738 protein-coding genes, 17 tRNA genes, 2 other RNA genes, 6 pseudogenes and 3 riboswitches (2 of these 766 running past the window's edge) are annotated in these 922,746 nt (G+C 48.5%); of the genes and pseudogenes, 492 read left to right on the top strand and 271 right to left on the bottom strand.

The window, feature by feature from the left end; all coding sequences use genetic code 11:
• Both LKI20_RS09215 and LKI20_RS09210 read right to left on the bottom strand, forming a co-directional pair.
• Window positions 1-53, bottom strand: the start of a protein-coding gene (locus LKI20_RS09215) for an adenosine deaminase (RefSeq protein ID WP_291773032.1). The gene continues 979 nt to the left of window position 1, outside the view; 53 of the gene's 1,032 nt are visible here — the first part of the coding sequence; the start codon lies at window positions 51-53; the stop codon falls past the left edge of the window.
• 80 nt (window positions 54-133) lie between these two features.
• Window positions 134-1,423 (bottom strand): MFS transporter, encoded by a 1,290-nt coding sequence (locus tag LKI20_RS09210; RefSeq protein WP_291773516.1) that lies wholly within the window; start codon window positions 1,421-1,423, stop codon window positions 134-136.
• 437 nt (window positions 1,424-1,860) lie between these two features.
• Between LKI20_RS09210 and LKI20_RS09205 the strand changes: the two genes are divergently transcribed.
• From LKI20_RS09205 to LKI20_RS09185, 5 genes are all read left to right on the top strand, one after another.
• A complete protein-coding gene (locus LKI20_RS09205) occupies window positions 1,861-2,934 on the top strand; it encodes a helix-turn-helix transcriptional regulator (protein WP_291773030.1) in 1,074 nt (357 codons plus the stop codon).
• A gap of 153 nt (window positions 2,935-3,087) precedes the next feature.
• Window positions 3,088-3,282, top strand: a complete 195-nt coding sequence (gene rpmB, locus LKI20_RS09200) for a 50S ribosomal protein L28 (protein ID WP_034253227.1) — start codon at window positions 3,088-3,090, stop codon at window positions 3,280-3,282.
• A gap of 237 nt (window positions 3,283-3,519) precedes the next feature.
• Window positions 3,520-5,883, top strand: coding sequence for an ATP-dependent DNA helicase RecG (locus LKI20_RS09195; protein ID WP_291773027.1), 2,364 nt, complete (start codon window positions 3,520-3,522; stop codon window positions 5,881-5,883).
• A 104-nt stretch (window positions 5,884-5,987) separates the two neighbouring features.
• Complete coding sequence (gene rsmD, locus LKI20_RS09190) at window positions 5,988-6,608, top strand: 16S rRNA (guanine(966)-N(2))-methyltransferase RsmD (RefSeq protein ID WP_291773025.1); 621 nt, start codon at window positions 5,988-5,990, stop codon at window positions 6,606-6,608.
• Window positions 6,609-6,773: 165 nt separating this feature from the next.
• Window positions 6,774-7,385: a nitroreductase family protein gene (locus tag LKI20_RS09185; protein ID WP_291773024.1), complete on the top strand. Its 612-nt coding sequence runs from the start codon at window positions 6,774-6,776 to the stop codon at window positions 7,383-7,385.
• A 218-nt stretch (window positions 7,386-7,603) separates the two neighbouring features.
• Here LKI20_RS09185 and trmD read toward each other — a convergent pair whose 3' ends face one another.
• The 6 genes from trmD to ffh all read right to left on the bottom strand — a co-directional run bounded on the left by trmD (window position 7,604) and on the right by ffh (window position 13,010).
• Window positions 7,604-8,422 (bottom strand): tRNA (guanosine(37)-N1)-methyltransferase TrmD, encoded by an 819-nt coding sequence (gene trmD / locus LKI20_RS09180; protein ID WP_291773023.1) that lies wholly within the window; start codon window positions 8,420-8,422, stop codon window positions 7,604-7,606.
• A gap of 221 nt (window positions 8,423-8,643) precedes the next feature.
• Window positions 8,644-9,237: a ribosome maturation factor RimM gene (gene rimM / locus LKI20_RS09175; protein ID WP_291773021.1), complete on the bottom strand. Its 594-nt coding sequence runs from the start codon at window positions 9,235-9,237 to the stop codon at window positions 8,644-8,646.
• Between the two features lie 9 nt (window positions 9,238-9,246).
• On the bottom strand, window positions 9,247-9,480 hold the full coding sequence (locus LKI20_RS09170; RefSeq protein ID WP_291773020.1) for an RNA-binding protein: 234 nt from the start codon (window positions 9,478-9,480) through the stop codon (window positions 9,247-9,249).
• Window position 9,481: 1 nt separating this feature from the next.
• Entirely contained in the window at window positions 9,482-9,946 is a 465-nt protein-coding gene (gene rpsP / locus LKI20_RS09165) for a 30S ribosomal protein S16 (RefSeq protein ID WP_291773018.1), read from the bottom strand.
• Window positions 9,947-10,299: 353 nt separating this feature from the next.
• The gene (locus LKI20_RS09160) at window positions 10,300-11,376 is read right to left on the bottom strand and encodes an endonuclease/exonuclease/phosphatase family protein (protein ID WP_291773016.1); all 1,077 of its coding nucleotides are present in this window, start codon (window positions 11,374-11,376) and stop codon (window positions 10,300-10,302) included.
• 8 nt (window positions 11,377-11,384) lie between these two features.
• Entirely contained in the window at window positions 11,385-13,010 is a 1,626-nt protein-coding gene (ffh, locus tag LKI20_RS09155) for a signal recognition particle protein (protein ID WP_291773014.1), read from the bottom strand.
• Window positions 13,011-13,310: 300 nt separating this feature from the next.
• On the opposite strand from ffh, the gene spxB reads away from it, so the two are divergent.
• A complete protein-coding gene (gene spxB / locus LKI20_RS09150; protein WP_291773011.1) occupies window positions 13,311-15,158 on the top strand; it encodes a pyruvate oxidase in 1,848 nt (615 codons plus the stop codon).
• A 164-nt stretch (window positions 15,159-15,322) separates the two neighbouring features.
• Here the strand turns inward: spxB and cysS are convergent, their stop codons facing one another.
• A complete protein-coding gene (cysS, locus tag LKI20_RS09145) occupies window positions 15,323-16,921 on the bottom strand; it encodes a cysteine--tRNA ligase (protein WP_291773512.1) in 1,599 nt (532 codons plus the stop codon).
• A 102-nt stretch (window positions 16,922-17,023) separates the two neighbouring features.
• Between cysS and LKI20_RS09140 the strand changes: the two genes are divergently transcribed.
• Window positions 17,024-17,746 carry a type 1 glutamine amidotransferase gene (locus tag LKI20_RS09140; RefSeq protein WP_291773009.1) on the top strand — a complete coding sequence of 241 codons (723 nt, stop codon included), beginning with the start codon at window positions 17,024-17,026 and terminating at the stop codon, window positions 17,744-17,746.
• Between the two features lie 154 nt (window positions 17,747-17,900).
• Window positions 17,901-19,904, top strand: a complete 2,004-nt coding sequence (locus LKI20_RS09135; RefSeq protein ID WP_291773007.1) for an ABC-F family ATP-binding cassette domain-containing protein — start codon at window positions 17,901-17,903, stop codon at window positions 19,902-19,904.
• 122 nt (window positions 19,905-20,026) lie between these two features.
• On the opposite strand, the gene ilvN is transcribed toward LKI20_RS09135, so the two are convergent.
• The 7 genes from ilvN to coaD all read right to left on the bottom strand — a co-directional run bounded on the left by ilvN (window position 20,027) and on the right by coaD (window position 25,849).
• Entirely contained in the window at window positions 20,027-20,581 is a 555-nt protein-coding gene (gene ilvN, locus LKI20_RS09130; RefSeq protein WP_291773005.1) for an acetolactate synthase small subunit, read from the bottom strand.
• Between the two features lie 17 nt (window positions 20,582-20,598).
• Window positions 20,599-22,515, bottom strand: coding sequence for an acetolactate synthase large subunit (locus LKI20_RS09125; protein WP_291773003.1), 1,917 nt, complete (start codon window positions 22,513-22,515; stop codon window positions 20,599-20,601).
• Window positions 22,516-22,717: 202 nt separating this feature from the next.
• A complete protein-coding gene (rnc, locus tag LKI20_RS09120; protein WP_291773001.1) occupies window positions 22,718-23,491 on the bottom strand; it encodes a ribonuclease III in 774 nt (257 codons plus the stop codon).
• Window positions 23,492-23,632: 141 nt separating this feature from the next.
• Entirely contained in the window at window positions 23,633-23,827 is a 195-nt protein-coding gene (gene rpmF / locus LKI20_RS09115) for a 50S ribosomal protein L32 (protein WP_034886490.1), read from the bottom strand.
• Window positions 23,828-23,966: 139 nt separating this feature from the next.
• A complete protein-coding gene (locus tag LKI20_RS09110; RefSeq protein ID WP_291772997.1) occupies window positions 23,967-24,566 on the bottom strand; it encodes a YceD family protein in 600 nt (199 codons plus the stop codon).
• Window positions 24,567-24,587: 21 nt separating this feature from the next.
• Window positions 24,588-25,355: a cell division protein gene (locus tag LKI20_RS09105; RefSeq protein ID WP_291772995.1), complete on the bottom strand. Its 768-nt coding sequence runs from the start codon at window positions 25,353-25,355 to the stop codon at window positions 24,588-24,590.
• Complete coding sequence (gene coaD, locus LKI20_RS09100) at window positions 25,352-25,849, bottom strand: pantetheine-phosphate adenylyltransferase (protein WP_291772993.1); 498 nt, start codon at window positions 25,847-25,849, stop codon at window positions 25,352-25,354. Before coaD ends, LKI20_RS09105 begins: the two co-directional genes overlap by 4 nt.
• A gap of 181 nt (window positions 25,850-26,030) precedes the next feature.
• Here coaD and LKI20_RS09095 point away from each other — a divergent pair, with 181 nt between their 5' ends.
• Complete coding sequence (locus tag LKI20_RS09095; RefSeq protein WP_434734956.1) at window positions 26,031-26,327, top strand: DUF3039 domain-containing protein; 297 nt, start codon at window positions 26,031-26,033, stop codon at window positions 26,325-26,327.
• 168 nt (window positions 26,328-26,495) lie between these two features.
• Here LKI20_RS09095 and LKI20_RS09090 read toward each other — a convergent pair whose 3' ends face one another.
• Entirely contained in the window at window positions 26,496-27,512 is a 1,017-nt protein-coding gene (locus tag LKI20_RS09090; protein WP_291772991.1) for an aldo/keto reductase, read from the bottom strand.
• Window positions 27,513-27,644: 132 nt separating this feature from the next.
• Between LKI20_RS09090 and LKI20_RS09085 the strand changes: the two genes are divergently transcribed.
• Window positions 27,645-28,055: a MerR family transcriptional regulator gene (locus LKI20_RS09085; RefSeq protein ID WP_291772988.1), complete on the top strand. Its 411-nt coding sequence runs from the start codon at window positions 27,645-27,647 to the stop codon at window positions 28,053-28,055.
• A 67-nt stretch (window positions 28,056-28,122) separates the two neighbouring features.
• On the opposite strand, the gene LKI20_RS09080 is transcribed toward LKI20_RS09085, so the two are convergent.
• Window positions 28,123-29,487, bottom strand: a complete 1,365-nt coding sequence (locus LKI20_RS09080) for a nicotinate phosphoribosyltransferase (RefSeq protein ID WP_291772986.1) — start codon at window positions 29,485-29,487, stop codon at window positions 28,123-28,125.
• Between the two features lie 184 nt (window positions 29,488-29,671).
• Between LKI20_RS09080 and LKI20_RS09075 the strand changes: the two genes are divergently transcribed.
• The 3 genes from LKI20_RS09075 to rdgB all read left to right on the top strand — a co-directional run bounded on the left by LKI20_RS09075 (window position 29,672) and on the right by rdgB (window position 31,855).
• The gene (locus LKI20_RS09075; protein ID WP_291772983.1) at window positions 29,672-30,310 is read left to right on the top strand and encodes a Pr6Pr family membrane protein; all 639 of its coding nucleotides are present in this window, start codon (window positions 29,672-29,674) and stop codon (window positions 30,308-30,310) included.
• A 91-nt stretch (window positions 30,311-30,401) separates the two neighbouring features.
• Window positions 30,402-31,166, top strand: a complete 765-nt coding sequence (gene rph, locus LKI20_RS09070) for a ribonuclease PH (RefSeq protein ID WP_291772981.1) — start codon at window positions 30,402-30,404, stop codon at window positions 31,164-31,166.
• A gap of 29 nt (window positions 31,167-31,195) precedes the next feature.
• A complete protein-coding gene (gene rdgB / locus LKI20_RS09065) occupies window positions 31,196-31,855 on the top strand; it encodes an RdgB/HAM1 family non-canonical purine NTP pyrophosphatase (RefSeq protein ID WP_291773509.1) in 660 nt (219 codons plus the stop codon).
• A gap of 84 nt (window positions 31,856-31,939) precedes the next feature.
• Here the strand turns inward: rdgB and LKI20_RS09060 are convergent, their stop codons facing one another.
• The gene (locus LKI20_RS09060) at window positions 31,940-32,941 is read right to left on the bottom strand and encodes an AEC family transporter (RefSeq protein WP_291772980.1); all 1,002 of its coding nucleotides are present in this window, start codon (window positions 32,939-32,941) and stop codon (window positions 31,940-31,942) included.
• Window positions 32,942-33,192: 251 nt separating this feature from the next.
• A complete protein-coding gene (locus tag LKI20_RS09055; protein WP_291772978.1) occupies window positions 33,193-33,591 on the bottom strand; it encodes a pyridoxamine 5'-phosphate oxidase family protein in 399 nt (132 codons plus the stop codon).
• A 188-nt stretch (window positions 33,592-33,779) separates the two neighbouring features.
• On the opposite strand from LKI20_RS09055, the gene LKI20_RS09050 reads away from it, so the two are divergent.
• On the top strand, window positions 33,780-34,793 hold the full coding sequence (locus tag LKI20_RS09050; RefSeq protein WP_291772976.1) for an alpha/beta hydrolase: 1,014 nt from the start codon (window positions 33,780-33,782) through the stop codon (window positions 34,791-34,793).
• Window positions 34,794-34,872: 79 nt separating this feature from the next.
• Here the strand turns inward: LKI20_RS09050 and LKI20_RS09045 are convergent, their stop codons facing one another.
• Window positions 34,873-35,433 (bottom strand): TM2 domain-containing protein, encoded by a 561-nt coding sequence (locus LKI20_RS09045; RefSeq protein WP_291772974.1) that lies wholly within the window; start codon window positions 35,431-35,433, stop codon window positions 34,873-34,875.
• Window positions 35,434-35,659: 226 nt separating this feature from the next.
• Here LKI20_RS09045 and LKI20_RS09040 point away from each other — a divergent pair, with 226 nt between their 5' ends.
• Both LKI20_RS09040 and LKI20_RS09035 read left to right on the top strand, forming a co-directional pair.
• Window positions 35,660-36,160, top strand: coding sequence for a GNAT family N-acetyltransferase (locus tag LKI20_RS09040; protein WP_291772972.1), 501 nt, complete (start codon window positions 35,660-35,662; stop codon window positions 36,158-36,160).
• Between the two features lie 239 nt (window positions 36,161-36,399).
• Complete coding sequence (locus LKI20_RS09035) at window positions 36,400-38,235, top strand: aryl-sulfate sulfotransferase (RefSeq protein WP_291772970.1); 1,836 nt, start codon at window positions 36,400-36,402, stop codon at window positions 38,233-38,235.
• A 217-nt stretch (window positions 38,236-38,452) separates the two neighbouring features.
• Here the strand turns inward: LKI20_RS09035 and LKI20_RS09030 are convergent, their stop codons facing one another.
• The 4 genes from LKI20_RS09030 to LKI20_RS09015 all read right to left on the bottom strand — a co-directional run bounded on the left by LKI20_RS09030 (window position 38,453) and on the right by LKI20_RS09015 (window position 45,023).
• Window positions 38,453-40,507 carry a hypothetical protein gene (locus LKI20_RS09030; RefSeq protein WP_291772968.1) on the bottom strand — a complete coding sequence of 685 codons (2,055 nt, stop codon included), beginning with the start codon at window positions 40,505-40,507 and terminating at the stop codon, window positions 38,453-38,455.
• The gene (locus tag LKI20_RS09025; RefSeq protein ID WP_291772967.1) at window positions 40,504-42,324 is read right to left on the bottom strand and encodes a S53 family peptidase; all 1,821 of its coding nucleotides are present in this window, start codon (window positions 42,322-42,324) and stop codon (window positions 40,504-40,506) included. The genes LKI20_RS09030 and LKI20_RS09025 overlap by 4 nt, the downstream gene beginning before the upstream one ends.
• A 428-nt stretch (window positions 42,325-42,752) precedes the next feature.
• Window positions 42,753-44,684 (bottom strand): histidine-type phosphatase, encoded by a 1,932-nt coding sequence (locus tag LKI20_RS09020; protein ID WP_434734919.1) that lies wholly within the window; start codon window positions 44,682-44,684, stop codon window positions 42,753-42,755.
• A gap of 257 nt (window positions 44,685-44,941) precedes the next feature.
• A tRNA-Leu gene (locus tag LKI20_RS09015) sits at window positions 44,942-45,023 on the bottom strand.
• Window positions 45,024-45,214: 191 nt separating this feature from the next.
• Here LKI20_RS09015 and LKI20_RS09010 point away from each other — a divergent pair.
• Window positions 45,215-45,673, top strand: a complete 459-nt coding sequence (locus LKI20_RS09010; protein ID WP_291772964.1) for a Fur family transcriptional regulator — start codon at window positions 45,215-45,217, stop codon at window positions 45,671-45,673.
• Between the two features lie 110 nt (window positions 45,674-45,783).
• The gene (locus tag LKI20_RS09005; RefSeq protein WP_291772962.1) at window positions 45,784-47,163 is read left to right on the top strand and encodes an FAD-dependent oxidoreductase; all 1,380 of its coding nucleotides are present in this window, start codon (window positions 45,784-45,786) and stop codon (window positions 47,161-47,163) included.
• A 230-nt stretch (window positions 47,164-47,393) separates the two neighbouring features.
• Here LKI20_RS09005 and LKI20_RS09000 read toward each other — a convergent pair.
• Window positions 47,394-47,469, bottom strand: a tRNA-Thr gene (locus LKI20_RS09000).
• Between the two features lie 199 nt (window positions 47,470-47,668).
• Here LKI20_RS09000 and LKI20_RS08995 point away from each other — a divergent pair.
• The 12 genes from LKI20_RS08995 (at window position 47,669) to LKI20_RS08940 (ending at window position 61,673) form a co-directional block, all read left to right on the top strand.
• Window positions 47,669-48,793 (top strand): mannose-1-phosphate guanylyltransferase, encoded by a 1,125-nt coding sequence (locus tag LKI20_RS08995; protein WP_291772960.1) that lies wholly within the window; start codon window positions 47,669-47,671, stop codon window positions 48,791-48,793.
• Window positions 48,794-48,806: 13 nt separating this feature from the next.
• On the top strand, window positions 48,807-50,066 hold the full coding sequence (locus LKI20_RS08990) for an acyltransferase family protein (protein WP_291772958.1): 1,260 nt from the start codon (window positions 48,807-48,809) through the stop codon (window positions 50,064-50,066).
• Window positions 50,067-50,202: 136 nt separating this feature from the next.
• Window positions 50,203-51,897, top strand: a complete 1,695-nt coding sequence (pgi, locus tag LKI20_RS08985; RefSeq protein ID WP_291772956.1) for a glucose-6-phosphate isomerase — start codon at window positions 50,203-50,205, stop codon at window positions 51,895-51,897.
• Window positions 51,898-52,325: 428 nt separating this feature from the next.
• Complete coding sequence (gene rplS, locus LKI20_RS08980; RefSeq protein WP_291772954.1) at window positions 52,326-52,685, top strand: 50S ribosomal protein L19; 360 nt, start codon at window positions 52,326-52,328, stop codon at window positions 52,683-52,685.
• Between the two features lie 193 nt (window positions 52,686-52,878).
• Entirely contained in the window at window positions 52,879-53,661 is a 783-nt protein-coding gene (gene lepB / locus LKI20_RS08975; RefSeq protein WP_291772952.1) for a signal peptidase I, read from the top strand.
• A 12-nt stretch (window positions 53,662-53,673) separates the two neighbouring features.
• On the top strand, window positions 53,674-54,423 hold the full coding sequence (locus tag LKI20_RS08970) for a ribonuclease HII (protein WP_366936174.1): 750 nt from the start codon (window positions 53,674-53,676) through the stop codon (window positions 54,421-54,423).
• A complete protein-coding gene (locus tag LKI20_RS08965) occupies window positions 54,420-55,532 on the top strand; it encodes a LacI family DNA-binding transcriptional regulator (RefSeq protein WP_291772950.1) in 1,113 nt (370 codons plus the stop codon). The genes LKI20_RS08970 and LKI20_RS08965 overlap by 4 nt, the downstream gene beginning before the upstream one ends.
• Before the next feature lie 142 nt (window positions 55,533-55,674).
• Window positions 55,675-57,306: a xylulokinase gene (locus LKI20_RS08960; protein ID WP_291772948.1), complete on the top strand. Its 1,632-nt coding sequence runs from the start codon at window positions 55,675-55,677 to the stop codon at window positions 57,304-57,306.
• Between the two features lie 153 nt (window positions 57,307-57,459).
• A complete protein-coding gene (locus tag LKI20_RS08955; protein ID WP_291772946.1) occupies window positions 57,460-58,152 on the top strand; it encodes an L-ribulose-5-phosphate 4-epimerase in 693 nt (230 codons plus the stop codon).
• Between the two features lie 135 nt (window positions 58,153-58,287).
• Window positions 58,288-59,808, top strand: coding sequence for an L-arabinose isomerase (araA, locus tag LKI20_RS08950; RefSeq protein ID WP_291772944.1), 1,521 nt, complete (start codon window positions 58,288-58,290; stop codon window positions 59,806-59,808).
• Window positions 59,809-60,062: 254 nt separating this feature from the next.
• Window positions 60,063-60,911, top strand: a complete 849-nt coding sequence (locus LKI20_RS08945; protein WP_291772942.1) for an aldo/keto reductase — start codon at window positions 60,063-60,065, stop codon at window positions 60,909-60,911.
• Window positions 60,912-60,923: 12 nt separating this feature from the next.
• Entirely contained in the window at window positions 60,924-61,673 is a 750-nt protein-coding gene (locus LKI20_RS08940; protein ID WP_291772940.1) for an HNH endonuclease family protein, read from the top strand.
• Window positions 61,674-61,732: 59 nt separating this feature from the next.
• Here LKI20_RS08940 and LKI20_RS08935 read toward each other — a convergent pair whose 3' ends face one another.
• A complete protein-coding gene (locus LKI20_RS08935) occupies window positions 61,733-63,220 on the bottom strand; it encodes an MDR family MFS transporter (protein ID WP_291773505.1) in 1,488 nt (495 codons plus the stop codon).
• A gap of 419 nt (window positions 63,221-63,639) precedes the next feature.
• On the opposite strand from LKI20_RS08935, the gene LKI20_RS08930 reads away from it, so the two are divergent.
• The 8 genes from LKI20_RS08930 (at window position 63,640) to LKI20_RS08895 (ending at window position 72,109) form a co-directional block, all read left to right on the top strand.
• Window positions 63,640-64,929: a sensor histidine kinase gene (locus tag LKI20_RS08930; protein WP_291772938.1), complete on the top strand. Its 1,290-nt coding sequence runs from the start codon at window positions 63,640-63,642 to the stop codon at window positions 64,927-64,929.
• 290 nt (window positions 64,930-65,219) lie between these two features.
• Complete coding sequence (locus tag LKI20_RS08925) at window positions 65,220-65,930, top strand: response regulator transcription factor (RefSeq protein WP_291772936.1); 711 nt, start codon at window positions 65,220-65,222, stop codon at window positions 65,928-65,930.
• Window positions 65,931-66,258: 328 nt separating this feature from the next.
• On the top strand, window positions 66,259-67,389 hold the full coding sequence (locus LKI20_RS08920; protein WP_291772934.1) for a phosphate ABC transporter substrate-binding protein PstS: 1,131 nt from the start codon (window positions 66,259-66,261) through the stop codon (window positions 67,387-67,389).
• Window positions 67,390-67,420: 31 nt separating this feature from the next.
• Window positions 67,421-67,567 (top strand): hypothetical protein, encoded by a 147-nt coding sequence (locus LKI20_RS08915; protein ID WP_291772932.1) that lies wholly within the window; start codon window positions 67,421-67,423, stop codon window positions 67,565-67,567.
• A gap of 10 nt (window positions 67,568-67,577) precedes the next feature.
• Window positions 67,578-68,531, top strand: coding sequence for a phosphate ABC transporter permease subunit PstC (gene pstC / locus LKI20_RS08910; protein ID WP_291772930.1), 954 nt, complete (start codon window positions 67,578-67,580; stop codon window positions 68,529-68,531).
• 11 nt (window positions 68,532-68,542) lie between these two features.
• Entirely contained in the window at window positions 68,543-69,562 is a 1,020-nt protein-coding gene (gene pstA / locus LKI20_RS08905) for a phosphate ABC transporter permease PstA (RefSeq protein WP_291773503.1), read from the top strand.
• Window positions 69,563-69,599: 37 nt separating this feature from the next.
• Window positions 69,600-70,379, top strand: coding sequence for a phosphate ABC transporter ATP-binding protein PstB (gene pstB / locus LKI20_RS08900; RefSeq protein ID WP_291772928.1), 780 nt, complete (start codon window positions 69,600-69,602; stop codon window positions 70,377-70,379).
• Between the two features lie 329 nt (window positions 70,380-70,708).
• The gene (locus LKI20_RS08895) at window positions 70,709-72,109 is read left to right on the top strand and encodes an NCS2 family permease (RefSeq protein ID WP_291772926.1); all 1,401 of its coding nucleotides are present in this window, start codon (window positions 70,709-70,711) and stop codon (window positions 72,107-72,109) included.
• Between the two features lie 445 nt (window positions 72,110-72,554).
• On the opposite strand, the gene LKI20_RS08890 is transcribed toward LKI20_RS08895, so the two are convergent.
• The gene (locus tag LKI20_RS08890) at window positions 72,555-73,601 is read right to left on the bottom strand and encodes a G5 domain-containing protein (RefSeq protein ID WP_291773501.1); all 1,047 of its coding nucleotides are present in this window, start codon (window positions 73,599-73,601) and stop codon (window positions 72,555-72,557) included.
• Between the two features lie 193 nt (window positions 73,602-73,794).
• Window positions 73,795-74,136 (bottom strand): thioredoxin, encoded by a 342-nt coding sequence (trxA, locus tag LKI20_RS08885; protein WP_291772924.1) that lies wholly within the window; start codon window positions 74,134-74,136, stop codon window positions 73,795-73,797.
• Window positions 74,137-74,403: 267 nt separating this feature from the next.
• On the opposite strand from trxA, the gene LKI20_RS08880 reads away from it, so the two are divergent.
• The 13 genes from LKI20_RS08880 to LKI20_RS08820 all read left to right on the top strand — a co-directional run bounded on the left by LKI20_RS08880 (window position 74,404) and on the right by LKI20_RS08820 (window position 91,720).
• Complete coding sequence (locus tag LKI20_RS08880) at window positions 74,404-75,030, top strand: NUDIX hydrolase family protein (protein WP_291772922.1); 627 nt, start codon at window positions 74,404-74,406, stop codon at window positions 75,028-75,030.
• A gap of 66 nt (window positions 75,031-75,096) precedes the next feature.
• Window positions 75,097-75,948 carry an alpha/beta fold hydrolase gene (locus LKI20_RS08875; RefSeq protein ID WP_291772920.1) on the top strand — a complete coding sequence of 284 codons (852 nt, stop codon included), beginning with the start codon at window positions 75,097-75,099 and terminating at the stop codon, window positions 75,946-75,948.
• A gap of 35 nt (window positions 75,949-75,983) precedes the next feature.
• Window positions 75,984-77,072 (top strand): NAD(+) diphosphatase, encoded by a 1,089-nt coding sequence (nudC, locus tag LKI20_RS08870; protein WP_291773499.1) that lies wholly within the window; start codon window positions 75,984-75,986, stop codon window positions 77,070-77,072.
• 111 nt (window positions 77,073-77,183) lie between these two features.
• The gene (locus LKI20_RS08865; protein ID WP_291772918.1) at window positions 77,184-78,854 is read left to right on the top strand and encodes a L,D-transpeptidase; all 1,671 of its coding nucleotides are present in this window, start codon (window positions 77,184-77,186) and stop codon (window positions 78,852-78,854) included.
• 39 nt (window positions 78,855-78,893) lie between these two features.
• Window positions 78,894-79,298, top strand: coding sequence for a glycine cleavage system protein GcvH (gene gcvH, locus LKI20_RS08860; RefSeq protein ID WP_291772916.1), 405 nt, complete (start codon window positions 78,894-78,896; stop codon window positions 79,296-79,298).
• Between the two features lie 20 nt (window positions 79,299-79,318).
• A complete protein-coding gene (locus LKI20_RS08855; protein WP_291772914.1) occupies window positions 79,319-80,509 on the top strand; it encodes an App1 family protein in 1,191 nt (396 codons plus the stop codon).
• Between the two features lie 217 nt (window positions 80,510-80,726).
• The gene (locus LKI20_RS08850) at window positions 80,727-83,237 is read left to right on the top strand and encodes a S9 family peptidase (protein ID WP_291772911.1); all 2,511 of its coding nucleotides are present in this window, start codon (window positions 80,727-80,729) and stop codon (window positions 83,235-83,237) included.
• A gap of 170 nt (window positions 83,238-83,407) precedes the next feature.
• The gene (locus LKI20_RS08845) at window positions 83,408-84,454 is read left to right on the top strand and encodes a 3-isopropylmalate dehydrogenase (protein WP_291772909.1); all 1,047 of its coding nucleotides are present in this window, start codon (window positions 83,408-83,410) and stop codon (window positions 84,452-84,454) included.
• A 162-nt stretch (window positions 84,455-84,616) separates the two neighbouring features.
• Window positions 84,617-85,834 (top strand): lipoate--protein ligase family protein, encoded by a 1,218-nt coding sequence (locus LKI20_RS08840; protein ID WP_291772907.1) that lies wholly within the window; start codon window positions 84,617-84,619, stop codon window positions 85,832-85,834.
• A 37-nt stretch (window positions 85,835-85,871) separates the two neighbouring features.
• Window positions 85,872-86,618 carry a Crp/Fnr family transcriptional regulator gene (locus LKI20_RS08835; protein ID WP_291772905.1) on the top strand — a complete coding sequence of 249 codons (747 nt, stop codon included), beginning with the start codon at window positions 85,872-85,874 and terminating at the stop codon, window positions 86,616-86,618.
• A gap of 68 nt (window positions 86,619-86,686) precedes the next feature.
• Window positions 86,687-88,849, top strand: a complete 2,163-nt coding sequence (locus LKI20_RS08830; RefSeq protein ID WP_291772903.1) for a transglycosylase domain-containing protein — start codon at window positions 86,687-86,689, stop codon at window positions 88,847-88,849.
• Window positions 88,850-89,027: 178 nt separating this feature from the next.
• A complete protein-coding gene (locus tag LKI20_RS08825) occupies window positions 89,028-90,383 on the top strand; it encodes an NADH:flavin oxidoreductase/NADH oxidase (protein WP_291772900.1) in 1,356 nt (451 codons plus the stop codon).
• Window positions 90,384-90,487: 104 nt separating this feature from the next.
• Window positions 90,488-91,720, top strand: coding sequence for a DUF2075 domain-containing protein (locus LKI20_RS08820; RefSeq protein ID WP_291772898.1), 1,233 nt, complete (start codon window positions 90,488-90,490; stop codon window positions 91,718-91,720).
• Window positions 91,721-91,794: 74 nt separating this feature from the next.
• On the opposite strand, the gene LKI20_RS08815 is transcribed toward LKI20_RS08820, so the two are convergent.
• Window positions 91,795-92,940 carry a quinone-dependent dihydroorotate dehydrogenase gene (locus LKI20_RS08815; protein WP_291772896.1) on the bottom strand — a complete coding sequence of 382 codons (1,146 nt, stop codon included), beginning with the start codon at window positions 92,938-92,940 and terminating at the stop codon, window positions 91,795-91,797.
• Between the two features lie 184 nt (window positions 92,941-93,124).
• Here LKI20_RS08815 and LKI20_RS08810 point away from each other — a divergent pair, with 184 nt between their 5' ends.
• From LKI20_RS08810 to pdxT, 8 genes are all read left to right on the top strand, one after another.
• Window positions 93,125-93,898, top strand: coding sequence for a polyprenol monophosphomannose synthase (locus tag LKI20_RS08810; RefSeq protein ID WP_291772894.1), 774 nt, complete (start codon window positions 93,125-93,127; stop codon window positions 93,896-93,898).
• A 71-nt stretch (window positions 93,899-93,969) separates the two neighbouring features.
• Window positions 93,970-94,782, top strand: a complete 813-nt coding sequence (locus LKI20_RS08805) for a DeoR/GlpR family DNA-binding transcription regulator (protein WP_291772892.1) — start codon at window positions 93,970-93,972, stop codon at window positions 94,780-94,782.
• The gene (gene galT, locus LKI20_RS08800; RefSeq protein WP_291772890.1) at window positions 94,779-96,047 is read left to right on the top strand and encodes a galactose-1-phosphate uridylyltransferase; all 1,269 of its coding nucleotides are present in this window, start codon (window positions 94,779-94,781) and stop codon (window positions 96,045-96,047) included. The genes LKI20_RS08805 and galT overlap by 4 nt, the downstream gene beginning before the upstream one ends.
• A 19-nt stretch (window positions 96,048-96,066) precedes the next feature.
• Window positions 96,067-97,317, top strand: coding sequence for a galactokinase (gene galK, locus LKI20_RS08795; protein WP_291772888.1), 1,251 nt, complete (start codon window positions 96,067-96,069; stop codon window positions 97,315-97,317).
• A gap of 170 nt (window positions 97,318-97,487) precedes the next feature.
• Window positions 97,488-97,760, top strand: coding sequence for an ACT domain-containing protein (locus tag LKI20_RS08790; RefSeq protein WP_291772886.1), 273 nt, complete (start codon window positions 97,488-97,490; stop codon window positions 97,758-97,760).
• Window positions 97,761-97,808: 48 nt separating this feature from the next.
• The gene (locus LKI20_RS08785; RefSeq protein WP_291772884.1) at window positions 97,809-99,173 is read left to right on the top strand and encodes a PFL family protein; all 1,365 of its coding nucleotides are present in this window, start codon (window positions 97,809-97,811) and stop codon (window positions 99,171-99,173) included.
• Between the two features lie 153 nt (window positions 99,174-99,326).
• Window positions 99,327-100,202, top strand: a complete 876-nt coding sequence (pdxS, locus tag LKI20_RS08780; protein WP_291773497.1) for a pyridoxal 5'-phosphate synthase lyase subunit PdxS — start codon at window positions 99,327-99,329, stop codon at window positions 100,200-100,202.
• Window positions 100,203-100,231: 29 nt separating this feature from the next.
• Complete coding sequence (pdxT, locus tag LKI20_RS08775) at window positions 100,232-100,819, top strand: pyridoxal 5'-phosphate synthase glutaminase subunit PdxT (RefSeq protein ID WP_291772882.1); 588 nt, start codon at window positions 100,232-100,234, stop codon at window positions 100,817-100,819.
• A gap of 169 nt (window positions 100,820-100,988) precedes the next feature.
• Here pdxT and LKI20_RS08770 read toward each other — a convergent pair whose 3' ends face one another.
• The gene (locus LKI20_RS08770; protein WP_291773496.1) at window positions 100,989-101,588 is read right to left on the bottom strand and encodes a tRNA (cytidine(34)-2'-O)-methyltransferase; all 600 of its coding nucleotides are present in this window, start codon (window positions 101,586-101,588) and stop codon (window positions 100,989-100,991) included.
• Window positions 101,589-101,896: 308 nt separating this feature from the next.
• Here LKI20_RS08770 and LKI20_RS08765 point away from each other — a divergent pair, with 308 nt between their 5' ends.
• The 7 genes from LKI20_RS08765 to LKI20_RS08735 all read left to right on the top strand — a co-directional run bounded on the left by LKI20_RS08765 (window position 101,897) and on the right by LKI20_RS08735 (window position 114,539).
• A complete protein-coding gene (locus tag LKI20_RS08765) occupies window positions 101,897-102,781 on the top strand; it encodes an A/G-specific adenine glycosylase (RefSeq protein ID WP_291773493.1) in 885 nt (294 codons plus the stop codon).
• A gap of 47 nt (window positions 102,782-102,828) precedes the next feature.
• Window positions 102,829-103,440 (top strand): hypothetical protein, encoded by a 612-nt coding sequence (locus LKI20_RS08760; RefSeq protein ID WP_291772880.1) that lies wholly within the window; start codon window positions 102,829-102,831, stop codon window positions 103,438-103,440.
• A 279-nt stretch (window positions 103,441-103,719) separates the two neighbouring features.
• Window positions 103,720-107,286 carry a DNA-directed RNA polymerase subunit beta gene (rpoB, locus tag LKI20_RS08755; protein WP_291772877.1) on the top strand — a complete coding sequence of 1,189 codons (3,567 nt, stop codon included), beginning with the start codon at window positions 103,720-103,722 and terminating at the stop codon, window positions 107,284-107,286.
• Window positions 107,287-107,385: 99 nt separating this feature from the next.
• Window positions 107,386-111,426, top strand: a complete 4,041-nt coding sequence (locus LKI20_RS08750) for a DNA-directed RNA polymerase subunit beta' (protein WP_291772875.1) — start codon at window positions 107,386-107,388, stop codon at window positions 111,424-111,426.
• A 354-nt stretch (window positions 111,427-111,780) separates the two neighbouring features.
• Window positions 111,781-112,347 (top strand): PH domain-containing protein, encoded by a 567-nt coding sequence (locus LKI20_RS08745; protein ID WP_291772873.1) that lies wholly within the window; start codon window positions 111,781-111,783, stop codon window positions 112,345-112,347.
• 2 nt (window positions 112,348-112,349) lie between these two features.
• Complete coding sequence (locus LKI20_RS08740) at window positions 112,350-113,972, top strand: PH domain-containing protein (protein WP_291772871.1); 1,623 nt, start codon at window positions 112,350-112,352, stop codon at window positions 113,970-113,972.
• A gap of 246 nt (window positions 113,973-114,218) precedes the next feature.
• Window positions 114,219-114,539: a helix-turn-helix transcriptional regulator gene (locus LKI20_RS08735; RefSeq protein WP_366936184.1), complete on the top strand. Its 321-nt coding sequence runs from the start codon at window positions 114,219-114,221 to the stop codon at window positions 114,537-114,539.
• A 42-nt stretch (window positions 114,540-114,581) separates the two neighbouring features.
• Here the strand turns inward: LKI20_RS08735 and LKI20_RS08730 are convergent, their stop codons facing one another.
• Together LKI20_RS08730 and LKI20_RS08725 are read right to left on the bottom strand one after the other, a co-directional pair.
• Window positions 114,582-114,773, bottom strand: coding sequence for a hypothetical protein (locus tag LKI20_RS08730; RefSeq protein ID WP_291772868.1), 192 nt, complete (start codon window positions 114,771-114,773; stop codon window positions 114,582-114,584).
• Between the two features lie 56 nt (window positions 114,774-114,829).
• Complete coding sequence (locus tag LKI20_RS08725) at window positions 114,830-116,014, bottom strand: MFS transporter (RefSeq protein ID WP_291772866.1); 1,185 nt, start codon at window positions 116,012-116,014, stop codon at window positions 114,830-114,832.
• A gap of 352 nt (window positions 116,015-116,366) precedes the next feature.
• Here LKI20_RS08725 and LKI20_RS08720 point away from each other — a divergent pair, with 352 nt between their 5' ends.
• The 12 genes from LKI20_RS08720 to LKI20_RS08665 all read left to right on the top strand — a co-directional run bounded on the left by LKI20_RS08720 (window position 116,367) and on the right by LKI20_RS08665 (window position 138,604).
• Complete coding sequence (locus LKI20_RS08720) at window positions 116,367-121,004, top strand: PD-(D/E)XK nuclease family protein (RefSeq protein ID WP_291772864.1); 4,638 nt, start codon at window positions 116,367-116,369, stop codon at window positions 121,002-121,004.
• Window positions 121,001-125,068, top strand: a complete 4,068-nt coding sequence (locus tag LKI20_RS08715) for a UvrD-helicase domain-containing protein (protein ID WP_291772863.1) — start codon at window positions 121,001-121,003, stop codon at window positions 125,066-125,068. The genes LKI20_RS08720 and LKI20_RS08715 overlap by 4 nt, the downstream gene beginning before the upstream one ends.
• Window positions 125,069-125,235: 167 nt before the next feature.
• Window positions 125,236-125,943 (top strand): GNAT family N-acetyltransferase, encoded by a 708-nt coding sequence (locus LKI20_RS08710; RefSeq protein WP_291772860.1) that lies wholly within the window; start codon window positions 125,236-125,238, stop codon window positions 125,941-125,943.
• Window positions 125,944-126,090: 147 nt separating this feature from the next.
• On the top strand, window positions 126,091-126,837 hold the full coding sequence (gene dapB / locus LKI20_RS08705; protein ID WP_291772858.1) for a 4-hydroxy-tetrahydrodipicolinate reductase: 747 nt from the start codon (window positions 126,091-126,093) through the stop codon (window positions 126,835-126,837).
• Window positions 126,838-126,910: 73 nt separating this feature from the next.
• Window positions 126,911-127,816 carry a 4-hydroxy-tetrahydrodipicolinate synthase gene (dapA, locus tag LKI20_RS08700; RefSeq protein WP_291772856.1) on the top strand — a complete coding sequence of 302 codons (906 nt, stop codon included), beginning with the start codon at window positions 126,911-126,913 and terminating at the stop codon, window positions 127,814-127,816.
• 88 nt (window positions 127,817-127,904) lie between these two features.
• Window positions 127,905-129,743, top strand: coding sequence for a ribonuclease J (locus LKI20_RS08695; RefSeq protein WP_291772854.1), 1,839 nt, complete (start codon window positions 127,905-127,907; stop codon window positions 129,741-129,743).
• A gap of 177 nt (window positions 129,744-129,920) precedes the next feature.
• Entirely contained in the window at window positions 129,921-132,539 is a 2,619-nt protein-coding gene (gene pepN / locus LKI20_RS08690; RefSeq protein ID WP_291772853.1) for an aminopeptidase N, read from the top strand.
• A 215-nt stretch (window positions 132,540-132,754) separates the two neighbouring features.
• The gene (glmM, locus tag LKI20_RS08685; RefSeq protein WP_291772851.1) at window positions 132,755-134,128 is read left to right on the top strand and encodes a phosphoglucosamine mutase; all 1,374 of its coding nucleotides are present in this window, start codon (window positions 132,755-132,757) and stop codon (window positions 134,126-134,128) included.
• Window positions 134,129-134,208: 80 nt separating this feature from the next.
• The gene (locus LKI20_RS08680; protein ID WP_434734918.1) at window positions 134,209-134,916 is read left to right on the top strand and encodes a peptide deformylase; all 708 of its coding nucleotides are present in this window, start codon (window positions 134,209-134,211) and stop codon (window positions 134,914-134,916) included.
• A 49-nt stretch (window positions 134,917-134,965) separates the two neighbouring features.
• The gene (locus tag LKI20_RS08675; protein WP_291772849.1) at window positions 134,966-135,931 is read left to right on the top strand and encodes a Ppx/GppA phosphatase family protein; all 966 of its coding nucleotides are present in this window, start codon (window positions 134,966-134,968) and stop codon (window positions 135,929-135,931) included.
• 337 nt (window positions 135,932-136,268) lie between these two features.
• Window positions 136,269-137,594, top strand: coding sequence for an aspartate aminotransferase family protein (locus LKI20_RS08670; protein WP_291772847.1), 1,326 nt, complete (start codon window positions 136,269-136,271; stop codon window positions 137,592-137,594).
• Window positions 137,595-137,809: 215 nt separating this feature from the next.
• Window positions 137,810-138,604, top strand: coding sequence for an SDR family oxidoreductase (locus LKI20_RS08665; RefSeq protein WP_291772845.1), 795 nt, complete (start codon window positions 137,810-137,812; stop codon window positions 138,602-138,604).
• Window positions 138,605-138,700: 96 nt separating this feature from the next.
• On the opposite strand, the gene LKI20_RS08660 is transcribed toward LKI20_RS08665, so the two are convergent.
• Window positions 138,701-139,048 carry a LysE family transporter gene (locus LKI20_RS08660; RefSeq protein WP_291773488.1) on the bottom strand — a complete coding sequence of 116 codons (348 nt, stop codon included), beginning with the start codon at window positions 139,046-139,048 and terminating at the stop codon, window positions 138,701-138,703.
• Complete coding sequence (locus LKI20_RS08655; protein WP_291772843.1) at window positions 139,006-139,335, bottom strand: LysE family transporter; 330 nt, start codon at window positions 139,333-139,335, stop codon at window positions 139,006-139,008. Before LKI20_RS08655 ends, LKI20_RS08660 begins: the two co-directional genes overlap by 43 nt.
• Window positions 139,336-139,580: 245 nt before the next feature.
• Here LKI20_RS08655 and LKI20_RS08650 point away from each other — a divergent pair, with 245 nt between their 5' ends.
• The 3 genes from LKI20_RS08650 (at window position 139,581) to LKI20_RS08640 (ending at window position 143,727) form a co-directional block, all read left to right on the top strand.
• Complete coding sequence (locus tag LKI20_RS08650) at window positions 139,581-141,041, top strand: MFS transporter (RefSeq protein WP_291772840.1); 1,461 nt, start codon at window positions 139,581-139,583, stop codon at window positions 141,039-141,041.
• Window positions 141,042-141,212: 171 nt separating this feature from the next.
• On the top strand, window positions 141,213-141,725 hold the full coding sequence (locus tag LKI20_RS08645; RefSeq protein WP_291772838.1) for an ArsR/SmtB family transcription factor: 513 nt from the start codon (window positions 141,213-141,215) through the stop codon (window positions 141,723-141,725).
• A complete protein-coding gene (locus LKI20_RS08640; RefSeq protein WP_291772836.1) occupies window positions 141,718-143,727 on the top strand; it encodes a heavy metal translocating P-type ATPase in 2,010 nt (669 codons plus the stop codon). The genes LKI20_RS08645 and LKI20_RS08640 overlap by 8 nt, the downstream gene beginning before the upstream one ends.
• A 126-nt stretch (window positions 143,728-143,853) precedes the next feature.
• Here LKI20_RS08640 and LKI20_RS08635 read toward each other — a convergent pair whose 3' ends face one another.
• Window positions 143,854-145,104 carry an MFS transporter gene (locus LKI20_RS08635; protein ID WP_291772834.1) on the bottom strand — a complete coding sequence of 417 codons (1,251 nt, stop codon included), beginning with the start codon at window positions 145,102-145,104 and terminating at the stop codon, window positions 143,854-143,856.
• A 136-nt stretch (window positions 145,105-145,240) separates the two neighbouring features.
• Between LKI20_RS08635 and LKI20_RS08630 the strand changes: the two genes are divergently transcribed.
• Window positions 145,241-145,600 (top strand): MerR family transcriptional regulator, encoded by a 360-nt coding sequence (locus LKI20_RS08630; protein ID WP_291772832.1) that lies wholly within the window; start codon window positions 145,241-145,243, stop codon window positions 145,598-145,600.
• Between the two features lie 341 nt (window positions 145,601-145,941).
• On the opposite strand, the gene LKI20_RS08625 is transcribed toward LKI20_RS08630, so the two are convergent.
• From LKI20_RS08625 to LKI20_RS08620, 3 genes are all read right to left on the bottom strand, one after another.
• Window positions 145,942-146,289: a lectin-C gene (locus LKI20_RS08625; protein ID WP_291772830.1), complete on the bottom strand. Its 348-nt coding sequence runs from the start codon at window positions 146,287-146,289 to the stop codon at window positions 145,942-145,944.
• 105 nt (window positions 146,290-146,394) lie between these two features.
• Entirely contained in the window at window positions 146,395-146,817 is a 423-nt protein-coding gene (locus LKI20_RS09855) for a Fur family transcriptional regulator (RefSeq protein ID WP_366936173.1), read from the bottom strand.
• Window positions 146,818-146,967: 150 nt separating this feature from the next.
• Window positions 146,968-148,002 carry an endonuclease/exonuclease/phosphatase family protein gene (locus LKI20_RS08620; protein ID WP_291772828.1) on the bottom strand — a complete coding sequence of 345 codons (1,035 nt, stop codon included), beginning with the start codon at window positions 148,000-148,002 and terminating at the stop codon, window positions 146,968-146,970.
• Window positions 148,003-148,275: 273 nt separating this feature from the next.
• On the opposite strand from LKI20_RS08620, the gene LKI20_RS08615 reads away from it, so the two are divergent.
• A tRNA-Arg gene (locus LKI20_RS08615) sits at window positions 148,276-148,348 on the top strand.
• A 69-nt stretch (window positions 148,349-148,417) separates the two neighbouring features.
• Here LKI20_RS08615 and LKI20_RS08610 read toward each other — a convergent pair.
• The 3 genes from LKI20_RS08610 to xseA form a co-directional block, all read right to left on the bottom strand.
• Window positions 148,418-149,032, bottom strand: coding sequence for a hypothetical protein (locus LKI20_RS08610; protein WP_291772826.1), 615 nt, complete (start codon window positions 149,030-149,032; stop codon window positions 148,418-148,420).
• A gap of 360 nt (window positions 149,033-149,392) precedes the next feature.
• Complete coding sequence (locus LKI20_RS08605; protein WP_291772824.1) at window positions 149,393-149,725, bottom strand: exodeoxyribonuclease VII small subunit; 333 nt, start codon at window positions 149,723-149,725, stop codon at window positions 149,393-149,395.
• A 79-nt stretch (window positions 149,726-149,804) separates the two neighbouring features.
• Window positions 149,805-151,142, bottom strand: a complete 1,338-nt coding sequence (gene xseA / locus LKI20_RS08600; protein WP_291772822.1) for an exodeoxyribonuclease VII large subunit — start codon at window positions 151,140-151,142, stop codon at window positions 149,805-149,807.
• 416 nt (window positions 151,143-151,558) lie between these two features.
• Between xseA and LKI20_RS08595 the strand changes: the two genes are divergently transcribed.
• Together LKI20_RS08595 and LKI20_RS08590 are read left to right on the top strand one after the other, a co-directional pair.
• Window positions 151,559-156,238 (top strand): acyl-CoA dehydratase activase-related protein, encoded by a 4,680-nt coding sequence (locus LKI20_RS08595; RefSeq protein ID WP_291772819.1) that lies wholly within the window; start codon window positions 151,559-151,561, stop codon window positions 156,236-156,238.
• Between the two features lie 89 nt (window positions 156,239-156,327).
• Window positions 156,328-157,596 (top strand): glutamate-cysteine ligase family protein, encoded by a 1,269-nt coding sequence (locus LKI20_RS08590; protein ID WP_291772817.1) that lies wholly within the window; start codon window positions 156,328-156,330, stop codon window positions 157,594-157,596.
• A gap of 82 nt (window positions 157,597-157,678) precedes the next feature.
• Here the strand turns inward: LKI20_RS08590 and LKI20_RS08585 are convergent, their stop codons facing one another.
• Window positions 157,679-158,461, bottom strand: a complete 783-nt coding sequence (locus tag LKI20_RS08585; protein WP_291772815.1) for a hypothetical protein — start codon at window positions 158,459-158,461, stop codon at window positions 157,679-157,681.
• Between LKI20_RS08585 and LKI20_RS08580 the strand changes: the two genes are divergently transcribed.
• From LKI20_RS08580 to LKI20_RS08540, 9 genes are all read left to right on the top strand, one after another.
• On the top strand, window positions 158,455-158,679 hold the full coding sequence (locus tag LKI20_RS08580) for a hypothetical protein (protein ID WP_291772814.1): 225 nt from the start codon (window positions 158,455-158,457) through the stop codon (window positions 158,677-158,679). The two genes, LKI20_RS08585 and LKI20_RS08580, sit on opposite strands and share 7 nt — an antisense overlap.
• A gap of 417 nt (window positions 158,680-159,096) precedes the next feature.
• Window positions 159,097-162,417, top strand: coding sequence for an isoleucine--tRNA ligase (gene ileS, locus LKI20_RS08575; RefSeq protein ID WP_291773486.1), 3,321 nt, complete (start codon window positions 159,097-159,099; stop codon window positions 162,415-162,417).
• 113 nt (window positions 162,418-162,530) lie between these two features.
• Window positions 162,531-163,151, top strand: coding sequence for a Type 1 glutamine amidotransferase-like domain-containing protein (locus tag LKI20_RS08570; RefSeq protein ID WP_291772812.1), 621 nt, complete (start codon window positions 162,531-162,533; stop codon window positions 163,149-163,151).
• Window positions 163,152-163,419: 268 nt separating this feature from the next.
• Entirely contained in the window at window positions 163,420-165,063 is a 1,644-nt protein-coding gene (locus LKI20_RS08565; RefSeq protein WP_291772810.1) for an MFS transporter, read from the top strand.
• 44 nt (window positions 165,064-165,107) lie between these two features.
• On the top strand, window positions 165,108-166,406 hold the full coding sequence (locus LKI20_RS08560) for a sensor histidine kinase (protein WP_291772808.1): 1,299 nt from the start codon (window positions 165,108-165,110) through the stop codon (window positions 166,404-166,406).
• Window positions 166,403-167,062: a response regulator gene (locus LKI20_RS08555; RefSeq protein ID WP_291772806.1), complete on the top strand. Its 660-nt coding sequence runs from the start codon at window positions 166,403-166,405 to the stop codon at window positions 167,060-167,062. The genes LKI20_RS08560 and LKI20_RS08555 overlap by 4 nt, the downstream gene beginning before the upstream one ends.
• An 88-nt stretch (window positions 167,063-167,150) precedes the next feature.
• Complete coding sequence (locus LKI20_RS08550; protein WP_291772804.1) at window positions 167,151-167,510, top strand: hypothetical protein; 360 nt, start codon at window positions 167,151-167,153, stop codon at window positions 167,508-167,510.
• A gap of 288 nt (window positions 167,511-167,798) precedes the next feature.
• A complete protein-coding gene (gene proC, locus LKI20_RS08545) occupies window positions 167,799-168,620 on the top strand; it encodes a pyrroline-5-carboxylate reductase (RefSeq protein WP_291772801.1) in 822 nt (273 codons plus the stop codon).
• Window positions 168,621-168,679: 59 nt separating this feature from the next.
• Complete coding sequence (locus LKI20_RS08540) at window positions 168,680-169,456, top strand: VOC family protein (protein ID WP_291772799.1); 777 nt, start codon at window positions 168,680-168,682, stop codon at window positions 169,454-169,456.
• Between the two features lie 265 nt (window positions 169,457-169,721).
• Here LKI20_RS08540 and LKI20_RS08535 read toward each other — a convergent pair whose 3' ends face one another.
• The 3 genes from LKI20_RS08535 to LKI20_RS08525 form a co-directional block, all read right to left on the bottom strand.
• Window positions 169,722-170,930 carry a M20 metallopeptidase family protein gene (locus tag LKI20_RS08535; protein WP_291772797.1) on the bottom strand — a complete coding sequence of 403 codons (1,209 nt, stop codon included), beginning with the start codon at window positions 170,928-170,930 and terminating at the stop codon, window positions 169,722-169,724.
• Window positions 170,931-170,946: 16 nt separating this feature from the next.
• On the bottom strand, window positions 170,947-171,750 hold the full coding sequence (locus LKI20_RS08530; RefSeq protein WP_291772794.1) for a pyrroline-5-carboxylate reductase family protein: 804 nt from the start codon (window positions 171,748-171,750) through the stop codon (window positions 170,947-170,949).
• A 153-nt stretch (window positions 171,751-171,903) separates the two neighbouring features.
• Window positions 171,904-173,211 (bottom strand): O-acetylhomoserine aminocarboxypropyltransferase/cysteine synthase family protein, encoded by a 1,308-nt coding sequence (locus LKI20_RS08525; protein ID WP_291772792.1) that lies wholly within the window; start codon window positions 173,209-173,211, stop codon window positions 171,904-171,906.
• A gap of 388 nt (window positions 173,212-173,599) precedes the next feature.
• Here LKI20_RS08525 and LKI20_RS08520 point away from each other — a divergent pair, with 388 nt between their 5' ends.
• The 5 genes from LKI20_RS08520 (at window position 173,600) to LKI20_RS08500 (ending at window position 180,544) form a co-directional block, all read left to right on the top strand.
• The gene (locus LKI20_RS08520; protein ID WP_291772790.1) at window positions 173,600-174,667 is read left to right on the top strand and encodes a uroporphyrinogen decarboxylase family protein; all 1,068 of its coding nucleotides are present in this window, start codon (window positions 173,600-173,602) and stop codon (window positions 174,665-174,667) included.
• Window positions 174,668-174,780: 113 nt separating this feature from the next.
• On the top strand, window positions 174,781-175,974 hold the full coding sequence (locus tag LKI20_RS08515; RefSeq protein WP_291772788.1) for an ABC transporter substrate-binding protein: 1,194 nt from the start codon (window positions 174,781-174,783) through the stop codon (window positions 175,972-175,974).
• A gap of 163 nt (window positions 175,975-176,137) precedes the next feature.
• Window positions 176,138-177,952: an ABC transporter permease gene (locus LKI20_RS08510; RefSeq protein WP_291772786.1), complete on the top strand. Its 1,815-nt coding sequence runs from the start codon at window positions 176,138-176,140 to the stop codon at window positions 177,950-177,952.
• A gap of 5 nt (window positions 177,953-177,957) precedes the next feature.
• Window positions 177,958-179,814, top strand: coding sequence for an ATP-binding cassette domain-containing protein (locus LKI20_RS08505; RefSeq protein ID WP_291772784.1), 1,857 nt, complete (start codon window positions 177,958-177,960; stop codon window positions 179,812-179,814).
• A gap of 1 nt (window position 179,815) precedes the next feature.
• Window positions 179,816-180,544 carry an SDR family oxidoreductase gene (locus LKI20_RS08500; RefSeq protein WP_291772782.1) on the top strand — a complete coding sequence of 243 codons (729 nt, stop codon included), beginning with the start codon at window positions 179,816-179,818 and terminating at the stop codon, window positions 180,542-180,544.
• A gap of 171 nt (window positions 180,545-180,715) precedes the next feature.
• Here LKI20_RS08500 and LKI20_RS08495 read toward each other — a convergent pair whose 3' ends face one another.
• Complete coding sequence (locus LKI20_RS08495; protein WP_291772780.1) at window positions 180,716-181,663, bottom strand: aldo/keto reductase; 948 nt, start codon at window positions 181,661-181,663, stop codon at window positions 180,716-180,718.
• A gap of 328 nt (window positions 181,664-181,991) precedes the next feature.
• On the opposite strand from LKI20_RS08495, the gene LKI20_RS08490 reads away from it, so the two are divergent.
• The 13 genes from LKI20_RS08490 (at window position 181,992) to LKI20_RS08430 (ending at window position 195,396) form a co-directional block, all read left to right on the top strand.
• Window positions 181,992-183,194 carry a trans-sulfuration enzyme family protein gene (locus LKI20_RS08490; RefSeq protein ID WP_291772778.1) on the top strand — a complete coding sequence of 401 codons (1,203 nt, stop codon included), beginning with the start codon at window positions 181,992-181,994 and terminating at the stop codon, window positions 183,192-183,194.
• A 230-nt stretch (window positions 183,195-183,424) separates the two neighbouring features.
• Window positions 183,425-184,528, top strand: coding sequence for a methionine ABC transporter ATP-binding protein (locus LKI20_RS08485; RefSeq protein WP_291772776.1), 1,104 nt, complete (start codon window positions 183,425-183,427; stop codon window positions 184,526-184,528).
• On the top strand, window positions 184,525-185,877 hold the full coding sequence (locus LKI20_RS08480; protein WP_291772774.1) for a M20/M25/M40 family metallo-hydrolase: 1,353 nt from the start codon (window positions 184,525-184,527) through the stop codon (window positions 185,875-185,877). The genes LKI20_RS08485 and LKI20_RS08480 overlap by 4 nt, the downstream gene beginning before the upstream one ends.
• Before the next feature lie 12 nt (window positions 185,878-185,889).
• The gene (locus tag LKI20_RS08475; RefSeq protein WP_291772772.1) at window positions 185,890-186,570 is read left to right on the top strand and encodes a methionine ABC transporter permease; all 681 of its coding nucleotides are present in this window, start codon (window positions 185,890-185,892) and stop codon (window positions 186,568-186,570) included.
• A 71-nt stretch (window positions 186,571-186,641) separates the two neighbouring features.
• A complete protein-coding gene (locus LKI20_RS08470; protein ID WP_291772769.1) occupies window positions 186,642-187,514 on the top strand; it encodes a MetQ/NlpA family ABC transporter substrate-binding protein in 873 nt (290 codons plus the stop codon).
• Between the two features lie 6 nt (window positions 187,515-187,520).
• A complete protein-coding gene (locus LKI20_RS08465; RefSeq protein WP_291772767.1) occupies window positions 187,521-188,246 on the top strand; it encodes a class I SAM-dependent methyltransferase in 726 nt (241 codons plus the stop codon).
• Window positions 188,247-188,362: 116 nt separating this feature from the next.
• Window positions 188,363-189,568, top strand: a complete 1,206-nt coding sequence (metK, locus tag LKI20_RS08460) for a methionine adenosyltransferase (RefSeq protein ID WP_291772765.1) — start codon at window positions 188,363-188,365, stop codon at window positions 189,566-189,568.
• A complete protein-coding gene (locus LKI20_RS08455) occupies window positions 189,568-190,320 on the top strand; it encodes a hypothetical protein (protein ID WP_291772763.1) in 753 nt (250 codons plus the stop codon). Before metK ends, LKI20_RS08455 begins: the two co-directional genes overlap by 1 nt.
• A gap of 55 nt (window positions 190,321-190,375) precedes the next feature.
• Window positions 190,376-191,434, top strand: coding sequence for an Ldh family oxidoreductase (locus tag LKI20_RS08450; protein ID WP_291772762.1), 1,059 nt, complete (start codon window positions 190,376-190,378; stop codon window positions 191,432-191,434).
• Window positions 191,425-192,726, top strand: a complete 1,302-nt coding sequence (locus tag LKI20_RS08445; RefSeq protein WP_291772760.1) for a pyridoxal phosphate-dependent aminotransferase — start codon at window positions 191,425-191,427, stop codon at window positions 192,724-192,726. The genes LKI20_RS08450 and LKI20_RS08445 overlap by 10 nt, the downstream gene beginning before the upstream one ends.
• Window positions 192,723-193,724: an NAD(P)-dependent oxidoreductase gene (locus LKI20_RS08440; RefSeq protein WP_291772757.1), complete on the top strand. Its 1,002-nt coding sequence runs from the start codon at window positions 192,723-192,725 to the stop codon at window positions 193,722-193,724. The genes LKI20_RS08445 and LKI20_RS08440 overlap by 4 nt, the downstream gene beginning before the upstream one ends.
• A 12-nt stretch (window positions 193,725-193,736) precedes the next feature.
• Window positions 193,737-194,237, top strand: coding sequence for a GNAT family N-acetyltransferase (locus LKI20_RS08435; protein ID WP_291772755.1), 501 nt, complete (start codon window positions 193,737-193,739; stop codon window positions 194,235-194,237).
• A gap of 232 nt (window positions 194,238-194,469) precedes the next feature.
• Window positions 194,470-195,396: an SPFH domain-containing protein gene (locus LKI20_RS08430; RefSeq protein WP_291772754.1), complete on the top strand. Its 927-nt coding sequence runs from the start codon at window positions 194,470-194,472 to the stop codon at window positions 195,394-195,396.
• Window positions 195,397-195,638: 242 nt separating this feature from the next.
• Here LKI20_RS08430 and LKI20_RS08425 read toward each other — a convergent pair whose 3' ends face one another.
• On the bottom strand, window positions 195,639-197,042 hold the full coding sequence (locus LKI20_RS08425) for an aspartate ammonia-lyase (protein WP_291773484.1): 1,404 nt from the start codon (window positions 197,040-197,042) through the stop codon (window positions 195,639-195,641).
• Between the two features lie 240 nt (window positions 197,043-197,282).
• Here LKI20_RS08425 and LKI20_RS08420 point away from each other — a divergent pair, with 240 nt between their 5' ends.
• Window positions 197,283-198,239: a LysR family transcriptional regulator gene (locus LKI20_RS08420; protein WP_291772753.1), complete on the top strand. Its 957-nt coding sequence runs from the start codon at window positions 197,283-197,285 to the stop codon at window positions 198,237-198,239.
• On the opposite strand, the gene LKI20_RS08415 is transcribed toward LKI20_RS08420, so the two are convergent.
• Together LKI20_RS08415 and murI are read right to left on the bottom strand one after the other, a co-directional pair.
• Entirely contained in the window at window positions 198,197-199,042 is an 846-nt protein-coding gene (locus tag LKI20_RS08415) for a patatin-like phospholipase family protein (protein ID WP_291772751.1), read from the bottom strand. The two genes, LKI20_RS08420 and LKI20_RS08415, sit on opposite strands and share 43 nt — an antisense overlap.
• 65 nt (window positions 199,043-199,107) lie before the next feature.
• Window positions 199,108-199,887 carry a glutamate racemase gene (gene murI / locus LKI20_RS08410; RefSeq protein WP_291772748.1) on the bottom strand — a complete coding sequence of 260 codons (780 nt, stop codon included), beginning with the start codon at window positions 199,885-199,887 and terminating at the stop codon, window positions 199,108-199,110.
• 253 nt (window positions 199,888-200,140) lie between these two features.
• Here murI and dapF point away from each other — a divergent pair, with 253 nt between their 5' ends.
• Window positions 200,141-201,127, top strand: a complete 987-nt coding sequence (gene dapF / locus LKI20_RS08405) for a diaminopimelate epimerase (RefSeq protein ID WP_291772746.1) — start codon at window positions 200,141-200,143, stop codon at window positions 201,125-201,127.
• 60 nt (window positions 201,128-201,187) lie between these two features.
• On the opposite strand, the gene LKI20_RS08400 is transcribed toward dapF, so the two are convergent.
• The gene (locus tag LKI20_RS08400) at window positions 201,188-201,850 is read right to left on the bottom strand and encodes a vitamin K epoxide reductase family protein (protein ID WP_291772744.1); all 663 of its coding nucleotides are present in this window, start codon (window positions 201,848-201,850) and stop codon (window positions 201,188-201,190) included.
• Between the two features lie 104 nt (window positions 201,851-201,954).
• Here LKI20_RS08400 and LKI20_RS08395 point away from each other — a divergent pair, with 104 nt between their 5' ends.
• Window positions 201,955-202,845 (top strand): PHP domain-containing protein, encoded by an 891-nt coding sequence (locus LKI20_RS08395; protein WP_291772742.1) that lies wholly within the window; start codon window positions 201,955-201,957, stop codon window positions 202,843-202,845.
• Window positions 202,846-202,938: 93 nt separating this feature from the next.
• Here the strand turns inward: LKI20_RS08395 and LKI20_RS08390 are convergent, their stop codons facing one another.
• Window positions 202,939-203,163, bottom strand: coding sequence for a DUF3107 domain-containing protein (locus LKI20_RS08390; protein WP_291772739.1), 225 nt, complete (start codon window positions 203,161-203,163; stop codon window positions 202,939-202,941).
• Window positions 203,164-203,262: 99 nt separating this feature from the next.
• Window positions 203,263-204,870, bottom strand: coding sequence for a phosphotransferase (locus tag LKI20_RS08385; protein ID WP_291772737.1), 1,608 nt, complete (start codon window positions 204,868-204,870; stop codon window positions 203,263-203,265).
• A 51-nt stretch (window positions 204,871-204,921) separates the two neighbouring features.
• Between LKI20_RS08385 and LKI20_RS08380 the strand changes: the two genes are divergently transcribed.
• Window positions 204,922-206,436, top strand: coding sequence for an ATP-dependent helicase (locus tag LKI20_RS08380; protein WP_291772736.1), 1,515 nt, complete (start codon window positions 204,922-204,924; stop codon window positions 206,434-206,436).
• A 278-nt stretch (window positions 206,437-206,714) separates the two neighbouring features.
• Here LKI20_RS08380 and LKI20_RS08375 read toward each other — a convergent pair whose 3' ends face one another.
• A complete protein-coding gene (locus LKI20_RS08375; RefSeq protein WP_291772734.1) occupies window positions 206,715-208,361 on the bottom strand; it encodes a zinc-dependent metalloprotease in 1,647 nt (548 codons plus the stop codon).
• A 79-nt stretch (window positions 208,362-208,440) separates the two neighbouring features.
• Between LKI20_RS08375 and LKI20_RS08370 the strand changes: the two genes are divergently transcribed.
• The 4 genes from LKI20_RS08370 to LKI20_RS08355 all read left to right on the top strand — a co-directional run bounded on the left by LKI20_RS08370 (window position 208,441) and on the right by LKI20_RS08355 (window position 215,143).
• Window positions 208,441-209,289, top strand: a complete 849-nt coding sequence (locus LKI20_RS08370) for a YlbL family protein (protein WP_434734917.1) — start codon at window positions 208,441-208,443, stop codon at window positions 209,287-209,289.
• A gap of 545 nt (window positions 209,290-209,834) precedes the next feature.
• Complete coding sequence (locus LKI20_RS08365) at window positions 209,835-210,263, top strand: DUF3052 family protein (RefSeq protein WP_291772732.1); 429 nt, start codon at window positions 209,835-209,837, stop codon at window positions 210,261-210,263.
• Window positions 210,264-210,698: 435 nt separating this feature from the next.
• Window positions 210,699-211,961, top strand: coding sequence for a hypothetical protein (locus LKI20_RS08360; RefSeq protein ID WP_291772730.1), 1,263 nt, complete (start codon window positions 210,699-210,701; stop codon window positions 211,959-211,961).
• 410 nt (window positions 211,962-212,371) lie between these two features.
• Window positions 212,372-215,143, top strand: coding sequence for an esterase-like activity of phytase family protein (locus LKI20_RS08355; RefSeq protein WP_291772728.1), 2,772 nt, complete (start codon window positions 212,372-212,374; stop codon window positions 215,141-215,143).
• A 265-nt stretch (window positions 215,144-215,408) separates the two neighbouring features.
• Here LKI20_RS08355 and LKI20_RS08350 read toward each other — a convergent pair whose 3' ends face one another.
• From LKI20_RS08350 to LKI20_RS08330, 5 genes are all read right to left on the bottom strand, one after another.
• On the bottom strand, window positions 215,409-217,205 hold the full coding sequence (locus LKI20_RS08350; RefSeq protein ID WP_291772726.1) for a SpaA isopeptide-forming pilin-related protein: 1,797 nt from the start codon (window positions 217,203-217,205) through the stop codon (window positions 215,409-215,411).
• A gap of 260 nt (window positions 217,206-217,465) precedes the next feature.
• Entirely contained in the window at window positions 217,466-218,362 is an 897-nt protein-coding gene (locus LKI20_RS08345) for a PhzF family phenazine biosynthesis protein (protein ID WP_291772724.1), read from the bottom strand.
• Between the two features lie 186 nt (window positions 218,363-218,548).
• A complete protein-coding gene (locus LKI20_RS08340) occupies window positions 218,549-219,076 on the bottom strand; it encodes a GNAT family N-acetyltransferase (RefSeq protein WP_291772722.1) in 528 nt (175 codons plus the stop codon).
• Between the two features lie 66 nt (window positions 219,077-219,142).
• Window positions 219,143-219,460: a DMT family transporter gene (locus LKI20_RS08335; RefSeq protein ID WP_291772720.1), complete on the bottom strand. Its 318-nt coding sequence runs from the start codon at window positions 219,458-219,460 to the stop codon at window positions 219,143-219,145.
• Window positions 219,461-219,469: 9 nt separating this feature from the next.
• Window positions 219,470-219,532, bottom strand: a riboswitch (guanidine-III (ykkC-III) riboswitch).
• Window positions 219,533-219,720: 188 nt separating this feature from the next.
• A complete protein-coding gene (locus LKI20_RS08330; RefSeq protein ID WP_291772718.1) occupies window positions 219,721-220,260 on the bottom strand; it encodes a GNAT family N-acetyltransferase in 540 nt (179 codons plus the stop codon).
• Window positions 220,261-220,439: 179 nt separating this feature from the next.
• Between LKI20_RS08330 and LKI20_RS08325 the strand changes: the two genes are divergently transcribed.
• From LKI20_RS08325 to LKI20_RS08310, 4 genes are all read left to right on the top strand, one after another.
• Window positions 220,440-220,853, top strand: coding sequence for a GNAT family N-acetyltransferase (locus LKI20_RS08325; RefSeq protein ID WP_291772716.1), 414 nt, complete (start codon window positions 220,440-220,442; stop codon window positions 220,851-220,853).
• A 335-nt stretch (window positions 220,854-221,188) separates the two neighbouring features.
• Window positions 221,189-223,168 carry a hypothetical protein gene (locus LKI20_RS08320; protein WP_291772714.1) on the top strand — a complete coding sequence of 660 codons (1,980 nt, stop codon included), beginning with the start codon at window positions 221,189-221,191 and terminating at the stop codon, window positions 223,166-223,168.
• Window positions 223,169-224,005: 837 nt separating this feature from the next.
• The gene (locus tag LKI20_RS08315) at window positions 224,006-224,431 is read left to right on the top strand and encodes a hypothetical protein (protein ID WP_291772712.1); all 426 of its coding nucleotides are present in this window, start codon (window positions 224,006-224,008) and stop codon (window positions 224,429-224,431) included.
• Between the two features lie 15 nt (window positions 224,432-224,446).
• Complete coding sequence (locus tag LKI20_RS08310) at window positions 224,447-225,271, top strand: RNA-directed DNA polymerase (protein WP_291772710.1); 825 nt, start codon at window positions 224,447-224,449, stop codon at window positions 225,269-225,271.
• A 20-nt stretch (window positions 225,272-225,291) separates the two neighbouring features.
• Here LKI20_RS08310 and LKI20_RS08305 read toward each other — a convergent pair whose 3' ends face one another.
• Both LKI20_RS08305 and LKI20_RS08300 read right to left on the bottom strand, forming a co-directional pair.
• Complete coding sequence (locus LKI20_RS08305; RefSeq protein WP_291772708.1) at window positions 225,292-225,561, bottom strand: toxin-antitoxin system antitoxin subunit; 270 nt, start codon at window positions 225,559-225,561, stop codon at window positions 225,292-225,294.
• 229 nt (window positions 225,562-225,790) lie between these two features.
• The gene (locus LKI20_RS08300) at window positions 225,791-226,276 is read right to left on the bottom strand and encodes a hypothetical protein (protein WP_291772706.1); all 486 of its coding nucleotides are present in this window, start codon (window positions 226,274-226,276) and stop codon (window positions 225,791-225,793) included.
• Between the two features lie 169 nt (window positions 226,277-226,445).
• Between LKI20_RS08300 and LKI20_RS08295 the strand changes: the two genes are divergently transcribed.
• Together LKI20_RS08295 and LKI20_RS08290 are read left to right on the top strand one after the other, a co-directional pair.
• Window positions 226,446-228,236 carry a hypothetical protein gene (locus LKI20_RS08295; protein ID WP_291772704.1) on the top strand — a complete coding sequence of 597 codons (1,791 nt, stop codon included), beginning with the start codon at window positions 226,446-226,448 and terminating at the stop codon, window positions 228,234-228,236.
• A gap of 310 nt (window positions 228,237-228,546) precedes the next feature.
• The gene (locus LKI20_RS08290; RefSeq protein WP_291772702.1) at window positions 228,547-229,287 is read left to right on the top strand and encodes an AAA family ATPase; all 741 of its coding nucleotides are present in this window, start codon (window positions 228,547-228,549) and stop codon (window positions 229,285-229,287) included.
• 623 nt (window positions 229,288-229,910) lie between these two features.
• On the opposite strand, the gene LKI20_RS08285 is transcribed toward LKI20_RS08290, so the two are convergent.
• Window positions 229,911-230,879: an AEC family transporter gene (locus LKI20_RS08285; protein ID WP_291772701.1), complete on the bottom strand. Its 969-nt coding sequence runs from the start codon at window positions 230,877-230,879 to the stop codon at window positions 229,911-229,913.
• A gap of 21 nt (window positions 230,880-230,900) precedes the next feature.
• A complete protein-coding gene (locus LKI20_RS08280; protein ID WP_291772699.1) occupies window positions 230,901-232,184 on the bottom strand; it encodes an MFS transporter in 1,284 nt (427 codons plus the stop codon).
• A gap of 169 nt (window positions 232,185-232,353) precedes the next feature.
• Here LKI20_RS08280 and LKI20_RS08275 point away from each other — a divergent pair, with 169 nt between their 5' ends.
• Both LKI20_RS08275 and LKI20_RS08270 read left to right on the top strand, forming a co-directional pair.
• Entirely contained in the window at window positions 232,354-233,241 is an 888-nt protein-coding gene (locus LKI20_RS08275; protein ID WP_291772697.1) for a helix-turn-helix transcriptional regulator, read from the top strand.
• A 243-nt stretch (window positions 233,242-233,484) separates the two neighbouring features.
• A complete protein-coding gene (locus LKI20_RS08270; RefSeq protein ID WP_291772695.1) occupies window positions 233,485-234,021 on the top strand; it encodes a GNAT family N-acetyltransferase in 537 nt (178 codons plus the stop codon).
• 168 nt (window positions 234,022-234,189) lie between these two features.
• Here the strand turns inward: LKI20_RS08270 and LKI20_RS08265 are convergent, their stop codons facing one another.
• Together LKI20_RS08265 and LKI20_RS08260 are read right to left on the bottom strand one after the other, a co-directional pair.
• Window positions 234,190-235,479 (bottom strand): SLC13 family permease, encoded by a 1,290-nt coding sequence (locus tag LKI20_RS08265; protein WP_291772693.1) that lies wholly within the window; start codon window positions 235,477-235,479, stop codon window positions 234,190-234,192.
• Between the two features lie 610 nt (window positions 235,480-236,089).
• Window positions 236,090-236,593: a GNAT family N-acetyltransferase gene (locus LKI20_RS08260; protein ID WP_291772691.1), complete on the bottom strand. Its 504-nt coding sequence runs from the start codon at window positions 236,591-236,593 to the stop codon at window positions 236,090-236,092.
• A 511-nt stretch (window positions 236,594-237,104) separates the two neighbouring features.
• Here LKI20_RS08260 and LKI20_RS08255 point away from each other — a divergent pair.
• The gene (locus LKI20_RS08255) at window positions 237,105-237,560 is read left to right on the top strand and encodes a GNAT family N-acetyltransferase (protein ID WP_291772689.1); all 456 of its coding nucleotides are present in this window, start codon (window positions 237,105-237,107) and stop codon (window positions 237,558-237,560) included.
• A gap of 86 nt (window positions 237,561-237,646) precedes the next feature.
• Here the strand turns inward: LKI20_RS08255 and LKI20_RS08250 are convergent, their stop codons facing one another.
• Window positions 237,647-238,495, bottom strand: coding sequence for an alpha/beta fold hydrolase (locus tag LKI20_RS08250; RefSeq protein ID WP_291772686.1), 849 nt, complete (start codon window positions 238,493-238,495; stop codon window positions 237,647-237,649).
• A 99-nt stretch (window positions 238,496-238,594) separates the two neighbouring features.
• Between LKI20_RS08250 and LKI20_RS09845 the strand changes: the two are divergent.
• Window positions 238,595-238,786: pseudogene (locus LKI20_RS09845) on the top strand (hypothetical protein); the annotation flags it as partial.
• A gap of 88 nt (window positions 238,787-238,874) precedes the next feature.
• On the opposite strand, the gene LKI20_RS08245 reads toward LKI20_RS09845, so the two are convergent.
• A tRNA-Val gene (locus tag LKI20_RS08245) sits at window positions 238,875-238,948 on the bottom strand.
• A 238-nt stretch (window positions 238,949-239,186) separates the two neighbouring features.
• Between LKI20_RS08245 and LKI20_RS08240 the strand changes: the two genes are divergently transcribed.
• From LKI20_RS08240 to LKI20_RS08215, 6 genes and pseudogenes are all read left to right on the top strand, one after another.
• Entirely contained in the window at window positions 239,187-240,926 is a 1,740-nt protein-coding gene (locus LKI20_RS08240) for a DivIVA domain-containing protein (RefSeq protein WP_291772684.1), read from the top strand.
• Between the two features lie 302 nt (window positions 240,927-241,228).
• Window positions 241,229-242,446 (top strand): 1-deoxy-D-xylulose-5-phosphate reductoisomerase, encoded by a 1,218-nt coding sequence (gene dxr / locus LKI20_RS08235; RefSeq protein ID WP_291773480.1) that lies wholly within the window; start codon window positions 241,229-241,231, stop codon window positions 242,444-242,446.
• A 36-nt stretch (window positions 242,447-242,482) separates the two neighbouring features.
• Window positions 242,483-243,738, top strand: a pseudogene (gene ispG, locus LKI20_RS08230) (flavodoxin-dependent (E)-4-hydroxy-3-methylbut-2-enyl-diphosphate synthase).
• A 148-nt stretch (window positions 243,739-243,886) separates the two neighbouring features.
• Complete coding sequence (locus LKI20_RS08225; RefSeq protein ID WP_291772680.1) at window positions 243,887-245,527, top strand: alpha/beta hydrolase family protein; 1,641 nt, start codon at window positions 243,887-243,889, stop codon at window positions 245,525-245,527.
• A gap of 113 nt (window positions 245,528-245,640) precedes the next feature.
• A complete protein-coding gene (gene recO / locus LKI20_RS08220; RefSeq protein ID WP_291772677.1) occupies window positions 245,641-246,402 on the top strand; it encodes a DNA repair protein RecO in 762 nt (253 codons plus the stop codon).
• A 2-nt stretch (window positions 246,403-246,404) separates the two neighbouring features.
• A complete protein-coding gene (locus LKI20_RS08215) occupies window positions 246,405-247,196 on the top strand; it encodes an isoprenyl transferase (RefSeq protein ID WP_291772675.1) in 792 nt (263 codons plus the stop codon).
• Between the two features lie 102 nt (window positions 247,197-247,298).
• Here LKI20_RS08215 and LKI20_RS08210 read toward each other — a convergent pair whose 3' ends face one another.
• Genes LKI20_RS08210 through LKI20_RS08200 form a run of 3 tightly spaced genes read right to left on the bottom strand, consistent with a single transcriptional unit; the run spans window position 247,299 to window position 249,409 of the window.
• A complete protein-coding gene (locus LKI20_RS08210) occupies window positions 247,299-247,652 on the bottom strand; it encodes a thiamine-binding protein (protein WP_291772671.1) in 354 nt (117 codons plus the stop codon).
• A 26-nt stretch (window positions 247,653-247,678) separates the two neighbouring features.
• Window positions 247,679-248,452, bottom strand: coding sequence for a thiamine phosphate synthase (locus LKI20_RS08205; protein WP_291772668.1), 774 nt, complete (start codon window positions 248,450-248,452; stop codon window positions 247,679-247,681).
• A gap of 45 nt (window positions 248,453-248,497) precedes the next feature.
• Complete coding sequence (locus LKI20_RS08200; RefSeq protein WP_291772665.1) at window positions 248,498-249,409, bottom strand: hydroxyethylthiazole kinase; 912 nt, start codon at window positions 249,407-249,409, stop codon at window positions 248,498-248,500.
• A gap of 317 nt (window positions 249,410-249,726) precedes the next feature.
• Between LKI20_RS08200 and LKI20_RS08195 the strand changes: the two genes are divergently transcribed.
• From LKI20_RS08195 to LKI20_RS08115, 17 genes are all read left to right on the top strand, one after another.
• Window positions 249,727-251,244 carry a glycine--tRNA ligase gene (locus LKI20_RS08195; protein ID WP_291772663.1) on the top strand — a complete coding sequence of 506 codons (1,518 nt, stop codon included), beginning with the start codon at window positions 249,727-249,729 and terminating at the stop codon, window positions 251,242-251,244.
• Window positions 251,245-251,311: 67 nt separating this feature from the next.
• Window positions 251,312-252,409, top strand: a complete 1,098-nt coding sequence (gene dusB, locus LKI20_RS08190) for a tRNA dihydrouridine synthase DusB (RefSeq protein WP_434734955.1) — start codon at window positions 251,312-251,314, stop codon at window positions 252,407-252,409.
• Window positions 252,410-252,540: 131 nt separating this feature from the next.
• Window positions 252,541-253,722, top strand: a complete 1,182-nt coding sequence (gene ftsZ, locus LKI20_RS08185) for a cell division protein FtsZ (protein ID WP_291772658.1) — start codon at window positions 252,541-252,543, stop codon at window positions 253,720-253,722.
• Between the two features lie 18 nt (window positions 253,723-253,740).
• Window positions 253,741-254,205 carry a cell division protein SepF gene (locus LKI20_RS08180; protein WP_291772654.1) on the top strand — a complete coding sequence of 155 codons (465 nt, stop codon included), beginning with the start codon at window positions 253,741-253,743 and terminating at the stop codon, window positions 254,203-254,205.
• A 259-nt stretch (window positions 254,206-254,464) separates the two neighbouring features.
• A complete protein-coding gene (locus LKI20_RS08175; protein ID WP_291772651.1) occupies window positions 254,465-254,746 on the top strand; it encodes a YggT family protein in 282 nt (93 codons plus the stop codon).
• A 98-nt stretch (window positions 254,747-254,844) separates the two neighbouring features.
• Window positions 254,845-256,113 carry a DivIVA domain-containing protein gene (locus tag LKI20_RS08170; protein ID WP_291772647.1) on the top strand — a complete coding sequence of 423 codons (1,269 nt, stop codon included), beginning with the start codon at window positions 254,845-254,847 and terminating at the stop codon, window positions 256,111-256,113.
• Window positions 256,114-256,138: 25 nt separating this feature from the next.
• On the top strand, window positions 256,139-256,708 hold the full coding sequence (locus LKI20_RS08165; protein WP_291772644.1) for a signal peptidase II: 570 nt from the start codon (window positions 256,139-256,141) through the stop codon (window positions 256,706-256,708).
• Window positions 256,705-257,625 (top strand): RluA family pseudouridine synthase, encoded by a 921-nt coding sequence (locus LKI20_RS08160; RefSeq protein WP_291772642.1) that lies wholly within the window; start codon window positions 256,705-256,707, stop codon window positions 257,623-257,625. The genes LKI20_RS08165 and LKI20_RS08160 overlap by 4 nt, the downstream gene beginning before the upstream one ends.
• A 108-nt stretch (window positions 257,626-257,733) precedes the next feature.
• Window positions 257,734-261,294 (top strand): DNA polymerase III subunit alpha, encoded by a 3,561-nt coding sequence (gene dnaE, locus LKI20_RS08155; protein WP_291772639.1) that lies wholly within the window; start codon window positions 257,734-257,736, stop codon window positions 261,292-261,294.
• A 171-nt stretch (window positions 261,295-261,465) separates the two neighbouring features.
• Window positions 261,466-262,863, top strand: a complete 1,398-nt coding sequence (gene hisD / locus LKI20_RS08150) for a histidinol dehydrogenase (RefSeq protein WP_291772636.1) — start codon at window positions 261,466-261,468, stop codon at window positions 262,861-262,863.
• Window positions 262,860-264,011 carry a histidinol-phosphate transaminase gene (locus tag LKI20_RS08145; RefSeq protein WP_291772633.1) on the top strand — a complete coding sequence of 384 codons (1,152 nt, stop codon included), beginning with the start codon at window positions 262,860-262,862 and terminating at the stop codon, window positions 264,009-264,011. Before hisD ends, LKI20_RS08145 begins: the two co-directional genes overlap by 4 nt.
• Window positions 264,012-264,190: 179 nt before the next feature.
• A complete protein-coding gene (gene hisB / locus LKI20_RS08140; protein WP_291772631.1) occupies window positions 264,191-264,790 on the top strand; it encodes an imidazoleglycerol-phosphate dehydratase HisB in 600 nt (199 codons plus the stop codon).
• Complete coding sequence (locus LKI20_RS08135; protein WP_291772629.1) at window positions 264,787-265,545, top strand: hypothetical protein; 759 nt, start codon at window positions 264,787-264,789, stop codon at window positions 265,543-265,545. The genes hisB and LKI20_RS08135 overlap by 4 nt, the downstream gene beginning before the upstream one ends.
• 13 nt (window positions 265,546-265,558) lie before the next feature.
• The gene (gene hisH / locus LKI20_RS08130; RefSeq protein WP_291772626.1) at window positions 265,559-266,212 is read left to right on the top strand and encodes an imidazole glycerol phosphate synthase subunit HisH; all 654 of its coding nucleotides are present in this window, start codon (window positions 265,559-265,561) and stop codon (window positions 266,210-266,212) included.
• 177 nt (window positions 266,213-266,389) lie between these two features.
• Entirely contained in the window at window positions 266,390-267,109 is a 720-nt protein-coding gene (gene priA / locus LKI20_RS08125) for a bifunctional 1-(5-phosphoribosyl)-5-((5-phosphoribosylamino)methylideneamino)imidazole-4-carboxamide isomerase/phosphoribosylanthranilate isomerase PriA (protein WP_291772623.1), read from the top strand.
• 94 nt (window positions 267,110-267,203) lie between these two features.
• On the top strand, window positions 267,204-268,541 hold the full coding sequence (gene glnA / locus LKI20_RS08120) for a type I glutamate--ammonia ligase (RefSeq protein WP_291772621.1): 1,338 nt from the start codon (window positions 267,204-267,206) through the stop codon (window positions 268,539-268,541).
• Window positions 268,542-268,566: 25 nt separating this feature from the next.
• The gene (locus LKI20_RS08115) at window positions 268,567-269,286 is read left to right on the top strand and encodes an endonuclease III domain-containing protein (protein ID WP_291772619.1); all 720 of its coding nucleotides are present in this window, start codon (window positions 268,567-268,569) and stop codon (window positions 269,284-269,286) included.
• A 121-nt stretch (window positions 269,287-269,407) separates the two neighbouring features.
• Here LKI20_RS08115 and LKI20_RS08110 read toward each other — a convergent pair whose 3' ends face one another.
• The 3 genes from LKI20_RS08110 to LKI20_RS08100 all read right to left on the bottom strand — a co-directional run bounded on the left by LKI20_RS08110 (window position 269,408) and on the right by LKI20_RS08100 (window position 275,278).
• On the bottom strand, window positions 269,408-270,355 hold the full coding sequence (locus LKI20_RS08110; RefSeq protein WP_291772616.1) for a hemagglutinin: 948 nt from the start codon (window positions 270,353-270,355) through the stop codon (window positions 269,408-269,410).
• A 113-nt stretch (window positions 270,356-270,468) separates the two neighbouring features.
• A complete protein-coding gene (gene hrpA, locus LKI20_RS08105) occupies window positions 270,469-274,485 on the bottom strand; it encodes an ATP-dependent RNA helicase HrpA (RefSeq protein WP_291772613.1) in 4,017 nt (1,338 codons plus the stop codon).
• A 10-nt stretch (window positions 274,486-274,495) separates the two neighbouring features.
• Window positions 274,496-275,278 (bottom strand): class I SAM-dependent methyltransferase, encoded by a 783-nt coding sequence (locus LKI20_RS08100; protein WP_291772610.1) that lies wholly within the window; start codon window positions 275,276-275,278, stop codon window positions 274,496-274,498.
• 277 nt (window positions 275,279-275,555) lie between these two features.
• Between LKI20_RS08100 and hflX the strand changes: the two genes are divergently transcribed.
• The 3 genes from hflX to LKI20_RS08085 all read left to right on the top strand — a co-directional run bounded on the left by hflX (window position 275,556) and on the right by LKI20_RS08085 (window position 279,325).
• Entirely contained in the window at window positions 275,556-277,004 is a 1,449-nt protein-coding gene (gene hflX / locus LKI20_RS08095) for a GTPase HflX (RefSeq protein ID WP_291773478.1), read from the top strand.
• Window positions 277,005-277,133: 129 nt separating this feature from the next.
• Complete coding sequence (locus LKI20_RS08090; protein ID WP_291772607.1) at window positions 277,134-278,096, top strand: L-lactate dehydrogenase; 963 nt, start codon at window positions 277,134-277,136, stop codon at window positions 278,094-278,096.
• Between the two features lie 155 nt (window positions 278,097-278,251).
• Entirely contained in the window at window positions 278,252-279,325 is a 1,074-nt protein-coding gene (locus LKI20_RS08085) for a cation diffusion facilitator family transporter (RefSeq protein ID WP_434734954.1), read from the top strand.
• 177 nt (window positions 279,326-279,502) lie between these two features.
• On the opposite strand, the gene lexA is transcribed toward LKI20_RS08085, so the two are convergent.
• On the bottom strand, window positions 279,503-280,192 hold the full coding sequence (gene lexA / locus LKI20_RS08080; RefSeq protein WP_434734953.1) for a transcriptional repressor LexA: 690 nt from the start codon (window positions 280,190-280,192) through the stop codon (window positions 279,503-279,505).
• Window positions 280,193-280,519: 327 nt separating this feature from the next.
• On the opposite strand from lexA, the gene LKI20_RS08075 reads away from it, so the two are divergent.
• Both LKI20_RS08075 and nrdR read left to right on the top strand, forming a co-directional pair.
• Window positions 280,520-280,867 (top strand): LysM peptidoglycan-binding domain-containing protein, encoded by a 348-nt coding sequence (locus LKI20_RS08075; protein ID WP_291772598.1) that lies wholly within the window; start codon window positions 280,520-280,522, stop codon window positions 280,865-280,867.
• Window positions 280,868-281,034: 167 nt separating this feature from the next.
• Window positions 281,035-281,493: a transcriptional regulator NrdR gene (gene nrdR, locus LKI20_RS08070; protein WP_291772595.1), complete on the top strand. Its 459-nt coding sequence runs from the start codon at window positions 281,035-281,037 to the stop codon at window positions 281,491-281,493.
• A gap of 143 nt (window positions 281,494-281,636) precedes the next feature.
• Here nrdR and serA read toward each other — a convergent pair whose 3' ends face one another.
• Complete coding sequence (gene serA, locus LKI20_RS08065) at window positions 281,637-282,833, bottom strand: phosphoglycerate dehydrogenase (RefSeq protein WP_291772592.1); 1,197 nt, start codon at window positions 282,831-282,833, stop codon at window positions 281,637-281,639.
• A gap of 1 nt (window position 282,834) precedes the next feature.
• Window positions 282,835-285,123 (bottom strand): HelD family protein, encoded by a 2,289-nt coding sequence (locus LKI20_RS08060; RefSeq protein ID WP_291772589.1) that lies wholly within the window; start codon window positions 285,121-285,123, stop codon window positions 282,835-282,837.
• A gap of 250 nt (window positions 285,124-285,373) precedes the next feature.
• Here LKI20_RS08060 and mraZ point away from each other — a divergent pair, with 250 nt between their 5' ends.
• The 12 genes from mraZ to LKI20_RS08000 all read left to right on the top strand — a co-directional run bounded on the left by mraZ (window position 285,374) and on the right by LKI20_RS08000 (window position 299,721).
• The gene (mraZ, locus tag LKI20_RS08055; RefSeq protein WP_434734916.1) at window positions 285,374-285,883 is read left to right on the top strand and encodes a division/cell wall cluster transcriptional repressor MraZ; all 510 of its coding nucleotides are present in this window, start codon (window positions 285,374-285,376) and stop codon (window positions 285,881-285,883) included.
• Window positions 285,883-286,944 carry a 16S rRNA (cytosine(1402)-N(4))-methyltransferase RsmH gene (rsmH, locus tag LKI20_RS08050; protein WP_291772586.1) on the top strand — a complete coding sequence of 354 codons (1,062 nt, stop codon included), beginning with the start codon at window positions 285,883-285,885 and terminating at the stop codon, window positions 286,942-286,944. Before mraZ ends, rsmH begins: the two co-directional genes overlap by 1 nt.
• Before the next feature lie 2 nt (window positions 286,945-286,946).
• On the top strand, window positions 286,947-287,408 hold the full coding sequence (locus tag LKI20_RS08045) for a hypothetical protein (RefSeq protein ID WP_291772583.1): 462 nt from the start codon (window positions 286,947-286,949) through the stop codon (window positions 287,406-287,408).
• Complete coding sequence (locus LKI20_RS08040; RefSeq protein ID WP_434734915.1) at window positions 287,405-289,201, top strand: peptidoglycan D,D-transpeptidase FtsI family protein; 1,797 nt, start codon at window positions 287,405-287,407, stop codon at window positions 289,199-289,201. Before LKI20_RS08045 ends, LKI20_RS08040 begins: the two co-directional genes overlap by 4 nt.
• A gap of 110 nt (window positions 289,202-289,311) precedes the next feature.
• A complete protein-coding gene (locus LKI20_RS08035) occupies window positions 289,312-290,214 on the top strand; it encodes a UDP-N-acetylmuramyl peptide synthase (protein WP_291772581.1) in 903 nt (300 codons plus the stop codon).
• Window positions 290,215-290,248: 34 nt separating this feature from the next.
• Entirely contained in the window at window positions 290,249-291,805 is a 1,557-nt protein-coding gene (locus LKI20_RS08030; protein WP_291773472.1) for a UDP-N-acetylmuramoyl-tripeptide--D-alanyl-D-alanine ligase, read from the top strand.
• Window positions 291,802-292,905 (top strand): phospho-N-acetylmuramoyl-pentapeptide-transferase, encoded by a 1,104-nt coding sequence (mraY, locus tag LKI20_RS08025; RefSeq protein ID WP_291772579.1) that lies wholly within the window; start codon window positions 291,802-291,804, stop codon window positions 292,903-292,905. The genes LKI20_RS08030 and mraY overlap by 4 nt, the downstream gene beginning before the upstream one ends.
• A 25-nt stretch (window positions 292,906-292,930) precedes the next feature.
• Window positions 292,931-294,436, top strand: coding sequence for a UDP-N-acetylmuramoyl-L-alanine--D-glutamate ligase (gene murD / locus LKI20_RS08020; protein WP_434734952.1), 1,506 nt, complete (start codon window positions 292,931-292,933; stop codon window positions 294,434-294,436).
• Entirely contained in the window at window positions 294,420-295,718 is a 1,299-nt protein-coding gene (locus LKI20_RS08015; RefSeq protein ID WP_291772575.1) for a peptidoglycan glycosyltransferase FtsW, read from the top strand. The genes murD and LKI20_RS08015 overlap by 17 nt, the downstream gene beginning before the upstream one ends.
• Before the next feature lie 46 nt (window positions 295,719-295,764).
• Window positions 295,765-296,970 carry an undecaprenyldiphospho-muramoylpentapeptide beta-N-acetylglucosaminyltransferase gene (gene murG / locus LKI20_RS08010; RefSeq protein WP_291772574.1) on the top strand — a complete coding sequence of 402 codons (1,206 nt, stop codon included), beginning with the start codon at window positions 295,765-295,767 and terminating at the stop codon, window positions 296,968-296,970.
• A 40-nt stretch (window positions 296,971-297,010) separates the two neighbouring features.
• On the top strand, window positions 297,011-298,651 hold the full coding sequence (gene murC, locus LKI20_RS08005; RefSeq protein ID WP_291773470.1) for a UDP-N-acetylmuramate--L-alanine ligase: 1,641 nt from the start codon (window positions 297,011-297,013) through the stop codon (window positions 298,649-298,651).
• On the top strand, window positions 298,648-299,721 hold the full coding sequence (locus tag LKI20_RS08000; RefSeq protein ID WP_291772571.1) for a cell division protein FtsQ/DivIB: 1,074 nt from the start codon (window positions 298,648-298,650) through the stop codon (window positions 299,719-299,721). The genes murC and LKI20_RS08000 overlap by 4 nt, the downstream gene beginning before the upstream one ends.
• Before the next feature lie 89 nt (window positions 299,722-299,810).
• On the opposite strand, the gene dtd is transcribed toward LKI20_RS08000, so the two are convergent.
• The 3 genes from dtd to LKI20_RS07985 form a co-directional block, all read right to left on the bottom strand.
• On the bottom strand, window positions 299,811-300,323 hold the full coding sequence (gene dtd, locus LKI20_RS07995; protein ID WP_291772569.1) for a D-aminoacyl-tRNA deacylase: 513 nt from the start codon (window positions 300,321-300,323) through the stop codon (window positions 299,811-299,813).
• Window positions 300,324-300,506: 183 nt separating this feature from the next.
• Entirely contained in the window at window positions 300,507-301,001 is a 495-nt protein-coding gene (locus LKI20_RS07990) for a GNAT family N-acetyltransferase (protein WP_291772567.1), read from the bottom strand.
• Entirely contained in the window at window positions 300,988-301,671 is a 684-nt protein-coding gene (locus LKI20_RS07985; protein WP_291772565.1) for a CDP-alcohol phosphatidyltransferase family protein, read from the bottom strand. The genes LKI20_RS07990 and LKI20_RS07985 overlap by 14 nt, the downstream gene beginning before the upstream one ends.
• 286 nt (window positions 301,672-301,957) lie before the next feature.
• Between LKI20_RS07985 and LKI20_RS07980 the strand changes: the two genes are divergently transcribed.
• From LKI20_RS07980 to LKI20_RS07965, 4 genes are all read left to right on the top strand, one after another.
• On the top strand, window positions 301,958-303,634 hold the full coding sequence (locus tag LKI20_RS07980; RefSeq protein ID WP_291772563.1) for a metal ABC transporter solute-binding protein, Zn/Mn family: 1,677 nt from the start codon (window positions 301,958-301,960) through the stop codon (window positions 303,632-303,634).
• Window positions 303,635-304,143: 509 nt separating this feature from the next.
• Window positions 304,144-304,512, top strand: coding sequence for an SdpI family protein (locus tag LKI20_RS07975; RefSeq protein ID WP_291772561.1), 369 nt, complete (start codon window positions 304,144-304,146; stop codon window positions 304,510-304,512).
• A 171-nt stretch (window positions 304,513-304,683) separates the two neighbouring features.
• Complete coding sequence (locus LKI20_RS07970; RefSeq protein ID WP_291772558.1) at window positions 304,684-305,127, top strand: MarR family winged helix-turn-helix transcriptional regulator; 444 nt, start codon at window positions 304,684-304,686, stop codon at window positions 305,125-305,127.
• The gene (locus LKI20_RS07965; RefSeq protein ID WP_291772555.1) at window positions 305,124-307,382 is read left to right on the top strand and encodes an ATP-binding cassette domain-containing protein; all 2,259 of its coding nucleotides are present in this window, start codon (window positions 305,124-305,126) and stop codon (window positions 307,380-307,382) included. Before LKI20_RS07970 ends, LKI20_RS07965 begins: the two co-directional genes overlap by 4 nt.
• A gap of 842 nt (window positions 307,383-308,224) precedes the next feature.
• Here the strand turns inward: LKI20_RS07965 and LKI20_RS07960 are convergent.
• A pseudogene (locus LKI20_RS07960) lies at window positions 308,225-308,930 on the bottom strand (transposase); the annotation flags it as partial.
• Between the two features lie 345 nt (window positions 308,931-309,275).
• Between LKI20_RS07960 and LKI20_RS07955 the strand changes: the two are divergent.
• The 3 genes and pseudogenes from LKI20_RS07955 to LKI20_RS07950 all read left to right on the top strand — a co-directional run bounded on the left by LKI20_RS07955 (window position 309,276) and on the right by LKI20_RS07950 (window position 310,934).
• Window positions 309,276-309,713: a hypothetical protein gene (locus tag LKI20_RS07955; RefSeq protein ID WP_291772552.1), complete on the top strand. Its 438-nt coding sequence runs from the start codon at window positions 309,276-309,278 to the stop codon at window positions 309,711-309,713.
• 9 nt (window positions 309,714-309,722) lie between these two features.
• Window positions 309,723-309,794 (top strand): annotated as a pseudogene (locus tag LKI20_RS09840) (zinc ribbon domain-containing protein); the annotation flags it as partial.
• Between the two features lie 15 nt (window positions 309,795-309,809).
• Window positions 309,810-310,934, top strand: a complete 1,125-nt coding sequence (locus LKI20_RS07950; RefSeq protein WP_291772549.1) for a hypothetical protein — start codon at window positions 309,810-309,812, stop codon at window positions 310,932-310,934.
• A 293-nt stretch (window positions 310,935-311,227) separates the two neighbouring features.
• Here the strand turns inward: LKI20_RS07950 and LKI20_RS07945 are convergent, their stop codons facing one another.
• The 3 genes from LKI20_RS07945 to LKI20_RS07935 form a co-directional block, all read right to left on the bottom strand.
• On the bottom strand, window positions 311,228-312,955 hold the full coding sequence (locus LKI20_RS07945; protein ID WP_291772546.1) for a HEPN domain-containing protein: 1,728 nt from the start codon (window positions 312,953-312,955) through the stop codon (window positions 311,228-311,230).
• Window positions 312,956-313,379: 424 nt separating this feature from the next.
• Complete coding sequence (locus LKI20_RS07940) at window positions 313,380-313,670, bottom strand: hypothetical protein (RefSeq protein WP_291772543.1); 291 nt, start codon at window positions 313,668-313,670, stop codon at window positions 313,380-313,382.
• Between the two features lie 22 nt (window positions 313,671-313,692).
• Window positions 313,693-314,259 (bottom strand): toll/interleukin-1 receptor domain-containing protein, encoded by a 567-nt coding sequence (locus tag LKI20_RS07935; RefSeq protein WP_291772540.1) that lies wholly within the window; start codon window positions 314,257-314,259, stop codon window positions 313,693-313,695.
• A gap of 460 nt (window positions 314,260-314,719) precedes the next feature.
• Between LKI20_RS07935 and LKI20_RS07930 the strand changes: the two genes are divergently transcribed.
• Genes LKI20_RS07930 through LKI20_RS07915 form a run of 4 tightly spaced genes read left to right on the top strand, consistent with a single transcriptional unit; the run spans window position 314,720 to window position 319,694 of the window.
• Window positions 314,720-315,382, top strand: coding sequence for an SAM-dependent DNA methyltransferase (locus LKI20_RS07930; protein ID WP_291772538.1), 663 nt, complete (start codon window positions 314,720-314,722; stop codon window positions 315,380-315,382).
• Window positions 315,375-316,904, top strand: coding sequence for an Eco57I restriction-modification methylase domain-containing protein (locus LKI20_RS07925; RefSeq protein WP_291772537.1), 1,530 nt, complete (start codon window positions 315,375-315,377; stop codon window positions 316,902-316,904). Before LKI20_RS07930 ends, LKI20_RS07925 begins: the two co-directional genes overlap by 8 nt.
• Complete coding sequence (locus LKI20_RS07920; RefSeq protein WP_291772535.1) at window positions 316,897-319,410, top strand: GIY-YIG nuclease family protein; 2,514 nt, start codon at window positions 316,897-316,899, stop codon at window positions 319,408-319,410. The genes LKI20_RS07925 and LKI20_RS07920 overlap by 8 nt, the downstream gene beginning before the upstream one ends.
• The gene (locus LKI20_RS07915; protein WP_291772532.1) at window positions 319,407-319,694 is read left to right on the top strand and encodes a hypothetical protein; all 288 of its coding nucleotides are present in this window, start codon (window positions 319,407-319,409) and stop codon (window positions 319,692-319,694) included. The genes LKI20_RS07920 and LKI20_RS07915 overlap by 4 nt, the downstream gene beginning before the upstream one ends.
• Window positions 319,695-321,387: 1,693 nt before the next feature.
• Here the strand turns inward: LKI20_RS07915 and LKI20_RS07910 are convergent.
• Window positions 321,388-321,894 (bottom strand): hypothetical protein, encoded by a 507-nt coding sequence (locus LKI20_RS07910; protein ID WP_291772530.1) that lies wholly within the window; start codon window positions 321,892-321,894, stop codon window positions 321,388-321,390.
• 1,118 nt (window positions 321,895-323,012) lie between these two features.
• Window positions 323,013-323,267 (bottom strand): thermonuclease family protein, encoded by a 255-nt coding sequence (locus LKI20_RS07905; protein ID WP_291772528.1) that lies wholly within the window; start codon window positions 323,265-323,267, stop codon window positions 323,013-323,015.
• Between the two features lie 625 nt (window positions 323,268-323,892).
• Between LKI20_RS07905 and LKI20_RS07900 the strand changes: the two genes are divergently transcribed.
• Window positions 323,893-325,164 (top strand): PD-(D/E)XK nuclease family protein, encoded by a 1,272-nt coding sequence (locus LKI20_RS07900; protein ID WP_291772525.1) that lies wholly within the window; start codon window positions 323,893-323,895, stop codon window positions 325,162-325,164.
• A 1,308-nt stretch (window positions 325,165-326,472) separates the two neighbouring features.
• Here LKI20_RS07900 and LKI20_RS07895 read toward each other — a convergent pair.
• On the bottom strand, window positions 326,473-326,706 hold the full coding sequence (locus tag LKI20_RS07895; RefSeq protein ID WP_291772522.1) for an AfsA-related hotdog domain-containing protein: 234 nt from the start codon (window positions 326,704-326,706) through the stop codon (window positions 326,473-326,475).
• Between the two features lie 133 nt (window positions 326,707-326,839).
• Window positions 326,840-327,223, bottom strand: a complete 384-nt coding sequence (locus tag LKI20_RS07890) for a tautomerase family protein (RefSeq protein WP_291772519.1) — start codon at window positions 327,221-327,223, stop codon at window positions 326,840-326,842.
• 585 nt (window positions 327,224-327,808) lie between these two features.
• Between LKI20_RS07890 and LKI20_RS07885 the strand changes: the two genes are divergently transcribed.
• Together LKI20_RS07885 and LKI20_RS07880 are read left to right on the top strand one after the other, a co-directional pair.
• Entirely contained in the window at window positions 327,809-327,991 is a 183-nt protein-coding gene (locus LKI20_RS07885) for a hypothetical protein (protein WP_291772516.1), read from the top strand.
• Window positions 327,988-328,845, top strand: a complete 858-nt coding sequence (locus LKI20_RS07880) for a Fic/DOC family protein (RefSeq protein ID WP_291772513.1) — start codon at window positions 327,988-327,990, stop codon at window positions 328,843-328,845. Before LKI20_RS07885 ends, LKI20_RS07880 begins: the two co-directional genes overlap by 4 nt.
• 112 nt (window positions 328,846-328,957) lie before the next feature.
• On the opposite strand, the gene LKI20_RS07875 is transcribed toward LKI20_RS07880, so the two are convergent.
• From LKI20_RS07875 to LKI20_RS07865, 3 genes are all read right to left on the bottom strand, one after another.
• Window positions 328,958-329,323: a hypothetical protein gene (locus LKI20_RS07875; RefSeq protein WP_291772510.1), complete on the bottom strand. Its 366-nt coding sequence runs from the start codon at window positions 329,321-329,323 to the stop codon at window positions 328,958-328,960.
• Entirely contained in the window at window positions 329,316-329,747 is a 432-nt protein-coding gene (locus LKI20_RS07870) for a TetR/AcrR family transcriptional regulator (protein ID WP_291772507.1), read from the bottom strand. Before LKI20_RS07870 ends, LKI20_RS07875 begins: the two co-directional genes overlap by 8 nt.
• A gap of 87 nt (window positions 329,748-329,834) precedes the next feature.
• On the bottom strand, window positions 329,835-330,014 hold the full coding sequence (locus LKI20_RS07865) for a hypothetical protein (protein ID WP_291772505.1): 180 nt from the start codon (window positions 330,012-330,014) through the stop codon (window positions 329,835-329,837).
• On the opposite strand from LKI20_RS07865, the gene LKI20_RS07860 reads away from it, so the two are divergent.
• Window positions 329,940-330,857 (top strand): recombinase zinc beta ribbon domain-containing protein, encoded by a 918-nt coding sequence (locus tag LKI20_RS07860; protein WP_366936182.1) that lies wholly within the window; start codon window positions 329,940-329,942, stop codon window positions 330,855-330,857. The genes LKI20_RS07865 and LKI20_RS07860 overlap by 75 nt on opposite strands.
• Here LKI20_RS07860 and ssrA read toward each other — a convergent pair.
• The 4 genes from ssrA to LKI20_RS07840 form a co-directional block, all read right to left on the bottom strand.
• Window positions 330,836-331,233, bottom strand: a transfer-messenger RNA (tmRNA) gene (gene ssrA, locus LKI20_RS07855). The genes LKI20_RS07860 and ssrA overlap by 22 nt on opposite strands.
• 369 nt (window positions 331,234-331,602) lie before the next feature.
• Window positions 331,603-332,847 carry an MFS transporter gene (locus LKI20_RS07850; RefSeq protein WP_291772500.1) on the bottom strand — a complete coding sequence of 415 codons (1,245 nt, stop codon included), beginning with the start codon at window positions 332,845-332,847 and terminating at the stop codon, window positions 331,603-331,605.
• 63 nt (window positions 332,848-332,910) lie between these two features.
• Window positions 332,911-333,813, bottom strand: a complete 903-nt coding sequence (locus tag LKI20_RS07845) for a carbohydrate kinase family protein (RefSeq protein ID WP_291772496.1) — start codon at window positions 333,811-333,813, stop codon at window positions 332,911-332,913.
• Window positions 333,814-333,898: 85 nt separating this feature from the next.
• Window positions 333,899-335,128: an ROK family transcriptional regulator gene (locus LKI20_RS07840; protein ID WP_291772493.1), complete on the bottom strand. Its 1,230-nt coding sequence runs from the start codon at window positions 335,126-335,128 to the stop codon at window positions 333,899-333,901.
• A gap of 482 nt (window positions 335,129-335,610) precedes the next feature.
• On the opposite strand from LKI20_RS07840, the gene LKI20_RS07835 reads away from it, so the two are divergent.
• The 8 genes from LKI20_RS07835 (at window position 335,611) to nagA (ending at window position 345,666) form a co-directional block, all read left to right on the top strand.
• Window positions 335,611-336,924 (top strand): extracellular solute-binding protein, encoded by a 1,314-nt coding sequence (locus LKI20_RS07835; protein ID WP_291772492.1) that lies wholly within the window; start codon window positions 335,611-335,613, stop codon window positions 336,922-336,924.
• Window positions 336,925-337,121: 197 nt separating this feature from the next.
• Window positions 337,122-338,120 carry a carbohydrate ABC transporter permease gene (locus LKI20_RS07830; protein WP_291772489.1) on the top strand — a complete coding sequence of 333 codons (999 nt, stop codon included), beginning with the start codon at window positions 337,122-337,124 and terminating at the stop codon, window positions 338,118-338,120.
• Complete coding sequence (locus LKI20_RS07825; protein WP_291772486.1) at window positions 338,117-338,992, top strand: carbohydrate ABC transporter permease; 876 nt, start codon at window positions 338,117-338,119, stop codon at window positions 338,990-338,992. Before LKI20_RS07830 ends, LKI20_RS07825 begins: the two co-directional genes overlap by 4 nt.
• A gap of 136 nt (window positions 338,993-339,128) precedes the next feature.
• Window positions 339,129-340,283, top strand: a complete 1,155-nt coding sequence (locus tag LKI20_RS07820) for an ROK family transcriptional regulator (RefSeq protein ID WP_291772483.1) — start codon at window positions 339,129-339,131, stop codon at window positions 340,281-340,283.
• Between the two features lie 123 nt (window positions 340,284-340,406).
• Window positions 340,407-342,434 carry a family 20 glycosylhydrolase gene (locus tag LKI20_RS07815; RefSeq protein ID WP_291772480.1) on the top strand — a complete coding sequence of 676 codons (2,028 nt, stop codon included), beginning with the start codon at window positions 340,407-340,409 and terminating at the stop codon, window positions 342,432-342,434.
• The gene (locus LKI20_RS07810; RefSeq protein WP_291772477.1) at window positions 342,431-343,453 is read left to right on the top strand and encodes an ROK family protein; all 1,023 of its coding nucleotides are present in this window, start codon (window positions 342,431-342,433) and stop codon (window positions 343,451-343,453) included. The genes LKI20_RS07815 and LKI20_RS07810 overlap by 4 nt, the downstream gene beginning before the upstream one ends.
• Window positions 343,454-343,500: 47 nt before the next feature.
• On the top strand, window positions 343,501-344,289 hold the full coding sequence (gene nagB / locus LKI20_RS07805; protein ID WP_291772474.1) for a glucosamine-6-phosphate deaminase: 789 nt from the start codon (window positions 343,501-343,503) through the stop codon (window positions 344,287-344,289).
• A gap of 54 nt (window positions 344,290-344,343) precedes the next feature.
• A complete protein-coding gene (gene nagA / locus LKI20_RS07800; RefSeq protein ID WP_291772471.1) occupies window positions 344,344-345,666 on the top strand; it encodes an N-acetylglucosamine-6-phosphate deacetylase in 1,323 nt (440 codons plus the stop codon).
• Here the strand turns inward: nagA and LKI20_RS07795 are convergent.
• Together LKI20_RS07795 and LKI20_RS07790 are read right to left on the bottom strand one after the other, a co-directional pair.
• Window positions 345,631-346,176, bottom strand: coding sequence for an NUDIX hydrolase (locus tag LKI20_RS07795; protein WP_291772468.1), 546 nt, complete (start codon window positions 346,174-346,176; stop codon window positions 345,631-345,633). The two genes, nagA and LKI20_RS07795, sit on opposite strands and share 36 nt — an antisense overlap.
• Before the next feature lie 118 nt (window positions 346,177-346,294).
• Window positions 346,295-347,869, bottom strand: coding sequence for an aminopeptidase P family protein (locus LKI20_RS07790; RefSeq protein ID WP_291772465.1), 1,575 nt, complete (start codon window positions 347,867-347,869; stop codon window positions 346,295-346,297).
• Between the two features lie 254 nt (window positions 347,870-348,123).
• Between LKI20_RS07790 and LKI20_RS07785 the strand changes: the two genes are divergently transcribed.
• Window positions 348,124-349,545, top strand: coding sequence for a bifunctional folylpolyglutamate synthase/dihydrofolate synthase (locus LKI20_RS07785; RefSeq protein WP_291772463.1), 1,422 nt, complete (start codon window positions 348,124-348,126; stop codon window positions 349,543-349,545).
• Window positions 349,545-353,207, top strand: a complete 3,663-nt coding sequence (gene smc / locus LKI20_RS07780) for a chromosome segregation protein SMC (RefSeq protein WP_291772460.1) — start codon at window positions 349,545-349,547, stop codon at window positions 353,205-353,207. The genes LKI20_RS07785 and smc overlap by 1 nt, the downstream gene beginning before the upstream one ends.
• Here smc and LKI20_RS07775 read toward each other — a convergent pair.
• The 3 genes from LKI20_RS07775 to LKI20_RS07765 form a co-directional block, all read right to left on the bottom strand.
• Window positions 353,186-353,929 carry an aspartate/glutamate racemase family protein gene (locus LKI20_RS07775; RefSeq protein ID WP_291772457.1) on the bottom strand — a complete coding sequence of 248 codons (744 nt, stop codon included), beginning with the start codon at window positions 353,927-353,929 and terminating at the stop codon, window positions 353,186-353,188. The two genes, smc and LKI20_RS07775, sit on opposite strands and share 22 nt — an antisense overlap.
• A gap of 75 nt (window positions 353,930-354,004) precedes the next feature.
• A complete protein-coding gene (locus tag LKI20_RS07770; protein ID WP_291772454.1) occupies window positions 354,005-355,231 on the bottom strand; it encodes a carboxylate--amine ligase in 1,227 nt (408 codons plus the stop codon).
• Window positions 355,228-356,778: a UDP-N-acetylmuramoyl-L-alanyl-D-glutamate--2,6-diaminopimelate ligase gene (locus tag LKI20_RS07765; protein WP_291773468.1), complete on the bottom strand. Its 1,551-nt coding sequence runs from the start codon at window positions 356,776-356,778 to the stop codon at window positions 355,228-355,230. The genes LKI20_RS07770 and LKI20_RS07765 overlap by 4 nt, the downstream gene beginning before the upstream one ends.
• Window positions 356,779-356,971: 193 nt before the next feature.
• On the opposite strand from LKI20_RS07765, the gene LKI20_RS07760 reads away from it, so the two are divergent.
• On the top strand, window positions 356,972-358,177 hold the full coding sequence (locus tag LKI20_RS07760; protein WP_291772450.1) for a DegT/DnrJ/EryC1/StrS family aminotransferase: 1,206 nt from the start codon (window positions 356,972-356,974) through the stop codon (window positions 358,175-358,177).
• A 130-nt stretch (window positions 358,178-358,307) separates the two neighbouring features.
• Here the strand turns inward: LKI20_RS07760 and LKI20_RS07755 are convergent, their stop codons facing one another.
• Window positions 358,308-359,309: a lipid II:glycine glycyltransferase FemX gene (locus tag LKI20_RS07755; protein WP_291772447.1), complete on the bottom strand. Its 1,002-nt coding sequence runs from the start codon at window positions 359,307-359,309 to the stop codon at window positions 358,308-358,310.
• 188 nt (window positions 359,310-359,497) lie between these two features.
• On the bottom strand, window positions 359,498-360,259 hold the full coding sequence (locus LKI20_RS07750) for an exonuclease domain-containing protein (RefSeq protein WP_291772445.1): 762 nt from the start codon (window positions 360,257-360,259) through the stop codon (window positions 359,498-359,500).
• A 234-nt stretch (window positions 360,260-360,493) separates the two neighbouring features.
• Between LKI20_RS07750 and LKI20_RS07745 the strand changes: the two genes are divergently transcribed.
• Entirely contained in the window at window positions 360,494-361,255 is a 762-nt protein-coding gene (locus LKI20_RS07745) for a sigma-70 family RNA polymerase sigma factor (protein ID WP_291773466.1), read from the top strand.
• Window positions 361,256-361,257: 2 nt separating this feature from the next.
• Window positions 361,258-361,539 (top strand): hypothetical protein, encoded by a 282-nt coding sequence (locus LKI20_RS07740; RefSeq protein ID WP_291772440.1) that lies wholly within the window; start codon window positions 361,258-361,260, stop codon window positions 361,537-361,539.
• 214 nt (window positions 361,540-361,753) lie between these two features.
• On the opposite strand, the gene LKI20_RS09880 is transcribed toward LKI20_RS07740, so the two are convergent.
• Window positions 361,754-361,828 carry a 50S ribosomal protein bL37 gene (locus LKI20_RS09880; RefSeq protein WP_003817083.1) on the bottom strand — a complete coding sequence of 25 codons (75 nt, stop codon included), beginning with the start codon at window positions 361,826-361,828 and terminating at the stop codon, window positions 361,754-361,756.
• A gap of 96 nt (window positions 361,829-361,924) precedes the next feature.
• The gene (locus tag LKI20_RS07735) at window positions 361,925-362,920 is read right to left on the bottom strand and encodes an aldose 1-epimerase family protein (RefSeq protein ID WP_291772437.1); all 996 of its coding nucleotides are present in this window, start codon (window positions 362,918-362,920) and stop codon (window positions 361,925-361,927) included.
• Between the two features lie 251 nt (window positions 362,921-363,171).
• Between LKI20_RS07735 and ispH the strand changes: the two genes are divergently transcribed.
• Window positions 363,172-364,209 carry a 4-hydroxy-3-methylbut-2-enyl diphosphate reductase gene (ispH, locus tag LKI20_RS07730; protein ID WP_291772434.1) on the top strand — a complete coding sequence of 346 codons (1,038 nt, stop codon included), beginning with the start codon at window positions 363,172-363,174 and terminating at the stop codon, window positions 364,207-364,209.
• Between the two features lie 142 nt (window positions 364,210-364,351).
• Here the strand turns inward: ispH and ybaK are convergent, their stop codons facing one another.
• The 4 genes from ybaK to LKI20_RS07710 form a co-directional block, all read right to left on the bottom strand.
• Window positions 364,352-364,870, bottom strand: a complete 519-nt coding sequence (gene ybaK, locus LKI20_RS07725; RefSeq protein WP_291772429.1) for a Cys-tRNA(Pro) deacylase — start codon at window positions 364,868-364,870, stop codon at window positions 364,352-364,354.
• 137 nt (window positions 364,871-365,007) lie between these two features.
• Window positions 365,008-366,060, bottom strand: a complete 1,053-nt coding sequence (gap, locus tag LKI20_RS07720) for a type I glyceraldehyde-3-phosphate dehydrogenase (RefSeq protein ID WP_291772426.1) — start codon at window positions 366,058-366,060, stop codon at window positions 365,008-365,010.
• A 101-nt stretch (window positions 366,061-366,161) separates the two neighbouring features.
• Window positions 366,162-366,545 carry an arsenate reductase family protein gene (locus LKI20_RS07715; RefSeq protein WP_291772422.1) on the bottom strand — a complete coding sequence of 128 codons (384 nt, stop codon included), beginning with the start codon at window positions 366,543-366,545 and terminating at the stop codon, window positions 366,162-366,164.
• A 114-nt stretch (window positions 366,546-366,659) separates the two neighbouring features.
• The gene (locus LKI20_RS07710) at window positions 366,660-367,382 is read right to left on the bottom strand and encodes a thiamine diphosphokinase (protein ID WP_291772419.1); all 723 of its coding nucleotides are present in this window, start codon (window positions 367,380-367,382) and stop codon (window positions 366,660-366,662) included.
• A 143-nt stretch (window positions 367,383-367,525) separates the two neighbouring features.
• Between LKI20_RS07710 and LKI20_RS07705 the strand changes: the two genes are divergently transcribed.
• The 6 genes from LKI20_RS07705 (at window position 367,526) to xerD (ending at window position 373,394) form a co-directional block, all read left to right on the top strand.
• Complete coding sequence (locus tag LKI20_RS07705; RefSeq protein WP_291772416.1) at window positions 367,526-369,220, top strand: spermidine synthase; 1,695 nt, start codon at window positions 367,526-367,528, stop codon at window positions 369,218-369,220.
• A 111-nt stretch (window positions 369,221-369,331) separates the two neighbouring features.
• Entirely contained in the window at window positions 369,332-370,300 is a 969-nt protein-coding gene (msrB, locus tag LKI20_RS07700) for a peptide-methionine (R)-S-oxide reductase MsrB (protein ID WP_291772413.1), read from the top strand.
• Between the two features lie 220 nt (window positions 370,301-370,520).
• The gene (gene infC, locus LKI20_RS07695) at window positions 370,521-371,405 is read left to right on the top strand and encodes a translation initiation factor IF-3 (RefSeq protein WP_434734951.1); all 885 of its coding nucleotides are present in this window, start codon (window positions 370,521-370,523) and stop codon (window positions 371,403-371,405) included.
• Window positions 371,386-371,580, top strand: coding sequence for a 50S ribosomal protein L35 (gene rpmI / locus LKI20_RS07690; RefSeq protein ID WP_033497784.1), 195 nt, complete (start codon window positions 371,386-371,388; stop codon window positions 371,578-371,580). Before infC ends, rpmI begins: the two co-directional genes overlap by 20 nt.
• Window positions 371,581-371,622: 42 nt before the next feature.
• Entirely contained in the window at window positions 371,623-372,006 is a 384-nt protein-coding gene (rplT, locus tag LKI20_RS07685) for a 50S ribosomal protein L20 (RefSeq protein ID WP_291772407.1), read from the top strand.
• Window positions 372,007-372,470: 464 nt separating this feature from the next.
• Window positions 372,471-373,394: a site-specific tyrosine recombinase XerD gene (gene xerD, locus LKI20_RS07680; RefSeq protein WP_291772404.1), complete on the top strand. Its 924-nt coding sequence runs from the start codon at window positions 372,471-372,473 to the stop codon at window positions 373,392-373,394.
• Here the strand turns inward: xerD and LKI20_RS07675 are convergent, their stop codons facing one another.
• Both LKI20_RS07675 and LKI20_RS07670 read right to left on the bottom strand, forming a co-directional pair.
• A complete protein-coding gene (locus LKI20_RS07675; RefSeq protein WP_291772401.1) occupies window positions 373,395-375,122 on the bottom strand; it encodes an amidohydrolase in 1,728 nt (575 codons plus the stop codon).
• 79 nt (window positions 375,123-375,201) lie between these two features.
• Complete coding sequence (locus LKI20_RS07670) at window positions 375,202-376,311, bottom strand: extracellular solute-binding protein (protein ID WP_291772398.1); 1,110 nt, start codon at window positions 376,309-376,311, stop codon at window positions 375,202-375,204.
• Between the two features lie 378 nt (window positions 376,312-376,689).
• Between LKI20_RS07670 and LKI20_RS07665 the strand changes: the two genes are divergently transcribed.
• The 9 genes from LKI20_RS07665 (at window position 376,690) to LKI20_RS07625 (ending at window position 388,349) form a co-directional block, all read left to right on the top strand.
• Entirely contained in the window at window positions 376,690-377,529 is an 840-nt protein-coding gene (locus tag LKI20_RS07665; protein WP_291772395.1) for a ParA family protein, read from the top strand.
• 9 nt (window positions 377,530-377,538) lie between these two features.
• Window positions 377,539-378,471, top strand: coding sequence for a segregation and condensation protein A (locus LKI20_RS07660; protein ID WP_291772392.1), 933 nt, complete (start codon window positions 377,539-377,541; stop codon window positions 378,469-378,471).
• A gap of 44 nt (window positions 378,472-378,515) precedes the next feature.
• Window positions 378,516-379,202 carry an SMC-Scp complex subunit ScpB gene (gene scpB / locus LKI20_RS07655; protein WP_291772389.1) on the top strand — a complete coding sequence of 229 codons (687 nt, stop codon included), beginning with the start codon at window positions 378,516-378,518 and terminating at the stop codon, window positions 379,200-379,202.
• A 217-nt stretch (window positions 379,203-379,419) separates the two neighbouring features.
• Window positions 379,420-380,829, top strand: coding sequence for an MFS transporter (locus LKI20_RS07650; RefSeq protein WP_291772386.1), 1,410 nt, complete (start codon window positions 379,420-379,422; stop codon window positions 380,827-380,829).
• A 183-nt stretch (window positions 380,830-381,012) separates the two neighbouring features.
• On the top strand, window positions 381,013-382,824 hold the full coding sequence (locus LKI20_RS07645; RefSeq protein ID WP_291772383.1) for a hypothetical protein: 1,812 nt from the start codon (window positions 381,013-381,015) through the stop codon (window positions 382,822-382,824).
• Between the two features lie 702 nt (window positions 382,825-383,526).
• Entirely contained in the window at window positions 383,527-385,449 is a 1,923-nt protein-coding gene (typA, locus tag LKI20_RS07640; protein ID WP_291773461.1) for a translational GTPase TypA, read from the top strand.
• Between the two features lie 217 nt (window positions 385,450-385,666).
• Window positions 385,667-386,215, top strand: a complete 549-nt coding sequence (locus LKI20_RS07635) for an alcohol dehydrogenase (protein WP_291772380.1) — start codon at window positions 385,667-385,669, stop codon at window positions 386,213-386,215.
• Window positions 386,212-387,279: a prephenate dehydratase gene (locus tag LKI20_RS07630; RefSeq protein WP_291772377.1), complete on the top strand. Its 1,068-nt coding sequence runs from the start codon at window positions 386,212-386,214 to the stop codon at window positions 387,277-387,279. The genes LKI20_RS07635 and LKI20_RS07630 overlap by 4 nt, the downstream gene beginning before the upstream one ends.
• A 26-nt stretch (window positions 387,280-387,305) precedes the next feature.
• Window positions 387,306-388,349, top strand: coding sequence for a prephenate dehydrogenase (locus tag LKI20_RS07625; RefSeq protein ID WP_291773458.1), 1,044 nt, complete (start codon window positions 387,306-387,308; stop codon window positions 388,347-388,349).
• Between the two features lie 136 nt (window positions 388,350-388,485).
• On the opposite strand, the pseudogene LKI20_RS07620 reads toward LKI20_RS07625, so the two are convergent.
• The 3 genes and pseudogenes from LKI20_RS07620 to LKI20_RS07610 all read right to left on the bottom strand — a co-directional run.
• Window positions 388,486-388,734 (bottom strand): annotated as a pseudogene (locus LKI20_RS07620) (DUF6725 family protein); the annotation flags it as partial.
• A gap of 222 nt (window positions 388,735-388,956) precedes the next feature.
• Complete coding sequence (locus tag LKI20_RS07615; protein ID WP_291772374.1) at window positions 388,957-391,608, bottom strand: ABC transporter permease; 2,652 nt, start codon at window positions 391,606-391,608, stop codon at window positions 388,957-388,959.
• Window positions 391,601-392,506 (bottom strand): ABC transporter ATP-binding protein, encoded by a 906-nt coding sequence (locus LKI20_RS07610; protein ID WP_291772371.1) that lies wholly within the window; start codon window positions 392,504-392,506, stop codon window positions 391,601-391,603. The genes LKI20_RS07615 and LKI20_RS07610 overlap by 8 nt, the downstream gene beginning before the upstream one ends.
• Window positions 392,507-392,708: 202 nt before the next feature.
• Here LKI20_RS07610 and LKI20_RS07605 point away from each other — a divergent pair, with 202 nt between their 5' ends.
• The 12 genes from LKI20_RS07605 to acnA all read left to right on the top strand — a co-directional run bounded on the left by LKI20_RS07605 (window position 392,709) and on the right by acnA (window position 410,600).
• Complete coding sequence (locus LKI20_RS07605; RefSeq protein WP_291772368.1) at window positions 392,709-393,788, top strand: tyrosine recombinase XerC; 1,080 nt, start codon at window positions 392,709-392,711, stop codon at window positions 393,786-393,788.
• Window positions 393,789-394,102: 314 nt separating this feature from the next.
• Window positions 394,103-395,749: a peptide ABC transporter substrate-binding protein gene (locus LKI20_RS07600; RefSeq protein ID WP_291772365.1), complete on the top strand. Its 1,647-nt coding sequence runs from the start codon at window positions 394,103-394,105 to the stop codon at window positions 395,747-395,749.
• A 159-nt stretch (window positions 395,750-395,908) separates the two neighbouring features.
• Entirely contained in the window at window positions 395,909-396,835 is a 927-nt protein-coding gene (locus LKI20_RS07595) for an ABC transporter permease (protein ID WP_291772361.1), read from the top strand.
• 46 nt (window positions 396,836-396,881) lie between these two features.
• Window positions 396,882-397,865, top strand: coding sequence for an ABC transporter permease (locus tag LKI20_RS07590; RefSeq protein WP_291773454.1), 984 nt, complete (start codon window positions 396,882-396,884; stop codon window positions 397,863-397,865).
• Between the two features lie 11 nt (window positions 397,866-397,876).
• The gene (locus LKI20_RS07585) at window positions 397,877-399,928 is read left to right on the top strand and encodes a dipeptide ABC transporter ATP-binding protein (RefSeq protein WP_291772358.1); all 2,052 of its coding nucleotides are present in this window, start codon (window positions 397,877-397,879) and stop codon (window positions 399,926-399,928) included.
• 242 nt (window positions 399,929-400,170) lie between these two features.
• Window positions 400,171-401,031, top strand: coding sequence for an exodeoxyribonuclease III (locus LKI20_RS07580; protein WP_291772355.1), 861 nt, complete (start codon window positions 400,171-400,173; stop codon window positions 401,029-401,031).
• A 222-nt stretch (window positions 401,032-401,253) separates the two neighbouring features.
• The gene (locus tag LKI20_RS07575; RefSeq protein ID WP_291772351.1) at window positions 401,254-402,192 is read left to right on the top strand and encodes a DUF3710 domain-containing protein; all 939 of its coding nucleotides are present in this window, start codon (window positions 401,254-401,256) and stop codon (window positions 402,190-402,192) included.
• 162 nt (window positions 402,193-402,354) lie between these two features.
• Complete coding sequence (locus tag LKI20_RS07570) at window positions 402,355-403,035, top strand: DUF3159 domain-containing protein (RefSeq protein ID WP_291773452.1); 681 nt, start codon at window positions 402,355-402,357, stop codon at window positions 403,033-403,035.
• Window positions 403,036-403,044: 9 nt separating this feature from the next.
• Entirely contained in the window at window positions 403,045-404,301 is a 1,257-nt protein-coding gene (locus LKI20_RS07565) for a class I SAM-dependent RNA methyltransferase (protein ID WP_291772348.1), read from the top strand.
• 125 nt (window positions 404,302-404,426) lie between these two features.
• On the top strand, window positions 404,427-405,050 hold the full coding sequence (locus LKI20_RS07560; protein WP_291772345.1) for a hypothetical protein: 624 nt from the start codon (window positions 404,427-404,429) through the stop codon (window positions 405,048-405,050).
• Window positions 405,051-405,296: 246 nt separating this feature from the next.
• Window positions 405,297-407,750 carry an HAD-IC family P-type ATPase gene (locus LKI20_RS07555; protein WP_291773450.1) on the top strand — a complete coding sequence of 818 codons (2,454 nt, stop codon included), beginning with the start codon at window positions 405,297-405,299 and terminating at the stop codon, window positions 407,748-407,750.
• A 138-nt stretch (window positions 407,751-407,888) separates the two neighbouring features.
• Complete coding sequence (gene acnA / locus LKI20_RS07550; RefSeq protein WP_291772343.1) at window positions 407,889-410,600, top strand: aconitate hydratase AcnA; 2,712 nt, start codon at window positions 407,889-407,891, stop codon at window positions 410,598-410,600.
• A gap of 401 nt (window positions 410,601-411,001) precedes the next feature.
• Here the strand turns inward: acnA and LKI20_RS07545 are convergent, their stop codons facing one another.
• The gene (locus LKI20_RS07545) at window positions 411,002-411,838 is read right to left on the bottom strand and encodes a Bax inhibitor-1/YccA family protein (RefSeq protein WP_291772342.1); all 837 of its coding nucleotides are present in this window, start codon (window positions 411,836-411,838) and stop codon (window positions 411,002-411,004) included.
• A 263-nt stretch (window positions 411,839-412,101) separates the two neighbouring features.
• On the opposite strand from LKI20_RS07545, the gene LKI20_RS07540 reads away from it, so the two are divergent.
• Window positions 412,102-412,980: an aldo/keto reductase gene (locus LKI20_RS07540; RefSeq protein ID WP_291772340.1), complete on the top strand. Its 879-nt coding sequence runs from the start codon at window positions 412,102-412,104 to the stop codon at window positions 412,978-412,980.
• Between the two features lie 465 nt (window positions 412,981-413,445).
• On the opposite strand, the gene LKI20_RS07535 is transcribed toward LKI20_RS07540, so the two are convergent.
• The gene (locus LKI20_RS07535; protein ID WP_291772337.1) at window positions 413,446-414,231 is read right to left on the bottom strand and encodes a GTP pyrophosphokinase; all 786 of its coding nucleotides are present in this window, start codon (window positions 414,229-414,231) and stop codon (window positions 413,446-413,448) included.
• Between the two features lie 150 nt (window positions 414,232-414,381).
• Here LKI20_RS07535 and miaB point away from each other — a divergent pair, with 150 nt between their 5' ends.
• The 3 genes from miaB (at window position 414,382) to LKI20_RS07520 (ending at window position 417,730) form a co-directional block, all read left to right on the top strand.
• Window positions 414,382-415,827 (top strand): tRNA (N6-isopentenyl adenosine(37)-C2)-methylthiotransferase MiaB, encoded by a 1,446-nt coding sequence (gene miaB, locus LKI20_RS07530; RefSeq protein WP_291773448.1) that lies wholly within the window; start codon window positions 414,382-414,384, stop codon window positions 415,825-415,827.
• Window positions 415,828-415,928: 101 nt separating this feature from the next.
• Complete coding sequence (gene miaA, locus LKI20_RS07525) at window positions 415,929-416,948, top strand: tRNA (adenosine(37)-N6)-dimethylallyltransferase MiaA (protein WP_291773446.1); 1,020 nt, start codon at window positions 415,929-415,931, stop codon at window positions 416,946-416,948.
• A 38-nt stretch (window positions 416,949-416,986) separates the two neighbouring features.
• Entirely contained in the window at window positions 416,987-417,730 is a 744-nt protein-coding gene (locus tag LKI20_RS07520; RefSeq protein WP_291772334.1) for a carboxymuconolactone decarboxylase family protein, read from the top strand.
• Window positions 417,731-417,897: 167 nt separating this feature from the next.
• Here LKI20_RS07520 and LKI20_RS07515 read toward each other — a convergent pair whose 3' ends face one another.
• Window positions 417,898-418,626 carry a Fic family protein gene (locus tag LKI20_RS07515; RefSeq protein WP_291772331.1) on the bottom strand — a complete coding sequence of 243 codons (729 nt, stop codon included), beginning with the start codon at window positions 418,624-418,626 and terminating at the stop codon, window positions 417,898-417,900.
• Between the two features lie 157 nt (window positions 418,627-418,783).
• Between LKI20_RS07515 and LKI20_RS07510 the strand changes: the two genes are divergently transcribed.
• The 7 genes from LKI20_RS07510 (at window position 418,784) to LKI20_RS07480 (ending at window position 426,090) form a co-directional block, all read left to right on the top strand.
• Window positions 418,784-421,624 carry an FtsK/SpoIIIE family DNA translocase gene (locus LKI20_RS07510; RefSeq protein ID WP_291772328.1) on the top strand — a complete coding sequence of 947 codons (2,841 nt, stop codon included), beginning with the start codon at window positions 418,784-418,786 and terminating at the stop codon, window positions 421,622-421,624.
• Between the two features lie 188 nt (window positions 421,625-421,812).
• Window positions 421,813-422,475: a CDP-diacylglycerol--glycerol-3-phosphate 3-phosphatidyltransferase gene (pgsA, locus tag LKI20_RS07505; RefSeq protein ID WP_291772326.1), complete on the top strand. Its 663-nt coding sequence runs from the start codon at window positions 421,813-421,815 to the stop codon at window positions 422,473-422,475.
• Window positions 422,472-423,017, top strand: a complete 546-nt coding sequence (locus tag LKI20_RS07500) for a CinA family protein (protein WP_291772324.1) — start codon at window positions 422,472-422,474, stop codon at window positions 423,015-423,017. Before pgsA (LKI20_RS07505) ends, LKI20_RS07500 begins: the two co-directional genes overlap by 4 nt.
• 190 nt (window positions 423,018-423,207) lie before the next feature.
• Complete coding sequence (locus tag LKI20_RS07495; RefSeq protein WP_291773444.1) at window positions 423,208-423,729, top strand: helix-turn-helix domain-containing protein; 522 nt, start codon at window positions 423,208-423,210, stop codon at window positions 423,727-423,729.
• A 115-nt stretch (window positions 423,730-423,844) separates the two neighbouring features.
• Complete coding sequence (locus LKI20_RS07490; protein WP_291772321.1) at window positions 423,845-424,078, top strand: DUF3046 domain-containing protein; 234 nt, start codon at window positions 423,845-423,847, stop codon at window positions 424,076-424,078.
• A gap of 207 nt (window positions 424,079-424,285) precedes the next feature.
• Entirely contained in the window at window positions 424,286-425,437 is a 1,152-nt protein-coding gene (recA, locus tag LKI20_RS07485) for a recombinase RecA (RefSeq protein WP_291772319.1), read from the top strand.
• A gap of 47 nt (window positions 425,438-425,484) precedes the next feature.
• Entirely contained in the window at window positions 425,485-426,090 is a 606-nt protein-coding gene (locus tag LKI20_RS07480) for a regulatory protein RecX (protein WP_291772316.1), read from the top strand.
• A gap of 20 nt (window positions 426,091-426,110) precedes the next feature.
• Here the strand turns inward: LKI20_RS07480 and rnpB are convergent.
• An RNA gene (rnpB, locus tag LKI20_RS07475) (RNase P RNA component class A) lies at window positions 426,111-426,519 on the bottom strand.
• A 208-nt stretch (window positions 426,520-426,727) separates the two neighbouring features.
• On the opposite strand from rnpB, the gene hpf reads away from it, so the two are divergent.
• The 3 genes from hpf to trpD all read left to right on the top strand — a co-directional run bounded on the left by hpf (window position 426,728) and on the right by trpD (window position 431,822).
• Entirely contained in the window at window positions 426,728-427,390 is a 663-nt protein-coding gene (gene hpf / locus LKI20_RS07470; RefSeq protein WP_291772313.1) for a ribosome hibernation-promoting factor, HPF/YfiA family, read from the top strand.
• A gap of 286 nt (window positions 427,391-427,676) precedes the next feature.
• Window positions 427,677-430,577, top strand: a complete 2,901-nt coding sequence (gene secA, locus LKI20_RS07465) for a preprotein translocase subunit SecA (protein ID WP_291772310.1) — start codon at window positions 427,677-427,679, stop codon at window positions 430,575-430,577.
• Between the two features lie 180 nt (window positions 430,578-430,757).
• Complete coding sequence (trpD, locus tag LKI20_RS07460; RefSeq protein ID WP_291772307.1) at window positions 430,758-431,822, top strand: anthranilate phosphoribosyltransferase; 1,065 nt, start codon at window positions 430,758-430,760, stop codon at window positions 431,820-431,822.
• Window positions 431,823-431,997: 175 nt separating this feature from the next.
• Here the strand turns inward: trpD and LKI20_RS07455 are convergent, their stop codons facing one another.
• Entirely contained in the window at window positions 431,998-432,573 is a 576-nt protein-coding gene (locus tag LKI20_RS07455) for a hypothetical protein (protein WP_291772305.1), read from the bottom strand.
• Window positions 432,574-432,622: 49 nt separating this feature from the next.
• Here LKI20_RS07455 and LKI20_RS07450 point away from each other — a divergent pair, with 49 nt between their 5' ends.
• Entirely contained in the window at window positions 432,623-433,324 is a 702-nt protein-coding gene (locus LKI20_RS07450) for a lysophospholipid acyltransferase family protein (RefSeq protein ID WP_291772302.1), read from the top strand.
• 105 nt (window positions 433,325-433,429) lie between these two features.
• On the opposite strand, the gene LKI20_RS07445 is transcribed toward LKI20_RS07450, so the two are convergent.
• Both LKI20_RS07445 and LKI20_RS07440 read right to left on the bottom strand, forming a co-directional pair.
• Window positions 433,430-435,499 carry a Stk1 family PASTA domain-containing Ser/Thr kinase gene (locus LKI20_RS07445; RefSeq protein ID WP_291772300.1) on the bottom strand — a complete coding sequence of 690 codons (2,070 nt, stop codon included), beginning with the start codon at window positions 435,497-435,499 and terminating at the stop codon, window positions 433,430-433,432.
• 83 nt (window positions 435,500-435,582) lie between these two features.
• Entirely contained in the window at window positions 435,583-437,016 is a 1,434-nt protein-coding gene (locus LKI20_RS07440; RefSeq protein ID WP_291772296.1) for a polyprenyl synthetase family protein, read from the bottom strand.
• Between the two features lie 88 nt (window positions 437,017-437,104).
• Between LKI20_RS07440 and LKI20_RS07435 the strand changes: the two genes are divergently transcribed.
• From LKI20_RS07435 to LKI20_RS07425, 3 genes are all read left to right on the top strand, one after another.
• On the top strand, window positions 437,105-437,905 hold the full coding sequence (locus LKI20_RS07435; RefSeq protein ID WP_291772293.1) for a hypothetical protein: 801 nt from the start codon (window positions 437,105-437,107) through the stop codon (window positions 437,903-437,905).
• A gap of 98 nt (window positions 437,906-438,003) precedes the next feature.
• The gene (locus tag LKI20_RS07430; RefSeq protein WP_291773441.1) at window positions 438,004-439,512 is read left to right on the top strand and encodes an RNA polymerase sigma factor; all 1,509 of its coding nucleotides are present in this window, start codon (window positions 438,004-438,006) and stop codon (window positions 439,510-439,512) included.
• A 103-nt stretch (window positions 439,513-439,615) separates the two neighbouring features.
• Window positions 439,616-441,994, top strand: coding sequence for a DNA gyrase/topoisomerase IV subunit B (locus tag LKI20_RS07425; protein ID WP_291772290.1), 2,379 nt, complete (start codon window positions 439,616-439,618; stop codon window positions 441,992-441,994).
• 31 nt (window positions 441,995-442,025) lie between these two features.
• Here the strand turns inward: LKI20_RS07425 and LKI20_RS07420 are convergent, their stop codons facing one another.
• Window positions 442,026-443,627, bottom strand: coding sequence for a DUF4153 domain-containing protein (locus LKI20_RS07420; protein ID WP_291772287.1), 1,602 nt, complete (start codon window positions 443,625-443,627; stop codon window positions 442,026-442,028).
• 249 nt (window positions 443,628-443,876) lie between these two features.
• Here LKI20_RS07420 and LKI20_RS07415 point away from each other — a divergent pair, with 249 nt between their 5' ends.
• The 3 genes from LKI20_RS07415 to LKI20_RS07405 all read left to right on the top strand — a co-directional run bounded on the left by LKI20_RS07415 (window position 443,877) and on the right by LKI20_RS07405 (window position 446,161).
• Complete coding sequence (locus LKI20_RS07415; RefSeq protein WP_291772284.1) at window positions 443,877-444,422, top strand: DUF2975 domain-containing protein; 546 nt, start codon at window positions 443,877-443,879, stop codon at window positions 444,420-444,422.
• Between the two features lies 1 nt (window position 444,423).
• On the top strand, window positions 444,424-444,639 hold the full coding sequence (locus LKI20_RS07410; RefSeq protein ID WP_291772281.1) for a helix-turn-helix domain-containing protein: 216 nt from the start codon (window positions 444,424-444,426) through the stop codon (window positions 444,637-444,639).
• A gap of 268 nt (window positions 444,640-444,907) precedes the next feature.
• The gene (locus tag LKI20_RS07405; RefSeq protein ID WP_291772278.1) at window positions 444,908-446,161 is read left to right on the top strand and encodes an MFS transporter; all 1,254 of its coding nucleotides are present in this window, start codon (window positions 444,908-444,910) and stop codon (window positions 446,159-446,161) included.
• 135 nt (window positions 446,162-446,296) lie between these two features.
• Here the strand turns inward: LKI20_RS07405 and LKI20_RS07400 are convergent, their stop codons facing one another.
• Entirely contained in the window at window positions 446,297-448,921 is a 2,625-nt protein-coding gene (locus LKI20_RS07400; RefSeq protein WP_291772275.1) for a DNA gyrase/topoisomerase IV subunit A, read from the bottom strand.
• 197 nt (window positions 448,922-449,118) lie between these two features.
• Here LKI20_RS07400 and LKI20_RS07395 point away from each other — a divergent pair, with 197 nt between their 5' ends.
• Complete coding sequence (locus LKI20_RS07395) at window positions 449,119-450,357, top strand: alkaline phosphatase family protein (RefSeq protein WP_434734914.1); 1,239 nt, start codon at window positions 449,119-449,121, stop codon at window positions 450,355-450,357.
• Between the two features lie 89 nt (window positions 450,358-450,446).
• Here LKI20_RS07395 and sepH read toward each other — a convergent pair whose 3' ends face one another.
• Window positions 450,447-451,673 carry a septation protein SepH gene (sepH, locus tag LKI20_RS07390; RefSeq protein ID WP_291772270.1) on the bottom strand — a complete coding sequence of 409 codons (1,227 nt, stop codon included), beginning with the start codon at window positions 451,671-451,673 and terminating at the stop codon, window positions 450,447-450,449.
• A 108-nt stretch (window positions 451,674-451,781) separates the two neighbouring features.
• On the opposite strand from sepH, the gene LKI20_RS07385 reads away from it, so the two are divergent.
• From LKI20_RS07385 to LKI20_RS07375, 3 genes are all read left to right on the top strand, one after another.
• The gene (locus LKI20_RS07385) at window positions 451,782-452,075 is read left to right on the top strand and encodes a DUF4193 domain-containing protein (RefSeq protein WP_291772267.1); all 294 of its coding nucleotides are present in this window, start codon (window positions 451,782-451,784) and stop codon (window positions 452,073-452,075) included.
• A complete protein-coding gene (dut, locus tag LKI20_RS07380) occupies window positions 452,075-452,551 on the top strand; it encodes a dUTP diphosphatase (protein WP_291772264.1) in 477 nt (158 codons plus the stop codon). The genes LKI20_RS07385 and dut overlap by 1 nt, the downstream gene beginning before the upstream one ends.
• A gap of 156 nt (window positions 452,552-452,707) precedes the next feature.
• The gene (locus LKI20_RS07375) at window positions 452,708-455,122 is read left to right on the top strand and encodes a RelA/SpoT family protein (protein WP_434734913.1); all 2,415 of its coding nucleotides are present in this window, start codon (window positions 452,708-452,710) and stop codon (window positions 455,120-455,122) included.
• A gap of 280 nt (window positions 455,123-455,402) precedes the next feature.
• Here the strand turns inward: LKI20_RS07375 and LKI20_RS07370 are convergent, their stop codons facing one another.
• Window positions 455,403-456,866 (bottom strand): DUF349 domain-containing protein, encoded by a 1,464-nt coding sequence (locus tag LKI20_RS07370; protein WP_291772262.1) that lies wholly within the window; start codon window positions 456,864-456,866, stop codon window positions 455,403-455,405.
• An 83-nt stretch (window positions 456,867-456,949) separates the two neighbouring features.
• On the opposite strand from LKI20_RS07370, the gene hisS reads away from it, so the two are divergent.
• From hisS to LKI20_RS07345, 5 genes are all read left to right on the top strand, one after another.
• Window positions 456,950-458,362, top strand: a complete 1,413-nt coding sequence (gene hisS, locus LKI20_RS07365; RefSeq protein WP_291772260.1) for a histidine--tRNA ligase — start codon at window positions 456,950-456,952, stop codon at window positions 458,360-458,362.
• Between the two features lie 59 nt (window positions 458,363-458,421).
• The gene (aspS, locus tag LKI20_RS07360; protein ID WP_291772258.1) at window positions 458,422-460,221 is read left to right on the top strand and encodes an aspartate--tRNA ligase; all 1,800 of its coding nucleotides are present in this window, start codon (window positions 458,422-458,424) and stop codon (window positions 460,219-460,221) included.
• Between the two features lie 268 nt (window positions 460,222-460,489).
• Window positions 460,490-461,329, top strand: a complete 840-nt coding sequence (locus tag LKI20_RS07355; RefSeq protein WP_291772257.1) for a serine hydrolase — start codon at window positions 460,490-460,492, stop codon at window positions 461,327-461,329.
• Window positions 461,330-461,335: 6 nt separating this feature from the next.
• Complete coding sequence (locus LKI20_RS07350) at window positions 461,336-462,421, top strand: P1 family peptidase (protein WP_291772255.1); 1,086 nt, start codon at window positions 461,336-461,338, stop codon at window positions 462,419-462,421.
• Window positions 462,422-462,458: 37 nt separating this feature from the next.
• A complete protein-coding gene (locus LKI20_RS07345; RefSeq protein ID WP_291772254.1) occupies window positions 462,459-463,517 on the top strand; it encodes a dipeptidase in 1,059 nt (352 codons plus the stop codon).
• Window positions 463,518-463,581: 64 nt separating this feature from the next.
• On the opposite strand, the gene LKI20_RS07340 is transcribed toward LKI20_RS07345, so the two are convergent.
• On the bottom strand, window positions 463,582-464,316 hold the full coding sequence (locus LKI20_RS07340) for a type 1 glutamine amidotransferase (RefSeq protein ID WP_291772251.1): 735 nt from the start codon (window positions 464,314-464,316) through the stop codon (window positions 463,582-463,584).
• 267 nt (window positions 464,317-464,583) lie between these two features.
• Between LKI20_RS07340 and LKI20_RS07335 the strand changes: the two genes are divergently transcribed.
• The 10 genes from LKI20_RS07335 to LKI20_RS07290 all read left to right on the top strand — a co-directional run bounded on the left by LKI20_RS07335 (window position 464,584) and on the right by LKI20_RS07290 (window position 476,778).
• Window positions 464,584-466,215, top strand: coding sequence for an ABC transporter substrate-binding protein (locus tag LKI20_RS07335; protein WP_291772248.1), 1,632 nt, complete (start codon window positions 464,584-464,586; stop codon window positions 466,213-466,215).
• Between the two features lie 108 nt (window positions 466,216-466,323).
• The gene (locus tag LKI20_RS07330; RefSeq protein ID WP_291772245.1) at window positions 466,324-467,412 is read left to right on the top strand and encodes an ABC transporter permease; all 1,089 of its coding nucleotides are present in this window, start codon (window positions 466,324-466,326) and stop codon (window positions 467,410-467,412) included.
• A complete protein-coding gene (locus tag LKI20_RS07325; protein ID WP_291772241.1) occupies window positions 467,409-468,365 on the top strand; it encodes an ABC transporter permease in 957 nt (318 codons plus the stop codon). The genes LKI20_RS07330 and LKI20_RS07325 overlap by 4 nt, the downstream gene beginning before the upstream one ends.
• Entirely contained in the window at window positions 468,362-469,285 is a 924-nt protein-coding gene (locus LKI20_RS07320; protein ID WP_291772237.1) for an ABC transporter ATP-binding protein, read from the top strand. Before LKI20_RS07325 ends, LKI20_RS07320 begins: the two co-directional genes overlap by 4 nt.
• Window positions 469,282-470,121 carry an ABC transporter ATP-binding protein gene (locus tag LKI20_RS07315; RefSeq protein WP_291772235.1) on the top strand — a complete coding sequence of 280 codons (840 nt, stop codon included), beginning with the start codon at window positions 469,282-469,284 and terminating at the stop codon, window positions 470,119-470,121. Before LKI20_RS07320 ends, LKI20_RS07315 begins: the two co-directional genes overlap by 4 nt.
• A gap of 116 nt (window positions 470,122-470,237) precedes the next feature.
• Window positions 470,238-471,710, top strand: coding sequence for a serine hydrolase domain-containing protein (locus tag LKI20_RS07310; RefSeq protein ID WP_291772231.1), 1,473 nt, complete (start codon window positions 470,238-470,240; stop codon window positions 471,708-471,710).
• Between the two features lie 164 nt (window positions 471,711-471,874).
• The gene (locus LKI20_RS07305) at window positions 471,875-473,590 is read left to right on the top strand and encodes a serine hydrolase domain-containing protein (protein ID WP_291772227.1); all 1,716 of its coding nucleotides are present in this window, start codon (window positions 471,875-471,877) and stop codon (window positions 473,588-473,590) included.
• 230 nt (window positions 473,591-473,820) lie between these two features.
• Entirely contained in the window at window positions 473,821-475,029 is a 1,209-nt protein-coding gene (locus LKI20_RS07300) for a pyridoxal phosphate-dependent aminotransferase (protein ID WP_291772224.1), read from the top strand.
• Window positions 475,030-475,202: 173 nt separating this feature from the next.
• On the top strand, window positions 475,203-475,700 hold the full coding sequence (locus LKI20_RS07295) for an Lrp/AsnC family transcriptional regulator (protein WP_291772222.1): 498 nt from the start codon (window positions 475,203-475,205) through the stop codon (window positions 475,698-475,700).
• Between the two features lie 76 nt (window positions 475,701-475,776).
• Window positions 475,777-476,778 carry a PPK2 family polyphosphate kinase gene (locus LKI20_RS07290; RefSeq protein ID WP_291772219.1) on the top strand — a complete coding sequence of 334 codons (1,002 nt, stop codon included), beginning with the start codon at window positions 475,777-475,779 and terminating at the stop codon, window positions 476,776-476,778.
• A 192-nt stretch (window positions 476,779-476,970) separates the two neighbouring features.
• On the opposite strand, the gene LKI20_RS07285 is transcribed toward LKI20_RS07290, so the two are convergent.
• Window positions 476,971-478,815 carry a glycoside hydrolase family 13 protein gene (locus tag LKI20_RS07285; RefSeq protein WP_291772216.1) on the bottom strand — a complete coding sequence of 615 codons (1,845 nt, stop codon included), beginning with the start codon at window positions 478,813-478,815 and terminating at the stop codon, window positions 476,971-476,973.
• 240 nt (window positions 478,816-479,055) lie between these two features.
• Here LKI20_RS07285 and LKI20_RS07280 point away from each other — a divergent pair, with 240 nt between their 5' ends.
• The 5 genes from LKI20_RS07280 to LKI20_RS07260 all read left to right on the top strand — a co-directional run bounded on the left by LKI20_RS07280 (window position 479,056) and on the right by LKI20_RS07260 (window position 487,485).
• Complete coding sequence (locus LKI20_RS07280) at window positions 479,056-480,090, top strand: LacI family DNA-binding transcriptional regulator (protein ID WP_291773437.1); 1,035 nt, start codon at window positions 479,056-479,058, stop codon at window positions 480,088-480,090.
• 148 nt (window positions 480,091-480,238) lie between these two features.
• Window positions 480,239-482,848 (top strand): DEAD/DEAH box helicase, encoded by a 2,610-nt coding sequence (locus LKI20_RS07275; protein ID WP_434734912.1) that lies wholly within the window; start codon window positions 480,239-480,241, stop codon window positions 482,846-482,848.
• Between the two features lie 245 nt (window positions 482,849-483,093).
• On the top strand, window positions 483,094-484,512 hold the full coding sequence (locus LKI20_RS07270; protein WP_291772214.1) for a replication-associated recombination protein A: 1,419 nt from the start codon (window positions 483,094-483,096) through the stop codon (window positions 484,510-484,512).
• A gap of 177 nt (window positions 484,513-484,689) precedes the next feature.
• On the top strand, window positions 484,690-486,288 hold the full coding sequence (locus LKI20_RS07265) for a xylulokinase (protein WP_291772211.1): 1,599 nt from the start codon (window positions 484,690-484,692) through the stop codon (window positions 486,286-486,288).
• A 135-nt stretch (window positions 486,289-486,423) separates the two neighbouring features.
• On the top strand, window positions 486,424-487,485 hold the full coding sequence (locus LKI20_RS07260) for a DMT family transporter (RefSeq protein ID WP_291772208.1): 1,062 nt from the start codon (window positions 486,424-486,426) through the stop codon (window positions 487,483-487,485).
• A gap of 99 nt (window positions 487,486-487,584) precedes the next feature.
• On the opposite strand, the gene LKI20_RS07255 is transcribed toward LKI20_RS07260, so the two are convergent.
• A complete protein-coding gene (locus LKI20_RS07255; protein WP_291772205.1) occupies window positions 487,585-487,890 on the bottom strand; it encodes a YhbY family RNA-binding protein in 306 nt (101 codons plus the stop codon).
• An 85-nt stretch (window positions 487,891-487,975) separates the two neighbouring features.
• Window positions 487,976-489,361: an exonuclease domain-containing protein gene (locus LKI20_RS07250; RefSeq protein ID WP_291772202.1), complete on the bottom strand. Its 1,386-nt coding sequence runs from the start codon at window positions 489,359-489,361 to the stop codon at window positions 487,976-487,978.
• Between the two features lie 260 nt (window positions 489,362-489,621).
• Here LKI20_RS07250 and LKI20_RS07245 point away from each other — a divergent pair, with 260 nt between their 5' ends.
• From LKI20_RS07245 to LKI20_RS07205, 9 genes are all read left to right on the top strand, one after another.
• The gene (locus LKI20_RS07245; RefSeq protein WP_291772199.1) at window positions 489,622-490,251 is read left to right on the top strand and encodes an ECF transporter S component; all 630 of its coding nucleotides are present in this window, start codon (window positions 489,622-489,624) and stop codon (window positions 490,249-490,251) included.
• Window positions 490,252-490,471: 220 nt separating this feature from the next.
• Window positions 490,472-491,524 (top strand): LacI family DNA-binding transcriptional regulator, encoded by a 1,053-nt coding sequence (locus LKI20_RS07240; RefSeq protein WP_291772196.1) that lies wholly within the window; start codon window positions 490,472-490,474, stop codon window positions 491,522-491,524.
• Between the two features lie 346 nt (window positions 491,525-491,870).
• Window positions 491,871-493,184 carry a sugar ABC transporter substrate-binding protein gene (locus LKI20_RS07235; protein ID WP_291772193.1) on the top strand — a complete coding sequence of 438 codons (1,314 nt, stop codon included), beginning with the start codon at window positions 491,871-491,873 and terminating at the stop codon, window positions 493,182-493,184.
• A 17-nt stretch (window positions 493,185-493,201) separates the two neighbouring features.
• A complete protein-coding gene (locus LKI20_RS07230; protein WP_291772190.1) occupies window positions 493,202-494,122 on the top strand; it encodes a carbohydrate ABC transporter permease in 921 nt (306 codons plus the stop codon).
• A 12-nt stretch (window positions 494,123-494,134) separates the two neighbouring features.
• Entirely contained in the window at window positions 494,135-495,046 is a 912-nt protein-coding gene (locus LKI20_RS07225; protein ID WP_291772187.1) for a carbohydrate ABC transporter permease, read from the top strand.
• A 141-nt stretch (window positions 495,047-495,187) separates the two neighbouring features.
• Entirely contained in the window at window positions 495,188-497,071 is a 1,884-nt protein-coding gene (locus tag LKI20_RS07220) for a GH32 C-terminal domain-containing protein (protein WP_291772184.1), read from the top strand.
• A 113-nt stretch (window positions 497,072-497,184) separates the two neighbouring features.
• The gene (locus tag LKI20_RS07215) at window positions 497,185-498,024 is read left to right on the top strand and encodes a class I SAM-dependent methyltransferase (RefSeq protein ID WP_291772181.1); all 840 of its coding nucleotides are present in this window, start codon (window positions 497,185-497,187) and stop codon (window positions 498,022-498,024) included.
• A 188-nt stretch (window positions 498,025-498,212) separates the two neighbouring features.
• Entirely contained in the window at window positions 498,213-498,635 is a 423-nt protein-coding gene (locus tag LKI20_RS07210) for a cupin domain-containing protein (RefSeq protein WP_291772178.1), read from the top strand.
• A complete protein-coding gene (locus tag LKI20_RS07205; RefSeq protein ID WP_291772175.1) occupies window positions 498,635-499,081 on the top strand; it encodes a VOC family protein in 447 nt (148 codons plus the stop codon). The genes LKI20_RS07210 and LKI20_RS07205 overlap by 1 nt, the downstream gene beginning before the upstream one ends.
• Before the next feature lie 169 nt (window positions 499,082-499,250).
• On the opposite strand, the gene LKI20_RS07200 is transcribed toward LKI20_RS07205, so the two are convergent.
• Together LKI20_RS07200 and LKI20_RS07195 are read right to left on the bottom strand one after the other, a co-directional pair.
• Entirely contained in the window at window positions 499,251-500,306 is a 1,056-nt protein-coding gene (locus tag LKI20_RS07200) for a Gfo/Idh/MocA family protein (RefSeq protein WP_291772173.1), read from the bottom strand.
• A gap of 179 nt (window positions 500,307-500,485) precedes the next feature.
• Window positions 500,486-501,025, bottom strand: coding sequence for a peptidylprolyl isomerase (locus LKI20_RS07195; protein ID WP_291772170.1), 540 nt, complete (start codon window positions 501,023-501,025; stop codon window positions 500,486-500,488).
• Window positions 501,026-501,359: 334 nt separating this feature from the next.
• Here LKI20_RS07195 and LKI20_RS07190 point away from each other — a divergent pair, with 334 nt between their 5' ends.
• Window positions 501,360-504,182 (top strand): phosphatase PAP2 family protein, encoded by a 2,823-nt coding sequence (locus LKI20_RS07190; protein WP_291772167.1) that lies wholly within the window; start codon window positions 501,360-501,362, stop codon window positions 504,180-504,182.
• A 124-nt stretch (window positions 504,183-504,306) separates the two neighbouring features.
• On the top strand, window positions 504,307-506,157 hold the full coding sequence (locus LKI20_RS07185; RefSeq protein ID WP_291772165.1) for an oleate hydratase: 1,851 nt from the start codon (window positions 504,307-504,309) through the stop codon (window positions 506,155-506,157).
• 198 nt (window positions 506,158-506,355) lie between these two features.
• Here the strand turns inward: LKI20_RS07185 and LKI20_RS07180 are convergent, their stop codons facing one another.
• Complete coding sequence (locus LKI20_RS07180; RefSeq protein ID WP_291772163.1) at window positions 506,356-507,171, bottom strand: Cof-type HAD-IIB family hydrolase; 816 nt, start codon at window positions 507,169-507,171, stop codon at window positions 506,356-506,358.
• A 191-nt stretch (window positions 507,172-507,362) separates the two neighbouring features.
• Between LKI20_RS07180 and LKI20_RS07175 the strand changes: the two genes are divergently transcribed.
• From LKI20_RS07175 to LKI20_RS07115, 13 genes are all read left to right on the top strand, one after another.
• Window positions 507,363-508,544 carry a M20 metallopeptidase family protein gene (locus tag LKI20_RS07175; protein WP_291772160.1) on the top strand — a complete coding sequence of 394 codons (1,182 nt, stop codon included), beginning with the start codon at window positions 507,363-507,365 and terminating at the stop codon, window positions 508,542-508,544.
• Between the two features lie 98 nt (window positions 508,545-508,642).
• Window positions 508,643-510,328, top strand: coding sequence for an NAD+ synthase (locus LKI20_RS07170; protein WP_291772157.1), 1,686 nt, complete (start codon window positions 508,643-508,645; stop codon window positions 510,326-510,328).
• A 193-nt stretch (window positions 510,329-510,521) separates the two neighbouring features.
• Entirely contained in the window at window positions 510,522-510,713 is a 192-nt protein-coding gene (locus LKI20_RS07165; RefSeq protein ID WP_291772154.1) for a hypothetical protein, read from the top strand.
• 140 nt (window positions 510,714-510,853) lie between these two features.
• Window positions 510,854-513,229, top strand: coding sequence for a formate acetyltransferase (locus tag LKI20_RS07160; RefSeq protein ID WP_291772151.1), 2,376 nt, complete (start codon window positions 510,854-510,856; stop codon window positions 513,227-513,229).
• 105 nt (window positions 513,230-513,334) lie between these two features.
• Window positions 513,335-514,204, top strand: coding sequence for a pyruvate formate-lyase-activating protein (gene pflA, locus LKI20_RS07155; protein ID WP_434734911.1), 870 nt, complete (start codon window positions 513,335-513,337; stop codon window positions 514,202-514,204).
• 316 nt (window positions 514,205-514,520) lie between these two features.
• Window positions 514,521-515,186 (top strand): DUF3000 family protein, encoded by a 666-nt coding sequence (locus LKI20_RS07150; protein ID WP_291772146.1) that lies wholly within the window; start codon window positions 514,521-514,523, stop codon window positions 515,184-515,186.
• A 161-nt stretch (window positions 515,187-515,347) separates the two neighbouring features.
• Complete coding sequence (locus tag LKI20_RS07145; RefSeq protein ID WP_434734950.1) at window positions 515,348-516,562, top strand: HRDC domain-containing protein; 1,215 nt, start codon at window positions 515,348-515,350, stop codon at window positions 516,560-516,562.
• A 47-nt stretch (window positions 516,563-516,609) separates the two neighbouring features.
• Window positions 516,610-517,989, top strand: a complete 1,380-nt coding sequence (gene tig, locus LKI20_RS07140; protein WP_291772138.1) for a trigger factor — start codon at window positions 516,610-516,612, stop codon at window positions 517,987-517,989.
• Window positions 517,990-518,137: 148 nt separating this feature from the next.
• On the top strand, window positions 518,138-518,755 hold the full coding sequence (locus tag LKI20_RS07135) for an ATP-dependent Clp protease proteolytic subunit (RefSeq protein ID WP_291772136.1): 618 nt from the start codon (window positions 518,138-518,140) through the stop codon (window positions 518,753-518,755).
• A gap of 4 nt (window positions 518,756-518,759) precedes the next feature.
• Window positions 518,760-519,431 carry an ATP-dependent Clp protease proteolytic subunit gene (locus LKI20_RS07130; protein WP_291772133.1) on the top strand — a complete coding sequence of 224 codons (672 nt, stop codon included), beginning with the start codon at window positions 518,760-518,762 and terminating at the stop codon, window positions 519,429-519,431.
• A gap of 174 nt (window positions 519,432-519,605) precedes the next feature.
• Window positions 519,606-520,913: an ATP-dependent Clp protease ATP-binding subunit ClpX gene (gene clpX, locus LKI20_RS07125; protein WP_291772130.1), complete on the top strand. Its 1,308-nt coding sequence runs from the start codon at window positions 519,606-519,608 to the stop codon at window positions 520,911-520,913.
• 74 nt (window positions 520,914-520,987) lie between these two features.
• Window positions 520,988-521,602 (top strand): GNAT family N-acetyltransferase, encoded by a 615-nt coding sequence (locus LKI20_RS07120; RefSeq protein WP_291772128.1) that lies wholly within the window; start codon window positions 520,988-520,990, stop codon window positions 521,600-521,602.
• Between the two features lie 808 nt (window positions 521,603-522,410).
• Entirely contained in the window at window positions 522,411-523,814 is a 1,404-nt protein-coding gene (locus LKI20_RS07115) for a collagen-binding domain-containing protein (RefSeq protein WP_291772125.1), read from the top strand.
• A gap of 195 nt (window positions 523,815-524,009) precedes the next feature.
• On the opposite strand, the gene LKI20_RS07110 is transcribed toward LKI20_RS07115, so the two are convergent.
• The 6 genes from LKI20_RS07110 to LKI20_RS07085 all read right to left on the bottom strand — a co-directional run bounded on the left by LKI20_RS07110 (window position 524,010) and on the right by LKI20_RS07085 (window position 530,967).
• Window positions 524,010-524,981: a glutamate cyclase domain-containing protein gene (locus LKI20_RS07110; RefSeq protein ID WP_291772122.1), complete on the bottom strand. Its 972-nt coding sequence runs from the start codon at window positions 524,979-524,981 to the stop codon at window positions 524,010-524,012.
• A 410-nt stretch (window positions 524,982-525,391) separates the two neighbouring features.
• Window positions 525,392-527,110 carry an acetyl/propionyl/methylcrotonyl-CoA carboxylase subunit alpha gene (locus LKI20_RS07105; RefSeq protein ID WP_291772119.1) on the bottom strand — a complete coding sequence of 573 codons (1,719 nt, stop codon included), beginning with the start codon at window positions 527,108-527,110 and terminating at the stop codon, window positions 525,392-525,394.
• A 2-nt stretch (window positions 527,111-527,112) separates the two neighbouring features.
• On the bottom strand, window positions 527,113-528,741 hold the full coding sequence (locus LKI20_RS07100; protein WP_291772116.1) for a 5-oxoprolinase/urea amidolyase family protein: 1,629 nt from the start codon (window positions 528,739-528,741) through the stop codon (window positions 527,113-527,115).
• 6 nt (window positions 528,742-528,747) lie between these two features.
• Window positions 528,748-529,512 (bottom strand): LamB/YcsF family protein, encoded by a 765-nt coding sequence (locus tag LKI20_RS07095; protein WP_291772113.1) that lies wholly within the window; start codon window positions 529,510-529,512, stop codon window positions 528,748-528,750.
• A gap of 110 nt (window positions 529,513-529,622) precedes the next feature.
• Window positions 529,623-530,429 carry a putative hydro-lyase gene (locus LKI20_RS07090; protein WP_291772111.1) on the bottom strand — a complete coding sequence of 269 codons (807 nt, stop codon included), beginning with the start codon at window positions 530,427-530,429 and terminating at the stop codon, window positions 529,623-529,625.
• Between the two features lie 196 nt (window positions 530,430-530,625).
• A complete protein-coding gene (locus LKI20_RS07085) occupies window positions 530,626-530,967 on the bottom strand; it encodes a TetR/AcrR family transcriptional regulator (protein WP_291772108.1) in 342 nt (113 codons plus the stop codon).
• A 472-nt stretch (window positions 530,968-531,439) separates the two neighbouring features.
• Between LKI20_RS07085 and LKI20_RS07080 the strand changes: the two genes are divergently transcribed.
• Window positions 531,440-533,491 carry a hypothetical protein gene (locus LKI20_RS07080; protein WP_291772105.1) on the top strand — a complete coding sequence of 684 codons (2,052 nt, stop codon included), beginning with the start codon at window positions 531,440-531,442 and terminating at the stop codon, window positions 533,489-533,491.
• Window positions 533,492-534,038: 547 nt separating this feature from the next.
• Here LKI20_RS07080 and LKI20_RS07075 read toward each other — a convergent pair.
• A complete protein-coding gene (locus tag LKI20_RS07075; protein WP_291772103.1) occupies window positions 534,039-534,707 on the bottom strand; it encodes a TetR/AcrR family transcriptional regulator in 669 nt (222 codons plus the stop codon).
• Window positions 534,708-534,985: 278 nt separating this feature from the next.
• A tRNA-Arg gene (locus LKI20_RS07070) sits at window positions 534,986-535,059 on the bottom strand.
• Window positions 535,060-535,245: 186 nt separating this feature from the next.
• Here LKI20_RS07070 and LKI20_RS07065 point away from each other — a divergent pair.
• Complete coding sequence (locus LKI20_RS07065) at window positions 535,246-536,427, top strand: MalY/PatB family protein (protein ID WP_291772100.1); 1,182 nt, start codon at window positions 535,246-535,248, stop codon at window positions 536,425-536,427.
• Between the two features lie 411 nt (window positions 536,428-536,838).
• Window positions 536,839-537,669 carry a TIGR00730 family Rossman fold protein gene (locus LKI20_RS07060; protein ID WP_434734949.1) on the top strand — a complete coding sequence of 277 codons (831 nt, stop codon included), beginning with the start codon at window positions 536,839-536,841 and terminating at the stop codon, window positions 537,667-537,669.
• A gap of 205 nt (window positions 537,670-537,874) precedes the next feature.
• On the opposite strand, the gene LKI20_RS07055 is transcribed toward LKI20_RS07060, so the two are convergent.
• From LKI20_RS07055 to LKI20_RS07045, 3 genes are all read right to left on the bottom strand, one after another.
• Entirely contained in the window at window positions 537,875-538,546 is a 672-nt protein-coding gene (locus LKI20_RS07055; protein WP_291772098.1) for an O-methyltransferase, read from the bottom strand.
• An 80-nt stretch (window positions 538,547-538,626) separates the two neighbouring features.
• The gene (locus tag LKI20_RS07050) at window positions 538,627-539,577 is read right to left on the bottom strand and encodes a succinate dehydrogenase/fumarate reductase iron-sulfur subunit (RefSeq protein WP_291772096.1); all 951 of its coding nucleotides are present in this window, start codon (window positions 539,575-539,577) and stop codon (window positions 538,627-538,629) included.
• A gap of 143 nt (window positions 539,578-539,720) precedes the next feature.
• Window positions 539,721-541,601, bottom strand: coding sequence for an FAD-binding protein (locus tag LKI20_RS07045; protein ID WP_291772093.1), 1,881 nt, complete (start codon window positions 541,599-541,601; stop codon window positions 539,721-539,723).
• 95 nt (window positions 541,602-541,696) lie between these two features.
• On the opposite strand from LKI20_RS07045, the gene LKI20_RS07040 reads away from it, so the two are divergent.
• The gene (locus LKI20_RS07040) at window positions 541,697-542,041 is read left to right on the top strand and encodes an MGMT family protein (RefSeq protein ID WP_291772090.1); all 345 of its coding nucleotides are present in this window, start codon (window positions 541,697-541,699) and stop codon (window positions 542,039-542,041) included.
• 25 nt (window positions 542,042-542,066) lie between these two features.
• On the opposite strand, the gene LKI20_RS07035 is transcribed toward LKI20_RS07040, so the two are convergent.
• The 4 genes from LKI20_RS07035 to LKI20_RS07020 form a co-directional block, all read right to left on the bottom strand.
• Window positions 542,067-543,173: a DNA-processing protein DprA gene (locus LKI20_RS07035; RefSeq protein WP_291772087.1), complete on the bottom strand. Its 1,107-nt coding sequence runs from the start codon at window positions 543,171-543,173 to the stop codon at window positions 542,067-542,069.
• A 24-nt stretch (window positions 543,174-543,197) separates the two neighbouring features.
• Complete coding sequence (locus LKI20_RS07030; RefSeq protein ID WP_291772084.1) at window positions 543,198-544,745, bottom strand: YifB family Mg chelatase-like AAA ATPase; 1,548 nt, start codon at window positions 544,743-544,745, stop codon at window positions 543,198-543,200.
• Window positions 544,745-545,209 (bottom strand): YraN family protein, encoded by a 465-nt coding sequence (locus tag LKI20_RS07025; protein ID WP_291772081.1) that lies wholly within the window; start codon window positions 545,207-545,209, stop codon window positions 544,745-544,747. The genes LKI20_RS07030 and LKI20_RS07025 overlap by 1 nt, the downstream gene beginning before the upstream one ends.
• A 198-nt stretch (window positions 545,210-545,407) precedes the next feature.
• Entirely contained in the window at window positions 545,408-546,283 is an 876-nt protein-coding gene (locus tag LKI20_RS07020; RefSeq protein WP_291772078.1) for a pyridoxamine kinase, read from the bottom strand.
• A 380-nt stretch (window positions 546,284-546,663) separates the two neighbouring features.
• On the opposite strand from LKI20_RS07020, the gene LKI20_RS07015 reads away from it, so the two are divergent.
• Complete coding sequence (locus LKI20_RS07015; RefSeq protein ID WP_291772074.1) at window positions 546,664-547,974, top strand: O-acetylhomoserine aminocarboxypropyltransferase/cysteine synthase family protein; 1,311 nt, start codon at window positions 546,664-546,666, stop codon at window positions 547,972-547,974.
• A 185-nt stretch (window positions 547,975-548,159) separates the two neighbouring features.
• Here the strand turns inward: LKI20_RS07015 and LKI20_RS07010 are convergent, their stop codons facing one another.
• Entirely contained in the window at window positions 548,160-549,110 is a 951-nt protein-coding gene (locus tag LKI20_RS07010; protein ID WP_291772072.1) for an aminodeoxychorismate lyase, read from the bottom strand.
• A 287-nt stretch (window positions 549,111-549,397) separates the two neighbouring features.
• Between LKI20_RS07010 and LKI20_RS07005 the strand changes: the two genes are divergently transcribed.
• Both LKI20_RS07005 and LKI20_RS07000 read left to right on the top strand, forming a co-directional pair.
• A complete protein-coding gene (locus LKI20_RS07005) occupies window positions 549,398-550,333 on the top strand; it encodes an ABC transporter ATP-binding protein (RefSeq protein WP_291772069.1) in 936 nt (311 codons plus the stop codon).
• An 87-nt stretch (window positions 550,334-550,420) separates the two neighbouring features.
• Window positions 550,421-553,045: an ABC transporter permease gene (locus tag LKI20_RS07000; RefSeq protein WP_291772066.1), complete on the top strand. Its 2,625-nt coding sequence runs from the start codon at window positions 550,421-550,423 to the stop codon at window positions 553,043-553,045.
• A 98-nt stretch (window positions 553,046-553,143) separates the two neighbouring features.
• On the opposite strand, the gene LKI20_RS09875 is transcribed toward LKI20_RS07000, so the two are convergent.
• The 3 genes and pseudogenes from LKI20_RS09875 to LKI20_RS06990 form a co-directional block, all read right to left on the bottom strand.
• On the bottom strand, window positions 553,144-553,452 hold the full coding sequence (locus LKI20_RS09875; protein WP_434734948.1) for a response regulator transcription factor: 309 nt from the start codon (window positions 553,450-553,452) through the stop codon (window positions 553,144-553,146).
• Window positions 553,449-553,914 (bottom strand): annotated as a pseudogene (locus LKI20_RS09870) (response regulator); the annotation flags it as partial. The gene LKI20_RS09875 and the pseudogene LKI20_RS09870, both read right to left, overlap by 4 nt.
• A gap of 88 nt (window positions 553,915-554,002) precedes the next feature.
• Window positions 554,003-556,588: a sensor histidine kinase gene (locus tag LKI20_RS06990; protein ID WP_291772061.1), complete on the bottom strand. Its 2,586-nt coding sequence runs from the start codon at window positions 556,586-556,588 to the stop codon at window positions 554,003-554,005.
• 147 nt (window positions 556,589-556,735) lie between these two features.
• On the opposite strand from LKI20_RS06990, the gene LKI20_RS06985 reads away from it, so the two are divergent.
• The 4 genes from LKI20_RS06985 (at window position 556,736) to LKI20_RS06970 (ending at window position 561,234) form a co-directional block, all read left to right on the top strand.
• A complete protein-coding gene (locus LKI20_RS06985) occupies window positions 556,736-558,088 on the top strand; it encodes an alpha/beta fold hydrolase (RefSeq protein ID WP_291772059.1) in 1,353 nt (450 codons plus the stop codon).
• A 72-nt stretch (window positions 558,089-558,160) separates the two neighbouring features.
• The gene (gene proC / locus LKI20_RS06980) at window positions 558,161-558,961 is read left to right on the top strand and encodes a pyrroline-5-carboxylate reductase (RefSeq protein WP_291772056.1); all 801 of its coding nucleotides are present in this window, start codon (window positions 558,161-558,163) and stop codon (window positions 558,959-558,961) included.
• Window positions 558,962-559,079: 118 nt separating this feature from the next.
• Window positions 559,080-560,165, top strand: a complete 1,086-nt coding sequence (gene ychF, locus LKI20_RS06975) for a redox-regulated ATPase YchF (protein ID WP_291772053.1) — start codon at window positions 559,080-559,082, stop codon at window positions 560,163-560,165.
• A gap of 244 nt (window positions 560,166-560,409) precedes the next feature.
• The gene (locus LKI20_RS06970) at window positions 560,410-561,234 is read left to right on the top strand and encodes a Fic family protein (RefSeq protein ID WP_291772050.1); all 825 of its coding nucleotides are present in this window, start codon (window positions 560,410-560,412) and stop codon (window positions 561,232-561,234) included.
• A gap of 831 nt (window positions 561,235-562,065) precedes the next feature.
• On the opposite strand, the gene LKI20_RS06965 is transcribed toward LKI20_RS06970, so the two are convergent.
• A complete protein-coding gene (locus tag LKI20_RS06965) occupies window positions 562,066-563,457 on the bottom strand; it encodes an NAD-dependent succinate-semialdehyde dehydrogenase (protein ID WP_291772047.1) in 1,392 nt (463 codons plus the stop codon).
• Window positions 563,458-563,825: 368 nt separating this feature from the next.
• Between LKI20_RS06965 and LKI20_RS06960 the strand changes: the two genes are divergently transcribed.
• The 4 genes from LKI20_RS06960 (at window position 563,826) to LKI20_RS06945 (ending at window position 568,234) form a co-directional block, all read left to right on the top strand.
• Window positions 563,826-564,809, top strand: coding sequence for a LysR family transcriptional regulator (locus LKI20_RS06960; protein ID WP_291772044.1), 984 nt, complete (start codon window positions 563,826-563,828; stop codon window positions 564,807-564,809).
• A 377-nt stretch (window positions 564,810-565,186) separates the two neighbouring features.
• Window positions 565,187-566,368, top strand: coding sequence for a MalY/PatB family protein (locus tag LKI20_RS06955; protein ID WP_291773431.1), 1,182 nt, complete (start codon window positions 565,187-565,189; stop codon window positions 566,366-566,368).
• Between the two features lie 146 nt (window positions 566,369-566,514).
• Window positions 566,515-567,069, top strand: a complete 555-nt coding sequence (locus LKI20_RS06950) for a glutathione peroxidase (RefSeq protein WP_291772041.1) — start codon at window positions 566,515-566,517, stop codon at window positions 567,067-567,069.
• Window positions 567,070-567,190: 121 nt separating this feature from the next.
• Window positions 567,191-568,234: a bile acid:sodium symporter family protein gene (locus tag LKI20_RS06945; RefSeq protein ID WP_291772039.1), complete on the top strand. Its 1,044-nt coding sequence runs from the start codon at window positions 567,191-567,193 to the stop codon at window positions 568,232-568,234.
• Window positions 568,235-568,386: 152 nt separating this feature from the next.
• Here the strand turns inward: LKI20_RS06945 and LKI20_RS06940 are convergent, their stop codons facing one another.
• The 3 genes from LKI20_RS06940 to LKI20_RS06930 all read right to left on the bottom strand — a co-directional run bounded on the left by LKI20_RS06940 (window position 568,387) and on the right by LKI20_RS06930 (window position 570,482).
• Entirely contained in the window at window positions 568,387-568,761 is a 375-nt protein-coding gene (locus LKI20_RS06940; RefSeq protein ID WP_291772035.1) for a fluoride efflux transporter FluC, read from the bottom strand.
• Entirely contained in the window at window positions 568,761-569,273 is a 513-nt protein-coding gene (locus LKI20_RS06935) for a fluoride efflux transporter FluC (RefSeq protein ID WP_291772033.1), read from the bottom strand. Before LKI20_RS06935 ends, LKI20_RS06940 begins: the two co-directional genes overlap by 1 nt.
• Window positions 569,274-569,381: 108 nt before the next feature.
• Window positions 569,382-569,453: riboswitch (Fluoride riboswitch) on the bottom strand.
• A 12-nt stretch (window positions 569,454-569,465) separates the two neighbouring features.
• Window positions 569,466-570,482 (bottom strand): YdcF family protein, encoded by a 1,017-nt coding sequence (locus LKI20_RS06930; protein WP_291772030.1) that lies wholly within the window; start codon window positions 570,480-570,482, stop codon window positions 569,466-569,468.
• A 98-nt stretch (window positions 570,483-570,580) separates the two neighbouring features.
• On the opposite strand from LKI20_RS06930, the gene LKI20_RS06925 reads away from it, so the two are divergent.
• The 3 genes from LKI20_RS06925 (at window position 570,581) to LKI20_RS06915 (ending at window position 572,569) form a co-directional block, all read left to right on the top strand.
• Window positions 570,581-571,066 carry a nucleoside 2-deoxyribosyltransferase gene (locus LKI20_RS06925; RefSeq protein ID WP_291772028.1) on the top strand — a complete coding sequence of 162 codons (486 nt, stop codon included), beginning with the start codon at window positions 570,581-570,583 and terminating at the stop codon, window positions 571,064-571,066.
• 140 nt (window positions 571,067-571,206) lie between these two features.
• The gene (locus LKI20_RS06920; RefSeq protein ID WP_291772025.1) at window positions 571,207-571,818 is read left to right on the top strand and encodes an NAD(P)H-dependent oxidoreductase; all 612 of its coding nucleotides are present in this window, start codon (window positions 571,207-571,209) and stop codon (window positions 571,816-571,818) included.
• 205 nt (window positions 571,819-572,023) lie between these two features.
• Complete coding sequence (locus tag LKI20_RS06915; protein ID WP_291772022.1) at window positions 572,024-572,569, top strand: YbaK/EbsC family protein; 546 nt, start codon at window positions 572,024-572,026, stop codon at window positions 572,567-572,569.
• Window positions 572,570-572,582: 13 nt separating this feature from the next.
• Here LKI20_RS06915 and LKI20_RS06910 read toward each other — a convergent pair whose 3' ends face one another.
• Entirely contained in the window at window positions 572,583-572,705 is a 123-nt protein-coding gene (locus LKI20_RS06910) for a hypothetical protein (RefSeq protein ID WP_291772019.1), read from the bottom strand.
• Between the two features lie 350 nt (window positions 572,706-573,055).
• On the opposite strand from LKI20_RS06910, the gene LKI20_RS06905 reads away from it, so the two are divergent.
• The gene (locus LKI20_RS06905) at window positions 573,056-573,487 is read left to right on the top strand and encodes a glycerophosphodiester phosphodiesterase (protein WP_291772017.1); all 432 of its coding nucleotides are present in this window, start codon (window positions 573,056-573,058) and stop codon (window positions 573,485-573,487) included.
• A gap of 114 nt (window positions 573,488-573,601) precedes the next feature.
• Here the strand turns inward: LKI20_RS06905 and LKI20_RS06900 are convergent, their stop codons facing one another.
• A complete protein-coding gene (locus LKI20_RS06900; RefSeq protein ID WP_291772015.1) occupies window positions 573,602-574,834 on the bottom strand; it encodes a glycoside hydrolase family 3 N-terminal domain-containing protein in 1,233 nt (410 codons plus the stop codon).
• Between the two features lie 113 nt (window positions 574,835-574,947).
• Here LKI20_RS06900 and LKI20_RS06895 point away from each other — a divergent pair, with 113 nt between their 5' ends.
• From LKI20_RS06895 to LKI20_RS06840, 12 genes are all read left to right on the top strand, one after another.
• A complete protein-coding gene (locus LKI20_RS06895; RefSeq protein ID WP_291772012.1) occupies window positions 574,948-578,163 on the top strand; it encodes a UPF0182 family membrane protein in 3,216 nt (1,071 codons plus the stop codon).
• Complete coding sequence (locus LKI20_RS06890; protein WP_291772009.1) at window positions 578,156-578,704, top strand: GNAT family N-acetyltransferase; 549 nt, start codon at window positions 578,156-578,158, stop codon at window positions 578,702-578,704. Before LKI20_RS06895 ends, LKI20_RS06890 begins: the two co-directional genes overlap by 8 nt.
• Before the next feature lie 320 nt (window positions 578,705-579,024).
• A complete protein-coding gene (pth, locus tag LKI20_RS06885; RefSeq protein WP_291772006.1) occupies window positions 579,025-579,624 on the top strand; it encodes an aminoacyl-tRNA hydrolase in 600 nt (199 codons plus the stop codon).
• A gap of 127 nt (window positions 579,625-579,751) precedes the next feature.
• Complete coding sequence (gene mfd, locus LKI20_RS06880; protein WP_291773429.1) at window positions 579,752-583,270, top strand: transcription-repair coupling factor; 3,519 nt, start codon at window positions 579,752-579,754, stop codon at window positions 583,268-583,270.
• 236 nt (window positions 583,271-583,506) lie between these two features.
• Window positions 583,507-584,802: a phosphopyruvate hydratase gene (eno, locus tag LKI20_RS06875; protein WP_291772003.1), complete on the top strand. Its 1,296-nt coding sequence runs from the start codon at window positions 583,507-583,509 to the stop codon at window positions 584,800-584,802.
• A gap of 94 nt (window positions 584,803-584,896) precedes the next feature.
• Window positions 584,897-585,463 (top strand): FtsB family cell division protein, encoded by a 567-nt coding sequence (locus LKI20_RS06870; protein ID WP_291773427.1) that lies wholly within the window; start codon window positions 584,897-584,899, stop codon window positions 585,461-585,463.
• Between the two features lie 51 nt (window positions 585,464-585,514).
• A complete protein-coding gene (locus LKI20_RS06865) occupies window positions 585,515-586,078 on the top strand; it encodes a DUF501 domain-containing protein (RefSeq protein ID WP_291772000.1) in 564 nt (187 codons plus the stop codon).
• A gap of 143 nt (window positions 586,079-586,221) precedes the next feature.
• Window positions 586,222-587,232, top strand: a complete 1,011-nt coding sequence (locus LKI20_RS06860) for a Ppx/GppA phosphatase family protein (protein ID WP_291771997.1) — start codon at window positions 586,222-586,224, stop codon at window positions 587,230-587,232.
• Window positions 587,233-587,261: 29 nt separating this feature from the next.
• Window positions 587,262-587,342: transfer RNA gene (locus tag LKI20_RS06855), tRNA-Leu, on the top strand.
• 423 nt (window positions 587,343-587,765) lie between these two features.
• The gene (locus LKI20_RS06850) at window positions 587,766-588,347 is read left to right on the top strand and encodes a cadmium transporter (protein WP_291771994.1); all 582 of its coding nucleotides are present in this window, start codon (window positions 587,766-587,768) and stop codon (window positions 588,345-588,347) included.
• 96 nt (window positions 588,348-588,443) lie between these two features.
• On the top strand, window positions 588,444-588,851 hold the full coding sequence (locus LKI20_RS06845) for an FKBP-type peptidyl-prolyl cis-trans isomerase (RefSeq protein WP_291771991.1): 408 nt from the start codon (window positions 588,444-588,446) through the stop codon (window positions 588,849-588,851).
• A gap of 113 nt (window positions 588,852-588,964) precedes the next feature.
• Entirely contained in the window at window positions 588,965-589,444 is a 480-nt protein-coding gene (locus tag LKI20_RS06840) for a GreA/GreB family elongation factor (protein ID WP_291771988.1), read from the top strand.
• 189 nt (window positions 589,445-589,633) lie between these two features.
• Here LKI20_RS06840 and trhA read toward each other — a convergent pair whose 3' ends face one another.
• Complete coding sequence (gene trhA, locus LKI20_RS06835) at window positions 589,634-590,548, bottom strand: PAQR family membrane homeostasis protein TrhA (protein ID WP_291771985.1); 915 nt, start codon at window positions 590,546-590,548, stop codon at window positions 589,634-589,636.
• Between the two features lie 130 nt (window positions 590,549-590,678).
• Here trhA and LKI20_RS06830 point away from each other — a divergent pair, with 130 nt between their 5' ends.
• Window positions 590,679-592,172, top strand: coding sequence for a sensor histidine kinase (locus tag LKI20_RS06830; protein WP_291771982.1), 1,494 nt, complete (start codon window positions 590,679-590,681; stop codon window positions 592,170-592,172).
• A 269-nt stretch (window positions 592,173-592,441) separates the two neighbouring features.
• On the opposite strand, the gene LKI20_RS06825 is transcribed toward LKI20_RS06830, so the two are convergent.
• The 4 genes from LKI20_RS06825 to LKI20_RS06810 all read right to left on the bottom strand — a co-directional run bounded on the left by LKI20_RS06825 (window position 592,442) and on the right by LKI20_RS06810 (window position 597,960).
• Window positions 592,442-592,720: a WhiB family transcriptional regulator gene (locus tag LKI20_RS06825; protein ID WP_033495370.1), complete on the bottom strand. Its 279-nt coding sequence runs from the start codon at window positions 592,718-592,720 to the stop codon at window positions 592,442-592,444.
• A gap of 136 nt (window positions 592,721-592,856) precedes the next feature.
• Window positions 592,857-594,944: an FtsK/SpoIIIE domain-containing protein gene (locus tag LKI20_RS06820; protein WP_291771968.1), complete on the bottom strand. Its 2,088-nt coding sequence runs from the start codon at window positions 594,942-594,944 to the stop codon at window positions 592,857-592,859.
• 169 nt (window positions 594,945-595,113) lie between these two features.
• On the bottom strand, window positions 595,114-596,475 hold the full coding sequence (locus tag LKI20_RS06815) for an LCP family protein (RefSeq protein WP_291771965.1): 1,362 nt from the start codon (window positions 596,473-596,475) through the stop codon (window positions 595,114-595,116).
• Window positions 596,476-596,544: 69 nt separating this feature from the next.
• A complete protein-coding gene (locus LKI20_RS06810; RefSeq protein ID WP_291771962.1) occupies window positions 596,545-597,960 on the bottom strand; it encodes an LCP family protein in 1,416 nt (471 codons plus the stop codon).
• A 279-nt stretch (window positions 597,961-598,239) separates the two neighbouring features.
• On the opposite strand from LKI20_RS06810, the gene LKI20_RS06805 reads away from it, so the two are divergent.
• Genes LKI20_RS06805 through LKI20_RS06795 form a run of 3 tightly spaced genes read left to right on the top strand, consistent with a single transcriptional unit; the run spans window position 598,240 to window position 603,283 of the window.
• Window positions 598,240-598,554, top strand: coding sequence for a WhiB family transcriptional regulator (locus LKI20_RS06805; RefSeq protein WP_291771959.1), 315 nt, complete (start codon window positions 598,240-598,242; stop codon window positions 598,552-598,554).
• 56 nt (window positions 598,555-598,610) lie between these two features.
• Window positions 598,611-601,742 (top strand): glycosyltransferase family 2 protein, encoded by a 3,132-nt coding sequence (locus LKI20_RS06800; RefSeq protein ID WP_291771957.1) that lies wholly within the window; start codon window positions 598,611-598,613, stop codon window positions 601,740-601,742.
• Between the two features lie 2 nt (window positions 601,743-601,744).
• Window positions 601,745-603,283: a DUF5719 family protein gene (locus tag LKI20_RS06795; protein WP_291771954.1), complete on the top strand. Its 1,539-nt coding sequence runs from the start codon at window positions 601,745-601,747 to the stop codon at window positions 603,281-603,283.
• 33 nt (window positions 603,284-603,316) lie between these two features.
• On the opposite strand, the gene LKI20_RS06790 is transcribed toward LKI20_RS06795, so the two are convergent.
• Window positions 603,317-603,748, bottom strand: coding sequence for a metallopeptidase family protein (locus LKI20_RS06790; protein ID WP_291773425.1), 432 nt, complete (start codon window positions 603,746-603,748; stop codon window positions 603,317-603,319).
• A gap of 103 nt (window positions 603,749-603,851) precedes the next feature.
• Here LKI20_RS06790 and LKI20_RS06785 point away from each other — a divergent pair, with 103 nt between their 5' ends.
• Both LKI20_RS06785 and LKI20_RS06780 read left to right on the top strand, forming a co-directional pair.
• Complete coding sequence (locus LKI20_RS06785) at window positions 603,852-604,703, top strand: HAD-IIB family hydrolase (protein WP_291771950.1); 852 nt, start codon at window positions 603,852-603,854, stop codon at window positions 604,701-604,703.
• Window positions 604,704-605,062: 359 nt separating this feature from the next.
• Entirely contained in the window at window positions 605,063-605,572 is a 510-nt protein-coding gene (locus LKI20_RS06780) for a ComF family protein (protein WP_291771947.1), read from the top strand.
• Window positions 605,573-605,606: 34 nt separating this feature from the next.
• Here the strand turns inward: LKI20_RS06780 and LKI20_RS06775 are convergent, their stop codons facing one another.
• The 5 genes from LKI20_RS06775 to glgB all read right to left on the bottom strand — a co-directional run bounded on the left by LKI20_RS06775 (window position 605,607) and on the right by glgB (window position 612,072).
• Complete coding sequence (locus tag LKI20_RS06775) at window positions 605,607-606,950, bottom strand: Y-family DNA polymerase (protein ID WP_291771944.1); 1,344 nt, start codon at window positions 606,948-606,950, stop codon at window positions 605,607-605,609.
• A gap of 3 nt (window positions 606,951-606,953) precedes the next feature.
• Complete coding sequence (locus LKI20_RS06770) at window positions 606,954-607,661, bottom strand: LexA family protein (protein ID WP_291771942.1); 708 nt, start codon at window positions 607,659-607,661, stop codon at window positions 606,954-606,956.
• A gap of 231 nt (window positions 607,662-607,892) precedes the next feature.
• Window positions 607,893-608,984, bottom strand: coding sequence for a sensor histidine kinase (locus tag LKI20_RS06765; RefSeq protein WP_291771940.1), 1,092 nt, complete (start codon window positions 608,982-608,984; stop codon window positions 607,893-607,895).
• 58 nt (window positions 608,985-609,042) lie between these two features.
• Window positions 609,043-609,774 carry a response regulator transcription factor gene (locus LKI20_RS06760; RefSeq protein ID WP_291771938.1) on the bottom strand — a complete coding sequence of 244 codons (732 nt, stop codon included), beginning with the start codon at window positions 609,772-609,774 and terminating at the stop codon, window positions 609,043-609,045.
• 45 nt (window positions 609,775-609,819) lie between these two features.
• Window positions 609,820-612,072, bottom strand: coding sequence for a 1,4-alpha-glucan branching protein GlgB (gene glgB / locus LKI20_RS06755; protein ID WP_291771936.1), 2,253 nt, complete (start codon window positions 612,070-612,072; stop codon window positions 609,820-609,822).
• A 157-nt stretch (window positions 612,073-612,229) separates the two neighbouring features.
• Here glgB and LKI20_RS06750 point away from each other — a divergent pair, with 157 nt between their 5' ends.
• Window positions 612,230-612,823 carry a CarD family transcriptional regulator gene (locus LKI20_RS06750; protein ID WP_291771933.1) on the top strand — a complete coding sequence of 198 codons (594 nt, stop codon included), beginning with the start codon at window positions 612,230-612,232 and terminating at the stop codon, window positions 612,821-612,823.
• 98 nt (window positions 612,824-612,921) lie between these two features.
• Entirely contained in the window at window positions 612,922-613,455 is a 534-nt protein-coding gene (gene ispF, locus LKI20_RS06745; RefSeq protein ID WP_291771930.1) for a 2-C-methyl-D-erythritol 2,4-cyclodiphosphate synthase, read from the top strand.
• Window positions 613,456-613,716: 261 nt separating this feature from the next.
• On the opposite strand, the gene LKI20_RS06740 is transcribed toward ispF, so the two are convergent.
• The 3 genes from LKI20_RS06740 to LKI20_RS06730 all read right to left on the bottom strand — a co-directional run bounded on the left by LKI20_RS06740 (window position 613,717) and on the right by LKI20_RS06730 (window position 616,523).
• On the bottom strand, window positions 613,717-614,550 hold the full coding sequence (locus LKI20_RS06740) for a metal ABC transporter permease (protein ID WP_291771927.1): 834 nt from the start codon (window positions 614,548-614,550) through the stop codon (window positions 613,717-613,719).
• A complete protein-coding gene (locus tag LKI20_RS06735) occupies window positions 614,547-615,458 on the bottom strand; it encodes an ABC transporter ATP-binding protein (RefSeq protein WP_291771924.1) in 912 nt (303 codons plus the stop codon). Before LKI20_RS06735 ends, LKI20_RS06740 begins: the two co-directional genes overlap by 4 nt.
• A gap of 78 nt (window positions 615,459-615,536) precedes the next feature.
• On the bottom strand, window positions 615,537-616,523 hold the full coding sequence (locus tag LKI20_RS06730) for a metal ABC transporter solute-binding protein, Zn/Mn family (RefSeq protein ID WP_291771922.1): 987 nt from the start codon (window positions 616,521-616,523) through the stop codon (window positions 615,537-615,539).
• Between the two features lie 109 nt (window positions 616,524-616,632).
• On the opposite strand from LKI20_RS06730, the gene LKI20_RS06725 reads away from it, so the two are divergent.
• The 6 genes from LKI20_RS06725 to pyk all read left to right on the top strand — a co-directional run bounded on the left by LKI20_RS06725 (window position 616,633) and on the right by pyk (window position 624,780).
• Window positions 616,633-617,511, top strand: a complete 879-nt coding sequence (locus LKI20_RS06725) for a bifunctional methylenetetrahydrofolate dehydrogenase/methenyltetrahydrofolate cyclohydrolase (protein ID WP_291771919.1) — start codon at window positions 616,633-616,635, stop codon at window positions 617,509-617,511.
• A 131-nt stretch (window positions 617,512-617,642) separates the two neighbouring features.
• Window positions 617,643-619,127, top strand: a complete 1,485-nt coding sequence (rpsA, locus tag LKI20_RS06720) for a 30S ribosomal protein S1 (RefSeq protein WP_291771916.1) — start codon at window positions 617,643-617,645, stop codon at window positions 619,125-619,127.
• Between the two features lie 193 nt (window positions 619,128-619,320).
• Entirely contained in the window at window positions 619,321-619,980 is a 660-nt protein-coding gene (gene coaE, locus LKI20_RS06715; protein WP_366936170.1) for a dephospho-CoA kinase, read from the top strand.
• 24 nt (window positions 619,981-620,004) lie between these two features.
• The gene (uvrB, locus tag LKI20_RS06710; RefSeq protein WP_291771913.1) at window positions 620,005-622,116 is read left to right on the top strand and encodes an excinuclease ABC subunit UvrB; all 2,112 of its coding nucleotides are present in this window, start codon (window positions 620,005-620,007) and stop codon (window positions 622,114-622,116) included.
• Window positions 622,117-622,179: 63 nt separating this feature from the next.
• On the top strand, window positions 622,180-623,175 hold the full coding sequence (locus LKI20_RS06705; protein WP_291771911.1) for a TerC family protein: 996 nt from the start codon (window positions 622,180-622,182) through the stop codon (window positions 623,173-623,175).
• 162 nt (window positions 623,176-623,337) lie between these two features.
• On the top strand, window positions 623,338-624,780 hold the full coding sequence (gene pyk / locus LKI20_RS06700; protein WP_291771908.1) for a pyruvate kinase: 1,443 nt from the start codon (window positions 623,338-623,340) through the stop codon (window positions 624,778-624,780).
• A gap of 560 nt (window positions 624,781-625,340) precedes the next feature.
• On the opposite strand, the gene LKI20_RS06695 is transcribed toward pyk, so the two are convergent.
• Window positions 625,341-625,940, bottom strand: coding sequence for an NUDIX domain-containing protein (locus LKI20_RS06695; protein ID WP_291771905.1), 600 nt, complete (start codon window positions 625,938-625,940; stop codon window positions 625,341-625,343).
• 113 nt (window positions 625,941-626,053) lie between these two features.
• Between LKI20_RS06695 and LKI20_RS06690 the strand changes: the two genes are divergently transcribed.
• From LKI20_RS06690 to glgX, 5 genes are all read left to right on the top strand, one after another.
• A tRNA-Leu gene (locus LKI20_RS06690) sits at window positions 626,054-626,127 on the top strand.
• 83 nt (window positions 626,128-626,210) lie between these two features.
• On the top strand, window positions 626,211-626,825 hold the full coding sequence (locus tag LKI20_RS06685) for an ANTAR domain-containing response regulator (RefSeq protein WP_291771903.1): 615 nt from the start codon (window positions 626,211-626,213) through the stop codon (window positions 626,823-626,825).
• A 28-nt stretch (window positions 626,826-626,853) separates the two neighbouring features.
• The gene (gene polA / locus LKI20_RS06680; protein ID WP_291771900.1) at window positions 626,854-629,769 is read left to right on the top strand and encodes a DNA polymerase I; all 2,916 of its coding nucleotides are present in this window, start codon (window positions 626,854-626,856) and stop codon (window positions 629,767-629,769) included.
• Window positions 629,770-629,784: 15 nt separating this feature from the next.
• Window positions 629,785-630,693, top strand: a complete 909-nt coding sequence (locus LKI20_RS06675) for a Nif3-like dinuclear metal center hexameric protein (RefSeq protein ID WP_291771896.1) — start codon at window positions 629,785-629,787, stop codon at window positions 630,691-630,693.
• 121 nt (window positions 630,694-630,814) lie between these two features.
• Entirely contained in the window at window positions 630,815-632,950 is a 2,136-nt protein-coding gene (glgX, locus tag LKI20_RS06670) for a glycogen debranching protein GlgX (RefSeq protein WP_291771893.1), read from the top strand.
• Window positions 632,951-633,051: 101 nt separating this feature from the next.
• On the opposite strand, the gene LKI20_RS06665 is transcribed toward glgX, so the two are convergent.
• Entirely contained in the window at window positions 633,052-633,402 is a 351-nt protein-coding gene (locus LKI20_RS06665; RefSeq protein ID WP_291771891.1) for an iron chaperone, read from the bottom strand.
• Between the two features lie 290 nt (window positions 633,403-633,692).
• Between LKI20_RS06665 and LKI20_RS06660 the strand changes: the two genes are divergently transcribed.
• From LKI20_RS06660 to LKI20_RS06640, 5 genes are all read left to right on the top strand, one after another.
• On the top strand, window positions 633,693-634,322 hold the full coding sequence (locus LKI20_RS06660) for a response regulator transcription factor (RefSeq protein ID WP_291771888.1): 630 nt from the start codon (window positions 633,693-633,695) through the stop codon (window positions 634,320-634,322).
• A 39-nt stretch (window positions 634,323-634,361) separates the two neighbouring features.
• A complete protein-coding gene (locus LKI20_RS06655) occupies window positions 634,362-635,624 on the top strand; it encodes a hypothetical protein (protein ID WP_291771885.1) in 1,263 nt (420 codons plus the stop codon).
• A 320-nt stretch (window positions 635,625-635,944) separates the two neighbouring features.
• A complete protein-coding gene (locus LKI20_RS06650) occupies window positions 635,945-636,616 on the top strand; it encodes a DUF805 domain-containing protein (protein WP_291771882.1) in 672 nt (223 codons plus the stop codon).
• Window positions 636,617-637,123: 507 nt separating this feature from the next.
• A complete protein-coding gene (locus LKI20_RS06645) occupies window positions 637,124-638,896 on the top strand; it encodes a DUF6273 domain-containing protein (RefSeq protein ID WP_291771879.1) in 1,773 nt (590 codons plus the stop codon).
• A gap of 687 nt (window positions 638,897-639,583) precedes the next feature.
• A complete protein-coding gene (locus tag LKI20_RS06640) occupies window positions 639,584-640,606 on the top strand; it encodes a hypothetical protein (protein ID WP_291771876.1) in 1,023 nt (340 codons plus the stop codon).
• 118 nt (window positions 640,607-640,724) lie between these two features.
• Here LKI20_RS06640 and LKI20_RS06635 read toward each other — a convergent pair whose 3' ends face one another.
• A complete protein-coding gene (locus tag LKI20_RS06635; RefSeq protein ID WP_291773421.1) occupies window positions 640,725-641,276 on the bottom strand; it encodes a 5-methylcytosine restriction system specificity protein McrC in 552 nt (183 codons plus the stop codon).
• Window positions 641,277-641,327: 51 nt separating this feature from the next.
• Between LKI20_RS06635 and LKI20_RS06630 the strand changes: the two genes are divergently transcribed.
• Window positions 641,328-642,386: a hypothetical protein gene (locus LKI20_RS06630; RefSeq protein WP_291771873.1), complete on the top strand. Its 1,059-nt coding sequence runs from the start codon at window positions 641,328-641,330 to the stop codon at window positions 642,384-642,386.
• Between the two features lie 187 nt (window positions 642,387-642,573).
• On the opposite strand, the gene LKI20_RS06625 is transcribed toward LKI20_RS06630, so the two are convergent.
• Window positions 642,574-643,227 (bottom strand): hypothetical protein, encoded by a 654-nt coding sequence (locus LKI20_RS06625; RefSeq protein ID WP_291771869.1) that lies wholly within the window; start codon window positions 643,225-643,227, stop codon window positions 642,574-642,576.
• 220 nt (window positions 643,228-643,447) lie between these two features.
• Entirely contained in the window at window positions 643,448-644,716 is a 1,269-nt protein-coding gene (locus LKI20_RS06620; RefSeq protein WP_291771866.1) for a tyrosine-type recombinase/integrase, read from the bottom strand.
• Between LKI20_RS06620 and LKI20_RS09835 the strand changes: the two genes are divergently transcribed.
• Window positions 644,600-644,986, top strand: coding sequence for a helix-turn-helix domain-containing protein (locus LKI20_RS09835; RefSeq protein WP_366936169.1), 387 nt, complete (start codon window positions 644,600-644,602; stop codon window positions 644,984-644,986). The genes LKI20_RS06620 and LKI20_RS09835 overlap by 117 nt on opposite strands.
• Window positions 644,987-645,081: 95 nt before the next feature.
• Here the strand turns inward: LKI20_RS09835 and LKI20_RS06615 are convergent.
• Window positions 645,082-645,155, bottom strand: a tRNA-Pro gene (locus tag LKI20_RS06615).
• Between the two features lie 143 nt (window positions 645,156-645,298).
• Between LKI20_RS06615 and LKI20_RS06610 the strand changes: the two genes are divergently transcribed.
• The 3 genes from LKI20_RS06610 to hisN are packed head-to-tail and all read left to right on the top strand — an operon-like array spanning window position 645,299 to window position 648,728.
• The gene (locus tag LKI20_RS06610) at window positions 645,299-646,480 is read left to right on the top strand and encodes an ABC transporter permease (protein ID WP_291771863.1); all 1,182 of its coding nucleotides are present in this window, start codon (window positions 645,299-645,301) and stop codon (window positions 646,478-646,480) included.
• Between the two features lie 50 nt (window positions 646,481-646,530).
• Window positions 646,531-647,898, top strand: coding sequence for a 3-phosphoshikimate 1-carboxyvinyltransferase (aroA, locus tag LKI20_RS06605; protein ID WP_434734910.1), 1,368 nt, complete (start codon window positions 646,531-646,533; stop codon window positions 647,896-647,898).
• Entirely contained in the window at window positions 647,853-648,728 is an 876-nt protein-coding gene (gene hisN / locus LKI20_RS06600; RefSeq protein ID WP_291771860.1) for a histidinol-phosphatase, read from the top strand. Before aroA ends, hisN begins: the two co-directional genes overlap by 46 nt.
• Window positions 648,729-648,831: 103 nt before the next feature.
• Here hisN and LKI20_RS06595 read toward each other — a convergent pair whose 3' ends face one another.
• The 3 genes from LKI20_RS06595 to LKI20_RS06585 all read right to left on the bottom strand — a co-directional run bounded on the left by LKI20_RS06595 (window position 648,832) and on the right by LKI20_RS06585 (window position 654,595).
• Window positions 648,832-650,058: an acetate/propionate family kinase gene (locus LKI20_RS06595; RefSeq protein ID WP_291771857.1), complete on the bottom strand. Its 1,227-nt coding sequence runs from the start codon at window positions 650,056-650,058 to the stop codon at window positions 648,832-648,834.
• A gap of 99 nt (window positions 650,059-650,157) precedes the next feature.
• The gene (gene pta, locus LKI20_RS06590; RefSeq protein WP_291771856.1) at window positions 650,158-651,834 is read right to left on the bottom strand and encodes a phosphate acetyltransferase; all 1,677 of its coding nucleotides are present in this window, start codon (window positions 651,832-651,834) and stop codon (window positions 650,158-650,160) included.
• A 283-nt stretch (window positions 651,835-652,117) separates the two neighbouring features.
• Window positions 652,118-654,595 carry a phosphoketolase gene (locus LKI20_RS06585; protein ID WP_291771853.1) on the bottom strand — a complete coding sequence of 826 codons (2,478 nt, stop codon included), beginning with the start codon at window positions 654,593-654,595 and terminating at the stop codon, window positions 652,118-652,120.
• Window positions 654,596-655,193: 598 nt separating this feature from the next.
• Between LKI20_RS06585 and guaA the strand changes: the two genes are divergently transcribed.
• The 3 genes from guaA (at window position 655,194) to rpsD (ending at window position 660,387) form a co-directional block, all read left to right on the top strand.
• Window positions 655,194-656,756, top strand: a complete 1,563-nt coding sequence (guaA, locus tag LKI20_RS06580; protein WP_291771850.1) for a glutamine-hydrolyzing GMP synthase — start codon at window positions 655,194-655,196, stop codon at window positions 656,754-656,756.
• Between the two features lie 49 nt (window positions 656,757-656,805).
• The gene (locus LKI20_RS06575) at window positions 656,806-659,406 is read left to right on the top strand and encodes a UvrD-helicase domain-containing protein (protein WP_291771847.1); all 2,601 of its coding nucleotides are present in this window, start codon (window positions 656,806-656,808) and stop codon (window positions 659,404-659,406) included.
• A 354-nt stretch (window positions 659,407-659,760) separates the two neighbouring features.
• A complete protein-coding gene (gene rpsD, locus LKI20_RS06570) occupies window positions 659,761-660,387 on the top strand; it encodes a 30S ribosomal protein S4 (RefSeq protein WP_034252550.1) in 627 nt (208 codons plus the stop codon).
• Window positions 660,388-660,566: 179 nt separating this feature from the next.
• Here the strand turns inward: rpsD and LKI20_RS06565 are convergent, their stop codons facing one another.
• Entirely contained in the window at window positions 660,567-660,932 is a 366-nt protein-coding gene (locus LKI20_RS06565; protein WP_291771842.1) for a phage holin family protein, read from the bottom strand.
• Between the two features lie 48 nt (window positions 660,933-660,980).
• On the opposite strand from LKI20_RS06565, the gene LKI20_RS06560 reads away from it, so the two are divergent.
• The 6 genes from LKI20_RS06560 to mltG all read left to right on the top strand — a co-directional run bounded on the left by LKI20_RS06560 (window position 660,981) and on the right by mltG (window position 666,975).
• A complete protein-coding gene (locus LKI20_RS06560) occupies window positions 660,981-661,652 on the top strand; it encodes a histidine phosphatase family protein (RefSeq protein WP_291771838.1) in 672 nt (223 codons plus the stop codon).
• A gap of 102 nt (window positions 661,653-661,754) precedes the next feature.
• Complete coding sequence (locus LKI20_RS06555; protein ID WP_291773416.1) at window positions 661,755-662,192, top strand: DUF948 domain-containing protein; 438 nt, start codon at window positions 661,755-661,757, stop codon at window positions 662,190-662,192.
• Window positions 662,192-662,428, top strand: a complete 237-nt coding sequence (locus LKI20_RS06550; RefSeq protein ID WP_291771835.1) for a hypothetical protein — start codon at window positions 662,192-662,194, stop codon at window positions 662,426-662,428. Before LKI20_RS06555 ends, LKI20_RS06550 begins: the two co-directional genes overlap by 1 nt.
• Before the next feature lie 187 nt (window positions 662,429-662,615).
• Window positions 662,616-665,306 carry an alanine--tRNA ligase gene (gene alaS, locus LKI20_RS06545; protein WP_291771833.1) on the top strand — a complete coding sequence of 897 codons (2,691 nt, stop codon included), beginning with the start codon at window positions 662,616-662,618 and terminating at the stop codon, window positions 665,304-665,306.
• A gap of 7 nt (window positions 665,307-665,313) precedes the next feature.
• The gene (ruvX, locus tag LKI20_RS06540) at window positions 665,314-665,784 is read left to right on the top strand and encodes a Holliday junction resolvase RuvX (protein ID WP_291771829.1); all 471 of its coding nucleotides are present in this window, start codon (window positions 665,314-665,316) and stop codon (window positions 665,782-665,784) included.
• 3 nt (window positions 665,785-665,787) lie between these two features.
• Window positions 665,788-666,975 (top strand): endolytic transglycosylase MltG, encoded by a 1,188-nt coding sequence (mltG, locus tag LKI20_RS06535; protein WP_291771827.1) that lies wholly within the window; start codon window positions 665,788-665,790, stop codon window positions 666,973-666,975.
• Here the strand turns inward: mltG and LKI20_RS06530 are convergent.
• Entirely contained in the window at window positions 666,964-667,383 is a 420-nt protein-coding gene (locus LKI20_RS06530) for a prepilin peptidase (protein WP_291771825.1), read from the bottom strand. The genes mltG and LKI20_RS06530 overlap by 12 nt on opposite strands.
• 96 nt (window positions 667,384-667,479) lie before the next feature.
• On the opposite strand from LKI20_RS06530, the gene aroC reads away from it, so the two are divergent.
• From aroC to LKI20_RS06480, 10 genes are all read left to right on the top strand, one after another.
• On the top strand, window positions 667,480-668,673 hold the full coding sequence (gene aroC / locus LKI20_RS06525) for a chorismate synthase (RefSeq protein WP_291771822.1): 1,194 nt from the start codon (window positions 667,480-667,482) through the stop codon (window positions 668,671-668,673).
• A gap of 7 nt (window positions 668,674-668,680) precedes the next feature.
• Complete coding sequence (locus LKI20_RS06520; RefSeq protein ID WP_291771821.1) at window positions 668,681-670,369, top strand: bifunctional shikimate kinase/3-dehydroquinate synthase; 1,689 nt, start codon at window positions 668,681-668,683, stop codon at window positions 670,367-670,369.
• A gap of 85 nt (window positions 670,370-670,454) precedes the next feature.
• Window positions 670,455-670,901 carry a type II 3-dehydroquinate dehydratase gene (aroQ, locus tag LKI20_RS06515; protein WP_291771818.1) on the top strand — a complete coding sequence of 149 codons (447 nt, stop codon included), beginning with the start codon at window positions 670,455-670,457 and terminating at the stop codon, window positions 670,899-670,901.
• 234 nt (window positions 670,902-671,135) lie between these two features.
• Entirely contained in the window at window positions 671,136-672,791 is a 1,656-nt protein-coding gene (locus LKI20_RS06510; protein ID WP_291771815.1) for a CTP synthase, read from the top strand.
• 178 nt (window positions 672,792-672,969) lie between these two features.
• Window positions 672,970-674,484: a Fe-S cluster assembly protein SufB gene (gene sufB / locus LKI20_RS06505; protein WP_291771811.1), complete on the top strand. Its 1,515-nt coding sequence runs from the start codon at window positions 672,970-672,972 to the stop codon at window positions 674,482-674,484.
• On the top strand, window positions 674,484-675,725 hold the full coding sequence (gene sufD, locus LKI20_RS06500; protein ID WP_291771808.1) for a Fe-S cluster assembly protein SufD: 1,242 nt from the start codon (window positions 674,484-674,486) through the stop codon (window positions 675,723-675,725). Before sufB ends, sufD begins: the two co-directional genes overlap by 1 nt.
• A gap of 1 nt (window position 675,726) precedes the next feature.
• On the top strand, window positions 675,727-676,506 hold the full coding sequence (gene sufC / locus LKI20_RS06495) for a Fe-S cluster assembly ATPase SufC (protein ID WP_291771805.1): 780 nt from the start codon (window positions 675,727-675,729) through the stop codon (window positions 676,504-676,506).
• Window positions 676,506-677,789, top strand: coding sequence for a cysteine desulfurase (locus LKI20_RS06490; RefSeq protein WP_291771803.1), 1,284 nt, complete (start codon window positions 676,506-676,508; stop codon window positions 677,787-677,789). Before sufC ends, LKI20_RS06490 begins: the two co-directional genes overlap by 1 nt.
• Before the next feature lie 43 nt (window positions 677,790-677,832).
• Window positions 677,833-678,417, top strand: coding sequence for a Fe-S cluster assembly sulfur transfer protein SufU (gene sufU / locus LKI20_RS06485; RefSeq protein ID WP_291771799.1), 585 nt, complete (start codon window positions 677,833-677,835; stop codon window positions 678,415-678,417).
• A gap of 1 nt (window position 678,418) precedes the next feature.
• Window positions 678,419-678,991, top strand: a complete 573-nt coding sequence (locus LKI20_RS06480) for a metal-sulfur cluster assembly factor (RefSeq protein WP_291771796.1) — start codon at window positions 678,419-678,421, stop codon at window positions 678,989-678,991.
• Between the two features lie 259 nt (window positions 678,992-679,250).
• On the opposite strand, the gene glgC is transcribed toward LKI20_RS06480, so the two are convergent.
• Window positions 679,251-680,495, bottom strand: coding sequence for a glucose-1-phosphate adenylyltransferase (glgC, locus tag LKI20_RS06475; protein ID WP_291771793.1), 1,245 nt, complete (start codon window positions 680,493-680,495; stop codon window positions 679,251-679,253).
• A 203-nt stretch (window positions 680,496-680,698) separates the two neighbouring features.
• On the opposite strand from glgC, the gene LKI20_RS06470 reads away from it, so the two are divergent.
• Window positions 680,699-682,030 (top strand): uracil-xanthine permease family protein, encoded by a 1,332-nt coding sequence (locus LKI20_RS06470; protein WP_291771790.1) that lies wholly within the window; start codon window positions 680,699-680,701, stop codon window positions 682,028-682,030.
• A gap of 11 nt (window positions 682,031-682,041) precedes the next feature.
• Here the strand turns inward: LKI20_RS06470 and LKI20_RS06465 are convergent, their stop codons facing one another.
• Both LKI20_RS06465 and LKI20_RS06460 read right to left on the bottom strand, forming a co-directional pair.
• Entirely contained in the window at window positions 682,042-682,938 is an 897-nt protein-coding gene (locus LKI20_RS06465) for a TrmH family RNA methyltransferase (protein WP_291771787.1), read from the bottom strand.
• Window positions 682,939-683,059: 121 nt separating this feature from the next.
• Window positions 683,060-683,146 (bottom strand) — tRNA-Leu (locus LKI20_RS06460).
• A 155-nt stretch (window positions 683,147-683,301) separates the two neighbouring features.
• On the opposite strand from LKI20_RS06460, the gene LKI20_RS06455 reads away from it, so the two are divergent.
• The 6 genes from LKI20_RS06455 to era all read left to right on the top strand — a co-directional run bounded on the left by LKI20_RS06455 (window position 683,302) and on the right by era (window position 688,625).
• Window positions 683,302-684,099 (top strand): 16S rRNA (uracil(1498)-N(3))-methyltransferase, encoded by a 798-nt coding sequence (locus tag LKI20_RS06455; protein ID WP_291771784.1) that lies wholly within the window; start codon window positions 683,302-683,304, stop codon window positions 684,097-684,099.
• A 117-nt stretch (window positions 684,100-684,216) separates the two neighbouring features.
• Complete coding sequence (locus tag LKI20_RS06450) at window positions 684,217-684,555, top strand: histidine triad nucleotide-binding protein (RefSeq protein WP_291771781.1); 339 nt, start codon at window positions 684,217-684,219, stop codon at window positions 684,553-684,555.
• A 37-nt stretch (window positions 684,556-684,592) separates the two neighbouring features.
• Entirely contained in the window at window positions 684,593-685,663 is a 1,071-nt protein-coding gene (locus tag LKI20_RS06445; RefSeq protein WP_291771778.1) for a PhoH family protein, read from the top strand.
• Window positions 685,660-686,208: an rRNA maturation RNase YbeY gene (ybeY, locus tag LKI20_RS06440; protein WP_291771775.1), complete on the top strand. Its 549-nt coding sequence runs from the start codon at window positions 685,660-685,662 to the stop codon at window positions 686,206-686,208. Before LKI20_RS06445 ends, ybeY begins: the two co-directional genes overlap by 4 nt.
• A 2-nt stretch (window positions 686,209-686,210) precedes the next feature.
• A complete protein-coding gene (locus LKI20_RS06435; RefSeq protein WP_291771771.1) occupies window positions 686,211-687,605 on the top strand; it encodes a hemolysin family protein in 1,395 nt (464 codons plus the stop codon).
• Between the two features lie 72 nt (window positions 687,606-687,677).
• Entirely contained in the window at window positions 687,678-688,625 is a 948-nt protein-coding gene (gene era / locus LKI20_RS06430; protein WP_291773414.1) for a GTPase Era, read from the top strand.
• A gap of 132 nt (window positions 688,626-688,757) precedes the next feature.
• Here era and LKI20_RS06425 read toward each other — a convergent pair whose 3' ends face one another.
• The gene (locus LKI20_RS06425) at window positions 688,758-690,734 is read right to left on the bottom strand and encodes an AMP-dependent synthetase/ligase (protein ID WP_434734947.1); all 1,977 of its coding nucleotides are present in this window, start codon (window positions 690,732-690,734) and stop codon (window positions 688,758-688,760) included.
• Between the two features lie 191 nt (window positions 690,735-690,925).
• On the opposite strand from LKI20_RS06425, the gene LKI20_RS06420 reads away from it, so the two are divergent.
• From LKI20_RS06420 to LKI20_RS06390, 7 genes are all read left to right on the top strand, one after another.
• Entirely contained in the window at window positions 690,926-692,062 is a 1,137-nt protein-coding gene (locus LKI20_RS06420) for an NAD(P) transhydrogenase subunit alpha (RefSeq protein WP_291771763.1), read from the top strand.
• Between the two features lie 2 nt (window positions 692,063-692,064).
• Window positions 692,065-692,421, top strand: coding sequence for an NAD(P) transhydrogenase subunit alpha (locus LKI20_RS06415; protein ID WP_291771761.1), 357 nt, complete (start codon window positions 692,065-692,067; stop codon window positions 692,419-692,421).
• Entirely contained in the window at window positions 692,421-693,827 is a 1,407-nt protein-coding gene (locus tag LKI20_RS06410) for an NAD(P)(+) transhydrogenase (Re/Si-specific) subunit beta (RefSeq protein WP_291771758.1), read from the top strand. The genes LKI20_RS06415 and LKI20_RS06410 overlap by 1 nt, the downstream gene beginning before the upstream one ends.
• Window positions 693,828-694,013: 186 nt before the next feature.
• Entirely contained in the window at window positions 694,014-694,643 is a 630-nt protein-coding gene (locus LKI20_RS06405) for a 50S ribosomal protein L25/general stress protein Ctc (protein ID WP_291771755.1), read from the top strand.
• A 192-nt stretch (window positions 694,644-694,835) separates the two neighbouring features.
• Window positions 694,836-695,963 (top strand): branched-chain amino acid aminotransferase, encoded by a 1,128-nt coding sequence (locus LKI20_RS06400; RefSeq protein ID WP_291771752.1) that lies wholly within the window; start codon window positions 694,836-694,838, stop codon window positions 695,961-695,963.
• A 202-nt stretch (window positions 695,964-696,165) separates the two neighbouring features.
• A complete protein-coding gene (locus LKI20_RS06395; RefSeq protein ID WP_291771749.1) occupies window positions 696,166-697,224 on the top strand; it encodes an NAD(P)-dependent alcohol dehydrogenase in 1,059 nt (352 codons plus the stop codon).
• Window positions 697,225-697,317: 93 nt separating this feature from the next.
• Window positions 697,318-698,094, top strand: coding sequence for a trimeric intracellular cation channel family protein (locus LKI20_RS06390; protein WP_291771746.1), 777 nt, complete (start codon window positions 697,318-697,320; stop codon window positions 698,092-698,094).
• A 206-nt stretch (window positions 698,095-698,300) separates the two neighbouring features.
• Here the strand turns inward: LKI20_RS06390 and rpsT are convergent, their stop codons facing one another.
• Complete coding sequence (gene rpsT / locus LKI20_RS06385; RefSeq protein WP_291771742.1) at window positions 698,301-698,561, bottom strand: 30S ribosomal protein S20; 261 nt, start codon at window positions 698,559-698,561, stop codon at window positions 698,301-698,303.
• Window positions 698,562-698,817: 256 nt separating this feature from the next.
• Between rpsT and LKI20_RS06380 the strand changes: the two genes are divergently transcribed.
• The 14 genes from LKI20_RS06380 to metF all read left to right on the top strand — a co-directional run bounded on the left by LKI20_RS06380 (window position 698,818) and on the right by metF (window position 728,752).
• Complete coding sequence (locus LKI20_RS06380) at window positions 698,818-706,917, top strand: SpaA isopeptide-forming pilin-related protein (protein WP_291771739.1); 8,100 nt, start codon at window positions 698,818-698,820, stop codon at window positions 706,915-706,917.
• A gap of 160 nt (window positions 706,918-707,077) precedes the next feature.
• On the top strand, window positions 707,078-708,955 hold the full coding sequence (lepA, locus tag LKI20_RS06375; protein WP_291771735.1) for a translation elongation factor 4: 1,878 nt from the start codon (window positions 707,078-707,080) through the stop codon (window positions 708,953-708,955).
• Window positions 708,956-709,074: 119 nt separating this feature from the next.
• A complete protein-coding gene (hemW, locus tag LKI20_RS06370; protein ID WP_291771733.1) occupies window positions 709,075-710,307 on the top strand; it encodes a radical SAM family heme chaperone HemW in 1,233 nt (410 codons plus the stop codon).
• A 254-nt stretch (window positions 710,308-710,561) separates the two neighbouring features.
• Window positions 710,562-715,133, top strand: coding sequence for a glutamate synthase large subunit (gene gltB, locus LKI20_RS06365; RefSeq protein WP_291771729.1), 4,572 nt, complete (start codon window positions 710,562-710,564; stop codon window positions 715,131-715,133).
• A 1-nt stretch (window position 715,134) separates the two neighbouring features.
• A complete protein-coding gene (locus LKI20_RS06360) occupies window positions 715,135-716,667 on the top strand; it encodes a glutamate synthase subunit beta (RefSeq protein WP_291771727.1) in 1,533 nt (510 codons plus the stop codon).
• 109 nt (window positions 716,668-716,776) lie between these two features.
• Complete coding sequence (locus LKI20_RS06355; RefSeq protein WP_291771724.1) at window positions 716,777-717,226, top strand: tripartite tricarboxylate transporter TctB family protein; 450 nt, start codon at window positions 716,777-716,779, stop codon at window positions 717,224-717,226.
• Window positions 717,227-717,265: 39 nt separating this feature from the next.
• A complete protein-coding gene (glgA, locus tag LKI20_RS06350; protein WP_291771722.1) occupies window positions 717,266-718,495 on the top strand; it encodes a glycogen synthase in 1,230 nt (409 codons plus the stop codon).
• Between the two features lie 46 nt (window positions 718,496-718,541).
• Complete coding sequence (locus tag LKI20_RS06345) at window positions 718,542-719,417, top strand: ABC transporter ATP-binding protein (protein WP_291771717.1); 876 nt, start codon at window positions 718,542-718,544, stop codon at window positions 719,415-719,417.
• A 439-nt stretch (window positions 719,418-719,856) separates the two neighbouring features.
• Window positions 719,857-721,617 carry an ABC transporter ATP-binding protein gene (locus tag LKI20_RS06340; RefSeq protein ID WP_291771714.1) on the top strand — a complete coding sequence of 587 codons (1,761 nt, stop codon included), beginning with the start codon at window positions 719,857-719,859 and terminating at the stop codon, window positions 721,615-721,617.
• Complete coding sequence (locus LKI20_RS06335; protein ID WP_291771711.1) at window positions 721,617-723,566, top strand: ABC transporter ATP-binding protein; 1,950 nt, start codon at window positions 721,617-721,619, stop codon at window positions 723,564-723,566. Before LKI20_RS06340 ends, LKI20_RS06335 begins: the two co-directional genes overlap by 1 nt.
• Window positions 723,567-723,751: 185 nt before the next feature.
• Complete coding sequence (locus tag LKI20_RS06330) at window positions 723,752-724,837, top strand: tRNA (adenine-N1)-methyltransferase (protein WP_291771708.1); 1,086 nt, start codon at window positions 723,752-723,754, stop codon at window positions 724,835-724,837.
• 38 nt (window positions 724,838-724,875) lie between these two features.
• Window positions 724,876-725,430, top strand: coding sequence for a SixA phosphatase family protein (locus LKI20_RS06325; RefSeq protein ID WP_291771705.1), 555 nt, complete (start codon window positions 724,876-724,878; stop codon window positions 725,428-725,430).
• A 162-nt stretch (window positions 725,431-725,592) separates the two neighbouring features.
• Window positions 725,593-727,905, top strand: coding sequence for a 5-methyltetrahydropteroyltriglutamate--homocysteine S-methyltransferase (gene metE / locus LKI20_RS06320; RefSeq protein WP_291771703.1), 2,313 nt, complete (start codon window positions 725,593-725,595; stop codon window positions 727,903-727,905).
• 1 nt (window position 727,906) lies between these two features.
• On the top strand, window positions 727,907-728,752 hold the full coding sequence (gene metF, locus LKI20_RS06315; protein ID WP_291773413.1) for a methylenetetrahydrofolate reductase [NAD(P)H]: 846 nt from the start codon (window positions 727,907-727,909) through the stop codon (window positions 728,750-728,752).
• Window positions 728,753-728,976: 224 nt separating this feature from the next.
• Here the strand turns inward: metF and LKI20_RS06310 are convergent, their stop codons facing one another.
• From LKI20_RS06310 to LKI20_RS06300, 3 genes are all read right to left on the bottom strand, one after another.
• Window positions 728,977-729,315 carry a hypothetical protein gene (locus LKI20_RS06310; protein ID WP_291771701.1) on the bottom strand — a complete coding sequence of 113 codons (339 nt, stop codon included), beginning with the start codon at window positions 729,313-729,315 and terminating at the stop codon, window positions 728,977-728,979.
• A gap of 118 nt (window positions 729,316-729,433) precedes the next feature.
• A complete protein-coding gene (locus tag LKI20_RS06305) occupies window positions 729,434-730,288 on the bottom strand; it encodes an ATP-binding cassette domain-containing protein (RefSeq protein ID WP_291771698.1) in 855 nt (284 codons plus the stop codon).
• Window positions 730,289-730,309: 21 nt separating this feature from the next.
• A complete protein-coding gene (locus LKI20_RS06300; protein ID WP_291771695.1) occupies window positions 730,310-731,482 on the bottom strand; it encodes an ROK family transcriptional regulator in 1,173 nt (390 codons plus the stop codon).
• Between the two features lie 241 nt (window positions 731,483-731,723).
• Here LKI20_RS06300 and LKI20_RS06295 point away from each other — a divergent pair, with 241 nt between their 5' ends.
• The 12 genes from LKI20_RS06295 (at window position 731,724) to pyrE (ending at window position 746,177) form a co-directional block, all read left to right on the top strand.
• Window positions 731,724-732,881, top strand: coding sequence for a substrate-binding domain-containing protein (locus tag LKI20_RS06295; protein ID WP_291773411.1), 1,158 nt, complete (start codon window positions 731,724-731,726; stop codon window positions 732,879-732,881).
• Between the two features lie 81 nt (window positions 732,882-732,962).
• On the top strand, window positions 732,963-734,516 hold the full coding sequence (locus LKI20_RS06290) for a sugar ABC transporter ATP-binding protein (RefSeq protein ID WP_291771693.1): 1,554 nt from the start codon (window positions 732,963-732,965) through the stop codon (window positions 734,514-734,516).
• On the top strand, window positions 734,513-735,736 hold the full coding sequence (gene mmsB, locus LKI20_RS06285) for a multiple monosaccharide ABC transporter permease (RefSeq protein ID WP_291771690.1): 1,224 nt from the start codon (window positions 734,513-734,515) through the stop codon (window positions 735,734-735,736). The genes LKI20_RS06290 and mmsB overlap by 4 nt, the downstream gene beginning before the upstream one ends.
• A gap of 186 nt (window positions 735,737-735,922) precedes the next feature.
• Entirely contained in the window at window positions 735,923-736,168 is a 246-nt protein-coding gene (locus tag LKI20_RS06280) for a carbon starvation protein (protein WP_291771686.1), read from the top strand.
• Window positions 736,169-736,251: 83 nt separating this feature from the next.
• The gene (locus LKI20_RS06275; protein WP_291771683.1) at window positions 736,252-739,347 is read left to right on the top strand and encodes a bifunctional [glutamine synthetase] adenylyltransferase/[glutamine synthetase]-adenylyl-L-tyrosine phosphorylase; all 3,096 of its coding nucleotides are present in this window, start codon (window positions 736,252-736,254) and stop codon (window positions 739,345-739,347) included.
• A 169-nt stretch (window positions 739,348-739,516) separates the two neighbouring features.
• Entirely contained in the window at window positions 739,517-740,497 is a 981-nt protein-coding gene (gene pyrB, locus LKI20_RS06270; RefSeq protein WP_434734946.1) for an aspartate carbamoyltransferase, read from the top strand.
• A complete protein-coding gene (locus tag LKI20_RS06265; protein WP_291771681.1) occupies window positions 740,497-740,916 on the top strand; it encodes an aspartate carbamoyltransferase regulatory subunit in 420 nt (139 codons plus the stop codon). Before pyrB ends, LKI20_RS06265 begins: the two co-directional genes overlap by 1 nt.
• 1 nt (window position 740,917) lies before the next feature.
• Entirely contained in the window at window positions 740,918-742,567 is a 1,650-nt protein-coding gene (locus LKI20_RS06260) for a dihydroorotase (protein ID WP_291771679.1), read from the top strand.
• A gap of 2 nt (window positions 742,568-742,569) precedes the next feature.
• Window positions 742,570-743,532: an orotidine-5'-phosphate decarboxylase gene (gene pyrF / locus LKI20_RS06255; protein ID WP_291771676.1), complete on the top strand. Its 963-nt coding sequence runs from the start codon at window positions 742,570-742,572 to the stop codon at window positions 743,530-743,532.
• 112 nt (window positions 743,533-743,644) lie between these two features.
• Window positions 743,645-744,460, top strand: coding sequence for a dihydroorotate dehydrogenase electron transfer subunit (locus LKI20_RS06250; RefSeq protein ID WP_291771674.1), 816 nt, complete (start codon window positions 743,645-743,647; stop codon window positions 744,458-744,460).
• Window positions 744,461-744,525: 65 nt separating this feature from the next.
• Window positions 744,526-745,464, top strand: coding sequence for a dihydroorotate dehydrogenase (locus LKI20_RS06245; RefSeq protein WP_291773407.1), 939 nt, complete (start codon window positions 744,526-744,528; stop codon window positions 745,462-745,464).
• On the top strand, window positions 745,458-746,177 hold the full coding sequence (gene pyrE, locus LKI20_RS06240; protein WP_291771672.1) for an orotate phosphoribosyltransferase: 720 nt from the start codon (window positions 745,458-745,460) through the stop codon (window positions 746,175-746,177). Before LKI20_RS06245 ends, pyrE begins: the two co-directional genes overlap by 7 nt.
• Window positions 746,178-746,351: 174 nt before the next feature.
• Here pyrE and LKI20_RS06235 read toward each other — a convergent pair whose 3' ends face one another.
• The 4 genes from LKI20_RS06235 to LKI20_RS06220 all read right to left on the bottom strand — a co-directional run bounded on the left by LKI20_RS06235 (window position 746,352) and on the right by LKI20_RS06220 (window position 752,052).
• The gene (locus tag LKI20_RS06235) at window positions 746,352-747,275 is read right to left on the bottom strand and encodes a LysR family transcriptional regulator (RefSeq protein WP_291771670.1); all 924 of its coding nucleotides are present in this window, start codon (window positions 747,273-747,275) and stop codon (window positions 746,352-746,354) included.
• A gap of 118 nt (window positions 747,276-747,393) precedes the next feature.
• On the bottom strand, window positions 747,394-748,212 hold the full coding sequence (locus LKI20_RS06230; protein ID WP_291771665.1) for a 2,3-bisphosphoglycerate-dependent phosphoglycerate mutase: 819 nt from the start codon (window positions 748,210-748,212) through the stop codon (window positions 747,394-747,396).
• Between the two features lie 40 nt (window positions 748,213-748,252).
• Window positions 748,253-750,166, bottom strand: a complete 1,914-nt coding sequence (locus LKI20_RS06225; RefSeq protein ID WP_291771662.1) for a bifunctional ADP-dependent NAD(P)H-hydrate dehydratase/NAD(P)H-hydrate epimerase — start codon at window positions 750,164-750,166, stop codon at window positions 748,253-748,255.
• A gap of 284 nt (window positions 750,167-750,450) precedes the next feature.
• A complete protein-coding gene (locus tag LKI20_RS06220; RefSeq protein WP_291771659.1) occupies window positions 750,451-752,052 on the bottom strand; it encodes an ABC-F family ATP-binding cassette domain-containing protein in 1,602 nt (533 codons plus the stop codon).
• 271 nt (window positions 752,053-752,323) lie between these two features.
• Here LKI20_RS06220 and LKI20_RS06215 point away from each other — a divergent pair, with 271 nt between their 5' ends.
• The 10 genes from LKI20_RS06215 (at window position 752,324) to LKI20_RS06170 (ending at window position 765,407) form a co-directional block, all read left to right on the top strand.
• On the top strand, window positions 752,324-752,692 hold the full coding sequence (locus LKI20_RS06215; protein ID WP_291771656.1) for a metallopeptidase family protein: 369 nt from the start codon (window positions 752,324-752,326) through the stop codon (window positions 752,690-752,692).
• Window positions 752,693-752,985: 293 nt separating this feature from the next.
• Window positions 752,986-755,880: an excinuclease ABC subunit UvrA gene (uvrA, locus tag LKI20_RS06210; RefSeq protein WP_291773405.1), complete on the top strand. Its 2,895-nt coding sequence runs from the start codon at window positions 752,986-752,988 to the stop codon at window positions 755,878-755,880.
• 12 nt (window positions 755,881-755,892) lie between these two features.
• Complete coding sequence (uvrC, locus tag LKI20_RS06205; RefSeq protein WP_291771654.1) at window positions 755,893-758,268, top strand: excinuclease ABC subunit UvrC; 2,376 nt, start codon at window positions 755,893-755,895, stop codon at window positions 758,266-758,268.
• Between the two features lie 152 nt (window positions 758,269-758,420).
• Window positions 758,421-759,350, top strand: a complete 930-nt coding sequence (locus LKI20_RS06200; protein WP_291771651.1) for a shikimate dehydrogenase family protein — start codon at window positions 758,421-758,423, stop codon at window positions 759,348-759,350.
• Between the two features lie 17 nt (window positions 759,351-759,367).
• Window positions 759,368-760,282, top strand: coding sequence for an RNase adapter RapZ (gene rapZ, locus LKI20_RS06195; protein WP_291773403.1), 915 nt, complete (start codon window positions 759,368-759,370; stop codon window positions 760,280-760,282).
• A gap of 228 nt (window positions 760,283-760,510) precedes the next feature.
• A complete protein-coding gene (whiA, locus tag LKI20_RS06190; RefSeq protein ID WP_291771649.1) occupies window positions 760,511-761,455 on the top strand; it encodes a DNA-binding protein WhiA in 945 nt (314 codons plus the stop codon).
• Between the two features lie 400 nt (window positions 761,456-761,855).
• On the top strand, window positions 761,856-763,052 hold the full coding sequence (locus LKI20_RS06185; RefSeq protein WP_291771646.1) for a phosphoglycerate kinase: 1,197 nt from the start codon (window positions 761,856-761,858) through the stop codon (window positions 763,050-763,052).
• Window positions 763,053-763,327: 275 nt separating this feature from the next.
• On the top strand, window positions 763,328-764,122 hold the full coding sequence (gene tpiA, locus LKI20_RS06180) for a triose-phosphate isomerase (protein ID WP_291771643.1): 795 nt from the start codon (window positions 763,328-763,330) through the stop codon (window positions 764,120-764,122).
• 61 nt (window positions 764,123-764,183) lie between these two features.
• Complete coding sequence (gene secG, locus LKI20_RS06175) at window positions 764,184-764,432, top strand: preprotein translocase subunit SecG (protein WP_291771640.1); 249 nt, start codon at window positions 764,184-764,186, stop codon at window positions 764,430-764,432.
• A 120-nt stretch (window positions 764,433-764,552) separates the two neighbouring features.
• Window positions 764,553-765,407: an HAD family hydrolase gene (locus tag LKI20_RS06170; RefSeq protein WP_291771637.1), complete on the top strand. Its 855-nt coding sequence runs from the start codon at window positions 764,553-764,555 to the stop codon at window positions 765,405-765,407.
• Between the two features lie 138 nt (window positions 765,408-765,545).
• Here LKI20_RS06170 and tal read toward each other — a convergent pair whose 3' ends face one another.
• Both tal and tkt read right to left on the bottom strand, forming a co-directional pair.
• Window positions 765,546-766,655, bottom strand: a complete 1,110-nt coding sequence (gene tal, locus LKI20_RS06165) for a transaldolase (protein WP_291771635.1) — start codon at window positions 766,653-766,655, stop codon at window positions 765,546-765,548.
• A 102-nt stretch (window positions 766,656-766,757) separates the two neighbouring features.
• A complete protein-coding gene (tkt, locus tag LKI20_RS06160; RefSeq protein ID WP_291771630.1) occupies window positions 766,758-768,860 on the bottom strand; it encodes a transketolase in 2,103 nt (700 codons plus the stop codon).
• Between the two features lie 424 nt (window positions 768,861-769,284).
• Between tkt and hrcA the strand changes: the two genes are divergently transcribed.
• Complete coding sequence (gene hrcA / locus LKI20_RS06155) at window positions 769,285-770,472, top strand: heat-inducible transcriptional repressor HrcA (RefSeq protein WP_291771627.1); 1,188 nt, start codon at window positions 769,285-769,287, stop codon at window positions 770,470-770,472.
• A 150-nt stretch (window positions 770,473-770,622) separates the two neighbouring features.
• A complete protein-coding gene (gene dnaJ, locus LKI20_RS06150; protein ID WP_291771623.1) occupies window positions 770,623-771,768 on the top strand; it encodes a molecular chaperone DnaJ in 1,146 nt (381 codons plus the stop codon).
• Between the two features lie 315 nt (window positions 771,769-772,083).
• Here dnaJ and LKI20_RS06145 read toward each other — a convergent pair whose 3' ends face one another.
• The gene (locus LKI20_RS06145; RefSeq protein WP_291771620.1) at window positions 772,084-772,878 is read right to left on the bottom strand and encodes a fructosamine kinase family protein; all 795 of its coding nucleotides are present in this window, start codon (window positions 772,876-772,878) and stop codon (window positions 772,084-772,086) included.
• Window positions 772,879-773,075: 197 nt separating this feature from the next.
• Here LKI20_RS06145 and uppP point away from each other — a divergent pair, with 197 nt between their 5' ends.
• Window positions 773,076-773,948 carry an undecaprenyl-diphosphatase UppP gene (uppP, locus tag LKI20_RS06140; RefSeq protein ID WP_291771616.1) on the top strand — a complete coding sequence of 291 codons (873 nt, stop codon included), beginning with the start codon at window positions 773,076-773,078 and terminating at the stop codon, window positions 773,946-773,948.
• Window positions 773,949-774,098: 150 nt separating this feature from the next.
• Here uppP and LKI20_RS06135 read toward each other — a convergent pair whose 3' ends face one another.
• Window positions 774,099-774,953: a PAC2 family protein gene (locus LKI20_RS06135; RefSeq protein ID WP_291771613.1), complete on the bottom strand. Its 855-nt coding sequence runs from the start codon at window positions 774,951-774,953 to the stop codon at window positions 774,099-774,101.
• Between the two features lie 171 nt (window positions 774,954-775,124).
• Here LKI20_RS06135 and LKI20_RS06130 point away from each other — a divergent pair.
• From LKI20_RS06130 to LKI20_RS06115, 4 genes are all read left to right on the top strand, one after another.
• Window positions 775,125-775,197: transfer RNA gene (locus tag LKI20_RS06130), tRNA-Gly, on the top strand.
• 26 nt (window positions 775,198-775,223) lie between these two features.
• Window positions 775,224-775,294, top strand: a tRNA-Cys gene (locus LKI20_RS06125).
• 20 nt (window positions 775,295-775,314) lie between these two features.
• Window positions 775,315-775,386: transfer RNA gene (locus LKI20_RS06120), tRNA-Val, on the top strand.
• A 28-nt stretch (window positions 775,387-775,414) separates the two neighbouring features.
• A tRNA-Val gene (locus LKI20_RS06115) sits at window positions 775,415-775,487 on the top strand.
• Between the two features lie 60 nt (window positions 775,488-775,547).
• Here the strand turns inward: LKI20_RS06115 and LKI20_RS06110 are convergent.
• Together LKI20_RS06110 and LKI20_RS06105 are read right to left on the bottom strand one after the other, a co-directional pair.
• A complete protein-coding gene (locus LKI20_RS06110) occupies window positions 775,548-776,873 on the bottom strand; it encodes a metal-dependent hydrolase family protein (protein WP_291771610.1) in 1,326 nt (441 codons plus the stop codon).
• A 298-nt stretch (window positions 776,874-777,171) separates the two neighbouring features.
• Window positions 777,172-777,825 carry a TenA family protein gene (locus LKI20_RS06105; RefSeq protein WP_291771607.1) on the bottom strand — a complete coding sequence of 218 codons (654 nt, stop codon included), beginning with the start codon at window positions 777,823-777,825 and terminating at the stop codon, window positions 777,172-777,174.
• Window positions 777,826-777,909: 84 nt separating this feature from the next.
• Window positions 777,910-778,006: riboswitch (TPP riboswitch) on the bottom strand.
• A gap of 340 nt (window positions 778,007-778,346) precedes the next feature.
• Between LKI20_RS06105 and LKI20_RS06100 the strand changes: the two genes are divergently transcribed.
• The 25 genes from LKI20_RS06100 (at window position 778,347) to LKI20_RS05980 (ending at window position 806,290) form a co-directional block, all read left to right on the top strand.
• Entirely contained in the window at window positions 778,347-779,960 is a 1,614-nt protein-coding gene (locus LKI20_RS06100) for an extracellular solute-binding protein (RefSeq protein ID WP_291771605.1), read from the top strand.
• Window positions 779,961-780,140: 180 nt separating this feature from the next.
• Window positions 780,141-781,052, top strand: a complete 912-nt coding sequence (locus LKI20_RS06095) for an ABC transporter permease (RefSeq protein WP_291773401.1) — start codon at window positions 780,141-780,143, stop codon at window positions 781,050-781,052.
• A 13-nt stretch (window positions 781,053-781,065) separates the two neighbouring features.
• Complete coding sequence (locus LKI20_RS06090; RefSeq protein WP_291771603.1) at window positions 781,066-782,031, top strand: carbohydrate ABC transporter permease; 966 nt, start codon at window positions 781,066-781,068, stop codon at window positions 782,029-782,031.
• A gap of 143 nt (window positions 782,032-782,174) precedes the next feature.
• Complete coding sequence (locus tag LKI20_RS06085; protein ID WP_291771601.1) at window positions 782,175-782,858, top strand: YesL family protein; 684 nt, start codon at window positions 782,175-782,177, stop codon at window positions 782,856-782,858.
• Between the two features lie 2 nt (window positions 782,859-782,860).
• Complete coding sequence (locus LKI20_RS06080) at window positions 782,861-784,954, top strand: glycoside hydrolase family 32 protein (RefSeq protein WP_291771599.1); 2,094 nt, start codon at window positions 782,861-782,863, stop codon at window positions 784,952-784,954.
• 251 nt (window positions 784,955-785,205) lie between these two features.
• A complete protein-coding gene (locus LKI20_RS06075) occupies window positions 785,206-786,267 on the top strand; it encodes a zinc ribbon domain-containing protein (protein ID WP_291771596.1) in 1,062 nt (353 codons plus the stop codon).
• Window positions 786,268-786,308: 41 nt separating this feature from the next.
• Window positions 786,309-787,766 carry a hypothetical protein gene (locus LKI20_RS06070; RefSeq protein ID WP_291771594.1) on the top strand — a complete coding sequence of 486 codons (1,458 nt, stop codon included), beginning with the start codon at window positions 786,309-786,311 and terminating at the stop codon, window positions 787,764-787,766.
• A 47-nt stretch (window positions 787,767-787,813) separates the two neighbouring features.
• Window positions 787,814-789,151 carry a serine hydrolase gene (locus tag LKI20_RS06065; RefSeq protein WP_291771592.1) on the top strand — a complete coding sequence of 446 codons (1,338 nt, stop codon included), beginning with the start codon at window positions 787,814-787,816 and terminating at the stop codon, window positions 789,149-789,151.
• Window positions 789,152-789,154: 3 nt separating this feature from the next.
• Window positions 789,155-790,138: a serine hydrolase gene (locus LKI20_RS06060; RefSeq protein WP_291771590.1), complete on the top strand. Its 984-nt coding sequence runs from the start codon at window positions 789,155-789,157 to the stop codon at window positions 790,136-790,138.
• Between the two features lie 209 nt (window positions 790,139-790,347).
• Window positions 790,348-792,393, top strand: coding sequence for a threonine--tRNA ligase (thrS, locus tag LKI20_RS06055; protein WP_291771587.1), 2,046 nt, complete (start codon window positions 790,348-790,350; stop codon window positions 792,391-792,393).
• An 11-nt stretch (window positions 792,394-792,404) separates the two neighbouring features.
• Window positions 792,405-793,100, top strand: coding sequence for an HIT family protein (locus LKI20_RS06050; protein WP_291771586.1), 696 nt, complete (start codon window positions 792,405-792,407; stop codon window positions 793,098-793,100).
• The gene (pgsA, locus tag LKI20_RS06045) at window positions 793,100-793,762 is read left to right on the top strand and encodes a phosphatidylinositol phosphate synthase (protein ID WP_291771583.1); all 663 of its coding nucleotides are present in this window, start codon (window positions 793,100-793,102) and stop codon (window positions 793,760-793,762) included. The genes LKI20_RS06050 and pgsA (LKI20_RS06045) overlap by 1 nt, the downstream gene beginning before the upstream one ends.
• Before the next feature lie 10 nt (window positions 793,763-793,772).
• Entirely contained in the window at window positions 793,773-794,771 is a 999-nt protein-coding gene (locus LKI20_RS06040; RefSeq protein WP_434734909.1) for a phosphatidylinositol mannoside acyltransferase, read from the top strand.
• A gap of 3 nt (window positions 794,772-794,774) precedes the next feature.
• Window positions 794,775-795,971, top strand: coding sequence for a glycosyltransferase family 4 protein (locus tag LKI20_RS06035; protein ID WP_291771580.1), 1,197 nt, complete (start codon window positions 794,775-794,777; stop codon window positions 795,969-795,971).
• Between the two features lie 104 nt (window positions 795,972-796,075).
• A complete protein-coding gene (locus tag LKI20_RS06030) occupies window positions 796,076-796,831 on the top strand; it encodes a YebC/PmpR family DNA-binding transcriptional regulator (protein WP_291771577.1) in 756 nt (251 codons plus the stop codon).
• Between the two features lie 6 nt (window positions 796,832-796,837).
• The gene (gene ruvC, locus LKI20_RS06025) at window positions 796,838-797,419 is read left to right on the top strand and encodes a crossover junction endodeoxyribonuclease RuvC (RefSeq protein ID WP_291771575.1); all 582 of its coding nucleotides are present in this window, start codon (window positions 796,838-796,840) and stop codon (window positions 797,417-797,419) included.
• Between the two features lie 235 nt (window positions 797,420-797,654).
• The gene (gene ruvA / locus LKI20_RS06020) at window positions 797,655-798,266 is read left to right on the top strand and encodes a Holliday junction branch migration protein RuvA (protein WP_291771572.1); all 612 of its coding nucleotides are present in this window, start codon (window positions 797,655-797,657) and stop codon (window positions 798,264-798,266) included.
• 1 nt (window position 798,267) lies between these two features.
• A complete protein-coding gene (ruvB, locus tag LKI20_RS06015; protein ID WP_291771568.1) occupies window positions 798,268-799,335 on the top strand; it encodes a Holliday junction branch migration DNA helicase RuvB in 1,068 nt (355 codons plus the stop codon).
• Between the two features lie 76 nt (window positions 799,336-799,411).
• Window positions 799,412-799,840 (top strand): preprotein translocase subunit YajC, encoded by a 429-nt coding sequence (locus tag LKI20_RS06010; RefSeq protein WP_291771564.1) that lies wholly within the window; start codon window positions 799,412-799,414, stop codon window positions 799,838-799,840.
• Between the two features lie 39 nt (window positions 799,841-799,879).
• A complete protein-coding gene (locus LKI20_RS06005; protein ID WP_291771561.1) occupies window positions 799,880-800,470 on the top strand; it encodes an adenine phosphoribosyltransferase in 591 nt (196 codons plus the stop codon).
• Window positions 800,471-800,547: 77 nt separating this feature from the next.
• The gene (gene sucC / locus LKI20_RS06000; protein ID WP_291771558.1) at window positions 800,548-801,795 is read left to right on the top strand and encodes an ADP-forming succinate--CoA ligase subunit beta; all 1,248 of its coding nucleotides are present in this window, start codon (window positions 800,548-800,550) and stop codon (window positions 801,793-801,795) included.
• The gene (sucD, locus tag LKI20_RS05995) at window positions 801,795-802,715 is read left to right on the top strand and encodes a succinate--CoA ligase subunit alpha (RefSeq protein ID WP_291771556.1); all 921 of its coding nucleotides are present in this window, start codon (window positions 801,795-801,797) and stop codon (window positions 802,713-802,715) included. Before sucC ends, sucD begins: the two co-directional genes overlap by 1 nt.
• Window positions 802,715-804,205 carry a cell division protein PerM gene (locus LKI20_RS05990; RefSeq protein ID WP_291771552.1) on the top strand — a complete coding sequence of 497 codons (1,491 nt, stop codon included), beginning with the start codon at window positions 802,715-802,717 and terminating at the stop codon, window positions 804,203-804,205. Before sucD ends, LKI20_RS05990 begins: the two co-directional genes overlap by 1 nt.
• The gene (gene purH, locus LKI20_RS05985; RefSeq protein ID WP_291771549.1) at window positions 804,205-805,812 is read left to right on the top strand and encodes a bifunctional phosphoribosylaminoimidazolecarboxamide formyltransferase/IMP cyclohydrolase; all 1,608 of its coding nucleotides are present in this window, start codon (window positions 804,205-804,207) and stop codon (window positions 805,810-805,812) included. Before LKI20_RS05990 ends, purH begins: the two co-directional genes overlap by 1 nt.
• Before the next feature lie 157 nt (window positions 805,813-805,969).
• Complete coding sequence (locus tag LKI20_RS05980; RefSeq protein ID WP_291771547.1) at window positions 805,970-806,290, top strand: DUF3017 domain-containing protein; 321 nt, start codon at window positions 805,970-805,972, stop codon at window positions 806,288-806,290.
• On the opposite strand, the gene LKI20_RS05975 is transcribed toward LKI20_RS05980, so the two are convergent.
• Window positions 806,240-807,262 (bottom strand): MIP/aquaporin family protein, encoded by a 1,023-nt coding sequence (locus LKI20_RS05975; RefSeq protein ID WP_291771544.1) that lies wholly within the window; start codon window positions 807,260-807,262, stop codon window positions 806,240-806,242. The genes LKI20_RS05980 and LKI20_RS05975 overlap by 51 nt on opposite strands.
• A 145-nt stretch (window positions 807,263-807,407) precedes the next feature.
• Between LKI20_RS05975 and LKI20_RS05970 the strand changes: the two genes are divergently transcribed.
• The 4 genes from LKI20_RS05970 to LKI20_RS05955 all read left to right on the top strand — a co-directional run bounded on the left by LKI20_RS05970 (window position 807,408) and on the right by LKI20_RS05955 (window position 812,850).
• Complete coding sequence (locus LKI20_RS05970) at window positions 807,408-808,181, top strand: pseudouridine synthase (RefSeq protein WP_291771540.1); 774 nt, start codon at window positions 807,408-807,410, stop codon at window positions 808,179-808,181.
• Window positions 808,178-810,307 (top strand): bifunctional cytidylate kinase/GTPase Der, encoded by a 2,130-nt coding sequence (der, locus tag LKI20_RS05965; protein WP_291771536.1) that lies wholly within the window; start codon window positions 808,178-808,180, stop codon window positions 810,305-810,307. The genes LKI20_RS05970 and der overlap by 4 nt, the downstream gene beginning before the upstream one ends.
• Window positions 810,308-810,634: 327 nt before the next feature.
• A complete protein-coding gene (locus tag LKI20_RS05960) occupies window positions 810,635-811,312 on the top strand; it encodes an SGNH/GDSL hydrolase family protein (protein ID WP_291771534.1) in 678 nt (225 codons plus the stop codon).
• Between the two features lie 311 nt (window positions 811,313-811,623).
• Window positions 811,624-812,850, top strand: coding sequence for a cobalamin-independent methionine synthase II family protein (locus tag LKI20_RS05955; RefSeq protein WP_291771532.1), 1,227 nt, complete (start codon window positions 811,624-811,626; stop codon window positions 812,848-812,850).
• A gap of 340 nt (window positions 812,851-813,190) precedes the next feature.
• Here LKI20_RS05955 and LKI20_RS05950 read toward each other — a convergent pair.
• A tRNA-Pro gene (locus tag LKI20_RS05950) sits at window positions 813,191-813,264 on the bottom strand.
• 237 nt (window positions 813,265-813,501) lie between these two features.
• Here LKI20_RS05950 and LKI20_RS05945 point away from each other — a divergent pair.
• The 6 genes from LKI20_RS05945 (at window position 813,502) to LKI20_RS05920 (ending at window position 821,305) form a co-directional block, all read left to right on the top strand.
• Window positions 813,502-814,932 (top strand): UTP--glucose-1-phosphate uridylyltransferase, encoded by a 1,431-nt coding sequence (locus tag LKI20_RS05945; RefSeq protein WP_291771529.1) that lies wholly within the window; start codon window positions 813,502-813,504, stop codon window positions 814,930-814,932.
• 136 nt (window positions 814,933-815,068) lie between these two features.
• Window positions 815,069-817,006, top strand: coding sequence for a helix-turn-helix transcriptional regulator (locus LKI20_RS05940; protein ID WP_291771526.1), 1,938 nt, complete (start codon window positions 815,069-815,071; stop codon window positions 817,004-817,006).
• A 12-nt stretch (window positions 817,007-817,018) separates the two neighbouring features.
• Window positions 817,019-817,339 carry a hypothetical protein gene (locus LKI20_RS05935; RefSeq protein ID WP_291771524.1) on the top strand — a complete coding sequence of 107 codons (321 nt, stop codon included), beginning with the start codon at window positions 817,019-817,021 and terminating at the stop codon, window positions 817,337-817,339.
• Between the two features lie 117 nt (window positions 817,340-817,456).
• Window positions 817,457-820,057: a DEAD/DEAH box helicase gene (locus LKI20_RS05930; RefSeq protein ID WP_291771521.1), complete on the top strand. Its 2,601-nt coding sequence runs from the start codon at window positions 817,457-817,459 to the stop codon at window positions 820,055-820,057.
• A gap of 120 nt (window positions 820,058-820,177) precedes the next feature.
• Window positions 820,178-820,525, top strand: coding sequence for an RNA polymerase-binding protein RbpA (locus tag LKI20_RS05925; RefSeq protein ID WP_291771518.1), 348 nt, complete (start codon window positions 820,178-820,180; stop codon window positions 820,523-820,525).
• A 60-nt stretch (window positions 820,526-820,585) separates the two neighbouring features.
• Window positions 820,586-821,305 carry an HAD hydrolase-like protein gene (locus LKI20_RS05920; protein WP_291771515.1) on the top strand — a complete coding sequence of 240 codons (720 nt, stop codon included), beginning with the start codon at window positions 820,586-820,588 and terminating at the stop codon, window positions 821,303-821,305.
• Window positions 821,306-821,594: 289 nt separating this feature from the next.
• Here the strand turns inward: LKI20_RS05920 and LKI20_RS05915 are convergent, their stop codons facing one another.
• From LKI20_RS05915 to LKI20_RS05795, 25 genes are all read right to left on the bottom strand, one after another.
• On the bottom strand, window positions 821,595-822,263 hold the full coding sequence (locus LKI20_RS05915) for a MerR family transcriptional regulator (RefSeq protein ID WP_291771512.1): 669 nt from the start codon (window positions 822,261-822,263) through the stop codon (window positions 821,595-821,597).
• Window positions 822,264-822,360: 97 nt separating this feature from the next.
• The gene (locus LKI20_RS05910; RefSeq protein ID WP_291771510.1) at window positions 822,361-822,804 is read right to left on the bottom strand and encodes an FHA domain-containing protein; all 444 of its coding nucleotides are present in this window, start codon (window positions 822,802-822,804) and stop codon (window positions 822,361-822,363) included.
• A gap of 5 nt (window positions 822,805-822,809) precedes the next feature.
• Entirely contained in the window at window positions 822,810-823,700 is an 891-nt protein-coding gene (locus LKI20_RS05905) for a DUF881 domain-containing protein (protein ID WP_291771508.1), read from the bottom strand.
• Between the two features lie 7 nt (window positions 823,701-823,707).
• Window positions 823,708-824,040: a small basic family protein gene (locus LKI20_RS05900; RefSeq protein WP_291771505.1), complete on the bottom strand. Its 333-nt coding sequence runs from the start codon at window positions 824,038-824,040 to the stop codon at window positions 823,708-823,710.
• A gap of 2 nt (window positions 824,041-824,042) precedes the next feature.
• The gene (locus tag LKI20_RS05895) at window positions 824,043-825,026 is read right to left on the bottom strand and encodes a DUF881 domain-containing protein (protein WP_291771503.1); all 984 of its coding nucleotides are present in this window, start codon (window positions 825,024-825,026) and stop codon (window positions 824,043-824,045) included.
• Window positions 825,019-825,633, bottom strand: a complete 615-nt coding sequence (locus tag LKI20_RS05890; protein ID WP_291771501.1) for a CDP-alcohol phosphatidyltransferase family protein — start codon at window positions 825,631-825,633, stop codon at window positions 825,019-825,021. The genes LKI20_RS05895 and LKI20_RS05890 overlap by 8 nt, the downstream gene beginning before the upstream one ends.
• 4 nt (window positions 825,634-825,637) lie before the next feature.
• Window positions 825,638-826,489: an ATP phosphoribosyltransferase gene (gene hisG / locus LKI20_RS05885; protein ID WP_291771499.1), complete on the bottom strand. Its 852-nt coding sequence runs from the start codon at window positions 826,487-826,489 to the stop codon at window positions 825,638-825,640.
• Between the two features lie 29 nt (window positions 826,490-826,518).
• Window positions 826,519-826,782 carry a phosphoribosyl-ATP diphosphatase gene (locus LKI20_RS05880; RefSeq protein ID WP_291771497.1) on the bottom strand — a complete coding sequence of 88 codons (264 nt, stop codon included), beginning with the start codon at window positions 826,780-826,782 and terminating at the stop codon, window positions 826,519-826,521.
• Between the two features lie 19 nt (window positions 826,783-826,801).
• Window positions 826,802-827,467 carry a ribulose-phosphate 3-epimerase gene (rpe, locus tag LKI20_RS05875; RefSeq protein WP_291771494.1) on the bottom strand — a complete coding sequence of 222 codons (666 nt, stop codon included), beginning with the start codon at window positions 827,465-827,467 and terminating at the stop codon, window positions 826,802-826,804.
• A 34-nt stretch (window positions 827,468-827,501) separates the two neighbouring features.
• Window positions 827,502-828,539, bottom strand: a complete 1,038-nt coding sequence (gene lgt, locus LKI20_RS05870) for a prolipoprotein diacylglyceryl transferase (RefSeq protein WP_291771492.1) — start codon at window positions 828,537-828,539, stop codon at window positions 827,502-827,504.
• A gap of 101 nt (window positions 828,540-828,640) precedes the next feature.
• Window positions 828,641-829,513 (bottom strand): tryptophan synthase subunit alpha, encoded by an 873-nt coding sequence (trpA, locus tag LKI20_RS05865; protein ID WP_291771488.1) that lies wholly within the window; start codon window positions 829,511-829,513, stop codon window positions 828,641-828,643.
• Between the two features lie 4 nt (window positions 829,514-829,517).
• Window positions 829,518-831,614, bottom strand: coding sequence for a tryptophan synthase subunit beta (gene trpB / locus LKI20_RS05860; RefSeq protein ID WP_291771485.1), 2,097 nt, complete (start codon window positions 831,612-831,614; stop codon window positions 829,518-829,520).
• Window positions 831,615-831,766: 152 nt separating this feature from the next.
• Window positions 831,767-833,332, bottom strand: a complete 1,566-nt coding sequence (locus LKI20_RS05855; protein WP_291771482.1) for a chorismate-binding protein — start codon at window positions 833,330-833,332, stop codon at window positions 831,767-831,769.
• Complete coding sequence (gene hisI / locus LKI20_RS05850; RefSeq protein ID WP_291771479.1) at window positions 833,332-833,757, bottom strand: phosphoribosyl-AMP cyclohydrolase; 426 nt, start codon at window positions 833,755-833,757, stop codon at window positions 833,332-833,334. The genes LKI20_RS05855 and hisI overlap by 1 nt, the downstream gene beginning before the upstream one ends.
• Window positions 833,758-833,866: 109 nt before the next feature.
• Window positions 833,867-834,637 (bottom strand): imidazole glycerol phosphate synthase subunit HisF, encoded by a 771-nt coding sequence (hisF, locus tag LKI20_RS05845; protein WP_291771476.1) that lies wholly within the window; start codon window positions 834,635-834,637, stop codon window positions 833,867-833,869.
• 221 nt (window positions 834,638-834,858) lie between these two features.
• Window positions 834,859-836,085 (bottom strand): 23S rRNA (adenine(2503)-C(2))-methyltransferase RlmN, encoded by a 1,227-nt coding sequence (rlmN, locus tag LKI20_RS05840; protein WP_291771472.1) that lies wholly within the window; start codon window positions 836,083-836,085, stop codon window positions 834,859-834,861.
• A gap of 19 nt (window positions 836,086-836,104) precedes the next feature.
• Entirely contained in the window at window positions 836,105-837,097 is a 993-nt protein-coding gene (locus tag LKI20_RS05835; RefSeq protein ID WP_291771469.1) for a phosphatidate cytidylyltransferase, read from the bottom strand.
• 42 nt (window positions 837,098-837,139) lie between these two features.
• Window positions 837,140-837,694, bottom strand: coding sequence for a ribosome recycling factor (frr, locus tag LKI20_RS05830; protein ID WP_291771467.1), 555 nt, complete (start codon window positions 837,692-837,694; stop codon window positions 837,140-837,142).
• A 267-nt stretch (window positions 837,695-837,961) separates the two neighbouring features.
• Complete coding sequence (pyrH, locus tag LKI20_RS05825; protein ID WP_291771464.1) at window positions 837,962-838,708, bottom strand: UMP kinase; 747 nt, start codon at window positions 838,706-838,708, stop codon at window positions 837,962-837,964.
• Window positions 838,709-838,980: 272 nt separating this feature from the next.
• A complete protein-coding gene (gene tsf, locus LKI20_RS05820; RefSeq protein WP_291771461.1) occupies window positions 838,981-839,829 on the bottom strand; it encodes a translation elongation factor Ts in 849 nt (282 codons plus the stop codon).
• Window positions 839,830-839,886: 57 nt separating this feature from the next.
• Entirely contained in the window at window positions 839,887-840,759 is an 873-nt protein-coding gene (gene rpsB / locus LKI20_RS05815; protein WP_291771458.1) for a 30S ribosomal protein S2, read from the bottom strand.
• Window positions 840,760-840,969: 210 nt separating this feature from the next.
• Complete coding sequence (def, locus tag LKI20_RS05810) at window positions 840,970-841,455, bottom strand: peptide deformylase (protein WP_291771455.1); 486 nt, start codon at window positions 841,453-841,455, stop codon at window positions 840,970-840,972.
• A 2-nt stretch (window positions 841,456-841,457) separates the two neighbouring features.
• The gene (locus LKI20_RS05805) at window positions 841,458-843,560 is read right to left on the bottom strand and encodes an AMP-dependent synthetase/ligase (RefSeq protein WP_291771453.1); all 2,103 of its coding nucleotides are present in this window, start codon (window positions 843,558-843,560) and stop codon (window positions 841,458-841,460) included.
• Between the two features lie 41 nt (window positions 843,561-843,601).
• Entirely contained in the window at window positions 843,602-844,084 is a 483-nt protein-coding gene (locus tag LKI20_RS05800) for an Rv3235 family protein (protein WP_291771451.1), read from the bottom strand.
• A 156-nt stretch (window positions 844,085-844,240) separates the two neighbouring features.
• Window positions 844,241-845,365 (bottom strand): GuaB3 family IMP dehydrogenase-related protein, encoded by a 1,125-nt coding sequence (locus LKI20_RS05795; protein WP_291773397.1) that lies wholly within the window; start codon window positions 845,363-845,365, stop codon window positions 844,241-844,243.
• A gap of 105 nt (window positions 845,366-845,470) precedes the next feature.
• Between LKI20_RS05795 and LKI20_RS05790 the strand changes: the two genes are divergently transcribed.
• The gene (locus LKI20_RS05790) at window positions 845,471-846,688 is read left to right on the top strand and encodes an NADP-dependent isocitrate dehydrogenase (RefSeq protein ID WP_291771448.1); all 1,218 of its coding nucleotides are present in this window, start codon (window positions 845,471-845,473) and stop codon (window positions 846,686-846,688) included.
• Window positions 846,689-846,863: 175 nt separating this feature from the next.
• Window positions 846,864-848,516 (top strand): hypothetical protein, encoded by a 1,653-nt coding sequence (locus LKI20_RS05785; RefSeq protein ID WP_291771445.1) that lies wholly within the window; start codon window positions 846,864-846,866, stop codon window positions 848,514-848,516.
• 58 nt (window positions 848,517-848,574) lie between these two features.
• Here the strand turns inward: LKI20_RS05785 and LKI20_RS05780 are convergent, their stop codons facing one another.
• The gene (locus tag LKI20_RS05780) at window positions 848,575-850,392 is read right to left on the bottom strand and encodes an AMP-dependent synthetase/ligase (RefSeq protein ID WP_291771442.1); all 1,818 of its coding nucleotides are present in this window, start codon (window positions 850,390-850,392) and stop codon (window positions 848,575-848,577) included.
• Window positions 850,393-850,456: 64 nt separating this feature from the next.
• On the bottom strand, window positions 850,457-851,056 hold the full coding sequence (locus LKI20_RS05775; protein WP_291771439.1) for a M23 family peptidase: 600 nt from the start codon (window positions 851,054-851,056) through the stop codon (window positions 850,457-850,459).
• Window positions 851,057-851,599: 543 nt separating this feature from the next.
• Here LKI20_RS05775 and LKI20_RS05770 point away from each other — a divergent pair.
• From LKI20_RS05770 to feoB, 5 genes are all read left to right on the top strand, one after another.
• Window positions 851,600-852,250 (top strand): TetR/AcrR family transcriptional regulator, encoded by a 651-nt coding sequence (locus LKI20_RS05770; protein WP_291771436.1) that lies wholly within the window; start codon window positions 851,600-851,602, stop codon window positions 852,248-852,250.
• A gap of 265 nt (window positions 852,251-852,515) precedes the next feature.
• Window positions 852,516-853,238 (top strand): SDR family oxidoreductase, encoded by a 723-nt coding sequence (locus LKI20_RS05765; RefSeq protein ID WP_291771433.1) that lies wholly within the window; start codon window positions 852,516-852,518, stop codon window positions 853,236-853,238.
• Window positions 853,239-853,315: 77 nt separating this feature from the next.
• Window positions 853,316-853,738 carry a hypothetical protein gene (locus tag LKI20_RS05760; RefSeq protein ID WP_291771430.1) on the top strand — a complete coding sequence of 141 codons (423 nt, stop codon included), beginning with the start codon at window positions 853,316-853,318 and terminating at the stop codon, window positions 853,736-853,738.
• A gap of 127 nt (window positions 853,739-853,865) precedes the next feature.
• Window positions 853,866-854,093, top strand: a complete 228-nt coding sequence (locus LKI20_RS05755; protein ID WP_291771427.1) for a FeoA family protein — start codon at window positions 853,866-853,868, stop codon at window positions 854,091-854,093.
• A gap of 148 nt (window positions 854,094-854,241) precedes the next feature.
• Entirely contained in the window at window positions 854,242-856,434 is a 2,193-nt protein-coding gene (feoB, locus tag LKI20_RS05750; protein ID WP_291771424.1) for a ferrous iron transport protein B, read from the top strand.
• Window positions 856,435-856,869: 435 nt separating this feature from the next.
• Here feoB and LKI20_RS05745 read toward each other — a convergent pair whose 3' ends face one another.
• The 3 genes from LKI20_RS05745 to LKI20_RS05735 form a co-directional block, all read right to left on the bottom strand.
• Window positions 856,870-857,532, bottom strand: a complete 663-nt coding sequence (locus LKI20_RS05745) for a GNAT family N-acetyltransferase (RefSeq protein ID WP_291771422.1) — start codon at window positions 857,530-857,532, stop codon at window positions 856,870-856,872.
• 155 nt (window positions 857,533-857,687) lie between these two features.
• On the bottom strand, window positions 857,688-858,212 hold the full coding sequence (gene epsC / locus LKI20_RS05740; protein WP_366936180.1) for a serine O-acetyltransferase EpsC: 525 nt from the start codon (window positions 858,210-858,212) through the stop codon (window positions 857,688-857,690).
• Between the two features lie 85 nt (window positions 858,213-858,297).
• The gene (locus LKI20_RS05735) at window positions 858,298-859,668 is read right to left on the bottom strand and encodes an aspartate aminotransferase family protein (RefSeq protein ID WP_291771417.1); all 1,371 of its coding nucleotides are present in this window, start codon (window positions 859,666-859,668) and stop codon (window positions 858,298-858,300) included.
• A gap of 92 nt (window positions 859,669-859,760) precedes the next feature.
• On the opposite strand from LKI20_RS05735, the gene LKI20_RS05730 reads away from it, so the two are divergent.
• Window positions 859,761-860,705, top strand: a complete 945-nt coding sequence (locus LKI20_RS05730; protein ID WP_291771415.1) for a LysR family transcriptional regulator — start codon at window positions 859,761-859,763, stop codon at window positions 860,703-860,705.
• Window positions 860,706-860,867: 162 nt separating this feature from the next.
• Here the strand turns inward: LKI20_RS05730 and LKI20_RS05725 are convergent, their stop codons facing one another.
• On the bottom strand, window positions 860,868-861,431 hold the full coding sequence (locus LKI20_RS05725) for a TetR/AcrR family transcriptional regulator (protein ID WP_291771412.1): 564 nt from the start codon (window positions 861,429-861,431) through the stop codon (window positions 860,868-860,870).
• 259 nt (window positions 861,432-861,690) lie between these two features.
• Here LKI20_RS05725 and LKI20_RS05720 point away from each other — a divergent pair, with 259 nt between their 5' ends.
• On the top strand, window positions 861,691-862,902 hold the full coding sequence (locus LKI20_RS05720; RefSeq protein ID WP_291771409.1) for an MFS transporter: 1,212 nt from the start codon (window positions 861,691-861,693) through the stop codon (window positions 862,900-862,902).
• Between the two features lie 63 nt (window positions 862,903-862,965).
• On the opposite strand, the gene LKI20_RS05715 is transcribed toward LKI20_RS05720, so the two are convergent.
• Window positions 862,966-863,508 (bottom strand): hypothetical protein, encoded by a 543-nt coding sequence (locus LKI20_RS05715; protein ID WP_291771406.1) that lies wholly within the window; start codon window positions 863,506-863,508, stop codon window positions 862,966-862,968.
• A 156-nt stretch (window positions 863,509-863,664) separates the two neighbouring features.
• Between LKI20_RS05715 and LKI20_RS05710 the strand changes: the two genes are divergently transcribed.
• Complete coding sequence (locus tag LKI20_RS05710) at window positions 863,665-864,888, top strand: sensor histidine kinase (protein WP_291771402.1); 1,224 nt, start codon at window positions 863,665-863,667, stop codon at window positions 864,886-864,888.
• Window positions 864,885-865,547 (top strand): response regulator, encoded by a 663-nt coding sequence (locus LKI20_RS05705; RefSeq protein WP_291771399.1) that lies wholly within the window; start codon window positions 864,885-864,887, stop codon window positions 865,545-865,547. Before LKI20_RS05710 ends, LKI20_RS05705 begins: the two co-directional genes overlap by 4 nt.
• A gap of 476 nt (window positions 865,548-866,023) precedes the next feature.
• Here LKI20_RS05705 and LKI20_RS05700 read toward each other — a convergent pair whose 3' ends face one another.
• The 7 genes from LKI20_RS05700 to LKI20_RS05670 all read right to left on the bottom strand — a co-directional run bounded on the left by LKI20_RS05700 (window position 866,024) and on the right by LKI20_RS05670 (window position 870,780).
• The gene (locus tag LKI20_RS05700; RefSeq protein WP_291771395.1) at window positions 866,024-866,650 is read right to left on the bottom strand and encodes a sugar O-acetyltransferase; all 627 of its coding nucleotides are present in this window, start codon (window positions 866,648-866,650) and stop codon (window positions 866,024-866,026) included.
• 31 nt (window positions 866,651-866,681) lie between these two features.
• On the bottom strand, window positions 866,682-867,317 hold the full coding sequence (locus LKI20_RS05695; protein WP_291771392.1) for a sugar O-acetyltransferase: 636 nt from the start codon (window positions 867,315-867,317) through the stop codon (window positions 866,682-866,684).
• A 322-nt stretch (window positions 867,318-867,639) separates the two neighbouring features.
• Window positions 867,640-867,715: transfer RNA gene (locus tag LKI20_RS05690), tRNA-Asn, on the bottom strand.
• Between the two features lie 113 nt (window positions 867,716-867,828).
• A complete protein-coding gene (locus LKI20_RS05685) occupies window positions 867,829-868,566 on the bottom strand; it encodes a dioxygenase (RefSeq protein WP_434734945.1) in 738 nt (245 codons plus the stop codon).
• Between the two features lie 20 nt (window positions 868,567-868,586).
• On the bottom strand, window positions 868,587-869,246 hold the full coding sequence (locus LKI20_RS05680; protein WP_291771386.1) for a MarR family winged helix-turn-helix transcriptional regulator: 660 nt from the start codon (window positions 869,244-869,246) through the stop codon (window positions 868,587-868,589).
• A gap of 181 nt (window positions 869,247-869,427) precedes the next feature.
• Window positions 869,428-870,048, bottom strand: a complete 621-nt coding sequence (locus LKI20_RS05675; RefSeq protein WP_291771383.1) for a sugar O-acetyltransferase — start codon at window positions 870,046-870,048, stop codon at window positions 869,428-869,430.
• A gap of 315 nt (window positions 870,049-870,363) precedes the next feature.
• Window positions 870,364-870,780 carry a MerR family transcriptional regulator gene (locus tag LKI20_RS05670; protein ID WP_291771380.1) on the bottom strand — a complete coding sequence of 139 codons (417 nt, stop codon included), beginning with the start codon at window positions 870,778-870,780 and terminating at the stop codon, window positions 870,364-870,366.
• 83 nt (window positions 870,781-870,863) lie between these two features.
• Between LKI20_RS05670 and LKI20_RS05665 the strand changes: the two genes are divergently transcribed.
• The gene (locus LKI20_RS05665) at window positions 870,864-871,652 is read left to right on the top strand and encodes a cupin domain-containing carboxymuconolactone decarboxylase family protein (RefSeq protein ID WP_291771378.1); all 789 of its coding nucleotides are present in this window, start codon (window positions 870,864-870,866) and stop codon (window positions 871,650-871,652) included.
• Between the two features lie 3 nt (window positions 871,653-871,655).
• On the opposite strand, the gene LKI20_RS05660 is transcribed toward LKI20_RS05665, so the two are convergent.
• From LKI20_RS05660 to LKI20_RS05650, 3 genes are all read right to left on the bottom strand, one after another.
• Window positions 871,656-871,820: a hypothetical protein gene (locus LKI20_RS05660; protein WP_291771375.1), complete on the bottom strand. Its 165-nt coding sequence runs from the start codon at window positions 871,818-871,820 to the stop codon at window positions 871,656-871,658.
• 72 nt (window positions 871,821-871,892) lie between these two features.
• Window positions 871,893-872,759, bottom strand: a complete 867-nt coding sequence (locus LKI20_RS05655; protein WP_291771372.1) for an aldo/keto reductase — start codon at window positions 872,757-872,759, stop codon at window positions 871,893-871,895.
• Between the two features lie 272 nt (window positions 872,760-873,031).
• Window positions 873,032-873,565 (bottom strand): hypothetical protein, encoded by a 534-nt coding sequence (locus tag LKI20_RS05650; RefSeq protein ID WP_291771369.1) that lies wholly within the window; start codon window positions 873,563-873,565, stop codon window positions 873,032-873,034.
• Between the two features lie 115 nt (window positions 873,566-873,680).
• Between LKI20_RS05650 and LKI20_RS05645 the strand changes: the two genes are divergently transcribed.
• The 10 genes from LKI20_RS05645 to LKI20_RS05600 all read left to right on the top strand — a co-directional run bounded on the left by LKI20_RS05645 (window position 873,681) and on the right by LKI20_RS05600 (window position 885,365).
• Window positions 873,681-874,130 carry a Fur family transcriptional regulator gene (locus tag LKI20_RS05645; RefSeq protein ID WP_291771366.1) on the top strand — a complete coding sequence of 150 codons (450 nt, stop codon included), beginning with the start codon at window positions 873,681-873,683 and terminating at the stop codon, window positions 874,128-874,130.
• A gap of 426 nt (window positions 874,131-874,556) precedes the next feature.
• The gene (locus LKI20_RS05640) at window positions 874,557-875,168 is read left to right on the top strand and encodes an MptD family putative ECF transporter S component (protein ID WP_291771361.1); all 612 of its coding nucleotides are present in this window, start codon (window positions 874,557-874,559) and stop codon (window positions 875,166-875,168) included.
• A 47-nt stretch (window positions 875,169-875,215) separates the two neighbouring features.
• A complete protein-coding gene (locus LKI20_RS05635) occupies window positions 875,216-875,929 on the top strand; it encodes an energy-coupling factor transporter transmembrane component T (RefSeq protein WP_291771358.1) in 714 nt (237 codons plus the stop codon).
• Window positions 875,926-877,527 carry an ABC transporter ATP-binding protein gene (locus LKI20_RS05630; RefSeq protein WP_291771355.1) on the top strand — a complete coding sequence of 534 codons (1,602 nt, stop codon included), beginning with the start codon at window positions 875,926-875,928 and terminating at the stop codon, window positions 877,525-877,527. Before LKI20_RS05635 ends, LKI20_RS05630 begins: the two co-directional genes overlap by 4 nt.
• A gap of 110 nt (window positions 877,528-877,637) precedes the next feature.
• A complete protein-coding gene (locus LKI20_RS05625) occupies window positions 877,638-879,554 on the top strand; it encodes an ABC transporter ATP-binding protein (protein ID WP_291771352.1) in 1,917 nt (638 codons plus the stop codon).
• Complete coding sequence (locus LKI20_RS05620) at window positions 879,551-881,320, top strand: ABC transporter ATP-binding protein (RefSeq protein ID WP_291771349.1); 1,770 nt, start codon at window positions 879,551-879,553, stop codon at window positions 881,318-881,320. The genes LKI20_RS05625 and LKI20_RS05620 overlap by 4 nt, the downstream gene beginning before the upstream one ends.
• A gap of 201 nt (window positions 881,321-881,521) precedes the next feature.
• Window positions 881,522-881,983: a hypothetical protein gene (locus LKI20_RS05615; protein ID WP_291771345.1), complete on the top strand. Its 462-nt coding sequence runs from the start codon at window positions 881,522-881,524 to the stop codon at window positions 881,981-881,983.
• Window positions 881,984-882,376: 393 nt separating this feature from the next.
• A complete protein-coding gene (locus LKI20_RS05610; protein ID WP_291771343.1) occupies window positions 882,377-882,889 on the top strand; it encodes a class II glutamine amidotransferase in 513 nt (170 codons plus the stop codon).
• A gap of 377 nt (window positions 882,890-883,266) precedes the next feature.
• Complete coding sequence (locus tag LKI20_RS05605) at window positions 883,267-883,938, top strand: winged helix-turn-helix domain-containing protein (RefSeq protein ID WP_291771340.1); 672 nt, start codon at window positions 883,267-883,269, stop codon at window positions 883,936-883,938.
• Window positions 883,935-885,365, top strand: a complete 1,431-nt coding sequence (locus LKI20_RS05600) for an MFS transporter (protein ID WP_291771337.1) — start codon at window positions 883,935-883,937, stop codon at window positions 885,363-885,365. Before LKI20_RS05605 ends, LKI20_RS05600 begins: the two co-directional genes overlap by 4 nt.
• 171 nt (window positions 885,366-885,536) lie before the next feature.
• Here the strand turns inward: LKI20_RS05600 and tsaD are convergent, their stop codons facing one another.
• The 17 genes from tsaD to LKI20_RS05515 all read right to left on the bottom strand — a co-directional run bounded on the left by tsaD (window position 885,537) and on the right by LKI20_RS05515 (window position 907,132).
• Window positions 885,537-886,628, bottom strand: coding sequence for a tRNA (adenosine(37)-N6)-threonylcarbamoyltransferase complex transferase subunit TsaD (gene tsaD / locus LKI20_RS05595; RefSeq protein ID WP_434734944.1), 1,092 nt, complete (start codon window positions 886,626-886,628; stop codon window positions 885,537-885,539).
• 44 nt (window positions 886,629-886,672) lie between these two features.
• Window positions 886,673-887,194, bottom strand: coding sequence for a ribosomal protein S18-alanine N-acetyltransferase (gene rimI / locus LKI20_RS05590; protein ID WP_291771333.1), 522 nt, complete (start codon window positions 887,192-887,194; stop codon window positions 886,673-886,675).
• Window positions 887,191-888,168, bottom strand: coding sequence for a tRNA (adenosine(37)-N6)-threonylcarbamoyltransferase complex dimerization subunit type 1 TsaB (gene tsaB / locus LKI20_RS05585; RefSeq protein ID WP_291771330.1), 978 nt, complete (start codon window positions 888,166-888,168; stop codon window positions 887,191-887,193). The genes rimI and tsaB overlap by 4 nt, the downstream gene beginning before the upstream one ends.
• Before the next feature lie 20 nt (window positions 888,169-888,188).
• A complete protein-coding gene (gene tsaE / locus LKI20_RS05580) occupies window positions 888,189-888,815 on the bottom strand; it encodes a tRNA (adenosine(37)-N6)-threonylcarbamoyltransferase complex ATPase subunit type 1 TsaE (RefSeq protein WP_434734908.1) in 627 nt (208 codons plus the stop codon).
• Between the two features lie 36 nt (window positions 888,816-888,851).
• Complete coding sequence (gene holA, locus LKI20_RS05575; protein ID WP_291771327.1) at window positions 888,852-889,850, bottom strand: DNA polymerase III subunit delta; 999 nt, start codon at window positions 889,848-889,850, stop codon at window positions 888,852-888,854.
• 61 nt (window positions 889,851-889,911) lie between these two features.
• Window positions 889,912-891,678, bottom strand: a complete 1,767-nt coding sequence (locus tag LKI20_RS05570; RefSeq protein ID WP_291771325.1) for a ComEC/Rec2 family competence protein — start codon at window positions 891,676-891,678, stop codon at window positions 889,912-889,914.
• A gap of 4 nt (window positions 891,679-891,682) precedes the next feature.
• Entirely contained in the window at window positions 891,683-892,471 is a 789-nt protein-coding gene (locus LKI20_RS05565; RefSeq protein ID WP_291771323.1) for a ComEA family DNA-binding protein, read from the bottom strand.
• Window positions 892,472-892,683: 212 nt separating this feature from the next.
• Window positions 892,684-895,644: a leucine--tRNA ligase gene (leuS, locus tag LKI20_RS05560; RefSeq protein ID WP_291771321.1), complete on the bottom strand. Its 2,961-nt coding sequence runs from the start codon at window positions 895,642-895,644 to the stop codon at window positions 892,684-892,686.
• A 129-nt stretch (window positions 895,645-895,773) separates the two neighbouring features.
• Entirely contained in the window at window positions 895,774-896,877 is a 1,104-nt protein-coding gene (locus tag LKI20_RS05555; RefSeq protein ID WP_291771317.1) for an amino acid ABC transporter permease, read from the bottom strand.
• A 15-nt stretch (window positions 896,878-896,892) separates the two neighbouring features.
• Window positions 896,893-897,570 carry an amino acid ABC transporter permease gene (locus LKI20_RS05550; protein WP_291771314.1) on the bottom strand — a complete coding sequence of 226 codons (678 nt, stop codon included), beginning with the start codon at window positions 897,568-897,570 and terminating at the stop codon, window positions 896,893-896,895.
• A 114-nt stretch (window positions 897,571-897,684) separates the two neighbouring features.
• Window positions 897,685-898,542: a glutamate ABC transporter substrate-binding protein gene (locus tag LKI20_RS05545; protein ID WP_291771313.1), complete on the bottom strand. Its 858-nt coding sequence runs from the start codon at window positions 898,540-898,542 to the stop codon at window positions 897,685-897,687.
• A gap of 478 nt (window positions 898,543-899,020) precedes the next feature.
• Window positions 899,021-899,821 (bottom strand): amino acid ABC transporter ATP-binding protein, encoded by an 801-nt coding sequence (locus LKI20_RS05540; protein ID WP_291771310.1) that lies wholly within the window; start codon window positions 899,819-899,821, stop codon window positions 899,021-899,023.
• Between the two features lie 254 nt (window positions 899,822-900,075).
• The gene (locus LKI20_RS05535) at window positions 900,076-901,026 is read right to left on the bottom strand and encodes a magnesium transporter CorA family protein (protein ID WP_291771307.1); all 951 of its coding nucleotides are present in this window, start codon (window positions 901,024-901,026) and stop codon (window positions 900,076-900,078) included.
• Between the two features lie 399 nt (window positions 901,027-901,425).
• The gene (locus LKI20_RS05530; protein ID WP_291771304.1) at window positions 901,426-902,259 is read right to left on the bottom strand and encodes a DUF1287 domain-containing protein; all 834 of its coding nucleotides are present in this window, start codon (window positions 902,257-902,259) and stop codon (window positions 901,426-901,428) included.
• Window positions 902,256-903,221 carry a D-2-hydroxyacid dehydrogenase gene (locus LKI20_RS05525; protein ID WP_291771301.1) on the bottom strand — a complete coding sequence of 322 codons (966 nt, stop codon included), beginning with the start codon at window positions 903,219-903,221 and terminating at the stop codon, window positions 902,256-902,258. Before LKI20_RS05525 ends, LKI20_RS05530 begins: the two co-directional genes overlap by 4 nt.
• A gap of 557 nt (window positions 903,222-903,778) precedes the next feature.
• The gene (locus LKI20_RS05520) at window positions 903,779-905,452 is read right to left on the bottom strand and encodes a glycoside hydrolase family 13 protein (RefSeq protein WP_291771298.1); all 1,674 of its coding nucleotides are present in this window, start codon (window positions 905,450-905,452) and stop codon (window positions 903,779-903,781) included.
• Between the two features lie 225 nt (window positions 905,453-905,677).
• Complete coding sequence (locus LKI20_RS05515; protein ID WP_291771295.1) at window positions 905,678-907,132, bottom strand: SLC45 family MFS transporter; 1,455 nt, start codon at window positions 907,130-907,132, stop codon at window positions 905,678-905,680.
• A gap of 209 nt (window positions 907,133-907,341) precedes the next feature.
• Here LKI20_RS05515 and LKI20_RS05510 point away from each other — a divergent pair, with 209 nt between their 5' ends.
• From LKI20_RS05510 to LKI20_RS05500, 3 genes are all read left to right on the top strand, one after another.
• The gene (locus LKI20_RS05510; RefSeq protein ID WP_291771294.1) at window positions 907,342-908,340 is read left to right on the top strand and encodes a LacI family DNA-binding transcriptional regulator; all 999 of its coding nucleotides are present in this window, start codon (window positions 907,342-907,344) and stop codon (window positions 908,338-908,340) included.
• 192 nt (window positions 908,341-908,532) lie between these two features.
• Window positions 908,533-909,054 (top strand): hypothetical protein, encoded by a 522-nt coding sequence (locus tag LKI20_RS05505; RefSeq protein WP_291771292.1) that lies wholly within the window; start codon window positions 908,533-908,535, stop codon window positions 909,052-909,054.
• A 206-nt stretch (window positions 909,055-909,260) separates the two neighbouring features.
• Window positions 909,261-909,333 (top strand) — tRNA-Ala (locus tag LKI20_RS05500).
• 456 nt (window positions 909,334-909,789) lie between these two features.
• Here the strand turns inward: LKI20_RS05500 and LKI20_RS05495 are convergent.
• From LKI20_RS05495 to glyA, 11 genes are all read right to left on the bottom strand, one after another.
• Window positions 909,790-910,944, bottom strand: a complete 1,155-nt coding sequence (locus LKI20_RS05495) for a hypothetical protein (protein ID WP_291771289.1) — start codon at window positions 910,942-910,944, stop codon at window positions 909,790-909,792.
• Window positions 910,945-911,009: 65 nt separating this feature from the next.
• A complete protein-coding gene (locus LKI20_RS05490) occupies window positions 911,010-911,735 on the bottom strand; it encodes a histidine phosphatase family protein (RefSeq protein WP_291771286.1) in 726 nt (241 codons plus the stop codon).
• A complete protein-coding gene (gene rsfS, locus LKI20_RS05485) occupies window positions 911,735-912,196 on the bottom strand; it encodes a ribosome silencing factor (protein ID WP_291771283.1) in 462 nt (153 codons plus the stop codon). Before rsfS ends, LKI20_RS05490 begins: the two co-directional genes overlap by 1 nt.
• A 104-nt stretch (window positions 912,197-912,300) precedes the next feature.
• Entirely contained in the window at window positions 912,301-913,686 is a 1,386-nt protein-coding gene (gene glmU, locus LKI20_RS05480; RefSeq protein WP_291771281.1) for a bifunctional UDP-N-acetylglucosamine diphosphorylase/glucosamine-1-phosphate N-acetyltransferase GlmU, read from the bottom strand.
• Between the two features lie 3 nt (window positions 913,687-913,689).
• The gene (locus tag LKI20_RS05475; RefSeq protein ID WP_291771278.1) at window positions 913,690-914,487 is read right to left on the bottom strand and encodes an HAD-IIA family hydrolase; all 798 of its coding nucleotides are present in this window, start codon (window positions 914,485-914,487) and stop codon (window positions 913,690-913,692) included.
• A 69-nt stretch (window positions 914,488-914,556) separates the two neighbouring features.
• Window positions 914,557-914,627, bottom strand: a tRNA-Gln gene (locus tag LKI20_RS05470).
• 128 nt (window positions 914,628-914,755) lie between these two features.
• On the bottom strand, window positions 914,756-915,772 hold the full coding sequence (locus LKI20_RS05465; RefSeq protein WP_291771275.1) for a ribose-phosphate diphosphokinase: 1,017 nt from the start codon (window positions 915,770-915,772) through the stop codon (window positions 914,756-914,758).
• 100 nt (window positions 915,773-915,872) lie between these two features.
• The gene (nadD, locus tag LKI20_RS05460; RefSeq protein WP_291773390.1) at window positions 915,873-916,535 is read right to left on the bottom strand and encodes a nicotinate-nucleotide adenylyltransferase; all 663 of its coding nucleotides are present in this window, start codon (window positions 916,533-916,535) and stop codon (window positions 915,873-915,875) included.
• A 41-nt stretch (window positions 916,536-916,576) separates the two neighbouring features.
• A complete protein-coding gene (locus tag LKI20_RS05455) occupies window positions 916,577-917,116 on the bottom strand; it encodes a phosphoribosylglycinamide synthetase (protein WP_291771272.1) in 540 nt (179 codons plus the stop codon).
• Window positions 917,113-918,459 carry a glutamate-5-semialdehyde dehydrogenase gene (locus tag LKI20_RS05450; RefSeq protein ID WP_291771269.1) on the bottom strand — a complete coding sequence of 449 codons (1,347 nt, stop codon included), beginning with the start codon at window positions 918,457-918,459 and terminating at the stop codon, window positions 917,113-917,115. The genes LKI20_RS05455 and LKI20_RS05450 overlap by 4 nt, the downstream gene beginning before the upstream one ends.
• A 258-nt stretch (window positions 918,460-918,717) precedes the next feature.
• Complete coding sequence (gene glyA, locus LKI20_RS05445; protein ID WP_291771266.1) at window positions 918,718-920,040, bottom strand: serine hydroxymethyltransferase; 1,323 nt, start codon at window positions 920,038-920,040, stop codon at window positions 918,718-918,720.
• A 270-nt stretch (window positions 920,041-920,310) separates the two neighbouring features.
• Here glyA and thrC point away from each other — a divergent pair, with 270 nt between their 5' ends.
• Window positions 920,311-921,804: a threonine synthase gene (gene thrC, locus LKI20_RS05440; RefSeq protein WP_291773388.1), complete on the top strand. Its 1,494-nt coding sequence runs from the start codon at window positions 920,311-920,313 to the stop codon at window positions 921,802-921,804.
• A 208-nt stretch (window positions 921,805-922,012) separates the two neighbouring features.
• On the opposite strand, the gene LKI20_RS05435 is transcribed toward thrC, so the two are convergent.
• Window positions 922,013-922,746, bottom strand: partial view of a cystathionine gamma-synthase gene (locus tag LKI20_RS05435; protein WP_291771263.1) — the 3' portion only. 439 nt of this gene lie beyond the right edge of the window; the window shows 734 of its 1,173 coding nt (coding positions 440-1,173); the start codon falls outside the window, past its right edge — the gene reads right to left on this strand; its stop codon occupies window positions 922,013-922,015.

Raw genomic sequence — 922,746 nt, 5'->3', positions numbered from 1 at the left:
AATTCAGCCTTCGGCATCGTTCTGATGGCGTCGGAGATAGTAGGTGAAACCATAAAACCCCGTTTGTTGTTCTTTATCGGTCATGTGATGGGTCATAAGTGTAGTTCACCGTTTTGGCTGATTCGTAAATGTGTCACACCTCTGTGGGCGTCATATGTGAAGCTGTCGGATCGTTCTGTAGAGCGAGGAGAACCAAAGCCCCGATCAGCAGAATGCCGATGGAGAGCACACCCAGACTGGGATTGCCGGTGATGCTAGTGATGACGGCGACAAGGAAGGTGCCAAGCACGCTGGCGAATTTCCCGAAGATATCGAAGAAGCCAAAGTACTCATTCGCTCGATTCTTCGGAATCAATCTGCCGTAATACGAGCGGCTCAAGGCCTGTATACCGCCCTGGAACAACCCAACGGCGATGGCAAGAATCCAGAAGGCTGTAGCATTGCGCAGCAGGAAGGCTGCGAAGAACACGATGGCCATATAAGCGATAACTGCTATCACGATCATACGTTTGGTGCCGAATCTTCCCGAGCATTTTCCGTAGATGATGGCGCTGGGGAATGCGACGAACTGTGTCGCCAGAAGCGCCATGACCATTTGAGTGGAATCGATACCGAGTTGTGTGCCGTATGACGTTGACATGGCGATGATGGTGTTGACCGCGTCAATATATAGGAAGAACGCGAGCATGAAGAGTAGCAGTGATCTGTTATGTGCAATACGCAGCAGTGTGGTGCGCAGTTCACCGAAGCTTTGACGGATACTGCTCCCCATCTGTGATGCTGTGGCACGGAAATGACGTTGGCGGTAGCTTTTGACCAGTGGGACCGTGAATGCGGCCCACCACAGTGCCGTGATAATGAAGGCTATTCGAGTGCATTCCGCTGTGGATATACCGAAAAGCTCTGGACCGGCGAAAATCAGCGCTATACAGAGAATAAAAGGCACTGTCGAACCCACATATCCCCAAGCAAAGCCGTGCGAGGAGATACGATCCATCTGTTCGTCGCTGGTGACATCGACAAGCATCGAGTCATAGAAGGTCAAAGAACCGTTCAAGCCTATCGAAGATATGATGCAGAGGATGAGAAATGGCAGCCAGGTTAAGGGGAGAGCGAGTGCACAACAGGCCAGCATTCCAGTGCCGCAGAACCCAAGGAAGAATTTGATTTTCATTCCCTGAATGTCCGCTATGGAACCGAGCAGAGGCATCAGTAGGGCGATCACCAATGCGGCCGCGGTCTGGACGTATCCCCACGTCGAAACGATATTGCTCTCTCCGGCTTGCTTGAGCAGCGAATTCGCATAGATGGGGATGATTGCCGTCGATAACAGTACAAAAGCTGAGTTGCCTACATCATAGAGAATCCAGCGTTTTTCTTGAGATGTCATTCTAGATCGGGCGGAATTGCTTCGAGGTTCCATAGGGGCGCTGTTCGGGCTGACGCCGGCGATTTGTGCGTTGTCCTGCAATTCAGACGGCAGACCGGATGCTTGTTGTGCGACTGGGTTTGTCCCCGACATACTTGTCCTTTGCATACAGAGTGGTGCTGTGTTCGCTGTGTGGTGCCTAAGCGCTAAGGCTGGTTCAGCTACTGCTCGGCACGCTAACAAATGCGAGTGTCTATGAGGCTGAAAAGGTGTGAACGGAGAATGAATAGTCTTTGGTAAAAGGCTGGAAATAGCTCTTAAAAGCTTGTAATGATGCCGATGCAACCTGTGGTTGCGGACAACGAGTAGTTGCATTTTGTCTATGCAACCCGAAGCTGGTGGCGGGATTGCGCGAATTTCGGGAGAATTGAACCATCATGCAGCACAGTGCGATGGAGATTCGCCGGACGTATCTATGGGGAGGAATGATCATGGGCTTCAGTAACAATTTGCAGAGTCTACGTTCACAACGGAATATGACTCAGGAACAGCTTGCCATGTTGCTCGGTGTCTCGCGGCAGGCGATATCCAAATGGGAATCGGAGAAGGCATACCCAGAGATGGATAAGCTGCTGATGATCTGTGATCTGTTTGGATGCACTTTGGATGATTTAGTGCTCGGGGATGTGAACAAACCTCAGTCTATTCGTGGAAACGGGCAAACGGAGGGTGTACAGGCCGAGTTCCATACATCTCATCCTGTCTTTGGTGCTTCGGCGGGAGCGTCGCCGTCTGCGAAGTCCCACGTGCTCTCGACGGATATCACCGGATATGACGCTCATCGCAAATCCTTCTCGCTGAGAATCGCCTGCGGTGTTGCAGCGATTATCGCGGGCGCGTCCTTCTTGCCATTGCTTAATGAGGGGACTTCGGAGGATGGTATCGAGGGGTTTATTGCTATCGCGATATTGTTTATAGGGATCGTGATCGGCTTGTCTTTGATTATTCCAGCAGGAATGAGCCATGCCGAATTCAGGCGGAAACATCCTTTCGTCGAGAACTTCTATTCAGATGAGGATCACGCGAGGTCGGCCAGACAGCTCGCTGTCGGTGTGGTCACCGGTATTGCTTGCATCTTGGCAGGAGTGGCTATACTAATCTTCTCCGATGCCATGATTGAGACAGAATCCGGAGCACAAGGATGGTCGAATGCAGCGACCGCGGTATTGCTGCTTGCAGTGAGCATCGGCACCTTCTGTCTCATTCTTTTTGGAGTGCGCCATGGGATGCTTGATCTTAACGAATACAACCGCGAATCTGAGCAGGAGCAGGCGTCGCACAACTCATCTGGCAAATATGAGCGCATAAACGGTGCGGTTTGCGGCGTGATTATGATTTTGGCTACTATCGTCGCGCTTACCGTGATGTTCGGTGGGTCTCTCAGTATCAGCCTTTTTGGTCTGAATCTGCCCTTCTGGATGGCTTGGGTCATCGGGGGACTGCTGTGCGGCGTAACTAGCGTTATTTTCGAAGCTTTGGATGATGGGGTACACAAGAAATCGTAGTGTTGTGAACAGGCACTCTGAATGACAGCGATTTACATGGAGTTGCGCATCTGTGCAGGAGGCGCTATTCTAGTGAAGTTGTGTGTTCGGCCAGTCGCTTGTCGACAAGACGAATACCAAAGACTTGAACGTTAACGATTCTAGGGAGTCAACATGGCAGCTCGTTGCGCAGTGTGCGGTAAGGGACCGCAGACCGGTTTTTCCGTTTCGCATTCGCATATCCGCAATAAGCGCACCTTCCGTCCGAATCTTCAGGCGGTTCGCACCACTGTTGAAGGTCAGAACGTACGTGTGCGCGTATGTGCAAAATGCCTCAAAGCAGGCAAGATTCAGCGTGTAGCAGCCTGATTCGTGCCAAGCGGCATTCGCGTATATCCCCATGGCTTCGGTCATGGGGATATTATTTTGCCCAAATCGCATGCTTTTAGCACTTGTGTAGGGATTTGTAATCAGCAATGAGATATCAGCTCTGATAAATGGCTGATTTCCAATGTGAATACTGATGAAATCAACAGCAATCCCTACACAAATTGTTTTGGCTGACGTATTGCGTGTGTGTCGAGTTGAATGGTGACAATAGAAGGTATGAGTATTTCCTTAGACACCACGGTTTCTTCGTTGATGACGAACCGACGTCGTGTTGGAGCGCTCAAATCTCTTGGCGTGCTGACCGTTTTGGATGCTGTGACCTATTATCCATTTAGAGTGGCAGATCCTGTTCCTATCCTCCCTCTTCGTGATATATCTGTGGGGGCGTCAGCTGCTTTTGCCGGCACGGTGCAAGAACTTAGAGTTCGTCCTCTAGCGGCTCGGCGAGGGTACAGGGTTGAAGCGCTTGTTGAAGATTCGGCATTTGCTGTAGAACATGGTGCAAAGCCATCATCGGCGAATTTGGTGTTTTTTAGTTATAAGAAGCATTTTGTGGATTGGCTGAGTTCAAGATTGGAACAAGGTACTCAACTCGTCGTGCAGGGTGACTCGAGCTTCTTCAATGATCGTTTGCAGTTTACGCATCCAGAGACTTTAGTTGTCGGGAAGGATGTAGCTTCAGCTCAGGAAGGGCTGACGCGAGTATCGCGTCCAAGACCGGTGTATCACGCGAATTCGCGAATTTCATCTGAACACATTCATGAGTCCATTGTGAGTATGCTGCAAACATTGTCGGATAGCAATGAGCCTCATACAGCCTCTCCATCTGAACCGCAAGATGAGGTGGCGGCTGTGGATAGTTCCGCATCTGGTGTCCGCATGATTTCCGCAACAGATCTCAGCAAAGCAATTCCTGATATCTTGCCCGAGCCCGTCAGAGTCTCTAATGGACTGCTACATCGTGCTGAAGCTTTTGTGGGTATGCACGAGCCATCTGGCGCGGCGGAGTTTGCCAAGGCTATTGAAACTCTACGATTTGAAGAAGCTTTTATCTCTCAGACTGCACTCCTGCGTTCCCGTGAGGGAGTGCGTGCCACGCCAGGGTATGCATGTCCCTTCGATGAGGAACATACCTTATCGCGAGAGTTCATATCTTCTTTACCGTTTGATCTCACCGGTGGACAGCGCGAAGTTATAGCGTCCATTGAGCAAGACATGGCGAAGCAATATCCTATGCAACGCTTGCTTCAAGGCGAGGTTGGTTCAGGCAAGACAGTTGTTTGTGTTGCAGCCATGTTGCAGGCCGTAGATGCTGGAAATCAAGCAGTTCTGGTAGCACCGACTCAGGTACTTGCAGAACAGCATTATCAGACAATATCCTCAATGATCCAGAAACTCCCAGCTAGTGCCTTAGCGACAACGGGAAGCACCACAGCAGCTAGCATTCCTGTGGTGCTGCTAACCGGTGGTATGCGACTGGCTCAGCGTCGTAAGGTTCTGGCTTTAGCAGCTAGCGGCGAGCCATGCATCGTTGTTGCTACGCACGCCGCTTTCTCGACAACCTTTCAGGCGCCGAATCTTGCTCTAGTAGTTATCGATGAACAGCATCGTTTTGGCGTGGAGCAGCGAGAAGCTTTGAGACGCAAGAACGACATTGCACCTCATTTGTTAATCATGACGGCAACGCCAATACCTCGCACTGCAGCATTGACGTGGTTTGGGGATTTAGATATTTCTGAATTGCGCGAGTTGCCAGGAGGCCGTAAACCGATTCGCACCATTGTGGTGCAAGAGGCTGATAGTGGCACTATGAGTCGCATGTTCCTTCATATTCGCCAACGCATTGAGTCTGGGGAGCGAGCGTATATTGTGTGCCCTCGTATAGACGACACCAGTGAAGTTGAGGAAGATCCGCAGGGTGTGAGTCTGTTGCCCGTTGATGAATCAGATCAGGAGAGCAGCGTTCTGGCGTTGCATTCAGTTGAGGAAATTGAGCGGCGTCTGCAGGCCTTACCTCAGTTGCAAGGTATACGTATTGCCTCGCTCACGGGACGCGATGATGATGGGACTAAACAACAGGTTATGCATGATTTTGCTCTTGGAGAGAGTCCAGTTCTTGTTGCAACCACAGTGATTGAGGTTGGTGTGGATGTACCCCAAGCCAGTTGTATCGTAGTGTTCGATGCTGACCGTTTTGGTCTTTCTCAGTTGCACCAGTTACGAGGGCGTGTAGGTCGAGGAGGAACTAACAGCTGGGCATTTTTTGTTTCCCGCGCAGAGCAAGACTCTATAGCGGCTCAGCGTTTGGCGATTATTGAGCATTCGAGTGACGGCACTGCAATAGCTCAAGCTGATTTGGAATTGCGTGGAGCAGGCGATGTGCTTGGGGATGCCCAATCTGGCGGTCATTCATCGCTGAAGCTCCTTCGCGTGGTCAAGGATGCAGATGTAGTGGTTCGTGCGCGTAAACAAGCCGCTGAGTTGCTAGCAAAAGACCCCGAACTGTCTCAAGAAACATCGCTTGCAGGAGCAGTATTGGATTTTATGCGAGGTAATGAATCCTTCCTTGCTACCACCTGATAAGTTATGCAATCGGAGTCACTAGCTGGTTATCTCTGTGCGCGAGGTGATGTGGTGACGGCGTTTTGGTAGCAGTTTGGCGGTATTCATCGGATAATGGAAATATGCGTATCGTTTCGGGAAGATTCAAGGGATTTCAGTTGACTGCTCCCAAATCAGGGACTCGACCAACCACAGACAGAGCAAAAGAGGGGATTTTTTCACATCTCGAATCATATGGGGAAATCGAGGGCGCGAGAGTACTGGATCTATACGCAGGCACGGGAGCTTTGGGAATCGAAGCTTTGTCTCGTGGCGCGCATGAGCTGCTTGCCATCGAATCGGGAGCTCAAGCTGCTTCACTGATTTCAGCATCGTTGAAGGCGCTTCAACGCAACCCCTCATGGCTTACGACTGACTCAGCGAAGGTGATGCGCAACACGGTTGAACGTTTTGTACGTTCTGACTCTCATGCGACAGATGATGTACCGCGAAAAGCTTTTGACGTGGTGTTCATGGATCCACCATATGCGTTGAGCGATGATGATATACGATCGGTGATTTCTCAGCTGCTTGATGGTGGACTCGTTCAACAAGATGGTGTGCTGGTCGTCGAGCGTTCCGCGCGTTCGCCTGAGCCTGAAATTCCACAGGGTTGGGGAGTGCGACAACACAAAATGTATGGTGAAACGGCTGTGTATTACATAGAACGAGACTTTGAACTCTCAGACGATACGCGTGCTTGATGAAAAAGTTAAGGTATATGATAGCGATGGCACTGACAAAATGTTAGTGAAACAGCTGATGTTGCTTGGTGCTTCTTTACAGGCTGAAAGGTTAGAAGTAATCCTAATCTTAGACATGTAGATACGTCAATGACGTTGATAAACGTCAATTATAAGGAGATTCATATGGCAGTCGAAAGCGGTATTGTCAAAGCACTGAGCACCAGACACTCGGAATACGCTCTAACAGAAACCTCGAGTCTAAGCAATGAAGAGGTTGCTGATTTGGTTAAAGCTGTTGCTTTGCAGGTTCCCAGCTCATTTAATGGCCAGTCGCAGCGCGTACTGGTACTGTTCGGTGATGCAAGCAAGAAGCTGTGGGATATCACTCGTAAGGCACTGCGTGGCGTGGTTCCTGAAGATCAACCATTCGAGCCCACTGAACAAAAAATGACTTCTTTCGCTGCAGGGCAGGGGACCATACTCTTCTTTGATGATTCCGAAGTAACGAATGGCTTTGCCGAAAAGTTCGCTGCATATGCCGAGAATTTCCCAATTTGGGCCCAGCAGGCGAGTGGCATGCTTCAGCTTTCGGTATGGACTGCGCTGAGCGAAGCTGGCCTGGGTGGCAGCCTGCAGCATTACAATCCGCTGATTGACCTGGCAGTTGCGGAAGAGTTTGATATTCCAGCAACATGGCGTCTGATTGCTCAGATGCCATTCGGTGGAGTTTCCACACGTGCTCAGGGCAAAGAAAAGCAACCGATTGACGAGCGTGTCAAGGTTATTGGTCTCTGATTGTTCGTGAGTGAGCCGTGTGTGTAGCAGAAGACAGACTCTCTAGGTTTTCCGAGACACTGAGAATTGGTGATAAGCCGATTCTTGTGGTGTGAAGAAGATCAACGCTTCGAGTGCTGCACATACTGGGTTCACTGCACATACTGGGTTGTACTACATGAAAAGAGCTCGCTAAAAGCACCGAGTTCGCTACGTGCAGCTCAGTGAGCTGTATATCCTTAGTTGAGCGCTTTTGGGTGCACTCCGCTGACCTCCCAGCCAAGTGCTATGAGGGTTTTGCGGTCGGCTTTATCTAGCTCTGCACAGTTCAATGATTCAATGAGATCCGGTCTGATTTCGCTGGTTCGGGTTAGAGCATCATCTCTGCGGAAACGATTAACTTTGGCGTGATCGCCGCTCAAAAGAACCTGTGGTGCCTCATGGCCGCGCCACAATGCTGGTTTAGTGTATTGGCGATGCTCGAGCAGGGACTGAGCGCCGGTATAGGATTCCTCGATGATGGAGTCGGGATTGCCCATGAAACCAGGTAACAATCTGGTAATTGCCTCAAGCATCACGCATACTGCGACTTCGCCGCCATTGAGCACATAGTCGCCGATTGAATATTCCCGAACATCGATATGTTGTTGACGATAATGCTCGGGGAGACGGGCATCATATCCTTCGTATCGTCCGCACCCGAAAATCAGATGTTCTGCATGAGAGAGTTCAGTTGCGTCACGTTGTGTGAATAGCGGTGCTGACGGGTTTGGAAGTATCAGTATGGCAGAAGAAGATTCGCGTTGGGTTGCAGTGTCTGCGCCCTTGTTCACAGTTAAGAGTTCATCGAGGCAATCTGCCCACACTTCTGGTTTCATCACCATGCCGGCCCCACCACCGATGGGAGTATCATCCACAGAATGATGGATATCGTGAGTCCAGTCTCGTAAGTTGTGTGTCTCAACTTGCAGTAGCCCGTGTTCTTGTGCCTTGCCCAACAAGCTGATATCAAGGTTGTGGAAATAATCGGGGAAAACAGAGACTATATCGATACGCATATGATTCACCATATCTGAAACTGTGCCATTTCCTTCCTGAAAGTGTGCGATGTAGCACGCAAGGTATTACATTTACGGCGTGTCGTATGCCATGTTGCACACTTTGCTCATTCCATACGGATTGAAACTGTGGAACTTGGCATGATGGAGCCGCAAATCGAGCCACCTGACGTGCTGTTTCGCACAGTTCAGGGAGAGAAGATAATCGTGAAGGTGAGAAATTAGCTATGAGATTGCGGGTCAGGGATGAGCCCGCCTGGAGGATCAAGAGTGATGTAGCCTTCATCCAGAAAAACCTCGGGGACGATTTCATCAACGAATGGAACGAGGGACTTCACCTCATCACCTTCGGCTGAGCGAGAGGTGATTTCTAGAATGGATTGAGCAGCGCCTTCAAGTACGTCGCTGACTGTTCCTACAAGAGTGTTCTCAGGTAGGCCAAAAGTATTGCCGTCAACTAGTCGCGCTTGCAAACCGATGAGATCAGATGGATACCATGCGTCTTGTTCCGCCATGGTTTCTGCTGAATCTGCTTCGCAGAAGAGCTCGGTGCCATTGAGAGCTTCTGCTGCCGTGCGATCTTCCACACCTTCAAACAGTACGATCCATCGCAGTTTGAAACTTCTGGAACGCAAGACCACGAAAGTACGGCCGTCTTGAGTGAAAAGGGTGGCGCCTGGGGCAAAGCGACGCTCAGGTTCATCAGTGAATGCCAAAACATTCACCTCGCCCTTAAGACCCTGTGCTCTGCCGATTCGACAAACCCTCAGTAGCTCTTGCTGCTGAGGGTCGTCACTGCTGTAATGTTCGTTCACGTCAGCCGTTCACCTACGTACATCCATAATGTCGACGCGTACTTTGTGGTCGGACAAAGCCTGAGCCACGGTACGAATCGCATTAGCTGTACGCCCGCTACGACCGATAACACGACCGATATCCTCAGGGTTTACACGCACTCGGAGCAACTCTCCGCGGGTGTTCTCGTTGGATTTAACGGAGACATCGTCGGGAAAATCAACGATGTTCTTAATGAGATGTTCGACTGCCTGCGCGAGCATGTTACTTGGCCTCTTCTTCGGAGGATGCTGCTTCAGCGGCTTCCTGTGCAGGAGCTTCTTCTGCAGCCTTTGCGGCTTCAGCCTTAACCTTCGCATCTGCTTCAGACTTGGCGGCCTTCAGCTTCTGTGCTTCCTTGTCGGCCTGCTCAATACGAGTTTCTGCATCAGCGCCGGTTTCGGGAGTCTTCAACGTGCCTTCTGCACCAGGAAGGCCCTTGAACTTCTGCCAGTCACCGGTAATCTTCAGCATATTGAATACTGCATCGCTTGGCTGTGCGCCAACGCCGAGCCAGTACTGTGCTCGTTCGGAATCAATCTGGATCAATGAAGGCTGCTTGTTGGGATCGTATGTACCGATCTCTTCGATAACCTTGCCGTCACGCTTTTTGCGTGAATCTACGACCACGATGCGGTAGTAGGCATAGAACTTCTTGCCCAGACGCTTCAGACGAATCTTGGTTGCCAAAATGGCTCTCCTTGTTAACTTGGGTGCTTCGCGTGATACATGTGTGGGGCACATACATCCGTTCAGCGTGTCCTCATACGTACGGGGTTAGAGGGCGCCGTCCGCATGAATAACAATGGGTAATTATAGGCATACCGCTGTATTTTCCGCTACTCCGGTGTGGTGATTACCTATTCTCCGTGTTGTAGGGTCTGCGAGGTACCTGTGGCCGGTCGCCATATCCGCCATATTGGTGTCTGGTTTATACAGAAATACCTCGTTACATGGGGCACGAAGTTAATGCGTAGTGAGTTAAGAAGACGGCTGCACCAGCGAGAGCGAGGGAATCTGCTTAGTAGCTGTGCTTGTTGCGTTTACACGATACCAAGGGTGGCGAGAACAGCACGATGGTCACTGCCTGGAATCGCTAAAGGAACAAGTTTTATGGGGTATACACCTGGTGTGAACAGCACGTGATCTAGCTCGATAAGTGCGGGCACACCCTTCCATGACGAGGGGAATGTGCGATGATATCCGTCGCAAAGCTCATACGAGGAGTCGAGAAAGCGCGAGTTCTGCAGCATCTGTCTGAATACGGGATGATACATACTTGAATTGAGATCGCCAAGAACAACGGTGTCGTTAAGAGAGATGTTAGGTGAGTCTGTGGTGTAAGAAGTCTCGTCGTAATTGCCTAATTCGCCTAATTGAGAAATACCCTGATGCCAAAATCGGCCACCGCGTCCTGGCGATTTAGGGTGTACCGATGCAAAACGAATCTTTCTATTATTAATGCTCAACGTTGCCGCAGGAACTGCAGCCGCGGGTAAATTGATAGAAGATTCTGAGCTTTCTGAGGGCTCATAACGTAGCAAGAGGGCATTACTGCCGCCGTTGTCATCGTCACGAGATGTACCAGTAACAGTAAATGGCAACTCAGCATGTACGCCTGCTGATTCTAGAGCATCAAGCAGCTCAGGGGTAACTTCTTGTAGTGCCAACACATCAACATGATTGCTAGTCACCACCTTGCGAATAGATTGTGCATCAGCGCGACCAAATCGGCAATTAAGGCTCATCACATGTAGTACCGATGTTGACAGCTCTGTCGTTGTCTCTTGAGCGTTGTTTGTGGAGGGAACAAGTTCTGGTCGCTGTTTGTGATAATTCCGTCGCTGTGACACACCGCAGATCCTGAGAAGAGGTTTCGGCAAATCAACATACATAATGCTATGCCAGAGCAGCTGTATACAGAGCAGCAGGACGGCTATAACGCCCTGAGACCACGATGAATAAGCAATCGCGATTGCCAAGATCACCAGAGTTGGTATCCATAGCAGGGGAATCAAAGCAATGAGTTCAGGCAGTGGACGGTACATATCCCAGCGAGTTGGAATGTGTCGCAACCCCATCCACAAGGCAATCACTGCACAGCAGAGCCAAAGGAACATAAGTCTTCTTAGTTGCCTAGCAGACCACCAAGGCCGCCACCTAGATTAGGGGGCAACTCCGGCATGCCATCGGGACCCTGAGCTTTCTTGCTAAATGCTGAACCTGAAGATTTTGTGCTGTTCGTACTAAGGCGTTCGCGCAACGCTCTTTCTTCGGCCTCACGTTTCATAGGGTTGCCTGATTTGGAATTGCGTTTCTTAGACTTCTTGCCGCTTTTCTTGCCTCCGCCCACAGCACCGCCCATGCCTGGCATGCCTGGCATGCCTGGCATCCCCGGCATACTACGAGAGCCGTTGCTCATACGCCGCATCATTTTGGAAGCTTGTTCGAAACGTTGTAACAACCCATTTACCGCTGAAACAGTAGTGCCTGCACCATAAGCGATACGAGCACGGCGCGAACCGTTAATGATTTTTGGCTCGTGTCGTTCCTGAGGAGTCATCGAATTGATGATAGCTTCGGTTCGATCAATTTCCTTCTCGTCAAATTGTTCGAGTTCTTTGCGGTGTTGAGCCATACCCGGGATCATGCCGAGAAGACTCTTCATTGATCCAAGTTTACGAACTTGTTGGAGCTGCGCCATGAAGTCGTCAAGACCGAAATTACCTTCAGACAGTTTCTCTGCAGCTTGACGTGCTTCTTCCTCATCGAACTGTTTTTGTGCTTGCTCGATTAGCGTAAGAATATCGCCCATATCGAGGATGCGCGAAGCCATACGGTCAGGGTGGAAGACTTCAAAGTCTTTGAGACCCTCACCCGTTGAAGCGAACAGAATTGGCTTACCCGTGACACTGGCTACTGACAGTGCTGCACCGCCGCGTGCATCACCATCAAGTTTGGAAAGCACCACGCCAGTGAAATCGACGCCCTCATCAAAGGCTTTGGCTGTCTGCACAGCATCTTGACCAATCATGGCGTCGATGACGAAGAGAATCTCATTGGGCTGCACAGCGTCGCGAATATTGCGAGCTTGAGTCATGAGCTCTTGGTCAACGCCGAGACGACCTGCGGTGTCGATTATGACGGTGTCGTACAGTTTGTCTTGAGCCAAGCGCACCGACTCACGAGCGACCTTCACAGGGTCGCCAGTGGACTGGCCAGGAGAAACCACATCAGATGCGCCGGATTGCACCCCTGGTTCTGGTGCATATACAGGGACACCTGCACGCTCACCGACTACCTGAAGCTGTGTGACAGCATTAGGGCGCTGCAAATCTGCAGCAACCAGCAGGGGCGTGTGACCCGTATCTTTCAGCCAATACCCCAATTTGCCGGCCAAGGTGGTTTTACCAGCACCTTGCAGACCTGCAAGCATAATGATTGTGGGTGGTTTCTTAGCAAAGTTCAGTGGGCGATCTACCCCTGAACCGAGAACCTTTGTCAATTCTTCGTTGACAATGCTCACAATCTGTTGTGCAGGATTGAGAGCTTTGGAGACTTCCTCACCCAATGCTCGTTCACGCACCTGAGCAGTGAAAGAGCGGACCACATCGAGAGCGACATCAGCATCTAGCAGTGCGCGACGAATCTCTCGAATAGTGGCATCAATATCTGCGGGTGTGAGTTTGCCCTTGGAGCGCAGATGTTTGAAAGCTCCGGATAGTCTATCGGTCAAAGAAGTGAAAGCAGCCATAGTGATATAAGTCTAACGGTCTGGTCGGAGATTTGCTGGTGCTAAGCGTGAAAGTCTCGCGAGAGCATGTGGAGTGCTGACACTAAGTGATGTGTGATGAAGCTCATACAGTGCTACGGACTGTTGCTGAGATTGCGATGTTAATGTGTTTGTAGCGGTGCAGTGAGGCACTCAAGAATTGGCGGTAAACAGTGCTGTATAACCGACAATGAAGCCTTGGGGGAGTGCTTTCGCAGCTGAACTGTACACCAGAAAAAAATCTGCACAAAGGGCAGACACAATCGACGCAAAGGAGCGATCATGGCCAAGAACGTCATTCAGTTTGGATTCGATAGCACAACGGCGAACCAGCACAAGGAAGGAACCATTAAGGCAGGTGTTGCAACTGTTAAGGTTCTGGAATCCTGGGGCGTGAAACATCTGTATGGCATTCCAGGCGGATCAATCAACTCCATAATGGATGCTCTGTATGTTGAACGCGAGAACATTGATTATATTCAAGTCAGGCATGAGGAAGTCGGTGCTATGGCGGCATCAATGCACGCTAAATATACAGGCCATATTGGTGTGTGCTTCGGTTCTGCGGGACCAGGAGGTACACATACCCTAAATGGTTTGTATGATGCGCGAGAAGAGCATGTACCTGTACTGGCATTGATTGGTCAGTTCGGTACGGCTGGACTGAATATGGATACTTTCCAAGAAATGAATCAGAACCCGATTTACGCCGATGTAGCTATATACAATCGACAGGTTTCCACAGCAGCTCAAATGCCTCATGTGATTGACGAAGCTATTCGTCAAGCGTATTCCAAAAATGGGGTTGCAGTGGTGCAAATACCTGTAAATCTTGGTTGGGAGGATATCCCTGCTGACGAATGGTATTCAGCGGCACACTCATTCCGAAGGTACCCTAAACCAATACTGAATACTGTAGATATAGCGGCAGCTGTCGAATTGCTTAATGCATCCGAGCGCCCGTTGATTTTCGCTGGCGTCGGAACTCGTGGCGAATCCCAAATAGTGATGGATTTGTGCCGGAAAATCAAGGCACCTTTGGCAAATACAGGTATTAGCTTTGATAATTTTCCATCAGACTTTGAAGCTCTTCTCGGTAGCCCGAATCGCGTGTCAACTAAGCCCTCCGTCGAGGTATTCCCCGAGGCAGATACGGTGCTTTTTGTGGGAAGTAATTACCCGTTTGCAGAAGTTTCCAATCTGTTTAAGAATGTGCGCAAATTCATTCAGATCGATATTGACCCCGCCAAACTTGGCAAAAGACACAATGCAGATGTGGCAATTCTTGGCGACGCTGGTGATGCGTTGCGCGCTATTTACGAGGATGTTGATGAGAAAGCTGAATCCGGATGGTGGAGAGCTAATTTAGCTAATGTTGCTAACTGGAATGCTTATGTACATAAGTTAGAGAAGAAGCGCGAAGGGGATCTTCAGCTCTATCAGATTTATGATGCCATCAATGAGCATGCGCAAGAGGATGCTATTTTTTCAGTTGATGTTGGTGACGTTACTCAAACTTCGATCCGACACCTTCATATGAATCCTAAGCAGATGTGGCGTACATCATCACTGTTTGCCACTATGGGTATTGGTATTCCAGGCGCGTTAACGGCCAAGGTTGATTTTCCTGATCGTCAGGTGTGGAACCTCGCTGGAGACGGCGGCTTCAACATGGTGATGCAAGATTTAGCGACCGAAGTGCAATATCATCTCCCCATTATCAACGTGGTGTTTGCAAACAAGCAGTATGGCTTCATCAAGGATGAACAGGAAGACACCAATCTTGGTTTCTTGGGTGTGCAGTTTATGGATATTGACTATGCCAAATTGGCTGAGTCAATGGGAGCCGTGGGCTATACGATTACTGCAATCTCAGAAGTACATGATGTTTTTGAGAACGCTATGAAAGATATTAGCGAAGGCAAGACTGTCCTTATCGACGCAAAAATTAGTGGCGACCGTCCACTACCAGCTGAAATGTTGGAACTTGACCCTCGTATTAGCACTCCAGAACAGATTGCAGAATTCCGTAGGCGCTATGAAGCTGAGGACTTACAACCGTTGAGTTATTACCTAGCTAAAGAAGGGCTTGATTCAAGCGTTTCGCGCATTGAACAGGGTGGTTTCTAAGGTCGAAACGGCATAGATTGTCGTTTGTGTAGGGATTTGAAATTATCAGCGTCATATCTGATGATGGAATCGGCACCATTGCAACAATGGTGCCGATTCCATAGTTGCGATTCAAGATAAAATCCCTACACAAAAAGCATCTCGGCGCAAATATTGTATGAGATTCAGTGTTTGAGACTCCAAGACGAGCCATTCGGGGTGTCCTCAATAAGCACGCCGGCAGCACTCAGTGCATCTCTGATAGCGTCAGCCTTAGCGAAATCGTGGTTGATGCGTGCCTGTGTGCGGGCTTCGAGCTGCTCTTGAATCAATGTGTCTAGCACGCTCTCGTGTGAATCCTGCTCATCTATGGATGTATGTGAGGCCCATTGTTCAGAGAGTGGGTCAAGTCCGAACACGTCAAGCATCGCGCGCACCTGTATCAGGGTGAGGCGAAGAGTATCGAGTTGAGATTGCTGGTCCAGCTTGTCATCGAGTTGTGACAGCAGGGTGTTCCCGCTACGAATAGTTGCAAAAATTGTTGCTAGCGCGCCCGACACATTAATGTCTTCATTCATAGCTGTCACGAAGTCTGCGGGCAAGCTATCAGCGTTCACATCCTCGATTGCCATACGATTGGGTTGCTCTCCAAGCGCAGCACCAGCTCTCTCAACAAAGTTTGAAATCCTCTCAAAGGCACTTGACGCTTCGTTGAGCGTTTGATCGCTCCACTCCAACATTGATCGATACTGTACGCAGGCGAGTGCGTACCGAACTACCCAAGCTGGATGAGCATCTAATACTGCTGTGACGGCAAGCCCATTACCAAGAGACTTGCTCATTTTTTCACCCTTTTGTGTTACCCAAGCAGAGTGCATCCAATGTTTGGCAAAGCCCCATCCAGCTGCATGAGACTGAGCCATCTCATTTTCGTGGTGAGGGAAGCGCAAATCCAAACCACCACCATGGATGTCGAAGCTATCGCCAAGATAACGGTGACTCATAGCAGAGCACTCGATGTGCCAACCAGGTCTGCCCACACCGAAGGGTGTCTGCCAACGCGCCGTCTGAGGGTCACTCTCCTTGGGGGCTTTCCACAAAGCGAAATCACGCGGACTATGTTTGCGATCAGAGCTATCAGCAGCATCGACAGGATTGTATTTGTCGTCACCAATTGCATCAATACTTGGTCCCATACGATCTGCCACTGCTGCGCTATCGTCTGCTGCCTGCGTTCCAGTCTCTTGATGTGTCAAGGCCCCATACTCTGGCCAGGAATCGACATCGAAGTACACATTGCCAGAAGGATTGCCTTGTTCGTCAGGAACTACATATGCGTGCCCCTTATCAATAATTCGTTGAATCAGATCGACCATGTCGAGCACATGACCTGTGGCGCGAGGTTCATATGTAGGGGGTAATACCCCAAGAGTGTCATAAGCGTGAGTGAACTCGCGTTCGTAAATGTATGCACGTTCCCACCACTGTTGGCCTGCAGCAGCGGCTTTAGCGATAATCTTGTCGTCAATATCTGTGACGTTGCGTACAAATGTAACCTTGTATCCAAGCTTCATGAACCAGCGTCGAACCACATCGAATGCTACGGCGGCTCGGATATGCCCCACATGAGGAGAACTCTGAACGGTAGCACCGCACACATAAATGCCAACTTCGCCTGGAGTAATCGGAGTGAAAGGCTCAACCTGGTGACTCGCTGTGTCGTATAGGCGCAGATTTGATGCTGCTGAGGTGCTGGAAACAAGCGATTTCTGGCGTGTGGTCATGTAATTGAGAATATGCACGATGAACGACAAGAGCAAGGGGGAAGGGGATGACATACTGCCTTCCTGATTCGCGATTTACATAAGTGATGACACAATAGAGGTATGCCAAAACCTCAGGTGCTTATTCTTCAACATGCGCAATGGGAAAAACCCGGCAGGATTCTTGAATGTTTAGAAGACGTTGGTCTGCAGACTACGACCATGAATATCACTCATCAAGTTAAGCCTGACCTGCCTGATTTCCAGGACATAGCTGGTCTGGTTATTATGGGTGGCCCAATGGGGGCGACAGATTTTGAACAGTACCCAGGCTTAAAAAAAGAAGCTAAACTCGCTCGCGCCGCAATAAGTGTAGGGAAACCAGTTATTGGTGTGTGTTTAGGGCAACAGATTATCGCTACAGCGCTGGGTGCGAAACTCACACCAGGAGCTGTTGATGAGGTTGGCTTTGCTCCAATTAAGCGACTCGCGCAACACGATTATTTCTCTATGTGGAGCAAACAATTGCATGTATTGCATTGGCACCATGATGTCGTTGGTTTGCCTGAAGGTGCTGAGCCGTTGGCGCGCTCAGATCAGACCAAAGTTCAGGCATTTCGCATAGGTTCGGCATTAGCTATGCAATTTCACCTTGAAGTGAGTGGACCATTGCTCGAAGAGTGGCTCGCGGAGCCCGCAATGACTAAAGGTCTAAAGAAGTCACAGATTTCGCAGATTCGAGACGATTTTGCTGAATTCAATACTCAGTTACAGCCTTTGGCTGATTCGGTCTTCTCAGGATTTGCAGCGCGCTGTTCCACCTATGCTGCCTATCTACAGCGCTAAAGCTTATATATAGCATGTCTGTAAGCTGTTATAGAAATAGCAGTTTATGAAAATACGAGTGCAGCGCTAGGCGCAGCGTTTGATTAGACAGACTTCGCAAATTGTCAGATGAATCAACAATATCTGTGCAAGCATGCGGCTACATTGGAGAATCATGCCGATATATGATTTGGGACTTGAACATGTGGACCTCTCCTTCGCCACAACAACAATTTTTACCGATGTGACACAAGGCGTATTTGAAGGCGATCGTATCGGTATCGTCGGTCGCAATGGTGGAGGTAAATCCACTTTGCTGCAGTTGCTTTCGGGAGCACAGCAGCCTGACGATGGCAGAGTCACTAGACGCAACGGTCTCAGTTTTGGCATGCTTGATCAACGTGATCCTCTGGACGATGCAATGACCGTGCGCGAAGCAGCTCTAGAAAATCGAGAGGATTATGAGTGGGCTGCCGATGCAGACTCGCGCGATATTGTGCAGGCATTGCTAGGTGGTATTAGTCTCGATGCTAAAGTTGCTTCACTCTCAGGTGGGCAACGCAGACGAGCCGATCTTGCAAGACTCCTGCTCCATAACTGGGATATTCTCGCATTGGACGAGCCAACCAACCATTTGGATATCGTTACTATCCACTGGTTGGCAGAACATCTGCAGTCTCGTTGGTCAAAAGGTAGCGGTGCGCTACTCCTAGTTACCCACGATCGCTGGTTCTTGGACGAAGTGTGCCAGAGTATGTGGGAAGTTCACGACGGTACTATAGATCCTTTTGAGGGGGGTTATAGCGCCTATATGCTGCAACGCGTGGAACGTGACAGACAAGCTGATGTGATGGAGAACAAACGCAGAAATCTTGCTCGAAAAGAATTAGCATGGCTCACACGTGGTGCCAGAGCTCGCGCAACTAAGCAAAAATTCCATGTTAAAGCGGCTAATGAGTTGATAGCAGATGTGCCGCCAATGCGTAACGCTTTAGAGCTTCGACAAATGGCGACTTCACGTTTGGGCAAACAGGTAGTAGATCTGCTTGATGTGACACAGATTTATCAGCATAGTGATGATGAAACTGCTCAGATTGCTAATGTGGTTGACTCACCTTATGCGCAGGCCCCGCTAACCGGTTCTGTTGACATACTGGTTGATGAGCACTCCAAGCAACACATAGATGAGACTGATGCGAGCTCCATCAATCAAGAAGCTGAAATATCAGCGGCTAAGCGAGTAACTATCAGCGGACGAAAAGTTCTTGATGATGTGACTTGGCTGATTGGCCCGGGGGATCGTTTCGGTATCGTCGGTGCCAACGGCGCTGGGAAATCAACACTGCTCAGCATCATAGACGGCACATTGAAACCAACTGTCGGTCGAGTGCATATCGGTAAAACAGTGAAGTTTGCTGTGCTTACACAGCGTCTAGATGAACTTGAAAAGCTTGGTCCGTATCGAATCCAAGAAATTCTTGCTAGATATAAAAGCAGCTATATGGTGGAAGGCAAAGAGGTTACACCTGGTCAGCTGATGGAACGACTAGGATTCGAGTCATCTCAGCTGATGACTCGAATTCAAGATCTTTCAGGTGGACAGAAACGTCGTATGCAATTGCTGCTGATTCTGCTTGATGAGCCGAATGTATTAATCATGGATGAGCCAGGCAACGACTTAGACACCGATATGCTCGCGGTGATGGAAGATTTGCTGGATACGTGGCCTGGCACATTGATTGTTGTATCGCATGATCGCTATTTACTCGAACGTGTTACTGACCAGCAATACGCTCTGTTGCAGGGTAAGGTACGGCATCTGCCTGGGGGAGTGGATGAATATTTGCAACTCGTAGGTGTTGAGCAGCCAGAAAGCGGAAGTGTGTCATCGCAAGATGACAGTAGTAGCGTCGTGTTGAATGCCAACGATGAAGATCAACAGGATGCAAAAGCGCAAAGGGTAGCCAAACGCGAAGCCAGCAAAAAAGCGAACGCCATAGAACGTAGATTAGCCAAGCTTACACAGTCAAAAGAGGGGCTTGAGCAACAGATGGCCCAGCATGACCCGGCCGATTTTGAAGGTCTCAATTCTCTTAATGAGCAGTTGCAATCATTGTCGCAGGAATCCGATGCGTTGGAGGAAGAGTGGCTCGAGCTGTCGGAACTCATCGAGTCCTGATTCGGTTCAAGCCGACTCCACATTCGAAACTGTGCATATGAGCACGTGAAGCATGACCAAATAGGTGCTTCACGTGCTCATATGCACAGTTTCAGAATAGGCAGATAAGGAGCCGTGGGAAGTTAGCGACCGGTGACGGTCGAACCGATGACCTTCTCGCTTAACGCCTTCGGTCCACGCGTAACAGCTACTGCGCCTGAACGGACTAATTCGATGACGCCGTACTGCTCCAACAAGCCGAGCAAAGCGTCGAGTTTGCCTTCGGCGCCGGTTGCTTCGATTGTTAGAGATTCAGGATGCACGTCGACCACTCGCACGCGGAATAACTGCACAATCTCTAATACGTCAGAGCGGTTATGCTCGTTAGCTGCAACTTTAATCAGCACCAGCTCTCGTTCGACGGTGCTATCGGGGTCGAGTTCCACGATTTTGAGTACATGCAAGAGTTTGTTGAGCTGTTTGATGATTTGTTCAAGGGGAACGGTTTCAACATCTGCAGTAACGGTGATACGCGAGATATCAGGTCGCTCTGTTGGTGAGACCGAAAGCGAATTGATGTTAAATGCTCTACGCGCGAATAGACCGGATACTCTGGCCAAGACACCTGGACGATTTTCGACAAGCACTGAAAGAGTGTGACGTTCGGACCCTGGACGTGAAGCTGGATAGTTCACCATAATGCTTTGCACCTCTCCTAATTCTTCTCGTCGTTGGTGTATGACTCCGTGGATTTCACTCGTGAAGGAGTGGTTGTTGCGTCGCGTAGTGGTTCGACTCCTGGCTTATAAATCACCGAATCGTTCGATGTCCCAGCAGGAACCATCGGCCAGACCATAGCATCTTTCCATACTCGGAAATCAATCAATACAGGTCGATCGTTAGTCGCATTTGCCACGTCAATTGCCTCAAGAGCTTCCTCTTTGGTAAATGCGCGAATACCTAGGCAACCGTAAGCTTCAGCAAGTTTCACAAAATCTGGAATGTCTACGATATCCTGCGAAGGTGTAGCTTGTTGCTCTCCGTCCTTAAGATTCGTTGCAGAGTAGTGCTTACCGTAAAACAGCGTTTGCCATTGACGGACCATCCCATAAACCGAATTATTGAGAATAGCGATCTTTATTGGTGTGTGGTCGAGAAATGCAGTGGCCAATTCTTCAGAAGTCATCTGGAAACTGCCGTCGCCATCAATTAGCCATACAGCTTTGTTCCCATCAAACTCTCGAGTTGATCCAATGCTTGCCCCGATTGCCGCTGGAAGTCCGTAGCCCATTGTGCCCAAGCCTCCAGATGAAATCCAAGATTGAGGATTCTCAAAGTCAACGAGCTGACTGGCCCACATCTGGTGTTGACCGACGCCTGCGACCCAAATGGTGTCGGGGTCTGCTTTGGCTGAAAGCTGCTGAACTACCCATTGCGGTGCTAGAGAACCATCTGTGGGTTCTTCATAATCGACAGGATAATCCTTTTTCCAGTCATTGATGACTTGCCACCAGGCTTTCAGGCGAGGCTTGCCCTGTATGGCTTGCACTCGTTCAATCTCAGGAATCAAGTCGTCAAGAACTTCGGCAACATCACCGACAATAGGAACATCCGCTTGTCGATTCTTGCCGATTTCAGCTGGATCAATGTCGATGTGAATCACCCGTGCAGTAGGCGCAAAATCGTCCAACTTACCAGTCACTCTGTCGTCGAAGCGTGCACCTATAGCAACGAGCAAGTCTGATCGCTGTACCGCAGCGGTTGCGGCGACTGTGCCATGCATACCCAACATACCCAGAGTTACTGGGTCAGAATCAGGGACAATACCTCGGGATTGGAGAGTGGTCACGATGGGAGCACCGGTGACATCTGCCAGCTGCTTCACCTGCTTAGACGCATGAGAGCGCATAGCGCCACCACCGACATACAGCACTGGTCGATAGGACTGAGCAAACAAATGCGCTGCATCGGAAAGCACATGACCATGTGCCTTAGTGGTGGGATTGTATCCTGGCAAAATCATGCGCTGCGGCCAAGAGTAAAACATGTCCTCAATCTGCGCTGTTTTGGTCAAATCAACCACAACTGGACCTGGGCGACCGGATTGCGCAATGTAATAGGCTTCTGAAAGTACTCGAGGGACATCTTGTGCCCGAGTCACCAGGAATGAATGCTTGGCAACCGGATAAGTGATACCAACGATATCGGCCTCTTGGAAGGCATCTGTACCGATGGCACTGACGCCGACCTGTCCTGTGATGACTACCAAAGGAACTGAGTCCATCATTGCATCGGCAATAGGGGTGACCATATTGGTGGCCCCAGGACCGGAAGTGACGATGCATACCCCCACACGACCTGTAGAGATGGCATAACCTTCAGCAGCATGGCCAGCAGCCTGCTCATGACGTGTAAGGATGAAACGGAACTTCACATCATCGTGTATCGCGTCATAAGTTGGGAGGATTTGGCCGCCTGGAATACCAAAGACATCTTCGACACCCAGATCTTGCAGCGAACGAACCAGCGCTTGTGCGCCGGTCATTTTTTCACCTTCTGTTATTGGTGTTTCGGATGTTTCGCGGCTTCTTGGAACTCCGCTGAATGCCTGCAATGGTGTTGGCAGTACCATGATTTCCTCTCACTTCGCACTGCTGCGAGTACGGTGTCATGCACATGCTATCCCATGACGATCACGGTCGGCAGGTCACCATGTGAACGTTCGAGATGCGATGCCGGTCCGCTTGTGGCAGGAGGCATGTTGTTATTGTGCGTATCTACATAGTGTATGCATAAGTGCGACAGTTGAGGGTCGCGTTTCAAATGACGGGACGTTATTTGTGAATGTTGTTGCTATCATTGAGATTTTCGGACTTGATATCGTGTTGACTCAAAGAGTTCCAAGCCTTCTGCGCTGCGGCAAGCTGGGCTTTACGCTTGCTTGAACCTTCACCTGTGGCTAGTGCTTCATCCTCTTCACCAAGGAACACTGTGGCCGTGAAGACTTGTTGGTACTCTGGCCCAGATACTTGCATACGATACCGTGGCTCGCCCCTGCCGAGACCATGCGCCTTAACGGTTAAGGATGTTTTCCAATCGAGTGCAGGACCTTCGGTGGCAACTTCCGCTAGGGTATCGTCAATCAAACGATGAACTGTTATTCGAGCTCCTTCAATGCCGTGTTCAAGGAACACTGCACCGATGAGAGATTCGACTGTATCGCATAGGATTGAGTCTTTGTCGGCACCGCCGCTATCTGTTTCGCCGTGTCCTAGCAGTATGTAGGGCCCTAATTGCAAGATTTTTCGGGCGATCGCTGAGAGTGCTTCCTCTGAAACCGCTTTTGCGCGCATTTTTGCTAATGAACCTTCAGTCATATCGGGATGAAGGGAAAATAACGTTTCTGTAGAAACCAGTTCAAGCACCGCATCGCCTAAGAATTCGAGACGCTCATTATTGGGCATTCCGGGATGCTCATGTGCAAAGGAACGGTGGGTGAGAGCATGCACCAGCAGTTCGGGGCTGATGGAACTTCCAAGTCTGGTCAGCAACTCGTCTGCAGCATTATTGCCTAACACAGCAGATGATTCTTGTTCATGACTCATCATTGATTGCCTTCCCACACCATCCTGGGTGCGTTTGTTGAATTCACCATGTGCCCGATACAGAGCACTTGCTCTTATCAGCATATTAAAAAACCCCGCCACCCGTCGATGGCAGGGTTTCTATTACCGTTCTGGCAAGTCGATTCACTTGGTGAATACGGACTTGATAGCATCCTTGTAAACGCGACCGCGGAAAGATCCGCAGCTTGGGCATGCCACATGTGGCAACGCGGGTGCTCCACAATTTGGGCACGTCACGGTTTTTGTGGCGGACGTTTTCCAGTTCGCGCGGCGCGAATGCGTATTTGCGCGCGAGGTCTTGTACTTTGGCAGTGCCATGATATCCTCTGTTCGATCGAATGATTGAGCTTAAGCGTTCAGTATCCTAGCGCATGAACCGTACATTGTCATCCTGTGTCGGTTTTTATGCAGCTACAACAGCCGAATAGCTTCAGTGTTGTTTGGTATATGCTGCGTCTTATTGCTGGTTTTGCTGAGAGTCAAGTTGTGCTTTAAGACCTTCGAGGGCTGCCCATCTGATATCAGAAATATCGTGGGTATGTTCTGGATTGTCATTAAGGTTGATTCCACATTGAGGACACAGACCTAAGCAGTCCTCTTGGCATAAGGGCTGCAGTGGAAGTGATTCAACTAGGTTGTCTCTCAACAGTGATTCGAGATCGATTATTGCGCCTCCTGCTGCAACAGGATAAACGTCCTCTGACTCGTCTTCACCGGCGATGATATCTGCATCATCGTTATGTTGCTCTCCTTGATCGCTAACATCAAAAGAAAAGAACGCAACAGTATTAACATCCCAAGCGCTGCTTAAGGGTTTAAGACAGCGTGTGCACTCAGCGTGCACAGGTGCAGTGATCTGCCCATTGAGGATTAATCCGTCAACAATAGAGTCGATGCTTCCCGAAACGTGCACCGATTCGCCTTCGCTCACACCAATAATTTGATCGCCAATACCACTCGGCGCAGGAAAGTCTGCGTCCAATTCGAGACTTTGTCCTGGACGTCCCGAAACACTGAGTACATTAACTGCCCATTTGGAATCTTCTGCTCTACTCATATCCCCTCCGAGTTGTCGATTCTATACGTCATTGTGGTGACGTTGTTCGGCTGCCTGCTTTTGACGCTCTTGCAACACTGTCATACCGGCGTGTACATCATGCTGTAACTTTTCCAGCTGCTGATCCAAGCCTTCCATCATTGACATCGAATAGTGGTCTGCTCCCTGAGCCAGCCGATCGGCCTTCGTCTGTGCATCTTCAAGAATATCGTGTGCCTTGCCTTGTGCAATGGCCACAACATTTTCTTGCCCTGCAAGGAATTGAGCTTGCTCGTTAGCTTCTTTGACCATATCTGCGGCTCTGCTTTGCGCTGCAGAAACTATGGCATTAGCTTGTGTTCTGGCGGCATCAAGTCTGCGTTCAGCTTCGCGCATAAGCGCTGATGCCCTTTCCAACTGAACTGGGAGCATCTTTTTCAGCTCTGCCATCTGAGAGCTCAGCGCTTCTCGATCCACCTTTACTACGTTCGGGGTGAACAATACAGATTTGCCCTCATCCAAGGTGACATCCATCGCATCGATAATGTCATAAACCGTAGTGAATTCCTCTTGAGATGTGCCGTCATCTGGGATGTTGTTTTGCGATAGGTTTGAACCTTCACTCAAATCGGGTATGTCATCCATATTGAACAGTGGTGGTGTTGTTGTTTGAGTGGGGAGGTCTTGCGGTCCTTGTGCAGGAATGACCACTTTGCCGGTGTCATCTGAAACAAAGTCATGTCCAACGTGCTCGTGTGAAGCTGTGTCATCAGAGACCGTACCGTGTGAAGCTGTGTCGTCTGCCATCATCGTTGACTCTTTTCGTGGTTGAGTGCCTTCGCGAGCATCGGAACAACGCAATTCGGAACCATCCCTGTTACGTCACCGCCGTGTCTGGCCACATCCTTGACTATAGAACTGGAAATGTGCTCGCGCACGGGGTCAGCCGGAAGAAAAACGGTTTCAATGTCAGCTAGCTGTCTGTTTACTAAAGCCATTCCTAATTCAGCTTCGTAATCTCCGTTTTGCCTCAGACCTTTGACAATTACTGTTGCCCCAATACTCTTGCAATAATCGGTTATTAGACCATCCGTGGAAGAGACATGTACTGTTGAATACCCTGATTCATCCAAAGCCCTTCGAATCATTTGCACACGTTCCAGTTCTGAGAATAACGGTGTTTTTGCCGAGTTGACTGCGACGAGTACATGAACTTCTCCAAAGAAGCGTGCACAACGTTCGATCACATCAATATGTCCTGATGTGACCGGGTCGTAAGATCCCGGGCATACTGCAATAGTCATGTACTCAAGAGTAACTCGTTAAGTGGGATGAAGTGCATATGCTTATATCAGCGTGGGTATATGTCGTCTCCAACTTGGCGCAGACGACTAATAGGCTCAGGGAGAACGGCCCGCGCCGTGTTTGGGGTGTGCAATTCCTATGATGGAGTACATGAGTACCAATGGGCGCAGCGAGGAATCCATGATGATGAACAACTACGACGAGTCACAAACACCACTCTCGAGTCCCGACGAGGGCACGGGCACAGCAGTATTGGAACGCCCGGAGGTTAAAGAAGAAACTGAGCATAGCGAAGGGGGAGATGCTGATCGCTTTGCACACTATGTTTCGAAAGAACGTATTGCTCAATCACGGTTAACGGGCAGGCCTGTAGTTGCGTTGTGTGGAAAAGTATGGGTACCAAAGCATGATCCTTCGCAATATCCCGTTTGCCCAGACTGCAAACGTATTTATGAAGAAATGCAGCGTGGAAATTAGCGTTGTGCATGCTCCGCTGTCGTTTGTGTAGGGATTATTACTGAGATTTGTCTTGTTGTACCGTATCATTTTTCTGGATTCCGCAGTATTCTGCGGTTTCCTGTGGCTTCGCACAAAGGTTCTATTTCTTAATCCCTACACAAACGTTTCAACAGTGTGGTATCCGAGTTACAGCTGCTGGTCTAAGCTCAATTCATCAATGTTGCTGAGTTCCTCACGAGAGAATTCCGTGTTTTCCAGTGCCCCTATGTTGTCGAGAATCTGTTGAGGCTTTGAGGCTCCTATCAGCACACTAGTTACCGATGAATCACGAAGAATCCATGCGAGTGCCATTTCAGCGAGAGTCTGTCCACGATTCTGAGCTATATCGTTCAAAGCCTTCATTCGTTGTAAGCGCTCTTCATTGATCAGCGATTCAGAGAGAAAGCGGCCATCTGTTTTGATACGGCTGTCTTCTGGAATGCCATTGAGATATCGTCCCGTTAATAGTCCTTGTGCTAGTGGACTGAAGGTAATAAGTCCTTTGCCAAGTTGTTCGGCGCTGTGTAAGAGACCATTGTTTTCAATGCTTCTGTCAAAAATTGAGTATCTATTTTGATTAATCACAAAAGGACAATGCAACTCATCAAGGATGGCTGATGCACGTTGCATGGTTGCACCGTCATAATTTGACAAACCTACGTATAGAGCTTTGCCGCTGTGCACTGCCTGAGCTAGTGCTCCCATGGTTTCTTCAAGTGGGGTTTCGGGATCTGGACGATGATGATAGAAGATATCAACGTAGTTCAATCCGAGACGTTCCAAGCTCTGGTCCAAACTTGATAGCAAATATTTGCGACTGCCCCAGTCACCATAAGGACCGGGCCACATGTCATAGCCAGCTTTGGTGCTGACAATGAGCTCGTCACGGTAGCTGGCGAATTCTTCACCAATGATTCGTCCGGCGTTGCGTTCAGCTGCACCTGCACTAGGACCATAATTATTAGCTAAATCGAAGTGGGTTATGCCGTTGTCGAAGGCTGTAAAACACAGCTCTTTCATGTGCTCATACATACCGGTATCGCCGAAGTTATGCCAGAATCCGAGACTAACCGCAGGTAGTTTGAGACCGCTGCGCCCTGATCTCCGGTATTGCATGTGCTCATAACGTGTGCGTGATGGCGTGTAAATGGCGGTATCTGCCATGAGTGCTCCTTTGTCTCTTTGCGCAAATCCCAGAACAGGACTTTCTTACTGCATTAGAGCTATAGTGTCACTTCAAGTGCACTTGAACGCAAATGAATCTGAGAATATCTGGATAAGGATGAGGTGAAGAATATGGCTGAATACACCATCCAAGAGCTTTCGCAGAGATTTCATATGAAAGCCTCGGCTCTTCGTTATTACGAGGAGTGTGGTTTGCTCGGCGAGATTGAACGCTCCGCGAGCGGACAGCGGATATATTCAACAGAGGATGTTGGTCGTATAGAGTCTATTGTGTGTTTCAAAGATGCGGGGATGACCATTGATGAAATTCGTCGATTCTTTGCATATGAAGCTGACGAGGCAGGGCATATTGGGGACATGCTCATACTGTTACGAAAGAGACAGCAGGCCATTGTGGCACAACGCATTGCGTTGGAACAGGCTTATCACCATGTGCAGCAAAAAGTGAGATATTACTCGGCTGTGCAGCACAGCGTACATACCGGTGGGCAGCACCCACAGTGGTCTGATTTTTCGCAATAGTCTGGCTGTTTGATACCTCGGCATAGTGACAGACAGGTCAATTATCAAGCCCCGGGCAAGCAGAAGTCTACAAAGTGACAACCTCTGTCGGTATAACAGGATCACCCTTCATAAGGCTTTGAGCAGTGATTGGAAGCTCGGATAGTGCTTTAGCGCGATAATCATGGGCAATACTGATTGCTTCATGTCCTTGATAACGTGCATCCGCTTTACCGTTTTGCATATAGTCAACCAGCAAATTCTTCCAATCAGCGCTGGGCGTGAACGCTGAGAGTTGTTCTTCGGAACCCGAAATGACATGCTCGCCATCGGCTAATCCATATTCATATGACCGATATGCTAATTTGCGTCCGGGCACGGTAGCTTTGTCGGGAGATTTCTTGGCTACAGGAACCATTATGCCGTCTGAACCTTCTCGTTCGGACAGCTTATATACCATCGCGCACGTTGGAGCGCCAGAACCAGTGACTAGCATCGTGCCAACACCGTAGGAATCTACGGGAGCAGTCTGCAGACTAGCTAGGGCATATTCATCGAGATCATTGGTGACAGTGATAGTTGTTGTTGTTGCTCCAAGTGCGTCCAGTTGATTTCGTACACGTTGTGCCAACGAAGCAAGATCGCCCGAATCAATGCGGACACCACCGAGTTGTGGTCCTGCAACCTCAACAGCGGTTTTTACCGCTTGTTCGATATCGTAGGTATCAGTCAACAGAGTGGTATCAAGCCCTAAAGCATTAATTTGGGACGTGAATGCATCTCGTTCTGAATCGTGTAGCAAAGTAAAACAATGAGCCGCAGTGCCAATAGGTTTGAGACCATACAGTTTGGCGGCTAGGAGATTCGCTGTGCCTTGGAATCCTCCGACCACCGCTGCTCTAGAAGCTGCTACAGCCGACCATTCGTTCGTTCTACGCCCGCCCATATCCATACAAGGTCTGCCGCTTGCTGCTGAGGCCATACGTGAAGCAGCAGACGCCACAGCTGAATCGTAATTGAGGATTGAAAGAATCAAAGTTTCCAGAAGTGTGCATTCGGCGAAGCTGCCCTCGACCTGCAGGATTGGTGAATTTGGGAAAAACATTTCGCCTTCGCGATAGCCGCTGATATTTCCTGAGAATTCAAAGTGCTCAAGCCATTGAAGAGTTTCCTTGCTGACTATGTGTTTGTCTGCAAGAAAACGAAGATCATCTTCGCCCAAATGGAAGGATTCCAGCGCGTCGAGGATACGCCCTTGCCCAGCAGCTACGCCGTAACGTCGTCCTGCGGGAAGATGCCGAGTAAATACTTCGAACACACATCGGCGCGCAGCTGTGCCATCCTGTAAGGCAGCATCCAACATGGTGTACTCATACATATCGGTCATTAGAGCTGTGGGGTATGAGTAATCAGTCGAGTTTCGAACTGAATTCCGTGCCGTGTCGTCACTCATGGTGTCCTCTTTTCGTGAAGTCCAATATGGACTCGTTATCATGCGAATCCTCGACATTCTGGGTACAAGAGTACTCAATGGGCAGTATGCGCCAGTAGATTCGTTACTCCTCGAGTCTGCCTCGATGTTCGCTGGCATGTATGCTTGCTCGATTTCACAACGATTTGGGCATTAAGCTATGCGTATGAGATTTTTTGTTGCGTTGTACCGCTTTGTTATTGCATTCTTCTGCTTCGCTGGAACTTATGAAGCGTGGTTGTCGGGTATAGGTAATCGATGGGTGTATTTCACTGTACAAACGAATGTGCTTCTCGGTGTGGTGATGTTGTGGGCTGGAGCCGCAACGTTGTTGAAAGGAATCCAACCGCCAGCCTGGATTAAGGGATGTCTGACGTTGAATATTGTGGTTACAGGTTTGGTTGCATGGCTTGTTTTGCCGCCAGCGAATCCTGCGACTACCGCATTTGCTTTTGGAATGATGACCACCACGATGGTACATATCATCGTGCCGATTATGGCGACTGTTGATTTTCTACTATTTGATCCACACCGTCGTTTCCCATGGCACTACACCCTCAGCTGGTTAATCTACTTCCCGTTCTACTTGGCCTTCGTGCTCATTAGGGCTCAAATATGGCCGCACTCTGGTCCTGAAGCGGGTGGTAATCCATACCCTTATGGCTTTATCAATCTGCAAGAACTCGGATGGGAACAAACAGCTCTGAATTGCGTGGAATATTTGGGAATGTTCTTCGTGCTGGCCTTGGCGATTTTTCTCATAGATAGGATTTTGCCGAAGCGCACAGCGTTGACTGCACAATGATTCTTTGTGCTTACCACAAATAACGTGAGATATCGGCGCTTGTCTTCTTTTCAGGTTAGCGTCATGAATGCTGATGAAAGGCTGTGATTGTATGGTGCAGATAAAAGACATGTTGGAAAATGGGAAAGTGATGCGTCCAGACGGACGTGCAACGGATGAGTTGCGTCCTGTTCGCATTACACGGCATTGGACAGATGCTCCTGAAGGTTCAGTGCTTATCGAGTGCGGAAACACTAGAGTGATGTGTACTGCTTCTTTCACCCCTACACTGCCACGCTGGCGTAGAGAGTCCGGTCTTGGTTGGGTTACTGCTGAGTATGCGATGTTGCCGCGGGCCACGTCACAACGCACCGATAGAGAATCAGTGAAGGGAAAGATTGGCGGCAGGACACACGAGATTAGTCGGCTGATAGGCCGTTGCTTGCGTGGAGTTGTAGATATGAAAGCTCTCGGAGAAAATCAAATTCAGATTGATTGCGATGTGTTGCAAGCAGACGGTGGCACACGTACTGCCTCAATCACAGGAGCCTATGTTGCTTTGGCAGATGCTCTTGATTGGGCACAAGCACATCACCATATCAAGGACAAGCGCAAGGTGCTTAAGGAAGCTGTTTCAGCTGTCTCTGTGGGCGTAATTGATGGAACGCCAATGCTTGATCTGCCCTATGTTGAGGATAGTAAGGCTATGACTGACATGAATGTTGCTATGACTGGATCAGGCGCATTTATTGAAATCCAAGGTACTGCGGAACATCGGCCATTTAATCGTGAAGAGCTTAATATTTTGCTCGACTTGGCCACTAAAGGTAACAAAGAGCTGCAGCAGGCTCAACAGCAGGCTTTGGAGCAGGTATGAGTGATACGCAGGGAGCTCAATCTGAAAAGCTGACACTTGTTGTGGCAACCCACAACGAAGGCAAATTGGTGGAGATACAGCGCATTCTGGCAGATGACCTCGGACCGGATGCCAGTCATATTCAGCTAGTCACCGCGGGGTCATTGGGGTTGCCTGACCCCGTAGAGACTGGTGTAACTTTCGAAGAAAACGCCCTGTTAAAAGCACGCGATGTTGCCAGTCGAACGAATCTGCCGGCTTTGGCTGATGACTCGGGGTTGATTGTTGATGTGCTTGGTGGAGCGCCGGGAATTCTATCCGCCCGCTGGGCAGGAGTGCATGGGCACGATAACGCTAATAACGCCTTGTTGTTGGCTCAGATTGAGGATATTCCTGATGGTAAGCGTGGTGCCCGTTTTGTATGCGCCTCCGCTTTAGTGATTCCAAGTCAGGACTCGCAGACAGCCGAAGCATCGGCCGAGTTTGTACGATTCGGAGAGATGAAGGGCTCAATCATTCGTAAGGCGAGAGGTGAACACGGATTTGGTTACGACCCAATCTTCGTTCCTGATGACCAGCCTGAGCGCGTGGATGAGGATGGTCGACCGCTCACCTCGGCGCAGATGAATTCCAGCGAAAAAAATGCCATATCCCACCGTGGTAAGGCTATTAAGGCCATTACTGAAGTCATTTCGCAACACCTGCTGTAATAGTCAAGAGGTCACTGAACGAGCGGGGGAGACGCTTGATGTATGTTTCACTCGTCTGAGCAGTGACCTCATTTGTAGGCGATGTTAGACCTGAATGAGCAGATTCATGGCAGTCATCAGTATCAGTGACAATATTCCTGTGCTAGCTAGAGTGAATCCTGCTAGTTTTGCATTGCCAAGAACTTTATCGGTAAAGAGTGTGCTGAACACGGCTGTAGGTGCTAGGCATACTAAAATAACAGCCTTACTAACTGCAGGGCTGAAAGGTAATAGATACCAAGCAGCTAAGCTGAAAATCACAGCGAAACCGAGTTTCCATCCAATAACACGAAGAACGGCAGTAATATCTTTTCGTGATGATGGCAGATCCATCAACATACCTACCATGAGCATTGAGCAAAAACCGTTGGCATTAGAAATTGGTTCCATGAATTGACTAATCCATAGAGGTATACGCCAACCGATAAGCATCAACAACACCATCACGATATAGGTGTCAAATGGCACAGAAATCATGAAGCTTTTTAGAATACCGCGTAAGTGCGCTCGTCGGTTCAGCCTTCGAGCGTGTTTGTCAAGAATGCGTATGTATGGCATCACGGTTGCTTCACCAGCATTTTGTGCATTCAAGGGTTGGCCTTGTGGAATATGTAGCAAGGCTGTGGTCAGTACATACATTCCAGCGCAAGCCATAATGGAATTACCGATGTCAAACATGATGACTGGCATGCTAGCGGAGGCACCCATCAGTGCCGTGACCACAGGAAGACAGAAATTGCCAACATTCATGCCACAACCATTGAGCATGGTAAACACCCTGTCACGGACAGGAGTGTGTCTGGTCGCTGCAAAAATAGTGAGTAGAGGAATAAGACTGGTGCTCATGCCAAATAACGAGAGCCACAGCATATTTAGCTGGTGCTCGTTGGTGGCGAAGGAATGAATAATAGCGGCTGGAAGGGTGAAGTTGAATACCACACCTTGCATCACTCGGTAATCGCGGGGTTTGAAAATCCCTAAACGTTTCAAGCCATAACCCGCGACTATCACGGCGAGCAAGGTCAATGGTTGGATGACTCCTTGCACAACGACCCCCTACTGTGAAATACACCTTTGTCATCATTGTGCACCAGAGTATGGAAGCGTGGACTCAACACACGTATGTGCAGAGCAATTGGGTGTACATATAGTAAACCGCCTGTCAAAGGATTCGAAGGAATCGAGTCTATTAACAGACGGTTTACTATAGGGTTTTCGCCGATAAATACATGATGAGGTCTGAACCATTATGGCGTTAACGCCACGAGAGAATCAGACAAAGAGCCTCATCGGGAGTTTCAGGCGATAGGCTTTCCGGCTCCTGCGCCTGGAGCAAGGTTATCGATGCCTGTGATTTCCATCACAGGAACAGCTACCGGATGCTTGATGTCATGTTCGTCAGCATAAGCGATTGCGGCTTCATGCACATCATCGTTCTGATGAAGAGTCACTGTTCCGTGGAAGCGGTAACCCTTCTTCTCCTTAGGATTGACCACCATAACAATCAACTTGCCGTTGTCTTGAAGGTTGCGGTAGTGCTGTCCTGCGGTTCTTTCATAGTATCCGATGTGTGAATCATCAATGACATGCATAGACATCTTTGGACCAATATCTGGGTTTCCGTCATGATCCACGGTCGCAATATATGAAACCGAGTTGTCAATCATATCCTTCATTTCACCGCTGAGCGTTGCCATTACCATCCTCCTGTTTTCGTATTGAATACGCGACATATTAGTTCGCATATATTCATATGGAAGCTCTTCATCTTGTAGGTAAACACCTTGCGGTGTCTGGGGGTTATGCCTTGCTCTACAGTATTTGTCGGCATCAGTTTGCTCCGTGCAAGGTGCAAACTTGGGAGTAAAGGGATGGGGATTGCGCGGTGACTTTAGGTAAAAAGATACGCAACTTTGTGCTCGGATGTATTGCAGTCATACTTGTTGTGGTCTTGTCAGGAATTGTTGCTTACAACGTCAGCCCTTGGCCTGGCGCTTTGTTGTTTAGAAGAGCTTTTGCTGCCTCAGATGTGACTGAACCACACGGCATGTCGAGTATGAGAGCTGAAGTGACAGTCCACAAGGATTTGAGTTATCCGTCTAAGTATTCCAGACATGAATATGATTTGTATACGCCTAAGAATGCTGATGATACGAGTGGGACGCCAATCATCGTATGGGTACATGGCGGGGGATTTATTGCAGGTGATAAATCTGGTGTCGCTACCTACGGAACAATGTTAGCTTCACAAGGCTATGCGGTTGTTGCAATGAATTATGATTATGCACCTGACGCGCAGTATCCAACTCCCGTCATTCAGGTGGGAGAAATGGTTACACAGGTGTATAAGATTGCTGAGCGCTATGGACTTGATGCTCAGCGCATTATTATCGCGGGTGATTCCGCTGGTGCGCAGATTGCGGCTCAATTTGCAACTATACAAACAACGCCAGGCTATGATCAGGATGCTGGAATTCCTAAGATTTCAATGCGTCAACCGCTTGCAGCAGCCATACTCTTCTGTGGACCATATGATGTTTCTCAATTGAGTAATATGGGCAATTCTTGGATAGCCAAGCAATTTGTGCAAAGCGTTGGGTGGTCATATCTTGGCAGTAAACAGTGGCAAAGCACCAAAGCTGCTCGTATGGCATCGGTTGTGGATCATGTGTCGGCTAAATTTCCGCCCGCGTATATTGTCGACGGAAATTATTTCTCATTCCCAAAACATGCGCGCGCTCTCATTCAGGGGCTTAAGAATTCAGGAGTATCGGTGGAATCCTCGCTATTTCCCAATGATCCTGATTTGCCGCATGAATTTCAATTCGATTTTTCCCACCCTGAATCGTATGAAGTGTGGCAGCAGACTTTGAAATTCTTGAAAGATCGCAATCTCTAATAGCGATTCTTGAACCTAGTAATTCCAAAGCCTGCTGTGATTAGTAGATTTGAGCGAAGGGAACTGAGTCTTGTGGATCTCAATCTTGAAGTTCAAATCCTTGTGAATCTCGATGCCAAGGCGTTCCTGGGCGAGAGACCAAAATCATGATGCCCTCAATTAATCCCCAAATCCCCGAGACCCAAGATAGAAAACCGAAACTGAGCAGGGTAATGAGCAGCTGCGCCACGGCTTTACCCGTTTGACCAAGGTAAAAGTTGTGCACGCCGAAGGCTCCTAAGAATATGCCAAGTAAACCAGCGGCAAGCTTGGATTTTGTTGATACCATCTGCGGGGCATATCCATAGGCTGGTTGCTGAGCATATCCACCTGCTGGGTTGTACTGCTGTTGATATTGCTGCTGGCCATATGCTTGGCCTTGTGGTTGTTGTGGCGTGTAAGCACCTTGGCCATATCCACCTGAAGGATTCTGTGGATTTGTTGGAGCGTAGGCTTGGCTGCCTTGTGGAACCTGCTGTTGATAGCCTGGCTGCGTATAGGGCTGCTGATTGTTATTGCTATAGTTCGGTTGTTGACCGTTATTATCAGTATTTTGAGGATTCTCTGGTTGCTGTCCATAGAAGTTGTTTGGCTCTGTCATGGTCTCTCCTGATGCTTGGGCTTCGTCGATTTCACGATAACACGAACGTAGCGTCTCTCCTGATGTTCCTAAGCTCTTGGTGCTTTTAGTATCAACATTAGGGCTTCAAGTGGTGAAAGCGAAAAATCAGCCCGCATAGGAATACCGGCTGATACCGTAGTTCATCAGAGGTGCGAATATCAGAAGTTATGTTCCCACACCTTGGTAGAAGATTTTTGGGGAGTATATGTATATCAGAAACATTGAGCAACGTGATGATGCTGCAATCAAAACTATCATCCGTCAGAGTCTTGCTGAGTTTGGCCTTGATGTGCCAGGAACAGCATATTTCGACCCTCAACTTGGTAATCTTTCAGCGTTTTACGCCGGTGTGCAGGGAGCATATTTTGTAGCTTGCGATGATTCAGGCCACGTCATTGGCGGGGCTGGATATGCACCTATCGGTGATGGGCAGGATATCTCTGATAACTACCATGGCATTGCAGAGTTGCAAAAACTCTATGTGAGTGAAGAATCCCGAGGCTCAGGGGCATCGTACCGTTTGATTGAGCACATTGAACACAGTGCTCAACAACACGGTTTCACTACCTTGTATCTTGAGACTCATCACGCATTAGAAGCGGCGATGCATGTTTATGAACGGCTTGGCTTCCAGCCAATTGATGGGCCTCTAGGCGATGCACAGCACACTACGATGGATCGCTTTTATACCAAAGTAATAGCGTAGTAGTGAGATTCGCGCGAGGATAATGAGTGGTATCGCAGTTGTGAGAGAACTCGTAATCTCATGCGGTGTTGTCGCATATTTGTAAGCTTCCTTCCACAAGTCTTTCAGCTTATTCCATGAAGTCTTTTCATTAAACGTTTTAGCCTGCTGCTTATAACGTTTGACGTTGCTTCGCACAGTTTTGCAATATGGTCGCAAAGCACTGATGCGTAGCGGATACCTATAGGAGACATTGGGATATGCCAAAGAGGACAAATCAGAACCATGAGAATAGCGCTAAGAATGATGATGACATAGGGCAGGAGCAACAAACTCATACTGCGTTTGCAGATAACACTCAAGAAGCTGATGCTGCTCAAGTTGATGCGAACAGCGCTGCGGTACAAACAACACCCATAGCACGGTTCCTTCATGGCACCACAGGTCGAATCTCTATCGCCGTTTTGGCTCTTCTCATTATCACTGGTGTGGTTGTTGCTTCCCAAGATCGTTTCGCGGCCGCAGTGGAATCAGCGAGATTGAGTAAGTTGACTGAACAAGTCCAGCAGATATATACGAAGTCGTATCAGACGCAGGCTGAGACGAAGCTGCAAGCGGCACGTAGCAAGAGCTCTCATAATCAGGACAATATATTCGTCACCGATAATCCCTATGGCACCAACACCACCGGATTATATGTGTATTTCACTACCACCGAAGCAGTGAAAGTCAGCTATACAATTTCTGCCCAAGATACTGACTATGCGGATTTTACTGCTACACCTGATAAAGGTGACGAGTATGTGACCACTCACGAGTTCCAAGCGCTTGGCTTGATACCAGGGGTGACCAACACTATTACTTTCACGCTTACGGCTAAGAACGGTAAACAGACCACCCGAACGATTGAGCATAAGGGTGCGAAATTATTGAGCGATGTTGAGGTGCAACTGACAAGCACCAAGAAGAACACTTCTCAAGATCTCGGTAACGGTTTATACGCAATACTTGGTAATGACAGTGACGACCAAGATTTCATGTACTACTACGACGTACACGGTGTGCTTCGTGGTGAGATTCCCATTTTGTTCTATAGAAGCCACCGGCTGTTGTTTAACAACAACATCATGTATTTCAGTGTTTCAACTCGTGAAATTGTGGGTATGAATAGCCTAGGCAAAATCGTTAAGTGGTATAACACTGGTGCAAACTACATCCTTCATCATGATTATGGTATGGATGATGACGGAAATCTGATTGTTTTGGCAACCGATGTCAGAAAAGACACCATTCAGGATGCAATTATCAAAATTGATGCCAAGTCTGGCAAAGTGAGCACTTTGGTTGATATGAGCACACTGTATGCTTCCTATGAGAAGACAGCTGAAAAGGCTTCGATGGGCAGTTCTTCAACAACCACTGATAGCACCAGTAGCAGTTTTGATCCTGATACCTCGGATGTCAAAAAAGATTGGCTGCATCTGAACACCATACAAGTGCTAGAGGATGGTAGTGCGATACTGAGCTCGCGCGAAACCTCAACCATTATCAAGTTGAACGATCTTGAATCAAATCCATCAATCGATTACATGATTGGTGAGAAGAACTTCTGGAAGGATACTGATTTCGCAAAGTATCTACTGACTCAGGACGGTAACTTCTCGAATACCGGCGGCCAGCATACGGTGACGTACCAGGAAGATTCGAGTCTGCCTAGTGGCCAGTACTACTTGTATATGTTCGATAATAATTATGGTTCGAGCAATACCAGATCCGATTATGACTGGGCGGCAAATACTGAAGGTATTAATACCACGTATGTGAGTAATGGAACTTCAAGATATTACAAGTATCTCGTCGATGAGAATGCTAAGACATACAAGCTTGTCTCATCGTTTAACGTACCCTATTCACCTATTGTTAGTAGCGCTCAGGATCTTTCCAATGGCACAATTCTGATAGATTCTGGAGTGCCAGGAGTGTTTGGAGTTTACGACACTGATGGAACGTTAATCAGTCAGTGGAAGATGAAACTTCGTAAGAATATCGTGTATCGAGTTTACGAATATGACTTCCACAATTTCTACTTTGCGTGAGAGATATAGTTGCCGAATGCGGCATCAACACTGTAAGTAACTGATAGGTCTTCTTGCAAGGTATATGTAAGCGCGTGGCTGTTGTTTGCTACATCTGTGAAACCTGATGTAGCAAACAACAGCCACGCGCTTATGCAAAGGACGCAGTGATGAACCAGCGTGAACATTAGCTAGTAGCGTGCACTGTAATGATTCGCTTCACCGGCCATTGGGATACTCAAATGTTCCGAGATTTGTTGCGTGAACGCAACCATAACCCTATACAGCCAACAATAACTGCGCACATTGCCAGTGTGATAGCCCATAGAAGATTGGCACCTGTTGATGCCAGAGACCTGCGAGCAGTCGAGACTGAGGTGTGCTTTGCCCCTGATTGCAAGCCGATAGCACCTGAATTTAGGCCATGCCCTGTAGTTGAGGTTGAAGGCGAACCGGAGTTAGGCAGCTGTGACGAGGATTCAGAGCCGTTTGATTCATTCGGTTCCGGTGTTGAATGGTTTGTGGGGATATTTGCAGATATAACAGCGGCTCGTACTTCAGCTGCGAGTCCACTGTTATCACTGATATAGACACCACTGACTCTCATTAGACTCTCGCCCTGCTTTTCCTGTGCGTTGAGGGTTATCGTGGTGCTGTGGTTCGGTATAGCAATCTTCGTGTTCGCGGCTACCACGCCTGCGGGGATGTTGTTGCCAGCGATTTTGCCACCTGAGGTTGTCATAGTAATGCTGCCATCTTGTTTCATTGAAACTGATATATCGCGTAACGTCGTCTCAATCGCAGTACCTGGATATAATTCAAGACTTCCAAGAGAAGCTGAATATTGATGAGTAGTGACTTGTGATGCCAGAGTGGTGGCGGATATTTGACCTGCGTAACCGTCCGAAACTTTGTCAACTGATGCCTGTGATGGAAGCTTGGCCTCATTGTTGACTGGACCTGATGCTGCAATCGGTCCCAGAGGTGACGGGCCATGAGCATATAAGGCATATGCGTACATCTTTGGCAGAGAGTTGGCGCTTTCTGAGCTATTATCCGATGGTTGCGGTGTGGGGGTCGGAGTTGGATCAACAGGCGTAGACGCTGGTGACCAATGAGTCTGACCGATGATAACAGAGGGATAGGTGCCGGTGAGATCTTCGTATCGTAAGGCATTGATAGTGATACTGCTGTCTGGGTTAGTAATTCGCTCGTTAAAGTACACATGTACTCGTGGCTTACCATCAGAGTCCATGCCGGTATACATGTCGGTTCCGGTGTTGATCCATACACCATTAACGAAAACGCCAGCGGTTCCGCCAGTAAATGACACATTTGAGGATCCATCGGCCTGAACATCCAACGCGAGACCATACACACGCAAAGCATTCCACATATACATGCCGACACTAGAAGTGTCAGGTATTTGTTCAAAAGAGTCGAGCGAGATATGTGCACTGCCGTCGGAATTTCGCTTCACTGCAATATTGCTCGCAGCTACATGATGTTCCTTAGACTCAATGGCGGCTGCTGATGCGCTGCCAGTGTTGTCAACGCGCGGTTGCTGATCGATAATTGCACTGCCATCTTGCGTGGTAACTGTTACTCCTGACGCAGCTGCAGGGGTAGCGACAATAGGTGCTGCTTCACAGCTCACTACGCCGAGTTGCACCCGCCAAATCTCCGATGAACCCGCCTCTGCTTCAATGCGCAATGCGGTTGCTGTAACGCGGCCTGTGGCATCAGTGCTGCGTTCTGCCACGTGGAGGGTGGTGCTGCCATACCACTGAGAGTCTGGAAGGCTGTAGGTGTATCCAGAATTGAGTTTGTCGTGATTGAGAATATTCTCACCGTTTACCTCTAATGAGCCGAACGACACCTCAGCATTTCCATCGCGTGTACAGCTCGCTGTGAGATCGGTAAAACTGACACTGGGGCGATCACGTAACTGGTATGTGCCACTGCTAATTGAAGTTGACGCGCCGTCCGAAGCTGCGCGCGAACTGAGATGATGAGATTGTGTGGTGTTTAACTTGAAAAAATCAGTGGTGGAATCCAAGGTATTGCTCACTGTTGCGCCACTTGACCATTGGCTGAGCGGAGCGGATGCTTGTCGGACTTCTCCATCTGCATCAAGAATACGCACGCCGTAGGCGCTGGTCGCAGCATTTTCTGCGGCGTGTGCAGTGGGTAGTTGCGTGGCGCCGTGGATAACCATGCATAATGAAGCGATGGCAACGATGCTTACTCCTACACGTTGCATTGTTGAAAATTTGGTAGTTTGGTGAGTCATTGTTGTGCTCCGAAGTTATTGATAAATGTGCTGCCGTTGGGTACTCCGACGCCTGTGACTGGATCCCATCCGGCTGAGGTCTGTAGGCTCTGTGGTTTGGTGTCCCACATGTAGATGGTCTCTAACCACAGCTGGCCGGTTGATGCGCTACGTCGATACCAAGTTGCAGCAGATGCATGTTGCACGTCGCGTAATGCCTTGGTGCCTGACATGGCATACAGAGAAGGTGCGGCCAAACCAATTTTTCTTCCTGTTTGTGCTTTTGCAAGCGCAACAGTTGCAGCGACCATTGGTGTGGCAAGGCTTGTGCCACCGTGAGACTCATAGGTGGCTTTACCGTTAGATGGTGAGTAGACAATAAAACCGGTGTTGGGGTCGGCGAGAGATGAGACATCGGGCATTAAACGTCCATCACCGTCTTGAGCAAGATTTTTTTGCCAACTTGGGCGAGCATAATATTTGGATTCTCCGCCACCAGCACCATAAAGAAAACCGGGAGGAATAATTGCTCCGTTGTGCGCGAAGCGCGTTTGTGTCTCCCATCCTGATTCAACTTCGATATGGTTGTGAGCATCTAGACCGGTGCTGGTGCCGCCGACTGCTGTTACATATGGGCTTGAGGCGGGTGATGCTACATCAGACCTTTCCTGGTGATCGCCTGAATTGCTGTAGTCGCCATCATTGCCGGTTGATGCGAATACGGAAATATCTCGAGATGCTGCCTCTACGAGTATGCGATTTAGCAGAGAACGATCACCTGCGGTGTCGAGTTCTTCCTGAGCCCCGAAGGATAGCGAGATAACATCAGGAGTGTTCTTGGATTCCACTGCGTCTAGGATTCGCAAGTACAAACTATTCGTTGAGCAGTCGTTAGCACCCCAGTATTCGATATTCGCGTCCGGAGCGATTGCGTGGGCTGCTTGGACATCAAGGTGTTGTTCCGTGGTCCATGCGGCCGATCCTCCGCAACGTGATTCGTCGGGAGATGCAGGTGCATGATGTGTGTATTGGCCTGATCGGAATACTTGTGCATCGCTTTGTGCAAAATATGTATTGGTGTTGGCTTCAACTGTGTTGTCATCATAGGCTGCGACGATGGCGATTGTTGCTCCTTCACCCGTGGACGATGCTGGCAGCTGATGAATTGCTCGTAGCTGTTGAGGATTGTATCCACAGAGTGCATTAGAGCGGTATTTCACCATAATATTGGCTGGCCAAGCACTGGTGAGTTTTTCTCCCCAATACGACGCGCAATCGTCACTTGCGGTGCCGGTGTCTTGACTGCTTCCTGTGGTGGTGGGGACTGCCGCATCAGTATCTACCAGACCGGTGACGCTTTCAACGGCTGAAAGATAGCTTGGCACGGATAAATCAGTAGCGGGTGCAACAGCTGTATGACCATCGATTGTTTGTGAAACGAACTCAGTATTGAACGCTTGAGCAAAATCAGCTCTTGTCCCGTTGATGCTTATCGCATGAATTGAATGGTGCTGTTCAGTGACGTTGATGCCTGAAGATTCTAACCACTGTTCCGTTTTCTGTATTGCGGACTGATTAGCGGTGGTGTTCAGCAGAAGAGTCGCAGAAATCTTTCCTGCTGTGGTTCTGGTGGCTTTGCGGCGTATCCAATCCGGTGTGGTACCGCTAAGTCGAATTCTGCCGGCTGATGTAGTTTTCGCTGGTGTTGTTGCCGCAATCTGAGTCAATGTCTGAGTTGTCCGTGCAACTGACTCAGTTGCGTTTCCCTGTGCAATAAGCAGTGCAGCTGTTGTTGCCAGACAGAGTAATCCGGCGGTTATGGGGCGCGAAAGGCGCATGGAATTTCCCTCTTCTTCAAATGAGTGAATGAGTATCAATCTTGTGTGGCAGGCGAAGTACTCTTCATGCCTACAAAATAGAATGATAATCAATATCATAAAAACTCATAGTTGAACACGCTGACGAAAGAGGAATATTCGTGTTGTTGAGAACAACGAGGTCAATAACGGGGGACCGGTAAGTAACGTTTGCAGTCGAGTATTTAGTGTGACTCCCCATAGCCTGGCGTTATGAGAGGGTTGCTCAGAGGGTGAGTGGCGGCCGTGTGTATGCTTTGTGAGGTTTGTAACCGACGTGCTGTGATTTACTAATGCTGTTTCGTTCATATGCGCACCGATAGCAACGCTGCCTCACAGATAACAACACTGCGGGTTGAATACCTAGAGTATCCAACCCGCAGTGTGTTGTGCTATATGAGAGTTTTTCGTTAGAGCAGATGTTGGTGAGAGCGTCTGATAGCGAGGATTGTGCATCCGCCTAGCAGAGCAGCTCCGGATGCCAGCAGTAGTGCTCCTATGATGTCAGAACCTGTTGAAGCCAGAGATTTGGTGTTTCCTGTTTTATTTGCAGCCTGTGTGTGATTGGGCTGAGCACCTTTGTTCTGCTTCGTGCTTTCAGATGATGACGTGTGGTTGTTGTTGGAACTGTCGTTAGTTCCGGTGGATGTATTGCTGTTGTTGTTCGAGTTGCCAGCATTGTTGTCAGTGCTGTTGTCAGTCACGGAAATGATTGGAGATTCGGTTGTGGCGATTCCTGAAAGGCAACGTTTGAGCTCGCTCTCTTTATACCAAGTTGAAGAAGCTGCGATAGGTGTGCACGAAGCGTTGAATTGGATTTCTTGCTCGTTGTAGAGCATGCGCACGATTGGTGTGTATGCCTTCGATGTATCAGGATCGGTACCACTCTTGCTATATACATCCCATTGCACATTGGCGGCCATTGGTGTCACACTTTCACCTCGCCAATCATTATTCGCATAATTGAATACGTCATTCCCGCTTTGAGGGTTTTCGACTGCTGGTGCTTGAGTTGTGGAACCGGGTAGCTTCAGTAGAGCTGCGAAGGGCATGATGGTCTCTGCATGTGCGAAGCGGAATGTTGCAACGGTTGAGTCCCCCTGAGCACGTTTGTCGATTGAGGAGAAGAAATCATCCAACAATGGTTGGGCAATGGAATATGTCGAGCTTTGACCTGTGTAGCTCGGTCCTTTTTCATAAAAATCTTCTGAATCAAGAATATAAGCAAACCAAGCGGCATCATCTTCGTGTCCGGCGAAGTAGCTGTTGAAATCGAATGAGTGGGCGCTGTTATTTTCGTTACTCATGTCGGCGGCAATGATATAGAGATTGTATAAATCCATAGCGGCATCTACTGATGTTTTGATGGATTTGCTCATCTCGTCACACGCATTTGTGTCACTGGTAGTGTCGGCATTTGCGGCGCAGTTTACATATGCCGTATCGCTCTGATCGTGTTTCTTTCCATCTGTGGTGTTGTACCATTTGTGCTTGCTGTCGGTACCAATCTTGTCGATAAAATCCTTGGTAAAAATGCCTGAAAGCAGATCATTCGCTGAGGACTGTGATTGAGGTAGATTTTCGATAAAGTCTTCTGCGTTGGCGATGGTGCTGTTACTGTCTACGAAATCGCTGTATTGCTGGGCAATTTGGGCTGCTGTGCCTGTTTTCTCGCTGCCGTCAGGATTCTCAACCTTATGGAAATACACGGTATTAGGTGTTTTATCAAAGATGGACGCAGCACCTGAACCAGCGGGGGATGCCGGCGAAACCGTGTTTGATGCAAGGCTGTTGTGTGAGGCAGCGTTAAATCCTTTGGCAAAGTTTTCGCCGGATTCTGTTGCCCTTGCTTCACCCGACGACTGATAAGCGATATTACCGCCGTCCTTGGCTGCTTCTGCGAACAGTGTTGAGTTGCGTTGATAGGCGCGCTCGCCGATTCCATAATGCTGATCAGCTCCTTGGCCGGTGAGCATGCCGTAACCGTTGTCAACGTTTGCGGCGATTACGGCGTTCACGTTGCTTATAAACGAAGTTTCTACACTGCTGTTGACGAAACCACCTTCTGCAGATGCAGTTTTGGCCATGTTTAATAGTAATGCATCGTATTTATAGCTGGACAAGCCGCGAGACCCATGCCGTGCGACTGACTCTGTGTACAGCGGGGTGTAGCCAGTTGGGGCACTGGAATATGTGGTGTTGGTGGGAGCAACATAGGGTTGCTTACTGCTGTAATAATGGCCCGACTCGGCAGCGCTGGCTGTGCCACTAAAACTTGCAGCCATACAAGTCACGATCAGTGTGGCAGCACAAGTGCTAGTTAAGAGACGTTTGGTGCGCATGATTCTTTCTCTCCTGTGTTTCGGATTTCCGTGGTGTTTCAGGATGCAAACTTCAGCCAGATAGGCATGTTGATTGCCATGTGTTGGTAATCATTACCTGAGGTGAGAGTGGCTTGTGCTCCTGATGGATAGACGGAAGCGTTCCTTGGAACAGCTACGTTTTTATCAATGGGTAGTTGCCCGACGGGGTATGGAGGATGTACGCAAGGTAAACAGCTGAAGAACGAACGAGCTTTGTTATTGCCATGAAAGCAACGTGCGCGAGATGGGACTCGAACCCACACTCCCGAAGGAACAGGAACCTAAATCCTGCGCGGCTACCAATTACGCCACTCGCGCGTGCTGTGCTGCGGCTGCAAGACGGATATTCGTCTCAGCACCCACAGGTTGCCCATAGTACTGGTTACGTTGGAAATTCGCCATCTCGATGTCGTGTCTTTATAGTGGTGGGTTTGCTTGATGAGCAGTAGGAAGCACCCTTCACCTCTTCTAGATTTGAATAATTCAAATCTTTGATCTATTCTAAATATATGATTTCTGGTACTCAAATCAGTTGGAGAGAACGCTTACATGCTTCACATGTTCGTGTCACCTCACAGCGTCTTGCGGTGCTTGCTGCTCTTGACGGGCATCCGCACAGCACTGCAAACGAACTCGCTGAGAAGGTGGATGCAACAGATTCTGGTGCGCTGACGGTGCAGGGTGCATATGTGATGCTTCAGCAACTCGAAGCATCGGGCTTCGTGCGCAGAGTGAGCTTGCCGGATTCATCAAGTGTTCGATGGGAAACCCGAGTGGGTGATAATCACCACCATGTGCAATGCGTGATGTGTGGTCGTATCGAAGATGTGGACTGCGTGATTGGCAAGGCACCATGTTTAACGCCATCCGATACCCACGGTATGCAGATTTTGGAGGCGCAGATTGTGTTTCGTGGATTGTGCGCTCAGTGTGCCAAGAGTGTAGATGAAGAGCCCTCTGTGCAGTGAATCATATGCAGTGAATCGTGCGCAGTGAATCAATCGAGGAATCGCAAATATTTCAGAGGTGCGGCATTACGCAAGAACGTTTAGACAAAACTATGGAAGGAACATCAGATATGAGTGAAGTGCAGAAAGTGATCGTTGTCGGTTCATCACATGGCGGTTATGAGGCGGTGCAGCAGATACTGCTTGATGCGCCAAATACCGAGATTCAATGGTATGAGAAGGGCAGTTTTCTTTCCTTCCTATCCTGCGGTATGCAGCTGTATTTGGAAGGCGTAGTTAAAGATGTGAATGCTGTCCGCTATGCAACTCCTGAAGGTGAGAGCGCCAAAGGTGTGCATGTTTTTGTGCAGCAGGAAATCACTGCGATTAATGCCGAAGCTCATACGGTTCATGTCCTCGATCATGACAGTGGTGAAGAGCGTGATGAAACTTACGACAAACTTATTTTGAGTCCTGGAGCGGTTCCTGCAGAAATTCCGGTCGCAGGTCGTGAACTTAAGAATATTTATGCAATGCGCGGTCGCGACTGGGCGATTAAGCTCAAGGCCGCTACAGTTAACCCAGATATCACCAATGTAGTAGTCATTGGTGCTGGCTATATAGGTATAGAGGCGGCTGAGGTGTTTGCCAAAGCAGGTAAACATGTTACGGTCATCGATCTTGCAGACCGTATACTTCCTTTGTATTTGGATCCCGAATTCACACAACCGTTGACCCAAACTCTCAGCGAACACGGTTTAACTATTGCTACCGGTCAATCAGTCCAGCGCTTCGAAGGACAAGATGGAGCAATCTCCAAAGTCGTAACTGATAAGGCTTCCTACGATGCTGATTTGGTTATTGAGTCTGCCGGAGTGCGAGCAAATACGGCTTGGTTGAAAGATGTGGTGAATATTGATAATCATGGATTGATTGAAGTCGATGATTATCAGGCAACTAGTGCGCCAGATATCTATGCGGTGGGAGACGCAACGTTGGTTAAATTTGCGCCTACGGACGGTTATGCTCATATCGCCCTAGCCACCAATTCCCGCCGCCAAGGCAGAATTGCTGCTCGTAATGCACTGGGTGAACACATAGCTTTCCCTGCAGTTTCGGGTTCTTCTGCGCTTTCAGTGTATGACTACAAATTCGCATCCACTGGAATTAAGGAGAGCACCGCAGCATCTTACGGTATCGACAGTCAATCCGTGTTGGTGAAAGACTCATACCGACCACCATTCGTACCTGATGAGGCAGGGAATGCGGAAGTTCTATTCAAGCTGACTTTTTCGCCTTCAGATGGAAGAATTCTTGGTGCCCAAATTATGTCAACTCAGGACACTACAGCGAATATCAATGCTATGTCATTGGCAATCCAACAGCATGTCACTGTGGACCAATTAGCCTATGCTGACTTCTTCTTCCAGCCAGGTTTTGATCGTCCATGGAACATCATGAATGTTGCTGCTCAGCAGGCTTCACGAGAGATTGCATCAACAAAGCACTGAAATCATTTCGAGGATGTCAACGATAAGGTATGTTTTCTGACAAAGTACAAACAGCAGTACTGTCTTGCTGATGTATTGGAAAAGGCATGACGACTGCAGTGTTGCTATCAGATAGCAGTTAATTGGATAGCAGTGAAGGGCCGAAGCACGCGAGCTTCGGCCCTTCAAAAATTTTGGAGGCGTGTCTTTCGAATCGAAATCGCGCAGATGAAACGCTTTCGAACTGGATGTGGAGCCACTTGACAGAATCGAACTGTCGACCTTCTCATTACGAGTGAGACGCTCTACCAACTGAGCTAAAGTGGCGATTCGTGACGGGCTTCTTCTGGAAGCGAGGCACAATCTCTAGATTGTAGCGGAAACTTGGGATATGTCGAATTTGCAGCTCATCTGTCTTGTCTTGTTCGCTTCAGTTCTAGACAAGAATGAAAAACTTTGTATACATGTGGCATGATTCTCAGCTGATATACATCTTGCGGTACATCGCGTGAGTGAGAATAGAACTATGAGCAGCGATGATTTCTATGCGATTATCCCCGCTGGGGGAGTTGGTACCCGACTGTGGCCGTTGAGCCGTAAGGGTAGGCCAAAGTTTTTGTATGACCTTTTAGGTTCGGGCCGAACGATGATTCAGTCGACCTTTGATCGTTTAGCTCGGGTGTGTGGACCAGAACATGTAGTAGTGAGTACGGGTGAAGCTCATGTTGATGCTGTCCGAGAACAGTTGCCGGAGTTGGGCGATGACAATATATTCCCTGAACCGGTGGCACGAGATTCTACTGCTGCCATTGCATTGGCAACCGCCGTGCTTGCACATAGACATGGGCCGCAGATCGTTGTTGGTTCTTTTGCAGCGGATCATGTGATTAGAGACCGAGACGCATTTGCTGAGTGCGTTCGTCAAGCCACCGCCGCTGCGCGCAGCGGTTACATCACCACAATTGGTATAGCTGCTTCCCGCCCGTCGACTGCATTTGGCTACATTCATCAAGGCCACTCCTTGGCTCAGGAAATACTTGATGCGCCAAGTGCACGCATCGTCCAGTCGTTTGTCGAAAAGCCGGATTCAGCTACTGCCCAGGCATATTTGCAAACCGGCGAATATCGTTGGAATGCCGGCATGTTTGTGATGCGAGCAGATGTGTTATTAGATAGCCTGGAACGTTATCAACCTGATATATTTTCGGCGATTACGGCTATCGCTGAAGCTTGGGATCAAGGTGCAAGCAAGAGAAGTGCTGCAGTAAAGCAATACTGGTATGGATTAGAAAAAATCGCCTTTGACTATGCTATTGCAGAGCCGTTATCGGCTGCAGGAGGGGTCGCTGTAGTGCCTGGTGGCTTCGGTTGGGATGATATCGGAGACTTTAACTCTTTGGCTGCGCTATTGCCGAGCTCAAATCGACAGAATATTAAAGTGCTGGGTAATCAAGATGATGTTGTATTCCTTGACAGTGCTGGGGATGTTGTTGCCGCTCAAGCAGGCAGGACTGTTGCCTTATTAGGTGTCGACGATATGGTAGTTATTGATACGCCGGATGCTCTGCTGGTAGCACCAAGAGCTCGCAGCCAAGAAGTGAAGAAAATGGTTTCTAAGTTGTCCGGTCTTGGTCGTGACGAGATTCTCTGAAAACTTCGAATTCATGAACAGCACCGATTCGCGTCATTCCTCGAAACAAACGCTCGCTAAGCCTCCTCGAAATCAGCATATTGAGATGCTGCGAGTACTTGCAATTATGGGAATAGCTGTATTCCATGTCTTTCTGTCATGGTTTGAGCAATCAGCAGGCCTCGGTGCTCAGAACCTTTCGCTAGTGCCTTCTCATGCTCAAGTTCTCGCTGGCTCTGCCCCATCAATGTGGTTGATGAGTTCGATTAACCTGCTTGGGTCATGGGGTAATCATGTGTTCTACATGATTTCTGGTTTTTTCCTCATCCCATCACTAGCGGAGTACTCACATCAATTTGATTATTGGCGTTCGCAGATCATTCCAACCTTGAAACGTGTCGCCATTGTTGTAGTGTCAGTTCTGCTGTACGGAATTGTTGCTTTGATGGTCAATGCGTGGTTAATGCCATTGCCTGGTGCAGGTACTGTTTCATGGTGGGGAATGGGTCTCGAATTTATTTGGTTATACCTATGTTTTGTTGCCTTAGCGCCGCTAATTGCGTGGGTTATTGAACGAATTGGCAGTAATGCAGCACAGTGGATTGCTGTTGGAGTACTGATTAGCGTCTACGCTCTAAATATCTATATTGCGTATGCTTCGCAAGGCGATGTGTACGGAAGAGGGCTCAGCGACTGGAGAAAACAGATGAGCGCAGTCACTTATCTGGTTTCTTTCATCTTCGCCGGTCTGATAGGTCAGCGGATCCGTAGTACCAGCGTGGGAGGCAATGAGCCTAAAGCTCGTCAGTGGTGGCGTCAACCAACAATTCTTGTTGAGCTAATAGCAGTGATGATGCTGGTGTTACTCATGATTACAGGCATCTTGGTTTCAAGAGGCGAATATACCTTGTTGTATGCTCTCTCATTTAAATCCACATCGCTGATATCTTTCGTCTTCGCCGTGTTGGCTTTGTTGCTCTGCGCGTCTGTCCAGCGTTCAGTGAAATTAGCTGCTAGGACTCGTACTCATGTGATTTCTGCGCTTGCTCCTGGAATCCTTGGTTTCTACATAGCTCAGTCTTTGATGCATGCGGTATGGTTCACTCCTTGCTATGCCGTGATGCAGACCATTCTTGGACGAGCAGTTGAACACAGCGAAGGTGGTATTGCCCTTGAACTGTGCGCCTTTTTCATCTTTGGCATACTCTTTGCCCTTGTTATTGCAACTGTGTTGTGCATTATTGACCATTTTCTACGTCAACCACTGTTACGAGCGCTGCACTTAGCTAAGTGACGTGCGCGGATGGGGTAAATTGTTTTAATCTGTCCTCTTTTGTGAGTAACTTGATAGTTGGTATTGGACGACGCGAGTCCTGACGCAACTATGGGGTTCGCACCGTTTCACACATGTAGTGACGAAAGGACCGCAAATGGCCATCAACCCTCCAATTGATGCGACGAAGACTCCTGCATGGAGCGCATTGCAGCAGCATTTCAATGATTTGCAGAGCGAAGGCATCGATCTCCGTGCATGGTTTGCACAGGACTCGGAGCGTACGAATAAGCTCACCTTTGAGGCTGGGGATCTGCATTTCGACTTGTCGAAGAATCTCATCAAGCCTGAGACACTTGATCTTTTCGCGCAGCTCGCCAAGGATGTCAAGCTCGATGAACGCATTAAGCAGATGTATAGCGGCGTTCACATCAATAACACTGAGGACCGTGCAGTATTACATACAGCACTTCGACGCCCTGCTGAAGATGAAGGTAAATACATCGTTGATGGTCAGGACGTAGTCAAGGATGTCCGTGAGACCCTCGATCGCATTTATGCTTTCGCTGACAAGGTCCGCTCTGGTGAGTGGACAGGCGTTACCGGCAAGAAGATTGAAACTGTGGTGAATATCGGCATTGGTGGATCGGATCTTGGTCCAGTCATGGCTTACGAAGCACTGAAGCCATATGCAGATGCAGGAATCAGCGCCCGATATATTTCCAATATTGATCCTAATGATTTGGCCGAGAAGACCAAGGGACTGGATCCTGAAACGACACTATTTATCATCGTTTCAAAGACCTTCACAACCTTGGAAACATTGACTAATGCGCGCGAAGCCAAGACTTGGCTGCTTGAGGAACTACGTGCCCAGAATGCTATTGATGAGTCGGATGATAAGAGTGCCGAAGCTATTAAGAAGCACTTTATTGCCGTTTCTACTGCGCTAGACAAGGTTGAAGCATTCGGTATTGATCCAAACAATGCTTTCGGTTTCTGGAATTGGGTCGGTGGACGTTACTCAGTTGAATCCGCTGTGGGTACATCCCTCGTTATCGTTTTCGGACCCGCACGTTTTGAAGAGTTTCTTCATGGTTTCCACGAGATTGACGAATACTTTGCCACAACGCCTTTCGAGAAGAATGTCGTCGCCCTTATGGGTCTGATGAATGTTTGGTATGTTAATTTCTTCGGTGCGCATTCACATGCAGTTCTGCCATATGACCAGTATCTGCACCGTTTCGCTGCATATTTGCAGCAGCTGACGATGGAATCTAACGGCAAGTCTGTACGTTGGGATGGCACTCCTGTCACCACGCAGACTGGTGAAATTTTCTGGGGTGAGCCAGGTACCAATGGTCAGCACGCTTTCTATCAGCTGATTCACCAAGGCACTCGTCTGATTCCAGCTGACTTTATCGCATTTGCTAACACCCCCAACCCTGTTAAAGACGGCGATCAGGATGTGCACGAGCTCTTCCTTGCAAACTACTTTGCACAGACGAAGGCGCTCGCTTTCGGTAAGACTGCAGAGGAAGTTCGTGCTGAAGGCACCGCTGAGTCTATCGTTCCTGCACGCGTGTTTACCGGTAACCGTCCCACCACATCGATTCTCGGTGAGTCGCTGACACCATTCGCTCTTGGTGAGCTGATTGCGCTCTATGAGCACATTACCTTCGTGGAAGGCACGGTCTGGGGACTGGATTCCTACGATCAGTGGGGTGTGGAACTAGGCAAGGTGCTTGCAAAGCAGATTACTCCAGCCATTTCGCAGGATGATGCTGCTCTAGCCGAGCAAGATCAGTCCACGCAAGGTTTGATCAATTTCTATAGAGCACATCGCCTGTAAAACCCTTCTCTCTCGTCTGACCTGAAAATACGGCGACGTGAGGTGGCAACATGAAGCCCCGGTGCACTCTACCGGGGCTTCATGCAATGTGTGAGCAGCCAGAGATGAAAGCTCAGGGTTTGCTACAATCGAATCCTTGCAATGGCAAGGTTTGAGGTACTGACATGCGGATTTGATGGCGGACAATACTCTGACTTGTTCATTTCACGTTTTTTGGGGTAAGATATTGCGTTGCTGTGCCGGAATGTGCATCGCCGCATAGATTCATGTTCCTTGTGTCCAGTTTGTTGAGGTGTTCAGTTTGCCTCATGCAAACGGATCGGTAGGCTCCCGATGGCAAACCGGAGGGATCAGATGTTGGGTGCGACCGTCGAAGCGCGATTCGCCCGCTTATACGTACCGGTATGCGGCGGTTATGGAGGAACAGCATGAGTGCTATTCAGAATTTCGAAGCGAAGCAGATGAAGTCTGCAGAGTCCATCCCTGATTTTCGTTCCGGTGACACCGTTGAAGTCAACGTGAACATCAAGGAAGGCAATAACACACGTATCCAGGCTTTTACTGGTGTAGTGATTGCACGCTCTGGTGCTGGTCTGCGTGAGACCTTTGTGGTGCGTAAGGTGAGCTTTGGCGTCGGTATCGAGCGTCGTTTCCCACTGCATTCCCCACAAATCGACTCGATTAAGTTGATTCGTAAGGGTCGTGTGCGTCGCGCAAAGCTGTATTACTTGCGTGATCTTCGTGGTAAGGCCGCTCGTATCGCTGAGCGTCGTGATAATAAGGCCTGATGTAAGCGAAGACGTAAGTTTACGTCATTCGATTATGACCCGGAGTCTTTCGAGGCTTTCCGGGTCGTTTTTTTATGATGACGCAACAGCTTATTACTCGTGATGCATAACATGTGCTGTTTTACGATTAGCAAGCTGTGTATTGTCACTGGTATATGAGTTGGAAAGTACGAATGCTGAATGAGGAGATACTATGCGTTCTGACGGTATGAATGAACACTATGAAGATTCATCGTCAGCCGACAACAATCAGGATGCCCGTATACTCAGTGTTGCTGATTATGGCGTTAATCCTGATCCGCAACAGGAAAGCAAGCCTCGTCGTTCCAGGAATCGTCAGAAGCGCCCAGATTCATTGTTGAGTTGGAGCGAAGTATTAATTTGGTGTGGCATTCCGATTTTGGTGGTTATCGTAATCCGAACTTTCCTCTTTGGTTTCTACGCCATTCCCTCCGGCTCCATGTTAGACACCATTCACATAGGGGATCGTGTAATCACAAGCCAGCTGGTTCCAACCGTGGCCAAACTTCAACGTGGTGATGTAATCGTATTTAAGGATCCAGCACACTGGTTGAACGCTGGAAACAGCACTGCTTTTGGACAGAGTGAATATCTTATTAAACGATTGATTGGTATGCCAGGGGACACCGTTGAATGTGATGGGCCAGGATCACCAATTACCATCAACGGCGTGGCTGTTGATGAGCAAAGTTACATTCGGCCAGGCGTTGATCCTAGTGCTATCGCTTTCAAAGTAACGGTGAGTGCTGACCATGTGTTTGTGCTCGGCGATAACCGCGCGAATTCAGAAGACTCAAGATATCATCAGGACGACGGCGACGACGGATTAGTGCCAATAAGCGATGTTGTTGGAGTTGGTCTAGCAATTTATTGGCCGATACAGCATATTTCAACATTAAATGCCCACCATCAGGTTTTTTCATCAGTTCCTGATGAATCCGCCAGTGCTCAGTGAATGTGAACGATAATGGCGACACATGTAGTACCCACATTAGAGACAGAAATAGCTCTCGCGTCCCAAGAGTATGACGTCATTATTGGTCTTGATGAGGTAGGTAGAGGTGCTTTGGCAGGCCCAGTTATGGTTGGGGCGGTGGCTCTTCGTTCGATTCGACTGGCACACCTCGATGTGACTCCTGGCGTTGCAGATTCGAAATTACTCACTGCTCATAAGCGTGAGTCAATGATCAATGCATTAGAAAGCTGGAGTGACTCTTGGGCTGTGGGGGAGTCTAGCAACACCGAGATCGATGAGTTCGGGATTATGCACGCGCTGGGAATGGCTTCGTTACGAGCTATCGCTGATTTAGAATCAGTGCTCTTTGCGAGGGGAGAACAGTCTCAGAAGGTTGCCATTTGTGCCATTCTCGATGGTTCATATGACTATATTTCAGCGGTCGTAGATTCTTTTGATGCGCCAGATTTACGATATCCTCTTGATGTAGTAACTAAGGTCAAAGCAGATCAGCAGTGTGCTTCAGTTGCCTCAGCTTCGGTAATTGCGAAGGTCACTAGAGATCGTGTCATGGTGTCATTGGCTAAACAGGCTGCTTATGCGCCATATGGCTGGGATCATAATAAGGGTTACGGCTCATTGTCGCATCGTGAGGCAATTTCTCGACTTGGTCCCCAGTCCACTCCATCGTGTGAGTTGGCACTTATGCTGAATATGCGGTTAATATCAGATTTAGGACACCATAGAGGAGCACGATCATGAGCGGTGCCACGGGTAGGAGTGGTAAACGCCCCTCCATATTTGAAGTAGCTAAACTCGCAGGTGTTTCGCATCAGACGGTGTCCCGCGTTATCAACCACTCTCCAGATGTGTCGGTTTTTACGCGGACCAAAGTGCAGAGCGCGATTGACAAACTTGGATACCGACCAAGCAATTCCGCTAGAGCTTTGGCTTCTCATCGTTCAAGAACCATTGGTCTGATCGCGGGCGGAGTCAGCTTTTTTGGCCCTATTTCGACGATCGCTGCCATTGAATCAACCGCACGAGCGCACGGCCTGTTCCTTTCCATAGCGATGGTCGATGAGGCGAGGTGCACGCGCAAGGACTTCGAGGATGTCTGCGGGACGCTGATTGCTCAGAACGTCGAGGCGTTCATCTTCATCACGCCAACCGACATCATGTTTGAGGCGGCCTGCAATGCTAAGATTCCCCAGCCGAGGGTTTTGGTCACGTCAACTCATGGGGCTGGCGTTCGTAGCAACAGTGCATTGCGTAAACTCTCCGGAAAGAATGCTGCCATAGTCGGGGTTGATCAATGGTATGCGATGCATGAAGTCGCCACTTTGCTGCATCGGCTTGGACATCGCAGCGCATGGTATCTGGCAGGGCCTAGTGAATGGCGTGATGCATCCACGCGTCTGGCTGCCTGGAAACAGAGCTGCACAGAATTCTCCATAGACTCAAAGACGATTGTCACACAAAGTTGGGATGCCTCAGAGGCGTATGCACGAATCAATCATCTCCTAGAAGACAGTGGTGAGCGTGGCGCGAGTCTGCCGACAGTCATCGTGACAGCAAACGACAATCAGGCGATTGGAGTCACACGCGCTTTGCATGAGCATGGTATCCGCATCCCCACAGATATGAGTTTGGTCGGATTCGACGATATTCCAGCTGCAGATAGTCTGTATCCGCCCTTGACCACCGTCCAACCCCACTTCGAACAGCTAGGAAGAACTGCGACGCAGGAGGTGCTGGCGTTGCTAGGGGAGATTTCCGGACCGGCCACGCCACGCATGCGGCATGGTATTGGTCTGATTCCGGCGACGGTTGTTCAGCGCAATTCGCTTGCGCCTGCACCAAGGCGATAACAACACGACGGCGCTTGCCGTACTTTGGCGATAGCATTATCATCATAGATATGTGAGCGCTCACATTTTGTGATGGAGCGCAATGCACGGCTCGCCAGCAGTGTTGCTGGGGAAGCTGATAATCTGCAAAGGAGCTTGAAGAATGACGGGTATCCATGACACTTCCGAGCATATTGCTGCGATCGCAGAGAAGATCAGGGCAGGAAAAACCTCTTTGGGCATCGAATTCGGGTCGACGCGAATAAAAGCAGTGTTGATCGACGACAGTTACACCACAATTGCAGCAGGTGATTATGGCTGGGAGAATCGCCTGGAAGATGGTTTGTGGACCTACTCTTTGGAGGAGGTATGGCAGGGTATGCAACGTGCATACGCTGCACTTGCAAATGACGTTGAGACAGCCTATGGAGAGAAACTGACCAGAATCGGTGCCCTTGGTTTTTCAGCAATGATGCACGGGTACTTGGCATTCGATAAGGACGACCATTTGTTGGTGCCATTCCGCACCTGGCGCAACACCAACACCCGCCAAGCACACGAAGAACTGTCTCAGCTGTTCCAATACAATATTCCCGAGCGTTGGTCCATTGCGCACCTCTATCAGGCGATTATCGACCATGAGGAGCACGTGCCTCGGATTGCTTACATCACCACATTGGCAGGATATGTGCATTGGAAATTAACAGGGCGCAAGGTACTTGGGATAGGCGATGCCTCGGGTATGTTCCCGATAGATCCGGTAAGCAAGACCTTCGAATACGATATGCTCCGTCAGTTTGCTGAACTGCCCGAAGTGGCCAAGCAACCGTGGGAGATTGAAGATATCTTGCCAAGGCCGTTGGTAGCCGGGCAGCAGGCGGGTGAACTGAGCGATGAGGGTTCTGCCTTAATTGACCCATCCGGTGTTTTAGCAGCAGGCGCTCCTCTCGCACCCCCTGAAGGTGACGCGGGCACCGGTATGGTGGCCACGAATTCGGTTCGTGTGCGGACCGGAAACGTATCGGCGGGAACTTCGATTTTTGCCATGGTCGTACTGGAGCACAAACTCTCGGCCTTGCACCCTGAGATAGATCTAGTCACCACCCCAGCTGGCGATTTGGCGGGTATGAGCCATGCGAATAATTTCACTTCCGACCTGAACGCATGGGTGCACATATTCAAGGAGTTCGCCCAGGCCACAGGCATTAATCTCGACACGGGAACTCTGTATGCGACCTTGTTCAAGACTGCACTCGAAGGCGATGCAGATGCCGGTGGTCTGCTCAACTACTGCTTCTACTCAGGTGAATTTCTGGCAGGGCTCTCAGAAGGCAGACCGGTGTTCGCCCGTGGGCCAGAAAGCAGGATGACCCTGGCTAATTTTATGCGGGCCCAGCTTTTCTCAGCATTCTCACCAGTGAAGATTGGCATGGATGTGATGACCAAGGACGAGGGCGTGCGAGTTGACTCCCTTGTCGGGCATGGCGGCATCTTCACCACACCTCAGGTGGCGCAGAAAATCCTTGCCGCAGCTTTCAATGCTCCGATCAAGGTGATGTCCACAGCCGCCGAGGGCGGGGCATGGGGCATGGCCGTTTTGGCGGATTATCTGTGGCATTCTAAAACGCCGCTTGCTGATCACCTTGATCAGCGCGTTTTTGGGGATGCGCAGTCGACAACCGAGCAGCCTGATCCTTCGGATGTTGCGGGTTTCGAAAGATTCTTTACACGCTTCATCGCAGGGCTGTCGATGGAACAGGCGGCCATAGTGGCGATTCCTTTGGAAGAAGACTGAGTGAGGTCTGAGATGTTGAGGCAGTGGCGCAGAGTCGCTTGCTGACGTTCTTACTCAGAACACAGCAGCTATTACAACACAGCAGTTTTCGAGGACACAGGTGTTTTCAGGACACAGAGAATTGTTGATTCATATAGAGAAAGGCCATTGATTATGGTTTCGTTAGACGATTATTCAAGTGATGTGCGCGCCGAGGTCAAGCAGGTGCGCGAAGTGGTGGCGACTTTGCACGAGCAGCTATTGAAATGGAATCTGGTGGTATGGACCGCCGGCAATGTTTCTCAACGTCTGCGTTCGGCTGACCTGATGGTGATCAAACCTTCCGGAGTGCGGTATGAATATCTCACCCCAGCCTCAATGGTGGTCACCGATCTCGATGGCAATCTCATTGATGGTTCCGAGGCACCTTCATCGGACACTGCATCGCACGCATACATATACCGTCATATGCCTGAAGTCTATGGCGTGGTTCACACCCATTCCACCTATGCGACGGCATGGGCGGCCACCGGCAAGAACATTCCATGCGCACTGACGATGATGGGTGACGAATTCGGCGGACCGGTCCCCGTAGGACCATTTCGGCTGATTGGTTCCGAGGCCATAGGTGAGGGCGTAGTGGAGACCTTAAAACAGTATCCGAAGTCGCCTGCGGTGTTGATGCAGAATCATGGGCCCTTCACCATCGGCAAGGATGCAGAGTCGGCGGTGAAGACCGCCGCGATGACGGAAGAAGTGGCGCACACTGTCTGGGCGGCGCAGCAGCTGGGTGATGTAATCGAAATCGACCAGAAGGATATTGACAGTCTCAATGACCGCTACCAGAACGTCTATGGGCAGCATTGAAAATAGTCGGACAAGCTTGCAGAACGTTTGTGCTGGGATCAGATCACCGAGGATCAGATACCAGCCTGAGCTAGGCAAATTAGGTAATACAGGAATATCACAGGACACAACACAACGAGGAGTGTGGTGAGCACAATGACTATGGAAAACCCCTTTGAAGGCAAGGAACTCTGGTTCGCTGTCGGTTCGCAGGATCTCTACGGCGAGGAGACGTTGCGGCAGGTGGCGCAACAATCCGCTGATATCGCGGATGCTTTGAATGCCTCTGGCAGCATCCCGGTGCGACTGGTATTGAAACCGACATTGAAGGACTCGGAATCAATCAAGAACTTCATGATCAAGGCTAATGCAGATTCCAAGGTGATTGGCGTTGTAGCGTGGATGCATACCTTCAGCCCAGCGAAGATGTGGATTCGTGGACTTGAGCAGTTGAAGAAGCCGCTGCTTCAGCTTAATACTCAACACCATCTTGAAATCCCTTGGGACACCATGGATATGGACTTCATGAATTTGAATCAGGCGGCACACGGTGATCGTGAGTTCGGATACATCGTGAGCAGATTGGGTATCGCGCGCAAGATTGTCGTCGGGCATTACAGTGATCCCGATGTTGCCGAGCGCATCGGAGTGTGGGCGCGCGCAGCAGCTGGATGGGATGCGGCCAATAATCTCAAGGTCGTTCGCTGGGGCGATAACATGCGTAACGTCGCAGTCACCGAAGGAGACAAGACCGAGGCTGAACGGGTATTCGGCGTATCCGTCAACACATGGCCGGTGAATGAGCTGGTCGCTGCCGTGGATGCGGTCAGTGAAGCACAGGTTGACGAGGTCATCGAACAGTACAAGGAACTCTATGATATAGCCCCAGAGCTGCTCGGTGAACGCAAGGAATCATTGCGTGTAGCGGCTCGCGAAGATGCGGGGATGCGTAACTTCCTGGATGAAGTTGGTGCAAAAGCCTGCGTTGATTCCTTCGAGGATCTCGGCGCTCTGCGCCAGCTCCCCGGAGTGGGTGCGCAACGCCTGATGGCCGATGGCTACGGTTTCTCTGCCGAAGGCGATTGGAAGACCTCTGTTTTGGTGCGTATTGGGGCAGTGATGGGCTATGGCTTGCCTGGTGGGGCCTCTCTTATGGAGGACTACTCCTACAACCTGGTTCCTGGCAAGGAGAAGATTCTCGGCGCCCACATGCTTGAGGTATCCCCATCACTGGTCTACGGTGATGCCCCGAAGCCACGGCTTGAAGTTCACCCACTCGGTATCGGAGGTAAGGAGGACCCTGTACGTCTAGTCTTCACTGCCACGCCAAAGAGAGATGCGGTTGTGGTGGCGATGAGCGATTTCCGTGAGCGTTTCCGTCTGGTGATGAATGTGGTCGATGTGGTCGAGCCTGATCACGATTTGCCTAATCTCCCTACAGCCCGCGCACTGTGGGAGCCGCGTCCGAATCTTAAAGTTTCGGCCCAATCTTGGCTGCTGGCTGGTGCTGCACACCATACCTGCATGACCACCTCGGTGGGTCGTGAGGCATGGGAGGATTTCGCACGCATAGCAAATGTTGAGTTGGCAACGATTGATGAGAACACCACTGCGGCCGGTTTTGAAAAGGATTTGCAACTCTCCGAGATATATCACCGTATGAACAACCAACACTGAGTATCTACGATAAGAGTCGGATGCCATCCTGTATCAGCCAGTACAAGAGTCGACGAGAATTGATATTCCGCCAATTGGTGTACCTCAGACCACAGCATATCTTAATAGTCACTATTGGGTAATAGCTACTGAGTAATCATTATGAGATAGCCACCGAGCCAATCAGCAATCCGGAATCGCACTCTTCTGCATCGCACTGTGGTACTTGTGAATGGGTACAGTGTTAGATGAAGTAACTGGTGAGAGAGGTGAGTATGAATTCGGTGGCTAATACCATCTTGGCGGATGGGATGCGCATCCCACAGATTGGTTTAGGTGTGCTTCGCGTGCCCGATGATAGAACGGGACCTGTGGTTAAATCAGCGTTGGATATCGGGTATCGTCATATCGATACTGCGGCGGGATACGACAACGAAGGTGGCGTGGGCGAAGCTCTCCAAACGAGTGGATTCAATGAAGGAGAGCAACGTAAATCGTTATGGATATCGACTAAACTCCGAGATTCCGAGCAAAGCTTCGATAAGGCTCTTCGCGCATTCGACAGACAGCTGTCTCTATTGCGCACCGATTACGTGGATATGTATATGATCCACTGGCCCACGCCTTTTGACTGGCGATCCGATGAAGTCTGGAAAGCATTCATGCGTTTGCGCAGCGAAGGCCGCGTGAGGAGTCTGGGAGTATGCAACTTCCTCCCGGATCATTTGGAACGACTATATAGAGAAACCGGTGAATATCCGAGTGTCAACCAAATCGAATTACACCCTACCTGGCAGCAGCGTGATGTTACTTCGTACTGTCTAGCGCATCACATCGCAGTAGAAGCATATTCCCCTATGGCCAGAGGTGCCGATCTACAGGCCGGCGATGGCACCATTGATCGCATCGCGCAGCGACATGGAGTCAGCCCAGCTCAAGTGATACTACGGTGGCATATAGAGAATGGCACCATCATCATCCCTAAATCAGTTCACCCTGATCGTCAGCGCGAGAATCTAGATCTTTTTAGATTCTGCCTTAGTACGGAAGAGCATGCTGAGATCACTGCATTGGATGGTCCTAATCGCTCTGGGCATGATCCTATGACCTTCTCTTACGCTTAGGGTCAGCTATATATGAAGCGTCGCAGCAACAGAAGATATTCGCCTGTCTCTTTCAGGGCGAGTTCACCGATGGAACGCATTCTTATCTTGGTGGTTATCGCTATCGTAGTGGGTGTCACTATTGGCGTATTACTACCAACATTTAATGACAATGTTGACTCAGTCACGGGTGGATATACAGCCACTGGCGATGCTGCTCAAACTTTAGAAACGCTATCCGTGAAGAATGATGATTATCGCACGACTGGCTATGATCGCGAGCTTTTTGGATATCGCAGTACAGATACTGATGGTAATGGCTGTGACATTCGCGAAGACATTCTTGCCAGAGATCTCAAAGAAATCAGATACTCCTCGAGTAAACCATGTCAAGTTCGTTCAGGGGTGTTGAACGATCCATATACGGGGAAAACTATCTATTTTCTTCGCGGTGTGCAAACCAGTCGTGATGTGCAGATTGATCATGTAGTGGCCTTAGAGAACGCCTGGCGTGCAGGTGCCAGTACTTGGCAACGTACTCAGCGCTATGCTTTTGGCAATGATCCATATAATTTACTGGCTGTGGATGGCGATGCAAATTCAGAAAAGGGGAGTTCATCTGCTGCCTACTGGCTACCAGAACAACGGAGTTATCGCTGTAATTATGTAGCTAGACAAATCGGTGTCAAGGCCAAGTATTCTTTGAGTGTGACGACGGTTGAGAAGAAAGCAATGATTGCCGTATTGCATTCTTGTCCTGGTCAAGCAGTGCCTAAACAATAAGCAACTCGCTTGACCATGCTAGATAACGTCGTTTGAATCGAGATGTATGATGCTGCGCTTTAGTGCATGTGTATAGAGGGACCATGCACAATATGCATTCGGTGTAGAGCGCGGCGTGTCATATCTCTGCCGCTACCAGCTCCGTCACCCTTAACGCCGAAGTAAATGAGTAGAGCCATTGCAAGGCAGATGACAGAAGAAACGCGCAGAGCCCACTGCACGCCGAAAATACTCGCTAAAACCTGAGCATTATCAGCATCTGCCAAAGTGTTGCGCCTCATAGTGGTAAATACCTCTAAGAGGATGACGAGCACAGGAGCACCCACGGCGCCAGCAATCTGACGGACAGTGTTAGTCACAGCAGATCCTGCAGAAAGTTCAGTGTTTTCAAGGCAGTTGAGCGACCACGTTGTTATTGGCATCAGTACAAAGCCCATTCCCACTTGGCGTAGGAATTGACATATTGAAATCCACCAAATCCACGTGTCTAGGCTCACTAAGCTCATACCCACTGTGCCAAGAAGCAATAACCAACTACCCGTTATAGCCACTGGACGAGCACCGAAACGATCCAGCGCTCTGCCACCGAAAAATTGAGCAATGGCCATACCAAAAGCTCCAGGTAGCATAATCAGCCCGCTCATAGTTGCTGAAAAGCCGCGATCTGTTTGGATATATAGCGGCATAATCACCATAATCGAGCTGAAGGCAAAGAATGAGAGAGCAGCGCATATTGTGCCAATAGTAAAGCGTTTATTTTTCAATACGCCGAGGTTCAATAGGGGATTTGTTTTGTGCAGCTGACGGATAACAAACCAGACAATTCCAACTAGACCGATAAGCATTGGCAACCATGTCATCACGCTGGTGATTGCGTAGCTCTCGATATTAGTGAATCCAAACATCAGACCACCGAAGCCGAAGATCGAGAGTCCTACAGAAAAGAAATCCGTGTTGATATGTTTATCTGGTTCGCTGAAGTTGCGTAAGCCAAGCACTGAACCCACCAAACAGGCAATGCCGAGGACAGCAAGAAGCAGGAAAATCGATCGCCAGCCAGAGAAATCTGTTTGCCAGCCACCCAAAGTTGGGCCGATAGCAGGGGCCACACTCATAGCAATGCCGACTGTGCCCATAGCTACTCCGCGCTTCGCCAAAGGATAGATCGAAAATACCGTTATCTGCAGTACGGGCCACATGACTCCTGTACCGATAGCTTCAAGTGTTCGTCCAAATAAAACCAGTATGAATGACTGCGATAACCAGCTGATTATCGAGCCCAATGTGAACACAGCCATTGAGGTAATCACAATTTGTCTGGTTGAGAATCGTTTAGTGAAAAAAGCTGTGAGGGGCACCATAACACCCATTACCAGCTGGAACACTGAAGTCAGCCACTGCCCTGTTGTCACTGAAATATGGAAATCAGAGATAATGGTAGGTAATGCACTGGTGAGCTGGAGTTGTGTGAAATTTCCTACGAAAGTTATGATTGTCAAAATGGCAATTGAAGTAAGAGCAGCATGAGAAAGTTTGCCGTTGACCATTGCTTCATCGCGACTTAACGCCGTTGACCTTGCCACCACAGCGATGCCCACCCATCTTCATAATCTCGTAATCGTCTGGCAAGTTTCTGCCAGGCAACCGATTTATTCTACGCCCCATCTCTTTGCTAAGAGATAATACTGAATTTGTGTTCCGAGGGGAATACTTCTCAGCCGATGATTATCACATACGAATAGGTGCACGGAACTTTGCCAGATACGCATAGGTATATACGAATGTTGGCATACTCTGTGACTGTGTACGCTCAGGCTAGGATAGTCGGCGAATGGTGGATTATCACAGTTGTTGCTTAATGGCAGTATTGTCGAATTGTGCAGAGCACAGCGGTGACGGTGGATCGAGTGATTAGTTGATCTATGGGCTTCAGCGTTAACTGTCGATTGATACAGGAAGAGACGTCATGAAGGTTGATTTGATGTGGCCGCAGATAGCATTGGCCGCTGTGATTGCGCTTGCAATTTGCATTATCTTAGGCAGAGCTTGTTACCTCATGGGCTATCGCAAGGAGCATCGCTTGTTTGAGGCTGCAAGACTTCCGCAGCATTCCATTTTTGATGATTCGGTGTCAGTAATTGAAGTAGAACAAGGTCTTATCGATGTTATGCCGGATGCTGTGTTGATTGTTAATGCTCAGGCTCAGATACGTTACTGCAGTCCAGGAGCAAGAGCATTAGGTCTGGTATCTGGAGATGATGTGGATTCTCCAGAAATCGTCGACATACTTTCGCGGTCTGTTTCGGATGGAGTGTTGAGAGAACGCGAGTTGGAGATTCCTGTCTCGAAAACTGCCATGAATGAAACTGGCAGCAAGAACAGTTACGAGAATGCCTCTGGTAAAGGTCTCAAAGCCGGAACGGCCATGCCTAGTGACAAGCTATTTCTTCGTATCAGAGCAGGAAAGATCGCTGAGGGATTGTACGCGGTGCTTATTCGCGATGTTAGCGAGCAGCGCAGTTTTGAACAGATGCGTCGTGATTTCGTTACCAATGTGTCTCACGAATTAAAAACCCCTGCGGGGGCAATTTCTTTGCTTGCAGAGACGGTTAACGATGCCGCAGATGATCCTGAAGCAGTGAAGTATTTTAGTTCGCGTATCTCCAAAGAGTCCGAACGTTTGACTGAGTTGGTTGGCAGACTTATCGATTTGCAGAAAGCTCAGGATGAAGAGCGTCGCCCTGACGATATTGAACAAGTTAATGTGCCCGATATGGTGCGTGAAGCAGCGAGCGAAAATCAAGTTCAGGCTGAGGCTAAACATATTGAATTGTATTTGGCAATCGATGGCAGACAGATAGATTTGGGTAACCCTTGGCCTTCTGGTTTGAGAGCAGAGCAGGTATTGGTCTCAGTAAATCGTGACGCTTTAAAAACTGCGGTGAAGAACCTGATTGAAAATGCTGTGCGATATTCTGCTGAGCATACACGAGTGGTAATCGGTGTTGCTGTGATCGACGAGTCAGTTATTCTTCGTGTGGTCGATCAAGGTATTGGTATTCCACAAGCGGCATTAGGCCGAATTTTTGAGCGCTTCTATCGTGTTGATCCGGCCCGATCTCGTGCTACCGGTGGCACAGGTCTTGGACTAAGCATTGTCAAACACTGTGTTGAGGATTGCGGAGGAACAATATCTGTATGGTCTCGTGAAGGAGAAGGATCTACTTTTACCATCACACTGCCCCTGTCGAAATGACGAGATAGGTGAGAGGCTGCATGCTTGATCAGACGCTTGACTGAGCATGTCATTACAAGGCTTTGCTGGTATGCACACCAAACATGGACTTAGCGGCGTGTTGAATGTTGATATGCTTTGTGGCAGAGGTCTGTATTGGGGTATACAACGATGCTAAGCATGAATATGGAGATGCTCTGCAGCTGGACGTTGGTTATGATAATGAGTTGAGTGGGCGAATGTCACCCGTTTGTTGGGTACCCAAAACTGACGACTCACACAACACACCCAAATAGAAGGAATGAATCTACATGACTCGCATTCTTATTGTCGAAGACGAGGAATCATATAGGGAACCTTTGGTGTATCAGCTCAATCGAGAAGGATATGACGTTTCTGCAGCAGCTACTGGTGAAGAGGGACTCGATATTTTCACCCGTGGCGGTATCGACTTAGTATTACTCGATTTGATGCTTCCTGGAATTGATGGGACAGCGCTTTGTAGAAGAATTCGAGAACAGTCACGTGTGCCCATCATCATGTTGACAGCTAAAAGTACAGAAATAGATAAAGTTGTTGGCCTTGAGCTTGGCGCAGATGATTATGTCACCAAGCCTTACTCTTTCAGAGAGCTACTGGCACGTATTCGAGCTGTATTACGCAGGAATAAGACCGCTGAATCGGATGACTCAGGTAATACGGGTGACGACACGCCTCTGATTTGTGGCAACATCTCGATGTTGGTTGGAGAGCATTCTGTGATGGTCAATGGGGAAAGCGTATTTTTCCCGCTCAAAGAATTCGAGCTGCTGGAATATCTGATGCAAAATAAGGGAAGAGTACTTACCAGACACCAACTTATCGATCGCATTTGGGGTTCAGATTATGTGGGGGATACCAAAACTCTTGATGTGCATGTCAAACGAGTTCGCTCAAAAATCGAAGAAGATACAGCACATCCACGATACTTGACCACCGTGCGTGGCTTGGGCTATAAGATTGACGATCCGAACGAAATCTAGTTCTTCGTTGATCACTGATAGCTCGAGACCGATCAACTGGAACTTTGCACGGTGTGCACATGGTGATGTGGGGCAAGCGGCGATGACTGCCCCCAGTTTGCTGTGTCTGTCACAAAGGTGTGTAACAAAGCAAGCGAAGAAATCAATCCCTGTTCATCTTCCGTTCACCATAATGGGCTGCTCTTGCTAAGAGTTGACCATAGAGTAGAAGCTGTCATGAATAACAGTGTGCCGTGTTGATGACATGTGCTGTCTAGGGATAGCACAAACACCAAAGAGAAAGACACACAGGCGGATTGCCGCCTATGGATGATAGAGGAAAGAACTTATGCGCAAGAATGTGTTGATCCGTTCCGTTGCTGCAGTTTCAGGCTTGGTGATGATGGCCTCGCTCGCAGCTTGCGGCGACAATACCAGCTCCACCGCAGAAGACACCAGCTCAAGTAGTGCCGCTGCCACAATCTCAGGCGAATTCGCCGGAGCAGGCGCTTCATCACAGCAAAGTGCTGTTGAAGCATGGCAGGCTGGATTCGAAGCCAAGCAGCCAGATGCAAAAATTTCATACGATCCATCAGGTTCAGGAGCAGGCGTAAGCACCTTCCTGACCGGTTCAACTGTCTGGGCAGGTTCTGATGCTGCATTGACTGCAGATCAGGTCTCCCAGTCCAAGTCCGTGTGCGCATCAGGAACCGCTTTTGACGTTCCTGTGTACATCTCTCCCATTGCTATCGTTTACAACCTGAAGACTGCTGGTCTGAACGGTGAGAGCAAGCACGTCAACCTTGATGGCGAGACCATCGCTAAGATTTTCGATGGCAAGATCACCAATTGGAATGATGATGCCATTAAGACACAAAACCCCAAGCTGGATCTCCCTGACCTCGCAATCACTGTGGTTCACCGCTCTGATAAATCCGGTACCACCAAGAACTTCCTGAGCTATGTCAAGGACACTGCCGGAAGCGCATGGGGCTACGATGTGGAAGAAACTTGGCCAAACCAAGTTGGTCAGGGTGCTAAGGGCACTTCAGGCGTAATCTCCACTGTCAGCCAGGCTGAGGGTACTATCGGATACGCCGATGCTTCACAGGTTGGTACCCTCGGCAGCGTCGCGGTCAAGGTTGGCGAAAAGTATGTCGCTTACTCCGCTGATGCAGCAGCCAAAGTTGTGGATGCATCACCAAAGGATGACACCGCAACCGAGAAGAACCGTGTAGTGATTAAGCTTGACCACAACACTACCGAGGCCGGCGCCTACCCAGTCGTGCTAGTTTCTTACGACATTGCTTGCCCTGCATATAAGGACACCAAGAATGCTGAGTTTGCCAAGCAGTGGCTGAGCTACGTGGTCAGCGAAGAAGGTCAAAAGACCGCCGCTGAGACAGCCGGAAGCGCTCCAATGTCCGACTCCTTGCGCACCGAGGTTATGAAGTCCATCGACGCCATATCCACCAAGTGAGAGCATAAAATCATCCGAGAAAGCAATTAGGATGTCAGACAACACCCGCGTCGCAGACGACAACAACATTCGTCTAGGCGCGGGTATTTGCCGAATAAAGACGCTTTCGAAGGATTTATTCCATTTGCATATTAAGGTAGATGACGTGAGACGGTTGCGCTCGGCATTACCCAAGTGAAGGAGAACGTGTGAGTTCGCAAACAGCAGTTGCCGAACACAGCAGTTCAGGCAAGACATCGGACAAGGTATTTAAAGGTATCGCTTATGGTGCAGGAATACTGATTCTTGTTGCCTTGGCATCCGTTACTTTGTTCCTACTCATGCGAGCATTGCCGATGATAACCGGCAATCAGCATCAGAATGAAGAAACCATTGCTTCTTTTACCGGTGGGCAAGCAACGAATTTCTTGCAATATGTCGGTCCATTGGTGTTCGGTACAGTTTTGGTCTCGGCTTTGGCATTGTTGTTAGCCTTCCCCGTGGCGGTCGGGATTGCTCTCTTCATCTCGCATTACGCTCCAAAGAAATTGTCAACAGCATTGAGTTATGTCGTTGATCTGTTAGCAGCAATTCCATCAGTGGTTTACGGACTGTGGGGCGGTCTTGTATTAGTACCGCATATCACAGGGTTTTGGACTTGGGTTGCAAAATACCTAGGCTGGATTCCTCTATTCAAAGGGCCTGTTGCTAATCCCTCTCGTACGGTTGCCACAGTGGCTGTGGTATTGGCTGTAATGATTCTGCCGATTATCACGTCTGTTGCTAGGGACATCTTCGTACAAACTCCGCGACTACAACAAGAAGCGGCTTTGGCAATGGGAGCAACAAAGTGGGAAATGATTAAGCTTGCTGTGCTGCCTTTTGGAAGGTCTGGAATTGTTTCGGCTTCAATGCTTGGACTGGGAAGAGCTTTGGGCGAGACCATGGCAGTATTGATGATTCTTTCGCCAGGGTTGAGCTACTCCTTCAATATTTTGCAAGCTTCGAAGAATCAAACTATTGCAGCTAATATTGCTGCACAATTCCCAGAGGCCAACGATTTGGGTGTATCCACATTAATTGCCACCGGTTTGGTGTTGTTCGTCATTACTTTTTTGGTGAATTACATCGCCCGTAGAATCACCGAGAAAGCGTCAGTCTGATGTCAGATATTATGTCTCCAAACAATACTGCGCCTGCTACCGGATCTGTGTCTGTGAACGACACCGCACCTTCGATTGATTTTGACAAGTTCAAACCGACCCGTTCGTATATAGCTTCACGCAAGCGTAAGGATGTCGGCATGAGGGTGCTCATCATCCTCGCGTTCTTTGTCGCACTTATTCCTCTTATTTCCCTCTTGTGGACGACTATTTCATCCGGTGTTGCTAGGTTGAACCTCAACTTTCTGAGTTTCAATATGTCAGGAGTTGTTGGTGGTAACCCCACACCGAGCGGTGGGTATGGCGGTATATTGCATGCCATCATGGGTACCTTACTCATTACTTTGGGTGCGATGGTCATTTCGATTCCTATTGGGTTGATGTGCGCTGTGTACCTAGTTGAATATTCCAATAATGGTAAACTCGCCAAATCTATAGCACTGCTAGTTGATGTGATGAGTGGCATCCCGTCGATTGTTGCTGGCCTTTTTGCTTTCTCTTTATTTGCGCTGATAGGTGGCCCAGGAACGGTTAATGGTTTCGTAGGCTCTGTAGCGTTGTCATTGCTGATGATCCCGACCGTGGTGAAGACCTCGGAAGAAATGTTGAAGATCGTGCCCGGAGATTTGCGCGAGGCAGCGTATGCTCTTGGGGTTACCAAGCAACGAACAATTACAAAAATTGTGCTTCGAACGGCTTTGCCAGGTATCGTCTCTGGTGTGATTCTGTCAATCGCGCGAGTAATTGGTGAAACCGCACCGCTATTGATTGCATCGGGTTTTATACCTTCAACGAATCTCAATCTGTTCAGTGGACGTATGACCACGCTTCCTGTCTATGTATACAACGAATATTCGCAAGGGCTAGCAACGTGTTCTGCGGCTGCTCTCAAAGCCAATCCTCCATGTCTTCCTGGTATAAGAATGGAGCGTGCGTGGGCTGCTGCTCTTGTACTCATTCTGATAGTGCTGATATTGAACCTTATTGGACGTTTGGTAGCGAAGGTTTTCGCGGTCAAAACACAAGACTGATGAACCAAGGCGCAAGGCTTGGAAAGGAAATAAACAAATGGGACAACGCATTGATGTCAACCATCTGAACGTGTACTACGGTGATTTTCTCGCTGTAGAAGACGTCAACATGGCGGTTGAACCAAACAAGGTGACTGCGTTCATCGGTCCGTCCGGCTGTGGAAAATCCACCGTGCTCAGGACATTGGATCGTATGCACGAAATCATTCCTGGTGCTTACGTCAAAGGAGAGGTACTGCTAGAAGGGCAGAACCTATATGCCTCTGATGTGGATCCAGTTTCTGTTCGCAGAGACGTAGGCATGGTGTTCCAGAGGGCAAATCCATTCCCTACGATGTCTATTCGCGACAATGTGCTCGCAGGTGTGCGACTCAATAATAAGAAGATCAAGCAATCTGATGCAGATGATTTGGTTGAATGGGCTTTGCGTGGTGCAAACCTCTGGGCTGAAGTCAAAGACAGGCTTGATAAACCAGGAATCGGCCTTTCTGGCGGTCAGCAGCAAAGGCTATGTATTGCTCGTGCGGTTGCCGTGCATCCACAGGTGTTACTCATGGATGAGCCCTGCTCAGCTCTTGATCCAATTTCAACTCTTGCGGTTGAGGATTTGATTAATGAGTTGAAGAAGGAATACACCATCGTCATCGTGACGCACAACATGCAGCAAGCGGCGCGTGTATCTGATTACACCGCATTCTTCAATCTGCGTGCAGTCGGCGAGCCTGGCCATCTGGTTGAGATGAACGACACCAATACTATATTCTCGAATCCGGAGCAGGAAGATACTGAACGTTACATTTCTGGTCGTTTCGGATGATCTATTGATCATTTCATAAGGAGGCGGGGTTACACAATCAGTGTGTACCCCGCCTCTTGTTGTTTTCAGTTGTAATGCCGTTTGTGTAGGGATTCTCATATATCGAGTCATATATTCTGACGCTATTTCGCCATATTGCAGTTTTTGTACTTGGAGTATCCCGGAAAATCCCTACACAATCGGATAATGCCTCTCTAGAGCTTGCTTTATGAGATAGTTCACGTTCCATGTAGAACACGAAACATACACAGGACCTATACAGGTGCTATGCTCTCCCTTGTTCAATCCATATCTAATCTGTGACAAATTCTGTAAGGGGAAAGAAGAGTATGGAGAAGTTCTTCAAATTAAAGGAGAACGGCACAACTGTCTCTACTGAAGTTGTGGCTGGTATTACGACGTTCTTTGCGATGGCTTACATCATCGTGGTGAACCCTGGCGTGCTTTCTAGCACTGGAATGCCTTGGGGTGCGGTATTCCTTGCAACTATTATTGCTGCAATTATCGGTACCCTCATTATGGGCTTGTTCGCCAACGTGCCATATGCTTTGGCACCAGGCATGGGTCTCAACGCCTTCTTTACTTTTACCGTGGTAAAGGGTCTCGGCTTCACATGGCAAGAAACACTGAGCATGGTGTTTATCTGTGGCATCATTAACATCATCATTACTGCAACGAAGTTGCGAAAAATGATTATCCGCTCGATTCCACCCATGTTGCAGCACGCAATTGGCGGCGGTATTGGTATTTTTATCGCCTATGTAGGTCTACTCAATGTTGGTATCATTCAGTTCAGTGCTGACAAGACTGCACCAGCAGGCGCAAATCCTGGTTTGACAACCTTCAATAAGCCGGCGGTCGTTCTGTTCCTTATCGGATTGCTGATCTCCATCTTCTTCTTGGTATTCAAGTTCAAGGGCAAATTGGCCTTCCTGAACAAGGGTGCCTTCGTGATTTCAATCGCAGTAACCACCATAATTGGTATTCCGTTGGGTGTGACTTCGCTTGCACAAACCACCGGACTTGGTGAGTCATTCAGCCAGCTTCCTCAGACTGTCCTTGCTATTTTCAGCAGCGATGGTTTCCCAGCGTTGTTCTCTGACCCTGCCAAACTACCGTTGGTACTGGTGACCATTTTTGCTTTCTCCCTCTCTGATACTTTCGACACTATTGGTACCTTCGTTGGTACTGGCCGACGTTCAGGAATCTTCTCAGCAGAAGATGAAAAGGAACTTGAATCCGGTAAGGGCTTTAGCTCAAAGATGGATAAGGCACTGTTTGCAGATGCAACAGCCACCTCAATTGGTTCTTTGCTGGGTACCTCGAACACTACGACCTATGTTGAGTCAGCTGCCGGTATCGCTGCGGGTGGGCGCACTGGTCTGACCTCTGTTGTGGTCTCCATCTGCTTCGCTATCAGTGCTGTACTAGCACCTGTAGTTTCTGCTATCCCATCAGCCGCTACTGCGCCAGTGCTAGTTCTTGTGGGCTGCATGATGTTGAGTTCTTTCAAGGAAATATCTTGGGACGACATCACATCTGCAATTCCTGCATTCTTTGCAGCAGTGTTTATGGCCTTCTCGTACTCCATCTCCTACGGCATCGCAGCTGGCTTCATCACCTACTGCCTGACCATGACCTTCAAGCGTAAGGCCAAGGAGGTTCACCCGATTATTTGGGGTGTTTCGGTACTGTTCGTTTTGGACTTCGTGCTGCAAGCCGTTATGTAATTCCTTACTCGGCTAAACGTTAATCTGTCTCGTCACTGCAGGTCTGCTGCGGTGACGAGATTTTTTTATCTCTAAAGTGCTAACGGATCCGTGGGGAGTGTGAATACCGGAGCCGCAGTTGATCGCTTGCTGACGGCTACTGATTTGTGACTCAGCATGCAGAATGGAACGCGGATGAAAGCGTAAGCTGGCAAGAAGGAGTGTGACCCTGCGCCACTTGCATCAGACTAGGAAATGCTTTGCGGCTTAAGGCGCAGTTATTGCTAGTGAGCATAGTTATACATGCAATTGCTACAGTGTGCGCACACTTGTAGATGACCCGTTCAAAGCAACAAATCCATTGCCAGTGGATGGATCATACCTTTATACACTCACACCATAACGAAGTACGCCTCCGTTTGCATCAAGCGGAGGCGTACTATACGCGTGAGCAACTGACAGCGATTTAATACCAACCGGTGCTTTGAGAATGCGCCCATGCACCACATGGGGTGCTGTATCGGCCGGCGATGTATCCGAGTCCCCAAGTGATTTGTGTAGCAGGATTGGTTGCCCAGTCCGCGCCTGCAGAAGCCATTTTGCTACCTGGCAAGGATTGAGGGATGCCATATGCGCCCGAAGGATTCGCAGCATTCGTTCGCCAACCAGACTCTCTGTTCCAAAGCTGTACGAGGCAGGTGAAGTCGTTCTCGCTCCAACCGCGGGAAAGAACCATTTGATGTGCGATGCTTTGAGACTCTCCAACTGGAGCAGTTGACGTTGCTGACACAGTGGTTGAGGATGACGACGATGATGACGATGATGAGGAGCTTGACGATGCAGCTACTCCGGTGCCAATAAGCACAATTTTGTTAGTGGGTGCCGTTTTTACATAGGAGGCAAACACGTTGCTTGAAGTATTTTTACCGCCCACAACTGTGACCAGGCTCGTGGTTACCATAACGCCGGCTTTTCCTTCGGTTTTTACCTTAGTAGTGCCGGTGGGGAGGCTGCTGGTTTTCTCTTCTATCGTGTTAAATGCAATGTCTGACTCAGAGGTTTGAATTTTAGAGTCAGAACTTGAAATGGTGATGACTGTGGATTCAGTGACTGTCGAATCTAATGATGGTGTAACTGTGTCATCTGGGTTCAGGGTGATATCACCGGCCTCAAGCACGGATTTCACGGTGGTGAAATTATCACCAAGCACAATTTTGGATTTTCCGTTGACTTGAACTTTGACATATGAGGTGCTGGATGCGCCGTCTCCCTGACCTTGGTCTAGCGCTTTACGCACGCTGTCTCGAGAGACTGTAAGTCCCTGAGTCTGTGTTGCTGAGTATTCAGTGACCTGACCAGCGCTTGCCTTCTGGGTTTCGCCGTAAAAGTCGCGCGAGAACAACCCCACGCAGACCAGCATCACTAGTGACAGGGATCCTGCCACAAGTCTTGTCCATTGACGCTTCGTCAGAGCCGCAAACAGTGAAACGTGTTTCTTGCGGTGACTCGCCATCATTCTCCTCAGTGTCGATCTACAGATCCTCAGCGAAGCGGGTGCGCATCATTGCTCGCGCAGTACTGTCTTATTCCCTATCGGGTACCGCATACCCGCCGCTGGTAATTCACAACCCCTCCATAATAACGCATACTATGAGGAATTCCAGTTGTGTTCATTACATGAGAATGTTCAGCTTGTTACGGACAACCTAATGCTGTGCAGGAGGGACATCTGCCTTCTTCGCCTGATCGATGAGATTGTCCAAATCAGAGGCTCTGAGAGCGCCTGCTTGCTTAAAGATAATCTGCCCATTCTTGGTGACTAAGAGCGTTGGTACGGCTTGAATATCTGCGGCAGCAGCTAGCTCTTGATTTTGGTCAATATCAACTTTTCCAAACACGATGTCTGAGTTCTTTTCTGAAGCTTTGTCGAAAATTGGGCCAAAAGCCTTGCAAGGACCACACCACGTAGCCCAGAAATCAACGAAAACTAGTTCATTGTCTTCAATCGTGCTATTGAACGTCTGAGAAGAAAGTGACTGTGTGGCCATGTGAGCTCCTTATTACACTTGGTTTGTGAGGTAATCATAACCTTGCAGCATCCAAGTAAATCGAGAAAAGTGTTGTCACAGAACACTACAACCACGATGGCCTCTTCATTCCTATTTTTATTCAAGCTCAGCTCTCGGCGCATATCAGCGAGATATCGCTTCGACAAGATTGCTCACAGTTACTGTCGACTCTGATTTTACGGATGTGACGAATCTCATGACGGGTTTGTAACCTAGTCATTCAATATCTTGGGCAATAATGGATGTATGCGAGTGCTGAATGATGAAGTGCCAGACGACGATGATTTTGATGCCGGACGTAGTCGGGGAGAATTCGATAACATCACGCCCGAAGATTTCGTGCGCGGATCGGGGAGTAATCCTCCAGGCTGGCTTGGACCCGCCGATATCGATAGAGCTCGGCACCAACTACCGATAGCCTACGTAGAGATTGTGCCTGTACGCAGTGATGAACTTGGCAGAATCGTTCAGATTGGTTCGCTTCTCAGAATGTGTGAAGATGGTGCGATTGAGCGAACATTGATAACTGGACGTGTGCTCTTCCACGAGTCTTTGCGCGAAGCGATAGCAAGAAATGTTGCCAAAGATCTCGGTGAGCTTGCGTTGCCGATGATTCCATCGAGTTTGCAGCCATTCACAGTCGCCGAATTCTTCCCAACCCCTGGGGTATCTGAATTTCATGATCCCCGTCAACATGCCATTTCTCTGTGCTATGTAATTCCGGTAGCGGGGGATTGCAAGCCCGAAGATGAAACGCTAGACGTAGAGTGGGTAAGTCCAAGCAGCCCAATTCTTGAAGAGTTTATTAAGCAGATGCCCGACGGTCATGGCAAGTTGTTGCAGCGTGCATTATCTTGGGCTGGACTCTCCTGAGAACTGGTATTGGCACAACGTTTGCTTGAACAACAGCGAGAAGGGTCACCATCGATGAAGCATGATATGACGATAATTAACACGGTATTGTCCCAAGGTTCTGGAACGCCTTTAGTGTTGTTGCACGCATTTCCAGTCGATCATCGTATGTGGGAAGAATGCGCACAATTCATCAGTATGAAGGCCACTGAAGAAGGTCTAGATGCGGTGACGATTTTTGCGCCTGATATGCCTGGTGCCGGTGATTGCCCTGTGCCTGATGCCCAGATTTCTGGTGCTCAAGCACAAGACGGCGCATATCTTGAGGCGCTTGATCGTATGGCAGACGCCTTCGTTGCAAAACTCCGCGAGCAAGGCTATCAACAAGCAGTCTGGGTCGGACTGTCAATGGGGGGTTATTTGGCACTGGCGATACAACGCCTGCATCCTGATGCTGTGGCAGGCATAGCGCTATGCGATACCAAAGCCGATGCTGATTCCGTACATGGCAGGAAGCATCGTATTGAAGTTGCTGACAGATGTGTTCGCGAAGAAAGCGTTAACCCTGTAATGAATTTTGCTCAAGCTCAGCAGGGAGATTCCGATGTGAAGAAATCTCAACGGATTGTGGATATGTTCAGCCAGTGGATCAGCACTCAATCGCCTCAGGGTATTGCTTGGCGCGAACGTATGGCTGCGGGCCGCCCAGACCAAAGTGAGCAGCTGGAGTTGATTAATACTCCTGCTTTGGTACTCAGTGGTGATTTAGATCCATCCAGTCCACCAACTGTGATGCGTCCTCTGGCGCAGATGATGTCGCAATCAGAGGTGGAATTCGTTGAGCTGCCTAATTGTGGGCATTTTAGTGCCGTGGAGTATCCGCAGGAAGTGGCACAAGCGCTGTTGCGACTGGTGCAGAGAGTCAGGGCGGCACAGTGAACGTTTCTAGCGCTCGCGGTCAATCTCATGATCCGATTGCGTCATTTTCTCCATTAGCGTTGACGCAAGCACTCCCATTTTTGCCGCTGTCCCAGTCCAAAGTTGATTATCGCGTGGACAGCAGATCACAACCTGATCTCATAGATACCTTGCTGAAGAAATCATCTACCAGAGTGTTTCTCGTCAAAGACGGTTTACTCGCAGTGCCGCGTGGACAGGGAGAACCTGTTGATTATGAGTCTGTGCACATGCGCCTGGCGTATTTCCCCGGAGAATATCTGAGCGAAACAGTAACAGATAACCCACGTATCAATGCTTACTTTCTTGGTAGTGACCCTATTCCCAGCGGACAGGCTCATGACTATGTTGCCCTCGACATCACCAGAGCGCATGAGGATTCAACTCCACCAGATGCGGCACACGTGGGTGCTGATGATGCTTTTGGTCCTGACCATAATTCAGAGGATGACCTCATCAATGCTGACGCTTTGCAACGAGCAGAACGGCAGCTTGATTGGGTGGGATTGCGAGGTTTTGCTCCGCATTGCTCGGCGTTAGAGGCAGGCTTGGCAACCAGTGCGTCCACATTGTGTATGTGGCATATATCACAACGATTTTGCCCGCGATGTGGTGCAGCTACCAGTTGTGCTCATGCGGGGTGGGCACAGCGATGCAGTAACCCTCAAGATGGACAGCGTTTGCTATTTCCAAGGATTGAGCCCGCAGCAATCACTTCGATAGTCGATGCCAGCAATCGTTTGTTAATTCAGAGGAATGCCGCTTGGTCTGAAAATTTCTATTCCGTCTCTGCCGGTTTTGTTGAAGCTGGAGAAAATCTTGAGCATGCAGCACGGCGAGAAGCCTTTGAAGAAACGGGTATACGAGTAGGCGAATTGAAATATCTGGGTTCACAACCTTGGCCTTTTCCTTCGTCACTTATGGTCGCGTTCAAAGGGCAGGCGTTGAGCTCTCAAATTGATGTTGATGGCGATGAAACATTGGACGCGATGTGGGTGAGCAAAAATGAATATATGACATCACTGACTAACGGATCGATTCTTGTTCCAAGCAAGGCAACCATCGCACGGTACATGATCGAAGAGTGGCTAGGATACACACTCTAAAACAGTTAATGTGAATACACTGCTCGAATGTGGTTTGAGGTTGCCCATACTCGGTCGTTAACCCATGCTAATCGCGTATAGTATGGACGGTCAGTTGAGGAAAGGTCGCTTATGTCCGACGGCAAGCATGCGGATGACGAAACTTCGTTGCTGTTCCCAAACGAGGGAGCGCACGGAGAGCAGCAGCGTAGGTCTGTTGATTCATATATGGATTCATCAGATTCCGGCGAGTCTACGGTCCGTTTCTTCCCCTTGGATGTTCCCAAGCCTCCAACAGCCGGTGGTTTTGGAATGTCAGATGGCAATTCTGGACTAGAGGCATTAACACCGGTTGAGAAACACCGCTATAAAGGATTAATCATCAGTGCAGTGGTGTTCATTGCGCTTATCGCAGCACTTGTAGGTGGCTTCTTTGCTGCGCGCGCATATTTCAGTGATAAAGCAGCCCCAGGCGTGACCGTGGGCGGTCAAAGTGTGACAGGTCAGGATGAGAGTGCTCTGAGAACAACTGTGAACGCAGCATACTCGTCTTCCAAGGTGCATATTACCGACGCGAATGGTAAGACTCTGAGTGCTAGCCTCAGCGATCTTGGTGTCACGCTTGACGTCAACACTACGGTGAGTAATGTGCTCAATGCCAAGTCCTCCGAAATGGTTGGACAGGTGAACCCTTTCAACACCACTTCAGTAGCGCTGACTCTTAAAACTGATGACAGCAAAATGACGGATTTTCTGACCAGCAAGCTGGTAGATGAATCTCAACAAGCTCGCGCAGCAAGCGTTGAATACGATTCGGCGAGCAATACTTTTGTAGCCAAGTCTGGCGCTGATGGTCAAACGCCGGAGATTTCTACGGTCAAGGCTGCCGTAAGCAAGCTTGCCGATGACCCAGGCACATCTGAGTCAGCAGCAGTCACATATAGCGAGGTCAAAGCTCCGATAACTGAACAGACAGCCACTCAGGTTGCTCAAGATGCTAACGCCCGTCTGCAACAGGCCATTGTTATTAATAACGGTGAGGGAAAATCATTTACGGTGCCCGCGAAGGAAGTCGCAACCTGGATGAGTTTCTCAAACAACCTTGATAATGGCAGCATCTCCATCGTTGTCAACCAAGACGCCGCCAAAACATATCTTCAACAAGAGCTTCCCACTGCTCTGAACCAAGATGCTGTTGTTGAGAAAAATATTAAAAATAGCCAGGGTACTGTCTTAGCTGTGACCACCAAAGGTGTAAATGGAGTGGCAGTAAAAGATACTGACGTTACTGCTCAGGAAGTGGTTAACAACCTCAATGCAGGACAGTCTGCAACTATCAAAGCTCAATCTGATGTAACAAAATACACCACCACATCAACCGTAGCTCAGTACGATATTCCCAACGGAGATATGTGGATTCAAGTAGATCGTTCACAACAAAAGGTCACTGTTTATAAAGGCACAACAGTAGTTAAAACCTTTAACGTAGTTACCGGTAAAAATGGTGATCGCGAATCTGATCCTGGCACCTTTTTCATTAACATCAAATATGAAACGCAGGATATGCGAGGTGCTGACTATCTGTCCAAGGGAGTGAAGTGGATCAGTTACTACAACGGTGGTGAAGGCTTCCACGCTGCTCCATGGAATCTGACTGCTATTGCTAAAGGTGATCCTGTGAATTATGGTTCCCACGGTTGTATCAATATGATTCCTGCAGAGGCTCAGTGGATTTATCAGAATGCTCCTGTCGGTACCATGGTCAAGGTTATTGGGGCACAACCTACAGCAGCTGTGCGCTAATTATTCTCGCTGTAGCGATATAACGGTATTCTTGAGGCTATGAGTGATAACGACAGCAAACAAAGCCCCAGTTTGGATGTTCCAGAGCATCTTCAATACTCGCAGGATCATGTGTGGATTGACACCTCATCATCTCCTGCGGTCATTGGTATCACCGAATATGCGGCCTCTGAGCTCGGCGATTTAGTCTTTCTTGATCTTCCTGAAACAGGCGGCAAGATTGAGGCCGGCGATGAGGTAGTCGAGTTAGAGTCGTCAAAAGCGGTTGAACCTTTGGTCTCTCCGGTATCAGGAACTGTTGCTTATGTAAATCGTGATGCTGCTGAAGATCCGAGCGTTATCAACAATGATCCTTATGGTGAGGGTTGGATTTTGAAAGTCGAGCTCGATGACGATGAGCCAGAACTGCTGAGCGCAGAGGACTACGCCAAAATCATTCATTGATCGCAAACGGTAAGAACGCTATGGAGCAACAAACTCATTCCACAATACGCGCCCGACGTGCGGCTACGTCTTTTGATACAGCACAGCCACATGAGCGTATTGAAAGTAAACCATTGTTGATTCGTTCTGCAAGACGTGGAGTCACCGGAGCTTTTAATGTTTGGATAGGTCTTTCGACCTTGATTACTCACCACCTCAGGTGGTATCCGATAGTTGAGCCATATGTTGGTTATGGGACTCCCGACTATTCTCGTTTGATTTGTCGTACCACGCTGTCTCCTGAACGGGGACGTTCCGGTCTAGCAGTACGCGGTATTCGCAGTGCTTTCAAAGTCCCAGCACCTGGTACGCAGGTAAAAATTCGTGTCGATGGTACTCGGTTGCGTACGGTTCAAGTGGGCAGCTCAGAAGTTTACGATCAACCAGATCATGGACGCTCCATGAGTGACGAATTTGCCTTGTCGGACTCAAGCGGGTATTTGGATTTGGTGGCTGAACATCGTTTGCAACCTGGTCGGCATGAGGTCTCCTACCAAGTTCGTAGAAGACCACCAGTTACTGCTCCGCTATATACCTATCCTGCTTCGACGCCTTTAGGTGTGATTTCTGATATTGATGACACCATTATGGTGACTCAAGTGCCCTCTCTATGGCGCGCGGCGTACAACATGTTGTTGTTGAATCCTAAAAAGCGGATTTCTGTACCTGGTATGAGTGTCTTATACAACAAAATCAGGGATTTATATCCTCAGGCTCCGTTCTTTTACTTATCGACATCGCCATGGAATGTGGAAAGTTCCATCCGGCATTTTATCGATTACCACGGTTTCCCAGAAGGACCTCTGTTACTGCGTGACCTTGACCCTCGTCCTAAAACCTTTATTCCAACCGGAGTACAACACAAACTCGAGTTTGTAGACCAGCTAATGGCTGATTTTCCGAATATGAAGTTTCTACTCATCGGCGATGACGGACAAAAAGATCCAACTACATATGCGACCGTAGCTCGTAGATACCCTGGAAGAATTCTTGCGATAGGAATTCGTCAGCTAAGTCCACGAGAATCGATAGGTGCAGTTGCAGGAATTACCGCTACACAGCCGATGCCCGTGACTGATGTGCCGGTATTTTATGGAACCACCGGTTCGAATCTGATGAATACTATGCTGCCCTTCCTTGCTACACACCGCGACAGACGAGCTCATAGGTAAATACGTATAAATGCATCCTGAAAATGCCCTAAATTGCGATTGTGTAGTGATTTAGAGTGAAAGCCAGAGTATAACTCAGTGCGTGTGTCGACAACAACGGCTGAATTCCAACATTGTCGGTTATTAATGCTGTTTAGTGTATTTGCAAAACCCTACACAACAGAGCCTGCGCCTCGATATGTTCATCATGTTGAGGAATAACCATATAATCTCAGACATGACAGCAGGCAGCGATGTACAACATGACGATATCGAACAAATGGGAAGCCATGGAAGAGTAACAGGCATTCCTACCGCAGAGCGCATCCCCACCCTAAGAACCGCAGGGGGAGAGTCATTCAGTGACCCCTATGAGTGGATGCGTGATAAAACTTCGAAGCGCACTCAGCGTTACGTATCTGAACAGAACGCCTATTTTGAAGCGCGAACGAAGAACCTACATAGCTTTAGAGATGTGCTATTTGAAGAGTTGAAATCACATATCAAAGAAACCGATATGTCTGTTCCTGTAAGACTTCATGGTTTTTGGCACTACACGCGGATTGTGGAAGGCCAGCAGTATGCAGTTCAATGCCGTTTGCCAGTAGTCGATGAGCATAATTGGAATCCTCCCGTTATTGACACGGCTAATGGTGCTCCTTTGCCGGGCGAGCAGGTGGTTTTCGATGCCAATAAGGAAGCGTCTGGGCATGATTTCTTCCGAGTAGGTGGTATGGATCTCAGTAGCGATGGCAGGTGGCTCCTGTATGGGACAGATACTACTGGCAATGAGCGCTATGACTTTCATATCAGAGACTTACAGAAAGCAATTGATGCAAAGGCTGGCACCAGTGCTCAAGAAGCTGATTTGCCTGAGGTGATTAAGCAGGTTTCCTCTGGAGCAATGATTACTCCTGATGGGAAATGGGTATTTTATGTGAAGGTGGATGACTCATGGCGTCCGTACAGTGTGTGGAGACACCGCGTCGGTAGTGATACTGCTGATGACAAAGAAGTATGGACTGAGAGAGATGAGCGTTTTTGGGTGGGCGTAGGCATGAGCTTTGATGAATGCCGCATCGTTATCACTACTGGTTCGAAAACCACGAGCGAGGTATTGACTTTATCTGTTCACAATCCAACAGCTTCATTCGAGGTCTTCGTTCCAAGACAGGAGGGTATTGAATACGATGTAAGTTTTGCTCGTTTTGAAGGCGCAGGTGAGAATGGTGAGGATATTCCTCTGGCATTGACCTATCACAATGTCCTCAACCCAAATTTTCAAGTGAATGTGATTGATATGCGTGCGCATGCCGCGCCTTATCAACTCACCGAAGGCGTGTGTGTGGTCCAGGGGAGTCCTGCTGGGTGTGAGGCCTCGGAGCTTGATCCTTCAGGAGATTTACCTATTGATACTCCATATCATCAGCAAGGCAATCCTGAAATTCTGCAGGGGGCACGCGGGCTGGGTATCGAAGGTCTTTCGATGCATCGTCATTTTGTTACCTTGAGTTATCGGGCTGATAGCCTTCCTCATCTGGCAGTGATGACCAAAGAGCAGGCAGCGAAGAACTTTGTAGAAGGCCAAGCATGGGAGTTCAAGGAAATGACTGCCGCTGCGTTGGGTGAACATGCAGCTCAAGCGGTATTTTCAATAGGAGCGGGGGGCAACCCCTCCTATGAGACTCCAAAAATGCGTTATAGCTTGAGTAGCTATACGAATCCCGCTCAGTTGCGTGAATACGATCCTGCCACTGGTGAGGATGTGCTGTTAAAACGGGCTGAAGTTTTGGGGGATTTCGATGCCGCTCATTATGCGGAATCCAGATTATGGGTTCTCGCACGAGACGGACAGCGTGTGCCTGTTTCTGTAGTGTGGCGAGAGGGTTTAGTGCCCAGCCTTGATGCGTACAGTGATCGAGGTTTGACGAATCGAACTTTGTCTATGCACGATGTGGTAGGTAGCAGTAGCGATGGATATTCCACTAATACTCCGCACGCGATGCCCTCTGCTATGTTTATCACCGCTTATGGCGCTTATGAATGCAGTTCTGATCCGTTCTTCTCACCTGCAAGACTGAGCATGCTCGATAGAGGAGTTATCTATGCTGTGGCGCATGTTCGCGGTGGTGGAGAAATGGGGCGTGCATGGTATGAACAAGGTCGCAGACTCAATAAAAAGCATACCTTTGAGGATTTTGTGGATGTAACTGCTGCACTACAAGTCAACGGCATTGCAGACCGGAGTAGAACAGTGGCGAACGGTGGATCAGCAGGTGGTCTTCTTATGGGGGCTATCGCCAATATGGCTCCTCAACTCTATGCCGGTATTGAAGCAGATGTGCCTTTTGTAGACGCACTGACATCCATTCTCGATCCTAATCTTCCTTTGACTGTTACAGAGTGGGATGAGTGGGGAGATCCTTTGCATGATCGGCAGGTTTATGACTATATGAAGTCATATTCGCCATATGAAAATGTGCCTGATGCGCATACCCGCGAGCTCAACTTCGGAACCACACACTTTCCAAAGATTTTCGCAACCACATCGATGAACGATACGCGCGTACTTTATGTGGAGCCATTGAAGTGGATAGCTCGATTACAAGAATCTGCAGTAGATGCGGATGCTGTGGTCAAGGTTGAAGTTGAGGCGGGGCATGGTGGTGCAAGCGGACGTTATAAGCAGTGGAAGGAACTGGCATTGGAAAATGCTTGGTGCCTAAACGTAATGGGCTTCAACTCATGACTCAGCTGTGCTTGTGTAGTGTGCTTGTGTGACGTGAGCGTGTGATGTGCTTGTTTGATGTGTTTGTGTGCTGAGCGAAAGGATGCTGTGCCTGTCAGATGACCATATTTATGTCCATCTGACGGAATCGGCAGCGTGATAACAGGGGGGTGCTGCATATCCTCGGGATTATGAGTGAGAACACTACACAAGGCGTATATCGCATTGCTGTCATCCCTGGTGATGGTATTGGCAAAGAAATCGTTCCACACGCTCAAGCGGCGCTTGACAAGGCATCACAGGGCTTTGCAAAGTTCACATATGAGCCTTTCGACCTTGGTGCAGAGCGCTATCTGAGAGATGGTGCCATCCTGCCGGATGAGGATTTGGAACGCATCAAACATACTGATGCAATTCTGCTCGGTGCCGTTGGAGATCCACGCGTTACCCCGGGAGTACTGGAACGAGGGCTGCTACTCAAGCTTCGTTTCGCACTCGACCAATATGTGAATCTCAGGCCTTCCAAGCTGTTCAAAGGTGTTACTTCTCCTTTAGCAAATCCTGGAAATATCGACTTCGTCGTCGTGCGTGAGGGCACTGAAGGTTTGTATGTGGGCGCAGGCGGTGCAATACGCCGTGGAACTCCCCAAGAGGTTGCAACTGAAGTGTCGCTAAACACAGCATTCGGGGCAGAGCGAGTTATTCGATATGCGTTTGAACTGGCAATGAAACGCCGTAAGCATGTCACCTTAGTGCATAAGAAGAATGTGCTTACCAATGCAGGTGATATGTGGCAGCGTTTAGTGAATAAGGTTGCTGAGGAATATCCAGAGGTTAGTCACGATTATCAGCACATTGACGCCGCCACTATTTTCGTGGTTACTGACCCGGCTCGGTTCGATGTGATTCTCACAGATAATCTCTTTGGAGATATTCTGACCGATGAGGCTGGCGCAGTAGTGGGAGGGGTAGGGTATTCGGCATCTGGCAATATCAACGCCACGAATGAATATCCCTCCATGTTCGAGCCGATTCATGGTTCAGCACCGGACATCGCGGGCAAGGGTATAGCCAATCCGACGGCGGCAATTCTTTCCGCTGGAATGTTATTACGGCACCTCGGACTTGATGAGCCAGCGTCACGTATTGAGCGAGCTGTCGAAGATGATATCGCTGAGACAGCTTCGTCCACGCGTAATACCGAAGAGATCAGTGCAGATATCCTCGCACGTTTGTAGAGTATGTTTCCAGTGTCATAGACCACAAAGTGTGCATATATGCACGTGAAGATGACCATATTAGGTTATTGGCGTGCTTATACGCACACTTTCGATGCGCGGTGACATAGAAGGTGATACTGATTGTGCGCAGAGTAGCAGAAAAGAAAATTGGCGGTGGTTATGAGTAATGCACCAGTGCGGCAAGGCCGAGGCGAATGCAAAATGCGAGGCGGTAAACTCATCGCAGCCAATGTGACAGCTAGTCAAACGCGTGTGTTGAGTTGCATACTTGATGGGGATTTCTTTGCAGAAGGCAATCTTGACAAACCTCAGGTGATTGCAGATATTGAGGCTCAAATCACACAATGTGCGCTACCAATCGATGCTGATACCTTAGGCAATAAGATTCGCGAGATTCTAGATACACAACAACTAACGCTGCTTATTGGAGCCACACCGCAGACAATTGTCACAGCTGTACAACGCGCACTGCTTGCTAGTGACGGTATTGCGCAACCCGAAAATGAGCATGACAAGCAATCCAATGCCACGCAAGAGACACTATCTGCACCAGACTTGGTGTCTGACCGCCTACTATCTGACTTTCGCAACAGATGGAAAGCCTTAGCTCTCAGCGTGGTGCATGATGAACCGCTGATGCCTTCGCGCCAGATGGCAACCGACCACGCCTTGGCTCAAGCAGTTGCCCGCGGCGAGTGTGGGCCGATGATTCGCATCTGGGAGTGGGCTGCCTCAACAGTGGTTATCGGACGATTCCAATCCTTAAGTCATCAAGTCGACCTTGAAGCTGCTCAACAGGAGGGGGTAAGCGTTGTGCGCCGAGTTACAGGCGGCGGTGCAATGTTTGTTGAACCCAAAAATACTATTACCTACTCACTGTATGCACCCCTCAATTTAGTCGAGGCAATGAGCATAGAGCAGTCATATAGGTGTTGTGACGACTGGATTTTGTCGGCGTTACGACAGATTGGTATTGATGCACAGTATGAGCCTATTAATGACCTCTCCTCTCCATCAGGCAAAATCGGAGGTGCTGCCCAGCGGCGTTATGCAGCTCAGCAAGGTGGCCCAGGAGCAGTACTTCATCATGTGACTATGTCTTACGACATCGATGCAGAAAAAATGTCACGAATATTGAGAATTTCTCGGGAAAAAATGCGGTACAAAGCGGTGCAATCTGCAGTCAAAAGAGTAGACCCGCTGCGTTCGCAATCAGGATTAGGGCGTGAAGAGATTATTGGCAAGCTAATTGCCTTTTTGCTAAGTACAATACCCGGCGCCCACACAGGGACGGTTCCGTCACCAATAAGACAAACTGCTGCGGTTTTGGACGCCATTCGTTTTTCTCAAGACAGCTGGACACGCGGTATCGTCTGAAAGAGAGATACAATCAAGCAGAACTATACGGTCGAGGATGACTAAACGAGCGGAGGAAGGTGGAGTGATCATTCGCAAGCCCAATGAAATTCCAGAACCTGGAAACACCTTGCTCCAGACTGCTTTATTTAATCAGGTTTCTGAACAGGAAGCGGATTTATTGCTCCCGCACCTCAAATATTCTTCTGTAGCGAAGGGCGAGAGCATCTTTCGCGAGGGCGATACGGATCATCGTATGTATCTGCTGGAGGATGGCAGGGTTAAGTTAATACGACAAGCCTCAGATCGTCGTGTGCAGCTGCTCAGCATCCACGGCCGCGGAGAGGTTCTTGGAGAAATCCCAGTTTTTGACCCCAACGGTGGTCCTAGAACAGCAACTGCAGTTGCGATGACGAATCGCACACGAGTTGCTGTGTTGGAACACGAAGATTTGTTTACCTGGCTTAATGATCATCCTCGCGTCGCTGTGGACATGCTTCAAGTTTTAGCGAATCGCATGCGTAGTAACAACGAGCGCATTTCTGATCTAGTTTTCATGGATGTGCCCGCACGGTTAGCAAAGACGTTGTTGAGTCTAGCTATGCGTTTTGGTGAGCCTATTGAAGCTGGTTTGATGGTTCCTCACGACTTGACGCAAGAGGAGTTGGCGCAGCTCGTAGGTTCTTCTAGGGAAACCGTGAATAAAGCATTGATGGACTTTTCTAACCGCGGCTGGATATCACGCAAAGGGCGTTCAATCATCATTTACCAGCCTGGAATGCTCATACGACGTTCGCGCAGGTAGTGTGCAAATTGCTCGAAGAAAGAGTATTCACAGCTTCTTAGTAGGTAGCCGGTTTTAGAATGAGCATCATGCCGAAGAACCAGCCTATGACCGTTAGACGCTTTTTCACCTTTGTGCTCGCGTATTTGATTTTCTGTACTGCTGGGGGTGTTGTCGCTTCAGGCTTCTTGCTACCTGCTGTATTTGGACTTAATGCTGCCGCAAAGTCGCTAATCCCCTCGCTGCAAGCGCAGGGCATCGATTTCGATGTTACGGATTTGCCTCAGCAGTCACGAATCTATGCCTCTGATGGCAAGACGGTGATTGCGACCTTTTATGCGCAGAACCGCATCGTGGTCCCACTCAACGAAGTTTCCGACTACATGCAGAAAGCAGTGGTTGCTCGTGAGGATAGAAGATTCTTTGAGCATGCTGGTGTTGATATTCAAGGTGTATTCAGAGCTTTCGTCGAAACTTACGTGAAAAAGGGCGATACACAGGGTGGCTCTTCATTAACGCAGCAGTACGTTAAAAATGTGCTGATGAGTGAGGCCGAGGAAGATGATGACCCGATTGCCGTATATCATGCACAGGAAGAAACTGTTGCACGTAAGATGCGCGAGATGCTTATAGCTGTTCAGATGGAAAAGAAATACAGTAAGGCAGAGATCCTACAGGGTTATCTCAATATCGCCCAGTTTGGCAATGGTATCTACGGTGTCGAGACTGCAGCGCGACGTTTCTTCAATAAAAGTGCGAAAGATTTGAATATCGTAGAATCTGCCACGATTGCTGCAATTACTAAGAATCCGACAGGATACGACCCCACATCAAATCCAGAACAGTCGCAAGAACAACGCAACATTGTGCTTGATTTGATGTATCAACAGGGATATATCAATGCGAAACAGCGCGATGAAGCTAAGGCGACACCTATAGCTTCAACGTTGCATGTGCAGAGCGTGGCAGCAGGTTGCCAAGCGGCAGGAGATGCAGCATATTTCTGCGATTATGTGACTAAACAGATTTTGAATTCCTCTGAATTCGGTAAGACTCAGGCAGATCGTGACAAGCTTCTCAAACAGGGTGGCTTAGAAATCTATTCCACCATGGATGTCAATGCCAATAGTGATGCCATGAAAGCAGCTAGAGCAACGATTCCTGTTGATGACTCCACCGGTTTCGAAGTTACGATAGCGGCTATCAAACCAGGCACGGGAGAAGTATTAGGCTTTGGTATTAATAGAACCTACGACGCTACGCAAGATTCGGGTGGGGGTACCAAAACCGCTATCAACTATGCAGTCGACGAAGCTGACGGTGGAGGCTGGGGCTTCCAAGTAGGGTCTACATGGAAACCGATTAACCTTGCAGCATGGATGGCTGCGGGCAAGTCTATTAACCAATCTCTAAGAACCTACACTTCGTATAACAAGAGTTCATTCCCTGACTACTCTGGTACTGGTATTTGGCCTGTCCAGAATTCTGGCGGCGGCACCACATCTCCTGAAACACCTCTACAGGGTCTTATTCGTTCGCACAACACCACTCAGGCTTCAATGGCTCAAATCATTGGTCTGAAACAGATAGCCAATACTGCCAAGACGATGGGTTATCACAATTCCCCCGAAGGTCAAGAAGATATCTTCTCGTCGAATTCTTACAATCCTCCTATGGTTATTGGAACCGTTCAGGCTTCTCCTCTGACTATGGCAAACGTCTATGCGACTATTGCTGCAAATGGAGTCGAATGCACACCTATCGCCTTGAAAAAAGTTGTGGACAAAGACGGTAACCAGCTCAAAGTTCCTTCTGCTAACTGTCATCAAGCTATCGATTCAGGAATTGCACAAACCGTTGCATATGCAATGAATCAGGGTGTTGTGCAATCTGATGGTGAGGCTGCAACAACACAGCTAGATGGTGGTCGCAAAACCTTTGCTAAAACTGGAACGAATGAAGATACCTATATGCTTACTGGTGGTTTCGTTCCTTCAGTAGCTGCATATGTTGCTGTCGGTAATGCGGAATCTCAAAAGTCTTTCAACAATAAAACCATCAATGGTGTGTATCACAGCACTTGGTATGGTGCGTATATAGCTACGCCAGCTTGGAAAGCCTTCATGAATAGTTACCTTGCAGATACCAACACTCCGATTGACAACAGTTATGGAAATGCTGATGCGAAGTACATGGGTGCGGCAACCACCAGCTCGGGGACGAGCTCATCCAGCTCATCCACGAATAATTAGTTTGACGTTGCTGTCTTAAACACCCCAATCTCATCACATCTGCGATCCTGTTTTGCATTTCGATGCAAAACAGGGTTTGTTGTTTTGCAAGACTTGTTCTGTATTGCTTGAGGTAACGGAAGTAGAATAGCTACAAGTCTGCTCATTGCAGCACCGCTGGGACAAAGGAAGGTCTGACATGGCACAACAAGACGATGTGGCTTTCGATACTACTGATGATGAGAATGTTCAATCTACGCGGGATACCGTATCTGAGGAACTTCAGCAACACGCAGAGGAATGGGACGCTCTAGATGCCGCATCTGCTGTGGGTAAGTCCACTGATCCTTCGCTTGATCACGATGACCATTCTGCGAGTAGCCAGACCAAGGGCAACAATAAAGTAAAAAAACAGCGGAATAAATCGCGCAAAGGCTCCAAAAATATCAACACTGTCGAGGCGCCGGATTTGTTTTCTCCTCTGACTTTGCGTGGGGTGACTACGCGAAACCGCATCTGGATGCCTCCTATGGACACGTATTCGGCGTTTGGGCAAGATGGCAGACCAACGCAATTTCACTATCAGCACTATGTCTCTCGCGCATTAGGTGGCTTTGGCATGGTGATTGCTGAGTCAACAGCAGTCAGTGCTGAGGGACGTATCTCACCGTGTGATTTAGGCCTTTGGGAGGACGGGCAGATTGATGCCTGGCGTTGGATTGTAGACGATGTAAAAAAGGCTGGTGCTGTTGCAGCGGTGCAGCTCAATCACGCGGGTCGTAAGGCTTCTACTGGCTGCTTCTCCACAGGGCATATCAATGCTACCGTTCCTCAAGACGAGGGTGGCTGGCCGACTGTAGCACCAAGTGCTATTCCCTATGGACATTATGACGTTCCTCGCGAACTCAGTATTGACGAAATCCATGGGATCGTAGATCAGTTCAAATATGCTGCTGGCAGAGCGGTGAGTGTGGGCTTCGAAGCAATTGAGCTTCATGCTGCGCACGGATATCTGATTTCGCAGTTCTTGGATCCGCTGAGTAATCAGCGTACTGATGAGTACGGTGGTCCTTTGGAAAATCGGATGCGATTCCTGATTGACATTGTTGATGCGGTACGCTCCGTGATTCCCGAGGGAATGCCATTGTTGGTTCGTATTTCTGCAACCGATTGGGCTGCTGGTGGGTGGGATCTTGACCAGAGTATCGAAACGGCGAAGGTTATGAAGGCTCATGGCGTTGATTTGGTAGATGTTTCAACCGGCGGCATTATTTCGGGAGTAACTATTCCAGCACAACCTAACTATCAGGTGCCTTTTGCTCAGGAAGTGCGTCAAAAGGCTTTGATACCAACAACTGCTGTTGGATTAATTACTAAGGCGAAGCAGGCAGCGCGTATTGTGCACAAAGAGCAGGCAGATGCTGTCGAAATCGGCAGAGCTGCTCTGCGTGATCCATACTGGCCGTTGCGTGCCGGGTACAAGCTTGGTCTGAGAAAAACTGAGATTCCTTACCCTGAACAATATATACGTGGCGCATATGGAACTAAGCGCTGATAGATGTTCTTAAGTTCACTGATAGTGGTACCAGAAGCTGACCGTAAAACAGTCAGCTTCGTTGTTATTAGAGTGGTCCTTCAAGTGGATTAGAGTCCCGTGGTGTGAGCACGTATACATTAGATACAGACCAACAGTCTGCTTTGAACAGCATTATTGCCCTGTGTGAGCAACGGCTCAGCGGAACCTGTTCAAACCGCGGCTTTGATTCTCCTCATGTCGTTGTAGTAATTCAAGGTGCTGCTGGAACCGGTAAGAGTGTACTGCTGACATCATTGTTTGTAGCGTTGTCCTCTCGAAGTCGAATGCATCAATCTGATGAGATTCCATCTGCAGATGCACTATCTGGCATAGATGTGCGCATTATGGTCAATCACGCGCAAATGTGGAAACGGTACAAAGACATTGCTGGTAACAATCCTCAATTACGTAAGTCCCAGGTGCTTCGGCCAACTCCATATATCAATACTGCTGACCGCAACGGGAAAGGGGCGGATATCGCTCTGGTAGATGAGGCACATCTGTTGCTGACCCAGCCGAATCCTTATATGCACTTTCGTGCAGAAAACCAGCTGAAGGAAATCGTTCGGCTCAGCAAGATTACTGTTATCGCATATGACGAGGCACAGGTGCTGCGCTTACGCAGTATGTGGAACGACGATGTGTTGTCTGAGGCACTCAATGATGCAGAAGTCATCAATATAAATTTGGGCACACAACACCGGATGGGTGCTTCTTTGGGTGTGAGGAATTGGATTGAATCATTGCTGGACGAAGATAGTGTGGTGTCTCCTCCTCCGTCTGAAGACCAGGGTTTTGAAATGAAGGTTTTTGCCGATGCGGGGAAGATGCGCGATGCGATAGTCGAGCGATCAAGTAGAGGTTCAGCACGTCTATTGAGTACCTATGATTATCCATATCGTCTTGACGGAGCCGATTATTTTATTGACGAGCCAGGCCTACATATACCTTGGGATCGCTATGTTCCACAGGCATCGCTGGCTTGGCCGCAGCGGCCAGAAACTCTTAATGAGGTGGGTTCGGTATATACCATTCAAGGTTTGGACCTCGACTGGGCAGGAGTAATTCTTGGACCATCGAATGTATTAAGTGAACAAGGGACCTTATGCGTGAAGCCGGATGCCTATCAGGATCAGGCAGCCTTCGCTGGGGTTGCACGTTTACGCGCTAAGGGTTTGGATGCGCAAGAGATTGAGCACAGCAGAGAACGTGTGTTGAGGAATGCCTTAATGACCTTATTAACGCGTCCAAGAAAAGGACTGTTCCTGTACGCGCATGATCCTCAGCTGCTTCATGCATTATGCTCTATCCAATGAATGAAGCAGCTGAGAATGACTGAACTCAGTGCACTGTAGAGTGCAATCCATGCTCACATCTACCTAGATATGAACTATAAACCACTGCCCACGGCCTGCGAAACATTCTCAAAGCCGTCGCGTCGCAATAGCTGAACCAGACCTCGTTTGAATACACTGATTTGCTGAGGTCCACGGAACATCAACGAGGAAACGAACATCACCAGACTTGATCCGCATCGTATTTTTTCGTATGCCTGTTCGGGGGTGAACACACCACCTATTCCTGCAATGGCAAAACGTGAAGCAAATTCACGATAAGTGTTGGCAATAAGAGCATTACTACCTTCATAGCATGGTCCACCTGAAAGGCCGCCCGCCCATTGCACCGGCACGGATAGTCCAGTGCGGTCCTTTTGCAAGTTAGCGATAGAGATGCCTTGAACATTATGCGTTGCTAGTACATCCAGTAGATCCTTAAACTCAGACCATGATTTGTTGAGTGGCATTTTTACCAGCAAAGGTTGTGAGCGCTCAACAGAATCCAAAGATGTGAATAGCCGATCGAGGTTGTCAGGGTTTTCGTTGAAGGGTTCGCCAACATGTGTGTTTGGACAAGAAATATTAATTTCTACCATTGAGGATCGCCCAGCAGCTCGTTCAAGCGAAATGCGGTAATCTTCAATACCCTCGTCAATATCGCCACACTGGTCATCATTGGTACGAGCTATCGAAATCGACATCGCCATACTTGCAGCCTTGGTGTACGCCTTCTCGACTTTGGGGATTACTTGTTCAGAACCATCATTAGCTAGTCCGACGTGGACCATCATTGAGTCATACTCTGGCAGTCGGTGGAACCATGGGCGTGGATTGCCTGCACACGGCCGTGAAGTGGTAGATCCTACAGTTTCAAAACCAAATCCAGCTGCATCTAGCACTGTAGATAAATCGCAGTTCTTATCCAGGCCGGCTGACAGACCAAATGGATTTGAAAAATGTAGACCCATAACCTCGCTTTCGAGGCTGGGATCAGTGTAATCAAGCATCTGGCGTAACAGCCACATCAGTGGTGGTATGTTGCCTGCCGCTCGACAGAAGCTAATCATCTGATCGTGAGCAATATCTGGTGCCTGATTGAACACCACAGGCTTTACGGCATGCTTGTAAACGAAGGAGAACAAGTCCGTACTTGCTTTATTAACAGCATCTCTGGCCGTTGATTCTGAAACATACTGCATGCACCTATTCTTGCACACCGGCGTTGTTTGGGTGTGCGTGAAATGTGTTCAATGATGCATACGACACGCCACTAAGTACAGAGCACGGGTGATCTTGTGCTTATTTTCACAGCAAACATCCAGTATTTCACACCATTACGGGCATTGCGCACAGTAGTGTTGGAGTGAATACCTCAGGGGGTGCATGATGACTGATACAGCTGCGCGAAATACGAGTACCAAGTCTCAACGCGATAACAGGGTTGTAGTAGTTATGCCTACATATAACGAAATCGACAACCTTGGGACCACGCTGGCGGGAATTTTCTCATGTACCCATGATGTTGATGTGCTGGTTGTTGACGATAATTCACCGGATGGTACCGGTAAAATGGCAGATTTCATTGCGCAAGGGGAACCTCGACTTCATGTGTTGCACAGGAAAGCAAAAAATGGTCTTGGCCCTGCATATCTCGATGGTTTTCATTGGGCCCTACAACAGCGTTACGATGTGATCTGCGAAATGGATATGGACGGCTCTCATCGACCGCAGGATTTAGCGCGCATGCTGGATGTGGTTGAGCGTAACCCTCACGTTGATCTGGTAATAGGATCCCGTAGGGTTAGGGGCGGTCAAACAGTTAATTGGCCTTTGCTGCGAGATGTGATTTCTCGTACAGGTTCGTGGTATGCCCGCTGTATGTTAGCCTTACCTGTTCACGATGTCACAGCCGGTTTTAGAGCGTATCGAGCTTCCCTATTACAACAGATTGATCTCGAAAATATTGAGGCCAACGGATATGTGTTCCAAGTTGATATGACTCGGCGAGCGCATCAAGCTGGTGCCAACATTTTGGAAATCCCCATAGCATTTATCGAGCGGACTCAAGGGAAATCAAAAATGGGTATGGGTATTGTGCTTGAAGCGATGCTGCGGGTGACCGCGTGGGGTGCTGAGAGAATAGTAAAACGATCATAATTCTTGTCGAAACGAAAGAAAAGCGACATCAGAAGTTGTAATTCTGCGCGTATGTGTGCGATAATGTTCGAATGATATCCTCACAGCGTCAACATCTGATTTTGAGCAGATTACGTACCCGTGGAGCGGTGCGTATTACTGCATTGTCAAAGGAATTAGGCGTTTCTGCAATGACGATACGCCGAGATATTGCAGAATTAGCCGATAAAGGACTGTTAAAACGTGTGCACGGCGGTGCGGTCACTACCAGCACCCTTTTGGCAGAGCCGCTGTTTTCTGTTAAGTCGCAGATGGACATCGGATTAAAAGATGCTATTGCGAAACAGGCTTTGACTTATGTCTCGCCGGGAGATGTTATTGCTATCGGTGGTGGCACCACAGCCTATGTATTTGCACAGCATCTGCTCGAGAGCCGCCGTTCCGCAGGAATTACCATTCTCACCAATTCGATTCCTGTTGCGGAACTGGTCCAGGCCTTGGAAAGTAAAGATGTTGAGGTTATCGTCACGGGCGGAGTGATTACTCGATCAAATTCTCTGGTGGGGCCGATTGCTGATAAAGTCGTCGCCTCATTACGCGTCAACACAGTCTTTTTGGGTACGCATTCGGTGTCAATCCCTCGTGGTTTCCTCATGCCTAATTCACTCGAAGCTGCCACTGATATGGCTCTGATGGATATTGCGGATAACACCATCATTCTTACTGATCACACCAAGTGGAGTAGCACATCCTTGTCGCTGTTTGCCAACTTCGATCAAGTGAGTGCAGTGATTACCGATGATGAGCTTGACCCACAGTCTGTTGAAGCAACCCGAAAACTGGTCAAAGAACTCGTCCTGGCACATCAGGTCGAGAGAAGTGAAGGAAGTGAGCAACAAGAATGAGCGATGATATTGCTTATCAGTCTGCACAGTACAAGCCTGCCGAGTATGCGGCGAAACATATTCGCATAACCCCGACAACACTTGCGGACGGTCGAGATTTCTTCTATCTGGATGATGACCCTGCATATGTGACTGGTCAACGCACTCGTGAGCTAACAGACCCACGTCCTCTGACTGATCGTTTCGCGCCACATGTAGATGCTGAAGGTCATCAGATACCTATTCAAGCTCCACAGATGCGCAGGGATCCCCTCACAGGAGAGTGGATACCCATGGCAACTGCACGCATGAACCGACCCATCACTGCGGGTCCTGGAGCCACAGCGAGCGGTAATCCATTAGCGGCGCGCAAACCAGGAGATCCTTATCAGGACGGCGAAGTACCGGATACTGATTACAACGTTGTGGTCTTTGAGAACCGTTTTCCCTCAATGATGCAGGTTCCTGGTGTTCCAACACAAACGCAACATATCGATGGCAAAGATATATGGGAACAACAAATAGCTAATGGGCGTTGTGAAGTAGTGTGTTTTGACCCTAAAGAGGATGCTCTGCCAGCTGATTTACCAGTGGAGCGCATTCGCACCGTTGTTGAGGCTTGGGCATTTCGCACAGCCGAAATCTCCGCTCTAGACGGCATAGAGCAAATATTTCCCTTTGAAAATCATGGACAAGAAATTGGCGTTTCTCTAGCGCATCCACACGGGCAGATTTATTGTTATCCCTTTGTGGCGCCAAAGATGGAAACCGAGCTGCAACATACCGAAGAATACTACGCACGCACAGGTGGAAATCTGCTTAAAGATATACTTCAATCTGAGCTAGATGCCAATGAACGTATAGTGTTCCGCAACCACGACTGGGTGGCGTATGTGCCAGCAGCTGCACGCTGGCCGCTAGAAGTTCATGTGGCCCCAGTACGCGACGGAGTGCTCAGCATCGACCAGTTAAATGATGATGAGCGTTGGGGATTGGCACAGATATACTCTACGTTGCTCAAGCGCGGCAACGCCTTCTTCGATACTGGTGACGGTAAAGGGATGGATTTGCCATATATCTCTGCGTGGCATCAAGCTCCACTACATGATCAACGTCGTGATCATTATCGCCTGAACTTACAGTTCTTTTCTTTCCGTCGTTCTCCAAACAAAATCAAGTATCTCGCTGGATCAGAATCAGGTATGGGAGCGTGGATATCAGATACTACTCCTGAGAAAATCGCAGCTCGATTCCATGAGCTTGGACCTATCGATTTAGACGTATAAGACTGAAAGGGAAGCAACGATGTCAACAGTGCAGTTCATCAACCCGCTTTCGAGCGAAGAGGGTTCAGCTAAGGCTTCTGAACTTTTTAACAATACTTTCGGTGAACAAGCAAGCGGAGTTTGGAGCGCTCCTGGCCGAGTGAACCTCATCGGTGAACACACCGATTACAATGCAGGTCTCTGTTTACCAATAGCGCTACCGCACCAGACTTTCATCGCTCTCAAGCCGCGAACTGACAATATTGTTCGTGTGGTCTCGGATGTTAACCCCAACAACGTTGTTCAAGCGAAGCTTGATGGTCTCGCAGCTGGTGGTGTAGACGGTTGGGCAGCTTATCCTGTCGGTGTTGCTTGGGCTTTGCGGGAAATGGGATTCTCACAAGTAAGAGGTTTCGATGCTGCGTTTGCATCGTGCGTGCCACTCGGATCGGGATTGAGCTCATCAGCTGCTATGACATGTTCAACTGCTTTAGCTCTTGATGATGTGTATGCCTTGGGATACGGCAGTTCAGACGCTGGGCGCGTGACGCTTATTGAGTCTGCGATGAAATCAGAGAATGATATGGCTGGTGCCAGCACTGGTGGTTTGGATCAGAATGCATCTATGCGTTGCACAGCAGGGCATGCGTTGCTGTTGGATTGCCGTCCGGAGCTGACCGCACTTGAGAACACGTCGCAACAACCTTTTGACCTTACTGCTCATGGTTTGGAACTATTAGTTGTTGATACTCAGGCACCTCATCAGCTTAATGACGGACAGTATGCACAACGTCGTAGCTGTTGTGAAGAGGCGGCAGCAGTCCTTAACGTTGCCAATCTTCGAGTTGTTGCCGACGGTATTGCAAAGGCTGACGATCCATTCCAAGCTTTGAAAGAAACATTAGATGCTCTGCCCGATGAGGTGATGAAAAAGCGTGTACGCCACGTAGTCACTGAGATAGCACGTGTGCGGGGTTTTGTGCGAGCATTTGCGAACGGACAGATTGAAGAAGCTGGTCGTTTGTTCAACGCTTCACACGATTCGTTAAAGGCTGATTACGAAGTTACTGTCCCAGAACTCGATGTCGCTGTGGATGTAGCACGCAAAAATGGCGCATACGGAGCGAGGATGACTGGCGGCGGTTTTGGAGGTTCTATCATCGCGCTCATTGATGAGGGGCGGAGTGAGGAACTTGCCCAGAAGATAGCTGATGAGTTTGCCGAGCGCGGTTTTCATGCGCCTCGTGCACTCGCAGCTGTTGCGTCGGATTCGGCTCGGCGGGTGTACTAAAGGTCCAGACGCCTAGTTCGCAACCTAGCTATTTCCAGCATAACCCCGAGCATATGCTCGGGGTTATGCTGTTGTGCTGGTGAATGACGAGACAATCAAAGGCTTTGGCAGTCTTACACATATACTGGGGGAGTTCCCAACTCTCAGCCAGGCGTATTCAGGAGACCCCCATGAATAAGGCAATAATCACCGTGGTCGGACAAGACACGGTCGGTATCATCGCACGAGTGTGTACTTATCTATCTGCTCATCAGACCAACGTTCTCGATATTTCCCAGACTATAATCGACGGTTTCTTCAACATGATGATGATCGTTGATTACAGCACATCCGACAAAGAGTTTGGCGAAATTGTAGCTGATTTAGACAGCCTTGGAGAAGAAATTGGCGTCCGCATTCGTTGTCAGCGAGAAGAGATCTTCACCGGAATGCATCGCGTCTGAGGAATCAGTCAGAACGTAACCACAGCCCTAAGAAAGGTGAAGATAGCCATGTTGAATATCATGGAGGTTCACGAGACTAATCAGATGATTGAGCAGGAAAAGCTCGACGTGCGCACTATTACTATGGGCATCAGCCTGTTAGATTGCGCCAGCGATGATCTTGCGACGCTTCGGACTAATATTTACCAGAAAATCAGCAGTTACGCGAAGAACCTAGTCTCTACGGGAGAAGCGATTGAGAGGGAATATGGCATCCCTATCGTCAATAAACGAATTACAGTAACACCTATCTCATTGGTTGCTGCCAGTGCTTGTAACAGCGTGGATGACTATGTACAGATTGCACATACTCTCGATAACATCGCTAAAGAGGTTGGCGTCAATTTTATCGGTGGGTATTCGGCTTTAGTCAGCAAATCAATGACACCAACGGAGCGTTTACTTATAGAATCACTGCCGCAGGCACTTTCTGAGACAGAACGGGTCTGCGCGAGTGTGAATGTTGGCTCGACAAAAACTGGTATTGATATGGATGCAGTTGCTTTGCTTGGGCGAAAGATTCTAGAGGTTTCAGAAGCTACTGCTGATTCAGATAGTTCCGGCAACTCAAAACTGGTGGTTTTTTGCAATGCACCTGACGACAATCCATTTATGGCTGGCGGATTCCACGGAGTTACCGAAGGCGATGCTGTTATCAATGTCGGCGTCTCTGGTCCTGGAGTAGTTCGTACTGCGCTAGAAACTGCTCGAGGAAAAGATTTCGGTGTGCTGTGTGAAACCATAAAGCGCACCGCATTCAAAATAACTCGTGTGGGCCAATTAGTTGCGCAAGAGGCAAGCAAACGGCTTGGTGTACCATTTGGCATCATCGATTTATCGTTGGCTCCGACACCTGCTGTCGGAGATTCTGTAGGTGAGGTATTAGAAGAGATGGGTCTTGAACAGGTTGGTGCCCCTGGCACAACTGCTGCACTTGCCTTACTTAACGATCAGGTGAAAAAGGGCGGCATTATGGCATCTAGCTATGTTGGCGGTCTTTCTGGAGCGTTTATCCCTGTCTCAGAAGATCAAAACATGATTGACGCTGCGGCATCTGGGTGCCTGACAATCGAGAAGTTAGAAGCGATGACCTGCGTGTGTAGCGTAGGTTTAGATATGATTGCTATTCCAGGTAACACCACTGCTACTACGATTTCGGGCATTATTGCCGACGAATCTGCCATCGGTATGATCAACCAAAAGACCACCGCGGTGCGTGTAATCCCCGTCATTGGCAAAGGTGTGGGTGATACGGCAGAATTTGGTGGTTTATTGGGGCATGCCCCGATTATGGCTGTCAATCAAAAGAGTTGTGCTGCCTTTGTTAACCGCGGTGGAAGAATCCCCGCCCCAATTCACAGCTTCAAAAACTAATCTGAGTCGATACTGAGAGATAACTGCGATAAAAGTTGGGATATGTTGGACGAAATGGCAGCATAATCCCAACTTTTATCGCAGTTATCTATTTTTGTGGTGAGTGTGGTCGTGTTGCTTGCTGGAAATCTGATTGTGGGTATCCTTGCCTTCATGACCAATGATCGATATGAATTGAATAAGAATCTTGCCCAAATGCTCAAAGGTGGCGTCATTATGGATGTCACTACGCCAGAGCAGGCTGTTATTGCCCAAGATGCTGGTGCATGTGCAGTAATGGCTCTGGAACGGATCCCCGCTGATATTCGTGCTGCTGGTGGTGTCTCTCGTATGAGTGACCCCAAAATGATACGAGGCATCCAACAGGCAGTTTCAATTCCAGTTATGGCAAAGGTACGTATCGGTCATTTTGTTGAGGCGCAAGTTCTACAGGCTCTCGACATTGATTACATCGATGAATCTGAAGTATTGACACCAGCAGATGATGTCTATCACATTGATAAAACCCAATACAGTGTGCCATTCGTATGCGGTGCAAAGAACCTTGGTGAGGCACTTCGTCGTATTACTGAAGGTGCTTCTATGATTCGCACTAAGGGTGAGCCTGGAACCGGTGACGTGGTTCAAGCTGTCAGACATATGCGCGAGATGAACAGACAGATTCGAGAAGTGGCCGGATTGCGCGATGATGAAATCTTTGAAAAGGCTAAGGAACTTGAAGTGCCGGTGGAATTGTTGCGCTCAGTACATGACAATGGTCGTCTGCCTGTGGTTAATTTTGCTGCAGGTGGCGTGGCGACACCAGCCGATGCTTCTTTGATGATGCAGCTAGGTGCTGAAGGTGTATTCGTGGGTTCGGGAATATTCAAGTCAGGCGATCCAGCTCAACGTGCAACGGCGATTGTGCAGGCAACAACCAACTATCAGGATTGGGACCTTGTGGCGCGTGTATCCGAGGGTCTTGGTGAAGCCATGGTTGGTATTAACGAAAATGAAATCGCTGTATTAATGGCGGAGCGTGGCAAGTGAGCCAAGTTGCTGCACAGAGCAAGGGAAAGATGGGCGCTGCAACGGGGCCATTGATTGGTGTTCTAGCGCTGCAAGGTGCATTTGCTGAGCATCAGCGTATGCTGTCACAACTTGGCGCGAGAACTGTCCAAATACGTCAGCTCAGTGATCTTAGTGGTGGTATAGACGGTGTGGTGCTGCCTGGTGGCGAGTCTACTGTTCAGGGCAAATTGCTACGAGATTTGGGTATGCTGGACGACCTACGTCAACGCATTGCTGCTGGATTACCGGTCTTTGGAACCTGTGCGGGATTGTTGTTGTTAGCAAAGCGTGTTGAAGATGGCGATAGTCATCTCGCCATGATGGATATTGTCGCCAAAAGAAACGCTTATGGGCGCCAACTGGGCTCATTCTCTACAAGAGCAGCAGTTACAGGAATCGGAGAAATACCGATGACCTTCATTCGAGCTCCATATATCGAAAGCGTTGGGGAGGGTGTTGAGGTACTAGCTGAGGTGGATGGTCATATTGTGGCTGCTCGCCAGAGTAATATGCTTGTCACTTCATTCCATCCTGAACTGAACGATAACCTGTTCACGCATCGATATTTTCTCGACAACATGGTGCTCGGCCGATGACGCTGACTAATTGCTAAATAATGACATGATGTGCGTAGCCACGTTCCGACGTCTTATATAGCTCAGCGGTGGATTCTTCGGAATGCTGAATCTACTAATCGCTTGATGATGCCTATATAGGTGCAACTACGCACACTGCGGGTGAGTGTCCTCATGGACGACGAGGCATTCAGTTCCCGCCGGCGAAATCGAGTTGTCGCCATGCTTCGTATATAGCGATTGAAGCACAATTGGTGAGATTGAGACTTCGCAGCGACGGGCGCATAGGCAAGCGAACCTGTTCCGCCACATGCGGGCCACCCATAATATCCATCGGATCGGGAATGTCGCCTGGCTCAGGGCCAAAGAGCAGAATATCTGTGGGACGATATTGAATCTCTGTGTAGAGCTTTGTGGCATTCGCGGTAAAGGCGATGATGCGTGAGTCGGGCATAGAGTCAACCAAACTTTCGAAGTTTGGATGCAACACCACATGTGCCATATCGTGATAATCCAGACCAGCTCTGCGAAGTTTGGTGTCGTGCAGATTGAAACCTAAGGGTTCTACTAGATGCAAGATCGTTCCAGTTACTGCGCACAGTCTGATAGCTGAGCCGGTATTACCTGGAATTCTAGGAGAGTAGTAGCACAGATGTGGGGTGTGCGTCGTGGATTTGGCAGCGTCCTCGGCTTTGAGCATCGCGTCAACAACGCTAATTGGGTTGCCATGAGCATCAGTTACTAATTCGTCGGTCCGGATAGTAGATTTGCGGTACCCATACTCATACATAGCTTCGACAGCTTCTTCACTGCCTGCTGTAGATGCGGTATTACCGTGCTCACGTGCACTTCCAGTGTGTGTTCTTTGTTCCTCATTGCTCACATGGGCAAGAATAGAAGTGAAGAACGACAGCTCATGCTTCGCTTCTTGATTTCAACACATCCTATCGCTGTGAGCGCTTGTTGATTGTAGATAATCTGATATCGGCTAGGCTGGTCAATCGTGATGGGCATATGACGGCAGAACATGAAAATCAGCAAGCGCACCGAGAACGCAGCGGATACGGCATTGAAGACATTACTGCTGACGGTATTTCATTGAACACCAGCCAGATGCGGCAGCAGCTATGTTCTTGGTGGGAAATCAACAAACGTGATTTGCCGTGGCGTTTCGGGAGGACGACGCCTTGGGGAGTTCTGGTTTCAGAGGTGATGAGCCAGCAAACTCAAATGAGCAGAGTTGTTCCTTATTGGAAAGCTTGGATGGATATATGGCCGGATGCTCGTGCACTCGCAGAAGCTAGTCCTGCCGCCGTAATAACTGCTTGGGGAAAGTTAGGATATCCGCGACGTGCACTGCGATTACAAGCTTGCGCGCGTGTGGTGAGTGAACAGTACCATGATGAATTGCCACGAACATATGAGGAGCTCACCAGCTTGCCTGGAGTTGGAGATTACACGGCGAGTGCAGTAATGAGCTTTGCGTACGGCGAGAGGATCGCCGTAATAGACACTAATATTCGACGAGTGCTTTCTCGAGTATTTCTTGGTGTGGAGTCACAAGGTGGCTCTTCTTCTGTGGAAGAACGAAGCTTGGCTTCGATGGTGTTACCAGATGAACTCCGTGAATCGGTTTTATGGAATCAATCCTTGATGGAACTGGGAGCTTTGCTGTGTACTGCTAGAAGGCCGTTGTGCGATATTTGTCCTCTCGCTCAGTGGTGTACTTTTAAAGCGGCAGGTAAGCCTGGACTCGGTAATCGCCCTACAAGACCACGACAACATTTCAAAGGTACTGATCGACAAGTGAGAGGTATCATTCTCGATGCATTACGCGGTCGACCTGCACATGCACGGGTGAGTCGCATAGAGATTGACCAGTTGTGGTCTGTTCCTGGTCAGTTGGATGCTTGTTTAGCTTCTCTAGATGACGATGGTCTTATTGTGATTCATCGAGATTCTTCTATTTCATTGCCTGATTGAGCGCGTTAACGTGCAACTGTTACGGCTCTCGTCGTACACTCGGCACTATGGCCAAGCGAAGGATCAGTGCAAGACAACGCCGGATATATCGTCGTCGAAGGATTGTAGCCGGCATACTCGCGGTCGTAATAATCGCTTTGTGTTGGGGCTTTGGTTGGCTTCTTGTTCGTGGGGTTAGTGCAATTAATTACGCCATTAATAAGGACGACATCAATGCTATTGCTCGTCAGGCGGCTCCTAGTCCAAAAGAGGTTTCGGGAGTTAAGGATTGCACAGCGAATGATGTGGACCTCAGCGTCAGTGCAAGCTCAGCAACGTTGTCACTCGCTGGCTCTGTAAAATTTACTGTGACTATTAAGCATCACGGAGCTGCGAGTTGCCTTATCGATGGCTCCAACGCTTCGCGGGTGCTGACGATAACATCCGGCAATGAGACAATTTGGCGTTCGGACTCTTGCCCCGTAGATTCGCGCATGCTGCTTATGGCTGGTAATGACAAAGACATCCAGACTATTACTTGGAATGCCAATGCTACGGGGGAACAGTGTCAGCAGGATGCTACTCTGCCTAATGTTAATAGAGGTACGTATGTAGCCAAGCTCTCCATGAAAAGCAACGACAAAGTCCAGTCTGATCCAGTCTCCGTAGTGGTGCAGTAAAGTCTGATTTTCATGGTGTGCAGTAGACGGTGTGTCATTGCAGATACACCGCATGTAAAGTCACCTTTGTTTGCGTGACGATTAGAGAGATTGGCAGTAATATGTCGTGCTTGTGAGATTCGGTAAGGTGTGCTATTCTTTTGTTTCTGCGTGAAGTGTGTCATATAGCGGGCATGCATCATTGGGGAAATGCCCGCGAATAGGCATATGGTGGCCATGAGGCGTTTTCCAGGCAAGCAACGATCCATCGAACATAGCGAGCGATAAGGAAAGTCTACTTTGGCTGCCAACAAAGCTGCAAGAAATAGCACACAAACATACGCACGCGCTGATGAAGAAGACATCAGACTTCACAAGGCACCGAACCGCGTGAACTTCGGCTCAATTCAAGAGCCACTTGACGTCCCATACCTGTTGGGCGTACAGACCGATAGCTTCGATTGGCTGATCGGCAATGAGCGCTGGAAGAAGCGTGTTGAAGAGGATGAGCGTGATGGGACCAACACGGTTGGACACATCTCAGGGCTCGATGAAGTATTCAAGGAGATCTCACCAATTGAGAACTTCGCCCAGACGATGAGCCTCGCATTCTCAGATCCTTATTTCGAGGAGCCACGTCACACGGTGCTCGAATGCAAAGAAAAGGATTACACTTACTCTGCACCACTATATGTGAATGCTGAGTTTGAGAACGGCGACACAGGGGAAATCAAGTCACAGACTGTATTCATGGGTGATTTTCCACTGCAGACACCTCATGGAACTTTTATTATTGGTGGAACTGAGCGCGTTATCGTTTCACAGCTGGTGCGTTCCCCAGGTGTGTACTTCGACCGTAACCGCGACCGCACAACCGATAAAGAAGTTTTCGGAGCGAAAATTATTCCAAGCCGCGGAGCATGGCTTGAGTTTGAAATCGATAAGCGTGATGTCCTAGGCGTACGTGTTGACCGTAAGCGTAAGCAGTCCGCCATCGTGTTCCTCGAAGCCATTGGCATGACCAAGTCTGAAATCAAAGAGTCCTTCCAAGGATATCCACTGGTGTTGGATGCTTTGGAAAAGGAGTCCATCGACAATCAGGATGCAGCATTAACTGATCTGTATCGCAAGATTCGTCCTTCAGACACCGCAACTCCTGAAGCAGGACGCAACCTGCTAGATTCCTTCTACTTCAATACGAAGCGTTACGATCTCGCCCGCGTTGGCCGCTACAAGATCAACCGCAAGCTCGGTCTTGAAGCTGATTTTAACGATCGCAGCCTTAACCGCGACGATATCATCGCCACCATCAAGTACTTGGTAACTTTGCACGCTGGAGACAAGACTTTCCCTGGTTCACGTAACGGAGAAGCTGTTGATCTGCGCGTGGATGTGGACGATATCGATCACTTCGGTAACCGTCGTATCCGTCAGGTCGGCGAGCTCATTCAGAATCAGCTGCGTACAGGTCTATCCCGTATGGAGCGTGTGGTTCGTGAACGTATGACTACTCAAGATGCGGAAGCTATCACCCCACAGTCGTTGATTAACATCCGTCCAGTGAACGCGACAATCAAGGAATTCTTCGGAACCTCGCAGCTCTCGCAGTTCATGGATCAGAACAACCCACTTGCAGGTGTGACCAATAAGCGTCGTCTGTCCGCTCTGGGCCCTGGCGGCCTTTCCCGCGACCGCGCTTCGATGGAAGTGCGAGACGTTCACCCCTCTCACTTTGGTCGTATGTGCCCAATCGAGTCCCCTGAAGGACCGAACATTGGTCTGATTGGCTCACTGGCTACCTTCGGTCGTATCAATCCCTTCGGATTCATCGAGACCCCATACCGCAAGGTAGACAATGGTCAGCTGACTGATGAGATTACCTACATGACTGCCGATCAAGAGGCTGAGCATGTGATTGCTCAGGCCAACCAGATTATTGACGACAAGGGTCATCTGGTCGAGTCCACAGCTTTGGTGCGAGACAGTGAGGGTGAAGCAGAGGATGTGCCGGTCGAGCAGGTCGACTACATGGATGTTTCTCCACGTCAGATGGTTTCGCTGGGTGCTTCGCTGATTCCCTTCCTAGAGCATGATGAGGGCCACCGAGCACTGATGGGGACCAACATGCAGCGTCAGGCAGTTCCACTCATTAAGTCTGAGCGTCCGCTGGTGGGAACAGGCTCTGAATGGCGTGCTGCAGTTGATTCAGGCGATGTGATTTTGGCTGACAAGCCAGGTGTAGTCACTTACGTTTCTGGTGACATCATTCGCGTCCTGAACGACGACGGTACTCAGTCAAGCTATAAGCTTTCCAAGTTCCAACGTTCCAACCAGACCACCTGCTACAACCAAGTGCCAACGATTAAAGATGGTGAACGTGTTGAAGCTGGTTCAGTGCTAGCTGATGGTCCTGCCACTCAAAACGGTGAGATGGCTCTCGGCAAGAATCTGTTGGTAGCATTCATGCCTTGGAATGGCTACAACTACGAGGATGCTGTGATTATTTCTCAGCGTCTGGTTCAGGACGATACGCTGAGCTCGATTCACATCGAAGAATACGAAATCGATGCTCGTGAGACGAAGCTGGGCTCCGAGGAAATTACTCGCGATTTGCCAAATGTTGGTGAAGACGCGGTCGCTAACCTTGATGAGCGTGGCGTGATTCGCATCGGTGCTGAAATTGAAGCTGGCGATATTCTCGTGGGTAAGGTCACTCCGAAGGGCGAAACTGAGTTGACCCCTGAAGAACGACTGCTCCGCGCCATATTTGGTGAGAAGAGCCGCGAAGTTCGCGATACGTCGCTCCGAGTGCCTCACGGTGAGACTGGAACTGTTATTGCAGTCAAAGAGGTATCACGCGAGGATGCCGAAGAAGATGGCGACGAGCTGCCAAACGGTGTAAATCAAATGATTCGCGTATATATCGCGCAGCACCGCAAGATTACTCAGGGTGATAAGCTCTCAGGCCGTCACGGCAACAAGGGTGTTATCTCACGTATCCTGCCGGAAGAAGATATGCCATTCCTGCCGGATGGTACTCCTATCGACATCATGCTCAACCCATTGGGTGTGCCAAGCCGAATGAACCTCGGACAGGTTCTTGAGCTGCATCTTGGATGGATTGCTCATGCAGGATGGGATATCAACCTCGATCCGAATCTCGAGGCAGAGTGGAAGAAACACATCCCAGCAGGCGCTGAGAAGGCCGACCCAGACACTCCTGTCGCTTCACCAGTCTTTGATGGTGTCCGTCAGGATGCGCTGCACGGTCTGCTGACAACCACATTGCCAAACCGTGATGGTGAGCATCTTGTAGGAGACCACGGCAAGGCTGTGTTGTATGACGGCCGTACCGGTGAGCCTTTCACTAAGCCAATTTCGGTGGGCTACATGTACATGCTGAAGCTCCACCACCTCGTGGACGATAAAATCCACGCACGTTCAACTGGTCCTTACTCGATGATTACCCAGCAGCCACTTGGTGGTAAAGCTCAGTTCGGTGGACAGCGTTTCGGCGAGATGGAGGTGTGGGCACTCGAGGCTTATGGTGCCGCCTACACGCTGCACGAAATGATGACTACCAAGTCTGATGATGTTGACGGGCGTGTGCGCGTCTATGGGGCCATCGTAAAGGGTGACAACCTTCCTCCTGCAGGTATTCCAGAGTCCTTCAGGGTGCTGCTTAAGGAAATGCAGTCTCTGTCTCTCAATGTCGAAGTGCTCAATGCCGAAGGTGTAGCCATTGACATGAAGGATGAGGACGACGATCCGGCCTCTGCATCAAATGACCTCGGTTTCAACATCGGCGCAAGGCCAGATGCGGGTGCTGCAATGTCATCGAATGATTCAGAACCGGAATACCGCTGAACGCAGGTTCATATGGCGTGCGGGTGAAGGGATACACAACCCACCCGCACAGCCCCTTAAGAACGTACAAGCAGTAACAAGCGAAAGACAGGACATAGAGTGCTGGACGTCAACGCATTTGACAAACTGAGAATCGGCCTGGCTACGGCAGAGGATATCCGCAGCTGGAGCTTCGGTGAGGTAAAGAAGCCTGAAACTATTAATTACCGTACTTTGAAGCCTGAGAAGGACGGTCTGTTCGGAGAACAAATCTTTGGACCTACACGCGATTGGGAATGTGCTTGTGGCAAATACAAGCGTGTTCGTTTCAAAGGCATCGTCTGCGAACGCTGCGGTGTTGAAGTCACCCGTTCGCGCGTGCGTCGTGAGCGTATGGGACACATCGAGCTAGCTGCTCCTGTGACTCACATTTGGTTCTTCAAAGGTGTGCCGTCGCGTCTGGGATACCTTCTGGATATTGCGCCGAAGGATCTAGAAAAGGTTATCTACTTCGCTGCGTATATGGTGACGAAAGTTGATGAGGATCAGCGTCATCAAGATCTTCCAGATCTTCAGGATGAGTTCGATACTGAGATTAATCATCTCGAGAAGGCGCGCGATAACGAGATTGAGAAACGCGCTAAGAAAATCGAAGAAGACTTGGCAGAGCTTGAGGCTTCAGGAGAAGCCAAGGGTGCTGTGAAGTCCAAACTGCGAAACGGCGCAGAGCGCGACATGGCTTCAATCCGCCAGCGCTATGACGATCAAATTCAGCGTTTGAGTGCCGTATTCGACCGCTTTAAGAGCCTTAAGCCAGGCGACATGGAAGGTGATGTCGATCTGTGGCGTGAAATGGAGGATCGTTACGGCGATTACTTCGAAGGTTGCATGGGCGCAGAAGCTATTAAGAAGCGTCTACAGGCATTTGATCTTGAATCATCGTCGAAGGAACTTCGCGAGGAGATTGAGACAGGTACTGGCCAGCGTAAAGCTCGTGCTCTCAAGCGTCTGAAAGTTGTTAACGCCTTCCTATCCAATGGCAATAGTCCTGAGGCTATGGTTTTGGATGTTGTTCCAGTTATCCCTCCTGATCTACGTCCTATGGTGCAGCTTGATGGTGGACGATTCGCGACTTCTGATCTCAACGATCTATACCGTCGTGTTATCAACCGTAACAACCGTTTGAAGCGTCTTATCGAGCTAGGTGCTCCTGAGATTATGCTCAACAACGAGAAGCGAATGCTGCAGGAAGCTGTGGATTCACTCTTCGATAATGGTCGCCGTGGACGCCCTGTTACCGGTGCTTCTAATCGTCCGCTCAAGTCTCTTTCCGATATGCTCAAAGGCAAGCAGGGACGTTTCCGTCAGAACCTGCTCGGTAAGCGCGTCGATTATTCAGGTCGTTCGGTGATCGTGGTTGGACCTAGCCTGCGTATGCATCAGTGTGGTCTGCCAAAGCCAATGGCATTGGAATTGTTCAAGCCCTTCGTTATTAAGCGTTTGGTGGATTTGAACTATGCGCAGAATATGAAGAGTGCCAAGCGTTTGGTTGACCGTGGCGATGCCGAAGTGTGGGGTGTGCTTGAAGAGGTCATTTCAGAGCACCCTGTACTGCTGAACCGTGCACCTACACTGCATCGTCTGGGCATACAGGCCTTCGAGCCGATTTTGGTTGAAGGTAAGGCAATTCATCTTCCACCTCTGGCTTGCGCTGCTTTCAACGCCGACTTCGATGGTGACCAGATGGCAGTCCATCTTCCTTTGAGCGCTGAGGCACAAGCCGAGGCACGCTCGTTGATGATGGCATCTGACAATATTCTTAAGCCAGCTGATGGTCACACGGTGACTATGCCTTCTCAGGATATGATTCTGGGTCTCTATTACTTGACTACTGGTAAGGACGGAGCCAAGGGACAGGGACGTATCTTCAGCACTCTCGCTGAGGCGCATATGGCCTTGGATCTCGGCGAAATCGAGATGCAGTCGAAGGTACTCATTCGAGTGGCTTCCGATTTTGTACCTTCAAAGAATTGGGAACCAAGCGAACTCAAGGTTGTAGACCCAGAGCCAGGCAGCCCAGATGTAGTGAAGGAAGAGCGTCTGAGCGATGGCTCATACCTCTTCGCCACTAGCTACGGACGCATTCTGTTCAATGAAACTCTGCCAACTAACTACCCCTTCATTAATGAGCAGGTTGCTAAAGGCAAGCTTGCTGGCATCGTTGATGACATCGCTACCCGCTACTCCACAGCACAGGTTGCAGCTACCCTTGATGCGCTCAAGGATCTTGGCTTTACCCGTGCACCGTGGTCCGGCGTAACTATGGCATTCTCGGATATCGTGGCGCCACCTGAGCGCGATGAAATCGTGCAGAGCTACGAGAAGCAAGCCGATAAGGTTAATGCACAGTTTGATATGGGTCTGTTAACTGATGAAGAACGTCGTCAAGAGCTGATTAACCTGTGGACCGAATGCACCGATAAGGTTGCAGACGCGATGCAGCAGCACTTCACTTCTGACAACAATGTGAACATCATGGTGCAGTCTGGAGCCCGCGGAAACTGGATGCAGATTCGTCAGATTGCTGGTATGCGTGGTCTTGTGGCAAACCCGAAGGGCGAGATTATTCCTCGTCCAGTCAAGTCGAACTACCGTGATGGTCTATCAGTGCTGGAGTACTTCATCTCTCAGCACGGTGCTCGTAAGGGTCTGGCTGATACGGCACTACGTACTGCAGAATCGGGATACCTCACACGTCGTCTGGTTGATGTTTCTCAGGACGTTATTGTGCGTGAAGAGGATTGCGGTACTAAGCGTGGTCTGCCGATGAAGGTCGCAGAGCGTGACGAAGCAGGTAACTTGGTGCTCGTGAAGAACGCTGACGGTGGCCCATACTCCCGTCTGCTTTCCTCCGATGTGCTAGATCCAAAAGATAGCAAAACGGTTCTGTACAAGAGCGGTGATGCACTGTCCATGGATGTGTTACGTGATCTCGTAGCTCATGGTGTTGAGGAAGTCAAAGCGCGTTCCGTGCTGACCTGTGAATCTAAGCGCGGCGTGTGTGCCAAGTGCTACGGATGGTCACTAGCTACCAACAAGTTGGTTGATGTTGGTGAGGCAGTGGGTATTGTTGCAGCACAGTCCATCGGCGAGCCTGGTACTCAGTTGACACTTCGTTCCTTCCACTCCGGTGGTGTTGCTTCAGCTTCGGATATCACTCAGGGTCTTCCTCGTGTGACCGAGCTTTTCGAAGCTCGTACTCCTAAGGGCGAAGCACCTATTGCCGAGTTCCCAGGAATTATCAAGATTGAGGATACTGACCGTGGCCGTCAGGTTACGCTGAGCCCCGATGATTCGTCAGTCGAGCCGATTGCTTACACCGTGACTCGTCGCGCCCCCTTGCTGGTCAAAGACGGCGATCGAGTTGAGGCAGGTACACAGCTCATTGAGGGTTCAATGGATCCGAAGAAGATCCTGCGAATCCTTGGTCCTCGTGCAGCTCAGGTAAACATTGTGGAAGAGGTTCACAATGTATATCGCTCACAGGGTGTGGATATCCACGATAAGCATATTGAGGTTATCGTCCACCAGATGCTTCGCCGCGTGACGGTGATTGATTCTGGCGACACCGACCTGCTCCCAGGCGAGCTGGCTGATCAGTCACGATTCAAGGCTGCGAACATCAAAGCTGTGAAGAATGGCGGTCGTCCGGCGGCTGGTCGTCCTGAGCTGATGGGTATTACCAAGGCTTCCCTGGCGACTGATTCATGGCTCTCTGCGGCATCCTTCCAGGAGACAACTCGTGTGCTCACAGAAGCTTCGTTGAGCCAGAAGGTTGATGATTTGAAGGGTCTTAAGGAGAACGTCATCATTGGTAAGCTCATTCCTGCTGGAACTGGACTTGCTCGTTATCACAATGCTGTTGTGGAGCCAGATAAGGCTATTCGTGACACGATCTATCCAAACTTCGGCTTGGGTGGTGACGGAAGTGATGTCGACTTGAGTGATGCAGATTTGAGTGATGTTGATTTCTCCAATATTGATTTTGGGGATCTCAAGCTCGGAGATGACTTCAATCCTGATGACTTCCTCAATGACCAGGGAGGTCAGTCCGGACTAGGCGGCACTGATGATACAACGCCAAGTGACACAGCTCTCTAAAATACGAGAGTGACACTGATTCGCTGTTGGGTGGGTTGGTGATTGCAGGGGTCTGATTGCGTGTACACGCAATCAGACCCCTTTTGTGTGTGGTAAAACACCATTTTTCGTGGGATATTGCTAGCTATCAGTATCTGGATATCCGTTTGTGTAGGGATTTTCAAGTTGCAGCATGGTTTGGTCTGAGATGAATGGCGTTATTGCAACGGAGTAATTCTTACTGGTTGGCGTTCTATTTGAAAATCCCTACACAATGAGAATTCGGCCTCAAGAATTGCGACTGTTAGGGTTAATGCGGGAGAAAAGTCACAGATACACGAATCAATCGTGTCGCGACTCAGAGGAGTTGGGTATTTGTATCAGGATAACAGTGCTGATTTCAATAGAAATGTTGAAGATTCTCAGCAATTGCAAGCGGAATATACAGATTGGGATAATGAGGAACGCTGGAATAGGCTTCCACGCAGAGTAATACGTGTATGGTTTCTGTCCTCTGCGATTTCAGATATTGTGGTGTTGCTTATCTGCGCAGTTGCGGCCGGAATATTGATACATATTGGGTGGTGGGGTTTTTGGCAACGAGTAATTGTATGTGTGGCTGCTATCCTTTCAATTCTTGATCTTGTGGTGCGACCATTCCTGTCGAGATACGAATATGCTGTGAATCGATTCATTCTTGGCGAACACGAAGTCTCAATCCGCAAGGGTTGGTTCTTTCGAAATCTGACAGTGGTTCCCTATAGCCGCGTTCAACATGTGGAGACGAAGCAAGGTCCATTGCTACGTGCATTCTCTCTTATGTCCGTTGAAGTTCATACAGCTGTAGGCTCGCACACCATCGATGCCTTGGACGTTGATGATGCCCTAAGCGTGGTGAGCCAAATCACTGCCAAGGTTCGTATTGAAAAGGCAGACCTGTGAGCATGCAAACAGCGAATATAAGCCAGGATGAACTGTCTGACCAGGACAACCAGTCTGACCAAGGCAATCAACAGATTGGGGATTGGCGGCTGCTGCATCCTTTGGCGTTGGTTGTAGATGCTATAGATGGCATCAAAAGCAGCGTATCGTTGATTATTGCAGTTGCGGTGATTCTTTTTCGCTTTAATCCGCCACGTTGGACAATCTGGGCCGTCGGTACGGCCATAGTGCTCTGCGCTTGCGTTATTGCTCCGTTGCTGAGTTATCTCAACACTAAATACCGTTTGACCGGCGAATCAGTTGAATACCATTCTGGCATCGTAGTGCGTAAGCACAATATTATCGCCTACTCGCATATTCATGCGATAAGTAGTGATGAGCCCTTCTATTACAAACCGTTTTCGGTGGTAAAGCTCAACATTGCTAGTGCAGGAATAACCTCCGCTGATATGTTGCTCAAAGCGGTGCCATCCAAGGTGCAGTATGAGCTTGAGCATTTGAGGAATGCATCACACTCGTCTCGCTTAGATAGTGCTGCAACGCATGAAGAGTTTTCTGCAGAGACTCTGCCTGCCGGAGGTAGTGCATCAACTGAGGGCGTACAACAGCCTGAACAGGCTCAGGTGCAAGGTACAAGACTCTACAGAGCTTCGACCTCAGATATCTTGTTGTACGCTCTCACCGATTTACGGTTTCTTGCTGCAATTGTGGCGTTGTTCGGACTGTTTGACAGAGTCAGAGACGTGGTTTCAGAGCAGCTTTTCGACGAAGCGGCGAGCACGGTAAGCAGTTTTCTCAGGGGTGGAGTGCTCGTGGTGATATTGCTGGTGCTATTTTTGGTGGTTTCGATCATGTTGGTGAGTGTGGCCAACAGTATGCTGCAATTTTATGGTTTTGAAGTGTGGCGCAGAGAGGATGATTTGGTCATCGTTCGCGGGCTGATGACCAGGCGAAGAGTGACTGTTCCTGTAGACAGAATCCAGAGCGTAGGCATTCAACAATCAGTGATTCGTCGCATGTTGCACTTGAATTCTGTCACTCTGGCACTCAGCGCCTCACACGGTGAAGACGACGACGGAGACTCCACTAGCATCAGTGTATTGCCAGTCATCAGACAGCGAGAACTCATTGATACGCTTGCACGAGTGTTGCCTCAATGGGACATTCCCAATCCTCATGTACAACGCACTGCTCGTCATCTGACACGATATCTACTATTTGTGCCTTGGGTAACGACGACATTGGCCGTGCTGTCGGTTGTACTATTCGCAGTAATCAAGCATGAAGAAATATTGCTGTGGTGGGCGTTACTTCCTCTGATTCTCGGTGCTTTGTGGAGTTTGTTACGTTGGCTGCGGGGAAGATACGAAGGATTCCAGTTACTGGACGACCATCGAATCGTTGTCTCGGGTGCACGGGGTTTCGCTCTGTTCTGGGTGGTTACTCGAAGATCGAGAATCCAGAGTGTGCAGAGGCAGACATCGTGGATGCGCCAACGTCGGGGAATAGAGCGGATGACCATGCCGCTTTTTGTCTACTCTGGGGAGTCTGAACTACGATTCTCTGTGATCCGACAGAATCAGGCTAAGCAGTTGCAGGAGTGGGCCACGAGACTGTCACAGTAATCAGTGAGCAACAGCATGCAAATGTGGGTGGTCATGTGAGTATTGCCAGGCTATTCATTCCGATACTTACATGATCCGCGCTGCCACCGCTGTGGCAACAGCGCCTGCACCGCTATGCGCTACCAAGACCACCGGTGTGTGAACAGCCTTCAACATCTCGGTAACATATTCAACATGCTGTGAAAAATGTATGGACTCTCTGGAAACCTGCGGTGACGAGCACAACGTTTAGCGGGAAGAGTATGGATTAACTACACTGAGGAAGAACAGCGTGTCAATGCGCAAGTACAGCGGATACTTGAAAATGCGTTGGCAACGAGACGTACTGTATCCATGCGTTATACAGATTTGAATGGACATGCGACTGAGCGCCGCGTTGACCCACAATTGTTGGGTAAAACTTTTGGTATCTGTTATCTCGTTGCATATTGTCATCAGAAGCAGGCCATCAGATGGTTTCGACTGGATAGAATCGACGCCGCACATCTCACCGTTCAAGCATCAATAGATCAAGCGATATCCGAAATTGGTGCTCCTCCTGATACCGACCAGCCCGTATGGGCATGAACTTTTGAAGGGTACTGTGGTCATGCTGCAAAAATGCAGTTTTTACAAGAAACGTCCAGAGGCAGCGTGACCTTGGTCAATCTGCCTACGAATTTCTTGATAAGCCTGACGTAGTTCAGGATTTGGCTCCGATTGCGACTTCTTGTCTAAGCGTCGTTTAACGCTGAAAAATATGGACAACACTATAGAAATCGCAGCAATTACAACGATGGTAATGATAGTTCCCCAAGACATCAGATGCCCCTAACTTCGGTGACTACTGTGGCGACAGTCACCGCCTATTCTCATTGCTATGATTCTATCCCTTGCGGTTTGCGTCGTGCGAACCACAAGCCGTATCCAAGGGCAAGAGCGGTCATTAGTAGACCATAGACGATGAAGGGCGATTGCAAAGCGTCGGAAGAAGTGACCATGGCAGCAAGTTTCAGCATGTACGGAGCTGTGAAAATACTGAGGTTACAGCCTACTAACACCACTGAAGTACATAGATTTAACGAGTGTGGTGGGCAGACTTCGTTAATTTTGTTGAAGCAGTAGGCGATCATTGTTGGGTATGACAAACCTGCTATCAGCGCACCTATGCACAGAATCGGGAAATTGGGGGCAAAATACACGATATAGCAAGCGACGGCAAGGAACACCACGCCAAGGGTCAGTGTTTGGCGTTTGAGTGCACGATGAACCCTGCCGAAGGCGAATCCCATCAGCATCCCGCAAAATACCATAACGCTCAGCAGTGTACTGGCCTGTTGCATACTGCCGAAGCCTGAGGCGGTAATGATCGAAGATAACCTGACAGTCACACCTGTATACATCGTGACTGTGAAAAATAGGAATACAGTTATTACCAAAATCGACCCGTTAATATGCTGCTTGTCACCTGGATCAGAAACTGCTTCAGAAGTGCGTTGTACTGGTTCTTTGGGCACGAAAGACACAAAGAGTATCAATACAGGAATTGCCAATAGGTACAGCAGGAACGGTCCGTGCCAGCCCATATTGAGTAGGAAACCTGCAATCAGTGTTAATGTGGCCTGTCCCAAGGATACAAAAGCGCTGCGGAAGCCCATCAGTGTGGCACGTTCTTCTCCTGAAAAATATTTGCCAATCATGCTTACAGCCAAGGAATTAATGAGACCGAGACCGATGCCCAAACCGATGCGTGAGGCCATAATCAACCAGAAATTGTTAGTCATGAAGAAGGGAATGATACCGAATATGGTGGCTATTGAAATACCGGTAACTACCAGAGTGCGGTCGCTTACTGATTTAGCCAGTAATCCAGAAACAATAATCATCACAATCATTGCGCAAGTCGGAGCAGTAGTTAATAGCTCCACATTGGTTCGAGATTGCTCTGGAAACTGCTGAATAAGGGCAGGTAATGCTCCGGCGATGGCATTGTATGAGGTTAAGAGCATGGATATCGACAGCAAAGAGAACTTCATCGCCCAGCCGTATGTTGATGTTTTCATAATCTCCCGTGTCGTAAAGTTACGCTGCAGTGCACCGTCTTGGCGGTACGAATACTTACTTACCTATCTCAGGCAGGGTATGGATACATTCCGCAACAACATCCATGACCGATGCCTTAACATATCCTCGCCGTGTCAGCTTTTGAGGAACAGTCTTTGTCGCAGTCGTTCACACTATCCGCCAAAGCGACGAATAGCCGTATTGATGTTTGTTGAAATCCTGTGTAGGTCTGACTATTACGGTCCCAGAGATGACTGATGACAAGCCCAGTCGGGGCATCGCGTTTAGGCAGTTGCCGACAGCAAACTATGCAATAGCTCAATCCTGTATGTGCTGATCTCTGAAGGTTCCGTGAGGACGGACAGACCAGGTCATATTCTTGAGGATATGACTGATCTTGAGGACAAAGGTATAAGGCAGGCGCTGTCCTTGACAAGGCGACTGTTTAGCGGCACACTGCGCAACGATAACGGTGAGAGCACCTCAAGCTTGGTGGTGACAGGACCACCGTGCAGTGGCAAAACAAGTTTTGCACTCGCAAGTCTTCTGGAAGGTATTGAGATTTTCGGCGTTGATAATGCCCTTATGGTGGTCTCAGGACGTCAAGCAGCTGCTCATATGAGTAGAAAAGTGATCGAGTCTAGAGGAGTCGTCGACCAATCAAGACCAGTTGGCACACTGTCAGCTTTGGCATTTCGTCTACTTAATGAAGATCATCGTGCCAAGCATTTGCCCATCCCGAAATTGCTTAATGGCGCGGAACAGGAAACACTCTTAAGGAACGTGTTAGCGCAGCATGTTCAACATGTCCTTAGGGGAGATTCATGTGAATCTTGTGGCCTACTACGCAAGTATTACGGTAATGTCCCATCCTGGGTCAATATGCTTACCGGCAGAGACTTGCAACAATCAATAGGAACGAGTGGTGAGCAATATCAATCCGGCGCGTTTATGCGCAGCATGCAACAGAGCGATGGCGGATTGGATTCTTTGCCCACATTATCGGATGCCATCAGAGCCGACTTCGTGGCCCAGCTACGTGACACTCTCGCCCGTATCAACGAACTAGGTTTGGAATTTGACGACGAGCAAGAGGTCATAGATGCTCTGCAAACAACTATGTTGCCCGAGCAGGAGCGGTCATCACTCGAAATACAATGGCGTTTGGCTTTCAGCTTGTGGCGTGAATACGCCGAACATATAGAAAGCACATACCCCGACGAGGCTCGTTTGGACTCATCTCGGCTGTTAGTTGAGGCTGCACAAGCAGTCCGAAGCAACCCTCAATTGCTGCGTATCCCGAAATTGTTAGTTGTTGATGATTGGCAAGATGTCACTCTCGCGGGGATGTCATTGCTGCAGGCGCTGTCTGAATCAGCACCGTCTGAATCAGTCCACAAGCATGGGTGTTCTCTGATATTAGTGGGCAATAGCGATGAAGCAGTGCAGGTGTTCAGAGGTTCGTACCCTGAATACCTTGATCTGCGCATAACTACTGGGCTTACCAGCCAGAAACATGCTGAGGTGCTCAATATGGACAATGCCCAGCGAGCTCACGCTCATCTTTTCGATAATGCGTGTCAGCTGGGTCGTTTGAATGCTAAAAGAATTCTTTTGCCGGCGAGACCTTTGTTGGATGCGGCTAACCTAACAGAGCAACAAAGTCATAGCTATCTGGATTTAGTGGCGGCCAGAGTTTCGTTGAGCATACCCAGCGAAGAGCAAGAAAACACAGCTCTACCTCGAAGGCCAGGGAAACTCCCGCAGTGGGAAGGATCGCTGCCTATCCGAAAGCTCAGTGCTGAGAATGGTACGTCTAAGGACGGTAGCATCCAAGCGCATCTATTCCATACTCCAGAGGAAGAACTGGCTCACGTAGTTTGGCAGATTAAGCACGAATCTTTGGCGAATGACAGAGATTGGAACGATATGGCGGTTATCGCTCACGATAATGTGACGGTAGAGAGCTTCGGGCAGCGGCTACGTCAAGAGGGTGTACCGGTTCGGTATTCTTCAGTTACTAGACCCCTTAGGGAAGAACCTGTTGTACAAGGTTTATTTGCTCTGATTGAATTAGCGGAGCGGCGGTGTAACACTCATTCAGGCGATGTCGCTGGTAGCACGCAAACGATTCCAGATAGTGATACTCAAGCTCAGTGGATTCGTAATCGCATCAGAGCTGTGCTTTCGAGCCCGCTTGTTATGGCGAAGATGCCTGAGGGCGCAGGTGAACGACCAGTGCGTTTGCAGCGCCTCGATATGCTGATGGATTCATGTGTGGCTTTGGCCAAACTCGATAATCTAACTGCATATTCTGACGCATCTTCGAGTACGGACCGAACTGACGGAGAAAAAATCTCCGTGAATATGGTCGCGTTCAATGACAAGATAAGAGATCAAGATAATCGCAGTTCTGAATCTTCAGACGCTTCTAAAGCCTCGCAACTGATGCTCGTGTGGAAGCGTCTTCACGAGGGCATCGAAGCCATGAGGCAGCAACGCTTCGATGAACGAGGCATAGTTGTCGACGATTCTCTGACTGCTACAGGACGTTCGCGCTCCCAAACGAAGGGAGCACTCAATCGATCTTCTATGTATGCAGTACTACTGCTTTCTGAACAGCAAGATCGGGAAAATCTGCTGAATATGATGGACGCGATCGCCTCAAAACATGGACACGATGCTGACGTTGATGCTTTGAGACGCTTATGCGACATATTGCACAAAGTGTGTTCAGGGATTTCTGCTTTGGATGTTTCTGAACCAGAATATGTGTTGTGGCAAGCTTGGGATGCCTGTGGACTAGCAAGTGAGTGGCAACGTGAGTCACTATCTGCCACACATCGAGGCGAGCTCGCCAATGACCGCCTTGATGCAATGATGCGTTTGTTCCAATTTGCTTCTGGCACACAGACCTTCAACAATGTTGATGCATTTATTACGCAGGTCTCAGGCATGCAAATCGAAGCGGATTCCTTGGCACACATCGGACCGGTGGAGCATGCGGTGACCTTGACCACGCCAGCTGGAGCAGCGGCGGAGGCACAGCGCTGGCCTTTGGTGTGGCTTCCTACTTTGCAAGAGGGGGTATGGCCGAATGTTACGCAACGCGATACTTTGTTTGGTACCGAAGATCTTGCTGATTTGGTGATGCGTTTTCATGATGTGCCAGCCGGTTTCGTTTTCTCATCTGCTGGCGGCCGTTTGCGCAGCACATTGCATGCGGAGAAGAAAAATATGCTGATGGCCTTGAGCCGAGCTTCGCAACAGGCGATATGGAGCGCCGTTTGGAATGAGGATACTGTCCCTTCTGACTTCCTCTTCGGCTATTTACCAGAACTCTGCCCTCGTGTGAATGATGCAACGCATGCACAATTTACTGAGGTTGGATCGTCCAATGGCGAGCATTCAGATTTTGGAGGTCTAGAACTCAGTCCACGCGGGCTAATCACTGTGGCACGAAGCGTGTTACTCAGAGCATCAATGAGCGAGGCAACAAAGCAACATAGCCATGGAAATACTGTCGATATGGCACCGGGCGGGGCTCCAACCAAACGCGAGATTGAAGACGCATCTCGCACATTGAGACTGTTAGATAGTCTTGGATACCAAGCAGCCAATCCTGATTCCTGGGCATTTCTCTACCGTGGTGACACGCACCATGGTGAGGTAGAGCAGCAGATGCCCATCTCGGATTCGTCAACGGTGCTCGATATATCCGGCGCTGCAGATGAGGCGACAGTCCACTCTTTGCAGACTGCCGAACACACCACCGCAGAGTCCACGATTACGGTCACACTGTCTCCCTCCGCTGTAGACAGTATCTGGCAATGTCCACTTGAATGGGCATTGGGTAGGCAGCTCAGCGGCCCGCAGCCAGGATCAATCTATATGAGCTTTGGCACAGTAGTGCATCATGTAGCGCAGTTGGCCAGCGAACAAGGTTTGGATAAGGCTGAAAGCATTGATGAGGGTCTACAACATCAGGGAGAGCAAACTCTCATTGATTCCAGAACCGATGTCATGATGGCTTTGTACAAGCAGCTTTCTCATGAGCTCAGTAGTCCACCCAACTATCAGCAAAACTATGACCTGCTTCGTCGAGATGCCAGCGCTCGCAAAATCATGAGCAATATTGCTTCATATTTTGTACGGAGTGTGCAAAAGAATTATGCGCAATCAGGCAAAGCGCCTATTGACGTTGGTCAGCTGGAAAGTGTGGAATGCGAGTTGCCATTCACTGCCAGACTGACTTTCTCAGACATACTTTCTATATGGAACGCTACGTATGGCGATGAGTACTTGCTGGAACTGCCAGAATTATGTGCGGTGATGTCAGCTTTGGTTGGGGGATTCCCCGCGCAGGTGAACACCGGATTAGCGGTACAACTCTCAGGTCGTATTGATCGTCTTGAGCATCGTATCTTGAATGGCCAACGAGTAACACGATTGGTGGATTACAAAACCGGTAAAGGACATTCGCGTAGGGAAGTATTTTCAGATTTGCAACTGGTGTGTTATCAGTTGGGACAATATTTTGGTGCTGGTGATATTAGCAATGGTGATGTACCACAGAGCATTTCTCAGGCTGTACTCTTTGACGTTGCTGTGTCTGATGCACCCGCAACCTCGAGAGCAGAGGAATCAAGTTATCAGCCTGCGTTGATTAGAGAGGGCAAGTTTAATTCAGTATTCGTTCCGAGAACGGGTTCACCCACCATCGACGCATCGTATAAGCCAGATGAGTTACCTGAGGAGACACCGTCTGGTGTCAGTGAACGAGTATGGAGTTTTGTGCGGCAACAGTGTGGGCAGCAAGGAATTTGGGCATTGACCATGATATCGCGTGTCTTTTTTGCAGCAGGTGTGAAACTGTCACTGAGTAGCGATTTGGCTCAGTTTAATGCCGATCGTTGTCACAAAGGTGGTTCAGAGGGATGCCCTGCTTGGAAGGCACTGCATAACAGTGTGATGGAGGATAAGGGATGAGGGACACTGCTGAGCAGCATTCCGTGATTGGGGCACCGATCCATGGTGATTTGCTTGTCGTTGCAGGCGCAGGTTCAGGTAAAACTTGGACGATGACGCTTCGTATCATCAACCTCATTCGTCAAGGGGTTCCACCTGAGAAAATCTTAGGCCTCACCTTTACTCGCAAGGCAGCTTCTGAATTGCTTTCACGAGTGTCGGCAGCGGTGCTTGCCGAAGAGCATTCTGTGCAAAGTGAAGGACTAGACCCTACTCCGAATCACATCGAGGTTACGGAAAAGCAACTTGATGCAGACAAGGGTTTTCTGAAACCAGAAGTGTTTACCTATGATGCTTTCTTCCAATCTATCGTTCGTCGTTATGGCTTATTGGTAGGCATGGATCAGCAGACTCAACCTCTCAGTGATGCTGGTGCATACCAACTCGCTGCTTCAGTGGTCCATCAGAACAGTGAAACAATTTTCGAGGCATTCAGACAGGCGCGAGCTGATAGCAATCAGTCTTCCAATGACGATGAAGCTGATGTACCGACTGTATCCTTCGGTACGATTGTGGATCAGGTGTTGGCACTAGCGCATGCGTGCACGAGTGCGATGATTAGTGAACAATGTCCAAGCTTTGAAGAAGCTGCCGAGCGTGTGAGTCAATGGGATGAGGGATTTATCTCCACATTGCAGCAAAGGATGCATGGTGAGGAGATACCTGCAGTAGCATTCACGGATGTCAAATTGAAGGCTCCGAAACGTCTGAAGAAAGATTCTGATTCAGATTATGCCGAGAAGATTCGTCAGATGGGGTATAGACAGCATCAGCAAACGCTGTTCAAAGCTCATGAATTGTTAGGAGTTGCACGTCAACGTGAGTTGTTGCTTGCTTTGGCTGAGCAATATCAACGGGCGAAACGTGAAGCGAGTATGGCGGAATTTAGCGATTTTACCTTGGCTGCTTTCCAGCTCTTAACGCGATTCCCCTCCATAGGCACGCAATATCGCAAACGATTCTCTCACGTTTTTTTGGATGAATATCAAGATACGTCAACCACCCAGGCAATGTTGTTGGCTGCTCTTTTTCACACTGATGCTTCGTTCCATAGCGGCACCGGAACTTTTGAAGAGGGGAATGGGGCAGCAGTCACGGATACCACATCTGTAACTGCAGTGGGGGATCCCTTCCAATCTATCTACGCATGGAGAGGCGCCAGCCCAGGTGCTTTTCGAACTTTTCAGGAACAATTCGGGACCCTGCGTGAGCCGAATACGCTGTCTATCACATTTCGTAATCCTCGTATTGTGCTTCGAGCAGCAAATGCTTTAACACGTAATCTGCGTGAACACAGCGGTCCAGCTTCCAGTGCGAGAATGCACGAAGTTGAGGTGCATGAGCTTCGCCCGAGAGATGAAGCTGATGAAGGCACTCTCGGTCTGTTGGGGTATCGGACTGTCGCACAAGAGATCGATGGAGTAATTCGTTTCGCCAAACATGCGATTACACGTTTCGGTAAAAAATCTGGTGGGGATGATCGCGTTGATATTTCAGCTCCACACGTAGCAGTGCTGTTTCGCTCTAAATCAGAGATGCCAAAATATCGTGATGCGATGCAAGCGGCCGGACTACGTTGTGAAGTGGTAGGGTACTCCGCTTTGTTGGAGAAACCCGAAATAATGGATGTGCTTGCCGTGCTACACGTTATCAGCGACCATACGGATTCGGCTTCGCTGATGCGCTTGCTAGCCTCGGCACGATATCGAATTTCGCCACGTGATCTCAACGCTTTGGCTAGATGGTGCGAGGATCTCAACAACGAACACCGCTACCGTGCGCTTGTGGAGGCAGGTGTGGTTGTTAACGGCTTATTCGGTAAGGATCTTGCTCAGGCGGTTCGGCTGCATCGTGATTTGGTTCCGGATGGTGTGTTCCTCGTAGACGTGTTGATGGATGAACGCTGTTTCTCTCTTGAATCCGGTAATGCTGCGAAAAGTCGGTTTAGCGAGGATGGATGGCGTTCGTTGTGTCGTGCGTCACGAGTATTGCGTCAAGCTCAATCTCAGAGCACCTCTGGTGTGAAGCAGGCAGTAAGGGGTGCGATTGAGGCTTTAGACCTCGATATTGATGTAGTGCTCTCGCGCGTAATACAACAACCCTCGGATGGTTTACAGGCCAGTGAAGCTACCGCAACATTGGGGTCTCTTGACAGCTTGGTTGATAACTTTGTTGCTGATCTGCCGGATGACGGTGTGGCAAGTCTTTACGGTTTTGTTGCTTGGCTAGATTCCATGAGAAAAAGCCCTGATGAGCCATCATCTGCCCAGCAGAATCATGCTGATGTAGTGCTGATGACCATACATCAAGCTAAAGGTCTTGAATGGGATGCTGTAGCTCTAGTGGGGTTAAAAGATGGAAGTTTTCCTAGCAGTCAAGGCGACTATCTGAGTATCACGCGTATAGATGAGAACAATACGCAAGAGGATAATGACTACGCATCAATTCGTTATGAACAAACTGCGAACAGCTGGCTTAGTGATCCAACTGCAGTGCCGGTACCGGTGCGTGCTGATGCGATGATACTGCCACGTTTACCACATGATGCTTCTCTTGACAGCGATCCAGTACAAACGATAGGAAATCTTACGCTTGATGCCATTGTGGATGAGGCCTTCGGTACTTTGCGTCCCTTCCCATCAGTAGATGAGCTTCAGCAAGGTGTGCCGCACCGCAGTGAGCATTTCCTAACACAAATGCAGGAATATGGTGCTAGACAACATGACGATGAGCGTCGTCTGGCATATGTGGCGCTTACTCGTGCAAAACACGATATCCTGCTGACTTTCGCAGCCACCCCCAGCGATCCTATGGCAGCTCTGGATACTCAGCAGGTAGATGTTGAAGGTGTGGCTTCCAATTTTTGGGTGGAATTACGAGATTTATTTATTCGTGACAATTCCTGCGTGCCATCCGGAGGCAGTCGTGCGGTTAATGATGGTGAAGCCATGCCTCCGGTGGGCTTGTTTGTCGGTGCCAATGCTCAGGAATACGAATGCGCTGTTGTGCAATCTGCACAGCAGGATGCCCCCTCAATTGGCCATGTTAATGCTCAGCCTGCTCTCTGGCCCATCTCATTAACGCCCTCAGTATCAGCTGCGTTGGAGCGCTCTGCAGAGTTGGCCAGTGAGTTACGAGATGCAGACGACAGCAAATACAACGCAGAGTTTTCATTGTTTGCTCAGGCTGAACGTGTGGTGCAATCTACCGTGGGCCGTTTCGGTGGTCCATCTATCAATTCTGAGAACCTTGAGGAGCTGCGCAATCTTGGCGGTCGTATTCTTCAACACGGCACACAGCATGTGACAGCTATACAGGCAAGATCAGGTGTGCTCTCTGAAGAACATGAACGAGAGTACTGGCAAGGTGTCGTTCGTCCTATTCCCAAGGTGTCGTCCCCCTCAGCCGCTGCTGGAACGATGTTCCATGAGTGGGCAAGTCGATTTTTGATACCAAGCATCGACAGTGACGCACCTTCGCAAGGCGATGATCGAGGACTAGTAGATGTTGAGCAGATGAGGAAGGGAATGCTACGCGCAATCGATGAAGCTCAGGATGCTAGTGCAGTGAGTAGTGACGTTATGAGCTCGACTGTTAACGCGCAACTAAGTATGTGGCAACGAAGGTTGGCAGCATCGGCGTGGGCGAGCAGAACAGTGCTTTGGGTGGAACGTCCGATCGTGGCATATCTTGATGGTTCAGTGGTCAACGGCAAGTTAGATGCCATATTCGAAGGTGGCTTAGACCCCAATGACACGACTAAGCGTTTTACGATTGTCGATTGGAAAACGGGACGCCGTCCGAGAAGTGCTGCCGAACGTAAGGAAAAGCTGATGCAATTAGAGATATATCGCTTATTGCTCTCAGTGATAGAAGGTGTGGAATTGGACAGCATCGACGCTTGCCTCTACTATCTGAGTGAGGAGACAGCACAGAGCGCTGAAATTCCTGTACTAGGGGAAACGCGAGAGGCAATTATGGACATCGTCAGGCTTGGTGTCCCAACTGCATCTGACAATGATTGAGGTACATGCATAAAAGGGCACAGTCCGCAGATGCGTAAGCGGGCATGCTGGGTAAGTGTGATTTCCCATAACCACATATTGTGGTTTATTACTTACAACAACGTAATAACATTCAAAAAGTTATCAGAACATAGATTTTGCGTCGGATCGCCGCGCAGGAGAGAGTTATGCAGAATTCAACAGACAACATGGTTGAGAAGACAACGCCAGAATCTCGCCAAGGTCAGGTGATGTATCGTGAGATTGCTTGGTCTGATGTGGACGAAATCTGCAAACTCTTTGAAGATATGTGGTTCCACATTGAGCCTCATATTGGTACTCTTATCGCGGCTTTGAGCGCACGGAGAAGTGTACTGCGATACTTGCGCGAGAGCACGGATGGTGAAGTCGCCGTATTAGATGGTCACATTGTCGGGGTGGTGCTGCTCAAGATTGAAGACCGTCCAGCGCTATTCAAAGAGGCGGGTACCAAGCTGAATATTGTTGACGCTCAGATGTCTGCCAACCCCGAAGGTTGCAGAGCGCTGTCTGATTTGATGCACTGGCACGGTATTGAAGTTTGTATGGACAAAGACGCTGATGTGCAAGATCGGAGTCAGGCCGAGTTACAGCTGTTTCTTGTTTCCTCACGCTCTCGTGGACACGGCGTTGGTGGCACATTGTTTGGCAACATGAAGCAACGCTTACGCGAGCAGGGTGTCAACCATTTCTTCCTGCATACCGACACCAGTTGCAACTACAGTTTCTACGATCATCAGCAACTCGAACGAATCGCAGAATTGCCAGCTGCTGACGATTGTGTGGTTGCGGGTGATGATGAACATCCCTTCTGGCCCTCGGATGACACTCGTTACATCTACTTAGGTGCTGCCTAGTCCTCTCCGAATCAAGATAACTGCAATAAAAGTGCAGCTTTTTCGCCAAAAATATGTCGAATAGCTGCACTTTTATTGCAGTTATCTCTGTTTAGGGGGCTGTATGGTGGAATTTGGTCATGGTTGTCGAGTGGATGGAGGTTTGGGATGATTCGTGTCTCAGTGGTGGGTGCGCATGGGCGTATGGGCGGAAATGTAGTGAAGACGGTGCAGAACACCGATGGCATGGAATTTGCGAAAGGTGTGGATGCAGGTGATGATCTGGCGGCTATTACGCCGGAGAACACCGATGTTGCAGTCGATTTCACTGTTCCTTCGGTGACATTGGATAATGTACTGACGTTGATAGCTCAGGGAGTTAATACCGTGGTCGGGACCACCGGTTGGACGGACGACAAACTCGACAAAGTGCGGAAAGCACTCGATGAACACCCTGAGGTCAGCGTATTCATTGCACCGAATTTCGCCATATCAGCGGTGCTTGCCGATCATTTCGCCGGTATCGCCGCAAAATATTTTGAATCCGCCGAAGTTATAGAACTGCATCATCCGGATAAGGTTGATGCTCCTTCAGGCACTGCTCTTCACACTGCTAAAGCCATTGCATCTGCTCGCCGTCTTGCAGGGCTAGGCGATGTGCCCGACAACACCACGAGTGATGGCGGTTCACGCGGCCAGATCGTTGACGGGGTTCATGTACATGCTGTGCGTTTGCGTGGCCTTAATGCCCACGAGGAAGTGCTATTCGGTAATGCTGGTGAGCAACTGGTTATTCGCGCCGATAGCTTTGACCGATCATCCTTTATGCCGGGTGTGGTGTTGGCCGTGCAACAAGTGGCAACTGGCCAGTATCCAGGGTTAACGATAGGGCTGGATTCCTTCCTCGATCTGTGATGTTTACTACTCTGATGTCCAATAATTTCTCAATGACTTGCTCTGGTCTCAACCCAGAAGTACCTTGAGATGTATGAGTGACGGTGAGATGCAACTGCTAGACGCTGCGCCTTTTGGGCGCGTCCTTCCTGCTATGGCTACCCCAATGAGGGCTGATGGCTCGGTAGATTTTGATGCCGCAGCCACATTGGCTCAACGCCTTGTTGCTGATGGCGCTGATGGTCTTGTAGTCAACGGCACTACGGGTGAGTCACCAGTGACACATCTCGATGAAAAAGTTGATTTAGTCAAAGCCGTAAAAGCTGCTGTTGATGTACCAGTTATTTCAGGTGCAGGTTCCAACGACACTGCACACACTGTGCGCATGGCTGAAATGACTCAGGAAGCCGGAGCCGATGGCTTACTGATTGTGATGCCGTATTATTCCCGACCTTCTGCCAATGGGGTAGTAGAACATTATCGAGCGGTTAACGCCGTGGCTGAGAAGCCTATCGTGATTTATGATGTCCCGGGGCGTACTGGACTACATGTCAACATCAATACGTATCGCAGACTGGCTGAATTGGGACATATTGCAGCAGTTAAGGATGCTACGGGCAACTTGACTGAAGCGATAGTCAAGAAAAAGGCAACTGGACTTGCTTGGTATTCCGGCGATGACGGCTTGTTCCTCCCCTTCCTTGCTATCGGGGCTGTGGGAATCATTTCAGTGACAGCTCATGTGGCTGCCAAACCGATGCAAGAGTTGGCTCAGGCTTTTAACCGTGGTGATATTCGTAAGGCGCAGGAACTCGCCGAGCGGCTGAGCCCGATTGTCGAAGCGCTGAATGGGGATGGATACCAAGCAGTGATGGCCAAAGCCGCGCTCAAAATCAAGGGTTATATACCCACGGCGGCAATGCGTTTGCCGAATGTCGAACCGGGTCCCAAAGAACTCGATAAGGCTGAAGAAGGCATGCGTCAGGCGGGCTTGCTGTAAGCAATGTCCCTGATGCACTACGCGTTCGCCGAATGTCGAACGTCGCTTCCGTACAGGCGGTAGCAAAATAACAGAAAATCAAGTGAGAATGGCAAAAGAACAAGAAACGAATACACGTAGCAACAACCGTCAGTCCTCGAATAAGGGGCGCTCAAAAGGAGCTGGCCGAGGTCGATCGCGCCAGGGAAACTCGCGCAATTCCAGGAATAAGACTGAGCAGCAAGAAGTGGTGTTGGTACCACCGCCAAAGTATCGCAAGGGTTCGATGCGCATCGTCCCCCTGGGTGGACTCGGCGAAATAGGCCGCAATATGAATGTGGTCGAGTACAACGGACACATATTACTCATCGATTGTGGTGTGCTCTTCCCTGAAGAAGAGCAGCCTGGCGTCGACCTGATTCTGCCTGATTTCAGCTATATCAAAGACCGCCTTGACGAGGTTGATGCATTAGTGCTGACTCACGGACATGAAGATCACATTGGCGGCGTACCTTATCTGCTAAAACTTCGTCCAGATATTCCATTGATTGGTTCTAAGCTGACACTGGCATTTGTGGATGCGAAGTGCAAAGAGCACCGTCTGGATCCAACTAAGGTTGAAGTTGAGGGACGGGATAAGCTCAAAGTTGGTCCCTTTACCCTCGAATTCATTACCGTAACTCATTCAATTCCTGACGCTCTTGCGGTATCGGTCAAGACTCCTGCAGGTCATATCATCGACACTGGTGATATGAAGCTGGATCAGCTGCCTTTAGATCACAAAATTACAGATTTGCGTGAGTTCGGTCGCCTTGGTGAGCAAGGTGTGGATCTGCTGATGGTCGATTCCACGAACGCTGAGGTACCAGGTTTTGTGAAGCCTGAAACTACTATTGGTCCGGCTTTGGATCGCGCTTTCGCAGAAGCGACGCGCAAGATAATCGTTGCAAGCTTCTCTAGCCACGTTCATCGTGTGCAACAAGTTGTGGATGCTGCTCATAAGAATGGACGCAAAGTAGTTTTTGTCGGTCGTTCTATGGTGCGCAATATGGGTATAGCCTCAGATTTGGGCTACCTGCACCTTCCTGAAAATACCGTTGTGGATCTCAAGCAAGCTCATGATATTCAGGATGACAAGATTGTCTATATGTGCACCGGTTCTCAGGGCGAGCCCATGGCAGCTCTTGGTCGCATTGCGGATGGAACGCATCGGGACATCACTGTCAATGAGTTTGATACTGTGGTGCTCGCCAGCTCGCTCATTCCTGGTAATGAGCATGGAGTGTATAAGGTCATCAACAAACTCATTCGTATGGGTGCTCGCGTTATCAATAAAGACAACGCCGCAATTCACGTTTCCGGACATGCCGATGAGGGAGAGCTACTCTACTTCTACAACATTGTGCAACCAAAGTGTGCGATGCCTATCCACGGCGAGAATCGTCATTTGGTGGCTAATGGTCTAATCGCAGTCAAGACTGGTGTTGATCCTAAGAATGTAGTGCTTGCTGAGGATGGTGATGTGGTTGATCTCTATCATGGTCAGGCAGCAGTTGTTGGATCAGTCCCGTGTGGTTATGTGTATGTCGATGGTGATTCTGTCGGTGAGTTGACCGATGACGAACTAGAGAAACGTCGCATCCTAGGTTCTGAAGGTTTCGTTTCGGCATTTGCTGTAGTAGATACTGATAGTTCTGATGTGGTTTCGGGACCAAAGATCTTCTTGAATGCTGTAGCTGAGGATGAAAGCGAATTCGTTAAAGTACGTGAGCAAATCACTCAGCAATTGCAAGATGCAATGATGCAAGGGACACGTAGCACCTATCAGCTTCAGCAGATCATGCGTCGCACCTTAGGTGGATGGGTATCGCGAAAGCTGCATCGTCGTCCTATGATCGTGCCGGTTGTAGCCGATATAGCACAGGATGTGCAAGAGCAACAGCACTAAGTGATTCACTGCTGATAACACAGCGGAATATGGGTCTGACCAACGCGCATATGCATTGGTCAGACCCTTGTCATACTGACATTCGTCTGAGAACGCGATAGGCTATCTGACGGAGTAAGTTAGACCGGCCAGAGTCGGGGTAGCGGCCAGAAGTCGCATAAACGTATAAGGAGTGCAATGCCAGGAGCAAATCTCACTAGAGTTGAAGCGCAGGAGCGCAGCGAAATCGTAGCGAATCCGCTCTATACGGTGGAGCTTGATCTTACGGTAGGACCAAAGAACTTCATCTCGAACACCACGCTCACTTTTGATGCCAAGCAAGGCGCCAGCAGTTTCCTTGATCTCATCGCGGATAGCGTAGAGAAGATTACGCTTAACGGCAAGGAGCTCAACCCAGCACAGGTATTTGTTGATAGCAGAATTGAATTATCTGATCTTGCTGAGCACAACACTGTAGAAGTTCTGGCAACATGCCAATATTCAAATACCGGTGAGGGATTGCACCGTAGCATTGACCCTTCCGATGGCAATATCTATTTGTATAGCCAGTTCGAGGTGCCAGATGCCAGACGTGTCTATGCAGTATTCGATCAACCAGATTTGAAGGCGACTTTCAACTTCACTGTCGAAGCTCCACAATCTTGGGAAGTCATCTCGAATATGCCAGTCGCATCGGTCAACAATATCGACCGTCTAACGCAAGATGGCACGCTTGGTGAAGGCCGTCAAGCAGAGGGTATACGTCGCTGGGTTTTTGAACCCACGGTAAAGATGAGTTCTTATTTGACTTCATTTGCTGTAGGACCATACGCTCAGTGGACTAGTGAATATGCCAATGAAGACGGGCGTACCGTGCCGATGGCACTTTACTGCCGACAGGCTCTCAAGGATGCGATGGAGAAGGATGCGGAGTACCTCTTCGACATCACCAAAAAGGGTTTTGCCTTTTATGCCAACATATGGGGTGTGCCATATCCATACGCGAAATACGATCAGGTTTTCGTGCCAGAATACAATGCCGGTGCGATGGAGAATATCGGCATGGTCACTTTCCGCGATTCGTATATTTTCGAATCTAAGGTCACCGATGCAGTGTCGAATCGCCGTGTCGAAACGGTGCTGCACGAGCTGGCACATATGTGGTTCGGTGATTATGTGACCATGAAATGGTGGAATGACCTGTGGCTCAATGAGTCATTTGCGGAATTCATGTCCACATTGGCCACTGCTGAGGCGACAGAATGGACTGGCGATTGGGCCACCTTCTGCTCCGGTGAGAAAAGCTGGGCGCTCCGTGAAGATCAGCTCTCGACGACGCACCCAATCGTTGCTCCAATTAACGATTTGAACGACACTTACGTCAATTTTGATGGCATAACGTATGCCAAGGGTGCTTCTGTACTCAAGCAGCTAGTGGCTTATGTTGGCCGTGATGACTTCTTCAAGGGTATTCACAACTACTTGGAGAAGCACGCGTATTCCAACGCAACTTTGAACGATTTACTGACTGAACTCGCTGCAGCTTCAGGACGTGATCTCAACGCGTGGTCGAAGCTCTGGCTCGAGCAGTCAGGTATCAACACCATCAGCGCGGATGTGCAAACGGATAATGAGGGTGTTATTACTTCAATGACCCTGACTCAAAGCGCATCTAAGGAGTATCCGGTGCTGCGCCCGCATCGTCTGGCGGTGGGCTTCTATGATGTGAACGACAAGGGTTCTGTCGTTCGTAAGGAACGCTTTGAGCTTGATGTTGATGGTGAGAGCACTCAGGTGGATGCTGTTGTAGGTAAGAAGCGTCCAGCGTTCATCCTGATTAACGATGATGACCTTACGTATACCAAGATTCGTCTAGATGAGGACTCGCGTAAGTTCGCGGAGGAGAACCTCTACCGTTTCGATGATTCGCTCGCCCGCGCACTGGTCTGGTTAAGTTTCTGGGATATCACTCGCGATGGCGAATACTCAGCCGAACGTTTCATTGGGCTGTCTTTGAAAGCTCTATCCACTGAGAAGCATTCGACCACCTTCCGTTATGCCGTAGGGCAACTTTCAACCGCCGCGCATTCCTATGTAGCCGGACGTCGTCGTGAGCCGGTGCTGTCGCTGGTTGCACAGAATCTTTGGGATCTGGCAATGCATAGCAAGGCGGGCTCGGATGAGCAATTCCAGTTGGTGCGTTCGTATCTTGGTTATGGTGTAGATCCTGATTTCGAAGATCATGCGCGTGGCTTGCTCAATGGTGACCTGAAATTTGAAGGGCTAAGAGTGGATAACAACTTGCGTTGGGCGATTATTACAGCGCTTGCAGCCCAGGATTTGTTGGCGGATGGCGAGATTGATGCCGAGCTGGCAAAGAAGGACACCACCGAAAACAGAGAGTTTGCCATTGGTGCGAAGGCCTCCGTGCCTACGGACAGTGCTAAGGCTTGGGCTTGGGATGCTGCTCTGCATGACGATACCCTGACAAATTCGCAGATCGAGGAGGTAGCTGGCGGTTTCTCCGATAATGCCATTCCTGCCTTGTACAGCGATTATGTTGAGCGTTATTTCGATAGCGTCGATTGGATTTGGAAGAACAAGTCCTTCCACGTTGCTGAAAGTCTGATTGATCCGCTCTCGGGCCGTGGTCTTTATCCACGCTATGCTGATCCGGCTAAATTGGTCGATGCAGGGGAGCGTTGGCTTGAATCTCACCAGGATGCAGACCGTGCGCTCAGAGGCATGATTACCAAGAACACCGAGGAATCACGTCGCACGCTCAAGGTCCGCAGTTTTAATGAGCAGCTTAGTTAGTTACTGCGCAGTCTAGTTACTGCACTGTGTGTGATGAGTTCGGGTAATGAGTTTTTCATCCTTCTGGACAGGGAATTCATCACACACACTGGTTTGTATCAGGTACATACAGGCGAATTGCGAAGAGTTCCGTATGATTGCGCGTCGCCTTGCCGAGACATAGCTCATCATGGTTACCATGGAGCTTGGTGTTCGGCACAGAGACGAGGAGCAAGATGCCAAGGCTATTTGGAACTGACGGCGTGCGAGGACTGGCCAATAGGAAACTGACAGCGCAGTTGGCTTTAGAGTTGGGTGACGCGGCTGTTCGGGTGTTGGGGAGCAGCGACCAGAACGGTGGACGCAGGCGTGCTCTGATAGGGCGCGATACACGTGTCTCAGGTGATTTTTTGGCTGCAGCACTAGCTGCAGGCATGAGCTCAGGAGGTTTCGACGTCATTGATGTCGGTATTATTCCCACGCCTGGTATCGCTTATCTGACTTCTGAACTCAATGTTGAAATGGGTGCGGTTATTTCTGCATCTCATAACCCTATGCCGGATAATGGCATTAAATTCTTTGCCCGTGGCGGCTTCAAATTGGCTGATACTAAAGAGGATGATATTGAAAAAGTCCTCGGTGCGCAGTGGGATCGACCAACTGGCGAGGGCGTCGGACGTGTTTCGCACGACACTGTGACTGCGACCAATATGTACATAGATCATCTGGTGAGTGCTGTGGCACCGACGGGTGCGGATAAAACGAGACCGAAACCCTTAGCTGGGCTACGAATTGTGGCTGACTGTGCAAACGGAGCGACCTCAGTGGTAGCACCTGAAGCTTTGCGCCAAGCAGGCGCTGATGTCGTGGTGATTAATGCTTCTCCTGATGGGTACAACATCAATAAGCATGCAGGCTCAACTCATCCAGAGCAATTGCAAGCTATGGTCAAGGCATCCGATGCAGTGATGGGTGTGGCCTTTGACGGCGATGCAGATAGATGCCTTGCTGTAGATGAAGAAGGTACCATGGTGAATGGCGATCAAATCATGGGTATCCTTGCCCACGCTAAACAGCGCGAAGGCAAGTTAGCTAACAACACCTTAGTGGTCACTGTCATGAGTAATCTGGGTCTCAAACTCGCACTGAAAGATATGGGTATAGCTACAGTGCAAACAGGCGTTGGAGATCGCTATGTCCTCGAAGAAATGCTGCGAGGTGGGTTCACCCTCGGTGGTGAGCAGTCAGGTCACGTTATCAATCGCGAATTTGCCACAACAGGAGATGGAACGTTGACGGCACTGACGCTTGCCAATGAAGTGGTACGTACAGGCCGTGGGCTCAAAGAATTAGCAGCTGATTTTCCACAGTTGCCGCAACAGCTAATCAATGTTCCTAATGTTGACAAGCTTGCTGCTCCAACCAACGCTAAGGTACAGGCTGCCGTTGAACGCGAAGAAGCTTTGTTGGGTGAGACTGGTCGTGTGCTCTTACGTCCCAGCGGGACAGAGCCTCTCGTTCGCGTCATGGCCGAGGCTGAAACACAGGAGCAGGCAGACGAAGTGTGCCACCGACTGGCGCAAATTGTTGCTGACGAACTCAGTCTGTAACGCAATAGCTTATTCAATATATTCATTGCAAGTGCCGAGAATTGTCCGGATTGAGTTAAGTCGTGAAGGGGAGTGTGTAGGTGCGTAACGCCACAGTTTGGGATCAAGAAGTTGAACACTTACTGCATGAGGCCGGTAGTAGTCATCTGCTGCCAATTGTGCAAGCGGGTGAAGTGGTGTTACGCCAGCCAACGGAACAGCTTAATGGCCAGCTTTCGAAACGAACACTCAACAAACTCATTAACGCGATGCGTGCCACGATGCTTGAGGCTCCTGGCGTAGGTCTAGCAGGTCCACAAGTTGGGCTTGGTCTCGCGATTGCAGTGGTGGAAGACCACGTTCGTGCCGGTGATGATGATTATGATGACAACGACAGCACTAGCAACGCGGATGATAACGACGGTGATGATAGCAACGATCAGCATGATCCTCGTGAAATTGCTGAGTTGCCATTTCACGAGATTATCAACCCTAGTTATGAAAATATCGGTGATGCCACTCGTAGCTTTTATGAGGGGTGCCTGTCATTTGATGGGTATCAGGCTGTTCGTCGGCGTTGGCTAGACATCATTGCACGTTGGGATGATGCGAAAGGTAAACATCATGAAGAGCGCCTCCATGGTTGGCCTGCTCGCATATTCCAACATGAAACGGATCATCTTTCTGGAGAGTTGTACATCGATAAGGCAGAAATCCGGAGTCTAACAACTAATGAAAATCTTGAAGATTTGTGGTCCTATGACCCTAATCCTCAGGAGGCAGCAACTGAGCTAGGATTCACCATCTGAGCATGTGTGTATAAGTATTCGACTACGGTGCTTGCTACAGTCAAGAATCATGGCTAAACATCGTCCAGATACTACCCGCTTGGGAGTGCTCGATATAGGTTCCAACACTATTCATATGTTGATTGTCGATGCGGCTCCAGGGTCAAGGCCAGATCCCGAAGCATCTACAAAGTCCACAGTTCGCTTGATGCAGTACCTTAAAGAGGATGGTTGCATCAAAAAAGCTGGCGTTGAGGCAATCCTGGCAGGTGTCGATCAAGGCATGGCACTTGCTGAGGAATATAATGTCACTCAATTACTGCCGATGGCCACCTCAGCAATTCGAGAAGCCCCTAACGGAGCAAAAATATTGCAACAAATCGAGCAACACATTGGTAGAGGAGTAGTGGTTCTATCAGGTAATGACGAAGCTCGACTCACCTTTTTAGCTGCACGACGATGGTATGGATGGGATGCGGGACGACTGCTGGTACTCGACATCGGTGGAGGGTCCTTGGAAGTTGCGATAGGCGCGGATGAAGACCCATCCTTGGCTATGTCTGTTCCTGCAGGAGCAGGACGCATTACTCGTGAGCTATTACCTGAAGGTATGGCCACCGCCAAGGAGCTCGAATCCGTTCGCAATAATGTGCGAGACATCATGGAGCCTATTGCCAAGGCTTTCAACGACGAGAAAAAACCGGATCATGCAGTAGCGACCTCAAAGACCTTCCGATCTTTGGCACGTCTAGCTGGAAACATTGTGCAGACACCTTCGGGTGACAGTTGGATTATGACCCGAGAACAATTGGATGATTGGATTCCGAGACTCGCTGCAATTTCACCAGAACAACGCGTCGCTTTGCCGGGCATCACCGTTGAGCGAACAGTGCAAATCGTCGGGGGAGGCATAGTTGCTTCTGAAATCATGCGTATCTTGAAAGTGGAACAAGTAGAAATATGCCCTTGGGCCCTTCGGGAGGGTTCTATCTTGCGGTGGTTGGACCAATTCGGTCGTACTCGCTTAGGCTTCTGAATTACTCGTGGTGTTAAGCAGCAACACACTCATATGAGATGGGGCAATCCATATTCTGGATTGCTGTGAAATCCTACTGTTTATGTGGGGTTTAGCTGCATTGGTATTATTCCGCAGTATTTGTGAGATTTTCGTACTTGCATTTGTAAGTGTATGCAATGGCGCTACTTCTGAGGCCAATCGTTAACTGTATTCGATCAATAGCTGGTTTTGGGAACGTGTATCGACAGTGATACGAATCGAAATGACCGAGAAATGTTCATGTCGAAGAATCTGAGATATCCGATAACAATCTTGCACATCGGTGTTTGGCGATACGAATGGTGAGGAGCGCACTATGGGACATGAATTTCCCGAGGATTCAGCAATTTGGGATGACGCAGTGGCATTGGATAGAGCTCATGTATTCCATTCATGGAGTGCACAGAAAAAGATACATCCTTTTGAAATCGTAACGGGGCACGGTTCAACCTTGGTCGATGCACAGGGCAAAGAGTATCTCGATTTCACGAGTCAGCTGGTGAATGTCAACATAGGTTATCAACACCCGAAGGTACTTGAGGGGATTGCTCAGCAATCCGCATTGATGTGCACTCTTGGTCCAGGATATGCAAACTTGGCACGAGGCCGAGCGGCTAATCTAGTAGCTAAGCGGGCACCAGAGGGCTTTTCGAAGGTGTTCTTTACCAATGCAGGTGCCGACGCTAATGAAAATGCCATTCGTGCAGCAAGACAATTTACCGGTCGTGACAAAATCATCTCTTCATATCGTAGTTACCATGGCAATACTGGAGCTGCAATATCAGCGACAGGTGATTGGCGCAGAAAGCCCAATGATTTTTCACGCGGACATGTCCATATCATGACGCCGTACTTGTATCGCTCACCATTCTTTGCGAACACTGAAGAGGAAGAATGCGCTCGTGCACTCGAACATTTTGAACAAGTAGTTCGCTTCGAGGGGCCAGACACCATCGCTGCCGTATTGTTGGAATCTATTCCAGGAACTGCAGGGGTTATGGTCCCACCAAAAGACTATTTCAAGGGCATCCGAGAGATCACCAAGAAGTATGGCATTTTGATGATTACAGATGAAGTTATGGCTGGTTTCGGACGTACTGGCGAATGGTTTGCTTTGGACGCATTCGACTATGTACCTGATTTGATCTCCTTTGCTAAGGGTTGTAATTCTGGTTATGTGCCAGCTGGCGGTGTGATTTTCTCTGATGAAATTGCGCACTACTTTGATGAACGAGTGTTTCCTGGTGGACTTACCTATTCCGGTCATCCACTGGCGATGGCTTCAATCGTTGCTGCGCAGGAAGCCATGCAGGCCGAGGATATCGTTGGCAATGCTCACCGTGTGGGTGAGGAAGTCATTGCCACGGGACTCAACGATCTGAAAGCTAAGCATGAACATATCGGTGATGTACGCGGTAAAGGTGTGATGTGGGTCGCAGAGATGGTGGCTGATCGTTCCAGTAAGGAGATGCTTGACAGTGAAACGATGTCAGCAATTCACACTAAAGCAAAGGATGCGGGATTGTTTATCGATGTTCATGACAACCGTATCCATGTCGTGCCTCCCTGTGTAATCACACCGGAGGAAGCGCAACGAGGGATTGATATTCTTGATAGCGTGCTCACTGAGCTTGGATGCTGAAGAACTTTGACTCTTAAGTAAGATGACTGATTCAGTATGGTCGAATCAAGCTCTGTGGCCTATATGGTGTCATGTATACGGTGTGATTTACATGGTGTGATTTTACACAGTAACGATTCGCCAAGAGGATCATTCGTAACATTAATCGTACCTGATGCCTTAGCCTGATGGTGATTGATGAGGAATGCTGAAAAATTATATTTGGGAGGAACAATATGGCTGACGTGTCTCAAACAGCACAAACAGTGACACAAGATGCGAAGCGCGTGGTGATAACAGGTGCGTCAAGCGGAATCGGTGCTGAAACTGCAAGAGTGTTGGCAGCAGATGGATGGCACGTTGTTCTGTTGGCACGACGTGAAGAAAAGCTTAAAGCCTTAGCTGAGGAAATTGAATCGGCTGGTGGTGTCAGTAGCTATCAGGTTTGTGACATCACGGATGAAGATTCTACGGACATTGCTGTTAAGAAGATTATTGATCAAGGCCCTGTGAAAGCCTTAGTAAATTGTGCAGGCGGGGCAATCGGTAAAGACCCAGTTGCCACGGCCAATCTTGATGATTGGCGTGGTATGTATGAGCTCAACGTCATCGGTACGCTGCGTATAACTCAGAAACTCTTGCCTACCCTGAAGGAATCAGAAGGCACTGTGCTCATTATTTCCTCAACCGCAGGTATTGAGCCTTATGAAGGAGGGGCAGGGTACTGTGCTTCAAAGTTCGCTGAACGAGTGATGGCTCGTGTGCTCAGACTTGAGCAGATTGGTGAACCGGTACGAATTATTGATGTGTCACCTGGCATGGTTAAAACCGAGGAATTCTCTCTCAAGCGCTTTGGTGGCGATGCGAGCAAGGCATCCAGCGTATATGACGGCGTTCCTGATCCCTTGAGCGCGGCTGATGTGGCTGAGTCTGTACGCTGGGCGATTGACCTGCCAGATACCGTCGACGTCGATTCATTGGTTATCCGCCCACGCGCCGAGGGCTCGTATACGAAGGTCTTCCGCAAGTAACCGTATGTAAGTGAGATAACTGCGATAAAAGTGGAGATAATTCTTGAAATTTGACCATATTATCTCCACTTTTATCGCAGTTATCTCTGTGGAGACTTATCCGAAGGTGTTCCACACTGCTAGGGCGATGATTGCGCAGCCGCCGAAGGTTCCGGTGGCGAATTGGGCGTGACGCCCCTTTAACACCATGCCAATGGCTACGCCGACCAATGACAGGAGCATCATCCAGCATAGGGACGGTAAGAGCACACCTATGCAGAACATCAAACCGTTCTCAGGATTGCTGATACCTGCCGGTAGGGAGAGCACCAAAGTGGCGAAGTACACAATAGCTACCGGATTTGCAAGTGTAGCGGTAAGTAAGACTGCGAAGGCCTTCCACGGTTGTCTGAGTGCGTTACTTACTTGCGTGCCTTCTTCAGTGTCGTGTCTGAACTTCGTAATGAGGCAATAGCACTAAGCACCATGAATAATCCCATACCAATTAACACCGTGCAACAGACCCAGCGCAATACTGGGGAAGCCTCAACGATTATTGGCGAAATCATATTCCCTAGAAACACAGCCAGGAAGGCAAATACTCCGAGTATGACTCCTGTACCAGCTCCTGCGGCTAATCCTGATTTCCAGCCGTATCGGGCACCGATGGTCATCGTCAGTGCAGAGCTTGATCCTACGGGTATAGCAATGGCTAGTCCGGCAACAACACCTTGAAGAAAGAATGTCAACATTTTCGCATTACAACATAATTATGTTTCAACTCAAAGCAATAGTTTTGACATAGTGTATTGCCTGTTTTGGGAATTTGATTGATTAGTATCTGCTGGGGAGGATACGCACATTACTGCGTGATGGTATGGCGCTCCCAATGTCGGTTCATATTTCGGAAAAATGTTCAATATGTGGCGAGATAGTGCTATTATCGCTGTCCAGCGGGTTCCCACAAGGACGAAGCGCCTGAGCAGAGAGTTTAACCATGACGGTTGGTCATGGTTTTTTGTTTTACACGAGCAGAAGGGTCATCGTGTCTTCAACGTCCTCGCAGGCTAACGCGCCTGCATCCGTGTCCAAACCACTGAATTCACCAGCAAGAGTTATTGCTGCGAGCTTGGTTGGCACCACTGTAGAGTTTTATGATTTCTACGTTTATGCTACAGCTGCGGTGCTGGTATTTCCAAAGCTGTTCTTCCCTGTTGCTAGCGATACCGCTTCGCTGTTGGCATCTTTTGCAGTTTTTGGGGCTGCGATGGTTGCTCGTCCTATTGGGGCTGTCTTCTACGGACATATGGGGGATAAGCGCGGACGTAAGGCGACATTGGTTGCTTCGCTGTTGACTATGGGCATTGCAACATTTGTTATCGGGCTACTGCCAACGTATAACCACATCGGTATCATTGCCCCGATTCTCCTGCTGTTGTTGCGTTTGACACAGGGATTTGCCATTGGTGGTGAATGGTCGGGTGCTGCCTTGGTGGCTACAGAGAATGCACCTGCCGATAAGCGTGCTTGGTACGGGACTTTCCCTCAGCTGGGTGCCCCCATTGGCTTTATTATTGCCAATGGTCTGTTCTTGATTATTAACTTCCTGCTGCCTCATCCAACAAGCAGCTTGATGCAGTCTGAGGCATTCCTCTCCTGGGGTTGGCGTATTCCGTTTATATTCTCTTCGGTGATGGTGGCAATTGGATTGTGGGTACGTTTCAAGCTCGTTGAATCGGATGCTTTTAAGAAGGCACAAAAGCAGGGTGCAATCGTTAAAGTACCGTTTGTGGATACCATGAAGCACCACTTCAAAGCTGTAGTCCTTGGAACTTTCGCCATGCTAGCAACCTATGTGCTGTTCTATTTGATGACGACTTTCAGCCTGACGTACGGAACGAAATCCACTTCAGCAACACCGGCCGGATTAGGGATCACCTATACCGACTTTGTGATTATGCAGATTATTGGGGTGGTGTTCTTCGGAGTATTCACGCTGTTGTCGGGACCAATGGCTGATTCGATGGGGCGACGCAAATTACTGCTCATTATTACCAGTATCATCATCGTATTTGCGCTTGCCTTCCCGCTATTCCTTGATGACAAGAGCGGTACGTCATTCAATGGAGCTTTGGTAGAAGCTTTCTTGATAATTGGTTTTACGCTAATGGGTGTCACATTTGGCCCTATGGGGGCGCTATTGCCTGAGATGTTCCCTACTAATGTGCGATACACCGGTTCTGCGATTGCATACAATGTTAGTTCAATTCTTGGAGCAGCTCTCGCTCCAATCATTGCAACTGCCTTGTGGAGTCTTGCAGGGGGTAGCACATGGCTTGTCGGTGTATATCTTGCTGCGGCTTCGGTATTGACGTTGATTTCTTTGCTCCTGATGAAGGAGACCAAGGGTGTGGACTACACCGAGGCAAGTGTTGTAGAAAATGATGCTGTTGCATGATTAGCGCTTGATGTTGCCAGCATGTAGCTGACAATCCTTGTTACGCCAATGGCGCTCTCTTAAGTTGTATGAATAGGTGGGGAGCGGCATTGGCGTATTTGTTATGTGCATAGTTTCTTGTGGTTGGCGCTGCTTCTATGAAATACGTGTGTCCTATGCAAAGAAGCCTCAATGCTCGGCGCGTCACTGTACAACCCTCGTATGTCAACCTACTATATTCATATGTTCGAAGATATGAATATATACGAGTATGGCGAGAATAACGCCTATATCGAGCTTGCTGCCAGTGTCTTTTCTCTGCTGTCTGATCCGACAAGACTGAGAATTATTTTGCTGCTCAAGAATGGCGAATTTCCAGTCGGTGAGATTGCTCATCGACTAGGGAAAAGACAGGCTGTCATCTCACAACATCTTGCAAAAATGCGTTTAGGAAAGTTAGTGCTCGCTCGTCAAGAAGGTACTTATGTGTATTACAGATTGAGTGATGAGCATGTAAGCGCCTTGGTAGATCAGGCCATCTATCAATCAGAACATATTGTGGATGTTGTGCCGGCGCATCACTCAATCGAGTCCTCTCATCTGCAAGGCGTAGGCAATACTCAATATGTCTCAGTAAGCTCAGGTGATGCAAATCAGCCAGCCTCGGCAACGGTACCCGTGAATGAGGAGCTTAGCCATGAATGAAGCGGCTGAGAATCAGATAAGGCATATCGACGAAAGCACAGCTCAGGTTGAGCGTAACGGCTCGAGATCTTCGATATTGTCGTTGTTGCGTCGAATCGAGCACGAAGATCTCATTAGAGTATTAGTCTGTTTGGCGCTGACTGCGGCAGTTGGACTGTTGGATCTGTTTCAAGATGTTTCCACCGTGATGGTGCCGCTGATTATCGGATTAACGATAGTAGGCCTGATCGTTGGTTGTTGGCCGATCGTTAAGGAATCTTGGGAAGATATCCGTGCCAAAAAAATGAGCATGGATTTGTCAATGCTTATTGCAATCGTGGCAGCTGCAGCGATAGGGCAGTGGCTAACATCTTTGGTAATTGTGGTATTTGTGCTTCTTGCAGAAATTCTTGAAGACTTATGTATGGATCAAGGCGAAGATGCCTTATCAGATTTGATGTCTTTTCTTCCTCATCAGGTCCGTGTGCGTGTGAGCGAGTTTGAGCAAAAAGACATTCCTCTATCAGAGGTTCAGATTGGTCAAGTTGTTATAGTCTCTCCTGGTGGGCGAATCCCTGTTGATGGAGAAGTGGTTGCTGGATCTTCGAGTGTTGATGAATCAAGAATTACTGGCGAATCAATGCCTGTTGCTCTGAGCGTCGGAAGCGCAGTGTATTCGGGCTCGGTCAATCAAGATGGAGCTCTGGAAATCAGTGTATCCAAGGTTGGTGAAGATTCCTCATTTGGTCGAATTATTACTGCATTAAAGGATGCACAATCTTCATCAGCTCCCGTGCAACGACTGGCTGATACGCTCGCCACCGCACTGGTATTGATTGCTGTAGCAGGTGCTGTATTGACATGGATCGTTACCCAAGATATCCGCAGTGCAATTTCTGTGGTGATAGTTGCGGGTTCATGCGGTGTGGTTGCAGGTACTCCATTGGCAATGTTGGCATCAATGGCTCGTGTAGCTCGAACAGGGGCATTTGTTAAAGATGGGCTGCATATGGAGTCATTGTCAGGAATCGACACGGTTATTTTTGATAAAACCGGTACTTTGACAAAAGGGACTCCTGAGGTCACGCAAGTACTCGCGGAGCCCGATATAGACGAGTCAGTCTTACTGGGCATTGCCTCATCTGCAGAGTCCTATTCAGAGCATCCGTTGGGGAAAGCTATTGTTGAGTATGCCAATGCCCATGGAATCAAGCCAATACATGCGGAACATTTTGAAAGTACGGCTGGCCGTGGTGTACGGTGCTCTATCAATGGTCAGATAGTTACTGTGGGGACAGAGGCATTTATGCCTCAGAGAGTTCGCGAAAGCATTGCCACGCTCACGAGTACTTCCCTGCAGTCATCAACTTCAGCGCCTTCGACTGCAAATTCAGCCGATCGCACAGTAGTACAGAGCGCTGTGCACATTGCTTGTGATGAGCATTATTTGGGGAGCATCATGCTCGCCGATGCTCCTAGGACAAGTGCCGCCTCGTGCATTGCCGAACTGCATCGTCAGGGCATACGAGTGGTGATGCTCACAGGAGACCGTACTCAGGTTGCTGAAGAGATTGCCAAGCAGTTGGGAATCGACCATGTGCATGCAGAACTATTACCGGAAGATAAAGCTACAGCTTTGAAGCGCCAGCGAGAGGCTGGGCATCGCATAGCTATGGTTGGTGATGGCGTTAATGATGCTCCAGTATTAGCGCTCGCAGATGTTGGCATCGCTATGGGGAGCGGCACTGATATTGCGCGAGAAAGTGCTGATGTGGTGCTTATCAGTTCCGATCTCAATGATGTGGCTTCGTTATTACACACTGCACGCCGCGCTCGGCGCATTATCATGTGTAATTTTGTAGGCACCATTGTGGTAGATGCTATTGGCATGTTGCTTGCGGCATTTGGCATTCTTACTCCGCTGTTTTCTGCAATAGTGCATGTTGGTAGCGAGTCAGCATTCATTCTCAACTCTGCTCGGCTGATCCCTCGTCGTCACCATTCGATACCTGATGTTCAGTGAGGTCATACTTTGTTCTCGAAATTACTGGGCTTGAGCAACACTGCCTGAGACAAGCTTCTGTAATGACAATCGTTGAAGCTTGCGAATAGTCATGCAACACAGGCCTGTATTGGATCATTATTGCTATCATGTCAGGGCTTTGGATCGATACCACAACAGCAGTGACATCAGCATGCACAGAAACGCAAGAATCGATATGCCCCAGAATCCAGGGAGATGAGCCATTGCAGGCCCGCCCACGAAGCCTGCAACAGTACTTCCTGCGTACATGGTGATATTGCTGAGAGTCGATACAGTGCCACGTTGATTGGTAGTTAGGGATTGTAAGCGTTCGATAAATAGCGGAAAAATTGCTCCACTAACCATGTAGCTGATGCTGAGCAATATGCAGGCGACGACGATACTAGGAGCGCTAGCTAGGCAGGCGTACACCGCGAGATATATGCAGAATCCAGACAGTAGCAATTTACCGTGAGCTAAGCGTGAGGTCAGCAGAGGACCAGCGAAGGCCCCTATGCAGTTTCCTACGCCGATAATCAGTACTGCTAGACCGATTTGTGTCTGGTTGAGATCGAAAGCTTGTGCAAACCATGTAGCGATGAAAGTCATCACTGCAAAGTTGCCAATTTGGAAGATGAAATAGGCCAAAAAATAGGGTCGAGCCTGCGGATTCATGAAGAGTCTGTGATATGAGCCGACTAGTGACGAGATAATGCTTGGCAATGAGTGCTTGCGCAGATGACTCACGTTGAAATGTCTCATTCCCAGATGGTTATTTTCTGGATAGCTTCGCTGAAGTGTTGTTGTGCCGTGGCCTGCGATTGAACGGGTGTTGGGCAGATGGGGAAATAACAATGCCAGCGCCAACGTTACTATGAATGACGCGCCTCCTACGGCGAGGAACGGGCTGTGAATATCTCTGGCTGAAAGAAAGCTACCAATGGGTACTCCGAGCATTGTGGCTATGGTGAGTCCCGCCGTCGGAGCTGACATGACTGCAGCAATCTTGTCTTTGTGTACTAATTGGGGGATGATTGCCCATATTTGTGGAGAGCCTATGGCTGCACATATACCAGTAATGAATCGTAATATCAGTAGCATCGAAAAACTCGTGGCTGCAGCACAAGCCATTGTGGCAATCGAGAAGAGGAAGACCCCTGTTATCAATACATTTCGGCGGTTCAACTCATCTGAAAGTGGCCCAATGATAATTGCTGCGACGCAGTACCCTATCGCATAAGCTGAAACAAGCCATCCTCCTTGGGCGATGGGAAATGACATCTGCGCGGATAGAGCGGGTAATAACGGTGAGACCAGAAATGTGTCAGTTCCGATGAGGAACATGACCAGGAAAGAAAGCGTAAGCAGTTTCTTCATACTGAGTCCTTGGTAATAAGTTGAAATGAATATAGGCAGTCTGTGGTTTCAGCGCTTTTGCGTTTGGACGTGACTCACCCTAAACCTTGACATTAGTGTTAAGGTCAAATCGACGGTGATTTGAAAGGGATGGGTCATGCATATAGGTGAATTTGCACAGTCAATCGGTGTGAGTCCAAGGCAGGTGAGGTATTGGAGTATCCATCATGTGCTGCCTGACAATCGAGATCAATCCGGTTATCGCGAATATTGCAAGGAAGATTCGAAGATTGCTCTACGCGTGCGTGATATGTTGTCCGCTGGACTGAGCATTGAACAAGTTCAGCGCTTGTCGTCATGTCTGAATTATGAGCGCGGTGTGTGTTTGAGAGAACGGGCAGAGCTCAAAGCCAAAGCTGAAGATATTGAACAACAGATACAACAACTTACGGTTACAAAATCGATAATTGAAGAAGTGCTGCGGAATGCGCCGATTATTCAGGCTCCGGAGTCATAGAAAGCAGGTCGACATCTGCAATTGCTCTACTGAGTGCATCGGCTGATTAGAGGTAATGCAGGCACAATACAACTTTTCAGCATTGCTGTTTGGAGGCTGAGAACTCAATTCTCAAGTTGTTCATGCTGAGATCTGGGATGTGTGCCGTTATGCGAGGGTGCTACTGGGAGAAGTTTCTCAATTTGCTATGTTGCTAATAATATTGCTGTGTCAGCAATATTGAGTCAATAATGCTGTGTGATAGCAATAGCTGCACTGGCAACGTAGTCGGTGGTCGCTACTAATCCTCAACCATCTTGCGTTGTGAGCGCAGCTATTAACTGAGATAATCGTTTTCCTTCTTAGGCGGCAAGGGCTTGCGACAAATCCTTCAGATCGTTGAGGATTTCTTCATGAGACTCTTCGTCTGTATCAAATGCCAGATGGCAGAAAGCGCAATCGTGATGCTCGTTGTTTTCTCGGCATGCTTCATGGCAATCTTTTGCTCCACACTCCTTGCCGTTGACACAATCTGAGTCACCGCAGCAGTCGCCAGTGAAACAACATCCGCAGCACCCACATGCGGCAACGCCGTGCTCGTGCTTGGAAACATCAAAGTGCTTCAGGGTCTCGATATCTACGGCAAGTTTTCCCGCAGAAACTGTATCAATTTCAAATGCATGCTCGTCGTACTTTTTGATATCAGCCATGATTAGTAATCTCCTTGTGCGGTGGATTGGACAGCTTTGGGCTGTCATACATGGCTCAAACAATAAAGCAGACCTTTCGTAGATAAAAGCTGCTGAGAGTGAGTATCAATCCGCTATCACAGAGGTGTGAGAAGAAGGGTGGTGCCGACACTGGGCGCAAATCCCAAATATTTCGAGTGAATGGCTGATGTCGCTGAATCCAAGAGTTCTCCCTCGTTGTTCAGTCCATTCCTCGAAACCCGGGATTTCCAGTTCTACCGCTCTGCCACACTTACGGCAGACAAGATGGTGATGATGATGTTGATCCTTACAAAGTCGATAAAAAGTTTCTCCCTGAACATGCAAGGTATCAACTTCTTGATGGTCTGCCATGCTTTGCAAATTGCGATATACGGTTGCTATGCCAACTTTCTTGCCCTTTTGGAGCAATCTGTTATAAATCATTTGAGCAGTTGAAAAGACACCTGAATGATTGAGTTGCTCACTGATAAGTGTCCTTGGCCGTGTCACTCTTCTTGACGCAGACATTGCCAACCTCTCGACGCACATTTAACGCAGTGAACTTGTTTGCGAACAAGAGCACTACAAGACAGATATTAATAACAATTATCATTATAGTATATCAAGTCTTAGCGTTGTCGTGTTTGTTGCGAATTACTGAGCTAACCTCTGTTGTAACTATTGAACGTAGAGCGTTGAGAGTAAAGCAGCGTGATCAGATCCGGTTATAGGCAGCACCTTCACGTTTCCTACAGACACGCCTTGGTCGGTTACGATGTGATCAATGGCTACTAAGCGTGGGATATATTCTCGATTGGAAGGCCACGTGAGGGTAAATCCAGCACCGGATGTACGAGCTGCATCACTAAATCTGCTGCCAAGAAAATCTCGGAAAGGTGCATGATCATAGGTGGCGTTGAAGTCTCCCATTAACACAAATTTAGTATTCACATCTGCGTGCTCAGTGAATTGCTGCAACTCGGACAAACTGCGCTTCCACTGTTTCCAGTTGCCAGATGTGGGGGATGTGGTATGAACGGAAATAAAACGAATTGATGCCTTCCCTCCAGAAAGCATCACTGTTCCAGCTGGCATATATGATGCGCTGGAATTAACTTGGTCTTTCACTGCGCTGGTGAGTTGTGTTGCTGACCAAATGCCGTTGCCAAAGTGATTATCAGATGATGAGACCTTTGAATAAGGAAGATAATCACTGAGACCGGCCTGGTCCAGTTTAGTAATGAAGTCATCAGTGGTTTCTTGTAAAGCGAGAACTTCGACGCGTTCGTTTTTTACCGTATTCACAATGCTTTGTGCATCGGCTCGTCCTTTGTAGACGTTGAATGTCATCACGCGGGCATACGCATCAGCGGTGTTTGGCGCTGTGGAAGTTACAGCACTGGCACTCGACGGTAAGCTTTGGTGAGAAGTGAAAAATGGATACTGCCACCATACCTGTGCGCATAAGCACACTAGAGCTATCAAAGCAGTTGTCCAACGTCGTGAGAGTAGCCCTAGCGCCAGTGCGATGGCAGATGCAAGTGCAAACCAAGGCATTAGGGAGATTATCGCTGGAAGGTAGGGGATATCGGAGAATTGCGAAGGAACGAGCCGTGTGAGCGTGCCTAATACCGCCAGCAACATGATAATCCTTGCGATGATGCTGACAATCATTCTTAGCAACGACGAGTGGGATCCTCGTTGAGTATTCATAGCTGCTTTCCTTTCGACGCAATCTCAAGGATAATGGTTGACATTTATCACCTATCGTTTTCAAAGACCGTGCTACTTGGTTTATTAGCGTTATACCTTATGGATTCTTAAGCTTTCAATGCCGCAGGGGAGTTCTCCGATAAGCGGATTTATTACTGTCGCAGCAACAATGTGGAGTTTTATCTGTGCATAAGACCCATATTCAGAGGGATGTGGGTTTTTTACAGTTGCACGAAAGATTTTCTCTGAGTACGTGTACGATAGAACATCGTTGCCCCGGTAGCTCAGGGGATAGAGCACTTCTCTCCTAAAGAAGGTGTCGTGCGTTCGAATCGCATCCGGGGCACAATCACGGGGCTTCATTACCTCAAAAGGCTTATATCAAGCCAATAAGGGGATAATGGTAACCATGCGTTCAGAACTTTGGCTGGTCAGAGATGTTTCCTTCGACTAAGATGCCCCATTGTGCGAGTTCGGGAATGGAGAGTCGGCTGACGCGTTCGTCTTCGACACTCACGACGAGCTTTTGTTCCCATTGCGTGCGTTTGAGGGGCTCCAGGCTGGTGATTTGTGTGCCGAAGAGATAAACATGCATGAGGTTGGACAGTCCGCCTAGCGGTGTGAGATCGGGTATGTGGTGCATGCCGGTGAAGTCGATGACCTCCAGGTTGGCGAACACTTCCAGACCAGTAATGTCGAGGCCTTCGGGGCTGATGCTGTCGCGTAGGGCGCCTGCGCAGTGTGGGTGCTCTTCGTTGGTGCGATCATACCCATTTGAGGCGCCGATCTCGGTTAGTGACAATGTTTCGTAAGCTGTCGAAAGCCAGAGCTGGTCGGTGGGCTTGGCGTCAAGGATCTCCGCTACGCATTGTGCGAGCACCGGGTTGGTGAACACCTGGTAGTAGGTGCCGAAGGTCGCCTGCGGTATCGGCGCCACGTTGCGTTCGAGATATGGGGAGTACGTCCGCGAAGTCGAGGACAGCGGATTGTCATATGTTCCCGAAGCGACGCTGCAGGCAGCGAGTGTCATGACTATACCGAGACAGCACGATGTTGCAGACAGTAGGTGTTTCCAAGGCATAGACATCGGCATAGCGAAATCCTGTTCTTGACGGTGAAAGGTCTTCATCTTTTACTGTTGATGGATGTCAGCAGGATGAATTGAGGAGTGCTGTTTGTCAAATGGTGTCAACATTAATGAACATTAACATAATTAGACATGATGACAATATTGTCAGCCAGTGAAACGAAAGCTCTTGCGGCTGCGGAGGGTACTCAGTCCAATTTATTCTAAATTTGGCTGGGCTGAGCCGTGAGGTTGTACAGCGCGGTGCGCTGTACAAAGGTGAGGTGAGCGCCCACTAGGGGCGCGAAGGGTACTCAGTCCAATTTATTCTAAATTGGACTGAGTACCCGCATTTTCTCCAGCGCTAGATTGTGCGGCCTGTGCATCGTCGAGTTTGGCCCGAACTTGATCGAGTAGTTCCTGAGCGCGTTTGGCGAGAGCTTCGCCTATTTCCCATTGCCTCATTGACGCGTCGAGATCAAGACCACCAGCTTCTAGTGATTGGACTGCTTGGATGAGTTGGTCGCGTGCCTGCTCATATGGCATTTTTGAGATAGCTTCGCGTTCTTTGTCGCTCAGACTGCTGGCGACTGTGGGTTGCGTTGTTGTGGTGGTCTCACCGTTGCTGACTTGCTTATTCTCTGATGTATTGGCCATGTTGCGCTCCTTCGTGTATTCCTCTGGAATAGGTATTGCGTGTTGTGTGGGGTTTAAGCTTTCACCTGCGTATGGGTACTCAGGTGTTTGGTGTTGAAGGTGCAGTTGTCGAAGCAGTTGCGAGGACTGTCCCGTGTCTGAGTGTGATCGTCAGTTCATCACCGCTATGAACGGTCTGCGCATTATCTACAACGTGTCCGGTCACAGATTGAACAACAGCATATCCTCTGTTCAAGGTGGACTGTGGGCTCAGTGCTGTCAGTGATGCATGCAACTTTTCGATAGTCAACCCTGCATCGTCGACTATTCTTCTAAGCGCTATGTCTAGTCGTTGACCAGATTCATCTACGAAGCGCTGTGGGCGCTCAAGCATGAGAAGCGGCTGGGTCAAGCTTGGTCGATTGGCATATCCTTCGATTAATCTCGATTCGTTACTGACTATGTAAGTAACGCGGTCTCGGATTCGGCGACGTCCCTCAGCAACTATCTGCAGCTGCTCATTTACATCTGGCACTGCTCGTTTTGCTGCATCGGTTGGAGTTGATGCCCTGAGATCGGCTGCTAAATCAATGAGCGTCCAATCGTCTTCATGGCCGACTGCAGAAATCAGAGGAGTTTGGCAGGATGCCGCTGCCCTAACCACACCCTCATCTGAGAAACCGAGTAAATCTTCAAAACTTCCTCCGCCGCGGGCAACAATGATGACATCGACTGAAGAGTCTGCGTCGAGACGTTGAATTGCTGCAATAACATCAGGCGGGCACTGGGGGCCTTGAACATGGGCATGTACCACAGTGAATTCAATGGTTGGCCATCGTAAACGTGCGTTAGTGATGACATCTCCCTCAGCACGTGCTTGGGGTGCGCATACTAAACCGATACGTGCTGGGAATTCTGGCAACGCTAATTTACGCTCAATGTCGAATAGTCCTTCGCCTTTGAGCTTTTTGCGGAGCTCCTCAATTTGTTGTTTAAGATCACCTGTACCAACGCGACGAATATCGTCAGCCATGAAACTCAGTCGTGTCTGCTTTACCCACAGATCCGGATGTCCGTGAATAACTACGCGGTCTCCTTGGTGAAATTCGCGAGCCATAACGGCAAATTGACGGAAGCCCATCACTGAGATAGAGATGTCTTCGAAGTTGTCCCTAACGGTGAGGTAAGCCGAGCCGCTGCGTCTGGTATTAATCTCGACGATTTGCCCCTCAATCCATGCTCCTGGCCATTTTGAGACGGCATCGTGGAACTTCTGGCTGAGTACGCTCACAGGCCAAGGTTGTTCTGCCGTGGTATCGCGTGCCAGCCTTGGTATCTCTGTAGGTGCTGATGGAGCTTGGTCGTTGTATTGCTCGTTCGCGTGGGGTGTGCTGGTAAATCCACGTTGCGAGGATGAAGAGAAAAGCGTTTCGCTCATAAGCTCCACTTTCCGACACCACGGGGACATAATCATTTGTAAAGAAATATTTACAGATGTTTATCGGGATTGAACTTACTCCTACAAGGTTTTCTTATGCGGGTATCTGCAACAAGCCCAAAAATCCATATGCGAAATCATCAATTTGGGGTTAGCATTCACTACGGTAGAAGTACACAAATACTGTGCATAGGAGATACGGCGGAATACCACTTTCGCAGAAGGCGGTGAAGTACTCCGACACTTTGGACGTTTCGACGTTTGGACTATGTGAGCGCTCGGCATGCTTCGATGCTTGATTCACTTTGCGCAACAGTGTTTGCCACAGTCACCACTGTATGGAACAGCTCGTTGGATGCAAAAACGTGCATAGTCCAAACTTCCAAGGTGACAGGTGTCGAGAAGGGGCGGGTCGGATGACAGGCGTGAAATATACCAAAACAGCCGATACCGATAGGCGTCTTCGTCCTTTACGTGTTGGTCTCGATGTCGGTTCGACAACGGTTAAAGCTGTGGTTCTTGGCGATTCTAACCGTCTTTCAGATGCCTTGTTTAGCGACTATCGGCGTCACCATGCCAATGTACGACGCTGCGTTGCACAATTACTGGGTGACATTCTCGAGAGTCTGTCGCGTAGTGGTCAGGATTCGCAACCGATTCAAGTGACAATAACTGGCTCGGGTGGTCTAGGACTGGCCAAGCAGTTAGGCGTCGAATTCGTTCAGGAAGTCATCGCTGAAACAGAAGCCATTAACACCACAAACCCTGAGGCTGACGTGATTATCGAACTCGGTGGCGAAGATGCGAAAATCACGTATCTCAAGCCGACACCAGAACAGCGTATGAATGGATCCTGTGCTGGCGGCACTGGTGCTTTCATTGATCAGATGGCAACGCTACTCAACGTAGATGCCCAGGGGCTTAACCAGTTAGCTTCTCGTCACAAGACCATCTATCCTATTGCTTCGCGATGTGGCGTGTTTGCCAAATCTGATTTACAACCCTTAATTAATGATGGTGCTGATAAAACAGATCTTGCAGCATCAATTTTTTCAGCTGTTGCTACTCAAACAATCTCTGGCCTTGCTTGTGGCAGACCAATTCGCGGCAATGTGGTATTTCTTGGTGGACCGCTGTTCTTCATGCCGGAATTACGTAACGCCTTTGCGACCTTTCTCGAAGGTAAAGCTGAGCACTACATCGTTCCTGAAGATGCACATTTGTTTGTGGCATATGGAGCTGCATTAATGGCTCAAGATGAGATGCAGCCGAATGCTGAACAGACGGTGACAGCACATGATGATACCGGCAAAGATACGCATTTTACTTTTGAAGAATTACATTCCTTACGCGGCATAATCGCTGCACTGCATATGCTTGAGTCATTACCATCTCAGGCTAGAACATTGCGTCCCTTCTTCTTGGATGATGCTGAGCGTGAGGCTTTCAATCAACGTCATGCGCAGTCAACTATCCCCTTTGGAAAACTTGAGCAGGCGCACGGGCCGCTGTTCCTAGGCATAGATGCTGGAAGCACTACTATCAAGGCAACTGTGGTAGACGATGACAACTGTATTGTGTGGTCCACATATGCCACTCATCAAGAAAACCCTTTGCTTGCCGCAGCAGATATCGTTCGCAGTATTCAAGAGGTGCTTCCTAAGGACTGCTATATTGCTCGCTCCTGTGCTACAGGATATGGCGAAGGCCTTATCACTGCTGGATTGCATGTCGACGAGGGCGTTGTAGAAACCATGGCACATTACAGGGCTGCCGAAGAGATTAGCCCGGGTGTGACTTCTGTGATTGACATCGGTGGCCAAGATATGAAGTTCATGTCGGTGACTTCCGGCGTGATTGATTCGATATGTGTGAATGAAGCTTGCTCCTCAGGTTGTGGATCCTTCCTGCAGACCTTCGCACAGTCACTGGGTATCAGCATTCAAGAATTTACTCAGCAAGCGCTCGCATCCAAAGCACCTGTTGATCTAGGTTCACGATGCACAGTCTTTATGAATTCTTCAGTCAAGCAAGCACAAAAAGAGGGTGCTACGCCTGAAGATATTGCCGCTGGATTGTGCTATTCGGTAGTGCGCAATGCTTTATATAAGGTTATTAAGCTTCGCGATTCTCAATCCTTAGGTTCCACTGTGGTGGTACAAGGTGGGACGTTCTTGAACGATGCCGTGCTCAGAGCATTTGAACTACTTACCGGTCGAGAAGTGACACGACCTAATATCGCAGGATTGATGGGTGCTTATGGGGCGGCATTAACGGCCCGAATTCACTGTGTTGAAGAAGAATCCGCGGCAGCTCATAATCAGTTGCAACGCAGCTCAATCTTGATGGGCGCTGACCTCGATGGTCTGTCGATGGATACCACACATGATGTATGCAATCTATGCCAAAACCACTGCAAATTAACCATCACACAATTCCAGGATGGTTCACACTTCGTAACCGGCAATCGATGTGAACGCGGAGGAGATAAGAATAAACAGCGTTCAGATCGCCCGAATCTTTATGATTTCAAATATAAACGAGCATTCGCATACCGTCGTTTAACTCCTAAGAAAGCCACACGTGGTGATATTGGTATTCCTAGGGCGTTAAACATGTATGAAGATTACCCTTTCTGGTTTACTTTGCTCACTTCTTTGGGCTTCCGCGTAATGATTTCAGGACGTTCGAATCATGAAGTATTTGAACGTGGCATGGACTCAATTGCTTCAGAAAATATTTGTTACCCTGCCAAACTGGTGCATGGTCATATTGAATCCTTGCTTGATAAAGGAATTCATACGATTTTCTATCCATGCGTGACCTATGAACAAGAACTTGCTCCCGATACAGACAATCGTTACAACTGTCCGGTAGTGGCACACTATCCTGTAGTGATTGAAGCGAATTTGGCAGGATTGCAAGAGCCTGATGTCCGTTTTCTTAGGCCATACATCAATCTTTCTGACAGAAACAAACTCATCGAGCGAATTGTGGACATTTTCTCATGGACTGATGTGAGTGAGGAAGAGGCTCGTATTGCGGTAGCAGCGGCATACCGAGAAGATGCCGTTTTCAAAAACGATATTCGGCAAGAGGGTTTACGCGCATTAGCGTACATGCGTGAGCATCAAACACGAGGAATTGTATTAGCGGGCCGTCCATATCATGTGGACCCAGAAATTAATCATGGTATTCCAGAAACCATCTGTTCTCTAGGCATGGTAGTGCTTTCAGAAGATTCCATATGCGAGCTAAATCCCAAAAGTATGCCTGATTTCAGCGCTTTTGTGGATGAGGATGGTCAGCGTGCATTGGAATCAAATAAGAATGCAGATGGTTTTCGCAAGACTGTACCCGCTTACGAAGGGCATCAGCGGCTTCCTCTGCGCGTTGAGAATCAATGGGCATACCACTCTCGACTATATGAAGCTGCACGTTTTGTTGGAGGATACAAGAATCTACAACTCGTGCAAATGGTGAGTTTCGGCTGTGGTATTGACGCAATCACTACCGATCAAGTGCAAGAGATACTCGCCGACAAGAATGATGTATACACTCAGCTAAAAATTGATGAGGTATCCAACCTTGGTGCTGCAAAGATACGTTTGCGTTCTCTGAAAGCAGCTATGGAGGAGCGCGACAGATCATCGCAGGATGAACTTTCATCAGCTCATCATGTTGCTCCGCGCAGCGTTTCGCCTTCCAGGGCATCTGAGATTAGCGAAACTGCATCTACCACAACCTCACCTGAACACAGAGTTGAGACACAAGAGCCTTCCGCTTTGTCGCGTTATGCTAACGTTCGTCCATTCAGTAAAGAGATGGGCCATAAATACACTGTGCTCGCCCCTCAAATGTCGCCTGTACATTTCTCGCTATTAGAATCTGTGTTTCGTAGTGGTGGATATGACTTCCGATTGTTGCAAACAGCCTCGCAGGATGATATCAATACCGGCACTAAATTCGTCAATAATGATGCCTGTTTCCCTGCAATTATTATCGTGGGGCAGTTAGTTAATGCCTTCCTTACTGGAACATATGATCCTCATAAATGCGCTGTAATCGTGACTCAAACTGGTGGTATGTGTAGAGCTACGAATTATTTCGGGCTGCTTCGCAAAGCGATGGAAGATGCAGGATTTGGATATGTGCCGATTATTACCCTGAGCGTTAACGGTCTGAATGCAAACCCTGGGCTCAAAGCGACCCCGACTTTGCTGCATAGAGCAGTCAAGGCCTTCTATTTAGGTGATGCGCTGATGGAATGCTTGCTTCGTGTGCGACCTTACGAAATGGAGCAGGGAGCAGCCAACGAGCTGTATAGCGTGTGGAACACGATTATTCGTGAAAGCCTCGAACACCATGGCTATTCTGAAACAGCCAAGAATTTGTATGGTTTTGGGAAAATGCGTTATGCGAAGCTGATGCACAATATGATCACAGCTTTTGACAAGTTGCCGTTACAAAACATTGAGCGCAAACCTCGTGTCGGTGTGGTTGGCGAGATACTGGTGAAGTACCACCCCGATGCTAACAACCACGTAATCGATGTGATTGAAGATCAAGATTGCGAGGCGGTTCTTCCTGGTATCTGCGATTTTATGATTAACGGCATATCCAATGCTGAATGGAATGAAGAGCATCTTGGAACCGGCGGTAAGACTTGGGTGAAAAAGCTTGCTCTCAATATTGCTGAGCAATACCGTAAACCGATGCTTAAGGCTTTACGTTCAACACACGGTAAGTTTGATGTGCCGGTATCGATCCAAGAGTTGCGGCAGAAAGCTAGCACTGTTACCTCACTTGGAGTGCAAGCAGGGGAAGGATGGCTGCTCACTGGTGAAATTGTTGATTTGGTGCAGTCTGGAACGCCGAATATCATTTGTGCCCAGCCTTTTGCTTGCCTACCCAACCATGTAACAGGGCGTGGCATATTCGGAAAGATTCGACGCGAATATCCGAGCGCAAACATCGTTTCGATTGATTATGACCCGGGCGCTTCACAGGCTAATCAGCTCAACAGAATCAAACTGATGATTGCCGCTGCAAAGAAAAACGAGATAAATACGGCAAGTGATAGTTGCTGCAGCTGAGCTGATAGTGAATCTGTCATCGATTATTCGTATAGGAGATTTGTGCAGTATGCGCGTGCTGAAGTCAAAGTTTGCAATACCATCAGAGCATGAACACTAAACGTGTCAATTTTGCTCATATGCTTGCAACGACCAATCCCAAGCATGTAGAAAGCTTAGTCAAGCTTTTTGAGAGCGGTTCAAAGCCGGATGGTCCATTTGGCTTTGGTATTGAAATTGAGCATCTTCCAGTACATAATGGCTCGGATACAGCTGTGACCTATTACGAGCCGAACGGTATAGAAACGTTGCTCAAGCGCCTCGCTCCGTATTATGACCCTGAAAAGGAATACTGGGAGAATGATCATCTTGTTGGCTTGGCTCGTAAAGGTGTGGCAATCTCTCTAGAACCAGGCGGACAGTTTGAGTGTTCATTAGATGTGTTGCATGATCCTCGTGAGGTGAGTGCGGCTTATAGAGCATTTAGACGTGAGGTTGACACCATCACTGAGGAGCTTGGGTTCCGTCTAGTTGAGTATGGCTACCAACCTGTATCATCGTTCGCTGATGTGCCGTTGAATCCTAAGAGCAGATACTCCGCTATGAATGCCTACCTCGGCAGGATTGGCGAATGTGGGCCAATGATGATGCGATGCTCATCTGCAACACAGGTCAGTATCGATTTTAAGAATGAGCGCGATGCTATTGCCAAAATGCGCATAGGATCAGCGATTGGGCCGATTTTGGCGTGGTTCTTCTGGAATTCTCCCTATTGTGAAGGAGAAGTCAATCCATTCCCACTGCTCAGACAGCGAATGTGGGATTGGATGGATCCCCAGCGGACAGGCTTGACGCCAGGCCTATTTAACCCTCATTTCAGCTGGGAAGATTATGCGGTTGATGTGCTGAGCACACCTTTGATGTTTGCCGACTTGACGCATACACCTGAACTGAAAGATACGGTCGACGATCCACATGTTATCGCTTGGCACGAGAATGCCGGCGAGATATACCCTGACCGTGCACTCAATACTTATGAAGTGAACCATATTCTGTCTACACATTTTAATGATGTTCGCTTGAAGAATTTCGTCGAGCTCCGTCATTGGGACTCTTTACCAATCGAGCGTGTGGAGCGTCTGACCGAAATCATTAATGAACTTTTTTACGATGAACGACGGTTAGAGCGCTTGCAAACCTATTTTGACGGTTTAACTGAAGAAGACGTGCTTGAGGCCAAGGCTAATATCCAGGCCCAAGGTCGCAACGCGGGTCCATACGGTCAACCTCTCGGATTTTGGCAGGAATTCCTCGGTCTAGAGGGAATCATGCCCGAAATTCCTGGAGATCCCGCTCACCCCGACGTCTTTCAAGAGTAAATACGCAGCAAAAAGGGATAACTGCAATAAAACTAGGGTTTTTGCGGCAATATTTGCGCTGGTATCCCAAGTTTTATTGCAGTTATCTCCTATGCTGCCGCGGGATGCCGGATATGGTCAGTTTATTGGCCATGTAGGTCGGGTTGATGATGTCTGAGAAGTCGAATCTGATGATTTTACTGATTCCGGCGAGCAATATGCGTTGTTCACGTTTGCGCTCTTCCAAAATAACCTCACCAGTGTGAGTATCCCCGGTCATGTCGCGGTCCAGATACTTCTGTTTGCCATCGTATTCCCCAACAATGCGTCTGCCATCAGGTAATTCCCAGAGGAAGTCCGTTCGGTAATGTTTCCAGGACTCAATCGGGTCGATGATCTCGACTTGCAGTGTAGGGGCTTCAAAGCCTTGCTCGATGATGACGGCGCGGCACATAGATTCTCCGCCGTTCTCGCTGTGTGGATCTGCGGCTTGAGCAACTTTCAAAGCTTGTGCGCGGCCTCGCCCTCGCTTCGGTGTCTCGCAATACTCGATAAGGTCATTATGTAGCACGGCACCTCGAGCCAACGCCGAATCAACAATGGGCAGCGCAGAGACGAAGTCATATTCTCGACCGCAATCGAATACCGTACGTAATGGGCTGGTCAGACGGATCCCATGGTGGATGTTGACATGTAATTGTGATGCGGGAATATGATGACGGCGTAGTTGAGGGGCGTGGCATCCGTTGACTGACCCTGTTGTGGCTACATGAACTAATCCACGGTGCAAACGATGGGCATGCTCAAAGGCATATATACAAGAAGCAGAGAGCGAACAAAATACCCATTCAGGGTGTCTTAGGCTGAGAGAGCGGATCATTGTCACGCATTGCTGATGGGGATCAAGTCCATCCCACCAAGCTTGTTGAGCATAAAAATTGGGGTAGGGTTCACAAAGGCGACCATCGCTCGCTCGCAAACGTAATGAGTCTTGCTCTGACCACCCTCGCCTTCGAGACACAGACCCTGTTGGTGCGCCAGGTGCAGTCGAATCTCAATGGCATGTTTGTTGCTTATACACAGAGCTTAAGAATCGTTGGCTAACTTGTAGCCTCAGATGTGAAAGGTGGTCGAATGAGATAACTGCAATATAAGTGGGGATAAATATGGAAAAAACCTCGGAAAATCCCCATTATTATTGCAGTTATCCTCTGCGCGGAGTCCAGTGTTATGATTGGCTTCGTTGTGGCGATGATCCGTTATCAGCGGGGAGTCTTTTGGAAGAACGGAATCGGCAGCCAGCACTTGCTGTCTGAATCTTAGTAGAACCGACGGGTGGGCCCGACATAGCCTGTCTCAAGCGGCTGCGAGAGCATGTCATGTGCATCTCACGTAGCAAGCGGGGTGGTACCGCGGTGAATTGCACCACAAGGTGCGGAGCATCGTCCTCGTCAACTGACTGAAGTTACAGAAGTGACGAACGAGGAGATTGCAGTGAGTGATACCACAGCTTCCCAGAGCGTGAATCAGAGCAATGTGTATCCGAAGGCATCAACGGATGCGAAAGCTCAAGCGGTTACGCCGAATCCAGACTTTCCGCAAATGGAAGTGGATACTCTCAAATACTGGGATAAAGACGATACCTTCCAGAAGTCTATCGATGAGCATGATTCCGGTGAACACTACAACAACGAATTTGTGTTCTTTGACGGCCCACCATTCGCCAACGGACTTCCACACTATGGTCATTTGCTGACCGGTTACGCCAAGGATGTGATTCCTCGCTATCAAACGATGAAGGGTCACAAGGTCAACCGAGTCTTCGGCTGGGATACACACGGCTTGCCTGCAGAGCTTGAAGCTCAGCGGGAGCTCGGCATCGAAAGCGTCGATGAAATCGAAGAGATGGGCATAGCGAAATTCAATGATGCCTGCCGCACTTCGGTGTTGAAATACACCGAAGAGTGGAAGGATTATGTCCATCGTCAGGCTCGGTGGGTTGATTTTGAGCATGGTTACAAAACGCTGAATGTGCCGTACATGGAGTCTGTCATCTGGGCGTTCAAACAGCTCTACGACAAGGGTCTGGCCTATCAGGGATACCGCGTGCTGCCTTACTGCTGGAAGGATCAGACGCCTCTGAGCAACCATGAGCTGCGCATGGACGCCGACGTGTATCAGGATCGTCAGGACACCACGGTTTCCGTGGCCGTGCGCCTTAAGGACGAGGACGATGCCTATGCGGTCTTCTGGACCACTACGCCTTGGACTGTGCCAACCAACTTCGCCATCGTTGTCGGTGCCGACATCGAATACAGCGAAGTCGAGGCTGTGAATGGGCCGAATGCAGGCAAGAAATTCTATATCGCCTCACCGCGCGTCGAGGATTTCGCGAAGGAACTAGGGGAGGACTATACGGTCGTACGCACCCTGAAGGGTGCGGATATGGAAGGCTGGCGCTATTGGCCGGTATTCCCGTACTTCTCTGACGAGAAGTCGCTGGCCGAAGGTGGCATGCCAGGTGCGAATGCCTACCAGATTTTCACTGCGGACTACGTTGATACAGTAGAGGGAACTGGACTGGTTCATCAAGCTCCTTACGGCGAGGACGATATGAACACGCTGAATGCTAGGGGCATTCGTAGTGTTGATGTGCTCGACGACGGTGCAGTATTTACCTCACAATGCCCAGATTATGAAGGCATGCAGGCTTTTGATGCGAATATGCCAATCATCCGCAATCTGCGTGCGGGCGACGGCCCTCTGGCTGATATTCCTGCGGACCGCAAAGCTATCCTCTTCCAAGAGAAGAGCTATGTGCACAGCTATCCGCACTGCTGGCGCTGCGGTTCACCGCTGATCTACAAGCCTGTTTCGAGCTGGTTCGTCAGTGTGACGAAGTTCAAGGACAGGTTGCTAGCCCACAATCAGGAGATCAACTGGATTCCCGAGAATGTGAAGGACGGGCAGTTCGGCAAGTGGCTGGCGAATGCCCGCGACTGGTCGATCAGCCGTAACCGTTTCTGGGGTTCGCCGATTCCAGTCTGGGTGTCCGACGACCCGAAGTATCCACGTGTGGATGTGTATGGTTCATTGGATGAGTTGAAGGCCGACTTCGGTAGCTATCCGGTTGACGACAAGGGAGAGGTGAATCTACACCGTCCATGGATTGACAACCTCACACGCCCGAATCCCGATGATCCCACCGGGAAGTCGCAAATGCACCGCATCAGCGATGTGCTTGACTGCTGGTTCGATTCTGGTTCTATGCCATTCGCGCAGTTCCATTATCCCTTTGAAAACAAGGAATACTTCGAGCAGCACTTCCCCTGCGATTACATCGTGGAATACATCGGTCAGACGCGTGGTTGGTTCTATCTGCTGCATGTGATGGCGACCGCGTTGTTTGATAAGCCTGCGTTCAAGAACGTCATCTGCCACGGCATCGTGCTCGGGTCCGACGGACAGAAGATGAGTAAGCATCTGCGTAATTATCCGGATGTGAATGGCGTATTCGACAAATATGGCTCCGACGCGATGCGCTGGTTCCTGATGAGTTCGCCGATTCTGCGTGGCGGCAATCTGATCGTCACGGCGGAAGGCATCCGTAACACGGTTCGTCAGGTCATGCTGCCGGTGTGGAGTTCATACTACTTCTTCACTTTGTATGCGAATGCCGCCAACAATGGCAAGGGTTACGAGGCGCGTTGCCTGAAGCCGGAAGAGATTGACGCATTACCTGAGATGGACCGTTATCTGCTGGCAAGAACCCGTCGCTTGGTGGATAAGGCCCAGCAGTCGCTTGACAACTTTGCGATTGCCGATGCGTGCGAAGCTGCTAGCGACTTCATCGATGTGCTGACCAACTGGTACATCCGCAATACCCGTGACCGTTTCTGGAAGGAAGACGAGCAAGCATTCAACACCCTCTACACGGTGTTGGAGGTCTTCATGCGTACCGTCGCCTCGCTTGCACCTATGGAAGCCGAGGAGATCTGGCGCGGTCTGACCGGCGGCGAATCGGTGCATCTTGCAGATTGGCCATACACTACGGATACCAAGACTGGTGCTGACACCGAGTTGGGACAGGTACTGCGTGACGATCCGGCTTTGGTGTCGGCGATGGAACAGGTGCGCGAGATTGTTTCCGGAACGCTGTCGCTGCGCAAGGCCGAACAAATTCGTGTGCGCCAGCCACTCAGCAAGCTCACGGTGATCGTCGAAGACGTTGAGGCGATCGAGCCGTATACGGCGTTGTTGGAGTCCGAACTTAACGTGAAGGATGTGGCATTCTCCACAATCGAGAATGCTTCCGAACAGGGCTTGGATATCGTGCACGAGCTGAAGGTCAACGCTCGCGCTGCAGGGCCTCGTCTTGGCAAGCAGGTGCAGTTCGCTATTAAGGCTTCCAAGACTGGCACATGGCATGTTGATGATGCTGGTACGGTGCTGGTTGAGACTCCGTCGGGTGAGATCGCCCTTGAGTCTTCAGAGTATGAGCTCAATAACAGCGTCAAGGAACGCGATGCAGAGTTGGCCGCCAATTCTGTTTCGGCATCGTTGGCTTCTGGTGGTTTCGTGATTCTCGACACTGAGTTGAACGATGATCTGTTGGCTGAAGGTTACGCTCGCGACGCCATCCGCGTGGTGCAGGACGCTCGTAAGGATGCAGGGCTGGATATCGCTGACCGCATTACCTTGAAGCTTAACGTGCCCGCAGCTGATGTGAGCAAGATCGAGCAGTTCAAGGAACTTATCGCGGGGGAGACCCTGGCAACTGAAGTTGCAGTCGAGAGTGATGATGTCGCGCAGGAGCTAAGCGTGGTGGTGGCGAAGGCTTAGCTTATCGGCTGAAGAGTTTGCGAAATAGGAAAGCGCCCTTGTAAGAGGGCGCTTTCCCCACTGTACAGTTGAGTAGAATATCGATAGACACGCAAGATCAGGGGGTGCTTGAGATGAGTACATTATTTTTGTCGTCTTCGTTCGAGGACGTCGCACAGTTTTTTCCTGATGTTGTCGGTGAGGACGTCGAGGGCAAGACCGCGTGCCTGATCCCTACCGCAAGCAATAAAGACAAGATTAATTTTTTTGTGAATTCAGATCGTAATGCTTTGAATGATATGGGTATCAAGGTTTCTGATCTTGATATTGCTGAGGCTTCTACACAAGAGATCAGCGGCAAGCTCGATGAAGCTGATTTCATTTTCGTATCGGGTGGCAACACCTTTTATCTGCTCGAAGAGATGCGTCGTTCGGGAGCAGGCCGCCTGATTAGTGAACAGATTCAGGCGGGTAAACCGTATATCGGTGCATCTGCTGGATCAGTGATTCTTTCTCATGACATCACCTATATTTCTCCGATGGATTCAAGCGATATCGCACCCAGTCTCAATGGTGATTTCGCTGCACTAGGAGTCACAGATTTCTCCGTTCTGCCGCATGTTGGGAATATTCCCTTCAGAAAAGCCGCTAATACCATCTTGAAAACTTACGGTGATCAATTCGATTTGCGTCCGATAAGTAATAACCAGGTTATTACTGTAGTTGACGGTCAAACCCAAACCCTCACCGCGTAACCCCGCCCCTAAAAAGGTCATCTGAGAAGAGATAACTGCAATAATTGTTGGGATTGTTAGCGATTTCTTTGTCAATTATCCCCACTTTAAGCGCAGTTATCGCAGTCATCGGTGCTATATCTTGCTGACCTTGTCATCCGAATGGGGGACAGTAGCCTGTCCTTGTGGATGACATGTCGAAAGGTTGATTTGCCATACCTTCTTACATGGTGAATGAGGTAACAGCCTCATCTGTGTAAGGAAGGTTTCCAAGGTGTCAATCAATAATATGACCCAACCTGGCGGTGCTGGGTATACAAACAGGTCAGAAGGCGTTCTGGTTCAGGGGAAGAAGCGCAATATGACGCTTATTCTGCTTGGTCTTATTGTCGCCGTCTCCATGAGCTCCATCGACCAGACCATCGTCTCTCTCTCATACAGTGCTATCCAATCAGGTCTAGGTCTCGATTCCGCCGGAGTTGCGTGGATAGTAAATTCCTATTTGCTTGCAGCGGCTGCGTTTTTCCCGCTGGCGGGCAGACTGTCGGATATCATTGGTTACAAGCGCATGATGCTGCTGGGTATCGTGGCATTCGGTGCAGGCAGCCTGCTTTGTGGTCTGGGACCGCAAAACAGTATCGCCTTGACGTGGATGATTGCGTCAAGAGTGATTCAGGGAATCGGTCTAGCCTGTATGTTCCCATCCGCTGTCGGGATCATCTTCACATATTCTCCGGTCGACAAACGTGCGAAATCCATGGCGCAGTTCTTTGCGATTACGGGGGCAATGACCGCGGTGGGTCCAATAGCTGGTTCTTATCTGATTGCGTTCTCATGGCGCTACGTATTCTTCATCAATATCCCACTGGCAGTGGCCGCGTTGTTACTTACCGCGTGGCTGACTCCCCGCGATGAGGTACTGGTGAGCAGTCGCACCAGCGGTCATTTGGATTGGCCTGGTGCTGTTCTTGCCGCTCTTGCGATGATTGCCTTGATTGTGCCGTTGCAACAGGGAGCATCGGTCGGTTGGACTGATTTGCGAATTATCGGCAGTTTGATTATTTCTGTCGGTCTGATTATCGCCTTCGTCGCGGTGGAGATGCAAAGTACGAATCCGGTCATGAATGTCAAGGTCTTCAGAAATTTTCGTTTCTCGCTTTCCGCACTCGCGTCCCTGATTGCCTCTGTGGTGTTCATCCCCATAATGTTCTTCCTCAGTGTCTATGGGCAGTTGAGCCTGAATCTCAGTGTGGGTAATGCCAGCCTGCTGATTTTGTACTTCTTCATTGGCTTTATGATCGCAGCACAGCTTGGTGCTAAGCGTTTTGGCAGACATGGGATACGCAGCGTTTTTATCGTCAGTGGAATTCTCACGATAATAGGTTTCTCAGGAATTGCCAGTGCTGTTACTGCAACGAAGTCAGGTGTGCCTGTGCAAACAGGCAACCTCAATGTGATGATTGGCTTGGCAGGTGCAGGTGTTGGATATATGTTCAGTCCGGCAGCAACGGATATGGTTAACAGGGCTATTGATGCATCCTATGGTGAGGTCACCGCGTTGTCGCAATTGCTGAAAAATTTTGGCGGTGCACTGGGCATGGCTGTACTATCTGCCATCTCTTCCTCAGCATTCACTGACAAGCTCTATTCGGGACTCCACACTTATGGCATCAGCTGGAACGACGCTCAGAACATTGCCAACTCAATCGGTTCTGGTAGCGGATCGCACTCATCATCGCAGCTTTCAAGCTTGCCGGAGCAGATCCAAACAGAGATCATGAATATCGTTAGAGCTTCCTACGCGAGCTCTGCTAGCCGCGTATTCACCGTTATGGCCTGCGCAGGAGTGCTGTTCATCATCATTGCGATGCTGTATCCTCGCGAAGAAATCGTGGTGTTCGACGACACTACCAACACAGCAGCTTCAGAGTAATAGTCTGAGTATTGAGTAAGAGTGAGTACAGGAGGAAATAGGTTATGGGAGAGACAAGCATTGAGCAAATGCGTATTTCCACCAGTAATGTGCATAGCAGGTGGAATATGTATTTTGCTATTGCTACACCTTTGCTCATCGCGTCTATCGTGTTGCTTTCCAAACTTGGTTGGTATCAGCGTTTCGCTCTAGTGATATTGCTCGGTTTGCCTACTCTAGTCTTCCTCCTGTTTGTCGATCCTTATTCAAGTGAGCATGCTGCAACTGCGAGCAAAAGTGGATACCGAGGATGGTGTTTCGCTGCGCTGTCGGTCGTCTGTCTGGTTGCAGCGGCGGCGATTAATCCGTCGGTAGTGTTCATGCAGTTCATCGTGGTGCCGCAACTGTTCATCGCTTTCACATATTGGCCGTCACTTGGAGTGGTCACCTTAATGAACTGTGGTTTCATCGGTGTGGCATGGATGCAGTCAGCTGTGCTCTATAGCGGCGATATCACGGACGCAGTTGTAGAATCCGTAGCTTCTGTGTTTTTCAGTGGGATGATTGGGATCGCAAATGATCACCTCGTCGAGGTCAATACACACAACATACAGCTCATTGAGCGTCTCCAGAGTCAGCAAGAGGTTATCGGGCATTTGAGTCATGAAGAAGGTATCGCAGCAGAGCGACAGCGTATGGCTGGAGAAATGCATGACACAATCGCTCAATCGTTGACTTCGATGCTGGCATTGTCTCGTGCTGCCTTAGATGAGATGGAGGATGATCAGGATCATGAGTTGGCAGCGAAACATTTACGCATGATTAGCACCATCGCCAAAGAGAGTCTTGACGATACTCGTGCATTAATCGCCAATAGCACACCTGTGGCCTTGCAAAAAAGTGGTTTGCGCGATGCTTTGAATCGAACGTTGGCTAATACTCAACTCAGTGGCGGCATTGCCTATACACTGCATGTGGATGAGCATCTGCCGGTGTTGCCGCTTGCGTTACAAGTAGCGGTGCTCCGCGTTGTGCAAGAAGCGGCGACTAACATTCAAAAACATTCGCGTGCCCATCATGTCAATGTTGAGCTCAAACGAGTGCCGGGTGATCAAGGTGGACAAGAGCGGCTGTGTTTGTGTATTGAGGATGATGGTATTGGTTTCGATGCCTCAACGATATCTGAAGAACAAGCGAGCACTACCGGACATGGATATGGTTTCATTGATATGCGCAGAAGAGTCGAAGGATTGTCAGGTAGATTTAGCTACAGTTCTTCAATAGGCGAAGGCACTCATCTTCTGGCAGTGTTTCCTCTACAGCCAGAATCGTCGGTAATGGTGAATGGAGTTGCTGCAGCATGATTCGTATTGTCATTGTGGATGATCATCCTATGGTTCGTGAGGGTATTCGCAGTATGCTCGAGCGACATGCTGATATGGATATTGTGGCAGAGGCATCAGGAGGGCAGCAGGCCTTGGACTGCGTGAAACAGAACGCACCAGATTTACTGTTGCTTGATTTGAGAATGCCTGATATGAACGGGCCCGAAGTGACGCGTAAGGCTTTGCGTATACAGCCAAATCTCAAGATTGTAATCCTCACAACTTATGACACTGACGGTGATATCCTCACCGCTATTGAAGCTGGCGCGCATGGTTACTTGTTAAAGGATGTTGAGCCACAATATTTGGCGGAATCAATACGCAATACTGTTGCAGGACGGACGGTGATGGCTCCTCGTGCTGCTCAGGCTATGGCAGATCACCTTCATCCTCAAAGCAAACCGCAACTTTCTGAACAGGAGCATCTTGTGCTTGAGTTGGCTGCCGCTGGTAACACCAACAGACAGATAGCTTCGCATTTGTATCTGAGTGAGGCAACAGTGAAAACTTATTTTAGTCGGATCTTTTCAAAACTGGGTGTCAATGACCGTACATCTGCGGTGGCTATGATGCTTGCGGACAACCCTTCTGATTTGGCCGATATACAGGAACGTCACGCAAAGCATGCTCAATAAAAGTCTGCAACACGCCACATCCCTAGGATTTCACCGAGAGTGTGTTGGTCACTAGTGGGCTACGATGGTGCAAAAGGGGGATGAACTTATGGTAAACGAACATGATTACAACGAGAATGATGAACAGTCCAACGAAGGACGTCCAGATGAGGGTACCGATTTCCAAGATTCCCGAGATTCCTACGGTTGGGATGATCAGCCAACGGATCGAAAGTGCTCACACGGCAAGCTGCTGCTGATTATCGCGGTACTTGCTGCTGTTGCTGGGTATTTCTTCTTCAAGTACCGCTGTGCTTCTGGCCAGTGTTCATCTGATTTATGTGGAACGTTGGATCGCAAACAGCAGCAAGCACAGAAGGCACTTGCTAAAACGGTGAAAACAGCTGGATCTGCGGTTGACGATACCACTGATAAAATCCGTGAATCAGTGCAGCAGTTGCTTGCCTAAATATAGATAACTAGATATATACAACTAAGCGCACCATAAATGCAGCTGTATGCAGACGATTGTTCCGCGTACCTGCTCTTATGGTGCGCTTATCTATTATCAGAAGAATTCGGGACTATCAATGTAAACGATAACGTTCAATAGTGGATTCCTAGAACGACACAGTGGTGTCGCTTCGCCGACATTAATAAGCTTAACTGTAAGCAGCATTTCGATGGTAACGTTCATTATCGCAATGGCGAATGAATTTTCGATGTGTCAGTGCTTTTCATCGGTAGGAGACCAACATTGGCTGATTCACTCTCAATACGATTTGGCGTCATCGGCTTTGGCAACATGGGGAAGGCCATAGTCTCTGGAGCTATGGATGCTCAAATAATCGGCGTGCATAACGTAGCTATATACGATATTGCTGCTGCAGCTCGTGAAAGTGCTGTTGCTCAGGGTCTCTCTGTGCTGTCTTCAGATGCCGAGGTATGTGAGCACAGTGACATTATATTGCTAGCAGTAAAACCCCAACAGCTTAACGAAGCATTGGAGCAATGTGGCACGGCTCTAGAAGACAAAGCGGTTATGTCTATTGTTGCTGGTGTTGATTCTCAGCATATTCGTCAGTTGACGCAAGGGAATATACGACTACTCCGCTTGCTGCCAAACACACCTGCTTTGGTTCAAGAGGGAGCCTTTGTGCTGAGCTCCGATAACGATTTCACCCCAACAGAGTATCGGTGGGCTGAATCTTTGTATGACTCTTTGGGACTTGTTGAACATCTTCCCGAAGCTCAACTTGATGCAGTATGTGGATTATCCGGAGGAGCTCCTGCGTATGCGGCGATGTTTATAGAAGCTCTCGCAGATGGTGGTGTACAGCAGGGACTCCCGAGAGATGTGTCGCTACGCCTTGCTGCACAGAGCTGCCTTGGTACAGCTAAGTTGTTGTTGAACACTCAGATGCACCCGGCATCCTTAAAAGATATGGTCTCATCGCCTGCTGGAACAACGATTGAGGCCTGTGCAGTATTAGAACAAGGAGCGTTTCGAGGTACGGTGATTTCAGCTGTAAACGCTGCGAGTGAACGTTCTGCTGAAATTGGCGGCGGCCATACATAGCTGGTCAAAGTTGATAAAACAATAAGTGCAATATCGAGGCAATGATGAAAGGAAACCATATGAGTGAGAATCTTGCTTGGGACCATACCATGATCAACGTGCTTGATGTTGATCGTCAGATCCGTAACTTTGCTGAACTAGGAATCGACTTCGTGCGCGGTGGTAGTCATCAAGTTTGGGGAACAGAAAATGCTCTCGGCTATTTCGGATTGAACTACATTGAGCTAATTTCTGTATTTGATAAACATACTGCTTGGTCATTTCCTCGTAAAAATGCTTCTGCAGTTTATGATGCAACTCATGATTATCAAGAAGGTATTGAACGCATCAACACCATCGCCATTCGAACGAATGATATTGAGGGCACACATCTGCGCCTCAAGAAAGCGGGTATTCCAGTCGGCGATGTCGTTGACGGTAAACGTATTGATGAGCAAGGTCATGAAATTCGTTGGTCTATTTTCTTTGTGAACGATACTATCAACGGGCTCCCGTATCCCTTCTTCTTGCAGTGGCCAGGTACCGATCAACAGCGTGAAGAGCAACTGGTGAAGCAAGGTCTTATCGTTGAGCATCCTGGTGGGAATCTTCGTGTGAGGCGAGTGATTATTGAAGTGCCAGATGTCTTAGCAGCCGCTGAGGTATGGTCGTTGATTACTGATCAAGAGGTGGAACACACTGCGGAAGATAGCGCGGTAATACATCTTTGTGACAGAGAGTTGGTATTCCGAACGGGACCTGCCAATCACATCACTGCTTTGGAATTCACAGGATCCAGTGATGAGCTGCAGGGCAAGTCTATAACTATCGGGCAGTCATCGCTGAAGTTCCTGTAAACGCTGTCGTCGCGTGAGCATTGGTGTTGATAAATACTGGTGTTGGTAAATACTGAAGCCTGATGAACGGGAAAACAGCTGTAACGGTGAAGGTGACAGCAGAGGTGATTGTGGTTTGGGGACTGCTACTAGCTAAGCGAATCTTTCAACCACAATCACCATAGTTCACGGCAGATGGCAGCATCTCGGTGTCGAGAAATGCACGGTCAGCGCCTGTCTATAAGCGTCAGTGCACGTCAAGCGCAGCCGTTTACTGCCTATGTGCCTAATCTAATAAGTCATATACAGCGTGGGTGTAATAGTCGATTGCGTAGGGGAGCGCGGCATCTTTGGCTTCGAAGTCTGGGGTATGCCAGCCAGCTGCCTCGGCACTGCCGTTGGACCCAATGAAACTGAATACGCCAGGAATGCCTGAGTGCTGGAAATCCGCAAAATCATCAGAACCGAGACTAGGTACCGGTTCAATCACGTGCAGTGCATATTGCTCAGCGCTTCGCGCAAGTGTCGCTGCAATGTTAGGATCGTTTTCTATGGGCACAGCGCGTACACTCCAATCGAGGTGTGAAGTGACTCCTTGTGCTTCGCTGACACCATGCACGATTCTTGTAAGTCTTTCTTGAATTAACTCGGCCGTGTGGCGATTGAACGCACGAGCAGTGCCGTGAAACTCCAGATCTGATGGAATGATATTCCATGCTTGTCCGGCGCGAACCTGAGTAATGCTGACTACCGCTGGATCCAGTGGCGGCATATTTCGACTGATAATTGTTTGAATCTCAGATGACATGGCTGTGAAAGCAGCAATCGGATCGGCCGAGTCCTCAGGACGGCTGCCATGCGCTCCTCGTCCATGAATGCTGACATCAAAACGATAATTACCGCCCATAATTGGCTTTGCGCTAATTCCAAGGGTTCCTACAGGAAGTCCAGGATGATTATGATACCCAACAATCACATCGACCCCATTGAGCCAGCCAGCAGATAACACTTTCTGTGCACCGAGTTCAGCCTCTTCAGCAGGTTGAAACAGTAAACGGACAGTTCCACGAAAATGATTACGATGCAGTTGCAATTCTCTGGCAGCGCCCAACAACGATGCCATATGCAGATCATGACCGCAGGCATGCATCATTCCAGGGTTGAGTGAGGCGAAGGCATGGTTCGAGTCCTCAACTACAGGCAAACCGTCGATGTCGGCTCGAAGAGCGAGGGTTGGGCCATCGCCTTTCGTGCCATGAATATCAGCTGTTAGCCCAGTTGTCAGAGTAGCGTTATGAGAACTTTCATCATTGCTGTGCTCTTTGACGTCGTTAACCACTATTGCGTATGAGGCCAACTGATCCTTAATGAAGTGTGTGGTATCAAATTCTCGGAGTGCCATTTCTGGATGCCGATGAAGCCAATGCCTGGCCTTCACAGCGGCTTCTAGTGTCTCCGTTTCGATATCTGTTGGCGCTGAGCTAACAGTGCTCATAGGTCACCTCCGATGACTAGTGGGCTTCACGTCCCAATGCAGTAGTGCGATTGACGGCAGCGAGAACGGCGCTTTGTACTGCTGCAGCAAAGCCTGCTTTGTTAAGCGTATACGCTTGGGTTATTCCCACGCCTCCAGGTGAATTATTGATATTAAGCAGTACCTGGGGAAGGACGTCCTTTTGTTTAAGGAATTCAGTGCCACCGATAACTGTGTCTAGTGCGATTGCTTTTGCGATGTCTCTCGGCAAACCGGCTAGAACACCAGCATCCACATAAGCGTCAATAAAGTGATAGACGAGATTCGGTGGATAGAAGCCGGTAATAACGTCGATAAGACGCTCTTCAACATATAGAGGTTTGCCAAAGTTGCGAAGAAAAGCATCAACATCTTCTGTTGTGGCACGTTCATTGAGTGCGACACCACTATAACCATAATCTGTGGTGGTCAGGGTATTGGGAATAATACGTGCAATGCCGAAATCGTGCCCAAGATGTTCTTCGAGTTGAGCAATGGTGTATCCCGCAACAATGGAAACTATCGTAGTGCGCGCGGGGTCAAAACGCTGTGCTACAGAGTTAAGGACGGTAGTGAGATCATCTTGTGGCCGGATGCCAATAATGACAATATCCGCATCTGGTGTGCTCGATGGATCAGCAGCTGTCACAGCAAAGCGTTGTTGCAAATCCTCGATTCGTTGCTGAGAGATTTCTTGTACATGGAGTGCGTCAACCGCATAATTTGCGGAGTTCTTGCGGATGGCTTCAATAATGGCCGTAACCATGTTGCCTCCGCCAATGAAATATAGTGTTGCCGCCATAGTGTTCTCCTTCGTTATATTCTACGAGAGTGTGTTATCGCGTGTAGGTTATTGTGAGTAGCCTATCTCTCACCTCTGTGCTATTTACCTCTGTGCTGTTTACCCTGTGCTTATCTATTGATGTGAGTGCCCCTTGCCAGGTTCACGGGTAGATTAGTCTTGATACGCCTTATTGAAGGCTTGTTCAAGATCTGCAATCAAGTCATCCGGATCTTCCAATCCAATAGACAGGCGAATCAGATTGACGCTTAATCCGTTTTTCTCCCAGAATTCAAAGGGAATCTCTCGGTGAGTAGTGCGTGCAGGGTTGACAATCAACGAGCGCACATCGCCAACATTAGGGATGTAACTGAAAACTTGTGTTGCATCAATGAATCGGTTTACTCGATCTTCTGAGCCGGATAATTCAAAAGACAATATTGACCCTATTCCTCTGGGGTACAAGTTCTTGACCAGCTCGGCCTGAGGACTATTGGGTAGACCCGAATAATTGACCTTATCAACATATTGATGAGATGCGAGGAATTCGGCAATGCGTTGAGCAGAAGAAACTTCTTTGCTGAGTCTTTCACTAATAGTTTCTAAGCCGAGTAGTTCAAGATAAGCCTGTTGTGGGCCAAGAACGGCTCCAAGCAGTCGTAGAAATTTACATCGCAGACGTTGATGGAAAGCTTCGTTACCATATGCCTCAACAAAACTGCGGGCATGACCAGACTCCTCGGTGTATAAGGTAAATTCCGGTTCTGAAAATTGCGGGAAACGCTTACTTGACCAGTCAAAGCGACCAGCGTCGACAACCAGACCGCTGATGACATTACCGTGTCCATTAATAGCTTTCGTGGAGGAATACACCACTATATCGGCACCGTGTTCAATGGGGCGGAATAAGTATGGAGTTGGGAAGGTATTATCCACGATGAGCGGAACACCTGCTTCGTGTGCAATTGCAGCGACCTGATCGACGTTGGTGACCTTCGTCAACGGGTTGGTCACACTCTCAACAAATACCGCTTTGGTATCTGGACCTATAGCATTGCGTAGCTCTTGAGGGTCGTTGATATCATCAACGAAGTCGAATTCAATACCAAGTTTGGGTGCAAGGGAAATGAACTCGTCCAAACTTGCGCCATAAATATCGTGATGGGCAACAATTCTGCCGCCGCCTTCTGCAACTGTCAGAATTGCATTTGAGATAGCTGCCATACCGGAGGCGACGGCGACTGCGGCAACAGCGCCTTCCAATTGTGCGATTCTACGTTCCAAAATAGCAACTGTGGGGTTTGCCACCCGTGAATATGTGTAACCAGACTCGCGCCCTTCAGCTATTGCTCTTCCGCGCTGTGCGCTACCCATGTTGAACGCGGCGCTCAAGTAGATGGGCACATTTGAAGCGTATTGGTGCTCTTCAGGTTGATATCCGCCATGAATGCGTACTGTATCAAAGCTGTTGTGATCACTCACCTGCTTGAGACTCCTTCGTAATTTAACAATTCTGAATCGTCACACTCATGAGGCCATGAGCGCAGTGGCAATTGCTGCCGCTATGATGTTGCACTATCTTTCCATCATCATTATTCAGCAAATTCCTCTTGCGCCACAGGAGGAGTGTTATAGACGTTATTAATACTTGGCACAAGATTCGCATCATTGCAATGGCTGATGAACAGTTATAACAAATGTCTCTAGCGTAATAGGCGTTTCTAGGTTGACGCAAGGGGTGGTAATGCGCTTTCCTAATGCTTACCGGCAAATCATTGAGGTGCTGGAATGATTGCTGCACATCACATAGATAAATCCGAAGGATCCTTACGAATCTGACGCTTTGTGCGTCCTCACAGAAAGGGACATCATGACTACAGATCGCCGTCAGATATTCCATGACATAGCCCGTCGTGACAGCAATGTGACGACACCATATCTAGTCGGTGGTTGGCAGCATCTCGTCGGTCACGAGTACGGTGCGCAGGAGTTTGCACAGGCATACATTGATTTCGTTAAGCATTGGGATTGGGAATGGGTGAAAATCAATCCTCGAGCTGTCTACTATGCGGAAGCTTGGGGTGCAGTCTTTGATCCCGAGGATTATCAAGGTTTTGTACTGCCTCGCAAAGTCAGCTCGCCGATTGCTGTGCCATCCGACATTAAAACTATCCAAGAACTTGATCCGCTGACCAACCCTTCTTTTAAGGAAGCTTTGGAAGCCGCGACCTTAATTCGGCGTGGACTTGAAGATCGAGCAGTGCTGCAGACGGTGTTTTCACCACTATCAGTGTTATTACAGATAGCCGATTTACCGCTATATCCTGCGGATACCTATGCTCATTCGGCTACTACTGTGCAAGAGTTAATACTCAATCAGCCGCAAGCAGCAAAGCAAGCATTGCAACATATCGCTGACACTTTGGCATCATATGTTGAAGCTTTGGTTAAGCCAGAATCAGAAGGTGGCGCTGGTCTGGACGGAATTTTCTTTGCTATTACTGGCACAGTAAGCGAAGATTATTTCGATCAAAATCAGTATCGTGAATTCTCTGAGCCGTATGACCAGATTGTTATTGATGCTCTGCGCAAGGCTTCACCTGATGCAGTAGTACTGTTCCACACATGTCAGGCACACTCACATGCATCTTGGTTCGATAACAAGAGTATTGAATTGCTGCAGTGGGATCCATTCCTTGACGATAACCTCGCTGTGGATCAGCTTCAAGAAAGTGTTCCGGTGGTTGGCGCAAGCGCACAAGATTTCGCGGTTGATGCAGGCTCAGAGGGTGTAACTACAGAACTGGATAACACGATTAAGGCACTTGTCGGAACGCCGTTCCTGCTTGCTCCAAGTTGCACTGTGCCAACGCCTGCAAGCGATGCTTCGCTACAGGTGCTCAGTGACTCGCGTGTGCTGGTATCGGCAACAGCGTAATAGCTTATTGAAAATATCCGGAATTGAGAGTGCTGCACCGCACTCCACAGGGGCGCGTGAAGTATGCGTCGACTCCAGCGGTGAAAGCAATAGCAATAAGAAGAGAGAGAACTATGAATAACCCTAGATTTCAACATTGGAAAAAACCGTTACAAACAGCTGCTGCACTGGTAATTGCAGCTGGGACGATAGTCAGTGTCTCTGCCTGCGGATTAGGTGGAGACTCGTCCTCGTCATCATCCTCAAGTGTTAGCGGCGACACTGTCAATATTGGAGTTATATATCCCAAAACAGGACAGTATGCAGAATATGGCAAATTGTTTGAGCAAGGTTTTAACCTCGCCATCGAAAAAGTTAATGCAGACGGTGGAGTACAAGGTAAAAAGCTTGGTCTCAAGTATTTTGATACCCAGTCTGATGCAAAGCAGGATGCAGCTGTTGCGCCAAAGCTTGTAGCTGACAAATCAATAATTGCTGTGGTCGGCGATTACGCTTCGCCTGCTTCAGCTGCGGCTTCACCAATCTTCCAACAAGCTGGCCTAGTTCACTATGGATTCAATAATTCTGCTCCAACCTTTACCGATACTGGTGACCATGTGTGGACTCCGCAAATTGGTCAAGATAAGTATCAAAAGGCCAACGCAGATATCGTAGCGAAAAAAGCCAAGAAGATTTCGGTGGTGTACATCGAAAATGATTGGGGTAAACAAGCATATGAGTATTTCAAAGAGGAGGCTCAGAAGAACGGGACTGAAATCGTCTACGAATCCTCTTACCTCGCTGATTCAACAGATTTATCTCCAATTCTGATACCCGCTCGCGATGCTAAACCAGACGCTGTGGTAGATATCGGTTACGGGCCTGATGGAGCATTAGTGCTCAACACCTTACGCGATAAGTTAGGCTTCACGGGCCAGTATTTCGGTGGTCAAGAGACGAAAGAGTTCCTTGATCTTGCAGGAGACAATGCCAATGGCACCATTATTACCGGTAGTTTCTCTGCAACCGGCACTAAGGATTCTAAAGCTAAGCAGTTCGTTAAAGATTTCAATGCTAAATATGGCAATAACCCGGGTAATTTCGAAGTTACTGCATACCAGGCAATTATTGATCTTGCGTATGCGGCGAACAAAATAGAACCAACTCGTGCAGGGATTCAGAAGGCTTTGAAGACAGTAACGGATTTCCCTCTCTACCAAGGTAACGGTGGAACGTTTAAGTTCAATCAAAGCAATCGCCGCGCAGATAATATTGATCCAATTCTTTTGGTAGTCAAAGACGGAAAATTTGAACAATACGAAGACTAAGTAAACAGTCCGAGCGATGTACAGCGCCCCATCGAGATGCGATAGTTTCGCAAACGATACGGGCGCTTGCTTCGCGTATAGGCATTGCACGCAATTGCCTGTTAGATAGATTTACGCAGTGGTACTTGCCCTTTCGTGAAGAGAATCAAGGAAAGCTCTACATATGATTGATACATTATTCTCAGGTCTGATACACGGCAGCGCATATGCTTTGGTGGCCGTCGGTATGTCCCTGATTTTCGGTGTGACGAATGTGGCTAATTTTGCGCAGGGGTCTATTGTCGCAGTCGGCATCATGGTTGCGTGGTGGCTGGGTTCTTCTCTAGGTTGGGGCATATTGCCAACGATTCTTGTGGTAATCGTGGTGACTGGACTTCTTGGTTTACTGATGAATACAGCAGTAATAGCTCCATTAGAGGGTCGTAAACCTATTGCCGCATTATTAGCGACCATTGGTATCGGTCAGATTCTTGACAATGGCCTGCAACTTATTTTTGGCCCTCAGACCAGACCCTTCCCCAAATTATTACCAACCTACAACCTGCAACTCTTTGGAGTACGCTTTGGTACTTCTGATGTGGTGATGGTCATGCTCACGGGTGTGCTGATGGTCGGCTTGTGGGCGTTCCTGAAATATGGCAAAACAGGGCAGGCTATTCGGGCTACTTCGCAAGATCCTGAGGCAGCTCGTCAAATGGGAATACCAGTAAAATCTATTCGCAATATCTCATTTGTTATCGGTTCGGTTCTGGCAGGTATCTCTGGAATCTTTGTTGGTTTGTTCAATGCCAACATCAATCCGATGAACGGTGGAACCATAGGCATGACCGCTTTTGTCGCGGCAACCATCGGCGGGTTGGGATCAATCCCAGGCGCAGTTGTTGGAGGACTAGTCCTTGGTGTTGTCGAATCGATTGGCATTTCCTGGCTGGGAGACGGTGCTCATGATCTCATCACCTTCGGTGCTCTATTAATAATTCTTATCGTCAAGCCACAGGGCTTGCTGGGACCAAAGACCGATGTGAAATCTGAACCGCTTACCGGCACTTTCCTTGGAGGCGGGCGACCTATTACCTTGCCGTGGTGGGCCAATGCAGGCCTTGCTGTGGCGCTGCTAGCCACACCATTCTTCTTCTCGGATTATCTTGCGGGAGTCGGCACGCAGGTCGCCATATATGCCATCGCAGCCGTGGGGCTTACATTGATTTCTGGTTCTGCTGGACAAACCATTCTCGGTATGGCTGGGCCATTAGCGGCTGGTGCTTACGCTTCAGCTATTTTGACGACACAGTTGCATTGGCCATTCTTAGTGGCATTGCCTGCTGCCGGAATCGTTGCTGCTATAGCCGCGAGTATTTTGACCTTCCCAGTATGGAAATTGTCTGGACACTACGTAGCTATCGCAACTATTGGTGTTGGCGCGGTTATGGTGGCAATTATTAGGTTGTGGGAGCCGCTTACCAAGGGATCGCTAGGTATTCAAGGCATACCATTCCCTACGATTTTCGGACAGGTACTGTATACCCAGCAGATGCAGTATCTCTTGGATATCGTGATCTTGCTCTTTGCACTGGTGGTAGTGATGAGACTTCGTTCTTCACATTTAGGTCGCGTTTTCGAGGCTGTGGGTTCTGACCAAGAAGCTTCGCAGGCTTTAGGAGTGAGGACTAGCACATATAAATCCTTGGCATACGCCCTAGCTGCATTTTTCACTGGACTCGCGGGGGCTCTGCTGGCGCATCAATATACCTATATTGATCCTACAATTTTCACATCCAGCGTTTCTGTGCTGATTCTCACCATCATTGTTTTGGGCGGTATGAATTCGCCGCTCGGAGCGGTGCTCGGTTCTATCATCCTTATCGGCGGACCTGAACTGCTGCGTATTGTTCCAGATGCAAGAATCATCGTATATGGCGCGCTCTTGGTCTTGGTTATTCTCTTTAGACCACAGGGTCTTTTTGCAAGGAAAGGTTGAGCGCTATGAGTGATCAGAATACTTCGGCTGCGCCAAATAGTGTTACGCCAAGCAGTGCTGCAGCAGTTGATGGGAACCATCAGATAAGCAATGCCGAACATCGCAAAGCAGTGCTTGAAGCGCCTGTGATATTGCGGGTACGCGACTTGGAGAAATCCTTCCAAGGACTTCACGCTGTGAATAAAGTGTCTTTCGACTTGCACGAAGGTGAAATTATTTCGATTATCGGGCCTAATGGTTCCGGCAAATCAACCACTATTAATTTGATTTCTGGGTTCATTTCGCCCGATTCTGGCATTATCGATATTGATAACAATCCGGTTGCGGGGTTAAGTGCCGCCGAGGTTGCAGATCGCGGATTGGCCAGAACTTTTCAAAACGGCAGAGTGTTTGCTGGTTTGAGTGTCGACGAGAATATTGGGCTTGGTTATCATAAGAAACTTCACTCACAGCGTCCCTTCAAGGGGTTGCAACGATTCCCGATAGTCCGATGGCTCTCGTTGCTCGCTGAAACTGGAGTAGCGTTGATTCCTGGGCCGCATGCCCGAAGAGAGAACCGCGAAGTTGATGAACGTATTGGCCGAGAAATTGATCGCTTTAAAGAACGTCTTGAATCAAGACGTAATGATCTGGCTTACACATTGTCTTATGCAAATCGCCGACGTACTGAAATTGCCCGTGCTCATATAAGCGAACCGAAATTGCTGTTGCTTGACGAGCCGACCGCGGGTATGAACCAGTCTGAAACCGCAGAGGTCTTGCAACAGTTGCAACACCTCAAAGCACAAGGGCACACGATTTTGCTGGTTGAACACAAAATCGATTTAGTAACCGCGCTATCTGACAAAGTACTAGCTATGGATGGGGGACGCATCATTGCACAAGGCGATCCCGATGATGTGCGTAAGAATCCTCAGGTCGTTGAAGCATATTTAGGTAAGCGTCGGAGTGTGGCGAAGAAAAAGGCCATTGACAGCCGCGGGGTGTTGAATATTCAAAATGCCCTGCCTGCTGCACAAACGACTGAGCAGAACCTAGACGGTGTAAGCGAGCAGCTGGCATCCTCTACTCGAGACAGAGCAATTAATGAACAACAAGAGTCTGGGCAGCCGAATCCTATTGCACACGAGGGATCCCCTTTATTGACTCTGCAAGATGTGGATGTGTTTTATGGACAGGTGCATGCCTTGCAGCACATTTCCATAGAAATCCCGCAAGGTGCGATTGTGTCATTACTAGGTGGCAATGCATCAGGAAAATCCACCACCATGAAAACAATTTTGGGGCTCAAACACCCTAAGAATGGAAGCATTCACTATGACGGTGCAGATATCACTTCGGTGAGTACCAGACACCGTGTGATTGCAGGTATTGCAGCAGTTCCAGAAGCAAGACGAGTATTCCCACAAATGACGGTCCAGGAGAATCTACTCGCAGGCGGGTATACGCGTAAAAAGTCAGATGAACGTCTTGCGGATGTGGCGCAGATGTATGAGCGTTTTCCGAGGCTAAAGGAGCGCCGCAATCAGCAAGCTGGCACGATGTCTGGCGGTGAACAGCAGATGTTAGCTTTCGCTAGAGCTTTGATGAGTCATCCGCGTCTGATCTGCATGGATGAGCCAACAATGGGATTATCGCCAAGATTGGTTGAGGATGTACTTGAACAAATTGCGAAACTCCGTGACGAATTGGGTGTTTCCGTATTGATGGTTGAGCAGCAGGCTGAGTTGGCATTATCTATTGCTGACTATGGTTATGTGCTGCAAAATGGCAGTATCCGACTGCAAGGAGAAGCATCCTCACTGCTGAACAATCCGCAAGTACAAGAAGCGTACCTTGGCGGTGCGCGGGAAGAAGGCTGACATGACAGTACATCAGAAAACAGCGCTTGTAACTGGTGCAGGTGGAGGAGTCGGCGGAAAACTGGTGCGAAGCTTAGTGGCACAAGGCTGGAAAGTTCTGGCCGTGGTGAGATCATACGAAGATGCAGCGGAGCTCAATGCAATTGATGGTATTGAGGCATTTAAGCTTGATTTGCTTCATACGGACGCTCTTCTCGCCTGGGCATCAGAGTTGGCGTTGCGTGAGCAAGACGGTATTGATTTGCTGGTGCATGCTGCTGCAACGGCAACAGTTGGTAGAGCCGACCAAGCTACTGCCACCGATTGGCAGCACGTCTTAAGCACTAACGTTACTGCGCCAGCACTGTTAACGGCAGGACTGCTGCCAGTGATTCGTCGGGTCAAAGGCACCATTGTATTTATCAATTCAGGTGCTGGTGAGCGTGCAGTTGCCAACCATTCGATTTACGCCGCTTCTAAGCATGCATTGCGAGGTTATGCAGATACCTTACGTTTAGAAGAATCGGAGCATCAAGTCCGAGTGAGCACCGTGTATCCCGGACAAATCAACACTAAGATGCTTCGTGCTATCGATAACCATCTGGGTGTAGCTTTCACGCCTGAGTCGTATATTGATCCGCAAACAGTCGCTAATACGGTGATATGGATTGCACAGGCGACCCCCGATGTGCACATCACTAACGTTGATTTGCGACCGAGACAGGAACTCTCCGCAAAATTTACTGTTTGAGAATGCAATAGAGCGCGATGTAGCTTACATCGCGCTCTATTGTCGTTTGTGTAGGGATTTTTTAATAAACCACAAGTTCTTAATCCGAGGATTGTTGAGATACCAACCTTTTGCAAACCCTTGTGAGAAAGGTTAGAAAAAAATCCCTACACAAACGTGTGAAGTTTGCTGTTATGCAACTTTTGAGGACACTTCATCCAGCTTTGAGAGCTCTTCTTCGCTCAGCGAGAGCTTCGTCGACTCTAGCAAAGCAGGCAACTGCTCTGGAATACGAGCAGAGGCGATTGGAGCGGCAATCTGCGGTTGATGACGGAGCCACGCCAGTGACACTGTGGCAATAGAAACCTCGCGAGCCTTAGCGATATTGTCTAGTTCGGCAACAACCTCTAAACCTGCTGGAGTGAAGTAATCTTTAACCATCCCAGAACGCTTTTTGCCCTTGAGATCATCTTCAGTACGATACTTACCTGTAAGGAATCCTGAAGCAAGAGCAAAGTACGGGAACACCGCGAGATTTTCCTCCTTGGCTACAGGAAGCAGATTCTCCTCATAATTCTTGCGTGTCACCAGATTGTAGTGAGGTTCAAGAGCTACAGGGAGTGTGAAATTATTTTCTCGGGCAATTGAGAACCATTCCTTGATGCGTTCTGCTGAATAGTTCGAAATGCCAATCGCACGTACTTTGCCATCTGTAACGAGCTTGTTGAACGCACCTACAGTCTCTTCGAGAGGTGTCGTGTCGTCATCAAAATGAGCATAATAGAGATCAATATAATCAGTGCCTAAGCGCAACAGAGATTCGTTCGCTGCAGCTTCTATGTTTGCTGCTGAGAGGCCTTGATATTGAGGATGCTGACTCACCTTAGTGGCGATGAGCACATCGTCACGCTTAGCGCGTGCAGTGAGCCAACGACCCAGCACAATCTCGGACTCTCCACCGGAGTTGCCTGGTGCCCAAGCGGAATATACATCCGCTGTGTCAATAAGGTTGCCACCAGCTGCTACAAACTCGTCGAGAACTTCTCTGCTGGTCTTCTCATCACTGGTCCATCCAAAAGTGTTACCTCCCAGAACCAGTGGATAGATGTCAATGCCTGAATTGCCCAGTGTGGCCATCATGTCTCCCTTGTAGTGATTCACTGTTGTCTTAGCCTATAGAATTTGTCTACGTGCTGATACCTCTCTGTTTTACCCTGCATGCGACACGCTCTTGAAGAATTCAGCGTATAGCAGCTCTTGATTTCTGACCATAATCTGTGCAATCTCTAGGAATTTGAACCCCTTATAAATTATGTGTATGCGGCTGAGCTTGTCATTGCCGCTACGCCCTTGCTAGCGTCATAACTATCAAGCCGCGAAGGCGATGTTCGGCGGCAAATACTAGCTTTTCAGACGTCGTGCTTGCGGGCATGATGATGAACAACACGGAGGGTGGCAAGCTCAAAAGATGGCACGATTCAATACGCAATTGGTTCATGGAATCGCTGTAGAAGACAACGCGACGGGCGCTGTAAATCCTCCGATTTATAACTCGTCAACATTTGCATTCTCATCCGTCGATGATATTCCTCGATGGGATTATGCGCGTTCGGGCAATCCTACGCGTGAATTCCTTGAGCGTCAGATTGCTCAGCTTGAACACGGTGTTCGTGGTTTTGCATTTTCATCAGGTCTTGCGGCCATCCATGCCAGCTTGTCGATTTTTGCGCCAGGGGATCGCATTGTTGTAGGAGACAATATCTATGGAGGCACATACTCACAGATTCATGAGTTCTTTGACCGTTGGGGCTTGAAATTTGAAGTTGTTGACACTCAAGACCTGGCAGCAGTAGAAGCTGCACTCAGAGGTAATGGAGTCCCTGCAAAAGCCCTATACTTTGAGACTTTCACTAATCCCTTGCTGCAGGTCAATGATGTAGCAGCGCTTTCTGAACTTGCGCACCGTTACAACGCCGTTGTTATCGTTGACAATACCTTCGTAACACCATACTTACAACAGCCTTTGGATTTGGGTGCTGATGTGGTACTTCATTCAGCAACTAAGTATTTAGCGGGGCATTCGGATGTAGTTGCAGGACTTGCAGTTGCTGGCAGTGATGAACTGGCCCATCGTTTGTACTTTGCACAAAACCGTTTAGGTGGTGTGTTACCTCCTGCAGAGAGCGATTCTGTGCGTAAAGGATTGCAGACGCTTGCTCTTCGCCTAGACCGTCAGCAAGAGAACGCAGCCCGCGTGGCAGAGTTTCTACAAGAGAATCCACTGGTGTCAAGTGTGCATTACCCAGGCACAGGTATTCGTGGAAAGCAGGAGCTTACGGATAAAGGTGTTAAAGGTGCAGGTGGAGTGCTCGCTTTTGAGGTGGCTAAGGGCGTCAATCCCAGTGTGATTTTGAACAATCTCCATGTGTTCAGACTCGCTGTCAGTCTTGGAGCTGTGGAGAGCCTTGCTGAGCTTCCCTGTAGAATGACACATTTTGAAATCCCTCGTGAGGAGCGTCTCAAGCTGGGCATCACCGATGAGTTGATTCGCCTGGCAATAGGTATTGAAGATGCCGACGATCTGGTTGAAGATCTTCGACAAGCATTTGCGCTCGCAGATAAGGAGTTAGAGGATGAGTCAGCCGAAAGATCTGTTCCAGTGTTGAGATAATCTCGGCGCTGTTTATCAACAGTCATCGGCAAGCGCTATGTGGCGTTATTCATGCGGCTGCATGAAAAGATGACTGACTTTCACAGTGGGTATAACCGACTATGTATTACCTACTGCGTATTACCTGCTGCCGAATTTCTCGTTGCGGCGTAACTCCAAAAAAAATATCATGAAACTTTTGGAGATCTCGACCGTCAAAACTGATGAAATCGCCATATATAGGGGCATCTATGTCTGCAATTATTACCATATCCAATTTTTCGAAGACCTTTAAGACCCGAGAGGGTGAACATGTAGCCTTACGCAATGTCGATTTAGAAATCCCAGAAGGTTCAGTTTTTGGCATCATAGGCCTCAGTGGTGCAGGGAAAAGTACACTTGTGCGCGCCATTAACGGTATTGCGCCTGCTAGCGGTGGTTCAATAACAGTATTAGGACAAGATGTCACCAATCTTTCCGGTAAGAAGCTGAGATCACTTCGTCAGAACATCGGTATGGTATTCCAACAATTCAATCTGATGCCATCGCGCACTGTTCTGCAAAATGTATTGCTGCCCCTAAAAGATTCGGGGCTAAAACGAAACGAGCGTAAGCAGCGGGCAGAACATTTACTTGAGCTGGTTGGTCTTGCCAAATTCAAAGACGCCTACCCCTCGCAGCTATCTGGTGGACAGTCGCAGCGGGTAGCAATTGCTAGAGCCTTGGCGAACTCACCGAAGCTGCTTCTATGTGACGAAGCCACGAGTGCTTTAGATCCTGAGACTACTGATACCATTCTGCGTTTGCTTAAAAGGTTGAATAGTGAATTTGGTATCACCATCATTGTGGTCACACACCAAATGGACGTTATCAAAGCTATTTGTACTGATGTTGCAGTAATTGATAAAGGCACCATCGTAGAGCAAGGTGGCATTTACGATGTGATGTCTAACCCTCAAGCCTCATTGGCGGCCAAGTTCGTTGAAAATTCCACTGGTTTAACCAGATTTTACCGACTTATCAATGAAGGTGCACAAGCTCTCAAACCTGCTGAGGACGAGGTGCTGATTCATATGCAGTATGTTCGTAAAGCAGTGAGTGAGGCTCTGGTCTCTCAAATATCAGTGTCGTATGCTCTGGTAGCCAACATTTTTTACGGTTCATTAGAAATTATTGATGGATATCCCCTTGGTGGACTCATTGTCAAACTTCGCGGTAAAGACGACGATATTACTCAGGCTTTGCAATATTTGCGAGATCAAGATGTGAAAGTAACTGACCTTACTGCTTCGTTCGCATCGGTTGCGCCGGATGTGACCGCAGCGCCTGCCTCAGTTTCGGAGCAGACATCATGACTAGCACATACCCTGAGGTTGTCCGCTTTACGTCTGAGTTGATTCGCATCGATACACGTAACCCAGGTGATGGTTCATGTGATGAACGTGCAGCTGTTCAATGGGTTCGTGATCGATTACTAGAGGTCGGGATTGAATCACGTATTTTCGAAAGCGCCCCTAAGCGACTGAACCTTATCGCAACCATTGTTGGAAAACATCCAGAGTTGCCATCGTTATTGATTCATGGACATGTAGACACCGTTCCCACAGCTAATGACGAGTGGGATGACGATCCTTTATCAGGCAAGATTGCCTTTGACGGGATTACTGAATGTGTCTGGGGTCGAGGCGCAGTTGATATGAAAGACATGCTCGCTATGACTATTGCTGCTGTACGAGCAATGATTCGTTCAGGCGAGCAGCCACACAGAACTGTGGTGTTAGCAGTGTTTTGCGATGAAGAATCTGGCGGCGCTTATGGGTCAGAGTGGATGGCCAATAATCATCCTGAAGTCTTCGACAATGTTGGTTTTGTAATCAGTGAAATTGGTGGTTTCTCTTCACAGATCGGTTCTCGTCGCACGTATTACGTGCAAATGGGTGAAAAAGGAACGCAGTGGTTTTCTGCAACGAGTAAAGGGTCAGCTTCGCACGGTTCCCAAGTGAATCACGATAATGCCGTGGTTAAAGCGGCAACGCTGGTAAACAATATTGCTGCGTATCAATGGCCTGTCGATCTCAATCCTATAACTTCGAGCTTACTCAACGGGATATGGCATATTGCTAGCGAACAGCAGTTATTGCCGCAGCGTGATGTTCAGAGTGAAGAAGACTGGTCGGAAGATCTCATTGAGAGTGTGGTGTCGCTTACAGGCCCTGCACGCCCGTGGATAGAAGCCTGCGTGAGCAATACCTGTAATCCCACATCAGTGGATGTTGGGAGCACAGTGAATGTAGTGCCTTCTACTGCTACCACGTTACTTGATGGTCGTTCCTTGCCTGGAAAAGAACAGGAATTGAAATCAACTCTTGAGCATATAGCGGGGACTGCAGCGGATATTCACGACATTCATAGCAGTAATGGGTACCTTACCCCAATTGACAGCACACTGTATCAAGCATTGTGCGGCATCCTCCAACATGCTGATCCTGAAGCGGCTGTGCTTCCTTTCCTTGCTTCGGGCGGGACTGATAGCAAAGCTGTACTGATGCTGAATCCGAATATTGACGTATGCGGATTTATTCCACTGAAAATTCCTGATGGCTTCGACTACGTTGCCAATTTTCATGGCGTCGATGAACGAATCCCAGTGAGTTCCATCATCTTTGGTGAAGGTGTGTTGAGAACGCTTATTGAGGAATTTTAGAAAAGGAAAACTATGTTAGATTTCGTTACTCGCTTCTTCCCACACGTTTCCGAAAATCCTGATGCATTCACGAAAGCAATCGTTGAGACTTTACAGATGTTTGTTCAGGCCACTCCTTTCTGGTTTGTGTTAGGAATCACTTTCGGTCTCATTCTTGCGGTGACTAAAAGAGGTGGCATTTGCGAGAATGCACTCATTTTTGAACCGCTCGATAAAGTCATTAATTTATGCAGATCAATACCCTTCGTGATTTTGATTGCTCTGCTATTCCCACTGACACGTCTGATATCTGGTAGTGCCATAGGTGTTAAAGGAGCGATTTTCCCTTTAATCGTCGGTATTACCCCGTTTTTTTCTAGACAGACAGAATCAGCATTCAACGCTCTCAATGAGACGCTTATTGAATCTGCTCAAGCGATGGGTTTTAGCAGTTGGGGAGTGATGACTCGTGTCTATCTTCGAGAAAGTGTGCCTCGACTAGCGAGAGTAAGCACTATTACCTGTATTAGTTTCAGCTCTGAAATCGCAGTAATTGGTGCAATCGGTGCAGGCGGATTAGGGGATTATGCCATCCGCTATGGGTTTGAACGTAATCAGATGGATGTCATCGTCGCTGCCGTTCTAGCGCTGCTCATTCTCATTACCTTTATACAAACTATCGGCACATTGATAGCACGCAGGTACGAGAGATAGCTGCACTGTTATGTTCTTGCGGCAATATTCGCCGTAATTATCAAGAAGAATCATAGAGAGAGGAATATGCCATGAATAATGGTTTATGGAAGTCAAGGGTCGGTAAAATCTTTGCCGCACTGAGCGTTGGAACGTTGCTGGCCACAGCTGCCTGCGGTTCTGCAAGTGCTAGCAGCGATGATCAAAAGGACACAGTAGTGAAGGTTGCACTCACTACTGCGACGGATGAACCAATTTGGGATCAAGTCAACAAGAATCTTGAAGAAGCTAATGCACATGTCAAAGTTGAGACAGTAGCGATGAAAAGCGCGGTACTTGGTAATCAGGCGCTTGCTGCTGGCGATGTGGATCTGAGCGCGCAGCAACATTACGCCTTTTTGAAAGGCGAGATTAAATCTAAGGGATACAAACTCTCAGTGATTGCAGATACGTATCTCAGCCCGTTGAGCTTGTATTCCAACAAAATCAAGAATGTCTCCGGTTTGAAAAAGGGAGACAAGATTCTTATCCCGAACGATGAAACAAACGGTGGACGAGCTTTGGGTGTGCTTGAATCCGCAGGTGTAATCAAGTTGGATGCCAGTAAAAATGATCCTGGTGAGGGTGTGTACCCCCATGTGGAAGATATCACGGACAATCCTTCGGATATTGACCTTGTTCCAACAGATCGAAATCTCATTATGAGCTCTCTTGATGATGCAGCCGCAGGTATTGCCAACGCTAATGCAGTGGTCGATTATGGTCGTTCAACAGATGACGCAATTTTCAAAGTTGATCTCGATCCGAAGCTTGACTACAACAAGCCGTGGATCAACGTTATCGTGGCGCGGACCAAGGATAAAGACAATGCCGCGTATAAGAAGATTGTTAAGGCATATCACACTGAATCAGTCAAAAAAGCTATCGACAAGGCCCTTAAGGGTTCTGTTGTACCAGTTTGGTGAGCTCTTATGCCTGAAATTGTAAATCATTACGTGGGCTTCGGTGGTCTTATGGACAACTTGCATGAGCAACGAGCGAATATATATCGTTCAAGACTCCTCCTGCTGCACAAAGCCATAACTACTCAAGCCCCAGGCAGAGTGCTCTCCGTTGGCTGTGGAACAGGGATCTTCGAGTATGAACTTGAACATGAGTTTGGTATTCATATAGATGTCGCGCTCGAGCCCTCTGAAGATCTGGCTAATGATGCTCGTGCAAAAGGTATTAAGGTGCAGGTCACCGATGCTCAGCGTTATGAATACCGTGAACAAAGTTTCGACACAATTCTCTATAACGGTTCAAGCTTTGGATTTATACCTGATACTGAGCTTGAAGATACCTTCCGTAAGAATTATCAGGCTTTGCGCTCTGGCGGAAGAATTGTATTAACTGATGTACCTGCCGAAAGCCCGTTGGGAATTCTGCTGAGTCTGATTCAGCGTTACCCACAGATCGCTCGAGAGGACTACCAGCCGCTTCTTGAAGGCACTGCTTTCTACGATCTTCATCCATACAAACCCAATTGGCATCCCATACCTTTTTATGTCGAGGTGCTACATCGAATTGGATTTGAGAATATTGATTTCTTCCAAACGGTTCTAGCAAACCCGCCGTATCAAAATGATCGGGTTGAAGAAGTGCAGGAAGGTTATGAGCGAGGTAATTATATTGCCATTGTGGCGGTAAAGCCTTAGCTGCAGACCTTGAAGTGGAGATATTGGTAGTGCTACCAGCACCGTGTAGATGATACAAGCACAAGAATCCCACACGGGTGGAGTATCACGCTTATGGACATTAAGGACAACAATACATGGAACAACAACGCGCGGAAGAGCATAGATTCCTGACTTCTGAAGCTGTTACCGAAGGTCACCCAGATAAAGTGTGCGACATTATTTCGGATGCGGTGCTTGATGCTTATCTCGCACTAGATCCGGACTCTAGGGTTGCAGTAGAAACTTCGGCGAAAGATGGTCTGGTAGTTGTGGAAGGTGAGGTGTCTGCTCCACGCTTTCTCGACCACATCAAGATTGTGAGAGATGCAATAGCTTCGATTGGGTTTACAGATGCTTATAGCGGTTTGGACCCACAAGGCTGTGGCATCATCAACAATATTCGTCCCAGAGAATTTGATAGTAACAGTGGTGTATTTGGCGACATCAACGATGTTAGCGCTCTGTCAAAAGAGCAGCAGTATGAAGCCTTTGGTGGCGATCAAGGGTTGATGGTGGGTTATGCCTGTGACGATACCCCTCAACTAATGCCCTTGCCTATATATGCTGCCAACAGACTTGCTGAAAGTCTTGCAGAAGCTAGAAAAAGTGGTCGTTTACCATTCTTACGACCTGATGGAAAAACTCTGGTGAGTGTGGAATACCAGTCAGATTTGCTTGACCCAGTGAGAATTACTCATGTCCTAATTTCTACGCAACACGATGCAGATATAACTCTCGACGAAGTGCGGAATGCAGTACGTGAGCAGGTTCTTCTTCCAACCATTGATGCCTTAGGGTACAGCCTTGAGGATGCACAAGTCGTGATTAATCGTTCACGTTTTGTTAATGGCGGTCCACGCGCTGATGCCGGTCTCACTGGTCGAAAAATCATCGTCGACACCTATGGAGGAATAGCTGCGCATGGTGGAGGAGCATTTTCAGGCAAAGATCCCCATAAACCTGATAGATCTGCTGCTTATGCTGCCCGCTGGGTTGCTAAGAACATTGTTGCTGCGGGATTAGCGAGACGAGCGCAAGTGCAGATTGGATATTTTCATCGCACTGCCCGTCCAATATCGATCGATATTGAAACCTTTGGGACACAACAAGTAGAGCGCGCAGCCATCCAGCACGCAGTTGAGCAAAGCTTCGATTTGCGGCAGTTAGCGATTATGGATCGCTTGAATTTATTTCGGCCGATTTACCAGAAAACTGCAGCTTACGGTCATTTCGGGCGCAACGACCCAGATTTTACTTGGGAACAAACGGATGTCATTGACGAACTGTTGGCGAAGGTGTGATGAAACAACATATGGTGTCGGGTGGGGATGCGAAATTTTCAGCAGAGCTTTTTGATGAATTTGAGCAAACGCATGCCAATATTTTTCGTTCTAAACTTGATGTGCTGTATGCAGCCTTGACCAGAGCTGCACCAACGGGTGCTGATGGTGTCAGAGCCACGGGAACAATGATTTCAGTTGGCGGTGGCACTGCATCATATGAGTCAGCCTTGCGCGACGAATATGGTGTGATGGTGGATCGTATCATCGAGCCAAGTGAAGAGCTTGCTGTTGTGGCGCGTGCACGAGGTTTCCTTGTTGACTCCTTAGTCATTGAGGATGCAACAATACTCGAGTCTTCAACAGACACCATTTTTTATAACGGCAGTGCCTTTGGTTTTATTGATGATGAGTCTCTGTCTGAAGTATTTGTCAAACATTATCGACAGCTGCGTGACTCAGGCAGATTAGTGCTCCTAGATGTTCCGCCCACCTCAGCATTAGGTATTGCAGTTCAATCTTCTGCAGATCAAGGCGACAATTCTGTAATAACGCGTGCTTTGGAAAGTAGTTGGTATCACCAGGGGGCTGTTATGAAACCCTACTGGCGCAGCACTCCTTGGTATATCAACCGACTGCAAGAGGCAGGTTTTACGTATAAATGGTGTTTGCAAAGTCTGCGTAGTCATCTCGAATATCAGGACGGATCAGTTGAGGAACCGGTTCCGGGGTACATGCAGGGCAGTTATGTGGCTCTGGTAGTGGAAAAGTAATGCAAAGCGTTGAAAGTGATGATGACATGACAAGCAATATCGGTGGAGGTCAACTGTGAGAATTCACATTGAGGCTCTTAAATTCTTGGTACAAGAACTCTACTGTCATTATGGATTTGAAGATTCTCAAGCCGAGATAGTCGCTGATAGTCTGGTGGACGCTGATGCGCGGGGTATCCACTCTCATGGTGTGCAACGTCTTGCCATGTATGAAGGCAAGATACGAGCAGGAACCATTATTGTTGATAGACATCCAGAACTGGTGCATGAAACGTCTGTTTCCGCAGTGATTGACGGACATGAAGCTATGGGCCAGTTAGTCGCTCATCAATCTATGTCCGTGGCTATTCACAAAGCACAACAGAGTGGTATTGGACTGGTGACTGTGAGAAATTCCAATCATTTTGGCACAGCAGGATACTTTGCTCGGATGGCATCTCAACACCATCTTCTTGGTTTTGCTGCTACGAATAGTAACCCTTTGATGGTGCCAACCCACGCCGCTCAACCCTTTCTTGGCAGCAATCCGATGGCGATAGCTGTTCCTTGCCAACCGCACGACATAGTCTTTGATGCTGCCACTACTACGGTTTCTCTAGGGAAAATCGAGATGTTATCGAATACTGCACAGCCTATCCCCGAGCAGTGGGCTCTCAGCGAGTCTGGTGGCATTGAGCACTCACCAGATGCGCTGTTGTCTCATCTGCACAATCCAGAACATCACAGTGGTCTTACACCCCTTGGTGGAGCAGGTGAGCAGGGAGGAGGATACAAAGGTTTCGGTCTTGCTCTTGTCGTGGAAATACTCACTTCAGTGCTCTCTGGTGGTTTGCCCTCCGTTGATGTACGAGGCCGAGATATCAGCCATTGTTTCGCTGCTGTGGATATTGATGTATTTGGCGATGCACAAGCTTTCCAAACACGCTTAATGGACATGACCGAGCGTCTGTTGGCGCTTCCATCCTCAGATCACCAGAATGTTCAGCTGCCGGGAGATAAGGAAGAGCAGGAGCTGCGACGTAGTCAGTGCAACGGCATCGATATTGACGAGTTGACAACACGTGTATTGAACAACTTGGCAGCGCGGGAAGGATTGGAGATTCCATGGCTGTAGACCATTACCAACGTCACACGATCAATGCGCAAGCGCTCAGAGGAGAAGACTCGGAAGTTAAGGATTATATGTATTCACATATTTCACCTGTGATTACATCTATGACAACCTCTCTGATTCGACGATTCGACAATGAGGTTTCTCAGATTGGTGATGTCATTAAGTTGACCTTGGGGGAACCAGACATGGCAACCCCGCGACGCATCACCGAAGCGGGGATTCGTAGTCTGCATGCAGGAAGAACTCACTATGCACCCAATGCAGGGACTCCTGAGCTGAGAAGAGCAATCAGTGATTATCTGAGCCGTAGACGCAGCCTGCAATATCTTCCCGAACAGATTATCGTCACACAGGGAGCCACCGAAGCAATTAGCAGTGTGCTGACAGCTTTACTGAATCCTGGGGATGTTCTTGTGTGGGCAACTCCTGGATTCAATCAATACCGAACGATGGCCATACTTAACGGCGCACAAGCGATAGCGATAGATACCAGTGAAGACGATTATCGCTTAACTCCACAAGCTTTGGAGTCGGTATTGTCTACAGTTCAGGGACGCAACATCGTCGTGGTGCTTAACTATCCGGCGAATCCTACGGGCATCGATCTCACTGCGCAAGAATTAGCGGATTTGGCTGCTGTTATAGAACGCTATGACGCAACAGTGGTCAGTGATGAGGTATATGCCGAGATTGTATATGGTCAGGCGCATTCCTCAATCGCACAATTGATACCAGAGCGAACAGTACTGATAGACAGTGCTTCAAAAACATTTGCAATGACTGGTTGGAGACTTGGCTTCTTCGCAGCTCCCAAACACAGTGTCAATGCTTTGGCGAAGGTGCATCAGGCTCATGTGTCAACTGCTGCAACCTTTGTGATGGACGCAGCTCAAGAAGCTTACGAATCTGGTGACTCAGATATTGCCGTGATGGTTGATGAATATCGACGACGCAGGGATTACTTATACCAGTCTGTTACGGCATTGGGATATCGAGTTGCTCATCCTCAGGGTGCGTTCTACCTGTATCTGAGTGTGCCTGAAGATTACGAGGGGAGTGGAGGGGATTATGCCAGAGCAATGGCGCAAGAAGCACATGTCGCAGGAATTCCTGGCGAAGCATTCCAAGAAGGTGATTCGCGTCAAATCCGCTTGAGTTACGCCGCGAGTATGCAACAACTGCATGCAGCTGTGGAACGACTCGAACAATGGAGACATATCACGCCCACCTCGGTGAACAGCTTGTGCCCTGAACAGTATGACCTAACAGCAGTGAAAGAAGATAGTAAATGATACGTATAGCCCACTTCCACACGCTCGCCGAGGAAGAACCCTTTGCACAAGCATGGGCTGAGACTCACCATGTGCAAGTTGATTGCCTACCTGTGGAGCTTCATGAAGATACTGTTGCGCTCGCAGAAGACTATACAGGAATCTCTTTCAAACAGCGCAGTCCGATTGGGGCATCCGAGGTCACATATCCGTTACTCAGGAGTTTTGGTATTCGCCAGATTGCGGTACGTTCGGCAGGTATCGATTCCATCGACCTGCAGGCAGCGAAAGATAATGACATCACCATTACCAATGTGCCCTCGTATTCGCCTTCAGCCGTGGCACAATTGGTGCTCACGCAAGTGATGACACTGATTCGACAGATTCCTCAGTTTGAACACCGCACAGCGCAGGGGGATCTCGTAGTCTCTGGGCTGATGTCGAGAGAACTATCTGAGCTAACCATTGGAATTATCGGTGTGGGAAGAATTGGCTCCACCGTGGCTCGAATCTTCCATGCTTTGGGGGCACAAGTTCTTGGCAACGACATCGTTGAGCATGACGAGTTATCGGGGATATTGACATATGTAGATAAGAGTGAGTTGTTGGCAAACAGCGATGTGGTGACTCTGCATACTTATTTGGATGACAGCACATACCATCTGATTAATGAGCATAACTTGAAGCTGCTCAAACCTACTGCATATCTGGTGAACGCTTCCAGAGGACCTGTGGTCGATACAGATGCACTTATTCGTACTCTGCGCGAAGGATCGATTGCTGGTGCTGCTCTCGATGTTGTCGAAGGCGAACAGCCCCTATTTAATAACAGATTCCCCGGAGGTGCTATCCCAGATGAGCGATACAGGATTCTTCAGGGCTTAGAGAATGTGCTACTGACTCCGCATATCGGATTTTTTACCGATATTGCGGTAAAAAATATGGTGCAGCAATCGTTGGATGACGCTTTGGCGATTATTCAAGGTGGTACCAGCAAACATGAGATACATCTTCACTAAGGGGATAACGATATGGGATTGCAGGGCAGTAACAAGACTGGTGATGAAGTAGCTTCCAAAAGCGTCGCTCAGGAGAAAGACAAACCTCAAACGGTCAACATCCGTAGGATGGTTCCTGAGGATTATGACGCTTCGTATGCATTGTGGAGCAGAACCCCCGGTATGCATCTACATTCTCTGAATAATACCTATGGAGGTATCAGCGAAGTAATATTGCACAATCCAGATTCGAGTTTTGTAGCCTTCGATGAAAGTGGTGGCATTGTCGGTACTGCTATTGGCGCTACAGATGGCCGCAAAGGATATATTTATCATCTCGCCGTGGATGAGCATTTTCGAGGTCACGGCATAGGGACTCGTCTAGTTGCTCGCATTCGTGATGTGTTGCAGGCAAAAGGTATTGAGAAAATTGGAGTGTTTATAGTCAACGACAATATTCAAGGTCAACAGTTTTGGGGCGCACAGGGCTGGAACCCTCGATCTGACGTGACATATTGGGATATCGATTTATAGAGGATTCAGATGAGCTGCACTACAACAGCAGCTTCTCCAATGCGGGTTGGGATGCTTAGTCCTTGCAGTTGATTCGCTCATCAATGCTTAAGCCAATAGCCTGACTAAGTGCTGCCGGTGCTTGTGTCAATGTGGGTATTGGAGTCTCGCTGATAGAATATCGGTGGGAGATGCTCGTCATGAGCATTGGTGTAGCGTCAACAAAGGCGTGACTACTCGGAGGGAAGAGAGTATGACCGGCGGAGTAATTTCTTTATTAATAGTTGTAGTTCTAATCTTGTGGTTATTGTTCTCAGCGTTGTATATCGTGCCTCAGCAACAGGCATACATTGTTGAGCGTTTTGGCAAGTTCAAAGTGGTGACTTTTGCAGGTTTGCATGCCAAGATTCCTGTAATTGATCGAATTGCTATGAAAACGAATATGCGTGTGAACCAGCTCAACGTGCAGCTGGAAACGAAGACACTAGACAATGTATTTGTCACTGTGGTGGCTTCAACGCAGTTCCGAGTGAATCCGAAAGATGTTGCAACCGCTTACTATGAGCTGCGGGATCCTGCAGGGCAGCTGCGTTCGTACATGGAGGACGCTTTGCGAAGCGCTATTCCGGCGTTGAAGTTGGACGATGCATTCGCACGTAAAGATGATGTTGCTTCTGATGTGCAAACCACCGTTGGCACGGAAATGGCTCGTTTTGGTTTCTCAGTGATCAAGACCCTGATTACTGCAATTGATCCGTCTCCACAGGTTAAGAATGCCATGGATTCCATCAATGCTGCTCAGCGTGAGAAGGAAGCCACTAGAGAACGAGCATTAGCTAAGCAGATTGAAATTGAGACCCAAGCTCATGCGGATGCCGAGAAAACTAGGCTTCAAGGTGAGGGTCAAGCTAATTATCGCCGCGAAATTGCGAACGGTATAGTAGATCAGATTAAGAGTTTGCAGGCTGTTGGTATGGACATCGCGGACGTTAACAATGTGGTGTTATTCAATCAATATCTCGATGTAATGCGTGCACTTTCTGACTCGCCGAATGCGAAGACGGTTGTGCTCCCAGCTTCAACACCTGGCGGGTACAGTGATCTCTTCAATCAGGTCAGTAGCGCTCTACTCGCTACACAAGAGGGAGATACCCCTAAGCCGCCTGTTATCAATCGCTAGTTTCTAGCCAATTTGCCTCACGTTATGCTCGGGACACGCTTTATCTGCGTCCCGAGCATAACTATTTGTGGGTGGTGTCATATTGTGTAGGGATTTTCCCAGATCCAGCTTCGTATTCCCTCGCAAGAATGGCTGAATTGCAGTCTTTGTGCGGATCGCATAAGTGAGGTTTTCAGATAAATCCCTACACAAACGTAGATGCATATGAGCAGTGAGGTGAAAATGTCGGAATGTGACGAGTTCTACCGTTTATTCTGGACGCGGGCTAGTTCTAGTGGGTTGAGAATGTCATCCAATATTTCTGGTCGAATACTGCCCTCTCGCTCAGCGGATTCACGTACGGTAATGTTCTCTGCCATAGCGGTTTTGGCAACTTCCACAGCTTGCTCATAGCCAATATGTCCGATAAGTGATGTCGCTAGTGATGCACAACGTTGAGCTTGGTCATGAGACGACTTGGCGTTGATCTCTATGCCTTCGATGCAGTTGGCACGTAGAGTATCCATCGCTTTACTGAGTATGCTGATGGATTCCAAGATAGCGTGCACCATCACCGGTTCGAATGCGTTGAGCTGTAACTGTCCGGCTTCCGCAGCAAATGAGACAGTCGTATCCATTCCCATAACCATAAAAACGCTTTGGTTTATGCATTCAGGAATTACAGGATTGACCTTGCCTGGCATTATTGACGATCCTGCCTGTCGTGCAGGGATGTTGATTTCTGCAAAACCTGCACGAGGGCCGCTGCTCAGGAGTCGTAAATCGTTAGCCATTTTTCCCAAATGAGTGGCATTGCGCTTCAACAGTGAGGAAGTCATCACGAAATCAGCAACGTCGGAGGTCGCAGCAATCGGGTCAACAGCTACAGTAATAGGTAATCCAGTGAGTTTACCAAGATGCGTTGCGGCGTAACTACGGAAGCGAGCGTCAGAGCAAATACCTGTGCCGATAGCGGTTCCTCCAAGGTTCATCGTGGACAGTGGTTTGCGCTGATCCTCGATAGCGGAGATATCGGATTCAAGGACATTGGCAAAAGCCATGAATTCCTGACCGAAGGTCATAGGGACTGCATCTTGTAATTGGGTGCGGCCGATAGTTACGTCGTACATAGTGCGTTGTGCAAGAGAGCGTAGTGAGCTGCTAAGTCCGCGGGCACTGGTGATGAAGGTATCAAGGGCATCAATGATTGCCAGTCTTGCCGCTGCAGGATAGGTGTCGTTGGTTGACTGCGATTTATTGACATGATCATTCGGGTGAATCAGAGTGTAGTCACCCTTAGCTTTGCCACCAAGCTCCAAAGCTCGGTTGGCTATAACTTCGTTAGCGTTCATATTCGTTGAGGTGCCGGCACCTCCTTGGAGTACATCGGTGGGGAACTGATCATCGAATGCTCCTGAAGCTACTTCGACGCATGCCGTATCGATGAGGCCCCATTGCTCTTTGCTGATACCACCGAGGTCTCTATTGGCTAGTGCACATGCTCGTTTGACAATAGCGAAAGCGTGAATGAGTTCAGGGTGGTGGCTTACTGGAATGCCACTGACAGGAAAGTTGCTGATGGCGCGCTCTGTGTGGATGCCCCAGTACGCTTCGGCAGGTACTGAAAGTGAGCCGATGCAATCATGCTCGATGCGATTTGACATCATTGTTGATGTTGATGCTCCTCGAAGAGTATTCGCGTCGATAGGTGTTGGATCACTAACTGTTGTTGTGCTGCCGGATACTGGTTGCGGTACGCTCTGCGCCATTGATATTCCTTCTCTTGTGGAGGATCTGCAGTGGTGAGTAGTCGATTTTCAGCTGTTCTCATCACCACGAGTAAGAGTAAACAGAAGGAAGCTATCGCACAAGACGGGGATATCCTTTGTATCCTATAGGGTTAAGCTATGACAATAACGCAGATACGTGCATTCACCCTCGCAGCAACGTTGGGATCCTTCACTGCAGCCGCAGAATACATGGGTTTAACGCAACCGACGGTTTCTGAATTGGTGAAAAAAATCGAGGACGCTTATTCAATTACCTTATTCGTTCGTGGAGGGAGACGCTTGGTATTGACCACAGCAGGACAAACCCTGCTGCCGTGGGCAAAACGCCTACTAGATGCTGAACTCGGAGCAGATAGTGCATTAACTGCTTTGAATACAGGTGAAGGTGGAACTGTCTCCTTCGGCATCTTGCAAAATGCCAGCTACTATTTTCTTTCAGACTTGGCTACGGTCTTTCACAAGTCTTATCCCAATGTGCGAGTGAGATTGGTAGGACAGAACTCTTTCGAAGTGGCTGATGCAGTGCGCAACGGGGAATTGGAAGCAGGCTTGTTGTGCCTACCAATTCCAGCAGATGGTTTACAGATATTGCCATTAATGAGGCATGAGATCGTGTGGGCAAGTGCCAATCCTGAGCGTTGTGAAAAAGCTATGGCGATTACTGATATACCTAAAGAGCCTCTGATTTTGTATGATGCTCACCATGGTTGGAATGATCCAACCAGACACCAACTTGCACAACTGGCCCAGCTACACGGTGTCACACTTGAGCCCAAAATGGAGGTTGAATCAGTAGATGCCGCAGTTTCCCTTGTCGCTAGCGGCCTTGGAGACACTATCGTTCCTAAAGCTGTGGCACAATCTGAGACTTTCCCATCACAGGTGTATACCACTCGATTGGAAGAACCGATTTACGACACCTTCGCGTTGGTTCAGCGAAGCAACTGGGAGCTATCTCCGATGGCCAGTCACCTTGCTGACCTTGCAGTGAAGATGCTTACGTCAAACGATGCAGGACTTGGTGAAGTTCTTCATTCTCGAATGAAATCACCAATGGCAGCAGCAGAGGCATAACCTTTGCGATACATGCGCCCTAAACCCTCATAGTTCTTGCTTAAGGTGTCGAGACCGCACAAATCGTCCGGTGCCACAATCAGCACGCGTCCCTCTTGCTCGTAGCGTTTCGCAAGTTCCACTTCGTCGTTGTAACGACGATAACGATTAAGCAATAATTCAGCTGCCTCAGGGTAATGACGACGGAGAATACGCGCTGGAAGAACGTCCTTGTGCTGACTTCTAGGCACATCTTTCAACCTCGTCAGTACTAGCACGATTTTGTCGCAACCATCTTCAATAGCTTTGGTGACCGGAACGGGATCGGCAATGCCGCCATCAAAATATGGCACTTCGTTGATGACATAGGGTTCGCATGCAACAGGCACAGCGGAGGAAGCTTTGAAAATGTCGTAATGATCCTTCGTCACATCTGATTTGTCGAAATATTTAGTGCTGCCATCCAAAGCATTGCAAGCAACTACGGTCAGTTCTGCGGCGTTACTCTCGAATGCATCAAAATCCATCGGATCTTCGCCGTCATGATTTGAAAGTGTGCCATAGACGTAATCCAAATCCACAAAATTGCGTTCGCGCACGAAGTTGCGTGGACTGGCATATTCTTTACGGAAAGCATATTGAGTATAGAAACGATACGTGCGCCCAGGCTGTTGAGCCATATAGGATGCCAAATTTGCACTGCCTGCAGAGACCCCATAACAATGGTCAAACTGTATGTCGTTGTCTGCACAATAATCGAATACTCCGGCACCAAATATGGCCCGGTATCCACCACCTACATCAATAATTGCAGTTTTCGACATATTCATCCCCCATTCGCATGCAACTATCCACCCTACAACTGTGCACGCGGTGCGTCCAATGCGCTTCAGAGTAAGTGAAAAAGCTGCTCTGAACGCTCAGACATACGAGCTGAAGTGTCGGAATTTGCTATATCAATGCCGCCTTTAGCCTGCTCTGGAGCCAGATCCCCAAGGGCCTCAAGTACTACATGGAGATGCCGGATTGTTCCCTCATTTCCATCGATTATCGCCACATCCTGAGGACACATTTGCAAGAAATACTTGCGGAAGAAAACGAAGTGAGTGCATCCTAGAACCACTGAGTTTACTGAGCTCCAATCAAATCCACCAAAGTAGCTGTGCACAGCTGACTGAGCCTCGTGTTCATCCAGAATTCTGCCTGATTCCACGGTGGTGACCAAATTTGGGCATGGCAAAGGCGTGATGTCATGATCCTGTTTGAAACGATCCATTAAAGCGGCAAATTTATGTTCATGTAAGGTCAAAGGAGTGGCTGCCACAATCACATGCTGACGCACGCCAAGACCCCTATCGCATGCAACTTTCAACGCAGGTTCCATGCCGATTACTGGGATGTCATAGCGTTGACGCATATCTTCCACGCAAGCGCTAGTTGCCGTATTGCAAGCGACCACAAGAGCCTTCACACCTTGGGCAACGAAGTGGTCTGCGATTGAAAAGCATCGTTCACGTATCTGATCTGGCGTTTTTAATCCATATGGTGCATGCGCACTGTCTCCGTAAAACAGAACGTGCTCATGAGGCATATCATGGCGCAACTGTGCGGCTACGGTGAGACCGCCGAAGCCTGAATCGAACATGCCGATAGGTGCTGTCGAAGTCATGAATCCTCCAATACTGATAACTCTTGCCGAATTCCCATCGTAGTATTCACATGTGAAGAGTCGGTGGCGGACAGATACCTTAGAAGCTACGAATGTTTGATGCTCCGCTGATGAGGATGACGTTGCTGTAACTACTATCTCTGAGGCAGTCAAACATTACTGAGCATGTAGAGGTAGAGGGAAATTCTAAGCTTTTTGCCGTTGGCCAAATCACGTTAGAGCTCTAGTCGCGCATCGCGTTTAGGCTACAACCATGAGCATTCCTGATGCGGTTTACAAGGCCCACGGCACTGGCAATGATTTTGTGGTCTATGCCGATCCTCAGGGCAAGTATGAGCCAAGTGACGATGAGGTCGTCAGATTGACCGATCGTCATATGGGTATAGGCGGCGATGGTTTACTGCGCATCACGCATCCTCAGTTTGTATCTGATCTCAGCGAGGATGAGCTTCGATCGTTGCAGGAGTCAGGTGCAACCTGGTTCATGGACTATCGCAATGCCGACGGTTCACTCGCGCAAATGTGTGGTAATGGTACCCGTGTATCTGCACTGTATATTCAAGAGTTCCTACAGGATGTGAAGCAAGATGGTATCGACAGTGGCACCAACGGCCAGACGGTGGTAGAGAAGGCGCCAGCCTGCTTGAAACTTGGAACCCGTGCAGGTATAAAAACTTTAACTCCGCTTCCGGATGACGATCTTCTGGGGCAACATGTGTTTCGAGTTGATATGGGTCAATGGCGGATTGGACCATTGATGGAGCATATTGTTTCCATCCCAGGTACGTCAGGAAGCGCTCGGGGCACCTATGTCAATATGGGTAACCCTCATATAGTGTGTCTGATTGAGGATGGTAGCGCCAACTTTGTTACTGCATTAGAACAGTCACACGCAACACTTCCTGATCTTGCTGCGCTCGATTTGAGCCGAAAACCAGTCGTAACTCCTGCTCTTGAAGAAGGGCAGAATGTTGAGTTCGTGCGTATCGAGTCGGCCGATTCAGCTCATGACACTGGTTCAGCCACTATGAGGGTTCACGAGCGTGGTGTTGGTGAGACTCTTTCATGCGGCACAGGTCTGTGCGCCACCGGCGTGACGCTACGAGCATTAACAGGCATATCTCACTGGACGATTCGCGTGCGTGGAGGATTGTTGAATGTTGATGTCGATGAGCATGCCGTGAGATTGACAGGTTCCGCAACCATAGTGGCAAAAATCAATCTGGCACCGCAAGAGTAATGCTTGATTGCACCGTTTGAGAATCAGAAATATGTGTGGTTTCGAACGGTGCACAGCAATCTAGAATATGGCTGCACCCTTGGTGATGAATATCAGTGCAACAATCGCCACAATCCACACCACATCAAGCATCAGATCGAAACCGAGACGGTAATAGGTATTCAGCCCATTACGTACGGTGGCGAATTTACCATCTGAGGAAGGTAGATCTTGCACAGTCACAGTGGCATGGCTGAGTGACATAAACTGCAAGGTGGTGGCAAATAGCAGTCCAAGGCACCACGGGCACAAGGCATTGATAACAAACATTGATTGCGTGAACAGCCAGTAGGCGTACAGGGCTGCGGCTAGACCTCCCCACCAAGTGCAAATAGCGAACCAACGCGGCAACTGTACTTTAGCAAGTCCAAGCACAGCTAGTGTGATGAATACTGACTCGGCAGCTATACCGAAGAAGGCGTTTGGAAAACTGAATGAGCCGAAGTGAATGAACTCTGCTTGCCATGAATTAGCAACAGCTGAGCATGAAACTACTGCGTTGACATCGCAACCTAATTTTGCCGATGGGTGGCGCGCTAGCTGTAATGTTTCAGCAGATAGCGCTAAGGAAACTACTAGGGCTGCAACCGAGGCCAACAGCATCACTAGATAGTTCCAAGTTGAGCCATGTCGCCACCCTTCAAGCTGTGGTTTGCTAATGCTGGAAGCCTGCGAGTCGGTCATCCTTACCTCATATCTTGCTGGCGGGTGTGATGTAATACCCGGTATTGACATGCCCCGTGAGTCGGCGGAAGCATAAAACTAAGTACCAGCATACGATGGTTGGTATGTTTCATGTCGCAGAAAGCCCAGAGCTAAGCACAGGTTGGGATTTGCATTGCCATACCGTATATTCCGATGGGACTTGCACTCCTGCTCAGATGGTGACTCTTGCCAAGAATTCAGGATTGGCCGGAGTTGCGATAACAGATCATGACACGACCGCCGGATGGGCTGATGCCGCTGAAGCAGCGCATCGAAACAATTTTCCAGTACTGCGGGGCACAGAGATTACTGCAGATGACAGTAATGTCTCAGTGCACATGCTGGCATATCAATATGATCCTGCAGACTCCAATATTGTGGCTTTGTTTGAGCGCACGCGTCAGGCACGTTTGAAACGTGCAAAGGTCATGGTTGCTGCGATTGCCCAAGATTATCCGATCACATGGGATGATGTGATGAGACAGGTTAAAGAGGGGGAGAAAACCACGGTTGGACGTCCTCATATTGCTGATGCTTTAGTGGCCGCAGGTATTTATAGTAATCGTTCACAGGCCTTTGCTGGATTGTGCTCGTCCAGAAGCCCCTACTACTTACCAACACCTTCACCCACAACTCATGAGGTAGTCGCGGCTGTGCGTGCTGCTGGTGGGGTCAGCGTTATCGCTCATGCAGGAGATAAGAAACGCAACAGAACACTGCTGAGTGACAGACAAATTGAGATGCTCATTGGTGAGGGACTTAATGGCCTAGAAGTGTGGCACAGAGATAACAGTGAAGAACAGCGTGAACGACTGTTACGTATCGCGCAGCAGCATCATCTCTTGGTTACCGGCGGATCCGACTGGCACGGCGCTGGAAAGCCCAACAAGCTTGGTGAGCACACCACAGACCAGCAAACTGTAGATCAAATACTCGATATGGGTGCCATCACGCTTGCTGATGGGCAACAATAAGATAACTGCAATAAAAGTGGAGATATTTCCGGCAAAATTGGCCAATTATCTCCACTTTTATTGCAGTTATCTGATTTGAATGAGAATTGTAGTTTATAGGGCGCCGAAACCTACTGGGTGAGAGGTATCGGAACCGATGATTGCGTAGCCTAGAGCCTGTGCTGGGACTACGAATCGACGTCCTCGGTTGTCGGTGAGATCTAGGGCCTTGTCAGAAGCCAGTGCCTGCTCGATTTTCTGTGCTACATCCTCAGCAGATTCTTCAGTGCTGAAGCTCACTGTGCGGGTGACGTTCCTGATGCCAATCTCAATATCCATGATTTCCTCTCGTCGTTGTTTCGGTGCTTTAGTCCTGATGAACTATGCCAAATCTGGTAAGACCTGCGATTATTCGCAGGGTCAACAGTGCTAAGACTATTATTCGCCCGACGGTGATTGTTCGCCGTCAGCGTCCAAGCCATGTGTGTCAGATGAAGGAGTGTCGCTCTGCGGGCGCTTGTCTGACTGCTGATAAGCGGAGCGAAGATCTACATGAGGAATCAACGTGGTTTCTGCTTCATCGGAGGGGAGACTAGTCTCATTGTCGTGCCGTGACGAGCTATGTTCGTCACGTTCCTGTTCCTGATATGTAACACTGTCGTCAGCTGATCCGGAAGTGCCCTGTGTTGCGAAATCCGAAGGCTGTGGAGTAAGTGCTTGCACCAATATGGTGGCGGAACTGATCGCTGAATCATCATCTGGCTTTGTTTGATGCTCCGTATGCGAAGAATTCAGGTTTGAATCATATTCATCCCTATCGCTAGTTGAACGCGAGCGAGTAGAAGGAACAGGTATAGATGGTATGGGTGCACTAGGAGCTGAATCGAGCTTAGCGGGCTGAGGTTCATGCTCGGGCGTGTTATGACTTGAGGATTGCGGCGTTGTGGCTTGACGCGCTTGAGCGTGCTGCGGCGCCCCATCAAGATGTGGCCCTTGGTTATCTGAGACTTTAGAAGGATCGTCAAGAAGCGTACCCACAGTAATTGTTGAGGGTGCATGTCGCTGTTGTGCAGCGTCGTCATATCGTTGTTTTGCTGATTGGCGAGCGACGAGCTGGTGAGCTAAATGCTCAACTTGAGCTTTGAATTGAAGAATCCGATCGTTATCAGCGTGGTCCAGAGCACTGATGAATTCTCCGACTTGCTCCATTTGGAGCCACAAATTTGCGCGAAGCATAATCATCGGATCTAAGTGCGAACCCATCATCCTTCCATAGGCAGCAATGAGGGAATTTCGACGCGGTTCATCGAGCTTGGCAAACATCCACGCCAAATCACGCGCAGGATCATTAATCTGCATATCTTGCCAGTTGTAAATCGCTGTCAAACTCGTATCTGAAAACAGAAAATCCCCATCGTCAAAGCCACCGTGAACTGGGCAGGTGGTAAATGACCATAGACCCGCGGTATTAACAATATTTGACCAGCTGCGAATAATTTCTTGAGGTATGTGCCCTGCTTTGCTGAGACGAGCTATCCACGATAATAGCTGCTGCTTAATGCTCTCCGTGGTGAATACTGGGTACGCCTCTTCTTGTAGGAAAGTCCCTCGCAAACGGTGTATAGCACCTATGGCAGTTCCAATGGCTACGCAGTCCTGAGCGTCGAGGGAGTGGAGGGCAACCGAACTTCCCTCGCAATGTGCAAGAATCGCTACAGCAGTTATCCCAGTAGGAGAATCGGCGCTCTCGCCTGCCTCGTATGCCAGCACTCGTTCCATAGAGAATCCTAAACCACCGGGTTCTTTCGCTCGGGCAAGGGTGCTCGCTGCCTTAATGCGTCGTTGCAAACGCAGTTTGCCTTCAGTGGTGCTACTGGCGGCCACATCGTAGAGTCTGCCTGGGCCATCTTGAATGATAGCAAGATCGATGCCGTCGTCTATATCACCCGCGCTCGCTTGATTCGATGAGCGTGTGCCGGATACGACTATTCCAGGCATCGTTGCGGATGCTAGGGCTGCCAGTGTCAGATTGCTGCGATGAGTCACATTTCCACAGTAATACACATTGTGGTGCAATTGGGGTAGCAAGCTGCCACAATGGTGGGTGTGAGTACCCAATCTGACGATATTTTTGCTGATCTTGACGCATCGCAACGCGAAGCAGCGTTGGTGACCCAAGGTCCTGTGCGCATCATTGCAGGTGCGGGAGCAGGAAAAACCAGAACCATAACTCACCGAATTGCTTATGCATGCAAGCTGGGCCAATGGAATCCTGACAAGACCGTGGCAGTTACGTTTTCCGTTAAGGCTGCAGATGAGATGCAGTTGCGATTGCAACAATTAGGCGCCTCGTCAACGATTACTACCTCGACATTTCACTCTCTAGCGTTGAAGCAGCTTCGTGGCATTTGGCATGAACTCTGCGATACAGCTTTTCCTCGTCTGGTGGAGAAGCCAGGCGCTCTGACGTTTAGAGCGATGAAGCGAGTGTTGAGAACTGTAGATATCGAGGATTCTCAAGTACGTGATGTGATGGCAGAAATTGCTTGGATGAAAGTTTCGCTTATCGATCCAAGTGATTATTCGCGAGTTTGTGCTGCCATTCACCGTGAGCCACCCGCAAATATTGATCCAGATCGTATGTCTCAGATTATGACCATGTTTGAGGAAGAAAAAACTGCGCGAAATCAGATTGATTTCAATGACATGTTGCTCATTGATTGTCATGTGTTGCAGACACCTGGGGAACTGGCCAGTTCGATTCGTTCAACAATCGGGCATCTGACTGTTGATGAATACCAGGATCTCTCTCCTTTGCAGCACCGTTTGTTGCAACTGTGGCTTGGAGAGAACAAGAATATTTGCGTGGTGGGTGATCCTGCTCAGACTGTTTATTCTTTTGCTGGTGCAACGAGTTATTATCTCAAGAATTTTGATCAGGAATTTGGCCCCTTGACGGCAGACCTTACGCTTAATACAGATTATCGATCCACGCCGCAAATAATTCGTTATGCCAACAAGCTGCTGCAAGGTTCCCAAGAGCGAGAAGATTACATCAAGCTTGATGCGGTGAAGCAGGCGGGGAAGCGCGTAGAAACCACTGTTTATGCTGACGATATTGCTGAGGCAAGGGGAGTGGCAAGACGAATTGCCAAACTTGTTCAACATGGCGTTGCTATGAAGGATTGTGCGGTACTAACCAGAGTTAATTCTCAACAAGCTGTGATTTGTAAGGCATTACACGAGGAAGGTATCAGATATCGTGTGCGCACGGAATCAGGTTGGCATAATGCTTCACTAGCTTCCTCAACAGAGGCTCGTAAAGCTCTGATGGAATCGTTGGAGCAGCATGAAGATCAGGGTGTGGCAACTGTTTCAACCATTCATGCTGCCAAAGGACTTGAATTTTCGCATGTGTGGATAGTTGGATGCTCTGAAGGTTTAATCCCATTCTCTTCTCCACAGGTGGGTGAAGCACTGGAAGAAGAACGCCGATTATTTTACGTTGGCGTGACGAGAGCTGAGGATAGTTTGCACCTGTCCTTCTCACAAGGTTCTGCTTCATCGAGCATGGCTACGCGTCAAGCTAGCAGATTCTTGCTGCGTGGTTAATCGTCAGGTATAGCTAATTGGGTAATGATATATCGTGATATTTGGCCTTTAGCAGTGAATAAGTATGTTGACGATTTGTGAACTCTCAACACGCTTACCCAACACGGTTACCCTTGCAAACACGTCTTGTTACTAGCTCTGCTGTTCGTGTTGCGCCGTGCTGTTTGTCTACTGTGCTGTTTGTCTACCTCGCTGTTTTCAACAGTATTGTGCTCGTATAGAGCATCTTGTAGCAGTGCTTGCAGCTTGATTGCCCGCACTGCTGTAATCATGACGCTTTAATGAGTGCTTCCATCACCAGATGGTTCGTTGGGGTTAGAATCATCTGATCCTTTATCACTTGAATGATTATCATCGTCATTGGCCTGCTCTGATGGTGTTACGCCACTCGTAGAGCCGTTTGCGCTACCTTGTTTGCCTGTCTCTTGACCGAATGAGTCCTGTTCAGATGAGTCCTGACCATTAGTGGAACTGCCGTCGGTCGACTGATTATCTTCTTGTAATAGTTTGCTTAATTCTGCATCCCAATCGACACCGCTGTGGTTAGATCCCTGTTGTTTGGGACTTGTTGAGTTTGTAGGAGCTTCAATCACACTATCAGCGTCGCTATCATCTTGAAGCAAAGGCAGCATATCTGGGTGAGACCAGTGTCTGTCGCGTGAATCTTGACCTTCTGTGGAGGTAATACTCTCCCAGATTTCTGAAGCTTCGCGTAGACGACGCGGGCGCAGTTGCAATCCGAGTAGCGACTCAAAAGTCAATTCTGCTGGTCCTCCTGCTGCACGTTGACGCCTAGTCATCTCTCGAAGTTGTTCGATATGTGGCAGGTGCGCCATACCCGCACGCCAGACGACGCAGTCGACCCAGCCATCTACTAAGGCGAGGAGATTTTCTAAACTTTCCAAGGCGGATCGCTGCTCAGGTGTGTCGTTTACGCCAACATTGGTGAGATTCACAGCACCAGCGATGGATTCAGGGTTCATCTCGTTGGCCTCGCGCAGTTGCTCTTCCATAGCGTCGAGGTCTATGGAAATTCCACGAGCGTATTTGCCGATGAGTGCCTCAAAACGTGGCATCAGCCAAGGGACAGACGAGAAGAGTCTGGCATGAGCCTGTTCATGCAAAGCAGCAAATGCTGTAACTTCTGCAACATCAATTTCTAAGGATTGCGCATAAGCGCTAATATTCTGTGGAATTAGCGCTCCTGCAGAGGATTTGAGCAGTGCAATACCCTGATCGAAGCTGCCGAGTACCTCACTAGAAAGGCTTCCTGCGGCCTGACCGAGTTGCATGGAAAACGAAGTATTACCAAGCAGTTTCATTAGTGTGGATGGATCTTTAAGATCATCAGGAATGGGGATAGGCACGGGGCCTGCAAACATTCCGGACACTTCGCCGTCGAGAGAACCTCCGAGGCGTTCTTGGAATACGGCTGCCAAAGCGTCATTCATTGAACTAGCAACTGGTGCTGCGAATTGTGCCCAAGCATCGATGGTTCCGTCTAACCAGCCTTCTCGAGTAAGTAATTGGGTTTCCCCTTGTACAGGGTCAAAGTTGCACACAGAATCTAGCCAGAGGCTACTTTCACTCAGCGTTGAACGGACTTTTACGCCTTCCAAGGCTTCTACGGATGTTTGGGCGCCTTCCTCGGTGATGCGTTTGGATGCGATGGACTTTGCAAGACGTATATTGATAGGTCCTGCTTCGACAGTACGTTGCACGTCGCCAGCAGTGTTGAGTCCGCCTGCTGTAAAAGCTTGTATCAGTGACTGTACTTCTGCGGGTTTAGGCAGACCTTGTTCCCCCTGTGCGCGAATTTGATCGCGCAGTGACTCTGGCAGCTGAGAAAACTGTTGCCATGCTGCTTCGCCCTGAACTGGGCCGAAGCATTCGATCAACCATTGGTGGATTGCATTATCGTCCATAGCGCCGCCATACTCCGTATTCATTGAGATTATTGTGCTGACCAGCATACTCGTCGTGCATGTCCATAGTATTGGAGGTATGGCAGATCTGCACGTAAAAAGAGGAATGTCCGCCAATGGCGCATTCACAGGCTTTGTTGACCGATACAGGGCAACACCGATGAAAGCAAAAATCGGTGCTCTTGCGCTGATTCTCGCTCTCATTACGTTGTTCTTGCCCAGCCCGTATGTTGTAGAAACTCCAGGGCAGACCCAAGATGTTCTTGGCAAGTCTGGTGGGACTGCCGTAATCAACATTTCTGGAGTGCGCACATATAGCGATAAGGGTTCGTTACTGATGACAACAGTAAGTGCTTATGGTGTCCCAGGCTATCCAGTGACTAATGCACAGGTGCTGTGGAGTTGGTTCAGCAAACAAAGCATTGTGATGCCTCGTGAGGCGATTTTCCCTGAAGGGCAAACAGTTGAGGAGTACGAGAGCGAAAATACGAAGCAGATGACGTCTTCACAAGATGCCGCCACCTCTCAGGCTCTGAAGTTCCTTGAGGCAAAGGGGCAAGATGTTTCTTCAGCAAAAGTGACTATCCATGTCAACGATATTGGTGGGCCTTCAGCCGGTTTGATGTATACCTTGGGGACCATCGACAAACTCACTGAACGCAATGAGACTGGTGGAAAGACGATTGCTGGTACCGGAACGATGAATAGCAAAGGCCAGGTTGGAGCTATCGGCGGTATTCGCTTAAAGATGATTGGTGCGAAAAGAGACGGGGCTACTTGGTTCCTTGCACCTGCTGCAAACTGTACGGATGTTGCAGGCCATGTTCCTGACGGATTGAGAGACGTCAAAGTTTCCACACTTGACGACGCTTACAACGCTCTCGTTGCTATAGGCCAAGGCAAAGCCCAGAATCTCCCACATTGCTGAGCCGCTGAGCCGTAAAGCGCACAGCCCAGTGGGCTGTGCGTAGGCTCAGTGAGCAGCCACAAAGGCTGCGAAGAAGCGCGAAGCGCTTGCCACACGTCGTAATACGCTACGCAACTTTTCGGAAGTGAGGCTCAGTGAGCAGCCGCAAAGGCTGAGCCGTTAAATGTACAGCACGGTGTGCTGTACATAGGCGAGGTGAGCAGCCGCAAAGGCTGCGAGGTCAATCGCTGCAGCGATTGTAAAGAAGCGCGAAGCGCTTGCCACACGTCGTAATACGCTACGCAACTTTTTCGAAAGTGCGGTCTCAGCGAACGCCAACTATGGCTATGGAAAGCAAACCCCTTGGCGATTGCGAAGAAACGTGACAACCGATATACCGTGCAGAATCTCAAAAACCGTATTTAACAAGGTAATTATGCTGTAAAGCAAGAAATTCAACGAAATATTCCGTCAAATATCTCAATTGTTCAGCAGTTTTCTCTACTATCAGGCAATTATTCGGTCAATATTGAGCGATTGTTAACAAGCTGTTCGCCTGTGTTGTTATGCTTGGGGCTGTGGCTGATACGACGACCCAGAAAGCGGAAGAATTCGGATTCCATCCCGGTGGCATTATCCAGGAATGGATGTGGGACGACGATGTGGATGATGACATTCGCGCTCGAATAGAGAAATGCACAGGCGAAGAGCTCGTTGATGAAGATTACGACTCTCCGATAGACGGAACTATCATCTGGTGGCGTGATGGAGATGATGAAGACGACCTAGCAGACACCATTGTGGATGCTAATACGGTTTTGGGGGATGACGGTCCCTTGTGGATTATGACTCCTAAACCGGGACGTCCTGGATCTCCAAGTGCTAGCACGATTCAAAATGCGGCGAAAACTGCAGGAATGAATGCAGCAATGCCCTTGAGGATTAGTGCTGATTGGAATGGCGTGCGCTTGAGTGCTTTTGGCAAAGGTCGCTGAGTACTTCTAAGTATCGATGTAGCAGTCGTTCAAGATGTAACTACTTTAAGCAAGCTCTCATGTATTGGTGTTGACCACAAACGTTGTTGACATCAGTATGTGCGGGCAGTGCTGCTACGACGGTTGACAGTTCACATGCTGATTCGACATGCAGAATATGGTTTCACGCTCTACCCTTACACAGTAAGTCGAAGAGCGAGCTGCTGCCATATGTTTGTATGGCATGTACAGCATGTGCGTGCAAATGCACAGTTGTACCAATCTTTATATGTTGATACCACAGTTTTTCACTGTTGAAAACATGGATCGCGTGATTTCTTTACCTTTTGCGAGACGAGACGTGCGGGGTAAATATGCACGCTAACATAGGCGTTAGCGTGAGCTTCGTGCCTCACAAGGACATTGAAGCTTTGACCGAGAAGAAGGAATACTGCATTGACTGAGGAAGATGATACCCAGATATTGAGCCCGGTTGGTGATGCATATCCTGTTCAGGGTGCTCCTCATATTGTTACGCCAGAAAGCGATGATAACGGGTCCGGAGGTAGACATGGCAGAGGCGGTAGACGAGGACTTCGCTTACTGATCGCTGTGCTTGTTGCAGCAGCATTAATTGTTGCCGGAGTGTTTGGTGTGCGTGCTTTTAGCAGTCATATTGCTGAACTTCGTCAACAGCAAGCTTTGTCATCGTGCAAAAAGAATCTTGAGTCATACGATGCTTCTTTGAAAGTTTTTAATAATGCTGTGGAGCAGGCATCTACGGCTAAGTCTGTAACACAAGATCAAGTTGAAGATTCTCAGACTGTGAACGATTTACAAGATGCTTTACAGGTTCAAGTTCCCAAACGTCAAAGCTGCTCAGCTGCTAGTGATAGAGATCAGTTGACTAGCAATTCTGCACAGTTAGATATGTCAGCAGGCACATTGAAAGAAAATGCTGAAACTATTGAGAAGGCCAGTTCCGCGGTGACGAGCAGTCAGACGCAGAAAACTTTGAACGATGCGAAGAATGCGCTGAATAACTCTCTGACCTCTGCAAGGTCTTTATTGACCTCCTCTGACGGAAAAGTTGCTGATGCTGCCACTCGAACGAGCTTGCAAGAAGCTATAACAGCTGCTGAGAAAGTCCTAGCTGCCAACGACATCTCTGATAAACAGCAATATGTCGATTCACAGAGTTCGCTACAAAAAGCTGTTGACACTGTAAATAGCAGTATCAAGCTGAAAACAGAACAGGATGCTGCTCATATTACTGCTGACAGCTATCAGTTTGATATTCCTGACTATTGGAAAGATCGCGTTACTGTTCAACAGGATGGTGATACAGTTACGGTCTATTCAAAGAAATACCCTGCAAGAGCGATTTGCCAATTGCGAGTTGTGGAGACCAGCCAGATGACTGCAGGAGATATAGGGAACGCGATGGTGGCTAGTGCGACGTTGGATAGCACGCGGAGCGTAGCGATTTGGACCACCAGATGGGGTTATGTGGCTGCCAAAAGTCAGCTTGGCGACGGCGGAGAAAACATCTCTGCGGATGAGGCTCAAGAACTGGTGGATTTGCAGACTGGCGGTAAAGCAACTTATCAGCAGATTCTTGACGCCGAGTCAACTGGTGACAGCAAATCTTCATCGTTGTTGACTTTAGGAGACAATTTCATCCAGACCACAGTGTTTGCGTCTCTCAAGGCCAAATAGTTGCTCATCGAGGGCACTCGATGCGGTGATATCTGAGTCCGAAAAAGTGTTCACTACGCTGAACTTCTTTTGTGTAGGGATTATTACTATGACCCCCAGTAGCGGAAATCCAGAAAGCTTGCAATTCCGCCGTTTTAGTATTGCGGATAGACGCAGTTTTCTCAGAAATCCCTACACAAACGAATAGTTCTCGGCGTGTTTAAGATTTTGCGCGATTTGAGGCGCCAGCATGATGTAAAACTCGCGTCAAACGATGTTTTGTTATCAAGAATTCACCCAAAGTTGCATTCGCGTTGTCCGTCGTTGCCCATGCACCATACTTCCCAAGACTAGCCTCTCAAAAGGTGTCCCAATTGGGGTATGGCAATCTGTTCTGTCACTGATGACACCGCAACAACGAGAAGGGGAATATGTCAGAAAACACAAATCCTCGGCGTGCACCGCGCTGGGCTGTCGCACTAACCGCAGCGGCAGTTGGACTGACGACATTGAATATCACCGCTTGGACGACAAACACAGCCCATGCAGCTGAGACAAACACTTACCAGAGTGCTACCGCCACGGCAGCAGATGCTTGTTCATCAAGTGTGACAATGGCTGGATATACCGACGCATTGGATAATCTGAGTTATAACAATGAGCGGGTTGGTGGTCTTTCCTCATTGGCGTGGGATCAGCAGAGCAATACTTACGTATCGAGCCTAGATAATAATGGTGATACAACTGCTCGCATCTGGTTCCTGGGTAATGACATGAGTAAGCCATCCATTACGCGCGCTCCACTTATTCTCAAGCAGCAGGATGGTACTGCTTATACGGGGAACCATTCGGATAACGAGGGACTCGCAGTCTTGCCCGATGGAGACTATCTGGTCAGCTCCGAGACGGAGCCTTCAATTCGTATTTTCGGGCGCGATGGCATCCAAAAAAGTGAACTTTCGGTACCTGATCGCTTCCGCGTTCATAATGACAGCACCGCTATTAGTGGTGAGGCGAGTAATAATCTCACTCTAGAGGGTCTGACGATTTCACCTTCAGGGCATCAAATTGTGGCTGCTATGGAGGGGACTCTGTCAGGCGATACATCCTCAAGCGATACCTTGTCTCGTCGGTTCTTGGTGTATAGGGATGATCAGTCCGGTGCACAAGGTCAATGGAAACTAAGCAAGCAAATTGCATTCAAAGTTGCAGATAGTGCTAAAGGTATTTCAGAAATTTCTGCTCTCTCGGATGACAGTCTGTTGGTGTTGCAGCGATCATTTGCAAAATCCACAGGCAATGATGTGATTCTCTCAAAGGTGACTGGACTGAGTACATCACCTGATGTATCGAGCGTACAGAACCTTTCAGCTGCTCCGACTACTGACTTCCTGAGCTCGACAACTATGGCGAATCTCACCAATTGCAAGACTCTTGGGGCAACTGCCAAGTCTGGTGCTACTCAGAAGAACCCTCTGATGGACAACTATGAGGGTATGGCCATCACCAAAGAGAGTGGTGACTCTGCTGCAGTAAGTATCATCAGTGACAATAATTTCGGTGCCACACAGACCACGCGTGTCCTTAATCTCAACGTGGATACAGCGAATTATGAGTCTGACAGTAACCAACCTGATTTGGTGTCACTACTATCAGATTTCAGCAATCTATGGAAAGCTTCAACACCCTTCGTCTTAAGTGATGTAAGCACGTTTGGTAAGGGCGTGGTTGGTAATGCCTCAGTGCTTAAACATAATGACGACATGACCAAGGCTATCAATAACGCCACAGCTAAGGGCTCTACTACTTCAACTCCCTCGGCCCAACAGCAGCGCGCTTTGGTTGATTCCGATTACAAGCTCGGCGAGACACTTCCCGATTCCTTAGGGCCAGTGCTGGGCAAATACCTTTCTCAAGGTCTTGCTGATGGCAGCTTGCCACTATTTACTAAACTCTTTACGCAGACGAATCAGACTGGTTACGGCGTTTCTACTCTGGGCGATTATCTATCGACTTCCAAAGCCAAAAATACCTTCAACCATCCTCGTCCTTACGTGGATCGCACCAACGGTGGATATCCCGCAGCAGGGCTCGATACCACTGTTGGCATTGAAAAGGTATCTGCATGGACTGATTCCACAGGCACCAAGCACGATCCTTCTTATGATGCGATGGTGACCTCAGGTTCGTTCCCTTCTGGTCACACCACATATGCAACATCTGGTGCAGTTGGTTTGGCAACGTTACTTCCGGAATTGGCACCTGAAATTTTGGCTCGTGGTTCCGAGGCGGGTAATAACCGAATCGTTCTAGGAGTGCACTATCCGCTTGATATCATCGGCGGCAGAATTGATGGTGATGCCGCAAACGTTGCACGCTGGTCAGATCCTACATTCGTGAAGGATCAGCTTGAGCCAGCGCGTCAGGAATTGGTCAATTACTTGACGGCTCAGTGCAAGGTGAACGGTCTCGGCAGCACATTAGTGCAGTGCATTAGCACAACCGGTGCCAATGGTTCTAAGGGTTATAGCAATAGCTTCGTCGATCTAGTATCAACACAAGCGGTGACTGACCGAGCTTCGGCTATTAAGGCTTATCAAAGCCGTATGACCTATGGCTTTACTGCCAGCGGCAATCAGACCACGACACTGCAAAAGGCTGTGTCAACTTCTGTGGATCAGGTTCCACAGGGTGCTGAAAACCTATTGATCACAGCATATCCAACTCTGACGAGTGCTCAGCGCAGGCAAGTTCTTGCACAGACTGCCTTGCCTGTTTCTGGGAATCCTTTGCAGTCATCATCTCAAGGCTATTACAACATGGATCTCGCTTCGGCTATGAGTGCCAAGGTGAGCCTGGATGATAAGGGCAATGTGGTTGCTGTCGCAGCTGGACAGAGCGCACCCAGCGTGGTGAAAGCTTCTGCTGGTGGTACCGATAAGGGCAATGCTGGCAACAATGGTAATAACAGCAATATTGGTAGTGCTACTAGCAATGATTCCAAGGGCAAGAAGCCTAGTGCTAATGCTGCAACACCAAAGGCGAAGAGTGCCGCAAAAGTTCATGCTTCAACTCAAGACAAAGGTGCATCATCCCTCGCAAAAACAGGTGCTGATGTGGCAATGTTTGCAGCTGTTGCTGTGCTGGTGTTGTTAGCCGGTGGAACGTTGGTATTAGTAAGGATGCATCGTAAGAACAGCTAGTTTCTGGGGTTCTTGCGAGACCTTATTGTAACTAGAGACCTTGTTGTAACTACGGAGTTGTCTGCGTGAGTAAACAAGCACTTCGTAGGTATACAGCAGGATGATTATCCGCAGTGACTGACTCAAAATATAGTTGTGCCCCCACCGACTTCCATCAGTGGGGGCACAACTTTTAGAATGCATATACGCAGATTAAAACTCTATGTTGTCTGGCGGCTAGGGCTTTTCAGTTCTTATGGCAGGCAACATGTCTGGTAAAGCAGTATTAGCTTCTGCGCCTACGCGTGATCACGATGCTGCCCAAACCAGCGATGAGTGCAGCAAGGCTGATACCTGCGAATAGTCCCACATTGCTACCGGTTTTGGCCAGATGCGATTGTTGTGGCGTCTGTGGCGTCGCGGGCTGTGAGGGCGTTGGCGTATTCGTGGGTGTAACTGGCTCAGGAGTCTTTTGATTCTTGACTGCTGCCAGTTGGATATCGGTGTGTGCTGCATTCACGGTAAATGACGTGACCTTGTCGCTGAGCTGATATCCCTCTGGTGCTTTACTCTCCTTTAAGGTGTAACTTCCCCATGTCAAACCTTTGATCGCGATCTTACCTACTGTGGGATCGGTGTCGTTAATGCCATTATCTACTACGTTCAGGGTTTGAGAATTTGGTCCGGTGATAACCCATTGCGATCCTTGTAGAAGGAGTTTGGCGTTATCGGCATCGACTTTGCTCCATGACGCGGTACCTGTGATGCGTGGATCGTTGAGTGACAAAGCAAGTGAGGCACCATTATTGAAGGTGTCATTGTCGATTGAGAAGTTCAGAGGTGCAACCTTCTGATATCCCTGTGGTGCCTGAGTCTCAACGAAGGAATACTGCCCCTTAAATAGCCCATCGACGGAAATCTTGCCCGAAGCATCGGTTGTTAGACCGGTTTGGAGCACAGCGCCTTTACCATCATGCCCTGCTACAAGGTTGAATACAGCGCCCTGTAGATTGTTGCCCGAAGTTTTATCCTTCTTGGTTAAGACAACATTGGCACCAATACCTTGGCCATTGCCACCAGCTGCGTCCCACTCGAATTTCGCATCAGAGCTAGATCCACTATTGGCTTCGATGTGATTGCCGTAGGATTCGCCTTTCTTAGGCTGATATGGACGGGTGTTGTAGTAGAGCTCCACGATCAGATCACCTGAGTTTGCCTTGTTCATCGCTTCCTTGACCAGTGCGGAATCTTCATTGAAGGAAACAGTGAAGGAGTGATCTGCTTGGCTGGTTGTATAAGTGAAATCAGTGCCAGCGCTCATGTCATTCCATTGATCCTTGGACCAGTGCTCATTGTCCGTGAAACGGATGTTGGGGACAAAGCTTGCATAGTCTGGATACAGCGTAAGTTTCTGATCAATGGTGTCAGTCAAAGTTACAGGACTGCCCTTGTACATGAACTTTTCTGCGCCAATCATGACTGCCCAAGTAATGACTTCAGTGCCGTCCTCTTTTGATGCCCACCCATCTTTGCTGAAGGTGTCAGGCGAAGGTACTGGGCCTGGATCGTAAGGATCGACATCTGGAACAGGCTTAGTGTCGTCTGTCTTGCCGTTGAACTCCCAATGACCTTTATCATTCGTGTTGCTGCTGTTTGCACTGATGATGAGCTTCATGTCACCTTGTACTGAGCCATGAGTGTTGACATAATCAGTGAACACGCACTTGACCAACTGGTCGCTTACTGTGCAGTTCGCCACTGTCTTGCCGTCTGGGCTGGTGAGTGCGAAGCTGTCGTTGCTCATCGTGGTGAATTCTTTTGGCAGACCGACTGTAAAATAATCTCCTTCGGCGGTGTCTGATGGTGCAGACCACGTCACGTCAACATTGACGGTGCTATATTGCTGAACCTCTTGCTTGTCTACCACCAGATTCGTTACTGCGTCAACAGGCTTTCCCTCTGCGGCTGATGCTGGTGAGACATTGAGTGCGATTGCGAAAAACGAAGCGATAACGATACACGCTGCGATGAGTGTTTTTATCGTTCCCCGCGTGGATTCATATCGAGTTTGATTGTCTGACATGGTTCCTTCCCCTTCAGAAGGGCCGGACGCGTCGATCGTTTAGCAGATTCATACAGAAATTGCATCAACCCCTCCCCAAATCCTTAGTCCGACCATATTTTGCACAGACAAGCATACTCCAAAAATTAATATTACTTAGTTTGTGGCTGTTCGGGAGTGTGCAATGCGCTGCATGTGGAGCATGATTCGCCGCATGTTATGCAGTGAAATGCGCACTCTCGCATGAGTAGAGACGGTGTATATCTGGGGCAATATGTGCATCAGCGCGTGAGGCTGCTCTGCGTTGCAGTGCCGAGCACGGTGATGCCACCTTTCGCGGGGATGATGGCGGTGAGTACGCTGGGACGTCCAACATGCATCCCCTGATGAATAGTGACTGTGCTGTTGTCGCTGCTGTAATCGATGAAGCGGAGATATGCACCAGTTGAAGCTGCTGCCGAACCCGTCGCAGGGTCTTCGGTAATACGACCTACGGGGAACAGGTTGCGAGCCTGAAATTCTCCTGATGAGATCTCGTGCAGTGCGGTGACAGTACCAGTCCAACCTTGGGCATTCATCAGTGCAGCAACGGCTGGCGGTGAGAATCGGAATTGATTGAAGATACTTGCGTCGCCTAGTACAAGGATAGGATGCCAGTTTCCTGCAAAGACTTCCTTTGGTGGGAATCTCGGATCAATATCGGCAGCTTCCAAGCCGAGCAGATTTAGCAGTGAGTCCAGTACGGTAGGGGCAAAATCTCGAATACGTGGTTCCACACTCGTCATAGCCACCTCGATCTGTCCGGTAGTGGATCGGCTGGTCATGATCGGGATTTCTCCTGCCAGAGTATGAAATAGCAATGAGCCAGTTCCATCACGTTCAGCGAGCGCTACGGCTGTCGCTACAGTTGCATGTCCACAGAAGGGAACCTCGGCAGCAGGTGACCAGTAACGAAGGTGATAACTGCGCTGGTCGGTCTCCTCTTCGTACAATCCCTTATTACGTTCATTGGGAGTGGAAACAACGAAGGCTGTTTCTGAGTAGCCGACTTCAGTAGCGATTCGGTGCATCTCGGTATCTGTGAGCTTGGAGGCGTTCAGCACCACGCCTGCTGGGTTCCCGCCAAAAGGGGTCTCTGCGAATGCTGTGTATCTGAGCACTTCAGTGGTTGTCGTCATATCTTGTCAACTGAGTTTCGCGGTTTGCTATTCCCTGCACGATTTTGGCTAGATATCTCAACTTGGACGATATTGCAGATAAGCCGTACCGGTGGAGTGGTGGAGTATTGAATTGACGTCGTATGTCGTGGACTTTGTCTGTTGTATTTGTTTTGTATCTTCATTATTGATGCGACGTCGATGATTTCAAGCGGTTTGCAGGTGCTTGCTCATGATGTGATCGGTCTGTTGATCGTCGCCGAGCATGAACACATGCTGCCCTGTTTTCACGAATCCCATCCTCGTGTAGAAGCTCTTGGCTGGCTCATTGTGTTCCCATACGCCAAGCCAGATGGTCGATGCGCCGTGTGACATGGCGGTTGCTTCGGCTTGTCGGATGAGAGCTGTACCCAGTCCATGCCGTTTGAATCTGGTGAGAATGTAGAGTCGTTCAACCTCCATAGCGTCGTCGTTCATGGCCTCAGTCTGTGCAGTCCCCGTATTGAGTTTCATGTATCCGGCGGGTGTGCCATTGACGTGGGCCGTGATAAAGGTCGACTCGGGATTGGAGAGCTCTGAGCGCAGTCGTTCCGCGGAAAACGAACGCTCCACATATGCATTCATGTCCTCAACGCTGTTGTCTTCGGCAAAGGTGTCGGTGAAGGTATCGACGCACAGCGAGCGTAATCTGTCCAGATTCGCTACGGTACAGGTTGTGAAGGTGATGTCATCCATGGAGAAACCTCAATCCTTAATCATCGAGTGAATTATTTGGCATAGGTCGTTTTGGTAATGGCCTGTTCAATGGGCGAGTTTGAGTCCAATCACGCAGGCGACCAACCCGCAGATCAGCAGGGTTCGAAGGAGACTGAATGCCTCAGTGCCGGAAATCATGGCATAGATAACCGTCAAGGCTGCCCCGATGCCAACCCACACTGCGTATGCAGTGCTGGCGGGGATGTCGCGCATGGCATAGGCGAGACCCGCCATGCTTAGTGCCAAGCCGACAATGAAGATGATATCCGGCACGGGTTTGGACAGTCCCTCAGATTTGCCCAAGGCTGTGGCCCATACGGACTCGAATATGCCGGAAATGATGAGAATAGCCCATGCAAACATGGCTGACCTTTCGGCAAGTCTTGTCGCTGTCCGGGTACTTGACCATCGTCCGGGGACCTCTGTGGGTTCTGACTGGATATGGTAGCACGTTGTCTGTGAGCAAATTAGATGAGTGTTCAGGCGAAATCTCACTCTTTCGATTCAGTTAACGAATCCGTGTTCCAGTAATGTGCTTCACCAGAGGTTGAGGGGTGGTTGGTTGTTGCATGGATTCAGCACACTGTGGCTGAAGCTGTGTATCTCATCGATTGCCGGAGTCATCACGGCAGTGAGGCTTCCCAACATATTTCATCGTCAACAATGGTTTCAGTGGCGCGCAGTCCCAGTTTGTGCGCTACTGCTGCTGAAGCCTGATTCTTTGGGTGAATATGGGCGATTAGAGTGCTAACTCCTTGCACGTGAAGCCAGTCGACCATACGATTTGAGGCTTCCGTGGCATAGCCGTTGCCTTGATGTTGCGAGCCAATCACCCAAGCAATCTCAGAGCTAAGAGATTCGTGTGAACCAAGCAAGGTGGCTTGTATAAAGCCAATCGCTTCGGCAGTGTCTTGGCGGCGGACAATCCAGTTGAGCCAACCCTGTTCTCCATCGGAGGAGTGTCCGAGTGACTGTCGGGTATATCGCTCGGACAGCAGCTGTAGCGTCGGTGGCGCACCGCCGATGTATTGGTACAGACTGGTATCGGCGAGCACGTGGGACATTTCCTGAGCGTGGGCGACGTTCAGGGGTTCCAAGTGAAGGCGGGTGGTGTCAAGCGGCTGAGCGGTTGGCCAATCATTCATTAGTAAGCAGTATCTCATACAAGTCACGGTCTCCTTGCGCGCTTCGCCCAATGGGGTGCGGGGCGCGCTGGATGTGGCTGAAAGCGAGCCAGGAGTGTGTGCCTTCCATAGTCTGGAAGGGTGTGGCGGTACTTGGCTCCGGCTATTAGTGTTGGCGGTTCCATACTTATGACACTTGCGACAGGAAACAGGTTGCAATGGATATCACGTACACCACGGAACGGAACTTTACTAAGGATGACGTGCAGCAACTGTTCTCGTCCGTGGGCTGGGTGTCCGCCTATTACCCGAAACGTCTGCTTGCCGCGCTGATGGGCTCTTCCATGGTGTTCACCGCATGGAAAGGCGCGCATCTGGCGGGGTTGGTTCGAGTCCTTGATGATGGGAGTATGACCGCCTACGTGCACTATGTACTGGTTGATCCCGAATACAAGGGCCACGGTATAGCCGGGCATCTGATGTCAATGGTCAAAGACCGCTACAAGGACTATCTCTATGTTGAGGTCATGCATGAAGAAAGCAGGGACGCCTCGTTCTATCAGCAGCATGGATTCAGCATCATGAAGGACGGTATCGCCATGCAAACCGTCAATAATAACTTCGCAGACTGACGTAGCGCCTCTCAGAAGAGAATCAAGCCCGCATCAGATTTCCCGAATTATTTACTGGAGGAAGTTTTGACAGTGCTGAGCATTAATACACGCCACCTGTATCTTTGAGGATGTCTAATGCTGTGCTCGACTCGTTGTAATAAAGTGATGTAACTCAGATATCGAATAAGGTTCATATGGGGGCTGCTCCTATATGAAATGAGGAATACTGTTCTCCAGTTTTCTCCTCTCTTGAGTTTTAAGAAACGGCTTGCGCCATCATCGACCGGCATTGATATTGGTTTCAAGGGAACGTGTACTGTGTATTCCAATTTTTAGAGGATTAGAATGATTTCATGTCTTCTCCTAATTCAGAAACACGAAGAATCCATTTCTACGGTGTGCATGACTATGGGACATTCCTTCAAATTCCTGAAGTTTATGAAGCGCTATGTGCGCTCGGCGATCAGCCAAAGGTGCGTAGTATTAATGACATAGTTGAACTATGGCATCTGATGCAGTTTATTGAGGTAGATTTATTGCCGCCAGACCTGGCTGAGGTCGACAGAGAAATAGTTCATAACAAAGTTCCTTTGTTAAAAATAATAGTGGGTAGATATTTTTCCCAGCTTCACAACGTAGATGTTACAGAGGCAATCTCAGCAGCTGATCCTAGATACCGTGAAGATTTACTTACATTGTTCAAAAAATATCGTGTATATCAACGTTGCGACGAGGAGGACGTTATACAAGCCTTGCTCAAGAGTGATTTTTCAATTGCAAGCATACTTGCCTGCGATGAGTTAGTAAGACTATATGACAAATCGGTGCGGACGCTATTAATAGAATCACCGATTGCTGCAGAACTGATAGTAAAGAAATATTTAGAAAAAAACTTCTCTTTGGGGAAGAACAACAAAGGTACTGTTAATCTGCCCAAGAGCCTTACTTTGGAAGATAAACATCAAATTATTGAAAAATATATCAGTGAAGAGTTTGCTAATCCTAATATTCTAAACCTAATCGTAAATGCGGGCGCTAATAAGGATGTGGGCATCGACGACCTTACCAAACTCGATGCCAAGCGAGCTTATGAAAGTTTTTGGAATAAACATTTTGAAACCCATGAAGGTATGACCTTTGGGTGTCAAGTTCTTTTAGCTGATGATCAACAAGAGGAAAGCACCGTTACTGATAGTGGTCTTGAGATCGCATATTCATATAGCAAGGAATGGTTAACAAAATATACAGACAACTCAACTATTATGAACAATTTCATCTATGTATTTGATTATTCGACTAAGCATATGCTCCTTAACTTTCCCTCATTTGAATCTGAAATGGGAGTTTTTGAGAAAGTAATGGGTATTAAAGGTAATAAGGAGTATCAAACTGGTATTGGGTTTGAGCAGAAAGAGGCTGTTTCGGTATTACAAATGCAAATGTACACTCAACTGCTCCGTTCCATAGATATTCGCTTGGAAGATGTCATAGCTTGGTTCTTTAATACACATATTTCGACTGAATACCATGCTGATAATTTCCAGTTCCAGCCTTCTAGCTCCACCGCTACGTTCCTGGAAAGAGATCGACACCTGTTCTCGGAGATGGAAAGCTTGCTCCATCAGTATGTACTGTTTGTTAAGTTCGGGAAAATTGACCGAGACCTACTGTCAGTCAGCTCTGCACCAATTGTGTATCAACAACTTCCTAGCCTGTTAAAGAAAAAATATGTGTATTTATCAAATGATGAAAATATACAAAAGATTCAGCACTTATTATTCTCCGACCAGTCGATGCTTGGATATATTGATGATGATTTGAATGAATCAACGTTTGTAAAGCTGATTTCGAATCACGATGTGTGCATTGAACAACTACAGTCTTATCAAATCCCTGAAATTAACTTTTTGAGGAACCTGGGCATACTCAGTGACCAGCCAGGGAAATCGTTGCGATTCAACAATGTTCTTCAAATCGTGATTCTTTATGAAATTCATTCCTTCGGAGTTGCAAGTTTTCTGCATTATCCCGAGGAGGGAAGAGTGCTGATTGAAGAGATGGAAAAATTGGGATGGTTGAACTTTGAGTCGACACTACTTACTAGAGAAGAAAGTTCGTATTTCGACTTCATGTTGAACCAACATACGTTCAATAATGGTCTTGATTTGCGCAATAAATATTTACATGGTTCGCAGATTGCTGGTGAGGATAATAGTACTCATTTCACGACATATCTCCGAATATTAAAGATGCTGATCGGTTTAACTATCAAGATTAATGATGATTTTCAACTCTTCCAAAACGAAAGCGATAAAGAAAAGAAAATGGATTAGCCAAGTACTTCATGACAAGAAGGTCTTGGGGCTAATCCTGCTGTTTAGCCTGTTGCTTTTTGCAAATTACCGGTTCTGGTGAACCGAAGAAACGTTCATATTGGTGCGAAGGTACTGAGTGGGTTATCGATTGCTGCTTACTTGCTCTATGTAATTGTGGATAATTCCATCTGAACGAACTAGTTTTGGGCTTAGACTAAACGAGCGTTGACGGCGACTGATTTCTGGTCCTTCTCCGCTAGGGGTTGGATTGCAGCATGTGTAACCACGAGAAAATTTCGTATGCTATTCTTCTATTTTGGACACCTTGACTAATAGTGCTTCTGGCTCTTGGTTGCGTTCTGCTAACTGGAACAATTCGAACAATGCGTTCAATGTGAGGAACGACGGTAACTCGGACAATAACAATACGAACAACACCGGTCTCGGGTTGCGGCCTGCACTTCACCGATGTCAGTGAAGCTTGGTCTGAATAGACTTCGTTTCATGGTGAGTGACGATGATTTCTCCTACTCGTCAGAGGTGAGAGGGGTGACGAGTAAACGGCGGGTATGTGCTCCCGCCCCGCCTGATGTGTGCGAATGAGGATTCGCATCCCGTGCGGAACAGTATCGTCAGTCAGTGACGATGATGAAGAGGAGTCAAGGTGGGTGTCGTCCTTCGGATGGTGCAGGTAAGTAGGAGGCATCGAAGTGCGGGCGATGATACTGATACTGCTTGGCAACGGCGGAATGCTACGGGTAACACCGTTGATATTCCGCTTTTGCCGGTGGATCGTTGAGCATATCAACGTATGTATCTGAGTATTGACGCTGTGATGATCTGTGGAGGCTTCTTGTGGTTGAACTTCTGGGTGAGAGGTCTCGCCACGATGATGGTTGTACCTCCAGGGTGTCGATTGTCCCTACATCAGAGCGCTACACATATGCGCAGATGGTGGAATCCGAAAGAATCATCGAAGCGTACAGGGGATTGATGAAGTCAAAGGGTTCTCGTCGTTCGACGCATGAGTTCTCTTTGGATGAGTCCACACGTGTTGGCGCGTTGATCTGGGATTTGCAACATGGTGAGTATCGGCTTGATGTGCAGGAACGTTTCAGGGTTAAGGACCCGAAGCCTCGTGACATTATGGCTCCTAAGATTCGTGACCGGATCGTGCAGCGCTTGTTGTGTGATTATGTGATTACGCCCGTGGTAGGTCCCAGACTTGTCTACGATAATGCCGCATGTCAAAAGAGCAAAGGCACGCATTTTGCCCTCTAAAGGCTCAAACATCATTTGGAATCCTTCGTTGATGTGCAGCGTGTTGAGACGCGGCGTATTAATGCGGAAGACAAGCGTCGGGGATGGCGCTTGAATGATGGTTGGGTGCTGAAGTGCGATATAGCCAAATATTTCTACAGTATCGATTGTGATATCTTGCGGACTCGTGTTTTCAAACTGGTCAAGGATGATGGTATTCGGGAATTGCTGGATGCGATTCTTGCGCAATCGTGCACCCATGATGCTTCAGGAAGGCGTCGAGGTATTGCTCTTGGTAATCAGACAAGCCAGTGGTTTGCCCTGTTGTATCTGGATGTGGTGGACCGTCTAGTGAAAGAGCGCTTGCAAGTGCGCTATTACTCGCGGTATATGGATGATTTTGTGCTGGTTCACGAGTCGCAAGAGTATCTGCGCCATTGCTTGGCGGCGATCGAGCGTGAGTGTGATGCGATTGGTTTGCGCTTGAATGCGAAGACGCAGATCATGCCTTTACGGCATGGCGTGGATTATGTGGGTTTCCATTTCCATGTCGAGGATGATGGGCATGTGCGGATGATGATTCGTCAGCGCAGCCGTATCGGCATTCAACGTGCATTGAAGAAGTTGGTGAAGATGTATGTGGCGCGTGAGATTGAATGGCCGGAGGTGCAGATGGTGCTGGGATCGTGGTTGGGCCATGCTAGCCATGGTGATACGCGTCATCTCATAGGCAGGGTGCATATTCAAATGAATTACGATTTGCAGCATTTGGCTCGTGTGGATGCCGAGCGTACTGGTAAGCCGAGTGTGGTGCTGCCTCTGAAACAGCTTGATGACCTGTTCGCCAGATTCGGCGCGTGAGTGGTGTGGTGTTCAAGCGGTCAGGTGAGTTGTTTGTCTCGTGCTTCGGTTCCGAGGATGACTGCTGTTCGTGCGGCCTGCGAGAATTTGGTATGGGTGTATCTTGCTTGTTCCTGGATTTTGTGTTCGAGTGACTTGGGAATTCTGATGGTTATCGGGATCATGGCTTCTTCGTAGAGTGCGGGGCGTCCGATTGCTTTGTTGATAGTGAGTTCGCCTGCTTCACCGTGGTAGATGCCTTGTTCGGCGTCTTGTGCCCAGCGTTCGATGATGTCATCGGTGATTGCCATGCTGAGCCGTTAAATGTGAAGCGCAGTGCGCTTCACATAGGCGAAGTGAGCGCCTGCTAAGGGTGCGAAGAATCGCGTAGCGATTGCCATACGTCGTAATGCGTAACGCAACCTTTGCGGAGGTTAGGTGAAGTGAGAGCCTGCTCGAGCTGTGAAGAATCGCTTACTGTGATTATTAGTGGGGTTGTGCCTGCTCATCGCTGGCCTTTGGTTTGGGCGCGAATGGCGGCTATGCGTTGTGCGTCTGATTTTTGCCATGCGCGCAGGAGGTTGCGGATGTTGCGCAGCTGATGACCGAGGTCGCGTAGTTCCTGATGGCTGAATGCTTCGACGCTGACGCCAATGCCGATGAGACTGTCGATGTTGCGTAGGTGCCTTTCGGCTTCGTGTTGCTGAGCCGGTAAATGTGAAGCGCTGTGCGCTTTGCATAGGCGAAGTGAGCAGCCGCTAAGGCTGCGAAGGCAATCGCGTTAGTGATTGTGCGCCTGATTCTGGGGCTTTTTGGGTCTTTGATGTCGAGGCGAGTGTCGTTGGCCCAGATCATGTGGGTGAGTGCTTCGATGGCGTTGCTTTCTATGCGGTCACACAGGGAGAAGCGGAAACGTTTGGGTGTGGTGGCGGTGGTGAGGAAGAGCGCTTTGCTCAAGTCGCGGGTTTTGGTGATGACACGCAGTTCACTGCTGGCTTTGGCTGCTTTCGCATTGTTTCTGACCATGAGTGGGGCACCTTTCCTCCTGTTTGCTAATAAGCTATAAGATATAAACATATACTTACTGTATGATGTTGAGCATATTGTATGGTTGCGTGTCCTCCTGTTGGCGCATGTTGGTGCAAGTGCTGGTCGCGGGGGGGGGGGGTGCTGTTTTTGAGGCGGGATTAGTGTTATGGGTGGTTTGCGTGGTGGTGTTGGCCGGTATCGTGGTGGTGCTGTTCTGGTCGCGTTCGTTCTGGCAGTTTTCGTGCTGCTTACAGGGGTGATGGTGGCGTTGCCGGTTGAGTGGGCGGCTGCTGATGATGCTGCGGTTGCGGGTACGGTGAAGGCTGGTGTGGCTGATGGCTATTTCAGTACCTTGTCTGTTGGTGCGACTCCTGTTGTTTCGAGTGGTTGGGCTTCGACTCGTCGGATTGTGTTTGGTAAGCAGGGTAGTTCGGGTACATATGACTCTAAGCAGGTGTCTGGTGGGTATAAGACGTTGGCGAAGGGTGCGGTGGCGAGTGAGGCTGGTAGGTCGTTTAATAAAGCGACGGTGCCTACGAATGATTGGTCGGCGTCGTCGACGACGTCGGTTGCTGCTAATGAGGCTCTGTTGTGGGCTGATGATGTGGTGACTGCTGGTTTTAAGTTTGATACGAATGCTTCGTTTCGGAATTCTTTTGATAGTGAGACTGCTTCGTATAAGTCGAATCTTGCGGTGGTGTCTGATGCTGTTGGTGCGGCGAATTATTCTTCGTTTGAGCAAGGGTTGTTGCGTTCGGCCAAGTTGGAGGGTGTGTGTACTGCTGCTCAGTCCGTAGGGTGTAGTTCTGGTAGTGAGCCGGTGACTGATCCTGTTGGTTCTTTTTCGGTGAATGCTTATAAGGTGTTTCCGTTGTCTATTGGTGATGTGAATAAGTATTTTGGTCATTTCTCTGGAACGAACGCGGATCCGAATCTTGCTTGCAAGATATATATTGATGACACAGCCCAGACTGGATGTGCTAATGGTGCTTCTGGCTCTTGGTTGCGTTCCGCTCGATGGTCGCACAATTCGATTGCGGTCCGTGTGAAGATTAATGGTGAACCAAACACTTTCAATACGAACCAAGAGACTCCAGGGTTGCGGCCTGCTCTTCGTTTGGGTCTTGATAATCTGCTACTGTCGGCGGACAGTCAGGATCAGAGCCAGAGAGCGTCGAGTGATTTACGATTGACGTTTGTGGAGTCGGGCAAGAAGTTAAATGAGGATTGGTCCGTTTCGGTTTCTGATGATGCGGGTCCACGCAGATTGAGTTTGTCTGGTAGGTCCGATTTGGATGCACAGTCGGGTTTGGGTTGGAAGGTTGTTGACCCTGAGTCGAACACGGTGTTGGGCTCGGGTAAAACCAATGACGGTGGTAATACTAGGTTGCCTATGTTGGCCATGACTGACGAGTTGAAGGATTACGACTTGTATGTGTGGGGTCAACAGGATGGCAGTGAGTCTGCCGGGTTGACGAATAAGGCTACAGAACCAGTGAAAACCACGATCAAGGGTAAGCAGCTTCCAGGGTCTGATGTATCTGGCGAAGTGGAGTCTGAGGTGATGGTGACGTTGCCCGCAGGCTTCGTACTTGATGGTACCAAAGCTGGCGATGTGTCCCAGTGGGTGGGTAATAACGTGAATTTGGCTATTAACGTAGCTGGTGTTGCTGAGGGTGAGCAGGTAGCGGTGCGCGTAGCGGCTCAAAATGGTGACCCAGCTCTAGAGATTACTTCGGGCGAGAAGAGTTTGGGTTATGAGTTGCGCGTGAACCAGTCGAGCACACCGCTTAAGTTTCAGAATGGTAGTGATTTGGTGGTTTCGTCTGGCACACCCGTTGCAGCGACTTTGCAGGCTCGCTTTGTTGATGGAATCGTAGCAAGCGATGCTGATGCTGGTGACTATGCCGGAGCGTTAACTTTCCAAATAACCGTTGAAGATATACCAACGCCATGACTGTCGATATGCTAGTTTTCTTGTCATTGTGCATATTCCGAATGCGTGGCCGTGCATGTAGACACGTGTATGGCGGCTATCTTGTGCTGATACGCACAGTTACGCCCACGCGCGCACCCGAGGCAGAAAGCAGTGCACACGAGCTCAGAGATTAGTAGGAATGGAGCGCTCTGATCGAGGTGACATAAGTGGTGCCCTTCCCAAGCCTGGGATTGTTTCGTGTGACAATAGTGCTGTAATCGGTATGTAAGGTGCACGGGCCCAGATGCCGCTCGCCGGATACAATTATCAGAAACGGATGCAAGTGGATATGGATAAGACGACGCTGCGATTTATTCGTAGCGTGGATGTGAATTGGAACGCGATACCCGAGGATTCATATCTGCGGCATATCCCCGCTATCAGAGCGCTTGATTCCTTGGCATTCGATGCGCGGGTAACCTTTTTGGTCGGAGAAAACGGGACCGGCAAATCGACATTGCTTGAGGCGATCGCTACCACTTATGGCTTCAATGGTGAGGGCGGCACGCTGAATTATCGCTTCTCAACCTACGATGACGTTTCTGAACTTGGTCAGGCCCTGAGCATCGCGCGAGATCGAGGCAAATCGCGTTCAAGTTATTTCTTTCGGGCCGAAAGCTTTTTCAACATGGCGACAGCAGCCTTGGAGTATGGACCGTCCCCTCAATCAACAGCGCCTAACATCAATCTTCATGAGCAGTCGCATGGAGAAAGCTTCCTGTCATTTGTTGACGCTTTCGAATCTGAAGGGCTGTATCTGATGGATGAGCCCGAATCGGCGCTGTCGGCGCAACGCCAACTGTCACTGCTGGCGATGATTGATGAACGTGCAGCCCATGGGTCGCAGTTCATCATCGCCACGCATTCGCCGATTCTGCTTGGCTTGCCCGGTGCGACGATACTTGATTTCGACAATCCGCCCATCCGTCCGTGCTCTTACGAGGAGACTAACGCCTATCGGATAACGGAGACCTTCATCAACCATCGCGAGTCAGTCCTGCGACATCTGTTAGGGGAGACGGGTGAGTGATTTTTCTATACACACTCTGGTCGTCTTAGCGCTGACCTGATTCCGGATGATTCTTATAGGATGCCGCTTTGTTGTCAGAGTGAAAGTCTAATTTTCATACCACGTCCGACCTGCCAAACTTTCAAAATCCCAATGCGCCAAAGCTACTCCAGCTTCACTTCTGGGGTTCGCAGCGCACTTGCGTACCACGGTGGCCTGTTTGGTGGTGCTGATGCAATTGAAAGAGTGAATCCAAGTCCTTCACCGATGCCAAGAGTCTATGTGCGTGGCATCATCCGTCCTTGGATCGTAAGTCGTTGTCATGGAACCGGATTGCTGCATGTTGACAACTGATGTGATGTGCTATGGGTTATATCGCTCGAAGGTGTGATTGGTGGCAGCACATTCTGGCGTAAACGTATGGCTCGTGATTGGGATAGCGTAAGTATCGAATATGGGTTCAAAACCAGGTGGCAGTAGTGGACATATGCGACTTTGTGTTTGCTTTCCTGATGGCGGGGGAGTGCGTTGCGTCACCGATAGCGGGATTGAGGTGTCGGTGATGGCGCATCGGCAACAGGATCGGATGGCGCGCAGTATCTTCTCGGATACCTTGTGTTCCGGAATATTCGTGATGTCTGGTTCTAGAGAATGATCATCGAAACAGCGCTGAGTGAGAACAGCGAGAAAAGTGTGGAAACCAGCACGAAACCCACCGCGTAATCAGGCATATTGTTGCTGCGACCGGAGAACATGGCGACGGTCGTCATCGTTGGTAAAGCGGCGATGATGGTGATCATGATAATCATGTCATGCGTCACGGGCAGTGGTATCGCGTTCAATAGCGCATACAGTGCCAAGGGGAATGCGATCATTTTCAACACCAGGCCTATATACAGCTCGTAGCGCTTGAGCACATTCCACCACTTCGTTAAGGCGAACAAGCCACCCAGATATATCATCGACATCGGTGTGGCCATAGTACCAATGGTGTGCAAAGGTTTCAGAATCAGGGTCGGCAGATGAAGGTTGCACAGGATTAGCAGTAGCGCCAGCAGAACTCCGATGAATGCAGGATTCACGAAGCGGCGCAGGATGCTCAACAGTCGAGTTCTCAGCAATGGGGTATCCTGCGAAACGGATGATTCGGCACGTATCGGTTCACACAGCCAGACGCCGTAAGTCCATAGCAGTGATTGATCGATTAATGACATCAAGACCACATAGATGGCACCATTTTGAGGGAAGAGTGCCATCACTAGGGGGATGCCGATGAAGCCTGCATTGCCGAATATCATAGATGCCTGAAAGAGCCGGCTCCGTTCTCGCCTGAGCTTGAGTAGTTTCGCGAATACCCAGAACACAAGCATCAGCAGTGCATACATGATGGCGGTCAAAAGCATAATGCCCCAGTTGTTTACCAGATCGGTTCTGGTAGCGCCATCGACGGCATTCGAAAACACCAATACTGGAATGAGCACATTGGCAAGCAAAGAACAGAATCCATTCAGCGTTGTCATTCCATAGAATTTGAGCCGTACACACGTATAGCCGACCATTAGCATAATGAAGAATCCGACCAATTGTACGGATACGACCCCGGCTTGCCCCACGCGTGCACCTCTTTCCACGCTCTACACTACATACCAGTCAGCTTCGGCTCCAGCCCGCCGATGATACGTGCGCTGGGTGAAGACCAGGCAAGAGGCGGTAATAACGATGATAAGGATGGCGAAAGCCAGACATGCCCATGCAAGTCCGATACCATCCGCAGCATAGCCACACAGTATGGGCAACACTGCGGTCGGAATGTAACTGACAAGATTCAGTGCGGCGTCTGACTCGGAGCGGTGGGTTTGGTTGATGGTCGTCCCGATAAGCGCCACGGCCGCAAGTTGCCCGGTGCCTTGCGCGATGCCACACAGGATTGCAGCGAGGGCAAAGAGCTCTATATTGGGAGCGATTGTCACGCATATCGTTACGATCGCCATCGCCAGAAGGGCACATATCGGACCGACGGCGAGCTGTGCTCTCATATCGAGTCGCTTCACTGGTATCTGAGCTACGGTTCCGGCGATGAACATAGAACAGACGATTATTCCAGCTGTGACGGAGTTGGATTGGTGCAACAGATTAGCAAGAACGGATGGTGCAAGGCCCACCATAAAAGCTGCCACGGTCATGCCTGGGGAGGCGGTTGCGGTAGCCCAGATGAGCACCTTGCCGAATCCACGAGGAACACGAGGCAAAGCAGGCAATAGTTCCCGCTTTTGGTGGCAGGGTGATGGAAGGCTCAGGGGCAGTAATAGAGTTATGGACAAGGCGAGCACGCTGATGACCAGCATGGTAATAAATATGGGAATTTGCGGTTTATTGCTCAATGGTGAGATAAATCCCGCGAGCAGTGGACCGAATCCGGCGCCGGAGACCAGACCGATTGTGGCGAAGAGAGAGCCGCTTGCCTTGCGCCCGCGTGGAGCAAGATCAACACATGCAGCCATGCCGGCAGTGACCGTACATGCGATGGTTATGCCGGATAGAAAACGACCCAACAGCAAGTCGGACACCCCATCAGACATCAGAAACACCACAGAAGCCAGGCAGGCACACACCGCTCCCGCAACGAGGACGGGGCGTCGCCCATACAGATCAGCCAGACGTCCGACGATCAGCAGACTGAGCATAATCGCCGCAACATACGTTCCTGAAAACACGACCGTTAACGTCCCAGATGAGAAATCCCAATCTCGTTGCCAAATGACATACAGGGGCGTGGGAATATTGGAAAGTGTGAACAGAAAGAACACCAGCAAACCGGCGAACGCTGCAGGGATCAGCGGATAGCGTCTTCTTGCTATGGTCCTGGAGTTTGAAGAGGATGTATCCCTTCGGTACTGTATGGTTTTTCTCACTGACATTGCGGGTCTTCCTCTCAATACCGCTGTTTCGATTTGCCATTGTTTCGACACGGCTTTCCAACAGGCATGAGAAGAGCGTCTCTCTACAGCGACAAGTCAACAAGACCGAGAAGTTCCTAGCACAATCAGGGTCTGGAAACTCATTGCACAATGCGCCTAGCATGGGAACATGCCTAGCGAACTTGGACGTTTTCTTTCCACACGACGAGCACGGTTGGATCCACAGGAGTCTGACCTGCCAAGGGGAGGGCGCTGGCGACGTGTTCCCGGACTCAGACGAGAGGAAGTCGCCGAACTGGCCGGAATCTCCACCTCGTATTACACCAGACTGGAACGCGGCAGCTCAACCAGCGCATCACCATCTGTACTCGACGCTTTGGCTCGCGCCTTGCATCTCAATGATGCCGAACGCGCCCATTTATATGATCTAGCCCAACTCACTGCCAACGAGCTGTATCATCCGAGAAGCAAAAATCCCGGACCATCTGCGGCGCGGTTGCTCACCGCAATAGGATCCGCGCCGGCAATACTGATGGGACGCTACACGGACATTCTCGGCTGGAATACCGCCGGTCATCGTCTAATTGCGCCGCATCTTGATGAGATGGCACCCTCTGACGCGCGGCACCGACCTGTTATGGCCCGTCTACTGTTTTTTGACCCATTTGTTCGAGAAATGTATGAGGACTGGCAGCAGGCAGCTCGAATCAATGTCGGATACCTGCGTCTGACATCGGGCCGACATCCCGATGATGCCACTCTCGCATCACTCATTGGAGAATTATCGATGCATAGTCCCGAATTCGCCCGACTATGGGCGGCTCACGACGTGCACGAATGCACCCTCGGTGATCGCACGTTATTGCATCCGGCATTTGGTGCCCTGCATCTGCATTACCAAGTGTGGACTCAGCCAGACGATCCTGATCTACGCCTTCAAATCTATACTGCTGAAGCTGATAGTCCCGAAAGTCAGGCACTTGCTATGCTTTCAAACAACAAGGAGATCGATGTGTCCCTCGCACAGCCGACACACTCGCCACAGTCCACCGGCTGACCTCTATATCAAGTGTAGGTTCAGGCTGCAGCTTTCTGAGATGAGCAGTGTTTGATTCTCATGGACTGCCGCTCGCTGTCAGAGTGAAAGCCTGATTTCCATACCACTTCAGACCTTGCAAACACTGCAAAACGCAAATTCACCCTCAGCCGTTATCTCCTGGCCGATTTCTTCGATTCCCTGTAATTATCAATACTTCAGGCAACGCTTTTCAGGCGAGCAGGTGCCGGATAATATTGCACCATGCGAAGCATATTCAGTGATAGGCTCATCCTCCGCCCCTGGCAGCAGGATGATGCGCACTTCCTTTTCGATTTGGAGTCACGACAAGAGTCTGTGAGATATCTCGGGCCATACGCACACACCATGACGGACATTGAGGAAGCGAAAGAATCCATCAGGAGAAGGCAATCCTTGGACCATAGCATTTATGGGATATGGCTCATCACTTCGCAAGAAGGTACTCCACTAGGCAACATGCTGTTGAAGCCCGTCAGACTTTCTCAAAGTATCAAAGGTATCAACTTGCAAGCTCCCATTGAGATAGGGTGGCAACTGCATCCGGACGCCCAAGGTTGTGGTTATGCCACTGAGGCGGCCAAAGCAGTGCTTGATGACGCTGCAAACAGAGGACTTAGAACAGTCATGGCGGTGGTGGACCCCAATAATTCCCCATCCATACATGTGTGTGAACGATTACATATGACATCAAGGGGAATCACGCAGGACTATTACGACGAAGACAGTCTTCTGTTCGACAAAGAATTAGGTACTCACTGACTTCTAATCTCACGATCGCTGGTTCGAGACCGACTTGGGTCATCAATGCTTGTTGACGACATGCCAAAACGCCCAAAACCGCAACAAACCGACGGTTATAGTCGCATCCAATTGAGCGCTCGCTGTGTGCTAGTGGCCTCGCATGGTGATGGTGCATATACAATGGCTTCAGTGCAGAGTTACGAGCCAGAGGGACAGTGTTGCGAAGAATATGCACAGGGGCACGCTGACCAGCCCGATGCCTGTAAAACGCGTGAGGGTGATGTGTTTGCCGTGGTTGTGCACGATTCGTCTCCACAGGATTGTTGCCAGAGAACCGGCGTAGGTGAGGTTGGGACCGATATTGACGCCGATGAGTACCGCCATCACTAGGGTCGATCCGCTGGAGGCGGCCAAAGGTATCAGCAGCATCGCCGCCGGCAGATTATTCAACAGATTCGCCGCCAGAGCCGAGCAACATGCCACAACCAGCAGCTTCATCAATGTCGCTTCCCCGGAGAACAGGGGAGAGATGAGTCTTCCCAGACCATTGTCGGACAACGCGGACACCACAACCGCAAGAGACAGCACGAATATCAGAAACGACAGATTCGCATTTTTGGAAACCCGCCGAATCTCTTCTCCAAGGACAGCACGTTCGCGAATCACCCTATGAACGAAAAGTACTAGGCAGGCCAGCAAGGCGACCCAGAACGGGGGAGCCCCTAGCGAACTGGATATCATAAAGCCAATCAGGGAGGCTGCCACCACAAATAAGGCAAACATGGGGACGTTGTCCTTCGAGACACTTTTGGCATCGTCACCATCGGGATAGTTGCTGGCTGCGAGCAGAGCGTCATGTGAAAACGAAGAATGAAACGCTACGCGTATCACGATGTATTCAACGGCCACAGCTGCACACCACGGTAAGAACATCGTGCGAGCAAAACCTAGGAAATCAAGCCTAGAGCTGTTCATTGCCAGAAGATTCGTCAGATTTGATAATGGCAGCAACAACGATGCGGTGTTGGCCAGATGACAAGCGGCATATATATACGGACGAAAATCCGCGCGTGCCCGATCCGACATATGCAGTATGACCGGTGTCAACAGCAGCACAGTTGTGTCGAGACTCAGTGCGGCGGTGACCATTGCGCATAGGAGAAACGACAGCAGAAACAGTCGTGAAGGATTGCCGTGTGAAAGCCGGACGGTTACCTCACCGAGATAGGAGAACAGACCTTCTCGTTCGCATAACCCGGCGAGAATCAAGCACGCTCCTAGAAACAATGCGGTCGGCATCAGTTCACCCATTTTTGAGATTGCGGCATTCGTAGTTGTCGATCCAACGGCGATGAGCAGTAAAGCGCCTGCGAAGCCTGCCAAACCCTCAGGTATGCGACGCGGCTTTACGATCACGACCACAAGCAAACACAGGAGCACCACGACGGCTACGATCTCGTTAATCAATCCTGCCATCTCCGCCTCCCAACGATTTGCCCATGCATGAGCCACTTTCCGATCGGAACCAGAATACATGTCAACGGTGGTATCCATGTCTGGCGGGATAGAGGAGAATCCCATACGGTGGTGTGTGGTCGGCTCAGAACGTATCGTCCGTAGACCGGTTGGCGCTGCAGGACACCACTAGCAGGGATGCATTGATGATTACGGCAATCGATACAGATAGACTCACGCTGAGGAACTATCAGGATCAGGACGCGGCTGCGCTCCTTGTATATAGGGCACACGACGGCCCATTGCTTCGCTCGCGGAAGACTGAGCTTCTTAGCCGAAGCGCAGAGGGACATCCGTGAGAAACTGGCGATGACTTGCAATTGACTGTTTGCACTAAGGGTGATGACCGTCTGATTGGCGGTGTATTGGCGGAATTCGATCAACCTGATACCTCACGGTTGGTCATGCTTGAAATGACAGCCCGGAAAATCCTTACATACTGCATGGGCTTCGACCGCGCTTTCCGAGTGAACACTCGTAGCGCGCATCCGGGAGTGTGCCGATGGTCAAGTTCGCGGCTTCGACTTCACTCCGGGCGATCTCGATATTCTGATTTGATGCCTTCACGCGGTCATGGATGTAGGATCACATGCATTTGTACTCGTCTTCCGAATTCATCCAGTCTCATCCTCTTCTCGACGGCTACCAGATTCCTGTGGAATTCTGTGCTCGGCTCCTCTTCTTCGAAGCCGAGTCCGCGGTAGAACTGAGTGTTCCATGGAACGTCGGCATATGTCCGCAAGGTCAGCTCACGGTATCCACGATCCTTTGCCATTTGCTCGGCCACGCCGACTAGCCGGCCTCCTATTCCCCTTCTGCCGAAGTCGGGAAGCACTGACAACTGTTCCAGATGGGCGATGCCGGAATACTCCAGGATGTGCACGAAACCGACAAGACGTCCCGATTGATGCTCGGCCACTATGATGAAACCACCCTGGGCCAGCCTCTCAGCACCTGTTGGTGCTGAATCCCAGTGCTCAGGGGTGGAACAATTCGAGAAACAGGATGTCCGCCTGTTCCTCGATCGGCGCGAGATACTCAAGGTCAGAGGTATTTGAGGGACGCAGAAACACACTCATATCTCAAACAACATCAGTGCACAGGGCGGAGCCGTGGTTATTTTTCTGGCTGTTCCCTGCATCACGTTTGGTACGCCGTGCCGCTGCCATGCTCAGGACTCTGGCGAGGGCGGGGCTTGGTTGCTGTGATAATGCTGTTCGCATGTGTAAGTTGCCGGATGGTCAGCGAGTCTGGTCATATTGGTGGGCTTGTCTAGGCCTTGGTCTGATGCTTTGGGATTCCAGCAGTAGCCGGGGGAATTCCTCGATCAGTTCTTTGCCGTGGGTGCTGGAGCTTCGGTGGAGTTGTTTGATCTTGGGTCTCCTCCTGTTTGGTGAATTGTTTGATTGTTGCCTTCGTGCTGGTGCATTTCGCGAAGGTCGTTGCGGCTGCGTCGGAGATTGATAATTGGTGTGTTTCTTATACATTGCGAGGTAGAGCAAGTGTTTATTTCATGACGAAACCTTCTGCTCTCGTGTAGGACATTCCGTTGGTGACGTATGGTGCGATGTGAAAGGTGGCTAATCATGTCCAGCATCGAATCATTTACTATCCGCAGAGCCGCAGAAAGTGATGCCGAAGCGATCCACGCATTGAATGAATCCGCTTTGAAATACGATTACCCATTGGAATCCACGCGTCGCAGACTCTTCAACATCCTTGACAGGAAGCGCAGCATAGTCCTCGTCGCAAGCGTGCAAGAGCAAGTAGTTGGTTACATACAGGGCGACATGCTGGAAGCTTCGTACATGGAACCGATGGTCAAGATCGAGGCGCTAGCCGTTGATTCATCGCGGCGTCATATTGGTATCGGCAGAAGACTGATGGAATCGATTGAGCAGTGGGCGGTGGAACATGGCGTCTCTTTCGTCCTCTTGAACTCAGGCGAGGAACGTCATGATGCCCACCGCTTCTATGCCGCTATTGGTTACACTCGTGGCAAGAAGGAAGTGCACTTCACAAAGCAACTACCAAGGAACTAAATGCTCGCATACGGTGTTTGGTGGTGAAAGGTGTAAGGATCACCAGACTTGGTACATCGGCTGGGAACCGAACAAAGTTTGACGATTTAGAGCGCTGCTCGCAGTACCTGCTCGGAGTGTGTCCAGAGTAAAGCTCCGCCGGCGTCGTCTATGACCACACGCTTGGCGGTGGGTATTCTGCTGGTGAGCGTTGCCGTCTTGTCAGGTGAGTGGCTTTGGTCATGTGCTCCGTACAGAATTGTTGTCGGCACGTGAATGCCAGTCAACTTCAGGTTCCAAGGTCGCATGGCGATTAGGGTGTCTGTAACGTATCCTTTGCCGTTTTGCCCGAATCCTTCCTCGAGAGCTTCGCGGTATCGGGTCAGGAATGCTGGCTGTTGGTAGAAGGCCTGATCATTGGGGTGCGAACCATTGATGACCATGGTCTCCATACCTTGCGCAGTGAAGGATGCGAGTATGTTAGCGGCTTGTTCGGGGTCGGAACAGGCAATATCAGCAAGCTGTGTCGCCTCATGTGGCAGCATTGCATGAATGGTCGGATTCGAGATCTCGTCCGCAGGCGATGCGAGCACCAGTCGCGATACCCATCCGTGTAATGCAGCCGAGAGACCGAAAACGCCTCCCTGCGAATTGGCTATTACTGGTATGGATACTCCCCGTATGCCGAGTGTCTGCTCAGCGAAGACACGGTAGTCGTTCGAGGTGGAGTCGAGCGTTCGAGTCTCATACCCGCTGGAATCACCCATCCCTGGCCGGTCCATGGTCAGGAGACGTACGTTGAACGTGTCAAGAAGCTCGTCGCCGAAGCTCATGCTCTTCCCTGTTCCGGCTCCGGCAATGAACAGTATTGGAGTTCCACCTGTCGGCCCGAAAGATCGACCGGAGAGTGTCCTGCCATCAGTCGTTGTTACTCGAAGTGAAGAGCTTTGAATCATGCCGTCAGTCTATGAATACCATCAGACCTCTGGCGGGAGTCGAACATGCTATTTGACGGCAAGAATAAACCCGCAGCACTTAGTGATACGGGGTGATATGTGCAAGCCGGCGCAAATGTCAAGGCGTTGCCACGCATGCTTGGGCATAGAAGCGCGTCGATGACGTTGGGGGTCTATGCAGATCTATTTGACTCAGATCTAAATCATGTGTCTACTGCTATAGACAATGCTGTCGAAGAATGTAGGCAAAATGTGGGCACGGCGAAGGCTGTGGGCAAAAAGAAAGGCTGAAACCGTTGTTGCTCCAACGTGTTCAGCCAATAAAAATGTTCCCTTTGAATCGTCACAAGACCGTCGGTTCAAGGGGAACAAATGCGAGTGGGCGATGAGGGGCTCGAACCCCCGACATCCACCGTGTAAAGGTGGCGCTCTAGCCAACTGAGCTAATCGCCCGCAACGAACTAGAATACAATATCACTAGAACGAATCGCGCGCTGCAAACAACACACGTTATGCATGTAATGCCTATGATGGATTTGAGCGTACGGTCCCATGCAGAGCCCTCACAGCTAAGCTTCAGCAGTTATCCGTGTTGTCTGATGAGGTTATGCTTAACTGAATGAGTCGCAACAATCACGTAATGTTGGATTGTCTGAGTCTGATGCCCTGATGGGCGGGAGGTCGATGTCCTATGGCGCAAGAGCCGGATGCCGAGAAACGTGGATCTGTGATCGCACTTGCTGGAAAGCGCAAGTGGGGTTATGACACGCAGCAGGTCGATGCTTTTCTTGAGAAGGCTCATGCCTTGTACGAGAGTGATGAACCTCGTCTTGGACAGGAGGACATTCAAAATGTGTCTTTCGAGCTAGTAAAGAACGGATTTGTTATTGCTCAAGTTGACGCTGCGCTTGCACGTTTGGAACGTGCAGTAGTTGATAAGCGAACTTCTTGGGAAATCAATCAGCGCGGACGTGTTGCGTGGAGAGCGCAAACCGAATCGATGTTCCAGAAGTTTTCTGAACATGCTTCGCGTGCGGCCAAGGAGCGTTTTGCTGCAGGGAAGTCGAAGCAGTCTTCATACAAACGCAGCCAAGTTGATCGTTTAATCGATCAGATAGCTCAGAAACTATCTATTGAATTAGGGCAGAACCGCCATTCTGAGAATGCCAAAGATTTAGTGGATTTGAATGCTAAACGTGTATCCAACGTGATTTTCACCCAATGCAAAGGCAAAAGAGGCTACGACGAGCGTCAAGTAGATTATTTCTTAAATTTTGCTGTGCAGCTGCTGTCACGCGTTGAATCCTATGTGCGTGTCAACGATTACACTCCTGCGCAAGAAGCCCATGATGTCGAGAGTTCTCAATCTCAAGAAGGGCTCCCAGCCGCATTTCTACCAGCGCAGAATGAAACTGCATCAGCAACCCAGGTAGTCGCACCTCTTTTTGATATGTCAGCGCGGAATAACCGTGTCTCACGCGATGCGGATGCTACAAGTTTTGCCAATGAACCTGCTCAAGACACCAGCTTTGCGCAATCCGGCGGGCAAGACGATGATTTTAACCGTCTAGATGCAGCTGAGAAAGCGATTTTCCAGTCTTCAGCTTCTCCTGTCACAGCTAAGCCTGAGCAAGGAACCCCAGCAGAGAATGTGCAGACGCCCTCCGCTAAGCCGGATTCAGTGAACTCAAATTCACCGAAACAGGATTTGCATGAGTCTGTGAATTTTCCAGGATCTGCAAATGCTTCACTCGCAGCTTTGGCAGCATCGCCTCATGCTGATGTCCAAGTTCCAGCGGGATATTCAGAAAAGCAAGACAACAGCGAAACACAGATTTCTAATTCTCCGCTTGACCGACAGCCAGCTGCTGAAGGTAGCACATTCGCTGTTGAAGATGCGGCTACTGAGCGTTTTGACCCTCTGAGTGTGGGAGGTGCTAGTAGTGCTCAGCCACGATCTTGGGCACCGCAACAGCCTCAGTCTGCAACTCAGAGCGTTGAAAGCAGCAACAAGAGCAATGACTATGAAATCCCCGGCGCAGACAAACCTCACGCGGCTGTTTCAGCGCAACAGGCTGCTTCCGAAGAGTCTGCGGCAGTCGAAACTCAAGCGCTAAATTCTCCAGTTGTTATGCCGGCACCTGCTACAGCTTTCTCTGCACCAAGTGCTGTACCATCGCAGCAATCTCCGTCTGAAACTTACCAAGAAGATCGCTCCGGCGAGGTTGCGGCGCTTAGCGCAGAAGCTACTGCTACAGATCATTCAGCGAAACAAGGTCAGGACCCAGACCAGTATCTGGCAGAGTTGACATCACTTCTTGACAGCTCAACCTTCCCTAAGGTTGATTTGGATATTCCTGACCTCTCATTCCCTGGTTTTGATGAAGGGGACAGCAAACCGACATCTGCTGCTCAAGATTCCAAGGAGTAGTGAGCTCGCGTAGCCTTATGCGGTGCAACTGTGAAGAAGTATCATTCACGTGCGCCGCGATGTGTACATAGTGTCAATAAATGAGGTATTTGTCTCCAAAACTGTGTCTGAAAAGGGCACAGTGGATTGTGTCCAGTTAGTTCGCTCACATTCCTGGGAGGCCAGCGTTGACCTGCTCTACTGCTTCAGTGTTTCAGACACGTAGCGTTGATAATACTTCGTCCGGAGTTACACGAGCAGCAGTGCCTGTAGAAGCAGCACATACTGCTGTCAATCCAGTTCCCAACTCTCCAACTACATCGCTGAATGATCTTGACAGCAGTGATGAGCGCTCCACACGAAGAAGTGTGGTCATATTAGGGTCTACTGGATCCATCGGTACTCAAGCTTTAGAAGTTATCGCTGGGCATCAGGACCGTTTTGTGGTTGTGGCACTTGCTGCCAATGGATCGAATCCTCGTCTGCTTGCGCAACAAATCGCACAGTTCCACGTGCCTATCGTGGCTGTGAGGGAATCAAGCTCTGCTCAAGCATTGCAAGCTCATCTTGAGAGAATGCAAATCAAGGGCACACAGATACTTGTCGGGGAGAGGGCAGCTGCACAAGCTGCAGCGTGTGGAGCCGACGTGGTGCTAAATGCAATTAACGGATCCGTTGGATTGCAACCCTCTATTGCAGCCTTAGCATCAGGTGCTCAACTTGCCTTGGCTAATAAAGAGTCAGTTGTTGCAGGGGGACATTTGCTTTTTGATGCACAAGTACGACCAAAGCAAATCAATCCAGTTGATTCGGAGCATTCGGCGATATGGCAATCATTACGTTCTGGTGCACATCATGAAGTTGCTTCTCTGATTCTGACAGCATCTGGTGGCCCTTTCCGAACGTGGTCCACAGAACGTATGCGCACTATCACTCCTGAGCAAGCGTTGTGCCATCCCACATGGCATATGGGTCCTGTGGTGACTGTCAATTCCTCAAATATGATGAACAAAGGGCTTGAGATTATTGAAGCTAGTCGACTGTTTGGCATTCCGCCGCAGCATATACAAGTCACCGTTCATCCACAATCAATCGTGCATTCTTTAGTTGAATTCTGTGATGGTGCCACCATTGCACAGATGTCGCCTCCAGATATGAAATTACCGATTGCTTTGGGACTGTCGGCACCAGATCGTTTGCCACAAATATCATCAGCCTGTGATTGGTCGCAAGCTAGTCAATGGACCTTTGATGTGGTTAATGATGAGGCTTTTCCGGCAGTGTCTGTAGCTCGGGAAGCGTTGGAAACTTCTGAGAACCACACTATCGCTATGAATGCTGCTAATGAACAGGCAGTGCAAGCTTTTCTGCAGCATAGATTGCCATATCTTGCCATCATCGATGTAGTGCGTGTCACACTCGATCAGATGGATACACAACTCAAAGAGCAGGGTTGGTGTCAAGAAGTTGAACAGATTTTCGAACTTGAACGCGATGCGAGAAGAATCGCCGATTCCTTGCTCGTGAGAGCTGAGAGCTAAGCAAAGAGTCACTGAACAGGAAAGAATAGAGGTGTTATGGTCACCAACGGCGGGGAGTCGCCTGTGAATCTTGCCAGTAACAATCAACAGCATGCCTTTCGGCGCACAGCTGAGGCTGAAACGTGTATTGCTTCATTGCACTCCCGCCGTGAATCAAGGAGGATCATGGTGGGTTCAGTACCGGTCGGTGGTGGAGCCCCAATTTCAGTACAATCAATGACCAATACGAAAACATCTGATGTAGATGCCACTCTTCGTCAAATTGCACAACTCAGCGCAGCAGGTTGCGACATAGTGAGAGTTGCTGTCCCTAATCAGGAAGACGCTGAGGCTCTCCCCGCGATTGTGCGTAAGTCTCCTTTGCCAGTAATCGCCGATATTCATTTTCAGAGCAAATATGTTTTTCGCGCTATTGATGCTGGTTGTGCAGCGGTACGAGTCAACCCAGGCAACATCAGAAAATTCAAACAAGTTGGACCTCAAATATGTGAAGCAGCCAAACAAGCAGGAGTGTCTTTACGAATAGGAGTGAATGCGGGAAGTTTGGATAGTGATATTTATCAGCGTTATGGAGCTCCGACGCCTCAAGCTTTGGTGGAATCAGCAATAAGGGAAGCAAAGCTTTTCGAAGATGTCGGCTTTGTTGATTTCAAAATCTCTGTGAAACATCATGACCCTGTGACCATGATTCAAACTTACCGTTTACTTGCTAGTAAAGGCGATTGGCCTCTGCATCTTGGCGTCACCGAAGCTGGACCACAATGGCAAGGAACAATTAAATCTTGTGTTGCATTTGGTGCCTTGTTAGCTGAGGGGATTGGTGACACCATTCGTGTCTCTCTTTCCGCGCCACCAGTTGAGGAAGCCAAAGTTGGATGCAAAATATTGGAGTATCTGGGTTTACGGAAACGTCACTTCGATTTGATTTCATGTCCAAGCTGTGGCAGGGCACAAGTGGATGTGATTGCCTTAGCGAATCAGGTGGCTGACGGTCTCAAAGACGTTACAGCACCATTGTTGCAGTGATGGGATGCATCGTTAATGGTCCTGGAGAGGCGCGTGAGGCAGATCTTGGCGTCGCTTCTGGCAATGGCAAGGGGCAGATTTTTATCAAAGGCGAGGTTGTTGAAACTGTTGCTGAGGATCGTATCGTCTCAACCTTGTTGCAGCGTGCATTGGATATGGCTGAAAGTATGGAGGCAAAAGAGGACGATAGTACTGACGATATGGTCGTTCAACATCCTGTGGTGTTGCCAATCTTCTCGTATCTGTCGGAACCGCTGGAAACATAGGTGATAGCTCGTATCTTGGAGCAAAGCTCCTTGAGATTGATCAACGATGTTGAGCCGGTGTACGGGCTGTGCGGTTAGAATGACTCCCGTGTCGAATGATGAATATGCAGCTAAGGCGAACAGGGCTTGGAGCCGGTCCAGGAGGTTAATGGTAAGCCTTCCCATTTTCATTATGATGATTGGTATTCTCACATCCGTCTCACACATCACCACTGTTCCTTGGAAAAATGAGCCAACGAATCAAAGTGTTGCTACGCTGTCTTCCGACACTAGTGTCACTTTCAATAATCCTGATAACGTGCATTTGGCAAAAGACGGTGATTATCAAGTTAAGGAACACCACGAGTCATTCGTCGCCACACAGTCATCCACGGGCGATAAGCAAAACATTAATATGCTCATACGAGAGCCTGTAGGGGCCAGCGGGAAGTTACCTGCCATTGTATTTATGCATGGTGCGGGATATGGCACCAGCGATAACTCCTTTGGCGATGTAGCAGAGACTCTATCGTCAGCAGGCTTCGTGACTGTGGTGATAGACAAGCCGGTGTGGAATACCAGCGACGTCAACCGTGATTATCCTGCTTCTGCTAAAGCCTACGACCAGGCTGTGCAGTACCTTCGGAATCAAAGTAATGTGGATTCTGAAAAAGTGGGTATCTACGCCACCAGTGAGAGCACGTGGATTAGTGCATATTTGCTTCAGGACGATCCCAAGATTGCTTTCCAAATTTTGCTTAGTCCGATGGTGAATTCTCCCAGGCATTCTCTAGGTTTTCTGGCGGCTCAGGACTTTGCATTGGTAGGAGCTAATCCAGGCTACCAGTCCATTGTGCGACGACTCTTTAGCACTGACGCAGCTCTTTTTAACTTAGATAACATTGATATAGACACTATGCGCGCAAGCGCATACGCAATTCCGACATTTGTGGCATATGGTTCCAAAGACGTCATGACAGCCCAAGTCGAAGGAACTCAAGAGATACTTAAACTTGCGCATCAAGCGAATAATTGGAATGTGACGGTTCGTAATTATCCTATAGCTAACCATGTGTTGCGATTGGGTGATGAGGCACAGTCAGGTACCCCACTCGCAGACCATTATCCCGAAGATGTGACGGATTGGGCTATAGGTCAGGTCAATAATCTTACCCAGACTTCGGAGCGTGTAGCAGGAGAAACGATTCGTCAATCCATCGCGGTGCCGAGCGATTTGCATGCGCGCCCCACTCTGACGGTGTACATGATCGGGGTTCATGTAGCTGCTATCCTATTTATTTTGGCGTCTATTGTGCTAGCGCTGGTTGCTTTAGGGAGCAAAATCAAGCACATTGTTAAGCACAAGGGGCATGCACTAGGTTTTGTACATGGGTTTGGCGGTATCTTGCTGTTGATTACAGGCACTACTTTGGCTACCTTGTTGCTCTTTATCTCAGGATTAGGGCAGGTGGTTGTCGGGGTAGTTAAACTTGCTTGGGGAGGGGCTCCAGAGCCTGCTGGCATGATTTATTGGAGTTGGCCAGTAATTCAAATTGTCTCCACATTAGTAGTATGGGCTTGGTCGAGAATTTTTGGGCGTCTATTTGAAGTCGCTTCTTTGCGTGGACTCACGTCGATACACCAAGATGCAGCAGGTTTGAGTGCTGAGGAGAAGCTTGCTATAGCACAGCAGAAGAGCAAACCAGTATTGGCTTCGACCAGACTTGGCCGTGCATTATTCGTAATTACTACGCTGGCGATGTTCTGTATTCTGCTGGTTTTTGCATTTTGGGGATTATTTGTGTATTAAACGAATGCTGGATTAGGCAAGTACTGGATTAGGCAAATAGACGAATCTGCTTCCCTGCTATCTCCACAGTGAGAGTCAGTGCGGTAGTGTCAGAAGCTACAGGGAGGTGGGCAGTGGTCACATATCGTGATGAAGCAGTAGTGCTCACCACAGTTAAGTTAGGCGAGGCAGATCGCATCATCACCTTGCTCAGCAGGGAACATGGAAAGATTCGTGCAGTTGCTAAAGGGGTACGACGTACGAAATCGAAATTTGGCGCAAGGCTTGAACCTTTTATGCGCACGGATGTGCTGATTGCCGAGGGAAGAACTCTGGATAGAATTACTCAAGCCGCCAGCATTATGCCTTATGCAGACTTGATTTGTGGTGATTATGACTTGTATACCAATGGCTCAGTCATTCTTGAAACGATTAATAAACTGCTCAGTAGTGAGCACGAGTCAGCGAAGGATCAATATTCCTTACTGGTGGCCGCTTTGGCATCCTTATCTAGGCACCGTCACCGTCCTGAGCTGATTAGTGCCTCCTATGTGATGCGCTCATTAGCTCTTGCTGGCTGGTTCCCACGATGTGACTCCTGTGTGGTGTGTGGCAGGCGAGAAGGTTTAGATTTTTTCTCTGTTCCTGCTGGAGGTGTGATGTGTAGCAATGACCGGACGCCGGAGGCTAGGCGTATATCTGCTCATAGTTGCACAGTGCTGAACGCATTAGTTCATGGTGACTGGTCTGTTTTGGATGTTGCCGGTGAAACTGCTGAGCACGGCAGGCACGGTGAGAGAGTTGCAATTGACCCACTATGCGCACGTATTGTTGAGGAATGGGGCGAATATTATCTTGAGCGGCCGATTCGTTCACTACGCTTGTTAGATTCGTGACCATGAGCTTTGAACAGGTTGATTACACTTCATTGGATATACCGGCAGCACCCTTTTCCGAACCATCTCGCATCCCTGATTTTCCAAAGAATGCCGTACCTCGTCACGTAGGCGTGATTATGGACGGTAATGGGCGTTGGGCTAAGCAGCGTGGCTTAGAACGTACAAAGGGTCATCAGGCAGCGGAGCCAGTGGTTTTCGATACGATTGCGGGTGCTATTGAGTCTGGTGTTCGTTATTTGAGTCTGTATACTTTTTCTACTGAGAATTGGAAGCGTAGCCCAGCTGAAGTGCGATTTTTAATGGGCTTTTCGCGTGACATTATTCATAGGCGTGTGGCGCAGATGGATGAGTGGGGCGTGCGAGTTCGTTGGTCAGGGCGCAGACCCAAATTATGGAAATCTGTAATTGACGAACTAGAAGTCGCTATGGATCGGACCAAGAATAATTCAGTGATTGATGTAGTATTTTGCATCAATTATGGAGGTCGTGCAGAAATAGCTGACGCGGCGAGTGCAATCGCCAAAGAAGTGGCATCTGGCAAAATTAAGGGCGGCAGGGTTACAGAGAAGATGATTGCTGAGCATCTGTATAACCCTGATATTCCTGATTGTGATCTGGTAATTCGTACTTCAGGCGAGCAACGCACGAGCAACTTTCTCCCTTGGGAAGCTGCATATGCTGAACTCGACTTCGTGCCAGAGTTGTTTCCGGACTGTGGGCGTGACGTGCTGTGGAGATCTATAGATGATTACATTCACCGAGATCGTCGTTTCGGTGGAGTCAAGGCATAACGTCATAAATAACCGATAACTGCACCAAGAGGAGAGCAATTCATTGCCAATGTTGCTCTAGAACTGTCATTTTGCTGCAGTTATCTGTTATTTGGGCTGCGGTTATTGCTGCTTATTGAGGATTTCGTCTACTAATTGTGGTTTGCGGGTGAGCTGGCCTGTAAAACCTGGCCGAATATCGAGTTTCAGTGTGACTCCGGTGCGATACCCCTGGCCAGCGAGCTTCATAGTGGCATCTTTTACGACCGCTAGAACTTCATCCAAGTCGCCCTCGATGTTGGTGAACATTGCATTGGTCTCATTTGGGAGACCAGAGTCGCGAATGGTGGCCACTGCTTGTGCGACATATTCTGATAATTCATCGCCAACCCCACTTGGCGCAATACATAAAGCAGCAACAGTATTGATATAGGGCTTGTCACTATCTGAGTGGTGTTGTTCTGTAGGTGATTCCATGCTGGTCTCCTTGGTGTTTGTTGATTTCAAGATTGTTGATGTTTTGCGCTGTTCCAAGCTTCAATGAGTTGTGTTGTAGCTAGTTCTGGGTCTGACTTGCCTGCGATAGCTGAAATGACAAACCACCCTGCCACTTTGGTTTGTGCCAATGCAGGCATGTCGTCGACTGTCACTCCACCACCTGCTACAACGGGGTAGCTACTAACTTCGGATAATCTTCTAATACCCTCAATTTCAAGATTATGTGCAACGCCATGCTCGTCAATACCTGCATCGGGTTTGCTTGTGGTTGGATGCACGGGACCAGCGCCAACATAATCAATGACTCCCGCAGGCAGGGCGTTAATGATGTCAATCAGGTGTTCTGTATTTGCTGATAAGCCAACAATTGCGTCGGGTCCCAGCAATTTGCGACAGTATTCCACACTGATATCAGTTTGTCCAACATGTACGCCATCGACTTTAATGCCTTCACATCGAGCTTGCCACGTTGCATCCAGACGGTCATCGATAACCAATGGAACGGTAGAACTCTTGCCCGCATCAGCTATGGCCTGAGCAATTTTTTTTGCCATATCAATAATCTCTGAGGCATCTGAATGTTTAGCGCGCAACTGTACAAAGCTGATGCCTGCGCGTAATGCCGCTGCCACAATGTCCTCGACCTTGCGGCCGTGAGTGTCATCTGGGCCGAGCACCAAATATGCCGACAAGTCGAAGCTGTTACGCATAGAAGGAAATTGCGAGGACGTGGACTGCTGTGAATAAGAATGTTGCGGAGAAGAGTGTTGCGAAGTCATTATTGTCCTTTGTATGTCAGCGATTGAAGGCTATCGCCGAAATCACTAGTTGGAGAGAAGAATCGCACCTTGGGCGATATCAGTTGCGCTCGTGTTCCATAGGGCATCCAAGAATGCGCTCTGGAATGTGCCTGGTCCTGCTGCTGTCTCTGCTGCAAGGTGAGAGGCGCAGTTGAAATGAACTGAAGCTGCGATTGCCGCAGTCAGCGCTTCACTCACGGCCAGATAGGTGCCGGTTACTCCACCGAGTGAGCATCCTGCTCCTGTAATTTTTGTCATCATCTCGCTGCCACCAGGAAGGCGATATACGTCGGCTCCATCAGTTACCAAATCAACTGCACCAGACACTGCAACCGCAGCTGTGCCTGTGGAACTGTGTGAAGAGAGGAAACGCGCCAGAGTCAATGCCGCATCCTGTGCCTGATCGACCTCGTCAACAGACTCGACACCTGCTGGACGGGTTGTTTCATCGCTTCGTAGGGTAGATTCAGAGGCCACATCCAAATTCCATATGTGGGTAAGTGCAATAATTTCTGAGGCATTGCCTCGCACAATCGTTGGAGGATTCTCTTTAAATGACTGCAAAATAGCGGTACGTGTTTTGCCGAGTCCTGCTGCCACTGGATCTAGCACCCAAGGTTTGGCGGAGGCGTTCAGCTCTTTGGCTATTTGGGGGAGTGCTGTGGCGAAGAAAGGCAGCAAGGTGCCCACATTAATGTAGGTTGCTCCTGCAATGGCACTCACGTCTGCGATATCGTTAGGAAGGTAACTCATGGCAGCAGTGCCGCCAACAGCTAGTTGAGCGTTGGCTACCAAATTTATGGTGACGAAATTCGTGAAAGATTGTGCCAGTGGTGTGCGTTGTCGCACTAGACGAGCGGCCTGTTCAATCGCCTTACGGATTGGATGGTCGGCTTCCAACGGTGTTGATGTAGTGGATGAAGCGGTATCAGACATTTCATGTCTCCCTACGATGGTCTTAACCAACAGGTTCGAAGGGACTGACATAATGCCGTCGTGACATCGTGCCATCTCAACTCTTCCGAGTGCCCCTGCATGTGCTCTTGAACCATAAGAAATCCCTTGGACAGCCCGCATTCGGCCAGGAAATGAGATAACTGCAATAAAAGTGCAGTTATGGACCACATTTTTCGATATTTATCTGCACTTTTATTGCAGTTATCTCTAAATGATGTATTTGAAAGGGTGTCAGAGTCTCGCTATAGACTCTATCGAGTCAAAACCCTTGAAAAACTCTCAACAGAAGGTGTTCCGTGGCTGAATCCAAACTCGATGCAGTGGTGTCCCTTGCGAAGCGCCGTGGCTTCGTGTTCCCCGCAGGGGAGATTTACGGAGGCACACGCTCAGCGTGGGATTATGGTCCTCTTGGAGTAGCGCTAAAAGACAATATCAAACGCGAGTGGTGGCGTTCGATGGTCATTACCAGAGGTGACGTCGTAGGCGTTGATACTTCGGTAATTCTTCCTACTCCGGTGTGGATCGCTTCTGGTCACGTATCGGTGTTTAACGACCCATTAATTGAGTGCTTATCATGTCATAAACGCCATCGTGCCGACACCTTAGAAGAGGCCTACGAGGAAAAGCATGGTCATGCGCCCGAGAATGGTTTGAAAGATATTCCGTGCCCAGATTGCGGTACTAAAGGTAACTGGACTGAACCACGCGACTTCAATATGATGTTGCAAACGCATCTTGGTCCGGTACAGGACGACCACAGCCTGCATTATCTTCGACCAGAAACCGCTCAAGGTATTTTTGTTGATTTCAAGAACGTGATGGGTTCTTCACGTTCAAAGCCTCCTTTCGGTATCGCGAATATGGGCAAAAGCTTCCGCAATGAGATAACCCCAGGAAACTTCATCTTCCGCACACGCGAGTTTGAACAGATGGAGATGGAGTTTTTTGTGGAGCCAGGCACGGATGAAGAATGGCATCAGTACTGGATTGACACCCGCACCAGGTGGTACACAGATTTGGGTGTAAATCCAGAGAACCTTCGTCACTATGAGCATCCGAAGGAAAAACTAGCTCATTATGCTAAGCGAACCGTTGATCTTGAGTATCGCTTTGGATTCCAAGGCTCCGAGTGGGGTGAGTTGGAGGGTGTGGCGAACCGCACTGATTTCGATTTGAGTTCGCATGCTGAGCATTCTGGCGAGGATTTGAGCTATTTCAACCAAGCAACTGGCGAGCGGTACATCCCATACGTTATTGAGCCTGCTGCTGGCCTTACCCGTTCGCTGATGGCATTCTTGGTGGATGCTTATGACATTGACGAAGCGCCAAACACTAAGGGTGGCGTGGATAAGCGCACGGTATTGCACCTTGACCCAAGGCTCGCGCCAGTGAAAGCTGCGGTGCTGCCACTATCTAAGAAACCAGCATTACAAGGAATTGCACACAATCTTGCTGCTGACCTTCGCCAGCATGACTGGATGATTGATTACGATGAAGCGGGTGCTATAGGACGTCGTTATCGTAGAGAAGACGAGATTGGTACACCAGTGTGCATCACCGTTGATTTCGATACGATTGATGATCAAGCCGTTACAGTTCGTGACCGTGACAGCATGGAACAGCAGCGTATTTCTCTTGACAAGGTCGCTGAATTCGTCAATGATCGCATCAAGGAAAAGCGTGTGAAGTATCCGGAGGGTCCTGCTTCTATAACTGGATTGCAGGCTGCTGATGGAGCAATGGATGTCAATAAAGAAGCGGGACAGGATGAATCTGCCCCAGTGAAGGTGGCCGAAGCTGGTGGCAATTACTGATTCTTCTCAACAGGCGTTTACGGTACAGGGCATTAAGCTAGGTTCTTTGGATGTTCCTGTACCTGTGATGCTTTCGCCAATGGCTGGTGTGACAAATTGGCCTTTTCGATTGTTGTGCGAGAGCTACGGCCCTCAAGGTTTATATGTCGCAGAGATGATAACGGCTAGAGCTTTAGTCGCTCGCAATCCCAAAGCATTCCGTTTATGTCGTTTCGCTCCTAGCGAAGATCCGAGATCTTTACAGCTTTATGGAGTCAATCCAGGAATTGTTCAACAGGCTGCACAGATAGTTGTTGACGGGCATATGGCTGATCATGTCGATCTCAACTTTGGCTGCCCTGTGCCGAAGGTTACTCGTCGTGGTGGCGGTTCTGCCTTACCGTGGAAGCTTGATGTGTTTGCAGAATTGATACGCCGTGTGGTTCGTGTGTGTGAACCTGCTGGTATTCCAGTAACCGCGAAGATTCGTGTGGGCATCGATCATGAGCATGAAACGTATCTGGATGCAGGTCGTATTGCGCAGGAAGAGGGATGCGCAGCGGTGAGTTTGCATGCACGAACGACGGCGGAATATTACGGTGGGCACGCAGATTGGCATCGCATCACCGAGTTAGCAGCGGCCCTGACCATTCCTGTTTTTGGCAATGGAGATATTTGGGGAGCGCAGGATGCTCTCGATATGATGCAGCAGACAGGTTGCGCAGGTGTGGCTATCGGTCGTGGATGTCAGGGTAGGCCTTGGCTATTTGCTGATATTAAGAATGCTTTTAATGGTTCGCCGGAACGTGTTGATCCTACCCTCGGAGAAGTCGGAGCAGTCATAGAACAGCATGCGCGGCTACTTACTGAGTTTTACGATGGTGATGAAGTTATGGCTGTTCACGATTTACGAAAGCACATTGCTTGGTATCTCAAAGGCTTCCCTGTTGGTGGTACGACTCGCAGAGCTTTTATGGAATCTGAAACGCTCTCAGATATAGAACGCCATGTGCAAGAACTTGATTCAGATGCGCGTTTCCCCGAGGAAATGGCGAATAAGCCCCGAGGGCGGGTACGATATGCAAAAAAAGTTCATCTTCCGTACGGTTGGTTGGATTCTCGAGAGCTCTCTGTTGAAGGGCGTGAAGCGCTGTTCGGAGATGACCCTATGGATGCATCGTATTGAGGGGCAAAGCGTGAGAAGACAGAAAAGTGCGGCAAGATGACAGAAAATCAATGCAAACACGCGCAAATTTCCATCGAAGCGCGTCGTAACTGCGATAGAGTGAGTCTAACCGTGAGTGACAGGAGCATACTGTGAGCGAGATTGCCCAGACTGACAATTTCAACGACAAGACCAGCATTAAGGTCGTCGGTGTCGGAGGAGCTGGTGGTAATGCGGTCAATCGCATGATCGCTGAGGGGCTGCAGAACGTCCAGTTCGTGGCGGTTAATACCGATGCGAAAGATTTGCTGCGTTCGGAAGCGGATGTGAAAATCTCGCTTTCCGATAACAACAGTCGAGGATTAGGTGCAGGAGCCGACCCTGAAAAGGGTGCCAAGGCAGCACAAGACCACCAGTCAGATATCGAAGAAGCTATTAAAGGCTCAGACATGGTCTTTGTTACCGCTGGAGAGGGTGGTGGCACAGGTACAGGAGCGAGCCCATTGGTTGCGCGTGCTGCTCGTCAGCTTGGTGCCTTAACCATCGCTGTGGTCACACGTCCATTCACTTTTGAAGGCCCACGGCGAGCATCTTCTGCTGAATCAGGTATTGAGAATCTTCGGAAAGAAGTTGATGCTCTTATCGTTATTCCGAACGATCGCCTTTTGGATCTTTCGGATCGCACCGTCAGCGTGATCGATGCATTCAAAACGGCCGATACTGCTTTACTGGCTGGAGTACAAGGTATCACCGATCTCATCACCATGAACTCATATATTCATGTTGATTTCTCTGATGTGACTGCAATTCTTAAAGACGCCGGTACTGCACTATTCGGTATTGGTGCTGCACGGGGTGAAGACAGAGCTACACAAGCTGCTGAAATTGCTATCAGCTCACCTCTGCTTGAAGAGAGCATCGAAGGTGCTCACGGCGCACTGATTAACGTCGCTGGTCCGACGGATCTATCCATGCAGGAGGCCTCTGCAGCTGCACAGCTTGTTCAAGATGCTATTCACCCAGAAGCACAGATTATTTGGGGTCTTGCGCTGGATGATTCTTATGGTGATGAGGTGCGCGTAACAGTTATCGCCGCTGGATTTGATCCAAACAAAAAAGATGACGAAGCACAGCAATACGATAGCGCTCGTACCACGCAACGTAACGCTCAAGAGGTCCCACCGCTGACAACAGCTGCTCCAGCCAAAGATAGCCAACCGCAGGATGAAGCCGTTTCCGACGAGACATCAGAGCATGATGTGGTGCAGCAAGCTCCGACCCCACAAGGACAGCAGGATCCTGGCGATCTCGATATTCCTGACTTTCTTCGCTGAGACGATTAAGGAGCACACATGGCAGGTTTCATGAAGAACGCGATGTCATATCTGGGTATGGCTGACGTGGTTGATGAGGACGAATTAGAAAACGAGCAGGAGGAGTCCTCCGAATCGTCCTTCGATTCCGACCACTCTGTTACGCCTATTGCCCCGTCTTCCTCGACATCAAACACCCGCGAAGCCAGCCCCTTCCAAGGACGGGTGAATCGCATTACCACCATTCACCCTAAGTCTTATGAGGACGCGCAATTGGTCGGCAGAGCCTTGCGTGATGGGGTACCTGTGGTGTTGAACCTCACCGGCGTATCCGAGGCTGTCGCATACAGAATTGTCGATTTTTCAGCTGGCGTGGTCTTTGGCGTGCGAGGTTCAATCGAGCGCGTTACACCGCGTGTCTTCCTTCTTAGCCCTGCACAGGTCAATATCAAGGTTGAAGAGCCACAGAGGCAGTCACCTTCACATGATTTGTTCGCGGAATAGGTGTTCAACAAGACGTATTCACCAAGTGCATAGCTCATCGTTAATATTGATGACGCTTTGAACTGGTGAGACTCTTGTCAATTGACTATCTGCGGCCAGCGAAAATCACCAGTCAACATGGTGGGGTGTGCCCATTGTTGGTAGCGATAGCTAAGGCTGATAGATATCTGATGTGATCGTTGGCTGAATTTTTGCATGTTGAGCACGTTGCTGTGCTGCTGTGCTGCTCGCTCCAAGATTGTGTTGGTAGTCTTGTCCAATGATTCTCTTATTGATTCGTTTGATTGTCGATTGGATCATCAGCGCATACCTCTTCATTCTTATATGCCGCATGATCTTGGATTGGGTTTTTGTGCTGTCCCCTCGTTGGTATCCAAGGGGTTTTGTGGCAACGCTAGTTTCTATTGTGTTCAAGCTCACTGATCCACCACTGCGTTGGTTGCGCAGATATATCCCCCCTCTGTCTTTTGGTGCTATTCAGTTAGATTTGAGCTTTATGGTGCTGTACTTCGTGTTGATTGTGTTGCGAGTGCTCATATAACCGCCGGATCATACTGGTCACGGCGAGTGTGCGTGCTAGCATTCTGAGAAGGAAACCAACAATGCGAGCGCATGTTGCCCGAAAGGGGTGGAATTTCAATGGTTCTATTGACGCCAAAAGACATTAGGGAGCGCTACATCCCAGTAGTCAGGTTTAAGGAGGGCTTCGACAAGGACGCAGTCGATGACTTCTTGGATGAGGTTGCTGAAACAGTAGAGGTGCTTGGTAGGCAGGCGATGCAGAATGATGCATCGACTCAGTCACTTGGCCCAGATGTGGCGAAGTTGAACTCGAAGATTTCGGAGTTGACTGCTCAGGTCGAATCTTTGCAGAAGGAGAACGCGACACTCAAGTCGGCTCCAAACAAGTCCGATGGTCCCGCTGAGGGAACAGCGAAACTTGCTGAGGCAGAGCAGCGTGTTCAGACGCTGGCAACGCAGAACGAGCAGCTGAAGCAACAGGTTGATCAGCTTAATAATCAGATCGATCAGCTTACGGCTCAGGCAGCCAAAGGCAATGATGCCGAAGCACTGGCTAATCAGCTCACCGCTGTGCAGCAAGAGCGCGACTCCTTTAGAAGCCGTGGTGAGGGCCTTCAGCAGCAACTATCTGCCGCACAACAGCAGGTCGTTCAGCTTCAGCAGCAGCTTTCGCAGCAGTCTGGTGCGAGCCAAAACCTCTCCAAGCAGCTGGATGAATCAAAGCAACGCGAAGAGCAGCTTCGTCAGCAGGTCTCCAAGATGGAGCCTTCTACTGAAACAGGCAGCTTGAAGAAGATTGCAGGCGCAGGAGCGGATGCAAACTCTGAGCCTGAGCGTGCTACAGCTATGTTGACTCTGGCTATGCAGCTGCATGACCAGTATGTTGACAAGGGCAAAGCCAAGGGTGCAGAGCTTATCGCTGATGGTCAGTCCAAGCACGATGCTTCGGTTGCAAAGGCGGACGAGTATTCCAACAGAACGCATGTTGCCGCTGACGAGTACGCCAAGCGCACGCATACAGATGCTGACAACTACTCAGCACAAGTGCGCTCTGAAGCTGATGCGTATTCAACTAAGACCCGTAGTGACGCTGATATCTACAGCAAGCACACACGTGCAGAAGCTGATACCTACGAGTCCGAAGTTCAGAAGCGCGCTCAGCAGTACGACAAGGAAACCCGTACTGGGGCCGACCAATATGCTGCCGGTGTTAAGGACAAGCTTGTTACGCAGTCTAAGGTCATCGAGGGCAATATTCAGGGTCTTAAGCAGTTCGAATCTGAGTACCGGAGCAGGCTTACCGAGTTCCTCGGCCAGTTGGTCTCCCAAGTTTCTGATACCAACTCATATCAGGCTGCTGAAGGGTCCAATGACTCAAAGCACTGATTCAAGACCAGCGAGGTCATGATTCATGTCCCTTAAGGGAAATACTGTAAGGCGGCTGCGCACACGCGTAGCCGTCTTTGCATGCGTCGCAGCTATTGCGCTCGGCATAGATCAAATCACTAAAGCCTTAGCCTTGGCAAAGCTTTCTGACGGTACCACGGTGAAGGTTATCCCGGGCATCCTTTCGCTTCGTTTGCTTCGCAACCCTGGAGCTTCTCTGGGTTTGGGATCTGGCGCAACCTGGGTAATTTCCATCGTTGCTATCGTGGCGTGTGTTGCATTTATTGTGCTCTTGCTCAGGACTACCTCTGTGTGGTGGACCTTGCTGTTAGCATTGGCTTTTTCGGGCGCTATGGGCAATCTTATTGATCGTATTGTGTATGCCGACGGATTCCTCAACGGTAAAGTGGTTGATTTTCTTGATTATGGATGGTCAATTGGCAATGTTGCTGACATCATTCTGATGGTTGCCGGCATTGGTATAGTCGTGTTGCTGTTTACTGGTATACCTTTTGGCAATGAAGTTGAGAGCGCTACTGGTGATAGCACCACGAATGCTGCAAAGGACAGGCATATTCAGCCTGATATGCAATGAGCAAGATTCTCCCCGCGCCTGATGCATTAGTTGGTAAACGTATTGATGTTGCTTTGTCAAAAATGCTTGGGATTTCTCGAGCGAAAGCTGGGGAACTCATCGATTCCGGCCAAGCGAGTTTGCTTGATCGAGAGATTTCAAAATCGAAAACTCTGCGTAGTGGTGACTTAGTAGACCTCAATATTGAGCGTCAGCCAGAGCATAAGGAACCAATAGCCAACGATATGGCTGTGGTCTATGAGGATGACGATATCGTAGTAGTTGATAAGCCTGTGGGCGTTGCGGCTCACGCTTCGGTCGGTTGGACTGGTCCGACGGTGCTCGGCAGCCTGCTTGAGCGAGGGGTGCATATCACTAGTTATGGCGCAGCTGGACGTCAAGGCATTGTTAGTCGTCTCGATGTTGGTACTAGCGGTCTCATGCTGGTTTGTAAATCAGAACTGGCTTATAAAGAAATGCGCAGGCAATTCGCTGAGCATGAAGTGGTGAAAACTTACCATGCGCTAGTGCAAGGCAATTTGCACGAAGATAAAGCGACGATCGATGCGCCGATTGGTAGAGCGAAAGTGTCAGATTTCCGTTTTACAGTTACGCCTGCTGGGAAGGCAGCAATCACTCATTGGGATGTTCTGCAACGTCTAGGCACAGCAACATTGGTGAGTGTGAACCTCGAAACTGGCAGGACTCATCAGATACGCGTTCATTTTTCCTCGATAGGGCACCCTCTTGTTGGTGACCACATGTATGGGGCCAATCCGCGATTGGCTGAAGAATTGGGGCTCGATCGACAGTGGCTGCATGCTATGCGACTTGAATTTCGACACCCTAGAACGCATATGTGGACTCGTGTGGATTCCACGTATCCTCAAGATTTGCAACACGCGCTTGCCGCCATTAGCAAAAAACCACAGCTATGAGCAAAGCTTTGTGGAGCAAGGTCTCACAGTGTTTGTAACGCTGTTGCTCATGGCATCTGCTGAGATTTGTATCATTTCGAGATTGCCCGGTGCTGTTAGATTAGAGTTATGACTTCCTCCGTCGACTCCAACTTCGTTCATTTGCACACACATACCCATTACTCGATGCTCGACGGAGCTTCGCGCATACCTGATCTGGTGGAGCAAGTAAAAGAGTTGGGTCAGCCAGCTATTGCTATTACTGATCACGGCAATATGCATGGCGCCTACGAAATGTGGAGCACGGCTGTGCGAGCTGGGGTAAAACCGATTATCGGGATTGAAGCATATGTCACGCCTGAAACTGCTCGTCAAGACCGAACTCGCGTGCGGTGGGGGACAGAAGCTCAACGATCAGATGATGTATCTGGCGGTGGCTTTATCACGCATATGACGCTGCTAGCCAGTAATGATGAGGGTTTGGTAAATCTCATGAAAGCCTCATCGATCGCTAATCTTGAAGGTCTGGTGGGGAAGTGGCCCCGCATGGATAAGGAAGTGCTTTCGCAACATTCCAAGGGAGTGATTGCTACTACCGGATGTCCATCAGGCATTGTGCAGACACGTCTACGTTTGGGGCAATATGACGAGGCGTTGCGCGCGGCATCAGAATTTCAAGATATTTTCGGTAAAGAAAATTATTACGTTGAATTAATGGATCACGGTTTGGAGATTGAAAGTAGAGTCACCAAAGACTTACTTCGACTGGCGAAACAGATTAATGCTCCGCTGTTGGCAACCAATGATTCGCATTATGTCCACGAGCAAGATGCTTCCGCACAAGATGCTCTGTTGTGTATTAATTCTGGTTCTCGACTCGATGAGCCTGGGAGATTCAAATTTGATGGCAGCGGTTACTACATTAAATCTGCCCAGGAGATGCGTGAACTCTTTAAAGAATTTCCAGAGGCTTGCGATCACACATTAGATATCGCGGAACGCTGCAACGTCATGTTTGACGATCACGAAGATGGTGCTTTTATGCCACGCTTCGACTGTCCAGAAGGTTGGGACGAGACTTCGCTATTCCTGCATCTGGTTGAGGAAGGGCTCGAGGAACGGTATCCGGGCGGTGTGCCGCAAAGTGTCGTCCAGCAGGCCGATTATGAGTGCGGCGTGATCTGCCAGATGCAATTCGCTGGATACTTTTTGGTGGTGGCTGATTACATCAATTGGGCTAAGGAAAATGGCATTATGGTGGGGCCTGGGCGTGGTTCTGCAGCAGGCTCGATGGTGGCATATGCAATGGGAATCACCGAACTAGATCCAATTAAGCATGGACTGATTTTCGAACGATTCTTGAATCCTGAACGAGTTTCACTACCTGATATCGATGTGGACTTTGACCCAGAGGGACGTATGCGTGTATTGGGCTACGTAGCCCGCAAATATGGTAGTGACAAAGTTGCACAATGTGTGACGTACGGCACCATCAAAACCAAACAAGCCTTGAAAGATTCCGCTCGCATCATGGATTACGAATTCTCGATGGGCGACAGAGTAACCAAGGCGTTGCCTCCATCGGTCAATGGTAAGGATATGAGCCTCAAAGACATCTTTGATGCCACGTCTAAACGATTCCCCGAGGCTCGAGAATTTCGAGATTTATATGACTCCGACCCCGATGTCAAACGCATCACCGAGGAGGCAAAAGGTATAGAAGGCATGATTCGGCAGACAGGTGTGCATGCCTGTGCCACGATTATGGCCTCGAACCCGATCACCGACACCTCACCGTTGATGGAGCGCAACGACGGCACTGTTACGACGACCTTTGAGTACCACACCTGTGAAACGCTAGGTCTGGTTAAGATGGATTTTCTTGGGCTTTCCAATCTCACGGTTATCCGTGACACGCTCAAGAACATCGAGCGTAACGGCAAAGATCCAATCACCATTCAGCAGATTCCGTTGGATGACAGGGAAACCTACCAGCTGTTGTCACGCGGCGACACCTTGGGTGTCTTCCAGCTCGATGGCGATGGTATGCGCTCACTGCTCAAGACCTTGCGACCGGATAACTTCAACGACATCTCCGCATTAATCGCCCTGTATCGTCCAGGACCTATGGATATGAACTCGCATACCAACTATGCCAAACGCAAGAACGGTCTGCAAAAGATTGAGCCTATCCATCCAGAGGTAGCCGAACCGTTGAAAGACGTGCTTGACGAGACCTACGGTCTGATCGTCTATCAGGAGCAGGTGCAGTCCGCAGCTCGAATTTTGGCTGGATATTCACTGGGTAAAGCAGATGTGCTGCGTCGAGCAATGGGTAAGAAGAAGCCCGAGGTACTGGCCAAGGAACGCGTGCCATTCTTCGCCGGAATGAAGGAGCACGGATACTCGGAACAGGCCGCACAGGCCGTCTGGGATATTCTGGTGCCGTTCTCCGGCTACGCCTTCAACAAGGCCCACTCTGCTGCATACGGCATGATTTCTTATTGGACCGCCTATCTCAAGACGCATTATCCAGTAGAATTTATGGCTGCTTTGCTACAAAATGAGCGTACAAACAAAGATAAAACAGCGCTCTACCTCGGCGAAGCTAGACGTATGGGCATCCAAGTACTTCCTCCTGATGTGAATGAATCGGTGTCTGAATATTCAGCAGTTGGTGATGTGGTGCGTTTCGGTCTTGGAGCTATACGTAATGTTGGTGACAAGGTTGTGGCGGATATTGTTTCAGAGCGTGAAGGTGATCACGGGCGCTACATAAACTTTGTGGATTTTGTACGCAGAGTTTCTCTTAATGTGTTGAACAGGCGCTCCTTGGAATCTTTGATCAAGGCTGGCGCCTTCGATGCAATTGATCCTAACCGGCGAGCACTGTACCAAATTCATGAGGTTGCTATCGACTCATTGGTCCCTCTTAAACGCAAACAAGCCGAAGGGCAGTTTGATCTTTTTGCGGATGTGAGCGATGAACAGTCCGACGATGCGATGGGTGACGCTGCGGTAGTCGTGCCAGACATTGACGAGTGGGATAAATCCACCAAACTCAATTTTGAGCGAGAAATGCTCGGCCTATATGTCTCTGATCATCCCCTAAGCGGCATGACTTCAGTCTTGGCTGGATTACGAGATATGTCGATTGCGCAACTGATTGATAAAGCCAAAACGATGGGAGACGGTCAAGCGGTCACCATCGCGGGTTTGATTACTGGTGTCGACCGTCGTGTTTCCAAGAAGGGCAACGCTTGGGCCATTGTGACTGTTGAGGATCTAGAAAGTTCAATACAATGCATGTTCTTTGGCAAAGTGTATGAAGCTAATGCGGTCGATCTCGCTGTCGATACTGTGGTACGCATACGTGGGCAGATTGAAGTGCGAGATGAAACGGTCTCGATGCGAGCTATGGAGATGGAAAAGCCTACGCTTGAATCGGTTGATGAGCGTCCTCTAGTGATTGCCTTGCCGCCTATAGCCTTAGACACTGCTCGTATGGGGCAACTGAGCAATATATTGCGCTCGCACCCGGGATACTGTGAAGTGAAATTATTAGTTCCTGATGCACAAGGCAATGCAACCGTGATGACCTTTGGAGATGGATATCGCATCAAGCGTGACACCAGTCTTTTTGCTGAGATTAAAACAGTATTCGGACCGTCGTGCCTTACCGCTGCGTGATAGCAGACATATTTCGCAAACTGTGCATATAAGCATGCTAAGACCCGGAATTCTCCGGTTTAGGATGCTTGTTTGCACAGTTTCGGTGTTCAGGATGTGGGTATCTCACGATGTGGGTGTCGGGCAGTCTTCAAGCCCTAGTAGTCATTGGTGGAATCTACCATCAGTATCATGACGGACAATCTGATGAGAACCATAGATCTGCGCGGACAGAAACTTACGCGTTCCGAACTACTTCAGGCTATGCCTCGTGCACAGATGGGCACATCCGAGGCGAGTGAACTGGTCCAACCGATTCTCGATGAGGTGCATCAGCGTGGCGCTGCTGCACTTCGAGATTTTGCCGAGCGCTTCGATGGCGTGCGTCCGACACAGTTACGCGTTCCAGCTGAAAAAATGCAACAAGCATTAGCACAGTTAGATCCTGAAGTGCATGCGGCAATTGAGGAGTCAGTACGTCGCTCAAGGGCTGTGAGTGCTTCACAGGTCCCGAAGGATTTTCACACTGATTTAGCGCCAGGCGCTCGTGTAAGTGAACGATGGATACCAATACAGCGTGTAGGTCTCTATGTGCCTGGCGGTAAGGCTGTCTACCCGAGTTCAGTGATTATGAATGTTGTCCCGGCACAAGCCGCAGGTGTGAAATCCTTGGCAATTGCCACACCCCCGTCAAAAACATCTCCTGAGGGATTGCCTAATGCGACCATACTGGCGACTTGCGCCATACTCGGTGTGGATGAGGTATACGCAGTTGGTGGGGCACAAGCCATTGCAATGTTCGCATATGGTGCACAAGGCTCGGAGCCTCAAGATGGTGATGTGCTGTGTGATCCTGTAGATAAAATCACTGGCCCAGGCAATATCTTCGTCGCTACAGCAAAGCGTTTAGTCTCTGGAATTGTTGGTATCGATGCTGTGGCAGGACCCACAGAAATTGCCATTGTTGCAGATGCTGGTGCTAATCCCGAATGGCTTGCCGCTGATCTCATTGGACAGGCAGAGCATGACGAGCTCGCAGGCTCGGTGCTGATAACAGACGATGAAGCTTTGGCACAGCATGTTCAAGATAGCTTGCTCAAACGTGTGCCACGCACAGAGCACGCGCAGCGTGTTACAACGTCTTTAGAAGGCAGTCAGTCTGGCATCATTCTCACCGACGATATTGACCAGTCTATTGATGTAGCCAACGCCTATGCGGCAGAGCACCTTGAGATTCAAACCAAAGATGCTGATGCAGTTATTGCTCAAATTTCCAATGCTGGAGCGATATTCCGTGGCCCATATTCACCGGTGCCGCTTGGAGACTATATGTCTGGTTCCAATCACGTTCTGCCAACCGGCGGTACAGCACGTTTTGCAAGTGGTTTAGGCGTTCATACCTTTATGAAACCTGTGGAAGTCATTGAATATGATGAAGCTGGATTGAAATCTCTTGCTTCAAAGATTAATGCTTTTGCTGTCAGTGAGGATCTCCCAGGGCATGGTGAGTGCGTGCTTAGCCGATTCGTACAAGACCCTTATGACAAGTCAACGCTTCGTCAACAGGAGCAGGAGGCTGGTTTGCTATGAGTGCCATCCCAACAAGCATTCCGCTACGTAACGATCTTTTGGGTGAGGAGCCCTATGGTGCTCCTCAGTTGGATGTACCTGTCTGTCTCAATGTGAATGAGAACCCGTATCAGCTTGAGCAGAGTGTGGTCGACAGCATTGCTCAACGTGTCGCTCAGATTGCACCAACGCTGAATCGTTACCCAGATCGTGAGCATATTGAACTACGCCAAGCGTTCAGTGACTATCTTGCCAAAGAGTCTGGAGCAAGGCTACGGGTTGAGCAGCTTTGGGGTGCTAATGGTTCCAATGAAATTATGCTGCAGCTGTTTCAGGCATTCGGCGGACCTGGGCGTATCGCACTAGGTTGTGATCCGACATATTCAATGTATCCAGAGTATGCACGCGATACATTTACCACATGGAAGTTAGTCCATCGCAACGCAGATTTTACACTGAATGTTGACCGTACCATCGAGGCCATTAATGAATATGGGCCATCCATGGTGTTGGTGACCAGCCCGAATAATCCAACTGGGACTGTCCTGCCACATGATGAGATTGAAGCACTGCTCGCGGCTTGTGAACAGGCATCAGTTAGTGGTGCTGCTGCAGGGGCACATCCGATTCTGGTGGTAGACGAAGCTTATGTGGAGTTTCGTGATGCTCAGACTCCTTCAGCTGTAGCGCTAGTCTCAAAACACCATAATCTTGCGGTTAGTAGAACTATGTCAAAGGCTTTTGCCTTTGCAGGCGCGCGTGTGGGGTATTTAGCTGCTGACGAAGGCATCATCGATGCTGTTCGCATCGTTCGTATGCCATACCATCTGAGTGCAGTCACTCAGGCAGCAGCTCTTGCAGCTTTCGAGCACACTGATGAGCAGCTCAGCACTGTAGAACATCTCAGACAAACCAGGGAGCAAACAGCTTCATGGCTCGCCCAGCAGCAATACCAAGGCACACCGTTAACTGTGGCTCCATCAGGATCGAATTTTGTGCTATTCGGCACTTTTGACGACCGCGAGGCCATATTCTCAGAGCTACTGGATCGTGGTGTGTTGATTCGTGTTGTAGGGCCAGAAGGATGGATGCGTGTGTGCATGGGCACAGACGAAGAAATGGCTCGCTTCCGTGAGGCATTTGTTGAAGTCCTACGTTTACATGATTAAGCTACTCGTGCTGCCAAGGTGAAGGAAAAGTCTGATCGTAACTTTGGCAGTTTAGGAATGCTATAGGTCTTACTTCGTATAGCTAGTGCGCTGGGGTGTGGAGACAACATGGGCAGAATCCATCTGTAGCAACAACTCGTTATGCTGGTTACTAGATAGCATTGCATTAAGGAGAAATCATGGATAGAACTGCCTCGATAACTAGGGCGACCAGCGAGTCACAGGTTGAGCTGAGCCTGAACCTAGATGGTACGGGGAAAACACAGATCGATACCAGTGTGCCGTTCTATAACCATATGATGACTGCTCTTGGCAAACATTCCTTGATTGACTTAAGCATCAAAGCTACAGGAGATACCGATATTGATGCTCATCATACGGTAGAGGATATCGCTATTGTGTTTGGTGAAGCGTTGAAGCAAGCATTGGGTGATAAGCGAGGAATCCGTCGTTTCGCTGATGCTACCGTACCGCTTGATGAGGCTTTAGCGACTGCCGTAGTCGACATCTCTGGTCGTCCCTATGCAGTGTGCACCGGAGAGCCTGAAGGTTTCGAGTATGCGATGATTGGTGGGCATTTTACGGGGTCTTTGGTGCGGCACGTGATGGAATCAATAGCTTTCCACGCAGGAATTTGTCTGCACCTAACTCTGTTAGCGGGACGCGATCCACACCATATCGCTGAAGCCGAGTTCAAAGCTCTCGCTCGTGCCTTGCGTGGTGCGGTTGAGATTGACCCTAGAGTTTCAGGCATTCCAAGTACCAAGGGTGCGCTGTGAGTCAAGGTAATAATCATGAGCAGGATTCCGGATCTGATGATGATTTCCGTTTAAGTGATGAGGAAATCAATGCTGCTATGGCGGGCTTTGAACAGGAATTGCAAGCTCAAGAAGATAGCGATAAGCAAGAGCCGAATCTGCCCGCAGATGCTGAACATGTCGACAATAGACAAGCATCCTCCGGAATCCAATCATCCACAGAATCTGGGCATGATAATTCATCACCGAATGCGGATTCGCTAGAAGGTTCAGACTTCGATGATGAGCTTGAGGGTTTACTCGGCAACAAGGCGAAAATTGCCACGTTAATCACTAGACTCTCATCTGCAGAGTTACTAGCCGCGTTTTGTCATTTAGCTGGAATTGCTGCATCATGTGTCGATACTCCCGAAGGTGCATTCGCGGTGCTTAGAGATTTGACCGGAAACGAACCAGAGGAGGCTGCTGCTGATTTGACATCTGTTATTTCTGGTCTTTCGGCAGTATTGGCAGTGAATCGTGCCGATAAACTCGAAGCTAAGCTATGGATGAACGGTACCGAAGGGGAGACCTTTTCCCCGCCAGTCTTGTTCGCATCTACTTCGTCTTGCGTTGAGGACCTGCTGATTGGTGCATCAAACCTCAGTATGGTTCAAGTGGATGGGTATTCGGTGAATGATACAGATGACTTGGATGATGAATCTGCTATGGAAATAATCAACCGGCACACGCGACCTGGTTTTACAGATCATGCAGCGGGTTCTGAAGGTAAGTGAGTGAGGAGTTGCTATGACTTCAATCGTGGTATTTGACTATGGTTTTGGTAATGTCCGCTCGATGCTGAGAGCAGTTGACAATCTTGGGGTTGACGTTACTCTGACTTCTGACTACAGGGAAGCGCTTCAGGCTGATGGTCTTGTCGTACCAGGAGTCGGAGCTTTCGCTGCATGTATGCAAGGACTAAAGTCCGTTCGTGGCGATCGCGTAATTCAAGACCGCCTTCAAGCAAGGAAACCTGTTCTTGGAGTGTGCGTCGGGGAACAAATCATGTTTCAAGCGGGTACTGAACATGAAGAGAATGCTCAAGGCTTGGGGCTAATTGGTGGTGAGGTTACCGCGCTTGATGCCGATGTAGTGCCACATATGGGGTGGAATACACTCAGTGCACATCCAGAGAGCAGATTATTAGCTGGTTTGGGAAATGAGCGCTTCTATTTTGTTCATTCTTTCGCAGCGATGAACGCTGACGATGTCGACGTGCCAAACGTTGATTTTTCTGGTGAGTCAGGTCGTATTACATGGTGTGATTATGGACGGAGCCATTTTGTGGCGGCTTATGAGCGTGGAGCTCTTAGTGCGACTCAGTTCCATCCTGAAAAGTCAGCTCAGGCTGGTGCACAGCTATTGCGTAATTGGATTAATACCTTCCCTTCACAAGGCTGATACTTGAGCAATATAGGTAGAGAGTATGAAATGTGGCGATGAAGAATAGCGATACCGTGTGCATGGATGCTGACGCGTGCATCGCAACACGTGTGAGCTTCACATCGATGAAATGGACTTCTTGCCGAAATCATATAAGACCTGAGATACTGTGAACATAAAACGAAAGGACACTGTATGTTGACGCTTCTTCCCGCAGTAGACGTCCGCGATGGCAAAGCAGTACGTTTGCGTCAAGGCGAATCTGGCTCTGAAACTGATTACGGAAGTCCGTTAGAAGCAGCGCGTACATGGTTGCACAGTGGTGCACAGTGGATTCACCTAGTTGATTTAGATGCAGCTTTCGGCACAGGGGATAACCGCGATCAGCTCCGTCAAATCGTAGCTGAGCTTGGTGATCAGGTGCATATTGAAATGAGCGGCGGTGTTAGGGATGATGCAAGTCTTCAGGCTGCTCTAGAAGCGGGCGCTTCTCGTGTCAATATCGGTACAGCTGCGCTGGAAAATCCTCAGTGGACTGCAGATGTGATTCGCCAGTATGGCGACAGAGTTGCGATAGGACTTGACGTTCGTGGCCACACTCTTGCTGCTCGTGGGTGGACGCGAGAGGGCGGAGATCTATTTGAAACGATGCAAGAGCTTGATGAGGTCGGATGCTCCCGATATGTGGTTACCGATGTCACCCGTGATGGAATGATGCAGGGGCCTAATATTGAACTGTTAAAAGAGGTTGCGCAGCGTAGTAAGGCCAAGATTACTGCATCGGGTGGCATTGCTCAGCTCGATGATTTGCGCGCAATCGCACAACTCAATGATATTGGTGTTGATTCAGCAATTTTGGGTAAATCACTGTATGCAGGGGCTTTTACGCTTGAACAGGCTCTGGCAGTCGTTTAATAGTGATGAAACTAACGCAGCGTCATAAAAGGTTTGTGCAACACACCGCTTGATGGTATTGCACAGGAAATAAACTCGTGAAAGCATGGCAGGTATGGATAAACAGCAGGAGTTCGCGCTTCGCACAGTTGAGGAACGTGATGTACGTTTTATTCGCCTTTGGTTCACAGATGTTTTGGGAACCCTGAAATCCGTAGCCATTGCTCCGGCAGAGCTAGAAGCGGCTTTCGAAGAAGGGTTGGGCTTTGACGGTTCAGCCATCGAAGGTATGACGAGGGTCTCTGAGGATGACATGATTGTCCAACCAGACCCATCAACCTTCCAAATACTGCCGTGGCGTGGAGGGCCTCAGGGCACTGCCCGAATGTTCTGCGACATTATGACACCGGAAGGTGATCCGAGCTTAGGTGATCCTAGGCGAGTATTGAAGCGTGCGCTCGAAAAGGCTAAAGATAAAGGTTTCACATTCTATGTGCATCCTGAGATTGAGTTCTATCTTTTTGAGAGTCAAAATGATTGGTCACAGGTTCCTACACCTATTGATGAGGGTGGGTACTTCGATCATGTGCCGCGTAGCCCAGGGATGGATTTCCGTCGTGCCACGGTCAATATGCTTGAACAGATGGGCATTTCGGTCGAGTATTCTCACCATGAGGCTGGCCCAGGTCAGAACGAAATTGATCTTCGCTATGCAGATGCTCTGACCACTGCAGACAACATTATGACCTTCCGCACGGTGGTCAAGGAAGTATCGCTTGAACGCGGTATTCACGCCAGCTTTATGCCCAAACCGCTGTCTAATCAACCAGGGTCTGGAATGCACACTCATCTCAGTCTTTTTGAAGGTGATGCTAATGCGTTCTACGAAGCGGGACAAGAATTTAATATGTCATTGACTGCTAGGCAGTTTGCAGCTGGTATTTTGTATCATGCTGCTGAGATCACCGCAGTCACCGATCAATATGTTAATTCCTACAAGCGCCTTTGGGGCGGCAACGAGGCTCCAAGTTATATTTGCTGGGGTCATAACAACCGTTCGGCGTTGCTGCGCATACCTCAATACAAGCCAGGCAAGGGAAATTCTGCTCGTATGGAGTTCCGCGCGCTGGATCCAGTGACTAACCCCTATCTTGCATATTCGGTACTCTTAGCAGCCGGTCTTGATGGTATTGAGAAGCAGATGACGCTGGGTGAGCCAACCAGTGATGATGTGTGGGAGCTGACAGATGCTGAACGACAGGCCATGGGTATTCAGCCCTTGCCAGATTCCTTGGATTCAGCTCTAAAAATCATGGAGAAATCTGATTTCGTAGCAGATGTACTCGGCGAGCATGCTTTTGAATACTTCATTCGTAATAAGCGTCAGGAGTGGGATGAATACCGCTTGCAGGTCACACCTTACGAATTGCAGAAATACCTACCTCGTTTGTAGCACTTCAACGACTTTGGGCATGTGAATGATTCATAGCAGTACAGACGCCCGTGGTCAGCAGCGCGAAGTATCACAGTCACACGTCACGGATGAACTTTTCAGCATCCGTGACGTGTTTTCGCTTATGCTCAAGACTATGGGTCCGAGTCATTGGTGGCCTGCACAGACGCGATTCGAAGTTATGGTCGGAGCGATTCTCACACAGAATACGGCATGGGGTAATGTTGCGAGTTCCTTAGAGCAGCTTCGTGCTGCTGAAGCACTCAATCCACAAACGCTGATACATATTGATAACAACCGTTTACAGGAGTTGATTCGACCTTCCGGATTCCAGAAGAACAAATCACGTGCTTTACAATCCTTATGTCAGTGGTATCAGGATCAATGCGCTTTCGAGCCTCAGAGGGTACGAGAAATGGCAGATACCGATTTGAGAGCGCAGTTATTGAATATCTTCGGTATTGGTGGAGAAACAGCTGATGACATGCTGTTATACGTGTTTGATCGCAAAGTATTTATCGCTGATACTTATGCCAGAAGGCTATGCACATTCCTTGGATTCGACGTGCCTAAAGGTTATGAGGCTTTCAGATCATGGATGATGCCACAGATTGCATCCGAGGCCTTTACTCTCAGTGAGCTTCAGGAATTTCATGGCCTTATTGATGAATTTGGTAAGGTGCATCGCAGTGCTGAGTCTATGAAGGGGTCATTTCTAGCCGATATTGCTGCTTTGCGTGCATAGTAATTCGTTTGTGTAGGGATTTTTACGTTTTCTGCCGTATATCTTGTTGCAAATACTGACTTGATACTTGCTGTTTCGCTCTAAATCCCTACACAAACGTGCGAGCACCTTTTTCAATGAATTATTCGCGTGGATTACCGAACCAAGATGTGTAAATCAATGCAAAATTGCGATTTCCATAACTTGAACAGGCATTACCTTCGCCTGAGCCTGCGCTGAGAGCAGCAGAATTAGGTTGATAAGGGGTGTAGATATATAGCAAAGCTGTGGCGCGATTTTCGATGAATACCTGAGAGCTTCCACACGAGGTGGTTGGACTGTACTGAATGGTATTGAGCTCTTGTTCGTGATAAGAATATCGATCTTGGTGTGCTTGATAATATTTGAATCTGTTTGCAGCGCCATATACCTGATTAAAAAATCCTGCATATGCTGGGTCGCAGTCTGCATCGTCAGGGCATGACAATCCCATTGCAGATTTGTACTGCCAATCTGAGGGTGAAGTGGCAGTAACTAAATGTTGCTCCTTTTGCAATAGCGTCAGTAGTACGCGTTGACTGATACCACAGGCTTTGGCGACGGAATCAATAATGGTGGCAGCGCTCTGCTTGGAAGCACCTGTATAGGCCTTGCACAGGCCGTCTGCAGGCTTGTTTGGTGTATCAACGGTATAGTTCTTCAAACAACTACTGCCACTGCATGCTGCACCCTCTTCGTTTAGGAAGGATTGCACATCGCTGGATTCCATTACGGTTGAGTCAAAGAATCGGTCATCAGTAATAATGTTTCCAGGGTTAAATGAATATTGACTGGTCAGTTCCTGTTGGCGTTCTTGTGCGTTGTGAACCTCAGTGAGGTATTGTGCAAACCGAATCGCTCCCATGGTCAACGTCATCACCAACAAGACCACGAGTGTGGTGACGATTGAGGCAGTCACTCGTTGAACAGTCGACAGATGCTTCCAACGCTTAGCAATTGCTTTGCCGATGACGGAGCTGCTCGAACGGCTGCTCCTGCTGTGTTTGGCACTATGACTACTCGTGCTTTTTCCACTGCGTTTTCTGGTCATTCGGCAGTGACCCCTTTCATATGAATTCGGTACTGGTTGGGAAGACATTATTGGTATGCATGTGTTGTTACCGTCATCTTAAATCGGGTGTGTGGATGTTCGCCGAGAAAGATTCAGCCAGAAATAATTTTACGAATCCTTTGCACACTCACAGGCCCAGAAGTACCCAGCTCCTGTGCCCAAAGCGACACATAAAACTCCTCTAACATCCAGCGTGCGTGTGCGGAGCGTTCCACCAAATCTTCACGCAGCGCTCCAGCAGGCTCTTGCTGGGCGTTATGACTGGCCGTAGCAACAATCTGCTCAGCTTCTTCGGCTTGCCAAGCCCAACGGACATCTCGGGCTTTATCAGCCTTGGCTTTTTGCAAGCGGAGCATATCTGCCCGAAGATATCGTTCTATTGACGTCAGTGATCCAGCAGGGGTTTGCGCGATAAAACCTGTATGCACGAGGGTTGAAATATGCGTATGGATCCATTGCAACACGGCGAGAAGTGGTAGATCTGCCGGTCCTGAAACAGCGTTATCCACTTGAGCAAAAGTCTTAAGAATGGTTACCACATCTTGGGTTACCGCATATACAGTATCTTCGAAAACTTGCTTGATGCCGCTGACCGCTTGTTGCAAAGCTGTATCATCTGGAATCTTATGGACATCAGGCAAGAGCCGTTTTACAGCGGCGAGCTGCAAATCTTCAACCAACGCTTTAGTGTTTGGATACGGAGAAGAAGCCATCATCAATGATTCCGCTCCAAGCCAGCGTGATGTGACTCGTTCAACCGGCATACGTAACATATCCAGAGCACCATGCCAGAGCATTGAGGAGTGGGATTGCGTTGTCGCACCTGCACGATGCAGGAGTTTGCTCTGTTCAACGAGTTTGCCTGCTGCAGCTGCTTGTTTTGCTTTATTGCTGACCAGTTTTCTGGCCGATGCTTCGGCTTGCTGAGCAAATTGTAGTTGTAACTCATGCAGAGATTGAGAAGAGCCAAGGACGGTATGTGTGCCGGTTCTTTGATGACGGCCTTTGCCAGTGTGGTGCCCTTCAACACAAAATGTCATCCTTGTGAATGTAGGTAGCTTGTTTAGTTGTTCTGCATTAAATATTCCAGGATGAAGTTGTGCTCCAACGACGGCTATTGCTGCGCTGGTGAACACTTGCGAGAAATCTGGCCAAGTTGGTGTTGCGTCGGACTTCTGGGCTGCAGCGCTCCCAGGGAGGTCAGGGTAGTGGGCGTCAATCCAGGTTCTTATGGCCTTCGCCGTGTCGGGTGCTGGTACGAACTGCACTCGCAGAGTTTTGGGTAGTGATTTGATGGTTCCTACAATCAAATCATCTAGGAGTCCTGGCACTGTCCAGGTGAATTCTTCCTCGCTGAGTCGGGAAAGATATTTTAATGGTATGTGTACAGTTACACCATCATTATCAGCATGAGGGTCGTAGATATAGCTAAGTTTAAGATTTATTGGTGCACCGTCACTGCCGACGGTATGCCATTGATCTGGGTAGTCATCAAGACTGATTGTGGTGTTTTCGCGTAAACGATCTACCTCTTCAGGGTCGAAATCAAGCATATGTGGATGTTGCTGATGCTCTGACTTCCACCATGCAGCAAGGGCAGCGAGCGAAGTGACATCGTTGGGGATAAGCTTGTCATAGAAATCGACAAGATCCTCATCGCTGACGCTGTCCACAATACGTCTGGTACGACTGGCATCTTCGTCTGCTTGTTCAAGAATTGTCCTATTGGCATCTACGAAGCCATCATAGGAAAAGCGTTGTTGTATGTCGCCTTCCACCAGACCTTGTCGGATTAACATGTCTCGGGCTTCGACGGGGTTGATAGAACCCCATTGCACATTCCGGTCTTCAACAATGGGCAGGCCATAAAGCAATACTTTTGCCTTGGCTACCGCAGCGCCTTGAGAAGCCGACCAGTGAGGTTCAGCATATGTCGTTCTGGTTAATGAACCAGCGAGTGATTCAGCCCAAGCAGGATCGATTGAAGCTGCATATCTTGCCCAGAGGCGTGAAGTTTCAACAAGCCCAGTAACCATTACCCACGTTGGCGTGGTTTTTGATACCCCAGAAGCAGGGAAGAGTGCGAAACGTGTCCCTCTTGCTCCCTGATAATCATTTTGTGCAAGCTTCGCGGCCCTTTTCTTTGCGCGAGCGCGAGCTGCACCTTGTAACCCTGTGAAGTCAGAGGCCTTCGCCTCATGAATAACCTGCATGCCAATGTTAGAAAGCAGGCCGGCGAGCATAGCACGATGAATGCTCTGGTCATCCCAGGAACAAGCCAGACTATGGGCCGCCTGCTGGTTCTGTGGTAACTCTCGTATTTGCATATCTGGACGTTGAGAAGGAAGAGCTTGACCAACATGGAACTTGAATTCATGAGTCATCTCATGCAGCTGGCGGACAAGATCTTTCCATTGACGCATACGAATGTAACTCATGTATTCGCTACGACATAATTTTCGGAGAGATGAATTGCTGTTTTCACCATCGGCTTGGAAATAACGATCCCAAATATTCAAGGCAGTCATGAAATCGCTGTGTTCGTCTGCATAACGATTATGACAACGATCAGCTTCTTCACGATGTTCCTCAGGTCTCTCTCGAGGGTCTTGAAGACTGAGGAATGCAACAATTACCAAAACGCATGCCAACACATTAGGTGTGCTATGAGAAGCTTCAATTACCATTCGTCCGAGACGCACATCGATGGGTATTCGAGATAATTGCCTACCGGTTTTGCTTAGTCGAACTTCACCACGCTTGCGAGATATAGCACCAAGCTCAGTGAGTTCGTTGAATCCATCAGCAACTGCTCTCATATCTGGTTGGTCAATGAAGCCGAAATTCGCTACATCCTGAGCATTGTGAGCAACTCCGACTGAAAGCATGTGTAGCACCACAGCTCCGAGTGAAGTACGTAGTATCTCAGGCTCAGTGAAACGAGGGCGGTTATCGTAATCTTCCTTGCTATATAAGCGAATAGCGATACCGTCTGCTAAACGTCCGCAACGTCCTGCGCGCTGGTCAGCACTGGCTTGAGATATATCTTCGATTGGTAGGCGTTGGACTTTTGCTGCTTTTGAGTATCTACTGATACGTGCAGTCCCAGGGTCTACTACATAACGAATGCCGGGTACCGTTAACGACGTTTCGGCCACATTAGTGGCGATAACGATTCGCTGATGCGTATGGTTCTCAAAAACTTTGTGCTGATCTTTTGAAGACAGACGAGCAAACAACGGCATAATCTCAATAGCGTCAGGCCGGGTCATATTGGTGGCTCGTTCGCCAAAGTGACGGCGTAAGGCATGTTCGAAATCGTGGATATCGCGCTCGCCAGCAGCGAATACCAAAACGTCACGAGGACCGCGATCATGAAGAGAATGAGTGATGAGCTCCGAGCAGGCGCGTGCCACAGCTTCTGGCATATCGAGAGCATCTTCACGATCTTGGCGAGACGAGGTGCTAAAACCAGCGACCTCTTGCATAAGTGCAGGAAAGCCATCTGTGGGCTCGTAGACAATCTGAACGGGATAAGTGCGACCAGATACTTCAATTACTGGTATTTCAGTGTGCAGGGCTTGAGCGAAATGCTCGCGGAATTTTACTGAGTCAATAGTCGCTGAAGTGATGATGAGTTTAAGATCGTGGCGCTTCGGCAGCAGCGTAGTTAAATACCCCAGTAAAAAATCAATATTCAAACTGCGCTCGTGAGCCTCATCGATGATGATGGTGTCATATGCTTTCAGCATCGGGTCGCGCTGAATCTGAGCTAAAAGGATGCCGTCGGTGACTACGCGCAGTCGGGTATCTGCCGAACTCTCATCGGTGAAACGAACTTGAAACCCTATTTCTTTACCAAGTTTGGTATGCATTTCTGAGGCAATGCGTTCCGCAACACTGCGTGCAGCGATTCTTCGTGGCTGTGTATGAACAATCTGATATCCATGAGTGCCGCGACCCATTTCTAACACAATCTTAGGTATCTGGGTGGTTTTCCCAGAGCCAGTTTGCCCTGAAACAATAACGACTTGGGATTGGCGAATCGCCGCCTCGATATCTTGTTTAGCGGAGCTGACAGGAAGTTCTTGTGGATAATCAAAAATCATAGAGTGGGATTCAGTTCTGGGCCTGATAATCAGTAAGCGTCGGCATCACAGTGTTGTGTGCTGTTGCTTCTTCATCGGCTGTGCGTGGACGAGTAACTTCGATAATTCGGAAGCCTTTGGAAGAGGCTATTTTCTCTACACTCCAGAGCGATAAGTCGTCTGGTGTCGTATTTGGTGATGGAGTAGCTTCTGGGGCTTGTGAGAGGAGTCTGCTGGCGTTGAGGGTGTTGTAGAGCCAAGGAATTAAAGAGTCAGCTCCCAAATTTTTCTGGACGACCAGATATGCCTGCCCTCCTGGATTGAGCCTTTGCAGAAAGGTCATCAACAAATTATGCAAGGCTTCCTTTCCCACTCGGATGGGTGGATTGGACCAAATGAGATCGAAGCGTAGTTCGTCGGGTAGCTCTTGAGAACTCCAAGCTTGTATATTTGAGCACTGGTTATTCTTCGCATTTTCAGTGGTTAAAGACACAGCTCGTTCATTGATGTCAAGAGCATGGACGCTGGCATCCGGTGATTCCAAGGCTAAGGTCAAGGCGATAGGTCCCCAACCACAACCTAAGTCAAGAAAGGTGCCGTCAGTAGGAGGTTGTGGAGCATGACGGAGTAGGACTGAAGTACCCAAATCGAGCCGTCCTGAAGAAAATACTCCGTTGGAAACGGTGACAGTAACTTCGTGCCCGCGAAGGGTCACTTGTAGAGTTCTGCGCTGGTCCTCAGACTGAGGATTCGCAGAGAAATATTGATCTTGCTTCGTCACTCGTCCATCATCCTTTTGCTCGCCTTTACTCAATTATCCCGCCTAAAGCCTAAACACCGTAGAATGTCTACTCAGTCGATGATAATGAAGGGTCATAACACCATCGAGATTTCACGTAGCAGAGGTACCTTTGACCCAACGTTTGTCAGAAGATTCTTCAGTGCAGAACCACGACCATAGTACAAAAAATCATATTGTCACAACAGACTACGCTGTCGCCAAGAAACATGCTGTCACTGATTACGCCACAACCGAACAACAGCCACAGCTTGATTCAAAGCGTGTACACGAAGCAGTAGCACACAGTGACATGAGAAACGAAACCTTACAGGAACAATCTGAAGTCCTTCTGTCATCTAGTGACAATGGACAAGGTGAGCGTGTCCAACAAGAATGGTTAGAACGTGAGCATCGCAATGAACTCAAACATGTTGCTGGTTTGGGGGAGTTGCAAGATGTTACCGAGGTTGAATACCGGCAGCTACGACTAGAACGAGTGGTTCTGGTTGGCGTATGGTCAAGCGCTGATTCCACTTTGGAACAAGCAGAAGAATCATTGAGGGAATTGGCTGCTCTAGCTGAAACTGCTGGTTCGACAGTCTTGGACGGCCTCTTACAACATCGCAATTTTCCTGATCGTGCGACCTATGTTGGTTCGGGCAAAGCCTATGAATTAGCGGGTATTGTCGCGAAGCTTGAGGCTGACACCATCGTGGTTGATGATGATTTGCCACCTTCACAGCGCCGAGCGTTGGAGGATGCTACCAAAGTGAAAGTGGTTGATCGTACTGCTGTAATCCTCGATATATTTGCTCAACATGCAACGAGTCGTGAGGGCAAAGCTCAGGTAGAGCTTGCCCAACTTGAATATATGCTTCCGCGTTTGCGTGGCTGGGGCGCTTCTCTCTCCCGTCAGGCAGGTGGACAAGCTGCAGGGCAGGCAGGCGGTATTGGTTCGCGTGGACCAGGCGAGACAAAAATTGAGATGGATAGACGTGTTATTCGTACTCGTATTGCCAAATTACGTAAGCAAATCCGCCAGATGGCTCCCGCGAGAGACGTTAAGCGAGGTTCGAGAAGACGGTTTGGTATGCCCACAGTGGCTGTTGTTGGATATACGAATGCAGGAAAGTCTTCGCTAACGAACCGGCTTACCGGTTCTGGCGAGCTCGTAGAAAACGCCTTATTTGCCACACTTGATACAGCAGTGCGACGAGCGAAAACGCCGGATGGTAGGTATTATGCTTACGTCGACACCGTAGGTTTTGTGCGTCGATTACCAACTCAATTGGTCGAAGCTTTTAAATCAACGCTAGAAGAGGTTGCAGCTGCTGATCTTATTATTCATGTCGTCGATGGGTCGCACCCAGATCCCTTCGGGCAGATTGACGCTGTGAATGCGGTTCTCTCAGACATACCAGGAGCTCAATCTATACAGCGAATCACGGTGTTTAATAAGGCAGACCGTATGAGCGATGTTGAAATCAATCGTCTGAAACATCTCGAGCCTGATGCATTTGTTGTTTCAGCAAAGTCAAGTAGCGGACTTGATGCACTACGCCAAGCAGTTGAAGAGAAGCTGCCGGTTCCTGATGTGCATGTGCATGCACTGCTGCCCTATACCAGCGGTTCCTTAGTTTCACAGGTTAGAGAATATGGGATGGTGAAATCTGTGGATTATACAGATGAGGGGATTGTGTTGGATGCGAATGTAGATAGCCGCACCGCAGCTTTGGTTGTTAATCAGGCGATTGATTAGACCAGGCCCGCTTCCATGCCTAATGGCATGCTTGTATTCGTAAACGTCATCTAGTGAAGATACAGTAAGTAAGTATTGTGGATTTCGACCTGTCCAATTCATGGGTCAATGCTAAGAGAGGTCTGTTTTATGGTGAATTCACCTATCAAGCCAACAAAACTCGCTATTATCGGTGCCGGTGCTGTGGGCTCGACGATGGCTTTCGCTGCCGCCCAACGAGGCATCGCACGAGAGATCGTTTTGGAAGATATCAATGCCAAACGAGTTGAAGCGGAAGTGCTCGACATGCAGCACGGTTCCAGCTTCTATCCAACAGTCTCCATCAATGGTTCTGATGACGTGGAAATCTGCCGCGATGCTGACATCGTGGTAATTACCGCTGGTGCACGTCAGAAGCCGGGTCAATCAAGGCTCGACCTCGCGGGTGCAACGATCAACATCATGAAGTCAATCATTCCGAACATCGTGAAGGTTGCTCCAAACGCTGTATATATGTTGGTAACCAACCCAGTAGACGTTGTTACCTATGTCTCAATGAAGCTTTCTGGTCTGCCTGCAAACCAAATGTTTGGTTCTGGAACCAACCTTGACTCAGCACGTTTGCGCTTCTTGATTGCCCAAGAAACCGGTGTAAATGTTAAGAATGTTCATGCTTATATCGCAGGTGAGCACGGAGACTCCGAAGTTCCTCTGTGGTCTTCAGCAACCATTGGTGGTGTGCCTATGTGTGATTGGAAGGAACTTCCAGGGCGCGACTCACTGAACGAAGCCAAGCGCGAAGAGATTCACCAAGAGGTGAAGAACGCGGCTTACCGCATCATTGAGGGCAAGGGCGCAACTAATTATGCTATCGCCATGTCGGGTGTAGATATCATCGAGTCAATCATGAATGACACCAACAGAATCCTGCCAGTGAGCTCCTTGCTTGATGACTTCCATGGCATTTCTGATGTCTGCATGTCTGTGCCGAGCGTGCTGAACCGCAAGGGTGTCAATACTCGCATCAATACACCGTTGAGTGACGGTGAGCTTGCTTCTCTGACACGTTCAGCAGAGACCTTGAAAGAAACTGCTAGCAACTTTGGTTTCTGATCGTATGGATGGTGATTGCAGGCTTGCATGAGTCTGTAATGGTGGTAATTATTGCGGGATGCCCATATTTATGGGTATCCCGCAATTTCATTTTTAGGCGTTTGATGCTCTGTAAGAACGAGCGAGGATACAGTAGAGTCACAGTTATGGCAGATATGAACGAGTTTCGAGATCCGATTTCGCAAGAGCACGATCAGGACCGCAGTGCAGGTACTAGTGCAGAAATAGCACATGAGTCAGCGAGTGAAGCTCTCGGCTCATATGATCGCGAAGCAGCGTCAGCAGCCGCAACTGCACAACAACCAACCCAAGCGACGACATTTGGACATCAACGCCGCTTAGCAATAACGCTATCGTTCACCGCAGTCGTGCTCGTTGCAGAGGTCATAGGTGCATATATCACCGGGAGTTTGGCTCTATTGGTGGATGCAGGGCATATGCTTACGGATGTTGCGGTGCTCTCTGCTTCCTTGGTAACCGCAATATTGATGAAAAAACGCCCAACTATTAACAAAACCTGGGGTTGGGCTCGTCTTGAAGTAATAACTGCGGCTGCCGGAGCGACGGTATTGCTTGCAGTTGGCTGTTATGCCTTAGTTGAAGCAGTGATTCGACTCGCACAACCAGGACAGCAAGAGGTCCAAGATCTAGGACTACTACTTGGCTTCGGGTTGCTGGGATTAGCTTCGAATATTGCATCAATTGTCATACTCGCTGCACAGCATAATGACAATATGAATATGAGAGCCGCTTTCCTTGAAGTGATGAATGATGCTCTGGGGTCAGTGGCCGTGGTTATTTCTGCTGTGGTGATGATTACTACGGGTTGGGGAGGATTTGACGCGGTAGCTGGTGCAGCAATAGCAGCTTTAATCATTCCTCGTTCGGTAAAGCTTCTTCTTGACAGTCTGAGAGTGCTGTTGGAGGAAACTCCCAAGGGTTTGAACCTTGAGGAAGTAAAACAGCATCTCGAATCCGTAAACCATGTTGTTGTGGTTCACGACTTACATGCTGGTACAGTGGCTTCAGGTTTACCGCGCCTGACCGCGCATGTCGTCGTCGATTCGGGTTTGAATATGCAAGATGCTGGCAGAGTATTAGCTTCTATGCAAGACTGCCTTCGTGAGCATTTCCCAATCAGCATAGAACACACCACCTTCCAATTAGAACCTGAAGGTTATCGACAACACCATGAAACTGCATTACATGATGAAAGTGATGCTCAATAAATCTAAGGTCTTGGTTAAGCAGGGTATTTGGGGTGTACAAGGCTGTTGACGTCGTGGCGGACAAGGATGTTGACAACTTGATATTTCCAGACAGTACTGACCAAAGCGATACTGATCAAAGAGATAGCCGCCGAAGCTATAGCCGTCCAAGAATTGCTCGCTAAATAGTATCTTATTTCAGATCTTTCTTAGCACAGTAACGACTTTTCCCATGATTGAAGCATGGGTACCGTCAATTGGTGAATATGCCGGATTGTGTGGAATCAACCAAGTATGACCGCGTTCTTGTCTAAAGGTTTTGACCGTGGCTTCGTCATCAAGCAAAGCGGCAACAATATCTCCATTTTGGGCGGATTGCTGTTCGCGAACTACCACAAAATCACCATCGCAAATTGCTGCATCAATCATTGAATCGCCGTGCACTTCAAGCATAAATAGCTGCCCTGTACCAGTCAATCGTTCTGGTAATCTCATAACATCATCAACATGCTGCTCGGCAGTAATAGGCACTCCTGCGGCAATCCTGCCTACTAGTGGGACATCGTGAGATTCTAATACAGAAGAGCTTGAATTAAATTGTTGAGTGGGGAAAGGCACGACCGTGCTGCTGCGGGTTGCATCATACCTTGAATCGTTGTGTGCTGAGTCATCCGTGTCTGCTTCGAAATCAGCAGAAGTTGTCGAAGTGTCAATAAGCTCTATTGCACGACCTTTATTGGCGCTCATGCGAATATAGCCTTTCTCCTCAAGCACTTCCAGTTGGTGCTTGACTGAGGAGGGGCTTTTCAGACCTGCCACGTCGCCAATTTCGCGGAAAGATGGAGCGAAGCCACGGGCCTTGATATGTGTGCTGATGGCATCGAGCACCTTACGCTGGCGAGAGGTGAGATCACCCTGTTGGGGGGATGATTGCTCGCCTTGTTGTGGAAAAGGGATGGTGCTCACAGCATTTCCTTTCGATCTTTTATCCCAGTCTACAGTGTAGAGACTGTGAAATCAAACAAATGTTCGAAAAAGCGCTTGCGACAATCACCAGAATGTGTCACAATCAGAACAGATGTTCGATAGAACACATGTTCGAATATCTGTGATTGCCGCATGTGACTGCTCCGTGCGGCTATCAGATGTAGATACCAGATGTAGATATCGGGTAGTGCCATATCAAGCAGGAGAAGTAAGAAGGCGGTGTTGACCATGAGTATTGCAATAAGTGGAGTGAGAGTGCCTGAACAAAGCCATTCAGCTCAACGTACTCACATGAGGATTACCCTGCGGGGAAAAGTCACTGCAGCGCTGTTAGCCCTTTGCATGGGTGTAGGCATCGCAGCGCTTGTTACTCCTGATAACGCAGACTCAGCGAGTGGAGCTGTGGCGGTTACTTCCTATACTGTGCGCCCGGGTGACAATCTCTGGAACTATGCATCTACCATTACTCCAGCAGGTCAGGATGTTTCTCAAACGGTGAATGAATTACTCGATTTGAATAATTTGGATTCAACAGTGCTTGTCCCTGGCCAGCGCCTGTTAGTACCGGCAGAGTAAGTGGTGTTGTTTATTGGGAACAGATATGAAGGAAAGATCCATTCCACGCAGTGAGAAGCTTCGATAGAGAGATATTTTTTACCCATTCAGGGTAGTATCTGTCCCAAAAGCACTCCCAGAGAATACAATATGGCGAAGATTCCGGCGGTCAGGCTATAGTCTGAGCTATGCATTGTCCCTTTTGTCAACATGAAGATACCAAAGTCATAGATACTCGCATCAGTGATGATGGGTATTCCATTAGGCGCCGAAGAGAGTGTCCCGTCTGCTCCAAAAGATTTACTACAGTCGAAACAACTATGCTGCTCGTCAAAAAACGTTCAGGGAATGCCGAACCTTTCAACAGAGACAAGGTAGTTTCTGGAGTGCGCAAGGCGTGCCAAGGTCGTCCTATTAACGAAGATGATCTCAAATCTCTCGGTCAACAGGTTGAGGAAGACCTGCGCTCTCGTGGAATGGCAGAAATTCAATCTGACGAGGTGGGCAGAGCAATACTGGGACCGTTAAAGGATTTGGATGAAGTAGCGTATTTACGATTTGCCAGCGTTTACCAGCAATTCAATGGACTTGATGATTTTGAACGTGCTATAGCGGAATTGAGAAGCGAAGATCATCACCATGCATAGTGTTATCTAGCACAATCAGTTATCACTATGAGTTGTCCCCCGCTGAGTGTGATTCAGCGGGGGACAACTCATAGTTACATCAGCGGAGTGCCTGACTGCTCTGGCCCTGTACTAGTCAGTGTTGTGGCCAGATATTGCACTTCTTAAAGAATTCGCACTTCGACGGTTCCCTTAATCTCTCTCAATGCCTGTAGTGTCTCTTTGCTGGGCATATTGGACAAATCTGTGACGACATATCCTAAATCACCCTCCGTAGCCAGTGATTGAGCAGTGACATTGATGTTTTCTGCACCCAGTACCTGATTGAGTTGAGCCAAGACTCCAGGGAAGTTTTGATGTAAATGAGCCACTCGAACTGCTCCAGAATTACTTGCAAGAGTAAGTTGTGGCATGTTCACCGACAGCGTTGTAGAACCCTTTTCCCAGTAATCTTGAAGTCGTTGAGAAACAAAATGACCAATTGACTCTTGAGCTTCTAGTGTCGATCCACCGATGTGTGGCGTAAGGATGATGTTGTCTTCATTAGCTAAGTCAGAGGTAAAAGTGTCGCCACTCTTACGGGGCTCAACAGGGAACACATCAACGGCAGCACCCGAGAGATGCCCAGAATCTAGATGACGTTTTAGGGCATCCAAGTCGGCGACAAATCCGCGAGAGAGGTTGATGAAGATCGCACCTTCCTTCATATGTGCAAACTGATCTTCACCGAAGAAGCCTGTATTGGATTTTCTTCCATCAACATGAATGGTCACCGCATCTGCCTGCAACAGCATTTCTTCCAAACTGGAGGCACGGTGTGCATTGCCGAGTGCAAGCTTTTCTTCAAGATCATAAAAAATAACGCGCATGCCAAGAGCTTCGGCTAGTACTGAGAGTTGCGAGCCGATATTGCCGTAACCGACGATTCCCAGAGTTTTGCCGCGGACTTCGTGTGAACCAGTAGCTGACTTATCCCACAAACCGTGACGCATATGGTGCGTATGAGCGGGAATGCGTCGCATAAGGCAAATGATGTCGCATATCACCAACTCCACAACCGAGCGGGTATTGGAGTATGGTGCGTTGAACACTGCAACGCCCTGGTCGGCTGCAGCAGCCAAATCAACTTGATTCGTGCCGATGCAGAAACATCCAACCGCTGATAGTTGTGGGCAAGCTTGCAAGACGGTGTGAGTGACATTGCTTTTAGATCGAATACCAAGCAGGTCTACACCATCTAGAGCTTCAATCAGCTCTGATTCGGAGAGTGCACCTTTCATCGTGATAACTTCAAAGCCGTGCTTACGAAGCGATTGTGCAGCAAATGGATGAATGTTTTCCAGTAACAGTGCTTTAGGCATGTTACTCACTGTATAGCGGGAGGTCGTCAGCGTCATCTCGTGTACGAATAATGACCAAAGCTTGCGTGGGACGCGTCATCGCTACATATAAATCTGATGCCGCAACGAGTCTAGAAGCTGCATTTTGCGAGATGGTACCGGGCTGTATCAGTATTACCGCGTCGTACTCCATGCCTTTCACTTCATTGGCATCGCAGATATTAATTTGGCGGTTCCACTGATTTTGTGCTGCTAGTCGAGTGAATTCATGCTCACCAAGTTGTGATCTGAGGTAGGGCAGTAGTGCTGATTTCAAGTCTTCCAAGAGCTCACCGTCAGCTATGATCGCAATCCGCCCAGATCCATCTTGAGCCAAATATTGCTGAGCCAGCAGCACAGTGTGCTTACATGCTGTTGACAATAGCTCTTGGGTATCATGTGCATATACATGTTCTACTGATTGTGGTAGTTCACGAACAGCGTTCACTGTAGATATGTATAGACCTTCTGACTGTGCAAATGTTGAGGCCAAATCGCTGACTTCGCGAGGGTTACGATAATTAATCGTTAATTCGTTCAAATCCCAACCCTCGTTACCGAAAAGTCGGTTCATGGTACGATCCCATGAACGTGAACCTCCGAGAGCGGAGGTCTGGGCGACATCACCCACTATGGTGAAGGATCTGGATGGGCATCGGCGCATGAGCATACGCCAGTCCATAGCTGTTAGTTCTTGTGCTTCATCAACAACGATATGCCCATAGGTCCATTCTCTATCTGAAGCAGCACGTTGCGATAAGAGTTCGGGATCGTCACTTTGCATCTGGTCAAGCAACATTTGGGAAGTAACTAATCCATTACCGATACCATTTTGAGCCAGCGTATCTTTGGCGAACTGTTCGTCGTTGCGTTGTTGCTCTCGTAGGGCTGCTGATTTAGCGCTGAGCTTGGGGTCGGGGCCGAGTAAATCCATGGCCTCATCGAGTAAGGGGATGTCGGATTTGGTCATGGGTGAATCACTGGACCTGTGAAGAATTTCAAGCTCTTGAGGAGTCAACCATGGTGCGTAACGTGACAGTCGCTGTGTGTCGGACCACATTCTGCTGACAAGCCAGTTGGCATTCATAGGGAGCCAAGCAAGGTTCAGTGTGCGCTTGATGTCGTCATTCATACGCAGCATTGATGTAGCTTGTGCAAGCTCGGACTCTTCAGGAGTGTAATCGAGACCTTCGCTATAGCGCATCGTTAAGAGGTGCATCATTGTGCGGATAAAAGTTTTTCGTGCCTCGTTGTGTGTTTGGTGACTGCGACGGGCATCATTCTGAGCCTGTTGGATGTCTGCTGCGAGCATCGGTACAGCGATGCCATTGACATGCACAGTTGGCAGGTGCTGCGGAATTCGGATGCGTGCTGATATGGCATTGGCTACAGCTCTAGCCATGCGATGGTCACCCTTGAGCTGTGCTGCTTTAGGTGTTTCATTGCGTTGAGCGACAACTTGAGGTATGAGATCCGCGATGGTTCGGCTGACTACACCTGTTTCGCCCAGTGAAGGTAGTACCTGATCGATGTAATGCAAAAATGTTGCGCTTGGACCGACAACAAGCACTCCCGAACGTTCGAGTGTGTTGCGGTGGGTATAGAGCAAGTATGCTGCGCGGTGCAGTGCCACTGCTGTTTTGCCGGTTCCAGGCCCACCTTGAACAACTATGGCTCTACTCATAGGTGAACGAATAATGCGATCCTGCTCTGCTTGAATCGTCGCTACGATGTCGGTCATTTTTCCGGTGCGTTTAGAACTCAATGACGCTAATAACGCACCTTCTCCAGTAAGTGTGCCGGATTGCGAAGCTTGAGAAACCTGTGGTGCTTTAAGGTCAAGAACTTCGTCTTCCAAGCCAACGACGGTTCTGAAATTCAACGTGATGTGTCTGCGCATCACAATATCGCCGTGGTGAGATGGTGTTGCTTCATAGAAGGGGCGCGCGGCATCTGCACGCCAATCAGTGAGTATGGGTTCGTGCTGCTCGTTGGAGAGACCAATTCGACCGATGTATCGCGATTTTCCAGAGGACTCGTCTAATCTGCCGAAGACTAGTCGATCTTCCACGGCCCGTAATTGAGTAAGGCGATCTTCATAGAGTGTAGCGAAAGAATCGCGTTCCGTTCGCTGGGTTGGTGAGCCGTGGGAGCCAGCAGCTCTGACGGCATCCAGACGAGTTCGTGTCTGTGAACGTAACGAGTCCAGACGTTGGTAAGCGCGATCTGTTGCACGTTGTTCTTCTTGAATTTGTGAAGAGTATCTCGACATGCATATCCGTTTCTCGGGTCCTCAAACTGAGCAATCTAATATACCTCGAAGCCTCTACGTTGCAAGGGCTATGAGGGTTATGCAATGTGTCTACGAACGATCACGTTTATCTGTCAGATGTGGCAATCGTGAGCTGAATCACCTGTTGGTTACACATTAAGTGGGTAAGAATGGGGAACTATGGGGTAAAGTGGGGAAACAGTCAGGCGATTGAGCATACCAGACAGCGCAGCGGTGAAGGAGGTGGGTCATGCTAAGTGCCGACGATGCAGAGCAGAACCCCACCGAAACCCTTAGTGCAGAAGGAATGCAGGAGCTTCCCCCCCTGCTCCTCGGTACATACACTCCGAAAGTTGATGACAAAGGCCGTTTGGCGCTACCGGCAAAATTACGTAGCCAGCTCGGACCAGGTTTAGTAATGGCGAGAGGGCAGGAACGCTGTATTTATCTCTTGCCGCAGCGAGAGTTCAGGCGTGTTGCTGTACAAATTCAACGCACTTCGATGGGTAATAAAGCCGCTCGAGAGTATCTACGAGTATTCCTCTCAGGAGCAGTTGAACAGAAACCTGACAAACAAGGGCGTGTGCTGGTTCCTCAGATGCTACGTGACTACGCGCACTTGAGTGATGACGTTGTAGTGATTGGCGTTGGTACTAGGGCGGAGATTTGGGACACCGCCGCTTGGGAATCTTACTTAGCAAGTAAGGAACAGGGGTATTCCGATATTGCAGACGATGTATTACCGGGGGTGGAATTCTGATGACTAATCTCAATGAGATACACCAGCCAGTGCTGCTTAATACTTGTGTTTCTTTAGTGTCTCCAGCTTTGCTTGAACCCGATTCGACTGTGGTTGACTGCACCTTGGGTCTTGCGGGTCATGCTATTGCGTTCCTTGAGGCATGTCCCCAAGCAACGCTGATTGGGATTGACCGTGACGCCGAGGCACTCAATCTGGCATCGACACGGATTGCTGACGCTGGTTTCTCATCACGTTTCACCCCCGTTCATGCTGCATTCGATGAATTTGGTGACGTACTTGACGATATGAACGTGCAGCGCGTGCAAGCGGTGTTTATGGATTTGGGTTTGTCCAGTTTGCAAATTGACGAACGTGAACGAGGTTTCACTTATGCGCAGGATGCACCTCTGGATATGCGTATGGATGTTTCTCAAGAATTGACAGCACAGGGCATATTGCGTGAGTACGATGCCCGCGACTTGGCATATATTTTCCATGAATATGGTGAGGAACGTTTTAGCCGTCCAATTGCACGTGCCATCGTACATGAGCGTGAGGAATCCGCCATTGTCAGTTCAAGGCAACTGAGTGAGCTAGTAGATCGTGTGGTTCCTAAAGCCCACAGGCCTGCAGGCAACCCAGCAAAGCGGGTGTTCCAAGCATTGCGTATTGAAGTGAATGGCGAACTTACCAAACTCTCACGAACACTGCCACAGATTGCAGACCATCTCAGTGTGGGAGGTCGGTTAGTTGTTGAGTCATATCACTCTCTAGAAGATCGCACAGTTAAACGATTTATGGCTAAGGGAATGACTGCTGATGTGCCTCCCGGATTACCAGTGATTCCCGATGAGGCTCAGCCGGTTTTCAGAGACCTTACACGTGGTGCCATAAAGGCTGACGATGAGGAAATTGCCAGTAATCCGCGTTCGGCTTCTGTGAGACTCAGAGCCGTTGAGCTGACCAGAGAGTTGCCGAAACGATGGATTCGAATGTTCGATGAGGTTTCCCATGGCTTCGAACGTCACGACCAGCGTCCAAATGAACACCATCAATCGTCTCAGGGGAGAAGGAGATAAGCATGCCAGCAGTACAACGCTCAGTGCGCTCAGGCGCGATGCCTGATAAGCGGCGTCCGCAGGCACAACCTTCATCCACACGGCCACAGTTACATGTGGTTTCTGGCAAACAAGGTAGCCGAGAGATCATGCTCGATGGTGCTCGACGACTGTTGGTATGGACTCGCACGCGACGCGCGCCATTATTTCACATTGTGGTTGCGCTGAGCATTTTGGGGGCAAGCCTTGTGGTGTCACTGATGCTCAGGACACAGATGATTGAGAATTCTTTTGAAGCTACTACAACACAGCAGTCAATCAGCAGATTGAATCAGGACATTCAAGATGATCAGAGCAAATTGGATGAGCTTCAAGCGTCGTTACCTGACAAGGCCGAGAAGATGGGCATGATACCTCAGAAGGGATCAATCAGTATAGATCTCCAAGGGTATAAGGCTGCAACTGATAGCAAGGGGCAGCAATGATTCGATCCGGTATGGCGTTTTGGAAAGGCTGCAGCTCATTTGGTAAACGAGTTATTATCGTTTGCTTTGTTATTGCATTTATAGCATCGTCTGCTGTAGCGAAGCTTGCCTATATTCAGCTTCTCGATGGAAAAACAACAGCTGAGGCTGCAACAGCAAGCAGAACGACTACTAAGGTATTACAGGCTGAGCGCGGTAAGGTCACTGACACGAATGGTATTGTGCTCGCCCAAAGTGTGGAACGCTACACGATTATTGGTAATCCTAAATTCGCGGCAAGCTTCCAACCCACCACGTGCACAGCGAAAACAAAGAGTAACTGCCACAGCATTGACGGTAAACCGGTTGGAGCTACTGGCCCTGCTGCTGTTGCACGCCTGCTAGCTCCTGTACTTGGTATGGATCGTCTTCAACTCGGTGCTATGTTGACCGGCACCAATCAATATGTAGTTATTAAGGAGGATGTGGTTCCTTCTGTTAAGCGCAGTATTGATAAATTGAATCTCAGCGGCATTATCAGTGCCGAGCTTAGCAGTGAAAGAACTTATCCGAACGGCACATTGATGGGTTCCTTGCTGGGTGGTGTAGACAGCGATGACAATGGTGTTTCCGGTATAGAGAAGATGGAAAATAGTGCTTTAACAGGTGTTAATGGCTATCAGATATACCAACGAGGTGCCAATGGGCAGCAGATTCCAGGAACGCAAACTGAATCAAAAGCTGCTGTCGATGGTTCAACAGTCAAACTGTCTTTAGACAGAGATGTGCAATGGTATGTCGAAAAAGCATTGAAAGAGGGACAAGAGAAGTATCAGGCGAAGTGGGCCATTGCTGTGGTGCAGCGCGTGTCTGATGCCAAAATTCTTGCGCTAGCTGGGACGGACCAAGTACAGGCCGGAAGTACCGAAGCTAAAATGAATCCTTCGCTTGCTGTGACTGAGACTTTTGAGCCTGGCTCAGTTGGCAAGATCATTTCACTGGCGGGAATGTTGCAAGAGGGTACTCACAAAATTACTGATGAATTTAGTGTCCCGTACAGCATCAATGTTGACGGTCAGCAATACCACGATTCTGAGTCTCATGGGACTGAGCGATGGACTTTGGCGGGGATTTTGCAGAATTCCTCAAATGTTGGCATGGTCATGGCTGGTGAGCAGTATTCCACTGCTCAGAGATATGCATATCTGACAAAGTTTGGTATAGGTCAGGCTTCTGGGATGGGGCTATCCGGTGAATCGCAAGGTTTGCTAAGCTCTTCTGAAAACTGGGATAAACGAACCCGCAACACGGTGTTGTTTGGTCAAGGGTATGCTACCAACGCCCTACAAGTTACCAATGCTGTGTCCACCATAGCCAACAAAGGTGTTAAGCAACAGCAGTCGATTATTGATTCGGTCACCAGTGCTGACGGCAAGGTAACTAAACCGAAAACGTCTTCCACGCAAGTAGTGAGTTCTTCGGTTTCTGCTCAAGTGCTCAATGCAATGGAGTCGGTTGCAGAGAAATACAAGAAAGTCGCAGCAGTCGACGGATACCGAGTTGCCGCAAAAACTGGTACGGCAGAAGTCGCTGGTTCTGGTGGCGGTTTAACCTCAATAGTCGCAGATTGGGTTGGAGTGCTTCCTGCAGATAACCCACAGTTTGTGGTTACCGTGGTTATGAAAGATCCACAGGGCACTTATGGCGGTTTAACTGCGGGGCCGGTTTTTGCCAATATTGGTGAATTCCTTATGCAGAAATATGAGGTTCCAACCTCTACGCCGCGCAATGATGCTATTCCAGTAGATTGGTGATAGCAGTACGATTCGCTCCGGGTGATTGGCGGATTGTGAAGAACTGGATACAAACGTGATAACTGCGGATCCAAGCCGTTGGTTTCATAGTGAAGATGAGAGGCGGGACGATGAGTGCATTGGGCGAATCAATTGCACAGCGCATGACGCTGGGCTACCTCTGCTCTCAGTATGGTCTTGTGGCATCTCCACGTTTTTCTGAACCGGTGACGGTCACTTCAATCGCTGATGATGTGGATTCAGTCAGACCAGGATCGTTGTTGCTTCCAGGACGGTTGTCTGCAGACAAAGGGGAAGTGGACAATCAACTCATTGCTCTGGCTGAGCGGCGTGGAGCATATGCGGTTTTAGCACCAGCTTCAGCGCGCGCGGCTTTGCAAGAAACTGATATTCCCGTGTTGTTTGGCGATCTTGATGCCAAACAAATCGCTGAACTCGCCGCCGATATCGCTGGTAAGCCTTCACAATCTCTTGCCGTTTTTGCTGTGTACGGAGAGGATGCTTCGGCATCGGTCAAAGTCCTTGCAGAGTTTTTGCACGTTTTAGGTAATCCAGTTGGTGTGGTCAGTGCTTCAGGCTCATATTCTCTCGATCGTCAGCTTGATTTGCAATATCCCTTGAGTGCAATCGATATGCAGAGAATGCTGTCGGTTTGTGTCGAAGATGGTGCTTCTGCAGTGGCGATATCTGCAGATCGTGACACATTGCAGAAAGACGCTTTGCATGCTGTAGAAGTGGATGTGCTCAGCCTTGCTCAGCGCGCAACATTGCGTCGCGGGCAACAGGAAGTGTTGGCTGAACAGGCTTCTCGTATCTTTGGTTTTGCGTTAGGAGATCGCACGAATGTGGCGTCAAGGAATGAAGACTCTGACTCGCTTGCCGTGCAATCGAACGTATTCCAAGAGGACGATTCAACGATGCGATTGTCGTTGAGTATAGCGATGGTTATGTCCGCAGGAGTGAAGAAGAACAATATACGAAGCGCTCTACGCGTTTCGAGGGAGTTGTCGTAAGGTGCATACGATGAATCAAGACGAGACTGTCGGCATGATGCCGATGACCTTGCAAGAAATCGCTGAGGCGATTAACGGTCGGCTAATTGTTGGGGAACACGTAGCCGACACGCAACAAGTTGCTTCCAGCGTGTACAGCGATTCTCGCCAGTTACGCCAAGGCTCAGTATTTGTGGCCATCGTTGGAGAACGAGTGGATGGGCATAAATTTGTTCCGAATATTGCACAGTCGGGTGCCGTTGCAGCGATTGTGGAACATGAAGTTGTCGGCGCTTCGATTCCGCAAATAGTTGTGGATACGAGCATCACTGCTCTCGGTTTGCTTGCAAGACATAATATCGATAAACGGCGGAATTGTGGTAACGATTTCACCATTATTGGCATCACGGGATCAGTCGGAAAGACGACCACAAAGGACTTATTGTCGACTATGTTGCGACGCCTGGGGAGTACCGTGGCGCCGGTTGGATCATTCAATAACGAGATTGGATTGCCACTCACAGCTTTGCAAGTCAACTCGTCAACGCGATTTTTAGTTGCAGAGATGGGAGCTTCTCACATTGGGGAGATAGCGTACCTGACGACAATTGCACCACCGGATATCTCTATCGCCTTGAAGGTCGGAGTGGCGCATTTGGGCGAATTTGGTTCTGTTGAGAATATCGCAAAAGCCAAAAGTGAGATAGTTCAGGGCTTACTTCCACATGGCGTTGCTGTGCTCAATGCTAATGACAAACATGTTGCTGATATGCAGCAGTTTGCTCCAGCTAAGGTACTGTGGTTCGGTTTGCCTCTTAGTGATGAGACGCCTCTATTTAATGACCACCAAGAGCTCGATATGACGGCACAAGGTATTCATGTTGATGCGCTTGATCATCCCTCATTTACGCTCCAAGGAACTGATTCGAGTGTTGATGTAGCACTCGCCATCAGCGGTGAGCACAACGTGATGAATGCATTAGCTGCGGCGGCGGTAGCACATTACCTCGGTTTGTCGTTATCAGACATTGCTGCTTCGCTGGCATCACAACAGCGTATAAGCCCACATCGTATGGCAATCTCAACAGTGAATAAAGATCAAGTCAGTTTCACTTTGATTGATGACTCTTTTAACGCCAATCCTGATTCGATGCGCGCAGGTCTGAGAGGCTTGAGTGCCTGGGGTGCTGATCATACGCCAAAGCCGTATCGCGTGGCAGTGCTTGGAGCCATGCTTGAACTTGGTCACGATGAGCTACAACTGCATACCGAAATCGGTGAAGATTGCGCCAAACTAGGCTTGGACGCAGTTATAGCTGTTGGAGGCACTGAGGAGCTAGCCCCCTTGGCTGAATCACTCGCGCAAGGTGCAACTATGAATGCTCAGCAGGGCGGTGATGGAACGTCGTCAGGGGATATTCGTGTGGAATATGCGTCAGACGCCAACAAGGCCGACGAACTGGTGACTGCTCTGGCTCATGAGCATCACGATATGGTGGTGTTACTCAAAGGTTCGCATGTTTCGGGGTTGAGTGCTTTGGCAGAACGTTGGGAGCAAGTTCAAAGGGATAATGCTTCGGCATCACAACAAGACAGCGGGGTTCTTCGTTGATTTCACTGATTATTGGCATGTTGGTCTCGCTGGTGGTGACCGTTGTTGGCACGCCATTGCTCATTCGCCTAGTTCATAAGCTTAATTACGGTCAATATATTCGCCAAGATGGTCCGAAATCACATCAGGTTAAACGAGGCACCCCAATTATGGGCGGTGTGGTCATTAATCTGGCAATAGTGCTTGGCTGGGGGAGTTCGGCGCTATATCGTTATTGCTCCAGGGGTGATTTACCCTCATCGTCGGCATTGTTGGTACTGTTTGCCATGCTGTCGATGGGGTTATTGGGGTTCATTGATGATTTCGCGAAGGTCAGGAAAAAGCAGAATTTAGGTCTTTCCGTTGGCGCGAAGTTTGCTGGCCAGTTTGTATTAGCAACTATTTATGCCCTGCTGTCACTGTTGGTTCCAACCAAATCTGGTTTCCCCAGTGCTCAGGCTGGGATCTCTTTTATCGAAAAGCCATTTTTGACGTTTGACTTTGCTGGTCGAGTACTTGCTGCTGTGTTGTTTGTACTCTGGGTGAATCTGTTGATGACAGCGTGGTCTAATGCGGTGAATTTAACTGATGGTCTCGATGGTCTTGCTGCGGGAAGCTCGATGATTGCTTTCGTTGGGTATGGACTTATTGCTTTTTGGGAAAGCTACCATATTAAGGGAGGTGACCACATTGGGTATTCGTATGCGGTTTCAGATCCTCTCGATTTGTCGATTATTGCGGTTTGTGCAGCAGTGGCCTGTTTCGGATTCTTGTGGTACAACACTAATCCCGCCTCGATTTTTATGGGTGATACAGGATCATTGTCTCTAGGTGGATTGTTTGCTGCATTATCGATTGCAACACATACAGAAGTGCTCGCTGTGATAATCGGTGGTTTGTTTGTGATTGAGACTGCATCAGATGTAATCCAAGTTGGTTTCTTTAAGATGACTCATAAGAGGGTGTTCAAAATGGCACCGATACACCATCATTTCGAGCTTAAAGGTTGGCATGAATCAAAAGTTGTGGTGCGTTTCTGGATGATTGAGCTGCTGCTGGTACTCGTTGGCCTTGTGGTGTTTTATGGGGATTGGGTAGCTCGTTCAGGTCTGATTGGTTAATTGCGAAAAGAATCGAGGCATGGTGATGGATATCAGTACAGCAACGGTTCTGGTTGCAGGAATGGGTGTTTCAGGGCGTAGTGCTTGCGAGGTACTTGCAGGACGGGCAGCTCGAGTTATCAGTGTTGATGAAGGCAAAGCTGATGCTGATTTGCACTCTTTTGAAGATATTAATTGGGATGAGATTGATCTGGTGATGAGTTCGCCGGTATTCAATCCTAGGACTCCTTTTATTATGCAGGCTCAGCGCAAAGGTATTCCGGTGGTCAGTGAGGTTGAGCTCGCTTGGATGCTTCGCACAGATGCGCAGCTCACTGGCAAACCTGCTCCTTGGATTGGTATCACCGGAACGAATGGTAAAACCTCAACCACAGAGATGACCTCTGCAATGTTGTCTGATGCAGGAGAGGTTGCGCCAGCAGTGGGCAATATTGGCAAAGCGGTTTCGCATGCAGCGGTGGACGCTGACAATCAGGTGCTGTGCGTGGAATTGAGTTCTTTCCAATTACATTTCACACAATCGTTGCGTTTGCAATGTGCCGCAATCACTAATTTGGCTGATGACCATCTAGATTGGCATGGTGGCTTCGCGAATTATGCTGCTGATAAGTCAAAGGTGTATAGGGGAGTTAGCAAAGCATTGGTTTACAATGCTGACGATGCTCGCGTTACTGAATTAGCCAAGCTAGCAACACCAGCCGAAGGATGCCGTAGAATCGGCTTCACTCTCGGTAAACCCAAAGCCGGTCAACTCGGTGTTGTTGACGGGAAGATTGTAGATTTTTCAGGATTAACCCCAGACAGCGATGCCGCAGCTGTGCCACTTTGCGAGGTCAAGGAATTCTCGCATCTGTGTGAGCCAGATGGTTCAGTCTATCCGCATCTGCTTGCTGATGCTTTATGCGCATTAGCATTGGCACTTGGGCACGGTGTTGAGCTTGATAAAGCACTGTCGGCATTGAAAGCTTTTAAGCCTGGTGGACATCGTATACAAACCGTTGCGCGATATCACGTAGCAAGCGGTGATGAACACAGTAACGACTTAGCTGTGCAGGGCGCACAGCAGCAATCGACATCTGCCGATATCCGATTTGTTGATGATTCTAAAGCTACTAATGCTCACGCTGCAGGGGCTTCGCTATCGAGTTTTCCTGAGAAATCGGTGATCTGGATTGCAGGCGGTCTCGCAAAAGGCGGGCATTTTGAACATCTTGTGTCTACATATGCGCAGCGTATAGCTGCTGCTGTGATTATCGGTGTTGACCAGCAGCCACTCGTGGATGCTTTTGCAACTCAAGCACCAAATATTCCCTTGTCCATTGTTGAACCGGAGCCCAATGCAACGGTTATGCAGCGAGCGGTTGCGGCTGCGGGTGATTTGGCGCAAGCGGGAAATGTGGTGTTGATGGCACCGGCATGTGCTTCAATGGACCAATTTGTTTCGTATGCGGATCGAGGAGAGCAATTCGCTGCTCAGGCTAAGTTATGGATTTCGCGCCAGCAGGCAGACCGCCATGTTCAAGAAGGATAAGCGCAAAGCGACACCGAGGAGTGCACAGTCGGCTGCTACTCGCCAAGGTCTTAGCACAGCTGTATCGCCACGTCGCTCTAACAACTCTTCTCAACAGAAACGGGATACAGGACGCCCTAGCGAAACAGCATATATAGGTTGGCGCAACATCCTCAATCCGGTATGGTGTTATAACGGTTTTATTACCTCGGTAGGGGCACTGACAATTTTTGGTTTGTTGATGGTCTTTTCTAGTTCCTCTGTCGATATGGTGGCTGATGGAGAATCTCCATGGGCACAGGTTGCTAATCAAGCCTTTTATGGTGGTCTTGGATTGCTGGTTGCGGTAGTTGCTATGCATTTGCCTTTGATGCTATACAAAAGAGCGTCGTTCGGATTTCTGCTGTTTGGGTTCTTGTTGCAGGCATTAACTTTTAGCCCGCTGGGTATTAGTGTCAACGGTAATTCGGGATGGATTGGTTTTGGGTCTGTGAGCTTCCAGCCTGCTGAGATATTGAAGCTTGCATTGTGTCTGTGGCTACCCATTGCCTTGGGCTCTGCCCAGAAACGTGTGAAATCCGAAGGTCCTTTGAAAGCTTATTGGGTTCCCGCGGTGGGATTCGTGCTCGCCTTCGTGTTGGTTATGATTGGCAAAGATCTCGGTACAGCAATGATTATCGTCCTCATTGGGGTTGTTGCCTTTTTGCTGGGCGGTTTCCCTATACGTTGGTTGCTCTCCATTGGTCTTGTTGGAGCGGTTGGCATCGTAGCTATATTTGTTTTAGGCAATAACAACAGGATGAGCCGAATTCTGGCTGCATATAAGCCTTGTACTGCATCCGATGCCCAAGGTGTCTGCTACCAGTCTATTCACGGCCTGTATGCAATGGCTTCAGGTGGCCTGACAGGAGTTGGACTGGGTAATTCGCGTGAGAAGTGGAATTATCTTCCCGAAGCTCACAACGATTTTATCTTCGCGGTGATAGGTGAAGAATTGGGATTTGTTGGCGCCTGTATGGTCATCCTTGCTTTTGTAGTAATGGGTTGGTGCTTAATACGTGTCGCATGGCTTTCGCGTGACGGGTATGCCCGAATGGTGATGGTCGGCATAGCAGCTTGGATTGTTGGACAAGCGCTGATTAATATTTGTGTGGTTCTAGGGATTCTGCCTGTTATGGGCCTTCCTCTACCATTCGTTTCTGCTGGTGGAACAGCACTTATCATGTGTTTGATTTCTGCGGGTGTAGCTGCCAGAATGATGCGCAGCCTTCCAGAGATTCGTGGTGCGGTAAGCGAGGCTTGAGCACCTTTCGGCTTGTTGTGTCACCATTAGTCGGGTGTATGGGGATATGCTCAAAGGTATGGGAAAACGAGAAGAGCAGGTTCATGTGGTGTTGGCCGGAGGCGGTACAGCAGGACATGTCAATCCATTGCTAAGTGTTGCAGACGCGATTCGAGCGAAGCGACCAAACTCATCGATTACTGTGATTGGTACAGAAACAGGTCTGGAGCGTGAACTAGTTCCCCAGGCAGGATATGAGCTAGAAACCATTGAGAAAGTCCCCTTTCCGCGCTCGTTGAATGCTGCAGCTCTAGCGTTTCCGAGTAAGTGGTTCTCAGAATTGCGCAAGGCTAAAGCCATTTTGAAACGTCATCAGGCAGATGTTGTTGTAGGATTCGGCGGTTATGCTTCTGCGCCTGTGTATAGAGCTGCTAAAAGTTTGCATGTACCGATTGCTATTCATGAGCAGAACGCCAAGGCAGGGATGGCCAACAAGCTTGGTGCAAAGTGGGCAGATTACATTGGCACGGTATATGACCACACAGGGCTTGAAAGCAAAGGTAACGCTAGCAGTGAGCGTGTAGGACTTCCGCTGCGCCCATCAATTGCGCGCCTGTGCAGAGGCTTAGACACGCCTCGACTAGCCCGCGTTGAAGCGGCATCCAGCTTAGGTATAGATCCAACACGTCCACTGATGTTAGTTACGGGTGGTTCTTTGGGAGCTGCAAGCATCAATAGTGCTGTAGCGGGTGCATCTGCAGAGCTACTCGAGAGAGTACAAATCATACATCTCACCGGCAAAGGCAAGCTTGAAGAGGTTAAGCGTATCGTTAGCGCTAATGCTGGCAGTGAGGTACTCAATGATTTAAGTCTGCAACATCTTGGGCAAGGTGATTACCATGCCGTAGAATATCTCGAGAGAATGGACTTGGCTTATGCATGCGCTGATCTCACTATCTGTAGAGCTGGTGCTGGGACCGTTGCTGAGTTAGCTGCAGTTGGGATGCCTGCAATCTATGTCCCCTTGCCATTTGGCAATGGTGAACAGCGCTTTAATGCTCAACCTTTGGTTGAGGCTGGGGGCGGACTATTAGTTGATGATGCCGATTTCACGAAGGATTGGGTTGCTAAGAATGTTGTGGGGCTCGTGCAAGACCAACATCAGCTTCAGCATCTGGCTGAGGCAGCCTGGAAATTCGGTACTCGAGACGCTGCAGAAAAAATGGCAGAGCGCGTGCTTGCGCTTGCCGATGGCACGTCCATAATGGAGTAAATACCTTTTCAAGGAGTTGCTTGCTGTGTCGGAACATGAATTGACCCATGCCTCGCAAGAAGTTGCGAGCGTCGAGCAGAACGCATCTGCCACTGAACCTCTTCTCGATCCGACCAGATGGGGGTTTGCCGGTTATTCCGGTGGGCTAGATGGTCTGGGGAACACACACTTTATTGGTGTGGGTGGAGCCGGTATGAGCGTTTTAGCAGAAATGCTTCACGAGGACGGCATTGAGGTGGATGGCTCAGATGTATTAGCCAGTACTAAAACTGAGCGATTGCAAACCTTGGGAATTCCCGTTGAAATTGGTCAACGTCGTGAGAATGTTGACAACGTTGATACGGTCGTGTGGTCAAGTGCAATTAAGCAGCAAAATCCAGAATTACAAGCTGCTTATCAGCAAGGCAAGCGGCTGGTTCATCGTAGTGATATCCTCGCGCTGCTGCTCAGTAACCACATTGGCGTTACCGTTGCTGGGGCGCATGGGAAGACCACAACGAGTGCTCTTATTGCCCATATTCTTACTCATGCTGGGACTGGTGAACTTGCAGATCCAAGCTACGCTGTTGGAGGCACCATTCAAGGACCTACAGGGTCTTTAGACGGCGGGCATGCAGGTAAAGGCAGCGTATTGGTTGCAGAGGCAGATGAGTCCGATGGCAGCTTCTGCAAATATCAACCCGCAATAGCTGTGATAACCAATGTGGAGGCGGATCACCTCGATCATTATGGAGATGCACAGCACTTCAGAGCAGCATTTGTTGAGCATGCACATCACGCCAGCGAGCATGTGGTTATATGTGCAGACGATGAGGGTGCTCTTGCTGTATTGCGTGCGATGGATCCTGAAGCAGCGCGCCACGCTGTGGCATATAGTACGCAAGACCAAGATTCACTTGGGGATGTGAACGGAGCTCACGTAGCGCGTATCCAATCCGAAAGTGAACAGAGTGAATCAGGAGAAGAACGCTTCACGCTGCACTTGCCAGCAGATATGCTGCCAGATGGACGAGATGCTGATGTTAGAGTGACGCTTCAAATTCCTGGCTTACATAATGCAAGAAATGCCAGTGCGGCTATCATTACGTGCACGCTGCTCGGTCTAGATCCTCAACAAGCGGCTGATGCGGCTCAATCATTCCTTGGTGCTGACCGGAGATTCCAGCTCAGGGGTGTTGTCGGAGGAGTCAGCGTAGTAGATGATTATTCGCACCATCCAACTGAAATTGCGGCATTGCTCGATGCTGCAAGAAGGCGTTATCCTAACTCCACGCTGCGAGTACTCTTCCAACCCCACCTCTTCTCGCGCACAGAATTCTTTACTCAAGCTTTTGCCGAGTCGCTTGCCAAAGCCGATGACGTGATGGTAACAGGCATATTCCCAGCACGAGAACGGCAAGAGGACTTTCCACAAATCACTGAATCAGTGATAGTCCAAGCAGCCGAGCAGCTACCGCATCAACCCGAGCATGGATGGATACATGCGGTTGAAGATATGAATCAGGCGGCGATGATGTTAGCAATGCGTGCCAATCCTGGTGATGTGCTGTTTACGGTAGGTGCAGGTGATGTTACACAAGTTGTACCAGTTATTCTTCATGCACTTGAAGCTCGTGGCCAAGGCAGTCAAGAGCTGAATGATCAGATCTCGCATAAGCACACGCAGGATAAAAGACTATGACACGTCGTGTTTCCTCCCAAGATTCGGGTTCAGAGGATTCACGGCGCGAATCGGTTTCCCATTCGGCTAAGCGACGATCTGTTAGTGGTAAGGCGGCATCTTCAACAAAGCGCAAGCCTGAAAAAGGTGATACTGCTAAACGCAAGCTTGGTCGTGTCGCTTCTGGTTCGGCTAAGAAGGATAATGCACATTCAATTAGTAATGCTAAATCCCAATCTGATGGTTTTGTAGATGCTCGTGTGATGAGCAGCAACGACGATGTCGACGCACGGTTGCTACATGCGGGGGTATCTAGTGAAGGTGTGTTTACACGGCCAAAAGTTATTGATTTCTCTCAACGCTTGCGTGAGAAACGACAGGCTAACGCACATGTGGTTATGAAGAGGGCAGCAATTACCGTTGCTGCTCTCGTCGCTCTTGGTGCATTGCTTTGGTTCTTGTTGCTGTCACCGGTGTTTTTATTACGCGCCTCTTCAATACAGGTGAGTGGAACTAATACCTGGGTAAGCTCTTCTCGTATTGAAGCTATTGCTAAGCAACAACTCGATATATCGCTGTTTGTGGTGTCTACTGGTGACATGGAAGAGCAGATTGGCGAGTTGCCTGGCGTCACCTCAGCGACAGTGAAGAAAGATTTTCCTAACGGTCTTTCCATCACTGTGAATGCTCAACGCCCGGCCGCAGTATTGCGAGATGCCAAAGGGGCGCTAACGGCAGTTGATAAGGAAGCTCGAGTGCTCAATGCTGTGGGAGCATCCGTCGATGGGATTCCCATCATTGACGTCTCGAGTGTCGGCAAAGGCACAGATGACGCTGCTGTGCAGCAAGCCTTGAAAGTCTTAGCTGTGTTACCCGAGACTATGCGCACTCAGATCACCAAGGTTTCAGCCGCTACGCAAGATTCAATCACCACGCAAATTAGCAATGGAAAATATTTGATTGTGTGGGGAGATTCATCACAGATGACCTTGAAGAAGGCTGTGGTAGACAAAATTATTAATGACTCGAGCAAAATAGGAGACAAGCATCAGGTTGATGTCTCGGCGCCTCTCAGACCTATTATCAAGTAGCCATATAATCGTGATGATAGATAACTGCACTAAAAGTGGAGATTTTAGTAGATAAATTCATAGATAATCTCCACTTTTAGTGCAGTTATCTATGTCGAACGTTGTGAGTCGAGCAAAATGGTGACTGGACCGTCATTTTGCAGTTCTACAAGCATATGTGCCCCGAATACTCCTGTGTGTACAGGCACTCCAATTTCTTCTAAGTGTGCGTTGAATCTTTCCCATATTAATTTGGCATGTTCTGGTCGACCTGCTCTGGTGAAGCTAGGACGATTGCCTTTTTTGGTATCGGCATACAAGGTGAATTGCGATACAGAGAGTACCGAGCCTTGTTCTTGAAGCACAGAGCGGTTCATTTTTCCTTGTGAGTCTTCGAAAATTCTTAGATTGGCGATTTTATGAGCCATCCATGCGATCTCTGCTTCGCCGTCTGAGTCTTCAACCCCTACGAGTAGTAACAAGCCACTAGCTATTTCTTGAGGCTCTGTGCCTGTTGTGGCAGATGTCTGCTCTGCTTGAGATGACGAATCACCCTGAGCTGTGGGATTGTTGTCTATGATGGACACTTGCGCAGAACGCACGCGTTGCAAGAGAATTCTCATACTTTAAGGGTATCTAAAGATGAAGTGATCGATGTCGCCAGAATATTCCCATGTAGTCGCTCATTGCACTGTATCGTTGTGAACCATATCTAGGAGTGCTGTCCCAGCAGTCGTCGTTATGCCGTTGATAGAAGGATAAGCTCTAAGTTACGGTGAGTTGCGGTGCTTTATGGTGAGTTGCGCTTAGAAGGTGATTCCCATATGAGTGTAAACGCTGTGATCTTCAGAGCCTTCGATTCGTGTGGCATTAACTGTTTGTTCGTAGAAGCCTGCAGCTTCGTTAACGCCTCCAATAATTGCATAGGCATAACCTTGTGATTTCATGGTTAGCAGTGCATTTACTAGTAATACGCGGCCAATACCTTTTCCGCGATGGTCGTGGTGCACTCCTGTGGGGCCAAAGAATGCCTTTGCAGTGGCATTAAATGCGCAAAAACCAATCACATGATTGTTGAAGATGGCTGCGTAACTATCTGACGGGGTGTGATAGAGGCTGTGTCGTGCTTCCGAGGCCCACATGGGGCTGAATTCACGTTCAGCGAAGTGCGCAACCTCATCGCTGAAGATGCTGGGTGTGCGAACTATCTGGTATCCCTGTTGATGTGGAACGGTCGTGCGGATGTGTTCTTGCAATATCGCATCGTTATTGAGATTGACGAGCATGTCAAACATTGTCATGAATTTCCGTCTCCGAGTGATTGGTAGTTGGTGAGCGCTGTAAATCGGATGTGTTGAGTTGATGACGATCCGTGATGTCAGCTGAGTATACGCCTGATGTTGTTTCAGTAGGTTGCGAAGTGGCGTTGACTTCACCGCGAGAGAGGGAATGGAAAGACTGAATATTTGGTGACAACGTGGGCGATAACACAGTGATATAGAGCTCTTCTAGGCTGGCCAGTGTTGCTACTGTGCAGGGTACGAGTGCCAGAATGACTTCGTTTGTTATGAGCAACAGCACAGGAGTGACGAAAACAATAATTCCTGCAAGTTTATTGAGTCTGGTGTGCAGGAATGCCAGAGAGCGATATTTGTACCACCCCAGGATTGCTGTGATTGATTTGATTACGCATATTGCAATAATCCAGATGATTAGCCACTGTGGCCAGTGCATCATCCTCATAACGATATACATCGTGGTCAACGTGAAAGCAGTGTCACCGATACTGTCTAGCGTTGCTCCGAGTGAAGAGGTAACGTGCCAGCGGCGTGCAAGAAATCCATCCAGTACATCGCTAATCCCTGCGCATATATAGACCGCTAATAGCAGCGGAATAGTGTCGATGAGCAGCACCATGAGCAGACAGCAGCATAGTCGTATCACACTGAGGAGATTGGGGAGTATGCGCATTGCGTTACACCGCCTGCTCTTGTATGGCTGATATGAATCAATCTGTGATCCACATTAGCTGCTCAATTCAGAGCTCGGCGTACCACTGGTTTAATGCCAACGCATAAGGTAGATGATCACATGCTTGAGGAGAGGACACGCTGACTAATATTGACTTAAATGATAATCGTTATCTATAGTGTTTAACTATCCGCCTTCCTGAGCGGCTCGTCGTCAGCAATCTCTTCACGGTCAGCATCGATCGTATGCGCTAGCGGTGAGTACAACACAACATATAGAAACGAGTATGAACGTGACTGACTCAAATCTCAGCCCGTCCACCGACCCATCAACTGATTCCTCAGCAAATTCACCGAAGGCAGCGACAAACTCGCAGCCTATATTGTCTAGTCCAGTGCCAAGTGAAACTTCACAGAGAGCTATCGCAGGGCACAAGCTATTTCCGCTAGTGATTTCCTTCATAGCAGGTTTGGTAGTAACTGCACTTGTCTTTGGTGCTGTCACCTTTTTCCGTAGCTCATCAACGAGTAGTGGTGGTCAAGGAGCACCGGCGGCTTCGACTGATGCCAATGATGTGTGTAGCACCACAATTAAGGTTGTAGCATCGGTGAACCAGTGGGGATCGTTGGCTGAAGAGTTAGGCGGTTCCTGTGTTGTAGTTACCTCATTAATTAATTCCACATCAGCAGATCCTCACGGCTATGAAGCTACGGCGTCAGATATGGCCAAGCTCAGCTCAGCAGACGTGGTGATTGTAAACGGTGCCGGATATGACAGTTGGGCACAGCAGGCACAATTCAGCGATCAGCAGACAGTTGTAAATGTGGGCGATTTGATGGGGGTTACAGTAACTGGAGAACACGAGCATAGCGATAATGAGGAAGAAGGGCATCATCATCACGGTTCAACTAATCCTCATTTATGGTTCAGCCCTGAGGCCGTGTTGACGACTGCAGAGAGCATTACAGAAGCATTCATGGCAAAGGCGGGAGAGCATACTGATACGGCAGCAACCGTGCAGCGACATGCCAATGAATGGAATGCTGATTACGCAGAATTTGTGGCACTGGTAAACAATGCTCGCAGTCAGAAAATTCAGCGTCAGTATGTTGCGACAGAATCGATTATCAGTTATCTGCTGGAGTATATCGGAGCTGTGGACAGTACACCTGCCTCATATACTCAGGCGATGAATAGTGAAGCTGAACCTAGTGCGGCTGATTTGAAGGAAGCTCTCGCGCTGGTGTCTTCAGATGCTACTGACCTACTAATTGTCAATCCGCAAGAGATGAGCGGTTTCGCTGAAAAGCTTAACGATGCAGCAATCGGCAGTAATAAGACGATTATTTCTGTTACTGAGCAACTGCCGAAGAAGCAGCAAACATTGCTTGGTTGGTTAACTACGATTACTCATCAGGCCTTAGCCAACGACACTACCAATGGTTGGTTCCTTACTCAAGATGTTAAGGATCGATCACTTGCTGATTATGCGAATGAATGGCAGTCTGTGTATCCTCTGCTCAAAGATGGCAGCTTGAAGCCTGTTATGGAGGCTAAAGCTAAGCAAGGTGATATGAGCGTTGCAGAATACACCAAATACTATGACGTCGGATATGCAACCGATATCGACAGCATGTCAATAACCGGCAACAGTATTACTTTCACTCGTGGTAAGAAGAGCGTGACGGCAACATATGAGTACTCCGGATTTCGCATACTTGACTATGCCAAGGGCAACAGGGGAGTGCGTTATCTCTTCACAGCTACAGGAGATGTCCCAGATGGGGCTGCGCGAGCTGTCCAGTTCTCAGATCATGGGATTACAGCAGCTAAGTCTGCGCACTTTCATATCTTCCTCGATGATAATCAAGAGGATGCATTGAAAGAGATGGATAATTGGCCTACGTATTATCCTGCTAGTTTGAGCAAGGAGCAGGTAGTAGAGGAGATGCTCGCTCACTAAAGCGTGTTCGCTCACTATCTCTGTGAGAACTGCCCGATATGGCATGTGGCCTCCGTTTGTGTAGGGATTATTTCGTTTTTCAAGATGTGGTATGGAATTGAGGTACCGTCATTCCGCCATTCTTAAGGGTTTTCGGAGGGTTTGTACTTTGGAATCCCTACACAAACGCACATGCATCGAATATTGCGCTGTGATAGTTGACTTTCGGACGAAGCTTCATGGGTTACTCAAGAGAGTTTGAATCCGAAAAGCATAGTGGAGCACAGTGTGTGGGACACAGTGTATGGAGCACTGTGTGTAGGGATGAGTGACAAGTTGTATAAGGATAGTGTCTTGATTGAGAGTCAGAGTGCAGTGTTGTCTGTTATAGGGCTGAGAAGTCTATCTATGTAAGTGCTGCAGCAGTATGTTGCTGGTTCGGTCTACGTGTGGTTACGTGTGTTTATGACTAACCACATGTTGTGTACTGTGTGATCATCGAGCTTGTTGAGAAGACCTATAATGCAGCTATGTCATGGTTAAGCTTTCTTATCGTGTCGTTGATTGTTCCTGTGGTTTTGCTTGTTGGTGTTCCTGTGTTGAGATGGGTCGGTAAGGACTCTTCTTTCAGGTTTGGATTGCTTGGTTACCGCACACCGCTATCGCGTTCAAGTGAGGATAACTGGCGCGAAGGCAATATGTATGCAGCTCAAGTGTGGCTGTATGTGGGCATAATTTCCGTGGTGGTATCGCTGGCGGTATCATTCCTCGCGATGCGCGTCTCATTAGATGATCGGTCGTTGTTGTCGACAGTGCTTGTGGTGGTGCAGGTTGTACTTGCTATCCTCACCATTGTGCCCGTTGAGTTGCATTTGCGTCATTTTGACAGCAGACAATAAATGCATTTACCGCTAACTTGCTGGCGTTAGTGGTTCCCACATAGCGCTATCTGTGTGACGACCGTTTGCTGTGGCACCGCTGATTCCAATGTTTTCTGTGATGAGAGAATTTGTCGTGTTGCACAGTAATGTAGTGGCTCATTTGATTTCATATCTGATATAGTTTCCAATATGAAATCAAATGACTTATCTTCTTCATCCTTCAACACGGCTCTCATGCTGTTGCAATGCGAATTCGTGGCAGAAAGAAATCGCGTGAACCCACAAGGTGTTACTTGGCTTCAATATGACATCATGTTCGCATTGACGGAAGGCTCAGTTCTACCATCTGTGTTGAGCGAGCGTTTGGGGATATCGCGTTCAAAACTGTCGAAAAATCTTGGTGAGCTGAAATCGCTCGGTTATGTTGAGCAAGTACCAGGCTCGGGTGACCGACGAGAGCTGCAGACAACTTTGTCTCTTTCGGGCTTAGCATTTATGCGTAACGTCGACCGTCAACATCAGGAACTTGCAGATGTTGCGAGATCCGTATGGTCAGCAAAAGAACAGTCACAATTCGAAGAATTGTCACAGAAACTGGTGAAAGAGCTTCGTAATGGCAGGTCAGCCAGATGAGCGGTCGCGATATCATCATTGAGAATGCAAGTACGAACAATCTCAAGAATGTCACCGTGCGCATTCCAAAGTATAAGATAACTGCGGTCACTGGTGTTTCTGGATCGGGAAAATCTTCCCTTGTTTTCTCCACACTTGCAGCAGAATCACAAAGGAACGTGAACAAGGCATACAGTGCCTATGTTCAGCAACTGTTGCCGAAATATCCTGCTCCGACGGTCGGACGGATAGATAATGTGCCCTTTTCCCTGGTGGTCGGTCAGCAACAGCTCAGCGGAAACGCACGTTCCACCGTGGGAACGTATAGCGACCTATACACCGCACTGCGTCTGCTGTTCTCCCGTATCGCCAAGCCCTTCATCGGATATTCGATGGCGTATTCCTTCAATACCCCGTCGGGGATGTGCACGACATGTCAGGGACTCGGTTTTGCGAGAACCATAATCCCGCAATCTCTTCTTGACATGTCTAAAACCCTGAAGGAAGGGGCCATACGTTTCCCAACCTTTCAACCCGGGGGTTGGAGACTGACGAGATACACGGAATCCGGTTTCTTCGACAATGATTTGCCTGTCGAAGATTGGCCTGCTGCGACCTTGGAGCTCCTGCTGTACGGGAAGCGGCAGAAACCGACGCACCCGTCGGCGCAATGGCATAAAAGCGCAAGCTACGAAGGTCTCATTCCGAGGATTGAGGCAATCATGAATCGGGACTCAAGCACCTACGAGCATGACATCACGCGAATCACGCAGACCGGAATATGCCCGTCGTGCAAGGGAACGAGGTTGAATGAGCAGGCGCTTTCCGCGAAAATCAAAGGAACGAGCATAGCGGAGTGCAGTTCGATGAGTATTCGGCAGCTTCATGAGTGGATGAACGGAATCGATGCCGGCTCATCGGCTGTGATAGTCAAGGAGATAACCGCAAAGATAGATAATCTCGTCAAGGTGGGGTTGGGCTATCTCAGTCTGGATAGGGTGACGACAACACTTTCCGGCGGCGAGGCGCAGCGTCTCAAGCTGGCCAACTATCTCAACAGTCCCTTGAGTGATGTGCTGTATATCTTCGATGAACCTAGTGTGGGTCTTCACCCGCATGATCTCCTGAGTGTGGCGCAAATATTCCAAGGGTTACGAGATAAGGGAAATACTCTCGTCATGGTCGATCACGACCCGGAACTCATCAACATAGCCGACCATGTCATTGATATGGGGCCCGGAGGAGGGAGCCGCGGAGGGACGGTTACGTTCCAAGGTACTTACTCTGCACTGCTGTCCAGCGACACCGGAACCGGCCAGGCCCTGCGAAATCGCGGGACGATGACTCAAGGCTCGGCGGTAGATGGTGAATTCCTCGAAATCGAGAACGTCACAAAACATAATCTCGACAACGTCTCCGCCAGAATTCCGAGGAACGCGCTAAGCGTGATAACCGGCGTCGCCGGTTCAGGGAAAAGCACCTTGGTGTCGGAAGGTTTGCTCAAACAGCAGCAAGGAATACTGCTGGATCAACGACCCATCCACACGACCCACCGCTCGAATCTCCTCACCTATCTGGGCGTTTTCGACGCCTTGCGTTCCGATTTCGCAAGCGCCACGAATCAAGACCCCTCGTTGTTCTCATACAACGGTGAAGGAAGATGCCCCACTTGCAAGGGCAAGGGCGTGATTACGCTAGACCTCGCTTATCTAGCCGACACTTCGGCGGTGTGCGAAGACTGCAACGGAACGCGATATTCCAAACAGGCATTACGGTATCGTCACCATGGGCTGAATATCGCGCAGGCTCTTGCCTTGACGGCGCAAGAGGCTCAGCGACTGTATTCCAGATCACTGGGGCCGGCCATGCGCCATCTGCAAGAGGTCGGGCTCTCGTACCTGTCAATCGGGCAGTCGCTGGACACCCTCTCGGGTGGTGAGCTGCAACGTCTGAAACTGGCCAAGTTCCTCATGAACGAGAGCACGAAGCTGCTGGTCCTGGACGAGCCCACCAGCGGGCTGCACGAATCAAACATCCAGCAGATCATCGACCTGCTCAAGTCCTTGATTGTCAACAGGTCGGTCACCATTGTCGTCATAGAACACAATCTCAGATTCATCGGGCAGGCCGACTGGATTGTCGATGTCGGACCAGGTGCGGGGGCAAACGGCGGGCACATCCTCTTCGAAGGCCCTCCGGAACAACTGCTTATGCACGGTAATTCGTTCACGGCTCAGGCGTTGCGCAAGTACTTTACAGCCGAAATCCTGTCCTGAGCAAGCTTGTGTGGTTACGCGACCTTGTTTGGGCTGCCGGTTTGAGCAATTGGTTTGGAACTATTGGTTTGGAGTTGCTGGATTGGGAGATATCTGCCCATACCGTTGTTTCTTGCAGCGTGAGTCATCGAACGACGTCTCTATGGTCCTGGACGTCGCCTTGGCGTCAGGCTGTGAACGGCGATGACGGAGAAACGTTCTGTCCGACAGGGAAGCAAACATCCTCGACGGAGCCACCGTGATGAAACAAACAGAGGAAGTGCTGAACATGGAGTTCGACACTTCCCCCCCAGGTGAAGCTAGGGAGAAAACATAAGGTTGACGGAAAACATTGGGAAACAGTGCTGTTGTCCGTAATGTCAAATTATTTACCACATCGTTTACCACTTCATTGAAGAGAGCCGATCTATTGATGTGGTAATCGGATGAATATGAAAGCCACTATCAGAGTGTGCCGAATCCCATAGGAGACTCGACTCAAGATCTGGCTATCTGTATGCAATCTAAGAATTGTTCTCAATGAATTGGCCTGAAATCTTTTATAAATTGATGACCTGCATGCCTGCTTTGTGATGTTCTCGGCACGCCTCCGACACACGGAATAGCTCATCTGTGGACACCTTACTGATTGGAACGGCACGTTCTTCAATCCACACATTCCCAAAGACTTCAATATTCACACCATACATAATGTTTTCTCATTGGTTGTTGTCTATTATCCGTTTGTATGCTTGGCAGCCGGCACATAGTTATGTAGGTGTTAAGGTTGTGGATTCTGGATGACCTCACGCTGCTATCTTCTGTCAGGTCCGTCTCGTTATGTTTGTAACTGTTATTTTTCATTATTGTTTCTTACTGTCCGGCCAGCGGTCGGCGAAGAGAGAAAGCGAACCCGTTCAATGCGGGTTTCCATCTGGTCAACCATCGTATCTGGCCTTTGCTTATGGGATCGAGTGAATGCACGGCCAGGTAGAGACATTTCAATGCGGACTGCGCGCCCAAGGAAATGCTCGCGTGCCCGGATGGAACGGCGGAACCGGGTGTTCAGACGCGCGAATCGCGTTGGTCGAGCAGATGACCATACGGATTTCCACGTCGTAGTCCAAGAAGGGAGTGGAATGTTTCCACGTTTTGAATCACAAGCTTATGATTGCCGGATACGTGGTTCATCAGTGTTCGAGCATGTCGTCGTGCGCAGTTTCTACGGCTGCCAAGGTGGCGGCCTTGTAGATGAGCTTTGGCATCGCGACGCAACGCGTCCCAGTCCTTCTTAGATGCGTATTTGAAGGTGTTGCGCATCAGGTGGATCACGCATGTCTGCATGATCGGCAGCGGCCACACCGTCTCCACCACGTAGAGCAGGTCTTTGGGCCCGTCGTAGATCAGGAAGGACACGTCCGCCACTCCCCAGTTCTTCAAATCGGTCAACACGCTCAACCAGTAGTTGGCACCCTCCGAGGCGGGTGAACCCCCCAAATGCCCAACACGTCGCAGCCACCCGTCTAAGCAAATACCGATGGCCGCGTAGAACGCGCGGTTAGCGACCTGCGGCTGCACGATGGCACTACAATCTTCCAGCCCATTCGCCGCCTTGGTCGCCGTAGGTGGGACTTCCACCCACGCCCTGGATTTCTGGAAGCGCGAAAGCGGCGGCAAGAGCCTGCGTGAGATGTGGCAGATTTTCGAGAAGCGGTTTGGGCGGTGAGCGCGATATGGTTAAGTGTGAAGCACAGAGTGATTGGTCGTTTGGGTCAGGCGAAAGATGGATGGTAATTACTCCATCGGCTGCCTTAACGATCTCACTTTGATGGTTTCTCGGTTCAAGAACAATGAGAGTATTCTGTTCTTATCTGTGCGCGACAAATAATCTCGAAACTTATAGGAAGTTGCTCAATGTCAGGATATGAAAATGCCGAAGTATCACCTGTGCAAGAACCGCCTAATAATGTACCTACGAGAATTATCTATGTGACTAAGAAAAGTAATCTTAAGGAACAGATTTCGCTTTGGGTTTTGATTATTGCCGTTTCTGTCTTTGTTTTGGGAATTGTACTGTCAATCGTCTCGGCCAGTGGGTCATTGAAAGCATATGACGAATATACTCAATCTCTGCATAACACGGCTTCAGATACATCTTCGAATTCGAACGCATACGATGAAGTGAGTAAAAACTATCAAGAAAAGTCAACAACTTTCGGCTACCTTCAACGGTTTGGATCCGATCTTGTTACCGTGGGAATTCTTCTCGCCGTTCAATCTTGGGTGTTGTATGTTTTCACAGAGTGGAAGCCAAAACCAAAGCTCTCAATCCACCAACAGTATTCGGAATGAGTGATTGTAATGAGCATGATTATGTGCCCTGAATGTGGTACAAGCATTTCCAGCAAAGCTCGGACATGCACACATTGCGGATTTATAAGTTCTGACGTGAGCAAACCGATCAGTGAGCAGGATACATACCAGCACCTCCCTGTGATCAAATATGAAATACAACGATGGAACCCCCGGCAAAATATAGTCGAGTCTGAGCTTGTAAATGCTGCACCTAGTGATAACAAGACATTTATGCAGTTTTTCGGCAATTGGGAATATATACGAACGACTCTCCCGTCACTTGCGGATCTCATTATGAAAATGGCTACTGGTGAGAACGAAACACATTGGGTAGCGAAGATATCAGATTATTACAAAAAACTGATTGATGAAGGAACGCTTCGTCTTGTGCTGGATAAGAATGGAGAAATACTGCCAACAATTTTTGGTAAAGAAGGGTTCGTTAAGCAGGTGCGGCTGGAACAAATTCAGGTTCCAGCAGATCTGACCCAAGCGATGCAACATCTGGAAACTCAGGCAGCGCTTTCGCTGGTGCTGGCCGAGGTTCATAGCGTGAACGAAGGGATCAAGCAATTGGAGTCCGGTCTTCAGAATGACCGGCTGGCAATGGCCGAAAGTGCTTGGGACAAGCTCATACAGGCGCGAGCTATTGCCGATAGTCGACTACGCGAGTTCTATGTTTTGCAGGCTATTTCTTCGGCAACAGATGCTAAACGAATACTCATGAGGAATTTCACTGAGAAGAAACAATACATTGAGTCGCATTCTGAAAAACCATTATTGGGCATGATCAAAGACTCGATTTCAAAAGAAGATTCTGCCGTCAAAGCGGAGGACTCACTGCAAGATTTAGTAGCAATTACCAACGCTGTCCGAGTTGAGGGCGAAGGCTACCTCATGTTGGGCCAAATGGGTGCGAGCAAAGAATGTTTAGTTGAATTCAGAGACTTTATCACTGATAATAAGCTCGATGACCGTGACACCTTGTTACGGATTAATACGAATCTCAAGCAAGGCAGTAAACTTGAAAACGTTGTTGATCAATTCTCAGACATAGCGCAAAGAGCTATTGATCTCAAGGAACTCGACGATGATGAAGAAGTTCCCAAACAATTACTTAGTGCTTTCGAACCAATGAAGAACAACAGTGAAAATACTGACACGAGGGAAGGCGACGACTATGAACCCACTGAAACGTCCGGTACAGAACCAAAATGACAAAGACGAAGATGATAAATCAACCCTCAACGTTGGGAAGATTCGCACATGTGAGAAATGTCATCGAGAACTCCCGTCGACATACAGGTACAGCAAGTGCGACAACTGTCGCAGTCAGTTTGCAAAGACAGTTGCTCCGATAGCGCCAGTAGTTCTTGCAATAGCGGGCTTCGCAGTCAAGTATGGGCCGAAAGTGGTTAAAGCGGTATCAAGGTTCATCGCCAAGAAAAAATGACACCGACCACAAGAATGGTGTCGTAATTTAAAATGTCGCAAAGAAGCAGTGTTTGCGATCAGCTCCATTCATATTTATGAGAACATTCGTTATGGATAGATTCAATCACTTTGCCTTTTATAATACAATGATTGCGTGTTTCACTATCGCGTATATGAAGGATTTCTAGATGTGATGTTAATGCTGCTTGGTAAGCCTTGACAGCGGTTGCAATCGCTACTTCACTGGCAGGTTCTCCATACGTTTGTCTGAACTCCACTTCAACTTTGTCCGCTGTGTCAGATCCATGAATCACTCTGCTTCGGACGTTATAGATTTTACTGAATTGCTTTTGTCTCTCCTGATAAACTTCTGGTTCATCAGATTGCAAGCAGGCCAAAGCTGCAGTTACTCTGAATGTTGTTTGATGATCAACACCTACAAGATTCTCCCAAGCAACAACTGCGTCAAGTAACCTGTCATCCGGATTCTCTCGTTCATTGACAGCCGACAGCAAATGTCTAACACCGATGAAGCAATTTCGCAGACTCTCCTCATGCTGCAGAATCCGTTCCAACCAAATCTTCCAGTTTTCCAGATCATCGGTAGTCAATGTCAGCGCGCCTTGAGTATTGATGTAAGGGCTTTTGGACTCAAAAGCAATACTGCTCCCGTTGGATAATGGATCAATTATCGTTTGCCAGGTCCATCTCCCAGATGGAGAATTTGATTGTTGCGAGAGCAGCAAAGCAAGCTGGACCAAATGAACTTTATAGTTGATTGCCTCTCGTAGCTCATTGCTGAGACTATGTAATTCTGTAGAACGTTCTTCTGAAGAACTTTCTTCCGGTGGCTGTGGAACAGTAACCTTAAGAGTTATTGGTATTTCGGCCACTATGTCGCCTCGGTAATGGAACCGGTGTCCCTCTGAACCTGCATCGGAACCGCCACAATAATATCGATCATCAAGAACAGACGAGAAACGCGTATCACTTTGCAACCAACGCCGAACTCTTACATTGGCCACGTCAAATGCCTGCACGCTATTGGGTAGAAGAACACCCGACAGACCCACTAATGCAATACCATGATATTCGCCTGTTGATAGTCCATTTCTGACTTCATCGAATACTTTTTTAACCTGAGAAAACAAGTCAGTAAAAGTCGGCGGATCTTTAGTTTCTTTGTTACGTAGTGCAGTAATCCACGCTGTATCGATGACATGCTCTGCCAACGTATATAACTGAAAGCTTCCTGCAAAACCAGAGCTATGGACTAAATAAAGAGTTGGGGTCTGGTTGCCAGAACTGAAATGTTTGAACGCTTCATTGTTTATGCGTAACCAGTTACAGAATTCCCTATTGACAGGATTACCATACGTGTCATATGACCAATACCGAGAATTGGCACCATTCTCAGGTGGCTGTTTATAATCAATCAATAAAGCGGGATAAACGGATTCGGTAATCTTGAATAGATATTGTTCCCCTTCTTTAATGTTCTTAGGCACCTTGTGTAGTTCGCCGCCGCTGGCTGCGCGTAGCGCATTCCCGGTTGATGTTTCTCCATGGATTAGGTGGCTAATATCGGACTCAAATACTCTGGGAAGTTCTTTTGGCGTTGCCCTTTTGCGGCTCATGAATAACGCGCATAATGTGAGAAGCGTCTGGTCCTGCTTGGGAGATGTGTTCTTCATGATTTTGCCTTGAATGTCTATGTCTTCGGCTCTGCAGTTAAGAAAATAGGCCAATGCCCATCGACCTAGACACTGTACAAGTTCTTGAAAGTTCTCATCGCTGATTGTCATATAATCAGCATAATCTCAGTATTGGTGATAGTGCTCCGATAGGGGGAGGCAAAACGATACTGAAGACTGAAGAACGGGACTTGGAAGATAACATGGTCGATTCGGAACTAACTCTCTCCGATATCAAAGCCGGTGCAGTCGTCTCAGGGATCGTGCCCAACCAGGATGTCACGGTGTATTACGGTGCAGGGGATGGCTCGACGTTTGGGCAGGAAATCGTTGATGTGGAATCCGTCAAGCACCTGCATCTGGCTCGGCAGTCCGACCGTGTACTGCCGTTTGATGCCAACCCGGAGAATTTCAGACTTGTTGCTGAGGTGCTTCGCATCAGATTCCTGCCGTCTATGAAGACGTGCTGCCCAAGGTGCCGCTTCGTTTCCTGCTGTCTGACGATCCTGGTGCAGGTAAGACAGTCATGGCCGGGTTACACATCAAGGAAATGCTCATGCGTTCGGCTGCGGAACGCATGAGCATTTCCTTGTTTGGGGGGGGGCTTGGCTAAGCTGGCGAGCTTAGTTCGAAGTTCGGGCTTGATTTTGAGCAATTTGATCCGTATATGCAGGTATTGTCGTCGACCGGCAATCCTTTCAGAGATCATCCACTGCTTATTTGCTGCATGGATCAGGTCGCGCGTGATGACGACAGATTGAACATGTTCAAGGATGTGCATTGGGATATCGCCATTGTCGATGAAGCTCACCGTATGAGTGCGCACTTCACATCTGCCAATGGCGAAACTACGCAGTTGCTAGATTGTCTTCAAATGCAACCAATTCGCTGATTTTAATCGCTATGTCCTCTAAAGAATCAGCCGAAGTGTCTAAGCCATTGCGAGAGGCAAGCAATGGACTAATTCTACGGAGTTCTTCGTATGTAGTATCGTGCAGCACAGGAACTAGTATGTCTCTAGCAAGAAGTTCAGAAAGTTCCTTATCTGAAACACCGCGACTGTCAATTCGCTTTAATAGGGCAGGAGTTACAAGGACAATACCTGTGCGCGATTTAGCGAGACCTCTATCGATTTCTCTCAAAAATGGTTCACCTAGTACGATGTCCTTTTCACTGAACCAGACTGTCACACCTTGATTCACAAGTCTGTCATGTAAGTTCGTGGCTATGCCGTGTCTATCATCCCAAGCATGACAGAGGAAAATATCACGGAGATCGTTCTCAGGGCGGAAATCGGATTCGATAGTACGACGGATCGGTGTCAGTGCGCGGATCTCATCAGATGTGTATGTTACTGGTGAAGTGCTTGGAGACCATTGTGGCCGTACTGTACTTGTTCCAGATGAGTACCGCATGTCACTGCTCGCTCTATATGAATGCGCATAATCCGACCGACTGTAATATGAAGGTGCGGGTGAATAGTATCCATAGCCGCCTCTTCCGTGAATAGGGCACGCTGCGGCTCCGCTTGCTGTTCTGTGTCCCAGTATAGGGGCTGTGCATCCGCTCATATTCTGATGATATCTCGCTTTACATAGCAGTCTAGGTAACGTTGAATGAAATATGCTCTGGAGTGTTGTACAAAACAGAGTCACCCGATACGGGCAGATCATAGAGAATAATGAATTAACCTTTTGGAACTTATATAATCCGTTTCAGATCATAGTTGGTTAAGCGCACAGGAGAAGCACGATAGGCCACCACCGCTCTGCAAATTTGTGACTGACCAACCCTGACTGGAATCGTCAAATGCTTTGAGTTTGTCGGGATTATCGTCGTAAAACAGTAATATGAGAGCCTACACGGAGGTCAGAAATGTCGTCACAAGTCAAGTCTAAGCAGCGCGTTGAGAAACACGGCGAGGTGTTCACCAATCCTCGTGAAGTCAACGCTATGCTTGACTTGGTAAAGAGGGAGACTGAGCGTATCGACAGTCGATTCCTGGAGCCGGCATGCGGCGATGGCAACTTCCTTTCCGAAGTACTGAGACGCAAGCTCGCAGTGGTGAATAAACGGTATGGCAAGAGTCAGCTCGAATATGAGCGGTATACGTTCGTGGCTGTGTCATCGATATACGGAGTGGATATCATGCAGGACAATGTTGGGGAATGTCGCGAGCGTCTCTTCGGTATCGTCAATAAGCAATACACTCGTAAATTCAAGGAGAACTGCAAACCTGAGTTTCGGGACGCGATTCATTACCTACTTAACAAGAACATTTTGTGCGGCGATGCGCTAACGCTCACTAAGAGCGACGGTAGTCCAATCGTGTTCCCTGAATGGTCACTGGTGACAGGCAGCAAGATTAAACGACGCGACTTTACATTCGATTCACTGTTGAACACCGCCACTGCAGCGCCAACACTTGACATGGTTGAGAATATGGACGTCGATGAAGATGCCGTTGGTAGAGCTATATCCACGCCAATTAAAGAATATCCGCTTACGCATTTCATGGAAGTGAACCAATATGAGTAGCCGTTTGAAGCTTGGGAATATGTCGTACAATCCGGACGTACTGTCTTGTTTGGCGAACCTCTCCAATGATGAGGTGTTCACCTCGCCGCAGCTGGCGAATCAAGTATTGGATTTATTGCCAGCGGATATATGGCATGACAGTTCGATTACTTTCCTAGACCCATTCACTAAAACCGGCGTGTTCCTTCGCGAAATTACCAAGCGACTACTCGTTGGTTTAGAGGATGAGTTCCCGGATTTGCAAGAGCGAATCAATCATATTTTGAACTATCAAGTTTGGGGTATCGCAATCACTGAATTGACTGCGCTCCTTGCTCGTCGCACACTCTATTGCTCAAAGAAGGCAAATGGGGAATACTCTATTGAACCGCTTTTTGATGATGCGAACGGGCACATTCATTACAGGGCGATTGAGCATACATGGGCTGGGAACAACTGCGTCTATTGCGGTGCTAGCAAAGAGCAGTATGACCGTGGGAGCGATCTTGAAAGTTATACGTACGAGTTCATCCATACATTTAATCCCGAGAGGATCTACAACGATATGCAGTTTGATGTCATCGTGGGCAACCCACCATATCAGCTTAGCGACGGTGGTTACGGTAAAAGTGCTGCACCGATTTATCACAAGTTTGTCGAACAGGCAGAGAAACTTAACCCAAGATACCTCTCAATGATTATTCCGTCTCGTTGGTTCGGCGGTGGCAAGGGGTTAAACAGTTTTCGTTCCTCTATGCTTGCGGACAAACGTATACGGCAGCTTGTTGATTTCGAAAATGCAAACGAATGTTTCCCGGGTGTGGATCTTGCGGGAGGTGTCTGCTATTTTCTGTGGGATAGAGACAACCCTGGTAGTTGCAATGTAATTAACGTAATTAATGGTAAAGAGCATGAGAGCGTTCGAGGCTTGGATGAGTTCACCATTTTTATTCGAAACAGCCGTGCTGTTCCAGTCGTACGTAAAGTAGTGTCTAGACATGAGTCAATGATGAACACTCAGGTTTCAAGTCGTAAGCCATTTGGACTTGCCACTAACGTACGGCCTCGTCAACAAGGTGATCTCATACTCCATTGGCAAAATGGTGAAGGTCGATTCCCCAGCGCGGAAGTGACTAATGGTCGCGAATGGATCAATAAGTATAAGGTCATTGCAGCATATTCTGCTTATGATCATGCTGGTAGCCCTGATAAGAATGGTATGAGAAAGGTATTTACTAAAATTCACATCCTGCCACCTAAAGTAATCTGCAACGAGACGTACCTAGTTGTAGGAGCATTTGATAGTGAAAGAGAAGCTGAGAATCTCAGAAATTACATGGAAACACGTTTCTTTAGATTCTTGGTTTCGCAGTTTATGTTCTCCCAGCATATTACACGTGAGGCATATGCTTTTGTTCCTATTCAGGACTGCACTCAAGAATGGACTGACGAAAAGTTGTACGAGAAATATGGCATCACAAAAGAAGAGCAATTATTCATTGAAAGTTGTATTCGCCCTATGAATGGTGACAACGATGCCTGACGGTTTCTTTCCTCAGCGACCTGCGATTACGCCTAAGATCTACGCTTATGCAATTGACGATGCTTCGCATAAAGGACAGCTCAAAGTAGGATACACAGACCGTGATATTCGCACCAGAATCGCAGAGCAGACGAGAACTGCGCATATACAAGTTCGTATCGTGCTTGAAGAAACGGCAATGCGTGATGACGGTTCCACCTTCGATGATCATGCCGTTCACCAGCTGCTCAAGCAACAGTTCACGCACGTAGCTGGTGAGTGGTTTATCTGCTCGGTCACAGACGTTCAGAATGCAATTTCGGCTGTACGTGAACGTAGGAGTTCATTGACCGAGCGTACGCAGCGTTTCGGTATGCGCCCAGAGCAGATTGAAGCCGTAAAGAGAACACAAGAGTATTTCACGAAATTCAATCAAGACAATCCAGGTCAGCCGCCGCGTTTTCTCTGGAATGCGAAGATGCGCTTCGGTAAAACGTTCACCAGTTATGAGTTCGCAAAAGCTCAGAGATACAAACGGGTGCTCGTATTGACTTTTAAACCAGCAGTCGAGAATTCATGGCGTGAGGACCTTGAATCACATGAGGATTTTGACGGATGGCAGTTCATCTCTCGCGAGACTCAACTTACATATGGTAAGGCAGATAAATCTAGGCCAATAGTGTGCTTCGGGTCGTTCCAGGATTACTTGGGTAAGAATGAGGCTGGTGGCATTAAAGCTCGTAATGAGTGGGTGCATGAGATCAACTGGGATCTTGTTATTTTCGACGAATATCATTTCGGTGCTTGGAGAGACAGTGCACGTGAACTCTTCGAAGAAGAGGATAAGCGAGAGCAAAATGACAATATGAACGGTGTCGCTCAGCTCATCGATGAGGGCTTTGCGATGGGCGATACGGATTTCCTGCCGATCACCACGGGTGCTTATCTGTTTCTATCCGGAACGCCGTTCCGGGCTATCGCTAACGGTGAGTTCATCGAAGAACAGATTTTTAACTGGACGTACTCTGACGAGCAACGGGCGAAAGAGCAGTGGGAACCCGAAAACGCTGACAATCCTTACTCGTCGTTACCTCGCATGGTGTTGATGACCTATCAGATGCCTGACCAGATTCGCGAAATCGCCTCGGGCGGCGAATTTGACGAGTTCGACCTCAACGAGTTCTTCTCCGCTGTCGGTGAGGGCAACGAAGCCAGTTTCAAGCACCGCAGCGAAGTGCAAAAGTGGCTTGATCTTCTCCGTGGAGGTTTTGCAGAAACAACGGTAGACGAACTCAAGCTGGGTGCGAAGAAGCCACCCATGCCCTTCTCCGATGCACGTCTGAAAAACATCCTGACTCACACATTCTGGTTCATGCCATCTGTGGCATCCTGCTATGCTATGGCGAATCTGTTGCAGGAACGACAAAATGTATTTTTCCGTGATTACACGGTGAACGTTGCCGCAGGCGCTGCAGCTGGCATTGGCCTTGCTGCCTTGGAACCTGTTCGTAAATCGATGGCTGACCCGCTTGCGTCGAAAACAATCACCTTATCGTGCGGTAAGTTGACAACAGGGGTGACTGTCAAACCTTGGACTGGGATCTTGATGTTACGCAATCTCAAAAGTCCTGAGACGTATTTCCAAGCGGCATTTCGCGTTCAGTCACCGTGGGTAATTGATAATCCAGATGGAATGCATCCTAACGAACAAGAAATCCTCAAAAAGGAATGCTATGTATTTGACTTTGCGCCGACGAGGGCGCTCAGGCAGATTGCCGATTACAGCTGCGCATTGCATCCTGACCAGAATACTTCACCTGAGCAGAGTGTGAGTGAGTTCATTCATTTCCTGCCTGTGCTTGCCTATGACGGAAGCAGCATGAAGCAGATCAATGCGACGGATGTTCTCGACATTGCTTCTTCTGGTACTTCGGCGACGCTGCTTGCCAAACGCTGGGAAAGTGCGCTGCTTGTAAACGTCGACGATCTAACACTGCGCAAGCTCATGAACAATCAGCAGGCAATGGATGCGCTGATGAGTATTGAAGGTTTCCGAAAACTCAATGATGATCTCGAAAAAATCATCAATAAGTCCGATGAACTCAAAGAGATGAAGAGCAAGGACGAGAAGCTCTCTGCGGATGAAAAGAAACAGGTGCGGGAGGATGAGAAAGAAACCAAAAGTTTGCGTGAGCAGATTCAGAAGAAGCTGATTAAGTTTGCCACGCGAATCCCTATCTTCATGTACTTGACTGATTATCGCGAACAGACCTTACGCGATGTCATTACCAAGCTTGAGCCGGAGTTGTTCAAGAAAGTAACAGGACTCACCAAAGAGGATTTTGAGCTGCTCCTGAGTTTGAACGTATTCAATAGCGCGCGCATGAACGATGCTGTCTACAAATTCAAACGCTATGAAGACGACAGCCTATCCTATGCAGGTATTGATAAACATGAGCATGATCTGCGGGTTGGGCTTTTCGATACAGCAATACCTGTTCAAGAGTTTGAAGAGTTGTCACAGTGACTGATAAGCAATTGTTTTCTGATTCCCAAAATCAATTGTCATTTGTTGGAAAAGAAGCTTTTCTGTGTTCGTTTAATCGAGGTGGGTGTGTACTTGATTTCGGTACTGACGGTTTCGATTCTTTTACCCAAAATAGCGTAGGCATAGCGCTTATTAAGCGATGTGGAGTCTCAAAGGGGGAATCGTTAGAGCTGTTTGCTCAAAATGCACGTGAAGAAGACGCATTCAAACTTTTTTCAGATTTGATGCACTATTTCAAATCTTTTTTCAGAAATGGTAGTTAATAAGATGCAAGTTACACTGAACTCTACAGAGACTGTAAACAAATCCTTTTTGTTCATTACATTTTCTCTTCAAATTGGAGATTAATGTTTAGCGTGATAATTTGAAATGATGAATCGGCGCCGGTCTTTCCTGACAGGCTATTCGAAGCCACAGGGCCTGCTGTTGAATCTCAAGTTAAAAAAAGACGGGACTCCTAATTTTGAACTATTGAGGATACTATCAACGAGTACATCTCCAGAATCAGATCGCAAACCGTCTGCAGTTGCAAGAATCCGTTACCGCGGAATGAATGATACAGATACTCTTATTCAAGTGAGCGCTACATCCCTCGCTTCACGATTATCTCGAATCTTACCTGAGATTTCTTGGCTAGAGGCAAGAACTAGATGGATGGTAGTTGAAGGCGATCTATTTAGAAGGATTGGGAATACTGATAATGGCCATGAGACAATACAGAACACTGCTGTATTGAAGTTTCCTGACATTGTGGTAAATGATAAGAAAATAGTAGTTATGATGCCGTTTGATGAGTAACACTTCCCACACATGAAGACGATCTGGTTTACAGTGCGATAGTAACGACTGCAAAGGGGAGTGAGCCCTCAGAGTGTCAGGGCTCATGAAATTGTTATCCCGACGTGTATCAAAGATGATATTTTCACTTAATTGAGAGTCCAATAATTGTTATTGTCGACTTAGCTGGTTCTAATCTAAATGTTTTATAGCGAAATGGGGTCAGCCCATCCGCGTGGGCGCACAATATTGTCAATTACAAGCGACGAGGTCAAATTACCTTTCGATATCGGTCATATCTGAACGATTCCATATCGCAGGAGCAAACATGGTCTTGATGGCCTGGAAATGATTTGACGCAGACAATTAGAAGTACACTTTGGTTGGCTAACTATTGGTTTAGTAGGCAATAAAGGTGCATTGTTCTGGGCTTCTATCCCTCACGACCGTAGGCGTGATGGTGGGGTTGTGCTTGGTTGGGTTGAATGCGCCCCCGGAAATAATGTGTATCTGACATCGGCTTGGATTCCGTATGGGAGTATGGCTGGTGTTTGTTGCTTTCATGAGGTGATGATCAGATCCTCCTATTCTTCATGCAATCGTGCGATTGAAGCACCGGCACCACGAGTAGAGATGCATTGTGGTGCCCCTCACACGAATGCGGAGCACTCAGAACGCTGAAACACCAGCGTGATGGCGGTGATCTGCGATTGTTTCTGGACTGGTTGCTCTCCAAACACACACAGTATGAGACCTCCGCACGTTCAGACACTGCACTCGATGGCACTGAGGTTTGTTGCCTCTGATGCCTATTGGGCAACGAGGTCTACCACGTGATTCATATGGTTGGTTGTGTGCATTCAATGGAATGAGGGCTTGTCGGTCTGCCGTTGCCTTGACTGATATGTCCCACATCTCCGACACTATGAACGAAGGGAACTGCATCAAATGCCTGTCTAAATCAATGCGCGCAAACAACTGGGCACTACCTTCGTTTTAGGTGAGAGGTAAAGATTGTCTTGCAATTGCTTTTTTCCTATGCTTAAGAGTGTACATTTTATCTGGTTCATTCTCTGGGAACTAGTTTACAAGCCTGACTTCGAGCACAGCGTCCCTGGCTCACACTCACACCATCCAATTGAGACCGAGCGTCTTCGAATTCCTGCCTCGGTACTGAGATTAGTCATGACGATCAATGATGACAGAATTCCATGATTTGGTATTCGGAGCGTCTAAAAGACTATCCGGTATTTTTTGGATTTCCACGCCAGGTTCTATTTCATTAAATGCTGCATTTGCTGATCTTATTGATGGTAGATCAGCATGCTCATTAACGTAGCCACCAATCGTGTCAAAGGAGTGTCCGGAAGTCCCAACATTGGCTCGGAGGCCGAATACGTGGATCTGCTTGATCGCTACCTGGCTAACGCACGGCTGCCCGAACATGAAAAAGCGGTCCTGGCGGACACAGCTACTGCAGTTGATCTTGATCGTCCATCGTGCACGAGGATTCATGAGCAATTTTTTTGCAGCACTCGCCCAGGTCGCAGGGGTGACGACAGACTGACCACCCCAGAAATCCCTCAACCGCAAGCTGTTGGTCACTTGCTCGATATCCCACAAAGGATTGTCGATAAGGTATTCAGGTGCGACAGCGACAGAAGAAGCACGCCATCGGGCCGTCATGCCAGTATCGAGGGGAGTGCAGGAGACATATCCTTCGTAAGGATAAGTCGCTATCTAATGCTGCATTGGGCCAGTTCCGTCTTGTTGAGGATGACCGTGTGGCGCTTACCAGGACAATGTAAGTGCAGCGAGAAGAATTGATCGAGGCACTCGAAGCGCCCGGACTCTTGGTCTTGCCGAATGTCACCAACAAGGTGAAACTGCTGATTGCCGCAGATCCTGATTCGGAATTCGGCGAAGTGCAAAAGCTTGAAAATACGGTATTCTCATTGTCAGCGAAGAGTGGAGCATGCGGGCAATCGAACAGGGGATTGAGGTTGGTTAAAAGGGTGTTAAATCACAAGAGTTATTGTTCATCCTGACAGTGGAAATTTGGTTGTGCAGTTGATATCAGCAAATGTCTTCCCTCTGGATGCAAATATTTCCGGCACGGATCGGGGTTTGATAGTCGGTTACCAGAACCGCTCAATTGGGTGTGTTAGGGAAGCTGTCGACGGTGGAACGGGTGCGACGGGTGGTTAAGGTGTCACTCCACCATGGCTTCCCCCACCGTTGTTTGTAGATTTGCTGGTTCTGTTCCTTCCTTTGTTGTTCGAGATCCTGCTCACGTTTGAGCTATTCTCCTTCTTGCTGTTCCTGTTTACGGCGCTCTTCTTTTTGCTCTTTGATCCGAGTTATGTGGTCTTTGCATCTATCTGCTCAGATTGTGACTTGCTGTAGTGTTCTTCGGCTGATTGCTTATAATTGTGATTTCGTCGGTCGTGTAAAGCAGGAGTGGAAGGTTATTCGGGTCTCCATTGGATATTGCGAGAAGTTCTGCGCCGGATGCAACATCAGGGTCGATTCCATTGACGAAATCTGCAAGATCGTTCACTGTAGCCGTGGTGCCTGGTGTGACTGGGGTTTGGGATCCTGCATAGGATTGAGTTAGTTGCTGCGGCGTACGTGCAAGTGTTGGTTGGTGCATTCCAACTTGTTTTTTCACGTGCTTCATTCTGAACGTCTTGAATTTGAGAATAAAAATGCGTATTCTTTCCGATTGTTATAGTCGTGCCCCAGACATTGCAAACGATGGTGGCATTGACCAAAAATTCTTGCAGAAATACTACAGCGAGGTCTCATACGTAACTATCCTGTGTGTCATGAATGTATCTCAATCGCACGATCATTCCTAACGGGAGCATTTCCTTGAGAAAAATACTGGCCTCGGGCCCGCCGCATTCAACTGGCTTGTTTGGGTCGAGGGCCTTCGGCGTATTGACGTCCAGCAATCTGACCGATTTGACCTGTCCGTGATCGCTGACTTCGATCGTGTCGCCATCCAAGACTTTCGTCACACTGATCTGCGTCATGAAGAATTGAGGATTCACCATATGCGCCACTGCGACGCCGCCTCATGCGATTAAGGAAGTAGAAACGATTGTCGTCACGAGGGCGGTTGCAATCTTGTGGGATGTGTGCACGTGACCTTGGACTTCTCAACCTGTCGATCGTCACTGAAGATGTTCACACACCAAGCGAGATCGAGTTCGTCTGTTTCCTTTGGATCCTGTACCTGCTGCAGACTGAACCGTGGCACTATTGGCACTTAAAGACTCAGTGATCCAACGGTTCTCTCTGGATGCTGCAAACGGTGATCTGTTGATGCTAGATGGTGTGGCACTCCGGGGCTTAGAACTAATCATGAAACTATTGGTACAAGAGTAGAAATGAGTTGATGAGATGAAGTGACGTTAAAGATGTAGGTTGATGTCGAAAAGGGTGTTAGTTGAATGATCTGTAAATCGCTGTTGAAGAATGCTGGGGCATAATCGTGTCTGACCTCAGCGTAGATCGAAAATCCATTTTCTCGTATTTACAAGCGGCGGAGAAGCATCTGTTTCTCATGCCTGATTATCAGCGTTTATATTGTTGGGGAAATACTGAGTCAAGATAGTGAAATATCAGTGGTCGGAGGCAGTGACTGCGTCGGCTACAGTGAAATAGGAGGCAGTTACTTTGAACGATCAAGATAGCAAGTGTGCATACGATTGGACCTCATTGGGCAGATTCTCATTTACCCCATCGGATGGGGAAAGATCCAAACGTCCTAATGTTTTCGAGATCGCAGGGTTTCCACGTCGGGAGACTGTTTCCTCAAATCTTCTTGCATATTTTTTCGATCCGCTGCAATCGCATGGTTTAGCGGGGTTGTTCGTAAAATCGTTGATTGCCGTATTGAATGATAAACGTGACGAAGAACTAGCGCGGTATTCATACTCCGAGGACGACAATGACGGTGTCTATGTACAAACCGAGGTCAGCAACGGGACTGATACGCGTAATCGTGTTGACATCGCTGTTCATACCCCACATCTGAGCATCGCCATTGAGAACAAAGTTGATGCTTCTTTGTACAACGATCTACACGACTATTACGAAAAAATTCATAGTGAAGCATCGGAACAAGGGAACGTCGAAGATCTTACTTGCGTGGTCGTCTTGCATGCCGGTGATTTACAATTATCAGATTTTCCTTGGTGTGCCAAAGGCTTACAGGCAAACGAGAATTTGTTCTCGGTCAATTATGACGAACTTTTCGATCAGGTACTTAACGGTGTGGGGGAGAAGCTGCTGGACGCGGACCCTCGTGCAGTGGATCTCTTGGAACAGTATATGGATAATTTCAGTGCAAGAAGAAACGGGCAGGATATGAACAAGTCTGATCAACAAATACGTCAGTTCGCCGACCAAGTGAAGGGACATGAAGAGGTAGCATATAATTTTCTGAATTCGCTCGGCGACTATCGAATAGGCGCTAATGACAAGCTAGCAGATGCGCAAACGATACTGCAATCTCTGTATGAGGTTCCGCAAGAGACTGGCCATGAGGTTGGACCTCTTGGTCTGGTGAGTTGTGGTAATCCCCGTTTCTGGGATACTTTTGAACGAAAAGGCTCCTATGAGAATCGTGTGCACTGGATGTCACGGTATTATATTCAGGACTTTTCAAGAGCGGGAGCTGCTTTTGGCGTTTCATTCGAATTTTTCACTCCGATTGATTGGCTTATCAAAGGAGAGTTTCATGAGGATGTCGCATTGCATCTGATGGTTAAGTCATACAAAACGGGTATGAACCAGTGGAAGGAAGAAAATCGACTGACCCGCAATCCCTTCGAGCAAGTTCTCGGCGGAGTCACATTGCTTGACAGTCCCGATACCCTTGCTAAGGCTCTCAAAACTAGATGTGATGAGATACTTGCTGAAGCTTGGTCTGATAGCACTGTATAACTCGTCTGAGTCTTTCCGTAATGACCTCAGCTGAATATTTGCGTGTTTGCGTCTGGGACTGTCGTCCTTTTGAAACAGTTTGCTGTTTTATTGTTTGCGCCATGGGTGGCTCCGTTTTTGCCGTTCAAAGTGGCATCAACCCAAAATAATAAGGTAGAGAATTTAAGCGTTATGAAACCGATAATATCAAGTACTAGTATTCGCTATTTCTGCACTCTCGCTGCCGACCGCACCTTAATCAACGCCTCCGCAATTCACAATCCAGGTATTCAGCGCATCCCAGTCGTCTTGGTCAAACCTGCCGGTCCGGATTAACGCCTAAGATCATGGATTCGGCATTCACAAAGGATGGGCGGGACACACATAACACACCCGCAACAGACCGTCTGTTCTTTACTTAACCCCAAAACGGCGGGATGCCAAAGAAAATCCCACGAAAGGTGCTTCCGGCGAAACACCGAAAACCCTGTCCGTGGATCTAGGGGGGGGTAAAAACAAGGTTGATGGAAAACAGTTGGAAATAGTAATGTCGCCGGTGATGCCAGATTCTTGACCGCATCGTTTACCACTTTAAGGAAGAGAACCCATCTATTGATGTGGTAATCGGATGAATACGCAAGCCACTTTTGAATATTCACAGCACACATAATATTTCTCATTGGTTGATATCCATTAGTCGTTTTTACGCTTGTTGTCCGGCACGCTATTTGTCGCACCCTTTAGCAATTCAAAGAGGAGGACCGACTTGCGAGTGTGACAATCATATGAGTGCATGAATGGCAGAGGATATGTTCCAGATAGAACGAGTCCGCTCTCTCTTCGTGAGCAGATGTGAGGCTGGTGGAGTCATCGTGACTACAGTCAATTGTCATTTTGCTGGGAGACTGGTCGAATGTTTGGAAAGTCATTTTCCGGGCAGGGTCTCAAGGAGAGAAGACGAGAACCTTGGTGCAGATCGATCATATCGTGGCGAGTGGTCGTCGATCCCGAGTGGGGAGAGGTGCACGTTCTCGGTCAGCGGCGGTCAACAAGTACAGGTCGGACGCGGTGCGTGTTGGCCGGCTAATCTGCTTCATTGTAAGGGATGGCGCCGCGTTTCCTGGAGTAGAGCGCGTTCGGCCAGCCTTGGAACGAGAAGACGAACTGCCTTAATTCGTTAACCCGATCGCGTACGGTGCACTGGATGGTGGGCCGCTTCGAGATTCCTTTCACGACGCGTATTGTCGCTACATTGGTTGTGACTGTGACGCCGGCGATCCGTTCCCCATGCTGTTCGAATAGTTCCTAGAAGAGGGTTCCGGAGATCGATTACAGGACGAACTGCGTTGAGTAAGGCGCTCCGAGGAATTCTTCTGTCATCAAAATTCCGGATTGCCGGCTGATCTCGATGAGGAGAAGCGGGTCGTGGCCAGAGGGATGGCGCACATGGTCGTTGAAGTACTTGTGCGTTCGCTGAACCTCCGCCACAGCGATCATCTCATCGTCATTGACTTGCTCGTAGTCGGTAAGAACGACCTCGTGCACGGAGCGCCGGTGGGTCATGTTCCGTGGCACGATCCTGTCCAGATGGAGTGGTCGGTAGATAGGCGACTATGCGTCGATCATATTGTCTCCTCTGGCGTTTTCGTGCGGAGCGATCTGGTCTCGCTTGTCGGGGATGACGACAGGTGGGCGGTCAGCGGTGCGAGCGTTCGTACCGCGTGATGCCTTCGTAACCGTAGGACTCAGGCAGGTACTCCGTCAGAGCAACACCGCGCAGGGTCGCGTTCGGGCCGTAGATTCGCACGATGGACTCGGACACTTCCTTGATAAACCGCTTGCGCTCATCGGCACTGTTCGTACCGGTGGTGAGCGACACTTCCAGATGGATGCCAGGGCCGGGTTCTACCGCTTCGCCGCCAATGAAGTACTCCGATGGCTCAACGCGTACGAACGTTACGGTCGTCATTTCGCGCGGCTTCCGCAACGTGGTCACGGAGAAGTTTGTAAGGTCCTTCGCCAGCGCGGCGTTGGACTGGGCGGATACGTTCGACGGTACGGTGACTCGCATAAAAGGCATGAGCCAACCTTACACGATCCCGGCCCGTGGACAGCCACAGCCGCCGACCTATCGGCAACGCCAAGTGCGCGGGTTTCGCCATGAGCTCCGAGGTATAGGGCGTGTCTCCTAATGGTCGGATCCTGGTATGTATGGCGCAGAGGCTTGCGTCGGTTCTGTAGGTGATAGCGAGGTTACTGAAGCGGGTGATGAAGCCGCGTCACTGTTCGGGAAGGCGAAAAACCGATCGATAAACGACCATAACGTGGCGGTGCAGGATGCCTGGGCATCCGGCTTGCGGCAGGCATCGGGGGCGGGTTTTGTATTGCAACGATCTCGACGTGCTGCAAGCCGCAGACCAGACCAGCAGAGAGGCGAAAGGCGCTGGCATCGGCTGGGACAGGGCGAGCAACCCGGTATGGTTGCCTGTGAACACGGGTTGGCGTTGCGATTACATGGCGAAACGCGTCTACATTAAACACCAGTAACGGCTTACCAAGAGCCAAAGAGAGAAAACATAGACTGCGAATCTCCTGACCCAGTGTGCGGCAAGGTGAAATGCCGCTGATTGTGGGAGAATTGCAGGTACGAGTATAGGAGGATGCAATGGATGAGCGAAGGCGGCGGGCGTTAGCGCTGCGTGATGGTATGCATTCCGCCGAGCTTGAAGGCGGTCATGTCACCGACGCCTTCCGCCTAGACGCGCAAGAGTATGTGGATGGATCCATCGACCTGCAGGGCTTACTTGACCGGTTGAACCAACGGTATGCCATGCATAGCAGCCTATGAGTGGCATTGACCCGTATCTGATTCCTGGCACCGGCGTGCTATGCAACCTGGTCGACGCTCATAGTGAGCAGGCGTTGACTGGTGCTGAGAATGATTGGGTCACGTTCCGATTCCTGCAATTGCAAACGACACCACTCACTGCCGAGGGGACGGTCAAGCAGTTGCAGTGGATTCATCGTTTCCTGTTTCGGGATGTGTACGAGTGGGCGGGGCAGATTCGCACTATAGACATGAGTAAAGGCGGGGGTAGCGTCTTTCAACCCTTGCAACTGTTCGCCACAGGCGTGCGATACGCGGAGAGCACGCTGCAGGACGATAGTATGCTGCAAGGTTTGAGTCGAGGCCGGTTCATCGAACGCCTGGCCGTCAATTATGATAATTTCAACACCTTGCATCCCTTCCGTGAGGGCAATGGTCGTACCCAACGTGTGTTCTGGACGTTGATAGCGCGTGACGCCGGCTGGGGGTTGGATTGGACGCAGATTAGCAAACGCGAGAATGATGTCGCCTCATTCATCGCACATGAGAACGTGGACTACCACCTGCTGACCCGAATGTTCGAGACGATCACCCAACCCCTGCCGCCAGGACAGGATCAACGATTCCTGCCCTCCATCGACTTCAAAGCCGGCACAGACGAGACCCCAGGGCAGCCGAACATCTATCAGGTGCTTTCAGACAGTGAATACGAGCAGCAGAAGCAACGCTACAGCTACCAGACTAAAAGCCGCGTGCAGCCGGAGAAGAAGATTGCCAATGATATATGTCAGGCACTCAAGGCAGAAACCGAACATCTCAACACGGAACAATCCCCGCCCGAGGCTACTCGGTACCGGCATCAGCGGGGGAGATGAATCGTGGGCGGCTGCCCATACCCGCTGAGCTGTATCAGCTCGACCATGCCTTACGGTGCTGACGAACGAATCAACAACGGCGCTGATTCGAGTGCCTGAATACTAGCTTTTCTCAGTTGGTGTATCGCTGCGTGATCGCATTGTTGATTTGATCAACGATCTCTCGTGGATTGTTTACTCCTATTACCAGACGAGCGTAATCTTCATTGTTAAGTTGGATTACGATGGGGTGCTCCGGCCTGGTGACATTCCAGAAGATTTTCTCCCCATGTTGGGTGAATGTTCCTGCCCATTTTCCAGGAGTGTGTAGGCCGGGGGAGCGTAAACCCTTAGTGTCGTCGAGGATACCGGGATCTTCGCTTGCTCCGTCTATATGGTCTATCGGTACTTCGAGTTTTCCCTTGAATGACCAGAATTTGTCAAGTCCTTCTGGCTCTATCTCTAGCGTATTCGCCACAATTGCAATCTTGTTACCCATGATTATCTTCCTTCATCGTAGTAATCTTCAGTTGCACGCACGCACGTTCCAGAATCGCCTTACCCAACTTTGTTTGTATGGCGACGAGTCCGTTTTGGGAGCCTCCCACGTCGGTAGATGACATCGATTCCACATACGATTGGGCGATTGTGCGAATCTCAACGTCGCCCGCAGATAATTCCATGAGAGCCACCAACACCAAACCCCGGGTATCTGATCCGGAGGGGTCCAACGCAATGGCTTCGTGCAGCGCTGCTATGAACATGCCACGTTTGCTGCCGAAGGCTGCGTAAAGACTGCCTCGGAGTAAACCTGAGGCGTTAACGAGATCGTCTATCGAAGTGCCTTCATAACCATGTGTGAGGAAAGCTCTCCTGAAATGCGCAAGTACTTCACCATTGTCAAACCCTTTTTTTCGGCCCACGAAACACAGCATACATTTAATTGACTAAACAGTCAAAAATAAGAATATGCCTTTCGGAGACGCTGATTCGGTTGAAATGAGTTTGTTTCATAACCCGGCGGGTATCAGAGGCATAGCGATGGGATCTGTGATGATGGCTAAGGGATCGCCGACGAGTTGAACGCGACTGGGGTGTGCACGGTCAATGACAGGTTGTTCACGTCGAAGTCGTTGAACAAGCTGCTCAAGAACCGTGCCTACATTGGTGAGTACTGCTATGCCGGGCATGTGATCCCGGGTGGTATGCCTCAGATCGTTGATGACGTGACCTTCGATGAGGTGCAGAAGATGTTCGCGATGAACAAGCATCGGGGCGTGAAAACGAAGACCGAACTGGCAGCCATGAGCAGCGAGGCACCGGACTACTGGCTCACGGGAAGGCTGTTCTGCGAGCGGTGCGGCGCACCGATGGAAGGCGTGTTCGGCACGTCGAAGACGGGCCGGAAATACCGGTACTACTACTGTCTGAACCAGCGCAGGAAGCAATGCACGGCCAAGCCCGTGCGTAAGGATCTCATCGAGGATCGCGTCACACTGACCGTTGAATCGTTCCTGGAGGACACGGAGATGCTGGCATCGCTGGCGGTCGATATGGCTGACCATTACCGTCAGACGCACAGCAGGGCACGGGAGATTCTCGACGGTCTTGGATCGCGAAGAAATGACGTGGAGTCGAAGTTGGCGAACTTCGTGAACGCCATCGCCATGGGCATCATGAACCAGTCCACCGCCGCAGCGATGGCGTCCCTGGAGGAGCAGAAGCAGGAGTTGGACGCGGCCATACAAGCCGAACATGTCAAGGCTGCACTGTTCGAGGATGAAGCGTCGATCAGTGCCTTCTACAAGCGTTTCGCCCGTGCGACCATGGACAGCAAGGAAACGAGGGATCTGCTGTTCGAGTACTTCATTGACAGGATCTTCGTGGGGGACAAGACACTGACTATCGCATCATGGTTCTTCGACGGCGGGCAGGCAATTACACGCGCTGATCTCCCTGAGGCAAAACAAACGGGGGAAGTGCTGAACATAGAGTTCGACACTTCCCCCTCAGGTGGAGCTGCCGGGAATTGAACCCGGGTCCGGTGACAGTACTCCCAGTCTTCTACGTGCGTAGTCTGCTGGCCGTATGGCTATTATTCTGCCCCCAATGGTGTCGCAGACAACTATTGGCTGGCATATTCACAGTTAAAGTCCCTGAATCACCCTGTGACGCAGCGATTCAAGCAAGTCCTCTAAATGACGTTCAGCTTCTCCCCGAAGACGAGAGAGAGTGAACGGAGCCACTGCTCACTGTTTATTCCTGGCGCGAAGCTCAGGCAGCGAGAGCGAACTCAGTGCGGTTAGATTTAGCACTTGTTGTTTGCGGGAGGACATTAACGAGTGGACCCCCGCGTTCTCGGCACGCTTCTCTGCGACGAACAGATCACCGTCGAAACCGATCAGCCCCATATTTAATTATTAAACCAGCTTGGCTAATTAACCAAGCACTCTATTGTATACCATCTGCAATAGCATCTCAGACAACACTTCAGCGATGACATTATTCCCGGTACTTATTACGCGTTGGAGAAAGCACTTCACATTTCAGCGGTATTCAGAAGAAGACAATGCTCCGCGGTAAGTGTTCGAGCGTACTTTCTGAAATGAGTAGCGAACCGTCCTAGCATAATTAGCAGTACGAAGCACAATAACTGAGGAGTATAGCAACTAAGAAGCACAGCAAGCTAGAACTAAAACACAACAGCGGATGTTGATAACAAAGGAGTATAAAAAACTCTCTGTCACCAACATCCGCCGTAGGTATTGCTAGGCAGTCTTAATTAGCTGGATTTACCTGTTCGTTTTTGGAAACAATCAGCTTATGGAAGACAGCAATCACTAACACATAAATAACGCCAACTGACATGACAGCAATTGCTCCAGTTTGCATACCAACCGCATCGGATGCAAGACCCATAAGTGGAGGGAAAATTGCTCCGCCGATAAGACCCATCATCATCAGACCAGAAATTTCGTTCTGTCTTGATGGTAGGTGAAGTAGTGCGCGTGTCAGGAACAGCGAAAATACGTTGGAGTTACCAAAACCAACCAGTGCGAGACCGAGGTAGCACAAGAATACTGGTGATTGGTCAACCGTAATGAACACTGTGAGGCAAACAACTGACAGAACCATGAGCACTGCACATATACGCAGAGCAGTTTTATTGCTCAGCCTCTGCAAGGTCACACTTCCAGTAAGGCAGCCAATCGTACGGAATACGAAATATACACTGGTGGCGATACCGGCAGTTGCCAGTGACTGTCCTGTCTGCTCCATGAGAATCTTGGGCGCAGTGGTGTTGATACCGACATCAATACCCACATGGCTGACGATGCCGAGGAAGCAGAGCAACACAACCGGGTCCTTCAACAGTGCGAAGCAACGAGCGATGCTGGTCTTACCTTTATCAGGTGTAGCTTCTTGGATATTGTCACTTGCAAGAAGTACGTAACCCACCACAGCCACGACTAAGAAAATCACATAGAGAAGCCACCACATACCAAAAGCAGCAGCCATCCATCCAGCGAGGATCGGCGCAATGAATGAAGCAAGAGCCTTGACGAATTGGCCAAGGGTGAGTGTGCTTGCTAGGCGGTCGTTGTTTACCAGATTACTCAGTAGGGGATTGAGAGAAACCTGCATCACAGTGTTACCAATGCCAAGTAAGCAGAAGGAGATAATCATAAGAACGAAGCGGACGTCCTTAGATGGCTGCAAGTAGCCGATAATCGGCACAATCAGTGCAGCTGAAGTGATAATTATGCTGATGAGTACGGTTTTACGTCGGCCAAGACGATTCATCAGCAGGCCAGTGGGTACCGAGAAAATCAGGAACCAGAAAAACACCATGCTGGTGAAGAGATTGGCTTGTGAATCAGTAAGTGAGAAATCGTCTTTCACATAGTTTGCTGCGATACCTACCAGATCGACAAAACCCATGATGAAGAACGACACCATAACAGGTGCGAGCGATCTAATATTCATTCCTGACCGTTGTTGGACAGAACTTGTGTTTGACATAATGGTTCCCCTTCAACCGGTGATTCTCAATTCCCCAACTGAGAATCACCGGCCAATAACTGCTTAGTTTTCGGCTTCCGCCTGTGCGAGGTAGTCCGGAATTGCTTCTGGATAATCGGGCCATGCACCACTTTGCGTGCACACGTATGCTGCGGTGTTAACTGCAGCGCGATGCGCTGTGCGAAGGGACACGCCTTGAAGGATGTTGCTGGTGAAGGTTCCGGAGAAGGAATCGCCGGCACCTACGGTGTCAGTAACTTTCACACGGGGAGTGGACAGAGTTGATGAATCACCAGTGCGTCCGAAGATACTGCTGTATTCGCTGCCGGCTGTAAGAACCACGTATTCAAGGTCAAAATGATCAATGAACCACTGGCATGCATCAGCATCTGAGGTGCCACGGATATCAAACATATCTTGCAACAGCAGGAGTTCTGCATCATTGAGTTTCAGTACTGTGGCTTGCCACAGCAGCTCGGTGATAAGTTCCTTCGAATAGTGATCGCCACGAAGATTAATATCAAAGAACTTCATCGCACCAGGTTTAGTGTGCTTAAGGAGTTCAATAATCGTGTCATGGGTTTCAGAACTGCGTAGTGCCAATGTGCCAAAGCAGACGGCATCTGCTTTGCCGACCATTTCGATGAGCTCGCGGGTGAGCACGATATGATCCCACGCCACGTTGCGCACGATGGTGTACTCAGGAATACCATTTTTGAGAGCAACTTCAACCGTGCTGGTTGGCCAAGCATTGCGTTGAAGAATTGACTTGATGCCTGCGTCAGTGATGGCACCGGAGAGTTCATCGCCAAGGGCATCTTCGCCTACAGCACTAATGGAGTATCCGTCCGAGCCATTCTTCATTGCATGGTATATAAAGTTTGCAGGAGCTCCGCCTGCTCGTTTGCCTCCGGGCAGCATATCCCAAAGTAGCTCACCAAGGCTGAGTACGATCGGTTGGTTCATGGTGTTTCCTTTCCTTGCGGTGTTTCTTGTTTCACTGATGCTCAATTAAGAGTTTGACTGTGCCCATGTGTTTATTCGTCTCTCACTATGTAGCTCTAGCGAATAGTGAGGGATGGCGCAGGAATTGATTTGCCGCCGCAGCTGCTGCGCCGGTGATTGTGGGATCGCTCGTCAACGTTGAGAGCAAGATTTCTGTTGAATTCAATATCTCAGGAACTATGCGTTCTTGTAAGACTTCGTAAACAATGTCCAGTAACACACCGCCTGCCTGAGCCATGATGTCACCAATGATGATTTGTTGTGGATTGTAGGCGTTAATGATATTGACACAACCATATCCAACGTATCGCGAGATTTTGCTGACTAGCTCAAATGCCTGTTTGTTACCCGCTGATGATGCTGCAAAGAGAGACTTGCAAGCATCTCGATGCGTCATCGAAGCTATGTCCGGAAATTCTGCATCTAAGATGTGTGACTTTACAAGTTCCTCGTGAACTGCCACCGCTGAACAATAGCATTCCAAGCAACCAAAATTGCCGCATTTGCAGGCTCTGCCGTTGACATCGATGCTGATATGACCTATTTCTGTTGCTGCACCGCGTTCGCCATTGATGAGTTGTTCGTGGTCCATAACACCAAGGCCAACCCCTTCTCCAACGAGATAGTAAGCAATGTTCTCTGAAGAGACGCGGGGGTCGAAGAGGCTTTCAGCTAACGCTCCTGATCTGGCATCATGCTCAATAAAAGTCGGCACAGGGAAGGCATTGCTGAACTCATCGGTGTAACAAATATCTGTCCAACCGGGCATTGAGGTTACTACCGCAATCTTTCCTTCATGTCGCAGATACGGGCCAGGAACTGACATGCCAACTGCAACGATATGTGAATCTTGACTGAGTAGATCGGTAATAATACTGCGAATATGGTCAACGGTGGCAGATATTTGCGAATCGATAACAGGTGGTAAATCAATGAGTGAGAGCTGTCTACCACTGATATCAAAAACGCCAATTTGTACAAGACTACGTGCAAACTTCACGCCGATAACCCTGTATTTGGAGTGGTTGAGAGTGAGGCCGAGTGCTCGTCTGTTAAGTCGACCTTCAAGATTTCCGGTTTCGCTGATAACGCCAAGTTCAATAAGTTTTGCCGTGATTTTGGTAATTGCTGCTGGTGTAAGGCCGAGCGCGTGGGCGATGTCTGCACGTGAGCAGACACCGTTGCGGTGTAGAAACTCCACAACTCGTGAACGATTGAGTTCAGATAGGGGTTGTTGATCACCCCCACGGGGCAACCCTGTTGTGCCAGAATGCACGATGACTCCTTTGTCGTCGAATACGAACAATTAAAAACATTTTTTAATATATTAACTTCGTTAATGCAAATAAGTCCATTCGGCGTGTTGTCTGGTATGGGGAGCATCACGGAGCCCCGAGGAGCGAATGCTCTCAGAGCTTCTAGCGCTGCAGAGATTGAGTAAAGAGATGCTTGTGCTCACAAAGACATGACCTTGTCTGTTTTACCTACCGATGAATTTGTTAACAAAACTGCAAAAATGTGAGCTTCAGGACTCATTGCCGAAATCGAAACGACACAAAGGACGTATAAAAAACAATAGTAAGGAAAACGAACTAAACATAGTATCGGGGAATTGGTCCGCTTTCCTTGTCAACGCCGGTTTACGGTAAACATCTGGCAGAGGCCGAAAAAAGTGTTGAGAGACGCTGAATTTTCGTCTGCATAGGTCTTAGCAGCCAGATGTATTTGGCTGTTAAGGATCAACAATGGGGGTTCAAGATGTGGCATAAGAAAACGATGATGGTTGCGGCACTTACCGCTGCCACCTTGGCGCTAAGCGGGTGTTCGGTCGGTGGTTCATCTGCTTCTTCGACTGATGAATCTACGGATGGAACAGGGAAAACCCTCACCATATGGGCAATGCAAGGGGACTATTCAACACAGACCCTTAACGCTATCAACTCTGCATTTACCAAGAAAACAGGGGCGAAAGTTAAGGTTGAAACTCAGCAATGGACGGATATCACCACTAAAATCACCACCGCTCTTACCACTTCCACACCTCCTGATGTTTTGGATATCGGCAATACGCAAGTTGCAGGATTTGCGACTAGTGGGGGATTGCTTGATGTGAGTTCGCATAAGAAGGAATTGTCTGAAGGCAATGAATGGCTGAGCGGATTGGAAGACCCTGCAACAGTTGGTGGCAAATTATATGGTGTCCCTGCTTTTGGAGCGGCGAGAGCAGTGGTATACAACAAAAAGATTTGGGCCGATGCTGGTGTGACCAGTGAACCAACAACATGGGATGAATTCACTGCAGATCTTGACAAAGTTGCCGCGAAGAATGCCTCAAATGCAGACTTCACACCTTTCTATCTTCCAGGCCAGTATTGGTATTCAATGCTTCAATTTGTCTGGGATGCTGGCGGACAAGTCGCACAAGAAAAAGACGGCAAATGGACAGGTACGATGTCCAATGCTAAGAGTGTTAAAGGTCTTGAGGAGTGGAAAGCATTCCAGAACAAATATTCCAGCAAGGCATCTCAAAGCCTAGATACTGATTCTCCTGACCAAAATCAGATGCTTGCCGATGGAACCACGTCAGCTGTGTTGGCAAATAGCGCGGCGCTCTCATCAGTGAAAACTATCAATTCAAGTGTGAGCTCCGATGATCTCGGAACTTTCGCTATGCCAGGGCAAAGCGGTAAGAACCAGCCTGCAATGACTGCCGGTTCGGACTGGACCATCGCCTCTAAGAGTAAGAATTCTGGATTGGCACTTGAATGGATCAAGATTGCATCCAGTTCTGATATTCAGCAGAAGTGGGTTTTTGGGCATGATGGTTGGCTGCCGAATACAGTCGAAGGTTTGGATAAAGCGATGAAGTCCTCCAGCTTCCCAGAGGCTCAAAAAGGCTTCTTCGAGGCAGCAAAGGATTCTAAAGCGACTCCAGGATCTGCAAACTGGGCAACGATTGAGGGAGATAAATCGGTGAATTCCTTCACTCAGTCAATTGCTACCGGCACTGCGACCCCAGCACAGGCAGCAAAAAGTTTCGATGAGCATATGGATGAGGTATTCGCCAAGTAGTTCGAACACCTGAACAGGTATCAGCGAAGAGTGGCAAGCAGGTCATCATTCTACGGGCGACAACGCAGAAGTGTAACGGTTGAATCACCAAATCACTTCAGCGTTGCCAGCCCATATCGAAGCTTGGTGATGTTACTGACATCCCCAGCTTGGGGAAGCAGACAAGCGGACTAGGAATGATGAGAAAGGAGGATGTTATGACATCCGCGAGTACGGGGATGAGTCCAGCTCCTCATTTACAGGATGAATTCCCTCGGGAGCCTAAAGCTTCGCGAGGAAAGCATGGGAAGAAACCAGGACTGCGAGACCATGATGGAAAAACCGCAGCGATGTTGTTTGGTCCCACAGGACTTATATTGATTGCTTTGGTCGCTGTTCCTATTGCATTCCTGTTGATTTCTTCATTCTCCGATTTTAATCAACGTTCCTTATTTACCGGCGAATTCAATATCGTTGGTTTACAGCAGTATGCCATAGCCCTGGCTGACAAAGACTTCTGGTATGCGATGCTCAGAACTGTTCTTTTCACGGCAGCTTTGGTATTGGGAAGTGTACTGATAGGCATGTATGTGTCTCAAATGATGACAAGGTTGAACGGAGCAATGCGATACCTTGTCACATTTGTATTGATCTTCGCCTGGGCAATGCCCAACGTTGCATCCTCCATTGTGTGGAAGTGGCTGTTTCAACCAGGGTATGGAGTGGTTAATTGGATGCTCACGCGGCTACGCATTTTTGGAGATATGAGCAATACTGCTTGGTCTAATAACACTACGCTTGCTCTGCTCTGTATCTGGATGCTGGTCGTCTGGCAAGCTGTCCCATACATTGCTATTACTCTGTACGCAGCGACGATTGCTGTTGATCATTCCTGTCTGGAGGCTGCTCAACTTGATGGAGCTGGTTCTTGGAGAATGTATTGGCAGATATTAGTACCGATGATTAAACCGAGTCTGCTTGTTGTATCGATTTTGTCGGTTATTTGGGATTTCAATGTGTTCAATCAAATCTGGTTGGTTTCTCAAGGTGGTCCCTCTGGATCCACAGCAACCATTGGAGTATTTACCTATACCAAGGCTTTTGTCGGATTTGATATCGGTCAAGGTTCAGCCATTTCAGTGATTACGGTGCTGTTATTGCTCGTGCTCACAGGTGTGTATATTCGCAACCTCTTGAAGTCAGGTGAGGATCTATGAGTCAAGGCATCCATCAACATTCTCAGACGGCTGTTATCAAAGCAAAGCGTCGATTTAAGTGGGGGCAGTTGAGAACGAATATTGCAGGACTGCTGTTCTGCATCATATGGTTCTTTCCCGTGTATTGGATGACGATAACTGCATTCAAGCCTCGCAATGAGGTTATGACTGTTAATCCAGTATTCCTGCCCACCCATTGGTCGCTACAAAATTTTCGTACGGCCATATTTCAAACACAGTTCATAACGAATCTCTTCAATTCCATCTTGACCACAACGGTTTCGGTGGTGCTCTCTGTTCTGTTAGCATTTTTAGCCTGTGCGGCGTTGACGTTATATCGTTTCAAAGGGCGTCGTTCGATTATCGTGACGGTGCTTGCTATTCAGATGCTTCCGGGTACTGCCTTGCTGATACCTCAGTTCATCGTGTTTAATCAACTCGGACTACTGAATAGTTATATAGGTCTGATATTGGCATATATTGCCGCGGTACTCCCATTCTCAATTTGGAATATGCGTGGCTTCTTCCTCGCGATTCCCGTAGATATATTTGAATCAGCACGCGTAGAAGGCGCCAGTGAATGGCAGATTTTGCGGATGATTACCTTCCCGTTGGTAGCACCAGGAATCATCTCCACATCAGTATTTGCCTTCATCGCAGCGTGGAACGATTACCTCACCGCATTTACCTTCATGAAAGATCAATCGAAATACACACTACCTGTCTGGCTGGCTAGCTTTTCAACTCCGATGGGGACTGATTTTGGTGGGCAAATGGCAGCATCCGTGTTGTTTTCGCTCCCTGTCGTCATCTTCTTCATGATTATTCAAGGCAACATGGTTAAGGGAATAACTGAGGGGGCTATTAAGTGAGTTTTGTTAACAATTCAAGCGTAGACTGACATTACCGAAGATGTGCTGAGCGATTGTCTATATACAAGGTGTAGGTGCGGGATGTGAGCGTCGTGTACCTACGAAACGTGAGTGCACGGAGCAGGGGGAGACTGTTATGGTGGCACGAGTTCCCGTTCTTGGTGAGAACGTAGGGTTCAAGCGCGAATCTGGTACGCGCAGATATGCCAGTGCGGCACCTTCAGATATTCGTTTGCGCAACCGAACCGCAATAATGCGGGCGCTTTATCCTCATGATTGGCGTTCGAGAGCTGAGCTGGCGAAGATTACAGGGATGTCAAAAGTTTCCACCTCAGATGTGGTGGCAGAGCTCATCCGAGATGGGCTTGTGGTTGAGGGTGAGTATAAAAATTCTCAGGGTCCCGGCAAACCTGGATTATCTATTGGTTTTAACCCTCAAGCTGGTTGTGTGGTTGCCCTTGATCTATCGGACATTACTCATCTGCGCGCTCTGGTAATTAATCTTGTTGGGGATGTGCTGTTGAGAGAACAGGTCGATTGTCCTGAACAAGCAAGCTTAGATATCAAGCAGGTAGTTGGCTTATGTCAGCGCGTACTGCACCAATGCACTACCACCGTCATGGGCATAGCGGTTGCCACGCCTGGAACCGTGAATGACGAAGGTCTGGTTATTGAGGCTCCCAACCTTGGGTGGAGCAACATGGATTTGCCTTCAATCCTTGGTGATATAAGCAAGATTCCTGTGGTAGTCACCAACGATGCAGATGCGGCTGTGTTCGCCGAACGCTACTTCGGAGCAGGGGCACCAGACATGATTTTGGTGCAGATAGCTAAAGGTATCGGTGCGGGTGTGCTCATTTCGGACAGCATAGTGACAGGCAGAGGGTTTACCGCTGGTGAGATTGGTCATGTAGTGATGACGGAGGGCAACAAACCATGCGTATGCGGCAAAACAGGTTGTTTAGAAACATTGGTTTCTGTTCCAGTTCTCGATGAACGCATAGCTAAAAATCCTAGCCAAGCCGCAACAATTTTACTTGAGGCAGGGCAGAGCTTGGGAAGGGCTCTAGCTATGCCGGTGGCGATGACCAATATCACTAGGATTGTGTTGTCAGGGCCAAAACACATCGTCACACCAGTGCTCGTGGAATCGACGCAACATACTATCGATTCGCTGGCACGATCGAGGTTTATTGATGCGGTTCATGTTCAACAATCGACGCTTGGACAAGATGCTGCCATGCTGGGTGCTGCAGCACTAGTACTAAGAAAAGAGCTTGCAGTGCTGTAAGTCAAGGCCAATGAATTTGTGCTGTGCCTTCCTTCTCCGGCAATAGCGGAGGCTGGTTCACAGCAAAATATCCATCAAAAACAGTATGTGAAGAGACAACAACAAAGGATAGTAACCGTGATAATGCAGGCGACACCACCGTCAACAATGCCGTTGTTGATTCCAGAGGTGCAGAATTTGGAGCTGAAACAAGGAGTAGTTGTGCTGCCTGTCAGTGGGACAATTGCTCAATATACTGATGCAGCCTCAGATAGTGGATGTTTCTTAGCTCAGCAACTTCAACGTAGTTTAAGCGAAGCGACTGGTTCTGCATGGAATGTAAGCCGAGGTGGACGGTGGAAAGCCAATATAGCCTTATTACTTGATTCAACCTTGCCACAAGGGAGTTATAGACTCGATATTTCAACAGCATGTGACGTTGATGCCGCCGGCGCTCAAATTCGACTTTGTGGTTCTCATATTGCAGATTTGCGTGATGCAGTACAAACTTTACGCCAATTGATAGCGCAGTATGGTTCTGCTGTGCCTTGCATGCATATTGAAGATAGTGCTGCATACGCTGTGCGTAGTTATAGTCTCGACGTCACGCGTGGTCGAGTTCCCACCATGCAGTGGCTACATTCATGGATAGATAAACTCTGTTTGTACAAGTACAACCAGCTGCAGCTCTACGTTGAGCACAGCACCAAAATTGATGGGTTAAGCGAAAGTTGGCGTGGGAGCAGTCCACTGAGTTCTCAGGATTTCATCGAACTAGATCAGTATTGCGCCGAACGAGGTATTGATTTAGTGCCTTCAATATCCACATTTGGGCATCACTATATGACCTTACGTACTCACAGTTTTCGCGATCTGGGTGAGTTCCCTGAGCAAGCGGATCGACCCTTCAGTTTCATTGAGCGACAAGAGCATCACACTATCAATATCAATCATCCTGAGGCTTTTGCACTGTCTTGCAAGCTCATAGATTCTTATATTGATGAGATACGTTCCGTGTATTTCAACATCGGTGGTGACGAAACTTTCGACTTAGGTAAAGGGCGCTCGCGAGAAGGTGGTCAAAGCAGTGATCCTGCACATATGTATGCAGGCTATGTAGAACGCTTATGCCGATATGTGCAGCAGCATGGACATCAGGCAATGCTGTGGGGCGATATAGCAGTTGAGATGCCGGAAATACTCGATTTACTACCTCCGGATGTTGTGGTGCTTAATTGGTTATATTCGCCAGATGTCACGGACGATAAAGTCAGATTGGTTGCTGCTTCGGGAGTCCGGCAATATGTTTGCGCCGCCGTACACTGCTGGAATAGCTTATTACCACATTTCGATAGAGCTTGGCTCAATATCAGCAAGCTTGCTGCAATCGGATTGAAATATCACGCTGAAGGGTTCATGGTTACCGATTGGGGTGATTATGGTCATATCAATGATCCTAGGATGAGTATTCCGGCGATGATTTATGGTGCGCAGGAGGCTTGGAAACCTGGCGCGGTTGATGTCGAAACTGTAGATTCGAGAATTTCTGTACTTGAATATGGTGATCTCACTGGACGTGTGCTTGCTGATATGAAAGCCGCGGCATCGTCTGTATCTTTTGCGTGGGAGAATGCAATACACCTTCTAGAGCTTGATGATGGTCGTGGAGGTGTCAATGCAGATGTGTTTCAGGCAGTGAACGCTGAAGGTGCCACAATACCTATTGATATTCATCGAACACCACGCGTAGGTGATGTGCGACGCGCATATTTGCAAAGTCGACTGCCCCAGATTGCAAAGGCTGCTGCATGCAATGGTGATTTACACGAGGCTCAGTTAGGGATTATTTGTGATACTCCCCATGTTGCAGCTGTTCGTGGAGCGATTATCCAGCCTTGGCTAGTGGCTCTTGACGGTCAGTGTTTGTTGAATGAGCTGGGCTACTGTTTAGCAGTGAATGCAGGCCTCATTAAGCAATCTTCTGTTGCAGACAGTGATAGCAGTGACGCTTCATGGCATGTGGAAACATTGCCGGAGCGCCTAGAAACGTGGTTTGAGAGTTATTCTCAATCGTGGAAATCGCTGAGTCGAGAATCAGAATTACGCCGCATTGCTGACGTTGTATGGCAGCTTGCAGATACAATTCGTATTCAGCGCCAGGAGCAGTCATGATGGCAACAAGTGACATGCTTGACTTCGGAAGTCCTATAGCACATAGCTCACCATCAATAGTCGATAATACGGCTACTCACCCCTTACCTCAGATGCATGTATCGCAAGGATATATCGGTATCGATGTTGGTGGCACAAAAATCGAGGGTGTTGTGCTAGACGACCACTCCACTGTGCTGGAAAGTATGAGATCTACCAGTCCGCAAGGAGAGTTAGCTGTCAATACAGAACTCATAGCGATGATTGAAGATTTGATTCAACGGTGTACCAATCGTGGTATTTCGCTTGCTGGTATCGGCATTGGTATTCCTGGACGGATTAATCCGCATACAGGTGATGTTTCTCATGCTGTAAATCTCAGTATTTCTGGTATGCATTTACAAGCAGATCTTGAATCTAAGTTTCCTGGAATCCCGATAAGTGTGGAAAATGATGTGAACGCTGCAGCCCTAGGAGCGTGGACAGTGCTCGACGGGAATAGAGCCTCACAGCTAGCCTTCATCAATTTCGGAACAGGTCTTGCATGCGGGATTGTCCAATCTGGCTCAGTGCAGCGAGGTGTGAGCGGAGCTGCAGGTGAAATCGGTCATTTAGCGATTGAGGAGCATAACTTGCTCTGCAAATGTGGGCAACGAGGATGCCTTGAGACAGTTGCTTCTGGATCTGCAGTAGCGAGGCTGTGGCCTGTCGAGCGTGGACACCCAATGCAGGATTTGATATTGCATCAAGAAGCAGGAGATGAGCAAGCTTGTCAAACGCTAGACATGGTCGTTCATGCAATGACGAAAGCGATACTCACAGTTGCACTCAGCGTTGATCCCGACCGCATTGTGTTGGGAGGAGGATTGATGAAAACAGGGGAATCGCTGTTTAACAGGATTGTTATTGATCTCGAAAGTAGAGCTGAAACAAGTCCTTTCATCACGAGCTTGGGATTGTCGAAACGGCTGAGTTTATCGCCGAAAGACCAAGCAATTGGTGCGATTGGTGCAGCAGTCATTTCTGTAAATCGTGCTTAAGTCACAGCACTTATTGAGTTCGTCATCTTTAATCAGGAGGAATAGCAATGGCAGAAGTAATTATCGTTAATAGTCAGCAAGATGCTGGCGAGATATACGCACAGTGCGTCGCTGACTTGATTGCTGCCAAGCCAGATTGTGTACTCGGTTTGGCTACAGGTTCCAGCCCTCTGGCTGCGTATCAGCAGCTCGCACGCAAAGTTCGAGACAGCAAGCTGGATGTTTCGCGAGTTAGAGCTTTCGCACTGGATGAGTATGCGGGACTAAATCCTGAACATCCTCAGTCATATCGCAGCACTATCAGCAGAACGGTTGTGGAACCATTGGGACTCAACCCCGATAACGTCCATGTTCCTAACGGCAATTTAGACACCATCAAAGAGGCGGGTGCAGAATATGATGCAGCAATCGCTCAAGCTGGGGGAGTGGATATCCAGATTCTTGGCATCGGGACAGACGGTCATATTGGTTTCAACGAACCTGGTTCATCCTTGGCTTCTGGGACCAGAATCAAAACGCTCACCGAACAAACGCGTATAGATAATGCACGATTTTTTGAGGGTGATATTAACAAAGTGCCTTCACATTGCATCACGCAAGGAATTGGAACGATTCTACGGGCTAGGCATCTGGTTCTACTAGCTTTTGGAGCTGGTAAAGCCGAAGCTGTTGCAGAAACAGTAGAGGGTGGTATTTCAGCATTTTGCCCAGCCTCGGCGCTGCAATTGCACCCACATGCCACAGTAATTGTGGATGATGCTGCTGCATCGCGTCTGCGCAATCGTGACTATTACAAGTATGCCTTCACGAATAAGCCTGCTTGGCAGAAGATTTGATTCTTGCGGGGCAAGAGATGAATGTAGCTGTGTAGATTAAGGGCACTGATATATATGACAACAGCATCAATCCGACAACAGCAAGTTTCTCAGATAACTCATGCCATGACGAGCGAAGCGCGCCCCTTGGCAATTCAGCATGCAAGAAAAGTTGATGCAAGTGGTATCTGTGAACATTTTTGGATGGTGGCAGATGAGGGACGCATTGTTGCAACTGGGACAAGAGATGATGATTTAGCATCTGCGATAGCCAATATGCAAACTCAGCAGAGCTCAAGCTCAGCGCTAGATAAGTCCGAAGAACAAGCACCGCTTAGCCACATCTCTGCGTCCGGCTTGGAAATCGTCGATGCACAAGGGGCTACGCTAACTCCTGGCTACATTGATATTCATTCGCATGGTGCGTGGGAACATTCCTTTGACGATGGTGAAGAGGCTATAGCTGTTGCCAGAGCAGGACATGCTGTGCATGGGACAACGCGTCAAGTACTTAGCCTGATTACTAATCCGTTGGACGTCATGTGCAATAACCTGCGCACTGTTGCTGCTGTTTGTGCTCAGCGACCAGATTGCATTGGAGCACATTTAGAAGGCCCATTTCTCGCAGTATCCAGAAAGGGAGCACATGATCCTGACTGTCTGCGAGAGCCTCAAGAGGAGTTGGTTGAGCAGCTCTTAGAAGCTGCTCATGGCTGCATCCGTCAAATTACTATCGCGCCTGAGTTGCCTCACGGGATTGAGGCTATTGCCCGTTTTCGTGATATGGGAGTGATTCCTGCTATAGGGCACAGTGATGCGGATTATGTGACAACAAAGCGTGGTATCGATGCGGGCGCGGGAATCCTTACACATATTTTTAATGCTATGAATGGGATAGGGCACCGTCAACCAGGGCCAATTCCTGCAGTGTTAGAGGATTCCCGGGTGCAAGTTGAACTCATCAACGACGGCTTCCATGTTCACAATCCTGTGGTTGAGCTAGCATTCAAGCTTTTTCCTCATCGGCTAGCTCTGATCACCGATTCTATGGCTGCAACGGGGTGTGCAGATGGGCGATATACCCTCGGTAAGCTAGCTGTGAATGTGGAGAACGGTCATGCTCGTTTGCTGTCGAATGGTGCGATTGCGGGTTCAACGTTAACGCTAGATATTGCCGTTCGCAGAGCAATCGAGCAGATTGGCATCAGCGAAGTTGACGCAGTTGCTGCTGCGACGCTGGGGCCGGCCCACGCTTTGGAGCTGGATCGGCCGAATCAGGTGACTGCGTATCCTTTAGGATTGCTCAGTGCTGGCTATGCAGCCGATGCTTTACTCATGGCTCCACAATCGTGGCGAGTTGCATCAGCGTGGTGTCAAGGACGCAGAATCGTCGTTTGAAGGATTGTAGGCAAAAAGTGCATGGCTGTCGCCTTGTGCAAGATTCGCCTGATATTCGTGAACATAGCGCATACGCTCAGCAGTGGATTGAGCTAAAGGTGTAGGCAAATCGTCTAAGTCGAACCAGCCAACGCTCAGACTTTCATCATCTCCCACGAACGCTTCAGTATTGCCATCAGGGTCCACACTGCATAGAAACAGGTGATCCATATACATGGCTTTGTCACCGTTTGAATATGTTATGACTCGCGGAGATGATTTCACACTCACCAAATCTGTTGGAACAGCGTCAATACCTGTTTCCTCTTTAATTTCACGCACAACAGTATCGGCTGGCTCCTCGCCGGGTTCAATGATGCCATAGACAAGAGCCCACTCGCCGGTGTCTACCCGACGCCCGAGCAAAATGCGATCTTGGGCATCAACCACATAGCCGGTTACCCCGCACAGCCAGAGCATGTCATGGCCTATTTTTTTGCGAATATCAAGAACGAATGATGGTGTTGTCATTGGACTCCTTGTACCTGAGGTGCTCAAAAGGATTGAATCCACACCGGTTGATGAAACACAGTTCTCGCAATAGTTTCATCAACCGGTGTGGATTCACGCTCACGCTCGAGTTAACTATCTATTCAGCGGATGATGTCTTTCTTGCTGCTTGCTGCGCCATCCACTGTTCTACGCCCTCTACGCTCTTAGGAATGCCTGCTGAAATCCATTCAGGACCCTGCTCGGTCATCAAGACGTCATCCTCGATACGTACGCCGATTCCTCGGAATTCAGGTGGCACTAAGAGATCATTTTCTTTGAAATAGAGACCCGGTTCGATGGTGAAAATCATTCCAGCCTCAATAGGTGCATCTTGGTAAGACTCGTAACGTGCCTGTGCGCAATCGTGCACGTCTAGACCCAGATGATGAGCACAACCGCATGCGTGCCACCTTCTATGCTGTTGTCCAGAAGGACTGAGCGACTCTTCAACGCTGACTGGCAGAATTCCCCAGTCATGTAGAGCCTCGGCTAGCACACGCATGACAGTGTGGTGAATATCGCTGTATGTGACACCAGGCTTAGCAATATCAAAGGCTGCCTGCTGTGCAGAAAGCACCGTTTCATAGATTTTTCGTTGCAAGGGGCTGAAGGATCCACCTACAGGGAAAGTCCTAGTGATATCAGCAGTATAGAGGCTGTTAACTTCAACTCCCGCATCAATAAGCAGCAATTCTCCGTTGTGTACCGTGCCATTGTTGCGCATCCAATGCAATACAGGAGCATGACTACCAGAGGCAACTATGGTCCCATAACCGACATCATTGCCACGTTCTCGGGCTATAGAGTTGAATGCACCTTCAAGCATGCGCTCTGAGCGAGGTTTATCAGCAACTTTTGGCAAACGTTCAAGAATACGATCGAAACCAAGCTTTGTAGCATTGACTGCTTTGCGCATTTCAGCAATTTCATATGAATCTTTAATCATGCGTTCTTCTGCAGCGAATTCGTGGAGTTTGCCATCACTTGCAGTATTGAAATCAGGATCGTCACAACCATTTTCCCAACGTGTATCCTCAACCATTTGTGTGATTTGAGGATCTGCATCTCGAACCACTCGCAGACGCACGGCTCCCTCTTCGGTGCCCACATCTTTGCCTAGAGCATCTGCGAGCTGTGCTATATCCGCAGTATGAATACCAGTCATCGCGGAGAGCTCTGCAAGTCCTGGACGAGGACCAACCCAGTATTCACCATATTGAGAAGAACGGTAATAATCCTCAGTGCTTTGATCTGCACGCGGGTGCACAAACAATGTCGCTGTGTGCGTTTGTCCCTGTTGAGATTCTGTCGAACCGTTGGCTACTGGGTTGAGTACTAGTACCGCACCAGCTTCGAAATCTTCTCCCAAACCGGTGTAATACGCAAAAGTGGTGTCTGGCCGAAAGGCATAGTCGCAATCGTTGTTGCGAGTTTTGAGACTTCCCGCTGGAATAACCAAGCGCTCACCAGGGAAACGTTTGCCCAATGATTGCAGTCTGGATGGTGTGTAAGAACTAGATTCCAGTGCGTGCTGCTGAGGTTCTTGAGAGTCCCAACCTTCGGTCATGAACTCCTTGAACGTGCTAGAAACTGGCCTCAGTGTGCGGTTGTTGACTCGATCCTCTAAGTCCTTGGAATCCCCTTCGACAGTCAACGATTGCTCCCCACCCATACTGTATTCCTCCTATTTCTTAGTGATACAGACCCTGGTAACAGTGATGAAGTGCTTGCTGTACCGGATTGTATATTGCTCTGCAGCTCATCGTAGTGCGAGTGGTGTATCACGGAAGTTGGCCTGGGGCGAAAGTGGAGATTGCTCTGTCGCCGAAACTTTGGAGTCGAAACACCACGCGGTTCGGCGTTTCGCCTAGAATGTTCACTGTCCTATATGGTGTGTTGGCGCACGGTCAGAATTGAAGGCGGAGAATGTCACTAGAGCAGCCGAATCAAGATGGAGCACAGATGTCGGCGGTTGAGCGGCTCATTATGAGTCGTCCTACCGAACACAACACTACGAATCTCAATCTTGATCGCATGCATATGATGCTTGATCTAATGGGACATCCTGAAGAATCATTCAGAGTAGTTCACATCACCGGCACCAACGGTAAGGGCTCAACAGCACGTATGGTGGAAGCTTTAGTGCGCGCATATGGTTTGCAAACAGGCTTATACACGTCGCCTCATCTTCAACGTGTGAATGAGCGTATTTGCATCAATGGTCAACAACTCAGCGACGAAGCTTTCGTGGATGCCTATGAACAGATTATTCCCTACGTTGAGATGGTAGATGCGCAGTCCGCCAAGGATGGTGGTCCTGCAATGAGTTTCTTTGAGGTACTGACAGCAATGGCGATTGCTGTTTTTGCCGATGCTCCTGTTGATGTGGCTGTGATTGAAGTAGGTATGGGTGGGTTGTGGGATGCCACCAATGTCGTTGATGGTGATGTGTCGATTATTGGCCCTGTTGATATGGACCACATGCAGTGGCTAGGGAATACTGTTGAAGAGATTGCGACCGAGAAAGCAGGCATTATCAAGTCGCGGTCAACAGCAGTGATTGGGCCCCAACCTCATGAGCAGCAGGTTATGCCGATTATTGAGGCAGCTGTGACAAACAACCATGCTCAGGGAATTATTCGTGATGGTGAAGAGATGGAAGTGCTCAACAGACTTCCTGCAGTTGGAGGGCAACTTGTAGATTTACGGACACCTAATGGTGTGTATGAGCAAGTGCCAGTAGCAAAATTCGGTAAGCACCAAGCACATAATGCATTATCAGCTCTAGCTGCTGCTGAAGTGGTGCTACCGATTAATGGAGCGTTGGACGGCGATTTGGTTTCCCAAGCCTTGGGAAGCGTAAAAATCCCTGGACGAATAGAGCAGATAAGAACCTCACCTACGATCATTCTTGACGGCGGGCACAACGTGAATGCTGGTGAGGCTCTGCGTGATGCCATCGAGGAAAGCTATGATTTCGAACAGCTCGTTGGTGTTGTGGCGATGATGCGCGACAAACAGGTTGAGGAATATCTCGGCATTCTCGAACCGCTGCTGAGCCAGGTGGTGGTGACGGAAAACTCTTGGACTGACCGTGTGATGTCTGCTGAAGAGCTTGAACAGATTGCTGTACGAGTATTTGGAAGGGATCGGGTGATTCGTGCAGACGCATTGCCAGATGCCATTCAAGAGGCAGTTGATTTAGTAGATGCCGAGGACGAGGTTGGTGTCGGCTATGGCCGCGGTGTGCTGATTTGCGGAAGTTTTGTAACGGCAGGGGATGCTCGCACATTGTTGAAAGAGCATATGAATAAGGATCTAGCTAAACCTAAGTCGGAGCGTGTCTGATGTACCTTAAGGAGCTCACGCTTCGCGGGTTCAAATCCTTCGCATCCGCAACCACATTGCGTTTCGAACAGGGCATAACCGCTGTTGTTGGGCCTAATGGTTCTGGAAAATCCAATATTGTGGATGCTCTAGCGTGGGTGATGGGGGAGCAAGGTGCCAAAAGTCTTCGTGGCACATCGATGGAAGATGTGATTTTTGCAGGTACATCATCTCGACCGCCATTAGGTAGAGCGCAGGTCAGTCTGACCATTGACAACACCGATCGTGTGCTAGATATCGATTACACAGAAGTCACTATCACCAGGACGATTTTCCGTAATGGAGGCTCTCAGTACGCCATTAACGGCTCATCTTGCCGGTTATTAGATATTCAGGAGTTGCTAAGCGATACTGGCCTCGGACAACAGATGCACGTCATTGTCGGGCAGGGACGGCTTGATTCAATTCTTCGGGCAGATCCTGCTGGGCATCGCGCCTTTATTGAAGAGGCTGCAGGTATTCTTAAACATCGCAAACGTAAGGAACGAGCATTACGCAAACTAGCAAATACCGAGGGTAATCTTTCTCGTCTAGACGATCTACTCTCCGAAATTCATCGTCAGCTAGGCCCCCTGGGCAGACAAGCTCGTATATCGAGGCGTGCCGAGGGCATACAGGTTACCTTGCGTGACGCTCAGGCTCGCATCCAAGCTGAGGATGCACTTACTCTGACGCACAAACGCGACACGGTTCGTGCTGAGCTAGGACGTGTTCGTTCTTCGCTGCTTGATGCACAACGCGAATTAACACAAGCAAAGTTGCGCATTGAGCAGGTCGAGGCGCTGAGCAGTCAATCGAATCCAGAAATTACGAAAATCAACAACGCTTGGCATGAGTTATCGCGGTTACAAGAGCGTTTCCGTTCTTTACACTCTGTAGCATCCGAACGTTCTTCTTCTTTGCTTGCCCAAATTGTGGCAGTCGGTGGCGATGACCCGACCATGTTGCTGACTAGGGCTAAAGAATTGGAACAGCAACACGAGACTCAAACCCATGAAGTCTCGACGCTGAAACAGCATTTGGAACAAACCACGGAGCAACGAGCAGGAGATGAGAAAAAATTAGCTTCAGTCCGACAAACGTTAACAGAGCTTCGCCGCATGAGTCGGCAACGTGATTCACAGATTTCTCACTTGCGTGAATTAATTGCCAAAGAACAATCTGCCGTCCAGCTTTCTCAGAGCAGAGAGTCCGATTTTGCAGGACAGATAGAGAACCTCACCACTCAACTTCACGAGGCTAAAGGTCAGCTTGAGTCGGTGTCAGTAGATTTGGTATCTCTTGGTGATGAAGACTCTGGGGCTGTAGCACTGGCGAAAGAATCTCTGGACGCGGCACAAGCGCAGCTTAACGAGCTTAATGATCAACTCCAGGATTTGAATTCTCGAGTGATCACCTTGCAAGCTAAAGCTGATGCATTAGGGGACACCCTAGAAAGCAGAAATGCGACGGGCGTCTTGGAACAAGATCCCGAAGTAGCTTCTCTAGGGAGATTAGCTGATTTCATCAAGATTGAAGAAGGTTGGGAAGAACCTGTTGCACACGCGCTTGACGCTTTTGCAAGTGCATTAGTGGTTCCAGCAGGAAGCAATATGATTCATGCTTTGTTACGTGCTCGCGAAGAGCATTTAGGCAAAGCAGTGATGCTCAGACCGATACAGAGCTCAACTGTTTCACCAGCGTTGCCTGAATCGGAAGATCACCAGCACGCTAATCATTCCTCTGAACATACAGCCGATGCCGATAGCACAAGAGCATTGGCTTCGCTTGTCACTCTTAATCCACAGCAGGCACAGAGCCAACAAGCATTGGGCATCCTCGCTTCAGTGCATGCGGTTCTTGCACAGGTTGCGGCATGCGATGATGTGCAAGAAGCTTACGATGCCGTCGAAACAGGTATATGGCGGCGTGCTGTCAGCCGATCAGGCGATGTTATCACCTCCGTGGGGGCAGTCGGAGGATCTTCACAGCCGCAGAGCGATTTGTCCCTTGCTGCTAAGCGTGACAGTGCATTGATGCAATGCGCCAAACTTAGCGACCGTGCTGCCGTACTGCAACAAGATATCGCAGCGGCTGAGCTGAACCGTGATCAAGCCAGAGCTAAGCTTGAGAGTGAACGAAATCTTCATACTGAGCGACGTGTGCAGCGTCAACAATATGAGAAATCATTACACGCAGCTCAACAACGTGTTTCGGCATTGGAACACCAGATTGAGCAAAGCAAACAAAAAATGATTGACTCATCTGAGGATCAGCAAAGCCATCAGCAAAAAGCAGAGGATCTTGAAAAAGCGTTATCTGCTGCGAATAATAGCGAAGGTGGAGCTCAGGATTTTGAGGAACTCACACAGCGTGAGCAAAAGTTGGAACGTGCGTTGACTTCCGCAAGAGAGCAGGAAGTGGCTGCGAGGATTGCTTGGAATGAGGCTCGAAATACAGCTGAGTCTTATGCCAGACAAGCGGATATGTTGCGTAGCAATGCCAAGGATGCCCAAGAGCGGCGTATTCGAATTGAACAATCAAATACGCAGCGACGAGCTGAAGCTAATCGCGTTCGCTTACTCGCTGAACAGGCCAAGCAAGCTGAGGCGCTGATGACTACGAGCTTGGTTCAAGCCGCTACTCGTAGAGACGCCTTACAATCACAGATATCGACGCACGATGATGAGTTGAAACGCCTTAGACAAGAGCGCAACGCTGTGGAACCGAAGGTGGCTTCATATCAAGAGCGTGAACATCAGTTAGATATTGAAAGAGAACGCTTAGCTACACAGCTTGGTCAGCTGGTTCAGCAACTCTCAGATGGGCTTGGTATTGGCATCCCTGAGTTGATTGACACATACGGTCCCGATCAGCCAGTACCAGTGTTAGATGACAGTGGGAAGGCGCTAACGCTGCACGAGTCGGAGTCAGAGCCAGAGTCAGACCAAGAAGATACGGATAACGGACGGTATCAAACTGTTCCTTATAACAGACAGGAACAGCTTAAACGTTTAGAAAAAGCCAAACGGGACCTACAAGCATTAGGGAAAGTTAATCCTCTTGCTACTGAAGAGTATGATGCTTTGCAGACTCGTAACCAGTATCTTAATGAACAGCGCAACGATGTAGCGACATCTCGTGAAGATTTGTTGGCTTTGGTCAAGGATCTTGATACGACAATGATAGACGTGTTCAAACAAGCTTTTGACGATACAGCACAGGCTTTTGCTTCCGTATTCAATACCCTCTTCCCTGGGGGAACTGGAAGACTTCGCTTGGAGAATCCGGATGATCTCTTGCACACAGGCGTTATTGTGGAAGCCAGTCCTGCAGGCAAACGTGTTAAACAGCTAACTCTATTGTCTGGCGGTGAACGATCCTTGACTGCATTAGCGCTGTTATTTGCTATTTTTACCGCACGACCCAGCCCGTTCTATGTGATGGACGAAGTCGAAGCAGCCTTAGACGATGTCAATCTCACGCGTTTGCTCAATGCCTTGAATGATTTAAGATCTCACGCACAGCTCATAGTGATTACACATCAGCAGCGAACCATGAGTATTGCTGATGCACTCTATGGCATTACCATGCGTTCAGACGGCGTTACTGCTGTGGTATCTCAGAAGTTGGATCGTTCCTGAGCTTCTGGGTTCCTGAGTACTTTTGCACGGGAGACGGTGTTGAGCGCAAGAATTTCTTGTGCATCGATAATAGGCAAATCCGGCATGGGGAAGGCCTCATTGAACACTGATAGTTCCGTGCACCCTAAAATAACCACATCACAATGATGCTGCGTGAGCATTGCATTGAGCACTGCCTCATAGCGCTCGCGTTCGAGTACACCAGTGTCTTTGACATCGTGATAGATAAGATAACTGATTTCCTTCTGCAAGGTTTCGCCAGGCTCTTCAAAGGTATAGCCCGCCGCTTCCACACCCTCGCGGTAAATACCCGAGTTGAGACTACCTTCTGTGCCCATGAAGCCAACGCGCGGATGAGATTCGACGGGGTAGCGCTTAATCAGTTCTGCAACAGCTTCTTTAGGCATATGCATAATAGGAACTGGCGTGAGCGCCTGAAGTCTATCGAAAAAGTGATGAGCGGTGTTGCATGGCAACGTGATAAATGACGCACCTATTGCTGTTGCTTTTTTCACATCATCAGCGATGAAGGGGAAAGGGTCTTCGGTACTCTGGCCAAGGATAAATTGGGTGCGGTCAGGCACACTGGCATTATTGAATACCACGTAATCCAAAAATTCCTGATCCTGATGCGCATGAGTGGCTTTATCAACCAAACGCACGTAGCTTTCGGTAGCCAACGTTCCCATACCGCCTAGAATGGCGAAAAAATTGCGCATCACATCCCCTTTAGCTTGACTCTCTGCAACATCCAGTGTGCTGATTATTAGCTGAGCTATTATTCAGCACACGGGAGCTCAGTGCTCGTACTGAGCATAGTTCTTGCTTGTCAGTCGAGCCAGTCGCCAGAGTAAAAGCCTACGTTTTAACGATAAATCCTTGTGATAACGCAGGGTCCACGAGTATTGATGTTGCTGTATCATCGTCAAACCTTGCTGTAGTGCATCGCTTGGTTCTGCGTAGCGTTTAAGCACTGATGGTGGGACGTCAAGCAACATCTTGGAGCCTTTGCCAATCAGTGTGTTACCGTCGAAAGGCTTGTCATAAACCAAATCATCCACAAAGTAGCGCGCTAGATTGAAACCATTGAGAGAGACAAAGAAGTTGGTGCGTCCCTGACGAAGATTAATTTCGAATAATTTGTATTCACCATCACGAGGATCAAATTTCAAGTCGAAATTAGCAACGCCCTCATAATTAATATCTTCAAGGAATTCCTTGATTCGTAAGCATAGAGCTTCGTTGAAATCAGGGATGATAGCTGCATAATTGCCAATGGCTTCTGGCGTGGGATCTGCAAGAAGAATCTGGCCGAGGAACATCATGCGAACCTGATGGTGCTTATCGACATAGGCGTTAAGCACTCGCATATTGCCATCGCCTCCAGGAATAAAATCCTGGATAATAAGATCTGAGGAGTAACCAGCATCAACAATCAATTTGACAGTCGCATTGAGTTCCTCTTGGCTGTTGAGCGTATAAGCTTTTTTGCGGCCGGGGAAATCAATCGAAAGATATTCAACGCTATCAGCAGGTTTAAGCGCCACAGGGAAGCCGAAAGGTAGATGCGTATGACGACCCTCACGATAACCCTGTGGATTCAATACCACTGTTGCGGGATGGGGTAGCTGATAGCGCTCGCAGAACTCGTAGAAACTGCTTTTGTAACTCAGAGCAGTGTGCAATTCATCATTTACACTGGTAAAAGTAAAATACTGGCTCAGTTCATCTCGATAACGACTCAAGAGCGCACTGTAATCGTCACCGCAGGGTATTAATAACAACGTGGCATTTGGGTATTGCAGGCGCAAATCCTGGCCAGCTTTGACCATGTGTGCTCTAAATGATTCAGGCTCAGTCAAATCAGGATAGAAGTGCGTATCCATAATCGTGCTGAATTTCGAAACCGATAGTTGTAAACGTCCATAAACATGTGATGTGATGCCGTATTCGCTATGGAAAGCGCGTGCCATAGCGTATGCACCTGTTTCACTGCCCAGTAGTATTGCTTCGAAATCGCTCATTTGCTTTCTTCCTTGAACATTCGGGCAACAATGTTGTTATCGCCCTCAAATGGCACATGATGATTCATCTCTTTGATCCAGCGTTCCTCGCCTTTTCCAGTTATGAGAAGAATGTTCAAACGATCAGAGTGTGCCTGTGCATCGCGATATGCTTCCTCAATGGCACTAGTGCGGTCGAGTATTACTCCAGCTTCCACGCTTGGGTTTGTCACATAGCTCATCAGCTGCGCGCAAATCTCTTCATTTGTCTCGGTATCAGTGTCTTCGGTCGTGAAAATAAATCTGGCTATGCGGTCTTGCGCTGCTTTGACGATACCTTCGCGTCGGTCTATAGCCTTGTTGCCAGCAGACCCTGTAACTAAGGTAATTCTTGGATGGTGTTGACCATATCGTTGATATACAAAGTCAACTAATGCTTTAATACTGGCATAGTTATGCGCATAATCCACGTATGCGATGGTCCCATCGTTGCTGATGAAGCGTTCCATTCGCCCAGATATACGAATCTTTTCCATCGCTTGCAGAGAGGATTCTTCTATCGGAACACCTATAGACCTCACAATGGCTACGGCTGCAGCAGCATTAGCTTCGTTAAAATCACCCTCGATAGATAATGTGAACGTTCCAACACTCTCTCCATTGGCGACAAGGTCGAATGCGGGGCGAATATCTTCGCTGCTTATTGCGACTACATCTGCAGCCTGTCGATCAGCGTTTGAGGAACGAAGCGCAAATGTGCTCACTGGAATACCATCATTCGCTGCATCATCCTTGAGCAGTGAAAAATGCTGACTGTCAGCGCCAATAACCATTCGTGATGAATTGGCGATAATTTGACGTTTGCAGTAGAGATAATCTTCAAAAGTTGGGTGCTCAATGCTGCTGATATGGTCGGGGGAGATATTCAAGAATGCGCCGATATCAAAGTGCAAGCCATAGACTCTATCAACTTTGTATGCCTGCGAAGAGACTTCCATCACTAAGTACCGCATGCCGTTGGCAACTGCCTGATGCATCATACGGAAGAGATCCATCGATTCCGGTGTGGTCAAATCAGATTCCGCATAGTGCACGCCGTCTAAACAATTGTCTACTGATGACAACAAAGCGGTTTTCCCGTGGGAGTGGGCATTCAGAATCGCTTGAGTGAAATATGCCGTGGTTGTTTTACCTTTGGTACCAGTAATACCAATAACGGTGAGTTGCTCTTGCGGGAAGTCAAAGTATGCGGCCGAAAGTAGAGACATAGCTTGGGTTGCATTCTTGACAATAATCCCTGTTGCTGAAGTGTACTGAGAAAAGTCTTCTTGCGCTACATAGCAGCTCAACCCCAGGTTATTCGTCGATTCGAGATACTTGGGTGAAAAGCGTCCTTTACAAAACAGCAGCGTGTCAGGAGTAACTTCTCGCGTGTCATATGAGATATTCGTGAAACTCCGTTGGGGGAGTTTTGCTGAATCAGTCGTCCACACCTCACCGCTAATAACTTCTCTGAGCATGTGGTGTTGGTTGAGCAGAGTTACCGCCGATTCCAACGTAAGCGTCATATCCATCCGATCCGTAGCCATAGTTTCCCCAACATTTTCAGTGTTATTTTACATTCTGGTATTGTCTGCTTCTTAACCCCTGTGTGCAGAGTATGCAAAGAAGGAAGTCCATGTCTGCTCCGCAGGGGCGAGATATTTCTTAAAGGCGATAGATTGAGCTGAGATAGTGATGATGAAGTTTAGAGGAGCAGAAATGGACACAAGCTCGGATGCCAAGCTTTCTCGCGGTGCCAATGAGCTCAACCAGGAACTAGCCAGACGTACGAAAACCAATGCTGAGGACTGGTTTCTCGTGTTTAAAGCTCGATATGGCATGAAACTGGTATGTGATGCTCTCCGTGATATTTATGGGCAGGGGAGTGTGACTACACAGCTCTATACCTGCTGTACAGCAGTCGATCCTATTGTGGCAGCGGGGTTGATCCCTATGTACGGTGATATCCAGCGCGAGACAATAATGCTTAATCCTCAAACTATGCCGCTTAACTCTGATACGCATGCTGTGATGATGCAACATACCTTTGGGCTGGTGGATGAGTCATCTTCAAGGATGCTTGCAGAACTGGTCAGAAAGCAGACGCATACGCTGCTTGTTGAGGACAGCGCGCACTGCATCACGCGGATGGCGCGTGATGTGCAGGGACAACCTTTGGCTGACATATCAGTGCACTCATTTGGTGTGGAAAAGATTTTGCCAACCCGCTTCGGCGGTGCAATTTGGGTAAATCCTCATCTGGCGAAAACTGCACCCGAGTATGACCGTCTGTTGCGCTCTCGCCTAGCTAATATACCAAGGCCAGGCAAGAGAATAGATGTTGTGACGAGAATGTACATCAACGAAAATAGAGTGCTAGGACGTCTCCCAGGAACTTTGGGATATAAGGGGCGTTCATGGCTTACACGCGTAGGCCTCTATGAACCGCCTATTGCCAAAGTTGAGCAACGCGGTGGGCTTGCTTACACGCCCATGGCTCCATCCTCGTGGATGGAAACGTCGATGCTGCGGTCTCTGCGCTCTCTTGACGGTAATGAGTCCAAGCGATCTTCGATTGTGGAACTGTTGAGAGCATCTCTGAATACATCGCACGTTGTGCAAGTACCAGCACAAGTGATGTCAGGTGATCCCCAGCCCTTGTTACGCTTTCCTGTCTTCGCAGCCTCAACTGCCCAGGCTGAGCGAATTATCTCAGCTATTAGAGCGGCAGGAGTCTACGCAGAGCGTTGGTACCGTCCTGAGCTCTTCCCTGGTGTTGAGAATCCTGATACCTATCAGGTTCCTCATGATCGCTCGAAGCTACGAATCACAGATGAACTTGTATCAGGTGCCATCAGTTTGCCCACAGATCTCAGTGCAGAGCAGGCGGCTGCTGTGTCCCGAATCATCGCCGAGCAAGGATAAAGAGGAACTCAGCATAGATAAGTGCACCATAAGTGTAGCTACATGAGGAAAAACGTCCTGATTAGCTGTACTTATGGTGCACTTATCTATCTCTTAGTGAGGCAACATCGCCAAAAGATAAGGAATCTGTCTAGTTGTTGGTTTGCTTCTGACGAGGTGCATTTTTACGACGGCGGATTGCCTTGAAAATGGCTAGTGACTTCTCCCAAGGATGGTATAGAGCGCTCAGTGGCTTCTCATAGGTGCCAGCCCAGATAGTTGGCTCATTCTGGAAGGATTTCTTAAATTCACTGATGCCGTCATTCAAGAGGCCATTCATATCGTAGCGCTGTGCTCCAACAGCTTTTGCTGCTTTCATTGCGCCCCATTTGAGCGGATAATTAGCGCGCATTTTACGTCCTGTTGCGTTCGCGCCTGCCCAGAGCTCCGAGGCACCCCAGCTACTGGTTACATTCCACATGAAGGAAACGATTTCACCTTCATATTTTGCGACGATAAGTTGACCAACCTCGCCGAGAAGTTCAAAAGCCTGACGGTAATACTCATCAGGGTGTAGTGGGAATCCGTCGCGGTCAGCTGTTTCATGGTAAATGCTGATTACCGTATCAACGTCTTCTCGGGTTCCTGGAGCAACTTCGATACCAACTTTGGCACCCCGACGGATGTAGTTACGCGCATTTCGTGAATGAAGGGACTTCATAATCGCCTCTTCATCGGGCTCAAGGTTCACGATAGCAGTTGTTGCCATTAAGACGTGATCGCCTTCTGCCCAATCCTGCGACAATGAGATTGATGTGGTCGGAGGATCAATCTTCAAAGAAACGGGGTGGAAGCAGTCACGACACCAATCGGCGATAGCGTCTGATACTTCGGCATAGAGTTCACTGTTCGAAACAACCGGCCCACGAGGTGCATAGCAGATGCTATTAAAAGGCCAAGGCAGTTTACGCACCAGAATTTGGGCGCAACCCACAGTTTCGGTTCCGGATTGTACCGCTACACGATGTGCAGTCCAAGGACCGGTGGCAGCTTTCAATTCTCCCCATTGCCACTTCTGCATCGGGTGCCCGTGCGCTGCATCCACCAGCTCATTGAATTGCGAAGCGTCAGTGATTTCGTGGATGGTTAGCAATGTAAAGCCCCCTGCAAATTGTTTCGGTTCAATGTTTGCTGTTGCGAATCATAGTGTTCGCTGAGCAACGCGCTTACATTATAAGCGAGTGTGGCATGGGCATTAACTCTACTGTGACTTCTACTCAAAACCAGCGCCTTCTTCTTGAACGCTATTGTTACTAGTACTACTTGCATCTAGGCAATCGCTTACTCAAACCAATTTTCGTGTATCGGTCTGCGACCTTTGGATTCAAGCCAGCGGTTAAAGGACTCTTTCCATACGCGATGCGCCTGGCGTTGCCAATCCATAAGTTCGCTTAACTCAAGATTGCCTACTTGCGGATACAAGGTCGATATGGGCTTTACTAAATCAACCGCCGCTATGGTATCTGCAGTTGCGTCGTGAAAATCTCCGTATGGTTCCACACCGTAATATTCGGTGGTAAAGCTCAGAGTGCGCTTACCGGAACGCCGTGATACTGCTCGATCAATAACCAGAGGATCCACGATGAGCAATGTTGAATCATCGAATGCATCGGTTATTTCAGGGGAGCACTGCCAACGGCGTAAATCACCCTGCAACATTTTGACATCGAAAGGGGCATTGTATGCCAGAAGGGGGATGTTGCGTTTCTGGGCAGCGATAATGACTGCACTAATCTCCTCAAGAGCAGATGTTGGCTCGCTGCCGTGTTCTTCGACGAAACTATCGGTGAATCCGTTGACTCTGCTAGCGCCCGCGCTGATATGACGATGAGGATTGATAAGCCATTCTCCAACTAGATCTTCAGCATGGCCGCTTTGCGGGTTGCGAAGTACTAGTGTTGCGGACACAATGGCATCATTACCTGGTGTTGCACCAGTGGTTTCAGTGTCGAAACCTAATAGCCATGAGTCTGCTAGACGGGTAGTGGCAAGTTGTGATTCGGTGGCTTCGATGTGATCCAAAAGTTGAGGTGTATCAGTCATGAGCCCATTGTCCGACTGCAAATCGACAAAACTCGACTAATAGTTTTAGCGTCGTTCAAGCTGCGCGCTTATACATGTGTGTCGGCTTCAATATGCCAAGAACAGGATTGTTAGGTCGATAAATACTTTCTGAACACTCCGCCTCGGCTATTAGCTTCGAGTAATGGCACAATGGTGGATGTGGCAAATCAGCAGAAATTCGAGGAGAAACGTAGACGCTTTGAGGCGTTAGCCATGCCTGCTGTGAATGCTTTATATCGTCAAGCAATGAAGCTGACCAACGATCCAGACGATGCCCAGGATCTAGTACAAGATACTTTTGAGCGGGGCTTCAAGGCTTTTGACAGATTCGAACCCGGTAGCAACTTCGAAGCTTGGATGACAACCATCCAACGTAACGCATTTTTCAATCAATACCATAAGGCAAAGCGTCGTCCTCAACGTGCTAATGATTCAACAGGGGAGTATGACGACTGGGATATCTATTCTGCTTCAGGGCATTCTTCGGAGGGGTTAAAATCCGCTGAACAGGAATATCTTGAAGCTTTTGCGCCAGAAGAAATCATGGCAGCCTTAGATACATTGTCTCCTGAACGCCGTCAGGTGTTTATTGATGCAGCCATAGATGGGAAAAGTTACCAACAAGTAGCTGATGAACAGGGAATCAAAATCGGTACAGTGATGAGTCGGCTCAATCGTGCTCGCGCTCAGCTCAAAGAGGAGTTGGCAAGCTACGCGAAGGATCGTGGATATGGTGAACAGCGCACGGTAGGTAGAGCGGCAGACTCTGGTACGCTTCAGGTTTCACCATCCGCGAAGTCAGTGGATGCTGCAGTCCATAATGGAGAGCAACACAGCAATGAAGTCGCGAAAGCAAAGATTGCGCGAGGTCTGTCTACTAGCGAAAACAGATCTCAGCAGGCTGCAGGTCCTTCTACTCGAGGAGTAGAAGGACCTGCAGAAGACTTCGAAGCTATTGACGGGAGAAAGGGTTAGACATGAGTAATCACGTCGAACGATATAGCCATATCTCCGTGACACAAACGGGTAATGCTCAAAGTAGAGTTGAAGTGGCACATATCGAGATTGCAGAAAGCTTTGACCCCGACACCTGTTGTGATGAGCGCGAGAAGGCTCTTATCAACATGATTCGTAACTACTTAAGACCTGAACAAGCACCTGAATGTCTCGTCCAGCGTCTTCGCAATATGATGTCTGATGTCAGTGCCGATTCACAAATCGACGAATTCGGTGACGGTCGTGAGGATGTATCTCGGTAATTGACTTGGCCTCACTACTTTGCAGCGATTGATCTAGGCAGTGATTGATCTGGATAGTGCAGCGGGACTGGTTGGCGCAAGCAGTGTGACGGCCTGTTGAAAACAGGAAACCCCACCAACTATATGCCGAATATACTTCGACTAGTTGGTGGGGTGATGAACCACTTAACGATTCAATTCCCTGAATCCGCTGGTTGACGGATAGCTCGCAATCTCAGGCGTTTGGCCTTTTGCCGTGGTTAGCGGCCTTCTTGCGACGATCTTTGCGCTTACGTCCACGCATGCCCATGATGGACTCCTTTGCTTATGACGAATAAACCTGATGGATTATCTCACATCGACAGGACTGACACAACTCTGAACCCCTCGCCGAACTGATTAATGCTTAATCGTTATTGAGTTGTTCTGCATGATAGTGAATTGTTGTTTGATAACAGGCATCCGGTTCAATAACCACTAGGTCCTTACCCGTGCGCAAGGCGTTAGCATATGCAGTCATCGGTTCCACAGCCACTCCGGCAGGATGTTGCCCTTCGGGGAATCCTGTTGCTGTACAAACTTGCCAGGCATGTATTGTGTTATCTCCCCTCAACGAGACTTGTAGCCCATCTGGTCGAGTGAAAACTGCTGTGGTGTTGCCTTCCTCGTCACGTTGCACACCAGTCCACGCGTCGTCAAAAGAACGACCTGCAAGAGTTGGGTTGTCGCGCAAATCATACTGGGTATTGGCAACAGATTCTTCGCCTGTGGGTAGTAGACGATCAGGATTTACAGTCACATGAATATTGCAGGGCAGATTCAATCTGCATTTGGCGTTGTCGGCTTCAATTTCAATACCGTTTTCTCCATTGCCACCGTTAGAGAGCCAAGGGTGAATGCCAAACGCCCACGGTGCTCGAATGGATCCGTTGTTGTAAGCGACAGTGCTCATGGTTAGTCCATCGGCATTCAGTTCATACAGTACGGTCACGATGATATCAAAAGGGTAGCTGGTAAGATTTGGACTTCGCCAACTCAATGACACACTAGATTCTGTTAAGGTTTCTAAATTCCACATGTATCGGTACCCGAAACCGTGTATGGCAGTCTGTCGGTCCACTTCATCAATGGGCATTTGGTAAGTGACACCTTCGAAAGAGTATTCCCCATCTTCCACTCGATTCGGATATGGGACAAGTGCATAGCCGTTGCAGCAAGGGATCGTATCATTCTCTCCGAATGGCACAATGACCTCTTTGCTCTGGTAGTCGAAACGTCTCAGTATGGCTCCGAGTTGAGTGATCACAGCGCTATAGTCGCCGAAATGTATTGAATATTGTTGACCAGTCCGAGGTGTGTTTGAAGGTGTTGGTCGGATGATGGTGTTGGCTTGTTGACTCATGTGTGCCCTCTGCATTGACGGCGAATGTTATCGTTAACTTACTGTAGTGGCATGTGCCTGTCTCACGCAATCCACGGCGCAAACTCAAATCATGAATCAGCAATGTCATGTCGTATCAGTGCAGATGAGCCTTCGCTGCTGTTGCAAATGGCGTAATAACTTTACGATACTGATTACTGCTAGTGCATATGTGCTAGTCAGTGAACAGAACTCCACGAAGAAGTCATTGTGCAAAGAAGATAGCGAGAACCATGCATACAAGTGAAGCGATAGAGCATCGTAATCATCACAGTGCCAAAAAAATTCTTATTGCTCAACCGCGCGGGTTTTGTGCTGGCGTAGACCGAGCGGTTCGTAGTGTCCAGATGATTCTCGACAATTCAGCAAGGACTGAACAGCAAACCAACCCTAAAGAACTTCCACCTGTGTATGTAAGGCGAGAGATTGTGCACAACCGACACGTGGTAGAGCACTTTGAGCAGCAGGGTGTGGTCTTTGTTGAAGCATTACAAGACATTCCCCAAGCAGCTGCTGAGGCGGCTATCCCTGTGGTGTTTTCTGCGCATGGTGTGTCGCCAGAAGTGCGACGAGAAGCTTTAGCAAGGCAGCTATATGTTGTGGATGCCACATGCCCCTTAGTGAGCAAGGTTCACCGTGAAGTATTGCGTTATGCAAAATTGGGCTATCACATTGTGTACATCGCGCAGCAGGGTCATGATGAAGCCATTGGGGTTGTAGGTGAAGCTCCTGATCGTATTCATCTAGTAGAGAGCATTGAGGATGTGGATGCCTTGCATGTTAGCCCAGGCACCAAGCTGGTGTGCTTAACGCAAACTACATTGAGTGTCGATGAGACAGCAGAGTTACAACGACACCTTCGTAAGCGCTTTCCGGCAGTAGAAATGCCTCCGAGTGCCGATATCTGCTATGCAACTCAAGACAGACAGTTTGCAGTCAAGCAATTGGCCGAGGCCTCTGATGCGGTGATAGTTATCGGGTCGGATCATTCATCGAATACTCGTCAGCTGTTGAAGGTCGCTCAAGATGTGTTCGATAGCAAGATGGACGGTATACATCGTCGTGCGCATCGTATTGATCGTGCCCAAGAACTTCAGCAGGAGTGGTTGAGAGATGCTCAAATTATTGGTTTATCGTCAGGTGCTTCAGCGCCAGAGAGCCTGATACAGGAAGTGATCAAGGTTTTAGAAAACTATGAATTTCATACGGTTGAGGTGATTGGCGCAGCAGAACAACATACACAGTTTGCACTTCCTGCGCCGCTACGTTGATTCCAGCAGGGGCGCATCCATCAAAGATGCACGAATGATGCTGAGTCGACAGCGCGGTGCGAATAGCACTATATACGTGCTAAATCACACCTACTATTCGCGTTGTGCTAATTTATGCTGTGCTAATCCACACCGTGTGAATTCACCAGGTGGCGATAGGTGCATGAGTTGCTTTGAGCACATCCAATAATGCGTGTGGATTGATACCAATATCGAATCCGCGCTTACCGCCAGAGACAAGAATCTCGTCGAACTGCAAAGCACTGTCATCTAGCACTGTGGTGTGGTTACTGCGTTGACCTAATGGTGAGATGCCGCCAAGGACGTAGCCACTTTCACGTTGAGCAATTTTGGGATTGGCCATTGAAAGTTTCTTAACTCCCACACTCGCAGCGAGAGCTTTCAAATCGAGGTGCCCAGTAACTGGAACGATACCAATCACACGTTGATCTCCTGAATCTGCCATAAGGGTTTTGAAGATTTGTTGAGCATCCTTGCCCAGCTTCTCAACAGCTTCCAGCCCATAGCCATTGTCCATATGGTCAGACGAATGCTCGTATTCATACACGTTGAATGGGATGCCCGCTTGTTCGAGCATCACGGTAGCTGGTGTGGAAGCTGAGCTGTTGTGTTGCCGTGATTTCTTAGAACTTTTGCCCATCCTTGTTAGACCTTCTCCGTTTGTTGATGTTAGTTGTAGCTATGTTCTAGGTGGTGTGGCGATGCTACGCCATAGGGATAACAAAGAGCCCGCCAGAGTAACTCCGGCGGGCTCTTCGCTTATACGATGGTGCTAGTTCACTCAGAGATCTCAGCGAAGTAGAGCAGGGTACGAATCATGTTTGAAGTGAATCCATACTCGTTATCGTAGAAGGAAACGGTGCGGACGAGCTGTTCGCCATCTGCATCATTAACATCGGTCTGGGTTGGATCGAAAACGCCACCGTGGGTGTCGCCGACGATATCAGAGGTCACGATGCCATCACCGTTGTAACCGAAGTAATCGGTATCGGAGAAGGCGGCCTTGAAGGTGTCGTTGATTTCGTCAACGGTGACCTTCTTGCCCAGGATGGTGGTCAGCTCGGTGACTGAGCCGTCAGGGATGGCAACGCGCTGTGCGTGGCCCTGCAGCTTGCCGTCAACAGAAGGAACAACCTTGCCGATGGCCTTGGCGGCACCGGTGGAGTGTTCGATGGTGTTGATTGCGGCTGCACGGTTGGCGCGTGGCTTGCTTCCACGAGGGCCGTCCAGAATCATCTGGGTGCCGGTGTAAGCGTGGATGGTGGTCATGAAGCCAACCTTGACGCCAAACTTGTCGTCAAGCAGCTTGACCATAGCGGCCAGTGAATTGGTGGTGCAGGATCCAGCGGAAACAATAGAATCCGAAGCCTTCAAAATCTCGTGGTTCACACCATAAACAACGGTAGGAACGTCGTCCTTTGCAGGAGCGGAGATAAGAACCTTCTTGGCGCCTGCATCCAAGTGAGCCTGGGACTTGGCTGCGGAGGTGTAGAAGCCGGTGCATTCGAGCACAAACTCAACGCCGTCGTTCTTAACCCAAGGAATATTGGAGGCATCGCGCTCGGCGTATACCGTGTATTCCTTGCCGTCTACAACGATTGAGGTATCAGTTGAGGTTACCTCGACTGGAGTGCCGTCATCATGCTTGAAGGTGCCGTGGGTGCTATCGTACTTCAGCAGGTATGCCAGCATCGAAGGCGTGGTCAGATCGTTGATTGCTGCGACCTCGATGTCACCGGCCTCGCCGCCGCGATGCTGCAGCTCGAAGATACGACGGAATGCGAGACGACCAATACGACCGAAGCCGTTGATGCCAATCTTTACTGTCATGTATATCTCCCTCAGGGATTAGGCCATGGCGCTTATGCATGAAACGCAAGGTGCCGTGGTCAACTTTTATAACAAGGACAACTCTAATGCGCCGCCTGTACTTAGAGCAAAGCTCCTGACCATGCTTCTTCGTTAAATCCGACTAGCACTTGCTGGCCTTGGACGAGAATGGGACGCTTAACTAACATGCCGTCTGTGGAGAGTATTGCTACTGCCTCTTCGGTGCTCATCGACGGTAGCCGGTCTTTCATATTGAGCTGCCGGTACAACTGACCAGAGGTGTTAAACAATCTCCGGATTGGCATACCGCTGAGGTTATGCCATAAGGTCAATTCCTCTGCTGTTGGGTTGTCGGTTTTGATGTCTCGCTCATGGAAGTTGATGTGATGTTCGTTGAGCCACTTACGTGCCTTCGCACACGTTGAACACTTGGTGTAACACACAAACAACGCCTCAGCGTGCTGTTCTTCTGAAACCATACTCATACCCTCCAGTAAAGTCCATCACGAAGATAACTGCGATAAAAGTGGAGATATATCCTGAAAAAAGTGCTTCTGAAACCAACTTTTATCGCAGTTATCTCAAATCCGGCCAGTAGTTCAGGCCAGTAGTGAGGAAATGTGGTCATCTATGGGGCCGAGAGTTGCGGTGGGGGTAATATTGCCCGTCCACTCGGGGGGCGGAGCCTCGCTGGGGAAGGTGATGATGAGTGTGCCCTTGCCAACGGAAACCGTGGCGGGTGTGTTCACTCTGAATTCATTGCTAATGCCAAGAGGATGGTCGTTGCGCAGCCGCACGTGGTCGAGCTCATATTTCAGCCCTATTTCTGTCACATCGTATGAAGAATCTGAATGAGAAAAAACGGATACCATTCTGCGCGCCTCAACCTTATTTGCAGGGAAACTTAGCTTTGCGTTGCTGATTGCTGTCACGATAGTGTCTGCGCCATGCAAGAACGCGATACCCCCGTGCTGCGCGATGTCCGAGAGGAGTTGCAAGTTACCGATTGTATGGTCGAGACGGCCTCCGAGTCCGCCGTAAACATCGAATATCCGAGCCCCCTGCTGCCATCCGATTTTGAATGCTGACAGCATATCGGTGTCATCTTTTTCAGGATGAAGTCGCACGGTGTGCCCACTGTCAGGGATATCGCCCTCCAGAGAATCAAAGTCTCCGATGATGGCATCAGGAGTGAATCCAAACGACATAGCAGCATCGTAACCACCGTCTGCTGCGATAACGAGTGCTCCCGCAATGGTATCCGGCTGTGTATCGAAATACTCACCGGCTCCGAAGATGATGCCATGCTTTGTGGTGTTCATCGAGCTCCGTTCCATATGTTGTAGAAGAACCACGCGTTGTCAAGAATGTTGTCAGGTGTTATCTGAAACTCAATCTTAGGGCGTAGTGACACACAGCCTGTATCGTTTGTGAAGAGAGAGCATACCGTGACCATGGGGGCTGCATGCAGAAGACAACGTCCGTCAGACCGATTTTGCGGTCAAAAACATTCTTATACATCACGGAATTTTTCTCGGGAATGGCGGTGATGGCGGCCGAACTAGGAGCATCACGCTTACTCGCACCATATTTTTCGAGCTCTCAAATTGTCTGGACCATCATTATTGGCACCATTATGATTGCCTTGGCCTTGGGAAATATGTGGGGAGGGCGTCGAGCCGACAAAGATCCTAATCCGGATCGCCTATATATGCGCATTCTGATTGCGGCCGTCTGGATTGCGTTGATTCCTCTGGTGGGCAAGTACATCATCATTCTTATATCAGGGTTACTTATTATTACTGTTTCAACGAATTTCTTAGTGATTGCTGCATTCGTTAGTTGCATGATTATTTTCGTCCCGCCGCTGTTTTTGCTGGGAACAGTTACTCCAGGATTGGTCAAATTCACTACAGATTCCTTGGAAGATAATGCGACAATCGTTGGCAGACTCGGTGCGTGCAATACAGTCGGTTCCATTCTTGGCACTTTTCTGCCGACTTTCGTTACTATTCCGGCAGCGGGAACCTTCGTGACTTTCCTCATTTTCTCAGGGCTTCTGCTGGCACTCCCTATCATTTATTTCGCAGCAGCAAAGGTGCAACGTGTTGCCAGCGCCGTCAGCATCGTGATATTCGTCGTATCCGCAGTGCTTTCCCCGCTGACCGGTTTTGCCTTCTGGGAAGGCAAACTAACTTACGAAGGCGAATCGATTTACAACTATTTACAGGTCAAGACTTTGGCAGATCGGACTATCCTTTCGACCAATGTGCTCTTTGGCGTGCAGTCGGTGACTATGAAGGAGGGCGGGCTCACTGGTCTGTATTACGACACTGCGCTCGCGGCTCCTGCACTTGCTGATAAAGCTGATTCAGCCTTAATTCTCGGTATGGGAACGGGCACATACGCTCGGCAATTACGCGAATACTACCCAGATATGAGCATCCAAGGTGTGGAAATTGACCAATCCATCACGAATCTAGCCGGAAGATACTTTGATGAGCCCTCCGACATTCCAGTAAGTACTTACGATGGTCGTGCCTGGTTAGAGGGCAGCAAACAACGATTCGATGTAATCATGGTTGATGCCTATCAAGACATCACCATTCCCTTCCAAATGTCATCCAGTGAATTTTTCACATCGGTTCGCCAACATTTGAATCCAGGGGGAGTGATGGTGGTGAACATGAATATGATTTCTGATGGAGAGGGATCGATTAATCAAGCATTGCAGGCCACCATTTCCAGTGTGTTCAACGAAGGAACAAATCTCGAATCGGTGGTGATGGCCGATGTTCCAGGCACAACGAATAGGGAGCTGTTTGCCAAGGCACCAAGTGCAGAGCACAAGACTTCCTCGAAGAAAGTCGCCGCTGATGCTACGATGCAGCAAGCCTCTCAGGCTTCAGCGTTGCAACAACGTACTGAAGACCTTACCGGCGATACTGCACTCACCAGTTATATGGGTGAGGTGGCTTCGCGGTTTGTGACGGTCGATAGAGGAAATGTTGGTAATGATTCACTGGTACTTACTGATGATAAAGCACCAGTAGAGCTACTAGGCATGAGGGCTATCGATGAACTGATTGCTCAGCAAGCGGGGCCTTATAAGGAAGTGCTTCGCACTCAAGGTATCTCAGGCCTCATGCAGATGCAGTAGTGACTTTCAGTAGCTCAAGGCGACATGTCTTGTCGCTAAGTGCACCATGCAAGCGTTGCGCCAAGAGTGGAGAAGCTTGGATGCGCACCTTCTTCGGCGGATACTGGTGCCATGAATACAGTGTCGATGGATGTAGTTTCGAAGAGCGGAAAAACGGTTGTTGCTGGAGGATGTTTCTGGGGTATGGAACGTTACCTTCAGGGTGTTGATGGTGTGTTGAACACCGTGGTGGGCTATGCCCAGTCTCATAAGCCAAATCCAAGCTATGAAGAGGTTTGTGATGGGGGCACAGATGCTGTTGAAGCGGTTGAAGTTGAGTTTGACCCTGAACGAGTAAGTTTGCGCACCTTGGTGCTACTGTTCCTCGATGTCATTGATCCTTTCGCGATTAACCAACAAGGTAACGACGTAGGTAGGCAGTATCGATCAGGCTTGTATTGGCCGGCACATATGCAGACCGAGCAAGAGCATGTATTTCGTCAGGCTCTTGATGAATTGGCTCAGAGAGAGGGGAAGACCCCCGCCGTTGAGGCTGAGCCGTTACGCAATTTTTATCCAGCAGAAAGCTACCATCAAGATTATCTGAACAACAATCCTGGCGGTTACTGTCACATTTCGATAGCGAAGATTCAGAATGTAGCTAATCGTCAGCGGTACATCGAACAGATATGGCAGCTTAACCGCGAACAGTATGAAGTTACACAGCATGCAGCAACTGAAATGCCATTTACCAACGCTTATGACAACACCTTCGAAGCGGGAATTTATGTAGATGTGGTCAGCGGCAAGCCATTGTTTCTTTCGAAAGATAAATTCGATTCGGGTTGCGGCTGGCCTGCTTTCTCCAAGACCATTTCGCCGGATGTAGTGACTGAGCATAGCGACCATACAATTCCTGGTCGGCCCCGCACTGAGATCCGCACTGCGGAAACTCAGATTCATCTTGGCCATGTTTTTGACGATGGTCCAGCGGAGCGCGGCGGTCTACGTTATTGCATGAACTCAGCATCGTTGCGTTTCGTGCCCAAGGATGAGATGGAGCAAGAAGGTTATGGAGCATATCTCTCAGACTTGGATTAGGCAACTGCCAAGTTTCGTAGAAAAGTATTACAGCACTGAATTTGTGCTGTGGTTACAACATTCGAAGGTATGTGGTATTATCTACAAGGCTTGAGCAATCAAGAAAGCGGAACTTCCCACCTGGAAGCCTTGCATGGCTTCGGGTTCAAGGCATAAGCCTGTTGTAGCGTGTTATAACGCTACGTTATGAATTGCTGCTGTGAATAGTGGCATCTATGTGATGTCTATTCTGGCGTGCAATCGGCTATGCACTGAATCCAACGATATATGCAAGTATCTAGACGAGGCTCCACGAATAGTAGTAAGCGAAGGAGTCATCATTAGCGACGAACCACGGATCAACGACGAGATTCGAGTACCCCAAGTACGCCTGATCGGACCAAATGGCGAACAGGTGGGGGTTATTGCAACCTCGGTCGCGCTCAATCTGGCACGGGAGGCGAATCTCGATTTGGTCGAGGTGGCGCCGAACGCCAAACCACCGGTGACCAAGCTCATCGATTACGGCAAATTCAAGTACACCGAGAAGATTAAGGCCCGAGAGGCCCGTCGTAATCAAAGCACTGCTGAGGTCAAGGAAATCCGTTTCCGCCTCAAGATTGACAGCCATGATTTCGAGGTCAAGAAAGGGCATGTAAGCCGCTTTCTTCAGGGTGGTGACAAGGTTAAAGTCACCATTATGCTTCGCGGACGCGAGCAGTCCCGCCCTATCGGCGGTGTCGAGTTGTTACGCCGTCTTGCCGATGAGATTTCTGATCTTGGCAGCATTGAATCTTCCCCAAAGCAGGAGGGTCGTAATATCATCATGACCCTTGCTCCAAAGGGCAAGAAGGTGCATACGCAATCAGAGCAGCGCCGTCGTGGCGACCAGGCCAAGGCAGAGCGTCAGGCACGTCAGGCAGCACGTCTGGCTGCGAAGCAGGACTCTAAACCTCAGAGCGCAGCTGCGTTAGGAGAAAGAATCCACAACGCTTCGACTTCACCGAAAGCCTCGAAGCCGGCAACATCTGTTGCTGCGAAGGGGATGCATGCGGTAGCCTCCGCAAAGACTTCTGTGAACAAGACAACAACCAAGGAGGGCAGCAATGCCGAAGATGAAAAGTAATTCCGCCGCGTCCAAGCGCGTGCGTGTCACCGGCACGGGCAAGCTGATGCAGGTAGGAAGCGCAATGCGCCACAACCTTGAGCATAAGTCTGCGCGTAAGCGTCGTGCGCTGGCTGCAGATCAGGTGCTCGCACCAAGCCAGTCCAAGAAAATGAAGAAGCTGCTCAACCACTGAGCCGGCCCAAAGCCAAAAATCCAAGAAAGCTGAGGAACAATAATGGCACGTGTTAAGCGCGCAGTGAACGCTCATAAGAAGCGTCGCACCGTACTCGAAAGGGCTTCCGGCTACCGTGGGCAGCGTTCACGTCTGTACCGCAAGGCCAAGGAGCAACTGCTCCACTCATATAATTACAGCTTCCGTGACCGTAAGGCACGTAAGGGTGATTTCCGTAAACTGTGGATCCAGCGCATTAATGCAGCTGTCCGCGCTGAGGGAATAACGTACAACCGCTTCATCCAGGGCTTGCGTCTCGCTGACATCGATCTCGATCGTCGCGCGCTTGCTGAACTGGCTGTAAGTGATCCTGAGACTTTCAGCGCTATTGTCGCTGAAGCCAAGAAGGCATTGCCCGAAGATGTTAATGCACCAGTTGCTGCCTGATTACACTAATCTGTAATTTCACTGCATTGTAGTAACGCCATGACCTCGCCGAGTGCGGGGTCATGGCGTATTTTGTATACTTTTGTATCTTGAATCAGCCAAACTGAATTAATACTGTACAAATATGTACATGAATAGGCGCTGGTCTGTGACTGCTGTTCGTTTGTGTAGGGATTAATGAGCGAATCGGTGTGGTCACAATAGCAAGAAGCCTGAAATCTCGCCATTTTCCGGTTTGGTGTGAGGGCAGTCTTAATGGAAATCCCTACACAAACGGCAGCAAGGTGTGATTTCGCCTTACAGAGGGATGTAAAAACGATATTTGCGGATAGGATGCAACTTATGAAGTTCATGTCATCGTCTGGCAGCTCATATCGTTTTTCGCCAGATGCATTACTGTTACCGCGTCGGAGCATACAAGGCCAGATACGTCATAGATGGCATAGTTACGGACCGTGCGCAAGATGAGCGATACCAATTATTATCAGGAATTACTTGAGCAGTTCCTCGCTTATACCGGTGTGGAACGTGGCCTGTCGAAGGCTACAGTAAGCGCTTACTCTTCTGACTTGCATAAATACATCGCATATATAGAGCAGCGAGGCATCAACGATATAGCAGATGTTACTAGTGATGACGTGGAATCATTTATTACCACTTTAGCTTCGGAAAGTAGCAGAAGTAGAGCGCGACGTCTTGCCTCAATTCACGAGTTTCATCGTTTTGCACTCAAACAACATGTGGTGACCGTGGACGTATCAGAGAGGGTGAAAGCACCTAAATCAGGCCAGCAGCTTCCTGATGTGCTCACCATTGATGAAGTCAGTGCATTGCTTGATGCTGCACAGTGTGGAGGGGCGAGCGATCCAGTTGTGTTGAGAGATAAGGCTCTACTGGAATTTATGTACGCGACAGGCGCACGCGTATCTGAGGTTGTAGGCATGGATATTGCTGATATTGATTTGGAATCCTGCGTAGTGAAATTGACAGGAAAAGGTTCAAAACAACGCCTGGTACCTTTTGGATCTTATGCGTTGGAGGCGATGCAGCATTACCTCAATGTAGGTAGACCGGCTTTACAACGTAAATCGACAAGAGTTGTCGAACGGTCGGCAGTCATGCTTAATAAACGTGGTAAACGTCTGTCACGCCAGTCAGTCTGGGAAATAGTTCAACTCGCTGGTCACAGAGCAGGCATCACCCGTCCTCTTCATCCCCACACACTTAGACACTCTTTTGCTACGCATCTGATTCAGGGAGGCGCTGATGTTCGCACGGTTCAGGAGCTTCTGGGGCACTCTTCGGTAACCACTACGCAGATTTACACTCATGTGAGTCCCGATAACCTCATCGAGGCATATACTCTAGCTCATCCTCGCGCGCACTGATTAATACACTCTGGTGCCTTTTAGCCAAGTTTGCAACACGGTAATATTTCCTAATCGGTGCACACCGATGCTGTCCGGATCTGCATCGAGCACAGCAAAGTCAGCATGTTTACCGACATCAAGACTGCCACGGAAGGTATCAGTCCAAGCCTGATACGCAGAACCTTCGGTAGCCATGGCCATTGCTGACCTCACCTTAAGACGTTCAGCAGGAATCCAGCCGCCTTCGGGATGCCCAGAAGCAGTTTGGCGAGTCACTGCGGTGGCAATTGCGAGCAATGGATTATTGCTCGAAACTGGCCAATCACTACCATGCGCAAGGCGTGTTCCAGAAGATTTCAATGAAGCGAAGGGGTATTGCAAATCGCTCCTTGCTGCAAGTCGTGGAGCAGTCAGCTCGACCATCAGAGGGTCCATTTGAGCCCAGTATGCTTCTACGTTGGCAGTGATTCCCAGAGCGGCAAAGCGAGGAATATCTATAGGTTGAATAAGCTGACAATGAGTGATAACGGGTCGTCTGTCCCATCGTGGATTAGTTTGAATCGCATATGCAATAGCATCTAGAGCATTGCGCACAGCACGATCGCCAATTGCATGGATATGTGTTTGAAATCCCAGTGCATCGAAGTGAGCGACCGCCTGAAGTAGTTCTTCCCTTTTCCAAACTTCCATGCCTGTGCTGTCACTATTGTCGTAGGGATCCAACATTGCGCCTGTTCCAGACTCAATCACACCATCCGCAAAATATTTGATAGTGCGTGCGCTCAACATATCTTCGGCATGCATTGTCTGAGCTACTTCGCTGATTTCTTGACGCACTTTCAAGAAACCAGCGCTTTGTTCCTTCCAGTAGTGTGGATCAGCGCGTTGTGCCAGATTCGATCTGACATTGAGAGCGCCTTGTTGGAGTAAATCTACATAAGGGGTATGCATACCCTCATCAACCCATGCGTCTTGCATCCAAGTAATACCGAAACGATTTTGTTCGGCACAAGCTATGCGTAATGCTCTTGCCAAATCATCTCTGTCACTGCGCGGGGCTTTAGCCATCACTAAATCGACTGCATGCCATTCGCGCAATGTTCCTAGTGGTGATCCATCGTCTCGTCGATCGATACTACCGAGTTCAGGTTCCGGTGTGTCAGAGCTGATTCCTGCAACGCGCAATGCTTCACTGTTGCACCATAATGAATGGTAATCATGCGCGCGCAAATAGCATGGGCGATCTGGCACTGCCTCATCTAACCAGCGAGCGTCAAAGCTGCCGCCAGGGGAGAGCGAAGGATCATAGCTGGCACCAATCACCCACGACGACTCAGGATGTGCAGCTGCCCACTGTGCAACCTCGCTGAGAATGTCTTCTACAGATTGCAACGCACTGATTGCCGGACCCATACTCTCCATACCGCCAAAGATGGGATGACAGTGGCCGTCTGAGAAGGCTGGAATCACGCATGCGCCGTCCATATCTAATATCTTGCCCTGCTTTGCCAGATGGTCGGCCTCTTCTCCGTAAGCAAGTACTTTGCCATGTTGAAAGCTTATTGTTGAACTTCGTTGAGTGCTATTAATCCAAATTCTGGCATTCGTCAGTGTCAGTATTTCATCAGATGAGAGATTACTGGGTTGGAGGTTGCTGGGTTGGAGATTACTGTGTGGGGAATTCCTGCGTGAGAAATAGTCAGATTGTGAGGATACCTTCTCATCTTGCTGTTTGGCTTTAGTCACCTCTACTCCTTTGGACTGAAATAGATAATCGAAATCTTTGGTGTGCGCAGGACAGTCATACTTGCACGGTTGAGAAGGTTCACGATTTAAAGCTTTCCCAGATTTTGGTGTAATTGTTGATAGCTTCATTTGAGCAAGTTGGAACGAGCTCGATTTTGGCATCATCAGGCGGACTCACTGCAGGATCGTTACGCAGACTGTCGTCAAGAAGCTCATCTACACCTGTAATGCCGGCGTCATATCCCTGATAATTAGCAGCAGCTGCTATATTCTCAGGCTCCATCATCCAGTTGATAAAGGTCAAAGCTTGTTGCACATTTTCTGCACCGGAAGGCACTGCCCAATTATCTTGATATGAGGACATGCCTTCTGACGGATAGACATAATCCATACTCGATTTCTGCTCACTGACTCTGTGCCCTGCACCATTCCAGATCATGGCAACTGAGTTTTCTCCAGAGATCAGTCGATCAATAACAGAGTCAGAACTGATGTTTTGTACTTTCTTCTTATACTCTGTGAGCAAGTCTTGGGCAGCTTGTAACTCAGTCGGGTCTGTTGAGCAGGGTTCCCCACCACTGGCTCTCAGCGCAGCATTAACACCATCTGTTTGGTCGTTGAAAATTCCAGGACTGGCATTCCAAGCTGCATCAGAAGTGAAGTAGTCTTTCCAACTGTCAGGTGCTGTTTCACCTGCTGCAAGTAAAGATGAGTCATACATATATCCAGTGGTGCCATACAAATATGGTGCCGAATATTTCCTGCCTTTATCAAAATATACTTGTCGAAAATCATCTTCAATATTCTTGCCGTTGGGTAAATCAAGAGCATTGATCTGTTGCAGCAAGCCCTCATCTGCCAACAGTTCGACTGCATAGTCGCTTGGAACAACCACGTCATATCCACTGCCAGAGGTTGCTTGGAGCTTAGACATCAAGACTTCATTGCTTTCGTAGTAATCGATTGTAGTTTTGATGCCAGTATCTTCTTCGAAGCTTTTGAGCAAATCGTCGGGGTAATAGTCCGACCAAGTATATATATGCAGTTCGCCGCTAGTGGCAGGGGTAAAAGCGACTGCCGAAGAATCATCTGATGCACTGTCGTTGCCGACGCCTGATGAGCAGCCTCCCAAGATAAGTAGCGTGATGATGGATGTTGTTGCGAGTCTGGTTGCGTTTATATTGTTCATATTCTCAGGTCACATTCATTCAAGAGGCAGCTTGCCGGTGTGTTGTTTGGTCTGGATGGAGGGGTGAGGAATATTGGGTTGTGTTCGAGGTGTATGTATGTATAAGGAAATAGCAATGATGTGTTTCGTTATCGTTGCTGGGAATTTACATAGAAATACCATGTGTTATCTCAATGTTTCATCGAATAACTGAGTAAAACTAGAAAAATGCTTCGTATTTAGTGTTTTTTCTACAGATGGTTTGCGTCGAATTCTTCTGTGAGGAGTAGATCACCTAGTGAATTCGCGGAGTGAGATTTGCTTGTGAGAGCTTGCCTCAGCATGAATCGTTGTATGAACTGGAACGAACAAGGTCTTGGATGTTGGTAATGTGGTGGTATGCCTACGGATTTGCTTGGGCGAGAGTATGACACCTTCGCCGCCCCTGAACCACTGAACCAACATGGACCAGCCCGCGTGGTTGCTATGTGCAACCAAAAGGGTGGAGTTGGTAAGACAACCAGTTCTATCAACATAGCTGGAGCCTTGAGTTTATATGGTCGCAGGGTACTGATTGTGGATTTTGATCCGCAAGGTGCTGCCACAGTAGGTTTGGGTATTAACGCCAACAGTGTAGATAACACGATTTATACGGCACTGTTTAACCCTTCCATGGATGTTCATGAAGTTGTGGTGCACACACGTTTTCCCAATCTCGACATCATCCCCGCGAATATCGATCTGTCGGCTGCCGAAGTTCAACTGGTAACTGAGGTTGGTAGAGAGCAAGTCTTATCCGGCACTCTTCGCCCGCTTCGTGACGAGTATGATCTCATTATTATTGATTGTCAGCCCTCGCTAGGCCTACTTACTGTGAACGCACTCACTGCTGCGGACGGTGTAATTATTCCCGTCGCTGCCGAGTTTTTCGCACTTCGTGGTGTGGCCCTCCTGATGCAGTCAATTGAGAAGGTTCGCAATCGCATTAATCCTTCGCTAGAGGTCTACGGTGTGTTGGTAACGATGTATACCCGCACATTGCATTCAGAAGAAGTATTGCAGCGCATCTTCGAGGCATTCAAAGGCAAGGTCTTCCATACGGTTATTACGAGGTCGATTAAATTGCCTGATGCCACAGTTTCAGGAGCACCGATCAGTATGTACGCGCCCGCTCACAAGACTTCAAAGGAATATCGAGAGGTCGCCAGAGAACTTATTGCACGCGGTATTGTCGCGTAAACGTTCTCGATGAACATGAATGACGAGGCTGTCCGCAACAATACAGGGTTATATGCACCCTCTGAGAGGCAATTCTCCGAAGCATTAGCTCCGGAAGGACTATCCTCAAATGTGCCGTCTCCTGATACATCTGTGGCTAGTGAAGCACAGGAATCAGGTTTCTTGGTTACCTTAGATGTGTATCAAGGGCCATTTGATGCATTACTGGGGATGATTGCAAATAAACGTCTTGAGCTGACCGAGGTCTCGCTTTCTTCTATTACTGAGGAATTTATCGCCTATGTCCGTCAGTTGAATTTTGAAGACAGTCTGGATGAGGCTAGTGCTTTCCTGGATGTTGCAGCAGTACTGATTGAAGCCAAAAGCGCTGCACTTCTCCCAGGTGGTGCTGACGGTGAGCATGATGAGCAAAGCATGGAAGCTCTGCGTGAGCGAGATTTGATTTTTGCGCGGTTATTGCAGTACAAAGCGTTCAAACGTGCTGGTGATGATTTCCGTGCCAGATTGCTCGCTAATGCTGGTAGATTCCCTCATAAACCTGAAAATGACCGTTCATTCGCGGCTATGCTTCCAGTTCTGCAGTGGGATATTGACGGCGAAGCGCTGGCCAAAATTGCTGCGCAGGTGCTGGCTAATGCGCCATTAACTGAGGTCTCGGTGGCGCAGCTCCACGTACCAATTGTGGATCTTCAGCAGCAGGCTTCTTTAGTGAGGCAAAGACTTACGGCCGCCAAGGGAACGGTTATGACTTTCACCGCGTTGATTGCTGATGCGCAATCGACCATGGAGAAGGTGGCGCGGTTCTTAGCGATCTTGGCATTTTTCAAGCAAGGTGCCATACACGTGAAGCAGGCAGGCCCATTCGAAGAGCTCTATCTCAGATGGGACACCGATTTAGAAAGTACTCAAGAAGTCTCGATGAGTGCCAATGACTTCGCTTAGCGTGCTTTTACCATGTCGTAGGTGTGAGATTGAGAGGAGGGGTAATGCAAGATTCTGAAGACCTAGGTAGTGACCATGATGCAGAGATAATAATCAGTGAGGCAGCAGAGCACAATCAAAGTCCTAAGCCCATAGACACTAGACCAGAATATGTGGATTTCGATGTTGATGATTTTCCAGGGGGACTCCTCGCTTGTCTTGAAGCTATGCTGATGGCCGCAGATCAACCTCAGCACAGTACCGATCTCGCTAGAGTGCTGTCTATAAGTGAACAACAGGTAGCAGATGCTCTTTCAACTCTATGTGATGAGTATGAGGAAAATAGTTCGAGACGTAGGCGCGGTTTTGAACTCAGACACACTGCTAGGGGCTGGCAGTACTGCAGCAGACCAGAATATGAGAGCGTGGTGTCCGCATTCGTCACTGATGGGCAAAGTGCCAGATTGTCTCAAGCTGCGCTAGAAGCCTTATCGATTATTGCCTACAAACAGCCGATTACCAGAGCACAGGTCGCTGCTATCCGTGGGGTGAATTCAGACGGGGTGATACGTTCCCTATCCATTCGCGGGCTCATACGGGAGGATGGTGTGGAGGCAGACACGCGAGCAGGATTGCTGGTAACAACTCCTGAGTTCCTCGACCACATGGGTTTGGAAAGTCTTGCCGATTTGCCGTCACTGGCTCCATTCCTCCCACAGGCCGATACAGTCCTCGACGAGGAAGACAGGTAGAAAGCAGATAACTGCACTAAAAGTGCAGTTTTTTCGCTGGATTATAGAGAATTTACTCCACTTTTAGTGCAGTTATCTATTTGGTCGCCTTCACTGGCCCCCTCGAGTCTAGGCTTAGTTATTGGCATTTGACGGATTGTGCATTATTGTCTGAATCATATGTTGGATTTAGAGAACCGGGTCTGTATTCCTTTGTTCCTGAGTAGAAGGATTCCGTATGCAGAAGTCAACGGAGCACAGTGAAGTTTCCTCATCGTCGCATAATTACCAAGAGCATTCAGCTCATCAGATACCGTCCCAGACGGAGGCACTGAGCAGGAATCAGCGTTTGGATCGCTTGCCGATTAATCGTGCCCACAAGAAATTGCTTGTCGCATCTGGTATAGGGTGGGCTTTTGATGCCATGGATGTGGGTTTGGTCTCATTTGTTGTGGCTGCGATTGCGGCTGATCCCCATTTCCAACTCACTCTTAGTGAACGGTCATGGGTGTTATCGATCGGTTTCGTCGGCATGGCTATCGGCGCTGCTCTTGGAGGTTTTCTAGCCGACCGGATTGGGCGCAAGACGGTATTTACCGCTACCTTAGTGATATTTGGCATAGCCAGTGCAGGTATGGCGTTATCTATGACCTTGGTGGCCCTGCTACTGGCCAGATTCGTGATAGGTCTTGGCTTGGGTGCTGAACTTCCTGTTGCATCGACGCTGATTAGTGAGTTCTCGCCAGCTGCGCATCGTGGGAGGATGACAGTATTACTTGAGTCATTTTGGGCAATCGGCTGGATTATCGCGGCAGCAATCGGCTACTACGTCATTCCCAACACAGGAGATTGGGGATGGCGCTGGGCTCTTCTTATCGGTGCGGCTCCGCTGCTTTATGCGATTGTTGCGAGAATTCACATTCCAGAATCTGTACGATATTTGGAATCAAAGGGATTGGATGATCGTGCAGAAGAGGCTGTGCGCTACTTTGAACAGGCTGGTGGAGTGTCGCCGGTTGAATCTCCGCGGCAAGCCCCACTCACTAAAATTCCGACAAGAGCGTTATTTGCACCACAGTTCAGAGGACGGACCGCTGCAATATGGTTTACGTGGTTCTTTGTAAACTTCGCATACTATGGGGCCTTCACGTGGATGCCTTCGTTATTGACTGAGCAATTCGGCTCGTTAACTAGCTCCTTTGGATATTCGCTGATTATTGCATTAGCTCAATTACCAGGATATTTCTTAGCTGCTTGGCTAGTTGAAATATGGGGTAGAAGACGCACGTTGTGCTCATTTTTAGCAGTCTCAGCGATTGCTGCTCTGCTCTTTTCGCAAGCAAACACGGTTGCACAAGTGTTGGGTTTTGGCATGCTACTTTCGGCTGCAAACCTCGGGGCATGGGGCGTATTGTATGCGATTACGCCTGAGATATACCCAACGAGATTACGTGCCGCTGCTGCAGGTGCTGCTGCCTCAGTTGGACGCTTAGCTGCAATAGCTGCCCCACTGTTGGTGCCTCTGATGTTGACGGTTGGGCATGGTGAGAAAACCGTAACTTTTGTAGTGTTTTGCGTAGCATTTGCGCTCGCTTGCGTGAGTGCGCTGTTTCTGCCTGAATTCCGGGGCAAGCAGTTGGAAGATTAGTTGCACACAGCACAGCGCTGTTTGCCTTAGCTATCTGCTTATAGAACAGTAATAAAACAATTTACATTGTGTATGATGTTGTGCATATTGTTCGTTTGGTGTTTCTCTGTCGTGCTCTGGTGTGGTGTTTGAGACCGATCACGGGGGGGGGGGCTGTTTTCGCTTTGGCGGGGTGGTTCTCTTATGGGTAGGTTATTTGTGGGTGAGGGTCGTTTGGGTGCGATTCGTGTGTGGTTGTTGTCGGTGGTGCTTGTGGTGGTTACTGGGTTGGTGGTGTTGGCTGGGGTGGTGTCTCCGGTTGAGCGTGCGTTGGCTGCTGACGGGTTGGAGTTGGGGCTTGATGGCTATTTCAGTACCTTGTCTGCTGGCGCGACTCCTGTGGCTTCGAGTGGTTGGGCTTCGACGCGTCGGATTGTGTTTGGTAAGCAGAAAGATGTGACGTACTCATCCACTTCTACGTATGACTCTAAGCAGGTGTCTGGTGGGTATAAGACTTTGGCGAAGGGTGAGGTGGCGAGTGAGGCTGGTAGGTCGTTTAATAAAGCGACGGTGCCTACGAATGATTGGTCGGCGTCGTCGACGACGTCGGTTGCTGCTAATGAGGCTCTGTTGTGGGCTGATGATGTGGTGACTGCTGGTTTTAAGTTTGATACGAATGCTTCGTTTCGGAATTCTTTTGATAGTGAGACTGCTTCGTATAAGTCGAATCTTGCGGTGGTGTCTGATGCTGTTGGTGCGGCGAATTATTCTTCGTTTGAGCAGGAGTTGTTGTTGCGTGCCGGTCGGCAGGTTGAGGGTGTGTGTACTGCTGCTCGGTCCGCAGGGTGTGAATCTAATAAAGAGCCAACTAGTCCCGAGTTTTCTCCTTCGGTGAACGCTTATTCGGTGTTTCCGTTGTCTATTGGTGATGTGAACAAGTATTTCAACCATACTTCTGGCAGTTTGGTTGATAATAATTTGCGTTGCAAAACTAATATTGATGCCGGTAATTCTGGTAATTGTGCTAATGGTGCTTCTGGCTCTTGGTTGCGTTCTGCTCTCTGGGCCGGCAGACAGTATGCGTTCTATGTGAGGTACGACGGTTACCCGAACAATAGCATTACGAACAACGCCGCTTTTGGTTTGCGTCCTGCGTTGCATTTGGGGTTGGACGACCTGATTCTGTCTGCTGATGTTGGTGATCAGTCGCAGGCTGGTGTGGGTGATGTACAGCTGACGTTTGTTGATGAGACTCAAGGTGCACCGACTGGTGTGGTGGTTGATGTTGCTGATGTGGGTGGTGAGTGGGTGTTGGATCTTGAGGGTTCGTCTGATCTGGCGGGTGACCGGTTGGGTTGGAAGTTGGTGGATCCTCAGGCTACAGATGGCACTGTGGTGGCGTCTGGTAACACTTCTGGCGGGAATATGGTGTTGGGGGATTTGGATGTGGATAGGGATTATTCCTTGTATGTGTGGGGTCAGGAGGATGGTAGTGCCACGACTGGTTGGTCGAATAAGGCAACTAAGCCGGTGATACGGACGGTGCGTGTGAATTCTCATGGTCTTAATCAGGTGGGTGCTGGGGATCATAGTGTGGTGGTGACGGGTCAGATTAGTGGTGGTGTGGTGGTGACGTTGCCTGCTGGGTTCGTGTTGGATGGTAATCGGGCTGGTGATGTATCCGAGTGGGTTGGTGATAACGCGAACCTGCAGGTGAATACTGCTCTGGTGGAGTCGGATGAGCGTGTGGTGGTGCGGTTGAAGGATATTAGTGGTAGCCCGTTGTTGTTGAGTTCTGGTGGTCGTTCGTTGGCCTATGAGTTGCGGGTGAATCAGCAGGCTTCGTTGTTGGATTCCCAGTCTGGCGGGCTTTTGGTGGCTGCTGGTTCTTCTGATACTCCGGTGAGTGCGACCTTACAGGCGAGGTTTACTGGTGGTGTAGTACCACAGAGTGCGAAGTCCGGTAACTATTACGGACAACTCACCTTCCAGGTAGCAGTAGAAGATCAATCGTAAGTAGTAGCAGAGCACGGTTGAAACTGTGCAAAACAGCACGTGAAGCACTCTGATTGCGCGGTTTCGCGTGCTGATATGCACAGTTTCGTAAGCTCACACTATTATGAAGGGATTTGTAGACAGTTCTTGATAAGAGAAAACGCTTGAAGTTGTCTGCCATTCATTGCTAAATCATGTGGTACCTAGCGGAGTACAGGCAATGCCAGTGAGCTCAAGAAATCGATGTGGTCGTAGAATCCGTAGAATCCGAAGAGCTGATCATCAGCGAGTGCACATGGCAATTCCAATCCACTCGGTAAATCGCTTGGAAAGACTAGTGGACTGTTGCATACAGAGCCGCGTTGCTCGACTGATACGTCGTTCCTCAATACCTCTTCACAGAGCTGAACCTAGCAGCGAAGCAGAGCGTACAACTGTGCGCAACAGCACGCGAAGCCCGCTGATTTCGCGGCTTCACATGTCAGATTGCACAGTTACGGCAGTGGTGCACACATTCCGAGTCGAAACTGTGCAAAAGAGCACGCACGGCACCGGAATCAGCGTGCTTCGCGTGCTATTGCGCACAGTTTCAAAGGTATAGAATCTCTTGCTGGTGAATAAGTCGAGAAACATCGCTAGAATTGGCGAGGTTTCTTTTGAAGGTCTCTTATGCCCAACATCCTTGATGCGGCGAGAATACAAATAATACAGAATGAGGTTTTGATGGCGGTTCGTGGCGATATTCGAAATGTGGCGATCGTGGCACACGTTGATCACGGCAAGACAACCTTGGTAAACGCGATGCTCAAGCAGTCGAATGTCTTCTCAGAGAGGGAAGAGGTCCCGGATCGCGTGCTCGATTCCAACGCGCTAGAGCGTGAAAAGGGCATCACCATCTTGGCGAAGAACACTGCTGTGCAATATACCGGCCCTCTGGCCGAAGAACTCGGTGAACCTGAAGGCATCACCATTAACGTGGTGGATACCCCAGGCCACGCTGATTTCGGAGGTGAAGTCGAGCGCGGTATCTCCATGGTTGACGGTGTAGTGCTGTTGGTCGATGCATCCGAAGGTCCATTGCCGCAGACTCGTTTTGTGCTTCGTAAGGCTTTGGAAGCTAAACTCCCAGTAATTCTTTGTGTAAACAAGACTGACCGCCCTGATGCGCGAATCGAAGAGGTTGTATCTGAAAGCACCGATTTGCTGCTAGGTCTCGCACAGGATGTGAGCGAAGAAGGTATCGATCTTGACCTTGATGCTCTGCTAGATTTGCCAGTAATATACTGCGCAGCCAAAGTCGGTCATGCTTCGACTGAAAAACCAGCTGATGGTGAAGCACCTGATAATGATGATCTTGAGCCGCTATTCGATGCAATCCTCAAGAACATTCCAGCTCCTCACTACGATGAGAACGCCCCACTGCAAGCCCACGTAACCAATATTGACGCTTCCGACTACCTCGGACGCTTGGGCTTGGTACGTATTTACAACGGCACATTGGTCAAGGGCAAAAATTATGGGCTCTCTCGTGTCGACGGTTCACTCGAAAACTTCAAGCTCACCGAAGTATTGCGTACCAAAGGTCTTGAGCGTGTTCCTGTTGAGGAAGCAGGCCCAGGGGATATCGTCGCAATCGCAGGTGTGTCTGACATCATGATTGGCGAGACCATCGTTGATCCTAATGATCCGAAGCCACTGCCATTAATTCATGTTGATGAGCCAGCGATTTCGATGACCTTCGGAACCAACGATTCACCGTTGGTGGGTACCGAAGGCAAAGATCACAAGCTAACTGCTCGTATGCTCAACGATCGTCTTCAGCGAGAGCTGATTGGTAACGTCTCCATTCATGTGGTTCCAACCGAGCGTCCTGATGCTTGGGAAGTTCAGGGCCGTGGCGAACTCGCACTGGCCATTCTCGCCGAAGAAATGCGCCGCGAAGGATACGAGCTCACTGTAGGGCGTCCTCAGGTAGTGACCAAGATTATTGATGGCAAGATCAATGAGCCTATGGAAGCAACCACGATTGATGTGCCGGATGAATACATGGGCACTGTGACTCAGCTGTTGGCTGAGCGCAAGGGTCGCATGGATTCCATGAGCAATCACGGCTCCGGCTGGGTGCGCATCGAATTCACTGTTCCAAGCCGTGGCTTAATCGGATTCCGCACTGCACTGCTCAGCGCCACCCGTGGAACAGGTATCGCCTCTTCAATCTCTGCCGGTTATGCACCGTGGGCAGGTGCCATCGTCACCCGTCAGAATGGTTCGATGGTTGCAGATCGTCAAGGTAAAGCAAGTCCTTACGCCATGCAGAAGCTTCAGGCTCGTGGTAACTTCTTCGTACAGCCGCAGGCAGCGGTCTATGAAGGACAGGTTGTTGGTGTAACCAATAAGCCTGGCGACCTTGATATCAATGTCACTTTGGAAAAGCATATGACTAATATGCGTTCCGCCACCGCGGATGTGCTCGAGACCTTAACGCCTCCGATCAACATGAGCCTTGAGGAGTCCTTGGACTTCGCCAATGAGGATGAATGTGTCGAAGTAACCCCTGAGAGCATACGTATCCGGAAGATTATTCTTGATCGCGATCAGTGGTACAAGTGGTATTCCAAGCAGCGTCGTCAGAATCAAAACAGCTGAAATATCTGAAACTACGGTGATGCCGTAATCGCTTATTTGCCGCTCGTGTATGTTGCGCGGGCGGCATTTGCGTTATAACGGGACATAGATCAATGTCAGATATGAACGCTTCAATAGGTGCTTACATCATGTGACTTGTCACCAATGCAGCTGTGTGTAGTAAAGACGAAGAGTGGCGCATGAACTCGAAGGATGAGGGGTGGGCTAATCTGGTGGCATGGCATCGTTGAATTTCCAAGAGCAATTCGAAGAACCTCCTGCACCAGTAACAGCGCAGAGGCATCAAGAGTATCTTCCTCTGTCATATCGTTTGGGTGTGCCAGGACGATTATTGGTATCCATTATTAGTGGATTTCTCGTTGCGATTATTGCCTCTGGTACTCATAGAATGGGCGCTGCTGAGAATATTCCTTATGGTTTGTTTCTTTCCTTCATGCTGATAGGAATGTCTGCCTGGGCTGCAAGAAGCAGGAGCGGCGTATTCGGCGCTGGGTTTCATCTACTGTCATCATCGGCAATGGCTTGGTTGATGGCATTTCCTGGTCCCGCTGGCGATGTATTGGTCCCTGTTGGAGGCAAGGGTGTGTTTTTAAGCTTCTTTGGCATGCATGCGGGATACATCTGGTTGTATGGCCTTATAGTGTTGCAGTTGGTAATGCTCGTGCTGCCGCAGCGGTGGTTTACTGTTGCGGGTTCGTTACAAGCGAAGACTGCAGTACAGCAATATGCATCTGAGCCTAAACGATCTGCCGAGGTACATAGATGAGTTCCACACCTCCTAATTCCACACCTCCTAATTCCACACCGCCTAATTCCACACCGCCTAGTTCCACACAACGCATTTGGTATTTGGGCCCACAAGGTTCATTCACACACCAGGCTGCCAACGACGTGCTTCATCATTATCTGAGCGATAGCGACAATGGTGAGCTTATTCCCGCGGCAAATGTTAAAGATATTATGGCTGCTGTGCAGTCAGGGCAAGGTTGGGGTGTAATTGCTTGGGAAAGCAATGTTGAGGGGTATGTTGTCCCTAACCTCGATATGATGATTGACTCAGATAACGTTGCTGCGTTTGCTAGGGTCAGTGTGGATATTGCCTTCGACGCTTTTACTAGCACTCCTGAGGGCCTAGCGTTGACAGAGGTAAGCGCACATCCACACGGATTAGCTCAATGCCAGTCATATATTGAATCTGCGAATCTTCGGCCCGTACCAGCATCCTCCAATGCTGCCGCCTGCAGAGATATTCTGCCTGGTCAAGTAGCTTTAGGTCCACGAATATGCGGTGATTTGTATGGATTACGCACATTGGCGACTGAAATTCAGGACTATCAAGGGGCTCATACCGATTTCTTGGTGCTGAATCGCAGAGAAGCAATCATGCAATTTCTTTCTTATCAGGCGAACCAGCAGTCAGGAGAATACGAATCAGTGATTGCACTGATTCCGCTTAGCACTGGTTCAGGAGTACTCGCCAATGCACTAGATGTGTTGCGGGATGCAGGGCTCAATATGACTAGCTTTATTTCACGTCCGATTAAGGGCAATGATGGTACCTACAGTTTTATCGCAACCATAGATGCAGCACCATGGCAGCAGAACTTTCATGAGGCTCTGTCCCAGTTGATTGCTTCAGGAACATGGATTAAGACTCTGGCTGTTTACTCACGTCGCGAACGTCCTAACCCACCGGTTACGGCTTGGATGTTGCCGCGAGGAGGCGCATCGATGAGTGTACCTCAGCAAGGAGCGTCAGCTTCTCAGAGCGCATTCTCAGAAGGAATTAATGAGAACAGCGATGAGATACGCAAGGAGTTGTTATGGTGACTGGCATGATGCATCCAAACCACGGTATGAAAGCATCGCCTATTTTGACATCCGCTCACAAAATTGCGATAGCGGGTTTGGGACTTATCGGTGGTTCTCTGGCGCGACGGTTAGTAGATCATGGTCGATATGTTATTGCGTGGAACCATAATGAGCGCCCTTATGCGGCGGCTGAGGCATGTGGAATTCATTGCGTAAATTCCTTGTCTGAGTTGATTGCCGGTAAACCAGACATATTGGTATTGGCAACGCCGCTGGTTACCATACCGGAGATCCTTAAGATTTTGGCGCCGATTTGGCATCCCTCGGTAACACTCAGCGATGTGGGTAGTGTGAAAGGGATGGTGCGTAATCAGGTCGAAGCTGCGGGATTGGGGGGGTATTACGTCGGAGCTCATCCTATGGCCGGCAATGAGTGTTCAGGATTTGAGGCTTCTAGTAGTGAACTTCTTAACAACGCATTGTGGGCAGTAACCTTTGATGACACTACTCAATATTCGCGCTTTCTGACTGTGTCTGACATGATTTGCCAAGGTGCTGACAATCGAATGATTGCTGTTGATGACACAACTCACGATGCCTGTGCTGCCTTGATTTCGCACATGCCTCATGTGGTGTCAACAGCACTCTCGAATCAGCTAGTCGATTCCAGAAATCGCAATATTGCATTGGCGCTTTCTGCAGGTTCATGGCGCGATATGACTAGAGTCTCTCTCACTGACCCGCAGAGAACGCGTGCGATGGTGGTCGAGGATGCTCACAATGTTGAATCTCTGCTACGCCAGATGGCAACACGGTTGAACGAAGTGGCAGATGCCTTACATACTGATGACCAAGCGGCTTTAACATCATTCTTTGCGAAAGCTGACCCATTTCGCCGATATAAGGCTGATGAGAAGAACAAGGCGTCGAATAGCCAACAAACGATATCATCGCAGACAGTTAGCAGTCTGGATTTGCAGGATGATTCGTGGCGTGAAGATTTATTGAGTTCCGCGCGCAGAGGTGAACAGATTCTTGCCTTTACCACAACGCATCAGGTCTCGATTCAGACACGTGCCATAGCTTAATCTCCGGTTGTGTAGGGATTCCTGATAATTCTGAAAGTAATGTGGTGCCATAATGGCGGAATTGCAGTATTCTCATCCACTGCATACTTCGCAGTTCATCTAAAATCCCTACACAAACGAAAAACTTCGTCACATATCACGATTGATGTCGATTGGGACGTTCAGGTATTGGCTTGATACGAACGATTTTCTCGGCCTGAAGCCATACGCGCATAGCATGCCTTGATCCGTTTGCTGCTGGATCGCGCATAAGGTCGAGTTCTTTGCCATCCCAATAGTGCACATGACCTATATAGTCTCGATACTTCATCCTCTGGTCATCGGGGTTAACGCCTTCCTCGACTCTGACGACTACGCGTGCACCTGTGGGGATCGTTGAGGGTAACTGTTGACGGTAGAGATTTCGAGAGCCAGCAGCACCATTGTTGTGATCATGTGTTTGTGTATGAGCACCTAGCTCAACAGACACATTGACATCATCGCAGGACGTATCTGCACAGTCATGCCCATTGTGATCGTCGTCTGTCATATATACCTTAGTTAATCTGGCTGCGCCCTCTACCGCAGTAGAGGGCGCAGCAATCATCTGTCGTGTGTCTCAGTGAAGTTAGTCGGTGGCTACCGCATCCAATACTGGAACTTTCAGCGCTCGCCTTGCAGGAGGCAAACTTGCCAGCACGCCGACAACAATTGCCGCAATCAGGAAGATGAGCAATTCTGACCATGGGATGTCGAGTGATTCCAAACCTTGCGAGGCATACACTTTTTGGATTACCACACCAGCTATGCTTCCTACAATCATGCCTACAAGCGTGCCAAAGACTGAAATCATAGAGGATTCGATAGCCAGCATGCCGCGAACTTGACCTTTACTAGTACCGATAGCTCGTAAGAGACCAATCTCACGTGTGCGTTCTGAAACGCTGAGAGCAAGTGTGTTCACGATGCCGAAAATGGCAATCACAATCGACAAGGCCAATAATGCATAGAGAATCAACATAATCTGGTCAACCATTGAGGAAATAGTCGATTTGAATTCGTCCCTATCCATCACTGAAATGATGTAATACGGTTTAACTGCTGCTATGAGATCTTTCTTGACTTTGCTGTCGTCAGCTCCCTTGTTTGTGCTGATATACATTGCACTAGTAAGTTGCATCTGAGGTGTCACTAATTTATCGGCCGATTTGTGCGCCAGAATAATCGACGAACTGAAGGTCGCGTCATTGGTTATAGCTCCGACCTTGAGCTGTACTGTGGTGAGATCGGTAGAAACTTTGATAGTTTCTCCGATAGACCAGGATTTATCGTCTGCGACATTTTTCGCAACGATAATTTCGTTATTCTTAAGGGCCTTATCTGGATTCCCTTCAGAGTTTTGTGGCGTGAAGACATCAGTAAACAGTGAGTTATCTGTGGTGATGGTGGATGCTTGGACGCTTTTGTTATTGAATTTAACGCCCTGCAGGAGTTTGTTAGCTGTTACTGATTTCACTCCTTTGACATCCTTGACTGAGTCCACCGCAGCATCAGGAATAGCTCCCATGCCGCCGCTAGCCATGGCTACAAACTCTGATTTCAGCCCATTGTCAACGATTCCTGCAACTGAGCTCTTTGCTGAGGAAGCAACCACTGATAAACAGCTCACGATGGCGATGCCAACAAACAGTGCGGCTGCGGTGTTTGCCGTTCGACGTTTCGAACGAGCCAAATTCCTGGTGGAGAGTTTTCCTGTTACTGGGAACACTAAGGATGGCGCCCAGCCTAAAATTTTGCTCACCATAGTCACTAATGCAGGACTGAGCACAATAAAACCAATAACGATGAACGCGGCGCCCACGCCTAGAGGCCAGCCCGTATTCATGTCGTTGACAGCTTTCCAAGGGGTGAGTCCATCGCTAGAAGTAGCAAGTTGAACTGTAAAGACCCAGCTGACAATTCCCAAGGCGCACATAACGGTTCCTATGATTGCCCGAATGAATGTCGGCTTTTCGGGGTTGACTGTCTCATTCATAGCTTGCAGAGGAGGAGCCAGAGAGGCGTGACGTGCAGGGAAGGCAGCACCTATCAGGGAAACACAAACTCCAACTGTCAAGCCTATAAGCACATCCCGAAGGGTTGGATTGGATGCACCAGTTAGTGGTGAGCCAATTTGAGACATTCCTGCGGCTATAAGCTTCACCATGCCCCAGCCAAGACCGATGCCGGCTGCAGAACCTACAACGCCCATGATGATTGCTTGAATTATTACTGTGGCAAAGACTTGTCCTGGTGACGCTCCTACGGAGCGTAGTAGAGCATATCCGCGCATAGATTCTCGGACGATCATTGAGAAGGTATTGGCGATGATAAAGGAACCGACAAATAGTGCAATCACGGCGAAAATCAGTATCAACGGCTGAATGAAACCTAGTGAATCCTTAACAGATTGAGACTGCTCATCACGGACAGTATCTCCTGTCACCGCTGAGGCCTTGCTGGAAGAAGGTAGTGACTTATCGATAGCATCTGCAAGTGTACTCTGTTGTTGAGCGTCTAGAGCTTTGCCTCCATTTGCTGAGCCATACACTGCGATGTATTGCGTTTCGTCCGGATTTTCAGCAAGTTTGTCACTAGCTGCCTTTGCAACTGCAGGGTCAAGACCGATAATAATTGCCCCAGCTTGGCTGTTGGAGGTTTGGAAGATGCCACTCACTTTTACTGTGTGCGGTCCTTCGGGGTATACCAATGTGGTGCTATCGCCGACTTGCAAATCAGCTTTTTGTGCAGCATAAGAGTCCAAGGCGATTTCGCTCTCACCTGTGGCATAAGTGCCCTTTGTCATAGATGCTGAGCGCCAAGGGTTCTGAGATGACATACCTATGCCTAGAGTCGGAGCACCCACTGCTGCTACGGCATTGCCATCTTTACCTACCAGTACTAGGCCTGAGACTGAGTAACGGACATTGGCTGTTTTTACGCCGTGTACCGTTGCTATATCCTTCTCTAGAGAAATTGCGATGTCGTTGTACGTAGTCGTAGATGATGAAGACGTTGATGAAGCTGTTGATGAAGTTCCATCATCACTTACCGCTTTGTTGCCACGGATATACACGTCGGCATCCATATTAGAGGACATCATCTGGTCGACTTGATTGTTGAGCATCTCTCTGAAGCAGAAGGATCCAACTACGAATCCAACACCCAAAGCGATGGCTATCATCGACATAACAAATCTTGAGAAATGGGAGCGTGCCTCCCTTAAACCAATTTTAATCACGAGAAACCTCGTTCTGCTCTGCTGCATCTTGGTGTTCTACGGACTGTGTTGTATCGGTGTGCTGTTCGTCGCTATCTGGATCGCTAAACACTTCGAGAATATCTTCGTAGCTGGGATGCTGCATATCTCTGGTGACCTGACCATCGGCAAGAACCAAAACGCGGTCAGCATATGATGCAGCCCTTGGATCGTGCGTGACCATTACGATGGTCTGCCCATACTCAGAGACTGATGATTTGAGGAAGCCAAGCACTTCGCGGCTGGATCGAGAGTCAAGATTACCGGTTGGTTCGTCTGCAAACACTACAGAAGGTCGAGCCATAAGAGCTCTTGCACAGGCGACGCGCTGCTGTTGTCCGCCTGAGAGTTGACTTGGTCGGTGTGTCAGTCTTTCGCGCAGACCAACCACATCCACCACGCGATTAAACCAATCTCTGTCAATGGGTTTTTTGGCAATTTGCAACGGCAGGAGGATGTTTTCCTCGGCAGTGAGAGTCGGAACCAAATTGAAAGATTGGAAGATGAAGCCAATTTGCTCGCGTCTGAGTTTAGTGAGATCTTTCTGTGACATCGAAGAGACTTCAAGTGATTCCACGATGACCCGTCCGGAACTAGGCGTATCTAATCCAGCCATGCAATGCATCAACGTGGATTTACCAGAGCCGGAAGGCCCCATAATTGCGGTCATTTCGCCACGACGAAATTCCACATTCACATGATCTAGAGCAGTCACCACAGCGTCTTTGTCGCCATAGTTTTTGCACAGATCAATCGCTTGAGCAACAATTGCAGATCCACTGATAGATTCTGAATGGTCCGTCTGCGCAGTCCTGCTACGGCGACTGCGCGCCAGCTCATGTTTGCGCTGTTCTTTTTCTCGTGATCCGTGAAGTCCCATAACCAGTCCTGTTCTGCATTATTGCTAGCTCTGACATGTTGCTGTTAGTGAAGTGCACTCAAAAGGATGATGATACATTCGTTACTTGTTGACGCGGTTTATTCATCGGTGGTGCTGCTCTCGGCTGTTTCACCTCCACTTAAAGCAGATGATTGGGACAATCAGCATGTACTGTAAGAAGTCTTCGCTAGGATGATATCTCATGACCGAGGCGTCTGAGACTGAGAATACTTCTCCATCATTTGAGCGGGAGCGTCAGCAATTCTTGCAACATTTACGCATCAATGATGGTTTAAGCCTCAACACTGTGAAATCGTATGGTGCTGATATTACCGAGCTTCTGAACATTCTTGAGCTTCGCGGCATCAGTGATCTTTCAGAAGTTACTGTGAAAGATTTACGTTTGTGGGTGGCACATGAAGCGCATGGTCATGCACGCTCAACGCTGGCAAGAAAAATCGTCTCTGTCAGAAGATTCTTTTCATATTTATCACAGCGCGGACATATATTTACTAATCCGTCCGAAGAGCTAGTTACTCCTAAACAAACCCAAGAATTGCCGCGCATCTTGACGCAACTGCAGGCAAAAACCATGATGGATAGTGCTGAGCAGGCAATAGCCGATGTGACAGCAAGCAGCAGCAGGCCAAGCCGAGATGCACAACATCCAGATCCGCAGCTGTCAACAAACCGCAAGAGTATCGCTGTTGAATTACGGGATGTGGCAATAGTTGAGTTGCTCTATGCCACCGGAATACGAATTTCTGAGCTTATTGGTTTGGATCTTAACGATATTGACTTTTCGAGCCGCACTCTTCGGGTATTGGGCAAAGGGAACAAGCAACGGGTGGTTCCCTTTGGTGTACCTGCCCAACATGCGCTTGAGCGATGGATTGATGAAGGTCGCCCCATAATATTGCAGCATTCTCAAACCGGTGTGAACTCGGGAAATACAGGTTCAGAGCAGCACCTTGACGTACAGAAGCACGCCAGTAGCAAAGTCAATGCTCATGCCGTTTTTTTGGGGCTTAGAGGTAAACGTTTGGGAGTGAGGCAAGCCTCCACTATTGTCCATGAATTAGCACGACAGGCAGGGGTGCCAGATATTTCTCCGCATTCCCTACGACATTCCGCTGCTACACACATGCTCGATGGTGGGGCTGATTTGCGTGAAGTCCAGGAGCTTTTGGGCCACGCCTCGTTAAATACGACCCAGCGATACACACATGTTTCGATTGAGCAACTTAAACATCGGTATCAACAGGCTTTTCCAAGAGCGTGAAATCTATCATCCGTTAACATTCTCGTAACATTTCTCGATGGCGTGTAACATTCGACTTGTTGCAGGGGAAAAGGTAACAATACTGCCAAATCCTTATAGGACACTGACATTTCGATAGACAGCCAATGGGTGTGAATGCACTTCAAGAGATGTTGATGATGAGTTATTTGTTAATTATCGGAATTGTGCGATTCGACAAATGCGACAAGAATAGAGCGATGAAAGACGTTGGGGTCGGTGAGAAGAAGGCACCGACCCCAACGTGTACGGGGGAGACTCAGTACACACCACATACAAGTAGGGGAGCAAAATCAATGAGGAAGAGTTCTAAACTCTCACTTTTCGCTGCCACTGCATGCGTCCTGGCCCTTGGGCTCAGTGCGTGCGGCAGCAGTTCCAGTGATGCAAGCAGTGACGCTTCGGCAAGTACTAGCATCATTTCGGCATATGGCTGTGAGCCACAGAATCCTTTGATTCCAACGAACACCAATGAGACTTGCGGTGGCAATCCCATCGATCTGTTGTTCGCGAAGCTCGTTTCATTTGACGCCAAGGGGAAGGCATCGAACGAGGTTGCCAAGGAAATCAAGGCTAACTCAGACAATACTGAGTACACCATCACGTTGAAGAGCGGATGGAAGTTCACCGACGGTACACCTGTTACCGCTGAATCATTTACCAAGGCGTGGAGCTATGGTGCCAACGCCACTAACGCTCAGCTGAGCTCAAGCTTCTTCTCGGTAATTCAGGGCTACGATGCACTGCAGGAGAAGGGTGTTGCGTCTACCGCACAGCTTTCAGGCTTGAAGGTTGTCGATGACAACACCTTCACGGTGACGTTGAACGAGGCCAACTCGGTATTCCCAACTATGCTCGGATACACCGCTTACGCGCCACTGCCAGAGTCCTTCTTCAAGGACCCTAAGGCATTCGGCGAAAAGCCAGTGGGCAACGGACAATACAAGTTTGAATCTTGGACGCATAACCAGAGTATCAAGCTCGTGAAGAATGATGCGTATAAGGGTAACCAGCCAGCAAAGAATGGCGGCATTACCTTCAAGATGTACACCGACGTTGAGCCTGCATATGCAGATGTTCAGGCAGGAAACCTCGACGTTCTGGAGACCATTCCAGCTTCGCAGACCAAGACTTTCACCACGGATGATACCGTGCAGGCTTATAACAAGGCTGGTTCTGTATTCCAAGGATTTACTTTCCCTTCAACGCTTGAACACTTCAAGAATGATGAAGAGGGTCACCTGCGTCGTCAAGCTATCTCTATGTCTATTGACCGCAAGGCCATTGTGGACAAGGTACTCAACGGTGTCGGCACTCCAGCTGTTGATTTCACCTCACCAATGACTCCAGGATTCTCAGACTCACTCAAGGGCAACTCTGTGTTGAAGTACAACAAGACTGAGGCCAAGAAGCTGTGGGATGAAGCCAATAAGATTTCTGCATGGAACTCATCTGACAAGCTGACCTTTGCATACAACGCCGATGGTGGTGCAAAGCCTGTTTATGACGCCATTGTCAACTCCGTGAAGAATACCCTTGGTATTGACGCGGCCACCAACCCAATGCCAACCTTCAGCGAGTTCCGTTCGGCTATCACTGATCGTTCAATCAAGTCCGCCTTCCGCGCTGGATGGCAGCCCGATTACCCATCCGCTGAAAACTATCTGAAGCCGCTGTATTCTTCATCAGCAGCTGACGGTAATGGTTCCAACGATGGTGATTACAAGAATCCTGCTTTTGATGCATTGATTAGCAAGGCTGCAAGCAGCACCAGCGAAGACGATGCTAACAAAGATTATCAGGCTGCTCAGGAGCTTCTGCTCAAAGATCTGCCTGCTGTCCCGCTCTACTACTCCAACGCCAATGGCGTTGCAGCTAAAGGCGTGAAGGGCTTCACCATGAACTGGAAGAATCTTCCGGTCTACCAAGACCTCACCAAGTAGGAGTAAGCTGACGGTCTGAAGTTTGTGCAACGAGCGTGGCAAGGATCATGCGAAGTTTGGTTCTTGCCACGCTCGATGCACATTTCCATGTTTATGGGATGTTTGGAGAAACAATGAAGCCGGAATGCGTTATCCGGGTAATCGAAAAGGAGCAAGCCGATGGGTAAATATCTGCTCAGACGAGTATTGCAGATGATCCCAGTGGTGATCGGCACGACGTTACTGATTTACGCTTTGGTGTTCGCACTGCCGGGAGACCCGGTCAAAGCAATGTTTGGTGACAAGCCCGTCAATGAAGCCGTGGCAGCACAGATACGATCTGAATACAATCTTGACAAGCCTTTCATCATTCAATACATACTGTTTTTGAAGAATGCCTTAACACTTGATTTTGGCAATACTTTTAGCGGACAGCCAGTAATCGATGTTATCGGGAGAGCCTTCCCTGTAACTATCAAACTCACCATTATGGCTTTTGTATTCGAAGCGATTTTCGGAGTGATTTTCGGTATCGTCTCTGGTCTGAAAAAGGGAAAATGGTACGACAGCGTGATTCTTATCGTTTCGTTGCTATTAATTTCTGTGCCAACCTTCGTCACTGGTTTCTTGCTGCAGTTCTTCCTCGGTGTCAAATGGCAGATTCTGCCAGTCACAGCAGGTGGTAACCCAGGCTTCCTGGATTTGCTGATGCCTGCAATGGTCCTTGGCAGCGTATCTATGGCCTATATAATTCGCCTGACTCGTTCCGAGATTTCCTCGAATATGAACGAGGACTATGTACGTACTGCACGAGCAAAAGGTATGTCTAATCGCTCAGTCACCATGCGCCATATCTTGCGTAACTCAATGATTCCTGTAGTGACATATTTAGGAACTGATATTGGTGCATTAATGGGCGGCGCAATGATTTCTGAGCGCATCTTCAACATTCAGGGTGTGGGCAACACGCTGTATCAAGGTATTCTGCGCGGCGAAGGCACTCTAGTGGTGTCGATTGTCACCATATTGGTATTGATCTTTGTGATCTGCAATTTGGTGGTCGATATGTTATATGCCGTGCTTGATCCGCGAATCCGGTATGCGTGAGAGGATAACGATGTCTCAACAAATGATGTCTGAACAAGAAGGCAATATGTCCCAAGACGCAGTTTCCGGATCAACGGAAGATTTCGTCATCACACCATTCCCCGGTCAAGAGCGCTTCGTTGCTCCTTTAGATGAGACACCACTCAAAGAAGTCGATACGGTTGACGAGGATGAGCCAGCGACCAGCATGTGGGCTGATGCTTGGCGCACACTGCGCAAGAACCCCTTCTTTATTATTTCGGGTGTACTGATCATTTTCATTGTTGTGGTTGCGCTGTTCCCGCAATTATTTACCAAACTTGACCCAACATACTGTGTGCTCAACAGCTCCCTTGGCACGGGGAGTAAGGGGCATCCTTTAGGTTTTGATCAACAAGGTTGCGATATATACTCTCGTGTGATTTATGGCACACGCACTTCGCTGAGCGTAGGTATTCTGAGTACTTTGATTTCGACATTGGTAGGTGGACTCATTGGTGCTGTTGCAGGATATTACGGTCGTTGGGTTGATGCTCTTCTGAGCCGTATCACGGATATCTTCTTTGCAATCCCTCTGCTGCTCGGTGCCATCGTCGTACTGCAGATGTTCCGCACGTCTTCCTCTATTTGGAAGGTTGTTCTGGTGCTGTCCCTCTTCGGTTGGGTTTCTGTGGCTCGTATCACCCGCGGCTCTGTGATGGAAACAAAGAATCTTGAATTTAATACCGCTTCTACAGCGCTTGGTTCGTCTCCAATGCGTAATCTTTTCCGTCACGTAGTGCCAAACTCCTTGGCACCTGTCATTGTGATTGCTACTACTTCCCTTGGCTCATACATCGTTTCTGAGGCAACGCTGAGCTTCCTTGGCATCGGTTTGCCAACGACTGTGGTCAGCTGGGGTGGAGATATTTCGTCTGCGCAGCCCTTGCTTCGTGTCGATCCCCAAGTACTCTTCTACCCATCGCTAGCACTGGCGATAACGGTACTCGCCTTCATCATGATGGGCGATGCTGTCAAAGATGCACTTGATCCCAAGAGCCGGACTGCCTGAGCGGAGGAATTATGACTGAAAACGTGAATACTAAACAGCATCATCTCACCTCTGATACAGCTCAAACTGATCAGACAGGACAGACAGTGTTGCCACCGGACAAGCCCTTGCTCGAAGTGAAAAACTTACAAGTTGATTTCACGACTGACACTGGCGGAGCTGTGCACGCAGTGCGAGATTCTTCGTTCAATGTGTATCCAGGACAATGGGTGGCTATTGTTGGAGAGTCCGGATCAGGAAAATCTACCTCCGCGATGGCTGTTCTGGGCTTACTGCCCGGTACTGGACATGTTGTTGGCGGAAGTATTGAGCTTGAGGGCAAAGATATTACTTCGCTCAATCGCAAAGAGTACGAGCATATCCGTGGTCGTGAAATGGGACTGGTACCTCAAGACCCAATGAGCAACCTCAATCCTGTTTGGCGCATAGGTAAACAGGTCGAAGAGGCTTTGAAAGCCAACGGCATGGATGTCAAGCATGAAAAGCGCTCTAATCTGTCAAAAGCATTTGCTGATGCTGAAGTTGATTTGCAAAAGAAGGATGACGAACTGTTCATTGCTTCTCAAGAGTTGCCTACCCTGCTCGCTGAAGCACAACAAGCTGTTACCGAAGCTGGTACACCGAATGTTGACAAGAAACTCGCCTACTTCAACGAACAATGGATTCCTGGTTCTGAAACCCGCTGGCGTGTAGCGCAAGACCTGATTCAAGCAGGTGTTGACCAAGATAAGGCGTGGGATATTGCTAAACGTAATGTCACAGGCGCTTCAATTGATGATCGAATCGGTGGCCTATTAGCAGAGGCAGGTTTGCCGGATGCAGCTACTCGCGCGCGTCAATACCCGCATGAATTCTCCGGTGGTATGCGTCAACGTGCTTTGATTGCTATCGGTCTTGCATCACGCCCTGACCTGTTGATTGCCGATGAGCCGACTAGTGCACTTGACGTTACGGTGCAGAAGAAAATTCTTGACCATCTCAAGCAACTGACTGATTCCCTAGGTACGGCTGTACTATTTATCACCCATGATCTTGGTCTAGCAGCTGAGCGTGCACAGCACATTGTGGTGATGTATAAAGGCCGAGTTGTTGAATCAGGTCCCAGCCTCGAAGTACTACAACATCCCCAGCACCCATATACCAAGCGTTTGGTAAATGCTGCTCCTTCCTTGGCTTCGCAACGTATTATTTCTGCGACAGAGCGTGGTGAGGATGCCACTCGTCTGATGGAACACCATCTGGTCGATGAGAGTGGCTTGGATCGTAGCGAGCACATTATCACCGTGGATCACCTGACCAAAGAGTTCAAGCTGCCGCGCACGAAGGATCTCTTTAAAGCTGTTGATGATGTTTCCTTCTCGGTAAAACGTGGTACGACTTTGGCTATTGTGGGGGAGTCTGGTTCAGGCAAATCCACAGTTGCTAACATGGTTCTGCATTTGCTTGATCCGACATCGGGGACTGTCAGTTATGACGGACAGAATATTGCGGAATTCAATGCTAAGGAATTGATGAATTTCCGTAGGCATGTGCAGCCAGTATTCCAGAATCCTTATGGGTCGCTTGACCCGATGTATTCGATTTACCGTTCAATCGAAGAACCACTGCGCATTCACCATATCGGTAACGATGCCAGCCGTCGTAAGAGGGTTGCGGAGTTGTTGGATTTGGTTGAAATGCCACAGTCGGTCATGAGGCGTTATCCCAATGAGCTCTCTGGTGGACAGCGTCAGCGAATTGCCATCGCTAGGGCTATGGCGCTTGATCCGGACGTAATTATCTGTGATGAGGCTGTTTCCGCTCTAGACGTGCTAGTGCAAGATCAGGTGTTGCACCTCTTGAATGATTTGCAGGCTGAGCGTGGTTTGAGCTACCTCTTCATTACACACGACCTAGCTGTGGTGCGCCAGATAGCTGATGAGGTGGTGGTGATGCAACACGGCAAACTTGTTGAGCATGCCACAACGGATGAGGTGTTTGAACATCCGCAACGCCAATACACTAGGGATTTGCTCGCCGCAATTCCTGGCGGCAACCTTGAGCTGGGGCTTGACAAGCGATAATTGCCTCGTTTTGACGCTGAGTGAAGGCCTAGGAGCACGAAAATACCGTGTTCCTAGGCCTTTTTCATCGATAGCTTCAGTTGTGTAGGGATTTATGGCTTATACGCATATATCCAAGAGATGGAAACACTGGAATTCCAACATTCTTTGATTTCATATACTTCTTGTCTCAGTAATAATCCCTACACAAACGCAGGGCGCTCGCCAGAAATGCGGTAAAGCTGGGTGATATGGTGTGCATTATGAGTATCACGGTGACGACTTCTAATGTAAACGGCATTCGAGCGGCAAAACGCAAAGGTGTAGAAGACTGGATTGGAGAGCATGTGCCAGATGTGTGGTGCATGCAAGAGGTCAGAGCACCACAACCTGAAATTGACCCAATATTCGATGAAGTTGCACAGCGCTATTTGGCGGCCGGCAAAGTTGCAACGCCAGATCGTCTCATACGGATGAACGAAATTTGCAATATTAAAGGTCGCGCTGGAGTTGGGCTATTGTCGGCTCTGCCGGTTGTGGATATGCGCTATGGTCTGCCAGGATTGAAAGAAGATGTTGACAGCGGACGTTGGATTGAAGCTGATATAGAGACTCCTCAAGGTTACCGAATTACCATTGCTTGTATTTACGTACATTCTGGTGATGCAGACGATCCTGTGAAAATGGAGCAGAAGTTCCGCTTCTTGAACTGTATGGTCACCAGACTTAGCGAATTACGAGACGAAGCGGCGGCAGGAGGGCGCCAAGCCCTGCTTTGTGGTGATTTCAACATAGCTCATACACCGTTGGATATTAAGAATGCCAAAGCCAATATCAAACATGCAGGTTTTATGCCAGAAGAGCGTGCCTTTATTGACAAATGGCTTGGCGAATTAGAATTCGTGGATGTTATGCGTGATCTCGCAGGAGATATACAAGGGCCTTACACGTGGTGGAGTCAACGTGGCAGAGCTTTTGATAACAATGTTGGATGGAGACTTGACTATCAGTTCGCCACACCTGAGCTGGCAGAAGCAGCAACTGGATTTACTATTGACAAGGCACCAAGTTACGCAACACGATGGAGCGATCATGCGCCGCTGAGTATCAGCTATGCAGTGTAACGATCAGTAGTGAATGTCACTAGTGACGGGGAGAAATGCTACAGGGGTATTTGCTGTCATGATTCGCTAACATGTGGTTGGTAATGGGGACTTGGTAAGGCTAATCTGGTAAAAAGTGTCAGGTAGTGCGTTCCATTCAAGATTGTGGTGCATACTGTAGGGAACGACTGCAATGATTGGCAATATGTGCTCGAATCACGAGCGCTCAGGAAACGAGGAACAATGGGTCTGTTTGGATTCGGCAAGCAACGCTCGAAACATCATGAGGGTGAAGATGACGCTGCAGCAGGTGAAAGCGAAGCCAAGGACAACTCCGTGACAAGCGCAGAGGATGCGACTGACAAGAGCTCGGATAGTGCCAATCAGGTTCAAGAAGCAGACGAATTGGACGATTCTGAGACATCGTCAAATGAATCACTCGATGACGACCTTGCCTCTGACACAAACGATGATGATGAAGATTCATTGTATAAAGGCCAGCGGTATGACGGGCCTTGGGATATCGAAGATGACGATGTCATCGATTATTCCAATCATCTAGATGTCGGAGCATTTAAGCTTCCCTACTTACAAGGGGTTGAGCTACGACTAAAGGCAAATCGTGCCAATGGGCAGATCCTTGGTGCCACAATCACTTATGGTTCCTCGAGCCTTGAACTGGAAGCTTTTGCTGCTCCTAAGACATTGGGATTGTGGGACGATGTTCGTGCGGATTTGCTTGAGGCGAATTCTGATGCTGATGAGCAAGAGGGCGCTTTCGGCACTGAGATTCTCTTGCCAGTAACGGTAAAAGGAAAGCGACTGATTACTCGTGTGGTTGGTGTCGATGGTCACCGCTGGATGTTACGAGGAATTTTCTCAGGTAAAGCTGCTGCAGAGGGCGATGAGAAAGATATTCTCGACCAATTCTTCTCGGATGTTGTGGTTGAGCGTGGTGAAGAACCTCTTGCCCCGCACGATCTGCTGCCTATGCATCCTCCAATCACACCTGGTCAAGATGATGATGCATCTGACGACGATACTCAAGACGATTCATCTAAATCTTCGAAGTCTGCAGCCAAAAAGATTCCAGGAAAACCTGATGGTCCTTTTGACAGCGATCAGCAGACCGAGGTGAAATCTACGTTATCTCGTGGCCCTATGTTCTCGGAGATGCGTTAACGCGTGGCGCTGTCAGATATACACAAAGATGACACGGTGAACAATACCGATCAAGAACACTCGAGTGAAGACAATGACGTAATAAGTCAGACCACTGCCCATGCTGCGCACAGTACACAGCTGCACGGTCTGGCATCGCTCGCACAAGAAGATTTCTCCGTTATGGATGCTATCGGAGGAATACGAGGTGTGGTGGAGTCTTTACTCCCTGGGTTGGTTTTTGTTATTGGATTTGTAACGACCAGAAATCTAGGTCTCACCATCATCGTTGCTGCTGCGTTGGCTGGGTTGGAACTGATCTTGCGGCTGGTGCAACGACAGTCCATTATGGGCGCACTCAGTGGTGTAGCTGCGGTGGGGATCTGTTTAGTCTGGGCTTGGTTCAGCAACGATGCCAGAAATTACTATTTGCCTGGTTTCATTACCAATGCCTGCTGGATAGTGGTTCTGCTGCTGTCAATAGCCGTAAGAATTCCTGGGATTGGTGCGCTTGTAGAGTTCATTCGCAATCCTGCTGTGACACAGCTAAGCACGTGGCTGAATGCGTGGCGTTCAGATAAGCCCTTGTATAGGGCGTATACCAAGGTCACCTTCCTGTGGTGTGCCATTTTCGCGTTAAGATTGGCAATTCAGTTGCCGTTGTATGTTACCGAGCAGATTGCATATTTAGGCACGGCTCGTTTGGTGATGGGAATTCCACTATTTGCTCTCACGATTTGGCTCTCATGGCTGATGCTTGCCACACCGCTTCATATACATCGTCGCAGTGAAGAGCAAGCTGAAATTCAGGAAACAGACATAGTGAAGCGCCGTACTGATGAATCATCAGTTGACGATAAATAAGGGGTGTTGATGCAAGCGGAGATCCGCATAGAGCGTTTTGCAGACCAAGGGCGATGCGTGGGGCATATCGATGGACGCGTGGTGTTTGTGCGATTCGCTCTTCCTGGTGAGCTGCTACATATAACGGTTGATGAGCCGCATGATAGAGAGGATCGCTTCTGGACAGCGGAAGTAGATGAAGTCCTTGAAGCAAGCCCTGAACGCGTTCCCTACGCTTGGCCATTGTCCGGACCGCTATCGGCTGGCGGTGGTGTCGGTGGTGCCGATTTATGTCATGTTTCACTTCAGGGGCAGCTGACTTGGAAATCTCAAATCATCCGAGAACAGCTTAAGCGTCTAGGACATCAAGACATCGAAGTGCCTATTACTCGACCTGAAAGCGACGTAGCTCTTGATGGTCTGCACTGGCGCACAAGAATTGAGTTGATTGCTGACGAACAGGGATTACCCTCAATGCGTAGGCGGGGCACTCACCAGCGACTTCGCGTGCGAGATATGCCGCTAGCCACAACAACGCTGCTGAGTGTAGCGCAGCAGCAAGCATTATGGGATACGTCATTCGTCCCTGGTACACATATTCGACTATCTGTTCCTGAGCGCAGAGATGGGATTGAGGTCGACGATAACTTTGGTCTACTCACTAACGATGAACTGCAAGCAGGTAATCAACATTTAGTTGAGGGAGTAAATATAGATGGAAGGCTGTTCACCTATCATGTCGATGCTTCTGGATTCTGGCAGGTTCATCGAGACGCCCCAGAGTCTCTTACGCAAGAGGTTGTTGATATAGTTCGTTCGCGCGTCGACACGAATGCCCATCCATGCATTTGGGATTTGTATTCAGGATCAGGGTTATTTACTCTGCCGTTGGCAACATTGATTGCGGACGGTGTGACTATGCTCAGCGTTGAGGGTGCCAAAACAGCGGTTCGTAATGCTCGCAAAAATCTGCGTGATATGGATATCAATCATGTTGATGCTAGATGTGGTGATGTGGCAGCGACTTTAAGCCATTTGCCATCGAATTTGAGTGCGCCTGATGTAGTTGTACTTGATCCTCCACGGGCTGGTGCAAGGAGTAAAGTTTGTCGCCAAATCGCTGAGTCCAACGCTCGCAGCGTCATCTATGTTGCCTGTGATCCAACTAGTCTTGCCAGAGATATTGGTACTTTTAAGGGTCTCGGATATACGCTAGAACATATCCAGGCTTTTGATATTTACCCGATGACTCACCATGTTGAGACGGTGGCTTTGCTAACGAAGTAGACTCTAGCCTCGCTGAACATTGCCGTTATGGAGAGCAGTGGGCTAATGCTTTGTGTAGTGTCTACTTTGTGAGCACTCATGCACTTTTGCTGAGGGTATTACAGCTTTGACATAGAATCACCTTGATGATGAGCACAGACAATCGATCAGGTACGCAGGCATGGCGGAGTGTGAGGTTGTGCTGTGCAGTGCTGTTGGCGACTTTGCTGTGTGTCTCACTCGCATCGTGTGCACCCTCTGGCCTCGCTGTTGGCGATACGCAAACGGTGAATACTACACAAGACCACGACGGTGTTGATAGAAGTGATATACGCATGGTTGTTGTAGGCACTTCGTCTGCATCGTCGAATAGCGATCGCGAACTGCTGGAACAGTTATACAATTCGAATATCCAAGCTGTCTACTCTGCATCAGCACACGTTCATGATGGTGTGGCAATTGGTGTCAGAAGCGCTGTTGAAAGTAGAGCATCAATAATCATGCTTCTACTTGCTAATAAGAAGATAGTTTCATACCCCTCACTCGAAAGTGCACTGCGTCAGGCTAGGATGGCTGGTGTTCCGGTAGTAATTATGGCGGAGAGTGATATTAGCATCGATAAGACGCTGTATGCGGCGCGCTTCGCATCAGGGGAGTCACAGCAGTGCCTATCATCTCAGGCGCAAACGCAGCTGTTGGATAAAGCTCTTATCAGTGTGATTGACGACAAACCCCATGCCGATGTGATGTGCATTGCTGCAGATGGTTGAGTGAAGTGCACATGTGCTCAGGTGCCAAACTGCATACCGAATGGATAACTGACAACACATCGTCAGCCACAAGATGAGCAGTTCGATTTTTGAGTGCAAACAAGAGTTATGAGGTATATGAGGCGGTTGTACCGTATGAAATGAGCATGAGTCGATGAATAATACGAGGCGGAGGCACTAGTACCTTTGACACAAGCAGAGGATGGGTTCATGAAAGAGCAAGGGCAACAGCGATCCGAGTTTGCGATGCCACACGTAGACGATTCTGGCCTTAGCCAGCAAGAAGTAGCTGAGCGAATCGCAGCTGGCCAGCTCAATATTGTGAAATCTGAGAGTTCCCGGTCTTTGGGACAAATCATAAGAGCGAATGTATTCACCTTATTTAATGGCATTATTTTTGTCGCAGCATTGGTAGTACTGAGTACGGGGCAATGGAAGGATGCTGTTTTTGGGTGCATCATCCTGGTGAATACCGGCATTGGGGTGCTCACTGAGCTGAGGGCCAAACAGACACTAGATAAGCTTTCAATCTTGGTTGAGTCTGACTATGTTGTACACCGTGATGGACAAGATGTATTGATTAGTCACGATAAAATCGTGCTTGATGATTTGCTCTGGATACGTGCTGGTGAGCAGATACCGGCGGATGCAGAAATAATCCGTACTTTCGGACTTGAACTCGACGAATCCATGCTGACCGGAGAATCAAGAACAGTCAGCCACAGCGAGGGAGAGCAAGTTTACTCTGGTTCTGTTGCCGTGTCGGGGCTGGCTCTTGCACGGGTAAACGCAGTTGGCGACCATGGATATGCAGCAAAATTGACTGCAAAGGCAAAGGTCTTTACAAAAACTCATTCCGATCTCAATGATGGCATTAACAAAATTCTGCGCGCCATGACCTTCGTTGTGGTTCCTCTTTGTGTGCTCTTAGTATGGACTCAACTTGTAGCAGTGGGGGGTCTTGAGTCTGCAATTGCCACTGGTATGTGGCGTGACGCTGTTGTGTCAGCAGTCGCAGGTGTGGTCAGTATGATTCCTGAAGGTTTGGTTTTGCTGACATCATTGAATTTTGCGATTGCGGCTATTCGTTTGGCAAGACAGCAAACTTTGGTTCAGGAGTTGGAAGCGGTAGAGACTTTAGCGCGCGTAGACGCTTTGAATCTCGATAAAACAGGTACTATCACCGATGGAGGAATCGAGTTTTCACATTTACAAGAACTGGTTGAGCATGCTGACAGGGCAGAGTTGGAACAGCGTTTGATTGACGTGTGTGCTGAGGAACAGCCAAATGCTACAGCACAAGCGGTTGCGCAAGGTCTGCCAGCGGTACATCCATCTGCGAATGTTGTCGATAGAATTCCTTTTTCTTCTGCCAGAAAATGGAGCGCTGCAGTGTTCCAAGATGGCAGTCAGTGGTTTATGGGAGCGCCAGAAATTCTGATGGAGCGGACTGCTGTTGATGCTCCTAATGAGTTCGCCCACAAACGAGATGATATCCATCAACAAACACGCGATCTAGCGGAACAGGGATACCGTGTATTGCTGTTGGCAAGGTCCGACGCTGAATTGAGCAAGACAGCTGAACATCAGTTGCCTGATTCCCTGATTCCTGAAGCTCTGGTGTTGTGTACTGAGAGGATTCGTGAGGATGCAAGTGACACTCTGGCTTGGTTCAGAGAACAGGGCGTACGCTGCAGAATTATTTCAGGTGATAACCCGGGCACTGTACGTTCCATCGCTTCCACTGTCAGACTGACAGGGGATCAAGAGCCCAGAGCTATGGATGCGCGTGAATTGCCTAAGGATGTTGAAGAGCTTGCTGACGTACTTGAACATGTTGATGTGCTTGGTCGGGTGCTCCCCGAGCAGAAGAAAGCCATCGTACAGGCCCTCCACTCTCGTAATCATGTGGTCGCAATGACAGGTGATGGAGTAAACGATTCTTTAGCTTTGAAAGAGGCTGACCTCGGTGTGGCTATGGGGAATGCTGCACCAGCTACGAAGTCGGTGGCTCAAGTTGTTTTGGTTGATTCAAAGTTTTCTCATCTGCCCGATGTGGTTGCTAGGGGTCGTCAGGTGATGGCGAATATGGAGCGAGTGGCTGGTCTTTTTGTTGTCAAAACCGTATATTCGGCCTTAATTTCTATTGGCGTGGTACTCAGCGCGATTCCGTATCCATATCTACCGAGGCATATCACCTATATCGGCTCATTAACTATTGGTATCCCAGCCTTCTTATTGGCGCTTGCCCCCAATGTTCGTCGCTACAAGCCTGGCTTTTTGAAGCGCGTGGTCATGTTCGCTTTACCATGTGGCACCGCTACTGGTATCGCAGTTTTATTGACCGCGTGGGTCGTCCCTGCTGTTATGGGGTGGGATTTGACTAAGCCGACCGATTTGGCTCAGTTGCGAGTGGTGAGCTCTATGGTGTTGTTCGCTATGGGCATTCTCGTGCTGGCACGCGTGGCGCGCCCATTGCGCTCATGGCGTGGGATATTGGTTGCTGTTTTCGCCGTTGCAGGAGTCATAGGCTTGTTTATTCCTGTGGTCAGTAATTTCTTCGCACTGTCGGTGCCTACTGGTGTAACGCTTTTGGTGACGTGTTGCGCACTTGTTGTGTCAGCGTGTGTGTTCATGATTTTCATATGGGCTGCTCCACTGATCGAGCGGATTTTCTCACGGAGAAAGATGACACGCTAGATGTTGTAACAGGAAATGTATTATTCATATCAGATAATCAATATGTCATAGGGATTCATATATGAGTCCCTTTAAGTGTGCCGTCCGAATGATCACAGGGATCATGTGGCGATACCCGTCTAGAATCACGGAGGAAGCATGTCTTTGCATGATGATCAGCTCGCTACATTGCAGGTAGGGGAGCAGACCTTTGATTACTTTTCTATTGCGGAGCTTCCGGGGATAGATCATCTCCCGTACTCGTTGAAAGTACTCGTTGAAAATCTGGTCCGTAACACCGATGGAGCGAATATCACTGATGAGCATGTGCGCTCTTTACTTGATTGGGATCCTAAGGCTCAACCAAGTCATGAGATTCAGTTCACTCCCAGTCGTGTAGTCATGCAGGATTTCACTGGTGTTCCGTGCATTGTTGACCTCGCCACTATGAGAGACGCTGTGAAGGAACTTGGCGGTGACCCAGAGGTTATCAATCCTCAGGTTCCAGCACAGATGGTGATTGATCACTCGGTGCAGATTGATGTCGCAGGGGTTCCTGGTGCTATCGAACGGAACATGGATATTGAATATCAGCGCAATCGTGAGCGCTACCAATTCCTGCGGTGGGGTCAACAGGCTTTCAAAAACTTCCGTGTTGTGCCACCGGGGACTGGCATCATTCATCAGGTCAATATCGAGTACTTGGCCAAAGTGGTGATGGCTAAAGATAGTGCAAAGCATTCAGACCGTCAATTGGCATATATGGATTCTTGCGTCGGTACTGATTCTCATACCACCATGGTCAATGGTCTTGGTGTGCTGGGATGGGGTGTCGGTGGTATTGAGGCTGAAGCAGCAATGTTGGGTCAGCCTATATCGATGTTGGTGCCGCGCGTGGTCGGTTTCAAGCTCACGGGGAGTATCTCTGAAGGTGTTACGGCTACTGACATTGTGTTGACCATCACAGATATGCTCAGACAGCATGGTGTGGTCGGTAAGTTTGTTGAGTTTTACGGTGATGGTGTTGCGAATGTGCCTCTAGCTAATCGCGCAACTTTGGGTAATATGAGTCCTGAATTTGGCTCAACTTGCGGCATTTTCCCAATTGATAACGTGACATTGGACTATTTGCGTCTCACCGGCCGTTCTGAGGAACAGGTTGCTTTAGTTGAGGCTTATGCAAAAGCGAATAAACTGTGGCATGACACGGCTTCTGCTGATTATGTGGAGCCTGAATACTCTGAATACATGGAACTGGATTTGAGTACTGTAGTGCCATCAATTGCTGGCCCGAAGCGCCCACAAGATCGCATACGTCTCAGCGAGTCGAAATCCAGTTTTGAGCAGACTGTACCTGCGTATGTAACTGATCAGACCAATGAGGATGCTGTTGCCGTTTCAACTGAGACTCACGGAGAGTTCAATATCAGTAATGGTGACGTGGCTATTGCCTCAATTACGAGCTGTACCAATACTTCAAATCCTTCTGTGATGATTGCCGCTGGTCTGCTGGCGCGCAATGCCCATCAACGTGGTCTTAAACCGAAGCCTTGGGTAAAAACTTCACTGGCGCCTGGTTCGCAGGTAGTCACGGACTATTTAGATAAGGCAGGTCTAACTCCTGATCTTGACGCTCTTGGCTATCAGCTAGTGGGATATGGATGTGCAACATGTATCGGTAATTCTGGGCCTCTTGATCCAGCTATTTCGCAAGCAATCAATGAGAATGATTTAACAGTGACTGCGGTGCTATCGGGTAACCGTAATTTTGAAGGACGCATCAGTCCGGATGTGAAAATGAACTATCTGGCATCGCCTCCACTGGTTATCGCATATGCGTTGGCGGGAACGATGGACTTTGACTTCGCTACTGAAGCTTTGGGCCAAGATGATGCGGGCAAAGATGTCTTATTACGCGATATCTGGCCGAGTAATGAGGATATCGAGGAAGTCGTCGAAAACACCGTTAGTCGAGATATGTTTGTCAATGACTATGCATCTGTGTTCGAGGGTGATGCGCGGTGGAAGGGTCTGCAAGTTCCCGACGGAGAGCTGTTCGCTTGGGATGCTGATTCCACGTATGTGCGCAAACAAACGTTCTTTGATGGAATGAGTCAACATCCTGAGCCTGTTGTGGATATTCACGGAGCTAAAGTTTTGGCGCTTCTTGGTGATTCAGTAACGACCGATCATATTTCTCCCGCTGGTGCAATTAAATCAAGTAGTCCGGCAGGCGTGTATTTGCAAGAACGAGGTATCGGTCCGAAGAACTTCAATTCCTACGGATCAAGGCGTGGCAACCATGAGATTATGGTTCGCGGCACTTTCGGGAATATTCGTTTGCGCAATCAGCTGCTTGCTTCTGTTGGGCATGAGGTGACTCCTGGAGGTTTTACCTATGACTTCCTGACGAAGAAACCAACAACGATTTTCGAGGCTTCACTCGATTATCAGCAGCAGGGGATTCCTCTGGTGATTCTTGCTGGCAAAGAATATGGGACTGGTTCATCTCGCGATTGGGCAGCCAAGGGAACGGTTATGTTGGGCGTGCGTGCAGTTATTGCTCAGAGTTTTGAGCGTATTCATCGCAGCAACTTGATCGGCATGGGAGTGTTGCCATTGCAATTCCCTGAGGGTGCTTCTGCTTCGAGCCTTGGTCTTGATGGCACTGAGAGTTTCGATATTGCTGGCATCACAGCTTTGAACGATGGCATCACTCCGAAGACTCTTGAGGTCACAGCTACAAAGGCAGACGGTACATTTCAGACATTCTCTGCTGTGGTGCGTATTGATACCCCAGGCGAAGCTGACTACTACCGTAATGGAGGAATCCTCCAATACGTCCTGCGCAATTTAATGCTGAGCCGCTGAGCCGTTAAGCGGGAAGCCCAGTGGGCTTCCCGTAGGCGAAGTGAGCGGCTGCAAAAGCCGCGAAGAAGCGCGAAGCGCTTGCCACACGTCGTGATACATAACGCAACCTTCCCGGAAGTGAGGCGAAGTGAGCGGCTGCAAAAGCTGAGCCGTTAAGCGTACAGCCCTGTGGGCTGTACGTAGGCGAGGTGAGCGCCCACAAAGGGCGCGAAGGCCATCGCCTACGCGATGGTAAGAAGCGCGAAGCGCTTGCCACACGTCGTGATACAAAAAGCATACCCTTTGGGGAAGTTTGGCCCATCTGCGCTTGTTGCATCCGAAATGTTGTGGCCCCGCCGAATTGTACTCGGCGGGGCCACAACATATTTCAGCCTATTGCAACAGCATGCTTCTGTGCTGTTCTAGTTGTCACTTGCTCCGAAGAGCTGGAGAAGATACAAGAAGAGGTTGACGAAATCAAGATATAGATTGAGAGCGCAGAGTATAGAGATGCGCTTAATCATTTCTGGACCTTGCGTAGCGAACTGGGCGAAGAGTGCCTTGGTACGTTGAGCATCATAGACAGTCATGAGAGCGAAGAGCACTACTCCAATACCTGCCACGACTCGTAGAGTGGTAGCGCTTGGGGCTATAAACATGAGGACTATTTGTGAGATAATCAGCACGACGAGACCAACGAGCAAGATTGGTCCAGCCTTCAGCATGTTGACTTTTGTGGTCAGTGCAAACATGGTCAGTGCGAAATAGAATGCCGCACAAAATCCTAGTGTGATGATAATCGTGCTAGCGTTATATGCCCAGAAGATTGAACTGAGTGTAAATCCCATTAATGCTGCGTATCCATAAAACATTAATCGGGCAGTTGCTGGCCTGATTTTCATGATCCGTGCGCCGAGTGAAATAGCTAATCCGACTTGAACAATGGCTAAGATAATCCAACCAATCGTTCCAGTAGCAGCCATATACGCTTGCAAGGCTCCTGTGATTTGCGATACTAATGCAACAACTGCGGTCACAATCAGCCCAAGCGCCATTTCCCCATATGCGCGTGTTATGGAAACACGAGAGGCCTGTTGCACACTTTCATAAGAGTATGCGGTTTGCGCATTGATTGCGGCTTGTTGAGCATATGGTTGTTGTCCATATTGCTGTTGGTATTGATTAGCGGTGTTTTGACCGTATTGGGCCTGTGGGTCGCCCTGGTTTTGATACCCCTGGGGCTGTCTGCCAAATGACATTGTTGCTCCTTCTGCATAGAAATAGCAGGTGCAGTTCAACTTGCATGCACCATGCTCGGTGCATGCCTTCTACCGCTTATGCGTTGTTTACATCACATAATATGAGAGGAAGCTTACTGTTCTATGAATTCCCCCGAATTATTCCGGCGGCGCAGTCTTTCTGAGAGCTCTGTCCAACGATACGATAGTGTGAGCAGAAGTATGTCGATAATGTGCTAAGCCACCTTGGCTCATGGCATGACACAGCCTCAGGGAGGAGAGATATGCAGAGTACAGGACCTGAAATACTCACACTGAATGCTCACACGGGTGATGCGTCAAGTACGGGAGGTGTTGTTGGCACTACCGGTATTGGAATCCCACAGCTTGGCCTTGGCGTATTTCAGACGCCAGAAGGCAAAGAAACTGTGGATTCTGTTCGTTGGGCTTTGCAAGCTGGATATCGACACATTGATACAGCTGCTGTGTATGGCAATGAACAATCCGTAGGTGAAGGCATCCGCGAATCAGGGGTGTTACGACGTGACATTTTCCTCACCACTAAACTTTGGAATGATGACATTCGAGCAGGCCGGACTGAAGAGGCTTTTTATCAGAGTTTAGATCGCTTAGGAACTAGCTACGTTGATTTGTATTTGATCCATTGGCCGGTTGAGGGTTGGCAGCGGGCTTGGGAGGTTATGGTTGACCTCTACCATCAACATCGCATCCGTGCGATAGGTGTGAGTAATTTCCAGCGTCATCATTTAGAAGAGCTCCGCACTATTAGCGCAGTTAGGCCTGCAGTTGATCAGATTGAATCTTCTCCACAATTTACTAATCAGGATTTGATTGATTATTGTTTGAGCAAGCGGATTCATGTGGAGGTCTGGAGTCCACTGGGCGGTACTGGCGGCAATTTATTGCAGAACCCAGTTTTGCAACAGATTGCTGAATCTCATGGTAAATCTGCCGCACAGGTGGTTATTCGTTGGCATTTGCAGCGTGGCTTGATTGTTATCCCGAAATCAACGCATGAGGAAAGAATTAAGCAGAATTTTGATGTGTTTGACTTTGCCCTCAACGATGCTGAAATGGCAGCAATTTCAGCGTTGAACACAGATAAACGTAATGGTGCCGACCCTGATAACTTCGATTTCTAAAGAGTTTCTGCGCAGTTTCAGATGAGTTTTCGTTTGTGTAGGGATTTTTTCGATAATCCAGCATTTATTGGATTCGTGGTGCTGCAATTCCGCCATTCTAGAACTGTTTATACTCAGTAATCCCTACACAAACGAAGCTTAACTCCCAAAATGTCCACGAATCCGGTGGGAAACGCATATTGTCGATGATAATTCACCCTTGCTGGGCTTATTGCATGCATATGTGCACATTCTGATGTGTATTCAGCATGATTATCAGACTGAATCCGAACCCTTAAGGCCACAGTCCTGTGGACTGTGGCTAGGTGAGGTGAGCAGCTGCTAAGGCTGCGAGGGCCGCGGGAAGTTAGTTGTTGTGTGGTGCCTCAGGTGCACCTTCTTCCTGCTGAACCGTTAAGGCCACAGTCCTGTGGACTGTGGCTAGGTGAGGTGAGCAGCTGCTAAGGCTGCGAGGGCCGCGGGAAGTTAGTTGTTGTGTGGTGCCTCAGGTGCACCTTCTTCCTGCGGCGCGCCGCTAATATCGCGGTGAATGGACTGCATTTGGACTTCAATGTTTTGCAAGGATCTGGCACAGTCAAGTAGCGTTTGTGAATGTTGTGCTATACGGGTATCTGGTAGATCTGACTTGTACCTGAGTTGATGTTCGAGGCTAGCCCAATAATCCATCGCGATAGTTCTAAACTGAACTTCCACAGGCGTGTAGTGTGGTCCCGAAGTGAGAAATACTGGTACTGCATAAATAACATGCAGACTACGATAACCATTTTGTTTCGGGTTTCGAATATAGTCTTTGACTCTCAACACTTGAATGTCTGATTGTTCGGAAAGATATCGAGATACTGCATACACATCGTCTCTGTAGTTGCAAACTACTCTGATACCTGCGACGTCAAAGAGGTTGTCTTTTATCGCTTCGACTGTGATAGGAAGTTCTTTCCTATGGAGTTTCTCAACGATAGAATTTGCACTTTTCAGTCTTCGTTCCATGTGATGAATAGGGTTATGGCTGAATCGAACTTGGAATTCATTGTCCAATATTTCGAGTTTGGTACCAATTTCATACAGTGCACCCTCATAAACCTGCATCAGATCGATGAATTCAGTGACATCTCCGATTTCGACATTGTTTACGGAGCCGGTATCGAGGGTTTTAATTCGGGTTGCCAGTTCTGCCGTGTTCATTACATTTTTGCGATCTAATATCACAGTCGCCTCCTCGGCGGAAATGTTCGTACCCTGCGGAGTTTTCATTTTACCTACGCAGCTCAATGTTGGCTGTGGATTGTCCTTAATGGGTACGAGTTCCTCACTGGTGCTTATATATAGGTATTGCGAAATATAGGTGTGGCAACTAGACGCGAGACGCACACTGAGGCTTGACCTTCGATAGAATCAATGATTATGGATGAAGCGATGATGACTGAGCAAGAGCGTTCGATGGTGTCACAAGATCCCACACATTCTGGGCGAGGTAGGGGAGTGTATTACGTGCACACTCTTGGTTGCCAGATGAATGTACATGATTCGGAACGTATTTCTGGTGTATTGGAGTCTCAAGGGTATGTGCCTGCTAGACAGGATCAAATTGAAGGCCAAGATTTTGATCTGATTGTGCTCAATACATGTGCAGTGCGTGAAAATGCCACAGATCGTATGTACGGAACTTTGGGATCTTGGGCAGAGCTCAAACGTGAACACCCACAGTTACAGATCGCTGTCGGTGGGTGTATGGCTCAGAAAGATCGCGAACGTATTGCGCAACGTGCTCCTTGGGTTGATGCTGTATTTGGAACTAAGAATATTGCTTCTTTGCCACATCTACTTCAAGAGTCTAGAGAACTTCATGGTCCTCAAGTTGAGATTACACAGGATTTAGCATACTTCCCGAGTGAACTGCCTGCGGCCAGAGCTTCAGCTGTTTCTTCCTGGGTGTCCATCTCGGTTGGGTGCAACAATACTTGTACCTTCTGCATCGTTCCAGCTGTACGCGGCAAGGAGCGCGACCGCAGAATGGGCGACGTGCTTGATGAGATTCAGCGGTGCGTCGATTCTGGGGCCAAGGAAGTAACCTTGCTGGGGCAAAATGTGAATTCCTTCGGTTATTCGACTGGTGACCGTTTTGCTTTTTCTAAGCTACTTCGTGCGTGTGGAGAGATTGAAGGTTTGGAACGCGTGCGCTTCACGTCTCCACATCCAGCGGCATTCACTGATGATGTTATTGAAGCTATGGCGCTGACTCCGAATATTATGCACCAGCTACATATGCCTCTTCAATCTGGTTCAGATCGAGTTCTTAGGGCCATGCGCCGTTCATATCGTACTGAGCGTTTTCTCAGTATCCTCGGTAAGGTCCGCGAAGCAATGCCAGATGCACAGATTACTACGGATATTATTGTCGGATTTCCAGGAGAAACAGACGAGGATTTTGAGCAAACAATGAATGTGGTGAAGCAATCTCAATTTACTTCAGCCTATATTTTTGAATATTCTCCTCGTCCAGGAACACCCGCAGCAACTATGGAACAGGTGCCTCCCGAGATTGTGCGCGAACGTTTCCGTCGTTTGAACCATTTGCAGGAATCAATCACCGCTGAACGTATGCAGGATTTCGTTGGTCGTGAAGTAGAGGTGCTAGTTACGGATGCTAGAGGGAGAAAGGATCGCGACACGCATCGAGTGACAGGACGCGAACGTACCGGAACGTTGGTGCATATCGGCGCACCTGCCGGTCATGAGGTTGCAAGTATCGGTGACATTGTCCGGTGTACGGTAACCCATGCAGGCAAACATTTTCTGATTGCGGATCCTGACCCAAGCGTTGAAGGTCAAGTGTATAGCGTTCGATAAATATACGATGGTGAACATCAGCGATTCGAAAGGTTGTGATGACAACGGGGATGGGTTCCGATTCTGGTGAACTGTCAATTGATGATGGTGAAGACGCTGCCATGCACCGTGGCGCAGTAGCTGCAGATACGGTAACAAAGAGCAGAGTGGTGTCAATTGTCGGCCCAACTGCTTCTGGCAAAACGGGTCTCGGCATTGCCTTGGCAGATGCGCTCTCAGAGCAGGGTCAGCGTTGTGAAATCGTTAATGCGGATGCGTATCAGATGTATAAAGGCATGAATATTGGCACTGCTAAACCTAGCCAACAAGAACGTTTGCATGTGACTCATCATCTCTTAGATGTAATTGAGCCCAATGAAATCATGAGTGTTGCACGCTTCCAACAGATGGCGAGGGAGTGCATCGAAAATCTCCAATCACAGGGAATACGACCGATTCTGGTTGGGGGTTCCGGTCTGTATGCTCGGGCAGCCTTGGATGATATTCGCTTTCCAGGAACAGATGCTCAGGTCAGACAGAGACTTGAGCACAGGGCCAGTGAAGAAGGCCCTGGAATACTGTTTGAGGAGTTGCGTGTTCAAGATCCAGATGCGGCTGAGCATATGAATCCTCACAATGTAAGACGTACTATTCGTGCACTGGAAGTGATAGCGATAACTGGCATGCCATATTCGGCTAATCTTCCACATTATCGATACGTGATACCCAGTGTGCAGATTGGTTTAGATTTACCTCGTCAAGCACTGGACGAGCGTATTAATCTACGTACAGAACAGATGCGTCAGCAAGGTTTTGTTGATGAAGTTCGCGCCATTCGATCCACATTAGGGCCCACAGCAGCTAGAGCGTTGGGCTATCAACAAATTATCGATTATCTTGACGGTTTGATTGACGAAGATGAAGCCTTTGCAGATATCGCTCAAAAGACGAAACGTTTGGCGCGCAAGCAGATGGGCTGGTTTGGCAGAGATCCGCGTATCCATTGGCTACAAGCGCTGAATCCGAATTTAGTCGAGAACGCTGTGGCGATTGTGCAGCACGCAGATGTGGGGGACTATGATTCCACGGATGCACTTGCTGATACATATACCCAACACCATTTAGGCGCTTTAGAAGGCTGAGATCCTTTAGGAACGTCTTCTTGAGAAAAGGAGTGAATATGGCACGTCACACAGTGAGAAAAAGTCTTGAACGTGTATTTCAGGATGAGAAACCTCTGGGGGAAAGCGATCCTGATTTTATTGATATGTTCAACCGCTTTGGATATTCCAAAGTCGCCAAACATGGATTGTTGAATGATCAGCAACGTTCTTTAGTAGTGCTATCTTCACTCATCGGTTGTCAGGCTGTGGAAGAATTCGCAGTGATGGCTGAAGTTGCCTTGAAGGTTGGTGTGCATCCAGCGGCATTGAAGGAAATTCTTTATCAATCAGTTGCTGTATTAGGTATGGGGCCAATCTTTCCTCTACTGCGTGTGACTAATGAGCTATTGGAGTCGAAAAATGTGAAGTTACCGTTGCCACAGCGAAGCTTACCGGACGACGAAACAGTTACAGACAACATCCAGCGGATGCGAGTCGTGTTACAAGCGGCAGATTCGCCTAGTGGGCCGGCACTCTACAAGGCAGATTCGGCGTTGGGACAACTACAACTGTGGGAGGATGAATATACCTATGGGAATTGTTATGCTCGTCCGATCCTGGACGTGGGGATGAGAGAGCTGTCTACATGGTGTTTACTGTTGGCACTTGGTGATGTTGATGAGGAACTGGAGCGAAGTATTAACACGAATGCTGCTGCAGGAAATGATAAGACGCTGTTGACGGATGCCGTATTGCAGTGTGCACCGTATATCGGTTTTCCGCGCGTCCGCCATGCACTGAGGCTCCTTGAGGAGCGATAAATTGCTTAAGCATAACGTTTGTGTAGGGTTATTTCAGCACATCACCGTTTTCAAAACCAAAGAATGTTGAAATATCAGTCTTTTCTGTAACGGTATATATGGGGTTAGAGCAAAAATCCCTACACAACAAGTTGTGTAGGGCAATAATCGCGTGTAATGACCATAATTCAGTGGGCAGGTCCCTGATTCCATCCAGCGATTAAGAATGTGCGTGTTGGATTGGCTGGTCTGATGATCTCACTAAAGAGTTTTACAAAGTCTGAGGTGTCACCGTTATATGCTGCACGCTTTGCTTGTTTGTAGGTGTTGGCATCGACGATGCCCCAATCCAAATCCCAACCTGCATCGTGTGATAGACGAGAGGCAAATATGCGAAGCACCATAGCATTGCCACCTACAAAGGGATGCAAATAGCCTAACTCGTCGTATATATGAGCGAGTTCGCGAACGAAATCACCGCGATCAAGGCATTTGAGATTCCTTTTCTCGGCCAGCTCTCGTGAGATGTTTGCAGCCCCTGTGTCGATCAGATTTGAGGGAAAGAATGCTTCTGGGTTTGCTGAACGCGCGCCACTGGAGTCTTTTGTAGTGTCGGTGCTGCGCAACTTTCCAGCATCATTATGTACTCCATCAAAAAGCCAGTGGTGGATAGTGCGCAGCTCTTGTAAATCTCCGCTAGCAACCCACCCATGTTCAATCATCTTGACCGTACGAGTGACAATTTTATCAGCGTGCTGTCGTTGCTCAGTTTCAGCCATCAATTCATCGGCACTCAGCAATCCGCGCTCATATGATTGCGCTGCCGAATATGTCTCCTTGTTCGGGATCAGTGATTCCAATGCGCAATTTTTCCAAGCAAATGCGACTGCGCTCGCACGTTCTGCTGGTGTTGTCATAATCACGATGGTAGCGGTAAAAGGTTGTGAACACATCCTAGAACACGTCTGACGAGGTATTGTGCGAGGCGAGACAGTGTGTTTACGGAGAAAAAATTGTGCGAACATGTCGGAAAACCGCCACTAATGCCTATGCGCCGGGTAGTCTGGATGCGTTATGACAAGAAGCACAGCCAAAGATAATAAAGACCCAGCATCGGGCAAGCAGCGTCACTCGTCGTCGGCGCGATCTTCCGCTACGTCTAAAGGATCGTCCAAGGTCACAAAGGAAGAAAGCCTACAACAAGTTCCCGAAGCGCTGTGGAAAAAAATACTGTTGAGCATCCCACGAGGTTTCGGCTCGCTTATTCGCTCAATCACAGGGGTGGGGCAATTCGATCCCGCCTATCGTAGCGACGGTTTATGTTTCATGCTGATTATTTTTGCTGTGCTGTTTTGCGCGAGTGAATGGTTTCGTGTTGATGGTGCATTAGGTCGCATGCTGCATGCCTTGGCTTCAGGGGCCTTTGGCATGATGAGTGTGGTGTTACCGGTGTTATTAGTAATTATCGCTGCACGGCTGATACGCAATTCTGGTTCTCATTCTGAAAATCCTCGTGTGGTTAGTGGCTGGTTTCTATTGTTGTGGTCTATATGCTCGATTATTGACGTTGTAGTAGCAGCAGATCATCGAGTATTCGACATTGGGATTCTTCAAGAATCTGGAGGTCTATTAGGATTCGTCCTTGGTTCGCCACTAGCTTGGGGCTTATCAAAAGCCTTTGCAATTGTGCTCTTTGTTGTTGCTGCACTATTTGCAGTGATGATGATTTCTCATCTGCACGTTGCAGATCTACCAAATCTGAGCAGCACCGTTGCTGCTAAGTTGCGCGGTCAATCACCGAAGCAAGATGTACAAGACGAAGCATTGACGGATGACAGCGTTGCGGGAGACGACACTATTGTTTTCGCGCAAGGCGTTCCAACACATGAAGATGACGATACCAGCACGGAGGATGCCGCGGGGTCGAAGCGCTCATGGTTTTCGCGCTTGTTCCGTCGAGGACGAGACGAAGATGACAATCGTCGACTCGATCGCTATGAAGGTGACGATGCTTTCGAAAAGGCAGCAAGCCAACACGGTAAGGTTGACCAAACTACAATCGATAATGGCAGAGCCACAGATGAAACGGCTGTATTGCCTCATTTACAAGGATTTGACGCAGCTACCTTGCCCTCGGGTGCAGACGGAATGCTCTCAAGTCACGCCGAAGAGCCCGATCGTCTACGCACGGGGAGCGATACTGATAAGCCAGTGGATCGACACACTGGAGTTTGGGACGATCCGTGGAATCCATCAAATGAAACTCAGGTAATGCCCACAGGTGAGGAAACAGCAGTGCTGTCGTCTGCTGCGACACCAGTGGTGTCGCCTGAATCTTCGCCGCAAGGTGAGGGCGATGCGAATGCTGAGGGCGATGCAAACAGTGAGGGACAGGATCAGCTATATCACTTGCCGTCCTTGGATCTCTTGGCAATGGGTAAACCTCACGCTGCGAGAACCCCAGCCAATGATCATGTCATTCAGGCATTGCAATCGACTTTCCAGCAGTTTGGAGTAGACGCGAAGGTCATAGGGTTCCTACGCGGCCCCTCGGTAACTCAATATGAAGTTGAATTGGGACCAGGTGTAAAGGTCGAAAAGGTCACCAATCTGCAGCGCAATATTGCTTATGCAGTCGCGAGCTCTGATGTGCGAATATTGTCACCAATTCCAGGTAAGTCGGCAATCGGTATTGAAATACCAAATATTGATCGTGAAATTGTGCACCTCGGTGACGTATTGCGGTCAGATAAGGCTCAATCAGATGATAATCCGATGCTCTCCGCAGTCGGCAAAGATGTTGAAGGGCATTTTGTTACTGCTGACCTTACCAAGATGCCACATTTGTTGGTGGCTGGTGCCACAGGCTCTGGTAAATCGAGTTTTATCAATTCAATGTTGACTTCTGTGATTATGAGATCAACGCCCGAGCAGGTTCGACTGATCATGGTTGATCCAAAACGTGTAGAGCTGAGTGCTTACGCGGGGATTCCACATCTCTTGACGCCTATTATTACCGACCCCAAGAAGGCTGCACAGGCATTGGAGTGGGTGGTCAAAGAGATGGATGCACGGTATGACGACTTACAATACTTTGGCTTTAGACATGTTAAGGACTTTAACGAGGCTGTGCGCGCTGGGAAAGTCCATGTTCCTGAAGGCTCTCAGCGAAAAGTAGCGCCATATCCATACTTGCTTGTGGTTGTAGACGAGATGGCAGATTTAATGATGGTTGCGAAAAATGATGTTGAAAGCTCTATTCAACGCATCACACAGTTGGCAAGAGCAGCTGGGGTACACCTGGTTCTCGCTACACAGCGACCTTCTGTTGACGTGGTAACAGGTTTAATTAAAGCGAATATCCCTTCTCGACTTGCCTTTGCCACTTCCTCTGCAACTGACTCTAGGGTAATTCTTGACACTACTGGTGCTGAGACCTTAATTGGACAAGGTGACGCATTATTCCTCCCTATGGGCTCCGCAAAGCCTATTCGTGTGCAGGGCGCATGGGTTGGAGAATCTGAGATTCGCAGGGCTGTCGATGCTGTGCGGACTCAGCGTAAACCTCACTATCGTGAGGATATTGAGCAGATGACGGAGCGCGCAGAAAACAGGCCTGAACCAGATGAAGATATTGGCGATGATATGGATGTCTTACTGCAAGCTGCAGAATTAGTGGTGACCTCACAATTCGGTTCTACATCTATGTTGCAGCGCAAACTTCGTGTTGGATTTGCTAAAGCAGGCAGACTGATGGACCTCTTGGAATCTCGTGGAATCGTTGGACCATCGGAAGGTTCAAAAGCTCGAGAAGTATTAGTGCAACCTCAAGATCTGCAAGAAGTACTTGCTTTTATCAGAGGAGAAACTACCAGCTTAGGAACTTCGCAAGAGTCATCTCAAGTTTCGCAGTAGTCTGAGTTATAGTGCCATATGCATACTGACTCATGTCGTAAGGGCACAAGGTATTCGGAAGGCTGAGTCATGTGGTGGGGCGTCCCTATGGAGTAACGTAGGTGAAGCTGGTACATGAACAGTAGATGAATTGTTTTATCTACGTCATTGGAGTGGGAATCATGAGCACCGTAAGTCAAGGAGAGGGTATGGAGCAGCACTCAGAGCCCAAGTCAAAGCAGACTAAAGGGCATTTGTTTGCAGGGTGGAATAGTCCTCCAAATTTGGTGACTTATGTCAGAATCGTTCTGGTTGTAGTGTTTATCGTCCTCGACATGCGTGCGGGTAGATTTGGCGTTGATGACACCAATATGCGTTGGTGGGCCTTTGCTTTGTTTGTGTTTGCTGCTTCAACAGATAAATTGGATGGCTGGCTCGCTCGAAAATACGATCAGGTAACTGAGCTTGGGAAGCTGATGGATCCTATTGCCGACAAGCTACTCATTTGCTCGGCTTTGGTCGTTGCTTCCATCCACAGCGAGCTATCGTGGTGGATTACTGCATTGTTCCTCATACGTGAGCTTGGCATAACTGTGATGCGCTTCGTGGTTATTGACACAGGCGGTAAAGTAATCGCAGCATCACAAGCGGGAAAATACAAGACTTTAGCTCAGTGTGTTGGGATTGCCATGCTATTGGCCCCTGTGTGGTCGATGATGTCATTGTCTGAACAAGTGGTGTCTTGGTATCAAAGTCTGACCCTGATTATTGTGCTGATTGCTCTATTCCTCTGCTTGTATTCTGGAGCAGAATATCTGGTCAATACTTTTGCGGGTCGTTCACAGGCACATGAGGAGAGAAGCTCTAAATGACTCCCACTGCGCATATCGAGACAGATGATATTGCGGAGAAAATCATGCAGGTGTGTCTTCGTAGAGAACTGAGCATCGTAGCTGCAGAGTCATTGACCGGTGGATTACTTGCTGATGCATTTGTGCGTGTACCGGGCGCATCTCGGGTATTTCTAGGGTCTGTGGTGACATACGATATTCGCGCGAAAGCCTCAATTTTGGGTGTCGACGCAGAGCTACTGCGCTCCGAGGGTGCTGTGCATCCTGAAGTTGCCCGACAGATGACTGTTGGTGCTGCCTCGTTATATGCGGGTGTCGGGGATGTATCTCATATCATTTCGCTGTCTACTACTGGTGTGGCTGGCCCTGGACCAGACGGCATACATCCGGCTGGGGAAGTGTATATTGCGATATCGCTTCCCGATGACAGTTCTCAGGAGCTTAAGCGCCCTTCTGCGTCAACGCATGTTAAGCGTTTGCAGCTTGAGGGTTCACGTCAACATATTCGTGAGCTTACTGTATGGAATGTGCTAACAACTTTAGCTGGGCTCATCGAAGGTTGAGAAGTTGTCTGGTATGTTGACCTTCGATGTTGCTAGCTGGTGTTGAATTCTGCTGAGATAAGCGTAGACACTTGTGACCTCCCTCACATTTTGTTAGTTTGCATACGCTTTGAGGAATATTTCGCGTTGAGCGTTGTTGTGCAAGGTGAAGGTTACAAGAACAGCTTTGGCGGTATGAAAGGGGCACATGATGACAGATAATCAGACAGTGTTGCGACACACCGAGGATTCGTTCGAACTACAGACGAACGTAGTGCGCGAGGGCGCAGCCCGAGTGAGGGATTTGACGCCGGCGCAGCGTCGTGCGGTCGTATTCGCCCAGCAGCAGGTGCTGAGGGCAAGAGCAGCAAAGAAGGCCAAGGATGAGCGTCAAGCAGCTCTGACGCGGATGTGGATGAAAGAGGAAGGCGGAGATGTGCGTTCTGTGGCAGCTGCCACAGGTGCGGGTGAAGATTCTTATGCAGGTACTCATCAAGTTTCATTGCGCGAAGCGATTGGCCATGTGCTGCGAGATTTGCGCAGTAAGGATCACAAAACACTTCGAGAGGTTAGTGAGAATGCTGGTGTTTCGCTCGGATACCTTTCTGAAGTTGAACGAGGGCAGAAAGAAGCAAGCTCCGAGTTGCTTAGCTCGATAGCTGAGGCTCTGGGTGTCAGCGTTTCTCAGATGTTACGTATGGTTGCCGATTATATTGAATCTCTGCAGAATTGATCCACAGCTCAAATAATGTTGTTAACTCTAATATTCAGCTGTAATTGATAGTAATGTTGATCGGTAGTTGTGTTAGTTGTGCATTGATCTAGGGGAGTAGAGAGGTTTGTCATAAGTGAGGGAACGCGAGTTCTGGGAGTTGCTTGAAGAGGTTTTTGGGCGCAGTTATGGACGAAGTCTTTCTAGAGATCAACAGTTACATGAATTAGATTCACTGACAGTAGTTGAGGCGTTGGAATCGGGTGTAGAGCCTCGCACGGTGTGGAATGTGCTCTGTGACCAGATGGACATACCCGATTCAAGACGTTGGGGTAAGGACCACAACGCGCCTCCTATGCCAGCGCGGTAACAGCATGTGCAGTGTGCATGTGATGTTAGGCCAGCTTCATTTGAATTCGAACAAATGTTCGGGTATAGTCATGCCCTGAGCTCAGTTAATCACTCTTATGAAGTCCGGCGCACATTCGACCACATTGTTTGTGGAAGTCCTGTCCAGCTCGCACCTGGCTCTAAGGTATTAATTGTCACAGCAGTCAGAAAGCTAAGGAGAGGCCAGATGGCACAACATACAGGTGCCCGTGCACCCAAGAAATCTTCTGAAAGCGACATACAATCACGTCGCCAAGCAGCCTTGGATACAGCGCTTGCTCAAGTGGAGAAGAACTTCGGCAAGGGTTCGGCTATGCGTTTGGGAGATCGTCCGGTACAGAATGTTGAGGTAATCCCCACCGGTTCTCTCGCTTTAGATATGGCTTTAGGTATAGGTGGACTTCCTCGGGGCAGAATTGTTGAAATCTATGGTCCTGAATCCTCAGGTAAGACCACGCTCACACTGCACGCGGTTGCTAATGCACAAAAAAATGGTGGTGTTGCGGCATTTATAGATGCAGAGCATGCCTTAGATCCAGAATATGCTCGCAAACTTGGTGTAGATACTGATTCCCTGATTATTTCCCAGCCAGATAACGGTGAGCAAGCTTTGGAAATAGCCGATATGTTAGTTCGCTCAGGTGCCTTAGATATTGTCGTTATCGATTCTGTAGCTGCACTGGTGCCGAAAGCCGAAATTGAAGGCGATATGGGAGACAGTCACGTAGGTCTACAAGCTCGTTTGATGAGTCAAGCATTGAGAAAAATGACTGGTGCTTTGGCTCAGGCCAACACTACTGCTATTTTTATCAACCAGTTGCGAGAAAAAATAGGTGTATTTTTTGGCAGTCCAGAAACCACAACGGGTGGTAAAGCGCTGAAATTCTATTCATCTGTGCGCCTTGATATCAGACGAATTCAAACCCTCAAGAACGGCGATGAGGCTGTTGGTAACCGCACTAGGGTAAAAGTCGTTAAAAACAAGATGGCGCCGCCCTTTAAGTCGGCTGAATTTGACATGTTATACGGCGAGGGGATCTCTCGAGAAGGCTCCATTTTGGATATGGCTTTGCAAACCAATATCGTCAAGAAATCTGGTTCATGGTTTACCTATGATGGTGATCAGCTTGGGCAGGGCAGAGAGAATGTTCGTCAGTTCCTTAAAGATAATGCAGAACTAACGAGTGAAATCGAGAATCGTGTCAAGATGGAATTTGGCTTGATTCCCCGCCCTGAAGAGGAGACGAAAGATTCTGCCGAAAGTGATGAAGAAGCAACTTCGCAGGCTTCTGAAAACACCCATGCAGACAAACAAGCTGCAGAGCAACTCAGCAAATAGTTGTCTACAATTCAACTGCAAGTTTTCGTTATTGCAAGCGAGGCCATATGATTTCGGCTGATGAGTTTCTCAGCACCATGCACGAACCTTTGCTGCCGCATTCACAGACGCAGGCGCAGCAAAGGGTTGAGCTTCAGAGTGTGCAGCAGTCGTCAGATAAACACCTTTTCGAAGAGCGAACATCTGATGAGCAACAGCGTTTCGAACTATGCAAAGAAGCTGCGTTACGCTCCTTGGATGCAGCTCCGCGCTCTTCCTCGGATTTGGCAAAACGTCTGATACGCAAAGATTTCGAAGAAAATCTGGTTGAAGATGTGATTCATCGCTTACAAGAACTTGGATTGCTAAACGATGAAGAATATGCTCATTCACTGTTGCGATACTGCTTGCAGCGAGATATGGGTGCTCGCGGTGTCAGCATGGAAATGTCACGCAAAGGTGTTGATGCGGATTTAGCAGCGGAGCTGATTGAGCAAGCTTCGCAAAATGGCAATTTTGTTGAATCAGCATATGCATTGGGTAGAACTGTTGAGCGCAGGACTCATGGTATGGAGCGAAAAGTGCAGATGCGCAGATTGTGGAGTGCCGGCGCGAGAAAAGGTCATAGTCCCGACATGCTCAGACAAGTTTTTGCTGACGTTTTCTGCGACTAAGTTGAGATTATGGTTAGGAGTGAGTGAGACCTCTTTTACCCCGGGTTCTGTCATTCTTGCGAATGGATGACCATCCATCTCGACTTGGCGTTGCCGCCAAGCTCTAGCAGCCTACCCGAAGGCACGGGCGAGCAGCCCTTAACGCCTTCTGCTTGGCCTTGCTCCCGATGAGGCTTGCCATGCGGCCTACTGTTTCCAGAGGCCCGGTGGTCTCTTACACCGCCGTTTCACCCTTACCTACAACCCATATGTTTCCACAATGGTTGCAGGCGGTCTATTCTCTGTTGCGCTATCTCTCAGGTCGCCCTGGGCGGATGTTATCCGCCATCGTGCTCTGTGGAGCCCGGAAGTTCCTCAACATAAATGCTCATATGTACTTGTCTCCAAGTGCTCACATGCATTGTCTGTCGCGATCATCAAGAGGTCTCAAAACTATAATCCTAGCAGTCAATGCGTTAAGGCACACGCAATCTGCGCAAGGTTGTGAGTTCAACACGCAGGGCTCGTGAATGTTCTTGTTATTGGCTTAGCATCCGCTGAAGTCTACGAACAGTCGGTTACAATATGAGATACCCGGGCGGTGAAGGTGCCGCTCATCACATACAGCGGCTTAGCCGCTTGATCCAAGGAGGTTCACATGGAGAACGTCGTTACAGGTCGCCACACGCAAATTAAGCAGAGGTTCCGCGACGTGGTGGATACCAAGTTGAATCGTGTGACCGCCATCGCGCCTGATGCACAGCGTGCACAGATTGTGCTGACTCATGAGGGGAACCCACGACAGGCCGATACTGCCAAGCGAGTAGAAATTACCGTGATTGCAGGACGCACAGTTGTACGTGCTGAGGCATCAAGCACTGATGAATACAGTGCTTTAGATATGGCTCTCGACAAGTTGACCTTGCGCTTGCGTCGTGCTCGCGATCGCCGCAAGGATCACAGAAGAGGTTATCTCAATCCAGTTCCAGTGGATATGGGTGCTGTGTTGCCATCCACACCACAGGAGCCAGAAGAAGAGGAAGTTCCCAACAACAGCCCTGAGGCTGCCGTTGCCAGTGAATTGGCACCAGGTGAATCAGTTGAGGTGCAAGTAGGGGATACCCCTATTGTGATTCGTCGTAAGCTCCATATAGCTGAGCCCATGAGCATTGACGAGGCCCTGTATGAGATGGAATTAATCGGGCATGATTTCTTCCTCTTTGTCAACAAAGAAACGGGACGTCCTTCGGTGGTTTATCATCGCCATGGTTGGAGCTACGGTGTTTTTGAAATCGATACCCCTGAAAACACTGCAGCATAACGATAATGACTGAGGGACTAGCAGTGTTATAGCGCTCTCATGAGTATCATTTGCGGGTTGTTGCCATATGCTTTGTATGGCAACAACCCGCATTATTGTGTGCTTTGTAAATAACCGTCTGAGTTCAGCAAAGGTGTTTGGCCTTCGTTTTGACAGTGACGTGTGAATACGCGAGGCGTGCAAGTAGTGGAAATCGCAGTAGTCGAGTATTATGAACGAAGTTTGTGCCTGACGCTATGGCGTTGGGGAATGCCTGTGTAATAGGTAGCATATTAGGGAGCGAAACGTGGTAGCAATCCTGGATAAAGTCCTCCGTATCGGCGAAGGACACCAGCTTCGTAAGCTCCAAGGCGTGGCCACTGCGGTCAATGCTTTGGAAGATGACATCAAGGCGATGAGCGACGAAGAGCTAAAGGCTCAGACTCCCAAATTCAGGAAGCGCATTGACAAGGGCGAATCTCTTGATTCGATTATGCCTGAGGCTTTTGCTACGGTTCGTGAGGTTTCCAGAAGAACACTTGGGCAGCGTCATTTCGACGTACAGCTTATGGGCGGTGCAGCGCTGCACTGGGGTAACATCGCGGAAATGAAAACCGGTGAGGGTAAGACTTTGGTAGCAACTTTGCCTAGCTACCTCAATGCCCTTAGTGGCAAAGGTGTCCACGTTGTTACCGTGAACGATTACCTGGCCAGTTATCAGTCAGAGTTGATGGGTCGAATCTTCCGATTCCTCGGTATGACCGTCGGCTGCATTGTGACCGATCAGAAGCCTCAAGAGCGCCGTAAGCAATACGAGGCTGACATCACCTACGGTACCAATAACGAGTTTGGTTTCGACTACTTACGAGACAACATGGCCTGGGAGAAGGCAGATCTGGTACAACGCGGGCATAATTTTGCAATCGTTGATGAGGTTGATTCCATTCTTATTGATGAGGCTCGTACACCTCTGATTATTTCGGGTCCAGCTGAAGGCGATGTGACTCGTTGGTATAGGCAGTTCGCACGTTTAGTACCAAAACTGACAAGGGATGATGACTACGAGGTTGACGAGAAAAAGAAAGTAGTCGGCATCCTTGACTCTGGTATTAGCAAGATTGAGGATTATCTCGGTATCGACAATCTGTATGAACCAGGCAATACAGCACTTATCGGCTATCTCAACAACGCTATTAAAGCAAAAGAACTCTTCCTGCGTGACCGCGACTACGTGGTGCAGTCAGGCGAAGTGCTTATCGTTGACGAGCACACAGGACGTATCCTGTCGGGGCGTCGTTACAATGAGGGCCTACACCAGGCAATAGAAGCCAAAGAAGGCGTTGAGGTTAAGGCTGAAAACCAGACTTTTGCTACCATCACCTTGCAGAATTACTTCCGTATGTACGACAAACTTGCCGGCATGACAGGTACCGCAGAGACTGAGGCTGCTGAGTTTATGGGCACCTATAAGTTAGGCGTGCTGCCGATTCCTACCAACCGTCCGATGGTGCGCAAAGATCAAGATGATTTGATTTTCCGAACCAAGAAGGAAAAACTGACGGCAATTGTTAAGGATGTTGCCAAGCGACATGCAACAGGTCAGCCCGTGCTTCTTGGAACTGCATCCGTTGAGTCTTCTGAAGTCGTCTCGACACTGCTTGATGTAGCTGAAATTCCTCATCAGGTGTTGAACGCTAAGCAGCATGCCAAGGAAGCGTCGGTTGTTGCTGTCGCTGGTCGTAAAGATGCCGTGACTGTTGCTACCAACATGGCAGGTCGAGGAACCGATATTATGCTCGGTGGTAACACCGAGTTCCTGGCTGATCAGAAGCTGCGTGCAGAAGGCTATTCGGCTGAGGACACACCTGAAGATTATGAGAAACTGTGGCCTGAAACACTTGAAGCAGTCAAGGAGCAGGTCAAGGATGAGCATGAAGAAGTAGTTAAACTTGGAGGCTTGTATGTGCTCGGCACTGAACGCCACGAGTCTCGACGTATTGATAATCAGCTCAGAGGTCGTTCAGGGCGTCAGGGTGATCCAGGAGAATCACGTTTCTATTTGAGCCTTGAAGATGATTTGATGCGTTTGTTCAACACTCAGTTGGTAGCTCGAGTGATGTCGAAGGGTCTGCCTGAAGGTGAGCCAATCGAGTCCAAGAGTGTTTCCAAGGGTGTGCGCAATGCTCAGAAGGCCGTTGAATCCCGAAACTTTGAGATTCGTAAGAACGTCCTGAAATATGACGACGTGATGAATAAGCAGCGTCAAGTGATTTATCAGGAGCGTCAAGCCGTATTACAGGGTGAAGATATCCATGATGACATTGAGCGCTTTATATCTGATATCGCTTCTTCCTACATTCGAGGAGCCAATAAGGGCTCTGAAAAGCCAACTGCTTGGGATTATGAAGGACTGTGGAAAGCACTGTCCTCAATTTACCCAATCGACATCGACCAAGATGCAACTAAGGAATCCGTCGTAAAGCTCAAAGGCGATAAGGCTGCTGAGCATTTGCGTGAGGTGATCGTGGCAGATGCTCAAGAACAATATGAGGCTCGGGAGAGTGCTCTCGGGTCTGAGGGAATGCGGCAGCTTGAACGCCGTGTGGTCCTTGCAGTGCTTGATCGTAAATGGCGCGAGCATTTGTACGAGATGGATTATCTCAAGGATGGCATTGGGCTGCGTGGTATGGGACAGCGTGATCCGCTGGTCGAATATCAGCGTGAAGGCTATCAGATGTACAACTCGATGATTGAGGCAATTAAAGAGGAAAGCATCCAGCTGCTCTTTAATGTTGACATCGATCAAATCGCTAAAACCGAAGATCTCAATTCAGAAAGTGACGAAGATGCTGCCGTAGATAAGGCTCGAGAGAGTCTTAATGAGGATGAAGCACAGGCTGAGGGTGAGCATTTGACCTTCAACGCTCCTGAAGATCCAGACTCTGGCGATGATGACAGTGCTGAAGACACCGAGAATTCAAGTGATGCTTCACACAGTGATGAGCAGACTGCACAGCCTCAAGGTATCGTTGGTCCTGAACCGCTGAGTCATGCTGAGCAGAAGATTCCGGCTAATAAACGTCCCAAGGAGGAAACTCTGCGCACTCCTTGGTCTGATGGGCGTACTTTCCCGGGTACATCACGTAACGCTCCTTGCCCTTGTGGTTCGGGACGTAAATACAAGATGTGTCACGGACAGAACGAGTAATACTCTCTATGTGAATATCCCGATTGACCGCAAACAATCAACATTGTTGAAGGTTGGTCGGGATTTTTCATATCATCTGTTGTCGTATCAACACCTTCATGTTACGAAGTGGCATTAGAATAACACCGGATGTGTCAAGTTGGTAAGTAGGTAATTTCATTGCAGTCTCTAGGAGGAATAATGAGTGAGCCCTTCACACAGAAGGCTATTCTGAGGACTTTAGTCAAAGGCCAGACATTGACTGCGGATCAATCTTACTGGTTTGTCGATGAACTCATGAGTGGTAACGCAGATCCTGTTGCTGTAGGAGCCACCCTGGCATCCATGCAAACTTTGGGACTTACCAGTGAGGAAGTCGCGGGAGCTGCAAAGGCTATGGTTTCGCACGCGAAGAGTTTAAACGTCGATGGGGAGACCACAGATATTGTCGGTACCGGTGGTGATGGAGCATCTACAGTGAATTTGTCGACCATGGGGGCAGTAGTTGCTGCAGCCGCGGGGGTAAGGATTGTTAAGCATGGAAATCGTGCTGCCAGTAGTAAAAGTGGCACAGCTGATTGCTTAGAATCCCTAGGTCTTCCTCTTGATTTGGAGCCTGAGGCAGTCGGCGAGGTGGGTAATGAAGTAGGCATCACCTTTGCATTTGCTAAAACTTTTCACCCTGCTATGCGTTTTGTGGGACCTGTGCGCTCATCATTAGGCATTCCAACCGTATTTAACGTGTTGGGGCCACTAACCAATCCTGCTCATCCGAGTCATGTCGCCATCGGTTGTGCGGATAGGAAGCTAAGCCCCATGATGGCTGCTGTGTTTGCTGAAAACGGGCAACAGGGTTTGGTATATACCTCATCGGAGGGGCTTGATGAGATGGCGCCCACTGGTCCTGTTTCTATCTGGGAAGTTAGTGGCGGAAAAGTGGTCGAAACTGAGTTTGACCCGACCGTTGAATTGGGCCTTCCTCGAATTACTGTTGAGGATCTCAAAGGTGGGGAACCTGATTTCAATGCACAAGTTATGCGTGATTTTGTTGCAGGAAAAGATATTCCTTCGCGCACAACTGCATTGCTGAATGCTGCCTCAGCTATTGTTGCTGATACTCATTTGATGAGCAACCCTCAGGCATCGCTAAATGAGCGATTTACACAAGCCTATGCACTGGCTCAAGAAGCAGTGTCTAGCGGAGCTGCTCAGGATTTGTTGCAACGCTGGATTGCCGTCGCACAGTCCAAATCTGTTACTCAGTAACTCGCATTAGCTGTCAGTGGCCTTATTCTTTAGCTGCGTATTGCCTTTGGACGAGGCCACTGTCTGTGTCGTGCTCGAGTTGCCGAAGTATGTATTCGCGTCTGTTAAGCCTGTACAAGGAATTTGAAGCTGCCTACATATTTGGTGTTGCTGTTTCCTCGCGAGCCTTTGAGTTCTATACCCGAGATCCGTCATCAAAAGGATCGTTGCGGGTCTGAGTATGTCCTCGTAGTTGAGTAAACAAACCGACACCACCGATTAACATGAGGATACCGCCAACAGTGCCAATCGTTCCGGACCAAGAGGGCAACAATATGGCAGCGGCGAATGATATCAGGGCAAGAATACACATTATTGAAAAGACCAATACACCAGAGCGCAACTTGCCTAAATCTGGATTCGGTGGTGTAAAAGAGTTACCAGAATCCATCACAGCATCGGTATCGAGCCAGCTTCTCCCCTCGAAATCACGTGGACCACTGGGATGGCCAGATGCAGTGAAAGCAGAGTCCTTCAAATCATTGACGCTTAGGGCGGCCTTCTTTTGTGCTTTCTTTGCGCTCTTCTCGAAACGTTTAGCATCACGAGAACGTTCAACCGAAGAAATATCATCAGCATGAGCGTCAAGAAATTCTGACCATGCATCAGATCCTGAACCCTGAGTATGGGATGTTTGGTCAGGGGAGGAGTCACCATCCGGCTTCTGGTTTGGTTGCTGCTCAGAAGGGTTGCTATTGTTGTGGTCGGTCATATTTCATACTCTAACCGCATCGGTTGGCAATTGCATGCGAGGAGGTACCGTGCTGTATTGGTTTTTTGTTACATTGCTAGGCCCAGTTGCCCGGAGACGTTTTCACCCCACAGTCAAGGGTGTCGAGAACATTCCCAAGCAGGGAGGGGCGATCATTGCATCAAACCATCTTGCCGTGATTGACGATGCGCTATTACCGCTGTCAAGCCCTCGCATGATTCATTTCATGGGTAAAGCTGAGTACTTTAACGGCAAAGGTGTTAAAGGTCGATTAAAGAAGTGGTGGTTCACTTCTGTAGGAGTGTTTCCGGTCGATAGATCTGGTGGTTCAAAAGCCTTGGGAGCACTAGAAACAGCAAGACACGTACTTGAATCGGGCAAGCTTTTTGGTATACACCCCGAAGGAACACGAAGTCCTGATGGTCGACTGTTTCGTGGCCACACAGGTGTTGCACGCCTCGCATACGAAACTGGTGTGCCGATTATTCCAACAGCGATTATCGGGTCTCGTGAGCTGCAACGCCCGGGCACAGTAATTCCAGGAAAAGGTAATACCACAGTAATTTTCGGTAAAGCTATACAAGTTACAAAAACACCCTCTCAGGATGTGACGAGAGAGCAACTTCGTGAACTTACTGATCGCATGATGCAGGATATTCAACAACTCAGTGGTCAAGAATATGTTGATATTTACGCACAAGTTCTGAAAAATCGCAGTCCTAAGGTACTCCCTAAAGGCGATGCTGCCTAAATCTGGCAGCATTGCGATACCTACGTTAAACGGACAGCCTCTGCGCTAAGTATTCTCGCAGAGGCTGTCCGTTTAACGTAGGTATAACATATGGTGCAGTTGAGATTACACTACAGTGAGAGTAATGACTGTAGCCTTCCCATTCTTGTCTCTGAGTCTTACAGTCTGTCCAGGGTCAGGACTTTGTAAACGTACGGTATGAGTGAGATCACCTAGAGGAGCCGAAATGTTGACTTCAAATCCTAAGGATTTCAGCGTTTCGGTGGCTTCATCTGCATCTTGCCCACGTACATCAGGCATAGTAACTGTCTGTGGGCCTTTGGATACCACAACGCTCACCGCGTCACCCCAGTGAAGTTGGGCTCCAGCTTGCTGTGTAGCGGATATAACCTTACCCTTATCTATGTTGTCTGACCAATCTTCGGTGTAAGTCACTGTCAAACGTGCTTCTTGCAGCTGCTGTTGTGCTGAGTCTTTCGTCTCTCCAATTACATCTGGCATGCTTACAGGCTTTGGGCCTTTGGATAGCACCACTGTTACCTCAGCATTATGATTCACTGTGCTTCCTGGCTTCGGGGAGACACTAATTGCCGCACCTTCAGGAATATCAAGATTAAATTCGTCCTTATTTTCCTCATGCGTGATGGCGGTAAAACCCGCTGCTTTGAGCGCTTCAAGTGGCTTTTTCCCTACATCAGTATTCGGGTCAAGGAGAGATGAGGGAATGGTGGCCTGCTGTATTCCTTGCGAAATGACGATTTGTAAGCTTCCACCTCGCTTACTGACGTGTGAACCAACAGCCTCAGGCGTAGCGGAAATGATATTACCTTTGGCGACGGTATCGCTGAATGCTTCACTAGTTGAGTAATTGATGCCGCTGATCTTCAGAGTGCTTTCATACTTCGAGAATTCAGCACCCGAAATATTGCATACACTTTCGGAGTTGCACGAAATATCAGTAGGTTGAGGAACACTCCAATAGCTACCAGGACCGAGAAAATACCACCATGCTGCACTTGCTCCTGCAATGAGAAGAACTACTGCAGTGAGAATGGCAACGAGGATCACAGGGCGTTTGCTCTTGCTGTCAGCCTGTTTCTCGATTCCAGTGTTTGGCGACGACAGCGTAGCAGACTCGGAAGTTGTTTCGCTGAGATTAGCTTGCGGTTGTACGTGATTGAGATTGATTGTTGTATCAGGGTGCGGTGCTGGTGGATTCAAAGGCAATGTAGACGCAACACCGATCTGTTGGTGCACGGTGGGGAGGATTTGCTCGCTTTGACCTTGAGTTGGCGCGGACATGGTGAATAGGCCGGCCTCGGGGGTGAGCTGTTTCTCACAGCTGTTGAGTAGTTGTAAAGCAGCTTCTGCATCTTGCGGACGAGCATCAGGTATCCGCTCACAAAGCTGTTTCACCAATGCAGAGACTGATGGGTCAATGCCGTCACAAATCTGAAGCAGTTGAGGTACATCTTCATGAACATGTTTGAAAGCTAAGGTGACAGGATTATTACTAGCGAATGGAACAGCTCCTGTAATCATCTCGTAAGCAATGATCCCAACTGCATATAGATCGCCTTGCTTAGTGGCTTGATTATGCTCAATCATCTCAGGTGCTAAATATGCGGCCGTTCCAAGCAACATACCTGTTGTGGAAAGTGTTGCTTGTGAGACTGCCTTGGCTAAACCGAAATCAGTGATCTGCACATGACCACGAGTATTGAGTAAGATGTTCTCCGGTTTGATATCTCGATGAATGACGCCTGATTCATGTGCAGAGGCTAAACCTTCTAGTGTCTCTCTGATGATTCGTAGTGTTTCGTGCACACTGAAGGTGCTCTGAAGATTCATCTCATATCTGAGATTTACTCCGCGCACGTATTCCATGACCAAATAGTTTCGACCTTGGTATTCACCACTGTCATAAACTTGAACGATATGTGGGCTAGCTATGGAAGCTGCAGAACGGACTTCTCTGTGAAAGCGTTCAACAAATTGTTCGCGATGGGGTCCCTGAGCAAGTTGCTGGTGCATGATTTTAATAGCTACTTCACGGGACAAACGCTCATCAAGAGCCTCATACACTGTGGCCATGCCGCCCTCAGCGATACGCCGTATGATGCGATATCGCCCGTCAAGCGTGACTCCTTGCGGCTGTAGTCCCTCTTCACTCATGCTTGTATCCTACGGTCGTTGATGCCGAAAGGCATTCGATATCTTCTCGGTCTTGTCTAAAATTACACTTCGTGACCTTCGAATCACAGTTCTCGCAGCTCTTCAGGGATGAATTGTGCACACGTGTTGCGAAGTAGGTCCTCTGCCTGTGAATCTAAGCCAAGACTGATACTTGACGAAGTCAACGCAGCTGAAGACTCTTGCCACAGTTCAGCTATGCGTTGCTGTGAGTGTTCTATGGCACCTGTGCTGTGGAAGAGGTCAATGGTGTGTGTAACCTCTTCATCTGTGCGATGACTGTCCTCATAAACGGAGGATAAGAATTGTCGATCAGCGCCATGCGCGCCAGCCAATGCGTCTGCGAGTAGAACCGTTCGTTTACCTTCGCGGATATCTCCGCCAACAGGTTTGCCCGTATGCGTGCTATCGCCGATAACGTCGAGTAAGTCATCCGCTAATTGGAAGGCCAAACCGAGTTTGGTACCTATGGCTAAAGCATTGCTGCGAGCTGTTGTTGCTTCAAAGCCTGCCGCTAATAATCCAAGTTCGATAGGTGCGATAGTGGTATAACTGGCGGTTTTCCATCGGAACACGCTGAGCGATGCTGTGATGAGTTGGTCTGGATTATCAAGTGGAACGTGTTCAACACCAAGATCGAGAACTTGACCTATCTCAACTTCACGATGCATTGACAGAAAAGCATTGAGCATATCGTTTGCAGATTGACCAGCAGCAGTGTTGTAAGTGGTAGTGCTACATACATGGTGGTCACTTGCAGTATGGTTGCGTTCAGTGTGCTCATCCTCAGAGGGGAGCTGACTTTCAGTGTCCTTATTGATAACTGTGGAGTAAAGCTCAGAGAGTGATTCACAAGCACGATGGGCAATTGAGATACTCGCAGTTGCAAGTATGTCTCCCAACATGATGCCTAATCCCTTGCCGAAGGCAGTTTCCGCTTTCTGGTCAAGCACTGCGCTCTGTAAAGGGGGAGTTGAGATAGTGGATAAGGTATCTGAGCTGCTTAAAGTTCTCGATAGAGCAACATGCGCAGAGGGTTTTCCTCTACGTAAGTCGGAATCATCGATAATGTCATCATGCACCAAAGCGCCTGTTTGGAATACTTCGATGGCACAGGCCAGATCTATAACATTCTTTCGTCGTTCGGCTAACTGCTTGAACTTATCGTTTGCATGACTCGCCGCATCAAAAGTTGCCAGAGTAAGCAAAGCGCGCAGTCGTTTTCCTCCCTGACTGGATATACGAGCCTGTTGGAGAACCGAATCTAACACGAGATTACAAGGGCTCGCAATGGTGCCTAGTTCGTCGGAAGAGATATAGCGCTTTAGCAGATAATCAATCTTGGCTTCCATAATGGGAATATCCGTAGCTGAATCCATAAGTATGAGACTATCCACAAGGGTGTGCAAAACCAGAGATATGTCCCCATAAACACTAACAACAGCCTTATTTGACCACAACAGCAAACAGATCTTGTTCGAAGCTGGCGAAGTTGCCATAGTCACATCATCATTCGTATTCTCGTTGCTGTTGTAGTCCTACTAGCACTTCGGGGATATGCACGTATCACAGCAAGGTGGACAATTCATGAATGAGCAGCATCAGGCCGTAAACGTTGATGGAGACAAAGACGATACAGCAGTTGATTTCCACAGTAGAACCGGCGTGCACTCTGTGAAAGTACCATGTGTATCTACTCCCTTTAACAATAATGGTCCTCTACCTCTTGAGGGGACCGTGAGCTTCTCTCTGATTCAAATGCACGAATATCAGCAATTATTTGGCGATTTACGAAGGCAATATGGCATGCAATACGCCATCGAATATTGGATCGATGAACTTTTAGATGATTGGCTGAAGTGGATTACGTCAGACTCATGTGAGCAACCTCAGACGCCAGAAGATGCAGCGTGGCTGGCATATCTCGCAATTGGAATTTCAGAAGTGTTATCAATTCGTGACGTGTTGATATTGACTCTTCTGAGAGGGGTTACTATTACCGATTCTCATGGTGACATCATGAATATTAGTGTTGGCAAGCTGAAATTACTGGCGTCTAGACCTCATCACAGTGAACAGGTTATTTTCATGGCTTCACAGTTGGATATTGCCTTTCACCAACAGCAGGGTTCCTCCGCCGTGCTTCGTTGCAGGAATGGCATTGCAGCGTTGAGTTTGATGTGCACGATGGTTCCACAAGAATATCGAAGTCAAGCACTGGCAACAATTGCATATATTAACTGGTGGTTGGGTGATGCTGCAGCTGTATCGTATGCTCAACAGGCCTTATCACTGGACAGCGGGTGTTCCTTAGCTTCTATTGTGCTTTGCGCCTTGGAGCATAATATTAGTCCGAAAGGGACAGAAAAACATCGACATCGGGAATAATCGTCCTTGCAAGATGGTTCACTCTATTAGTTGACAATTTGCCCTTGTCATAAGTGTGCCTTCGTGCTAGGCGCATGGGCAGGATCATCCAGGAGGAAATGTTGGCCATTAAGGATACGACGGCTGAGAAGAACACCATCGAAACAGCGACGGCGTCGACCGCAACAACGAAGACGACTGCCTCTCGAGCCAAGACATCCAAGGCGGCGAAGCACTCAAGCACTTTGCGTAAGAGCAAGACAGCTGCGGTAGCTGCTTCTGACGTTGATAATGGGGATACCTCAGTCGCAGCAACAGACGAGGCTGACGATAGCGCGGCGGTGTCTGATACTACTGCCAAGAAAACGCGAAAAGCTCCAGCCAAACGCAAAAAGGCAGGTAGCTCATCGCGGAAATCTAAGACCGCTGAAGCTGAGAACGATATAGAGCAGCCGGAGGATGACGACGATATCAGCGATATCGACGATTCGTTAGAAGATGACGACGACAGCGACACCAACGAATCTGATGATGACGATGATTCTGAAGATGCTCAAGATGATGATGACATCAGCGATGATGACGATGATGATCAGAATTCCAAAAAAGAAGAGGTAGTCAAGGCCAAGGGTGCTTTTGTTGTCAATGATTCAGAAGATGACGAGAACACCGTACCTTCTGGCAATCCTAAGCGCAGGGTGGTTGCCACTGGAGCCACCGCTGATCCAGTTAAGGATTATCTCAAGCAAATAGGTCGAGTGAGTCTGTTGAACGCTGAGCAGGAAGTTGATCTTTCTGAAAGGATTGAAGCAGGACTGTTTGCTCAACATATCATTGATACTGAAAGCGATTCGCTTGAATTCAAACGTAAGCGAGAACTGAAGTGGGCCTCATCAGATGGGAAAAAAGCTAAGGATCATCTGCTCGAAGCTAATCTTCGATTGGTGGTTTCACTAGCTAAGCGATACACGGGTCGTGGGATGTTATTCCTGGATTTGATCCAGGAAGGCAACCTCGGATTAATTCGTGCAGTGGAGAAGTTTGATTGGAAGAAGGGCTTTAAGTTCTCTACCTATGCAACATGGTGGATTCGTCAGGCAATTACACGCGCCATGGCTGATCAAGCGAGAACTATCCGTGTGCCAGTACACATGGTGGAAGTAATTAACAAACTATCTCGTGTTCAACGCCAGATGCTGCAGGACTTGGGGCGCGAGCCAACGCCTGATGAGTTGGCGCGAGAGTTGGATATGCCAGTCGAGAAAGTTCAGGAAGTCCAAAAGTACGGACGCGAACCAATTTCTCTGCATACCCCACTCGGCGAGGATGGCGACTCAGAGTTCGGTGATTTGATTGAGGATACCGACGCCATAGCCCCCTCAGATGCAGTGGCATTTTCACTGTTACAGGAGCAATTCAAACAAGTACTCGAGACTCTTAGCCCTCGTGAGGCCGGAGTTATTAAGATGCGTTACGGACTTGAGGACGGTCAGCCTAAAACCCTCGATGATATCGGTCGAGTCTACGGCGTAACTCGTGAGCGTATCCGCCAGATAGAATCCAAGACCATGTCCAAGTTGCGACATCCGTCGAGGTCTCAAACCCTGCGTGACTTCTTGGATCAGTGAGTATGCAGGATGTATTCGATAGCGCGACCTGTGCAATTTCATAGGTCGCGTTTTCGTGTGGCTATCCTGATGACTACAACACAATGATTAGCGGAGATAATTAATGGCGAAATCCTATGGTGCACAAAGTCTGACCATTCTCGAGGGGCTTGATGCGGTTCGCAAGCGACCTGGCATGTATATCGGCACAACCGATAGCCAAGGTTTGATGCATTGCCTGTGGGAAATTATTGATAATTCCGTCGATGAGGCCTTGGCGGGTGCTTGCAATGACATCGTCGTTACCTTGCATAAAGATGGCTCAATCAGCGTGGCAGATAATGGCCGAGGTATTCCAGTTGATGTTGAACCCAAAACAGGTTTGACTGGTGTGGAAGTGGTGCTTACTAAGCTCCATGCGGGTGCAAAATTTGGAGATTCTTCATATAATGCCGTCGGTGGTCTACATGGTGTTGGGTCATCTGTAGTTAATGCCTTGAGTGTTCGTTTCGACGTTGAAGTTGACCGTGATGGCAACACCTATCGAATGGAATTCAAACAGGGGCATCCAGGGGTTTTTGATGATACAGATCCAGAAAATCCTTCTCCTGATGCGAACTTTAAGCGCACGCGTCGCAATAAACCTACCGAACTACGTGTCGTCGGCAAAGTCTCAGCGAAGAAAACTGGTACTCGCATTCGGTATTGGGCTGATCCTGAGATTTTCAACACCACAGCACATTTTAGTTATCAGCAGTTAATTGAGCGTGTGCGACAAACTAGTTTCCTTGTTCCTGGTCTAAAAATTAGTGTTATTGATGAGAACGTTGACACTGAACACGCTGGCAGTGAAAGCAATCTGGCTGCATCTGCTTTCTCTGATCAGCAGGAATCTAGCGCACTAGATGAACTGGATCCAATCGATTCAGAAGAAGCACAAGATGTTGAAGATACTGAGGCAGAGTCTGACGAAGAAGAGACTTCGCTAAGCGCCTCCCTGAGTGATCTTGATAATAGTGTCGAGATAGACGATGAGGAGAAGCCGCAAGAGTCGCAAAACACAGCAATTGATGCGGCTGAGACAGCTGCATCAACGCATCATGAAAGCGCTCAACATCCTCGAATTCAAGAATTCCTCCATACCGGTGGAGTTGTAGATTTTGTTGATTTCCTCTCTAAAGGTGAGCCCGTCAACGATATTTGGCATATTTCTGGCGAAGGTGAATATGAGGAAGAAACACAGAAGGTTGTCGAGGGCGGGCAGCTCCACGCTGAAAAGGTACACCGCAAGTGTGGCGTAGATATCGCACTTCGGTGGATTAACGGTTATGACACCACCTTAATGAGCTTTGTAAACGTGGTTGAAACACCTGGTGGCGGCATGCATGTAGATGGATTTATGAATGCGCTGACTAAGCAAATTCGTAAATATGTAGAAAGTAACGCCCGTAAGCTGAAGGTGAATCTCAAAGATTCACACACCAAAATTGAACGTGATGATGTCTTAGCAGGGCTTGTGGCAGTGGTAACTGTGCGCATCGCTGAACCGCAGTTTCAGGGGCAGACGAAAGATGTACTCGGTACAGCTCAAGTAAAGCCCATCGTTACCAGAATGACTGATAAGCAATTTGGTGAGATGGTTTCAGGTTCACGCCGTGGATTCAAAGATCAGTCTTCGCGCGTGCTTGAGAAAATTGTTGGCGAGATGCATGCCCGTGTGCAAGCTAGGAAAACGAAAGAAGTTACCAGACGCAAGAATGCTCTCGAATCAGCATCAATGCCTGCCAAACTTTCAGACTCGCAGCCAGGCAATGATGATATTGCTGAATTGTTCATTGTGGAGGGGGATTCCGCATTGGGCACTGCGAAGGCTGCTCGCAACTCGATGTTTCAGGCATTGTTGCCCATCCGAGGAAAAATTCTTAATGTTCAAAAGGCCTCAGTGTCCCAGATGCTCTCCAATAAAGAGTGTGCTGCCATTATTCAAGTGATAGGAGCTGGATCTGGAGCTAGCTTTGATATCACGCAGTCTCGGTACAACAAAGTTATTATGATGACGGATGCTGATGTGGATGGTGCGCACATACGAATTCTGCTGCTAACCCTGTTCTATCGATACATGAGGCCTCTAGTTCAGGCAGGACATGTGTATGCTGCTGTTCCTCCGCTACACCGTATAGCGCTCGCAGGTAAGCGTAAAGGCGAATATATCTACACCTATTCCGACGATGAACTTGCTGGAAAGCTTGCGGAGTTGAAGAAACAGCGTGTTGATTTCCATGAAGATATTCAGCGGTACAAGGGTCTAGGTGAAATGGATGCGGATCAGCTCGCTGATACAACCATGGATCCTCGTTCACGCATGCTTAGAAGAATTCGGATGGAAGATGCGGAACATGCGTCCGATGTCTTTTCTCTGCTCATGGGTGACGACGTACCGCCACGAAAGCAATTCATTGTTGACAATGCTGATGACTTCGATCGAAGCAAAATCGACACCTGATCCTAAGTCTTCTGGTAAATCACCAATGCTGTTATAGCTGTGCAACTTGGGTAAATTCATGCGTCATATTGAATGAATCGATTATGGCGGACGGATTGAGATATCCCAAGAGCACGAACCAACAGACAAAGAGCGTGGCGCAAAGAGTCAGCAAAGGTAAACGCTGAAAACGCAAACGTGCAATACTCAATATGAGAATCATTGAGACGAGTCCCATGAAGAGTAGTGAGGCAAGTCTGAGCCAGGTTAATCCATATGCATTGATGTACAAACTGAGTCGCAGCGCTGAAGACGATAGCACTACCGCCGTAGCCATGATTAAGCCAACGAGCAAAGCGTCAAGCACGGGTTTGCGCGGGCTATAGATCAACACTAAACCGAAGCCGATGAGATTGATGACGGTAACAGCGAGTAATTGCCAAAAACCTTGTCTGGCATACTCAGCGTAAGTGTAACCATCTGGAAGACCTTGACGTGCAAATAAGAAGGTAAATTGAATCGCACTAAAGGCTGAATACAGTGCCAATACAGCGATGAGTACAATCAGACACACTGAAGGGTTAAAGGGTTGGTGCTTGCTGAATGAAGAGGTGACATTCCCCTCGGTGATTTGAAGGTCCTTGATTGCGGTGTTGTTTAGAGTCTGTGATGGTGTCTCTTGTAGTTGCGTGCTGGGTGACTGTGTATGAAGTGACTGTGTATTGAGTGACTGTGTATGCTGTGGCTCCTTGTAGGAATTCCTAGTATCGCTATTGAACAGGAGAGAGTAGCAACATATAGTGAGCACTCCGACGATGAAGGCATGCATAGCGATCATAGATAGATCAATGTCCCCAATAATGGCGTTTACGCCTTGTTTAAATACGATATCTGCTGAGGTCAGCAATGCCGTCAATAAGCCAAGTATTGGAATGCCGACGAGTATTGACATTGCCGTAACGCGCAGCCTAGATTTGCGTGTGTCTCGATCTTCGGTATGCCATATTGCAGTGAGGGGAGAGCGCAGTTGCGATATTGCGGTGAACGGTTGTACGAAGCAACCAGAGAGCCAATTGAGAGCTGTTCGTGCTGGTGTGTGCACACTGAAATCTGCGCTAGATATTTGCAGGTGCATCATCGCTAGTGCTGGAATGCTCAAGATACACAGTGCTGTATATTCTGGATTGTTGTGATAATGCTGTCCAGCGTCTGAGAGTAGTAACCATATACAGAGCAGCACAATACTGATGCCCGCCAGCCATGAGTATGGTTTACGGTGGACATGCGACCAGAAGACTCCAGTAAAGAGCAGCACCCAAAGTATCCAAAATATGGCGTAGCAGCGAAGCTGCGTTGTGCTCGATGACGGTGCAAGAATCATTCTGTCTACGCCCAAGGCAGCTATGAATGAGAGAGCTAGCAGGACGTATTCTCTGGTATGGGAGAGTGCTGATTGGACTGGAGAAATTCCTAGGGGCGGTTGCCCGAACAACATGTTTGATGACTGGTGGTGTTGCGGTGATTGCGGTGATTGCGGTGTCTGCTGCGAGTCGGGCGGTGGGCTTCCGTGCTGCGCCGCCTCTGTGACATGTGGTGGTGTGGCTTCGGCAAACGATGGCTGTGCTTGCGTATTTGCTTGTTCAGAATTGTTCACGAGTTGCCTTTCTCTGCCGTTGTTGTGTGCTTCCGCATAGGATGATTCCAAGTCGAGCATAATCTATCGAAAATCGATAATAATCTATTGTATTTCGATTTATCACTGATTCTTCAAATTGAATGCTATTGAGATACGATAGAAACATATTGATAAGCGATACTTTGTAGTAGAACTGTTTCATAACGTAGTTTCAAGGTCAGAGATGGATGAGAGAGATCGGGGATACCAATATGGAGGGGGCAACACATGGCAACGTTGAATAAGAAGGTGGAAGCGCAAGCTGAACAAGGAGGTACTAACCAGCGACGGTCTTTACAGGGTTGGTTATTAGGGGTCTTAAAGGTGATTATCGCAATACTTCAATGTGTGGGCATTGCTGCTCAGTTGTGGTTGCTGCCCGAAATATCTGATGAATATGCTGTTCAAGACCCAACTCACGCTTATTTACGTGTACCGTACCTCATTGTTACGGTGCTGATTATCGTATGCTTTGAAGTCGCCTTGATTGCACTGTGGCAATTGCTTTCGAAAGCTGGCAGAGGGAGTGTTTTTTCTGATGGCTCATTCAGGTGGGTTGATGTCATTATTGTTTCAGCGTGTGCTGCCACAGTGCTCACCGGTGGCTTACTGATTCATGCTGGACTGGTAGCTCAATTAGGACCGCTGGGACTACTACTGGCATTGCTAGTATTCGTGATAATTGAGGTGGCTTTTATCTTGTTAATGGTGGTGATGCGCAATTTGCTGGTGACTGCAACGCAGCAACATGGTGAGTTGGAAGCGGTGATTTAACATGGCTATACGTGTAAATCTTGACGTTGTTCTCGCCCGTCGAAAAATGTCGGTGAATGATTTTGCTACCGCTATAGGTATTACCCCGGTGAATGTTTCAGTATTGAAAAATGGTAGAGCGAAAGCAATACGTTTTTCGACACTTGATGAAATATGTCGAGTATTGCAGTGTCAACCTGGTGAAGTGCTCGAATATGTTGAGGATGATACTGAGTGATCATGCATATGCGTGAACGAATTCTTTTGTGTAGGGATTACGATCGCGAAGCAATCGTTTTAAAGACGACAAATGGCGCAATGCCGGGCTTTCAGCCTGTCGGATAGTACCCGTTTCCTCAATAATCCCTACACAAACGAAGTTCGGAGGGGTTTAGGAGGAGAAATGGCGAGTTTTTCTGCACCTTGTCGATAGAATGAGGTCCTTGAGTGTGGAATTCGGCTGATCAACGATGGTTGATTGAGTATCCGTGGGGGTTATTAACAGCATGGCAACGTTGCTTCTTGCAGTGATATATCTGGCATTTATTAGCTTAGGGCTCCCCGATTCATTACTTGGCGCAGCATGGCCTTCAATGTATCAAGGCTTTGGTGTTCCCATATCTTATGCCGGTGGCATTTCAGTGGTTATAGCCATGGGAACGATTATCTCCGCATTGCTTAGTGACCGCATCACTTTACGTTTTGGAGCAGGAAAAGTCACCGCAATGTCAGTTCTCCTTACGGCACTGGCGTTGTTCGGCTTCTCTGTATCGACAAGCTACTGGCAACTTTGTCTAGTTGCTATACCCTATGGCCTAGGCGCTGGAGGAGTAGATGCTGCACTCAACAATTACGTAGCTCTGCACTATGCCAGTCGACATATGAGCTGGCTGCACTGTATGTGGGGTGTGGGCGCGTCAATCGGACCATACATCATGGGGTTTGCTTTAACTCGCGGGCAAAGTTGGCAGGGTGGGTATAGGTATATTGCCATCCTTCAAATTCTCTTAACAGTGGTGTTGGTGTTTAGCGTGCCGCTGTGGAAGCAGAGACCTACAACAAGCGTGAGTAGTGGTTCAGCTTCAGATAGTGCTGTTTCGCCGAAGCTAGAGACTTCTACGAATGCTGCAGAAGCATTATCGTCAAAACAGCGTCCAACCACGTTGAGTGTGCGAGAAATTTTGCGCATTCCTGCAGCGAGTCAAGTATTGGTGATGTTCTTTTGTTATTGTGCAATAGAAACCACAGCTGGACTATGGGCGAGCAGTTATATGGTGACCTACCGAGGTATTTCGGTTAGCTCTGCAGCGTCTTGGGCCAGCATGTTCTATATCGGTATCACTGTGGGACGTGCACTAAGCGGTTTCCTGACGATGCAGTTTAATGATGCAACGATGATACGTATCGGCTACACAGTCATGGCTTGTGGCTTACTGATGATTATGCTGCCCATTAGTGGAGGATTCGGTGTGTTGGGTGGTTTAGTTGTGCTTGGCCTTGGATGTGCACCGGTGTATCCATGCGTGATTCATTCCACCCCTGAAACCTTTGGTGCAGAACGTTCTCAGGCGATTGTCGGGGTGCAAATGGCAAGCGCTTACACTGGTTCACTATTGATGCCGCCAGTGTTTGGTTTTCTTGCGAATAGTGTGAGTATTGCCCTATTCCCTTGGTATCTTATGGCCTTGTTAGCACTGATGATTGTGATGCATGAGAGCATGCAACGAATCAAAGCCCAAGTTGCCCAACAGACAATCTAATTACCCTACTCGATACTCGGATATCGATAGTGCGACCGTGAAGTGGTATGGGATGTCTCTTCGAGAATGGTAATGCAACGAACTGGCAGTTGTTGGTAGCCAGCCTTGCTAGCTACCAACAACAAGTATTGTGCCCTATGCAACATATGAAATAGGTGCAGAGAGCTCCTGACCTGATGCATCACGGCGCATGTCTACCTGAGGTAGCTCCACCGCCGTTCCAGAGGCTGTGGAAGCGTGTAAAGGCCATGGGCCGACCCAAGCTAAGAGCAGCTCATCTTGGCCTTTAAGGAAGCGTTGAGAACGCACACCACCAGTGCCACGTCCTTTAACCGGATACATCTCTAATGGGGTGAGCTTGGCCGCGCCGTTCTCGGTACCTGGCAAGGCTTCTGAGTCACCAGCTACTGTGAGTACAACTGCTCCAGATTGAGAGCTCAAGCCATTATCGCCCTCTTCATAGGTCCAAGCGATTTTCCCTGCTGAGACGACGTTGAAGCAGATAACTCTGGTGTTGTCCGACAATCTAATCCCTGACATGCCAGCTGCATTGCGACCTTGCGGGCGCACTTGTGATGCTTCAAAAGTCAACAAACTGGAATCTGAAGAAATCATCACTAGGCGATCATCATCTTCAGCGGGGGCTGCAAACACCACGCTGTCATGATCTTTCAAGTCAATGATGGTCCACGAATCCATGGTTGTCGGGGACTCTCTATTCCATCGCTTTACTACACCGGACGAGGTGCCGATGGCTAAGGGCTCAGTATCTTGCAGCGACACAGCAGTAATCGCTCGTTCGTCTGGGGTAGCTTCTGTGCTGTCAGTCATGGCTAGCAACTCATCCGCTTGGACTCCACCCGAAACGCTTAATGCAGCGGTGGAAGGCAGAGCGGGTAAGTCGGCTGTATGGGCCATGACCAAACGGCCAGTAGAGGTAATCAGGCCGTAATCTGAGCGTGTGGTGGTAGCAAATATGGTAGTAATCTGATCATCTGCGGTTCTACGCTCAGAAGGAGAACGACTATTCCAAGCGTCAATGGCAGTTGGTGAGGTACGTGCTATGAGCCCTGAGGCACTCATCATTATGGCGCACGGGGTATCTTCAATTTGTAGTGCGGTTGGAGTGGCTGATTTTCCTGAAGTGTTCGAAGCGGAAAGCACTGAGAGCGTGCTGCTCATATTCGCGGTATTCGAAGTTGCTGAGTCTTGGTCCTGGTTATTGGCTACGGCAGAAAATGCTCCTGAAGGATCTTCGTCAAGAAGCACTGTACGACGCGGCGTATTCCATTGTGCAACAGCCTCATCCATCTCGGTAACGACTACATGATCTAATTCCGCTGCAGAAGATAGTATGCGTTCAAGTTCAGCAATGCGCTTGACTAAATCATCACGTTCTGATTCCAGCTCAATACGGCTCATTCGAGTCAAGCGACGTAAACGCAGATCAAGGATGTACTGCGCCTGAATTTCATCAAGATCAAAAACCGCGATGAGTCGCTGCTTGGCTGCTTCTGCATCGTCCGACGTTCTGATGACCTCGATGACTTCGTCAATGTCAAGCAATGCAAGGAGCAGACCTTCAACCAAATGTAAACGTTCTAATGCTTTGCGTTTACGATACTGGCTTCGACGTTTGACCACTGAACGGCGATGAGCAATCCAGACATCTAAGAGCTCACGTAAACCCATAGTTCGAGGCCGACCATTGACCAGAGCCACATTATTAATGGTGAACGACTCTTCAAGAGGTGTGTGTTTGAAGAGATGCAGCAACACGGCATTCGGATCAAAACCAGTTTTAATTTCGATGACGAGCCTAGTGCCGTTGTGCCGATCTGTAAGATCGATTGCTCCCGAAATTCCTTCGAGCTTTCTGTTTTTAACACCTTCAGAAATACGTTCTAGTACCCGCTCTGGGCCTACCATATAAGGCAGTTGTGTGACTACAATGGCTTTTTTCCGAGCCGTCACATTTTCAATGTGTGTGGCTGAGCGCGTAACAAAGGCTCCACGGCCAGTTTGATACGCCTTACGAATACCTTCGCGCCCAATGATGATACCGCCGCCTGGTAAATCAGGACCAGGTACAAAGCGCATCAGCTCATCTAAATCCGCATGAGGATGGTTCATCACATATTTTGCAGCTTCAACTACTTCGCCAAGATTATGGGTAATCATATTCGTGGCCATACCAACGGCGATACCTGAAGCGCCGTTAACTAGCAAGTTGGGAATTGAGGCAGGTAGTACCTGTGGTTCTTGCAGCTTATTGTCGTAATTTGGTGCAAAATCGACAGTCTCCTCTGAGATATTTGCGTTCATACCTAACGAACCAGGAGCTAAGCGCGCTTCTGTGTATCTCGATGCTGCGGGTCCGTCGTCAAGGGAGCCAAAGTTACCATGTCCATCAACAAGTGGTAAACGCATGGCAAATGGTTGTGCCAAGCGAACCATAGCTTCATAAATGGCGGAATCACCATGAGGATGAAGTTTTCCCATCACCTCACCAACAACGCGAGCAGACTTCATATAAGCGCGGTCAGGTGTGAGATTCATCTGTCCCATTTGGTAGATGATGCGCCGCTGCACTGGTTTGAGACCATCTCTGGCATCAGGCAAGGCTCGGGCATAAATCACCGAATACGCGTACTCGAGGAAAGACTTGCTCATTTCATCGTTGAGTGGTGTCTCAACAATATGCTCTTTGACAGTCCTTGGATCGAATGCCGGTGTATTGCTTTTGTGACGCGATGCCATGCGGTTGTGCTCTCCTGTGTTGCTGTAATCCGGCATCTATTATCCAACACCTATGGATGTTTGAGTGGAATGACGAGTGTTTGTCTCTATATTTCCACGGTTATGGCGTGCCTTCAGTAAGCGTGCAGAAGGGGCGAGCAGCCGCATATTGTGCCCGTAAAAGATTTGTGCAAAGCCCTAGTGGTTGAATGGATACTATGAGTATTGAGATTCCAGACACAAATGCCTTGTTGCATAGGGCTGAGCTAGCACAGTATGGTGACTCAATCCCGCCTCTGTGCGCTGATGGTTTTCGAAGAGGTGGCGCGTTCCATCTTTCTTCAGTGCTACCAGCACTAAGCGCTGCAATTGGGTGCCCTGTTGCGACTGCGGTGCATCATGACCCGAAGGCTTTGCAACGGGCCCTCGGCATCCCAGATTGTACTTCTGCAATTGTGGTGTTGGTTGATGGAATGGGATTTTGGAATCTCAACATTCGACTCGGGCATGTTCCGTACATGCGTTCATTGATGGAAGACAGTGTTAACCAACGTCCCATAAGTACGTGCTTTCCCAGTACCACGGTGGCAGCAATGGGGACTTTTGGCACAGGAACGTGCCCGGGGCTAACGGGTATGACAGGGTACACACAGCGAAATAGTGAGACAGGGGAATTGAGCCAGCTTATCCAATTCAAGAATGCCCCTGAACCACACGATTTACAGCGTCAGCCGACCATATTTGAATCGTTGACTTCACAGGGCGTGCGAGCTACAAGCTGTGGTATGGCAAAATTTGCGAATTCTCCCTTAACTCAAGCCGCTCTGAGGGGTTCTCACTATGTTTCTGGGACAAATGCACAGAGTCGGGTTTTGGCGGCGTGTAAGGCGGCAAAAACACCTGGATTGACCTATCTCTATATTCGTGATGCAGACAAAATCGGTCACAACTACGGTTGGAACTCTGATGAGTGGATTGGAGCCTTTGAAGGTATCGACTCCCAGTTGGCCATGTTGAGGCGTTGCGCACCGGCGGGAACGCTGATGGTGATTGTTGCAGATCATGGCATGATCTCTGCCCAGCCACAGGAACGTCGAGATATTGCTGGCGATGAAGCCTTGTTACAAGATGTAGTGCTCGTTGGTGGTGAACCTCGTACCCCTATGCTCTATACACAGAAGGAAAGTGAAGTTGAAGGTGTGGTCGACAGATGGCAACAACACCTGTCGACTCACGCACAAGTATGGGCGAGAGATGAGGCAATCAAAGAAGGTTTGTTCGGTATAGTCGATGATCGTGTTACCAAGATGCTTGGGAACGTCATCGTGAGCACATCAAGCGCGACAACGATTGTGGATAGTCGTACTCAAAGTGATAAAGCCACGCGATTACCAAGCGTTCACGGTTCTCAGAGCTTTATGGAGATGGATATTCCCTGTTTGATTGATGTTGCCTGAGGCATTCGTTGGTGTATTCGCACATCGTGCAAGCAGGGGAGTGCTGAATGTGCGCCTATGCCATCAGAATGAGTGGTGGCATAAGCAGATTAGTCTCCAAAGAGAATTTCATCCCAACTTGGTACTGCAGAGCGTCCTGACTTGCGGTTTGTGACATTCTGCTCGTTACTCTTGGCACTGCCTTTACTATCACGCCGCGCAGTGTCCCCATCCTCAGAGACTTCTTTGAATTGTTCAGTTGATACTGAGGGCGTTATAGCGGCGACAGATGGTTGACTATCAGAAGCGTCCTGTTGTCGAGATTTGCCATATAGCCAACCAGTGAACTCACCTGAGTTATTAGCCTTCGAGTTGTGCTGTGAAGCTGAGTTGGAAGTATCGGCTGCTGCGACACCTGCATTATGAGCTGATACTTGCTTATTTGACGACGTTTTGCTGCTATCTTTTGCTGAATTGCGTGCATTTCCATTAGGTGTCGGAACAGGTATAGATGGTGTTTGCTCAGACGCAGCATGGGGAGCTAGGGGAGTCGCTATGGCCGGACGATGTTCTTGAACTACCGGTGGAATTTCACTTTCATTTGCCTCATCACCGGATATCTCATCGTCCATCCACTCATATGGGGTAGGTCCTCTGCCATTAAGTGCTTGTCGCATTGAAGTCGGGAGGATGTCGTGACGCGTGTCACTTTCACCGAGTAGACGCTTAGCTGTCGAGTTCAAAGCACTGACGCTGTTGTCATGCATATCCCACGTCCAATCAGCTTTGACCATGCGTCCGGCGGCTTCAAATTTTGCATGAATGTGCCACGGTTCGTGATTTCGGCGTGTCGCATTCCAAGCGATACTGGCAGGACTGATGCGAGCATTACGAAGTGAAGCCTCGATTAGCTCGCCGTTGTTTCTGGCTTTGGATTTTTTAGGCGCAGACACGCTCAGAAATTGCTCTATTGCATATTTTTTTTCTGTTTCAACTGGTGCGGAGAAACGTCTCACTATCGCTTCGTTCACCGAGAATTGTTGCGCCACTCGCGCGGTATCCATGCCAGCACGGATATACGACTGAATCGAAGATATTGGTAGTGCTGAGGAGGCCTGTGGCTGCACTATACCTTGGGCTTCTGCTCTAATCTGTTTGGCTTCCATAAGACCACGTTCGAGAGTGTCGTCAATGCGCACAGCGAAATGGCGATGATCGAACACGAATACCAAATCGCCCTCGTCAGTGACATGGTCGAAATGGGCCACCCTTATGGGTTCTTCAGGCATCTGCTTACCAACTTCCTCCGCATGTTGTTCTTTACTATTGTGCCTCATACACGGTATTTTTCGAGTATTTCGAATCGCGTATCAAACGTGACTGAGAAAGTCGTGTATCCTATGGCGCAGTGATTACCACTATATGGCACCAATGAAAGGAAAACGATGGCTCAGGATTATGATTCCCCGCGAAACAAAGACGAGGATGAGGAATCGCTGCAAGCTCTCGGCAAGGGCACACCGAGCACATCCAGCGACATTGATGATGACGAGAATGCGATTGCCGAAGATTATGAGCTTCCAGGTGCTGATCTCAGCAACGAGGATTCTTCAGTCACCGTGATTCCTATGCAGGGCGACGAGTTCATCTGCTCGGTTTGCTTCTTGGTGAAGCATCGCAGCCAGTTGGCATACATGAGCGAAGATGGTCAGCCTGTATGCAAGGAGTGCGCTGCCTAATGGCATATGACGAGGACTACGACGAAGCAGAAAACGTTGAGGTGCTGGTCAAGTCTCTGAAAGGAGATCAAAGCACTCAGTTATGGTACGTGCATGACGGTGACGCCGGAGCAGATTTGCGCACCACTGAAGATTTCACTTTGAGACCGTTTGAGCGTGTCCTCGTACCAACTGGTGTAGCTATTGCATTGCCATCAGGCTTTGTTGCTTTAGTGCACCCTCGTTCTGGTCTAGCAGTTCGTCAGGGAGTGACTGTGCTGAATGCTCCTGGCACCATTGATGCTGGGTATCGCGGTGAGATTAAGGTTCCGCTAATTAACCTTGATCCACAACAGACAGCCACATTTTCAGCTGGTGACAGGATTGCGCAGCTAGTAATTCAACGCTATGTGAAGGCACGTTTTGTCAGCGCTGAAAAGCTTCCTGGATCAGATCGAGCAGAACATGGCTTCGGCTCAACAGGAGTGTCTTCCTGAGCCCTACGCTTACAAAATATTCAGGTGTGTAGGATAGTTCCACCGCGTATACACGAGGGATCAGTAAGAACTCGACTCCTCAATGTTGGTTATGTGCACTAGTTGTGTTGTCTAGTCAGCATGGTGTAAACGATTGAAGTGTAACGCGTAGGGGGCATGGTTACGCACAAGGGTGTAGATATGGCAGGAGGAGAGATGGTCGGTAGCGACGAGGTCAGGCAACCCGAGGGCAAAATATCCTCGGATACTGTGCAGGGGCTCTCTTCGCGTGCGCTCGGATGCGAAATTAGCACCGACCCCACGAATCCATTAGAGCCTATACGCCAAATGTGCGAGCTTCACCATCCAGATGAAGATATGGCAGTTTTGAGCCGTGCGTATGAACGTGCTGTGGTGCAGCATCGTGAACAACGCAGGAAATCAGGAGAGCCATACATCATCCACCCACTTGCAGTCTCTCAAATTCTTGCAGATTTGGGTATGGGGCCAACTGTGGTTGCTGCAGGACTGCTGCATGACACCGTTGAAGACACCGATTACACGCTTGAAGAGTGTCGGGATGAATTTGGTGAGACCATCGCTGGCTTGGTAGACGGTGTGACCAAGCTTAGCAAAATGGAATACGGGGACTCGGCACAGGCGGAAACCATTCGTAAGATGGTAGTAGCAATGAGTCGCGATGTGCGTGTTCTGGTGGTGAAACTTGCTGATCGTGTCCATAATGCACGTACGTGGCGCTACGTTAAAGCAAGCAGTGCACAGCGTAAAGCGCGTGAAACTCTTGACGTTTATGCTCCTTTGGCAAACCGATTGGGCATGAACGCGATTAAAACTGAACTTGAAGAGTTGAGTTTTAAGGTGCTATACCCGAAGATTTACAACGAAATTGTGGTGCTGGTAGCAAGAAGAGCTGGTCAGCGTGATGTGTATCTCAAGCAAATTCTGGCCGAAATCAATGACGATTTAACCAGCCAAGGTATTGAGGCTTTCGTCAGTGGAAGGCCTAAGGACTATTTCAGCATTTATCAGAAGATGATCGTTCGTGGACATGATTTTGCAAATATCTACGACTTGGTCGGGGTGCGTGTCGTCGTTGATTCCATTCAGGACTGCTATGCCGCACTCGGAGCGGTTCATGCACGTTGGAACCCTGTTCCAGGGCGGTTCAAAGACTATATAGCCATGCCGAAGTTGAACATGTACCAGTCGTTGCACACCACTGTGGTGGGCCCAGGCGGTAAGCCTGTAGAGATTCAGATTCGTACGTGGGATATGCATAGACGTGCCGAATTCGGCATAGCAGCACACTGGAAGTATAAGGAGAACGGCAAAGCTGGGCGCGTTCTTTCTGCACCAGACAATACAGACCGTCAGCGTGAGCAAAATGAGGTTTCCGAACTCTCGGAAGCAGACAATCTCAAGTGGATTCAGCAGCTTGCTGATTGGACGAGCGAGACCCCAGATTCTAGTGAATTCTTAGGTTCTTTAAAAGAAGATCTTGGATCTTCCGAAGTCTATGTGTTTACCCCGAAGGGCAAAATTGTCTCCTTGCCAGCTGCAGCAACGCCAGTTGACTTCGCATACGCTGTGCACACAGAGGTTGGCCATCGCACGATGGGCGCAAGGGTTAATGGGCGCTTAGTTCCCTTAGACACCACCCTTGAGAATGGTGACACTGTCGAAATTTTGACCAGTAAGTCAGATAATGATGGGCCGTCACACGATTGGCTGAGCTTTGTGAAGAGCCCGAAAGCTCGCAACAAAATTCGACAGTGGTTCAGCAAGGAACGTCGTTCTGAAGCCATTGATGAGGGCAAAGACGAGCTGACCAGAGCAATGCGCAAGAAGAATCTGCCTGTTGCTGCACTGCTCACACCAGAAGCATTGGTTGGAATTGCACAGGAGTTGAATTTCCCTAACACCGAAAGTGTTTACGCAGCTGTCGGTGAAGGACAAGTCTCAACACAGAATGTCATTTCACGACTAGTCAAAGATGCTGGCCCTGCGGAAGTTGACGATGAGGTCGAGCAAGAGTCTTTGCCACTGCGGCAGTTGGAGCAAACTTCAGGAACTGGTAGCTCGCAAGGTGTGTCAGTGAAAGGTGTTGGGGATATCTGGGTGAAGCTTGCCAGATGTTGCACACCCGTACCGGGGGATCCAATCGTTGGTTTCATTACTAGAAATCAAGGTGTTTCAGTACATCGTGCAGATTGTCAGAATTTGCTGGATCTTCAAGAACGTCAGCCAGAACGCATTGTTGAAGTTTCTTGGACAAGCACCAAGGGCACGTTCATGGTTAAAATTCAGGTCGAAGCTTTGGACCGTCCGCATCTGCTATCTGATGTTACTAGAGTGTTGGCAGATCACGGAGTGAATATTCTCTCTGGAAGTCAAGCTACGGGACGTGACAGGGTAGCCACAAGTCAATTCGTTTTTGAAATGGCTGATCCGCAGCATTTGAACTCCTTGCTCACCGGAGTACGCCGTATTGATGGTGTTTTCGATGTGTACCGTCTCACTGGTGCCAAAGATTCTGCAGAACCACGCCTCCGCCACATGCAGTCTCACTGAGCTAAAAACAATGCTCATTCGTTTGTGTAGGGATTATTGATACATCGGCGAGTACAGACAATAGGAAATTGTTGAAATAGCAACGTTTCTGCAGCTGATATATATCGCATCTGCGCATAAATCCCTACACAAACGCATACACCTTGCAGCGCAGCACGTATTAGGGGCATTACTCGGGTAAATTACGCAACAAACATGTGCATAGTGGCATGGTAAACGGTACAAATGTGTCGTTTACCATGCCACTATGCACATGTTGCAATCAGTGGTGTTTCAAATATTACTTAATAACTTTGAGCCACTGTTCCTTGGCCGCTTTTTCAGCTTCGAGTGACTTGCGTTTCTTCGGGTCACTTTCTGCCTCGATCTGGGCACTCAAATCAGCAAGTTGGCCAGTCAGCTGTATTTCAAAGCTCGACTTACGAGCGTCAGCTTCTGGATCGGATTGTTTCCAAGCAGCATCTTCTACTGATTTAATCTGCTTATCAACTTTATCCAAACGACTTTCGATGCGATGCACATCTTCGCGGGGAACATAGCCAATCAAATCCCAGTCTTCTTGAATCTTTGCTAGTGACTGGCGTGCCTTCTTTACAGATTCTTCGTCCTTCACAGGCAGCAAAGCCTCAGCTTTGAGCAGCAAGGCTTCTTTCTTGACCAAGTTATCTTTCTCAGTGCTGGACATTTCATCACGATCAGCCTGACGCGCGTTGAAGAAGGTATCCGCAGCTGCACGGAAACGAGTCCAAAGAGCATCATCTTCATTGCGTCCCGCTCTGCCTGCTTGCTTCCAGCGGTCCATCAATGCGTTGAACTCATGAGAGGTGGCGCCCCAGTCAGTGGATCCTTGAAGAGATTCCGCTTCCTTGATGATCTCTTCTTTAAGCTGCTTCGCCTTGGATTGCTCCGCGTCTCTGCTTTGAGCCCACTTCCTTCTGGCTTGGTTAAATTCTGTACGTGCAGAAGAGAACCGCTTCCACATGGCATCAGCCTCGGTTTTATCGATACGTACTGAGGTGCGTTGATGTTCTTGCCACTGGTCGAAGAGTGAGCGGAACTTATCTGCAGTAGAGCGCCAATTGGTGTTATCGCCGAGTGAAGCTGCTAGGTTTTCTGCTTTTTCCACGATTACTGTGCGCTCTGCTACGGCCTTCGACATGGCCTCTTTTCTGGCAGCAGTGAGTGCTTGCTTCTTTTCAGTAGCTTGCTGTTGTAGATTTTCAAGAGCAGATGTGAGGGCAGCAATATCACCAACAACTTGTGGCTCCTTGCTTTCCTCCTTCAAACTTTTAAGAGATTCATCAATTTCATGAGATTTGATTTCGCTGCTCTTCAAGCGTGCTTCGAAGAGGTCAAACTTAGCTTTCAAATCAAGATAACGGTGAGCATACAAATCAAGAGCTTCGGTGCCTTGTGCATTTGGGAATTGACCTACGATGCGCTCAGTACCATTGTCGTTGACAAATACATTGCCCTGGTCATCAACTCTGCCGAACGTTTTTGCGGCATCAACTTCGTCTTGCGAATATGCACTGTGCTGCACGGGGGCTGCAACCTGTGGGGTTTTCTTAGCAAGCGCTGAAGGCGAGGGAATGCGTGGTTTCGGGCTAGATGCACCAGGCTTGGGCGCCGGTGATGAGGTCACCGTTGCAGTCTGGGCGTTAGCGCCCTCGTTATCAGGCGAAACGGTCTGCCCTTGAGCGGATTCGGTGTTCTCGGGTGTTGTGGCAGTCTCGTCGGCCATGGCCAGCTCCTTAGCTTGTGTGATAGAGGGGTTGCGACCACACCATGAGGTATTTTCCGCAACCTCACCTATTATATGGAACCGTGGCTAAAGGTGCATCATTATCAGGATTTCCAGAATGGCTCCCCTCCGAACGAGCGGTCGAGCAACGCGTTATTGATACCGTACGAAAGGTTTTCGAACTCAACGGATTCCTTGGAATCGAGACGCGAGCAGTCGAGCAGGGCTCTAGTCTGCTCAAAAAGGGTGAGACCAGCAAGGAGATTTATTTGCTCAGTCGACTTCAAGAAGTCGGCTCAGAAAGCGACACGCCGGTGGAAGATCGCTTGGGTCTGCATTTCGATTTAACGGTTCCGTTGAGTAGATATGTAGTGGAGAATTCAGGTGCTTTGACCTTCCCCTTTAAGCGGTGGCAGATCCAAAAGGTGTGGAGAGGTGAGCGTCCACAAGAGGGACGTTTCCGTGAATTCGTACAGGCAGACATCGATGTTGTCGGCAACGGCGATTTGCCTGAGCATTATGAAGTGGAATTACCTCTGGTAATGGTTTCCGTAATGGAGGAGCTGCGCGCCTTCGGTATGCCTAAAGCAACGGTGCATGCCAACAATCGAAAACTGTCAGAAGGCTTTTACCGTGGACTCGGTTTGACTGACATTGAAGGTGTGTTGCGTGAAGTTGATAAGCTCGACAAAATCGGTGCCGAAGAAGTGACCAAGTTACTCGTCCAAGAATGTGGTGCCGATCAGTCTCAGGCCGAGGCATGTCTTGCTCTGGCAGATCTCACTGCTGACGATGGTTCCAGTTTGAGATTGGGATTCGAGACATTATGCGAGCGCTACAACATCAATCACGACACTGAAGCTTATACGCTGGCGAGTGAAGGGCTTGCCACCTTGGCGATGATTGTTGACGAAGCTGCCAAAATTCGACCTGGCGCTGTAATAGCAGATTTGAAAATCGCTCGCGGACTCGACTACTACACAGGTTCTGTTTATGAGACCTTCCTTGATGGTGCTCCAGCTCTGGGTTCTGTCTGCTCAGGAGGGCGCTACGACAACTTGGCTACCCAAGGCAAGAAGAGATATCCAGGAGTCGGATTGTCAATTGGCTTGTCGCGTCTGGTGTCGTACATGTTGCACAGTGCTGGTGCCAAGCCTTCTCGTGTGTCGCCAGCAGCTGTGCTTGTGGCGGTTTGGGATGAGGAGTCTCGCTCGGTGAGCAATGGCATTGCTGCGCAATTGCGTAAGAGAGGAATTGCGGCTGATGTGTCACCAAGCGCAGCAAAACTCGGTAAACAGATTCGCTATGCCGATCATCTGGGCATTCCCTATGTGTGGTTCCCTGCTAATAGCGGTGACAGCCCAGAGGACAGCAAAGGTGAGCAAGTGAAGAACATTCTCACAGGTGAACAGCAGAACGCTGATTGTCTGTCTTGGATGCCGGATACCGTGTATGCCCAGCAAAGCGTGCAGATTGAGGACAAGGCGCAAGCCTGACATTGTGCATGAAGGAAGCTATCTAGAACAGCAAACCTTGCTAGTGAATAGAGGAATAGATGAGCCACTCGGCTTATAGAACGCATTACGCCACAGAGCTTAGTGAGGCCGAAATCGGCAACACTGTCACCGTTTCAGGTTGGGTAGACCGTCGACGTGATCACGGTGGCGTTGCCTTCATTGATTTGCGTGATATGACTGGTCTCGTTCAGGTGGTGATTTATGACGAGGAGATTGCTCGCCCTCTGCGCAGCGAGTATGTAGTACAGGTTGAGGGCGAGGTCCGCGCTCGCCCTGAAGGGAACGAAAACACCCACCTGGCGACCGGCAAGGTGGAGATTGTTGCCCAGAAAGTCACTATTCTTTCTAAGTCTGAGGCTTTGCCATTCCAAGTTTCAACGGCTTTGGAGAATGAGTCAGAGAATAAACTTCCTGGCGAAGATGTGCGTCTGCGCTATCGCTATCTGGATTTACGTCGTCCATCAATGCAACGTTCGATTCGATTGCGAGCCAAAATGTCGAAGGCTGCACGAGCAGCTCTTGACGATATGGACTTCTGCGAAATTGAAACTCCAACGTTGATCAAGTCCACGCCAGAAGGAGCCCGAGACTTCCTGGTTCCAGCACGCTTGGTGCCCGGTTCTTGGTATGCCTTGCCACAGTCTCCACAGTTGCTCAAGCAGCTGCTCATGGTGGGCGGTATTGAAAAGTACTATCAGATTGCTCGTTGCTATCGTGATGAAGACTTCCGCGCAGATCGCCAGCCAGAATTCACTCAGCTCGATATTGAGATGAGTTATGCTTCGCAGGACGATGTGATGGCTATGGCAGAGAAGGTCATCGCTTCAGTATGGCAGTCCGCAGGCTACGAAGTGAAGCTGCCATTGCCACGCATTACATGGCATGATGCAATGGACAAGTATGGTTCCGACAAGCCTGATTTACGTTTCGGCAATCAGATTGTGGAGCTGACCGACTATTTTAAGGACACCCCCTTCAGAGTGTTCCAAGCTCCGTATGTTGGCGCCGTGGTCTATAGCGGTGGCGCTTCTTTACCTCGTCGTCAATTTGACGCCTGGCAGGAATGGGCAAAACAGCGCGGTGCTAAAGGCCTAGCATATGTGCAGTTCACCGAAGATGGTGAGCTCAAAGGGCCAGTGGCTAAGAACCTTTCAGATGCTGAGCGTGAAGGCCTTAAAGCTGCAACGCATGCTCAAAACGGAGATGCAGTATTCTTCGCTGCTGGTGCACGTGAATCTTCGCAGCTGCTGCTCGGTGCGGTACGCGTAGAGATTGCCAGCAGACAAGGTTTGCTGAAATCTGATGAGTTCGCACTGACTTGGGTAGTTGACTTCCCACTATTCAAGCCCACCGATGACCCTGATGACGATGATGTGGCTGTCGGACATTCCAAGTGGACTTCAATGCATCACCCCTTCACCATGCCAAGTGCCGACTGGGTTGATCGTTTTGATCAAGATCCTGAGCACGCTATGAGCGACTCGTATGACATCGTGTGTAATGGTGAAGAAATGGGCGGTGGTTCTGTCCGTATTCACCGCGACGATATTCAAGATCGTGTGCTTAAAGTACTTGGTATTGCACCTGAAGAAGCCAAGGAAAAGTTCGGCTTCCTGCTCGAGGCATTCAAGTATGGTGCTCCTCCTCACGCAGGTATTGCTTTCGGTTGGGATAGAACTGCTCAGATACTTGCAGGTGTAGATTCCATCAGAGATGTTATTGCCTTCCCGAAGTCGGGTGGTGGTCAAGATGCTTTGACTGGTGCTCCAGCACCGATTTCGGAAGATCAACGTAAAGAAACGGGCGTTGATTACGATCCGGAGGAAGACGCCGAGTAATCACTGGGAGTTCTAGCAGTTGCACGATGTTGAGTGCGATTGCAGTTTGGTGTGTTGAGGGTGCTGATATGCAGATGCATATCAGCACCCTCATGTTGTTATGGTGGTCTTTGTGCTGTATGGCGACTCAAGATGCTACTCATATTGGTGTATGGCGGTACGCGAAAATGGAATTCATGCTAAGAGAAGGTCATTCGCAGATAAATTTTCGATAAAGAACGATACTAAACGTAAGTTGTTCGTAATATGAATGGCTCACAATGGGGCAATGCCTCAGCTTGATATGCGGATTCAATGGTCAGTTGCTATCTACGATGTGACTCATTGCGTGCCACTGTTTAACCATCACCCGAATCGTTGTCTAAAAACCGCGAGCATCGGCAAGCTATTTCTTCTTGCTGAAATTATGCGCCAAGTCGAAGCGCATACAGTGTCGCTTGATCAACAAATCAGTCGTGATGATGAGCAGACAGATGACCCAATGAGTGATTCTGGAATCCTGTATATGTTGAATCAACGCTCTCTCAGTATTGCAGACTTGTGTGTGTTGGTAGGCGCTTTTAGCGACAATTACGCCACAAATTTGTTGATTGAGCGAGTGTCCCTCGCTTCGATAACGCAGATGACCCGCGATGTGTTGGGATTCAACACATCGCGATTGCTTGACAAAGTTCGAGATAAGCGCCTTTCTCCACCGATGCCTGTGGATATGTCTCAGGGCTGCGCTGCAGAGCTGTGCAGTTACGTTTGTCAATTGGCACAAGGTACTCTGATTTCTCAATCTGCCTCCTCACAAATTGAACGCTGGCTATCGGCCGACGCCGATACTTCTATGGTGGCCTCAGCGTTTCGCGTTGATCCACTAGCTCACTGGCCTTCAGATGCTGGAGTGCATCTGAGTCATAAAACGGGTACTGAACATGACGTTCGCTGTGACGTTGGAATGATTACTAACGTTGCAGATGGACATCAAGTGGCGTATGCAGTGCTTGCTAATTGGGACACTCAACGCTATGGCGACCTGCGTGATGTTGCATTGCATGATATGGCATCGATAGGCGCAGATATTCGATCAACCCTTCATACTCAGCAAGTTCAAGCGTGGTGATTGCATATGGGGCTCAACCAGAGAATTAATGAAGATTTATGCGGGCTGCCAGTGGGCGAGCGCAACAGCATCACAGATGTGCCAGGCATCCGCATCGGACATAAAACCTTACGAGGTCATGGTCGTATGACTGGCGTAACCGCAATGGTTCCAGGTTCGCAAATATTTGCGGAAAAATTCCCTGCGGCAGCTTATGTGTCAAACGGGTTCGGGAAAAGCATGGGATTGATTCAAATACAAGAAATGGGGTATTTGGAGACTCCGATTGTGCTGAGTAATACCTTCGCAGAAGGAGCGTGCTACGAAGCTCTGGTGCGTTACTCGCTTGAACGCAATCCCACCATTGGCGTAGAGACAGGAACTGTGAATCCTGTGGTTCTTGAATGCAACGATGGAGAGATGAATACCATTCGTGATCTTGCTGTGAGTCAAGAAGATGTGTTTTCTGCTATCGCAGATGCCACACCAGAGTGCGTCGAAGGTGATGTTGGTGCAGGGACCGGTATGGTCTGTTTCGGTATGAAAGGCGGTATTGGGACTTCCTCAAGAGTGCTGAATATCGATGGACGTGCTGGAACTATTGGAGTGTTGGTATTGAGCAATTTCGGCGATCAGCAGTGTTTTCGGTTAGCGGGGCAAGTGGTGCACGATGATTTGTCTGGAGCCAATCAACACGAGATGAGACATGGAATTCCAAGCGACATTGATATTCCAGGCGTCGATAAAGGCAGCATTGTCGCAGTGTTAGCTACAGATCTACCTATGGATGCAAGACAGTTGCACAGACTTGCCAAGCGAGTCACGGTAGGAATTGCACGTACTGGCGGGTATGTCGGCAACGGTAGTGGTGAAATCGTAGTTGCATTTTCAACATCGAATCGAATACACCATCGTATGGATGCTGCTGTCGAGACGATTGAACGGCTTCATGAGGATGCTATGGATGTGTGCTTTCGAGCCATAGCAGCTGCCAGCGAAGAAGCCATTATTAGTTCATTGATGCATGCTCACACTCGAATTGGCCGAAGCGGCATCATACATAGTTTGCGAGATGTGCTCAATACATCAGCAAATTTGCCGGCGGGCAAATGAAACGAATTTTTTAATAAACCAATGAAGCGAGGACTACATGAATTATCGCGGTATCCCAGTTATTGACGGCCATAATGATCTGCCGTGGGAGGCAAGGGCACATCGACACTATAGTGTTGAAGGCATCGATCAGGAGCTCCCACAGACCTTGCAGACAGATATACCCAAACTGCGCAGAGGAAACTATATGGCACAGTTTTGGTCGGCTTACGTGCACAGTGACTATCAAGGAGGGGATGCGGTAATAGCGACGCTTGAGCAAATTGATTTCATCAGACGTATGTGTGAGCGCTATCCTCGGGACTTCATGTTTGCCAGAACGGCTGATGATATTCGTTCAGCACATCATCAAAGCAGAATTGCATCTCTGATTGGTATTGAGGGAGGACATCAGATTGCAAATAACCTTGCTGTGCTCAGACAATATGCTGCGCTGGGCGTGAGATATATGACGCTTACCTGGAATAAGACCACAGAATTTGCCGATGCTGCAGTAGGGGAGCGTCTGTGGGAGGGTCTCAATGATCGAGGCAGAGCAGTAGTCAAAGAAATGAATCGAATAGGTATGCTAGTTGACCTTGCTCATGTGTCGGCAGAAACCATGAGGGATGCGCTTGAAACGTCTTGCGTACCGGTGATGTTTTCACACTCTTCTTGCTTTGCAGTCAATCCTCATCCACGCAATGTGCCTGAGGATGTGCAGCATATGTTGGTCAACAACGGGGGAGTACAGATGATTACCTTCGTTCCAATTTTTGTGTCGCAGGAGCTGTGGCAGTGGCATAACGATGGAGAACACGGTACAAAACCAACGGTGACAGTAGAAATGATAGCCGACCACGTTGAGTGTGCGAGAGAGGCTATGGGCGTTGATTACGTTGGTGTTGGCGGCGATTTTGACGGTGATGACCTGATGCCAGAGGGCATGTCAAATGTCGGTTGCTATCAGCAGTTGTTTGATATTTTGCGCCAGCGAGGATGGTCTGAAGAGGATCTGAACAAGCTGGGTTGGAAAAATGCTTTACGTGTACTTGAGGCAAGCGATAGCGCTTACCGTTCCTTTATGTCGCTATCTGAAGATGCGGTCGCCGTTTGAGTTCTTAAGACGGTGTGCTTGCTGCGGTGCTGACCACCCGCGGCAAGCACACCATACGCTGATGCTAATCAGCATATCGGCAGTATGAGGCGAAGCTCGAAATTAGTGTTTGTGCGACTTGCGTGTTGACATCCTTGTGCTTGACTGCACCTTCCACCAACTCTTGCCAGTTATACCCGTCTCTGGCTATCGCATCTTGCTCCTGTGCATCCCAAGATATGATATTGTCTGCACTGACTTCAGGGTGGAATTGCACCCCCCATGCGCATGAGCCAATTTTGAAAGCTTGATTTGGGCATCGAGAAGAATAAGCCAAATGTATAGCGGTGTCTGGCAGTTTCGTTATCGCATCAACGTGGTTTTCTGTCATGGGATATGAGGCTGGTAAATGCTTGAACACGTCATCTGACTGTGCTGCGTCAGGAATGTTGGTAATGCGACACATGCCGTGTTCGGGGGGTAACACACGTCTCTCAACTGTTCCACCGGCAACAACAGCAAGTAATTGGGCACCTAAACAGATGCCAAGTGTTGGAATGCTGTGTTGTACGGCAGCAGCAACAATGTCGCGTTCCAGCGGAAGCCACGGAAAGTCGATATCTTGGTTAGGGAGAGGGGCGCCTCCTAGAATAATAATTCCAGCGCGTTGATTAATATCTTCGTGTTGTAAATCAGTAGCGAATACAATGTCTGTCGACAGTTGATGGGCTGCCAGCCATGGGATCAAGCGACGTGGACCAGAATTCTTTGAATTCTGTATTACCAAAATGGTGCCTTCTGCTGGCGAATCCTGAGTCATGATGGTGTCTTTCCTTGAGCAGTGTGAACATGCAAACGAGTGATGAATCGTAGATTGCATGCATATTGATGTTCTCAAAAATATGGCGACATACGAGTTTTTTCGAAATATCTAACGAATTCAAGATTATCTTCCTCTAGTTTCCATCTGGTTGCGCAAATTTTCAGACTTTCGATAACGTCACCGTAACAAAGCGACATACGTAGGAAACAAAGAAACGGCATCGTTTGAGCATCACAGCTAATGACTGAGAGGAAGACACCCCCAATGAACAGAAATCCCAGCAATAGGCGATCAGGCCTAATCAAATGCCTAACAGCAGGCCTGGCAACATTGGCTTTATTGGCCACTGCTGCATGTGGAGGTGCGGAAGGTTCACAAAACGCAGCTTCTTCACAATCTGACAGCGGCTCTTTAGTTGTTGACAGCTCATTCGATCTCATTACCATGGATCCAGCGAGAAGTTTTGAGACGTCAACAGTTATGATGCTTCGAGCAACATACCAAAGTGCGTTGAAGTTTGTCGACAATGATATGAACTCCCCTCAGCCGGAAGTCTGCAAATATAAGATGTCAGCAGACAATAAAGTCGTAACGCTGACACTGAATGGCGATCATTACTTTGCAGATGGCAAGAAGGTGACCGTTGATGACATCGTGTATTCATACCAGCGAGTACAAAGCATCAAAGGTAACCCTTCCTTCTATCTTGACGGTGTAACTGTTGCGAAAGTCAATGACACCACGCTTACTTTGACCAGTGAAACTGCGAACCCGTCAATCCCGTATATCCTTCCTAGTGTCAACCTTGGCATAGTCGAGAAATCAGTAGTAGAAGCGAATGGCGGCAAGCTCAGTGAGAATGATGGGGCAGAGTCCTATCTCAATAAAAATTCTGTAGGTTCAGGTCCTTATCAATTTGATTCGGTGTCTATGGACTCCAAAGTAGTGCTGAAACGAAATCCTAAGTACGTCGGTCAAAAACCAAAATACGACAAAATCATCATTAACAATGTTGATTCCTCAACTCAGTTGACGAATATCAAGGCCGGCACCACGGATGTGGCTATGGATATCAATAATGATGAGGCTCAGCAGCTGACGTCGTCAGAGGCACATGTTTCATCTGGTCCTTCCGGATCAACCACTTTCCTGTGGTTTAATGCGGATTCTCAATATGGCGGCAAAGCTTCAAACACTAAGTTTGTGAGTGCCGTACGTCACGCTCTTAGCTACGACAAATACATCAAGGTATATGGAAAAGGCTCCGTCCAGGCATTCGGCATCGTACCAAACTCTTTCCTTGGAGCACTCAGCTCTTCCTCTGAAAACAAGAAGAATCTAAAAACAGCTAAGACTGAACTTGCTGCTTCGGGTTACGACGGTGAAGAGATCCAATTCTTGTACTCCTCTGATGATGATGAGGCTACACAAGTTGCTCAGCTATTCCAGTCAGATATGAAAGAGCTAGGGGTGAATATTAAGCTAGTTGGTCAGCCCACAACAACAAGGCTGGATACCTTCAGATCTGGTAAATTCCAAGCTGGTTTGAGCACCTGGGGTGCTGACTATCCGGATCCTTCTGATTATTTGGTGTTCACACCAGATCAGAATATTTCTAAGAGAACAGGTTGGTACACCACTTCAGGGGCCGCTGCTTCGAATGGCTGGAAGGCATCAGAATCAGCAGATGACATCATGCCTCTGGTTGAAGCTGCTCAGAGTGCCAGCGGGAACGACGCTCGTGCAAAGGCATGGCAGAAACTTCAGGAATCGTTAAATAAGCAAAGTCCCTTCGTGCCCTTGGTCACTCAGGGAACCAGTATTGTCACTTCGACGAAGCTATCGGATGTGCAATACGATCTGCTGAACAATATCGATTTCACGGTTATTCACTAAAGTCCGTTTTCTCGGCTCGGTCACTGTTTACTTTGTGAGACCGAGCCGAGAGGCGTGTCTGAGATAAATATTGAACAAACCGGACATAATTCGGTGAGGAGTGTGCTTATGTCAACTGCTACAGCTGTAGTTCATCCTGAGAGACAAGGTCTATCTCTGTCAAAGATTTGGGGTTCCCACCCGCTGTTGCGTTATATATTGAAGCGTTTGCTCATTAGCATTTTTCTTGTTTTTGGTGTGACGCTGATTACTTTTATCCTCACCAACTTGGTTCCTGCAGACCCTGTAAATTCCATTCTGGGTGAGCAAGAAGCTAATGACCCAGATGCTGTGGCTCGTGCACGAGCTCGCCTTGGACTGGATAAACCCTTGCTGGTTCAGTACGGTATTTATCTACTGAGACTCGTTCATCTGGATTTTGGCACATCCTTTCTCACCAAACAGCCGGTTTTGGACGATTTAAAAACAGTGTTCCCCGCCACACTTGAACTCGGTGGCTTTGTCTTCATTATCACAATCATCCTGGGCGTGCTTCTTGGTTTGTATGCAGCTCTTCGCCATCGTCGTTTTGCTGACCAACTCATCCGTGTAATCTCCCTTGGTGGTGTCTCGATACCGACCTTCTGGCTGGCTGCGCTGTGCTACTACACGTTATTTTATAAATTGGGACTTTTCCCAGGGTCGGGCAGACTGGATTCGCGGATGACAGCACCCCCTACTGTTACAGGGCTCTATACCATTGATTCTCTGATCGCAGGAGATTGGTCGACATTCGCAAATGCGCTGTGGCATTTGTGTTTACCAGGTTTTGTTCTAGCTACGGCCTTTTTAAGCAGTTTGATGAGATTTGTGCGTTCTTCAGTGTTGGAAGTGATGAACCAAGATTATGTGACCTCTGCTAAGGCCAGAGGCTTATCATCGCGGAAAGTAGTGTTTGGCTACATTCTGCGAGGCGCTTCGGTACCAATTCTCAATCGGACAGGCTTGCTTTTTGCTAGTTTGATTACTGGTTCTGTGATGACAGAATCTATTTTTGCATGGAATGGTTTAGGCCAATATGCATATAAAGCAACGATGGCTCTCGACTTACAAGGAATTATGGGTGTGGGCATTGTGATTGGCGTTGTATATATCGGCGTGAACTTCGCTGTTGATATCATCACCGGTTTCGTGGATAAGAGAGTGAGAATCAAATGACTTCCCCTGAAATTACTTCAATACCTTCTGAGTCTGGAAGTCGGCCTGTTGCTGCGCTTGTTCCTCAGGGATTGCCTGATTTGCCTCCAAAAGTTGCTAAAAAACTTAACAAACGACGTCTACACATTTCGGGTGTATGGAAAAAACCTTTGGTCATTATTGGACTGACACTCATTATATTGTGGGTGCTAATCATGATTGCTGCGCCACTGATTTCTCCATACGATCCCTTAGACCAAAGCGGAGTACGACTTCAAGCACCGAGTGCAGAGCATCTATTTGGCACTGATACCTTAGGGCGAGATGTATTTTCACGAGTGTTATCTGCCTCGCGTATTTCTATTCCTTCTTCTATTCTCTTGGTGCTGTTCTCGGTGGTGATTGGCAGCGCTATTGGCGCATTCGCCGGATATTTCGGGGGCATTATTGATGAAATATTCATGCGAGTCACCGACTTGGTGTTCGCATTTCCCTCGACGATTCTAGCCATGGTGATTTCAGCTGCTCTTGGGCCGAGTATCCGTAATGCCATTCTTGCTGTTGTGTTGGTGAGTTGGCCGACTTATGCACGACTTGTGCGCTCCTTGGTTATCGGCTATCGAAATTCAGAATTCGTGATTGCAGGCAGATTGTTAGGTACTGGACCTATCACATCCTTATTTAAAGATGTCTTTCCTAACATCATGCCGCATATTTTTGTTATGGCTTTTGTTGATCTAGGTGATTGCCTACTGACGCTCTCAGGCCTATCGTTCCTGGGGTTAGGCGCTACGCCACCCACTGCAGAATGGGGTGCCATGGTGTCAGAGGGCGTAATGAGAATGTCCTCATGGTGGCTAGCCTTCTTCCCAGGATTGGCTATTTTTACAGTCGTGATTGCTGAGAATTTCGTTGGTGATGCAGTCCGTGATTGGTTTGACAGAAGTTACGCAGGTACTGAGGGGGCACAATGAGTACAAATACGAAGGTTGGAGAGCCTCATCAAACGTCATTATTTGCCGATCAAGGAAAACCCGTCGGTATCTCCATACGAGATCTTAGCCTCGAGCTGCATGGCACGACTTTGTTGAATCATGTGTCTATCGATATAGAACCAGGACGCATCAACGGTTTAGCTGGTGAATCAGGTTCAGGAAAAACACTTACGGGAATGTCGATTATGGGTTTGCCTCCCGAGGATGCCAAACTCAGTGGATCGATCGTGTACGGAGACGGCGTGGATTTGCTATCGCTAAAAGAAAAGCAGCTCAATACCTATCGAGGTCGTCGTATCTCTATGGTGTTTCAAGATCCGACATCAAGTCTCCATCCGATGCTATCCATCGAGCGCCAGTTGACAGATGGAATTCGGCATCATCTTCATCTCAATGCACACGAATCGAAGGAACGAGCGCTTGAACTGCTTAAGCTAGTGAAAATTCCGGATCCTCAAGCTGCATTAGAACGGTACCCACATGAATTCTCAGGAGGACAGCTTCAACGCATCGCTATTGCTTTAGCGTTGTCATGCGATTCGCGAGTATTAATTGCCGACGAACCCACCACGGCACTTGATGTGACTGTGCAAGCTGGCATACTCCATCTGCTCAAGGATCTTAATCAACGTTTCGGTTTGACAATTGTGCTAATTACCCATGATCTAGGAGTGATGTCTGCTTTGGCAGACACGATTGCTGTTATGCGCCATGGAGAGATAGTCGAAGTTGCCAGCAGATATGACATTATTCGACATCCACAACATCCATATACCGTGAGTTTGATTGAGTCTCTTCCTACCAGAGTTGAATCCACACTTGAGGATACAGCTGAGACTGGCGGCATCGAGGCAATATCAACAAATCCCGCAGCCCTTGATGAAGGAGGCGAGAGATGAGTAATACAGTGAGAGTACAACAACAAGAGTTCGCTGATTTAGCACACATCGAACATGGTTTAGAACTCAGCGACATTCATGTGGACTACAAAAGTGGGGGAAAAATTGTCCACGCAGTTCGGGGTGTCGATCTCAGCGTTAAGCCTGGTGAAGTTGTCGGTCTTGTTGGAGAATCAGGTTGCGGAAAATCAACTTTAGCTCGCGTGATTTGCGGCCTTGTGGAGAGCACTCAAGGGAAGGCAACCTACCAAGATGTGCCAATAACGCCTCTCAAATTCCGGCGCAGGGAGCCATCTCTTCGCCGTATCCAAATGGTGTTTCAGAATCCTTACGCTTCACTCAACCCGCGGCGTAGCGTTCGCTCGCAGATCGAAGATGCGCGTCGCGTCAGTCCAATCGAAGCACCGTCGGTTGAGGAGCTGCTAGCTCAGGTGGAATTGGAAGTCAGTGATGCTGACAAACTTCCACATCAATTTTCGGGTGGGCAACGTCAAAGAATTGCTATAGCCAGAGTCATGGCATCATCGCCTACACTGCTTATTGGCGACGAGCCAATAGCTTCTTTGGACGCATCGTTACAAGCAAAAACGGCGTTACTGATGCGCGATATAGCTGCGAAACAAGGGACGTCACTACTCTTCATCAGTCATGATCTTTCTGTGGTACGTCTAATCGCCTCACGAGTGGTCGTGATGAACGGAGGAAAGATTGTAGAAAGTGGTCCCACAGAGGACGTGTGGGAGCATCCTCAGGAAGAGTACACACAGAATCTGCTCAATGCCATTCCAGTACCCGATGGGTTGGGGCATTTACCGGCTTACTCAGGGATGCTGTGACAGTAGCGGCCATAGCAGTCTCGTAAATACTGCTGCGCTCGCGGCACTAAGAATCATGATTGGGCAGTATATTTCCAATAGATCGGAACGTTATGCACAGTATGCAAGAAGCTTCGATGCAAGGCGGGACGTCAGGCACAGAGATATCACAGCATGAGCTGTACGCTCTTTTGCAAGATCAAATGCAGCGGTATGGGGTTCCTGGAGCGCAGATAGGAATACTGGATAGTTCTGATGCAGACCATCCCAAGATGCTGAGCGCGTATGCGGGCGTCATTAGTACTGCAACGCAGTATCCGGTGCTTGCCGATACAGTGTTTCAAATCGGTTCTTTGTCAAAGATTTGGACGACTATGTTGGCTTTTCAATTGATTGATGAGCACAAACTTGATCTTGACACCAGTATTGAAGAGGTGTTGGGTTCGTATGAGTTACGCGGCTCAATCGATTTTTCGAAACACTGCACCATACGTCATCTGATGAACCACACCAGTGGTATTGAGGGAGATGTATTCCCAAGGCACCTCGGACGAGGTGATGATTGTGTGGAACGCTATGTTCGATATATCAGTGATTTTCCTGCTAGAACGTCAGTTGGCGGACCTTTGAGTTATTCCAATGGGGCGTTTGTGGTGCTTGGAAGAATTGTTGAAGTACTTCGTTCAATGACCTGGGATGAAGCCATCAAGCAATACATAGCTCATCCTGCAGGATTCGACAGTGTGTGTACCTTGCCAGAAGATGTGTTATTACGCTCATCGGCACTCGGGCACGTTCGAGCTGTAGCAAATGATGTAGCGATAAACCCGCCTCCTGTGCAAAGCGTTGATGTTTGGCAATTACCTCGATGCGTGGGACCTTGTGGATCCGTCAGCGCGTGTATCAAGGATGTTCTCGGTTTCGCGTCGATATTTCTTAATGGAGGTGTCGCTCCTAATGGAGTGCGATTGCTATCTGAATCTGCAACTCATGCTATGACCTCGCTAAGCGTGAGTCTCGCGAGCCAGGGAATAGAAAATATTGGATGGGCCTTGGGATGGCAACTTCCCAATTGGGGGAAAACTCAGGCTTTCGGGCATTCAGGGGCAACCGAAGGACAGCGCGCATACCTCGTGGTGTTTCCCGAGCGACAGACTGCTTTATGTGTGTTGACGAATGCAGATTCAGGTTCGCAAATGTCAACGACGCTAAGTGCCGAGGTGACTCGACGATGGGGAATTGAGCCACGCCCTGAAGTGCTATACAGCAATGAGCCCATTGACGATGCAACTATTCACGACCTGCTCGGCACCTATAGGCGTTATGGAGTTACCTTCTATATGATCGCTGGAGGCGAGACAGGCATTCAGGTTGTTTTTGAGCCTGAGGATGATGATGGTCCCTATGGCACTCGTCTAACTGTGTCTTTGTTTCGCAGTTCTTCGGGACACTTCCTCGTACAGCGACCGGATCGCGTGAACCCCACAGAAATAGCGGTTATTACTACAGTGGATGGTACACAATATGCAGCAATCGATCATCGTTTAACGCCCAAAGTGAGTAGTGACACAGCAATTCCCGATGCTGTTCCAGTACTGGCGCGTGATTGACGTTCTGCGTGATGAATAATCAATGCGATCGATAATTCTTGCGATGAATATGTTGTGCAACGAATATGTACAACAATTCTGCTCGGTGCAATAGTGCCAGTAGTTTTTCACAGTTGCGAAGCGTAAAGCCTTCCTGACCAACTAGATTCAGTTAAGGAGTAGCGATGGGGTGGATAGCTGTTGATCATTCGGTAGAGTCATATAGCAGTGATGCCACCAAAATGCATCAACAATTGCAGAAGGCACTCAATCAAGAGGCTCTCGCTGAACTTCGACATATAATGTCGAGTTTACTGAGTGAACAAAAAGCTCCTGCTTATGCAATAGGAATTTTTGATACTCAAGGGATGCTTCTCTCCTGGGGTGATGCTGCAGCAGGTAGCGTCCCGAGAGCTCTAAACGAACGTTCAGTGTTCCGAATCGCTTCTATGTCTAAAAGCTTCACTGCAGCGGCAGTGTTGAGACTGGCAGAACAAGGTGCGCTGAATCTTCATGCTCCCGTGCGAGACTACCTGCCTCGTATGCGGATTCTTGACACTTTGACGAGCAGCGGCTTAACTGGTGCGTCCACTGAGATAACCGTTCATCATCTGTTGTCGATGTCATCGGGGCTCGTAGAAGATGACGCATGGGCAGATCGACAGGAGTCGATGTCTCGCAACGCTTTTCTGACTTTGTTGGGCACTGGGATACGTCCGGCATATGCTCCTGGCAGGCACTATGCTTACTCAAATCTCGGATATGCCATTCTGGGAGAGCTCGTTCACACAGTCTCGGGCATATCGCTTCCTGAATACGTCAGTAGATACTTCTTGATTCCACTGGCTTTGACAGATACGAGCTATGACTGGCGACGGGTAAATCCTGACAACTTGCAACCTGGTTATCATCGGCATCACCAGCAATCGGGACAAGGTGCCTACTGGGTGAAGGAAGAGTTTACTGAACCAGGCGCCTTTTCAGCGATTGGCGGGGTGTTGAGTTCTGTTCGCGATGTGTCGAAATGGTGTCGCTATTTGGAAGCATCGAATTTGTCGGAGAATCTGGCATACACAGCTAGTGGTGAGCCTTCGGGCACAGTGCTTTCACCATCAATGAGAAGCCTGATGCAACAGGGGCATACTCCAATTCCACCAGTGCTTCGGTGTGGAGACAGTGCTGGGCACGCCGTACGCACAGCTTCGAGCATTGAGTCATATGGCTATGGACTGATAGTCGAACACGACGTTGATTATGGTGATATTGCCTATCATTCCGGCGGTTACCCCGGCTATGGTTCACATATGCGTTGGCATCTTGATTCTGGTTTGGGTGTAGTGGTGTTGGCCAATGGTCGATATGCCGAGCCGGGTATACAAGCCGGTAGCGCGCTGCGAATGGTGTTGTCTTTATCTGAAAGTGTAGGCAGGCGTGTCGCATTGTGGCCGGAGACATGGCATGCGGTTAATGAAGTCAATGGTGCATTGGAGTTTCTTGCGACTACATCACATTGTGGTGACGCGTTATGTCCCACAGATATCAGCACGCTAGCTTCAGCATGTCAACAGGCCTTAATACCTACCACAGGATTGTGGTCTTCAAATGTTGTGTTGGATGCCACTCTTGAAAGTAGAGCAAGGGTGTTAGCTCAGGAGATTGGGTTCACAGGACTTCCTAAGTTGTTTGCGGATGGAAATCTGCATATCCACAACTGTCACTCATATTCGCCTGCCTCGTTTTCTTGGACTGTAGATTGCACTCATGGTTTGTTGCGTTGTGAGGTTTCTTTGATTGGCATTAATGAACAGTCAACAGTTCAGACTGTTTCCTTCTCGCATGTCTCCACTGTGCACGCAGGCACAGTAGTCGAGCGGTCTGCGACAAGTAGAGCTATGAGATGAAGGTAATTTCAAGACCAACATGACTGGTGTGCAACACAGCGACGGTGTATGCGGTGTTGGGTGCCCCGTGTTGGTCTGTATCGTGCTGAATGCTCAAGCGTGCGTGATAGCGGAATTCATGGTAAAAAAATCAAAAAATACTGAGAGTTTCGACAAAATTTACGTGAATGTTCGATATATGATGTAAATTCTTCGCATATACTTCATTCGATTATATATGTGGAGGGACCATGACTTTTCAGCTAGCGCATACGAGGTTGTCGCATACGGCGATGCAAACACCTCGTTCCGGCATTCGTGATGTTTTTGATGAAGCAGGAAAAATTGCGGATGTGATTTCATTAGCAATTGGTGAACCTAGTGATACGGCATCTGATGTGGTCGCACAAGCAGGCGAAAATGCTATTGAAATTGGGGATACCCATTACACAGATGTCCTCGGGAGCGACGATTTTCGTGAAGTTGCAGCTGATTATGAGCGTATGGCGAGAGATTTGGTATACGATCCCAAGACCGAAGTTTGTGCGGTTCCAGGAGCAACATATGGTTTGTTCCTGAGCATGAGAGTATTACTCGACCCAGGTGATGAAGTCATTGTGTGTACGCCCGCTTTCCCCGCTTATGATGCTCAGGTGCTCCTTTGTGGAGCGAAACCAGTGCATGTACAGCTCAAACCAGAGCATCAGATGCACTACGCTGCCCAAGATATAGAAGCTGCGATAACTCCCCGCACACGAGCCATCGTGATTAATTCGCCTGGGAATCCTACCGGCGCTGTGACTTCTTATGATGAATTAGCACAGATTGCCCAGGTGTGTGTGGCTCATAACCTGTGGGCTATCTCTGATGAGGTATATCACCCATTCGTCTATGACAGTTCAATTCGTGTGGCTCCTAGTATTGCTGCTGTTCCTGGTATGCATGATCGCACTGTAGTAGTTGAAAGCATGTCCAAATCTTTCGGCATGACTGGTTGGAGAATTGGTTATCTGCTTGCACCACAAGACTTTATAGAACGGGCTTCGGAGATTGCTGAATCATTGCATTCATCGGTGAATACCCCAGCCTTACGTGCTGCAACCCAAGCGTTGTTGCATCCGCAGCAAGATATTGCTGCACGGCGAGAAGGCAGTTTTGAGAAGCGATCGTTGGTTTTACATGCGCTGCAAGGTTCCCAGATGCTAAAACCGATGAAACCAGAAGGAGCCTTATATGTTCTCGTTGATATCAGTGCAACAGGTTTGAGTGATGTTGAGTTTAGTAGTCGTCTGCTGCATGAGTCTCATGTAGCCGTCGTGCCGGGGGAGGCTTTTTCAGATACGACTCAACGTTTCGTCAGGGTGTCCTATGCGGGTGATGGTGAGTCAATTGCGGAAGGTGTTTCGAGAATGAGCGAATTTGCCGACAATATGTCTCGAACTAGCTATGTGGCACGGTAACTCTGATTGCGAGATGGTGCGTGAAGCTATCGTTGAGTGATACCACTGCTCACAGCGGTTGGGCAATTACCTGTCTTGGTCTAATATCGGCGACACTGCGGTTTTCATGGCGGTTTTGACAGCAATAGCGTCGAATTCATCTCTCCGTATTGTTGTTGGGTAGCATGGGTGTCATGGATGATGGAAAGACTGTGGCTGGAAAACAGCGCGAACTTGATCAATTGGATCAACGGATACTTAACGCTCTAGTTGATGATGGCCACATCACGCTTTCGCAGTTATCGCAATCAATAGGGCTGTCTGTTTCAGCCGTACAATCGCGGATTCAGAAAATGGAACGACTTGGCGTGGTTCAACAGTATAGGGCCATTGTTGACTATGAGAAGGTCGGATTGGCTATTGCTGCTTATATAGCTGTTACTCCGCTTGATTATTCAGAAGAAGACTCGATTCCTACGAAGCTCAGAGGAATCAATGGCATTGTTTCCTGTTATTCTGTCGCAGGCTCTCCAAGCTTCATGCTGTTCGTCAGGGTTGCATCGCCAAGGGCATTAGAGAATCTGTTGACACTGATTCATCAGACTGTTCCGGTTTCGACACAAACGACAATCGTGCTTCAGGCATATTTTGAAGGGGAAGAACCTGAGATTGGTAGCGGTGACTCATTGTAGTGCGCATGAATAGTGCATAAATATTGACCTTGGTACTATTTGCGCTGCCTAATATAAGGTCTAGGGGGCAAATTATATGGCAAAACTCACTGAGAATAGAGCCTCGAGTGAAATACGAACTCATCAAATTTTGCATGCAGTAAATAGACAAGAGCATCATGCTACCCATAGCGATATAACACTCAAAGATACAGATGATATTGGTTCCACAATCGAACGATCACAAGAACTAAGTTCAATTTGGGACGCTGATCCAAGTGATTTATTGCGTTTCAACTCAAGTGTGCAATTGGCAGAAATGGACCAATCAGCTACACCAGGGTTTCCGGGCAAGAAGGCAGACGGTAAGCGTTTTATTTCCTTGAGTTCCGATGAGATCATGAGTTTGCAACATCTGTTGTATGCCAATGGTGCCGTGGGTTCAAAACGCAGACTCTTGCTGATCCTTCAAGGTATGGACGCTTCCGGCAAGGGTGGAATCGTGCAACATGTGTTCAGCCAAGTGAACCCTATGGGGATTCACTATCATGGTTTTGGCGCTCCAACTCCACAAGAGTTGCAGCATGACTTTTTATGGAGAGTCAGGCGCGAATTGCCAAAGCCTGGATGGATGACAGTGTTCGATCGTTCGCAATATGAGGATATCGTAATGCCGCGCATTTATGACACCTACCCGCCGTCAGTATGGCGCGGCAGATACAGTATCATCCGCGATTTTGAGCGGCATCTGGTTGATGATGGCTGTGCAGTTATCAAAGTCTTTCTTGCTACCAGCAAAGAAGCGCAGCGAAAGCGTTTTATTAAGCGTCTTAATGATCCAACAAAGCACTGGAAATTTGCAGAAAGTGATTTGGACGCTAGGGAACGTTGGCCTGAATATATGGATGCCTGGCAGGAAGTTTTTCAGGAAACATCAACGGATGTTGCACCCTGGTATGTGGTTCCGGCAGATAAGCGCTGGTACTCGCGTGCTGTAGTTTCGCAAATGTTGCGGTCCACGCTGCAAGGCATGCAGCTGCAGTGGCCGAAAGCTACTTTCGACCTTGATGAGGCTCGCCAGAGGTTGGCTTCTGAGTGAAAAATTGCATTGTTGAAGACTTCAGGCGTTCAATAACCATATGATTTACGTTTGTGTAGGGATACCAAAGTAGATAACCCTCGGATATCGGGCCAAAAGACTGCAATAACGCCATTCTAAAAATGACGTGTGGCACAGATACTCTTGGTCTCAGTAAAAATCCCTACACAAACGTTTTTGACTGCTGTGATGCTATCTCAACATCATCCAAACGGAAGTATCTTGCGGAAGTTGACCGTCATGTAGTGGTGCTGAGGAGAGCAGAAGCTCTCCATCAGGCAGCGCAATATCGTGATCGCTAAAGTTGGTGATATTTGCCCAACCATTTGCTCTACGGTATGCGATTGCTCCGCCAACTTGCCCATCGGCACCATCGCGTTCATTGGAAGATTGATCAATATCCTCAAGCCATGTCACAGTAGCATCCGAGATCTGATGATTATGTCTCAGTTCAAGCGCTGTGCGGTATAAGGACAGCATCGAATGTTCATCTGATTCTTCGCGATCTACGGCATACTGAGCGAACCAGTCAGGTTGCGGTAAGTGAGGTTCTGCGCTTGTTGTGACACCATCTGTGCGCATTTTTGGTGAAAAACCAAATGAACCTGCACCACTGCGTTCATCAATATGTCCGAAATGTGAAATGCCTTGGACAGCCGGCACCTCAGCATCGAGGATAGGGGAGTCTTCAGCAATCCATGGCAGTGGAACTCTGCATCCATCGCGACCCTTGACCATGCCTGTGCGTGATGTCCCTTGGGCTTCTGGATCTTCCAAGGCATCCCAAGGTAGATCTGGGACCTCTGGCAAACCAAGTTCTTCACCCTGATAAATATAAGTCGATCCGGGCAACGCAAGCTCAAGGAGTATAGCTGCCCTTGCCCTACGATTACCAAGCTCTCGATCTTCGAAATATGAACCACCATTGCGAAGAATCCAATCTGCTGCGAGACGGTGATGCTGGCGAGCAGGGACCTGTGGCAAACCATATCTAGAGGCATGACGTGGCACATCGTGGTTACTCATTACCCAAGTAGAGGTTGAGCCTGAGCGCTCGGCTTGTGCAATACCATCCTCAATAGCCTCATGGAGCTCATCGCGAACCCAGTTTTTCTTGGCAAATTCGAAATTGAATATCTGCCCAAGTTCATCGGGGCTTGAATACAAGTGCTGACGCTGTGGATTTACCCAAGCTTCAGCTACGGCAAATCGTGGCGGATTATATTCATTAAACACTTTGCGCCAGGAGCGGTATATATTGTGTACTTCGTCTCGATCATAGAGTGGATGACTTCCATCACTTGGGAGTGTGTCGTTATTAATACTCCACTGATCGAGGTCATCTCTGTCTAGATCTTTCGCTAATCCGTGAGCTACATCGATGCGGAAACCATCGGCGCCATGATCGCTCCAGAAGCGCAAAGTCTTGAGGAAGTCCTCTCGGATTTCGGGATTATCCCAATTGAAATCAGGCTGCTCTTTGGCGAACATATGCAGATACCATTGTCCGTCAGAAACCCTTGTCCAAGCAGGAGCGCCAAAACTGCTGATCCACTGGGTCGGTGGCAGTTCGCCGTGTTCACCGCGGCCGTTGCGGAAGATATATCGATTTCGTGCAGGTGATCCTGGTTCCGCTTGTAATGCTTCTTGAAACCAAGGGTGCTGATCGGAAGAATGATTCGGCACGATGTCTACAACGATTTTGATGCCCTGCTGATGAGCTGTGTTTGCAAGTTCATCAAAATCATCCATAGATCCGAGTTTGGGATCAACATTACGATAGTCAGCTACGTCGTAACCGCCATCGGCAAGCTCTGAGGGATAAAACGGTGAGAGCCATATAGCATCAACGCCGAGCTGTTTAAGATACCCAATTTTGCTGGTGATGCCTGCGATGTCACCGAGCCCAGAGCCTGTGGTGTCTTTAAAGGAGCGAGGATAAATTTGATATACCACAGCCTGTTTCCACCACGCGTCAGACAGTGGGGATGTTGCGGTGTTAATTTGTGATGTGTTGGTTGTGGTTGATGTCTCCATCGCGTTCTCCTCATTGACAACTATTAGGTGTGCTCAGCCTGCTGTTAAGCAGAATTTTCTTGCGTCAAGAAGAATAATAGCGCTTGCACAGAATAATGCAATTAAGTGCGTTAATGATTGATTTTTCAATGAATTTACATGTAAATGCGCTTGCAGAATTTTCACAAGTTATGATGAGTATGGCAATGTGAGCTGAGGATGGTTCATGTCATATGAGTTAAGGAGAAAACAGTGGCGAGAATGACCATACACGATGTCGCCATTGAAGCAGGGGTTTCCGACTCAACAGTGTCAAGAGCATTGCGAGGACTAAATCGTGTTGATCCAGGTACCAGAACTCGCGTAGAAGAAGCTGCACAGCGTTTGCACTTCACTTTTTCACGCAGTGCTTCATCACTAGCTTCTGGAAGAACCATGCGAGTAACAATGCTCTTTGCTGGGCCTGTGAACTCATGGTTCAATGCTTCGGTTATGCAAGGTGCTTATGAGGCTTTAGCACCCGCTGGATATGACATCGTACCGTTAATCACACCAGACCAGCAGTCTCAAGACCGGTATTTTGAGCTATTGCCGGGCAATAGGAATGCGGATGCTCTCATTGTGACATCCTTTGATCTAGATAAAGAGAAGCTTGAACTTCTTGAAGGTCTGACGATTCCTACAATAGGGCTCGATTCACGTACGCACGATGGGTACGATGCCTCGGTGCGCCTTGATGAACGCCAAGCAATGAAAGAAGCTGTGCAGCTACTGCGCTCGCTTGGGCATCGCCGCTTAGCTTATGTGGGGCAACCATCTGACCTTGAATTCGCGTTCAGTGTGAAGTTGAGATCGAAGTCATTTCTAGATTCGTCAAAAGAGTGTGGGTATGGCTCTCAGGACATACTGATGTTGGAGGCAGAAGCACAGCAGGGCGAATATTCTATCGATGCCGCAGTGTCGTCTGTATTGGCAGATTTATTGGCACAAGTTCAACGACCGACAGCAGTTTGCGTTGAAACAGATGATTTCGCGGTGGCTTTAATAGCACGGCTTCGCAAATTTGGTATCAGAGTGCCTGAGGACATGACAGTTATCGGTTTTGACGACAGCAGAATTGCTCCGGTCGCGGATTTGACGACCATCCACCAAGACCCTGTTCATATGGCAAGAATGGCAGGGAAACAAGCCATACAGCTCATGAATCATCTGAGAATGGAACAACCTCATGCGTTGGTGGGCACCAGACTAATTTTGCGAGGTACCTCTGGCCCTGCTCCTCAATCAACACAGTGAGCATGAGTGTCAATGGTGTAGAGGATACACTGCAAGAGAAGGTTGTTGAACATCACACCATCTCTACTATGGTGTGAGGCTGATCGCGCTGTTTAGAGCATGCTTTGTCTAGAGTGCCAGCGACAGCACAGAAATGGAGTCTGCCGGATTGAGTGACGAACATCGTAGCGATAATGATGCATTAGAGAAGCAAGAGAGCCTTTCCTTGTCTCAGTTGCTTCCTGATATTGGGCATGAAGCAAGAAACCTGAATGCTGACGATATTTATGAGCGCTTTTTCAGATGGGTGGAATCTCGTGGTATTACCCCGTGGCCTCATCAAGAGGATGCCATGCTTAGCTTATTGTCCGGAGACCATGTGGTGCTCAATACGCCTACCGGTTCGGGTAAATCCTTAGTTGCATTAGGGATGCATTTCGCAGCTTTGTGTACTGGGAGAGTGTCGTATTACACGGCGCCGATTAAGGCTTTGGTCAGTGAAAAATTCTTCGATTTGATGAAGATTTTTGGCAGAGATAACGTCGGCATGATTACGGGCGATACTCATATCAACACCGATGCGCCGATTATTTGTTGTACGGCTGAGATTTTAGCAAACCAGGCACTTCGTGAAGGAGAGCGAGCAGAGGTCTCCTGTGTTGCCATGGATGAGTTCCATTACTACGGTGATCCAGAACGAGGGTGGGCTTGGCAGGTACCACTGTTGACATTGCCTAGAACACAGTTCCTGCTCATGTCGGCAACCCTAGGTGATGTTAGCAATATTGCTAGCTCTTTGGAGAAGAGTACTGGCAGTGCTGTTGATGTCATTGCTGATGCGCCGCGACCAGTACCCCTGAGTTATGAGTATGTGGAGACTGCTCTGCCCGCAACAGTGGAATTATTAATACGTCAAGAAAACGCACCAATTTATATTGTCCACTTTGCCCAAGATGCAGCATTAGAGACGGCGCAGGCACTGTCGAATAGTGGGATATCGGATAAGCAGCAACGAGAACGCATCAAGGAAGCTATGGTGGGTACTCGATTCACTACAGCTTTTGGACGAATCTTGCAGCGCCTACTACGCACTGGTGTTGGGGTTCACCATGCGGGAATGCTTCCCAGATATCGTCGCTTGGTTGAGCAGCTAGCCCAACAGGGTCTATTGCCTGTTATATGTGGTACTGACACCTTAGGGGTGGGAATTAATGTACCAATTCACACGGTGGTACTCACTGGGCTCACTAAATATGATGGTCATCGTATGAGGCGGTTAAAATCCCGCGAGTTTCATCAAATCGCTGGTCGAGCAGGGCGGATGGGATTTGACACTCATGGGTTGGTGATTGCGCAAGCACCGGAGTACGAGATTGAGAATGCCAAAGCTGTGGCAAAAGCTGGCAATGATCCGAAAAAACTCAAACGTGTCAAGCGCAAGAAGGCTCCTGACGGTTTTGTGACATGGAATAATGCAACATTTGACAAGCTCATTCACTCTGAGCCCGAGACCTTAGTTCCCCACCTGAATATCACTCATTCTATGGTTCTCAGTGAAGTAGTGCAGGGAGGAGACGCACGTAGCAGGATCAATGAATTAATTGATGATTCACAGCAGACTCCATCGCAGAAAGAGCACCTGCATGAGCGAGCTGATGAAATATTTACGACCTTGCTTGATAGCGAGGTAATTGATGCAGATAAGCTTCGTGATGGGTCCATGGAATATTTCATGAATATCGAAATTCCAGATGATTTTGCTTTGGATCAGCCGCTGTCACCATTTCTGTTGGCAGCCTTGGAGCTACTTGATGAGCAATCGTCAAACTATGCGCTTGATGTAATTTCGATGGTTGAAGCGACTTTGGATGATCCAAGACAGGTTTTGAGAGCGCAGGAACGCCAAGCAAAAGATGCGGCAGTGTCTGAAATGAAGGCTGACGGCATCGAATATGAAGAACGCATGGAAAGACTTGCTGATATCACATACCCGAAGCCTCTGGAGGAGATGCTTGATGCTGCCTTCACGCAGTATCGAGCTGATGTTCCCTGGGCGAATGACTTCTGGCTGAGCCCTAAATCAGTGGTGAGAGACATGGTAGAAACTGCTTCAGATTTCACAGGATATATCGCTAGATATGGAATCTCGCGTTCTGAAGGAACGCTGCTACGTTATCTTTCCGATGCCTATCGTGCGCTGAGCCGTACTGTCCCACAAGATAAACGTGATGAACAGTTGGACGATATTATTTCCTGGTTGCGTCTTCTAGTACGTTCTGTAGATTCCAGTCTTGTTGACGAATGGGAATCGGCAGGTAGTGAAGATATCAATAGTCAAGCTCTGCACACGGCGCCACCACAGCAACGTGATGTGCTCGCTGATCCTCGAGGTATGGAGTTGCTCATTCGTAATGCCATGTTCCGCCGAGTTCAACTGATTGCCTTCGATAAGCCAGAGCAACTCGGTGACCTTGACGGAGATTGGGGTTACCCAGTGCATCGCTGGGAGGAAGCTCTTGATGACCTGTATGACGCACATGAGGCGATAAACACCGATGCTGCTGCAAGAGGTAAAGAGTTCATTGTTATAGACCGCTCGGATGAGCGAAGAGAACATATGTGGCGAGTGCGGCAGATTCTCGACGATATTGAAGGTGACCACGATTGGGGAATTGCTGGAACAGTTGATTTGGATGCAACGCAGAATTCTGGAGAAGTAGTATTCCTTACATATCGTGTCGGTGCAATAGAAGATCTTCTCGATGAAGAGCACGAGTAGATTTCTTCTCAGTGCAGCGTACTGAGTTATGTATCGCATATCATGCACCTACGCACAATGTTGCGTGCAGTGGTGATGTCATGCGTGCTGTGGAGATGTTTTTTGGCTTGAAATAGCTATCAGAGTGAACTACAGCGCTATTGATATAATTAGAACGGATGTTCGAGCGCAGCTGGTGGCTATTCGTGCTAGCTCAGTTATGACGTTGATAGGCATAAGGTACGGGAGTACTTGCGGGAGGTTTTATGGTTGATGATCTGTTTGGTATGGCTGATGTGCCGGACGAACACACCTTACCGCTGGCTGTCAGGATGCGCCCTACTTCCTTGGATGAGGTCTTAGGCCAATCAAAGATATTAAGCGAAGGATCGCCTCTGCGTCGGCTTGCCTCTGCAACATCGCGCCGCTCCCTTACAGCGCCGAGTTCTGTTATTTTGTTCGGACCTCCAGGGGTAGGAAAAACCACGCTGGCGTATATCGTTGCTAGACAGTCCGGTAGAGAATTCGAAGAGCTGTCCGCTGTTACTTCCGGAGTGAAAGATGTACGCGACGTACTGCGACGAGCTCATGACCGATTGGTTACTGAAGGCAAAGAGACAGTACTCTTTATCGACGAAGTACATCGCTTCTCAAAATCTCAGCAAGATGCTTTATTGCCCAGCGTTGAGAACCGCGATGTGACATTTATCGCGGCAACCACTGAAAATCCAAGTTTCTCTGTAATCTCGCCACTGCTATCGCGATCAGTTGTCGTCAAACTTGAGGCACTTGAGGTTGAGGATTTGCAGCTGTTAATAGAGCGGGCCTTACATGACAAGCGAGGTCTTGCTGATGAGGTTAAGGCAGATGATGCTTCAATTGATGAAATCATTCGTTTAGCAGGTGGAGATGCACGTAAATCGTTGACAATACTCGAAGCAGCAGCTGGTGCTGTGACGGGCGACAGTAAGAGAAAAAAGGGTGCTCGTAAACCTGTTATCACACCCGATGTTGTCTCTAAAGTAATGGATATAGCTACGGTGCGTTATGACCGCAAAGGTGACGATCATTATGACGTGGCCAGCGCATTCATTAAGTCCATGCGCGGTTCAGACGTTGATGCAGCCTTACATTATTTAGCTCGTATGCTGCGAGCGGGGGAGGACCCTCGATTTATTGCGAGACGCATTATTATTGCCTCTTGTGAGGAAGTGGGCATGGCAGCACCACAGATACTGCAAACTACTGTTGCAGCAGCACAAGCTGTGGCCATGGTAGGCATGCCCGAGGCAAGAATTATTTTGTCCGAAGCAGTGATCGCTGTAGCTACTGCCCCTAAATCAAATGCTAGTTATATGGCAATCAACCAAGCCCTAGCCGATGTTGATGCAGGAAGAATCGGGCAGGTTCCGCTGCATTTGCGAAATGCCCCGACTGCATTGATGAAATCGTGGGGTAACCATGAAGGATATCAATATGCACATGATTCGCCAGGTGCTGTTGCCTCACAGCAATACATGCCTGATGAGCTGGTCGGACAACAATACTACAATCCCAATGACCGTGGGTATGAGCATGAAATTGGACCAAGACTAGAAAGAATTCGAGAGATATTGCACTCATCTCAGACAGACGGCAGCAACACGGATGGCGATAACGGTAGTAATCATCACAGCACACGGTAATAATGTCGCCGGTGGTGGTGATACCAACAATCAGAATTAGTCCTTATCCAGCAAACAAGCGCCATTCCACTATCGTTTGGTGTCGTTGGCACGGGCAGAGATGCTCAGATTAGACCATTGTGGCGGCTCTCTGTAGCGAGAATACTTGTGATAACAGGCCAATACTAGAATGACATCATGGCTTATATAGCAACTTTTGATGTGGGGACTACGGCGGTTAAAGCGGTATTGGTGTCGTTGGATGTAGATGTAACCACATATAAGCGCGAACCGTTATCTGCACAGATTGATGGCGTGGTGTCATCCGTGAGTGTGACCTTGCCGGCCGCTGATCATGAGATGGGGCATCACGAGCAGAACCCGGACGACTGGTGGCGCTGTTTTCTTGAGGCATGGCGAACAGTGTTACACGAAGCTGGTTCTCATGTGAGCGCTCAAGAGGTGGTAGGTATCATTTTGAGCGGTCAGATGCAAGATGTGATTGTTCTAGATGCTCAAGGTAAACCGTTGCGCCAGGCAATGTTGTATTCCGATGGTCGCGCTGCTCATGAAGCAGCCACTCTTGAAGAACGATACGGCTCACAACGCTTTCTTGACATTGTTGGCAATCGTTGTGAAGGTTCATTGCCATTACCGAAACTCATGTGGATACAGCAGCATGAAGCAGAGATTTACTCGAATATCGCGCATGTATTATTTGATGCCAAAGATTATATTATTAGTCGCTTGACCGGCAAGTTTGTGGGTGATGTTACCGCTTGTTCTACTGTTGGCGCGATGAATATCCACACTCGAGCGTGGGAAGATTCCCTGATAGCCACAGCTGGTATCGATATAGCCTTATTTCCACACTTGCATGTGCCGTCAGATGTTGTTGGCAACGTTAGTCAGGAAGTTGCGCTGAGTAGTGCGTTTATATCAGGAACGCCGGTATATGCAGGAATTGGCGATGCTGGAGCAACTACTTTGGCGAGCGGTGTTGCACGATCTGGACAATACAACATTAATATTGGTACCTCAGGTTGGATTGCAGGTATTTCAAATGAAGCAATAACAGATCAACCTGGTGTAGCGAATCTGGCGTGTACCACTCCAAGTGGCTTTATTAACGGTGTTCCTTTTCTCAATGCAGGCGGAATACACGGATGGGCAACACGGGTATTCGCCGCTGCAGTTCAATCTCCACATAACTCGTCGAATAGAGCAACGCAACAAGAGTACAAGAGGATGTCGCATCTGCTAGCGGATAGCGAGCCAGGTAGTCACGGGGTGCTGTGCTTACCGTATTTCGTAGGTGAACGCTTTCCCGTGATGAATGCAGATATTAGAGGAGCGTTTGTAGGCATAGGGATGGAAAGCAATGCATCAGATCTTGCCAGAGCATGTCTTGAAGGCGTGGCATTTTCGCTCCGGCAAGGTATGGAGCGCTTTGAAAGTGTAGCTGATGAAATCACATTAATTGGGGGAGGTGCCCGTGAACGCGTCTGGTGTCAAATTATTGCAGACGTATTAGGTCATCGTATTGAAGTGTTTGATAATGCCGAAACTATGCCCGCGGTGGCTTTGGCTTATATTGTGCTGTGGTCGCACCGACAGCACAATGAGGTTCAGACGGTTGAGCTGTTATCCGATGCGAGTATTGACCGTATGATGCAATCATTGCGTGCTCAAACGCATAGCGTGATGGTTGAAGTTGACACACAGAACGTGCAAGTTTATGACCGTGCGTATGAACGTTTCTGCAAACTATATCCAGCAGTGAGTAGTATGCAGTAATGCACCAGAGATCTTGAATGGGATGAAGAAACTGACTTCGTTTTGCAACGTCAAGCTATTGGTAGTGAAACAATATATGAGTCCATTGCACTATTCATTGGATCATGTGTTACAGATGGGGGAGGATGCTGCATAATGTCTTCAGCTTTTGTGGTGACGCTGGTACCTATGATTCTGGGTGTGGCAATTGGTTTCGGCTTACCAATGCAGACAGCAATCAATTCTCAACTACGGTCCTTGTTACGTTCCCCGTTTAAAGCATCTCTAGTTTCCTTTGCGGTTGGAACTGCAGCCTTGTGGATCATCGTTGCTCTTGGCGAGGGAGATGCTGGTCTGCCTGCCGGCTTCGTAGAATCAGAGCCTTGGTGGATTTGGCTTGGTGGGGTTTTAGGAGTGGTATTCCTTACCGGTAATATTCTGATGTTTCCAAAACTGGGTGCGGTACAAACAGTGGTGATGCCTATATTGGGGCAAATAATCGCCAGCAATGCTATTGATATGGGTGGCTGGTTTGGTCTGCCGGTACATCATATGACCATGATGCGTGCATTCGGAATAGTGCTTGCTGTCGTTGGAATTGTCTTAGCGGTAGTGATACCTGATATATATTCAGCCAGAAGTCGCGCCGAATCTTCAACTCGATCTACTCATGTTTCAGGACGTCCACTGTGGCAGTGCATTGGCATACTGCTTGGTGCTCTCAGCGCAGGGCAGACAGCAATTAATGGACATTTAGGCAGCGAACTGGGATCTGCTACACATGCGGCGTTTATTTCTTTTGCTATAGGACTACTGCTATTAGTACTTATTGTCATCGCTCAGGAGAGCTTCTCGGGCGCTCGCAGCCATGCGGCATCTCACGGTTCAAGAGCATCAGCATCTGCATCTGCATCAGCAGAAAATAAGGACTCAGGTGTGTTGTCGTTGTCTCAACGCGTATCAGCATTAGTAAGTAGCCCCTTGTGGTTCTGGGTAGGTGGCTTACTGGGTGCTGCATTTGTTTTCGGTAATTCCTACCTAGCACCTGTTCTTGGCACAGGTCTTACCGTGGTAATAGTGCTACTCGGACAGATTTGCGGTGGTTTAGCGGTCGATCAGTTTGGACTGTTGCGCGCTCACAAACGCAGAGTGACGGCACTGCAGATGATTGGTGTGGCAGTACTGCTGACAGGGGTTATCATAATACGAATGTTTTAGTAGCATCTCTTGCCGGTTATCCGGAGAGCCGATGCCAGCAGTAGTGGGTGTATTTTCTGCACCACAAACATCGTTGTTTATGCTACAGAAAATACGTTTCTATTCGCGCACCAGCTTGATTTTTGTGACCTGTTCATCGTGAGTCTCACGATAGATAACGCATCTATTGCCGATCACTTGGACTACTTCGGCATTGAGACGGCTTGCCAGCTGTGTTGCGGCTTCTTTGGAAGTTAGACCGGAACCATCTAGTACTGAGCATTTGACCAGTTCGTGTTTTTCCAGCGTTTCATCAGCCTGTTGATAAGCAGCATCTGACAAATCATGCTTGCCAACAATGATGAGTGGGTTCAAATGATTTGCTAACGCACGCAGCTGCTTAATCTGCTTTTTGCTCAGTGCCATAAGATTGATGATTCGCTTTCCTGTGTGGCACCGCGGTGCCATTGATTGATTCCGTTACCAGCATACTGGTATGACGCAGAGCTGTTTACATATTCTGATAATCGTATGTATGTATCTGCGCAGAAATATCGATACCATTGCTAATCGCATCTTCCAGCCATTGCTCATCAACAATAGGAATATGATATGACCGTGCTTTGCGTGCTTTCGTTGATTCAGAATCAGGATCGGCAGCAACTAATACATGAGTTTTCTTGGTGACTGCGGCTTGAGGTGTTAATCCAATCGCGCGCAACATCTCTTCCCATTCACTACGCTTCCTGCGCATACTTCCTGTCAACGCCAAATAATCTCCTTGCACAAGCGTGAATTGTTGATATGAGGGCAACACATGTGGGCGGTGCGTAGGATGAATGGTTACTTTGGTAATTGGCTGGTTGGTTCCGCTGTCTGCAATGGCTTGGTTAATGATGTCTTGAGAGATTGACAAAACGTTCCCGATAGAGGTGAGCGTCTGACGTTCAGATTTCTTAGGTACGCCTTCTTCCCATATGGCTTGAGCTCTCGATTGAAAGTACTCTTCGTGTAAGTTCTTACAGTGGTTAAGGGAGAGCTCTAAATGATGTGCTAGCTCAACAAGAGCGAATTTGTCATGTACCGATAGCTGCGCGTTGATTAGCGAAGCGTTGAGCAGATTCATATACTCAGCTTCATTATTCGCGTCGTCAGGGAATATCGTTGTTGTGGGATGTTGTTGAGCCAGTAGCTCACAGAGATTATATTCGCTGAGGCTACGCGGGGCATGAGTTGGTGATTGATTATGTATGGAGAATGATTCACTAGTTGGCGGTGGAGATCTGAGATGGCTTATTCTCGGAACCCACTGCTGCTTTTTTTCAAGAATCTCAGGCCAATCATGTGCTGCGGCTCCACTCATCATGGATGACCAACCGAGCCAATGAGGGTCTTCTGCCATAAATATATTTAACAGCTCTGCCGTGGCATGAGCATCACTCAAAGCGCTGTGGGCATCGGCATTGTCAATGCCACACAGTGCGCAACACTTTGCCAATCCACCGACTCCTAGAATTTTTCGGGCCAGTTTCAGCGTGCAAATAGTATTGGAATCGTCAACAGGGATGTCATAACCGAGCCTGGCATATTCTTGGCGGAGGAATGACGAATCAAACGCGGCATTATGTGCAACGAATACTCTATGTTTCAGTAGACTTCCTAAATGTCTGGCGATGCCTGAGAATTCAGGAGCTTCCATCAATTCAGCAGCATTGATGTGATGCAAAGCTTGTAATCCAAGATCACGTTGCACATGAATCAAAGTTTCTGTCTCATCTTCAAGCGTGCCGTCAGGAGCAACGTGAACAATCCCAACTTCAATAGCACGATCTCCTCTTGCAGCACTTAATCCTGTGGTCTCGAAATCTAGGACTGCAAAACCCCTGCAAATGCTCATAGGTACCATTATGGCCCAAACCATGTTCACAGTTCTCGAAAGTGAGGATTAACACAGAGCTGTCCAGCGTTTGTTTTAGCTTATGTTCTGCAAGACACGGGAGCTGGAAAGCTGAGAGGGAGACGACAAGTCTCCGACCGTTGAACGTGACACGGCTAGTATCGTCGAACGAAGTCAATGCCTATCTTGGTATTCCTCTTTCTCGTGATATCCCGCCCTGCGCTTTGACATAGGCGTAGAGCACCTATCTGAGGAGAGCAATGTCTGCACAACAACACGTCACTACGACGCTGAACAAGCCTGATTATCACTGGAGGCCAATTGATATCACCATCGCATCAGTTATTGCAGTTGCATCTGGATTAGTGTTTTGGGTTTTCGATTTGGTGGTTACCGCACCGTCGGCTCTGCTGTCGGGAGTGCTTCCCGGTCTGGAAGGTATTCTGAGCGGATTCTGGTATTTCGCCGGTGTAATTGCAGCGTTGATTATTCGCAAACCCGGAGCTGCGCTATACACCGAACTCGTGGCAGCTGTTTTAGAGATGTTGCTGGGGAATCAGTGGGGATTCAGCGGCACAATCGTCGCAGGGCTGGTGCAAGGAGCCTTTACTGAACTGGCCTTTCTTATATTGCTGTATAAGCGTTGGAATATCTGGTCTGCTATTTTTGCTGGGGTACTCACGGGACTTGCAGGGTCGGTGTTTTCCTTCTTGACTACCTACGCTGGTGTGCATATTACCGGAGGCTTTGCTTTGACGAATATCATTGCTAATTGCATTTCTGGTGCACTAATTTCCGGTGCTTTAATGTGGCTTTTGTATCTGGGTATTGCTCGGACCGGTGCATTAGGAAGATTCGCATCGGGGCGTACTGTTACAGGTACTGTGTGATCGTTAGGCATGGAATTACAATCTGACTTCGGTCAGGGATTGATTGGCTTGATTCTTCAGCAGATTTTGTAGCGTAACAGCATACAGAGCCGACAGTCGCCTTAGGGTAATCAGCGATCAGCAAGTTGCATAGTGCAATAATGCTATATTATCGCTCAAGAACTTGGATCTTTGGCATACGTGTAATCTTATGCTGCAAAGTATGGCGGAAGAGGCATAGATGGTCGGTGTGCGCGATGTTGCAAAATCTGCGGGAGTTTCAGTTGGAACCGTTTCTTCGGTATTAAATAATTCTGTCTGGGTTTCAGACGAGATTCGCTCGAAGGTTGAACGAGCTATGAAGGAATTAGGGTACGTTCCTAATGAGTTAGCGCGTAATCTTTTCAGGAATCGTACTGATTTAGTAGGCGTTATTGTGCCGACAATTGCTCATCCTTTCTTTGCCGAGCTGGTGGAGCATTTAGAAAATCATCTTTCTCAACATGGCCTGCGGGTGATGTTGTGCTCTACCAATACCCAGCAAAGGGGTGAGCAAGAGTATGTCGAGATGCTTCGCAGACATATGATGGATTGCATTATTATGTGTGCCCACACGATTCATCCAAGTTCGTATTGGGAGTCCATTGGTAGACCCATTGTTGCTGTGGACAGAAACCTCGGGGGAGCGATTCCAAATATTGGGTCAGACCATGTACAAGGTGGACGCTTTGTAGCTAATGCACTCATCAAATCGGGTGCCACTCATGTCGTTCAAGTTGGAGCCTCTGCAGACCAGTTACACGATTTAGAAGACTTGCAATCGGGGATGAGTCGCATAGCCTCTTTCCCCTCACTAGCGCACCATGTTGAGCTTATTCGGCTCCTCACAGAACATGACATAGCTGTGGAAACAACCGTTTTTACAGATATGTCTCACAACGGAGATCTTGACACCGCAGCAGACGCAATATTTGAGCAATTTCCAGATGTTGATGCCATTGTTGCTCCTGATACGGAGGCGGCTGTTTGCCTACGTAGGGCATTGGCTGCGGGCATGCGTGTGCCGCAAGATTTGCAAATTATCGCATACGACGGCAGTTCTATACTTCGTGCCGCTGGAATGGATATTACTGCAGTTGTTCAAGATTTTGATCAGATTGCTAAGCGTACCGTCGATAGAGTGCTCAAAGAGATTGAATCAGAACATGCACCCGAGCAAAACAATGTGAACAATCCTGATGTAGGTACTGAACTTGTTCCTGTGAGTTTTATGCAAGGTCTGACCACTAGATAATCCTAAGTTGTTTACGCTATCTCTTGGCTATAACGCTTCGAATGAGATGAATCTCATCAATGTTAGGGGCAGTGGCAGCTGGGCGAGAAGTTTGGCTTTGTTGTAATCATTCACACCGACGGTCTAACTCGTAGTACCGCTTATCGCTGCACATTATGGGATTAGCAGTTATGGTGTTGCTCCGTTTTGAGTCCCAAAATATGAAATTGACAAGATTGAACCCGTTCATTACACTTTGAAAATGAACGGGTTCAATACATAGTGGTGTTGCCCGCCAAGTGAAAGTGGGAAGACAATGAAATCTGTATCTCCTTTGTTGCGAAATCGCTTGAAAAGGGGTGTCACAGTGAGTTTGGCATCTGTGGCAGCAATCGTAACGGTACTGGGAACTGTTGGCTGTGGAGAAGCTGAGCGTGAAGCAGCTAAAGCAAATAGTAATGAGATCACGTTGTGGACACATACAGCGGGATTTGACGATCAACTCAACGCAGTGAAACAGATCGTTAAAGATTACAACGCTTCTGCAGATAAGAAAGCAACTGTAAAAATTCAGGCTTTCCCGCAGAGTTCATATAACGATTCGGTAATTTCTGCATCATCTGCTAATAAACTTCCTTGCCTAGTGGATGTTGACCAGCCGAATATACCGTATTGGGCATCGGCAGGCGTCATACAGCCTTTAACAAATAAAGATTTACTCAGCCGATCTGAAGAACTGCTTCAATCAGCTGTTGGCAAGTGGAACGATGCTACGTATGGAGTTGGATATACGGATGACACTGTAGCTTTGTTTGCTCGTAAATCTGTTTTGAAATCGCTTGGTATCAGAGAAGCTACATTCGATCAGCCTTGGGACAAAGCCGAGTTGATGGACGCATTGAGCAAAATGAAGAGCTCTGGGAAAAATCCGGTTACTGGAACAGCATGGGACTATCCGTTGGATATGGGAACGGCATCTTCAGGAGGGGAGTGGTACTCCTATGCATTTTCTCCGCTCTTGCAATCCTTTGGTGGGGACCTCATCAATCGCGAAAACTACAAAACGTCACAGGGAGTGCTGAATAGCTCGAAGGCCATTGAGTTCGGTAACTGGATGCATTCGCTTGTCACAGATAAATATATGGCTGTGAAAGGAGCTTCGGATACAGGCCTCGAGTTTGTCAACGACAAAATTGGATTGTTGTATTCAGGCGAGTGGACGTACGGAACCATGAAAGACAACAATATTGATATCAGTGATATTGCCATCATGCCGCCACCCGACTTAGGGGAAGGGCCAGTCACTGCCGGAGGTGCTTGGGAAGTCGCTGTTACAAAGAGTTGCAACAATACCGAAGCTGCCCAAGACTACATGAATTTTTCTTTGCAAGATAAATATATTCTGAGCATGGCTGGGTCCAGTCTCCCAGCCAGCGAAGCTGCCATGGCGCAATCCGACTTATATAAGGAGGGTGGTGACCTCGCAGTTATGGCAGAAATCTCTAAGAAGTACGTCAAGATGAGACCTGAAACACCTTCGTATAGCTTTATCTCAACTGAATTCGACAAAACTATTTCAGACATCATCAACGGTGCCGATGTGAAACAGACTCTCAACTCCGCGGTGACTGCCATTGATGCCAACATCCAGAGTACTGAGCAGTCGTCAAGCTCTAAGTGAGCTTAGGAGGAAATGTTATGTCATCGTCAACGACTGGAATCACTAAACAGCGTGGTTCAACATCGTTTGATGGACGCTCGCAGAACCGTGTGGGGTGGGCTATGCTCACTCCCGCGGTGCTGTTACTGCTGGTGTTCATTGTTATCCCAGTGGTGTTGGCTTTTGGCCTCGCCTTTACTGATGCACAACTTATCTCAACAAAAGCGATGAGTTTTACGGGGTTGAGTAATTTTCAGCGTTTATTTTCTGATCCGACTTTCTGGCGGGCGTTACTCAACGTTATTGTGTTTTCCCTAGTGGTGGTTCCTCTACAAGCAGGTTTGGGATTATTCCTAGCAATACTCATTAATAAAAAGGTACGTAGCTCAGTCTTCTTTAGGACTGTATATTTTCTTCCAGTAGTCACTTCAATGGTTGTGGTGTCGTTGCTGTGGATGTTCATATATCAAAACAATGGTATGCTCAACGTTTTACTTGAAAAAGTCACGTTTGGACACTGGACCCCAGTTGACTGGTTGAACGATTCACGAGTTGCTCTGGCGGCAATTATTGTTATGTCGATATGGCAGGCAGTAGGTCAACATATGTTGATCTGGCTGTCGGGATTACAAACCATACCTGGTGAATTATATGAAGCCGCAGCTTTGGATGGAGCAACGGGATGGAAATCATTTGCCCATGTCACTTGGCCCTGTTTGCGTAGCACTCGCAACATGATTCTGATAACCATCACTATTGCAGCTATGGGATTGTTTACACAGATCAGCGTCATGACCCAAGGCGGCCCAAGAGATTCAACAACAACCGTAGTATTCGAGGCGGTTCGCTCGGGTTTCCAACAGCAAGAGATGGGTTATGCGTCTGCAATCACACTCGTATTCTTTATCTTGATTCTTGTGATAACTGGTATTCAGCGTTATCTCACACGAGAGAAGTAGGGGGATTGAGCAATGAATATAAGGCATTCGCGTAGTGCACGCAGAATCAAGAATAATGGAGACCATGTCACAATTGCTGGGTGGATAATTCGCTTAGCTTTTGCGGTGTTGTTTGCTTTCCCTCTGATTTTCATGGTGGTGTCGAGCTTTAAAAGTGACGGCGCAATTATGAATGATCTTGGCTCGTTGAAATCATTCTTGCCTATCGGCGATCTTTCTCTAGAGAATTATCAGCAAGTTTTTTCTCGAGTTCCAGTGATGACGTTCTTGATGAACTCGGTTGTTATCACACTCATTACCGTCGTTCTAGGGATAGTAGTGAATTCCATGGCAGCATTTGGTTTGAGTAGACTGCGTGTGAAAGGTAGAGCGGTAATTTTCACCTTCATATTGGCCACCTTGATGGTACCGTTTGAAACATATGCCATACCGTTGCTGTGGTGGGTGAATCAGCTCCCAGGTATCGCTATAGATCAATTTGGTCCATACTTCACACAAGGATGGATTGACACAATTTATGTCCAAATAATCCCATTTATAGCTAATGCTTTCTCGATTTATTTGTATATGCAGTATTTTGATTCGATCCCCAAAGAGCTTGATGAAGCTGCTCGTGTAGATGGTGCTGGCTGGTTCAAAATTTATTCAAGGATTGTGATGCCTCTGTCGGGGCCAGCTACTGCAACGGTAGTTATTCTGAGTTTTCTGCCTATGTGGAATCAGTACGTATGGCCTCTGATGGTTGTGCAGTCCGAGTCGCATCGGCCGGTGATGATTGGTATCCAATACTTCCAGCAGATGACCACATCGTGGGGGCAAATTATGGCTTATTCTTCTCTGATAACAGTGCCGATAATTATAGTTTTTGTACTTTTTCAGAAACAGTTTGTCAATTCAATTGCCTCTTCAGGAGTCAAAGGCTAAGTGTCCCTCGAAGGACGTACAACATTGAAATGTGGGAAAATGACCTCAATGGTATTCAGCGCAGAAGAATACTCGCGCTTGGAAGTGTTTTATCAAAGGCAATCAGACTATGACATGTGTGCCTCACAGCAGGACTGCAGTTTGAGATTCACAGCGTATTCGGCAGATGGCAGTGTCAGAGTGTTGAGTGAAAGGCTTCAATGCCATCGGCGTGGGTATGAACGTTTTGAGATACCTCTTGTTGAAGACGGCGAAGAGTTTGCACTGGAATACCTTGGTTTGAGTATTACATTTGCATATCTTTCGAGACCGTGTGGCAAAGGCCTGCAGTTTAAGGATATGAAAGACCGAAACCCCCAGTGGATCTCATATCAGCTCGGTAAGGGCATACGTGTGCTAAATGAGCAGGCAACTGCCACAACCGATCTGATCGCTAGACAGTCCGCAGTGCATGCTGAACCACCAAAACATTGGATGAATGACCCTAATGGCTTATGCTTCTTCCAAGGTTTCTACCATTTGTTCTTCCAATTCAATCCATATAGCTCCACTTGGGACAATATGCATTGGGGGCATATGGCGAGTAGGGATCTCGTGCATTGGATATACCAGCCAGTAGTATTTTGGCCCCAGCAGGAATTGAATGAAGATAGTCGTTTGACGGGTGGTGCATTTTCAGGAAGCGCGATTACCTTGAATAGCCAAGGTAATTTGGCTTCTGGAGAAGATGCCCAGATTCTCAGAGTGTTTTTGACTAGACATTTCGCGAGCAAAGAAGTTCCATCGCAGATTGTGGAATATCAAACCACAGCGTGCAGTCTGGATGGTGGGCTGTCTTTTTCAGATGAACAAACACTCGTATGGCGTGACCGTAGTGAAATAGGTGTTGATTTCAGAGACCCAAAGGTGAATTGGGTGGCGGATACGCATAGTGCTGATGGAATATGCGGACACTGGTCTATGATCCTTGCGAGCAATATGCCTTGGTCCGCTTCCAAGAGTGATTCATTTACGATGAATTGCGATGGTGGGCCTGCACAGGGTTCTCTAGATGAGGTTGGCTCATACGCACCACCTGCTGGCAGATCAGCTGCGCTGGTTCAATATGTGTCGAATGATTTGCTGCACTGGGAATGGAAAGGTACGCTCCTTCAAGACCCACGGGGAGAAGATGTTAGAACATACGAATGTCCTGATTTTTTTGAACTGGACGGTATGTGGATTGCTGCGGCATCATTGATGAATTATCGTGATGGGTGTGGTCGATTCCAGCCTGTGATGTGGTATGCCGGTTCATTTGATGGAGAACGACTTACCCCTCAGTACTCTGGGCTGTGCGATTTTGGTGGTGCCTACTACGCTTCGCAAAGCTTCAGCTATCAAGGGCGGCGTATTGTTATTGGCTGGTTGTGTGATTTCTATGGCCTTCGCACGCAGCTACCATACCAAGCAAACGGTGTGATGAGTTTACCGAGAGAATTGGGATGGAGCAATGGCAAACTCATTCAACATCCAGTTGCTGAGGTATATAGGGAATTGCTTGGAGACACGCTATTCGAAGTTGAACGACACGGTGATACCAATACATCTGTCTTGGAGGATGATAGAGGGATAACAATTCCCCAAAATGCATATTATTGTGCATGCGATTTGCTCAGCGACAACGACTTCACCATTCAGCTTGCAGTCTTGAGAGAAACTCGAAATGATGGAGAACAGCGGCAGTACGAATCAGTAAACAAGACTTTGTCGTTGGTAATGCGATCAGGACGCTTGTTATTGGAAACACAGGGTGCTCCAACAGACTCAGTCCATTTTGAATCTCCAAGTACGGATATCCGGCATCTTGAGATATTTTTTGATCAACAGGTAGTGGAGGTATTCGTCAACCACGGAGAATCTGTTGGAAGCTTGGTGTTTCCGTCAGATGACAGCATCGGGAACGTTAAGTTCCTTCATGGTTGCAACTGTGCGATAGCAAAAGTGTCTCTACGACAGCTGCGGACGCTTAGCACAGATATCTGATAGTGCATCGTGGACTCCCAGATTGCAATGCACTCTACAAGTTATCTGGGAGTTTGCCGGTTTTTTTATTGTTGCTCTTGTGGCATTTGCTGCAGGAAGATAGTTTGGGCTGTATGACCAGCCCAAGTAAATCCTCGTCACCAGAGTCTTCCAAACAGCTCAACAATGAAGAGTTACCTTTTGCCCAGCGTGATTCGGCGCATATTCCGGGGCATTGGTTGTTGGCACGTCTTGGCAAGAGAGTGCTCAGGCCAGGTGGTTTGCAATTAACTAGGCAACTACTTGCACATGCAAAGCTCGAAAATCAAGATGTGGTGGAGTTTGCACCAGGTTTAGGTGCCACAGCGTCAGAGATTCTTACATATCGCCCATCGGGTTATACCGGAGTAGATGAGGATTCTAAGGCTGCTGTAATCGTCAACAAGGTAGTTGCAGGCAAAGGGAGATGTATCACGGCGAAAGCCCAAGATACAGGCTTGCCAGACTATAGCGCCGATGTAGTTGTTGGCGAAGCTATGCTGACCATGCAAAGCGACCGTGGTAAACAGCAAATCATTTCAGAAGCTTGGCGTCTACTGCGACCAGGTGGAAGGTATGCTATCCACGAACTTGGTTTGGAACCCGATAATTTAGAAGGTGACACCAAAGAACAAATACGCAAAGAGTTGGCGCAATCCATTAAAGTTAATGCTCGACCTCTGACTACTTCCGAGTGGAAGAGTTTATTGATTTCAGAGGGCTTTGAAGTTGATTGGGTTGGTACGGCACCCATGGCATTGCTACAGATAAAGCGTAATATCGCGGATGAAGACTTCATGGGGGTGCTGCGGATACTGAAAAATATCATCCGTGATAAACAGGCCCGCAAGCGCGTGATGACTATGAGACAGACATTTACCACATACAAACGGCATATACATGGTATTGCGATAGTTGCGCATAAGAAGGCTTAATAGAGGAGTCGCCAATGGCAGTCGATCACACAGAGACTCAACGGTTATTCTTCCGCGGTAATACAGGTCACTGTGGGGCTCGATGTGCAGGTATAAATTCACCTGTGGGATTGACATTTCTATAACAAACAATGCGATTATGAAATCTTGATCATTGACATGAAGCAGTACAACTGAAAGGAATAAGCATGGCGGAACATGAGGAGCTGAAAGTTGCTAAGAGCGCATTGATAGCAGGACAGCCGCGAGTTGAAGGATCAGAGGCGGCAGAGGCTTTGGAGCTTGGTTATATTCCTGATGTGAGTTCTCTTGTTAAGGTCCAAGACGAGGCTACTGTTTCTCGCACCATTATGCAGCAGGCTGGTGGGAATGTGGTGCTGTTCTCTTTCGATGCAGGACAGCAACTCAGTGAGCATACGGCTGCTATGCCAGTATTTGTGCAGACAATTTCAGGTCATCTCAAAGTTACAGGATCAGGTGAGACAGTGGATTTGCTGCCTGGGGGGCTTATATATTTCCCAACCCGTCTGCCACATGCTGTGCAAGCTGTAGAACCGTCAATCATGATGCTCACGATGATTACACCAGCACGTGCCGCTGTGAACGCATAATGATTGATCACATCACACTGCGGGTCACAGACATTGGGCGCTCCATTGATTTTTATACTCGAGTGTTGGCCCCGTTAGGCTATGTTCCTAAGGTTCAGCACGATGAGACGATTGGTTTTGGTGTCTCAGATGGGACGCCGCACGCCGATTTTTATGTGTCTCCAATGCTGCCGTCCCAGGAGCCAGCCATTGGGGATGGTCGACATGAAGTTTTATCGCCTATTACGCATATTGCATTCCAAGCGCGTAATGATTCTTCAGTGAGATTGTTCTATCAAGCTGGTATTGCAGCTGGGGGTAAGGATTATGGACAACCAGGATTAAGAGATTATCACCCAGGGTATTTTGCTGCTTTCATATTAGATCCCGATGGTAACAACATCGAAGCTGTTGTTGATTGGGCACATGGTGAGTCATCACAAAATCGGACGCAACAACAATACTGAAAACTGTGTAGATGAAACTGTGTAGATGGAACTGTCTATATAGCAAACTGTCTGCAGATGTCCCCAGAATATCTGAAATAAGTGAGATAGGCGGCTGTTTACACACCATGAGTATGCCGCTGCCAATATGGTCAGCGCACTGGCAGCGGCATGGACGAGAAGATATTATTTAGTGTTGTGGTGTGGTCTCAAAGGGGTACCGTACACCCCAGATTCCACGTATCTCATCCATCATTTTCATGATTCGAATCGTGTCCGAATGAGGCATCTCGGGGCACTCCTGCTTCCCCTCAAGTATTGCGTGTGCTGCTGATTCGACTTCGTATTCATAGCCGGTGAGTTGTTCGGGAATGCGATAATCAGTGATTAGCTTATAATCTGGCCCAAAGGTTTTGATCGAGGAAATGTCGTTGATGTTTTCACAGATGAGTACGCCTTTGGTACCCCAAACGCAGCCAGTGCGATCCGACTGGCCAAGCATGCTGCTGGTGGCTACAGCCATGATTCCATCATCATAAAAGAGTGTGGTCGAGCTTTGAGCGTCAACACCAGTGCTATATGGCTGGTATGCGCTAGCAATCCGGCTAGGATTTCTTCCTTGTAATGCCATATCCAAGAAGTTGAGAGGGTAGACGCCTACATCGAGCAGTGCGCCGCCAGCCAACGATGGATCGACAAGCCGTGCGTGACCAGTGATTGGATAACCAAGATTTGCGCTAGCTGAGACCACCTGTCCAATCTGGCCTGAACTGATAATCTCATCGATGATGCCACGAGAGGGCATGTACCGTGTCCAAATTGCTTCAGTACAGAGTAAACCTTTGGACTCAGACAGCGCGAAAACTTGCTGCGCCTGCTCAGCGTTTGCAGTAAATGACTTTTCAACCAATATATTCTTACCGGCCTCAAGGCAAAGAAGTGCCTGCTCGGCGTGCATGCTATGTGGAGTGGCGATATACACCAGATCGACATGTGGATCTGCCACCAAGTCTTCGTATGAACCGTAAGATACAGGTAGGCCATACTGTTGTGCAAAAGTGCTGGCCCGTTCTGAATCACGGGCAGCAACTGCATATGGATTGATTAAGCTGCTATAGCGTTTGTCAGATGCCATGGCGAGCAGTGTGCGCGCCATCGTGTTAGCAATTCCACCTGCACCGAGAATAGCAACATTGATCTGACCATCTCGCGTGCGGTGGTGCTGAATTGGAGCTGTTGCGCTCATTTTGGTTCCCCTTTGAACAGTCGTTATTAATGCATGTTATCTGTGTTGTGTGTACTTTCGAAGATTATGGTTAATATTTGGCATTAATACATACATCAACACCATCAGCGAATAAGAGAAAACCCCACGTCTTCGTTATGCTGGTATGCACTGAAAAGAGTGGGGCTTCGTTGAGAAGTTCAGATGATTTCGATGGTTTCAATCATCACTGGTTCCTCAGGAACATCTGAAGAATCGGTGGTGACAGCGTCAAGAGCGTCCACAACTTTGCGGGAATCTTCATCGGCGACTTCACCAAAGATAGTGTGATGACCATTGAGCCAAGGAGTGGGGACTGTTGTGATGAAGAATTGTGAGCCATTCGTACCATGAACTGCGCCAGTCCGTGGATCGCGACGAAGCCCTGCATTGGCCATCGCGAAGAGATAGGGCTTATCGAATTTTAATGAAGGATCAATTTCGTCATCAAAGTTGTAGCCAGGTCCGCCAGTGCCGGTCCCAAGAGGGCATCCTCCTTGAATCATGAAGTCTTTAATGATGCGGTGGAAGGAAAGTCCGTTGTAAAACGGTTCGTTACTCTCTTCACCAGTGAAGGGATCGGTCCATGTTTTGCTGCCGTTGGCGAGGCCGATGAAGTTTGCAACTGTTTCAGGTGCATTTTGGTCGAAAAGATTAATACGGATATCACCCATAGAGGTGTGCATAATCGCTGTTGTCATAGTTCTTAGTTTGTCATGCCTTGCAGACCATTGCACAGCCGAGTTCTTGTCCTGATCAGAGTTAACTGCAATACGGGTCGGTATATTTTCGCAGAATTTCGATGAAAACACTGATTGTATTGCAGATGTATCAACTTGTCTCATGTCCTTCGGCGTCAGGGCTAGTTAGGTGAAGTTGGGATGAACACTGAATGAAGGTCAATGCCTTGGGGCGTGGCTGATGAAGTTAGAGGTTTACAACGGAAGTACCCCCGTTGTGAAAAATGCGTCAGTGTATGGGGATGTGGCGCACGTTCTCGAGGGTTGATGAATCATGAACACATTTGGAGAACACATGAAGAGAGCTTTGAAACTCGTGTCTGCTTCTGTGCTTGCATTGGCCACGCTAGTACCTGCCACTGCAGCCCAAGCCGCAACGAGTTATACGTCAGACAGTAATAAACCGAATGTCGTTACCCTTCTGGGTGAATATAACAATTGGTGGACGCCTAAGGCGAACGCAAGCAACGCAAGCAACGATGTCTACCGCGGTAGTGTCAGTGAAGCAGGCAAAAGTGTGCTGGCAAAGAACGACACACTGACAGAGAGCATTAATAACGCTACTGCCAGTAGCACGGCAACAGTGGATGGCACACACACCCAGGCGCAACGAGCCTTAATTGATGCGGATCAGAATGCTAAAGAGACATACTCAGATGCACTTGGTCCGATTCTGAGCAAATTCTTGGTGAATGGTCTTAATGATGGATCATTGCCCAAAACCAATGCTTTACTATTCAGCAAAACTGCGACGGTAACCACTTATCTAGGTACAGGTGCTGCAAAGCAATATTTCAATTATCCACGTCCTTTCTTCACTGTTGCTCAGGACAGACAAAACCGTTCTATGAGTGGGGAGAATAACCTCAACGGTTTGAAGTCAAAGCTGCAAATCAGTCGTATTGCTGATTGGACAGATACCAGCACAGGGCTGACGCACAGTGCAAGCTATGCAAGTATGTTTGCCGCGCCTTCACAAGCATTCCCTTCGGGACATACCACCTATGCATATTCTGCGGGAATCGGTCTGGCTACATTACTGCCTGAATTAGGCACCGAAATTGTTACTAGAGCTTCAGAAGCTGGTAACAACCGTATTGCTCTTGGAGTGCATTATCCACTCGATGTAATGGGTGGACGTATCAACGGGGAAGCGGCGAATACCTCACGGTGGTCAGATGAAAACTTCCGCAATGACGAACTGCTGCCAGCTAGAGAAGAGCTGCTTAACTATATGACCGCACAGTGCAAAGCTGCGGGTTACGGCGATACTTTCCAGGATTGCATCGATAAAACTGGGGCAAATGATGCCAATGGATACACCAATACATTCACTGACGCTGTTTCAACCACGCCTGTCACAGATCGTGCTTCAGCAATATCTGCTTACACAGCACGCATGACTTACGGCTTTAATCAAACCAGTGCATCAGGTAAAGCAGCCGTAGTTCCAGAGGGTGCAGAGAACTTGCTTCTCACAGCTTTCCCCACGTTGACGGGTTCACAGCGCAAAGCGATTTTGGCAGCAAGTGAAATTGATTCAGGCTATCCTTTTGATTCATCATCAAATGGTTATGAACGGTTGAATCTTGCTAAGGCATACAGCGCCAAAGTTACGTTGAGCGCAGACAAGCAGAATATTCTCAGCATCTCCTTCGGTAACAGCAAACCCTCAGTGAGTGTGTCCAGCACGGACGCGATAACTGGATTGCTTGCAGATTTCGGTAAATATTGGCAGGCAGGTGTCGGTGTTACTGCAGCAGGTAGCAGCGTGTTGAAGCACGATGATGATTTGACTGTGTCAATCAACAATAAAGCGGCAACTGAAACAGCTAATGGTACCAACGACCAGCAGGCCAGAGCCGTGGTTGATGCAGAAATGAACTCAGAGAAGACTCTTCATGATGCCCTAGGAACTGTTATAGGTAATTATTATGAGGAAGGCATTAACGGTGGCAAGCTCTCCAAGACCGCAGATTATCTGAAAGATATGAGCGCTTCAGCTAGCACCGGCAAGGCCAAAACCGCCTTTTCGCACCCACGCCCATACGTAGATCGTGTGAATTACAATGGCACAACGCTTAATCTCAACGGTTTGCAACAGACGCTGGGAATTAAGAAGGTGGCTGCGTATGAACAACAAGGTCAATATGACGGCCTCGCATCATCGGGTTCTTTCCCATCTGGTCACACCACTTTCGCTTTCACTCAGGGAGCTGGACTGGCCAGCATTCTGCCTGAATTTGGCACCCAAATTATGACTCGTGTATCTGAGGCGGGCAACAACCGTATCGTGCTCGGCGTGCATTATCCACTCGACATTATGGGCGGACACATTGCTGGTCAGTACGGTGTAGCAACTGCACTGAATGACCAAAGTGTGAGTGCAGAAGAACAATCAGCACGTCAAGAGCTTGTCAGCTATCTGACTTCGCGATGCAAAGCTGACGGTTATGGTGACACCTTGGAATCATGCATCACTGCCACAGATGCAAAGAGCTCTAAGGGCTACCAAAACTCCTTCACAGACAGCGTTTCAACGAAGACTGTAACTGATACAACGAGCGCAATTGCTGCTTACACATCACGGATGACCTACGGTTTTACCCAGACAGGTAAAACGGGACAAGCTGCAGTTGTTCCCGACGCAGCGGTTAACCTGTTACGCAACGTTGCTGGTTACAGCTCCTTAAGCGACGCACAGCTGAAGCAAGTTCTAGCATCAACAGAGATCGACTCCGGTTACCCCCTCGATGCTTCGAGCGAGGGTTGGGGAAGAATCAATCTTGCTGCCGCATACAGCGCTAAAGTCACTGTAGATACCAAGGGGAATGTGGTGAAGGTTACTACTGGCCAGAACGTGGCTTCTGTAGAAACTCAAAGCGATGCTTCAACTCAACCTGGTACTGACAAAGGCAACACATCGACTCCTACTACATCCAACAACACGCAGCACAAGGGAAATACCAAGAACAATGCCGGCAATAGTAAGGCATCCAAGAAGACGGATGCGCTCGCGACTACAGGTGCGCAAAGTTCTGTTCTGATGGCAGTTGCTACCTTGCTGTTACTTACAGGTGTCACAATTACGGTGATTATTCGTAAACGCATGCACTGAAATCTGTACTAGGTAATCTGTACGAGGTGATCAGTACGCGATAATGTGTGCGAGGTAACAAACAAGTGGGGCTCAGGGAAAACCTGAGTCCCACTTGTCGTATGTCGCCCAGTTGTATGGTTCCATGCATGCTCAGCATGGTGACTCGCTGCGCTTGATGGGAAAAGATGCTTGCGCCATCTGCAGACTTAGGATTATCGGGGTTAGAGTGGTTGAGGTTCATGATTGGGGCGGTGAAGTTTCATCGGTGAAGGGAATTCATAGAAGAATTCTCAGAAGGAAGGTCAGCGCAATGGCTAGGGCTTACATGATTGGTGCAGGGATTGGCAATCTCGCAGCAGCAGCGTACTTAATTCGCGACGGTTATTGGAGAGGGAGTCAAATTACTATTATGGGTTTGGACGACCACGGTGCCAATGATGGTAACGCGGTTGAGGAATTCACCAGAGAATATGGCATTTCAGATCTTCAGCGTAACCAAGGTTTCGTGAACCGCGGTGGGCGCATGCTCAATGAGGAAACCTATGAGAATCTTTGGGACTTATTCTCTTCCATCCCATCATTAGATACACCAGGTTTGAGCGTTACTGAGGAAATTCTTCGTTTCGATCACGCACATCCAACTCATGATGTTGGTAGATTAATCGATTCTTCTCAAGGCATCAGAAATAAGGGTGATGCCAATGATTACAAGCATATGCAGTTCAACAACAACGATCGAATGCTGCTTAGCAAATTAATGATGATGCCGGAATCTGATGAGCGCAAACTCAACGACATCAGTATTGAACAGTGGTTTGCATCCAGTCCGCACATCTTCCGAACGAATTTTTGGTACATGTGGGAGACCACATTCGCCTTCAAAAAATGTAGTTCTGCTATGGAATTACGACGTTATATGAATCGTATGATTCTGGAATTCAGCCGTATTAATACGCTCGAAGGGGTTACGCGTACGCCCTACAACCAGTATGAGAGTCTCATCCTGCCGTTACGCAAATGGCTTGAAGACAAGGGTGTGCATTTCGTTACCAACATGATGGTTACCTCGTTTGTATTCAAAGACTCCGCGTTACGAGATGAGATTTTGGTAACTGGTCTGGAATATCGCATCGTTGCGGGTGAGCAACAGGGGGATGAAGGCATTATTGATGTTGCCCCTGAAGATTTGGTATTTGATACCAACGGTTCCATCACTGATAGTGCTTCCTTGGGTGATTTAGATACACCTATTACAGAAGATATGCGTTATGCTCCGAGTGCAGCATTGTGGAAGCAAGCTGCTGAGCATTTCTATGATCTAGGACATCCTGACAAATTCTTTGGGGATCGTTCACAAAGCGAGTGGACGAGTTTTACTGTCACCACCAACTCGCATCTGTTGATTAATGAGATAGCTGCAATTACTCAGCAACGTCCAGGCAATGCGTTGAATACCTTTATTGATAGTCCAGAACTGCTTTCTCTGGTGGTGCATCATCAGCCACATTACAAAGCTCAAAAGGAAAATGAAGGTGTGTTCTGGGGATATGCTCTTAATCCTCGTGAGTCGGGCGTATACGTAAAGAAGCCTTTTATTGAGATGACGGGTCGTGAAATGCTTGAGGAAACACTTGCGTTGCTTGCTCATGCTGATACAAGAGCTTCAGGAATTGCACAGCGTCACGATGAGATTATGGACTCTATTGTGAACGTAGTGCCAGCACATATGCCTTACGCTAGCGCGTTATTCAACCAGCGATCAGTTGTAGATCGTCCTTTAGTGGTGCCGAGGCATTCACGGAATCTTGCTTTTATTAGCCAATTCGCCCATATGCCATTCGACATGGTGTTCACCGAGCAATACTCAATTCGTTGCGCACAAGTGGCGGTCTATCGATTCTTGGGGATTCCGAGCGACCGGCTTACTTCATTGCACCACTATGAAAAGAACCCGAAAGTACTGTTGTCAGCAATGAAGACCATGTTTAGGTAGGTTTCGTGAGAATGTGATCACTATAATGTTCGATTCACACTGAGTAAGACCCGCTAATCCCTATGCGCTTGCGTTTGTGTAGGGATTTTCTGGCAGAGTCTGTCTATCCGATTTCTGAGAACGTTGAAATTTCAACGTTCTCAGAAATCTTTCTATTGGTTATATTCAGAAATCCCTACAGAACTGAAAAGTCAGCAATTATAGGACGTGAAAGTGGCGTAAAGCATTGAGAATGCCGTCATCGTCGACTTCAGTGGTGATGTAATCAGCAGAAGCTTTGGCGTTAGGCGTAGCGCCGCCCATCGCGACTCCAATTCCAGCGAAGGCAAGCATTGAGGCATCATTGCCGCCATCGCCGAAAGCGATGGTTTCTGAGGCTTTCAAACCCAAATGTTCGATGAAGCACTGGATACCTCTCGATTTACCTCCGTTAGCAGGAATCAAATCCGTGAAAGCCCTGTGCCAACGCACGCCGGTGGTGTGTGGCAATTTGCTGACGATTTCCTGCTCCTGCTCGATATGAATGAAAGGGCTCATCTGATACGTCGGATGCTGCAATGCACGTTCCACATTGTCTACTTGAACATCCGGTGCGCTCTTACCTAATACAGCCCATGCATCTCGTAAGGTTTGGGTGTCCTGATTGAAGTAGGTGTAGTCCACCTCTGCGAAACTACTCACAAGAGTGGGGTGGTTGTGGAGATAATCAATAAATAGACGGATATCTTCCTGATCCAGAGTCAGCTCATTTACAAATCCGCTAGCGTCATAGCAATATTGGCCATTCAACGTGATGTATCCATCGAATTCAACAGGTATCATCCGCTGCGCTGCATGCAGTTGGGAAGGAGCTCGACCAGTGCAGATAAAAATCTTCACTCCTCTGGCTTTGAGATCTCCCAAGGCGATTATGGTCGAAGCTGGTACGGAATGCGTATTAAAACTCGTGAGTGTGCCATCAATATCGAAAAATGCTGCCTGTATAGGTGAGTTGGTGTTCACATGAGCGACCATGCTGCTGCTCCTTGGGTTGACGTTGTCACCTGATATATCGAGATTATCAGCCGTCATCTACGGACATTTACCTACCAAAGACGCATAACAGGTAATGTCGAAGCAATAAGTAAAAGGGGCATAAGCAGAAGGGGCACAACTTCGTGCAACAATCCCTTAAAGAGATCAGGTCAGTAGATAGAGGAGCAACAATGAGCAGGGAATATCTTGAGAATGCTGATAGGGGAGACTACAACTCCTCTAATATGGCGGAGTTATTGGGGATTCGCAAATATCTTCATCAACATCCTGAGTTGGCATTCAAAGAATACGACACTAGTGCCTACCTCAGGCAGCAGTTGGATGACCACGGTATTGAGTTGCGCAGAGTGAATCTCGACACTGGTGTATTTGCTCGTATCACAGGCAGAAGGCCAGGGCCGCATATTGCATTACGAGCTGACATTGACGGTTTACCGGTTGTCGAAGAATCCTCATATCCTGATCATTCTTTGAATATAGGGTATATGCACGCTTGCGGTCATGACCTTCATATGACAGCTTTACTAGGAGCTGCCTTCGATCTATATAGCAGACGCGAATCATTGCAAGGCACTATTGACCTGATATTCCAGCCAGCTGAAGAGATTGGTAAAGGTGCGCAGGCCGTGATGAGAGCCGGAGCGCTCGAGGGTGTGCAAGCAATTGCAGGGATCCACAACAATCCTGACTATCTCCCAGGTCAAATTGCGATTGGTACGGAACCTATGATGGCTGGCTGTGCTCGCTTTGCAGTCAAGTTGCACGCCGAAGGCACACATGCCGGATATCCACATAAGGGAACAGGCCCTATGGAAGCAATGGCTACGATGATGTTGTCTACGCAAACTATTGTGAGCAGAAACGCTTCGCCGTTTCACTCTGCAGTGTTGTCCATTACCGAGGTACATGGGGGCAGTGTATGGAATGTGGTCCCCGCGGAAGCTGGTTTTATGGGGACAGCTAGATTCTTCACGGAAGGAGATAAAGTGCTTCTCCGTGACCGTCTTCGTGCACAAATTGCTGGTATCAGTGAAGGATACGGTATTTCAGCAGAGGTTGATTGGGAGGATATTAGTAATCCGCTTGTAGGAGATCCACAACTGAGCACACTGGTAGCAAGTCATGTCGGAGAGTATGCATCATTGCAAAAAATACAACCGAGCATGGCTGGTGAAGACTTCTCAGATTATGCACATCAAATTCCAGCGGTGTTTGCATTCGTAGGTTCAAACGGACGGCCTGGGCACCATAATTTGCATAGTCCAAAATTCCTTGGATTAGATGACTGTTTACCGACCGCAGTAGGTTTTTATACCTCGACAGCTGAAATTCTCTTGCAGTATTTGAGTTGAATATTGCCAATGCTGCGACAGTAATCTCGTGTGAGGGTACTGATTTTGCCGAGTGTTGTCTTAGATACTGATTCCAGCATCGGGCTTAGGATGGATTTATGACAAGCAGTGAACAACAATCATCATCATCCGGAATTCTGTTTGGCTTAGCCCAGATTGACACGTGTGTGGGAGATCTCGCAGGCAACGCTAACAAAGTTCTCGAGCAGAGCAGGCTTGCTTCACAGCAGGGTGCACAGATAGTCGTATTTCCTGAAATGACGCTTACTGGCTATCCTATCGAGGATTTAGCATTCCGTGCCACCTTCCGTAAGGCGGCCTGGCAGACAGCGAATGATCTGGCAAAGCGCTTGAAGAGAGAAGGGCTTGCAGAGATTTTTGTCATTGTAGGTACTGTTGGCACAGACCGAGAACATGATCGGCCGAGAAATCGTTTAGTAGTACTACATGATGGTGTGGTCTGGGCTGGCTATGACAAGCATTTCCTGCCCAATTATGGAGTTTTTGACGAATTCAGGATATTCACACCAGGGGAGCGGTGTGTGGTCCTTGAGATTCATGGGGCTCGTGTTGGAGTGGCTATATGTGAGGATATATGGCAGGACGGTGGACCGGTTGCACAGCTGGCGCAACAGCATATTGACGTGTTGCTCACTATTAATGGTTCACCATATGAAGAAGGCAAAGGACATGTGCGACAAGAATTAGCTATCCGTCGCGCAAAAGAAGTGAATGCACCTGTGATCTATCTCAATCAGGTTGGTGGCCAAGATGATTTGGTATTCGATGGAGGTAGTTTTGTAGTAGATGCTGCCGGCGAGCTACTTGAACATTCACCACAATTCTGTGAGGATTTGAGTTACTGGCACCTACCTTTGAATACCAGCGATGTTGAGAGTGCTGTTTCCACAATCCCGCTCTCCGTTGTCAGTCCAACGCTTGACGCTGATGAAGAAGTGTACCGAGCATGTGTGCTCGGTTTGAAGGATTACATGGCTAAAAATCACTTCACTGGGGTTTGCCTCGGCTTGTCAGGTGGTATTGACTCAGCTTTGGTAGCTGCAATGGCAGCAGATGCTTGTGGCGGTGACAATATTTGGGGTATTTCTATGCCAAGTATGTACTCTTCCCTTGGTTCTAAGGATGATGCTGCAGATTTGGCAAAGTATCTTGGAGCACATTACGAGATTCAGCCGGTCGAGCCATTGTTCAATGCCTATCAGCAACAGCTCCATCTTGAAGGTGTCGCCGCAGAAAATCTTCAAGCAAGAATCAGAGGTGTGATAGTGATGGCTTACTCCAACGCTAAAGGCCTCTTAGCTCTGGCAACCGGCAATAAGTCTGAGTTAGCTTGTGGTTATTCCACCATTTATGGTGACGCAGTCGGAGGTTATGCGCCGATAAAAGATCTACTCAAAGTCAGAGTTTGGGATCTTGCGCGTTGGCGCAATCGTTGGGCAGATGAGCATGGCGAGCAGCCACCGATTCCAGAGAATTCTATCCGAAAACCTCCAAGTGCTGAGCTTCGTCCTGGTCAGCAAGATTCTGACTCTCTGCCTGAATATGAGTTGTTAGATCAAGTTTTGGCGGCTTATATCGAACATGCTCACGGGCGTTCTGACTTGCTTGCAGACGGTTTTGATCCGGAAACCGTAGATACAGTGATGCGTTTAGTCGATAGAGCCGAATGGAAACGTAGGCAATACCCGATGGGGCCTAAGGTGACCGCCTTGGCCTTCGGTAGGGATAGGCGATTGCCGGTGACCAATGCTTTCCGTGAATAGTTTGAGTGCGCGCATCTGTACTGCTGTTGATTGAATTGGCAGGGAACTGCAATTCGATTAATTGTGTGATGAGATGAAATCACCAGCAAATAGGGACAATCTTGCAAATGACAGCACGTAATGCGATGTAAGTGAAACACCATGTTCCTGAAACACGGTGTTACCCAAATGCAGTGGTAGTGAAAGGGGAGTTATGAATACATCAGATAAGCAGTGGTATTTCAACACCGTCACCGAGAAGGCTGAACTTGGGCCGCAATCTCCTATAAGTCAGCGAATGGGGCCATACGCCACTGAGGAAGATGCTTTAAACGCTTGGAAAATTGTTGCGCAACGTAACAAAGAGTGGGAAGAGCAAGACCGCAAATGGAAAAGCGCTAAATAATACACAATTCTCGTATGCGTTGCGCTGAATGTGAGCAAGCTCACTATTTACTGTCAGAGCTTGCCCAGCTGTGCTCTGTACAATTACAAATACAGCGACGTGAAGAAGCGTCTACTGAAAAATAATACCAAGGAGTGTCTATGACAGCAGTTGAATCTACAGCCGTCTCGCAAGATGATCTCAAGGCTAAGGCATGGGAGAGTTTTACTGCGGGTAACTGGCAGAATGATATAGACGTTCGAGACTTTATCCAGAAGAATTACACCCCGTTTGATGGTGATGAATCCTTCCTTGCTCCCGCAACTGAGAAGACGAAGTCCTTGTGGAACTACCTGGACGAGCATTATCTGGCAGTTGAGCGTAAACAACGTGTTTATGACGTTGAAACGCATATTCCAGCAGATATTGATGCTTTCGCAGCCGGTTACATTGACGGTAAAGCAGCAGGCGAAACACAGGATAACGTCATCGTAGGTCTGCAAACCGATGTGCCATGCAAGCGTGCAATGATGCCAAATGGTGGTTGGCGCATGGTTGAGCAAGCGATTGTCGAAGCTGGTAAAGAGCCAGACCAAGAGATCAAGAAGATATTTACTCGCTACCGCAAAACCCACAACGATGGTGTTTTTGGTGTATATACTCAGCGAATTAAAGTTGCTCGACATAACAAAATTCTTACTGGTCTTCCAGATGCATATGGACGTGGCCGCATTATCGGTGATTACCGCCGCGTTGCGCTGTATGGTGTCAATGCGTTGATTGCTTTCAAAAAGCGCGATAAAGATTCTGTACCGTATAGGAACGATTTCACCGAGCCTGAGATTGAGCATTGGATTCGCTTCCGTGAAGAGCACGACGAGCAGATCAAAGCTTTAAAGAAGTTGGCAAAGCTTGGTCAGGAGTATGGTCTGGACTTGAGTCGACCTGCACAAACTGCTCAGGAAGCAGTTCAGTGGACTTACATGGGCTACCTTGCTTCAGTGAAGAGCCAAGATGGTGCTGCAATGTCTATCGGTCGTCTTTCCGCCTTCTTTGATTGCTATTTTGAGCGCGATCTCAAGAGCGGTTTGATTAACGAGACTGACGCACAGGAAATCATCGACAATATAGTGATGAAGCTGCGTATCGTTCGCTTCCTGCGTACCAAGGACTACGACAACATCTTCTCCGGTGACCCATACTGGGCAACATGGTCTGATGCTGGCTTTGGTGATGATGGACGTTCGATGGTCACTAAGACTTCCTTCCGTTTGCTCAACACCTTGACTCTTGAACATCTCGGACCTGGCCCAGAACCCAATATCACTATTTTCTGGGATCCAAAACTGCCAGAAGGATATAAGCGTTTCTGCGCACGTATCTCAATCGATACCTCAGCAATTCAGTACGAATCAGATAAAGAAATTCGTGCACACTGGGGTGATGATGCAGCCATTGCATGCTGCGTGTCCCCGATGAGAGTCGGTAAGCAGATGCAGTTCTTCGCGGCTCGTGTCAACAGCGCCAAGGCTTTGCTCTATGCGATCAACGGCGGCTTCGACGAAATGACCGGCATGAGAGTTATCGACGAAGGTTACATTGAGCCGATTACTCCGAATGAAGACGGCACGCTCGACTTTGAAAAGGTCAAGGCCAACTACGAGAAAGCTTTGCAGTGGCTAAGCGAAACTTATGTGCAGGCACTGAACATCATTCATTACATGCACGATAAGTATGCTTATGAATCCATTGAGATGGCTCTACATGACAAAGAGGTCTATCGCACACTGGGTTGCGGTATGTCTGGCTTGTCTATTGCTGCCGACTCACTTTCTGCTATCAAGTACGCTAAGGTCTACCCGATCTACAACAAGGACGCACAAGGTACCAAGGAGTTCTGTGAGAAGGGTGCCGACGATCTAATCGTTGGTTACAAGACTGCAGGCGAGTTCCCGGTGTATGGCAACGATGACGATCGTGCAGATGATTTGGCTAAGTGGGTTGTCAGCACAGTGATGAATCAGGTCAAGAGACTTCCTGTATATCGTGGAGCTGTCCCAACGCAGTCCATCCTTACGATTACTTCGAACGTAGAGTATGGGCACAACACAGGTTCCTTCCCGTCCGGACATAAGAAGGGTGAACCATACGCTCCAGGTGCAAATCCAGAGAATGGTATGGATTCGCATGGTATGCTGCCTTCGATGTTCTCAGTTGGCAAGATTGATTACAACGATGCACTCGATGGTGTGTCACTGACCAACACCATTACACCAGATGGTTTGGGTCGTGACGAAGACGAGCGAATCGGCAATCTGGTAGGCATTCTTGATGCCGGTAATGGTCATGGTTTGTATCATGCCAACATCAACGTGCTTCGTAAGGAACAGCTTGAGGATGCCGTCGAGAATCCTGATAAGTACCCGCATCTCACGGTGCGAGTTTCAGGCTACGCAGTGAACTTCGTTAAGCTCACCAAGGAACAGCAGCTTGACGTGATTTCCCGTACCTTCCATCAAGGTGCAGTTAGCGACTGATTCTTGCATATTAGTGCTAAATATTAGCTGATCATCGTACGGGGGTGGGGCTTAGAGTCCCGCCCCCGTACGCAATTGAGGAGGAGGACAAGGATGTCTCAGGTCATGGAGTTTCACACGACCAAACCTCACATGCTCAAGGAATCGAGGGAATATCAGCGACAAACGCTGATGGGCGGACTCTCCGGTTTCGAGTCTCCAATCGGGCTGGATAGACGCGATCGCTTACGCTCTCTTAAAGATGGCGATATCGGTTTTGTACATTCATGGGATATCAATACGTCCGTTGATGGTCCAGGGACGCGTATGACAGTATTTATGAGTGGATGTCCTCTTCGTTGTCAATACTGTCAAAATCCTGATACATGGAAGATGCGCGATGGTCAGCCGGTGTATCTGAGTGCAATGATTAATAAGATTGATAGGTATAAGGACTTATTCAAAGCAACAGGAGGTGGTATCACCTTCTCTGGTGGAGAATCAATGATGCAGCCGGCCTTCGTGTCGCGCGTGTTCAGAGCAGCAAAAGAAATGGGCGTACACACGTGTCTTGATACCTCTGGTTTTTTGAACAGAAACTATACCGATGAGATGATCCAGGATATTGACCTGTGTTTATTAGATGTGAAATCAGGCGATGAAGACACTTACAAAGAAGTGACAGGTGGCGTGCTGCAGCCGACTATTGATTTTGGTAATCGTCTGTCGCGCTTAGGCGTGAAAATCTGGGTTCGTTTTGTACTAGTCCCAGGGCTAACAGATTCAGTAGAGAATGTTGAGAAGGTCGCGCAGATTTGTGAGCAGTTTGGTGATGTCATCGAGCATATCGATGTGCTGGGATTCCATCAGCTTGGTCGACCAAAGTGGCATGAGATGCGCATACCTTACCCGTTGGAAGATGCTAAAGGGCCATCAGCGGCGCTTAAGCAACGGGTAGTCAAACAGTTCGAGAGCCACGGTTTTTTGGTGTATTGAATCAGCCAGTCCAGCAAGCTGAGCAAATCCTGCCTGTATTTGTAGATGAGACACCGTATATGCTGCTGATGGCTGATGAACCTTCGGTTGTGTAGGGATTAGAAAATACGATTCGCATTGTTGAGTCCAAGAATGGCGGAATAGCGTTGAATAATTCTTGTGATAGTCGCCGTTACTAAAAAAATCCCTACACAAACGGGTAGCACCTCCCAAACAGAGCAAAATTGGCACTTTACGAACGCTTATATCCACAAAAGAAAAATTATGCGTGGTGTCATTACTACGAAAGTGACTGATGTGCACATAATCTTGGTATATGGCCGAGATTTTTACCATTCCAGTGCATGATGCATCTGTTTCTCACTGTGGTTTTGACCAGACTGACTGTTCATTGATCAGACCTGACGATGTGCCTGATGATCTCTGGTATGCCGTTGAGTCTGTGCACCACATGGATAGAGTGGAATCCATCGATTATCATGAGCTTCGTGTACCTGCCAGTCTGGCGGATTTCGGTATCGGAGTAGAACTGAGTTGTACTCCATCCTCGAATCTCCAGTCTCAAAATCGGCGTAGTGCAAACCCTGAACATCCCAATATTCCACAAGCATTGGCACCAACTCATCGCCCGAGTGGATGGATTATGATTCTGTACTCGAGCGAGCCACGTTTGGAATGGGATTCTCAATGGCGGTGTGTTGCTTTTTTTAGTACAGAGATAGTAATACAAGAGCATGATTCGCTCACATCAAGTATGTTCCTCGATGAGATGATGGCGCATTTAACCAGCGTGCAGACAGACAGTGTGCGTGGAACTGTCACTGTAAGTGAGAACCAGTCATTTGGTGTCATTGAGCAGGAAGAAAGCTGTAGCTGTGAAATACGGGTATCATGGACGCCTGCGGGCGTAGAGTCGCATGGGCTCGAAGCTGATCTACAGGTGCAAATGTGGGCTCAGTATTTGAGGGATATGGCGTTTTAGGCGTCGTATCAGTAACGGACTCATCCACCGAGTAGTGCTGGTAGTTATCCGAAATCAAGGAGTTAGACGTATTGCTCAGCGAGAATCAAGAGCCGCGGTTGTTGGCTGAACCTCATCTTGGAGTTCCGAAAGTTATTGATACTCCGGCCGCTTTTCGCCAGATGTGTATGCATTTTGAACAAGCGCAGGGTTCCGTCGCAGCAGATGCCGAAAGGGCTTCGGGTTTTCGCTATGGCCATGAGGATTGGCTAGTGCAGTTTAAACGTGAAGGTGCCGGTATCGCCTTGGTTGATCCAATAGCTTTACGAGATACTGAGGTGTCTTGGGAGTTGTTCAATACTGCAGTTGGCTCCGCTACATGGATTATCCACGACTCATTACAAGATCTTCCTGGATATGCTGAATTAGGTATGAAGCCTCAAGCGCTCTTCGACACCGAGCTGGCTGCAAGAATGTTGGGCGCACATCATTTTGGGCTGGCTGCAGTCACAGAACATTATCTTGGATTGGTATTAGCAAAGGAACATTCAGCTGCTGACTGGTCGTATCGGCCGTTACCCCGAGATTGGCGCAACTATGCTGCATTGGATGTGGAGCTGCTCATCGACCTTGAATCATGTATGCGTGCGCAGTTAAAAGCTCAAGGTAAAGATTCATGGGCTCAAGAAGAATTTGCATGGCTACTCAAGCGGGGGCTAGCACCGAAGATTCCGCGTCAAGATCCTTGGCTGAGAGTGTCACACATCACAGATTTGCATCGTGACCGCCGCGGGCTAGCAGTGGTTAAGGAATTATGGACAGTTCGAGATGAGATGGCACAGCAATATGACATATCTCCGAGTTTGCTGCTTTCAGATGCAGGCATAATCGAGGCAGCAAAAATTAAACCTCGTAATTTGCGAACTTTCCGATCTATACGGTTACTCAATCAACGCGTGCGGGTCCATACAGGGAGTGAACAAGACAAAATGTTTGAGAGGTATGCGCCGATTCAGCGCATGGTAAAGCCTGTAGTTTGGAAAGAGGCAATTGCCAAAGCTCTGAACCTCTCGGATGACGAGTTGCCAGTATTACCTGTGCGGAGGAGTGAAAACAGTCACGGCGAGGATGGAAATGCGCCTCGTTCAATGCGATTGTGGCAGCAACGTCACCCTGAGCGTTTCGACAGACTGGGAAGAGTCCGTAAAGTGGTGAATCAGATAGCGGTGGACACGCGGACGCCATCTGATGTGATTATCAAACCACAGTATTTACGAAACTTGTGTTGGGTCGAAGATGTCGAACATGTCGACGTGGCTGAGTTCCTTGCCGAACAAGGTGCTAGGAATTGGCAGATTAGGCTAATTGCAGAGTCCGTAAGTCGAGCTATCATGTAACGGTTGCCTTGAGGCAGAATACAGAATGTGATGAATTGGAGCGCAGCGTGAAAATCAGCGTTAGGAATCTTGAGCCCACTAAGGTGAGGCTTACAATCACCGCCGATCAAGAGGAACTTGATCCCTATCTGGATGCGGCTCGCAAGGAAATTGCGAAGCAGGTTAACATCCCAGGTTTCCGTAAGGGACACGTACCGGGAAAGATTATTGATCAGCGTGTTGGCTACGGATCTGTTGTGAGTGAGGCAGTGAACAGTGGTGTACCTGAACTCTACTCAAAGGCACTTGCTGAAAAGGAAATTCATCCAATGGCTCAGCCAAAGCTGGATGTTAAGGAAGTTCCTGAGACTGCAACTGACGACACTAAGCTGAAGTTCACCGCTGAGGTTGAGGTTCGTCCGAAGTTCGAGCTTCCAGCAGTGGAAAGCTTGGAGATTGAGGTTGCTAAGCCTGAGGTCACTGATGAAGATGTCAACACTCGTCTAGAAGCACTCCGTCAGCGCTTCGGCACCTTGGTAAGTGTTGACCGTCCTGCGACTAAGGGCGATTATGCCAACATTGATTTGGATGCCAAGATTGGTGACGAGTCTGTAGATTCACAGGAAGGCGTCAGCTACCAGCTCGGTTCAGCAACCATGCTTGACGGTCTGGATGAAGCTCTTGACGGTCTTTCTGCAGAAGAAGAAACCACTTTTGAAGGCACACTTGAAGCGGGTGAGCATGAGGGTGAGAAAGCTCAAGTCACCGTCAAAGTGAACTCTGTCAAGTCTGAAGAGCTCCCAGAGCTTGATGATGATTTTGCTCAGGAAGCATCAGAATTCGATACTTTGGATGAACTCAAAGCTGATGTTCGCAAGCAGAGCGAAGCCGATGCCGAAGGCCGTCAGGCCACGGTAGCCAGAGATGCCTTTATCGCCCGTTTGCAACAGGGCGTTGAAATCCCTGTTCCTAAGGGCGTTAAGGAAGAGATGCTTGCTGAGCGCGAGAAGAACGCTCAGAATAATCCTCAGGCTCCTGAAGAAGACAAGGCTGCAGCTGAAGAGGCCGTTGAAAAGGAACTGCGCGATCAGATTGTGCTTGATGCACTTTCTGAGCAGCTCAAGATTACGGTAAGCCAGGCTGATGTGACGAACTTCTTGGCATCTATTGCGCAGCAGTACGGCATGGATCCCAGCAATTTCATCAATGCCATTGTCAACAACGGTCAGCTCGGTTCAGCCGTGCAAGAAGTAGGCCGTTCAAAGGGTCTGCTCGCAGGTATGCGTGCAGTGACTTTCAAAGACAGCGAAGGCAATGTGCTTGATTTGACGAAGTTCCTCGGAGATGAAGCTGAGGAAGAGGAAAAAGAAAGCGTCGAGGCGGCTTCCGCAGCAGCAGCGGTTGCTGACCAGCTGTCCGATAACCACGACGAGGCTTCGGCAGAGTAGTAGTTTACCGAGCGCGTAATTGGTGGCCCCGAAAACCCATGAATTTGTGGGTCTTTGGGGCCTTTGCATAGCCGAGAGCGCAAAGCCGCCTAGAGCGTCGATTCTGGGCTGTACGCTCAATACATAACCACACATAGAAGGAGACACGGTGAGCAATTCTCTTGCAACTTCACCGGTTCTGGCTGAGGGCGAATCGTTCTCGCCGACCGATCCGATTTTCAACCGTTTGCTTAAGGATCGCATTATCTGGCTCGGTGATGAGGTTAAGGACTCCAACGCCAACGTCATTTGTGCACAAATGTTGATGCTTGCTGCAGAGGATCCGAGCAAGGATATCTGGCTGTATATCAATTCACCTGGTGGATCGATTACTGCAGGTATGGCAATTTATGACACTATGCAACTCATTGAGCCTGATGTAGCGACTGTGGCTGTGGGCATGGCAGCTTCCATGGGTCAGTTTCTGTTGTCAAGTGGCACTAAAGGCAAGCGTTTTATTACTTCGCATGCCCGTGTGCTTATGCATCAACCATCCGGTGGTGTGGGCGGCACACAAACAGATGTTCGCATCAATGCTGAACTCATCATGGATATGAAGAAAACCCTTTCCCAGCTGACTGCAGAACAGACAGGTCATACGGTCGAGGAAATCTATCGTGACAATGAGTACGACCACTGGTTTACTGCCGAAGCTGCATTGAAATACGGTTTTGTAGACAAAATTGTGACTACTCCAGGCACGATGAACGCCCAGAAGGGAGAGTGACGAGATGGCATCTCAAGAAGCCCAGTTCGTTGCACGCGCCGACAGACTTGCCGGAGCGCGTGGAATTACTAGTATCGCCGCTGAAAATCGTTACGTTCTTCCTCAGTTTGAAGAAAAAACGCCGTACGGTTTCAAGCGCCAGGACCCATACACCAAGCTTTTCGATGATCGCATCATATTCATGGGTGTACAGGTTGATGATGCCTCTGCAGACGACATTATGGCTCAGTTGCTCGTTTTGGAAAGCCAAGATCCAAATCGTGATGTGATGATTTACATCAACTCGCCTGGTGGCTCAATGACCGCCATGACTGCCATTTATGACACGATGCAATACATCAAGCCTGATGTGCAGACTGTATGCTTGGGCCAAGCTGCTTCCGCAGCAGCTATACTGCTAGCGGCAGGAGCTCCTGGTAAACGTCTTATGCTGCCTAATGCTCGCGTTTTGATTCACCAGCCTGCTATGCAGCAAGATTTCGGCAAGGCAACCGAAATTGAAATTCAAGCGAAAGAGATGCTTCGCCTGCGCGAGTGGCTCGAAAACACGCTTTCTCATCACACTGGTCAGCCTGTAGAAAAGATTCGTAAGGATATCGAGACGGATACCATCCTCACAGCGGCACAAGCCAAGGAATATGGCATTGTTGACGAGGTCTTGGAGAACAGGAAGTAGTCAGGTTATAAGACTGTTGTTAACAGTACTTACTGTTGTTATCAGTTAACATACCTCTGACTGATGGCGTAGGTACTGTGCAGACGACGAGAGTCGTTATATGCATGTCCCGTTGCTCGGTGCACAATAGTGTGCAGAGCAACGGGTTTTTTATAAGAGGCTTCAGGAGGACAGATGGGACGTGTGGTCAGCTACAACGAGGACATCCCACGTTGTGAGTTCTGTGGCAAAACGGAGCATCAGGTTCGTAAACTGGTTACTGGTCCAAATTCTGCAATTTGCGACGAGTGTATTGAACTGTGTGTTGATATTATTTCGGAAGAACGCAAACATGACGTCGAAGTAAATGCGTTAAAACTGCCAGTACCTAGCGAAATATTCGCCTATTTGAACCGTTTTGTTATTGGGCAACAGGATGCCAAGAGGACACTTGCCGTAGCTGTTTATAATCATTACAAGCGCGTCAATCTGGAATTGCAACAATCAGTTAAACAGATAGATAATAAGTCGCGGTCGCAGCAATATGATGATTTTGCCGACGTAGAAGTTGCGAAATCAAATATTCTGTTATTAGGGCCTACCGGGGTAGGAAAGACCTATTTAGCTCAAACCTTAGCCAAAGTGATGAATGTTCCCTTCGTGATTACTGACGCGACGACTCTTACTGAGGCTGGCTACGTTGGAGATGACGTTGAAACGGTGCTACAGCGCTTGTTACAGGCGGCTGACGGTGATGTTGATCGAGCTCAACATGGCATTATCTATATCGATGAAATCGATAAAATCGCACGAAAATCAGGTGAGAATACTTCGATAACGCGCGATGTTAGTGGTGAAGGAGTTCAGCAAGCTCTGCTGAAAATACTTGAGGGAACAATCGCCAGTGTGCCTTTGGAAGGCACGCGTAAGCATCGTGATCAGGAGACCGCACGAATCGACACTAGGGGCATCCTGTTTATTTGTGGTGGCGCATTTGTGGGACTTGATCAAATCGTCGAACAACGTCTGGGCAAACATGCAAGCGGTTTTGGTGCCTCATGGCATACGCTGCAACCAAATACAGAAGAGTTATTAAACGAGGTAGATGCCGATGACCTTTCAGAATTTGGATTACTACCTGAATTCATAGGTCGACTACCTGTAGTGAGTGTTCTTCATGAACTCAGTGAGCAGGAACTTGAGCATGTTCTCACGGATCCTGCGAATGCTTTGGTGAAGCAATACAAGAAGCTGTTTGCAAGCGATGGTGTGAAGTTGCAGTTTACTGAAGATGCTATAACGCGCATCGCTAGGACTGCATTGAATCGTAGAGTTGGTGCTCGTGGTTTGCGTTCAATTATCGAGAAAACTCTAGAATCAACGATGTTTGAATTACCTGAACTGCGCGATGTTGAGACGATTATCGTTGATGGAGACGCCATTGATGGTAAAGCGGAACCGCAACGCATCCATGATGAAGAGCCACAACGCAAAGCAGCTTGATGCTAACTGCACGGTTGAGGGTGCAATATCGAACATGCGGTATGACGCTATGTGCCGGTGAAGGGAAATTTTTTATGACAGTGCTGCAAACAGAGCGCTTAGTGCTCAGACCTTGGAAAGTTGATAACGAATTGGAAGCACAAGTATTGTATCGCTACGCTTCCAATCCTGAAATTGGTCCATCTGCAGGATGGAGCATACATAACAGCTCTCAGGAAAGTGCCGATATTATACGTACAGTATTGGCTGTGCCCAACACCTTCGCTATTACTATGAAAGGCAACGACGAGCCTATAGGTTCGATCGGCTTGTCATATGGCACCGTGATTTTTACTTCCACAGAAGTGGACGGTAACCGCTATGGTTCTGGGATGAATAGCGAAGGTAACAAACCGCAGGCGTGTGAATTTGGCTATTGGATTGCTAAACCTTATTGGGGGAGAGGCTTAGTGCCTGAAGCAGTTCGTGAGCTGTTGCGCTACGGTTTTGCTGATCTGGGGTTACGTGCAATGTGGGCTAGACATGATGTCGAAAACATCAAGTCACAACGTGTGATGCAAAAGTGTGGTTTGTCATACGCAGGAACGATGCACCACGTTCGTATGGAGCTTTTGCCAGGGGAAGTTTACCGAGATGAAGATGTCCGTCGAATCACTAGAGCTGAGTGGTCTGCCAGAAAAACGGTATGAAGCATGGTGAATGCGGACATAGTAGTAATTTGGACACTAGCATCATCACAGTTGCTGGCTATTACTGCATGTTCTCTTTTCCTCGCAATTGCATGTTGATTTTTGCTCCATGCTCAAGTAGCCAAGCGTGAAATTCGCATACTGGAACCGCTCCAAGTGTTCCCGGAATTGCCCGTTTATTGTGCAGTGTGTCCCATTCGTCGCTTGGAGTCCTCTCGCAAAGTGGAATACTGCATGAATGTCGATCATTCATAAGTCTGCCCCTTTCGATGATTGCAGCGTTTGAGCATCGAGTATGGTCCTAAAACCACAGTATCTGCTGGAAAAATGCTGAGTGTGCACGTATATGGTGTTGTCCACAGCTGGTATGGGGAGAAGCATGATTGCATACTTGATGCCCTCATCATTTCTGTGAGATTCAGCTTTAGGAGAGGATCATAGCTATATGTGGAAGGTTTTTCAGCTGATCTTGGTCGGAACAGACAGAATTGATACTCTGAGATATGACGATAATTTGGGAAATGCATCGCTAATCGGGGGATAAGCGACAGTAGTCGGTGGATGCTGAGCCGTTCAAAAATCTTCGTCTCTGCTACAGAGAAAACAAGTTAAAAGATGCCTTGGGAATATTTTCGACGAGTTTTCTGCCTATGCAAAGTTTCATTGCTTTGCATCCAGACATACAGACGTACTAGCTGAATAGTTGGAGTCGGGGAGCGCTGTTCTGAAGAAGTCTGTGTGAGCAAACAAGTAATTCAGTGCTGAAACTACTTATGGGGAATTCAGTACTCGATGGTTGGGAAATATTATGAAAATTCATAGCAATGCCGCTAAACCTCATAGAGGTCTGGCGATTGTTTCCGGTGCGTTGATTGCATCGGTAGTGGCATTTGGTGTACTGGTGCCACAATTATCCGCATCCGCTAGCCAAGAAGAGTATCTGATGGCGGATTATATGCAATGGAATGTTGTAACATACGGCGACGCATATCTTCAAGCCGAATCAGAAGGGGCTGTTGCGGTGGGTGGAACATTGAGTTTCAGCGGCACCAACACTGCAACACAACATAGCACTACCGATGATGATTCAGGCATTGGCCTGTTAAGCAATAAGGTTGATCTGAGCAATTCCTCAGGTCAGTTGAAAGTGTTGACTGGATCGATAAGGATTGAGGATGATACACAAATAGATGTGCTTAATCGGGATAATAACAACGCTCAAATATTCACACATGTGGTGGCGAAAAATGCGGGTGTGAACAGTTCACCAAGTATTGTGGCTAACAATTCAAGAGAAGGTTCCGACACAGTAGTGAAATCTGGATTATTTGCCAGTCTCTTCACTCAGAGTGCTGCGGAGTCTCTTGCTCAACAAATTGCGGCTTATCCACAAACTGATACCCAAGGAGCTCAAGCAGCAGTTGAGATTCAAGGTAGCAAATCAACGGTCACGTTGAGCAAGGGAAAAACAAATTATTGGCCCATCAGTGCGGATACTCTAGCTTCACTTACCGAAATTACGTTTAGTGGAACAACACCAAAGGCTGACGACGGGACCTTTTTAGTGATTCCAATTTCTGGTTCATCAGTGACCTTCAATCTCACTCTTGCCGGAAGCAGAGACCCAAGTGCAATGCTGTGGGTTGCTGCAGATGCAAGTAGTGTCGTGCAATCGGGGGATTCTCTCGATGGATCGTTGTTAGCACCCAAAGCAAACTTGGAGAAAAAATCAGCGAATATTCAAGGAACCATTGTGGTTAAGAGCGGTACTTTCGGAGGATCGGAACAACACTATTTCCCTTATAAAGGTAAAGTGCCACCAGTGGTGCCAACTAAAGATCCTACCGATCCAGTAACTCCGGTAATCACGACTACGGAGCCTACGACTACGGAGCCTACGACTACGGAGCCTACGACTACGGAGCCTACGACTACGGAGCCTACGACTACGGAGCCTACGACTACGGAGCCTACGACTACGGAGCCTACGACTACGGAGCCAACGACCACAGATCCTACAACCACGGAACCCACAACCACGCATAAGAACAAAACAACATCAGCAGAAGATACCAAGAAGACATCATCGTTAGCAAAAACAGGTAGCGGTAGTGCAGTAGTTGCGGCAGCAATCGTGTTTACGGTTTTGACTGCTGTAGGTACAGCGGGAATTGCTATAAGTCGTTCTCGAAAACATCACCGGAACCAGTAATGGCACGTTATGATGTCAATCACATCGCAATAAACAAGCTATGTGTATACGGATAATAACCTCAACTGCCCGTCAAAATAGTTTCAAAAGAGTTTGACGGGCAGTTCTTTGTTGTATTTGTCGAATTTCGTAGCAAGTATCGTAATCCCAGCAGTAGCACTATCTGGAATTGAGATGATGAGTTACTGTGCCAAATCACCAAGTTCGTTGACGAGCTATCTGCGAGATGGATGTGATTGTCGAAAAATATGCCTCACCGCTCAGGCCATCTACGCTGGGAACGTTGTCGTGTGTGACGCCATCAATACTTCCTGTTGATACGATGTGAGACAGCAGTTCTTCATGCCAAGATGCTTCTAGTAAGTGCTCCAACTCCTTATATCCTAAGACGTGTAAAGCTCCCACAAGTGCGTGGGCTGCCCAGTTGGATGTGCCTCCAATAATAAGTTCATCAGTGGCGACTGAACATCCGATTTCATCGCCGTATCGCACCAGCCGTTGCATGTCAGAAGGCCAAATCTTTCCCATACCGATTTCATTGCCACCATCACCAATGCCGATAGTGTGCAAACCTAGACTGGTCAGACGAGATAGAGGAGCTGTCCATTCCTTGATACATGAGGCGCGCATATTTCGCGGAAGTCCACCATAAGAAGGTCCGACTCTTTCAATAAAGATCACAGTATCGATTTCTTCGACTTTGATAAGTTGTTGCACCTTGTTGAACCATTCATCGAATCCTGCATCAACTGGAGCAATAAGTACGTGATCATCCGGCAGTAGTGATTTTGCTGATGGTCTGAGTACAGATTCGCAGGGGGCGTCACTTACCATCCATGCATCTCCACCGATAGCGCGTAAAGCTGCACATAGCTCCAGTGCTCCTAGCGGTCCATCGGTTTCTGCTGCAGGATGAACTGCAGAGGGTACATAGAACCCTGTGACCACCAAAGCTCTATGGTTAGTGCGATTGGCGAGGGCTTCAGCCGCTTCGAACAGCTCCCCATAAGTCAGCACGGCAAGAGATTCGCTGCCGCGACCTACATCGTGTGCAGCTTCGCTTTCAATACGCTTAATAGCTTTACGCTGTTGAGATGTGCGAATCTGCGATGACAACCATGATGGAACCAGCCGTGTAAATGCAGGTCTGCGAGTTTGCTGAGGCATATATGGTCTTTTCATAAATCAATAAAGTGGTGTTGTCTGGTATGTATAACAAACAACGTAGATGATGTTGAGTAAAGAGGAGGTTTCCTCAAGAAATACTGATTTCAACATATGTAACAAGAAAATTGTTGGGCAGCTTCACATAAATCTTCGACCTGAATAATTGTCTCTTGGATATCGCCGTCTAGTGACACCGCGCACAATGCTGCAATAAGTGATTCGTTGGCATCACGAATTGGTACAGCTATGCTGACGTGATCTTGACTAATTACGTTTGTGTAGGGATTTAACAATAGATACCGAGTATGAGGTGATTGAGAAGGTTGCAATTGCAACGTTTGCTGTCACCTCATACATTGAATCTTGATGTAAATCCCTACACAATCGAATTCTGAGCTATCGTGGGGTGCTTATTTGGATGAAATACGTCCCAATTCAGCATCGAAGGCTACGCCGTCGCCGACTTTACAAGTCTGGTGTAGCACCCCAGATTCGGAGGCTGTAATCTGTGTCTCCATTTTCATGGCTTCAACCACTACCACAGGGGCTCCAACTTCTATGGAGTCGCCTTCCTGAGCAAGCCATCGAACAACAGTGCCGGTGATTGTTGAGCGAATAACTCTGGGATCTTGCTTGTCTTCAACGGGTGTGGTCTGAGCTGGTCTGGCCTGCATAAAGTTTAAAGATTCAGGAAGTCCGAGTCGTATGTGCTTTCCATCGACCTCAATCCATGTGCGTAGCACTGTAGAAGGTGTCGCACGTTCAGCAAATTCCTGAGGATCAGTATCCACGAGAAAAGATTCCTCAATCCATCTGGTGTATACGTCAAGACTTTCATTGGATGTGAAATCAGCTTCTTCGAGCAGTTTCCGGTCGAATCCAATAACTGTAGGTACTCCGACGATGTGCAGCTCACGTAGTGCTTGTCGTGCTCGTCTAATGCACTGTTCGCGAGTAGGAGCAACAACAACTAATTTAGCGAGCATAGAGTCAAACTGATCTGATACTTGCGACCCTCTATGAATTCCTGTGTCGAAACGTATGCCTGGACCACCAGGCACATCAAGTTCAGTAATGACCCCTGGGAAGGGAACAAAACCGCGAGCGGGGTCTTCAGCGTTAATCCTAAACTCCATCGCGTGTCCGTGCTCGTGCGGCTCGAGAGCTTCTATGGATTCACCTTCAGCAATGCGGAACTGTTCAATGACTAAATCGATGTCGCTGGTCTCTTCGGTGATTGGATGCTCAACTTGTAGCCGTGTATTGACCTCCATAAACGAGGCGATTCCGTCTGCAGAGAGCAAAAATTCTACTGTTCCTGCGCTCACATACCCTGCATGTTTACAAATAGCAATCGCTGAGTTTTTCAGATGTTCGCTGATTGCTGGCTCAAGAAAAGGGGCTGGTGCTTCCTCTACGAGTTTTTGGTTGCGTCTCTGCAAGGAGCAGTCACGAGTGCCAACAGCGATGACATTCCCTAAGGTATCTGCGAGTATTTGAACTTCCACATGTCGAGGTTTATCGAGGAAGCGCTCGACGAAACTCGCACCGTTGCCAAAAGCAAGTTCAGCTTCGTGAGTTGCCGACGCGAAAGATTCTTCGATATCGTCTAGATGACGAACGACTTTGAGTCCTCGTCCGCCTCCGCCATAGACGGCTTTGATAGCTAGCGGAAGACCATGAGTTTTCGCAAAATCCACGACTTCAGAGGCATTGGCAACAGGAGAAGTGGTGCCTGGGGCCATTGGTGCTCCAACCTCTGCGGCAATTCGACGAGCTTGTACTTTATCGCCGAGCAAACGAATAACTGATGGAGGTGGACCAATCCACGTCAACCCTGCATCAATTACCGCTTGCGCAAAATCAGCATTTTCCGAAAGGAAACCGTAGCCAGGATGGACTGCATCAGCGCCTGAGCGTACGGCAATATCCACAATTTTTGCGATGTTCAGATAACTATCATGAGGTGAACGCCCCTCCAACGCATACGCTTCGTCTGCTAGGTTGACAAAGAGTGCGTCACTATCGTCATCTGCATAGATAGCAATGGAAGTGCGACCGGTGTCTGCACAAGCACGAATGATTCTTACAGCGATCTCACCACGATTGGCGATAAGCACTCGTTTCATTATTAGAGCTCCTTTTGATTGCTGTCGGTGTGATGAACGAAACGTACAAGAGCGTGGGGTGGTAGTTGAGCAGCGATATTAATAGCTTCAGCATCGAGTATGGCTACCACTGGGTATCCGCCTGTTACAGGGTGATCGCGCATAAAAATCACAGGTTGCCCGTTGTTTGGTACTTGGATTGCTCCAGGAATAGTTCCCTCACTGGGTAGCTCGCTGTGGTTGCTGCGTTCGAGTGCTTCGTCACCTTGAAGTCTTATCCCAACGCGGTTGGATTGTGCGGTCACTTCCCATGGCTGCTGGAACAATGTATCCAGCCCGCGCTGAGTGAACCAATCATCTCGAGGGCCAAGTGTGACAGGCAGTTCAGTTATCTGATTAGGGCGAGGCATATCACTCCAACTCAATGGTGGCGAGATGGAGTGATGAGTCTGAGAACCAGCAGTGAGATTATCTCCTGAGGATAGGGGGAGAGGGCCTATGTGTGACATCGTATCCGTAGATGCACTGTTAAGGATTTGAGTGCTCTCGAACCCCCCTTGTACAGCCAGATAATTGCGTAAACCGGAATGCGGAGTAGCAATCTTGACTAGTTCACCACTACGGAGCACAAACGCTTGCTGGCATGAAATGTCCGCAAGCGTGATGGTTTCGTCAGCGGCTGAGCAGATACTCACACTCACAGGTGCTCCTGTAATTGCTATCACTAAGTTATCCTTGGCAGCAAAAACCGCATTGCCTCCAGTAATCTCTATAGCTGCTGCGTCTAGGGAGTTGCCGACAAGTTCATTGGCTAGGTGGAAAGAGAAACGATCCATAGCGCCTGAACTATTAACTCCCATATTCACAGCGCTTCTGCCTTCGTCTTGGATAGTGCTGAGTATTCCAGTTTGAAGCACCTGCAGGAGGCTGATCGAAGAGTTTGAGTTTGTTTTGGAGGCCAATGGCTGCTTAGCAAGTGAGGCGTGTTGTTGAGAATCAGGTGGTGGTGTTTCACGAATGCTATCTTGCAGGATTGCTTGCGCTTTCACCGGTACAAAACGGACATAATCTCCGGCTTGCAATAGGGCAGGAGGATTGCGTTCATCATCCCACAATTGGATTGCAGTCGTGCCGATGAGCTGCCATCCACCTGAACTCACACGAGGATAGATCCCACTGAACGCTCCTGCTAAGCCCACTGATCCTGCAGGAACGCTAATACGAGGTGATGATTTGCGGGGGACATCGAATAGTGGATCGCCGTCGCTGAGATAGGAGAAGCCAGGTGCGAATCCACTGAAGGCCACCAACCAAGGATGCGATGTATGCCGGTTGATTACTGTCTGTTTCGAAACTCCAAGTATGTGTGCAACCTCATCCAGATCTTCACCGTTGTATTCCACTGGAATCTCAGTAGTGTTACCAGAGCTCTCTTTCGGAGTAATGGTCGGTAACGCTGCAATTGCAGTTGCTAGCTCGTCATGATTGGTTTGTGCAGAATCGAAAGATACGAGAACTGTCCGCGCGGCAGGAAGCAACTGGATTACGCCAGGCAATGAAGCTTCGCGCAAGGTGGCGTAACTCGTGAGCGCTGACGTTAGATCGGGCAATTCGATAAGAAGACCAGACTTGCCAACTGGAAGGAAATGCATGCTATTTTACCGATCCATGAATGAGGCGATATTGATGCCATCCTCAGATAGCCGATGATTTATGGATTTCGCCATGGCGACTGCTCCTGGGGTGTCGCCATGTACACAAACAGAATCCGCAGAAACGGCGATTGTTGATCCATCGATTGCTTCGATGTGATGAGTCAGAACCAGCTGCGAAACTCGTTGAGCAACAGCTGCAGGGTCGCTAATGACTGAATCTGGCAAGTTGCGAGATACTAAACGTCCTTCCGGCGTGTAAGCGCGATCTGCAAAGGCTTCATGAAATACTCGCAATCCTGCCTCATCAGCAAGTTTGCCAACTGCTGAATCAGGTAATGTCAGCAGTCCAAGATTGGCGTTGAGAGCCACAATTGCATGAACTACTGCCGATGCTTGAACTTCGTCATCGACAATTCGGTTGTACAGAGCTCCGTGTGGTTTTACATAGCGAACAGCAGAACCTGTAGCGTTCGCCAGACCTTGTATCGCAGCTAGTTGGTATTCAACATCAGCTTGCAACACCTCAGCCGGAACATCGATAGATCGCCTGCCAAAACCAGCTAGGTCTCTGTAGGAGACATGAGCCCCGATGCAGACTTGATGTTGGTGTGCTTTGGTTAGGGTTCGCAACATGACGCTAGGGTCGCCTGCATGGAAACCGCAAGCGATATTGGCACTAGATATGAGTCCAAGCATTGAGGTGTCATCGCCTAGTGTCCAGCGTCCGAAACTCTCTCCCATGTCGCTGTTAATATCAATGCTCACCATAAGGCTTATGGCTCCTTTGTCTGTTGTAGTGAATGGTGTAATGTGATGAATTCTCACAACTTGAGATTGCTTTTAGTTTTCTGAATCATAGTTTTCTGCATCATAATTCCCTACACCATGTAATGCTGATCGGGCATATCAGTAATAAACATGTGTCCTGGCGCATGCGTGATAGCAAAGGAAGGTTTTGACGACATCACAGCAGCTTGTGGGGTCACTCCACAAGCCCAAAAAACTGGGATATCTCCGTCTTTCAGAATTGGTTTATCACCGTATTGTGGCGAGGTTAAGTCCTTTATACCGATTGCTGATGGATTGCCAATGTGCACTGGAGCACCATGAACACTGGGGTAGTAACCTGAAATACGGACGGCATCTGCAACTTGATTTGGTTGGATACCGCGCATAGAAACCACCATGGAGGAAGTGAACATACCGGCGCTCGCGCAGGATATAGAGGTGTCATACATTGGCACGTTGGTGTCAGCTTCTATGTGATGGACTGGTATTCCTGCTTCCATCAGAGGGAATTCAAAGGTGAAACTGCACCCAATAAGAAAAGTTACTAAATCGTCGTGCTCAGCCCATACATCGGTGATGTCATTGACTTCGTCAACAAGCTTGCCATCATGCCAAATACGATATTTTGGTATGTCACTTCGTATATCAGATCCAGGTGCGATGGACGGAGCCGTGCTGCCCACATCTAATACTTCTAGCAACGGGCATGGTTTGGGGTTGCGTTGTGCGAAAAGTAAGAAATCATAGGCATAAGCTTTAGGGAGCACAATCATATTGGCTTGAGCAAATCCCTTGGAAATGCCGGCCGTTGGGCGTATAACGCCCTGACGAAATGCTTGTCTCGCTTCTGCCGGTGTGGTCTGTTGATCTAAAACCAGTTGCCTACCAATACTCATTTCCCGCCTCTCTTCAAAACGCTTAAGGTCAGAATGCACCACTGATAGTCATAAGCCTAGAATTCTCATGCTCACAGAACATTACGGGTTGACAACGGCTATGTTACCGAGCATCGAAATTGTGTGTAGAAACGTCATACTCAACAGACAACAACCGAGTTCAACTAATCGGTAATTATCTAGGTTATTGCTGTGCTTATTGCTCAGTAATATCTTGGCTTGCTGGGGCTTGGCGACACAGCAAGCGATTGATCGCTTGCCCTGCAATACTCCTCATGTCGACGCTTCTATCCGGCATTGATGTTTCAGTGCTTTGAATGTCGTTGAGGTCGCGCTGTTTGAGTACTTGGATCATCAGATCATCCATTGAATCGAAGTAATGTAGTACGGCCACGTCAGAAATGCCTACCACTTCTGAGATTTTACTCAATGTGGTTTGGTCGAAACCATCGGAACCAACAATAGTGAGAGCTGCATCCAGAATTTCTTTACGCCGAACCTTGCCTTTGGCATAAGGTCCGCGTTTGCTCGCATCCATTGTGAATCTCCCTCCATTGAGTTTGCTGTAACTGCTACAGGCGCATAGGGTCTCACTGGTAATAGTAGAACAATGCTCGATTGCAAGTTCTGTTGTTATCACAAACTGATTGGTCTTAGGCGCGGGGGATTACACTTGTTCTTCCTGCCCATTATGCTTACCTGCTCTGTCTAAGTAGTGGATTTACTCATTGAATCTATCTAGGTAATGAAACGCTCTGGTATATAGAGTTAGGAGTGCATAGCGGTTAAGAAAAGAATACATTCGTGTGGCAGCGAGGGCACGCCAACGGTAAGCAATATATTGTCAAATATCAAACACTACGTATTAAATTTCTGTTACTATCTTCTAGTGCGCGGTCCTACCGTGTCCGGTTCAACAACACGAGAGAAATCTAGGAGAAGCATGAGCAAGAAGATAATGACGGGGGGGGGGGCATCGTTCTAGCTGTCTCCTGCTAGCTGCCCTGCTGATGGTGGGTTTGACATTCGGAGCGATGGTCGCTCCCGCAGCTTCGGCCGCGACCAGTGATGTGGCGGTCAATGAGAGCAATTTCCCTGATGCGGTGTTCCGTGGATATGTGTCGGAGCATTTCGACACTGATACTAACGGCTCGTTGTCGGCTGATGAAATCTCGAATGCGCAGAGCATTCATGTCAGTGAGTATCTGGATGATTCCCAGAAGTTCCATTCCGTGCAAGGCATCGAGTATTTCACGGAGCTGACGAATCTCTTCATTCCAGGAGCGTATGTGAGTGAACTGGATGTGAGTCATAACCATCAACTCGTTGAAGTGAACGTCTACAACAACAAGCTGACGGGTCTCGACCTGTCAGCCAATACGCATGTCACCACGTTGAATGTTGGTGGTAACCCTCTCGTGGCATTGAAGCTCGGAGCAAGCGTTAGCGGTCTGACAATCGGCTACTTGGATTATGCCAAAGGATTCTTCGGGGATGACGGTACCTTCGACCTGAAGTCACTGGTGCCATGGTTCGATGCATCGAAAGTTTCTAATTTCTCGGGGGATAACGGTGAGGCGCTTGAAGGTTCGATTGTTACAGGGTTGACGCGAGACGTGTACGCAGGTGATGGCTTATTGACTAGGCGTGTCCATTTCACGTATGACGCTGGGCATGGAGCCTCGGTGAATGCCAATATCTCACTGACGCAGGTGACTATCGCAGATAGTGATGACATCAAGGTGTCGAATCCTCGTGTGGAGGATGTTGGCTCCCACACGGTCGGTTTGAAGGTTGATTATGAAATCAGTCAGGAACTCTGGGATCAGGTCGATAAGGTGTGCCTCTCGTCAAGCTTTTCACGCGTATTCCTCGCTTCGATACATCCGGGTATGACCACTGGTTGGGATCCGGGTTCAACAAATCTCTGGGATTGCACCAGCGGAGTCGATGACTCAGCCCTGTCACAAGACTCAGCACTCAAACGAGCGCGAATATACGCAGTACATTCTGACACTGAAACCAGCGAACAGTGGTATCCCCTTGAAGAGGGCAGCAAATGGACGGTGAACTACCAGTCCTTCAGCAGGTCATCAGACGATTTCACCAAGGAAACGCTTGCAAGCAGAACCGGTACCGTGTCGACCACGCTGGGCGGATTCCTCGACAACACCAAGTATGGCAACTGGCTGTATAGCGAGACAGGTGAACAGCTGCGGCCAAGTTCCACGCTCACATGCAGCAGTGCCGGTGGGGGCGGTGCTTGTGGGTATGACACCAAGGGTGTGCCCAATCTCTGGTCGTTGCCAGCATATTCACTACTTGGATTGTTCGATGGGTATACGTCTGCACAGTTCAGCGAATTGTATAAAGACAAGAATGCTTGGCCGACACTCTCGAAAACTGACCCCGCCTCGTACCAGTACACAGGTCTGGTGCTGTTCACCAAGGACGGTCGCATTATCAAGCAGAACACCAATGATGCGGCACTCATCCCCGAGTTCACCACACAGTCTGTTACCCCGGTAGACGAGGGTGAATTGAACGACGGCAACAAGGGCGACATCAAGGGGGAGAACAACAATTCAGCGAATCCGGATTCACCGTATCGTGTGTATATTAACAAGCTGGTTGATAGCTGCAAGACACTGGTAGATGAGGGGCTCTACTGCTATTGGGCAGGGTACATCTACTCCACACCAACCCGCCTGCTCACTCCTGACGGGCAAAATCATCTACTTGTGCAAAAGGACAACAACGGCAAGTACTACGTCAACGTACAGCTCCCCGCAGGCTACTCTGGTGCGCACAAGATAGCGTTGTATGACCAGGAGGGCAACATCCAAGGATGGACGAACTTCGCCATCGGCAAGAGCGCGACAACGGGCAAGAACGACTTGACCGATAAGAATACATCCAGCAACAATACGGTTGCTAAGAATTCAGATTCAACACAGAAACAACTTGCCTTTACCGGAAGTTCGATTCAAGTCATTATTTTGGCCGGTGTAATAGTGTTGCTAGTCGGAATAGTGGTGATTGTCGTCAGGAAAGTCCTCTAAAGATTACCGCTTACCCATTCACTCACTCATATCCTCCAATATCTCAACACCGAGTTCTATGCATGCTGTGCTGTGTGCATAGAACTCGGTGTTGTTAGAAGTTTGCCCTGTTCATGAGTAGATGAGTTTGTCAAATCTGACGTTGGATACTATACATAAGAAGTCAATCCAGTACTGGTCTGAGTGCCAGCGTTAGCATACTGGATGGAGTGAATTGACTTGCCATATTAAGTATGAGTTTGAGGATACATGTAGAAAGTGTCTACGTATTTGGTGTTGATCACTTGTGGTGTTGCAGCAGATGAGGTAGTTGTTCGGCTCTTGTCTGAATTACGTGTATGAGGCGAAATTACGTCCGATATAGAAGCTGTCCTTGAGATGGTCGAAGACCTATTATGTGACGGCGTTGCCTGGGCAGTTGCTCTTCGCGATTATCGATTGGGAGATGCCGACCGTGAAGCTATTGTGTCATTGCGCGTGCTAGTACGATCTGATAAGGGTGGGGTGCTGTTCATCGCGTCGAGAGCGGGGCTTTATTGTGCTTCGATCAAAGGATTTCGTCGCTTGTGTCTTTGCTCTCATTAGTGCTTTGAGGCTGATTCCACATTAGCTTGATGGCTTTTTCTGCAATATCAGCCATATCGATGTCTCTGTCGATGAGCCATTGAATCTGTAAACCATCTAGCAGAGCTTGCATTACTCTTGCCATTTCTTCTGGGGATAATTCTGTATCCAGATGCTCTTTGTCGATGACTTTTTTTGCAGCGCTTCCTACCACAAACCGTTCCACCTTGCCACGTTGCTTGAAATATCGGTATGCAGGACTTGTAGGGTCTGATGCTCTCACTGACATATGTGCGTAGAGTTCCACTAGTCCAGGTGTTTGCGAGTTACGCCTGACGATCTGCATGACTTGCTTGATTGACTGCTCAGGGTGGGCAATGAGCTGTATCATCTGGCTAACCATGTCAGGGAGTGACGAAGTGGCTGCTGCCATGTCATCGGTATCGCGCTGTTTGAGTACTTCAACTAGCAAATCATCCATTGTCCCGAAATAATGTAGCACGGCCACATCTGAAATGCCTACGGCTTTGGAGATCTTACTTAATGTTGTTTGGTCGAAGCCTTCCTTGGCAACAATGTTGAGCGCGGCCTTCAGGATTTCTTTTCGTCGCGCTTTGCCTTTCGCATAGGGTCCTCGTTTAGCCCTATCCATTGGAGCCCTCCCTGCGTTATTGGTGTTTACAACACTATATGAATATCCTGTGAAAGATTTGGTATATCTTACTACAAGTGGAAAGAGGATTTGTGTGTTGATGAGTAGTGGCGCTGGTGATTCCGTATCCTGATAGATATGGTGAATGAGCAAGGTCAGAATAAGACTGTCGTGGTTTGGTCTTGGCGCACATATGGCACATATGATGGTGTTTTGCTGTGTTTGCTTGGTATATGAGAGAATCCCTACAGCCAAGATGACTGTAGGGATTTTATATGTGCGCCAGACAGGATTCGAACCTGCAACCTGCTGATCCGTAGTCAGCTGCTCTAATCCATTGGGCTACTGGCGCATGTCGTCTTGAAGCCGAGGCTTTTAGGCAACTCGAATACAATAGCTCGCTCGGAGGTGATTTGCAAACCGGTGTGTCACGGATTACTTACAGAAATTCTCTGGTATCTCGTAACTGATAGTTCCAACAACGCCTGTAGCATGAACAGGGTTTAAGCGTAGAATGAGTGAATTGAAGAGGCACAGTATGTACGATTTCGATACCATCATCGACCACAACAGTTGGGCATCAGAAAAATGGTCCGAAGTTCGTGAGGTTATGGGACCTGATAGTGAGGATGTCGTAGCTCTCTCTGTTGCTGATATGGAATTTAAAACTGCGCCAGAAATTATTGAAGCTCTCCATCGTGCAGCAGATACAGGCATCTTTGGTTATGAACATTGTACTGATGCCTATTACGAAGCACTGCAAACTTGGATGTCCAAACACCATCAGTGGGATATTAAGCGCGACTGGGTGTCGGTAACTGATGGTGTTATGACGGGCGTTTTTACTGGTTTGCGCGCGGTAACGCATCCAGGTGATGCGGTTATTATTCAGAGACCTGTTTATTACCCGTTCACCAATGCTGCTGTGCGTAATGGCTTGACGATATTAGACAATGAACTGGTATTGAATGCGCAAGGGCATTACGAAATGGATTTCGAGGATTTGGATCTTAAGGCTTCAAATCCGCGTTGCACTGCTATGGTGCTATGCAACCCTCATAATCCCGTTGGTAGGGTGTGGAGCGTTGAAGAGCTGGGCCGCGTAGCGCAGATTTGTATCAAACATGGCGTTACCATACTGGCAGACGAGATTCACGCGGATTTTGCATACGACGGTCATCAAGTAACGATGCTCTCCACCTTAGGTGAAGAAGTGGCAGCACACTGCATGGAATTTACAGCACCAAGCAAAACCTTTAACCTAGCAGGATTAATCACCTCTAATGCTGTGATTTCTAATCCTGAGCTCAAGCAACGCTTCGATATAGCAGCCGATAATGTGGCAGGTCTTTCCGTAAACCATTTTGGTTTAGTTGCTTGTCAAGCTGCATATGAACATGGTGAACAGTGGCTACAAGAATTACGCAAATATTTAGCGGGGAATCTTGAAGTGCTCAGAAGTTTTGCAGCTTCTCAGCAGGGTATTTCGCTTATCGAACCTGAAGGCACTTATTTGGCTTGGCTGGATTGTCGCGGGTTGGGAATGGATAGCGATGAGCTGCGTGATTTCATGCGCAACAAGGCTCGGGTCTTTTTCGATGAAGGATCGTTATTCGGTGATTCAGGGAAAGGATTTGAACGTGTTAATCTCGCATGCCCTAAAGCGATGCTTGAACAGGTATGTTCAGGGATTGCCAACGCTGTCAAAGAGTTAGGATGATACTGAATTGGTAATGAATGTCGTTTGTGTAGGGATTCTTGCGTATACAGCCCCTATGGTCATGGTGAGAATGGCGTAATTGCAAGCTTTTGTGACAGCCTACAATGCTGGTATATACTTCCATCCCTACACAACTGACATTGGGTACAGAGTACGCATTGCGCCCTATTTGATGAACGGTATCTGAATTGTCTGTAATTGTAGGGAGAGCAACAGCATCGCAGCAGGCATAATAACGCTAATCATTGATACCCTTATGATGACAATATTAAGGGAGCGCGAATGTCGAATAAGTCTGACAAGAAGACCACCTCAACAAAGAACACAGCTTCAGATAAGCACGGCAAACATGCCAAGAATAACGCTGGGAATAAGAAGCACAGTAATAGTAAGAAGAGCAACGGGGCTCAGATGAGTAGTGACGAATTAAACAATCAGTTGAAACATCAACAGGAACAGACTCCTGCTAACCAAACTGCGGGTGAAACTCAGCCGCAAGAAGTCGAATCGCCCTTGGGGGATACATATCATCGTGGTCCGGTGATTATGCGTGGGCATATGATCCCGAAGGACAACACTACAGGTAATCTATTAGCTCCAGTCAGCAGTACTGACTGGCTCCATATGGACCCCTGGCGAGTAATGCGTATCCAATCAGAATTTGTTGATGGTTTTGGGGCTCTTGCCGAACTTGGACCTGCTGTGTCAATCTTTGGTTCTGCGCGTACCCCGCGAACAGATCCGGTATATAAGGCTGCACGTCATATGGGCAAGAAAGTGGCCGAGCAGGGTATTGCCGTGATTACTGGTGGCGGTCCAGGCGTGATGGAGGCAGCAAATAGGGGAGCTGCACTCGCAGGTGGAAAATCCGTTGGCTTGGGGATTGAACTTCCTTTTGAACAAGGAGTTAATAACTGGGTGAATCTTGGCATGAGTTTCCGATACTTCTTCGTTCGCAAAACGATGTTCGTGAAATATTCATCAGGCGTGATTATCTGTCCTGGAGGTTTCGGCACTTTAGATGAAATGTTCGAGCTGTTGACCCTCGTACAAACCAGTAAGGTTTCGAGTATTCCTGTGGTGCTGTATGACAAGAAGTACTGGCAAGGATTGTTTGACTGGCTGAACACCACGGTTATGGAAAGCGGTATGATTTCGGCTTTAGATCCTGAACGAGTATTAGTCACGGATGATGCGGATGAGGCGGTCAGTGTTGCTACTAGCGGCATTGGTGAGCATTAATACCATTCTGCTCAGGGCGTGCGATGCTGTGGTGGCAGAAGCCCAGTGCCGGCAGAAACCCAGTGGTGTAAGGCAGCCTGGTGATGTAAGTCTTTGGTCTTTAGTTTTAAGTCTTTAACTTGGTCATCACAGAATGGTGCGAGTGAGTGCAATGTTGTCCTCGTTGACATCTTCGCGCTCACTCATTGTGGTGTATAAGCTGATTTTACTGATGAGTGGTAAGCAACATTCCTGTACCTACCGGTATCAGAGCGCTCTCAGTATGTTCATCGTTCTCAACCAGATTTAGCAGGCTTCGTAATTCGAGCGTTTTGGGTTCGCGATCCACAGGATTGAGTAATCCACCAGATGAATCTGGTGCTGCGAAGCCCATCATATCGGTAAATATCGTAGCCCCACCCTGCTTTAATAATCGCGATGACTGCTGAAATGTTGCCGTGTAATTTGATGCGTCACCTGTGACAACGATCAGATCGTAATCCTCCGCATTTAGTCTAGGGAGAAACACCCCAGCCGTAGCATTGACTACCCGCATACGTGTATCGCTCACATTATCCAGGTCGTTGAAAATCGAACGAATAACAGCAGCGCCGTCAGAGCTGGAATCTACTACAGTGAGCTGGCCACTTCCATGCATCGCATCAATGATTTCAATGGTTTCTACTGCTGCAGCTGTCCCTACAAGGATTACTGAGCGAGCATTGGTAAGACCAACAAGCATTCTTAAGAATCTCGCTTGCGCTGCCGATCCCTGCTCATGCCCTTGTGCTTCGACTTTGCTCCGGACTTCCTGTAGATACGCTCGCTGCTCATCAAGAGCATACGACTCAGTGAACTCCCACGCCTTGGAGAGATTCGTATAAGAGGTTTTATTCATAATCCCATACTGTAGTGGTGTTATCCGGCTCTGTCTTGTCGTGGCTTACGTTTCGGTGTGTACTCTGCGTTGCAAAATGACTAGTTTGACGATGATCCACTTCGCTCGACCAGCTTCCACATCTCTTCTCCAACATCAATACCTTTTGGACAGTGACGGGAGCAAGCGCGCACTGACTGACAGGCCGCAATACCATCAGCTTCGGCGATATCTTCAAGGCGGCTTTTGCTTGCTTTGTCGCGAGAATCGTTAATAAAGCGTGAGTTAATGACTAGTGCAGCAGGACCAATGAAAGCCTCGCCGCCTGCATAAACAGGGCAGCTACCTTCACAAACACCGCAGGCAATGCAGTTGCTGAGCAGTTCGTATTGTTGTAGTTCTTCAGGGCTTTGCAGATATTCGAATACGTTTACCGCGCCGGATGCCGTAGTTTTCAGCTCACCTTTAGCTTGCAGATATGGCCGTAATCGTTTGATCTGTTCGAGCATTGGATCAATGTCACTGATGAGGTCGCGTTGTACGGAGAATCCAGGTAGAGGTGCAATCTCCACAACCTGATTGTTAGACCATGCTTGTGATGGGGCGTCTACGCTGCGGTCATCACTCTGGACCGTGCCTGTACGTCGGAATTTACCTGTTGTGGTTGACGTTATAGGATCGTTCTTGGCCCATTGCTCTACTGGTGCGGTGCACAGCAGAGTTGGTGTTCCATTGATACTCACTGCATCAGATCCGCACATACCGTGACCGCATGAGTATCTGAAGGAGAGAGTGGGATCTATGTCGCGTTTAACTTCCAGCAAGCAGTCAAGAATGGTTGTTTGCGGATCAACATGAAGCGTGTATTCCTGCACCCATCGTTTGCCGCGCTGTCGTTTTCGCTGACCAAACGGTGAAGGATTGGTGGCAGATTCCTCAGCAAAGGGATTGCGGTGTCGTCGAGCCTTTTCCTCTTTCGGAGTGAATCTTGACACCCTCAAGACGACGTCCATCAAGAGGTCGGATTGCTGTCGTGCACGAATATCTACCATGCCTATCCTCTTGCCTCCAATATGTTGTGAAGAGCTACCATCTGTATACATGTTCATGACATGTTGACGATTAATGTGTTGACGACTATTACCGTGCTATTTTGTCACGTTATTAGTGCTATTTGGTGTTGTTGCACTCGCCGTCAATAATCTCGTCGTGCTGTTGGTACATCGATGATATGCACAGCCTGCCAACATAGTTTACCCTCGGCATTGGTCATCGAATGTGCAAGAAAGTGTTCATCATCTCTGTCGGGGTAGTCTAATCGTTTGAGCGATCCGCGAGACTCCATCCTTGCAGACATGGCGCTGAGTACGGCCTTGGCCAAGGTGAGTAAATGTTGTGCTTCGAAGATTGCAGTGAGTTCCTGATTGTATGCAGGAGTTTGACTATGTGCCCGTAACGATTCAACTCGGGGAGTGAAATCTTTCTCAAGGCTTGTCTGAGCTTGTGTAATGTTGCTCGCATCACAGAGTACGGCTACGTGTTTTTCCATTAATGCTCCCAGATCAGCAATCAGGCGGTAAGCATTATCAGAGTTGTCGTTGATAGGTTTGGTGAGCCTGGTTGATGAGTCTGTAGATAGTGTTTCGGATGTCTCAATGTCGGCAGGGTGTAGCAAAGATTCTACAGTTTGCTGTCGCAAAGAGAACTCGCTCTCAGGTATCTGCGGGGTTCTTGCATCAAGATGCTGTAGTAACTCGTGGGCTATTGCTGTGCCTGCGCGTGTGCCAAAAAGACAAGCATCGAGTAAAGAGTTGCCACCAAGGCGGTTTGCTCCATGCACTCCTACGCAGGAGCATTCCCCAGCGGCGAAGAGACCTTCAACGACCACACGTTTATCTGCTGACCAGGTATAAACTCTGCCATCAGTGTCTATTGGAATGCCACCCATAGTGTAGTGAGCAGTCGGTTTGACTGGGATCAGATCGCTTGCGGGATCTAGTCCTGCAACATCTCTGATAGTCTCACAAACTTGGGGGAGAGTTGCTTCCATGTGAGCTGGGTTGATGGAACGTAAATCAAGCCAGACGCAGTCTTTCGGACCATCAGATTGCCTTGGGTCAGCTACACCTCGTCCTGCGAGAACTTCTGCTCTGATAGCTCGGCTAATAACATCGCGTGCCGCAAGATCATTGTGTTCAGGGGCATAACGCAACATGAAGCGTTCACCATCAACGTTACGGAGAACTCCGCCTTCAGCGCGAGCTGCTTCTGAGAGCAATATGCCGGTATGTGCGAGACCAGTGGGGTGGAATTGGATGAATTCGGCGTCCTCAATTTGCAGTCCGGCGTTTAATGCCAGCGACAAACCATCACCGGTCAAATCCCATGAGTTCGACGTAGTGGTAAACAACCTACCTGCACCACCGGTTGCCATCACTACATGAGTGGCATTGAGCGCATGCAATGTGCCGGACTGCATATCAAAAGCGATCACACCATTGACCCGCTGCTCCCCGTGTGACATGCTCAGAGAGAGATCACTGACATACCAATCTTCGGCGAATTGCACTCCTAGAGCCACACATTGCTGCCACAGACTGTGCAAAATCTGGTGACCGATACGATCAGCCGCATATGCTGCTCGTTTGATTGGAGCACCGCCAAAATTAGCTGTATGTCCACCAAAACGGCGTTGAGCAATATGACCGTCAGAGGTGCGTGAAAATGCGACGCCATCGTGTTCCAGCTGAATGACAGTGGCAGGCGCTTGCTCAGCTAACAGACGCGCGGCATCCTGATCCACCAACCAGTCGCCGCCTTTTATGGTGTCGAAATAGTGCCAACGCCAGTGGTCTTCAGCGACATTGCCTAAGCTCGCTGCAATGCCCCCCTCAGCTGAACCGGTGTGAGCGCGCAGAGCTTGAAGTTTTGATATGACCAGAACTTTTGGAGCTGGTGAGTTGCTTTCAGCTGACTCTTTCCATGTACGAAGCAAAGATAAGGTTGCAGATAATCCTGCAGCACCCGAACCGACAATAATGGCGTCATAATAATTTTCGAGCTGACTGGAATCCATAATATTGATTCTTGCACAATGGGCAGAAAGTCTGTTGACCGGCGCACGGTGTTCACTTCGTAGAAGTGTCGAGTAGTGCTAAGAAGATGATGGTTATGACTGAGCTTACATTTTCGCAACGTGTATATGAGGTGGTACGCCGTATTCCGGCTGGTCGTGTAGCAACATACGGTCAGATTGCTGCGCTTGCAGGTAACCCTCGCAATGCGAGAATCGTGGGTTACGCTTTACATGCAAATCCTGAGCCTGGGGTAATTCCTTGCCACAGGGTCGTATTTCGTGATGGCTCTTTGGCACCTGGTTTCGCCTTTGGAGGCCCTGAGAGACAGAGAGAACTGCTGGAAATGGAGCATGTGTATTTCACACCTCCGAGTAAACCTACTAGTGCAGGTGCTGAGGGTTGGCGGGTTGATCTCGATCGGTGTCAGTGGCAAGCTTGAATTAGTAGTCGTTTGACAGCACCGCTTATGGGATAGATCTGTTATATGCCGACGGATGCTGATGAATAATTGACTTGGGGATTTCATCTGGACTGGTTAATACCTCTGCTTGGTGGTCGCGAATTAATGCATTACAACCAGCATTGTGAGGTGCGGTAATCATTCCAGGTACGGCATAAACTTCACGACATAGAGTATTAGCCCAAAGCGCGGTATTGAGGGCTCCTGAACGTATTCTCGCTTGGGTTACCACGAGTGTGCCTGCAAGAGCTGCAATAATTCGATTCCGTATGAGAAAGCGATGCGCTTCTGGAATCGTATCTGGGCTCAATTCGCTGATGAGAACGCCTCCATGATTGACCATCGCTTCAAATAGTTCAATGTTACGAATTGGTCCGATGTGATTGAGTCCTCCTGCGAAAACGGCAACGGTTAATCCGGCAATCTCTTCAGCGCTCTGTATATCTTTTCGACTTAGTAAGGATTGCTGCGATATTGCAGCTCGATGAGCACAGGCATCAGCACCTATCGCCCCGCCAGATATCACCACATGCCCTTGTCTGCTAACTTCCTGCGAAATAGCTTGAGTTACTTGACGTCCGTATACATCTAATTCTCGCGATCCGACAATAGCCACAGGGCGTTGACATGTAGTGAGGGTTGATGAGGGACCTTGACCCCATAAACACAACGGTGTTTGTGATTCTCCGTGCTGTTGTAAATCGTTGAGTTGCGCAGGCCAACATGTGTGACGAGGCGTGATGATCCAGAATTTCCCTTCGACACTCAGCCATGCGTACAGTTCTTGTGCACTGGTGTTTGGTATAAGTGCCAATCTCTGTGACCACCGTTTCAATCGTTTGTGCAACGTTTGTAGGAGCGTTGTGTGTTGTTTAACGGTGGCGTTCTCGACATATGATTTGAGTTTGCATTCAAGATATCGAGAGCTGCTTCCTGATCCAGGTTCTTTGGATTGACTTTCTTGTAAGATGCAATGCCAAAGCTCCTGCGGTCCTTGGAGCAGACCTTGCTCGCTTGCTGCAACGAGATCTTGCATAATTGGGTCTGGACCATCGGCACAGTAGCTGAGGAGAGCTCGAATCAAGGTATATTCATCAAGCTGATTAATCATGGTTGTGTCCTCTCATACTGTTGACTAAGCCAATTTGGTACGTAGATGAATACCTAGATTGATGTCATCGACTGTTGGGCTGTCATGTCCAGCTAAGTCAGCCAGCGTCCATGACAGCCTTAATGCTCTGTCAGCTCCGCGCATGCTCAGCAATGATGTGCGCAAAGCCTGATTGAGATGTTCCAACACAGCAGCAGAGCTATGCTCACGAAGCCAACTTCCCGCGGCTTCAGCATTGCAACCCCACCCGTGTTCGTCATAGCGACAACGTGCCATCTCTCTTGCAGCTAGTACTTTGCCGCGGAGATTGCGACTGTTATCTGTTCCGGTTTGGTCGTTACTGGGAAGGCATGGGACATCGAGTACTTCAGTTTGTATATCGATGCGATCGAGAATAGGTCCTGATAAGCGGTTCCAATATCTACGTCGCTCACGTGAGGAACATGTGCACCGCTCTGCAGTTCCGTAAGAAAATCCGCATGGACAGGGATTCGCAGCCATAATTAACTGAAATCGAGCAGGATAAATGGTGGTTCCTTGAGATCGTGCCAGTGCTATCATCCCCGTTTCTAAAGGTTCTCGAAGTGACTGCAATACTCTAGGAGAAAATTCCGGAGCCTCATCCATAAACAACACACCATGATGTGCTCTAGTAATCGCTCCGGGTTGGGCTAACCCTCCGCCGCCACCAACGAGTGATGCATTTGATGCAGTGTGGTGAGGAGCTTCAAAAGGTGGAATGTCGCTGACTCCATATTGAGAAAGTGTGCCGCATAAGGAGCGTACCGAGGCAACTTCAAGCTGTTCTGCTTCATCTAACGGTGGAAGAATAGTGGGTAAGCGTTCAGCAAGCATAGTTTTCCCTGACCCTGGTGGCCCAGTCATAATCAGATGATGTCCTCCCGCTGCTGCAACTGTTAAGGCCCATTTTGCAGTTTCTTGACCTGAAACTTGGCACATATCCAAGCTCTGAGCCCCTGAAGCAATCTGAGAAATTGTGCTAACAGCACGTTGAGGAGGAGCAGTCAGAGCAGGAGCACTTGATTCTCGTAGTGTGCATGTGCCACCAAGCATTACGATGAGTTCGCTGAGATGCTGGATACCAACAATGTCAATACTCGGTATTAATTCGGCTTCACTGATGTTGTCCACAGGAATATATGCTTTGGTAATGCCGCATTCGACGCCGTGCATCAACATAGGTAAAATACCGTGAATTGGTAGCACGCTACCGTCTAGATTCAGCTCTCCAAGAGCGATCATGCCAGTGCAGTGTTGTGCTGAGATCATTCCACCAGCCGCAAGCACGCTAACAGCTATAGCTAAGTCGTGTGAGGCACCTCGCTTCGGTAATGAAGCTGGTGAGAGATTGACAGTAACTCTAGTTTGTGGCCATGGGAATCCAGACGCTGCGCATGCGGATTTGACGCGCTCGCGGGCCTCATTAATAGAAGCATCAGGCAGCCCTATGATTGAAAAATGCGGTAATCCTGGTGATATGAAGGCCTGCATTTGCACAATAAAGCTTCGTAGACCAACAATACCGATTGATTGTGCCGTGCCGATACCCATTAGAAAGCCTTAGCAATGTGACGTATCGTTAAGCTACCCTCAATGAGGAGCAGAGCAACCACATCGAAGCGAATACCAGTACGACGACAGCGGTGTTCAGGAGCTAATAACCACTGAGATGCAGTCGAACGCAGATGCGCTTGTTTCTTTGGCGTAACAGCATCTTGCGGAGCACCATATGTAGTACTTCTACGAGTTTTCACTTCTATGAATACCAGAGTGCCGTCAAGGTCGAAGGCAACAACATCAAGTTCGCCGTATCGGCTGCGCCAATTACGGTCAATAATGTTCCAGCCCCGCGCTTGAAGCCAGCATGTAACGAATTCTTCGCCAAGGTTGCCCAATGAACGTGAATCGGTGTCTGGTCTGAGTAGCGACTTACGGATGGATTCAAGGTTGGCGAGTGACCGCGTATCGAGTGGCGGAGTGTGGACTAACGGTGTTGATAAGGTCTTTGTGTTCATGCGCACAGTCCACCACACCAGCTCATTTAAAAAGAAGTGCTGCACTCCGATGTGGTCGAATGTGCAGCACTAGTAAGGCTGTTGTGGATGGGCGATTCAGCACCAGTATGGTGAGCAATATGGCGACATTCCAGCGTGATATTTAAGCATGTGATCTCAAGGTGCTAACTGTCACATCAACTGTTTCAGCCTCTGTTCTCAGTTAACTAATGCTGTGAGTTCCGCAAGATTGAGTTCAAAACTCACACCACGTTGTTCGAAATGCGGCTGGTTGCGAGTGCTGCTCATTGCCGAGCGAACGAACTCACCAGCAATCTGAGCAGATTCAGCCAGTCCTTTTCCGGCTAATACTGCACCGCACAGTGCTGATGCAAATGCATCGCCAGTTCCGTGAATCATGTAGGGGTGTTTATCGTGAGTAAGTTCCACTTTCCCAACTACACCTGTTGAAGCAGAAGCGACATAGTTGCGGATATTGCCATCGTGACGATCGATACCTTTGAGAACAACGTTCTTTGCGCCAAGCTCCAACAGTGCGCCTAGCCAATCGTCGACTTGGCTATCGTCAAGATTCTGACCAGGGTACTCGCGTGAAGTCAAGATGCTTGCCTCTGTAAGGTTCGGCATGAGGACATCAGCTCCATCTGCGAGTTTGCCCATGGCATCGCATAATTCCTGAGTGTAAGTCGGATACATCTTTCCTGCATCGCCCATCACGGGATCAACAAGACGCAATGCGGTGGGGTATTCCTTATATAGACGTTTGATGATGTCAACTTGTTGAGCACTCCCTAGAAAGCCGCTGTAGACTCCGTCTAGCTCGACCTCTTCTTTACGCCACGCATCCAGATAATCGCTGAGCATATCTGTGGTGTCGTGGAAGGTGTAATCCTTATACATGGTATGAGCGCTGAATAATGCTGTTGGCACTGGGCAGACATCGCAACCTGCAGCTGACAGGATTGGAATGGCGGCTGTCAATGAACATTTGCCGTAGCCACACATATCGTGCACTGCGGCCACTCTGGGAATGTATTTCGGATCGCGATTGTATAGTGTCACGTCACTGGTCATGGAAGCCCCTTATCTTGGCATAGCTTGCGAGTGCATCAGGCAACGACTGTACCTTATACACTCCGCTGCCCATGTTACCGACCGTGTCAAGGAGTTTAATAGCTTGCTCCTGAAGGTGTTGGCGTGTTGAGGTTCATGCTTACGCTTCAGTACGAATATCGAAAGTGTTGGTAAATCAAGTGCTTGCAAAGAGCTATAAAAAGTTGCGATAACGGGAAAGCGCGCTCGACTTGTCAAGAGGAGTGAGATTGAACTACTTTCTAAACACAAGAGTTTCCTAAACAACGAGTTTCCTAAACACAGAGCAACAGATGTACCGCATACTATTCGTTATCAACAGATACAAGATTGATGAAGCGCCAACCGAATAAGGAGTAATCGTGACCGAGAACCACTATCGTTTTGAGACCCAACAGCTGCATGTGGGACAGGAGGAGGCAGATCCAGCTACAGATGCACGAGCCGTACCGATTTATGCCACCACCAGCTATGTGTTCCATGACTTCGATCACGCCGAAGCTCGCTTTGGACTACAAGATCCAGGCAATATTTACGGTCGCCTGACGAATTCAACTCAGGGTGTGTTTGAAAACCGAATTGCAGCTCTTGAAGGTGGAACTGCTGGTCTGGCTGTCGCTTCTGGCGCCGCAGCTGTAGAGTATGCCGTGCGCAATATCACTCAGACAGGGGATCACGTTGTGTCCGCCAAGAATATTTATGGTGGCACTTATAACCTGTTGCGTCATACCCTTCCACGTGACGGTATCACCACGACTTTCATTGATCCTGAAGAACCGCAAAATTTTGAAGATGCCATCCAAGACAACACGAAGTTGGTATTTTTTGAGACTTTCGGCAACCCTAATGCTGATTTGGTCGATTTCGAAGCTATAACGGAAATTGCTCATCGTCACAATCTTCCTGTGGTGGTTGATAATACCTTTGCAACCCCATATCTTTTCCGCCCATTGGAACATGGTGCAGATGTTGTTGTTGAATCTGCGACTAAGTTCATAGGCGGCCATGGCAGCACATTGGGTGGTGTAGTAGTTGAAGGTGGAAACTTTGATTGGGCCGCGGTTCCTGGTAAATTCCCGACACTCACCGAGCCTGACCCCAGCTATCACGGTCTCAATTTCTTTGAAGCTCTGGGGCCTGCTGCTTTTGTGACGCGGATACGTGCAATTCTATTGCGTGATACAGGTGCCACACTTTCACCATTTGCAGCTTTTCTATTACTGCAAGGTACTGAAACACTGAGCCTTAGGGTTGAACGTCATGTTGAGAATGCTCTCAAAGTTGTGGAATATCTGCAGAGCGTTCCAGAGGTTGAAAAAGTCAGCCATCCTGCTGTTCCTGGCCGTCGCGATCATGAACTGTATGAACGTTACTTCCCGAATGGTGCTGGCTCAATCTTCACCTTTGATATCAAGGGTGGTAAGGATGCAGCTCGAGTATTCATTAACAATCTCCAGCTGTTCTCATTGTTAGCGAATGTGGCTGATGTGAAGTCTTTGGTAATTCATCCAGCGTCGACAACTCATTCACAAGAAAGTCTGGAAGAGCTTGAGGATCAGGGTATTCACCAAGGAACTATTCGTCTGTCTATTGGTACGGAGAACATCGAGGATATTCTCGATGATCTCAAGAAAGGATTTGCTGCAGTGAAGGAATCAGGACTGGCTGAGTAATAGCGTAATGCGCTGATTCAGTGCCGTATTGGTTAAACGGGTGCGGTACAGAATTAGCCCTATGTAATTAATTAGTGCAGTGTAATTGATTAGTGCAGTGCAGCGAATTAGTAATTATCAATTAGCACAGTGCAGCGGCGCCCCACCGGGAAATGATCCGGTAGGGCGCCGCTGCACTGTTGTTGTTACTGCTCAGGGGCAATTGAGAGTGCCTCATCGTGTGTTCGTCCGCTGTGAATTGCCTCATTAATGGCATCAACTTGCTGGGGGTCAACACTATAGCTGTTGCCATTGAGCTCACCGACTGGAATTACCCAGCCTCCGTGAGTCATATACAAACTATCGGCTTCTTTGAGTTGCTCGAAGGGCAGCTTCTTATATTCAAAGCTGCCGCCTTCCTGCTGCGCATAAGCAAACAGCTCTCGCTGACTGGTGCCATGCAGAATGCCTATCGATGGGTCTGGCGTGATGTATCGATCCCCGTAGCGGGCCACAATTGAGGAGTTTGGGCATTCCAGCACATACCCATCTTCCGTGGTGAGTATTGCGTCATCTGCTGATTGTCTATCGCATTCACGGTGAACTGCCTGATTGACGGCATAGCTCAGAGTTTTTGCACCGTTGAGTAACCAGGGTGCTTTTGCGGTGATATCAGAAGAATATCCACGAGTTAGGGAAATCATTGAAATCTTGTCAGTTTCATGTAAGTTTCCTAGCGAATCGATGAACATCCAAACGCTGGGTAAACCATCGCTATTTTTACCAACGCCTGTTGCGTCATCCATCCCGCGAGAGATGAGAATACGCAGTAAAGGTCCTGGTTCATCGCCGTCGTACTGTTCAATAAGCGCATAAATAGCCTCGGTGAAAGCGGAAATATTTGGCAAAGGCATATCCATCAAACGCGCCGAATAGGAGAGTCTGCGTAGATGATTCTCCAATGAGATAGGATAACCCTTCCATACTGTGGTTGCTTCAAATATGCCGTCACCACGAGTCACAGCAAGATCGAATGGCGATACGATTTGCGCATGAGGGTCAACGAAGTCCAGCAAAGCTTCTGCATGTTCTCCGGTGGGATTTTCCGAAGCGAAAAGTGATGCAGCATTGCCTCTGCCGAGAACGATGTTTGCCATGCGATATCCTTTCAAGCGCGCCGTTGGCAAGTTTATTACTCGCTCATTAACGGTAATTGATGACTATGTTCTGGTACAGCATATGCAGAGCTAGATTACGTAAAGGTGTTCGATGTCACACACAGGACACACGACAAGATAGGCGGTCTCATTCTTGCGGATGATTCCGTAGCTGTGTCAGCACATTAAGTCACCCTCGCGCATGATGTTGCGAAAAGCTTTTGGAGCATACCTTGGAGTTCAGTACATCGGTTGAATCCGGTCGGCTGCACACAAGAGAGGGAACCATGAGCCAAAATAATTCACTGCCGAAAGAGGGCATTAGTAGTGTTAGCACCATCACTGACAGCAGCAAAGCTACTGTTGTAGATGATGCAGACAGCTCTATCGCAGCACTTAGCGGAGTACATGCATATGTTGCCAATCGTCAGGGTGTAGCTATTCAAGCCGTGGATTTAGTTAAGGATTACGGTGAGGGCGACAATGTAGTACATGCATTACGTGGAGTGAATGTTAGTTTTGAGCAGGGCAAATTCACTACCATCATGGGACCTTCAGGCTCAGGAAAATCTACATTGATGCACACCTTAGCTGGATTAGATACTGCAACCAGTGGCAATATTGTGTTTTCTGGTTCTGACATCACCAGTATGAATGACAAGCAGCTGACATTGATGAGAAGAAATAATGTTGGTTTCATTTTTCAAAGTTTTAATCTGCTGCCGATGTTTACTGCTGAACAAAATATTGTTATGCCCTTAACTCTCGCTGGTCGTAAGGCTGATAAACAGTGGATGCGCACATTAATCAATACGTTGGGGTTGGAAGGTAGATTGCATCACCGACCTCATGAACTTTCTGGCGGGCAGCAACAACGTGTTGCTATTGCAAGGGCGTTGATTACCAAACCGGCAATCGTATTTGCTGATGAGCCTACCGGAAATCTTGATTCAGTATCAAGTGCTGAGGTTCTTGAATTTCTTAAGCGTTCGGTACGTGAATTTGGGCAGACCATAATCATGGTTACCCACGATGCAGTTGCTGCTTCGTATGCGGATCGTGCAATTGTGTTTGCGGATGGAAGGATTGTTGCCGACGTGCAAGATCCTTCGGCAGATCAGATGAATGCTTTGTTGCTCGAAGAACGTAGCAAGGTCACTTCCTCACAAGCACGTGTCTCAGAACATGCAGAAGATTATGGCAATGTCCTTCTGCGTCGTTGAGTTCTCACATCAACTGAGTAAAAGAAAGTCTGAGATAAGGAATTCACGATTATGTGGACAATAACGTTTAAACTTATGAAACGCAGTATGAGGATGTTGATCCCTGCTGGCATCGCTATCATTATCGGAACCATGTTTGTTGCAAGCACATTCCTTTTTGGTAATGCTCTAGATCATTCGTTAAGGCAACAGGTTTCTGCTGGATTCGGTGATGCACAATATGCAGTGTCTGCATCAGACGACAGTAGTCAAGGGGAGCCTAAGACTGTTGCCAATATGCACCTCAAACAAATCCGCTCAATCAATGGCGTGGCTGGTGCGAGACCGGATACAGCTGGCGTTATAGAAGTTTCTGGCGGCTCACGCCATGAGCATTCCTCCACAGCTGTTATAGGAATGGCGAATTCCAGTGGTGTTATGCCTGTGAAGCTGTCTTCAGGATTGTGGCCAGCTAAGTCAGGTGAAATTGCTATTCCAGATTCGATGGCCACCCTTCTCTCATTGCATATTGGCGATACGGTGGACAGCACTGTTTCAGCGGATCGCAGCGCTACAGGGCAGCAAGATTCACTGTCGATGAAAGTCGTAGGAACAACCACCGATTCAGCGGGTGCTTATGCCTACTACGGTGGTGCAGCAATCGTTGCTGAGCAAGACTTTGCACGAATGACCGGATTGGGTGTCTCCGCCAGTTTTGAGGATCTTCCTATATCAACCATTTATGTAGAGTTGGCACCTGCTTCGGAACAACAACAGGAACTCACTGTTCGTAAAATTAAGCAAGAATTGCCAAAAGGTCTAGAGATTAACGATCGCGCAAGTATTGAAAACAAGATGATGGACAGCCTCGGAGGAGGACAGGTCAATATCACCACAACCTTTATTTTGGCTTTCGGGGTTTTGGCAATGTTTGTAGCCGCGATTGTAATCGCTAACACTTTCCAAGTAATGATTGCTCAGCGACGCAGGACTTTGGCACTATTACGCACGATTGGTGCTAGAAAATCGCAGCTGTATGGTTCGGTTGTTGTAGAAGCTGCGCTGCTCGGTATCGTTTGCTCCGTTATCGGAGTGGGGTGTGCGCTGTTGCTGATACTACTGCTCGGATTGAGTGGTATTAATCTCGCTGGAGCCCAATTCGCTTTGATTATTACCTGGCCAGTATTTGTGGTGCCGATACTGTTCGGTGTGATTATTACTATGCTGGCGTCTATGGGGTCAGCGCGTGCTGCTACCGGTGTAACACCGCTAGAGGCCTTACAGCCAATAGAAGGTTCAGCGAAGAAACATCATGGATGGTTCTCGTTGGTGTTGAGCTTGCTAATGCTTGTTCTTGGATCACTGGCGATAGTTATGTCGATTCTTCGTGTACGAGAATCCTTGACGGGGCAAACTAGTGCACTGTCATCAGATCAATCCTTACAGTTGCTAGGTGTAGCTATATGCGGAGTGATGGTGGTTTTCGTCGGTGTATTGCTGAGCTCTAGTCGCTGGATGCCATGGCAGTTGAAAGGTGTCGGAGCTATTGTTTCGCATACTGGCCCTGCAGCGACGGTTGCATCAGCCAACATTCAAAAAAACCCAAGACGTGTGGCCTCTACTGGTGCAGCACTGCTGATTGGGGTCACCTTGGTATCTTGCCTGGGAACGGGTGCAGCTAGTGCGAAACAAACGATGAGTGACGCTCTGGATGCCCGTTACAGTGTTGACATTCAGATTACAGGATCTCATTTAGATACAGCTGATCTCAACAAAGTTAAGAAAGTTCGAGGAGTACAAGCAGCTGGGTTGGTCCCCACGATGAACTCATCGATGAAGCAGGGCGACCAGCAAACCATGATGAGTCTGTATGAGGTTAGCCAGAATGAAATGTCTCAGCTCATGAGAGTGAGTACTGCTTCAACACACGATGGTGATCTTCTCGTGCCTCAATCTCTTGCAACTAGTAAGAATGGTCTCGCGCCAGGCAGTAGCGTGCGTCTGACCCTAGGTGATACAAACGATAATGGTGATGAATCGGGTGGCTCCAGCACACAGAACACTACAGATGTAGTATCTCGAGACTTTACCGTGACTGCAGGGAATTATCGTGGTATCGAAAGCAACAATGATTATTATGCGTTGGTAGCGCCAGGAACGTTTGCTAAAGCCGGCCTCAGTGATAGCGAAAACCAGATTTGGGTAAGTTCAAATGGGAATCAGCAAGCCGGAACTTTGGTCTCGAATATTCAAGATGCTCTCAGCGATGTTGACGGGGTGAGTGTAGGTGGCTCCATTGCAGTCAGATCTCAGTGGGAACAGATTGTTAATGTGCTGCTGATGATTCTTGTAGCTTTGCTTGCTGTAGCAGTAGTTATTGCCCTGATTGGAGTAGCCAATACTCTGAGTCTTTCGGTGATAGAACGATTAAGAGAGTCAGCAACCTTACGGGCTATTGGCATGACTCGAGGGCAGCTACGATCTTCTCTAGCTATCGAGGCATTACTGATTTCAGGATGTAGCGTTATTGTCGGCTTAATTCTTGGCACGGTGTTCGGCTGGGTTGGATCGTATCTAGTGTTCTCACAATTTGGTACGGTGGCATATCCGCTCAGTTGGGCAATGGATTTGACCATCATAGGAGTCGCTGTTGTCGCAGCGTTGCTTGCTAGCGTCTTACCTGCAAAACGTGCGGTAAGTACCGCTCCAGTTGAAGCCTTAGCTGAGGCATAATACAGGTGCAATGCTGTGAAACTGTGGGTGATGGCACGCCAAGCTACATGTTGTAGCTGCTTAACGTGCCATCACCCACAGTTTCACAGCATATTGAATTACACTAAGTGATTTTCGTAAGCGAATACCACTGCCTGCACACGGTCTCTAGCATTAATTTTTTGCAGAATATGGGCAACATGCGTTTTTACAGTTGGCAGGCTGATAAATAGCATATTAGCGATTTCTTGGTTGCTTAATCCGTGTGCTATTTCGATGAGTACTTCCCGCTCGCGTTGGGTCAGTTCTTCAACTTCAGGATCGACATAGTGATGTTCAGGCTGAGTTGGTGTGATGTCTGCCGCTGAGTGTGGAGTGTTGCTTAACTTTTGGGATTGGGCATTGACTTGTGCTTCCTCTTGAAGCATGTTTTCAATGAGTCTTTTTGTTGCAGAAGGCGCGATAATTGCGTTTCCCTGCTTTACGGTTCTTATGGAGGCTAATAAGGTTTCTGGTTCGGTATCTTTGAGTAAAAATCCTGATGCCCCAGCATTAATTGCGGCCATTACATACTCATCGAGATCAAAAGTGGTAAGAATCACCACTCTGGTGATGCCATTATCAGGATGTATCTCGTCATTTGAGTAGGTAGGTCCAATAGCAGTTATTTGTCTGGTCGCTTCAATGCCGTCCATTACAGGCATACGTACATCCATCAGCACTACGTCGGGGTGTAGCCGTTTTGCGATATCTAATGCTTGTTTGCCGTCGGCTGCCTGACCGACTACTTGCATATCGCTTTGGGAACCTATCACGAGGGAGAATCCTGCGCGTACCAATTCTTGGTCATCGGCAATAACCACCGTAATTACGTGGTCGTTATGCTCCATAGTGTTCCCTCTTCTTCTCTTATGCCACCAGATTGTTGCAACCCTATAGCACCTACTACTGTACGGTTGGAATGCGCCCTTGCCAATTTTAACGAGAATTCGAGTCGAATGTTGTTATGCCAGAGAGGTGTCTCAACTGTTCTTCTAGAGTCGGAGCAGGGTGTAATTCCAATGTGCTTTCTGACAAACCTGATTGTGGTTGAGTACCGCTTTCGCTCTTAGCTTCTCGAAGAATGCGAAGGAGTCGCCGCATGTGTGCTAGAGCGGCTCTTCCCTCTTTGCCTATTGCAGCAAAGGAGTCTTGCACTTGTTGAACGGTCTGCTGCTCTTGTTCATCTGTGATGAGATCCAAGGTAGCGAGCCCATCTGTAGCCTTGAGTTTCACAGCGCGTAGCGTACTAGTCACCTCATGCTGAATGGCATTACCTATGCGGTCACGTTCCATGCTCGCTGCCAGTAGTCGTTGTTGCTCTTCTTCTTGTCTGAGCGCCTCTTCGCGTTCATGAAGCACCAAGGCGTTGTTGCCTTTGGCTCGTGTCCATAGAGCTGAAGCGATAGTAGCTCCGCATAAAGCCAATGTTCCCAAGCCGATAACGAATGCAACGGTTAGAGCGGTGGAAAGGCTGTCAGTAGATGCACTGTTGACCAGTGGTGATTTGAACAGGGCCAAAATCAATGTTGGATAGCCCCAATAAACCCCAACAAAGAGTTTAGTTCCTAGTAATGTACACATGACTACAGTGGTGATGATGGTCCATGTAATACGCTTGGCAGGTCCTAGCAGAATTACCGCATGGAGATATAGCAACACAAGCATGTTGACGATATATACATCCGGAATGCACAGAAGTTGCAAGGTGCAAGCCACCACTGCAATACTTGCACTAGTCTGGGGGAAGCGGCGACGGAAACACAACGTTGGTACGAGGGCAAGAATCACCACGGCTGCACCAAGTGGTTCAGAGCCTGTTGTCACGGGCAGCAAATCCGATAGCGTAATCATCGCTTTCCACAGGGCTTGGCTCCACACTCCTAGAACGATAATAATGACCATAATGATGGTGTCGATTAATGTGTAATGACGCTCACTCCACTGAGATAAGCGTTCAATACGGTTGAATCGTTTCCCTGCATCTGGGGCAGCTTGATCAAAGGGCTTTGACCGCAAATGCTGCAGAAATGAAGGAATACGGTCTTTAAACGATTGAATGTTGGAATCTGGAGGTAGCGCTAGAGGCTTGCTCGATACAGAGTTAAAGGGCAAATTTGCGTGCACTACGAAACCATGATCGTGATTAGCTGTTGCTGTAACAGAGCCGCCTATCGCATGAACTCGCTCAGCCATTCCCATGAGACCAAAGCCTGGTTGATGTCCATCAAGACTGGATTGAGCTCCCAATCCATCATCCTCAACAATAAGTTCTAAACCAGTGCTTGACCAACGTTCCGTTAGCGTTACCTGCACGTGGTTTCCTGCATATTTATTGATATTACTCAGGGATTCCTGAACGATGCGATATGCGGTTGTAGAGCTTTCATCGCTGAGTTCATGCGGTTCCGGTGTGCCCTCAATCTGGTGGCTGATCTGTGGGTTTCCGGCGATAGTATCGTGCTCGCGAATTAAGCCTTGAATGTCTGCAAAACGAGGCTCGTGAAGTGTCTCATTGTTTTGAGGCGACACCACACGGAGATCGGCCTTCTTGCTATTGGACTTTGTTGCCGAGTCTTCCTCTACTGGATATCGTGGCAGAGCATTCTCATGAGTGGGTTGATGCTGCGATACTTCGGCAGGTTCTTGCGGATCTTCGAAAATACCTAGCAACTGGCGCATATTGCGCAGAGCAGCATCACTTTCATGATCAATAGTTTGCATCGTAGAGCGTGCAATAGCGATGTTGTGGGATCCGGCATATCGACCCGCATCGGATTGAACGATAATCGTGGAGAGAGTATGTGCAACAACATCGTGCATATCTCGAGCTATGCGGCGACGTTCGGCAAGTGCAGCGATGCGTGCTTCCTCGCGTTGGCGAGCTTCGAGAGAAGCATTACGCTCTTGCATCATGCGAACGGTATACAACCTTGCTCGTTGCCAAAACGCCATAATTACTATGCTCAAGAGACACACAAAAAATAGCATCAAGATTGCGGTTGTATTTCCGGATATATCTCTGAAGCAGGTCCAACTTACACGATTACTGTCGCTACTAGAGCACGATTCGTATTCGAGCCAACCAGTGTTGTTGCTTTTGGAAGAGAACAGAGGACCAATGGTATAGCTGGATGTTGTTATTGCTGAGGCTATAAAAGCCATCACAAAAGCTAGTGAAATAAAGGCTCGTGTGTTGCGTGGATCGCCATACACAATTACCGAATACAACATAATCAAAGCAAGTGCGTCAGTGAGCATAATCGAGGGGCCAAACACCAAGTGAAGCATACACAATGTCACAAAAATTAATGCTGCAATTTGTGGGTATTTGCGTCTCATTGCTAACGGGATTATGTAAATCTGCGACCAGATTACTTGGCCAACATCAGAAATTGTAAAGAGCAGACCCTGAGCATTGTCAGTACTAACAATCACTACACCTGAGAGCACACTCAGCGGTAAAAAGAACAACAGGTCAACAAATACGGTATGCCTGTCCATCCAACTGACAATGCGCTGCATAAGACCCATGACTCGAGGGTAGCGCTTTATGCCTTGTCTTTGTCTGCTTCTAGAGGATGATTCTTGGTGAATGTGTTGAGTAGAGACATACACTTAACAACGAATAGAGAGAATGCGAAGGTGTCCGTTGCATAGAAGGGTTGATGAATGACGAAGCTGGCTGGCTATTATATTCCGGGTATATATGTGGAAGATTACTCGTGCCAGGTGCCGCTCAATTGGAGTGGTAATGAACCAGGTAAGGGTTTTGAAGGTAAGGCTATCAGCCTGTTTTATCGTGTGTTGTGTGCACCTGAGCGTGTGCACCAAGAGCTGCCTCTACTGCTGTTCTTACAAGGCGGCCCAGGGGGAGCTGGTCCGAGGCCACTTGACACGCACAGTGACGGATGGATTGATGAAGCGCTAAAACATTTTCGGATAGTTCTTCCTGATCAGCGTGGAACAGGTCGTTCTACGCATGTTGATGCTAGGACTATGTCAAATTTCGATGCCCCGCAAGATGCAGCACATTTTTTGAAGCAATTCTTGGCTGACTCAATTATTAAAGATTTTGAACACCTTCGTAGAACGGCATTTGATAACCGCACATGGGTAACCCTAGGGCAAAGTTACGGCGGTTTTCTGACCTTGAGTTATCTTTCCGCGTTCCCAGAGGGTGTCAATGCCTCGTTCACTACCGGTGGTATCCCTCATATTCCAGCCAACGCTGAGGAAGTTTACCAACATACATTCCCAAGAATGAAAACAAAAACCGAGCAATTCTATGCACGGTATCCACAAGATGCTGAACGAGTAGCAAGAGTTGCTGAGTTGCTGAGTTCGGACAATGTGATACTCGAGAATGGTGATCGCCTGACCGTGGAACGTCTACAAAGTCTGGGTAGTGATTTCGGTATGAAACCTAGTTTTGAGCGCATGCATTGGTTATTTGACACTGCTTTCAGTGATGGAGACGGATCAATAGTTTCACAGCAGTCCTCGAATATGAGACTGAATGATGACTTCCTTAGCGCTGTGATGCAGCGCACCAGCACTAAGGCACTCTACTGGCCTTTACAAGAATTTATCTACGCAGATGGTGACATTGAGCCTATACATTGGGCAGCACAACGAGTTCGTAACAATATGTCAGAATTCAATGGTGCTCAACGCCCACTGTTATTTACCGGAGAAGCAATATTCCCTTGGATGTTTGAACAGGAGCGGCAGCTTCGTCCATTTAAGCCTGCTGTGGATGTGTTGATGGAAGAACGCCATTGGGCAAACATTTATGATCGAGATCGTTTAGCCGACAACGATGTGCCTCTACAAGCTGCGGTGTATTACGACGATATGTATGTAGATTCAGGTATGCAACTCGATACGCTTTCACATGTGGGCAACTCGCATGCATGGGTGACCAATAGTTACGAGCACGATGGTGTGCATGGAGATCAGGTATTCCGCTCTTTATATACTTTGGCTAAAGATCGAGGAGACTTGCAATCGGTGTTTGAGTAATGAAATGCGTAGTCTTGAAGATGATAACCAGAAATGAGCATGACTAGATTGATGTGGGTGAAAGGACAATAGATGGAATTGAGCAGTCTTACGGTTGGATTTATTGGATACGGCAATATGGCGCAAGCTATAGCGCAAGGTTTAGTTGATGCAGGTGTAATACGTGGCAATCAAATTGTGGCGTGCGCAGGGCATTTTGACAAGCTACAGTCTGCTACGCAAAGCTTGGGAGCTAATCCCTTGCACTCAGCCGCTGAAGTTGCGGCAGCTGCAGATGTGGTGATTATTGCAGTGAAGCCGTACCTAGTGGAGAAATTATGCAAGCCCATCGCTGCTGAACTCGCAGATGATTCTACTGTTGTAGTGTCCATCGCAGCAGGATTTACATTGGAACGTTTCCAAGAATTCCTTCCTCAACAAGCGCACGTAGTATGCACGATTCCAAACACGCCTATTGCAATTGGACAAGGCGTATTAGTCACAGAATCCTCAGACACCCTTACTGATAATCAACGTGAACTCTTCCACTCGCTATTTGCCAATATTGCACTCATTGAAACGGTGGATTCCTCACAATTGTCGATTGGTGGCACCATAGCCGGATGTGGACCTGCCTATGCCGCGATGTTCATTGAGGCACTCGCTGATGCTGGTGTGAAACACGGTCTGTCGCGCGGATCAGCGTATCGTCTCGCAGCCAAGATGGTGCAGGGGACAGGGGCACTCAACATCGCCACAGGTACGATTCCTGCAGCTATGAAGGATGCAGTGTGCTCGCCTGGTGGAACCACTATCAAAGGTGTCGCTGCACTTGAGCGACATGCCTTCAGAGGTGCCATTATAGATGCCATTGATGCTGTAGAAGGCAAGTAATTCGTACTCAAACAACCTACAGTGATAACTGCATCAAAAGGACAGCTCTTCGCGCATCTTCAGCACTATTGCTATCCTTTCGATCCGGTTATCTTCCTTCGACAATAGACTGGAAGCCATGTCATTAACCATAGGAATCGTCGGATTGCCCAATGTTGGCAAATCCACATTGTTTAACGCGTTAACCCGCAATAATGTTCTTGCTGAGAACTATCCTTTTGCCACCATCGAACCCAATACAGGTATCGTGCCTCTGCCAGACAAGCGTCTGCAACCGCTCGCTGAATTGGTACATACTCAGAAAATTATTCCTGCGACCGTGACTTTCGTGGATATTGCAGGGATTGTTAAAGGTGCTTCAGAAGGTGAAGGTCTGGGCAATAAATTCCTGGCGAATATCCGCGAAGCTGATGCCATCTGCGAGGTGGTGAGAGCCTTCGAAGACGATGACATCGTGCATGTCAATGGCAAAGTTGATCCTTCGGATGACATCGACACCATCGATACCGAACTGATTTTGGCGGACTTGCAGACTATCGAGACCGCTTTGCCTCGTCTAGAAAAGGATCTGCGCGGGCGCAAGATCACTCCGGCATATCTGGATGCAGTGAAGAATGCCCAGAGTATTTTGGAGGCGGGGGAGACCATCGATCATGCCGCGAACGCCAAGAAAATCGACAAGGCAGACATCTATGATTTACACCTGTTGACAGCAAAACCCTTCATTTACGTATTCAATGTGGACGATGACGAGCTGCAGAACGACGAACTGAAACAGCGGCTGACCGCCTCAGTTGCGCCTGCCCCGTCTATTTTCCTCAACGCCCAGTTCGAAGCTGATTTGACTGAACTTGATGAGGCAGATGCCAAGGAAATGCTTCAAGATGCAGGGCTCAACGAATCAGGTCTTGACCAACTGGCGCGCGTAGGTTTCGATATTCTTGGTCTGCAAACCTTCCTCACAGCAGGAGAGAAGGAAGTTCGTGCCTGGCAGATTCATCAAGGTTGGACTGCTCCTCAGGCTGCTGGTGTGATCCATACCGATTTTGAAAAAGGTTTCATCAAAGCCGAAATCGTCTCTTATGATGATCTCATCGCTGCAGGTTCCTATGCCAAGGTTAAAGAAGAGGGCAAACTCCGCCTTGAAGGCAAGGAATACATCATGCAAGACGGCGACATTGTAGAGTTTCGTTTCAACGTGTGAATTTGTTGATTTGGGTCTGATTATGGCAGGGATTTGACACATTAGTAAGTGTCCAGCGGATGTTGTGTGCCAAATCTCTGTCGCTACATCAGCTTTGATGACTATGATGGCGTGAAGATGCGATTGCATGAAACTTAACGCAGTAATTTTTGATTACATCATAGCGGTAATTTTGATGCATTAAGGAGCCGTGGTCATCGCCGTGTAATCTGGAATGCACGCGGGTGTTTCGGAAGGTGGAACCATGACAGGCTTGTTATCTCTGGGAGATTGGATGTCCGACGAGCGTCGGGCCAATATCAGTCATGGTGTGTACTACTGGTCCGCGATTATGTTGACCTATAACTCGAATCATATGGAGGGTTCCACATTATCGCAGCGTCAGACGCAGCAACTATTTGATAGTGGTTCAGTAACACCTGATGACTTGACGACTCCGATCAGAGCGGATGATGTCGTTGAGACACAAAATCATTTCAATGCTTTTGCTGTGCTTATAGATCGTCGCGATGAGCCACTCTCGCATGAACTCGTTAAGCAGCTCCATGGCATACTAAAGGCACACACTGGTCAATCTCGTAACCAGCCATTGTGGCAGGTGGGCGATTACAAGCGTCATCCGAATCAGATAGGCTTGTTCGACCCTGTCCGCACAACTCCCCCTGACCGAGTGGAGTCGGAGATGGCACAATTATTCGACTTGATGAATGGTTTCACCGGTACCGATGCTCAGTTTGCCGAGTTCCATGCCACCTTCGAGAGAATCCACCCGTTTTCAGATGGAAATGGGCGTATTGGACGATTATTGATGTTCAAGGAAGCACTAAGATTGGGCGTTTTGCCTCCTCTGGTTTTTGACGATGAGAAGAGCAATTACATCGAAGCGCTTTCTTCTTGGCATCCTCGAAATCCGCAGACGTTGGCGACGTTCATACACCATAGTCGTCAACGCTACCGCAGCGAGATTCTGGACAGGTTTGACGCGGGGCAGGAATTTACCTACAAGTTCACTTCAGTACCCGACATGCAGACATTCGAATCACAGACAATAACTCTAAAAGACGAATAAGTGCTGAGATTGAAGTGCTTGAGGTATGGCGGAACATCATCAAATTGCACATCAAGGCAAACTGAAGATTACAAATGCTTGCGTTTGAATATAGTTGATTAATGAGAAAGAGTTATTTGAAGTTATAGCGTTGGTGTGATGCTTCATCCTCCACGCTAAAATAACGCGGATTATGAGTTTATTCTCAATGATCTTCAAATGGCTATGAAATGTCTTGAAATGAAAGCAACAGACATACAGACAATACATTTAGGCAAAGGGTGATAGCGGTGAGTCAGCGTGCTTCATTAACAATTTCGGCTGGATTTGGGAGTAGAAAATGGCTTACAGTTGATGAGTGGATGACATATCGGCGACGCGTTGCTGTCAGATACCCACAGAAAGCGCGAAAATTCGTTTCAAACCGCGATGGAGAGAAATGTTGTATATGTGGGATGAAAGGAACCCTACAACGCCCGATTCAGTTAGCGCACAGGGTACCTTTTAAGATTGGTGTAATTGATTGGGGGCTGTGTCCAGATTGGTTGGATTCAGTTAGCAACCTTTGTCTTGCGCATCGAGGAGCATGCAACGATAATGCGGAGATTAAAGAAAGTGACATTCCTGCTTGGCTGTGCAAATTGGGACTGGACTTGAATGATAGCCCAGCCATATACACTGGCGCACTTACAATAAATGAAAGCTCGCTAATTACCACCCTTAATTTCAAGAATTAGTGAATAATTCGTCTTTTCATCGAGTGAGGGAATATTTGTTGCCCATGAGATGTCCGTTCCTGTTGCATAGCACTACTTATAGCAGTAGTGCTATGCAACAGGAACGCTTACTCCGTCAGAACGCGTCGTCTATATTCGGCTCTGCGATGACTTTGATATTGACGAACTCGTGGATGCCTAAATCGACGAGTTCGTGGCCGTAGCCTGAGCGATTCACGCCGCCGAATGGTATATCAGCTTTGACACCCGTGGGATGGTTGATGAAGACCATGCCGGTGGAGATACGCTGCGCCGCTTTCCAGGCGCGGGCAGAATCCGAGGTGAATACTGAGCCTCCTAAGCCAAATGGTGTGGCATTCGCTACTGCCAGAGCCTCTTCTTCATCAGCAACTCGATATAACTGAGTTACAGGACCAAACATTTCCGTGGTGTATGCAGGGTTATCAGCCGTGATTCCTGTCAGAATTGTGGGCTGATAGAAGGCACCGTGTTCAGGAACTGGCTCACCCAAAGTTTCGGCATGAGCACCGGCCTTGACGGCCTCATCAACTTGGGCGCTCAATATGTCAACGGCTGATTTGCTGGACAGAGGAGCAAGCGTGGTCTCAGCGTCGGTGGGGTCTCCGGCTTTGAGAGCTGCAACACCTGAACGGTATGCGTCTAGGAATTCGTCGTACACATCATCCACCACAATTAATCGTTTTGATGAGACACACACTTGACCGCCGTTCCAATGTCGGCCGGTCACGGCCCATTGTGCGGCTTTCTTAATATCAGCATCTTCGAGCACAATAAAGGGGTCAGATCCACCCAACTCTAGGGTGCTTTTCTTCAAGTATTTTCCGGCAAGAGCTGCAACTGCTGAGCCCGCACCTTCACTACCGGTGAGTGCTACTCCCTTGACCCTAGGATCAGAGAGAATTAGCTCATTTTGGTCATGTGAGGCGAAGAGATTGGTGAATACACCATTCGGCAGCCCTGCCTCCTTAAACAGTTTCTCGAACGCCAAGGCGGACTGTGGCACATTCGATGCATGCTTGAGTAGCAAGGTATTGCCTGCCATAAGCTGCGGTGCACTGACTCTTACTATCTGGTAATAGGGGAAGTTCCAAGGCTCCACTAGATATAGCACGCCCAGAGGCTCATAGACCAGTTTGGCACGTCCCTCTTGATAATCTGTGCTCGGCAGTGTTCGTGGCTGCAGCTGCTGCTCAGCATGCTGAACATAGTAATCAATAATCTGTGCACTGAGTTCAACTTCAGCTTCCGCTTCAGAAAGCAGTTTACCCATTTCCAAAGTGAGAATTTCCGCGAATTCGGTGTGGCGTTCGCGCAGAATTTCAGCAACTTTGGCCAGTATGCCCGCTCGCTGCGCAAAACTTGTGTTTCTCCATGAAACGAAAGCCTTATCAGCGCTGGTGATTGCAGCTTTGACTTCTTCATCCGTCGCTGTGGGGAAACTCGCAACCTGTTCCTCAGTGTATGGATTGATGGTGGCGTATGCCATAATCTTCCTCTTCCTTGAGTCTGATCGAAGGTTTAGGCAAGGATATTCATGCGATGTGGTGCAACACGAACCCCGTACCCAACTTGCATTCATTATCTATCCTCTTTGCGTAAGCGCAACGGTCTTTTCCACTTAGCTAGGAAGAATTCGCGGCAGGCTGATTTTGGCTGTGAGGAGTAATAGCTTTTTCTGCATTACGTAAGCCAGCATTTCTTGTGTACATATTCGATGTGGAAATCTCTTGAGAGGAGAAAAGTTTGTGCAGGTGTTTTGTTAAATTCCTAGAGCTGATGGGAGTTACATCCAAGCATTAGGCTTGATATTGATATTGATATTGATATTGATATTGATACAGAAACCCCCGAGATATGGAATACGTCAAGGCAGAGCAAGAGGAGAAAACAATACAAGTGCAAAACTTAAATCCTCAGATGCTGGTGACTCTATGGAATATCGAACGATATGGTTCGCTCTCGGCTGCGGCGAGAGCAACAGGCTGGTCCCAGGCTGCAATCAGCCAACAAATGAAACGACTGGAACAACAATGTGGTTTTGTTCTTGTTGAACGAAATTCTCATGGGGTAAGTCTGACAACGCCTGGTATAACGCTGGCACGTCATGGAGAGCTCATCGCTAATCGCTTGACTCAGGCAGAAACTGATCTTGAGGAGTACCGCTTACATGGCTCTTCGCACTTGAGAATTCTGGCACCTCCTTCAATATGTTCGACGCTGCTAGCACGAGCATTAGTCAATATCAGTCAGCAAACAGATATTGATGTGAGTTTGGTGCAGATGGAACCACCCGAAGCCATCAAGCTCATGGAGAGCGGTCAGGCGGATGCCGCAATTATTTTTAGATACAAAAGTATTCCGAACTTTCTTCATGTCACTGAAGAAATGCACGTTGAATATTTTGGCGAGGATCCTTTGAAACTTTTGGTACGTAAATCAAGCGATGTAGCCAAACAATATGAGCAAGACGGTTTACCAATAGATCTCTCTGTATTACATGAAGAATCATGGATTGCGGGTTGCGAAACGTGCCAAGCAAATCTGGTGAGCATTGCACGTGAATCCCATTTTGAGCCGACAATTACTCATTCAACTGATGATTATGTAGTTACACAGAACTTAGTTGAAATGGGACTAGGTATTTCTATTGTTCCTAAACTCTCAACACTGTCATATCTGCGTGATGACGTCGTTGCTTGCCCTATTGCTGATGAGAATGCAACCAGGAGCGTGGGTTTGCTCACTCGCGCAGGAGATAATCGAGAATCAATCAAGAAACTTAACGATGCCATCAGAAATGTGGCAAGCCACTATCTAAGCCCCATGATGAGTTCGTGAGAACCCTCCCGCTCGAAACTGTGCATATCGGCACGTTAATCCCACCAATTCGCGGTCTGCACGTGCTTATGCGCACAGTTGGCATCGTTAATCCCATTCAACTGCGAAAACTGTGCATATCAGCACGCGAGCAGGGGTGATTTGAATGATTCGCGTGCCTATATGCACAGTTACTCGTGTACATTCTCATATTCCTTACCGTGCACCACACAGCCATAAGCAGAATGGCTAATGCTCTCACCAAACGGGGGAGAGTGGATGATGCACCATGCGGAATCATTGGAAACAATGAAGGTATGCCTCAATTAATGGAAAACGCCACCCTTGCGACCGTATCAGCCATTGCACAATCAGACGACGAGTGTGCGAAAGGTCATATGTCACATGTTTTCGACGCAGCTGCTATTGACCATGAAACACCAAATGATCTGGCGAGGATTGGCAGTGATAAATGGACTAGGTATCCCAACTGTATTGGCGCGTTTATTGCCGAGATGGATTTCGGTCTAGCACCTTGCATTCAGGATGCCATGTCCGAAGCGATTCAGCGCTGCTCACTAGGGTATATTCCAGACCCCGTGAAGAAACAAGTTGCTCAAGCTTGCGCGCATTGGCAGCAGCATCGCTTTGGATGGGATATCAATCCGGATTGCATCAGGCCGGTGCCAGATGTGATGGAGGCTTATGAGGTATTTCTCCGTGAATTTGTTGGTGCTGGGAACAGCGTTATTGTTCCCACGCCTGCATATATGCCCTTCCTAAGTGTTCCTCAGCTGTACGGTGTTGCAGTGATTGAGATTCCAATGTTGCAGCGCAATGAAAACTGGGAATTTGACTTCGCTGCTATTGAAGATGCATTTAAAGATGGATGTAGAGCATTTGTGCTGTGTAACCCTCATAATCCGATTGGGAAAGTACTTACTCGTGACGAAATGCTTAAGCTCTCTGAATTAGCTGAGTGCTATAGTGTCAGGATTTTCTCTGATGAGATTCACGCTTCATTTGTGTATGACGATTCCACGCACATTCCTTTTGCTTCGATCAACAAGCAGACTGCTATGCAGGCAATTACGGCCACTTCTGTATCCAAAGCATTCAACGTCCCTGGAACCAAATGCGCACAAGTAATTCTCACGAATCCAGATGATTATGACTTGTGGATGGACAAGGCTGAGTGGTCTGAGCATCAAACGGCGACAATCGGTGCTGTAGCAACCATTGCTGCCTATGAGCATGGCGGCACGTGGTTCGACGAGATGTTCCCATACGTGCTCAGGAATCGTAATTATGTTGATGAGCAAATGCGCACGCGTTTTGCCTCTGTGGGTTATGTTCGACCACAAGGGACCTATATAGCATGGCTTGATTTTCAGCCCTTAGGATTACAAGATCCAGCAGCATTTTTCTTGAAACATGCCCAGGTGGCATTAACGGACGGCCTCGCTTGCGGTCGTATTGGTACGGGCTGTGTGCGTATGAACTTCGCCATGCCCTACCCATTGCTGCAAGAATGTTTTAATCGTATGTATCAGGCTTTGGAGTCGGAAGGCATCATTTGAGGGCATTTTGGGGCGCAGGTTTGACGTTATGGCCTCAGTAGTGCTGTGAATTACGTTTATTGTGAATCAGGATTGTCTGCGTATTTATATTCTGTAGTCTGATTCTCAAAAGGTGTTACGTCACTACGGGATGCGAAGGCGCGATTATGAGCGAATCAGTTGGCAACGACACAATGGGTGATACTGCAGCAGAAACATTAACTGCGAAGGCACCGTCAAACAGCGCCTCAGCACTGTATGACTTCAGTGTCAAAACAATTAAGGGTGAACATAAACGTTTGGCAGATTACAGTGGACAGGTATTGCTGATCGTTAACACCGCCACGGAGTGTGGATTTACGCCTCAATATGACGGTCTGGAAGCTTTATACAGGAAATTCCATGATCAAGGTTTCGAGATTTTGGACTTCCCATGCAATCAATTTGCTGGTCAGGCTCCTGGTACAGATGAAGAGCTCGGGAGCTTTTGTAAATTACGCTTTGGCACCACTTTCACCACTTTTGCTCGGATAGATGTTAATGGTGAACATGCAGATCCTTTGTATAAGTGGCTTAAAGAACAGAAGTCCGGCGTTGCAGGTGGTCGTATCAAGTGGAATTTCACCAAATTCCTTGTAGACCGCCAAGGCACAGTAGTGAAAAGATATGCACCCTCAACTACGCCTGAGGCGATTGAGGCGGACATCGCAGGGCTGTTGTAAGGTCTCGAAGCTGTGAGTTTGAGCATTTCAAAATACGAGCAGGTTGCTCACATAGTGGTCTGACCGACCCTTAACCCCTTCTAAGACAGCTAAGTTGCGGATTTGGAAGGGGATGAGATTAATGTCTCGTGTAGTTCAGTTCGGTAAATGGCTTACTCGTTGGTTTACGGTCGTTGTGGTGGTGTGGGCCATTATTAACTTCTTCCTGCCTCAGACGAGTTTGTGGGCAAAAAGCTATACTAATTATTTCTTGAGTATCATCCTGTTTGGTATGGGCATGACACTGAGCATTGATGATTTCAAGCGCATTGTGAAAATGCCATTGATGGTCATCGTTGGCACGATTGCGCACTATGTCATCATGCCTCTGCTTGCTGTTGCGCTATGCAAAATTTTCAGGCTCGACGGCATGATTGCTGTTGGAGTCATTCTGGTTGGTTGTTGCCCTTCAGGAACCTCGTCTAATGTCATGTCGTTCTTGTCGCGTGGTGATGTTGCTTTGGATGTTTCTATTGGTTTGTTGTCAACTTTGTGTGCACCGATTATGGTGCCTCTGCTGATGAGCGGATTAGCGAGTCAATATGTGCAGATTCCGGTCACGAAGTTGTTCTTAACGGCTCTTGAAGTCGTATTGATTCCTGTTGCATTAGGCGTCATCGTTCATGCAATTTTTGGCCAAAAAGTGCAGAAGGTCACCGTGGCATTACCGGCTGTATCCCAAATTGCGATACTCGTTATCATCGGTGTTGTGGTTTCGGTAAACAATGCGAAACTCTTTACTGTTGAGACCGCTATGGTGTTGCCTGTAGTTGTGCTGCATAACCTTTGCGGCTACGGACTCGGCTATCTCTTTAGTCGTTTGATGTTTAAGATATACCCGAAAGGCTTCAAATACGCTCAACAAAAAGCCATTACTTTCGAGGTTGGTATGCAGGATTCGGCTCTTGGAGCTACTCTTGCTCTGCAAGCTTTCGCAGCAAATCCAGTGGTAGCTATACCGTCAACATTCTTTAGTGTTTGGCATAATATCTCTGGCTCTGTGCTTTCCTCGTGGTGGCGTAGACATGATGATGCATACGAAATTGCCGCGGATTCACAACATGGCGAGCACAGTAGTGCGCTTTCGAATGTTGTACAACCCTCAACTGCCTCAGTAGCGTCTTAAATTTCACCATGCATTCGTTTCTGTAGGGATTTCAAACGGTCACAGCAGTATCAATAAAGACAGATTGTTGGAATAGCAGTGATCTGCGATTGTTGCATTGAGTTTCTTGTATCGAATCCCTACACAAACGATGTATCGATTAATAATCGTGGCTATTGCACTATGAAATAGCCCATAGCGACCGCTGCAACCGGCACAATCATGGTGGCTGCAGCATAATAGCAAGCAGCGGTTATCTTCTTCTGCCTAGAGAGAGACACCATCTCATTGATAGCAGTTGAAAATGTTGAGAAGCCTCCAAGCAGACCAGTGGCCAACAAGAGATGGGTTGGTGCAGATATACTCTGCTCAACAAAGAGAGCAGCAACAACTCCTGTGGCAAAACCAGCAGTGATGTTAATACAGAATGTAGCAATCGGGAAGATCGTCATCCATCGAGATCGGATGACACCATCAGCAAGATACCGGAACACTGAACCCAAACCTCCACAGGCACATATACCGAGGGTGAGTATCAAGCTATTCATCAGCGTGCCTCCTGTATATTGCTAGTTTGCTCATCAGAAGATATCCCAAGATTTTGGTGATGATCCAGTAGCCAAGTACTGAGTCTTACGCCGCCCAACGCGCATGCGAAACCTGCTACAAAGGTCAACACCATATATATAGATGCCCCAATAATATTTCGGTCTTGTAGAGAGGAAAACACTTCCAATGCTAGGGCTGAGAGTGTGGAAAGACCTCCACATACCCCCATACCGAATCCTCGGCTAATGAGTTCGCGGTGTCGAGCCAAAATCCATGGTGCTTGAGCCAAATAGCTGACTAACATCGCATAGCAGAAGCAAGCAATCATATTTACGAGGAATGTACCTAGATGAAAGCTTCCAGCACTGTGTGAGCCTTGAGTGCCGAGCACAGGTAGTGATGCCATGGCATAGCGAATCCCTGTGCCAACTGATCCTCCGATAAATACCACACCAGCTACGGTAACGCTTACGAATGGGTATGGGCCAGAGCCATGTGTTGGCTGAACCATGAAAATCCTTCCGCATCTATGAGCAGATAGCGGAGCATTGCGAATTCACGCACCAGAGTTCCGCTAAAACACGCCCATCAGTGCAGTGGCTACGAAGCTCTGCACTATTGACGAGTAGGAACTATCAGCGGTATGCGGTTTGGAGCTAAGCTCCTGGCGAGTTCCATCGCCAAGCCCGATAGTACACCTTGCTTAGTGCAAAAAATACCGTACGAGTTCGATGCCTACAGAAAGCAGCCAGAATCCAGCTATCACGATATAGGGCCAGCGGTGTGCAACGGATATCGCAATAAACTCACGAATAAAAGCAGTCGGCCAATAATACCCTCTGGTGTGGCTGCCGATGCCGTCTGCAGCCACACCGACTTGGTGTGCGTACTCTGCTGCTCGGAAGACGTGATAATCACTGGTCACTAGAGCACAACGATATCGTGAAGAATCTGAATGAGCATCCATAATGTTCTTCGAGAAACGAAGGTTTTCAAGAGTTGTTGTTGATTTATCTTCGCTGAGAACCGAGTCCTGTGGAACATGTTGCTCGTCAACCAAATAGCGCCGCATGGCCTCAGCCTCAGAAATTTCTTCATCAGCACCTTGACCGCCAGAAACGATGAGTAGCGGCTTGCGCTTTTGTTGATTCCATAGACGCAGTGCTTTATCGAGCCTACCTTGCAGCAGCGGTGTTGGCCTGACACCACTTAATCCAGCACCGTGGATAATGATGTAGTCGTAATGCCTTTTTCGTGGCAGCATCCGATAAAACCATGAGTAAACCAACAAAGCGACAAATGAGAAAAAGAACCAAAGTCCTTCAAAAAGTATGAGTGAAGCAATGCTGGTTAACCATGAGGGAGCATGAAACACGGATAGCAAAGGAAACATGAGGATATACAACACCATGGCGCACGCCAAAATTGCTGGAAGAGCAGTTGCCAAAGAGAAGCCCTCATGCCCTACCACCAGCACGGTATTCCATATCAAAAAGATCACGACAACTATCGGGCAAATGGCTATTGCCAGAAGTACTGGGAGCACCATCCACTGCTGACCAAAACGAAAGAGCAAAGAAGTGGCCAATAAAATCAGAAATACTGTCAAATAGATAGCATTGCGAAACTGTCTTGGTTCTCTAATATATGAAAACAAAAACAGCAGTCCAAAGAAAATGACTGGTCCATATATCAGCATCTGACCAAACAAGATTTCCATCCAACTCTGCTTTCTGTGTTAACCAATTTTCGATGGACTAAGCGAAGTGCACTTGATAATTCTACCTATGCAGGTTTATCAAGATTAAGCAAGGTACTATGACCATAAAGATCGACGATAAAAGATCTGTCCCTGACGCGTTGGTGCGGGAGAAAGAGATTTCGATGAACAGCTACGATTATTATGCCGCTGGACCATTTTTTAATTCAGAGCAAATATTGAGTATGCAAGGTATGGAGAAGGTACTGTTCGGCCACCACGCAACGGTGTTTAGACCACGTTTTGCAAGTGATATTGCAGTCGTTGGGCCGAATCAATGCTTTCTCGATGACTGTGCTGGGATTCGGGCCTCTCGCTGCCTAATCGCTAATCTCATCGATGATGATCCAGGAACTATGTTTGAGATCGGGTATGCGATTGCACTCGGCAAACAGGTGTATGCCTACAAAGAGGGTTGCCAACCAGGCGATAAGGTGAATTTGATGATTGCTGAATCAGTAAAGGAGCTATTCGTATCAGCAGGCGACCTAGATGAGTTTCTTTCCAGGGGTCAGCACGCGCGTATTCAGGTCAAAGAGTATTAAATGCAGCTATTCATGGTGGTATATCTGTAATCTGACAGGGCATCGCTCAATACTTGCCAGCAGAGATCTAACGGTATTTCCAAGTCGCTCAGATAGTCTATGAGCAGATGAAATGCTATATGGAATGTGAAAGGAACAATATGAAGGTTCTCGTCGTTACCAGCAATCCTGAAGTTGGCAGTCTTACGAATGCTGTTGCTCAATCTTTTGCAGACGGAGCTCAAACTGGAGGGGCGAAAGCTGAGTTGCTTGACCTCCATGCAGTTGGATTCAATCCTGTGTATTCGCTGCGCGATCGTGAACATTATTTGGAACAGGCACCGGTTCCAGAGGATGTTGTTCCTATACAAGCAAAACTCGCAGCATCTGATGTGATTGCTCTGGTATTTCCGATTTATTGGTACACCATGCCGGCAATGATGAAAGGTTTCTTTGATCGTGTGATTTGTAGGGGTTTTGCGTACCGCAAAGATGGTTTGCCAGGAGCGTTGGCTGGAAAAACTGTAAGAATACTGGCTTTATGCGGGAGCACGGAGGACTGGTATCGTTCGAGCGGTATGGATAAGGCATTGCAATTTCAAATCTGTGACCGAACTTTTAAACACTATTGCTCGGTCGAGGACGTCTCCATGCATTACATTGATGGTCTATCTATGGGCGATAACAGTCAGGAAGCGTATGATTCGGCAGCCAGGCAACTCGCGCAGATAGCAGTGATGGGGGAGTCGCTCGTCAGAAGAAAGGCTCTGTGATTGCCTTTGTGAGTTTCGTGTGGCGTCGAGAAACTCCTGTGTCCAAATAGATTATGTAGCCAGCATATGGTGCTAACGTCCGCGAAACATAGATGCACATACACTGAGACTCAAGTCTTTTGCCAATACGAATGGTATATCCCGTATTGGCGAAGGACGCCAAATATAGTATTTTCCATCGTTTCTTCGATTTCGGCGGTGCACTTTGGCACAATATATCGGCTCAACAAGCCCCGATGATTCCAGATCTGCTGATTGCACACTGTTGGATTCGGTTTTGGCCAATCCTAGAGTACGACTGGTGCGGGAAGCCCTTGCTAACCGCGGTTTCAACGGTGAGATAAGGGTTTTTGATGAATCCACTAGGACTGCGGCACAGGCCGCCATCGCCTGCGAATGCCCCGTTGGAGCCATCGCTAACAGTCTTGTTTTTCGTTGCGAAGAAACGCCACTGCTTATTCTGACATCGGGTGCGCACAGAGTCGATGTCAGATATGTGCAACGGCAACTGGGTTGCGGAAAGCTTCATCGAGCCGATGCGGCTTTCGTGTTGGGGCACACAGGGCAAGTTATTGGTGGTGTTGCACCGCTTGGGCATCCAAAGGTCATACAAACGATTTTGGATGTGGCTCTATCTCAATTTCAAGATATCTGGGCTGCCGCAGGACACCCGAACACTGTGTTCCGTACCAGTTATGGGGATTTGCTTGAATACACACAAGCCAGTGAAATGAAGGTATCGGAAGATTAGTCAGCAGCTTTCTTCAATCAGACGGACGTGCCCTCGCCATTGTAAAGCGGCCACCACGCATAACCGTAAGCCCACCATCCTCTTTATACCGAAGTTGGATGGAGACGCGATATTTCAACAGCGGTATCAAATCCATATGGCTCCTTGCGTTGTTATCGGATGGTGAGATCGTCTCTCACAACTTGTAGTGCTGTGCTTCGTTCATGTCCCCTCGTTCGCAGGATGAACAGCGATTATGTTATGTATAACATTTTTTTCGGGAATGTAATATTCTGTTGATGAAGCAGAATCGGATGATATTTAATTATCAAAACACACAAATGATTCCAAAATTAGTGCTGGAACACAGTAAAATAGCCAAATAATTATCAATGTCGAACAATTGTTGAACATTCCTCGTCTTTCTTGTGCATCTCGTTAGAAGCGATGCTAGGCTAATCAAAGTGCTAAAACGCACATAAAAAATGTTAGTTTCAAGGAGGAAATATGACACATAACGCATCCATCACCATTAATCGAGGTTTGTACCTGAAGTCGCCCGAAGAGAAAACTGCGTACGCCAATGATGTCGCGAGAAGTTTTGGCATCGGTGACACAGAACTGGATGAGGTGGAACTGTATAAAAAGGACCTCACCCAACATGATGCTTGGAATCTACCAATTATGGGCTACGTCAATGAGGAGGGCTTCGGATACGCCTATGCCTCATCCGAAGCAGTGGCCGCGGATGGTTGGGATGCGCATAAAGCCTTCTTGGATATGTCGTATGGAGCACAAACCGCATTTGCGATTCGCATGCTTTGCACACACCGTGATGTGAGTCGTGCGGGTGCACGCATGTTTCTGCGTTACCACCGCGGCATCATCGTGCTGAGACAAGAGGAGGACGGCACTCCTATGGACTCCCCAGTTGAATAGTTGAATAACATGAATCGCCAGTGTACTGCAGCTAGATGCGAATAGTTTGAGATGCACAGCTTGAGGTAGATGACTTGGGGCAGATTGCTTGGGTAGAGGATTTGAGGCCTATGCCTATCGTGCCAAGTCAACGGAATATTTGAGAGTCATGACACGCGTCGCGGAACGGTGGATTTTCGCGGCGAAGGCCTTATCTTTTTTCGCCCGGGCGATAAGGCCTTGAACAACGGGCTCAACATATGAGCTGGCTCCTATGCAAGCGAGATCTCCTCCGGCTTCGATGAAGCGCACGCCCAGCTGATCCGGTGAAGTTCCGTCGAGAGCTGCAGCTGAGAGTGAATCTGACGTGATGACACCGTTGAAACCATGCCGGTCGCGTAAATTGTCGATAATGGTGGCGGAGAACGCCGCGGGATTTGTCGGATCAAGCCGTGTGTATGTCGCCAGAGACATCATGACCATTGCCGGTTCGGCACTGAGCGCATCGGTGAATGCCGAGATCTCTTCTCCATCGAAGCTTGTAGTGCTGTCTTCTATGCCGTGTTCGGTGAAATCCGTATTGCCCGTGACCGCGCCCAGACCTGGGTAATGCTTGATCGAGGTTGATACTCCAGCATCAGCCATACCTTGTATAAAGGCAATGCCATGTTCACCGTTGCCGTTTGCGTCAAGGCCGAAATCACGGTTCAGTGCGCCCACGGGTGCATTCGATTGCCGAGAGACGGTTTGTACGGTGTCGAGAACAGGTGCAAGATTCACATTGACCCCGGCGGTCTTCAACTGAGAACCCCATCGCTGGGCCGAGGAGCGCAATGCGGCGGTGGTCATGCGCCCCTGAATCGTGCCGCCAGGTATGCGATCAAAACCAGATCCTTGCAGATGCTGCACCTGCCCGCCTTCCTGATCGCTCGCAATCAGCAGTTGCCGTCCAGCGGGAGCGTAACTTTGCAAACTGTGCGTAGCTTGTTCGACCTGTGTAATACCGCCGTTCCAGTTGCCCAGCAGTAGTGCCGAGCCGATATGATACTGGGTGATAACCGAGTTGAATGCCGCAGGGTCATCCGTAACATTCAAGGGAGCCATTATCAGCTGGCCGACCTGTTCCTCCAACGACATAGAGGACACAGCGCGCTTGGCTTGGTATTCAGGGGATTGTTCGATGGAAACATTCGGTGATGGCGCCGGTTTTCTGCTTTCGAAGCTTTGCGTGTTCTGCACTTCGGGACTGCTGTTGGAAGTATTCTCGTGTTGGTTAATGAGGGCTGAACAGGCCGAAAGCGAGATAATGCCAGAGAGTGCGAGCAGAAATCCGGCGCCTCTGGTTGCGCGGGAGTGAATCGTCCTCAACCTCGTCCTATGAATATGACGCACGACTAATATTATTCCACTGTGCAGGGTGCTTATGTGTAAATGCCATACATAGCTTAAAACATGCTGGAATACTCATGTAGGCTTTATGTATGTCTTTCTTTGATAGCTTCGCTGGTATGTTCGATTCTGGTCGTAATCCTGACTCCAAGAACAACAAAGATGATGATGAACCCATCATCTTGAATGTTCAAGCTGATGGTGAAGAACCCAGTGAGTCATCACGAGGTCAGAGCGTTCGCCCTGGCAAGAGCGGTGGTCGTGTGCCACCATCGTCAAAGGGTCATAAAGGCTCAAATGCTGGATTTTCTTGGTCAAAGCCGCTCATTGTTATCGCGTTAATCCTTGCAGTTCTTGCAGCAATCTTTATGCTGATTACTCGTTTTGCTACAGATGTTATGTGGTATTCACAGTTGGGCTTCGCTAGCGTGATTTGGACTCAGCTCGGTGTCAAGGTCGGCCTTTGGGTGGCATATGCCTTGCTCATGGCTGCTGTGACTTACGTATCTGCAACTTTGGCGATTCGAGCACGTCCAGATTTTTCCGATGGTTCGAAGATTCGTGTGCGTGGCGACATTATCGAGATTGGTAAAGGCGTGAGCTCGCGCTTTGCTCGACGTATTGCCGTGGTTATTTCGCTTGTGGTTGGATTGATATTTGGCTCGCAGTTTAATGCTGATTGGTCACAAATTCTGTTGATGTTTAATGCACAATCATTTGGTGTGAAAGATCCGCAATTTGGCATTGACAATGGCTTCTACGTATTCATCCTCCCTGGTCTACAGCTAGTCGCCAGAGCAATATTGATGTTGCTCATTGCTGCTTTGGTGTTCTCACTAGTCACTCATGTGCTCATGGGTGCAGTTCGCTTAACTATGCCAGTGCATGGTCATGGCATTGTCAACATGACAAAACGTTCACGTAGACAGATTGGTATCTGGCTGATTCTGACTATGCTCTCCTGGGCAGCAAGCAATGTTTTAGGGATGTTCGATTTACTTTTCGAACAAGGTGATCGAATTACTGGCGCCTCTTATACTTCTGTTCATGCCACAGTGCCGGTAACGATTGTGCTCGCAGCTCTCACAGCAATCCTCGGCGTCGTGCTCGGTGTCTGGATTATGAAGGCAAAAGGACTTGGAGAATCCTCGCAGCCTGCTTCTTCAGCAGCTGCCGCATTTAGACAATGGCGTACACCTGCTGTAGCCATTGCTGTGGTTGTAGTTGTTGCCATTGCTCTGAGTGGGGTTTGGCCTATGCTCTTGCAGCGCTTCAAGGTCAACCCAAACGCTCAGGAACTTGAATCCACCTATATTCAACGAAATATCGATGCAACCAAGACAGCCTATGGACTCACCGGTCTGAAAAGCAATTCCTACCAAGCAACAACAACCGGTGAATCTGGTGCCTTAGCGCAGGATGCAGAAACCACAGCACAGATACGTCTGCTCGACCCACAGGTTGTTTCACCGACTTTCCGACAATTACAGCAATCGAAGCAATATTACAGTTTTGAAGATACGCTCGCCGTTGATAAATACGACATTGATGGAACCAGTCAAGATACCGTGATTGGTGCGCGTGAGCTGAATCTGGCTGGTAATGATAATCGCAACTGGGTCAATGACCATACTGTGTATACCCACGGATACGGTGTTGTAGCGGCGTACGGTAATAAGGTCACTGCTGACGGACAGCCCGAATTTTTCGAGCAAGGCATTCCAACTCAGGGGAAGCTCACTGATTCGCAGCATTATGAACCGCGAATTTACTTTTCCCCGAATGCTCCGGAATATTCCATCGTCGGTTCTCCACAGGGGACGAAAGCATGGGAGTTTGATTACCCGACTGGTTCTGAAGGAGCCACGAATACTTTTGATGGTAATGGTGGTCCTAGCGTGGGTAATCTAGCATCACGTCTGATGTATGCAATTCGTTTTGGCTCTGATCAAATATTATTTTCCGACCGAGTAACCTCCGATTCGCAGATTCTTTATGATCGCAGTCCTAAGGAGCGCGTAGCGAAAGTTGCACCTTATCTCACCTTGGATGGTCGCGTTTATCCGGCAGTGGTTAACGGGCGAGTCAAATGGATTGTGGATGGATACACAACATCTTCGAATTACCCGTATGCCCAAACTGTTGATCTTGGCTCGGCGACGCAAGATTCTACTACGAAGACATCCAGCACTATTCAGAGCTTGAGTTCACAGAATGTGAACTACATACGCAACTCTGTGAAGGCAACAGTTGACGCATATGATGGTTCTGTCGATTTATATGCTTGGGATCCTAGTGATCCGGTGTTGAAAGCTTGGCAACAGATATTCCCACAGCAATATAAGCCAGTTTCTCAGATCTCTGGGGATTTGATGAGTCATCTTCGTTACCCTGAAAGCCTCTTCAAAGTCCAACGTCAACTGCTCTCGAAATATCATGTGACTTCAGCTAGTCAGTTCTTCTCGGGTGAGGACTTCTGGCAGACTCCGATTGATCCTGTCGAATCAAAGCAGAATCAGGCAGATGGTGTGTTGCAGCCGCCATACTACCTAACGATGCAAAATCAGGGAGCGAAAGAGCCGACATTCTCTTTAACTTCTAGCTACATTCCTGCTGGAAGTGTCACAAGAGAAATCCTTACTGGATTCCTTTCTGTGGACTCCGACGCTGGTAATGAGAAGGGCAAAATAGGTCCGAATTACGGCACCCTGCGGTTAATGGAATTGCCAAAAAACTCTAATGTGCCAGGACCTGGTCAAGCGCAAAATAATTTCAACGCTAACGCTGATGTCTCTAAGGAACTCAATCTGCTTGAATCGGGCAGTACCAATGTAAAACGTGGTAATTTGTTGACACTGCCTATTGGTGGTGGACTAGTGTATATCGAGCCGGTTTATGTTGAGTCAAGTGGAAAAACCAGCTTCCCATTGTTGAAAAAGGTCTTAGTCGCCTTTGGAGATCAGGTTGGATTTGCAGATACCTTGGATGAAGCTCTCGATCAGGTCTTTGGCGGTGATTCCGGAGCTTCTGCAGGCGATGCAGACAACTCTACAGCTGAGTCATCTGGTGCAAATGGTTCTGCAGATAACAACAACTCTTCATCAAATAGTGATGGAGATTCGAATACGTCAGACAGTTCGACAAGCCAACACAGCGCTGCATTGCAGAAGGCTCTTGACGACGCCAATCAGGCAATTAAGGATTCCGATGCAGCTCTGCAAAAGGGAGATTTCAGTGCGTATGGTGAAGCCCAACAACGGTTGAAAGAGGCAGTGACGAAAGCTGTGGAGGCACAACAAGGTGAGTGAAAGCAACGCGAATGCTCAACATAGTTTCGGGCTCCCAGATGCTTGTCAGATTCGTCTCGCTCAAGATGATGATCTCACAGCTATCACTGATATCTACAATCAGGCGGTCGCTACGGGTGGATCCAGCGCGGATACCACCGTACAAAATATCCAGCAGCGCAGTGTGTGGCTTCACTCACATGCACCACGGGAGCAATATCCGGTAATCGTTGTTGAAGAGGCAGGTGAAAAGATTGCTTTTGCTTCCATTTCTCGATTTCATCCCCGCCCTGGTTATGATGCCGATGTGGAGCTGAGCTATTACGTTGATGTTTCCCACCGAGGACGCGGATTAGGATCTGCATTGGTGAGGTGGGGATTGCACACTGCGCGGGAACTACGCTATGACAAGCTGATTACCGTGATATTCGCCGATAATCGCGCTTCAATGTCGCTAATGAAACGTTTTAATTTCACTCAATATGGTTTGCTGCCGCAAGCAGCCGCTGATTCTCACGGGGTACATCATGATGTTGCCTATTGGTATCAGCCTCTAAATTGAATTGGTGCCTACGACTGTTGAGCGCGCTCATATATCAATCGAAAACACACCCAGTTGAGTTCGAATCTCATCAGACTGCAGGCGCTATTGCTCCTACTGTAGGAGCTGAATCGTTTGGTGTCGTCAACTCCATTGGTAGAATCTGTACGGTTTGGGTATAACGCTTCTATATGCAGTAATCACTGATAGGTGAGTAGCTGCCGATAGACACAGCTTTGCCCAAGGAGAGATTGAAGCGACGTTGTTAAGAGCAGTGCCGTTAAAGCGGTGTATTGAACAAGCTGTGTACAGCAGCAGTGGTGTTGATAGAAGGCAAGGTAATGGCATCTGATTGTTGGCTCATCGTTGGACTGGGCAATCCAGGCAAGGAGTATGAGGGTACTAGGCACAACATGGGCTTCATGTGTGCCGATGTGCTTGCACAGCGTTGGACGATATCCATGTCGGATCACAAAGGTCTAGCTAAACTCGGTAAAGGCATATTGCGCCTTGACGGGAAACAGATTCGGTTCTTTTTGGCAAAACCGCTGACTTTTATGAATGAATCTGGCAATGCTGTGGCGTCAATCGCTGCCTACTACGATATTGATCCTCATCAGATAGTGGTGATTCATGATGATATGGATCTTGAATATGGACGTATTAAGGTAAAATCCGGTGGTTCAGCCGGAGGACACAACGGTATTAAATCCATTGATAAATCTCTCGGCAGTAACGCCTATGGCAGGGTTCGCTTGGGAGTTGGGCATGCGGCGAGGCAAGGTGATGCTCATCGCAATACGGTGAACTGGGTATTGGGTGGCTTTTCTCGAGACCAGAAGGCTCAGCTGCCAGATTTTCTAGCGGATGGTGCGGATGCTGCTGAAACTCTGATTACTCATGGTTTGGCTGCAGCACAGGAGAATTTTAATGGCAGATAGTGCAACTGCAACTCGTCGAACTCATGCTCAGTCGACAAATCACGAGCATATGGAGCGGAATAATCAAGCCGACCAGCATTCAACTGAGCAGCAAAACGCCCGTGAGTTGGGCTCTCAGACCGCAGGAATGAACTCGTTGCATGAATTCTTAGCGCTGCTTGATGCTGATCACAGTTTCCACGACCTGCATTATGGCAATGTGGAGTTGCCAGATTCTGACACTGACCCGAGCCTAACGGTGGCTGCATCACTAGGTGTACGATCCGCTCTTGCTGCTGCGGTTGCAGAGCGTAAGCCGGTTGTTGTGGTGGTACCTTCTGGACGTGAAGCACAGGATATGGCTGAGGCATTACGCTCCTGGTACGGCTCGGAGTCTAATGATGTTGCGGTTCTTGAAGCATGGGAAACCTTACCTCATGAGCGGCTTTCACCTCGAGCCGATACCGTTGCCTCACGCATGGCTGTTTTCCGACGCTTAGCACATCCTGAGGGCAACGACGGCATGTTTGGGCCTATCAGAATTCTGGTAATGCCAGTTCGCTCACTGATACAGCCCGTGGTTGCGGGACTAGGCGATGTGCAGCCTTTGGTGTTTCGCATAGGCGAAGATCTTGGCCTTGATAATGCGGTCGAGCGTCTAGTGCAGAATGCATACACCCGTGTCGATTTAGTTATGGATCGCGGCGAATTTGCAGTCCGTGGAGGCATCCTCGATGTCTTCCCTCCAACTGCTCCACATCCACTGCGTATTGAATACTTTGGCGACGAAGTTGATGCGATTCATGAGTTCAATGCTTCAGACCAGCGTACATATGGTGACAACATTCGCAGTGTGTGGGCAACAGCATGCAGGGAAATGCAGTTAGACGAACGCGTTCGAGTGCGTGCCAAGGAGCTTATTGGCCAGATTCCGAATGCGGATGACATGCTCGAATCTATATCGCAAGCCATAGCAGTTGAGGGTATGGAATCTTTGCTGCCTGCGTTGGTGGATCACTTAGATGCAGTGCCTGACTTATTGCCTAAGAATTCAGTGGTGATGCTTTCCGATCCTGAACGCTTACGCAGAGCTGCAGAAGACTTGTCAAAAACAGCGAATGAGTTTTTAGCAGCAAGCTGGCATATCGCTGCCTCAGGGCATAGCTCAGGAGCACCGATAAGTTTCGATCAAGCGAGTTTTTTGGATATTGATGAAGTTATCTCATCAATCGCTTTCTCCCAGAGGGAGTTGTGGAAACTCACTGACTTCAGTGTAGATAGCTCACGTCCTGGTCATATTCAGATTGACGCGCATCAACCCGAAGAATTCAGAGGCGTTGAGGAACGAGCAAGTTCTGGCATTAGAGGTCTTATAGATGCCGGGATTACGGTAACTATTACATCGGCCGCACAAGGCACATTGAACAGACTTACACGTGTGATCCATGAGACAGGTATTACTGATTTTCGTGCTGTCCGTTCATTTGCTCTTGACGGTTTTATTGATGAGCGGGCAAAGTTCGCACTGTTGACTGAACGAGATCTCACTGGCCATACCAGCGCATCTCAAGTAACGAAAACGCCTAAACGTCGTCGTAAAGCTATCGATTTAATGGAGCTTAAACCTGGCGACTATGTGGTGCATGAGCAACACGGTATAGGCCGTTTTGTACAGATGCGTCAACGCACGGTCGGGAAGGGTGCTCAACAAGCGCAGCGTGAGTATTTAGTCATCGAGTATGCCCCTAGTAAGCGTGGGGCACCCGCAGACAAGCTCTTCATACCCACGGACCAGCTAGATTTGGTCAGTAAATATATTGGCGCTGAGGTTCCTAAACTCAATAAATTGGGCGGAGGTGACTGGGCTGCGACCAAAGCGAAAGCTCGTAAACACGTACGGCAGATTGCAGAAGATTTGGTCAAGTTGTATTCGGCAAGACAGCGTACAGAAGGTTTCTCCTTCAGCCCCGATACACCTTGGCAAAAAGAGCTGGAGGATGCTTTCCCATACCAGGAGACTCCCGATCAACTTACCACCATCGACGAGGTCAAACATGACATGGAACGCCCCATGCCAATGGATCGTTTGATATGCGGCGATGTTGGTTTCGGAAAAACCGAGATTGCTTTGCGCGCTGCGTTCAAGGCTGTCCAAGACTCCAAACAAGTGGTGATTCTGGTGCCGACCACATTGTTGGTTCAGCAGCATTTCGAGACCTTCACCGAACGATTTGAAGGTTTTCCGGTGCGTATCGCGGCCTTAAGCAGATTCCAGACAGCCAAGGAAATATCTGCCACCATTGAGGCCTTGGCCGACGGCGGTGTTGACATTGTCATCGGTACTCATAAGCTACTTAATCCGAAAATCAAGTTCAAAGATCTCGGTCTGGTAATTATTGATGAGGAACAGCGTTTCGGAGTAGAGCATAAGGAAACGTTAAAAGCGTTACGCACAAATGTGGATGTACTCAGCCTGTCTGCAACACCAATTCCTAGAACCTTGGAGATGGCCGTCACCGGTATCCGTGAAATGTCGACTCTGGCAACACCTCCTGAAGATCGTTTACCAGTGCTGACCTATGTTGGTGCGTATGAAGATGCACAGGTTACTGCTGCGCTCCGCAGAGAGCTGCTCAGAGGTGGCCAGGTTTTCTACGTACACAACAGAGTTGAAGATATTGCTAGGACGGCGGCAAAAATATCCGAGTTGGTGCCTGAAGCCAAAGTGGGAATCGCTAATGGAAAAATGGGGGAGAAGCAGCTTGATGCGGTAATCCGTGATTTCTGGCGTCGGGATATCAATGTGCTAGTGTGCACCACGATTATTGAGACCGGCCTTGATATTTCTAATGCCAATACTCTTATTGTTGATCATGCAGATCGTTTCGGACTTAGTCAGTTGCATCAGTTGCGTGGACGAGTTGGCCGCGGACGGGAGCGTGCTTATGCATACTTCCTCTATGACCCCAGCAAAACGATGACCCAAACTGCGCACGATCGTTTGGCGACGATTGCACAGAACAGTTCCTTAGGTTCTGGTTTTGATGTCGCGATGAAGGATTTGGAGCTGCGCGGTACTGGAAATCTTCTCGGAGACGAACAGTCAGGGCATATCGAAGGTGTGGGTTTTGACCTATATATCCGTATGGTTTCCCAAGCAGTAGCGCATGTCAAAGAGCCAGACAAACAGGAAGAGCAATCGGTCAGCATTGATTTGCCAATAGAAGCTTCTATTCCGGTGTATTACATTGATTCCGACAAGCTGCGTCTGGAGGCCTATCAAAAGCTTGCGGCAGCTCATAGTGAGCATGATTTAGACGAACTTCGTGATGAACTTAGCGACCGCTACGGCAAACTTCCCTCTGAGCTTGATGTTTTGTTCGACATAGCAAGACTCCGCGAGAAAGCTAAAGCTCTTGGTATCACTGAAATCATTGCTCAGGGACGTAACGTACGCGTAGCACGTATCGATCCGCCTGAATCCGTGATGATGAGATTGCAGCGTATCTATTCTGGGTGCCAATACCGTCCAGTTACACACACTCTGCTGGTCCCTGCTCCATTTGCAGGTTCTCTGGGTTCCTCAGCGATGGATTCACAAGCAGTGATGTCTTGGGTAGATCAGTTGCTTGAGGATTTGGCTTGGAGCGCGAGGCCCAGAAGCTAACGATTAACTATCCATAAGTTGAGTATAGAGATAGCTGCTTCATCAGCATTTTTTTGAAGCTTTGAAATAATTTTGCTGCCCTTATGGAGTCGGTATCTGCGTTGACTCCATATTTTCCAATAGCTTAGGATGCCTGTGAGCGTTCACAGAGATAAGGCGCACTGGCCTCGCTATCGTCCAACAAACGCACTAGTCTTAATAACGACAGCACAACACACATGTCTTAAGGAGAAGTTGTGGCAGCAATTGAAAGCGTTTATGCACGCGAAATTCTTGACTCCCGTGGCAACCCGACCGTTGAGGTAGTTCTTGAGACGGAGGATGGGGCCCAAGGCCTCGGACTCGTTCCTTCAGGAGCTTCCACCGGCGAGGCGGAAGCTTGGGAACGTCGTGACGGCGACAAGTCACGTTATCAGGGCAAGGGTGTCCTTGATGCAGTTAAGGCCGTGAACGAAATTATCGCACCAGCCGTTATCGGTCTGGATGCTACTGATCAGCGCGCACTCGATGAAACCATGATTGAGCTCGACGGCACCGCCAACAAGGGCAAGCTTGGAGCGAACGCCATTCTTGGTGTTTCCCTTGCAGCGATTTATGCCTCTGCTGAGTCGGCAGATCTGCCTCTCTACCGTTACTTGGGTGGCACTAATGGGCACATCTTGCCTGTACCGAACATGAATATCATGAACGGTGGCGCACACGCTGATTCCAACGTAGACATTCAGGAATTCATGGTGTCCCCGTATGGCTTCGACAGCTACAAGGAAGCTCTGCGCGCTGGCGTAGAGGTTTATCACACCCTCAAGGGCGTCGTTAAAGAACGCGGTCTGAGCACTGGCCTTGGCGATGAGGGTGGTTTTGCACCAAACCTCGATTCCAACGCTGAAGCACTTGACCTCATTGTTGAGTCCATCGAGAAGGCTGGCTACAAGCCAGGTGAGCAGATTGGTCTCTCCCTTGATGTCGCTTCCTCTGAGTTCTACGACAAAGAGACTGGCAAGTACCTCTTCGAGGGCGAGCTGCGTGATGATGATTGGCTGCTGGACTATTACAAGGGTCTTGTAGAGAAGTATCCACTGGTTTCCATCGAAGATCCATTCCAGGAAGAGGATTGGACTGCATGGCAGAAGATTACTGCTGAACTCGGTGATCGCCTTCAGTTTGTTGGTGACGATCTGCTCGTGACTAACCCGAAGCGTCTGCAGAAGGGTATCGATCTCAAGGCCGCCAACTCCCTGCTGGTTAAGCTGAACCAAATCGGTACTGTAACTGAGACTCTTGATGCTATTGAGCTCGCAACAGCTAATGGCTTCACCTCAATGGTTTCCCACCGTTCAGGCGAAACTCCTGACACCACGATCTCTGATCTTGCTGTTGCAAAGAACACTCGACAGATCAAGACCGGTGCACCAGCTCGTGGTGAGCGTATCGCTAAGTACAACCGTCTTCTTGAGATTGAAGAAGAGCTTGGCTCAGCTGCTCAGTACGCCGGATACAGCGCTTTCAAGGCCTGCAAGAAGTACGTCAAGTAGTTTCTAAGCTTTCTCGGTGATGTCGGTTCCGCCGGTGTCGCTGTGAGCATACCCGTCACACGTCGAGTCGAGTGTGGCGGGTATTTTCGTGAGCATGGCCTCCAAAACTGCACCACACGGAGAGAAGAACTCTCAGACACGTCATTCCAGAACATCTCGAGAGCGCGGCACCGCAGGGCCAATTTCATTTTTTATCGCGATGATTATCGTGATTCTGGCATCCATAGAGTTAGTTTCCACTTTTCATACCTATGCGCTGAATCTTTCTCAACTCAATAGTTTGCGCAAGCAAGAAGCTTCACTTATTGCGCAAAAGCAGGAACTGGAAAATAACATCAACCGCTGGAACGACAACGCGTATGTCACCGCGCAGGCTCGAGATCGTTTAGGATTTGTATTCGCTGGTGAACAGGCTATTCGGGTGTTACACCCCGAGGCAGTGACAGGAACGACCAGCACTGAGAGTAATGGCAGTTCAGACAACAGTACTAGTGAAGATAAGCCCTGGTACGAGGAAATGGCGTCGGCTTTTGAGAAGGCTGACAAAGGTAGCAGTAAGCACACTAGCAAAAACAGCACTAAGAGCGATAGCACTAGTAAGAGTGAAACTACCAGTACTGATAGTGGCAGCACTGATAGCAATACTGACAACAATGAGTAGACGATTGCTGCATACCGTTCAGTGTGATGCATGTAGCGGAACGAGGTTTGGATGAAAGTCGAGGAGCTTTTGGATTCTGTTTTGAAGAATCCGGCAACACCCGAAGACGTTGATACTGTCACTAAACAGTTGGGTAGATATCCGCGAGGAATTGTTGCAGTGGGTGCACGCTGCATTTGTGGCAATCCATTAGCGGTAATTACTAGGCCGATGTTGGAAGGCGGCGTGCCGTTTCCAACTACCTGTTACTTGACCAGCCCAGAAGCTGTAAAAGCTGTGTCTCATGTTGAGGCAGAAGGTGGAATGCGGATATTTAATGATTCGCTCGCTGAGGATGCGAATCTTGCTGAGCAGTATCAACGAGCTCACGAGTCGTATTTGAGCTTCCGACACGCCTTAGCTCAACGTCTAGGGGATGATGAAAGTCATATCGAGGGTACCAGCGCAGGAGGGATGCCAGTAAGAGTGAAATGCCTACATGCTTTACTCGCTCAGAGTTTGGTCATGGGCAAAGGCATTAACCCAATAGGCGATCAGGTGTTGACACAAATTGAGGATGAGTTTTCACCGAAAGTCTGTCGTTGCGCGCTATACAATGACCGAAGCAATAACTAAATTCCGGTCACAGTAGCAGCTGTAGAAGCATATCGTTCAATGCTGATCTTGCTAAGCGATATGCCTGAGCGTTGTGATGATTGGGATAGTAGCCAAGCAGAGTCTGGGGCATATGAGCTTTGCAAGGATAAGGGAGTTGATATATGGATTCAGTGACTGTCGCTGGTATTGATTGCGGTACCAACTCAATCCGTCTCATGGTGGCGGAGGTTGATGACGAGGGTTTGCATCCAGTCGTCCCAAGGATGCTGAGAGTAATCAGGCTCGGACAGGATGTAGATAAAACGCATCAATTTTCACGAGATGCACTTGAGAGAGCGTACACGGCCTGTCGTGAGTTTGCTCAGGTGTTACAGCAGCATGATGTCGATAAGTTACGTTTCGTAGCAACCTCAGCCACGAGAGATGCAGCAAATCGACGGGAATTCGAAGATCAAGTCGAAGCAATCCTAGGGGTTCGGCCAGAGGTGATTCCAGGCGCCCAGGAAGCAGAGTTGAGCTTTCTTGGTGCCACGAGCATGTTGTCACCGCTGCACAATCCACAGCCGCCATATCTGGTAGTTGATCTTGGGGGAGGTTCCACCGAGCTGGTATTGGGAGGTGACGGAGTGAGCACGGCTGAAAATGCTGTCACTTCGGCCTTCTCCATGAATATTGGTTCAGTCAGAATGACAGAGCGTCACCTTCAAGATGATCCGCCAAGCGAAACTCAAATTGACGAGGCCGTAGCTGATATCAACAAGCACATTGATGAAGCATTCACGCATATTGATGTTGCTTCAACCTCAACAATTATCGGTGTTTCAGGAACTGTAACCACTATGAGCGCACTAGCACTGGGATTGGATACCTACAATCGTGATCAGGTTGATGGAGCTCGCATAGATTTTTCACAGGTTATTGCGGCAAATAATCGCGTGCTGCACATGAGTAAGTCAGAACGTGCCGAGATACATGTTATCCACCCTGGAAGAATTGATGTGGTTGGAGCAGGTGCTTTGGTTTGGAGTGAAGTCCTTCGGCGTGTCAGCGAAGCTGCGGCTACGCAAGGTACCTCTCTTGGCTCGTATATAGCCAGTGAGCACGGTTTATTAGATGGAATTGTGCTCGATTGTGGGCGTCGTCTTCTTAAAAGCCAAACAAACGTGGCATAATACTCAAGGCGGCTGTTTACGGTCGCTGTGCCCCCGTGGCGAAATGGTAGACGCTGTGGACTTAAAATCCGCCGCCGCAAGGCATGTGGGTTCGATTCCCACCGGGGGCACTTGTTGTTACACGCCGTAATGCGGATCGTTATCGAAGATGCAAGATGATGTAGACGTATCTGTGAGTGTTATGAGCAGTAATCGTTAATTATCAGGGTTGAGCTTTGGCTCCGTGAGATGTGCAATCCTGACTTGGATCGGCGTGTCTAGAAAATTCTTAGGATGATATATACGGCAAGAAGTCTTTGATGAAGATGAGATGCTGTAAAAGGTTAAAAAACGCTTGGTATAACATGTATGACAACTTGTGCAGTGAGAGTCTCAAAGCCTTTTGGGCGGTAGTCTCATTGCCCTAACATGTTCACTGTAGTATTCGACTGTGGATTGGTCGCATCGGCGGCTATGTGGTGCCGGCGGCCTACAAATTGGCACGCTTGCTGTGCATGTTCTTAGATCTACGTAGAAACGGAAAGAAGAGCTATATGGCGGGGCAGTCAGGTAATACGTCCAAATCACTTGAATCATCGGGTGCAAAGCAGTGGCTTGATATGCCTACACAAGCAGTTATAGCTGCGGGTGTGATGTGCGTTTTAGAGATTATCTGTGCACCACTGTATTTGGCCATGGCGCCGCAGCATAGTATTGCGTTGATTCCATGGGCAGCTGTTGCTTGCCTACTTGCCGTAGGCTTCACCTATACAGTGGGATTTGCATTGCTGTGGATTGCTGATGTGTTGGGAAGTCGTGTATCGGAGAAACTCAGCCCACTAGTTTTTGGTGCGGTAGGTCTAGTTGGATTCCTCATTTGGGGTTATTTCGTTGTTCCTTCAGTATTTGATTCATTGGTAACTCCTTTGGGCGGAGAGGCCCTGGCAGCTTCGAATCTGTGGGCCGTGGCGTTTAATTGTGCTGTTATCGGTTTTGTAGCATTCGCTTTGGGGCGCTTCCTTAGCCCACGGGCTTCGAAGCGCGTACCGCTCTTAATTACGGTGACTGTAATCACTGTTGTGCTTGCGGCGCTGGGGATTTTCTATCTCAGCGCAATGTACTCACAGCTGTACTAAAGTGACGGAAGCGAAAAGCAATTAGCCCTTGGAAATTGTATTGTTTAGCAAAAAACGCTAACGTAGACACTCATATGCGACGAAGAAGGAGAAACCATGGCAGATAACAGCATGCCAACAGTGAATGCTGAATTCGGTGCGCAACCGACCATCGAATTTGATGGGGATGCACCCACAGGGCTTAAAGTTGTGGAGCTCGTAGAAGGCAATGGACCGGTGGTGCGCAAAGGCGATACTGTCACTGTGAATTATCACGGTGTAACTTGGGGCTCCCAAGAGGTTTTTGATTCCAGTTTTCAAAGGCATCAGCCTGCGAGCTTCGGTATTGGTGTCGGACAGGTTATTAAAGGTTGGGATCAAACTGTCCCAGGGCACAATGTTGGTTCGCGCTTAGTAGTTTCCATTCCACCTGAGTACGGCTATGGCTCGCAGGGAGTGCCTCAAGCAGGAATAGGCGGCGACGATACCTTGGTATTCGTCATAGATATTGTCTCAACGCGTTAACTCATCTTTCAACCGAACGCACAGCGCCGGTGAATCCGGCGCTTTTTCTATTCGGCGTCCGGGTCCACAACAGGTATAAACTATCACCTCAACGGATAGTTCAAGGAGGAATCATGGCAGAGGAAAAGACTATTCTGCTGACGCAGGAAGCATACGACAAGCTTAAGCAGGAACTTGCCAAGCGTGAAGGTGAGATTCGTCAAGAGATCACTGAACGTATTGCAGCTGCCAGAGCTGAAGGTGATCTTAGCGAGAACGGTGGCTATCAAGCCGCGCGCGAAGAGCAGAGCAAAAACGAAGGGCGTATTAACGAGCTTATCGTTAAGCTTCGTAACACCAAAATACTGAAAGCTCCTAAGGCAGGGACTGTAGGTAATGGTTCTATCGTTGAACTTGATCTTGCTGGAAACAAGATGACCTATGTTCTCGGCTCCCGAGATATTGCTGTTGCTACAGATTACGACGTCATCAGTCCAGAATCACCTATTGGTGCAGCAATTATTGGCGGTAAGACTGGCGATAAAGTTTCCTATAAAGCACCAAGTGGCAAAGAAATCTCCGTCGAGATTCTGGATGCTAAACCACTCAAGTAGTGTGCCTTCCTGCTTGCGCGATGACTGTTCGCGTTTAGGTAGATGAGATGAGTTCACCGTTTGTTACCGAACTCACGGGCTCACGAAGGTATAACAGGTAGCAAGTCGTAGCTGTAGATTGTCTTAAGCACAACAACGATACCAATCTATCGTCTACGGCTTGCCTTTGATGACATTAAGCAATGACGCTTATCGGATGCTACAAACCACCAAGAATATTGCCACCATGTGGCATGCATAACCTGCAACGGTTCCACAATGAAATATTTCGTGAAAACCAAAAACCTTTGGCCAAGGGTTTGGCCTGCGTAGAGCGTAAACGATTGCGCCTGCTATATAACAAATACCACCGGCCACAATTAACCAAACAACTGCCGGCCCCGCGCTAGGCGATTGCCAGAAGAGGCCGAGGAATCCTACCCCTGAGACGCCAAAAACGATGTACACCACGGTATACAGCCAGCGCGGGGCATTAATCCATATGACATGGACTAGTAGCGCTACAGCAGTGCAAGACCAAAGACCGATAATGATTACATGCTGCCAAAAATGGTTGAGTGCGAAGGCTGCAGGGGTGTAGGTGCCTGCAATGAGCAGAAAGATATTGACGTGGTCAATGCGTCTGAGAATATCGGTGACTTTTGGCGACCAATCGCCTAAATGATAGAGAGCGGAATTTCCAAAGAGGATAAGCGAACAGGTCATGAAAACTGCACAAGCCCATTTCAACGACGTGCTCGGGCTTAGACAGATCAGCACAATTCCTGATGCAAGAGCAAGGGGAGTAGTAACAGCATGAATCCAACCGCGTAGCAATGGCTTCGGGCGGCCGTGGACATCTAGCCTCAGGTGTGGTTGAAGTCCGGACGAGGACTCAGCGGCCTCAATCTTTGCAGCCTTTGCATCGGCTTTGTCGAGTATACGTTGTGCTTTTGCTCTAGCTCGCTCTCTTAGTATTTCGCCTCTGCTGGTGCCCTTTTCAGCGTTGAGTGAGCTTTGTGTACGGCTGTCTGAGCTTGCGCTGTGTTGTGAATTGCCGTGTTGAGAACCGCTAGGTGATGAGAACTCAGAGCTTGGTTGAGGTGCTGACTGCTTTGCACTCATATTCGCTGCCTTTCAAATCAAAGCTACGGTAACGTAACCTACGATACCGTAGCTTACATGATGTGTGAAGTCTTGTCTTGTGAGTGTCGATAATTCACAGAGCCTATCCCGCGGCCTTATGATGGAGAGCATGGCCGATTTTACGCACATCCTTGCCACCCGTCCCGATTTTAATAATGAAGATCGAGAGTGGCTTCATCACCTCGTAGCTGATTGGCAGGTCATCGCGGATTTGAGTTTTGCAGACCTCTTGCTGGTCTTACAAACAGGGGATGGGCATTATGTAGTGGCTGAGCAATGTAGGCCTTCTACGGTGATGTCATTGCGCTCTGAAGACGTTGTGGGTACAAGAATTTCTCCGTCTCTTACTCAGGAATTCGATGCGGCTATGGAATCGGAGTTTATTTACCGGTCAAACACGCTGCGAACTCGAGGTCGGGCTGTGGTTTGTGATGTGTATGCACCAATCCACCATCGAGGTAAAACGCTCGGGCTTGTGGTCAGAGAAACAAATATGGCCACACGCGAATCGAATGGTCGTTATGAGTCAGAAAGTATCGATGCTGGCAAAGAACTGTTCGAGATGATTCCCCGTGGCCAATTTCCATATATTGATTCAGTGTTAAATCAACGGCATAACGCCAGAGTATCGGACGGCTTCATCATTCTGAGCGCTGAGGGTATTGTCCGTTATGCATCGCCGAATGCTATCAGCTGTTTCAGAAGACTCGGATCCATAGATACAATGCAGGGCAGATATCTCAGTGAAATCGGTACTTCATTGATTCGCGAGAACGATCCGGTTCCCGAATCTCTTCCATTAGTGCTCAGTGGAAAAGCAGCCATAGATTCAGAACTGGATGCGAGCCGTTCTGCGGTGTCAATACGTTCTCTACCACTCATTGATGATTCGGGCCGCATCGGCGCTGTGGTGTTGTGCAGAGATGTTACTGAGCTGCATCGGCGTGAGCAGGAGCTCCAAACAAAAGATGCCACTATTTCCGAGATTCACCACCGAGTGAAGAATAATCTTCAAGCGGTTTCGGCGTTGCTCAGACTGCAAGCGAGACGTACCAAACTTCCGGAAGTGCGAAAAGAATTGGAAGAGGCACAGAGGCGTGTGCAGACCATCGCTGTAGTGCATGAGGGGCTGAGTCAGACAGCTGATGAAGTTGTTGACTTCGATAAGGTAATTTCGAGTTTGTTGAAAATGAGCGTAGATCTTGCCACAACTCAGGATCAGCACATTAGTATCTCATTCATGGGTAAGTTTGGCATGATGCCAGCGCAAGATGCGACGCCGCTGTCGTTGGTACTTACCGAGTTAGTTACCAATGCTGTTGAACATGGTTTTGAGGGTCGAGAGCAGGGTAAGATCATCATCTCCGTGGGGCGGGGAGGAAATAACCTCAGCGTTGTGGTTGAGGATGATGGTAATGGATACAGCTCAGAATCTGCTGGCGGTTTGGCTCGCACAAGTGGATCTGGATTAGGTACGCAAATCATCAATACCTTTGTTACTAATGATTTCGGTGGATCAGTCCGCTGGGAGCCTAGGCGTGAAGGTGGTACCAGAGTTGTGCTCAACATGAAGCTTCGTGCTGCTCAAGAATCCACAATCTAATCGACCAAGATATTGTCGATTGTGACGCTACAACGTGCAGAATGTCGATTGTGTAGTGTTTTTTCAGTAGACGGTGACTATCAACCTTGCAAAATGGCCGTTTTCTGCCGATTGATATCGAGCTTTTCCTAAAAATTACTACACAACAGTAAGCAGCCTGTCATATTGGTCCTCATGGTGCGGGATATATAAGCTTTGAGACGTGAAAAGGGGCTGTAAATCACCGTATGAATGATTTACAGCCCCAGGCAATACTTGAGTTATATGTTTCAGGCTTGCATCTGCATTGCTTGCGAGCGGCGAGCCCTCATAGCCCTACGCTTGAGAGCACGACGCTCATCCTCGCTCAGACCTCCCCAAACACCGTAATCCTGATTGGTATCAAGTGCACACTTTAAGCACGCATCTATGACTTTGCAGGTACGGCATACAGCTTTAGCTTCTTCAATCTGCTGATAAGCAGCTCCGGTGTTTCCAACCGGGAAGAAAAGCTCTGGATCTTTATCGCGGCATGCTGCCTTGGCGCGCCAATCAAAAGCACTACTCATTGTCGCCTTCTTTCGCTTCTATACCCGGCAAATCCGAGTCCTTACATAGGAAAGCACGAAAATGGCAACTTTTCAAGACCTCAGAAACTCTTGACTTGGTACATTCACACTGGATACTAGCGGAGAGGATGAGATTTCATTTGGTGACAGGCAGCGGATTTCGAAGGTCTTTGCTTGCTTGATGAGAGCAGACGCACTGCAGTGCTTGCGCTCTGCCGTAACCGATGATAAAACCTCTCCCGGGTATCGATATGTCAGTGTTAGACGTGTCTTTCAGTAATGATGAGGGTATGCCTGAAAATACATCATTGCTGTATTCTCCCGTAGGAAAGACTACGCGCACAGGAAAGTATTCAATTCTTCGCAGTTGTCGCACGGAATCAGCGGTCAGTATGACGCTGATATTTGAGGAGCGCATTGCCCAATCGAATAATTCATTATTGAATAAGTCCGTTTGAGATTTTGCAGTGGTACCTTGTACGTCACACAACAACACGGTCAGTTTTGGATGATGACTCTGTAATTGATGGATTTTCATATTGTCGAGTGTGGCGGTGATATCAGAGTTCTGCTTAATAAAAGTTACATGCACCTTGTCGCTTGGATACTGCTGTAATGCTTTGGCAATCACCAAAGCCAAGGTGCTTTTGCCGCTGCGAGGAGGTCCAATGATTGCCATATTGCCGCCGTTGAACGATAAAGAACAAGTTTGCACATGAACCCCGTCATCTTGCAGTCCAATCGTGACAGAGCATGGTGCTGTAGAGCGCAGAGCAGCAGTTTTTGCTGATGCAGAAGTCTTTTTAGCCATTGAAGTGGGTCCGTCAGACTCACCGTGTTTCTCGCCGATGTTTCCGTCCTCAGGACAGAGCTGTGCCAATGTTCCGGGCTGTAACAAGGATGGTAGCGGCGGTGTGAATAAGGGAGCTGGATAGCTTTCTTGGGTGAAACGATATGCTGTTTGAATGGAGTGAAGCAGCTCTTTGGGTGTATCGGTGTGCAACACTCTGAAAGCGTGGATGCCTTCACTTGTTTGACAATAAGCATATCCAGGTTGATTGCCGTGAATTGTTGCTGCTCTGGAATCACCTAGCACATCAATGGATTGCATAGGGTCCTGCACTCGTAGACAAATGCGTAAAGCAATATTTGCTTTAATCTGAGATCCAATCTGTCCTAGAGGATTCTGTGTGCTCAAAATGATGTGCATTCCCAGAGATCTCCCCAGCGAAGCAATACGACCAAGTCGCTCTTCTGCATCGGGCAGCTGCTGGCGAAGGGCATGAAATTCGTCAACCACGATAACCATTCTTGGGGGAGGTGCATCCAGGTCAGCATAGGCTGAAACTCCTGCACGTTGGAGAAGGATTTCTCTACGTTTCAACTCCAATTCGATCCCTTTGAGTGCCCTTACTGCATGCTGCATACTCAGATCGGATACACACCCCACGGTGTGTGGCAGATCAGATAACAGATCGAATGTAGCGCCGCCTTTGAAATCGAGCAACACCAAATTCAGCGCACTCGGAGGGTGACAGATAGCCAAGGCGAGACACCAACTGCGTAATAACACAGATTTTCCGGATCCAGTGGTGCCTGCAACTAGCGCATGTGGTCCATCGTGCGGAAGGCTAAGCAGTAAAAGGCCAGTTGATGTTGTACCTAAAGGAATTGTGCAGGGCTTAATGCTTACTTTGCCAGATTGTTGTGCAGTTCGGGGCGAAGCGAATCCGCGTACCCATATGCCGACAATTTCGCGCCACTCTTGCGTATGACCACTGTTTTGCGAGAGGCCCAGTTCTTGATGAAGATTGCCATTGCGCAACTCAGCACTGTGATGCGAGGGATCGGCAGAAGACAGTGCTTCAGCATTGTTTGATAGGTATTGCTGCTCTGTGCCAGTAGGAAGTGCATCGCTCGTCAGTGAAGGTGTGGAGTGGCGTTGAGGAGGAAATAATACAGCTAGATAACCGACCAGCGCAGGCAGCACTGTAACAGCCATAATCCAGTGACCTTGCTGCGCGGTGTACGCGATAATGATCAATTGACTGAGCAATGGCATTAGTGTGTACAGGTGCCTCAGAGCTTTCCGTTCTGCTCGTGGACCTTCGTGTGGCAAACGCGTGCGAACTTGGTTTGAGCCGCTGAGCAAGGCCCGTTTTGAGGGTTGTGGATACTGCTCGTCATTGTCAGAGATGAGCTTGTTCCTCAAGGTGGTTCTCACAGGGTGGCTGCTATGTTGAGCGGATTTCATATCAGATACCGTTGCCGAAACTGCACAAGAGTAGAAGCTGTAACATCTCTTGTGGACTGATGTGCGCTGGATATTACCTTTGTGAATACTTCAAATAACAGTGCCTAAACCATACTGGGCAGTGCTGCACCGTCGTCGATCAATCCTGACCGCCAACAGTGCCTGCAGCATGCACACCGGTGGCCAACTGAGTGAATAGGGCTAGATTGCGATCAGCATCAAGTTTGACAGTGGAACCGACACCTCCGCCCGGATAGTAATCAGGGTTGGTCCAGTACGCGCTTCCAGTCACTCCTGATTCTCCTGAAGCCGATTTGAATGCAAGGGCCATTTGCAGAAGGGTCCAAGGGTTGGTGTCGTTATCAACTACGATTGCAGACAACGCCGAAGTGGCAAGTTGTTTGGTGCTCGAGAAATTGGTGAGTGTTGACGCTTTGCTTGCTTTCGAAACGATTGCCGCAATCACCTGACGTTGGCGCTTAGCGCGGCCAAAATCACCCTGAGGGTCTGAGTAACGCATTCTTGAGAAGGCCAGTGCGGTAGCTCCATCTGCAGTGTGACAACCAGCAGTCCAGTTCAATCCCGAGTATGCATCTTGCACAGTGCTGTCATAGCAGAGTTCAATTCCACCGAGTGCGTCAACGACCTTTTCAAGTCCTCCGAACTTAATCATTGCTACATGGTCGATTTTTTGTCCGGTTATGGTTTCGACTTGCTCTACTAGGGCTTTATATCCGTAGAGTTCTGCGACAGCATTGATTTTCATATTGGTGTTATGCGTATTAACAAAAGAATCGCGAGGGATAGAGATCAGTGAACTCGGGCCGCTCTTAGGCTTGGTTAATACCAAGATTGTATCTGTTCGTGAACCAGGCGCATCAGCCTGCGTACCCGTTCCAGCGGTGCCATCGCGTTCGTCAGAACCAAGAATTAGCCAAGTTGATGCTGAGGTGTTGGCGGCATCGCTGAGCATATCTTTTTTGTTGAGTTGACCATTAACCCAGCTCCACAGTCCGACGCCCAACAGTGTGAACAGAACAATCAATACGATGAGTATTCTGAGAACAATTCTCCCAGCACTACGTTTCTTCTTGCGTTTACCTTTTGTGGATGGTGACTGCGAAGGTTGGTGGGCTAATGGTTTACGCGTGGATGGGCTGGCGTTGCTCCTAGCTGTAGCTTTTCTAGGAGAGGAAGAAGATGCGGGCTGCCTGCTTCCATCATTGGCGCCTCGTGAATGCGCATTGTTTTGAGAGTTCCCAGCATTTCTTGTATTTCCAGTGTTTCGCGACGAAGCTGCTGTCCGTTGTGCTCGAGGAGATGATGGAGATGCACTCTGACGAGATGCTGCCTGAGAGCTGCTACGAGGAGAGAAACTGGGGGGCACGGAGGACGTATCATCAGCCTTTGGCCTGTGCATTGCAGGGTGTCCTGTGCCGTGTGAGGGCATGAAACTAGGGGGGTTGTCCCAAGTTTCGCTATCACTTGATTCCTGCACCATGTAACCTCCGTCTTAATGACTCTGCAGACAGAAATAACACAGAGCGATGTGTCAGTGGTGTTGGGGGTGCTATTCCTGTGCAGTAACGCCACATACAGTAGTTTGTAAGTACCTGTCAGCGATGCCGATATATTGACCTGTATTCGCATCACGAATGGTTCCTGTTTCTGGGTCAACGATTCCTCCAGTGGCGGGATCGATCAGTTCCCCAGAAGCATTGGTTATCAGACCGGTCGTCGCGTTCACACTCGAGGAGGCACTTGAAGGTGCACTCGCTGATGAGGATGATGAACTCGAAGAGGAACTGCTTGAGGAAGCAGAACTTGAGGAAGATGCGCTTGCTGTAGATGTGCTCTCGGTGGCGCCGGTCAGTGGCACTGCCTTCTGGAACTTTGCCCAGACCTCGCTTGCTGAACTCGACCACACTACACGATTGCTGTCGAATGGAGCCGCTTCAACAGGTAAGGTTTGCGCATATATGTGTGCGGTATTGATACTCGAGAGACTCATGGCTAGTCCGGCAAGTCCAGTAGTACTAGCAAGACCTTCGCTCAGCTGCAATGACGAGATAGCTGCTTTGGACAGCTGATAGAGCTGTGAAGAATTCGTTAGGAGATTCTTGGATAAAGCCTCATTGAGCAAAGCCTTCACCAGATACTGTTGCCTAGTGGTTCTCATAATGTCTGAACCGTCTGTGCCGGTACCATGACGCATTCTTGCATACTGTGTGGCTTGTGTACCGGACAGATGTTGATATCCCTTGGACAGTTTGAGATTGGTATAACTATCAGAGGTATCTTGGGCAATACACACATCTACGCCGCCTATTGCATCAATCATGCTTTTGAGTCCACTGAAATCCACCACGATGAAATTGGCGATATCCAAACCTGTTAGCGCGTTAACGGCTGTTAGAGTGCAGCTCGCTGCCGAAGCAATATCTCCGCCAGTTGCATACCCCGTGGCAAATATAGAGTTAAACATCACGTTGTGTCTGGCAGCTACAGTGCCTTTTGTGGTCTGGCAACTAGGCGCATTAACCAGCGAATCGCGGGGGATTGAGACCAGATTGATATATGAGCGGTCAGCAGAGATTTGCATCACCATTGCGGTATCCGACTGGTGATTGCTGGCGTCTGAAGTGTCACCTCCACCGATAGCAGCGTTTTCGCTACCAGATCGCGTATCTTGCCCCAAAATAAGAATGTTGAGAGTTTTGCCCGCATATTCATCAACCATTGTCGCAGATGATGATTCGCCGGATTTAGATAGTACTGGTACAGAACGGTGCTGAATCGTGCTGTCTATGTCCAGGTAGGTCGCTGCCGCAAAGGTTGCCGTGAATGTAAACAAGGCTAGTATTGCTGCCACAACAACAGTGAGTGTGTGATGCCTGGAGATATAGCCATGGCTGTGCTTAGGCTTAGAAGCGTTGCCTCCATTGACATTGGGCAGTTTCACTTTGCGGGTGGTCCGTGACGTCACTCTCGCGCCTCCTGATATAACACAGACGTGGCATTCATCTATGCAAACGATGCTTTTCAGACTCAATAAACCATTAGATTGTATGTTACGCACCATTCGGTAGTCTGAATAGACGCTGATAGACCGATAAGTTGCTCACAATAGGCACATTTGCCTTATATCACGAAAATGTGTAAATGTGAGTATTGACACAGCTGAGAATTTGACTTTCCTTAATCACACATGTGTAATTTACTAGTACAGATAGCATTTGCCTTCTGTAGTCGAGAGGGGTTCCACATGTGGCGAGTCATTGATGACGAGGCAGACGATCCCGCCGACGAATCCGCAGGTACACTATGGGGATTGTTCACACCAGATGCTGATTTGTCATGGCAGCACGAGGCGTTATGCGCGCAAACAGACCCTGAGGCTTTCTTCCCTGAAAAGGGCGGTTCAACCCGCGAAGCCAAAAAAGTTTGTGCCCGATGTGAGGTTCGGGAGCAGTGTTTGCAATGGGCAGTCGAGCATGATGAGCGTTTTGGTATTTGGGGCGGTATGAGCGAACGGGAACGTCGTCGATACAAGAAAGAGCAGTCCAGAGAGCAGATATAGGTGCTCACTGCTCCCTAATCAGACAAGCAGACATCGGTCATGCGTACACTGGAACCATGAGTTTTGTTGCATCCGCACCTTCGGACGTCCAGAGAGAGCTGACTTCAATCCTGGCGCAAGAGCCCAGCATGCACCGGCAGGAGGTTGAGGACAGCGTTGCTGCTGTTATTACTGTTGGTGCGGATTTGAGGTATTTCCGTAAAACTGTTGAAGCAGTTCTTAAGCAGCGTGTGTTGCCTGCCGTTATTGTTATTGCGGATTGCTCCGGTCAGACTACGGAGCCTCTGTATTCTGCGGTGGAGGTCATGACGCCATCATCGACGCATAAGGGTGGATTCCCTCACGTCAAGACGCTCCAAGTGCAAGTGGTGAGGGCTAAAGGCGCTACATCCTTTGGCGGTGCAATCGAAAAAGCTCTTGCTTACGCTAATTTACCTCAGCAGGTCAGAGCGCTGTGGCTTCTACATGACGATTCTCGCCCACGTGATGTCAACTGCTTGGATGTGTTAGTCGAGGCTTGGCGCAATGCCCCTGGGGCTTCACTGCTCGGTGCGAAACAAGTTGCTTGGGACGGCGATGGGCTGCACGATGTCGGCAAATACTCAGGTCGGCATCAAACCGTGAGTTTGGTAGTAGATGGGGAACCGGATCAAGAACAATACGATGCGCGTCAAGATGTTTTTGCAGTTTCTCTCGCAGGAGCTTTGTTGCCTCTGGCTACGCTAAAAAAACTCTCAGGTATAGACTCGTGGTTCACTACTTTTGGTGAATCTGCAGATTTCTGCAGAAGGGTTTGTCTCAGCGGTGGTCGTGTACTCGTCGTGCCATCGGCTGTCATAGCTCATCGCCGAGCTAGATTTGAAGGTCTCCGCGACAGAGCAGGGGAAGGAATTGACGAAGAATATCCTATAAGCAGCGCAATGTTGGTTGCAGATGCACACACTAAATATCGTTATACGGATAGCAATATGTCGCTGTGGCCGGTGATGTGGATAGCTAGTGTGTTTACTGCCTTCGGCATGTTCTTTATGTTGATGTTCCGTAAAGCCCCTTATGAAGCTTGGTGTGAATTCTGGCAGCCCTGGCGCATGTTGGCACGTTTCCCGCAAGCTATGCAGGCGAGACGTAGACTGACCAGTCACACCGTAGTCTCCTTAAAGAAACTTCACATGTTGCAGGCGAGCAGACAGCAGATTGCACGTTGGCGTGAGCGGAGTAATGCATTTGAGCGACAGGGTACTGTGCCCTTGCTCAGTCCTTTGGCAAAGGCGCACCTTAAGGTGCAATTGAGACGCAGAGCATTATGGGCTTTGGCGATGGTAGCTATTGCTGCTGGTGTAGAAATTGCTGTGCTGTGGGATGTGTTTAGAGGGGTGTTCCTAGGAGGAGCCTTGCGATCTGACGCTCTGCTTCCCACAGCATCAACGTGGGGGCAGGTTGCTCAGGCAGCTACAACTTCGTGGTCTTATGCAGTGGGCATAGGAGTTCCTGCTACTTCGGCACCTTATCTGCTGTTGTTGCTTGTTGGAGGAGTCTTTACTGCCGGAAGCATGTCTGCCGTTATCGCTGTATTGCTGTTTGCGTCAGCTCCGGTGATGGCATTATCGTTCTGGGCTTTGGCAGGAACCGTTACTCGTTCAAATCCTGTCCGTGCTGTAGCTGGTCTGTTATGGTGTGCTGTTGCGTGGGCTTTCGGTTTGTATGCTAATGGCAATATTGGCATGCTCGTGGTCATGATGTTCTTGCCTGTTAGCATTGCATTTACTCTCAGAGCAGTTGGAATGTATAGGACAGAAGATCCCAATACTCCTCACTCATCGATTCAATGTGCGGCCTTGGCAGCTTTGTGCTTTATCCCTATTGTGACTGCTGAACCACAATTAGTGCTTGCACTAGTGGTTATCTTCATGTTTTTCTTGGTTGCGGTTCGTCAGCATCGAATGATGTTGCTGTTGATCCCGCTTCCCTCAGCATTTGCTATAGCACCGACGCTGGTTAATGTAGTGCATTATTTCAATGATGGAGCTTGGCGCCAGCTATTTGGTGACATGCTAGTGCCAACATCCTCGCTCAACGGCACTCCACAGGCCACGAGCTTAGGTGAAGTGCTTACTCGTACATTACTTTCGGGACGCACATCTAGCGCTATGCTGCTAGATGAGAGCGTTATTAATCTGATTCTGTTGTCGTCTTTGGTGCTTATGGCCATTATTGCTGTGTGCGCATTAGTGTTGCCCTTTGCTCTGCGCATCACTCGAATGTTCTGGGCTATGGCGCTCTGCGGCATATTGTTATCGTTACTCTCCACTCGTGTCATGATCGCCCTCGATTCGCAAGGAGCAGTCGCTGGCTCAGCTCTGCCGGGGCTAAGCCTTATCGCACTTGGCATATTGGGATGCGTTTGTGTGATGTCTGGTGGTGCTGTTCGTCCCTTCGTATTACTCAAAGGTGCAGGTGCATCGCATACACCGCAAATTGAGTCTGGGTCGCACTTCCCAATGGTGATTATGCGCATTGGACGCGCGCTGTTGACGGTCGTTATGGCAGCTTGTGTGGTGTTCTGGGGTGCCTTCGGTATTATGCATACTCGTAGTGACGGCAGTTTAACAATACAAAACACTGGGCTGCCAATGGTTGGCATTGATTACATGCAGCAGCACAATGGTCATAGGATTCTCGCCCTCGAAGCGCAATCGGAAAACCATGTGAATTTCTCGGTTATGCGTACTGCCAAAGGTGATCTTGTCGATAACAATCCTGCAGTGTGGGCAATGCTTGCATCTGGTTATAAAGATCAAGCAACGCAAACTCTAGCAACGGCGTCGGCGCATCTGTTGTCCAATGCAGACGCAGACTCCATAACTGCACTCGAAAAGCTTGGCTTTGGAGGGATTTTCGTGGTGGCTGATAACACTGATACTGCTTCAAGTTCCGACAGAACGGCCAGCGAATCTTTAGTGTCGAATATCACAGCGAGTGACGGCACTCAAGCGGTGGTGAGCACAGTGAATGGGACATATTTCAGATTGACTTCAGACGATACTGCAGATCAGCAGATTGGTCTTAGTGGTGAGCAGCAAGCCGCAGCAAACCCATGGAGATACGCCTGGATGTGGTGCTTCGGAATCATTTCAGTGACATATTGCCTTGTCGCTTTGCCTCGTATCCAACGATTAAGGCGGAAGTAATCATGAGCGCAAAGAATGGAGGACTCATGCTCAACAAACGACGTGTAGGCAGATTCACTCTCGGCATCCTAACCATGTTGATTATTGTTGCGTTGGCAGGGATTCTGCTTATTGTTCGGCCTCCGTCAAATCTCATAGATGGGTCTACTCAAAGTGGGTCGGCGGTGCAGCAGCGTATTAGTCAAAACATCATCCAAACATATTGTCCTGCTCAGATGGCACTTGCTGATTCTGGCACTTATGGAGATTCCGAGTACCAAACTTCTGAGGGAAATATCACATCGTCGTCAAGGCAAGCAGCTTTTGGATCGATTTTTGACTCATCAGTGACAGCCATTGGTTCAGACAGTGACACGACCAGTCTCCAAGATCCTGATCCTTTAGATGAAGCCAGCGTATTGATGTCAACGGCCTCAGTTGAAAAATCTTCCCTGTTACAAAGCTCGCAATTGCTTAAAGCGTCAACTGGTGAGGGTGCTGCATCATCTGTAGCTTCCTGGGCTAGTGAGGGTGATTTACGAGGGGTCTCTGCAGCGGGTTGCGTGAGTCCAAGCCTTGACGAGTCATTCTTGTTGCCAAGTACTCAAGCTGGTAGTTCTCAACAGTTGGTAGTAGCAAATCCATCTTCGAAATCTACGACGGTCAATATTCGTGTATGGGGGAGTAAGGAAGCAGGCAGCTTAGCGTTGTCTACTGCTAGTACCATCACTGTAGGAGCTGATGATGAGAGCGTGTTCGATGTCTCAGCAGCGGCCGCAAATCAAGATGCCCTATACGTAACGGTTAGCAGCAAAGAGACTCCAATCGCATCGGTTGTACGCATAACCTCAATGGATGGATTGACTCCGCATGGCTCCGAATACGCCACCCCTGTAACCGAGGCATCGCAAAGCATCGCCTTGCCTGGGGCTAATAAGGGTGATGAGGTTTCGCTAAGTGTATTTTCTCAAACGGATACCTCAGTGAATGTGGCCTGGATGACTGAGAATGGTTTAAGTGAAACACAACGTTTTTCTGTTACGGCAAATAAGGTGCAGGTAAATAATTTGGGTAAGGCTCCGGACGATGCACTTGGTATATCCGTTACATCAGATGAATCTGTCCAAGCGAGTGCCATGAGCACGGTTACCGGTAATGCAGATCAGCAAGACTTTGGTCTCGTGGCATCTTCGCAAGCTGTAAAAGCTAGCGCTATAACGATTCCTGACCATGTGCAGGCTTCTGCGGTGCTGGCTAATACTTCCAATAACGAAGCATCAGTGACCCTTAGCGCATTTGATACTTCTGGTAAGGCCCTTGCTGTGAAGCAGCTTAAGCTTGGGGGCAATGCTGCAGCGAGTGTGGATGCATCTTCCTTTGGTAATGGAACAGCCGCAATAACCCTTGACGATCCTCAACATTCGACAGTATGGACCGCCCGCGTAACGCAGTCTGATGTTGACAAAGCTAAGGTGGCTGGACTTGGCTTTATCTCACAAACAGCATTGATGCCGCGAACATCATTAATTAATGCAAACCAAACGCCAGGAATTGTGCAATAACCTTCAAAACAATAACCTTCAAAACACTAGTCGTCAGATTCCCCATAACGGGTCAATATCCTCTGGATTGCGTCCATATAGTTGGGCTAAACGCATGACAATTTCGTCGCGGATAAGCAGTTGCAGCTCCATCCGATCTTTGGTTTGCATTTGTATGGGCATTCGATACAGCACAATTCGTGCAGGTATGCCATGATTTGAGGCAAAGCTTTGTGACAGCGTGCGGTCATCATCATCCCACGGTGTAGGCGTAGAAGGCGGTACATCCTCAACAGCGAATTCTATAGGCTTCATCAATTCTGGCCACGCTTGATTTAGACGTTTCAATTGACCGGCGACCAGATCATCGAACATTCCTGCTGAGGTGCGGTAATGAGGTAAACGAGTGCCGAACATCGGTCGACGCATTCCTCGACCGTGTCGGTTTCGATTGGTGCTAAAAAGCCAAGGTGCTCGATACGTCATATCCCCACCATAGAGCTTCGAGTCAACGACTGGCAATTCCTGTGCATAGCTGTGATGTACTACGATGGCTGATGTTGTTGTCCGACCGCGAGGAGTGTGCATCATGACTGATCAAGCTACCGTCACCATTGCGCAGACATGGCAAGAAGTGAATCTTGAATCCGTGTGTGAGCGAGCCCAAGTCATAGCTTTTGATTTAGACACCACACTGGCTCGCTCAAAAATGCGTATGACTGAAGAGATGGGTCGGCGTCTTGCCACACTTACCCAACTGAGTAGAGTGGCAATAGTTTCAGGTGGTCGCTTCGAACAATTTCGCGCCCAAGTTCTTGATGTTCTCGACGGTCTGGATATTCCAACCGACAGAACTCAGCTGCATCTTATGCCCACAAGTGGCACCCGTTATTTCCGTTGGAACGGTGAGGATTGGTTATGTGTGTACGCTCATGATCTCAGCGATCAAGACCGCGCTGCTGCCATAAATTCTTTGGAACGGCATGCTAAGGAACTCGGGATATGGGAGGAACATACTTGGGGTCATCGCATCGAAGATCGAGGAAGTCAAATCACCTTCTCAGCTATGGGTCAACAAGCTCCCGTTGAGATTAAAGAGTCCTGGGATCCAAGCAACGAGAAAAAGAATGCTCTAGCCTCGGCCGTCGCAAAGGATTTGCCTCATTTGCAAGTTCGTTCCGGAGGTTCTACCAGCGTGGATATTTCTGAACAAGGTATAGATAAAGCCTACGCAGTACGAGAGCTCGCATCGCTGCTTGATGTTGCTGTTAACGATATTGTATTTATCGGTGACCGAATGGACCCAGAAGGTAATGATTACCCTGCAGCGCTCGCAGGAACTATGCCAATTCGAGTGCATAATCCTGATGAGACTATTGCTGTTTCAGACCGTATCATTGCTTTGCTTTCTAAAGAAGACTCTCCAAAAGATGAGCAGTAGCGTATAGGCCGGTGCTTGGATGCACATATATGCCCACATACTGTCTGTAAGGTTATGTTGACGCACATCGTAGTAGAGGCAGGTCGATTGTATGTGCAACACCTATACGCTTTGCGTGTATGAGTATGAGCACTATATCGAAGCGAATAATTCGTGAGAGCAGCCATGCCCTCAATCTCATAAAGTTGCTGTGTCGTTCTTGTGGACTGACGATTATTCCGCGGGGTTGTGCAGGTTGTGATATTCCCGATATTGCCCTTTGCCCTTCGTGTATTCGGGATTTCTCCTGTGTACTCGTGAGAAAGTTGCCTTGCGTAACGATGCACTGTTGTTTTGCGGCGAGTGCGTATCGAAAGTCAGTGCGGTTGGCAATTCTTGCGTGGAAAGACCACGGTGATGAGGAACTCACAGACTGTTTTGGAGACATCATTAGACAGTTGACTCAACGCACTGTAATACCTTGGTTGAAACAACATCCGCGTATATCAAGTCAAGTAATTTGTGTGGTGCCGGTACCTTCATCACCTGCTTCTTTACACAAGCGCGGACGCCTGCATACCAAAGATCTTGCTAACTCCGTTGTACAGCAGCTCAGAAGTTCTGGTTTCGATGCGGTGACGGCAAACTGTTTGCGCATTAAGCACGGTGCTGTGAAATCTGTTCAAACTGCTGGTATTCGAGGAAGATTACAGCGAAGCGAGGGATTAGTGTACCTTCGACGGCCGCAGCGCCTATTTCAGCGTTATGTAATTCTAGTGGATGATATTGTCACTAGTGCCTCTACCGTGCGCCAATGCGCGCAGGTGGTGGCTCAGTCTCAGGCCTATCCGTTGACCGCTCTATTACTAGCAAGTGCAGTCAAAGGATAATCAAGCCTTTTGTGCACGTTTCAGCCGATGATTATTAGTGAGCATAAGCCACGGCCATCTCATCCCATCGAGTGGTGCACCGGTGTGACAGCATATTACGATTCATCGCCCATGTAGCACCGGTATCAGCATCATTTCGCCCTTTTCCTCTGAAACCTCCATATCCGATTCCTACGCGTCGAGAACCGAAACGCTTTGAAATTTCCTCAATGGTGGCACCAAGTTCATGAGTATCTCTAGCTGCTTCAAAGCCATCGAAGGTCTGATAATGTGCTGCCTCAGATAATCCCATCAGTAATACGCCTGCTCGAATGTATGGCGCGTGTGGATCCACATAGGGGCGCAACGCGTCACAGGCTGCCTTGGCTATGGTAATAGGGTTGTCGCTTGGATCGTCGAGCACGGTTACGCCAGAGATACGCGCATAGTTTTGCTGATAGGGACTGGTGGAACTGAACGTGGCAACGCGTGAGCATAAACTCTGTTGTCGACGTAGTCGATGGCACGCCTGCTGGGCATATACGCTGAGAGCTTGGGCCAAGGTGCTAAATCCGGTAACAGGAGATGAAAACATTCTCGAACACAGTATTTGAGTTTTCCGCGCACCGCCATTGGCATCTGATTCATCTTCGATGCAAGGTATGCCGCGTAATTCAAGGACTGTACGCTCTAAGGTCACTGAGAATCGATGACGGATCATCACGGGATCACTATCTCGCAGTTGCAATGCGTTAGTGATCCCCATGCCCATCAGTTTGCGTGTCAACCGTCTTCCGACACCCCAGATGTCATCTATACCGACGCTTGCCAGTACTTCATCACCGTGGTGTTGATCAATATGATTCCACAGGGTGATTCCTTTGGTGTCACTGTGCTGTTTAGCCCAATGATTAGAAATTTTTGCCAAGGTTTTACTGGGCGCGATTCCGATACTCACTGGTATGCCAACACCGTTGAGTACGGCACTGCGCATGTCAGCGCAGATGCGCATGAGAGCATCATCGTTTGCTGAACTTTTCATAAAACATTCATCGATGGAATATACTTCTTGCCCAGGTAGAAATCCGCTCATCACATGCATCATTCGGTGGGACAAGCTGGCATATAACTCATAATTCGAGCTGCGAGCAATGACGTGGTCATGAGTGGCTTGTTCTCTAATTTTGAACCACGGTGTGCCGTTGACAATGCCAAGTCGCTTGGCTTCTGCGCTGCGTGCGACCACGCAACCATCGTTATTTGAGAGCACAACTACAGGATGACCTGCAAGAGAGGGGTCGAATACGGTTTCACATGATGCAAAGAAGCTATTGGCATCAGCAAGTATGATACGAGGTGCTTTGGTGCTGCCGATATATGCATGAGTAGATTCATCCATGATTTACTTCCAACCAGCTGACAGGTAGGCGCTACTCGTTGATGTGGGTGTTGTTGCAGACGTTGCGACGTTATTAGGACTATGAGCGGGGTCCGCCTCCATATTCGCTGATGTGCGTGAGGTTTGTTGTTGGTTGATGTGGTGGTGAACGAGAGTTATGCGTTTCTGACTGTGAAAATTACCGGTGACTACGCCCCAAATTTCTAGACTTTGGTTGTCTTTCGGAGCGAAATCAGGGTATCTAGGGTTTTCTGGATGCAAAATTGGTGTGTGTCCATGTAGCAGTAGTCGTTTAACGGTCAATTCGTTATCCAGAATGGCTACAACAACATCACCTTCTTCAGGGCTCAATGAGCGATCAACGACTAGTAGATCCCCATCGAAAATGCCAGCCCCCTCCATAGAATCCCCAGCCACTGTGAGAATGAAGGTGGTATCGGGGTGAAGAATAACATTTTCATCAAAACTGAAATCACCAGCGAAATAGTCCTGCGCGACAGAGGGAAATCCGGCGCGTACTGATTCAAGAGCTGCTGGCACAGGGCGTGCTTGATTAAGAGGTCTGAAAAGTTGTGCGTTGGGCAGGGAACATCCTGTTGTTGACGAGATTGATGTCTGCAGAGGCAATAGCGGTTTATCGCTCGCTGACATTGCTGATGGCGGTTGGTGCTGGCCTGTTGAGCGAGCATCTTCAGTAGTACGTTGAGACATATTCCCTCCCAGTAGCTACCTCTATGAGAGAGGCGCAACAGCACAATATTCGAACGTATGTTCGAATATAGCATGTGAGATTGAGAATGCAGCATCCGTGAGACCGAAATTTATTGCATAACTGTGCATATGAGCATACGAGGATCCTATTTTCGGCCTCTTAGCGTGCGTCTATGCACAGTTATGCTGCCGTCAGGTGAATATGACAGGTGAATATGACAGGTGAAAAAATTACGAACGTTGTACGAGGGAACCGTGGTATTGCGCCACATGATATTTTGGCAGAGTAACCTCAAAATCGGCCCCACGTGGGTCATCTATAACCACAATGGTGCCGCCATGAAGTTGCGCAGCCCAACGAGCGATTGATAGTCCTAAACCAGTTCCGCCCGATTCAGTTCCTGGGCCTGCTTTACCTTTAACGAAACGACGGAAAATATCTGAACGAGCCTCTTGAGGAATTTGTGAACCGTAATTCACTACGTTGGTCACAATGGTGCTCTGCTCTGTATCTTCATGTGCTTCAATCAGCACAGTGGTACCGTCCGCGGAATGTTTGAGTGCGTTGGCAATAATATTAGTGAAGAGCTGACGCAAGCGATCTTGGTCACCTTCCATAACGATGCCGTCAGGTATATCCATACGAATGTCATGTGCATGACCAGAATCGGCAATTTCCAACGGTTCCACAACTTCATCGATGAAGTCTGCGAAGTCGAAAGCATCAATTTCTAGACTGGCTGCTCCGGCTTCCATTCGAGAAAGGTCCAAGAGGAAAGCAATCAAGTCAGAAAGCCGGTGAGTTTGATCGAGAATGCTGTCGAGATTCGCAGGGGTTGGTTCAATCACGCCATCGGCCATGTTTTCGACCATGGCTTGTAAGGCAGAAACTGGTGTACGCAATTCATGGCTCACATTGGCCACCATGTCCAGGCGCATCTGATCGGCATGTTGCAGTTCCTCAGCCATTTCGTTAAATGACCTGGCTAATTGGCCCACCTCATCGTGGCTGAGGGTTGCCGATTGTACGCGCACGCTGTAATCGCCTGCAGACATTGATGTGGCTGCATCGCGCATTTGACGCAGTGGCGAGGTCAATCCTCGTGAAAACACATAGGTGATTCCGAGAGCAACAATGAGCGTGAGGGGCATAGAAATCCAGCCGCTCCAACCGACTTTGAGCAAAAACCACGCCATTACAAAAGCAATAGCCGTGGAAATCGTGATAAGCATACTCAACTCACCTTTTAGTGAAGAGAGAAAGCCAATCGGTCGTTCTGGATCAACGTGTGGTGCTGAACTTCGTTTCGGAGTTTTCTGCATGATGTTCTATGAAACTCGATCTCTGCTATATGCGACAGTCGTGCGCGAATTCGGGCTTTCAGGCTGTGGGGTTAGTCTCCGGTGGCTCGAAGGCATAGCCGACACCATGTACCGTTCGAATCATTTCTGATCCGAGCTTATGACGTAGTGCCTTAACGTGGGAATCCACAGTGCGTGTACCGGAGGCATCTACCCAATCCCATACTTCTTCAAGAAGCTTCTCGCGAGTGAGTACGGACTTTGGTTTGCGTGCAAGTGTTGCTAGCAGATCAAATTCGGTAGGTGTCAAATGAATCTGTTGTCCGTCCATAGTGACGATGCGCTGAGCAGGATCAATAATGAGCGAGCCGAAATCGAGTAACTTTTCATTCTCGGAATTCTTTGCGATGACCTTAGCCCGCTCAACTCTGCGGAGCAGAGCCTTGCAACGCGCGATGAGCTCACGCATAGAAAATGGCTTAGTCATATAGTCGTCAGCTCCGGCGCCCAGTCCTATGACTTTATCTGCTTCATCATCCCTAGCCGTGAGGATAAGAACCGGCACAGGACGTTCGGCAACGATACGCTTGGTCGCTTCAAGACCGTCCATTACCGGAAGCATAATATCCATAATCACCAGTTGTGGACGGAGTTGTGCGGCAGCTTGAACTGCGCTGGCTCCATCAGAGGCAACTCTCGCCGTCCATCCTTCCGCTGTTAAGCGCTGTGCGATAGCTGTGGCCAGTGTAGGTTCATCCTCAACGACCAGAATCGTGTGCGGTTTTGCGGGAGACATTGAATTATTGATCATACTCACGTTTACCTTACTTTGTGGATGCGCGCGAGACGCATCGTGTCAGTCCTCAGGTACTAAGAATAGTGCTCCTAGTGCCGGAATCGTGAGTTTCACCGACCATTCACGAGAATGGTACGCTTCTTCGTCCGCGATGAAGGTGCCATTGTGGATGTTTGAACCCCCATATTTCGAGTCATCAGTAGTGAGAATCTCTTTCCAAATACCGCCTTGTGGCAAGGGCACTTGATAATCCTGCCAAGCGTTTCCTGAGAAGTTCACCACCACCACAACTTGTTCACCGTTCTTGCCGATACGGACAAAGCTCAGCACATTGTGATCTGAATCGTCGCTGGTTAACCATTGGAAGCCTGCTGGATCGAAATCCTGGTCCCAGAGAGCAGGTGTGTGCTTGTATACATTGTTGAGATCTGCAACCAAGCGTTGAACTCCGCGATGATCTTCCCAATTCAGCGAATCCCAATCGATACTGTGATTGTTATTCCATTCGTTGAATTGTGCCAGTTCATTGCCCATGAAGGTGAGCTTCTTGCCTGGGTGTGCCCACTGATAGGCGAATAATGCTCGTACGCCAGCGAATCGTTGCCAGTCATCACCTGGCATACGTTCCATAAGCGACCCTTTGCCGTGCACTACTTCATCATGAGAAATGGGTAGTACATAGTGTTCGGAATACGCATAAACCATCGAGAAGGTAATTTCATCGTGATGGTATTTACGATTAATCGGAGCTTCCTTCATGTATTCCAGAGTGTCGTGCATCCAGCCCATATTCCACTTAAGACCGAAACCCAAACCCCCAGCATCAGTAGGAGCGGTGACACCCTGCCAAGAGGTTGATTCTTCAGCAATCATCATGATTCCTGGATTTTCGCGGTATGCGGTTGCTGTCGCTTCTTGAAGGAAAGAGATGGCTTCAAGATTTTCTCGACCGCCGTAAATGTTTGGATGCCATTGACCATCCTGACGGCTGTAATCAAGATAGAGCATTGAAGACACGGCATCCACTCGTAATGCGTCAATGTGGAATTCAGATAGCCAGAACAGCGCATTGGCAACTAAGAAATTGCGCACTTCATTACGTCCAAAGTTAAATACATAAGTGCCCCAATCGGGGTGTTCTCCACGTTGTGGGTCAGGATCTTCATACAGTGGTGTGCCGTCAAAACGACCGAGTGCAAAATCGTCTTTGGGGAAGTGAGCCGGAACCCAATCCATCACCACACCAATACCAGCCTGATGCAAAGTGTCGATTAGATATTTCAGATCGTCATAGGAACCATGGCGTGAGTCAGGTGCGTAATATCCTGTGACCTGATAGCCCCATGAACCAGTAAAAGGATGCTGTGACAGCGGCATAAATTCCACATGAGTGAATCCTAATTCTTGTACATAGTCGACAAGCTGATCGGCTAGTTCGTGGTAACTTAGGCCTTCTTTCCAACTACCAGCGTGCAACTCGTAGATGCTAATTGGTCCTGAATGTGGATCGGTTTGTGCGCGTTGATTCATCCATGAGTCGTCTTTCCAAACGTGATGAGAATCAACAACCTGGGAAGCGGTGGCAGGGGGAATTTGATGACCGCGTTCCATTGGATCGGCTTTCATCTTCCATTCACCGTTGGAGTTGAGAATTTCGTATTTGTATAACGCGCCAGATTGCAAACCAGGGATAAACAACTCCCAAATTCCAGATGAGCCAATCTCACGCATTGCGTAGCGACGACCATCCCAAGAGTTGAAATCACCGGTTACTCGAACTGCATGGGCATTCGGAGCCCATACTGCGAATGCAACTCCGTCAACAGTCTTTCCTGCTGTGCCATCGGCTGAGCCCATTGGATCATCAAAGTGCATCACATGGGCTCCGAGAACCTCCCATAGTCGCTCGTGACGTCCCTCTCCAAAAAGGTAGATGTCTACGTCGCCAACTGTGGGCAAGTATCGATATGGATCATCTTCGACTAGTGTTTCGCCGCCTTCGTATGTGGTGCGAATACGATAATCGGGCACTGACCATTGTGCTCCATTACGTTGTGCGGGTACGACCGCGGTGAAGATGCCATTGAATTCATGTTGGGCTGCAAATTCGCCAGATGGAGTGATTATGGTGACATCTTGTGCTAGTGGACGCAGCGTTCGCACGGTCACATATCCGGCATCTTCCCCTTCGTTGAGGTGGCCGCCAAGAATGGCATGCGGGTTATAGAATTTTGCGTTGCTGACCGAATCGAGGACGCCATAGTCCACGTGCGACGGCGTTGTGCGGTGGTCATCTGTTGTAAGAGTGTCCATATATGAAGTGTATATGCTCACAGCACATCACGGTTGGCGTGTCCCTTGAAGGGCACGTGGGGCGCAACGAGGTCAGAGACTTTAATTGGGTGTATATAGGACAAGTCTCGGCCATATGGCAAGATTATTCGAGTTTTGCATTTATCATGGAGGGTTCATGGCATATAACGTCGGCGATATGGTCGTCTATCCGCGTCACGGCGCAGCAAAGGTTGAGGCCATCACCGAACGCACAGTCAAAGGTATAACGCGCGAGTACATTCAGCTTTCAGTGTTGTCCTCAGACGGTCTGGTGATTAACGTCCCTGTCGATAACGCGAAGAAGGTCGGTGTCCGAGATATCGTCGGAGCCAGGGAAGTCGCGAAAGTCTTTGAAATTTTGCGCACACCAATTATCGAAAAAGAGATGAATTGGTCTCGCCGATACAAGTTGAATGTGGAGAAAATTGCCACAGGCGATGTCAATAAGATTGCCGAGGTAGTCCGCGATCTTGCACAGCGCGATGTAGATGAGCATGGATTGTCAGCAGGAGAGAAGCGCATGTTGACAAAGGCGCGGAGCATCCTTACATCCGAGATTGCTCTTTCTGAAGGGCTTGGCGAGCAAGAAGCTCAACATCTACTTGATGTCAATCTTGGCTATGCGGATCCGCTGCCAGGAGATGAGAAACATCATACGAAGAATCCTAAGGAACCTGCTACAGAGACGCTTGCGCGTTTAGACGCAGAAAGCAAGAAGGCAAAGAAGTAAACGCCATATTGCGCAAAAGGGCTGGATATAACATCCAGCCCTTTTGTATAAGTGGAACGTTATCAAGCAACACAGCCACCGAACAATGGAGATGAGTTATGGGAGAGTACGGCGGTTCTGGAATTAGTGCTTTGCGCGTTGGTATGGGCTTTGACGCTCACCAATTTTCAACTTCTGATAGTGGTCGTGAGCTATGGCTTGCGTGTATGCGTTGGGAGGATGCAGAGGAGTGTGGCCTCTCTGGGCTCGAAGGCGACTCAGATGGAGATGTAGCCGCACACGCATTGATTGATGCGTTGCTCTCCGCATCCGACCAAGGCGATATTGGTTCATTCTTCGGGGTTGGAGCAGATTCGAAGGGCTCGGGTATGCATGGGCGTGACATGATTCGAGAGATTTCGGTGATGCTTTCAGGACTTGGTTGGTCGGTCAACGGTGCAAGTGTTGTTATTGTGGCTCAACAACCCAAAATTGCTGTTCATCGGCAAGACGCTACCTTAGCCATGAGTCAGGCGCTTGGTGCCTCTGTTACTCTAACCGCATCAACTACCGACGGTATGGGCTTCACAGGTCAAGGCGAGGGGATAGCTGCTATGGCAACGGCAACGCTGATTCGCGAAACTGCTCTCTAAACGCGGATTGTTACGCCATAATCACCGTATTTGTAGAAAAAATCGCTCGAAAAGATGCATGAATTTCGTTTGTGTAGGGATTTAAATAAACATTTCATTTGCCCAAAAATCAAGAACGGCGGATTTTCAAGCTTCCAGATTAGTCGTAGAGCTGGGTCTATCGAAAAATCCCTACACAATCGACGATGCACCAGTAGGGCGGCTTGATTATGCAGGGATTTAGCTACTAGATGGTCATAATAACGCTTGTGTGCAGCGTTGTTATGACTTGCGGGAAGCAATGAATTTGATAATTGCCCAAAAGGCGGTCGAAATCGACACAATCATGAAGCTCGGTGGGGTTGGGAACATGGCTGAGAGAACCAGACCGCCCCAAATTGAAATTAGACAGATAGCACCGGCAAGTAGCATTGCGCGAAAAGGTGACGCTACAAGAATATTGGCGGTTGCAGCGGGGGTAATAACCAAAGCAAAGATGAGTAGAGTGCCTACCGCTGGGACCGCGATAGTGATGACTCCTGCCATCATGGCCATAAAGATGACATTCATTACACCGATATTGATGCCCTTAGCTTGAGCTACCTGCTCGTCAAGCGAACTAAATAACAAGGGACGATAGACAACAGTAACAACGAGTAACAACACTACGTCAAATATTACAAAACCAATGATTTGGTCACTAGTAATTGTCAGGATTGAACCAAAGAGAATCGACTGCATTTGCTGTGATGCAGATGTGGACAGTCGTGCAAAGAACAAGCCCAAACCTGTAGCAAACGCGAGTACTGTACCAGTGGCGATTTCTCGTTGAGTGGCTCGTTTACCCAAAGCTCCAATAACTAAAGCGCCTCCGAGCGCAAAAACACCCAGACCGACCGAAACAGGCAGACTGAGCAATACAGCCCCCGTTGCCCCAGGTAGTCCGATATGGGCTAGGGCATGGGCTGCAAAAGTAGAGTTTCTGGCTATCGTGAAGTATCCCATCACGCCAGCAGCTACTGCTATACACAATCCAGCCAGTGCAGCATTCACCATGAAGGGTGCTTGAAGCGTTGACATCCAAGCGGGGTCAAATGAAAAATCTACGGAACTCATGCTTGCTCTCCTCCTTCTAGATGAGGTGCATTGCCATTGTTATCGGATAGTTCAGATTGAGCAGGGTGCTGATGGAAGTGAGCTACATCAGTGGCAATGTGCGTATCAGGGATGACGTTATCTGGTTCGTCTGCACTTGGGGTCACGAACATATCACCTTGCGGTGTGGTCACCACTTGAACGGTGGTGCCATACAAGTGTGTGAGTAGTTGTGCATCAAGGACCGTATTCATTTGTGCATAGTGAGGGTGCCCATCAAGCAGATAAACAGCGCCCGTGAGAATAGGCAATAGCATGTTGAGATCATGTGCGACCACTTGTATGGTCATGCCTAGCTCGTGATTAAGCCTTGCCAATACGTGCACAGTAGCTCTCTGACTTGCCAAATCTAGATTAGCGAGGGGTTCATCAAGCATCAGTAGTTCAGGATCAGCGACCAACGCTTGTGCAATAGCAACTCGTTGTCGCAGACCTCCTGAAAGTTCTGACAGACGCATATGCGCCTTATCTGCAATTTCAGTAAACGCCATAGCCTCATATGCTTTCTGACGTTCTTTGGCTGTGGTGATGTGTAGTCCGAACCGTGTCCCAGTGAGACCGAGTAGCACGGATTGTTCTGCAGTGAGATTGGAATCGATATCTGAAGTGTAACTTTGCGGTACATAGCCTATGCGTTCATTGGCTCGTCCAGCTGCTTTGCCAAGAACGGTCACTGTGCCAGTTTTCAAAGCAAGCAGTCCGAGCTCAGCATTCATCATGGTGGTTTTCCCGGTACCGTTGGTACCTACTATTGCTGTGACTGTACCGCTTGGAATACTAAAATTCCCATGCGACCATATAACACGGCCGCCCCGTTCGATTGAGGCATCTGTAAATATGATGCACTCGCGCACTGCTTCTTCTTGCATGAATGGCTTTCTACTCTAGAGCCTAAGTTAGTTTGGCAATCGTATCGTCGCGAGACTCTGTCGTATAAGCATGAGTGCTTAATGCGACTGGGAACCGCTTTCATTAGGAACAGTACTCGTACTGGGGGATGGAGGTGCAACAACATTGGTTTTTGCTGTATTGTCGCCGATTTGTGTGACAAGGGATTCTACCCATTGTGTCAGTGTGGACTGCTGTTCAGGCATGTGTTCAGTAATGCTGAGAACAGGAATGTTGGTGGTCTGAGCTTGTAACAGTATTGTTTTGCTGCTATCGGTGATGTGCTGAGGATCGTCAACCAACAAGTCTGTACGACGTTTTTCCAGCAGAGTCGTGAAATCTTTGAGATCGCTTGCCGTTGGTTCGCCCGAAGACTGAAGAGATTGCAAATAGCCTTCCGGAGTTGCATCTTTGAATCCAAGATCAGCCATGAGATAGTAGGCAACTGACGTTGTAGCTGCATAGGTCAGATTTGTATGCGTTTTGGTAAAAGATTTGATCTGATTTTCTACAGATGTTTCGTCGCTCTGCCAACTCGCAAGTCTGTTGTGGAAATACGTTTTTTTTGACGGCAGCAGTTTGCTGAGCGACTCTGATATTTCCGTGGCCATGCTTTTACGGGCTTCTTTGGAAAACCAGAGATAAGGATTGTCTCCTTCAGAGGCGCCTACGGTATCTGCAGCGCTGATGAGAACGGCATTTTTCCCTATATTTTTTGATGCCCAGGAGTCATATCCAGCGCCGTTGATGACTACTAATCCAGCACTAGCAATTGTTGAAATATCGGTGCTGCTCGGTTCAAAGCTTTGCGCATCGGTTGAAGTGCTATTAAGAATGGAAGTGACTTTGACTTGATTTCCACCAATTTGCTGCACTAAGGAACCCCACTGCTCGAGAGATGACACCACAGTGACGGGGCCAGCTGGTGCAGGTGCGGAGGTCTTCGAAGTACTGTCGCTAAAAGAGCATGCACTACTCGCTAACACTGCGGCGGCAGCGAGGAATGTGGCCACCGCACGGACGAAATAACGCAATGTTCGATTCATGCGTTGCCTTCTTCTTGGTTCAAATTCGGAACTGCGCTGTGTACTACTCATCCTGCTTTCACGATAGCCTATGTTGCGAAGCAATGTGAGCAGAATAGGAGTCAATCATATGGCATTGAGACTCGATGGTATTGCAGTGGCAGCGTCCATCAAGCAGAATCTGAGATCAAGAGTTGCCAAGCTTGCTGAACAGGGAATCTATCCAGGTTTGGGAACGCTGTTGGTAGGAGAAGATCCAGCTTCTGCACGCTATGTTGCTGGAAAGCATAAAGATTGTGCGGAAGTGGGCATACAATCTTTGCGCCGCGATTTGCCTGCAGATGCCGATGCAGAACAAATTAAAGCCGCGGTTATGGAGTTTAACGAGGACCCAGCGTGCACCGGTTTTATCGTGCAATTGCCCTTACCAAAGGGCGTTGACGCTAATGCGATTATTGATTGCATCGACCCAGCTAAGGACGCTGATGGTATGCATCCATATAATCTCGGTGAGTTAGTACTCCATCCGAAAGGGGAGCTTCACACTCCTCTTCCTTGTACCCCACGAGGAGTTATTGAATTACTCAACAGCTATGATATCGATCTTGCTGGTAAACGTGTCTGTGTGCTCGGCAGAGGAATCACCATAGGACGCACCATTGGATTGTTGCTCACACGAAATGATGTGAATGCCACTGTTACCTTATGCCATACAGGGACTGTTGACGCGCAACGGCACCTGCGCGAAGCTGAAGTGATTATCGCCGCCACAGGTCGAGCGGGAATCGTATCGGCAGATGATGTGGCGCCCGGTGCGGTACTGGTAGATGTTGGAGTTTCGCGGGTTCAAGATCCTCAGAGTGGCAAATGGCATATCACTGGAGATATTGACCCAGCGGCTAGAGAACAAGCTTTCGCCTATACTCCAAATCCAGGTGGAGTTGGTCCAATGACTCGAGCTATGTTGCTGAGTAATGTTGTGGAAATCGCTGAGCGTGCGAATACATGACAAATGGCGTGTTTTCGCCTAGTATTGACACTGAATGTGTCGAAATGGCAAATTCCTATAACTTAAGACGAGCATAAACATAACTGAATACAGATTTTATCCGTTCACAATCTACAGAAAACAATCAATTAATGGCAGAGAATAACACAGAAGCCCAGAAGGTAGCGATTAACGATATCGGCACCGAGGAGGACTTCATCAAGGCAGTCGATTCCACCATCAAGAACTTTGATGATGGTGATCTGGTTGAGGGCACCGTCGTCAAGGTTGATCATGACGAAGTGTTGCTAGATATCGGCTACAAGACCGAGGGCGTCATCCCCTCCCGCGAGCTTTCCATCAAGAAAGACGTCGATCCTGACGAAGTAGTTCAGGTTGGCGACTCCATCGAGGCTCTTGTCGTCACTAAAGAAGACAAGGAAGGCCGTCTCATACTCTCTAAGAAGCGTGCTCAGTACGAGCGTGCTTGGGGAGACATCGAGAAAATCAAGGACGCCGACGGCGTTGTTGAAGGTACCGTCATCGAAGCTGTCAAGGGTGGACTTATCGTGGACATTGGTCTACGTGGATTCCTGCCTGCATCGCTTGTTGAAATGCGCCGTGTTCGTGATCTCAGCCCATACATTGGGCAGAAGATCAAGGCCAAGATTCTTGAACTCGATAAGAACCGTAATAATGTGGTGCTGTCTCGTCGTCAATATCTCGAAGAAACCCAGTCTGAAGTGCGTGAGACCTTCCTCTCACAGCTCAAGAAGGGCCAGATTCGTGAGGGCGTGGTCAGCTCCATCGTCAACTTCGGCGCATTCGTCGATCTTGGTGGCGTTGACGGCTTGATCCACGTTTCCGAGCTTTCTTGGAAGCACATTGATCACCCGAGTGAAGTTGTCAAGGTTGGGGACAAAGTCACTGTTGAGGTGCTCGATGTCGACATGGATCGCGAGCGTATCTCACTCAGTCTCAAGGCAACCCAGGAAGATCCGTGGCAGCGTTTCGCACGTACCCACGTTCCAGGACAGATTGTCAAGGGCAAGGTTACCAAGATTGTGCAGTTCGGTGTCTTCATCTCCGTCGAAGACGGTATCGAAGGACTCGTGCACATCTCGGAGTTGGCTAATCGCCACGTCGAAAACCCAGAGACCGTTGTCAAGCCTAACGAAGAGGTATTCGTTAAGGTCATCGACGTTGATCTTGATCGTCGTCGTATCTCACTCTCTCTCAAGCAGGCCAATGACTCGGTCGATCCTTCTTCCGAAGATTTCGATCCAGCACTCTATGGCATGCCAGCAGAGTACGACGAGAACGGCAACTACAAGTACCCAGAAGGTTTCGATCCAGAGACCAACGAATGGATTGCAGGGTACGAGAAGCAGCGCGAGGAATGGGAAGCTCAATACGCTTCTGCTCACGACCTTTGGGAAGAGCACAAGGCCTTCGTTGCCAAGGAGATCGAGAACGCAGCGACCTCAGCAGCCGAAGACGGACAGGAATCCGATGCTAAGGAGAAGAAGGCCGAGGAGACCTCAACCTATTCTTCCGAAGCAGGTAATGAAGGAACTCTTGCCGCCGACGATCAGCTTGCAGCACTGCGTGAGCAGCTGCTGAGCGAAAAGAACTGATCGCTTTTACTAACGCAACACCAGTCACACGAAAAGCTCGGTTTCGACCGGGCTTCTCGTGTTTTTGCGTATTACTGGCGTTATGACACGATACTTAGGCAGTGGCCTAATAGTGCACACAGGAAGTACAGTTTGGCGGGTGTTATGCAAGCTTTATTTCATGGCAGTTCCATTTCAAGTTAGGAGAATATCAATGCGCATCGGTCTCACCGGAGGTATAGCAGCTGGGAAAAGCGCAGTTGCTCAGCGTCTGCAAGAGTTAGGTGCCGCAATTATCGACTATGACGAATTGTCGCATCAGGTGGTGTTACCTGGTTCTCAAGCCCTGCAACATATTGTGATGGAATTTGGCGCTCAAGCCCTTGATACTAAGGGTGGATTAAACAGATCATGGATGGCATCTGAAGTATTTGCACCAGGGCACGAAAAAGAACGGCAAAAGCTTGAATCGATTATTCATCCTGCGGTGTTTCGTGAGGCTCTAAGTTTTGATAAGCAATTTCAACGACAGATGGGGGAGCAAGGTAAGGCATATCTTATTGTCCATGAGATTCCGCTCCTCGCTGAGGTAGCAGAGAATATTCCTTTTTCGTTCGAACATGTGATTAGTGTTGAAGCGCCAGTAGATGAACGTGTCAGAAGAATGCTGAAAACCCGTCATATGTCACAGCGGGATGCGGTAAACCGTGTGAGAAGCCAGTCCTCGCAGTATGACCGTCGGCAAGTAGCTGACATCATTATTGACTCCTCGCAAAGCTTCGAACAAATGTTCGATATGGTTGATAGAGTATATGAACAGTTAATTGCTGAAGATGCCACTACGGATGTCGGACGTGTATCGGGAACAAAGTGAGTGAGTTAGTGGGAAGGTCATGTTATGGGATTTGAGATTGAACGGACGAACGCACCTTTCGTAGTGAAATCTCCGTATCAGCCCTCAGGTGATCAGCCTGCTGCTATCCAGCAGCTTACCGAGCGTATAGAGAACGGTGAAAATGACGTAGTGCTCATGGGAGCGACCGGAACTGGTAAAACAGCCACAACAGCTTGGATGATTGAGAAGTTACAGCGGCCCACGCTGATTATTGAGCCAAACAAAACTCTTGCTGCGCAGTTATGTGCCGAGTTTCGTGAGCTTATGCCGGATAATGCCGTGAGTTATTTTGTGTCATATTACGATTACTACCAACCCGAGGCATATATACCGCAGACCGATACCTACATCGAGAAAGACTCCAACATCAATGATGATGTGGAAAGACTGAGACATGCTGCTACCGCGAATCTGCTGACCAGAAGAGATTGTGTAGTCGTCGCTACAGTGTCCTGTATATATGGACTGGGTACTCCAGAAGAGTATGCGGGAAGGATGTTATTCCTTAAAGAAGGGCAAGAACTCAACCGAGATAATTTGCTGCGAACCTTTGTACAAATGCAATACAAGCGCAATGACATAGCATTCACTCGTGGCACTTTCAGAGTCCGTGGAGATACCGTCGAAATTATCCCTGTCTACGAGGAACTCGCTATTCGCATAGAGTTTTTTGGCGATGAAATCGAACGAATTTCAACTCTTCATCCATTAACTGGTGACGAAATCGGGCATGAAAGCGAAGTGCATATATTCCCTGCGACGCACTACGTAGCAGGCCCAGAACGTATGGAACGTGCACTGAAAACGATTAAAAGTGAACTTGATGAGCGCGTTGCTCAATTGCGTAAGCAGGGCAAAGAGCTCGAGGCTCAACGGTTAACGATGCGTACTACCTACGATCTAGAGATGTTAACGCAGATTGGTGTCTGTTCAGGTGTGGAAAATTATTCGCGTCATTTTGATGAACGTGCCCCAGGTACACCACCGCATACCCTTCTCGACTTCTTCCCTGATGATTTTTTGCTAGTGATTGATGAATCGCACGTTACCGTTCCACAAATTGGCGCGATGTTCGAAGGTGACGCCAGCAGGAAGAGAACCCTTGTGGAACATGGATTCCGGCTGCCTAGCGCGATGGACAACAGACCGTTGAAGTGGCCAGAGTTCCTCGACAGAGTTGGGCAAACTGTATATCTGTCAGCAACACCAGGTAATTACGAAATGGGGTTGTCTGATGGGGTAGTTGAGCAGATTATTCGACCGACCGGCTTAGTTGATCCACGTATCGAAGTTCGCCCAACAAAAGGTCAGATAGACGATCTTTTAGCGGAAATAAAAGATCGCATTGCCAAACAAGAGCGAGTGTTGGTGACGACTTTGACTAAGAAGATGGCTGAAGATCTCACTGATTATTTGCTAGAACGCGACATAAAGGTGGAGTATCTTCACTCAGATGTTGATACGTTGAGACGTGTGGAATTATTGCGTGAATTACGTCAAGGAACTATCGATGTCATTGTGGGTATCAACCTCTTGAGAGAGGGTCTTGATCTTCCAGAAGTTTCCTTGGTGGCGATTCTAGATGCAGATAAGGAAGGATTCCTCAGATCGTATCGTTCACTCATTCAGACGGTAGGACGTGCTGCGAGAAATGTGTCTGGCACAGTATTGATGTATGCAGATAAGCGCACAGATGCTATGAATAAGGCGATTGATGAGACGAACCGTCGCCGTGAACGTCAGATTGCGTATAACACCGAACATGGTATCGATCCACAGCCGCTTATTAAGAAGATTAGTGATGTCAGCGATATGCTTGCCAGCGAAGATGTAGATACCAAGACCTTGCTCGAGGGAGGGTATCGCAACGCTAATAAAGCAGGAAATTCTCACCTTGGAATTCCAACATTGGATAAGGAAGAGGCGCAGAAGAGACATCATGAAATCTTGCAGGCAGGATTACCTGCTCAAGATTTGTCGGATCTTATACGTCAGCTCAGTGAGCAGATGCACACCGCTGCAGAACAGTTGCAATTCGAATTGGCTGGTCGCTTACGTGATGAGATACGCGACTTGAAGAAAGAGCTCCGTCAGATGATTAATACTCAGTCATAGTATTGGTAGATTGTTCAATACTCATCCAAAGGTGGTCATCCGCGTCACGTATAGTGATGGATTATGGCTGAAACCCCTCTGGCGTTTATGATTTGCACTTTTGTTGTCCTTGCTGCTTTCTTTGTTGTCGATTTATTTGTCATCGGTCGCAGACCGCATGTTCCCTCAACAAAAGAGTGTGTGCAACACATCATCTTCTTCGTTGTTATGGCTCTGATTTTTGGTGGCTTGCTATGGTGGGTTGCTGGTGCACGTCCAGCAATCGAGTTCTACTCTGGTTGGCTTACTGAGTACTCTCTAAGTATTGATAATCTTTTCGTTTTCGTTATCATCATGTCGAATTTTGCCGTGCCGAAAAAGTATCAAAAATTTGTGCTGAGCATTGGTATAACTATTGCGTTATTGCTGAGAGGATTGTTCATCCTTGCAGGTTCCGCGCTAATCGTGAGATTTACTTGGGTCTTCTTCATTTTTGGCGCATTTCTGCTGTTTACCGCGTTCAAATTGATCTCCGGTGGTGATGATGAAGAGGAATACCACGAAAATGGCGTGATTAGAGTATTGCGCAAAGTGATGAGGGTATCCGATAAATACGACGGTAAACATTTACGCACCACAATTAATGGTGTCAAATACTTCACACCAATGCTGATTGTGTTTTTAGCAATTGGTACCACCGATGTTATGTTCGCCTTCGACTCAATACCCGCTATCTTTGGTCTTACCAAAGACCCTTTCATTGTTTTTACTGCAAATATTTTTGCCTTGCTTGGTCTTCAGCAGCTGTATTTTCTTTTGGGTGCGCTGCTAGATAAGTTAGTGTATTTGCCTATTGGCCTGTCTGTGGTTCTCGCCTTTATTGGTGTCAAACTCATTATGGAAGCTTTGCACAGTAATTCTCTTCCGTTCCTCAATGGTGGGCAACCGATTCACGCTGTACCCGAAATACCAACGTGGCTTTCTCTCGTGGTTATTGTGGTGTCGATAGGTACGGCCTCGATAGCAAGTGTTCTCAAAATGAAAGAACTTGAACAACAAGCTGCTGAATCCTCAAAGTAGTGAAACACCTTGCAAATACTAGCTTCCTGAACATTGTGAGCGTTCACATAAAAACTGCCTTTTCATCGCGTTCCGTCGAAGATTGCTAGTAGACTCTGAACTGGAAGACAAGGGGTTGTTCTCTAACCCCCCAACTATCAATAAGGAAATAGGCAGGCATTCATGCGCAAAGCCAAGATTGTAGACACCATCGGACCAGCCACAGAATCGTTGGAAAATCTTACCAAGCTCGTTGAAGCTGGTATGGATGTAGCGAGACTTAATCGCTCACACGGAACTCCTGAAGATCATCTCAAGGTGTACAGCAACCTACGCGAAGCTAGCAAGACCACAGGTCGTAATGTTGCGGCACTTGTTGATTTGCAAGGACCAAAGATTCGTTGCGGTTGGTTCAAGAAGAACGCTGAAGGTGAAGACAAGGTCATTCTTAAGGCCGGTCAAGAATTCACTATCACTACAGATGATGTTGAAGGCGACGAAAACATCACCTCCACCACATTCAAAGGTCTACCAGGGGATTGCCATCCTGGGGATCCAATTCTTATCGACGATGGCAAGGTTCGTCTTGAGGTCACCAGTGTTGAGGGTACTAATGTTCACACCAAGGTAGTCGTTGCAGGTCCTGTGTCTTCACACAAGGGCATCAACCTTCCAGGTGTTGCTGTGAGCCTTCCTGCATTGACTGAAAAAGATCAAGCTGATTTGCGCTGGGCCATTCAAACCGGTGCTGACATCATCGCTATGTCCTTCGTGCGCTTTGCGACCGATATCGATCGCGCACACGAAATCATGGATGAAGAGGGTCGTCGCATCCCGATCGTTGCCAAGATTGAAAAGCCACAAGCAGTCGAGAACTTGGAAGAGATTGTCAAGGCTTTCGACGGTATCATGGTCGCACGTGGCGATATGGCTGTAGAAATGCCATTCGAAGAGGTGCCACTTGTTACCAAGCGTTGCATCGAACTTGCTCGTCAGTATGCAAAGCCTGTTATCGTGGCCACTGAAGTTCTCGGTTCAATGGTTCATTCACCAGTTCCAAGCCGCGCAGAGGCTTCTGACTGTGCAAATGCTGTGCTTGACGGTGCAGATGCAACAATGACCTCCAACGAGACTGCTGTTGGCGATTACCCAACTGAGACCGTCTCTACAATGGCTCGCATCTCGGGATATGCAACGGATCACGGTTTCGATCGTATTCCAGAGCTGAAGAATCTCGATATGTCGAATGCTGGCGCTGTCTCTTCTGCTGCTGTCGATTTGGCGGAGAAGCTCAATGCAAAGGCAATTGTTGCCTTTACACAGACAGGAAACACTGTTCACCGTATCTCCCGTGAGCGTCCTGCTGCTCCTATCTATGGTTTGACCACCAATGCGCATACTTATCGTTGGCTGGCGCTGAGCTGGGGCACTGAGTCCTTCCTGCTGGATTCCGATTATCATGATCTGACTCGTAATGAGCTCATGGCCGTTGCAGACAACACCTTGAAGAAGGCTGGCGTAGTTGCAGACGGAGACAGAATCGTATTGCTGAGTAGTGCACAGGGTGAGCATGAACCAGGACGTACCGATTCCATCTATGTTCACATTGTTGGTTCTGCTGAGTGAAGTAGTACATCAATGCTAGGCCGCGTAAGTCGTCGCCTAGGTACTGATTACTGACTCCTTTAAGAGTTATGAGTAAGTCCCATGCGGCATATACGCCGCATGGGACTTACTCATTTCTGGAGACTTTGTGCATTCAACATTCCTGTTGAATGCAGTTGGATTCAAAACAGTGTTTAGAAGGTGTCCTAGCGCGTTGGACTGGTAACACTCATACTCTGGATAGTTTTCTTGTGTGTCAGCTCACAGAAGTGCCCAGAAACGTGTCTATATGGCACATATTCGGGCTTTAAGTCACCTAATTGGTTAGGGATGTTCGCTTGTGTAGGGATGGCGAAGTATAAAGAGAAAAAAAATATCTATAAATGGCGGAATACCGCCAAGGTGTTTTTTCCGATAATCCTGATTATCGGAAAAATCCCTACACAAACGGAACTCAACGCCGATTACACACTACAAATACGAAAAAGCCAACATGACGCGCCCGGATAATGGTTCACATCGTGTTGGCTATTGTGCGAGAAGAAGTCAGTCACATGACAACGTCGACAGTAGAACGGCGATTACTGTTGCTGTACGTCCTCAAGCCCGCAGTGCGCACGAAGAACCGCAATGACGGATTTAGCATCGACTATGACACCGTTAAGCACCATTTTATAGGCTTCCTCCACGTCGTACAGCCTCACATTCGACCTAGGAGACTCTGGTCCAATCGAACTGCGATCAGTTGCTGTGAGATTAGTCGCTAGGAACATTGAGGTGTGTTGCGTCGAAAAACTCGGCGTGTTGATAAAACGACCGAATTGCGTATAGTGCTCAGCCTCAAAACCTGCTTCTTGCCGAAGTTTGCGAATCGCGACGTCCAAAGGTCGTTCGCTAGGATTTGTGGCGTGTCCAGCAGGAATTTCTAGAGTCCAGCGATGTGTGGGAATGCGGTATTGCTCCACAAAAGGAATTTTGTGGTCATCGGTCATGGCGAGTACAGCAACCGTGTCGCCGTTATTCTCATGCAGGATGTAGCGCTCAAAATGGCCTACTTGTGCGGATTCGAAAGCTACCCGGTCCACGTTGAAGTAGTGACTTTCCACAATCTGATTGCGGGATTCTTCCCTCACGGGTGATGGGCGCCAAGGATCGAAATGACGGTATGTCACATTTCCCATGATGTCTCCTTTTCGGCTTTGAACTAGCTTTTATACACTTGTATTGTAGGTCCCACATACCGGTCAGGTTGCGCAGTCTTGAGAATGTGGTAAATTCCCATGAGGTACCAAAAGCCCCTGTATCCCAATTGGTAGAGGAAACGGCCTCAAAATCCGTGCAGTGTGAGTTCGAGTCTCACCAGGGGCACTGTCCAAGATCTGTCCGATATATGCGTCCCGGGGAAGCATGGAAGCTGAACTCGGATGGGAAGTTACGAAATGAGGATGGCTATGGTCGCAGATAGCGCGGGGATTGAAGAAATTTCAGAAGGACGCACAGTCGTTGTGGCCGAAGATGAAGCCCTTATCCGCTTGGACATTGTTGAAGCACTCAAAGACGCTGGTTACGATGTCGTTGGCCAAGCTGCCAGCGGACAAGAAGCAGTTGATCTTACTAAAGAACTCAAACCAGACGTAGTTGTCATGGACGTCAAAATGCCTGGTCGTGATGGTATTTCTGCTGCAACTGAAATCGGAAAAGACAACATCGCTCCGGTGGTTATGCTCACAGCGTTCTCCCAGCGCAATCTCGTTGAAAAAGCAGCAGATGCTGGCGCCATGGCCTATGTGGTTAAACCATTCGTGCCTGAAAAGCTGCTTCCTGCACTTGAAGTTGCAATTTCTCGTTTTGATCAAATCAATACCCTGCGTGTTGAAGTTACTGATATGAAAGCCCGTTTCGAAGCGCGTAAGCGTGTAGATCGTGCCAAAGGCTTGCTCATGGAAAACATGGGACTCAGTGAGTCCGAAGCCTTCCGCTGGATTCAGAAGACTTCAATGGACAGAAGACTGACAATGCAAGAGGTTGCAGATGCAGTTATCGCTCAAGTGGATGGCGAAGACTAAACACAGTTCATAGAGGAGGCTCCAGGGGATGACATCACAAGCACAGCAAGATGACAACACGCTCCTGGTGGTTGACGGTCATTCTCTAGCATTTAGAGCATTCTTTGCCCTGCCTACCGAGAGTTTCACCACGTCTTCAGGGCAAAACACCAATGCTGTTTGGGGTTTTGCTACTATGCTGGCCCAAGTTATTGAGTCCGAACATCCCACACATCTTGCTGTGGCATTTGATGTTAAAGGTGGAACCTTCCGTAACACCATGCTCCCTCAATACAAGGGAACTAGAGAAGCGGCTCCAGAAGAACTGTTGAGCCAACTACCGCTCATTCAAGATTTGCTCAAGTCTCTTGGTGTGACCTATATCGAAAAGCCTGGGTATGAAGGCGACGATATTATCGGTACCCTAGCGACGATGGGTGCAGATGCGGGTTACCGCACATTAGTGCTTTCGGGCGATCGCGATGCTTTCCAATTAGTAGATGACCACATTACGGTTTTATATCCTGGGCATCATTTCAAAGAACTTAAGCACATGACTCCCGAAGCAATTCTCGAGAAATATCATGTCACACCGTCCCAGTATCCAGATCTTGCCGCAATGCGAGGAGAAACTGCGGATAATATTCCTGGAGTTCCCGGGGTTGGTGATGGATTCGCTGCAAAGTGGATCAACCAATTTGGCGGTTTAGAAGCAATTATTGAGCATGCCGATGATATAGGCGGCAAAAAGGGTGAAGCACTTCGGGACAATATCGATCAGGTTCGTTTGAACCGAAAAGTTAATGCTTTGGTGAGAGACCTTGATTTAGGTGTCAGTGTTGAAGATCTCACTTTTGGCAAAGTCGATACCAAAGGTGCTTACACAGTGTTCTCCCAACTCGAGTTTGGCGAGCGTACTCGCAATCGAGTGCTCAAAGCTTTCCACTGTGTTATCGACTCAACGGACATACCAGAGAGTAAACCCGAGCAACAAGAACTCGATGTCACCCTTGACACAGTAGATACTGGCGAAGCCTTACGTCAATGGGCACAGGCACATGTGCCGCAGCGTGACATCACAACTTCACCAACGTCGAATGGCGTTAAGGTGGTAGCCCGTGAGAGTAGTGAAGACTCACAAGGGGAAACCGACACTCTTCTAGAAAGCACTGATTCGAGTACTAGCGCAAGACTTTTGGAATCGATTCAACACTCATGGTCATTATTAGCAAATGGTGATGCCAGACCAGGGCGCGCAGGCTGCACTTCGGTAGCTCTCCTTGCCGAAGATGGTCATGCGGTGTTACTAAACGCAGCAGATTTGAAGCATCAGCAAGACGTATTAGATGCCTTCGCAGAAGTCCTTCGTTTGCACACCGATACCGTTGTGGTGCATGGGTATAAAGAGCAGCATCATATCTTGTCATCAATCAATATTGAGCTGGGTGAACCGTTATTTGACACTAAACTTGCTGGATATTTGATTCATCCTGATTTCCATCCGGACTCATTGTTGCATGCAGCGCAACACTTCTTAGATCTCGCCAGCGTCGAAGAAACGCAAAAAGCCGACCCGCAGGGTGCCTTTGCATTCGACGGTGAGGACAATGAGGTTGCGGACCAAGAACGGCTGACGAATGAACGTCATGTGCTTCGCGAGCTGGTGCTAGTGAATCAGCTGAGTCGTTTTCTTGCTCCTACCATTGCTGAGCGAGAGCAATGGCGATTATTGCGAAGTATCGAAATGCCTGTTTCAACCACTCTAGGGAGTATGGAATCAACAGGTGCCGCTGTTAATACTCTTCGTTTGATTGAGATGCGTGATGAATTTGCCACAGATGCTCGGCAAGCTCAAGAATTAGCATGGGATAAAGCGGGAACCAGAGTTAATCTGCAAAGTCCTAAACAATTGCAACAGGTGTTGTTTGAAGATATGGGTCTCAAGCACTCACGCAAAACAAAAAGTGGTTCGTACACAACGAATGCTGCCGCTTTACAAAATATGTATCTAAAATCTGCCGACAATGAACGCGCTAACACCTTCCTTGGGGCTTTGTTACGTCATCGTGAAACCAACAAACTCAAGCAGATAGTGCAAACACTGTTGGATTCCGTCAACCCTAAAGATGGACGTATTCACACCACATTCGAGCAAACTGTGGCAGCTACAGGGCGCCTGAGCTCAGTTGATCCTAATTTGCAAAACATACCGAACCGTAATGCTCAAGGTAGAGAAATTCGCTCTGCATTCGTGCCAGGGGATGGATATGTGTCACTACTGAGTTCTGACTATTCGCAGGTCGAACTTCGCATTATGGCTGATTTATCTGGAGACGAAGCGCTGATTGACGCTTTCCGATCAGGAACCGACTTCCATAAATATGTGGCGAGTCTGGTCTACCAGGAAGATGTTGCTGACATCACTAGCGATCAACGATCTCATGTGAAAGCCATGAGCTACGGGTTAGCTTATGGCTTGAGCACATATGGGCTCGCACAACAGTTACACATCAGTCCTGCTGCAGCAGATGTGCTTAAAGAGCAATATTTTGCAACCTTTGGCAAAGTCCGTGAGTATTTGGAATCATTGGTGCAAACCGCTCGTAGCAAAGGTTATACCGAGACCATATATGGGCGTCGTAGGTATTTTCCAGGGCTGACTTCCACTAATCGACAAGCAAGAGATGCTGCCGAACGTGGAGCGCTGAATGCTCCGATACAAGGTTCTGCCGCTGACATCATGAAGTTAGCGATGATTAAAGCCGATCAAGATTTACATCAGGCGGGTTTGCATAGCCGCATAATTTTGCAGATTCACGACGAATTGGTGGTCGAGATTGCCGACGGTGAGCAAGAGCAGGCTACACAGCTAGTTAAAGATGCCATGGAACATGCTGTTTCACTGGCAGTCCCTCTTGATGTTTCCACTGGTCTAGGTGAAGATTGGCAGCTTGCCGCACACTGAAAGGCATACGTAACAATGATTAATGCTCCACGTTTGGCACAGGTGGTTACCGCACTCGAAGAGCTGTATCCATTACGATACGCAGAGCAGTGGGATGCTCCAGGGCTTATTGTGGGCAATTTGGAATCTCCTGTTCGCACCATTCATTGCGCGGTAGATCCAACTATGGAGGTTGTAGATGAGGCAATTGCAGCACATGCTGACCTCCTTATTACGCATCATCCACTATTCTTCCGAGCTGTTCATGAAGTTTCTGGTCTGGGATTCCGCGGAGAAATTGTTCGCAAACTGATTGAAAATCATTGTGCATTATGGGTTGGTCACACGAATGCTGATGCCGCATATCGAGGTGTGGCTGACAGTGCTGCTGTAGCTTTCGGTCTTGAACAACTCAGGCCTTTAGTACCTATCTCGGATGATGAGTCTGCACATCTGGTTGGTTTGGGCAGGGTGGGAGTGTTATCGCAAGACATGAGTTTGTATGATTTGGCCTCTCGTGTGGCACAAACTCTCCCAGCAACACAGATGGGCATACAAATTAGCGGTGATCTCAATACGACAGTGAAAACTGTTGCAGTGCTGCCAGGATCGGGAGATTCGCTATTTGCACAGGTGCGTGACAGTGGAGCTGATGTGTACATCACCAGTGATCTGAGACACCATCCGGCTACGGATGCGAGGCAGCAGGCCCAATACGAGTCACACATGCGCGAAGCTGGTGTATGTCTCGGTAAAGGGAATAGTTCTTGCCCAGCGTTAATCAATACACCGCACTCAGCTATTGAGAGTTTGTGGTTCAAGACTGCAGCGATTGATATTGCAAATCGCCTAGAAGAACTTTTTAAGATTCGCCCCGAGCTTACGGTTTCCACACTTAATACTGATCCCTGGACTCTGCATTTAGCAACAACAGCTACTCACTGATACACATTTCGCGGTGTTACCAGTGTATGCGCCATCGATACGTCATCCGATGTGCGATTGGTCACGAAGTACCTTGTGACAAGTGCAACGAGTTGGAACGGAATAATGAGATACTGGAACTATGCAAATTAGACCAGGTTCGATGTATCCGCTTGGTGCCAGCTATGACGGTGCTGGTGTCAATTTTGCGGTGTTTTCACAGGCAGCACAAAAGGTTGAGCTCTGTCTGTTCGATGATGATGATAACGAGACACGCATTGAGATGAGTGAGCAAAACTCATTCATCTGGCATAACTACCTACCAGGAATCCAACCAGGACAACGCTATGGATTTCGTGTTCACGGCCCATACAATCCTGCACACGGACAGCGTTGCAACCCCAGCAAGCTGTTGTTAGACCCTTATGCCAAAGCCATAGAAGGCAATATCGACGGCGATGAAAGCCTTTTTTCTTACTGGTTTGACGACGATCATGGTGCTGATTCGATTAACACTCTCGACTCAGCAGCACACACCATGAAATCTGCAGTGGTCAACCCGTATTTTGACTGGGGTAATGATCAACACCCGTATATCCCGTATCACGATTCTGTGATTTATGAAGCTCACGTCAGAGGGATGACCAGTCTCAATGAATCAGTTCCACCTGAGATTAGAGGAACATATGCAGGCTTGGCGTATCCCACAGTTATTGAATACCTAAAAAAGTTGGGCATTACTGCTATCGAGCTCATGCCCGCACACCAATTCGTTAATGACGTATTCCTTCAAGAGAAGGGTTTGACGAATTATTGGGGTTACAACACCATCGGATTCTTCGCCCCACACAATGCATATTCGAGTTCTGGTGCGCGCGGGGAGCAGGTCAATGAGTTCAAATCGATGGTGAAGTCATTCCATAGAGCCGGTATCGAAGTCATCATGGACGTGGTATACAACCACACTGCTGAGGGGAATGACCTTGGACCGACCTTAAGTTTTAAGGGCATCGACAATAAGTCGTATTACCGTTTAGTAGACGGTGATGAAGCACACTATTTTGACACCACAGGTACCGGAAATTCACTGTTAATGCGGTCACCACACGCTCTTCAACTTATTACTGATTCACTGCGTTACTGGGTAACGGAAATGCATGTGGACGGCTTTAGATTCGATTTGGCAGCTACTTTGGCGCGGCAGTTCCAGGAAGTTGATAAATTATCTGCCTTCTTTGACATTGTGGAGCAAGACCCAGTGATTTCTCGTGTAAAGCTGATTGCAGAACCATGGGATTTAGGTTCTGGCGGCTATCAAGTCGGAGGGTTCCCGTCTTCTTGGAGCGAATGGAACGGACGATACAGGGATTGCGTCAGGGATTTCTGGCGTTCTCAGCCCTCAACTCTGCCGGAATTTGCCAGCCGACTTATGGGTAGTTCCGATTTGTATCAGGATGATGGTCGTAGACCAGTAGCTTCAGTGAATTTTGTTACAGCTCATGATGGATTCACCTTGCGGGATTTGGTGAGTTATAACGACAAACACAATGAAGCTAATCTTGAGGGCAATCGTGACGGTGAGAATACTAACCGTTCATGGAATTGTGGTGTTGAGGGGCCAACCTCAATTCGAGATATTAATGAGTTACGTGCCAGACAATGCAGGAATTTCCTGTCTACATTGATGTTCAGTCAAGGCATACCGATGATTTGCGGTGGTGATGAAGTCGGGCGTACCCAAAACGGTAATAACAATGCCTACTGTCAAGACAATGAAATCTCGTGGACGAATTGGGATTTCGCAGACGACCAACGCGAGATGCTTGAATTCTCAACTAAGCTAATACATTTGCGACTGGAACATCCAGTGCTGCACCGCAGACGTTTCTTTACAGGACGTGAAGCAGGGGATACTTCAGACTCTATTCCGCAAGTGGAATGGTTTGATCACACTGGATCAATCATGGATCGTAATGATTGGAATAACACCCATGCATTCTCAGTGATGGTTTTTGTAAATGGCGCTGATATTCCTGAAAAGGATTGGTTCGGCTCCACCATGGTCGATAATAATTTCATCTGTCTGTTCAATGCATTCTATGAGCCGATTGTGTTTACTCTACCTGGTGAAAGCTATGGGAATAAGTGGCAATTGGTTGTAGATACCTTTAATCCCAATGGTCCTGAATTGGTATATGAGGCCGGATTTACAATCACAGCGCAGCCCCGCAGCTTCATCATGCTTATGAGCTCGAGTAAGCCTGAATTTTCACGCTAAAACTTATCAGACTTAGGTGGATTCGGATTGATAGTGGTTGCTGATTCGAGTTTGATATCTGGCATTAGCGCGACTCAAGCCAGAGACAAGGTATCTATTGCTCACTGATGGTTATATGTTTCTAAACACCAGTGAGCAATATCTGAGAGCAGGGGAAGAGGAAGCTCTGCCTCGTCTGGAATGCTAAAGCTTCCCTTACTTGTTGGGAACTCTTGTAAGCGCTGCGAAAAGTGTATGATTGCCTGATCTCCAGGATAAATGCCAATGTGGTGTTTCCATGCGGCAAAATGAATGATGTTGTGAACTTGCCAAAACGTGGGCATGTTCCAAGTGATTTTCTCTGTTGCTAGTGGTAGTGCGGCAGCGAAAGTCTTTCTGATGAGCTTCAAACGTGGTTGTGCATCTAGTCGTTGAGCTTCAATATATTCATCTATTGATGTGGGCTTATACATGATGTCTCCTGATGTCTCCAGTTGTTCCATCATATAAGCAGCAGCGTGCTTCCCAGAGGTACACACCGTGCTATTTCGAGCGCAGCAGAGACTACTCAACTACGACTATCCAAACATTGACTGTTCTTAAGAAGATAAGCAGAAAGATGACAATTCCTGTGTAACAAATTCTCTGTAGATATTTCTTATCGGAGGAGTGTCCTTGTATCAAGGAAAACTTAATTCAGAAAAGTTTTTTAATCGTTGTGAATTGAATACATCTCGGTTTGTCGAGAGAGGAGTGGTCATTAGTGGATGGTGAATCAGAGCACTCCGAGAACCCGTTGCGAGTAGGAATTGTGGACAATGATCCCTATGCAGTTGATTACCTCGAGATTCTTTTTCGTCGCAGCAAAGCACCGTTGCGGGTGTTATGGACTACAACCCATCCGGAGAATGCCTTAAACCTTTGTGGTCTTGAATGTGGTTTACCGCAAGTGGTCTTGACCGATATGTCGATGCCGAGCATGATGGGCATCGATTTTGCGCGAAAACTGACCCAAGACCATCCACAAGTCTATGTTGTGGGGATTACAGCACTGTCAACGGGTGAACGCGCGGAGGACCTGCAACGATATGGTATTAGTGCCTTACTGAACAAAGATGACAGTGTTACAGATATCGTCAGAACATTAGGACGAGTCACCAAAGTTAGTTCGGCGATGTATTGGCCTGGTCCTGGCACAATCCTCACTCTAAACGACACAGAGTGTGAGATTTTTCGATTGTTTTCTCAAGGTAGAACGCTTGATTCTATCGCCGTTAGATTAGGTATGAGCCCAGCAACAGTGAAAGTGCACATGAAAAGAGGATATGCGAAACTTAATGCGCACAGCAGGACTGAAGCCATAGCTATTTGTATTCGAGATGGGTTGATTTGAGTGTTTGAAGTTCATCATAGCCACGTCGTCAGGAATGGTTTGAAGTTTGCCGTTTCTGATATTTTTGGCTCGTTGTGCTGCCTGCTGTTCATGGTGGTGGAACTTGTGGTAACACCTGGGCTGTCATTAGCAGGAGTGATATTTATTGTTCTCTACTCATTGTTGCTTATCTGTCTTCCTGCGAAACCCACAATCTGCTGTGTGCTGATGGCTGTACTCAGTGCTGGTGTATCTCTAGTTCCCGTTACGGTAGAAGGGCCAACAGCCTTTTGGGGCACATGGTTCGCTATTGGTGTATTAGCGCGAAGAGAACGTCTATGGGTGTCATCCTCATGCGTTGCGCTCAACGTTGTAGCTTCTATGTTGTCTGCAGTCATTTTTGATAGTGGTATTTCACCGGGAACCGTTGGCCTATCGGGAAGCTACTTGGTGTCTGCTCTTGTTGGGTTTGCCATTCGAAAGCAAGCTGATGCCTTGCAAGTTCAGAAAGAACACGAATTAAGTCAGCAACGAATCTTGTTTCAAGATGAGAGATTGGAAAATCTCCATGTCATACATGATCAGGTCGCAGGTGATTTAACGCACATTGTGCAGCGGTGTCGTTTATGGCTCAGCGATCCAACAATCAAGGATGATGAGAAAGCTGAAATTGTTGAGGTTGAAGTGATGGTGAGCGAAGTGCTTCATCACCTGAGAACTAATGTAATTGAGCCTGCACGGAAAAGTTTTGAACAGCATCATGAACATGTGGGCTATGTTGATGTCAGTCAGGATGCCACGAATTCGACAATCCTTCATGAGGACAGTCACGTACAGGTGCTGGATGGATCTACCGATTCAATAGATGAGGGCGAAGAAGATGTTGCGGCCAAGCCTAGCTTCAAGAGCGCAGGCTATGATTTAACCAAACAAGCGTGCAAAGCTCAAAAGCGTCTAGCGGCACTTGGATTTTCTGGACATATTGACATTACCGGTAATCGTGATCAGCTTACGCATCGGCAAATCACTGCGGTATCGAGATTGTTAGATGAGTTAAGTAATAATATTGCAAGACATGGCAAACCTGGCGAATACTTGTTTCGCGTAGGTTTAGGCAGTCGAGGTTTTGGCATTCTCGCCTCAAATCTTTGCAATGAGCAAACAGCTGGTTCACAAGAGTCAAACGGGGTTGGTCTTAGGCTTATCACAAGAACGGTGGAAAGTCTTGGAGGCGATATTCAAACAAACACTGAGGATGGTGAATGGACCATTGCAATCCGCGTTGCGAACGATGACAATATCTTGAGTGATGATGAACAGTAACTCACAGTGTGAGTCTGTAAGCGTGACTGCAGCCGCAGCCGTAGTTGTAGTGTTTGTTTGAGAATCACGAGCACTACGTTGCTGATGTGCGTGATCGCAACTATCTGTATGCGTGTATCAACAGAATCTCGGTGCATACAGGTGACTCGAATTATTTTCTTTAGTAAAATTCAGCTTTTTGTGGTACAGAAGCTGAGAATTTGACTACATCAAAAGCGATATTCCTTAATTACACTCAGGCTTGAGGGAGTGTGCCACTGGGATGGCGCATTCGCGGATTGCTGTGCTCGGGTTGAGGAGTAAAGCAATTTCTCCCTCTGATGCCAGGAGTAACACTACTGGTCGGGTGGTCTGTCAGAGAACGGGAAGGTTCAGCAAATCGGGGGATTATGCGGAATCAGAAGAAGAGAAGTATGCAATGTCCAACAACATTGTATGTGTGTAAACCACGTCATGCTGCGCGATGGGGCGAGGCGACGCTGCTGTTCTTCAAGAGGTTTACCGTATTCTCTGGCAAGGCAACCCGAAGTGAGTTTTGGTGGTGGATGTTTACCAATTCCGTGGTAGTGTTCCTCCTCTCATTAAGCCAGTCATCCATCATGGCGTGGTGTGGCTTGCTATGGACTGTAATAACCTTTGTACCAACGCTTGCCATAGGGGCAAGACGCTTAAATGACAGTGGACTTCGACGTATCTGGTGCATACTGCCATATGTCGGAAGTTTGAGCTCTCTACTCCTCGGAGCAGTGTTTGCACTACAAGGAGTTGAGGTTATCTACACCCCAGCGGCATTTCCAAGCTTTGGTAATGTGTTTATTGGGACGAACTTACCTATTATTGGGTGGGTTGGGCTGCTGACCATAGCATCTCTGAGCGCGTATGTGGTATTAATGCTGAGGCAAAGTCGATCATCGTTGCCAAATGCCAAGGTTTCAGGACCCTCGCTAAATGTGCCCAAAGATTTAGATAGTGTAGCGAAGCTGGTTCTTTGAGCTTAGTTGGGCTTAAGTATTGTAATTGTGCTTGGGGAGTGGCAGCTCACTTTGACATCGTTTTGGGCTGGTTGATGTATTAATGGCTATCGAACAGCACAAATATGAGTATGAGAAGCGTAAAGGTTTGCATCTCGTTGTGGTAGCGATATTTACATGAGTTTGGGCTGCTTGCCTTGAAGGCGTACCGTTGCGAGATTATGTACCCGAGATGTCTTCGATTCTTACTGCGCAGGATAGTGCACTATTAGGAATTTGCCTGAAATAAGGGATATTGCAACTTCGTTAGTGTGATGAGTTCACGTTTTGTGATCATGCTCGCGCAAGCAAAGTTTAGCTAAATCAGTAAAAACCTACATAGTGTATGATGTTGTGCATATTGTTCGTTTGGTGTTTCTCTGTCGTGGTGTGGTCTGGTGTGTGTTGGTATCTCATGCTGCTTAGTGGTGTTTGTGACCGGTCGCGGGGGGGGGGGTGCTGTTTTCGCTTTGGCGGGGTGGTTCTCTTATGGGTAGGTTATTTGTGGGTGAGGGTCGTTTGGGTGCGATTCGTGTGTGGTTGTTGTCGGTGGTGCTTGTGGTGGTTACTGGGTTGGTGGTGTTGGCTGGGGTGGTGTCTCCGGTTGAGCGTGCGGTGGCTGCTGATGGGTTTACTCCTCGGTATGGTGCTGATGGGTATTTCAGTGCGTTGGCGGATGGTGAGATGCCGATGAGGAGTATTACGAGTGAGGCGAATGCTCGTAAAGTACTCTTCGGCAAGTCAGGTGGGTTGACTGATCCTAGTGCCCCTGGCTACACCGCGCAAAACAATGGTAAATATCTGTTACTCGGTAAAGGCGTAAACGAGCCGAAGATTCGTAATCCCCTCAGTCTTTCGACTACGTATGCTAATTCGTTAACAACTTCGGTAGGTGCCGGGCAGGTGTTGTTGTGGGCCGAAGACATGGTTACAGGTTATTTCAAGTTTGCTGATACCAACATGAATGCGTTTGACGCTGGTTCTGGGTATGAGTCAAACGTGGCGAAAGCATCAAAGGCTTTAGACTCTGATACGTATTATGCGCCGATAGAGCGTGACAATTTTGGCGATGCTACGTCATTAAATGCGGTGTGCGTCAATGAAAGCGGTTGCAATATGAGCTACGGGAATGAAGAAGAGAACTCTAAAGGTGTTTATCGTGTCTTCCCTCTGTCGACAGGTGATATGGCTGAGTACTTCAACGCAGAAAATGGTACAAAATCTGCTGATAAACTGAAGCGCCGGTGCTCTGGTGGGGCTTGCAACGGGAGTAGTACTTTAGGCTCGTGGTTACGTACTGCTTATTGGAACAGATCAATTTCGTCTGTTTCCGTTTTGAACAAGGACGGTGCTGTGAGTAACCAGAATGCGAACAACACCTATTTTGGTTTGCGTCCTGCTTTTCGTTTGGGTTTGGATGGTTTGGTGTTGTCTGCTGATAGTGGTGATCAGTCGCAGGCTGGTGTGGGTGATGTACAGCTGACGTTTGTTGATGAGACTCAAGGTGCACCGACTGGTGTGGTGGTTGATGTTGCTGATGTGGGTGGTGAGTGGGTGTTGGATCTTGAGGGTTCGTCTGATCTGGCGGGTGACCGGTTGGGTTGGAAGTTGGTGGATCCTCAGGCTACAGATGGCACTGTGGTGGCGTCTGGTAACACTTCTGGCGGGAATATGGTGTTGGGGGATTTGGATGTGGATAGGGATTATTCCTTGTATGTGTGGGGTCAGGAGGATGGTAGTGCCACGACTGGTTGGTCGAATAAGGCAACTAAGCCGGTGATACGGACGGTGCGTGTGAATTCTCATGGTCTTAATCAGGTGGGTGCTGGGGATCATAGTGTGGTGGTGACGGGTCAGATTAGTGGTGGTGTGGTGGTGACGTTGCCTGCTGGGTTCGTGTTGGATGGTAATCGGGCTGGTGATGTATCCGAGTGGGTTGGTGATAACGCGAACCTGCAGGTGAATACTGCTCTGGTGGAGTCGGATGAGCGTGTGGTGGTGCGGTTGAAGGATATTAGTGGTAGCCCGTTGTTGTTGAGTTCTGGTGGTCGTTCGTTGGCCTATGAGTTGCGGGTGAATCAGCAGGCTTCGTTGTTGGATTCCCAGTCTGGCGGGCTTTTGGTGGCTGCTGGTTCTTCTGATACTCCGGTGAGTGCGACCTTGCAGGCGAGGTTTATTGGTGGTGTAGTGCCAGAGAGTGCGAAGTCTGGTAACTATTACGGACAACTCACCTTCCAGGTAGCAGTAGAAGATCAATCGTAAGTAGTAGCAGAGCACGGTTGAAACTGTGCAAAACAGCACGTGAAGCACTCTGATTGCGCGGTTTCGCGTGCTGATATGCACAGTTATGCTTCGTGCTCCGTGAGGGGGAACGCAAACTGTGCAATAGAGCACGTGAAGCACCTGTATTCAGCTTCCATGCGTGCTGATATGCACAGTTACAGTACTCAGTAGAAAACTATGCACACGAGCACAGGGATTCCTATTGCTAGGCATCTAACAGGTGATTTTGTAAGATCATATTGAGATGTGATGGTTAAGCTTGTGCGAACGCACGCATGAATTATGAAAACCCATATTAAGACCAATGGTCGGGCCGACAGGATTTGAACCTGCGACATCCTGCATATCAGAGGGCTGTTTGCGCTGTGTCGCGTAGTCATGCGTGAGTCCTCGTTTCCGCTTGTTTTCAACGTTTATCGGTGATTCTAGCATAGCGTTGAGTTGCGCTGAAATGCGTACCTTTGCATAGTCATGTACCCGATTTGTACCCGATTTCGGGGGTGTGCAGGATGGTGCATATATATTGTATCTCCCTGTTACGGACGCATAACAGAGGTATAGAACGCGAAGAGAGCTCACAGTGACAACGAGCAGCTATGTCAACAACAGCCTTCCTCGCGTCCGATTACAATAATTAACAGCACGTCCATAATAAGGAGCCCCCAAGTGACCGACCTCGACCAGACCCAAGTCCTTGACCAGACCGGTGACGAGACACCCGAAGTGCAGAACAGCCGCAGGCGCGTCAAAATCATCGCACTGGTCAGCGCCCTCGTGCTGCTCCTCACCGGTGGCATCTCCGGCGGGCTCGCCTACAAGCGACACCTCGACGAACAACACAGGCAGGAATCCCTCGCATCTTGCGAGAAGGAACTGAAACAGTTCACAGCCGCTCTCACGGACCTCGACAAGGCGAAGACGGACGTTGCCGAGACGGTGACGATCACCGCCGAACAAGTGGCCGACGGAGCCACCGTGGAGGCGCTGTCCAAGGCAGTGGCAACAGAGGCACCCAAGCCTGTAGCTTGCCCTGCGGACGGCGACACCGAGACCCTCGATGCCAAAACGGCGAAGCTGGCCGAGCAGACCAAGACTGTAGATACGAGCATCAAGGCCATCACCGACAGTGCCGCCAAGGTCACCGAGTCGAAGACGGCTAAGGAGGTCGCTGACGCGCAGAAGACATTGACCGACGCCATAGCCAACGGCGAGCAGACCTTGGCCGACTCGGACGGCAAAGTGCAGGACAACACGGTGCGCGAGCAGCTCCGGGAGGCGTTGGACAACGCCATCAAGACCAAGGACTCGAAGGACATCAAGGCGCTGGGCGACCAAGCTGGAAACGTGGCGGGCAAAGTGCAGGCCGTCGGCGACGCGAAAGCAGCGAAGGAAAAGGCAGATGCCGAGGCGGCGGCACAGGCGGCCGCGAATGCAACGAACACGAAAAAGAGCAGTGGGACGTCAAGCGGGACAAGCAGCAAAAAGACGACTTCGAGCGGCGGATCGTCCGGCAGCAAAGGTTCCGGAGCGGGCGGCAACAGCGGCGGAAGCAATGGTGGTGGGGGTTCGGGCAGTGGGAACGGCGGTGGGAACTCGGGTAGCGGCGCTACAACTTCATGCCCATCGGGATTCTATCTCAGTATGGGGCAGTGCTTTGAATCAAAAACTGTCGATGGCGGTTCTAGCTGATTGATGTTTGGCATTTCGCAAGACCCTTCACGCATGTGAAGGGCCTTGCTGTTGTCCTTGACTCAGTTCACCACGCACCGCAAGATCGTTGGGGCACTAAGGGACAAGTAATCTTCTGTCATGGAGATTTGTTGAGCAAACAGGCAAGCTTACTAAAGGACTGCTCGGCATTCAATAAGTCTATAAAACAGACGATAATCGTGACTTCGGGGCAGGTTGATGTGTATGTTTTCGGCTGTGGGTCCTTGTTGGATTGCTTGGGGTACAACAGAACGACTTTCTTTGCGTGGAATTTGATGCTATATGCAAATAGCTGGTAAAGGTCGTTGCGGTCCGGCTTGCCTTCGCTCCTTGCATGCGGCGTCTTCCATTTGGTGTCGATGATGATCGTGTTACCACCGGCAGTCAGATGAAAATCCGGTTTGAGCTTCAGCGTCTTGGACTGGTCCAAAAGATACATACCTCGGTTCCCGCATCCTTGGGTTTGGATGGTGTACCCCTCCATTGTTTCGCGAAGCTTTGATTCCACGTAATTCTCGTAAAGGTACTGCAGCTGAAACAGGAATGCCCCGTTCGCCCATTCGTTTCGGCATCTTGCCGGTTCCTGATCTGCATGTGGCTCTGCGTCTGCGAATGTTGCTTTCTCACACCCTGAGGTAGTAGAGCAGATGCCCGGTGTTGAGGGGCATGGTCGTAAAGACTATGGCGTTATGCTTGCCTCATGTCTGATAATTCTTCGAATGACGAAAAAAAGAACAGGGAGCAGTCCCGTTATGCCAGGGCTCTTGAGCTGGCTGAGCACAACACAGCGAGTCATGCTATTCCTTTTGGCGAGATGGTCGACGGGGAGAATGAGCATCCTGATTTCGTGGTTCGCTCCGCACAGAACAGGCATCGTCTGATCGGCATCGAGCACTTTCAAGTGGATGCGGGCGGACATAGAAAACACGGCGCCAACCAGTCGCAATACAAGGTGCTGGAGAGTGAGATAACAAAGATGCAACGCAAGTTCGCCGACGATGGGTCGTTTGACTCAGCGTTGAAGAGCTTCACAGCGCTGCTGGGAGAATATCAGAGGGTGCATTTCGATTGCGGTCTCGACAACTTCGTCCAGGTGTTCGAGAAGACGCTCCATAATCACCTGAACAAGCTCGAGTCCTACAGGCATACGGTCGAGGATCTGGCTGCGCAAGAACATTCAACATATGGGGGATTGGCGCTGTTCATAGAGACACGCTCAGATTTTTCGGACTTGTTCCTCAACGCTCCCCACACGGCAGTACGTAGGTGCGAACAAGGCGAGCTGCCGATGTTTGCGGAAATACTTTCCCTGCTCCGAGAGGCGGCGGGCAGTGTGGATTGGATCCTTCTGAGCTCGGGCACGACCATCACCGATAAAATGACGTCCGCTCGGGTCTTCGACTGCTCCCATGATGGTAAGGATTGGGGCGTCCGACCTTATGCACACTATCTATGTCAGATGCATAAACCTCCCGTTGGGGGCGGCGCTTGGTCGTACGAGCGGGATATGCCAGCCGGAACGGTACATATGACATATCCGAGAAATGAACGACTATATACGAGAAAGAAGTTTTTCCGCGAGGTTAAAGCGGAGTCCTGTCGTGCTATCGACTCCATGGAGCGCGCAGAGCCCTTCGCGGCGACCCTTGGGGTGCAGATGTTTGTAGAGAGATTCGGCGGATACCTGTTGAAGAACAAGACCAAAGGTCGTCCACTCACGGTGGGGGTGGCGGATAGATTGCTCGGCTTCGCTAAATAGCGGTATGTATGTGCGCACCGCGTATGTTCCTCCTGCGAACGACATGCACGATGGCGCAGCCGACGGCAGCGAATCCCGATGCCCCTGTCACCAGCAGTGCGGGATCGAGATCCCTGACATTGGCGCCCGTGGGGTACGGGGTCTGCATCTCGGGTAGTTGAGCGGTGTCAGCGGTGGGGCGAAGGAATTATCCGCGTATATAAGATACGAACGATGCCGTCCCGTTAAGCAACGCAAAGACGATCCAGCCCAGCAACATGCCCCGCTGGTTGCCTTGTATGTTCAGCACTCGCCACAGCTCGCCGATGTCACCACCCTCGACCGGCACAACGTAGGGAGACTGCAAGGGGGGCCGCCGAAACACGGGAACATCCACCGCCGACGCACGTTCAAGGAACTGCCATCCAGAAGAATCCAACCTCACGACATGATCGTCGTCGCCGACCATATCCAACCACACCACACCACCAGAATTAGCAACCCTCAAACGCGCATCAACACAGGTTTGCAACTTCGCCTGACCATCCAGCGTGAAAATCGCGTTCGTCAATGCCGCCTTAGACGGGATGAACCCGGTATCCTCAAACACAAAATTGTTGAGCATCGATGCGAACACGTCTCCTCGAACATCGAACGCCAGTCCTCGGGTTCCGTCAACAGCCAGCGCCACGTTAGTTTCGGCATCACGACCAAGGGTGAACCGGTCCAACGCTATCGCATACACGACTTCCGCCGTGGGACGGTTCTTCGAATCAGCGGTCGACGGCACCGTGCCAGCGACCTGTTTTTTCAAATCTTCCATAAACGCGGCGATAACGCCGTCATCGACTTGTGTCCCCATGTGAGAACTCCTCGTGCATACGCTCCATAAAAAGGAGCATTTATCAGATGCACGTCACCACGACGTCCCCAGGCCCACAGCCTTTATTCAATCCGTCTGGCCGCTGGTTTCACGACCGCACCCTGATGGGTTCTCACACAAGTTTTCAATATTCTTCGGGTAGGACATAGTGTACACCAAAAATTCACATTGTGTAGACCCACCACAAGACAACCCAAATTCACATCACAATATCCCCGTCGATGGCGGCTGCGACATCGGATTTGCGGTCAGGCCATAGGTCGGCATAAGTGTCCAAAGTTTCGGTGGCCGAGGCGTGCCCCAGCACCGACTGAAGGGTCTTGACGTCGGCTCCGCTTTTGATGGCCAGCGAGGCGTAGGAATGCCGTAGTGAATGCGGTACCAACCCCTTGATGTCGTTCATGCCCGCGCGTCGTAGTGCGGGCATCCAGATGCGATTGCGCCAGTTCTGCACGGATTGCTGGCCTCCCCGCGGAGCACGCACAAGATACTCGTCATCACCACGTTCGTCGGTGAGCTCACGTAACCGCGGTAGGAGGCTTGCGGGGATCGGCACCGTGCGTGTGCGGTTGCCTTTGGGCAAGGTCTCGCATATGCGCCCGTCGACATCCACTGATTGTGTTTTGGATATCATGATGCGCATGCGCTCGAAGTCCACGTCCGCACAACGCAACGCCAGGAGCTCACCGATGCGCATTCCAGTGTAAGCGAGGATGTACACGCTGGAGGCATCCTCTCCACGCATCTCGTCAGCCAATGCCTTGATTTCAGCTGGTACCAGGTAGACACGCTTGACCACGGCCACGGGTCTGGGGATTTTCACTTTCTTGATGGGGTTCACCGCGAGCCACCCTTCGTTGACCGCGTGTTCGAGGACGCTGTTCATGACGATCTTGACCACGGAGCGGATCGTTTTCGGCGACAACGCATGCGAGACGGCTCGTTGCGCGTCACGTGGCGCCTTTCCTTCGACCAGTTGGGCGACCCAGCGTTGTATCGCCGCCGTGGTGATATGACCAAGAGGCACGTCAGCCCAGCGAGCCAACACCCACACCTGGAGTTCACGCCGGTACCGGTGTTCGGTAGAGCCTTTCATCGTGCCTCTAAGCCCGGCCAGCCATAGTTCGGCCACTTGTGCGAAAGTATGCAACTCACCAGCCGGGTCGACATACCGGCCTGAACGAATATCATCCTCAAGTCCCGCCACGAACTCCTCGGCCGCACGGTATTCACGGAAATTGCGTTTCCGGCGTTTGCCGTCGGCATGCCAGAACACTGTCCAACGCGCACCCCTGCCGAACTCCGTGGTGCGATACTCTACGGGTACCTGTGCCTTGTCAGGAGAGTTCACATGCATCGCCAGGGAACGGCGCACGATGGCTGGAGCCTCCACCATGAGTGTCGAACCATCAGTCATCATCTTCGGGGCTTTGGTCAGCCACCGGTCACTAATCCATGCCTTTGCCATAGTGACCCCTATGCGGACACCAGCGCCATCAGTGCCAAGCGCATAGACATCAGTATGAACACACAAGACATAGCCCACAGCACACCGACCAGCAACCTGCTCACACCCGGACAAGTATGCGACATACTCGCCATCCCAGACAGCACGCTGGCCAGATGGCGAAGTGAACACCGGGAACTGCCATACGTGAAAATCGGCAGACTCGTCAGATACCGCAGACAAGACCTCGAAACATGGCTGGAAAACCACCTCGTCAACCCCGACGAATGACCCCACCTTGCATAAGTCATGTACCCGATGAGTACCCGATTTGCAAAACAGGCGGAACCCAACACCTTCAAACCGTTGGAATTCCGCCATTCTTGTCGGGCCGACAGGATTTGAACCTGCGACATCCTGCTCCCAAAGCAGGCGCGCTACCAAGCTGCGCTACGGCCCGATGTCCGAAGACTTCTGTGACTCAGTGTGAAGCTCTTATCGACGCTTCATTGTGAGCACAAGATAATATTGTAACCCATAAATGCCCGTAGCGTGTTGCGGCTAGAATCGGGGGAGCAATTGACAACCTGAGGAGGGCTTTTTATGGGGAGGCATCAGCGTGCCGAGACGTCCGGCTTGATCTCCTTCATACTCTGTCTGTTGGTTGCTGCTGTTTCGATGACGCTGTATCTAGATAACGCACCGGCGATTTGGCTGGTGACTAGAAGAGTGTTTATCGTCGGCTCAGGTGTAGTGGCCCTGTGCGGCGTGTTGTCATTCATTGTTGGTTACTCCAGAAGGTCGCGGTCTCTTACCGGTGGCAAAGGCTGGTGGATTCCAATACGAAGAGTTGTTGAGATTATTGCTCTGTCAGTGGTGTATGCGGCCACCATCTTCTTATCCATTTATGCGATTCTCGCCATTTTGAACGACATGATGGGGGTAAGAATATTTAGTGGCTATATTCCATGGGTTTGTGGAATCTTCGCGGGAATTGCTGGTTATATCACCTTTGTTCAAGCTGATCTGATGGATGCAAAGACTATTGCGTCATTGCTACCGCTATTTGTTATGGCTGGCGTATCAACCGCTGGTTTAACCACAGATGATCCGTATTGGTGGCATAACAACTTTTCTCAGCTTGGTGATCGCACCACATTTGCAGCTCGAATGTTCAATTCAACATTGATTCTGGCTGGTGTGTGCATCATTATTATCAGTTACTTTGCTATTTCGGAGCTCAGAGCAACGCATCGCATGCGTCTAGCTTGGTCATCGGCCCATCGTCCGGCACCAGCAGTAGATGATGTCCCTGCCTTATCGGGCGAAGTGTCGCACTTTAAAACCCGCACGTCGTTTCTCTCGGTACTGTTGGTATGTTCTGGAATAGCCTTTATTGGTATTGGCACTTTTCGTTACTCGCCTCACCCAATATTGCATAATGTTTTTGCTCGAGGGCTACCTGGCCTGATGTGTCTGCTGCTGATTGGTCTACCGTGGCTTGCGCCTCAACTATCAAAAGCTATGTATATCATTTCTGATCTTGCCATAGCGTTATGTGCGGTTGCGGGTTTTGTGTGGCTAGAGGGAGCCAACACACTGACCAACGTTGAAGCTTTAGCTGGATTAATGTTTCTTGGCTGGTTCATCGTATTTTCAAGACAGATTGCAGCAATCGAAGCTGACCGCGTTCAGGCACAAATCGTCTTTATCCAAAGTTCATCTGAACATATACCAACTGATGATCCAGTATTAGTCGAGTCAAGGCTTTCTGCAGACCAATAACCTTAGTCAAAGTGGTGTTATCGCATGGAAAATCAGGGAGGGCAGATACCATGTCAGGTATGACAGCAGACTCCGATAAGAATCAGGCATGGAAGGCTCCCGAACCCACTGGTCCTTTGCATGCCTTGGTAGCTGTTCCAGGGAGTAAGTCGCTTTCTAATAGGTATCTGTTGCTGGCTGCTGCTGGGACCAAGTCTGTGCGTTTACAAGGCTTGTTGCGTTCCCGCGACACTGAGCTGATGATTGGCGCTCTAGAGACCCTTGGAGTACGTATCAATTCAGATCGCTCTGATCCCACGAGTGTTGAGGTGACACCACCTGCACAAGGCAAATACAGTGGGCACACCACCATAGATTGTGGTCTTGCGGGCACAGTGATGCGTTTTGTTCCAGCCCTAGCTATGAGTGCTGATGGGCCAGTGACCTTTGACGGCGATAGTCAAGCATATCAACGTCCTATGGCTCCACTCCTCGATGGTTTAGAGCAGTTAGGTGCGAGTGTTGTTTATCACGGTCAGCAAGGCTATCTGCCTTTCACCTTAACGCCACCTACGCGCTGGAATTCAGGGAAAATAACTATCGATGCCTCTGGTTCTTCTCAATTTATCTCAGGGATTTTACTTTCAGCGCCAACATATCCACGCGGTGTCATTCTCAAACACACTGGAAGTTCGTTGCCGAGTTTGCCTCATATACGCATGAGCGTTGACGATTTGAAACATGCAGGTGCTCAGGTAAAAGCACATGAATACCAACGAGAATGGCTTGTTGAGCATGGCACCATACAACTGCCTGCACAAGTTATGATCGAGCCTGATTTGTCGAATGCTGCCCCATTCCTTGGCGCTGCCTTGCTTGCTGGTGGAAGTGTGTCTATACCGAATTGGCCACAAGAAACCACACAGCCTGGTGCACTCCTACCTGGATATCTCGAAGCTATGGGTGCCGAAGTGAATATGGTTGAAGAGCAGGGGCAGCGTTTGTGTAGAGTCTCTTCTGACGGCACTATTCATGGTTTGGGTGAGTTTGATCTCACCGCTGCTGGAGAGATTGCCCCGTCGTTGGCAGCCTTACTAGTTTTTGCTGATTCACCTACGCAGCTGCTTGGTATAGGCCATCTCAGAGGACATGAGACCAACAGACTGGCTGCTCTTGTCCACGAAATCGAGAGCATTGGTGGAAATGCTCAAGAACTTCCAGATGGGATAGCAATTACGCCCGTGCCACAGGATCAGCTTCATCCAGCTCCTTTGAAGAGCTACGCCGATCATCGCATGGCGACTTTTGCAGCCATGCTTGGGCTCAGAGTCCACGGCATAACCATCGATGACATCGGAACTACAAGCAAAACACTTCCAGATTTTGAGGCTATGTGGCATTCGATGCTGTATGGCAAGAATTACAAGGCGGCACGGTGATGACCACACAAACGGTATATGACGAGCAATCCTTTACACAAGACATATCTGCTAATCCACATTATGGTGATCTGCTGTTGGCTCTAGAAATGGCTGACGCTGCAGACGAGCTCACCTCGCGTCGTTTTGGTGCGATGGATTTGCGCATCCAAGATAAACCTGACCACACACCAGTTACGGATGCTGACAAGGCCACAGAAGGCCTTATACGGACCATGCTGGCACAGAGCAGGCCAGAAGACAGCATCTACGGCGAAGAACTCGGCAAATCGGATTCGACCGGCAGACGCTGGATTATTGATCCTATCGATGGAACCAAGAATTTCGTGCGAGGTGTGCCAGTGTGGGCCACCTTAATAGGTCTTCAAGAGGGTGACGACATCGTAGTGGGCGTAGTCTCAGCGCCGATGTTGCATAATCGTTGGTTCGCACTTAAAGATGGTGGTTCCTATATGGGAGCGAACCCTGAACATGCAGTGAAGTTGCATGTTTCGCAAGTTTCAGATATTACAAATGCTTCCATGTCATTGTCATCGTTAACAGGATGGAAAGAGCGAGGGGATAGGGATTCCTTAATTGCCTTGAGCGATAGCATGTGGAGACTACGCGGTTTTGGGGATTTCTGGCAATATATGCTCGTTGCACAGGGAGCCGTAGATGTCGCTGCAGAGCCAGAATTGGATCTTTACGACATGGCTGCCTTGGTTCCAGTAGTTGTTGAGGCTGGCGGACGTTTTACTGATCTCGACGGAAAACCAGGGCCGTGGGGTGGCAACGGACTAGCCAGCAATGGCCTCATACACCAGACCGTATTAGATGCTCTGCGCTGATTCTTGAGCTCACGAGCGCTGTAAGCAATAATGTTTTGGCCTCTCCACATGAAGTATGTGGAGAGGCCAAATGCTTACTTATAGGACTACAAAGTAGCGTGTATCACTTACTGAACACGTTGCCGTAGGAATCGCCTTCACTGGCAATGACTTCAGCTTGACGAGCTATAGAGAGTTCCTCGTTAGTAGGAATAATGCATATAGCAATGCTGCTGTCTGGAGTAGAAATGATACGTGGCTCCTTGGAACGAATATCGTTCTTCTCCAAGTCGATCTTTACGCCGAATGGAGCAAGCTTCTTAGCAACTTCTCTGCGCACCACTTCGTCGTTTTCACCAACACCTGCTGTGAAGGTGATTACGTCAACGCCACCCATTTGAGCTACATAGTTGCCAATGTAACCAACAATACGATGAACGTAGATGTCTAGTGCAAGCTTCGCATTCTCATCGCCCTCGGCAATCATGCGATGAATTTCGCGCATATCGCCATGTCCGGTGAGACCAGTTAAGCCAGAACGCTTGTTGAAAAGGGTGTCGAGCTCGTCGACGTTCATGTGAGCGTTACGAATGAGATGGAAGACCACAGCAGGGTCAATATCGCCAGTACGGCCACCCATTACGAGGCCTTCAAGTGGAGTGAGCCCCATTGAGGTCTCCACAGGCTTGCCTGAAATCTGAGCTGAAGCTGAAGCGCCATTGCCGATGTGCAAAACGATTTGCTTAAGACCTTCAGCAGGTTTTCCGATGAGTTCCGGTACTAAGGAACCAACGTATTGGTGGCTGGTTCCATGAGCGCCATAACGACGGATATGGTACTCGTCAGCGATATCTTTATTTAATGCATAGGTACTCACTGCCTTTGGCAGATCGAAGAAGAATGAGCTGTCGAATACAAAGACCTGAGGGGTATCTGGTAACAGTGAGCGCATGACTTCGGCGCCAACTGCTTCTGGTCCATTGTGCAACGGTGCCAATACGGCAAGATTCTTGACCTGTGCGATGGTTTTATCGGTTACTAGAGCAGGCTTCGGGAATACCGAACCACCTTGAACTACACGGTGCCCAACAGCTACGATTCCAGCCTCTTGGATGCTTGGCCCGTACTCTTCAAAGAATTCCAAAACGCGCTTGAGTCCGACTTCATGGTCGGGGATTGGCTCTTCGAGCTCGTGCTTTTCTCCGTTGTACTCGTGCTTGTAATGACCATCTGACGGCTCGCCGATTTTCTCGACAAGACCGGAAGCAAGGCCTTCGCCTGATTCAAGATCGACTAACTGATATTTAATTGAACTTGAGCCAGAATTGATGACTAGGACGGTTTTCGCCATTATGGCTTCCTCCTGATGATATGACCTGGAGCGAACGCTCCCTACTGTTGTGAGATTACTCTTTGGGGCTTACAAAATACTGGTACAACACCGCATCTATTAATCTGCTTGAGCTGCTGTGAGAGCTACGGTGTTGATGATGTCTGCAACTTGTGCGCCACGAGAAAGATCGTTTACTGGCTTGTTCAAACCTTGCAGTACAGGGCCAACTGCCAAAGCTCCGGAAGAGCGTTGTACAGCCTTGTAAGCGATGTTTCCTGCGGATAGATCGGGGAACACAAATACATTTACGTGGCCTGCAACCGAGTTACCCTTGGCTTTGCTGGCGGCGACCTGTGGTGACCACGCTGCGTCGAATTGTATCGGTCCAACGACCTCCAGTTCAGGTGCCTGCTCGTGAACCAGCGCAGTAGCTTCCTCTACGAGATCTACATCAGGGCCTTTTCCGGAGCCAAGTGTGGAGTATGACAGCATACCAATGCGAGGCTCAATATCGAATGACCGTGCTGTTTGTGCGGATTGTATTGCAATTTCAGCAAGACATTGAGCACTCGGATTCGGGTTAATAGCGCAGTCTGCAAAAAGAGCAACATGCGTATCGAAGCACATGAGGAATGCTCCTGAGACTAATGACGATCCAGCTTTGGTCTTAATAGCTTGCAGTGCTGGGCGTACTGTGTTTGCTGTGGAATTGATTGAGCCTGAGACCAAGCCGTCAGCTTTGCCCAGTACTACCAGCATGGTACCGAAATACGAAGCATCTTTGAGAGTTGTTCGTGCTTGTTCTTCTGTCATTCCTTTTTTGCGACGTAAATCGCATAGAGCAGTCGTCATATCGCTTAATAAAGCTTCATCATCTGGTGATTGGAATTGGGCTTTATCCAAGTGTGAAAGTCCGAGTTCCTCGGCTCTGCTGAGAATCGCCTCACGCTCTCCAACGATAATAAGGTTAACGATGTCACGAGCAAGCAGGAAGTCCGCTGCCTGAATAATACGATCCTCTTCACCCTCGGGAAGAACGATAGTTTTGTGCTTCATTTTTGCTTGACGCAACAAGGAATGTTGAAAGTGTAGAGGTGTGACTGGGATATCCCATGTTGCTGATGCTGCTGCCAGTAGCTCGTCGCTTGGTACGTGCTGTTGAAAGAGGTCTAGAGCACTGTGAATCGAATCTTCTTGCTCGGGGTCAACTGTTTGTGCGGGCAAAGTCCATACAGGGTAGGTCAACGATGAAAGACCTTCAAGAGTTTCTGCACTACGTTGTGCTGAGCAGCCTGTGACAAACAGTCCCAATACTTGCGACCCTGATTCCTTAACAGATGTCTCGCAAGCTTTAACGGTAGCGAGTACTTCAGCAGGGTTTCTATGTAAGGTGCAAACAGCCAGAAAAACAGGGGATTGAAGATCCGCAGCCACTTTGGCATTAATCGAAAATTCTTCAGGATCAGTAATCGGCGATTTATCAGTACCGACGATAACCACGCTGGCTATAGCAGCTGAGTCAACAATAGTGTGGAAGCTTGAGACTATATCGGCTCTCATATCACTATTGTGGGAGAGGAATGCCTCCGGACTCACGGCTATAGCGTCATCAACATTGACATGTTTACCAGAAAGATTAAGCAAAACCTTGGTAAATGAATCATTAGCACGGGCTGCTGGTCTGAATACTGTCGTTGGGCCGTTCTGAGAAAATGCGGCTGTTACACCCAAAGCAACGACGTTGCGGCCATTAGCTGATTCTGGACTGAGTATGGATACACTGCGGAAACTCAATGATCTCTCCATTCGGATTGCGAGGCTGCTACAGCTGTGTAGCGGCAACGAATTTACGGTAGCAGCAGAGCCATGACCAGGCATTCTGTGACACTGCGGTGTATTCATCGCTGCTTGGACAGCTCTGTGCTTAGCAACTCATATTGTAGTGCGTTTTTGTGATATGAATCACCACAGAGACTAGCTAATGTATTTACGCCTAAGGCGCTGAGATTACAAAGAAGGGGTCCAGATGCCTAAACACCTGGACCCCTTCTGCAATTCAGAGGATTAATATCTCAAATCACTCGTTGTCGCCTGCAGTTGCAGCAGTTGCAGTAACAGCTCCTGGAAGCTCGGTCTTCACGTCTGGCCACACCCAATCGGTGTAATCAGGATGATCGTAGCCCTTATCCACTGCGAACTGGAATGCCTCGGTACGGAACTTCTCAAGTTCATCAATCTTTGATGCGAACTTCTCCGCGTCGACTGCACGCAGTGCTTCGGCGGTGAGTTCGTAACGATCGATGTTGTTGACACGAACCATGTCGTACGGAGTAGTGGTTGAACCCTGCTCTTCGTAGCCGTGGATGTTGAAGTTGTCGTGGTTTGGACGATCCCAGATGAGTCCACGAATCTCGCGTGCATAAGCATGGTACGCGAAGAGGACTGGCTTGTCGGCGCTGAAGAGTTCGGTGAACTCTTCAGCGCTGAGTGCCTGATCGTTCTCGGAAGCATTCTGAATCTTGAGCAGATCCACAACGTTGACGAACTTGAACTTAACACCAAGTTGGTTCAGCTTGTCAGCTGCAGCCAAGAGTTCCTGAGTAGGAACATCGCCTGCGGATGCGAGCACGATATCAACATCTTCGCCGTCCTTGACGTTGGAAGCCCACTTCCACTCAGCTGCACCCTTTTCGAGTTCAGCGCGAGCTTCATCAAGTGAGACCCAAGTTGCTGCTGGCTGTTTGCCGGCGATGATGGCGTTGATCTTGTTCGTGGACTTGTATGCACGCTCGGAAACGGCGAGCAGCAAGTTCGAATCAGCTGGGAAGTAGATCTCCACAACGTGGTCGTTGTTGAAGTTCTTGTTCAGCAGGATGTCAATCACGCCTGGATCCTGATGGCTGAAGCCATTGTGATCCTGACGCCATACGTGCGAGCTGACGAGAAGGTTGACCGAGGAGATTGGCTTACGCCAAGGAATCTCACGCACGGTTGCCTCAAGCCACTTCGCATGCTGGTTGAGCATGGAGTCGATGACGTGAACGAAGGACTCATAGGAGCTCCAGATGCCGTGACGACCAGTGAGCAAGTAGCCCTCAAGGAAGCCTTCCATCTGATGCTCAGAGAGCTGCTCGGTGACCTGACCGGTGACCTTCATGTTCTCGTCAACCTGGTCGGAGATGTAACCTGCATCCCACTGCTTGCTGGTTACTTCGTATGCTGCAGAAAGACGGTTTGAAGCGGTTTCGTCTGGTCCGAAGATACGGAAGGAATCAGGGTTGAGCTTGATAATGTCGCGAGTGTAGACACCCAGACGACGTGTAGCTTCAAGCTGTCCCCAGCCGTGACCGTACTGTTCAACCTCGCGGACTGCGTAGTCGTCAAGGTTAGGAAGCTTAAGATCTTCGCGGATGCGACCACCGTTAGCGTTCGGGTTCTCACCGATACGTAGTTCACCTTCAGGCATGAAGGAAAGAACGTCTGAACGGACAGAGCCGTTCTCGTCGAAGAGCTCTTCAGGCTTGTATGATTCCAGCCAGTTCTTCAGAATTTCGAAGTGAGCTTCGGTATCGCGAGCAGAAACCAGAGGAACCTGGTGGGCGCGCCATGAACCCTCGGTCTTCTTACCGTCGATGAACTTCGGGCAAGTCCAGCCCTTAGGTGTACGGAAGATGATCATTGGGTAGAACGGACGAGTCATATCATCGGTCTGCGCGGTTGCCTTGATCTCGCAAATTTCGTCGAAGACGGTCTCGAAGAGATCCGAGAAACGACGATGAATGGAGAGGCTGTCCTCGTCATCGAATCCTGCAACGAACTCATATGGTTCGTAGCCCATGCCGTGGAAGAACTCGTGAAGCTCTTCATCGGAGATACGTGAAAGGATGGTTGGGTTGGCAATCTTGTACCCGTTGAGGTGCAGGATTGGGAGCACAATACCGTCGGTACGTGGGTTGACCAGCTTGTTGGACTGCCAGCCGGTTGCCAGAGGACCGGTCTCAGCTTCACCGTCACCGACGATTGCTGGAACGAACAGGCTCGGGTTGTTCATCACTGCGCCGTAAGCGTGTGACAAGGCATAACCCAGCTCTCCACCTTCGTGGATTGAGCCTGGTGTCTCTGGTGCGTAGTGGGAAGGAATGCCGCCTGGGTATGAGAACTGACGGAAGAACTTCTGCAGACCAGCTTCATCCTTGGTGATCTTCGGGAAGTATTCGGTGTAAGTTCCATCCAAGTAGGACTGGGAGGTGCCAGCAGGACCGCCGTGGCCTGGACCCATGATGATAACCGTGTTCTGCTGGTGATCGGCGATAAGGCGATTAATGTGGCCGATCAAGAAGTTCAGACCAGGTGTGGTTCCCCAGTGTCCCACGAGACGATGCTTAACATCTTCACGTGTGAACGGTTCCTTCATCAGTGGATTACTACGAAGGTAAATCTGGCCAATGGAGAGGTAATTGGCTGCACGCCAATACTTATCGACGGCTTCCAGGGTCTCTTCGGAGACTGGGGCATCCAGCTTCTTCCAAGGGGTGCCAATAACAGGACTCGTCATATATACTCCTGTACTCCTGCACTGTGTTGTGCGATTGATTATTTTCGTTCGGTTGTGAGCGTTCCGCCAAACGTTTCCGATTCTTGGAACCCTCATCACCAGTCGTTAAACATGCTACTTTGACTAGCAGACTTATGGAGTCTTTTTTGCGTGTCTGTTCGTTGTTGTTCAAGAAAGTATGGGTTTTGTTATCTTTTTTTGAGACTAGATATGGCTGAATAACTCGCATTCATCAGGCATGGCAATGATTTTGACCATTTTTTGAGATTTGACTCAGAATGAAATTGTCGAGGGGAATGGTAATTACAAAGTTCGAATGAACATTCATTATGTGACATATTTATACATAAATCATCGAGATATAAGTATGGAGATATATATGGAGATATATATAGAGTCAACGTGCTCTTGGCCAACTTGGACCATGAACGCGCGTAATATCTGAATGTCGAAAACAACAGACATAATCGGAGTATTCAGGAACTCTTAATTCCGTATATAGCTTTACTATGCACAGCGCTCTTTGAGAATTGCCTCGTTAATAAAGCTTGTTATGGGATAAGGCTCGAACTGACACTATTCGAAAGAGAGAGTATATATGGCACAAGGTCCCGTTCTTGTAGTCGATTTCGGTGCGCAATATGCGCAATTGATTGCACGCCGGGTGCGTGAGGCACATGTGTATTCAGAGTTAGTTCCGCACTCAATGCCTGTAGAAGAGATTCTTGCAAAAGATCCTAGGGCGATTATTCTCTCTGGTGGTCCAGCTTCTGTGTTTGAACCAGGAGCACCAGGCATTGACCCGAAAATATTCGATGCTGGGATTCCTGTTTTGGGAATATGCTATGGATTCCAGGTCATGGCACATGAACTCGGTGGCAAAGTCGATCGTGCAGCACTTGGTGAGTACGGCAAAACCCCTGCGACTATTGATCAAGCTCAAGGTATTCTTGAAGACTCACCTGCGGAGCAAAGTACATGGATGAGTCACGGAGTCGCCGTTGAAAGTGCCCCTGCGGGGTTTGAGGTGCTAGCACATACACAGGGAGCTCCTGTGGCTGCTATGCAAGATGTCAGCAGAGGCCTGTTTGGTGTTCAGTGGCATCCGGAGGTGCGACATACGCCATTAGGACAAAATCTCATCGAAAGATTCCTGCACGATTGCGCCGGAATTCAAGCTCATTGGGATGCTTCGAGCATCATCGAAGAACAAGTCACCAAGATCAAGAATCAGATCGGCAGTCATCAAGTGATCTGTGGGCTATCTGGGGGAGTAGATTCCGCAGTGGCTGCGGCGCTGGTGCACAAAGCTGTTGGCGACCAACTGACCTGTGTGTTTGTCGATCATGGTTTGTTGCGCAAAGGTGAGGTAGAACAAGTCCGCAAGGACTTTGTTCAAGCTACAGGTATCAAATTAGTTGCTGTTGATGCTTCTGCTGATTTCCTTCAAGCTCTCGAAGGTGTGAGCGAACCTGAGAAGAAGCGCAAAATTATTGGTGAGCGCTTTATTAGAACCTTTGAAAAAGCAGCTCGAGATATTGTCAGCAAGGCAGGTGAACAAGGTGAGGAAGTGAAATTCCTCGTACAAGGGACTCTGTATCCAGATGTTGTCGAGTCTGGCGGTGGCGACGGTGCAGCAAATATCAAGTCGCATCACAATGTTGGAGGATTACCTGAGGATTTGAAATTCTCACTCGTGGAACCTCTTCGCACGTTGTTTAAGGATGAAGTTCGTGCTATAGGTACTGAACTTGGATTACCTGATGACATTGTTTGGAGACAGCCTTTCCCCGGTCCTGGATTAGGCATCCGCATTATTGGCGCTATCACACAGGAACGCTTAGATCTGTTGCGTGAAGCCGATGCTATTGCTCGAGAGGAATTAAGCAATGCAGGTCTCGATCGCGATATATGGCAATGCCCTGTGGTGCTACTCGCAGACGTTCATTCGGTTGGAGTCCAAGGCGACGAACGTACCTATGGCTCCCCAATTATTCTGCGACCTGTGAGTTCCGAAGATGCCATGACGGCCGACTGGTCCCGTGTGCCTTATGATGTGCTTTCTGCGATTTCAACACGAATTACCAATGAATGCCGTGGTATCAACAGAGTCGCACTCGACGTCACTTCCAAACCGCCGGCAACCATCGAGTGGGAGTAGAGCGGAAATCTACCGACAACAACAGCCAATATGAGGAGAACAAAGTAACGTGACGGTTGATCCAGATCTCATACAACGTAGTGCACAAGATTTAATAGGCGATCTCAATCAACAGCAAGCTGAGGCTGTTCAACATCAAGGACCTGCCCTCTTGATTGGCGCAGGGGCAGGCTCAGGTAAAACCCGTGTACTTACTCGCAGAATCGCATGGATTTTGAGCCAATTTGGGGCATGGCCGAGTCAAATTCTTGCTATCACCTTCACCAATAAAGCGGCTGCTGAAATGCGTGAGCGTCTTGCTACTCTTATCGGTCCTGTAGCTCAGCGCATGTGGGTATCAACATTCCACTCTGCATGTGTGCGGATTCTCAGACGTGACGGTAAATCGATAGGGCTACGTTCTGGTTTTTCGATTTATGATTCAGCTGATTCAGAGCGTTTGGTAAAGATTATCGGCAATGATTTGAACATTGATCTCAAGCGTTACACCCCCAGAGCAATACTCTCGAGAATCTCGGATTATAAAAATAATCTGCAGAGCTGGCAGCAACAGCTTAAAGATTATGCGCCGGACTATAAACCAGGCAATCGTGGGCAGCAGATTGGGCGATTCGGCAATGTTGAGGAACTGTATGCGGTTATCTATGCCGAATATCAACACAGACTGGCACAAGCCAATGCTGTAGATTTTGACGATCTTATCGGTCGTACGGTTGAGTTGTTACGTACTGATCCTTTGGCAGCAGAATACTATCGCCACAAGTTCCGATACATTTTGGTAGACGAATATCAGGACACCAATCATGCCCAGTACGAACTAATCCGTGAGCTCGCCGGAATTGATCATGGTGCACCCGTTTCAAACACGGCTGTTGCAGCTGGGAGCACAGGGCCAGCATGGATAACTGTTGTTGGCGATTCAGACCAATCAATTTATGCATTCCGTGGCGCTGATATCAGCAACATTCAAGACTTTGAAAAAGATTTCCCTAATGCAACAACAATAATGTTGGAGCAAAATTACCGTTCAACTCAAACAATTCTCGACGCTGCTAACGCAGTAATTGCTAAGAATGAAGGTCGTAAACCTAAAAAACTCTGGACTGCTTTAGGCAAGGGGAGCCCTATTACTGCGTTTGCGGCGGATAATGCGCAGCAGGAAGCTTCTTGGATTACTAACGAGATTGCCAGACTTGCAGCCGAGGATGAAATCCATTACTCCGATATGGCTATCATGTATCGCGCTAATGCACAGTCTCGTTCATTAGAAGAGGCTCTGATTAATGCCGGAATTCCTTATCAGTTAATTGGTGGCACAAAGTTTTATGAACGTCGTGAAATCAAGGATGCGCTGGCATATATGCAAGCTTTAGCAAACCCTGATGATGATGTGAACATGCGAAGAATCCTTAACGTTCCCAAACGTGGTCTCGGTGCTAGAGCAGAGGCCTTGGTCACTCAATATGCACAGGTACATGGTGTGAGTTTTTGGAGTGGCATTAGTAATTTTGAGGCAATTGAGGGAGTGCCAACCAGAACTGCAACAATGTTAAAGGCATTCCGAGAACTGATGAACGCACTTGCATTGTTTGCACAAGAACATGACGCGAAACCGTCGCTCATCGTTGCTCAAGCACTCGAACAGACTGGTTTACTGGAAGAACTGAAAAAATCCACCGACCCACAAGATGCATCAAGAGTCGAAAATCTCTCGCAATTGCAATCGGTTGCTGCGGAGTTTGAACAGAACACTCCAGATGCTTCGCTTTCTGCATTTATGGAAACTACTGCTCTAGTTGCAGATTCGGACCAATTGCCAGATTCTGGTGCAGACTTTGGCAAAGTTACGCTTATGACCCTCCACACGGCCAAAGGTTTGGAATATCCGGTGGTATTTCTGACCGGTATGGAACAAGGAACATTCCCGCATTCTCGAAGCCTCGAAGACACGAGTGAGTTGGCAGAAGAGAGAAGACTTGCTTATGTAGGTATTACTCGTGCTAAGCAGCATTTGTATTTAACGCGTGCTGCTGTGAGAGCTCAATGGGGTCAGGCGAGTGAAATGTTGCCGAGTCAGTTCCTTGACGATATTCCTGATGCTTTGATTGATTGGAAGCGTCGCGAATCCAGCGTGGAGCGTATGCGCAGTAATTGGACCGATGATGCCAACGAGTTCGGTGGTTTTGAAGATGACGGATTCGGTGCAGCGTTTGGATCTTCATCGAGTTTTGGCAATGCATCATCTCAGTCCTTGAGCAGATGGGGTAGTGGTCGATCTACTCATGAGACAGGGGCGTATAGACGTGGATCGACTGGCTCGACATCTTCTTCTGCATGGAGTGGATCGTCATATGGGAGCAAAGGGTCTTCCTATCGTGCAGGAGGTAGCTCTTCACGAGGAGTGAAGCATTCCTCAGTGACCACACGTCGCGTGGCAGCAAAAACTTCTCAAGTCAGTTCTTCAAAGCGAGCTCAAGAGCATCTAATTGAGGACTTCACCATAGGAGATAAGGTATCTCATGACCGATATGGTTTGGGTACTGTTGTGCAGCTGCAAGATAAAGGCCGCAATTCGGTAATCACCGTTGATTTCGGTTCAGATGGAGTTAAACGGCTCATGCTCCGTGTTGCACCTATAGAAAAACTCTGAGATTACAGCGTCTAGACTAGATTTTTCAACGAGTAGTACGTTTGTGTAGGGATTTTTCGGTATATCGGCACTATGAATGGCGTAACAACAGGCATTGTACTTAGCATTTGACGAAAAATCCCTACACAACTGAAATGAGAAGTACTGCCTAGCTGTGTGTCGTAAAAATTCAGACCATAGTGTAGGATTAAACGCTGGTGCCTGCACAAGGAGGCATCTTTCTGGAGTCTTAGCCCGTCAATGGGACGGCGGTGGAAACATCGCTCGTGCACAGCACGGTGAAGCATTGGAGAGGCTGACTCGGTGGGTTTACCACCTGCGTTCAGATAACGACAGCAATAAAGGAATGAATATATGACTAAGGTTCAGCGTTCGCGCCGTCAGGTGCGTCTGTCTAGAGCTCTGGGAATCGCTCTGACTCCCAAGGCACAGCGTATTTTCGAGAAGCGCCCATATGCTCCAGGTGAGCATGGTCGTACTCGTCGTCGTACCGAATCAGATTATGCAGTACGTCTGCGCGAAAAGCAGCGTCTGCGCGCACAATTTGGTCTTTCCGAGAAGCAGCTTCGTGCAGCTTACGAGAAGGGCACCCACGAAGCAGGCCAGACCGGTAACGCTATGCTGAGAGATCTCGAGGTTCGTCTTGACAACCTCGTGCTGCGTGCGGGTATCGCACGTACTACTGCTCAGGCTCGTCAGTATGTGGTTCATCGTCACATCCTCGTTGATGGCAATATCGTCGATCGCCCAAGCTATCGCGTGCGTCCTGGCCAGACCATTCAGGTCAAGCCAAAGAGCCAGACCACCGTTCCATTCCAGATTGCTGCTGAAGGCGTACACCGCGATGTACTTCCTGCAGTTCCTGGCTACCTTGATGTTGATCTTGCTTCACTCAAGGCCACGTTGACTCGTAAGCCTGAACCGGAAGAGATTCCAGTACAGGTCAATATTCAGTACGTGGTCGAGTACTACGCTCGCTGATTCGGATACTTCCGAGACATTAACAAGATGCGCCACACAGTTTATGTGTGGCGCATCTTCGTATGTTCAAGCGTATTGCGACTTATAGCAGCTACATTGGCTGAATACATATATACGTGATGCTCTCGCCTTGAGAATTGCTGATACATCAAGCGTATTACATATGGTTATTGCCGAAATTAGTCACGCGTAATAGCGCCAAGGATGCCGTCAACAACCATCATGATGAAACTACCAATAACTGCCCACCAGAATCCTGCTATATATATACCCGCATTAAAGACTGTAATAGACAGCCACGATGCTAATTGCATGAACATAACGTTGAGCACTAACGCAGCCAGACCGAATGTCAGTATTGTCAGTGGTAGAGCAAGCAGTTGAACTACAGGCTTTACTGAGGCATTGATTAATGCCATAAAGAGCGCAAAACTTGCGATTGACAAGAAGGTGTTGGACCCCTGAACAATCATGCCAGGCAGTAACCAGGTCATAACGCCAACTGCAATAGTAAGTGTGAACCACCGTCCGAAGAATCTACCCATGACACCATTATGAGGTAAGCGACTCAGTATGGTGCAATAATCGAAGATATGCTACTTCATCTTCACTTGGTTCGTCATGGGCAAACGCTGTTTAACCGTTATAACCGTCTGCAGGGGTGGTCGAATTCCCCTTTGACTCAAGCAGGATTGAAGGATGCTGAACGGGCTGCATCAAAACTTACACATGTACGATTCTCAGCAGCATATTGTTCAGATACCACAAGAGCGATGATTACAGCGCAAACAATTCTGGCTGCCAATCAGGCAAGCAGACCACTGCCAGAACTCAAATCAGATATGCATTTCCGCGAGCAATGCTATGGATATTTCGAAGGCCAGGACATGTCTGCATCATGGTGGGCAGCAGGCGCACCTCATGGAGTTGGTTCATATAACGCCATAGTTGAACAATTTGGCTTAGGAGCTAGCAGAGATTTTCTGCATGAAGCTGACCCATTTCATGATGCTGAAACTGATGACGAATATTGGCAACGGATTGAAGGAGGATTCACCATCATCGCTGAGAATTCACAGCTCCAAGAAGGCGATGATGTGCTAGTAATTTCTCACGGAAACACCCTTCTCAGCTTGATGCATCGGTATGCGCCTGAAGGTTACGACTTACGCGAGCGTCCTCGTAATGGTAGTGTGACCTCGCTTGATTTCGAGACTAGTAACCCCATTGCTCAAGCTATTACAGTTGTCAGCTATAACCAATAAGGCATGTTCACGGGCCAGATATTTCACTGAGGTAAGAGGATGACCTCATCGTGGTAGCCTTGAGCGGGTAACATGACTGGGGTTAAGAAAGAGGTGTTGAAGATGGATATAGGCCAGATTGCGGGTCTTATCGCTGCCATCGCCTTCGCGGTGCTCGCAGGGTTCCTGATTTATCCGTTGATTCGTCTTGGACGGTTGTTTGACCAATTGGCAGACACTGTTAAAGAGACTGGTGAGCACGCTATGCCTGCTCTTGATGAATCAACTACCACCGTTCAACAGGTGAATAAGACGCTAGAAGATGTCAACCGCATTTCAGCAGCAGCCTCAACCACTGCTGGTAATGTCGGTGCGCTCACTGATTTATACGGATCGATGCTTGGCAAACCTGTTATCAAGATTGCTTCAACATTCTTTGCGTTGCGAACCACAGCAACTTCTTTTTTCAAGGGACGTCGTGCTAAAACACAGTATGCAAATATCCCTGATCCGGCTAATTTGACGACGCCGAGTTCCCATGCTGGCAAGGGAGGGAAGTAATGTTCAAACGTCTGTTTTGGATAGGAGTTGGAGTGACCATAGGCGTTGTTACAGCTAGCAAAGCCAGAGCCTATGTGAAAGCTCACACGCCAGTTGGGGCTCGTGAATTTGTTTTCGGACGCGAAACCAATAATGTTGCAGTATCTACAGCTCTTGGATTATACGATGAGTTCCAAGAAGCCCGAAAGGCTCGAGAAGCAGAGTTAAACGGCGAATATATCGAGCGTACGCGCTAGATTGCTACTTTCCCCAGAAATAACGAGAAACTCATTTATCGATATTGGTTAATGAATTCTTATATACAGCCAACTATTTCAACAGTGCATGAATGCAAACAGGGCATTACGTATAAACTACCGATCAGACCTAGATATCGTAGGTCTATAGGTACACGGATGCATGCTAAAAGGAGTTACTAGAAGAATGCGCACCTCAGAGATCGCCAAGCGCTATCTTGATTTTTTCGCCAAACAAGGGCATATGGTTGTGCCTTCGGCTTCGCTGATATCGCCGAATCCTACAACCTTGTTCACCATAGCCGGCATGGTGCCGTTTATCCCTTATCTTCTTGGTGAGCAAACGCCCCCCAGTAAGCGCATGGCAAGTAATCAAAAATGTGTCCGTACCTTGGATATCGATGAGGTTGGCAAAACCACTCGCCACGGCACATTTTTCCAGATGCTAGGCAATTTTTCTTTTGGTGATTACTTCAAAGAAGAAGCCATTCATTATGCATGGACGCTGTTGACCAGCTCACAGGATCAGGGCGGTTATGGTTTCGACCCAGAATCATTGTGGGTGACCACATATACCGATGATGAGGAAGCTCGCTCGCTGTGGCGCAACGAAGGCATGGATCCTGCTCATATGCAGATTATGGGTATGGAAGACAACTTCTGGACGACCGGAGGCCCAGGGCCAGGAGGTCCTTGCTCTGAGATTTATGTTGATCGTGGTCCAGAGTATGGCTTAGAAGGCGGTCCGGCTGCAGATGAGAGTCGTTATATCGAAATTTGGGATCTGGTTTTTGAAAACTACGAAGTCGATAACGTCAAATCGAAAACCGACCTTCATATCGTCGGTGAGTTAGAGAATAAAAATATCGACACTGGTGCAGGACTTGAGCGTCTTGCGTATCTGCTGCAGCACAAGAACAACATCTATGAAACGGACGAGGTTTACCCAGTCATTCAAGCTGCCGAAGAACTGTCTGGCCTTCATTATGGAGATCATGAGGACGACGACGTACGTTTTAGAGTAGTTGCCGACCATGTTCGTAGCGCGTTGATGATTATGAGCGATGGCGTACGCCCAAGTAATGAGGGTCGTGGCTATGTGCTGAGAAGGCTGCTACGTCGTTCTATACGTTCAATGCGCATGCTTGGCGTCCATGAGGACGTACTTCCACATTTATTCCCCGTTTCCAAAGAAGCGATGTCACCGAGTTATCCAGAACTCAACACTTTGTTCTCCGATATTTCTGCTGCTGCATACGGTGAAGAAGAGTCCTTCCGTCGCACGCTCGACAAAGGAACCAGCATTCTTGATGTAGCAGTCAAGAAGGCGCAACAGACGGCCGTCTCGGGGGGCGAGGGGATTGTCAGCGGCAAGGAAGCCTTTACCTTGCACGACACTTACGGTTTCCCTATCGAATTAACTCTCGAAATGGCTGAAGAACAGGGTGTTCATGTAGATGAAGCCAAGTTCCGTGAACTCATGGCTGAGCAGAAATCCCGTGCTCGCGCAGATGCGCTTAGTAAACGTCATAACGTTGATCTACGTGTGTATGACGATTTCAAAAAAACTCTTGATAAGCCATTAGAGTTTCTTGGATACACAGATTTTTCGAGCCGCTCCCGAGTATTAGGAATTATCGAGTCAGGTAAAGGTGCTGTTCCAGCTGTTACTGCACCAGCATATGTCGAAGTAATTCTCGACCGTTCGCCTTTTTATGCACAGGCCGGTGGCCAGTTGGCTGACCAAGGCGAGATCCTGTCTGATGAGGGAGCTGTGCTCGATGTGGACGATGTCCAACACCCCATCAAAGGACTCACTGTTCACCAGTGCAGAATCAACGAAGGTACTTTAGTAGTTGGCTCTGAGGTAACCGCGACCATTGATGAGCAGCGTAGAGGAGCAATTGCTCGTTCTCATACGGCAACGCATATGGTGCACAAAGCTCTACGCGAAGAGTTAGGTCCTCAAGCTACACAGCGAGGTTCTGAAGATGCCCCGAATAGGCTTCGTTTCGATTTCCAGTGGTCTGGGGCTCCGAGTGTAGATGCCATGAATTCTGTTGAAGCCAGAGTGAACGATCGTCTTCGTGACAACCTTGCGGTTACTACCCAGGAAATGAAGTTCGACGACGCGATTGCTCTCGGCGCTATGCATTTGTTTGGCGAAAAATATGGAGACATCGTCAGAGTCGTTACCATCGGACAGGATGGATGGAGCCGCGAGCTTTGCGGCGGTACCCATGTTGATCATGTTGGAAAGATTGCTCAGGTTTCTATCCTTTCAGAAGCATCTGTCGGCACAGGAGTACGCCGTGTTGATGCTGTTGTTGGTCAAGGTGCGTATGAGTACAATGCTCGAGAACATGCCTTAGTTTCACAGCTTTCAGACAAATTCAATGCACGTCCTGACGAGTTGGAATCCAGAATTTCCGCTCTGCTGGGAAAGCTGAAAGAATCGGATAGGCGTCTTGCTGCTATGTATGAACAGCAACTTTCGCAGTCGATACCTTCCATTCTTGATGAGGCAAAAGCACAAAATGCCAGCGTGAAAGTAGCATCGAAAAATGTCGGCCATTTTGGCTCAGTTGATGCCTTGCGTAAAACGGTTAGTGAACTTCGCGCTCGTCTTGGTGACGAGCAGGCTGTCGTAGTCGCTTTGGCTGGTGTCAGCGAAGATGAACGTCCTGTGGTCTTGGTCGCAACAAACGATAAAGCTCGTCAGCTTGGTATTAAGGCTGGGGATCTTGTCAGGGGTGCTTCGAAGGTTCTCGGTGGCGGTGGCGGTGGCAAAGCCGATTTCGCTCAGGGTGGTGGCCGCGACGCCGCCAGCATCGATTCGGCGCTTGAGTCTTTGCGTGCCGAGGCACAGAAGGGCTGAAGACTATATGTCTGCTCCCTGGTTAGGTGTAGATCTCGGAGATGCTCGGGTCGGACTTGCTTTGTCCGACCCCGAGTTGACTTTCGCTCATCCTGCAGGCAATGTAGTCGTGCAAGGAGATAGCTTTTTGGCACTTGAATCAGTGATTGACATCATTGAGCAAGAATCTGTTGGTAAGGTCGTAGTCGGGCTACCGCTGTTGCTCGATGGTACAAGTGGACGAAGCGGGAGAAAAGCAAGCCGATGGGTTAACGCTTTGAAGAACCGTATGTCTGCACTGATGAATGAAGGTTCGCTTAATCTCAGCAGCATCCCCCAAATACAGCTGCTGGATGAACGATTGACAACGGTGAGTGCCCACAGACAACTGCGCGATGCAAAGGTCTCTGGTCGAGAACACCGACCATTTGTGGATCAACAGTCCGCAGTCGTGCTGTTGCAATCTGCGCTTGATAGTCGAAGAACAATAAAGGAGTAAGTGGTGGATCAAGATCTTAATGACTTTTTCACCGACGCCTCCCACTTAGTGGATGAGCAGGGCAAACCTATAGAGTCCTCTGCGCCTCCACGTCCACCTAAATCACGACGTGATATGCGCCGCAAACGTGTCTCGGTGCATCGCAAAAAATATGTTGTAGGCTTAGTCATTCTTTTGGTTGTGGTTTTAGTTGGCGGTGGTGGTTGGTTTCTGACGAGCAAACTTTCTGGCATCAGTTCAATGGTTACTGCTACGAAATCAGTTGCTGAAGATTACACGGGTTCTGGCGGTTCAGAAACAGACTTCACTGTTGAAACAGGACAAAGTGCAGACAAAATCGCAGAGAATCTTGTAAAAGCTGACATAGTGAAATCAGCTGCCGCGTTCACCCAAGCAGTGGCGGCTGCAGGTGTACAGGATCAGTTGTTTCCTGGGGTTTTCGAACTCAAACTCCATATGCAGGCATCTGATGTTGTCGAGATCCTTACTGATTCAAGCAAAGCAGGAGGATTCTTAGAGGTTAGGTCTGGTGACAAAGTTGAGGATGTAATTACCAAAGCCGCAACGCTCTCAGGTATTAAAAAATCGGCATTTGATGACGTAATCAAGGCTAAAGGCACCGGTATATTACCGAGCGAGGCGAATGGCAGTTTTGAAGGTTGGCTTGAACCTGGTTCATATAATGTCAAAGGAAAAGGCTCAGCCTCGGATATTCTCAAGAATTTGGTCGACCAGCGAATAGCTAAGCTCAATGAGCTGAATGTCCCCACGGGCGCTGATAGAGAACGCATTCTCAACATAGCTTCAATAGCAGAGGCTGAAGTTAATCAGCAGCAGTATTACAGCAAGGTCACCAGGGTGATTGATAACCGTTTGGCTAAGGGTATGACTCTGGGAATGGATACGACCGTGGCTTACGGTGCGAATGTGTCGGCCTCAGATCTCACTAACGCGCAGCTCAGTGACACATCGAACTTATACAACACTCGAGTCCACACAGGTCTACCACCAACACCGATTAGTAATCCCGGAGATAATGCCATCAAAGCGGCGCTAAGCCCAGAAAATGGTAATTGGTTATATTTCGTTACTGTCAACCTTGAAACTGGTGAAACAAAATTTACTGCAGATGTCAGTGAATTTGATACCTATGTGAAGGAATACAAGCAGTGGGAGTCTTCACACAAGTAAGGGTGACATGGCATCAGCCATTATTGCCAATATCATGGCGATAGTGATGACTGGCGCAAAGGCTATTGAGCCGTTTCTGCGTGCAAAAACGGCGATGCCTATCACTCCCAAGATTCCCATCAAGCACCACCAAATCAACGTCGTTGTCACACCTAACCAAGCAACAGCCAGCGCCACAACGAAAGTGCATGTTACATCGCCAAAGCCAATAATTCCTGGTTTGATGAGCAACACGAGAAATTGAATTGCAGTGCTGCCAAATGCTAGTAACACGCAAACTACCAAGCTACTTAGATTGCCATTAATCAAAGTCCAGCAGATGAATACTAAGAGTTGTACAGTAGCTCCTAAGATGACCCATAGCCTGGGGATGCGTCGGCTGTTGATGTCTTCTATGGACAAAGCCACAGCGCATATGAGACTCGGCAACAATAAGATGTAGGGCATTACGTAAGATATACCGAAGTTGCACTTGGACATCAAATTGGCATTGAAGGAGATAGTATGTTGCGCTGGCAGACGGCAGGGGAATCCCACGGTGAGGCTCTTGTGGCAATGATTGAAGGTCTGCCTTCGGGCATAGAAATTACCACGGAAGACATTGCTGAGGCTTTAGCACGACGCAGACTTGGGCATGGCCGTGGTGCAAGAATGAAGTTTGAAAAAGACAAAGTACGCTTGCTAACCGGAGTCCGACACGGTAAGACCTTGGGTTCTCCTGTATCTATTGAAATAGGCAATACTGAATGGCCTAAATGGGTCCAGGTCATGAGTGCTGATCCACTTCCTGAGGGAGTTGAGCTGCCCACAACCGGCCGTAATGCTCCGTTGAGCAGACCTCGGCCAGGGCATGCAGATCTCACCGGCATGCGGAAATATGGATTTTTGGATTCCAGACCAGTGCTTGAACGGTCTAGTGCACGCGAAACGGCATCCCGTGTAGCTTTAGGCGAAATAGCAGGTCATTTTCTTGAGCAGGTTGCCGGCATCCGTGTGATTTCACATGTGCTCTCAATTGGCGGTGTAGGTGCCTCGGAAGACTATGTGTTACCTACGCCCGAGGATGTACAGCGTCTTGACGCATCTCCGGTACGTTCACTTGATCCTGAAGCCGAACAGCGCATGATTGAGCGTATCGATGAAGCTCAAAAGGCGGGGGATACGCTTGGTGGAGTTATTGAAGTGATTGCCTATGGTGTTCCAGCAGGTTTGGGAACCTATGTTGAATCGGATCGTCGTCTCGATGCCGCATTGGCATCAGCATTTATGGGAATTCAAGCTATCAAGGGTGTAGAAATTGGCGACGGGTTCTTAGAGGCTCAACGTCCTGGTTCGCAGGCCCATGACGAGATCGTCCCCGATGCTGAGGGCCATATTGCTAGGCAAACCAACCGTGCAGGTGGAATTGAAGGTGGTATGTCTAATGGCGAAGCAATTCGCGTGCGTGCGGCTATGAAGCCAATTTCATCTGTTCCACGAGCATTAAAAACCGTTGATGTACTGACCGGTGAAGCTGCAACAGCAATTCATCAACGTTCAGACATTACTGCAGTGCCTGCTGCCGGAGTTGTAGCTGAAGCTATGATGCGTTTAACGCTGGCATCGTTTGTGATAGAGAAATTCGGTGGAGACAGCATAGAGGAAACCTCAAGAAATGCTCAGCAATACGTGGCTTCTTGGCCTGAGCATTTGCGCTAGGAGCGAGATGGAAAATTTCAGCGAAGTTCAGCAATCATCATCTTCTCAATATAATGCGACAGAAGGTAAACAATCTCCAAGATATAACGGCCCTAGGGCCGTATTAATTGGTATGCCTGGGGCTGGCAAGACTCGTGTTGGCAAAGAGGCATCATCGCTACTTTCCATTCCATTTAGAGATTCTGACGTAGCGTTGGAGCGGCAACAAGACCGACGTATCCCAGAGATTTTTGAGCAGGATGGGGAAAGTGAGTTTCGCAGACTTGAGTGTGAATTAATACTCGACGAGCTAGAAAACTTCACTGGTGTATTGGCATTAGGCGGCGGCGCACCAATGACTCTTCGTACACGTCAAGCTCTGGAACAGTACACGGCTGAAGGAGGCATGGTGGTCTACCTCGATGCTGATCCTGAAGAAATGATGGAGCGCGCCAGTAGAAGTGGCAACAGACCACTTCTTGCTGGAGATGCACATGCTCGTTGGATGCGTTTGTATCGCGAGCGCAGGCCGGTGTTTGAATCTCTTTCTACAAGAGTCATTAGAACTCACGGAGCGCCCCCTTCAGTTGCGGCGCAGAAGTTGGTCAGTGCACTGCGAGAACGTAGAGTGTCTGTCGGCGGTGTCAATCCATACAGCGTTTTCATTGGTGAAGGCTGTATGGAAGGTTTACGTGAGGTTCTCGGTAGCGACACGGTGCGGGTGGCATTGATCCACACAAGCACTGTGCAGCGTCACAGTGATCATGCTCGCGCATTGATGCGTTCCGCTGGTTACCAAGTGTTGGATTTGGTAATACCGGATGCTGAAGCTGGTAAGACTATCACGGTTGCGAACGGCATTTGGGAGAGACTGGCTCATGAAGGATTTACGCGTTCAGATGCAGTAGTAGGCCTTGGGGGAGGAGCAGCCACTGATTTGGCTGGATTCGTCGCTGCAACATGGATGCGTGGTATTTCGTATGTGAACTGTCCAACGTCATTGTTGGCGATGGTAGATGCTTCTACAGGTGGGAAAACCGGCATTAATACTCCGCAGGGCAAAAATCTTGTTGGTAGTTTTCACACTCCACGGGGTGTGCTCGCTGATTTACGCACGCTTGGCACCCTGCCTAATGACATCTTCGTCGAAGGATTGGGAGAGGTGGCGAAGTCTGGCTTCATCATGGATGAAGGCATACTGGATCTGCTTGAGGACCACGCTGCAGAGCTGAGAAATTTCCAAGGAAACGACATTAATGATGAGCTGCGTGAGGTTATCGCAGAGCTTATCGAACGCACCGTAACAGTAAAAGCGCGCCACGTGTCGGTTGATCTCAGAGAATCTGGGATGCGTGAATTCTTGAACTATGGGCATACTCTTGGGCATGCCATTGAGCAGTTGGAACACTTCACATGGCGTCACGGGCAGGCTGTTGCCGTAGGTATGGTATATGCAGCCGAATTATCACATCTGCTTGGATATATTGACGAGAATGTAGTTGAATATCACCGTGACCTCTTGCATTCTTTGGGGTTGAGAACTTCTTGGGACGGCGCAAACTTTGAAGATGTGCTTGCCTTGATGCATCGTGATAAAAAAGCACGCGGGAATACGCTACGTTTTGTTGTACTCGACGATATTGGCCATCCCATTCATTTGGATAATCCTGATGATGATGCTGTGCGAGAGGCATTTAACCGCATACGTAAGCCCTGAAATTCCTTAACGAAGACGGGATTGGGGTAGCTAAAATAGTTCGATGGTTCTGGCAACACTAAGAGCATGCACAAGAGGAGTTTTTATGAGTTCACAACGAGTGATGGTAGTAAATGGGCCTAATCTTGGGCGTCTAGGTGTGCGCGACCCTGAGGTGTATGGCCACGATAACCTTGAAAAACTTCGGACATTATGTGAGCAGTGGGGCACTGAACTGGGGTTCGAGGTTGAAGTCCGACAAAGTGACGATGAAGCTGAGGTTATCCATTGGATGCATGAAGCAGTGGATAAGTCCTTAGCTGTGGTGTTGAATCCTGCAGCATTTACCCATTACAGCTATGGTCTTGCAGATGCTGCATCACAAGTGACTGATGCGGGGCTGAAGTTGATTGAAGTGCATATATCCAATCCATCAGCTCGCGAAGCCTTTCGACGTCGCTCGGTGATTTCCCCGGTTGCGACTGGAACTATCGCTGGTTTTGGCTTTGAAGGCTATCATCTTGCCCTCAGAGCCATCGCAGCTGTTGAATAATCAGGCTGATTTCGTTTGTGTAGGGATTTGTAGAGTTTCTGATATATCTCAAAACTCATAATGTTGGAATTCCAGTCTTTTCGCCCATGGGGAGTTGAGCTTTTTACAACAAATCCCTACACAAACGCAGGGCTATCTGGAATGTAAGCTGAAATTTGCCTTCCTAAAAATTATTGTTCAGAAATTCACTCAAGAAACACGCTGAGTCACCCTTGAGTGATAGGCTGAAGTCCCATGGCTAGACAACATGGAAACTCTCAAGAACATATCACTAAACACATTTTTGTGACCGGCGGCGTTGTCTCATCACTTGGAAAAGGACTGACTGCCTCATCACTTGGTAGATTGCTTCGCAGTCGTGGTATTCATGTGCTTCAACAGAAGCTAGATCCTTATATCAACGTTGATCCGGGCACTATGAATCCCTTCCAGCATGGCGAAGTTTACGTTACAGAAGATGGTGCAGAAACCGATTTAGATATAGGACACTATGAGCGTTTTCTCGACGTTTTCTTGTCTCAAAAAGCGAATGTAACTACCGGACAGATTTATCAGAGCGTGCTACGTAAAGAGCGCGCCGGAGAATATCTCGGTGAATGTGTACAAGTTATTCCGCACATCACTAATGAAATTAAAAGTCGCATGCGTGCCCAGGCCTCTGATGATGTGGATGTCATTATCACTGAAATCGGTGGCACCGTAGGTGATATTGAATCACAACCCTTCCTTGAAGCTGCACGCGAAGTTCGCCGCGATATCGGTCCTGAAAACTGCATGTTTGTCCATGTTTCTTTAGTGCCATACATTGCTGCAGCGCATGAGCTGAAAACGAAGCCTACTCAGCACTCGGTGATGATGCTGCGTCAGCTGGGTATTGCCCCAGATGCTTTGGTATTGCGATCAGACAGGGAACTCAGCACCAGCATTAAAGACAAAATCTCGTTAATGTGTGATGTTGATGAAGAGGGTGTGGTTAACTGCGTTGATGCGCCGAGCATCTATGATGTGCCGAAGATTCTCTTTGCTGAAGGTCTTGACGCCTATGTTGTGCGTGAACTTGGGTTGCCATTCCACGATGTCGATTGGAATGAATGGGAAGATCTGCTCGAGCGTGTGCATCACCCTAAGCATGAGGTGAATATCGCTATAGTCGGCAAATATATTGACCTCCCAGACGCTTACCTTTCAGTTACAGAAGCGATTAAAGCTGGCGGCTTTGCTAACTATGCCAAGGCAAATGTGAAGTGGGTTGCTGCTGATGTGTGTGAAACCATGGAAGGGGCTGAAGCTGCACTATCACAGATGGACGGCATCGTCATCCCAGGAGGTTTCGGCATTCGTGGTATTGAAGGCAAAATTGGTGCGCTTCGTTGGGCTCGTGAACGCAAGATTCCAGCATTGGGACTTTGCCTAGGTTTGCAATCCATGGTTATCGAGTATTCCAGACACGTACTTGGTCTTGAAGATGCAAATTCTTCAGAGTTTGAACCAGGGTGTGAGAATCCTGTTATTGCAACTATGGAAGAGCAGAAAGATATCGTTGAAGGTAAAGGCGATATGGGGCACACCATGCGTCTAGGCGCATATCCTGCTGTATTAGATCCAAACTCAGTTGTAGCGGGTCTCTACGGGCATACTGAGGTTAGTGAGCGTCATCGTCACCGTTACGAAGTTAATGTAGCGTACAAGGATCAGCTCGATGAAGGCGGTCTGCATATTTCAGGAACCAGCCCTGATGGCGAACTTACCGAATTCGTTGAACTCCCTCAAGATGTGCATCCATTCTACGTTGGTACACAGGCGCATCCTGAGTTTAAATCGCGCCCAACCCGCCCACATCCTCTGTTCGCTGGTTTGGTGAAAGCTGCGATTGCCCACAATCAGGGCTGATAGTTTTCTACCTCATCGGGAGATTACCAAGAGACCGTATAACGGCATAAACCCCTTAACAGAACCTTTCGCTGTACATGAAGCATACTGTTCAGGGGTTCCTTTTTATGACATGCTTCACTAGACTGGCAACGCTGTCTTGACACGGTGTAGATGGCACTGTACGAGCGGCAGAGGAATGGGAGGACGCGAATTGACCGATCCTGAACGGAACGTGGATGCGTCACAGGACGTGGAGATGAGTCAGTACGTTGCTGACCGCGCACACGTAAATGAAGACAAGATAAAGCAGGATGACCAACTCATTGCTGAATTTGGTGAGTATGGTTATGGCTGGCATGATACCGATAGCGCAGGCGAAGCAGCTAAAAAAGGTATCAGCGAGGATGTAGTCCGGGCAATATCCGCAGATAAAGGTGAGCCTGAATGGATGCTTGACATTCGACTTCAGGGCTACCAGTCATTTCTTGACAAGCCCATGCCTGATTGGGGCGTTGATCTCAGCGGCTTCGATGCTAATGATTTTAAGTATTATGTGAAGCCTCTGGATAAACAGGCTAAAACTTGGGAAGAGCTGCCTGACGATATCCGCAACACGTATGACAGGCTGGGAATCCCAGAGGCTGAGAAGAATCGTCTAGTGTCTGGTGTGGCAGCACAATATGAATCTGAAGTTATTTATAACTCGATTCGCGAAGACTTGAAGGAACAGGGAGTGATCTTCCTCGACACCGATACGGCTGTCAAGGAATGCCCTGAACTCGTTAAAAAATACTTCGGTAAGGTGATTCCACCAGATGACAATAAATTTGGTGCTCTCAATACTGCAGCATGGTCAGGTGGATCATTCGTCTATGTGCCCAAGGGAGTTCATGTCGATATCCCGCTACAGGCTTACTTCCGTATCAACACCCCAAATATGGGTCAGTTCGAACGAACTCTCATAATTGCCGATGAGGGTTCATACGTGCACTATGTTGAGGGTTGCACAGCGCCGATTTATTCTACAGATTCTTTGCACGCAGCCATTGTAGAAATCTTTGTAGAGCCACATGCTCGAGTGCGATACACTACGGTGCAGAATTGGTCTAATAACGTCTACAACCTGGTAACGCAACGTGCGTACGTCCGTGAGGGCGGCACGATGGAATGGGTTGACGGCAATATCGGTTCTAAGGCCACGATGAAGTATCCGGCTTGTATCCTTGCGGAGCCATATGCCAAGGGTGAGACGATGTCTCTTGGTTTCGCAGGGCAAGGGCAGTATCAAGATACTGGAGCCAAGATGATTCATTTGGCGCCTCATACCAGTTCGACTATCGTAGCTAAATCAATTTCTCGAGGTGGTGGTCGATCTGCGTATCGTGGTTTGGTAAAGATACTCAAAGGCGCTGAAGGTTCGAGCTCCTCTGTGGTCTGCGATGCACTATTGGTCGATGAATATTCACGTTCAGATACATATCCGCATGTTGATGTACGCGAAGATGACGTTTCTATGGCGCATGAGGCCACTGTTTCCAAGGTTTCCGAAGATCAACTCTTCTATCTTATGAGTAGAGGTCTTGAAGAGAAGGAAGCCATGGCAATGATTGTTCGCGGATTTGTTGAGCCAATTTCGCGTCAGTTGCCAATGGAATATGCACTTGAGCTGAACCGTTTGGTGGAATTGCAGATGGAGGGGTCGGTAGGCTGATGAGTGAATCGGAACGTATTACAGAACATGAAGTGACGATGCCACAGGCAAATCCTCACGATCCCTACGCCATTCCAGCGTTGATGCCGTCGAGTGCAGATAGATCACCTCGTTCGTTCTCACCAGACACTTACAAGATTCCTACGCGCAGACAGAATGATTGGCGTTTTACGCCGGTTGATCGTATCCAGGAATTCTTTCAGGTATTTGAACCGTCAGGTAAGACCTCAGTAGCAGTGAGTTCTATTGATGGAACACCACTTGATGATTCCGTGGTTCGCGTGAGTCGAGTGTCTAAAGACACAGCTCCGAGTGGCACTATTTCTATGCCTAACGATCGTGTGTCATCAGTCGAATGGGCTAGCGCACAAGAAGCAGTGGTGATTGATGTTCGTAAAGACACTCAATCGCCAGTGTTGGTGACGGTAACAGGCGGTGGACTTGAGCTTGACGCGCTGCATTTGGTGATCGCAGTCGCTGATCGAGTTCATGCTGATGTTGTGGTTGAGCATCAAGGGCAAGCCAAACTCGCAGAAGGTGTAGAAATCACTACTGGTGAGCAATCTCATGTGAGCACCACATTCGTGCAGGAATGGACACACGACTCCAAACATGTCGGCAATCAACGTATCCACGTTGGCAAAGAAGCATCTCTGCGCCATTCAGTGGTCACACTTAGCGGTGATGTGATTCGACTCCGTATGGATCAAGATTTTGGCGGACCACAAGGTGATCTCAACATGTTGGGCATCTATTTTGTTGATCCTGGTGAACACATGGAGCATCGCACGATGGTGGTACATAACCATCCTGAATGCAAATCCCGAGTGGTATATAAGGGTGCTCTTGAAGGTAAGGGGGCTCATTCGACGTGGGTTGGTAATGCTATGATTTTGCCTTCTGCTCCAGGGACCGACTCATATGAGCTCAATAGAAACCTAGTGCTAACACCAGGTGCTGTTGCAGATTCTGAGCCAAATCTTGAAATTGAGAATGGCAACATTATCGGTGCTGGACATGCAAGCTCGGTTGGTCGCTTTGATGACGAGGAGCTGTTTTACCTACAGTCTCGTGGTATTACCTCTACCGAGGCACGCAAGCTAGTAGTTAGAGGTTTCTTCGGAGAGTTGATTGAAGAAATTGGCATCCCCTCGATTTCTGGTCATTTGATGAGCACAATCGATCGCAGACTCGCCAAGGGAGAGTCAGAGGATATGCAACACGTTTTGGAGGAAAACTGATATGGCAACGCTGGAAATCAAGGATCTGTATGCTTCTGTCGAGACCAAGGAAGGTAAGAAACAGATTCTCAAGGGTGTAAACCTGACAGTAAACTCAAATGAGACGCATGCCATCATGGGACCTAACGGTTCAGGTAAATCGACCTTGGCTTATACACTCGCAGGTCATCCAAAATATGAGGTTGATTCTGGAGTAGCCCTTCTTGATGGTGAAGATATCCTCAAGATGACACCAGATGAGCGAGCCAAGGCGGGGCTGTTTTTGGCAATGCAGTATCCAGTAGAAGTTCCTGGTGTATCGATGACTAATTTCTTAAGAACTGCTAAAACTGAAATTGATGGTAAGGCACCAGCGATTCGACAATGGACTAAAGATCTTTCAGGCGCTATGAAGAAGTTACGAATGGATCCTAAGTTTGCTCAACGTTCGGTTAATGAGGGCTTCTCAGGCGGTGAGAAAAAGCGTGCTGAGGTATTGCAACTCGAGTTGTTGAAGCCGAAGTTTGCTGTTCTCGATGAAACTGATTCGGGCTTGGACGTTGACGCTCTGCGCATCGTGTCTGAGGGTGTGAATCGTGCTAAAGAGAATTCCGGATTAGGTATCCTCATGGTTACGCATTACACACGTATTCTCAGATACATCAAACCTGATATCGTTCATGTGTTTGCTGACGGTCATTTTGTGAAAACGGGTGGACCTGAACTTGCGGATGAGCTTGAAGAATCAGGATATGACCGCTACCTGCCTGAAGGCGCAAACTCGGAATCAGCGCTGGCCTGATGAGTGTATTAGACGAGTTTGAGTCGATAAGACAACAGTTTCCTATCCTCGATCAACAGATACATGGTCACCCTTTAGTCTATTTAGATTCAGCAGCTACGTCTCAAAAGCCTGAGTCTGTTATCGAGGCTGAGTCAGAGTTCTACCGCACCATTAATGCCGGAGTGCATCGTGGTGCGCACGAGCTCGCGGCCAGAAGTACCGTAGCATTTGAAGAATCGCGTGCGAAGATTGCACGTTTGGTTAATGCCAATGCACAGGAAGGTGAAGAGGAAATCGTCTTCACCGCAGGGGCGACTGCATCGCTAAACCTGTTAGCTACTGCTTTTGGTAACGCTTCATTAGGTCAGGGCGGGGCAGCAGCTCAACGTTTTGCTCTCCACGCTGGTGATGAAATCGTGGTCAGTAAAGCTGAGCATCATTCAGTGCTGTTACCTTTCCAAGAGTTAGCTCAGCGCACAGGAGCAACACTGAAGTGGTTTGATTTGGATGATGAAGGACGAGTGCTTGCTGACACTGCATCGACTGTTATCACTGCTCAAACCAAAGTGGTGGCTATAACCCATGTCGGAAACACCACAGGCGCTATCACTAATATTGCCCCGATTGTTAAACGCGCGCACGAAGTCGGAGCGATCGTTGTGTTGGACGCATGCCAATCGGTGCCACATTTAGCTGTGGATTTCCATGCACTCGATGTTGATTTTGCGGCTTGGAGCGCTCATAAAATGTATGGGCCAACAGGAGTTGGTTTCTTGTATGGTAAACGAGAACTACTCGAGGCACTTCCTCCTGCAAACTTCGGCGGGTCCATGGTCGAATTGGCATTTATGGATAAACCTGCCCAATACATGGCACCTCCTGCTCGTTTTGAGGCCGGCACTCAACCAGTAGCACAAATTGTAGCTGCTGGTGTTGCAGCTGACTGGCTGATGAATATTGGCATGGAACGGGTTGAAGCTCATGAGGCAATGATTACACGCGAATTGCTGAAGCTTGGTGAAGTTGAGGGTGTACGTATACTCGGCCCCAATAGTCCAGAACAACGCATTGGTACAGTTGCTTTCGATGTGGCTGGCGTGCATCCTCATGATGTAGGTCAATTCATCGACGCACAGGGGATTGCCATCAGAGTTGGCCATCACTGTGCTCAGCCAGTCCACAGGCATTTTGGTGTTTTTGCTTCAAACAGGGCATCTAGTGCTGTATACAACAGTCCACAAGAGGCTCAGCAGCTTGTGGATGCAGTAGCGGGTGTGCGAGCCTTCTTCCGCGTCAAGTGAAGAAGTATCGATTACTACACAGGAAACGAGTATTTTAGACTCCATGGCTTTATATGGCATGACTGATGAGGATCTTGAGCAGATGTACCAGGAGGTTATTCTGGATGCTGCAAGAGATCCTCACGGCAAAACAGATTTAGGCGTATCTGAGACTGAATCGGATGGAAGCACCACACTCGCAGTAGCGCACGAGTATTGTGTCCCAGCGCAATCTCACCAATTTAACCCGACATGCGGTGACGAGGTAACAGTTCACGTTGAAGTTTCTGACGGCACTGACGGCAATCCACCTCGTATCCAGCGTTTAGTATGGGACGGCCAGGGCTGTTCAATTTCACAGGCCAGTCTGTCAGTTATGGTTGATCTGATTGAACATAAAACGGTTGATGAAGCCATGAAAGTAGCCCAAGACTTTCATACACTTATGGATTCTCGTGGCAAAGGAATGCCTGAAGATTTTGATGATGAGGCGCTGGGAGATGCTGTGGTATTTCAGGGCGTCTCGAGGTATCCGATGCGTATAAAATGCGCTTTGCTAGGTTGGGAAGGCATGAAAGCCTCAGTTGCTCAGGCACTGTCTGCGTTGGAGAATAAGCCAGCAGCCGTTTTACAAACGAAGGGACGTTAAGATGACGCACTCAAGCTTGGTTCCTGAGCCTACTGGTTCGATACTTGACTCTATCGAGTCAGTGGTCGGTAGTGAGGACGCTGCACGTAAAGTCATGGCTAATCCAGAACGTGCTGCCTTATACAATCGCTCTGCTGATTCACACTCTCACGCCAATGATTCGAACTGCGCCTGTGGTGGTAGCTGCGGCTGTGGTGGAGATGACGATGAGGCACAGATTCCTATCAAAGCTCTTGATGACATCGGACGGGCAACGGCTCAAGATGTGATGGAGGCTCTCCATCAAGTTATCGATCCTGAACTTGGTATTGATGTGATAGACCTTGGTTTAGTCTATGGCATTGAAATCGACGAGCAGGGTAGAGCAATTATTACGATGACGCTTACCACACCGGCATGCCCGTTGACGGATATGCTTGAGGATCAATGTGCCAGCGTGCTAGCGGGGTTGGTCGAAGAATTTAGAATTGATTGGACATGGACTCCACGCTGGACGATGGACATGATTTCTCCAGAAGGTCGTGAACAGTTGGCTGCTCTCGGGTTTAACTTCAGTGCAATGCCTCACACCTGAGCATTCTAGAAGCGAATCGCGTCTGGATCTCTTTTGTGTAGGGTTTTATAGTGATACCCGATGTATATCTTTTCCAAGAATGGCGGAATGGCGCGGTTTTATTGATTGATATAGTCGAGTTTCTCGAGCAAATCCCTACACAATCGTTTTAGCTTGCTCGATAATGGTGAGTATTCAAGCGAATTGCTTCGATTATTGAGAAAAGCCACCTCTGCGGAGGTGACTTTTCTCAATAATTACTGAATTGAATCAGATTTGATCAATCTTTAACTACTGTGCCCTTTGGCACCACGGTTATTCCCTCCGCAGTTACAGTAAAACCGCGTTCGATATCGTGTTGAGTGTCAATGCCGACTGTTGCATTCTCTTCAAGAATCACATTCTTGTCGATTATTGCTTTATAGATGCGTGCACGTCGATTAACAATCACGCCGTTGAATAGAATTGAGTCGACAACCTGTGCCCAAGAATGGATTCGTACATTCGGAGATAACACCGAGTGATGAACCTCACCACCGGAAACGATAACGCCTGGTGAAACTATTGAATCAGTAGCGTGGCCAAGCCTGTCTTGTCCTGAGTGAACGAACTTCGCAGGAGGCAGTGAACCGATGTTGGTGTAAATAGGCCATTGTGTGTTGTAGAGATTAAATTCTGGTACGTAGGCAATGAGATCCATGTGTGCGTCGTAGAACTGTTTGATGGTTCCCACATCTCGCCAATATGCATGATCTTTGGTATTTGAGCCAGGTACGTCATTCTTGTTGAAATCATAGACGCCAGCTTCATGTCGCCCAGCAAAGAATGGCGCAATATCGCCGCCCATATCGTGTTTCGTGTCCGAAGCTTTTTCGTCGAGAGCTAATGCCTCGAATAAGGCTTTGGTATTGGCAACATAATTGCCCATCGAGGCCAGAATCGTGCTGGGGTCATCCGGCATCACAGAAGGGTTATCCGGCTTTTCTTGGAAGCTGCGGATCATGTCAGGGTGATCAGGGTCTACATCTATAACACCAAATTGTTTAGCATCTGTAGCGGGCTGTCTTATTCCTGCAACGGTAAATTCTGCTCCAGAATCGATATGCTGCTGAACCATCTGTTCAAAATCCATGCGGTAGACGTGATCAGCGCCAAGAATAACGACAATGTCTGGACGGACATCTTCGATGATATTGATGGTCTGGTAAATAGCGTCAGCAGAGCCTAAATACCAATGCTTACCGAGACGCTGCTGAGCTGGAACAGGGGAGACATAGCTGCCAAGCATCGGTGAAAAACGCCACATCTGTGATATATGACGATCAAGAGAGTGTGACTTATATTGCGTTAATACCACGATTTGTCGGTAAGCAGAGTTCACCAGATTACTTAAGGGGAAATCAATGAGGCGGAATACCCCACCAAAGGGAACGGCTGGTTTTGCTCTGTCTCGCGTGAGCGGCATTAGCCGGGTTCCCTCTCCTCCTGCCAGAACAATGGACAGAATCTTAGGATTCTTACTCATCTCGCTCTCCTTCCGTCAGCTTGATGGCGTACGACCCGCTGAAGCAGCCGATTCGCGACATTGCGAAACTTCATCGCCTCCATCATTGCATAAATTCTTGACTTGCTGGCAGAATATGCGACTTCAGCGCGTCACACTGCTGGATTACTCTATGTCAGAGTGTCATGAAGAGCATGACGCAATCTTTACGAGAGAGAGCAGTTATGGCAAAGTCAATCGGTTGGAAGTTGCACGGTGACGGCAAAACGCTGGCGCCGGGTGAAGTTGTCGAGCCTGACGAACGGCTGACATGGCCGAGAACCATCGGTATTGGTGCTCAGCATGTCATCGCAATGTTTGGTGCTACATTCCTGGTTCCAGTTATCACTCATTTCGACCCTTCTACCACACTCTTTTTCACTGCTATAGCAACCGCATTGTTCCTGTTAATCAACAAAAACAAGTTGCCTAGTTATCTGGGAAGTTCATTTGGATTCATAGCACCCATTGCCGCTGTTGCGAGTGCGAATAAAGGCTTGGCAGTGGCCAGTTTTGGTATTCTCATCACCGGTGTGCTGTTGGCTGTCGTTGGTATTGTCGTTCATTTTGCTGGGGCAAAATGGATTGACATGTTAATGCCACCAATAGTTAACGGAGCTGTTGTGGCCATCATCGGCTTTAACCTTGCACCTTCCGCTTGGACGAACTTCAAAGGTGCACCGGTTACAGCTTTGGTGACATTACTGGCCGTTATGCTGGTCGGCGTGCTGTTCAAAGGCATGATTGGACGTCTGAATATTCTTATTGGCGTGTTAATTGGATATGCATTTGCATATTTCAGAGGCGAAGTTAAGTTAGCTGCTATAGAACAAGCGGCATGGATCGGTTTGCCAAAGTTCCATCTTCCACAAGCTGATATGAGTATATTGCCGATGTTTATTCCAGTAGTGCTCGTCTTAATAGCAGAAAACATTGGACATATTAAGTCTGTCTCACTGATGACTGGACGTAATTATGATAAACAGATGGGCTCTGCACTGTTCTCTGATGGTGTGGGAACTATGCTTGCCGGTTTTGGTGGTGGTTCCGGAACTACCACATACGCTGAAAATATTGGTGTGATGGCTGCAACAAAGGTGTACTCCACAGCTGCCTATTGGTGTGCGGCAGCCTTTGCGTTTATTTTGGCACTGTGCCCTAAATTCGGTGCTGTTATTAATTCGATTCCTGGGGGAGTCCTCGGCGGTGTAACTACACTGCTCTACGGCATGATTGGCATGCTCGGTGTGCGTATCTGGGTTGAGAATAAGGTCGATTTTGGGCAAAACATCAATATGATGGTTGGTGCTGTCACGATGATTGTGGGTATCGCGAATTTCACCTTCGCTATTGCTGGTATCAGCTTCAACGGTATTGCTATTGGCTCGGTTGCTGTTCTTGTGCTGTATCACGGATTGACTGCCATTGGCCGTGCAACAGGTACAATTCCACGTGAGAACAGTGCTATTAAAAACGGTGCTGCTGAAAATAGTAATTCTGACGATTTGCAGCAGTGAGATTAATACATTCAGTCAGATATAGGTGCTGATGCTTGTGCGCCAATATCTGAGGTAGCCCAGAAAGCCACGGCGCTTGAGGCAGCAACATTGAGGCTGTCCACGCCGTGGCCCATTGCTATTTTGACCGTTAAGTCTGTTTGAGCAATAGTTTTGGACGAGAGTCCGTCACCTTCAGTACCAAAAATCAGAGCGAGCTTGTCAATGTGCGTTGGGTCCTGGTGACTGTTTCCTAGACGAGTCACTAATTCTTGCATCGATAGTGAATCGTCCTGTAAAGCCATCGCTACTGTAGTAAAGCCAAGATTATGCAATTCTTTAAGGCCGACTTGCGGCCAATCCGCTGAATTATCTGGACAAATTCGCGTCCATGGTACTTGAAAAACAGTCCCCATTGACACCCTGGCTGCTCTACGGTACAGAGGATCTGCGCAAGAGGGTGTCAGCAACACCGCGTCAATATCCAAAGCAGCTGCAGAACGCATAATTGCGCCCACGTTAGTGTGATCGACGATATTTTCCATAACGGCTATACGCGTTGCATTGCGGCATAAGTCTGCAACAGTAGGCAGTGTCCACCGTTTCATTGCACTGAGAGCTCCGCGATGCAGACGGTAGCCTGTAATACGTTTGAGTTGTTCAGGGGAAGCTACATAAACGGGAATATCAGTACCCCAATGAGCGTCTACGAATGCGAAGGTATCGCTCATACCGCTCAACCAAGGTTCTTCAACAAGAAAAGACTTCACCTCGACACCTGAATTGAGAGCGCGAGTGATAACCTTCGGAGATTCGGCAATGAATACACCGTGTTCCGGTTCAAGTCGATTGCGTAATTGAAGTTCAGTCAAGTGGGTGTACTCGGCGATTTGTGTGTCTTCAATACTGCTTATGTGTATCAGTCGCATTCTGTACCACCGTCCTAGAGTATTGCTGGCAAAGGCCGAGCTGCACAGCATGTAAGACATGCTCGATGCGAACAAGGCTTCATTCAAACAAAAACGGGAGTCCGAAGACTCCCGCTACTTGTGTCCGGAGCGGGACTTGAACCCGCACGCCTGTATAAATAGGCACTAGCACCTCAAGCTAGCGCGTCTACCATTCCGCCACCCGGACATATGCTGTTTAGGCAACGGATGAAACTATAACACATTTTCACGACCATGGTTTGCCGTGTCGCAATGCGTTTTCTTGAGAGTTTGAGCTGGTAAGTTGAATTTTCGCATTGTCGAACACCTCTCAATGGCTTCTGGCACGGTACTCTGGTGTGCATGACTGAAGCGCTGTTTCTTTTCGACCCAACTAGTGATGATGCACCAATTCAGACCGATGAGTTGCACTCAGGATGGAATATCGCACTTCCTCAGAGTGTGCGTAAGCATGCTATCCAGGTTATGAGGCTGGGACGTGGCGATGACCTGGAATTATCAGATGGGAAAGGATTGCGGATTCAGGCAAGAATCGAGGATGCGGAATCAGGTTTGGTGAAGATCCTCTCTGTCGGCAGACAAGACAAGCCAGTTATGAGACTCGCATTAATCCAGGCTTTAGCTAAAGGTGGGCATGATGAACAGGCCATAGATATGGCCACACAGATTGGTGTCGATGTTGTCATTCCTTGGCAGAGTTCCCGTTCAATCGCTCGTTGGAAAGATGGTCGCACAGATCGCAAATGGTTCCAAACTTTGCAATCAGCTACTGAACAGTCGCGTCGATCATGGCTTCCTGAACTGTGCGACCATGTTAGTGACAAACAGATTGTGGCAATATGTCAGCGGGCAAATGTGCATGGTGATTTGGTGATTGTCTTGCACCAAGATGCTACCGATACTTGGTCTCAAATCGAAACAGCTGTGGATGATATGGCTGCCAAATGTCTAGCCGATGCCCGTCCCCGCACAATATCGGTGATTGTGGGACCTGAAGGTGGTATTAGTGACGAAGAAATCGAGATGTTCCGTTCCGCAGGAGCAAAGTGCTGCGTATTAGGCACAAATATTCTTAGAGCTTCTTGTGCTGGGGTTGTTGCATTGTCTCTGCTATCTCGAACGCTTGGTAGATGGTCGTGATGACTATCAGAACAACTAAATAATGCGAAATCTTGTCAATAAACGCTGGCGATAAGCCGAATTATCGCGCTTTTGCAATAGCATGGTAGGAAAGTGATAGTTATCGAAGGAGTCAACGTGAGCGATGGTGAAGACTGCTTGTTTTGCAGCATTATCAAAGGGGATATCCCGAGCACCAAGGTTTTTGAAGATGAGCGTGTTTTTGCTTTCGAGGATATAGCTCCGAAAGCTAAAGTTCACGTACTGATAGTGCCCAAAAAACATGTTGCTTCTGTTGCTGAATTGGCAGATTCAGACTCTCAAACCTTGGCACACATCGTCGATGTTGCTAAAAACATTGCGCAGGAACGTTACAACGGTTCGTTTAGATTAGTTTTTAATACTGGACGTGATGCCGGTCAGACAGTGTTCCACGCTCACGCTCATGTGCTCACCGGCGAAGTGTTGGACGAGTAGCGTATTACTATTAAATCAAGAATAGAGAAAGGCTTCCGTGGCCACAACTACACGTACCATCACGATTCCGTCGGAGCTTGATCCGGTGGCAGTACTCGGGCCAGTTGATGAGGTTATCAGGGAAGTTGAGCGCGCATTTCCTGATTTGACTATCATCGTTAGAGGTAATCGAGTAGCGATTATGTCGCGAAGTAAGCAGACGGAATCGCAGGCAGCGAAAGCACAAGATGTTGTCAGTGCAATCATTGATGCTGCATACTCAGCGCCAATGGATGCCGATACTGTTAGGCGGCTTATTGAAACGCAGCACGTTCATGGCACTCACAGTCGTCGTTTGGATCGCGAAACTCCAAAAGTATTACGTCAAGAACGAAGTACGGCAAAAACTATGAATGTACCAGGAGTGATTACATATGCTTCAGGAGTTCCTGTACGCCCTAAAACTGCAGGTCAGGTCTCGTATGTCAACGCTATTGAAAAAAATACTATAACCTTTGCCATCGGTCCGGCAGGAACAGGCAAAACGTACCTGGCTGTTGCGAAGGCAGTTCACGCATTTCAGAATAAGGAAATCAGCAGAATCATTTTGACTCGACCTGCTGTTGAGGCCGGCGAAAATTTGGGATTTTTGCCAGGCACATTGAATGAGAAGGTCGATCCTTATCTTCGTCCACTGTACGATGCGCTCTCCGACATGCTTGGTGCCGAACAAATGCGTCGATATATGGATGATGGAACTATAGAAGTAGCGCCGTTGGCTTATATGCGTGGAAGAACATTGAATGACGCCTTTGTGATTCTTGATGAAGCTCAAAACACCACAGAGCAGCAGATGAAGATGTTCTTGACAAGGCTAGGTTTCAATACACGCATGGTCGTTACTGGAGATATTACTCAGGTGGATTTGGCAGTACCAAAATCTGGATTGGCCACTATCGAAAGCATTTTGCATGGGATTGATGATATTGCTTTCGCGCACCTTGATGCTACAGATGTAGTGCGCCATGCCCTCGTAGGCAAAATCGTGCAAGCATATGACCGTCGAGCGCAGCAAGGTGCAGCTGTATCTGCTCAACGCCGTACTGTTGCAAAGGGCTCAGCATTATGAGCGTTGAAGTTACTAATGAAACATCATGGAATATTGAACCAAAGCTGTTCTCTGATTTAGGAATATGGGTTTTAGATCAGATGAGGGTAAGTACGCAATCGGATCTCACCGTGCTATTTTACGAAGCAGATGCCATTGCTGAGCTTCACGAGAGATGGATGAATCTTTCTGGCCCTACTGATGTGATGAGCTTTCCTATGGATGAGTTACGTCCAGGTGATGGGAAAACTGTAGTTGAAGGAATCTTAGGGGATATTGTTATTTGCCCTCAAGTGGCTTCGCAGCAGGCAGTTTCTGCAGGGCATTCAACTATGGAAGAGATGTTGTTGTTGGCGATTCATGGGATGCTGCATTTGTTGGGTTATGACCATACCACCGCTGAGCAAGAACGGCAGATGTTTGGCTTGCAACGGCAGCTATTGCTGACGTTTTTGGCACAGCTGCCGGCTGGTACCACACAGGCTTGGATTCAAGATCGCGAAAACACTTCAACCACACGAGTTGTGGGTGACCGCGATGATACACAGAAGGATATTGAGGCGTGAATATGCAGGCTGAATTACTTGCACTCGTCGTGGTAATGGTACTGGTAGCATCTGCGTTGGTTTGGCTCTCTCTGGTGATGGCAGCGACAGAAGGTGCTGTGTCAAGAGTCACTCGAGCGAGTTTGAATAATCTTATTCTTACTGTGCAAACAGATCTTGATCTCGGACAGTTCTCACGTATGAAGAGAATTGAAAAAATTCATAGAGTTCAGCGTTTGATATCTGATCGTTACGCTACTGCTGGCTCGTGTGCCTTCTTTCGCATCGTATGTAACATCTTAGATGGTGCGTTAGTAGTTACCATCATTTCGCTATTCGGTCTGCCCTTGTGGGTCGGTGTGGTATCTGGATTGATCTTTGCGTTAATTGTGGGTTTTGTATCAATTCTTGTTCGTCCACGAGTTGCTGGAGCTTCCAAGCCTCTTGATATTATGCTGGCCTACGGCAAAATTACTGCTGTCGCTACGGTGCTGACGCCCTTTGCTAAAGCTCGCAACCCTAATAAAGGGCGTAAACATAATAAGGATGTCAGTCTGTCCGATGACGAAGAGCTTGAAAAAATTCAATTGGAACAGGGTCGGGCTATGGTCGACAGACTTGTTGAAACCAATGGTTTTGATCCTGAAGTCTCAGAAATGCTTCGGAATGTACTCACTCTGTCTGATACGTTGACCAGAGAGATCATGGTTCCTCGAACGGATATGATTTGTGTCGATCAGCACGTCAGCTTGCGTTCTGCGTTGAAACTATTTTCTCGTTCAGGTTTTTCCCGCATTCCAGTGATTGGGGAAGACGTCGACGATCTGGTGGGTGTTGCTTATCTCAAAGATGCCGTCAGAACGGTGGCTTTTAATCCTGCTGCTGACGGGCGTGAAATCGCTTCTGTGTGCCGTGATCCTATGCTGGTACCAGAATCAAAGCCTGTTGACGACCTTTTTCACCACATGCAACAAACAAGGCAGCACGTAGCAATTGTTGTTGACGAGTATGGTGGCATTGCTGGTATGGTCACTATCGAAGATGCCATTGAGCAAATCGTTGGCGAGCTTGAAGATGAACATGATAGAACGCAGCATCAAGATCCCGAAAAGGTTAAAGACTCTACGTGGAAACTCCCCGCACGCACATCAATTGCTGATCTAGAAGAGATCTTTGAAATCGATATCGATGAAGACGATGTGGATACTGTCTATGGCTTGCTGACGAAGGTACTCGGTAGAGTACCTATAGTTGGCTCGTCAGCTGTAGTAAGAGGCCTGCGCCTTACTGCTATTGACTCTGCAGGACGACGTAAGAAAGTATCTACGATTCTTGTTGAACCCGCAGCAGCATCGAGTGAGGCTTCTGCTGAAGAGGATACACAAGCAATTGAAGACAAGTCAGATGAACAGGAGTAATCAATGAGTTTGGAAGCTTCAAGCTTGCAGGGTACATCGCAGGCTGATTCCGACAACGCACTGCGAGATGATATGCCATATCGTTCTGGCTTCGTTGCTGTTGTAGGTCGACCGAATGTTGGTAAATCAACATTGATTAACGCTCTCATTGGCACTCAAATTGCTATATCTTCTTCGCGGCCGGAGACTACACGAAAAGCAATTCGTGGGATTTTGACCTTAGACCATGCGCAGTTAGTTTTGGTTGATACGCCAGGGATTCATCGACCTCGCACCCTGTTAGGGCAGCGGCTAAATGACATGGTCGATGAATCCCTAAGTGAAGTGGATGCCATCGCATTTCTCTTGCCTGCCGATCAAGAGGTAGGACCAGGGGACACTCGCATTCTTACTCGCTTACGCTCCCAATATGGCAAGGGAGCCGAAGGCAAAGATGGTTGGAAAGTACCGGTTATTGCAGTAGTAACAAAAATCGACACTCTCGATAGAGAAGCGTTAATCAGCAAATTGATTGAAATCGAGCAATTTGGTGCTTTCTCTGAAATCATTCCGGTTAGCGCAGTGCAGCATGACAATCTCGATGAAGTGCAATCTCTTCTAGTTCAAGCTATGCCCGAGGGTCCGAAGATGTATCCGGACGAACAGATTAGCGAAGAAAAACCCGAAGATACCATAGCAGAACTGATACGTGGAGCATTCCTGGAAGAGCTAGATGACGAACTGCCTCATTCCTTGGCGGTGGTAGTGGACTCCGTTATTTATCCTGATGAAGACAACAGTGGTGATGATTCAGTTAATCCTAGCGACAAAGTTCGTGTGCTGGTGTCTATATATGTTGAACGCGATTCACAGAAGCCCATCATCATTGGTAAGGGTGCACAACATTTGGTGCAGGTGAAAAAGAAGTTACGCACTCCCGTCAATCGTATTATTGGCCAAAAATCCAAATTGGAACTACACGTTAAAGTATCTAAAGGATGGCAGTCCGACCCTAAGAAGTTGGCTCGTCTCGGTTTTTAGATGAAACTTTTCATAGGAATGAGTCTCCTATGAAAACAAATACGAGTGTGCAACCTCCTACATACGATCACGATTTTCCGCGTGAAATGTAGAAAGTTGCACACTCGATTATGAGACAGCAGTGTGACGCAGCTACTTTCTCGGAGTGTACATTTGGGTATTCAGTAAATCGTTATAACGCGCGATAACTTTTGGACGGATGACCTTCATTGAAGCAGTCAGGAGACCATTTTCTTGAGTGAAATCCTCTGGAAGGATAATGAATTTACGTACTGACTCAGCGCGTGAAACACCCTCATTGGCGGTGTCAACGAACTTCTGAACTTCTGCTCGTACCGCGGCGTTTTGTGCAGCTTGTGCCACAGGCATATCCTTGTCAAGTCCTTTGGAAGCGAGCCACGGTCGTAAAGTTTCTTCATCGAGCGTTACTAAAGCCGAGATAAATGGACGTTTATCACCAAGCACAACGGCGCGTGAAACAACTTCGGAACGTTGAATCATTTCCTCAATAGGACCAGGGGAGACGTTTTTGCCGCCTGCAGTAATAATCAAATCTTTCTTTCGGCCAGTAATATACAAGAAGCCGTCGCTGTCTAAACGTCCCAAATCCCCAGTGGCATACCAACCGTCTTCGGTGAATGAACTCGTGGTAGCTTCATCATTCTTGTGGTAGCGGTGGAAAACACTTGTTCCTGAAATCTGAATTTCACCATCTGCAGCAATGCGTATAGAGAAATCAGGGAAAGCGATGCCAACGGATCCTTCGTGGAAAGGCGTGCCTAGTGGGCTGAAGGCACACGGTGCCGTTGTTTCGGTGAGTCCATAACCTTCATATACCGGTACGTCGGCACCACGGAAGAAGCTCAGCAATGCTGGGTCTATCGGGGCTCCACCGGAAACAATCCATTTAGCACGTCCACCTAATGCTTGGCGCAATGAGCTATAGACTACCGGGTCAAAAATACCTCTGCGCAACGAGGTTCTAGTATTAGCTTTACCTGATTCGGAGACCTGCTTCATATAGTCTTGAGCAGCAACCACGGCAGCAGCGAAGGCCATTCCCTTAGCGCCATGTCCTGCCTTTTGAGAAGCCGCATTATAGACTTTTTCAAACACACGCGGAACACCAATCATCACTGTTGGCTTTGCTACCTGTAAATCAGAAATTAGAGTTTTAATACCTTGCGCGATATAAATCTGTATGGAACTGTACGCGCACGCGTAATTAATTGCTCGAGCAAATGAATGTGCCTGTGGAAGAAACAGCAACACAGATCCATTAGTATCACCAAGTAAATCCGGTATATAGGCATTAAGATTCAGTGCTAAGTTGCAATAATGCGCATGTGTCATCTCAACGCCTTTTGGCGCAGCAGTTGAGCCTGAGGTATACACAATTGAGCACAAATCACTGGCGTGTATTGATGCAATTCGGGCGTCCAAAGCCTCATCGCTTACTGAGGTCCCGTAGGCTTGAAGTTCTTCTAGTGCGCCATTTTCAAGGCAAGAGATACGTTCAAGACTTGGACATTCTTGAATTGCTCCGTCTGCTTTTTCTCGCATTTCGCGTGTTTCTACTATCAGCAGGCTTGCATCAGAATTATTGACAATGTAGCGGATTTGCTCTGCTGAATCGGTGTCGTAAACAGTCGCTATAACACCACCGACTGCAAGAACTGCTGCATCAACAATATTCCACTCATAACTGGTGTGGCACATAAAGGCGACTGAATCACCTTTTTTCATTCCTGCGTGCAGTAGTCCCTTTGCAGTTGAACGAATATCTTCAATCGTTTGGGTGGTGGTTTTACTAATCCACTCACCGTTACGTTGGAAGTGATACATCGTTTCCCCGGGCATGTTTTTGGCCCTTAAGGCGTACAAGTCGTAGATAGTCATATCATCAGAGAGAGTATTAGCGCCCGTAGTTGAGGTAGTTAAGAGGCCTGATACTGGGTCTACTGCAGTAACTGTGGGATAACCCGCTGACCATTCATGGATAATTGTGTCGGACCCGACTGTTGGGTTTGGTGTTGATAAGGGACGTTCAGCTGTATCGACCCTCTCGTGTTCATGGTATCTACCCACGCTGGCTGCGCGTTGTGCCATTGCACCGAGGTAGGACTTCGCAGATTTGATCAAAGACACGCTCTCTCCTCTATCTATACGACCTTCTAACAGTAGCCCGTGGAATGGAGAAAATTGCATAGACACACGTATATGAGGCTAAGCGAATAATGTATACACTGTGCATAGTGAGATTCGTACAAATCCTACACGCAAATTAAGAAGGAAATTCTATGGGTCAAGAAAACCATTCAGCGGTGACTTATGGAGTTCTGCGTGAACAGTCACCAGAAGAGTCCCGTGTGGCACTTACTCCTGACGTTGCTACCCGCCTCAAGCGTCTACACGTCACTTGTAATATTGAATCAGGTGCTGGCCTGACTGCAGGATTCAGTGATGATGACTACCGGCAGGCTCAAGTCAATGTCTTAGATAGAAACGCAGTGATTACGCAGTCCCAAGCGTTAGGATTTGTTAGCCGTCCGGATGCTGATGTGCTCAAGGCCCTTGCATCAGGAACCTGGATTCTCGGAATTCTAGGATCGTTTACGGACTCTCAATACATTCAACAACTTGAATCCGCTGGGTTAATTGCCGTTGCTTTAGAACGTTTGCCCAGACAACTCAGCTCGGCGCAATCCATGGATGAGATGACCTCACAAAATTCTGTTATGGGGTATAAGGCAGCACTCGTTGCGGCGAATGCCTATGCCTCATTCCTGCCCATGATGACAACCGCAGCAGGCACTGTACGCCCTGCGAAGGTATTAGTGCTGGGTGCTGGGATTGCAGGGCTACAAGCCATAGGCACTGCCAAACGTCTTGGAGCTGTGGTGACAGCTTACGATGTTAGACCTGCAGCTCGTGAAGAGATTGAATCGTTGGGAGCTAAATTCCTCGACCTCAATATTGATTTGTCTTCTGGGCAGGGTGAGGGAGGTTATGCGCGTCAACTTTCCGCACAGGAGCAAGCTGAGCAACAGGCCGCGGTTGATCGCAGCGCTTCACAATTTGACATCGTCATCACCACAGCCAAAGTTCCCGGTCGTAAGCCGCCTGTACTGCTGACTGCCGCAGGAGTTGAAGCACTTCACCGTGGTGCTGTCATCGTAGACTGTGCAGCCAGTGACTTGGGAGGCAACGTTGAGGGGTCCACTCCAGGGAAGACCACAACTGCCGGTGGGGTTATTATCCTTGGCTGTCCCAATCTTGCTAGCGAGGTTTCTTCAACAGCATCCAGACTATTGTCCCGTAATTTGGCAGATACCCTTGCGCACTTTATCGACAACGACACTACTTTACATGTGGATTTGAGCAGTGAACTCGATAAGGCACTAATTGTTGCTGGGAAAAACGAGGAAGGTAAGTAATTATGGAAGAGCTCGTGGTACCCATAACGTTGTTCATCATGGCGTTATTACTTGGCGTTGAAGTAATCGGCAAAGTGCCCGCCACTTTACATACGCCTTTGATGAGCGGAGCAAATTCCATACACGGCATTGTCATCGTCGGTGTCGTTATTGTTGCTGCGCACGCAGATACTCCACTATCGTATGTTTTTATTTTCCTAGCAGCGGTACTTGGAACAATGAATGTTGTCGGAGGATATGTGGTCACAGACCGCATGTTAGAGATGTTCAAATCGTCAAAGCCAACCTCGACTCAGTCTCCTACAGCTGGAGCGATAGATGCATCCGGTAATACAAACAACCATAAGGATCGGGCCTGATGACCACCATAGATATTGTTGCATGGTTCGTGTATTTGCTTGCGGCGGTGATGTTTGTCATCGGTTTGCACTTTATGAATTCGCCTAAATCAGCTCGTAAAGGCAATCAAATCTCGGCAGCCGGCATGGTGCTTGCTGTAGTTATGGCATTCACTCGCCTGTTCTTGGTAGGGTTCCTTTCAATTACTGCCGTTATAGTGCTCGTTGCTGGTGTATTAGTCGGTGGACTGGCTGGTGTGTACTCAGCTAAAAAAGTCAAAATGACTGATATGCCCCAATTGGTATCAATTTTTAATACCGTCGGTGGAGGTGCTGCAGCACTTGTTGCACTCAACGATATTCTTGCCTCAGCCAAGACACCTGACCAGGTCGTATTGGTAACCGCAGGATTAGGTGTGCTTATTGGCTCAGTAACTTTTACAGGATCTCTGGTGGCAGCAGGTAAACTTCAAGGTATTATTCCCGGCAAACCGATAGCTCTACCTGCGAAAAACTTGTGGAATATTGTGTGTGCTGTGCTTGCGGTACTCAGCGTAGTCATGCTCGTAATGCAGTCGGAACATCGACTGCTCTGGTCTGTTTCGACAGCAGTGTTTGCGTTGTTGTATGGGTTGTTGTTTGTATTCCCCATAGGTGGGGCAGATATGCCTGTGGTGATTTCTGTGCTCAACGCATGCACGGGTACTGCCGTCGCCATGAGCGGTTTAGCAATCGATAATGTGGCACTCATTATTGCAGGCGCTTTAGTTGGCGCAGCGGGTGTGACGCTGTCGGTGTTGATGGCAAAAGCTATGAATAGACCATTGTCAAGTGTGCTATTGGGCGGTTTCGGTGACACATCGGCTAACGCAGATGTTGAGGGGCCGGAAGGCTCCATGCGCGAGACAACGGCAGATGATGTTGCAGTCCAACTTGCGTATGCGCAGAAAGTTATATTCACCCCAGGATTTGGTCTCGCACAAGCTCAAGCGCAACGCGAATTGGCTGATTTAGGAGAGTTGTTGAAGGCACGAGGCATCGAGGTACTGTATGCAATTCATCCTGTAGCTGGTCGTATGCCAGGACATATGAATGTGTTGTTAGCAGAGGCGAATGTGCCCTATGAAGAGCTTATTGATTTGGATGACATCAATCCGCAATTCCCAACTGCCTCTATTTCCTTAGTTGTCGGCGCCAATGATGTGACCAACCCCGCTGCCAGAAAGCCCGGTACTGCAGTATCGGGTATGCCTATTCTTGACGTTGATAAAGCACAGAATGTTGTGGTGATTAAGCGCGGAAGAGGTAAAGGCTATGCAGGAATAGAGAATGAACTGTATTTCAATCCCAATACGCAAATGCTCTTCGGCGACGCGAAGGCTGAGCTTCAGGCAATCATTGCAGCAGTGAAGGAACTCGACGCCTAAGGGCAGCATAAATAATCATTTGTCATACTCTGCGTGCTAGTATCTCTTTTCAGAGCTTTGGCGAGGGAATGTCACGTTGCATTCCGTAATCGACTCGGCGGACAGACCACTTCTTGTTGGAATGTCTCGGCGCGTTGAAGCGCCAGAGATGCAAGTGATTACACGACAGCCAACAAGGAGAGCATTATGGCAAATACCATTACTATTGCAGGATCAACAAGAACACAGTTCGGCAAAGGTGCTGCACGTCGTATGCGCGTAGCTCAGCAGATCCCTGCAACCATTTATGCCGGCGGTATCGAGCCAACTTTTATCGCTTTACCGATGAAAGAAACCACTAACGCACTCCGTCACACCAATGCACTGTTCGAACTCAAGTATGACGACGGTTCCAAAATGGCCGTGGTTAAGGACGTACAGCGCAATCCAGTCAAGCGCCAGATTGAGCATATTGATTTCCTTGAGGTCCGCGCAGGAGAAAAGGTTGTTGTTGAGGTTCCTGTCTTCGTTGAGGGTGAAACGAAGGGTGCTGCTGTGGCATTCGTTGACATGCAGAATCTTGAGGTTCGTGCTGACGTCACCAACCTTCCTGAGCGCATTGTAGTTAACGTTGAGGGACTTGCTGATGGTGAGAAGGTTCTTGCCAAGGACGTTGAACTGCCTGAAGGTTCAGAATTGGTTATCGATGACCCAGAAGATTCAGTGGTGACCGTTGAAGTTCCTAAGGAAGAATCTCTCGAGCCTGAAATTCCTGCAGAGGTTCCTGCAGCCGCTGACGCCGCTGAGAGTGATACCGAAACCGCAGACGCTGAGTAAGCTTTCGCTTTTCCGCAGTTTCACGCACGGCCGTCCAAAACGGTCGTGCGTTTTTTCAATATATGAGCTGTAACATATGGCATTACCTATGCTGTGTGATAGTACAGGTACAAGGGTGCCAAGCCAGAAGCCCATAGGACCCAAATTGACAAGCCGCATATGCGGCAAGAGCAAGAAGAAGCAAGATAGAGCATGACAGAGCAATCACATCACGATCCCGCGGCCTTGGATTCTCAGACCAAGGCATTTACTATTCTGGCGAATACTGAGCCGGCCTCTGAATCTAAGAGGAAAGAACTTATTGACAAGCCTGCTTTTGGTCAGGTTTTTTCAGATCATATGAGTCATATCAGCTGGACTAAAGGCGAAGGTTGGTCAGATCGTCGCGTTGAGCCATATGCACCTTTGAAACTCGACCCAGGCGCATCGGTTTTGCATTATGCCCAAGAGGTTTTTGAAGGTCTTAAGGCATATCGGCATGCAGATGGTTCGACTTGGTTATTCAGACCAGATGCCAACGCCCGTCGTTTTCAGAATTCTGCGAAGCGCTTGTATCTTCCGGAATTAGGTATTGACGACTTCTTAGGTTCAGTGGCAGCGTTGGTGAAACAAGATGTTGAGTGGGTACCTACAAGGCGTGAATACACCTTATATATGCGTCCATTCATGTTTGCCTCGGAGCCATTCCTTGGCGTTCGTGCACCCGAAGAGGTTGATTATTGCGTTATTGCGTCACCCTCAGGACCATATTTCCCAGGCGGAGTCAAGCCTGTGAGCATCTGGGTTGAGGACAAGTGGTTCCGTACTGGTCCTGGAGGCACAGGATTTGCCAAGTGTGGTGGTAATTATGCGGCATCCCTGTTGGGAGAATATCGCGGCTTGGAAAACGGATGCGAGCAGGTGTGCTTCGTAGATGCTGCAACCAAAACTTACCTTGAGGAACTTGGCGGCATGAATATGTTTGCAGTTCATAAGGATGGGCATTTGGAGACTCCAAGCCTGACAGGCAGCATTCTGCCAGGCATTACTCGCGATTCACTAATCCAATTGCTTAAGGATCAAGGTCGCGATGTTGTAGAAACGATGATTAAACTTCAGGATCTTCTCGACGATATTAAATCAGGCGAAGTGACTGAGGTATTCGCTTGCGGGACAGCAGCGATTATCACACCAATCGGTCGTTTTAAGTCGGACACCTTCGATGTCACCGTTGCAAACGGAGAGTCGGGAGATTTGACTGTTAAGTTGCGCGAAGAACTGCTTGGTATTCAGTTGGGTGAGCGTGAAGATACCCATAACTGGATGTGGAAGGTTTGCTGAAGGACTGATTTGTAATAGCTAGTGTTTTGAGGTGGGTATCATCCATAGGGTGACACCCACCTCTGATATTGCATAGCTGGCGTCGTATACGCGGTCACTTGACTCATTGTTTAATTTGTTACCATAGTGTGTGGTTCCACAACAGCCGATTCGGCCTCTGTGCTACGTGGTCAATGATGACCTTCTATGAAAGGACAGCGCTATGAAAGCGTATGCAATGCTCGGATTAAACTCAGCTGGATGGATTGAGAAGGAGGACCCAGTATGTGGTCCACTCGATGCCATATGTAAGCCTGTCGCCTTGGCTCCTTGTACTTCTGATGTGCACACCGTGTGGGAAGGCGCGATAGGGGACCGCCGCAATCTTGTCTTGGGGCATGAGGGTGTAGGAGAGATAATCGAAGTTGGTGACTTAGTGAGAGATTTTTCACCTGGCGATATTGTTATTATGCCTGCTATAACCCCAGATTGGGGCTCTCGTGAAGCACAACGCGGATATCCCGTGCACTCTGGTGGCATGCTGGGTGGTTGGAAGTTCTCTAATGGCAAGGATGGTGTTTTCGCAGAAAAAATTCATATTAACGAGGCAGATGCTAATTTGGCTTTGCTCCCTAAAGCAATAAGTTTTGAAACAGGATGCATGCTTTCTGATATGGTTCCGACAGGATTTCACGCATCTGAGATGGCAAAAGTCACGTATGGCGAGTCAGTATGCGTGATCGGCATTGGTCCGGTGGGTTTAATGTGCGTGCGCGGTGCTGTGCTGAGAGGAGCTTCAAGAATTATTGGGGTTGGTTCCAGACCAATATGCATTGAGGTTGCTAAGAAATACGGAGCTACAGACACCATCAGTTATAAGGATGGTGCGATTGACGAACAGGTTCTGGACATGACTGGCGGTGAAGGTGTTGACCGAGTGCTCATCGCTGGTGGCGATGTCGATACCTTCGAGCCGGCGATACGCATGCTCAAGCCAGGGGGAGCCATCGGTAATGTGAATTATCTTGGTAGCGGCGACTACGTGAAAATTCCAAGACTGGATTGGGGAGTCGGAATGGGACATAAAACTATACATGGTGGTCTTATGCCAGGTGGCAGACTTCGCATGGAACGGTTGGCTAGTCTTGTGGTTTACGGCAGAGTCGATCCCTCATTGATGATTACTCATCGTTTTGAGGGGTTTGAACATATAGAGGATGCGGTGGCTCTGATGAAAGAGAAGCCGCGCGATCTGATCAAACCTGTTGTTCTCGTTCAGTAACGCCTAAAAAATATCGATACTCCCATCGTGAGTCGCCATTGATTTCGGGTAGTCTTGGCAACGCTGGTATCGCTGATGTTGTGGGAGAAAACTATGTCGGTTGCGTTAGAGAGCAATGCCGTGTTTATTGCTATCGAATATCTGGCTATTTTCTGTTCTGGCTTGTCCGGAGGTTTAGCTGCAACTCGTAAACACTACGATATTTTTACTATTCTAATAATCTCTTGGGTCACTGCGTTAGGTGGCGGTATTGTTCGCGATGTGCTTTTGGGAAGTCTGCCTCCCGCAGGTATTACTAATAAAGGTTATGTGTTATCGGCATTACTCTCCGGAATCGTCATTGCGGTAGCTCATCCAGAAATAGGTAACCTCACCAGATCGATGGTGGTTGTGGACGCGATGGCCTTAGGCTTGTTTGCTGTCAACGGCACAGCTAAAGCTATGGCTTTTCATACATCCGGAATGACTGCGGTGTTTATGGGTATGTTTACTGCTTTGGCTGGTGGAGTGATTAGGGACGCCTTGCTTAACGAAGTCCCATCAGTGATAAGGGATAAACATTGGTATGCTGTTCCATCATTTGTGGGCTGCATTTTAACTGTTGTGGTCGGGAAATTTGTAGAGGCAGGAAAAATTAATCTTCACGGTGAGATGATTCTCGATATAGCAATTGTTGCTCTGATTGTTGCAATGCGATTGTTATCGGTAAAGTTTAATATTATGCTTCCAGGCGCTTTGGAACGAGAACGTGCGCATCTCAACATGCGTTCTCGCTATTTGCGACGACCTGTAGTGCATCCTCAGATGCATGAAGTGCACAGAGATAACCACGAAGGTTCTGCGCCCCATAATCCGGATGATCTTGCTTGATTTCTGAACAATCTACGTTAGTGTAGGGATTTTTTGTAGCTCTCAATATAGGAAAAGATATATTTGGCTTAATACCAAGGTTTTGCTGTAACGATGAGATTTGAATAATTACAAATCCCTACACTAACGTCGGTATGACTACATATGCTAATCCCCGCATCATCAGGTGCGGGGATTAGCAATGAACAGCTATTGAGCTGAACAGATTAGAGAGCATTAACAGCTGAAGCCAGACCAGACTTGCGGTTTGCGGCTTGATTCTTGTGAATCACACCTTTGCCCGCGGCCTTATCTAGACGCTGAGCTGCAAGTTGGTAAGCAGACTGTGCTGCTGCCTTATCGCCGCTTTCAACGGCTTCGCGTACGGAACGCACTGCCGTCTTGATTGAGCTCTTGACGGCGATGTTGCGCTCGTGCGCCTTATCGTTAGTGATGACGCGCTTCTTCTGCGACTTAATGTTTGCCACTGTTACTCCAAACGACGTGTGTGCTAATTCTTGACAGACAAAGACACAGTCTAACACGCATCGGCGGATAAGGCATCAACGGTCTACGTCCCGTCGACTATTCCAAAGGCCGGTGCCTTCTTGTGGACGAACGAAACATTCGACATACGCTATTCTATATGTATCAAAACATACAATATGTATGATTCGTGTATGGCTTGGCTTCGGTTACTGCAAGTCACAGAGCTTTGCGACTTGCAAGGGCAGGGGAGTCACTATGACGGACATCACCGATACCTCATTGTCGGTCAGGTTCAACAGAGGCAACAGGGTGATGGTGTCCGCACTGATGGTGGTGGCGATGCTGATTGCCCTGATGGTCGCACCTCCTGATTCGGCATATGCCGCAGAACTGAAAACCATTGACACAGTGAGCATGCCTTCGACGTCCATGCAACTTTTCGACTACTGGACGACAGCCGAAGATGTCCCGGACAATACGCCGCCGACCACCTGCAATGCCTGGAAGAGCGCTCTGACATCGGGTATCAACGGGCCAGCCTCGTTGAACAGCGGGGGTGTTCAAGGCGAGGCGTTGAAATTCGCAAAGGATTTGAAATGGCCGCCTTCGGGTTGCAATCTGACGAACTGGGGGTCGAATGCCACCAATCTTTCCGCAGGCAATTCGGTCAAGCAGGGAATAGTTCAACCGGCGCTGCAGGACGATTTCCCCGTTCTCAACGGTTACGGCAACGGTTCATTGGCGTATCTGTTCAATCCGGCAGTCCCGCATGAAGGGCGTGCGAACTACGAAGTCACCGGTGCGAACCTCTTCAAAATGGACGGCAACTACCTGAAATACAATTCCCAGGAGAATTTCGCGTCCTACAACAAGGAAACCAGCCAATTCGACGTGTACAACAAGCCTGCGGTACAGACCGGTTCGAATGTCGGACAGTTCTTCCCCTTCAACACTGCGGAGCAGGTGTTTAGCAATGGCGAAGCAAATGACATCAGTGCAACGGATGCCAAAATAAATCATTTCTTCGGACTCGGGATGCTTTCCACCTTCACACAGCCGCTGGGGGGAGTCGTCGGCAGCGATGACATGGTGTTCGATTTCTCGGGCGACGACGATATGTGGATTTTCATCGACGGCGCATTGATACTCGATCTTGGTGGGTCTCACGCGCCTGCGAGCGGGTCCATAAATTTTCGTACGGGTCAGGTCACCGTCAAAGGCAACAGCGGTCAGGTCATCACCTCCACCACGCTGCAGCAGCAGTACAGCGCAGCGGGACTGACGCCTCCATCTGGCTGGCAGGGCTCGACCTTCGTCGACGGCACGCGACACCGCTTTTCACTGTTCTACCTGGAACGTGGCAATTACCAGTCCAATCTGGAGATTACGACGAATCTGAATTACATGCCGGCAGCCCATATTCAAAAAACGGACATCGCCGGGAACAATGTCCAGACGCCGGCTGGGCAGTCCGCTGAGTTTGATTTGTACAATACCGCCGCCGACTACGATATTTCCGGGGACGAAGCTACGAAAGTCGGGAGTTTCAGTACGGACGAGGACGGTGCCATCACTTTCGTGGATGAGCAGACCGGAGCGCAGATGAACTTCGGCAGATTCCCCACACCATACTTCGTGCTGAAAGAGACGAAATCCCCACCCGGCTATGCGCTGTTGCTTAATGCCATCAAACTCGAATTCATTCCTGTGAGCCAGGCGGACGGCACGGTAATACCAGGAACCGGCACTCTGAATGTGGTGAATTATTACGAGACCGGTGTGGAAACCAGTTTCGACTCGTGGGCCACTCCGGTGAACTCATCGATATACCGTTGGTGCCCGGGGGAAAGCGACAGCCCGGGATACAACGAGAACACCTCCGGGCAATGTCCCGAGGGAACGAAAACGGTATTCGACCTGAACGACGTGAGGCAGGCCGTCACCGATGGGGGCGGATTGAAAGCCGTCGTGGTGCACGCTCCGGGCGATCATGATGTGGATTTTCCCGACGCCGATACGCAGGTGACGAATCCGGATGCCTCTGGCTCGTGGCAGCATACCGGCTACCATCTGATGAACGGTTCCAGCACCACCGGATGGCGAAAAATCATGCCGGAAACCGATATCGCCGCGGGACAATACATGGCCGTCACTACGGACAGCGCAGGGGTGTTGAAAAACTCCGACATCAGCAGTGCGAAGGTGTACGATTTCGACCCCTACGGCTCGACGTTCAGAGTCGGAGCCACCGACCTCCCCGGCATGATTACGGATTACAACATTCCGAACCGTACCGAGCTGAACTTCGATGTGCTGTACTATCTCGACACCGGCAACGGTGGGGAGAAGATTTTGCTGGATTACAACTCATTCTCACGACAGCGCGTGTCGGATATCATCATTCCCAACACCCCGGAACTTATCAGAGTGCGTAAAGTCGATGCCGACGGCAATCCGCTGCGCAATGTTGGGTTCAAGATATTCACCGACAAACAGTGCGCCGAGGCGACGCAGGCGGGCACATGCAATGATGCCCAGAAACTGACATCAGAAAAATTCACTGATGAGAACGGATACGTGACCTTCACCGCGGCGGATGTGCTGAACCCGTATTCGTACGGGCAGTATTATCTCAAGGAAAGCACTCCGCCAGTCGAAGGCTTCCAGAGCAATCCGAATGCGGTTACGCTGACATACTCGCCTGGAGGGTACTTCGCCGATGCAGGCACCAGTGACCTCAGTGCCAATAATCCTTCGGCAGGTGAAGCGTACACGGCTCGGAGCTACGACCCGGATAACGTGGTCTCCGTCGAACTGGAGCTCAATCGCATCAAAGCTCCCATCGTCGGTCGAGGGCAGAACGATCCGGTCACCGGCATCGACAGACTGGCGAATCTGAGCAGTGTTACCGGGAAGCTCTTCACGCTTGGGCTCGGACAGACAGCGCCAAGCACATCGTCGTTCGACAGGTCACAATGGGCGGACAGCGGCACAGCGTTGGCGTTGACCTACGACTATGGCCAAGATACATGCGCCCGCGTTGAAAGCGGGGTCACCACAAATCTTCCCTGCACTGGACCACAGGACCATACCGCCACCTGGGTGACCCAGGCAGAGGGCAAGTACCGGAACGTGCAGGCCAGTGAATCCACCCATGTGACGGTTGACTCGGGTTATGCCAGTTTCGCCATGTTCCCCACCGACAACTCTTCAGCTCCTGAAGCATGGGATTCGGCATCGCAAGGCGCATGGCAGGACAACGAAATCACCTTCGGCTTTTCCATTCAGAAAACCATCGTGATGAAGAACCTGCCCGAACGAAGCACGCTCACCGTCGAAAAGTGGGCGAAACAACTGTTGGAGACCTCGTACCACAAGGCGGGGGGCTACACCTTCGCCTTGTATCGCAAGGCAGACCCAACAACGGCTTTAGGGGATGTTCATGACGTCTCGGACATCCTCATCGGTAGTTGCACCAGCGCCGATATCACCGGCGTGTGCTCCCTCGACATCACCAATTTCGGGGATTTCTTCTGGGAGGAGACCGGGGTTCCGGCAGGAGAGCAACTGCCTGAGCGTCGAACCTCCGCGATAATGCACATCAATGCCTCAAACGCAGGCACGTCGCCAAGTCCCATGCAGTTCTATAACCCACGCAATCCAGGTCAGATACGTTTCCTGAAATATGCGCAGGACCCTGATGACAGCCAGAACACTTCTCTGGTGCTGGCGGGAGCGGTATTCGAAGTATGGAGCGATGCGGGCGGGGTGAGCAAAGGCCAGTTGAAGGGCAGCTGCACGACCGGCGCCGACGGTAGCTGCAGTGTTGAGGATTTGGCACCAGGAGACTATGTATACCGCGAGTGCAAAGCACCGAGTGGGTTTGGCTATGTCGTGGTTGAGAACGGCTGTTCGGCACTCTCCGGCATCACCGTGCAGACGCCCAGCGAACCGGATGCGATTGCTATAAGCGACGCCGAAGTGTCGAATACGGCGTTGCCGACGCCATTGACGGTCGCCAAAGTGAGCCTTGACAATCTGCAGATAGTCGACGGTGCCACCTATGGCTTATACCGCATGGCAGGCAATAATCCCGGCGCGTCAGACGACGAGGTGTGGCGATGCACCACGGGCGGCGCACTCAAGAACTGTACCGTCAATGCACCCACACTTGGCCGGTACTACTGGAAGGAAATCACCGCTCCAAGCGGGTACGATCTCAACCCATGTCCATTTCCGAATAGCACAGGCTTCTATGTTGATTGCCTCAGTGGTTTCAGTCCGATAGTAGTAACCACAGGAAATGTGGGGCAGGCTACTCAGTTCGCCGTCACGACCGCGAATGATTGGCAGACATGGACCACCCTGAGCATCCGCAAAACTGCACTCGTAGGCGGTGCCCCGCTGGAAGGTGCGAAATTCGCCCTGTACCGCATGGATTCCGATCCCTCCGGCAGCGTTGCCCCTGAAACGCCTGACCCTGCGGACGCCAGAATTGACGATTGCACGACTGATGCCAGTGGTACGTGTGATGTCGGTCAATTGCCCTGGGGAAAGTATTACTGGGTGGAAGAGATAGCGCCTGAAGGCTACGAACTGCCTCATAGGGTGACCTCGGAACTGATTGTGATAGACAGCGGCAATGCCGGGACGACAGCTTGGACGAACCAGGAGTACACCTTCAACAATCCCAGGAATCCTGGGAAAATCGTCATCAGCAAATTCCGCAGCACCAGTGAAGGCGTGCTGACCTCCACAGCGCTCGCAGATGCGACGTTCATGGTCTACGAAGACACGGATTCCTCCGGGGACTTTGACATCGCCCATGACAAACAGGTCGGCGGCTGCACGACATCGGATGTGCACACACCGGACCCCGACGGCTTCGGCAGCTGTTCCGTGCAGGACCTCAACACCTCGACCGCGAACAATCGTGTGAACCGCTACTTCGTGGTCGAAACCGATGCCCCGCAGGAATACCAGTTGCCGGCGAATCCGGTCAGCAATGCCATCACCTTGTCCGGTGAACCGGGTGACGACGCGGCAACTTATGAATACCATGTCGGCAATGTTCCGCAGAAGAGTTCGGTATTGGTCAGGAAAATCGATGCGAGCGAGGGCACGGCGCTCGCGGGCGCCGTATTCGAACTCTATGAGGCGAGTGGCGTGAGTGACAACACACCGGTGGGCGGTCCGGTGGATTCCTGCACAACGCGTGGCGATCAACCAGGTACTGAACTCTACGGTTCGTGTGCCGTGGAGCTTGAGGACTTCGGAAATTATGTATGGAAGGAGATTGCCGCACCACAAGGGTACGCGCTACCTGACAATCCTCTGAGCGAGGTGGTGTCAATCACTCAGGGAGGCAGTGTCTCTTCCGCAGTGACTATGTCCGACGAGCAGAAACTCACCGACCTCAAGCTGAAAAAATATGCGAGTGACAGTTCGACGGCTCTTGAAGGTGCTTCATTTGCCTTGTACCGTGCGGCGAATACCGGGCAGCAGCCAGGAGATCAGCATGCTGCGGAGGACCTGAAAGTCGGGCAATGCAGCAGTGACGCCTCCGGGGTATGTGAGGTCTCGCAACTGCCCTTCGGCACGTATTTCTGGGAGGAGGTCGGCGCTCCGAGCGGATACGCCTTGCCGAAGGACCGTACAACGGCATTGATTACCGTGGATGCGAGCAATGCAGGAACCCAACTGCCGACAGTGGCCTTCCACGACCCTGTAACTTCCGGCAGTATCAAGGTTCGGAAATTCGCCCGAGGTGACGATGGTGGTTCCGACACTTCGAAACCCTTGGGAGGTGCCGTATTCGTATTGCATGCGGACAGCAATAGCAACGGTGAATATGAGGCTGCTACCGATATTGAACTGAACGACTGTCGGACGGCATCCTCATCCGGTGAATGCTCATTCGAACGATTGGCGCCTGGAGCATATTTCGTTGAGGAGCGAACGGCACCCCTTGGATATGAGTTACCCGTCCAGAACGTGAGTCCGGTTATCATCCTGAGTGATGAGGGTTACGATGCGCAGGGCAATCCGGAAGTGACCACATTCGTGTATACCGTTGCGGATAGAGCGAAGCCGAGTTCATTGACTGTGCGCAAAATCGACGCGGAGACGACTGCACCGCTGTATGGAGCGAAGTTCGAACTCTATCGGGACACTTCGGGCACTGGTGTGTACGACCCAAGCACGGTGAGCCTGGTGAATGCGTGCGTGACGACGGCTGCGGAAACCGGCAGTTGCACGGTCACTGGATTGGACCTTGGCATCTATTTCTGGAAGGAAGTTCAGGCTCCTGTCGGATATGAGTTGCCCTCGCAGGTGGTTGGCGACCCGAATCGCATAACGGTGCCGGACACGCATAACGAGAGTGCACCCACCATCTTCGAGGACGAGGCAAAACAGACGGCACTGCGATTGCTGAAAGTTGATATATCCCAAGCGCCGTTGGCCGGAGCGCAATTCGATTTGTATCGTGCTGCCGACCCCACGGTCACTCCGGGAGACACCCATCAGAGCGGGGATGACAAGGTCGCTTCGTGCACCAGTGACGGTAGCGGCATCTGCGAGGTCGCCGGTCTGGCATTCGGCTCGTATTACTGGGAGGAAACGGTTGCTCCTCCTGCGCATACCCTGCCTACGGATCGCACATCGGCGTTGATGCACATTACCCCGGAGAACGCCGGTACTGCAATCCCCGCCTTGCGATTCACTAATCCCAGAAATCCCGGAAGTATCACCGTGGTGAAGACCGCCTCGAATGATGTCAGCCGCAGACTAGGCGGGGCACGGTACGTCCTGTTCGTCGACGATCACACTCCTGGTGTGCTTACGCCGGAAGACAGTCGTATGGGGGAGTGCACCACATCCTATGCGGATGGCAGCTGCACCTTTGAAGACCTCGCAGTCGATGCTGGCGGGCAACGCTATTATCTGCGAGAGCTCTCCGCTCCTCTGGGGTATACGCTTTCGGACGAGGTGTATGAACTCACGCTCAGTGATACCGTCACATCTCTGACCCAGACGGTAAGCGATACGCCGAAGCGTTCACGGCTGTCGGTACTCAAGGTCGATGCGGATGATTACACGCCGTTATCCGGGGCAAGGTTCACCTTGTTCCGAGATAACAACGGCAACGGAGTGGTTGACGATACTGATGCAGCGGTCAACAGCTGCACCACCGAAGTTATCCCGGCCAATCCTGACGGCCGCTGCTCGGTGGAAGTGGACAGCTTCGGAAGCTTCCTGTGGGTCGAGAGTGTTGCGCCACCAGGCTATGAGCTACGGCAAGGCGTGGTGGGAACGGTGTATGTCGAACCTTTCAACGCCGGCGACGGACTGGATCTTCTTATTCCGACCGTGGTAAGCGATAGGAAGTCCACAACTAGTCTGAAGGTGCGGAAAAGCGATGCGCAGACCGGCGAAGCTTTGGCGGGAGCCGTATTCGACCTCACCTTGGACATCAACGGCGATGGTGAGGTCGACGATGGCGATGCGTATATCAATAGCTGCACTTCGGGCCTTGACGGCATGTGCACCGTATTTGTCGATGACTTTGCACGCTATCTGTTTACCGAGCGCAGCGCTCCGAAAGGGTATCAACACGATGAACGATGGGTGGGAGCGGTGAACGTCACCGCCGAGAATGCGGGTACGGCAGTCGTGTCCTTGGCCCTCGCAGACCAACAGATACGCTCGACGCTGACCGTTCATAAAGCCGATGCAGATAATCCGGAGCGTGTTCTTTCCGGTGCAGGCTTTGCTTTGTTCCGCTACGACGGTGATGCCTCGTCATTGCCTGTCGATAGCTCACTTGAGGCGGTTTCCCAACGTATCGGGCAGTGCGACAGTGATGCCAGTGGCGGATGCTCCATCGGTGATTTGATATTCGGCACGTATTTCTGGAAGGAGTTCAAGGCACCGAAAGGCTACGCTCTGCCTGAAAATCTATATTCAGAGACTATTGTTATCAATAGTGACAATGCGGGAAGTAAACAGTTGATACAGACGCTATTTCTTGATACTGCAATTTCTGAGCCGCCTACTCCTACACCTCCACCTACGCCAACACCTGATAAACCGACCCCTACGCCTACTCCTACAACACCCACGCCTCCACCTACGCCCACACCACAGACCCCGACGCCCGACCAACCAATACCGAATACGACACTTCCTAGCTCACCTTCGGAGCCACCCTCTGTGGGTAGCAGCGAAGTAACTTCGCAGCCAGCGATTGCGTCAACAGGTACCTCGGTGGTAGGAGTCATCTGGGCGGCGTTAGGATTGATGTTTCTTGCTGTGCTGGGTATCTATGTATCGAGACATCATCGACTGCGGTAACAACTCAGAAACTGTGCAATTAGGCATGCGAAAGAGGGTAGTGCGCAGCGTGTCGTGTGCCTGATTGCACAGTTTCGGTATCAGGGACGTATACGTAACAGGGTAGAGTTGAGCATCGGGTTGTGTGAGCGACCCGAGAACTGTTAAGGAGTCAACTCTGGTGTCTGAGCCGAATAACCAAGCTGGTTTCACTGACCAGTCGCTTATCCGCAATTTCTGCATAATCGCGCATATCGACCACGGTAAGTCGACTGTAGCTGATCGTATATTGCAGCTGAGCAATATTGTTTCTCAGCGGGAGATGCGTGATCGTTTTCTCGATCGTATGGATATCGAGCAAGAGCGTGGTATTACCATCAAATCCCAGGCAGTTCGTGTTCCTTGGACAGTTAATGGTCAGCAATATACGCTCGGTATGATTGATACACCAGGCCATGTTGATTTCACCTACGAGGTATCTCGTGCGCTTGCGGCCTGCGAAGGCGCAGTGCTGCTAGTAGATGCGACGCAAGGCATTGAAGCACAAACACTTTCCAATTTGTATATGGCTATTGAGCACGACTTAACGATTATTCCAGTGCTTAACAAAATCGATTTGCCCAGTGCTGAAACAGAGAAACACGCTGAAGAAATAGCAGGGCTAATCGGTTGTGATGTTAGCGAAGTACTGCGCGTTTCAGGTAAAACTGGTGAAGGAGTCGAACAGCTGCTCAATCGCATCGTTGAAGAGATTCCTGCTCCATCGGGCGATCCTACTGCGCCCGCACGAGCATTGATATTTGACTCCGTATATGACTCATACCGCGGCATCGTAACCTATATTCGTATGGTCGATGGCGAGTTGAAATCTCGTGAAAAGATTCGCATGATGGGCTTAGGCACCGTTCATGATCCGATTGAGCTGGGAGTTATCAGCCCCGATATGGTTCCGACGAAGGCGCTTGGCGCCGGTGAGGTCGGATATGTCATAACTGGAGTGAAAGATGTAGGCCAGTCTAAGGTCGGCGACACTGTCACCACAGAATCCCGGCGTGCAGATACTCCACTACCTGGCTATCGTGAGCCGAAGCCCATGGTGTATGCAGGTTTGTTCCCTATCGATAATGCGCAATTTCCTGACTTGAGGGATGCGCTTGACAAGCTCAAATTGAATGATGCCGCTCTGATTTATGAGCCGGAGACTTCAGTGGCTTTAGGATTTGGTTTCCGATGTGGATTCCTTGGATTGCTGCATATGGAAATTGTCGCTGAACGACTCAGTCGTGAGTTTGACCTTGACTTGATTTCCACCGCGCCAAATGTTACCTACGATGTGACAATGGAAGACGGTACTTTGCACCATGTCAACAATCCGAGTGAATTCCCAGAGGGTAAGGTCAAGAAGATTGTTGAACCTGTCGTAGCTGCCGATATTATTACTCCCAAGGAATTCATCGGGGCTGTGATGGAATTGTGCCAAGATCATCGTGGACAGATGGGCACTATGGAGTACATCAGCACAGATCGTGTGGAAATGCACTACACTATGCCCTTAGCTGAGATTGTTTTTGACTTCTTTGACCAGCTTAAGAGTCGCACAAAAGGTTATGCCAGCCTTGACTATCACGAATCAGGTGAGCAAAGCGCAGATCTGGTTAAAGTGGATATCCTTATTCAAGGTGAGAAGGTTGACGCATTTAGCGCTGTGGTGCATCGTGATAAGGCCTATGCCTATGGCGTGATGATGACGAAAAAACTCCGTGAACTGATTCCTCGTCAACAATTTGAAATACCCATTCAAGCTGCTATCGGTTCGCGCATCATAGCTCGAGAAACAATACGTGCTTTGCGTAAGGATGTGCTTGCCAAGTGTTATGGCGGGGATATCAGTAGAAAGCGCAAGCTTCTAGAAAAGCAGAAGGCAGGTAAAAAGCGCATGAAAATGTTAGGACGCGTTGAAGTGCCGCAGGAGGCATTCATCGCCGCGCTGAGTACCGACGATTCCACAGATCGCGACACCAAAGATAAAATCCGTGCCGCATCCAAAAAAGAAAACTGAATAGTCTGATTACTCATATCACCATAGATAAGTGTGTTAACCGAGGCATGCTATCGAAATATCGGCATCAATTTTGCTGAGAACAGCTGAGGTCTAGTCATATTGAGGAGGGAAAACAAATGACTTTTGAGTTATACATTCATGTACCGTTTTGCCTCCGACGCTGTGGATATTGTGATTTCAACACATACACGGCGATGGACCTCGGTGAGGGTGCCAGCAGATCGAATTTCGCCAATATGGCAATTCAGGAAATGGCTATTCTCAAACGGTGGCAGCTTGAACATGGCATCGTCGAACCTCCAATTTCGACGGTCTTCTTCGGCGGCGGCACCCCGACGACTTTACCGGCTGACGACTTGGTGAGACTGGTGAAGGCAGCGGGCGAAGTATGGGGCATCGAAGCTGACGCTGAAATTACCACTGAGGCAAATCCTGATACCGTTGATGAGTCGTATCTGGCAACGTTGAAAGCTGGTGGCTTCACCAGAGTGTCATTCGGCATGCAATCGGCCGTGCCCCATGTGCTAAAAACGTTAGATCGTACACATACGCCAGCGAATGTGAGCTCGAATGTGGCTGCCGCAAAACATCTTGGTCTCGAGGTTAGTGTTGATCTGATTTATGGCACGCCAGGGGAGAGCATCGAAGACTGGAGGTTAAGCGTAGAAACCGCATTGGCACTCGACGTTACACATATTTCCGCATATGCGCTTTCTTTGGAGCCGACAACAAAGATGGGACGTCAGGTGCGGCGCGGCGAATTGCCGTCACCAGATGACGATGATGAAGCGAGCAAATACGAGATCGCTGACAATCTGTTCTCTCAAGCAGGTTTGCGTTGGTATGAAATCTCCAATTGGGCAAAACCAGGTTTTGAGTCTCGACATAATCTTGGGTATTGGAGAAATGTGGATTGGGCAGCTATTGGCCCGGGTGCACACTCCCATTACAATCAGCTTGACGGTCGCCATATTGTCAACGATTCCTCTTCTTCGCGCGACGTGGGAGAGTGCTATGGCATCAGAGCTTGGGATATTGCTTTTCCCCGTGTTTGGGCACATCAACTGAATCAACATACCTTGCCATGGAAAGATGCCGAGTTCATTCATCGCACTGAGAATATCGAAGAGACAGTTATGTTGGGTTTGAGGCTTCGTGAGGGACTGTCTGTGTCTCGCATTGAGGATGTCGCTGCTTCAGCACCTAGTCAAGCTACGCTGCGACAGCTGCATGAAGAAGGTTTAATTGAAGAGCCTTCTTCAAGGATTGTCCCAACTCTTAGAGGTCGCTTACTCAATGATGCGTTAATTGGGCGGGTGCTCGATTCTATAGAATATGAACTTTCGTAGAAGCTACAATCCGCTTTGGACTCGTAGCATGGAACGCAAAAATTTGCCCTGAGGTAAGCACTACATTGTGCGTGATCTCGATATCAATTTGTTGAAATAACAGGTGTTTAAGACACAAACCTGGCTGTTGCTGCGACTCGCTCCGCCGTAATTTGGACGTCAAAACAGGGTTTGGAGTGTGGACGCTGTACTCTGTTTAAGAATATCAATGAGACCCTTGTGGTTCTCCCCTGCCCATAGAAGAGGTGATTTCGGTGACCTTAAAAGCCCCGCTAGATCTCACGATCCACGCTCCACACGGGATGTACGACCCGAATGCGGAGCATGACGCCTGCGGTGTGGGTATGGTCGCTACGCTCAATAAAGTACCTGAGCGTCAAATTGTTGAGAACGCCATTGAGGTGTTGATGAATCTCGATCATCGAGGTGCTGTCGGCGCAGAGGAAAACACTGGTGACGGTGCCGGAATACTGCTGAGTATGCCTGATGAATTCATGCGCGCTACTACGGATGTTGCACTGCCAGAACTTGGTGCCTATGCAGCAGGAATGGCTTTCCTCGATCGTGATATTGCTACGAGCAGCCAGCAGGAACAGAGGATTGCTGCCATTGCACAAGAAGAAGGTCTGACGGTTCTTGCGTGGCGCGTGGTCCCCACTAATCCTGATGGTCTTGGTTTACAAGCTCTAGCTACAATGCCGTCTTTTAAAACCTTAGTTCTAGCCGATGAAGATGCTAAGATCACTGGCTTTGATCTTGAACGACGTGTTTTCCGAGTACGCAAGCGTGCTGAACACGAAGTGGGTGTGTATTTTGCCTCGTTATCCACACGGACACTGACGTATAAAGGTATGTTGACCACTAAACAGCTGCGCCCGTTCTTCCCTGATTTATCTGACGAAGGAATGAAGGCGCAGATTGCTATCGTCCATTCACGTTTTTCGACGAATACTTTCCCAAGCTGGCCTTTAGCTCAGCCCTTCCGCTTATTAGCTCACAACGGCGAAATTAACACAATCCAAGGCAATCGCAATTGGGTTTCTGCTCGTGAGGGACGGTTGAATTCTCAGGCGCTTGGCGATATGCCTTCGTTGTTGCCCATTAATACACCTGGTTATTCGGACTCTGGTACTTTCGATGAAACCTTGGAGCTCCTCCATCTTGCTGGGCGATCGCTGCCACATGCGGTACTCATGATGCTTCCTCCAGCGTGGGAAAAAGATCAAACACTTGATCCCGATGTAAAAGCGTTCTATGAATACAACAACACCTTGATTGAGCCATGGGACGGTCCCGCCAACATTGTGTTTACTGATGGTACTTTGGTCGGTGCTCAGCTTGACCGCAATGGTTTGCGACCAGGCCGTTGGCAACTCACTAAAGACGGCCATGTCGTATTGGCTTCTGAGGCTGGTGTACTCAATGAAATTCCACAGCACGATATCGTTGCTAAAGGACGGCTTGAACCAGGACGGATGTTCCTTGTTGATACCGCGTCAGGCAGGATTGTTCCTGATGAGGAGATTAAGAGTGATTTAGCCGCGCAACACCCATACCGCCAGTGGGTCGAGGGCAATAGTGTTGAGATGAACGAATTGCCGACTCGTGAGCATGTAAGCCATTCGGGTATGTCAGTGCAGCGTAGACAGCGAGCATTCGGCTATACCGAAGAGGATTTGAAGCTCCTCCTCGCACCAATGGCAAATACCGGCAAGGAACCGCTAGGTTCAATGGGTAACGATGCGCCTATGGCGGTGCTTTCGTCACGTTCAAGGATGCTATTTGATTACTTCACACAGAAATTCGCGCAGGTAACCAATCCGCCTCTGGACTGGGAACGCGAAGAAATAGTGACCTGTTTGGAATCAGCAATTGGTCCAGAACCTAATTTGCTCGAAGATTCTGAATTGCATGCTAAAAAGATTCTTATTCCTTTGCCAGTAGTTGATTCAGATCAAATGGCACAACTTAAGCGGCTTGACAAAGCAAAGATTCTTGGTGGTTATTACAAGCCTTATACGGTTCGTGGTCTGTATCAGGTTGCTGGTGGTGGCGAAGCAATGAGTCATCGTTTGGAAGAGATATTCTCCGAAGTTGATGCCGCTATCGCTGAAGGTAAGAATTTCATTGTCCTTTCCGACCGTGATTCGAACCATACTTGGGGCCCGATTCCTTCGTTGTTGCTTACTAGTGCTGTGCAACACCACTTACTGAGACGCCACACACGTACTCAGGTTTCTTTGGCTGTTGAAGCTGGAGATGTGAGAGAGGTGCATCATGTTGCTCTGCTCATCGCATACGGAGCTGCATGTGTTAACCCCTACTTGGCTTTGGAGTCTGTTGAGAACCTTTCAGCAAATGGATATGTGAAAGTCAGCGCATCGAGGGCTTCTGAAAATCTCATCAAAGCTCTCAGCACCGGTGTTCTCAAAATTATGAGCAAGATGGGTGTGAGCACCATTATGTCGTACCGTGGCTCTCAACTCTTCGAGGCTGTGGGACTAGATGAGCACACTGTTGAGGAGTACTTCACAGGTACTACCTCACGCGTCGGCGGTGTAGGTCTGACCGAGCTCGCCGAAGAAGTGGCCATTAGACATCGTGTCGCTTATCCAACCCAGTGGACTGCTCGTCCTCACAGGAATTTGCGAACAGGTGGCGATTATAAGTGGCGCCGCACTGGTGAGGATCATCTCAATGATCCTGACGCTATTTTCTTGCTGCAACAGTCTACGCAACGTGGCAATTACGATATGTTCAAGCAGTATTCTGCACATATCAATGACGCGTCGAACCGTTTGATGACTCTGCGCGGCCTGATGAAATTTGATTCTCATCGCAAAGCTATTGATATCAACGAGGTTGAAGCAGCTAGTGAGATTGTTAAACGTTTCTCCACTGGTGCGATGAGTTATGGCTCAATTTCTCAAGAAGCTCACGAGACCCTAGCTATAGCGATGAATCAGATTGGCGCGCGCTCCAATTCCGGTGAAGGCGGAGAATCAGATGATCGTATTAGTGATCCTGCACGAACGAGCCGTATCAAACAAATTGCTTCTGCACGCTTCGGCGTGACCAGCGATTATCTTGTTTCGGCAACGGATTTGCAAATCAAACTCGCACAAGGTGCAAAACCTGGCGAGGGAGGGCATCTTCCGGGCGCTAAGGTTCCACCGTGGATTGCTAAAGTACGTCATGCCACTCCAGGTGTTGAGCTAATTTCACCACCGCCGCATCACGATATTTATTCCATTGAAGACCTGAAACAGTTGATTAATGATGCGAAGATGGCTAATCCAAAGGCACGCATCCATGTCAAGCTCGTTTCAGAGTTTGGTGTAGGAACAATCGCGGCTGGTGTGGCTAAATGCCATGCCGACGTAGTGTTGATTTCAGGCTACGACGGCGGTACTGGTGCGGCTCCGCTTAACGCTATTAAGCATGCTGGTACTCCTTGGGAAATAGGTCTGTCAGAAACACAGCAAACCCTCATCCTTAATGGCCTGCGCAGCAGAATCGTCGTGCAATGTGACGGCGAGTTGAAAACGGGTAGAGATGTGGTTGTTGCTGCCTTGCTGGGTGCTGAAGAATTTGGTTTTGCTACAGCTGCACTTATGGTCGAAGGTTGCGTCATGATGCGTGCTTGCCATAAGAACACATGCCCGCAAGGTATTGCAACGCAAGATCCTGAATTGCGTGCACGCTTCACTGGAAAACCTGAGCATGTGGTGAACTTCTTCATGTACATTGCAGAAGAAGTGCGTGAGATTCTTGCTGAGTTAGGTTTCAGAACGCTCGAAGAAGCAGTCGGTCATGTGGAGTGCCTTGATCAGAACGAGGCAATCAAACGCTGGAAGTCTGGTGGTATCGATCTCAGTAATGTGTTGATGCCCGCAGGACCAACACCTGGCACGGTGCTTCATCACACCATCGACCAGAAACACGACTTGGACAAGGCTATTGACAATCAATTTATTGCTTTGGCACAAGCTGCTCTTGAGCACAAAGAACCAGTCAGAATCGATTTGCCGATTCGCAATGTGAACCGTACCGTCGGCACGATGTTGGGATACGAGATTACGAAGCGATACAAAGCTGAGGGTCTGCCAGATGACACTATTGATTTGACCCTTCACGGTTCAGGGGGTCAATCTCTGGGGGCGTTTATACCCAAGGGAGAGACGCTCAGAGTCTATGGCGAAGTCAATGATTACGCAGGCAAAGGTCTTTCGGGAGGACGGATTATTGTTCGACCACCTGAGGATATTCAGTTTGATCCCCATAACAATGTGATTTGTGGCAATGTGACTGGCTTTGGAGCTACATCTGGCGAGATGTTCGTTGCTGGTTTAGCAGGGGAGCGTTTTGCTGTGCGTAATGGCGGCGCAAGCTTTGTAGTCGAAGGTGTCGGAGACCACGGTTGCGAGTACATGACTGGCGGAACTGTGCTAGTTCTTGGTAAGACGGGCAGGAACTTTGGTGCTGGCTTCTCAGGTGGTAATGCATATGTGCTTGATTTGGATATGACACGAGTTAATCCGAGCGCTGCTGTAAACGGTTCTTTGCAATTCCTACCTCTTGATGAGCATCATGCATCAGTAGTTCACGAGTTAGTTAAACGTCATGCTGAGGAGTGCGATTCCGCCATTGCTAAGGAATTGCTGAAGAATTGGCAGACTTCAATCACACGTTTTACTCACGTTGTCCCAACGCAATACCTAGCTATGACCAAGGTTATGGATCAGGCACAACGCGATAATGTTGATTTCAACGAGCCAGGCGCTTGGGAAAACGTGTACGAGCACGTCATGGAAGGAGCTCACTGATATGGGAGATCCAAGAGGATTTTTGAAAGTCCGTACCCGTCAGGAACTGGCTGAGCGTCCAGTTAATGAAAGAGTTCAGGATTGGTTCGATGTCCATGCTGAAAAAGGTTTGCAGCCTTGGACAACAATTCAGGCTGCTCGTTGCATGGATTGTGGAACGCCATTCTGCATGACAGGGTGCCCTCTGGGCAATATCATTCCAGAGTTCAATGACTTGGTTCGTCAAGAGAAGTGGGAGGACGCATATAACCGTCTTTCTGTGACGAACAACTTCCCAGAGGTTACCGGTCGTATTTGTCCAGCTCCTTGTGAACAGGCGTGTGTGCTCGGTATTCATCAACCACCGACTATGATCAAGCTTGACGAGCAGACAATCATCGATCAGGCATGGGAACTTGATTACGTCAAGCCTCAGCCACCCCAGCGCCTTACCGATATGACGGTCGCTGTTGTCGGCTCAGGTCCAGCAGGCTTAGCATGCGCCCAACAACTTACCAGAGCAGGTCACACAGTCGTGGTGTATGAACGTGCGGATGCTATTGGTGGCCTGATGCGCTATGGGATTCCTAACTTCAAACTCGATAAGAGTCTGCTTGATAAGCGCGTAGAGCAGATGGAAGCCGAGGGCACTCGTTTCCGCACTAGTACTGAGATTGGCAAAGACATCACTTGGGATGATTTACGCAGTCGTTACGATGCAGTTGTGGTCGCCATCGGTTCAACTGTGCCACGTAATATCTCTATCACTGGTCGTGAGCTCAAAGGTATTCACTATGCGATGGACTTCTTGCCTGATGCAACTCGTCGTGTTTGGGGTAAGGAAGCAATCAACGACATCACCGCGACAGATAAGCATGTAATCGTGATTGGTGGAGGTGACACCGGTTCTGACTGCTTGGGCACGTCACTACGACAGGGTGCCAAGTCCGTAACTGTATTACAAATTATGCCGCAGGAGCCAGAAGAACGCCCAGACGCTAATCCTTGGCCAACATATGCACGCACATACCAGAAAACCTCTTCGATGGAAGAGGGTGGCACCTACCTATACAGCACAGATTCTGTGGAATTCCTGGATGAAGATGCTCGTGGTGCCGAAGTGAATATCACCGAAAACACCGCTGCGGATAGTTTTATTGCTGATGAGCATGGCCATGTAACAGGTCTACGAGTTGTCGATGTGGCACCTGGAGAGAACGGTCCATTCACCAGGCAAGAAGGTACCGAAAGGGTGTTACCTGCCGATCTTGTATTATTGTCAGTCGGATTCTTGCATCCTGATACCACAACTTTGGTAGATCAGATTCCTGTGGAATTGGATCCGCGCGGAAACGTGGCACGCAATGATCAATTTGCAACCAACCAGGATGGCGTATTCGTCTGTGGAGATGCTGGAAGAGGTCAATCCTTAGTGGTTTGGGCAATTTCCGAAGGACGTAGCTGTGCTGCTTCGGTTGACGACTTCCTCACGGGTGCTACTGAGCTCCCAGCTCCGGTGTTTGCCTCGCAACGTCCAATGATGCTTCCGCGATAAACTAGCATTACTTGTCATCGCAAAGTGGTGTTAGATAGATTTTCACTAGCCTCTTTGCGATGAATGTGCCAGTGATATCAACTGGAGAGATACAACAGGAAGGACCAGGATGTCCAATCGTGCACAGAGACGAGCACAAGCAAGAAGCGATCGGCGAGGCATACCCAGCCAGTATGATCAGACCAACGGTCGTGGACGGTCTGGAATGATTGACGAACATGCCTTGCAAGAGCGTTCTAGGCGACTTCAAGAGCATGAAGATATAGAGTGGAAACCTTCAGGCGGGACGATTGCGCAGCTTGACTCCTCTGCTGGGCGTACTACACCGAACGCTATTCATATGCCTCAGTCCACAAGGCAATGGTTACGTCTGCTGAGTTGGGTTCTCATTGTTATCTCTTGCGCATCATTTTTGGTAATCATGTGGTTGTCTAATGTACCGATGTGGTTGGTGATTACTATTTCATCAGTATTTGCAATAGGTGTTTTGAGCCTCTTTTTCGTTGGTGGATCGCCGAAAGAGAACCCAAATCTTGATGATTATGGTACTGCAGTATAAAAACTGAAGTATAAACCCTAAGTTGAGGAGGCTTCAAGGATGAAGGTTGACATACTTACACGCGAATATCCGCCACACGTTTATGGTGGAGCTGGCGTACATGTTGAGGAATTATCCAAAGTCTTGGCAGAACGTATTGATGTTACTGTTCGCGCGTTTGATGGTCCTCGAGAACAGCACTATGACCATCAACAGTTTGGTCATTCGCTGGATATTGTTGGGTATAACGTTCCGACGGAATTACAACAAGCCGATACTGTATTAAAAACTTTTGGCGTGGATCTACAAATGGCACAGGACGTCAGCGCAGATGTGGTACATGCGCACACATGGTATGCATGTTTGGCGGGTCGTTTGGCCTCTCAACTTCATGACATTCCTCTTGTTATTACTGCTCACAGCCTAGAACCCTTCCGCCCTTGGAAGGCCGAGCAGCTTGGTGGGGGTTACCGTCTAAGTTCGTGGGCTGAGAGAGATGCGTATGAATCAGCCGATCGGATCATCGCAGTTTCTGCCGGTATGAAACAAGACATTCTCAGCGCTTACCCGAAAGTTAATCCGGATAGAGTCGATGTGGTGCACAACGGTATCACGATGAGTGATTTCGTTCGTCCAGCGGATGATGCAGCAGCATGGGGCGTATTCGACCGTTACGGCATTGATCGTCAGAAGCCGACCTTGCTTTTCGTGGGACGAATAACAAGGCAAAAGGGTCTGCCATATCTGCTCCAAGCTCTTCACCGCATAGATGCCAGTATCCAGATCGTATTATGTGCAGGTGCTCCAGATACGCCAGAAATTGCCGCGGAAGTAAAAGCAGGATTTGCACAGTTACAACAAGAACGCGGCAACATCATTTGGATTGAGGAGATGCTCCCGCGACCTGAGTTATGTGCTCTTGAGCATGGCTCTGACGTCTTTATTTGCCCAAGTATTTATGAGCCTTTGGGCATCGTGAATCTCGAGGCTATGGCTTGCGGCCTTCCCGTTGTAGCAAGTGCTACTGGAGGTATCCCAGAGGTAGTAGAAGATGGCGTCACTGGCACATTAGTGCCACTTGAACAATTGCACGATGGTACAGGAACGCCAACCAACCCAGAAGTGTTCGTGCAAGATATGGCTGATGCCATTGACAATATGTTCCATGATCTAGATAGAGCTAAAGTGATGGGCAAGGCTGGATTTGAGCGTGCACAGGACTTATTCTCATGGGAACGTATCGCGCAAGAGACTATTGAGGTATATCGCAGGGCGCTGCAAAAAGATTAATCGTTGTTAGTAAAACGACGCGTATCAGTAAGGGCGAGGTTGAGATATGAGTCTTGCGGTCAACAAAGGTCAACGGTGGTCTGATGCTGCGATAGATCTTCAGCATGTAGAGTTCCGCAGACAGCGGCGTGTAATTCTTCATAATGTTAATCTCCGCATTGAGCCAGGAGAGAAGTGGGTACTATTTGGTCCAAATGGTATCGGCAAATCGAGTCTTGTGGCCATGATGAGTACCAGAGGTTATCCAAGCTCAGGGACCGTTGACATTTTAGGTAATCGACTAGGCAAAGTCGATGTGTTCTCATACAGGAACAGGATTGGATTGAGCTCAGCTGAGCTTTCGCGCGCGTTCCCGCCCAATGAAGACCCTCTTGACGCAGTAGTGACGGCACTTACGGCCATTACAGGTCGTTGGCGTGACAGTTATAGCGAAGAGGAAATTCAAAGTGCTCGTGCGCTAATGAGGCGCTTTGGTATTGAATACCTGTGTGGCAAACAGATGGTCAAATTGTCTGAAGGTGAACGCACACGCGTGTTGATATGTAGATCGTTAATGGCTTCACCAGAGTTACTCATTCTTGATGAACCGACAACCGGGCTTGATCTGGGCGGTAGGGAACTAGTTATCAAAGCGCTCAGTGATATCGGCACACAAGACAGTACTATGAGCGTGTTGTTAGTGACTCACCGACTCGAAGAGATACCCCAAGGTTTTAATCAGGTTGCCATTATGGGACGTGAACAGGGCGATGAATCTCAGGCTCAGCAGGATGCCGCCTCTGGAGACGACCCGCAACCTGGGACTATCGTTTACCGTGGTGACCTTGAACATGGCTTCACAGATCAACGTATGAGCAGTATTTTTGGCATGAATCTCCATGTCACGCAGCAGCAGGGCCGTTGGTCCGCTTTTCTAGCCTGAAACGCTCAATATTGCCCACAAATGCTCAACATCGCACCACGCTAGGGTGAATAGTCACTGAATTTGAGGAGTTCGTCCGTTTGTGTAGGGAACCCAAAGTATAACAATCGGTAAAACCGCAGAAAATGGCGGAACGACGGTACTGCGATTTCAGGAAAAGCATAAAAAGCTGAAAAATCCCTACACAAGCGACAATGCCTTCGCGATTGATGCAACTATTGCATTCATGGTGAGGAACATTCATATTTTGTATCTGTTGCGCGGGTTGTTACGCCATGTTTGTGCGATGACATTGCCTTCAAATTCAAGAAGTTCTCGGAGGGCTGAGAATAGGTAATAATTCACCCACTTGTCACCGAATAAAACTATGGGGTAGTAGTCTAGGCAAGGTTTGCGTTGGGCTGCGCCCATCGTGTATTCGCAGGTATGTGGAGGATGAATGTTAAGACTTTGGGGCAAATACCTCAGGCCATATTGGTTTCAGGTTGCCATATTAGTGGTTTTCCAGGTGGCACAGACAGTATTAAATCTGTATCTGCCAAATCTTCAGGCAGATATTATTGACAATGGAGTAGCGGCAGGCGATAAAAGCGCTATTTATCGTTATGGATTTCAGATGATTGGTATATCGCTGGTTCAGATTCTTGCGAATCTCGTTGCAGTGTATTACTCAACACGTTTGGCGATGAGACTTGGGTATGAAACACGTCGTGACATATTCAGTGCTGTCGAAGATATGAGTCTTCAAGAGGTTGAACGTTTCTCAGCTGGTTCATTAATAACTCGAACAACGAATGATGTGCAGCAAGTACAGATGACCACTATGCAGGTGTTGTTGATTGTGTTACAAGCACCGGTGCAATTTATTGGCGGCGTAATTCTGGCGCTTCAGCAAGATCGTCCTCTGACGTGGTCACTTGCAGTGATACTCCCAGTGGTGCTGTTAGTTGCGGGCATTCTTATGTCTCAGATGGGTCCTTTATTCGCTAAGATGCAGCGACGACTGGATGCGGTGAATAAGCTTGTTCGCGAGCAAATTAGTGGAGTGCGTGTAATCAGAGCATTTGTCCGTGAACGCAGTGAGGCTGAACGTTTTCATGTTGCTAATCGCGATGTCTATGACACGTTGATGTCCACCGGTCGCTTGATGAGCATGATGATTCCCTTGCTGTTCTTTATCATCAATCTCTCTAATGTGGCAATTATGTGGTTCGGCGGCAAGCGCATCGAATCAGGTGGTATGCAAATTGGGTCTTTGCAGGCTTTCATCCAATATCTGATGATTATTTTGATTGGCCTCATGATGGCAGCAATGATGATGGTAATGGTCCCTCGTGCATCCGTAGCGAGTAAGCGCATCAATGAGGTAATGAATGCAACGAGCAGTATTACTGCACCCGAGCACCCTTATCACAATGATGCGCCTCTTGGCACTGTCGAATTCAGACATGTAGCTTTCTCATATCCTGGCGCTGAAGATCCAGTCCTGCAGGACCTGTCCTTCACGGCGGAACCTGGGCGTACTACAGCTATCATTGGTTCCACTGGATCGGGGAAGTCAACGGTACTTCGACTCATGAATAGAATGTTCGATGTCACTTCTGGGGAAGTGCTTATCGATGGTCATGATGTACGCGAATATGATCCAGCACAGCTGAACTTGTTATTTGGCCAAGTGCCACAGCAAGCTGTTCTATTTTCAGGAACTATCCGCTCTAACATGCAATATGGGGCTGCTGATGCAAGCGATGACGACATTTGGAATGCTCTCCGCATAGCTCAAGCTGAAGAATTCGTCAGTGAAAATCCTCAGGGACTTGATGCGCCAGTATCTGAAGGTGGTACAAACTTTTCAGGTGGGCAGAAGCAGCGACTATGTATTGCGCGAGCAGTATTACGTCGTCCGAAGATCTATACATTTGATGATGCTTTCTCAGCACTCGATGTAGCTACAGATCGCAAGTTACGTGAAGCATTATCCCATGTCACCAGCAATGCTACGCAGATTGTTGTGGCACAACGAGCTACATCAATACGAGATGCTGATCAGATATTAGTGTTTGAATCCGGGCAGATTGTGGGTAGGGGCAGTCATGAGGAATTGATGCAGTCATGCCCGACGTATCAGGAAATTGTCGAATCACAGGGTGGTTTGGGTCCTGATGTAGAGACATTAACTTTGGATGGGAGGGGAGAATAATGTCACACGGTTCATCAATGGCTTCTGCAATCCCTGTGCAGAAAAAAGGCCAGACTGGAAATATTATCAAGCGACTGCTGCACTATCTCCTGGCCAGCAAAGTACGAGTAATCACTATGGTCGTTTCTGGAATGATCTCGGTAGGGTTGATCGTTCTTGGCCCCAAGATTTTGGGTAAAGCCACGAATGTCTTGTTCTCAGGCATTCTCGGCATGATGCTTCAGCAGCAAGGTATACCTAAGGGAACATCTACAAAGCAAGTCATCTCTGGTCTCAGGGCTCAAGGGAAAGATTCTTTTGCAGATATGATCTCATCGATGAACGTCAAAGTTGGTGAGGGCATCGACTGGAAGAAATTCGGTACAATCTTGTTGATTGTTATCGGCATTTATCTAGTCTCAATTCTGCTCAGATTAGTTCAGAACTTCCTCATGACAAGGGTTGTCTCAAATGCCGTGTTCGAAATGCGAGCACAGATAGAAGATAAGATGTCTCGTCTTCCTCTGCAGTATTTTGACAGGACACCTCGTGGTGAAGTCATGAGTAGGACAACTAACGACGTGGATAATATTTCGCAGACTTTGCAGCAAATACTCGGTGAACTGTTCTTCTCAGTATTCATGGTTGTGGGCACTTTTATTATGATGCTGTCGATATCCCCGTGGTTAACGTTGATTGCTTTTATTATTATTCCAGTTATGGGTTTGTGTGCAGGGTTCATCATGAAGAAGACCCAGCCGAATTTCATTGCACAATGGGCTAAAACAGGTGAAGTGAACAGTCATGTCGAAGAGATGTTTTCGGGACACATGATTGTGCGCTCATATGGCCGTCAAGAAGAAGCAAAAGCTGAGTTCGAACAACGCAACCATGATCTGTATGACGCGTCATTTAAGGCATCCTTCCTGTCCTCTCTTGTTACCCCTGTAACCACATTCTTCGGCAATCTCAGCTTTGTCTTAGTAGTTATATTCGGTGGTGTGAAAGTACTTTCAGGCACCATGAGTCTTGGAGATTTGCAGGCTTTCACTCAATACTCGAGGCAGTCGTCACAGCCTCTAGGTGAATTGGCTTCCATGGGCACTATGCTGCAAAGTTCTTTGGCTAGTTGTCAACGTATTTTTGAATTCTTGGATGAAGAAGAACAGTTGCCCGACCCAGTAGATGCTCATGAAATAGGCGAATTGACTGGTGGATCAATTCAAGGGCATGTGCGTTTCAATGACGTTTCCTTCTCATATAGGAAGGATGAGCCTCTGATCCAGCATCTTTCATTGGAAGCCAAGCCTGGTCAAACCGTAGCAATTGTTGGCCCAACAGGTGCAGGTAAAACTACTTTGGTAAACCTGCTGATGCGTTTTTATGAGATTCAAGGCGGCAGCATCACCATCGATGGCGTTGACACCTCGACGGTAACCAGAGATAGCCTCCGTAGTCACTTTGGTATGGTGCTGCAAGATACTTGGCTTTTTGACGGTTCAGTTCGTGACAATCTCTTGTATGGCGTGCACGAGGGTAGGAACCTCACTGAGGAACAGATGCTTGATGGAGCCAAAGCTACTCACGTCGACGAATTTATACGCCGTTTGCCAAAAGGCTATGACACAATCCTTAATGAGGACAGTTCTGAATTAAGTCAGGGAGAGCGTCAGCTGATGACGATTTGTCGTGCATTCCTTTCAGATCCAGATATATTAATTCTCGACGAAGCGACGAGTTCTGTAGATACAAGGACTGAATTGTTGGTACAACAAGCGATGAATGCCTTGCGTAAGAATCGTACGAGCTTTGTGATAGCCCACAGACTGTCCACAATCCGTGATGCAGATCTCATCCTTGTGGTGAATCACGGTTCAATTATTGAGCAAGGTTCTCATGATGAATTAATCGCGCAGAACGGCGCATATGCTGCCCTGTATAATTCACAGTTCACACAAGCATCAGAATGATGCGGGTTGGGCGCATGGTTGAGAACATGGTTGAGTGCATGCGCCCTGAACTGGGGTGATCCTGACTGAATCATACTGTTGATATCAAAGATGCAGCAGTAGCTGTATGGTCAGCTGGTGTAGAGCAGCATGGTGTGGTCAACACCGCGTGGTCAGAATATTGGTGTGATGATGGAGGGCGTGTTATGGCAGTACGTGGACCGTTTCAGGTTGGTGAGAAGGTTCAATTCACTGACCGCAAGGGCAATATGATTACGACTCAGATTGAAGCTGGCTCAGTAGTGCAAACCCCGCATGGACATATTCGTCACGATGATGTCATTGGCCTGAGTGAGGGAAGCATCGTGGTCACTACAACTACCACGCAATCTCCCGAGGATCACGATCAACGTAAGCCATGGAAATCTGCCCGTGCAATAGGTGGCTGGGCCTATTGTGTGATGCGGCCACGACTCGCAGATTATGTGCTCTCTATGCCGCGAGGTGCACAAATCATGTATCCCAAAGATATAGCACAGGTACTCAGTCTTGGTGATATTCGCAGTGGTATGCGGGTCCTCGAGTCTGGTGCTGGATCAGGTGCGTTAAGTATCCATCTATTAGATGCAGTAGGGGAGCAAGGGGAGCTCACCACCATTGAGTTACGCCCTGAATTTGCGCATATCGCACAAGCCAACGCTGCCGTATATTTCGGAGGTGACCCCCAGTGGTGGTCTCTACTCCAAGGTGATTTTGATACCGTCGCACACACCTTGCCAGCCAATAGTTATGACAGAGTGGTATTAGATATGCTTGATCCTTGGAATAGGTTGCATGAGGTTGAGCGTGTATTGACTTCTGGTGGTGTGTTCATCAGCTATATCACTACTACTACTCAGATGAGTCGTTTGGCAGAAGCCTTGCGAGACTCGGATCGTTGGACGGAACCACAGATTGATGAAACTCTTGAACGCAGTTGGAAGGCACAAGGCTTATCTGTGCGCCCTGACCATCAAATGATCGGGCACACTGGTTTTCTGGTGATATCACGGTTAATGGCAGATGACATGCCGGCATTACGCAAGCGTGAGCGGGGTGCAAAAAACACGTATACTGATGTTGACCGTGACCGCGGTCAGGGGGATCTCGAAGAGCTCGAACTGCGTGATATCTCAGACCGAAAGCTGCGCAAAGTGATCAGAGATTTAGATCATCAACGCGAGGTCATTACAAACAGTGCCGTTGGAAGCAAAGTTGTTGAAGGTGATGCCGAAGACAACGACGGCCACTAAACAATCGGGAAGCTACCGGTTTATGAAAGGTGCGCTGCATGGGTGTCAACATGAGTAAAGTCGCCAAGCGTGCGCATTCTTACGAATACGTGTTAATAGTCATGCGCCATGGAAAAGCAGAAGCTTTTGGTAAAGGTGATGACAGACAGCGTCAGCTCACAGACAAAGGTGTTAAACAGGCCAAATCAGTTGCTAAAGGTTTGGAATCTTTGAACTTGATTCCTGACAGGATTGCATGCTCAGGGGCTGATAGGACTCGTCAGACTTTGGAGCGAATGCTTCGTGTTTTTGGTGATAAGCCCAAAGTTGATATGCGTCAAAGCTTATATGAGGGTGGTGTGCAGGCAATTTTGGATGAATTGCAGGCTACAAAGACCAAACGCAAAGTGTTAATGATTGTAGGACATGAGCCAACTGTATCAATCAGCTGCCAGTGGCTCGCCACTTCTGATTCTGATCCTGAGAGACTCGATCTGTTGAATCTAGGCATGTCACCGGCAAATTTGGCTATTTTTGGTTCCAATGAACCATTCAAGAACTGGCAAATACACAGTGCGAATCTGTTGGCCGTACTTGGACCGCACGACTTCTAAACTCTTAGTTTGTGTCTAGCCGCTCACTCATATCGTGAATATGTGTCCGTCGATCAACTGGTATAAAAGAAATTTATAGCGACACCTTAATCCTGTTAATTACATCATGTTGGCTTCTGTTTGTTAGTCTGCAACAGTCGTCAAATACCTATTGGAGGTTTCATGTCTGTGCCCACATCTGTTGTTGGTTTCCCGCGTATTGGTTCTGATAGGGAGCTTAAGAAAAGCATTGAGGGCTATTGGAGAGGTAAACACGGCATTGATGACGTGAAAGCCACAGCGAAAGTGTTGCGTGAGCGCCACTGGAGGATCCAGCGACAGGCAGGGATTTCGTTAATCCCTAGTAATGATTTCAGCTATTATGACCAAATGTTAGACACTGCGATACTTCTCGGTGTTGTTCCACAACGTTACAAAAGGCTTGCTCTTTCGCAAGAAGATACATTATTTGCCATGGGCAGAGGTTATCAGGGCGATAAGGGCGATGTAACAGCATTGCCGATGAAAAAGTGGTTCACCACTAACTACCATTACTTAGTCCCTGAGATCGATGATTCTGTAAATATCGAGTTGACTGGTGAGAAACCATTCCAAGAGTTTGAAGAGGCTAAGGCACTAGGTATTAACACGAAGCCTGTGCTTATTGGCCCTTATACATTCCTTAAACTTGCACGTCGTCCTGAAGGTGCTCCCTTAACTGTTGACCGAGGTCTGATTGAGCAGATTTCTGCAGCGTATTCTCAGCTATTGCAGCGTTTTGCTTCACTCGGTGCTGACTGGGTGCAGTTCGACGAACCGTATTTGGTTTTGGACAAGGAACGGGGAGATCTTGAGCTCTTTAAGAGCATCTATTCCAAGATTCTTCCTAACCGCGATTCTGAAAATGGCCGCGTTCGACTACTATTGCAAACGTATTTTGGCCATATTCGTGACTCCTATGAGACTCTGAGCTTGCTTGGATTCGACGGCATTGGTCTAGATTTTGTTGAAGGGAAAAATGACAATCTCGCTGCCCTCGAACAATTCGGCGTGCCAGCAAATACTACGATTTTTGCAGGTGTAGTCAATGGAAGAAACATTTGGCGCAATGATTATGCAGTAAGTCTCGGCATTGTTGATGCAGTACGTAAAATCACAGACCATGTAGCTATATCTTCTGCTTCATCATTGTTGCATGTGCCATTTAGCGTTGCTCAAGAGGATGGTCTATCCACAGAAGTCCGACAGCATTTTGCGTTTGCTGTTGAAAAGCTCGATGAGATTAGTGAAATAGCAACTCTTGCATCAGCAGATGACCAGGAACGTAAGAATTCGACCCAGCTTGCACAAAATCAGGCATTGTTTGATGGGCACCGCGTAAATCCAGATGTTGCGGTTACTACCCGTGTGGCCAAGCTTTCTGAGAGTGAATTCAATCGTCAGCCTGAACGCAAGGAGCGCCAACGTCTACAACGCGAAGAATTGCAGTTGCCGTTGTTACCGACAACAACGATCGGCTCATTCCCTCAGACTAAAGAAGTCAGGGCAGAACGTGCCAAACTACGGCACGGCGACATTAGTCAGAATGACTATGATGCTTTCATCAAGACACAAATTGATGATGTGCTTGCTAAGCAGGAATCTATTGGACTCGATGTGTTGGTTCATGGCGAGTTTGAGCGTAACGATATGGTCGAATATTTCGGTCAGAATCTCAATGGTTTCCTATTCACTAAGAATGCCTGGGTACAGTCTTACGGTACTCGTTGTGTGAAGCCACCTATTGTCTGGTCTGATGTTTCTAGAGCGCATCCCATTACAGTAGCTTGGAGTGCCTATGCTCAATCTCGCACTAATCGTGTGGTTAAGGGTATGTTGACAGGCCCAGTGACTATTCTCAACTGGTCTTGGCCTCGCGAAGATATCTCGCATAAGCTACAGACGACTCAATTAGCGCTGGCGATTCGAGATGAGGTGTTGGATCTTGAGAGTGCTGGTATTAAGGTCATTCAAATTGATGAAGCTGCACTGAGAGAAAAACTTCCTCTGCGTAGAAGTGACTGGCATTCACAATATCTTGATTGGGCCATACCTGCTTTCCGCCTAGTGCATTCAGGTGTAAAACCAGGTACACAGATCCATACTCATATGTGCTATTCGGAGTTTAACGACATCATCCGTGATATCGATGCCATGGATGCTGATGTTATTTCCTTCGAGGCTTCGCGCTCAGATTTGACTGTTCTCGATGCTATCCAAGAAGCTCATTTTGAAACCGAAGCGGGCCCAGGAGTTTACGATATTCATTCACCTCGTATACCTTCACAGCAAGAAATTGAACATCGAATTGCTGAGATCTTAGAGAAAATGGATGTTTCATCTGTATGGATTAATCCCGACTGTGGTCTAAAAACGCGTGGGAATGCAGAAACGTGGCCAAGTCTAGAACATATGGTTGCCGCGGCTAAAGCAGTACGTGAGCGTTTGGAGCGGTAGTTTGCATTCGACAACCTTTTCTTTAGAGGTATTCCCACCGAAACGTGATACACCAGTGGGAACGATTTATGACACTCTCGATGGCTTACAGGGCGTGAATCCTGACTTCATTTCAGTAACTTTCGGCACAGGTAAGGAAACGGATCAAACCATCACCGCAAGGATTGCACATACAATCAAGTCAGAGTATGACATTCCTGCAGTTGCACATCTCACTGCCCTGTATGCTAATCAGGCTGATATTGATGTTGAGCTCGAGCTCTTTGAGAAGGCTGGTGTATCTGCGGTTCTTGCCTTAGGCGGTAACGTTCTCCCAGATCGAGAACCAGCACATGTTTTCGAATACGCCAGCGATCTGGTGAACTACATCCGTGAGCATAAGCCTAATCTCGAAGTGTTTGCCGCTTGCTATCCAGAGTGTCACCCTACCGCTAACAATATGGACGAAGATATCGAGCATCTAAAAATTAAAGTTGATGCGGGTGCTGATCGGCTAATCTCTCAGTTGTTTTTCGATAATACAGACTTCTTACATTTTATTGATCAAGCGCGGTGTGCAGGAATAACTGTGCCGATAGAAGCTGGCATTATGCCGGTGACTAGCGCGTCACAAATACGACGCATGGTCTCTATGTGTGGATCGAAAATCCCTCCACGTTTAGCGAAGCTCTTGGATAGGTGGGGGAATGACCGTGAAGCCTTACGCGAGGCAGGAATAGTCTATGCGTCTGAACAAATCAGCGATCTTGTAGCCGATGGAGTTGACGGCATCCATCTCTACACGATGAATCATGCAGGAACAACACGACGGATTTGGAACAACACGCACATCTTGTTTGAGCGCTAAGCACTGAAGGTCGGTTGAGGGTATTTGGTATGTGTATCAGTACCCAACAGAGAATGAGGCATGCATCTGATGCGCAGCAGGCTCTTTGATGAATGGCGTAGTGAGCGGTGAGTCATTCGATTGCTTTACCATTCTGGGCTTCGATATTGAAACGATTCGCGAGGAATGACAGGACGCTCAACTTGAGCTCACTACGTAAACGGCTTTAGCTGCCAAAGCAGCGTCTAATGCTCACCTTTTTTGGCAGAACCATTGTTCCGTCCCTTGTGGTTTTTTGCCGGTGCTGCTTTGAGATAGGGCCAACGGCTGATAAGTATACGACGAAGCGCGGGGATCTTACCGATGCCGAAACCTACGAATAAGCTAGCAATCGCAATCCACGATGCAGCATCCTGTCCGATGATGATGAGTACGGCAACTATGCCGAGCGCCACCATACCCACCAGGGATGAGTGTTTCTGCTGTTTGTCATTCATCTCGCTGCTACGCAGTGGCAGTGCTCCGAAAAACAGTCCTATCGCAAGTCCGACGATAATGATTCCCACATATAGCAGATACTGCATGGTTATCCCTTTCAGTGCTTCGTGCGCTTAGCTCCAAATCAGAAGCCATTGCGCCGAGCAAGTCCGATTCTCATGGAGGCTCGGTCTTGTGGTGGTTCTGTTGTATTGTGCTGCATGCTTACAATGTCGCAAATGGATGGTGTTTCATGGATCGGTCAATGAGCTGATGCTGGGCGATCATGCCATTCACCGCGATCTGTGTTTGCCGCTCATCGTTGAATGGTTGACCACTGCCGTTCACGCCTGCAATCTCGGCGATAATCTGCTCGTAGCTGGTCTCCTTGGTGTAGTGCACACCGTTGATGCGACCCTGTCTCATCACGATGATGCGGTCCGCAACAGCGAATACATCGGGAAGGTCATGGCATATCATGAGCACAGAATGATTCTCACTTCGCAAGCGCTTGATGTATGAGAGTACTTCGGCGGTCTGCATAACCGAAAGAGATGCGGTCGGCTCGTCCAGAAGTATCAGTTCGGGGTTGCTCAGCAGTGTGCGCGCAATGGAAACGGTTTGTCGCTGTCCTTTTGAGAGTGAAGCTATCGGCTGCCCTATGCGGATCACCGAAGAGAGCGTTCTCAGTACGGCTTTCGCCTCCTTGTACATACCCTCGTCATCTCTTCTTCTGAAGGTCGAGCGTTTCTCCTTGCCGAGAAACAGATTAGACGCAACGTCGAGATTCTCACAGAATTCCGGGTCTTGGAAAACTGAGGCTATGCCTAGCTCATTCGCCTCTCTGATACTCGAAATTGAGACGGCCTCGGATTTCCATAGCAGTTGTCCAGCATTGGGCTGGTAAAAACCTGCCAGAGTTTTGACCAGAGTCGATTTGCCGGCCCCGTTGTCGCCTACGACGGCGAGCACCTCGCGTCTGTTAATCGTCAGATTCACGTTCTTCAATGCTTCGGTGAATCCGAAACGTAATGAAACATCTATGGTTTCAAGAAGAGGGTGATGCTCTTTTGCGGTCATGTTATCTCCTCTCTGAGCTAGTCATGACCTTGTTCCGATGGTGTTATCTGCCTGCTCGATGGACATCAGCGCTCCACCTATTGCAGCGTTGAAAACCGGGTAGGCGGCGGATTTGACTTGCATTGGTGTCAGGGCGTCTGGGAAGAGCAATCGTTGGAGTGACTCTCGAAAGGGATCAAGGAACACATCGCCGGTCGTGGACAGTGTCCCTCCTAAGACGACTATTTCAGGATCGACGCAGATGCAGAGATCAGCCGCAACGCCCCCAATTCGCAGCGCTGCATCGGAAACCACACGTCGGCATCCGGGATCGGCATCATTGGTCATATTGACCAAATCCTCCATGGTCATATTGCCATGTGTCACGCTGAGAAGAGACACCAGACGATCCTCATCGACCACGGTGTTTAAGCATCCGCGGTTGCCGCAACTGCATATGCTGCCAAGGGGATCGACCTGCACGTGTCCGATTTCTCCCGCCAATCCAGTGATTCCTCGAAGCAGTTTTCCGTTAATCACAATGCCTGCTCCAACACCGTCATCGGCTTGGATATATACGAAGTTATCGACACCGTTGGCGGCTCCGATGCGCATTTCAGTAAATGCGGAGGCGTTGGCATCATTGTCCACATTGACGGGAACATTGAATGCCTTACGGAAGGGAGCTGTGAGATCCATACCCTCCCAGCCATGCAGAATTCCGGGTATTGCCACACAATGGGTTCGGTATTCAAGGGGAGCTCCCACTGCTAGGCCGATGCCCACGATTTCGTCGATGGCCGCGCCTATAGCACTCACCATTTCCTTGATGAGCACCAGAATCCTTTCAATGGTCGAGTCAGGACGATGATTCAAAGCCAGCGGCATCCCGCGTTCACTGAGCACTACTTTGGCGAAGTCCATCAGCACCACGCGGAGATGACGGCGTTCGATGTGCACACCCACTCCAATGCCCTTGCGACGGGTGAGCGCTACAAGGGTCGCACGACGTCCGTTGCGAATGGTTGCCTTGGTTTCAAATATGTCTTCGTCGACAAGCTGACGTACAAGATTGGATACTGTTGCGGTTGACAGCCCAGTGTTTTCCGCCAGTTCAACCTGGGTCATGGCTCCGTAGTTGCGCACGGTCTTCAACAGTGTTGCTCGGTTGGCCTCTCGTAATGAGGACTGGGAGCCAAAGAATCGTGCGTTCATAGCAACCTAGCATACAAGCTGTGAAGCCCGTTTGCGACAGAATTGGTGTGGGAGGAAGAATTCTTTGATAAATACATTCTTTATATTCAAGCTATAAATACAAATATCTATTTTATTTGATATTGAGTTGAAGTCTTGAACACAAAAATGTATAGTGATAGCAAATCTGAACTAGAGATCAGATTGGTGGACAAAGTAGTCCGCAGCTTCCCTCGATGAAGAAGGAGAACACATGAAAGCAATGGGCAGAACATTGGGTAAAGTCATGGCCGCCGCCACCGGCCTTGCCATGATGATAAGTCTGGGAGCGTGTGGCGGTACGCGTTCTGGAGCAGCGACTGAGGAATCATCCTCATTGGAAAAAGGTGCCACCATCGGCATCTCTATGCCAACGAAGTCGGAGGAGCGCTGGAACAAAGACGGCAACAACCTCAAAGCAAAACTTGAGGACGCCGGCTACAAGGTCATTCTTTCCTTTGCTGATGACAAGCCAGCACAGCAGAATTCAGACATCGAGAATATGGTGAACAACGATGCGAAAATCGTGGTTGTCGCCGCCAAGGATGGCACGGCGGTCGGCCCTGCAGTCGAAAAGGCCAAGGACGCGGGCACCAAAGTTATCGCCTATGACCGTCTGATCATGAACACCAAAGCTGTCGACTACTACGCAACCTTCCAACTTGAACAGGTGGGCGTGCTGGAAGCCAACTACATAATTGATTCGCTGGGGCTCAAGGACGGTGCGAAAGGCCCCTTCAATATCGAATTGTTCACAGGCTCACCAGACGATAACAATGCCAAGTATTTCTTCAAAGGCGCCTGGGACCTGTTACAACCGTATTTTGAATCGGGCGTACTGGTCTCACCATCGAATCACGGCGGGGGTGTGACCAAGGACTTCACCGTCGACGACTGGCAGAAGATCTCGGTACAATCCTGGAAAACAGAGCAGGCGCAGAAGGATATGGAATCAATCCTCGACTCCACATACTCCCAAGGGCAGAAACTCAACGCAGTTCTTAGCCCATATGACGGGATCACACAAGGCGTCATCAATGCGATCCAGTCAAAGCGCCCAGATATGCAGCCAGGAACCGACAGCTGGCCTTTCATGACGGGGCAGGACGCGATGGAGATTGCGGTGGCCAATATCAGCCAGGGGCTGCAAGGTCAAACGGTGTTCAAGAACGTGAATGACCTCGCGGATGCAGTGTACGACATGATTATCGAGATCGCAGAAGGTAAGGACGTTACCGGACTCAATGGCAAGTTCAACAACAACACCATCGACGTACCGTCAAAGCTTCTGGATCCAGTGAGCATCACCAAAGACAATCTGAGTGATCTGGTCAAAGCGGGTTACGTCAGCCAGGACAAATTCAATCAGCTGACCAAGTAATGTGCAAGCCCAAAGGCTGCGGCCGTATTCAGACCGCAGCCGAACTGGGCGATCATGCAGACAAGGAATAGGAGTGACGTGATGTCAGAAGCTGACACAATCCTGCAGATGCAGGGAATCACGAAGACCTTCGGCCCAGTCAAAGCGCTCACCGACGTGAATATGTCGGTGGACCGCGGAGAGATCCACGCGATCTGCGGTGAGAACGGGGCAGGAAAGTCAACGCTGATGAATGTTCTTTCGGGGGTGTATCCCCACGGCAGTTATACAGGAAAGATCGTTTTCGAAGGCAAAGAGTGCAAATACCACACCATCAACGATTCCGAGGCCGACGGAATCGTCATCATCCACCAAGAGCTCGCGCTCAGTCCCTTTCTCTCAATCGCGGAGAATATCTTCATGGGCAACGAGCGTTCCGCAGGCGGAGTCATAGATTGGAATGACACGCGAGTAGAAGCGAACCGTCTGATGAAGCGAGTCGGACTACCCGAGGACCCCGATACCAAAATCATGGATATCGGTGTCGCCAAGCAGCAATTGGTGGAGATTGCCAAGGCTCTTTCTAAAGATGTCAAACTGCTGATACTCGATGAACCAACCGCCGCTTTGAACGACGAGGATTCAGCGCATCTGCTGAATCTGGTTCGACAGCTGAGAGATGAGCAAGGGGTTTCCAGCATCATCATCACACATAAGCTCAATGAGGTGGCGTCAATCGCAGACGCCGTGACCATCATCAGAGACGGATCGACCGTAGGAGACATGATTATCTCCCCAGAAACACCCTTCGATCAGGATGAGCTGATTCGTAAGATGGTTGGCAGGGAATTGACGAATATGTATCCAGATCATGATTCCAGCCCAGGTGAGGAACTCTTCCGCGTGAAGGATTGGACGGTGCATCATCCTCTTGATACCTCAAGAGTCGTGATGGATCACGCCAACTTCTATGTTCGGTCCGGAGAGATTGTTGGTTTGGCCGGACTTATGGGTGCCGGACGAACTGAAATGGCGATGAGTATTTTCGGCCATTCCTATGGCAGCAATGTTTCAGGCGAGGCTTTCGTCAAAGGCAAGCCGGTACAGATGCCGAATGTGCAGTCCGCAATCGATGCCGGTCTGGCGTATGCAACGGAGGATCGCAAGGTGTTCGGTCTGAATCTGCTACAGAACATCCGTGAGAACGCAGCGCTTGCATCCCTCAGGAAGATGAGCAGACGTGGCGTAATGGACGGCAATGTCGAGAGGCGTGAGGTCGAGGAATACCGCAAGGATTTCAACATTAAGTGCAGAAACATTGATGTTGCGGTTTCCACTCTTTCCGGAGGTAATCAGCAGAAGGTAGTGTTGGCGAAATGGGTTATATCCAACCCTGACATACTGATTCTTGACGAGCCCACACGCGGTATCGATGTAGGCGCCAAATACGAAATCTACGAAATCATCGACCATTTGGCCGACGAGGGCAAAGCGGTTATCGTCATTTCCTCGGAGCTGCCCGAACTAATCGGCATCTGCGACAGAATTTACACCGTAAGCCAAGGCATTATCACCGACGATGTGCCTAAAAAAGCCTTCACCCAGGAATACCTGATGAGGGGCATGACCAAGGAAAGGCAGGTGGCGGCGCGATGACATCCGCAACCATTGAACCGAAAAAATCGAGTCGAGACAAAGAAACCGGCATGCTCTCCGCTATAGCCAGCAACGCTCGTCAATACGGTATTGTCGGTGCGCTTATCGTAATCGTTCTGGTATTCCAGATACTTACAGGGGGAGTGCTGCTGAAGCCGAACAGCTTCGTTTCACTCATTCAACAGAACGCCTATGTGATTATTCTCGCCATCGGCATGGTGATGGTGATCATTGCGACGCATATCGATCTTTCCGTGGGATCGCTGGTAGCATTCATTGGCGGTGTATGTGCGCTTCTGATGGAACGGCAGGGCATGAACTGGGTACTTGCCATTGTGGTCAGCCTGATCGTCGGCTTGCTGGTAGGTGTATGGCAGGGATTCTGGGTTGCATATGTTGGTATCCCTGGATTCATCACCACACTTGCAGGCATGTTAATTTTCCGCGGTCTAGCGACTGTCATCGTTGGCGAATCGGTGCCGATCACATCATCTGCCTTCAGAGGCATCGCAAGGAACTATCTGCCAAATATTCTGATGTTCTGGGGTCCCTTCGACGGTTTGACCATTGTGCTCGGCCTGATATGCATCGCGGCATTCGCATGGGCGCAAATCTCTCGCCGACGCAAGGCCGCGAAGGTTGGGCTCGCCACAGAACCGATAAGTCTGACCATCGGGAAAATCGTCATCGCGTCCATCGTTATCATCTTCGTGACCTACCTCCTGGCCTCCTCAGGTAATGAGGATCAGGGAGGAACACCGATCATGCTGGTGATCGTGGCAGTTCTGGTGTTGGTCTACAACTTCATCCTGACACGAACGGTTTTCGGACGTCATGTCTACGCGGTCGGAGGGAACAGGAAGGCTGCAATCCTTTCTGGCATTGACTCGCGCAGGGTCGATTTCACGCTGTACATCCATATGGGATTTCTGTCAGCCGTTGCTGCCGTCTGCATGCTCTCACGTCTTGCCTCGGCTACGGCCCAGGCCGGCATGGAATTTGAAATGGATGCCATTGCAGCATGCTTTATCGGCGGAACCGCGGTCACAGGTGGCATAGGAACGATTCCTGGTGCTGTCGTCGGCGCCTTCGTCATGGGTGTCATCAATCAAGGGCTTTCGATTATGGGTGTGGACACAGCCATAGTAAAAACCATCAAAGGACTGGTGTTGCTCGTCGCAGTGGCCATTGACATCATGTCAAAACGCAAGAAGAGCTGATTATCCGGTAGACGGCAATCAGGGTGTGGTGAGTCGGCTGTAGTCATCGTCCGGTCACCACACCTTTGCCTCGCCGCTAGCTCAGTACTCAAGCAGCAATCTCAAGACAGCTAGGGACAAAGTCCTATGTGACCGTGTTATCAGCTGCGTAAGAAAGCAGCCGTGTTAGTAAGTAAAGGAATTGCTATGAAACTCAATGCATCTGCACAAGCGAAACTGTATGCCATGACGGCCTTGGCATGTGGTATCTGGCTCATTCAGTCCTTGTATGAATCGACGCAGGATGGGAGTCTGACCGCATGGTCCACGCTCGTGTTTTCCGCGTGCTTGCTCGTGGTGATTCTGCATTCGGCGAGACAAGCCGTCTTGGGGATGAAAGCGGTACGTAAATCACAGGAAGAGGAAGATAAGCCTAGCGACGAAGAGCGGTAGGGAACGGCACACAGGCCCTGAAATCTGATGCCGAGTCCAAGCGATGCAAGCGACTTATGTCATACTTGGGCTACATTGGATGCATGGCAGATCAAACATGGCAACTGAGTTCGCATGTTCTTATACACGCGGGATTTCAAGATCTCGAACAGGCACGCCTAAGTTTTGAATCACTACAAGCGGCAGGACTCAGCGAAAGCTGCATTCAGGCACTACTCAAAGCCCTAACGAGGGTATGTGATCCCGACGTAGCACTGCAGAATCTCACTTCGCTATGTGAATCCTTTCACGAACAGCAGTTACGACTCCACGATCTCATACCAGATTCTACGGTCTGGGCCTCTTTGTTGTCAGTTCTTGGTGCATCAGAAGTTGTTGGCGTCTTAATGCGCAGTAGACCTGACTTAGTGAAATATGTATCAACACCGCAGGAAATTCCAACCGGTCAGCATATGCGAGAAGCATTGCTCCAGGCCGTAAAAGCGTCACAAGAATCAAACTCCCAGCTTGTTTCATCACTGACACTCATTGAAGGTACCACAGCACTGCGCACCGAGTACCTCAAACAGCTGGTATCTATCATGGCTTTTGACACTTCTGCACACGACCCAGTGGCGATACAACCTCAAGTTAGCCAAGCGCTTTCTGATTTAGCCTCAGCTGCTTTGGAAGCAGCTCTTGCTGTAGCTAGGAACCAGGTCCAGGACGCTCAAGATTGCCGTTTCACAGTTATTGGCATGGGTAAGCTAGGTGCGCGAGAACTGAACTACGTGTCGGATGTAGACCTTATCTACGTAGTGGAATGTCAACAAGCTTCAGGTGACCATCAACATTTGATTCGCATTGGTAGTAAGTTAGCGATGCTGCTACAGAAGATTTGTCAGTCCGTGATTGCAGGTGTGAGTGAACCAGCACTATGGCAAATTGATACTGCACTACGGCCTGAAGGAAAAGATGGCCCCTTGGTCAGGACTCTTCAATCACATCAAGATTATTATGAACAGTGGGCACAAAACTGGGAATTCCAAGCGTTATTGAAAGCGCGACCTGTGGCAGGTGATGTTGATTTAGGCCATAACTATTGTGAAATGGCACAAGACTTTGTGTGGAAAGCTTCGCAACGCGACAATTTTGTCTACGACTGTCAACACATGAGAAAACGTGTTGAACAACTGATTCCAGCACCGCTAAAAGACAGAGAAATCAAACTGGGTAAAGGTGGTCTCAGAGATGTAGAATTCACCGTGCAAATGCTGCAATTAGTGCATGGGCGTAGCGACCATTCATTACGGACTGCCTCTACAATTGAATCCCTGCAAGCACTTGCAGATGGTGGCTATGTGTCAAGAGCACAAGCAGATCGACTAACTCGTGATTATAGTTTCGAACGTGTTTTAGAACATAGACAACAGATGTGGTCTTTGAAGCGTACACACCTCTTTCCAGATTTAGGGCAAGGCAACATCGGTGGAATAGAACGTAAGCGAGACCTTAGCCGAGAGGAAATGGATTCGAATAGTGAGTTGCGTAGATTATCGCGTAGCTTCGGACTCCACGCTGATGAGCTAGTCGAACGCTTCGACGCCACAAGGCGTGAAGTAAGAAAGCTCCACCAAGATATCTATTACCGGCCAATGCTTCCTATCAGTGCTCAACTCGAAGAGGATGAAATTAGCCTCAGCCCTCAAGCGGCACTCGTACGATTCGCCTCCATAGGTTTCCAAGATCCGCAAAGTGCTATGCGTCATGTGCAAGCGCTCACAACAGGAGTATCAAGAGCTGCGAAAATCAATAAAATTCTACTTCCTGCCGTATTGCAATGGCTAGGCGAGGGGCAGAATCCTGATATGGGTTTGCTGGGCTGGCGTACGTTAGAAGAACGTTTCGGTTCGGGTAATAATTATTTGGGATTCTTGAGAGATTCACCTTCGGCAGCGCAACGGCTATGTCACATCTTGGCAAATTCTCGCTTTCTTATGGACGCTCTAGGAAAATCGGCAGAATCTGTTACGTGGCTGGGGGATGACACGAAACTAGGGACTCGCACACTTGAAAGTTTGAACATCCAGACCACATCAGCACGTACACGATTTGCCGATCATAAAGCTGAGTATGCGACTTCCATCAGAGCGATGCGAAGGCATGAAATAGAGAGAATAGGTCTCGGTTGGATGAGTGGGACCTTAAACGAAGATGCATGTTTGGAAGGTATGACAAATGTGTATGACGCGATTCTTGACTCAGTATTAACGTGGTCAATCCAACATGTATTGAATGCCACGAAGGCACAAACTGCTGCTGCGAATATATGTCTTATTGCCATGGGTCGATATGGTGGCCGCGAAGTCAATTTTAGTTCGGATGCGGATGTAATAGCTATCTACCGTCCTAATGCGAAGTGTGATGATGCTACGGCGAACAACTTTGCCAGAGCTGTGATGGAAGTGGTCAGAGCTGTTACCGGAGCGTCAATAACTGTTGAACCGAAAATTGATCTTGATATGGATCTTCGCCCTGAAGGCAAGCATGGACCGCTGGTCAGATCCTTCAATTCGTGTAAGGAGTATTACTCCACGTGGTCAAGCGTATGGGAACATCAAGCTTTACTACGTGCACGATATGCGGCAGGTGATCAGCAGCTAGCGGAACTCTTCTTGAATGAGATTGCTAATCCAATACGATATCCACGTTCACAGATTAGTGCTAGTGAACTTGGTGAAATACGAAGATTAAAGGCGCGTATGGAGGCAGAACGATTACCCAGGGGAGTGAGAAGAGACCGGCATCTCAAACTCGGCAAGGGCGGGCTTTCTGATGTGGAATGGACGATTCAACTGCTTCAATTGCAACACGCTGGCATGTATGAGGAGCTTCACACCACACAGACAATTCCTGCATTACATGCGTTGAGAGATCTAGGATTCATTAACCAACAAGATGCCGAAACCCTTGAACATGGATGGAAAGTTTGTACGAGTGCACGAAATGGCAATTATCTATGGTCCGGGAGGGTTAAACAGGCAGATATCCTTCCAGACGATAGTTATTCACTCGGCGGTATAGCCATCTATTTGGGCCAAGATGCACATCGTGGGCAGCTGTTTGAAAATGAAATACTCTCGTTAATGCGAAGAAACAGAGAGGTTATGGAACGTCTGTTTTATGGCATTACGGCGTAGATATGAGTAATTTCTGACGCTTGCTGATTGTCCTGTCTGGTCAGGAGCGTAACTTTGACTAGGTCACGTGAAGGTGGCCACCTTGACACAAGCGAAAGGTGAGCCTTTGTCCGAACAGCAACTACAAGCACGCAATTCGGAGTCCAGTGATAGTGGGGTATCAGCTGGCATTTCCGAGACTTCTTCACTGGTGGGTCGCAGCGTTGTAACGCTTGATGATCTCACCACTACTCAGATTCAGGATTTACTCCTCAAAGCACGATATATTGATGGTCATCGTGCTGAGGTTTCTCATACATGTGATGGAAGAATATTAGCAACACTTTTTTATGAACCAAGCACGCGTACACGTCTAAGTTTTGAAACGGCAATGTTGCGGCTTGGAGGCAATGTTATCGGTTTCGCTGGTGCCCAGCTATCTAGTGTTTCCAAGGGCGAATCTATAGGAGACACGTTGAAAACAGTCTCCAATTATGTTGATGTGGTTGCCATTCGACATCCTAAAGAAGGTGCCGCTCTGGTAGCATCTGAGGCAGCTTCAGTACCTGTTATCAATGCTGGAGATGGCGGCCATATGCATCCCACGCAAACTCTAGCTGACTTGGCAACATTGAAATCTCGCTTCGGTCGCATTACCAACCTCACTGTAGGGCTCTGTGGCGATTTGACTTTTGGCCGAACAGTGCATTCTCTTATCGAAACGCTATGCCGCTTCGGTAACGTACATTTTGTGCTTGTCAGCCCTGACGAATTGAAAACACCACAGTATGTACTAGACCGAATTAATCAGACTCCAAGTTGCTCATACACTGAGGTAACAGATCTCGTTTCAATAATCGGTGACTTAGACGTGCTCTATATGACACGAGTACAGAAGGAACGTTTCTTTAACGAAGATGATTACCTGCGGTTAAGAGATACCTACATACTTGACGCCGAAAAACTTAAACTGTCCAAACCGACGATGGCAGTGTTGCATCCTTTGCCTCGTGTCAACGAAATCGCTGTGGATGTCGATAGCGACCCGCGGGCTGCTTACTTTGAGCAGGTACGCAACGGCATGTTGATGCGTATGGCACTTGAAAGCACCGTAGTTGGAGACGTTCTTCCAGGCTATGCAGCATGGGCAAACACAGAGGAGACAGTCTGATGGAAGTAACCAGCATCAACAATGGCATCATCATCGATCATGTGCCGGCAGGAACTGCTCTGACTGTCCTACAGTATTTGCACATAGATCCATCAAGCGCAAAGCTTGCTTTAATAATGAACGCTGACAGCAACCGATACGGTTGCAAAGACATCATCAAAATCGAGGATGAGCAGGATGTGGACCTCGACGTGTTAGGTTTCGTAGCTCGTCAGGCGACTGTTGATATTGTCCGAGGTGGCAGCATCGTTGCTAAACATCAGCCGAATCTTCCTGAGCATCTTTTGGACGTTATTACATGCGGCAACCCACGTTGTGTGACTACGACTGAGCCTGGAATAAGTCAACGATTCCATCTGTGCCACAGTGAGCGCCACGAATATCGCTGCGATTACTGCGACGAGGAAGCGAAACTCTGATATGCTCCCTTCCGCCAGCATCATTTTGAAACAGATCACCGTTTGGGACACAGATGAGAGCATTGATGTGATTCTGCCCTTGGGACCAACGGCAAGTGTTGCGGATCAATCTCAGCAGTCCGAGTCTGCTGTTCCAATACTAGATGAGAGCAACGCTCTCACTCTAGCTATACGCGCAGCTACTCAGTCCCGCAGCTATAACGAACAAGAGTCTGTTGTTGTGGACTGTTCCGGTTACATCCTTGCTCCAGGTCTTTGCGATCCGCATGTACATTTCCGCGATCCTGGACAAACGCAGAAAGAAAGTATGCTTTCTGGATGTTCGGCTGCGGCCAGTGGCGGCTACACCAATGTGCTGATTATGCCTAACACCGTTCCCGCACTTGATGGACGCAAACTTAACCGGAGTATTGATGGTGCCCAAGAAGTGATGGATGCAGGTTTCGACTCAGTTGTCGATTACTTGCAACATTACGCACAATTCAGCGGACAACAATTACCTGTGCACTACGACTTATGTGTGGCAGCTTCTGAGGGGCGCGAAGGCAACTCAGCCAGTCAATTACAAGATTGGCAACCGTATGTATGTCACGCGAGTAGCCGAAATTCCTCGGAGGAATTTAACAACCATCCAATCGTGGCAATCAGTGATGATGGTTCTGCCATAACCGACGGCATTCTCGAAGAAGTTGCCAAGAATGCGCAACGGGCGGGGATACCTATTGTTGATCATTGCGAACACCATGACAGCGGTGTAATCAACGAAGGTGCTATTTCTCGTCAGCTACATGTACCAGGTATTCCATCCTTGACTGAATTAACTATCGTCAAGCGTGATATTGCATTAGCACGGCGAACCCAGCAGCATGTACATCTTCAGCATGTCAGCACTGCAGCGGCATTCGAGGCTATCCGGCAGGCGAAGCATGAAGGCTTGCCAGTGAGTTGTGAAACAGCTCCACACTACATAGCGCTATGTGATGAAGATGTACTTGAGCATGGTACTTTGGCGAAAATGAATCCGCCACTAAGAAGTGCCGCTGATCGTCAAGCGACAATTGAAGCGGTTTGTGATGGAACAGTCGATATGTTAGCGACTGATCACGCACCCCATACGATTACGGATAAACAACTGTCATTACTTGAGGCACCTAATGGCATCATTGGTCTGGAAAGTGCGTATGGAGTCTGCCACAGTATTTTGGTAGACGGAGGATATATAGACAATAGGCGTTTGATTGAGTTGATGTCTGTTTCTCCAGCACGTCTGATGGGGGAGCCCAGCGTCAATATTGGTGAGTTCTTATCTGATGCCTCACCAGCAGATCTAAGCTCCTCCACAACACCTTTGGAAGCGGCAAATACCCATAATTCAGGGACACATAATTCTGCAATATCAAGTCGACGAGTACTTGATTTGCGAATACCAAGAGCGGGTCGGAATATTGATTTGAGTATTCTTGCTCCCAATGACCGTTGGACGATTGAGCCAGAACGCTTTTACTCACATGCGAGAAACACGCCTTTTGCTTCATGGTCTGTTACTGGACTTCCGGTGGCCACCATACTTGCAGCTTCGTTCGCATTTTCGCGTGTCCCATCAACACGCATCAGCCTCCACCGGCCTGACATTATTGGAAGCGAGTCGTAAATTTGGACGGACTAATTGAAACAATCACCGCACTAGATAATCCCAGCGTAGTAGGGCTAGACCCAACTCTGGCCTTAGTCCCTCCACAATTTCTAGAGAAGGCTAAACAACAACAAAGCCAATATCCCCACGAGATAATGGATCATTCTAAGCTGGTTACACAAGCATATGTACTGTTCAATGAAGCAGTGATGAAGGGCATTGCCGGAATTGTTCCGGCTGTCAAACCACAGATTGCCATGTATGAAGCCTTTGGCGAAGCAGGCATACAAGCGTATATCGACACTTGTGCTCGTGCGCAAGATCTTGGTTTTTATGTACTCGGCGATATCAAACGCGGTGATATCGGTTCAACCGCCAGTGCATACGCCGCACATCTGAGCGGAGTAGAGGGTGTGACTCAAAGCTCATCGTGGCATGAAGATGCAATCACCGTTAATCCATATCTCGGCTCAGATGGTATCGATCCCTTTGTGACAGCGTCAATACACCATCACAAAGATATTTTTGTTCTAGTGCGTACATCAAATCCTTCAAGTGGAGAAATCCAAGAACTCACTACGGCCGATGGACGGTTGGTCTATGAATGTGTAGCTGATCTCGTGAGTGTCTGGGGTGAATCCAGCATCGGTGAATATGGATACTCCCGTGTTGGCGCAGTTGTGGGTGCTACTCATCCGCAAGCGGGTCGTGCATTACGCGAGCGTATGCCGCATACCTTTTTCCTGATTCCGGGTTATGGTGCGCAAGGTGGATCCGCTCAGGATGTAGCAGCGATGTTTGATGACCAAGGTTCCGGTGCTTTGGTAAATTCATCGCGAGGAATTATTGGGTCTTGGCGTAAGCATGTTGAATATAATCCATCCATGACTTTCGATGAGGTGTTTGCATTGGTAGAACGCAGTTCACGCGATGCTGCACTTGAGATGAGAGATGGCTTACGTAGTGCGCTGTTACAACGGTGAATGAAGTCCGACATCGTGTTCATCACACATTGATGTGCAGGTACGTTTGGCATCTTTCTCAGCAACGGTTGATACAGGCAGCTCAGACGAGTACAGGAAAGGTACAAGAGCTATGAAAGACCTCACGACTATCGAGGATAATCGGCAGGCAGCCACATTTCTTAAGCCACGGCATCCAGCAGAAGTGCTTGAGATTGCTAGTATGGCTCCTGGAATTATTCGCTTAGTAATTCGTGACCCCTATGTAGCGGCGCACGCAACAGCAGGCCAATTCATCAATGTATATACCAGCGATAGCGCACGGATGATGCCACGTCCTTTTGGCATAAGTGGCATTCAGGGTGATATGTGTAGCTTGATTTTTGCAATTGTTGGGTCAGGAACTGCAGACTTTTCCCAGCTTAAAGTCGGCCAATTCGTTGACATATTAGGGCCTTTGGGTAAAGGTTTTGACATCACCCTAGATAAGCAGTATTTACTTGTCGGTGGAGGCTTGGGAATACCTCCTCTACTGTTTGCAGCACAGCAGATACAACGATCCAACAATCTGCAGAACAGCGCAGTTGCCCTGTTTGGATACCGAGATTCCCACTTTGCTAATACACTAGCCGCGCAACATTGTGCGGATGTACTGAGCATCGATGACTCTGAGGGGAATGTCATCACCTTGCTAAATCGTCTTATGACATCCTCAGAATTCAGCAATGCTGACCTCATGGTGTTGTCTTGTGGCCCACATCCCATGATGAAAGCTGTAGCTCACTGGGCATCAGCACATGGAATCCCATCACAGTTGAGTTTAGAAGCAAGGATGGGTTGCGGCTTTGGTACCTGTGTGGTGTGTGTACAAGACACTATCGCAGGACGAAAAAAAGTATGTGTGGATGGACCAGTTTTTAGTGCTGAAGATTTGGGGTGGGCAGTATGAACGATATAGCAACCTTCGAACAGCTTGCTGCAAAGGAATCTGCGGTAGATGAGGTAGATGAGGCAATGATGGAAAATGCTCACTCAGTTGTGCCAACAATGTGGAAGCATTCTACAATAGTTGCTGGCGTACCTTGGAAAAACCCTGTTGGCACGGCTTCAGGAACCTTTAATCTCGCAGCTTGCAGTCCGTATTATGATGTGTCCCAGATGGGTGCGATCAGCACTAAAGGAGTGTCTCCAATACCGTGGGAGGGCAACCCGACTCCACGCACCGCTGAGACACCGTGTGGGACAGTCAATGCGGTGGGTTTACAAAATCCAGGTGTCAATCACTATCTTGTTGACGAGTTACCGAAACTCAAAGCGCTCGGTGCAACAGTAGTAACCAACGTTGCAGGTCATAGTGATGATGATTATGCCGAGGTAGTAGAGAAGCTTGCAGACAGTCCAGCGGACATGCTCGAGATTAATGTGAGTTGTCCAAATGTGTCGCATGGAGGTATGTCTGTTGGCACTGATTCATTGGCACTATATCGTTTGATAAGCCGTTTACGCACCCTAACTGACAAGCCGATGGTTGTGAAGCTGTCACCTAATGTCACCGACATCGTGGCTATTGCGAGGGCTTGTGTTGACGCTGGTGCTGATGCATTAAGTTTGATTAACACATTGATTGGTATGCGTTTAGATATTCATACAGGGCAACCCATACTTGCTAATGCAACCGGTGGTGTCTCTGGGCCTTGTATCCTTCCAATGGCTTTATCGTTTGTATGGCGGGTCCGTCAGGCGCTGCCTGATATTCCTATCATCGGCATAGGCGGTATTAGCAAGGGTGAAGACGCCTTGGAATTCTTATATGCCGGTGCAAACGCGGTAGAAGTCGGGGCGGCTGCCCTATTTGATCCAGTTGCACCATTACGCATAGCGAATGAACTTGAAACATTACTAGATAGCAGGCCCAAGCTGGCGGCCAAACTCAAGGAGGGAAAGACATGGTAGAGGAGACAGCACAGCACAATCTGTCATTGCAACATCGCTTTACACAGTTTCTATTGCAATCAGGAGCCTTGCGGTTTGGTAATTTTAGGCTCAAATCTGGGCGTCAATCACCGTATTTTATTAATGCAGGAGCATTCGATAACGGTGCCAAAATAGCCTTACTAGGTGAATTCTATGCAACAACCATCAAAGAGGCGATATCTCAAGGAATTTTCCCTGAAGATATTGATACTGTTTTCGGTCCTGCTTATAAAGGTATCCCGCTTGCGGTTTCCACAGCAATCGCTTTGACTAGCGCGCATGATTTTCCTGTAGGCTACACCTTTGACCGTAAAGAGAAAAAGGATCACGGTGATGGTGGTTCATTTGTTGGCACAGCTTTACGTGACGGTATGAATGTGGTCATGGTGGATGATGTGATGACTGCTGGAACTGCAGTTCGAGAGTCTATACCGAAACTTCAGGCCGAAGCGCACATTAACGTGGTGGGCTTAGTACTCTCTGTTGATCGCATGGAACGTTCAGGAGACAGTGACATCTCAGCTGTTCAGGCGGTAGAGGACGAATTCGGGTTTCCGGTGTTGAGTATCGCTAATATTCGGGAGATTTTCGATGCAGCATCGCATATCACCGATGAGAGTGGCAAGGCTTTGTTGAGTGCAGAGGTGCAAGAACAGGCGCAGCAGTACCTACAACACTATGGTTCGCGTTGATGCTTCGCAGTGATGATGCTCATCAAGTGTTCCCACTATCTTCGTGTGAACACTTGATGTCGGTAGTATAGATAACTCATTGTTGAAGCTGTGCGCTACAGGATAAGTAGCCGACAAACCGCTGTCCCAATTGAATCCATATACACAGTTTCAGATAGTTTGTCCCAAAATGTGTTAATCGATGATGGAATACCCGTGATCCGCAACAACACTCTTGAGTTTTTGAAGATAAAGATCAGCTGCAGTTGAGATTTTTGCACGCTCGTTAGTTATCCAGCCTAGGAGCATCGACTCGTCTGAATCTAATGGCACGGTTACGATTTTTTCAGTGTTGAGATCCTCATTATCAATTCCGGTGCACACTGTATAGCCGTTGAGACCGACGATAAAGTTCAATATGGTTGCACGATCCGTAACGTTAATCTGTTTGGGTGAATAATCAGGCCAAACAGCTTCTTCGGCAAAATAAAAACTTCCCTCTTCCCCTTGTTCGTATTGTATGAAGGGATAAGGTTCCAGATCTTTCATCGTGATTTTCTTTTTCATCGCTAATGGATTATTCCGCGAAAGAAATATGTGAAGTCCCGCTCTGAACAGAGGATGAAATTCTAAATGTTTTTCTCTCAGCAGCTTTCCAATGACATCTTTATTGAAATCAGATAGGTAAATAATACCGACTTCTGACTGCATGTTGGCAACCTGATTGATAATATCTCGTGTGCGGGTCTCACGAATGGTGAATTCATATTCGTCAGATTTTGTCGAATTAATCATCTCTACGAAGGCCTCAACTGCAAACATATAGTGTTGTGTCGAAACTCGGCATAGCTGTTTGCGAGGTTTAGCATTTTTGTAGCGTTCCTCGAGCAATGCGGATTGATCAAGAACTTGCCGAGCATACGTGAGGAATTCAGCACCATCAACAGTCAACGCAATACCCTGAGAAGACCGCGTAAAAATCTCAATACCCAGTTCGTTCTCTAATTCCTTGACTGAGGAACTTAGCGCGGGCTGCGACACATATAATTCATGCGAAGCCTCATTCATCGAACCGCATTCCACGATTTTCACGATGTATTTTAATTGCAGCAGTGTCATACACTGAATTTATACCAGACCCTATGAACACGAAACTCGCTTATACCGATAGGGGAGTGCTGTGTGCTGTACCGGTCCAATAGCTGATGACAGTAACAAGGTAAGAACAGAGGAATTCTTAGTGTTGTTCAGAAGACGAGTGCTCTGCATTTCCCAGGGCACTTGTTTCTGCAATACCGAGTTGTGCCGCCTCAGGGTCGAGATATTGTCCTGCGCCTTGAACCACCGGAATATTATCGGCAGAGATGCTGAAATCGAAGGACATGGGTATGCCAGTGGGAACATTGATCGACGCGATATCTGTGTCATTGATACCTTCGAGATACTTAACCAGTGACCTCACCACAGAGCCATGAGTAACAATCAACACGGTTTTCCCTTCGGCAAGTTCAGGCAGCACCTTGACATTCCAGAAGGGCTCTAGTCGTAACCACACATCTTTAAGGCACTCACTACGAATCGACGAGGGGTCTGAGCTGTCAAGGTTATCGCTAAATAGCTTGGTATAACGCGGATCGTTCCCTTGGAAATATGGTGACGCCAAGTCAATTTCTGGTGGCCGCACATCAAAGGATCGGCGATACAGATTAAATTGCTGTTCACCAAACTGTTCACGCATTGCTGGCCTCGTTTGCCCTTGAAATGCACCGTAATGGCGTTCATTCAGACGCCAACTTCGCTCCACGGGAATCCATAAACGATCCAAAGCATCAAGCACAATATCTGCTGTGTGAATTGATCTGCGCAGCATTGAGGTAAAGAGCATATCTGGTTTGATGCCTGAAGTAGTGAGTAGTTGAGAAGCGTGGAAAGCTTGTTCCTCACCACGTGCTGTGAGTGGAATATCGGCCCAACCGGCAAAGCGGTTAATTCGCTTATCTGTCCACGTACTTTCTCCATGTCTCATAATGATGAGCTTTGCCTGTGTACCTACCATATCGAGCTCCTTACCTCGTCAATAACGAGTGACATAAAGTTTACTTGCGATTCTCTTCAGCAGATGTGAGATCCTCATCACCTGCATATGGAGTATCTGCGGGGGAGTGTATTTCAGCAGCGTCATCGTAGAGACCAGTTAGCACAGAGTATGCCTCTGGTAATGCCTGAATCAAGTCTCCGGCAATAATTGGGTGGCCAAGTGTCGAGCTACCCGAGGGATGCGAAACTGAGAACCGAGCATCGTAATCACTCGAAAATGATGACAAGTCTTCAGGGTCCGCCAAGATTGGCAATGACCATGCTAATTGACTTGATTCTGATGCCACTGCTGCGGCCAAAGCATGTACATATGCCCCAGCAGCAACATAATCTGATATAAGTTCTGGGTGTTCGCTCAAATTGTCGGCATTTTGCGCCAACATTGAAGCAATAACTCCTGCCAGTACGTCACCAGCACCTGCGGTTGATAACCAAGCGGGCGCACGTCCCACTGTAATAATGCGCGGTGAACCCTCGCCGTCATCTCCGACGATAACGGTAATGGCTCCCTTCAGTAATACTGTTGCTCCAGTAACTTCCCAAGCACGCGTTGCCCAGCGTAATGGTTCGGCATTAATTCCCGATGCGTCAACATCTTCTCCTCTAGCTTGCAGCAACCGCGCTAGCTCACCCGCATGAGGTGTGATAACAAGAGATGACGACACATGCGGAGGCAACAGAGACAGAGCCCCTGCATCAACAACAATTGGTGGCAACGGGGCAGTCGTTTCAACATTCTGGCTTCCCGATGATGTATCGGCGTTGTATGACTCTAGTAATGAGAGGATTCTGTTGATCTGCTCTTCATCATCAGCGTTAGCTGTTGCGCTTGAAGGAACGCCTGAACCAACAACCCAGGTTTGAACCTTGCCATGACTAAAAACAGTTTCGGGTGCAACTTGCATAATATGATCCTGTACTTGTTCAGGACCGAGATATCGCACCATTCCCACATTGCTGCGACTTGCAGCAAGCGTGGAAAGCAAACCTGCACCAGGATAGCTACCCGAACCAGTAATCAAGCCTACGACTGAGCGAGTGTACTTTGAGTCTCCTAATTGTGGCATTCGCAAAGATTGTGCACATTTTCGAGCGGTCATGACTTCCGACTTGGGAATTTCTTGATCTGTGGGGAAGTTGAAATCAACCAGAACCGATTGCCCGCATACATACGACGCTGGAGGCAATAATGCACACGGTTTCAAGGTGCCGAATGTGACCGTGACATCAGCTGGAATATATGGACCAGGCAACGATCCATCATCAACGCCTACACCTGAGGGTACGTCTACAGCCAACACCATAGGTGATTGTGCACGGTATGCAGCTGGAGGAAAAGCCATACGTAATGGGATTCTTTCTGATTCACCAATTGCTTTGGCAATTTGTGCTGGGATACCTTGTAGCACACCATGAAGTCCGATGCCTGTCATGGCATCGATGATGAGATCTGATTGCCGGAGCAATTCGAGTGCCTCATTACAATGTGAGAGTTGTTCTTCAGCATCGTTAGGGGCGACAGCGCCTGGTATATCAGATTCTTGGTCAAGAAGGAGAATATCTGTATCGCTATTAAGAACTTGTTCTATTGCTTCGTTATGCAGCGAACGACCGACTGCAATAACAGTTACATGTGCTTCAGCTTGAGACAACGACGCTGCGCTATACAATCCATCGCCACCATTGTTACCGGCTCCAGCGAGCAGCACGATACGGCTTTGCGATAGTGGAATATTGGCATGAGCGAGCATACGCTCAGCAGTTGCAGTAATGGCTGAAGCTGCTTGCTGCATTAAAGGAACACCCTGTTGAAGTAGTGGTGCTTCAAACTTGCGGACGGTATTCGACTCAAAGGCTTCTGTCAGGAATCCTTCGACGGATTGAGCATCATCATCAAAAAGTGAGGACAACATGTGATGGCCTCCTTCGCCTGCGCTAACTGCGACCTTCACAGCCTTCGGCGTTACTCAACCACTTTACCTGGAATCACCTGGAATATGAGGTCCCATCAGGCATATTTACATACAGTCTGGCCAGATAGTAGCGATTGTTTACAGTGAAGCTCGTTGGTGTAGGGATTGAAAAGACTCATTGCATCAATGGCATGCTAGCAACGCCGGAATTACAACCATTTTCGCAACAGAGACTCTCTCACTGACAGAAAATCCCTACACTAACGTCGTCTACCCGAGAAACTTTATTCCTCAGCTACGAGTTCAAGATAGCTGTCGTTCCAGAGATCCTCATCACCATCAGGCATCAATAGCACACGTTCGGGGTTTAATGCCAGCACAGCACCTTCATCGTGTGTAACCAATACAATTGCGCCTTCGTATTTTGAAATAGCCTTGAGGATTTCATCACGGCTGGCTGGATCAAGGTTGTTGGTGGGCTCGTCCAGCAGCAAAACATTTGCTCTGCTAGTAACTAAGGTTGCCAAAGCGAGTCGCGTTTTTTCACCACCAGATAGCACTGATGTTGGTTTCATAGCGTCATCACCTGAGAACAAGAAGGAGCCCAATATGGAGCGAGCCTGTGTGTCATCCAGATTCGGCGCAACCTGCTGTAAGTTTTCAAGCACACTCACGTTATTATCTAAGGTGTCATGTTCCTGAGCAAAATACCCAATCTTTGCACCATGACCGAATTCCACTTCACCTGTGTCTGCTTTATCTATGCCCGCAAGAAGTCTTAACGTTGTCGTTTTTCCAGCACCGTTGTAACCAAGAATCACCACACGCGAACCTTTATCTATAGCAAGATTAATGCCTGCGAACACGATGTTGGAGCCAAAGGCTTTGGAGATATCTTTCGCCATAATTGGCGTACGTCCGCAAGGTGCAGGTTCTGGGAACCGTAAGTCAGCTACCTTCTCAGCGCGCTGAGCATCTTCAGTGTTTTCCAATAATCGTTCGGCACGACGCATCATATTCTGTGCTGCCACAGCTTTTGTTGCCTTAGCGTGAAGGCGAATACCTTGCTTCATCAGCCGGTCTGCCTTTTTTTCAGCAACTTCACGTTCTCGACGACGACGTTCCTCATCAACCACACGCTGACGTAGATAAGCTTTCCACCCCAGCGCATACATATCGATCGCCCCACGCTGAGCGTCTAAATGCCATACTTTGTTGACAGTCTCATCAAGTAGCTCAGTGGAGTGGGAAATTACCATAAATCCACCTTCGAAACGTTTAAGATATTGTTTCAGCCACTCGATGGAATCGGCATCCAAATGGTTGGTGGGCTCGTCGAGAATCATGGTATCTGCATCGGAGAATAAGATTCTTGCCAATTCAATACGTCGTCGCTGACCACCAGAAAGTGTACCAAGCTCTCTATTGAGCACTTCCTGATCCAGACCTAGACTTTCCCCCATTTTAATTGCCTCAGACTGCGCCGAATACCCACCAGCATTTTCAAAGTCTTGCTGGGCTTTATCATATCGGCTCATGGCTTTTTCCATGATGTCAGGATCAGGGTTAGTCATATCCTGTTCAGACTTGCGAATTCTAGTAATAATTGATGAGATATCACGCGCACTCATAACACGGTCTATAGCGGTTTGATGCGGATCTGCAACGTGCGTGGACTGTGGGAGATAACCCAATTTTCCTGAGACCCTGACCTTGCCATCAGAAGGCAGCATATCCCCAGTAATTACTCTAGTTAGTGTGGTTTTCCCTGCTCCATTTCGACCAACTAAACCGATGCGGTCACCTTTAGCAACGTGAAAATCGGTGGGGGAAAGCAGCACGCGAGCTCCTATACGAATTTCTAGCCCCTGCGCCTCAATAGCCATGCCTCTACCGTCTTCCTGCTTATGTGTTGTATGAAATGGAAAATACCCAATCGTTTATCATAGCGAAGGGGTGTATATAACTGTTTCGGCTGAGTTGTGCCGCTACGGCGTACAGGCGTGTGGAGTACTTTATCTCGATTCCACACTGCTAGATTGTGACAATGTTTTTGTGTCTACGGACAATACTTGGTTCTCACGTATTCTTGAACCTAAGTATTGTCGGTATTAGCAAAGATCGCTCAATAAGTATGTTCATCATGGGGGAGTGTCAATGGAAATTACTGATGAATTATTCGAATCAGCGGTTCATGATGCCATTGCCAGTTTGCCACAAAGATTTCTTTCGGTGATGGATAACATAGTGGTTACGGTTGCAGATGAGGCTACTGAACAACAGCTCGGCCGAGGAAACAGTCCCGCGAATGAATTATTAGGGCTATATGAGGGAATTCCCCTTCCCCGACGAAGCTGGGGGTATGCAGGAGCATTACCTGATGTGATTACCATTTTTAAGGGACCACATATGCGACTTTGCAAATCACCTGAACAATTAGAAGATCAAATTCGCCGCACAGTATTGCATGAGATAGGGCATTACTTTGGTTTTGACGATGCTTATTTGCATTCTCATGGGTATTAAATGCTGCATTACTTGGCTCAGTTCGTACACGGGACATACCTACGCGCTGAGCGCATATTTCGAACACATGTTCGAAGCATATGATGTTTTGCGTTATGATATGACATGTTCGAATGGCTGCGTTGGTCGCAGGGCAACGCAATACCTTATACCACTCGAGCGAAGAGTCCTGTGGCCGTTGAGTTAACGCGTCACCAAGCAACACCACGCAGATACACAAGAATCGGAAGACAGTGGATCAGACAGCAGCAGCACAGCAATCGTCATTTCAACAGACGCTACAACATCCGCATATGGTGGCTGGTAAGGAATCACTTATCGCCGATATCAGCGAAGTGGCTAATGATCGCAAAATCGTTGTTCAAGGCGCTCGTGAGCACAACTTAAAAAATGTGGACCTTGCTTTTCCACGCAACCAGATGGTGGTGTTCACTGGTTTGTCTGGATCAGGCAAGTCTTCACTGGCGTTTGACACCTTATTTGCTGAAGGCCAACGCCGCTATGTGGAATCACTTTCTGCCTATGCTCGGCAATTTCTTGGTCAAATGGATAAACCTGATGTTGACTTTATTGAAGGTCTGAGTCCTGCGGTTTCTATCGATCAGAAAACCACTAATCGTAACCCGCGATCGACAGTCGGCACCATCACTGAAATTTATGATTACTTGCGTCTACTGTTCGCACGTACTGGCATTCCGCATTGCCCTGTGTGTGGTGAATTGGTTACAGCCCAAACTCCCCAACAAATCGTTGACTCTCTCCTCGGTAATACTGATGGGACTCGTTTTCAACTATTAGCTCCAGTGGTCACTGGACGAAAGGGAGAATTTGTAGAACTCATAGAAACTCTACGTTCTGATGGATATTCCCGAGCGGTCATTGACGGGAACATGGAACAACTTTCTGATGACATCAAACTCAGTAAACAGAAAAAACACACCATTGAAGTGGTTATTGATCGTTTGGTCATTAAAGAGGGCATCAGTCAACGCCTTACAGATTCTGTTGAAACTGCTCTGAAACTAGCACATGGCACGGTTGTTGCTGATTTTGTAGATCTCAAGCAACAGGATGCCAAGCGTCGACAGCCATTTTCAGAGCATCGTAGCTGTCCGAATGGCCATGCCCTTGAACTTGACGAAGTAGAGCCTCGCACCTTCTCCTTCAATGCCCCATATGGTGCATGCCCTGCGTGCACTGGATTAGGCTTTAGTCTTGAAATCGATCCAGAGCTAGTGGTTCCTGACCCAGACAAGTCCTTGGCAGACGGCGCGATTGAGCCTTGGGGAGGCACCAAAAGCACCTCGGAATATTATGAGCATTTACTAGATGCGTTAGCCCAGGAACTTGGCTTTTCAACGAAAACTCCGTGGAAGGAACTTCCTACTGATGTGCGGCATGCGGTGCTGTATGGTCACAATTTCAAAGTAAACGTTTCGTACCGCAATAGATGGGGACGGTTGCGTGAGTATTCCACAGGCTTTGAAGGTGTGATACATACTCTGATGCGGCGTCACGATGAAACCGATTCAGACCAGATGCGTCAATACTACGAATCATATATGCGAGAAATTCCTTGCCAAACATGCAAGGGCAAGCGCCTGAAACCTGAAGTTCTAGCCGTAACGGTGTCTGATAACTCAATAGCTGATGTATGCGATATGCCTATTGCCAAAAGCCTTGATTGGGTGGGGCAACTTCATTTGGAGGGTGCTGCAGCCAAAATCGCTGGCGAGGTACTTAAAGAGATTCGCGCACGTCTTGGCTTCCTTAACGATGTGGGTCTGGATTATCTTACTCTGTCGCGTGCGGCTGCAACCCTTTCTGGCGGTGAAGCTCAACGTATTCGTTTAGCCACCCAAATTGGTTCTGGTTTAGTTGGAGTGATGTATGTATTAGATGAGCCTTCTATTGGTCTTCACCAACGTGATAATGAACGCCTGATTCAAACCTTGCATCATCTAAGAGACCTTGGCAATACTCTGATTGTGGTGGAACATGATGAAGACACCATTATGGAAGCTGATTGGGTAGTTGATATTGGCCCCGGGGCAGGAGAACACGGCGGCAAAGTGATGTTTTCTGGCTTGTCGAAGGACTTAGTAAAGGCTCCTGGCTCCATCACCGGTGATTATATTGCTGGCAGACGTACTATCGAGGTCCCCAAGCACCGTAGGAAGATTCGCAAAAGCAAGCAACTCACCGTTATCGGTGCTAGAGAAAACAATTTGAAGAATCTCACTGCTCATATTCCACTGAATGTGTTGACAGTAATTTCAGGTGTCTCAGGTTCGGGTAAATCCACATTGATTAACTCTATTCTGTACCCTGTGTTGGCTGATCGTTTAAATGGCGCACGCATAGTCCCAGGAAAGCACACGCGCGTTGAAGGCGTGGAACAGTTACGCAAAGTCATTCATGTTGATCAAAATCCTATAGGACGCACTCCACGTTCGAATCCTGCTACATATACTGGTGTGTGGGATAAAATTAGGCAACTCTTTGCTAAGACACCGGAGGCACAGGTTCGTGGTTACGGACCTGGACGATTCTCTTTTAATGTCAAGGGTGGAAGATGTGAGGCTTGTCATGGAGACGGCACGCTTAAAATTGAGATGAACTTCTTACCTGATGTCTATGTGGAATGTGAAGTATGTCATGGACAGCGATATAACCGCGAAACACTTGACATCAGATACAACGGCAAATCTGTGGCTGATGTACTCAATATGCCTATTGAAGAAGCTGCTGATTTCTTCTCAGCGTACCCATCAATTGCCAGATATCTGAGGACTTTAGTTGATGTAGGTCTTGGATATATTCGTTTGGGGCAGCCAGCACCAACACTGTCTGGCGGTGAGTCCCAGCGTGTAAAACTTGCCACTGAATTACAAAAACGCTCAGACGGCACCACCGCGTATATTCTTGACGAACCCACAACAGGTTTACATTTTGAAGATGTTCGAAAATTACTTCAGGTATTGCAAGGTCTTGTAGACAAAGGCAATACTGTGATTGTTATTGAGCATAATCTCGATGTGATTAAAAGTGCTGATTGGATTATTGATCTCGGACCTGAGGGCGGCGATAAGGGTGGCACCATCGTTGCTGAAGGAACCCCAGAGAATATAGCAACAAAGAAATCAAGCTGGACGGGGCGCTACCTAGCGAAGACATTGAAAGACTAAAGGTGTGTACTCATGACTTCTGGTATCTTCGAGCGGCATTCAAGCGAGGTATGGAGGAAAACTGCCTCTGCGCTCGTGCAAACGAATGCCGGTGGGGATGTACCGCACGAACATCAGCTCAATAGCAATGGAGCTCCACTACTTGGTGATAGTCGAGACGGTTTCCGACCGAAAGCTTCGGATATACCGGCTGAACCAGGAGTCTACAAATGGAGAGATTCAGAGTCCAGAGTTATTTATGTAGGTAAGGCAAAAAACCTGCGCAACCGTCTGAGCAACTATTTTCAGCCGTTGATTCAGCTCCACCCACGAACACAGACCATGGTGCTCACAGCACGCAGTCTTGAATGGACTGTTGTTGGTACTGAGCTAGAAGCTCTGACACTTGAATACACGTGGATTAAAGAATTTGATCCCCGCTTCAATGTGGTTTTCAGAGACGATAAGACTTATCCGTACCTGGCAATATCTGTTGGCGAAAAGGTACCGAGAATCTGGATCACACGCAGTAGGAAACGTCGAGATACCAGATACTTCGGCCCTTATGCAAAAGTCTGGGACGTTCGACAAACCTTGGATAGATTACTCAAAAGTTTTCCAGTGCGGACATGCACTCCTGGTGTATTTCGGCGCGCGCAACTCAGCCAACGGCCTTGCCTACTGGCGTCAATAGGAAAATGCTCAGCACCATGCGTTGAACGTATCGACTTAAACGAACATCGAAAGATGTGTGAACAACTCATTGGGGTGATGACAGGACGTTTAGGACGTCCATTTCAAGCTAATCTCACGTCTCAGATGAAAGAAGCAAGCACCAACCTGAATTTTGAGCAAGCAGCCAGATTACGTGATCAAATAGCTATGTTAAATACGGTTATCGAACAGAACGCAGTGGTGTTCGATTCAGATGTTGATGCCGATGTATTTGGTTTAGCGAGTGATGAATTAGAAGCTTCTGTACATGCATTTTTTGTCAGAGCTGGTTCAATCCGAGGTGAACGGAGCTGGAGCGTTGAACGTGTTGAGGATGTCTCAGACGAGGAACTTGTAGGAGACCTCATAACCCAAGTCTATTCAACATTGGTTGAGGAAGTTTATGGGGAGCAATCAGCGGACAGCTCTCAAATCAGTGATGATATCGCTAATAATATGGATCAGTCTGATGCCTCAGAGACCGAAGCAATAGAGCCCAAGAAATCTAAACAACAACACGCTGCCGGCATAACAATATCCACAGAGCGTGAAGCATTTGGCAGCACTCAGCAAGCCACTGCTGTTGATAGTTTGGCGCGATCAAGAGCAACTAAATCACGTCGAGCTCACAAGGAAATGACAGGACGGGACGACTTATTGGAGCCGATTGCTCCGATTCCAAGAGAGATCATATTGCCCATGGAGCCCAGTAAAAGCAAACAGCTGGAAGCGTGGCTCAGCGAACAACGCGGCGCAGTAGTCAATATACGTGTGCCCATGCGTGGTGAAAAACGAGCATTAATGGATCGAGCAACAGCGAATGCTCAACAATCCCTGCAACGCAGCAAAATGAGTCGTATCAGTGACATGGGTGCCCGTACAAAAGCTATGAATGATCTTGCCAGTGCCCTCGGTTTAGATAAAGCTCCCTTGCGCATAGAATGCTACGACATTTCCAACACCATTGCAGGCGCCTTTCAGGTTGCTTCAATGGTTGTTTTCGAAGATGCAGTTGCAAAAAAATCTGAATATCGTCGTTTTTCGATTAGGGGCAACAACGGAGAAGGCGCAGTTGACGATACTGCAGCAATCTATGAGACCATCAGTAGACGATTCAGTCACGGAAATGTTGCGGGCGATTCAGGTGACAGCATTGACAACGAACGACTGATACAACGTTCAGGTGTCGACCAGTCCCAAGCACAATCTCAAGAAGGCATTGTTCAGCAGCAAGTTCAATCGCATCGCTTTGCATATAAACCTAATCTTGTGGTCGTTGATGGTGGTAAGCCCCAAGTGTCTGCCGCTGCACGAGCTATGGCGGATCAAGGTGTGAAGGATGTTGCCGTCTGCGGTCTTGCAAAACGGCTTGAAGAGGTATGGCTGCCAGATGAAGATTACCCTCTTATTCTCAAACGACAGTCTGAAAGTATGTATCTATTGCAGCGTGTGCGCGATGAATCACACCGTTTTGCTATTACCTATCACAGACAGAAACGTCGAAAAGGAGCGTTGCGCTCAGCATTGGATGGAATTCCTGGTGTCGGCGAATCCTTCCAAAAACGTTTGTTAAGTCATTTTGGATCAGTCAGAGCTATGAGAGAAGCCAGTGTTGATGATCTCAAAAAGGTCAAGGGGATTGGTACGAATAAGGCACAGGTCATATTTGACGCGCTTCATGCTGATGAACAATAGCAGTCATGATCTGCGATATTAGCGATTGAGAGTTATTGTATTTGTGGCTCAACCCGTTATTATCCGCTAACTATTGGTGGAACAGTATGTTGTATGGAACACCGCCTGCAACAAGTGTTCGCTAGTATTTATACTGAGCCTAGGAGGTATTCGTGCAGACATACAAGCATCGTTGTGCTGTGTTAGGTAAGCCCATAGCCCATTCCTTGTCACCAGTGCTGCACATGGCTGCATACCAGCGCTTAGGGTTATTACAGTGGCAATATGAGCGATGCGAAGTAGGGGTTGACAACCTCGAACAGTTTTTGGACTCGCTTGATTCACAGTGGGCTGGGCTGAGCTTAACAATGCCTCTCAAAAAAGCGGTGATGTCTCTGGGAAAACCATCAGACACATGGTCTTCTAAACTAGGTGTAGCAAATACAGCTATTTTGGATTGGTCTATGTCACCACAATCACCCACAATATCGTTATATAACACTGATGTACAAGGCATCGCGACTGCACTTAAGCACCACTCATGCAATCAACAATGTGCAGACAGCAAGAATCCTGCTGTCCTTGCTCCCGTGAAAAATGACATACAAAATTTCCATACAGCCTTACTCCTCGGTAACGGGAGCACTGCGACTTCAGCCTTAGCAGCGTGCATCGAGCTTGGTATTGAAGACGTACTTATATGTGCACGCCATCCAGAAAAATCAACTGCATTGCTTGATCTAGCGGCACAATTCGATATAGCCTGCGCTGTCAAGCCGTTAACTGAGGCTGCAACAAATACCTCAGGAAAAGATGTCGTTATCAGTACTCTTCCCGCCCACGCAGCAGACGCTTTTGCTGAGCAGTTACTGGAATGCTCGAAAGGAATACACGGCGGAGTGTTCCTTGATGTGGTGTATGACCCCAGACCAACGGCAGCAATGAGTGCATGGCGTACTTTGGGTGCTCAGGCCATAGGCGGTGAGATGATGCTCTTGTATCAGGCAATTCCACAAGTGGCTCTGATGACGAAGCTTGGCGAGCAAGGCCTACCCGCTGATATAGATGCAGCTATGCTCCAAGCACTTCAGGAGGTGTTGTGATGACTCACGCAGATGGTATGACCTCGGATGATGAGAAGAATTCAAAGATCTTGCCTGCGCCAGCAGATGATTTTGAGGTCTTATTAATCACCGGTATGTCAGGAGCAGGACGCTCTCGGGCTGCTAACAGTGTTGAGGATATGGGTTGGTATGTAGTTGATAATCTTCCACCTAAACTACTGATTCCTCTTGTTGACATGATGACCTCTTCGGGTTCAAAGGTGCACAAGTTAGCTGCTGTTATCGATGTGCGGTCGAGAGCCTATTTCGAAGATTTGGCAGCAGTACTGAGTCACTTAGATGATTTAGGCGTGAAATATCGCATTCTCTTCCTTGATGCGGATGACGAAATATTGATCACTCGCTACGAGTCAGTACGTAGACCTCATCCCTTACAACACGGTAGAAGATTAGTAGACGGTATTCATGAGGAACGCGAACTGCTCGCACATCTTAAAGAGCGCGCTGATGTGGTTATCGATACCACACGGTTAAGTATCCACCAATTGTCAACCAAGCTGTATGACGCTTTGCTTGGCACTGGTCCTACGACTGTTTCGGTACATATTTTTAGCTTTGGGTTCAAATATGGCGTGCCACTAGATGCGGACTTCGTTGCAGACATGAGATTCTTGCCCAATCCATTTTGGGTTCCTGAGTTGCGCGATTTAACTGGTATGAATAAAGCAGTAAGTGATTATGTGCTGACTAGTGCTGGTGCTCAGGAATTTTTAGAATCGTACACGCAGGCAATACTCACAGCAATACGTGGATACTCTCGTGAGGATAAGCACTTTGTCACTATTGCGATAGGTTGCACTGGTGGACAACACCGCTCAGTGGCTATGAGCGAAGAACTCGCTAAACGCCTTCGTAACCACGGCCTCAGTGTCACGGTTTCTGCACGCGAACTACATAGGCACCGCAATTAAACCCGTAAAAGCAAAAATCCTTAAGAGAAATATACGCGAATCTGTTAGTTACAAACTAATCTTGTTTCTCGCAGGGCATCCACATTGCGAAATACGTGTGTCCAAGAAGCAGCGAATGCTTCAAAGTTGTCCAAGATGTTCTGTATCACAGATAGCCGGTGGCTTTTCAGATAGGATGCTGAAAAGCTCAGAAACAATTAGTAACGCAAAACTGTAGGAGGTTGGCTATTGGCTCTATTGGATGATGTCAAGAGCGAACTTGCCGCAATCGACAATGAACTTCCTGCAGCGAAGAAAGCACAGGCAGCCACAATGATTCGCTTCGGTGGCGGTCTGCATCTGGTTCAACGGCATATTGTGGTTGAGGCACAGTTCGATTCCCTTGATTCTGCGAAATGGCTACAACAGGCCATTAAGGAAATTTACGGTCACAGCTCTGATGTCATTGAGGTCGCTCGCCAAGCACCGAGCGGGAACAATATCCGGTATTCGGTTAGAGTCTTACGTGCTGGCGGCGCTCTAGCGCTGCAAACCGGATTATTAGATCGTCGTAAGCGACCTGTGAGGGGACTCCCAGCCGATATCATCAGTGGGAATATCGCTCAGGTTAAAGCCGCTTGGCGAGGTGCTTTCTTAGCTCATGGAGAACTATCCGATCCAGGCAAGGCTAGTTATCTGGAAATTGTTTGCCCTGGTTCAGAGGCGGCATTAGCTTTAGTAGGTGCGGCTCGTCGTTTGGGTATCAATGCCAAGGCTCGTCAAGTACGTAGCTCTGAACGCGTTACCCTTCGTGATCCTGATGCTATTGAACGTATGCTCAACCTCATCGGTGCTCCAAAATCTGCTCGAGAGTGGACAGGTAAGCGCAACGATGGTGAGTCAAGAGGCAAAGCCAATAGACTGGCTAATTTCGACGATGCGAATATGCGCAGGAGTGCCAAAGCGGCCGTCGAAGCTAGTGAGAAAGTCATGGAGGCTTTCAAACTGTTGGGTGATAATATTCCAGATAATTTACGAGCAGCCGGTCAGCTAAGGATTGACCATAGAGATGCAAGTCTGGAAGAGCTGGGGAGGCTGGCGGACCCGCCAGTTACTAAAGATGCGATCGCTGGGCGTATACGACGCTTACTGCAGCTCGCAGCAAAGGTTAAAAAACAGCGTTCACAGCAATAGCCAACTAAGTAGCAACTTCGGGTGCATTGAAGCCCGTTGATAGCAGATGAGGCACCAAGCAAAGCTTGGTGCCTCATCTGCTATAGTGCCTGCGCTTGTGTAGGGATATCATGCTTATTTTCAAGTAGGTCTATGACAGAAATGGCAGAATTCCAGAATATACCAGCCTAATCTCGCACTCAGCTTCACTACAATCCCTACACCAATGACGATGTCGATTATCAGAGACACGAAAACTGTAAATATACACACAACTCAGCTATTTTCAACACCGCAAATATGTTCTAATGTTTGTTGCTCAGTATAGAATCCCTTATGGCGTCATCATGCGCCTTAATACTTTCTGTGGCGGGTACGACCACAAGAGGCTACCTCAGACACAGCTAGGAAAGGATAGTTCATGAAAACACTGAAAGATCTCGGAAATCTGCAAGGCAAGCGAGTTCTTGTACGCGCTGATTTCAATGTTCCGCTAGATGGCACAACCATCACCGATGATGGCCGGATCAGGGCCGCTTTGCCTACCATTAACGCTTTGCGCGAGCAGGGTGCGAAGGTTATACTCATGGCACATTTGGGACGCCCCAAGGGCAAGGTTGTTCCTGAGCTTAGTCTTGCGCCCGTTGCTAAGCGCTTAGGTGAGCTTCTGGATACTCCAGTTAATCTGGCAACTGATACCTATGGCGAAGATGCACAGAAGAAGGTGGCCGCACTCAATAATGGTGAGGTCCTGTTACTTGAAAACGTTCGCTTCAACCCTGAAGAAACCAGCAAGGACGACAGTGAGCGCGCTGCTTATGCCAAGAAGATTGCAGCGCTTGGTGACGTTTTCGTGTCTGATGGCTTTGGTGTGGTCCACCGCGCTCAAGGCTCGAACTATGATGTGGCCGCTGATTTGCCTTCTGCAGCGGGTCTTTTGGTCGAGAAAGAAGTTACTGCACTATCCAAGGCCACAGTCAATCCTGAGAGGCCATTTACCGTTGTACTTGGCGGCTCAAAGGTATCCGACAAGCTTGGCGTTATCGAAAATCTGCTCAGCAAAGCTAATCGTCTAATCATCGGTGGCGGCATGGTTTACACCTTCTTGAAAGCCCAAGGCTATGAAGTTGGCAAGTCCTTGCTCGAAGAGGATCAAGTTGATGTCGTTAAGGGTTATATCGCCAAGGCTGAAGAAAATGGCGTAGAGCTCGTGCTCCCAACAGATATCGTTGTTGCTGATACTTTTGCTGCTGATTCACCGTACGAGACCGTTGCAGCTCAAGCTATTCCTGCAGACAAGATGGGTCTTGATATTGGTCCGGATTCACAGAAGCTGTTCCACGACAAGATTGTTGAGTCCAAAACTGTTGTTTGGAATGGCCCAATGGGTGTATTTGAGTTCCCAGCATTCGCAGCTGGTACCAAGGCTGTAGCACAAGGACTAATCGATGCCACTAAGGCCGGAGCATTTACCATCGTTGGCGGCGGCGACTCAGCTTCAGCTGTACGAAATCTTGGTTTCCCTGAAGAGGGATTCTCACATATCTCAACCGGTGGCGGCGCGTCTCTTGAACTTCTTGAAGGTAAAGAGCTTCCTGGTCTGAAGGTTATTGAGTAAATGATGTACTTGCTCAAGCTTGAACTTTCGGCCTTGAGCAAGTAGCTGCGCTTCTTGTTCACACAGCCAACAGCTAACATCCGACACCAGCCCTACAACTCGTTTGGGCTGGTGTCGTTTACTGTGACAGGTCTACCACGATGAAAAACACAGAGTAATTCCACGCGGAGCGCAGAACAGTCGCCTATGATGAACAGGTATATTGGCTTAGTATGTGCAGTTGCGAAATAATTTTCGCTTTATCGAGCAGAGATTAGGTTGGGAAGGCGTGAGTGATGGCAAGAGTTCCGCTTATTGCGGGCAATTGGAAGATGAACTTGGATCATCTGGAAGCCACGTATTTCGTGCAGAAATTAGCGTGGATACTTCGCGACGCTCATTTTGATTTTCGTCATTGCGAAGTCGTTCTTTTCCCTGCATTCACATCACTACGAAGCGTGGAAGTCCTTGTAGAAGCTGATAACCTGCATATTCGCTACGGTGCTCAATCTGTTTCAGTTACCTCACAGGGTGCTTTTACTGGTGATGTTTCAGCAGATATGCTGTCTCAGCTGCATTGCTCATATGTCATTGTTGGCCACTCAGAGCGCCGTAAATATCATCCTGAAGACGATGCAAATATTGTGGATCAAGTCAGAGCAGTACTTGCAGCAGGGATGCAGCCAATCCTATGTGTGGGAGAAAGCTTCGAAGAACGACGTAAAGGTATTGAGCTGGAATTCGCAGTCGGACAGGTACACGATGTGACACGAGATCTCAACGAAGCGGAGGCCGAGTCTCTGATTATTGCTTACGAACCAGTATGGGCGATAGGAAGCGGGATGGTAGCTACGCCTCAATCTGCACAAGATGCAGCAAAGGCTATTCGCGAACATATGAGAAGCGCATTTAATGACCGTGTAGCTAATCAGGTACGCATACTCTATGGCGGTTCAGTAAGTTCGCAGAATGCCGCGCAGCTCATTCAAGAGAGAGATGTAGATGGATTCCTTGTGGGCGGAGCCTCGTTAGAAGTTGAAGAATTCTCAAAAATCGCTCGAATTGCGCAAAAACATTCTTTTTCGCGTTAAAGCAACGATAATCCCTGATGTGCTGTATCCTTGCAAGAGTTAGAAAAACGTGGAGGTTCCTGTGGCTATTTTCAAGATCGTTCTTGAAGTCATCGTTGTTATCGCAAGTGTATTGTTAACACTGCTGATTCTGATGCATAAAGGTAAAGGCGGAGGTCTTTCCGACATGTTTGGTGGCGGGATTAACTCCAACGCCGGAACTTCCGGTGTTGCAGAGAAGAACTTGAACCGCATCACCATTATTGTTGCGCTTATTTGGGTGGCAATTATTATTGCTCTCGGATTGATGTACAAATACAACATAGGTTGATTACATGAGTTATGGTGCAATCTCCGGCTTGCATCATAGTAAATCTCGTAGTTCATTCAGGCACCGCAGCCATATAGCTGCGGTGCTCTTGTATATCTGGCATTCTTGAAGAAGGACGACATGAAAAATCAGCATCCTCTCAGACTTATTGTTGCCGATCTTGACGGAACTTTGCTGCACGATGGAGTTTCATTCGAAACTAGAGCACTGACCGAGCGCACCATCACAGCTGTCACCGAAGCTCACGATGCTGGTATCAGAATTGCTGTAGCTACCGCACGACCGGTGCGTACCAGCTGGGATATTGTCCATCAGATCCCTGTAGATGCCTGCGTATACCTCAATGGGGCATTAATTGATTTGTCTCCATCGCAATCAAGCTATGCCTTGCTGACTGCTAGCAGTGAGGACACACATGCTCAAAAAAGCAAACATCTGCGTCGCTTTGGATTTTCTTCGGGTCGAGCCCGTCAAGTGTGTACAGAACTATTGTCAGTAATTCCAAATCTCCGATTAGGCGTGGTAATGAATGATCAGCGCTATACCAACTTTGATATTCATATCATTTGGCCCCAAGAGGAATGCCATTTGACCGATTTTACTGATTTGCCTCAGGGACGAGTCGATAAAATCATCATTTTTCCACGTAAACAAGAAATCACTACTCTGCGAGCATCTTTGCCAAGAGATTTTGAGCTCCATATCAGTGAGGGCAGCATGTGGATGTTAATGAATCCACAAGCCAACAAGCGATCAGCTTTACAAATGATGTGCGCGCACATGCAGCTGCCACTTTCGCAAGTTGCCGCCTTCGGTGATGACGCTATCGATATCTCGATGTTACAAGCGGCTGGTATTGGTGTCGCGGTTTCAAACGCTATACCTGAGGTGCTTCGCGCTGCGGATCAAATCTGCCCCTCCAATAATGACGATGGTGTTGCTGAATGGATTGATACTGCTCTGAAAACATCGTGAGTCAGGATTCTATAAAGCAGCATACGCTTCACATCAATGCCGTGATAGGGAAGTGCGTGCATACACTTTGGCCCCTGTCCTCAATTCCTTGAGGACAGGGGCCAAAGAATACTACTTGGCGCGTTTAGCCCTTATATTTCAGGCGTTCACGCGGTCAATGCCAGCTTGTACATCGGAGAGCACTGAATCCCATGAAGCAATGAAGGAAGCAACACCGTCAGCCTCAAGCTTGTCAGTGACATCCTTGATGCTGATGCCGAGCTCTTCAAGCTTCTCCATCACGGAGTGGCTCTCTTCGTATGTGCCCTCGATTGAAGGAGCACCATTGCCGTGTGCTGCAAGAGCGTCAAGAGTCTTCTCAGGCATGGTGTTGACGATGTCCTTGGCGACGAGTTCATCAACATACTTGCAATCGGAGTAAGCGGCGTTCTTGGTACCTGTTGAAGCCCACAGTGGACGCTGGCGGCGTGCACCCTTGGCCTCAAGATCGGCCCAACGAGGATCCTCGTTGAACTTCTTCTCGAAGAGCTCGTATGCGAGACGTGCGTTAGCAACAGCTGCCTTGCCTTCGAGTTCCTTGGCTTCTACGGAACCATTAGCTTCAAGCAGCTTGTCTACGGCGCTGTCAACACGGGAAACGAAGAAGGAAGCAACTGAACCCATGTGCTTGAGGTCATGACCGTTTGCATCAGCCTGTGCGATACCTTCGATGAAGGCATCGATGACCTGCTCATAACGCTCGAGCGAGAAGATCAGGGTAACGTTCACGGAGATACCCTTTGACAGGGTGGCGGTGATGGCTGGAAGACCTTCAAGGGTTGCAGGGATCTTAATCATCGCATTTGGACGATCAACCTTTTCCCACAGCTCCACGGCCTGCTTAGCAGTGTTATCAGTATCGTGTGCCAGACGAGGATCAACCTCGATAGAAACACGGCCATCTACATAATCGGTGCTCTCTGCAACGTCACGGAAGATGTCTGTGGCATTACGAACATCGGTTGTGGTCAGTTCACGAACGGCAGTCTCAACATCAACCTTGCCAAGTTCCTTGAGCTGAGCATCATATGGGCCAACCTGGCTCAGAGCCTTTTGGAAGATTGAAGGGTTGGTAGTAACGCCAACGACGTTCTTCTCAGCAATGAGCTTTTGCAAGCTTCCTGATTCAATGCGAGTACGGCTCAGATCGTCGAGCCAAATGGACACACCGGAATCGCTGGTGCGCTGAGTGTTTTCATTCTGTGCCATTATTTCTCCTTGTTTTCCAACCAAAAATGTTGTATTCAATGGGCTATCTGCCCAGAGATGGGGGAGAGCTTGGCAGATAGCAAACTCTCCCCGAATGGTTGACTAGCGAGCTGCCTTGACTTCTTCGATAGATGCCTTAGCTGCCTCAACGACGTGTTCAGCTGTGATACCAAGATCACGCATATTTTCGTCGCCATCACCTTGCAGACCGAACTGCTCGATAGATACTGGCTTGCCATATGAGCCGAGGTACTTGTACCAAGGCATAGCGATACCGGCTTCAACAGAAACGCGAGCCTTAACAGAGGAAGGAAGAATCTCTTCCTTGTACTCAGCATCTTGCTCCTCAAACCATTCCAGTGAAGGAACGGAAATGACGCGAGCCTTGACACCTTCGCCTGCGAGGGTCTTCGCAGCCTCAACGGCATGCTGAACTTCCGAACCGGTAGCGAGCAACAGCACATCTGGCTCACCCTCAGTGTCGACAAGCACATAAGCGCCCTTACGAACGCCTGCCTTTGCCTTGGCCTTGGTCTCTTCCAGTGAAGGAACACCCTGACGAGTCAGGATGAATGCTGCAGGATGAGTGTTGTTCTTCTCGAAGAAGTAGCGGTATGCTTCTGCGGTTTCGAACTCATCAGCAGGACGGACAACCTCAAGCTGAGGAATACCACGCACAGCAGCAAGATGCTCGATTGGCTGATGGGTAGGACCATCTTCGCCCAAGGCCACTGAATCGTGAGTCCAGATGAAGAGATTAGGAATATCCATTAATGCGGCGAGGCGCACAGCTGGACGCTCATAATCGGCAAACTGGAAGAATGTACCACCGAATGGACGGGTGTTTGAACCCAGCAGAATGCCGTTAGTTATGGCACCCATAGCAAATTCACGCACACCGAAGTGCAGTTGACGACCATACTTGCTGACGGTCGGCCACTGAACGGTTGCATACTCTTCGGGAGCGAAGGAAGCTGCACCCTTAATATTGGTGTTGTTTGAACCACCGAGGTCGGCAGAACCGCCCCAAAGTTCAGGCATAACGGCGGCAATAGCATTCAGTACAGCGCCGGAAGCCTTACGTGTTGCAACCTTCGAGCCAGCAGTGAAGCCTGCGACGAGCTCATCAATGGCTTTGTCGAAGTCCTCAGGAAGCTTGCCCGCGGCAATGCGGTCGTACAGGGCAGCCTTATCAGGGTTGGCATTCTTCCAGGACTCGAACTTCTCATCCCATGCTTTATGTGCTTCTAGGCCACGATCCGCAACCTTGCGTGCGTGAGCAAGAGCATCTTCGTCAACCTGGAAGGACTGCTCTGGATCGTATCCAAGTTCTTTCTTCAAACCAGCAACAGCTTCCGAACCCAGCTTTGAACCGTGTGATGAAGGATCGTTGGTCTTACCTGGAGTTGGCCATGCGATAAGCGAATCAACCTTGATGAGCTTTGGACGGTCGGTAACTTGCTCGGCCTTTTCAAGGACTTTAGCAAAGCCGGCTGCATCTTCGTTGTAGGTACCGTCAGGCTGGATGAAGCTAAACTCATCGGTGTACCAACCGTAAGCTTCGTAGCGCTTGAGGATATCTTCGGAGAAGGCAATCTTGGTGTCGCCCTCAATCTGGATGTGGTTGGCATCAAAGATGACGGTAAGGTTGCCGAGCTGCTGGTTGCCTGCGAGCGAGCTTGCTTCGGAAGAAACGCCTTCCTCAACATCGCCTTCACCGCAAATAACCCAGACCTTGTGGTCGAATGGTGATTCACCTGCTGGGGCTTCTGGATCAAGAAGGCCGCGCTGATAGCGCTGTCCATAGGCAAAACCGACTGCCGAAGCAAGGCCCTGACCCAAAGGACCAGTGGTCATTTCGATTCCTGGGGTGAGCCCGAACTCTGGGTGACCTGGAGTGCGTGTTCCAGCTGTACGGAAACGCTTCAGGTCGTCGAGAGTTAAGCCATATCCTGAGAAATAGAGCTGCACGTACTCGGTCAGTGAGGCGTGCCCTCCTGAGAGGATGAAACGGTCGCGACCTGCCCAGTTCGGGTCATTCGGATCGTGTTTGATGAAATGCTGATACAAAGTGTAAGCGACGGGTGCCAGTGAGATAGGGGAACCGGGATGTCCGCTTCCTGCCTTCTCGACCGCGTCAGCTGAGAGGACCTTCGCCAGTTTTACTGCGCGCTCGTCCAGTTCAGACCACGTAAAATCGGTCATAGATGATCAACTATCCTTCCAATTGGTTGGGCTGCAAGTCCGACTTGTGCCGAACAGTGCTTAGTAGCCCTCACATTGCTCTACAATGCTAGCTTTCAGAGCAGACACCAGAAAGGAATTATCAGCGTTTCGTGCATTTGTTCCTGGGCATGGCATGGGGTTAAGGCTTTACATATGCGCTCACTGAAAGTTCTGTAACAATCACGATTTGTTCGCAATGTGCTCAAAAGGTTCCAAAAGTGTACATGGTGCGCCCATAAAGAAGAAACTAGCACTCACGGCCTACGAGTGCTAATACAATCATATAGAGCAAAACAATATGTGAGATCTTTCTTGTTACTGTATGTATCACATGCTTCTGGCTATGTGAGAGAAAGACAACACATACATTACAGACGACAAAACACATCCCAAGGAGGCGTGCATGACGAATAATAGACGCATGCTGGTGCTACGGGCTGTTGTGGAAGATTATATTCGTTCACAAGAACCTGTTGGCTCAGGCACTCTCACTAAGGACCATAATCTTGGTGTGAGCTCTGCAACGGTTCGTAATGACATGGCAACACTCGAGGATGAAGGTTTCCTGATACAACCGCATACCTCAGCAGGCAGAATTCCAACAGAAAAGGGTTATCGCTATTTCGTAGACAAGCTGGCAACTGTTGTACCGTTGTCAGTTGCGCAACGACGAGGCATCGAATCCTTCCTAGCTGGATCAGTGAATTTAGAGGACACCCTTCAACGCTCAGCTAGACTGCTCGCTCAAATAACTGGTCAAGTCGCTGTGGTGGCATCACCGTCGTTAGCGAAGTCAACCTTACGGAGACTGGAAATCATCCCACTTACCTCACTTACTTTGATGGTTGTAGTCATCACAGACACTGGAAGAGTGGCACAGCGCAGTATCCGTTGCAATACACCTATAAGTCAGCGAGTAATTGACGAGCTTTCTCAAGTAATTAATGCCAGGAACACAGGTGTCACATTGTCTAGTTCAGGCGACGACATACGCCAACTAGGCATTAGTGCGAAGTTCAGACCAGTCCATGCACTTACAGAAAGACTTGCTGATGAGTTGGAAGGAATGGCTTCTCAAGAGCAAGCTAGCAACCTTTATATGGCAGGGACCTCACAACTCACACATCAACAGGCAGTGAATCTTGACGATCTTGCCCCCCTATTTGATGCTCTTGAAGAGCAAGTGGTGTTGATGAAGTTGATGAGTACATTGAGCGAAGTTTCACAGACATCCGGAGTAAGCGTTGCAATTGGTTCTGAAACACATAATCCGGGCTTCTTACACGCTTCGGTGGTAGCTAGCGGATATGGTTCCGCTTCTGGAATAGTTGGCGACAACTCTCAGGCAGAGACATCAGCTAGTAGTCAGGAATTTACACCTAACGCAACAGCATCTCGTAACTCTAGTACCACTACTGTTGATTCAACGAGCGTGAGTCCAAGAAAAACAAATCACAGCGGACCTGTGGCGTTTGTGGGCTCAATAGGCCCTACACACATGAATTACGCGACTACTATGGCGGCCGTTCATGCTGTTGCTCATTATTTGACAGCGCTGCTGGCCAACGAGAGCGGTGACGATGAGTTGTAATATATTCGCCGATGGTTAGGGACGCTTGAGACTTCAAGTTGCATTGCATGCTGGTACTTGCGGTCTCTAGCTGGCATAACAATAGACAAGTTTGCAACACGTCATTAAATAAGAACGAGAAACAATCTGAACACACAGAAAGAGTCATCAGTGGCAGACTATTATGAGGTTTTGGGCATCAGCAAAGACGCGAGTGAGGACGAAATTAAACGTGCCTATCGCAAGATGAGCCGAAAATATCACCCAGATATCGCCGGTGCTGAATTTGAGGAGAAATTTAAGGAAGTCAACAGCGCCTATGAGGTTCTTTCTGATAGCCAGAAGCGCCGGATGTACGACCAGGGTGTCGATCCTAATAACCCAGGTGCTTCAGGATTCGGTGGAGCCTCAGGATTTGAAGGATTTTCGGATGTGTTTGGCCAATTCTTCGGTGGCGGCTTCGGGGGAGGAGCTTCTCAAGGTCCCATACCTCGCACACAAGCAGGTAGAGATGCTCTAACAAAGATGACTATAGATTTGAAAACAGCGGTATTTGGCGGCACAGCTCAGACAACGATCAATACCTATGGTTTATGCCCTGAATGTTCAGGTTCAGGAGCTGAAAAAGATACCAGTGCAGTCACCTGCCCCGATTGTCATGGACAGGGATTTGTGCAAAAAGTTGTTCGTACAATGCTCGGCCAAATGATGACCACAGCTCCATGTGAGCGTTGCGAAGGGCACGGCACAGTTATCGAGCATCCATGTCCTTCATGCTTCGGTAAAGGACGAGTACGGAGCAAACGTACCATCGGGGTATCAATTCCAGCAGGCATTGCGGATGACTCACGACTCAGGTTGGCTTCACAGGGTGAAGTTGGCGAAGGTGGGGGCGCAGCTGGAGATCTCTATGTAGACATAAGAATCGCCAAAAATCACGATTTCTCTCGTGAGGGTGATGATTTGCATTGTTGGATTAAGGTTCCTATGAGTTGGGCAGTTCTTGGACACAACATCACGATAGAAACCTTCGATGGGCCTCAATCACTGGAAATACCAGAAGGCTGCCAGCCCGACGACACCATCACGCTTAAAGGATTAGGCGTCACCAAGCTGCGCACGCCAGGGGAGCGAGGCGAACTCATAGCCCACGTAGCAGTCGAAATTCCAACGAAGCTGAAAGACTCCGAACAGAAGCTCATGCTTTCCTTCAGCAAATCACATGACAGCGAAGCCACGCATACAGCACAAGCTTCCAAACCAGCACCGCAAAACCGCAAGGGATTCTTTAACCGTTTGAAGGATGCGCTCAGCTAGGCGTTCGAGATAGACGGCGCAGTCGGGTCTCTCCGCAGCAACTGTGCCAAGCAGCACGAGAAGCATGCTGATTTGCTGTCTTCTCGTGCTGCATGGCACACTTTCAAGGCTTAGCAGATGGTTGCCTTTGCGGTGGCTCACTTCGCTTAAAACTATAGAAATTGCTTAAAACTATAGAAATGTACGTTGGGTGGTTGCGACGTGTGGCAAGCGCTGCGCGCTTCTTCGCAGCCTTTGTAATCGCCGAAGCGATTACCTTCGCGCAGCCTTTGCGGCTGCTCACCGAGTCTACGTACAGCACACAGTGCTGTACGCTTAACGCCTCAGCAGTGAGCGGCACATTGAACGGTATTCGCTGACATAGCCACCACCGAAGAAGACACAATGACCTGCAATCGGATAAAGCTGCCAGAGAGTGTATCTATCTGCAAATCCCTGAGCAAGTTGGTGGACGGACTGATAGCCATCGATGATGTTAGAGAGATATGACATACCGAAAAGGTGCAGCATGGCTAGATCTTCTTCTCGATGCCCACCATGTGCAGCTGGATCGATGAGCACAGCTTCACTACGACCCTGATCGGCAGTCCACATGACGTTGCCGCTCCATAAATCACCATGTATACGTGCAGGCGAATCTGAGGCTGCTGGGCCTAGCAACTCAGGCAATGCAGATACGATGTCTTGCGTCATGCTCATGTCAGACTGATTAAGAGACCCACGCTGGATACCTAGCTCCACCATCGGCAGTAAACGACCTTGAGCGAAGTATTCTTCAGCAGTTGTCCAATTGCCAGTATCCATAGGAACAGGATCTTGCAAAGGACCAAAGTAACAAGTACCAGAATATCCTGCTGGTGCCTCACCAAAATAGTCCGCGCCAAAATCGTGTAGATGCGCTAAAGCTGCCCCAAAATCATATGCAGCCTTAGGCGTAGGAGATGAGGAATTGACACGCTCAATATCAAGGTAATCGTCACCCCAACCGAAAACTTCGACCACACGTGGACCACCATGCCCATAGGCTTCACGCAACCATTTCAGGCCACGGCCCTCACACTCAAAGAACCCGTGAGGGGAGTGAGCCCTGGATTTCCTGTACTGTTCCATAACATCTCCCAACTCAACTGCGGAGCCAGAGCAGTTGTTTGACTATTCTGCTGTGTTGTAGCACTTACCCATTGTGGGCATTCTGCGCGACAAGCCGGTCGATACGCCAAAGTTCCTGGAATTTCGCTACTCTAATGAAGGTTATGCATGCGCAGATAACAACATCTGTGTTAAACACATGAGTAATACGAGGGTTTATGAATTTCTTCGAAGCGATACTAATGGGAATCATTCAGGGTCTCACCGAATTTCTGCCTGTTTCTTCAAGTGCGCATATACGTATAGCAGGGGCTTTACTTGGACAAGATCCAGGAGCGGCATTTACAGCAATCATCCAACTTGGTACTGAAAGTGCTGTATTGCTCTATTTCCGCCATGACATTGCTCGAATTCTTAGCCATTGGTTTATGTGTTTGCGCGGCAAAGATGGTGCAGAAATGTCCAAGAGACTTGGCGCAGACGATAAAGATGCATCACTCGGATGGTTTATTATCGTTGGAACGTTGCCTATCGTGATAGCAGGAGTGCTATTCCAGAAGAGCATTGAGAGCAGTTTACGCAACCTTTGGATCACCGTATTGATGCTGATTGTTTTTGGCTTGCTCCTGTGGTTTTTTGACGCCAGGAGTAAACAATCAAAGACGATTGCAGAAATGACTCTTAAAGATGCAGCAATTTTCGGTGTTGGACAAATGCTCGCTCTAGTACCTGGTGTTTCCCGCTCAGGTGGAACAATTACTTTTGGTCGAGCATTAGGATATACCCGAGAGGATGCTGCGAGAATTAGCTTCTTAATGGCTATTCCTGCCGTGTTCGGTGCAGGAATTCTGGAAACCGTAAAATCCTTGGGCGATGCCAGTAGTGCTGCAGGATTCCCAGGATGGGGAGCGACTATCTGTGCAACACTGGTGAGCTTTGTAGTCGGGTATTTAGTAATTATCGCTTTCTTAAAAATCGTTTCCACATTTTCATATAAAGGCTTCGCCATTTACCGTATAGCACTTGCAGTTATCGTTGCACTGCTGCTCATCACAGGGGTGCTCGCACCACTTGCAGGTTCTGTCGCTTAAACAACCCTCGATAAGGGGCAGATACACATTTGTGTAGGGATTTCTATGTATGCCTGCACTCCAGCATATGCGGGATTGGCGGAATTTCAATGTTCCGTCAATCCCACATTAGGTAATGTAGAGAGAAATCCCTACACAAGCGCTAAGACTCTAGGAATTATCTGAAGAGCTACCTGAACCTGGCTCTTGGAGGAAGGATTCAGCCTCGGCGATAATGTCTCCAACATTCATAGTAGAGAGTTCTGCCTGCTCACGAACTTTATGCTCAAAATCATATTCTCGTTCCAGCCGATGCACATAATCAGATAAATCGTCGTTGCAGCGGATTAATACCTCTGCCTGCGCTTTCCAACGATCTGCTCGTTCTTGCAAATCACCCTCTTTGAGAGGCACGCCCAAAAGATCTGAGAGTGTTCTTAACAGTTGCAGGGTCCCTTGTGCACATTCATCACTACCGAGATACTGAGGTACAGAAATCCAAATTGGTTCCGTAGCAAAGCCATTTTCTTCAGCTAAGGTATCTAACACAGTTGGAATGCCAATTGGACCACAGTGTTCGTCTCCATTGTCACAGCCACAGTCGTCACTATACGATTCAACTGGTAGAGGACGGGTGTGAGGACAGTCAGCATACATTGACCCAAGAGTCACAATCGTATCGATGTCGCATTCTTCAGCAATATGCATGCTGCGTATGCAGTACTCCTTCCACCTGTAGTTAGGTTCAGGAGCCATTTGTGCAAAAATCTTGTGATGCGCATCGATGGTGATTTCATAGAAAACTGTTTCAGGCCAAACAAGGCGCCGTTGGCCTTGAACATGGCACATCATCGGGCGTGAAATCTGATAGTCGTAGAAACCATCACAGTTGATACGAGCCACTTCGCGCGAATCGTATGCGTCAATAAGATGGCGCAGTACATTAGTCGCTGCCTGGCATGCATCATTCCAGCCCTCAAACGCCGCGATTAATACGTTTTGGGATTGCAGTGCTTCTTCACTCACAGGTCTTAGAGTAGCTGCTAATTGTTGAGGATTGAAGATTTTTCCAAGCGAGAACACTCCTTGATGTATTGAGACTCGCTGATAAGACACGCAATTTGCGTAATGCCAACCATGTAGTTATAGTAGTGACTCGTGCTTGGAGGTAAGCTTCTGGGCATGAGGTGCAGTGATGCGGGCATAGCTTAGTTGGTAAAGCGCGACCTTGCCAAGGTCGAGACCGCGGGTTCGAGTCCCGTTGCCCGCTCGAGGTCCGAGACATAGACCAGTCACGGTGGGTTAGCCAAGCGGTTAGGCAGCGGCCTGCAAAGCCGTTTAGACGAGTTCGACTCTCGTACCCACCTCGAAGTCGTAAGACTTTACCGGGCGGTTGGCGCAGCGGTAGCGCACTTCCCTGACACGGAAGGGGTCACTGGTTCGATCCCAGTATCGCCCACAAGGACACCGAGTCCTTACCCAAACTCGGGCGATTGGCGCAGCGGCTAGCGCACTTCGTTCACACCGAAGGGGTCGCAGGTTCGATTCCTGCATCGCCCACAGTATTGTTCCCCTCTTCGGTTTTCTATTATGTTTACAATCTTCCTTACGCCTTACTACTCATTGCTGCATATTGTCGAGCTGCTGGTCAATATCGCTAAAGCGCGTAACGTGTGGATTCATCAGAACTTTGCCTCGCGCAATAACTAGTTCCGGATGTTTAAAGCTATTCCACGACTGCAGCGGGTTGTCCTCTAGAAGAAGCATATCGGCAGAGAAACCCTTTTCAATCTTTCCTGTGACCTGTTCAAATCCTAGAATTTTCGCATTTTCTTGAGTCGCTGCATGAATTGCCTCAATCGGGCTGAGACCACCGAATCTATTCAGTAGTGCAAGTTCACGCCAGGTGTTGTATTGGGTTACGAATGTCATAGCGGTATCTGTGCCCATACCAATGGAAATGCCGTTAGCCCGTGCGTCATGAATTCCTTGAACCATTTCATCAACCGCAATATGCGCATTCGCTACAACAATGTCACTTACGCCAGTGATATCTTGGCTGATCTTCACAAGAGGCAACGCCGCAGATAATGTCGGGATCAGCGCTGACCAGCCACGTAACGAGAGGGGATTGTTCTGAAAGAGGTCAACAATCTCATCGTTCATCGCACAACCATGCTCAATCGTATCCACACCAGCGCGTAAAGCCATTGTTACTCCCAATGGACTTTGAGCATGCGCCGCAACTAAAAGACCAGCATGATGCGCTTCTACACATATTGCCGCCATCTCTTCTTCGCTCATCTGGGGGCGACCGGCATCACCTATTCGTCTAGCATCCGTGACACCACCAGTGGCTGCGATTTTGATTGCAGTTACGCCATGCATGATATTGATGCGAGCGTTCTTCCTGTTCTGTGAGGGGGAATCACCGATCAGCGCTATCTGAGGGCTGCCATGCCCGCCTGTAATAGCGAGAAGGGGTCCTGAAGCCAACATTCTTGATCCGAGTTCCTTGCCCTTATCAATTTGCTGCTGCAGAGCGACCGCTTCATAACCCACATCTCCCACGGTACGGAATGTAGTTACTCCCGAGAGCAACAAGGTTCGTGCATTGAGCTTTGCTCGGTGCTTTGATAGTAGAGTCCCGATTGGGCTATGAAGCACAGAGCTGACTGCTCGTTGAAATGTAGGGCCTGTCAACAATTCAGGCAAGGGTTTGCCTTCTGAAAAGAGATGGACATGCGCATTGATTAATCCGGGAAGCAAATATTTTCCGCTACCATCTAGTCGATGGCAGTTCTGTGGAACTACAGTGTGTTGTTTCGGACCAACCGCCGTAATCGTACCGTTAGTACCGACGACGACGTTATACCCTCGCAGCAGACCATCTTGAGCATCTTCGCTAATAATATTTACGTTGCATATTGCAAAAGAATCGTTCATAGCATCAATCCCTACTGGTCACGGCACATTGCCTTAACACATTCACTACATAGCCCAACTGCCATATATACCACGTCATGATAGTGGTGCATCCATATGAATGAGTTTAGAAGAACATACAGTCGCTACCAGTGACCTTGAAAAGAGGAAGGACGAGAGCAATACTGATCCGCAGTTGGTGTATATTGCCAAGAATTATTGCCTAGGAAAATGCGTACAGGCTGAGATAGTTCCTCACATATATCCCAGCCCTTACACATCGTTGACGTCATCATTCCGTTATCGACAACATCAGGGTTTATTCGTGTATATAAGCGTCATCGAAAAACCCCAATTCAAAGTGCACGGCATCGGTGAAATGACGGGCAACTTCAGAATCCTGAGGATCAGCAACACGATTGAACTCATCAATAAGAAACTGGACCCACGCAGAGAAATCATTGCCACGATGCACATCAATCCAGCCGATATGTTGATCCTTTTCGGGCATCCTGCTTCCTCCCGCAGTTGATTCCTCAGCCCAATCCAAATAGATAGATTCTGCAACGACCAGCACCGCAAGTGCTTGAGCATAAGAATGAGAGTCAACAGCATCCCGATACAATTTGCGGAATCCCTTGGAAGAGGGAGTGAGTTCGGGCGCTGTTAGTTCATCATCGCTCACATGGAACTGTACAAAGCGGTCGTGAAAATAGGTATTCTCGTCATTAGCGATAAAGCCCATCTGCTGGCCCAAGCGTACTTTGGCTGGCATTGTATCTGCTGCAGCAATGGCCTCACCCAGTAGTGAATAGAAATCGTAAGAAAATTGCCAATCTTGTATAAGGTAATGTCGCAATATCTCGTCAGGCAAGGTGTCAGATACCAACTCGTTCACGAAACGATGGTGAATCGTACTATCCCATTCCTGTGAACATTGAGCTTTAAGTACGTCGTATGCTGTGGTATTCATCGTTGTTGCCCCTTACTACTTTCACTACATACAGCCTTGGTAGCGCAATATGTAAATACACTTCGTAGTGGGCATTGATTATGCAGAGTCATCACATGACATCCCTTCGTCAGTACTAGCTGTATCAGGTTCGACGGGTTTTTCTCAGCAGCAACTATTTGCGGCACCCCGAGTCGGGATTTACACTACCGCTGGGCAAGGATGTGCGTTTGTGTAGGGATTTTGGGGGACAGCAGATTGCTAGTAAACGGGCTTTTGTTGGAAATACAGCATTTCTTAGGAGCTCTTGATTACAAATAATTCTGGATTTACTACACAAACGGAGCTTCATAGAAACAAACATTCAAGAAACGCTGTCAATCGTTTGACGTAAATCGATTGACGTGTTAATTTGATGTCAGCATTCCAGCAGAGAAGCAACGGATACTCATCTGCATGGTCCGTATTGGAATGTGAGGTACCTTCTTGCGCCGCCAACGACGGGGCACGTTGGGGAAGAACAGAATGAAAGGATGGAAATCATGGCACGACGAGGTGCTAAACGGCGCTTGCTCTCACTAGCAGCTGCAGCGCTTGCATCAACGATGGTTCTTGCTGGGTGTGGAGGTTCTGGCAGCGATGAGGCCACAGTTGACGCCAATGGAAAACCAATCGTCAAGATTCTCATTACACGATATTCAACTGATGTAGCGATGAAAACCATGGGGTGGACGAAGGACATCGAAACAGCCTGCGACTGCACAATAAAATGGGATGATGTCGCTGACTCATCTTGGAGCCAACAGAAATCCGCAGTTTTGGCTTCGGGTGATGTTCCAGATGTCTCAATTTTCACCTTCGATCCGACAGACGGCGAACAATATCCATACTTTGAAGATCTTTCAAAGCATTTGAACCAAATGCCCAATGTCAAGAAATTCTTTGCCACTCAGACTAGTGCCAAAAAGATGGTTGCTGACAAAGAAGGCCATGTTTATGTCTTGCCATCTGACCGCGGAGAAAACTACCGTGTCTCCTCGAATCACATGTTCATCAACAAGACATGGTTAGACAAACTCGGTCTGCAAATGCCCACAACTTGGGATGAATTAACCAAGGTTCTCACCGCTTTCAAGACTCAAGATCCTAATGGCAACGGCAAAGCGGATGAAGTGCCCTTCAATATGCGCAGAATTGACACCACAGGATTCTCACTTTGGAATCCCTTTGTACTGCTGAATTCTATGGGAATCACCACTAGCTTCGCCGGCACATCACCCTCATTCCAAGGCATTTACGTGAAGGATGGCAAAGTCGGAAACTTCCTTGAGAGCGACGAATATAAGAGTGTTGTCAAGTATTTGCACTCCTTGATGGAGCAAGGACTCATTCCTGCAGATGCACTAACACGAGAAGACGCTGCCATAACCGCTGATACGGTAAGCGACGGCAAAACTGCAAAGAGCGGCATGATAGTTGGCTGGGCTACTACTGATTTTGAGAAACTTAAGGATCAATATGTGGCACTACCTTCACTCAAGGCAACAGCTTCGACCCCTGATTCCGATGTCACTTGGGATTCCTCACAGGATTTGACTGAGCTATCCAACCACGCCATCGCTGTTTCCAAAGATGCACCCAACAAGGAAGCCATTTATAAGGTGGTTAACGCACTCTACGGAGAAAAGGTTTCAATCCAACAGTATTACGGTGATATTCCTGAAGACGTTACCAGCTCAGACAACAGCACCTACACAGTCAACGATCGTTGCTTCGATTCCAGCACCAAAGACCCATGCAAAGCGACTGCTGATCGTTTTGCTGGTTGGATTCCAGATAGTGCAACCGTCAAAAATGACCAGGCTAGTGAGGCTTTGAAGGAAGCAGATTCTGCTTACACCAAGGCATTCGCCAACGTTGATCAGACCAAGGATGTCATGCCAATCTACGTTCGTCCAGATTCGGATGATCAGACAACCATCACTAATAACAACACTGCTGTATTGAACTATGCATTGACCAAGACCGCCACATGGATCCAAAAGGGTGGTGTGGATGCCGACTGGGATGCCTATGTGAAGAAGCTTGACAGTGTAGGACTCACACAGAACGTCAAACTCTGGCAAAAGTACTACAACGAGTACACCAAGAACTGATCACAGGCTAGCTAACGCAATCGGAAGGGAAGCGCAATGACCCAGAGCGCAACAGTCGCAAGCGTAGCGGCAGGGCAAACACAGGTTACCCCTGGTTTGCAGGATTCTACGCAAATAGTCCCAGTCGCAGCGGCAGCGACAACAAGTAAGCGACGCAAGCGGCACGAAAGGCATCCAGCGATGCCTAAGCATGGTTCATTCATCTCACGTTTGGGTGAACATTTCAAGCGCTACTGGCAATTATGGCTGATGGTAACACCAGCTATCTGCTTCATTGGGCTGTTCGCCTACGTACCAATGTATGGCGTTCAGCTTGCCTTCCGAGATTTCGTTCCCAGCAAGGGCCTCGCAGGAGGCCCTTGGGTCGGGCTCAAATATTTCAGGCAATTCCTTGAGTCACCGATGTTCGGCAACATTATGAAGAACACCATTTCCATCAGTTTGTGGACGATGGTTATGGGCTTCATTGCACCAATTATCTTGGCACTGCTTATCAACCAGATTGGAAGCACCAAGGTTAAAGGTTTTGTTCAGACCATCACGTACATGCCTCACTTCATCTCAACTGTGGTGATTGTGGCAATGATCAATATCTTCCTGACACCAGGAACTGGCTTGCTAGGACGTTTCCTTGGAGACACCAGCTTGCTGGGGAATCCTAATCTCTTTACCCCTATATATTGGATTACGGAAGTTTGGCAGCACGTAGGTTGGAATTCGATTATTTATCTCGCAGCTCTGTCCAGCGTTGATACAGCACTGTATGAAGCTGCAAAAGTTGATGGCGCTCGTCGTTTCCAACTCATCCGATATGTTGACATTCCAACTATTCTGCCAACCTGTGGCATACTGCTAATTCTCAATATGGGAAGTGTGCTCAACGTTGGCTTTGAAAAGGTGTTCTTGATGCAGAACGCTCTTAACTTGTCATCTTCAGAAGTGATTTCGACATACACCTACAAGATAGGTATCGTGTCCAATCAGTTCTCTTATTCGACAGCTATAGGACTGTTCAATACATTAATCAACTTCGTGTTCCTCGTCATCGCCAATACGATCTCGAAGAGAGTTTCCGAAACCAGTATCTTCTGAGGGGGGAATCACTATGACATCAACAATTTTGCAAGGATCTTCCGGTCAGCCGGAAACTTCTAAAATCAGTGGAAACGATATTCCCTGGAATAAAAAAACGAAACAATCCAAAACGCTTAGTGACCGCATAGCCGACGGACTGATTGCCGTACTCGTTGTCGCAATCATTCTGGTAGTGCTTTACCCACTATGGTTCATTGTTATCGCTTCATTCTCTGATCCAACGAAAGTTGCTATTGGTGAGGTACTTACCCTCCCTAAAGGCACTAATTTCACCGGATACACGAAGATATTCGCCGATTCTCGAATCTGGACCGGTTATAAAAACACCCTGATTTATGCTTTCGCAGGTACAGCTCTCAATATGGTAGTTACCCTGCCAGCCGCATTTGCCTTGTCTCGCTCTGAATTCAAGCCGCGTCGTGTAATCATGTTCCTGTTTACATTCACGATGTTCTTTGGCGGCGGCCTAATTCCTAGCTACCTGTTGTATAAGCAGATTGGCATTTTGAACTCTATGTGGGTGTTTATCCTTCCTGGTGCAGTCAGTGTGTATAACCTCATCATCGCTAGATCGTTCTTTGAAACCTCTATTCCAGAGGAGCTTCATGATGCAGCACAAATCGATGGCATGTCATATATAGGCTATTTCGTTCGTATCGTTTTGCCACTGTCAAGCGCCATTATTGCTGTGATTGCCCTGTATTACTTCGTTGGACATTGGAATGACTATTTCACTGGTCTGATTTATATTCGTGATGCCAGTAAACAACCGTTACAGAACGTGCTGCAATCCATCTTGCTTGCTAACCAAACCAACTCGAATAGTGCTGGCATGACAGCTGTGGCAGCTCAACGTTTCGCTGAACAGATCAAATACGGCGTCATTATTGTCTCGACCTTGCCTCTGCTAGTCATGTATCCCTTCTTGCAGAAGTACTTCAATAAGGGCGTCATGATTGGTGCTGTTAAAGGTTAATCTCCAATGTTGCGGTATCTACAGGAGTTGATACATACGCCTGTTAATACCTTCGAAGTTGATTCACATTAATTGTTGTCTGCGTGCTGTTTCAATACCAATAGCACGCAGACAACAGAAGGAAAGAAATCGAGGTCGTTCTTATGCTGTCGCGATTTTCAACAAGCTATGAGCGCTTATGCAGAACAGTGGTGATGATATTCATCGTCAATGTTGCGATGTTATTCCACACACTCATGGGAGTATTTGTTGTAGGTTTCTTCCCTTCGATTGCAGCGGCTCACGCCACATACCGAGCATGGTTACTCAGTGATGACCGTTCATGGACTGTTAAACACACATGGTCTACGTTTCACAGCTCCTGGAAGCAAGAATTGAGTTCCGCTAATGCCTTCGGGTGGCCTATGGGATTCCTATGGATACTGTTGATTTTCGACTACTGGGTTGTTAACTGGCATGATGTCGGGGGACACATAGGTATTGCAGTTTCTGGTGCTCTCGTCGTGCTAATAGCATTTTTTGGAGTATTTACACTGCTCGCATGGGTCTTGCGCTCGAATTTTGACGAATCTGGCATCTGGGTGGCGAAAACCACGATTCAGATGGTGGTTGCCAGACCATTATGTAGTCTCATGACAACTCTGTTATTCATACTTACTGTCTGGGTTTGGTATACATGGCCTGGAGTTCTAGTGGTATTTGGTTTATCCGTTCCTGCATTCCTGTCAAGCATTGTGGTGTATTCCTATGCCAGGCTTCCCGGGATGGATATTCACAGCATGGTGGCAGCTACCAGTGCTTCACCACACGTTACGGAAGGCAAATAGCCATGACATCACTGATGACGCCATCGCACATCGAGCACCAGAGCATTCATACCTTCAAGGCCAATAACTACACCACAGTAGAGTTATTCGTTGAAAGGGATTGCGCGGGGGACAGCCCGACGGACCATCGCAAGGCAGGAGTTGCCATAGTTTCAAATGAAACAGGCGAACGCCAAGAGACTTTTCTTGATTCGGCACAACGCCGTAGTCACGTTGCGCTCCCACTCGATGGTTCCTCATCCTATGCTCTGCTCACCACGCACGCACGAATCACATATTCCTATCTCTCTGGTGGACCTGATTTGCTCGAGAGGGGTGTGCGATTCCTCGACGTGCAAGGAATAGATACCGACGCTGCTTCAGACCGTAATCCAGAAGGACGTATTGTTGCTGACTGCGACGATACATGGTTAGAGCACAATGTTGAGAGTGCAGACAATCTCGCAACTTTCTACGAGCACTACAACCGTCCACGTTCACATTTTGAGCCCTTTGAACACTGGATGAATGATCCCAATGGTTTATGCCGATTCCAGGGCAAATACCACATGTTTTATCAGTTCAATCCCTATGGATGGAACTGGGACAATATGCATTGGGGACATGCAGTTAGCAGCGATTTAATTCATTGGACCCATTTGCCAATTGTCTTGTTCCCGCAACCGGAGCTACACGAAGGTACTGATCATTCTGGTGGAGCGTTTTCTGGTAGCGCTGTACCAATTGATGCTCAAGGCAAACCTTGCGCTGGTGATGATGCTGTAGCTATGCAATTCTTTTTGACCAGGCACATGGAGCGTCATGGAGATCCGTCAAGTTTGATCGAGTATCAGACCACTTGTGTCTGCTCTGATGGGATTACATTTGGTCCAGAACACCCCGTGGTGCTCAGACCTGTATCCACCGAGGATTCCTCACAGTTAGGTCTTGATTTTCGTGACCCGAAAGTTGAGTGGAGATTCCCTGGGGATGACACCACAATGGTTATCGCGAGCAATATTTCTAAACACTCAGTATCGCAACAGCACTACAACTTCATGTGGTCTCCCATATCCGATTTACAAAAGGGTTGGCATGCAAATGAGCCTAGCGATAATCCAGGGGATGTAATCGCAGATACAGACCGTGTGCCAGCTTTGGCTCTGTTTACAGCGGATAAGCACAGTTCCATGTCAAAACAGGATGATTGGCAATATCAAGGCATTACATTTGCAGATACAGAACATACCGACGCTTTTACCTTTGAGTGCCCTGACTTCTTTCCGCTTGATGGTAGCGATGTAGTGGTGGCAGCTTTAATGAAGTATCGAGACGGTGGTGGGCGCTATCAACCGGTGATGTGGTACACGGGCTCAATACACGCTCAAGACAATGCCATCACTCAAGATTCATCTGCAGGTGCCAACGATGCATCAACGAAATTCATGGCCTCTCAATCAGGGTTATGTGATTTTGGTAGTGGATATTATGCCGTACAGTCTTTCCAAGACGATCGCAACCGTCGTATCGCCATAGGATGGATTTCTGACTGGTTTGAAACGAAAACCGAGGGCAAACACCTCGCCAACGGCGTGATGTCATTACCAAGACAGCTTCATATACGAAATGGACGTTTAATAAGTCGCCCAGTGCAAGAAGTTTATGATGTATTGCTTGGTTCGACTATTGTTCAGCGTACATTCGAAAAAGCATTACTTGAAACTTCATCTGCGCTTAATGATGTGACAATACCTATCCCTGGCAACGCATATTATGCAAACATAGAACTAAGCAACGATGCTGATTTCGATATCATCATTGCTCTTGACGAACAAGGTCATGACTTGCATCTTGTGAGATCTTCAGGGATTACAGAAGTACTCACACATGGGTCACATACCGATGCTTTACACTTGCACGCCGGCATCAGCGACATTCGAAAAATTGAAATATTTTATGACCGAGGAGTAGCAGAAATATTTCTTAATGATGGAGAGGCAGCAGGTGCTGTATTAAGCGCTTGTGCGGGGGAGAACGGGACATTTAAGATGTCTCACGCTGCAGATCAGCAATCGGTGACCTTAGAGCTAAGGAAGTTGAATAGTATCTGGTCATAGCTTGATGAACTGCTGATGAGTGACACCTCTGATCTGAGATTGTTGATGAAATCCCTTGAATAATCGACATGAAATTCATATCGATTATTTGAGGGATGTTGTTCCTCTGCATCCATATTTGAAAACTATATAGTCCTAGTTTTGTCCCGACATGATGTTTAACTTTTGCTTACAGTGAACATCTGAACACCAGCCCGCTGTGCTTTCTATAGGTGCAAAGCACTTCGAGCGGAATGAGGGATTCCAATCTGATGAAAATTTGCAACTCGTGTAATGCTGAAAATCCAGAAGAAGCTAAATTTTGCCGAAGCTGTGGCACGCCATTAAGCCAAGAACTTTCGACACCGAGTACATCCCCAACACCATCAGCCATTCCCGCTCCCGAGGTTTCTGCAACTCCCAGTGTGGATAACAGCGCTTCCTACAATGTTGCTGAACAGCTCTCTGCAAACCCCAATATCTCTACAACATCTGTTAACCAAACTTCGAGAACAGAATCGCAGTCAGAACCAGCTCGGTATATACCAAGTTCACAGACTGCAGGCGGCCCACAAGCCTATGGTCAACAATATCCACTCAACGGTCAAATTCCCCAAGGCGCTGTGCCAACGCAGTTTGCTGCACCAGCACAGCAACCCCCACTTGCTCAAGCACCAACGGCGACCCAACCGAATGCTTTTACACTGCTGATGAGGTGGTTATGGGACTCATTCAAACGTCCTTCGGAAGTCAGGAAGATTCCAGTTTGGTGGGCTATCGTTCCCATCGCACTCAATGCAGTGCTGGTTGGAGCAACAACCTTTTCGATGATCTCGCACCAGTACTCTTCGGTTTCATCACTAACTAGCGGTATTAATTCTTTTCTCTCTGACATCGACAGCTCATATTCTGTTGCATCCAGCGTCCCAGTAAGCGAGTTGTTCAAAACAGCATTCCTCGTCTTCGCTTTTCTCTATGTAGTAGTAGCTATGACCTTTGCAGGCATCAAGTTACTTGGAGATCGTTCAATAACCTTCAGCCAACTTCACGATGAACTTGGGCAGAAGCTCACACCGCTACTCGCAGTGAACTGCTGTGCGCTCGTTACTGCTCTGTTAGGGATGAATGCTTTCGCCATAGTGTTAATGATGGTGGCAACACTGTTTATTCTTATAATCCCAACCGTTCGTATTGCGCAAACGAAGAACCAACGCAAATTGGATAGCACCTGGATGTGGGGCTTTGCGACATTATTGGTAGGTGTTGTTCTAGTAATTGTTATCTTCATCATTTTGCTTGCAGGAGCAGCCGAAATACTCAGCGCAATATTCTGATGCCCAAAAAGTATCAATATACCTGAATGAACAGAGGAATAATGAGTGAAGATATAGAAGATAACGACGATACAGATGACAATTCACAGCGCGACGCTACGCTAATGAATGATTCGGGGAACATCCAAGCAGCAGAGCAGATACCTACTGCAGAAGCAACCGCGGATATACATAGCACCCACAGTCCGTCTGAAACTCCGACATCCACCTCCACTTTGTTTTGCACTCAGTGCGGAGCTCGGAATGACATTACGGGCAAGTTTTGCATAGCGTGCGGTGCTCCACTGCATGCCACGCAGGCAAGCACAGCTCCTATGCAAGGACCAGAAACGCCAGTTCAGATCCCTGCTATGGCTTCTACAGGTCTGGTGTATCAATCAACGGCCGCCATGAATCCTACTGATTACACTGCTGCGATGCCTAAAGCTAAGCGACTATCGAGGAAAAACACCATAATCCTGTGTAGCATTGTGGCACTGTTCATAGCAGCTGTTGCAATAATAATGACGTTGAAATATACAGTATTTTCTCCTGAGGGACCGCTGAAATCTTACGTTTCCCTCGTTGCTGCAGGACAATATGATAAAGCCACATCTATGGTCGACCCAGGCGTACCAAATGCTTCACGCAAACTATTAACCGACTCTTTCGGCCAAGCTACCAAGCATCGTATGGAGCACGTGGAGATAGGTAAGTTACAAGCAATACCACAACAACCATCGACACGAAAAGCAGTTGTCAGCTATACCATTGACGGCGCGAAACAACAAAAAACGCTCACGCTCGAGACGAGCGGCAAACAATGGTTATTCTTTGATGCGTGGAAAATTACTACTCCACTGACATCCCAGATTGCGGTAACAGTACCTGAAAAAGAAACCACAATATCTGTCAACGGACAAAGCATTAATCTTGCCAAAGCAGGAATGCATCCCACTTCGGCAAGCTTGCCAACAAACTCAAGCAATGAGAACGACGACATTGATATTTCTGCAATGAAAAAATACTCATTACCCTCATACCCAGGTAAACTATCCATCGCTCTGTCAGATTCTCAGTACCTCAAATCTGAAACAGTTGCGGTCTCTAGCAACAAGGATGAAGCCTTCCTTGCTCCCAGTGCAACTGAAGCACTCACAACGGAGATACTTTCGCAAATGAAACAGCATATGGATACTTGCGCTGCCAGTGTGGCAGTTAGCACGCCAGGATGCGATTTCTCGGATGGTGATTTTTCCTCATGGACGTCAACAGCGTATACGAACATCAAACGAAGCATAACGGATCAACCCACCTTAGATACTTTGGATGTTTATCAAGGAACATTTGAAAGCAACACCATTCACACATCGATCAGTTATCAGGATCGCTATCTGGATTCGGATCCATGGCAGGATGAAAGTACTACTGACAGTGGAACAATCAGTGGGACGTTCACAATAAATAATGGGAAAGTCACTGTGACATGGAATGAGAATAGTAATAATTACTCATGGTGAGAAGTGTTTTAGCGTAACTGACATGCTGTTGGGGGAGAGGAACAAGCGTGAAGTGTACTAACTGTGGAAAAATCAATGAAGAAGATACAAAATTCTGTATCGAATGTGGTGCACCGATCACTCACGAGAGTCAACAGCAATCGCCAGTATCGCAGGAGCAAACAGCCACAGATATTGCTCGAGAAACTGATATCACAGAAGCCAAGCTAGAGGATTTCGAAGATACGGGTGACGTATCTACCACGGCAACCTTGCCTCCGCTTAGTCCGCAATCTGGTGAAACCACACCAGCAAAGCCGCAATCACAACAAGCTACGATTCCTGTAATACCCCCACAGCAGACATATGCACCAAAGCATCCTTCTATGCCAGCACCAACTACACCAGCATCGTATGCAGGGCAACCACAGTACCAAAACACCTCTATGCCTATCCAGCCTAGTCCGGCACCATATAACAATGGGATTAATCAAGCTGCATCAGCTTCGAACGGGCAGGCACGACGCCAGCGCATGCCATTCTTCATTATTGGTGGTGTTATAGGGGCGCTGTTATTACTTTGCATTGCCGCAGTCATTACCTACAACATGGGAATTTGGGGTTCTCAATCATCGTTATCAGATACCACTACAAGTAGCTCACCATCAAGTTCTAAATCTTCTGCGAGTTCAACAGCCTCAGTGTCGAAGTCAACTTCTCAAGCTGCTACAGGCTTTGATACCACAGGACTCAACACTATTGTCGATGGTTTTTCTACCACCGATGTGTCCGTCGCCGCCACAATTGACGGCAATGCTTCTGCTACGAGTAGCGAAAACAGCTACTCATCTCAACAAGCAAATAAGCAGTTTGTTGCTGCAGGACTCTACTTGCCAATTTATTTGCAGGCACGTGCACAAAACAATGCCGCAGCCCTAGCGTCAGCTTCCACCATGATGCAGAATATGGATAACTCAGCAGGCAACGAAGCTATTGCCTCTCTCGGTGGTTTAGATGCAGTCACACAGTGGGCCTCAGCGCAAGGCTACACACAAACAACTTTTGCCAGGAATCTCGGCGATGTACAAGCCTCAGCGGCTGGTTATGAGAACAAAAGTTCAGCTTCAGATGCATCCCGCATGTTAGCTGCAGCAAGCACGTCAGGCGCTACAGCGATGATGAACTATGATCTCGCATCAGATGGCGTCAGTATTCCTGCAGGGGTAACAGTACATGCACATAGAGGTATGGGCATACAAAACACCTATAACTACTTCATTACGATGACCAAAGGATCGAAAAGTATTGCACTTGCGGTAATGACACAGTCACAAGGCAAGGACCGAACAGCTCAGTTAACCTCTGCTTTACTGTCTTCGATGGCCTCTTCTTTTGATATGAAGTAACTCATGGGCAGACATATTCCAGCACATAGGCGTTCTTGCCAAAATAATAGGCGTAAGCAGTACCTTGCAGCGGCTCTGGTAGGCGCAATCGTAGTGTTATGTGGTGTTGCATACTGGTGGATACCAGACACCAAGAGATCAGCACTGAGCCACGCTACATCATCCGAGATGAGTACTAGTGACACATCTTCAAACCCAGACTTGGCAAGAACTGCTGCGCCGAAAATCAATACACAAGATGCAGCTAAACAAAGCGAACAGCGAAAATTGGACGCGCTCCAAGAACAACTCAAGACCCAAATCGCGGGATATCAGGGAACCTGGCAAGTGTACGTCGCGGACATGAGCAGTGGAGCATCAATCTCTGTGAACAACCACCAACAACCCGCAGCAAGCCTTATTAAGCTGTATATTATGCTGGCCGTGTTTCAACAGATTCACGATGGACATCTCACCGACACCACACAAATTGATAATCTGTTGACCCAAATGATAACAGTCAGTTCCAATCTGGCGGCGAATGAATTGATATCCACTCTGGGCGAAGGCAATAATTCGCAAGGCTTCGCGCTAGTCAATCAGATAGCTCAACGATATGGTTTCTCGCAAACATCGCAAAGCGATTTACTGTATGACAGCGGTACGCACGATGCGACTAAGAAAGTCACCTCAGCACAAGATTGTGGCAAGTTCATGACATCCATATATAACAATGATCTGGTCAGCGAAGATTCAAGCCAACGAATGTTGACATTGTTGTTGGCACAGACGCGCAGAAGTAAAATTCCCGCAGGCCTTCCAACTGGTACACACGTTGCCAATAAAACTGGAGAGATACCTGGTACGGAGAATGATGCTGCATTGGTGTATACCACTTCGGGGGCTTATACCATAACTGTTTTGACTCAGGAGATCGACAGCTCTTCACAAGCACAGGCAGAGATCAGAGAATTATCGAAACTGACTTGGGAAACGATGATTGGATAACAATACTGTATAAACACATCGCGTGAGAGCGAAACAGTGTTGTATTTAAGAGACTTTAAGACATTGATATTGCTGTGTGAGACTGCCGATTGTCTGTGTCACCTCATATGGTGGCGGTTGTCAAATATCGCGTTTGATGGGCATCAAATGCGTACACACACAGTCCAGACCTGCACCTTGTAACGCGGGTCGAGAGTAAGGACGGCACTATGGCAGCCTCACAGACCATCTCCATCAATATCAACGGTGATCGCAAGGAGGTGAATGCCACAGTGACCGGAACCGAACTCTTCGCGGAGAATAAAGACATTATCGCCGTCAAGATCAACGGCGAAGCTAGAGACCTGTATACCCCGCTTCATGACGGCGACTTAGTAGAAGCGATTACCCTCGACAGTGCAGACGGCGTTGCCATTATGCGTCACTCCTGCACCCATGTGATGGCACAGGCAGTTCAGGAAGTTCGTCCTGATGCCAAGCTTGGCATAGGTCCCGTTATTGATGACGGATTCTATTATGACTTCGATGTAGAGAAGCCATTCACCCCTGAGGATCTCAAAGATATAGAAAAGCGCATGCAGCGCATCATTAAGTCTGCACAGCGATTCCAGCGTCGTATCGTCTCTGAGGACGAAGCTCGCGCAGAAGAAGCCGATCAACCATACAAACTTGAACTTATTGGTGTCAAGGAAGCTGAAATAGATCAGGAAGCCGCAACAGAGGTTTCGACCGGCGAACTCAGTATGTATGACAACATTGACCGCGAGGGCACAGTCGTATGGAAAGATTTGTGCCGCGGACCACACCTGCCAAACACGCGATATATCAAGGCCTTCAAACTTCAACGAACTGCTGCTGCCTATTGGCGTGGCAGTGAGAAGAATCCCATGCTACAACGTATCTATGGCACTGCATGGCCCAGCAAGGATGAGATGAAGGCGTACCTCTCTCGTATGGAGGAAGCTGCAAAAAGGGATCATCGTAAACTCGGTGCCGAAATGGATCTATTCTCATTCCCTGACGAGATAGGCCCTGGACTGGCAGTATTCCATCCCAAGGGAGCTGCAATTATCAATGCGATGGAGGATTACTCACGCGAGCAACATCGCAAGCATCACTACAGCTTCGTGCAGACTCCTCATATCACCAAAGGTCATCTTTATGAGATTTCTGGGCATTTGCAGTGGTACAAAGATGGCATGTACCCCCCAATGCATCTTGATGAAGAGACTGATGCAGATGGTCAGGTAACCAAGCAAGGCTTCGACTACTACCTGAAGCCGATGAATTGCCCAATGCATAACCTCATCTTCCGCTCACGTCAGCGCTCATACAAAGAGCTGCCACTGCGCCTCTTTGAATTCGGTACGGTTTATCGTTATGAGAAGTCAGGCGTCGTTCATGGTCTGACCAGAGTCCGAGGGCTCACTCAAGACGATTCGCATATCTATTGCACTCGTGAACAGATGAAAGACGAGTTAAAGAGCTTGCTCGACTTCGTACTTGGTCTGCTCAAGGATTTTGGTCTCAACGATTTCTATCTTGAGCTTTCCACCAAGGATCCAAATAAGTTCGTCGGCAGCGACGAAGTGTGGGAGGTGGCCACCAACACCCTAGCTGAGGTCGCGAGGAATTCAGGGCTTGACCTTGTCGATGACCCAGGTGGTGCGGCGTTCTATGGGCCTAAGATTTCTGTCCAGGCCCGTGATGCTATCGGCCGAACCTGGCAGGTTTCTACGATTCAGCTCGATTTCAATCTCCCAGAACGTTTCCAATTGGAATACGTTGCAGCAGATGGCTCACATCAACGACCAGTGATGATTCACCGTGCACTTTTTGGCTCAATCGAACGCTTTTTCGCTATTCTGCTCGAACACTATGCCGGAGCTTTCCCTGCTTGGCTTGCACCTGTTCAAGTTGAGGCCATTCCGGTTGCTGACGAATACACTGAACATCTCGAAGGTATACTTCAACGCCTTGAGAATGCTTTGGTTCGCTGCGAAATTGACCGTTCAGACGATCGCTTTGGCAAGAAAATTCGCAACGCCTCCAAATCAAAGGTTCCGTTCACACTCATTGCTGGCGAGGACGATCGCAGCAACAATGCAGTGAGTTTCCGTTTCCGTGACGGTAGCCAGATTAACGGCGTAGCTGTAGAAACTGCCATAACTGGTATTACCACAGCCATTGCGAAACGAGTTCAGGTAAGCACTGCAGAAGACTTCTCTTCAGCAACAGGCATCACTCAGCAGTAAGCTAGACTATTATGAATAGCAGTCATGATGACGCTGCCAGATTGTGTGGCGGCTCCGTACAACAGAGTCACCACACAACCGTTCAACAAGATAGCGGCTCTTCGACTATTGGAGAGCCGGTGAGATGTGACACGGCTGACGATTTTCCACCAGCGGAGGATCACATTGAGCGTCTGTGGACTCCACAACGTATGGCCTACGTTCTCTCTGAAAAGCATCAGGATGACAGCAATGCCTCACAGACTTGCCCATTTTGCGAGGCCCCAGGTAAGTCCGATGAGGACGGTTTGATTGTATGGCGAGGCCAACATGTCTTTGTCATCATGAATTTGTACCCATACAATGTCGGACACGTAATGGTGTGCCCATACCGTCATATCAGCATGCTGACTGATTTACATGACGATGAACTCTTCGAATTTGAAAAGACCAGTACCCAGGCCATGCGGGTAATGGATGAGGTTTCGCATCCGGATGGATGGAATCTTGGTATTAATCAAGGAGCTGTTGCAGGTGCTGGTGTCGCATCGCATTTGCATCAGCATATTGTGCCTCGTTGGAGTGGTGACTCAAACTTTATGCCTATAGTCGCTCAAACTCGAACTATGCCGATATTGTTGTCCGACCAGCGTGAAGCATATGCCCAAGCTTTCATGAGCTTATTTGGGGGACAGGCTAATACACAGCCCAAGGAGAAGGAAAACTGATGTTTGAGCATTTGCGCAAACCATGGAAACGGCTGATTGCCCCCATTGCTCGCGGTTTAGTGTCCATTGGAGTCACCGCGAACGTGGTAACGATTGTTGGTGCCGCGGGGACTGTCTTGGTTTCTATAATTACGGGAATCACCGGTTGGCTGTTGCCAGGAGCCATAGTATTGACCATTTTGGTGATATTCGATTCCTTGGACGGATCGGTGGCAGCACTCAGCGGTGGTGGCACACAATTCGGAGCTTTCCTTGACTCCACATTAGATCGTATTGCTGATTGGGCAATTCTTGCCGGCGTTATCATCTTTTTCCATCGTCTCATCGCCACTAGTAGCAGTAACGACATCAACTATTGGCCCGAAATAGGCATGTATGCAGCATTATTTTCAGTTATGACCTCCTTCGTTACGTCATATGCCCGTGCTCGTGCAGAGGCTGAGGGTTTTGATGCGAAAAATGGTATAGCGACGCGCTCAGACCGTTTGGTAATCATTCTGGTAGGAATGGCTCTTACAGGAGTCGGTTTGCCACCAGCAATTTTGGCATGCTGCATGATTCTGCTTGCCATACTTGGCGTTGTCACTGTTTGGCAAAGAATTTGGCATGTATCTCAAAGCATGAGTACATCTCCCAAACCCGCCGATCCTTCGCACGAATAGGCCGAATCTGATGAATGCAATATTAAGTGCATTAGCCCGTCATGCCTCGTGGCTCCCAGAGGGCTCAGTGAGAGCAGTATTTACTTTCGTGGCCAATGTTGCATGGGCATTTCATATCGGTGGTGTTCGCCAATTAGAGCGTAATTTAGCTCAAGTATTAATGCACCGTGATGGATCGGTTGATCGCAAAACTCTTAGATCGACGTCCCGTGCTGCTATGACATCATATTTCATCTACTTCGCTGAGGCGCTGACTGTGGGTGCGAGGAGTTCGCAACAACTCCATGCACGCATACGTGGTGAGGGGGATGGGCTCTCCTCTATACAGCAGCAATGCACTTCCTCTTCGGCACCAATAGCTATGGGACATCAAGGCAATTGGGATTACGCAGGATACTGGGCAAATGATGCCATAGCACCTGTAACTACTGTCGCAGAACGTTTACAAAGCGAGCAACTGTTGCATACTTTTGTGAGCATCAGAGAAACTCTCGGCATGACCATTCTTCTCACAGGCCAACATGGTTTAACACAACAGTTAGAGGACTGTTTGATGCAAGAGCATGTGGTTGTCCCGCTGCTGGCAGATCGTGATTTAAGTAAGCATGGCATTTTTGTTCAAGCATTTGGTTCAATCATTCGTGTCGCGCGTGGCCCAGCTACTATTGCGCTACAAAGTGGCAAACCTCTGTATATCGTTAATATGCATCGAGAAGCCTTGCATGGTGATCGAAAACGACAGGCAGGTGTAAGCACCGGTCATGTATGTACTGTGAGTGGTCCGGTTAATCCACATGATTATGATGACATGCCAACAGAACAGGCAGTCACAGCTATTTCTCAAGCTTGGGTGGATATTTGGACTAAAGACATCGAGCGATTCCCCGAAGATTGGCATATGCTCCAACCGATATTTATTGAGGATCTTGATTTACAACGTTTGCACGGTGTCCCTGCGAATTTTGGCGTTTCGCCACATCCAGCAGATACTCAGAGTGAGAGAATGTGACCTATGTTTGTAGATTCTCAACATTCCGCATCAAATGACAGCACTGACCCGTTGGATGGGCGCAAGCTCAAAGTCGGTATCATTAGCCCTTATTCTTTTGAGACCCCTGGTGGCGTGCAACTTCATATCAGAGATTTCGCGAAGCAACTCATAGCACGCGGTCATGATGTTGAGGTTCTAGCACCTGGGAGACGTACGCATGACATGCCATTATGGGTACAAACGACGGGGAGCTCTTTCGCCATTCCATACAACGGTTCAGTAGCTAACCTTAGCTATTTTGGCTGGGTAGGCTCTACAACCAGACGTTGGGTAAAGCAAGGCCACTTTGACATTGTGCATTTACACGAACCTGAAGTCCCCAGCATCAGCCATAAACCGTTGATACCAGGCTTCGATCCGTGCCCTTATGTCGCTACCTTCCATGCTTCATTTGATACATACCCGTTGGCACTAAAATGCACTCAGTTATATCTTCGTTCGTATCTTTCTAATATTCGAGCAGCAATTTGTGTTAGTGACTCTGCATTGGAAACTGCAAGCCACTACCTTGATCCAGCAACAGATATTTCTGTAATTCCAAACGGCATTAACACTGCGTCGTTCGCGGCTGCGCGGACTCGGTCTGAGTGGCTTGGTACACCAAGCGCACCTACTATTGGATTCTTGGGTCGTATGGGTGAGGATCGTAAAGGCTTCGCAGTATTTGCTAGAGCAGCTTCGCTCATCCTTGAGCACATCCCACATGCAAGATTTTTGTGTGTAGGAGACGGAGAAGCGGATGGACGTAAGATTCTCAGTTCATTTTCCGAAGAGTTACTGGCAGCCACGGAATTCCTCGGACGTATTAGTGATGATGATAAAGCTGAGTTTTACAAAAGTCTGACCGTCTACGTTGCACCGCAAATTGGTGGAGAGAGTTTCGGGATTGTACTTGCTGAGGCTATGGCTGCAGGATGTGCGACTGTAGCATCAGACTTAAAGGCATTTAAGGCTGTTTCGAAGGAAGGCACGGCGGCGAAGCTTTTTACCAATGGAGATGCACATGCGTGTGCTGATGCAGTCATTGAGCTTGTCAGCAACGATTCAGCCCGCACGTCACTTTGCACGCGAGGCGAAGTACGCGCGCGTGACTATGACTGGTCAGAAGTCACTAGAAGCGTACTATCCATTTATGCAAAAGTCCTTGCATCTCAATAACAGCGCACGATTAGTCCTTTGTTTAGCGCTGAATGAGTATTCTTTTGTCTCAGAGACACCCTAGACTCGTTGTCGTTTAATGTATCGAATCTGTCAGGAGCGAAATGTCAGGGCATTCCAAGTGGGCTACCACCAAGCATAAGAAGGCTGCCATCGACGCCAAGCGCGGCAAGCTCTTCGCAAAGCTGATTAAAAACATCGAGATCGCGGCACGCACTGGTGGCGGCGACCCCGATGGAAACCCGACCTTGTACGATGCCATCGTCAAAGCCAAAAAGTCTTCAGTACCAGCGGACAACATCACGCGCGCAGTCAAGCGCGGTTCAGGAGAAGAAGCTGGTGCTGCGAATTACGAGGACATCGTTTACGAAGGCTATGCTCCAGCAGGCGTGGGACTTATTATTGAATGCCTCACTGATAACCGAAATAGAGCTGCGGCTGAAGTTCGATCAACACTGACCAAGTTTGGTGGATCTTTAGCTCAAAATGGTTCGGTGAGTTTTAACTTCGTGCGTAAAGGTCAGATTGTTGTTCCTGCAGAAGGCAATAATTATGACAAAGTATTTGAAATCGCCGCTGAGGCAGGTGCCGAAGACGTAACTGATGGTGAAGAAAGTTACGATGTGCTCACTGACCCCAGCGATATGGTGACGGTTCGTAAAGCTCTACAAGATGCAGGTATTGACTACGATTCTGCGGATTTAGTACTGAATCCAAAGAGTGAAGTAGAGCTTGACATTGATTCTGCTCGTAAGGTTATCAAGCTTATTGACAATCTTGATGACCTCGATGATGTGCAGAATCTGTATTATAACTGGACTGCCTCAGACGATGTGATGTCGCAACTGGACGAGGAGTAATCGACAGTGATTATTCTTGGCGTTGACCCCGGGCTCACACGCTGCGGGGTCGGCGTTATTGAGGCCGGCGCATCCCGCCGGCTTTCTTTTATCCATGTGGATGTGGTGCGTTCAGCGCCTGAGCAAAGTCAAGATTTACGACTGCTCACTATTTTCAATGGTTTAAGTGCCAAAATGGATGCTTTTTCTCCGGATGCGGTTTCTATTGAACGTGTTTTTGCTCAGGCAAATAGAAATACAGTACTAGGCACTGCTCAGGCAGCTGGTCTAGCCATGTTGGCGGCGGCGCAGCGCAATATTCCAGTCGCGTTGCATACGCCAACGGAAGCGAAATTAGCTATTACTGGCAATGGACAAGCAGAGAAGATTCAGATGGAGCGTATGGTGACGACCATTTTGAAACTCGATCGTCTCCCAACTCCAGCTGATGCAGCAGATGCCTTGGCACTGGCAATCTGTCATGCTTTACGACCTGGTGGTGCATTACAAGGTGGAGAGCGCGAGCAACATTTGACGCAGGCTCAGCGCCAGTGGACTGCAGCCTCTCAGCGCGCAGCGCAACGTCGCGGAGTCGGGCGCGGGATGTAGACTGTCGAACATACGTTCGAATTGCTTCATTGTCTCTGAATGCTGTGTGATTAAGTGCTTGCTATTAAGTGCCACTCACAAAGTCTCCTCAAGAGCAGGCTCTGAACCATTCCTACGTAGAAGTATTGAATTTGGGATCGATGATGCAAGGTCACGGGTTAATAGCTTCAAGGCATCACACACTTAGGTACAGTGTATTTACGTCTGATACCTGTTGAGAGAGCAAGGTGCAAGCATGATTGGTTTATTGTCTGGGACCATAGCCAGTGTCGAGGCGAGTATTGCCTTACTTGAAGTTTCTGGTGTTGGCTATGAAGTTCATATGCCCGCAGGGGATCTCGCTTCTTTACACGCAGGTTCATCTGCACGGGTATATACCACTATGAATGTGTCACAAGACGCTATCACGCTGTTCGGTTTTCTCTCAAAATCTTCGAAAATGTTGTTTATCAGATTGCAGAAAGTCAGTGGAATAGGGCCAAAAGTAGCTTTATCATTGCTCTCCACGTTGCGCCCCGATCAGTTAATCGCAGCAATAGAAGCTGGAGATGCCACCGCACTATCAAAAGCTCCTGGACTCGGACGCAAAGGAGCGCAAAAAATTATTCTAGATCTGGCAGGACGTCTCGATCTCCCAGAACGCAATACCACTGACAGAGACAATAATTTAGATTCTGGCAGTCAACAGGTGGTCCAAGGATTAATATCGCTAGGTTGGCAAGCCCGAGATGCAGAGCGCGCCGTACAACAAGTTTCTCAAGAGAGTAATTTCACAGTTCCACTGAGCCCAGAGGATGTACCGCAAGTGTTGAAGTTAGCTTTGACCTCATTAGATAGGGGCCGTTAATATGCCAGAAGACGTGCGCAACAGCATCACGAAGAATTCAGGTGCTCAAGAGGATTCACTACGTATGGTATCCGCAGATCCAATCAACGGAGAAGTACTCAGCGATGAAGAGCTTCGCCCCGACAATTTAGATGGATTTATCGGACAGCCTAGACTTAAAGCTCAGCTGGGTTTGTTCCTTGACGCAGCGAGAAAACGCGAAGTTGCGCCAGATCATATCCTTCTCGCTGGCCCACCAGGACTTGGTAAGACCACACTGGCCATGATCGTAGCTCGTGAGATGAACGTACCAATCCGCATAACCTCTGGCCCTGCTATTCAACATGCTGGTGACTTGGCCTCCATGCTAAGTTCTCTAGAAAGCGGAGAGATTTTATTTATTGACGAAATACATCGTCTTCCCAGAGCAGCAGAAGAATTGTTATACATTGCTATGGAAGATTTCCGTGTAGACGTTATGGTGGGCAAAGGCCCAGGTGCTTCTTCAATACCACTAACTCTTCCTCGCTTTACTGTGGTGGGGGCTACAACTCGTGAAGGTATGTTGCCCTCACCATTACGTGCACGTTTTGGTTTTACTGCACATCTGGATTTCTATCCTCATGAAGAGCTTGAGCGTCTTATCGAACGTTCAGCGGGAGTATTACAAGTCAATCTCAAAGGCGATGCAGCCACGGAACTGTCACTGCGATCGAGAGGAACCCCGCGTATTGCTAACCGTTTGCTACGCAGGGTTAGGGATTGGGCTGTAGTGCACGATCTCGTTGAAGTCAGTTCTGATGATGTCAGGCAAGCTCTGAGTCTGTATCAAATTGACACCGAAGGCTTAGACCGACTCGACATCGCAGTTCTCACTGCCGTTGTAAAACAATTCAAAGGTGGACCTGTTGGTCTCAATAATCTCGCTGCTATGGTCGGTGAGGAATCAGAGACTGTGGAAACCGTTTGCGAACCGTACCTAGTTCGAGAAGGATTCTTGATGCGTACACCTAAAGGTCGCATAGCCACAGATAAGGCATGGAAGCATCTAGGGATTGAAATTCCCAAAGATGTCAACAAGTTGTTCTAAAATCAAGGCTTTGGACGTGTTGAACTCTTCACTCTTCTGCGCCTCCGACGCCCCCCCGATACTAAGGAGTAAGCCAATGGAATATGGTTTTATGATTGTTGTCATTGTGTTCATGGTTGCATTGATGTGGTGGCAATCACGCAAATCTAAACAGCAACAAAGCAAAGTACAGGATTTTCGTCAGTCTTTGCAGCCAGGGACACTTGTTGCTACATTCTCTGGTCTAATCGGCACTGTGGTGTCGGTAGATCTAGACAAAGATCAGATTGTTATCGATTCTGAAGGCACCCAGTCACGTTGGCGTATCCAAGCCATTACTGAGCCACCAGTCGTCCCAGCTTATGTTTCAGATGACGAAGTTGACGAAGAAGGAAATCCTCTAGTGCCTTCCGAAGAAACAGAGCAAGCACAGTTGCCAACACAGAGCGCATCGGCTCAAGAGCCCATTGATGTTCAACCTGTGGTTGATGAAACAAGTGCAGATCAACCATCTGCCTCTAAATAATTCAGCTGTCTCATAATGCCAACACCAAGGAATATACCCATGTCCAAGTCCGACATTACAGCAGGTGACATCACATCAGTGAAGTCATTGCAGACGGACGATATCGATTACATTATTTCTCTCTTTAGGAGCACACGCGATTTTCCGAAAGAAGGAATACTGTTTAGAGATTTCATGCCGATACTGGCTGATACTCGTGGTTTTTCACTGCTCATTACAGCAATGATTGATGCCTTACCTGTATCTGCGGATGAAATTGATGCCGTCGCCGGACTTGAGGCTAGGGGATTCCTCTTGGGACCTGTAGTAGCCCACGCTTTAGGTAAAAGTTTTATTGCAGTCCGCAAAGCGGGAAAATTACCCCCAAAAACTCTTCGCGAGACTTATGCTTTGGAATATGGTTCCGCGTGTGTAGAAATAGAAGAGCATGCGTGTAATCAAGGCGAAAGAGTATTGATCATCGACGATCTCATTGCCACAGGAGGTTCAGCGCATGCTGCTGCAAATCTGATTGAAGCGGCCGGCGCTAATGTTGTTGGGTACAGTTTTGTCATGGAGTTGGAAGGACTAGATGGTCGCGATGCTTTGGAACATCGTCCAGTCAGTTCACTATTTTCCATGCCAGCGTAGTGGTTTTTGAAAGCTCTTGAGGGTTATGAAGCAAGAGAGAGCTTGTAAACGAACACAGGGGTTATAAAGGACACACCATGGATTTGTATGAATACCAGGCTCGAGAATTATTGGAGGAGCAGGGGATCGCAGTTCCGCGTGCAATATTTGCGCAGAACTCACATGAAGTAGCTGCCGCGGCTGATGAGATTGGTTACCCCTGTGTGATTAAGGCACAGGTAAAAACCGGTCATCGCGGGCAGGCTGGGGGGATTAAACTCGCTGCGAACAGAGATGACGCCATTCTCACTTCAGAGCAAATTTTGCCCATGAGCATACACGGACATAAATGTAGTGGCGTTCTTGTCACAGAAGCCAAGAACATCTTGCATGAGTATTACGTTTCTATATCAGTCGACCGTGCCTCAAGGGATTTCGATGTTTTAGCCACAGCACACGGTGGCACAGAGGTAGAAACAATTGCTAAACAGCATCCAGAAGCAGTCAAAAGACTGCATATAGGGGCACTTGAGGATTTCGATCTTGCTGCAGCTACTGAAATGGCAAAAAGCATAGGCTTCTATCATGCTGATGTGCATCAGGCGGCCAATATTCTACTCAATATGTGGCGCGTTTTTAAAGAAAACGATGCCACTCTGGTTGAGATTAATCCGCTTGCAAAAGTAGGAGACCCCGACGATGAGGCTTCAAAATCATTATCCGCGCTGGATGCCAAAATCTCGTTAGATGACAATGCAGCCTTCCGCCATAATGGTTGGATTCGTTTCGCAGACCCCGTTCAAACTGATCCTTATGAACAGCAAGCCAGAGAACACGGATTGCACTACGTCCATCTCAATGGAGAAGTTGGCGTCATAGGCAACGGCGCAGGACTGGTAATGAGTTCACTGGATGCAGTTTCTGGAGCTGGCGAGGAGCAGGGAACAGGTATTAAACCTGCAAACTTCCTCGACATTGGTGGTGGTGCTACAGCAGAAGTGATGAGCAGAAGCCTATCGATTGTTCTCTCTGACCCTCAAGTTGCTTCCGTATTAGTTAACATCTACGGCGGTATCACGCGATGTGACGTTGTAGCCGAAGGTATTCTTGAAGCTTTGAAAACCATCAATTCAGCAAAAGCCATTGTGATACGTTTTGACGGCAATGCCGCGGCCGAAGGTCTAGCCACCATCGACGCAGCACATAACCCACGATTACATGTAGCTCCAACGATGGAAGACGCTGCACAACTTGCTGCATCCCTTGCATCCCAGTTGAGTGCTGTTTCTCTTGGTGTGCTCCCTGAGCGTTCAGTATCCGTAGAAACTTCACAGGAGGGTCGCTGATGACCTTGTTCATCAATCCACAGGCAAAAGTCATTGTGCAAGGTATGACTGGTCATCAGGGAATGACACATACAGCAAGAATGCTGGCAGCAGGAACTGACATCGTAGGAGGGGTCAACCCGCGTAAAGCAGATACGAGTGTTAGCTTCGATGATGCTCAAGGACACACAATCGACATTCCTGTTTTCGCTAATTGTCAGATAGCTAAGGATGCTACAGGAGCAAGTGCCAGTGTTATTTTCGTTCCTCCTCGTTTTGCCAAGGCAGCAATAGTCGAGGCGATTGAAGCACATATTGAGCTCATTGTGGTCATCACCGAAGGCATCCCCGTATCTGATACTGCATACTGCGTCGCTCTTGCACAGGAACAAGGCTGCACAATTATTGGTCCTAATTGCCCTGGCTTGATTACTTTGCCTAACAATGATGATGTCAAGGGCACGAATTTGGGTATTATTCCTGATGGCATTGTGACTAGTGGACCATTAGGTTTGGTCTCAAAATCAGGAACGCTTACATATCAGTTAATGGGGGAGCTTGCGGATATAGGCTTCACCGCATGCTTGGGCGTCGGCGGCGATCCGATTGTAGGCACTACGCTATTAGAAGCCCTCCAGGCATTCGAATCAGATGACAATACTAAGGCTTGCATACTTATCGGTGAAATTGGTGGAGATGCCGAGCAAGAGGCAGCACAGTGGGCACATCAGCACATGACCAAGCCTATAGTCGCCTACATCGCTGGTTTTACCGCTCCTGAAGGACGCCAAATGGGACACGCAGGAGCAATAGTTTCTGGAGGCAAAGGAACTGCTCAAGCCAAGCAGGAAGCACTTGAAGCTGTTGGCATACGGGTTGGGAAAACGCCTGGCCAAACTGCCGAAATAATGCGCGAGGTACTGGCGGGTGCCGGTCAGTGATGAATGAACGCATCCAATCCTGTTTCAAGGGCATTTATGTAGCCGTCCTCGCGGTTGTCATATATGCGGTTGCACTCGGATGCTTTATTTCCTTGATGTTGCTGGTTATCTCGATGGAGGAGGGCGGCTCGCTCTCGTCGCTGTCTCTCGGGATGACCAGCGCTGTAGTGTTGTTGTCTCAGGGGATTGGTTTTACTTCGGGATCCTTTCTCATTACCTTGATTCCTTTGTCGTTAAGTGTTTCCCTTGTATTGCTCATACGTGCTCTTGCCGTTAAAATCGGCAGCAGTTGGTTTGGGTTCTTGTCAGGACTAGTTATATGGCTGTCCCTGTTTGCCGTGGTACTCCATGCATCCAGTTACACGCTGTTATTACCTCTTGGTTTACAACTCACCTGTATTGCTGTGGTATTTTCATTTGGATATCTTTGGGCTCTGCTGCCGCGAGACGAATTTACTGCATCTAAACTGGAGCAATTTCAACATACGTTTTCTAAAACTCTGAGGTCATCTATTTGGCTTTCACTGAGAGTATGGCTCAGCGCCATGGTTGTGCTGTTGATTTGTGGCACCGCAACAGTAATCGTGTGGATTGTGCTTAATGCCAGCACTATGGGAACTCTTTTCTCAGTGAATAACATGGGCTCAGGGTCACGAATCATGACTACGCTGGCGACTTTGGCTTGGTTGCCAAATATATGCTTATGGGCTATTTCCTGGCTGTCCGGTGCAGGTTTTTCCATAGGCAGTTCTGCACAATTCTCCTTGTGGTCTGGTCAATCCACAGATTTGCCTCCTGTACCAGCTTTCGGCTTGTTACCGTCGGCGCTTGAGGACGATCTTATGCGGCTGCTATGCGTATCTGTCCCGACAGTAATTGCATTCATTCTTGGAATGCTGGTACTACTACATCCAAAAGGATTCAGAGTATTACAACAATCCGCGAAACAACACTCTTCCTTGTTGTCTATTGATACCCTCAAAACCTTTCTGTATCCAGCATTATCGTTCTGTTTGGTGTCAATATTTACTGCTCTGAGTTCTGCAACAGCTTTTTCACTATCTAACGGAGCACTTGGCTCAAACAAACTTGCCCATGTAGGTGTAGATGTAGCACAAACCACCAGCACCCTTGTACATTCAATTGCACTGGGATTGGCTATCTCTTGGGTTCTTGTGCTCTTGCTCTTCTGTGCACGTTTCGGACTGAAATGGTTCCTTGAAGAGATTAATAATCGTGCAGACATATCGCATTCGCTCACTGACCTCAGCCAAGATGAACTAGATGACAATGCCAGCATGCAGCACGACCACGATGAGAATGTTCATGGAATGGACAATGAAGTCCACGATAACAACACTTCCGAAAGTACCGCCAGCAAGCGTCAGCAGCAAGGACGTGTGATTAGTGGAACTTCGGGAAAGCAACACGGGACAGAAGCATTCAATCTCCCCACCGACTCCAATCCGCACTCCAAGGAGGAACAGTAATGCCAAGCACCAAACGTCCGATTACCAGAGCACTTGTTTCCGTATTTCATAAGGAAGGCATTGACCGTTTAGCACAAGCCTTTATTTCAGCAGGTACCGAAGTAGTCTCGACAGGATCTACAGCCAAAATCTTGCACAAACTCGGAGTAAACGTCACGCCTGTTGAACAGGTAACTGGTTTTCCAGAAAGTTTGGATGGAAGAGTTAAAACACTTGACCCTCATATTCACGCCGGAATCCTTGCTGATATGACCAATGAGGAGCATGTATCACAGCTGAAGAACCTCGGCATTGAAGCTTTTGACCTTGTGGTGGTAAATCTTTACCCATTTGCAGATACCGTGCGATCTGGCGCACAGGATGCAGAAATTATTGAGAAAATTGATATTGGTGGCCCTTCGATGGTTCGTGGTGCCGCCAAAAATCATGCTTCTGTAGCAGTCATCACTGATCCCAAAGATTATGACTTAGTAGCACAACGCATTGAAAGTGGAGAAGGTTTTGACCTGGATGAACGTCGCTGGTTAGCAGCTAAAGCCTTCGCTCACACCGCAGCATACGATGCCACGATTTCACAATGGACGTCTGATAACTGGGCAAAGCCGGAAAGCCTTAACAGAGACCGTGAAGACAGTGCAGCTTTCCCTGAAGAAATGACTAGGACTTGGGATCTGTCACACGAACTGCGCTATGGGGAAAACCCGCATCAGCAAGCTGCACTATATCTCGATCCTCTTAATCGCACTGGATTTGCTCATGCAGAGCAACTCGGTGGGAAAGCGATGAGCTATAACAATTTCGTTGATGCAGATGCAGCATGGCGCAGTGTCTGGGATTTCAGCGATACACCTGCTGTAGCAGTGGTAAAGCATTCCAATCCATGCGGTCTTGCAATCGGAGCTGACGCTGCACAAGCACACCGAAAAGCACACGCTTGTGATCCTATGAGCGCTTACGGTGGTGTGATTGCATCAAACTCTGCCGTCACTCTAGAAATGGCTCAGCAAGTCAAACCAATTTTTACGGAGGTTATTGTTGCGCCTTCTTATGATGATGAAGCTCTGAGCTTGCTGCAAACGAAAAAGAATCTCAGAATTCTTCGTGTGCCTCAACGACCAGTTGCCCCTCTTCAGATGCGACAGATTGATGGTGGACTACTCATCCAGAGCCAAGACAGTATTGATGCACCAGGCGACAACCCTGACACTTGGAAACTCGTTGCAGGCCAGGCGGCAGATGCAACGTTACTGAAGGATCTTCAATTTGCGTGGAAAGCAGTACGATCTGTTAAATCAAACGCTATTCTGATTGCACATGATGGCGCAACAGTCGGCATAGGTATGGGACAGGTTAATAGGGTTGATTCAAGCCATTTAGCTGTTACCAGAGCTAATACACTTGCTGATGGCATCAACCGCACACAGGGTTCGGTGGCAGCTTCTGATGCTTTCTTCCCATTCCCAGATGGTATGGAAATACTCGCAGATGCTGGCGTACAAGCTGTGGTACAGCCTGGGGGTTCAATCAGAGATGAAGCAGTGTTCGAGGCGGCAGCGAAAGCTGGCGTCACCATGTATGTCACTGGAACCCGTCACTTCTTCCATTAAATTTTCGTGGTAATAGCACTTCGTGCCTGAGTACATACCAAAACTCATAGCATTTATACCTGTAGAGGGACCGAGATTGTAAGGTACGATCCCTCTACAGGTATAAGTGTTCTCTGCTATAGACGATGCAGACATTCTTTTAAGGGAGTTTCCTTCAATGGACAGTCAGGAATTTGACAAGCACCATGACGCTGAACCAAATCATCCTTTTGTGTCCGAAAGCCGTGAGGGTAATCCAGCATTTGAGTGGGCAATAGCCATATCAGTTGTGGTTAGCGCAATTATTGCTTGGCTTGGATATCAAATGGCTGCGACGGGAATAATCTCCGCCGCAGCCATTATCTCAGCATTATTGCGATTGATACTGCGCGAACGCAGCCCTTGGAAGGTTCGATCAGTCGCGTTCGATTCTTTTATCGGCCTCGCCTTAGGCCTTGGTCTCCTCGTTACTTACTTCAGCATTCGCTTGCTGCTCTGAATCCACGTCGTCAGCAACATTAGCTGATACATCAGCTGCAACATCATCAGTCGAATCCTCTACGGCATTGTCGTCAGATGCATATTCAGGTGTTTCAGAGGTATAGACAATCTCGTCAGCTATGACATCGTCAGCGTCTTCGTCATCCTCTGCTGAAGCAATAGTGCTAGATGCTACAGACGCCTTGACCATATTGGTGAGAATAAGTACCAAAGCCACAATAGCCGCTGCTAATATTGGGCAGATCCAAAATACCCACAGCTGTTGCAGTGGTTCCTGTGACAAGCCCTTGTTTTGAGCAAAGATAGCAATACCTGTTGAACGTGCTGGATTCAGTCCGGCTCCAGTAATTGGGAACGTTATCGCTGCGGCAATACCGTATGCGATGCCGGAGTACAGTACGTGCCGCTTATCAGCACCACCATGATTATTTAGTGTGGTGACTACAGCACCTACAACAATCAGACCAGCGATTATCTCGAGGATAATTGCCATGGTTACACTGAAAGTAATGCCTGCCTGGGAGAGCATGCTGTTTGAAACAGAGCCCTTTTCAAAACCATTAACTGCAGAGGTCAACCACATTGACGATGTTACTGTGGTTGATGTGGGAAGGAATCCAACCACAATAGCTGCGGATGCAATAGCTCCAAGTACCTGAGCAATCAAGTAGAAAATACCTTCAAGCCAGCCGAGCTTGCCGGTGAATACTGCTGCGATGGTGACAGCAGGGTTAAAATGTGCTCCAGAAATACGCCCAAAAAGTGCACTTCCTGCTGCATAGGCAAGTCCGGTGGCCAGTGCTACAAATAGCACGCTTGCACCGTAAAGTACTTGGCCTAATGTGCCCACAATATAGAGGGCGAAGGTTACGAGAAAAGTTCCCGCTAGTTCTGCGCAAACTCGAATCACCATTTGTGGAGTAAAAATTGCTTTTGACACCTTGGTATTGGAGGTTTGATTACCTGTCATGTACACGTTCCTTTATTTACGTGATGGGGTTAAGCCCGTGAACGATTGTCATAGTACCAGTCGAAGGTCATGCTGTACTATGAACGAGTCTAGTGTTACCAGACAACATTTAATACAAGCTGTATACGGCCACGTTGGGAGAACGATGCCTCATTCATATTCCCGCGCTACTAAGGCGCATGAAGATTCAGCAAATGCTATTCGCTTGCAGAAAGTCCTAGCCCAAGCGGGCTTCGGATCACGACGCAAATGCGAACAAATCATCACCGAAGGTCGTGTCGAAGTCGACGGTGAGTTAGTTACTGAACTGGGATCACGTGTGGATCCTACTAGTCAAAAAATCCGAGTCGACGGTTCACGTATACATATCAATAACCGTCACATCACCCTCGCTTTGAACAAGCCTAAGAAAGTGCTCTCAACGATGGACGATCCAAAGGGTCGTTTCACTTTACGAGACATCATCGGTGACAAATACGAACGCGTATTCCACATGGGTCGCCTGGACTATGACTCTGAGGGTCTTATTCTGATGACCGACGATGGTGAGTTATCACAACATGTAATGCATCCTCGGTATGAAGTTGCGAAAACGTATATCGCCACACTTGAAGGGAAAATTGGCGGTAACGTGTGTCGCAGACTGGTCACACAAGGCGTGCGTTTGGATGACGGTCAAATTTCCTTAGATCACTGCGCCATAATCGACCAAAGCCGCGAACACACCATCGTGAAGGTTGTGCTGCATTCAGGTAAAAACCGTATTGTCCGCAGAATCTTTGGTGCCATTGGTTTCCCTGTTACCAGATTAGTGCGTACACAAATTGGACCAATTAAACTCGGCGATGTCAAACCGGGTTCATTTAGAGTGCTGTCTTCCACCGAGGTGAAATCTCTCGAAAAGGAGGTTGGGCTATGATTACTGTTGCTATTGATGGCCCTGCTGGAGTCGGGAAATCAACCGTTTCAAAAGCCTTGGCCAAACGTTTTGGATTTGCATATCTAGACACCGGTGCTATGTATCGTGCATGCACTTGGTGGTGTTTAGATCAAAATCTTGATCTTGATGCCGAAGATGTTAATGAACAATTAATAACAGAAACTGTCGGAAACTTCTTTACTGAAGGTCATTTCGATATTGGTGTCAACCCTGATAATCCCACTGTACTTGCCGATGGAAGGGATATCACAGAGGAAATCCGAAGCCAAGAGGTTTCTTCGCATGTCTCTGTAGTTTCTAGCATCATACCGGTTCGCAATGTGCTCATAGCCGCTCAACGTGCCTATATAGCCAGCGAATCAGGCGAAGATTCTTATTCAGGGGGAGAGGGCATCGTTGCCGAAGGGCGTGACATCACCACTGTTGTTGCCCCTGATGCTGATGTACGCGTATTGCTAACCGCTCGCGAAGACATTCGTGCTGCAAGGAGAGCAGGCCAGACCACGGAAGGTATTGGAGAGGATGATGTTCAGGCACGCGATGAAGCTGATTCGAAGGTAACCAGTTTTCTTACCGCAGCAGAGGGTGTCACAACCGTCGATAATTCCAATCTGAACGCCGAGCAAACGTTACAAGCACTCATCACACTGGTCGAAGATGCTATCGAGAAGAAGTCCTACGAGGAATATGCAGCAAATCTCGAAGGCTATGAACTTGAGGCAGAAGATCGCTCATTGCTTGAATCTGACGGCAGTGCATCAAGTGAAGATACCCGACGTGCTCAGCAAGTTGGTGTATTAGCAATTGTTGGTAGACCGAATGTCGGTAAATCAACATTGGTTAATAGAATTCTTGGGCGTAGAGCTGCAGTAGTTGAGGATACTCCTGGAGTAACGCGTGATCGTGTGGGGTATGATGCCGAATGGTCTGGCCACGATTTTCGTTTAGTCGACACCGGTGGCTGGGAATCAGATGTGGAGGGCATTGAATCCGCAATCGCTTCTCAGGCTCAAGTAGCAGTGAGACTTGCTGATGCTGTGGTACTGGTCGTCGATGGACAAGTTGGGCTGACTGCCAGTGATGAACGCATAGTACGCATGCTCAGAGCCTCTGGGAAACCTGTATTGTTGGCTGTTAATAAGGTTGATGACAGCTCCGGCGAATACATGGCTGCAGAGTTCTGGAAGCTCGGTATGGGTGAGCCATATGCAGTTTCAGCAATGCATGGTCGTGGTATCGGAGAATTGCTTGATGCTGCTATATCATGTCTTTCTTCTGCTGAAGCTACTTCTGGATTTTTGACCCCTACGGGTCTTCGCCGAGTGGCATTAGTTGGACGACCTAATGTGGGAAAATCCTCTCTGTTGAATCAATTGGCTCACGAAGAGCGCTCTGTTGTCAACGAATTGGCAGGAACCACTCGTGATCCGGTGGATGAGGTAATTGATATAGCAGGGGAGGACTGGCTCTTTGTCGACACCGCGGGCATTAAACGTCGAATGCACAAAGTTTCTGGTGCTGACTATTATTCAAGTCTACGCACGCAAGCAGCAATAGAACGTTCCGAACTTGCTCTTGTCCTGTTTGACTCATCACAACCAATATCCGATCAAGACTTGAAAGTCATGAGTCAGGCCGTCGATGCAGGTCGTGCGATTGTTCTGATTTTCAACAAATGGGATCTTCTTGATGACTTCGGACGACAACGCCTTGAGCGTCTATGGGAAACCGAATTTGAACGTGTAACCTGGGCACAACGTATCAATCTTTCAGCAAAAACAGGCTGGCATACCAATCGACTGCTCGCCTCGATGGAAACCGCTCTGCAGTCTTGGGACAAACGTATTCCTACAGGTAAACTCAATGCCTTCCTTGGCAAGATTCAAGCGGCTCATCCCCATCCACTTCGCGGCGGCAAGCAACCTCGCATTCTTTTTGCCACTCAAGCGTCAAATCGCCCTCCACGTTTCGTTATATTTGCTACGGGATTTTTGGAGCACGGTTATCGCCGATTTATTGAACGGTCACTTCGCGAAGAATTTGGCTTTGAAGGTACTCCGATTCAGATATCTGTAAACATCAGAGAAAAGCGTAGAAAGCGCTAATCTCGATTTATCAATGCAGCTGCACAATATGGCCGGTAATAGGGCCCACTCAAGTCCCTATTACCGGCCATATTGTGCAGTGATTTTAAGCACTGTGTACCTTGACGTATGACGTTTCTATGGAAGCTATGCAGATTAATAGTTAAGATGAATTCCTCGACGAAGAGTATATTCAGCGGTGCAATGAAGCGCACACAGCAACAACCAGATTCCCACATTAATTAGGGCATGAATTGCAGAACCATGAATAGAAATGTATTGAAACACTAGTCAGATTGCACATTCAGCTTTACGTATTGTGTAGCTCACCCAGATAGAAGGAACGTCATGCTCATTTTCCCAAATCATTCAAGAATTGTATTCGTCGGCGACTCGATAACAGATGCCGGTCGTGATCGCAGTGCTGAACCCGGCGGCTGGGGTTTCGGGCAAGGTTATGTAAACCACGTACATAATTTGTTGACTGCTGTTTATCCTGACAAGAATTTGATGACTATAAACTCAGGTGTTGGCGGAGACGATATCACGCAGATGGAGCAACGGTGGCAAAGTGATGTATTGGATTTTGAACCAGATTTCGTTTCTGTAATGATTGGTGTTAACGATGCCTGGCGCCATTTCGATGGCACGCTTTGGCAAGCACCTACCCACAATGAAGAAGAATTCGAGCTTATATACGACCGCTTGTTGAAGCTCACACGATCTAAACTGCCAAAGTTACAAGGTCTTATCGTTGTCAGTCCCTTCATGTTTGAGACAAATCACCACGAAAGCATGCGCGCTATGGTGGAAAGCTTTTCCCAAGCAGCTCAACGTGTTGCGAACAATAACCAGGCTTTATTCATAGATATTCAGGCAGATATCGATCATTTCCTCACTAGACAACATCCTTGCATAGCCAGTGCGGATCATGTACATCCCAACGAACGTGGTGCCATGATCGTCGCCCGATCATGGCTACGCGCGACTGGCTTTGACTGGGAGAGAGATAACTTCGACAATTGATGATTCAATCAGTGGCTGAGCTATCTCAATTATCTAGCTATGCACAACTGGCAATTGTTATGGTCGCTCATCACTTACTCCCATGCCGAGGCGTATATGCGACATCAGCTGTGATGCAGCGGGTTATATCTGTCATCCTCACAGTCTGATGGTCTGTTGACATCAGCGTGCACGCAAATGTGTACGCTGACTTCTCAGCATTTCATCTAGTCGGCTATAAGTATCGCGGACATTCAACGGTGCAGATTCGCTAGCAGCACATCGTGAACAACTTTGCATAACGATCAGCAAAACGCTTTATTGTGGGATGTATGTTACATAACGATGATCACATACTAGTCTCCCATGCGGGAAGCCTCCCACGTAGCAAACAACTCATCGAAGCTAATGCTGCTCGGCAATTTGCTGAGGATGGTTTTACCCTCAAGCACACTGAAGAATTCGATGCTCTTGAAACAGCTGCCGTAAATGAGGTGGTGCAACATCAACGCGAGGTTGGAGTTGATATCCCCAATGATGGTGAGTATGGCAAGGCCATGAGTTCTTCCGTTGATTATGGTGCTTGGTGGAACTATATTTCTCAACGTGTTTCAGGCCTTCGTATATCAAAGAATGATCCTTTCGACGCAACACCTGTGAGGAGCACACCAGGTCACCCGCGCTACACTACCTTCCCTGATCGTCGCGATTGGACGCGCTTCCATGATGTTTACAATGATCCAAACAGTGGTGTTCTGGTAGGTAAAACAGCCACGGTCTACCCAAGCGTTGTTGGTCCTTTACACTACATCGGTTTTGATGCGGTTAATGAGGACATCAGAAATTTGAAAGCCGCACTGGGAAGCGAAAACTTCCCGACTGGTTTTATCACGGCTGTGTCGCCTGGCTCTGCAGCACGCGTCGGCAATGAATACTACAACAGTGACGAAGAGCTACTATTCGCCTGGGCTGATGTGCTCCACGAGGAGTATAAAGCCATAACTGATGCAGGCTTGGAACTTCAGATCGATGATCCTTCGATTGCTGAGGGTTTCGACCAGATTAATCCTGAACCTTCTATAGAGGATTATCTCAATTTCATCCAGCCACGCATTGAGGCAATGAATTATGCACTTAAGGGCATCCCCGAAGAGCAGGTCCGTTTCCATGTCTGCTGGGGGAGCTGGCACGGTCCGCATACGACTGATATCCCCTTCGAGGCAATCATTGACAAAGTACTGCAAATCAATGCAGGCGGATATACCTTCGAGGCAGCCAACGTGCGTCACGAACATGAATGGCGTGTGTGGCAGGATCATAAATTGCCTGAAGGCAAGGTCATCATCCCCGGGGTGGTTACCCATTCGACCAATGTGATTGAGCACCCACGCCTAGTAGCGGATCGCATTGAGCGCTTCGCAAAACTGGTTGGAAAAGAGAACGTCATCGCATCAACAGACTGTGGCCTCGGTGGACGCGTTCATCCACATATTGCTTGGGCAAAGCTAGAAACACTTGCCAAAGGTGCAGCATTAGCATCGCACGAGCTTTGGGGCTAAAAATAGCTTCACATTCAAACCTGAAACTGTGAAAATAGGCACGGCAAAATCCATGATTAAACGGATTGCCGTGCCTATTTTCACAGTTTCAGCAATGATATGTTCGCTGTCATGCGACGCTTCTCCGATGGGGGTGCGTGCTTCGGAAAGATACTGGACGCAAGATAGTGTTTCTGCAATGTCTAACAATGTCTAACAAAATCAAAAACAGGCGAAACCCAACACTGCTAAGTCGTTGGAATTTCAGCATTTTAGAAAAAGAAAACCAATGCGTGGTGATTAACTTGCGAAGTGCGCATCGATACAATCGCACACTGCCAAAATCATCTGCGATGATTTGTCGGGCCAGCGAGATTTGAACTCGCGACCCCTTGACCCCCAGTCAAGTGCGCTACCAAGCTGCGCTATGGCCCGACGGTGCATTGAAGCACCGAGAGAATAAGCTACCACAAGTCGTGGATTTTTGTTAATTCAGCATTGTTCTCTAAAAAACCTTGAGATCGTAGCTTCATATCGAACTCGTTGTAACTTCAGCGATAGCACATTGTTATTAATACGATGCCCAATCATGAGCCTGTAAATAGGCTTGAAGTCGACATAAACTGTGGAACCGCTAGACTAGTGAATATTGTGTCTGGAAGGAGACCGATCATGGGCGACGCTGTTTTTGAGCAATCTGCCGCTAAGATGCGCGAACGAGAGATGAGCGAAGTAGCGATATCGCAGTTCGAACGACTCTATGAAGCGTGGCAGCTTGATGAGTCAGGGGATGCTATTAGTGAGCATAATGTCAAGCCTCTGACCAATATTCCTTCAGTACGTGATGTCCACGAAAGTATTGATGCTGACAAAGCTCTTGAGGCATTCTCGAAAACTGCCTTCCTTAAACTTAATGGAGGTTTAGGCACATCTATGGGTCTTGAGGGTGCCAAGTCGATGCTGCCTGTAAGAAGACACAAAGCACGCCAAATGAAATTTCTAGATATCATTCTCGGCCAAGTCTTGACAGCACGAAAAAGACTGGAAGTTCCACTTCCTATCACCTTCATGAATTCCTTCCGTACCTCAGCGGATACTAATCGTGTATTGAAAAAAACAACAGCGTTTGAACAATACAAGGTGCCCGTTGAAATCATTCAACATGTTGAGCCAAAAATATTAGCTGATTCAGGAGAACCAGTTAAGTACCCTGAAAATTCTGAATTAGAGTGGTGCCCGCCAGGACATGGTGATGTTTTCTCAACGATTCATGAATCAGGACTGCTTGATAAGCTTCAAGAGCAGGGTATTGAATATTTATTTATTTCAAACTCCGATAATCTTGGGGCTCGTCCTTCTCGAACCCTCGCAGGCCACTTCGCCGAATCAGGTTCCTCATTCATGGTAGAGGTTGCTAAGAGAACCAATGCCGACCGTAAAGGTGGGCATATCGTTGTCGATAAAGCCACAGGCCAACTATTATTGCGAGAAATGAGTCAAGTTCGCTCTGAAGATAAGCGCGCTGCCACGAATATCAAAAAACACCCATATTTCAACACCAACAGCATATGGGTCCGTGTAGATGCACTGAAACAAAAGCTTGAAGAATTTGATGGGGTGCTCCCGCTCCCTGTGATTTGCAATGAAAAGACTGTTGATCCTAGTGACAGTAAATCCGCTAAGGTGATCCAGTTAGAGACAGCGATGGGCTCAGCGATTAATCTTTTTGAAGATGCCACATGCATAGAGGTTGATCGTATGCGATTCCTTCCAGTGAAAACCACTGACGATCTTCTCATCATGCGCTCTGACAGATTCCATCTCACAGACTCCTTCGAGATGGAGGATGGAAACTATATCTTCCCGAATGTTGAACTCGACGAACGATATTACAAAAACATTAATGATTTCAATGAGCGGTTCCCATATTCGGTTCCTTCGCTAGCAGCAGCAAATTCTGTCACGATCAAAGGTGACTGGACTTTTGGACAGAATGTTTCCATGTTTGGCGATGCAGTACTGGAAGATTTGGGGCACCCGTCTTATGTGCCTAATGGTGAGTTTGTGGGACCACAGGGTGTTGAGCCCGATGAATGGTTGTAGACTCGTTCAGCCGCACAAGAAAATGGCTCGAATATTCAGTAAATATGCAGTCAAAGCGGCAAAAAGCATCTATCATAGATAGGGTGCGCAGCATTACGCACTGTTAACTTGGGATTTTAGTGATACGCGAGGACTAATGGCAGAGGGAACGAATGGCAGGCGACGGTTCTCCGATAAGTGGGGAAAACATGAATTGGATGTTCTTGCAGTGTTGTCTTCCGCTTTTCCCCAATGGCTTACCTCTCGTCAGATAGCGCAACGAGTAAAAGCTTATGCGGATTCTTATGGGGAATTAGCAGATCAAGCTGCAAAGGCGGCTTTTGCAAAACAATTCCAACGCGATAGAGCCAAGCTTGCTGCAATGGGAATTGCCATTGAATCGAGACAACCTGAATACTCTTCAAAATCAGAGGGACAGGATTTTGCTTCATACCGTTTGCAGCTCGGTGATGAACCCAGAGTCAGGCTCCGCTTCGATCTTGATGATTTACCAGTTCTTGCTGCAGCAAATTATCTAGCTCGATCTATTTCCATGTCTCAGACAGCTGAGCAACAAGTACATCAGAGCTCACGCACAACGCCTAGAGTTCCACAAATTCCTATTCCTGGACTAGGACTGGACTCTATAGCTCCCGGGCTAGGTACACAAACCATTCCAGATGCTTTACAAAGAGTCATTGACTCTCGTCGTTTTGCGGCAACTGTGGATGTTGATGGTGAACATATTAATGTTGCTTATACGGATTCTGACGATCTAGCAATGTTCGTGCTAGAACATCCTGGTTCAACGATTATTAGCCCGCGTGAAGCTGCTGATGCCTTCCACCGTAGACTTGTGGCAGCCACAAAATTCGAGGAAGCTTCTCACACTGGTTTTGATGACCAAGAGCAACCCTTGGTAATGAGTGACCGTGACCAAACTCCTGACCACGACGTCACCGAGAATGAGGATAATCTTGCACAGCGAGCCAACGCATCATTCCAAACTGGTTCTGAAGTTGACCGTCGTCTGCGACTGATGCTGTTCTTATCCGCCCATTTGGGTGAAGAGTTCTCTTTGGCGGAATTGGCTGAGCGTTTCGTGGGGAAGACTCGTAGCGACGACGAACTCAAGCGCGCTATCAATGTGATTCACAAAGACATTAATACACTGACGACTGTTTCTGATGACGGGGAAATGGCCGGAAGTCAATTCTTTGACATCGATTGGTCGCTTCTAGACACTGAGAATATTGTTTCCGCTACTAATTCGCTCGGTCTGGAGCGACTTGCTGGTGTTTCTCCACAGTATCTGAGTCTTATCACCGCATCTGTAAGCTACCTAGCTCATTCACCATTGCTTCCAGATGAGTCTCGAGCACAGGCTGATTCCTTATATAAGCGTCTCAGGCAACATGTTGAACCTGGTGAAACACCATGGCTCAGCCTGACTGGTTATGAGATGGAGCCAACGAGCTTCACCGTAGTTAAGCGTGCAATCGATACTGCTTCACTCCTTGATATGGAATACACCGATGGAGCAGGAAGAACTCGCCGCAAGATTGTAGCTCCTGCAAAAATTTATGTTGATGAGGGCGTGTATTACGCCGCTGTTTGGACCAATATTGGCGATGCTATTAGCGAGAGTCAGCGAACAGAACCAGATGTTAATGGCGTAGTGCCGCTCAATGGCAACAGCAAAAGCTCTTCAACGACCGATGCTTGGCAGATGCTCAGACTTGCTCGAATCGAGCGTGCTGAACTGGTTACGCCATTGCACAAAGTTGAGTTCCCCGATGCTCCGATTAGTGAACTGCGCAAATGGAGTTTCGACAATGGAACAGCGGCCATGTTCATTACGGATAAGCCCGATTTGCCATTTACTGAATCTTTACCAGGAGCACGTACTGAAGCACATGGCAACGGTGAAAAGGTTCATCTCACCGTATCGTCAGATTCTTGGTTTGTTGCTTTCTGCATCTCTCACGCACGTCACATCGTGGCAGTTGCGCCTGGCACATTGCGAACGATGATTCTTGCTCGAGCACGAAGAGAGTTGAGCCTTGAGCAGGAAGTTACCCTGGTCGACGATTAAAAAGGAGACACTATGCCTTGGTGGATCTGGTTGGTGATCACCATAGCTATGTTCGTGATATTAGGAATCGGGATATGGTACGTTATTACTCACGCTTTGCGAGCATTAGCTAAGGTTTCAGATGTAGGTGCGGCAGCGGGGGAGAAGCTTTCTGCTCTAAATCTTTCACCCAGTGACAACACAGGTATTCATGAAGCTCCACTGTTCACACAACCTTTAGAAGTGGCCACAGAACGCTATGCAGAAGCGCATTCACGGGTTGTGGAACGTAAAACAAATAAGCGAATCGCACATATGCGGCGCTGGGAACGGTGGAAGCATTTCAACGATTAAGATCTCTATAACTTCGGTAATTTTCATCGATCGCGATACCACCAGAGTCAGTAATATGCATAAGTCTTGTGAGGCAGCGCATATGCTAGAACATTTCAGCGGGGCAATAACTTCACTATGAGTAATCACCATAACGACGCCGCATCCGATCAACATCAGCTCAGTCCTTCGCAACGCTATGCAGCAGCGCGGCAACGACAAGCACATATGAAGAGTGCCGCCTTCCGTTTCACACAGACTTTGCCTTTCGCCTTGGATGATTTTCAACTCCAAGCCATGAATGCGCTCGAAGACGGTAATAACGTGCTTGTCGCTGCTCCTACAGGTGCAGGCAAAACTGTGATTGCGGATTTTGCTGTATTTCTGGCGCAGGAGCGCAATGTTAAAGCATTTTATACCACACCTATAAAAGCTTTAAGCAACCAGAAATACCATGACCTAGTTGAAGTTTTTGGTGAGCATAGAGTCGGATTACTCACGGGGGACACCTCAATTAATTCTGAGGCAGATATCGTTGTCATGACTACCGAAGTCCTTCGCAATATGCTCTATGAACAATCATCCACTCTTCACGCGCTACGCTATGTGGTGCTGGATGAGGTCCATTTTCTGGCAGATCGATATCGAGGTCCCGTCTGGGAAGAAGTGATCATTCATCTTCCTCAATCTGTACGAATTATTGGCCTATCCGCCACTGTTTCTAATGTCGAAGATTTTTCTTCATGGATTGAATCTGTTCGCGGGACAACGACATTAATTGTCTCTGAGCGCAGACCAGTACCTCTTGAGCAACATGTAATAGTGCAAGCTGGCGACTCAGATGAACCTGAACTTTTCGATTTATATAGAAGAAATGCAGCTCAGCAATCGACGCTTAAGCTCAACCCTGAACTTGTCAATCGTCTTGAACAAATGGATCGCAATGCACACAGACGAGAAAATCCGAGGAAACGCTCACGATTCCAATCTCGTCATCCACATACCGCATCTCCGCGTAGTGGTGTAGACCGCCATGTTCCCAGACGCTGGGCAGTAGTAGATGAGCTCGATTATTTTGGTATGCTTCCGGGCATTTACTTCATATTCTCTAGGAATGGTTGCGATCAGGCAGTTGAACAATGCTTGAATGCAGGATTAGAACTCACCAGCGATAACGAAGCCAGAAAAATCAGGCGAATAGTCGATGAAATGGTTGATGGGCAGCTCAGTCGTGATGACTTGAAAGCGTTGCATTTCAGTAGATTCCGATTTGCTCTCGAAGAAGGCTTTGCATCACACCACGCAGGAATGGTGGCACTGTTTCGTCATATTGTCGAACGACTGTTCGATGAAGGATTAATCAAGGTTGTCTTTGCCACCGAAACTCTAGCTCTCGGTATAAATATGCCAGCACGTTCCGTGGTAGTAGAAAAGTTAGAGAAATTTGACGGAACAGGCCATGTAGCACTAACCCCGGGGGAGTTCACCCAACTCACCGGACGTGCTGGAAGACGAGGCATCGATACCTTAGGGCATGCTGTAGTAGTTGACCATAAAGGGTTTGTGCCTTCTACAGCTGCTGCACTGTCTAGCAAACGAGTGTATCCCTTACACTCAAGCTTCAAACCTACCTTCAATATGGCTGTCAACCTCTTAAATACCAGTGACTACGAAAGTTCAAGAATTACTTTGGATCATTCATTCGCTCAATGGGAAGCTAATGAATCTGCTTGGCAGCTTGAATCTGAGATGAACACGTTACGTGCAGCACTACAAGGCTACGAAGATGCTTTCAAATGTGAATACGGCGATTTCAAAGAGTTCATGACACTACGTATGCAACTCTCAGATGCCCAGAAAAATGGGCGTCGCGAGCTTAAACACCAGCTATTTTCAAGTCAGCAAGAACGAAGCCGCGCTTTCCAACAGCTTGATAAACGAATTGCCACGTTAAAAGAGCAGGAAAAGGAACATCCTTGTCGCTCATGCCCAGATTTACAAACACACCTGAAATGGGGACACCGCTGGGCCAGAGAACAACGAGAGCTTGATCGTATCAGCAGACGCTTCGATTCTCGTACAGGTTCTGTGGCACGTCGCTTCGACAAAATTTGCGGAATCTTGCAAGAGCTTGGTTACTTGACTCAAAAGCAACAATCATCTGTTTCCACACCCACGACTTCACCCTCGCAGACCGTGGATTTTCTGCTAACAGTTCGCGGACAATTGCTGCGACGCATTTATAGCGAACAAGACTTGATTCTTGCACAGATTCTGCTGAGTGACACCTTACGTGAGCTGGATCCACAAGAATTAGCCGCTGTGCTGTCATCAATGGTTTATGAATCACGTAGAGGCGAAGGCGGTGCACCACGACAATATCCTGGAGGCCCAGAAGGTGTCCTCATGCATAGTGTCGAAGCAATGACTCGAATCTGGGCGCAGGTCAACACGCTCTGTGAGGACAATGGTCTTGAACCTTCTCAAAGCCTAGACTTTGGTATCTGCGACATTATGTATCAATGGGCAGGGGGAGAGGAACTTTCCTCAATTCTGCAAGATCGGGAGATGACAGGTGGAGACTTTGTCAGAAACGCTAAACGACTCGCAGACATCCTCAGTCAGATTGCCCAAGTCGGTGCATATCTACCAGAGAGTAATAGCGAATTATCCCATACCGCTGTTGTCTCTGCAGACCTGATTAACCGCGGGATTGTTGCATATTCTGGTGTTGACTAATCTTCATGTGGCGTATGTATTCGTGTTATTAGCAGAAATATAAAGGTTCTTGATGCCAAGGAATAAACTTGACGTCCCAGCTGTTTTGTAGTTTGGATAAGTACAATTTGAGGAGGCAGTATGGCCGAGCGCAGTTTGCGTGGTATGAGTATCGGTGCAAAATCATTGGAATCCGACGATAACGTCGATTTTGCAGCGCGTATGGACGTTGCGTACATATGTCCTAAAGGACATAGAACGATTCTTCCATTCGCTGAAGGAGCCGAAATACCTGACGAGTGGGAATGCCGTTGTGGCACCATCGCCAAGCGCGAAGGTGAGCACGACGCTGAAGCTGATGAGATTTCTAAGCCAACAAGAACACACTGGGATATGCTACTTGAGCGCCGCAGCGAAGAAGAGCTCACCACGCTGCTAGAAAAGCGTCTCAAAATGCATCACGATGGTTGGATTCCTGATTACGAATAAGACTACGGCATAACGCCATTTGTCACATCACAAGAGACTGGATGCAGGGGGATTAGAACAATGACAGATTCAGCACGACAAGTGGTATTGCTCGACTTAGACGGTACATTAACTGAATCCGCCCCTGGCATCATCGCATCAGTTAAACAGACACTTAGCGATTTACACCAACCCATTCCAGACGAACAAGAGCTCAACCGCTTTATAGGACCAGCAATCAGTGAGTCACTTCATCGTAATGGACTCCAAGGTGAAACACTGCAGAAAGCTGTTACACTCTACCGCCGGTACTATTCAGAAATCGACTTCTTTGCGGACCCCTTAGATAATAAGCATCTTGTACCTGGATGCTTGGTTAATTCTCTGTACCAAGGAATTCCTCAGCAGCTTGAACTCCTGCGCAAAGCAGGATACGAGCTAGCCGTCGCAACATGTAAACCAGAATATCAAGCCTTACCAGTGTGCAAACACTTTGGCATAGATCACATGGTTGACGGCATTTATGGAGCCAGCAGAGACAACAGCCGCATCAACAAAGATCAAGTAATACGGTATGCCTTCGAGCATCTTGAATTCAACCATGCCAACGGAGATGTTGCTGTGATGGTCGGCGATCGTTGGACGGATGTCGACGGAGCAATTGCTGTTGGACTCGATGCACTTGGGTGCGCCTGGGGCTACGCAGAACAAGGCGAACTCAAACAGCACGGTGCATACGAGATTATCTCTCACGTTGATCAACTAGAATCGACTGTGAAAAAATACTTTGTCACACACTAAAAAGATCGTTTAACACGAGCGGCACAGTGAAATACATAATATTCGCTGTGCCGTTTGTTTATAGAGAAGATTTGAAGTAAGCCGATAATGTACGTTATGTCAGATTCCATCTGACATAACGCCGTGTGGTTATATCGCAAGGAACACCAACTTGCTGACATAACCACACGCGATACACAGCACCATTCCACATAACGCCGTGTGGTTATATCGCAAGACAAATACCTTGCTGACATAACCACACGCGATACACACACATAATTTGCGAAATGAGTAACTTGTTCCTTGGTTACGCTCTTTCGCGCTCGGAGCGTTGCTCTTCTAGATGACGCCGCATACGTAATGCAGTCAGTTCATCAATCGGCCGACCAGCTGGTTTGCTGTTTGTCCCACGGCGTATTTCAACACAATCTTCGTCCTGAAGCGATCGTTCCATCTGATGCCACAAAGATCCGACAGAAACAGCAAAAACTGCTTTGCCGGTACTCATCATTGCAGAAATCTGCTCAACATCAGTGCACTCACGGACGTCTGAACCATCACACATGATGGTTACGCTTTCGAGCTGCTCCGAATCCTTGTTGAGCAAATACCCAATAGCTGTAGTGACATTTTGAAGATTAACGCCGGCATCGAGAAGCTTCTTCGAAACTGCGAGAATAACGATATCTTTGAATGAATACAGTCTGCGTGAACCTGAACCATGAGAGGGATTAATTGAGGGTTCCACAATCTGCTTACGTGCCCAATAATCCAATTGTCGGTAAGTAATACCAGCAACCTGGGATGCAACAGTCCCCCTGTATCCACGCACAACACCGTCAGATTCTTCTGCGAGGCCAAACAACTCACCCTGGACAGCATGTTCGGCACCAAGATCACTACGTTCCTCCAAGGGAACATATAGCTGTAAATATGAGTTATCGTTATCTTGCTGCGTGTGCTGTGCTGCTGTCATCGATTAGCCTCTCCAATACCGAACCCCATTGCATGCTTCAACAACTCTTGTACATGCAATTCTTCAAAGTAGTTTCAGTCTAGCGCGGCCTTGTGAATCAGTTGGAAGATACAACAGCGGATTTCGTGAAGAAAACTAGTCGGAATTTTCCGACCATAATTTCATCGCCATTGTGTAGAAGAGCATCATCTACACGCTCACGGTTAACATAAGTTCCATTCAAACTTCCAGCATCAATTACATGGAAATTATTTTGTACTCTTCTGAACAGAGCATGAGCCCTTGAAACAGTTGAGTCATCAAGCAAAATGTCAGCATTGGGATCTCTGCCTACCGTTACCTCATCCTCGTCGAGGAGATAGCGTGAACCTGAAACAGCGCCACGGGTAGAAATCAATAAAGCTGTACCTTCGGAAAGCTTAGCTATAGTTTCAAGGTCATCCTGTGACAAAGGACGGTCTGCAGTAGTCACTACGGGTATATGCAATGCTGGCATACCAATGATGGTTGTTTCGCCAGCTGTTGGAATCGGATCAGTCATAATTGTTATTCTACCGTTCTTGCATATTGATATTGCTGAGGCTGTCGAACCTCGTCAATTTTGACACTATCTGTCTGTACAACATTCACACTTGCGTTAAAAGTGACCTTCAACCTTGAGCCCACTCCCCCAGCTATTTGAATAGCATTTTGCAAATCTGAAGGGTTACCGATTGCTTTAATCGTATATGGACTAGAGAACTGATTCCCATCAACAATCAAACCATTTTTTGTATCTTTGATATATGTGGAGGTCACTACACGTGCTGAATTGAAGGATATAACCTCCGCACCAGCATTGCGCAGCTCCTCGATAAGAGTAAACATCGTCGCCGCATCGACATGCTTATCACGCTGGGACACGCTAATAGTAACGCCCTTCCCCTCAGCTGGAAGCCTGCCGGAAAGAATCCCACTGGTTTGGGCATTCTGTTGCGCTATCTTTTCCGCTTCCTTCTGTTTGTCAGCAGCTGATTGAATTGACGTGAGCTGTCGATTAAGTTCATTACGCCGTTGTTCAAGCTTATCCACTTGTGTGCTGGTCTCATCGAGCACGCGCACAAGCTCATCCTCACTTAAGGACTCATATGAAGATGATGTATTGCGAACTTGAACTACATACCCAAAACCCAGCAAAGCGCATAACAAACCCACTAAAACACTGGTAACAATTCTCGCTCGTTTGGCATTCACACTGGCCGAACGTGAAGGACGTTTACGCACCATCGGAAACGAACCAGTGTCGGTATTGTCGCTGCTGTGATGTCTACGACGCCTATCGCGACGTGACCTTGCCTCACCACGGTATTCTGCATCGTCAAATCTCTGAGAGTTCTGATGCTGCTCAGCATTGCCGTGAGGACTCTCTTCTTCATGAGGTGCGCTGTGCTCTGTCATAAGACCACTATCCTCTAAAGATAAATCTACGTATCGAAGACACGTTCGAGAAGATTCTGATTCCCAACACCACAATAACTGCAGTTTGTAGTTGCGAACCGACACCAAGCTGATTGCCCAAGAGCACCAACAAGGTTGCCGTAATCACATTCGACAAGAACGATATAACGAATACTTTGTCAGAAAAACTTCTCTCAAAAAAGGAACGCGCTGCGCCTAGCAACGCATCCAGCGCTGCAACCACCATGATGGGAAGATATGGCTGTAGCACAATAGGGATATCCGGTTGGAGAAATATTCCTCCCACGACACCTACTATCAGACCAAGAACTGCTGCCATACCTATTCCTCTCTTTTGGCGTAGGACAGATCTGGAGAACCTGCTGCATCCATGGTAATAGAATCCTTGCTAGATACCTGAGGATAAATTCCGGCCTGTTTCAGCGTCGAGAACAAATCCCCCTCAGTATCCGAGCTCATAGCTTTCTTAAGCACATCGCGATTGCCTATAGCCTCAATCGTATACGGGCTTTGAACCGACTCTACACCCACCAAAATTGTTGATCCCGCGGTCCGTACTGACGTTTGCACGCCAACCCGGTTTCCGTTAATGGCTATTGCCTCTGCACCAGCAGCCCAAAGCTTAGAAACGAAGGTCTGCAAATCTGTGTCCGAAACAATTCGTATATGAGAAGTATCCGACTGCCCTGTAACGCTCGAATCGTCACCATCGTCCGCAGCAGCAAGCGGATCAGTTAGGGTCACCGTAATCCCAGGTCCTTCAACCGATGTGCTGCCGTTGAGAATATTCTCTCTGCTGACAACAGCACTTTGACCACTGCCACCTACTTCTGTTGAAAGCTTGTCTATTTGTGCGCGCAGATCATCAACACTGTTTGACAGCACATCCGAACGGGAAGACGCTGATTGAATTTGAGCAATTAATTCTTCACGAACCTTCTGCCTAGTGTCCTGATGAAGATCCTTAATAATCAAACAGCCAGCAAAGCCAACAGCGAGGGAAATCAGAAACACGATTATTCGACCTGACCATACAGAGAATCGTGAACGATGACCATTTGGAGTCAACAAAGCATCTTCAAACATAGGATCCATAGGTCTGTTGGTCAGATCATCAATCAAACGCAACGATTCATCAGCGAGTTTGCGCCTACGAATATTACCTGTAAGAGGGTCCTTCGACTCATTACCAACGGTATTTTGGACAATAGAATAGACAGAATTCGAAAACACCGCGCGCCTGTGAACCGGTACCCTGTCAGGAGATACCTCGAAGGATAGCGGTAATGGAAATTCCTCATTCATGCAAAGAATCATCCTTGATTAGTCTGACACCTTGAATGATATATAACACCCCAGCAAACCAATACAGAACCACGCCCCAAATTACTGCTGCCATAGCAATGAGATGCAAGATGCCGAAGAAATGCGTTTCTTGGAAATCGGCAAGTATAAGCGCAGGAATTGCGAGCATTAACATCGCCGTTCCAGTCTTGCCTGCATAATGCACTGGAAGTGGCCCATAACCATGCTGCGCCAAAATGAGTATGAGGATGCCCATAACCAAATCACGCAAGCCAACCACAGTAAGCAACCACCACGGCAGAATATGCGCAAAACCTAGCGCTACAATCGTGCACAAAATCAACAGTCTGTCAGCGATAGGATCAAGTATCTGACCCACTCGACTCACTTGGTTGAATCTTCTGGCAATAAAACCGTCAACGCCATCGGATGCAGCAGAGAGCACTATCAGTACCAAAGAAATCATGAGATGACGTTGTGACACCAATACCGCAATTACTGGAATGGTGAGAATTCGCAACACACTAATCGCATTGGGAATAGTCCACAACACATTCTTCGGTTCAGGACTGTACTCGTTGTCTGTGCTTGTTTCCGGCGTATGCATATTCTCACATTCTCGATGCCTGGAGTGCAGTAACAATGATTGCCCTTGCACCAATGTCATAGAGTCGGTCCATGAGGTTATTCACCTCTTGCTTAGGCACCATAGCGCGCACAGCGGCCCACTGCTTATCGTGTAAGGATGACACTGTTGGAGATTCAAAACCTGGAGTAACACCTACAGCAATGGCGACCTTGTCCACTGGAATGTCGTAATCCATCAATACATAACGCTGAGCTGTCAGAACTCCTTGAAGTCGGCGACTAAGAACAGTGAGTCTGTCATCCTCAGTTGACATACGTGGGGATCTGATCAAAATTGCCTCTGAATGCAAAATCGGATCACCAAAGATACGCAAACCAGCATTTCTCAAAGTAGTCCCAGTTGACACAACATCAGCAATGAGGTCAGCTACACCCAAGTGAACTGACGATTCAACTGCACCATCCAAATGAATGATGTCAGCAGAGATGCCATGAGATTTAAGATAATCATCAACGAGTTTGTCAAAGGAACTCGCCACGCGTTTACCGTCGATATCTTTCAATTCTTTGATATCAGAATCATTAGGAGCAGCAAAACGGAAGGTTGAAGCTCCAAAACCTAGCTGCAAATGCTCAACCGCTTTGGTCCCTGAATTGAGCAACAAATCTCTTCCGGTTACACCGACATCAACTGTTCCTCTTCCGACATACACTGCTATATCAATTGGACGCAGATAAAACAGCTCAATATCGTTGTCAGTATCTTCGACGACCAGTTGTCTTGGGTTGCTCCGTAGACGGTATCCAGCCTCGGAAAGCATATTCCATGCTGGTTCAGAAAGCATGCCTTTATTAGGCACAGCGATTCTTAACATCTCTTCTCCTCAGTAGATGGATGTATCAATCACAGATATCGGTATACATCCTCGAGACTAATACCTCGGTCAATCATCATGACCTGGAGATGATATAATAACTGGCTCATTTCTTCTGCTGTACGGTCAGCACCTTCATACTCAGCAGCAATCCAGGTTTCTCCGGCCTCTTCAACTATTTTCTTTCCAATAAAATGTGTGCCTTTGCTGAGCTCATCAACAGTTAGTGAGCCTGCTGTCTTGCTGTTAGCCTTTTCTGAGAGCTCTGCAAACAGTGAGTCGAATGTCTTCATACTATTCCCTTGTTCCGTCTCATGCACGGAAATACTCCTGTGCCTGCGTCCTAATGTAATCTATTGCTTCAGCTGGATTTTCAGCACCGTACACTGCGGAGCCTGCTACCAACACGTCAGCACCGGCCTGAGCAACAACTTGAGCTGTTGAGGAGTTCACTCCCCCGTCAACTTGTATGTGAGTTTGTAAACCCCTGCGGGTTATTTCATCGCGCAGTCGCCGAGTCTTATTCATCTGATTTGCAAGGAACTTTTGGCCGCCAAAACCAGGCTCTACCGTCATGATGAGTATCATGTCGAATTCGTCAAGAATATCGAAAATGGCTTCAACAGATTCCGCCGGACGAACAGCGAAACAGGCTTTAACTCCCATATCTCTCAGCTGACGAGCCAGCCGAACAGGAGCGTGAGTAGCACCCATGTGAAAGGTCACTGATGAAGCTCCCAATTTCGCAAATTCTGGTGCCCAACGATCTGGGTCTTCAATCATCAGATGCACGTCAACAGGAAGATCTGTAACCTCACAAATTCGCTTGACTATAGGTTCACCAAGTGTGAGATTTGGAACAAAATGGTGGTCCATGACATCGACGTGAACCATGTCCGCATTTGAGATGGCTTGCAAATCTCTTTCTAGATTGACGAAATCCGCGGACAGAATACTCGGAGCTATTTGAATCTGCATATCTTCCATTCTAGGGAGTGCGAGAGACGAGACACTACTTCTCGTCTTGGGATGATGTGTGCTGGGTTGTGGTCTCATCTAGAGTCTCGATACCTGTATCACTGCCATCAGCGCTTGACGGTTGAGAAGCAGGCTCTAATGAGTTATCTGATTGCATGTCTGTAGAGTGTTCAGACTCTTGAAGCTGACGTTCTTCAATCTCAGTTATTGTGCGAAGCTTTTCAGCAAGCAGGGCAGTTGACTTGCCACGATTCATCACCACAACGAAGGCCATAACGCCAAGTACAAACACTGCCATCGAAACCCAGACATTCACACGTACACCAAGGAATTCATGCGCAAAATCAATGCGTAAAGATTCAATCCATGTCCTCCCAGCGGTATACCAGATGATATACAACGTGAATAGCGCTCCTGCTTTAAGACTTCGAACAGCTTTACGCCCAATCCAAATCAGCAGTGCAGCACCAATAAGATTCCAAATCATTTCATAGAGGAATGTCGGTTGGAATAGTGTTCCTGTTGGGCATGAACTTCCGTCGTAGCACTGTTCAGTTGAACCAATTGATGTTCCGCTGGTATTGAGTTTCAAACCCCATGGGAGTGTTGTAGGAGCTCCGTACAACTCTTGATTAAACCAGTTGCCTAGTCTTCCAATTGCCTGAGCAACGAGCAGAGCGGGGGCTATCGTGTCGCACAAGAGTGCAGCAGGATAATGACGATGCCTGCACCATGCCCACGCTGCAAGAGCACCAAGAAGTACAGCCCCCCAAATACCTAAACCTCCCTGCCAAATCTTGAAAATATCAACCCAATTACCAGTCGAACCGAAAAAACGCTCTGGTGTAGTGATCACGTGATACAAACGCGCACCGATAATCCCTGCAGGAACTGCGCACAACGCTATGTCAAAGATTTGGTCAGTTGTTCCTCCCAGTCTTTTCCAGCGTACAGATGACATCCAAATGGCTGCTGCAATTGCCAAGAGCATAGTAATCGCATAGAAGTGGATAGTAACTGGCCCAATCGAAAACTGAGAGATTGAGGGCGAAGGGATGTATGCAAGTGTCATAGTTCCTCGATATTCACATGGATTTCAGTATCAAATCCACAAGGCTAATGTGCGACAAGATTTCAGCTTGCCGGTGCTGGACACCGGCTGCATACACCAAGCTAGTGCCTCGCTTGGTGTATGCCTTGGGCAAGTTCCTCAGTCATTTTTGCAAGTGCGGGCAGTCCTTGCGATGCTTCACGAGCTTCACCCTTGTTGTCCAACATGGTGTGAACCAGAGCTGACCCAACAATCACACCGTCGGCATAACTTGCGACTTTCGCACCTTGTTCTGGTGTGGAAACACCGATTCCCACGCAAACATGTTGAGCTCCTGCTTGGCGGATTCGTTGCACCAACAACTCAGGAGAGGATGTGATGCTACTGCGTTCACCGGTAACACCCATACGAGAAGCAGCATACACAAAGCCTCGAGAATGCTGTGCGACCACAGATAGACGTTCGCCTGTTGAGTCGGGTGACGCTAGGAAGATACGATCCAATCCATAACGGTCTGAAGCTTCGATCCAATCCCCTGCTTCGTCTGGAATTAAATCAGGCGTGATGAGACCGGCACCACCAGCGTTCGAAAAATCGCGCGCAAAGCGTTCGACACCATAATGAAATATAAGGTTCCAGTAGCTCATAATCAGTGGCACTCCGCCTGCTTCAGCCACTGTTTCGACAGCATTAAATACTTCAGCAATTTTCTCTCCATGCTGCAAAGCAATCTGAGACGCTGCCTGAATAACTGGACCATCCATTACTGGATCAGAATATGGCAATCCAATCTCAACCACATCGACCCCATGCTCAACAATGGTACGAAATGCATCTAGAGAGAGCTGTGGATTAGGAAAACCATAAGGCAAATAACCGATAAAAGCTGCCTGATTGCGTTCTGAAAAATCATCGAGCAAACTACTGACTGGGCTTGTCGCATGTTTGAATCCCAATGGTTGTCCATCTGCAGGAAGTGATCTGTTATCTGTCATTGCTTCACTCTCCATCCACACTATTGCCATGAGCGCCGTTAGCTTCCAGTGCCTTACTCTGTTCTTCGGTCAGATACCCGAACCACTTACCTGCCGTTGCAACGTCCTTGTCTCCTCTACCGGAAACGTTTACCAGAATCACAGGCTTCTGCACACCCTTAGCGACTAGATCTTTAGCTGCTTTGTACGCTCCTGCTAAGCCATGAGATGATTCCAACGCAGGAATGATCCCTTCACTCTGGCATAAATCAGCGAACGCTGACATCGCTTCATCATCTGTTGCATAGTCGTAATGGACGCGTCCAATATCTTTGAGCCAAGCATGCTCTGGCCCAACGGAAGCATAATCAAGTCCAGCTGAGATAGAGTATGTGTCCAAAGTCTGTCCCTCACTGGTTTCCAATAGATAGGATTTCGCACCTTGGAATACACCAAGCTGCCCTGTTCCTTCTGTCAGTCGAATGGCATGATCTGGTGTTTGTGGTCCATGCCCGCCAGCCTCATAGGCATATAGCTCTACGCGATCATCATCTAGGAAGGCGTTCATTACGCCGATTGCGTTGGAACCTCCGCCTACACACGCCACAACGGCATCCGGATGATCAATGCCATAGTCAGTCTTAAGCTGTTCTTTAGCCTCTTCACCAATAATCTTCTGGAAGTCTCTCACCATTGATGGGAATGGGTGAGGTCCAGCAACCGTCCCCAACAGGTAGTGTGTATCTTCAACATTAGTAACCCAATCACGCAGGGCCTCATTGATAGCATCTTTTAAAATCTTGGTACCCTGAGTAACCTCAACTACCTCGGCTCCGAGCAGACGCATACGAGCAACATTCAATGCTTGGCGACGTGCATCAATCTGTCCCATATAAATACGGCATTTCAAGCCAAGCAAGGCACAAACCGTAGCAGTTGCCACACCGTGCTGGCCAGCACCGGTTTCAGCAATAACACGAGTTTTTCCCATTCGCTTCACCAACAACGCTTGTCCAAGTGCATTATTGATTTTATGAGCACCCGTGTGATTTAAATCTTCACGTTTGAGAAAAACTTCCACCTCAGCACCGACTGCTTTGCTTACCCGTTGCGCAAATCGCGGGGCAGGCGTCAAGCACGATGGTCGACCTACATAATGCTTATTCAAGCGCTTCAGCTCTGCTTGGAACTCTGGATCCTGTTTAGCTTCGTTATATACACGTTCAAGTTCGTCGAGAGCACCGATAAGAGCCTCAGGGACAAATCTGCCGCCATATTGGCCAAAATAAGGTCCTTGATGCGTCTCCAAAGGCCGCTGTTCCGACATTTTTACCCTTTCTCCGCACTCCACCAATCGACGCACAGCAGCGGTATGATCTTCCGCCGTGGCAACGCCTTCTCCGACCAGCACAGCATCCGCTCCGGCACGTGCATAATCTTCTAACTCGACGCTTCCAAACACACCAGATTCCGCTACTCGAACTACATCATCTGGTAAGTCTGCAGCAAGTTCCGCATATTTGCGCACATCGACATGTAAATCCTTGAGATTTCTTGCATTGATACCAATGAGTTTGGCCCCTGCTGCAATCGCACGTTGAATTTCTTCTGCAGTATGCGTTTCAACCAGAGGAATTAGCTCTAACTCATCTGCTAGCTCCAGCAGATGTTTCAATTGATGATCATCTAGTGCTGCAACAATCAGCAATACCAAATCGGCATCGTGTGCTTTGGCTTCCCAAATTTGGTAATCAGTGACAATAAAATCTTTATTCAGAACAGGAATATCCACTGCTGCTCTAACAGCATCTAAATCCTGAAAGGAACCCAGAAAGCGGCGATTCTCGGTCAACACCGAAATTACGCTTGCTCCGCCACGTTCATATTCCTGTGCCAACCCAGCTGGATCAGGAATATCGTTGAGATGACCTTTAGATGGCGAAGCTCGCTTAATCTCTGCAATAACTGGTACCGAATTCTCGGATTTGAGTATGTCAAGAACTGGACGTGGGCTATGCCATTGCTCTTTTACCTGGTGCTTCAATGCGTCCAACGAAACGTGCTCTTCACGTTGACGCTGGTCTTGCAAAGCTCCTGCCACCAAGTCATCGAGTACTGACATATTGCTCCTTGTCGTATATATAAATCTCAACCTAATTGCAAACAACCGATGTGGTACCTCCAGTTGCTTCACATCAAGATGTTTACCTACAGCTTTGTTAGCCACAGACTATCTGCTAAAGCCTGATTTGGCCTATTTTAGGGCACTTATGCTCATGCTTCGGCAAGTTGTGCCGCAATCTGAATCGCTTCTACCGATGCCTCAGCCTTATTGCGGGTTTCTTGCCATTCTGTTTCAGGAACAGAATCAAGAACAATTCCTGCTCCCGCCTGCACACTCGCCTGATGATCGCGTAAGAATGCTGTACGAATCGCAATGGCCATATCCATATTGCCAGAGAAGTCAAAATAGCCGACTGTACCCCCGTAAATACCGCGGTCTGCATCTTCAATTTCATCAATAATCTCAACTGCTCGAGGTTTAGGAGCTCCACTCAATGTACCCGCCGGAAAAGCTGATTTAAAAACGTCAAAAGTACTCAGCTCAGGAATGACTTGCCCTGTCACCGTAGATGCAATATGCATAATATGGCTGAATCGTTTAATATCCATGAGTGACACCACTTCAACCGAACGCGGGATACACACACGAGACAAGTCATTTCTCGACAAATCCACCAGCATAATGTGTTCGCTTCGCTCCTTTGGATCTTCAAGGAGCTCTTTTGCCAGTCTTTCATCCTCTTCGGGAGTTGCACCGCGGGGACGTGAACCTGCAATAGGGAAAGTCATAGCATGACCGCGTTCAACCTTAATCAAAGTTTCTGGACTGGAGCCAATAACATTAAAATCACGGCCTTCAACATCAGTCAAAGCAAAGAAATACATATACGGACTTGGATTCAGGGTACGCAACACTCGATATACATCAAAAGGATCTGATGGAGAATCAAGATCCAGCCGTTGCGAAATCACTACCTGAAACACATCACCATCCACAATGTGACGCTTGGCGGCCTGCACTGCACCTTCATAATCATTTTTAGCAGTTCGGAATCTTAAATCAGGCCTGCTGATATCGCTATCTAATACATTGACACCTGACTTGCCACTGACATTTTTGGAAGCGTCTCGTTGCATCGCGTCAAGTCTACGTATTGCTTCGTCGTAAGCTTCTTCAACTTTTGTGGGTTGGTTATCAACGTTGACTGCATTAGCTATCAGCCATAGCGATCCGTCCATATGATCCACTACCGCAATATCAGTCGCCAAGGCCAGTGCCAACTCAGGCTGCCCTGTTTCATCGGGGGCTTCGGCCCGAAGAGTTGGTTCCCAATGTCTAATGGCATCCCATCCAACTGTGCCCACAAGACCACTTGTCAGACTAGGCAATCCTTGAACGTCAGGGGCTTTCAACACCTTGAGAGCTTGGTGTGCAACCTCCATCACATCGCCCTGATCGGGTATACCGGTAGGAACATGTCCAAGCCAGTTTGCACGCCCATGATCCGAACGAAGCTGGGCTATAGAATTCACCCCGATGAAGGAATATCTATTCCACGAACCACTATGTTCAGCGGTTTCTAATATAAAGGTTCCACTTCGCCCACCTGCAAGACGCTCATAAAAACCCACTGGAGTTAGCGCATCACCAAGAAGCCTTCTTACTACGGGAAGAACGCGGAAGCCCTGTGTAGCAAGCGTTTGAAAGTCTTGTTTGGAAGGCCATGTCTCGCCCCATCGTAAATGCCGCACATCACAACGCACATCAGCTGCCATCAGATATCCTCCTCGCTGGCATCCCGAAAGCCCTCTGTACTGGGCAATTCACCACCCGCATCAAAACAAGAACGTGCTCCGGTATGGCAAGCAGCTCCGACTTGATCAACTGAAATCAATAGCGCGTCACCGTCACAGTCGATATGTACTGCTTTGACATACTGAACATGGCCTGAGGTGTCACCCTTACGCCAATATTCCTGCCGCGATCTAGACCAGAACGTTACTCTGCCAGAGGTTAGAGTCCTTCGCAAAGCTTCTTCATTCATATAACCGACCATCAATGCTTCTTTGCTGTCGTATTGCTGCACGACAGCCGCAACAAGTCCTTTAGCATCGAGTTTTAATCTTTTCGCAATTGCGGGGTCAAGAGCTGGTCCTGTACCAACTGCTGCTGTATCTACCGCACTGCCATCCACACTCATAATTTTGTCGGATTCCTTCTCTGAACGATGCACACCGCTATAAAAGCCTTTACCAAGCTCTCATCGTATTGCATGAGATAACAAATTGTTAACTAACGTTCACCAGGGGCTAGCGAACTGTATAGCCCGCTTGAGCCAAAGCGGTCTTTACCTCACCTATGGTGACCTTGCCGTAGTGGAAAACAGAAGCTGCTAGCACTGCATCAGCACCCGCGGCAATTGCCGGAGGGAAATCCTCAACTTTGCCTGCCCCTCCGCTAGCAATAATTGGAATTGAGACCTCGCGTCTTACCGCCGAAATCATTTCAAGATCGAAACCATCTTCGGTACCGTCAGCATCCATGGAATTCAGTAGAATCTCACCAGCGCCAAGTTCCTCTGCTCTTTTGGCCCACCAGATAGCATCAATGCCAGTGGCCTTCTTGCCACCCATAGTGGTTACTTCAAAACCTGACTGAGTGTGACGTTCTCCACGCTCTCTGCGTGCATCCACAGACAATACCAACACTTGGCACCCAAATCTGTCTGCAATTCTCTCGATCAACGATGGGTCATTGATTGCAGCAGTATTGACGCCGATTTTATCTGCCCCACAGCGCAGCAGCGAATCTACATCCTCAACGCTACGAACTCCGCCACCCACCGTAAGCGGTATGAAAAGTGTGTCGGCAGTTCTACCGACCACATCAACCATAGTTCCACGATGTGCAGTTGATGCAGTAACGTCCAAAAAGGTGACTTCATCAGCACCCTGTCGATAATATTCTGTAGCGAGTTCAACAGGATCTCCGGCATCACGAAGGTTTTCGAAATGCACGCCCTTAACCACGCGGCCTGAATCCACATCCAAACAAGGGATAACTCTGACCGCAAGCGACATCTCATGCCTCCATATCTCATTCATAGCAATCGCACAGCTCTGATAATTACCAAAGATAATGCTAAAAATCTGCATCTCAGGTAACTGTCCGGTGCGAAGAATCTCAAGCTATACACGAATTACTATTCATGCAAGACTCATAAGACCAGAGTAACTGTATCAGCAGACGCTATATCGCTAAACGTTCACGAAGTTGCATCTGAGCAAGAGATGATGACACCTCATGATTGCTGATGTGTTTGCATTTTTGCTGCCAATTGTCCGCATGCACCATCAATTTCCGAACCTCGTGTATCACGCAGAGTCGCAGCAATACCTGCCCTATGTAGTATTTCCAAAAAGCGTTGCTCATCTTCAGGCTTTGACGCGGTCCACCTCGATCCTTCTATAGGATTCAGCGGGATTGGATTTACATGTACCCAATCATCACCATAGTGGTTTAACCGTCTTGCTAGTTGTCGCGCATGAATCTCTTGATCGTTGATTCCTCGCATAAGGGCATACTCAATACTGACACGACGCTTGGAAGCGATGTAATAGTCGTGTGCAGCATCCAATACCGCCGTGGTATTGAAACGTTTGTTCATAGGAACCAGCTCATCACGCAATTCATCTGTTGGCGCGTGTAGGGATACAGCCAGGCGCACAGGCAGTCCCTCTTGTGCTAACTTCCTCATTCCAGGAACTACTCCAACTGTGGAGATGGTAATGTTGCGCGCCGATATTCCGAATCCTCCTGGCGCTAAGGTACTAATTTGCCGTACAGCGCTCATCACTGCTCTGTAGTTGCCCATCGGCTCGCCCATACCCATAAACACGACATTACTTAATCTGCCAGGTCCTCCCGCAATTTCACCATTGCGTACAGATGCTGCAGCAATCCTGACCTGTTCAAGTATTTCGCCAGTTGACATATTACGAGTCAAACCGAGTTTGCCAGTTGCGCAGAAGGGACATCCCATGCCACAACCTACCTGGCTAGAAATGCACAATGTAGTTCTGTTGGGATATCTCATAAGCACTGACTCAATCTCAGCACCATCAAATAGCTCCCACAGAGTTTTGACTGTGGTGCCTTCGTCTGCTTCTTGTACTGCAAGAGGCTTAATCAGCGTCGGGAAAAACCGTTCGGCGACTGTTGCGCGAATATCTGCAGGAAAATCAGTAAAGCTTTCTGCATGTGTTGAGAGATGCTCAAAATAATGATTGGCTAGCTGCTTCACTCGAAACTTTGGCATATTCAAGGCAAGCGCAGTTGACTGACGTACATCAGGTGTCATATCCGCAAAATGCACAGGTGGTTTACCTCTTCGAGCATGATTTGAGGCAAGTACATCCCGAAAAGCCCCTGTATTGCCGCCTGGAGTGATTCCTGAGTCAATCTGTTGATTCTCAGCTGGCAAATGCTCTTCGCTCACTACCTCGGTCTCGTTTCTTGTAATCTGCATACGTTATTTCCTCGCCCCGTTATATGCCCGCGAAATATAGAACTAGTGTGATAAACGGTGCAGATAACAGGATTGAATCCACACGATCTAGAACACCGCCGTGACCTCTGAGTAAATGTCCCATATCCTTGATGCCTATATCTCGTTTCAACATTGAAGCGCATAAGTCACCAAAGGTACCAACGATTCCTGTCATTACTCCCAACACCACTGGGACCCACCAACTCGAAGCCCATTGTGCCGAATCGTACGTAGTTGCAACAATGGCGAAAGCTCCGAGAGTACTGAATACCATCGAACCCAAAAGACCTTCGACAGATTTTTTGGGTGAAATTCTCGGTGATAATTTATGTTTACCGAACCAAGCACCAAAGAATAAACCACCAATATCACTCAATGCCGGAAGGAAAATGCTTATGAAGGCATGCGCAATCGGATGTCCGCCGAAAGTGAGCGGTAACACTAGGAAACAAGCCAGCAGGGGAATATAGAGAACTGTAAATAATGAAGCTCCTACATTGCTGATTCTGCTCTGATGTATACCCTCGTCAACATCAGCTTTGTTATAGGATGACTCAACCCTTGCATGCGAATCAGTACTCGACAACTTGCGTGCCACAGCGACAGAAACTCTGGTACCCATATTGATACGTGTAGATGCACTCAAACATACCAACACTACTGTTGCCATGATGCACAACATCATGGCAAGCAGGTGCGAAGGTGCATAATATGTCACGAGAATGGATGCGCTTGAACATAAGCACAAGGTCAGCAAGGGTGTATGCAGGCCTGCTGTCGCAAAATCAACACGCAACTCCCACAGCCCAAGAATCATAAACACCATAATGAGTACAACAAAAACATCGACTCGGATTAACAAACTCGCCAGAATAACCACCACGAGTAGAGCACCAGTTGCCACAGCTTGTGGCATATTTCGTCCAGTACGTTTATTGATGGACTCAAGCGCTTCCTCTGCGTCGGCGTGCCTGTCTCCAGAATGAGTCATTGTTGCCTTCCAGTCCTGCGAGAGAAATCTGTGCCTTAGGGCTCAGACCTCAAGAATCTCCTTCTGCTTACCTTCAAGCAGTTCATCAATCTGGTCGCTGACCTTTTTAGTAAGGGCCTCAAGATCCTTTTGCAGACGGTCACCTTCATCCTCGCCAAGATCGCCATCTTTAACTGAGGACTCGATGCCTTCCTTCGTTTTGCGACGAATGTTGCGGACAGCGACTTTACCTTCCTCAGCTTTAGTCTTAGCCAGTTTCACATACTCTTTGCGTCGTTCTTCGGTCAACTCAGGCAGGGCAACACGGATGACGTTGCCATCTCTATTAGGGTTGACACCCAAGTCTGAATCACGAATCGCTTTTTCAACCGCCGCAGCCTGTGATGCGTCAAAAGGCGTTACAGAAAGTGTACGTGGCTCAGGAACGCCAATAGAAGCCAGAGCTTTCAGTGGTGTAGGTGCACCGTAATAGTCAACCACAATCCCGTTGAATAAAGCTGGATTTGCTCTTCCTGTGCGAATGCCTGAAAAATTCTCTTTCGTAGCCTCGACGGACTTGTTCATCTGTTCCTTGGCCTGATCTACCACATTCGCCATTGCTAGCTCCTTTTGTTTTTACACATTTCGTGTGCAGATTGAACTGCGCTCTTTTATGCACTACCTCTTGTATTAAGTATGCCCTGTTGTCTAGTGAAACACTGCAACGTACTGATAAGTTCTCGAGCAATGTCACTGGAAAAGTATGTTGTTGTTTCGGCTACTACTGCACTCATGTCGTGTCTCGCAGCTTGGAGTACTTACCTTGGTTGACAGTCTTCACCAACAGTGATGACATTGCACCCTCAGCTGGCTAACAGCCTGAATTTAGAGAGTAAGCGAATCCCCACCGCACACTAAGGTTCCTATCTGATCACCTTCCAAAGCTTTGGTGACATTTCCAGGCTCTTCAAGACCAAAAACTCTTATTCGCATATTGTTATCTCTAGCCATAGAGAGCGCTGAAGCATCCATCACAGCAAGATTGTCAACGAGGGCTCGTTTATAACTCAGCTGAGTGAACATTTTTGCTTCTGGATCTTTGCGCGGATCGGCCGTATATACCCCGTCTACTCCGTTCTTCCCCATCAAAACCTCAACACAATGAATTTCTAATGCTCGTTGAATGGAAACCGTATCAGTAGAAAAGTATGGCATACCAGCTCCGGCGCCAAATATCACCACACGCCCTTTTTCCAAATGGCGAATAGCTTTCTGCGGTATATATGGTTCAGCAACTTGCCCCATGGTAATAGCCGTTTGTACGCGAGTTGCCTGACCTTCTTGTTCAAGAAAGTCTTGCAATGCTAAGCAGTTCATTACGGTGCCGAGCATACCCATATAATCACCACGAGAACGATCAATTCCTGCTTGGCTGAGTTGAGCACCCCTGAAGAAATTCCCGCCACCTACAACAATGGCAACCTGTACACCATGCCGTGAAGCTAGTTCAATTTCGCCCGCAACTCTGCGAACTACTGAAGTGTCCACACCGACAGCACCCCCGCCAAATGCTTCCCCAGAAAGCTTCAGCAATACTCTTCGTGCGTGAACGGTCGGGTCGGTGTCAGTCATATGAAGCCTTTCTGATAACTGTAAGTCCTTAGCAGACCGTCTAACAGGATATACACGAACTGAGACATATATGTACTGTTTGACCCGTGCTTCATCGCACAGCAAGGGTTATACGCCGCAGACGCTTCTCTCACAGCATCAGTTCCGTGAAGAGCGCAATAAGCAACCCTAGTTAGACACTGGGCCGCAATGCAGCAATAACAAGGACTTTAAGGACAACAAAAAGGACGGTCAAGACGACCGCCCTTAATGAACACTCTCACTACTGAGATTTACTCTTCACCCTTACCGACTTCAAGGCGAGCAAAGGCGATTGCCTTGCCCTGTGCTTCCTTGAAAAGATCAGCGATGGTGCGAGAGGAATCCTTCACATATTGCTGTTCAAGCAATACGGTTTCCTTGAAGAAGGAGTTTAGACGACCTTCAACAATCTTAGGAACGATCTTCTCAGGTTTGCCTTCTGCTAGTGACTTCTCTGTAGCTACTCGACGCTCAGACTCCACTACGTCAGCTGGAACGTCTTCACGACTGAGCCACTTCGGGCTCATAGCAGAAATTTGCAGGGCCACCTCATGAGCGACAGCAGAACCAGCTTCATCGGTTGCGATAATAGCCACGATTGACGGTGGAAGTTCAACCGACTTGTGGTGAGCATAAATCTCAACCTTAGGACCTGATACCTTGGCAAATTGGCCAAGCTTTACATGCTCATGGAACAAAGCGCCAGCTTCTTCCACGGTGTCGTTAACAGTTCCAGCCTCAGAAGCCGCTTGAAGAGCTTCTTCAGTATTCGATGCATCTGCCTTTGCCACATCTGCGACAACAGCGTCACCGAATTCCACGAACTTCGGAGTCTTAGCCACGAAATCGGTTTCAGAATTCAACTCGACTGCATATGCCGTCTGTCCTTCAGCAGTATCTTTTACGGTTGAAGCTATAAGACCTTCTTGTGCCTTACGACCTTCGCGTGCTCCGGCTGCCTGAATACCCTTCGCCCTAATGATTTCCTTGGCACGAGCAACATCGCCCTCAGCTTCTGTCAGTGCCTTTTTCACATCCATCATGCCAGCGCCCGTGGCGTCACGAAGCTCTTTAATAAGTGCGGCTGTGATCTTTGCCATTCATGTTCTCCTCTGATGATAAAAGCCGCCCCGCTATGAACGGGACGGCCAGCAAACTTACTTGGCTTCGGCCGTTTCGGTCTTGTCCTCAGCAGTAGCTTCCGCCGCTGCCTCAGGTGCTGCAGCCGCCTCGTCTTTTGGCGCCTCAGCAGAAGTCTGTGCATCTTGCTTCTTCAACAGTTCCTGTTCCCACTCAGCCAACGGCTGCTCAGCAGTGGTTTCAGCCTTGCTCGCCTTGTTTGAACGATCGAGCGTGCCTTCGGCAACCGCATCGGCCATCAAGCTGGTGAGAAGCTCAATGCCACGAATCGCGTCATCGTTAGCTGGAATAGGATATTCAACTTCTTCTGGATCAGTGTTGGTATCGACCAATGCGACAACCGGAATACCCAACTTATGGGCCTCTTGCACTGCAAGAGCTTCCTTGTTGATATCAACGATGAACAGCGCCGAAGGCGTACGGTTCATGTTACGGATACCACCGAGTTGCCTGTCGAGTTTGTCCTTTTCACGCTCAAGGAGCAAGAGCTCCTTCTTGGTCAAGCCTGAAGCATGAACATCAGTGAAATCCATCTCTTCCAGTTCCTTCAAACGTGAAACACGCTTCGAGACGGTCTGGAAGTTGGTCAGCATGCCGCCGAGCCAACGCTCGCACACATATGGCATGTTCACTCGTGTAGCCTGGCTCTTCACTGCTTCCTGAGCCTGCTTCTTGGTACCAACAAACAAGACCGTGCCGTTGTGAGCAACAGTTTGACGAATGAAGTCATAGGCCTTGTCGATGAGTTCAAGAGACTTAAAAAGATTGATGATATGGATGCCGTTGCGCTCCACCAAGATGTACTGCTTCATCTTTGGGTTCCAACGACGGGTCTGGTGACCGAAATGGACGCCTGCCTTGAGCATTTCGCTCATGGTAATCTGTGCCATATTGAATTGTGCCTTTCATTGCCGGTTATTGCCTGGCCATGTGAACCTGAGTGCAACCCGAAGGCCGACCGACACAGGACATCGCTTACATGACGCGAATTCGTGTGTCTGATAGTGGATTCATGGCGAATTCGACGCTTGCGACTACGTCAAATTCATAGCGACACACAAGAATTTAGAATATCACATATTGCGGCCATACTGCGCTGTTTACTGACCCTGACTTCTGAGTTCTCGCAGCGCTTTACGTCTAACGTCTTTTTCAAGACGGTCTATATACACATGCCCGTCAAGATGGTCGCATTCATGTTGCAACATACGTCCCATCAAACCGCTACCGTCAAGGACTATTTCTTTACCATCAAGGTCGATACCACGGACACGCGCGTAATCAGCTCTTCTAGTTTCGTACCACAAACCAGGCAGAGATAAACATCCCTCGTCTCCATACTGTTCACCTGAAACTTCTTCAATAACTGGATTAAGCACATACCCCACGCGCCCATCGATATTAAAAGAGAACGCCCTGAGACTCACACCAATTTGGTTAGCTGACAATCCTGCCCGTCCAGGATCGTCAACTGTTTCAATCAAATCTTGTACCAGTCGTCGTACAGCCGGTGTGATGGTAGTAATGGTTTCACAGGGTGTACGAAGTACGGGATCCGGAACTACCCGAATGTCACGAATTGCCACAATTACTCCTCGTTGGCGTCACTTTGCTTATCGTCATTCGACTTGGTGAGTGGCGTTTGTTCGGCATCTTGCTCCGCGTCAACTTGGCCTTCGTCATCCTGCGTCGAACGAATTCTCTCGGAAACGCTAGCAAATGAATCCGACACATTTGTTCTCGCACGATCTAAAGCCTCACGCATCTCATTGATTTTAGGCATAGCGGTTTCCTGAGCCATATTTACTAAAGGAGTAACGGAGTCGCTTGCTTTTTCGATGAACTTGGACGTTGCAGGTACAGTTCGTGCATTGGGATTCTTTGGCGCATAGAGGATTTTGTCAATAAGCTGAGCATAGATTTTGAGCACTTGTGGTCTGATGACCTTCATACTTGGTGTCAACGTCCCTTGTTCTTGAGTAAAATCTTCGTCAAGAATGATGAACTTTCTTACGGATTCAGCTCGAGATACCGTGCTATTTGCCTGATCCACATACTGCTGAACAAAAGCCCTAACAGCGTCATTCACTGCAGCCTCTGGAATTGACATATGAGGATCAAGGCTTTGCGACTTCAACCATGAACTCAACATATCTGGGTCAAGCGTAATCAAGGCTCCAATAAACGGTTTACCATCGCCCACTACGACCGATTGGGAGACAATAGGACAACTAGAAATCGTGTCTTCCAAAGGAGCCGGACTGATATTCTTTCCCCCAGCGGTAATAATAATGTCTTTCTTTCGACCGGTAATGAATACAAAACCATTGTCATCAATCGTGGCTAAATCGCCAGTATGAAGCCAGCCATCAGCATCAACGACGTTTTTATCCATCCTTTTGCTGCCGTAATATCCGACAAAGACATTGGGCCCCTTGACTAAAAGTTCATCGTCATCCCCAAGTGCCACCGAAATTCCTGGTCCTGGTCGTCCAACAGATCCAACCTCATTTTCAATTTCTCCGTTAACGCAGCATGGAGCAGCAGTCTCTGTCATGCCATATCCCTGAATAAAGGTGATGTCATCTATACCGTTGAAAAAATGAGCCAAATCTGCATTCATTGGAGCTCCACCACACGCAAGAAAACGCAGGTTCGGTCCCAACGCAGAACGTATTGAGCTGCCAACTGTACTCATAAAGAACTGATGCTGCATGCGCTGTGGCAGAGAGTGTTTGCCGTGTTGCTGTTCAGTTTTTGACCATTGCACGAAGTGTGAAAATGCTTTGGCAAACAATCTACCGCGCAAACCTGCACCCGCCTTTTGAGATGCAGCGTTGTATACCTTCTCAAACACGCGGGGCACACCAAGCAAGTATGAAGGTTTAAAACTTCGCAAATCTGCCAAGAGGTGTTTCGTGTTGGGCACATAGCCAACGACACCACGAGATCCGATTGCAACATATTGAATGTAGCGAGCAAAACAATGAGCAAGAGGGAGGAATAACAGCAAACGGGTGGGAGCCGCAAGCATATTTGGCAAGGCCTCATAACCCGCATACACAATGTGTGTGAAGTTACGATTTGTTAGCATCACACCTTTAGGCTTCCCTGTGGAACCTGATGTGTACACAATGGTGTTGAGATCATCAGCTTTCACATCACCGATACGCGCATCCAGATCTTCGTCAGAAATAGATTCTCCGAAGTCACAAACAGCATTGAGCCCACCGGATTCAAAGTTGAATACATAAGTCAAACTTTGCGATGTGCCTCGCAGCATTTCAAGCGTCTGTGCATGATCGCTATCTCCTGCAAATGCCACTACCGGCTTAACGTCTTTAACAATAGCTGTGGCCTGTTTACTGGAATCAGTCTCATAGATTGGCACTGATACAGCACCGATGGATGCACAAGCAAAATCAACAACTCCCCAGTCGTAACTGGTAGCTGAATAGATAACAACACTGCTCCCCTTCTGCACGCCGAGTGCCACCAAGCCTTTAGCGACTTCACGAACGCGCTGGAGCATTTGTGTCGCGCTGACATCGTGCCACTCTTTGGTGTATTGGTCTTGCCACTGTGCAATGACGTCATCAGGATAGTGTTCCACTCGATTATTAAGCAGCGAAAAAACAGTATCCTCATCGTTGGTTGGACGAGATGTCTCTACAGAAAATTCTCTAAGCATAGGCTCTACTATATGACCTTGCACCTTACAAAGTTGCTCATTCAGCCAAGATCAAGCATGGTGCATACCCACCGCTCATTTCGTAAACGCAAAATAACGTTTGCCCAGTACTGTGTTCGCCCAATATTCATATGAACCAACACTTCGACTCTTTGAGGGCTTACGAGGACTGCGTGCAAATTTCTTGCTACAACAGGTAAGCGCAGCATCTCCCGTTGTATATCAGCAGAACGCACCCAGTGCTCATCAAGTATAAGAGTAAACATCTCCAGTTTGCTAATAACGGGTAAATCAACTGCCTTCCTTAATAATCTTGCATCCAATCTTCCTCTAATGACGTCCACAGCCATACATGCCAGACGACACGCCGACACTGATAAACCTAGACAAAGCTCATCACTAACTGAACTTGGAGAACACCGTGCTAGATGTAGAGGAACTGGAAGCATGCCAACGCCTAATTCAATGATGCGCTCAAATGATGCAATTCCATACATTTTCGTTCCAGTGGCAACCTCATTCATAATCGCTCCTTAATACCAAAGATGCTCGTAGAATCATTACATTCCACGAGCATCTCAAGAATTACAGCGAAAGACCAACACCGCACCATAACAATGTGGATATGTGAATACCCTCAACATTCCACTACCTGTTTGCACGATTTGGTATTTATGTGATTATGCCTCACCAAATGGTGTAACAACGACCGAACAACGTTGGAAATTCTTGATATCAACATAACCAGTCGAAGCCATAGCGCGACGAAGAGCCCCAACAAAATTCGTGGTGCCATCAGGCTGATGGCTCGGACCATTGAGAATCTCCTCCAGAGAAGCAACTGTGCCCACATCTGCTCTAAACCCACGAGGCAGCTCATGGTGCCGAGCCTCTGCCCCCCAGTGTTTGCCCTGCCCAGGTGCTTCGGCAGCACGCGCAAGTGGCGTCCCTAGCATCACAGCATCAGCACCCATTGCTAGCGCCTTAACGAAACTTCCGGAATTGCCCATTCCGCTATCTGCAATGACTTGAACGTATCTGCCACCCGATTCATCCATGTAGTCGCGTCGAGCCTCGGATACATCGGCTATTGCGGTCGCCATAGGTGCATGTACCCCAATGGTCGTTCGGGTTGCTGAAACTGCGCCTCCCCCAAAACCAACAAGAACTCCAGCTGCACCCGTGCGCATGAGATGGAGAGCAGCCTGATACGTTGCTGCACCACCAACAATCACAGGAACATCAAGTTCATAGATGAATTGCTTAAGATTCAGTGGTTCGTGAGATGTTGAAACGTGTTCAGCTGAAACCGCGGTGCCACGAATAACAAAAAGATCCACACCAGCTTCAATCACTGTTGACGAAAACTGCTGAGTCCTTTGGGGAGACAAAGCTCCAGCTACCGTAACTCCTGCGTCACGAATTTCGTGCAAACGCTGAGTAATTAGCTCAGGCTTAACTGCCTCTGCATAGATCTCTTGCATGCGTCGAGTTGCTTCGGTCGCCGGGAGATGTGCAATCTCGTCGAGCAGTGGTTGTGGGTCTTCATACCGCGTCCACAATCCCTCTAAATCTAGGACTCCGAGTCCACCAAGTTTCCCCATTTCAATCACCGTTTTAGGGCTACTTACAGAATCCATTGGTGCGGACAACACCGGAATATCAAATTCGTAAGCATCCACTTGCCATGAAGTGGAAACATCCTGAGGATCACGGGTCCTTCTGGATGGGACGATGGCTACATCGTCTAGCGAGTACGCCAGACGACCTTTTTTACCTAGACCAATTTCGATTTCCTGAGACATAATCATCAGATTAATGCGCATGCCCGACCGCTCGAGTAATGTCAGTAACATCCGTCGAGTAATACTTGACCAGGAATTCCCATTATTACATTCAGGAGGCACTGCATGGCCAAAATCAAAGTTGAAGGCACAGTCGTCGAGCTTGACGGCGACGAAATGACTCGCGTCATATGGAAAGACATCAAAGACAAGCTCATACTTCCATACCTTGATATCAATCTTGATTACTACGATCTTGGCATCGAATACCGTGACTCCACCGATGATCAGGTCACGATTGACGCGGCAAATGCTATTAAGCGTGAACATGTCGGAGTTAAATGCGCGACTATCACACCTGACGAAGCACGCGTCAAGGAATTTGGACTGAAACGTATGTGGAAGTCCCCCAATGGGACAATCAGGAACATCCTCGGTGGCACAATCTTCCGTGAACCTATCGTAATTTCCAATATTCCCCGGTTAGTTCCTGGCTGGAAACAACCGATTATCGTTGCTCGCCACGCATTCGGAGACCAATACAAGGCTACAGATTTCCAAGTACCAGGCAAAGGTAAGTTGACTGTAACCTTCACTCCTGAAGATGGCAGCGCACCTATCGAACATCTGGTGTTCGACTACCCGGGTTCTGGAGTTGCGCAAGTTCAATACAACATAGATGAATCGATTATCGGATTTGCAAGAGCCTGCTTCAATTATGGACTCCTGCGACATTACCCGGTATATCTCAGCACTAAGAACACCATCTTGAAAGCATACGATGGTCGTTTTAAGGATATTTTCGCACAAATATTTGCCAGTGAATATGCGGAGCAATATAAGGCTGCTGGCCTCAGCTACGAGCACCGTCTCATCGATGACATGGTTGCCAGCTCGTTGAAGTGGCCAGGTGGTTACGTTTGGGCTTGTAAAAACTACGACGGTGATGTGCAGTCAGACACCGTAGCCCAAGGATTCGGCTCACTAGGGCTTATGACCTCTGTATTGATGACACCTGATGGTCAAACTGTTGAGGCTGAAGCCGCTCACGGTACAGTCACCAGACATTATCGACGCTGGCAAAAAGGTGAGAAGACCTCCACTAATCCAATTGCTTCGATTTATGCTTGGACAGGTGGTCTTAAGCACCGCGCAAAACTTGATAACACACCGGAAGTTGCTCATTTTGCTGAATCCCTTGAACAAGTCATTATTGCGACAGTTGAATCAGGAAGTATGACCAAAGATCTTGCAAGCCTGGTTGGTCCCGATCAACAATGGTTAGACACTGAAGGTTTTATGAACGCCCTTGACGAAAACCTGCAGAAGGCCCTAAGAAAGTAGTTTGTCAAAGACAACACACGCTGCACTATATGTGCGGATACACAAGTTTCAACAATGTGTATCTGCATGTATAGTGCAGTTTTTCGCATGTTATGAACATGTCCACATTCAGGCAATACTCTTGCTAATGACCGATAATAGAGTTTTGGTAGGCATTTGGATTTAAAGGGGAAACGTGAAACTTCGTGACAACAGGCAGCACAACGGTGCACGTAAATATATGCACCATTCGTTGACAGCTGTGCTAGCGACGGTTCTCATTGTTGCAATTTCAGGGTGCAGTCCAACTCCTGACACCAGCGATAGCAGCTCAGCTTCCAACACTCAATCAGCCAGTATTGGGAGTGCAGCAATATTCACGCCTTCAGATGGCATTACGTTAACGCAACACACGCCATTAAATAAGTGGACTGTTTTTGTATCTGAACTGAGTTCTTCCCTGCAACAAGCACACATGCAGAAAAAAGCAATCACTTCTCATAGTTACGACACTCTTGATGAACAGAGCCAGGCTATCCAAGATTACGTTGTCAGCCACGTCTCTCAATCTAGCTCATCTGCCGCAAGCAGCAGCTCATCAAGCAGCAACACCAATGCTGAGACGCTTATCGTTGCGCCGGTTATTGATACCGCAAGCTTTCAACATCAATTTGGTGATTATTTTGGCAGTGCCCTACAACAGACAGCTTTGTCGTCAACCGCGACACCAAGTGCTGCAACATCGGACACTGCAAGCCCCAGCACAAGTTCCTCAACAAGCTCTTCAAGCGTTGAGCAGCAGGCGATTGTGCGCTTACAATCTGCACTCAATCTCGCCAAAAAATCCGGTATGCATGTGGTACTCCTATCTTCCACACTCGAGGATTTCACACCGGATCTATATGTTCCTATGTCATCGGTGAAACAGATGGCTCAAGTGCAGGCAAAGCAACTTGTTAATAAGCTCGAACTCGACAAAACCAGTAAGGAAAATCCTAAGCAGATTGAAATCATGTTGCCCACAGATTCATCTGCTTCATCAACATCTGCTGACGAATTCGATAAAACTGCTTTCGCAGCTATTTGGGAGGTGCTGGGACCATACTTCCGCAGTGGTGCAGTAAAGAGCCCTTCCGGTCTTTTAGACAGCAAGAGCACTGCGGACAGTTGGCAATTAGTGAGTTTCAACGCCAGCAATGAGGATTCCATCAAAAAAGAACTCACTATACGCTTAGGTAAACAATCCAAATCAGCAAGTAGCCGTACCCGCGTAGACGGCATTCTCGCTATGAATGATTATGTGGCTTCTGAAATCACAACCACTCTGACATCACTGGGTTATACAGGTAGCTCTGCCGATATCAACCCTGAAATTTCCATCGCTGGAATCGTTGACAATATCACCGGTAAAGCAGACCTGAAAAAAGATAAAGTTCCTGATCCAAGTATTGCTCCAACATCTTCAGAAGACTCTAGTGACTCTTCGAAGGATACAAGCTCGAATAACTCTTCTGAAAGCACTGGAAGCTCTGCAGATTCAAGCAGCAGCGCTTGGCCCATCGTTACTGGATATGGCGCTTATCTAGATAACATACCCAGCATTGTTAACGGTCAACAATGGATGACAGCTCTAGAAGATCGAAAAGCTATTAGTAATTCCCTTGCTAAAGCTGTCAGATTATTGAATCTTAAACAGTCCTTAAGCAGCATTGATGGCATTTCTAACGAGAAAAACAACGGAATAAGCTCTCCAACGCTACAACATCAGTTACTTACTGTATCGGCATCAAATCTTAAAACCGCGCTGATAGATACCGACTATGTCACCGCTGCTGATGCTGGTCTGTAAAACCACTACACATGTGTGCTGATGAGAAAATCCATCAGCACACATGTTGCGCTGTGCTTCAGGCTTTGTTTCTCGGCTTGTAGATTACCTCATCAATAAGCTCTCGATACTTGTCAATAATGGCGCTTCGTCTAGTCTTGAGACTCGGCGTAATCATGCCGTTCTCCTCGGTGAATTCGTCAGCAAGTATTTCAAACTTTCTGATGGACTCGGCCCGTGACACTAAATCATTGGCGTTATCTACTGCCCTCTCGACTTCAGTTTTTACGATTGGATTATTGCGTGCTTCATCAAGAGTCTCAACGCTCTCGGCTCCCTGCGCTTTAAGCCAAGCGTTAGTTTCTGATAAATCTAGAGTAACCAAAGCTGCAATGAAAGGCTTGCGGTCACCGATTACTAGACATTGGCCTATCACCGGCGATGTCATAACCGATGCTTCAAGGACACTAGGTGAAACATTCTTGCCACCTGCAGTAATGATGAGATCTTTTTTACGGCCAGTGATAGAAACGAAGCCATCGTCATCAATAGCTCCTAAATCACCTGTATGCAGCCAGCCGTCCGATATCTGACTTGTGGTGATTTCAGGATGGTTGTGATAGCCAGCACACACGCTGGCACCTTTGATACAGAGTTCTCCATCGTCATCTATTCCTACGCTGATACCCTCTAAAGGTTTACCTATCGTCCCGATTTTATAACCAACAGTAGGATTAACCGTTGCAGGTGCACTAGTCTCCGTCATCCCATAGCCCTCAAGCAGTGGGAGCCCGACTCCATTGAAAAAATGTGCAATTGAGGTGTCTAAAGGTGCTCCACCTGATATTGCATATTCTACCGATCCACCAAAAACTTCCATGATGTTGCTATAAATCAGTTTATTGAACACCGCATGCTTGACACGGAAGCTCAATGGCATACCGTGTCCCTCTTGTTGGTATTGAGACCACTGGCGCGCTACCTCAACTGATTGTAGGAATATGCGCCCTTTTATACCCTTACCTGCACGTTGAGATGATGCGTTGAAGATTTTTTCAAAAATACGAGGAACTGCCAACACAAATGTAGGACGAAACGCATGGAAGTCCGCAAGAATAGTTTTCAGATTACTTGACAGACCAAGCGTCACATTGCCTGCAAAACAGAAGAACTGCATATATCTTGCAAATACATGTGCGAGGGGTAGGAACAGCAACAACCGTCTGTTCGGTTTCAAACTGATATCCGGCATGGTCTGCACGCCTGAATGGGTGACAAAGACAAAATTACTATGTGTTAATTCAATGCCTTTAGGCGTTCCTGTGGAACCAGAAGTATAAACGATTGTCGCCAGATCCGAGCCTTTAACCCCTTGTTCCCGTTCTAGGAACTCGTTATCACTAACGCCACGACCGTATGCTGTTAATGCTTCAAGTGCGCCCAAATCAATCACATAAACGTCGTTAAGATACGCACACTGATCACGAACCGACTCAATTTTGTCTCGCTGCTCATCGGTTTCAGCGAAAGCCATCTTCACCTTCGCATCATTGAAAATCATGCGAACTTGAGCCGCAGAGTTAGTCTCATATACAGGAACTGTCAAAGCACCAATAGACATAATGGCAACATCTAAAGCAGTCCATTCCCAACGAGTGTGCGAAATGATAGAAACTGCATCCCCTGGCATTATCCCACGTGCGATCAAGCCTTTGGCTAGCCCAACTACGATATCTTTGAATTCTGTGGCACTAAAGGAAGTCCACTCATTCTTTGAACTTTTATACTCGATAAGCGCATCATCGGGCGCACGATCTACTCGCTCTTGTAATACGGAAAAGATGTTACGGTCATCGTCGATCGGTTCTGTGATCGGACGAGAATATTCCTTGAACATGGCGCTCCCTGTCTCATGCGGATTCTATTGAATTCTACAATGCCTAGATACAAGATCACGCTAATTACAAGGCTTTAAGAACGATTTTGCTACGACGGGTCATTTTTACTGAATCTCTATACTGTTTCGCAGCATCACGGACTCCCCAATGGACGCATAATGAATCACAATGATCTGAGCTTCCTCGGACTTCAGCAAAAGCTGATGAACGGGTTATGGTTGTTCCTACGCCGTATGATGTCACGGCTGGTTCAAAACTATGGAGCCAACGCACACCTTGGATGCTCACCACATCTTTTCCTGCAACTTTTCCAGCAAATGAGATCGTGCCACTTTCAGGTGCGAGCAGTAGCTCTCCTCCGTGCACAATGAGATCAACTCCACGATGACCCGCTAACCACGTCTGAGCTGGAAGGTCGAATTCCGATAATATCTCTGGCGACTGTAAAGGCCAACCTAGCTGAGACTGACAAGTAGCATCCGCTGAGGAAAGTTCATGCACCACCACTGAATAGCGAGTACCTACCGAATCCGCTGATTTTATACAGGATAGCGTAATACCAGCTGTTGCAAGGAATGGTGTGATGTGGAGCATGAAGGCTTGCACAGCAATAGCAGATGCGACAATGATTCGCCTCCATATCCATAACCTAGGTATGAGCATGACTCTCCTTTGCACCGATTTCCAGTCATTATGGTCAGAGTCCAAGCTTGGTCATATCAAGTGTTGATAGTGTGGTCGAATACGAGCGCGATAAGCTCATTGTGAACAGATAGCGAATTGTGTTCGCATTACTCAGACCTAAAACTTTCTTATGCTGGTACCCAAATGTGCGTCATATAAGCGATTCCCTGTGATAACTCCGGCAAAAAAATCTTGTCACGCTCCCAAGTGTGAATTCTCTCTCACTCAGATGCCTTGCATTACGCTCCACCCGGACAGCAAACTGTCTTAATCGACAAGAGGATGGATTGTCGACACTCCGATAACAACACAAGAATTTTGAGAACTGAGGAGGCTCAATGCAGTAATAGGAACAATATAATGAACCCGACTAACTTCTTTCACCCTTAATTATTTCACAGTATTCATAATTTTGGACGTTGTTTCCCATATGTTTCCGTTTTGGGGACTACTATTTGAAAGCTCAACAAGCACTCAGGCTCTGAGTGTTACCCGATTCAATATGAATAAGAAAGGAGCAAAATGGCAAAAGGCAGTCGTGGTTCCTATCCCAAAGGTATCGCAAAGCGCAAAGAAATTCTCGATGCAGCCTTGCATATCATCGCCGTGGATGGTTTCAATCACACGACTCTGGCGAAAATATCCCAGGCAGTACAAATCTCTGAAGCAGGGGTGCTTCACTATTTCCATTCATTGGATGATCTTCTTGTAGAAGTCCTTAAAGAACGAGACATTCAAGATGTAATGAACTATGGAAATACCGAAATTCCGTCCGTTGACATGTTTGACAAGGTAGTAGACAGGGACTGGGATCCGGTGAAACTGATCAACGATATCACCAAGAAAAATATGTTGACGCCAGGGCTTGTAGAGCTCTACGCACATATGTCGGTGAAGGCTTCCGATCAGAGCAACCCCGCGTATACGTATTTCACCGAGAGAGGCCAATTCGAGCGGAAGATGGTTGGGCATCTAGTGGAGCAGTATTCAGAAGTCCACAAATCTCAACCTGCAGTAAGTGTTGAACACATCGCTCGAATTATGCAGGCGATTTTGGATGGCCTGCAAATTCAATGGTTAGTAGATAATACTCTCGATATGGATCAAATTGCTGCTGAAGCATTTGACATGTTGAGCATCTCGATAAAGAAATCCGAAACAACCAAGGATTGATGTCCCCCGCATCAATTTGATTTCAGAGACTTCCAATAATGCCCTGATGGTTGTGAAATGAGAAGCAACAGCATCTGAATGGTAAATGAAGGGGTTTGCTCATTCAGACCAACGGGTGCTGTTGTCTTCTACATATTTTTAGACAGTGCTATCTACACAGTGCTATCTACACAGTTGATAATCAAATCTCAGTAAGCTTTGTGTCAACTTATACTGTATATACGGTCAATTCATAATGCTGATTACACCTTATTCGGAGGCAAAGATGCTTGAACTCACTACACCAGTAGCAATTGTTACCGGAGGCGCTAATGGATTAGGATACGAGTTAGTTTCCCAGCTGCTTGCCAAAGGGTATATCGTGTGCAATATCGATTTCAATGCAGCAAGCATGGGAACCTTGACAGCCCAGATGTCAGCAGAGAACACCTCTTTTGGCTCGAATTACCACGGTTTCGTTGCTGATATTGCAGATGATGATTTCTGTGCACAAACTATCAAATCTATAGCTCATCTTGGCCGAATCTCATTACTTATCAACAATGCTGGGCAGCCAGCATTCAAAGAACCCACAGCCTACACTTCCAAAGATATTGAGAAATGTTTGACTGGCTTACGTGGAATGATTCTATGGAGTACAGCTGCTCTTAAAGCTGCAGAGGAACGTGACGTCAAAATTGTCAATGTGATGTCTTCTGCTGCTTTACGAGGTAATCCTCACGAATCTGTCTATTGTGCTGCTAAATGGGGAGAACGCGGATATACAGAAAGCCTTAAGGCAGCCTATAAAGGTACCTCTGTAAAAATTGTAGGTTTTTATCCGGGTGGTATCGATACCAATTTCTACACTGACAGTAGAGACTACGTGGATGAGAATAAGCAGCACAGTTTTATGAATCCTCAAGAGCTAGCTGAGGTTCTATTAGAGAATATTCTCAGTGAAGCAAACTTGACTGTCTCTGACCTAGTAGTAGAGCGCAACTCATAAAAAGTAACTACGCACAGGTGCGATTGTTAAGCAAACTCTAGAGTCAATGTAGGGCTTTGTCACGTATTGTAGTCTCCATGGGATTATTTTCACTTTTCCACAGGCACTCTCCTCGCGACACGGATGAACAAAAATCTTGGGCAACACCTAGAGATACAGAAGATGGAAGTTTCATCATTCAAGATGTATTTGTCATTACCGGACGAGGACCTGTTTTTACAGGTGTTATGAGCGAAGGAAGCATCCACGTAGGCGACGAGGTGCTCATCGATTCACCAAATTCTTCGCTTGCTGCTCTATCTGGAACGGTGACAGCGATAGAAACCCACCACCATAAATCAATGAATATTCAATCGGGCGATACGGCTGGCCTGTTCATCAACAACATTCGGGTAGAGGATTTGCCATACACTCGAAGCGGTTCTGGCTTTGTTTTAGACACTGATGGAGTAAAAGGAAGCGTTATACGACGCGGTGTGAATACATCACCTACTAGCTGAACCTACAAGAGCGCGGTAGTCTTCACTAGCGGTGAGAGATGCATAAGAGCCTTTACCTAGTTTTAACGGTTTTAAACTACGGCGACACCCTTTACAACCCTTTGTGGTCTCAACTAACCTCGTGTGCATGACACAATCGTTGCGCACTTGTCCATTGGGCATGGAAATCGAGATATGCGCAATAGAACTTTCTGAGCGTTATCGTTTTCGTCTCAACGAACTTGGTTTTCGAGAGCACGAGCGCTTAACTGTCATTCAGAAAGCCAACTTTGGCGGATGTGTGGTTTCACACGGGTCAGAGCGCATAGCAGTGGACGGGAACACTGCAAGACGCATACTGGTCAAGCCAAGTTAAAACGCATTGAGCACAGATGCATACAATCGCGATTGACATCACACACATGCAATCGCAGCAAGAAACACAGCGCAGCTTTCGCATACCAGCAATGCTCTATTATGAGCGTGGGCGAGACCTCCGCTAAGTACTGAAATCTGGGGAATTCATGGTTGTATTTCGACAACAACGCGGCGCAACAAAGGCCAATACCCCCGCCAAACATCTTCCAAACACTGATTGTACGTGTGAGCATTCGTCTCCGTCACCTACTCCATGCCCTAAATGCCGACCTGGCAGTCACCACCATCGTCGCGGCATAGCAGCTATACTCCCCAGTTCAACGGCTCACTCAGCATCTGAGAAACTCTCACGACCTCGCATCGTCTGCATGGGTAACCCTAATGTTGGTAAATCCACTCTGTTTAACTCTCTTCTGGGCGGCAATGCAACCGTCATGAATGCTCCAGGAACGACTGTGCTTATTGAATCCGGAGATCTTGATGTTCATGGTGCTCATTGGGAATTTATAGATACCCCAGGCACTGCCTCACTTGACGCTATCAGTCCTGATGAACGTGTTTCTTGTCAAGCTGCTATGGGGAGCATAGATGTGAATCCCCCGGACGTTATTGTTGCTGTATTTAATGCCACATCACCCTCAAAGTCGTTATACCTTCTGAGCCAACTTATGGATCTTGGCTTTCCAATAGTTATCGCCGTAACCATGCTCGATTTGGCAAAAAAACAGCAATCATCCATAAGTATCAACACCTTATCGCAAGCAATTCCCGACATACCTGTTGTTGCTGTTGACGGTAGGAACGGCAATGGGAATGATGCACTCATACAAGCAATTGAATCAACCCTTGCGCACATATCGCAAGCAGAAAAGGGTGCTTCTGAAAACCATGTTGAACATGGCATATCAAAAATCACCAGTACCATAGCCCCTCATGACGGTAGTTCCTCTCAAGCAGTTTCTCTGTGGGTTAAGGCGACAGCCAACGATCGTTTTGACTGGGTTGCACAAACGATTAGCAAGCTTAATGGTGGTACCTTCGTAGAGAATCAAGTCACCATATCGGATCGTATCGATCGCGTATTACTGCATCCGATTTTTGGGATTGTTACCTTCCTCTTAGTCATGTATGGCGTATTCGAATCAATTACCACTCTGGCTAGTCCGCTCATCGACTGGTTTGACGTCACCGTACGCAGCTGGCTAACTTCCGGACTCGATTGGATATTTACTCTGGTTGGTGGCCCAAGTGCCACTGATGGCTGGCTACACTCATTGCTGATTGATGGCGTACTCAACGGAGCCATCACAGTACTGACCTTCGTTCCTCCGATGGGCATTATGTTCATCATTCTCTCAATGCTCGAAGATTCAGGATATTTGGCGCGAGCAGCTTTTGTGATGGATAAAGCCATGAGGACTATAGGTCTAGATGGTAGAGCATTCTTGCCTTTAGTCGTTGGCTTTGGTTGTAATCTTCCTGCTCTCGCCTCCACTAGAACTCTTCCTGATTCAAGGCAGCGGGTGCTAACCGGTCTACTTATTCCATTCACCTCATGCTCTGCACGGTTGAGTGTCTACATCGTCTTGGCTTATGCATTCTTTGACCAGTACGCAGGATTAGCGATATTCCTTATGTATGTTATGTCGATCGTGATTATTCTTGCGGTTGGATTTGCACTCAGAACAACACAATTCTCTGATTTACGCACTCAACCCTTTGCCATGGAACTACCTCCCTACCAGCTCCCCCAGATTCTGAGACTACTCAAATCAGTAGCAGGAAGACTGTGGGCATTTATTACAGGAGCAAGTTCAATCATTATTTCAATGACTATCATTATGTGGCTTTTGGCAGCAATCCCTATCAGTGCCGGAGCTTCTGGTAACAACAGCTTTGCTCACGTAGATAAGGTTGAAAACTCCTTATACGGAGCAATGGCATCAAAAGCAGCTATAGTCTTTGAACCTGCTGGCTTTAACGATTGGCATGCTTCAGCAGCTCTTATCACAGGCTTCGTTGCCAAAGAAGTAGTTGTTGGATCCATGACACAGAGTTATTCCATACAAGAATCAGATGATGCTTCAAGCACGTCAGAAGGCAGAGGTCCTCTCGGTGAGGCAGTGCGTACAAGTTTTGAACACTCCAGTAATGGTCACGGTGCAGCAGCAGCGGCAGCGTTTATGGTTTTTGTTCTTGCCTACACGCCATGCTTAGCGACTGTTGCTGAGATGAAACGTCAGTTCGGAGGCAAAACTGCCGTGCAATCAGTTCTCATGGGACTGCTTATCGCATATGCCTTAGCCATTGTTATTTTCCAAATTGGCAGTCTGTTATGAAAACATTCAGAAGAACTACAAGTGAATCAATATCCGAGCAAGTGTTGGCCTCGCTGCGAGACGGAAATACCACTCGTATGGTTGCCCAACGCTTGAATTTACCGATGGATTTTATTGAATTAATACATGACCAGGCTATTTCATCACGGCAATTAGCCGTTCTTGACTTTGCTGGTCAACAATGCAGTAGCACACACTGTAACCCTGATCCAGAGTCATTTGTCTGTGCAGGATGCCCAGTGATGTCCATATCAAAGCGGCGTACATCAGCCCGTAAAAATGGCTTTCAAAAACTGTTGAGCACCGCAAAAACTCTACGGAGCAATCGGAATAAACGATAATCTATAGCCCTATGTTTTACAATGCACTTCCGTTTATGTATATTGACGTTTCCTATATCGGTTTGATGGATACATTCTTCGAGCTTATAACTCGTTAATTTGCAAAGTTCATGTAGAAACTCCAGTTACTAATAGTGTTTCCATGGTTTTCCAAAAGCGTCTGAGAGAATTCTGTGAATCCATTCGCCTGATAAAACCGACGATTCTTTTCAGTATTAGTGATCAAACTTAACGAAGATCCGTTATGGAATCGGGCGAAAGGAATTACGCATTCATGAATCATCCTTGTTCCTAGCCCCTGCCCTTTTAGTTGCGTGTCGACTGCAAGCATTTCAACATACCAAGACTGCGAATATTTCAACTTGCAATCTTGTTGAGCGCGCTCACTGATAGTAAAGAATTCAAGAAGCCTGACTAAACCAACACCTTTAACTAATCCAAGACCACCTGCGTGTATGTAATCGCTTATTCCAATGGCTCGAGTGTCTGGATTATCCAGTAAAGCAATCGACACTATCCGATGATGGCTCTCCCCTATTAGACAAATTTTCTTACTCATATAAGCCTTAATCACCATGCGATCAAGCGCTGTCATATAGTTCAGATAATCAGGGTACGAGTCGAATTGTTCCCGAAACACGAATGCAAAGAAGGGGTATTCTCCAAACGATTGCGCAGCTAGTCGAGAAATCGCATCCAATTCATGCGGCTGAGCAACCCGATAACTCACATCAATTGAATTTTCTTGAGTATTCATAGTTACCTTTCATAGCACAACCACACTGCTCAATGCATACGCCACTATGCGCACAGAGCACAACAGTTCTCAATCTTCAGCAATACAATGAAGTAGGCACAAGACGCTCGAAACAGACACTTCAGATATTGATTCGGCTGAGCACTAGACCACTCCTATTTGCTGCGAATTCGAGCGGGATTGCCTACAACAATAGATTTTTTTGGTATGTCGTGTAATACGAGTGTGAGTGCTCCGACAGAGCTATCTGAGCCTATGGTGACATTTCCCAGTATCATTGCACCTGCGCCTATATACACACGATCGCCAACTGTCGGATGCCGCTTACCTGGTGTGTTAACCCTGCCACCTAATGTGACCTGATGATGCATAATAACATCATCTCCGATGACAGTTGTTTCACCAATAACCACACCTGTTCCATGATCAATGAGCAGATGACGACCAATAACTGCACCCGGATGAATTTCCACACCAGTCATGAAACGGGCGGTATAGCGAATCAACTGAGCCAGCAGTCGGTGTCTATGAATCCATGCTCGATGAGATATGCGATATGCCCATACCGCCTGCATACCTCCTGATGTCAACAGCACTTGGGTGTTCGAACTCATGGAAGGGTCATATTCTCGAACCTTTCGAATGTCCCCACGAACTTCCCGTAACAACACTGCACACATCATTTCTTTTCCTCTCTTTGCCGAGATAACAACAGCGGTCACTCAATTTCGTGTGACCGCTGTGCATCAACATCAGTAATACTGATTAACGATGTTTTTCAACGTAAGTAATCGACTCGTCGAGTATTGACAGACCAAGATCTATCTCTTGCTCCGATACAGTGAGCGGAGGGGCTATACGAAAAACTCCGCCCATCCCGGGTAAACAGACAATATTCATATGAAGCCCCAGCTCGAAACATTTCTCAGTAATGCTGTCAGCCAAAGCCTCGGAACGAGTTTTTGAAGTGTTGCCTTCGACTATCTCAATACCTTGCAACAGACCGCGTCCACGCGCATCACCCACTATGTCGTGATCATTGAGGATTCTTGTCAGTCCATCTTGAAGCTGTTTGCCTCGCTGCTGCACCGATGCAAGAATATGATCCTTCTCGATGACATCAATCACTGTATAACCGACGGCCGCAATGGTTGGGTCACTCACATGTGAGGTGTAGAAGACGAAACCTTCCTCGTAAGCTTTTTGCTCAATCGAGGTGGTTGTTAACATGGCAGCTAGTGGAAGACCAGCCCCAAGAGTTTTGGAGACTGTAAGAATATCAGGGGTAACCCCATCGCTTTCGAAACCAAACCATGTGCCCGTGCGCCCGATACTGGTCTGCGCCTCATCGAAGATCAGCAGCATGCCACGTTCATGACACTTCTCGCGTAATGCTTGCAAATATCCCGGGGGCGGAACTAAGATGCCTCCCCCTGACACGATTGGCTCAATGATGCATGCAGCAAGGCTCCCCACCGACTGGGCATCGACCATTTTGAAGCCAAAATCAAGCTGTTTTCGCCAATCGAGCTTACCGTGTTCATCAACAAAATCTGGACGATACTCATATGGTGTTGGTATGGCAATTTGCCCTGGCATTGAAGGAGTGCCAACTTTGCGCGCTGAAGAGTATGTTGCAGCAGCGGCAGCTCCAGTAAGACCATGCCAAGATCGATTAAAGGAGACGATTTCAAATTTACCTGTCACTAATTTCGCCAACCGTATCGCAGCGTCGTTGACCTCAGACCCTGTGGTCAGCAACACAGCACGGTCCAGCTTCTCATGGTTACCCTCTACATCCATAGCATCAGATGTGAGGGATGTGAGTCGGGTTGTAAGATTGATCACCGGCCTTGAAAGCATGGCACTGAACAAGTGGTCGAGACGCGGATATGATCTTTGGATGGTTGCAATGATTGCCGGATGAGCATGACCGAGGGTCGCACTCATCTGTCCTGAGGTGAAATCAAGTATTTTTCGCCCATCCTCGGTATAGATATAGCTGCCTTCTGCGTGGTCAATAATCGCTGGCATGAATTTTGGTGCGCCATAGCGGAGTACATGATTGTCTACGTTATTCCAGAAGCCCTCTTCTCGAGCGAATGGGTCTGAATAGTGCTCGTTATTGTTGATCATGCAAGCATGCTAAACATACGTTATCGTTTACGTCCATCAGATAATTGAGAACATATAGTTTATAATATTCAAACAATTGAAGGGACGTCCACATGCTCAACCCTGAACGTTTAGAATTGCTCGTTGAATTACAGGCTCTACAAACGATGAAAGCTGTGGCAGATGCCAGCCAAATGAGCGTCTCAACAGTTTCGCAGCATATTGCTTCTCTCGAAAGATCAGTAGGAAGACCCCTTATTGAGCACGTTGGCAGACAAGTCAGACTTACTCCCCTTGCGAATGAATTGGTAGATAGCGCTCGTCCTGTATTGAACAAGCTCAGAGAAATCGAAGATATGGTACGCAGCGAAAATATGGAAGTACGCGGTCATATTCGAGTAGCTTCTTTTTCTAGCGCACTCGCTCCTCTTGCCGTGCCAGTATGTGCATCACTGGGATCAAGATTTCCCCAGCTGACAATCACCCTCGAAGAGCTAGAACCAGATACAAGCATCCCTCTACTCAATGCGGGGCAGCTAGACATTCTTTTTTCGGCATCATTCGGAGCTGCTAAAGCAGATAACGATGCTGGGATAGTCTCCATCCCTCTGTTCTCTGATTCTCTGTGTGCTGTGCTCCCCTTAGGTCACACACTGGCAAATCGTACATCGCTGCGACTTACAGATTTGTTTGGTGAAGATTGGATTTGCGAGCCAAAGGGGACTTATCTGTCAAACCACATACAGATTCTTTGCGAGCAAGCTGGAATTTCTCCACGCGTAACAGGAACCTTGAGCTCATATTCAGTGGTTTTGCAATCTGTTGCACAGGGCTTCGGCATCGCCGTACTCCCCAGACTTGCAACACAAGAAGAGCCTTCAAAAACGATTAGGGTGCCAATAACGCCTGAAATTCGACGATCAGTTTCTCTAATCACCACATCTTCTCAGCTGTCGAGGCTCAGCATCAAACATTTCATTAATGACGTTAGACAAAGAACCCGCAACATTACCAAGGAACTGGACACGCAGTTTTCCTCGGGTCTCACAGAAATATGAATAACATAGGAAATCGCCACCCATCCGATAATGTTGCTCATTCAGCGTTTGTAGACTGCTCATCACTGCTGAATTGTGCTGATAATGCCACAAATGACGGATGTCAGTGCAGCTACCAATTTCACCGTACAATCCCCTGCACTGATCACGAACTATAGGGACTTATGAGTTCGTAATCCGGCGTATTGCTTCCTCTACGTCGCCTTTCCCAACAGGATCACGATCCAAAGCTCTATGGATAGTAATCCCCTCAATCAGCGCATCAAGTAGTCTCGCGGTGAGCGGATCAAAATGGCGTTCAAGCGCTGCACTACTTCGTGCCATCCACCTCTCAGTAATCTCTTGATAATCGTGATCCCGTGCTGCCAATGTATAGAGTTCGTATGTAAGGACTGTGTTTTCTTGGCTGCGTTCTTCAACAATGGCCTTCACCACTGCATCAACAGCATTTACACGCCTGCTTGTAGCCTGCATGCGTGCATCAAAGGTATCGGCAGCTTGATCAGCAAAGCGGGTAAACGCATCATGCAATAATTCTTTCATACCACTGAAGTAATACGTCATTGAACCTAGAGGCACCTGTGCTACAGCAGCAACCTTCCGGTGAGAAGTTCCAGCCACGCCTTGAGTCGCGATAACCTCTAGCGCAGCATCGATGATTCGATCACGTCTACCTGGATCAACATTTCTGCCAATCACATTCCCACTTGACGAATCATTCGTCATGCTACTGCCTTTCTCATAAGTTGCGATGATCTACTCACCCTCGAAGCGGCACCTCATCTACATCAACAACCATTCAGTGCATAAAGCTTATCGCGTATGGCCTTAAACGTCAGAAATATGATTCTTAGACAGTACTATGCCGCACACTGGATTCGTTGACAGTGACGTTGAGTAATGCTCCCCACAGCATTTACTAGGTTGAGATAAACGTAATCAATATACGTGTACGTTTGTACTAGTTATATGTACAATCGTACACATGACCGATTCTCAAACTCTCAGATGGCGGTATTCGCTATGTTCATTCATGCTTGTAGTTGGTCTCGCGAGCGCTTCATGGGTCAGCCGTACACCAACTATCCGAGACACAATAGGTGCAACAATCTCCGCTATGGGGATGATACTTTTCGGTGGATCAATCGGTTCAATGTCTGGTATTTTAAGCTCGGCATATCTCGTGCGAAAGCGTGGAACAAGGTGGGTTATTGCTTATAGCGCTATCTTCCTCTCCACCGGATTATCGCTCGTTACAGCTTCGACAATAGTCAGATACCCTTCTGTGGTGTTCGTAGGATTACTGTTTTTCGGTCTAGGTAGCGGCTTGGCTGAAATAGCTTTAAACATAGACGGAGCACACATAGAAACTCGACTTAAGCATCCCATTCTTCCAGCACTCCACGGCTGTTACAGTCTTGGCGTCCTCATTGGCGCAGTAATCAGTATCGTCTGCATATCTCTTGATGTACCAGCTATATGGCATCTCGGAGGATGTTCCGTCTTACTCGCTTTGGTCAGTTTTTGGTCGCTTAGCGGAATACCATCCGGAATGGGGAAAACCCAACTCTCGCGACCAGCAGAAAACCCAAACACTGATGTTGCAGCAGGAAATCCAAAAAGTGCGTTATGGCGAGACCCTGGGCTTATCCTCCTTGGAATCGTTTTACTCGGTCTTGCATCCGCAGAGGGCTCGGCCAACGACTGGCTCCCACTCATCATGGTTGACGGACTGGGACTGAGCAGCGCGCAAGGATCGATGATATTTGCAACATTCGCAACTATTATGGCTGTCGGACGATTCTGTGGTCAAGCTGTTATTTCGTTGTGGGGAAAGCCCCATGTACTTCTGGGCAGTCTACTTACTGGGGCACTCGGCATTTTTTTGGTCGCTGTAGGCACTCACACAGTTTTCATTATTTCCGGTGTCACACTATGGGGACTTGGAGTGTCTCTAGGCTTCCCCGTTGCTATCTCAACTGCAGGAGAGAACCCTGACCATCCAGATCTTAGGGTTAGCATCGTGGCTACTGCTGGATATTGTGCTTTTCTAGTAGGGCCACCCGTGCTCGGCTTCCTCGGCGATAATTTTGGGTTACGCACTGCGATTCTCGTAGTGGTTACACTTTTGCTCATTTCCACAGCAGCTTTAATCACCCAGCAACATCTCATATCGCAGTCCCCGCAACGTTCATAACGAGCTTATATACGCAGTCGAGAGGGCAGCCTCATTAGATTGGTCATACACAGGCCCGCAAAATTACTGCTGAGACATAAGCCGTTGTACCTGCTCACAGGCGTCATAAATCGTGTCATAACGCTGATCAATTTGAGGGGTCGCTTTAGCAATCTGTTTCGCCTTAATTTTGGTGAACACTAAATATGGTGCAACCCATCCAGCTAACCCTATAAAGCCGAACAACACGAATGGAACCCAAAGCGATGCCATCATAGAAAAAATTGCTCCTGCTAGGAAAGCACAGGCAACAATTCCAACAGAAAAGGAGGCGATCTGGGCTTTCTGCGTTTTAGACCGTTCAAGATGATCGATATCAGAAAGAGCAGCTTCGGCTTTGCGCTGCAGCTCATTAATCATCGATCTGTTTCTTATACGTCGATTCCGCTTGAGTCTAAGATTAACTGTGCCAAAAGAGGGATCACTTGGGGTCATGCCATCTTCAAACCATCCAAAAGCTTCGTATGTATCTCTTGTCAGGGAAATCCTCTGCTCTGGTACTACAACAGTACGATATTCATACGTATTTACAGTGATGTTCCCTGTATGGCCATTTACCATATCCATTGTCTTCTCCATCTGTATTAGTCGATGCACATGCTCATATCGAGCCTGCATACTATGTTCCATCTGATGTTGTTCTAAGAAATCGTCTGTGAGAACGGACTTTGAATACTGCGCATGCAGTACGCTGTCCTGACCACTTGGTGGGAGAATGCAGACATGCAGTCGTATGGTGTACCAACTACTTGGCCACGACCTCCATTTTGGATGCGTGTGCGCTTATTGCCTGAGTGGCTTACCGCTTTCATCATGGCAGCAACCACAATCGTTGGTCTGTTAACGTACCTTTGGGAACTGCGCACCGGTTTGCCAGTAGCAGCTATATTTGCACTAGCACTAGGTGCGCTCGCTTGCATAGCATCATGGCGTTTTCGTTGGATAACAGTGCTGCTGTCTGCAGCAGCAACCTTCACTGCCAGTATTTCTGGTGTTAATCCAATTATTGAGTGGAACTTGGTCATATTTGCAACTTTCACTCTCATATTGCGAGGTAGCCCATTATGGCTTAGCGCTGTACCCTCATTCACCAGTTATTTCTCAACTGCCCTCTTTTTTGGATCAGTCCACCCAGTAGCGCCACAATTGGGCCATCAAGATGCCCTTGTTGCGGGTGGATGCACAGTATTGTTTGCAGTAATTGCCAAATCCGTACTCATCGCCCGTCAATATTGGGCACAGATGCACCTGCGATCACAGGAGTTATCAATCGCGCGAGATATTGCAGTTGCAAAGGGTGTAGTTGAAGAACGTCTAAGAATTGCCCGCGATCTACATGATGTTATTGGACACGAAATAGCCGGTATCAATATGCACATCGGCGCCGCTGAAGTCACGCTCAAGTCCGATAACGATCCCGCAAGAAAAGAACTCTTGAGCGCACGTCAAAATATTCAGAACGTGTTATCTGAGACGCAAAACATCATCAAGGTGCTACGAACAAGTGACGAACCCTCTGTAAATACTGCAGACTCATTTCAGCATGGTTACTCAGCAATACCCCTATTAATTGAACACAGTCAGAGTGCAGGTTTAGATGTTGAATTCCTTTTTCCTGAAAAACAACCCACACTTACACTTGAAGTAGACCAAGCATCATTTCGTGTGGCCCAAGAGTGCCTGACAAATGCTACCAAATATGGCAGCGGTTCTGTCGCACTGCATATATCTGTACATGAAGCTCAACTACATATCGAATGTGTCAACCGTAGAGAGATTTCAGCAGCAGAAGAGAGATCACCTGGATACGGACTGATTGGCATGCGAGAGCGCGTGGCTTCAGTGCAAGGCACAATGGACGTTAACAATGAGGATGGTCTGTTTTGGGTTTATATTCGCTTACCCTTAGCAGATGGCCCAGCTAAGACCGAAAGAGGCATCCAATGATTCGTACAATGGTCATCGACGATCAAGAAATGATTCGTGTCGGTCTTAGCACGATTATCGGGGCTGCTGAAGGCGTCACTATGGTTGCAACGGCATGTGATGGATTATCAGCCTTGAAGATGCTCGAGACCACACAAGTCGATGTCATCCTTATGGATTTACGTATGCCAGGTATTGATGGTGTAGAGACCACACGGAGAATTCGACAACGCCTGACATCACAAATGACCAGAATCATTGTGCTTACCACTTTTGATCAAGATGAAAATGTCATTTTGGCATTACGCGCTGGTGCAAATGGATTCCTTTCAAAAGGCGTAGGCCCTCAAGATCTCACAGATAGCATTAGGGAAGTCATGCAAGGCGGTGGTGCCTTGTCTCCGAAAGCTGCTGCCGCACTAATCACTCATGTAATACATAGCCAGGACGCACCTAGCGACCCAGAAGCGGTAAAAATCTTCTCTTCGCTCACAGAGCGTGAATACGAAATTGTGCAGGCAGCTGTATCAGGATTGGATAATGCCGCAATCTCAGAGCAACTATTTATTTCTCAATACACCGTTAAAACTCATCTCAACCGCGCAATGGCAAAAGTGAATGCTCATGATAGAGCTGGCCTCATCACGCTCGCCTATAAGGCTGGAATCAGACCTGCATAAACAGCGCAGCAATACTATTTCCCGTCACACAAGAACTCTGACAACAGAGCCTTCCTATTTGTGCACACTGATATTGCTCATCGCTTAAACATCGTAAATACTGCACGCGCAGTAGTGAGAAACCATCTATTCAGACGATTGAAATTGGCTTGTTATCAAGCAAACTATGAATAACCCAATAAGGGGATAACAACACAGAATGGAGAGTCAGATGTCAGGATTAACTTGGGGAATCATTATCGTTGTTGCAGTCGTGGTTGTCGTTGTTGGGGCGTTCCTAATTCGTAAATTCCGCAATAAGTAAATCAATCTTCGCAATACCAGATATCTTTGCCGCACTGGCAAGCAGATACTTCGCTATTAGCCTCCGGCTCAGTACTGAGCCGGAGGCTAACGTCGTTTTTCGGTCAATTTCCACGGCAGTATGCCATTTTTGACGCGAGGACACCCGAAGAAGTTACCGGTAAGACATGTCTTTAATGAAGCAGAGCCGGAAGATCCATTCGATCGCTTTCGCCAATCTCTCTGATGACCTTGCACGGCACACCAGCAGCGAGCACATTCTCAGGAATATCATGAGTGACGACTGCGCCAGCGCCAATCACTGACCCTGCACCGATTGTCACTCCCCCAGTCACCGTGACATTTCCAGCAATCCAGCAGTTTGAGCCAATAGTGATGGGCGCGCCATACTCATAATCAAACTCTGAGCCGTCCTGGTGTTGGCGAATATTGCGTTCTTGCCATCTCAAGGGATGTAGAGGTGTCAACAATGACACATTTGGGCCAAACATGACGTTATCGCCAATCGTTACTGGGCAAACATCAAGCACTGTAAAGTTGAAATTTGCGTATACATGATCGCCTAGAGTAGTGAATTCACCATAATCAAAGAATATTGGCCCTGCTAGGTAGGTACCCACACCCGCATGCGGGAGTAGTTCGCGTAATATTGATTCCCGCTGCTCCTGCTCAGTTTCTTTGCACAGGTTATAGTCCTTGCATAGCTGGTGAGCTCTTGACAACATCGTCGAGATTTCAGGATCGGAAGGATCATAGAGCTTGCCTGCAAGCATCTTTTCGCGTTGTGTTTGTTGTTTCATGTATGAGAACTTTCTCCTTGCATTATCCGTGTTATTTGTCGCGATTATTCAAACGTTCTAGATAACCTGTTTTGTCATCGTCTGTAATGTGTTTGATCACACGAGCGGGGTTGCCCACAGCAACGACATTCTCAGGAATATCGTGAGTTACCACTGAACCAGCACCAATCACCGAGCCAGCACCCACTGTGACGCCACCAAGCACGATGACATGGCCACCCAGCCAAACTCCATCTTCAAGAACAATCGGGCGCGCCTGACACGCTCCATTGATTCTTTCTGATTTATCGAGCGCATGATTTGTCGCGAACAAACCAACTTTTGGTGCAATCCAGACATTGTCATGAATGGTCACCGGTGCATTGTCGAGGATTGCACAGTCATAGTTGATATGCACATTCGAGCCTATGGTGATATTGCACCCCAGCTCGCACCTAAAATTTGGTTTGATAATCGCACCCTCGCCGACAGAACCTAATAGCTGCGTCAGTATTTCACCTTGACGTTTGGGGTCATCATAGCCAAGTCTGTTGTATTCAGTAAACAATTTCTCAGCTCGTAGCCGTGCCAAATCAATATCTGGGTGTGTATCCTGATAAACCTGACCTGTCACCATGCGAGCCCACTCCACCTTGCCAGACTCACTCATGCCCTCTAAATCACTCATATTTACCCCCAGTAAATTGCTCATTCACCAAACACAGCTTGTACCAATTAGTCCGAAATATGTTTGCATGTACGAATGTACACTATGGCTTGCACCTGTGGCAATGTGCCTGAATAGCATTAAGCGACTTGCCTTTAGTACTCATCATGCTAGGGCTTACATGACACACTTTTCTACTTGATCTCATGCCAATCTACGATTGTTGGCACGTGAAGCATCATTGTTATGTTGCACTATGAATTTGAAGTAGATGACAACATAATTGTTTATGTGAATCAAAACAAAAATACCGCAATCGCTGATACGCGACCACGGTATTTGGTGGCTCCTGCGACTGGGCTTGAACCAGTGACCGTCCGATTAACAGTCGGATGCTCTGCCAACTGAGCTACGCAGGAATGTCGTGTGTGGCATGCGCCGCACACAAGAAGTAGATATTACCGACACTTTGATGACAATGCAAATTGGCATGTTGTTCGTGTCGCGAGCCACTACACCGAGTGCTGCTGCTCTACGCTTTCGGTTCTTCGCCTCGGTATCGAGCCATCATTTGTGACTGAAGCTGTTGTGCACTAGGTGGAGTCCAACTCAATGCGTCAGCACCTGCTTCAATCGTTGCGGCTATACTCTCATCCGAAGCGCCACCTGATGCCAGAATAGGCACTTCAGGATGATGAGCCCTGATACTAGCCACGACTTCTGATGTGCGAGCCCCTGCTGCCACATTAATAATGGCAGCACCAGCTAGAATCTTTTCCTCGGTGATTTCATCGTCCTCAGTTACAGTAGCTACCACAGGAATATCAACAGAATTCATAGCCGCTTCGATTGTTTCTGCAGGAGCAGGTGCATTGATGACAACCCCGGCAGCCCCTTGCATCTCAGCTACCATTGCCAATTCAACCACACGTGTACCGGTAGTAGTCCCTCCCCCAACGCCTACAAATAGGGGCTGCTGAGCAACAGTCAACAAAGCCTTAGTAATCACTGGTTCCCCAGTAAATGGGTACACCGCAAGAATGGCATCCGCATTGGTATTCCTGATAACTGCAGCATCAGTAGTGTATGCAAATGTACGTATTGTATGACCCTTCACCGTGATACCACCTGCTACTGCAGTCGACTCTGGAACTCGTGCTATCGGTGAAGTTAACCGACCTTCGATCCTCGCAGTGCCAGGTGCATTGCGACTCACTGACGGTGTTGTTGTATGCTGCTCGATCGCCACAGCCTCACTCGAAGAAAACATCGAAATCGATGGTCTTGTGCTCATTGGACCCCTTCCTGACGGTTGGCGCGACGGAACTCCTGCATGGCTTCTTTCATGATTCTGCGTCGCTCTACAAAGTCGTCTTGTGGGTGTTTGCGTTCTATATTGTCAATAATCCTGTTCAAGTAGCCGCTGAACTCTTGAAGCTCTTCATCAGTAAGGCAATCAAAAATATCGGCATCATGTTGCATGCTCTCATGTAATGCAGCAGCAGCTTTCTTACCTTTTTCAGTAATCTGAACCATAGCCACTCGTTTATCCTCTTGCGATGGCTGGCGGGCGATATATCCCTTGCTTTCAAGCTTTGACAGCAACTGGCCTAGTGCCTGTCTGCTCAATCCTAAAATTGTAGCAAGATCTCGCTGACTGACTGTGGAGCTCAGCGTCAAAGTCAGTAATACTCGACCTTGACCCCTGAGAGCTGAATCTGCAGCATTTATCATCGATGCATGCGCGTCCCCACTCTCAGGAATACTGCCAACACCCCTCTCAACAGCGAGGCGATCCTCGCGTCTTGCCGAGCGTAAAGCCGCCCGACCATGACTACCACCGTATACTCCTCGCCCGTCCAGGCGGGATACTCTGGTGCGGTTACGTATCATCATCATGCTCAGCTCGCGAAGCTGATTAAGAACCTGCGGTCTCACATCGTTGGCCATGACATTTCCTTTCCTACTAAATTATTCGTCAAGTACTTTACAATTCAAATGCTAGATGCTTATGATTTTTTTGTCAAGTACTTGACGTTTTCATTCGGCAGCAAATGCAATGTCAATTTCAGCAAGACCCGCAATAACCATCAACATCTTTTACTAGCCCAGAGAATCATTACCTCTGCTATCACAGGAATGGCTCATGAAACTCTCGATCTTTCCAATACGTATGTTCGTCTCGCTCCCCTATTGGACGTTGCACACGACACGGGCTCCCAAAAGCGACACTATCGGCAGGAATATTGCCAGTGACCAAGGAGTTTGCACCTATGACGGAATTCTTTCCAATTGTCACACCAGGCAATATGGTGACGCCTGATCCAATCCACACATTGTCACCAATGCTGACTGGCACCGAAAACTGTGTCTTTTTCAACCGAAGATCCGGACGTATCGGGTGCCCTGTGGTCACGATAGTGACATTAGGACCTATCATCACGTCTGCACCAATGTCGACAGAAGCATCGTCAACCAAAGTGAGATTGAAGTTCGCATACGATCGATCTCCCCAACTGGTATTGCATCCCCAGTTGGCAGCGCAAGGTGTTTCCACATGCACATCTTCACCAACCGAAGCGAAGAATTTCTTCATGAGGTTACTCCGTGTCTCTTTATCACTCGGACGCAGATGGTTGAGCTCATACAGCAAATCCATCTGTTTGGTTTGAATCTCTATCAGCTCCGGGTCTTCGAAGCCATATACCTCACCAGAGTTCATTAATTCGCGTAATCGTTTGGATAAACCCATACCTGGTCTCCTTGCTTGTCAGCTACTCTGCTAATCATCAATGCACTCCAATGAAACCAGATGGGCCCTAAGAGTGGTTCATACTCATAATGAATCCGTTGGAAACTATGCGCATATATACAGAACTAAGTCACGAAAAATGCCCCTATAACGCATGTGGATCATAGAGCCGGCAATAATTAACAATTTAGTGTTCTTTGCTCCTCAAAATTCCGATCTCATCCGATGCTCAATCAGTGGCAGCCTACTTGACGGCGACGTCAGCACAGACCATCTTAATTTTCTCATGAGTCGCATCTACACTGTACAAAGTACTTACTTATCCCCTTTGCACCTACGCTCTTTGAATAACTCGAAGAGATCGGTATCTTCATCCTTGAGTTCATGCTCGTACATCGAGATCTTGTATCGGACCAAATCAAGATTGCTCTGGTAGTGAGCCATTTTCTCTAAGAGATGCCGCTCATGCTTCTTCATGATGAGCAGTAGCTCGTGTTGCGAACCTTCAACTTTTTGCCTCCGCAGCTTGACATATCTCGCCAAATCAGCGATTGGCATATCAGTGCTGCGCATATGGTGGATGAATTTTAGCCAATTAACATCTTCTTCGTCAAAATAACGTCTGCCGTTTTCATGCCGTTTCGCAACAATAAGACCTTCCTGCTCGTAATACCTCAGCGTGGAGGCTGTCATATTCGCAGCTTTAGCAGCCTGTCCGATTGCATATTCCATAGCTTTCCTTACACATTTGACTTAAAGCTCACTCGAAGTTTTAGTATACGAACATATAACAGTCAATACATTTTCTAAGGATGATGGTGACAACGACACAACACAACTCTGATTCACGCACAACACCGCTTGACCCAAAGTATTTTGACGGTACAGGAACACTGACGATGCATGAATCGACTCAAAAGTTCTCTGTAGGCACAGTGCACTTCGATGCGGCCTGCCGTAACCACTGGCACACGCATCCTATCGCCCAAATTCTTGTGGTAACTCAAGGCTTCGGTATCTACCAAGAAGAGGGTAAAGATGCGAGACTCTTACAAAGCGGAGATATAGTCACCACAGACAAAGGTGTAAATCACTGGCACGGTGCCTGCGTAAATCATTCAATGGAACACATTGCTGTTACTTTGCAGGACGCAAACGGTAGTGCTGTCACTTGGGGTCGAGCAGTAAGCGATGCAGAATATGACATTGCCAATACCGCTATCGCCAAACAACTCTTGCCAGACCCACCGTCTGAAACCACTGCAACAACGCGTACTGCTGTCATGAACACTCATGTAACTGCGGGACACGATCAGCTGGGTGCCTTCGCACCTGAATTTGCTCATCTCAATGATGACGTGTTATTTGGTGAGGTGTGGGCCAGGCAGGAACAGCTCAGCGCACGGGACAGAAGCCTAGTGACGGTCATTAGCTTAATGTCCAGCGGAATTCTCGACAGTTCACTTCGCTTCCACCTGCAAACAGCCAAGAATAATGGCATCACTCAGGTGGAAATCACAGAAGCTATCACGCACGCCGCTTCCTACGTTGGTTGGCCAAAAGCATGGGCCGCATTCAACATGGCCAAGGCAATATGGGCTTAGCTACTACATGTCATTGCTCTGCACAACTATCAGAGCATCTCCAGTCTGCCGTCCCTCTTCCAACAGAAAAACATGCATATAGAACATACTTCTCGTTGATTCGCCGGACTTGTATTGATCCGGAACAACAACGCGCAGCACCAGCTCATCGACAGCATTGAGCTTCATACGCGCCACCCGTTACGTGCCAGAATGTTCAGCCCATGACCATCCGCCAATGGGCTGAACATTGGCACCACTTTATGCCTGATAGACAGGGAATTTTTTATTTGCTGCTGAATACTGCTGCTTAGTTATAGCGCGAAGCTGACTCATGTCTTCGTCATTAATAACAAAATCGACATCCGCATTCTGCTTCATGTGTTCAGCACTTGAAGCTTTGGGCAATGGTAGAAGGTCGAGCTGCAACAAGTATCTCACAGCAAGTTGAGTTATAGAGACTTTGTTACGTTCCGCTATCTCTTGAATATCAGCATTGCGGAGCATGTCCCCGTGTCCGAACGGTGAATAAGCCTCAACTAGTATATTGCGTTGACGCGCGTAATCGATCAGTTCGAACGGGGTGTTCCCGATATGAGCCAGCACCTGGTCGACTGCAGGAACCGTTTCCGAGTTGTCGATGATGTTCTGCAAGTCGACTTGCTCGAAATTGGAGACTCCTATCGCACGAATCTTTCCGGCCGCGTGGGCCTCTTCCAATGCCTTCCAAGCCTCAAGGTTACCTTCGAAGAAGTGCTCTTCCTCTCCAAATTTGGCCCATGGTTTCGGTGAATGAATAATCATCAAATCGATATACCCGAGATCAAGTTTTTCTAGAGACTCCTCAATGGCTCGCTGTGCGCCTTCATAATCCTTGTACTCAGCACGCAGCTTAGTAGTTACAAAGATTTTCTTACGGTCAACCCCTGACGAACGCACTCCTTCCCCTACTCCCACTTCATTGCCATACGCCTCAGCAGTGTCGATGTGACGATAACCAGTTTTTATAGCCTCTTGTACAGCTTCCGCTGCCTTGTTATTGTCTTCGATAAGCCAGGTACCGAAACCAATCTTCGGGATTTCAACACCGTTCAACAAAGTAAAGTGTTCCTGCAACATGCTTGCCATGTTCATTCCTCCATTACGCTTCCCGCAGTTGCCCTTAGATAACTGCTCTTAACTCATCAACTGTGCTTTTCATACTCAGCCACAGATTTACCAATGAGTGTAAAACTTCAAGTCCACTTGAAGTCAACTGCGGACAATATTGAACGCTTGACGCGAAATAATTGCTACACTACCGCGGGACTGATCAAATCATGCTTGCAGTGAGGTATTGCAGGCCTCTCTCACATGCTATTCACGCTGAATGCAGTTCTCAGAAGTTAACGCATCCTCTATCAGCTTGCACCCAGTGCCACTCCGATAGCAAGAACTATGGCACCACCCAATGTGACGACCATCAAGGAATTTTTCATAGGTACATGCAAAAAGCGGTAACGCACCCAAGCAATTACCACCAATTCGATCGCGACCACAATAAATGCCGCAATCAATGACCAATGGAGGCTCGGGATAAGAAATGGCAAGGTGTGGAAAGTTCCGCCAATAGTCGTTGCAGCACCAGTAATTGCTCCGCGAACAATGGCAGAGCCTCGACCGGTTTTCTTCCCATTATCCGAAAGTGCTTCCGACCAACCCATACTCACACCAGCACCAAGTGCTGTTGCCATGCCCACAATAAAAGCTGCATGAGGACCAGAAAAGATAGCTGCAGCAAAGACTGGAGCCAGCGTACTAACGGTGCCGTCGATCAAACCCACAAGCCCGGGCTGTACATATTTGAGCACGAAAGCATCATGCTCGAGTCCATCATGAACTAGCCTTGCTGGGTGCTCTGACAACGCCATGCTTGAATCACTCTCAACTTCCATCAGCAGCTTCTTTCTCTCTTACAAACTACTCCTTATATTAAGTCATTTTAATTATGATGCAAATTAAAAGTACGATTGTATTGAAATAACAATTAAGACTAGTAAGCTGATGTTTATGAATACTGCAACATCCCAAGCCGAATCCGTAGATTTGGACGCACTGTTGCATCAACACGGCATGCGCAACACTCCTCAGCGTCAGCTCATCTATAGAATCGTTTCCTCTTCCCCGCAACATCTCAGTGCTGTCCACGTCCAACGTCAGCTAGAAACGCTCATGCCTGGAATCTCATTACCAACCGTGTACTCAACACTCGAGATCTTCGCAAAACTCGGCATCGTACACAAAATGGCTATGGTTGACGGGGTTATGCTCTATGACACCGGCCAACAACGCCCGCATGCACACATGGTTTGCCGTAGTTGTGGACGGATTTTTGACTTGGATATACCTCCGGTGAACAACGAAGATATCACCGCTGCGAATAGTCAGGGATTCCAAGTCGACTCTGGCGATTTAGTCTTACATGGATTGTGTAGCGAATGCCAAGCAAAGAGTAATTAGTAAAAAATCCCTAGTAGCTGAGATCAAGTATTTCAGCAAAGAGATTTATCACAAGGACTACACTCTCACCTACCGAGTTAACGGCGCGTCCCTCTGCGAGCCACCGGTGCTCTTTCCATTGTCCCTATCGTCTTGCGAGTGTCTCGCCTTCATGTATATGATAACTATTATCGTTATCTACATGTAGAAAGGCGTCGTCATGTTGACGGACACCATCACATAACACCGCCAAGCACAGGCATCTACAACCTTGCAAACTTTGTACGTTATCACAATATTTCATGAATTCGCAGTCTTGTTTTTCTCTGACGGGGAATTTAGCATCCAATAGGAAGCTGTATCGACGCCACAAGCCAATCACCACGGCAAACCCCATTATTCTCAACAGCTCAGATTGCACCTTCAGCTCACATAGAAAGTATTCACATGACTTCACAGCAAACTACTAGTTCGCGCTCAAAAATCAGCACACGGGACCTCGTCAACATCGGCGTATACACAGCAATCTATTACGTCATCACCTTCCTAGGAGGCATGGTTGGCATCGTCAGCCCAATTGGCATGTTCGTTGGATTCGTATTGAGCACTATAATCGGCGGAACTGTAATCATGCTGTTTATGGCTAAAACCCCAGTTATGGGAGCAATGACCGTACTGGGTTTGATAGTCGGTGTACTAATGCTGGCTACAGGTCATTTCTGGGGTTGCATACCCATTTGTGCTGCTCTCGGATTCATAGCGGATCTCATTGTCAAAGCAGGTCATTATCACTCAAGAACACATAATATCCTTGCCTATGGCGTATTCCAGTTATGGATTATCGGACCATTTGCCCCACTATTCATGAACACCACCGCATATTACGAAGATATGCGCAGCAGCATGGGCGCACAATATGCCACACAGATGTCTCAGATATTCACACCACTAGTAGTGGCTATATTCGTGGTAATTCTGTGCTTCGTAGGATTGTTCGGAGCTTGGATAGGAACAAAACTCATCGACCGCCACTTTGCTAAAGCTCGCTTAGTCTCTTGAGCAGCGAAACCGTCACTTCCCATTCCCTCACACCCAAAACTGTTGGGATGCCTCAGAAGAACGTGCTGACTTTCGATCCGCGCACCAAAATCGTGTTATTGGTACTAATCAATATCTTGGTACTCGGTAGCGGACCATTTATCATCACTCTTGCTGCTGCTGGAATAGTCGCGGCGCTCTATCTCAGCGCAGCAAAGTGGACAGGCGCACTCAAATTCGTGATATTTGTGAGTATTTGTGCAGCAGCATTTTTGATCCTACCTGCTGTAATAGGTGGTCCCGTCAGTGCCGTAGTTGCAGTTACAGGCTATTGGCTTGCCCGATTCGGAGTTTCCTGTGGGTATGCAGCATATTTCATCTCAACAACTGGACCGGCTCAGATTTCTGCAGCACTTATCGCTTTGAAGTTTCCGAGAGTCATAGTTGTACCGCTGGTTGTGGTCATTCGCTTTATTCCTACGGTTGCAGAGGAACTTCATGCCATTAGTGACGCGATGGTATTGCGCGGAATATATCCAGGTCCAATTGGAGCTCTAGCACATCCGATACGCACTGCTGAATTTGTGCTGGTACCTCTGCTTGCAGCATCCTCACGGATTGCAGATGACTTAAGCGCATCGTCAATGCTTCGAGGTTTGGGTAGTCATCGCAACCCAACCTCAATTGAAAAGCTGACGTTTAATTTCACAGATGTGGTACTCATACTCTGTGCTCTCGCTTTAACCATATTTAGCATTTTTGGGAAGGGCCTTGCCCTATGACACCAACATCTACATCAACAGCAGTTGCAGAGATCGACCATGTGAGTTTTTGGTATGGATCTGATCCTGCCCAACACTCAACGTATTACTCCCCCGTTGATTCAGAAAGCTCCGATATTACGAACAGTGATGCTTCGACACCAACGCGCAGTGATAAGGCAACGCTTGAGGATATCAGTCTGGATATCATTCCAGGAACTATAACACTGTTGTGTGGAGCGAGCGGTTCAGGGAAGACTAGTGCGCTCCAATTACTCAATGGTCTAGTGCCACATTTCCATCAAGGAACAATTGTGGGTACCGTTCGCGTTGCTGATCTAGATGTTGGATCAGCAGATATCGGCGCATGCGGCGAAGTAAGCGCTACAGTTTTCCAAAATCCGAAAACACAGTTCTTTACTAGTGCAGTACGCAGCGAACTTGCTTTTCGTATGGAAAATCATGGCATTTCGCAAGCCGTCATGGATGCAGCAGTGACAAGAACTGCCGCGCAGTGTGATATCGAATACCTTATGGACCGACAACTGAAGGAAATGTCAGGCGGTGAACTCCAAAAAGTTGCATGCGCACAGGCTATAAGCGCCAATACCCCGTTACTCCTGTTTGACGAACCAACTTCGAATCTCTCTGTCGAAGCAATAGAAGAATTCACAGATATGTTGACCCATCTCAAACAGCAAGGACGCACTATCGTTATAGCCGAGCACCGACTATATTTCTTGCGAAATTTGGTCGATCAAGCTGTGTTGCTCGAGGACGGTCACATTGTGAAACGAATGAGCGGAGCAACGTTCTTCGCACAAACTGACAGCGAACGGCGCAAAGCCGGATTACGCACACTTATCAAACCCTCTTTCGACACCGCAATCTCAACATCACCTTCAGTTTCGGCGTTACCGGCAAAGAAATCTGATGACTCTGGACTGGTATTGAATAATTTGAGCTTCTCCTATGGTAAACAACCCATCCTCGATATCGAGCACGCCTCATTTCCCAAGGGAAGCATCTCAGCGCTTGTCGGTGCAAACGGTGCAGGAAAAACAACTCTTGCTCGACTTATCTGTGGCCTACTCAAAGAGGAAAGACACTCAACGATCAGCTTTGACGGTAAGCCTCTTTCACCGAAGCAACGAACGAGTATGAGCTATATCGTCATGCAGGACGTCCACCGCCAGCTGTTCGCTGATTCTGTACGCAAAGAAGTGACCTTAGCTTTCGACAAAGATGCGCAGCGCAACAAAGATGTACTAGGAATACTCAAGCAACTTGACCTTGGTACATATGCCGACAGACACCCGCTGTCACTATCTGGAGGACAAAAGCAACGGCTTGTCATAGCGTCCGCAATCGCTTGTGACAAACAGATTTATGTCTTCGACGAACCGACTTCCGGCGTTGACTACCGCCATCTGATCGCTATTGCCAAACGATTACGAGCCTTAGCGTCAGCAGGAGCCGTGGTAATTGTTATCACTCATGACACCGAACTCTTAGAGATTTGTGCGGATCGAATTGCGTATTTACGCTCCATACGCAGCGGCAACATTAGCGACAGCTACAACGATTCACAGCTGAATATCGAGCCAGTAACTCATTAGTTACTTACGCACAAAACCTCTAGTCCACAAAGCTATCGATTCACTAAAGCTCACATGAGCAAAGCACACAGCTTATCGAAAACATTACAGAAAAGATTGAAGGAAATAGAGTGACAACATCACACACCAGCAAAACCACTGTGCCAGGTGGTGAACAACAGCGCCAGCGATCATCTGCCAAACTGTCAGACGAGTCGGTAACTACGCAAGACTCAACTGCACAACAGGACGATGCCGCAAAAAGCAAAGCTTCTAAGCTTGCACTTGCTGAAATTACCAGCTCTATTAAAGGCTGGCTCCTCGCCGGACGCATACTCTCTGGTCTTTCAGCCATATTGGCAATTGCCCCATACATCGCTCTAGTAAACCTTGGTGACATCTTCCTCAGCTCGTGGACCTCAGGAACAAAAATCGATGAACACCAAGCAATGATGTGGCTTTCACTACTGATCGGTACCTTCACTGGACGCTTATTGCTTTATTTCCTCGCCTTGAGTATCACCCATTTTGCTGATGCCCGTATGGGACTGGATATTCGTAGCAAACTCATTACCGCTCTTGGACGAGCACCATTGTCACATTTCACTTCAACGAGCAGCGGACAAATCAGAAAAGCCATTCAAGACGATACACATACCGTTCACGGATTGGTTGCTCATGCTCCCGTTGAGTCAACATCAGCATTAATGATGCCAGCTGCGTTATTCATCTATGCTGTGGTAATTGATTGGAGATTAGGTCTGCTTTCTGTAGCCACAATTCCAATCTATATGCTTCTTCAAATGATTATGATGCGGGGAATGGGCCCCAAAACGGCCGAGATGGACACCAAACTCTCTAAAGTTTCATCAACCATGGTTGAATTCGTCAGCGGCATCAGCGTAGTGAAGGCCTTTGGCCAGGTCGGTCGGGCTCACAAAAACTTTGCACATGCAGCCGATGAGTTCTCGGAATTCTATGTCGGATGGTGCGCCCCACTGCTAAAGGGGTCAGCTATTTCAATGGCCTTCATCGCAGCTCCTATTATGCTGCTGATTAATCTCGCCGGTGGATTTCTGATGGTTTCACAAGGCTGGATCACAGCAGCCCAAGTCTTAGCATGCTCACTAATAGCGCTAGTGCTTCCTGCTGCGATAGAGGTCGCTGGAAATATGTCGTGGTCTTATCAAGTTGCCGGCGCAGCAGCGCTTCGCATTAAGCATGTACTCAATACTCCTGTGATGGAGCAAAATCCCAACCCACAATCACCAGCAGGATACGATATTCATTTCGACCATGTCAGCTATTCATACGGGGACATACTTGCTTTAAATGATGTCAGTCTCGATATACCCGAAGGAACTACAACAGCGTTGATAGGACCTTCTGGCTCCGGAAAATCTACTCTGGCTACCCTGGTGGCACGTTTCGCCGACCCTGAGCAGGGTCGTGTCACCATCGGGGGCGTAAATGTTCGTGACATGTCTTACAACCATTTGTATCCAACGGTCTCTTTCGTATTGCAAGACGCTCAGCTACTGCGCATGTCTGTGCGAGACAATATTGCGCTCTCCCGCCCTAATGCGAGCCTCAACGACATTCGTGCAGCAGCGAAGGCAGCGACCATAGACGACGAAATTATGGCTCTGCCCCATGGCTACGACACCATAATCAACCAAGATGTCGCTCTTTCTGGCGGACAGGAACATCGAATAGCCATCGCTAGAGCACTGATTGTTGACGCTCCTATCCTCATTCTCGACGAAGCTACTGCCTCCGTCGATCCTGAATCTGAAGCCGAAATACAAGAAGCTCTCAACAACCTTGTACGCGATAGAACCGTTATCGTCATTGCACATAAACCAACATCAATCGTTGGAGCAGAACAAATAGTAGTGCTGGAACACGGACAGATAAAAGCTTGTGGTACCCACGAGGAGCTCCGCAACGAAAAGCACTATGCCGCTTTGTGGAATAACGCACAGAGCGAGGAAAGCGATATTGCTGTTGCAAATAGCGCGACTATTGAACAAGGAGCACAACGATGAGCACAGCAACTCTGCATAACCGTCATTCACTCATTTCTCGTTATCGGGTGCTTATTTCTGATAACGGTCAGTCGACTTTCACCACTGACATAGCTCTTAGCGCAGCCTCCGGCACAGTAACAGGACTGTCGCTACTGGTGCTGCTGCCCGCATCGCTTACTCTAGCTGGTGAAAGCGTATCATTTGGACTCGGATTTTGGGGTTGGATGATTGTGCTCGCCGTTTTAGGTATCGCCAGCGCACTCATCGAGTATTCAGGAGCTATTGCCTCGTATGAGTCAGCACTCGACATTATCCGTAATCTGCTAAGAACTGTGGGAGATAAACTCGCCAAGCTTCCTATCGGTTGGTTTCATGAGTCATCAGCAGGTAATCTTTCGAGATTCGTCTCGCAGGATGTAATGACACTCGGGCAAAGTGTCGCTCACTTATTAGGCAAACTCATACAGAACGCTTGTTGTGTTGGCGTGGTGATTATCGGTGTATTGCTGTGGGATTGGAGACTTGGACTTCTTCTCGCACTCAGTGTGCCAGTGATGCTGATAGCATTGCGACTTTCACAGTATTGCATTACCCGAGGCAAACACATCACCGATCCAGTAGAGCAAGAGGTCAGTGATCGGATTGTAGAATTTGGCCGCTGTCAAGGTGCGCTGCGAGCGTGCGGCCGAAGCACATCATTCAAAGAACTTGATGAGGCAAACGCTCAAAGTACCGCTGCACAGAAAGCCTCATTATGGTGGGGCACGGTAGCTAATTTACTCAACGGCTTAGTTGGGCAGTTGGTTGTGGTACTGATGATTATTTGTGCTGCACTTTTCGCTATGCAAGGCTCGTTGAGTCCTATTTCAGCGATCGCTTTTATTGGACTGTCGCTTCGTTTTATGCAGACGCTTGAAGAGTTGGGCGGTAAGTTGCTTGGGGTTGAAGATAATCGAGTAATGCTTGATCATCTGGATGATATTTTCACTGCACCGACCTTGCCTGAACCGACTCAAACTGCTGTCTTGACTGAGAATGGTGCAATATCACTGAAAAACGTTGGTTTCTCTTATATTCCTAATCATCCAGTGCTCAGCGATATATCCTTCGACGTGCGGCCTGGGCAGTTAGTCGCGCTCGTTGGCCCTTCTGGCGGCGGTAAATCCACCATCGAAAAACTTATTGCGCGCTTCTACGATGTGGACACTGGAGAGATTTCAGTTGGTGGCGTTCCTGTAAAGCAACAACCATTTGAACAACTTATGAAGCAGCTATCTATCGTGTTCCAAGATGTGTATCTCTTTGATGACACACTAGCTGCGAATATCAGAGTCGGCAGACCTTCTGCCACTGATGCGGAAGTTCGAGAAGCAGGAGAACTTGCTGGCGTATCAGAAATTGTTAACAGGCTACCCAATGGCTGGCAAAGTATGGTTGGCGAAGGTGGACATGCCCTTTCAGGAGGCGAGCGCCAGCGAGTATCCATAGCTCGTGCTCTGCTCAAACAAGCTCCAATCGTGCTGTTGGATGAGGCGACTAGTGCTTTGGATGCTGAGAATGAGCGTCATATCATGGATTGTGTTGAACGCCTGAGGCAATCCTCATCGTTGCTGGTGATTGCGCATAAGCTCAATACGATTCGTTCAGCCGATCTGATCATCGTGCTCGACGCAAAGGGTAACGTGGTGCAGCGTGGAACTCACGATGAGCTCATTGGGGAAGCTGGTCAATACGCTTCTTTCTATGCTGCGCGTCATAGAGCAAGTCAGTGGCATATCGCCTGATCGGACATTACGGACTCTGTTGATGTTATCAACATGGTTTTTCTACAAGGACTGCCGCGCTGTGTATTCCACACGCGGCGGTCCTGCTGTATTAGGGTTTGTGTTCGCATGCAATCAACACAAGCTATTACACTGTAGGTCAGTTAGTTGTTGTGTAATTTGCGGTTGCAGATTATTGATAACACATAATGGGGTGCAGCTATGACAGATATTGATCGTGCGCTCTTTGCCGAGCAGTTGCAACTCCAGAAATTCATCAGACTATACAGTGTACCTGGCTTAGATCTCAATGTGATGGTGAATCATCGTTGGAACGTCCAAGATATGCTTGCTCACATTGTTGCATGGCATGAAAGCTTTGCGCACAATCTGAGTCTGCTCGCGGACGGTAAGCCCGCGGAACCTCCACGAGGCACATTGCGGGATGTGAACAGGGAGGGCGTGCTTTCGTTGCGTGGCATCGAGATTCCATGGCTGCTTCGTCGTTTGCGCAAGGCGCAGAGAATTATCGAAGAACATATCTATGATGATTCGATCACTCTTATCCCCTACCGCAAGCCCGGCACAAGTTATACCCGACAGCAGCATCTTGATGTGGTTTGCGGTCACATCCACCAGCATTTCTGGGAGCTTGTGGATGTATATGTAGCAGCCAAGGGCTGATATACGCTCATCTCTTCAGCAAATGTGCATTGAGGCACGCGAAGCATGCTGATTTGCTGTCTTCTCGTGCTTCTTTGTACACTTTTAAGGCTCCTTTCACTCAAATCGTTCTATGCTGCACCGAGTTGCCGCTTCTGTTGCATCCAGAGGATTTTTCTATTGCAGTGCTCGACGTCGCACAGCTACATATCGATGAGGCTGTAACAAGTATTTGCGTCTGATGTACCTTGCCACTTATAACCAGTCATCACGAATGCATATATCAAGCACCGTGATTAATGCTGGTCTTACGTATACGCTTGACGACATAACAGGGCGGACTCGTCAGCGGCTTAACCAGACCAGAATCGAGGTAGAAATATGTGCGTCATTACTACAGCGGAGGCAGGAAGTATGCCAACTATTGTTCAGTTGGCAGCGATGAGCGAGATTAATCCTGACGGCGCTGGTATTGCGTGGTATGACGGCACAACGCTACATCGTTACAGAAATCTCGATAATAATAAGACGCTTGGCAAAATTTTCAGCAACTACCAATATTTTACTTCCGTGCCTTTTCTCTTGCATTTCAGGCATGCCACACATGGCGGCATCCGTGAGACTAATACTCACCCATTCCACTATGAGATTGACGGTGAGCGCGGGTACATCGCACACAATGGTATCGCCGAAGACTACACGACTGGGTTGTATGGCTGCGACAGCCGTAACGTTATTCAAGCTTGGCAAGAACACCACGCTGACATCACTACTGGCAAGCAGGGCAAGTTCGCATCAATTAGCGACAATGGAGTCATTCGTTGGCATCATGGCCAAGAAATCGTCAGAGGTGCCAAGGGAAGTATCCTCGTCAGCAACCACAAATGGGAGAAAGCCGTCAATCTGGTTCTTGACGAAGCGGCCTGAAGAGGTCAACTCAGGGTTTCAGCCTAATAGATTGCCGTTTGTGTAGGGATTTTGTAGCGCACTGAGAAATTTGTTTTTTGATTATGGCGTGATTCCAGGCTTTAGGGTATTGATCATTCACTCATCTCGCATGTAATCCCTACACAATAGAGCGGCTATGCGATATCCGGCCATTTCTATGGGCATTCTTAGGATGCCACACGTTCAAAGCTATGTAGAGAACAGTACTTGTCCCCCTTCTTCATTTTTTGGCCGGAATATGTGCTCTATGTAATTTCACAAAGATTGCAAATCATGCATCCCTGCTGAGTACGAGACTATCCATCTATACAAAGATATGTTTGCATAGATTTCTTTGCAATGATATCTTTGCTTATATGGAAGAACAAGACATCACGACGAAGATTGATTCGATCACCCCAACCCCAGAGCAGCTCAGAGCGCTCACACATCCCATCAGGCTGAGGCTGCTTGGTCTGTTACGTCTTGAAGGATCGCAGACTGCCACTGATCTGTCGCGCACGACAGGACTGAGCACCGGTTCCACCAGTTATCATCTGAGAATGCTCGCAAAATACGGGTTTATAGAACAAGATCAGAAACTATCCATTGGTAAAAAACTCTTCTGGCGATCTGTAAATACCGCAACCGTCACCAACACACCACAACAAGATGACCCTGATGCGGAAAGCAAGCTGGATGCAATGTATGGATTCCAGCAAATGGTTGCAGCTGAGTATTCACGACAAATACTTTCCGCATCAGAGCAGTGGCAGACTCTCCCCCTTGAATGGCAAAATGCCTCTACACTCAGTGACTTTCCTATCCGAGTCACAGCTAACGAAGCACAAGAGATTATGCATCGCGTTGCAGCCATATTGCTCAAGGAAATGCATGACCACCCACTACATAGTAACGATTCCGATGAAACCAGCGAAAGTGATACGGATACACAGGCCTTCTCTATTCAACTTCTCGGCTTCCCTGTGAAGATTGCTATGCAGAGTGACAACAGTCTGGATGAGCACAGCGATGAGGGCAAGCAATGAGCATCGATGCAGCTTCAGACTCAGGAAATTCAGACTCAGGAGAGAACACCAACACCTCATCCTCCACAAAGAGCACAGTGATGCATGCTCGTCTGGTTGTCGCAGCATGGCTATGTTCCGACATTGCCTCATTATTCGGCACAGCGCTGAGCAGCCTAGCTGTACCGTGGATGGTATTGAACCTCACTCATAATACTGCTGCAACAGGTGTTGTGAGTGCCATTCAATTAGGAGCACTCGTCGCAGCAAATCTCGTTTCAGGACCACTGATTGACAAGCTCGGACCAACTCGGGTGTCGATTTTTTGTGACTATACCAGCGCCTGCTTCATCGCCCTGATACCAATACTTTGGGCTGTAGATTTGTTCTCAATACCAGCACTGATTGTAATTGTCGCGGTTGTTGGTGCTCTGCGTGGACCTGCCAATAGTTCCAAAAGTGTGTTGTCGCCAAGTGTGGCTCAATTCTCCAAGCAACCTATGGAGCGAATCACAGGACTTTCCGGTACCACTGAACGACTTGCTAGTGCAATAGGCTCTGCCGCCGGTGGCGTGATTATTGGATTTGTTGGTGGCCCTTATGCTCTCGCTTTCACGTCGCTTGGCCTGATTGTCGGAGCGACGTTAATCGCTGTCATTGTTCGACCAGCTCTTCGCCAGATGAGCGATCCTGCTGTTAGCGATACTAAGAGCCGCGATTCAGCTTCAGACCACCAAGTAGGCACTGCCAAACATCACCTTGCAGAGCATCGCAATGCACCGTTGCGTTCGCGAACTTCAGCATATTTCGCAGATCTCAAAACAGGATGGAAAGCACTCATTGCTCTTCCTACAGTCATGGGGCTTACACTAATTCCTGCGGTTACCAACATGATTGATATTGCTTGGACAGATGTGCTCACACCGGCTTGGGTATTGTCTCAGCATCTTGGATCACAAACCCTCGGGCTACTCTTCGCCTCCCTGACCTTTCCAGCAATGATCAGCAGTTTGATTGCAACCATTTTTGCTTCTCGTCTGCCACGTTTTCCCGTTTTTGTTATTGGTTATCTAGTCGTAGGGGCACCTCGATATCTGGCCATGGCTTTCAACGCACCAACTACCGTGGTGATTGCTACCCTAATCGTCGGTGGTATTGGATCAGGATTCTTGAACCCAATCCTCGGCGCAATCATCTACGAACGTATTCCCAAAAAATCTCGTGGGAAAATCATATCTCTTACAGGTGCAATCAGTTGGGGCCTGATGCCGCTCGGATCGCTGTTGGGTGGTTTCATGTCTCACCTCATCGGTCTCAACATCACACTCGGTATCTTGGGAATCGCCTATCTCATAATCACCATGGTGCCTCTATTCGTGCCCACATTGCGGCATTTCGAACGAGTACAGCCAGAAACGAGTCAACAACCCGAGATTTCGGGTCAATAAACCTATATTTTGCCACGAAACTCCGTTTGTGTAGGGATTATCAGAATGACAGCATGTATCGCAACAATTCTGTCAAAACAGATCGTTGGAATTGCAAGCTTCATGACAATCAATCAAGGAGCTTCTACTTTGCAATCACTACACAAACGAAAGGTATGGCGATCACCGCTGTTAAGGCATGACGATTTGGGTTAAAGGCATAGCAGAATTGATGGGAAAGTCTGAGGAAGAAGGTTTAATTCCTGCCTCAAGCAGATTTGATCCAAGCATCGCCACCATTGCGCCATTATCTGTACACAATGCAATTTTCGGGATGCGCACCTGTACACCCTCACGTTTACCAACTTGCAGTAACTTTTCGCGCAGTTGAGAATTCGCGGAAAAACCACCACCAACAATTAAGGTATCGGAAGCATACTGAGCACAGCCTGCCATAGCTTTTTCGGCCAATACATCGGCTACAGAGTCAGCAAGTGACGCACAAACATCGTCTACTGGAATAGTGTGCCCCGCAGCTTCCTCACTCTCAATCCAACGTGCTACGGCTGTTTTTACGCCAGAAAAGCTGAAATCATAAGGATGCTTGGCGGCTGACTTCCCTTGTGTAAGACCTTTAGGCACACGTATTGCATGAGGATTACCCGTACGCGCATGTCGATCGATATGAGGACCTCCTGGATAAGGGAATCCCAGAAGCCTGGCAATCTTATCGAAGCACTCCCCCGCAGCGTCATCCAACGTCGTTCCCACTACATCGACATGACGAGCGACATCGCGTACATGCAGCAATGAAGTGTGTCCGCCAGATACAATCAATGCCAAGGTATCTTCAGGGAAAGCACCGAATTGTAATTGGGTAACAGCGATATGACCAATCACATGATTAATCCCAAAGATAGGCTTGCCAGCAGCCCAAGCGAGAGACTTCGCGCCCGATACACCTACTGCCAAGCATCCTGCGAGCCCTGGTCCAGCCGACACGGCGATTGCGTCAATTTGACTCAAATCAAGGTTCGCATCAGCAAGAGCCTGAGATACTACTGGCACAAAAGACTCAGCATGCGCCCGTGATGCTATTTCTGGAATAACCCCACCATATCGTGCGTGCTCAAGCATAGAAGAAGCCACAACATTAGATACGAGTTTGCCATCTTGGATCACCGCTGCCGCTGTTTCATCACAAGTTGATTCGATGCCTAACACGATGCCGCCATGCACTTTTGAAACTGCTGACTGCTCATCATCAGTGGGTAATACTGTCATCTTTTCGACTCCTGCAGCAGGTATGTGTGGATAATCACTCTTCATCATGATTCCTCTTGAGCTGACTGACCGTCATCCGCGTCTCGGGCTTGATCCGATATTTCCGCACTATCCAGAGCTGCCCATTGATCGATATCGTTAGCCATCGTGTAGGCGTCCACACCTTCAGGTTGATAATAATGTTTACGGATTCCCAACTGTGTAAAACCAAAACGCTGATACATCTTAATAGCAGGCTGATTATCTACCCTAACCTCGAGCAACATCCGATGTGCCCCTTGACGTTTTGCTTCAAGTAGCAAGTGTCTCAACATAGCAGACGCAATACCTCGGCGCTGATATGTTGTGGAGACTGCGATAGTCATCAGTTCCGCGTCATCTCCGTCATACCAATACCCTGCATATCCCCGAATGATTCCCTCAGAATCCGCATCAACCACATAATTTCTTGCAGGCGCGTTAATCTCTTGATGTACCAGAGCTTCGCTCCAAGCCCCACTGCCAAACAGCTCGCTTTCAAGAGCGGCAATAGCTGCTGTGTCTTGCTCAACCAAGGCGCGAATCATCTGGATTCACCATCCTTACCAACAGTGCCCTTACCAACAGTGCCCCTAGCACCAGAATGCTCAGCAAAAGCGTTTGATGTGCGATTGTTACGCGCTCCAGATGACGATTCTTCGTGATACGTCACCTGTTTTAATGGTTTAGGCACTGAAACATCCGGTCTGCGCAAGTACAGTGGTTCAGCCGATACTTCTTGCCCTCGTTTAGCATGCATAATTGCAGTTTGAGCGAAAAGACGTATTCCATCTGGGTTTTGGTCAAGTACTGATTCGTCACGAATTGATGAAACTGCAAAAGCTTCATCCTGCGCTGTAATATCAGCACCGTCATGAGACACCTGGTCTAGCGATTGAAGCTGAGGAAATCTGGACCACTCTTGCATATATCTGCCTGCACCATGACCAACGATATCTAAGTCAATCTGTTTTCCGTACGTCGTCTGAGCGGCAGTTAAACAATCACTGACATGTGTGACGATAGCTTCAGGAAAATCTATATCCATTGGCAGTAATTCATCTTCACCAATATACAAGGCATAATACAATTGATGACGTCGAGCATCGTTAACTGCCAACGTTGCATGCAACGATGCTGTATTCGCAGAATCTGATGCCGCTTGGTCGCATTGATGTATCTGTTTCATCCACTGATGTTGAACCTCAAGAATGTTTTGGCCGATGAGCTCTGCTCCATTTGCATAAGCCAGTGCTTTCGCAGCGACGATTCCTGCCCGCAATCCGGTAAACGGCGCAGGACCTGTGCCAACAATAATGCGAGCTATCTGATGAGGGTCTATACCAGCCTCACGAGTAGCTCGTGCAATGTTCGGTTGAAGCTTTTCGACATGAGATCTCGAATCGCTTTCGATAATTGCCTGATGACCGACAATACCAACGGTAGAACCGAAAGAGGTATCGATGACTAAGGTTGGAAGATCCTCACGATCGATATCATTTGCTTGAACTTCGCTATCCATGCTGTCCTTCGTCTGATAGGTCATTCTTTCGTCTCTTGTAGTCTTGGCGATGTAAGAAATTTCACTCGTTGTGCCCACCCAGAGCCTACTCCTGTGATAGACACTTGGCGTGTACCTTCGCTGCTGAGTTCCTCAGTTTGTGTAGGCAACGTCGCGTCAAGTGGCCGGTCAATAGCGATGACCAGTCGCTGAGGTGCTAAAGCGGCCACCATCTGCTCACCCCATTCCATAAGCACCACACTGTTGGCACCTGGATTTTCTAATTCCTCATCCAAACCGAGCGATTCCAATTCGTCCAGCAAGCGTGAGCTAACATCTTCGCCAGGCATAAAAGAAGTATTACCTAGACGATACGCATCAACATGGATGAGCTTTGCCGCACTTGCATCATGGAATGTACCCTCTAGTTCTCTGGCAATAGTGAAGGTTGGCGATACGATTGGGATTTCTATACCTAAGCCAGCACCAAAACCTTGCGCAAAAGTAGTTTTTCCAGCGCCCAGCGGACCCGAAAGCAGAATCACATCTCCGCCATGCACCAGTTGAGCCACTGTACGCCCCAACTCTCTCATATCATCAGATGTTGCAGCCAAAACATTGATAGTTGTACTTTCTTGAGTACTATCACCAATAGTGAACTCAGTCATATTGTTGATGCTCCTTCACCATACTCATCGATATAGTTACCGTCCCAATCGCCCTTTAGTACCAATGAGTTCTATTGCGATCTCAAGGGCATAAACCGGGTCTCCCCTGCTGCTTTTGCTACTTTCATCAGCTGCTGCGAGCGCCTCTATGCATCTGCCCAAACCTGCCGACGTCCAGCCTGAGAGCTGTCGGCTCGCTGCTCTAATTTGCCACGGACTAGCTTTGGCTTCTGCCTGCGATATGCTGCCTGATTGTATCGCAGCAGCTTTCGCTAACATGCGTAATTTTAATGCCAGAGCGCCGATGAGCGCTATAGGTACTATTCCTTGAGTTACCGCCGCGCGCATAGCAACTATGGCATCTGCTGTTCGTCCCTCTACGGCCTTGTCTGCAACAGCGAATCCTGTCACTTGAGGGTCTGCTGTCAGATAGGTGTTTGCAGTATTGAGAGTTATAGGATTTTCGTCGAAGTCGAAGCATAATTGTTCGCACATAGCTGCGAGTTGTCCTGTGTCATCGCCTAAGACATTGACCAGCTGTTGTGCTGCCATTGGCTCTATGCGGCGGTGTTTTCGTTCGAAGGTGCTATATACGAAGTTGATTTTTGCATCGAATTTTTTAAGATCAGGTATGTTCTGTCTATCTGCTCCTGCTCTGGTGAGGGCATCTAGTAGACGTTTGCCTTTTTGTCCACCTTCGTGTTGCGCGATAACGACGCTGCCGATGTCTTGGCTGGTTTTACTGTGTTTGCAGTATTGCTGAAGTGTTTGTGCCAATTTGTCGTCTGCATGTTCCACATTGCTTAGAATCACTATTGTGCTGTCACTGAGCAGTGATGGCCCTACTGCTTCGTCGAACGCATAAGCATCACATTGGGCTGCGTCGAGTTCAACAATTTCAGCGTCAGGTCTAATCTGGGCTGCTGCATGACGCAAATCACGGATACGCTGATTGTTGAGGAAAGGATCTCCTCCAACTACTAATGTCAACGGTGCTGGAACTGTCTGCGTGCTGTGTTCTTGTGAACGAACCATAGCTTCCAATCTCGCGTTAATACTGGACAATATGTACTTCAATACCAATACTGCGTGTAATTCACCATTCAAACATTTCTATGCTTTCGCGTATCCAAAATAATACAGAGCTGCGTACACTTCGTCGGTAGGCAATACCTTCGTGATTGCCGGCTTGATCACGAAGACAACGGCGCCTTGTTGTTATGTGATGTAGAGATATCACTATTGCTATGCATAGCAACTCTATAAGCAGCATGAGTATCACTCCTTGCCACCCTGGAAGCCAAGTCATTGTTGAGATTTCTGTATCACTAAGCCATTTGGCGCAGTCGTACATTAAGGAAGTGCCTATTGAGGACAGCCACGCGCATCCATATGCAAGTTTTGGTAGAAAGCAAGCCGTTGATAGTGCTAGCAGGCCGAATATTGTTGCCAAGTTTACGGCTGGTGCAACGACTATGTTGGTTGGAACAGACAGTATGGGGATTTCGGGGTCCATAAGAAGCTGAATCGGTAAGGTGAACATTTGCGCACCTACAGCGATGCCCAGTTGGCCAGCTGCGAAGCTACCAATCACCCTTTCGCATATGCTGGTAATGGCGCTACCAACCGTAACAATCCCCAAAACCGCCGCACATGATAATGCAAAACCGTAACTTGTTGACAGGTGAGGGTTACTCAACAGCAGTAATACAACAGTCCAGGATAGTTGTGATAACACCTGTGCACGTCGGCCTTTGAGCACAGCCAACGCCCCTAATACGCTCATTGTGGTGGCCCGCCAAACAGAATCAGAGGGATACACTACGGCAGTTAGCATGCAAGCACCGAAGACAAGGGCACCTGCGATAACTGCTCTGTGTAGCAACAATCCTTTGAGTACTGTATGAATCAACGAACTTAACAACAGAAAATGTCCACCTGAAACAACCATGAGATGCATAATTCCTGAACGTTTGAATTGATCTTTAACCATCTCGGCATAGGCAGGATCAAGCGTACTAAACGTCTGCCCTGTATGAGCAACTGCTTCCTGGCCTAAAACTCCTAAGGTTAATCCTGGAACTAATACCCGTCCTTGTTCACTGAGTGTTGAGCTGATTGCAAGGAATCGTTGCTGAACAAGATTGGTAACACGCCACAGTATATGCGGTTCAGATACGATGCTTACCGAAGATCTCGTTGCTGGTGAAACAGCTTCTAGCTGTACTCCGTTGTCGAATTCAGATATGGACAACTGCACTACAATGCGATATTCGGCTCCTCTGCGCATTTCGCAAACCTCATCATCACCGACAATCCTTGCACGTAGTCTGGAGGGCATAGCAATTGCACCCTGATGATGTTGTTGCACACTCATCACTCGCACATCAGCTCGGCATGTGCTGGAGCGTAAGGCAGATACTGTTATTGGTGATAGCACACGGATTATTGTGCTGTTGGTGCTGTTTCTGGCAGCGGCCAGCTGATATGCAGGGTCTGAACGTTGCACAGTTGACCAGGCTACGGAAGCTCCAGTTGAAGCAGCACATGCAGCCAGCATCACTACTACTGTTGGAGCACTGCGTCTGCACCAAATTAGTAGCCTGCACATCTTGCGAGAGACGACAATACGTGAACAATTCTGGTGATAGCAGGCTCCCAACAACAACGCTGGCAGACACAGCACCACAGTTGCCAACGGTATCGCCACAATATATCTCAGTGTATGGTTGAGCTCTGCTTGGCCACAGAAGGCGCCCAGCCAGACTGCGGCAGCTATAGGAATCATCCGCATATCAGCACTGCCTGATTCATGTAAGTGCTGTTCCGCCACTAGTTTGTATGGATTCAATGCGGCTCGCATACGACTACTCCACAGTCACATATGGGCGAATAAGCTCGAGTTTTTTCACACCGATACCTTGAATATCTAGTAATTGATCGATGCTGTTAAAACGCCCCTGTTGCTGTCGATACTTGATGATCTTTTCTGCAGTCGCTGGTCCAATACCAGATATCTGCATCAGTTCGGCGTCGTTTGCCTCATTGAGATTAATGAGATGCTCATCGGATGAATTATCCTGAGCTGCTGGAGTCGATGAGCTTGAAGTCTCAGGTGATTCCGCAACATTCGGTGGCGCACTTGCCGCATTACTGTTGTCATTCTGCACGTCGCTATTATCTGCGTGAACACTCATTGAGGGTGATACTGAAACTTCTTGATTCCCGATACTGAGTGCTTGCCGTTGAAATGCTGCATAATTGCTTGCTTGTTGAAGTAATAACGTCAGACTCGCGCACAGCGCTGCCACCAACAACACGATAACCACAATCGCATGCCCCAGACTAAAATACACACGTTTTCGCTCACGCGTATGTTGTCCCAAACGAACGTCATTCATTATCGCTGCATGATGCTGGAGTCCAACAGAACTTTCAATATGCTTTCCACCCACACTGGTAGTACTTTTCATCAGATCAGCAAGCTTGAGATGCTGGGGATATTCAGTTGAGGAAGTGCTCAGAGTCTCGTCACGGTGAGCCTCATCAATCTGCACTCCTTCACGGTGAGCCTCATCAAGGAGCGTCTCCTTGAGTTCATAACCGTCATGAGTCTGGTCTAATGCTCTGAGACGGTTAGCGATTGGGGCAGTCATGCACCGATTCTGCATCGTTGCACAGGCTTATGCCACATGTACCAAGGATGTGGTCGAATATGCCAATTTCTCCATGTTATGCACCGGATTCGCTGAGCTATTGTTCACCGCACAGTCGATTCCATACTATTGTGCTAACGCAAATAAAACAGTCTTCCACTGTGCATAACCACAGTGGAAGACTGAATAATCATTAATCGATGACGCGAAAACTACTTACTCGGCACAATCGACACAATTCGAGGAGCTTTCACAATCACCTTACGCGGAGGCTGACCACCCAAACGTTCCTTGACAGCGGGAAGATCCAACGCTAATGCTTGCAAAGCTTCGGGATCGATATTCGGGTCAACTTCAAGTTTGCCGCGAATCTTGCCTTGCACCTGAACCACAGCAGTGACCTTATCTTGACCAAGATAACGCTCATCAAACTTCGGCCAAGCCTCATGAGCCAGTGAATGCTCATGACCAAGTTTTGACCACAGTTCCTCACTGATATGAGGTGCAACCGGAGCCAACATCAGAATCAATGGTTCAACCACGCTACGCGGCGTGCTAGGCAGTGACGTTAAATGATTGTTCAAGACGATCAGCTTGGAGATAGCAGTATTCGGGCGCATAGCCTCCATCTCGTCCGTTACATCATGAATCGTGTTGTTCAGCAATTTAAGAGTTTGCTCATCAGGTACATCATCACTTACCACGACTTCGCCTGTGCTTTCGTTCAGCACATTTCGCCACAAACGCTGCAGAAATCTCATACCGCCAACAACATTACGAGTATTCCAAGGACGCGACTCAGCCAAAGGACCCATACTCATCTCGTACAAACGGAAGGTGTCTGCACCATAGTTGCTATACATATCGTCTGGCGTAATGATGTTTTTTAGGCTCTTGCCCATCTTGCCAAATTCACGGTTGACTTCTTTACCGTCATAGTAGAATTTCCCGTCGCGTTCCTCTACTTCAGCAGCAGGAACATACTGTCCGCGGTCGTCCGTGTAGGCGTATGCCTGAATCATGCCTTGGTTGAATAACTTGTGGAAAGGCTCTTTTGAGCTAACGAAGCCAAGATCGTAGAGCACTTTATGCCAGAAACGTGAGTACAGCAAATGCAGCACCGCGTGCTCAACACCGCCGACGTACAAATCAACTCCACCTGATGTCCCTGCAGTGGCATTATGTTCAGGACCGAGCCAATAATCAAACTCTCCTGGTTCCACCATATGCTGCTGATCACTTGGATTGATATAACGCATGTAATACCAGCAAGAACCAGCCCAATTAGGCATGGTATTCGTATCACGGTGGTATTTACGTGGACCATCGCCAAGATCCATAGTGACTTCAACCCAGTCATCATTACGGCTCAGCGGTGCTTCCGGCTCAGTTTCAGCATCGTTTGGGTCATACGTTTTAGGACTGTAATCAGGCACTTCTGGAAGGTTAACTGGGAGCTGATCGTCAGGAATCAGATGAGGAAGACCATCCTCGTCATATACCACTGGGAAGGGTTCACCCCAATAGCGTTGACGTGAAAATAGCCAGTCACGCAAACGGTATGAGGTTTTGCCGGTACCAACTTTAGCTTCTTCGAGCCAACGAGTCATGGTACTAATAGCATCGTCAACGCTAAGACCGTCTAAGCTAAGTCTGTCTCCCACGCTTGCAGTGTGCTCAACCGTGGAGTTAATAACGATTCCCTCGTGGGAAACAAAGGGAGCAGTGCCTTCATATGACTCTAGTTGTTCACCTGATTCAGGAGTCGGCTGCACGGTATAAATCACTGGCAGACCATAAGCGGTAGCGAAATCATAATCTCGTTGATCACCGCCTGGCACTGCCATAATGGCTCCGGTGCCATAATCCATAAGCACATAGTCAGCAGTAAACACCGGCAACTGTGCCCCAGTTACAGGGTTAGTAGCGTATAAACCAGTGAAAAGACCGGTCTTTTCGCCTGCATCATCCACACGGTCCTTCGCAGTTTTTGATTCCGCTTGACGTCGATATTCGCCAACTGCCTGACGAGGATCGTCATAACCGCCCTTCCATGACTCAGGTACGTCAGCAGGCCATTGATCAGGAACAAATTGTAGGAGTTGATGTTCTGGTGACACCACGGCGAATGTCGTGCCGAATAGAGTGTCTGGCCGTGTGGTGTAGACCTCCATATCCTTATTACCCTGCTCAGTATGCACCGAGAAATGTACCGAGGCCCCATGCGACTCACCAATCCAGTTGCGTTGCATGAGTTTAACTTTTTCAGGCCAATCTAACTCGTCAAGATCTTCAATCAGACGATGCCCATAAGCAGTGATACGCATCGACCATTGCTTGAGTTCGCGCTGAAATACTGGGAAATTCCCTCGTTCGGAACGCCCCTCGGCAGTAACCTCTTCATTTGCCAAAACCGTGCCAAGCCCTGGGCACCAGTTAACTGGCGATTTGGAAATATATGCCAACCTGAATTCGTTGAGAGCATGGGAACGTTCTGCTACATCGAGATCATTCCAGGATTCCTCTTCATGCCCAGGTATAGATACTCTTCCTGAAGCGAACGCCTCTTCAAGTTCGCTAATCGGACGTGCTGAACCGATGCCACCATCAGCTCGTACAAATGAGGGGTCGTACCAAGAATTGTAAATTTTCGAGAAAATCCACTGTGTCCAACGCACATACCCTGAGTCGATGGTCGCGAAAGACCTGCGGTCGTCAAAACTTAAACCCATGCGGTGGAGCTGCCAGCGCATATTTGAGATGTTTTGCTCTGTGGTAATACGAGGATGCTGACCGGTCTGCACTGCGAACTGTTCAGCTGGTAAGCCGAAGGCATCGTAACCCATCGCATGAAGTACGTTTTCACCCTTCATCCGATGATATCGGCTCACTACATCGGTGGCAATATATCCTAGAGGGTGTCCAACGTGCAACCCTTTACCGGACGGATATGGAAACATATCAATGACAAAATATGGGTTACGGCCATCAGCATGTTTGCCTGAACCGTCCACTAACTTTCCGTCAACATTGGCTGCCCAGAAGGTACCGTTGCTTTCCCAATGCTGTTGCCATTTTTCTTCGATGTGTTGTGCAAAATCGGCATTATAACGAAAAGCCGGTTCAGCGGGGATCTCTACAGGAGATGTGGTGCTGTTTTCGTTGGAACTCATAAGGTGCATTATCGCTATTCGCTTGGACACCATTGCAATCGTAACCGTTAATATCTCACGATATGACAATGATTGAGGGGCATCCCTAAGCGAGATGCCCCTCAAGAAAAACTGTGCTACGTCAACCCTCTACCACTTCTTGGGTTTATTTACTGGATGGTTCGGGTCGTGACCGTGCTCAAAATGGCTTTCTTTCCATTTGCCCGTCACAGCATTAGAACCGTGATAGTGGTCGTGGAAAGGTGGCTCAGCGCCGTTGAATGGGAGTTCACGCTCACCTGCACGTTCGATCATGCTGGTATTTGATGGATCCATAATGGCTATAGGTGCTTGAACTGGTTCCACGGTGATACCTGTTGTTCGGCGACGCATGCGCTTTGGCATGGACTCAGCCAAGCGAGACAACAAGTAGCTGAAGATGAAATACACCACTGCTGCCACAACTAGGGTTTGCAACATGTTGAAATTCGCAGAACCAAGACGACGCGACTCTTGCAATAAATCCGTGTAGGTAATGATTGAACCAAGTGCGGTGTCCTTGAGCACTACCACCAGCTGGGTTATCAACGCTGGCAACATAGCAATCAAGGCCTGTGGCACTTCAACAGAAAGCAACGAACGCAAAGGACTCATACCGAGAGCCAATGCCGCTTCGCGCTGACCATTTGGTAGGTTTCCCACGCCGGAGCGTACCAGTTCTGCAACCACTGATCCGTTATAAAGAATTAAACCAACAACCACAGCCAGGAAGGCCGCATTATCGCTAATTCCTATGGCAGAGAATCCGCGCCACAAGAAAATCATGAATAGTAACACGGGCACTGCGCGACAGAACTCAACAATAATGGATGATATCCATCGAATTGGAGCAAAGTTCAGCAGTCTACCAATACCGAAAATAATACCGAAAATAATCGAACCGATAATGGCAACTATCGATGCTTCAAGGGTTTGCAACAAGCCTGGAAGATAGAAATCATGCCAAGCTTCCCAGTTCAAGGCGGGTTTCCACATACTCCAACTCAGCTGGTTCTGACCTTGCGGTGGGTTAGCCAAACGCATGAGAACAGCCACTACCAACACGGCAATTACAGCAAATGCCACAATGTTGATAAAGAAAATTCGCTTCTTCGACTTTGGCCCTGGCTCATCAAAGAGCACTGAGGCCTCGTTGAGTTTGCGCTTCTTAGGAGTTTTCGTTGCAGTTACAGGGGACGTTGTTGTTGTACTCATAATCATTCTCCCTGTCTACCTGCGTACCGCAAGCTTATTCGAGAGCCATGTAGTGATCAGACCAATTGGAATAATCATAATGACGTAACCGATAGCAAAGATGAGGAAGATGGTCACAATCTTTGAAGCATCATTCTCAATCATCGAACTCATCAAGCTGGATGTTTCTGTACTCACCGAAGCAGCAGCTGCAACTGTCGAATTCTTCAACAGTGCAATCAAGGTATTGCCCAGCGGAGCAACAGAACCTCTAAACGCCTGTGGAAGAATCACGATACGAGCTGACTGCATAAAACCAAGACCAAGTGAACGGGCTGCTTCTGCCTGACCAAGCGGCACAGTGTTAATACCCGAACGCAATGATTCACAGACGAATACTGAGGTGTATAAAGACAATCCGCAAACTGCAAGCCAGAAGAAATTCGTGTCGAAGTTATCGGAGAACTGAAACTTTAGCTGCCCAAAGACTCCTAAAATCATGAACACCATGATGATGGTTAATGGCATGTTCTTGAAAAACTCGACGAAGCCTGTCGCAAAGCCTCTCAGACTTGGCACAGGGCATATGCGCATCATGACGAGCACAATACCGAGTATCAATGAGAACAGGGCGCTCCATAACGTCAATTCGATGTTTACCTTAAAAGCGCCAAGCACATCGTACGTGGAGAACAATGTCGTGAAATCAGACACGCTTCCTCTTTTCTTTAGTTCTTCCTACTATTCGACACATTGAGCAATCGTGCTGACGAGTCATACCGTAGAAGCATTACTCTAACGATACAACCCGTCAACATGGATGTACTCTTAGAAATCTTGCGTGCTTGATGCTGCATCGAAGGCTGTTGGAGGATTGTACTCTGAGTTGGCTTTGTAACCAGTGCCCTTGGTGGCGCTGTCAAGAGCCTTCTGCCAAGAACCGTCCTCTTCCATCTCTTTAAGTGCTGCATTGATCTTCTTGACCAAGGTAGTGTCACCCTTCTTCACACCAATGCCGTAACGCTCTTGTGTGAAAGGCTTGCCGACAACCTTCAACTGTCCATCACCCTTGGCTGATGCAAGACCTGCGAGAATGATGTCATCAGTAGTCACTGCATCAACAGTTCCTGAAATCAGTGCAGTCACGCACTCTGCATATCCGCTTTGTTCCATCAACTGAACTTTGCTGGCGTAATGGTCCTTGATGGTCTGAGCCGAAGTAGAGCCTGTAACCGAGCACAACTTCTTTCCATCCAATGAGCTCGGGCCAGTAATAGACTTTTCATTAGAACGAACCAGAAGGTCTTGACCAGCCACGAAATATGGTCCTGCGAAGTCAACGACTTTCTTACGATCATCAGAGATTGAATAAGTAGCAACCACCATATTGACGTCGCCATTTTGAATCAAGGTTTCACGCTGCTTGGAAGGAGCTTCTTTCCATTCAATCTGGTCTTCAGAGTAGCCGAGTTTCTTCGCTACATACTTAGCAACATCAACATCGAAACCGGTGTATGTGCTCCCCTGTTTATATCCCAGACCTGGCTGATCGAATTTGATACCAATCTTGATTTTTGGTCCATCGGCGCTACTTGAGCTATCTGCCGATCCGCCACAAGCTGCTAGTGAGGTCAGGCTGACCACTGCCACTGCTGCAGCTAAAGCTTTCTTAAATACCGCGTTCATCGTTATTTCCTCTCTTCTTTCATCCATAACGGGCTGGAGCGCATATGTCTTGCGACGTGTCCATCAAGTGAAGTACCCACGGTCGCTGATATGCTTCTCGCACCTGCTATATGATGACTCGACGTTGTTACTCGCTCATGTCATGCTTCTGAAATCTTCCACTTTCTAACACTGCGCGTCGGGAAAATCCCTGACGGAGCGAAAGTAGTGAAACATCGTATGCAGCAACAACATCCATATTGTTCATGAAATTTCGCACAAGCTGTGGTAGACACTAGACATGCAATACCTTGGCGATTTTCATATTCGGCGCACGCTCAACATCTGCGCACACCAAGCACCTCTGTAATCTGTACTTCCAAGGACTTATAGCCAAGCCGCTACTGAACCACATGGGGGGACTTAACGTGCCTAGAAGTTTTTAAGGAAGGCTGCTGTGAGAACCGCGAAGTTTGCCCATCACAGCAGCTGTTCTACGTTAATGGTCAAGAATCTTGCCGAGGAAGTCCTTGGCGCGTTCCGTCTTGGTGTGCTCAAAGAACTCAATAGGAGAACCTTCTTCAAGAATCTCACCATCAGCCATGAATACCACACGATTAGCTGCCTGACGGGCAAAGCCCATCTCGTGCGTTACCACAATCATGGTCATACCTTCTTTAGCAAGGTCCACCATGACATCAAGCACTTCATTAATCATTTCTGGGTCGAGAGCACTAGTAGGCTCATCAAACAACATCACTTTAGGATGCATAGCCAATGAGCGAGCAATAGCAACTCGTTGCTGCTGTCCACCGGAGAGTTGTGCGGGAAGTTTCTTTGCCTGAGAGTCGACGCCGACACGGGCAAGAAGCTCCATAGCTTCCTTCTCGGCTTGTTCTTTACTAATGCGACGCACTTTTCGTGGAGCAAGTGTCACATTATCGAGAATCGTCTTATGCGCAAATAAATTGAACGATTGGAAGACCATACCAACCTCTGCACGCAACCTGGTTAAGTCCTTGCCCTCTTGAGGCAATGGCTCTCCATCGATGCGAATTACACCAGAATCAATGGCCTCAAGCCTATTAATCGTTCGGCACAGTGTAGATTTTCCTGAACCAGACGGTCCGATGATAACCAGTACTTCTCCCTTAGTTACCTTCAGATTGATATCTTTGAGCACATGCAAATCGCCGAAATATTTTTCGACATGGCTTACTTCCACAAGAGGCTTAGCAGTCAGTTGATCGGCTTCGCTCTCTCCACTCTTCAAGGCAGCAGACACAGAACCATCTGTCATAGCTGAGTGATCCTTTCTCTTGGATGAATGCCCTATCACGCAGGATGTCATAGTTGCTCATCTTCCGCATTAACCTAACACAGCTTTGTAAACAGGGAAAGAAATTGCTCACAAACGCTTAACTAGCTCATGAATGTCTAGAGGACAAGGCACAACATGCTGAGCAGCACTGAGTCATGGACTTCAGTGCTGTCACTTGCAGCATGCTCGAACAATTCTAGCGGTGTTTAACGGTAGTGAACACAGTCACGGCACTACTTAAACATTTTCGATCTAGTCAGGAACCAGGTCACCAAAATGGATAACACCATTGAAAACACGATTATGGCCACGAAACCCCACGGTTTATCAGTTAATGGCATTCCCAACATTCCTGTTTGAAAGTTCATGCCATACATAGAAAAAATCAGCGTTGGAATGGAGAGCGTGATAGAGATAATAGTGAATATTCTCATCACATTGCTCACATTGTTTGACACAATCGAAGCAAAAGCATCAGTCATATTCGACAGAACGCCCGAATAGATGTTCGCCATCTCTATTGCCTGCTTATTTTCTGTTATGACATCGCCCAACAAATCCTCATCATCTGGATATTGACGTATGCGATCTAAACTCGTCAATTTCTCCAAAACAATTTCGTTAGACTTCAAGCTGGTAGCGAAATAGACCAAGGTTTTGCTCAACTCTAGCAGCATCACAATCTCACGATTCTGCATAGAATGCCTAAGCTTAAGCTCTAATTTATCTGATTCACGATCAATAATGCGTAGATAGCGAAGATATGTGGTGGCGTTCCTATACAGAATTTGTAGGATGAAACGGGACTTCATGAAGGTGTTGAAACCTCGAATGGTCCCCTCCATGAAGGGATGCAGTACTGGCGTATCCTGCATACAAACAGTGATAATCAAACCTTCTGTGACGATAATCGACAAAGGAATGGTTTCGTACCAGTCTCTACCACCGCGATTTTCTACAGTTGGAATATCCACGATGACCATCGTGTAACCGTCTTCGACATCAACACGAGAACGTTCTTCGTCATCTAGAGGTGCACGCAAATCAGCTAAATCGATGCCCGTTGTCTGAGACACATTAGCGAGTTCAACATCTGAAGGTTCGCTTAAACATAACCATGAACCGTTTTCCGGTTTTTCTATTTGTTCTATTTGTCCATTGATGGTGCTGAATACCCTCATCATCGTTCTCACCTGCCCCTCATGGCTGACGTTGCGCATCTGACCTGAAGGCCCCACATGCAACGGCTGTACGCATTGGCTTTATACCATTGGCTTTAAACGGGTCACGTTTGATGAAACCGAACGATATCGGCTCCGCAACCTCAATAAGGATAGTCCATGGGTGGACATGAGCGAATGTCGGACTGTCGAAAGCTGATGTATTGAGGATTTTATGAGTATTCCGCGTGTATTTCTCGCCAAATATGTCTTGATTCCAATAGATCCTCCGTTTGTGTAGGGATTTATTGGGATATACCAAGTATTCGATGCTGCAATAGGCCGGAATTCCGCCACTTTCATCATCTAGCTACTTGGGGTATGCGCAATAATCCCTGCACAAACGAATCCATAGCGAAAAAATCAGCTATGCCAGGCGATTCTGAGCGCTGAAGGAAGCTTTTCTGGTGCAAATCTGAGATGTTTGGTGATTGGACGTCGGCTGGAAAAGCTGAGATAGTCATTTTCCCGCTGTTGTTGCCCCATATTGTGTAGTAACAGCGGGATATCGTGACTGTCCCTGTTATCTGAGGCAATTCCTATATGCCAAGTGTTGTCGAATATGACAAGATCACCTTGCTGCCACTGCTGGTGTTGTGAAGTATCGGTGGTAAGGCTTTCACCATATCGGGTAAAGAACACCCCCAACACACCAACTCTACGAAAGTCAATATTGGGATCAGGTGATGGTGCCACACCTGCATAGGCAGCTGGGGCATCGGCAATATCTTTGTCGACCATGGCTTTGAGGTCATAACCTGCATTAGCGAAAGCATGCCAGACCATATCAGTACAAGCGCCTTTACCCTCGGGAGGATATCCGCCTTGGTAATATCCATCATCGTATTTGGGATGAGCTTTAGCTTGAAGATGTGCCCCTTGAACGATATCGCTATAGTCATCGATCCCATCACGATCGAAGTCACTGGTGCTTTTCAACACATTACGGGCTGCATGAGTTGTAGCTGCTGCACCAGCATTGGATGTACTCGCAGATTGATTATGTTGAGACTGTGAGCGCAGTGTATGTGTAGCATATGCGCCTGCACTTAAGCCAAGCAATGCAGCGACCGAAAAAATCAGCACTTTACGAATCACATGATGCTCAGTTGCCGAGTTATGCTCTTCACCTGAAGCACGCATCGTATGCTCTGAGTTATCGTTAGGTTCTCTCTGCTCACCAGTCAAGCGTTTCACCGCATCCTATTATTCAGAGCTTGTCCTTGAGCGTACCTTCGCACGTTCTCGAGAGCGATTGCAATGATTCGGTCAGCTGTTGATTGCAAATGTGTGCCACCCGCGATATGAGGCGTGATAAGACACCGCGGTTCGTCCCATAGAGGATGGTCAACAGGCAAAGGCTCAGGATCTGTCACGTCCAAACCCGCTGCTGATATGTGCTGCTGCGATAATGCCTGCGCTAACGCATCACAGTCGATTGCATCTCCTCTGCCCGCATTGACTACAATGGCATTGTCCCGCATCAGACTCAAGCGATCAGCATTAATAATGTGACGAGTCTCAGGAGTAGAAGGAAGCGCTAAGGCAACAACGTCTGCCTGCTTGAGCAGGTCATCAAGATCTTCGAATGAATGCATGTCGTCGATGCTGTCAACAAGAGCTTTCGCATTACGCCGCACACCAATAGTATGTGATCCACAAGCCTTGCAAAGACGTGCGAAATGAGCGCCTATATCTCCGGTACCCAAAACGAGCACATTGGCACCATCAAGTGATCCGACATGACCAGAGGGTTCCCACCGATGTTCATGCTGTCTGTCTCGATATAACATCAGATTTTTCATCAGTGATAGGGTCATTGCGAATAAATGCTCAGAAACAGCCTGACCGTAAGCACCAGAAGCACTAGTAACCTGCACATCTGTCGCAAGGGCGCCTGGTTTGAGGTAACCGTCGACGCCGGCACTAAATGTTTGCAGCCACTGTAATTGCGGGCAATCGCGAAGCTGCGAAGCTGGGGCATTCCCAATTACAGCTGTAGCCTGCGCTCTAAATTCTTCAGGAATGCTTGCCTGCCATGAAAGACTACGTCGAGTAGAGAAGTCCCCCACAAATTCCTGCTGTATATCTCCCCCAGCATCCTGAAAACGTCTGCGTTCCTCGTCATTCAACGGCAAACAATTGATGATGCATGTCATGGTGTGGACCATCCCCCTCAGCCTGCAGTGACTCATTACTATGCTTCCATTATGCGCACAAGCAGAGTAAGAGACTTGTAGCTTCACGGTCAGCGGTCATATCTCCCTGACTTCTTCACTGCTGGCAGCCTCGCACAATGGCAAGAAAACTGTGTGGCACTGCGACAATGTCATACACGTCATGAACGAAGTCATACAAGAACCAAGGCCATATGATAACCAACGCTGCCCATCAACAGCACTGTGTATAAGCAGTACTGCGTAGTAAGCAGCGCTGCTTATACAACACTGTGTAAACAGCACTGTGCAATACAGCGCGTCACGCATCGAAGTGCTTTATCTCGCTTCGTCACACGCTCCATTGCACAGTTAGTTGCTATCGCGGCTCACAGCATAGAGCTCGCGCTGTTCTTTCCTGCCAGACAACTGTCATTACACAGTTGCCATTGCCTAGTTGCCATTGCCCAGTTTCCATTACACAATGCTTACTACACAGTTCCCACTACCAGTTTCCCAATACTCCAAACTCAGGGCTTGAATAGGCACTGCTGTTGGCGCTATGCAACCATATATGCCTTAGATTCATAGGGACGCAGGGTCGTTCCCTGATCATCAGGATAATTTGAAATTAGTAAGGTGTCGTCGACTGGTACAGGATAATCGCGGGTCACCGTACCATCTGTGAAATTGCTCAGCACCAGCATCGTTCTGCCTTGATATTGTCGTTTGTAGGCAAACACCTCTTCATCATCAGGGTCTAATTCTATGTAGTTCCCATACACAATAAGATCGCTATTATGACGCAATTCGATGAGCTGCTGATAAAAGTGCAAGACTGAGTTTGGATCCTTCATCTCCTGCTCAACATTGATCTCAGGGTAATTCGCATTGAGTTCAAGCCATGGTTTACCTTCGGTGAATCCACTGTTCTTGCTGCTGTCCCATTGCATGGGTGTACGCGCATTATCCCTTGACTCAGTAGCTAAATACCGCATCATCGTTGCATGATCAACTAAATGTTCATCATCAACAAATTGGTGGTAGGCCTCCAAAGATTCAATATCCTGATATTGGGATAGCTCAGTGAAGTGTGCGTTGGTCATACCGAGTTCTTCACCTTGGTATATATACGGTGTGCCTTGCATCATGTGCAGTGTTAGAGCAAGCATCTTTGCCGAGCGCTCGCGATATTCGGCACTGTCATTTCCAAATCTGGAAACTGCTCTCGCTCTGTCATGATTATTCCAGTACAGACTGTTCCACGCTTTGCCGTCAAGGGCTGTTTGCCACTTCGAGAGTGCATTTTTCAACGCTACAAGCTTGACAGGTTTATCGTTCCACTTGCCCAGTCGTGGGTCATCATTGAACGCAAGCGTAACGTGATCGAACTGAAACACCATATTCAGCTCGCCAGTTTCTAGTCCTGCATATTGGACGGCATCTTCAGCCTTAACACTAGGCATTTCACCAACGCTCATCGCATCATATTTTGAGAGTACCTTGCTATTCATTTCCTTGAAGTACTCATTAAGCTTTGGACCATCAGCGACCATCGGCTCCACATTGCCATATTTGGCGTGCTCAGGATTAGGTGCATCTGGTAAACCTTGCGGCTTGGAGATGAAGTTGATGACATCCATTCTGAATCCATCTACGCCTTTATCAAGCCAAAAACGCATAGTGTCCCAGATTTGCTCTCTGACTTCCGGATTCTCCCAATTCAGATCAGGCTGTTCTTTAGCAAAGAGATGAAGATAATATTGTTTGCTTGGCTCGTCGTACTCCCAGGTTGATCCGCCAAAATACGAACCCCAATTGTTCGGTGGTGTTTCGGGTTCACCATCGCGCCAGAAGTAGAAGTCCCTGTAGGGGTTGTCTTTACTCTTTTTACTCTCTGTGAACCATTCATGCTGATCTGAGGTGTGATTGACTACCAAATCCATCACTAAGTGCAAGCCTAATGCGTGTGCCTTTTCCAATAGTGTGTCAAAGGTCTTCATATCACCGAAACGTGGCTGTATGGCGCGATAATCGCTGATGTCATATCCATTGTCACGGTCAGGAGATTTGTATACAGGATTGAGCCAGATTACGTCTACACCGAGCTGCTTGATATATGGCAGCCGCTGAATAATGCCCGCAAGATCACCTATACCGTCGCCATCGCTATCTTGAAAACTCCTTGGGTACACCTGATACACGACCGCGTGTTGCCACCATGACTGTTTCATTGTTCTATCCTTTGTGTTGCGTAGATACCTACAGGCATCCATGTGATGTTGTTTATGTCAACGACGTTGTTGCTTTGTCAACGACTTTGCTGCTGTGAGAGGAGCACAGTTGTTATTGCTGGGCACGTATTTAAGGAGAAATCCTTTTTAACATGTCAGGGTTCCTCACAGTCGAATTACCCAGAAATCACGGACGATACTGCTCTCTAGCGCTCTTCCTGACAATTATTTGCTTAAAACTAATTCGGGATTTTTATGATTATCGCTGATTACTGAAACGGCCAAGATTCCCAGTAACATTGCTATTCCTGCCACCAGAATCATTGCAGGCATTGATTTTCCAACTAGAGGGAATATGGCAAAGCTTGCTACAGAGGCGATTATTTGTGGCAAACAGATACCACAGTTAAACAGACCCATATATGCACCTTCATTCTTACCATCAAGAGAGGTGGTGAATATCGAGAAAGCTTGAGTTTGCATAGTGAGATATGCGATACCGATAAGACAGAATGGCAGAATCAATAGATATTGGTTATGCACGAAAAATACTCCGAAGAAGCCTAAAGCACCAGCAGCTAGTCCAACTCTAAACCAGAACTTACGCTTGTGCGCGCTGGTTTTGGATAATACAGCAAAGCCCCAAATGACTGCAGCAAGTGACTGTACACAGGTAAGGATGCCATACCAATTTCCTGCGGCTTGATACCCTGCGGATGCGCTATCGCTGGTATGCCAGACATTTTGAGCAATAGCGCCAGTCGCATATGTCCAGAGATATTGAAATGCGAACCAATTGAATAGCTGTACAAAAGAAACTTCCCAGAACGCACGAGGAGCTTTTTTCAGCAGAGTCCACAATGAAGGGGAAGCTTTGTGTTGCTTGTGCTCAATGTGGTGGTAACGATCGTATGTTTCTGGATCATATTCCTTCACTGAAAGAATCGTAGACAATGACGTGATTAGTAGAATTGCTGCGCCAATATAAAAGGCAAGGCGAACGGAAAGTGGAACCTCACCTGGATTGGCGACATTGGCGACACCTACTGCAGTCAGCAGGAATGGTAACAGTGTTGCCAGCACACCACCTAGATTGCTGAACGACTGTTGCCACGACCACGCAAGGTCTTTCTGGCGTTCATTGACCATATCGCCGATAATCATCTTGTACGGCTGCATGCACACATTACTTGACAAGTCCATGAAGAGTATGGCAATCGCGCCAAAAGCTAACGCGGCGATTGAAGCATATCCAAAACCAAAGGAACCTGCATTTGGTAGTAGCACCATCACTAAAGCTGCGATTGGAGCGGCAACAATCAGATATGGCATTCTGCGTCCAAACCGTTTTGACCACGTCATATCTGAATATTTCCCTATAAGGGGTTGTACTAACATGCCGGCTAGTGGTGGAAGAATGAAGAAAAAGCCCAGTTTTGTGGGGTCTGCACCAATAGTTTGGAAGATACGTCCCATCTGAGATGACTGCAAAGAAAAAGCCATATTCACACCGAAGAATCCGAAGGTCATCGCAAATATTGTTTTTTTACTGAGATTCGGCAATGAATTGCTTATTGCAGACTTACCCATAACTTCGGATGACTGTTTGGTAGCGCCACGCGGTGTGGCCCCACTAGATATCGTTGTCTTGCTGCTCACGGCATACGCTTTGCTACTCATTATCAACACTCCTTTGTGATGCAAGCACCTATGTAATGAGTGATTGTATACCATTTACACAAACGTTTACAATGGCGTGTTTTCAACAGAACAAACGTTTACTTTTTGTCTGGATTTTTCTAGAAATACCAGCTGCATCGGCGGCAAAGCTCCGAGGGCTGTAGACTTGTCATCGACAATATTCCGCCAAAAATGAAGGTTCACACTTCATGGATGTAACCATCAAAGACATAGCACTTGCCACCGGTTTCTCAACCGCAACTGTTTCACGCGTGCTCACCAATAAAGAGGGTTACTTCAGTAAAAACACTGCCCATAAAGTACATAAAGTTGCGAAGGAGCTTGGATACAAGAAGAATATGGCGGCAATGGAATTGGTCACCAGACGTAGTGACGTTATCGCTGTCATCATCAATTCAACAAAGACCAATTTCGCAGACTCTATTGTTGCAGGAATCCAGAAGAGAGCTAGCGAACTTGGTAATACCATCATTATTCTCTATACCCGCGATCGCGATGAAGTTGTGCAACGCCAGGCGATTATCACAGCATTAGAGCGTCCTGTTGCAGGGATTTTGCTGCTCTCGGTAGATATCGCACCTCAAAATGTTGAGTTATTGAAGTCTTCGAATACTCCATTCTATTTCGTTTCAATCGCCTTTCGTGATGCATCACTCCCGTGCATTTCCTCAGATGATCACTCTGTGGGATATATGGCAACTAAGTACCTGTTAGATCGAGGTCACCGGCGAATTGGATTAGCTGGGCTTGATCTCAACAATTCATATACTGGTCAGCTACGATTGGATGGCTATCGTAGCGCCATGGCAGAAAAAGAAATTGTGGTTTCAGATGAATGGATTCATGCTGGTGATTTTAGCCATGAATCAGGTATTGAAGCCATGCAGGCCTATGCGAGTCAGTCTCCCCTACCTATTACGGCAGTAATCGCAGGAAGTGATCTAGTCGCTATCGGTCTGTTGAATCAAGCACAGAAGCTTGGTATTACTGTGCCAGAACAACTCTCGGTAGTAAGTATCGATGGCACGGTGTTGTGCGACTATGTTCATCCATCTCTAACTAGTGTGACTCAAGATTTCTATCATATGGGCTATGTCAGTCTCGGAAGATTGTTGGAACATGACCATGAGATGAGTTTTACTAGCAGCCGCATCGTCGAGCGGGACAGTGTCGCTGAGCTGAGATAATTAACAACCGTGCTCCACAGGAATCCCACGGAGCATACTGGTAAGCCTCATTCTGAGGTTACAACTTTGCGAGGATGGAGATTTCTACAAACTCGCGATAGACATGCTTGGTGTTAATTCTGAAGATATCTGTGTTTGCATCGTGGTTAAATCGTTGAGTAATCCACAGATGCGCTGACTAAGGACGAACTGATGAATGCAATTATCTTTCATGGCACCGGACCACATGCCTCATTCGACAAATTCTGGTACCAGCCTGTTGCCGACAATCTTCGAGCTTCAGGAATAGATGCTGTGGTTCCCGAACTTGCCAAACTTGACCATGAACCTTTAGACGATACGTTACAGGAGTTTGAAGAGCTCGGTTTGCATATCGGTGACGACACCATTCTCATTGGTCACTCTGCAGCAGTGAGTGTGATTCTTGCCTTGTTAGAACGCATCAATACCCCTGTCAAGGCTTGCTATCTAATGGCTGGATATTGTTCACCCAATGGTATGGCACATTCAGCGCTTAAAGAGTCATACTCTTGGGATCGCATTACAGCCAATGCAGGTGAGTGTTTTATCTTCAATTCCTTCAATGACCCCTTCAAATGCAATCAAGACAAAGGCATTGAATTATTCAATCATCTGGGAGGCACGCTGCTACTGCGCAATGACGGGCATTTCTTGAAGAAGCAACAACCGCTGCTGCTTAAACTCATACGCTGATTAGCTGGTCAGCTGGTCAGCAAATTAGCATTTTTACACGATACAACTCTGCTAAGCAATCGGGAAATACACACACAGCTACGCGAATCTACAGCCACACCCATTAAGTAACTTATGAGGTGCCGCATTACAAGGATGAAATCATCAACACACCGACTTGCGGAGGGTAATCCCTCGGTGTAACCTGTCTATGGCTTGTTGAGCACGGGGCTATGGCGCAGCTGGTAGCGCATCTCCATGGCATGGAGAGGGTCAGGGGTTCGAATCCCCTTAGCTCCACATTTATAAAAATGACCACCTTGCGAAGGGTGGTCATTTTTCATATGGCAGTAGGTTTATGCGGTGCTTTCACAGTATGCGTTATAGCAGTTGTTGTTAGCACTTGAATACCAGCTTTTCGTTTGTGTAGGGATTATTAATGATTCTCAAAGTTCTGCAATTGAAAAACCCTACCATTCCAGTCTTTTTGCGCAAACTATAGATGGAATATGGTTGAAAATCACTACACAAACGAAAATGAGTCTGATTTGGAGCTACTTGCCGTGCTATATCGGCTATATTCATGCTCAAAAGACAGAATTCTGGTGCTTTCAGGGTACCGGTGAGCACGTATTGAGCGCACAATTGTGTGCACGAGACATGACTGCAAGAGTTAGTGTGTCCATCTGCACAGTTAACGTCATCATTCGCATGCATCTACACTCTACAAGTCTTAAGAGCAGCCTCAAGAGATCCTTAGTCAGCAGCTTCTGCACTACCGTCAGAAGGTGTTGCTGTGCTTTTCTGCGATGCGGCAGCATTACTGTTGCTACCACTCGTACTTGCACTCGAAGAGCTTGAAGGTGTTGAGCTCGTTGACGATTGAGACGGCGATGCAGTCGTCGTGCTAGGCGATGCTGTTGAGGTTGGTTCCGAACTGCTGCTCGATGAACTACTAGAAGAACTGCTTGAGGACGCTGAGGAAGACGCCGACGAGGAAGGTTCCTGAGTAGCTGTGCTGCCGCTCGAATTATCATCATCCGAGTTACCAGATTCATTCGAGCTATTCGAAGGGCTGGGCGACTCTGAAGAATCACTACTACTGGTGGACTCAACACTGCTTGGTGTCTCACTCGGAGTCAGCACACGATCTGTTCCTTGTCCTCCGGTCACCGCATAAATAATGCCCGCAGTAATTCCAACAGCTATCAAAGCGCTGACAATCGAAACGATGATCACATTACGTTTAACTTTCTTGCCATGTGTATTCGTAGCTGCTTGGTGCTTACCTGGCTTACTTTGAGTACTGTGTGCTCCAAGCGAGGCAATACTCCCTGCACCGGCACTTGAACTGACGCGCGGCTTAGCGCTGTCGGCAGCATCTTGTGCGCTTGTCCCACTTTCGAGAGACACTCCGCCATTGCCTTGAGAGAGCACAGAAGTCGAATCTGCAGTAGCGATGCGAGTTACTGCAGGATCCATCACTGATGTAGCATCACTCTGCGCTGGAATTGTTGTATTCGCAGCTGTAGTCGCAGTAGTAATATCACCAGCCGATTCAGCTTCATTAATCGCCCCAGCCAGGCCGACAATGGTTCTTGTTTCTTGATTATCAGCATCGGTGGCATTATCAGATCCAGAAGCACCATTAGCAGCAGAATCGGCGGAATCTTGTGTTGTACCATCTGAAGAATCGTCAGAAGAACCCACAGTATCGTGAAGTTTTTTGCTGGATTCGTCCAATACGTTTTGATACAGCTGCGAGGCGAATGCTGAGACAATCGAACCTACAGCAACGCCAATAACTGACCCCGCAATACCGATACGAGAAGACAGCAAAAAAGCTGTAACTGCAGCCAAAGCTCCTGCAAGTATCTGCACCCATGAAATATCGTGGAAAAACCGCTTCAATCTTTACCCCTTACCGCTGCGTTCTCTTCGTAGTATGGCAAGCCAACATGAAAGAACTGCGGTTATCAGCTAGAAGTTTGCGGATTCTCCCACTTTGCAGTCTGCGCCACGGCGGGTCCTTGATTGTAATCCACCATTCGCCAACGATGAGATTCCTTGATGCCTGTCAGCGGTATTAGCCTAGTCCAATGAGCGTTTCTCATAGAAATCAGATTCGCAAAGTCGTCATACACCTGATTCATCCCTAGGATGGTTTGCAAGGTTTGTGAAATCCATGCCCCATGCGAAAACACAAATAAATCAGTGTCATCGTCACCTTGTGCAGACCACTCGTTGAGAGCCTCAACGCCGCGTATACCTACATGCTCTTTAGTTTCAGCGCCGTGATGCAGCTCTCCACCTTTGAATTCAAGCCACAGGCGGTAATCTTCTGGCCACTGTTCACGCATCTCATCAAGAGACAAGCCTTCCCAAGCGCCAAAAGCTCGCTCACGAACACGAGAGTCTGGGTGGACTGTTAACCCCAGTGGATCTGCGAAAGCATGTGCAGTCGCCATAGCACGACCTAGATCTGAAGCAATCACTATTTGCTTACGCTGCTTGTTGCATCCTTCAACGTACAGCGAGTTCAGAGCCTGTGCAGTCTGCTCAACCTGCCATCGACCCACCTCATCAAGGGGAATATCAATCTGCCCTTGTAAACGCCCTGCAGCGTTATAGGAGGTACGCCCGTGACGCACCATTGTAATGGAATGGACATGCTGTCCGCCGAATGATGTTGGCATACTCATCACTCCTGAGCGGCCGGCACTGCTGCCGCGTTATCTGCTTCAGCTGTGGCGACTGTAACGCCATCAGCGTCACCATTGTGATCAGTAGATTCATCGTGCTCTGGCAGCTGAAGGTCAATTTTGGGGCAATCGCTCCACAAACGCTCAAGTGAATAATATTCACGCGCATCTTTATGCATAACGTGAATCACGAAGTCGCCATAATCAAGCAACACCCATTGGGCATCTTCGAGTCCTTCACGAGTACGCGTTTCGCGTTTGCGCTGTATCGAAAGTTCTTTTTCAATTTCCTCAGCGATTGCAAGCACTTGACGTTCATTGTTGCCTGTCGCCAACAAGAAAATATCAGTGATTGCCAGCGGCTCGGTCACATCAAACGCGACAATATCTTCCGCTTTAACCTTGTCAGCCGCCAACGCGGCAATTCTTGCACATTCAATCGAATCTTGGACTGCGGGCACGTATCTGCCTTTCAAATAAATCTATTGAATCTCGCTGCTGCGGAGACTCTTCTACGACCATTATCCTGTATGGGTGGCCAATCGCTGTATGTTGTGCTCGGCGCTTAGCGCTCCCAGCGGGGTTTCCAATCCTCAACTACATGCTGTGAGTTCTCGGAGTAGACCATTGCGTCATCTGGGACATTATGACGAACCACAGAACCTGCACCGGTTGTGACATTATCGCCAACTACTACTGGAGCCACAAATACGTTATCCGCGCCTACATGCACTCCTGAACCAATACTGGTCCGGTTCTTGTGTACCCCATCATAGTTAGCCACAATCGTGCCGCCACCGACGTTGCTATGCTCACCTATTTGCGCGTCCCCGACATAACTCAAATGTGGAACCTTAGTGCCGTTGCCAATATGAGCTTTCTTCATCTCAACAAATGCACCGGCCTTGGTCTCTTCACCAAGCTCATTTCCTGGACGCATATATGTCCACGGACCAATATTTGCCCTTGCACCCACGTGTGATTCTTGGATGCGTGAACGCTCCACAACTGCACCCTCGTCAATCGTCGCATCAATTAGGGTGGTATATGGCCCGATTACAGCATTCTTGCCAACGGTAGTCTTGCGCTGCAAGAAGGAGCCTGGAAGGATTGTGGCATCGCTACCAAGCACCACATCGTCCTCTATCCAGGTACTGTCAGGATCGAGGATGGTTACACCCTGTCGCATCCATCGTTCGCATACACGTGTGTTGTGATGTTTAGCGAGAGAGGCCAGTTGCACGCGATCATTAACGCCCTCAACGCTTAATGGATCAGTGGCCTGGAATGCTCCAACAGAGCCTGTAGCAGTCGCCTGTTCCAAGGCATCAGTCAGGTAAAACTCGCCCTGAGCGTTATCGTCATTCAGACCGCTAATAGCCCTATTGAGCACTTCTGCCTCAAATACGTAGACGGAAGTATTTACTTCGTGAACCGCCAGCTCAGTACCGTTGGCATCTTTCTGTTCGACGATACGTATCACGTCGCCGTTCTGATCTCGGATAATGCGACCATACCCTGTTGGATCACTAAGTGTTGCTGTCAGCACTGTTGCGCCATTACCACTTTCAGCGTGGTAAGCCAGCAAATCACGTAATGTGCTTTCATCAAGCAAAGGCATATCCGAAGCAGTAATCAACACAGGTCCTGTGAGTTCACCGTCTGCGTCAATCTGGCCCATTGCACACTGAACAGCGCGACCAGTTCCAGGAATGTCGTCCTGATTCACAATCACCGCTTGAGTGTCACAATCGCGAACAGCAGCAGCAACTCGCTCTGCTTGGTACCGCACAACCACAGCCAACAAGTCTGGAGAAAGAGCGCCCACAGATGACATCACCCGTTGCAGCAGGCTTTTCCCAGCTAGCTGGTGCAATACTTTTGGTGTTTCGGAGCGCATACGCGTCCCTTCACCTGCGGCAAGAATAATCGCTGCGGACACTGCCTTCATTACTTAAATCTCCACTTCTCCACTTTGCGCTACATCAATTAAATCCTTGATACTGTCAATAACTTTGTCTGGCCTGAACGGGTAGGTTTCCACCTCGTCACGCGAAGTGATCCCTGAAAGCACCAGGAAGGTGTTAAGACCAGCCTCGACGCCAGCCATCACATCGGTATCCATACGGTCGCCAATCATCGCAGTGGTCTCAGAGTGACCGCCTACACGATTCAACGCCGTGCGGAACATGATGGGGTTTGGTTTACCAACAAAGTAGGGTTCACGACCTGTAGCTTTAGTAACCAGAGCGGCAACTGAGCCAGCTGCGGGCAATACGCCGTGTTCACTTGGACCAGTAGCATCTGGGTTGGTGCAGATAAAACGTGCTCCTGCCAGAATCAGTCGGATAGCTGTGGTGATTGCTTCGAAGGAGTAGGTTCGAGTTTCACCGAGTATCACATAGTCGGGGTTCGAATCAGAGAGAATATAACCTGCTTCGTGAAGGGCTGTAGTGAGCCCAGCCTCACCGATGACGTATGCGGAACCCTTGGGAACAGTGCGAGACACAAAGTCTGCTGTAGCCAGAGCAGAAGTCCAAATGTATTCCTCTGGCACATCAATGCCGCTACGATTCAAGCGAGCTGAAAGATCACGAGGCGTGTAAATAGGATTATTGGTCAATACCAAGAATCTACGATTATTGGCTTTGAGTGTTTCAATAAATTCAGATGCACCTGGAAGAGCTGTGTTTTCATGAACCAACACACCATCCATATCGGTGAGCCAGGTTTCGATGTTCTTTACAGCCATACCGCCCCTTTCAACGTCACCATCAATCCCCGGAATTGCCCGGTGGTCACCGGGACCGGAGCTTACTCGCTCCCCCACCTGGATTCGAACCAAGACAAAGGGTTCCAAAGACCCTTGTGCTGCCATTACACCATGGGGGATCAGCGGGACGCATCCCGCAACAGTTCATTATGCCATGACTTTCAAGTTTTTACACCCGCCGTGTCTTGACACAGTGAACAAATTTCAATTATCACAGCCTAAACTGCCATTACGTAGAGTAGCAGCTTTAGGCGAACAAGAAACCCTGCCCATGATGTTCTGGATAGGTTTCAAAGAGTTCTGCCACCGAACCGTCGTCAAATACGGCCTTGATAGCACTTGCCAGTAGAGGTGCGATAGACAGCACGGTGAGTCCATCCCAACGCTTCTCTTCAGGAATAGGCACAGTATCAGTCAACACAACTTCACGAGCTCCACAAGACTTGAGTCGCTCCACAGCTGGACCAGACAACACGCCGTGAGTCGCCACAACAGTGATGGACTTCGCACCTGCTTCACGCAGCACCTTGCAAGCTTCGACTATGGTGCCACCGGTATCTATCAAATCATCAACCAGCACACAATCCTTGCCCTTGACATCGCCAACGACTCGGTTGGCCACAGCCTTGTTTGGCCTGGTAATGTCGCGAGTCTTGTGGATGAACGCAAGTGGACCGCCACCTAAGCGCTGGGCCCATTGTTCTGCAACACGGATACGACCCGCATCAGGCGACACCACGCTGATGTTGCTCAGATCGAGACGGTCACGCACATAATCCACCAGCACCGGCATAGCAATGAGATGGTCAACCGGCCCGTCGAAGAAGCCCTGCGACTGTGCAGCATGCAAATCGACTGACATGATGCGGTCAGCACCAGCAGTTTTAAGCAAATCAAACATCAAGCGGCAAGAAATGGGCTCTCGGCCGCGATGCTTCTTATCTTGGCGAGAATAGCCAACCAGAGGGCAAACAGCGGTAATGGAACGCGCAGATGCACGCTTGAGCGCATCAATCATGATGAGCTGCTCCATAATGGCCTTGTTGATAGGCGCAGCATGAGTCTGCAGGACGAAAACGTCGGCACCACGTACAGATTCTGTGAATCTCACATACATCTCGCCATTAGCGAAGTCGTATGCGGTGGTTTCCAACACCTCAATCCCGAGTTGTTCTGCCACATCTGATGCTAGTTTTGGATGCGCTCTACCGGTCACCAAAATGAGGTTTTTATCTGGATTTCCCTCGAGGATTGTGCTCACCATTTCTCCAAACACGGGTGTTGTTTTTTGCAGCGGACAATCAAACATACTAACCCGTCGCGCTGACAGCACGAGGGGTGCAACGGCGTGCCCCTAGTTAGCTCTAGGCATCGCCATACAAACCATGTTTGGCGATATACTGCACCACACCATCTGGAACGAGATACCAAACTGGCTCACTTTTGGTGCAGCGGAGTCTCACATCAGTTGAAGAAATAGACAGAGCGGGGATTTCAAGCGTATCCACAGTATCTGGTGGCAAATCTAGACCTTTGAGACTTGACGAATAGCCAGGTCGAGAAACAGCAACAAAACGGGCGAGATCCCACATTTTGTCTGTGTCTTTCCACCGCATAATTTCAGCGATTGCATCAGCACCAGTAATGAAGAACAGTTCAGCATCTGGTCGCAACGCGTGAACATCCCTCAGCGTATCGATAGTGTACGTGGCTCCCGGACGTTCAATATCGACTCTAGAAACCGTGAACTTGGGATTCGATGCCGTAGCAATCACTGTCATCAGATAGCGATCTTCAGGATTAGTCACCGCTCGTTCAAGCTTGAAAATCGGTCGACCGGTGGGCACAAAAATAACCTCATCAAGGTCGTAGACCCACGCCACTTCTGATGCGGCAACCAAATGCCCGTTATGTATGGGATCGAAGGTTCCACCCATGATTCCCACTCTGGGAACCTTATGACGATTACCTCGTGTAGAGAGCCTGCTGCTCTCGCGTGATATCAACCCTGCTGAAAGCTCGGTCACATCGCGGTCTTGTTGCTTACCGTTCACCTGTTTTATGCCTTTTAGTTCTTGTGCGGCTCTTGCGAGTCTTCATCGCTTTGTGTCAGACGTTCGATATCTTCTGCCGTGGGGTTGACATCCATGGGTTCAATCTTGTCCATGTCCTCATCCCATTCTTCTTGCACCACGCGCCGAATTTCTGCAAACGTTGGTAATGGGAAATCTGGCTGATAGGTGCGTCTAACCTCAGCAACACATTCAGTAATGCGAATTAACGTATCTGACAGGCCATCAATATCTGATGACCTCTCTTGAGCTCTAAACCGTGGAATGTATCCTTCCATAGCTGATATTTGCTCGCAGACTCGGCTCAATCCTTCGTCATTTGGAGTGTTTACCTCAGGAGCATCCTCGTCAGGCCACCCAATAAGCACAGCATCAGCATATTCGAGTGATGCACGATGAGCAGCAGAGGGTATACCATCCTCAATCTGCACCAAAAAAACGTATCTCACCAAGCTCAAACGCTCAGCAGCAATACGTAGCCATACTGTTGGTTTATCCGAAGAATCGTGAAACAGCTGCTCAATCTTTTCGTTCATGCACGTACCTGTCCAGTTCCGTAACCAATCCATTTCGTGGTAGTAAGCTCACGCAATCCCATCGGCCCTCTGGCATGCATTTTCTGCGTAGAAATACCCAACTCAGCGCCAAGTCCAAACATACCGCCATCAGTAAAACGTGTTGAAGCATTAACCATGATGACTGCAGAATCAACAGATTTGGTGAATTCCTCAATCGCAGAATAATTCTCCGCGATGATTGCCTCGGTATGTCCAGTTGAATGTGCATTGATATGCGCAATAGCTTCCTGCATGGAATCCACAATTTTCACGCCCATCTTAAGCGCTAAGTATTCGGTATCCCAGTCGTCTTCGTTTGCATGTTCCAAATCCAAACCCTCAATACCCTTACCGTTATTGAGACCAGAGACGATGTCGTAAGTACTCTCATCAACTCTGAGGACCACATTTGCCATAGCAAGCGCATGGGCAATAATCGGAATGAATTTCTTGGCCACATCACGGTGAACCAGAAGCTTTTCGGCAGAGTTACATACGCCAACGCGCTGTGTTTTGGCGTTAAGAATAATAGGAACGGCCTTATCGAGATTGCCGGAAGCATCGACATAAATATGCACATTTCCTGCGCCAGTTTCTATCACAGGAACCTTGGACTGTTCAACAACCGCACGAATTAGGCCTGCTCCCCCGCGCGGCACCAACAAATCGATATAGCCTCTCGCCTGCATCATCGCGGTAGCACCTTGACGACCAAACACATCAACTGAAGCGACTAAAGCGCTCTGGAAACCATGACGTTCAATAACAGCACTAATCACATTCAGTATGGCTGCATTGGTGCGTTTTGCAGCATGGCCGCCTCTCAGCAGCACAGCATTGCCAGATTTCAAAGCTAGAGTAGCCACATCAATAGTGACATTCGGACGGGCCTCATAAATCATGCCTATCACGCCGAGCGGCACTCGTATTTGATTCAAGCGCATACCATTGGGCATGGCGTTGCCCCTGACAATCTCTCCCACCGGATCAGCTAAGGCAGCAACATCGCGCACTCCTTGTGCAGTGCCGGCAATACGCTCGGCATTAAAGCGCAGGCGATCAATCAATCCTTCATCCATACCCGATTCAAAAGCATCTCGCACGTCGAGATCATTGGCTGACTCGATGTCAGAAGCATCTTGGATCAGAGCATCAGCAATATCTCTGAGTAATTCATTTTTTGCCTCGCTACTCGCCTTGGATAACTGTTGCTGAGCAACAGCTGCAGCCGTAGCCATATTGCAAACTTGGTCGAAGATTTGAGGATCTAGCGACTCCTTATTATCAACCGGTACTGAAGCAACCGTAGCCGCATTAGTCATCGCCATATCCTTTCTCTATTCACCACAAGTGGTATATCTGCACAACATGTAACTACACAACAATGTACTGGGACGAGTCAGTCATCTCACCGCCACACATTGCAACGCAGTGCACTTCACAGCGATGCACTTCACCACAACACATTCTTGAGACGACTACTGCCACTGGTGCAAAGAGATGACGCAGCTTCTCCTATTCAGAGGTTCACGTCATCCCTCGCACTTATTGCAATAGCTCTGATTGTAAGACAGTAGTAACTATCTCGTTTGATTCAGATCAGGATACAGCGGGAAATCAGCTACCAGCTTGTCAACACGTCCTTTAAGCGTGTCGACATCAGCATTCTTACCAGCTGCCAACGCAGTACCAATAATATCTGCCACTTCCTCGAATTCTTTGCTACCAAAACCTCTTGTAGCTAGAGCTGCCGTGCCGATACGTAGACCCGAAGCCACAGAAGCTGGACGTGGGTCGAAGGGCACAGTGTTGCGGTTAATAGTGATGCCGATGCTGGCTAGCAGATCCTCACCCTGCTGACCATCGAGCTCACTATTACGCAAATCCACCATTACCAGATGCACATCAGTACCACCAGTAAGTACGCTGATGCCATTGGCTGCCACATCCTCGGCATTCAAGCGCTCAGCGATGAGTTTTGCACCTTCAAGTGTGCGCTCCATACGATTTTTGAAAGCCGGAGTTCCAGCTACGCCAAAAGCTACTGCTTTGCCTGCGATTACATGCATCAAAGGGCCACCCTGCTGCCCTGGGAATACAGCTGAATTGAGCTTCTTGGCATACTCTTCCTTGGCGAGAATGAAACCAGACCGCGGTCCGCCAAGTGTTTTGTGTGCTGTTGAGGAAACTACGTCAGCAAAAGGTACTGGGCTCGGGTGAAGGCCTGCTGCGACAAGTCCAGCAAAATGAGCCATATCAACCCAGAACTTCGCGCCAACCTCGTCAGCTATCTCTTTCATGGCTTTGAAATCTTCGATACGAGGGTAGGCGCTCCAACCACCGATAATCATTGCAGGATGCGTTTCCAAAGCGCGTTGACGAATGATTTCAGGATCAATACGGAAGGTCTCGGGATTTACACCGTATGCCTCAGCATGATAGAAACGACCAGAGAAGTTGATTTTCATACCATGAGTGAGATGCCCACCGTGATCAAGTGCAAGTCCAAGAATGGTGTCCCCTGGTTTGACTAACGCTTGGTAAACTGCCGCATTCGCTTGCGCACCTGAGTGTGGTTGCACGTTAGCATATTCTGCGCCGAAGAGATCCTTGGCACGCTGCTGGGCAATGGACTCGATTTTGTCCACTTGCTCGCAACCGCCATAATAGCGTCGGCCAGGGTAACCTTCGGCATATTTATTGGTCAACACTGAGCCCTGCGCTTGCAAAACGGCTCGGGGAACAAAATTCTCAGAGGCAATCATCTCAAGGCCATCTTGCTGTCGAGATAGCTCGGCATCAAGAATTGTCGCAATTTCTGGATCAGCCTGTGAAATCGGTGCATTGAAGATGTTGACGGCGTCAGTGGTGTCCGCAGCCTGCACAAGGGACTCGTTGGTCATTACTATGGTCTCCCTCAAACGGTAATTCGCATGCGAATGCATACGTGATGTCAGTGTATCGCCACCGTGTGAATCATCTTGGAGATAACTGCGATAAAAGTGGGGATATTACAGTCAAATTTAGTGAATTATCCCTACTTTTATCGCAGTTATCTCACATTCAGCCCATGTTGCTTGCCTAGAGCTGCAGATAGACTCAGTTTCAGTCGGCTTTGGTACGCCAGCAGCCGAAATCAGTCTCCGAAACCTAAGGATGCCGAGGATTTGACCGTGAATACATTCCATAGCACACGTAGCACCACAGATTCGCTCACCGCGAAGCAGGCCATCCGCAAGGGGATCGCCTCAGACGGCGGACTCTTTGTTACGGATTCCCTCGGTGAGCAACAGATTGATCTCGGCACTATTGCTGATAAGTCGTATCAAGACATCGCAGTTGAAGTATTGGGTGCTTTGCTTCCAGACTTCTCTGACGAGGAGCTTCGCGATTGCGTTACAGAAGCATATGGAAAGCAATGGTCCGATCCTGCAATCACTCCGCTCAAAGCACTCGGCGACGACTATGTGCTCGAACTATTCAACGGTCCCACAAGTGCTTTCAAAGATGTTGCGCTGCAAATATTGCCCCGTTTTATGACGCGTACCGTTCAAGCAGATAGTACTGGCGATGAACGTGTCATGATTCTCACGGCAACCTCAGGAGATACCGGCAAAGCTGCACTCGCAGGTTTTGCTGATGCGCCAGGAACTGGCATTACCGTGTTTTATCCTGAAGGACAGGTCAGCGAAGTTCAGCAACTGCAAATGAGTACACAGTCTGGTGGAAACGTTGCGGTGTGCGCAGTCCGTGGCAACTTTGACGATGCTCAGAGCGCAGTAAAAAATATTTTTGCAGATGAAGCATTGTCAAAGCGACTAGCTTCCTCTTCTCATACTGTGCTCTCTTCAGCCAACTCTATTAATGTCGGGCGTCTAGTGCCACAAGTGGTCTATTACTTCGTGGCATATGCTCAACTCCTTTCACAGCAAGTCATTAATGTTGGCGACGAGGTTGAGTTCTGCGTACCGACCGGCAACTTTGGTGACATTCTTGCCGGATATTACGCGCGTCGGATGGGCTTGCCAATTTCCAAGCTGACCGTGGCTAGCGACCGTAACAATGTGCTCTTCGACTTCCTCTCAACTGGTGTGTATGACCGCAATCGTGATTTCTTCACGACCATCTCCCCCAGTATGGATATTCTCATTTCTTCCAATCTGGAACGCATGCTGTATTACTTGTCCGAAGGCGACACAGACCTCATCTCATTGTTGATGAAAGAACTCACAGAAACTGGTCGCTACGAAATCCCCGAAACACTGAAAACAGCAATTGGGGGAATTTTTGATGGTGGTTGGGCTGATGAGGAGCAAGTAAAAACTGCCATACGCGAATGTTGGAAAGCTCATCATTACGTCATTGATCCACACACCGCCTGCGGATATCATGTGATGTCGCACATGGAAGCTGATCCTCTAACTCCACGAGTGCTGCTCTCAACCGCGAGCCCATATAAGTTCCCACGCGTAGTTAATGAAGCACTTGGTCTTCAGACACCCGAAAGTGACTTCGCGTGCATGGATGTACTTGCAGAAGCTACTGGTACCACAGCGCCGAAGGCTCTGCGCGCTTTGGAATCTGCTGATGTCCGTTTCCACGATGTAACCGACATCAATGGTATGACGGATTATGTTGAATCTATCGCCAGCAAGTTAAATAACTGAAATTCACCAAGAAATCCACCAAGAAATCCACTCTTCAGGCTTCAACAATCGCGTCTAGTTCGTTTGTGTAGGGATTCGCGGGAAGATACCCTTCCCGCTGCTCGCCAAAAGCGCGGTATTCCGCCATTTCTATATTCCAGATACTCTCGGTCTCACCATAAATCCCTACACAAACGAAATGAAGTGGCTACTGGGGCCAAAATTGACCTTAATTGCTCAGATTATCGAGTGCTTGATCAATATCTGCGATGAGATCCTGCTCTCCTTCGACACCGACAGAGAGACGAACCAAATTATCTGGAACTTGCAGAGCTGTACCTGAGACAGATGCGTGAGTCATAGCTGCAGGATGTTCAATAAGCGATTCCACGCCACCTAATGATTCGGCAAGTGTGAAGATTTGTGTGGATGCCACAAATCGCTTCGCCGCATCCATACCACCGGCCAGTTGCACTGAAACGACACCACCGAAACCTCCATGCATTTGACGTGCAGCAATCTCATGACCTGGATGTGATTCCAATCCTGGGTACCACACACGCTCAATTTCAGGACGCTGTTCAAGATGCTTTGCTAATGCCAAAGCGTTGGCGCTATGCCTTTTCACACGAAGTTCGAGTGTTTTGAGTCCTCTGATAGCTAGCCATGAGTCGAATGGGGAAGGAACCGCGCCAGCAGCATTTTGCAAGAAAGCAACCTGTTCATGGAGCTCATCATCATCTAGGAGCACAGCACCGCCAACTACATCAGAATGTCCGCCGATGTATTTGGTGGTGGAATAGATCACCACATCGGCACCGTCCTCCAAGGGATGCTGAAGTGCCGGAGAAGCAAAGGTATTGTCAACGACTACCTTAGTTCCCTGCTGATGTGAGGCTTGAGCCACAGCTTGAATATCTGTGATACGAAGTAAAGGATTCGAAGGCGTTTCTAGCCACACCA

It is taken from the genome of Bifidobacterium sp., assembly GCF_022647885.1.
GTDB lineage: Bacteria > Actinomycetota > Actinomycetes > Actinomycetales > Bifidobacteriaceae > Bombiscardovia.
Note: the sequence above shows the minus strand (reverse complement) of the source record. Positions and strands in the feature narration are given on the sequence as shown.

What these genes read in the sequence shown, in the direction of transcription:
- LKI20_RS09210 (WP_291773516.1), bottom strand. Translation starts at nt 1,423, where the DNA reads ATGGAACCTCGAAGCAATTCCGCCCGATCTAGAATGACATCTCAAGAA.
- LKI20_RS09205 (WP_291773030.1), top strand. Translation starts at nt 1,861, where the DNA reads ATGGGCTTCAGTAACAATTTGCAGAGTCTACGTTCACAACGGAATATG.
- rpmB (WP_034253227.1), top strand. Translation starts at nt 3,088, where the DNA reads ATGGCAGCTCGTTGCGCAGTGTGCGGTAAGGGACCGCAGACCGGTTTT.
- LKI20_RS09195 (WP_291773027.1), top strand. Translation starts at nt 3,520, where the DNA reads ATGAGTATTTCCTTAGACACCACGGTTTCTTCGTTGATGACGAACCGA.
- rsmD (WP_291773025.1), top strand. Translation starts at nt 5,988, where the DNA reads ATGCGTATCGTTTCGGGAAGATTCAAGGGATTTCAGTTGACTGCTCCC.
- LKI20_RS09185 (WP_291773024.1), top strand. Translation starts at nt 6,774, where the DNA reads ATGGCAGTCGAAAGCGGTATTGTCAAAGCACTGAGCACCAGACACTCG.
- trmD (WP_291773023.1), bottom strand. Translation starts at nt 8,422, where the DNA reads ATGCGTATCGATATAGTCTCTGTTTTCCCCGATTATTTCCACAACCTT.
- LKI20_RS09170 (WP_291773020.1), bottom strand. Translation starts at nt 9,480, where the DNA reads ATGCTCGCGCAGGCAGTCGAACATCTCATTAAGAACATCGTTGATTTT.
- LKI20_RS09160 (WP_291773016.1), bottom strand. Translation starts at nt 11,376, where the DNA reads ATGTTCCTTTGGCTCTGCTGTGCAGTGATTGCCTTGTGGATGGGGTTG.
- ffh (WP_291773014.1), bottom strand. Translation starts at nt 13,010, where the DNA reads ATGGCTGCTTTCACTTCTTTGACCGATAGACTATCCGGAGCTTTCAAA.
- spxB (WP_291773011.1), top strand. Translation starts at nt 13,311, where the DNA reads ATGGCCAAGAACGTCATTCAGTTTGGATTCGATAGCACAACGGCGAAC.
- cysS (WP_291773512.1), bottom strand. Translation starts at nt 16,921, where the DNA reads ATGACCACACGCCAGAAATCGCTTGTTTCCAGCACCTCAGCAGCATCA.
- LKI20_RS09140 (WP_291773009.1), top strand. Translation starts at nt 17,024, where the DNA reads ATGCCAAAACCTCAGGTGCTTATTCTTCAACATGCGCAATGGGAAAAA.
- LKI20_RS09135 (WP_291773007.1), top strand. Translation starts at nt 17,901, where the DNA reads ATGCCGATATATGATTTGGGACTTGAACATGTGGACCTCTCCTTCGCC.
- ilvN (WP_291773005.1), bottom strand. Translation starts at nt 20,581, where the DNA reads ATGGTGAACTATCCAGCTTCACGTCCAGGGTCCGAACGTCACACTCTT.
- LKI20_RS09125 (WP_291773003.1), bottom strand. Translation starts at nt 22,515, where the DNA reads ATGGTACTGCCAACACCATTGCAGGCATTCAGCGGAGTTCCAAGAAGC.
- rnc (WP_291773001.1), bottom strand. Translation starts at nt 23,491, where the DNA reads ATGATGAGTCATGAACAAGAATCATCTGCTGTGTTAGGCAATAATGCT.
- rpmF (WP_034886490.1), bottom strand. Translation starts at nt 23,827, where the DNA reads ATGGCACTGCCAAAGTACAAGACCTCGCGCGCAAATACGCATTCGCGC.
- LKI20_RS09110 (WP_291772997.1), bottom strand. Translation starts at nt 24,566, where the DNA reads ATGAGTAGAGCAGAAGATTCCAAATGGGCAGTTAATGTACTCAGTGTT.
- LKI20_RS09105 (WP_291772995.1), bottom strand. Translation starts at nt 25,355, where the DNA reads ATGATGGCAGACGACACAGCTTCACACGGTACGGTCTCTGATGACACA.
- coaD (WP_291772993.1), bottom strand. Translation starts at nt 25,849, where the DNA reads ATGACTATTGCAGTATGCCCGGGATCTTACGACCCGGTCACATCAGGA.
- LKI20_RS09095 (WP_434734956.1), top strand. Translation starts at nt 26,031, where the DNA reads ATGATGATGAACAACTACGACGAGTCACAAACACCACTCTCGAGTCCC.
- LKI20_RS09090 (WP_291772991.1), bottom strand. Translation starts at nt 27,512, where the DNA reads ATGGCAGATACCGCCATTTACACGCCATCACGCACACGTTATGAGCAC.
- LKI20_RS09085 (WP_291772988.1), top strand. Translation starts at nt 27,645, where the DNA reads ATGGCTGAATACACCATCCAAGAGCTTTCGCAGAGATTTCATATGAAA.
- LKI20_RS09080 (WP_291772986.1), bottom strand. Translation starts at nt 29,487, where the DNA reads ATGAGTGACGACACGGCACGGAATTCAGTTCGAAACTCGACTGATTAC.
- LKI20_RS09075 (WP_291772983.1), top strand. Translation starts at nt 29,672, where the DNA reads ATGAGATTTTTTGTTGCGTTGTACCGCTTTGTTATTGCATTCTTCTGC.
- rph (WP_291772981.1), top strand. Translation starts at nt 30,402, where the DNA reads ATGGTGCAGATAAAAGACATGTTGGAAAATGGGAAAGTGATGCGTCCA.
- LKI20_RS09055 (WP_291772978.1), bottom strand. Translation starts at nt 33,591, where the DNA reads ATGGCAACGCTCAGCGGTGAAATGAAGGATATGATTGACAACTCGGTT.
- LKI20_RS09045 (WP_291772974.1), bottom strand. Translation starts at nt 35,433, where the DNA reads ATGACAGAGCCAAACAACTTCTATGGACAGCAACCAGAGAATCCTCAA.
- LKI20_RS09040 (WP_291772972.1), top strand. Translation starts at nt 35,660, where the DNA reads ATGTATATCAGAAACATTGAGCAACGTGATGATGCTGCAATCAAAACT.
- LKI20_RS09035 (WP_291772970.1), top strand. Translation starts at nt 36,400, where the DNA reads ATGCCAAAGAGGACAAATCAGAACCATGAGAATAGCGCTAAGAATGAT.
- LKI20_RS09030 (WP_291772968.1), bottom strand. Translation starts at nt 40,507, where the DNA reads ATGACTCACCAAACTACCAAATTTTCAACAATGCAACGTGTAGGAGTA.
- LKI20_RS09025 (WP_291772967.1), bottom strand. Translation starts at nt 42,324, where the DNA reads ATGCGCCTTTCGCGCCCCATAACCGCCGGATTACTCTGTCTGGCAACA.
- LKI20_RS09020 (WP_434734919.1), bottom strand. Translation starts at nt 44,684, where the DNA reads ATGCGCACCAAACGTCTCTTAACTAGCACTTGTGCTGCCACACTGATC.
- LKI20_RS09010 (WP_291772964.1), top strand. Translation starts at nt 45,215, where the DNA reads ATGATTTCTGGTACTCAAATCAGTTGGAGAGAACGCTTACATGCTTCA.
- LKI20_RS09005 (WP_291772962.1), top strand. Translation starts at nt 45,784, where the DNA reads ATGAGTGAAGTGCAGAAAGTGATCGTTGTCGGTTCATCACATGGCGGT.
- LKI20_RS08995 (WP_291772960.1), top strand. Translation starts at nt 47,669, where the DNA reads ATGAGCAGCGATGATTTCTATGCGATTATCCCCGCTGGGGGAGTTGGT.
- LKI20_RS08990 (WP_291772958.1), top strand. Translation starts at nt 48,807, where the DNA reads ATGAACAGCACCGATTCGCGTCATTCCTCGAAACAAACGCTCGCTAAG.
- pgi (WP_291772956.1), top strand. Translation starts at nt 50,203, where the DNA reads ATGGCCATCAACCCTCCAATTGATGCGACGAAGACTCCTGCATGGAGC.
- rplS (WP_291772954.1), top strand. Translation starts at nt 52,326, where the DNA reads ATGAGTGCTATTCAGAATTTCGAAGCGAAGCAGATGAAGTCTGCAGAG.
- lepB (WP_291772952.1), top strand. Translation starts at nt 52,879, where the DNA reads ATGCGTTCTGACGGTATGAATGAACACTATGAAGATTCATCGTCAGCC.
- LKI20_RS08970 (WP_366936174.1), top strand. Translation starts at nt 53,674, where the DNA reads ATGGCGACACATGTAGTACCCACATTAGAGACAGAAATAGCTCTCGCG.
- LKI20_RS08965 (WP_291772950.1), top strand. Translation starts at nt 54,420, where the DNA reads ATGAGCGGTGCCACGGGTAGGAGTGGTAAACGCCCCTCCATATTTGAA.
- LKI20_RS08960 (WP_291772948.1), top strand. Translation starts at nt 55,675, where the DNA reads ATGACGGGTATCCATGACACTTCCGAGCATATTGCTGCGATCGCAGAG.
- LKI20_RS08955 (WP_291772946.1), top strand. Translation starts at nt 57,460, where the DNA reads ATGGTTTCGTTAGACGATTATTCAAGTGATGTGCGCGCCGAGGTCAAG.
- araA (WP_291772944.1), top strand. Translation starts at nt 58,288, where the DNA reads ATGACTATGGAAAACCCCTTTGAAGGCAAGGAACTCTGGTTCGCTGTC.
- LKI20_RS08945 (WP_291772942.1), top strand. Translation starts at nt 60,063, where the DNA reads ATGAATTCGGTGGCTAATACCATCTTGGCGGATGGGATGCGCATCCCA.
- LKI20_RS08940 (WP_291772940.1), top strand. Translation starts at nt 60,924, where the DNA reads ATGAAGCGTCGCAGCAACAGAAGATATTCGCCTGTCTCTTTCAGGGCG.
- LKI20_RS08935 (WP_291773505.1), bottom strand. Translation starts at nt 63,220, where the DNA reads ATGGTCAACGGCAAACTTTCTCATGCTGCTCTTACTTCAATTGCCATT.
- LKI20_RS08930 (WP_291772938.1), top strand. Translation starts at nt 63,640, where the DNA reads ATGAAGGTTGATTTGATGTGGCCGCAGATAGCATTGGCCGCTGTGATT.
- LKI20_RS08925 (WP_291772936.1), top strand. Translation starts at nt 65,220, where the DNA reads ATGACTCGCATTCTTATTGTCGAAGACGAGGAATCATATAGGGAACCT.
- LKI20_RS08920 (WP_291772934.1), top strand. Translation starts at nt 66,259, where the DNA reads ATGCGCAAGAATGTGTTGATCCGTTCCGTTGCTGCAGTTTCAGGCTTG.
- LKI20_RS08915 (WP_291772932.1), top strand. Translation starts at nt 67,421, where the DNA reads ATGTCAGACAACACCCGCGTCGCAGACGACAACAACATTCGTCTAGGC.
- pstA (WP_291773503.1), top strand. Translation starts at nt 68,543, where the DNA reads ATGTCTCCAAACAATACTGCGCCTGCTACCGGATCTGTGTCTGTGAAC.
- pstB (WP_291772928.1), top strand. Translation starts at nt 69,600, where the DNA reads ATGGGACAACGCATTGATGTCAACCATCTGAACGTGTACTACGGTGAT.
- LKI20_RS08895 (WP_291772926.1), top strand. Translation starts at nt 70,709, where the DNA reads ATGGAGAAGTTCTTCAAATTAAAGGAGAACGGCACAACTGTCTCTACT.
- LKI20_RS08890 (WP_291773501.1), bottom strand. Translation starts at nt 73,601, where the DNA reads ATGGCGAGTCACCGCAAGAAACACGTTTCACTGTTTGCGGCTCTGACG.
- trxA (WP_291772924.1), bottom strand. Translation starts at nt 74,136, where the DNA reads ATGGCCACACAGTCACTTTCTTCTCAGACGTTCAATAGCACGATTGAA.
- LKI20_RS08880 (WP_291772922.1), top strand. Translation starts at nt 74,404, where the DNA reads ATGCGAGTGCTGAATGATGAAGTGCCAGACGACGATGATTTTGATGCC.
- LKI20_RS08875 (WP_291772920.1), top strand. Translation starts at nt 75,097, where the DNA reads ATGACGATAATTAACACGGTATTGTCCCAAGGTTCTGGAACGCCTTTA.
- LKI20_RS08865 (WP_291772918.1), top strand. Translation starts at nt 77,184, where the DNA reads ATGTCCGACGGCAAGCATGCGGATGACGAAACTTCGTTGCTGTTCCCA.
- gcvH (WP_291772916.1), top strand. Translation starts at nt 78,894, where the DNA reads ATGAGTGATAACGACAGCAAACAAAGCCCCAGTTTGGATGTTCCAGAG.
- LKI20_RS08855 (WP_291772914.1), top strand. Translation starts at nt 79,319, where the DNA reads ATGGAGCAACAAACTCATTCCACAATACGCGCCCGACGTGCGGCTACG.
- LKI20_RS08850 (WP_291772911.1), top strand. Translation starts at nt 80,727, where the DNA reads ATGACAGCAGGCAGCGATGTACAACATGACGATATCGAACAAATGGGA.
- LKI20_RS08845 (WP_291772909.1), top strand. Translation starts at nt 83,408, where the DNA reads ATGAGTGAGAACACTACACAAGGCGTATATCGCATTGCTGTCATCCCT.
- LKI20_RS08840 (WP_291772907.1), top strand. Translation starts at nt 84,617, where the DNA reads ATGAGTAATGCACCAGTGCGGCAAGGCCGAGGCGAATGCAAAATGCGA.
- LKI20_RS08835 (WP_291772905.1), top strand. Translation starts at nt 85,872, where the DNA reads ATGACTAAACGAGCGGAGGAAGGTGGAGTGATCATTCGCAAGCCCAAT.
- LKI20_RS08830 (WP_291772903.1), top strand. Translation starts at nt 86,687, where the DNA reads ATGCCGAAGAACCAGCCTATGACCGTTAGACGCTTTTTCACCTTTGTG.
- LKI20_RS08825 (WP_291772900.1), top strand. Translation starts at nt 89,028, where the DNA reads ATGGCACAACAAGACGATGTGGCTTTCGATACTACTGATGATGAGAAT.
- LKI20_RS08815 (WP_291772896.1), bottom strand. Translation starts at nt 92,940, where the DNA reads ATGCAGTATGTTTCAGAATCAACGGCCAGAGATGCTGTTAATAAAGCA.
- LKI20_RS08810 (WP_291772894.1), top strand. Translation starts at nt 93,125, where the DNA reads ATGATGACTGATACAGCTGCGCGAAATACGAGTACCAAGTCTCAACGC.
- LKI20_RS08805 (WP_291772892.1), top strand. Translation starts at nt 93,970, where the DNA reads ATGATATCCTCACAGCGTCAACATCTGATTTTGAGCAGATTACGTACC.
- galT (WP_291772890.1), top strand. Translation starts at nt 94,779, where the DNA reads ATGAGCGATGATATTGCTTATCAGTCTGCACAGTACAAGCCTGCCGAG.
- galK (WP_291772888.1), top strand. Translation starts at nt 96,067, where the DNA reads ATGTCAACAGTGCAGTTCATCAACCCGCTTTCGAGCGAAGAGGGTTCA.
- LKI20_RS08790 (WP_291772886.1), top strand. Translation starts at nt 97,488, where the DNA reads ATGAATAAGGCAATAATCACCGTGGTCGGACAAGACACGGTCGGTATC.
- LKI20_RS08785 (WP_291772884.1), top strand. Translation starts at nt 97,809, where the DNA reads ATGTTGAATATCATGGAGGTTCACGAGACTAATCAGATGATTGAGCAG.
- pdxS (WP_291773497.1), top strand. Translation starts at nt 99,327, where the DNA reads ATGACCAATGATCGATATGAATTGAATAAGAATCTTGCCCAAATGCTC.
- pdxT (WP_291772882.1), top strand. Translation starts at nt 100,232, where the DNA reads ATGGGCGCTGCAACGGGGCCATTGATTGGTGTTCTAGCGCTGCAAGGT.
- LKI20_RS08770 (WP_291773496.1), bottom strand. Translation starts at nt 101,588, where the DNA reads ATGTATGAGTATGGGTACCGCAAATCTACTATCCGGACCGACGAATTA.
- LKI20_RS08760 (WP_291772880.1), top strand. Translation starts at nt 102,829, where the DNA reads ATGGCCAAGCGAAGGATCAGTGCAAGACAACGCCGGATATATCGTCGT.
- LKI20_RS08740 (WP_291772871.1), top strand. Translation starts at nt 112,350, where the DNA reads ATGCAAACAGCGAATATAAGCCAGGATGAACTGTCTGACCAGGACAAC.
- LKI20_RS08730 (WP_291772868.1), bottom strand. Translation starts at nt 114,773, where the DNA reads ATGTCTTGGGGAACTATCATTACCATCGTTGTAATTGCTGCGATTTCT.
- LKI20_RS08725 (WP_291772866.1), bottom strand. Translation starts at nt 116,014, where the DNA reads ATGAAAACATCAACATACGGCTGGGCGATGAAGTTCTCTTTGCTGTCG.
- LKI20_RS08715 (WP_291772863.1), top strand. Translation starts at nt 121,001, where the DNA reads ATGAGGGACACTGCTGAGCAGCATTCCGTGATTGGGGCACCGATCCAT.
- LKI20_RS08710 (WP_291772860.1), top strand. Translation starts at nt 125,236, where the DNA reads ATGCAGAATTCAACAGACAACATGGTTGAGAAGACAACGCCAGAATCT.
- dapB (WP_291772858.1), top strand. Translation starts at nt 126,091, where the DNA reads ATGATTCGTGTCTCAGTGGTGGGTGCGCATGGGCGTATGGGCGGAAAT.
- dapA (WP_291772856.1), top strand. Translation starts at nt 126,911, where the DNA reads ATGAGTGACGGTGAGATGCAACTGCTAGACGCTGCGCCTTTTGGGCGC.
- LKI20_RS08695 (WP_291772854.1), top strand. Translation starts at nt 127,905, where the DNA reads ATGGCAAAAGAACAAGAAACGAATACACGTAGCAACAACCGTCAGTCC.
- pepN (WP_291772853.1), top strand. Translation starts at nt 129,921, where the DNA reads ATGCCAGGAGCAAATCTCACTAGAGTTGAAGCGCAGGAGCGCAGCGAA.
- glmM (WP_291772851.1), top strand. Translation starts at nt 132,755, where the DNA reads ATGCCAAGGCTATTTGGAACTGACGGCGTGCGAGGACTGGCCAATAGG.
- LKI20_RS08675 (WP_291772849.1), top strand. Translation starts at nt 134,966, where the DNA reads ATGGCTAAACATCGTCCAGATACTACCCGCTTGGGAGTGCTCGATATA.
- LKI20_RS08670 (WP_291772847.1), top strand. Translation starts at nt 136,269, where the DNA reads ATGGGACATGAATTTCCCGAGGATTCAGCAATTTGGGATGACGCAGTG.
- LKI20_RS08665 (WP_291772845.1), top strand. Translation starts at nt 137,810, where the DNA reads ATGGCTGACGTGTCTCAAACAGCACAAACAGTGACACAAGATGCGAAG.
- LKI20_RS08655 (WP_291772843.1), bottom strand. Translation starts at nt 139,335, where the DNA reads ATGTTGACATTCTTTCTTCAAGGTGTTGTTGCCGGACTAGCCATTGCT.
- LKI20_RS08650 (WP_291772840.1), top strand. Translation starts at nt 139,581, where the DNA reads ATGACGGTTGGTCATGGTTTTTTGTTTTACACGAGCAGAAGGGTCATC.
- LKI20_RS08645 (WP_291772838.1), top strand. Translation starts at nt 141,213, where the DNA reads ATGCTCGGCGCGTCACTGTACAACCCTCGTATGTCAACCTACTATATT.
- LKI20_RS08640 (WP_291772836.1), top strand. Translation starts at nt 141,718, where the DNA reads ATGAATGAAGCGGCTGAGAATCAGATAAGGCATATCGACGAAAGCACA.
- LKI20_RS08635 (WP_291772834.1), bottom strand. Translation starts at nt 145,104, where the DNA reads ATGAAGAAACTGCTTACGCTTTCTTTCCTGGTCATGTTCCTCATCGGA.
- LKI20_RS08630 (WP_291772832.1), top strand. Translation starts at nt 145,241, where the DNA reads ATGCATATAGGTGAATTTGCACAGTCAATCGGTGTGAGTCCAAGGCAG.
- LKI20_RS08625 (WP_291772830.1), bottom strand. Translation starts at nt 146,289, where the DNA reads ATGGCTGATATCAAAAAGTACGACGAGCATGCATTTGAAATTGATACA.
- LKI20_RS09855 (WP_366936173.1), bottom strand. Translation starts at nt 146,817, where the DNA reads ATGTCTGCGTCAAGAAGAGTGACACGGCCAAGGACACTTATCAGTGAG.
- LKI20_RS08620 (WP_291772828.1), bottom strand. Translation starts at nt 148,002, where the DNA reads ATGAATACTCAACGAGGATCCCACTCGTCGTTGCTAAGAATGATTGTC.
- LKI20_RS08610 (WP_291772826.1), bottom strand. Translation starts at nt 149,032, where the DNA reads ATGACACTCGCTGCCTGCAGCGTCGCTTCGGGAACATATGACAATCCG.
- LKI20_RS08605 (WP_291772824.1), bottom strand. Translation starts at nt 149,725, where the DNA reads ATGGCCAATACATCAGAGAATAAGCAAGTCAGCAACGGTGAGACCACC.
- xseA (WP_291772822.1), bottom strand. Translation starts at nt 151,142, where the DNA reads ATGAGCGAAACGCTTTTCTCTTCATCCTCGCAACGTGGATTTACCAGC.
- LKI20_RS08595 (WP_291772819.1), top strand. Translation starts at nt 151,559, where the DNA reads ATGACAGGCGTGAAATATACCAAAACAGCCGATACCGATAGGCGTCTT.
- LKI20_RS08590 (WP_291772817.1), top strand. Translation starts at nt 156,328, where the DNA reads ATGAACACTAAACGTGTCAATTTTGCTCATATGCTTGCAACGACCAAT.
- LKI20_RS08570 (WP_291772812.1), top strand. Translation starts at nt 162,531, where the DNA reads ATGAGTACATTATTTTTGTCGTCTTCGTTCGAGGACGTCGCACAGTTT.
- LKI20_RS08565 (WP_291772810.1), top strand. Translation starts at nt 163,420, where the DNA reads ATGACCCAACCTGGCGGTGCTGGGTATACAAACAGGTCAGAAGGCGTT.
- LKI20_RS08560 (WP_291772808.1), top strand. Translation starts at nt 165,108, where the DNA reads ATGGGAGAGACAAGCATTGAGCAAATGCGTATTTCCACCAGTAATGTG.
- LKI20_RS08555 (WP_291772806.1), top strand. Translation starts at nt 166,403, where the DNA reads ATGATTCGTATTGTCATTGTGGATGATCATCCTATGGTTCGTGAGGGT.
- LKI20_RS08550 (WP_291772804.1), top strand. Translation starts at nt 167,151, where the DNA reads ATGGTAAACGAACATGATTACAACGAGAATGATGAACAGTCCAACGAA.
- LKI20_RS08540 (WP_291772799.1), top strand. Translation starts at nt 168,680, where the DNA reads ATGAGTGAGAATCTTGCTTGGGACCATACCATGATCAACGTGCTTGAT.
- LKI20_RS08535 (WP_291772797.1), bottom strand. Translation starts at nt 170,930, where the DNA reads ATGAGCACTGTTAGCTCAGCGCCAACAGATATCGAAACGGAGACACTA.
- LKI20_RS08530 (WP_291772794.1), bottom strand. Translation starts at nt 171,750, where the DNA reads ATGGCGGCAACACTATATTTCATTGGCGGAGGCAACATGGTTACGGCC.
- LKI20_RS08520 (WP_291772790.1), top strand. Translation starts at nt 173,600, where the DNA reads ATGACTACAGATCGCCGTCAGATATTCCATGACATAGCCCGTCGTGAC.
- LKI20_RS08515 (WP_291772788.1), top strand. Translation starts at nt 174,781, where the DNA reads ATGAATAACCCTAGATTTCAACATTGGAAAAAACCGTTACAAACAGCT.
- LKI20_RS08510 (WP_291772786.1), top strand. Translation starts at nt 176,138, where the DNA reads ATGATTGATACATTATTCTCAGGTCTGATACACGGCAGCGCATATGCT.
- LKI20_RS08505 (WP_291772784.1), top strand. Translation starts at nt 177,958, where the DNA reads ATGAGTGATCAGAATACTTCGGCTGCGCCAAATAGTGTTACGCCAAGC.
- LKI20_RS08500 (WP_291772782.1), top strand. Translation starts at nt 179,816, where the DNA reads ATGACAGTACATCAGAAAACAGCGCTTGTAACTGGTGCAGGTGGAGGA.
- LKI20_RS08495 (WP_291772780.1), bottom strand. Translation starts at nt 181,663, where the DNA reads ATGATGGCCACACTGGGCAATTCAGGCATTGACATCTATCCACTGGTT.
- LKI20_RS08490 (WP_291772778.1), top strand. Translation starts at nt 181,992, where the DNA reads ATGGCACGATTCAATACGCAATTGGTTCATGGAATCGCTGTAGAAGAC.
- LKI20_RS08485 (WP_291772776.1), top strand. Translation starts at nt 183,425, where the DNA reads ATGTCTGCAATTATTACCATATCCAATTTTTCGAAGACCTTTAAGACC.
- LKI20_RS08480 (WP_291772774.1), top strand. Translation starts at nt 184,525, where the DNA reads ATGACTAGCACATACCCTGAGGTTGTCCGCTTTACGTCTGAGTTGATT.
- LKI20_RS08475 (WP_291772772.1), top strand. Translation starts at nt 185,890, where the DNA reads ATGTTAGATTTCGTTACTCGCTTCTTCCCACACGTTTCCGAAAATCCT.
- LKI20_RS08470 (WP_291772769.1), top strand. Translation starts at nt 186,642, where the DNA reads ATGAATAATGGTTTATGGAAGTCAAGGGTCGGTAAAATCTTTGCCGCA.
- LKI20_RS08465 (WP_291772767.1), top strand. Translation starts at nt 187,521, where the DNA reads ATGCCTGAAATTGTAAATCATTACGTGGGCTTCGGTGGTCTTATGGAC.
- metK (WP_291772765.1), top strand. Translation starts at nt 188,363, where the DNA reads ATGGAACAACAACGCGCGGAAGAGCATAGATTCCTGACTTCTGAAGCT.
- LKI20_RS08455 (WP_291772763.1), top strand. Translation starts at nt 189,568, where the DNA reads ATGAAACAACATATGGTGTCGGGTGGGGATGCGAAATTTTCAGCAGAG.
- LKI20_RS08445 (WP_291772760.1), top strand. Translation starts at nt 191,425, where the DNA reads ATGGCTGTAGACCATTACCAACGTCACACGATCAATGCGCAAGCGCTC.
- LKI20_RS08440 (WP_291772757.1), top strand. Translation starts at nt 192,723, where the DNA reads ATGATACGTATAGCCCACTTCCACACGCTCGCCGAGGAAGAACCCTTT.
- LKI20_RS08435 (WP_291772755.1), top strand. Translation starts at nt 193,737, where the DNA reads ATGGGATTGCAGGGCAGTAACAAGACTGGTGATGAAGTAGCTTCCAAA.
- LKI20_RS08430 (WP_291772754.1), top strand. Translation starts at nt 194,470, where the DNA reads ATGACCGGCGGAGTAATTTCTTTATTAATAGTTGTAGTTCTAATCTTG.
- LKI20_RS08425 (WP_291773484.1), bottom strand. Translation starts at nt 197,042, where the DNA reads ATGATGTCAAATCGCATCGAGCATGATTGCATCGGCTCACTTTCAGTA.
- LKI20_RS08420 (WP_291772753.1), top strand. Translation starts at nt 197,283, where the DNA reads ATGACAATAACGCAGATACGTGCATTCACCCTCGCAGCAACGTTGGGA.
- LKI20_RS08415 (WP_291772751.1), bottom strand. Translation starts at nt 199,042, where the DNA reads ATGTCGAAAACTGCAATTATTGATGTAGGTGGTGGATACCGGGCCATA.
- murI (WP_291772748.1), bottom strand. Translation starts at nt 199,887, where the DNA reads ATGACTTCGACAGCACCTATCGGCATGTTCGATTCAGGCTTCGGCGGT.
- dapF (WP_291772746.1), top strand. Translation starts at nt 200,141, where the DNA reads ATGAGCATTCCTGATGCGGTTTACAAGGCCCACGGCACTGGCAATGAT.
- LKI20_RS08400 (WP_291772744.1), bottom strand. Translation starts at nt 201,850, where the DNA reads ATGACCGACTCGCAGGCTTCCAGCATTAGCAAACCACAGCTTGAAGGG.
- LKI20_RS08395 (WP_291772742.1), top strand. Translation starts at nt 201,955, where the DNA reads ATGTTTCATGTCGCAGAAAGCCCAGAGCTAAGCACAGGTTGGGATTTG.
- LKI20_RS08390 (WP_291772739.1), bottom strand. Translation starts at nt 203,163, where the DNA reads ATGGATATTGAGATTGGCATCAGGAACGTCACCCGCACAGTGAGCTTC.
- LKI20_RS08380 (WP_291772736.1), top strand. Translation starts at nt 204,922, where the DNA reads ATGGTGGGTGTGAGTACCCAATCTGACGATATTTTTGCTGATCTTGAC.
- LKI20_RS08375 (WP_291772734.1), bottom strand. Translation starts at nt 208,361, where the DNA reads ATGGACGATAATGCAATCCACCAATGGTTGATCGAATGCTTCGGCCCA.
- LKI20_RS08370 (WP_434734917.1), top strand. Translation starts at nt 208,441, where the DNA reads ATGGCAGATCTGCACGTAAAAAGAGGAATGTCCGCCAATGGCGCATTC.
- LKI20_RS08365 (WP_291772732.1), top strand. Translation starts at nt 209,835, where the DNA reads ATGCTTGGGGCTGTGGCTGATACGACGACCCAGAAAGCGGAAGAATTC.
- LKI20_RS08355 (WP_291772728.1), top strand. Translation starts at nt 212,372, where the DNA reads ATGTCAGAAAACACAAATCCTCGGCGTGCACCGCGCTGGGCTGTCGCA.
- LKI20_RS08350 (WP_291772726.1), bottom strand. Translation starts at nt 217,205, where the DNA reads ATGTCAGACAATCAAACTCGATATGAATCCACGCGGGGAACGATAAAA.
- LKI20_RS08345 (WP_291772724.1), bottom strand. Translation starts at nt 218,362, where the DNA reads ATGACGACAACCACTGAAGTGCTCAGATACACAGCATTCGCAGAGACC.
- LKI20_RS08340 (WP_291772722.1), bottom strand. Translation starts at nt 219,076, where the DNA reads ATGGATGACATCACCTTCACAACCTGTACCGTAGCGAATCTGGACAGA.
- LKI20_RS08335 (WP_291772720.1), bottom strand. Translation starts at nt 219,460, where the DNA reads ATGTTTGCATGGGCTATTCTCATCATTTCCGGCATATTCGAGTCCGTA.
- LKI20_RS08330 (WP_291772718.1), bottom strand. Translation starts at nt 220,260, where the DNA reads ATGAGATACTGCTTACTAATGAATGATTGGCCAACCGCTCAGCCGCTT.
- LKI20_RS08325 (WP_291772716.1), top strand. Translation starts at nt 220,440, where the DNA reads ATGGATATCACGTACACCACGGAACGGAACTTTACTAAGGATGACGTG.
- LKI20_RS08320 (WP_291772714.1), top strand. Translation starts at nt 221,189, where the DNA reads ATGTCTTCTCCTAATTCAGAAACACGAAGAATCCATTTCTACGGTGTG.
- LKI20_RS08305 (WP_291772708.1), bottom strand. Translation starts at nt 225,561, where the DNA reads ATGGCAATCACCGATGACATCATCGAACGCTGGGCACAAGACGCCGAA.
- LKI20_RS08300 (WP_291772706.1), bottom strand. Translation starts at nt 226,276, where the DNA reads ATGGTCAGAAACAATGCGAAAGCAGCCAAAGCCAGCAGTGAACTGCGT.
- LKI20_RS08295 (WP_291772704.1), top strand. Translation starts at nt 226,446, where the DNA reads ATGGGTGGTTTGCGTGGTGGTGTTGGCCGGTATCGTGGTGGTGCTGTT.
- LKI20_RS08290 (WP_291772702.1), top strand. Translation starts at nt 228,547, where the DNA reads ATGGATAAGACGACGCTGCGATTTATTCGTAGCGTGGATGTGAATTGG.
- LKI20_RS08280 (WP_291772699.1), bottom strand. Translation starts at nt 232,184, where the DNA reads ATGTCAGTGAGAAAAACCATACAGTACCGAAGGGATACATCCTCTTCA.
- LKI20_RS08275 (WP_291772697.1), top strand. Translation starts at nt 232,354, where the DNA reads ATGCCTAGCGAACTTGGACGTTTTCTTTCCACACGACGAGCACGGTTG.
- LKI20_RS08270 (WP_291772695.1), top strand. Translation starts at nt 233,485, where the DNA reads ATGCGAAGCATATTCAGTGATAGGCTCATCCTCCGCCCCTGGCAGCAG.
- LKI20_RS08265 (WP_291772693.1), bottom strand. Translation starts at nt 235,479, where the DNA reads ATGGCAGGATTGATTAACGAGATCGTAGCCGTCGTGGTGCTCCTGTGT.
- LKI20_RS08255 (WP_291772689.1), top strand. Translation starts at nt 237,105, where the DNA reads ATGTCCAGCATCGAATCATTTACTATCCGCAGAGCCGCAGAAAGTGAT.
- LKI20_RS08250 (WP_291772686.1), bottom strand. Translation starts at nt 238,495, where the DNA reads ATGATTCAAAGCTCTTCACTTCGAGTAACAACGACTGATGGCAGGACA.
- LKI20_RS08240 (WP_291772684.1), top strand. Translation starts at nt 239,187, where the DNA reads ATGGCGCAAGAGCCGGATGCCGAGAAACGTGGATCTGTGATCGCACTT.
- LKI20_RS08225 (WP_291772680.1), top strand. Translation starts at nt 243,887, where the DNA reads ATGGTAAGCCTTCCCATTTTCATTATGATGATTGGTATTCTCACATCC.
- LKI20_RS08215 (WP_291772675.1), top strand. Translation starts at nt 246,405, where the DNA reads ATGAGCTTTGAACAGGTTGATTACACTTCATTGGATATACCGGCAGCA.
- LKI20_RS08210 (WP_291772671.1), bottom strand. Translation starts at nt 247,652, where the DNA reads ATGGAATCACCTACAGAACAACACCACTCAGATAGTGACAAGCCCTAT.
- LKI20_RS08205 (WP_291772668.1), bottom strand. Translation starts at nt 248,452, where the DNA reads ATGACTTCGCAACACTCTTCTCCGCAACATTCTTATTCACAGCAGTCC.
- LKI20_RS08200 (WP_291772665.1), bottom strand. Translation starts at nt 249,409, where the DNA reads ATGTCTGATACCGCTTCATCCACTACATCAACACCGTTGGAAGCCGAC.
- dusB (WP_434734955.1), top strand. Translation starts at nt 251,312, where the DNA reads ATGCTTTCGCCAATGGCTGGTGTGACAAATTGGCCTTTTCGATTGTTG.
- LKI20_RS08180 (WP_291772654.1), top strand. Translation starts at nt 253,741, where the DNA reads ATGGCAGGTTTCATGAAGAACGCGATGTCATATCTGGGTATGGCTGAC.
- LKI20_RS08175 (WP_291772651.1), top strand. Translation starts at nt 254,465, where the DNA reads ATGATTCTCTTATTGATTCGTTTGATTGTCGATTGGATCATCAGCGCA.
- LKI20_RS08170 (WP_291772647.1), top strand. Translation starts at nt 254,845, where the DNA reads ATGGTTCTATTGACGCCAAAAGACATTAGGGAGCGCTACATCCCAGTA.
- LKI20_RS08165 (WP_291772644.1), top strand. Translation starts at nt 256,139, where the DNA reads ATGTCCCTTAAGGGAAATACTGTAAGGCGGCTGCGCACACGCGTAGCC.
- LKI20_RS08160 (WP_291772642.1), top strand. Translation starts at nt 256,705, where the DNA reads ATGAGCAAGATTCTCCCCGCGCCTGATGCATTAGTTGGTAAACGTATT.
- dnaE (WP_291772639.1), top strand. Translation starts at nt 257,734, where the DNA reads ATGACTTCCTCCGTCGACTCCAACTTCGTTCATTTGCACACACATACC.
- hisD (WP_291772636.1), top strand. Translation starts at nt 261,466, where the DNA reads ATGACGGACAATCTGATGAGAACCATAGATCTGCGCGGACAGAAACTT.
- LKI20_RS08145 (WP_291772633.1), top strand. Translation starts at nt 262,860, where the DNA reads ATGAGTGCCATCCCAACAAGCATTCCGCTACGTAACGATCTTTTGGGT.
- hisB (WP_291772631.1), top strand. Translation starts at nt 264,191, where the DNA reads ATGGATAGAACTGCCTCGATAACTAGGGCGACCAGCGAGTCACAGGTT.
- hisH (WP_291772626.1), top strand. Translation starts at nt 265,559, where the DNA reads ATGACTTCAATCGTGGTATTTGACTATGGTTTTGGTAATGTCCGCTCG.
- priA (WP_291772623.1), top strand. Translation starts at nt 266,390, where the DNA reads ATGTTGACGCTTCTTCCCGCAGTAGACGTCCGCGATGGCAAAGCAGTA.
- glnA (WP_291772621.1), top strand. Translation starts at nt 267,204, where the DNA reads ATGGATAAACAGCAGGAGTTCGCGCTTCGCACAGTTGAGGAACGTGAT.
- LKI20_RS08115 (WP_291772619.1), top strand. Translation starts at nt 268,567, where the DNA reads ATGATTCATAGCAGTACAGACGCCCGTGGTCAGCAGCGCGAAGTATCA.
- LKI20_RS08110 (WP_291772616.1), bottom strand. Translation starts at nt 270,355, where the DNA reads ATGACCAGAAAACGCAGTGGAAAAAGCACGAGTAGTCATAGTGCCAAA.
- hrpA (WP_291772613.1), bottom strand. Translation starts at nt 274,485, where the DNA reads ATGATTTTTGATTATCCACAAGAACTTCCTGTCAGCTCCGCTAAACAA.
- hflX (WP_291773478.1), top strand. Translation starts at nt 275,556, where the DNA reads ATGAGAAACGAAACCTTACAGGAACAATCTGAAGTCCTTCTGTCATCT.
- LKI20_RS08090 (WP_291772607.1), top strand. Translation starts at nt 277,134, where the DNA reads ATGGTGAATTCACCTATCAAGCCAACAAAACTCGCTATTATCGGTGCC.
- LKI20_RS08085 (WP_434734954.1), top strand. Translation starts at nt 278,252, where the DNA reads ATGAACGAGTTTCGAGATCCGATTTCGCAAGAGCACGATCAGGACCGC.
- LKI20_RS08075 (WP_291772598.1), top strand. Translation starts at nt 280,520, where the DNA reads ATGAGTATTGCAATAAGTGGAGTGAGAGTGCCTGAACAAAGCCATTCA.
- nrdR (WP_291772595.1), top strand. Translation starts at nt 281,035, where the DNA reads ATGCATTGTCCCTTTTGTCAACATGAAGATACCAAAGTCATAGATACT.
- serA (WP_291772592.1), bottom strand. Translation starts at nt 282,833, where the DNA reads ATGCCTAAAGCACTGTTACTGGAAAACATTCATCCATTTGCTGCACAA.
- LKI20_RS08060 (WP_291772589.1), bottom strand. Translation starts at nt 285,123, where the DNA reads ATGTCGAGATACTCTTCACAAATTCAAGAAGAACAACGTGCAACAGAT.
- mraZ (WP_434734916.1), top strand. Translation starts at nt 285,374, where the DNA reads ATGCTAAGTGCCGACGATGCAGAGCAGAACCCCACCGAAACCCTTAGT.
- rsmH (WP_291772586.1), top strand. Translation starts at nt 285,883, where the DNA reads ATGACTAATCTCAATGAGATACACCAGCCAGTGCTGCTTAATACTTGT.
- LKI20_RS08045 (WP_291772583.1), top strand. Translation starts at nt 286,947, where the DNA reads ATGCCAGCAGTACAACGCTCAGTGCGCTCAGGCGCGATGCCTGATAAG.
- LKI20_RS08040 (WP_434734915.1), top strand. Translation starts at nt 287,405, where the DNA reads ATGATTCGATCCGGTATGGCGTTTTGGAAAGGCTGCAGCTCATTTGGT.
- LKI20_RS08035 (WP_291772581.1), top strand. Translation starts at nt 289,312, where the DNA reads ATGAGTGCATTGGGCGAATCAATTGCACAGCGCATGACGCTGGGCTAC.
- LKI20_RS08030 (WP_291773472.1), top strand. Translation starts at nt 290,249, where the DNA reads ATGATGCCGATGACCTTGCAAGAAATCGCTGAGGCGATTAACGGTCGG.
- murD (WP_434734952.1), top strand. Translation starts at nt 292,931, where the DNA reads ATGGATATCAGTACAGCAACGGTTCTGGTTGCAGGAATGGGTGTTTCA.
- LKI20_RS08015 (WP_291772575.1), top strand. Translation starts at nt 294,420, where the DNA reads ATGTTCAAGAAGGATAAGCGCAAAGCGACACCGAGGAGTGCACAGTCG.
- murG (WP_291772574.1), top strand. Translation starts at nt 295,765, where the DNA reads ATGCTCAAAGGTATGGGAAAACGAGAAGAGCAGGTTCATGTGGTGTTG.
- LKI20_RS08000 (WP_291772571.1), top strand. Translation starts at nt 298,648, where the DNA reads ATGACACGTCGTGTTTCCTCCCAAGATTCGGGTTCAGAGGATTCACGG.
- dtd (WP_291772569.1), bottom strand. Translation starts at nt 300,323, where the DNA reads ATGAGAATTCTCTTGCAACGCGTGCGTTCTGCGCAAGTGTCCATCATA.
- LKI20_RS07990 (WP_291772567.1), bottom strand. Translation starts at nt 301,001, where the DNA reads ATGACAATGTTTGACATGCTCGTCAATCTCAATAACGATGCGATATTG.
- LKI20_RS07985 (WP_291772565.1), bottom strand. Translation starts at nt 301,671, where the DNA reads ATGCGCATACTCCCCAATCTCCTCAGTGTGATACGACTATGCTGCTGT.
- LKI20_RS07980 (WP_291772563.1), top strand. Translation starts at nt 301,958, where the DNA reads ATGAACGTGACTGACTCAAATCTCAGCCCGTCCACCGACCCATCAACT.
- LKI20_RS07975 (WP_291772561.1), top strand. Translation starts at nt 304,144, where the DNA reads ATGTCATGGTTAAGCTTTCTTATCGTGTCGTTGATTGTTCCTGTGGTT.
- LKI20_RS07970 (WP_291772558.1), top strand. Translation starts at nt 304,684, where the DNA reads ATGAAATCAAATGACTTATCTTCTTCATCCTTCAACACGGCTCTCATG.
- LKI20_RS07965 (WP_291772555.1), top strand. Translation starts at nt 305,124, where the DNA reads ATGAGCGGTCGCGATATCATCATTGAGAATGCAAGTACGAACAATCTC.
- LKI20_RS07955 (WP_291772552.1), top strand. Translation starts at nt 309,276, where the DNA reads ATGTCAGGATATGAAAATGCCGAAGTATCACCTGTGCAAGAACCGCCT.
- LKI20_RS07945 (WP_291772546.1), bottom strand. Translation starts at nt 312,955, where the DNA reads ATGACAATCAGCGATGAGAACTTTCAAGAACTTGTACAGTGTCTAGGT.
- LKI20_RS07935 (WP_291772540.1), bottom strand. Translation starts at nt 314,259, where the DNA reads ATGCGGTACTCATCTGGAACAAGTACAGTACGGCCACAATGGTCTCCA.
- LKI20_RS07930 (WP_291772538.1), top strand. Translation starts at nt 314,720, where the DNA reads ATGTCGTCACAAGTCAAGTCTAAGCAGCGCGTTGAGAAACACGGCGAG.
- LKI20_RS07925 (WP_291772537.1), top strand. Translation starts at nt 315,375, where the DNA reads ATGAGTAGCCGTTTGAAGCTTGGGAATATGTCGTACAATCCGGACGTA.
- LKI20_RS07920 (WP_291772535.1), top strand. Translation starts at nt 316,897, where the DNA reads ATGCCTGACGGTTTCTTTCCTCAGCGACCTGCGATTACGCCTAAGATC.
- LKI20_RS07910 (WP_291772530.1), bottom strand. Translation starts at nt 321,894, where the DNA reads ATGACGGCCCGATGGCGTGCTTCTTCTGTCGCTGTCGCACCTGAATAC.
- LKI20_RS07905 (WP_291772528.1), bottom strand. Translation starts at nt 323,267, where the DNA reads ATGGTGAATCCTCAATTCTTCATGACGCAGATCAGTGTGACGAAAGTC.
- LKI20_RS07895 (WP_291772522.1), bottom strand. Translation starts at nt 326,706, where the DNA reads ATGACCCACCGGCGCTCCGTGCACGAGGTCGTTCTTACCGACTACGAG.
- LKI20_RS07890 (WP_291772519.1), bottom strand. Translation starts at nt 327,223, where the DNA reads ATGCCTTTTATGCGAGTCACCGTACCGTCGAACGTATCCGCCCAGTCC.
- LKI20_RS07885 (WP_291772516.1), top strand. Translation starts at nt 327,809, where the DNA reads ATGGATGAGCGAAGGCGGCGGGCGTTAGCGCTGCGTGATGGTATGCAT.
- LKI20_RS07880 (WP_291772513.1), top strand. Translation starts at nt 327,988, where the DNA reads ATGAGTGGCATTGACCCGTATCTGATTCCTGGCACCGGCGTGCTATGC.
- LKI20_RS07875 (WP_291772510.1), bottom strand. Translation starts at nt 329,323, where the DNA reads ATGGGTAACAAGATTGCAATTGTGGCGAATACGCTAGAGATAGAGCCA.
- LKI20_RS07865 (WP_291772505.1), bottom strand. Translation starts at nt 330,014, where the DNA reads ATGCCCGGCATAGCAGTACTCACCAATGTAGGCACGGTTCTTGAGCAG.
- LKI20_RS07850 (WP_291772500.1), bottom strand. Translation starts at nt 332,847, where the DNA reads ATGTCAAACACAAGTTCTGTCCAACAACGGTCAGGAATGAATATTAGA.
- LKI20_RS07845 (WP_291772496.1), bottom strand. Translation starts at nt 333,813, where the DNA reads ATGAACCAACCGATCGTACTCAGCCTTGGTGAGCTACTTTGGGATATG.
- LKI20_RS07835 (WP_291772492.1), top strand. Translation starts at nt 335,611, where the DNA reads ATGTGGCATAAGAAAACGATGATGGTTGCGGCACTTACCGCTGCCACC.
- LKI20_RS07830 (WP_291772489.1), top strand. Translation starts at nt 337,122, where the DNA reads ATGACATCCGCGAGTACGGGGATGAGTCCAGCTCCTCATTTACAGGAT.
- LKI20_RS07825 (WP_291772486.1), top strand. Translation starts at nt 338,117, where the DNA reads ATGAGTCAAGGCATCCATCAACATTCTCAGACGGCTGTTATCAAAGCA.
- LKI20_RS07820 (WP_291772483.1), top strand. Translation starts at nt 339,129, where the DNA reads ATGGTGGCACGAGTTCCCGTTCTTGGTGAGAACGTAGGGTTCAAGCGC.
- LKI20_RS07815 (WP_291772480.1), top strand. Translation starts at nt 340,407, where the DNA reads ATGCAGGCGACACCACCGTCAACAATGCCGTTGTTGATTCCAGAGGTG.
- LKI20_RS07810 (WP_291772477.1), top strand. Translation starts at nt 342,431, where the DNA reads ATGATGGCAACAAGTGACATGCTTGACTTCGGAAGTCCTATAGCACAT.
- nagB (WP_291772474.1), top strand. Translation starts at nt 343,501, where the DNA reads ATGGCAGAAGTAATTATCGTTAATAGTCAGCAAGATGCTGGCGAGATA.
- nagA (WP_291772471.1), top strand. Translation starts at nt 344,344, where the DNA reads ATGACAACAGCATCAATCCGACAACAGCAAGTTTCTCAGATAACTCAT.
- LKI20_RS07795 (WP_291772468.1), bottom strand. Translation starts at nt 346,176, where the DNA reads ATGACAACACCATCATTCGTTCTTGATATTCGCAAAAAAATAGGCCAT.
- LKI20_RS07790 (WP_291772465.1), bottom strand. Translation starts at nt 347,869, where the DNA reads ATGGGTGGGGAGCAATCGTTGACTGTCGAAGGGGATTCCAAGGACTTA.
- LKI20_RS07785 (WP_291772463.1), top strand. Translation starts at nt 348,124, where the DNA reads ATGTCACTAGAGCAGCCGAATCAAGATGGAGCACAGATGTCGGCGGTT.
- smc (WP_291772460.1), top strand. Translation starts at nt 349,545, where the DNA reads ATGTACCTTAAGGAGCTCACGCTTCGCGGGTTCAAATCCTTCGCATCC.
- LKI20_RS07770 (WP_291772454.1), bottom strand. Translation starts at nt 355,231, where the DNA reads ATGAGCGATTTCGAAGCAATACTACTGGGCAGTGAAACAGGTGCATAC.
- LKI20_RS07765 (WP_291773468.1), bottom strand. Translation starts at nt 356,778, where the DNA reads ATGACGCTTACGTTGGAATCGGCGGTAACTCTGCTCAACCAACACCAC.
- LKI20_RS07760 (WP_291772450.1), top strand. Translation starts at nt 356,972, where the DNA reads ATGGACACAAGCTCGGATGCCAAGCTTTCTCGCGGTGCCAATGAGCTC.
- LKI20_RS07750 (WP_291772445.1), bottom strand. Translation starts at nt 360,259, where the DNA reads ATGACTGATACACCTCAACTTTTGGATCACATCGAAGCCACCGAATCA.
- LKI20_RS07745 (WP_291773466.1), top strand. Translation starts at nt 360,494, where the DNA reads ATGCCTGCTGTGAATGCTTTATATCGTCAAGCAATGAAGCTGACCAAC.
- LKI20_RS07740 (WP_291772440.1), top strand. Translation starts at nt 361,258, where the DNA reads ATGAGTAATCACGTCGAACGATATAGCCATATCTCCGTGACACAAACG.
- LKI20_RS07735 (WP_291772437.1), bottom strand. Translation starts at nt 362,920, where the DNA reads ATGAGTCAACAAGCCAACACCATCATCCGACCAACACCTTCAAACACA.
- ispH (WP_291772434.1), top strand. Translation starts at nt 363,172, where the DNA reads ATGCATACAAGTGAAGCGATAGAGCATCGTAATCATCACAGTGCCAAA.
- ybaK (WP_291772429.1), bottom strand. Translation starts at nt 364,870, where the DNA reads ATGGGCAAAAGTTCTAAGAAATCACGGCAACACAACAGCTCAGCTTCC.
- gap (WP_291772426.1), bottom strand. Translation starts at nt 366,060, where the DNA reads ATGACAGTAAAGATTGGCATCAACGGCTTCGGTCGTATTGGTCGTCTC.
- LKI20_RS07715 (WP_291772422.1), bottom strand. Translation starts at nt 366,545, where the DNA reads ATGAGTATGGTTTCAGAAGAACAGCACGCTGAGGCGTTGTTTGTGTGT.
- LKI20_RS07710 (WP_291772419.1), bottom strand. Translation starts at nt 367,382, where the DNA reads ATGAACACCACAAAGCATGGCATCATCTTCGGAGCCGGTGAGTATTTC.
- LKI20_RS07705 (WP_291772416.1), top strand. Translation starts at nt 367,526, where the DNA reads ATGCAGAAGACAACGTCCGTCAGACCGATTTTGCGGTCAAAAACATTC.
- msrB (WP_291772413.1), top strand. Translation starts at nt 369,332, where the DNA reads ATGAATACAGTGTCGATGGATGTAGTTTCGAAGAGCGGAAAAACGGTT.
- infC (WP_434734951.1), top strand. Translation starts at nt 370,521, where the DNA reads ATGTCTATTCTGGCGTGCAATCGGCTATGCACTGAATCCAACGATATA.
- rpmI (WP_033497784.1), top strand. Translation starts at nt 371,386, where the DNA reads ATGCCGAAGATGAAAAGTAATTCCGCCGCGTCCAAGCGCGTGCGTGTC.
- rplT (WP_291772407.1), top strand. Translation starts at nt 371,623, where the DNA reads ATGGCACGTGTTAAGCGCGCAGTGAACGCTCATAAGAAGCGTCGCACC.
- xerD (WP_291772404.1), top strand. Translation starts at nt 372,471, where the DNA reads ATGAGCGATACCAATTATTATCAGGAATTACTTGAGCAGTTCCTCGCT.
- LKI20_RS07670 (WP_291772398.1), bottom strand. Translation starts at nt 376,311, where the DNA reads ATGAACAATATAAACGCAACCAGACTCGCAACAACATCCATCATCACG.
- LKI20_RS07665 (WP_291772395.1), top strand. Translation starts at nt 376,690, where the DNA reads ATGCCTACGGATTTGCTTGGGCGAGAGTATGACACCTTCGCCGCCCCT.
- LKI20_RS07660 (WP_291772392.1), top strand. Translation starts at nt 377,539, where the DNA reads ATGAACATGAATGACGAGGCTGTCCGCAACAATACAGGGTTATATGCA.
- scpB (WP_291772389.1), top strand. Translation starts at nt 378,516, where the DNA reads ATGCAAGATTCTGAAGACCTAGGTAGTGACCATGATGCAGAGATAATA.
- LKI20_RS07650 (WP_291772386.1), top strand. Translation starts at nt 379,420, where the DNA reads ATGCAGAAGTCAACGGAGCACAGTGAAGTTTCCTCATCGTCGCATAAT.
- LKI20_RS07645 (WP_291772383.1), top strand. Translation starts at nt 381,013, where the DNA reads ATGGGTAGGTTATTTGTGGGTGAGGGTCGTTTGGGTGCGATTCGTGTG.
- typA (WP_291773461.1), top strand. Translation starts at nt 383,527, where the DNA reads ATGGCGGTTCGTGGCGATATTCGAAATGTGGCGATCGTGGCACACGTT.
- LKI20_RS07635 (WP_291772380.1), top strand. Translation starts at nt 385,667, where the DNA reads ATGGCATCGTTGAATTTCCAAGAGCAATTCGAAGAACCTCCTGCACCA.
- LKI20_RS07630 (WP_291772377.1), top strand. Translation starts at nt 386,212, where the DNA reads ATGAGTTCCACACCTCCTAATTCCACACCTCCTAATTCCACACCGCCT.
- LKI20_RS07625 (WP_291773458.1), top strand. Translation starts at nt 387,306, where the DNA reads ATGAAAGCATCGCCTATTTTGACATCCGCTCACAAAATTGCGATAGCG.
- LKI20_RS07610 (WP_291772371.1), bottom strand. Translation starts at nt 392,506, where the DNA reads ATGGGACTTCACGGATCACGAGAAAAAGAACAGCGCAAACATGAGCTG.
- LKI20_RS07605 (WP_291772368.1), top strand. Translation starts at nt 392,709, where the DNA reads ATGACCGAGGCGTCTGAGACTGAGAATACTTCTCCATCATTTGAGCGG.
- LKI20_RS07600 (WP_291772365.1), top strand. Translation starts at nt 394,103, where the DNA reads ATGAGGAAGAGTTCTAAACTCTCACTTTTCGCTGCCACTGCATGCGTC.
- LKI20_RS07595 (WP_291772361.1), top strand. Translation starts at nt 395,909, where the DNA reads ATGGGTAAATATCTGCTCAGACGAGTATTGCAGATGATCCCAGTGGTG.
- LKI20_RS07590 (WP_291773454.1), top strand. Translation starts at nt 396,882, where the DNA reads ATGTCCCAAGACGCAGTTTCCGGATCAACGGAAGATTTCGTCATCACA.
- LKI20_RS07585 (WP_291772358.1), top strand. Translation starts at nt 397,877, where the DNA reads ATGACTGAAAACGTGAATACTAAACAGCATCATCTCACCTCTGATACA.
- LKI20_RS07580 (WP_291772355.1), top strand. Translation starts at nt 400,171, where the DNA reads ATGAGTATCACGGTGACGACTTCTAATGTAAACGGCATTCGAGCGGCA.
- LKI20_RS07575 (WP_291772351.1), top strand. Translation starts at nt 401,254, where the DNA reads ATGGGTCTGTTTGGATTCGGCAAGCAACGCTCGAAACATCATGAGGGT.
- LKI20_RS07570 (WP_291773452.1), top strand. Translation starts at nt 402,355, where the DNA reads ATGGATGCTATCGGAGGAATACGAGGTGTGGTGGAGTCTTTACTCCCT.
- LKI20_RS07565 (WP_291772348.1), top strand. Translation starts at nt 403,045, where the DNA reads ATGCAAGCGGAGATCCGCATAGAGCGTTTTGCAGACCAAGGGCGATGC.
- LKI20_RS07560 (WP_291772345.1), top strand. Translation starts at nt 404,427, where the DNA reads ATGATGAGCACAGACAATCGATCAGGTACGCAGGCATGGCGGAGTGTG.
- LKI20_RS07555 (WP_291773450.1), top strand. Translation starts at nt 405,297, where the DNA reads ATGCCACACGTAGACGATTCTGGCCTTAGCCAGCAAGAAGTAGCTGAG.
- acnA (WP_291772343.1), top strand. Translation starts at nt 407,889, where the DNA reads ATGTCTTTGCATGATGATCAGCTCGCTACATTGCAGGTAGGGGAGCAG.
- LKI20_RS07545 (WP_291772342.1), bottom strand. Translation starts at nt 411,838, where the DNA reads ATGTCATTTGGCAGACAGCCCCAGGGGTATCAAAACCAGGGCGACCCA.
- LKI20_RS07540 (WP_291772340.1), top strand. Translation starts at nt 412,102, where the DNA reads ATGCAGAGTACAGGACCTGAAATACTCACACTGAATGCTCACACGGGT.
- LKI20_RS07535 (WP_291772337.1), bottom strand. Translation starts at nt 414,231, where the DNA reads ATGAAAACTCCGCAGGGTACGAACATTTCCGCCGAGGAGGCGACTGTG.
- miaB (WP_291773448.1), top strand. Translation starts at nt 414,382, where the DNA reads ATGGATGAAGCGATGATGACTGAGCAAGAGCGTTCGATGGTGTCACAA.
- miaA (WP_291773446.1), top strand. Translation starts at nt 415,929, where the DNA reads ATGCACCGTGGCGCAGTAGCTGCAGATACGGTAACAAAGAGCAGAGTG.
- LKI20_RS07520 (WP_291772334.1), top strand. Translation starts at nt 416,987, where the DNA reads ATGGCACGTCACACAGTGAGAAAAAGTCTTGAACGTGTATTTCAGGAT.
- LKI20_RS07515 (WP_291772331.1), bottom strand. Translation starts at nt 418,626, where the DNA reads ATGACAACACCAGCAGAACGTGCGAGCGCAGTCGCATTTGCTTGGAAA.
- LKI20_RS07510 (WP_291772328.1), top strand. Translation starts at nt 418,784, where the DNA reads ATGACAAGAAGCACAGCCAAAGATAATAAAGACCCAGCATCGGGCAAG.
- pgsA (WP_291772326.1), top strand. Translation starts at nt 421,813, where the DNA reads ATGGAGCAGCACTCAGAGCCCAAGTCAAAGCAGACTAAAGGGCATTTG.
- LKI20_RS07500 (WP_291772324.1), top strand. Translation starts at nt 422,472, where the DNA reads ATGACTCCCACTGCGCATATCGAGACAGATGATATTGCGGAGAAAATC.
- LKI20_RS07495 (WP_291773444.1), top strand. Translation starts at nt 423,208, where the DNA reads ATGACAGATAATCAGACAGTGTTGCGACACACCGAGGATTCGTTCGAA.
- recA (WP_291772319.1), top strand. Translation starts at nt 424,286, where the DNA reads ATGGCACAACATACAGGTGCCCGTGCACCCAAGAAATCTTCTGAAAGC.
- LKI20_RS07480 (WP_291772316.1), top strand. Translation starts at nt 425,485, where the DNA reads ATGATTTCGGCTGATGAGTTTCTCAGCACCATGCACGAACCTTTGCTG.
- hpf (WP_291772313.1), top strand. Translation starts at nt 426,728, where the DNA reads ATGGAGAACGTCGTTACAGGTCGCCACACGCAAATTAAGCAGAGGTTC.
- trpD (WP_291772307.1), top strand. Translation starts at nt 430,758, where the DNA reads ATGAGTGAGCCCTTCACACAGAAGGCTATTCTGAGGACTTTAGTCAAA.
- LKI20_RS07455 (WP_291772305.1), bottom strand. Translation starts at nt 432,573, where the DNA reads ATGACCGACCACAACAATAGCAACCCTTCTGAGCAGCAACCAAACCAG.
- LKI20_RS07445 (WP_291772300.1), bottom strand. Translation starts at nt 435,499, where the DNA reads ATGAGTGAAGAGGGACTACAGCCGCAAGGAGTCACGCTTGACGGGCGA.
- LKI20_RS07440 (WP_291772296.1), bottom strand. Translation starts at nt 437,016, where the DNA reads ATGGCAACTTCGCCAGCTTCGAACAAGATCTGTTTGCTGTTGTGGTCA.
- LKI20_RS07435 (WP_291772293.1), top strand. Translation starts at nt 437,105, where the DNA reads ATGAATGAGCAGCATCAGGCCGTAAACGTTGATGGAGACAAAGACGAT.
- LKI20_RS07430 (WP_291773441.1), top strand. Translation starts at nt 438,004, where the DNA reads ATGTTGGCCATTAAGGATACGACGGCTGAGAAGAACACCATCGAAACA.
- LKI20_RS07425 (WP_291772290.1), top strand. Translation starts at nt 439,616, where the DNA reads ATGGCGAAATCCTATGGTGCACAAAGTCTGACCATTCTCGAGGGGCTT.
- LKI20_RS07415 (WP_291772284.1), top strand. Translation starts at nt 443,877, where the DNA reads ATGGCAACGTTGAATAAGAAGGTGGAAGCGCAAGCTGAACAAGGAGGT.
- LKI20_RS07410 (WP_291772281.1), top strand. Translation starts at nt 444,424, where the DNA reads ATGGCTATACGTGTAAATCTTGACGTTGTTCTCGCCCGTCGAAAAATG.
- LKI20_RS07405 (WP_291772278.1), top strand. Translation starts at nt 444,908, where the DNA reads ATGGCAACGTTGCTTCTTGCAGTGATATATCTGGCATTTATTAGCTTA.
- LKI20_RS07400 (WP_291772275.1), bottom strand. Translation starts at nt 448,921, where the DNA reads ATGGCATCGCGTCACAAAAGCAATACACCGGCATTCGATCCAAGGACT.
- LKI20_RS07395 (WP_434734914.1), top strand. Translation starts at nt 449,119, where the DNA reads ATGAGTATTGAGATTCCAGACACAAATGCCTTGTTGCATAGGGCTGAG.
- sepH (WP_291772270.1), bottom strand. Translation starts at nt 451,673, where the DNA reads ATGAGGCACAATAGTAAAGAACAACATGCGGAGGAAGTTGGTAAGCAG.
- LKI20_RS07385 (WP_291772267.1), top strand. Translation starts at nt 451,782, where the DNA reads ATGGCTCAGGATTATGATTCCCCGCGAAACAAAGACGAGGATGAGGAA.
- dut (WP_291772264.1), top strand. Translation starts at nt 452,075, where the DNA reads ATGGCATATGACGAGGACTACGACGAAGCAGAAAACGTTGAGGTGCTG.
- LKI20_RS07375 (WP_434734913.1), top strand. Translation starts at nt 452,708, where the DNA reads ATGGTTACGCACAAGGGTGTAGATATGGCAGGAGGAGAGATGGTCGGT.
- LKI20_RS07370 (WP_291772262.1), bottom strand. Translation starts at nt 456,866, where the DNA reads ATGGCCGACGAGACTGCCACAACACCCGAGAACACCGAATCCGCTCAA.
- aspS (WP_291772258.1), top strand. Translation starts at nt 458,422, where the DNA reads ATGAGCCACTCGGCTTATAGAACGCATTACGCCACAGAGCTTAGTGAG.
- LKI20_RS07355 (WP_291772257.1), top strand. Translation starts at nt 460,490, where the DNA reads ATGCCTCAGCTTGATATGCGGATTCAATGGTCAGTTGCTATCTACGAT.
- LKI20_RS07350 (WP_291772255.1), top strand. Translation starts at nt 461,336, where the DNA reads ATGGGGCTCAACCAGAGAATTAATGAAGATTTATGCGGGCTGCCAGTG.
- LKI20_RS07345 (WP_291772254.1), top strand. Translation starts at nt 462,459, where the DNA reads ATGAATTATCGCGGTATCCCAGTTATTGACGGCCATAATGATCTGCCG.
- LKI20_RS07340 (WP_291772251.1), bottom strand. Translation starts at nt 464,316, where the DNA reads ATGACTCAGGATTCGCCAGCAGAAGGCACCATTTTGGTAATACAGAAT.
- LKI20_RS07335 (WP_291772248.1), top strand. Translation starts at nt 464,584, where the DNA reads ATGAACAGAAATCCCAGCAATAGGCGATCAGGCCTAATCAAATGCCTA.
- LKI20_RS07330 (WP_291772245.1), top strand. Translation starts at nt 466,324, where the DNA reads ATGTCAACTGCTACAGCTGTAGTTCATCCTGAGAGACAAGGTCTATCT.
- LKI20_RS07325 (WP_291772241.1), top strand. Translation starts at nt 467,409, where the DNA reads ATGACTTCCCCTGAAATTACTTCAATACCTTCTGAGTCTGGAAGTCGG.
- LKI20_RS07320 (WP_291772237.1), top strand. Translation starts at nt 468,362, where the DNA reads ATGAGTACAAATACGAAGGTTGGAGAGCCTCATCAAACGTCATTATTT.
- LKI20_RS07315 (WP_291772235.1), top strand. Translation starts at nt 469,282, where the DNA reads ATGAGTAATACAGTGAGAGTACAACAACAAGAGTTCGCTGATTTAGCA.
- LKI20_RS07310 (WP_291772231.1), top strand. Translation starts at nt 470,238, where the DNA reads ATGCAAGGCGGGACGTCAGGCACAGAGATATCACAGCATGAGCTGTAC.
- LKI20_RS07305 (WP_291772227.1), top strand. Translation starts at nt 471,875, where the DNA reads ATGGGGTGGATAGCTGTTGATCATTCGGTAGAGTCATATAGCAGTGAT.
- LKI20_RS07300 (WP_291772224.1), top strand. Translation starts at nt 473,821, where the DNA reads ATGACTTTTCAGCTAGCGCATACGAGGTTGTCGCATACGGCGATGCAA.
- LKI20_RS07295 (WP_291772222.1), top strand. Translation starts at nt 475,203, where the DNA reads ATGGATGATGGAAAGACTGTGGCTGGAAAACAGCGCGAACTTGATCAA.
- LKI20_RS07290 (WP_291772219.1), top strand. Translation starts at nt 475,777, where the DNA reads ATGGCAAAACTCACTGAGAATAGAGCCTCGAGTGAAATACGAACTCAT.
- LKI20_RS07285 (WP_291772216.1), bottom strand. Translation starts at nt 478,815, where the DNA reads ATGGAGACATCAACCACAACCAACACATCACAAATTAACACCGCAACA.
- LKI20_RS07280 (WP_291773437.1), top strand. Translation starts at nt 479,056, where the DNA reads ATGACCATACACGATGTCGCCATTGAAGCAGGGGTTTCCGACTCAACA.
- LKI20_RS07270 (WP_291772214.1), top strand. Translation starts at nt 483,094, where the DNA reads ATGGTTGATGATCTGTTTGGTATGGCTGATGTGCCGGACGAACACACC.
- LKI20_RS07265 (WP_291772211.1), top strand. Translation starts at nt 484,690, where the DNA reads ATGGCTTATATAGCAACTTTTGATGTGGGGACTACGGCGGTTAAAGCG.
- LKI20_RS07260 (WP_291772208.1), top strand. Translation starts at nt 486,424, where the DNA reads ATGTCTTCAGCTTTTGTGGTGACGCTGGTACCTATGATTCTGGGTGTG.
- LKI20_RS07255 (WP_291772205.1), bottom strand. Translation starts at nt 487,890, where the DNA reads ATGGCACTGAGCAAAAAGCAGATTAAGCAGCTGCGTGCGTTAGCAAAT.
- LKI20_RS07250 (WP_291772202.1), bottom strand. Translation starts at nt 489,361, where the DNA reads ATGAGCATTTGCAGGGGTTTTGCAGTCCTAGATTTCGAGACCACAGGA.
- LKI20_RS07245 (WP_291772199.1), top strand. Translation starts at nt 489,622, where the DNA reads ATGTCTGCACAACAACACGTCACTACGACGCTGAACAAGCCTGATTAT.
- LKI20_RS07240 (WP_291772196.1), top strand. Translation starts at nt 490,472, where the DNA reads ATGGTCGGTGTGCGCGATGTTGCAAAATCTGCGGGAGTTTCAGTTGGA.
- LKI20_RS07230 (WP_291772190.1), top strand. Translation starts at nt 493,202, where the DNA reads ATGTCATCGTCAACGACTGGAATCACTAAACAGCGTGGTTCAACATCG.
- LKI20_RS07225 (WP_291772187.1), top strand. Translation starts at nt 494,135, where the DNA reads ATGAATATAAGGCATTCGCGTAGTGCACGCAGAATCAAGAATAATGGA.
- LKI20_RS07215 (WP_291772181.1), top strand. Translation starts at nt 497,185, where the DNA reads ATGACCAGCCCAAGTAAATCCTCGTCACCAGAGTCTTCCAAACAGCTC.
- LKI20_RS07210 (WP_291772178.1), top strand. Translation starts at nt 498,213, where the DNA reads ATGGCGGAACATGAGGAGCTGAAAGTTGCTAAGAGCGCATTGATAGCA.
- LKI20_RS07205 (WP_291772175.1), top strand. Translation starts at nt 498,635, where the DNA reads ATGATTGATCACATCACACTGCGGGTCACAGACATTGGGCGCTCCATT.
- LKI20_RS07200 (WP_291772173.1), bottom strand. Translation starts at nt 500,306, where the DNA reads ATGAGCGCAACAGCTCCAATTCAGCACCACCGCACGCGAGATGGTCAG.
- LKI20_RS07195 (WP_291772170.1), bottom strand. Translation starts at nt 501,025, where the DNA reads ATGACAACAGCGATTATGCACACCTCTATGGGTGATATCCGTATTAAT.
- LKI20_RS07190 (WP_291772167.1), top strand. Translation starts at nt 501,360, where the DNA reads ATGAAGAGAGCTTTGAAACTCGTGTCTGCTTCTGTGCTTGCATTGGCC.
- LKI20_RS07185 (WP_291772165.1), top strand. Translation starts at nt 504,307, where the DNA reads ATGCATGCTCAGCATGGTGACTCGCTGCGCTTGATGGGAAAAGATGCT.
- LKI20_RS07180 (WP_291772163.1), bottom strand. Translation starts at nt 507,171, where the DNA reads ATGGTCGCTCATGTGAACACCAACTCACCTATACAGGCAGCATTTTTC.
- LKI20_RS07175 (WP_291772160.1), top strand. Translation starts at nt 507,363, where the DNA reads ATGAGCAGGGAATATCTTGAGAATGCTGATAGGGGAGACTACAACTCC.
- LKI20_RS07170 (WP_291772157.1), top strand. Translation starts at nt 508,643, where the DNA reads ATGACAAGCAGTGAACAACAATCATCATCATCCGGAATTCTGTTTGGC.
- LKI20_RS07165 (WP_291772154.1), top strand. Translation starts at nt 510,522, where the DNA reads ATGAATACATCAGATAAGCAGTGGTATTTCAACACCGTCACCGAGAAG.
- LKI20_RS07160 (WP_291772151.1), top strand. Translation starts at nt 510,854, where the DNA reads ATGACAGCAGTTGAATCTACAGCCGTCTCGCAAGATGATCTCAAGGCT.
- pflA (WP_434734911.1), top strand. Translation starts at nt 513,335, where the DNA reads ATGGAGTTTCACACGACCAAACCTCACATGCTCAAGGAATCGAGGGAA.
- LKI20_RS07150 (WP_291772146.1), top strand. Translation starts at nt 514,521, where the DNA reads ATGGCCGAGATTTTTACCATTCCAGTGCATGATGCATCTGTTTCTCAC.
- LKI20_RS07145 (WP_434734950.1), top strand. Translation starts at nt 515,348, where the DNA reads ATGTGTATGCATTTTGAACAAGCGCAGGGTTCCGTCGCAGCAGATGCC.
- LKI20_RS07130 (WP_291772133.1), top strand. Translation starts at nt 518,760, where the DNA reads ATGGCATCTCAAGAAGCCCAGTTCGTTGCACGCGCCGACAGACTTGCC.
- clpX (WP_291772130.1), top strand. Translation starts at nt 519,606, where the DNA reads ATGGGACGTGTGGTCAGCTACAACGAGGACATCCCACGTTGTGAGTTC.
- LKI20_RS07120 (WP_291772128.1), top strand. Translation starts at nt 520,988, where the DNA reads ATGACAGTGCTGCAAACAGAGCGCTTAGTGCTCAGACCTTGGAAAGTT.
- LKI20_RS07115 (WP_291772125.1), top strand. Translation starts at nt 522,411, where the DNA reads ATGAAAATTCATAGCAATGCCGCTAAACCTCATAGAGGTCTGGCGATT.
- LKI20_RS07110 (WP_291772122.1), bottom strand. Translation starts at nt 524,981, where the DNA reads ATGCCTCAGCAAACTCGCAGACCTGCATTTACACGGCTGGTTCCATCA.
- LKI20_RS07105 (WP_291772119.1), bottom strand. Translation starts at nt 527,110, where the DNA reads ATGAAACGAGTGCTTATCGCCAATCGTGGTGAGATCGCTGTAAGAATC.
- LKI20_RS07100 (WP_291772116.1), bottom strand. Translation starts at nt 528,741, where the DNA reads ATGCATTTCCTTCCAGTTGGCAAGTCTGGTCTTCTTATCGAATTGCCC.
- LKI20_RS07095 (WP_291772113.1), bottom strand. Translation starts at nt 529,512, where the DNA reads ATGGTGAGCATTGATATTAACAGCGACATGGGAGAGAGTTTCGGACGC.
- LKI20_RS07090 (WP_291772111.1), bottom strand. Translation starts at nt 530,429, where the DNA reads ATGAGTATTGGTAGGCAACTGGTTTTAGATCAACAGACCACACCGGCA.
- LKI20_RS07085 (WP_291772108.1), bottom strand. Translation starts at nt 530,967, where the DNA reads ATGGATGCGAGCAAACGCGGACCTTATGCCAAAGGCAAGGTTCGGCGT.
- LKI20_RS07080 (WP_291772105.1), top strand. Translation starts at nt 531,440, where the DNA reads ATGGTGGGTTTGACATTCGGAGCGATGGTCGCTCCCGCAGCTTCGGCC.
- LKI20_RS07075 (WP_291772103.1), bottom strand. Translation starts at nt 534,707, where the DNA reads ATGGATAGGGCTAAACGAGGACCCTATGCGAAAGGCAAAGCGCGACGA.
- LKI20_RS07065 (WP_291772100.1), top strand. Translation starts at nt 535,246, where the DNA reads ATGTACGATTTCGATACCATCATCGACCACAACAGTTGGGCATCAGAA.
- LKI20_RS07060 (WP_434734949.1), top strand. Translation starts at nt 536,839, where the DNA reads ATGAGTAGTGACGAATTAAACAATCAGTTGAAACATCAACAGGAACAG.
- LKI20_RS07055 (WP_291772098.1), bottom strand. Translation starts at nt 538,546, where the DNA reads ATGAATAAAACCTCTTATACGAATCTCTCCAAGGCGTGGGAGTTCACT.
- LKI20_RS07050 (WP_291772096.1), bottom strand. Translation starts at nt 539,577, where the DNA reads ATGGTAGATATTCGTGCACGACAGCAATCCGACCTCTTGATGGACGTC.
- LKI20_RS07045 (WP_291772093.1), bottom strand. Translation starts at nt 541,601, where the DNA reads ATGGATTCCAGTCAGCTCGAAAATTATTATGACGCCATTATTGTCGGT.
- LKI20_RS07040 (WP_291772090.1), top strand. Translation starts at nt 541,697, where the DNA reads ATGACTGAGCTTACATTTTCGCAACGTGTATATGAGGTGGTACGCCGT.
- LKI20_RS07035 (WP_291772087.1), bottom strand. Translation starts at nt 543,173, where the DNA reads ATGATTAATCAGCTTGATGAATATACCTTGATTCGAGCTCTCCTCAGC.
- LKI20_RS07030 (WP_291772084.1), bottom strand. Translation starts at nt 544,745, where the DNA reads ATGGGTATCGGCACGGCACAATCAATCGGTATTGTTGGTCTACGAAGC.
- LKI20_RS07025 (WP_291772081.1), bottom strand. Translation starts at nt 545,209, where the DNA reads ATGAACACAAAGACCTTATCAACACCGTTAGTCCACACTCCGCCACTC.
- LKI20_RS07020 (WP_291772078.1), bottom strand. Translation starts at nt 546,283, where the DNA reads ATGACCAGTGACGTGACACTATACAATCGCGATCCGAAATACATTCCC.
- LKI20_RS07010 (WP_291772072.1), bottom strand. Translation starts at nt 549,110, where the DNA reads ATGGCAAACATCGTTCTCGGCAGAGGCAATGCTGCATCACTTTTCGCT.
- LKI20_RS07005 (WP_291772069.1), top strand. Translation starts at nt 549,398, where the DNA reads ATGAGCCAAAATAATTCACTGCCGAAAGAGGGCATTAGTAGTGTTAGC.
- LKI20_RS07000 (WP_291772066.1), top strand. Translation starts at nt 550,421, where the DNA reads ATGAGGATGTTGATCCCTGCTGGCATCGCTATCATTATCGGAACCATG.
- LKI20_RS09875 (WP_434734948.1), bottom strand. Translation starts at nt 553,452, where the DNA reads ATGCTTCAAGAGGAAGCACAAGTCAATGCCCAATCCCAAAAGTTAAGC.
- LKI20_RS06990 (WP_291772061.1), bottom strand. Translation starts at nt 556,588, where the DNA reads ATGCAGCGCATTGTCAGTTGGATGGACAGGCATACCGTATTTGTTGAC.
- LKI20_RS06985 (WP_291772059.1), top strand. Translation starts at nt 556,736, where the DNA reads ATGACGAAGCTGGCTGGCTATTATATTCCGGGTATATATGTGGAAGAT.
- proC (WP_291772056.1), top strand. Translation starts at nt 558,161, where the DNA reads ATGGAATTGAGCAGTCTTACGGTTGGATTTATTGGATACGGCAATATG.
- ychF (WP_291772053.1), top strand. Translation starts at nt 559,080, where the DNA reads ATGTCATTAACCATAGGAATCGTCGGATTGCCCAATGTTGGCAAATCC.
- LKI20_RS06970 (WP_291772050.1), top strand. Translation starts at nt 560,410, where the DNA reads ATGACAGGCTTGTTATCTCTGGGAGATTGGATGTCCGACGAGCGTCGG.
- LKI20_RS06965 (WP_291772047.1), bottom strand. Translation starts at nt 563,457, where the DNA reads ATGGCATACGCCACCATCAATCCATACACTGAGGAACAGGTTGCGAGT.
- LKI20_RS06960 (WP_291772044.1), top strand. Translation starts at nt 563,826, where the DNA reads ATGGAATACGTCAAGGCAGAGCAAGAGGAGAAAACAATACAAGTGCAA.
- LKI20_RS06955 (WP_291773431.1), top strand. Translation starts at nt 565,187, where the DNA reads ATGTCACATGTTTTCGACGCAGCTGCTATTGACCATGAAACACCAAAT.
- LKI20_RS06950 (WP_291772041.1), top strand. Translation starts at nt 566,515, where the DNA reads ATGAGCGAATCAGTTGGCAACGACACAATGGGTGATACTGCAGCAGAA.
- LKI20_RS06945 (WP_291772039.1), top strand. Translation starts at nt 567,191, where the DNA reads ATGTCTCGTGTAGTTCAGTTCGGTAAATGGCTTACTCGTTGGTTTACG.
- LKI20_RS06940 (WP_291772035.1), bottom strand. Translation starts at nt 568,761, where the DNA reads ATGAATAGCTTGATACTCACCCTCGGTATATGTGCCTGTGGAGGTTTG.
- LKI20_RS06935 (WP_291772033.1), bottom strand. Translation starts at nt 569,273, where the DNA reads ATGGTTCAGCCAACACATGGCTCTGGCCCATACCCATTCGTAAGCGTT.
- LKI20_RS06930 (WP_291772030.1), bottom strand. Translation starts at nt 570,482, where the DNA reads ATGGAAATCTTGTTTGGTCAGATGCTGATATATGGACCAGTCATTTTC.
- LKI20_RS06925 (WP_291772028.1), top strand. Translation starts at nt 570,581, where the DNA reads ATGACCATAAAGATCGACGATAAAAGATCTGTCCCTGACGCGTTGGTG.
- LKI20_RS06920 (WP_291772025.1), top strand. Translation starts at nt 571,207, where the DNA reads ATGAAGGTTCTCGTCGTTACCAGCAATCCTGAAGTTGGCAGTCTTACG.
- LKI20_RS06910 (WP_291772019.1), bottom strand. Translation starts at nt 572,705, where the DNA reads ATGGATTTGATACCGCTGTTGAAATATCGCGTCTCCATCCAACTTCGG.
- LKI20_RS06905 (WP_291772017.1), top strand. Translation starts at nt 573,056, where the DNA reads ATGACACATAACGCATCCATCACCATTAATCGAGGTTTGTACCTGAAG.
- LKI20_RS06895 (WP_291772012.1), top strand. Translation starts at nt 574,948, where the DNA reads ATGTCTTTCTTTGATAGCTTCGCTGGTATGTTCGATTCTGGTCGTAAT.
- pth (WP_291772006.1), top strand. Translation starts at nt 579,025, where the DNA reads ATGGCATCTGATTGTTGGCTCATCGTTGGACTGGGCAATCCAGGCAAG.
- mfd (WP_291773429.1), top strand. Translation starts at nt 579,752, where the DNA reads ATGAACTCGTTGCATGAATTCTTAGCGCTGCTTGATGCTGATCACAGT.
- LKI20_RS06870 (WP_291773427.1), top strand. Translation starts at nt 584,897, where the DNA reads ATGGCCTCCAAAACTGCACCACACGGAGAGAAGAACTCTCAGACACGT.
- LKI20_RS06865 (WP_291772000.1), top strand. Translation starts at nt 585,515, where the DNA reads ATGAAAGTCGAGGAGCTTTTGGATTCTGTTTTGAAGAATCCGGCAACA.
- LKI20_RS06860 (WP_291771997.1), top strand. Translation starts at nt 586,222, where the DNA reads ATGGATTCAGTGACTGTCGCTGGTATTGATTGCGGTACCAACTCAATC.
- LKI20_RS06850 (WP_291771994.1), top strand. Translation starts at nt 587,766, where the DNA reads ATGGCGGGGCAGTCAGGTAATACGTCCAAATCACTTGAATCATCGGGT.
- LKI20_RS06845 (WP_291771991.1), top strand. Translation starts at nt 588,444, where the DNA reads ATGGCAGATAACAGCATGCCAACAGTGAATGCTGAATTCGGTGCGCAA.
- LKI20_RS06840 (WP_291771988.1), top strand. Translation starts at nt 588,965, where the DNA reads ATGGCAGAGGAAAAGACTATTCTGCTGACGCAGGAAGCATACGACAAG.
- trhA (WP_291771985.1), bottom strand. Translation starts at nt 590,548, where the DNA reads ATGAGTGCAAAGCAGTCAGCACCTCAACCAAGCTCTGAGTTCTCATCA.
- LKI20_RS06830 (WP_291771982.1), top strand. Translation starts at nt 590,679, where the DNA reads ATGGCCGATTTTACGCACATCCTTGCCACCCGTCCCGATTTTAATAAT.
- LKI20_RS06825 (WP_033495370.1), bottom strand. Translation starts at nt 592,720, where the DNA reads ATGAGTAGTGCTTTTGATTGGCGCGCCAAGGCAGCATGCCGCGATAAA.
- LKI20_RS06815 (WP_291771965.1), bottom strand. Translation starts at nt 596,475, where the DNA reads ATGGTGCAGGAATCAAGTGATAGCGAAACTTGGGACAACCCCCCTAGT.
- LKI20_RS06805 (WP_291771959.1), top strand. Translation starts at nt 598,240, where the DNA reads ATGTGGCGAGTCATTGATGACGAGGCAGACGATCCCGCCGACGAATCC.
- LKI20_RS06800 (WP_291771957.1), top strand. Translation starts at nt 598,611, where the DNA reads ATGAGTTTTGTTGCATCCGCACCTTCGGACGTCCAGAGAGAGCTGACT.
- LKI20_RS06795 (WP_291771954.1), top strand. Translation starts at nt 601,745, where the DNA reads ATGAGCGCAAAGAATGGAGGACTCATGCTCAACAAACGACGTGTAGGC.
- LKI20_RS06790 (WP_291773425.1), bottom strand. Translation starts at nt 603,748, where the DNA reads ATGACGTATCGAGCACCTTGGCTTTTTAGCACCAATCGAAACCGACAC.
- LKI20_RS06785 (WP_291771950.1), top strand. Translation starts at nt 603,852, where the DNA reads ATGACTGATCAAGCTACCGTCACCATTGCGCAGACATGGCAAGAAGTG.
- LKI20_RS06775 (WP_291771944.1), bottom strand. Translation starts at nt 606,950, where the DNA reads ATGGATGAATCTACTCATGCATATATCGGCAGCACCAAAGCACCTCGT.
- LKI20_RS06770 (WP_291771942.1), bottom strand. Translation starts at nt 607,661, where the DNA reads ATGTCTCAACGTACTACTGAAGATGCTCGCTCAACAGGCCAGCACCAA.
- LKI20_RS06765 (WP_291771940.1), bottom strand. Translation starts at nt 608,984, where the DNA reads ATGCAGAAAACTCCGAAACGAAGTTCAGCACCACACGTTGATCCAGAA.
- LKI20_RS06760 (WP_291771938.1), bottom strand. Translation starts at nt 609,774, where the DNA reads ATGATCAATAATTCAATGTCTCCCGCAAAACCGCACACGATTCTGGTC.
- glgB (WP_291771936.1), bottom strand. Translation starts at nt 612,072, where the DNA reads ATGGACACTCTTACAACAGATGACCACCGCACAACGCCGTCGCACGTG.
- LKI20_RS06750 (WP_291771933.1), top strand. Translation starts at nt 612,230, where the DNA reads ATGGCATATAACGTCGGCGATATGGTCGTCTATCCGCGTCACGGCGCA.
- ispF (WP_291771930.1), top strand. Translation starts at nt 612,922, where the DNA reads ATGGGAGAGTACGGCGGTTCTGGAATTAGTGCTTTGCGCGTTGGTATG.
- LKI20_RS06740 (WP_291771927.1), bottom strand. Translation starts at nt 614,550, where the DNA reads ATGAGTTCCGTAGATTTTTCATTTGACCCCGCTTGGATGTCAACGCTT.
- LKI20_RS06735 (WP_291771924.1), bottom strand. Translation starts at nt 615,458, where the DNA reads ATGCAAGAAGAAGCAGTGCGCGAGTGCATCATATTTACAGATGCCTCA.
- LKI20_RS06730 (WP_291771922.1), bottom strand. Translation starts at nt 616,523, where the DNA reads ATGAATCGAACATTGCGTTATTTCGTCCGTGCGGTGGCCACATTCCTC.
- LKI20_RS06725 (WP_291771919.1), top strand. Translation starts at nt 616,633, where the DNA reads ATGGCATTGAGACTCGATGGTATTGCAGTGGCAGCGTCCATCAAGCAG.
- rpsA (WP_291771916.1), top strand. Translation starts at nt 617,643, where the DNA reads ATGGCAGAGAATAACACAGAAGCCCAGAAGGTAGCGATTAACGATATC.
- coaE (WP_366936170.1), top strand. Translation starts at nt 619,321, where the DNA reads ATGCGCATCGGTCTCACCGGAGGTATAGCAGCTGGGAAAAGCGCAGTT.
- uvrB (WP_291771913.1), top strand. Translation starts at nt 620,005, where the DNA reads ATGGGATTTGAGATTGAACGGACGAACGCACCTTTCGTAGTGAAATCT.
- LKI20_RS06705 (WP_291771911.1), top strand. Translation starts at nt 622,180, where the DNA reads ATGGCTGAAACCCCTCTGGCGTTTATGATTTGCACTTTTGTTGTCCTT.
- pyk (WP_291771908.1), top strand. Translation starts at nt 623,338, where the DNA reads ATGCGCAAAGCCAAGATTGTAGACACCATCGGACCAGCCACAGAATCG.
- LKI20_RS06695 (WP_291771905.1), bottom strand. Translation starts at nt 625,940, where the DNA reads ATGGGAAATGTGACATACCGTCATTTCGATCCTTGGCGCCCATCACCC.
- LKI20_RS06685 (WP_291771903.1), top strand. Translation starts at nt 626,211, where the DNA reads ATGGTCGCAGATAGCGCGGGGATTGAAGAAATTTCAGAAGGACGCACA.
- polA (WP_291771900.1), top strand. Translation starts at nt 626,854, where the DNA reads ATGACATCACAAGCACAGCAAGATGACAACACGCTCCTGGTGGTTGAC.
- LKI20_RS06675 (WP_291771896.1), top strand. Translation starts at nt 629,785, where the DNA reads ATGATTAATGCTCCACGTTTGGCACAGGTGGTTACCGCACTCGAAGAG.
- glgX (WP_291771893.1), top strand. Translation starts at nt 630,815, where the DNA reads ATGCAAATTAGACCAGGTTCGATGTATCCGCTTGGTGCCAGCTATGAC.
- LKI20_RS06665 (WP_291771891.1), bottom strand. Translation starts at nt 633,402, where the DNA reads ATGTATAAGCCCACATCAATAGATGAATATATTGAAGCTCAACGACTA.
- LKI20_RS06650 (WP_291771882.1), top strand. Translation starts at nt 635,945, where the DNA reads ATGCCAGGAGTAACACTACTGGTCGGGTGGTCTGTCAGAGAACGGGAA.
- LKI20_RS06645 (WP_291771879.1), top strand. Translation starts at nt 637,124, where the DNA reads ATGGGTAGGTTATTTGTGGGTGAGGGTCGTTTGGGTGCGATTCGTGTG.
- LKI20_RS06630 (WP_291771873.1), top strand. Translation starts at nt 641,328, where the DNA reads ATGTCTGATAATTCTTCGAATGACGAAAAAAAGAACAGGGAGCAGTCC.
- LKI20_RS06625 (WP_291771869.1), bottom strand. Translation starts at nt 643,227, where the DNA reads ATGGGGACACAAGTCGATGACGGCGTTATCGCCGCGTTTATGGAAGAT.
- LKI20_RS09835 (WP_366936169.1), top strand. Translation starts at nt 644,600, where the DNA reads ATGCATCGCCAGGGAACGGCGCACGATGGCTGGAGCCTCCACCATGAG.
- LKI20_RS06620 (WP_291771866.1), bottom strand. Translation starts at nt 644,716, where the DNA reads ATGGCAAAGGCATGGATTAGTGACCGGTGGCTGACCAAAGCCCCGAAG.
- LKI20_RS06610 (WP_291771863.1), top strand. Translation starts at nt 645,299, where the DNA reads ATGGGGAGGCATCAGCGTGCCGAGACGTCCGGCTTGATCTCCTTCATA.
- aroA (WP_434734910.1), top strand. Translation starts at nt 646,531, where the DNA reads ATGTCAGGTATGACAGCAGACTCCGATAAGAATCAGGCATGGAAGGCT.
- LKI20_RS06595 (WP_291771857.1), bottom strand. Translation starts at nt 650,058, where the DNA reads ATGGCGAAAACCGTCCTAGTCATCAATTCTGGCTCAAGTTCAATTAAA.
- LKI20_RS06585 (WP_291771853.1), bottom strand. Translation starts at nt 654,595, where the DNA reads ATGACGAGTCCTGTTATTGGCACCCCTTGGAAGAAGCTGGATGCCCCA.
- guaA (WP_291771850.1), top strand. Translation starts at nt 655,194, where the DNA reads ATGGCACAAGGTCCCGTTCTTGTAGTCGATTTCGGTGCGCAATATGCG.
- rpsD (WP_034252550.1), top strand. Translation starts at nt 659,761, where the DNA reads ATGACTAAGGTTCAGCGTTCGCGCCGTCAGGTGCGTCTGTCTAGAGCT.
- LKI20_RS06565 (WP_291771842.1), bottom strand. Translation starts at nt 660,932, where the DNA reads ATGGGTAGATTCTTCGGACGGTGGTTCACACTTACTATTGCAGTTGGC.
- LKI20_RS06560 (WP_291771838.1), top strand. Translation starts at nt 660,981, where the DNA reads ATGCTACTTCATCTTCACTTGGTTCGTCATGGGCAAACGCTGTTTAAC.
- LKI20_RS06555 (WP_291773416.1), top strand. Translation starts at nt 661,755, where the DNA reads ATGGATATAGGCCAGATTGCGGGTCTTATCGCTGCCATCGCCTTCGCG.
- LKI20_RS06550 (WP_291771835.1), top strand. Translation starts at nt 662,192, where the DNA reads ATGTTCAAACGTCTGTTTTGGATAGGAGTTGGAGTGACCATAGGCGTT.
- alaS (WP_291771833.1), top strand. Translation starts at nt 662,616, where the DNA reads ATGCGCACCTCAGAGATCGCCAAGCGCTATCTTGATTTTTTCGCCAAA.
- ruvX (WP_291771829.1), top strand. Translation starts at nt 665,314, where the DNA reads ATGTCTGCTCCCTGGTTAGGTGTAGATCTCGGAGATGCTCGGGTCGGA.
- aroC (WP_291771822.1), top strand. Translation starts at nt 667,480, where the DNA reads ATGTTGCGCTGGCAGACGGCAGGGGAATCCCACGGTGAGGCTCTTGTG.
- LKI20_RS06520 (WP_291771821.1), top strand. Translation starts at nt 668,681, where the DNA reads ATGGAAAATTTCAGCGAAGTTCAGCAATCATCATCTTCTCAATATAAT.
- aroQ (WP_291771818.1), top strand. Translation starts at nt 670,455, where the DNA reads ATGAGTTCACAACGAGTGATGGTAGTAAATGGGCCTAATCTTGGGCGT.
- LKI20_RS06510 (WP_291771815.1), top strand. Translation starts at nt 671,136, where the DNA reads ATGGCTAGACAACATGGAAACTCTCAAGAACATATCACTAAACACATT.
- sufB (WP_291771811.1), top strand. Translation starts at nt 672,970, where the DNA reads ATGGGAGGACGCGAATTGACCGATCCTGAACGGAACGTGGATGCGTCA.
- sufD (WP_291771808.1), top strand. Translation starts at nt 674,484, where the DNA reads ATGAGTGAATCGGAACGTATTACAGAACATGAAGTGACGATGCCACAG.
- sufC (WP_291771805.1), top strand. Translation starts at nt 675,727, where the DNA reads ATGGCAACGCTGGAAATCAAGGATCTGTATGCTTCTGTCGAGACCAAG.
- LKI20_RS06490 (WP_291771803.1), top strand. Translation starts at nt 676,506, where the DNA reads ATGAGTGTATTAGACGAGTTTGAGTCGATAAGACAACAGTTTCCTATC.
- sufU (WP_291771799.1), top strand. Translation starts at nt 677,833, where the DNA reads ATGGCTTTATATGGCATGACTGATGAGGATCTTGAGCAGATGTACCAG.
- LKI20_RS06480 (WP_291771796.1), top strand. Translation starts at nt 678,419, where the DNA reads ATGACGCACTCAAGCTTGGTTCCTGAGCCTACTGGTTCGATACTTGAC.
- glgC (WP_291771793.1), bottom strand. Translation starts at nt 680,495, where the DNA reads ATGAGTAAGAATCCTAAGATTCTGTCCATTGTTCTGGCAGGAGGAGAG.
- LKI20_RS06470 (WP_291771790.1), top strand. Translation starts at nt 680,699, where the DNA reads ATGGCAAAGTCAATCGGTTGGAAGTTGCACGGTGACGGCAAAACGCTG.
- LKI20_RS06465 (WP_291771787.1), bottom strand. Translation starts at nt 682,938, where the DNA reads ATGCGACTGATACACATAAGCAGTATTGAAGACACACAAATCGCCGAG.
- LKI20_RS06455 (WP_291771784.1), top strand. Translation starts at nt 683,302, where the DNA reads ATGACTGAAGCGCTGTTTCTTTTCGACCCAACTAGTGATGATGCACCA.
- ybeY (WP_291771775.1), top strand. Translation starts at nt 685,660, where the DNA reads ATGAGCGTTGAAGTTACTAATGAAACATCATGGAATATTGAACCAAAG.
- LKI20_RS06435 (WP_291771771.1), top strand. Translation starts at nt 686,211, where the DNA reads ATGCAGGCTGAATTACTTGCACTCGTCGTGGTAATGGTACTGGTAGCA.
- era (WP_291773414.1), top strand. Translation starts at nt 687,678, where the DNA reads ATGCCATATCGTTCTGGCTTCGTTGCTGTTGTAGGTCGACCGAATGTT.
- LKI20_RS06425 (WP_434734947.1), bottom strand. Translation starts at nt 690,734, where the DNA reads ATGGCACAACGCGCAGCCAGCGTGGGTAGATACCATGAACACGAGAGG.
- LKI20_RS06420 (WP_291771763.1), top strand. Translation starts at nt 690,926, where the DNA reads ATGGGTCAAGAAAACCATTCAGCGGTGACTTATGGAGTTCTGCGTGAA.
- LKI20_RS06415 (WP_291771761.1), top strand. Translation starts at nt 692,065, where the DNA reads ATGGAAGAGCTCGTGGTACCCATAACGTTGTTCATCATGGCGTTATTA.
- LKI20_RS06410 (WP_291771758.1), top strand. Translation starts at nt 692,421, where the DNA reads ATGACCACCATAGATATTGTTGCATGGTTCGTGTATTTGCTTGCGGCG.
- LKI20_RS06405 (WP_291771755.1), top strand. Translation starts at nt 694,014, where the DNA reads ATGGCAAATACCATTACTATTGCAGGATCAACAAGAACACAGTTCGGC.
- LKI20_RS06400 (WP_291771752.1), top strand. Translation starts at nt 694,836, where the DNA reads ATGACAGAGCAATCACATCACGATCCCGCGGCCTTGGATTCTCAGACC.
- LKI20_RS06395 (WP_291771749.1), top strand. Translation starts at nt 696,166, where the DNA reads ATGAAAGCGTATGCAATGCTCGGATTAAACTCAGCTGGATGGATTGAG.
- LKI20_RS06390 (WP_291771746.1), top strand. Translation starts at nt 697,318, where the DNA reads ATGTCGGTTGCGTTAGAGAGCAATGCCGTGTTTATTGCTATCGAATAT.
- LKI20_RS06380 (WP_291771739.1), top strand. Translation starts at nt 698,818, where the DNA reads ATGACGGACATCACCGATACCTCATTGTCGGTCAGGTTCAACAGAGGC.
- hemW (WP_291771733.1), top strand. Translation starts at nt 709,075, where the DNA reads ATGACTTTTGAGTTATACATTCATGTACCGTTTTGCCTCCGACGCTGT.
- LKI20_RS06360 (WP_291771727.1), top strand. Translation starts at nt 715,135, where the DNA reads ATGGGAGATCCAAGAGGATTTTTGAAAGTCCGTACCCGTCAGGAACTG.
- LKI20_RS06355 (WP_291771724.1), top strand. Translation starts at nt 716,777, where the DNA reads ATGTCCAATCGTGCACAGAGACGAGCACAAGCAAGAAGCGATCGGCGA.
- glgA (WP_291771722.1), top strand. Translation starts at nt 717,266, where the DNA reads ATGAAGGTTGACATACTTACACGCGAATATCCGCCACACGTTTATGGT.
- LKI20_RS06345 (WP_291771717.1), top strand. Translation starts at nt 718,542, where the DNA reads ATGAGTCTTGCGGTCAACAAAGGTCAACGGTGGTCTGATGCTGCGATA.
- LKI20_RS06340 (WP_291771714.1), top strand. Translation starts at nt 719,857, where the DNA reads ATGTTAAGACTTTGGGGCAAATACCTCAGGCCATATTGGTTTCAGGTT.
- LKI20_RS06335 (WP_291771711.1), top strand. Translation starts at nt 721,617, where the DNA reads ATGTCACACGGTTCATCAATGGCTTCTGCAATCCCTGTGCAGAAAAAA.
- LKI20_RS06330 (WP_291771708.1), top strand. Translation starts at nt 723,752, where the DNA reads ATGGCAGTACGTGGACCGTTTCAGGTTGGTGAGAAGGTTCAATTCACT.
- LKI20_RS06325 (WP_291771705.1), top strand. Translation starts at nt 724,876, where the DNA reads ATGGGTGTCAACATGAGTAAAGTCGCCAAGCGTGCGCATTCTTACGAA.
- metE (WP_291771703.1), top strand. Translation starts at nt 725,593, where the DNA reads ATGTCTGTGCCCACATCTGTTGTTGGTTTCCCGCGTATTGGTTCTGAT.
- LKI20_RS06310 (WP_291771701.1), bottom strand. Translation starts at nt 729,315, where the DNA reads ATGCAGTATCTGCTATATGTGGGAATCATTATCGTCGGACTTGCGATA.
- LKI20_RS06305 (WP_291771698.1), bottom strand. Translation starts at nt 730,288, where the DNA reads ATGACCGCAAAAGAGCATCACCCTCTTCTTGAAACCATAGATGTTTCA.
- LKI20_RS06300 (WP_291771695.1), bottom strand. Translation starts at nt 731,482, where the DNA reads ATGAACGCACGATTCTTTGGCTCCCAGTCCTCATTACGAGAGGCCAAC.
- LKI20_RS06295 (WP_291773411.1), top strand. Translation starts at nt 731,724, where the DNA reads ATGGGCAGAACATTGGGTAAAGTCATGGCCGCCGCCACCGGCCTTGCC.
- LKI20_RS06290 (WP_291771693.1), top strand. Translation starts at nt 732,963, where the DNA reads ATGTCAGAAGCTGACACAATCCTGCAGATGCAGGGAATCACGAAGACC.
- mmsB (WP_291771690.1), top strand. Translation starts at nt 734,513, where the DNA reads ATGACATCCGCAACCATTGAACCGAAAAAATCGAGTCGAGACAAAGAA.
- LKI20_RS06280 (WP_291771686.1), top strand. Translation starts at nt 735,923, where the DNA reads ATGAAACTCAATGCATCTGCACAAGCGAAACTGTATGCCATGACGGCC.
- LKI20_RS06275 (WP_291771683.1), top strand. Translation starts at nt 736,252, where the DNA reads ATGGCAGATCAAACATGGCAACTGAGTTCGCATGTTCTTATACACGCG.
- LKI20_RS06265 (WP_291771681.1), top strand. Translation starts at nt 740,497, where the DNA reads ATGGAAGTAACCAGCATCAACAATGGCATCATCATCGATCATGTGCCG.
- LKI20_RS06260 (WP_291771679.1), top strand. Translation starts at nt 740,918, where the DNA reads ATGCTCCCTTCCGCCAGCATCATTTTGAAACAGATCACCGTTTGGGAC.
- LKI20_RS06250 (WP_291771674.1), top strand. Translation starts at nt 743,645, where the DNA reads ATGAAAGACCTCACGACTATCGAGGATAATCGGCAGGCAGCCACATTT.
- LKI20_RS06245 (WP_291773407.1), top strand. Translation starts at nt 744,526, where the DNA reads ATGATGGAAAATGCTCACTCAGTTGTGCCAACAATGTGGAAGCATTCT.
- pyrE (WP_291771672.1), top strand. Translation starts at nt 745,458, where the DNA reads ATGGTAGAGGAGACAGCACAGCACAATCTGTCATTGCAACATCGCTTT.
- LKI20_RS06235 (WP_291771670.1), bottom strand. Translation starts at nt 747,275, where the DNA reads ATGACACTGCTGCAATTAAAATACATCGTGAAAATCGTGGAATGCGGT.
- LKI20_RS06230 (WP_291771665.1), bottom strand. Translation starts at nt 748,212, where the DNA reads ATGGTAGGTACACAGGCAAAGCTCATCATTATGAGACATGGAGAAAGT.
- LKI20_RS06225 (WP_291771662.1), bottom strand. Translation starts at nt 750,166, where the DNA reads ATGTTGTCCTCACTTTTTGATGATGATGCTCAATCCGTCGAAGGATTC.
- LKI20_RS06220 (WP_291771659.1), bottom strand. Translation starts at nt 752,052, where the DNA reads ATGGCTATTGAGGCGCAGGGGCTAGAAATTCGTATAGGAGCTCGCGTG.
- LKI20_RS06215 (WP_291771656.1), top strand. Translation starts at nt 752,324, where the DNA reads ATGGAAATTACTGATGAATTATTCGAATCAGCGGTTCATGATGCCATT.
- uvrA (WP_291773405.1), top strand. Translation starts at nt 752,986, where the DNA reads ATGGTGGCTGGTAAGGAATCACTTATCGCCGATATCAGCGAAGTGGCT.
- uvrC (WP_291771654.1), top strand. Translation starts at nt 755,893, where the DNA reads ATGACTTCTGGTATCTTCGAGCGGCATTCAAGCGAGGTATGGAGGAAA.
- rapZ (WP_291773403.1), top strand. Translation starts at nt 759,368, where the DNA reads ATGACCTCGGATGATGAGAAGAATTCAAAGATCTTGCCTGCGCCAGCA.
- LKI20_RS06185 (WP_291771646.1), top strand. Translation starts at nt 761,856, where the DNA reads ATGAAAACACTGAAAGATCTCGGAAATCTGCAAGGCAAGCGAGTTCTT.
- tpiA (WP_291771643.1), top strand. Translation starts at nt 763,328, where the DNA reads ATGGCAAGAGTTCCGCTTATTGCGGGCAATTGGAAGATGAACTTGGAT.
- LKI20_RS06170 (WP_291771637.1), top strand. Translation starts at nt 764,553, where the DNA reads ATGAAAAATCAGCATCCTCTCAGACTTATTGTTGCCGATCTTGACGGA.
- tal (WP_291771635.1), bottom strand. Translation starts at nt 766,655, where the DNA reads ATGGCACAGAATGAAAACACTCAGCGCACCAGCGATTCCGGTGTGTCC.
- tkt (WP_291771630.1), bottom strand. Translation starts at nt 768,860, where the DNA reads ATGACCGATTTTACGTGGTCTGAACTGGACGAGCGCGCAGTAAAACTG.
- hrcA (WP_291771627.1), top strand. Translation starts at nt 769,285, where the DNA reads ATGACGAATAATAGACGCATGCTGGTGCTACGGGCTGTTGTGGAAGAT.
- LKI20_RS06145 (WP_291771620.1), bottom strand. Translation starts at nt 772,878, where the DNA reads ATGGAACAGTACAGGAAATCCAGGGCTCACTCCCCTCACGGGTTCTTT.
- uppP (WP_291771616.1), top strand. Translation starts at nt 773,076, where the DNA reads ATGAATTTCTTCGAAGCGATACTAATGGGAATCATTCAGGGTCTCACC.
- LKI20_RS06110 (WP_291771610.1), bottom strand. Translation starts at nt 776,873, where the DNA reads ATGAACGATTCTTTTGCAATATGCAACGTAAATATTATTAGCGAAGAT.
- LKI20_RS06105 (WP_291771607.1), bottom strand. Translation starts at nt 777,825, where the DNA reads ATGAATACCACAGCATACGACGTACTTAAAGCTCAATGTTCACAGGAA.
- LKI20_RS06100 (WP_291771605.1), top strand. Translation starts at nt 778,347, where the DNA reads ATGGCACGACGAGGTGCTAAACGGCGCTTGCTCTCACTAGCAGCTGCA.
- LKI20_RS06095 (WP_291773401.1), top strand. Translation starts at nt 780,141, where the DNA reads ATGCCTAAGCATGGTTCATTCATCTCACGTTTGGGTGAACATTTCAAG.
- LKI20_RS06090 (WP_291771603.1), top strand. Translation starts at nt 781,066, where the DNA reads ATGACATCAACAATTTTGCAAGGATCTTCCGGTCAGCCGGAAACTTCT.
- LKI20_RS06085 (WP_291771601.1), top strand. Translation starts at nt 782,175, where the DNA reads ATGCTGTCGCGATTTTCAACAAGCTATGAGCGCTTATGCAGAACAGTG.
- LKI20_RS06080 (WP_291771599.1), top strand. Translation starts at nt 782,861, where the DNA reads ATGACATCACTGATGACGCCATCGCACATCGAGCACCAGAGCATTCAT.
- LKI20_RS06075 (WP_291771596.1), top strand. Translation starts at nt 785,206, where the DNA reads ATGAAAATTTGCAACTCGTGTAATGCTGAAAATCCAGAAGAAGCTAAA.
- LKI20_RS06070 (WP_291771594.1), top strand. Translation starts at nt 786,309, where the DNA reads ATGAGTGAAGATATAGAAGATAACGACGATACAGATGACAATTCACAG.
- LKI20_RS06060 (WP_291771590.1), top strand. Translation starts at nt 789,155, where the DNA reads ATGGGCAGACATATTCCAGCACATAGGCGTTCTTGCCAAAATAATAGG.
- thrS (WP_291771587.1), top strand. Translation starts at nt 790,348, where the DNA reads ATGGCAGCCTCACAGACCATCTCCATCAATATCAACGGTGATCGCAAG.
- LKI20_RS06050 (WP_291771586.1), top strand. Translation starts at nt 792,405, where the DNA reads ATGAATAGCAGTCATGATGACGCTGCCAGATTGTGTGGCGGCTCCGTA.
- pgsA (WP_291771583.1), top strand. Translation starts at nt 793,100, where the DNA reads ATGTTTGAGCATTTGCGCAAACCATGGAAACGGCTGATTGCCCCCATT.
- LKI20_RS06040 (WP_434734909.1), top strand. Translation starts at nt 793,773, where the DNA reads ATGAATGCAATATTAAGTGCATTAGCCCGTCATGCCTCGTGGCTCCCA.
- LKI20_RS06035 (WP_291771580.1), top strand. Translation starts at nt 794,775, where the DNA reads ATGTTTGTAGATTCTCAACATTCCGCATCAAATGACAGCACTGACCCG.
- LKI20_RS06030 (WP_291771577.1), top strand. Translation starts at nt 796,076, where the DNA reads ATGTCAGGGCATTCCAAGTGGGCTACCACCAAGCATAAGAAGGCTGCC.
- ruvA (WP_291771572.1), top strand. Translation starts at nt 797,655, where the DNA reads ATGATTGGTTTATTGTCTGGGACCATAGCCAGTGTCGAGGCGAGTATT.
- ruvB (WP_291771568.1), top strand. Translation starts at nt 798,268, where the DNA reads ATGCCAGAAGACGTGCGCAACAGCATCACGAAGAATTCAGGTGCTCAA.
- LKI20_RS06010 (WP_291771564.1), top strand. Translation starts at nt 799,412, where the DNA reads ATGGAATATGGTTTTATGATTGTTGTCATTGTGTTCATGGTTGCATTG.
- LKI20_RS06005 (WP_291771561.1), top strand. Translation starts at nt 799,880, where the DNA reads ATGTCCAAGTCCGACATTACAGCAGGTGACATCACATCAGTGAAGTCA.
- sucC (WP_291771558.1), top strand. Translation starts at nt 800,548, where the DNA reads ATGGATTTGTATGAATACCAGGCTCGAGAATTATTGGAGGAGCAGGGG.
- sucD (WP_291771556.1), top strand. Translation starts at nt 801,795, where the DNA reads ATGACCTTGTTCATCAATCCACAGGCAAAAGTCATTGTGCAAGGTATG.
- LKI20_RS05990 (WP_291771552.1), top strand. Translation starts at nt 802,715, where the DNA reads ATGAATGAACGCATCCAATCCTGTTTCAAGGGCATTTATGTAGCCGTC.
- purH (WP_291771549.1), top strand. Translation starts at nt 804,205, where the DNA reads ATGCCAAGCACCAAACGTCCGATTACCAGAGCACTTGTTTCCGTATTT.
- LKI20_RS05980 (WP_291771547.1), top strand. Translation starts at nt 805,970, where the DNA reads ATGGACAGTCAGGAATTTGACAAGCACCATGACGCTGAACCAAATCAT.
- LKI20_RS05975 (WP_291771544.1), bottom strand. Translation starts at nt 807,262, where the DNA reads ATGACAGGTAATCAAACCTCCAATACCAAGGTGTCAAAAGCAATTTTT.
- LKI20_RS05970 (WP_291771540.1), top strand. Translation starts at nt 807,408, where the DNA reads ATGCCTCATTCATATTCCCGCGCTACTAAGGCGCATGAAGATTCAGCA.
- der (WP_291771536.1), top strand. Translation starts at nt 808,178, where the DNA reads ATGATTACTGTTGCTATTGATGGCCCTGCTGGAGTCGGGAAATCAACC.
- LKI20_RS05960 (WP_291771534.1), top strand. Translation starts at nt 810,635, where the DNA reads ATGCTCATTTTCCCAAATCATTCAAGAATTGTATTCGTCGGCGACTCG.
- LKI20_RS05955 (WP_291771532.1), top strand. Translation starts at nt 811,624, where the DNA reads ATGTTACATAACGATGATCACATACTAGTCTCCCATGCGGGAAGCCTC.
- LKI20_RS05945 (WP_291771529.1), top strand. Translation starts at nt 813,502, where the DNA reads ATGGGCGACGCTGTTTTTGAGCAATCTGCCGCTAAGATGCGCGAACGA.
- LKI20_RS05940 (WP_291771526.1), top strand. Translation starts at nt 815,069, where the DNA reads ATGGCAGAGGGAACGAATGGCAGGCGACGGTTCTCCGATAAGTGGGGA.
- LKI20_RS05935 (WP_291771524.1), top strand. Translation starts at nt 817,019, where the DNA reads ATGCCTTGGTGGATCTGGTTGGTGATCACCATAGCTATGTTCGTGATA.
- LKI20_RS05930 (WP_291771521.1), top strand. Translation starts at nt 817,457, where the DNA reads ATGAGTAATCACCATAACGACGCCGCATCCGATCAACATCAGCTCAGT.
- LKI20_RS05925 (WP_291771518.1), top strand. Translation starts at nt 820,178, where the DNA reads ATGGCCGAGCGCAGTTTGCGTGGTATGAGTATCGGTGCAAAATCATTG.
- LKI20_RS05920 (WP_291771515.1), top strand. Translation starts at nt 820,586, where the DNA reads ATGACAGATTCAGCACGACAAGTGGTATTGCTCGACTTAGACGGTACA.
- LKI20_RS05915 (WP_291771512.1), bottom strand. Translation starts at nt 822,263, where the DNA reads ATGACAGCAGCACAGCACACGCAGCAAGATAACGATAACTCATATTTA.
- LKI20_RS05910 (WP_291771510.1), bottom strand. Translation starts at nt 822,804, where the DNA reads ATGACTGATCCGATTCCAACAGCTGGCGAAACAACCATCATTGGTATG.
- LKI20_RS05905 (WP_291771508.1), bottom strand. Translation starts at nt 823,700, where the DNA reads ATGACAGAGCACAGCGCACCTCATGAAGAAGAGAGTCCTCACGGCAAT.
- LKI20_RS05900 (WP_291771505.1), bottom strand. Translation starts at nt 824,040, where the DNA reads ATGGCAGCAGTTCTTGGTCTGATAGTAGGTGTCGTGGGAGGAATATTT.
- LKI20_RS05895 (WP_291771503.1), bottom strand. Translation starts at nt 825,026, where the DNA reads ATGAATGAGGAATTTCCATTACCGCTATCCTTCGAGGTATCTCCTGAC.
- LKI20_RS05890 (WP_291771501.1), bottom strand. Translation starts at nt 825,633, where the DNA reads ATGCATACGCCGGAAACAAGCACAGACAACGAGTACAGTCCTGAACCG.
- hisG (WP_291771499.1), bottom strand. Translation starts at nt 826,489, where the DNA reads ATGTTAAGAATCGCTGTGCCTAATAAAGGCATGCTTTCTGAACCAGCA.
- LKI20_RS05880 (WP_291771497.1), bottom strand. Translation starts at nt 826,782, where the DNA reads ATGAAGACATTCGACTCACTGTTTGCAGAGCTCTCAGAAAAGGCTAAC.
- rpe (WP_291771494.1), bottom strand. Translation starts at nt 827,467, where the DNA reads ATGCAGATTCAAATAGCTCCGAGTATTCTGTCCGCGGATTTCGTCAAT.
- lgt (WP_291771492.1), bottom strand. Translation starts at nt 828,539, where the DNA reads ATGACACTTGCATACATCCCTTCGCCCTCAATCTCTCAGTTTTCGATT.
- trpA (WP_291771488.1), bottom strand. Translation starts at nt 829,513, where the DNA reads ATGACAGATAACAGATCACTTCCTGCAGATGGACAACCATTGGGATTC.
- trpB (WP_291771485.1), bottom strand. Translation starts at nt 831,614, where the DNA reads ATGTCAGTACTCGATGACTTGGTGGCAGGAGCTTTGCAAGACCAGCGT.
- LKI20_RS05855 (WP_291771482.1), bottom strand. Translation starts at nt 833,332, where the DNA reads ATGGCAGCTGATGTGCGTTGTGATGTGCGGCATTTACGATGGGGCGAG.
- hisI (WP_291771479.1), bottom strand. Translation starts at nt 833,757, where the DNA reads ATGAGTGTGGATGGCAGTGCGGTAGATACAGCAGCAGTTGGTACAGGA.
- hisF (WP_291771476.1), bottom strand. Translation starts at nt 834,637, where the DNA reads ATGTCGCTTGCGGTCAGAGTTATCCCTTGTTTGGATGTGGATTCAGGC.
- rlmN (WP_291771472.1), bottom strand. Translation starts at nt 836,085, where the DNA reads ATGCAGATTACAAGAAACGAGACCGAGGTAGTGAGCGAAGAGCATTTG.
- LKI20_RS05835 (WP_291771469.1), bottom strand. Translation starts at nt 837,097, where the DNA reads ATGACTCATTCTGGAGACAGGCACGCCGACGCAGAGGAAGCGCTTGAG.
- frr (WP_291771467.1), bottom strand. Translation starts at nt 837,694, where the DNA reads ATGGCGAATGTGGTAGATCAGGCCAAGGAACAGATGAACAAGTCCGTC.
- pyrH (WP_291771464.1), bottom strand. Translation starts at nt 838,708, where the DNA reads ATGACTGACACCGACCCGACCGTTCACGCACGAAGAGTATTGCTGAAG.
- tsf (WP_291771461.1), bottom strand. Translation starts at nt 839,829, where the DNA reads ATGGCAAAGATCACAGCCGCACTTATTAAAGAGCTTCGTGACGCCACG.
- rpsB (WP_291771458.1), bottom strand. Translation starts at nt 840,759, where the DNA reads ATGGCACAGATTACCATGAGCGAAATGCTCAAGGCAGGCGTCCATTTC.
- LKI20_RS05805 (WP_291771453.1), bottom strand. Translation starts at nt 843,560, where the DNA reads ATGCTTAGAGAATTTTCTGTAGAGACATCTCGTCCAACCAACGATGAG.
- LKI20_RS05800 (WP_291771451.1), bottom strand. Translation starts at nt 844,084, where the DNA reads ATGAATGAGGTTGCCACTGGAACGAAAATGTATGGAATTGCATCATTT.
- LKI20_RS05795 (WP_291773397.1), bottom strand. Translation starts at nt 845,365, where the DNA reads ATGTCTCAGGAAATCGAAATTGGTCTAGGTAAAAAAGGTCGTCTGGCG.
- LKI20_RS05790 (WP_291771448.1), top strand. Translation starts at nt 845,471, where the DNA reads ATGGCCAAAATCAAAGTTGAAGGCACAGTCGTCGAGCTTGACGGCGAC.
- LKI20_RS05780 (WP_291771442.1), bottom strand. Translation starts at nt 850,392, where the DNA reads ATGTTCAAGGAATATTCTCGTCCGATCACAGAACCGATCGACGATGAC.
- LKI20_RS05775 (WP_291771439.1), bottom strand. Translation starts at nt 851,056, where the DNA reads ATGCTCATACCTAGGTTATGGATATGGAGGCGAATCATTGTCGCATCT.
- LKI20_RS05770 (WP_291771436.1), top strand. Translation starts at nt 851,600, where the DNA reads ATGGCAAAAGGCAGTCGTGGTTCCTATCCCAAAGGTATCGCAAAGCGC.
- LKI20_RS05765 (WP_291771433.1), top strand. Translation starts at nt 852,516, where the DNA reads ATGCTTGAACTCACTACACCAGTAGCAATTGTTACCGGAGGCGCTAAT.
- LKI20_RS05760 (WP_291771430.1), top strand. Translation starts at nt 853,316, where the DNA reads ATGGGATTATTTTCACTTTTCCACAGGCACTCTCCTCGCGACACGGAT.
- LKI20_RS05755 (WP_291771427.1), top strand. Translation starts at nt 853,866, where the DNA reads ATGACACAATCGTTGCGCACTTGTCCATTGGGCATGGAAATCGAGATA.
- feoB (WP_291771424.1), top strand. Translation starts at nt 854,242, where the DNA reads ATGGTTGTATTTCGACAACAACGCGGCGCAACAAAGGCCAATACCCCC.
- LKI20_RS05745 (WP_291771422.1), bottom strand. Translation starts at nt 857,532, where the DNA reads ATGAATACTCAAGAAAATTCAATTGATGTGAGTTATCGGGTTGCTCAG.
- epsC (WP_366936180.1), bottom strand. Translation starts at nt 858,212, where the DNA reads ATGTGTGCAGTGTTGTTACGGGAAGTTCGTGGGGACATTCGAAAGGTT.
- LKI20_RS05735 (WP_291771417.1), bottom strand. Translation starts at nt 859,668, where the DNA reads ATGATCAACAATAACGAGCACTATTCAGACCCATTCGCTCGAGAAGAG.
- LKI20_RS05730 (WP_291771415.1), top strand. Translation starts at nt 859,761, where the DNA reads ATGCTCAACCCTGAACGTTTAGAATTGCTCGTTGAATTACAGGCTCTA.
- LKI20_RS05725 (WP_291771412.1), bottom strand. Translation starts at nt 861,431, where the DNA reads ATGACGAATGATTCGTCAAGTGGGAATGTGATTGGCAGAAATGTTGAT.
- LKI20_RS05720 (WP_291771409.1), top strand. Translation starts at nt 861,691, where the DNA reads ATGACCGATTCTCAAACTCTCAGATGGCGGTATTCGCTATGTTCATTC.
- LKI20_RS05715 (WP_291771406.1), bottom strand. Translation starts at nt 863,508, where the DNA reads ATGGATATGGTAAATGGCCATACAGGGAACATCACTGTAAATACGTAT.
- LKI20_RS05710 (WP_291771402.1), top strand. Translation starts at nt 863,665, where the DNA reads ATGCAGTCGTATGGTGTACCAACTACTTGGCCACGACCTCCATTTTGG.
- LKI20_RS05705 (WP_291771399.1), top strand. Translation starts at nt 864,885, where the DNA reads ATGATTCGTACAATGGTCATCGACGATCAAGAAATGATTCGTGTCGGT.
- LKI20_RS05700 (WP_291771395.1), bottom strand. Translation starts at nt 866,650, where the DNA reads ATGAAACAACAAACACAACGCGAAAAGATGCTTGCAGGCAAGCTCTAT.
- LKI20_RS05695 (WP_291771392.1), bottom strand. Translation starts at nt 867,317, where the DNA reads ATGAGTGATTTAGAGGGCATGAGTGAGTCTGGCAAGGTGGAGTGGGCT.
- LKI20_RS05685 (WP_434734945.1), bottom strand. Translation starts at nt 868,566, where the DNA reads ATGTTTTCTTCGAGTGAGGCTGTGGCGATCGAGCAGCATACAACAACA.
- LKI20_RS05680 (WP_291771386.1), bottom strand. Translation starts at nt 869,246, where the DNA reads ATGGCCAACGATGTGAGACCGCAGGTTCTTAATCAGCTTCGCGAGCTG.
- LKI20_RS05675 (WP_291771383.1), bottom strand. Translation starts at nt 870,048, where the DNA reads ATGGGTTTATCCAAACGATTACGCGAATTAATGAACTCTGGTGAGGTA.
- LKI20_RS05670 (WP_291771380.1), bottom strand. Translation starts at nt 870,780, where the DNA reads ATGGAATATGCAATCGGACAGGCTGCTAAAGCTGCGAATATGACAGCC.
- LKI20_RS05665 (WP_291771378.1), top strand. Translation starts at nt 870,864, where the DNA reads ATGGTGACAACGACACAACACAACTCTGATTCACGCACAACACCGCTT.
- LKI20_RS05660 (WP_291771375.1), bottom strand. Translation starts at nt 871,820, where the DNA reads ATGAAGCTCAATGCTGTCGATGAGCTGGTGCTGCGCGTTGTTGTTCCG.
- LKI20_RS05655 (WP_291771372.1), bottom strand. Translation starts at nt 872,759, where the DNA reads ATGGCAAGCATGTTGCAGGAACACTTTACTTTGTTGAACGGTGTTGAA.
- LKI20_RS05650 (WP_291771369.1), bottom strand. Translation starts at nt 873,565, where the DNA reads ATGGAAGTTGAGAGTGATTCAAGCATGGCGTTGTCAGAGCACCCAGCA.
- LKI20_RS05645 (WP_291771366.1), top strand. Translation starts at nt 873,681, where the DNA reads ATGAATACTGCAACATCCCAAGCCGAATCCGTAGATTTGGACGCACTG.
- LKI20_RS05640 (WP_291771361.1), top strand. Translation starts at nt 874,557, where the DNA reads ATGACTTCACAGCAAACTACTAGTTCGCGCTCAAAAATCAGCACACGG.
- LKI20_RS05635 (WP_291771358.1), top strand. Translation starts at nt 875,216, where the DNA reads ATGCCTCAGAAGAACGTGCTGACTTTCGATCCGCGCACCAAAATCGTG.
- LKI20_RS05630 (WP_291771355.1), top strand. Translation starts at nt 875,926, where the DNA reads ATGACACCAACATCTACATCAACAGCAGTTGCAGAGATCGACCATGTG.
- LKI20_RS05620 (WP_291771349.1), top strand. Translation starts at nt 879,551, where the DNA reads ATGAGCACAGCAACTCTGCATAACCGTCATTCACTCATTTCTCGTTAT.
- LKI20_RS05615 (WP_291771345.1), top strand. Translation starts at nt 881,522, where the DNA reads ATGACAGATATTGATCGTGCGCTCTTTGCCGAGCAGTTGCAACTCCAG.
- LKI20_RS05610 (WP_291771343.1), top strand. Translation starts at nt 882,377, where the DNA reads ATGCCAACTATTGTTCAGTTGGCAGCGATGAGCGAGATTAATCCTGAC.
- LKI20_RS05605 (WP_291771340.1), top strand. Translation starts at nt 883,267, where the DNA reads ATGGAAGAACAAGACATCACGACGAAGATTGATTCGATCACCCCAACC.
- LKI20_RS05600 (WP_291771337.1), top strand. Translation starts at nt 883,935, where the DNA reads ATGAGCATCGATGCAGCTTCAGACTCAGGAAATTCAGACTCAGGAGAG.
- tsaD (WP_434734944.1), bottom strand. Translation starts at nt 886,628, where the DNA reads ATGACAGTATTACCCACTGATGATGAGCAGTCAGCAGTTTCAAAAGTG.
- rimI (WP_291771333.1), bottom strand. Translation starts at nt 887,194, where the DNA reads ATGATTCGCGCCTTGGTTGAGCAAGACACAGCAGCTATTGCCGCTCTT.
- tsaB (WP_291771330.1), bottom strand. Translation starts at nt 888,168, where the DNA reads ATGGATAGCGAAGTTCAAGCAAATGATATCGATCGTGAGGATCTTCCA.
- tsaE (WP_434734908.1), bottom strand. Translation starts at nt 888,815, where the DNA reads ATGACTGAGTTCACTATTGGTGATAGTACTCAAGAAAGTACAACTATC.
- holA (WP_291771327.1), bottom strand. Translation starts at nt 889,850, where the DNA reads ATGGTTCGTTCACAAGAACACAGCACGCAGACAGTTCCAGCACCGTTG.
- LKI20_RS05570 (WP_291771325.1), bottom strand. Translation starts at nt 891,678, where the DNA reads ATGCGAGCCGCATTGAATCCATACAAACTAGTGGCGGAACAGCACTTA.
- LKI20_RS05565 (WP_291771323.1), bottom strand. Translation starts at nt 892,471, where the DNA reads ATGACTGCCCCAATCGCTAACCGTCTCAGAGCATTAGACCAGACTCAT.
- leuS (WP_291771321.1), bottom strand. Translation starts at nt 895,644, where the DNA reads ATGAGTTCCAACGAAAACAGCACCACATCTCCTGTAGAGATCCCCGCT.
- LKI20_RS05555 (WP_291771317.1), bottom strand. Translation starts at nt 896,877, where the DNA reads ATGAGTACAACAACAACGTCCCCTGTAACTGCAACGAAAACTCCTAAG.
- LKI20_RS05545 (WP_291771313.1), bottom strand. Translation starts at nt 898,542, where the DNA reads ATGAACGCGGTATTTAAGAAAGCTTTAGCTGCAGCAGTGGCAGTGGTC.
- LKI20_RS05540 (WP_291771310.1), bottom strand. Translation starts at nt 899,821, where the DNA reads ATGACAGATGGTTCTGTGTCTGCTGCCTTGAAGAGTGGAGAGAGCGAA.
- LKI20_RS05535 (WP_291771307.1), bottom strand. Translation starts at nt 901,026, where the DNA reads ATGATGAGGGTATTCAGCACCATCAATGGACAAATAGAACAAATAGAA.
- LKI20_RS05525 (WP_291771301.1), bottom strand. Translation starts at nt 903,221, where the DNA reads ATGACATGCATCATCAATTGTTTGCCGTTGAATGACGAGGAACGCAGA.
- LKI20_RS05520 (WP_291771298.1), bottom strand. Translation starts at nt 905,452, where the DNA reads ATGAAACAGTCATGGTGGCAACACGCGGTCGTGTATCAGGTGTACCCA.
- LKI20_RS05515 (WP_291771295.1), bottom strand. Translation starts at nt 907,132, where the DNA reads ATGAGTAGCAAAGCGTATGCCGTGAGCAGCAAGACAACGATATCTAGT.
- LKI20_RS05510 (WP_291771294.1), top strand. Translation starts at nt 907,342, where the DNA reads ATGGATGTAACCATCAAAGACATAGCACTTGCCACCGGTTTCTCAACC.
- LKI20_RS05505 (WP_291771292.1), top strand. Translation starts at nt 908,533, where the DNA reads ATGAATGCAATTATCTTTCATGGCACCGGACCACATGCCTCATTCGAC.
- LKI20_RS05490 (WP_291771286.1), bottom strand. Translation starts at nt 911,735, where the DNA reads ATGAGTATGCCAACATCATTCGGCGGACAGCATGTCCATTCCATTACA.
- glmU (WP_291771281.1), bottom strand. Translation starts at nt 913,686, where the DNA reads ATGAAGGCAGTGTCCGCAGCGATTATTCTTGCCGCAGGTGAAGGGACG.
- LKI20_RS05475 (WP_291771278.1), bottom strand. Translation starts at nt 914,487, where the DNA reads ATGGCTGTAAAGAACATCGAAACCTGGCTCACCGATATGGATGGTGTG.
- LKI20_RS05465 (WP_291771275.1), bottom strand. Translation starts at nt 915,772, where the DNA reads ATGGTGAGCACAATCCTCGAGGGAAATCCAGATAAAAACCTCATTTTG.
- LKI20_RS05455 (WP_291771272.1), bottom strand. Translation starts at nt 917,116, where the DNA reads ATGAACGAAAAGATTGAGCAGCTGTTTCACGATTCTTCGGATAAACCA.
- LKI20_RS05450 (WP_291771269.1), bottom strand. Translation starts at nt 918,459, where the DNA reads ATGACTAATGCGGCTACGGTTGCTTCAGTACCGGTTGATAATAAGGAG.
- glyA (WP_291771266.1), bottom strand. Translation starts at nt 920,040, where the DNA reads ATGACCAACGAGTCCCTTGTGCAGGCTGCGGACACCACTGACGCCGTC.